Origin of the sequence: Pseudomonas sp. ef1 (genome assembly GCF_007293365.2) — a bacterium.
GTDB lineage: Bacteria > Pseudomonadota > Gammaproteobacteria > Pseudomonadales > Pseudomonadaceae > Aquipseudomonas > Aquipseudomonas siliginis.
Genome location: NZ_CM129815.1, coordinates 5,042,184 through 5,964,929 on the forward strand (window position 1 = coordinate 5,042,184; position 922,746 = coordinate 5,964,929).

Below are 922,746 nucleotides of genomic sequence, written 5' to 3' on the forward strand. Positions count from 1 at the left end.
TGAGAATTGCTGAAATCGGTCTCCCCGGCCGGCTCAGGCCACCGGCCGGAGCCCGTCAAAAAAGCCGGTTGAGGCCGTCGTACGCCGCGACCCGATAGGCTTCGGCCATGGTCGGGTAGTTGAACGTGGTGTTGACGAAATACTTCAGGGTGTTCAGCTCGCCCGGCTGATTCATGATCGCCTGACCGATGTGAACGATCTCCGACGCCTGATAACCGAAGCAATGCACGCCGAGCACTTCCAGCGTCTCGCGGTGGAACAGGATCTTCAGCATGCCCTGCGGCTCACCGGCAATCTGCGCCCGCGCCATGCTCTTGAAGAAGGCCTTGCCGACTTCGTACGGCACTTTCGCCTGGGTCAGCTCCTGCTCGTTCTTGCCGATCGAGCTGATCTCCGGAATGGTGTAGATGCCGGTCGGCACGTCATTGACGAAGCGCCAGCTGCCATTGTCGACGATGCTGCCAGCGGCCGAACGACCCTGGTCGTGGGCGGCACTGGCCAGGCTTGGCCAGCCGATCACGTCACCGGCGCCGTAGATGTTCTCCACGCAGGTGCGGTAGTTCTGGTCGACTTCGATCTGGCCACGGCTGTTGACCTTGACCCCGATGTTTTCCAGACCCAGCGTGTCGGTGTTGCCGGTACGGCCGTTGCACCAGAGCAAGGCGTCGGCCTTGATCTTCTTGCCGGATTTAAGATGCAGGATCACACCATTGTCCACGCCTTCGACGCGGTCGTACTCTTCGTTGTGGCGCACGGTGATGTTGTTGTTGCTGAAGTGATAGCTCAGCGCCTGGGAAATTTCCGAGTCGAGGAAGCTCAGCAACTGGCCACGGTTGTCGACCAACTCGACCAGCACACCCAGACCACTGAAGATCGACGCGTACTCGCAACCGATTACCCCAGCGCCGTAAACGATCAGTTTGCGCGGGGTGTGACCGAGACTGAGGATGGTGTCGCTATCGTAGATACGCGGGTGGTGGAAATCGATGTCCGCTGGGCGATACGGGCGCGAACCGGTGGCGATGATGATGTGCTTCGCCACCAGCTTCTCGACCACGCCGTTGCCGCAGACCACTTCGATGGTTTGCTCGTCGGCGAAGCTGCCGGTGCCGAAGAACACGTCGACGCGGTTACGGGCGTAGTAGCCGGTGCGCGATGCGACTTGTTTGGAAATGACTTTTTCGGCGCTTTTCAACACGTCCGGGAAGGAGAACCAGCGTGGCTCGCCGATCGCGCGGAACATCGGGTTGGTGTTGAACTGCATGATCTGCCGCACCGAGTGACGCAGTGCCTTGGACGGGATGGTGCCGAGGTGGGTGCAGTTGCCGCCGACCTGACGACGGCTGTCGACCATCGCGACCTTGCGCCCCGCTTTGGCGGCGTTCATTGCCGCGCCTTCTCCCGCCGGGCCGGAACCCAGTACCACCACGTCGTAGTTGTAGACAGCCATGCGTACTCCTCAGAACAGGCCGCGGTGCCAGCAGCACCGGCGGCTAAATCACGCCGAACGGCGGCGCGAAGGAACAATTGGGGGCCAGTAGAGAACCCGGACACAGTCTATAGAAGCGTCAACGCCGCGCACATTAACCCTTGGTCGCGTCGTAGGCTACTTTTGCCTGCACTACAACGCCAGCTTTCGTCTTGTCTTCGGTCAGTTTTTTCACCGACAAGCTGCGCAAATGCCTGACTGCTGCGGGTGACGAAACCTGTATCGGCACGCAAGACAAAGAATGCAGCAATGTCATGTTTTTGGGCATAGTCCCGCGCCCTTTCCGGCCCGAGAATCAGCAACAGCGTCGATAGTCCATCGGCCATCAACGCTGAAGGATGAATCACCGTGACTGACGCCAGATCATGTAGGACCGGTCTTCCGCTGCGTGCATCGAAGGTGTGGGAATAACGCCGACCGTCCTGCAGAAAATAATGGCGGTAGTCACCGGAGGTGGACACGCCGTAGCCATCGACATCGATAATCCGCTCGGCCACTTGCTGGTCATCGCGAGGCTCTTCGAGAGCGATGCGCCACGCTGAACCATCCGGCTTCTTGCCCCGGGCCTTGAGTTCGCCCGTGGCTTCGACCAGGTAATTGTCGATGCCCATGCCCTGCAATCTGGCGGCGATGGCATCCACGGCGTAACCGGCGGCAATGCTGTTGAAGTCGACTTCGACGGCGGCGTCCTTGCACAACCGCTCGCCATCGATGCGCAGATGCTGATGGCCGACCCGCTGCATGACCTCGGCCACAGCGGCCGCATCAGGGATCTTTTCTTCGCGTCCTTGCGGGCCGAATCCCCAGAGGTCCAGCAGCGGTTCCACGGTCAGGTCGTAGGAGCCTTCGCTTTGCGTTGAAAGCTGTTCGCCGATGCGGACCAATTCGAGCACCGCTGTCGGCATGGCTTGGCAGCTATCGGCGGGCAAGGCGTTGAAACGCTCGATGACGGAGTCACTGCGGTAAGTCGACAGCTGTTGATCGACTTCACCGAGGATGGCCTGCACTTTGCTGCGCACCTGCGCAGGATCGGCGACCCCGGCGTGGCGCACGTACTTGACCGACCAGGTGCTGCCCATGGTCGAACCGCCAACCTCTTCCAGGGAGTCGCCGCTGCCGCAGCCGCCGATTGCCACCGCCAACACCACAGGCCCCCACCAGCGTCCAGTTAACAATTCTTCATCTCCCCGCAAAACCACGGCGGCCATTATGAACTACAAGCGCCCGCTCGCTTCCCCATGGCTGCAACGCCTTTATACAAAATTGAACAGTGAGTACCTCCCATGTCCTCCACCACGGGCAAAGGCAAAGCGATCTTTCGCGTTGTCAGCGGCAACTTCCTCGAAATGTTCGACTTCATGGTCTACGGCTTCTATGCCACGGCCATCGCCAAAACCTTCTTCCCCACCGACAGCGCCTTCGCTTCGCTGATGCTGTCGCTGGCGACCTTCGGCGCCGGCTTCCTGATGCGCCCGCTGGGGGCGATTTTCCTCGGTGCCTATATCGACCGTCACGGACGGCGCAAAGGGCTGATCATCACTTTGGCGATGATGGCCGCCGGTACGGTGCTGATCGCCTGCGTGCCCGGCTACGCGACGCTCGGTGTCGCCGCGCCGCTACTGGTGTTGTTCGGCCGTCTGTTGCAAGGCTTCTCGGCGGGCGTGGAACTGGGCGGTGTGTCGGTATATCTGGCGGAAATTTCTACGCCGGGGCGTAAAGGCTTTTTCGTCAGTTGGCAGTCCGCCAGCCAACAGGCAGCCGTGGTGTTCGCCGGTCTGCTCGGCGTTGGCCTCAACCACTGGCTGAGCCCTGAGCAGATGGGCGAATGGGGCTGGCGCGTACCGTTTCTGATTGGCTGCATGATCGTGCCGGTGATTTTTTTCATCCGTCGCTCGCTGGAAGAAACCCCGGAGTTCCAGGCGCGCACCCACCGCCCTACCCTCGGCGAAATCGTCCGCTCGATCGGGCAGAACTTCGGCATCGTCATTGCCGGCATGGCGCTGGTGGTAATGACCACGGTGTCGTTTTACCTGATCACCGCTTACACCCCGACGTTCGGCAAGGCCGAACTGCACCTGTCTGATCTCGATGCGCTGTTGGTGACGGTGTGCATCGGCTTGTCGAACTTCTTCTGGCTACCGGTGATGGGCGCGGTATCCGACAAGATCGGCCGAAAACCCTTACTGCTGGCGGCGACGATTCTGGCGATCCTCACTGCGTATCCGGCGCTGTCGTGGCTGGTGGCGAACCCGAGCTTCAGCCATTTGCTGATTGTCGAACTGTGGCTGTCGTTTCTTTATGGCTCGTACAACGGCGCGATGGTGGTGGCACTGACCGAGATCATGCCGGTGGAAGTGCGCACGACCGGGTTTTCCCTGGCTTACAGTTTGGCAACGGCGACGTTCGGCGGATTTACTCCGGCAGCGTGCACCTATCTGATTCATGTGCTGGACAACAAGGCAGCACCGGGCATCTGGCTCAGCGGCGCGGCGGTGTTGGGCTTGATTGCGACATTGGTGCTGTTCCGTGGCAACCGCCATGAGTTGCGCACGGCGCAGGCCTCGGTAGCCAGCGGCGCCTGACAGAATGCTTTCGCGAGCAGGCTCGCTCCCACAGAAGATTGTGAACGACACTGATCCAGTGTGGGAGAGAGCCTGCTCGCGAAGAGGCCGGCAAGGACGCCGAAGATCCAACAGGCCCATAAACAAAAACGCCCCGACAAAATGCCGGGGCGTTTTCATTCAAGCCTGAGGCTTAGCGCGGGAACGCTGGCGGATTCACATCAGCCATGTCTTCCATCACGCGAACCACCTGGCAGCTGTAGCCGAACTCGTTGTCGTACCAAACGTAAAGAACGACGCGGTTGTCCTGCACGATGGTCGCTTCAGCGTCGACTACACCGGCGTGACGCGAGCCAACGAAGTCAGTCGACACCACTTCCTGCGAATTGACGAAGTCGATCTGCTTGTGCAGCTCGGAGTGCAGCGCCATGTAGCGCAGGTACTCGTTCATCTCTTCACGGGTGGCGGCTTTCTCAAGGTTGAGGTTGAGAATGGCCATCGACACGTTTGGCGTCGGAACACGAATCGCGTTACCGGTCAGCTTGCCGGCCAGCTCAGGCAGAGCCTTCGCAGCAGCGGTAGCGGCGCCGGTCTCGGTGATCACCATGTTCAGCGCGGCGCTGCGGCCACGGCGATCGCCCTTGTGGAAGTTGTCGATCAGGTTCTGGTCGTTGGTGTACGAGTGAACGGTTTCGACGTGACCGTTGATGATGCCGAACTTGTCGTTGACCGCTTTGAGCACCGGCACGATGGCGTTGGTGGTGCAGGAAGCAGCCGAGACGATCTTGTCGTCAGCGGTGATTTCACCGTGGTTGATGCCGTGAACGATGTTCTTCAGCTTGCCCTTGCCAGGCGCGGTCAGAACAACGCGATCGATACCCGGGCATGCCAGGTGCTGACCCAGGCCATCGGCGTCACGCCATACACCGGTGTTGTCCACCAGCAGCGCGTCTTTGATGCCGTACTGGGTGTAATCCACCTCGGTCGGGTTCTTCGCGTAGATCACCTGGATCAGGTTGCCGTTGGCGGTGATGGTGTTGTTTTCTTCGTCGATGGTAATGGTGCCGTTGAACGAACCGTGTACCGAATCGCGACGCAGCAGGCTGGCGCGTTTGGTCAGGTCGTTTTCGGCGCCTTTGCGCACGACGATGGCGCGCAGACGCAGGCCGTCGCCACCACCGGTTTTCTCGATCAGGATGCGCGCCAGCAGACGGCCGATACGACCGAAGCCGTAAAGAACAACGTCGGTGCCTTTGCGGGCCGAGGCGTTCTGCTGGCCAACCACGTCAGCCATCTCTTCACGCACGAACTGCTCGGCGCTGCGGCCGTTGCCTTCGTTACGGAATTTGAACGCCAGCTTGCCCAGATCCACCGACGCCGCGCCGAGCTTGAGCTCGCTCATGGCCTTGAGCAGTGGGAATGTTTCGTGGACGGAGAGTTCGCTGTCGTCGGAAGAACGGTGGCGAGCAAAGCGGTGAGCTTTGAGAATCGCGATGACAGACTGGTTGATCAGGCTGCGGCCATAGATCGAGCTAACCACGTTGTTATTGCGGTAGAGCTGACCGATAAGCGGGATCATCGCTTCTGCGAGTGCTTCACGGTCGATCCATTCACCAAGACACTGGTCGGGCTTCTGAGTCACGGTAACCTTCCACATGTAGGGGCAGAAAAAAGGGGCTACATTATGCCGCCGACAAGCCCTTTCAGCAATGCGCGCTTGTCGCGCAATCGGTAACAAAATCCGTTCAAAAAATTTACGCCTTTCTCCAGCCCAGTAAAACCGGGGCTTTCAGCGCAGTCAATTTTTCGACGACTGTTAGACGATGTCTGTAACCCTCCGTAACACCACCCGGTTTCGGCACTACATAACCATGAAAAAAGTGCTCGTTTTTATGGTTACCACTACATTTCGTCCAAACCGTGAAGATAGACGCAGTCTGCAACTGACAGGCGGCACCGTAGGCCGCTACAATTACCGACTTTGTCGCAACGCCTGGAGCTCAACCTTCCGTGCCTGTTCTGCGTCTACCGCTACTCCCTGCCGAAGCAGGTAAACAGCACTGGGGCAATCTGCCCGGTGCCGCCCTCAGCCTGGCGATTGCCGAGGCTGCCAGCGCTGCCAAGCGCTTTACCCTGCTGCTGACCGCCGACAGCCAAAGCGCCGAACGGCTGGAACAGGAGCTGAGTTTCTTCGCCCCGGATTTGCCCGTACTGCATTTCCCCGACTGGGAAACCCTGCCCTACGACCTGTTCTCGCCGCACCAGGACATCATCTCCCAGCGCATCGCCAGCCTGTATCGCCTGCCGGAACTGGCCCACGGCGTGCTGGTGGTTCCGATCACCACCGCCCTGCATCGCTTGGCGCCGACCAAGTTCCTGCTCGGCAGCAGCCTGGTGCTCGATATCGGCCAGAAGCTCGACGTCGAACAGATGCGCGCGCGGCTCGAAGCCAGCGGCTATCGCTATGTCGACACGGTGTACGAGCACGGCGAGTTCACCGTACGCGGCGCGCTGATCGACCTGTTCCCGATGGGCAGCAAACTGCCGTATCGCATCGACCTGTTCGATGACGAGATCGAAACCCTGCGCACGTTCGATCCGGAAACCCAGCGTTCGATCGACAAGGTCGAGTCGGTCAAGCTGCTGCCGGCCCGCGAGTTTCCATTGCAGAAAGATGCAGTCACCCGCTTCAAGGCGCGTTTCCGTGAGCGCTTTGACGTCGATTTTCGTCGCTGCCCGATCTTTCAGGATTTGAGCAGCGGCATCACTCCGGCCGGCATCGAGTACTACCTGCCGCTGTTCTTCGACGAAACTTCGACGCTGTTCGATTACCTGCCCCAGGACACGCAAGTGTTCTCGCTGCCGGGCATCGAGCAGGCGGCGGAAAACTTCTGGAACGACGTGCGCAATCGTTACGAAGAACGCCGCGTCGATCCATCGCGTCCTTTATTGCCACCGGCCGAATTGTTCCTGCCGGTGGAAGACTGCTTCGCGCGCCTGAAGAACTGGCCACGGGTCGTTGCCAGTCAACAGGACGTTGAAAGCGGCGTCGGCCGTGAGCGCTTCCCGGCACATGCGCTGCCCGATCTGGCCATCGAAGCCAAGGCCACGCAACCGCTGGCGGCGCTGGCCGGTTTCCTCGAAGAATTCCCCGGGCGCGTGCTGTTCACCGCTGAATCGGCGGGTCGTCGCGAAGTCCTGCTGGAACTGTTGGAACGTCTGAAGCTGCGGCCGAAAACCGTCGACAGCTGGCCGGACTTCGTTGCCAGCAAGGATCGTCTGGCGATCACCATCGCCCCGCTCGACGAGGGTCTGCTGCTCGACGACCCGGCGCTGGCGCTGGTGGCGGAAAGTCCGCTGTTCGGCCAACGGGTCATGCAACGTCGTCGTCGCGAGAAGCGCAGCGACGTCAGCAACGATGCGGTGATCAAGAACCTCACCGAACTGCGCGAAGGCGCGCCGGTGGTGCATATCGACCACGGCGTCGGGCGCTACCTGGGCCTGACGATTCTGGAAATCGACAATCAGGCCGCCGAGTTCCTCACCCTCGAATACGCCGAGAACGCCAAGCTCTACGTGCCGGTGGCCAACCTGCACCTGATCGCGCGCTACACCGGCAGCGACGATTCGCTCGCGCCGCTGCACCGCCTCGGCTCGGAAACCTGGCAGAAAGCCAAGCGCAAGGCCGCCGAGCAGGTGCGTGACGTCGCCGCCGAATTGCTCGACATTTACGCCCGTCGTGCCGCCCGTGAAGGTTACGCCTTCGCCGACCCGAAGGCCGATTACGCCACCTTCAGCGCCGGCTTCCCGTTCGAGGAGACGCCGGACCAGCAAGCGACCATCGAGGCGGTACGCGAAGACATGCTCGCGCCGAAACCGATGGATCGTCTGGTCTGCGGCGACGTTGGCTTCGGCAAGACCGAAGTGGCCATGCGCGCCGCGTTCATCGCCGTGCACGGCGGTCGGCAGGTGGCGATTCTGGTGCCGACCACCCTGCTCGCCCAGCAGCACTACAACAGTTTCCGCGACCGCTTCGCCGACTGGCCGGTGACCGTGGAAGTGATGAGTCGCTTCAAGTCGGCCAAGGAAGTCAACGCGGCGATCGCCGATCTGGCGGAAGGCAAGATCGACATCGTCATCGGCACGCACAAACTGCTGTCCGATGATGTGAAGATCAAAAACCTCGGGCTGGTGATCATCGACGAAGAGCACCGCTTTGGCGTGCGCCAGAAAGAACAGCTCAAGGCCCTGCGCAGCGAAGTCGACATCCTTACCCTGACCGCGACGCCGATTCCGCGCACGCTGAACATGGCGGTGTCGGGCATGCGCGATCTGTCGATCATCGCCACGCCGCCAGCGCGGCGCCTGTCGGTGCGCACTTTTGTAATGGAGCAGAACAAGAGCGCGGTCAAAGAGGCCCTGCTGCGTGAACTGCTGCGTGGCGGTCAGGTTTATTACCTGCACAACGATGTGAAGACCATCGAGAAATGCGCCGCCGATCTCGCCGAACTGGTGCCGGAAGCGCGCATCGGTATCGGCCACGGGCAGATGCGCGAACGTGAACTCGAACAGGTGATGAGCGACTTCTACCACAAGCGCTTCAACGTGCTGATCGCCTCGACCATCATCGAGACCGGCATCGACGTGCCGAGCGCCAACACCATCATCATCGAACGCGCCGACAAGTTCGGTCTGGCCCAGCTGCACCAGTTGCGTGGTCGTGTCGGTCGCAGTCACCACCAGGCTTACGCCTACCTGCTGACACCGCCACGCCAGCAAATCACTTCGGACGCGGAAAAACGTCTGGAAGCGATCGCCAATACCCAGGACCTCGGCGCCGGTTTCGTCCTGGCCACCAACGACCTGGAAATCCGTGGCGCCGGCGAACTGCTCGGCGACGGTCAGAGCGGGCAGATTCAGGCCGTCGGTTTCACCCTGTACATGGAAATGCTCGAACGCGCGGTGAAGTCGATCCGCAAGGGCGAGCAGCCGAACCTCGATCAACCGCTTGGCGGCGGTCCGGAAGTCAATCTGCGGGTGCCGGCGCTGATTCCGGAAGATTATCTGCCGGATGTGCATGCGCGGCTGATTCTGTATAAACGCATCGCCTCGGCCACCGACGAGGAAGGCCTCAAGGACCTGCAGGTGGAGATGATCGACCGCTTCGGCCTGTTGCCGGAGCCGACCAAGAACCTGGTGCGGATCACCGCGCTGAAATTGCAGGCGGAAAAGCTCGGCATCAAGAAAGTCGACGGCGGGCCGCAAGGCGGACGCATCGAGTTCGAAGCGCAGACGCCGGTTGACCCGATGACCCTGATCAAGCTGATCCAGACGCAGCCCAAGCGCTACAAGTTCGAAGGCGCGACGATGTTTAAATTCCAGGTGCCGATGGAGCGCCCGGAAGAACGTTTCAATACTGTCGAGGCGCTGTTTGAGCGTCTCATCCCGAAATCCGCTTGAAGGACGCCCGATGCGCCTGTTCCGCTCTCTGACTCTGTTGCTTGCACTTGCAGCACCGACGGCGTTTGCCGATGACACGTATCAGGTCGAAATGATCCTGGTGCGCCAGAATGCCGTCCCGGCCATCGTCAGCCGCGCCGCCCCGGAAGACTGGGCCGCAGGCGCCCAGCGTCTGGGCAGCGACAGCCAGCGCACCCCAGCGCTGAATGATGTAGTGAACAAACTCACCGCCAGCGGCGAGTACACCGTGTTGATGCACAAAGCCTGGCAGCAGAACCTCGGCGAAGCGCCGGCGAAAGTCGCAGTGAGCGAAGGTCAGGAACAGTTCGGCCAGTTCCCCATCGAGGGCACGCTGGAAATGAAACTCGGCCGCTTCACCGACGTGACCGCCGATTTCTGGGTCAATCAGATCGACGCCAATGGCCTGGTCACCGCCAGTGAGCGTCTGCGTCAGGACAGCCACACCAAGAACGGCCAGCTCAATTACCTCGACAACGGCCACCTGGCCCTGCTGATCAAGATCACTTCCCTGACCGCGCCAGCGCCTCGCGAAGCGCCTGAAGTCGTGCCGGACTGATCGACGTCCTTATGCCGCCGCCCCTGAGCAAACCGCTGGCCCCGTCGTGGGTCAGCCGATTCAAAGAACAGAGTCTGGAGCGCGGCCGCCGCTACGCTTTGGAGAATCGAGTGCGCATCGCCCAGGTCGGCGATGCGACCATCACCGCCAGTTGCGAAGGTTCTGGCGGTAGCGTTTACCGACAGACCATCCATCTGCGCGAGTCAGCTAAAGCGACGCTGTTGCTGGTCGACGCCACCTGTACCTGCCCGGTGCGCAGCAACTGCAAACACTGCGCGGCGGTGCTGCTGAAAATCCAGGAAACCCTCGACTACCCCGCCGCCGCGAAAGATGCCGAGTTGCTGGAAAAACTCCAGGCCGTGCTGGAGAACCGTAGCCCGAAAGCGCCGCCGCAAGTGCTGGTGGACAACGTGCAACCGGTGCCACGCCTATGGCTGGCGAGCGTCGAATTCAGCGCCTTCGAGCCGCGCAACGGCAAGATGCAGCGCTACATTCAGCATCGCGCGGCACTGTCGTTCAGCTATCTGGACGAATACGTCAGCGGGCAAAAACACAGCGATATCCTGATCCGTCAGGAAGCCCAGACCCTGCGGATAAAACGTCACCCGGACGTCGAACAGTCCTACCGCGAACAGTTACGCATCCTCGGTTTCCGCATCGCCACAAGGCAGAGCAAAGCCCTGCCGGAAAGCGCCGGCGAACTCTACGAGATGGTCAACGACAGCGCCTGGCTGACCTTCACGTTGAATGACTTGCCGAAATTGCGCAGCCAGGGCTGGGAGTTGCAGATCGATGAGGAATTCGGTTTCGACCTGACCGCCGTCGACGACTGGTACGCCACCGTCGAACAGGCGCCGGAACGCGACTGGTTCGATCTGGAACTAGGCATCATCGTCAACGGCGAGCGCCTGAGCCTGCTGCCGATTCTGCTGAACCTGATGCGCTCGCACACCGAGATCCTCAACCCGGAACGCCTCGCCCGCCGTCGCGATGACGAGCTGATTCTGGTCAACATTCCGCAACGCACCAGCGAGCATGGGCCGTTGCAAGTGGCGCTGCCGCTCGGTCGCTTGAAGCCGGTATTGATGACGCTGGGTGAGTTCTATTTACAGGAGCCGGGCGAAACCACCCTGCGCCTGAGCAAGGCTGACGCCACCCGGCTCAATTCGCTGGAAGGCCTGCCGCTGTTGTGGGAAGGCGGCGAGCAGATGCGCACCTTCGCCCAGCGCCTGCGCGATATCCGCGATTTCACTGCCGAAGCGCCGCAAGGCCTGAATGCAACGCTGCGCCCGTATCAGCTCGAAGGTTTGAGCTGGATGCAATCGCTGCGACAACTCGAAGTCGGCGGCATTCTCGCGGACGACATGGGCCTGGGCAAAACCCTACAGACCCTGGCGCATATTCTCAGCGAGAAGAACGCCGGACGCCTCGATCGTCCGTGCATGGTGGTGATGCCGACCAGCCTGATTCCGAACTGGCTCGACGAAGCGGCGCACTTCACCCCGCAGCTGAAAGTCCTCGCGCTGTATGGCGCCACGCGCAAAAAGCACTTCGACAATCTGGCCGACTTCGACCTGATCCTCACCACTTACGCCCTGTTGCCCAAGGACCTTGAGCGTTTGGCCAAACAGCCGCTGCACGTTCTGGTGCTGGACGAAGCGCAATACATCAAGAACCCCAACAGCAAAGCCGCTCAGGCCGCGCGCGAGCTGAATGCACGCCAGCGCCTGTGCCTCAGCGGCACGCCGCTGGAAAACCACTTGGGCGAGCTCTGGTCGCTGTTCCACTTCCTGTTACCGGGCTGGCTTGGCGACGTGAAAAGCTTCAATGCCGATTACCGTGTGCCGATCGAAAAGCGCGGCAGTGAAGTCAGACTGCAGCACCTCAACGGTCGGATAAAACCGTTTCTGCTGCGCCGCACCAAAGAGCAGGTCGCCACCGAGCTGCCGCCGAAAACCGAGATCATCCACTGGGTCGAACTCAACGAAGCGCAGCGCGATGTGTACGAAACCATGCGCTTGGCGATGGACAAAAAGGTCCGCGACGAGATCACTCGCAAAGGCGTGGCACGCAGCCAGATCATCATTCTCGAAGCCCTGCTCAAGCTGCGTCAGGTCTGCTGCGACCTGCGCCTGGTTAACGACGCCACCCTGCCCGCGCGCGGCAGCACTTCGGGCAAGCTCGACAGCCTGATGGAAATGCTTGAGGAACTGTTCGAGGAAGGCCGGCGGATTCTGCTGTTCTCGCAATTCACTTCGATGCTGACATTGATCGAAGAGGAGTTGAAAAAACGCAAGATCGCTTACGCCCTGCTCACCGGCCAGACCCGTGACCGGCGCACACCAGTGAAGGAATTCCAGAGCGGCACGCGTCAGATTTTTCTGATCAGCCTGAAGGCCGGTGGTGTCGGTTTGAACCTCACCGAAGCCGATACGGTGATTCACTACGACCCGTGGTGGAACCCGGCGACCGAGAATCAGGCCACCGACAGGGCCTATCGCATCGGCCAGGAAAAACCGGTGTTCGTCTACAAGATGATTGCCCGGGGCACGGTGGAAGAGAAGATTCAGCACCTGCAGAAGGAAAAGTCCGACCTGGCAGCGGGCGTGCTCGATGGGCGCAAGGCCGGGGACTGGAAGTTGCAGAGCGATGATATTGAAGCGCTGTTTGCGCCGTTGCCGGACAAGATCGACAAGCGTTGAAAGCGTCGTCGCCGGTTAGATAGCTATCGCTGGCAAGCCAGCTCCCACAGGGTTATGAGCTGTACCGAAGTTTGTGTTTCACACTCGATACCTGTGGGAGCTGGCTTGCCAGCGATGGGGTCATCCAATATTGCGCAATCACTCAGGGCTCAACCCTTGGAAACCGGCAACGGCGCAAACAGCGCCTCGATATCACTCTGTTCGAGTTTGAATCCCCCCGTCGTGCCACCCTCAAGCACCGCCCCGGCCAGCGCCGCTTTCTCCTGCTGCAACGCCTGGATCTTCTCTTCGACGGTGCCTTTGGCAATCAACTTGTAGACGAACACCGGATTGTTCTGCCCGATGCGATACGCCCGATCAGTCGCCTGATTCTCCACCGCCGGGTTCCACCAAGGGTCGAAGTGAATCACCGTGTCCGCCGCTGTCAGGTTCAGACCGGTACCGCCGGCCTTGAGGCTGATCAGAAACAACGGCACCTTGCCGCCCTGGAAATCCCTCACCGGCGTGCGCCGATCGGTGGTGTCGCCGGTCAGCAACGAGTAGCCAAGCCCGCGTTGCTGCAATTCCTGCTCAATCAGCGCCAGCATCGAGGTGAACTGCGAGAACAGCAGAATGCGCCGACCTTCGCCGAGCAGTTCTTCGAGCATCTCCATCAGGCTGATCAGCTTGCCGCTGCCCGAGCGCAACGCCTTCGCCGTGAGCGGCATATTGACCAGGCGCAGATCGCAGCAGACCTGGCGCAGCTTGAGCAGCGCATCGAGGATGATGATCTGACTGCGCGCCACGCCGCTGCGGGCGATTTCGTCGCGGACCTTTTTGTCCATCGCCACGCGCACCGTCTCATAGACGTCGCGCTGACCATCGCTGAGTTCGACCCAATGAATGATCTCGGTTTTCGGCGGCAACTCGGTGGCGACCTGATCCTTCTTGCGCCGCAGCAAAAACGGCTTGATACGTGCGGTCAGGTGCTGCATGCGCTGCACATTGCCGTGCTTCTCGATCGGCGTGCGGTAATCGCGATTGAAGGATTTACTGTCGCCGAGCCAGCCGGGCATGAGGAAATGGAACTGCGACCACAGCTCACCGAGGTGGTTTTCCAGCGGCGTACCGCTCAGACACAAGCGCTGACGGGCCTGCAGGTCACGCGCGGCCTGGGCGGCTTTGCTCAGCGGGTTCTTGATGTTCTGCGCTTCGTCGAGAATCAGCACGCTCCACAGCTGCGGCTGCAAGATCTCCAGATCCCTGGGCAGCAATGCGTAAGTGGTCAGCACCAAGTCGTATTCGGCGAGATTGGCGAAGTCCTTTTGCCGCCCGGTGCCGTGCAGCGCCAGGACTTTCAACTGCGGCGTGAAGCGCTCGGCCTCGTCGAGCCAGTTGGGAATCAGGCTGGTCGGCATCACCGCCAGTGCCGGACAGTCCAGACGCCCGGCGTGTTTCTCCGTGAGCAGATGCGCCAGGGTCTGCAAGGTTTTGCCCAGGCCCATGTCATCGCCCAGAATGCCGCCGACCTCCAGCTCGCGCAGGGTCTGCATCCAGTTCAAGCCTTCGAGCTGATACGGACGCAGTTGCGCGTTGAGGCCGGCCGGCGCAGCAACCTGGGCGTGGCTGGAATTCTGCAGACGCTTGGCAAAAGTGCGCAGGCGTTCGCCGCCCTGCCAGTCCAGCGGTACGCCATCGAGCATACTCAGGCGTGCGGCGTCTGGAGCGGTCAAGCGCAGCGCATCGCCCTGGTGTCCGCCCAGATACAGCTCGCCCAGCGTCGCCATCAGCGGTTTGACCCGACTCAGCGGCAACGCGACCTTGGCGCCGGCCGGGTCGCCAAAACCGCTGGGCTTGAGCTCGATCAGGAGTTTTTCATCATCGCTGCGCTGCGCCAGATTGACCGGGTCGAGCAAGCGCGGCTGGGTCCGCAACAGGTGCAGAAGGATCGGCAGCAAGCTGTAGCGCTCGCCGTTGACGACGATACCCAACTGCAGATCAAACCACTGATGCGTGGCCTCTTCTTCGACCTCGGCGTACCACTGTTCAACCGGTTGTACATCGAAATGGAAACCGGGACTGATCTCGATTTTCCAATCTGCGGCGCGCAGTGTGGCCAGCCCTTCGTGCATGAACCCGAGCCAGGCGGAATCATCCGGCAAGGTAAACATCTCGCCGGGACGATCCATTGCACTCTTGCGCGTGGCTTTCTTGAAGCCATGTTTTTGCAGGTTCTGGCGCAGCTTCTTTTCCAGCGCCGGTTGACGCTGAATGCGCTGGGTTTCGCTGCCGTTGAGGATCATCACTTCCGGGTTGCGATCCACCGCCGGATGACCGTTGTAGGTAAACAGCAGAGCGGCGCGGTGCTCCAGCACATATTCCCAGCGCGAACGTTCCCGGCCGCTGACCAGGACGAGCTGCGGCTGCGGCAGCACGTCATCGATGATCCGTTCGGTGAGCTTGTGCGGTGGCGCAATTTGGGTCGCCGCGCTCATGCGATGGCTGAACTGCATGGCCTGACGCGCCGGGATGTCTGGCGCCTGGGTCAAATGGCAGGCGAGTTTTTCTTCCAGCTCAGTGAACAGCGGGCCAACCTGGCGCTGCTCGCGATCAAGGTAATAAAGCGGCTCCAGCGCCAGCACGGTTTCCTGCGCGGCTTCGGCACTGCTCCACTGCGCGCGGAATCCGCCGTCAGCCTGCTCGGCCCAAGAGAATTGACCGACGCGTTTCGCCCCCGGTGTCAGCGCTCGCAGGTCTTCGAAGTCGAGGAACAGCCGCGAGGTGCGCAGGAGCATTTCCAGCAGTTCGGCGCCACTGCTGCCTTCCAGCGGATAGCCGCTGTAATAGGCGTGATGGGAATGCATGGCGACCAACAGCCGGGCGATGCGCAGATCCAGTTCGGACAGGTAGCCCGGCTGGCGCATGAGCATTTCCGCGAGCGAGTACATCGGTTTGACCTCGCGTAACTCGCCGCTCTTGAGCTGGTAGACCTTGAAAATATCGAGCAGCCACTTGCCGTTCGCAGACGTCGGTTTGAGCTTGTAAAACAGACGCGTGCCTGCGGTTTGCGCACTTTCTTCAGCGGGCTTGGCCGGCACGGGAATTGTTGAAAGCCAATGCTCGAGCGCTCGCCCCAACGGGATCTGTGCATCATTGTCAGACGCATCCTCACCCGTGCCCAGCAGGTGATAGATCACCGCCGCGCTGTGCTTGCAGTCCAGTGCAACCGGACAGCTGCACAGGCATCGCAAGCTAACCGATCCCAACCGATCTTCTGACAGGTAAATGGTTTGCTCATACGCCTGAAGTTGCGATCCGACGCAGAACGCCTCTATCTTCTTGTCATCGATCTCGAGGATCTCTACCCGGTCATCGGCGGCATAAGCGCGGGCCTTGGCCAACGCCTTGCTACTGAATGCGTGGGTCCATGTCAGCCCTTTAAGCCGCTCGATGAAAATGCTCATGGACAGTCCTTAGCTGGCCAGCACCCGGGCCAGCGTCGATTTCACCTTGCCCATGCCATCGTGCAGGGCCTGCTCGATTTCGGCCATGGTGATGACTTCGGTGGTCTTGCCGGCTGCAGGATTCACCACCAGCGCCAGACAGGCGTAATCCAGATCCAGCTCACGCGCCAGCGCCGCTTCCGGCATGCCGGTCATGCCGACGATGTCGCAGCCGTCACGCTCCAGTCGCACGATCTCGGCGACCGTTTCCAGACGCGGACCCTGGGTGCAGGCGTACACGCCTTGATCGCTGTATTCGCAGCCTTCGGCGGCGACTGCTGCAATCAATTGCTGACGCAACGGTTCGCTGTAGGGAAAGCTGAAATCGATGTGGGTGACGTGCTCCAGATCATCGGCGAAATAGGTGTGCTCGCGCCCACTGGTGTAGTCGACGATCTGGTGCGGCACGCAGAAATGCCCGGTGCCCATGGCCGGATGAATACCGCCCACCGCGTTAACGGCGATGATCGCTTCGGCACCGGCCTGCTTCAACGCCCACAGGTTGGCGCGGTAGTTGACCTTGTGCGGCGGGAAACGATGCGGGTGACCGTGACGGGCGAGGAACAGCACTTCCTTGCCGGCGTATTCACCAATCTGCACCTCGGCCGAAGGCGCGCCGTACGGCGTGTCGACTGCCAGCGACTGGCGAATGCTCAGGCCTTCGAGCTGAGTCAGGCCAGTGCCACCGATGATTGCGTAAACGGTCATAACGAAAAAATCCTTAATCGATCAGTTGAGCGTCTTTGAGCGCGCCGAGGGCGGTGAGCCAACGCGGGTCCTGACGATAATCGGTACTGGCGAAGGCCTGACCGCGCATCCTGGCGATGCGAGCAGAAGGCTTGACCTTCATGCGCTGCGCGGCGATCAGGGCCAGCTCGGCTGCCGCGCGGTCGTTACACACCAGACCCATGTCGCAGCCAGCAGTGAGTGCGGCTTCGATGCGGCTGGCAGCGTCGCCGACCACGTGGGCGCCGGCCATCGACAGATCATCGCTGAAGATCACGCCATCGAACTGCAACTCGCCGCGCAGGATGTCCTGCAGCCAGCGTCGGGAGAAACCGGCCGGCTGCGAGTCGACTTGCGGATAGATGACGTGGGCCGGCATGACGGCGGCCAGTTGTTTGCTGAGTTTGGCGAAGGGCACCAGATCATTGGCGCGGATCTCGTCGAGACTGCGCTCGTCGTTCGGGATCGCTACATGGGAGTCGGCTTCGGCCCAGCCGTGTCCCGGGAAATGTTTGCCGGTGGCGGCCATGCCGGCGCTGTTCATGCCGCGAATGAATGCACCGGCGAGTAAGGCGGCACGCTCGGGATCGCCTTCGAAGGAACGAGTGCCGACCACGGCGCTGCGCTGATAGTCCAGATCCAGCACCGGGGCGAAACTCAGGTCGAGCCCGACCGCCAACACTTCGGTGGCCATGATCCAGCCGCATTGCTCGGCGAGATACTCTGCATTCGGGTTATCGGCGATGGCGCGCATCGCTGGCAGACGGACGAAACCCTGACGCAAGCGCTGCACACGCCCGCCCTCTTGATCCACCGCCAGCAGCAGATCCGGACGAATCGCGCGGATCGCGGCGCTCAGTTCGCGCACCTGGCGTGGATGCTCGATATTGCGGGCGAAAATGATCAGGCCGCCCACTTCGGGCTGACGCAACAATTGGCGATCTTCGGCCGTCAGCCAGGTACCGGCGACGTCCACCATCAACGAGCCTTGCAGGCCAGCAGTCATAGAGATTCCTTGAAAACAAAAAACCCGATCTGCTTGCATTCGCTACCGTGGGCATTGCCCGGACGGTCAGCAGAATTCATGCAGATCGGGTTCAGTACGAGAGTCGGCATGGCCGGCTAGCTTAGCGGATACCAGCTGCCGCGCCCACCCGTGCGCGGTCAAACCTTGGCGGCGACCGGCATGGATTTGCTGCGCGGACGCAGTTGCGCACTGGCCATGGCTGTATCGGTGACGCCGGTTTCGGCGCGCATGCCGGCAGCGAGGAACGGCACCATCAGGCGCATCACTTGTTCGATGGAGGTATTGACGCCGAAATCGGTCTCGGCAATCGCGCGCAAGGCCTTGATCCCGGACATGCTGAACGCCGCAGCGCCAAGCATGAAGTGCACGCGCCAGAACAGCTCGATCGGCGGAATGCGTGGCGCCGCTTCATTGACCAGCAGCATGTAGCGGCGGAACACCTTGCCGTACATGTCTTCCAGATAACGCCGCAAGTGGCCCTGGCTCTGGCTGAACGCGAGGCCGAGCAAACGCATGAAGATCGACAGATCGTTACCGCTGCGGGGCTGCACGACGAGCGCTTGCTCGACGAGAATTTCCAGCAATTCTTCGAGGGTCGGCTTGTTCTCAGGCTTGGCCTGACGGCGCTCCAGCTCTTTATCGAGGCTGACGCAGAACGGCCCGAGAAAGCGCGAGAACACAGCTTGAATCAGCGCCTTTTTCGAGCCGAAGTGATAATTCACCGCAGCCAGATTGACGCCAGCCTTGCTGGTGATCAAACGCAATGAGGTTTCAGCGAATCCTTTCTCCGCGAACAACTGCTCGGCAGCATCAAGAATGCGTTCAACGGTTTCCGACTGGGCCATGGCTACTCCGCCTGACAAACACTTGTTTGAAACATACGTTTCAGCCTAAGCCTTGTCAAGCCTGCCGGTTCGTTTTGGGAATGGTCGGTCAGCTATTTAACCACACAAGGCGCCAGCATTAATAAGCGCCCTTGGCGACCGCTCGGCGGGCGGCAAAAAAACGCCCATTGCCAAGACCGCTTCACTGTATATAATCCCAGTCACTGTATAAAAAGACAGAGCGATCAATATGCTAAAGCTGACGCCACGCCAAGCCGAGATTCTGGCCTTCATCAAACGTTGCCTCGAAGACAACGGCTATCCGCCCACCCGTGCGGAAATCGCTCAGGAATTGGGTTTCAAATCGCCAAATGCGGCGGAAGAACATCTCAAGGCCCTCGCCCGCAAGGGCGCGATCGAGATGACCCCGGGCGCTTCCCGCGGCATCCGTATTCCCGGCTTCGAAGCCAAGACCGACGACTCCACCCTGCCGATCATTGGCCGAGTGGCTGCCGGCGCGCCGATCCTCGCCCAGCAGCACATCGAAGAATCCTGCAACATAAACCCGACCTTTTTCCATCCTCGCGCCGACTACCTGTTGCGTGTGCACGGCATGAGCATGAAGGACATCGGCATCTTCGACGGCGACTTGCTGGCAGTTCACACTACTCGCGAAGCGCGTAACGGTCAGGTTGTGGTTGCCCGCATCGGCGACGAAGTGACGGTCAAACGCTTCAAACGTGAAGGCAGCAAAGTCTGGCTGATTGCCGAGAACCCCGAGTTTGCCCCTATCGAAGTCGACCTGAAAGATCAGGAACTGGTGATCGAAGGCTTGAGTGTCGGCGTCATTCGCCGCTAAAGGAGGCTCCATGCAGTTCCCACACACACCTCAGCAAACACAACTGCCTTTATTTGAAGCGTTTCTGGCGCAACCGATTGCGCCGATCCTCAAAGACGTGGTCGAGCGTGACTGGAATGCCAAACCTGACGCCTTCAGTGAGCTATCACTGCGTGGTGCGGCCGGGAACTGCCTGAACCTGCTAGCGCCGATCCTGCGTGAATTGAGCGAGGATCAGGATGCGCGCTGGCTGACGCTGATCGCCCCACCCGCCAGTCTGACGCAAACCTGGCTGCGCGATGCTGGCCTGAACCGCGAACGCATTCTACTGCTGCAACCGCGCGGCACTCAGAGTGCTCAGCAACTGGCCTGCGAAGCGTTGCGGCTGGGTCGCAGCCACACCGTGGTGACCTGGCTGAACCCGTTGAATGCCAATTCACGGCAACAACTGATCAGCGCCGCGCGCACGGGCGAAGCTCAGAGCCTGAACATTCGTTTGGGTTGATTGTTGAGTAATGCGCGCTGTGTGAAGCGCAGGGCTTCTCCAGGGACAGAGAAGCCGATCTGAAGCGCAAGCGACCGAGAAAAGGCCAAAGCGTGGATCAATGAAGAACCCGCGGCCCCTCTTCCTTATCAAACTCGCCTTCAACCATACGACCTGCCATCTGCACACCGACACTCAACATCGCTTTGGCAATTTCAACGTGCTGGCCTTGCAGGAACGCCTTGGCATCCTCGGAGAAATCCAGCGTCACCAGAGAACCTTCGTCCTCGGCCCTGCGCAGTTCGATTCGGCCGTCTGGTAACTCGACAATTTCTAGAAAGGACGTTGGCATATAAGTCTGTTCTCCACGAAAGGCAGCGATTATATAGACATCATTCGAGCTTCGCTCGGGATCTTGACCAGCAGCATGTTTCAGATTGCCACTGCGCCAAATCCAATCAGCACTCATTCAAACCTTCACGGAAACGCAGGGCCAGACCTTTAAGGTTCTGCCGCCAGCTCTCCAGCTCGTCTCGACTGAGCTCTTCTGGCGCCTCTTCTTCATCAAGATTAATCGCTTGGATCAGCGGCTGCGTCACGTCGCCTTTCGGCTTGCGTGGCGCCCTCGGTGGCTGAAACAGTGCTGCGTGCGCCGCCAGCAGTTTCGCCAGCCAGGTTTCCGGATTACCGGCCAGCTCGACCATTTCGGCCAACTCCGGAATGGCGATCGACTCCAGCACTTCGCGCTTCAACAACTCCTCTGCCCTCGGCGAATTGGCCTGCGGCAGACGATAAAAGCCGGCGATCTCATGACACAAGCCCAGCAGTGCGCCGTAGAGGTGGAACAACGCCGACTCACGCCCGGCCTGGATCAGCGCCAGAGAATTCATCGCCCGCCCTTCTTCAGCACGAGCCAGAGCTTCGAGTGACAGCCCGGCGAAATAGATCTTCTGGTTGGTGCGGGTATAGAGTTCGTGGGCCATGACGGCAGCCTCCACAACGAAATAATTGCTTCACACAGGCCCGGCAGTGTCATGGATCAGCCGATGCCAGCGCAAGCACAAAACAAAAAGGCCGCATGAAAACCCGAAGGGTTCATGCGGCCTTTTTGCTGTTCAGACTAGCGCTTACTCAGCCTTGGCCTTTGCGCTGCGCTTGTCTTCAACAGTCCACTTGCCACCGTCGTAATACGCTTTCCAGCCTGTCGGCTTGCCGTCGACTTCGGTCTGTACGTATTGCTCCTTGGTCTTGCGGCTGTAGCGGATGACCGCTGGCAGACCGTCAGGATCCTTTTGCGGAGCCTCGCACAGGAAGTGGTACTTCGGATCGATCTCGTCCTTGTGCGGCAGAATCTCGATCACCAGCGGAGCGCGAGTCTCGCGGTTTTTCGGGAACTGACTGGCGGCCAGGAACAGACCGGACGCACCATCGCGCAGGATGTAGGTGTCGTTGACCTTTTCGCATTTCAGCTCAGGCATCTTCACCGGGTCCATCTTCGGCGGTGCCGCGTCACCGCTCTTCAGCAACTTGCGGGTATTCTTGCACTCAGGGTTGGTGCAACCGAAAAACTTGCCGAAACGGCCGGTCTTGAGCTGCATCTCGCTGCCGCACTTATCGCATTCCAGACTCGGACCTTCATAGCCCTTGATGCGATAGCTGCCCTCTTCAATTTCGTAACCGGCGCAATCCGGGTTGTTGCCGCAGATATGCAACTTGCGCTTCTCGTCCAGCAGGTAGGCGTCCATCGCCGTGCTGCAGATTGGGCAGCGATGCTTGCCACGCAGGACCAGCGATTCCGATTCGCCCTCGTCGTCCGCTGCGATTTCATCGCCTGGCACCAGGTTGACGGTGGCCTTGCAGCGCTCTTTCGGCGGCAGGCTGTAGCCCGAGCAGCCAAGGAACACGCCAGTCGATGCGGTACGAATCTGCATCGGACGACCGCACGTGGTGCACGGAATGTCAGTCATGACCGGCTGGTTGGCGCGCATGCCGCTGTCCGGGTTTTCCGCTACTTCGAGTTTCTTCTTGAAGTCGCCATAGAACTCGTCCAGCACGTTTTTCCAGTCGCGCTCGCCCTGCGCCACGTCATCGAGGTTCTCTTCCATGCCGGCGGTGAAGCCGTAGTCCATAAGATTGGAGAAACTCTCGGACAGACGCTCGGTGACGATGTCGCCCATCTTTTCCGAGTAGAAACGACGGTTGTGCAGGGTCACATAACCGCGATCCTGAATGGTCGAAATGATCGCAGCGTAGGTCGAAGGACGACCGATGCCGCGTTTTTCCATCTCCTTGACTAGACTGGCTTCGGAATAACGCGCCGGTGGCTTGGTGAAATGCTGCGACGGGTCAAGCTTGATCAGCTTCATCACATCGCCCTGGGCCATGTCCGGCAGCACGTCATCATCGCCAGGCTTGGCAATTTGCGGCATCACCCGGGTGTAACCGTCGAACTTGAGGATACGGCCCTTGGCACGCAGCTCGAAGTCGCCAGCGCCGACGCTGACGGTGGTCGACAGGTATTGCGCCGGCAGCATCTGGCAGGCCAGGAACTGGCGCCAGATCAGCTCGTACAGACGCTCGGCATCGCGCTCCATACCCGCCAGCTTGCTCGGCGTGGTGTTGGCGTCGGACGGACGAATCGCTTCGTGAGCCTCTTGCGCGCCTTCCTTGCTGCTGTAGACGTTCGGCGTTTCCGGCAGGTACTTCTTGCCGAATTCGTCTTCGATGTAGGTGCGCGCCATCGCCACGGCGTCGGCCGAGAGATTGGTCGAGTCGGTACGCATGTAAGTGATGTAGCCGGCTTCGTACAGACGCTGGGCCATCATCATGGTTTTCTTCACGCCGAAACCGAGGCGGTTGCTCGCAGCCTGCTGCAAGGTCGACGTGATGAACGGCGCCGACGGCTTGCTGCTGGTCGGTTTGTCTTCGCGCTTGACGATGCTGTAGCTGGAGGACTTGAGCTTCTCCAGCGCAGCCATGGCCTGGGCTTCGTTCAGCGGCTTGAAGGCTTCGCCTTTTTCGCGAGCCACTTCGAAACGCACGGTCGAGCCTTTGGTGGTGCCGAGATCAGCGTGCACTTCCCAGTATTCTTCGGGATTGAAAGCACGGATTTCACGCTCACGCTCGACTACCAGCTTCACCGCAACCGATTGCACGCGACCGGCGGACAGACCACGGGCGATCTTGGCCCACAGCAGCGGCGAGACCATGTAGCCGACGACGCGGTCAAGGAAGCGACGCGCCTGCTGGGCGTTGACACGATCAATGTCCAGCTCGCCCGGCTCGGAGAAGGCTTCCTGGATCGCCTTCTTGGTGATTTCGTTGAACACCACGCGCTTGTAACGGCTGTCGTCACCACCGATGGCTTCGCGCAGGTGCCAGGCAATGGCTTCCCCCTCGCGATCCAAGTCGGTTGCGAGATAGATGGTGTCAGCATCCTTGGCGAGCCGGCGCAGCTCTTCGATGACCTTTTCTTTGCCCGGGAGGATCTCGTACTGGGCTTTCCAGCCGTGTTCGGGATCGACGCCCATGCGCGAGACCAGCTGCTTGCGCGCTTTCTCTTTTGGCGAGAGCACCGGACCTTCGCCCGCAGCAGCCTTGCCGCGCTTGGCGGCTGGCTCTTTGCTGGCGCTAGCCGAACCGCTGGTGGGCAGGTCTCGGATATGGCCGATACTCGACTTCACCACGTATTGGTTGCCCAGATACTTGTTGATGGTCTTGGCCTTAGCCGGGGATTCCACAATGACCAGCGATTTGCCCATGGATCAGAAAATTCCTGAATTCTAGAAGTGAAAGGCGGTTGGCGCCTGACGCGGCACCGCTATATATAGTTGATACAAGGTGAGGTCAAGCGCAGGGTTGTCTGCGCAGTCGCCTCATGCCTTGTCAAAGACGCTCGGTTCGGCCTGCACCAAAGCAAAGCGCGGCACCTGCTCGCCGTCAACCTCGACCGACTCGACGAACATGCTCAGCGGGCGCACCCAAAAGCCGTAATCGCCATACAGGGCTTGGTAAAAGACCACTTCTTCTTCGGTTTCGGAATGCCGCGCAACACTGAATACACGGTATTGCGGACCTTTGTAATGTTGGTAGAGCCCAGGTTGTATCGGCATGCTTCGGCCCTCACTGAAATCTTTTCAAAAATAAATAAAAAACCCAAAAACAAAAACCGGGGCACTGGGCCCCGGCTTCCATCGACGAGACGCTTAAACGCGTTCGAAGACGGTGGAGATGCCTTGGCCGAGACCAATGCACATAGTGGCCACCCCGAAGGTGCCGCTATTCTGCTTCATCACGTTCAACAGGGTGCCGGAAATACGTGCACCGGAGCAACCGAACGGGTGACCCAGGGCGATCGCGCCGCCGTGCAGGTTAACCTTCTCGTTCATCTTGTCGAGCACTTTCAGATCTTTCAGCACTGGCAGAGCCTGTGCAGCGAAAGCTTCGTTGAGCTCGAAGAAGTCGATATCGTTGATGCCAAGGCCTGCGCGCTTCAGGGCTTTTTGTGTTGCCGGCACTGGACCATAGCCCATGATTGCCGGATCCACACCTGCCACCGCCATCGAACGGATCACCGCCATAGGCTGGATACCCAGGTCCTGTGCACGCTGCGCCGACATCACGATCATGCACGAAGCACCATCGGTGATCTGCGACGAAGTACCGGCAGTCACGGTGCCGCCTTTCGGATTGAAGGCCGGCTTGAGTGCCGCCAGACTTTCCAGGGTGGTTTCCGGACGAATGGTTTCGTCGTAGTCGTACAGTTTCAGGAAACCGTTCTCGTCGTAACCCTGCATCGGGATGATTTCGTCCTTGAACTTGCCTTCCACGGTTGCCTTGTGGGCCAACTGGTGGGAACGCACGCCAAAGGCATCCTGCTGCTCACGGGTGATGCCGTGCATCTTGCCGAGCATTTCAGCGGTCAGGCCCATCATGCCCGAGGCTTTCGCCGCGTACAGCGACATGTGCGGGTTCGGATCGACACCGTGCATCATGCTCACGTGGCCCATGTGCTCGACGCCGCCGACCACGAACACGTCACCGTTGCCGGTCATGATCGCTTGCGCAGCAGTGTGCAGCGCACTCATCGACGAGCCACACAGACGGCTGACGGTCTGGCCGGCCGAGGTGTGCGGAATCTGGGTCATCAGCGACGCCATGCGCGCGATGTTCCAGCCCTGTTCCAGGGTCTGGTTGACGCAGCCCCAGATCACGTCCTCGACTTCCGCCGGGTCGACCTTGCTGTTGCGTTCCAGCAGTTTGCTGATCAGGTGCGCCGACATGTCTTCAGCGCGGGTGTTGCGGTGCATGCCGCCCTTGGAGCGGCCCATCGGAGTACGACCGAAGTCGACAATCACGACGTCTCTAGGATTCAAGCTCATAAGTTCACTCTCACTCTAGTTGGGGGCGCTTAACCGAAGAAGCTCTGGCCGTTCTTGGCCATTTCGCGCAGCTTCGCGGTCGGGTGGTACAGCGCGCCCAAATCAGCGTACTGGTCAGCCAGGGCAACGAACTCGGCAACACCGATCGAATCGATGTAGCGCAGCGCACCGCCACGGAATGGAGGGAAACCGATACCGTAGACCAGACCCATGTCGGCTTCGGCGGCGGTTTCAACGATGCCGTCTTCCAGGCAGCGCACGGTTTCCAGGCACAGCGGGATCATCATCCAGTTGATGATGTCTTCGTCAGTGACTTCGCGCTGCTCGTAAACGATCGGCTTGAGCACTTCGAGTACCGACGGATCGGCGACTTTCTTCTGCTTGCCTTTCTTGTCGGCTTCGTAGGCGTAGAAGCCCTTGCCGTTCTTCTGGCCCAGGCGCTTGGCTTCGTACAGCACGTCGATGGCCGAACGACGGTCATCCTTCATGCGGTCCGGGAAACCTTCAGCCATGACGTCGCGACCGTGGTGACCGGTGTCGATGCCGACCACGTCCATCAGGTAAGCCGGGCCCATTGGCCAGCCGAATTTTTCCATCACTTTGTCGATGCGAACGAAGTCGACACCGGCGCTGACCAGCTTGGCGAAACCGCCGAAGTACGGGAACAGCACGCGGTTGACCAAAAAGCCCGGGCAGTCATTGACGACGATCGGGTTCTTGCCCATTTTCTTCGCGTAGGCAACGGTGGTGGCGATCGCCAGTTCACTGGACTTCTCGCCACGGATCACTTCCACCAGCGGCATCATGTGCACCGGGTTGAAGAAGTGCATGCCGACGAAGTTTTCCGGACGCTTGAGGGCCTTGGCCAGCAGGCTGATGGAAATGGTCGAGGTGTTGGACGCGAGGATGGTGTCCTCTTTGACCTTGTCTTCGACTTCAGCCAGTACCGCTTGCTTGACCTTCGGGTTTTCGACCACAGCTTCGACGACCAGATCGACGTGACCGAAGTCGCCGTAGGACAGGGTCGGACGAATGCCGTTGAGCACTTCAGCCATCTTCGCAGCGGTCATGCGACCCTTGTCAACGCGGCCGACCAGCAGCTTGGCGGCTTCGGCCAGACCCTGCTCGATACCGTGCTCGTTGATGTCCTTCATCAGGATCGGCGTGCCTTTGGAAGCCGACTGATAGGCGATACCGCCCCCCATGATGCCGGCGCCGAGTACGGCAGCCTGCTTCACGTCCTTGGCGATTTCGTCGTAGGCCTTGGCCTTTTTCTTCAGTTCCTGATCGTTCAGGAACAGGCCGATCAGGCTCTGCGCAGCAGAGGTCTTGGCCAGTTTGACGAAGCCTGCAGCTTCAACTTCCAGTGCTTTGTCGCGACCGAAGTTCGCGGCTTTCTGGATGGTCTTGATCGCTTCAACCGGCGCCGGGTAGTTCGGGCCGGCCTGGCCAGCCACGAAACCTTTGGCGGTTTCGAAAGCCATCATTTGTTCAATGGCGTTCAACTTGAGTTTTTCAAGTTTCGGCTGACGCTTGGCTTTGTAATCGAACTCGCCGGAGATGGCGCGCTTGATCAGTTCAAGGGCAGCTTCCTGCAGCTTCTCTGGAGCAACCACGGCGTCGACGGCGCTGACTTTCAGGGCGTCTTCAGGACGGTTTTCCTTGCCGGCGGCAATCCACTCGATGGCGTTGTCGACACCGATCAGGCGTGGCAGACGCACAGTACCGCCGAAGCCTGGGTAGATGCCCAGTTTGACTTCCGGCAGACCGATCTTGGCCTTGGTGGACATGACGCGATAGTCGGCCGCCAAGCACATTTCCAGACCGCCACCGAGGGCGATGCCGTTGATGGCCGCGACGGTCGGCACGTTGAGGTCTTCGAAATCGCTGAAGATCTTGTTGGCTTCGAGATTGCCTGCAACCAGCTCGGCATCCGGCAGCTTGAAGTTGTCGACAAATTCGGTGATGTCGGCGCCGACGATGAACACGTCCTTGCCGCTGCTGACGATCACGCCCTTGATCGAAGCATCTGCCTTGATGGTGTCTACGGCCTGACGCAGTTCGTTCAGGGTTAGACGGTTGAACTTGTTGACGGACTCACCCTTGAGGTCGAATTTCAATTCGACGATGCCACTTTCAAGAGCTTTAACCGTGATGGCTTTACCTTCGTAAATCATCAACTGATCTCCACGATATGGAAGCTGAACAATACACGTCGGACGCAGGCTTAAGGCTCAGAAGGACGCTTTGCTCGTCGATACTGACACCGTCCGCCCGGCACACCCGCCAACGCGATAGTCGGGATTCTGTAGGAGCAGTCTGTAAGACAAACGCTCAATTCATACGCCCGTTTGATTCGGGTACGTCACCTTCACGGAATTTCAGACAATTGTCAATCGCCCTAAATTCGGGCTGAAATGCGACTTTGCGGTCATTTCTGCACCATGATGAGCAGCAACACCCGCCCCGATGTTCAGCCACTCATAGAATCAATAGTTAGAAAAGTCGCCCTAATTTCCGCCGAGCCCTGTTCAGAAGGCTACGCTGGGTGGACTGCGAAGAAATTTGCCGAGGCGATCAAAGCGCTTGCCGCAAAAAAGTTACCGGCCTGCCTGGCCAATCCGCCCGACGAATCATGTCGGGCTTTTTATTGCGCGTCTGCCGGACGTTTCACACCGTTGCAGTGAGAAAAGTCCGCGCATCACGCCAGTGCTTTCAGGGTCGCGTCGATATCCTGCAGAACCGTCGCCTCGCCCTTCTCGCCCCAGTACAAGGCGATCATCTGCTTGTCCGCTTCGATCTTGAAAACATTGCCCGGCAATTTTTCGAAATAATCGAGCAGGATCCGGTCATCGCAGACTTCCTGCCATTGATTGACCCAAACGCCCGGGGTTTTCTGCCAGTACGTCCAGCACGCCGGTTGACTGCCACGCCGCGGCCGATGGTACTGGGCGCAGGGATTCGGCGGCTCCGGCAGCAGCCAGTGCGGCCACTCCTGCGGCGCCAGCTGCATGGCCAGGCCGATGCGTCGAGCCTCCATGCGCAGGGCCATGCGCCCGCTCTGCGTGCGAGACGGGCGCAACCATGCCAGCGGACTTAAAACTACCAGCAGGATTGACACCACCAGCCAGACCGTCATATCTGTACTCCCGATTTTTGATGAGCCCATTGTGTCACTTGCGAACCAATGCGCTTGAAACCAGCCATACTTACCAATATCGAACCCTCAGGAGGAGCACCTCATGCCCTACCACCACATACTGGTCGCCGTAGATTTGACCGAAGAGTGCGACCCTGTGATCCACCGCGCCCGCGAGCTGTCGGTGAGCAACGCTGCCAAGTTGTCGCTGGTGCATATCGTTGAACCAATGGCCATGGCCTTCGGTGGCGACGTGCCAATGGACCTGTCACAACTGCAACAACAGCAGTTCGATCAGGCCAAGGAGCGTCTTGAAAAACTCAAATCGAAATACCCCGAGCTCGAAGGCGCCAATTGCCATCTGACCTACGGCCAGCCCCGCCAGGAAATCCATCATTTCGCCAAGGAACAAGCGTGCGATCTGATCGTGGTCGGAAGCCATGGCCGTCATGGCCTGGCACTGCTGCTCGGCTCGACCGCGAATGACGTGCTGCACGGTGCGCCATGCGATGTGCTGGCGGTACACCTGGTCAAACGCTGATCTGTCTTGCTCTTTGTGGGAGCGAGCCTGCTCGCGAATACGTCGACACATTCAATATGAGTGCCGCCTGACACAAGGCTTTCGCGAGCAGGCTCGCTCTCACAGTTGACCTGCTCCAGCCTGTAGATCGCGCTACATATGAAAAGCCCGGCGCTCATCACTGAGCGCCGGGCTTTTTCACATCAGGAGCAATCAGGCATCCAGCTCGGCCCAACGCTCCACCAACGCATCCAGCTCGGCCTGCAATTGCTCCAGCGAAGCAATCACCTTGGCCGTTTCCGCCGGCGGACGCTGATAGAAACCGGCTTCAGCCATTTCCGCTTCAACAGCGGCGATTTGCTGCTCCTTGGCGTCGATGTCGCCCGGCAAGGCTTCCAGCTCACGCTGCAGCTTGTAGCTGAGTTTCTTCTTGGCCACCGGAGCAGCAGCCGCAGGCGCAGCCACAGGAGCCGGCTCAGCGGTAACCACCGCAGAGTTCAGGTCAGCCTTGCCCGACTTGCTTTCAGTCACGCCCAACAGACGCGGCGAGCCGCCCTGACGGATCCAGTCCTGATAGCCGCCGACGTATTCACGAACCTTGCCTTCACCTTCGAAGACCAGGGTGCTGGTCACCACGTTATCGAGGAATGCCCGGTCGTGGCTGACCATCAGCACGGTGCCGTTGAAAGTCAGCAGCACTTCTTCGAGCAGCTCGAGAGTTTCCACGTCGAGGTCGTTGGTCGGTTCGTCGAGCACCAGCAGGTTCGCCGGTTTGCTGAACAGCTTCGCCAGCAACAGACGCGCACGTTCACCACCCGACAACGCCTTGACCGGCGTGCGTGCACGCTGCGGGCTGAACAGAAAGTCGCCGAGATAGCTCAGCACGTGACGGCTCTGCCCGTCGATGTCGATGAAGTCGCGACCTTCGGCGACGTTGTCGATCACGGTTTTTTCCAGATCCAGCTGATGGCGCAACTGGTCGAAGTACGCCACGTCGATCCGGGTGCCCTCTTCCACTTTGCCGCTGGTCGGTTGCAGACCGCTGAGCATCAGTTTCAACAGGGTGGTCTTGCCGGTACCGTTGGCGCCGAGCAGACCGATACGGTCGCCGCGCTGCAGGACCATGGAGAAATCCTTGATCAGGAACGGCCCGCCCGGATGCGCGAAGCTCACGTTCTCGAGGACCATCACCTGCTTGCCGGATTTGTCCGCGGTTTCCAACTGGATGTTGGCCTTGCCGGTACGCTCGCGACGCTCACTGCGCTCAACGCGCAGGGCTTTCAGAGCGCGCACACGACCTTCGTTACGAGTGCGACGGGCCTTGATGCCCTGACGGATCCATACTTCTTCCTGAGCCAGACGCTTGTCGAACAGCGCGTTGGCAGTTTCTTCAGCGGCCAGCGCAGCTTCTTTGTGCACGAGGAAACTGGCGTAGTCGCCGTTCCAGTCGATCAGCCCACCGCGATCCAGTTCGAGGATGCGCGTGGCGAGGTTTTGCAGGAAGGAACGGTCGTGCGTGATGAACAGCACGGCGCCCTGGAAATCTTTCAACGCTTCTTCGAGCCAGGCAATCGCACCGATGTCCAGGTGGTTGGTTGGTTCGTCGAGCAGCAGCAGGTCCGGTTCGGACACCAGCGCCTGCGCCAGCAGCACGCGACGACGCCAGCCGCCGGACAACTCGGCGAGGGTCTTGTCGGCCGGCAGTTGCAGACGGCTCAGGGTGCTGTCGACCAGCGTTTGAAGGCGCCAGCCATCACGGGCTTCGAGGTCGTGCTGAACGTGCATCAGCTTGTCCAGATCGGCGTCGGTGACGATGTTCTGGCTTAGGTGATGATATTCGGCGAGCAAGGCGCCAACACCATCGAGGCCTTCAGCCACCACGTCGAATACCGTCCGGTCGTCGGCAACTGGCAATTCTTGCGGCAATTCGCCGATTTTCAGACCGGGGGCACGCCACACCGAGCCGTCATCGGGCTTCTGGTCGCCCTTGACCAGTTTCATCATGCTGGACTTGCCAGTGCCATTGCGGCCGATGATGCACACCCGCTCACCACGGGCGATCTGCCAGGACACCTTGTCCAACAACGGCATAGCGCCGAACGCAAGGGACACATCGCTGAATTTGAGCAGGGTCATGAGCTTCTCCAAAAACCGGGCGCGCATTCTACCTGACTTGAGGCTTCAGCAGGCCGGCAATTTGTCTGTCGAAGCACTCTGCACAACATTTGTTGCGAACTTGTGCAGCGAGGCTCGCAAAGCTTTCGCCGCTTGCTGGCAAAAGGCTAAGCTACAGTCAATTCAGTGCGGATTCCGATCGGCACTTGTCATGATTTCTCTGCCCGGATGTCTCATGCGCAGTCGCCTTTTCAGTGTTTTGTCCTGCTTGTTTCTTACCGCCGCTGCCGCTCAATCCGTCCAGGCGGTGGACTTGTCCACCCAACGCCAGTATTACGATGAAGCCAAGCGCGCCTTGGCCAAGGGTGATACCGGCCCGTATTTCCGTTACAGCCAGGCGCTGGCCGATTATCCGCTGGAACCGTATCTGGCCTATGACGAACTGACCGCGCGTCTGAAGACCGCGAGCAACGCAGAAATCGAGAAATTCCTCGCCGAACACGGTGACCTGCCGCAGGCCAACTGGATGAAGCTGCGCTGGTTGCGCTGGCTTGCCGACCGTGGCGACTGGGCGACCTTCGTCAAATATTACGATCCGAAGCTGAATTTCACTGAGCTCGACTGCCTCAACGCGCAGTACCAAATCAGCCACGACAAGAAGGCTGAAGGCTATGCCAACGCAGAAAAACTCTGGCTGACCGGCAAATCGCAACCCGCCGCCTGTGACGCGCTGTTCGGCATCTGGGCTGCCGACGGCCAGCTTACCGAGCAGAAACGTTGGGAGCGCACCAAACTTGCTGCGCAGGCACGCAACTATCCGCTGGCCAACAGCCTGATCAACGGCCTGACCACCCTAGCCCCGCGCGGGCGTTTGCTGGTCGACGTGGCGCAGAAACCCGAACTGCTCAACCAGCCGTCGCGCTTCACCCCGGCCGACGAGCCGATGTCAGACGTCGTCAGCCTCGGCTTGCGCCGCCTCGCCAGGCAGGATCCGGACAAGGCCATGGCCCTGCTCGACGGTTACGCCAGCAGCATGCATTTCTCTCGCGATGAGAAGGTCGCGATCGCTCGCGAGATCGGCCTGACCCTCGCGCGCCGCTTCGACAGCCGCGCGCTGGACGTGATGACCAAGTACGATCCGGAGCTGCGCGACAACACCGTCTCGGAATGGCGCCTGCGCCTGCTGCTGCGTCTGGCACGCTGGAACGATGCCTACGAATTGACCAAGCGTCTGCCGCAAGACCTGGCCGCCACCAACCGTTGGCGCTATTGGCAGGCGCGCAGTCTGGAACTGGCCGAGCCACAAAACCCGCAAGCGCTGACCCTGTACAAGAATCTGGCGCGGGAACGAGACTTCTACGGCTTCCTCGCCGCAGACCGTTCACAGTCGCCTTACTCGCTGAACAACAAGCCGCTGGTGCTCAGCCAGGCGTTGATCAACAAGGTTCGTAACACCCCCGGCGTGCGGCGCGCGCTGGAGTTTCATGCACGCGGGCAGATCGTCGACGGGCGTCGCGAGTGGTATCACGTCAGCCGTCATTTCAACCGCGATGAAATGGTCGCCCAGGCCAAACTGGCCTACGACCTGAAATGGTACTTCCCGGCGATTCGCACCATCAGTCAGGCGCAGTACTGGGACGACCTGGACATCCGCTTCCCGATGGCGCACCGCGATACCCTCGTGCGTGAAGCCAAGGTTCGCGGCCTGCATTCGAGCTGGGTGTTCGCGATCACCCGGCAGGAAAGTGCATTCATGGACGACGCGCGCTCCGGCGTCGGCGCCAGCGGTCTGATGCAACTGATGCCAGCCACCGCCAAGGAAACCGCACGCAAATTCAGCATCCCCCTGGCTTCGCCGCAGCAGGTGCTCAATCCAGACAAGAACATTCAGCTCGGCGCCGCTTACCTCAGCCAGGTTCACAGCCAGTTCAACGGCAACCGCGTGCTCGCCTCCGCCGCTTACAACGCCGGCCCCGGCCGCGTGCGTCAGTGGCTGCGCGGCGCAGATCACCTGAGCTTTGACGTCTGGGTGGAAAGCATCCCGTTCGACGAAACCCGTCAATACGTGCAGAACGTGTTGTCCTACTCGGTGATCTACGGGCAAAAGCTCAACTCGCCGCAACCGCTGGTGGATTGGCATGAGCGGTATTTTGATGATCAGTAATCACCAGGCTGACGCCGGATCATGAAAAATGCCCGTATCGTGAGATGCGGGCATTTTTTTGGTCGGTTACTCGGTCGATTGCTCAGTCTGAGATCGACCATCATTAAACTGCAACGCCGCCAGCCGTGCGTACAGCGGATTGCCGGCGATCAACTCCTGATGTGTCCCCACCGCTACCAGCTTGCCTTGATCCATCACCGCAATCCGGTCGGCGTTCTTCACCGTGGCCAGCCTGTGAGCGATCACCAGCGTGGTGCGGTTTTCCATCAGCGTTGGCAGGGCCTGCTGGATCAGATGTTCGCTCTGTGCGTCGAGGGCGCTGGTGGCTTCGTCAAGGAGCAGGATCGGCGCGTCCACTAGCAAGGCGCGGGCAATGGCCAGACGTTGGCGCTGACCGCCGGACAACCCGAGGCCGCCATCTCCCAGATGAGTCTGATAGCCGTCCGGCATTTGTTCGATGAAGTCGTGGGCGTGGGCAATTCGCGCAGCTTCCTTGACCTGCTCAAGCGTGGCCGTCGGGCAGCCGTAGCGAATGTTGTCCTCCACGCTGCCGAAAAACAACGCGGGGGTTTGCGAGACCAGGGCGAAACAGCGGCGCAGATCCAGCGGGTCAAGGCTGGTCAGCGGCACGCCATCGAGGAAAATCTGCCCCTCGCGTGGATCGTAGAAGCGCAACAACAAGTCGTAAACCGTGGACTTGCCCGCGCCCGACGGCCCCACTAATGCCAAGGTTTCGCCCGCCCTCACCGTCAGATTCAAGCCATCGACGGCGTAGTTTTCCGGACGCGAGGGGTAGGAAAAGCGCACGTCGCGCAGTTCAAGTTCACCTTTGACTCGCGCTGGCAGAGTGACCAGTCCGGTCAACGGTGGCTGGATGATGTTTTCCGAACGCAGCAATTCTGCGATCCGCTCCGCCGCGCCAGCAGCGCGCTGCAGCTCGCCGATCACTTCGCTCAGCGTGCCGAACGCACTGCCGACAATCAGGCTGTAGAAAACGAACGCCGCCAACTCGCCGGCTGATATCCGCCCCGCCATCACATCCATGCCGCCGACCCACAACATCACCGCCACCGCGCCAAGCACCAGCACGATCACTAGCGTGATCAACCACGCCCTCTGGAAGATCCTCTTACGCGCGGTTTCGAACGCCTGCTCGACGGTCGAGGCGAAACGCTGCTCGTCCTGGACCTGGTGGTTGTAGGCCTGCACGGTTTTGATCTGGCCGAGGGTTTCCGACACGTAGCTGCCAATGTCGGCGATGCGATCCTGGCTCTGGCGCGACAGATTGCGCACACGGCGGCCGAAAATCAGGATCGGCGCGATCACCAGCGGCAGTGCAATCACGACAATGCTGGTCAACTTCGGATTGGTGATGAACAGCAACACCACACCACCGATGACCATCAGCAGATTGCGCAGGAACAGCGAGAGCGACGAGCCGATCACCGATTGCAGCAGCGTGGTATCAGCGGTCAGGCGCGACTGGATTTCCGAGCTGCGGTTGTCCTCATAAAAGCCTGGATGCAGATACACCAGGTGATTGAACACTTGGCGGCGAATGTCGGCGACCACGCGCTCGCCTATCCACGACACCAGATAGAAACGGGCAAAGGTGCCCAGCGCCAGTCCGAGCACCAGCAACATGAAAATCCCGATCGACTGATTCAGCAGATGCGGCGAACGGGTCATGAAACCTTGGTCTACCAACAACTTGATGCCCTGCCCCATCGACAAGGTGATGCCGGCGGTGACGATCAACGCGAGTAGAGCGCCGAAGGCATGCCAGCGGTACGGCAGGAGAAAATGACTGGTCAGGCGCAGGGCACGCCGGTGTCGGGAAGAAAACATGGAGATCATGGAGTTCACGTCTGCGCAGATGGATCGGACCAGCCTACAGACTCAGATGGGGTGGAACTCTGTAAATCACAATGAGTCAGGTTAAATATGCCCGGGATGTCCGGATGCTAGAAACGATTGGTCTAAGGTTGCGGTTGAGACGAGCGGTCATTTCTGTTTGAGTAGAGATGCCGCCCGCCGACAGACCGCAGGGAGTTGTCACAGCCTGGTCACGTGGCGGTTTTAACTTAGGCACACAACCTGATGAGGAGACAGGCCATGTCCTTGCAACACAGCAGCGAAGACAAGATTGAAGTGATCCGCACCAAACCCGACCAGTCTCTGGGTTGCTCGATTATCGATGAGCAGGGCCGCGAAGTACCGATCACTGAAGACATGATCCAGGACGCGTGCCGCGAACTGGAGAAGCGATTGGTCAAGCCTGCCGAACAAGAGTGATGTAGCCACCGTCTTCCTGACCCGGCCCTGATTGGCCGGGTTTTTTATGTCTGTAATTTAGGTGCGAATCGTGTAGGAGCTGCCGAAGGCTGCGATCTTTTGATCTTCAAAAAGCAAGATCAAGAGATCGCAGCCTCGTTTCACTCGACAGCTCCTACAGGACACGGGTCGCCCCCAGCGCCTCAACAATCTGCCGCAGCACAGGCGCATCTCCTTCAATTCGCACCTTCAGCCCTTCGATCTCGCGTCGCACCGGGTACTGCTTGCGCAACGCATCAAACGCCGTACGCTGCTCAGCGACATTTCCCACCAGGCTGCGGCGGAAATCCGCATCATCGCGGCGCGGGTCATACACGCCCCGGCACAACATCGCCAGCGCCCACGCCGGATCGCTGTCACCGTGCAGGGAAACTTCCGACAACCAGGTTGCTGGCAGCAGATCGCTGAGCTGGATAGCTGCAGGTTGGCCGCTGAAAGCGCAGTAGGCCTGATAAATCTGCGCGGTCCCGCGTTGTTTGCCATCGAGGCTGTAACCGGCAATATGTGGCGTGGCCAATACGCAGAGCTCGGCCAGCGCAGGGTCGACTTCCGGTTCTTTTTCCCAGACGTCGAGCACCGCTTGCAGGTCCTCGCGCTCCAGCAGCACCTCACGCAGCGCTGCATTGTCCACTACAGGGCCACGCGCCGCGTTGATCAGCCATGCACCCTGCTTGAGTTGCTGCAAACGCTGTTGATCGAACAGGTGCCAGGTCGCTTCGTTGCCGCTGCGGGTCAATGGCGTATGCAGACTGATTACGTCGCACTGCTCGATGATCTGCTCAAGGCTGACATAATCGCCGCCCTCGGCAGCCTGACGTGGCGGATCGCAAACCTTGACGTTCCAGCCCAAGCCCTTGAGGACCTTGATCAAGCGCCCCCCCACTTCACCAGCGCCGACGACGCCGTAAGTGCGCTGAGTTAGATCCGCGCCTTCGATTTCGGCCAGTGTCATCAGACTGCCCAGTACGTAGTCGACTACACCACGGGCATTGCAACCCGGCGCGCTCGACCAGCAGATCCCGGCCTCGTTGAAGTAGTCAAGATCCAGATGATCGGTGCCGATGGTGCAGGTGCCGACAAAGCGCACCTTGCTGCCTTCAAGCAGCGCGCGATTGACGTTGGTCACCGAACGCACCAGCAACACATCGGCCTGCTCAACTGTCGCGCGGTCAATGGAGCGGCCCGGCACTCGGCGGATGTCGCCGAAACCGGCGAAAAAGGCATCGAGCAGCGGGATATTTTCGTCGGCAACAATCAGCATGGCGGGCTCCTTGGGCGGATCGGCAGTTTAGGTGCTGACGCGTCGATCAGCCAGCAGGGTTTGCGCTTACAAATGCGCAACAGAGGATTTTTCCTGACCGAGGCGTCAGCGGCGTAGAATGCGCCGCTCTGCGCATCAATACTTTCTGGACGCTTTGCCTGTGAACCCTGTAACTGACCAACCTGTCGCCGTCTCGCTGAGCCGCCCTGCGCGGATTCGCCTGGAGTTGAAAAACCTGCTCGCCTTGGCCCTGCCGATCATCATCGCGCAACTGGCGACCACGGCCATGGGCTTCGTCGATGCGGTGATGGCCGGGCGCGTCGGCCCCAAGGACCTGGCGGCAGTGGCGCTGGGCAACTCGATCTGGGTTCCGGTGTTTCTATTGATGACCGGCACCCTGCTGGCCACCACACCAAAAGTCGCGCAGCGTTTCGGCGCCGGCAAGCACAGCGAAATCGGCCCGATCGTGCGTCAGGCGTTGTGGCTGGCATTGGTAGTCGGATTGATCGCCACCTCGATGCTGATCGCTGCCGAGCCGGTGCTGCACCTGATGAAGGTCGATCCCGAGCTGATCGGCCCGTGCATGCAATATTTGCACGGCATCGCCAGCGGCTTGCCGGCGGTGGCCTTCTATCACGTGCTGCGCTGCACCAGCGATGGCATCGGCCGCACCCGCCCGGCCATGGTGCTGGGCCTCTGTGGTCTGGCGCTGAACATCCCGCTGAACTACATCTTCATTTATGGCCACTTCGGCGTGCCGGCCATGGGTGGCGTAGGCTGTGGTTGGGCCACGGCGATCGTGATGTGGGTAATGGCGCTGGGCCTGGCCGGGTATGAACGCTGGGCACCGGCCTATCGCTCAAGCGAATTGTTCAGCCGCTTCGACTGGCCGCAGTGGGCGGTGATCAAACGTCTGCTGTCGATTGGTTTGCCGATCGGCATCGCGGTGTTTGCCGAGTCGAGCATTTTTGCCGTGATTGCGCTGCTGATCGGCAGCCTCGGCGCGACGGTGGTGGCCGGGCATCAGATCGCGCTGAACGTCAGCTCGCTGGTATTCATGATTCCCTATTCGCTGGGCATGGCGGTCACCGTGCGTGTCGGTCAGGCGCTTGGGCGCGAAGAACCGCGTGAAGCGCGCTTTGCCGCCGGAGTCGGCATGGGCACGGCGCTGGCCTACGCCTGCCTGTCGGCGAGCCTGATGCTGGCGCTACGCGAGCCGATTGCGGCGATCTATACCGCTGATCCAACGGTGATTCATATTGCGGCGATGCTGATTGTCTATTCGGCGCTGTTCCAGTTTTCCGATGCGATCCAGGTGACTGCGGCCGGTGCACTGCGTGGCTATCAGGACACTCGGGTGACGATGATCCTGACCCTGTTCGCCTACTGGGGCATTGGTTTGCCGGTCGGTTATGCGCTGGGCCTGACCGATTGGCTCGGCGAGCCACGCGGTCCGAGCGGTTTGTGGCAGGGTTTGATCGTCGGCTTGAGCTGCGCAGCGTTGATGCTGTCGATTCGTCTGACACGCAGTGCGCGCAAGCGAATTCGAATCAGTCGTTCGGCGGGTTGATCACCCATAAAAAAAGACCTGCATTTGCAGGTCTTTTTTTGCCCTGAGTCAGGACTTCTTGCGAATCCAGTACAGATAGGTGCCGGCCTCTTCGTGCTGGCTGACCAGCTCATGGTCAAGAAACACGCAGAACTTGGGGATATCGCGCTTGGTCGAGGGATCGGTGGCGATCACCTTGAGCAAGCCGCCAGGCACCAGATCGCGGATGTGCTGGTGCAACATCATTACCGGTTCCGGGCAATTCAGACCGGTGGCGTCGAGGGTGCCGTCGACCGGGGTATCGATCATTTCACTCATGGTTCACTCCAGAAACTGGCCGACATTGTCGCGCATTGCTTGGGATATCGTCCAACCCATGTGGGAGCGAGCCTGCTCGCGAAGGCAATCCGTCAGTGAACACATCGCTGGCTGCCCCACCGCTTTCGCGAGCAGGCTCGCTCCCACAGGTTCAGTATTGTGTCAGCGCGATTTGGTTTTCCTGGTGTCGTGCCGGCGCAGATGGCAAGTCACTTCCTCGCGGTCGTGATACAGCTGCTTGCAGCCGATATCAACCTTGATCCCACGAGCCTTGAAACCATCGGCAATGCGCTCGAGCAGACGTTTCACTTCGGCATAACGCTGTTTCATCGGCAGCTTCAGGTTGACCACCGCCTCGCGGCAATGCCCCTCGCCGATCCACTCTTCCAGCATCGCCGCGTTGCGCGCCGGTTTCTCGACGATGTCGCAAACCATCCAGTCCACCGGCTGCTTCGGCTTGAAGGTAAAACCGTCCGCCATCAGATGCTGGACCAGCCCGGTTTCCATCAGGCTTTCAGCCATCGGGCCGTTGTCGATAGCCGTCACCAGCATGCCCCGGTTGACCAGTTGCCAGGTCCAGCCGCCCGGCGCGGCGCCGAGGTCAACGCCGGTCATGTCGCTGTGCAGGCGATCTTCCCACTGGTCGCGCGGAATGAAGTGGTGCCACGCCTCCTCCAGCTTCAAGGTCGAACGGCTGGGCGCCTCGCGAGGAAACTTCAGGCGCGGAATGCCCATCGGCCACATCGCCGAATTGCCGGCATCGGCCATGCCGAGAAACACTTCGCGGCCACTCTTGAAGGTCAGCAACAATCGCGGCTTGCTGGCGTCTTCCACCAGTTTGCCAGCGGCGGTCAGCGCCTTGCGCAGCGGGCCTTCGAACTTTTTGCAAAAGTTCGACAGTTCCTTGCCGTCATTCGTATCGACCACTTCCAGCCACAGACTGCCAAACACCGGGAAATCGGCCATGTGCGCGAGGATTACGCTGATGCGATCGTTTTCCGGCAGATCAATGAAAAAGCCCCGCGCCCACTGCCGAGGGAAAATCAATTCGGCGAAACGCTGACCGCGCATCAGGCGTTCGGCGCCGTCGGCTTCAGTGCAGACAAACTCGGCGCAGGCCGTGGCGGTTTTGGCTTTGGCGTAACCGGCGACATTGAGACGGGCGGCGAGATCGGAAATCTCCGAACAGACTTCGCCTTCGAAGCCGGGCCGGCAATGCATGAATAGGGTGTTCATTCTTACTCCTGGGCAACGGTCGATCATTCGACCGTTGCGCGATGCTCAAGCCTTGCGTTGCCGCAATGCCTGTCACGAAAACCGGCGCATGATAGCTGAAGTCGGAACCATGGTTGCGCCGATAGAGTCCAGTTATTAGCCAGCTACTCAAAACAGGGCTAGGTTTAATGCTCTGCCCGTCCCCTCAGTCCGTAGCCGTGCGGACTCAAAGGAGTGATCGTAATGCCGTCCCTCGATAGTCTGAAGTCACTGAAAACCCTACAAATCGATGCCACGACCTACCATTATTTCAGCCTGCCGGAAGCCGCCAAAAGCCTGGGCGACCTCGACAAGCTGCCGATGTCGTTGAAGGTCCTGCTGGAAAATCTGCTGCGCTGGGAAGACGAAAAAACCGTCACCGGCGCTGACCTCAAAGCCATCGCCGCCTGGCTCAAGGAGCGCCGCTCTGATCGGGAAATCCAATACCGTCCCGCCCGGGTATTGATGCAGGATTTTACTGGTGTCCCCGCCGTCGTCGATCTCGCCGCAATGCGCGCGGCGATGGCCAAGGCTGGTGGCGATCCGCAGCGGATCAATCCGTTGTCGCCGGTGGACCTGGTGATTGACCACTCGGTGATGGTCGACAAGTTTGGCAGCGCCAGTGCGTTTGAACAGAACGTCGACATCGAAATGCAACGCAACGGCGAGCGCTATGCCTTTCTGCGCTGGGGCCAGAGTGCGTTCGATAACTTCAGCGTGGTCCCGCCGGGTACCGGCATCTGCCACCAGGTCAACCTTGAGTACCTCGGCCGCACCGTCTGGACCAAAGAGGAGGATGGCCGCACCTACGCGTTTCCCGACACGCTGGTCGGCACCGACTCCCACACCACCATGATCAACGGCCTCGGCGTACTCGGCTGGGGCGTGGGCGGGATCGAAGCGGAAGCGGCGATGCTTGGGCAACCGGTATCGATGCTGATTCCAGAAGTGATCGGCTTCAAACTCACCGGCAAACTCAAGGAAGGCATCACCGCCACCGATCTGGTGCTGACCGTAACGCAGATGCTGCGCAAGAAAGGCGTGGTCGGCAAATTCGTCGAGTTCTATGGCGATGGTCTCGCCGATCTGCCACTGGCCGACCGCGCAACCATCGCCAACATGGCCCCGGAATACGGGGCGACGTGCGGCTTCTTCCCGGTCGACGATGTCACGCTGGAATACCTGCGCCTCTCCGGCCGGCCGCCGGAAGTGGTGAAACTGGTCGAGGCGTACACCAAGGCTCAAGGCCTGTGGCGTCTGCCGGGTCAGGAGCCGGTGTTCACCGACAGCCTGGCCTTGGACATGGGCAGCGTCGAGGCCAGCCTGGCCGGACCGAAACGTCCGCAGGATCGCGTCTCCCTGCCGAACGTCGCGCAGGCCTTCAGTGATTTCATCGACCTGCAATTCAAACCCACCAGCAAGGAAGAAGGACGCCTGGAAAGCGAGGGTGGCGGCGGCGTAGCAGTGGGCAACGCCGATCTGGTGGGCGAAGCGGACTACGAATACGAGGGCAAGACCTATCGCCTGAAAAACGGTGCAGTGGTCATCGCCGCGATCACTTCCTGCACCAACACTTCCAACCCGAGCGTGATGATGGCGGCCGGGTTGCTGGCGAAGAAAGCCGTCGAGAAAGGTCTGACACGCAAGCCTTGGGTCAAAAGCTCACTGGCCCCCGGTTCGAAAGTCGTCACCGACTATTACAAGGCTGCCGGGCTGACTCAGTACCTTGATCAGCTCGGGTTTTCGTTGGTCGGTTACGGCTGCACCACCTGCATCGGCAACTCCGGGCCACTGCCGGAGCCGATCGAGAAAGCCATTCAAAAAGCCGATCTGACCGTCGCGTCGGTCTTGTCCGGCAACCGCAACTTCGAAGGTCGCGTGCATCCACTGGTGAAAACCAACTGGCTGGCCTCGCCTCCGCTGGTCGTCGCCTACGCACTGGCTGGCAGCGTGCGCACCGACATCAGCAGCGAACCGCTGGGTGAGGATCAGCAGGGCAATCCGGTGTACCTGCGCGATATCTGGCCGAGCAGCCGGGAAATCGCCGAGGCGGTGAATCAGGTCAACACGGCGATGTTCCACAAGGAATACGCCGAAGTGTTTGCCGGTGATGAGCAATGGCAGGCCATCGAGGTGCCGCAAGCGGCGACTTACGTGTGGCAGGACGATTCGACCTACATTCAGCATCCACCTTTCTTCGACGACATTTCCGGCCCTCTGCCGGAAGTCAAAGACGTCAAAGGCGCGCGGGTCTTGGCCTTGCTAGGCGATTCAGTGACCACCGACCACATCTCCCCCGCCGGCAACATCAAGATCGACAGCCCGGCCGGGCGATACCTGCAGGAAAAAGGAGTGGAGCCGCGCGACTTCAACTCCTACGGTTCCCGTCGCGGCAATCATGAAGTGATGATGCGCGGTACGTTTGCCAACATCCGTATTCGCAACGAGATGCTGGGTGGCGAGGAAGGTGGCAACACCCTTTACATTCCCACCGGGGAAAAAATGGCGATCTATGACGCAGCGATGAAATATCAGGCTTCGGGTACGCCGTTGGTGGTGATTGCCGGTCAGGAGTACGGCACCGGGTCGAGCCGTGACTGGGCGGCGAAAGGCACCAATCTGCTGGGCGTCAAAGCGGTGATTGCGGAGAGCTTCGAACGTATTCACCGCTCGAATCTGGTCGGCATGGGTGTGCTGCCGTTGCAGTTCAAGCTTGATCAGAATCGCAAGAGTCTCAATCTGACCGGCAAAGAGACGTTCGAGATTCTGGGATTGACCGGCGTCGAGCTGAGGCCGCGGATGAACCTGCCGCTGGTTATCACTCGGGAGGATGGGCGTCAGGAGAGAATCGAAGTCTTGTGCCGCATTGATACGCTGAATGAGGTCGAGTACTTCAAATCCGGGGGGATCCTGCATTATGTGTTGCGGCAGTTGATTGCTTCGTGACGGGATGACATTCGCCCAGGCTGTGATCTTTTTGACCTGGCTTTTAAAAGCAGGATCAAAAGATCGCAGCCTTCGGCGGCTCCTACATTCAGGCGAAAAAAAACCCGCCGAAGCGGGTTTTTCCCAAGACCATTATCGACTCCCTGTCGGCAGCGATCCTTGCGATGGTCGATCGTCCATGATCCTGAAACACTCCCTGTGTCTCAGTTGATGTGTGTAGATTACCCAGTGGATCCAATCAGCAATAGTCGTAAAAGCTACCAACGCGTGTAAGACATTCGCCATACAAACACTTCCGAAAACCCTTAGACCTGTCAGGCACCGCCGCTTTCACGAGCCCTGGCGCTTTCGGCGAGAAACTGTTCAAGCCTGCTCAACTGCTCCTCCCAGCCGCGACTGTCCATGTAATACGCCTCTTTCTGACGGATATCAGGGATGTGCGCGAAGCCGGATTCCGAGACCTTGAGTAGAGTGCCGTCCTCGAAGTCCTGCAATTCGAACTTGACCAGCGTGGTCGGCTCTTGCGAGTAGTCGATCTTCGGGTTGACCGCATACGGGTGCCAGCGGAAAGAAAACAACTGCTGCGGCTCGACCCGCTCGATCAGCACATTCCACAATACGTGTTCATAACCGGGGTACGTGACCTGGCCCTGCGTCCACTCACCGGCAATGAAGCGCCGGCCCTCAAGTGCCACGCCAAACCACTGGCCGAACGCCTCTGCATCGACCAATGCGCGCCAGACATGGGAACGCGACGCCTTGAGCGTGATCTTGCGTTCGAAACTGTTAGGTACTGGTTTCATACGTCACCTCCTGTTCTGAACACTAGGCTTGTATGACCACATGTCCAATGCGAAGTTGTATCCAGGCGCTGCAGGCATCGATTCGAGCGGACACATCCTGCGGTAGTTTGCGCTCTGTGATCGGCGCCGCCTGACCTGTTATCTTTCCAGCGAATCCGCAGAAACAAGGACGAATCATGCAGCCCTCTCTTGCCGATCGGTATCGCGGCGCCCTCCTCGGCCTGGCTTGCGGCGATGCGGTCGGTACAACAGTTGAGTTCCAGCCGCGAGGATCATTCCAGCCGCTGAGCGACATGGTCGGCGGTGGCCCGTTCCAGCTCAAGCCAGGGCAATGGACCGATGACACCTCAATGGCACTCTGCCTGGCCGAGAGCCTGCTGCGCAAAAACGGTTTCGACGCGGCTGATCAGATGGGCCGCTATCTCAATTGGTGGAAATGGGGATACCTGAGCTCCACCGGGGAATGTTTCGACATCGGCATGACCGTCAGCCAGGCGCTGGAACAGTTTCAGCGAACCGGGAAGCCTTTCGCGGGGTCGACTGATCCATTGACTGCTGGTAACGGGTCGCTGATGCGATTGGCTCCTGTCGTGCTGTTTTATTTTCCCGACGCTAGACAGATCCAGATCCACGCCGCCGACAGTTCGCGCACAACCCATGCGGCGCCGGAGGCAATCGAGTGCTGCCAATTGCTGGCTGATATGATCGCACGAGCGCTCGAGGGAGCCGACAAAACGCAACTGCGCCAATCGCTACTTGCAGAGTATTCCCAACCCAAGGTGGTTGCGATCGCGCGGGGTGAGTATTTCGGCAAAAAAGAAAACGAAATCAAGGGCAGCGGCTATAGCGTGCAATCATTGGAAGCCGCTTTGTGGTGCTTCCATCACACGCAAACGTACGCTGACGCGATACTGAAAGCAGCCAATCTCGGTGATGATGCGGATACCACAGCTGCTATCGTGGGTCAGTTGGCCGGTACTTACTACGGCGCTCGGGCAATTCCCGAGCACTGGCTGGAGCGGCTGCATGACGGCGAGGAAATCACGGCCACTGCGGATCGCTTGCTTGAGGCCTCCCGGCTACGTACATAACACTCGATACACTCTTTCCACTCGATACAGCGAGAACCTTATGTCAGTGCGTCTGCTTCTGGCCTCTGCGCCCTTTTTGTTTGCCCCTTTCGCCCATGCCGCCGTTGATTGCGCCAACGCCAGCGATCAGGCGACGATGAATCAATGCGCGGGGCAAGCCTTCAAAGCGGCAGACAAGGAACTGAATACGCTCTATCAGCAGATCACCGGACGCCTGAAGGACAACCCGGACGGAAAGAAGCTGCTGGTCAACGCGCAGCGGGCGTGGGTCAGCTTTCGGGATGCCGAGTGCAAGTTTTCGGCTTCTGGGGTGGCAGGCGGGAGTGTTTATCCATTGGTTTACAGTAGTTGTCTTACAGCCGTAACCAAGGCCAGAGTAGAAACCCTCAAGCAGTATTTGAAATGTGAGGAAGGTGATATGAGCTGCCCGGTACCCGGTGCGTAATCACAGGCTCCGCTTACGGAGCCTGTGCTGTGAACCGTTACGCCTCAGACGTGAGGATCGCCCGGCGCTTTGCTCGGCGCAGCGTATTGAGGTTTAAGGTGACCATCCTGATCGAGTAACCAGGCGTCCATGATCTGCCGCACGACCGGACCGGCAACACGACCACCCGCCTCGCCGTTTTCGATCATTACCGAGATGGCGATCTTCGGATGTTCGGCCGGTGCGAATCCTACAAACAGGGCGTTGTCACGGTGGCGCTCCAGGGTTTTCTCGCGGTTGTAGCGCTCCCCTTGCTTGATCGCTACCACTTGCGCCGTGCCACTCTTGCCGGCGATGCGGTATTGCGCACCCGCAGCGGCCGCACGGGCAATACCTCGAGCATCGTGCATGACCATCTGCATACCGTGATTGACCTGCTCCCAATCGCGCGGGTCCTTGAGCAGGATATTGGGCATTGGATGTTCGTCGACCGGCGCTACACCGTCGACCGACTTGGCCAAGTGCGGCCGGTTCCATATCCCCTTATTGGCGATCAGGGCAGTGGCCTGGGCCAATTGCAGCGGTGTGACCTGCATGTATCCCTGGCCGATGCCGAGAATAACCGTCTCGCCGGGATACCAGGCCTGTCGCCGTGTAGCGCGTTTCCACGCTTGCGACGGCATCAGACCGGGGGACTCTTCAAACATGTCCAGCGAGACTTTTTCACCAAGGCCGAACATCGCCATGTAGTCGTGCAGACGATCGATGCCAAGCTTGTGCGCCAGGTCGTAGAAGTAGGTGTCGTTGGAACGCATGATCGCCGCGTCCATGTCCACCCAGCCATCACCGCTGTGGTTCCAGTTGCGATACTTGTGATCGAAGTCCGGTAATTGGTAATAGCCGGGATCGTATACGCGGGTCTGCGGAGTTACGACGCCTGCGTCCAGCCCTGCGATGGCGACTTCCGGTTTGATCGTCGAGCCTGGGGCGTACAGGCCACGCAATACGCGGTTGAACAATGGCCGATCGATGGAATCCCGCAGCGCTGAATATTCCTTCGAACTGATCCCGGTGACGAACAGATTCGGATCGAAACTCGGATTGCTGACCATCGCCAGCACTTCTCCAGTGGACGGATCGAGAGCTACCACCGAACCACGACGGTCTCCCAAAGCAGCTTCGGCGGCTTCCTGCAGTTTGACGTCAAGACTGAGGACGATGTTTTTACCTGGCACCGGATCGGTATGCTTGAGCACCCGCAGCACGCGGCCTTGAGCATTGGTCTCGACTTCTTCGTAACCGACATGGCCGTGTAACTGCGCCTCATAGAAACGCTCGATACCGGTTTTACCAATGGACTGCGTACCTCGGTATTCCACGGAGTCGAGGGTTTTAGCTTCCTTTTCATTGATCCGACCGACATAACCGATCGAATGAGCGAAATGTGCGCCGAGAGGATAGTGCCGGACAAACTGCGGTTCGACATCAATCCCCGGCAGGCGAAATTCGTTCACCGCCAGGACGGCGATCTGCTCTTCCGTCAGCTCATAAAACAGTGTGACCGGTGTGAATGGATGCCGGGATTGCTTCATCGCCTTGTCGAATACCGTGCGGTCTTCAGCAGGCAAGTGCAGCAAGTTGATGACTTCGTCCAATTCTTGATTGACGTCGGTTGCACGCTCACGGGTGATGGTCAGGTTGTAGCTGGGACGGTTGTCGGCGAGTAATACGCCGTTGCGGTCGTAGATCAATCCCCGCGTCGGCGGTATCGGCAGGACATGGACACGGTTGTTTTCGGAGATGGTCGAGTGGTAATCGAATTCCACGACCTGGAGAATGTACAGGCGCACCACCAAAGCGCAGCTGATGGCGAACACGAACAGAGCACAGGCAATCAAGCGTTTGTTGACCAGCCTCGTCTCTTTTTCATGGTCCTTGATCGGGATTGGTTCAGGCATTTCTACAGCAACTCTTAGACGTAAATGAGTGCCGATCCGTGGGCAGGGCATCAGTCCGTTAAAAAACGAGCTGCACCATACCAAAACTCGCCATCCACTTCAGGATGAATTTCCCCGGTGGCAGGCTAAAAACTTTCTCGCAGGCAAAACAAAACCCCAACTGCTTTCGCAATTGGGGTTTCGGAATTTAATCTTGACGATGACCTACTCTCACATGGGGAAACCCCACACTACCATCGGCGATGCATCGTTTCACTGCTGAGTTCGGGATGGGATCAGGTGGTTCCAACGCTCTATGGTCGTCAAGAAATTCGGGTACTGACTCGGGACCAGACGGCCTCGCTTCAGCAAATTGGGTATGTGACAGCTGGTGTTTGTGCGTTTCGAACTTTCGGTTCGTTTCGTCTTCACACACCGCAATCTGGCGCCTTTTCAGGTCAGCAAATTGCTTGGGTGTTATATGGTCAAGCCTCACGGGCAATTAGTATTGGTTAGCTCAACGCCTCACAGCGCTTACACACCCAACCTATCAACGTCGTAGTCTTCGACGGCCCTTCAGGGAACTCAAGGTTCCAGTGAGATCTCATCTTGAGGCAAGTTTCCCGCTTAGATGCTTTCAGCGGTTATCTTTCCCGAACATAGCTACCCGGCAATGCCACTGGCGTGACAACCGGAACACCAGAGGTTCGTCCACTCCGGTCCTCTCGTACTAGGAGCAGCCCCTCTCAAATCTCAAACGTCCACGGCAGATAGGGACCGAACTGTCTCACGACGTTCTAAACCCAGCTCGCGTACCACTTTAAATGGCGAACAGCCATACCCTTGGGACCGGCTTCAGCCCCAGGATGTGATGAGCCGACATCGAGGTGCCAAACACCGCCGTCGATATGAACTCTTGGGCGGTATCAGCCTGTTATCCCCGGAGTACCTTTTATCCGTTGAGCGATGGCCCTTCCATACAGAACCACCGGATCACTAAGACCTACTTTCGTACCTGCTCGACGTGTCTGTCTCGCAGTCAAGCGCGCTTTTGCCTTTATACTCTACGACCGATTTCCGACCGGTCTGAGCGCACCTTCGTACTCCTCCGTTACTCTTTAGGAGGAGACCGCCCCAGTCAAACTACCCACCATACACTGTCCTCGATCCGGATAACGGACCTGAGTTAGAACCTCAAAGTTGCCAGGGTGGTATTTCAAGGATGGCTCCACGCGAACTGGCGTCCACGCTTCAAAGCCTCCCACCTATCCTACACAAGCAAATTCAAAGTCCAGTGCAAAGCTATAGTAAAGGTTCACGGGGTCTTTCCGTCTAGCCGCGGATACACTGCATCTTCACAGCGATTTCAATTTCACTGAGTCTCGGGTGGAGACAGCGCCGCCATCGTTACGCCATTCGTGCAGGTCGGAACTTACCCGACAAGGAATTTCGCTACCTTAGGACCGTTATAGTTACGGCCGCCGTTTACCGGGGCTTCGATCAAGAGCTTCGCGTTAGCTAACCCCATCAATTAACCTTCCGGCACCGGGCAGGCGTCACACCCTATACGTCCACTTTCGTGTTTGCAGAGTGCTGTGTTTTTAATAAACAGTCGCAGCGGCCTGGTATCTTCGACCGGCATGAGCTTACGGAGCAAGTCCTTCACCCTCACCGGCGCACCTTCTCCCGAAGTTACGGTGCCATTTTGCCTAGTTCCTTCACCCGAGTTCTCTCAAGCGCCTTGGTATTCTCTACCCAACCACCTGTGTCGGTTTGGGGTACGGTTCCTGGTTACCTGAAGCTTAGAAGCTTTTCTTGGAAGCATGGCATCAACCACTTCGTCACCCAAAGGGTAACTCGTCATCAGCTCTCGGCCTTAAGATCCCGGATTTACCTAAGATCTCAGCCTACCACCTTAAACTTGGACAACCAACGCCAAGCTGGCCTAGCCTTCTCCGTCCCTCCATCGCAATAACCAGAAGTACAGGAATATTAACCTGTTTTCCATCGACTACGCTTTTCAGCCTCGCCTTAGGGACCGACTAACCCTGCGTCGATTAACGTTGCGCAGGAAACCTTGGTCTTTCGGCGTGGGTGTTTTTCACACCCATTGTCGTTACTCATGTCAGCATTCGCACTTCTGATACCTCCAGCAAGCTTCTCAACTCACCTTCACAGGCTTACAGAACGCTCCTCTACCGCATCACCCGAAGGTGATACCCGTAGCTTCGGTGTATGGTTTGAGCCCCGTTACATCTTCCGCGCAGGCCGACTCGACTAGTGAGCTATTACGCTTTCTTTAAAGGGTGGCTGCTTCTAAGCCAACCTCCTAGCTGTCTAAGCCTTCCCACATCGTTTCCCACTTAACCATAACTTTGGGACCTTAGCTGACGGTCTGGGTTGTTTCCCTTTTCACGACGGACGTTAGCACCCGCCGTGTGTCTCCCATGCTCGGCACTTGTAGGTATTCGGAGTTTGCATCGGTTTGGTAAGTCGGGATGACCCCCTAGCCGAAACAGTGCTCTACCCCCTACAGTGATACATGAGGCGCTACCTAAATAGCTTTCGAGGAGAACCAGCTATCTCCGAGCTTGATTAGCCTTTCACTCCGATCCACAGGTCATCCGCTAACTTTTCAACGGTAGTCGGTTCGGTCCTCCAGTCAGTGTTACCTAACCTTCAACCTGCCCATGGATAGATCGCCCGGTTTCGGGTCTATTCCCAGCGACTAGACGCCCTATTAAGACTCGCTTTCGCTACGCCTCCCCTATTCGGTTAAGCTCGCCACTGAAAATAAGTCGCTGACCCATTATACAAAAGGTACGCAGTCACAGAACAAAGTCTGCTCCCACTGCTTGTACGCATACGGTTTCAGGATCTATTTCACTCCCCTCTCCGGGGTTCTTTTCGCCTTTCCCTCACGGTACTAGTTCACTATCGGTCAGTCAGTAGTATTTAGCCTTGGAGGATGGTCCCCCCATATTCAGACAAAGTTTCTCGTGCTCCGTCCTACTCGATTTCATGACTAAGAGATTTTCGCGTACAGGGCTATCACCCACTATGGCCGCACTTTCCAGAGCGTTCCGCTAATCTCAAAGCCACTTAAGGGCTAGTCCCCGTTCGCTCGCCACTACTAAGGGAATCTCGGTTGATTTCTTTTCCTCAGGGTACTTAGATGTTTCAGTTCCCCTGGTTCGCCTCTTGCACCTATGTATTCAGTACAAGATAACCATCTTATGATGGCTGGGTTCCCCCATTCAGACATCTCCGGATCAAAGTCTGTTTGCCGACTCCCCGAAGCTTTTCGCAGGCTACCACGTCTTTCATCGCCTCTGACTGCCAAGGCATCCACCGTATGCGCTTCTTCACTTGACCATATAACCCCAAGCAATCTGGTTATACTGTGAAGACGACATTCGCCGAAAATTCGAATTTCTCAACTAAGAGAACTCACAAATTTTACCTTAGCCTGATCCGTTACCAGTGAAAGTAACGTTCAGTCTATCTTTCTATCACATACCCAAATTTTTAAAGAACGATCTAATCAAAAGACTAGAAATCAATATTCAATGCGAATATTCATTTCTAAACTCTCAAACTTCGAAGCAGTTTATGGTGGAGCCAAGCGGGATCGAACCGCTGACCTCCTGCGTGCAAGGCAGGCGCTCTCCCAGCTGAGCTATGGCCCCATAACAAAATTGGTGGGTCTGGGCAGATTCGAACTGCCGACCTCACCCTTATCAGGGGTGCGCTCTAACCAACTGAGCTACAGACCCAATTTCGAGCTTGTAACTGTTAGCTCAGAGCTATCAGCTTGGAGCTTAAAGCTGCTTCTATCGTCTTCTTCAATGAATCAAGCAATTCGTGTGGGAGCTCATGCAGCAGCTGATGTCGTCGATTAAGGAGGTGATCCAGCCGCAGGTTCCCCTACGGCTACCTTGTTACGACTTCACCCCAGTCATGAATCACACCGTGGTAACCGTCCCCCCGAAGGTTAGACTAGCTACTTCTGGTGCAACCCACTCCCATGGTGTGACGGGCGGTGTGTACAAGGCCCGGGAACGTATTCACCGCGACATTCTGATTCGCGATTACTAGCGATTCCGACTTCACGCAGTCGAGTTGCAGACTGCGATCCGGACTACGATCGGTTTTATGGGATTAGCTCCACCTCGCGGCTTGGCAACCCTTTGTACCGACCATTGTAGCACGTGTGTAGCCCAGGCCGTAAGGGCCATGATGACTTGACGTCATCCCCACCTTCCTCCGGTTTGTCACCGGCAGTCTCCTTAGAGTGCCCACCATTACGTGCTGGTAACTAAGGACAAGGGTTGCGCTCGTTACGGGACTTAACCCAACATCTCACGACACGAGCTGACGACAGCCATGCAGCACCTGTCTCAATGTTCCCGAAGGCACCAATCCATCTCTGGAAAGTTCATTGGATGTCAAGGCCTGGTAAGGTTCTTCGCGTTGCTTCGAATTAAACCACATGCTCCACCGCTTGTGCGGGCCCCCGTCAATTCATTTGAGTTTTAACCTTGCGGCCGTACTCCCCAGGCGGTCAACTTAATGCGTTAGCTGCGCCACTAAGAGCTCAAGGCTCCCAACGGCTAGTTGACATCGTTTACGGCGTGGACTACCAGGGTATCTAATCCTGTTTGCTCCCCACGCTTTCGCACCTCAGTGTCAGTATCAGTCCAGGTGGTCGCCTTCGCCACTGGTGTTCCTTCCTATATCTACGCATTTCACCGCTACACAGGAAATTCCACCACCCTCTACCATACTCTAGCTTGCCAGTTTTGGATGCAGTTCCCAGGTTGAGCCCGGGGATTTCACATCCAACTTAACAAACCACCTACGCGCGCTTTACGCCCAGTAATTCCGATTAACGCTTGCACCCTCTGTATTACCGCGGCTGCTGGCACAGAGTTAGCCGGTGCTTATTCTGTCGGTAACGTCAAAACAGCAAAGTATTAATTTACTGCCCTTCCTCCCAACTTAAAGTGCTTTACAATCCGAAGACCTTCTTCACACACGCGGCATGGCTGGATCAGGCTTTCGCCCATTGTCCAATATTCCCCACTGCTGCCTCCCGTAGGAGTCTGGACCGTGTCTCAGTTCCAGTGTGACTGATCATCCTCTCAGACCAGTTACGGATCGTCGCCTTGGTGAGCCATTACCTCACCAACTAGCTAATCCGACCTAGGCTCATCTGATAGCGCAAGGCCCGAAGGTCCCCTGCTTTCTCCCGTAGGACGTATGCGGTATTAGCGTTCCTTTCGAAACGTTGTCCCCCACTACCAGGCAGATTCCTAGGCATTACTCACCCGTCCGCCGCTGAATCCAGGAGCAAGCTCCTTTCATCCGCTCGACTTGCATGTGTTAGGCCTGCCGCCAGCGTTCAATCTGAGCCATGATCAAACTCTTCAGTTCAAACATCTTTGGGTTTTTAAGAAACCCTAAACTTGGCTCAGCAATCGTTGGTTACATCTTTGATTTCTCGCGGAGTAACTTGTGATGCTGATAATCTTGTTGACTATCAGTCTGACTGCACAAGCACCCACACGAATTGCTTGATTCAGTTGTTAAAGAGCGGTTGGTTAAGATCTTTCGTCTCAACCGAGGCGCGCATTCTACAGCAGCCTCATTTGCTGTCAAGTGATTATTTTCAGAAGTTTTCGAAGAATTCTTCAACAACTTCAACCACTTGCGCTTCCGATCTCTCGTTAGCGGGAGGCGAATTCTACAGCGTTAATCGCTGCTGTCAACACCTCTTTTTCTCCGCTTTCGACCGAGAAGATCGAACCGTTAAAAGAGCTACACATCACTACTCTTTCAACTCCTTCCAGGCTTCGATGATCTGAAGCAAGCCGCTGTCGAAAATCGCGTAACTCTTTGAATCTCAAGGAGTTTTCCGTTTCGACTGCGCCGGAAGTGGGGCGAATTATAGACCTCTGGAATCTGCCGTCAACCGTTAATTTCGCTTTTCTTTCAAATCAGCAAAAACGCTTTCTATATATAGACGCGCCCCCATCCAATGCGCAGTATATTGCCCACTACCACAACAATACTGTGTTTTTGCCTTGGATGCTGCCGCGCAATGAATGATCAACCTCGCTCCCTTGCTTCCACATTGTTTCCGGTTTGCCTGCTCATGATAGCCATGGCGTCCATCCAGTCGGGCGCTTCTCTGGCCAAAAGCATGTTCCCCATTATCGGCGCACAAGGAACAACCACTCTTCGCCTGATCTTTGCCAGCGTGATCATGCTGCTGATACTGCGCCCATGGCGTGCAAAGCTGACCGCCAAGTCTCTTCGTACCGTGATCGTCTACGGAATGGCATTGGGTGGAATGAACTTCCTCTTTTATATGTCGCTGCGCACAGTGCCACTGGGCATCGCCGTTGCGCTGGAATTCACCGGCCCATTGGCGGTAGCTATATATGCCTCCCGCCGCGCCATCGATTTTGTCTGGATCGCGCTCGCTGCAGTCGGTTTGCTCCTATTAATACCTACTGGGGCAACCACTGCTGGCATTGACCTCGTCGGAGCGGGCTATGCGCTGGGCGCCGGGGTCTGCTGGGCGCTGTACATTTTGTTCGGGCAAAAGGCCGGCGCCGATAACGGGGTGACGACGGCAGCCCTCGGCGTAATGATCGCCGCGCTGTTCGTGGCGCCCATTGGAATCGTTCATGCCGGCGCTGCGCTGCTTACACCATCACTGATTCCGATCGCTATCGGCGTTGCCATTCTGTCGACCGCCCTGCCCTATACCCTGGAGATGGTCGCGCTGACGCGTATGCCCGCGCGCACCTTCGGCACGCTCATGAGTATCGAACCGGCCTTCGGAGCACTATCAGGTCTGCTTTTTCTCCAGGAATACCTTTCATTGTCACAATGGCTGGCCATCCTGTGCATTATTCTGGCTTCAGTGGGCGCAACCATGACCATGAGTAGCGGAGCAAAGCCTGCTGTCGCGGCTGACTGAAGCGTAGCGAAAGTGGCTCTGGTAATTGGCGCTCATTTAGGCCATGTTTAGCTGCGTAACCCATCGCCAGGCATGGATTTTTTCGCAAAGGACGGCACCACGCTGCAAACGCGAGCGAATACAGGCAGACCCGAGCACCAGACTCGCGGCCGCTATTAAGGATGGTAATGAAACGAATTTTGCTAATGATCGCCCTGCTGGCGATCGCGAGTTGCGCGGCGACTTCGGAAACCCAGGTCAAACGCGGCAAGAAAGGACTGCACATCAACTGTTCCGGTCTTTCATCCTCATGGGACAAGTGCTACACCAGCGCAGCCAACTCCTGCGCTCCCAAGGGCTACAAGGTAATCGCCAAATCCGGGGATGCCGTCGAGGAACCTGGCGATTATCCGTTCGGCCTGAACCCCGCCGGTTATACCAGCCGCAGCATGATCGTCATCTGCAAATAACTACACGGCTCGTGGCGAAGCGAGCTGACGCGTGATTTCCTCGTGACTCGAGCGCAACACCGTACGCTGCACGTCCGGTGTTGCCAGCATTCGCGCGACCACCAACGCACCCACACATTGCGACAGCACCGACCAGGCCAGACTCTCGCTTTCCAGTATCTCGGCCCAGCCCTGCTGAAGGCGGCAGATCCATTCTTCAGCCTGCTCACGCACCTGCATATCGGCACGGGCAACCTCTGCGCCCAATGTCGGCAGCGCGCAACCGGACTCTGGTTGCTCGACGTGGGCCATGCTCAGGTACTGCTTCAGACAACGCTCCAGCCGCTGCCGATCTGCACCGCCCTGGCCACCAAGGCGTTCAAGACTTTCACTCAACTCTCGCTCGACGATGGCGGCGAACAACGCATCCTTGGACGAAAAGTGGCTGTAGAACGCGGCGCCACTCAAACCGATGGCTTTCATCAGGCCATCCACGCCCACCGTGGAAAACCCCGATTTCTTCGCCGACAGCGCGCTGCTTTGCAGCAATCGTTCGCGGGTTTCCGATTTGTGTCCGGCCGAATAACGCATGTCCTCTCCTGAAATAGCTCGCCTTGACGCTGCCCGAATCCTAGCATAACGTTCGTTAACTAAACGATCGTTAACCCAAAGGGATTCACCCATGAATAACAAGAAGGTCGTGTTGGTTGTCGGCGCTGGTGATGCCACGGGCGGGGCGATTGCCAAGCGCTTTGCCAGTGAGGGGTTTATAGCCTGTGTGACCCGGCGCAGCGCCGACAAATTGCAGCCTCTGGTTGACGCAATCATCGCTGAGGGCGGTGAGGCCCATGGTTTTGCCTGCGATGCGCGCAAGGAAGAAGACGTCATCGCCTTGATCGAAGACATCGAAACCCGCGTCGGCCCGATTGAGGCCTTTGTCTTCAACATCGGCGCCAACGTACCGTGCAGTATTCTCGAAGAAACCGCGCGCAAATATTTCAAGATCTGGGAGATGGCCTGCTTCTCCGGCTTTCTCAATGCCCGTGAAGTCGCCAAGCGCATGGTAACTCGGCAGCGCGGCACGATTCTGTTCACTGGTGCCACGGCCGGGCTGCGCGGAGCTTCTGGATTTGCCGCTTTCGCTGGAGCCAAACATGGCATCCGCGCACTGGCGCAAAGCATGGCGAGAGAGTTGGGGCCGATGAACATTCATGTCGCCCACGTCGTGGTTGATGGTGCGATCGATACCGACTTCATCCGCAACAGCTTTCCCGAGAAATACGCGACCAAGGATCAGGACGGCATTCTCGATCCAGAGCACATCGCCGAAAACTATTGGTTTCTGCACAGTCAGCCACGGGATGCCTGGACCTTTGAGCTGGACCTGCGCCCATGGAACGAACGCTGGTAAGCCCTCCCACCTCATTACAACAATAAGAGAGCAATTTGATCATGACGAAAACCGTGGAATTCTATTTCGACCTCGGCAGCCCCACCACCTATTTGGCACACACCCAGCTAGCGAAGATCTGCGCCGATACCCAGAGTGAACTGATCTACATCCCGATGCTGTTGGGTGGCGTGTTCAAAGCCACCGGCAACGCTTCGCCGGCAATGATTCCGGCCAAGGGCCGCTACATGTTTCAGGACCTCGATCGCTTCGCCAAACGCTACGGCGTCCAGCTCAGATTCAATCCGCACTTTCCAATCAACACACTGATATTGATGCGTGCCGTCACTGGCATGCAGATGCACCAGCCGCAGCGTTTCGCCGAGTTCGTCGACTGCCTGTTCAGGGCGCTTTGGGTAGAAGGTCGTAACGTCAACGATCCGCAAACCATTGGCGCCGTGCTGACTGAAAACGGCTTCGATCCCCAAGAGATAATCGCGCTGACCAACGATGAATCAGTCAAAGCAGCACTCAAGGAAAACACCGAAGCCGCCATCAAGCGCGGCGTTTTCGGCGCCCCCAGCATGTTTATCGGCGATCAGTTGTTCTTCGGTCAGGATCGACTCGACTTCGTGGAAGAGGCATTGCGCCAGGACTGAAGCCAAGCCCCAAGGCACCGCGAGCGGCGCCTTGGGTAAATCGATCAAATGGCCACAGTGCGCTCGTTCAACCAGCTCAACGCCCCGCCATCCAGCAATGGACTGAGTCGCTCACGCACTTCGCGGTGGTAGTCGTTCAGCCACTGCTTTTCTTCGTGGGTCAGCAGGCCAGCAATCAGGCAGCGGGTATCGATCGGGCACAGCGTCAGGGTTTCGAACTTGAGGAAGTCGCCGAATTCGCTGCTGCCGGCCTCACGGTTCATCGCCAGGTTTTCGATGCGCACACCCCAGCGGCCCGGACGATAGGTGCCGGGTTCGATCGAGGTGATCATCCCCGGCTGCATTGCCGTTTGTGGCGCCGGTGCCGCCTGATAGGCAATTACCTGCGGACCTTCGTGAACGTTGAGGAAATAGCCCACGCCGTGACCGGTGCCGTGGCCGTAGTCGACGTTGTCAGCCCAGATCGGCGCACGAGCGATGGCGTCGAGCAGCGGCGACAGAATGCCTTTCGGGAAACGTGCCCGCGACAAGGCAATCACGCCTTTCAGCACGCGCGTGCAATCCTGTTTCTGCTCTTGCGTCGGCGTGCCCACCGGGACCATCCGCGTGATGTCAGTGGTACCGCCGAGGTATTGGCCACCGGAATCGATGAGCAACAGACCATCACCCTCGATCACCGCATGCTCCTCTTCGGTAGCGTGATAGTGCGGCATCGCGCCATTGGCGTTGAACGCGGCAATCGTGTTGAAGCTCAGCGAAACGTAATCGGGACGACGTTCACGGGCAGCGGTAAGTTTCTCGTCGATGGTCAGTTCGGTGATGCGCTCGCGCCCCCACGCCGATTCCAGCCAGGCAAAGAATTCGCACAACGCTGCGCCATCCTGCTCCATCGCTTTACGGATGTGTTGAGCGTCGGCTTCGCTTTTCTGCGATTTGGCCAACGTAGTCGGGTTGAGGCCCTCGACCAGTTTCACGCCACTGTCGAGGTTATCCAGCAACCCCGTGGTCACTCGCGCCGGATCGACCAGCAGGCTCGCGCCACTCGGCACAGACCGCAATGCATCGGCCACTTCGCTGTAATCACGTAGCGTGACGCCATCTTGTTCGAGCACAACGCGCAAATCGGCATCGACCTTGCTCAGCGCCACAAACAGCGTGGCCTGCTGTTGATTGATCAAAGCAAACGAAACAAACACCGGGTTGAAGGAGACATCACCACCGCGCAGGTTGAACAGCCAGGCGATGTCATCCAGGGTGGCGATGAAGTGCCAGTCGGCACCACGTTCTTGCAAGGTTTCGCGCAATTTCGCGAGTTTCTCGCCACGACTGATAGTCGCTTGCGGCGGCAGATGCTGATAGATCGGCGCGTTCGGCAGGCTCGGGCGATCGCGCCAGACTTCCTGCAACAGGTCGATATCGGTACGCAGGCGAGCGCCGCGTGCTTCGAGTTTGCTGCTCAGCGTACGCGCCGACGCCACTGCCATTACCGCGCCGTCGACCGCAACAACGCCGCCCTCAGGGGTTTGTTCGGCCAGCCAGTCCAGCGGGCTCGGCTGCCCCGGTTGCAGTTTGACCAGTTCGATGCCGCTGCCGTTGAGCTCCTTGGTCGCCTGTTCCCAGTAACGACTGTCGGCCCACACGCCAGCGAAATCAGCAGTGACGATCAGCGTACCGACCGAACCGTGGAAACCCGACAACCATTGCCGGCCCTGCCAGTAACCCGGCAGGTATTCCGAAAGATGCGGGTCGGCGGACGGCACCAGCAGCGCGTGGATGCCTTCGCGGCGCATCAGTTCACGGGTATGCGCCAGGCGCTGAGGCACCGATCCTTCGGTCAAGGTGTGGGAACTCATCATGTCTCCTGCTAATCGCGTCATCGTTATTGTTCGTAGCCTTCGCGGCCATGGAAAGCGTCTGCTGTTTAGAGCCCTGTCGCCCAGAATGCCGGAGCACTGGCGCAGGCGGTTGTGATCAGGTCAACGGCCTTGTCGACATCCTCGACTTTGGTAAACCGCCCGAGACTCAAGCGAATGGTGCGCCCCGCAAGCCGCGCATCGTGTCCGAGCGCGAGCAGCACGTGGGACGGCGCATTGCTTGCGGAATTACACGCCGACGTCGCGGAAAACGCGATCGAATTGCTCAATGCGGCGCTGTTGAACTCGCCCTCGCTGAAGGTCAGGCTCAGGGTGTGCGGAATACGTTGCGAGGCACTGCCATTGAGGCGCACGCCTGGCAACTTCAAAAGCTGTTCGAGCAAGCGTTCGCGCAAAGCGATGATGGATTTTTTCTCTTCATCGAATGCGTCGGCGGCCAGCGCGAATGCGGCGCCCATACCGGCAATCTGATGAGTCGCCAGGGTCCCGGAGCGCAGGCCACCTTCATGACCACCACCGTGAATCTGCGCCTGCAAGCGTTGCTGCGCCTGCGGGCCGACATACAAAGCGCCGATGCCCTTGGGGCCGTAGAGTTTGTGTGCGGAAAACGACATCAGATCCACCGGCCAGCGGCTCAGATCGATCGCGACCTTGCCGGCGCCCTGCGCAGCATCGACATGAAACAACGCCTGCCGACTGCGCGCCACTTCGCCAATCGCCTCGACATCATTGAGCGTGCCCAACTCGTTGTTGACCAGCATCAGCGAGACCAGAAAGGTGTCATCACGCATCGCTTCGCTGACCGCTTGCGGCGTGATCAAGCCTTGGGCGTCCGGTACCAGATAGGTCACGGCAATGCCTGAGTCCTGCAATTGCCGAGCAGTGTCGAGAATGGCCTTGTGTTCGATCTGACTGGTAATGATGTGCCCGCCGGAAATGCCACGGGCCTGAGCGACGCCTTTGAGGGCGAGGTTGTTGGATTCGGTGGCACCGGAGGTCCAGACAATCTGCTCAGGCTGCGCGCCGACCAGATCGGCAACTTGCCGGCGCGCCTGCTCGACCGTCTGCCGGGCCTGCTGGCCGAAAGCGTGGGAGCTGGACGCCGGGTTACCAAAGTTACCGTGAAAACCCAGACACTCGATCATCACCTGGATGACCCGCTCGTCCACCGGGGTGGTGGCGGCGTAATCGAAATACAACGGACGTGTGTTCATAAAGGACTCGCAGAGCGTGTTCCGGGATCAGGAGGCTCGTGTCTGCAAACGACAATGCACAGCCTCGTGAGCTGTGCATGGGTTCGAGAGCGTCATCAATACCTGATCGGATGCCGTTAAAGAAGTAGGGCTTCATTTAAAAGTGCGTAGGAACGCTCCTGAAACCGAGCTTAACAGGCATCGGGCCGGCGATTGAAGCAATGCGTCAGTGAAAGCTTTCGAGAAGTAACGGATACAGCGAGATCACCAACAGCGCTGCCATGCCCCAATTGAACACGCGCAACCAGCGCGGATCTTTCAGCACATTGCGCAACAGAGTGCCGCACGCCGCCCACAGGCCGACACTGGGCAGATTGATGATGGCGAACACCGCCGCGATGATCACGACGTTATAGAAATAACCCTGCATCGGCGTGTACGTGCTGATGGCACCGATTGCCATGATCCACGCCTTGGGATTGACCCACTGGAACGCCGCGGCGCCCAGATAGCTGATCGGTTTCGCCTCGCCGTCGACACTGTCGCCGACCGGGCCGGAGTGGGCGATCTTCCACGCCAGATACAACAAATACGCCGCGCCGACATAACGCAGCACCGTATACAGAATCGGGTAGGCCTGAAACACCGCGCCAAGGCCGAAGCCCACCGCTACCACCAACAGGAAGAAGCCGCAGCTGATGCCGAGCATGTGTGGAATGGTGCGGTTGAAACCGAAATTCACTCCGGACGCCAGCAACATGGTGTTGTTCGGCCCCGGTGTGATCGAGGTGACAAGGGCAAACAGGGCAAAGGCCAACAGCAGATCAAGCGAGAGGTTCATCGAGGCAGTCCATCCAGGGTCATTCAGCTGTTGACCCTATCCCACACGGCCCGGCAAACCCACGGACAGTTAGGGAAAACTTCAAGCAGTACAGTTTGCTTTCAGCTTGGACGACCGTGCAGCTGTATGGCACGTTCGGCGCTCATCTCACCCTGTTGATCGAAGCCGAAAGTTTTCTGCGGCTGGCCGAGCAATTGGGCTTTTTTCGCGTGGTATTCGTCGAACGACAAACCGCTGCGGTTCAGGGCCTCCAGCGCCAGCTCGCGGGATTCTTCAGCGGTATAGGGACGCAGCTCTGGCGAAACATGGCCAGCACAACCGGCGAGTACGGAAACAGCGAGCATCAGCGAAACAGTCAGTAAACGGTTCATGGGAGCGTCCTGGCGAGCAATGTGGGGTCGATGGAGAAAGGCTACGCCCGGGCACGCTCGCGCAGAAATCAACGCTCTCAATAGTGGCTATCAGGTTGGCACTAATACTGGCTGACCGGCAGACGGCAGTGCAGCGCATCGTCGTGGCTGCGGGCAATGCTGCTGTGCACCTGGAACGAGTTGAAGGTCACGGTTTTCGCCCGATGCGTACGGATCAACTGCCAGAAATCCTCTTCGCCGCGTTCGAAACTGCGAAATGCCGCCTCCCCCGCTTCGCGACTTTGCCACTGCAAAAAGCTCAACACGCGGCGGCCGTCGTCGCTGGCTTGCACGCTGGCGCTGAGAAATCCGTCGTAACGCAGAGCCAGACCCTCGGTCTGCGTCGCCAGTGCCGAGACCAGCGCCGCTTGCTGGCGGGGTTCGATTTCGAATTCGATCAATTGGGTAAAGCTGCGATTGCTCATGGAAAGCCCCCACTCATGTTGAAGCGAGCCTTGCGACCCGAAGAGCTGCAGGGTAAAACCTCTAGTTAAGTCAAGGTCAAGGGCATTTTCAGCATGATCAGCAAAGACCAGGTGCACAAGCCTCTCACCGTGGGTGAGGTTGCGGCGCGCAGTGGCGTCGCGGTCACGGCGCTGCATTTTTATGAAGCCAAAGGGTTGATCAAAAGTGAACGCAATGCCGGCAACCAGCGACGCTATCCGCGTTCCGTCCTGCGCCGGGTGGCGTTGATCAAAGTCGCGCAACGGCTGGGGATACCACTGGCGGAAATCGGCGAAGCGCTGAAGATCCTGCCGCAGGATCGCGCGCCATCGGCGGCGGACTGGAAAATGCTGTCTGAACAATGGCAGCGCGAGCTCGACGAGCGAATCAGGCAATTGACGCTGATGCGCGATCAGCTCACCGGGTGCATCGGCTGCGGCTGTCTGTCCATGGAGGCGTGCCCATTGCGCAATAAAGGCGACATGCTCGGTGACCGAGGCCCAGGCCCGCACTTTCGCGATGAGTGATGACGCTGCTCGTCGGCGAACAAGTTGCGCAGCAAGGACGGTTCTATAGTGATTGCTCCGGGCAAATCCGGTGAAACCACGTCTGTAAAAACAAAAACAGGGAGAACGTCATGAGCGTCAAACCCATTCCCGAGGGGTATCACAGCATTACCCCGTATCTCGGCATCCAACAGGCCGCCGAGGCCATCGAGTTCTACAAGAAAGCCTTCAATGCCAGCGAAGTCATGCGCCTGACCATGCCCGACGGCACCATCGGCCATGCCGAGCTGCGCATCGGCGACAGCGCGATCATGCTTGGCACGCCTTGCGATCAGGGGCCGCTGAGCAATCCGCAGCAGGCAGTGTCGATCGGCTTGCACCTGTACGTCACCGATGTCGACCAAGCCTTTCAACAAGCGCTGGATGCAGGGGCGCAAAGCGTCTCCGAGGTCAAAGACCAGTTTTACGGTGATCGCAGCGGCACGCTGAGAGATCCGTTCGGCCATCTGTGGTTTCTCGCCACGCACAAAGAGGATCTGAGCGAAGAGCAGATTCGCCAGCGGGCGATGGAGATGTTTAACCAAGGTTGAGGGTTTTTTACCTCGGATCAACCGGCAAAAATACACTGCCGATGTAATTGCGAAACATTTACTTTCATATCCGCTTTCGGGATTTTCTTCGCTCATCCGTCTTATAGGAATGCAGGCCGTTCGCGTAGGCAAAAGCCACGAACGGCCTCCCGGGGAGTTCCGTGCTGCGAAGCCCGTAGCCCGGCCCCTTCCACCGCAATCAAGACGCGCAATCATGTCGAAGAAATCCCGTTCCAAACTGTGGTTCCTGGTGCATAGCTGGCTGGCGTTGCCGATCTGGTTCTTTGTGTTGATCGTCTGTGTCACCGGCACGCTGGCGGTGGTCAGCCAGGAGATTGTCTGGCTGGCCAACCCGCAAATGCGCGCCAGTCAGCCGTCGGACGACGCGCCGCGACTGAGCTACGACCAGATCCTCGCCGCGATCAAACAGGCCGAGCCGCAAACCCTGGTGCAGAGCATCAATCGTCCGGACGAGTCGCACTTTGCCCTCGATGTCGAAGTCAGCTACCCCGACGGGCGCTCGTTGACGGTCTATGTCAATCCGTACACGGGGGTCATTCAGGGCACCGCGCCGGCGTTCGATTTCAAGGCGTTCACCCGCGCCCTGCACGGCTGGTGGCTGGTGCCGTTCACCAACGGCTACAGCTGGGGCTGGTATCTGGTGTCATTGCTCGGCGTGCCGATGCTGGTGTCGCTGATTACCGGGCTGGTGGTCTACAAGCGCTTCTGGAAAGGTTTTCTGCGCCCGACCCTGCGCGTACGCCATGGTGCGCGGATCTTCTGGGGCGACTTCCATCGCCTGTGCGGGATCTGGTCGATCTGGTTCATTGCGGTGATCTCCATCACCGGCATCTGGTTCCTGATCAAAGCGATCCTGTTCGATAACCAGATTTCCATTTCCAGCGAGCCGATCATCCCGGCGATGTCCCGCGAAAGTGTGCCGATCTCGGCCGCCGGCACCCCGCCGCCGCGTATCAGCCTGGACCGCGCCATCGAAATCGCCCAGCAGAAGATTCCGGGGCTGGAAGCCAGTTACGTCAACCTGCCGGGCAATGCCTACTCACACATGAGCGTCAGCGGCCGTGGCTGGTATCCGCTGATGTACCAGACCGCGACTCTCAACCCGTATAACGGCGAAATGGCTTCCTCACGCTTGCTGTCCGATCGGTCCTCGCTGGAATTCGTCACCGAATCCATGCGCCCGCTGCACACCGGTGACTTCGGTGGAATCTGGATCAAGTTGATCTGGTTCTTCTTCGGTCTGTTGCTGAGCATGATGATCCTCAGCGGCCTGCTGATCTGGACCAAGCGCACCGCGCTGGCCACCGCCAATGCGCTGAAACGCGAGGACAAGAAAAACCGCGTCACCGCCCAACCGGCGCTGCGCCGTGAAACTTCGGAGGCGAGCCTGTGAACAAAGCCATCTCGGTCACGCCGCCGTCGCGCCTGTCGCGTTTCTGGCACAAGTGGCGCTTCCATATCAATGTTCTGCTGTTGCTGATCCCGCTGGGCTTCATGCCGAAATACTTTGCCGATGCTTCGCTGTTTCGCGGCGACAGCGGCCTGGGCCAGCGTGAAATAGGCACGGTTCAGGTCGGCCCGTGGAGCCTGCGTCTGGCCGAGTTACGCGAAGAGGCGCCGCACCTGAGCGGCCCGGCCGGCTACATGAAGGATTTCACTGCCGCCGTCTGCGACAGCTGTGTCGAACAGGTCAAGGCCACTTACTTGCGCATCGGTAAACCGCGCAGCCTGCGTGCCGCCGGCACGATCTTCTTCGGTACCCCTTACCGCATGGGCACGCAGATGCCGATCCCGGCAAAGACCAAACCTGACGCCGAGCTGTGGATCACCATGGAAGGCTGGGACGGCAGCATGCACCAGGCCGCGATTCCCCTGAGCCAAGCCTCCCCCGCCACGGTTGCGTGGCTGAACAAACAAGGAGCCAAACCATGACTCGCTCACCCCTTCATACCCGTTTGCTCGCCAGCGCCGCGCTACTGCTGAGCGCCGGTTTCAGCGCCAGCGCCCTGGCGCACAACCCGATGTGCGAATGCAAAGCCATCGATGCCGAACAGATCAAATGCACCGGCGGTTTCTCCGATGGCAGCGGCGCGCCGGGGGTGACCCTTGATGTGATCGGCTACGACGAAACCATTCTGGTGCCGGGCAAACTGGGCGAAGACTCGACCCTGACGTTCAAGAAGCCCGGCAGCGAGTTCTATGTGCTGTTCGACGCTGGCCCCGGCCACGTTGTGGAAATCGACCAGGCGGATATCGAAGCCCCATGAGTACCCCGACAACTCAAGTGGTACGCCCGGCCGGCGCCGGTCATGAAACCCTCAATGTGCTGCTGTTGTGCCTGCTGATCCTCGCGGTCGCCGGCTCGGTGGTGGCGTGGCGCGGGGTTTCCCATGAACCGGAGCCGGTCGCCAGCAACCAGTACGACGCCCGCCGCGATCTCAGCGCCGCCGAGCAAGGCATCTATGCCGACCTGCGCGTGACCCTCGACGAAATCCGCTTGTTGCGCGAAGAGCAACAAGCCCTGCCGACGCCACAAATGCTCGCCGAAGAAGGCTTTGCGCCGTTCGCGCAGGATGCCAGTTCGCTCAGCCGTGGCGGTCACGCATGGCAGATGTTCGCCGATCGTGCCTATTTCGGTCGGAGTGCGACGCCTGATGTCGCCGGTTCGTTTTTGATGCGTGTCGGCACTGACGCCAACGCGGCGCCGGACATCTGGCTGAACCGCAGCGCCGACCTCGCGCCTGCGGAGGATCTGTCCGACGCGGCGCTGTCCGCCGCTGGCTGGAAACAGATCGTCGCGCAATTCGATGCCGGGGTTACCCGCGAACATCGCCATTGATTCCTCGCCTTTATCCGAGAGAAGACTGCTTGCCCATGTCCATTTCATCTCCTCGCCGTCCATTGTTACGCCTGTTTCTGCTTGGCCTGTGCGCCTGCCTGTTGAGCCCATTGGCCAGCGCCGAGCAAGGCAAACGCCTGCGCATCGGCATCACTCTGCATCCGTATTACAGCTACGTCGCCAACATCGTCGGCGACAAGGCCGAAGTAGTGCCGCTGATTCCCGCCGGCTTCAATCCGCACGCCTACGAGCCTCGAGCTGAAGACATCAAGCGCATCAGCGGGCTGGACGTGATCGTGCTCAATGGCGTCGGCCATGACGACTTCGCTGACCGGATGATCGCCGCCAGTGAAACACCCAACGTAAAAACCATCGAAGCCAACGAGAACGTGCCGCTGCTGGCGGCCACCGGTGTCGCTGCGCGCGGCGCCGGCAAAGTGGTCAATCCGCACACGTTCCTGTCGATCAGCGCCTCCATCGCCCAGGTCAACAATATCGCCCGCGAGCTGGGCAAGATCGATCCGGACAACGCCAAGATCTACACGCAAAACGCGCGCGCCTATGGCAAACGCCTGCGGCAGATGCGCGCTGACGCTTTGGCCAAACTGACACAGGCACCCAACGCCGAACTGCGCGTGGCCACGGTGCACGCGGCTTACGACTATCTGTTGCGTGAGTTCGGTCTGGAAGTGACGGCCGTGGTCGAGCCCGCCCACGGCATCGAGCCAAGCCCAAGTCAGCTGAAAAAAACCATCGACCAGCTGCGCGAGCTCGACGTCAAAGTGATTTTCTCCGAGATGGATTTCCCCTCCAGCTACGTCGACACCATCCAGCGTGAATCCGGGGTGAAGCTGTACCCGCTGTCACACATTTCCTACGGCGAATACACCGCCGACAAGTACGAGAAGGAAATGACCGGCAACCTCAACACCGTAGTTCGGGCGATTCAGGAGTCGGGGGCATGACTTCGAAAGAAACCCTGATCCCTGACAACACCAATAACCCGGTGGGAGCGAGCCTGCTCGCGAAGGCGCCGGATCAGGCAACATCTTCGTTGAATGACACACCGCATTCGCGAGCAGGCTCGCTCCCACAGGGGATAACCGGGCCGACGCTGGAGTTTGCGGATATCAGCCTGACCTTGGGGCGCACGACGATTCTCGACAAGGTCAGCTTCCAGGTGCAGCCCGGCAGCGTGCATGCGCTGGTCGGCCCCAACGGCGGTGGTAAAAGTTCGCTGATCAAGACGCTGCTCGGGCAGATGCCGCATCAGGGCCAGCTCAGCCTGCACTGGCTCGGCGAGCCCGGCACCATTGGTTACGTCCCGCAGGCGCTGGAGTTCGATCGCGGCTTGCCGATGACCGTCGACGATTTCATGGCCGCCATGTGTCAACGCCGTCCGGCCTTTCTCGGTTTGAGCAAACACTACGCCGGCGCCATCGGCGAGGCGCTGGAACGGGTCGGCATGCAGGACAAGCGCAAGCGGCGCATGGGCGCGCTGTCCGGTGGTGAGCGGCAGCGGGTACTGCTCGCGCAGGGCTTGATCCCGGCACCGCAATTGCTGGTGCTCGACGAGCCGATGTCGGCCCTCGATGAGGCCGGGATTCAGGTGTTCGAACGTCTGCTGACTGACTGGCGCGCGGCGGGTATCACCGTGCTGTGGATCGAGCATGACCTGGAAGCGGTGGGTCGGCTGGCCGATCGGGTTACCGGCCTCAACCGCCGGGTGCTGTTTGACGCCACACCGCAACTGGCGCTGACCCCGGAACGTCTGCTGACGCTGTTTTCCACCCATCCACGGAGCGCGGTCTGATGAGTTACGAAGCCTTTCGGCTTATGGTCCAGGGTTGGGCGTCTTCCGGTTATCTGCCGGAAGCGCTGGCCTACGGCTTTGTCGTTAATGCGCTGCTCGCCGGCCTGCTGATCGGCCCCGTGCTCGGTGGGCTCGGCACGCTGGTGGTGGTCAAGCGCTTCGCGTTCTTTTCCGAAGCAGTCGGCCATGCCGCGTTGACCGGTGTCGCCATCGGCATTCTGCTCGGCGAACCCTACACCGGCCCGTACGGCAGCCTGTTCGGCTACTGCCTGCTGTTCGGCATCCTGCTCAATTACCTGCGCAACCGTACCGGGCTGGCACCGGATACGCTGATCGGCGTGTTTCTCTCGGTGTCGCTGGCACTGGGCGCGAGCCTGCTGCTGATTCTCGCCGGCAAGATCAACGTGCACATTCTGGAAAACGTGCTGTTCGGTTCGGTACTGACCGTCAACGGCAATGATCTGGCGGTGCTGGCCATCGTCGGTTCGCTGGTCATGGCCCTCGCCCTGCCGCTGTACAACCGCATCATGCTCGCCAGTTTCAATCCGCAACTGGCGGCGGTGCGTGGCGTAGCGGTCAAGACCCTGGATTACCTGTTCGTGATTCTGGTGACCCTGATCACCGTCGCCGCCGTGAAGGTGATTGGCGCGATTCTGGTCGGTGCCTTGCTGGTGATTCCGGCGGCAGCGGCGCGCTTGCTTAGCCAGTCGCTCAAAGGATTTTTCTGGTGTTCGGTGCTGATCGCTACCGTCAGTACGCTGTGCGGGATTCTCACGCCGATCGTCTTTGACCTGCCGATTCCGTCCGGCGCTGCGATCATTCTGGTCGCCGGCATCGCTTTCGCCCTCGCCGCCATTGCGCGCGGCGTCGTCCCCAGCCTGAAAGGGAATCTTGGATAAATGGCTTTTTCACTGCGTAACCTGACTCTGGCCATGGCCCTGTGTGGCGTGGTCTGCACCCCGCTGCTAGCTGCTGAAAGCGCGAAACCCTTGCGCGTCCTGGCCTCGTTGCCGATCACCTATGGATTGGGCGAAGCATTGCTCAAGGGTACCGACGTCAACCTCGAACGCGCGGCGCCGGCCAACCTTCCGGGTAGCCGTCAGACTGCGTATTTCACCGGCCGTGGCGCTCCGGCGCTGAGCAAACTGGCCACCGACGCGGACGCAGTGATCGGTCTGCGCTCACTGTGGGCCGATGACCCGCTGTACCCGATCGCGCGGCGCAGCAATATTCGTATCGTCGAGGTCGACGCAGCGCGCCCGGTCGACGGCACCCTGCCCGGCATCGCCGTACAGCCGGGCCTGCAGGTTGATGGCCTGAACAGTCAGCCATGGCTGGCGAGCAACAACATGGGGCGCATGGCCGATGTGATGGCCGCGGACCTGGTGCGCCTGGCACCGAGCGCCAAACCTGCGATCGAAGCCAACCTGGCGGCGTTGAAACAGCGTTTGCTGAAACTCAGCGCGGACACCGAAGCGCGCCTGGCCGAAGCGGACAACCTCAGCGTAATGAGCTTGAGCGATCACTTCGGCTATCTGATTGGCAGCCTCAACCTTGAACTGGCTGGACAGGACGCACGGCCTGATGCCGAGTGGACGCCAGATGAATTGAAGAAGCTGACAGCGACGCTCAAGGACAATGACGTGGCGGTGGTGCTGCACCATCGCCAGCCAGCGGAGCCGGTGAAAGCGGCGATTGCTGAATCCGGCAGCCGTCTGGTGGTGTTGAGTACCGACGCGGCGGATCCGCTGGCGGAGCTGGAGGGGAATGTGGATTTGTTGCTCAAGGGGTTGAGCGGAGCGTAGTCAGGCTGATACCGAGTCATCGTTCATCGCTGGCAAGCCAGCTCCCACAGAGCTTTCGGCGAACACACATTTGTGATCAACCACAATACCTGTGGGAGCTGGCTTGCCAGCGATGAGGCTGTGCAGGCAATACAAATTCAAGACATGAAAAAACCCGCTGACCGTCACTGGTCCAGCGGGTTTTTTATGCCCGGTCGCTTATTGCGCCGCGACTTGCGCATCCATCTTCTGGCGCAGGCTCAACGGACGCATGTCGGTCCAGACTTCTTCGATGTAGGCCAGGCATTCCTTTTTCAGGCCGCTCTTGCCCACGGTGCGCCAGCCTTCCGGCACGGCTTTGTAATCGGGCCAGATCGAGTATTGCTCTTCGTGGTTGACCACGACCTGAAAGAGGATGTCCTCGCGGTCGAATACTGACGTCATGCTGGTTCTCCATCGTTGTAAGGTCGGCTGCACAAAGAATGCAGCCGGGTATGTAGAAAGAACGTTCGCCGCGCGGAAAAATTTACAGCGCGGTGGTGGCAGCGGCCAATGCGCGACCGAAGATCTCGGCCACCCCGTCGACTTCCGCGGCAGTGATCACCAGCGGCGGCAGGAAGCGCACCACTGCGCCATGGCGACCGCCCAGCTCCAGAATCAGGCCACGCTTGAGGCATTCACGCTGAACCAGCGGCGCCAGACGCGCAAACGCTGGCGGATGACCGAGCGCGTCGGGCGCGCCGTTCGGGTCCACCAGTTCGACGCCGAGCATCAGGCCGCGACCACGAATATCGCCCAGTTGCGGGAAGTCGCGTTGCAGGATGTGCAGATGTTCGCTGAGTCGGTCGCCCATGGCGGCGGCGTGCTCGCAAACCTTGTGCTCCACCAGATAGCGCATCACCGCCGAACCGGCGGCCATGGCCATCTGATTGCCACGGAACGTGCCGGCGTGGGCGCCCGGTTGCCAAGTGTCGAGCCAGTCGCGGTACACCACCACCGCCAGCGGCAGGCTGCCGCCGATGGCTTTGGACAGTACAACCACATCCGGAACGATGCCCGCATGTTCAAAGGCAAACATCTTGCCAGTGCGGGCGAACCCGCTCTGGATCTCATCAACGATCAGCGCCACCCCGGCCCTTTCGGTAATTCGGCGCAAGCCACGCAACCACTCGATATCGGCCGGAATCACGCCGCCCTCGCCCTGCACCGCTTCGACGATCACCGCCGCCGGCAATTGCACGCCAGCCTCGGGATCGTTGAGCAGGTTTTCCAGGTAGCTCAGATTGGCGTTGACGCCCGCCGCGCCGCCGAGGCCGAACGGGCAACGGTAATCGTAGGGGAACGGCATGAACTGCACGCCGTTGCTGAGCAAAGCACCGAGTGGCTTTTTCGGCCCCAGGCTGCCCATCAGGCTCAGCGCCCCCTGACTCATGCCGTGATAACCGCCGGAAAATGACAGCACGGTGCTGCGCCCGGTTGCGGTGCGCACCAGTTTCAGCGCGGCTTCCACGGCGTCGGTGCCGGTCGGGCCACAGAACTGGATCTTCGCTTGCGCCGCCAGCTCAGTGGGCAGCAGTCCGAACAGGTCCTGGACGAATTGATCCTTGACCGGCGTGGTCAGGTCGAGGGTGTGCAGCGGCAACTCATCGGCCAGCACTTGCTGAATCGCTTCGATTACCACCGGGTGGTTATGCCCCAGCGCCAGCGTGCCGGCCCCAGCCAGGCAGTCGATGAAGGTACGCCCTTCGACATCCTCGACATACAGGCCCTTGGCACGCTTGAGCGCCAGCGGAATACGCCGAGGATAGCTGCGCGCGTTGGACTCCTGACGACTCTGGCGCGCCAGTAACGGGGATTCGTTGAATTCGTATAACGTTTCTGCCGGCGCCGAGGCGACCCGGGCCGACGACGCTTCGATAAGACTGGTGGCGACTGACATCTCTCGACCCCTCAATTCGCTATGGATAGTGACCAGAACAGCACACCGACAGGTGCGCGTTCCGGTCGCGGGGCGCACTTGCAGGTTTTCCTGTTCTGGAAACGCTTCAGCGCGGTGCGGATTTACACCCTTGATCGAGTTGTCAGGCCGGTGAGGACAAAGGTTTGTGCAGCGGCACGGTTTGCAAGCCGGTGGAGAGGCCGGGTGGCGCTGCCTGTTGGTAACCCAGGTGCCGATAGAACGCCTCGGCGGTGCGGGTGCTGTTGAGGTAAACATGCTGCACACCGCGAATGCGCAACCAACCTTCGAGATTGTGCATCAGCGCCCTGCCGACGCCCCGGCGAAAGGATTCAGGCTGGACGTAACACAGCAGGATTTCGCCACTGACCCGGGCCATGCCGACACCGACCGGTTTGTCTTCGAACGAAGCGATACAGAGATAAAAGTGTGGGTCGGCGAGCCGGCTACTGATGAAATCGGCGGAGGAGTGGTTGAGCCAGTCGCTGAGCAGAAGTGGATGGTTGCGGTGATCGAGTGCACATCCGATACGGATCGAGCGCTCGACAATACGGTTGATGATGCCGGTGTCGGCCAGAGTGGCCGAACGAACGCAGACAGGTGCTTCCATGGCGCAGTTCCCTCAATCCTTTGAGTCAAAGCTGCGTTGACCTTAGCCCCGTCACTGGCGGATGGCGAACGCCGAGAAGTTACATTTGATGTGGAAGAACGTGATCATTTGTGGGAGCGAGCCTGCTCGCGAGAGCGTCAGGCCAGTCAACGTCGATGTTGAATGACTTACCGCATTCGCGAGCAGGCTCGCTCCCACAGGGGATCTGAGGTGAGATCAGAGGGCTTGCAACGGCATGGTCAGTTCGACCCGCAAGCCGTCCGGGCGGCTGTCGAAATGCAGGGCACAATCACAGCGCTGAACAATCGCCTGGACAATCGCCAGCCCCAAGCCGCAACCGGTGCTCTGCCCGTTGCGCCAGAAGCGCTGAGTCAGATGCTGCAAGTCATCCGGCGCAATGCCCGGACCATGGTCGCGCACGACAAAACGCACACGATTGCCGATGCTCTCCAGGCTAACCTCGACCGCACAATCTTCAGACGTGTGGCGCAGGGCGTTGTCGAGCAGGTTGCGCAATGCAGCAATCGCCAGCACCGCAGGCATTTGCAGCGGCGCGGTGGGCAGGTCGTCCGGCACGTGCAGCTTGATCCGCAGCCGCTCACCGCCGGTGGCGTCCTGGATCGCCAGTCTGGCCACTTGCTCGGCGCTGCATTGCGAGCCGTCATCAAACGACAGACTGCCTTCGACCCGCGCCAGTAACAGCAATTGCTCAAGGGTGCGATGCAAGCGATCGGCGCCCTCCTCGGCGCGCGCGAGCGACTGATCGCGGGCGCTGCCGTCGGTCATGCGCGCCACTTGCAGGTGGGTCTTGATCGCCGTCAGCGGACTGCGCAGTTCATGCGCGGCGTCGCCGGTCAGACGACGTTCACGTTCGATGGTCTTGCCGATGCGTTGAAACAACTGATTCTGAGTTTCCAGCAGCGGCTTCAGTTCGCTGGGAAACGCCTGCAACTGCAATGGTTCAAGAGAGTCGGCATTGCGCCGCATCAGCGCCTCGCGCAGACGATTGAGCGGCGCCAGGCCCTGACCGATGCCCAGCCACAGCAGGCACAGACAACCCAGCAAGGCCACGCCGACCGGTACCGAAGCGGCGAGCAGAATCGACATGTTCAAAGCTTCGCGCTCGATCTGCCGATCCGCCGTAGTGATGCGCACATCGCCGCGGGCCAGGGTGAAACTGCGCCACGGGGCGCCGTCGATCATCTGATCGTGGAAGCCCATTTTCTCGGCTTCCAGCGCTTGCTCGGGGTTGTTGTGGCTTCGCGCGAGAATCTCGCCGCGCAATGAGCTGACCTGACAAGCCATGCCACCGGGAATATTCAGCTGTTCTGCGCTGAAATGGGTGCCCTCGCCCTTGCTCGGCAGCGTCGGCAATTGCTCGAGCAAACCGGCGACCATGCGCGCCGAGGCCACCAGACGCTGGTCGAGGGAAAACATCATCTGATTGCGCAGGTCGCTGAGCATCCACGCCGCCGCCAGCGCCCAGATCAGCGCGAACGCCGCGCCAAGCGTCAGGCTCAGGCGCAGTCGCAGACTCATCATTTGCCTTGCTCTGCGCCATCGGCAGGCCCGAGGCGATAGCCCAGACCGCGCACGGTTTCAACGATGCCTTTGCCAAGCTTGCTGCGCAGATGATGGATATGCACGTTCAGCGCGTTGCTTTCCAGTTCGTCGTTAAAGCCGTAGACGCTGTCCTTCAGTTGCTCGGTGGACAGCACCCGGCCGCGATTGTGCAGCAGCGCCTGCAACAGCGACTGCTCACGGCGCGACAGGTCCACCGGTTGCCCGGCCAGACGGGTTTCGCGGCTGCTCGGGTCGTAGGTCAGCGCGCCGTGCTCGATCAGATTGACACTGCGCCCGGCCACGCGGCGCAACAGGGTTTGCAGGCGAGCGAACAGTTCGCGCAGGTCGAAAGGCTTGAGCAGATAGTCGTCGGCGCCGGCCTGCAGACCATCGACACGATCGGTCACCGAGTCACGGGCAGTTAGGATGAGAACCGGAATTTCCAGGCCGCTCTGCCGCAACTGTTGCAGCAACTTGAGGCCATCTTCGTCCGGCAGGCCGAGATCGAGCACCATCACATCGAATTCGGCGACCTTGAGCATCGCCCGCGCCTTGGACGCGGTGTTGACGTGCTCGACGGTCAGACCCTGAGCCGTGAGCCCGGCAACGATGCCGCTGGCAATCAGCTCGTCGTCTTCGCAAACCAGTACGTGCATGGTGAATCCCACAGGAAAAAAGCGGATTAGGCAGTTGGCCGATTAAGCTGACATTATGGCGCCCAACGTCACTGCGACAAGGGCATGGCGGTTAATCATCGGTTAATCGCCGCTGCCCATTGTGCACCTCACTTGCACAGGGACAAGGCTTCTCCATGCGTCATTTTTTTGTTTTGTTTGCGTTACTGATCTCGGGCCTGGCCCAGGCTGGAAACAATCCTTTCGATACGAAACCGGACTTCTTGCCGGTCGACCAAGCGTTCGTGTTGACTTCCGAGCGTCTGGATTCAGGCGAAACCCAGCTGTTCTGGCAGATCACCGACGGCTACTACCTGTATCAGAAACGCCTGAAATTCGATGGACTGGCCGCCGATCAGCAGCCGGTGTTGCCTGAAGGCGAATCCCACAGCGATGAGTTCTTCGGCGAGCAGCCGGTGTACCGCCAAGGGCTTGAAGTGAAAATCCCGGCGGCGGCCAGCGGTCAGATCAAAGTCAGTTATCAGGGCTGCGCCGATGCGGGTCTGTGTTATCCACCGCAAACCCGGGTGATCGATCTGGGCGGCAAAGCCGCAGCAGTAACAGGCGCTGAAGCCCCGGATCAGGCGTTGGCCAGCAGCCTGCAACAACGGGCGCTGGGCTGGAGCTTGCTGGTGTTCTTCGGACTCGGTCTGCTGTTGGCGTTTACCCCGTGTTCGCTGCCGATGCTGCCGATTCTGGCGGGGATGATTGTCGGCAGTGGCGCCACACCACGGCGCGGTTTTGCCTTGGCCTGCAGCTACGTGATCTGCATGGCGCTGGTTTATGCGGCGATGGGCGTAATTGCTGCGCTGCTCGGTGCAAACCTCCAGGCCTGGTTGCAGAATCCCTGGTTGCTCGGTGCATTTGCCGCCATTTTCGTGGTGCTGGCGCTGCCGATGTTCGGCTTCTTCGAGCTGCAACTGCCGGTGGCCCTGCGTGATCGCCTGGAACATGCGTCGCGCAGCCGCAGCGGCGGCAGCCTGATCGGCGCCGGGGTGCTGGGCGCATTGTCCGGTCTGTTGGTCGGGCCGTGCATGACCGCGCCACTGGCCGGCGCGCTGCTGTACATCGCGCAGAGCGGCAACGCGGTGCACGGCGGTCTGATTCTGTTTGCGCTGGGCATCGGCATCGGTGTGCCGCTGTTGCTGCTGGTCACGGTGGGCAACCGATTCCTGCCGAAACCCGGCGCGTGGATGAATCTGCTCAAGGGCATATTTGGCTTCCTCTTTCTTGCCACTGCATTGTTGATGCTGCGCCCGGTACTGGATCCGTCGTTGTGGCTGGGCCTGGGTGGCGCTCTGCTGTTGATCGCCGCTTACAGCGCCTGGAAACAATCCGAAGGTTTTGGCCACGTCGCGCAAATGTTTGGCGCCCTGTCCTTGTTGCTCGGTTTGTGGGGCAGCTTGTTGGTGATCGGTGCGGCGGGTGGCAGCGATGATCCGTATCAGCCATTGCAGGTCTACAGCGCCGGCCCTGTCGCCAGCGCAGCGCCGACGGGCCACGATGCCTTCAGCACAATCAAGGAACCGGCCGTCCTGCAACGTGAACTCGACGCGGCCAAGGCCCAGGGTCAGTGGGTACTGCTCGATTACTACGCCGACTGGTGTGTGTCGTGCAAGGTCATGGAGAAGAAGGTGTTCGGTGAGGCCAAAGTCATGCAGGCCCTGAACGATTTGCGCCTGCTGCGTCTGGACGTGACCGCCGACAACGCTGCGAGCCGCGAGCTGCTCAGCCGTTATAAAGTGCCGGGGCCGCCGACGTTCATCTGGATCGGCGCCGACGGTGAAGAACGCCGCAGCCAGCGCATCACCGGCGAGGTCGATGCCGAGACCTTCCTGCAACGCTGGTCCACCACCAGAGACGCCAACTGATGCTGACGTTCACCCTCGGCACTTTCGCCATCGCGCTCAATCACCTGCTGCTGATCAGTGCTCTGGCACTGGCGACGTTTGTCGGCTGGCGAGTGGCCAAGCGCGGCGGCGAGAACCCCGAGTCAGCGCTGTTCAGCCTGTTTTTGCTGGGCATGCTTGCGGCGCGCATTGCGTTTGTCGCGCTCTATTGGTCGCACTATCGCAATGACCCGTGGCAGATCATCGATCTGCGCGACGGCGGTTTCCTCGCCTGGCCCGGAGTGATCGTTCTGTTGCTGGCGGCGTTGTATCGCGGCTGGCGCCGGCCTGCTTTGCGCCGTCCGCTGGGCTTCGGCGTGGTCAGTGGCGTGGCGTTCTGGCTGCTTGCCACCCTGTCGCTGAATATCTACGAACAGGGCACCCGGCTGCCGGATATTGCCCTGCGCAACGCCGCCGGGGAAAAGATCAAGCTCAGCGACTATCAGGGCGGCCCGCTGGTGATCAACCTGTGGGCGACCTGGTGCCCGCCGTGCCGGCGAGAAATGCCAGTGCTGGAAAACGCCCAGCAACAGCGCCCTGATCTGACGTTCTTGTTCGTCAATCAGGCCGAAAGCATGCAAAGCGTGGCGACGTTCCTGGAAACCCAGGGCCTGAGCCTGAACAACGTGCTGTTCGACCGCGGCGGCCGTCTCGGTCAGGCCGTGGGTTCCATGGCGTTACCGACTACGCTGTTCTATAGCCCGGACGGTCGCCTGCTGACCAGCCATCTCGGTGAACTGTCGAACGCCAGCCTGGCCCGCGCCCTGGAAACCTTCGACACTTCGCCCTCAAGCCCGAATCAGGCCGTTGCCCCGGCCAACTCTGCAAGGAAACTGCCATGCCCCGCCTCCGCCACCTGCTGACGCTGACCCTGGGCACTGCCCTGCTGCACTTGCCGTCGGTGCAGGCTGCTGAAGAACTGCCCGCCGCAATCAAAAAGATCGAAGCCAAGGGCGCGAAAATCGTCGGCCAGTTCGACGCCCCTGATGGCCTGCGCGGGTACGCCGCGCAATACCAGAATCGCGGCATGGCGCTGTACCTGACCCCGGACGGCAAACACGTCGTGGTGGGTAATCTGTACGATGCAGACGGCAAGGACCTGAGCAGCGAGCCGTTGCAGAAACTGGTCTACGCACCGATGTCCAAGGAAGTCTGGGCCAAGTTCGAGGCGAGCAACTGGATTCAGGACGGCAACAAGGATGCACCGCGCACGGTGTACCTGTTCAGCGATCCGAACTGCCCGTACTGCAACATGTTCTGGGAACAGGCGCGACCATGGGTCAAGGCCGGCAAAGTGCAGTTGCGCCACATCATGGTCGGCATCATCCGCGAAGACAGCCCGGGCAAATCAGCCGCGCTGCTGGCGGCGAAAGACCCGGCCAAGGCCCTGCAAGATCATGAGAGCGCCGGTAAGAGCAGCGCCCTCAAGGCTTTGAAAGACATTCCGGTCGCCGTGCAAACCAAACTCGCGGCCAACATGCAGTTGATGGAAGACCTCGAACTGCAAGCCACCCCGGCGATTTTCTATATGGATGACAAAGGTGAACTGCAGCAACAGCAAGGCGCGCCTTCGCCGGATAAGCTGGTGAAGATTCTCGGGCCGAAATAGCCTTTACAAGCACTGGCCGGTGCGGGTCTATCAGTACTCACACCGCTCGATAATGTCCTGCAAGTGCTCGGTGTTTCCCTGTTCCGTGAGAAAGCTTGTCACCTCAGCGCACCACGCTTGGTCTGAAGGAATACCGGCCCAAGCGTGCGTCCCTGCCCAATGCCAGGGACGGTCGTCAAACGTATTGATCAGCGCCTGATTGAATGTGTGAACGTTGAACTTGGGATGTCTCGCGTTCTGCAACATCAACGAACCGAACACGCGCTGTTGCGTTGCTTCGCATGGTTTGACTTGCTGGGCTTTGGTCGAGCTCAGGACAATGAAATCAGGTTTGACACCTTCATCGAGCGCGGCCTGCAGTCTGTAATGTCCATCGATGATCACGTAAGAACACAGTCCGCCCACATACCAGAGCAGGATCGGCGGCAAGCTGCCCTCCCTGGCTTTTTTGCGCCACCATTTGAGGCGACCTGCAAAAGGGTCCACCGTGTGCAGACCGATCAAGTGTCCCAAATCCCAATCAAGCCAATGCACGGTGTGCGGTTGCACGTTGTCGAGAATGCCCTCGCCGCGCGCGTACCAGTTGGGCAGATGGCTGGACGCCTCGGCCGGGGTGGAAAAATACCAGCCATCCGGACCGGCAACGGGTTTGTATCGGCTAACTGCTGGCAATAAAGGGCGCGCCACCCAGTGGCCGGGATAGAGAAAGTCCGCCTGATTGTTCATCAACTGGTTTATGAAATAGCGACACCAGCGCGGGAAGCGCTCTTGGACGGGTAATTCAAAGTGCTCCTGAACGTCAGCCGAAACGATGGGGGGCACGGATGGCGATTCCAGTTGAACGGGCCGCGGATTGCGAACCAGCCAAGCACCGTAATATGAGGTGGCAATGGTCGCCCAGAAGAGTGGGCTTTCATTGAGCATCAACTTCATCCGCCCGTTGTTACCACTTTGCAGATGAAGCGGCGGTTTGCTTGATTTCGGTCGGTTGACCTCAATACTCAACCCAACCCACTTGTCCTCAAGATCCCTGAGGTCACGCCACCAGAACTGTTGCACGTCATTCCCTTATCAAATGCTTTTATAGATGAGTTTCACACTCGTGATTGCATGGTGACCTGAGAGGCCCCTTCGCGAGCAGGCTCGCTCCCACAATGGAATGCGATTAACTGTGGGAGCGAGCCTGCTCGCGAATGAAGCTCACTCGGTGTGTCAGTTGCGCTCGCGGAGAAACGCCAGCAGCGCCTCAGTGACAAACCCGGGATTCTCCAGATTGGAGATATGCCCCGCCTCCGGCACCAGCACACACGGGCAATCAATCAACTCAGCCATTTCCCGGGCTTCCGAGGGTGGCCGTGGTTTGTCCTGATCACCGCACAGCACCAGCGTCGTCGCCGGGTTCAGCTCGCCCAAGCGTGGCAACAGGTCGTTGCGGCCAAACGTGATGCGCCCCATCGGCACGATGCTTTCGCGCAGACGCTCGGGCGAATAGCCCTTCAATTTCGCGCGAAAGTCCTGATACAGCGCCGACTGCGGGTCGATGCCCGGGCGGAAGAAGATTGGCACAACGATGTCGAGCAATTGTTCGGAGATGGTGCCGCTGTCTTCGATCTGCTTGAACAACGAGAAGTAATACTGCCGGGTCGGTTCCGGCTCGACACCGACGTAGGTGTCCATCAGCACCAGACCGTTGAGGCGTTGCGGGGCGGACAGTGCCAGGCGCGCGCCCCACATGCCGCCGACCGAAAGCCCGACGAGGGTGACGCGGTCGATGTCCAGGTGATCGAGCAAGGCCTGCGCCTGTCGGGCGATGTCGTCCAGCGATGTGGTGCTTTCAGGTAACTTGCCGGAATCGCCATGGCCCCACAGATCCAGGGCGATGACGCGATAATGCGGGGTCAGCGCGGCGATCTGCGGCGCCCACATCGCTTGATCCCAGAGATAACTGCCAGCCAGCAACACGGCCGGGCCGGTGCCTTGATCAATGTAGTGCAGTGCTTGTCCGTCAACCGTGAAAAAGGGCATCGACCACCTCCGCGAGAAAAAACAGAACCGGCAGACTGAGCTGCCGGTTGTTGATCGTCAAGGATGGAAATGTACAGCAATGTACAGACGCCATTCGCGAGCAGGCTCGCTCCCACAGGGGTTTTGTAAACACCACAGATCCTGTGTGGGAGCGAGCCTGCTCGCGAAGAGGCCGGCCCAGGCGCTGAAGAACTACAGCCCCTCCAGCTCCGCCATCAGATCATTCAACCGATCAACCTTCTCCTCCGTAATATCACTGGCCGCCAGCCCATCGATGTATTTGGCCAGTTCCTCCACCGTGCTGCATTCGAACATCGCGCGCAGCGGCACATTGCGTTGCAGGGCTTTTTGTACCCGCGAAGCGATCTGCGTAGCCAGCAACGAATGCCCGCCCAGTTCGAAGAAGTTGTCGCGCAGGCCAACCTTTTCCACTTTCAGCACCTCAGCCCAGATATCAGCCAGGGTCTGCTCCAGCTCGTTGCGCGGGGCCAGATAATCCTCGCTCTGCAACTGACCGATCTCCAAGGCCGGCAAGGCTTTGCGGTCGAGTTTGCCGTTGGCATTGAGCGGCATCTGCTCCAGCCATAGCCAGTGCAGCGGCACCATGTATTCGGGGAGTTCGGCGCGCAGGCGTTGCTTGATCCGCTCCAGGCGTTCGCCCGGATTGAGCGCTGCATCGGCCGCGACCAGATAACCGACCAGATGCTTGCCGTTGACGCCCTCCTGCACACCAACCGCAGCGTCACGCACTTCCGGTTGTTCATGCAGGCGCGCTTCGATTTCACCGAGTTCGATGCGGTAGCCGCGAATCTTCACCTGATGATCGACGCGGCCGACGTATTCCAGTACGCCGTCCGCGCGGCGCCGCGCCAGGTCACCGGTGCGGTACAAGCGCTCGCCCGGCGCGCCGAACGGATTCGGCACAAACACCGGCGCGGTGCGCAGCGGATCGCTGACGTAACCGCGACCGACGCCGGTCCCGGCAACACATAACTCACCCACCGCGCCCAAAGGCACCAGATCCAGCGCGCCATCGAGCAGATACAGCAAGTTATTGTCGGTCGGCGTGCCGATCGGCAAGTAACTGCCGCGCGTCGAGGCCATGTCGACACGGAAGAACGCCACGTCATCCGAGCATTCCGCCGGGCCGTAAGCATTGACCAGACCAATATCCGGGTAACGCAGCAGCCATTGATGGGCCAGTTCCGGCGGCATCGCTTCACCGGTCGGCAGCATCCAGCGCAAGCCGTCGAGACTCAGACGCTCGGAGCCGAGCATGCCCTGAATCAGCGACGGCACACTCTCCAGCACGGTGATGCCCTGCGCCTGCACATGCGCCAGCAGACCTTGCGGATCGTGGGCAATCGCGTTCGGCACGATGTCGACCCGCGCGCCGAACAATGGCGCGGCGAGGAACTGCCAGACGGAAATGTCGAAGCTTTGCGAGGCGGTCTGCGCAATCACATCGGCCTCGCTCAAGTCGAGGTACGGACGTTTGCTCAACTGGTTGTTGAGCATGCCGCGCTGCTCGACCATCACGCCTTTAGGCAGCCCGGTCGAACCAGAGGTGTAAATCACATAGGCGAGATTATCCGAGCCACTGTGGATGCCCGGATTGTGCGTCGCTGCCGCCGACGCTTGCACCTCTTCCCACACCAGCAGGCGTGGACGATTCGAACAGCCAAACTCCTCGAGCAGGGTCTGCGCCTGTTCACGGCAAGCGGCGCTGCACACCAGCAACGGCGTGCGGCTCAGCTCAATGATGCGACTCAGACGCTGGCTCGGCAGGCCCGGATCCAGCGGCAGATAACCAGCGCCGGCCTTGAAGCTGCCGATGATCATGCCGAGCAGGTCGAGATTACGCTCGGCCAGCAGCGCCACCGGTTGATCCATGCGCACGCCGGCAGCGACCAGGGCATGGCCGAGGCGGTTGGCGTTGTGATTCAGTTCGGCATAGCTCACCTGCTGATCGAGGCAACTGGCGGCGATGCGCTGCGGATGCGCTTCAACCTGCGCTTCGAACAACGCCACGTAGCTTTGCTCCAGCGGATAGTCATGGCCGCTCTGGTTGCAACCGTGTAGCAGGAAATCGCGTTCTTCGTCGCCTAGCAGCGGCAAATCGGCCATATCGCCATGGAAGCCGTCGACCAGTGCCAGCAGCAGGCGCTTGAACTCACTGAGCATGCGCTCGACCGTCGCCTCGTCGAAGTAACGCTGGTCATAGGACAGGTGCAAGCCAAGGTCATCGCCCGGGTAGCACACCGCGGTCAGCGGGAAGTTGGTATGGGTGCGGCCGGAATCCGAGCTCGCATTCAGGCTCTGTGCACGATCAAGCACCGAGACTTCCACCGGGGCGTTTTCGAAGACAAAGAGGCTGTCGAACAGCGGCTGGCCTTTGGGCAATTCGCTCTGTTCCTGGATATTCACCAGCGGCAGGTATTCGTACTCGCGCAGTTGCATGTTGCTGTCGAGCAAAGCGCTGAGCCATTGACGCACGCTGCTGCGCTGATCGTCCTCGGGCATCTTCACCCGCAGCGCAATGCTGTTGATGAACAGGCCGACAGTGCGCTGCATTTCCGGCATCTCCACCGGACGCCCGGCCACAGTCACGCCGAAGAGCACGTCGCGATCGCCGCTCAGACGCCGCAAAACCAGAGCCCATGCAGCCTGGGCGAAGGTGTTGACGGTCAGTTGATGTGCCTGCGCCAGTTCCCGCAGCCGTGCACCGTCCTCGACATTGAGGCGGGTGTAACGGTCGCCGACGATCATGCCGCCGCTTTCACCGGCATGTTCGCGCAGGAACGGCCGGTCGCTCGGGATCGGCGTGGTGCGCTCAAAGCCTTGCAGGTTCTGCCGCCACCACTGCCGCGCCTCGGCCAGGCTCTGGCGTTGCAGCCAGCCGATGTAATCGCGATAACGCGGCGGCACGCTCAACTGCGCTTCACGACCTTCACCGAGGGCGGTATAGATCTCGAAGAAGTCGTTCATCAGCAGCGAACGGCACCAGGCGTCGATGAGGATGTGGTGGTTGCTCATCATGAACCAGTAACGCGCCGCGCCGACCTTGATCAGGCGCAGGTGAAACGGCGCCTGATTGAGCAGATCGAAGCCGGCTTCGCGCTCGCTTTTCAGCAGCGCTTGCAGTTTCGGTTCCTGCTCGGTTTCGGCGACGGCGCTCCAGTCCAGATACTCGATCGGCGTGCGCCCCGGCGTGTGAATCACTTGCAGCATGTCTTCGCCAACGTTCCAGCAGAACGAAGCGCGCAATGCTTCATGACGAGCGACCACCGCTTGCCAGGCCTGGGCGAAACGCTCGGGGTCGAGCTCGCTGTTGATGCGATATCGATCCTGCATGTAGTACAGACCGGTGCCCGGTTCCAGCAGGGTGTGCAGGAGCATGCCTTCCTGCATCGGCGTCAGCGGATAGACATCTTCGATGTGCGCGGCCGGTACCGGCAGCGCATCGAGTTGCGCCTGAGTCAGTCTGGCCAGCGGAAAGTCCGATGGCGTCAGGCCGCCGGCGCCCTCTTGCAGACAATGGGCGATCAGGCTTTGCAACTCACCGAGATAGGCATCGGCCAGATCGTTAATGGTTTGCGCCTCGTAACGCTCGGCACTGAACGTCCAGCGCAGCAGCAGTTCACCACCGTAAATCTGACTGTCGACACTCAGCTCGTTGGGCAACGGCGCCTGCGGATCGTGGGCTGCACCGATTGGCTCATCCAGCGGACGGAACAGCGCATCGCTGCCGAAGCTCTGGTCGAACTGGCCGAGGTAGTTAAAGGTGATCGGCGCCTGTGGCAGCGCGGCCATGCTCTGGCGGCAGCCGTCATCGGCCAGATAACGCAACACGCCATAACCGAGACCTTTGTGCGGCACGGCGCGCAATTGTTCTTTGATCGCCTTGATCGAAGCGCCCTGCCCGGCGGCCTCTTCGACATTGTGCGGAGTCAGGCGCAGCGGATAAGCGCTGGTGAACCAACCGACGGTGCGGGTCAGATCGATCTCGTCGAACAGGGTTTCGCGACCGTGGCCTTCCAGTTGAATCAGTGCCGAGGGCTGGCCGCTCCAGCGGCACAGCACACGGGCCAGCGCGGTCAGCAGCAGGTCGTTGACCTGGGTGCGGTAAGCGCTCGGTGCCTGTTGCAGCAACTGCCGGGTGCGCTCGGCATCGAGGCGTACGCTGACGGTTTGCGCATGGCGATTCTGCCTGCCGCCCTGCGGGTTTTCGCAAGGCAGATCAGCGCTTGGCCCGGCCAGTTGCGTTTGCCACCAACCGAGTTCTTCACGCAGGGATTCGCTGCCGGCATAAGCCTGCAAACGCGCGGCCCAGTCCTTGAAGGCGCTGGTTTTCGCCGGCAGTTTCAGCGGCTGCGCAGCGTCGAGCTGGCGATACGCGGTTTGCAGATCGTCGAGCAGCACGCGCCAGGAAACACCGTCGACCACCAAGTGGTGGATGGCGATGAACAGGCGTTGCTGAACATCCGCTACATCGACCAGCACTGCGCGCAGCAACGGGCCGTTGTGCAGATGCAGACTGCGTTGCGCGTCGGCGAACAGGGCTTCGCACTGATCCAGCGAATCGACGCTGACTTGCCAGAGCACATCCTCATTCGTCAGCGCTTGATGCGTCGCTTGCCATGCATCATCGGTTTCAGTGAAACGCAGACGCAGCGCATCGTGCTGTTCGATCACCGCCTGCAAAGCTTGCTGCAATCGTTGCGGCTCAAGGCGCGCAGTCGGTTCCAGCAACAGCGCCTGATTCCAGTGCTGACGCTGGGGAATGTCCGTATCGAAGAACCAGTGCTGAATCGGTGTCAGGCGCGATTCGCCATCCACCAGGCCCTGCTCGGCCATCACCTGCTCGGTGCGGCTGGCGACTGCGGCGAGGGTCTGCACGGTCTGGTGCTGGAACAGGTCGCGCGGGCTGAAATGAATGCCCTGCTGACGCGCGCGGCTGACCACCTGAATCGACAGAATCGAGTCGCCGCCGAGTTCGAAGAAGTTATCGTTGAGGCCGACCTGCCTGACGTTGAGCACATCGCACCAGATCTGCGCCAGGGTCTGTTCCAAGGCGTTGCTCGGTGCGACATAGTCCTGACGATTGAGCTCCAGATCCGGCGCCGGCAAGGCGCGGCGGTCGAGTTTGCCGTTGGCGGTCAGCGGCATGCTCGCCAGCAGCAGCAGGTGAGTCGGCACCATGTAATCCGGCAGTTGCGCCTTGAGGTGCGACTTGAGCGCTTCGCGCAGCTCCGCTTGTTGCACCTCATTTCGCTCGGCTACTTCGGTCACCAGGTAGCCCACCAGTTGCTTGCCACTCGGTGCGTCCAGAGCCAGCACCACCGCTTCGCGGATCGAAGGGTGATCGAGCAGGCGCGTTTCGATTTCGCCCAGTTCGATGCGGAAGCCACGGATTTTCACTTGATGGTCGATCCGCCCCAGATACTCGACCAGACCATCGGCACGCTGGCGCACCAAATCGCCGGTGCGATACATGCGTCCGCCATCAGCGGCAAACGGGTCAGCGACAAAACGCTCGGCGCTGATGCCCGGACGGTCGTGATAGGCCTGGGCCAGACCGGCGCCACCGACAAACAATTCACCGGTCGCACCTTGCGGCACCAAGGCCAGATCGGCGTCGAGAATGTAGGCGACCCGCGCCCCGATCACGCTGCCGATCGGCACACTGCCGGCGCCCTCTTCCAGCACCTGCGGCGCCAGACTGGCCAGCGGCATGACCACGGTTTCGGTCGGGCCGTAAGCATTGAAAAACTGCGCCGGTTGGAATGCCGCGCGAATGCGCTGCAGATGCTCGCCGGTGAGCGCTTCACCGCCGGTGATGATCATGCGAACCGGCAGGACTTCATTTTGGGTCGCGAGGAACTGCGCCAACTGGCTGCCGTAGCTCGGCGTGAAACCGAGGACGTTGATTCGATGCGCACGAATCAAGCCGCAGATTTCTTCCGCGTCCCACTGGCCCTGCGCCCGCAACACCACCTGCGCACCGCTGAGCAGCGGCACCAGTAGACGTTCGGTGGCAGCGTCGAAGTTGATCGAATAGAAATGCAGTTCACAGTCGTCCGGGCGCATGCCGAAGCGTTCGATCACGGCTTGGCAGTGCATGGCGATTTCGCCGTGGGAGACCACCACGCCTTTCGGCTTGCCGGTCGAGCCAGAGGTATAAATCAGGTAGGCCTGATGTTGCGGCAGGCTGATAAACGGCAACTCGCTGGCCGGGTAGTCGGCCAACCCGGCGCTATCATCTTCCAGACACCAGCGCGCCACGCTTGGCGGCAACTCACCGAGGGCTTCGAACATCGCCCGATCGCTGAGCAGCAGGCCGACGCGACTGTCTTCGATCATGTAATGCAGGCGGTCGAGCGGGTATTCCGGATCCAGCGGCACATAGGCGCCGCCCGCCTTGAGAATCGCCAGCAGGCCGATGACCATTTCCAGCGAACGCTCCAGCGCCAGACCCACCCGCACTTGCGGGCCGACCCCGCGTTCACGCAGCGCCCAGGCCAGACGATTGGCCCGGGCATCGAGTTCGGCGTAGCTCAGGGTCTGCCCGGCGAAGGTCAGCGCCGGCGCGTCTTTGCGCGCCAGCGCCTGTTCGGCAAACAGATGATGGATGCACTGGTCGAGACGATGCTCGCCCGGCTCGATGCCGAGGCTGTCGAGCAGCTGCTGTTGCTCAGACTTATCGAGCAACGGCAGTTCACTGAGGCGTTGCTGCGGATCAGCGATCAACGCTTCAAGCAGGTTGCGCCAATGCCTGGCCATGCGCGCGATGGTCGGTTCGTCGAACAGATCGGTGCTGTAAGTCAGGCAGCAGCCGAGGCGATGGTCGAGGTCGGTGACTTCCAGATTGAGATCGAACTTGGTCGCCCGCGCATCGTTGGCCAGGTACTCGACAGTCATCCCAGCGAGCGTGCGGCTCTGCTGGAATTCCCAGCGCTGCACGTTGCACATCACCTGGAACAGCGGGTTGTAAGCCGCGCTGCGTGGCGGCTGCAAGGCTTCGACCAGATGATCGAACGGCAGATCCTGATGGGACTGGCCTTCGATCACGGTGTGGCGCACCTGCTCGAACAGTTCGCCGACCGACATCTGCCCGTCGAGCCGGCAACGCAGCACCTGGGTGTTGAGAAACGCCCCGATCAGCCCTTCACTCTCCGGGCGGATGCGGTTGGCCACCGGCGCGCCGATGCGCAGGTCGGTCTGGCCGCTATAGCGGTAGAGCAACGTGGCGAGCGCGGCGGTCATGGTCATGAACAGGGTCAGACCGTTTTGCGCGTTGAACGCCCGCACCCGCGCGGCGAGATCGTCGCTCAGATCGAAACGGAACAGCTCGCCCTGATGGCTCTGTACCGGTGGACGCGGACGGTCGCCGGGCAGTTCGAGGAGCGGATGTTCGCGACCGAGCTGCGCGGTCCAGTAATCGAGCTGGCGCTGGCGCTCGCCGGACTCCAGCCAGTTGCGCTGCCAGACGCTGTAGTCGAGGTATTGCACCGGCAGCGGCTCAAGCGGCGAGGCGCGCTCATCGACGAACGCTTCATACAGCGCGCTGAGTTCACGGGCAAAGATGTCCATCGCCCAGCCTTCGGTGACGATGTGGTGCAAGGTCAGGACGAAGTAATGCTCGTGTTCGGCAGTCTTGACCAGGCAGGCGCGCAGCAGCGGTCCGGTTTCCAGATTGAACGGCTGGTGCGCTTCTGCATCGGCCAGTTGCTGGACTTGTAGCTCCCGGACTTCTGCCGGCAGGCTGGAGAAATCCTTCCAGCCCATGCGCACGCCGGTCTCGGCATGCACCTGTTGGCGGGCGACGCCATCGACACTTGGGAATGTGGTGCGCAGGGTTTCGTGGCGCAGGATCAGCGCCTGCAACGCCGCCTCGAAATGCTCGACATGCAGCACGCCGCGCAAGCGCGCCATGCCGCCGACGTTGTAAGCCGGGCTGTCCGGTTCCATCTGCCAGAGGAACCACATGCGCTGCTGCGAATAGGACAGCGGCACCGCTTGGCTGCGGTCGATTTTTGCGATCGGCAACTGTTGGTTGGTGCGGCCGCTGACCTGGATCAGGCGAATCTGTTCGGCGTAATCGCCCAGTTCGCTGTGCTCGAACAATGTGCGCAGCGGCAGTTCGACGTCACAGGCCTGACGTGTGCGCGAAATGATTTGCGTGGCCAGTAGCGAGTGACCGCCGAGCGCGAAGAAATCGTCGCGCAGGCCGATCTGCTTCAGACCGAGCACTTCGTGCCAGATCGCGGCGATTTGTTGCTCCAGTTCGCTGACCGGTTCGACGTGTTCACGCACCTGCCATTGCGGCTCGGGCAAGGCGCGGCGGTCGAGTTTGCCGCTGGGACTCAGCGGCATTTCGTCGAGGCGCAAAAGTTGCGCCGGGACCATGTATTCCGGCAGCTCGGCAGCGAGGGCAGCTTTCAGCCGAATGATTTGCTCATCGGCATTTTCATGCGCATCGGTCGCCGTGAAGTAGCCGATCAGTTGCGCACCGGCAGCGGTTTCCCGCACCAGGACGACGGCCTGGGCGACGCCATTTTGCGCCAGCAGTCGTGCCTGGATTTCTTCCGGCTCAACGCGAAAGCCGCGCAGCTTGACCTGCTGATCGAGACGGCCGAGATATTCGATCACGCCATCCGAGGACCAGCGCGCACGGTCGCCGGTGCGGTACAAACGGGCGCCCTGCTCGCCCAGTGGATCGACGACAAAACGCTCGGCGGTCAACGCTGGACGACCCAGGTAACCGCGAGCCAGACCAATACCGCTGATGCATAGCTCGCCCGGCACGCCCGCCGGCACTGGATTGAGATCGGCATCAAGGATGCGGCAGATCACATTGCCCAACGGCCGGCCAATCGGCGAGCGCTCGCCATCGGCGGCACTGCAATGCCAATGGGTGACGTTGATCGCGGTTTCGGTCGGGCCGTAGCGGTTGTGTAACTGCACCGCCGGCAGTTGCGTCAGCACACGGTTGCGCAACTCGGCGGGCAAAGCTTCACCGCCGGAAAACACCCGGCGCAGGCTGGTGCACTCGGCACTCAGCGGCTCGTCGATGAACAGCGCCAGCAGCGGCGGCACGAAGTGCAGCGTGGTCACGCCGTATTGCTGGACCAGTTGCGCGATGCGATGCGGGTCGCGGTGCTCGCCGGGGGCGGCAAGCAGCAGACGCGCGCCGCTGATCAGCGGCCAGAAGCATTCCCACACCGAGACGTCGAAACTGATCGGCGCTTTTTGCATCAGCACATCGGCTTGGTCGAGACGGTAAGTGTCCTGCATCCATTGCAGGCGCTCGGCCAGCGCGGCGTGGGTGTTGCCCACGCCTTTCGGTTGCCCGGTGGAACCCGAGGTGTAAATCACGTAGGCGAGGTTGTCGCCGTGCAGGTGCAGGCCCGGTGCCTGGCTCGGCCATTTATCCAAGTGCAGCGCATCCATGGCGATCACGCTGACGCCATCGCTGGCCGGCAGACGCTCGAGCAATTGCGTTTGGGTCAGGAGCAGTTCGACGCCGCTGTCGCGGAGCATGTATGCAAGTCGTTCGGCCGGATAATCCGGATCCAGCGGCACATAGGCGCCGCCAGCCTTGATGATCGCCAGCAGGCCGATCAACAGTTGCGGCGAACGCTCGGCGGCGATGGCCACGCACACGTCAGGGCCGACGCCCTTGTCGCGCAGGTAATGGGCGAGCCGGTTGGACTGCGCGTGCAGCTCGGCGAAATCCAGAGTACCGCCGTCCCACACCAGCGCGGTGCGTTGCGGGGTTTTGCGCAGTTGTTGCTCGAGCAGTTCCGGCAGCCATTGTTGCGCCGGGGTGCACGGAGCGACGCTCCAGTCCTTCTGTTGATTCTGCTCGCTGGCGGTCAGCAAGCGCAGATCGCCGATGGCCTGCTGTGGCTGTTCGCAGACCTCGCTGAGCAGATTATGGAAATGCTCGGCCAGACGCTCGATGGTCGTGGCATCGAACAGCTCGCTGGCGTAGTCGAACGCCAAGCTCAGGCGCCCGTTGCGATCCTCTTCGCTGTGCAATTGCAGATCGAACTTGGCTTCGCGGCTGTGCCACGGCAGTTCTTCGGCGAGCAGACCCGGCAGGCGCTTGAGCGCACTGAGGTCGCGCTGCTGATGGTTGAACATGACCTGGAACAGTCCCTGTTCGCGGGCCTGCGGGAACGCTTCGAGCAGTTGTTCGAAGGGCAGATCCTGATGGGCCTGGGCGCCGAGTGCGGCCTGGCGCGTCTGGTTCAGCAACTCGGCAAATGTCAGGCGTGAATCGATCTGCGCACGCAACACCTGGGTATTGATGAAGAAGCCGATCAGGCTTTGGGTGTCCAGGCGCGGACGGTTGGCGTTGGGCACGCCGATGCGAATGTCGCGCTGACCGCTGTAGCGGTGCAGCAAACTGTGCAAGGCAGCGAGCAGGACCATGAACGGCGTGGCCTGGTGGGCCTGCGCAGTCTGGCGGATCGCCTCGCTGAGTTCGGTACTCAAGCGCACGCTGTGGCGCGCGGCGCTGTGGTTGTGTCTGGCCGAGCGCGGGTGATCGGTGGCCAGTTCCAGTGGCGGATGTTCTTCGCCCAACTGCGCTTTCCAGTACGCCAGTTGCCGCTCGCCCTCGCCTTGCGCCAGCCATTGCCGCTGCCAGTTGCCGTAATCGGCGTATTGCGTGGGCAGCGCTGCCAGTGTCGCCGGCGTCCCTTGGGTTGCCGCCGCGTAGAGGCGCGAGAATTCGTCGAGGAGAATATTCAGCGACCAGCCGTCAGCGATGATGTGGTGCAGGGTCACCAGCAGTTGATGTTCTTCGTCATCGAGACGCACCAGTGTCACCGCCAGCAACGGGCCTTTTTCCAGATCGAACCGAGTGCGCGCCTCGTCTTCGCGAATCTGCTCGGCACGGGCTTCACGCTCGGGAATTGGCAGGTCGCTGATGTCGATCAGTTGCAGGTTGAATTCGGCATCAGCGAGCACTTGCTGCAATGCCACGCCGTCGCGCTCGAAGAAACGCGTGCGCAAGGATTCGTGGCGTTCGATCAGATGCTGAAAGCTGTTGCGCACGGCGTTTACGTCGAGTTCGCCACGCAGGCGCAGACCACCGGGAATGTTGTAGGCGCTGCTCTGTGGATCGAGTTGCCAAGTGATCCACAGACGATTTTGTGCCAGCGACTGCGGCATCGGCTCGCTGCGCGGCAACGTGCTGATTGCACCTTGGGCGCTGCCGCCAGTCTGTTGCTGCTGCGCCACGGCGGCGGCGAAGGCGGACAAGGTTGGCGCTTCGAACAGCAGGCGCAGGCTCAGCTCGACACCGAGTGCTTCGCGAACCCGCGCAACCACTTGCGTGGCGGCGATCGAGTTACCGCCGAGCAGAAAGAAGTGATCGTCGCCACTGACCTGCTTGACGTTGAGTTGCTCGGCCCAGATTTGCCCGATCAACGCTTCAAGATCCGAAGTGCTGCTGGTCGCGGTTTCCGTTGCCGCGGTGATCGAAGGGAACAGCGCGTAACTGTCGAGGCTGCCATCAGCCAGACGATTGCGGCACGCCGAGCGCTGCAGTTTGCCACTGGAGGTTTTCGGCAACGCGCCCGGATTGAGCAGCACCACCACGCTTGGCGCCTCCTGATACGCCTCGGCCACGGCTTGGCGAATGGCTTTGATCAGCGCATCTGGCGGAAGGATTTTCTGCACGCTGCGGCTGATTTCTGCAGCGACGCCGATGCCCTCTTCGCCGCTGTGATTGACCGCGAACGCCGCCACACGCCCCTTGCGCACCACTTCGACTTCGCGCTCGACAGTCTGCTCGATGTCCTGCGGATACAGGTTATGGCCACGGACGATGAGCATGTCTTTCAGGCGCCCGGTCACGAACAGTTCGCCGTCACGGATAAAACCCAGGTCGCCGGTGCGCAACCATGTGCGCCCGGCGTGCTGGACAAAAGTCTTGCCGCTGGCTTCGGGGTTGCGCCAGTAACCGTGGGCGATGCTCGGGCCGGCGGCCCAGACTTCGCCGACGGCGTTGTCGGCGAGTTCTTCGAGGGTATTCGGTTCGACGATCAGCACCGCGTGCTCAGGCTGGCTGATGCCACAGCTCATGATCGCGCTGCCGTCGCCCGGCTCGGCGCGGTTTTGCGCCAGCGCCTGATCGTCCACGCGCAGCGCCGGGATGCCGGTGCCGCGCGGTGTGCCAGCGACAAACAGGGTGGCCTCGGCCAGACCGTACGAAGCCATGAAGCTGTTGTCGCTGAAACCGCAAGCAGCGAATTTTTCCGCGAAGCGTTCAAGGGTGTCGAGACGGATCGGCTCGGAACCGGAATAGGCCACGCGCCATCGACTCAGATCGAGGCGCTCAAGGGCCGACTCGCTGACCCGCTCACTGCACAAACGGTAGGCGAAATCCGGGCCGCCGCTGATGGTGCCGCCGTATTCGGCAATCGCTTCCAGCCAGCGCAACGGCCGGCCGAGGAAGTACGCCGGCGACATCAGAATGCACGGTACGCCGCTGAAAATCGGTTGCAGCAGACCGCCGATCAGACCCATGTCGTGATACAGCGGCAACCAACTGACGATGACGTCGTCCGGGTTGATGTCGATGCCGAAACCGTGACGGATCAGCAGTTCATTGGCGACCAGATTGCCATGGCTGACTTGCACGCCCTTGGGCAGCGCGGTGGAGCCGGAGGTGTATTGCAGGAAGGCGATGTGCTCGGGCGGCAGGGGCGGCTCAACCCACTGTTCGGCCAGTGCGCTGTCCAGAGTGTCGACGCACAACAGCGGCGGCGCGCCTTCGATTTGCTGCAAGGCGTCGCGTAGATCGGCGCTGGTCAGCAACAGCCTGGGCTCGGCGTCGGCGATGATCGACAGCAATCGCTCCTGATGATGACGACGCGCGGATTCTGGCGGATAGGCCGGCACCGCAATCACACCGGCATACAAACAACCGAAAAACGCCGCGACGTAATCCGCGCCGCTGGGAAACAGCAACACCGCACGCTCACCGAATCCGGCCTCGGCCTGCAACGCAGCGGCGATGGTGCGCGCGCGTTGATCCAGTTCGCGATAGCTGAGCACCACGGTCTGCTCCGGGTTTTCGGCGAGAAAACGCAAGGCCAGTCGGTCCGGCGTCAGGACTGCGCGACGCTTGAGGGCATGGACCAGGGTGCTGGGGAGTTCGAACGCGTCGGTCATGAGGTTTCCTGCCTGAATTCGGCTTGCAAGTGGAATCGGGTGGCTGCGTCACACCTGTCGAGAGGCGTGCGGGGCGCGGTCTGTGCCGACCGCGCAAGGCATCGGAATGCGCTGAGGCCGGGGATCTGCACCCGGGCCATTCACCAATGAGAACGGATGGAGTGTGGAAATAATTAGTCGGCAGAGGCGACGTCCAGCGGGGCCAAGGTGCGGCGGCGTGTCGCAGTTGGCAAAACACATCGACTTACAGCACTACTTCTCTTTCTCATTTGACAATCATTATCATTCAACATAATTTGTCGCTCGATGTGTAGGACGGCGCCGTCCCCCGAGGCCCTCCCACTAACCAATTGGCAGCAAGGTGATTTCCATGACGGAACAAGTATCCACAAGCAGGTGCGATTCACCGCTACTTCAGGCATTCGTCGACAATCGACTGATTCTGGTCAAGATTGCAGCCCGCATTACCGGTTGCAGGTCTCGTGCCGAAGACGTGGTTCAGGATGCGTTTTTCCGACTGCAATCGGCGCCGCCGATCACGTCGTCGATCAAGGCTCAACTGAGCTACCTGTTCCAGATCGTGCGCAACCTCGCCATCGATCACTACCGCAAGCAGGCGCTCGAACAGAAATACTCAGGCCCGGAAGAGGAAGGCTTGAACGTGGTGATTCAGGGCGCTTCGCCGGAAACTTCGCACATCAACTTCTCGACTCTGGAACACATCGCCGATGCGCTGACCGAGCTGCCCAGCCGCACCCGCTATGCCTTCGAGATGTACCGTCTGCACGGCGTGCCGCAGAAAGACATCGCCAAGGAACTGGGCGTATCGCCCACCCTGGTCAACTTCATGATTCGTGATGCTTTGGTGCACTGCCGCAAGGTCTCGGGCAGTCGGCGGGATGCGGTGATTGCAGGTCGTCGCTGAGACCGCGTCGTCTGACCAATAAAGATCGCAGCCTTCGGCAGCTCCTACATGAGAATGCATTCCTCTGTAGGAGCTGCCGAAGGCTGCGATCTTTTGCTTGATGCGATATCAGGCCAATGGGCACCGATCAAAAAACCGCTCCCGCCCCAGAATCATCAGCGCCGCGCGCTTGTGCGGAAAATCGAATTCCTTCTCGCAGTGAAAGCACTGGTTGTGCATATGCCCGATCATCTTCGCGTTGTCGGCACGTGGCTCGGCGACCACGCGCTGGGTGCGCGGATCATCGAGAAACAGGTAATGCACCAGCGCCGATAACCAACTCGCCACTTTGTGCGGACCGCGATGACTTTCCTCGCCCACCAGCATGTGAATGCCACGGTCGTAATCGTCGGCATCGTAGAACGGCGCAATGCGATCTTCCTTGGCCCAGTAGGCTTCGAAATAAGCGAACGGCTGATCATCGAAACAGCCAATCAGCGTCAGCGTGTGCGGATCGGCCTCGAGCTTGCCGAGGTATTCGCGATGCTGCTCAAGGCTGCCCTCCTCCTGCCAGAAACTCGCCACGCGCGGGCTGTTCTGCCAGCGATTGAAGCGCGACAGATCTTCCTCGATTTCCAGCGTTCGCAAGGAAATCCATGCGCCGAGCCGCGCATCGAAACGCCGATAGACTTCACCGCGCGGCTTCACCGGTCGCAGCGGATGGCGCTTGCCCTGGCTGATGACCATTTGCTGCGGATAGCTGCCGGTCAGTGACGTGCCCAGCCACGGCTGCGGCAGTTGCCAGAACAGCGTGCGCTCGCAGCGATACTCTCCGGCGACTTCGGTATTGATCAGCAAACCACTGCGCAAGGCTTCGGTCGGTGGCTGATCGAGTTGCCAGATCAACTGCTGACACGCCGGGTCACGGGCGAACAGCCAATAACAGGCCGCCCACAAGGCGTGGCCGGGCGGCAGAGCAAAACGCTCGTCGAGCTGGATCGGGCCATTGGCCTCGCGGTCCAGGCGCAGCCGAATCAGCGGTTGCCCGTCCAGGCTCAGGCTCAGCCGGCTCTCGGTAGCATCAGCGATCAATCGACTGCCAGAGGGCAACGCCAGGGCAGTCAGGTCATTCAGATTGGACATGGGTCGGGCTCACGTAATCGTCGACAGTTCAACGAAGTGACGTGAGCCGGGAGGGGAAATTTAAGCGCGAGAGGCAATTAGCGCTTCAGTGATGAGGCGCCGGCATCACGGCAATCCTGTACGGCTCGAAAATCCTCAGCAATTCGCCGTTGTCGCGCAAACGCTGCAGCAGGTTGCCGAAGGCTTCGCCGGTGATAGGAGCGCTTGGCCGCAGAATCGCGTAATGATGATAGATCTGATCGGTACGCTGCGACGCCAACAGCTCATCGCGGACCTTCTCGTTGCGCAGCAGGTAATCGAACAGATAGGAACGGGTGACCAGGGCAATGTCGGCGCGCCCGCGCAGGACCATCAGCAGGTTGCTGTCGTGGGAATAGGTCAGCGTCGCGTTGTAGTTTTTCGCGAGATATTTCGGGTCGGCGTTGAAGTCGGCGAATTCGTAGTGATAACCGCTGAACAGTGCCAGACGTTTGCCCGACAGGCTCGAGAAGTAGTTTTGCTGGCGGCCGTCTTCGCGTTGCGCGACAAAAATCTCGGCGTCTTCCAGGCCCATGTCGACGTCGTCGTGGGGAATGTCCTTCCAGCCCCACTCGGGGTTTTCGAAGATCGCCATATCGATGCGGCCTTGCTTGAAATCACCGAAGCGGCGCGGGATCGACGTCGGCACCAGGACGAACTGATAGTCGCTCTGCGAGCGGTTCAGCGCCTCGACCAATTGCGGCAACAGGCCGGTGTCGGCGCCGTTTTCCGGGCGAATCGTATAAGGCGGGAAATGCGCGGCGCCGACCCGGACCAATTGCGCTGACTGAGCGGGCAATACCCATAACGCAGCCAGCGCAGCGAGCAGCAGCCCGGCGGCTGTCCGAATTGGCGAAGACTTCAAAACACCCCACTCCCCGAAAAAAATAGCGATCAATGCATTCAAGCTAGGCGGTTTCGCCGACTTAGCCAGTTTCCCGGCCGGTCCGACAACCGTTCAACGCGCTTCGAGGACCAGAATCAACGCTTCATCGGCGAGTTGATCGAGGCTCAAACTGCCGCCGGCACGGAACCAGGTGGTGGTCCAGGACAGTGCGCCGGTAAGGAAACGTCGGGTAATAAAAACGTCGCCGCGAATAAAGCCGGCGTCCTTGGCCTCGCCCAGAACCTGCAGCCAGATGTCTTCATAAACATCACGCAAAGCGAGGACTTTAGCCTGGCCGTCCTCGGACAATGAGCGCCATTCGTACACCAGCACGGCCATCGCCTCGCCACTGCCGCCCATGATCGACTGCAACTCGCAACGAATCAGTGCCAGCACCCTTTCGCGCACATCGCTCGCCTCGGCCAAGGCTGCGCGCATCAACGCGGTGTTGTAGCGGATGGTTTCCTCCATCACCGCGCGGAGAATTTCATCCTTGCTTTTGAAGTGATGAAAAATGCTTCCCGACTGAATGCCCACAGCACTGGCCAGATCACGCACTGTGGTGCGCTCATAGCCTTTGTTGCGAAACAGGTGAGCCGCCACTTGCAGCAATTTGCCACGGGCGCTGTCCGGGTCGGTCAACTGGCCTTGGTCGACCAGTTCGCGCATGACCCGCAGGGCTTTTTGCTCGTCCACCCGTTCTCTCCTACAGTCGATCAGTGTGTTGCCCCCTGTAACCGCAGGGTTGCGCGCAATTTAAGCCGCGCGCGGGCACCAAGCAAGCGCTTGGGCAGAAGAATGTTTCGCCTGTTTACAAACCAAGCGCTTGCTTGGTAGCCTCCAGACACTTCTGTCGCAGGTCCCTGAGTCGGAGATAAAAATGCCAACCACCGTGCGAATCGGCTGCGCCAGTGCTTTTTGGGGCGACACTTCCACTGCTGCCGCCCAGCTTGTCTCCGGCGGAAACCTGGATTATCTGGTGTTCGATTATCTGGCCGAGATCACCATGTCGCTCATGGCTGGTGCGCGTCTTAAAGACCCGCAGGCCGGGTTCGCGGGTGACTTCGTTGAAGTGCTGGCGCCGCTGCTGACGCAGCTGTCCGAACAGAACATCCGCGTGATCAGCAATGCCGGCGGGGTCAATCCGCAGGCTTGCGCGGCGGCCCTGCAAGCGGCCTGCGACCAGGCCGGGGTCCAGTTGAAGATTGCCGTGTTGCTCGGCGACGACCTGCAAGGACAGCTCAAAAGCCCCGCCGACATCCGGGAAATGTTCAGCGGCGCCCCATTGCCGCGTATGTGCGTGTCGACCAACGCTTACCTCGGCGCGCCGGGGATTGTCGAAGCGCTGCGCCTGGGCGCCGACATCGTCCTTACCGGCCGGGTGGTCGACAGCGCCGTGGTCAGTGCGGCGCTGGTTCACGAATTCGGCTGGTCGTGGCATGACTACGACAAACTCGCCCAGGCCGCACTGGCTGGGCACATCATCGAATGCGGCGCGCAGTGCACGGGCGGTAATTTCACCGACTGGCGCGAGGTGCCGGATTACGAGCACATCGGTTTTCCGATCGTCGAGGTCAGCGCCGATGGCCAGTTCCTCGTCAGCAAACCCGCAGGCTCCGGCGGCCTGGTCACGCCGCTGACCGTCGGCGAGCAGATGCTCTACGAAATCGGCGATCCGCAGGCCTATCTGTTACCCGACGTGATCTGCGATTTCAGCCAGGTCAAACTCCAGCAACAGCGCAAAAACGTCGTGCACGTGCACGGTGCCAAAGGCCTGCCGCCCACCGACAAATACAAGGTCAGCGCCACGTACCCGGACGGTTTTCGCTGCACCGCCAGTTGCCTGATGGCCGGCATCGACGCAGTGGACAAGGCGCGGCGGGTCAGTCAGGCAATCATCGACAAGACCGCCGAGATGTTCAGCCTGCGCGGCTGGGCGCCGTACAGCGAAACCCATGTCGAACTGCTCGGCAGCGAAGCCACCTACGGCCCCCACGGCCAGCGCCGCGACAGCCGTGAAGTGGTGATCAAAATCGCCGTGCGCCATCCCGACAAACGCGCACTGGTACTGTTTTCCAGAGAGATCGCCCAGGCCGCGACCGGCATGGCGCCGGGTTTGACCGGCATCGTCGGCGGTCGTCCGACCGTATACCCCCTCATCCGTCTGTTCTCTTTCCTCATCGATAAAAGCGCCTGCACCCTGCAAGTCGACATCGCAGGCGAACGCCATCCGTGCGCCCTGCCCGACCCGGTGGCTCTGGACAGTGCAGATTTGCCGCTCGCCCATCAGCCACCCAGACCCCAGGGCCGCGCCGATGCCAGTGTGCCGTTGGTGAAACTGGCGGTGGCGCGCTCCGGCGACAAGGGCAACCACAGCAACATCGGCGTGATGCCGCGCCATCCCGATTACCTGCCGTGGATCGCCGAAGCTCTGACCCCTTCGGTGGTGGTCGACTGGATGCGGCACGTCCTCGATCCGGTTCTCGGGCGTGTCGAACGCTGGTATCTGCCCGGCACCCACAGCCTCAACTTTCTTTTGGAAAACGCCCTCGGCGGTGGCGGTGTCGCCAGTCTGCGCATCGACCCGCAAGGCAAAGCCTTCGCCCAGCAACTATTGGAAATCCAGATCCCGGTGCCGCAGAGCATCGCCGAACAGCTCGACTAGAGGATGGTGTGCATGGCTTACGCGTCGATTTTCCGCGCCGATCTGTTCAGCGGCCAGAACCTGATTGTCACCGGCGGCGGCAGCGGCATCGGTCGCTGCACCGCCCATGAACTGGCGGCGCTCGGCGCCAATGTGCTGCTGGTCGGGCGCAAGTCGGAAAAGCTGGAAAAAGTCGCCGCCGAAATCACCGAGGACGGCGGCCGCGCGCACTGGAAGGCCTGCGATATCCGCGATGAAGAAGCGGTCAAGCAACTGGTCAAAGAGCTGATCGCCGAACACGGGCCGATCCACGGCCTGGTCAACAACGCCGGCGGCCAGTACCCGTCGCCCTTGGCCTCGATCAATCAGAAGGGCTTTGAAACCGTGCTGCGGACCAATCTGGTCGGCGGCTTTCTGATGGCCCGCGAAGTGTTCAACCAGTCGATGAGCAAACATGGCGGCAGCATCGTCAACATGCTCGCTGACATGTGGGGCGGCATGCCCGGCATGGGCCACTCGGGGGCAGCGCGTTCGGGCATGGACAATTTCACCAAGACCGCCGCGTTCGAGTGAGGTTACGCCGGGGTCCGGGTCAACGCCGTGGCGCCGGGCTGGATTGCGTCCAGCGGCATGGACACTTACGAAGGCGCATTCAAAGCGGTGATTCCGACCCTGCGCGAGCATGTGCCGCTCAAGCGTATCGGCACCGAATCGGAAGTCAGTGCAGCGATCGTGTTTCTGCTCAGCCCGGCGGCGGCATTCATCAGCGGCACCACAGTGAAAATCGACGGCGCCGCCAGCCTCGGCAGTCGCGCCTGGCCGCTGCACAAGGCCAGCCACAGCGAATCGTTCAATGGTTTCCACCGCGCCTATCTACCTGACGTGCTCAAGGACAAGGAATAAGCCATGGCGCAGATTCAGTCGCAACTCGATCCGCACAGCGAAGCGTTCGCGCGCAACCGCGCGGCCATGCTCGCCGCCATCGAGCAGGTGCAGCAGCTCGAACAGAACCTGTTGAACAAGGCCGCCGAAGCCAAAGAAAAATTCAGCAAACGCGGGCAACTGTTGCCCCGCGAGCGCTTGAACCTGTTGCTCGACCCCGGTGCGCCGTTCCTCGAACTGGCCAGCCTCGCCGGCTACAAGTTGCATGACGACAAGGACGGCAGTTCGGCCGGTGGCGGGCTGATTGCCGGCATCGGTTATGTCTGCGGCATCCGCGCGATGGTGGTCGCCAACAACAGCGCGATCAAGGGCGGCACGATCTCGCCGAGCGGCCTGAAAAAATCCCTGCGCCTGCAACAGATTGCTCGAGAAAACAAACTGCCGATGATCACCCTCGCCGAAAGCGGCGGTGCCAATCTCAACTACGCGGCGGAGATTTTTGTCGAAGGTGCGCGCAGTTTCGCCAATCAGGCGCGCATGTCCGCGATGGGTTTGCCGCAGATCACCGTGGTGCACGGCTCGGCCACCGCAGGCGGCGCCTATCAACCGGGGTTGTCGGATTACGTGGTGGTGGTGCGCGGCAAGGCCAAGCTGTTTCTCGCCGGCCCGCCATTGCTCAAAGCGGCGACCGGCGAAGTGGCCACCGATGAAGAACTCGGAGGCGCCGAAATGCACGCGCAAGTCGCCGGCACTGCCGAATATCTCGCTGAAAACGACGCTGACGGCATACGCCAGGTCCGCGACATCATGCGCATGCTGCCATGGAACGAGCAGTTGCCGTGGCTGCCGGAGCCGCAATTCAAAGAACCGCTCTACCCCATCGACGAACTGCTCGGGCTGATCCCGGACGATGCAAAAAAGCCCTACGACGTGCGCGAAATCATCGCGCGGATTGCTGACGAGTCGGACTTTCTCGAATTCAAAGGCGAGTTCGATCAGCAAACCCTTTGCGGCCAACTGAAAATCCAGGGCCGCGCCTGCGGCTTCATCGGCAACAACGGCCCGATTACCCCGCAAGGTGCGAGCAAGGCGGCGCAGTTCATCCAGTTGTGCGACCAGAGCCAGACGCCGCTGCTGTTTTTCCACAACACCACGGGGTTCATGGTCGGCACCGAATCGGAACAGCAAGGGGTGATCAAGCACGGCTCGAAACTGATTCAAGCGGTGGCCAACGCACGGGTGCCTAAACTGACCATTGTCGTCGGCGGTTCCTACGGCGCCGGCAACTACGCCATGTGCGGGCGCGGGCTCGATCCACGCTTCATCTTCGCCTGGCCCAACAGCCGCACGGCAGTAATGGGCGGCGCACAGGCCGGCAAGGTCTTGCGCATCGTTACCGAAGCCAAACAGCTCAAGGACGGCATCGAGCCCGATCCGAAAATGCTCGACATGCTCGAACAGATGACCGCGCAGAAACTCGACAGCCAGTCCACCGCACTGTACGGCAGCGCCAACCTGTGGGACGACGGCCTGATCGACCCGCGCGACACCCGCACCCTGCTCGGTTACTTGCTGGATATCTGCCACGAAGCCGACATGCGCACGCTGCAACCCAACAGCTTCGGCGTCAGCCGCTTCTGACCGCCACGGATCCTACGGAGAACAACAACAATGATCTTCACCCCGGAACACGAAGCCCTGCGTCGCACCGTCCGCCAATTCGTCACGCACGAGATCAACCCGCACGTCGAAGAGTGGGAAAAGGCCGGGCGCTTTCCCATCCACGAAATTTTCCGCAAGGCCGGCGACCTGGGTCTGCTGGGCATTTCCAAGCCGGAAAAATTCGGCGGCATGGGCCTCGATTACAGCTATTCGATTGTCGCCGCCGAAGAGTTCGGCACCATTCATTGCGGCGGGATTCCGATGTCGATCGGCGTGCAGACCGACATGTGCACACCCGCCCTCGCCCGCTTCGGCTCCGATGAATTGCGCGAAGAATTCCTCCGCCCGGCCATCACGGGCGAACAGGTCGGTTGCATCGGCGTTTCCGAAGTCGGCGCCGGCTCCGATGTCGCCGGGCTGAAAACCACGGCACGCAAGGACGGCGACGACTACGTGATCAACGGCAGCAAAATGTGGATCACCAACTCGCCGAGCGCCGATTTCATCTGCCTGCTGGCCAACACTTCGGACGACAAGCCGCACATCAACAAGTCGCTGATCATGGTGCCGATGAACACCCCGGGAATCAGCCTCAGTTCGCACCTGGACAAGCTCGGCATGCGCAGCTCGGAAACCGCGCAGGTGTTCTTCGACAACGTGCGCGTGCCCCAGCGCAACCGCATCGGCCATGAAGGCGCGGGGTTCATGATGCAGATGCTGCAGTTCCAGGAAGAACGTCTGTTCGGCGCGGCGAACATGATCAAGGGCCTGGAATATTGCATCGACAGCACCATCGAGTACTGCAAGGAGCGCAAGACCTTCGGCAACGCGCTGATCGACAACCAGGTGATCCACTTCCGCCTCGCCGAATTGCAGACCGAAATCGAATGCCTGCGCGCCCTGGTCTACCAGGCCACCGAGCAATACATCAAAGGCCAGGACGTCACGCGCCTGGCATCGATGGCCAAGCTCAAGGCCGGACGCCTCGGCCGTGAAGTCAGCGACAGCTGCCTGCAATATTGGGGCGGCATGGGCTTCATGTGGGACAACCCGGTGGCCCGCGCCTATCGCGATGTGCGCCTGGTCTCGATTGGCGGCGGCGCCGACGAAATCATGCTGGGCATCATCTGCAAACTGATGGGCATCCTGCCGGGGAAAAAGAAATGAGCAGCTTGCCCGATTGCCATTCGCTGTTGCTGGAACTGCATGGTGGCGTGCTGCACATCACCCTCAACCGCCCGGACAGCCGCAACGCGATGAGCCTGCAAATGGTCGCCGAACTGCGCGCGGTGCTGGCGGCGGTGCACGATGACCGCACAGTGCGGGCCTTGGTGCTCAGCGGTGCCGGCGGGCATTTCTGCGCCGGTGGCGACATCAAGGACATGGCCAATGCCCGGGCTCAGGGCGCGGACGCTTACCGCGAGTTGAACCGGGCGTTTGGCGCGCTGCTGGAGCAAGCCCAACACACGCCGCAAGTGCTGATCACTGTGCTGCAAGGCGCCGTGCTTGGCGGCGGCTTCGGCCTGGCTTGCGTCAGCGATGTTGCGATTAGCGATCACCAGGCGCAGTTCGGTTTGCCGGAAACCAGCCTTGGCCTGATCCCGGCGCAAATCGCGCCGTTTGTGGTGCAACGGCTCGGCCTGACCGAAACCCGCCGACTCGCGCTGACGGCGGCGCGTTTCGATGGCGCTGAGGCACAGCGTCTGGGCTTGGTGCATTTCGTCGAACAGGATGCCCAGGCGCTGGCAGAACGGCTGGACGAGGTGTTGCAACAGGTACTGCGCTGCGCGCCGGAAGCGAATGCGATGACGAAAAAATTGTTATTGGCCAGCGCCGGGCAGCCTTCGAGTGCATTGCTCAATGAGGCGGCGCAGTGGTTCAGCGCGGCGGTGACCGGAGACGAGGGAATCGAGGGGACCATGGCATTCATGCAGAAACGCAAACCTCGGTGGGTCAGCTAAAAGCTTCGCGAGCAGGCTCGCTCCCACAGGTTGAAATGCATTCCAAATGTGGGAGCGAGCCTGCTCGCGAAGAGGCCATCCCATTCACCGCTATCATTTCAGGAACCCCATCATGCCCACCCTCCAAAAAATCCTGATCGCCAACCGCGGTGAAATCGCCTGCCGCATCCAGCGCACGGCCCAGGCGCTGGGCTATCGCACCGTCGCCGTGTTCAGCGACGCCGACGCCGATGCGCTACACGTGCAAATGGCCGACCAAGCCGTACATATCGGCCCGGCGCCGGTGCAGCAGTCCTACCCCAACATTGCGGCGATCATCGACGCCGCCCGCCGCAGCGGTGCCGATGCGATTCACCCGGGCTACGGTTTTCTCTCGGAAAACGCCGATTTCGCCCGCGCCTGCGCCGAAGCCGGGCTGATCTTCGTCGGCCCCAGCGTCAAAGCCATCGAACTGATGGGCAGCAAACGCCTGTCGAAAATTGCCATGCTTGAGGCCGGGGTTCCATGCATCGCCGGCTACCAGGGAGCAGCGCAGGACGACGCGACCCTATTGGCCGAAGCCGAGCGCATCGGTTATCCGCTGATGATCAAGGCCAGCGCCGGTGGCGGTGGACGCGGCATGCGCCTGGTCCACGAGGCCAGCGACCTGGCGGCGCAACTGCGCACCGCCCGGTCGGAAGCGCTGAACGGTTTCGGTAGCGACGAGTTGATTCTCGAGCAGGCCTTGATCGAACCGCGCCACGTCGAAGTGCAACTGTTCGGCGACCAGCACGGGCATCTGGTCTATCTCGGCGAACGCGATTGCTCGATCCAGCGCCGCCATCAGAAAGTCATCGAAGAAGCGCCGTGCCCGGTGATGACCGCCGAGCTGCGCCAGGCCATGGGCGAAGCAGCACTCAAGGCCGGGCGCGCGGTGGATTACGTCGGCGCCGGCACCGTGGAGTTCCTGCTCGACGCGCGCGGGCAATTCTACTTTCTGGAAATGAACACCCGTCTGCAGGTCGAACATCCAGTGACGGAAATGATCACCGGCCTCGATCTGGTCGCGTGGCAACTGCTGGTTGCCGAGGGCCAGCCGCTGCCGCTGACCCAGGAGCAGATCCGTCTCGACGGTCACGCCATGGAAGTGCGCCTCTACGCTGAAGATCCCGCTGCGGATTTTCTCCCGCAAACCGGCCGAATTGCCGCATGGCAGCCGGCTTCTGATCACGGCGCACGGATCGATCACGGTCTGCTTGAAGGCCAGTGGGTCAGCCCGTTCTACGACCCGATGCTGGGCAAACTGATCGCCCATGGTGCAACCCGCGAAGAGGCACGGCGCAAGCTGTTGCGTGCGGTGCAGGACACCGTGCTGCTCGGCGTGCAAAGCAATCAACGTTTGCTCGAGGGCCTGTTGCAACATCCGCAGTTCATCAGCGGCGATTTCAGCACCGCTTTCATCCAGGAACATTTTTCCAGCCATGCCTGCCTTAACCCATTTGTGCCGACGGCGGAGCAACTGGCGATTGCTGTGGTGTTGTTCTATCAGGCCAGCGCCCTGCCCCATCGCGCCCCGCTGAACGGCTGGCGCAACAACGCGAGCGTGCCGTTGCACTATCGACTCGGCAGTGACGACCAGGACTGGACGCTGTCGGTGCTGGCGCGCAAATCCGGCGAATGTGTCGTGCAGCTGGGCGAACGCACGCTGGAGTTGAAAATCATCAAGCACACCGCGCAATCGGTAACCATGGAAATCGACGGCCTGCGCCAGCGTCATGCCTACCGTCTTCACGATGGTCAGCTATGGCTGTTCACCCATCCGGGCAGCCTGCGCCTGGAGGATCGAACTCATGCGCCGATCGACAGTCAGACCAGCGTCGCTTCCGGCACCCTCAAAGCGCCGATGGACGGTGCCATTGTCGACGTGCTGGTCAGCGAAGGCAGTACCGTCAGCAAAGGTCAATTGCTGGTGGTGCTGGAGGCAATGAAAATGGAGCATCCGCTGAAGGCCGGCATCGATGGCGTGCTCAAACGGGTGCAAGTGAAGATCGGCGATCAGGTAAAAAATCGTCAGGTTCTGTTGCAGGTCGAGTAGTCGCCCAGGCACAAGCGCGGGGTTTGACTACGCTCTGATAAATCAGAACGCGGAAATCAGGAACCCTGCGATGCCCCATTGGCTGGTCATAGATCTGGAAGCCACCACAGACGAGGGTGGCTGGCCGGTCACGGAGATGGAAATTATCGAGATCGGTGCGACCCTGGTCGACCGCGCCGGGCGCGAACAGGATCACTTCCAGCGCTTCGTCAAACCGACCCGCCGTCCATTGCTGACGTCGTTCTGTCGGGAGCTGACGCATATCACTCAAGCCAACATCGATTCGGCACAACCGCTGAGCGAGGTCTGGCCAGCCTTTGAGCGTTGGCTGGCGCAGCATCAGGCTCGCCTTGAAGGCTGGGCCAGTTGGGGCGGCTACGATCGCCAGCAGTTGCTCCAGGAGTGGCAGCGCCTGAACATCGACAGCGGCCTGAGCAAAGTCCCGCACATGAACCTCAAACAGCGCTTCGCCAAGGCCCGGCGCCTGGAACGACCACTGGGGCTCAACGCAGCGTTGCAGCTGGCGGGCATGCAGTTCAACGGCCAACAACATCGCGCGCTGGAAGATGCCCGCAATACTGCACGGTTATTGCCGCTGGTCCTGCCGCTCTAGACGCGTGACGGCGCGAAAAGCCTTGTGCATACTGGCCGCCCCCTTTTAAGCCCTTTTCGAGGAATCCGCCCATGTTTAAAGTCAACGAGTACTTCGACGGCACCGTCAAGTCGATCGCCTTTGGCACCGCTGAAGGTCCGGCGACCATTGGCGTCATGGCCCCGGGCGAATACGAATTCGGCACCAGCCAGCGCGAGATCATGCATGTGGTTTCCGGCGCGCTGAGCGTAAAACTGCCAGACAGCGGCGACTGGGAAACCTTCGCCGCCGGCAGCCAGTTCAACGTCCCGGCCAACAGCAAGTTCCAACTGAAAGTCGCCGTTGATACCGCTTACCTGTGCGAATACCGCGGCTGATCCCGCCGGTTTTACTGCGCAAAAAAAATGCCCGCGTCCAAAAGACCCGGGCATTTTTCGTTTCAGCGACAACCTATTCGAGAATTTCCACCGGCATGCCGACTTCCAGGCGGCCGTTGCCGTCGTTGACCAGATTCTGCCCGAACATCGCGCCATCGGCGGTTGAGCGATGTTTCTGTAACGTCGCGAACGGCTCGCGATCGGCGCTACGCTCACCGGTTTGCGGGTCGACAGTGGTCATGATGCAACGCGCGCACGGCTTGACCACGCGAAATTCGATGTCGCCAATGCGAATACGCTTCCAGTTGTCCTCGGCGTAAGGCGCGCTGCCTTCGATGACCAGATTCGGGCGAAAGCGCAGCATCTCCAGCTCTCGCCCTACCGTTTCCGAGAGTGCCAGCCGCGAGGCTTCGCCGATCAGCAGCAACGGATAACCGTCGGCGAACGCCACTTGATCGTCATCCTTGCCGAAACCCGACTGCGTGGTGCGTGCCCGCTCGAGTGGCATTTGCACCAGACGTGTCGGCTTGCCGAGGAAGTCGCTGACAAAACGCGCGGCTTGATCACCGGCGTCCGGCACACGCAGGGTGTCACGCCAGATCGTCACACCGCGCAGCTCGGCGTCGGCCGTGGGCAGCGCGACCTCGATAGTACCCTGCTCGGGAGCGCTCAGGGTCAGACCGCCGCTGACATTCCACAACGCCGACAACTGACTCATCTTCGCTTCGGCACGCTGGGTCAGAAAGCGCCCGCTGGCCTCGTCCACCAGCATCCAGCGTCGGTCGCCCACCAGCCCGAGCTTGTCCAGCTCGATGCTTTGCAGCATTTCGCCCTTGCCGGATTTCAACGGGTAACGATAAAGCGCGCTCAGACGCAGCATGGCCAGCTCCCTGATGGAAAAACGCCACCCTATACGAGCTTCAATACCGAATCAAAGCCGTCATTAATGTAAATACACTTCTGTGGGAGCGAGCCTGCTCGCGAAGAGGCCGGCACATTCACCATCAATGTGTCCGACCCTGCGCTTTCGCGAGCAGGCTCGCTCCCACAGGAAGCAAGATGTGCGTGTTTCAGGCCGGCACGGCGTCGAGCATCAGACGCTGGCGCACCACGTCGACCAGTTTGTCCGGCTGGAATTTGGAGAGGAAGTTGTCGCAACCGACCTTCTTCACCATCGAGTCGTTGAAACTGCCGGAAAGCGAGGTGTGCAACACGACGTACAAGCCACGCAGGCGAGGGTCGTTGCGAATTTCCGTGGTCAGGCGATAGCCGTCCATTTCCGGCATTTCCGCATCGGTGAAGATCATCAGCAGTTTATCGGTCATGTGCACGCCGGTATCGGCCCAGGCCTTGAGCATGTTCAAGGCTTTCAGACCGTCGCTGGCAATGTGCATTTTCACCCCGAGCTGGCCGAGGGTATCGCGCAATTGCGAAAGCGCCACGTTGGAATCATCCACCAGCAACACTTCGCGGCCACGCGCGCGCTCGAGTACCGGATCGTCGAGTTTCTCCCGCGAGACCTTGGCGTTGTACGGGACGATTTCAGCGAGGACTTTCTCGACGTCGATGATCTCCACCAGTTGATCGTCGACCTTGCTGATCGCGGTCAGATAATGCTGGCGACCCGCACTGGTCGGCGGCGGCAGAATGGCTTCCCAGTTCATGTTGACGATGCGGTCGACACCGCCGACGAGGAAGGCCTGCACCGAACGGTTGTATTCGGTGACGATGATCGTGCTGTTCGGGCCCGGCACCAGTGGGCGCATGCCGATTGCCTGGGACAGGTCGATCACCGGCAATGTCTGCCCGCGCAGATTGACCACGCCGCAGACGAAAGGATGACGCTGCGGCATCAGGGTCAGCTTGGGCAGTTGCAGCACTTCCTGAACCTTGAACACGTTGATCGCGAACAGCTGGCGTCCTGCCAGGCGAAACATGAGGATTTCCAGGCGATTCTCACCCACCAGTTGCGTGCGTTGGTCTACCGTGTCGAGAATGCCGGCCATCAATGACTCCTGGGCTTGTTCTGATGAATTCACTATGGGGGTTTATCGGCTGCATTCAGCTAATCTTGATTGCTGTAAAGCGCGTCGCTAAAAATGCCACAAACGGCCATTGATGTCACACTGACATCATGCTTTACTGGCATTCGTGATTTCATCTGCTAGATTCATTGCGGCGCGACCTCGGTTTGCACGTTAGGTTCCCGCGCCTAAGGGATTCCCCTAGGATCAATCAGGCCCAACCTGATATTCGCCATTTCCAATAGCCATTACTGTGACGCCATTCTCATTGCATGAACGGAGTCAGGCTATTGTGTGCGATCGCAATTCAGTGGCAACCCACCCTCTGGAACCCCTCGGTCCGTGCACCTGCACCGCCGGGCGCGATCTGCCGACGATTCACGATCGTCGCCACACACGGCCATCCGTCAACCAACACGACGTGGTGGAGATGAACATGCCAATCGACCGTAAAGACTGGGCGCAACGCTTCCCCGAATTTCTGGTCGAGGCCGAAACGCTTCTCGCCAAGTCCGAAGAATGCCTGAGCCATCTGCAACTGATCAGCAATGACAAGGATGCCATCGACTGCATGCTCGGCACTCTGCTGAAGCTGGCCGGCCGGGCCGAAGCACTGGCGCTGGAAGCGATCTCCGAGTTTTCCCTGCACATCTACAGCCTGCTCAATTTGCAGCATGACCACGTCGATCTGCACGAGCAGGCCCTCGATGCGTTACGCGACTGCCTGACCTTGATGGCGTGGCAGCTCGAGCTGGTCGATCCCATGACCGGGCAGCTGACCCTGGATAAAAGCGAACAGACTGATCTGCTCGAAGCCTTCGCGGCACAAATGGGCCAAACCTCGTTCGAGCCCAAGATGGTGAGCAAACGTTTGCTCTCTTCATCCTTTACCGCGCGCCAGGCTTGAGCCGGTAAGTCGCGATATTGTCGTAAATGAATACTTCGTGCCTGAAAGCGACAATCTGGGGCAAATAATCAGCCCGACCAACGGTTAATTTTCAGGTGCCGCCATCAGGGTTTTCCCTGTGCCCACCGAGCGACACTTCCAGGCAAATCGAAGTGGCCCAAATACAACAACTCCAGCTTTTTCCAATATGGAACTTGCGTCCACGATCCGATATTTCCTGACTGAATAGACATATATAGCAACCGCGACCAACGGTATGTTAAGTGGTACTATGCCGCCGGTTAGTTGCCTGCCGGTTAATGGCATACTGACTTCAGTGTTACCTTTTCGATGTTATTGCCAGTCAATGATCGCTTAATGAATGCGGATTGAATCAATAACATAAATGACAGTATTTCCACACAGAGATCCGCCAGTCACCGGTCGGTCTGCCCGCAGCGAACATCCATTGGCTCCATCCGTTATGTACGCCAGTCTCAAGTCACTCATTACATGGCCACCTTCTCGGGAAAACGCCCGGCGCTTCACACTTGTTCTGTGTGTTCTGGCGACCTTGGGCAGTCTGCTGGCGTATGTTGTTTCCGCACGCCTTCCTTTGGGATTGCTGGCGCTCGACATCGCCGCCACCGCGTGCGTCTGGGTGCAATATCGCTTGTCGCGCAAATCGATAAAATTTCAGCCGCAAGAGCTGGCTGACCGACTGTTGCAAGTCCAGGAAAACGAGCGTCATCGCCTCAGCCGTGAATTGCACGACGATATCGGCCAGTTGCTCACCGCCGCCAAACTGCAAAGTGACTGGCTCAAACGCCGCCTGCCGGAGGATCTGCAGGAACAATGCAAGGTGCTCTGCGACACGCTGGATGAAACCCTGACCAAGGTGCGTGACGTCTCGGCGATTCTCAATCCACGTCAATTGACCAGCCTGGGCCTCGAAGCCAGCCTGCGTGCGCACTTGCTCAAGACACTGGCCAACACGCCGGTCAACTGGAGTCTCGATTGCCAGCAACGGCTCAACGGCATCCCCGAGGAAATGGCCGTCGCGGCGTTTCGCATTGCCCAGGAAGCCGTGACCAACATCCTCCGGCACGCACAGGCAAAAAACCTGTTGATTCGGGTACAGCGATTGCCGCAAGGTCTGACGCTGTTGATCAGTGATGACGGCCTGGGTTTTGCCCCGGCGGCCGACCCGGCCAGAGAAGGTCAACGCGGCATGGCCGGAATGGCCGAGCGCATCGAACAGTTGGGCGGCACATTGAGCGTTATCAGCGAGCCGGGCAAAGGCACTCGAATCGAAGCACTTTTCCCCTGGGCGCCGCGAGCGCTCGAACGGGCCAGTACGAATAAGGTTATGCGTTGACTTGTAACTTACTTCTGGTGGATGACCACTCGCTGATCAGAGCCGGCGTGCGTGCTCTGGTTCTGGATATTCCCGGTTACGCGGTAATCGGCGAAGCCAGTGATGGTTCGCAATTGCTCGAAATGGTCGAGCAACTGAGCCCCGACATCGTATTGCTGGACATCTCGATGAGGGAAACCGGTGGCCTGGAAGCGCTGCAACGCCTCAAGCGCGTTCGGCCGCAGAGCAAAGTGCTGATCCTGTCGATGCACACCGATCCAGCGCTGATCATGCAGGCGCTGGAGTCCGGTGCCCATGGCTACCTGCTCAAGGACACCACGGCCACCGAGCTCGAGCACGCGCTGGAAGCCCTCCGCAACAACGAACGCTATCTCAGCCCGGCCATCGCTCACACCGTGATCAATCAGGCACTGACTCGCAACCAGAAAAGCCAGCCGGACATCGCCGATTCGCACAATCTGACCGCGCGCCAGCTGGAAATCCTTCGCCTGATCGTGCGCGGCAAATCGACCCGGGAAATCGCCAATGGCCTGGGCTTGAGCGTCAAGACCGTGGAAACCCACCGCGCTCAGATCATGAAGCGCTTGCAGATCTATGACGTGGCGGGCCTGGTGCTGTTCGCCGTGCGTGAGCAGATCATCAGTCTTGATGACTGACTGGCGTCAGTTGACTCAATAGCGGCGAGTCCTTTGGCAAGTGCACCTGCAACGCTGCGGGTTTCGCAACAAAACGCAGACTGTCGCCTTCCAGCGGCTCGCCGTCGAGATTGATGCTCAGCCCTTCGGCGACCTTGATCTCGACCCACGGCAATCGCGCCCGCACGAACATGTTGTCAAGGCCGAAGCCCTCGCTCAGCAGATTCTTCAGCGTGCCGACCAGTTCTTGCGGTGCCGGCAGGATACTGATGTCCAGCAAACCATCATCGACCTGTGCCTCGGGGCACAGCACATGGCCGCCACCCGCCTGCCGACCGTTACCGATACCCAGCGCCAGCAGCTCACCCTGCCAATGGAAATCCGGGCCTTGCAACTCGCCGTAAGCGGCATGCAGTTCGCTGAACCGGGTCAGGCCGGTAAACAGATAAGCGGCGCCGCCCAAGACCTTTTTCAGGTCTTCCGAAGTATTGGCGGTCACCTGGCTGCCGAATCCGCCGGTCGCCATGTTCAGGAAAATCTGCCCGCCCACTTCGCCCAGATCGATATCCGAGGGCTGAACATCCAGTAGCTCAAGGGCTTCGGCAGGCTCCAGGGAAATACCGGCAGCGCGGGAGAAATCGTTGGCGGTCCCCAGCGGCAGCAACACAAGACTGGCTTTTTGCGGATGCTGAGCCAGCGCCTCGGCAATATCGCGCAACGTGCCATCACCGCCACCGGCGATGATTTTGCTGTAGCCGGCCGCCAACGCTTCCTCGACCAGACGCTGGGCGTCGCCGGCCTCCCAGGTCACTCGCACAGCCAGTTCCCAGCCTTGCTCACGCTTGGCTTCGACGGCAGCGCGGACATCCTCGTTGAGTGCCTGTTTGCCATGCAAGATCAGCAGTGCCCGGCGTTCACTCATAACGTCACTCCAAGAATTGAAATCGATTGAAACATCTTGACCACTGTGCGCCTTAAAAAAGCCACCAAGCTGGCAATTAATTCTTCGTCCAACTGCTGGCGTCCTACACAGCGGTATTTTTTCTTACGAAACAAGAGGAATCGGCTTAATTGACCCCGTCCGACCATTGGGTCACCGTGTGCCAGCAGCATCAACCTTCAACCCAATAACACAAGGATGTGCCGGTAATGAACGGATACCCCCCGATTTATTTCCATGAATCGAGCAATGGCGAAACCAGCAAGCGTGCAGTTGATACGATCGGCGAGAAATTCCATGCACAACCATGAAACCAAGGCACCGGTGAGCCCGGTCGCCGCTCTCGCCGAAAGTCGTGCCAGCAAGAAACCAGACTTCTGTAACAGCGCCAAGACCCCTGGAGAGTTTGATATGGAACCCCGAGTCAGCGAGCTGGAGACTCACTTCAAATACATGCGCCGCGATATGGACGAAGTGCTCAATGATGTCCGGACGATCAAACACCGTCTGGCGTATTCGGCGGGTGCCACCGCTGTCATCCTCGGACTGCTGGGCTGGGTGGCCAACAGCCGATTCGACCAGCTGGTGACATTGATCAGCAACTGACCGAATCATTCGTTGCACGCGCCGTGCGCATCAGCCGACGCGTGCATGGGCGAGATGCTCTACCCCAGAAGGTCACTGAGGGGAATGAAGCTCACTGCATCACCCTCGCTCAGCGTGCGGCCTTCTCGGACTTCCACCAATCCGTCGGCCCACGCCGCGCTACGCAGCACACCCGAACTCTGGTTGCGGTAAATGATCGCCCGCCCCTGCTCCAAGCGCCCGCGCAGATATTCACGACGGTTGCCGGCCACCGGCCAGACAAAGCCTGCTGGCACTGCAAACTTGAGCGGCTCGACATCTTGCACACCCAGGCGTCGCAACAGATAAGGCCGCGTCAGCAAGGCGAACGTCACCAGCGTAGAGGCGGGATTGCCGGGCAGGCCAATCACCGGCACGTTGCGGAAATGACCGAACGTCAATGGTTTTCCGGGCTTGATGGCCAGCTTCCACAAGGCCAGTTCGCCTTCTTCACGCAAGGCAATGCCGAGGAAATCCGCTTCGCCGACCGAGACACCGCCAGTAGACAGAATCAGATCGACATTTTGCAGTTCGCCCAGCCGCGCCCGCGTGGTGGGCAGATCGTCCGGAAGAATTCCGCCATCGATCACTTCGCAGCCCAGACGCTGCAACCAGCTGCACAGAAGTACGCGATTGCTGTTGTAGATCTGGCCCGGACTCAATGCCTGACCGGGTTCAACCAGCTCGTCCCCAGTGGACAGAACCGCCACCCGCGGCTTGCGCACGACGTTAACCCCGGCACAGCCAAGCGAAGCAGCCAGGCCTTGCTCAATCGGTCCGAGCCGGGTTCCAGCTTGCAGCACCAATTCGCCGACCGTGGTTTCCTGGCCCTGCGGACGAATGTTCTGCCCGGCCTTTAAAGGCTCGAGGAAGCGCACTCGGCCGTCGGCCTGAACTTCAGCGTTTTCCTGCATCTCGACACAGTCGGCGCCCGGCGGCAGCGGTGCCCCGGTAAAGATGCGTGCGCAGCTGCCTGGTTCCAACGGCTGCGGAGACTGCCCGGCAAAAACTTTTTGGCTGACTGGCAGCGGCTCGCCCTGCCAATCCGCCAGTTTCAACGCGTAGCCGTCCATTGCACTGTTCGGCCAGGGCGGCAGATCCAGCGTCGAGATCAGATCTTCAGCCAGCACCCGCCCTTCGACTTGAGCCAGCGGCAAGTGCTCGCGCTCGACAATGCGCGACGCATCGGCCATGGCCAGCAAACGCTCGAGCGCCGTTTCGACAGGCAGCAGACTGCCGGTCTTGCCCGGCTTACCCACGGGATTCACACGGCGCCGCCTGCTTCAGGTGGGTGACGAAATTGCACGGACGATGGCGGGCGTCCAGTTGCTCAGCGAGGATGCCATCCCAGCCGGTGCGAACCGCATTGGTCGAACCCGGCAGGCAGCACACCAGCGTGCCGTTGGCCAGACCCGCCAAGGCACGGGACTGCACGGTCGAAGTGCCGATGTCGGCCACGGAGATCTGGCGGAACAGTTCGCCGAATCCGTCGACCTGTTTGTCGAGCAGGCATGCCACCGCTTCCGGCGTGCTGTCACGCCCGGTGAAGCCGGTGCCGCCGGTGATCAACACAACCTGAACCACATCGTCGGCAATCCAGTTGGCGACTTGCGCGCGAATTTTATACAGATCATCTTTAAGCAGAACCCGCTCGGCGAGCGCATGGCCGGCCGCGATCAAGCGATCGACGAAGACCTGGCCGGAGGTATCGGTTTCCAGGGTCCGGGTGTCGCTGACAGTCAGCACCGCAATATTGAGCGGCACGAAAGGTACATCAGCCTTGGCTTTCATAGGCTCTTCCAGTTGTAGGGGAAACAGCCCGGTGTTATATCACAGCGGCTCATTTTTCCGCCGCCCCTCTGGAGAGTCGTCATGCCCTCGAACAACCCGTTGCCACCCTGCTCCGTCCTGCTTCTGGCCGGTGGACGCGGTCAACGCATGGGCGGTCAGGACAAGGGCCTCATCGAGTGGCTGGGCGAGCCTTTGATCGCGCATCTGCAGCGCAAGGTGCGGCCGCTGACCGACGACCTGATCATCTCTTGCAACCGCAATCGCGAGCGTTATGCCGGGTTTGCCGATCAGTTGGTAATGGATGATGAAGGCGATTTCCCCGGGCCGCTGGCCGGAATTCGTGCAGGACTGAAAGCGGCGCGCCATGCGCATTTGCTGGTGTTGCCATGCGATGTGCCGCGAATCGACACGGCGTTGCTGGAAGCCATGCTGACCACAGCCGATCTGCAACGTGAAAAACCTTTAATGCTGCGCCACGGCGAGCACTGGGAACCGCTGTTGTGCGTGATTCCGGTGGCGCTGTTGCCAGCGTTCGAAGCAGCCTGGAATGCAGGTGAACGCAGCCCGGGGCGGGTGATGCGCAGTCTCGGCGCCGTCGCATTGCAATGCCCTGACAACGATCCGCGACTGGCCAACCTCAACACCCCCGAATTGTTACATCTGCACAACACTGTGTCAGACTGACACTATCCAAGGAACTCTCACGCCTTGTTTACGTCTCAAGCTCAGTAACCAGAAGATTTCCCATTCGGAGACACACTCATGACTCAACGGACCCTCGCCACTTTCATGCTCGCACTGGGCCTGGCAACCCTCGCCGGTTGCTCCTCGCCAACAGTGATCACCTTGAATGACGGTCGCGAAATCCAGGCCGTCGACACCCCGAAATACGATGATGATTCGGGCTTCTACGAGTTCCAGCAGCTGGACGGCAAAGAGACCCGCATCAACAAGGATCAGGTTCGTACCGTTAAAGAGCTGTAAGGCTCCGCGTCGTTACCGGATACAGAAAAGCCCGCATTGTCATGCGGGCTTTTTCATGGGCGCTCGGAAAGCAGTTTCAGCATTACCACTGCAAGGTGATTCGACTCTCGAACTCCCGCAATTCCCCGGTCACCGGGTCAATGAAGCGCAGGCCCTGCGCAAGCAGCTTCAACGGGTTGGCGTAGTCGTCCTCGACATCTTTCAACACAGTCGGATAAAACGGATCGTTGCAAATACTCGCTCCCAGCGCCGTCATGTGCACCCGCAACTGATGCTTCTTGCCCGTCACGGGATACAGGCCATAGCGCCACAGATCACCATTTTTCTCACGCACCTCGACCGCCGTTTCGGTGTTGCTGACGCCAGGCCCTTCTTGCATGCGGAAGAACGGCTCGCCATCGACCAAACGGCTCTTGTGCACCAACGGGAAATTCAGCTCGGGCAGCGCCGGGGCGATCGCTTCATAGCGCTTGTCGATCTGCCGCGTCGGGAACAACGACTGATAGGCCGAGCGGGTTTGCGGGTTGGCCGAGAAGATCACCAAACCTGCCGTGTGCCGGTCGATGCGGTGCAGCGGCACCAGATGCGGATTGTCCAGCCGACGGATCAGCCGGCGCAGCAGGGTTTGTTCGACATATTCCCCGGCCGGGGTTACTGGCAGAAAATGAGGTTTGTCGGCCACTACCAGATGTTCGTCAGCGTAGAGAATCGACTCGAGCACCGGGATCGGCTTCTCGTCCGGCACTTCGCGAAAGTAGTGAATGCGCAGACCTTCCCTGTACGGCAAGTCCAGCGCAATCGGCTGGCCCTGCGCATCCAGCACCCGCCCCCGAGCAATCCGGTCAAGCCATTGCTCGCGGCCGATGGCACTGAAGTGCTCGCACAGGCAATCGAGCACTGTCAGCCAGGGACCGGGCGGTAAATACAAGGTGCTGGCCTGATTGTGCGCAGCGGAAAATACGGGGCTGGTCATACGAAACAGAAATCCTCAATGCAGGCCGGCATTATCCAACAGTGAGGCAAAGCCACCTAGCGCAGTTTCATCAGGCCGGAATCGACTTGAGGGCCGCCGCTTCGGTGAACTCCTTCAGCCAGCGCAAGACATCGACCGCCTCCCAGCGTCCCGGATCGTACAAGGCATACAGCAGGCCCTGATAACCGACCACATCCAGCTGCTTGTGATAACCGGCGCGCTGAAACAGGGCCTCGATCTCGGCAAAGCAGGTGTTGAAATGCAGCTTGTTGAACGGCGTCTTGCCTTCCGTGACCAGCCCGTCCAGGCGCAATTCGAGGACGGCCTCGCGCACCACGTCGACCGACATCCGGTTAACGCTGCTCTTCAACTGTTCGACATTGACCACGGTTCATCCCTCTGACTCGATTGCTGTATGGACATACAGTAACCGAAGAAGTCAGCGAGCGCCAACGCAAGGATGTATCGCTGCGACCAGCGGAAGGATCAAGGCAAAATCAACAGCCTAAAAATGCCACCACCTGGTCGGCGCTGAACGGCCAATCCAGCTCCGCGCCAGTGTCAACGCGCCGCAGTACCGGGATGCGCAAGCCGTATTTTTCGAACCACGATTCGTCTTCGGCAATGTCCACCAGTTCAACCAGCAGACCATGCTCGACGAAGGGCATCAGCTCGGCTTCGGCGACTTCACACAGATGACACCCGAGGGTGCCGAACAGCTGACATTCAGGAGGCATGACGGCATTACCGGAAAACAAGTGAGCCCATTCTAGGACGCCACTAAACCCTCGTCGACCCGGCGCCGCTCAAAGGACCCAGCGCTCCCGGCGCAAAATCCTGACGCAAATCATTCAGCGCAAATTGCAAATGCGTCATCCTCGCGGACTTTTTGCCTCTACGCTTCAGAGGCCAACGCCCTGACAGCGGAGTGTCCCGTGTTTGCAAATCTGTTGATCATCCTCGCCTCATCCCTTGTGGTGATTGCCCTGTTCCGGCGCCTGCGACTGCCGCCGGTGCTGGGTTACCTGTGCGTGGGATTACTGGTCGGGCCGAACGCATTCGACTGGGTCAATGAGAGCGAACATCTGCCGGATGTCGCCGAGCTGGGCGTGGTGTTTCTGCTGTTTTCGCTAGGCCTGGAGTTCTCCCTGTCGAAGATGATTGCGCTGCGTCAGGTGGTGTTTCGCCTCGGCAGTCAGCAAGTGCTGATCAGCGCAGCGCTGCTCGGCACCCTGTTGATGGGCCTGGGCATGCCGCTGATGCCGGCGCTGTTGCTCGGTGCCGGATTATCGCTGTCATCCACGGCGATCGTGACCAAGGAGCTGGGCAGTCTTGGTGAAGTGTTCAGCAGCCACGGCCAGAACGCGGTCGGCGTGTTGCTGTTTCAGGACGTTGTCGCGGTATTGCTGCTGACACTGGTTCCGGTCTTCGCCGGCACCAGCGAGCAGGCCTGGTATTGGGCCTTGCCGTTGACCCTGGGCAAAACCTTGGTGCTGTTCTTCGGCCTGCTGCTCGCCAGTCGCTGGTTATTGCCACGGCTGTTTCATGAAGTGGCGGCCTCGCGTTCGGCGGAGCTGTTCGTCCTGCTGGCGCTGGTGATCGTGCTGCTGACTGCCTGGCTCACGCACTTGTTGGGGCTGTCGCCTGCACTCGGCGCTTTCCTTGCCGGCATGTTGCTCGGGGAAAGCCATTACCGGCACCAGATCGAAGCTGACATCCGGCCCTTTCGCGACATTCTGCTCGGCGTGTTCTTCGTCAGCATCGGCATGCTCATCGACCTGCAACTGTTCGTCAGTCACAGCCTGTTGATCATCGGCCTGACGCTTGGCCTGATGCTGATCAAGGGCATCGTGGTCGCGCTGCTGGTGAAGTGGCGCGGCAGTGACAGCGAAACCGCGTGGCGCAGCGGTCTGGCCCTGGCCCAGGGCGGGGAGTTCTGTTTTGCCTTGATGGCGCAGATGCAGCAGAACAGCCTGTTGCCGGCCGAGCCGGGGGCGCTGCTGCTCGCGGCGACGTTCTGTTCGATGCTGCTCACGCCACTGCTGTTGCGTGCGGCGCCGCGCATCGCCGCCGTGCTGCACCGCAAGCCCAATCAGGAAGCGCAGATCGAACAGATCAGCGCGCTCAACGCCGACCTCGACCAGCACGTGGTGATCTGCGGCTACGGTCGCGTCGGCCAGTCCATCGGCCGCTTCATGGGCAATGCGGGGCAAGCCTATGTTGCGCTGGACAACGATCCGGTGCGGGTGCAGGAAGCCGCATCCGCGGAAAGCGACGTGCATTACGGCGACTCGGCGCGTGGCGATCTGCTTACTGCGGTTGGCCTGTTGCGCGCCAGGCTGCTGGTGATTGCCGTGGATCAAAGTGACGTGGCGTTGCGCATTCTGCGCGAAGCCCGGCGACTCAACCGACAGGTGCCGATTCTGGTACGCACCCGTGACGACAGCCAATCGGCGGAACTCAGAGCCGCCGGCGCCACCGAGGTGGTGCCGGAGCTCCTGGAGTCGAGCCTGATGCTCGCTTCACACGCGCTGATCATGCTTGGCCTGCCCGCGCACAAAGTGCAGGAGAAGGTCGATCAAGTGCGTATCGATCGCTATCGCCTGCTCCACGGTTTCTATCCCGGAGCCAATGATGAGGAAATCTAGTCCTGACTCACCGCGCCGATCTTGTGCAGCGACAGGTCGGCGCCGTAATACTCTTGTTCCTGACTCAGGCGCAGCCCATGCAATGCCTTGATCGCGCCGTAGACGACGAAGCCGCCGACCAGCGCTACCGCGACGCCAAGCGCAGTGCCGATCAACTGGCTGATCAGGCTGACGCCGCCCAGGCCACCCAGCGCAGACTGACCGAAGATGCCGCAGGCAATCCCGCCCCACACGCCACACAAACCATGCAACGGCCAGACACCCAAGACATCATCGATGCGCCATTTGACTTGCGCAGCGGTAAAGCACCAGACAAACAAGGCTCCGGCGATCGCGCCCGTTACCAGCGCACCGACCGGATGCATCAGGTCGGAGCCGGCGCAAATCGCCACCAATCCCGCCAACGGACCGTTATGCAGAAAGCCCGGGTCATTGCGCCCAACGATCAACGCCGCGACGGTGCCACCGACCATGGCCATCAGCGAGTTGACCGCGACCAGGCCACTGACGCCTTGCAGCGTCTGCGCGCTCATCACGTTGAAGCCGAACCAGCCGACAATCAGGATCCACGAGCCCAGTGCGAGAAACGGAATACTCGACGGCGCGAACGCGACCAGGCGTCCATCGCGATAGCGACCATTGCGCGGCCCGAGCAGCAGAACAGCGGCCAACGCCAGCCAACCGCCCACGGCATGCACCACCACCGAGCCGGCGAAATCATGGAATGCCGCGCCAAACTGCGCCGCCAGCCAGCCTTGCAAACCGAAGTTGCCGTTCCAGATCAGCCCTTCGAAGAACGGATAGATAAACGCTACGATCAGCGCCGTCGCGCACAACTGCGGGACAAACCGCGCGCGTTCGGCAATGCCGCCGGAAATGATCGCCGGGATCGCGGCAGCGAAGGTCAGCAGAAAGAAAAACTTCACCAGTCCATAGCCATGGTCAGCCGTGAGCACCGCCGCCGGTTGCATGAAGGTGACGCCATAGGAGATCCAATAGCCTATAAAGAAATAGGCCAGGGTCGAGACGGCGAAGTCGCTGAGGATTTTCGCCAGCGCGTTGACCTGGTTCTTCTGCCGGACCGTGCCGACCTCCAGAAAGGCGAAACCGGCGTGCATCGCCAGTACCATCACCGCACCGATCAGAATGAACAACGTGTTGGAGCTGTGAACCAGCGTGTCCACAGCGCTTTGCAGATTTTCCATGAGGAGGCAGACCCAAGGCTAAAAGGCACCAAAGCGGTTCATGTGTGCATGTCATGCACCAAATTACGACTCATCAAATATCCAACGGCAGGGTTGATGAACTGATTTGGCGCAGTTATCGATGTCCGATCACGAACTGCTAGTAAGTTAATTAGAGTTTTTCTGCTGGGACGCCCGGCAACAGCGCACATATACCGAGCGACGCACCACGACACAGCAAAAGTTGTACCAGGCATTTGCACTGAACCTTCGCGCAAGGCTCATACTCGAACGCTTCAAAGCCACCTACGGAGATCCACCCATGGCCAGCATCAAGGCAAAGACTGCTCAAGAAATCCTGATGAACGACTTCCAGACTCTGGTCGCCGACACCGAACGCTTGCTCGAACACACCAAGACCCTCGCGGGTGATCAGGCCGATGAGCTGCGTGCCCAGATTCATGACAGCCTGCTGCGTGCCCGGGAAACCCTGAAGGTGACCGAAGACACGCTGCGTGAGCGCGGTCAGGCGGCCGTAACCGCTACTGAAGACTATGTGTCGGCCAACCCATGGCAGTCGGTGGGCATCGCTGCCGGCGTCGGCTTTCTGATCGGCCTGCTGGCAACTCGGCGCTGATCATGTCGATCGGTGAATCCGGCCCGACTGCGGGCACCGCCTCCTCCACGCGTCGCCTCGGCGCTGCCGTTCTGGGCCTGCTGCACAGTCATGTCGAACTGTTCGGCATCGAACTGCAGGAGCAGAAATCACGCACTGTCAGCCTGCTGCTGTTCGCCGGCCTGGCGCTGGTTTTTGGCCTGCTGTTGCTGGTAGGTCTGTCGACGCTGGTGATGATCATCTTCTGGGACACCTACCGCCTGGCGGCGATCATCGGCCTGTGCGTGTTTTACACGCTGGCGTCGATCTTCTGCGGTCTGCGCCTCAAAGCGGCGATTTTCGATGAGTCCTCGCCTTTCCACGGCACGCTCGAAGAGCTGGCCAACGACCGGGAGCGCCTGCTGCCATGAGCCTGCCTGAACTTCCGCACAACAGCTCGCGCCGGGAAATGCGCAAGGCGCTGATCCGCCTGCGCATGGAAATGCACCGTCAGGAAATCCGCCACGAAACCGCGCAAGTGCTGCAACCGTTGCAGCGCATGCGTGGCATGAAGCAGAACGTGCAGGATGGTTTCGGCATCAAGCATGCGCCGTTGTGGGGCGTGGCGGCGGTGACGCTGCTGGGCTTCCTCACCGGTAAAGGCTCGAAACGCAGCGGTGGTGGCGGTTTGACGCGACTGCTGCGTCTGGGCACGACGCTTGGGCCGCTGATCAGACTGGTCATGCACAGCTCAGGCAAACGCTGAAGCGCCCATCTGGCTACATTCTTGCAATAGCGCCGGGATGAATCTCCTTATCGGGAGATTCCATCCCGCGTGCCTATCCGGCAAGCGCGGCCAAACCAAAAACAAGATTAAGGACTTGCCGTGATCGACGGGCAACCGCTCGCCTGTTTTCAGCCTTTCATCGATACCGCCACCGGCCGCATTGCAGGCGTCGAAGCATTGGGTCGCCTGCGTCAGAGCGATGGTCAACTGACCTCGGTAGGACCGTTGTTCGCCGATCCGCGCACGCCGGCCACTGCCTTGCGCCGTCTCGATCGGCAGATCCGTGACCACGCCCTCAGCCGCCTGCATGAAGCGCCGGCCGAGTGGTTTCTCAGTCTGAACATGTCGCCACGCTGGATCAGCCGGCTACGCGCCGATCAAGCGCTGCCAAGTCTCAAACAACTGGCGCGACACGAGGTTGATCCGCAGCGCATCGTTTTCGAGATCACCGAACTGGGTGGTAACAGCGAACGCTTGGCCCACGTGGTCGGGCGCTACCGTGACGCAGGGGCGAGAATCGCCATTGATGATTTCGGCGCAGGCTATTCGCAGCTGGATCGGGTGCTGGCCCTGCAACCGGACATTCTCAAGCTCGATATGCGCCTGTTTCAGGCTGCAGCCGTCGGCGGACCGAGCAGCGATGTGGTAAAGGCTCTCGCCCAGATGGCCGAGAAAACCGGCTGCTGGATCATCGCCGAAGGCGTCGAAACCGAAGCGCAGCTGAATTTCGCGCTGGAGTGCGGCTCGCGCTATGTGCAGGGATTTCTCTTCGCCCGGGCACAAGAAGAATTCTTCGCTACCGATGCCTTCGTCGCGCATTTCGCGCAATTGCGGCAACGCTACGTGAAGCAGAAACTCAGCGAGCGCGGACGGCTGATGCAAATGCGTCAGCAGCTCAGCGAGCTGATGGCGATTCTGCAGCAATGGGCGCAGGCCCGCGCCCCGCTCAGTGCATTGCCGCAATTGCAGGCGTTTCCCTGGCTGCTGCGCTTTTATCAGTGCGACCGCCACGGCACGCAACTGACGCCCAACCTGGAGTGGCGCCATGACGGCTGGTTTGCCGATGATCGCTATCTGGGGCACAACTGGTCGTGGCGACCGTACTTCTATCATCTGCTGGCCGAAGGCTGGGAAGAACGCCGCCTGACCCTGTCCAACACCTATCGCGACGCCACCAGCAACCAGTATTGCCTGACTGCCGGACAGTTCTTCGATAACGGTGAACGGCTGCTGCTGATCGATATCGATGCGGCGGGTCTGTAGTTCCGCTTGCAGGCGCGGGGCCGAACCGGGAAGCTAGGGCGATCAGTCACCAGACGGAGAGAATCAGCCTTGGATTGGCCAACCCTGCTCAACCGCGAACGCCTCGGCAAGCCGCTGCACAGCCCGCAAGAACTCGGCCGCAGCCCTTTTCACAAAGACCATGACCGCATCATTTTCTCCGGGGCCTTCCGCCGCCTCGGGCGCAAGACCCAAGTGCACCCGGTCACCAGCAACGATCACATTCACACGCGCCTGACCCATTCGCTGGAAGTCAGTTGTGTCGGCCGTTCGCTGGGCATGCGTGTCGGTGAAACCTTGCGCAGCGCGCTGCCAGACTGGTGCGACCCGGCCGACCTCGGCATGGTCGTGCAGTCGGCCTGCCTGGCCCATGACATCGGCAATCCGCCGTTTGGCCATTCCGGCGAAGACGCCATTCGCCACTGGTTTCAACAAGCCGCCGGGCGCGGCTGGCTCGATGGCATGAGCGAAGCCGAGCGTGGTGACTTCCTCAATTTCGAGGGCAATGCTCAAGGCTTTCGCGTGCTGACGCAGCTGGAATATCACCAGTTCGATGGCGGCACGCGACTGACCTACGCGACGTTGGGCACCTATCTGAAGTACCCGTGGACCGCGCGCCACGCCGACTCCCTCGGCTACAAGAAACACAAATTCGGCTGCTACCAAAGCGAGCTGCCATTGCTCGAACAGATCGCGCACAAACTCGGTCTGCCGCAAATCGAAGACCAGCGCTGGGCACGCCATCCATTGGTGTACTTGATGGAGGCTGCCGATGACATCTGCTATGCGCTAATCGATCTCGAAGACGGTCTGGAAATGGAGCTGCTCGAATACGCCGAAGTCGAGTCGTTGCTGCTCGGTCTGGTCGGCGACGATTTGCCGGAAACCTATCGCCAGCTCGGCCCGCAGGATTCCCGGCGGCGCAAACTGGCGATCCTGCGCGGCAAGGCCATCGAGCACCTGACCAACGCGGCAGCGCGAGCATTTGTCGAACAGCAGGATGCTCTGCTCGCCGGCACACTGCACGGCGATCTGGTCGAACACATGCACGGGCCGGCAAAGCGCTGCGTGTTGAACGCCAAGGACATCGCGCGCAAGAAGATCTTCCAGGACAAGCGCAAGACGCTGCATGAGATCGGCGCGTATACCACGCTGGAGATTCTGCTCAATTCGTTCTGCGGTGCCGCGCTGGAGCAGCACAACGGCCGCACGCCGTCGTTCAAGAGCCGGCGTATTCTCGATTTGCTCGGCAACAATGCGCCGGACCCTCAAGGTTCGCTGCACAGTTCGTTTCTGCGCATGATCGATTTCATCGCCGGCATGACCGACAGTTACGCCAGTGACATGGCACTGGAAATGACCGGCCGCTCAAGTCATTGATCGTCCCCCATCAGCCGGCCATTGGTCTGGCCGGCTGATGCGCGGTGAGTTCTCGCCACGAACGTTATACGCGTTCTTTAAACTGGTCAGACTGGATCGCGCTGACCCAGGCAACCAACCAAAACGAACCGCACTTGTTAAACACAACTTTAAACACCAGTAAATAATTGGAGATCAATATTGGCTCTCGGATAATTTCCATCTTCGGCGAATTGAACGCTCGTGCTTCCTTACGCCAATCCTAATTTCAACGTAGTCCATTTCTTCATTACGCGTAGGATTAATCCGATAACGTAGTCGCGACACTACCAGTCCATGCGAGTGCTCATGCATCTGAGCTAAGGTGCGCGCTTTATTCATGCTTGCATGGGACTCTATTTATGAACTCCGTTTTTATTGTGGACGATCATCCGGTCATCCGCCTCGCCGTGCGAATGCTCCTGGAACATGAAGGCTACAAGGTCGTCGGTGAGACCGATAACGGTGTCGATGCCATGCAGATGGTCCGTGAATGCATGCCCGACCTGGTCATTCTCGATATCAGCATCCCCAAGCTGGACGGCCTCGAAGTGCTGGCCCGCTTCAACACCATGGGTTCCAATTTCAAGATTCTGATTCTGACGGCGCAGTGTCCTACGCTGTTCGGTATCCGCTGCATGCAATCCGGTGCATCGGGATATGTCTGCAAGCAGGAAGACTTGAGCGAATTGGTCAGCGCAATCAAAGCGGTACTTTCCGGTTACAACTACTTCCCCAGTCAGGCACTTAATCCGGTGCGCAGCGATGACACTCGATATGCAGAACTTGAACTATTCAAATCCGTTAATGACCGCGAGCTGATGGTATTGCAGTTATTTGCACAAGGACGCACCAACAAGGAAATTGCCAAGGGCATGTTTCTGAGCAACAAGACCGTCAGCACTTATAAAAAGCGTCTGATGCAAAAACTCAAAGCCAGATCCCTTGTAGAACTTATCGAGATGGCCAAACGCAACGCACTCGTGTGAGACCCCACATGCCCAGCCGTCTGAAGGACTACCTGATCACCTTGAGCGCCGTTCTGTATCTGAGCGCCAATGCCTTCGCCTCGCCAAGCCCCTCACCCGACTATGCGTTGCTCAGCCGCTCGGCAACCGAGGCTGTCGGGATTGTCCTGCAACCGTCACAACGGCAATGGCTACAGACTCGCAGCGAACTGAAACTGGGTACCTCCGCACCTGATTACCCGCCATTCGACATGACCGTCAGTGGCCGGGACTACGAGGGACTGACCGCCGATTACGCAGGGATTCTCGGTCAGGCCACCGGTTTGCCGATTCGCGTGCAACGCTTTCCCTCGCGCGAGGCTGCAATTCGCGCCTTGATCGATGGCCAGATCGACCTGCTTGGCACAGCCAACGGCTACGAAGCAGGCAATGCCAACCTCGCGCTCTCCACACCTTACGCGGTCGATCAGCCGGTACTGGTGACCCGCGAAGATGAAACCCGCTCGCTGACCGAAGGCCTCGCCGGCCTGCGCCTGAGCATGGTGTATCACTATTTGCCGCTGCCGGAGATCAAGGCGCTGTATCCCAAAGCGCTGATCACCTGCTATCCGTCCTATCAGAACGCAATCAACGCGGTGGCCTTCGACCAGGCCGATGTGTTTCTCGGCGACACCCTCTCCACCCATTACATGATCAACAAGGGCTATCTCAACAACGTTCGCATGGCCAACTTCGGCAAGCAGGAAGCCCATGGCTTCAGCTTCGCCGTGCGGCGCAGCAATCCGCAGTTGCTGGGCATCATCGACACAGTGCTCGCAGCGATCCCGCGCAGCCAGCGCGATGACATCGCCAAACGCTGGAGCGCCGGCAGCGACCTGCTGCTCACCGACAGTAAACTCCAGCTGACGGATCGTGAGGAGAGCTGGCTCAAGCAGCATCCCGTCGTCAGCGTAGTGGTCAATGAGGCGTACGCACCGCTGACCTTCTTCGACAGCGCCGGAAATTTTCGCGGCATCAGTGCCGATCTTCTCGAACTGATTCGCTTGCGTACCGGCCTGCGTTTCGAAATCCAGCGCAGTCGCAACGATGCGGAAATGATCAGGCAGATCGACAATCACAAGGCCGATCTGATTGCCGCCCTGCTGCCCAGCGCCGAACGTGAAAAAAACCTGAGTTTCAGTCGTCCCTATCTGGAAAATTCCTACGTGCTGCTGACCCGCAAAAGCGCCGACAGCCCGACCAACCTGGCCCAACTCAAAGGCAAGCGTCTGGCGATCGCCCAAGGCAATCCGCTGGTCGCCTACTTGCATGAGAATTTTCCGGGCATCGAACTGATCGAAACCCCCGACACCTTCAGCGCCGTGTCGATGCTGGCCGACAACCATGTCGACGGCGCGGTGAACTCGCTGGTGATCGCCAACTATTTCATCTCATCGCGCATATTCGATCGGCCACTGCAAATCACCACCACCATCGGCACCAGTCAGGCGGCCTTTTCGCTGGCGACCGCCCGTGACAACACCGAACTGGCCTCGATCATCAACAAGGCGCTTCTGAGCATCGCTCCCGAGGAGCTCGGCGTGATCAACGGTCGCTGGCGCGGTTACTCCACCGCCTCCCAGAACATCTGGCAAAACTATCAGCGGCTGTTCTATCAAGTAGTCGCGGCCGCCGGCCTGATCCTGCTGCTGTTACTGACCTGGAACGCCTACATGCGCCACCAGATCAAGCAACGTCAGGCTGCCGAACGCGCGCTGAACGATCAACTGGAGTTCATGCGCTCGCTGGTTAACGGCACACCACACCCGATTTACGTGCGAGATCGCCAGGGTCTGCTGCAAAGTTGCAACGACAGTTATCTCGAAGCGTTCAACGCCAGACGCGAGGACATCATCGGCAAAGGCGTCGTGCAAGGCACCCTGAGCAACGCGTTCGAGGCCGAGGCGTTCCAGGCCGATTACCAGAGAGTCATTGCCGAAGGCATTCCCTTGATACTCGACCGGCCTCTGCACATCGGCAGCCGCCGCCTGACGATTTACCACTGGATACTTCCCTACCGCGACTCCAGCGGTGCCGTCCAGGGCATCATTGGCGGCTGGATCGATATCAGTGAACGCCGCCAATTGTTTGAAAAACTGCGTGCGGCCAAAGAACAGGCAGACGAGGCGAACCGGGCCAAAAGTACCTTCCTGGCAACCATGAGCCACGAGATCCGTACACCGATGAACGCCGTGATCGGCATGCTCGAACTGACCCTGCGACGCATCGATCCGCAACACCCCGATCGCGCTTCGATCGACACGGCCTACCATTCGGCCAAGGATCTGCTCGGGCTGATCGGCGATATTCTCGACATTGCCCGTATCGAATCCGGGCGCCTGAGCCTGTCCCCGGAGTGGATCAATCTGGTCGACACGGTGACCTCCGTTGCGCGCATCTTCGACGGCCTCGCGCGGCAGAAGAACCTTGCCTTGCAAGTCGTCTTCAATCCGCCGAACCCGGCTGTGGATGTGCACCTGGATCCGCTGCGCTTCAAGCAGGTGCTGTCCAACCTGGTCAGCAATGCCATCAAGTTCACCGAAAGCGGCCACGTGCGGATCACCCTCGACCTGATCCCGGCAGACGCTGCTGGTCGAACATTGATGCAGCTGACCGTGCAGGACAGCGGCTCAGGCATCAGCGCCGAAGATCAACAGCGCTTGTTCGAGCCGTTCTCGCAGGCGGACAACGGCTGTCGGCAGGCAAAAAACGGTGCCGGCCTCGGGCTGGTCATCAGTCGCAATCTTTGCGAAATGATGGGCGGACAACTGCAATTGAGCAGCCAGCCCGGCATCGGCACTCAGGTGTGCATATCGCTGCCGCTGGACAGCCTGCCGGCAAAGGCGAATCCGCCGAAAAGCGAACCGTTGATCAAGCCTGCGACAACGCCGTTACATGTCCTGGTAGTCGACGACCATCCGGCCAACCGTTTGCTCATGTGTCAGCAACTGGAGTTTCTCGGTCATCGCTTCAGCATTGCCGAAGATGGCTGCAGCGGCCTCGAGCGGTGGAAGGCCGATCATTTCGATCTGGTGATCGTCGACTGCAACATGCCCTTGATGAACGGCTATGACATGACCCGTGGGATTCGCCAGCTTGAACTGCAAAACCACCGCCCGCCGTGCACCGTGCTGGGTTTCACCGCCAATGCCCAGCCCGAAGAAGTCCAGCGCTGCAAGCTCGCCGGCATGGACGACTGCCTGTTCAAACCGTTGAGTCTGACCCTGCTCGGACAATGGATCGACGGCATCACGCCGGCATCACCGGCCTCGGTCTTCGACCTGCAAAGTCTGAGCCTGCTGACCGGCAACAATCCCGGGCAAACCCGACGCATGTTGGTGGAGCTGCTCAAGAGCAGCCGCCTCGACCGCGAGGAACTGCTGAGGCTGTCGCCCGAGGATGATCGCGAAGCGCTGGCAGTGGTTGCGCACAAGATCAAGGGCGCAGCACGCATCGCACAGGCCTCGCGGTTGATCGAATGCTGCGATGAGCTCGAGGACGCCTGCCAGCGAGCGCTCGCGTCACAGGAGATTGCCCGTCGCTGGGCGGCAACCAGCCAGGCGATGCTCGAACTGGCGCAGGCTCTGCAACAGCAATTGACCCTGGCCGATCAAGGCACAGTGAGCGAGTCTTAACTATGCTTGGACGCTGAGCAGTGAGTTAAACATTCATGGAGAGCCTGCAATGCACAGCCCACTGCGCCCCGAGCAACGCCGGTTGCCGCTGCACGTGCACATCAGCGTCATGTTCACCTTTCTTTTATTGCTCACGGGCGTGGTGCTGGGCCTGTTCAATTACCACCAGACCACGCAGATCATCCTGTCGAGCAGCGAAAAGCTGTTTGACCGCATCGAGCAGGATGTACGCCTCGATCTGCAGGCAACCTATCAGCCGATCCGCAACCTGTTGAGCCTGCTGGCGGATACCCCGGCAGCCCAGGCTAGTGATCTGGAACAACGCCTGCCCTTGCTCAAACCCTTCAGCCAGTCGCTCACCGATAACCCGGCGCTGGCGTCGCTTTATCTGGGTTATACCAATGGTGATTTCTTCATGGTGCGCGCGCTGCGCACTCCGGCTCTGAAGGCACAGCTTCAGGCGCCGGAAGCGGCGGCCTATCAAGTCTGGAGCATCGAGCATGCTCCACAAGGCGCCATACGCTCGCAATCATTGTTCTTTGATCAGGCGCTGACACCGATCAACCGCCGCGAGCATCCCCAAGAGCCGTACGATCCGCGCAGCCGGACCTGGTTCAGCGACGCCCTGCAACAGGCCGGGCAAATCACCACCGAGCCCTATGTATTTTTCTCGACCCACAATGTCGGCACCACGCTGGCCCGGCGCAGCGGCCAGAACGCGGTGATCGGCGCCGATCTGACCCTCGCTTCGCTGTCGACCGCCCTGGGCAAGCACCGGGTCACGCCGTCGACAGAGATCGCGTTGTACGACACCGACGGCAACGCCGTGGCCTACCCCGACAGCTATCGCCTGATCGTCGATGACCGCACTGCGCGTCTGGCCAGAGCGGCCGATCTCAGCCCTGAGCTGAACGCGCTGCTCAGCTCCGACAATATCGGCAAGCGTCTGCAAGTAAACGACCGGCAATGGATCGTCGCACGCACCGGCATCGAGGAAGGCGGGCCGAAAGGTCTGCAACTGGCGCTGCTGGTGCCGGAAGACGAATTACTGGTGGATGCGTTCCGCATGCGCTGGCAAGGTGCGCTGATCACCCTGGCCATCCTGTTGCTGTGCCTGCCATTGGGCTGGGTGATTTCGCGGATTCTGGTCAAGCCGCTGCATGCCTTGGTCAAGGAAGCCGACGCGATCCGCAGCTTCGACTTCAGTTCTCCGCTGGCGCGCCGCTCGCCCGTACTGGAAGTCGATCAATTGAGCCTGTCGATGGCGCGGATGAAAGAAACCCTGGGCAGTTTCTTCCGCATCACCGACAGCCTGTGCGCCGAAACCCGTTTTGCCCCGCTGCTCGAACGCGTACTGTTCGAAACCGTGCAGATTGCTCAGGCGCAGGCCGGTCTGATCTACCTGCGCGAAGCCGACGGCGCGCGCATGGAACCTTATGGACTGGTGATTGATGGCGTGCCGCAGAAGCTGGAGGCGTTCGACATTGAGGGACGCGAGCTGCATAAAAACACCGGCCCGGCGTGGTTCGAGCAACTGGCCAGCGCCAACAATACCGTCAGCCATCTGGGCTTCGATCAGGCCGGCGACTTGCAGAAAATCCTCCTCGCCATGGAATCACCGCGCATTCACCTGATCGGCATCCGCCTGCACAACCAGCACGATGAAACCATCGGCCTGCTGATTCTGCTGGTCAATGACAGTGGTGAGCCGAGTGATCTGGAAAAGCTGCGGCCTGACCGAATTGCCTTCTTGCAGGCGGTGTCCGGCGCGGCGGCGGTGAGCATCGAAAGTCAGCGTCTGCAAGCGCGGCAAAAACAACTGCTCGACGCGTTCATTCAACTGCTGGCCAGCGCGATCGACGCCAAGAGCCCCTACACCGGCGGCCATTGCCAGCGGGTGCCGGAGCTGACGTTGATGCTCGCCCAGGCTGCTGCGGCAAGCCAGGACCCGGCGTTCAGCGCTTACCAGCCGAGCGAGGATGAATGGGAGGCGTTGCACATCGCCGCGTGGCTGCACGATTGCGGCAAGGTCACGACGCCGGAATACGTGGTCGACAAAGCCACCAAGCTCGAGACCATCAACGACCGCATCCATGAAATCCGCACCCGCTTCGAAGTGCTCAAGCGTGACGTGTGGATCAACTACTGGCAGACCTTGGCAAGCGGTGCAGACGAAGCGGCGCTGGCCCGCGCCCGTGATAGTGAGTTGCTGATGCTCGACGACGACTTCGCCTTTGTCGCCCGCAGCAATCTCGGTGGCGAGGCCATGGTCGAGGCTGATCTGCAACGCCTCGAGCGAGTGGCGCAACGCAGATGGCTGCGCACACTTGATGATCGCGTCGGTGTGTCCTGGGAAGAAAACCGCCGCCAGGCGAAAACCCCTGCGCCGCTGCTGCCCGTCAGTGAAAGTCTGCTGGCCGACAAACCCGAGCATCTGATCGAACGCGACAAGAGCGAACTGATCCCCGAGGACAATCCCTGGGGCTTCAAACTCGATGTACCCGAGTACAAGTACAATCGCGGCGAGTTGTACAACCTGAAGATCGGCCGCGGCACGCTGACCCGCGAAGAGCGCTACATCATCAACCATCACATGGTGCAGACGATCATGATGCTCAGCCACCTGCCCTTCCCCGGTCACCTGGACAGCATTGCCGAGATCGCCGGCGGCCATCACGAAAAAATGGACGGCACCGGGTATCCGAAACGGCTGAAACGCGAGGAGATGAGCCTGCCGGCCAGGATGATGGCGATTGCCGATATTTTCGAAGCGCTGACCGCCGCCGATCGCCCTTACAAGAAAGCCAAGTCGCTGAGTGAAGCGCTGGGGATCATGGCGACCATGTGCCGTGAAGCGCACATCGATGCGCCGTTGTTCGGCCTGTTCATCAACGAAGGGGTGTACATGCAGTACGCGACGCGGTTTCTCGATCCCGCGCAAATCGACAGCGTGGATACGGCCAGCCTGTTGCACAAGGCTGGCCTCGGCGGTTGATCAGCAGTCGGTCAGGCGCAGGAAAATCGCCGCCAGTTGCTCGATGCCGGCCTGATCTTCGGCGCCGAAACGCGCCAGCTTCGGGCTGTCGAGGTCGAGCACGCCGATCAGGCGACCGTCCTTGACCAAAGGCACTACCAGTTCGCTGTTGGAAGCGCTGTCGCAGGCAATGTGGCCCGGGAAGGCATGTACATCCTCGACGCGCTGGGTTTGCAGACTGGCAGCAGCGGCGCCGCAAACACCGCGCCCGAACGGGATGCGCACGCAAGCGATCTGGCCCTGAAACGGGCCGAGCACCAGCTCTTCGTTACGATTGAGGTAGAAACCGGCCCAGTTCAAATCATCGAGCTGGTTGAACAGGAACGCGGAAAACTGCGCGGCATTGGCGATGAAGTCGCGTTCGTCCGCCAGTAGCGATTCCAGTTGTGCGGCCAACATACCGTAGCCTTCGAGGCCCTGGCCGCTTTGTTGCAAATCAATCATGCCTTGTGCTCCAGCAATTTCAGTCCCACCCAGTAGCGGGCGAATTGATACGCGCAACGTCCGTTGCGATTACCGCGGCCGGTGGCCCAGCGCACGGCGAGGATGTCCAGTGCTTCGTCGCGCTGCCAGCTCAGGCCGGCCTTGGCGGCCAACTGGCCGATCCAGTGCTCGACGACGTTGAGAAAATGTTCCTGGGTAAACGGGTAGAACGACAGCCACAGGCCGAAACGATCCGACAGGGCGATTTTGTCTTCCACCGCTTCGCTCGGGTGCAGTTCGCCGTCGACGCGCTTCCAGTTTTCGTTGTCGCTTTCCTTTTCCGGCACCAGGTGGCGGCGGTTGGAAGTGGCGTACAGCAAGACGTTGTCGGGTGCCTGCTCGAGCGAACCGTCAAGCACGCTTTTCAGCACGCGGTAGTCGCCTTCGCCGGATTCGAACGACAGGTCATCGCAGAACAGTACGAAACGTTGCGGCAATTTGGCGACTTGCTCGACCACGCGTGGCAGGTCAGCCAAGTGATCGCGTTCGATCTCGATCAGACGCAGGCCGGCACCGGCGTGCTCGGCCAGCAACGCACGCACCAGCGAAGACTTGCCGGTACCGCGTGAACCCCAGAGCAAGGCGTGGTTGGCCGGCATGCCATCAAGAAATTGTTGTGTGTTGCGCCCCAACTGCTCCAACTGCCGGTCGACGCCGATCAGGTCGGACAGACGCATGTCGAGGCTGACTTCCAGCGGCAACAGGTAGCCGCTGCGACCGTCACGCTGCCAGCGCGCTGCCAGGCAAGTGTTCCAGTCAATGACAGGGCGCGGTGCCGGCAACAGTGGTTCGATTCGCGCCAGAACCGACTCGGCGCGTTCAAGAAAAGCATTCAATCGGGAATCCACGTCTTCTCCTCGGGCACTTTCACAGTGATGATGACGATCCAGCGACGACACACAGATAAAATCGCCTCAGCAAGCCTTGTTACAAGGCGATTCGGGAACCTCGGTATCCCTGCATGATCGACTATGCTTGAGCAGCGAAGGGAAACGGAAGTGGTTCAACAACCCATGGATATCAAATTCACCCACCGGCTGTCTTACAAGCAAGCCAGGCTTACCGTGCTGGTCGGGTTCATTCTGGGCACCCTGCTCAGTCTGCTGCAGATCGGCATCGATTATGCCAGCGAAGACGCTTCCATCAACCGGGAAATCCTCGCGCTGCTGGAAATCAGCCACAATCCGGCCTCGCGCATCGCCTATAACATCGACGCCGAACTGGCGCAGGAGCTCACGCTCGGCCTGCTGCGCTCGCCGGCGATCATCGCCGCGCAACTGATCGACAACAACGAGACCGTGCTGGCCAGCGTCAAACGCCCGGAGCTGCAAAGCAGCTATCGGCTGATCAGCGACTTCCTGTTCGGCGCCAAGCGTCATTTCGAAGACCGTCTGTACCTCGATCACTTGCCCAACGAATCCCTCGGCGTCCTCAAACTGGAAGTCGACACTTACGCCTTTGGCAGCCGCTTCCTGCGCCGTGCGGAAGTCACCCTGCTCAACGGTTTTGCCCGCAGCCTGCTGCTGACCGGAATCCTCCTGGCGCTGTTCTACGTGATGCTGACCAAGCCGTTGGTGCGGGTCATCCGTGAACTCAGCGGCCGCGACCCGCGCAGCGCCGAGCCGACCACGCTTGAGTGCCCCGCCGGCCATGGCAACGATGAAATCGGCGTGCTGGTCAAAGTCGCCAATCAGCAGTTCGAAAACATTGCCACCGAAATCCAGCAACGGCGCACCGCGGAAAACCGCCTGACCGAATACCTCGCGCAACTGGAAGACATCGTCTCGGCGCGCACCGCCGAACTCAAGGCAATCAACGCCCGCCTCAGTCAATCCAACGAAGAACTGGAAGTGGCACGCCGTACTGCACTGGACATGGCCGAAGCGCGTTCGGCGTTTCTCGCCAACATGAGCCATGAAATCCGTACACCACTCAATGGTCTGCTGGGGATGATCGCGCTGTCACTGGACGGCCCGCTCAACGCCGAGCAGCAGCAACAACTGTCGATCGCCCACGACTCGGGCAAGGTGCTGGTGGAACTGCTCAACGATATTCTCGACCTGTCGAAATTCGACGCCGGGCAACTGGAGCTGGAAAACATCCCCTTCGACCTCGGTTCGCTGATCGAAGACACCGCCAACCTGCTCTCGCAGAACGCCGCGCCGAGCGTCGAGCTGACCTGTCTGATCGAGCCGCAGTTCCCGGCGCTGGTGCTGGGCGACCCGACCCGGGTGCGGCAGATCGTCAGCAACCTGCTGTCGAATGCGCTGAAATTCACCCGTTTCGGTCGGGTCGATGTGCGCCTGTCGGCACACAAGGGCGGCGTGCGCATCGAAGTCTGCGACACCGGCATCGGCATTGCCCAGGAAGCGCAGGTGAAAATCTTCCAGCCGTTCACCCAGGCCGGCGCCGGTATCACCCGTCAGTACGGCGGCACCGGGCTGGGACTGGCGCTGACGTACAACCTGTGCGAAGCGATGCAGGGTCGGCTGACCATCAGTTCCGAAAGCGGCTTCGGCAGCCAGTTCTGCGCCGAACTGCCACTGCCCTCTCACACCCGCGCGCTGCCGCCGATACCGTTACGCGGCAAGGTTCTCGCCATCACCGCTGCCAGCAGTGGCTTGGCGGAATTGCTGAAAAGCCTGTTGCCGGTGTGGGGCCTGGAATACACGCAGCGCACTATTGATGATTCGCTGCTGGGCCTGAATCCGGATGTGCTGATCACCGATTGTCCGGAATGCCTGTTCGGTCTGCGCCCGAGCATCACCGCGCCGATCCTGCTGGTGACTGCTTATGGCAGTTTTCTGCCCAGCGAAGAAGCCGCCGCCCTCGCGCCCTTGCAGCAGCAAGCCCGGCCGCTGGCGCGCAACGCGCTGTACCAGCATCTGCGACGGATTCTGCAACCGGACGCCGCCACCCTCAACGAAGCACAAGCGGATGCCTTGCCGTCCGCGCGCCGGGGCAAGGTGCTGCTGGTCGAGGACAACCCGGTCAATCAACTGGTCGCCAAAGGCATGCTCGGCAAGCTCGGCTGCGATGTGGTGGTGGCGGGGCATGGTGCCGAGGCGCTGGATCAGCTGGAGTTTGCCGATTTCGATCTGGTGCTGATGGACTGCAACATGCCGGTGATGGATGGCTATGAAGCCAGTCGGCAGATTCGCCAGAGCGGGCGCTGGCCGAATCTGCCGATTGTCGCGCTGACCGCCAATGCCATGTCCGAGGAACGCGAACGTTGCCGCGCGGCCGGCATGAGCGACTATCTGGCCAAACCGTTTCGCCGCGAAGAACTCGCCGCGTTGCTCGATCAGTGGATGCCGACTACGAAAGCCCTTTGATCTGCCCGAGCAAGTGATCGAGGCCGGCGCGCAAATCATTGAGCCGGTCGAGATCTACGCCACTGTCGCAGAGCAGGCGCGCCTTGAGTGGCCCGACCTGCTCGCGCAGTGCTGCTCCGGCAGGCGTCAGGCTCAGGTGCATCTCGCGTTCATCCCGCGCCGAGCGCCGACGCTGGACCAGATCGCTCTGCTCCAGACGCTTGAGCAGAGGAGTCAACGTCCCCGAGTCCAGCGCCAGACGTTCGCCCAAGGCCTTGACCGTCGGTTGCTCCGGCGCAGCATCCTGCCATTCCCACAGCACCAGCATCGCCAGGTACTGCGGGTAGGTCAGGCCCAACTGATCGAGCATCGGCTTGTAGGCGCGAATCACCGCCCGCGAGGCCGCGTACAGCTTGAAGCACAACTGGCTGTCGAGCTTCAGCGAATCAACCGCCAGGCTCATTTCAGTAGAGCTTCGATCTCGCCGCTCAGGTCCTGCGGCTTGGTCGTCGGGGCGAAACGCTTGACCAACTGGCCATCCTTGCCGATCAGGAACTTGGTGAAATTCCACTTGATGCCCTGCGAGCCGAGCAGGCCCGGGGCGCGCTTCTTCAACTGCACGAACAGCGGATGAGCATCGGCGCCGTTGACGTCGATCTTCTTGAACAGCGGGAAGCTGACGCCGAAATTCAGTTCGCAGAACTCGCTGATGGCGCCCTCATTGCCCGGCTCCTGTTTGCCGAACTGGTTGCACGGGAAACCCAGTACCACCAGCCCTTGATCCTTGTAGGTTTGCCAGAGTTCTTCGAGGCCCTTGTATTGCGGAGTGAAGCCACACTTGCTCGCGGTATTGACCACCAGCACGGCTTTGCCGGCGAAATCGGCCAAGGTCTTTTGCTCACCCTTGATGGTGGTGCACGGGATATTCAGCAGGTTGTCGCTCATGGGTCGGCTCCGCAATGGTCAGGAAGGCGCAAACATAACGAGCAATTGAATTGTGTGCAATCTAATTGACCGATAAAAAGGCGACGCGATGTCGCCTGTTTCGGTTATTCCCGGGGCTCGAGATTCAGGCACACCGAGTTGATGCAATAACGCAGGCCGGTCGGTGGTGGGCCATCCGGGAACACGTGGCCCAAGTGCGCATCACAGCGCGCGCATTTCACTTCGGTGCGGATCATGCCGTGGCTGGTGTCGCGGATCTCAGTCATCGCGCTATCGCCGATCGGCGCGTAAAAGCTCGGCCAGCCGCAGCCGGAGTCGAATTTGGTCTTGGAGTCGAACAGCGGCTCGTTGCAGCAGACACAGTGGTAGACACCGTCGGTTTTGGTGTTGTTGTATTTGCCCGAAAACGGACGCTCGGTGGCACTCAGACGGCAGACGTTGTACTGCTCGGGGTCGAGCATGGCACGCCATTCTTCCAGGGTTTTCTGCAACTTTTCCATCATCACACCTCAGCGGCTGAAAAAGCCCGATCTGTACCTTTTCCACGGATCGGGCGGCACGTATGATTGCGCCTCGTCACGCGCCAGTCTGGCAGCCAGACCGGGCGCATTCAAACGGATTCTGAGCGCTAAAGCGCCAGACCTCCGCCTGTGCGAAGACGCAGCAATCCCAGTACGGTTGTCCATTTGCCGCCTGGATCGTTCATTTTCGGGATCACATCGCCATGCAGTTCAGCAAATCGAACAAGCTCGCCAACGTCTGCTATGACATTCGCGGCCCGGTGCTCAAGCACGCCAAACGACTGGAAGAGGAAGGCCAGCGCATCCTCAAGCTGAACATCGGCAACCCGGCGCCGTTTGGTTTCGAAGCGCCGGACGAAATCCTCCAGGACGTGATCCGCAACCTGCCGACCGCGCAAGGTTACAGCGACTCCAAAGGCCTGTTCAGCGCGCGCAAGGCGGTGATGCAGTACTACCAGCAGAAGCAGGTTGAAGGTGTCGGCATCGAAGACATCTACTTGGGCAACGGCGTTTCCGAGCTGATCGTGATGTCGCTGCAGGCGCTGCTCAATAATGGCGACGAAGTGCTGGTGCCAGCCCCGGACTATCCGCTGTGGACCGCTGCCGTCAGCCTCGCTGGCGGTAACGCCGTGCATTATCTGTGCGACGAAGGCGCCGACTGGTTTCCGGATCTGGCCGACATCAAGGCCAAGATCACCCCGAACACCAAGGCCATGGTGATCATCAACCCGAACAACCCGACCGGTGCGGTGTACTCGAAGGAAGTGTTGCTGGGCATGCTGGAAATCGCCCGCGCGCACAACCTGGTGGTGTTCTCGGACGAGATCTACGACAAGATTCTTTATGACGACGCCGTGCATATCTGCACTGCCTCGCTGGCGCCGGATCTGCTCTGCCTGACGTTCAACGGCCTGTCGAAATCCTACCGCGTGGCCGGTTTCCGCTCCGGCTGGATCGCCATCTCCGGGCCGAAACACAACGCGCAGAGCTACATCGAAGGCATCGACATGCTGGCCAACATGCGCCTGTGCGCCAACGTGCCGAGCCAGCACGCAATCCAGACCGCGCTGGGCGGCTACCAGAGCATCAACGATCTGGTGCTGCCGCAGGGTCGCCTGCTGGAGCAGCGCAATCGCACTTGGGAGTTGCTCAACGATATTCCCGGCGTCAGCTGCGTGAAGCCGATGGGCGCGTTGTACGCGTTCCCGAAAATCGACCCGAAGGTCTGCCCGATCCACAACGACGAGAAGTTCGTGCTTGATCTGCTGCTTTCCGAGAAGCTGCTGGTGGTGCAGGGCACGGCATTCAACTGGCCGTGGCCGGATCACTTCCGCGTGGTCACCCTGCCCCGCGTCGATGATCTGGAAATGGCCATCGGCCGCATCGGCAACTTCCTCAAGTCCTACCGCCAGTAATGGCCAGCAGTGCGCAACGGATTGACTGTTGCGCACTGTCTGATTCAGCAACACATCTTTGTTCCGCGCCTTTGCAGCCCTTCTACACTTGCGATGCGAGCCGTACAGACGTGTCTGACCTAATGGCGGCGGGGCGAAAGGCTGTGTCATCCGTGTCGGAATCGAGGGTGGGAATTTTCTTTTTCCTCAAGAAACCGCTGTAGGACACAGTTTGAAATAGTCACTCGGTTGAATAGCCCGGTGCCGCACCTTATATACCCCGCAGTACGCTACATCTTTAGCTTGAGGAGAGTTCTACAACCATGATGCGCATCCTGCTGTTTTTGGCCACTAACCTGGCGGTCGTGCTGATAGCCAGCATCACCCTGAGCCTGTTCGGCTTCAACGGGTTCATGGCGGCCAACGGGGTCGACCTCGACCTCAGTCAGCTGCTGGTCTTCTGTGCGGTCTTTGGTTTCGCCGGCTCGCTGTTCTCGCTGTTCATCTCCAAGTGGATGGCGAAGATGAGCACCGGTACGCAAATCATCAGCCAGCCACGCACTCGTCATGAGCAATGGCTGCTGCAAACGGTCGAGCAATTGTCCCGCGAAGCCGGGATCAAGATGCCTGAAGTCGGGATTTTCCCGGCCTACGAAGCGAATGCTTTCGCTACCGGCTGGAACAAGAACGACGCGCTGGTCGCGGTCAGCCAGGGCCTGCTCGAGCGATTCTCGCCCGATGAAGTGAAAGCCGTACTGGCCCACGAAATCGGTCACGTCGCCAACGGCGACATGGTCACGCTGGCTCTGATCCAGGGCGTGGTGAACACCTTCGTGATGTTCTTCGCGCGGATCATCGGCAACTTCGTCGACAAGGTCATCTTCAAGAACGAAGAAGGCCAGGGCATCGCCTATTACGTGGCGACCATCTTCGCCGAACTGGTGCTGGGCATCCTCGCCAGCGCAATCGTCATGTGGTTCTCGCGCAAGCGCGAATTCCGTGCCGACGAAGCCGGCGCCCGCCTGGCCGGTACCAGCGCGATGATTGGTGCTCTGCAACGTCTGCGCGCCGAACAGGGCCTGCCGGTGCATATGCCCGACACCCTGAACGCCTTCGGCATCAACGGTGGCATCAAACAGGGCTTCGCCCGCATGTTCATGAGCCACCCGCCGCTGGAAGAGCGTATTGACGCACTGCGTCGTCGCGGTTGATTTGATCGCAATAAAAAAGAAGGCCCGCAGTGATGCGGGCCTTTTTTTGTATCTTCAGATCATGCGTTGTCAGCAAAGTCCCATTCGCGAGCAGGCTCGCTCCCACCTTTGAAACGCATTCCCCTGTGGGAGCGAGCCTGCTCGCGAAGACGCCGGAGCTGCTAATAAAAAACTATCTGGAAGAAACCCGATAAACCCGCTCCACCAACCACTCAACCCCGCCCTGTAGAAACTTGGGGCTCTCAGCCAGAATATCTCGCTCTTCCAGTTTCTCCAGCTGCCAACCCTGGCCCAGCAGCCGCTGCGCCTCATCATCATTCACCGCAAACGGCGGTCCCGGGATCTGCGTCTGATCGTAATCCAGGGTAATCACCAGCCCTTTCATCTCCGGCGCCAGCAAGTGCTGCAAATGCGCCGCGTAGCGCTGGCGCATCGCGTCCGGCAAGGCAATCAGCGCGGCGCGGTCATACAGCGCAGTACAATCTGCGACGTCCTCGGCCGTCAGCGCAAAAAAATCACCGCACCACAATTCGAACGCAACACTGCGATAAACCTTGAATGCGCCCTGCTCGCTGATCTGCGGTTGCAACTGATGTTCGCTGAAAAACTCCTCGACAGCCTTTTCCGCTAGCTCAACCCCAATCACCTGGTGTCCCTGCCCGGCAAGCCAGAGCAGATCCAGACTCTTCCCGCACAGCGGCACCAGCACACGCGCCGACGGTGCAATCGCCAGCTCCGGCCAGTAGCGCTGCAAATACGGGTTGGCCTCGGGCTGATGAAAGCCGATCTGGTTCGAATCCCATTTCTTGTACCAAAACTCAGGCTGCATGGATCACTCCCGAAAAACCGATGAAAAACCGCAGAAACTTATATTGGATTCAGATCGATGATCTGACTGAAGATGGTTCATCTTAGCGCTCAGGAGCCCGTCCATGTTGCCCAGCCTGTTTATCTCCCACGGTTCACCGATGCTGGCGCTGGAGCCCGGTGCCAGCGGCCCGGCACTGGCGCGACTGGCCGCTCAACTGCCGCGCCCCAACGCCATTGTCATCGTCTCGGCGCACTGGGAAAGCCAGGAACTGCTGGTCAGCAGCCACCCGCACCCGGAAACCTGGCACGACTTCGGCGGTTTCCCCCGTGCGCTGTTTGAAGTTCAGTACCCGGCCCCGGGCAATCCGCAGCTGGCCGCCGAGGTGGCTCAACTGCTGCACGCCAATGACCTGCCGGCGCGGCTCGATCCGCAACGACCGTTCGATCATGGTGTTTGGGTGCCGCTGTCTTTGATGTATCCGCAGGCCGACATTCCGGTGGTGCAAGTCTCGTTGCCGAGTCGCGGCGGACCGGCATTGCAGACGCGAGTTGGCCGTGCACTGGCGAGCCTGCGCGAACACGGCATTCTGTTGCTCGGCTCCGGCAGCATCACCCACAACCTCCGCGAGCTGGACTGGCATGCCGGCCCGGAAAGCGTTGAACCGTGGGCGCGGGATTTCCGTGACTGGATGATCGACAAGCTTGCCGCCAACGATGAAACGGCGCTGCATGATTATCGCCAGCAGGCGCCGAATGCCGTGCGCAGTCACCCGAGTGATGAGCATTTGTTGCCGCTGTACTTTGCTCGCGGTGCTGGCGGGGTTTTCAGCGTGGCGCATCAGGGTTTCACGATGGGGGCGCTGGGTATGGATATTTATCGTTTCGGTTAACAGCAAAAGATCGCAGCCTTCGGCAGCTCCTACAGTGGATCACATTCCAAAATGTAGGAGCTGCCGAAGGCTGCGATCTTTTGATCTTGAGAGCAGGCAAAAAAAATCCCCGAACCAGTCGGGGATTTTTTATGTTCGATCAATCAGCCCGAGGGCGGATCAATCTTCGCGGTAGCGACGCAGCTTGAGCTGCTTACCGGCCACGCGAGTGTCCTTCAGTTTGGTCAGGAGTTTTTCCAGACCTTCTTCCGGCAGCTCGACGAGGCTGAAGCTGTCACGCACCTGGATGCGACCGATCGCTTCACGGGCCAGACCGCCTTCGTTGAGGATGGCGCCCAGCAGGTTTTTCGCAGCGATACCGTCACGCGCACCCAGCGCGGTACGGCAACGAGCACGGCCTTCGCCCAAAGGCATTGGCGCGCGACGCTCGCGGTCACCACGATCAGGACGATCACCGGAACGCTCAGGACGGTCGCCACGCGGTGCGTTGTTCGGCACCAGTGGACGTTCCTTCTCGATTGCGGCCAGGTTCAGCGCTTGACCATTGGTGGCTTTGCGCAGCAGCGCAGCAGCCAGAGCACGCGGGGTGCAACCGATGTCGGCGGTCAGGCGGTCGAGCAGCTCACCGTGAGTCGATTCGGCATCAGCAACCAGCGGCGAAAGGCTGTTGGTCAGTTTCTTGATGCGAGCATCGAGAACGGCTTGAGCGTCTGGCAGGCGTACTTCGGCAACTTTCTGACCGGTTACGCGCTCGATCACTTGCAGCATGCGGCGCTCACGTGGAGTCACCAGCAGCAGTGCACGACCTTCGCGACCGGCACGGCCGGTACGGCCGATACGGTGCACGTAGGATTCCGGGTCGTACGGCATGTCAACGTTGAACACGTGAGTGATGCGCGGAACGTCCAGACCACGGGCAGCAACGTCGGTGGCGACAACGATGTCCAGACGGCCATCTTTCAGCGAGTCGATGACGCGCTCACGCTGGTTCTGGGCGATGTCACCGTTCAACGCGGCGGCTTTGTAGCCTTTGGCGTCGAGGGCGCTGGCCAGGTCCAGAGTGGCTTGCTTGGTGCGCACGAACATGATCAGGGCGTCGAAGTCTTCGACTTCCAGCAGGCTGAGCACGGCCGAGGTTTTCTGGTCAGCGTGAACCAACAGGTGAGCCTGTTCGATCGCGGTAACGGTCTGGGTCTTGGTCTGGATCTTGACGTGTTGCGGATCGCGCAGATGGCGTTCGGCAATGGCGCGGATCGACTGCGGCAGGGTCGCCGAGAACAGCACGGTCTGGCGGGTCGATGGCAGAGCCTTGAAGATGACTTCCAGGTCATCCATGAAGCCCAGCTTCAACATTTCGTCAGCTTCGTCGAGAACCAGATGGTTCACAGTCGACAGGACTTTCTCGTCGCGACGCAGGTGGTCGCACAGACGACCCGGAGTAGCGACAACAATCTGTGCGCCATTACGGATTGCCTTGAGTTGCGGGCCCATCGGCGCGCCGCCGTAGACAGCCACAACGGTGACGCCTGGCATTTGCTTGGCGTAGGTTTCAAAAGCGGTTGCTACTTGCAGCGCCAACTCTCGGGTTGGCGCCAGGATCAGGGCTTGCGGTTCGCGCTTGGCAGGATCGATGCGGTGCAGGATAGGCAGTGCGAACGCGGCGGTTTTACCGGTACCGGTTTGCGCCTGGCCAATCATGTCCTGGCCGGCCATGATGATCGGGATCGATTGCTGCTGAATCGCCGAAGGCTCTTCGTAGCCAGTCGCTGCGACGGCTGCAAGAATATTCGGGTTGAGATTAAAAGCGGCGAATCCGCCGGTTTCCTGGGTCATGGGTCTGCCTCTAAGTGCATCCGCAAAGACCCATGCTCCAAAGCTGCGCATGCCGTGTTGAGACTCAAGAGTCGCCCTGGCAGCTTTGTCGGCGGGGATTTGCGAAAACGAATGAATGAAGATGAATCGTCAAGGAAGAGCCCGCAATGCGGACGTGCAGCCGAAGCTGACTTCGGGAAATGCGCTACCTAAACGCGGCCCGGTTAAAGGCCGGCGCGCACTATACCGGATTTCGCCCGAAAAGGGAGCTTTTTTTGTGGCCCTTATCCGTGTGTCACCGCCGTGTAACGGGGTTTTGCGGATAATCGCGCAACGGTCTATTTTGCAAAGGCCCGGCCCTGCGGGCGATGACGCTTAAACGGTTCACCGACCTGCGGCAAAGCGCCGCGCACCCGCCCTTCCCGCTTGAGGATTTAGCCATGAATCAGCCCTGCGCCGGCCGCGTCAGCCGAGAACGTCGTGGTCATGTGCACTTGATCGGCCTCGATCGGGCGGCCAAGCGCAACGCTTTCGATATCGACCTGCTCAACGACCTGAGCCTGGCCTACGGCGAGTTCGAAGCCGACCGCGAAGCGCGGGTCGCCGTGGTGTTCGGCCACGGCGAGCACTTCACCGCCGGGCTTGATCTGGTCAATGCCAGCGCAGCGCTGGCCGAAGGCTGGCAGGTTCCGAGCGGCGGGTGCGATCCCTGGGGCGTTTTCGTCGGACCACGAGTAAGCAAGCCGGTGATTGTCGCCGCGCAGGGTTACTGCCTGACTATCGGCATCGAGCTGATGCTGGCGGCGGACATCAATCTGTGCGCGAGCAATACCCGCTTCGCGCAGATGGAAGTGCAGCGTGGGATCTTTCCGTTTGGCGGGGCGACTTTGCGTTTCCAGCAGATTGCCGGCTGGGGCAATGCGATGCGCTGGTTGCTCACCGGCGACGAGTTTGATGCACACGATGCGTTGCATCTGGGCTTGGTCCAGGAAGTGATGGCCAGTGAAGACTTGCTGCCCCGCGCGATCGAGCTGGCCGAACGGATTGCCCGGCAAGCACCGCTGGGCGTGCAGGCGACCTTGATGTCAGCGCGGCAGGCGCGCTATGAGGGTGAGACAGCGGCGGCGCAGGCGTTACCGGCGCTGGTGAAGAAGTTGCTCGCCACTGAAGATGCCAGGGAGGGGGTGAGATCGCTGGTGGAGCGGAGGTCTGGGATCTTCAAAGGGGTGTGAAGAATCTGCTGCCTGTCAGGGCCTCTTCGCGAGCAGGCTCGCTCCCACAGGTCGAACGCATTTCAAATGTGGGAGCGAGCCTGCTCGCGAAGGGGGCGGTCCTGCCGGCTCAGGTCGCCGGGCGAATCGCGTTGATCAACGACTGCAACGAATAACCCAGCTGCGGCGCCAGCGCTTCGGCCCGTTGGGTCAGCGCCTGCAGGTCCAGCGCCTGATCGAGATCCGCCGGGATAATCAGAATCACGTTGCCCTCCTTCACCGGCAATTCCCAGTAATGCCGGTGATAGAGGCCGCGCAACAATGCCGCGCCCAGTGGCTTGCCATCGTCGGTGGCCCACTGGTTGATCACCAGCCAGCCGCCCGGATTCAGGCGTTTCTGACAATCGCCGAGAAAACTCCAGGCCAGATGCCCGACACCGGGACCGACATCGGTATAGAGGTCGACGAAAATCAGATCCGCCGGCTCGGCAGTCGGCAGCAATTCCAGCGCATCGCCGACGCGGATGTACAAACGCGGATCATCATCCAGGCCAAGATATTCGATGGCCAGGCGCGGCACGTCCGGGCGCAGTTCGATGGCCTCGACGTCTTCGAGCGGCAGAAACTTCAGGCAAGCCTGGGTCAGTGTGCCCGCACCCAAACCGAGAAACAGCGCGCTCTCCGGCTGCTCGTGGCACAGCGCGCCGATCAGCATCGCGCGGGTGTAGTCGTACTCCAGCCAGCTCGGGTCGGCAGTGAACACGCAGCTCTGCTCGATCGCATCGCCGAACTCGAGAAAGCGGTAATCGGCCACTTCCAGCACGCGAATCACGCCGAACTCATCCTGTACTTCGGCGAGCAGATGCTCGACGCGCTCCTCAGTCATTTCGTCTCCTGATGGTCACCGGGCGCGGTGACGCGATGGCACCGCTGTGGCGCCGTGGCAAAGCGGCGATTGTCGGCGATGGGGCGGGAGCAGGTCACGCACTAATTGCTGCTAACATGGCGCTTCCCTGCGTACGAACTTCGAGACCGTGATGAGCCAACCGTGGAGCCCTGACAGCTGGCGCGCCCTGCCGATCCAGCAACAACCGCAATACCCCGACGCCGCGCACCTGCGCCAGGTCGAGCAAACATTGGCCAGCTATCCGCCGCTGGTGTTCGCCGGCGAAGCGCGCGAGCTGCGCCGCCAGTTCGCCGAAGTTACTCAGGGTCGCGCGTTTCTGTTGCAGGGCGGCGATTGCGCGGAAAGCTTCGCTGAATTCTCCGCAGCGAAGATTCGCGACACCTTTAAAGTGTTGCTGCAGATGGCGATCATCATGACCTTCGCTGCCGGTTGCCCAGTGGTCAAGGTCGGGCGCATGGCGGGTCAGTTCGCCAAGCCGCGTTCGGCCAACGACGAAACCATCGGCGACGTGACCCTGCCGGCCTATCGCGGCGACATCGTCAACGGCATCGGCTTCGACGAAAAGAGCCGCGTGCCGGATCCAGAGCGTTTGCTGCAGTCCTATCATCAGTCCACAGCGACCTTGAACCTGTTGCGCGCTTTCGCCCAGGGCGGTTTCGCCGACTTGCACCAAGTGCACAAGTGGAACCTGGATTTCATCGCCAACTCGGCGTTGGCCGAGAAGTACAGCCACCTCGCCGACCGCATCGATGAAACCCTGGCATTCATGCGCGCCTGCGGCATGGACAGCTCGCCGCAACTGCGCGAAACCAGTTTCTTCACTGCCCACGAAGCGTTGCTGCTGAACTACGAAGAAGCCTTCGTGCGCCGCGACAGCCTGACCAACGATTACTACGATTGCTCGGCGCACATGCTGTGGATCGGCGACCGCACGCGCCAGCTCGACGGCGCGCACGTTGAATTCCTGCGCGGGGTGAACAACCCGATCGGCGTCAAGGTCGGCCCGAGCATGAACCCTGATGATCTTATCCGCCTGATCGACGTGCTCAACCCGGACAACGATCCGGGGCGTTTGAACCTGATCGCGCGGATGGGTGCGAACAAGGTCGGCGATCATCTGCCGGCACTGATCCGCGCGGTCCAGCGCGAAGGCAAGCAAGTGCTGTGGAGCTCCGACCCGATGCACGGCAACACCATCAAGGCCAGCAGCGGCTACAAGACCCGTGACTTCGCGCAGATTCTTGGCGAGGTGAAGCAGTTCTTCCAGGTGCACGAAGCGGAAGGCAGCTATGCCGGCGGCATTCATATCGAGATGACCGGGCAGAATGTCACCGAGTGCATCGGCGGCGCCCGACCGATTACCGAGGATGGCTTGTCCGACCGTTATCACACCCACTGCGATCCACGGATGAATGCTGACCAGTCGCTGGAATTGGCGTTTTTGATTGCCGAGACTCTGAAGCAGGTTCGGCGATGAGGTTGGCGTTCTTTATTGCCTGAACTGGCCTCTTCGCGGGCAAGCCCGCTCCCACAGGGTTCGTGTCGTATGCAATTTATGTATCCGGCACAGAACCTGTGGGAGTCTGGCTTGCCAGCGATGGCGTCAGCTCAGTCGCACCCGATCTGCGCCAATGCCACCCCAAGCCGAGCTGCACTCTCCCGTCGACAATTCAACTGCACCCGCTCAAGCCCCAGCCAACCCGCCATCCGCCGCAAATTCAGCGCCAGCGCCAGCATGCCCTCCTCGTCCAGTCCCGATTCTTCCTCATGCACCGCATGCACCGCCAACTGCCCTGCCGCCCGTTCGGCACGCAGATCAACCCGCGCGGCGATCCGCTCGTTGTGCAAAAACGGCAGCACGTAATAGCCGTAAACCCGCTTGGGCTGCGGTGTGTAGATTTCCAGGCGATAGCGAAAATCGAACAAGCGCTCGGTGCGGCTGCGCTCCCAGATCAGCGAGTCGAACGGCGACAGCAGCGCACTGGCAATGACCTTGCGCGGCACTTTGGGCTCCGGCAGGCAATAGGCGATCTGCCGCCAGTCGGCGACTTCGCACATCTGCAATTGTCCCGCCTCAACCAGTTCAGCCAGACGCGGCCGCGCATCCGCAGGGCTCAGGCGAAAGTAATCACGCAGGTCTTTTTCCGTACCAACGCCCAACGCTTGCGCCGCATGCAACAGTAAACTGCGTTGCGCCTCGGCCTCACCCGGTTGGGGCTGCTGCAGAATCGCTGCCGGAATCACCCGCTCGGGCAAATCGTACAAACGCTCGAAACCGCGTCGCCCCGCCACTGTGACCTCACCGGCGGCGAACAACCATTCCAGCGCATGTTTCTCGGCACTCCAGTCCCACCATGGCCCGGCCTTGTCTTCGCGGGTCGACAGACTGCCGGCGCCAAGCGCGCCCCGCTCCTCAACTGCAGTCAGCACGCGGCGAATGGTTTCCTGTTGTTCGCGACCAAACCTCGCCAATTGCTGATAGATGTCTTCGCCACGCTTGGCCCGTTGCATGCGCCAGCGCAGCAACGGGTACATCGACATCGGCAACAGCGACGCTTCATGGCCCCAGTATTCGAACAGCGTGCGCCGACGGCCCGAACTCCAGACAGCCTGATCGAGCAAGTCAGATGGATAGCAACCGAGACGGGAAAACAGCGGCAGGTAGTGCGAGCGCACCACGGCATTGACGGAATCGATTTGCAGCAGACCCAGCCGTTCGATCAGCCGGTTCAAATGACTGGCATTGACGGTCGGCGGCTGGCGCCCGTTGAACCCTTGGGCAGCCAGCGCCAGACGTCGTGCCTGTTTGAGGGAAAAGGACACTGTCGCGGGCATTTATTCCTCCATGTCTGCTCGCAACCTACCTCACCTGAAAGGGGTTTGTGTAGCGATAGCCTCATCATTTATGCATCGGGTCGTCCCAGAACGGCCGCACGGTTTCGTGTTCGACATCGGCGCGGCTGATGCCGATGTCCTTCAGCGCCTCATCGCTCAGACCGGCGAGCATTTCCCGTTCACGATGCAGCTCATACCAGCGGCTGAATTTGTGCAGCAGATCGGACACGATATGGCCGTGGCCGGACAGCTGTTCTTGGCTTGCATACTCTCTTTGACCTTTCATCGTCTTGCCTCCTTTTGTGGATGGCTCAAGTCTCGCGCCGGCGCTAAGATCAATCCAACGAATGTTTCTGATGGCATGCATCACGGAGATTCATCAATTGTCCGCCTACCCCAGTATCGATACCGATGTCCTGCGCACCTTCGTCGCGATTGCCGATCAGGGCGGTTTCACCCGTGCCGGCGAGATGGTCAACCGCACCCAGTCGGCGGTGAGCATGCAGATGAAACGCCTGGAAGAAGACGTGTTGCAGCGCCAGCTGTTCGAGCGCGATGGACGCCAGGTGCGCTTGACGGCCGAAGGCCAGGTGCTGCTCGGTTATGCACGGCGCATCCTCAAACTGCACAGTGAGGTGTTCAACACCCTGCGCGAGCCGCACATGGTCGGCACCGTTCGCATCGGTACGCCGGATGATTATGTGATGCGTTTTCTGCCGGGAATCCTGTCGCGGTTTGCGCAGTTCTATCCGCTGATCCAGATCGAGGTGCATTGCGAATCGACCAAACAACTGTTGCAGCGCACTGATCTGGACTTGTCGATCGTCACCCGTGAGCCGGGCAACGAGATCGGCCAGTTGCTGCGCAAGGAGCGCTTTGTCTGGGCCGAGGCACAGAACTTCAGCGCCCACGAACAGACGCCGCTGCCCCTGGCGATGTTCAACAGTGATTGTTTCTGCCGCCTGTGGGCGTGCAATGCGCTGGACGCGATGGGCCGCGATTACCGCATCGCCTACAACAGCAGCAGCCTGTCGGCGCTGATGGCGGTAGTCAGCGCGGGGCTGGCGATCACCGCGCAACTGGAAAGCCTGATCACCCCGGACATGCGCATCCTTGGCGCCGCCGAAGATCTGCCGCTGTTGCCCGAGGCGAGCATCATGCTGATCCGCAACTTGAACAACCCGTCGCCGATCACCGAGTGCCTGGCCGAACACATTGTCGAGGGCTTCAAACTTTAAACGCGAGCATCACCGCACACAGCACGAGGAAGCCGCAGAACAGCCCGCGCAGAATTTTTTCCGGCATGGCGTGGGCAACTTTCACGCCCCAACTGATGCTGAGCAGACCACCGACCGCCAGAGGCAGACCGATCATCCAGTCGACTTCATGGTGCACGGCGTAGGTCACCAGAGTTACACCAGTGCTCGGCAGGGCCAGCGCCAGCGACAAGCCCTGAGCAACCACTTGGCTGGTGCCGAACAGGCTGGTCAACACCGGCGTGGCGACCACGGCGCCGCCGACGCCGAACAGACCGCCCATGGTCCCCGAGGCGGCGCCGAGCACGCCCAGCCACGGCCACGAATAGCGCATCTCGGCAGTCGGCGCTGGGCGCGGGCCGAACATCTTCAACAGGTTGTAGGCCGACAGCGCCACCAGAAAGGCGACAAAGCCGATGCGCATGGTCTGCGCATCGATGCCCACCGCCCAGATCGAGCCGAGCCAGGCAAAGCAGAAACCCATCACCGCCAGCGGCAGCGCATGGCGCAATTCGATGCGATTGCGCTGGTGATAACGCCACAGCGCCAACATCACGTTCGGTACCACCATCACCAGCGCCGTGCCTTGGGCGATCTGCTGATCAAGCCCGAACCACACGCCAAGCAACGGAATCGCAATCAAGCCACCGCCAATGCCAAAGATCCCGCCCAATGTGCCAAGGGCAGCGCCGAACAGCAGGTACAACAGAAAATCCATCACAACGGTAATCCTCTAACGACAGGCGGCCAATGCTACGCACTCGCGCCTAGCGGGGAAACGCATAGCAACGCACAATGGCTATGCCGATTTTGCACAAGCGTGATTTCCATGAATCCCAACCAATTGACCGATCAGCTCGGCCTGTTTCTCGATGTGCTGGAGAGTGGCAGCTTTTCTGCCGCTTCGCGCCGCCATCCGCTGACACCATCCGCCGTGGCCCGGCGCATCGACAGCCTGGAAAGTGCCGTCGGCAGTCAGCTGTTCGTGCGCAGCACCCATGCCGTGCTGCCGACTTCGGCCGGCCTGGCCTTTGCCGAACGGGCGCGGCGGATCATCGCCGAGTTGCAACTGGCACGCGCCGAGGCGGTATCGTTGAGCAGCGCGCCGGAAGGTCTGATCCGCATCGATGCGCCAGCAGCTTTCGGGCGGCGACATCTGGCGCCGGTAATTGCCGATTTTCTCCTGCTGTATCCGGGACTCGATGTGCAGATGCACCTGATCGACAGCTTCAGCGACATGGCCGGCAGCAGCCTGGGCAAGGTCGATCTGGTGCTGCGTACCGGCCAGTTGGCTGACTCGCGCCTGGTCGCCACGCCATTGGCGAGCATGGTCCGCGTCGCCTGCGCCAGCCCTGACTATCTCAAGCAGCGTGGCGTGCCCGAGCACCCGGCGCAGTTGAGTGAACACGACGGGCTCGACTGGGAAGGCCTTGCGCCGCCGTTTGCCTGGAAATTCGAAGTGGACGGGCAAATGCAATTGCACCGGCCATCGCGCGTACGTCTGAGCGCCAACAATGCCGAAGCTCTGGCGTGTGGCGCGGCGGCGGGTCTGGGCGTCGCACACTTGCCGACCTGGCTGGCCAGCGAATACCTGCTGCGTGGCGAACTGGTGCCACTGTTCTGCGAAAATGGCCTGCCGCCGCCGGAGTCCACCGGCATTTACGCGCTGCGCATGGAACAGCAGGTCCATTCGCGCAGTCGGTTATTGCTGGAATATCTGAAAACCCGCTTCAGCCCTGTGCCGCCGTGGGATCTGGCGTTGCAACGGCAATTCGCCCGGCACTGACGCCGGACATATTTATCTGGCGCCTTAAAGATTCGAGCGCTAGATTAAAAAACGATCAACGATCAAGGCTTTGACATGACTTCCGAACGCGACAACTGCGACGACCTGCTGCTCGACAATCAGGCGTGCTTCGCCCTGCACTCGACCTCGCTGATGATGACCAAGGTCTACAAGCCGCTGTTGCAGGCGCTGGGCCTGACCTATCCGCAATATCTGGCGATGATGGTGCTGTGGGAGAAGGACGGTCTGACTGTCGGAGAAATCAGCGCACGCCTGCTGACCGATCCGGGATCGCTGACGCCATTGCTCAAGCGTCTGGAAGCCGAAGGCCTGCTCAGCCGCACCCGCAGTCGCGAAGATGAGCGGGTGGTGATTGTCGAACTGACCGCAGCGGGTCGGGCCTTGCGCGACAAGGCGCAGACCGTGCCGCAGTGCATTCTTGGCGCCAGTGGCTTCACCCTTGAACGTCTGCAGAAATTGCAGGCCGAGCTGCAAGCGCTGCGCAGTCATCTGCAAGACAGCCTGAATTAAGCCCCGCTACATTCCCCTGTGGGAGCGAGCCTGCTCGCGAAAGCGTCCGATCAGACAGCGAGTCGTTGAATGTTCCACCGCCTTCGCGAGCAGGCTCGCTCCCACAGTGATTTCAGCGCTAACAAAAATATTTTTCCCGCCTGAATTCCCTCGTCACGCCCTCTAAATCAAGCCTTGCGCTCCCCTTCCACGCCTTGCCTTTGAGAAAAACACCCTTTTTATCGAAAATTTATCTTGCGCACTAAACATTAGCGCTATACATTCTCTTCACACCTACTTAGCGCACAAACAATTAGCGCACAAAACCACAACCCATGAGGCTCACACCATGCAAACTCTCTACACCGCAATCGCAACTTCCACTGGCGGCCGTGACGGTCGTGCGATCTCCAGCGACAACGTACTCGACGTCAAACTGGCCACCCCGAAAGAACTTGGCGGTGCTGGCGGCGCGGCGACCAACCCTGAGCAACTGTTCGCTGCCGGTTACTCGGCCTGCTTCATCGGCGCACTGAAATTCGTCGCCAGCCAGACCAAGCGCAAGATTCCTGACGACGCGTCGATTACCGCGCACGTCGGCATCGGCCAGATCCCTGGCGGTTTCGGTCTGGACATCGATTTGCACATCAGCCTGCCAGGCCTGGAACAAGCCGATGCGCAGTCGCTGGTCGACGCCGCTCACCAAGTCTGCCCGTACTCCAACGCCACCCGTGGCAACGTCGATGTGCGCCTGCACGTGACCGTGTAATCACTCAAGCCCCCGGCCCGAACAAGGAAATTGAACATGAACACTTTCAGCAAAGTCTTGACCGGTACCCTTCTCGCCCTGTCGGTACACAGCGCTTTCGCCGGTGATGTCGAACACAACACCCAGGCATTCCTCGATGCGCTGAACTCAGGCAGCGGCAAGCCGATCGAGCAGCTGTCGCCCAAGGATGCCCGCGCCGTGCTGGTCGGCGCGCAGTCCGGGGTCAAGTTGACGCTGCCCAAAGCCGATGTCAGCGAGAAAACGGTGCAGGTCGATGGTCAACCGCTGAGCCTGACCATCGTCCGGCCGGCCGGGGTCAAGGGTGAGCTGCCGGTGTTCATGTTCTTCCATGGCGGCGGCTGGGTGCTGGGGGACTTCCCGACTCACGAACGTCTGGTGCGCGATCTGGTGGTCGGTTCGGGTGCGGCGGCGGTGTTCGTCAATTACACCCCTTCGCCGGAAGCGCATTACCCGGTGGCGATCAACCAGGCCTACGCTGCGACCAAATGGGTGGCGGAACACGGTAAAGAGATCAATGTCGATGGCAAGCGCCTGGCCGTGGCCGGCAACAGCGTCGGCGGCAACATGGCCGCAGTGGTTGCACTGATGGCCAAGGACAAGGGCACCCCGGCGATCAAATTCCAGGTACTGCTGTGGCCGGTGACCGATGCCAACTTCGACACCGGTTCGTACAACCAGTACGCCGAAGGACACTTCCTCACCCGCAACATGATGAAGTGGTTCTGGGACAACTACACCACCGACGCCAAGCAGCGCAACGAGATCTACGCTTCACCGCTGCGCGCCACCACCGCGCAACTCAAAGGTCTGCCACCTGCACTGGTGCAGACGGCCAGCGCCGACGTGTTGCGTGACGAAGGCGAAGCCTATGCGCGCAAACTCGACGAGGCCGGGGTTCCGGTTACATCGGTGCGGTTCAACGGCATGATCCACGATTACGGTTTGCTCAACGTGGTCAGCCAGGTGCCTGCGGTGCGGTCGGCGATGTTGCAGGCGTCTGAAGAACTGAAGCAACACTTGAAGTAACCACAGTCCCATTGTGGGAGCGAGCCTGCTCGCGAAAGCGTCCCGTCAGACAGCGCTTCATTGAATGACACACCGCATTCGCGAGCAGGCTCGCTCCCACATGGGACAGGTGTGAAACTCAAAGCGCAGGCACAAAAAAACCCGACTCAATGGTCGGGTTTTTTCTTTCCGCAAAAAGCAGTGCTTATTTCGCACGGCCTTTGTAGGAACCGCCTTCGCGGGTATCGATCTCGATCATGTCGCCGATTTCGATGAAGTCGGCAACCGACAGCTCGGTACCGTTCTTCAGTTTGGCAGGCTTCATCACCTTGCCGGAAGTGTCACCGCGAGCGGAGCCTTCGGTGTAGTCAACCTGACGCACGATGGTGGTCGGCAGCTCTACGGAAACCAGACGCTCTTCGAAGAACACGGCTTCGCAAACGTCGGTCATGCCTTCTTCAACGAAAGGCAGAACGCTTTCGATGTCTTCGGCGTTCAGCTCGTACATGGTGTAGTCAGTGGTGTCCATGAACGTGTAGGTGTCACCGCTGATGAACGACAGGGTGGCTTCTTTACGATCCAGGATCACGTCGTCCAGTTTGTCGTCCGCACCGTAAACGGTTTCGGTCTTGTAACCGGTCAGCAGGTTCTTCAGCTTGGTCTTCATGATCGCGCTGTTACGGCCCGACTTGGTGAATTCAGCTTTCTGAACCAGCCAAGGATCGTTGTCGATACGGATCACGGTACCGGGTTTGAGTTCTTTACCAGTTTTCATTGCGAATATCCGAATTTGGATGGGATTTACAAAAATCTAGGCCGCGTATCATATCCAATTTACATAAAACTGTACCAGCGCCGTGGCAAGATCCGCCTGCAAGGCCTGTTCCAGACACCATGCCTCGGCATTTTTCTCGAGTTCCGGCCGATGACTTCGCACCGCCAGCCAGTGCTCGCCGATCGGTTGCCCGGCGCTCCACGCTCGCCACAGACCGTTCATCGCCTGCGCCGCAGCGGGGGAAAGGCCGTGAGTGTAGAGCGCGAGGAAAGCGTCGAGCTTGTCCAGATGGATGTCATCGTCCTGCTGATAGATGTGCCAGAGCATCGGCCGCCCCGCCCATTGCGCGCGCACGAATGAGTCTTCACCGCGCACCGCGTTGAAATCGCAGCACCACAGCAGATGGTCGTATTGATCCTGACGGACGAACGGCAGCACCTGCACGGTGAGCGAATCGCGCACGTGAATCGCTCCGGCCGTCAGGGTTTCCACATTCAGCCAGCGCGCCACATCGCCGAGGATCCGCCCTTCCGGCACCAGCAGGTGAGTCGCCTGTGCGTCGGCCGCCAGCACATCCAGCCAACTGGCCAACCCGGCATTTTCATAAGCAAACAGCGAGATCAGTTGCGCATCGGGCGCAGGATCAATGCCCAGGCCTTGCAGGAAATGTCGCTGAGCCGGCCGATCCTGCTGAAACTGCCGACGCTGTTCGAGCAGTCCGCGTTCGCGCAGCAGGCCACCGGTGCCCGGTTTGAAGCCTGGAAAGAAGAAGAACTTCTGCACCGATTTGTATTTCACCGACGGCAAGCCATGGCAGCCGGTGACCCAGTCTTCGGCGCTGAGATAATCGAGGTTGAGCCACAGCGGCCGCGTTTCCCGCGCAGCCATGCTGTCCATGTAATCAGTGGGCAACTGACAGGCGAAGGCGGCGATGACTACGTCGGCCGCCTCGGCGTGCGGCCATTCGCTCGGCCACTGACGCACCTCGACGCCCTGCTGCCATTGCTGCACAACATCGACATCGATCTCAGGACAGAGGCGCTCGAACGCGCGTAGATCATCCACCCACAGGCGCACCGGCAAGGCATGTTCGGCCACCAGTTGCCGGGCCAGGCGCCAGGTCACGCCGATGTCACCGAAGTTATCGACCACGGTGCAGAAAATGTCCCAGCGGGGTTTCGCTTCAGGCATGCCGTTCTCCCGTTGGCAAAAGACCTCGATTGTCCGCATAAATGCGCTCGCGCAGAAGAGCCGACGGCGATTAATCTTCGTGCGACAATCGCCACTTGCCCGCAACCATCCGCCAGGAGGCCGCCATGCCCTACCGTCCGAATCCGCGTCGTCCCTTGCCTGTTCAGCTTAGCGCGCTGCATCTGACCGGCAGCATTGCGCTGGGCCTGTGGCTGGGGTTCCTGGCGATTGCGCTGACCTGCTGGCTGCTATCGCGCTTCATCTTTCCCGAGCAATTGGCCCCGGTGGCTCAAGCGGTGCAGCAATTGGCCAATCCGCCAGTTGCAGTCGAGCCACAGCCGGACGTCGCACCGCCGCCAACGCCGCTGTTCCAACAGTACGAAGAAAACCTGCGCAAGAATGAACAGCAGGCCCGACTGGACCAGGCGCGCGCCAATTCGCGCAATGCGTCGAACCCGAAATGCCAGTTCTGGCTGCAGCAGGACCAGACCGCGCCGACGGAAAAGAGCCGCGCCAACGTTTTGCAATTCTGCGATTGATCATGAATAAACACAGCGTCCACCAATTGATTCTCGACAAGCTGCGCATCGACCTCGACATCGCCGAACGCGCCGCGCAAACCGCCTACGAAACCGCGACCCACGAAGAAAACATCGCCGAAAACAAATACGACACGCTGGGGCTGGAGGCGTCGTATCTGGCGGCGGGTCAGGCGAAACGGGTTGAGGAGATTCGTCAGTCACTAGCGCTGTGCCAGAACCTGACGTTGCGTGCCTACGACGAAAACCGCGGCATCGAAGTCGGCGCCCTGCTCGGCCTGGAGGACGAAAAGGGTCGCGAGCAGTGGCTGTTTCTGGCGCCGGATGCGGCGGGGCTGAAAGTCGACGTGGTGGGTCAGCCGGTTACCGTCATCACCCCGCGCTCGCCGCTGGGCAAAAGCCTGCTGGGCAAGTTCGAGGGCGATCAGGTGGAGATTCTGGTGGCGGGCACCCGGCAACAGTTTGCTGTCACCGAGGTGCTCTGAAGCGGGTGCTTAGTGAACGGGCAGTTCGACGCCGTCGAACAGCTCTTCGAGCTCTTGCTTGTTGTGGCACTGAATGGCCTTGGCCATGACTTCGCGGGTCAGGTGCGGGGCGAATTTCTCGATGAAGTCGCACATGAAGCCACGCAGGAAGGTGCCACGACGGAAACCGATCTTGGTGATGCTCGACTCGAACAGCTCGCTGGCATCCAGCACCACCAGGTCGTTATCGAGTTTGGTATCGACGGCCATTTTAGCCACGATGCCTACGCCCAGCCCCAGACGCACGTAGGTTTTGATCACGTCGGCGTCAGCAGCGGTGAACACCACTTTCGGCGTCAGGCCACGATGGCTGAAGGCTTCGTCGAGCTTGGAACGGCCGGTGAAACCGAACACGTAAGTAACAATCGGATATTCGGCCAGCGCTTCGAGGGTCAGCTTCGGCAGCTTGGTCAGCGGGTGGCCGTGGGGTACGACCACGCAGCGGTTCCAGCGATAGCACGGCATCATCACCAGATCGCCGAACAGCTCCAGCGCTTCAGTGGCAATAGCGAAATCGACGGTGCCGTCAGCGGCCATTTCGGCGATCTGCATCGGCGAGCCCTGATGCATGTGCAGGGCCACGTCCGGGTATTGCTTGATGAAATTGCTGATCACCGGCGGCAGCGCATAACGCGCCTGGGTGTGGGTGGTGGCGATCGACAGGGTGCCCTTTTTCTCGTTGGAGAATTCCTGGGCAATCTGCTTGATGCTTTCGACTTTGCGCAGAATCTCGCCGGCGGTGGTGATGATGCGCTCGCCGGCCGGGGTGACGCGGGTCAGGTGCTTGCCGCTGCGGGCGAAGACTTCGACGCCCAGCTCGTCTTCCAGCAGGCGGATCTGCTTACTGATGCCCGGTTGCGAGGTGTACAGGCTTTGAGCGGTAGCGGAAACGTTGAGGTCGTGGTGCGCCACTTCCCAGATGTAGCGCAGTTGTTGAAGCTTCATATCAATCCCTCAAAGCAGGTAGACGCCACGGGCATCAGCGACGGTATATAACTATATTAATGGTTCGAAGAATAAATCTAGAACTTTTTTATCAAAACGCCATTATTCCTGCTTCAACGATCGTCCCGCCGCCGGCGCTCCATCAGCGGCACCAGATAGACCGGCACCTTGGCCAACTGCAGAACCCGCGCCGCCGTGCGCCCCAACGGCGTTTCCGCGCCGACGCCATGGCTGTGACTGCCGACGATCAGCAGATCGACCGAGAGCTTGTGCACCTGGTCGAGAATCACCTGCGACGGATCACCCTGCAGCACGCGCACCGCGCGTATGCGCTGCAGATCCTGTTCGCCGTCGTCCCCCAGTTCTTCACGAAAGCTGTCGAGCACCCGTTGTTCGATATTGGCAATGACTGTTTTCAGACCCTGACTATGGAATTCGTTCAATGCCTGTTCGTCGAGATAGCTTTGCAGCACTGACTCGGCAAACAGGCCCATGGGTTCCACCGCGTGTACTACATAAAGATCGGCATTGAAGGTGCGCGCCAAGGCCAGGGCATGCTGCATCACGAACGGTGCGTACAGACCGAGGTCGGTGGCATACAGCATTGAGCGAATCATGGGACCTCCTCGCGAGCCAACGATGGCGGAGATTGATTCAGCTTAGCAGTGCCTTGGCGAGTACGACGTGCGACGCAACGTCCTGAATGAAAAGGCTCTAGATCGGCGGTTCGTTGCTGATGCCGTGGGGCACGTGGCCGGTGGCGACCACTTCGCGAGCCAGCTCGCAATGACCGGTCTGGTCATCGAAGAACACGTCAGCGGCGAAGGCTTCGAGGAACGCCGATTTGGTCAGGCCACCGAGAAACAGCGACTCATCGAGGCGGATATCCCATTCCCGCAGTGTGCGAATCACCCGCTCATGGGCCGGCGCCGAACGCGCGGTAACCAGCGCCGTGCGAATCGGGCAATCGTCATCGGGAAACTCGCGCTGCAACAGATTGAGCGCTGCCAGGAAGCCCTTGAACGGCCCACCGCGCAAAGGCTCGCGTGCCGATTCGCGTTCCTTGGCCTGAAACGCTTCCAGGCCGCCGGACTGATAGACGCGCTCGGACTCGTCGGAAAAGATCACCGCATCACCGTCAAAGGCGATACGTAATTCATCACTGGCCGCACGGCTCGCGCCACCGGACAGAATCGTTGCCGCAGCGAACCCGGCGTCCAGCGCCGCACGCACGTCTTCGGCGTGGGTCGAGAGAAACAGGTCGCAGCCAAACGCTTTCAGATAAGGGTACGGACTGCGCCCACCGACGAACGCCGCACGAGAAATCGCCAAGCCGTAATGATGAATCGAATTGAACACGCGCAGACCGGTGTCGGCGCTGTTGCGGGAAACCAGAATCACCTCGACCCGCGCGCGGCCGAGGCGGCTGTTCAGGCTCAGGAGTTTTTCCACCAGCGGGAACGCATCGCCCGGCGCGAGGATTTCGTCCTCGTGCTCGATCTGATATTGCCGATAGGCTTCGACGCCGCTCGACAGGTAGACCTTGTGGCTTTCGCTCAGGTCGAACAAGGCGCGCGAGGAAATCGCCAGCACCAGTTTGTCATCGATGTTATTGGCCATGCCTTCCCCCAGAACAACCGACTCAGGTATTGCGTCGGTCGATAAAACCCAAATGGCGATACAGCGCCTCGATGCGCGGCAACTCGCAGCCCGCCGCGTTCGCCGCCGCCAGTGGCCGGGCGTAAATCGCCTCCAGCTCCAGCAGACGTTTGTGTGCAAAGTCGTGGTACATGCTCGGCCAGTAATCGGGCATTTTCTCGGTCATGGTGAACAGGTACTCGGCATAGCCGGGCGGGATCTCGTATCCACAGGCCCGGGCGCCCTGCACCACTTCCGCCATCAGTGCCTGAATCGACACGCGGCTGTCAGCATCAGCCATCAGCGCTTCGGTTCCCGCGCCGAGCAACACCGAAAGTCCGTTATAGGGAATATTCCACACCAGTTTCTGCCAGCGCGCCTGATGCAGGTTGGCCATCGCCTGCGAGTCGATGCCGGCGGCACGGAACAGTCCGGCTCCCTCTTCGACGATCGCCATGCGCGCTACTTCATCAATGGCCGAGCCGCTGTGATAACCGACATTCACCGCGCCAAGGGCCTGATGGGTAATCTGCCCCGGCCCCTCGCGGTGCACGCAGATCAGGCACAGACCACCGAGCAGATGCAGCGAATCCGGCAACAGCGGCCGCAGGCTGTCTTCGACATCCAGACCGTTTTGCAGCAACAGCACTTTTGCATCGGGTTTAGCGGCTTGAATGATCGCCGGGGCCAGATCGGCGTTGCTGGTGGTCTTGGTGCCGACCAGCAGCCAGTCACAGGGCGGCATGTCTTCGGCAGCGGAATAGGCATTGGCCGGATTCAGCGTCAACTGTCCGAGCACCGCACTGTTGATCTGCAAACCGCGCTCAGCCACCGCCGAGAATTCGCTGCGCAACAAAAAGTGCACGTCGAAACCGGCACGCGCCAGCATCACCCCGTAGAACCCGCCGATTGCACCGGTGCCGATAATCCCCACCACCGGTTTGCTGACTGTCTCGCTCATGGCAACTCCTCTGCAATTCGACTCAGCGATTGCGCCACCGCCTGGTTGAGTTGATCAACCGTCAGACGTGTGTGCACTGCGCCAAAGAACTCGCCGTCGCGCACCACAAACAGCGCCGGCAAATGAAACACCTGATAACGCTCGACCAGCCCGCCATTGTCGCCGGCGTCAATCCAGCACAGCCGATCGATAGCCAGCGGCAATCCCGGCAACACCTCGCGGGCATAACGACAACTGGCACAGCCGACGCTGGTGAAGATCACCAGAGAAACCCCGCGCATCGCCAGCAGCCGCTGGTCGGCGTCGAAGTCGGTCAGCTCGGATTCGACCACTATACTGGGGGAAACAATGTCAGATGGCCGACACAGGGAGTCTGTGCTCATGGGACGTTTCATTCCTCATCCGGACGAAGTGCCGGTTGAATTGACGTTACTCAAGCCTGAATGCATTTCCAGACAACAGCTGCACACTATCAGCCTCGGCGGCATCGCTTGCAATTACCACCGCGCCTGGCGCCACGGCACTGCACTGCAAGTACGCATGCCGACGCTGAATGCCGACTTCTGTTGCCCGGGCTACGTGGCCTGGTGTCTGCGCCGTAAAAAAGGCTATCTGGTGGGCATCGCCTTCACTGACGAACAGACCCTGTTCAGCGCGCGAATGGGTGAGCAGGTGTGTCAGATCGAACGCTATTCGCGCATGCAGGACAGCCACGACGACCTGCAGGATATTCAGGCGCTGGCCCTGCAATGGGTCGAGGAGCATGCCGAAGAGTTCTCCCACGACAACTTGCGCAAGGCTTTCGCGCAGCCAGCGCTGGACTAAAGCACAGTTTGCCCATTGTCGAGCCGCCTCTGACGCGCTAAGGTTCGGCTCCCCCGACGCGCTAAATCTGCTGTGCTCCGCCGCGCGGGGATCGCTGGCGGCCGGCACCCGTGACCTGACGAGTAAACGATGGCTGATTTACCGATCAACGACCTAAACGTCGCCTCTAACGAGACCCTGATCACTCCCGATCAGCTCAAGCGTGATATCCCCCTGAGCGACGCCGCCCTGCGCACCGTCACCAAGGGCCGCGAAGTCATTCGCAACATTCTCGATGGCACCGACCACCGTCTGTTCGTCGTGATCGGCCCGTGCTCGATTCACGACATCAAGGCTGCCCACGAATACGCCGATCGCCTCAAGGTACTCGCCGAGGAAGTCTCCGACACCCTGTATCTGGTCATGCGTGTGTATTTCGAGAAGCCGCGTACCACCGTCGGTTGGAAAGGTCTGATCAACGATCCGTATCTGGACGACTCGTTCAAGATCCAGGACGGTCTGCACATCGGTCGTCAGTTGCTGCTCGACCTGGCCGAGAAAGGCCTGCCGACCGCGACCGAAGCCCTCGACCCGATCTCCCCGCAGTATCTGCAGGATCTGATCAGCTGGTCGGCCATCGGCGCGCGTACCACCGAATCGCAGACTCACCGCGAAATGGCTTCCGGCCTGTCCTCGGCCGTCGGCTTCAAGAACGGCACCGACGGCGGCCTGACCGTGGCGATCAACGCCTTGCAGTCGGTGTCCAGCCCGCACCGTTTCCTCGGCATCAACCAGGAAGGTGGCGTGTCGATCGTCACCACCAAAGGCAACGCCTACGGTCACGTGGTGCTGCGTGGCGGTAATGGCAAGCCGAACTATGATTCGGTCAGCGTAGCCCTGTGCGAGCAGGCGCTGAACAAGGCGAAGATCAAGCCGAACATCATGGTCGACTGCAGCCACGCCAACTCCAACAAGGACCCGGCCCTGCAACCGCTGGTGATGGAGAACGTCGCCAACCAGATCCTCGAAGGCAACCAGTCGATCATCGGCCTGATGGTTGAAAGCCACCTGAACTGGGGCTGCCAGGCGATTCCAAAGGATCTCGCCGACCTGCAATACGGCGTGTCGATCACCGATGCCTGCATCGATTGGTCCGCCACCGAAAACACCTTGCGCAGCATGCACGCCAAGCTCAAGGACGTATTGCCGAAGCGTCAGCGCACGTAAGCTGCGTTTTGCGGGCATAAAAAAACGCCGGGCATTGCCCGGCGTTTTCGTGTGTGCGGTTCAGATCTTCGCGGCGCGACGCTGATGGCGTTCCATGTAGCGCTCGACGTAGGAGCAAGACGGGATCACCGTGTAGCCCATTTCTTCGGCGTATTGCAGCGCGCGTTCGGTCAGCGCTGCGGCAATGCCACGGCCGCGCAGGGCATTGGGCACGAAGGTGCGGTAGATATCCAGGGTCTGCTTGCCCAGATCCATGTAGGTCAGGTAAGCACGATGACCGTCCACAGTGGTCTCGAATTGATGACCAGCCTGGTCATGGTGGATGGACAACGCCTCGCTCATCACTACTCCTCGCGGGTCTTGAATTGTGACCCCTACCTTACCGATGTTTTTCCGGCGAAGGAACATCTACGCCACCCCGTGCCTGATGGACACTGAGAAGAGCCACACCGATCTCGCGCAATCTGACACCTGCTGAATAGTAGGCACCATTGGCGAAAATGCTCAAGGTACGCTCGTCATCGGATGGTTTGCGTGCATTGGCATCGATGGTCGCAGGTTCGGCCGCAAGACAATCTTTGCGTGCCGTTTGCCTGAACATTGCCGGAATGTTGAGACTTAAGACGTGCGACCTTTTTTAAAGTCACCTGTACATCAACAAAGATACGCGAAGCGCTTCGCAGAACCTGAACGAAAGTGTGGACGAATTCATTTAGAAAGACTTTAGCCGAAGTCGCAAAAACAGCGCGCGAGCGCGGGAACTTTTCCCGTTTGAGTCGCTCACGCCGGGGCTTGCAGCTGGATATTTTTTATACAGCGCAGTTAAAAGTTGCTCGAAAAAGAATCAACGCCTACAATTTTTTTTGCTTCTTGCGCTACGTCAGTTTACTTACTACAAGTAATGGGTAGTATGTACGCCGGCTATTTCCTCAATCGTGAGGAGACAGCCACTTAATTTGAAAGTCCTTGAAGGGGAACACGATGAACAACGTTCTGAAATTCTCTGCTCTGGCTCTGGCCGCAGTTCTGGCTACCGGTTGCAGCAGCGCATCGAAAGAAACCGAAGCACGTCTGACCGCTACTGAAGACGCAGCTGCTCGCTCCCAGGCTCGTGCAGACGAAGCTTACCGTAAAGCTGATGAAGCTCTGGCTGCTGCTCAAAAAGCACAACAGACTGCTGACGAAGCTAACGAGCGTGCTCTGCGCATGCTGGAAAAAGCTAGCCGCAAGTAATAATCCCTCGGGATTGTTATCGAGCCGATCCGGTTTTCCGGGTCGGCTTTTTTGTGCCCGGTGCTTTTCTCCGTGCAATAAAAAACCCGCCGACGCTGCTCGCATCGGCGGGTTTTCAATCAGAGCTTATTGCTGCAGGTCGATCGGTGCACTGCTCACCATTGGCGCCGAGGTATTCGGCACGGCGATCTCTACCGGCAGGCCGTCTTCGGCGGCGACCACATCACGCACCACATCCCAGTTCATGCGCAGGTTGCTGGTGATGTCTTCACGCTTGAGCATCGCGTTGATTACCGCCGTGTGCTTGTCGACCACCGACGGGTTGCCCTTGTCGTCGAGCGGCGTGTGCGCTTCCAGATAGACCTTGCCGCCACTGCGACCGAACTTGTACGGGTCGTTGATGATGCGCACCGAGGTGCCGACCGGGACCATGCCGGCCATCTCCAGCACGTTGTTGTTGAACATGCGGAAGCAGCCGTGGCTGGTACGCATGCCGATGCCGAACTTCTTGTTCGAACCATGGATCAGATAGCCCGGCGTGCCGAGGGTGAACTTGAACGGGCCTAGCGGGTTATCAGGACCGGCCGGCACCACATTGGGCAGCGGATCACCGTCAGCGGCGTGCTCGGCCTTGATCGAAGCCGGAGGCGTCCACGTCGGGTTCGGTGTCTTGGCGATAATCGAGGTGTGCGCGATCGGCGAGCCCCAGCCTTCACGGCCGATACCCAGCGGAAAGGTGTACACCACGTTACGGCCTTTCGGATAGTAATAGAGGCGGTATTCGGCGAGGTTGATGACGATGCCTTCACGCGGGCCAGGCGGCAGGATGAAGCGCGTCGGCAGGACGATCTCGGTACCGGCGCCCGGCAGCCAGGCATCGATGCCCGGGTTGGCCGCAACCATTTCCGAATAGCCCAGATCGTAGGTGGTGCCCAGGTCGGCGAAGGTGTCTTCGTACTTGGCTTTGATCACCTGCACCTGACCGACGATGTCCTCGCCGGGTGGTGGCAGGGGAAGCTCCAATGCAGCAACGGGACCGGCCACACACAGGGCGGCAAGTGACAGGCAGCGGGTGACGGCAGGAAAGCGCGGCAACATCCGGAAAATCCTTCGCATGATCATCAAGGGTATAAGGGCGCGATTGTACACCGCGGCTTGGGGATTCGGGAGACACGCCGATAGACCGTGTCGCGCCCTGAAAGATCGCAGCCTCGTTGCACTCGTCAGCTCCTACATTTGCAACGCATTCCCTGTAGGAGCTGACGAGTGCAACGAGGCTGCGATCTTTTGATCTTAAAGTTCGAATCGAAGCTCAGGCCAGATCGGCGACGTACCGCGCTTCTGCGATTCGAGAATCGCCCGGCACAGCGAGCACAGACGCTGATCCTGGAACACCCGGCGATCAACATTCGACCAGCGCGGTTGCGCTGGCAGCAGCGTGCCGCACAGCGTGCGATCGGCAGAGCCACCGAGTTCCAGCTGACGCGTCACCAGATGCACCCGCACTTCCTGGCAGGCGAACAGATCCAGCTGCTCGTCAGGCTCGATCAGTTGGTAGGCAAACAGGGACCAGGCAGGACGCGGCATCGGGGGCTCCAAATTAGGGGGCGCCACATTAGCCGAAAGCCTGCCTCTAGAAAAGCCTCATAACAGCGGTTTTAGCGTCGGCCAGACATTTTCCAGCAACTTGCCCTGAGCCCCGGCCGCCGGGTGTAGACCGTCGGCTTGCATCAGGTCCGGATGACCACCGACACCTTCGAGAAAAAACGGCACCAACGGGATGTTTTTTTCATCGGCGAGCTTGCCGTAAACCTCAGCGAACGAATCGGTGTAGCGCTTGCCATAATTGGGTGGCAACTGCATGCCGAGCAGCAGCACTTTCGCGCCGCTCTGCCGCGAGCTGTCGATCATCGAAGCAAGATTTTGTTGCAATTGCGCTGGCGGCATCCCGCGCAGGCCGTCGTTGCCACCCAACTCGAGGATTACCAGCTCAGGCTTATGCTCTGCAAGCAGCGCCGGCAGCCGCGCCAGGCCTCCGGCACTGGTGTCGCCACTGATCGAGGCGTTGACCACTTTATCGTCGAAACCCTCTTGTTTGAGGCGCTGCTCGAGCAGCGAGACCCACCCCAGACGGGTATCCAGGCCGAAACCGGCGCTGATACTATCGCCAACGATCAGGACAGTACCCGCCGCTGCGTTCTGGGCCATGCACATCAAGGCCAGGCCAGCACTCAAAAACCATACACGCATCGGATTCTCCATGGGCGCAAGCATTCTCACCGCGAAGAACCTCAGCAAAGTGGTCCCTAGCGCGGAAGGTGAACTGACTATCCTGCACGAACTCAGCCTGGAACTGAACAAGGGCGACAGCCTGGCCATCGTCGGCGCGTCCGGTTCCGGCAAATCCACCCTGCTCGGCCTGCTCGCCGGCCTCGACCTGCCCAGCAGCGGCGAAGTCACCCTCGCCGGCCAGGGCCTGAGCAATCTCGACGAAGACCAGCGCGCGCGAATCCGCGCCGAGCACGTCGGTTTTGTCTTCCAGTCGTTCCAGTTGCTCGACAGCCTCAATGCGCTGGAGAACGTCATGCTGCCGCTTGAACTCGACGGCCGCAAAGATGCCCGCGAGCGCGCCACGCAATTGCTTCAGCGCGTCGGCCTCGGCCAGCGCCTGACCCACTCGCCGCGCCAGCTCTCCGGTGGTGAACAGCAACGCGTGGCCATCGCCCGCGCCTTCGCTGCCGAACCGGACGTGCTGTTCGCCGACGAGCCGACCGGCAACCTCGACAGCCACACCGGTGAGCGCATCAGCGACTTGCTGTTCGAATTGAACAAGGAACGCGGCACCACCCTGGTGCTGGTGACCCACGACGAACGCCTGGCCCATCGCTGCCGGCGCCTGATCCGTCTTGAAGCCGGGCTGCTGGTCGCCCCTCTGGAGCCTTGATGGCACGTCTGCCGCTGTTGCGTCTGTTCAGCCTTGCCCTGCGCCAGCTCATGCGCGATGCCCGCGCCGGTGAGCTGCGCGTGTTGTTCTTTGCGCTGGTGGTGGCCGTCGCGGCAAGCACCGCGATCGGCTATTTCGGCGCCCGCCTCAATGGCGCAATGATGCTGCGCGCTACCGAGTTTCTCGGTGCCGATCTGGTCCTTGAAGGCAGCTCGCCGGCCCGCGAGGAGCAAATCCGCAGCGGCACCGAACTGCGCCTGAATCATGCGCAAGTGGTGGAGTTCTCCAGCGTCATCGCCACTGACAATGGCATTCAGTTATCCAGCATCAAAGCCGTCGACCGCGCGTATCCTCTGCGCGGCGAGCTGAAAAGCGCGCCCGCGCCATTTGCCAATGAAGAAGTCGGCGGCGAACCGCAACCCGGTGAAGCCTGGGTCGAGGCGCGTCTGCTGACCGCGCTGGATCTGAAGATCGGCGACAGCATCGACGTCGGCATGAAGACGCTCAAGCTGACCCGCGTGCTGACCTACGAGCCGGATCGCGCCGGCAACTTCTACAGCCTGACGCCACGGGTGTTGATCAATCTTGAGGACCTCGCCGCCACCGGCGTGGTGCAACCGGGCAGCCGGGTGAGTTATCGCGAACTGTGGCGCGGCGAACCGCAGGCGCTGGAAACTTATCGCGAGCTGATCAAACCGGGCCTCGCTGCAAACCAACGAATCCAGGATGCCCGTGACGGTAACCGGCAGATTGGCGGTGCGCTGGGCAAGGCCGAGCGCTATCTGAACATGGCCAGTCTGGTCGCGGTGTTGTTGGCTGGCGTGGCCGTGGCGCTGTCGGCCAATCGTTTCGCCAGTCGCCGTTTCGACGCCAGTGCCTTGCTGCGCTGCCTCGGCTTGTCGCGCCGGGAAACCATGGTGCTGTTCAGCCTGCAACTGACCGTGCTCGGCCTGATTGCCGCCATCAGTGGCGCCCTGCTCGGCTGGCTGGCGCAACTGGGGCTGTTCGCGTTGCTGCATGATTTGCTGCCAAGTGACGTGCCACCGGGTGGGCTGTTTCCGGCGATGGCCGGGATTGGCACCGGGCTGGTGGCGCTGGCGGGTTTTGCCTTGCCGCCATTGGCTGCACTGGGTCGCGTGCCACCGTTGCGGGTGTTGCGCCGCGACATGCTGCCGATCCCCTCGAGCACATGGATGGTCTACGGCGCGGCGCTGGGTGCGCTGGGCCTGATCATGTGGCGTCTGAGCCTCGACCTGCTGCTGACCTTCGCCCTGCTTGGCGGTGGCGTAGTCGCCGCGCTGGTGCTGGGCGGCCTGCTGTTGTTGCTGCTGCAAAGCCTGCGCCGCATGCTGGCCCGCGCCTCGTTGCCATGGCGTCTGGGCCTTGGCCAGTTGTTGCGGCATCCATTGGCGGCGGCCGGGCAGTCGCTGGCGTTCGGTCTGATCCTGCTGTCGATGGCGCTGATCGCACTGCTGCGCGGCGAACTGCTCGACACCTGGCAAAACCAGCTACCGAAAAACGCGCCGAACTACTTCGCGCTGAATATCCTCCCGGCGGACAAACAGGCTTTCGCCGATCACCTGATCAAGGTGTCGGCGCAAGCGGCGCCGTTGTATCCGGTGGTGCCGGGTCGGTTGATCAGCATCAATGGCGAAGCGGTACAACAGATCGTCAGCAAGGACTCGGCCGGTGATCGCGCCATCCAGCGTGACTTGAGCCTGACCTGGGCGGCGGATCTGCCGGCCGGCAACAAGCTCACCGCCGGCTCGTGGTGGAGCGGCCAGCCGTCCGATGATGTGCCGGGGGTCTCGGTGGAAGGCAAGGTTGCCGAAAGCCTGAAACTCAAACTCGGCGATCACATGGTATTCAGCGTCGGCGGCGTCAATCGCGAAGCGAAGGTCACCAGCCTGCGCGAGATCAACTGGGACAACTTCCAGCCGAACTTCTTCATGATCTTCCAGCCCGGTACCTTGAAGGATCTGCCGGCGACTTACCTGACCAGTTTCTATCTGGCTCCGGGGCATGATCAGCAGATCGTCGAGTTGTCGCGGACCTTCCCGGCGGTGACCATCCTGCAGGTCGAAGCGTTGCTCGAACAGCTGCGTAGCATCCTCGCTCAGGTCACTCTGGCGGTGGAATATGTATTGTTGTTTGTTCTGGCTGCGGGGATGGCGGTGCTGTTCTCCGGCCTGCAAGCGACGCTGGATGAACGCATCCGCCAGGGTGCGCTGTTACGCGCGCTGGGTGCCGAGCGGCAATTGCTGATCAAGGCGCGGCGTATCGAATTCGGTTTGTTGGGTGCGGTCAGCGGTCTGCTCGCGGCAATCGGTTCGGAGGTGGTCAGTCTGGTGCTGTACCGCTTCGCCTTCGATCTGCCATGGCATCCACATCCATGGCTGCTGGTGCTGCCGCTGATTGGCGCCGCGCTGATTGGTGGCGCCGGTGTGTTCGGCACGCGCCGGGCGCTGAATGCGAGCCCGCTGACAGTGTTGCGCGAGGGTTGATAGACTCAAGCGGTCTTAATCACAAGAAGTCGCCATGAGTCGTTATCGCCCTCCCCGCACCGCCGGCACCGCGCTGATCACCCCCGAGGGTGAAGCGCGGATGCGCGCCGAATTCCATGAGTTGTGGCATGTGCGTCGCCCGCAGGTCACCCAGGCTGTGAGTGAAGCGGCAGCGCAGGGCGATCGTTCGGAAAACGCCGAGTACACCTACGGCAAGAAGATGCTGCGCGAAATCGACAGTCGCGTGCGTTTTCTCACCAAACGCCTGGAAGCGCTCAAGGTAGTCAGCGAAAAACCCAGCGCCCCAAACAAGGTCTATTTCGGCGCCTGGGTGACCATCGAAGACGAAGACGGCAAGCAGTCGCGCTACCGCATTGTCGGCCCTGATGAACTGGACCTCAAACTCGGCTTGATCAGCATCGACTCGCCGCTGGCCCGCGCGCTGATCGGCAAGGCACTCGACGCGGAAGTGCGGGTGCAAACGCCGACCGGCGAGCAGTTCGTTTACATCGTTGCGATTGAATACCCGTAAGACTGATCAGCGCCGAGTGATCAGGCCCTGCCGTGCAACGCGGGTCAGTTGCTTGATCATCTCCGGCGCATCTTCTGCGCTCGGCGCCTGAATCACCGCCAGATCGAAGCTGTCCGTAGCGAAACGCGCCAGCGACTCGCCGTCATCGACAAACTGGATCAGGAACGCGGCAGGACCGCCGCTGCGACGTGGCCAGCCATCGAGATAACGCAACAGCGTCGGCTGGTGTTTGCCGCCAAGAAGGATTTTCGGGTTGCGCTGGGTGACATGTGCCGTGATCGGCGCGGGACGTGCTGGAGGGCGTAGTGCGTTCATCGTGTCGTGTCTCTGCCTCAAAAGTCTGCATGGCAGGTGAGAGGCAACACCGAACCAGCGCTTTAGCGGTATTTCGAAGCCCTGTTCCGGCTTCTGACGGTAACTGTAGAAGTCACCTGGCGCCCCGCAAGTAGCTGTTTAAATCGGCGCATGGGCAACATCCTAGAGAACGTGACCGACCAGTGTCAAGAATCCCCCGCAACAAAAAAAGGCCCGCGCAATGCGGGCCTTTGCCTTGAGCCAGAGCATTCAACCGGCGATGGCGCGATCCGCCGAGAGCTTGCCGGCGCCTTCGATCAGGACCGCAATGCTGCCGGCCAACAAAGCCAGGGCGAACTCGTAACCGTTGTTGGCCATGAACAGACCGTTGCCGATGTGCACCGAGAAGATCGCCACCAGCGAGAGGAACGCCAGACCCAGTGCCGCCGGGCGTACCAGCAAGCCGATGATCAGCGCCAGACCGGCGAAGAACTCGGTACCGCCAGCCAGCGAGGCCATCAGGTAGCCGGGGGTCAGGCCAATGCTTTCCATCCATTGTGCGGTGCCGGCCAAGCCGTAACCACCGAACAGACCAAAGAGTTTCTGCGAACCGTGGGCGGCGAAGATCACGCCGACAGCAATGCGCAGGACAGTCAGGCCGTAACCGGCGCGGGTGAACAGAACCTTGTTGATCAGAGAGCTCATGGTGCATTCCTTGTTGTGCAGAAGTGTTTGTGTGTTTGGGTTGGTCGCTATATTAATCAGTTTATTTCATGTTTAAAGCGCAAAAATTTCGCCATAACAATCGAATTGTTAGATTATTTCCGTGTGACCACTTTCTGCTGCCGGGGCTCGAGCGACTCTCGCTCCCGGTCGAATGCCAGGTAATACTTGTTCACGCTATTAACATAGCTGACGGCGCCCATCCCCACCTGCTCCATGGCAATGCGCTCGACCTGGAAGAACCACTGGTTGGGATTGAGGCCACGGCGGCGGGCTTCCGCGCGCATGCCCTGCACGCGCTCGGGGCCAATGTTGTAAGCGGCGAGGGTGAAGGCCATGCGCTCACGCTCGTTGAGTTTCGGGCTGCTGAAGAACTTGCGGCGGATCATCGCCAGGTACTTGGCGCCGGCCTGCACATTCGCATCGAGATTCTGGATATTGCTCACGCCGACCCGCTGCGCGGCGGACGGGGTGATCTGCATCAGCCCGGTCGGGCCGCTGCCGCTGCGAGCGTTGGGCTGCAGACGCGATTCCTTGAACGCCAGCGCCGCCAGGTTAAGCCAGTCCATGTTCTGCGCATCGGCGTGCTTCTGCAGGGTCGGACGGAGTTTTTCCAGACGCTGGCGATCGGCTTTGGCCAGCGGGTTGTGCACCTGGTACAAGCGTCGATAGATGCGCAGGAACGCCGCGTCTTCGTCCGACGGTCTCTTGTAACCGGTGAGGAAGCGATCGATGCTCGCGCGCAACATCGACGCATCGCGCCGCACGAACCAATGTTCTTCGCCCGGCTCGCCGAGGCTCAGCTGCCGATCGAGACGCAGCTTCGGCAGGATTTTGCCCCAACGCTCGGCAATCGGTTGCTCGACAATGGTCAGGTGGAAAATCCCGCCCTGGACCATCTCCAGCACATCTTCGACCGCCAGCGTCGGATCGACCCATTCGATATTGATCGGCGCCAGTTTGTGCAGCGCCAGTTTCTGGTTGAGCTGGCTGACCACCTCCCCCGCCGCACTGCCGGTGGGCAAGGCCAGGGTCTTGCCGGACAGTTGCTCGACCTTGGTGTAACGGCGCTGGCCCTTGATCCCGACCAGCACCAGCGGCACGTTGCTGGCAATCGGCTCACTGCTGGCCACTGCATAGCCTGATGGCAGATCGAGCAATTCACCGGGCGCGACCATATCGCCTTCGCCGCGCTGCAAAGCGCCGAGCAATTGATCCTTGGCTTTGGGAATGATTTTGAGGGTGACTTCCTGACCGTCACGGGCGTGGCCGTTGAGATATTGCTCGAACGCGCGCAGTCGGTGGTACTCGACACCGATGGCCTGGCCCTGGACCTCGCCGGAGCTGTTGCGGCTCTGATTGACCAACACCCGCAACACGCGGCTGCTGCGAATGTCCGAAAGGTCGCGAACCTTGCTCGCCGGCACGGCTTGCAGCGGCCCGGGCAGGCGCGCGACCGCCGTCATCGGCAGCAGCAGCGCAGCACACAACAGCAGCAGAACCGAGGGACGATGCATCCACTCTCCGAAAAGAATACGGGGCTATTCGTCGCAAAAAAGACGACATCACCGACGAAAACAGAGCGCTGTGAGCGCTGGTAAAGTGCGAGAGACTGGCACAGCGATGGCATCGTCGCCACCCCGGAGTCCTTCGCGGCCTCAACAGACAGCCATAAGTCTTTGTAGTTCTTGGCTTTTCTTATAAATCTACAGCTCTGATATGCTTTCCGGCCTTCGGCCCGAGGTAGCACCATGCAACTCATCGATATCGGCGTCAACCTGACCAACCCCAGTTTCGCCGACAAACACCAGGCCGTGCTCGACCGCGCCTACGCCGCCGGCGTCTGCCAATTGGTGCTGACCGGCACAAGCGTCGAGGGTAGCGAGCAGGCGCTGGAACTGTGCCAGCAACTGGATGAGAGCGGCCAACGGCTGTTCGCCACCGCCGGTATTCACCCCCATTCGGCCAGCGACTGGAACGCTGACAGCGCCCGTCGTCTGCGCAGTCTGTTGAACGAATCCAACGTCGTCGCGGTGGGCGAATGCGGGCTGGATTTCAACCGCGACTTCTCCCCGCGCCCGCAACAGGAAAAGGTCCTGGAAGAACATCTGGCGCTGGCTGTGGAGCTGCAATTGCCGGTGTTCCTGCATGAGCGCGATGCCAGTCAGCGCCTGCTGGAGATCCTCAAGGATTTCCGCGATCAACTGCCGGCGGCGGTGGTGCACTGCTTCACTGGCGAGCAAAAGGCTTTGTTCAGCTACCTCGATCTGGATCTGCACATCGGCATCACCGGCTGGATCTGCGACGAACGCCGGGGCACGCATCTGCATCCGCTGGTCAAAGAGATCAAAGCGGGACGGCTGATGCTGGAAAGCGACGCGCCGTATCTGCTGCCGCGCACGTTGCGGCCGAAGCCGAAAAACGGTCGCAACGAACCGGCGTATCTGAGCGAAGTGCTGCGCGAGGTGGCGTTGCATCGCGGCGAGACCGAGGAAGCGCTGGCCGCACATACCACCGCGTGTGCCCGGGCTTTTTTTAATCTTCCGACGTTGGTGTAAAACGCAAAAGATCGCAGCCTTCGGCAGCTCCTACAGAATGTACGCCGTGCCAATGTAGGAGCTGCCGAAGGCTGCGATCTTTTGATCTGTTGATCCGCATCAAAAAATGGTTTTCTGCATAGCGGCACAATAATGGCACCTTGCCAAAACTGTTTCCGCTATCAGAGAAGACCTCCATGGGTGCCTGGCTTAGCAACATCTCGCTGAAATACAAATTCTGGGCGGTCAATGCGGTCGCCTTTGTCACCACCCTGCTGCTCGTACTGTACGCCGTACATCTCGAACAGCAGGCCCGCAGCCACGCCGCGCAGGCATCCGCGCAAGCGCAGGCGCAGTTGCTCAAGGCCTGGCCGCTCGGGCAACCGTTGCCCAAGTCCGCTCAGGTGCTGACCTTCAAGCGCGGTGAAGTGCCGCGTCTCAACGATCAACCGCTACTGGAAATCAGCGGCAGCAACGGCTGGAACGCCATCAATGAAATGCCGCTGTTTGGCGAGAATCCGTTGATCGGCGCCGAAGTGTTCAGCCGTGCCGACGGCGAGCAAGTGGCGGTCATCGCCTATGCCCCGAGCCTGAGCCAGGTGTTCAGCGAGCGTTTCGCCAACTATGCGCTGGCGGTCTTCGTCCTGATGCTGGCGATGCTCGGCGCCTCGCAACTGTTGATCCGCTTTCTGCTCAGCCAGCTCAACACGTTGAAAGACGTGATGCTGCACGTTGAAAAAACCGGCGACCTCTCCGCTCGCGTGCCGCTGGTGGGCAGGGACGAAGTCGGGCAGATGGCCAATGCCTTCAACGCCATGCAGGCCGGTTATCAACGCGTCGTGACCACCGTTGCCAGCACCGCGCGACAACTGGATGACGGTGCTGCGCGGCTGGCCTCGAGCATGAATGATGTGCGCCACGGCATGCTCGGCCAGCAAAGCGAGACCGATCAGGCCGCCACTGCGATCAACGAAATGACCGCCACCGTTTATCACATCGCGCAACACGCCGGCGCCACCCGCGATCTGTCGAAAACCGCCGATGGCCTCGCCGGCAGCGGTCAGCAGGTGGTGGCGCGGGTGCAGCAATCGATTGCCGGGTTGTCCAACGGCGTGCAGCAGACGGCAGAAATGATTCAACGCCTGGCCGAGGACAGCCAGAAGATCAACGGCGTGGTCAGCGTGATTCACAGCATCGCCGAACAGACCAATCTGCTCGCGCTCAACGCGGCGATCGAAGCCGCGCGCGCCGGGGAGATGGGTCGCGGCTTTGCCGTGGTCGCCGATGAAGTGCGCAACCTCGCCAAGCGCGTGCAGGCGTCCACCGACGAGATCACCGGCATGATCGCCGCGTTGCAGGCCGGCACCCGCGATGCGGTGGATTTCATGCAGGAGAGTTCGTACAAGGCCGACGACTGCGTGCAGCAGGCGCAGGAGGCTGGCGCGGCGCTGGCGGAAATCACCGGGGCAGTGGCGCAGATGCGCGAAAGCAACACGCAGATTGCCGTGGCGGCGGAACAGCAGAGTCAGGTTGCCGAGGAGATGAATCGCGCGGTGGTGAGTATTCGTGACGTTACCGAGAACACCGTGCAGCAGACGGTGGATTCTGCGACCACCAGTAATGAGCTGGCGGCGCTGGCCGGGGCGCTTAACAAGGCGATAGGTCAGTTGAAACTCTGATGGCCTCTTCGCGGGCAAGCCCGCTCCCACATGCGCCATAGAATCAATGTGGGAGCGAGCCTGCTCGCGAAGGCGTCAGAGGCACCTACATCGAATCCTGCGATGACGGCTATCACTTCAATAGCCAACCTTGATTCGCCGCCCTCCGCGCCCGGGCCTATTCTTCAAGCATGTGTTCAACATGGACTGAGGAGTAGCAAACATGGGCAAACGTCACCCCAACCTTCCCGCATGGCAATGGCGCGCCTACCCGGGCAATCATCAGCATCCGACCAATCTGGTCCTGCACTTGATTGCCGTGCCGTTGTTCATCGTGGCGTTTCTGTTGATCGTGTCGGGAGTGTTCAGTCTGAGCCTGGCCAGCGTCGCCATCGGCGTGATCGGTATCGTCGCGGCGCTGGGTCTGCAGCGCCACGGTCACGGCCTGGAGGCGCAAGCCTCCGAGCCGTTCAGTGATCGCAAAGATGCCGTGTCACGTTTGCTGGTCGAGCAATTTCTGACCTTTCCGCGGTTCTTTCTCAGCGGTGGCTGGTGGCGCGCCTGGCGTGAGCGCCACCGTCGGCACTGAATCAGGCGAAGATCGTCACGGTCTGCCGACTCATGGCAATCAACTCCCCTTTCGCGCTCCACAACTTCGCGGCGACATGGCCGTAACCGTCGGCCGCGTATTCGATATCGGCCAGGTATTGGCACCAGTCCAGCGTGCTCAAGTCATGTAAGGGCTGCACGAATTCGATGGTCCAGGTCAGCGTGCTACCCGGCGCCGGCTTCTTCAGATACGGCAACAGCGCCGGCGGCCAGGCATCCACCAGCGCCAGCAGATGCGCCTCGTTGACCGGCTCCTCTTTGACATCCCCACGCAACCGCACCCAGCCGCCCATCAAGCGCGAGGCCGTGCCGGAGAACGGAATGCCGCCGACGCTCCAGCGCATCGCCAGATGGCGCATGAATTCCGGGGTCACGCCTTTGATGTAGGGCAGCTCCTGGCATTCGTCCCAGTGTTTCATGGTCGGCGCCGGGTAGGCTTCGACGGCGACTTCCGAGGGCCGCGAGGCACCGAAGCTGCCCTGAATGATCGTCACCACTTGGCCATTTTGCATGGCGCGGCCCAACACCTGGCTGACCGCTTTGCCTTCACGCAGCACGTCGACTTCGAAACTCACCGGCACTTCCGGCTCGACCGGGCCGACAAAGGTAATCGCCAGCGAACGCACCGGGCGCTCCGTCGGCACCCTGGCGCGCATGGCTTCAAATTGCAGCGCGGCCACCAGTCCGCCAAAACTGGCGCGGCCCTGCCCCCATTCGGCGGGGATGATTACTTCAGGTTGTTGGCGGACAGCATCGAGCAGATCGCAAAAGCGCATGGCAACCTCGGAAAACGAGAAAGGAATGCGCGGATCTTACCCAGCCCCGGGCGGCGGCGCAGCGTCTATTCCGGTCAAATGGGCTGACAGATAGGCCTTGGCACTTTTCGATTTCGCCGCAGAACCCTTGTAGGAGCTGTCGAGTGAAACGAGGCTGCGATCTTTTGATCTGTTTGCAAATCAAAATCAAAAGATCGCAGCCTTCGGCAGCTCCTACAGGGGATGCGCAAGCTTCAGGATTTGAAACACGTAGCGCTGAGCTTTTCCAGCACTTGATCGGCCTTCAGCTCTGCCTTGATCAACCCGGCCTGCCAGGTGGCCACACACGGTTGCAGATCAGCCTCCTGTTCGGCGCGCGCCAGCCATTGCCAGCAGTCGTGCCAGTCGCCCAGTGCGCCTTGCGCCGATTTCAAGCGTTTGTAAGCCGGCTTCGGCAAGCGATCCAGTTCGGGGTAGGCTTCGATACCATAGCGCACGCGTTTGATCAGCAGGCGCAGGCGATGGCGGTCATGGGCGGGATCGTGCAGAGCCGCATCGAGTTTCTGCCATTGTTTGCCCAGGCGTTTTTCGATGCGTTTATCCAGATCCTTGAGCAGCCCCTGACGCTGGGACGCGCGCAAAAATCGTGGAAAGGCGTCAAGAATCATCAGCAACGAAGCCACTTCCGCACTCGCCGCCAGCGCCGGATACGCCTCGGCCATTTGCGCCAGACGCCGCTGCGCAGCCTCGGGCTGATCATGCTCGAGCAGATACGCCGCGAGCACTTCGCGATCACGCCACGGTGTGGTCAACTCGCCCACCGCAGACGCCGCCGCCTCCAGTTGCTCGACACCCGGCAACCCGCGCAACGGCCGCAACAGACTGCGCAAGCGCCGCACCGTGGTGCGCAAATCATGCAGCGCTTCGGGATCAGTGCGCGCAGTCAAGCGCGCCTGACATGCCAGTAGCCGCACATCCAGGCTCAACACATGAGCCACCAAGCGATCGATCATGGGGTCTACTCCGTAGACAGCTACAAGCTTCTAGCTACAAGCTTCAAGCTTCAAGCTGAATGTGATTGCTTCAAAGCTTGCGGCTTGCAGCTAGAAACTTGCAGCTGCTGTTAACGTCCTGCGCGGGACTCGCGAATGTAGAAGCGGGCTTTTTCGGCTTTTTTGCTGCAGCCTTCGAAGCCTTCGAATTGTTGCTGGGTCTTGGCGGCGGTCAGCAGCGACAGCGCTTTGGAATAGCTGACGGTGCCAGCGAAGCCTTCAGCCTTGGCCAGGTCCAGTTCGTGCCAGGCCGCGTCGAGTTGGCTGCCGCAGCTGTCGCGGTACGCGGTTTTGCCGGCGCAACCGGCCAGAACCAGAGCCATCAACGGTACACAGATCCAGGCTTTCATCACTCACACCTCAAGGTAGGTCAACAGTCGTGCAGGTAAGACGGTCAAGCGGTGAAAAAGTGCCTCGCTGACCGGTCAAACCACGTGGCGCAGAGCATAGCGCGCAAGCGTGCGCCGCGAACGAAAAACGACGTCACCGCTTCGCGCAACGACCTTGGCGATTGAGCCGCTTGGCCGATGCGTGCATTGTGCAGGCTTGTCCGGAGGAAGTTTGATGAAAAAGCGTGTCGCACTGGTGCTGGGCTCCGGTGGCGCCCGGGGCTATGCCCATATCGGCGTTATCGAAGAAATTGAAAGACGCGGCTACGACATCGCCTGCATTGCCGGTTGTTCGATGGGCGCGGTGGTCGGCGGGATCTATGCCGCCGGCAAACTGGATGAGTACCGGCGCTGGATCGAAAGCCTTGATTACCTCGACGTGCTGCGTCTGGTCGATGTGAGTTTCCGTCTCGGCGCGATTCGCGGCGAAAAGGTCTTCGGGCAGATTCGCAAGATCGTCGGCGAGATCAACATCGAAGACCTGCGCATCCCCTACACCGCCGTCGCCGCCGACCTGACCAATCAGCAGGAAATCTGGTTTCAGGAAGGCTGTCTGCATCAGGCCATGCGCGCCTCGGCGGCGATTCCCAGCCTGTTTACCCCGGTGATGCAGGGCAACCGCATGCTGGTCGACGGCGGCATTCTCAATCCGTTGCCGATCGTTCCGGTGGTGTCGAGCCATTGCGACCTGATCATCGCAGTCAACCTCAACGCCACCAATCAGCGGCAGTACAAGTTGCCGGTGATCGAGCGGCCGGCGGCGTTCCGTTCGCGCTTCGACAGTCTGATCAAATCCATGGGTTCGAAGTTGCCGTTCCGCCGTAAACAGGCCGAGCAATTGTTGAAGCTGGAACAGGAAGCCTTGCGCGCCGAGGCGGCGGAGATCAATCCGTGGCTCGAGGGCGTCGAACCGGAAAGCCAGCAACCGGCGGCCGCCCCGGAACGCGAAGGCGCACCGAAATCCGCTACCGGTTCGTTCATCATCGATAACGTCGGGCCGGCGTCGCTGCTGGATTTGATCAACCAGAGTTTCGAGGTGATGCAGACCTCACTGGCGCAGTACAAGATTGCCGGGTATCCGCCGGATATCCTGATCAACGTGCCGAAGCGGGTGTGCCGGTTTTTCGAGTTCTACAAGGCGCCGGAGTTGATCGCGCTGGGGCGGGAGATTGCCAGTGATACGCTGGATCGGTATGAGCAGGAGCAGGGTTGAACTGATCCGGATTTTTCGGAGTATTTGATGGCCTCTTCGCGAGCAGGCTCGCTCCCACATTTGAAATGCATTCCCCTGTGGGAGCGAGCCTGCTCGCGAAGGCGTCAGATCAGCTGTTAACGCCTGACCAAAACCACACCCCATAACCGAGGTAATCCCGACATAAGCCGGGCCACTCTGGCACAAACCGGGACACCTCCTGCAATTCCCTTGCACCCACTGCAATGAAAAACGCCCCGTCAGTCCTCGACCGACGGGGCGAACATATCGACTTGGCGGCGCGCCACCTCATCCTTCCTGACCGCCTTCACGATCTTGTAGATCCACTGCAGCGACACCGCATACTTCCTCGCCAGATCACTATGATTCGTCCCAGTGAACTCCTCGAAGATCTTCCGATCGCGCCGGCTCAACTTACCCGCCAGCCCCATCGGGAAATACACATTCTGCCCACCCCAGTGCGCCGCCATCCGATCGGCCACCTCCTGAGCCACATGCCGCGCCGCGTCACCCTCCATCGACACCAACTCAACCAACGACGCCGCCACATGCTCAGTCAGATCGACCAACAACTCCGGCCCCTTACTGCGCAAATCACCCATACCGCACCGCCGCATCCTCAAGGCCGCGCATCACTGCTGCTCCCTGATCGAAGAGAGCCAAACCACATCCACCCCGCGCACATTCACCGAATTACGAGTGAACCGCCCCGCAGACGAGTAGCGAACGCCTCTGAACCGATCACCAAACCGCTCCACAAACAAATCCGCGCTGACCGCCTCAATCTCCACCTGATTATCCAACAGCAACTGCTCCCTGACCTCGATTCCAGCGCCGCGCAACTCCCGCACCAGCTCATTGAAAGCCGAAAGCATGATCGGAAACCCCTCAGCCAAAATACTCAGCGGCTCACGCTTCAAACCGCCTGACAGATTCAAAGTCCCCACATCACACCCCCTTGACCACATCAGCGGACACCTTCGGCACACCCAACTGCACCGCCAGATTCATCGCCGCAATCAACAGATTGCCGATGGCCAAGGGATACAGCAGCGAAACAGACCCATCGCGCCCACCATGCCGAGTCGGCTGAGACAGCCGCGCCACGATCGCATCCACAGCCCCGTCATCCATCACATCGGCCAGCGCCTTGCCCACCCGTTCAAACCGAAACGTCAGAAACTCCTTCAACCGCGACCGATCCACCGGCGCCAGCGTCACCCGCTCACAGCGCTGCACCACCTCACGCACATCCGCATTGCGCTCGCTCAACTTCACCCCCAACTCCGGCTGGCCGATCATGATGATGCTCACCAACTTCGTGAACCCCACCTCCAACTCCAGAATCCGCTTCAAGTGCTTGAGCGTCGGCACCGGCAAACTATGCGCCTCCTCAATCACCAGACAATGGCGATACCCGGCCGCATGCGACTCCTTCAGCGCTCGATGCAACTGAGCAAACCGCGCCTCGGGACTGCTCTTCGGTTTCGCCAGCGGTGCCACCGCCGCCATCATCGACTCGGCGATATGCGTACTCTTCAGTGACTTGCCCTTCGTATCGTTATCCTCGGACGCCAACACATACGGCTCAATGACCAACACCGCATCATTGTTCTGCGCAAGGCGATTCACCAGATCGCGGCGAAGCGTACTTTTGCCGGCACCCGATTCCCCCTCAATCGCCAAAAAGCCACCGTGGCGCGCCGTCTGATACATCGCCTCCCGCACATACCGAATATCCGGGCTTACCCACATATCCTCGGCGCTCTGCAACTCATCGAACGGGTCACGAAACAAACCGAACGCCTTGCGCGTCGCGGGTTGGAGCGTTTGCTTGGGCAACAACATCGAATCGTCCTCCTTGGACACAACATTCACACAGGGCTTGGCAACAGGCTTCAGAACAAGCGCATCCGCCTCATCAAACGCGCCAGCAATCGCGGCATCGTTAACACCAGAGGCTGATAAAAAAGCGCGAATCCGGCCACGCAACACCTCACCCTCCAAACGGCGAGGCCACAAATTGTGATTCACCAACTGCGCCACCGCCGCACTGCTCACACCCAACGACTGCGCCAACGCCTCCTGCGGCTTGCCCACATCCTGCAAAATCCCTTTCAACTTCAACATCACACACCCCCAACCGAACTGAGCGGCCTGCACCTGACCTCGACAGGCCGTCTCAACTCAGCCTCAACTGCCTCAAGCTCATCCTCCGGCACCCCCTCAGGAAAGCGCTCCAACAACCAGCCGTAAGACTGCGGCGACCACAACTGGCCCAACTTCGGCCGAAGCCGTTTCGCCGCCTCGACCACACTCAAAGGCACCACCTCAACCGTCGGCGCATCCACATGCAACGTCGAACCACGGCGTGGCAGATAAGCCGGCAGCACCGTGTCACTCACATACTTGTGCGGATCGATCCGCCCACCGAACGGCACAGCCTTCGCCTTGCGCGCCGCCTGCGCATCCGCCTCGCAACTCGTCTCCGTCGCCAGTTGCTCCAACACCTTGCGCGACACCTGCGCAGGCGTATCCGCGTGGCGCTTGAACTGCTGGCCGATCACCGCCGACGAATCAGCGAAGCCAAACGCATCCACGCCAATTCGTTCGATCACATGGAAATGCTCACGCCCGTCATCACCCACCAACACCGCAATCGCCGAATCCTTATCCCGCCAGCAATTGCGCGTAATCAGCAGCGTCTCCCCAACCATCACATCCGGCACCGAACTCACATCAAACGACGCGCCACGGAACGACACCCGCAGCAAATTACTCACCTTGCGACGCTCCGGCGTGCACACCGCCAACTCACGGCACACCTCAACACTCGGCGCCAAGCGCAACTGCTCTGGCGTAATCAGCTGCCAAACGCCATAGCGACTGCGCCGCGTGCGGGTATGGATCGACGTCGAATTAAAGAACTGCATCCACCGCGACGCCCACGTATTGATTTGCTCCAGCGTCTTGGCCGGCTGAAACTTCAATGCACTCTCAAACTCGCGCTCCACCAAATTATGAGCCTGCTCAACCTGGCCCTTGGCGCGGGCATTGCCAACCCGATTGATCACCAAATCAATCGACAGCACCCGGCACAGATTGCGGAAAATGCCGCTCGTCATCGCGGCGCCAGGGTCCGTCATCAGGATCCACGGCACACCGTGGAAAGGGTCCGTCGCGCCGCGCTTCTGCATGGCATTGATCAACACATTGCACAAATTCTCCGCCGACTCGGCGCCCAACACATACTCCACATACAGCGTCCCGCTCGTATGATCGGTCACCACATAACGCCACAAACGCTGGCGCTCGATCCGCTTCAAATTCGCCGGCTTGCCGTCGTAAAACTCAGCCTTGTGCATCACCTGCGCGCCGTCATCGGCCAAATAGAACTGCGTCGAAATCGACGCATCCACCTGCCACACATGATTGGGATGCAAACTCGCCAACGACACCGCCGGCGCGTCCTGCAACAACTGCGAGGGATGCAACTTATAAGTGTGCAACGCTCGGCAAATCGAACTGCGGCTCAGCGGTTGAAACACACCCGTCACCTCATCCACGCGACCGGCCTTGATCAAGCCATTACTACGCAAGCGTTCGACCGCTCGCATAATCGTCGACAACTGCTTGTTATTGGCCCGGATCGACTCCAACAACAGCGCCGAAATCAGTCGGGCTTCCTCAATAGGTAAAACGCTGCTACCCGCATCCTCTCGGCGTTTGCGCGGCTTCGTCACACGCACCGACCGCAACTGCCGTTGCAGCGTCGAAAGCGACACCCCCAACGCAGCCGCGCCGGCCTCATAAATAGCCGTACGCTCGCCATGCACCGCCGCATCCAACCGACGGGCAATTTCCAACAACTGCTGCACCTGTACAGGATTCATCATTCAAGCCTCCGCAGCCGTCAGCCAAGCCGCGTTGCCGTTAGCCGCACTCAGCAAATTGAACTCACTGCGAACCGTGCCCAGCGTCACTTCCAACTGTCCAACCAATCCCGCCTGAAAAGCCCGATGATCCTCACCGTCAGCCGCCAGCGCCGCCAACTTCGCAAACCCCTCACGCAGCGGGCCCAACACAAAGGCCTCCACCTCAAAACCGATCGCCGTCACCTCAGCCCGCAACGCCTTCGCCACCTCATCGGCCGGCATCGCCTGCACCTGCTGGCGCGAGCGCTCCAGTGCCTGGCGTGCGTCATCCAGCTCCGAAGACTTCTTCGCCATCAACTCGCTTTGCGCTGAATAATCCGCCGTCGTCTCTTCAAGGCGTCGTCCCAGTGCCGCTTTCTCTTGCGCATGCCGGGCAATAATTTCTTCAGCCAACTCAACAAACGCCTCCTTGTCGCCAGCCTTGGCCACCTCAACCAGCGCCGCCTGCTGGTCCTGCGGCAACTGGCGGTACTGACGCAACTCGCGATAACCAATCCCCATGCGCGACATCGACTCAAGCGCCTCCTCACCGAAGGCCCGCACATTCGCAATATCGCGGTCCACCTGATCCACCGAGCGGCCCAACAACCCGCAAAAGTCCTCCCACGTGCCGCTCAACACCTGCGCACCGTGCGGACTTTTAGTACCCGCCAACGCCCGGTACAGCTTGTTTTCCTTCACAAACGCCAACTTCGAAATCCGCACCGTGCGGGAAAACGCCTCCAGCGCACCCGCCATCTGCGACTGGCCCAACAACTGATTCACTACATCACGCTCAGCGCCGTGCATTGCCTGCAACGACGCCATCGCATTCTGATCCGCCGTCAGCCGCTCACCATCCAGCGCCGGCAACTCCAGCGCCTGCGCGCAATTACCCTTGCTCCGTGCCATACAACCTCCTTAAATCCTCGATCCAGCGGCAATACGCTGATTGATTTCCTGCATCCGTCCTGTCAACCGCGCCATGTGCTCGGCATGCGCCTGCGCGATCTGCAACACACCCACCGAATGAGCAAAACGGCCGTTATCCAGCTTCAGCGCCAACCCTTCCTCAATCAGCGTCTGCATCGCCCGCGTAATATTGCTCGGACTGTCCTGGGTTAAAGCCGCCAACTCCGAGTTACTCAGCCCGGTCACCGTGTGGCCCTTCAGTGCCTTCAATACGCGCAACACCCGAACCGACGCCGACATCGGCCGGCTCACGATCGCACCCACGAACCCGCGCCGATCTGCACCGACACAAATCGCACAACAAAAAAGGATAAATTGGCGCCGCTTAAAACAAGGCCTCGCAGCGTCCGCCCATTCGGCCGGCGAGCGGGTGGGCGCAAAAAAGTGGCAAATAGTGTGATTTTTGTAGGAAAGTTCTTTTTTTCGTCTGCACGCAGTCTCAACAAATGTTTAAAAGCGGTAGATTCCACACAACCGAAATGCGCAATCATCCAGCACCTCACGCCACGAAACGCGAGGACTCAAGAGCCGCCGCCGGGTCGACACAAATCTCACCGGCCTTAAGGCCCAACTTGATAGCAATCTCATGCGCCTGACCGCGCACACACTTCTTGCGCCCACCCAACACCTCGAACACCAGGTTGGGCGAAAAGCGATTCGCGATCGCCCACTGAGTAATCGAAATACCCTTAGCCTTAAGCTCAGCTCTGGCCTCATCAGCAGTACGTAGCGTCATAAAATCCCTCCGGGGTAACGGCACCCGCCTTGGTGCCGACTAAGTAGCCGTTCGTCGTTGGACGGTGTGGTTTAATGATGGAACCGAATGGTTTCCAAGTAAAAGGATTTAGGTAACCGAATGGTTTCCTTTTGTGAGCGGCTACGCGCCGAGCGGACACGACTAGGCCTCAACCAGACCGACTTCGCAGCCCTGGCCGGCGTCACCAAAAAAACCCAAATGCTCTACGAAGCAGGCGAACGCGTGCCCGACACCAACTACATGGCCGCCATCGGCCAAGCCGGCGCCGACCTGTACTTCATCATCACCGGGCAAAAAATCCTCGTGCCCAACCCCGCGGCAACGGCCTGGGCGCCCATCGACGGGGAAAAACTGGGGCGCATCATCGAAATGCTCGAAGCCGCCGCCAAACAGGCCGGCCGGCGCTGGCCCGCCAAAAAGCTGGCCGAAGTGGCCGCCGAGATCTACAACGCCCTCGGCCAAGAACAACAATTCGACCAACCGCGCGTCGAACGCATCCTCAAGTTGGTCATCAATCGCTGAAATAGAAAAAGGAACGCTATGCCAAGCGAGGACGAAGACCTGGTCAGCAAACTGTCAGCCAGGCTTTCAGAACAAATACAACACCTCCCCACGGACGGAAAAGATCATCAACTCACCATCAAAATCAAAGGCAACCGAGGCGACATCCACCTCGGCCACCCCAGCCTCGACAGCCACACCCCCAAACACCCACCGCCACCCAGCGAATGCGCGCAGCCAACCCACTGCATCAACTGCGATCAACTCGCCGCCCAACAAACAGCGCTTATCCGCCAATACCACCACAACCGACGCCTGCTAAAAACCGGCATCGCCTGCATCAGCATCGCCGCCATTACCTTCTCGATGAAAGATCACCTGCCCGAAGCCCTTAAAACTTATGCGCTGATCGCCACCGGTGCGTTCGGGTGCTTGGCGTTAATGCTGGTGGCTGCTCACTGACCAACAAAAATCCCTCAAGACCCAAAATTAATATTAAATTGCCACTTTAGGAAAAAGTCCGTACGCAATAACGTTGACTGCGCAAATACCACAGCAAGGAATCAGGAATGAGAAGGGATAGAGATGACCACAGCCGGGACCGAAGCAGAGACGGCAACGGTGAGCTCCACAACAATAATGATCAAGGACCTCGTGGCCGTCCGGGTTTGGAAGACCACAAAGAAAGAGGGTTCCCAGAAGTGGTAGACACTCTTCCACCACCACGACCAAGACCTGGTAGAGGAAGTCAGCATGGAAGCGACGACAACTGATCTCCCGATTCGCTGGCACAACACATTATTCAGTGTCCGGCGCTCTATTCGATATCACCAGCGGCGCCGGAGTTTCTACGACAGGCTGGATAAAACATCCAATATGCTATCGCTGATATTTGGCTCAGCTGCGATTTATGGGGTGCTACAAAAAGATTACCAAGCAGTCGCATTGATAGCTTCAGCGATAGTCACAATCGCGTCATCCGTCAATTTGGTTGTCGGTAGCGCACAGCGCGGACGTGATCACACTGACTTCATGCGCAAGTACGTTGAACTTGAAAAAAGCATGCTCTGCGACGATTCAGACGAGGTTTTGCTTCAGGTTCAAGAGACACGGTTAAGCATCGAAGCGGAAGAACCGCCGGTTATGCATGTACTGAATGCTATTTGTCACAATGAACTGATGCGAGCGATGGGATACCCCAAAAAAGAGCTTCCTAAAATCGGATGGCTCCAAACTTGGGTAGCCCAAGTATTCGATTTTTGTGAAAGCAGCATCCAAGCGCCGAAGTCCAAACGCAAATGCAATTGCCCAACCGCTGAGTCTCCCTAACCCCATTTAAAAGCCCTCCAAACCCACGCCGCCCACCATAGCGGCGTGTGTATTTCTGGCCCCCCGCAAACCCCGGGGCGCCGCGACCGGAGGCAACCCCATGCACCCCCAAACCCCGCGCAACACCCCCGACACCCGCCGGGGCACCCCATGACCCTCGACGACCTCAACACCCTCGGCCAAATCGTCCAATGGCTGGTCCTCACCGTCCTCAGCCTCTACACCTGGATCGCCAAACGCCAAGCCGCCAGCGCCCAACAACTGCACGACCTGCGCACCCGCATCGTCGCCCTCGAAGAACACGTACGCCATCTCCCAGACCAAAGCGCCATCGCCGACCTGCTCGGTGACATGAAAGCCATCCGCGCCGAACTCACCGGCGTCAAAGACGCCCTCAGCCCATTGGCCCGCGCCCTGGACCGCATCAACGACTACCTGCTGCGAGAAAAGCCATGACTGCCTACACCGACTACCTGCGCCACGACATCCGTCTCGTCATCCTGCGCCTGCTCGCCGACATGCCCGGCTACCGCGCCAACAGCTCCGTCCTCAACACCGCCCTGGACCACTACGGCCACAGCACCAGCCGCGACCAGACCAAAACCGAACTGCAATGGCTCGCCGAACAAAACGCCGTCAGCCTCAGCGAAGTCGGCCCCGTCCTCGTCGCCACCCTCACCGAACGCGGCCAAGACATCGCCGCCGGCCGCGCCCGCGTGCCCGGCATCCAACGGCCCGGGGCCTGACCATGGCCGGCAAATCCACCATCAACCGCCTGCCGGCCGACGTCAAAGCCTACCTGCACAAACTGCTGCGCGAAGACCGCCTCACCCTCGACGCCATGCTCGCCGACATCCAGGCTCGCTACCCCAGCCAAAAGCCCCCCAGCCGCAGCGCCCTGGGGCGCTTCAAAGTCGGCTTCGACCAGCTCACCGACAAGGCCCGCCAACAACGCGAAATGGCCGAAGCCTTCGTCGGTGCCTTTGGCGAAGACGCCACCGACAAAACCGGCGTACTGCTCGTCGAAGCCATCTCGACCCTGACTTACCAAGCCGCCATTGGCGCCCACGAAAAAGACGACGTCACCATCGCCGAAATCTCCGCCTTGGCCCGCGCCGCCAAAGCCACCATGGAAGCGCGCACCCTCAGCGTCAAAGAGCGCCAAACCCTAGAAACCGCCGCCCGCGAGCGCCTGCTGCAAGAACAAGCCGCCGCCCTCGACCACGCCGTCAAAACCCAAGGCATGAGCGAAGACCAGGCCCAGTACTGGCGCCAAACCTTCCTCGGCGTCAAAGCATGAAACCGGCCGCCAGCACCCTGCGCGTCATCGAATGGGACGAACTGCCGCCCAGCGCTCGGCAGATCCCCGCCGACTATCATCCGCAAGCCGAAGGCCTGCTCATGGCCCACCAAAGCCAATGGCTGGCCATCGACGCGCAAATCAAACTGTGTGAAAAAGGTCGGCGCACCGGCATCACCTTCGCCGAAGCCCTCGACAGCGTCATCACCGCCGCCTCACAAAAAGCCGCCGGCGGCATGGACTGCTTCTACATCGGCGACACCAAAGAAAAGGGCCTCGAATTCATCGGCTACTGCGCCAAATTCAGCCGCGTCATGGCCCAGGCCCAAGCGTCCGGCGTCAGCCACATCGAAGAATTTTTATTCGAAGATCAGGACGACAGCGGCAACACGCGGCACATCAACGCCTACCGCATCCGCTACGCCTCAGGCTTCAAAATCGTCGCGCTCTCCAGCAACCCCGCCGGCGTGCGAGGCCTGCAAGGTAAAGTCATCATTGATGAAGCCGCCTTCCACCGTAACGTCTCCGCCGTGCTCGACGCCGCCACCGCGCTGCTCATCTGGGGCGGGCGCATCGTCATCATCAGCACCCACAACGGCAAAGCCAACGCCTTCAACCAAATGGTCAGCGACATCCGCGACCAGCGCTACGGCAACAGCGCCAAGGTCTACCGCGCCACCTTCGACGACGCCGTCGCCAACGGCCTCTATGAGCGCGTCTGCTACCTGGCGGGGGAGCAACCCACGGCCGAAGGCAAAGAGGCCTGGTACAAAAAAATCCGCCACGCCTACGGCCCGCGCAAAGCGCAAATGCGCGAAGAACTCGACGCCATCCCGCGCGACGGCAACGGCGTGTGCATCCCCGGGGTGTGGATCGACGAAGCCATGCGCGCGGGTCGCAGCGTCCTGCGCTTGGCCCTCGACGACGCCTTCAGCCAACAACCCGTGCATCGCCGTGAGGCCTACGTCACCGACTGGATTGAACGCCATCTGGTGCCGGTCATGCGCCAGACCCATGCGCCAGAACTACGCTACTTTCTCGGTATGGATTACGCGCGGCACCGCGATTTTTCCATCATCTGCCCGATGTCCGTCGACCAGCGTCGGCACCGCGACGTGCCCTTTGTCGTCGAACTGCACAAGGTGCCCACCCGCCAACAAAAGCAGATTCTCTTTCACATCCTGCGCGGCCTGCCGCGTTTTATCGGCGCCGCACTCGATGCCACCGGCAATGGCGAAACTCTCGCCGAAGACACCGCCGACGCCTTCGGCCACAACCGCATCCACCAAGTCAAAATCAGCCGTGCCTGGTACGGCGCCTGGATGCCCAAATTCGTCCAACTTTTCGAAGACGCCAGCGTCACGCTGCCGCGTGATGACTCGCTGCACCAGGACATTCGCGCTATCGAAACCGTCGACGGCATTCCCATGATCGCCAAAGCCCGGCAACAAGACCTCAAAGACCCTGACCTCTACCGCCACGGCGACTTCGCCGGCGCCGGTGCCTTGGCCCACTTCGCCACACTTGAAGTCAGCGCCGGCCCCGTCAGCGTCAAATCCCGCCGCCCACGTCAGGGCCAACACATCACCCAAGGGTACGCATGAACAGCCCAGGCCTGTGGGTCAGCCCCACCGAATTCGTCAACTTCACCGACACCCAGCGCCGTCCCGCGCTCAACCGCCACATCGCCACCCGCGGGCGCATCGAACCCGGCGGCTTCAGCCGCCACCTGCCAAACCCTGACCCCATCCTCAAAGCCCAAGGCAAAGACATTCAGATCTACCGTGACCTACGTAGCAGCGCGTTGGTCGGCGGCAACATCCGCCGCCGCAAAGCCGCCGTCCTTTCACTGGAACGCGGGCTGAAGCGCGCGGACGCACCAGCAAAAGTCGAGCGCTTCGTCTGCGACTGGCTTGCCGACCTCGACCTCGATCGCATCCTGCGCGAACTGCTCGACGCGCCGTTGTATGGCTACCAACCGGTCGAACTGCTGTGGCAGCCCGTGGGCCAATACCTGGTGCCGCAAGACCTGCTCGGCAAACCGGCCGAATGGTTTTTCTACGATCCAGACAACGCACTGCGCTTTCGTGCCAAAGACGCAGGCAACGATGGCGAACCCTGCGACCCGCAACGCTTCATCGTCGCCCGTCAAGACGCCACCTACGCCAACCCCTACGGCTTCCCGGACCTGAGCATGTGCTTTTGGCCGGCGACCTTCATGCGCGGCGGCCTGAAATTCTGGGTTCAATTCACCGAGAAATACGGCAGCCCCTGGGTCATCGGCAAACACCCGCGCGGCGCCAACGATGAAGAAACCGACCTGCTACTCGACAGCCTCGAAGCCATGGTCCAAGACGCCGTCGCTGCCATCCCGGATGACGCCAGCGTGCAAATCATCGAAGCCGCCGGCAAAGCTGGCAGCGCCGACGTCTACCGCCAACTGCTCGAGTACTGTCGCAGCGAAATCAACGTCGCCATGCTCGGCCAAAACCAGACCACCGAAAAAGACAGCAACCGCGCCAGCGCCACTGCTGGCGCCGAAGTCACTCACGACATCCGCGACGGCGACGCCGGCATCGTCGCCGCCGCACTCAACGCCTGTATTCGCCACGTCGTCGACCTCAACTTCGGCCCCCACGTCGCCGCGCCGAACTACCAACTCTGGCAACAAGAAGAAATCGACAAAAGCCTCGCCCAGCGCGACAAAGCCCTCACCGAATCCGGCGTCCAATTCACCAACGCCTACTGGCAACGCACCTACAACCTGCAAGAAGGCGACCTGCGAAAAACGCCGACCGTCACCGGCTCACCCGCATTCAGCGAGTACCAAAGTCATTCCGCACTCGACCAGCACGCCCTCGACCAAGCCATCAATGGTCTACCAGCCAACGTCCTCCACCAACACAGCCAACACGCCATTGCGCCGTTGATCGCTGCGCTTGAGCACAGCCCGACCGACGCCGACGCGCTCGGACGGCTAGCCGAGGCCAACCCCCACATGGACACCCAAGCGTTGGAACAACACCTGGCCCAGCTCATCTTCATCGCCAACACCTGGGGCCACCTCAGCACCGCCGACCGGGAAGACTGACATGGCCAAACACACCCTCGACCCCAGCCACCTGCAAGCCATCTTCGGCCTCGAACCCGCCAACGCCATCGCCTACCTGCACGCCAAGGGCTACGCCATCACCTGGCATTGGCAAGACATGCTCGACCAGGCCCACCACCAAGCCTTCACCGTCGCCAAAGCCATGCGCCTGGACCTGCTCTCCGACATCCGCGCCGCCCTGGAAACAGCCCTGCAACAAGGCCAGACCCTCAAACAATTCACCGCCAACCTCACACCTACGCTGCAAGCCCAAGGCTGGTGGGGCAAACAAATCATCGTCGCAGCAGACGGTACTGCCCAACCCGTCCAACTCGGCAGCCCGCGCCGCCTCAAAACCATCTACCAAACCAACCTGCAAAGCGCCTACATGGCTGGCCGCAAAACCAGCATGCAAGCTGCCACTGCCACCCACCCGTACTGGATGCTCGTCTCCATCCTCGACAGCAAAACCCGCCCCAGCCACCGCGCCATGCACGGCCAGGTCTTCCGCCACGACGACCCCATCTGGCAAACCATCTACCCACCCAACGGCTTCAACTGCCGCTGCCGCGTCATAGCCCTGACCGCAGCCGCCGTCCAACGCCGAGGCCTCACCATCCAGGCCAGCCACGGCAAAACCTTCACCCAAACCTTGGAAACAGGAGTCGACAAACAAACCGGAGAAACCCGAACCGCCACCGTCACCGGCATCCGCCTGACCAACGCCCAAGGCCATGAATTCACATTTCACCCAGACCCAGGCTTCAACCACGCACCCGGCACAGGCCACATCAAGCCCTAAAGCAAGCCACCGCCCCACACATGACCAACTGACCCGCCCCAAAGCCTCTTTGGGAGCGAGCCTGCTCGCGAAAGCGGACCATCAACCACCACAACCCCAAAGCCGGACACCACCCGGTAGGAGCCGGCGAAGCCTGCGATCTTTTGATCCTGACTCACCAAAACCCACCTACAAATCCATTGCCCAAAACACAGGCCCCCATGCTCACCATCGAACTAAACAACCAACGCCTACAACAAACCCTCCACCAACTCGAAGACGCCATCGGCGACCTGACCCCACTCATGCAAGCCATCGCCGCCGAACTCGCCAGTCAAACCGAAGAAAACTTCGAACACGAAGGCCGCCCCGAATGGCCCGAACTCTCCGACGTCACCATCGAGCGGCGGGCAAAACAGGGGCATTGGCCGGGACAGATGCTGCAGGTCAGCGCGGGAGGGTTGGCGGCGTCGATCGTCACGCATGCGACCGACAGCTCGGCCATGGTGGGAAGTAACAAGCCGTATGCGGCGATGATGCAGTTAGGTGGGGAGCGGGTGGACTTTCCGTACCTATGGGGCGACATCCCTGCACGGCCATACTTGCCCACAGATGCTGAAGGTGGTTTGGAAACTGGGACGGAGAAAGCCATTCTCGATTTGATGTTGGCTCACTTGAAGGAGGCAGCGCGTTGCTAGTAGGTGGCCAACTCAAAAAAATTGGGAGTGGACAGAAAAGTGCTCCAAGCCGTTGCGCTTCGCTTGTTCTCGGCTAGTGTCACTATGACATTAGACCCCTCAGATTAAGGACAATCGATGAAAACGCTAATCGGAGTTACCGGACTTGCCTGCTTTTTGAGCGGTTGCGCAAGCGGTACAGGTGACCAGCCGACCCGGGTTATCGTAAACCCGTCCCCGATCTGGCCTTGGGACCAGAGGGGCAAGGAGAATAAAGACCTTCTCAACGATTGCCGCACAACGAGCTGCAGCGACAACGACATGTTCACAGCGATGCTCGCGACAGGAACGTACTGTAGACAAGTGAGCAATTATTACGAAAACGGCGGGAAAATAAACTCAGCCACCCGCCTAGGGTCAAAGTCCTCGGTGTATTAGCGGGAAGCGTCTTTGGGATCACAGCAGGAGGATCTGCGGCGAAAGCTTGGTCCGGTTTGTCTGGGGCCACCAACGGTATTCAAGCCGATCTAAGCGATAACGCATCCGCACGCTCAAATCGAGCACGCATCGTTAGCAAGATTCTGTCGGATTACAACGTAGAGATAAAAACGTTACTCGGCGACAAAGACACCACGTTGCAAATGCGGCGGCAGATTGTGTGGGCATCTATTAATACATCGAATCGATGTGCAACTGAGGCTGAGATTGAGCCTGAAAATGAAGCAAAGAAAGTAGAAGCTCAAGTCGCAGAGATCAAGAAAACGATTCAGGATAGTAAAGATGGACAAGCGCCTGTGCCGCCTAAGGACGAGTCTGCACCTACAGATAAAAAATGAATCAGTAATTTTGTGGTTTTTTTCTATTGTTGAATTAAAAAACTCGAAATCGCTTTCCATCCGCAAGCATCAGTAAACGATAGCTTTTTTATTCAGCAGCGCTACGCTATTACGGAGGGTACAGCGATTTCAAGTAGTCAATCTAAATAAACCATCTTAAAAGTTACCAACTAGGGCTTGCCATCCTCAGCGCAACGCTCCGCTCAATCCAGTGCGGGGGGCTTCGAATCGTTACCGATCATCGGAGGTTCTGTCCCTGACGGCAGATTCTCCGCCCGTGTCTGAGTGGTCCACGAGATTCTCGTTAGCTCCTTGATTCGATCAACGATCGGCTTAGCATTTTCTCCAACCTTTTTTAGAACTACGCTTGCTTCAACCAATAAGCCGTAGAAACTATTGAGGTCGGACATTTTCTTATGAATCTCTGCCTGCATTCTTTCTAATCGCTTAAGAAGTCGCTGCTTATGATCTTCTTCCAGTTCTTGATTAGCGACGATTAGCTCTCGGAGTTCGTTTATCAGGGTGCGAATACGTTTTAGGTCGCCATCGGTGAACTCATATCCGAAACCATTGGCAAGCGTTACAGCAAACCGGCTCTTAATGCTTTCTAGTTTTTTAGCCGATGACTGCCCAATCAATTCGTGCTGAACCTCAGTAATGAACATACGCATTCGGTTACATACATAACCCATGCTCCCATCTAGGTCCGGTGCCTCCTTCACGTTAGGAATCAGAGCTTGCTCCTGCAAGCTAAGAATCAAAGCCGTTGCCTCAAGCAAAGTCGCATGATTCTCTTGAGTCCAGTCAGGTTGTTTTTCTATTTCGCTCAGCGTGTAGCGACAGACCGCTGTTGCTCCGTCTAATGGGTCGTCTCGAACTGCTTGGATCAGATGGCTAGGGAGGCTCATACACTTGCGTTTCCACGTGCTGGCGGGATTCACACTCTGCCATAAGGTAGTGAATTGGAATACCTGGTTTCCATTTAATTTTTAGCCCGTCTATGCTGCCCACAGCTGGGTACCATGTCGTAGCATCTAGGCGGCTGCCGCGATCCGTTTTTTAAGCGCACTGTCTCTTGAGGCACGTTAGGGCTTTCGAAAGCTAGACAAATCATGCGGCGACCGAAAACGTTGGGCGCACCCCTAACCAAAGCTGAACTACCAAAACCACTTAGAAAGATTATTTGCCAGTAATAAACATGGATTGGAGAGAATCATGAACGGAGAATGGGAGGCTACGTGCTTATAAAATCTTTTACATTGCCATCGGGTGAGATGGTGTCAATTCCGGTCAAGTCCGAAGGGCAAAACAGATTGACTATGATGTTGGGGGTGAATGGAACCCAAAAAAGCACTTTACTGCGAACCTTCCTAGATCAGGCGCTGCGGGAAATCACAGCGGCGGAGGGGGAGGCGCCTAAAACATCGACGACAGTTCAATTTTACCAAACACCTAGCCGAGTGATTGCGCTATCTGCAATCCCTAATGATAGATTTCCCACCAAAATGCGCGTGGGAGGTTCGGCAAGGTCTCGGTATGAAATAGATGAGTACGAGTATATAGGACCAAGGCACAATCAGAACATAATAAGTCGAAATCAAAGTTTGAGCGCACTAATTTCCGCCGTCTTAACAAATAGAGAAAGATCTCCCATTGTAACGGATCTTATTACAATGCTTTGTGAACGAACAACTATCCCGTCCCGTCTTACAACAATTCTAAGGGCGGATTCATCAAGTAGTAAGCGCAACTATATAATGGGCGAATTTTTTAACGGCAATATCGAAAGCGAGGCAAAATTTAGAGATATACAGTACTTAGAAAATAACGACCTAGTCGGTGCTTTCACATCATTCATCGAGGCTACAATAAAGAATCCGCAGTTAATTGATATAGATCTAATTTCTGGCACTTGCTTTCCGCAAATACCATTCATTGATATTATTCTGCGGCACCGACTGCTAAATGTACGTCGACACATTTCAGGCAAATAAAAGGTTTTTAATCCTGATGATTATAGCGCAGGGCAATGGGGACTATTTTCATCCATTGTGACACTGGCGTTGAAAGTGACCGACAACTCATTGATATTGATTGACGAGCCGGAAAGTGCTTTACACCCTTCTTGGCAGCGCGATTTTGTAGATTGTCTCAGCAAGGCAGTTGCCGATTCAAAAGGCTGCCATGTTGTGGTTGCCACCCATTCACCATTATTGATCGGCTCTGCTGGTGGATTTTCCTCAGAGTTGATAATACTCCGTAGACATTCCGATGACGGTGTTCTCTCAGCGGAGTTCGAAGATATACCAGAAGGATGGCAGTCGAACGATATTTTGGAGTTGAAATTCGAGCTTGAAAGTACTCGTGGCACTGCCTTTGTAGCAAAAATGGATGAATTACTGAAGCTTGTCGCTCGAGGAGCAAAAGAAAATTCCAGCAAAATCAAAAAGATCCTTAAGGAAATTGAGCCTATTCTTGCGAAGCTGCCTGAGGGCGATCAAGTCCGCTCGATCATTTCATCGATAAAAAGCTTGGTCGTTAAAAGGACTTGATTTATGTCGAGCTTTGATATTATTAAAAGAAAAAGATGGGGCTCCGCTGAGAAAACACTGATTCTCGCATATTTTACTGGCGCGCATAAAGAGTGGACGAAAGCCAATCTTAAACTTGTTAGAGATTCGGTTAGAAAATATCTTCTCCGCGTGCAACGGCACCAATGTGCGTACTGTCGACGCGGACTGTCTGCAGAAATAGGACGAAATGAGATCGATCATGTAGTGGCTAAGGCTTTGCCCGGAATGGCCAGGTTTACCTATGAGCACTCTAATCTTGTCGCGACTTGTAAACGCTGCAACTGGTTGAAGCGAAACTATGACGTACTAACACGATCGTTATTGCCAACAGATGATTATCCCCTAGCCGTTGCGGATTACAGATGGATTCACCCATATATACATCGATACAGTGATCATATAGAAATTATATCGGGATACTTATACAGAGAGGTAGGTGATGCAGCTTCCAAAGCTCGCGGCAAGAAAGTGATTGACATCTGCAAGCTTAATTCACTGGGCTCGGTGGAATCTAGACGAATGTTTGAAATGGCGCAGGCGTCAGAATCTCATCATAGTGCGATTATGCATTTGGTAAGTGATAACACGAAGCTTGATATCCAGCAACTAGCCAAAATTGTAAGACGGGCACGGCCCGCTTTTCGAAAGCTAACGGAGCCAGAAATTATAGAGATCATCGAAGCTGTGCGTGATGGCGCATCTGAAGTTTATCTTCGCGCAACCGCGCGGTTTGAGCTGCAGGAATAGGCACAGCAAGAGCTTCTGAAGAAATAAACCAGATTTCGATGCTTTGCACCAGCTCGGCAGTTACCGTCGGAGCAGATAAAAGCCGCATTTTTTCGGCGGCTTGAATGCGGTTGATCAAAGTTTTACGACATATATGCATCGGATAAATCAATGTGGATCCACCGTAGCAAGCTTAGAGATAGACCAGCCTGCCTAACGCGTGCACTTCGTTCGATAAAGGTTCGCGAGTGCTCTTGCGCTCTCTCGAATCTCACGAATGTTGGTGTTTGCATTGAAACCGCCTTCGCTCGGTGATAGACGCCCAGATAGCGGCACGGTGCTAGTCCTTAGCTGCGTGACGACATAATGATTGAGCGTAACCTGCTCTAAGATTTTTGATTCGTTCTCGGCAAGTAGAGGAACGATTGTGGAGGCCCGCTTTTCAAATTGAAGCTGTTCTGCTCGAATTTGCTCGTCAGGGATTTTGCGAAACTCTTCGATAGACTTACCCCGAATGAGCTCCGAAAAGACTATCGCATTCGCATAGCCTCTGTCGGCGCTGAAATCGATTTCCGAAGCTAACGACGCTGCATCTTTTAGCGCGTCGCAATGAACCTCAGCTCCCTTTGCACGCAGCGAAATTTCTGAATTGTTAATGATTTCCTGGCTTTTGCTAGAAAGCATAAGGTAAGACGAAATCCAATTTCCGACGCCGCTAGCGAGGGTCATCAACAGCGTCAACACTAAAGCCGTTGGCCAAGCGTGATTATTACTTTCCATGAACACCCCCCAAAAAAATGCAAATTCTATCGTCTCGAGCAGAAAGAAAGCCCGGAGAAATTATATTGTTGATAGAGGCTGGGCACCGCGTTCTCCCTGCTTGACGACGCCCACCAATGAGCCCTAGTTTTGACAGCCAATCGAGTGAGCATGGATCTAGGCCTACCTTGTGATGCAAGATCGCTATAGGGACCATGCCGGTGGGCTACCCAGAGCCCGTCAGGTGCGCTTTCGAAGGCCGACGGCGGAAGCCCACTGAAGAAAGCTCGAAAAAATGCGGTAAAGGCTTTATAAAGCGATCTCCCGCATATTTATAAGGAGATTCATCATGCCAGCTGAAGGTTTTCGCTCTGAATGGCTCACACTGGGCAAGCACCGCGTTTATTTAGAAGCCCGGGCGAGCTTCCCCGACGAAGAGCATAGATTTATTGCAACCGTCGCAGCCAAGACCTTGGATAATCATAGTCAGCACGCGCGCCTGGTAAGAGTTTTTTTCGATGACAAAGCCTGCGTCTACAGCGTTGAGGTTGCTTCGACGTCTGAAGGTGACAAGCATCTTGAGGATAAGATCACAGGGATTGTTCAGGCAATCTTCGGGTCAGGCAATTACCTATGCGATGTCACGGTTGTAGCAAAGGGAGATGAGCAATCTGATCATTACCACCATATGGAACATTTAAGCGTCTCCGCCGGTATCGCAACGGATAGATGGAAAAAGCCCTTCTAAGGCTATTACCTTAGTGGTGAACCGCTAAGGTAATTTTCAGTTCTTAACTACATCGTTCCATAACCCACTGTTTCTTCCGACAGTAATCCTGATTAAAAGGCAACCTTCACCTGCTATCTGAAACTGCGCCCACCATCCCAAACAAGCGCAGCCCCACCATGAACCCCCTCCACATCTTCAAACCCGGCTTCCACACAGCCTCCTGCGGCACCACCCTAAACTTCACCGCCTCCGACCTATCCGCCACCGTAGCCGCCTACAACCCAACCCTCCACGAAGCGCCCTTAGTCATCGGCCACCCCCAACACGACGCCCCTGCGGCCGGCTGGGTCCAATCCCTCAGCGCAACCGCCGAAGGCCTGATCGCCATCCCGCAACAAATCGATCCCACCTTCGCCGAGCAACTGGCGGCCGGCAGCTACAAAAAGATCTCCGCGTCCTTCTACCACCCAACCGCGCCCAACAATCCGGTACCCGGCGTCTACTACCTGCGCCACGTTGGCTTCCTCGGTGCCCAGCCGCCAGCCGTCAAAGGCTTGCGCCCGATCGAGCTCGTCGAAGCAGAGCCCGGCGTCATCCACTTCAGCGAAGGCGCGCCAGCCGCCCCAGCACCGGCACCGGCACCGGCACCTCAGCCTGCGCCGCAAACGCCGCCGATCACCGCACCCGACACCGACACCCTCCAGGCCGAGAACCTGCGCCTAAAAAACGAACTCGCCCAACGCGACCAGTCCGCACGTGCTGCTGCGCAGCAGGCCGTCCACACCGCCAGCGTCGCCTACGCCGAGCAGCTCGTTGCCGCGGGCATGAAGCCGCTGCACGCGCCGGTGGTCATCGCCACCCTCGATGCCGCGCAGCTCAGTGCAACGCCGTTGCACTTTGGTGAGGGCGAGCAGCGTCAGCCGTTGAGCGATGGCCTCAAAAGCCTGTTCAAAGACCTCACCGGCGCCATCAGCTTCAGCGAGGTCGCCACCTTGCAGCGCGCCGGCCAAACCGTCGCGCAAAGCACCAACCCGTTGCTGGCCGATGCCGAAGCCCGCACCCAGAGGGGGCAATGACCATGGCCACTTTCAACCAGCCCAAAGACCTCGGCGATCTGCTGCTGGTGCAAGTCAGTCCCGGCTGGAGCAAAGACCGCGTCACGCTGCTGGGCGGCAGTGATTACGCCCTGGGTCAAGTGCTCGCCAAGGTTGCCCACAAGTACCAGGCCCTCGACCCCAGCGGTGCGGGGCCGGCGAAAAAAGCCGTGGCTGTCTTGGCCGAACGCGTCGACGCCAGCGCCGGCGATGCGCCCGCCGTGGTCATTGCGCGGGGTGCTGTCGTGGCGCGGGCAGAACTGGTTTGGCCGGCCGGCATCACCGAGCCACAACAAACCGCCGCCCTCGACGAGCTCAACGCCCTGGGCATCGTCGCCCGCGCCACCCTTTAACGGAGCCACCCCATGAACCTGCAAGACCTCTTCACCGTCGCCAACCTGACCGCCGCCGTTAACAAACTCCCGGCCATTCCCGGCAAGGTCGGCGCCATGGGCCTGTTCGATGAAAAAGGTGTCACCAGCACCAGCGTCATCATCGATGAGCGCGAGGGCCGTTTGGTCCTGGTGCCGAACACCTCACGCAACGACGATCCCGCGCCGGTCAAAGACAACAAACGCAAGCGCCGCACCTTCGAAACCCTGCACCTGCCCATCAGCCGGCCACTGCTGCCCAGCCAATTGCAGGGCATCGCCGCCTTCGGTCAGGAGAGCGCCACCGCGCCCATGGCCACTGTCATCAACGACCACCTGCAAGACCTCAAAAACAGCATCGAAACCACCCGTGAATTTCAGCGCGTCGGCGCGCTGCGCGGCAAACTGCTCGACGCCGATGGCTCGGTGCTGTTCGACCTGTTCGATGAATTTGCCGTCGAGCAAAAGAGCGTCACCGTCGCCCTCAGCAGCGCCGGCACCAACGTGCGCAAAGCCTGCCTCGACGCCAAGCGTCACGCCGAATCCAAACTCGGCGGCGTCATGGTCACCGGCTTCCGCTCGTTCTGTGGGCCGGACTGGTTCGACGCCTTCACCGACCACGCCAAAGTCAAAGAAGCCTTCGCCCACTATCAAGAAGCGCAAGATCGGCTCGGTGGCGACCTGCGCTCAGGCTTCACCTTCGGCGGCATTGAGTTCATCGAATACGACGTCACCGTCAGCGGCCAGCGCTTCATCCCGGCCGACGTCGCCCAGGTCTTTCCGGTTGCGCGCGGTGTCTTCCGGCTGTTCAACGCGCCGGCCAACTACAACGAAACCGTCAACACCCTCGGCCAGCCGTTCTACAGCAAGGCCGAGCCGCGCAAGATGGGCAAAGGCTGGGACCTCGAAGCCCAAGCCAACCCGCTGGCCCTGTGCTTGTTCCCCGAAGCACTGGTCGAATTGAAGGCGGGTTGAGCCATGCGCTATTGCACCCGCCAAGACCTCGTCAACGCCATTCCCTTGATGACATTGACGCAGTTGTCCAACGACGACCCGGGCGCGCGCCAGCCCGACGAACACGTCATCGCCAGCAGCGTGCGCCAGGCCGAAGAACTGGTCGACGGCTACCTGCGTGGCCGCTACCACTTGCCACTCGATCCGGTGCCCACTGTCCTGCGCGATGCCGTCATCTACCTAGCGCGCCACTGGCTCTACCAGCGCCGCCCCGAAGGCGCCTTGCCCGACGCGGTCATCAGCGCGCGCAAAGACACGCTCAAACTGCTCGAAAGCATCCGCGACGGCATCGTCACCCTTGGCCTGCCCACGGGACACGCCGTGCCGGAGCCCGGTGAGATCCGCGTGCGCGCACGTCCGCCGCACTTCAGCGCCCAGCTCTGGGCGGGATACCGATGAGCGCGTCAACCAACAGCCAAACCGAACAACTGATGGACGCCATGCTCGATCGCCTGCAAGCCAGTTTTGGCCAACAGCTGCTGGTCGAGCGCTTCCCTGAAAATCCGCAGCTTTACCGCCTCAATCACCCACGCGGCGCCGTGTTGTTGGCCTACGGTAAATCCACGTTCGGCCACAGCGAGAGCATGGGGGCGGTCTTCCAGGCGCGTCAGCTGGTGCTGCGCCTGACGTTGATCTTTCGTCAGCTCAACGGCGCCGATGGCGTGATCAGCTACCTCGACCGCCTGCGCGCCAGCCTCACCGGGTGGTGCCCGCCACACACCGACCAGGCCTGCCGTCCGCTGGCCGAGCATTTCATCGGCCACAGCAACGGCGTCTGGCAATACGCCCAGGACTACGCCACCCGCGCCACCCAACTGCAAGCCTACGAGGGCTGCCCATGAACCTGTCCCGCTACATCTACACCGGGCCGCCCAGCGGCGTGACCCTGCGCCTGAATGAACACCGTGAAACACTGGACGTGCAACTGCACCCCGGCCAACCGGTCGAGCTGCCCGCTACCCACGACTACACCCGCGTGCTGTTGGCGCTCAACCACCTGCAACCATTGCCCACCCCATCCAGACCGGCCGGCAAGACGCCCAAGCCGCTATCCCTCGCCAAGGACTGACGCCCATGCCCGCCAACTACCTGCACGGCATCGAAACCACCGAAGTCGAACGCGGCCCGCGCCCCATCCGCGTCGTCAAATCCGCCGTCATCGCTTTGGTCGGCACAGCGCCCACCGGGCCGATCAACGAACTGACCCTGTGCCTGAACGACACCCACGCCGCCCAGTTCGGCCCGCACACGACCGGCTACAGCATCCCCGAAGCCTTGCAGGGCATCTATGACTTTGGCGCCGGCACCGTGCTGGTCGTCAACGTGCTCGACCCGGCCATTCACCACAGCACCGTCACCGAATCACTCAAACCGTTCGCCGACAACAACACGCTGCAACTGCAACACGGCGACCTGCAAAGCCTGAAACTGACGCCCGTCGATGGCGCAGCAGCTTACGAGGCTGGCATTGATTACACCGTGTCGCTGCACAGTGGCCAGGTCACACGTCTGCCCACCGGCAGCATCCCGCTCGATGCCCACATCAACGCCGAATATAGCTACACCGACCCGGGCAAAGTCACCCCGGCCGACATTATCGGCGCCCTCAACCCAGCGGGGCGGCGCACGGGACTCAGCGCCTTTCAAGACAGCTACAACCAGCTGGGCTTCTTCCCGAAAATCTTCATCGCCCCGGGCTTCAGCACCTTGGGCGCGGTCACGGCGGCCCTGGCCGTTGCGGCCGGTCAGGTCGGCGGCGTCGCTTATGTCGATGCACCGATCGGCGCCACCGTCCAGCAAGTGCTAGCCGGGCGCGGGCCGGCCGGCCATATCAACTTCAACACCAGCAGCGATCGCGTGCGCCTGTGCTACCCGCACGTCAGGGTTTACGACGCGCCCAGCAACGGCGAACGCTTACAGCCGTTATCCATCCGCGCCGCCGGCCTGCGCGCCAAAGTCGACCATGATCTTGGCTATTGGTGGAGCAGCTCCAACCAGCCGCTGCTCGGCGTCATCGGTTTGGAGCGGCCACTGACGGCGCGCATCGACGACGCCAACAGCGAAGTCAACCTGCTCAACGAAAACGGCATCACCACCGTCTTCAACGCCTTCGGCACCGGCCTGCGCCTGTGGGGCAATCGCACCGCCGCATGGCCCAGCGTCACCCACCTGCGCAACTTCGAAAACGTACGCCGGACCAAAGACGTCGTCGACGAATCCATCCGCTACAGCGCTTTGCAATTCGTCGACCAGCCGATCACCACCGCGCTGATCACCAGCCTCACCGAAAGCGTCAACCTGTTCCTGCGCAAACTAATCGGCGACGGTGCCTTGCTCGGCGGCGAATGCTGGTACGACCCGGCGCGCAACCTCAGCACCCAACTGGCGCAGGGGCACGCACTGTTCAACTACAAACTCAGCGTGCCGCCACCGTTCGAACGCGGCACCTTCGAAACCGAAATCACCGGCGACTACCTCGTCAACCTGGGGGCCCTATAAATGGCAGGCTTTAGCGCACATCGTATATCCAACGCCAACCTCTACCTGGACGGCGCCAGCTTCTTTGGCAAATGCGAAGAGATCGACCTGGGCACGATCAAAACCGTCATGAGCGACTTCCAGGGGCTGGGCATGGTCGGGTTGATCGAACTGCCCGATGGCATCGACAAGCTGGAAGGCAAGATCACCTGGAACAGCCTCTACATCGAAGCGGCGCGAAAACTTGTCACCCCATTCAAGAGCGTGCAGTTGCAGTGTCGCTCGAACGTGCAGGTGTTCAATAACGGCGGGCTGGTGAATGAGGTGCCGTTGGTGACGACCATGACCATCACGGGTAAGGAGTACCAGTTGGGCACGCATAAACCACGGGACCCGACGAAGTATGAGACGCCGTTTTCAGCGACGTACGTGCGGCAGATGATCAATGGTGAAGAGGTGGTGTTGCTGGATTATTTGGCGAATATTTTTCGGGTGGGTGGGGAGAATCAATTGGGTAGGTATAACAGAAATCTAGGGATTTCTTGAGGCGATGCCTTATGTAAAGGCAGTTTAAGAAGCTGCCTTTATATTCGTCCTTAGGAAGTTACTACCTATCAAATCTCTCCTAATGTGACTTGTGCCTTCCTGATGACAGACGCTGCCATGCTTGCAAGTTCATATACTTTCTCCGCGTCCTCATCCTCTCCTATCCAGTTAAAGCCTATAGCTATGTGCTTAAGCCTCACATATACACCAGTCATAAGATTTTTATAAAGCCTTACGTGCTCGTAAAAATAAGTCAAACCCGTCTCATCAAACTTATCAATCATCACTGAAGTCATAATTTCAAAGCGTCGAAACATTTCTGGCTCTTTGGATAGCTCATTCATCAAAAAGTCACCAGGGTTTTGATACCAACTTAACTTCTCGATCATTGCGAACTTGTTATATCTGTACGCGAGATGCTCGTTCTTGGTGTCATGATTGTAAAATGTCAGATACTCATTGGATCTTATTAGCGCTGTGATTGTCTCGTCTAAGTGCGGGTGCGCAGTCAACAGCTCATTGACATCATTTACCGCTTGTATGTCAAAACGGGAATTTAGAATTGCGTCTTTCTTTACGAGATCCCGAACAGCGTTGAGCCATTCGAATAAGTGAGCTTGGTTTTTCTTTCCAGGATCGTCCGTTTCAGCAAAAGCAATCTCCTCTGATAAAGCTTCGCGGACCATGCCAGGCACTTTTTCGAAAGCGGTACAGACAGACAACATGCGAGGCGTGCAAAATAGCGGATGGCGCAGGTTTTTGAGATCAAAGCCACTTTGCTCATATGATAGAGCGACGAGTCTAGAGCAAAACTGTCGTTTGGTCTCTGCTAAGCCTAGTTTTCGTTTAGGAAGTACGAGCATCGCCTCATCGAGAGCGTACAGCGTACCGACAAGCGATCGGGCGTAATCGCAAATTTGAATGGCTTGATCTCGAGTAAGCGGATCCTTGCTACGGTAAACATCAGCATGGCCCGGCTTATCGAGGATAAGTCGCTGGATGTTTTTAGAAAACACGCCATCTTGAGTAGCTTCAATCATCGTACCATCGACCCAGATGGCAGCATGAGAATAACGAGAGAATGTTGCAAGTCTAACAATTTTGCTCACTGCGGCAACTTCGGCAGTCAGAACTATATCGCCAGGCAAAAGCTTTGACCTGTCGATTATGTATTTTTTTGGCATCTTCATCCTTTAAACCCAGTCAACCTCAGCCATGCAAGTGCTCAACCTACTTAGTCAGTGATTGAAAGGTGCTGAATAGGTAGCTGACCACCAAGAAATTTCATAATTTCTCGAATACGCGTATCACGTGCATTAACGAGTGAATTCCAATCTTTTTGAGGTACGTCTCGGTAGGCTGTTGCATGAGCGACTCTTACGGACTCAAAGGACTCAACGTTAATGGTTGGCATAATACCTTGCGGCTTAGGCATCCCCCAACGCATAGCAATCTGAACAGCTTGGCGACCGTAGGGGCGGAAACCTAAAGCTTGATAAATAGATACTGTTTTGGGATGGCAACTAAGGTCTATTGTTTGGTAACGCTGCTGAAAAGGCTGAAGCATCGCACGAAGGATACCTTGCTTTCTCGAGTCCTTGTGGACCGCAGCATAGCTAATCCCACAGTGGTCTGCTGAAGAAGATTCCATACCAAGGGTAAAGCCTAGAATATTGCCTTCTAAATTCCTAGCAACGGTGATCGAACCACCCAAGCTCCCATAATGCCCAGTCAGTATATCCTGCAAATATGCGCCTATCTCGGCTGACAGTATCGCTTTACAAAGGAAGCCGGTTGAACTCGAGGGGCGAACAACTTTGTTAGCCAGGTCTGCAAAGTTTTCAAGTGCCAACCGAATGATCGGCTGCACGTCGCGCTCTTCGATATTGTTATCTATGGTAAACATTTCGCTCCTTGCTAAAATCGTGGCCTTCAGAAAACTATATCGGCAACGACTCTATAAAGTTTAATTTCTCGTAGATTTTTGAAGTTGCAACTTCTTGCGATTTTAAGATCACCCAAAAAGACACTTTATGATTTGCCGCTGCTATTTTTATAGTATTCCTTAAGGCTTTCGTTTCCCGCGATAACTTCGAACATAATCTGCATCATTAGAATTGGGCCGGGCGTGATGCCCTCTGAGTCGACCTCTACGTCATCGAAACGAGGATCAGTAGCTATTTCTACGTTAACAACCCACCACACTTCAACCTTTCGCAACAGGCTCATGAGGCACTGCATTTCTTCTACTAGACCAACATACCTTCCCGTCAAAACGATACTAGGTAGCTCATGAGCTAACGCATTTCGCAATTTTTTTAGTCGCTCAAAAACCTCAACATCTTGTTCGACAATGACTTCTTCTCTGACTAGCCACCGCAATGAGGCATAGAGAGGACTATTGGCGAGCGACAGAACCTTTTCTTCATATTGAGGGGAGATGGTCAATTCGCCATCAGCAAAACCAATACAATAAAAGTCTCTAAGACGCCCAACAATGGACTCTTTAAGCATTTCAAATGCCGTCATATAAAGAGAGGTAGATATCAACCTCTCCTGCAATACGGCGGGTGTAAGCAGATCCTCCCATTGTTTATCAACAGACATAACCACCTCGCTGGTTCTGTGTAAAAGGTTTCTGCTCTCCGTCGCACCATAGATAGCAAAAGGGTTCCGCGCTAGCTAGCGCTGCCAGCACTTCGAACTTATCGCCATAAACTGACGTATCCCCAAAGCTCCCCGTTCAACACGGGCTTTGGAACCCGGTCGCTCAATTGCTGCAACCACTGCAGCACGACTGGCCTCGTACATCGCAAACGCGTTGAATTCCGAATCCAGCAAAACTAGCAGCACAGCATCAAAGGGCTTAGTCAAATCGATGCTGCCCAAGCGGCCATTGATCTTGGCTGGATTGGCGATGCAGCGCCCCTTGATCTGTATGTGTAATTCTTGTCCATCTCGCAAGGCAGTCGCGTCGTACCCAGCCTGCCTTGCGCTATGCAATTTCAAGCCTAGCTTCGTAGCGGCCTCATACTCCGCCACCTCGCCAGTAATCCCCAGTGGTTTCCCGGTAAGCCGATAAAAGCGTCGAGCGAGGATTTTAGCTTCACGCAAGACGTCAAGAATTTCTGCCTCTACACCGGCGAGGTGAGGTCGAATCTCAGCAGCACGATCACACTCGATAATCCTCGCCGACATCCCTAACTCTCCTTATTTTTTATTCAAACTGACGAGACGCGCATAACCCTTCAAATGCACCAACGCAGCCGACTCAACAGGCAACCCACGTAACTCAGTCGATCGCGCGTCACCGTTGGGCAGGTAGACCGTCAACGTCTCCCCAAACACGCTGTAGGTAGCAGTGTATTCAACACCTTCGTACTCAAGCGTGATTTCCTCATCCATCTACAAAACCTCATTGCCCATGTTCATTGATTGCCGCTGGCCACCGCCTCAAGTGGACCACTCGGTCGCAGTTGGCGGCAACGTCGCAGCCACACTAACTGCCACGCTTAAGAAGGCCAACCTTAAAAAATTGTAGGCGGTTTCCCTTGCGAACTTGCGCTACATACCGCGTCCTTCAAATGCAGCCCTACAGGCTACCGCACCCGGTGCAATTGCCTACAGCCAAGACAGAATCCCCCGGCAGCGCATCTGTCAGCTCACCGGTATCGTATGTCCTGTCACCGCCCATGTGACCAGGCAGGGCAATCTGGGGCATTTAAAGTCGATTTCCCGAGAAAAACAGGTTGTTCCTGCCTGACCTTTACGGCGACTGCTGGCCGAGATGAGGGCCTTCGGATTGAGCAGATCCGAGGTTTGATCGTTGGTTTGCAGTCGTCTCTTTTCGGTCACTTCCGTGTTTGGTGGCTGTGCGCAGGGCGCTTTCGGGCGCGCCGGTCTCCCTAATTCCTGCCGGCCTACTAACCTGCGCGCAGCTGCCGCCTTTCATAGTCGGTCAACACAAGGCCATCTCATCAAGACGCCCCCGTGGCATTCAGCTCCCGTTTTCGTGGCCGAAAGGCAAACTTCTTTGCTCATTCCCTGCGTTCATACGCGCCCGCAGCAACGCGACTCGACAGCCGCAAGATCTGGAATCTGCTACATCCTAAAAGGTGAGATCAATCAGGCGCGTGCAGGGCATAAACGCGATTTGGCAATCACGTTTAAATTACACCAACTGTTACTCCAAAAAGCCTACAACGCCTTGCGCCGCTGCCTACGGGTACTTCAGAATCCGCCGGCTTACACGGCTATCGGTTGGGCTATATCGTTTCCCTGTCACTGCAAAACAGTGATCGGGTTTGGTAGCCCGTTTCTTGATAGTTGTACGGCGTCTCCATATGCGGCCTCTATTTTCGAGGCTCAGCTCTCTATGGTGGCCATGCGTGGGGCTCATTCGTGAGCGCCGGGGTTAACTATCTTGACCGGTCTACCAACCCGCGTGTGGCCGCCACCCATCGTTTGGTAGCGATAGTGACGGCTCTTCATTCCTTCAAGGTAGAGAGTCATATATGTTCAAAGTAACGCCCAACCCGCCAGAAGCCGATTCGATTCCCTACGACCCCGCTCTGGAACCCCAGCGGATAAAAGACGCGGCCGCTCGCGCCATCAACTTTTACCTCGACCCTCAGACGCTCAAAACCACCATTCCCAAGCGCCAGCCGGGCAGGATCTTTCTCATCGACCCAACGGTGGATGAGGAAACGTTGCTCGTCGAAGCCTGTGAATCGCTGGCAGCCGCCAATGACATGGCCCGCGAAATCGGCGGCGTGATTGACCACCCACAGCGTCGATCGCTGCTGATGTTGCAGCAGGTGATCATGTTGAGTGAGCTCATCGTCAATCGCGTGCTCGACAGCCGACGCGTGTCGAACTAGCCGGCAACCCAGGCAGGAGGGGGCGTGCTCCCTCACTGCCAGCGACGCGTCACTGCTGTGGCGCGGCATCCTCATACACAGACGCTCAAGCGGCTCTCATCGGAGTTTCAGCTGATGTCACAGACACCGTCCCATCCGCCGGTCACCGAATCGGTATCGCCTTATGAATCCTTCCATTCAAAAAAACTTCACGACGCCGCCGAGCGCGCGCTCGACCATTACCTCGCGCCGGCCAAGATCAACGCCACGCCTTACAGTCCCAATACGCTGTTTATGGTCAGCCCGGAATCCGACACCGAATCCTTGCTGGTCAACGCGTGCGAATCCCTGGCGTCCGCCACGGTGATGCTCGGTGATTTCGCCGGGATGCTGGAGGGCTCACGGCGCAATACTTTGCTGGGCATTGCGCAGGTAGTGATGTTGGGGGAGTTGGCCGTGAACAAAGCGTTGGATAACGTTGTGCCCACGTCCTAGAGCCAATGCGAACGCAAAAGCAGTCGGTCTAGCGACTGACTGCTTTCCTTAGTTGGTGAGCGCGTTAGGAACAGAGCCGTAAAGTTTTAAGGTTTGGAACGTCGCAACGTAATAGCCTCGGTTGGACTCACCTCGGATATAGCCCTCGTCGACCAGCCATTGAAGCGTATCGGTCAGGAATTGCTCCTGTGGCGACGCGTTGTAGAACACTCCAATGATGCCACTTGGTGTGTCGTAAGAGCCGGCTTCGAGGTTGAAGGTTTCGGCATCCAGTTTGACCTGTGCAGGGCACGCTTCTGCCAGCATCCTTAAAATCTTACCCACCAGCACATTGAATTCTGCTTTGTTATCAACGCTCATGCTGTCTTCTCCTTTTGGGCGCAGAGTTGCGCCTTGGCGGGATGATCATAGCCAAGATTTCCGCCTATCACGGGCTCTATAAATCCAATTAAAAGCCTGTGCCTCAATACCGCTCCAGGATCACGTCTTCACGGATTAAAGCCGTAGTGACCCCGGAGCGATGACGATGACCGACACCCACACCTTCACCCTCAAATTCCCCTTCACCAGCGCCAGCGGCGAGCTCCTGTCGTCGTTGCCCATCAGACGCCTCAAGCGCAAAGACATCAGCGCCGCGCAAGCGGTGACCAAAGACGAAGGCGCCATGGAAGACCTGCTGGTCGCCAAACTGTTGGGCATCACCCTTGAAGATCTGGGTGAGTTCGACATTGCCGACTCAACGCTCGCCACCGAGGTGTTGCGGGAAATGGCAGCCGGCCGAAACCTTGCTCCAGTCCTGGGACGAAGCGTTGCTGCTGGTGCTGAGGTTGCCGCCGTCTGAGATCGAACGGCTCGACATGGTCGAGTACTGGCGATGGGTCGAGGTCTGTCAGCGCGAGATCAATCGCCGGCTCGAACACGCCGAGCCAGCGCGCCGCTGACCACTGCCAGCAAACCGACCACCACGCCCGCCACCAGCGCACCGCCCGCCGCCAGGGGGGCGGCGGCCATGGCCAGTAAGGGCAGGCCCACACAGAACGCCGCCATCGCCGCCCACCAAGGCAAATGCACCAGGCACACCCAGGCAAGGCCGATCACACCGGCGCCAATGGCCAGTGCATAGAGGGTGTGGGCAGTGCGTAACGCGGCTTTTTCAAACATGACCAAAGCGTAGCAACGATGGCCAACGAAGTCCTCATCGGTTTAAAAATCGGCGCCGTCGTCTCCGGCAGCCTCAACGCTGCGTTTGGTTCGGCGCAATCCACCGTGCGCCACTTGGGCCGCGCCGTCGATGGGCTCACGCTCAAGCAGCAACAGCTGGGCCACGAGTTGGCGGCGTCATTGGCCCGTGGCGGCGCCGGCATCGGCCAGTTGCGTCGTCAGTACGACGCGGTCGGCCATACCCTTGATCAATTGCATCTAAAACAACAGCAGCTCAACGCCAGTTTGGCGCGCGGTCATGCGCTCAGAAACCAGCGCAGCCAGTTGCGCGGCCAAGCCATGGAGACGATTGGCACCGGCGCGGCGCTGGGCGCGCCCATTGTGCAGTCGATAAAAACCGCCATTAATTTTCAGGATCAGACCCGTGACATCGCCATTGGCGGCGGTTTCGACCCGGCGCAAGAGCAACGCTTGAGCATGGCCATGCGCGGCGCCGCGCTGGCTTGGAATCAGACCCAGACCGACGTTGCCAACGGTACCGCCGTGTTGGTCGCCGGTGGCATCGACAACCTCCAGGCGCTCACGGACTACGCGCCGGTGCTGGCCAAAACCGCCACCGCGACGCGCGCCAGCATGGAGCACCTCGGCGCGGTGGCCATCGCCCTGAACGACAACCTGAACATCGGCGCGGCAGGCTTTGAGCGCTCGATGAACATGTTGGCCTTTGCCGGTAAAAGCGGGCAATTCGAGCTGGCCGACATGGCCAAGTGGCTGCCGCAATTAACGCCGCAGTTCGCCGCACTCGGCATCACCGGCGAGCGCGCGGTGGCGCAGATCGGCGCGTCATTGCAGATCGCCCGGCGCGGTGCCGGCAGCAATGACGAGGCCGCCAACAACTTCAAAAACTTCCTCTCCAAGCTCACGTCGCCCGACACCCTCAAGGCCTTCGAGAAGGCAGGCATCGACCTTAAAGGCAGCCTGCACAATCTGGTCAGCGAAGGTTTGTCGCCAGCGCAAGCCATGCTCAGCATCCTCACCCAGCATTTGGGCAAAGACGCCCCCGACGCCGCCGCGCAGTACGGCAAGGCGCTGGCCATCAACGATCAGCAGGAGCGGCAAACGGCGCTGGCGCGCTTGGATCAGGCCTACAAGTTAGGTGAGCTGTTTGCCGACCAACAGGTCTTGTCGTTCATCCGCCCGGCACTGGCCAATCAGCACGACATGGCCGGCATTGAGCAAGGCAGCCGCAATGCCGCCGACCAGGGCGTGCTCGATGACGACTGGATCAAACGCATGGGCAGTACCAAGGAGCAATTGAAAGCGCTGCGCATCAACTTGGCCGACATCGGTATTTCTGTCGGCAACGCGTTGCTGCCAGCGATCGTCGAGATCAGCCAAGCGCTGGTGCCGCTCATGCGTGGATTTTCGGCATGGGCCGGTGAGCACCCGGCGTTGATCAAAGGTGTCGTCGGTTTGGTCGGCGGTCTGCTGCTCGGCAAGTTGGCGTTTATCGGCCTGGCGTACGGCGCCAATCTGGTCGTCGCGCCGTTGGTGGCCATGTCCACGACGGTGACGGCGCTGTCGGCGCGTTTCACCTTGCTGCGCAGTGCGTGGCAGATGGGCAGATTTGCGCCGTTGATGTCGGGGCTCAAGCGACTGGGTACGGGCCTGCTAGCAGTGGGAAGGTACGCCGGGCTGTTCACGCGCGGCCTGCTCATGGCGCTGGCCAGCCCGCTCAAGCTGATGGCGCAAGGTGCCTTGTTGTTGGGCAAGGTGTTGGGCGGTACGTTGCTGTTTGGCCTGAAGCTGGCAGGCCAAGCCGTTCTCTGGCTGGGCCGAGCCTTGATGATGAACCCCATCGGTCTGTTGATCACCGGGATCGCGATGGCGGCGTATTTGATCTATCGACACTGGCAGCCGATCAAAGCGTTTTTCACCGGGTTATGGGCGGAGGTCAAAACCGGTTTTAACGGCGGGCTGATGGGCATTTTGGCGCTGCTGGTCAACTTCTCGCCGTTGGGTTTGATCTACCGTGCGTTTGCCGGGGTGATGAATTACTTGGGCGTCGAACTGCCGGGCACGTTCACGGAGTTCGGTGGCATGCTTGTCAGCGGGTTGGTCGATGGCCTGCGTAACAGCCTCGGCGCGGTGAAAGACAGCGTGGTCGGCATCGGCTCGGCCATCAAAGGCTGGTTCACTGAAACCCTGGGCATCGAGTCGCCCAGCCGCGTGTTCATCGGTTACGGTGCCAACATCAGCCAAGGCGCGGCGTTGGGCATTGCTGCCCATGCGGGGCTGGTCAAGCAGGCCGCGCTGGGCATGGCCGAGCAGAGCCGCGTCGACATGGCGCCGCCGGACCTTCAGCAGGTGTCCAGGGCCAGCCGCATGGGCGGCGACAGCGCTTCGGCCACCAGCGCGGCGACCAGCATGACCTTCCATTTTTCGCCGCAGATCAACGTGCCCGCTGGCGCCGGGGCTGAAGCTATCAACCAAGGGCTGCAAGCCGCGTACGGTGAGTGGACGCGCATGATGGAACGCTACCTTCACGATGCTCGCCGTCGCAGCTACGGGCCGTCAGCCCAAGGTGGATTCTGATGTTTGCCCTTCTCGGCGACATCGAATTCACCGTGGCCGGCGGCGTCAGTGCCATTGAACACAGCGGCGCCGCCGACTGGGCCGAGCACCCGCGTATGCAGGGCAAACCGTTGCTGGAGTGGGTCGGCGAAGGGCTCGATGAGTGCCAACTGACGCTCGAGTTGCACCCGCTATTGGGCGAACCGGAGCAGCGCTTGCGCGCGCTGCGTCTGGCCAAAACTCAACACCAGCCGTTGGCGTGGGTGATGGGCAGCGGTGAATACCTGGGCCCGTACGTCATCACCCATTTGAGCAACGTCATCCGCCGCACCTCGGCCACTGGGCAGTTGCTGGCCGCCACGTTGCAGATCAGCCTGCGCGAGTACACCGGCGCGTTTATTCGCAAGGTTCACGCGCCCGGTTTGCTCGATCCCACAGCCCGCGACAGCGCGCCGGCCATGGATTCACCCGGCGTCATCTCGCGCCAAGCGGCGGCGCCCAGTACGGCACAGAACGTCATTCGCCACGCCAAAACCGCCGGCACCGTCTTGCGCCAAGGCCAAACCCTTTACCACGCCGCCAGGAGCGGTAACCCAGCGGCCATTCTCGGCCAGGTCCCGCAGTTGCTCGGCGTCACCGCGCAGGCCATCGAGCCACTGCGAGGTCTCGCCGGCGCTGCCGGGTTGCTGCGTGACGGCGCTGACCTGTCCCGGTTGGGCGAAGACGTGCTGGGCAGTGTCATGGGCGCCCGCGATTGCCTGAATCCCGTCGACCTCGCCAGCATCGTCAATCGCTTCGGCGCATCACAAGCATCCCTCGATGAAGCCGTCACGGTACTGGACGGCGCCAGCGATCGCTTGGCCGGGCTGGCCGCCGACATTCTGACCCGGAGGCGTTGATGTTCATCTTGCACCTGACCACCGAAGGCGAGCGCTGGGATCAGTTGGCCTGGCGTTATTACGGCGACACTCACCGCTACTTTCCAATCGTTGAAGCCAACCCCAACGTCCCGCTGAGCGCTACGTTGCCTTCGGGCCTGACCTTGGCCATTCCACTACTCGAAGCATTGCCCACCGCTCAGGACGTCCCGCCATGGATGCGCTAAACCCGCAACACGTTTTGCAGGCGCGCTTTGTGCTGACCTATCAGCAGCGCAACATCACCCGCGATGTCAGCGAGCATTTGCTGTCACTGACCTACACCGACCACCTGACCGGCAACGCCGACAGCCTGGAAGTCGAACTCGAAGACACTCAAGGCCGCTGGCGCGATGCCTGGTACCCTGGCCACGGCGATACGCTGACCTTGGCGATCGGCTGGCAAGGCGCACCATTGCGGACCCTCGGCCGGCTGGAAATTGACGAAGTCGAACTCAACGGCCCACCCTCGACCATCACCATTCATGCCTTGGCCACCGGCATCAACGGCCCGTTGCGCACCGTCGAACACCGCGCCTACGAAGACCTCACCCTGGCCGCCATCGCTCAACAGATCGCCACCCGCCAAGGCCTCACTCTGGTCGGCCACATCGAGCCCATTCCACTCGACCGCCTGACCCAGCAAGACACCGACCTGACATTCCTGCGCAACATCGCTGCAACCTATGACTACGCCTTCAAAATCACCGGCCGGCAACTGGTCTTCCACGCCATTCAACGATTGGCGCAGGCCGCGCCCGTCGCCACGCATCGCCTTACAGACGTGGCCAATATCAACCTGCGCGACCAAATCAAAACGGTGCCCAAGGCCATCGAAATCAAACACAAAGACCCGGCCAGAAAACAGCTCATCACCTACACGCTGGTCAACAACCAAACCGTCGCCGCCCCGAGCAGTGCCAGCCAAACTACCACCAGCGCCGACACCCACAAAAGCCGACAGCGCAGCGCCACCACCGAACAGGCCCAGGCCAAAGCGAAAGCCGAACTCGCCCAAGCCAACCGCCAACGCACCACCGGCCAATGGACCACTCAAGGCCAACCGCACCTCACCAGCGGCAACGTCATCCGGCTCATCACCACCGGCCAACTCAACGGCCGCTACCTCATCACCTCATCCACCCACCGCATCACCCGCCAATCCGGCTACACCACGACCCAACAGGTCGCCCGCATCTCAAACCATTAACCATTCACTGAAGGCAGAACCCATGCCCACCCAACTCGAATACGGCGAAGTCACCGCCCTGGACCACCAAACCTGCCGCCTGCGCGTACGCCTCGACGACCGTGACGGCGTCCAGACTTATTGGCTCAACATCCCCCAACGCAACACCCAAGGCACACAACGCCGACGACTGATGCCTGAGATCGGCGAACAGGTGGCGGTGCTGCTGGATGCGGATGGCGTGGGCGGGGTTTGTTTGGGCGGGATTTATTCGACAGCGGAGCCACCACCGGTGGTGGATGAGGACACGGAGTTTGTGCGGTATAGCGATGGGACGGTGGTGGCGTATGACCGGGTGGCGGGGGTGATGAGGTTGGAGTGTGTGGGGCCGTTGTTGGTGAAATGCGACGGACAGGTCACCTTAGAGTCTAGTGAGTCTGTCCTGATCAAAGCGCCCTCAGCGAAACTGGAGGTCCTGCAAGTCACATTGATTGGTAACTTGCAGGTGAAGGGCGATATAGGCGCGACCGGTATGATCATGGATGCGGGAGGCAACTCAAGCAACCACAGTCATTAAGTAGCTGTTCATACCTGATTCGATTCCGCTTCAGGTGAGCCCCGCAATGTTAAACAACATGCTCTTCGTCCCAACCGACCTGCCCATTCGCATTCAATGGGAAACTGCGCTGGCATTCTTGGTAAACGACTCCGGAGGGGCCGGTGATACGCAACGCATACTGCATACCATCACCAACTTTAACGAATCGAGTTTCCTGCTCATAAGTGCCGTTGCGCGAATAGGTGACGATTTTGAAGCTAAAGCGCTCTCGGGCACCAAACTCGCTATCAGCTACTCGTTGGGTTGTTCCCTTATGGAAATCCCCGAGTTGATGATGACTTATAAAGTCCTTTACCCCCTGCGGCTTGAAGCTTCCTTTCAGCATTTCTACGTCGGTGATGGTGATTTTTACCTGAAGTAACGAGTACTGACCCTTGTGCACAGCTACCCACAATACTTTTGTGCCAACTAAAGAAACCGGGAAAAAATACAGGTAGCTGTCACCACCGGTGATGTGGCTGATCATGTTTTGGGTTTTGGTCTCCAACTCGCCAACCAAGTGATTCAAGCGTTGCTCCACGCTACCAAAGCTGGCTTCAACACCTGCTTGTTTTCGGATTCTGAAAATCTGTCCGGTCAACCAACTGGCCAAAAAGAACGATGAGCCAAAATTTGAAATGATGTTTTTGACCGTGACGTCAGGCCCCCAAACGGCATAGGTTGTCCATGCCACAGAAATAATAAAAGGAATCCAAAACTCACGTACCAGCTGGAGCACCGTTTTTTTTGAAATACCGAACACTGATACGTACCTTCCTGATTTTATGACATGCCTCATCATCGGCATGGCCAACGGCATCTTTAAATGTGATTAAAAGCGGCAGCCCGGGAGCGTCCTCATCATGGGCTGATGACCACACCTAATCCTTATACCAATATCACCGCAGCCCATTGGCAACCCGCACTCGGCACAACAGGCGAGATCGTCGAAGGCCTGCGCGATATCGACCAATCCCTGCGCATCATCCTCACCACCCCCAAAGGCAGCGACCCGCACCGTCCCGAGTTCGGCAGCAACCTCCACCGGTACCTCGACTGGCCCACCGATCGCGTCACGCCGCACTTGGTGCGCGAAGCCTTCGACGCCGTGCGCCAGTGGGAGCCGCGCGTCTCGGTCGATCAAGTCCACATCCAGATCAGCGCCCACCACATCACGGCCCGCGTGCAATGGCGCATCACCGGCCAGCGCCAGCAGGTCACCGAGGTGCCGTATGCGCGCGCTGCCTAAACCGGAATTCATCAAGATCGACCCCGCCGCGCTGGAGGCGGATCTGATCGCCCGCTACGAAAAAGCATCCGGCAAAACCCTGTACCCGGCACAGATCGAACGGCTCTACATCGATCAAATCGCCTACGCCGTGTCCCGCTTGCAGATGAGCATTCAACACGCTGGCGAACAACTGCTGGTGCGCTTCGCCCGCGGCCCGATCCTCGATTATCTGGGCGAACTGGTTGCCACGCCGCGTCTCCTGGCCAAAGCCGCCCGGTGCACCGTGCGTTTCAGCCTGCCTACCGCGACCGCTCAAGCGTTACTCATCCCGGTAGGCACACGCGTCAGCACCCAAGACGCCAAAGTCGTATTCACCACCGACCGCGATGTAACGCTGCCTGCCGATCAGGCCGAAGTGTCGGTCACCGCCACGTGCCAGACGCTGGGCGAGCAAGGCAACGGCTGGACCCTCGGCCAGATCAGCGCGCTCATCAACGCGCCAGACCCAAGCCTCACGGCCAGCAACACAACCAACACGGCCAACGGTGCCGAAGACGAAAACGACGATCGCTACCGCGAGCGCATCATCCTGGCGCCCGAGGCCTTCAGCAACGCCGGCAGCCGCGCCGCGTACCGCTATCACACGCTCGCCGTGCACCAATCCATCATCGATGTCGCCGTCCACGGCCCCGACGAAGGCCAACCCGACGGTCACGTTGCGCTCTATCCGCTGACCGCCGACGGCCTGCCGACGCCGCAACTGCTAGAAGACATCACAGAGCAAATCAGCGGCGAGAAACTTCGCCCGCTGTGCGACACCGTAATCGCGGCCGCGCCCATCGAGGTCCGCTACCAGATCACCGCCCACCTCACATTGTATGCAAACGCCGACCGCAGCGCCGTGATGGCGGCAGCGAAAGCCGCCGCTACACGCTATGCCCAAACATGCAGCGCCGCGCTGGGGCACGATCTCGTCCCGGAACAACTCACCGCCGCGCTGCAAGTGCCCGGCGTTTACCGCGCGGACGTAGAAAAACCGGTCAACCTGCGTGAGCTTCAAAGCAACCAATGGGCACATTGCACCGCCATCAAGCTGACTGACGCCGGGGTCGCCGATGGCTGACCCGCTAACCCCTGCGCTGGCCGGCGACGCGCGCTTCACGCTGTTGTGCGAACTGCTCGACCAGTCACTCGCCGACCTCGACCTCAACGCCATGCTCGTCTACCTGATCGACTTGGTAAAACCCAGGCTGCTGCCACATCTGGCCGACCAGTTCTCACTGCTGGACGAAGCCGCGTGGCAGTTGGCCGAATCCGAGCAAGCCAAGCGCAACCTCATCAAAAACGCCATCGAACTGCACCGTTTCAAGGGCACACCGTGGGCGATCCGCGAAGTCATTCGCTTGCTCGGTTTCGGCGAAGTCACCCTGCAAGAAGGGCCGCAAACACAAGCCGACAACCAGCCAAGCCCGCCAACTGTCTGGCCGTTATACCGCGTCATCCTCAAACGCAGCATCACCAACGATCAAGCGGTGCTCCTGCGCCGCGTCCTCCTGTCCGTCGCCCCGGCGCGCTGCCGGCTGGTCTCACTCGACTACCAAGCTGTCGCCATCCGCTACAACGCAGTCGCCCGTTACGACGGCCAATACAACCACGGAAGCAGCTAATGGCCGACCTACCCGAAACCAACCAATGGACGCCCGGCGTCTACCAGATCGAGACCTCCGACCCCGTCGTCGGCGGCCCCGAGGGCGTGACCAATCTGCCCATCAAACAACTGAGCAATCGCACGGTATGGCTCAAAGGCAAATTCGAATCACTGAAAATCATCGCCGACAAAGTCATTCAGGCCACCGAAAAAGCCGCCGGGATAGCGCGCATCGCAACCCAGGCAGCGGTCAAAGCGGGTACCGAAACCGGTACAACCGTGACGCCCAAACACCTCGCCAGCCTGTTCCCGTTCCGCGGTTGCGCGGTCTTTTCTGAACCCGAGATATATACCTGGAAGGTCCCTTCAGGCGTAACCCAGGCCTGGGTTGTCGTTATTGGAGCCGGCGGCGGTGGCGCGCGATCGATCACTTTACCCGGCCCCTCTGGCGGCTCGGGTGGCGGCATTGCTAGAAAACTCGTCGACCTACGAGGCGTGACCACGGTGGAAATAACCGTTGGGGCCGGCGGTAAAGGGGCCACTGAATTGGACACTATCGGAGGCGCGGGCGGCGCGTCTTTTTTCGGGAAGTTTGTGTACGCCACGGCAGGACTAGGTGGGCGGCTCGACGGTAAGGCGCCTCATGGCGGCATTGGTCATGGCGGGGACGAAAATGAGTGTATCGGCACAGCAGGCCACCCGGTTGGCGGCTCTAAAAACACTGGATTCATAGGTGGCGCTGGCGGAGGCGGTGAGTCGGGCGCCTCATGGGACGATCCGCGCAAACCCGTGACGCCAGGACACGGCGGCGGAGGCCGCGGCGCAAGTGCAGCACCAGATGGCGCAGACGGACGCGTAACCATTCAATGGTGATAAGCGGGAGTGGGTCATCAGCGCCCCCAAGATTAATGACCAGCGTCGGCGCACAGCCAGAGGGATATAAACGTATGCAAGACATCCGCTGTGGCCAATGCCACCGCAAACTCGCCGCCGCCCAAAGCTTCACCGAACTGCAAATCAAGTGCCCGCGCTGCCGGACACTCAATCACCTGAAGGCCCCGAGCCTCCTATCCGAATGCCCTGAGCATCTGCCCACAAGAGCGCAGACGTGCCCCAGCCCACCATTGGAAGCCTGTTCGCAGGCATAGGAGGTTTTGATGAAGGATTCGAAAAAGCAGGCTACCGCACCGCCTGGCAAGTGGAACTCAACCCCACCAACCGGGCTGTCCTTGCCGACCGATTTCCGCATGCCACGCAACACGAAGACGTGCGCCACTGCGGCGCCCATAACCTGCAATCCGTCGACGTCATCACCGCAGGCTTTCCCTGCCAAGACATCAGCAACGCCGGCAGCCGCCCCGGCAACCAACACACCCGAGGCCTGCAAGGCCAGCGCAGCGGCCTGTTTTGGGAAGTCATACGCATCCTCAAAGAAACACAACCTCGCTGGGTGGTCCTTGAGAACGTCGTTAACTTGCTCGCTATCAACGATAGCCGAGACTTTCAAACAGTCATCCGGGCCCTTGCGGACAGCGGGTATGTGGGATGCTGGCGAGTGCTTAATGCTCAATATTTCGGAGTCCCCCAGCAACGTCGCCGAATATTCCTGGTCGCCGGTCATCACCGAATGCCCCCCATCGAGCTGCTGGCTGACGCCGCGCCAGTGGACGCAATACCTCCAGCGTCTCAATCGCAACCCTGGCCACGGCCCGCGGATGCATGGGCTGCCAATACTCTATTGGCAAACAAAGCCGGCTCCCAGATCGCTATGGGCTGTACCACTTTCGTCTCTCACCCGAACGGATGGCATCAGATGGTTGAGCGGCAGCGAACGTCTGACGATGATGGGCTTTGCCTCGGACTGGATGCGTCCAACCTTGCAGAAGCTTTCGCTGCCGGAAACGCCGTCGTCCCGCAAATCGCGCAATGGATCGCCGAAAAACTAATCAAAGCCCACTAACCCCACAGCGGGAATCAAAATCCCGCTACCATCCTGCAATTCCTTTGCACCCCGTGCAAAAGAACCAAACCCCAAATACCGCGCGCAATGGTCATGGTTTTATGCGCGCGGCATCAATCAGCCAACTTCACTCAACAACCGATACCCCACCCCCGCCTCAGTCACGATAAACCGCGGCCGGGTCGGGTCATCCGCCAGTTTCTGCCGCAGGTGCCCGACCACGATGCGCAGATAATGACTGTCCTCGGTGTGCGTCGGCCCCCAGGTATCCTTGAGCAATTGCTGCTGGGTGATCACCCGCCCCGGATGCCGCGCCAGTTGCGCCAGCACCGCATATTCCTTGCGGGTCAGGGCGACTTCGGCGCCGTCGAGCAGCACGCGCCGATAGGCCAGATCCACGGTCAGAGGGCCGAAACTCAGCGCCGCTGGCTGCGTCTCCCCCGCCGGTGCCTGGCGCAACAACGCGCGAACCCGGGCGAGAAATTCCTGAATGCCGAACGGTTTGGTCACGTAGTCGTTCGCGCCGCCATCCAGCGCTTCGACCTTCTGCCCTTCACTGGCGCGCACCGACAGCACCAGTACCGGCGTGGTCGCCCATTCGCGCAACTCGCGCAGGACCTGCTGACCGTCCATGTCCGGCAACCCGAGGTCGAGCACCACCAGGTCAGGTTTGCTCAGCGCGGCTTGTGCCAGGCCTTCAGCGCCGGTGCCGGCTTCAAGCACTTTGTAGCCTTGTGAAGCGAGGCTGATGCGCAGGAATTTGCGGATCTGCGGTTCGTCGTCGATGACCAAGATGGTCGCGGTCTGGCTCATGAATTCACATCAACACAATAGATTGGCAAGAGAGTAGCGCAGTCGACTTCAAGCTTCACCGTCCATCCCCGGTTGCGCCTGCAACGGCAGGTGCAAGGTGATGCAGGTGCCGCGCCCGTCGATGCCGTCAGCCACGGAAATACGCCCGCCGTGCGCGCCGACCATGCCCTGACAGATCGCCAGTCCCAGCCCCGTGCCCTGCCCGCCGCGATCACCGCGCGCGGCGGTGTAGAACATGTCGAAAATCTTCGCTCGATCCTCTTCGGGAATCCCCGGGCCTTCATCGCTGACCGCAAAGAAAATTTCCTGCTCATCGGCACCCGCGCGCAGTTGCAGGCGACCGTGGCTGGGCGAAAATCGCGCGGCGTTTTCCAGCACGTTAACCAGCGCCTGTTCGATCAGCGCCGCGTGCACATACAGCAGCGGCAACTCGGCCGGCACTTCGGTGCTGACCTGCAACGGCGCCAGCACCGCGCGCAGGCGGTTGAGTGAACTGCCGACGATATCGGCTGGCGACACCCAGTCGCGCGCCAGCTTCAAGGCGCCGTGGCCGAGGCGGGTCATGTCGAGCAGGTTCTGAATATAGCGGTCGAGGCGTTCGGCCTCATCGCGGGTGCCTTCGAGCAACTCGCGGCGATCCTCCAGCGGAATCGCTTCGCCGAGGGCCAACAGGCTGTCGATGCTGCCGCGCATGGCCGTCAGCGGCGTGCGCAAATCGTGGGACACCGAGGCCAGCAAGGCGCTGCGCAATTGTTCGGTTTCACCGTGCAGACGCGCCGCTTCGAGGTCATCGGCCAACTGCGCACGAGCCAAGGCTTGCGCCAGCGGCTGGCTCAGCGCAGTGAGCAAGCGCCGGCGCTGACCGCTCAAGCTCTGGCCTTCCTTGGCGCAAACACCAAGCAGCGCCAGCGGCCCGTCCTCGACCGACAACGGCCACCACCACCAACGCCCCAGCGGCAAGGTGCCGGTGCCCTTGCCCGCCGGTTGATCGTGTTGCCAGGCCCAGTCGGCGGCGGCGCGTTCGGCCTCGGTGAATTGCAGCGGCCCGCCGGTTTCGACTTTCCAGCCGCCCTGGCCGTCGCGGTTGAGCAAGCACAATTGCACATCGCTCCAGCCTTCGAGGTGTTGCGCGGCAGCGCTGATCACGGCTTGGCGATCCGTCGCGGCGGTGAGTTTGCGCGACAGGTCGAGCAGCTCGCTGGTCTCTTCCTGGGTATCGCGCAAAGCTTGCAACTGGCGACGCTGACGCGCCGCGAGGTTGCCGGTGAGCGCCGCCATCAACAGGAAGAACAGCAGCGTCAGCACGTCTTCTTCGCGCTGAATGCTGAAGGAGAAATTCGGTGGGATGAATAGAAAATCGTAGGTGAGAAACGACAGCGCCGCACAGGCCAGCGCCGGGCCGAGGCTGCTGCGCACCGCCACCAGCAACACCGCCGCGAGAAAAACCAGCGAGATGTTCGGCAGCGGCAACACACTCGACACCGCCCAGGCCAGGGCCGTGGCCAACAACGTCGCGACCAGCGCCAGCGCGTAGTCGAACCACACCAGCGTGACTGAATTGCGCGGGCGCGGTTGGCGCTGCTCGTGGTCACTGTCGAGCACGTTGATTTCCAGACCGTGCGCCTGACGCAGCAGGCGCGCCGCCAGGCCACCGCCGAACAGTCGACGGCGCAGACGTGGCCGCGACTGGCCGACCAGCAACAGACTGGCGCGGCGTTCGGCGGCGTGTTGAATCAGGGTTTTCGCCACTTCGCCGGCCCGCAACAGCACCACTTCGCCACCGAGGCGTTCGGCCAGTTGCTGGGCGCTTTGCAAACGCAAACGCGATTGCTCGTCACGGGCGCTGCCGTTGTCGACATGCACCAGACTCCACGGCAGATGCCGGCGCTGGGCGACGCGGCTGGCGTGACGCACCAGACGTTCGGCCTGAGCATCACCGTCAACGCCTACCAACAAACGCCCGCGCACCGCCGGCGCGGCCTGCCCGAGTTGGCGATAGCCCTGGGCCAGATCGTTGTCGACCTGCGCGGCAGCGGTCTGCATTGCCAGTTCACGCAGTGCGGTGAGATTGGTCTGGGTGAAAAAGGCGTCGATCGCAGCGCGGGCCTGTTCCGGCACGTAGACCTTGCCTTCGCGCAGACGCTCGAGCAATTCACGCGGCGGCAGGTCGATCAGCAGCAGCTCGAAGGCTTCCTGCAGGACCCAGTCCGGCAGGGTTTCGCGCACCTGCACGCCAGTGATGCCGCGCACCTGATCATTGAGGCTTTCCAGGTGCTGGACGTTGACCGTGGTGAACACGTCGATGCCGGCGGCGAGCAGTTCCTGAATGTCTTGCCAGCGCTTGGCGTGACGGCTGCCGGGGGCGTTGCTGTGGGCCAGTTCATCGACCAGCACAAGCTTCGGCTTGGCGGCGAGAATGCCGTCGAGGTCCATTTCTTCGAGCAGCACGCCACGGTATTCGCTGCGCACCAACGGCTGCTGCGGCAGGCCGCCGAGCAAGGCTTCGGTTTCGGCGCGGCCATGAGTTTCGACCACGCCGGCCAGGACCTTTACGCCCTGGCGCAGTTGCGTGTGGGCAGCCTGGAGCATGGCGTAGGTCTTGCCGACCCCGGGCGCCGCGCCGAGAAAAACCTTGAGCCGGCCACGGCCATCGCGGGGCAGGTCTGCTAACAGTGCGTCGGCGCGGCCGGAGTCGCTCATGCTGGGGATGCTCTCTTTCTTCTGATGTTTATGCGGTGATTGTCAGGGCGCCTTCGCGAGCAGGCTCGCTCCCACATGGATATGCATTCCAAAGGTGGGAGCGAGCCTGCTCGCGAATGGTCGCGCCGCCGATTACAGGTTTTGCAGTGCCAGATTCAGCTCCAGCACATTCACCACCGGCGGCCCAACCAGCGGCTGTTCGATGTGCTTATCGAGCAATTGCTGCAAGGTCGACACCGGCAGGTTACGCGCTGCTGCGACACGCGCCAGTTGATAGGCAATTGCTGCCGGTGGCAAGTGCGGATCGAGGCCGCTGGCGGAGGTGGTCAGCAAGGCCAATGGCACCGGCCCCTGCCCAGCGACTTGTTGTTTTTGCGCGTCTTCGATTACGCGGGTCGCCAGGGCCGGATTGCTCGGCGCGAGGTTGCTGGCGCCGCTGGCGACGGTGGCAAAAGCCCCGGCAGAGGGGCGCGGGTGGAACCAGTTGTCACCGCTGAAATCCTGGGCGATCAGCGCCGAGCCGCGGACTTTGCCGTCGGCGTCGTGGATCAGGCTGCCATTGGCCTGAGCCGGGAAAGCGACCTGGGCGATGCCGGTGACCGCGAGTGGATAGGCGACGCCGGTGATCAGGGTCATCAGCGCCAACAGGGTCAGGGCCGGGCGTATCATTGTGGACATTGCAGAATCCTCGATTCAGAAACCAGTACTGTGTTGAACCAGATAAGCAGTGGCGCATTCTTCGCGAGCAGGCTCGCTCCCACAGGGGAATGCAATTTCAGGTGGGAGCGAGCCTGCTCGCGAACGCGTCACACCAGATGCAACGCCGTAAGCAGCATGTCGATCACCTTGATCCCCACGAACGGCACGACAATCCCGCCGACGCCATAGATCAGCAGATTGCGCCGCAGCAACGCCGCCGCACTCGCCGCCTGCACGCGCACGCCGCGCAATGCCAGTGGAATCAGCACAACGATGATCAAAGCGTTGAACACGATCGCCGAGAGAATCGCGCTCTGCGGACTGCTCAGATGCATGATGTTCAGCACGCCCAGCTGCGGGTAAATCGAGGCGAACAGCGCCGGCAGAATCGCGAAGTATTTGGCGATGTCGTTGGCGATGGAAAAGGTCGTCAGCGCGCCACGGGTCACGAGCAATTCCTTGCCGATCTGCACCACGTCGAGCAGCTTGGTCGGGTCGCTGTCGAGGTCGACCATGTTCGCCGCTTCGCGTGCCGCTTGCGTGCCATCGTTCATGGCCATGCCGACGTCCGCCTGAGCCAGCGCCGGGGCATCGTTGGCGCCGTCGCCGCACATGGCAACCAGGCGACCGTCGTTCTGCTCGTGACGAATGCGCGCGAGTTTTTTCTCCGGCGTGGCTTCAGCGAGAACATCATCGACGCCAGCTTCAGCGGCAATGGCTGCTGCGGTCAGCGGGTTGTCGCCGGTGACCATCACCGTGCGAATTCCCAGTTTGCGCAACTCGGCAAAACGCTCGCGGATGCCTGGTTTGACCACGTCCTTGAGATGGATCGCGCCAAGCAACTTACCGTCTGCACAGACCAGCAACGGCGTGCCACCACTCTGGGCAATCTTGTCGATTTCCCGCGCCAGCGCCGGGGCCAGATCGCTACGCTGTTGACCGAGAAACGCCAGCAGCGAATCCACCGCACCTTTGCGATACACGCGGCCCTGATAATCGACGCCGGACAAGCGGGTTTCCGCGCTGAACGGCACGGCGGTCAGGGTTTCCGGGGCCGGCTCAGGTTGTGGATGCAGGCCACGGAGGAACTCGACGATCGACTTGCCTTCAGCGGTTTCGTCGGCCAGCGAAGCAAACAACGCGCCTTCGGCCAGCTCACGGCCGCTCACACCCGGCGCGGCATACACCGCGCTGCAACGACGGTTGCCGAAGGTGATGGTGCCGGTCTTGTCGAGCAACAGCACGTGCACGTCACCCGCCGCTTCCACCGCGCGACCGGACTTGGCGATCACATTCAGGCGCACCAGACGATCCATCCCGGCGATACCGATGGCCGACAGCAGACCGCCGATGGTGGTCGGAATCAGCGTGACCAATAACGCCACGAGGAACACCAGCGGCAGGCTGCCATTGGCAAAGTGCGCGAACGGTTGCAGGGTGACGACCACCAGCAGAAAGATCAGGGTCAGGCCGATCAGCAGGATATCCAGCGCGACTTCGTTCGGGGTCTTCTGACGCTTGGCGCCTTCGACCAGGGCGATCATGCGGTCGAGGGTCGATTCACCAGGGTTGGTGGTGATCTTCACCAGCAGCCAGTCGGACACCAACCGCGTGTTGCCGGTGACGGCGGAACGGTCGCCGCCGGACTCGCGGATCACCGGCGCCGATTCACCGGTAATCGCCGCTTCGTTGACCGCCGCGATGCCTTCGATGACTTCGCCGTCACCGGGGATCATTTCCCCGGCTTCGACTCGCACCACATCGCCCTTGCGCAGATTGGCAGCCGGCACGATCTTGAAGCTGCCATCGGCTTGGCGGCAACGGGCGCTGAGGCCTTCGCTGCCGGCCTTGAGGCTGTCGGCGCGGGCCTTGCCACGACCTTCCGCCAAGGCCTCGGCGAAGTTGGCGAACAGCACGGTGAACCACAGCCACAGAGCGATTTGTGCGGCGACGAAGGTCGGCACATCAGCGTCCGGAATGAAGCACAGCACGGTGGTGAAAATCGCCGTCAGTTCGACCACCAGCATCACTGGCGAACGCGCCAGTTGCCGAGGGTCGAGCTTGACGAAGGCTTGCACCAGCGCCGGACGCCACAGGGCCGAGATCGCGGTTTTGGCTTGTTCCGGCGCCTTGACGGCGGCGGGTTTGATTGCAGGCATATTCATGATGGATTCCTTAGAAGCCCATACTTAAATGTTCGGCGACAGGACCGAGCGCCAGCGTCGGCAAGAACGTCAGGCCGCCCACCAGCAAAATGGTCACGGTCAACAGGGTCACGAACAGCGGGCCGTGAGTCGGGAAGCTGTTCTGGCCGATCGGTGCGCTTTTCTTCATCGCCAAACTACCGGCCAGTGCCAGCACCGGCAGGATGTAGCCGAAGCGGCCGATCAACATGCCCAGGCCGAGCATCAGGTTGTGGAACGGCGTGTTCGCGCCCAGGCCACCAAATGCCGAACCGTTGTTGGCGCTCGCCGAGGTGTAGGCATAGAGCAACTGACTGAAGCCATGCGCGCCGGGGTTGCTGATGGTTGCCGCAGCGCTGGGAACCGTGGCGGCAATCGCGCCGAGCACCAGCACGCCGACGGGCATCACCAGCAGCGTCACCACCAACAATTGCACCTCACGCGCTTGAAGCTTCTTGCCGAGGTATTCCGGCGTCCGACCGATCATCAGACCGGCGAGGAACACCGCGATCAGCACATTGAGCAACATGCCGTAGAGCCCGGCACCGACACCGCCGAAGATCACTTCGCCGACCATCATGTTGACCAGCGCGACCATGCCACTCAGCGGGTTGAGGCTATCGTGCATGCCGTTCACCGAGCCGTTCGAGGCCGCCGTGGTAGTCACCGACCACAGCACCGTCGCGGTGGTACCGAAGCGCGCTTCCTTGCCTTCCAGCGGCGCGGTCTGCTCGACGGCAGCGTTGTTCAGGGTCGGATTCGGCTGATACTCGGCCCACAACGACGTCGCACCGCCGATCAGGAACAACGCCAGCATGCAGGCGATGATCGCGCGGCTCTGACGCAGGTCCTTGACGTAATGGCCGAAGGTGAACACCAACGCCACCGGGATCAGAATGATCGAGGCGACTTCGAACAGGTTGCTCCACGCGGTCGGGTTCTCGAACGGATGCGCCGAGTTGACGCCGAAGAAACCGCCACCGTTGGTGCCCAGCTGCTTGATCGCAATCTGGCTGGCGGCCGGGCCGAGCGGAATTACCTGATCAACACCCTGCAGCGTCAAGGCATTTACATACTGAGCGAAAGTTTGCGGTACGCCCTGCCAGACCAGATACAGCGCCAGCAGCAGGCACAGCGGCAGCAGGCCATAGAGAGTGGCGCGGGTCATGTCGACCCAGAAGTTGCCGAGGGTCTGCGCCGATTTGCGCCCGATGCCACGGCACAGCGCGACCAGTACGGCGAGGCCGGTGGCGGCGCTGACGAAGTTCTGCACGGTGAGACCGACCATCTGGCTCAGGTAGCTGAGGGTCGCTTCGCCGCTGTAGGACTGCCAGTTGGTATTGGTCATGAAACTGACCGCGGTGTTGAACGCCTGGGTCCATTCCTGGCCGGGCAGGTTTTGCGGGTTCAGCGGCAGGTGATCCTGGAACAGCAGAATCGCAAACAGCAGCAGGAAACCGGCAAGGTTGAACGCCAGCAGCGCCAGTGTGTACTTCTGCCAGCTCTGCTCCGCCTGCGCATCGACCCCGGCAAGGCGATAGCAACCGCGCTCGACCGGTCCGAGAATCGGCGTCAGCCAGGTGCGCTGGCCCTCCATCACCTTGTAATAGAAGCGCCCAAGGAACGGCGCCGGCAGCAGGACCAGCGCAAAAAACCCGAGGATCAGCCAATAGTCATAACTGTGCATAGCCGCTCCTAGTTCCGGTCCGCGCGCAACAGCGCAACCAACAGATAAATGAACAGCCCCACTGCCAACAGCAGTGACACCCCGTCCAGAACGCTCATGGAAGATCTCCGTGTAACGGCGTATTGCCGTGTGTGCAGCGATTGTCGGGAAGGAGGCTGTAAAGGAACGAGAGCGAGGGCCGGCGTGGGTCATAAAGAAAGCGTAAAGAGTGGGTTTATGCCGGCGTTACAGCAGGTTTTTGCAGCGTCAGGTCGGGCCTCATCGCGGGCAAGCCCGACTCCCCCAGGTTATGCGGTGGAATCAAATTCAGCGGACGACGCAGAAACCTGTGGGAGCGGGCTTGCCCGCGAAGGCGGCATAACAGACTCCGCTGCTCCCAACTGGCGCACAAAACCCGCACATCCAGCGCCAATCATCCCCGCTGCGACAGCTTTGGACTCATTACGACTTGTTTCAGCGTAATGGCACGCCCACTGCACACGCCTCCCTCGAGCTTTCCAACCATTGCGGGAGCAAGCGCATGAACACACAACTCAAACCCACGCTGGGCACGTTGCACCTGTGGGGTATTGCCGTGGGGCTGGTGATTTCCGGGGAATATTTCGGCTGGAGTTACGGCTGGGGCGTGGCCGGTACGCTGGGTTTTCTGGTGACCTCATTCATGGTCGCGACCATGTACACCTGCTTTATCTTCAGCTTTACCGAACTGACCACCGCGATTCCCCATGCCGGCGGGCCGTTTGCCTACAGCCGCCGCGCGTTTGGCGAAAAAGGCGGATTGATCGCCGGACTGGCCACACTGATCGAATTCGTCTTCGCCCCGCCAGCGATTGCCTTGGCGATTGGCGCGTATCTCAATGTGCAATTTCCGGCACTCGACCCGAAACACGCGGCGGTCGGGGCGTACATCGTGTTCATGGGCCTGAACATTCTCGGGGTGAAACTGGCCGCGACGTTCGAGCTGATCGTCTGCGTGCTGGCGGTGGCTGAGTTGCTGGTGTTCATGGGCGTGGTCGCGCCGGCGTTCAGCTTCAGCAACTTCGCGCTGAATGGTTGGGCCGGTTCCGACGTCTTCGGCGCGCCGGCGATTGCCGGGATGTTCGCAGCGATTCCGTTTGCGATCTGGTTCTTCCTCGCCATCGAAGGCGCCGCCATGGCTGCCGAAGAAGCCAAGGACCCGAAACGCACGATCCCGAAAGCCTACATCAGCGGCATCCTGACCCTGGTGCTGCTGGCAATGGGCGTGATGTTCTTCGCTGGCGGCGTCGGCGACTGGCGCACCTTGTCCAACATCAACGACCCACTGCCGCAGGCGATGAAAACCGTGGTCGGCGACAACTCCGGCTGGCTGCACATGCTGGTCTGGATCGGCCTGTTCGGCCTGGTCGCCAGTTTCCACGGCATCATCCTTGGTTATTCGCGGCAATTCTTCGCCCTCGCCCGCGCCGGTTACCTGCCCGCCTCATTGGCAAAACTGTCGCGCTTCCAGACCCCGCACCGCGCAATCATCGCTGGCGGCCTTATCGGCATCGCGGCGATCTACAGCGACGGTCTGATCAACCTCGGCGGCATGACACTCACCGCAGCGATGATCACCATGGCCGTGTTCGGCGCCATCGTGATGTACATCATGAGCATGCTCAGCCTGTTCAAACTGCGTAAATCGGAACCGAATCTGGAACGTACTTTCCGCGCGCCGTGCTATCCGCTGGTTCCACTGATCGCGCTGGTACTGGCGGTGGTTTGCCTGGTAGCGATGGCGTGGTTCAACACACTGATCGGGCTGATTTTCCTCGGCTTCATGGCCGTGGGGTTCTGCTACTTCATGCTCACCGGGCAACTGCGCGCCGATGCGCCGGCGGATGCCATGCTCACAGGCCTGTAACGACTCGTCCCCTGTAGGAGCTGACGAGTGAAACGAGGCTGCGATCTTTGCTTTTCAAGATCAAAAGATCGCAGCCTTCGGCAGCTCCTACAGGAATTTCGGATGCACCGGGTGCAAGCGGCCTAGAATGGAACCACTGCGAAGTCGTTTCGCTCAAAGGTGGTATGCAGCATCGCACGGCGAAGTCCTCGCCCGTCGAGCTGCCATTAAGGAGAGCCGTTATGCCCTGGTATGCCTGGTTGATTCTGGTCGTTGCGATCGGCTCGATTGTCGGCGGATTGATGATGTTGCGCGACACCGCCAACAAGGTCGAACTGACCGATGAAGAACGCAAGCGCGTCGCACAGCGCAATGCCGAAGCGGATGCCAAGGATGCACAAGATCGCTGATACCAACCCCGCCGCAATGGCGGGGTTTGTTTTTTCAGCACAATCGGACTTACCCGCAGGCTGTTTAGATTTTAGAAGTACAGTCACCATTTAATCTTCCGTGGTTAAGATGGCAGCATCGTCGCGGAGAGCTCCACATGCGTTACTCGCCAGATCACAAAGCCCAGACCCATCAACGCATCATCAAGGAGGCTTCCGCCCGATTTCGCAAGGACGGTATCGGCGGCACCGGCCTGCAGCCTTTGATGAAAGCCCTGGGCTTGACCCATGGCGGTTTCTACTCACACTTCAAATCCAAGGAAGAGCTGGTCGAAAAAGCCCTGCAAGAGGCCGGCGAGCAAGTCGCGGGCCTGTGCGAAGAAATCTTCGCGCAGGAAAACCCTCTGCAAGTGTTCATCGACACCTACCTGTCAGAGTGGCATCAGACCTCGCCCGACGAAGGCTGCCCGCTGCTGACCATTTCCTCGGAGCTGGGCCTGCGTGGCCAGCCAAGCCCCACCAGTGACGAAGTCCTCAATGCTCGCCTCGAACAAATTCAAGGCACGCTCGAAGGCGAGAACAGCGCCGATCGCAGCATTGTCATCATGGCCACCCTGGCTGGCGCATTGCTGCTGTCACGCAGCGTCGCGGATGCCGACTTCGCTCAGCGCATCCTCGACGTCACCCGCGAACATCTCAAGCAATCGAGCGATTAACCTTCCCAGCGTTTGAACAACACGCTCGCATTGACCCCGCCAAAACCGAAGCCGTTGGACAAGGCATATTCGATTGACATGGAGCGCGCCTCGCCATGCACGATGTCCACCCCTTCGCTCGCCGGATCCGGGTTTTCGAAGTTGAGCGTTGGTGGCACCACCTGATCACGAATCGCCAGCAGCGTGAAAATCGCCTCTAGCCCACCCGCCGCGCCAAGCAAATGACCGGTAGCGGATTTGGTCGAAGTCACGGCGATCTTGTTCTGCGTGCCAAACAACGCCTTGATCGCCGCCAACTCGCCCAGATCACCGACCGGCGTCGACGTCGCATGTGCGTTGAGATGCTGCACCTGCTCCGGCGTTACACCGCCCTGAGCCAGTGCCAAATGCATTGCCCGGCGTGCGCCGCTACCGTCTTCCGGCCCGGCGGTCAGGTGGTAGGCGTCGGCGGTGGTGCCGTAACCGACCAGTTCGGCCAGCGGCTTCGCACCCCGTGCAAGCGCATGCTCCAGCGACTCGATGACCAATAGACCGGCGCCCTCGCCCATCACGAAACCATCACGCCCACTGTCGAAGGGACGCGAAGCTTTTTCCGGGGTGTCGTTGTAGCCGCTGGACAACGCCCGCGCCGCCGCGAAACCGGCGAGACTGACGCGATCGATCGACGCCTCCGCACCGCCACATACAGCGATGTCCGCCTCCCCCGCCCTGATCAACCGCGCTGCATCGCCGATCGCCTGAACCCCGGCGGCACATGCGGTAACCGGAGCGCCCAACGGCCCTTTGAGGCCATGCTGGATCGAGACATGACCCGCCGCGAGATTGACCAGAAACGATGGAATGGTGAACGGCGACAAACGCCGAGGACCACGGCTGTCGGTGGTACGCACCGCATCGGCAATCGCACCGAAACCACCGACACCCGAGCCGATGATTGTTGCAGTGCGCTCCTGGCTTTCAGCGTCCGCCGGATGCCAGCCGGCCTGCTCCAGCGCCTGCCGCGCCGCTTCCATGGCAAACATGATGAAGCGATCCATCTTCTTCTGTTCCTTGGGCGGCGTCGCACGATCCGGATCAAACCCGGCCTCGGCATCCTCCTCCACCGTCGGCACACTGCCGCCGACCCGGGTCGGCAGATCAGCCACAACCGCATCCGGCAAGTTGCGCAACCCGGAACGACCGGCCAGCAAACGCTGCCAGACAATTTCAACATCACTGCCCAAAGGTGAAACCACGCCCATGCCCGTGACGACGACTCGACGCGAATCCATACTGTGGTGGCCTCTGATCAATTCAATTGCCGGACTTGTAGCGTTGCGCTGCAGCACTGCGGGAAAGGTTCGGCGCCATGACATGGCGAGCCGCAACAAAGGCGTGCCATTCGCCTGCGTCAGGCAGCGAAGAAATGGTGATCAACTCGCCCTGATCCAGACCGGCCAGTGCCGCATCGACCATCTCGCCCGCGTCCATGACCATTTCTGCCGGAATGCCACTGGCATCGATGCCGGAGCGCACCCAGATTTCAGTGCGGGTCACACCCGGCAGCACGGCCTGGATCTGCACGCCGGTGCCTTCGAGTTCGGTGTTCAGCGATTGGGTGAGACTCAGTACATAAGCTTTGCTGGCGCTGTAGGTGGCGTTAAAGCGCTCCGGGAACAACGCCACCACGGAAGCGATATTGATGATCGTACCGCGTCCGGCCTTGGCGAAGCTGGCGGCGGCCGCTGATGCCAGGCGGGTGACGGCGGTGATGTTCAACTGGATCAATCGCTCCAACTGGTCCATGTCGGCGTTAGCCAGTAAACCGTCCGACGCCACACCGGCGTTATTGACCAGCAAGCTGATGCTGGAATCGCTACGCAGGCGTTGTTCGAGTTTGAGTACGTCATCCTTCTGCGTCAGGTCTGCTCTCAGCACTTCGACCTGAACACCATGGGAGTCACGCAACTGGCTCGCAGCACTTTCCAGACGATCCTTGTCACGGGCCACCAGCAGCAGATCAAAACCACGCGCCGCAAGGCGCTGAGCGTAAATAGCACCGATACCGGAGGATGCGCCGGTAACCAGAGCAGTACCTTGAGATTGTGCGGAATTCATGAGAATGCTCCTGGAATGCTTGATGAAGGAAGTTGCCGATGAGACCTGTTGGCTCGATGCACCGGCAAATTATTATAGGTATAATCTTAAGGAAATATGATAGTCGTAATTTTAGATCGTCCGGCAGTTGCCCTTTCCACTGCTACCCGCAGCCAAGCACTGCACCAAATGAAAAAGGCCGGTCAATGACCGGCCTCTTGGCGTTGAACACTTAGCTTAGTTGACTTCCAGCTTGTCGCGATTGCGATCCAGGATCGCCTTTCCAATGCCTTTCACTTCCAGCAATTCATCCACGGAGGCAAACGGACCATTTGTTTCACGATATGCAACAATCGCTTTAGCCTTGGCCTCACCGACTCCGGCCAACTCTTTTTGCAGCGTTGCCGCGTCAGCACCGTTGAGATCGACTTTTGCACCTTGTAAAGGCGCCGCTGCATCCATCACCATCGGCGCCTTGGCAGACTCAGTTGGCGCAAAAGGTGCGGCAATAGCCGCAATCGAGGCGCTGGTGAGGAAGGCAAAAATCAGAGAATAGAAGTAACCGGTACGCATTTAGTGACGCTCCATCATCGTTTGAGAAAGCAGCTTTTCCGAAGCTGCTCTCCAAACGTAGGTCATGATGGAGCTATGTCAAAAATGCGTGCGTTACAGAATGTGAAACAATCAGGGTTCGAGACGACGCTGCTGGTAGATCCAGTCGACGATTTCGCCATCGGGGGTGTAGCCGGAGACGGTTTCGCGCAGGAGTTGGCGCACTCGGGAATAGTCGTCTTCTTCGACCGCCAGAAGCAATTCGCTCAACCGAGCTTTCAATACTTCCCAAGGCAGATGATCTTCATTGGCGCTCATGATCATGGGGTGAGGTGTGGCGGCTACGTTATCGCCGATCAACAATTCCTCGTAAAGTTTTTCGCCCGGGCGCAAACCGGTGAACTCAATGGAAATGTCCCCTTGAGGATTGCGGTCGGAGCGAATGCTCAGGCCTGAGAGATGAATCATTTTCTCCGCAAGTTCGACGATCTTTACCGGTTCGCCCATGTCCAGTACGAAAACATCGCCGCCCTGGCCCATAGAGCCAGCCTGGATCACCAATTGCGCAGCTTCCGGGATGGTCATGAAGTAGCGGGTGATTTTCGGGTGAGTGACTGTCAGCGGTCCACCAGACTTGATCTGGCTATGGAACAAGGGAATCACCGAACCGGACGACCCTAGTACGTTGCCGAAACGAACCATGGTGAAACGGGTTTTGTTGACTCGGGATACTCTCGCATTGTCGCCGAACAGTACCGGCGCGACCTCACGGCTCAAAGCTTGAAGCGTCAACTCGGCCAAGCGCTTCGTGCTGCCCATGACATTGGTCGGACGTACGGCTTTATCAGTGGAGATCAGCACAAAGTTTGCCACACCCGACTGCAAGGCAGCCTGGGCGGTATTCAACGTGCCGATAACATTGTTGAGTACACCCTCGGCGATATTGTGCTCGACCATCGGTACATGTTTATAAGCAGCCGCGTGATAAACGGTGTCTACGCGCCAGGTCTTCATCACATCAAGCAGTTTATGGGGGTGACGGATGGAGCCGAGGATAGGTAGCAACTTAACCGTTACCGATTCACGGCAAGCGCGCTGCTCCAATTCCGATAGGATGCTGTAAAGGTTGAACTCACTGTGCTCAAACAGCAGAAGCGTGGTCGGGCTAAGGGAGAAGATCTGCCGACACAGTTCCGAACCGATCGATCCGCCGGCGCCAGTGACCATGACTGTCTTGCCTTGAATACATCGCTCAAGCAAATCGGCTTGGGCCGGCACTGCATCACGACCCAGCAAATCAGCAATATCCACTTCCTGAATGTCTTCAACTTTAACCCGACCGCTGGCCAGATCGGTGAAATTCGGGACACTTCTTACGTGCAGCGGGAACCCTTCGAGCACATTGAGAATTTCCCTGCGTCGTGCACGAGTAGACGATGGCAGCGCCAAGAGAATTTCCTGGGCACCAGTGACATCGATCATATGCTGGATGTGTTTTGGTTTGTAGACCTGAAGGCCCGAAATAGAGCGGTCGGAAATGCTGGAATCGTCATCGATAAATGCCACTGGGCGCATCACTCGCCCCATGCGCAACGCCGCGACCAATTGATTTCCTGCCACCCCTGCACCATAGATAGCGACTTTGGTAAGTCCGTCATCGCGGCTGGTGAATGGAACGTGCTGGGCGGCGGTGAACCAGTCGCCCATGAAGTATTGGCGCATGCACAGGCGCAGGCCACCGATGATGACAAGGCTTAGCCACCAGTAGTTGAAGATGATTGAGCGTGGGACGACGGTTTGGTGGTTGCTGTACCAGTAGACAACGACTGCCAGGATAAGCGACGAAAGGCTGACAGCCTTAATGATGGCTATGAGGGCATCATTGCCAAAATAGCGCATGACCGCTCGGTACATGCCGAAGCGGATGAATAAGGGAATGGCTACTACCGGCGCACAGGCGAAGAGCCAGAAGTGCACCTTCAAGGGGTTATACATATCATCGATGCCGAGGCGGACGATGAAGGCAAGCCATAGCGCGGCCCACACCAATACAACGTCTGTTGCAACTTGTATCAGCCGCTTTTTCCGACGTGGTAGCCCCACTAGAAATGTCCTGAGTCTCTCCATAACATCATCGAACACTATTCCCCACTCCCTCACCTAAACGCGCGGTTAGATTGTACTCGTCTTAGCAGTTTCAGCACATCATGTACAAGCGACTGATCCCACAGCATAAATCAACAAATCAGCCTTGATGGGAAGCAATCGCTACTGCCACCGCCATCAATGGGCCAGCACCAAAACTCAAATCCAGAAAAATCTATCCTTCCAACAGGCGCTGAGAAATTGATCGAACCAGCACCGCTCCTCACTTGGAATAGCACTCGTCTTCCCGCCAATTGTCCATCAAAATCGGAAGACACGAAGGCTGGAAGCGTTATTTCACGCCTCTGATATTCGATCACATTTTCTCAATGAAGTGCCTGCTGAACAGACTTTTGGAGAAAACCATCTTAAAATGCCGCCAAATGCGGGTCGTAGACAGATACCGCACACCGCTTCGCCGCTCTACCCCCGAAATTCTGCCCTGATTTGCGTACTGCTCACACTTAAAAAACTAAAGCGTAGTCGCAGGTACCGTATTCAATTCGGCAATGTTTGAGATTAGAAAATGAACACGCAACCCCAAATACCCGAACTGAGCGAGATCACCGTCTCTGCGGCTACCAGCGCCAAAGTTGCCATCTTGCTTTGCACTTATAACGGCTCTGCGTTTATCCGCGAACAACTGGAGTCGTTCACCAGGCAAACCCACAGCAACTGGGTGATCTATGCATCGGATGATGGGTCAAGCGATGAAACCGTCAGGCTCCTTAAGGACTTTCAAACCGAACAGGGATACGATCGTCTCATCATTCTGGAAGGCCCGCGCCAAGGCTTCGCAAAGAATTTTCTGTCGCTAATACAGAACCCATCCATTGACGCCGACTATTTTGCATTTAGTGATCAAGACGATGTCTGGTTCCCGGATAAGCTGGAACGTAGCATCGCCAACCTGGCAGATGTACAAGATACCCCCGCACTTTATTGTTCCAGGACTCGCCTCATCTCTGCTGAGCGGCAGGTAATCGGCGTCTCTCCACGCTTTTTGGCCCCACCACACTTCCGCAACGCTTTAGTACAAAGCATTGCCGGGGCAAATACGATGCTTATAAATTGCCAGGCAAGGGAATTGCTAGCGCAAACGGCTCATGACGCAACCATCGTAGCCCACGATTGGCTGACTTATCTTCTGGTGACTGGATGTGGTGGCAAAGTGATTTTCGATCAAACGCCAACGCTCGACTACCGGCAGCATGGCGGTAATCTGATAGGGGCCAACTCAGGGCTTAAAGAGCGCCTGATCCGCCTGGGCAAGATGTGCTCTGGACGATTCAATGAATGGAGCAATCAAAATCTGATTGTGCTTGTCGATTTCAAGCTGAAATTAACACCCGAGAACAGGCTGACACTGGAGCAATTTGAGCAAGCTCGTCAAAGCTCTCTTTTGCGCAGGCTCTATCTGATGAAAGAGGCTGGTATCTATCGCCAGACTGGCAAGGGGAACGTTAGCCTTTTTCTTGCCGCATGCCTGAACAAAATTTGAAGCAGCAACACTCAACCCCCCCAGAAAACCGGCATTCCGACAACGAGCCTCAGCCCTCTGATCTGGCTGGAATTGCAGCGCAATGGATGCCTGCAAGCCGCGTATATGGTAAGATGCCGCGCGCCCGAGGCGAAGAATGGCCGACCAATCGCCATCAAAAAAAATCACATCAGGCAGGGCCGCGAAATGTGGGCGATGAACGTTTTTCAAGCTTTCGTCAGGCGATTTTCAGCGGATACGCCAAAGTCCAATTTTTGAAGCTTTTAGAAGCAAACGGCTGCGGCGATGAACGACAGTCATCCCGAGACATTTTTAACTAGAAGACGTCTCGGACTACCGAAGTAACATTGGTCCAATACCGAACTACTGAAGGAACGAAATGAAGCAAAGTGAAATGGCCCTCACTCGGTCAGAAACGCCTCAAGCAATGAGTGAGCTCATTTGCTTCAGTATCGCCTCGGCCAATCGAACGGGCTTGGGCCACCTGAGCTGCATGAACATTGCCCGCAGCCAACGCCGGACACACGGCCGATTTCCCGATGACTTTGCCTCCCTGCCACTGCGCCAAGGCTATAGCAAAGACCTCACCTCGTTTCTGGTGGAGACTTTATAACGATGAAAGCGACACCTCTTGCTATCCCGAGTGCCGAATTCTTGTACAAGATAACTGATTATTATGCTAGCACCCACGAACGCAGTCTGGCGCGGATCGACCCAGCCATCGGAATAGATTGTCCAGTTGAGGAAAAACCCACCTTGTCCGTCAAAGATCAAGCTGCGATTCTTTTAAGTCAAGCGGAGATATTCGAGTGAGCCGAACCAATCCGTCAGCAAGCCCATTTGCGCTGCTTTCAAGTATATGGAAAAACAGCCAACTTATTACTCAAATGAGCAAGCGCGAGGTTATCGGTCGCTATCGTGGGTCGATAATGGGCTTAGCTTGGTCCTTATTCAATCCGGTCTTAATGCTGACAGTTTATACATTTGTATTTTCAGAGGTATTTAAAGCGAAGTGGGGGACAGGTGGAGGCGGCAAAGCGGAGTTCGCCATAATGCTTTTCGTTGGTATGATCATTCATGGCTTCTTTGCAGAGTGTGCAAACCGTTCTCCCTCACTTATACTAAGCAACGTAAACTACGTAACTAAAGTCGTTTTTCCACTGGAAATCCTATCGGTATCCAGCCTCCTATCTGCGCTATTCCATACATTAATTAGCTTATTTGTACTGGTTTGCGCCCAGCTCATTACTCGCGGCTCCATTCCACTTAATGCGATTTACTTCCCTCTCGTTCTTATTCCACTTATTTTAGGAACGCTCGGGATATCATGGTTACTAGCCGCCCTAGGGGTTTATATCCGCGATATCGGACAAATCATTGGTGTCTTGACTACTGTGTTGCTGTTTCTCTCACCAGTTCTGTATCCGGTGGCATCTCTACCACCGCAATATCAATCGTGGATTCATTTAAACCCACTGACCTACATCATTGAGGAAAGCCGCAATACGCTGCTATCTGGTCTAGCTTTACAGTGGGATAATTGGATCATAGCGATGATCATAGGAAGCGTACTGGCTATGTTCGGCTTTTGGCTGTTTCAGAAAACTCGCAAGGGGTTCGCAGATGTCATCTGACGTAGCAATCAAGGTCCAGAACCTGCACAAATGCTTCCATATTTATGACACCCCGCGAGATCGTCTGAAACAATTTTTCATGCCTCGAATACAACAGCTATTTGGGCATGCAAAAAAAAGCTATTTTCGCGAATTCTGGGCGCTTCGCGATGTTTCCCTTGAAATAAGAAAAGGCGAGACCGTAGGCATAATCGGTCGTAATGGGGCAGGTAAATCTACCCTACTGCAAGTCATATGTGGAACTCTCACTGAGTCATCAGGCAATACAGAAGTAACGGGACGAATAGCTGCCCTTCTCGAGCTTGGTGCTGGCTTCAATCCCGAGTTTAGTGGACGTGAAAACGTTTATATGAACGGCAGTGTACTTGGCTTATCCAAAACGGAAATCGATGCTAGATTCGATGAAATTGCCGCGTTTGCGGATATTGGTGAGTTCATCGAACAGCCTGTCAAGACCTACTCCAGCGGAATGTACGTACGCTTGGCATTTGCAGTGCAAGCGTGTGTTGACCCCGAAATCTTGATCATTGATGAAGCATTATCGGTAGGGGACATCGGATTCCAATACAAATGTTTCAAGAGAATGGAAATGCTTCGCAAAAAAGGCGTGACCATTTTGATGGTTACGCATTCGACCGGAAGCATTCTGGAATATGCAGATCGTTGTATTGTTTTGGATGGCGGCCGTGTTCTGGTCGATAGCACCGATGTACTTTCAGCGGTTTTGACGTACGAGAAAGGAATGTTGCCGGGCAGTCCAAAACAAAGTATTGCGTCTCGCGAAAAGACTCTACAGGCGTCATACACCCCATTGCAATTGGCGAAAATTCAAAGCGAAAGCACGAATGTAGAGATTGGCGAGAAACGCTTCGGCTCTGCACGCGCAATTATAGAAAGTCTGGAAATCTTTCGAGCTGATGGTCAATTATTTTCTGAGAGCCCGCTACTCAAATCTGGCGAAGAGGTTACCTTCCGCTTTCGAGTTTTATCTTCCGAAATAATCGATAGCATCATACTTGGTATCTCCATATCGAAAGCACAAGGTAATGACATCTGGGGTGACAACAATCTCAGGGCGTCAACTCCAATTAAACTTAACCCCGGCATGCAAGAAATTGACTACACAGTAAAATTACCAATAAGCTCAGGCGACTACCTAGTTCATTGTGGAATGGCCCGCATCCACAATGAAGAGAGGGAAGAGCTTGATCAGCGTCGACCGCTGTCGAAGCTTAAATTCTGGTCATCACGTGAGCAAGTTGGAGTCATTCATGCACCTATCGCAGTCCGTTTGAGAGAGCAGCCATGATTGCAGTCTTTCTCCCATCGTTCCCCTTTAGAGGTAATGACGCCCCTTATCTTTGGGTATTCTATCGTCTACTATCTAGTTTGAAGGAACCAAGCCTATACATAATCGGCGAAGACTATTTAAAAACAGCCGAAGAATGGGAGCTATTGGGTAGGAGCGAAGTTACCGCTGCAGGACAGAACCACTTTAACTACGAATTGCCATCGGAGGAAACGCTCCAGCTTAATTTTTTTGAGTTAATAGACAACAAGCCTTTTGAAGAGATTCTCTCAAACAAAAGCGGAAACCTGAAGTCCGCGTTCAAAATATTTCTTACTGAAGCCATACCGAAATTCCAAGAACAGCTTTATTTCACCCTTTCAAAACACACGAACTTGGAAGCTGTTCTGACCTGGTGCAACTGCCCGTCTCTTGAGAGTGCCGCAGCTCAACTGAACATTCCAGTAATCCATATGGAACTTGGCCCTTTACGCGCCCCACTCTACCGCCAAACAGCCTATATGGACTTCACCGGCGTAAATGGAAATACAGAGGCCAAACTTCGATATCACACCGAATCGGAGGGGATTGATTTCGGCGTTACCTTGAAAGAACTACGAGAATATTTTCAACTACAACAAACAAAACAAGACCAAGGAACTGCTCAACGCCCCATAGGCGTTCCCCTCCAAGTTGAAGATGATTCGAATTTAATTGCTTTTGGCAACGATTTTGACAATCAGACGCTTATCAATTATGCCCAAAGCTTGAACATGACGCACCCCTTACTAATTCGTCCGCATCCAGCAAGTATATTTTCACTAAAATCAACAAATAGCTTTGTTCGAGATGAGTCGTTAAACAGTCAAGAGTTCATAAGCAAATGCCATAATATTGTCACAATAAATTCAAGTGTGGGCCTTGAAGCTATTTTGATGAATACAACTGTGACCATCTTAGGAGATTGCTCGTTCGCCTTCATAAACGAAGTACTCGATGAAAAGGAACGGGTACGACGGACTACGTTTTACCTGTTTGCCTACCTAGTACCGTACGAGTTGATTTTCGACCCTATTTACCTACGTTTCAGGCTAACCTCTCCTTCGATGGTAGAAATAATCCACAGGCACTTGGAATACTATGCAATGAACACTAACGAAATCAAGCCCTCAGAAATTGGGATTGATACTTTACTGAATCGGGCGATTACCCAGGATCAGATAAAAAGATTGCAATCTTCGATCGATAGCTTGCTGGCCGACAACAACGCGCTGATTACTAAAAACAACTCATTGATATCTGAAAAATTAGACCTAGAATTTCGCATAACAAAAAGCCTTGCTAATCAAGAGAATATCATTAAGCAAGTCGAACTCGAATTCGCCAAGCAGTTAGCACAGAAAGACACTCACATCCAAAATCTGGACGCCGTTATCCATTCAATGTACAGCTCTACAAGCTGGAAACTTACCAGTCCTTTACGAAAGTCTATTTTTCTTCTACGTCGGGGTAAGAATGCTCTACGCTTGATACCTTCCTTAATTCGACGCGGTGGAGGAGTATTGGGTACAATCAAAAAAGCTTTCGCTATTTGGAGACTGCAAGGTATAGCAGGGCTGATTGCCAGGCTCCGATGGCTTAATAGGGCAAACAATTTTGCATTTGTGGGTCAAGAAACCCGTGAAGTGCCGGATCGCCATGATTATGCACGATGGGTCGAGTACTACGACACGATCGATGACAACGTACGTTGGCGGATCAATCAAAAAATCAAAAAATTGGCTAGTAAGCCTTTGATTTCAATCATCATGCCAGTGTACAACCCACCTATCGGCCTGTTACGTGAAGCTGTCGATAGTGTGAAGGCTCAACTGTATCCGAACTGGGAGCTATGCATTGCCGATGACGCATCGACTCAATTGGAAGTAGTTGAATATCTTAGATCGCTAGCAAACGATGATAATCGCATAAAAATAGTGTTCCGTTCGGAGAATGGGCACATTTCGCGCGCAAGCAACTCTGCACTTGAAGTAGCTACGGGGCAATATGTCGCATTGATGGACAATGATGATCTCCTACCTGAGCATGCATTGTACTGGATCGCGCGAACCATCTCTGAAAATCCGGACGTCGGCCTAATATATTCCGACGAAGACAAGATCGACACTAACGGAAAGCGAAGCGCGCCCTATTTCAAATCTGACTGGAACGAATTCCTATTTCGTTCGCAGAATATGATTTGTCACTTAGGTGTTTATCGTCGAGATCTGGTGGACAACGTCGGCCGGTTCCGACCAGATTTCGAAGGCGCGCAAGATTATGACCTAGCTCTTCGCTGCATCGAGCAGTTGGAGCGCGAGCAAATTATCCATGTCCCGCGAGTGCTGTATCACTGGCGCATACATGCTGGTAGTACCGCAATGGCGGGCGATGAGAAGCCCTACGCAGCCTTGGCTGGAGTGAAGGCACTGGACGAACATCTGCAACGTAGGGGAAATATTGGTTCAACAGAACTTCTGCCAATGGGTATGTACCGTACTCGGTATAAGTTGCCTGAACAGTTGCCATTGGTGAGTTTAATTATCCCGACCCGTAACGCCTACGGCTTGGTAAAGCAATGCATCGATAGCATCAAGACGCTGACCACCTACCCTAGTTACGAAATCATTTTGATCGACAACGGCTCTGATGACCCAGAGTCTTTGGAATATTTCGCTGAAATAGATCAGGAAGAGAATATCCGCGTCTTGCGCGATGATGGTCCTTTCAACTACTCGAAGCTCAATAATGACGCGGTACGCCAAGCGCGTGGAGAACTCATCGGGCTGATCAACAATGACATTGAAATCATCACCCCGGAATGGCTTGATGAGATGGTATCCATTGCTCTGCAGCCAAATGTCGGGGCCGTTGGTGCGCGCCTGTGGTATCCAGATGACCGCCTGCAGCACGGGGGGGTTATTGTAGGTGTCGGTGGCGTGGCAGGACACTCACATAAATACTTGCCAAAGGGTGACTACGGTTACTTCTGCAGGGCTGCACTGATTCAGGAGCTTTCAGCCGTCACCGCAGCTTGCTTGATTATTAAAAAATCAATATTTAATCAAGTCCGTGGACTAGATGAAGAAAATCTCAAAATCGCATTTAACGATGTGGATTTTTGCCTGCGCGTAGGAGAAGCCGGTTATATCAACGTGTGGACGCCATTTGCTGAAATGTATCACCACGAATCTGCAACACGCGGCCTTGAAGATACGCCACTAAAGAAAGAGCGTTTCATGAAGGAGGTCACTTACATTCAGGCGCGCTGGCCGGACGTACAAAAAGATTACGCTTACAATCCAAACCTTACGCTAGATCATGAAGATTTCGGGCTTGCATGGCCACCCAGAGTAAAAATCTAATCTAAAGTCACAATGTAGCCAAGATCAATCTGAGTTATAGCACTGATTTATTGGACTTTTCACTGTATTGACTCGAGGTTGGAGGGGGAGGAAATGAGATTGAGTCGTTACAGATCAAAGTCATCTAAGAATTTTTTGATCGATAGCCTCTCAAGGTTCTTATTCAAGAACAGTTCGAGGGTTTCTTCTAGATTATTTTCAACCTTTATTCCCAGTATTTGGGAATTCGGTTCTTGTCTAGTTGGGTTAGTCTTGAGGGCGGCATCTTTAGGCAAGAGCGCTGGTGAAACGCGGTGGACTACCCCCCGGGCTTCGAATTTCATATATTTATCTGCGAATTTGAAATGAAATTGAATAATTTGGACGTTCCGCCACTTGTGGTCGACCTTGATGGCACCTTGTTAAAGTCTGATTTACTATTTGAAACGGGTATGGCATTCATCCGCAGTCAACCATTGAGCGTACTGAAACCTTTTGGTTGGGTTGCCAAAGGCAAAGCGCAGCTAAAAGAAAGGTTAGCGCATGCAGTTTCTATGGATGTGAGCGTTCTTCCTTATGATGCAGCCGTAATAGAGTTGATCGAAACCGCTCGCAAAGACGGCCGAAAAATTGTACTTGCCACCGCCAGCCACCATATTCTTGCTGATCGGATTGCCGATCACCTTAAGTTATTCGACCTAGTTCTAGCTACAAATTCCGAATGCAATTTAAGCTCTCATCGAAAACGCGATCTTTTGATTGAAAACTTCAGTGAAAATGGATTCGACTACGTCGGTAACTCTCATGACGATCTCGCAGTATGGGCGGCCGCCAGACTCGCCTATGTCGTAAATCCAGAGCAAGGAGTAGAAAAGAAAGCACAGGCACTAGGAAATGTAGCGCAGGTTATTCGCTCAAACAACTCCGGTCCCAAAGACTGGGTGAAAGCAATGAGACTGCATCAATGGATGAAGAATGCGCTGATTTTTGTACCTCTATTAGCCGCCCATCAAATCGCAAATCCTATTTTATTGTGGCAGGGTGTTCTGGCATTTCTATTATTTGGACTGTGCGCATCCAGCGTTTATTTGCTAAATGATTTACTAGATCTCGCGGACGATCGACACCATAAATCCAAGCGATATCGAGCATTTGCCTCCGGACGACTCTCAATAAAATCGGGACTTTTCGTTTTCCCAATATTATTGATTGGATCATTTACGAGTGCATGGCTACTTTTACCGTGGGAGTTTTCAGCTGCACTTATAGCTTATTACATCCTAACACTTGCCTATTCGCTCTCACTTAAACGGCAAATGTCTATTGACGTGATTGCACTCGCATTGTTGTACACCATGCGAATTATCGCTGGTGCAGCGGCATTCAGTCTGGATCTGACTTTCTGGATGCTAGCATTTTCAATGTTTATGTTTCTCAGTTTGGCTCTGGTGAAGCGCTACGCCGAACTCTACGAAGCGCGCCGCAAAGGGCATACCGAAAAAACTCGTGGACGCGGTTATTACCCAAATGATTTAGAGATGATCTCATCATTAGGAGCCGCTTCGGGTTACCTCTCGGTAATGGTGTTGGCTCTGTACATCCATGATATGCAGACAGTTCTAATGTATTCTCATCCACAGGTCATCTGGCTAGCATGTCCTCTGCTTCTGTACTGGATCACCCGCGTCTGGATGCTCACTCACCGCGGTCAGATGCACGATGATCCGGTGGTGTTTGCCATACGCGATCGCGCCAGCCTCGTGATTGGTGTGTTATTCAGCTTGGTATTCTGGGTGGCTGCATGAGTAGCAAAAAACTCTATTCTTGGGGCCGCTATCCAGAACGCCCTCAAGAAGGGCATGCCTGCTATTGGCGCTCCGATCTCAGCGATCTATTTAATGGTCTCGCTGTTGAGCATGGCAGTACCCTCCCCTATGGAAACGGCCGCAGTTATGGTGACAGCTGTCTTTCCGATAGTGGACATGCCCTTCACATGCGCCCCTTAAACCGCTTTATAAAAACTGACTGGGAGAGAGGAATACTCATCGCTGAGGCGGGAGTCACCTTGGCAGAAATACTAGCCATCTCCATTCCACAAGGTTGGTTCCTGTCTGTAACTCCTGGTACTCAATTTGCCACTCTGGGTGGTGCCATAGCTAACGATGTTCATGGCAAAAACCATCACCTGCGCGGTACCTTTGGCAATCACGTGTTACGGTTCGCTCTATTGCGACATAATGAACCCGAACTGATTTGTTCTACTTCAGAAAACGAGGAGCTTTACGCTGCCTCCATTGGCGGGTTAGGGTTAACCGGGTTGATAAGCTGGGCAGAAATTCAGCTCATGCCAATCCGCACCAGTCACATTGACAGCACTCTCGTACGCTTTGGCGGTTTGACTGATTTTTTCGAATTATCGACGGAGCTGGATCATCAACACGAATACAGTGTCGCGTGGATTGATTGTCTCGCCAAAGGTGCTAATACAGGACGTGGAGTATTTATCGTTGGGGATCATGCTAAATTTGGACATTTGGAAGTTGATCAGCGCTCTAAACTGACTATTCCTGTGACCCCACCGGGCTCCCTAATCAATAACGTGTCGCTACGACCATTCAACGAGCTCTATTGGCGTATGCACCCGGCCCAGAGAACCCGACAGCGCAGCAGTTATGATCCATTTTTTTATCCTCTGGATCGTATACTTCACTGGAACCGCATCTATGGCCGCAAAGGCTTTCAACAGTATCAGTGCGTCATTCCTGATCATGTAGCTGAAGCAGCCGTACGAGAATTGCTGAGAGGTATCTCAGATTCTGGCCAAGGGTCATTTCTTGCAGTTCTTAAGCGCTGCGGCGATATCTCGTCTCCAGGCTTATTATCGTTCCCACTGCCGGGCACTTCCTTGGCTTTGGACTTTCCACAAAAATCTAGCCTTGATCGTCGATTGTTTCCACGATTGGACGCAATTGTCCGTGAGGCCGGTGGTCGTTTATATCCCGCAAAAGACGCCCATATGAGCGGGAGCGATTTTCGCAAGGCATATCCTGCATGGGAAAAATTAGAAGCGTTACGTGACCCAACCCTGAACTCTTGTTTTTGGAAACGAGTAACTAAATGAAAAAGATTTTAATAATCGGCGCTACGTCAGCTATAGCCAATGCTTGCGCTCGTATTTGGGCCGCTCAAGGCAGTGAGTTTTTTCTGGTTGCGCGCAACAGCGAGAAACTAGAACAGATGACTGCCGACCTCACCGCCCGTGGAGCTAAGCGCGTTATTACTCACCTGATGGATGTAACCGATCTAACTGCGCATGTTGCCATGCTAAAAGATTGTGTTGACGCACTACAGCAGATCGATCTCACGCTGATCGCCCACGGAACACTCCCTGAACAAAGCGCCTGTGAGCAGTATGTGGGGATCGCACTGAAGGAATTGAACAACAACGGAATTTCGGTAATTGCCCTTCTCACTTTGCTAGCGAACCAATTCGAAATGCAACGATACGGTACTCTGGCTGTGATTTCCTCCGTAGCGGGAGACCGCGGCCGCCCTTCAAACTATCTATATGGTACCGCGAAAGCAGCCGTCTCGACATTCTGTGAAGGCCTGCGTGCACGCATGTTCAAAGTTGGCGTACATGTAATGACCATCAAACCAGGTTTCGTTGACACTCCCATGACTAAAGGTCTTCCGTTACCAGGCCCACTGGTTGTTTCTGCTGAGAAAGTTGCGAAACTAATAATAAATGCTATAGACAAGAAAAAAGACACCGTATACACACCTGCTTTTTGGAATTTAATCATGATGATTATTAAATCGATTCCAAGCTTCATATTCAAACGTCTCAACCTATGACTTACAAACAAGATGTTAGCTTAGCAGACATAACAAACCAAACGTGTAGTCACAAGACCCAAAGCAATACCAGAAGTCAGGAGCAGAAAAATGATTTTACCAAGGAAAATCCAGCTACTACGTAGTTATTTAGAAATAACTACATGGACACTTTTCAGTGTTACCTTGGCATGTATCGTGATGGGGCTATCCCTCCAATTCCCAAGTTCAGGGCTTGACCCTTCTTGGAAATTTGCAGTGAACGAAGCAGTTGCGCGAGGAATGTCATTCGGAAAAGATTTCATTTTTACCTTTGGCCCATACTCTTCTTTATACACTGGAATATACCACCCCACAATCGATACTCTAATACTTTCTGCGGGTCTACTTCTTACTTTAGGATTAACATTTAGTTTGTTCATTCTATATGGCCGCCAAAATTATTTACTATTATTCGTGACCTGCGTTTTCTTGGCCGCATACAAACAAACTGATGCACTGTTGTTTTTTTTTCCGCTCAGCCTATCTTTAGTAGTCCACAAATTATTTTCAGAAAGCTCCACGCAACCTGAAAAAAATAGAGGGACATACTATACAATTGTCACCATCTCTTTGTTTTCAATTCTTGGTTTACTACCTCTAATAAAAGTATCAACAGCCTTAATATGTGCCACGACCATGTTGGTATCTGGGACCTATGCCATATTAATCCGAAGATACATACTAGGCGCAGGGATTTTCATCACCCCGTGCCTTATGATGATTTTTTTATGGATATTAGGAGGCCAAAAACCCGATGATTTGGTCACTTTTTTTCAGAACTCCGCACCGATTGTCGGCGGATACACTGAAGCCATGTCTACGTATGGAAGCAACTATGAAATTGCTGTATTCATGCTCACTTGTTTTTGGGGATTAATTATACTTTTCAGGAGTGAGCATCAGCAAAGTATACGTATTTATATCGCGTTGAACTTCGCTCTCTATCTGTTCCTTTGCTTCAAAGCAGGCTTCACTAGACATGACGGCCATGCGATGATCGCGGGGAGCGCTATAGTCATGGCAGGGCTTGCACTGACGACAATCTATCGTAAACCGGGAGTTTTGCTCTGGCTATTGGGGTGTTTTGCAACATGGTTTTCTATCGAAAGCCATTACTCGCCCGTTACTATTTCCGACACCGTCCAGCGCATATCAAATCGATATATCAGTTCTTTTACCGGATTATACAGCCGGGCTCTAGACTTACAAGGCGTAAAAAACAATTATAACAAATCAATCATCAAGATAACTAACGAAGTTCAACTACCTCATCTAGCGGGAACTTCTGATATATATTCATACCAACAATCTTATTTATTAGCATCTGGCAACACCTGGCATCCTAGACCTGTAATTCAAAGCTATTCTGTTTATACTGCGAAGCTTGCGAAGATCAATAGCGACTTTCTCGCCACTCAGGGCGCAGATAACATTTTTTTTAACGTAGAGACTATTGATGGAAGATTACCTTCCTTAGACGATGGAGCTAGCTGGCCTATTCTACTCACAAATTACGACATTGTTGGCTCTGATTTAAATTTCCTACAATTCAAGCGTAAGTCGCACAATACAGCGCAATTAATTGCCCCTGAAAAGCAAGCATCTATTGAGGGGCATATTGGCGAAACAATAGAAATCCCTAACGAACAAAAAAATACTTTCATGCAAATCGAGTTGAAACCAAATCTATTAGGCAGAATTAGAGGAGTGCTATTCAAACAAAGCATGCTCAGAATAATAATTACAACTCGCGACCGTCAAGAAGCAAGTTATCGATTTATTCCATCGATGGCAAATTCAATATTTTTGATTTCCCCGCTCATTAGAACAAACTCCGATTTTCTTAACTTTGCTAGTAGAGAGAGCACATCGCCACTTCCTAACGAGGTTGTATCATTCCGACTAGAGGGCTCAAACAGTAAATTATCAGGCTGGAATAAGGACTTCAAAGTCAATTTAACTAGCTATGAGTTCCCTCCAACTGGTCGAGGGTTAGTTAAGTACAATACCGCACTGGACGATATAACCTCCAACTTACCAAAAAAACAAGCACTGTGTAATGGGGTAATTGACTCAGTCAACCAACAGGTGCCCCCGCCAATGAACATCAGCGCAGGAGAATTATCCGTCGAGGGATGGCTCGTACCAGCCAAGGATGCAAAAGCAAATCCGGCTGAAACTTATATCTACTTGCACGACGAGACTGATCGATACCGTTTTTACAGCACTCAGAAGACTCCAAGATTAGACGTAAAAGCGTATCTTGGCACTCCAGACATCGCAGACCCAGGTTACAAATCAAATTTTTTGACTAATGAACTTTCAGGAAAATATGAGATTGGACTTGCTCGAAAAGTAGGTGGAAAAATTGAGTTGTGCGAGCAACCAAAGATAATCGTAATCATTGATGACCTTAAGTAAACAAACACCAACAATAATTACTTACAATAGTCATCCTATTGGCGCACACAAATACATGTCAATCACTTTTTTTGTAGCGGAAGATAATGAGACTAGTACTGAATAGAACAATTAATTTACTTATTATTTCCACATCATTAACTTTGATAGCGATCTCAGCAATTGGCGGGGTCTTAAATTTTACACCTGTACCGTTTTGGGACATGATAAACGGCTACCTTGATTTCTACGTAAAAGTATCCACGGGAGATTGGTCTGCATGGTGGCGCCCTCATAATGAACATCGAGTTATAATATCTCGGGTACTATTCTGGTTGGATATCACAATATTTGACGGACATATTTGGTTTTTGATTATATGCAACTATATTTGCGTATTTCTTTCCGCGGTAGTCTTCTATAAATACTTGAAAGAATCAAATATCTCAACGGAAAAATCCACCAAACTTATTCTTGGGATTTTTTTTAGTGCTTGGTTATTCTCTTGGTCACAACAGGAAAATCTTACCTGGGGTTTTCAAAGTCAATTTTTCCTCGCACAGTTGATACCTCTGCTAGCATATTATTTGTTATATAAGTCTACATTACCTTATGCAGGTTCAGCTAAATACTTCATTTGGTCATGCCTAACTGGAATCGCTGCAATCGGAACAATGGCAAATGGAATCATGACACTGCCCTTGATGGTGACTTATGCGATTATTTTACGCCAAGGTTGGAAGCGCATAACGACTTTAGCTGTTCTTTCCATGCTGGCAATAACCCTCTACTTCTATGACTACCCCCCTCCTCCAACAGCTCAGTTCTGACCGTATTAGCTAGCAACCCTGAAGGTGTCGCGGCTTACATACTGCTATATATTGGCGGACCATTTCATCATTTATTTCCGCAAGGAAAAACTGCTGTAATTGCTGCATACACTTCCGGCGGCTTTCTGATTATCGGATCATTATTTTTAGCGATAAAATCGATATTTTCGCCCCACGCAAAAGCATTACGACTTTCGCTTATTTTCTTCATTATCTATATTGGCGGGACAGCGCTAGGTACAGCAAGCGGAAGACTATACCTTGGTGTAAACCAAGCGCTCAGCAGCCGTTATATGACTCCTTCGTTGATGGCTTGGGTCGCTTTTTCCATATTAGTACTCAGTTTTGCTTATGAAACACAGAAGAATGTAAAAAAAACAGAAGTTCTAAAAATCTTTCTTATCTGCCTATTAGGCCTATTACTTCCTTATCAACTAAAAGCACTACATCCGGACAATGATGTCTTATACGAAAAGAGAATAGCCGCTCTTGCTCTGGAAATGAGAATTAAAGATCGACATCAAATATCGAAAATTTTTCCTTCGGCAGAAGGTGCATTACATATGACGGAAACCGCAGCAAATGAAAATATTTCCATATTTAATGCCCCCGACATCCGAGACGTAAGCGAGTCTATTGGTGTCAAAACGACAGTACCAATAAAAAACCAATGTATTGGTACTTTAGAGAGCGTTACATCAGTAGACTACGATTCACGTTACGTGAAAGTAAGTGGATGGATATTTGACCCTATAAATAAATCCATCCCTGATTCAGTGAAACTTCTGTCCAGTGATTTTGTGATTTCAGGATATGCCTTGACGGGGCAAAAACGAGTTGATATCGCTAACGCTATACGTGGAAAAGCACTTAATTCAGGATTCAAAGGCTATTTATTGAAAGAACAGCTAGGGTCTTCCGTAATTTTAATGGGCAACAGCCAAAAATGTTGGTTAAAAGCTGATATACCAGAGATTTTCTATACAGTTAACAAACTTTACCCCACTATTGATGGTACTGATATTACAGCTACTAATATTATTTCAAATAATGGCTGGAACGGTACCGATTCTTGGAATACTAATATTTCCAAGATGACTGTCATAGGCAGTTGGGTTAACTCCGATGCCGACGTTGGTGATATGACGCTATCCCTCAAAAAAGGCGACAGAATTTTCTATAGGTCCGGCCCAAAAGGTGGCCGTCAACGATTGGAAATTGAAGGTAGCCCTCAAAATCCGGTAGTATTGCCTGTCGCTGAAGAATGGGTACAGATTGAGTTTTCGGGAGAATCTGTGCCGAATACCTTTCAATTGAAAATGTCAGACTCAGGTGATGGCTGGGGAGAGTGGTCCGCCATCGCTATCAACTCTAAAAAACAGGCAAAATGATGGATCGCAAATCAAAGAAAATTGTCATCCCTGGTGGGGCCGGATTAGTAGGGCAGAATCTCGTAGCGCACCTTAAGCTTCAAGGCTTTAAAAATCTTGTAGTATTAGACAAACACAAATCGAACTTGGAGGTTCTTCGTAGTATCCATCCGGACATAGTTATCGAATACGCTGACCTTGCCGAACCGGGTGGCTGGTTTCAGCATTTCGCTGAAGCAGATACTGTTGTAATGTTACAAGCGCAAATTGGCGCCCCCAACATTGAGCCTTTTATTAGAAATAACATTCTCGCCACAGAGCATATTTTAAACGCCATCAAACTGCACGACGTACCATATACAGTTCACATTAGCTCTTCGGTAGTTGAATCAGTAGCTGATGACTATTATACAAAAACAAAGACAGACCAAGAACAAATGGTATTAGCCAGTGGCATTAACTGCGTGGTGCTTCGACCTACGCTCATGTTCGGCTGGTTTGATCGAAAACACCTCGGCTGGCTATCACGCTTCATGAAAAAGGTTCCTGTATTTCCAATCCCAGGAAATGGTCGTTTTATGCGCCAGCCTTTATACGCTGGTGATTTTTGTAGCATCATCGTTAGTTGTATTGGGTCAAGAACTAGCGGAAGTGTTTACAATATTACCGGACTTGAAAAAATTGATTACATAGACATTATTCGTCAAATAAAGCGCGCTGTCGGGGCTAAAGCTATAATCCTGAAAATCCCCTATGGCTTGTTCTATGTACTGTTGAAGATCTGGGCATTGTTTGATAAAAACCCACCCTTCACAGCCTCTCAGTTGAAAGCGCTGATCGCTCCGGACGAATTTGAGGTCATTGACTGGCCGAGTATTTTTTCCGTGACTCCGACCCCATTCAGTAGAGCTATCGATCAGACCTTTAACGACCCGACTTACAGCAAAGTTTTGATGGAGTTTTGAATATGGGACAGCGTGTTGCAGTATTAGGTGCAGGACCTATGGGACTCGCCGTTGCTTACCAACTGGCGAGAGATGGCCATCATCCTGTAGTATTCGAAGCAGATGACCGTGTCGGGGGTATGACGGCTGCATTCGACTTCTCCAGTTTGAGCATCGAGCGCTATTACCATTTCCATTGCATTTCCGACCATGCGTTTCTAAAGGTCCTAGATGAATTAGGCTTGGCGACGCAAATGCGCTGGGTAGAAACAAAGATGGGATACTGGTATCAAAATCAGTTGCAGCCTTGGGGGAATCCCATTGCGCTCCTCAAATTCAGAGGGCTGAGTTTCGTGGCCAAGTTCCGTTATGGCTTGCATGCATTTCTGTCAACAAAACGCAACGACTGGAAGCCACTCGATCACGTCGAGGCGACAGGCTGGATTCAACGCTGGGTTGGTAGGGAAGCGTACGATGTCTTGTGGCGCAAACTGTTCGATTACAAATTTTATAACTACACTGATAACCTGTCTGCAGCATGGATTTGGAGTCGAATCAGGCGAATTGGTAGATCCCGATACAGCTTGTTCCGTGAAAAACTGGGCTATCTGGAGGGAGGATCGGAAACGCTACTTCAGGCAATGCAAGTCGATATTCAGGCCAATGGTGGTGAAATCCGTCTGAAGTCGCCGGTGACACGCGTACTGATTGAAGAGGGCAAGATCCAGGGTCTTGATGTCGGCGGGCGGGTTGAAGCGTTTGACAAAGTCATCAGCACAATTCCACTGCCCTATGTGCCTAAAATAATGCCTGACCTACCATCGCACATTCTTGAACAGTTCAAGGCAGTCAAGAACATCGCTGTGGTATGCGTCATTGCCAAACTTCGCAAGGCGGTCACTGAAAACTTCTGGCTGAATACCAACGACCCAGATATGGATATCCCAGGCTTGGTTGAGTACACCAACCTACGCCCCCTGGATCATCACATCGTTTATGTACCTTTCTACATCCCGGGTGAACACCCGAAATTTTCCGAGCCAGATCAGATTTTTCTGGGGAAAGTGCGTACTTATCTTAAGAAAATAAATACTTCACTCACTGATGAAGATTTCATCGACATACGCGCCAGCCGGTATCGTTACGCTCAGCCGATCTGTGATCCCGGCTATCTTGATAACCTGCCGCCGGCGGCGCTTCCTATCAAAGGTCTTTGGGTAGCAGATACGTCTTACTATTATCCTGAAGATCGCGGTATATCCGAGAGTATTGACTTCGGTAGAAAAATGGCCAAGGAAGCGACTGCGTGATTCAGCAATTTCTGTCCAAGCAATTCATGGTATTCCTGATTACCGGCGGCACTGCGGCTGCTGTTAACTTTTGCTCCAGGATTATCTATAATTTATGGCTGAGCTTTTCGCTTTCGGTAGTTGTTGCTTATCTCACAGGAATGATCACCGCGTTCGTGCTAGCCAAGCTCTTTGTTTTTAAGGAGAGTCAGCAATCCGTTCGTCGATCTATCCTATTTTTCACTTTGGTGAATCTAGTCGCCGTACTACAAACTTGGCTCATAAGTATGGGGTTAGCGTACTACTTACTACCATCGCTTGGCGTGACATTGTTTGTAAAAGAGATCTCACATGCGATAGGTGTAGTTATTCCGGTATTTACCAGTTACTTTGGACACAAACGCTGGTCATTCAAATAACGCCTCGCGCCGAATAATACATCCCTCTACTTAGCGGGATGTATTGTTCACCACAGACACGCAACTCTTCCTAACTAATATAATTGTGCAATCAAGGTGATCTCACTACAAAAACCATAGCAATTAAAGCCTCATGCAGTTTCTAACTTCCTTCTCCCATCTCCGCTTCCCCCGCATTAAACTTACGCGCCAACCATATAAGCGGGACAACCGCTACTAGAAAACCGCTAACTCCATCTAATACTCCCAGCCCCACAGCGATAGAAATAGGAGTCAGCCATAAAATGTTGATTGTCACCACACTTAACGTTACGGGGCGATGACTCCCATAACACCTCGATGCATATTGATAGGCATGACTGCGATGCGCCTCGTACACTTTTTCTCCGCGCAGTAGACGTCGAATCAACGTCCACGTTGCGTCAACAATGAATACCCCTAGCAGGATCAACCAACTCCAAAACAGTTGAGGTGTTGCGCTCGCGGCCTGAATAGACATAAGTCCGAGGACGAGCCCAAGGAATCCGCTGCCGGAATCTCCCATGAAAATCCTCGCCTGTGGAAAATTCCACCATAGAAACCCCGCCACCGCCGCTGCCAGAATAAGCGGAGCCCAGATCAACTCGAGATTACCGCTAAACCAATAAACTAAGCACACGCCCAGACAGACGCTGATCGCTTCAGCGCTCGCCAATCCATCAATTCCGTCCATGAAGTTGTAGAGATTAAGCATCCAGACCAAATACACCAGCGCCAAGATGCTGCCGAACCATCCCAAATCCAACACGACACCAAAAAACTCAATAGGAGGAAGCCCGCTAAACCAGAACAACGCCCAACTCGCCGCTGTGAAATGCCCCAACAATCGCCATCTGGCAGCAATATGCCCGTGGTCATCGGCGAAACCGATGATCGCAACGAGTAGACCCGAACCAAGCAGACCAAATAAAGCCGAGGGGCTCAGCAGATTTAGGCCGCCAAGGAGGGGAAGCGCCAATAGGAACGAAATAACAATCGCCACCCCTCCCCGCGCGGCGTTGGGATCGAATGAGAGCTGCGCTCATTTGGTACATCCACCAAACTGTTCGCCATAGCATAACGGCGCAAGACAAGCGTCAATACCCATGAAACGGCGAATACCGCTAATAGAAGCCACCAAACAGTCATTTCGTTTGTCTTTCCTGATAATAGCTAGCGGTCTGAAGCATGGCTCGCTCCATGTTAACGGGTGGCGCCCACCCCAATAAATGAAAATTTTTACTGATATCGACCTGGAGAGATCCGCACAGGCGCTGGGCGATTACTTGTTTACCCAACATTGCGGCTGCCAGCTTCAATATTCCCTCGGGAAAGTGCAGCAGTCGGGCTGGCTTGCCTAACGCACGGGAAAGGCGACGCAACAGTTGAGTGGTGGATAAATCTTCACCATCGCTCACCAGAAAAGTCTGATTGGCCGCCGCAGGGTGATCAATACAAGTGATTACCAGACTCACTAGGTTTGCTATGCAGACCAAGCTCCGCTGATTGCGGATCGCCCCTAGCGGTAATGGGACACCTTTGTCGAGCCAACTAAGCATACTCAGGAAGTTCGCCTTCACTCCGGGCCCATAGATCAGCGGCGGGCGAATAATGACAACTTCCATACCGGTCTCACGTGCCAATTTCTTCAACGCTGCTTCTGCTTCATACTTGGACACACCATAAGGATCCGACGGATTCGAGCAATCATCGGCCGTGAATGGCTTGCCCAACTCGGTACTTTCGCCATTCACCTTGATTGAACTAATGAAAATAAAACGCCTGACTCCTGATGCAGCGGCTTGTCTTGCCAGCCGCAGTGTCCCTTCCACATTGACCTTGCGGAACTCGGCAAGGGGATCGACAACTTTGTCTTTCATGACATGCACGCGGGCAGCGGCATGTATAACGACTTGCACAGTGCTCAGACACGGCAAAAGCATCGGCTGGGTCAGGTCAAAGGACTCCACCGGGCAGAGGCCATGCAAACGCGTGGCCCCCCGGGCGGCGGCAGTGACCGCAAATGTATTGTCGATTAACAGCCGGAAGACCAACGCTTCCCCTACGAAACCGCTCGCCCCTGTAACCAACACCTTTAGGGCTGTCATTTGACTTTTTTTCCTAACAATGCGGTCGCCCAGCAAATACAAAAGAAAAACACTTTGTCACGTGCACGGCGGCGACACTTACTTGCGCTGAAAGACAATTTGATCAACTGTCGGCGTCCCAACGGTAGCCAGGTCCGGACAAACGCTTCATCAGCTTGGCCGACCAGTAGGGTGATCAACTGAACCTGATTGAACCACCAGCCATCGTGAATGGTTTTATAGCGAGATATCAATGAACCCAAACCTGTATTGGCGCCGACTTGGTTGTTTTCGTGCTGGCGATAATCCATCGATGGTAGTGAGTCGATAAACCAGCGGTAACCGTGACTGCGAGCGAACGCATAGCAATACCAGTCGTGGAGGCCGACCCCTTGCAATCGCGGCCATTCTTTGAGCATCGCGCCTTTCATTGAAGTCGCCAATCGCTCATTCAAGACGTAGGTGCATCCAGGGCCTGCCGCTTCGAATAGAAAATCCCACTCGACTTGCGGCTGGGCCTTGTCCAGCACACAGGCTTTTCCGTCCGGCCAAAAAGCCGTGACGTTGCTTGAGTAGGCATCCACCTGGAGATCTGAAAGTGTGTGGGTCGCACGCTGTAACTTATCAGAATGCCAGACGTCATCCTGATCGCAGAAAGCGACAAAGTCATAGCCTTCAAAGTCGACATCACGGATCAATCGAAAGAAGTTACGAGAGGCGCCGCCGAAACTTCCGGCGATTGGCAACACGATGACCTCGGAATGCTGCACGGCATAAGCAGCGCACCAATCTTCGGTACCGTCGGTTGAGGGGTCAATGCTGATGTAGATAGTAACGTCGACGCCTTCCTGACTGAGGATCGAGGCCAATTGCTCCTCGATCCACTGCATTCCATTGTAGGCAGCCAGCAAAACCGCAACCTTGGGATGTTTTACTGGCATGCCATTCCTGCTTGCACCGGTTAAACGCTACTGCTCGAACAGATTGAGCGTTCGAATCAGTGGGAAGGCGAATCCAGCAGCTTCTGCAAGTACTGGCCGTAACCAGTCTTCTTCAGAGCGTCGGCCTGAGCGCCTAACTGCTCGGCGGAGATCCAACCATTGTGATAGGCAATTTCTTCAAGGCAAGCAACCTTAAGCCCCTGACGCTGCTCAATGGTATGAACGAAGTGGCTCGCCTCCAGCAAGGAATCATGAGTACCCGTATCGAGCCAAGCAAAACCACGGCCCAGCATCTCGACATTCAGCGTCTTACGATCGAGATAAGCACGGTTGACGTCGGTAATTTCCAACTCTCCGCGTTCCGATGGTTTGATGCCCTTAGCGATCTCGACAACGTTGTTATCGTAGAAGTACAGACCGGTTACAGCATAGTTGGATTTCGGCTTCAGTGGCTTTTCTTCAATGCTCAGTGCGCGGCCGGTTTTGTCGAACTCGACAACGCCAAAACGCTCTGGATCGGAGACGTGATATCCGAAGACAGTTGCACCCTCTTGCTGGAAACTTGCCGAACGTAGATTGTCCGAGAAGTGCTGACCGTAGAAGATGTTATCGCCAAGGATCAAACAGCAAGGATCTTTGCCGATAAACTCTTCGCCGATAATGAACGCCTGAGCCAGGCCGTCCGGGCTAGGCTGCTCAGCGTAGGTCAGTTTGATACCGTACAAACTACCGTCGCCCAGCAACTTGCGGAAGCATGGCAGATCTTCTGGAGTGGAAATAATCAGAATCTCACGCATGCCGGCAAGCATCAGTACCGACAGCGGATAAAAGATCATCGGCTTGTCGTAGATCGGTAGCATCTGCTTGGAAACACCGAGAGTTAGCGGATGCAGTCGAGTGCCCGAACCTCCAGCGAGGATGATTCCTTTACGATTTGTCGTGGTCATTTGTTCAGAACTTCCCTAAGCATTCGGGTTACACCACTTTGCCAATCCGGCAAGTGTAGAGAAAAATTGTCGCGCAGTTTCTGAGTATTCAAGCGTGAGTTCAGAGGGCGACGTGCAGGTGTCGGGTAGGCAGTCGTTTCGATTGGGTTGACCGTTGTCACAGCCAACTCCTCGCCTTGGGCTTTAGCGAAGTCGATTACGAGACTGGCATAGCCATGCCAGGACACTTCGCCAGCAGCGGCCAAATGATAGAGGCCAGTTAACTCTGGACGCTTGTGAACTTGCTGGATGGCCAACGCCGTTACATCAGCGATCAGATCCGCCCCGGTAGGTGCTCCGATCTGATCCGCAATCACGCTCAACGTTTCGCGATCTTTGGCCAAGCGCAGCATGGTCTTCGCAAAGTTGTTGCCGCGAGCTCCGTAAACCCAGCTAGTACGAAAGATCAGATACTTACAACCCGATGCAATAATTGCCTGCTCGCCGGCGAGCTTACTGGCGCCGTAATGGTTCACCGGCGCAACAGGGTCTGTCTCCTGCCATGGCGTGACGCCTTGACCACTGAAAACATAATCCGTTGAGTAGTGAACCAGCCACGCGCCCAGCGATGCGGCTTCTTCCGCCATCACGCCACTCGCAAGGCCGTTTACGCGATCTGCCAATTCTGTTTCCGACTCAGCTTTGTCGACCGCCGTATAAGCAGCAGCATTAACAATAACGTCGGGCTTTATCTGACGAATCGTTGCACGCAAGGATTCAAGATTCGACAGATCTCCGCTGAGGCCATCAACAACGTGACGATCAAGAGCGACGAGTTCGCCAAGCGGAGCCAGGGAACGTTGCAGCTCCCAGCCCACCTGACCGTTCTTTCCTAGAAGTAGGATCTTCATGCTTTATTCGAGCGATCCGCATAGTTCTGATCAATCCACTGCTGGTAGCTGCCGCTCTTCACGTGATCTACCCACTCAGTATTATTCAGATACCACTCGACGGTCTTACGGATGCCTGAATCGAAGGTTTCCTCGGGGGTCCAACCCAGCTCACGCTGAATCTTGCTCGCATCGATTGCATAACGCACGTCATGCCCAGGACGATCCTGAACATAGGTAATCAAGCTGGCATGAGGACGATGAGCAGAATCAGGACGCAATTCATCGAGCAATGCACACAGTGTATGCACCACTTCAATGTTTTGTTTTTCGTTATGACCGCCAATGTTGTAAGTCTCGCCGATCACACCCTCGGTGACGACTTTGTATAGCGCGCGGGCGTGATCTTCGACATACAGCCAGTCACGAACCTGGTTGCCTTTGCCGTACACTGGCAGCGGCTTGCCTTCCAGCGCGTTGAGAATGATCAGCGGGATCAGCTTCTCAGGGAAGTGGCATGGGCCATAGTTGTTCGAGCAGTTGGTAACCAGTGTCGGCAGGCCGTAAGTACGCGCCCAGGCACGAACCAGGTGGTCGGAGCTGGCCTTGCTGGCCGAGTATGGCGAGCTTGGCTGGTAAGGCGTGGTTTCGGTGAAGAGGTCTTCCGGACCTTCGAGGTCTCCGTAAACTTCGTCAGTCGAAATGTGGTGGAAGCGGAAGTTGGCTTTGCGCGTGTCATCCAGCGCAGCCCAGTAGTGGCGCGCTGCTTCGAGCAGCGTGTAGGTGCCAATGATGTTGGTCTGGATGAATTCGGACGGGCCGGAGATCGAGCGGTCGACGTGAGATTCAGCGGCCAGGTGCATGATTGCATCCGGTTGGTGCTCACGTAGAACGCGGTCGATCTGATCACGATCGCAGATATCGACGTGCTCGAAGGCGTAACGCGAATTCTGGCTGACTTCTGCCAGGGACTCCAGATTGCCGGCGTACGTCAGCTTGTCGACGTTAACGACTGCATCGGAAGTGTTGGAGATGATGTGACGGATGACTGCCGAGCCAATGAAGCCGGCACCGCCGGTAACTAGAATTTTCACGCGAAACGATACCCTTGAGCTGCGGACAGCGCTGCCAGCGAGCGCGGTCTAATCCATGAATGCAGAAGCCACTATCAGTTGGCATCCGTCAGAGTCAGTCTGAATCGACATGCATTAAGGCACGATCGAACAAGGGACGCATTTTACAGCTTAATGATGGTTTTACTAATGGATAAAGACAGGCTGAGGCGCAATTTCGACAGATGCCGTGCGCCTGTCGTTTTCACACCACTCGCTTGCGTGCAGCTCTGGACGAGCGCCCCAGAAACCAGCCCAACACAGGACCAATCAACATACCAATCAGCAACGCCAACACCGCAACAACCGACACTGGCAACTGCGGGCCGGTAAAACCCAGAAACAAAAGCGAAACCGATTGCTGGTTTTCCAGCACAAACGCCAGAACAACCAGAACCATCAGCAGAAGAAAAACGCCAAGCAGTATGCGTTTCAGGTTACGCATTCATGCCCCCTTGAATTTGAATAGCGAAGATCAAGCGCCCTCCTCCTCTTCTTCGTTCACGCGATCACGTAATTCCTTGCCCGGCTTGAAATGCGGAACGAATTTACCGTCCAGACTTACCGACTGGCCGGTTTTCGGGTTGCGGCCGACGCGCGGCGCGCGGTAGTGCAGGGAGAAGCTGCCAAATCCACGGATCTCGATACGATCACCGGTGGCGAGGCACTGAGACATTTGCTCAAGCATGGTCTTGATGGCCAGCTCCACATCCTTGGATGAGAGTAGCCCTTGATGGGTGACAATTCGTTCGATCAACTCCGACTTCGTCATATTTTTCCCTTCTTTTTCAAGCAGCTAGATCAGCGCTTGAAAGGTTTTAGCATGCCCGGAAGATTTTGAACAGCCCAGGGATTGACATATCTTTCCCGGGGTCAAAACGCCCATTTTCAGGGCACTCCAGTGGCGAGTCGGATCGCTGCTCACCTAACGACACATCACCAGCATGGTCCGGGTTACAAAGCCTGCGGGATTGAAGCCAAAGGGGTATTCATCTTCATCTTTCGCATCATCAGAGCGGGTGATGACCTTGTAGCCCTTACCTTTGCACTCCTTCGCTGCACGCTTCTGGCACTTTTCCCAACCGGACCCCAACCCGGAGCAATCGACCTCGATACCACTGACGCCGCGCACCGCATGGGTTTTCGCACTGGTGGTGCACCCTGCCAGCGCCAGGAGCATTGCAACAACAAGTAACTTGTTCATCCACTTCCTTATGCCAGGCAAGCCTGACGACTAATACTCAAGATCAAGCTTAGTCGCGAATAGGCGATTGATCCGATTAAAGAAACAGACCCGCAGGCGAAGCCATTGGTTTCATGCACGGACGTACAAAGACCAAATAGCAGGCACAAAAAAGGGCGACCGAAGTCGCCCTTTTTAATGATCAAGCAGAACTTAGTTCTGTTTGGCCATTGCTTGACGCAGCAGTGCCGCCATAGTGGTGTCAGCTGCTTCACCTTCCGGAGCTGCTTTCAGGCTCTGGATGGCTTCTTTCTCTTCAGCATCGTCTTTCGACTTGATCGAGAGCTGGATTACGCGGCTCTTGCGATCAACGCTGATGATCTTGGCTTCAACTTCCTGGCCTTCTTTCAGAACGTTGCGCGCGTCTTCAACGCGGTCACGGCTGATTTCGGAGGCTTTCAGGGTAGCTTCGATGTCGTCGGCCAGAACGATGATGGCGCCTTTGGCGTCAACTTCTTTCACGGTACCGGTCACGATAGCGCCCTTGTCGTTAACCGAGACGTACTCGGAGAACGGATCGCTTTCCAGTTGCTTGATGCCCAGGGAGATGCGCTCGCGCTCTGGGTCAACCGACAGGATGACAGTGTCCAGCTCGTCGCCCTTCTTGAAACGACGTACGGCTTCTTCGCCCACTTCGTTCCAGGAGATGTCGGACAGGTGAACCAGACCGTCGATGCCGCCGTCCAGACCAATGAAGATACCGAAATCGGTGATCGACTTGATGGTGCCGGAGATCTTGTCGCCCTTGTTGAACTGGCCAGAGAAGTCTTCCCATGGGTTCGACTTGCACTGCTTGATGCCCAGGGAGATACGACGACGCTCTTCGTCGATGTCCAGAACCATGACTTCCACTTCGTCGCCGACTTGTACGACTTTCGAAGGGTGGATGTTCTTGTTGGTCCAGTCCATTTCCGAAACGTGTACCAGACCTTCAACGCCTTCTTCCAGCTCAGCGAAGCAGCCGTAGTCAGTCAGGTTGGTTACACGAGCGGTAACGCGAGTGCCTTCTGGGTAACGGGCTTTGATAGCAACCCATGGATCTTCGCCCAGTTGCTTCAGGCCCAGGGAAACACGGTTGCGTTCGCGATCGTATTTCAGAACCTTGACGTCGATTTCGTCACCAACGTTGACGATCTCGGAAGGATGCTTGATGCGCTTCCAGGCCATGTCGGTGATGTGCAGCAGGCCGTCCACGCCACCCAGATCGACGAATGCGCCGTAATCGGTGAGGTTTTTGACGATACCTTTGACTTGCTGGCCTTCCTGCAGGGATTCCAGCAGAGCTTCACGCTCGGCGGAGTTCTCGGCTTCGAGGACGCTGCGACGGGAAACGACAACGTTGTTGCGCTTCTGGTCCAGCTTGATGACCTTGAATTCCAGCTCTTTGCCTTCCAGGTGCGTGGTGTCGCGCACTGGACGGACGTCAACCAGGGAACCTGGCAGGAACGCACGGATGCCGTTAACGTCGACAGTGAAGCCGCCTTTAACCTTACCGTTGATAACGCCCTTGACCACTTCCTCGGCTGCGAAGGCTGCTTCCAGAACGATCCAGCATTCAGCGCGCTTGGCTTTTTCACGGGACAGCTTGGTTTCGCCAAAGCCGTCTTCAACCGAATCCAGAGCAACGTGAACTTCATCACCAACGTTGATGTTCAGTTCGCCAGCATCGTTGTAGAACTGCTCAAGCGGGATGAGTGCTTCAGACTTCAGACCAGCGTGAACGGTTACCCAGCGAGCCTGGTAATCGATATCAACGATAACACCGGTGATGATGGAGCCTGCCTGAAGGTTCAGGGTTTTCAGGCTTTCTTCAAAGAGTTCCGCAAAGCTTTCGCTCATTTTAATTCCTGTAGATGAGGGCGAAGTAAACGCCCATCTCCACACCCCAGACGGTGTGGGTTAGTTTCATTTAAAAGAAGCACCGCAGGACTATGACTGGTCCCCTGCGACCTTCTTGGTCACCCGGCGATATCGCGAATGGCGATCTCGCTCATGATGCGTTCAAGCACCTGATCGATGGAAAGCTCCGTTGAATCCAGCTGAATCGCGTCGGCCGCCGGCTTGAGCGGGGCTACTGCGCGCTGGGTGTCACGCTCATCGCGCGCACGGATCTCATCTAGCAGACTCGACAGACTAACACCCTCGACTTTGCCCTTCAACTGCAAATATCGACGGCGCGCCCGTTCCTCGGCACTGGCGGTGAGGAAAATCTTCAGTGGTGCATCCGGAAAAACCACCGTGCCCATGTCGCGGCCGTCGGCCACCAGGCCCGGCGCTTCCTGAAAAGCACGCTGGCGCTGCAGCAGCGCCTCGCGTACGGCGGGCAGCGCAGCCACTTGCGAGGCGCCGGAGCCGACGCTTTCGGTGCGGATGACATCGCTGACTTCGTCGCCTTCGAGAATGATCCGCTGCAGCTGACCTTCGGTCGCGGCGATGAACTGCACATCCAGATGAGCGGCCAATGTCTTCAGCAGCTCTTCATTGGTCAGGTCGACGCCATGGTTATGCGCAGCAAACGCGAGCAAGCGATAAAGCGCACCGGAATCCAGCAGGTTCCAGCCCAGACGCTTGGCCAGAATCCCGGCAACCGTGCCTTTGCCGGAGCCGCTTGGCCCATCGATGGTGATGACCGGTGCAATGTTTTTCACGACTGAGCCTCTTGTGCCACACGAATGCCGACTTGCCCGCACAGCGCGAGGAAGTTGGGGAACGAGGTCGCGACGTTGGCGCAATCATGGATGCGGATCGGTGCGGTAGCGCGCAACGAGGCAACGCTGAAGGCCATGGCGATACGGTGGTCGCCGTGACCGTGCACTTCACCGCCGCCGATCTGGCCGCCGTCAATGATGATGCCGTCCGGGGTCGGTTCGCACTTGACGCCCAGCGCCAGCAAGCCGTCCGCCATGACCTGAATCCGGTCGGATTCCTTGACTCGCAGCTCTTCGGCGCCGGTCAGCACGGTACGCCCTTCGGCGCATGCAGCAGCGACGAACAGGACCGGGAATTCGTCGATGGCCAGCGGCACCAGCGCTTCCGGAATCTCGATACCTTTGAGTTTAGCTGCCCGCACGCGCAAGTCAGCCACTGGCTCGCCGCCCACTTCACGCTGGTTTTCCAGAGTGATATCGGCGCCCATCAGCCGCAGGATATCGATCACGCCAGTACGGGTCGGGTTGATGCCGACGTGCTCGAGCACCAGCTCGGAACCCTCGGCAATCGAGGCCGCGACCAGGAAGAACGCCGACGACGAGATATCGCCCGGCACTTCGATGTGAGTCGCGGTGAGCTTGCCGCCGGACTCGACCGAAGCCGTGGCGCCGTCGACGCTGACCGGGTAGCCGAAGCCACGCAGCATGCGTTCGGTGTGATCGCGGGTCGGTGCCGGCTCGGTCACCGTGGTCTTGCCTTCAGCATAGAGACCGGCAAGCAGCAGGCAGGATTTCACCTGGGCACTGGCCATCGGCATGGTGTAGGTCAGGCCCTTGAGCTTATGGCCACCGCGAATGGTCATCGGTGGACGACCTTCGGCAGCGGTTTCGATCACGGCGCCCATTTCTCGCAAAGGATTAGCCACGCGATTCATCGGACGCTTGGACAGCGAAGCGTCGCCGGTCAAGGTGCTGTCGAAGTTCTGCGCCGCCAGCAGGCCAGAGAGCAGACGCATCGAGGTGCCAGAGTTGCCCAGATAGATCGGGCCCGGCGCAGGTTTCAAGCCGTGCAGGCCGACACCGTGAATGGTCACGCGGCCGTGGTGCGGGCCTTCGATGACCACGCCCATGTCGCGAAACGCCTGCAAGGTCGCCAGGGCGTCTTCGCCCTCAAGGAAGCCTTCGACTTCGGTGACGCCTTCGGCCAGCGAGCCGAGCATGATCGAACGGTGGGAAATCGATTTGTCACCCGGTACGCGAATCCGACCGGACAGGCGGCCACCAGGTTGAGCCAGGAAGATCAGATCGTTGGAATTCATAGCGTCCACATAGGCCCTGCGGGCCAGGATTTTACTGAAATGCTCGCGGGCAACCCGGGCGCGCGTGAAAACGCCCAACAATTGGTGCCCATCCCCTGCATCGACCGCGTCGCGCAAGGCGTCGAGGTCGCTGCGAAATGTATCGAGTGTGCGCAGGACAGCCTCGCGATTGGCGAGGAAGATGTCGTGCCACATCACCGGGTCGCTTCCGGCGATTCTTGTGAAATCGCGAAAACCACCGGCAGCGTAACGGAAGATCTCCAGATTTTCATTGCGCTTGGCCAATGAATCGACCAGACCGAAAGCCAGCAGGTGCGGCAGGTGGCTGGTCGCGGCCAGCACTTCATCGTGACGCTCGACCTGCATGTGCTCGACATCGGCGCCCAGTTCGCGCCAGAGCCGATCGACCAGCGCCAGTGCGGCAGGATCGGTCTGCTCGAGCGGCGTCAGGATCACCTTGTGCCGGCGGAACAGCTCGGCATTCGAGGCTTCCACCCCGCTCTGCTCGGAACCGGCAATCGGGTGCCCCGGGACGAAGCGCGCCGGCATGCCGCCGAACGCTTCGGTCGCGGCGCGCACTACGTTGCCTTTGGCGCTGCCGACATCCGTAAGAATCGCCTGCCCCAGGTCCATGACAGCCAGACGCGCGAGCAGCTTTTCCATGGCCAGAATCGGCACCGCCAGCTGAATCACGTCAGCACCGACGCAAGCCGCCGCCAAATCATCTTCGCAGCGATCGACCACACCCAATTCGACCGCGAGCTTGCGCGATTGCGGGTCGAGATCAACACCGACCACCTCACGGCAAAGGCCGCTTTCACGCAAACCCTTGGCAAACGAACCACCGATCAACCCCAGACCGACCACCACAAGGCGACCGATCATAGGTGCAGCAGGTTGCAGCGCAGTGACATCAACCACGAGCCAGAACCTTGCGCAACGCCTCAAGGAAACGGCTGTTTTCTGCCGGCAGACCGATGGTCACCCGCAGGTGGTTCGGCATGCCGTAATTGGCCACCGGACGCACGATCACGCCTTCGCGCAGCAAGCCCTGGAAAATCGGCGCCGCGACCTGGCCGAGATCGACACAGATGAAGTTGCCTTTGGACTCGATCCAGTTCAGCCCCAGCTCACGGAAACCCGCCTGCAACTGCTGCATGCCGGCTTCGTTGAGCTGACGGCTTTGCGCCAGATATTCATCATCTTTCAATGCCGCACAGGCCGCTGCCAAGGCGAGGCTGTTGACATTGAACGGCTGGCGAACGCGGTTCAGCACGTCTGCCACCACAGGCGTCGACAAGCCATAACCGACGCGCAGCGCGGCCAGACCATAGGCTTTGGAGAAGGTGCGCGACACCAGCAGGTTCGGGTACGCCGCGAGGAAGTCGAGACCGTCCGGCAAATCGCTGCCTTCGGCGTACTCGATGTAAGCCTCGTCGAGGACTACCAGCACATGCTCGGGAACGTCCTGCAGGAATTCGTCCAGCGCTTCGGCGCCGAACCAGGTACCGGTCGGGTTGTTCGGGTTGGCGATGAACACCACGCGGGTGTTGGCATCGATGGCCGCAAGCATCGCCGGCAGGTCATGGCCCCAGTCTTTGGCTGGAACGACTTTGGCCTGCGCACCGACAGCTTGGGTAGCAATCGGATACACAGCGAATGCATGTTCGCTGAATACCGCGTTCAGGCCCGGCGCCAGATAGGCACGGGCGACCAGCTCAAGAATGTCGTTGGAGCCGTTGCCCAGCGTGACCTGATTCAGCTCGACACGGCACTGCTCGGCAAGCAGAGACTTCAGGGCGAAACCATTGCCGTCCGGGTAGCGGGTCAGCTCGGCCAGCTCTTCGCGGATCGCCGCCAATGCCTTCGGGCTGGCGCCCAATGGGTTTTCGTTGCTCGCCAGTTTGACGATTTTTGCCGGATCCAGATCCAGATCCAGCTCGCGCGCCAGTTCGTCCACAGGCTTGCCCGGAACGTACGGCGAAAGTTGTTGCACGCCCGGCTGTGCCAGAGCGAGGAAGTTGCCACTCATTTGCTACCGCCCCTTAGAGAACTGCTTTCGGGTAGGAACCCAGCACTTTGAGTGCTACTGCTTCCTGACTGATCTTTTCCAGCACACCTTTGATCAACGGATCGCGGTGGTGGCCGACGAAGTCGATGAAGAACACGTAGGTCCATTTGCCGCTGCGCGACGGACGGGTTTCGATGCGGGTCAGGTCGATGCCATTGTCGTGGAACGGCACCAGCAGCTCATGGAGCGCGCCGGGCTTGTTGCTCATCGACACGATGATCGAGGTCTTGTCGTCGCCGGTCGGCGGCACTTCCTGATTACCGATCATCAGGAAGCGGGTCGAGTTGTCCGGGCGATCTTCGATCTTCTCGGCCAGACGCGTCAGGCCATATAGCCCTGCCGCCATGTCGCCAGCGATCGCTGCCGAATTCCACTCACCCTTGACCCGTTTGGCCGCTTCGGCGTTGCTCGACACCGCGACGCGTTCGACATTCGGGTAATGCGCGTCCAGCCACTTGCGGCACTGGGCCAGCGACTGCGCGTGGGAGTAGATGCGGCTGATACTGTCGGTCTTGGTATTTTCGCCGACCAGCAGATGATGGTGGATGCGCAGCTCGACTTCGCCACAGATCACCATGTCGTGCTCGAGGAAGCTGTCCAGCGTGTGATTGACCGCGCCTTCGGTGGAGTTTTCCACCGGCACCACGCCGAAATTCACTGCACCGGCCGCCACTTCACGGAACACTTCGTCGATCGCCGCCATCGGCTTGCTGATCACCGCGTGGCCGAAGTGTTTCATCGCTGCCGCTTGGGTGAAAGTGCCTTCAGGGCCGAGGTAAGCCACTTTCAGCGGCTGCTCCAGCGCCAGGCACGACGACATGATTTCGCGGAACAGCCGCGCCATTTCTTCGTTGCCCAGCGGCCCCTGATTGCGCTCCATCACGCGCTTGAGCACCTGAGCTTCGCGCTCGGGACGATAGAACACCGGCACTTCGCCTTCGGCCAGCGAGGCCATCTTCACGCGGGCGACTTCCTGGGCGCAACGCGCACGCTCACTGATCAGCTCGAGGACTTTGGTGTCCAGAGCGTCGATGCGAACGCGCAGTGCCTTGAGTTCTTGCTCGGACATCAGCCGTGTTCCTTCTCGAATTCCGCCATGTACGCCACCAGCGCGTTGACCGCGTTGATGTCGACGGCGTTGTAGATGGAGGCGCGCATGCCGCCCACCGAGCGGTGGCCCTTGAGATTGAGCAGGCCGCGCTCGTCGGCACCGGCGAGGAACGGCTTGTCCAGACGATCATCAGCCAGACGGAACGGTACGTTCATCCACGAGCGATCCGACTTGTTGATCGGGTTGCTGTAGAGGCCACTGGCGTCGATGAAGTCGTACAGGGTGCGCTGCTTGACGTCGTTGAGCCTGGCGATCGCTTCGACGCCGCCCTGCTCTTTCAGCCATTGGAACACCAGACCGGACAGGTACCAGGCCAGCGTCGGCGGGGTGTTGTACATGGAACCGTTATCGGCCGCGACCTTGTAGTTGAGCATGGTCGGGCACAGCGAGCGGGCCTTGCCGAGCAAGTCTTCGCGGATGATGTTGACGACGATGCCGCTCGGGCCGATGTTCTTCTGCGCGCCAGCGTAGATCATGCCGAAACGCGAAATATCGACCGGGCGCGAAAGGATGTCGGAAGACATGTCGGCCACCAGCGGTACGTCACCGGTTTGCGGGATCCACTGAAATTCCAGACCACCGATGGTTTCGTTCGGCGCGTAGTGAACGTACGCGGCGTCTTTCGACAGATTCCACTCGTTCTGGCCTGGGATGGCGAAATAGTCATAAGGCTTGGCAGTGGCAGCAACGTTGACGTGGCCATAGCGCGAGGCTTCTTCGATGGCTTTCTGCGACCAGATACCGGTGTCGATGTAGTCGGCCGAGCCGCCTTCAGGCAACAGGTTCAACGGGATCTGCGCGAATTGCTGGCTGGCGCCGCCTTGCAGAAACAGCACTTTGTAGTTCGACGGGATATTCAGCAGGTCACGCAGATCCTGCTCGGCCTGGGTGGCAATGGACACGAACTCATCGCTGCGATGGCTCATTTCCATGACCGACAGACCCTTGCCGTGCCAATCAAGGAGTTCACCCTGGGCGCGCTGCAGGACAGCTTCAGGCAGCGCCGCCGGACCGGCGCAGAAGTTATAGGCTCGCTTGCTCACATCCAATCTCGCTCTGATTTGGTGGTATCACGCAATAAATCACACTACCGATCAACATGGCCCTGTGGGAGCGAGCCTGCTCGCGAATGCATCACCGCGGTGCTTCAGAGGTACCGCAGCGCCTGCTTTCGCGAGCAGGCTCGCTCCCACAGGGGATCTCCATGATGTCGAAAATTCATACCGGACAAATAACAAGGGGGCGAATTCTCATCCGCCCCCTCGTTTGTCCGCTTATTCCTGCGGTTCTTCGTCTGCTGCGGCGTCGAGTTGCTGGTCGTCTGCGGCCTCGTCGATACCGACGGTGACTGCGATTTCCTCGCCCTCTTCACCTTCGAGCTCTTCGCCTTCGATTTCCGAAGGCTCCTGAACCCGCTCCAGGCCGACCAGGGTTTCATCCTTGGCCAGCTTGATCAGCGTCACGCCCTGAGTGTTACGACCCAGGCTCGATACTTCGTCGACACGGGTACGCACCAGGGTGCCCTGATCGGAGATCAGCATGATTTCTTCGCCGTCGAGCACCTGTACCGCGCCGACCAGACGACCGTTACGCTCGTTGCTGACCATGGCGATCACGCCCTGACCGCCACGCTTGTACTCAGGGAACTCGGTGATCGCGGTGCGCTTGCCATAACCACGCTCGGAAGCGGTGAGGATCTGGCTGCCTTCTTCCGGGATCAGCATGGAAATCAGCTTCTGCCCTTCCGGCAGACGCATGCCGCGCACGCCGCGAGCGGTACGGCCCATGGCACGCACGTCGGACTCTTTGAAACGGGTGACCTTGCCGCCGTCGGAGAACAGCATCACTTCGCGCTCGCCATCGGTGATGGCCGCAGAGATCAGCACGTCGCCTTCGTCCAGCTCCAGCGCGATCAGACCGACGCTGCGCTGACGACTGAAGGATTCCAGCGGGGTCTTCTTCACGGTGCCGTTGGCGGTGGCCATGAAGATGTAGTGACCTTCGGTGTATTCCTCGACCGGCAGCATGGTGGTGATGTATTCACCGTCATCCAGCGGCAGCAGGTTGACCAGCGGACGACCACGGGCCGCGCGGGAGGCTTCCGGAATTTCGTAGGTCTTGAGCCAGTACACCTTGCCCTTGCTGGAGAACAGCAGCAGCGTGGTGTGGCTGTTGGCAACCAGCAGGTGAGCGATGTAGTCCTCGTCCTTGACGCCGGTAGCCGATTTGCCTTTGCCGCCACGACGCTGAGCCTGGTACGCAGCCAGCGGCTGGGTCTTGGCGTAGCCACCGTGGGAAATGGTCACGACGCGCTCTTCTTCCGGGATCATGTCACCCAGGGTCAGGTCGAGACGGGCATCGAGAATTTCGGTGCGACGCACGTCGCCGTATTCGGCGCGGATCACTTCCAGCTCTTCGCGGATCACTTCCATCAGGCGCACGGCACTGTTGAGGATGCGGATCAGCTCGCCGATCTGGTTGAGAATCTCTTGATACTCGGCCAGCAGCTTCTCGTGCTCCAGACCGGTCAGGCGGTGCAGGCGCAATTCCAGAATCGCTTGTGCCTGTTCTGGCGAGAGGAAGTACTTGCCTTCGCGCAGGCCATATTGCGGATCGAGGTTTTCCGGACGGCACGAATCGGCACCGGCACGCTCAACCATCGCCACCACGGCGGAAGATTCCCAGGGCGTGCTGATCAGCGCTTCCTTGGCTTCCGACGGCGTTGGCGACGCCTTGATCAGGGCGATCACCGGGTCGATGTTCGACAGGGCAACGGCCTGGCCTTCGAGAATGTGCCCACGCTCGCGCGCCTTGCGCAGTTCGAACACGGTACGACGGGTAACCACTTCGCGACGGTGACGGACGAAGGCTTCCAGCAGATCCTTGAGGTTGAGGATGCGTGGGCGGCCGTCGATCAGCGCGACGATGTTGATACCGAACACCGATTGCAGCTGGGTCTGGGCGTAGAGGTTGTTGAGGATTACCTCAGGCACTTCGCCGCGACGCAGCTCGATCACGACGCGCATACCGTCCTTGTCGGACTCGTCGCGCAGCTCGGTGATGCCCTCGAGCTTCTTCTCTTTGACCAGCTCGGCGATCTTCTCGATCAGACGCGCCTTGTTCAGCTGGTAAGGCAGCTCGGTGATGACGATCTGCTGACGGCCACCGACCTTGTCGATGTCTTCGATGATCGAGCGGGCACGCATGTAAATGCGCCCGCGACCGGTGCGGTAGGCTTCGATGATGCCGGCACGACCGTTGATGATCGCGGCCGTCGGGAAGTCCGGGCCGGGGATGTATTGCATCAGCTCATCGACGGTCAGTTCAGGGTTGTCGATGAGGGCCAGGCAACCGTCGATGACTTCACCGAGGTTGTGCGGCGGAATGTTGGTCGCCATGCCCACGGCGATACCGCTGGAACCGTTGACCAGCAGGTTCGGTACACGGGTCGGCATGACCGCCGGGATCAGTTCGGTGCCGTCGTAGTTCGGCACCCAGTCCACGGTTTCCTTGTGCAGGTCAGCGAGCAGCTCGTGCGCCAGCTTGGTCATGCGCACTTCGGTGTATCGCATGGCCGCAGCGTTGTCGCCGTCGACCGAACCGAAGTTGCCCTGGCCGTCGACCAGCAGGTAGCGCAGGGAGAAAGGCTGGGCCATACGAACGATGGTGTCGTATACGGCAGTGTCACCGTGCGGGTGATACTTACCGATCACGTCGCCGACGACACGGGCAGATTTCTTGTACGGCTTGTTGTAGTCGTTGCCCAGCTCGCTCATCGCGAACAGTACGCGACGGTGCACGGGCTTGAGGCCATCGCGCGCATCCGGCAGTGCACGGCCGACGATCACGCTCATTGCGTAGTCGAGGTAGGACTGTTTCAGCTCGTCTTCGATATTGACCGGGAGGATTTCTTTGGCCAGTTCGCCCATGAGAAGCCTGATTCCTTTTTCTGGTGAAACTTCGTCATATCCATGTGGGAGCAACGAAGCTCGTCGGGGCCGGCCGAGTGCCATGCGCCGACTTACGACAAATCAACATTGGATCGCGGATTTGCGCAGTAAAGACAGCTCCGTGGAGCCGCCTCGGAAAACGCCGGATGTTATCACAAAGGCCGCCACGCACCTATCCCCCAGATGCGCATGGAGCATAGTTAGTTGACCGATGACAGGCTTGAGGGGGACGACAGAAGCTCTGAGCTTCTTTGAATGTGAAATCTGGGGCAGATTTACAGTTGTTTATTGACATTCAGGCCCTCATCGCTGGCAAGCCAGCTCCCACAGGTTCAATGCCGGGCACAAAACCTGTGGGAGCTGGCTTGCCAGCGAAGGGGTCCGCTCAGACGCAATAGTCCTTCAATGCAGGCGCTTGCGACACATCAGCAGGGCCATTTTCGCGGTGTCCGGGCGTTCGACGATGCCTTTCTCTGTGACGATCGCATCGATCAGATCCGCCGGAGTGACATCAAACACCGGGTTGAACGCTTCAACATCGGCACCGACGCGTTTACCGCCAACTTCGAGCAGTTCGGCGCCATCACGCTCTTCGATCGGGATGTCATCGCCGCTGGCGAGGTTCATGTCGATGGTCGAACTCGGCGCCACCACCATGAAGCGCACGCCGTGGTGCATGGCGTTGACCGCCAGTTGATAGGTGCCGATCTTGTTCGCCACGTCGCCATTGGCGGTGATGCGGTCAGCGCCGACGATCACCCAGGTCACGCCTTTGGTTTTCATGATGTGCGCGGCGGCGGAGTCGGCATTCAGGGTCACCGGGATGCCTTCGTTGGCCAGTTCCCACGCGGTCAGCCGCGAGCCCTGCAGCCACGGCCGGGTCTCGTCGGCATAGACGCGTTCGACCATGCCTTCTATATAAGCCGCGCGGATCACTCCCAGCGCAGTTCCGAACCCACCGGTGGCCAGCGCGCCGGTGTTGCAGTGGGTCAGGATGGCTTGAGCGTTGCCCTGATGCTTGCGAATCAGATCGACGCCAAGCTGCGCCATGGTCAGGTTGGCCTCGCGGTCGCTTTCATGAATGGCGATAGCTTCGGCTTCCAGCGCCGCCAGCGGATCGGCGTTGCTTTTCAGCCGATCCAGGCGATCGTGCATGCGGCCCAGCGCCCAGAACAGATTGACCGCGGTCGGACGCGAATCGGCCAACAGCGCGAAATCCTCTTCCAGTGCCGCGTACCAGTCGCCGCCCTCGGCAATCCGCGCCCGCGCCGCGAGGACGATGCCATAGGCCGCACTGATGCCAATAGCCGGCGCGCCGCGCACGACCATCGAGCGAATCGCCTCGGCCACGCCGGCGGCGCTGGTGTAGGCGATCCAGTTTTCCTCGAACGGCAAAATACGCTGATCCAGCAGGTGCAGCGCGCCATCACGCCAATCGATGGCCTTTACTTTCTCCGCAGCCAACAGTCGATCGCGCATCCCACACCCCGCACTCATGAACAAAAGCCGCCGATTATAGCGATCCCCCCGCGAAGACGCTCGGGTATACTTCGCCATCCTTTACAAAAGCACTGGAACCGACCCTCGATGCCGAAACCTGCCATTGCGCTCGACCTGTTATTGCTGCCGACCTGGCTGGTCCCCGTCGAACCTGCAGGCGTGGTGCTCAAGGAGCACGGCCTGGGCATCCGTGACGGTTGCATCGTGTTTATCGGCCCGCGCGCCGAAGCGTTGAAGTGTAACGCGACAGAAATCCGTGAACTGCCGGATGTTCTGTTGGCGCCGGGACTGATCAATGCCCACGGCCACGCGGCGATGACACTGTTCCGTGGCCTGGCTGACGATCTGCCGCTGATGACCTGGCTGGAAAACCACATCTGGCCGGCCGAAGGCAAATGGGTCGATGAGGATTTCGTCCGCGACGGCACCGATCTGGCCATCGCCGAGCAGATCAAGGGCGGCATCACCTGCTTCTCTGACATGTATTTCTTCCCGAAAGTCGCCAGCGAGCGCGTACACAACAGCGGTATCCGCGCGCAGATCGCCATTCCGATCCTCGATTTCCCGATCCCCGGCGCCAGCAGTGCCGACGAAGCCATTCGTCAGGGCGTCGAATTGTTCGGGGATCTCAAGCATCACGAACGCATCAAGATTACTTTCGGCCCTCACGCACCCTACACCGTCGGTGATGAGAACCTGGAGAAAATCAGGGTGATCGCCGAGGAGCTGGACGCTTCGATCCATATGCATGTGCATGAAACCGCGTTCGAAGTGCAGCAGGCTGTCGAGCAGACCGGCGAACGGCCACTGGCGCGCCTGGGTCGCCTTGGCCTGCTCGGCCCGCGCTTCCAGGCGGTGCACATGACCCAGATCAGCGATGACGACCTCGCGCTGCTGGTAGAAAGCAACAGCAGCGTGATCCACTGCCCGGAATCCAATCTGAAACTGGCCAGCGGCTTCTGCCCGGTCGAACGTTTGTGGCAGGCTGGGGTGAACGTCGCTGTCGGTACCGATGGCGCGGCGAGCAACAATGATCTCGACCTGCTCGGCGAAACCCGCACCGCCGCCCTGCTGGCCAAAGCCGTGGCCGGTTCTGCCACAGCGCTGGACGCTCATCGCGCCTTGCGCATGGCCACCCTCAATGGCGCCCGTGCGCTGGGGATCGAGGCGCAGGTCGGCTCGCTGGAGATCGGCAAAGCCGCAGACATCGTCGCTTTCGACCTGTCCGGTCTGGCGCAGCAACCGGTGTATGACCCGGTGTCGCAGCTGATTTATGCGACCGGGCGTGATTGCGTGAAACACCTGTGGGTCGCCGGCAAGCAACTGCTCGACGACCGGCGTCTGACCCGCATGGACGAACAACAGCTGGGCGAGACCGCTCGCCACTGGGGCCAGCGCATCAGCGGCCACACCGAATCGTAAACACCGCGGCGCAATATCTGCGGCTACAGCCCTTTTCAGGTTTTTCGAGGAATTGAACATGAGCAACGTCGACCACGCCGAAATCGCCAAATTCGAGGCCCTGGCCCATCGCTGGTGGGACCGTGAAAGCGAATTCAAGCCGCTGCACGACATCAACCCGCTGCGGGTCAACTGGATCGACGAGCGGGTCAATCTGGCCGGCAAGAAAGTCCTCGACGTCGGTTGCGGCGGCGGCATCCTCAGCGAAGCCATGGCCCAGCGCGGCGCCACCGTAATGGGCATCGACATGGGCGAAGCGCCGCTGGCGGTCGCGCAACTGCATCAGCTGGAATCCGGGGTCAGCGTCGAATACCGGCAGATCACCGCCGAAGCCCTCGCCGACGAAATGCCCGAGCAGTTCGACGTGGTCACCTGCCTGGAAATGCTCGAGCACGTGCCGGATCCATCCTCGGTGATCCGCGCCTGCTTCCGCATGGTCAAGCCGGGCGGCCAGGTGTTCTTTTCGACCATCAACCGCAACCCGAAGGCGTATCTGTTCGCGATCATCGGCGCCGAATACATCATGAAGCTGCTGCCGCGCGGCACCCACGACTTCAAGAAATTCATCCGCCCCTCCGAGCTCGGCGCGTGGAGCCGCATGGCTGGCCTGACCGTCAAGGACATCATCGGCCTGACCTACAACCCGCTGACCAAGCACTACAAGCTGGCCAACGACGTTGACGTCAACTACATGATCCAGACCCTGCGCGAGGAATAAGCCGATGGCCATCAGAGCGGTACTTTTCGACATGGACGGCACCCTGCTCGACACCGCGCCGGACTTCATCGCCATCTGCCAGGCGATGCGCGCCGATCGCGGTCTGCCGCCGATCAACGACAAGCATATCCGCGACGAAATTTCCGGCGGCGCCAAGGCCATGGTCGCGGTGACGTTCTCGATGGATCCGGAATCGCCGGGCTTTGAGGAGCTGCGTCTGGAGTTTCTCGAGCGCTATCTGGTCGGCTGCGCAGTGCACAGCAAGCTGTTCGACGGCATGGGCGAACTGCTCGCTGACATCGAAAAGGCCAACCTGATCTGGGGCGTGGTCACCAACAAACCGTTGCGTTTCGCCGAGCCGATCATGCAGCGTCTGGGGCTGGCCGAGCGTTCGGCGCTGCTGATCTGCCCGGATCATGTGAAGAACAGCAAGCCGGATCCGGAGCCGCTGATCCTCGCCTGCAAGATGCTTGATCTGGATCCGTCGACCGTGCTGTTTATCGGCGATGATCTGCGCGATATCGAATCGGGCCGCGATGCCGGCACCAAAACCGCTGCGGTGACCTACGGCTACATCCACCCGGACGACAACCCACGGCATTGGGGTGCGGACGTGGTAGTGGACCACCCGCTGGAGTTGCGCAAGGTGCTCGACAGCGCGCTGTGCAGCTGCTGACCTGACTGTTGCAAATTCCCTGTGTGGCGAGGGGATTTATCCCCGCTGGGCTGCGAAGCGGCCCCCGCTTTTATCCAGGCGATGTGACACACAGGTTTTGCGACGGCTTCGCCGCCGAACGGGGATAAATCCCCTCGCCACTGGGTGAAGCAGGTCTTCATGAAATGGACTATGAGGTTTTTATGTTTGATTACACCGCTCGCCCTGAATTGCTCAAGGATCGGGTCATTCTGGTCACCGGTGCCGGGCGTGGCATCGGCGCGGCTGCGGCGAAGACCTATGCCGCACACGGCGCCACTGTGCTGCTGCTGGGCAAGACCGAAGCCAATCTGACCGAGGTCTACGACGAAATCGAGGCTGCCGGTCATCCGCAACCAGCGGTGATCCCGTTCAACCTCGAGACCGCCCTGCCCCATCAGTACGATGAGCTGGCGGCGATGATCGAAACCGAGTTCGGCCATCTCGACGGCCTGCTGCACAACGCTTCGATCATCGGCCCGCGCACGCCGATCGAGCAACTGTCCGGCGAAAACTTCATGCGTGTCATGCAGGTCAACGTCAACGCGATGTTCATGTTGACCAGCACCCTGCTGCCGTTGCTCAAGCTGTCCCAGGATGCTTCGGTGGTGTTCACCTCCAGCAGCGTCGGGCGCAAGGGTCGCGCGTACTGGGGCGCTTACGGTGTGTCGAAATTTGCCACCGAGGGCCTGATGCAAACCCTGGCCGATGAAGTGGAAGGCGTTGCGCCGGTACGCTCCAACAGCATCAACCCGGGCGGCACGCGCACCAGCATGCGCGCGCAGGCGTATCCGGGGGAAAATCCGCTGAACAACCCGACACCGGAAGAGATCATGCCGGTCTATCTGTACCTGATGGGCCCCGACAGCGCAGGCGTTAATGGCCAGGCGTTCAACGCCCAATAGCGCCATACGTCGCATTTGTTGCCGCGGCAGAATGCTGTCGCGGCAAGCCATTGCCGCTCATAACCGTCACAAAGCCGCCAATAACCCAGCGCGGCTGCTTGGCATTCGCCAGCAAGTCATTGATTCGAAAAGCTTTAAATAAAAATCGAACCGAATGGCACGCCTTTCGCTCTAAATTCCCTCAAAACATGCCGTGTGATGGCCATGGGGCAAACGCCGATTTCGATAGCTGACTGATCGTCTTGCGGCAGACTAAACTTACGCCAAACGTCCTACGGGACTGATGGATCAGTACGACGCGCAGCCCATAGCCGCTCTCACCCAGCCTGTAAGACAGACTTACTGCTTAGGGGCTCACGCCATATGAAATCTCCTTCCCAGACCCATGCAATTGACTTCGACAGTGCCAAATTGCAGCGCCTGGGCTTCGGTCAACTACCGGCGCTGATCGAGCGCCCGACCAGCCTGGCGCAACTGCGTCAGCAAATGAGCCTGCAACTGCAAACCAGCCTTGAGCCACAGCGCATCCTTGGCCTGTTCTTTCGCGAAATTCAACGCCTGGTGCCGCTGGACGCGCTGAGCTATGTGCATCAGGCCAGTGACTTGCGCCTGGAGTTCGGCACACGCGGCCACCACTCGGTCAGCTACACCCTGAGCCACGAAGGCGAGCACATGGGCGAGCTGGTCTTCCGCCGCAATCAGCGTTTCAACGACAAGGAACAGGGCGACCTCGAGTCGCTACTGTCCTGCCTGCTGTACCCGATGCGCAACGCCCTGCTCTATCGCGCCGCGACGCAAAGTGCCTTGCGCGACCCGTTGACCGGTGCTGGCAACCGGGTAGCCATGGAGCAGACCTTGCAGCGCGAGATCGACATGTCGCGCCGCCATGCGCAACCGCTGTCGGTGCTGATGCTCGATATCGACCACTTCAAACGGGTCAATGATGACCACGGGCATGGCGCCGGTGATGACGTGCTCAGAGCCATTGCCGCGTCGATCAAGGCGCAACTGCGCAATGTCGACATGGTGTTCCGTTATGGCGGCGAAGAGTTTCTGATCCTGCTGTCCAACACCGGTCGCGAAGCAGCGGCGATGGTTGGCGAGCGTTTGCGCCAAGCGACGCAGTCAGAGGAATATTTTGCCGATGGCCAGTTGATCGAGATCACCGTGAGCCTGGGATGCTCGACGTTGTTGCCGGGCGAGTCGGCAGACAGCTTGCTGCGCCGGGCCGACAGTGCGTTATATGTCGCAAAGCGCGAGGGGCGGAACCGGCTGGCGATGGCCGGCTAAAAATCATTGTGGGAGCGAGCCTGCTCGCGAAGAGGGAGTGTCAGACAACGATTCGTTGCATGACCCACCGCTTTCGCGAGCAGGCTCGCTCCCACAGTTCGATCAGCTTTCGGTTACGGTCCGGCGCTCGCGGTTGACCAGCAAGCGCTCCGAAGTCTCCAGCTGCATGCACCGCTCCAGAAACAGGTACATGTAGTCATAACTCTTGCAGATCGCCTGCCGCAGCTCGGCCTGCAACGCCTTGCTCGGGTTCATGCCGGCCAGGGTGCAGATGATTTCCAGCGCTTCCCACGGATGGGCATCGTCGTACTGGGCATGCATCTTCAACCACTTCATCGCGCGCTTGCGATCTTCTTCCGGAAACGCCGCGGCGTAGACCCCGGTCGAGCAGACCACCGCTGACCACTCCCCGGTCGCCCCCTCGATCGCATAATTGGTCGCGGCAATCGCCACGATCAGCGAATCCGCCGAGCTGGTGTGCCAGCACCAGTGACTCAGAGCATGCAGCTCCGGCGGCACTTGCTGGGCCTGGAGATCTTCGAGACTGACGCCATGGGCGCGACTCCAGTGCATCCAGTAGTCGGCGTGATTGAGTTCGACGCGGATGTTGCGCATCAGCCAGCGCCGCGCCATGTCTTCGCCGGGATGGCGGGCAAAGCGGGTCTTGGTGAGGTTCTGCGCCATGTACAAGGCAAACTGCTCGACCACCGGCCAGCCGCCGATGAGGTACTGGCGCATGGTTTTCGCGCTGAGTCTGTTGTCACGCATGCGCTGATAAAGTTCATGTTCGACAACCCGGCGCTTGCTCTCGCTGCAATCCTTGATGAGCTGTTGCGCCCAGGCAGGATAACTTGCAGCTTCCATGAGGGGTCCGGTTCGGTTGAATGTGTCGATCACTGTTCGGCTCCTTTTGAGTTGTGATGGCAAGGATCGGCGAGAGACTTCAACGGAACGTGCCAGGCGCTTTGAACAACAACGGCTGCGGTCTGGCAGGACGACTTTGCAAACTGTCACAGGTAAACAACTGCGGACGCTCGATGACATACCCCTGAGCGTAATCCACACCTATTTCAAGCAACGCCTGTTCGATCTGGTTAGTTTCAACAAACTCGGCAATTGTCTGCTTACCCATAACATGACCGATGTGATTGATCACTTCGACCATTGCCCGATTAATCGGGTCGTCCAGCATATCCTTTACGAAACTCCCGTCGATCTTCAGGAAGTCTACAGGCAAATGTTTCAAGTAAGCGAATGAAGACATTCCGGCACAAAAGTCATCCAGAGAAAAGTGACAACCTAAGCCTTTGAGTTCATTGATAAAACGAATTGCACTGCCAAGATTTGCAATTGCACTGGTTTCGGTAATTTCAAAACAAATCATTTCAGGCGGTATAGCGTAGTTAACAAACTGTTCCCGCAGGAAGTGCAAAAACGCGTCATCTCCTATAGTAATGCCTGACAGATTAATCGCACACATTGCCAAAGGAAGTTCATGTTCCTGTTCAATACACTGGGCAATAACCTTGAAAACGTTTTGAACTACCCAGCGATCTAACTGGGTCATCAAACCATAACGCTCCGCCGCCGGAATAAAGCTGTCAGGCAAAATCATTCGCCCGGATTCATCATGCAGGCGCAGGAGAATTTCGATGTGTCCGGCCTGGCCGGGTTGCGGCTTGAGCGGCGCGATCTGCTGGGCATAAAGGCAAAAGCGGTTTTCTTCGAGCGCCATGTGCAGCCTTTGCACCCAAGCCATTTCACCGAAGCGCATGGACAGTTCGGAGTCGTCCGCATGATAGACCTGCACGCGGTTGCGGCCCTTTTCCTTGGCCATGTAGCAAGCCATGTCCGCCGCACGCAGGGAGGCTTCGAGAGTGGTCGGATTCTGCGCGACATGCACCAGGCCAATACTGACGGTGGTCAGGAACGGCCGTCCTTTCCAGACAAAATGCAGATTCTGCACGGTCTGACGCAGGCTTTCGGCAATCTTCTCCGCGATGTCCGGCGGGCAGTTCTCGAGCAAAATCCCGAATTCGTCGCCGCCCAGTCGCGCCAGGGTGTCGCCCTCGCGCAGGTCTGATTGCAGCAGCGTGCAGATATGCCGCAGCAACTCATCGCCCGCCGCATGACCACAGGTGTCGTTGACCAGTTTGAACTGGTCCAGATCGAGGAACATCAGGGCATGCCGGCCGGGCTGGCGCGTCAGGTTGTGCAAGGCCTGTTCGAGGCGATATTCGAATTCGCGGCGGTTCGCCAGACCGGTCAGCGCATCGTGGGTCGCCTGCCAGGACAGGTTGGCGATGTATTGCCGCTCCTGAGTCATGTCGTGCAGCACCAGCACTGTGCCGCTGACGTTGCCGGCATTGCGGATCGGCGCTCCGACCAGGGTCACCGACAGGGTGCTACCGTCCAGACGCTGGATCAGCTTGGAATGTTCGCTGCCGCCGCTGAGCTGGCCACTGAGAATGTGCTCGATCAACGTCAGCCCTTCGGTCTGAGCGTTATCGTCAAGCAGGTTGAACAGCGCCGACAACGGCAGCCCCGCCGCCTGCTCGGCCTTCCAGTGCGTCATGGCCTCGGCGGCGGGGTTCATGTAATCGATCGCGCCGTTGACGTCGGTGGTGATCACGCCATCGCCAATCGATTGCAAGGTGATGTGCGCGCGATCCTTTTCCAGTTGCAGCGCCTGGGCAAATTCATGCCGTTGCCTGAGCAGTTTGTGCGTGCGCCACAGCGCCAGCGCGATCAGACCCAGCGCGGTGGCCAGGTTGGTGAACAACAGCAGGCGCATGATCACCCGCGAGCCTTCGCCCAAGGCATCGCTGAAGGCTCTGGCGGCTGGGGTGACTGCATCGTTGATGGCGAAGATCTGTAACTTCCAGCGCTGCACATCGCCGGGGCTGGCCTGGTTCTGCGCAATGCCTTGATGCATCTCCTGCGCGACTTCGTGCAATCGGTCGAGATAGGCATCGCCAATCGTCCAGCGATCGATCGCGGTTTCCAGATAACTGTAGTGGCGGAAATTGAGGTACAGCCAGATGACGCTGGAGACATCGTCTGGATGATTACCGCCCTTGAGAATGCCTTCGCGCGCCGCTTGCAGATCCGGCGGCTGACGATCCAGTGCCAGGCGCAATTGGTGCCCGCCCTGGGGCACGGCGATCGCCGTCAGATATTTGCGATAGATCGCCTCGTCACGGCTATCGGCGTAGAGGTTGAGGTAATAGATGGCGTCTTTCTGGCCCTTGGACCACAGGCTTTCGCCAGCTACGTAGCCACGCACGGCCGAAAGCACGTAAAGGCTCACGCCCCCCAGTAATGCCTGGAACACCACGACAGCAATAAAGGGCCAGACGATACCCAACAACCGTGGTGTTCCCAGAGTCTGCTTTTGCTTCATGAGATTCCTTGCATGAGCACTGCCCGCTCGCCTTCCGGGCGAATTCGCTATGACGAGACTAGGTGGGGTTCTCGTTCAAGGCAAGGCGCGGCGTTATACCGCGCGCAGAACCTCTGACAGGTCGGCGAGGGTTTCGATCAGTGCTGTTGCAAGTTGCCGTAGAGCTTGGCGTACAGACCGCCGTCGGCGATCAGCTGGCGATGGTCGCCGTCCTCGGCGATCTGCCCGCCGTCGAACACCAGTACGCGGTCGGCCTGCTTCACCGCCGACAGGCGATGGGCAATGATCAGCGTGGTGCGGCCATGGAGAAACTTCGCCAGCGCCTGGTGCAGGTTGTACTCGGTGGCGGCGTCGAGGGCCGAGGTGGCTTCGTCGAGAATCACCACTTTCGGCTCGGCGAGAATCATCCGCGCAATCGCCAGACGCTGGCGCTGGCCGCCGGACAAACGCACGCCGGAACGCCCGACGATGCTGTCGAGGCCATGGGGCAGCGCGCGGATGGTCGCGGCCATTTGCGCGATTTCCAGCGCCTGCCAGCAGGCTTCGTCGCTACGCATGCGGCCCATGGTCAGGTTGGCGCGCACGCTGTCGTTGAACAGCGCCGGATGCTGCAGCACCACCGCGACGTTCTCGCGCACCGTCTCCAGGCCAATCTCCTGCTGGGTCGATCCGCCGAAGCGGATGGTCCCGGCCGCTGGCGTGTACAGACCCAGCAGCAACTGCACCAAGGTGCTTTTGCCGCCGCCGCTCGCCCCGACAATCGCGACTTTTTCGCCGGGCAGGATCGACAGGTTCATCTGATCCAGCACCAGCTCGTCGCTGTAACCGTAACTCAGGCCTTGCACCTCGATGCCGACGGTGTCGCGCCCCTTGAACGGATCGACGCCGCCGGGATACTGCGGCTCGTCGGCACGCGCCAGCAGTTCATTGATCCGCGTCAGCGCACCGCCCGCCGCGTAGTAGGCGTATTGCAGATTGAGCAGTTGTTCGACCGGGCCGATCATGAACCACAGGTAGCTGAACACCGCGAGCATCTGCCCGATCGAAAGATCGGAAAACAGCACGGTGAGCATCGCCGCCGCGCGGAAGATGTCGATGCCGAACTGGAACAGCAAACCACTGGCGCGGTTCGAGGCGTCGGTTTTCCACTGCGAGTTGACTGCGTAGTTGCGCACCTCCTGCGCGCGCAAACCGAGGCGCCCGAGGAAATAGCCCTGACGATTGCCGGCGCGCACTTCCTGAATCGCATCGAGAGTTTCGCTCAGCGCCTGAGTGAAGCGCGAGGTGCTGTCGTTCTCAAGTTTTTTCAGGTGTTTGACGCGTTTGCCGAGCTGCACCGTGGCGTAGATCACCAACGGGTTGAACAGCAGAATCAGCAGCGCCAGCTTCCAGTGCATCCACATGAGGATGCTGGCGGTGCCGACCAGGGTCAGCATCGCGACGAGGAAGCGGCTGAGGGTTTCGCCGACGAATTTGTCGAGGGTATCCAGATCGGTGACCAGGTGCGTGGTCACTGTGCCGCTGCCGAGGCTTTCGTATTCACCAAGGGAAATGCGCTTGAGCCGCTCGATCAGGCGTACGCGAATGCGGTAGACGATGTCCTTGGCCAGGCGCGCGAACAGCCGCGACTGCAACACGCCAAAACACAGGGCGCTGCAACGCAAGGTCAGGGTCACCACCAACATCAGGCCGATATAGCCCGCCGCCTGCTGCCACATGCTCGGCAGAAAATGATTCATGACTTTCAGTGCGGCATCGCCGTGGCCGAGCAGCACTTCGTCGACCAGCAACGGCAGCAGCAACGGGATCGGCACGCTGCACAGCGTCGCCAGCACGGCCACGCCGTTGGCGATCCACAGGGATTTCTTGTGATGCAGTGCCAGACGCCGGACTTCAGCCCAGCTCAGCCGGTCGACACGCTCTACGGCTGGCGTGTCATCGGCGCGGTCAGACACAGGCCGCGCGCTCCAGCCAGCGGCCGAGCAACGGCGACAGCTCGCTGAGCGGTTGATAGCCGTTGGTGAGCAGCGCCAGTTGCCCGTTGCGCTCGGCCAGCAGGGTCGGAAAACCGGCGATGCCCAAGTCCTGCACCCAGGTGAAATCGGCCTGGGTCGCCTTGTGCTGATCGGCATGATCGAACAACGCCGCGAATTCGATACGCGGCACACCGGCCTGCTCCGCCAACTCGACCAGCACGCTGGCCTGGGTGACATCGCGACCTTCGGCGTAAAACGCCTGCTGGATCAGCCCGACCAATGTCCACGCGCAATCCGGCGCCAGACTGCGCGCGGTGACAATGGCGCGACAGGCAGGCTCGGTGTCGTAGACAAAACCGTCAGGCAACGCACCGTCGAACTTGAACGGCTGGCCGGTGGCCTCGGTGACCGCTTGCCAGTGCTCAAGGATGTAGCGCCGCGTGGTCGGCTCCAGCGCCGAACCGCTGCCGGTGCGCAACCCGCCGACCACCAGATGCAGCTCGACCCCGGCTGCCTGCGCCTGCTCGACCAGTGCCTTGGCCACCGGAGCAAACCCCCAGCACCATGAACACATCGGATCCATCACATAGAGCAGGCGCGCAGACATGGTTAAGCCTCGGAAGATGCTTGCTTATAGTTGTAGCCGATCGGGTGCGGCTGATTGCGTGCCTTGGCCAGTTCGATCTGCTTTTGCCGATCGATGGCGCTGCGCCGGGTCTTCTCGCTGAGCTTGTCCCAGCAATGCGGGCAACTGATGCCGGCGACGTAATGCTCGGAGGCGCGATCTTCAACGCTGACCGGCGTGCGGCAGGCATGACATTGATCGTAGTCGCCTTCCGTCAGGTCGTGACGCACGGTGACGCGGTTGTCGAAGACGAAGCAGTCGCCGCGCCATTTGGTTTCTTCCTGCGGCACCTCTTCGAGGTACTTCAGGATGCCGCCCTTGAGGTGGTAGACCTCTTCGAAGCCCTCGCCGAGCATGTAGCTCGAGGCTTTCTCGCAGCGAATGCCGCCGGTGCAGAACATCGCGACCTTCTTGTGCACGGCCGGGTCGAAGTGTTCTTTGATGTAGTCGGGAAACTCGCGAAAACTGGTGGTTTTCGGATCGATGGCGCCTTCGAAGGTACCGATCGACACTTCGTAGTCGTTGCGCGTGTCGATCAGCAGCACTTCCGGGTCGCTGATCAGCGCGTTCCAGTCTTGCGGCTCGACGTAAGTGCCGACCTTTTTGTTCGGGTCGACGCCCTCGACGCCGAGGGTGACGATCTCTTTCTTCAGCTTGACCTTGGTGCGATAGAACGGCTGCTCGTCGCAGTACGATTCCTTGTGGTCAATGTCGACCATGCGTGGATCGTTCTTGAGCCAGGCGAGCAGACCGTCAATGCCTTCGCGGCTGCCGGAAACCGTGCCGTTGATGCCTTCTTCGGCGATCAGCAGAGTGCCTTTGATGCCGTTGTCGACCATCGCTTGCAGCAGTGGCTCGCGCAGGTCAACGTAATCTTCGAGGGTGACGAACTTGTACAGTGCCGCCACGACAATCGGTTGTGTCATGGGTAGTTCTCCAGGTGGCTACCCTCGCAAAGGGTGAACCGGATTCAATAAAAAACGCGCCGGCTAAGCGGCGCGTCGGGATTTTAGCAAAAAAGCAGCTACAAGCTCCAAGCTTAAAGCGGCAAGCCAAAACTCATCCGCCTTTAACTTGCAGCTTGCCGCTTGAAGCTTACCGCTGATCCCCTCCTGCACAGGTCGGCGACGCCGGAGCGCCGTCGATCTCTGCCCATTCCTGCGGGGTGTAGGTGTGCAGCGCCAACGCATGGAACTCGCCCATCAGCTCGCCGAGCGTGCCGTAGACTTTCTGGTGGCGCTTGACCCGGTTCAGGCCTTCGAACTGCGCGCTGACCACCACCGCCTTGTAGTGGGTCTGTGACCCGCGACTGTGCATGTGGCTTTCGTCCAGCACTTGCAGATGCTCAGGCTGTAACAGGGCCAGCGTCGATTCGATGCGTTGTTGCATGGTCATCACGAACTCCGCTTACTTCTTCTTGGCTGGCGCCGCGGCCGGGGTGAGCTCTTTGGTCATGTCGTCGAGCAGCTTGTTGACCACTGGCACCGCGCTTTCCAGTTTGCCCTGGGTCATCTGCGCCGACTGCTGGGTCAGCTGCGGCATTTTTTCCAGGACTTTCTTGCCCAGTGGCGACTGGTAGAAGGCAACCAGATCTTTGAGCTCGGATTCGCTGAAGTTGCTGGTGTAGAGCTTGACCATGTCGGGCTTGAGCTTGTTCCAGCCGATGGCCTGGTCCAGCGCGGCGTTGGCCTTGGCCTGGTAGGTTTCGAGCACGGCTTTCTTCGACTCAGGGGCTTTGGTCTGTTCAAAGCGCTGGGCGAACATTTGCTGCACTTGCATGTACACCGGGGTACCCAGCTTGTCAGCGTGAGCCAGCGTCAGGAAAGCTTCGGCACTGGCGTTGTGGCTGGCGGTATCGGCAAGCACCTGGCCGCTGGCGCAAACCAGTGCAACCGCGGTACAGATGGCGCGAAGACGAGTCATCGAGTTTCCTTTAAGCAAAGCGAGGTCGAACCCCAAGGGCGACCATTCTGCGCCTAACAATCGCTATGGCTCAACCCCCGGCCCTTGCCGCGCTTGATTGGCGGGGTTTTGCGGTCAACAATCGAGCCGATGGAACCACCCGGGCCGATGCCGGCCTAAATTGCGCCAACAGACCAACAGGAGTGTGCACGATGAGCCGTATCGAAACCGACAGCCTGGGCCAGATCGAGGTCCCGGACGACGCTTACTGGGGTGCTCAGACGCAACGCTCGCTGATCAACTTCGCCATTGGTCAGGAACGCATGCCGCTACCGGTGCTGCATGCCTTGGCGCTGATCAAGAAAGCCGCCGCGCGGGTCAACGACCGCAACGGCGACCTGCCGGCGGACATCGCTCGCCTGATCGAACAGACCGCCGATGAAGTCCTCGCCGGCGAGCATGACGAGCAGTTCCCGCTGGTGGTCTGGCAGACCGGCAGCGGTACCCAGAGCAACATGAACGTCAACGAAGTGATCGCCGGTCGCGCCAACGAACTGGCCGGCAACCCGCGCGGCGGCAAGTCGCCGGTGCATCCGAACGATCACGTCAATCGCTCGCAAAGTTCCAACGACTGCTTCCCCACCGCCATGAGCATCGCCACCGCCAAAGCGGTGCAGGAACAACTGCTGCCGGCGATCGCCGAGCTGTCCGGCGGCCTTGCCGAACTGGCGGCGCGGCACATGAAACTGGTGAAGACCGGGCGCACGCACATGATGGACGCGACGCCGATCACCTTCGGTCAGGAACTGTCCGGCTTCATCGCGCAACTGGATTATGCCGAGCGCGCCATCCGCGCCGCGCTGCCGGCGGTCTGCGAACTGGCACAGGGCGGCACTGCGGTCGGCACCGGGCTGAATTCGCCGCACGGCTTCGGCGAGGCGATTGCCGCCGAGCTGGCCGCGCTGTCCGGCTTGCCGTTCGTCACCGCGCCGAACAAGTTCGCCGCGCTGGCCGGTCATGAACCGTTGGTAACGCTGTCCGGCGCGCTGAAAACCCTCGCCGTGGCCTTGATGAAGATCGCCAACGACCTGCGTCTGCTGGGCTCAGGTCCTCGCGCAGGTTTTGCTGAAGTGAAGCTGCCGGCCAACGAACCGGGCAGTTCGATCATGCCCGGCAAGGTCAACCCGACCCAATGCGAAGCGCTGTCGATGCTCGCCTGCCAGGTGCTCGGCAACGACGTGGCGATCGGATTTGCCGCCAGTCAGGGGCACTTGCAGTTGAACGTGTTCAAACCGGTGATCATCCACAACCTGCTGCAATCGATCCGTCTGCTCGGCGACGGTTGCAGCAACTTCCAGCAGCACTGCATCGCCGGGCTCGAGCCGGATGCGGAGGTCATGGCCAGGCATCTGGAACGTGGGCTGATGCTGGTGACCGCGCTGAACCCGCACATCGGTTATGACAAGTCGGCGGAGATCGCCAAGAAGGCTTACAGCGAAGGGCTGACTTTGCGTGAGTCGGCGTTGCAGCTGGGTTATCTGACTGATGAAGAGTTCGATGCCTGGGTGCGCCCGGAGAACATGATCGAGGCCGGGGCCAAGGGCTAAAGCAAAAGATCGCAGCCTTCGGCAGCTCCTACAGGGAAACGCATTCCAATTGTAGGAGCTGCCGCAGGCTGCGATCTTTTGATCTTCAGGCCATGCGCATCCGCCGCGCCCTGAGCCCGGCAATCAACGATGGCCCCAACGCCACCAGCGCCGAACCCAGCACCACCAGCACCGCCCCGCCATAGCCCAGCGCATTGATCTGCTCGGCATGCACGTAGTCCGGCCAGATCCGCGCCGCAATCGCCACCGCAACAAATGTCACCAGCGGCGTGATCGCCAGCGTCGCACTGACTCGCGAGGCTTCCCAGTGCGCCAGCGCTTCGGCGAATGCGCCGTAAGCGATCAAGGTGTTCATGCAGCACGCCAGCAACAGCCAGCCCTGCAACGGGCTCAGGTTGAGCGCTTCCAGCGGATGTACCCACGGCGTCAGCAACAGCGCGCAGAACAGGTAGATCACCATCATCACCTGCAACGAATTCCACACCGTGAGTAATTGCTTCTGGCCCAGCGCATAAAAGGTCCACACCGTCGACGCCAGTAGCACCAACAACACGCCGGCGGTGTAATCAGAGAGCGAAGTCAGCAGCTCGGCCAGGCGCTGATTGAAGAACAGGCCAAAGCCGATCAACAGCACCAGCAAGCCGAGGCCCTGGCCGATGCTGAAGCGTTCCTTGAACACGAACAGACTGGCGATCAGCAGCATGATCGGACCCATTTGCACCACCAATTGCGCGGTGCCGGGGCTGAGCAGGTTGAGGCCCATCAGGTACAGCACGTAATTGCCGACCAGCCCCAGTACCGCCATCAGCACCAGCCAGCCGCCCTTCGGCCCGAGCACCTTGCGACTTGGCAGGCGCTTGACCGAAGCCAGATAAATGAACAGGCAGCCGCCGGAAACCATCAGACGAAACCAGGTCACCGTGACCGGGTCCATCACCAGCAACACCTGTTTGAGCTTGATCGGCAGGATGCCCCACAGAAACGCGGTCAGCAGCGCCAGGAACAGTCCGTACACCCAGCGTCCCGATGAAATGTGCATGCGAACCCCAAAAGCCTGCTGACAAGAGCCTGCATTCTAGGCGCCCTGTCCCTTGCAACACAGGGACAGTTGCCGCCAGGCCGCGAATGAAACTGTGCAGGTCGCAGCAGTAAACCGGCGCGCCGCCGTTGATCGGCCGGGCAGGCGCGCCAAGTGCTTCAGGCATAAGCTGATTGCAGACTTTTCAACGCATTGATCAGGGAGACCGACATGTACGCCATGCGCGCCGAGGACAGCGCCCCCGCCACCCGTTTTCGCAGCGACCGCGTGTGCCGGGTCAATGGCGAGCTGTATTTCAGCACCCGGGAAAATACCCTTGAGGGGCCGTTTGACGGTCAGGTGATTGAGCGGGAGATTCAGGCATATGTAGCGCGGATGCAGCGGCAGGGTTCCAGCCGCTGAACCGCGGCGCTGCCTTCGCGAGCAGGCTCGCTCCCACAGGGGAATACCGTCACCTGTGGGAGCGAGCCTGCTCGCGAAGGGGCCTGAACAGGCAACCAATCCTTTAGCGCACCGCCTCAAACAACCCGCTCGCCCCCATCCCGCCACCCACGCACATGGTGACGATGCCGTAACGCAGGTTGCGCCGCTGCAATTCCCGGATCAGATGCCCTACCTGGCGCGAGCCGGTCATGCCGAACGGGTGGCCGATGGAAATCGAGCCGCCATTGACGTTGTATTTGTCGTTGTCGATCTCCAGCCGGTCGCGGCTGTACAGGCACTGCGAAGCAAACGCCTCGTTCAATTCCCACAGATCGATATCCGCTACCTGCAAGCCCTTCGCCTTGAGCAGTTTCGGCACCGAGAACACCGGGCCGATGCCCATTTCGTCCGGCTCGCAGCCGGCGACGGTGAAGCCACGGAAAAACGCTTTCGGTTTGAGCCCCAGCTCCAGCGCTTTGTCCAGACTCATCACCAGTGTCATCGAGGCACCGTCGGACAGCTGCGAGGAATTGCCCGCCGTCACCGAACCGTCGTCGGCGAACACCGGTTTCAGTCCGGCAAGGCTTTCGTAGGTGGTGTCCGGGCGGTTGCAGTCGTCGCGCTCGACGACGCCGTCGACAATCCGCACTTCACCGCTGTTCTTGTCCTCGACGCGGTACTTCACCGCCATCGGCACGATTTCATCGTCGAACAGACCGGCAGCCTGGGCCTGCGCGGTACGGATCTGGCTTTGCAGCGCATAGCGATCCTGCGCCTCACGACTGACATCGTAACGGCGCGCCACCACTTCGGCGGTCTGGCCCATGGTGTAGTAGATGCCGGGAGTCTGTTGCTTGAGCAGCGGGTTGATCAGGTGATCGGTGTTGACGCTCTTCAGGGTCAGGCTGATCGACTCGACGCCGCCGGCGACGATGATGTCGCTGCAACCGGAGGCGACCTGGTTGGCGGCAATCGCGATCGCCTGCAAACCCGACGAGCAGAAACGGTTGAGGGTCATGCCGGCAGTGCCGGTGCCCAGGCGCGACAGTACCGCGACGTTGCGGCCGATGTTGTAGCCCTGCGCGCCCTCGTTGGAGCCGGCGCCGACGATGCAGTCCTCGACGCTGGCCGGGTCGATATCGTTGCGGGTCAGCAGCGCATTGACGCAGTGGGCCGCCATGTCATCGGGGCGGGTCTGGTTGAACTTGCCGCGAAAGGATTTGGCCAGGCCGGTCCGAACGCTGTCGACGATCACCACTTCACGCATGGCATACCTCATTGTTGTTGTCGGTTGAGAGTGGACCTGAGCATAAGTCCACCTTCTTGCCGACCGCGAGGATCATTCACCCGGCGTATGCGCGGCCATCGCTTCAGTCCTTGTGCTTTTTGGCCTTCTTGTCGGATTTCTCGAACGCGTCTTCCAGCGCGCGGTTGATCGTGCGCAATACTTTCACCCGTGCCCAGCGTTTGTCGTTGGCCTCGACCAGCGTCCACGGCGCGATCTCGGTGCTGGTGCGATCGACCATGTCGCCGACCGCCCGGCGATAGTCGTCCCACTTTTCCCGATTGCGCCAGTCGTCCTCGGTGATCTTGAAACGCTTGAAGGAAATCTCCTCGCGCTCCTGAAAGCGCTCCATCTGCGTGTCCTTGTCGATCGCCAGCCAGAACTTGACCACGATGACGCCGGCATCGGCCAGTTGCTCTTCGAAGTCATTGATTTCGCCGTAGGCGCGCAGCCAGTCGGCCGGGGTGCAGAAGCCCTCGATCCGCTCGACCAGCACCCGTCCGTACCAGGAGCGGTCGAACACGGTGAATTTGCCCCGCGCCGGGAGGTGTCGCCAGAACCGCCACAGATACGGTTGTGCGCGCTCTTCTTCGGTCGGTGCGGCAATCGGGACGATGCTGTACTGACGCGGATCGAGCGCCGCTGCCACGCGGCGAATCGCCCCGCCCTTGCCCGCCGCGTCGTTACCCTCGAACACCGCGATCAGCGCATGGCGACGCATGCGTTTGTCGCGCATCAGCCCGGACAGGCGCGCCTGCTCGGTGATCAGTTGTTCTTCATAGTCTTTCTTGTCCAGACGCTGCGTCAGGTCGAGGCTGTCGAGCAGGTTCAACTGATCGACCGGCGTACCCAGCGGCGCGGCACTGACTTCGTGAGGATTGACGTCGGCACGCTTGAGCGCGTTTTGCAGACCTTCGAGGAGAATCTTGCCCACCGCCAGGCTGCGGTAATTGGCATCGACGCCTTCGATGACATGCCACGGCGCGTAATCGCGGCTGGTGCGGCGCAGCACCCGCTCGCCGTATTTGACGAACTTGTCGTAGGTCTGCGATTGCTGCCAGTCCAGCGGACTGATGCGCCAACTGTGCAGCGGATCGTCGGCCAGCGATTTGAGCCGCGCCTTCATCTGCTTCTTGGACAGGTGAAACCAGAACTTGAAGATCAACGCGCCTTCATCGCAGAGCATTTTCTCCAGACGCTCAGCGCCGGCGATGGCCTGGTCCAGACGCGGATCCTTGAACAGTCCGTGCACCCGGCCCTGGAGCATCTGGCTGTACCAGTTGCCGAAGAAAACACCCATCCGCCCCTTGGCCGGCAGCATCCGCCAGTAGCGCCAGGCCGGTGGCCGCGCCAGTTCTTCATCGGTTTGCTGGTCGAAGGTGCGCACTTCGATCAGGCGCGGGTCCATCCATTCATTGAGCAGCTTGACCGTCTCGCCCTTGCCCGCCCCTTCGATGCCGTTGATCAGGATGATGACCGGAAAGCGTTTCTGCTGCTGCAACTCGAACTGTGCTTCAAGCAAGGCTTCACGCAGCGCAGGGACGGCCGCCTCGTAAGTGTCTTTGTCGATGGCGTGACCGATTTCAGCGGATTCAAACATGGGACGGCTCCTTCCAGGGTTCAGCAAGACTAGCGGATGATTACAGCACCTGAACAGATCGCAGCCTTCGGCAGCTCCTACATTTGCAATGCGTTTCCCTGTAGGAGTTGCCGAAGGCTGCGATCTTTTGAAATTTTCCCTGACACGCCCAAATCCCGTCTTGTGCTGGATCAGGCAGCTCGCGCGCGATCGGCTAGAATGGCCGCCTTGTGTTTGCCGAGCCTGCCATGAAAGCCGAAATGCCCCACGCCCAACTCGACTGGGACGACCAGGGACGCCCACGTTCGCGGGTGTTCGATGACGTGTATTTTTCCGACCAGTCGGGGCTGGAAGAAACCCGTTACGTGTTTCTCGAACAGAACCGTCTGGCCGAGCGTTTCGCTGCGCTGCCGGCGGATGGACGTCTGGTCATTGGCGAAACCGGTTTCGGCACCGGGTTGAATTTTCTCTGTGCCTGGCAGTTGTTCGAACAGCACGCGGTGGCCGGCGCGCGCTTGCATTTTGTCAGCGTCGAGAAGTACCCGCTGGCGCCTGCGGATCTGCGCCGAGCCTTGGCACTGTGGCCAGAACTCATGCCGTTGGCGGATCAGTTGCTCAGGCATTACGTGGCGATTCATCAAGGTTTTCAACGCATCACTCTGGCCAATGGCCGCGTGACGCTGACCTTGCTGATCGGCGATGCGCTGGAGCAACTGCCGCAACTCGATGCACAGATCGACGCGTGGTTTCTCGACGGTTTTGCGCCGGCAAAAAATCCGGACATGTGGACCGCTGAGCTGTTCGTCGAGCTGGCGCGGCTGGCTGCGCCGGGCTCGACCATCAGCACTTTCACCAGCACCGGTTGGGTCCGCCGTCTGCTCAATGCTGCCGGGTTCAAGATGAAGCGCACGCCGGGCATCGGCCACAAGTGGGAAATCCTGCGTGGCGAATTTCTCGGCTGGCCCGCCGAGGTGACGGCGCCCCTACCGGCGAAACCCTGGTTCGCCCGCCCTGCTCCGTTGCGCGGTGAGCGCCGGGCGCTGGTGATCGGCGCCGGGCTGGCCGGCTGCGCGACGGCGTCGAGCCTGGCGGCGCGCGGCTGGCAAGTGAGTCTGCTCGAGCGTCACGCGGCGGTGGCGCAAGAAGCTTCGGGCAACCCGCAAGGCGTGCTCTATCTCAAGCTGTCCGCCCATGGCACGGCGTTGTCGCAGTTGATCGTCAGCGGCTTCGGTTACACCCGGCGCCTGCTGGAAAGCCTGCAACGCGGCAGCGACTGGGATGACTGCGGCGTGCTGCAACTGGCGTTCAACGCCAAGGAAGCCGAGCGCCACGGGCAACTGGCGGCGGCGTTCCCGGAAGATCTATTGCAGTGGCTGGAGCAACCTGAAGCCCAGGCCCGCGCCGGTGTCGGCGTGGCCCACGGCGGCTTGTTCTACCCCGAAGGCGGCTGGGTGCATCCGCCGGCGCTGTGTCAGGCCCAGGCGACCCACACCAACATTGAGTTGCTCAGCCATCACGAAGCTTTGGAACTGCGCAAAGTCGCAGACCTGTGGCAAGCGTTCGACGGCGAACGTTTGCTCGCCAGTGCGCCGGTAGTGATCCTGGCCGGTGCCGCCGAAATCAAACGTTTTGCCCAGAGTGCCGACCTACCGCTCAAGCGCATTCGCGGCCAAATCACGCGTCTGGCCGAGACTGCAGAAAGTCATGCGCTGGCTACGGTGGTGTGCGCCGAGGGCTACGTCGCCCCGGCGCGCCTGGGCGAGCACACCCTGGGCGCCAGTTTCGACTTCAACAATGACGATCTGACACCCACGACTGCCGAGCACCAAGGCAATCTGGCGATGCTCGAAGAAATTTCCAGCGACCTGCTGACACGCCTCAACATCAACGAGCAGCCACTTGCGAACCTTGAGGGCCGCGCCGCCTTCCGCTGCACCAGCCCCGATTACCTGCCGATTGTCGGCCCGCTCGCTGATCTGCAAACCTTCAATCAGACCTACGCTGCGTTGAGCAAAGACGCCCGGCAGGTGCCGGACGTCGCTTGCCCGTGGCTCGATGGTCTGTACGTCAACAGCGGTCACGGTTCTCGCGGGCTGATCACCGCGCCGCTGTCCGGCGAGCTGCTTGCCGCGTGGCTGGACAGCGAGCCGCTGCCGTTACCACGCAGTGTGGCCGAAGCCTGCCATCCCAATCGTTTCGCCTTACGGCAGTTGATTCGCGGCAAGTGAATTTCACGTATCGGGCATTTCGCAGATGCCCAGATCCATCAGCCGTATCGCGTCTTCCGTCAGGCTCTTGAACAGCACGTCTTCAGCCTGGTCCTTTTCAAGCTTGAGTGCCTGGTTCTGACTCAAATAATCGCCAGAGGGCAGCGTGTCCTTCTTGTCGAACAGTGCGCTCATCTGTGGGTCGTACAGGTCATCGATCAGCGCAAACTTGCGGACAAATATGCGTCGCAGATAGTCACGCCAGAACGTTCGCCCCTGCATGTATTCCAGCCATTGCGGGGAGAGTTCAGCGGTGAAGACGCGATTTTTTGCGACCTCAAGATCAGCGGCCGTCACGCCACTCTGGGCACTGAACAGCATATCTTTCGGTTGACCGCGCAGACCCAGCGCATCGGTGAGACCGATCCGGTAAGCGAGGTTCATTTCCAGCGCATCGACCTTTGGCGCCCGGAGCGAATGCTCCCGGGCGATTTCTTCCAGCCTGTCCAGCCGGAACAGACTGCGGCCCAGTTCCAACAGCGCCTTGGCAGTGCCCCTGCTCCCGCTTGCAGCCCTGCTCACCCGCTCGACTTCCACTGCGACTTCAAGGCGACTGAAAACCAGCGCCGCGTTATCGGTGCAGTGAAGCGGATCGGCCGCGATGTCGAGCAGTTGACGACCCAGCGGCTCGTCAGCTTCCGCCGCCTTCAGTACCGCCCAGACGCGTCGCTGCATGTCAGCGCTGCCCTGTTTGCCGTCTGCGGTATCGCCCAGTTGCGCCAGCAAAGTGAACAAGCCATCGGCCGTCCGCTCGCTGCGCAATGCCGCCCAGATGCGCGACTGCTCTGCCCACTCTTCGCCACTGACCTTCGTCAACCAGAGCGAGCGCGCCGTTTGCTCGTTCATCCGTGCGATGTCATCGGCGACATAGTCCATCCCAACGCCGAAATTATCGCGATAGTTCTCCAGATGCGTTTTGGCCGTTTCCGAAAAGGGGTTCAGCCCAAGCTTGAGTGCGCCGGTGAAACGTCGTGATTTCTCGAATAACCACTCCGGCAGCTCCGTGATGCTGTTGGCGCTCAGATCCATCAGTTCAATGTGCGCAGAATGGTCAAGGCCTTCTGGCAGTTCGGTGATGCCGGTATCGTTCAGCGACAAGCGACGCAGTTGCGACATTCGGCTGAAATCAGGGGTGGCACCCAACGGATTCTTGTCCAGATTCAGGTAGCGTAAAGTGCTCAGCCTGTTCAGCTTCGCCAGGGTCTGCTCGGTGAGCTTGAGCTGATTGTTCGCCAGGCTCAGCCGTTGCAGACGCGGCATGTGCGACAACATTTCAGGCAGCCGGGTGATCGCGTTGCTGCCCAGTTCCAGCGAGTCGAGCTGTTTGAAGGACTTGAGGAAGTACGCCACATCATCCCCCAGCGCCATGTTCCGCATCGACAATTGCTCGACATGGTCGAAGCTCACCGACGACGGTAACGTCGGCACCTTACCGATGCGCATGCCGTCAAGCTCTAGGGTACAGAGGTTTTTTCCCTCTTCGTTGGTGGCCCAATGAAAGCGTCGAAACGCTTCTTCGATCAGCTCGGCGGCCATTTTCCGACTGTGCCGCGCTTCAGCCAGATCGCCCCCCATGGCTTGCAGCGCGGCGCCATCTTCACTCCAGACAAACAGCGCGTCACGCAGGGTTTGCAGGTCCTGACGCAGGGCTTTGATGCGGGTCGCACGGCTGAACGGATCATCGCCCAGTTCGTTGAGCAATTGATTGAGCTGCGGCTCGCTCAGACGCGGATAAAGCCTGCGCGCTTTGCGCAGCAGTGTGCGTGAATGAGCTGTCGCGGGGACCTGATCGCCTTGCACACAGGCCGGCTCGACGGGAAGTGATTCCGTACTGCCGCCGCGCAATGCCCGCGCAGTGACCTCGCGTTCGTCGAGGGCAACGTTGAGCAGCTTTTTGCGTAACTGGTGCGTACTGAGCTGTCCGGCATCGGCAAACCCGAGCGCTGTCCGCTGACGTGGCGGCAATGCCTTGAGGATGGCCATGTACAAAGCGTCGGGGCCGGATGCCACCTTGCCCAAGGATTTTTTGTCGCCGCCAAACGCCTCATAGCCCTGCGTGGACTTCACCAGATAGCCGGTATTTTCCGAGGTCGCCGACCCGTCGCCGATGTCTTCGAGTATCGGTCCGGTCAAGGCCTTGTCGCGGACTTGCAGACGCAGCCGCGCGTTCCAGCCGCTGAGGCGCGGCAGTAATTTCATGGCCAGCCTGTCGGTGTCGGCATTGGCCAGCCACGACCAGTGCAACCCGCTCAAAGCCCGGTCAAGCCGGACCTCGGCAATGCCGGCCCGAGCCCGCTGTCCCAACCGCAAGGGCGCGCTCCCGGTCGAGCGCAAGTGCAGGCGCTCGACAGTCGAAGCGCGGTCGATCAGCCTTTGACCATGGCGCGCCGAAATATCGGCGAAGACCTGGCGTAATTTGCCCAGATCCTGCGCGTCACTGTGGTCATAGCGCTTGTACATCCGCTCGAACGCCGCGCGGTAATCGGATTTGAGCGCAGCACCCAGTTTTCTTGCCAGCCCGGTGGCTTGCGTGCTTTTCGCGACTTTGCCGCCGAGCAAGGCCTCGACTTCATGCTCGTAGAGGCCATCGATGACGGTTTGCAGCAAGCGCCCGAGTGCCAACTGGCCTTGGGTGACCGGCACTCCCAGGGTTTCGTCGAGCGTGCTGTTTGCAGGATAAGTGGTTTCGACGTCTCCTTCATGACCGATGACCTCAAGGTATCGGTCAGTCGGCCAGCCCGGCAGTTGCGTCAAGGCGTGCATCTGTTCTTCAAGAGGTTGCTCGGAGTGGATCTCGCCGTTTTCCAGTTCCGTGGTCAACTCACGCAGCTGGCGCTCGATGCGCACGCGCTCGACGGTATCGCGCAGGCGTACCGGCAGGCTCAGATTGTCGTTGAAGGTTTCCAGCAAGGTCTGCTGCGAGGTGTTGCTCAGCCGGCGAAGGATGTCCAGGTCGCTGTCGGCAAATTCGCTCAACTGCGGATCGATGCGCTTGAGCGTGTAGGCGCTGCTGCCCCATTCTTCGGGCTGTTCAGCGGGGAACCGCCAGCCGCCCTCGACGTGGCGGATCAGTTCCGGAGCATAGGCTTGCGCGCGTGCGGGGTGTTCCAGGCGCCAGTGCTGAGTGTCGATATCAAAGTTGCCAGCCAACAGGCGGTGCTCGAGGCGGGCGATAGTCTTGTTGCCGATCTGGTAGAACTCCTTTGAACCGGCACCGATGGTGAATCCGGCCGGCAAAGCATGCTCGTACGGGCTCAAATCGGACTTCCACAGGCGTGGCTTGCCGGCCCGATCGAGTATCGCGGTGAACTGCGCGAAGAACTCCGGATGCGCGCGCAACAGTTTTTTGCCCACAGTTCCCAGCACCTTCTGACCGCCGGCGAAAACGCCCATCAATGCGATGTTCTCTACCACACTGAGCAGATGTGACAGTGCTTCCTGATGATCACCGCGACGCCAGTCCGCGACGCCGTCATACACTTCACCGAGCAATTGCCCGACCGCGACGCCCATCATCAATTGCCCCAGGACCGGCACGAACAGCCCCGCCACCGATGCCACAGTCACCCCGCGCTGAACGAAATCCAACAGGCGTTTCTGTCGGATCTCTTCATCGATATCAGCGGTTGGCACCGCCAGTTTGCGCGCGTCGATCTGCAACTTGCCGACATGGCTTTGCACCATGAAATCAAAAAGCGCCACATTGATCGGCCATTGTTCGACGACGCCCAGATCGGGTTTCTCAGCCAACGCCTTGAAGAAGTCAGCCTTGTCATCTTCATCGAGGCTGCCGGCGAAATACCCCTGATATTCCGTGCTCTTGAGTTGTTGCGCGAGGTAGCGCTTGAACGCATTGAAACTCGGGTACTCATACACGGCGCGCTCGGGCTCGCCGGGCATATACACCATGCATCCGTCCTCAGGGTGTTGTTCCACGGAGCGTTTGGAAAATACCACCACGCCCCAAACGCAACTGTCGAGGATTCTGATGCCCTGCATGATCATCGGGTCTTTGCCGTAGCGCAGGTGTTGCGCCGATGCCACGCCTTCGGCCAGCATCAGATCCTGCAGCATGCGCAAACCTGCTGCGGTGATATCGCCCTTGAGCTCTGCAAGATGAGCGTCCAGCTCCAGCAGCGATTGCTTCAATGCGGCGATATTGCGGGTCATGGCACTGGTCGCCACGACTTTGCCGCAGTCCTCACGCAGACCGAACACTTGCTGCAGATGCTCCTGGTATTTCTTGCCCAGATCCAGCTTGCGGCACAACGCTGCGAACGCTGCCGGCGTCAGATCCTTCACGCCAGCGGGCACACTCTTGACGCGCACCAGGCTGCCGGCGGGGAAACCATCGGCCTGCTCCTCGTCTGCGGTGAAGTTTTGCATGGCTGCCTGCAACAGGCTTTGCGTCGCGTGTCTGACCAAGCCGATCTCGGCCTGATCCGTCGCCTTCACATCGCAGCTACAATCGACGCCGGGCAGGCTGAGCAGATCCTCGCTCACGTCATAGACCGCTGGCCATTTCTCGCTCAGCGCCGCGTTGAGTTCGCTGATGCAGAAGCTGTGCAAGGGTTTGAGCCGGGTCAGATCCTTGTCGACTTTGACTTGCAGGGTGTGCAGTTCACGATTGATTTCGTCCAGCTTGTTCAGCGTGGCCGCAGAAGCCGTGAGCAGATGCGCCGGGAGGCTTTTTTCCAGGCTTTCAGCGGTATCGAGGTCACCGGTCGCGGCGTACAAGGTGCTCAGGACCGAGGCCTGAATCTGTGGATTTGTCTTGTCTTGGTTAAGCATGGCAATAGTCCTTTATTGCGGTTCGAACACTCGACCCTAGCGCTGCCGGGCAGCCAATAACAGTTCAAATTTCTGCGCAAAACCGAGGTAGACCAAACGCCTTTTTGCATGGAAAAAATAGCCCTGCACCACCCCGCACGGAACGTCCACGCGCTTGTACGCTTATGCAAAAAATGCGTAACGGTAAGTGGGCAAATCTCGACCTCTGATCCGCGCTGATAGCGTTGCGGCAGGAGGCAGCCAGGTTGGCTTATAACTTATCGATCTAAAACTCCACTTACCGCGACTGGTCAGTTTCTGAGTACCCGCACTTTTCGCGCGGTACGGCTTGACCTTCCCCAACGGAAAAACCGGTAAGGACTTTATGTGCGGATTAGCTGGCGAGTTACGTTTTGATCAACAACCTGCAGACCTTGCAGCGATCGAGAGAATCACCCATCACCTGGCCCCTCGCGGCCCTGACGCGTGGGGCTTCCATGCCCAAGGGCCGATTGCCCTGGGCCATCGACGCCTGAAAATCATGGACCTGTCGGACGGCTCTGCGCAGCCGATGATCGACAGCCAACTGGGCCTGTCCCTGGCGTTCAACGGTGCGATCTACAACTTCCCGGAATTGCGCGCAGAGCTCGAAGCACTCGGTTATGCCTTCTATTCGGGTGGCGACACCGAAGTGCTGCTCAAGGGTTATCACGCCTGGGGCGAGGCGCTACTGCCGAAGCTCAATGGCATGTTTGCTTTCGCTATCTGGGAGCGCGATGCCCAGCGCCTGTTCATCGCTCGTGACCGTCTCGGCGTAAAGCCGTTGTACCTGTCACGCACCGGCCAACGCTTGCGTTTTGCCTCGGCACTGCCGGCGCTGCTCAAGGGCGGCGACATCAACCCGATCCTCGATCCGGTGGCGCTCAATCACTATCTGAATTTCCACGCGGTCGTACCCGCGCCGCGCACCTTGCTGGCCGGTATCGAAAAACTGCCGCCCGCCACTTGGATGCGCGTTGAAGCTGATGGCCGCACCGAGCAGAAAACCTGGTGGACCCTGCCTTACGGCCCGCATGAGGACGAGAAAAATCTCAATCTGGAAGACTGGGTCGATCGCGTCCTCGACAGCACCCGCGAATCGGTGGCGATTCGTCAGCGTGCGGCGGTGGATGTCGGTGTGTTGCTGTCCGGCGGTGTCGACTCGAGCATGCTCGTCGGCCTGTTGCGCGAAGTCGGTGTAGAGAATCTGTCGACCTTCTCCATTGGTTTCCAGGATGCCGGCGGCGAGCGCGGCGACGAATTCCAGTATTCCGACCTGATCGCCAAGCACTACGGCACGCGCCACCATCAGTTGCGCATCGACGAGAAAGAAATCATCGAGCAACTGCCCGCCGCCTTCCGGGCGATGAGCGAGCCGATGGTCAGCCACGACTGCATCGCTTTTTATCTGTTGTCCCGTGAAGTGGCCAAGCACTGCAAAGTGGTGCAGAGCGGCCAAGGCGCAGACGAACTGTTTGCCGGTTACCACTGGTATCCGCAGGTCGACGGCGCGGCGGCCCCATACGCGGCCTACCGCGATGCGTTCTTCGATCGCAGCTACGACGACTACGCAGCGACTGTGCAGCCGAAATGGCTGGTCGACCACGATGCGGCGGGCGACTTCGTCAAACAGCACTTTGCCCAGCCCGGCGCCGAGGCTGCCGTGGACAAGGCGCTGCGCCTGGACAGCACGGTGATGCTGGTCGATGACCCGGTCAAACGCGTCGACAACATGACCATGGCCTGGGGCCTGGAAGCGCGTACGCCGTTTCTCGACTATCGACTGGTCGAACTGTCGGCGCGGGTGCCGGGCCAATTCAAGCTGCCCGATGGCGGCAAGCAAGTGCTGAAAGAAGCAGCGCGTCGGGTCATTCCAAGCGAAGTGATCGACCGCAAGAAAGGCTATTTCCCGGTGCCGGGTCTCAAGCACTTGCAGGGCGACACGCTCAACTGGGTGCGCGAACTGCTGCTGGATCCGAGCCAGGATCGCGGCCTGTTCAACCCGACCATGCTCGACAAGCTTTTGACTGATCCGCAAGGCCAACTGACCCCGTTGCGCGGTTCGAAACTGTGGCAACTGGCGGCCCTGAACCTGTGGCTCAGTGAACAAGGAATCTGATTGATGAAACCCCATGCCACGTCCATCAACCAGCGCCTGTTGCGTGGTCAGGCCCCGTCGTATGAACGTTTGCAGGCGCGCCTGGCCGAAGACGGCAGCGAGCCTGCCACCGCCCCGATTGCCGTGCATTGCGGCTGGGGCCGGCTGCTGATCGGCCATACCTTTCCCGACCCGGCATCGCTCGCGCAGGAGCTGCTCAACGAGCAGCCCGGCGAACGCGATATCGCCCTGTATGTTGCCGCACCGCAGCAGATTCTCGGCCTCGAGCCGACGCAGCTGTTTCTCGATCCATCCGACACCCTGCGTTTATGGTTCAGCGATTACCGGCAGGCCACGCGGGTGTTTCGCGGCTTCCGCATTCGTCGTGCGCAAAGCGAAACCGACTGGCAGGGCATCAACCGTTTGTACCAGGCGCGCGGCATGTTGCCGATCGATCAGGAGCTGCTCACCCCACATCATCAGGGCGGCCCGGTGTACTGGCTGGCGGAAGACGAGGACAGCGGCGCGGTGATCGGCAGTGTCATGGGTCTCAATCATGAAAAAGCCTTCAACGACCCGGAACACGGCAGCAGCCTGTGGTGCCTGGCGGTCGACCCGCATTGCTCGCGCCCCGGCGTTGGCGAAGTGCTGGTGCGGCATCTGGTAGAGCACTTCATGAGTCGTGGTCTGGCTTATCTGGATCTGTCGGTGCTGCACGACAACCGTCAGGCGAAAAACCTTTACGCCAAACTGGGTTTCCGCAACCTGCCGACGTTCGCCATCAAGCGCAAGAACGGCATCAACCAGCCGCTGTTTCTCGGCCCGGGCCCGGAGGCGAATTTCAATCCTTACGCGCGGATCATCGTCGAAGAAGCGCATCGACGCGGCATCGACGTGCAAGTGGATGACGCCGACGCCGGGCTGTTCACCCTCAGCCATGGCGGCCGTCGCGTGCGTTGCCGCGAGTCGCTGAGCGACCTGACCAGTGCGATCAGCATGACCTTGTGCCAGGACAAAAGCCTGACCCACAAGGTGCTGAAAGGCGCAGGTCTGAAACTGCCCGCGCAGCAACTGGCGGGCAACGCCGACGACAACCTGGCCTTCCTCGATGAACACCAACGGGTGGTGGTCAAACCTCTCGATGGCGAACAGGGCCACGGCGTCGCCGTGGATCTGCGCACCATCGAAGAAGTGCAGAAAGCCATCGAAACCGCCAAGCGGTTCGACAGTCGCGTGCTGCTGGAAAGTTTCCACGAAGGCCTTGATCTGCGCATCGTGGTGATCGGTTTTGAAGTGGTGGCGGCGGCGATTCGCCGTCCGGCGGAAGTGGTTGGCGATGGTCAGCATTCGATCGGTGCGCTGATCGAAGCGCAGAGCCGCCGCCGGCAAGCCGCCACCAGTGGCGAAAGCAAGATCCCGCTGGATCACGAAACCCAACGCACGCTGCACGCGGCCGGCTATGACTACAGCAGCATCCTGCCGGCCGGCGAGCATCTGTTCGTGCGGCGCACGGCCAATCTGCACACCGGCGGGACGCTGGAAGACGTGACCGACATTCTTCATCCGACCCTGGTCGATGCGGCAGTGCGCGCGGCGCGGGCGCTGGACATTCCGATGGTCGGGCTCGATCTGATGGTGCCGGCGGCGGATCAGCCCGAGTACGTGTTCATCGAAGCCAACGAACGCGCCGGCCTGGCCAACCACGAACCGCAGCCGACGGCGGAACGCTTTGTCGATCTGTTGTTTCCGCATAGTCAGCCGGCTGTCTCTTGAACCATCGTTGTTCCGGCTGACGCCTTCGCGAGCAGGCTCGCTCCCACAGGGGGAATGCATTCCAAATGTGGGAGCGAGCCTGCTCGCGAAGAGGCCCTGAACGTCACCACCAATTTTCCTCATCGAAACCATCGGTGTGCTCAACCCATCAGGAGTTTCCATGACCATGACCACACAAATCCCTGAACCGGATCTGGCTTACCTGCAAAAAGTCCTGCTGGAAATGCTCGCCATTCCCAGCCCTACCGGGTTCACCGACACCATCGTGCGCTATGTCGCCGAGCGTCTCGAAGAGCTGGGCATTCCGTTTGAAATGACCCGGCGCGGGACCATCCGCGCGACGTTGAAGGGCAAAAAGAGCAGCCCTGACCGCGCGGTGTCTGCGCACCTGGACACCATCGGCGCTGCTGTGCGTGCGGTGAAAGACAACGGTCGCCTGACCCTCGCCCCGGTCGGCTGCTGGTCGAGCCGCTTTGCCGAGGGTAGCCGGGTCAGCCTGTTTACCGACACCGGGGTGATTCGCGGCAGCGTGTTGCCGCTGATGGCGTCCGGGCATGCGTTCAATACCCAGGTCGATGAAATGCCGATCAGTTGGGACCACGTCGAACTGCGTCTGGACGCCTACTGCACGACCAAAGCCGATTGCGAATCGCTGGGCATCCATGTCGGCGACGTGGTGGCCTTCGACCCGCTGCCGGAGTTCACTGAAAGCGGCCATATCAGTGCTCGCCACCTCGACGACAAGGCAGGCGTCGCGGCACTGCTCGCTGCCCTGAAGGCAATTGTCGACAGCGGCCAGGAACTGAACATCGATTGCCATCCACTGTTCACCATCACCGAGGAAACCGGCAGCGGTGCAGCGGCGGCATTGCCGTGGGACGTCAGCGAATTTGTCGGCATCGACATCGCACCGGTCGCCCCCGGCCAGCACTCCAGCGAACACGCGGTGAGCGTGGCAATGCAGGATTCCGGCGGGCCGTATGACTATCACCTGTCGCGGCATCTGTTGCGTCTGGCCGATGAACACGAATTGCCGGTGCGCCGTGACATGTTCCGCTATTACTTCAGCGATGCGCACTCGGCGGTCACCGCCGGCCACGATATTCGCACCGCCCTGCTCGCTTTCGGCTGCGATGCCACGCATGGCTACGAACGCACGCACATCGACAGCCTGGCGGCGCTCAGCCGACTGCTTGGCGCGTACATTCTGAGTCCGCCGGTCTTTGCCAGCGATGCGGCGCCGGCCAATGCCTCACTGGATCGCTTCAGCCATCAGATCGAGCATGACACGCAGATGGAAAGCGAAACCCGGGTGCCGCCGGTGGACAGTCTGGTGGGGCAGCGTTCTGACAGTTGAGCCTTCGGTGAACAGATAATCGCCTTCGCGAACAGGCTCGCTCCCACAGGGATCGCATTTCAAAGGTGGGAGCGAGCCTGCTCGCGAATTGGCCGGCGAGACCGATACAGAACTGGCAGACGATACCCAATCCCCGTAGCATCCCGACATTGATTTGACCGAGGTGCCCATGCTCATTCCCCACGACGCGCTTGAAGTCGACACCCTCACCCGCCTGATCGAGGATTTCGTCACCCGCGACGGTACCGACAACGGCGATGACACCCCGCTGGAAACCCGCGTCCTGCGCGTGCGTCAGGCACTGACCAAAGGCCAGGCATTGATCGTGTTCGATCCGGAAAGCGAGCAGTGCCAGCTGATGCTCAAGCACGACGTACCCAAGCATCTGTTCGACTGAAACCGTCAGCCAGCCTTCGCCGCAGCCTCCTTGCGCTTGATCCGGTCATAGACCTCGGCGCGGTGTACATGGACCTTTTTCGGCGCCTCGACGCCGAAGCGCACGCTGGAGCCGTTGACCGACAGAACACGCAGGGTGATGTCGTCTCCGATTGAAATCAACTCACCGACCACACGGCTGAGTACAAGCATGGGATTCATCCTTCAGGACTGGCAAACCCTGAAGATGCGCGGCTTACAGCGTCTTCACAATCCACGACGAGCAAATCAGTCTTGCCCTACAGGCGCCCACGCCCACAGCTGTCAGACGCTTCGCACAAAAGCCTCAGGCAGCGGAAAAGCGCGGCCCGAACAGAATGATGCTGGCACCGACCACGCACAGGGCCATGCCAATCCAGTCCGAGCCCAGCGGACGCACCCGCTCGACCACCGCCAGCCAGCCAATCGAAGCAACAATGTAGATCCCGCCATACGCGGCATAGGCGCGCCCGGCGTAGGCCGCTTCAACACGGGTCAGCAATAGCGCGAACAGGGTCAGGCTGAGCAACGCGGGAATCATCCACAACGCGCTCTTGCCCTGACGCAGCCACATGTAGAAGGCAAAACAGCCGGCGATTTCAAACAGCGCCGCAAGGAAGAACCACAAGTAATTGAGCATGGAGGCGTCTCGACAGGGTGACCGTGGCGGCCACCCTAACGACGCGGCGGGAATCGAACAAGATCAAGCGTTGTTTTGTTTGGCCTTGGCGCGCATTTTCTCGGCCATGGAAGTCATTTCGTTGTAGAGCAGTTGCGGATTCTTCTGTTTGAGCGCCCAGGCCATGCGCCCTTGTTCGTGAGGCAGAATCAGGAATTCGCCGGCGGCGACTTGCTGATAGATGTAGTCAGCGATGTCGGCTGCGCTGATCGGCGAACTTTCCAGCAACTTGCCGACCTGGGCTTTCATGGCCGGGGTCGGGCCACGGAAAGAATCGAGCAAGTTGGTCTGGAAGAACGACGGGCAAACCACATGCACCGCCACTTCCTGCTGCGCCAGTTCGATCAGCAGACTCTCCGACAACGCCACTACGCCGGCCTTGGCCACGTTGTAGTTACTCATTGCCGGGCCTTGCATCAACGCGGCCATGGAGGCGATGTTGATGATCTTGCCCTTGCTCTCTTCCAGCAGCGGCAGGAACGCCTTGCAGCCTTTGACCACGCCCATCAGGTTGATCGCGATCTGCCAGTCCCAGTCTTCCAGCGACAATTCGCTGAAAAAACCGCCCGAGGCGACGCCGGCATTGTTGACGATGATGTCGATGCCGCCGAGTTTCTCTTCGCAGGCCTGGGCGAAGGCGGTGAGCTGACTGTAATCGCGCACGTCACAGCGCTGGATGAAGCCGTCACCGCCCGCCTCGCGCACCAGCTTCAAGGTTTCCTGCAGGCCGGGCTCACTGACATCGGATAAGGCCAGCCGCCAGCCTTCACGGGCCCAGCGCAGCGCGATTTCGCGACCCAGGCCTGAGCCTGCACCAGTGATCATCATGCGATTTTGCATAGCGGACAGCCTTGTTGTTCCGGGAGAGATGCGCCGAGTGTAGCGAAGGAAGTTCGTTCGCCCACGCTCCATCCAGTTGCTGAATGGAGGATCAAAAGATTCCAGCCGTCATTGTTTTCCGGTTGGTCTCATGTAGGAGCTGACGAGTGCAACGAGGCTGCGATCTTTTTGCTGGAAAGGAAATAACCGAGCAATCCAAATACATTAAAAAAACATTGAATTTTTTTTCATCGGCGCAAGTCGGAACATGTAAGCCGGCTGGAATTTAGTTGCTCTCCAGCTGCCCACTGAGCATCAAGACTCTTCCAGACTCTGAACAAGGAAATCACCCATGGGCACAATTCTAATCATCATCCTGATCCTGTTGCTGATCGGTGGTCTGCCGGTCTTCCCGCACTCAAGAAGTTGGGGTTATGGCCCGTCGGGCATTATCGGCGTGGTGTTGGTCGTGCTGCTGGTGCTGTTGTTACTCGGCAAGATATGACGATTTGAAGCGGTAAAAAAAGAGGCCCTTGTTCAAGGGCCTCTTTTTTATTGCGTGGACTTTAACCAGTTATCAGTCCGGCTTGCCGTGAATGACACCGGCGGTGTTATCGAGCAGGCTCTTGGTCGCGGTTTGCAGGAACGCCTCAAGTTTGAGTTTGAGTTCGGCAGTGCGCGGCGCGTCCGGCACTACTTCGGCGTGCGGGTTGGCGCCGAGTTGGTATTGCCAGATTTTCGGGCCCATGTCCTTGTCACGCGGCAGCACCAGAATCTGGTCGGCGGTGACAATGGCGGTGGTCTGTTCGCTGCCCGATGGCTTGATCACACCGAAACCGGTATCGCCCTGCGGCAGGTTGAGCAGATCACGGCCCCAGCACTGGTGACGCACTTCGCCACCGAGACGGCCCATGATGGTCGGTACGATGTCGATCTGCGTGCCCACGGTGTGGTCGCGGGTACCGAACTTCTGCTGAATGCCCGGGGCAATCATCAGCATCGGCACGTTGAAGCGGCCCAGGTCCATTTCAGTGATCTGGCGCTCGTTGCCGAAGCCATGGTCGCCGACGATGACGAACAGGGTTTCGTTGAAGTACTTCTCTTTGCGCGCCTTCTCGAAGAACTGGCCGAGCGCCCAATCGGAGTAGCGCATGGCGGTCAGGTGTTCGTTGAGGCTGCCACGGTCAGTCACGCGCTCGACCGGCAATGGCGTCGGCAAGGCGTACGGCGTGTGGTTGGACAGGGTTTGCAGCAGCGCGTAGAACGGCTTGCCGTTTTCCCGCGCCTTCAGTTCCTGCAGGCCACGATCGAACATGTCCTGGTCGGACACGCCCCAGGTCGGATCGGAGAACACCGGATTGACGAAGTCGTTGCGGCCAACGAAGTTGGTCATGCCCTGGTTGCTGAAGAAGCCCGACTGGTTATCCCAGGCGAAATCGCCGTTGTAGACATAGACGTCGTCATAGTCGCGGGCGCTGAGCAACTGCGGCAGGCCGGACAGTTTGTGGCTGCCTTCCGGGGTCTGCATCAGGTATTCGAAACCTGGCAGGTTGGGGAAGCAGGCCATGGTCGCGAACATGCCCTGATGGGTGTGGGTGCCGTTGGAGAAGAAGCGGTCGAACAGCAGGCCTTCCTTCGACAGCTTGTCCAGGTACGGGGTGATATTGCCCGGCGCGCCCAAAGCACCGACCGAGTGACCGGCCATGCTTTCCATCAGGATCACCACAACGTTCTTGATCGGCAGGGTCTTGTCAGCCGGCGGCATGTAGTCGCGGCGAACAGCGGCGATGTCGGCATCGACCAGTTTGTCGTCCGGCATCAGCAGCATGTCGCGCACCACTTGCTGCGCCTGTTCCTGGGGCAGCGTGGCTTTCCAGATATTGTCGCGGTCTTCGCCCATGCGCGCCTTGGCTGCGGCGACCAGCGACAGCGTGCCGTTGAGGCCGAGCTGGTTGGCGAAGTTGGAATCGGTGGTGTAGACGTCACCCCAACGCATCGGCGGGCCTTGACGCAGGGTGCCGCGAGCGGCGACCACGCAGATCAGCAGGCAGACCACGAACACCGCCAGGCGGGTGTACCACGGCGCAACCTGACGGGAGCTGACGCTGCCGCCGCTGAACGGTCCGCGCGGGCGGGTGGCGCGGTCGGCACCTTTGAACGCCAGGGTCAGAATGACCGTGCCGATTACCCACGCCAGCACGTAGCGCACCACCGGGAAACCGTACCAGAGCATGCTCATTACGGTTTTCGGGTCTTCCTTCACGTACTGGAACACCAGACCATTGAGGCGCTGGTGAAACTCGCGGTAGAAGTCCATTTCCATCAGGCCGAGGAACAGCGCGATGCTCGAGGCGACGGTCAGCCACAGACGGAAGAAACCGCGCGCGGCCATGGCCCGGGCACTGAACAGCGCCAGCACCAGCGGAATGCACAGGTAGACCACCAGGCGCAGGTCGAAACGCAGACCGTTGACAAACGCTTCAAGGAAGGTCGCGGCCGGGGTGTCGAGGATCATCTCGCGGTTGTAGACCAGCAGCGCGAGGCGCAGCGCGGAAAACATCACCATCATGACCAGCGCGCACAGCAGCGTGTAGGCCAGATGCGATTTGACGGTCGGTTGCAGCAGACGAGCAGAAGATCGCTGCTGACTCAGGGCGTCCGGGTTTGCCATGTCGTTTTAGGACCCATTGGAAGTTGAAGTTGCAAAAATACAGCGGCGCCATGCCCTCTATTGGTCAATCCAGACCCCGGGGCGTGCGCGGTGCGCAAATGTTGCACGATCGTTCACACCATTGCCATTGATTACTGCCCAGCCCTTCGAGACTTTCATTCGAAGGCTGGCAACGCAATGGCAGTCAACAAGTGCGGGCGAATTGTCTTGGAGACTTTGTGAAAATTTCGTGCAACGCATATCTGGAAATACAATTTAGAGACAAAACAAAACGCCCCGAAGCGATCGGGGCGTTTTGCTTACAGCCAATTGATTATTTCTCGGCGCGTTCTTTCAGCGCTTTCAGGGTATTGAATGGCGCATCCACCACAAACTTGTTGGCGACCATGGCCGGCACGCTACCGCCCGGCTCGGTGTGCACCTGGTAAGTCACTTCAACCTGATCGCCTTTAGGCACGAACTTCCAGAAGCCTTTGACTTGCTGGACCCGCACGAAGCCTTTTTCTTCCGGCAGATAGGTCGGCACGCCCTCAAGATTACGGGTCAGGCTGCCATCGGCGCCCTCAACAGTGGTGATCCTCAACACCGAATCACGCGGGGTCACCGGCCATGGCGTATTGAATTGCGAATAGGTCCAGCTCAGATCGCCTTCGTGCTTGAGCAGTTTCTGGCTCTTGCATTCGTGAATCCACGCGCAGGCGCCGGAGACGTCTTCCTGCAAGGCGCGCAGTTTGGCGACGGTGGTTTTCATCAGCGCGACGCCTTGGTAGGACTTGTAGTCCGAACCGGGTATTTCGCTCAGGGAAACCTTAATGCCGTCTTCGTTCTTGGCAACTTTCCAGTCTTCCGCGTGGGCGACCGAAGTGGCAAGTACGGCAGTCAGACCACACAACACAGCGATACGGTGCAGCGAACCCATAGTGTTATTCCTTATTGTTGAAGTTCCGTTCGTGAACACATCATGCCGCCGTCATCTGCTCCCACCAGCCGATCAACCTGATCGCTTCTTCCGAACTGCTGCCGCAAACCTCGACATCCGCAGCGAAACCCGAGCAGACAGCCGGACGTTCCGGACGGCCGAAAATGCTGCACAGGTTATCGACCGACAGTTGCACGCAACGTTCGCCGGCGGGTTTGCCATCGGGCATGCCGGGGATCGGCGAACTGATGGAGGGGGCAATGCAGCAAGCGCCACAGCCTTCACGGCATTTCATGACGAACAGATCCTCGCGACGGGCGATGTGTAAAGAGACGGGAAACAGAGTAACCGCTAAAACGACTGTTTCAAATTGCCACAAGCGGCTTTTCAACGATAAGTAAAAGTGACCGGGCAGTCTCCGACGAAGCGTCTGCTCTGCGCGTCGCAGAGGCCTGCATCTATTGCTTGAATTCGAAATCCAGCGCCGCGCCTTCCACATCGCGTCGCGCTTCGTTGCGCAATTGCAACTCCATTTCATTGCTGAGCAAGCGGCCGTTGAGCTGGAAGCCGTTATCTTTTTCGCCAAACATCTGCGGCAGGATCGCCTCGCGTTTGGGCAGTTCTACGGTGCCCTGTGGCTTCAGGTCTTCAACCATATCCTTGGGCAGGCTGAGATCGAGTTTTGCCGGCGGCAATTTGGTCTTGGCCACCTCGCTGGCGGATTTCGACTTCGAGGCAACCGGGCGACGCTTCTTCACCGTGGCGTTTTTTTTGGCCTGGGCTTTTTTTGCCGGAGCCACGGTTTTGACGGCTTTCTTCGTGGTACTGGTCGCTGCCGGTTTTTCCTGGGCTGCGGCCGCCATGACACCCGGTGCCTGACCGATCATCAACAAACCCAGCAATACCCACGCGGCAGGAACAATCGCTTTCATGGACCCAACGAACTAACGGCAGAGGGCCACATGCTCGCCTGTTGTGCGTCACATGACAAGCCTCAGCGCCCTCCCCGTTCAGAATCCGCCAGCCATTTCCTGACACAGTTGGGTGGCCAACAGACCCAGCGTCATCAGCGCGCGCTCCGCCTCGCGGTTCCACGGAATGCCGCAATTGAGCCGGATACAGTGGTTGAACTGCTCGGTGTTGCTGAAGATCAGCCCCGGCGCGATGCTGATGCCTTGTTGCAGTGCGCGGACATGCAATTCCTGGGTGTTGACCCGCCCCGGCAAGCTCACCCAAAGGATGAAACCGCCCGTTGGCCGGGACATCTGCGTGCCTTCAGGGAAATGCTGTTGAACCGCCAGCTGGAACGCGCTGAGGTTTTTCCGGTATTCCTGGCGGATGTAGCGTAAATGCCGGTCATAACCGCCGTTTTCCAGATAGGCGGCAATCGCCATCTGCGTGACGCTGCACGCCGAATGGGTGCTGAAGGTTTGCAGGCGCTGGATTTCCTGCTGGTATTTGCCGGCGATCATCCAGCCGATACGCACACCTGGCGACAAGGTTTTGGAGAAGCTCGAGCAGTAGATCACCCGATCCAGCCTGTCGTAAGCCTTCAGCGCCTTGGTACGGCCCTGCTCGAACATCAGTTCGCCGTAGATATCGTCTTCGACAATCTGAATGTCGAAATCCGAGGCCAGACGCAACAACTGTTTCTGCCGCTCTTCCGGCATGGTTCCGCCGAGGGGATTGCTCAGGCGCGTGGTCAGCACCAGCGCCTTGATCGACCACTGGTTGGCGGCCAGTTGCAAGGCTTCCAGGCTCATGCCGGTGGCGGGGTCGCTGGGGATTTCGATGACTTTCAGGCCGAGCAGATCGGCCAGTTGCAGCAGGCCATAATAGGTAGGTGATTCGGCAGCGATCAGATCCCCCGGTCGCGTCAGCACGCGCAACGACATCTGCAAGGCGTCGACACAGCCGTGGGTAATCACCACTTCCGATGGATCGACCACCACGCCGGCGTCACGCATGCGGATCGCCACTTGACGACGCAGCGGTTCGAAACCAGGGCTGAACATGTAGCTGAACGCCCGTGGACTGTGAAACCGGGTGACCTTGGCCAGTTGCTGATGCAGCGCGCGCACCGGCAGATAATCGACGCTCGGCACCGCAGCGCCCAGCGGAAACACGCCTTCGCGGCGGGATTCGACCAATACCTGCTGAATGATGCTGCTGCGCGTCACCAGCCCCGGCCGTTCGACCCGGGCAATATCCGGCGTCGGCGCGGTCAGCGCTGGGGTCTGGTGCACGTAGTAACCCGACTGCGGCCGGGCGCGGATCAGGCCCTGATCTTCAAGGTTGGCGTAAGCCTGCAACACCGTCGCATGGCTGACGTTGAGCTGCGAACTCATCTTGCGCACCGAAGGCACGCGCTCCCCCGGTTGATAGACACCACGGCGGATGTCTTCGGCCAGTTGCTGAGCAATACGTTGGTAGAGCAAGAGATTGGTCATGACGCAGCACTCGATTTCACGGGCGTTTTATTCTTGTGTGAAACAATACCGGAACAGTTTAGAAGTGTACTGGGACAGTTGCCAGATTACTCGACCGTACAGTGGGGTGTCTGCCCCATCTGTACGGTTTTGCGCAGCAATCGACAGACATAAAAAAGCCCGGCACTGCATGACAGTCCGGGCTTTCCAGAGACGCAGCCCTCAGCGGGCGGCGCCGAGCTGGCCTTTTTCGTCGGAGAACACAATTTCCACCCGGCGGTTCTGCGCCCGTCCACGCTCGGAGGCGTTGGCGTCAACCGGGAACTGGTCGCCATAACCTTCGACCTGAATGCGTTTTTCATCGATGCCCAGATCGACCAGCACGTCAGCCACCGACTGCGCACGATCGCGGGACAGTTTGAGGTTTTCCTGTTTGCCACCCGTGCTGTCGGTGTAACCCTCGATGCGCACCACGCGCTTGGGGTTGAGTTGCAGAAACTGCACGATCTTCAGCACGACACGGTTGGCCGAGTTTTTCAGTTCCGCCTGGCCGGTGTCGAACAACACGTCGCCGAGGGTCATGACCAGCCCCCGATCGGTCTGAGTGGTGGCCAGCGCCTCGATCTGTTCCTCCAGCCACTTGCCCTGCTGCTGCACACTGAGCAGCTTCGACTCGCGCAGAGCCAGTTGCAGACGCTGACGCTCAAGCTCGAGCTTGGCTGCGCGTTCCTCGTTGAGCGCCTGGTTGGTGTGCTCGCGGGCGATTTCGCTGTAGCGCTGGCTCAAGTAGGCGTAATGCACCACGTCCGCACCGCTGCCCCAATAGGTCGACAGCCGATCGGCACGGGCCAGGGATTCGCCGGCGCGGATCACGTCTTTCGGCGCAATGCGCAGGACGTTGGAATCTTCCTTGACCTTCTGGAAATCAGCGCCGGCCTGTTGCAGCGCCGCCTCGCTGTGCTGGCCAGCGCAGCCGTACAGGCTGGCGCAACCGGCGAGGAGCAGGATACCGAAAGCGTTGGACTTGAGGCTCATTGCGCTTCCCCCAGTTGCAGCTGCTTGCGCAGGCGGACAATGCGGGTATTGAGCACATTGAGTTGCTCTTCACTTTTTTTCGTCAGCACCTTGGCCTCGGCCAGACGTGCATCCAGCTCGGCCTGCTCGGCACGCATGCGCGCGTTGCGATAGGACTCGTCGGCCATGCTGCCTTTGGCGCGGTTGTACTTGGTTTCGGCCAGTTGCATTTCCGGCACTTCGTCAGCGGTGGCGCCGACTGCCTTGGCCTGCACGATGGCTTGTTCGGTCAAACGCATTTGTTCACTGGGTGCCGGATCGGATGCGCACCCGGCCAGGGCCAGAACGGCCACAGCCGCGAAAAGAGGTCGAATACTCACTAAGAATCCCTACTGTTTTGGGGCACTGACAGGTTGTGGCGGCTGTTGCTGTTGCGCCTTCCAGCGCTCGATGTTGCGTTGCAGCGCGGCTTCCGTCAGTCCGGACGCGGGCAATTCTGTCATCTTTTTGGCGAGCTGTCCGCGCAACCACGGATCGTTGCAGGCCGAGTTATGCGAAACCGCGAGGAACAGACCCGGCCGGTCGATGGGTTGTTCGAACGCCAACAGATCGCTGGTCATGCCCAATGTCTGCGCGGCGGCCAGGCCTGAGTAACGTCCGGCGAGGACATATTCCACCTCCCCCAAAAGAAGTTTCTGCAGGGCCTGGGTAAGATTGGCTGTCCGCGTCAGGGTCAGATTCTGTTCGGCGAAAGTGCCGAATGCCTGGGTCATCCGAGACTTTTCCGACACCGCGCCAGCGTGGCCTTTCAGGTCGCTGGCCTCGGCATAGGTCAGCGTCGAGCCTTTGCGCGTCCACACCAGATAGTCGTTTTCCAGCAGTGGCGGATGGATGTAGTCGAGGTTTTCCAGCTCATTCACGGTCAACGGCGCGTCGGCCAGCATGTCCATGCGCCCGCTGCGCACTTCATCGAGGGCCTGCGAGCGTTTGCCGGCGTAGAGCAGGTCAACTTTGATGCCCAGATCCTTGGCCACTTGCTGCAGCACATCGGCGCTGGCGCCGATCAGGCGCTTGGGGTTTTGCGGGTCCTGCCACAGATAGGGCGGCGCATCCGGGCTGCCGGTGACAACCAGGCGCTCGCACTTGCCAGCGGCCGTGGCCAGACCTGGCAACAGCACCCATCCCAACAACCATCCGCAGCGCAGATCCATGGCAAAACGCTCCCGCTTGAAATTCGAGACAAAAAAAAGCCCGACCAACAGGCCGGGCTCTTTATAAGTGAAGACGCCGGATTAGACCAGCTTCTCCAGCTCAGGTACTGCTTCGAACAGATCCGCCACGAGACCGTAATCGGCCACCTGGAAGATCGGCGCTTCTTCGTCCTTGTTGATCGCAACGATCACTTTGGAGTCTTTCATACCGGCCAAGTGCTGGATCGCGCCGGAGATACCGACGGCGATGTACAGCTGTGGCGCAACGATCTTGCCGGTCTGACCGACCTGCATGTCGTTCGGTACGAAACCTGCGTCGACCGCAGCGCGCGAAGCGCCAACAGCAGCGCCGAGCTTGTCGGCCAGCGCGTACAGGTGTTTGAAGTTGTTACCGTTCTGCATGCCGCGGCCGCCAGAGACGACGATCTTGGCAGCGGTCAGCTCAGGACGATCGGACTTGGCCAGCTCTTCGCTGATGAAGCTCGAGGTACTGGCGTCGTGCGCAGCGCCAACGGCTTCAACGGCAGCCGAACCACCTTCAGTAGCAACCGGATCGAAACCGGTGGCACGCACGGTGATCACTTTGATCGCGGCAGTTGATTGCACTGTGGCGATGGCGTTACCGGCGTAGATCGGACGCTTGAAAGTGTCAGCGCTTTCTACCGAGATGATCTCGGAGATCTGGTCAACGTCCAGCGCAGCAGCAACGCGCGGCAGGATGTTTTTGCCGTTGGAAGTCGCGGCAGCCAGAATGTGGCTGTAATTCTTGCCCAACTCTGCAACCAGAGGAGCAACGTTTTCCGGCAGCTGATGCGCGTAAGCGGCGTTGTCAGCATTCAGGACTTTGCTCACGCCAGCGATTTTCGCTGCGGCTTCGGCCACCGGGCCTGCGCCCTGACCTGCTACCAGAACGTGGATGTCGCCGCCGATTTTTGCCGCAGCAGCCACGGTGTTCAGTGTGGCCGGGGCCAGCACTTTGTTGTCGTGTTCAGCAATAACCAAGATAGTCATTTAGATTACCTTCGCTTCGTTCTTGAGTTTTTCAACCAGTTCAGCCACCGACTTGACCTTGATGCCCGCGCTGCGTGCAGCCGGCGCTTCGACTTTCAGGGTCTTGTTGGTGGAGGCGGTGGAAACGCCCAAAGCGTCCGGAGTCAGCACTTCGAGAGGCTTCTTCTTGGCTTTCATGATGTTTGGCAGGGACGCGTAGCGCGGCTCGTTCAAACGCAGGTCGGTGGTGACGATTGCAGGCAGTTTCAGGGAAACAGTCTGCGCGCCGCCGTCGATTTCGCGAGTCACGGCAACGCTGTCGCCGGAGACTTCGACTTTCGAAGCGAAGGTGCCCTGACCGTAGCCGCTCAGTGCCGCGAGCATCTGGCCGGTCTGGTTGTTGTCGCTGTCGATCGCCTGTTTGCCAAGGATCACCAGCTGAGGCTGTTCCTTGTCGACAACGGCCTTGAGCAGCTTGGCCACGGCCAGCGAGGTCAGGTCTTCAGCGGATTCGACGAGGATGGCGCGGTCGGCACCCAGAGCCAGTGCGGTACGCAGCTGCTCCTGAGCGGTGGTCGGGCCGATCGAGACGACGACGATTTCAGTCGCAACGCCCTTCTCTTTCAGGCGTACGGCTTCTTCCACGGCGATTTCGCAGAACGGGTTCATCGACATCTTGACGTTGGCGAGGTCGACGCCGGAATTGTCCGCCTTGACGCGGACCTTGACGTTGTAATCCACAACGCGTTTGACAGCTACAAGAACCTTCATGGATTCCTCGTTACTCTCCGGTGAAAAGAAAGTCGCCTAGGCGAACCTGGCGGATGATGCTCATCGGGCGACAAGGGCACCTCTAAAAACGCCGGCTTGAATGTGAGGTGATTCACTTCGCGAAGAGCGGTGACCGTTCGTCAGGGGTGACTGTCGGGTCATTCATTCTCACGCTGTGTAAACTGCGCGCCGGACTTGCGCTGCGCATCACCGTCTACTGCCTGTGCCCTGTCTTTAGAGGTGCTCTTGAAACCGCCAGTCTGCCTACGGCGAGCGCAAAACCGCCCGTATCTTGACCGGAACACCCATTCTGGTCAATACGCCAAAATGCCCTGTCATAAGCCGCGCTTCTTTGATTTATCAGGGCTGGAGGCGATTCAAACAAACGTTTGTATTGGACGCTAGGAGTGGTGTAGATATAATGCGCCGCCTAGAGAGAAAGGTGGATTCGCCAATATTCCCTTTGACGTTAACGTAAAGGCAATACGGATGCGAGATCAAACCTCCATATTAGAAAAAAAACTGTTGAGCCTTGAGTAGGAGATAGCCTGTGGAACGCGAATACATGGAATTCGACGTCGTCATCGTCGGTGCCGGCCCCGCTGGTCTGTCCGCCGCCTGCCGCTTGAAGCAGAAGGCCGCTGACGCCGGTAAGGAAATCAGCGTCTGCGTGGTCGAAAAAGGCTCCGAAGTCGGCGCACACATCCTCTCCGGTGCGGTGTTCGAACCCCGCGCCCTGAACGAACTGTTCCCGGACTGGAAAGAACTCGGCGCACCGCTGAACACGCCAGTCACACGCGATGACATTTTCGTGCTGAAAAACGCCGACAGTGCGCAGAAGATTCCCGACTTCTTTGTGCCCAAGACCATGCACAACGAAGGCAACTACATTATCTCCCTGGGCAACCTGTGCCGCTGGCTGGCTCAGCAGGCCGAGAACCTGGGTGTGGAAATCTACCCGGGCTTCGCCGCTCAGGAAGCGCTGATCGATGAAAACGGCGTAGTGCGCGGGATCATCACCGGTGATCTGGGCGTCGACCGTGAAGGCAACCCGAAAGAAGGCCTGTACACCCCTGGCATGGAACTGCGTGGCAAATACACGCTGTTCGCCGAAGGCTGCCGTGGCCACATTGGCAAGCAACTGATCAAGCGCTACAACCTCGACAGCGATGCCGACGTTCAGCACTACGGCATTGGTCTGAAAGAAATCTGGGAAATCGACCCGGCCAAGCATCAGCCAGGCCTGGTGGTGCACACCGCCGGCTGGCCGCTGGACATCATGGGCACCGAGAACACCGGCGGCTCGTTCCTCTATCACCTGGAAAACAATCAGGTGGTGGTCGGTCTGATCGTCGACCTGTCCTACAGCAACACTTACCTGTCGCCGTTCGATGAGTTCCAGCGCCTCAAGCATCACCCGGTGCTCAAGCAATATCTGGAAGGCGGCAAGCGCGTCAGCTATGGCGCCCGCGCCATCGCCAAGGGTGGCCTGAACTCGCTGCCGAAAATGGTCTTCAAGGGCGGCGCGCTGATCGGTTGCGACCTCGGCACCCTGAACTTCGCCAAGATCAAAGGCAGCCACACCGCGATGAAGTCCGGCATGCTCGCGGCGGAATCGGTAGCCGATGCGCTGTTTGCCGAGCAGGATTGCACCGTCGAACTGACCACTTACGTCGACGCATTCAAGAACAGCTGGCTGCACGAAGAATTATTCGCCAGCCGTAACTTCGGCCCGGCGATTCACAAGTACGGCGCAATCATCGGCGGTGGTTTCAACTGGCTGGACCAGAACATCTTCGGCGGTAAACTGCCGTTCACCTTGCGCGACACCAAGCCGGATTACGCCTGCCTCAAGCTCGCGGCCGACTGCAAGAAGATCGATTACCCGAAACCTGACGGCAAACTGAGTTTCGACAAACTCAGCTCGGTGTTCATCTCCGGCACTAACCACGAAGAAGAGCAGCCGTGCCACTTGAAGCTGACCGATCCGAGCATCCCGATCAGCAAAAACCTGCCGTTGTACGACGAACCGGCGCAGCGTTACTGCCCGGCCGGCGTATACGAAGTGATCACCAAGGAAGATGGCGAGAAGCGCTTCCAGATCAACGCCCAGAACTGCGTGCACTGCAAGACCTGTGACATCAAGGACCCTGCGCAGAACATCACCTGGGTGGCGCCGGAAGGTGCCGGCGGCCCGACTTACCCGAACATGTAAGTCGAAACGCTGAACAACAAGGCTCCCGAAATGGGGGCCTTTTTGTTGCCCAAAATTCCTCTGCCACCACAAAACAACTGTGGGAGCGAGCCTGCTCGCGAAAGCGGTGTGTCATATAAAGATGATGTCGACTGATAAACCGCCTTCGCGAGCAGGCTCGCTCCCACAGGGGATCATCGGCGGTTCAGGCAGCGCGCTCTTCCCCCGGACTGCGTTCGAAGTAACGCTTGTACTCGCGGCTGAACTGCGACGTGCTCTGATACCCCACCCGATGCGCCACCTGCGCCACGCCCAGCCCCTCCGCCACCAGCAGCGTCTGCGCCTTCAACAAGCGCAAACGCTTGAGATACTGCACCGGCGACAACAGCGTGCTGCGTTTGAAATGCTCATGAAACGTCGACACGCTCATGTTCGCGCAACCAGCCAGGGTCTCGACATTCAGCGGCTCGGTGTAATGCGCATGCAGATGGCTGATCGACGCCGCCACCCGAGCGAATTGCCCTTGTTGCTCGACCAGCGCACGCAATACATCCGCCTGCGGCCCGCGCAACGCGACGAACAACAACTCGCGGACCCGCGCCGGGCCGAGAATCTGGCATTCCAGCGGATCGTGCAGACAACTGAGCAGCCGTTCGACACAACCGCGCATGCCATCGTCGAGCACCACCGAGGTCATCGACTCCGGCGTCTGCGCCGGAATATGCCGACCCGGCGCCAGCCCCATGGCCAGCACCAATTCGCCGAGCAGGACGCGATCAATCGCCACCGACACACCGAGCAATGGCGCATCGGGCAAGGCAAAGGTTTCACATTCGAACGGCACCGGCAGCGCCTGGATCAGGTAATGCCCGGCGCCGTATTCCATGGTTCGTGGGCCGAGGAACGCCAGTTTGCTGCCCTGGGCGATGATCATCAGGCTCGGCTCGTAAATGTGCGGGCCACGGGCGACGTCGCAACTGGCGCGCAGGATCTGCACACCGGGCAGGCCGGTCTGGCTGTAGCCATCGCGCAGCGCCAGCGGTTCGATCAACGAAACCAGCCGGGCATTGGCATCAAGATGACGGGTCAACTGCATCGAATAGGTCTTCGTAAAATTCACGGAAAAAGGGATGAAAACATCATCGCAGATCCGCTGACCAATGCGATCGCCGAAACCCGCATGCCGGAGGATTAGGCATGAGACCCGGAGAAATCGTCATGGCCGCACCCGCGTCTGACGGCCAGAATTCACCGCCTCACTTGTCACTGTTTTTGCGAGGTCCTTCATGTACACCGCCATCGGCTATGCCGCCCAATCGGCCACCACTCCCCTCGCCCCGATGAAATTCGAACGCCGCAGCCCGCGCGCCGACGACGTGGCGATCGAAATTCTCTACTGCGGCGTCTGCCATTCCGACATCCATCAGGCACGCAACGAATGGGGCATCGCCGTTTATCCGCTGATGCCTGGCCATGAGATCGTCGGAAAAGTCACCGCAGTCGGTGCGAATGTCACCCGTCACAAGATAGGCGATCTGGTTGGCGTAGGCTGCATGGTCGACTCCTGCCGCAGCTGCGAAGCCTGCCAGGCGAACCTCGAGCAATATTGCCTCGAAGGCCCGACCATGACCTACGCCACCCCGGATCGGGTTGATGGCAGCAACACCATGGGCGGTTATTCGGACAGCATCGTGGTCAGCGAACACTTCGTTGTGCGCATCCCCGAGAAACTCGCACTGGCCAGCGCCGCACCGATTCTCTGCGCCGGTATCACCACTTACTCGCCGCTCAAGCACTACGGCGTCAAGGCCGGTGACAAGGTCGGCATTCTCGGCATGGGCGGCCTCGGCCACATGGGCATCAAGTTCGCCAAGGCCATGGGCGCGGAAGTGACCCTGTTCACCCGTTCGGCGAGCAAGGCTGAAGAAGGTCGCCGTCAGGGCGCCGATCACGTCATCGTCTCCACCGATGCCGAGCAGATGAAGGCCGCGGCCGGCTACTTCGACTTCCTGCTCGACACCATCCCGGTGCAGCACGATCTGAACCCGTACCTCGACACTCTGCGTTTCGACGGTGTGCACATTCTGGTCGGCCTGATCGAGCCGGTGAACCCGCCCGTCCACGCCGGCAAACTGGTGATGAGCCGCCGCGTACTGGCCGGCTCCCTGATCGGCGGTATCGCCGAAACCCAGGAAGTGCTGGATTTCTGCGCCGAGCACAACATCACCTGCGACATCGAAATGCTCGACATCCGCAATATCAATGAAGCCTATGCGCGGATGATTGCCGGTGACGTGAAGTACCGCTTCGTCATCGACATGGCGACGCTGAAGGCCTAAACCTTAGGGCTATACCTTCAAACCAAGCTCCGCCGACAGCCGGGTTGTGACCCCTTTGAGCAGGGGGATCAACTCGGCCATTTTTTCCAGCGGCATGTACGGCACGGTGCTGGCGATACTGATCGCCGCGACTATGCCCTTGCTCGCATCACGAATCGGCGCCGCCACACAGCGGATCGACGGTTCGTTGTCTTCCAGATCGAACGCGTAGCCACCGGCAACGTATTCGCCCATGCGCTGCTCAAGCTGTTCCCACGACTGCTGGGGATGCTGCGGCCAGAACTGACTTTTGCCACCCGCCGGCAGGCTGATGTCGTACAGCCGCCGCCAATCCTGCGGCGAATCATCGAGCATCAAGGCCTTGCCAATCCCGGTACGTACCAGCGGCATGCGATGGCCCACCCGCGAGCGCATTTCCGGCCCGTTGCGCCCGGGGTTCTTCAATAGGTACAGCACTTCGTCGCCTTCGCGGATTCCGAGGTGCACGGTATCGCCGGTCAGCGCCGACAACTCATCCAGATACGGTCCGGCCAACGTCACCAGCGGCAACTCTTCGCGGGCCTGAAAGCCCAGTTCGATCAGCTTCGGCCCGAGCAGATAACCGATTTGCGGCACCACGCGCAGATAACGCTCGTCGACCAGACAACTGGCCAGACGATGGGTAGTGCTGCGCGTGGTGCCGATCAGCCGGGCGATCTCCTTGAGATCACGCGCGCCGCTGGCCACCGCTTGGACTACACCGAGGCCGCGCAGCAGCGTCTGGGTGCCGGTGGGCGCGGCGTCCTTGGTTTTTTCCGGGGCGTCTTCCTGCATATCCAGCCTTTTTACCGTTGAGCGAAGGAACGGGCGGCATTATGGTCGCCCGACGCTGAGCACTACAACTCGATACGCTCGACCTTGCCCACCAGCAGCACGTAGGACAAGGCACCAACCAGAGCGAGCACCGCGATGTAGGTGATCGCCGGCGCGAACGAATCGCCGCTGGCGAGGAAGCCGATCACAATCGGCGTAGCAATCGCCGACAGGTTGCCGATGAAGTTGAACACGCCACCGGTCAGACCGAGCAAACGCGCCGGCGCCAGCGTCGAGACCAGCGACCAGGTGATCGACGCCAGCCCGTTGCCGAAAAATGCCAGGGCGAGGAAGGCAATCACCAGCGGCGTCGACTCGACAAAGTTGGCACCGATGATCGAAGTCGAAATCAGCAGCCCGCCAATGATCGGCAACTTGCGTGCGAAGCCCACGGTGTAGCCGCGCCGGATCAGGAAGTCGGAAAAGAATCCCGAGCACAACACACCGACGAAAGCGGCAAGAAATGGCAGCGATGCAAGCAGGCCGGACTTGATGAAGTCCATGCCGCGGTATTTCACCAGATAGGTCGGGAACCAGGTGAGGAAGAACCACAGCGTCGAGTTCAGACAGAACTGGCCGAGGTAGATACCCCACAACTTGCGTTTGCTGAGGACGATGCCCAGATCGGTCCAGCTGAATTTGGCTTTGACCTTGGCCGCTTCGGCCTGAATATCGACCAGCCCGCCGCCTTCGCGGATCAGGTCGATTTCCGCCTGGTTAGTGCCTTTGAAATCGCGCGGCTCGCGATACACCGCGTACCAGATCAGCGCCCAGAGAATGCCCACCGCGCCGGTGGCGACGAACACCATGTGCCAGCCGAATTCATGTTGCAGCCACGCCAGCACCGGGGTCAGGAAAGCCAGACCGACAAACTGTCCGGAAGTGTAGAAACCGATCGCCGTGGCGCGCTCGCGCTCAGGGAACCAGGTGGTGACCACGCGGCTGTTGATCGGATAGGCCGGCGCTTCCAGCGCACCGACGGCCATGCGCAGCACGAACAGCGCGATGAAGCTGCTGACGAAACCGAGCATCACCGTGGCCACCGACCACAGCAGCAGCGCGACGCTGTAAAGGATGCGCGGCGGCACGCGATCGACCAGCCAGCCGCCGGGGATCTGCATGGCAGCGTAAGTCCAGCCGAAGGCGGAGAAGATCAGACCAACGTGAACCGGATCGATGCCCAGCTCACTGGTCAGCGCCGGCGCGGCAATCGACAGGTTGCTGCGGTCCAGGTAGTTGATGACCACGGTGATGAACAGCAACACCATGATGAAAAATCGCTTGCGGCTAGGCGTGACTAAAGACGCCTGCCCGGAGAGGGTGTGCGTTTGCATGAGAGATGCCTCTTTTTATGTTTGTTGAGGTCATGACGCAGATCTCCTCTCCCTGGAGATCAAACTGTGGGAGCGAGCCTGCTCGCGAAAGCGTCGGGTCAGTCACATGGATGGCGGATGTGACATTGCATTCGCGAGCAGGCTCGCTCCCACAGGGATCAGTGCTGAATCAGGAGATCACCACTCGGCAAAGCTGCCATCGGCATGGCGCCAGATCGGGTTGCGCCAGCGGTGGCCGACGGCGGCGCGTTCGATCACGTATTCCTCGTTGATCTCGATGCCCAGCCCCGGGCCGTTCGGAATCTTCACGAAGCCTTGGTCGTAGTCGAACACGCGCGGATCCTTCACATAGTCGAGCAAGTCGTTGCTCTCGTTGTAATGGATGCCCAGGCTCTGCTCCTGGATAAACGCGTTGTAACAAGCCGCGTCGAGTTGCAAACAGGCAGCCAGCGCGATCGGACCCAGCGGGCAATGCAGCGCCAGCGCAACGTCGTAGGCTTCGGCCATGTTGGCGATCTTGCGGGTTTCGGTGATGCCGCCAGCGTGGGAGGCATCCGGCTGGATAATGTCGACGTAGCCTTCGCTCAACACCCGTTTAAAGTCCCAGCGCGAGAACAGCCGCTCGCCGAGGGCAATCGGCGTACTGGTCAGCGGCGCCAGTTCTTTCAATGCTTCGTAGTTTTCGCTGAGCACCGGTTCTTCGATGAACATCAGTTTGTACGGGTCGAGTTCCTTCATCAGCACCTTGGCCATCGGCTTGTGCACGCGGCCGTGGAAGTCGACGCCGATACCGACGTTCGGCCCGACCGCATCACGCACGGCGGCAACGTTGGCCAGCGCGAGGTCGACTTTCTCGAAGGTGTCGAGGAACTGCAGTTCTTCGGTGCCGTTCATTTTTACCGCAGTGAAACCACGGCTCACTGCTTCTTTCGCCGCACGCGCGGTGTCCGCCGGACGGTCGCCGCCGATCCACGAATACACGCGAATCTTGTCGCGCACCTGGCCACCGAGCAGATCGCTGACCGACACGCCGAGGGCCTTGCCCTTGATGTCCCACAGCGCTTGGTCGATACCGGCCAGCGCGCTCATGTGAATCGCGCCGCCACGGTAGAAGCCACCGCGATAGAGCACGGTCCAGATGTCTTCGATATTGCGTGGGTCTTTGCCGATCAGGTAGTCGGACAATTCTTCCACCGCAGCAGCTACGGTATGCGCGCGCCCTTCGACCACAGGCTCGCCCCAACCGGTCACGCCCTCGTCGGTTTCGACCTTGAGGAAGCACCAGCGCGGCGGAACGATGAAGGTCGTGAGTTTGGTGATTTTCATCTCTGCTCTCTTTTGTAAATGCAGCTTTTATTAGATGCAGCGCACACAGCGCCAAAAAGTCTTAACGCAGGGCTTTCCAGGCAGCCACGTAGGCCTTGGCATTGACCGCCACCTGCTCGGGCGTCATGCCCGGTTTGAACAGACCGGAACCGAGGCCGAAACCTTTCACACCGGCATCGATAAAGGCCTGCATGTTGTCCGGCGTAATGCCGCCGACCGGCGCCAGCACCGTGCCGGCTGGCAACACCGCCAGCCAGGCCTTGACGACCGCCGGGTTCATTTGTTCGGCCGGAAACAGCTTGAGAATGTCCGCGCCCTCAGCCAGTGCGGCGAAGGCTTCGGTCGGCGTGGCCACACCCGGCGACAGGAACAGCCCCGCCGCTTTCGCCGCGCGCAATACTCTGGCATCGCTGTGCGGCATGACGATCACTTGTCCGCCAGCAGCTTTGACCTGCTCGACCTGCTCGGGGCTGAGCACCGTGCCGGCACCGATCAGGCAATCGGCGGGCAGCGCATCACGCAGGATGCGGATGCTTTCGTACGGCGATGGGGAATTGAGCGGTACTTCGATGACGCGAAATCCGGCGGAATACAGGACTTCTCCGACAGCCGCCGCTTCCTGCGGTTGCAGGCCACGCAGAATCGCGATCAGACCGTTTTGTGCCAGTGCTTGCTTGAGCATGTCAGGCCTCCAGTCAGGGTTAACGGGATGAGGAATCGATCAGTCCGGCGGCACGCGCCAGTTGCCACAGGCCACGCTCGGTCGCCTGCTCGGCCAGCGTTACCCGAGCAAAGCCGCAGGCATCGAGCGCGCGTTGATAGCGTGCGCACAGAAGCGCATTGCCGATGAGCACGATCGCTGGAAGATTCGCTTGATTGCGCCGGCGCCGCTGCACATTGGCGAGCGCGGCCAGCTCATGGCCGATCATCAGACCGGAGAGATAATCCGCCTGAGCAGTCGGGCTCAGTTCACCGGTCAGGCCGAGGGTGCGGGCGCTGAACAAGGTCGACAGCACACCGAGCTCGGCATCTGTCGACAGCGCGATTTGCACGCCGCGATCGAACGCCTGCGCATCGAAGGTCGCGCTCGGTTGTTGGGTACGGCCGAGAATGCTGTGCTCGCTGAGCACGGCAAACACTTCGCCGGTCATGAACGTGTCGAAATGGGTGATGCGGCCATCGACCACCTCCACCCACTTCGAGTGGCTGCCAGGCAGGCCGATCAGCAGATCATTACCCGCCTCGACCGGCAGACTTTGCAGCACGCCGAGGACTTGGGTTTCTTCGCCGCGCATTACATTCGGCAGACGCGAACGCTGGATCACGCCCGGGACGATATGCACCGGCGTACCGCGCAGACTGACAACGGTTTGTAGGGAATTTCCGAGATGGGCGACGTCGGCTGGCGTTTCGCAGTAAGGCGCTTCGCGCCAGCCCTGCGCACTGCCGACCATGCCGCAAGCGATCACCGGCAGATCCGGCTGCGCATCGAGCCAGTCACCACAGGCCTCGTCGAAGGCCAGTTCAAAACCATCGGCGCATTCACGGCCGTGGATGATTCGCGGGGTCTTGGGCAACTGCATGATCCCGGACGACAGCGCACGCTGCTCCAGCACCACACCGTCGGCCGCGAGTTTGTAAGCACGTAATGAGGTCGTCCCCCAATCGAGCGCGATCAATTGCGCCTGCATCGCTTCACCTGATTTGTTTTTGGCAGTGAGTGCGATGGACTATAAACCCGGGCGGGCTAAAATCTCAATATATAAATATCAATCCCATATTTTGGGATTCGCGCAAGTGGCGAGCTTGTCTTGTCGCGGGTACAAATCGTGCTTCGTAAGGATCAACGGAGAAAAAGCCAAGGTATTAAAGATTTTCTGCGAAAGGCGCTGCATGCATCTGCTCAGCGGACATTGAAAGGCGGCAGAGGAGCAATCGAGATCAGGCTCCCTCCCGCCAGAAAAGGAGCCTGGATGAATGAAGGATTCACTCCCTGTTGATAGCTCGCGCCAGGTCGGCAGTTGGCACACGCATGATTTGGGAAAAATACGTTTTGTAAGGAGTCGTATGAACGCGGAACACGCAGGAAATAAAACGTCTGTTCGTAAACCAACGATTGAGCACCGGCCCCTCCGGAAAGATTTCCGCGCCCTTTTCGCCAGTCGACTCTCTGAAAATCACGTCGGCTTTGTACTCGTTTGCAGCGCCACTCTCATCGCGCTCAACAAGGCCAAAACCGGAGCGTTTTATCTGGTGCCCAACAGAAAAGTCCACATCATCATCCACAGTACATACCAACCCTTGGCTTATATGTGATGTGAACAACTCGAGTAATTCCACATCGGCGAGAAAGTGAACCTGATAGATTCCGGTGTCTTCCAACTCATCAACACCGGAATAAAACAGCTTCGCAGCCGGCTTTTCGTGATTCATTGAACATCCAGAACATATGACCAATAAACCCATCAAAAAAAATCGAGACACGATGTTCATTCCTTGAAAAAACTCAAGACCGACTCGTTAAAAATCTGACGAGCAGTCTTGCCGTTATCCAACGGCCGCAAATACATAATATTTGCATCCGCATGATTCACATCTACGCGCCCCATTACATTAGGCCCGGTAGAAACCTCCCATTGTTCACCAAAACTAGCAACCGTATCTGATACGTTCGTTATCTTCGGCGCAGCGCGAATATTAACCCAGTACTGAGCCTTGGGCTTGGGTGGCAACCGGTAGATATTGGAAATACCCCAGACCATTACACCTTCGCCAACCGGATCGATGGTCAGTAACATTCTCACTGTATAGCCCTTCTCCGTGAGATTGACTGAAAGGTGGGCGCCATTCCAGCCTCCCAGACTATGACCCACAATGTACACAGCGGTTGAGCAGTCAGGGATCTTCGCCAGTACCTTTTCAGATAGGTCTTTATCGGTAATGAAATCATTATAGCCAAGAGGCCACGACTCAAATTTTCCCACAGGAAATTTCAACGCCTTGGCATCTCTGATAAAGATTTCGCGCACCGCGTCGACATTATTATTTGGCCCACTGAAGTAATAACTTTCCTGGTCTCCAGCACCACCAATAAAAAAAACCACAAAATTCCGCAGAGATATGGCCACCTGCTTATTGGTCTGATCGGTCTTGCATGTAAGTGTATGTGCTTTGACTTCCCTTTTCGCATGAGGTACTTCAGTAGGTGCATTGACTTCGGACATAAGCAATCATTCCACGAATAGTTTGATGGTTTCTGCCACGTGCGAACTGACCATATGAGTGAATCCGTTCGCATCAGTAACACCGTGTTCCTCACTTCCGTCGCCTCGTTGAATGGTGTAGGCGTGATAAGGCACTGGCTGTCCAGTCGCTTCATTCGTCACTTGCAACCTGTCAGTGAAATGCACCGGCATCGGCAACAGCCCACTAAATGCGGCCCCTCCCCCACTTTGGCCGATGATCACCGTGCCCGAGCCACCGATCACGACATTGCCATGCCCACCAGTGCTATCGAGCATCGCGGCATTCAGGCCGTTAATGAAAACAGTGCCGGAGACCGCTCCGGTGATAGGGCTGCCACACGCTGATTTATCGGTCATGCGTGCAGCAGCGAGGCCGTCGAAGAATACGTCCGGCGAGCCGGAGACAATCGGGTTGGTGCCGTGACCTGGCAGTGGGCAGGCGGTTGGGTCGGTGACGCGAGCTGCGGGTTTACCACTCAATTCAAAGCTCCTTGCTTAAGGGGTGCCGGGGATGGCTGATAGATGTCGATGTCGGTCGCGGCAAAGCGCCAGCGATTATCGACCGGGTCGAACAGAGCATGACAATGCTCACGGCTTTCAGGTGATGTCGCGGTTTGTATGGCACGCCAGGCTTCGTTGGCTTGCCAACTCAACTCGGCAGGCGTTGCATCATCAAGTTCGTTGAGCCAGGCGTTGTAGTTGCGCAGGTGATTGCGCTCGAAAGTCGATTGCAGCAACTCGACCATTTCCACGCCAAGGTCCAGATGATGCCTGGAGGTCCAGCGCCCCACTTCGGAGTAGACGTGCCAGCCCATCGGGATCAACGCACCGTTTTTCAACAGAGAATGGCCGGCGAGAGCGACGAAGCCGCAACAGATGTGCAGCATCAGCCAGCCTTGATAGGCGTCGATAATCGCAGTTGGATCAAAGGTTCTCAGCGCTACCACACGGTATTCGCCGAGGCCGGCGCTGCGCGACATCAACTCGGCGTCGAGCCGCGACACGAAAGCCCGAATAGCCAGGCCGCCGGTGCGCTGGGCCATGCAAAGAATTTCGACAGCCTGTCGATTCGGGTCGTCAGAAGAGCCGGTAGTTTTCACCAGACCATACAGACGCATAGACGCCTGCAGTCCGCTCATAGCTGGTCACTCATTGACGCAGCGAGGGCTCCACAGGCGCGGAGAAATTTTGCCAGATGCATTGCAGGTGTCGTCCGTGAGCGCGCAAAAATGGCGCACAGAATGCCGGACCAGAGCGGTGGCGACAACTGAATCAGCAGTAGATTGCCATCATTGTGCTCAGCCCTCGGCAAACTCTCGCAACACCTTGCCATCCATGCGATACCGCACCCATTCCTCCTGCGGTTGTGCGCCGAGAGATTTGTAGAATTCGATGGCTGGGGTGTTCCATTCCAGCACGCTCCATTCGAAGCGGCCGCAGTCGTTGGCGCAGGCGATTTTCGCCAGGTGGCGCAGCAGGGTTTTGCCGGCGCCGCCGCCACGTTGTTCGGGGGTGATGTAGAGGTCTTCGAGGTACAGGCAATTGCTGCCCAGCCACGTTGAATAGCTGAAGAAGAACACCGCGAAGCCGATCGGCAAGCCGTCGCGCAGGCAAATCAGGCCATGGGCGGTCGCGCCTTCGCCGAACAGGCTACGTTCGATGTCGGCGACGCTGGCGATGACTTCGTGACGGGCCTTTTCGAAATCTGCCAGTTCGGTGATGAAGGCGAGGATTTGCGGCGCATCGCTGGGGGTCGCCGGGCGGATTTCGATCGTCATGGACGGGCCTTGTCTGCAAATTAAAGCGCCATACTAAGGCGCGCAGCGGCGCTCGTCACATGGCAAACATACTGACCTGCCCGATCGGGCGAACGCCGTTGCCCCTGTGGGAGCGAGCCTGCTCGCGAATGCGTCCTTCCAGTCAGCCTCGAGTCAACTGACAGAATGCCTTCGCGAGCAGGCTCGCTCCCACAGTTGATAGCGCACGTTCTGAAAGGATGCTTATGACCGTTAACTGTTTTGCACCGATGGAAACACTAAAGATCGGCATCGTCTGAACAGCAGACACGCGACCCCGGAGAAGACCGTTCGTCGATCATCAGGCACCAATCCGTCATCAGGGCTGACCAACCCAGTGTAAGGATTCCAATCACTGGAGAAGCCCTATGATCTCGTCAAGGTTGACCGCTTTAGTCTTCAGCGCCCTGCTCTGCCCTGCGGTATTCGCCGCCTCGTCCACGGCAGCGGGCACTGGCCCTACCGATCCGACCCCGCCACGCGCGCCCGCCATCAACAGTGCTCCCGGTATGAATACCGATGGTTCCGGCGTGCCGCTGATCAATCAGCCACCCGCCACCGGCACCGATCCGCGCACACAAGGCAGCGATCCGGGCCGTCAGGGTGGCATGAACACGCCTGACTCTCCTGCCACTCCGCCTGACAATGCCGGCCCCGGTGTCGGCTCGAAAACCACCACCGGTGGCTCCGGTTCCGAAGGTGCCGGTCAGTAGTTCGCCGACGCGAGCGCCCTATTCACTCCCATGAAGAGGTAACCATGAACGTCGACAAAGACCTGGAAAAAGAAGTTCTCACCCGCCTGCTGCACGCGCATCCCAACGGCTTGGGCAAGGAGGTGCTGGACAATTACCGGGGCGAGAAAGTCGTGGCCAGCGCCCTCGCCGCCCTGCAGGATCGCGGGCTGATTCACCATGGTCATGTGACCTGCAGCGAAGCGGGTGAGCACTCGCTGAACCTGCCGATCAAGCTCAGTTCAGCCGGGGTTGAAGCGGCGAAGAAACTCGATAGCTGACGCTGGTTGGGGCTGCGGATCTTCGACTTCGATCGGGTAATTCGTCTCGAGTGATTCGCAGCCTTCGGCGTAACGCGGCACATCCTGACGCAAGGAGAAATCCCATGCCTCGTGGAAGCAAAGACAAATACACCAGCGAACAGAAGCGCAAAGCCGAGCACATCGAAGACAGCTACGAGAAAAAGGGCGTGTCGAAAGATGAAGCTGAGGCGCGTGCCTGGGCGACGGTGAACAAGCAATCCGGCGGTGGCGAAAAGTCCGGCGGCTCAGGGCGCAAGAAGCCTGCAAGTGCCAAGTCGGAAGAGCGCAAAGAGTCATCCCGCCGCGCGGTGGCCAGTCGCAAGGGCCATTCGCGCAATAGCGAGACTTCGAAGAATGCGCAGACTGTCGATAGCCTGATGAAAGAAGCCCGGGCGAAGAATATTCCGGGGCGCTCGTCGATGCGCAAACAGGAATTGATCGAGGCGTTGCGCAAGGCGAGCTAGAACGACGCCCACTGTAGGAGCTGCCGAAGGCTGCGATCTTTTGCTTTTCAAGATCAAAAGATCGCAGCCTTCGGCAGCTCCTACAGAAGATTTGTGTACGACGTAGATCCAATGTGGGAGCGAGCCTGCTCGCGAAGGCTTCGGCTCAATCGCCGCAGGACTGATAGATAAACGCATCCACCTCAGTCGCCCCAGGTGAAGTCGCCGGCCCCCAGCGAGTCACCGCCAGCGCCGCCGCAGCATTCGCCCGCCGCGCCGCTTCCAGTGCATCCAGCCCTTGCGCCAATCCGGCCACAAACACCCCGGCATGTGCATCACCGGCACCATTACTGTCCACCGCTTTCACAGCATATCCCGGCACCTGACGGCGCTCGCCGCGCTGTTGAATCCAGCAACCCTGCGGCCCGTCGCGCACCACTATCAGCACATTTTCCGGCAGCAGTTCCGCGAGGCGATCCATCGCGATATCAATCTCATCGGCTCCGGTAAATCGCAGCGCCTCAACACTGTTGCTGGTCCACACATTGATGCGCGGCAGCAACGCCTGCATCATCGGCGCGTCAGGTGACTCCACCAGCGGCCCCGGGTCGAACACCACATTGACCGACGCCGGCAGCGCCAGCGTCCAGTCGAGCAACGCCTGCGCCTTGCCCTCGTGCAGCAGACTGTAACCGCTGAGATAAACGTAATCGCCGGGCTCGGCAGCCACACTGTTCAAATCGTCTTCGGTCACCTCACCTTCAGCGCCGATATAGGAAATGAAACTGCGTTCAGCCGACGCATCGGTCAGCGCCACACACAGACCGGTGTCGCGCTCGGCCGGTTCGCGGATGCCGATGCAGATACCTTCCGCCTGCATCGCTTGGCGCGCCAGGTCACCGAAACGCCCCGTGCCATGGCGACCGAGGTAAACCACCGGCAGACCGTTACGCACCGCAGCGGCCATCACGTTGAAACCGCCGCCGGCTTCGAATCCTGCCGACTGCGCCAGCACGTCGCCGCCAATCTGCGGCAGTTTATCCACGGCCATGACCAGGTCGATGATGACCTGGCCGGTGTGCAAAATCTTAGGCATGAGCATTCTCGGGTTGCGCGGCGCGGCGATCTTTCGCACCGCCAAGTATCAGGTAAATGCCACCGGCGACGACGAAGGTCACGATCCAGCCGAGGCCGTTGTGGCCCAGCCAGGAGTCGGACAGAAAGCCCTTGAACCAGACGTTTTCTGCCGTGGTGCCGATGGTGGTGAAACTGAAACCAAGGACGATGGCGATCGCCCAGGCGCCAAACGCGCGCCACTCGATGCCGCCGCGATACCAGTAGGCGCTGCTCGGACTGACGTCGAGCAGGTCTTTGGGGCTGTAGTAGTGACGGTGAATCAGATCGACCACGAAGATCCCGACCCACGCAGTGATCGGCACTGCCAGCAGGGAAATGAAGGTGATGAACGGGCCGTAGAAACTGTCGGCGATCAGCATGAAGTAGATCGAGCCGGCGAAGATCGCGACGATGTCGACCACCACCGCGTAGACGCGTTTGACCTTGAGGCCCAGGGTCAGCGTGGTCAGGCCGGCGGAATATACCGACAGGTTGTTCGACAGCAGCAGGCCGCCGAACGCGGTGATCAGGTACGGCACGGCCATCCACGTCGGCAGCATGTCGCGAATCGCCACGATCGGGTCAGTCGCCGACGCCAGATCATTGTTGCCCACAGAGAGCAAGCCGCCGAGGGTGATCAGCAGCACCAGCGGAATCCCTGCGCCGAACGCCGCCGACGCCACCAGGCGCACAGCCTTGACGCTGCGATGCTGATAGCGCGACATGTCGGCACCAGCGTTGGCCCAGCCGATACCAGTGCCGGCGGCCATGGTGCCGATGCCGATGATCATCGCGCTCAGTGGTGCTGGCGTGGCGTTGAATACCGCGCTCCAGTCGATGGTCGCGCAGAGAAAACCACCGACGAGAATGTTCAGCGCACCGAACACGTACGTCGCCCACTTCTGGATCACCAGCAAAGTCGCGTGGCCGAGGCCGGACACCGACAAGGTCAGCAGCACGAAGATGGCGATAAAGATCAGCGTCAGTACCGGCGCACTTTTCGCCTCGACCGGCGAGCCGAACAGGATCGAACACAGCGACAGCAGGACAAACGCCGCAGTGGTGGTGTTGACGGTTTCCCAACCCAGACGCGACATCAGCGAAACCAGCGTCGGGCCGATGTTGCCACGTACGCCGAAGATCGCCCGGGACAGCGTCAGACTCGGCGCGCGGCCACGCCGCCCGGCAATCGAAATGATCCCGACCACGGCAAACGAACCGGCGGCACCGAGGATGGCGACGATGATCGCCTGCCAGATCGCCAGCCCGCGAAACGCCACCAGCGTGGCTCCCAGCGGCAGGCCAAGGATGGAAATATTCGCGGCGAACCAGACCCAGAACAGCTGCAACGGATGACCGTTGCACTCGGCTTCCGGCACCGGCTCGATGCCCCGGGTTTCCAATTGCCCGACGCTTTGCCCGGCGGTTGATGAACTCATGAAGATGCTCCTGTTTGCCTTTTTTGTGGTTGTGGCAATGATGCAAAACGACAAGACAACCGGCCTTCCGAGGCCTGTCTGTGCGATCCATTGCTGTGTGAATTCTTTAGAAATGCGCCGCCCCTTTCGCGAGCAGGCTCGCTCCCACAAGGAAATGCATTCCAATTGTGGGAGCGAGCCTGCTCGCGAAAGGGGCCAGCCAGTCAACGCAAGGCCAACAACCCCTGCACTAACGGTTCCAGCTCAAGTTGATTAACGACTTTCACCGTTTCGATCATCGGCTGCGGCCAGCACTCAAGCCCCAGGCAAGCCCCGAGCATGGCGCCGAGAATCGCCGCGATGGTATCCGTGTCGCCGCCCAGGCTGGCAGCCATGCACAGCGCTTCGAATGCCGTCATCTCGCCGATGGCCACTTGCTGGGCCAGGGCGAATGAGACCACCACCGACTCCTGCGACGCCACCGATGTACCGATCACGTCGTAGAGCAGATCGGCGAGCAGTGCTTTGTCACTGTCGACGCTGATACTGCGCGCCCAACTGATGCGCGAGGCCATGCGCCCACCGGCGACCCAATGTCCGTGGGCTTCGGCTTGCTGGGCAATCTGCTGGCCAAGATTCAGCGCCTCGCCGAGATCGACGCCATTGATGCCAGCGGAAACCACCGCCGCCACCGCCGCCGCACTGGAAATTCCCAGCGTGGTGTTATGCGTCACTTGGCAAGCCTGCACGACCGCCGCAATGAAGCGCTGCGGATCGGCCACGTTCGCGGCAATGCCAACCGGGGTGATGCGCATCGCCGCGCCATTGGTGGTGCCGTAGCGCCCGGCTTCTTCCGGGGAATGCCCGGCGAGGATCATTTCAATGGCGCGTTTGGTCGAGGGGCCGAGCAAGTCCTGCGAGCCTTTGGCCTGCATCTCGGCTTCCCACTCGATCAAGCGCTGGGCGAGAACCGCCGGCTCGATACGGCCGTGACCTTCGACCAATAATTCGCCGACCAGGATCGCCTGCTCGGTGTCATCGGTGATCGAGCCTTTAGGCATGTTCGCGGCGATCGGTTGCAAGGGACCAGCGTCCTGCAAATCAGTGATCTGGCCGAAGCGCGCCTTGATCGTTTCACGATCGAGCGACTGCGTCGGCATGCCCAGCGCGTCACCCATGGCCAGACCATAGAAAGCGCCTAGCGCACGCTTGAGCGCGGTCATTTCGATTCTCCGAATTGCAGGTGCAGACGAAAGTGCACCGGGTCGAGCAGGCTTTCGACCTGTTCCATGAAACGGTTCTGCCGGTCGTAGGTGGTGCGCAGGGCTTTGAGAAACACCGTGCCGACCGGGCGACCAAGCAGCTCCGCGTCTTCGGCATTCAGCGGTTCGGCGCCGATCCACTGATCGCCGCGCTCGCCGATATAGCCGTAGGCGGCCAGGGTGATGGTCAGGGAATTGTCGATCAGGCCGACGCGGGGCAGGCTTTCCAGGCCGCCGTTGGCCGGCATCAAGGATCGTTCGAGAGACACCAGCGTACCGTCGGTGGCGCGCCGGCGACGGTCGAGGGTGATGAATTGATCGGTGCCGAAACGCACCAGCAGATCTGGCCGCGTCACGGCTTCGAGGCGCAACACTTCGGTATTGATCAGCGCCCCGCTGTCGGCCAGCGCCTGCGCCCAGCCGATGCGCTGATCCAACGCGACACCGTCGAAAGTGACGATGGAACCGACACCGCTTTGCGTGGCGATGTAATTACGCCGCTTCAGTTCGGCCAGCGCCTCACGCAAGGTGCCACGGCTGACCTGGAATTCTTGAGCCAACTGATGTTCGCCAGGCAACAGAAAGCCGTCCTCCATGAGGCCGCTTTCGATGCGTCGGACGAGCTCGTCGACCACCCGTTGTTTCTTGTCGAATCGTACCTGTCTAATCATGTACAAATTGATAACCGAAACGGTCGCTGACGAGCAAGAATTATTTAAGGGAGATGACAGAAGGCAGGAATGGCGCGATCAACTGTGGGAGCGAGCCTGCTCGCGAAGGCGGTATCCCTGACACATCAACGCTGGATGTGCCAATGCCTTCGCGAGCAGGCTCGCTCCCACAGGGAAGTGCTTGTGTCAGCGCTGTTTCAAGCGGTCAATGACCACGGCCAGCAACAGAATCGAACCACGAATCACATACTGATAAAACGTATCGATGTTCTTCAGGTTCATCGCGTTTTCGATGATCGCCAGAATCAACACCCCGGCAATCACATGACGAATCATGCCGATGCCGCCACTCAACGAAACTCCGCCCAGCACGCAAGCCGAGATCACTGTCAGTTCAAAACCCTGACCAATCATCGGCTGCCCGGAAGTCATCCGCGAGGCCAGAATCACACCCGCCAGCGCACCGATCAAACCATGCACGGCGAAGATGATGATCTTGGTCCGGTCGACGTTGACACCCGCCAGCAGCGCCGCTTCCTGGTTGCCACCGATGGCCATGGTGTTGCGCCCGTACGTGGTGTAGTTCAGCAGCCAGCCGAAAAACAGGAAGCAGACAATGGTGATCAGGATTGGCACCGGCACACCGAACAGCTGGCCGTTGCCGAAAACAAAGAACGATTCCTGCGAAACACCGACCGCTTTGCCGTTGGCAAAAATGTAGGCCAGACCGCGAACGATCTGCATGGTCGCCAGCGTCGTGATCAAGGCATTGACGCGCAACTTGGCAATCACGATGCCGTTGATCAGCCCGACGATCAGGCCCATCACCAGCGCCGCACTGACCCCGAGAAACACGCTGTTGGTGTCACGCATCACCACTGCTGCGACCACGCCGGCACAGGCGATCACTGAGCCGACCGAGAGGTCGAAGTGTCCGGATGCCAGGCAATAAAGCATGGTGCACGCGGCGATGCCGGTGGTGGAAATCGCCAGGCCCAGGCCACGCATGTTCAGCGGCGAGAGGAAGTTGTCGATCAGCAGTGTGCAGGCGACAAAGATGCCGATCGCCGCCAGCAGCATGACCCAGTCATCAAGGAAGCGCCGCAGGTCCAGCGGTTTGCGCTCGGTCGGCAGAGTTTCGTTTTGCGTAGTCATCATAGTTACCTCTCAGTTCGCCACGCCGTCAGCGCGGTGGCGTGGCAAAGCCAGTTGCAGCAGGTTGGATTCATTGGCCTGGTCGCGGCTGACTTCGCCGCGCAGGGCGCCTTCGCACAGCACCAGGATGCGGTCGGAAATGCCCATCACTTCCATCAGATCGCTGGACACCACGATCACCGAAATACCGTCGGCGGCGAGGTTATGAATGATCTGGTAGATCTCGGCCTTGGCGCCGATATCGATGCCACGGGTCGGTTCGTCGAGCAGCAGGACTTTCATCGGCATCGATAGCCAGCGGCCGAGAATGGCCTTCTGCTGATTGCCGCCGGAAAGGAACTTGATCTGCTGGCCGGCGTGCGGGGTTTTCACTTTCAGGGCCTTGATCTGCTTGTCGGCGTTGCCCTTTTCCCACAGGCCGCGAATCAGGCAGCCGAGCCCGGAATGCGCACCGCGGGCACTGATGTTGATGTTCTCGGCAACGCTGGCCAACGGGATGATGCCTTCCTTCTTGCGGTCTTCCGGGCAGAGCAAAATGCCGGCGGCGATCGCGTCACGCGGCGAGCGCAGTTTCAGCTCATGGCCGCGCAGTTCGAGACGGCCAGCGGTGTTGCGCTCCAGGCCGCTGAGCAGGCGAAACAGCTCGGTGCGCCCTGCCCCGACCAGCCCGAACAGGCCAAGGATTTCGCCCTTGTGCGCTTCGAAACTGATCGGCTCACGCAGGCCCGGGCCGAGCAAACCATCGACCTTCAACGCCACGGCACCGCGCGGGCGATGGCGGTAATCGTAGATATCCTGAATGTCGCGACCGACCATGCAGGTCACCAGTTGATCGTGGGTCAACTGGCTCATGTCGTCGAATGTACGAACGTAGCGGCCGTCCTTGAACACGGTGACGGCGTCGCAAATGCGGAAGACTTCTTCCATGCGATGGGAAACGTAGAGCACCACTTTGCCTTCGTCGCGCAGACGACCGATGATCGCCATCAAGCGATCGATCTCCCGCGCCGAAAGGCTGCTGGTCGGTTCGTCGAAAGCGATGACGTGAGCGCCGCGCGACAGCGCTTTGGCGATTTCCACCAGTTGCCGCTGACCCAGCGACAAGCGTCCGACCTTGGTTTGCGGATCGATTTCGTCCGCCAGCCCCTTCAGGCAATTCAAGGCTTTCTGGCGCAGCTCACTGCGATTGATCAGGCCGAAACTGGCCGGCAGATGGCCAAGAAACAGGTTTTCGGCCACGGTCATTTCCGGGACCAGATGCAGTTCCTGGTGAATCACCGCGACGCCGCTGCCGATGCTGTCGGCGGTGGACTTGAAGGCCATCGCCTGCTCGCCGATCTGCAGCTCGCCGCTGCTTGGGATGTAAGCGCCACCGAGGATTTTCAGCAGGGTCGATTTGCCCGCGCCGTTCTCGCCCATCAAGGCATGAACCTGACCGGGGTGGGCGACGAAGCTGATGCCGTCGAGCGCTTTCACGCCGGGAAAGGTCTTGCCGATCCCGTTGAAGCGCAGGCTGCCGCTGGCGCCGTGTTGTTCTTGTGTCTGTACTTGCGCGTGCATAAAGCCACCTCTTCACACCGAAAAACGGCCCGGCTGCCCGGGCCGTCGCTGCCTCAGTTCCACAAGCCGATTTTTTCCAGCTCTTGCTTGAAGTTTTCGCGGGTGATCAGGGTGACGTCATCCATGGCGGTGTACTTCGGCGGCTCTTTGCCGGCGGTGATCCACTCGTACATCATCTCGGCAGTCTTGTAGCCTTCGATGTGCGGGCTTGGCAGCATCGAACCGAAGAAGCCGCTGTTAGGCTTTTTCAACTCGCCGATGGCGTCGGTGCCGTTGATGCCGATGCCGATCACGTTGCTCGCGGCAAACCCGGCCGCTTCGGTGGCGCGCACGCCGCCGAGCACGGTGTTGTCGTTCATGCCGCCGATGATCAGGTTTTTCGCCGCGCTCGGCAGTTTCACCAGCGCCGAGTTGGTGGCGTCCATGCTGCCCGGTACGTCGAGGGTTTTCAGCGCGGCGAAGAGGATGTGGTCCTCCGGCATGCCGGCCTTCTTCAGGGCATCGACCGAACCGTCGGTGCGCTTCTTGCCGGTGTCGAGTTCGTTGTAGGTGTTGACCACCGCGTAGGTGTCTTTCCAGTCCCAGTTACGCTTTTTCGCTTCGGCGGCCATGGCGGCGCCCTGCTTCTGGCCCACTTCAAACGCGGCCATGCCCAGGTACGGCACGTCTTCCATGAATTTGCCGTTGGCGTCGACGAAACGGTCATCGACCGCAATCACTTTCAGATCGTTGATCTTGGCTTTGGCCATGATCGCCGGGCCGAGGGACACGTCCGGCGGGCAGATCACGAAGCCCTTGGCGCCGTTGGCGGCCAGGCTGTCGATGGCCGAGAGGGTCTTCTCGCCATCCGGTACCGCGATCTTGATCAGTTCAAAGCCTTTGTCCTTGGCGGCTTTTTCGGCAAAAGCCCATTCGGTCTGGAACCACGGTTCTTCGGCCTGCTTGACCAGAAAACCGATCTTCACCGCGTCGGCGGCGAGCAGCGCACTGCTCAGGCTGAACGCAGTGACCGCCAGGGCAGTGCTGCACAGGGTACGAATCCCGAAACGACGTTTCATCAGATGACTCCTTGTTATTTTTTTTGAGCAAGGTTTGAAAAGCGTTGAAGCGTGTTCTCAGTGAAGCTGTTTGAAAATAGTCATATCGTATGATGATTGGATTTCAAGCGTAGTTCAGCGCTGGAAATTCGTTTTGTTCAGTCGTGGTACATCACCGAACGACCACCATCGATGGTGATGCACGAGGCGTTGATAAACGGTGCTTCATCGCTGGCCAGAAATACCGCCGTCATTGCCACTTCGATCGGCTGGCCGATGCGCTTGGGCGGGTGCAGGTCAAAGGCGCGCTGCCGTTCGGCGTGCGGATCAGCAAAGCCATTCCAGTAATCGACGTTCAGCTGCGTTTCGATGTAGCCCGGCGCGATGGCGTTGACGCGAATGCCCTTGGCCGCGTATTCGATGCCGAGTGCACGGGTCAGGCCGAGCAAGCCGTGCTTGGCCACCGGGTACGGAAAGCAGCCGGGAATGATGTGGCTGGAATGGGTCGAGGCGATGTTGATGATGCTGCCGACGCCCTGTTCGATCATTTGCGGCAGCACCGCTTTGCAGCCATACCAGGCGCCGTCCAGATCGATGGCGAAGCAGCGGCGCCAGTCTTCTTCGGTCATCTGTAAAGGATCGCGGAACACATTGCCCCCGGCACAGTTGACCAACACATCGATGCGGCCATGCAATTCCACCGCGCGTCGGGCCAGGGCATGCAGATCCTGCTGATTCGATACGTCGACCTTGAGCGCCTGCACGTCATGGCCCTGATCGCGCCATTGAGCGGCTACCTGCTCGACCTTGTCGGCCTGGATATCGCTGATGAGTAATCTGGCTTGCTGCGAGGCGAAGGCGGCGACAATCGCTTCGCCGATGCCCTGAGCGGCCCCGGTCAGCAGCACGACCTTGTTTTTCAGACGCTCGCCTTTCGGCGGGGCCGACACTTGCGGCAATGTCAGCGCTTCAGCCATGGCTCAGGCCTCCTGCACGCAGGCGCAAAAAAACCGGCCATCGGTCGATGTCCGGTTTTGACGGCTGGGGAAAACAGACAGGCAAGCGTCGTCAACGGCATTGAGCCGTGACGAAAGGCGGATCCCGCTTGCGCGGGCAACAAGAATTCGCTGCATCACTTCACCTGTTTTGTTCTTTTTAAGTGTGAGTGCGTGTTACTGCTGGAGCCGACTATAAACCCGACCGCCAAATAATCTCAATATATAATTTTGCATCCCATATTTTGGGATCTAGCCAGCAAAACGCGTACAGAGTTTTCCTGAAACGTCGACGCGCATGCTCAGCACCGCGCCATCCAATGGATGATTCAGTGGACTTTTGGCGCTGGTGATGAATAAGGTTTTCAAGTCTTCGCCACCGAACACGCAACTGGTCGGGCGACTGACCGGCAGATCGATCTTGCGGTCCACCTGCCCGTCCGGCGTCAGGCGCAGCAGGCAACTGCCGTCCCAGCGTGCATTCCACACGTAGCCTTCGGCGTCCATCGCCGAGCCATCGGGACCACCGTGTCGATCGGACGAGTAGAACACCTGCGGAGCGTCGAGACTGCCGTCGGTGCGGATGAAATATCGATTGAGCGTGCTGTCGAGACTTTCACCAAACAGCAGCGTGGTGCCGTCGTCGCTCCACAACAAGGTATTGGGAATGCCCAGGCCGAGTAGCAGCGGTGTGACGCGCTGATCGGGATCGATACGGAACAGGCCACCGGAACGGCGCACCAGCGGCAGATCCTCACCGTGCTCGCCGATGTTGTTCTGCATGGTGCCCAACCACAACCGGCCCAAGGCATCGCAACGGGCTTCGTTGGGCCGGTTGCCCGGTTGCGGGTCGGCGACACAGAACAGCGTCAAACGTGGCTCGAGGCCGGGCGAATCGAGATCGAGCCGGTAGACACCACTGCTCAATGTCACCAGCGCATCGCCGCTGGCGCAGGGAATGAAGGCGGAGATGTGCTCGGGCATCTGCCAGATCTGCACGTTCTGACCAATCAGGCGCAACGCTTGTTTACCGGCGATATCGACCCAGTAAAGCGCTTGGGTCGGCGCATCCCAGAACGGGCCTTCGCCGAGTTGCGCGCGGTGTTGGGTCAGGGCGGTGCAGGTCATCTGGAATCCTTCATGTTCTTGTTGTTTCCAATGTGGGAGCGAGCCTGCTCGCGAGGGCGGCGTGTCAGTCAATGATGATGTATCTGACCTGACGCATTCGCGAGCAGGCTCGCTCCCACAGGGAATTTTCGGTCTTAGCTGGCTTTGCGGTCCGCCATGACTTTCGGGTAAAAGCGTTTTATCGCCAGATCGGCATTGTCGATCAAGGTCATGCACGCCCACACGCCACGGGTCGAATCGCGCGCGGCGATGGCATCGGCCATGTCTTTATGGATCGGCAAGGTGCGGCGCAGTTCATCGGGGTCGGCGGCGGAGACTTCGAACGACACCGCCAGCAACGCACCGAGGGCCGGGACCATTTGTTCGATGAACTGATTATGGCTGGCGGCCAGAATGCATTCGTGGAAGGCCTGGTCGGCACGGTTGTAATCAACGCCGCTGTCGACTGCACGTTCCAGCGCATTGAAAGCCAGTTGTACCGCTTCGATCTGCTCCGGTGTCGCCCGCTCACAGGCCCAGCGCACCGCCATCGGCTCAATGGTGCGGCGCAAATCCAGCAGGTCATCGACGAAGTTTTCCGGCAACCCATTGCGCGATAGCCAACCGACCACCTGCGGATCGAACAGATTCCAGCGCCGTACTGGCAACACCCGCGTGCCGACCTTCGGTCCGACTTCGAGCATGCCTTTGGCGACAAGGGTTTTGATGGCTTCGCGAATCACCGTACGGCTGACACCAAGCTGCTCGCCCAGATCCGCCTCGACCTTGATGGTCTGCCCCGGCTTGACCTGACCGGCAGCAATCCAACTGCCCAGCCAGTCAACGGTCGACGCATGAAAGCTGCTGGACATGAACACCTCAAGGCGAATCGCGATGGGTGCCTACGCTAATCATCATACGAATAACAGTCAATCGGATTTTTTCAGCTTGCGCAAACCATTGTGGGAGCGAGCCTGCTCGCGAAAGCGTCGTGTCAGTCAACATTGCTGGCGACTTATACAGCGCATTCGCGAGCAGGCTCGCTCCCACATTTTGATGTTGTGTCAGGGTTCCAGGCCGATGCGAAAGAACTCGCCGCCGCTCCACACGCCCAACCAGCGCTGGCCATCAATCTCGCGGCTCACCGCCAGTTCCACCAACTGGTAAAACACATTGCGGTGAATCAGCGCTTCAAGGTTGCTGCGCACATGCACATAGGGCGCAGGCTCCTGGGTCTCAGGATCGATCTCGACACGCAGCGGATGCTCAGTCCCCGCTTCGGTGGTTTCCTCGACGTTGGTGGTAAAGCGCAAAACCTGCGCCTCGCCCTCGCCTTGCACGTCAACGGCAACCGCCACGAACGGCGCGTCATCGACCTTGATCCCGACCTTCTCGACCGGGGTGATCAGGAAATAATCATCGCCGTCGCGGCGGATGATGGTGGAGAACAGTTTGACCATCGGCTTGCGCCCGATCGGCGTACCCAGGTAGTACCAGGTGCCGTCACGGGCAATGCGCATGTCGATGTCGCCGCAGAAATCCGGGTTCCACAAATGCACCGGTGGCAGGCCTTTGGTCTTGGGGATCTGCCCCAGCAGGTCATTGGCTGTTTGCGGGTCACTCATGGCGTACTCCTTGATTACTGGTCGCCGATCCCCAGCAGGCTGCGTGCGTATTGCGCCAGCGGCGGACCGATGAGGTCTTCGGGTTTGGAATCATGGAACGTCAGTAAACCGCCACGACTCTTGATCCGTGCAGTATCAATCAAATACTGGGTGCTGGTCTCGATCAACATGATCTGAATCACGCCGCCATCGATACCGAGGCGATCCACGGCTTCCTGGTCCAGCCACTCGTCGGAGTTGCCGATGCGGTCATCAGCCTTGGCGAAACGTGTGTAGAGCAGGTAATGCGCCCCGGCATCACGGGCTTCGCCCATGGCTTGGTCGAGGCCTTCCGGCGCACGGGCGCGGCGGACCATCGGGAAGTATTCGACAAAGCCCTTGAAGGCTTCTTCGGCGACCACGTTCGGCCGTGGATAGGAACCACCCGGTGGCGCGAACGCGCCCTGGGCGATAAAGATGAACGAGTCCGGCTGAATGCGGAGATTGTTCACCCGGCGGCTGTCGCTATGGTCCAGAAGCCCCGCATCGCTCATGTGATAGCGAGTGCCTTCGGCCATATCGCTGACATTCATGCAGCCGCCAAGCGCCAAAACGGCCAGCAGCAAAACCAGGCTACGCATCCTATTCCTCCAGAAGCCGGTGTCGGAAAACCGGCGAATGGCCGTTGAATGCAGCTTTTGCGCCAGCTCGACAAATTCAGTGATAGAGGCATTCGCGAGCAGGCTCGCTCCCACAATTGAAATGCATTCCAAATGTGGGGCGAGCCTGCTCGCGAAAGCCGTTGTTCAACCGCCAATAATCTTCATGACAGTAGCGCCGCCAGAGAACGCCACCTCCTGTTTGTCACCCAACGCCTTGACCAGCAAACGTTGCAGCGCCGGCAACGCCTGGTGGCGCGGCTTGTCGAGCAGATCGCCGACATAGTGGCGGTTGCTCGACGATAAACAGCCATGCAGCCAACCGGTCGATGACAGGCGCAAGCGCGAACAAGTGCGGCAGAACGGCACACTTTCGTTGGCGATCACCCCGAAAGTGCCGCGACCGGGAATCGCATAGCGCACAGCCGTGGCGTCCACCGGTGCGTCGGTCTGGGCGTATTCATAACGTTCGCCGATCAGGCCGAGCAACTGCTCAAGGCTGACGAACTGCTGCAGGAAGGCATTGGAATCCTTGGCCAGATGGCCCATGCGCATCAGCTCGATGAAACGCAGTTCGAAGCCGCGCTCCAGACAGTAGTCGAGCAGCGGCATGACCTGATCGAGGTTCTGCCCGCGCAACGGCACCATGTTGACCTTGATCTTCATCCCGGCGGCGGCAGCCTGATCCATGCCATCGAGCACGCTGGCCAGATCGCCGCCACGAGCGATGCTGCGAAACGCAGCGGCATCAAGAGTATCGAGGGAAACGTTGATTCGACGCAGACCGGCATCGACCAGCAGCGGCAGTTTTTTCGCGAGGAGTTGACCATTGGTGGTCAGGCTGATGTCGTCGAGGCCCATCTGGCCGACGGCAGTCATGAACGATTCGAGTTTGGGGCTGACCAGTGGCTCGCCGCCAGTGATGCGCAGGCGCTCGATGCCGGCCGCTTCGATCAGGTATTCGACGCCGCGCGCCATGGCTTCGGCCGACAGTTCATCCTGCGCAGCGACCAACCGCTTGCCGTTGGGCACGCAGTAGGTACAGGCGTAATTGCAGGCAGAGGTCAGGCTGATGCGCAGATTGCGAAAACGCCTGCCTTGACGGTCAACGATCATGAAACACTCCGGCGAAAGAAATCGAGCGAGCAAAACTTGACTGAGAAATCAGGTTTTAGCAAGCCCTATGCCTGAGTATATTCCTGTGCTATTGCGCCATGTTGTGAAAACACGGCGCAATCAGCCCGCTGAATGACTTATGTGCTCGGGGTTTCCGGGTCGCGCTTGCGCTTGTTGCCCATGCGCACGCCGATGTCCATCAGGAACTGGAAGAAGCCTTCCTGATCTTCCAGCACGTTGCTCCAGAACGGCGAGTGATACAGCGCCACCGCGCCGTGCACCAACGCCCAGGATGCGCAGTAGTGGAAGTACGGCGGCACGTCTTCGAGCTTGCCTTCGCTGATGCGACCCTTGATCAGCAGGGTCAGGCGTTCGAAGTTCGAGGCACGGATCTTGTGCAGTTCCTCGACCATCTCCGGCACCTGATTGCCCTTGACCACTTTCTCTTCGAGACGGTCGAACAGGCGATAGCGCTGCGGGTCGCGCATGCGGAATTCGAAGTAGGCGCGGGACAGCGCTTCCTTGTCCTTGTCGACATCGGCCGAATGCAGCAGCTCGTTCAGATCGCGCTCGTAATCGAGCATCAGGCGCAAGTAGATCTCGGCCTTGGATTTGAAGTGCTTGTAGATCGTGCCTTTGCCGATACCCACGGCATCAGCAATCATCTCGACGGTGACACTGTCTTCACCCTGGTCGAGGAACAGCTTGAGCGCGGTATCGAGAATTTCCTGCTCGCGGCGACGAAATTCACGGACCTTACGAGGTTCTTTATGCATAAGAAAAAGGTCTGAAGGGTCAAAATTCGAAGCCGCGTATTATGCCTAACTTGCGCAAAAAAGCACGGTTCATCGACCAAATCTGTGTTTCTTGTTCATTTCGAGAACGAATCGGGTGCAATGAGAACTCAACTGAAGCAAACGTATTCCAAATTTGTTTAAAAACCCCGACCCGCTCACTGGACTGCACGCCAGACTGATCAATACTTGAACTGTCGGGCGACATCTCCCCCAAGTGTCGTGCCGGTAAAGGTACCAACGGACCGCGTGCCTTTGTTTTACTCCTAATGGTCTTAACCCGGATTCACCCCCCAGAACCCGGGTTTTTTTTGCCTGCGATTTGGCCTGCGGTCATACGGCAGATTTAACACTCGCCAGCGGGAACAAGCGCTTGAAGTTTTCCGTGGTCTGCTCGGCAAAGCGCTCGTAGTTCTCACCACGCAGCATCGCCAGAAACTCCGCCACTTCGCGCACGTACTGCGGCAGGTTCGGCTTGCCGCGATACGGAATCGGCGCCAGATACGGCGAATCGGTTTCCACCAGCAGGCGATCGGCCGGCACCTTGCTCGCCACGTCACGCAAGGCGTCGGCATTGCGGAACGTAACAATGCCCGATAGGGAAATGTAATAACCCATGTCCAGCGCTGCCTTGGCCATGTCCCAGTCTTCGGTGAAGCAATGCAACACGCCAGCCTGGGGCAGCGCCGCTTCGCGCAGCAGTTGGAGGGTGTCGGCACGGGCGCCGCGAGTATGGATGATCACCGGTTTGCCGGTCTGCTGCGCCGCTTGCAGATGCAGGCGAAACGACTCCTGCTGCAACTCGGCAGCTTCCGGCTCGTAGTGATAGTCGAGACCGGTTTCGCCGATCGCCACCACTTTCGGGTGATCGAGTTCGTGCAGCAGCCAGTCCAGCGCCGGTGCGGCGCCCGGCTGCACATCCAGCGGATGCACGCCGACCGAGCAATCGACGTCGTCATAACGCTCGGCGAGGGCTTTGACGTCGGCGGCGTTGTCAGCGCTGACGCCGATGCACAGAAAATGTCCAACCCCACGCTCGCGGGCCGCAGCGAGCGCGGCATCCAGCGAGCCGTCATGGGCGGCGAGGTCGAGACGGTCAAGGTGACAATGGGAATCTACGAGCATAAAAAGGACTGCAACTTACATCGTATGAGTGGGACGGTCGGATTTCAGCGCTCCGGCCAGATGAGTTTCGATGCGACTGCGCGCGGTGTCGTCGCCGTCGTTGAACTGCACGCCGACACCGGCGGCGCGATTGCCTTGTGCGCCTTTGGGGGTGATCCAGGCGACTTTGCCGGCAACCGGAATTTTTTCCGCTTCATCCATCAGGTGCAACAGCATGAACACCTCGTCGCCCAACCGGTAGCTTTTGTTGGTCGGGATGAACAGTCCGCCATTCTTGATGAACGGCATGTAGGCGGCGTAGAGCACCGACTTGTCCTTGATGGTCAGGGACAAGATGCCGTTACGCGGCCCCGGGCTGACAGGTTCAATCATGTTCACCTCCACTGCTGATCTTCAGAGTCTAGGTACACATTCTTATCTTTGACCAGGCAATCCCATCCATTGCACCAACAATGCTTCCAGCAGCAAGGCCGGATTGAGGTTGGCCTTGCTCAGCACTTTCTGTCGCTGGGCGAGAATCCAGTCCTGAATATCCAGTACTTTGCCCTGCGCGCTCTTCTGCGCCAGGTACTGCACGACCTTGCGCATATCGGCCAGGCCAAGGCCGGCTTCGTCCTGAGTCAGTTGATAACGCAGGATCAGGCTCGACCAGTCGCAGAACCAGTCGAACAGACGCAGCATCGGAATGCTTTTCCACTCTTCCGCCAGTTGCGTCGGCGATTGCTGGCCCTTGAGCAACTTCTTCACGCCTTCGACCACTTGTGCACGTTGTTCACGCACACCTTGCGATTGCAGGCTGACCGCCATCAGCGGCGACCCGGCTGCGAGGGTCAGCAGTTCGACGCGCTCTTCCTCCGCGCAATCCGGCAGCGCCTGGGCCAGCCATTGCAGGCTCATCGCCTCGCCCGGCAGCGGGCAGGCCTGCTGCACGCAACGGCTCTTGATGGTTGGCAACAAACGGCTCGGCTGGTGGCTGACCAATAGCAGCACGGTATCGCCGGACGGTTCCTCAAGACTTTTGAGCAAGGCGTTGGCAGCGTTGATGTTCATCGACTCGACCGGCTCGATCAACACCACTTTGCGCCCGCCGAGCTGCGCGGTCTGCACGACGAAACTGACCAGATCACGAACCTGATCGACCTTGATCGCCTTGTCCGCCTCTTCCGGCTCCAGGATGTAATTGTCCGGATGACTGCCGGCCTTGAGCAGCAAGCAGGATTTGCACTCGCCGCACGCCTCAGGCGTAGGGCGCTGACACAGCAGGCTGGCCATCAAGCGCTCGGCCAGCGCACGCTTGCCGATCCCGGCCGGACCGTGCAGCAGATAAGCGTGAGCATGCTGAGTGCGTCCGGCCAGTTGCTGCCAGAGGCTGTCCTGCCATGGATAGGCCTCAGCCACGGGCCAGCTCCAGCAAATTCGGTAGCAAGGTGTCCAGCGATTGCTGCACCTTGGCCAATGGCTGACCGGCATCGATGCGCACGTAGCGCGACGGGTCGGCTTCGGCGCGTTTCAGGAACGCATTGCGCACGTTCTCGAAAAACGCCCGGCCTTCGAGTTCGAAACGATCCAGTCGACCACGGGCACTGGCGCGGGCCAAACCGATTTCAACGGGCAGGTCGAAAATCAAGGTCAGATCGGGCCGCAAGTCGCCCTGCACGAAAGTCTCCAGCGTGGCGATGCGCTCGAGTGACAAACCACGACCGCCGCCCTGATAGGCGTATGTCGAGTCGGTGAAACGATCACACAGCACCACAGCGCCACGGGCCAGCGCCGGGCGAATCACCTCTGCCAGATGCTGGGCGCGCGCGGCGAACACCAGCAACAGCTCGGCGTCCGGGTGCATCACTTCGTCGGCCGGGGTCAGCAACACGTCACGAATCCGCTCGGCCAGCGGCGTACCGCCAGGCTCACGGGTGAGCAGCACTTCGATACCGGCGGCGCGCAGGCGCTCGGCGAGGTATTCGCGATTGGTGCTCTTGCCCGCGCCTTCCGGGCCTTCCAGGGTAATAAACAAGCCAGTCACAGGCAGTCCTTCATCAAAGTCATTGCGCGTTCTGTGGTGCAGCGGCGTCCGGTTCCAGGGCTGGCGCAGGTTCTTGCGACGGCACTTGCGGCAGCGCCTCGGGCGCGGTGTTCGGCGAGGCCGCCGGAATGGCCTCATCGGTGGCCGGCGCGGTTACTGGTGCCGGGCTGGAACGGTAATCGGCACGGCGCTTGAGCTGGTATTCGCGCACTGCGTTGTTGTGCGCATCCAGATCATCGGAGAACACATGGCTGCCATCGCCACGGGCGACGAAATACAGGCTGCTGCCCTCCACCGGGTTGAGCGCAGCATGAATCGCCTCGCGCCCGACCATCGCAATCGGCGTCGGCGGCAAGCCTGGAATCACGTAGGTGTTGTAAGGCGTCGGCTCTTTCAAATGTGCGCGGGTCAGTTTGCCGGTGTAGCGATCACCGAGGCCATAAATCACCGTCGGATCGGTCTGCAACTGCATGCCCAGCGCCATGCGCCGTACAAAGACGCCGGCAATCTGCCCGCGCTCCTGCGGAACGCCAGTCTCTTTCTCGACCAGCGAGGCCATGATCAGCGCTTGATAAGGTTCGCTGTAAGGCACATCGGCAGAACGCTGCGCCCACTCTTTGGCGAGCACTTCATCGAGACGATCAAAGGCCTTTTTCAGCAGCTCGGCATCGGACATGCCGCGCACGAAGCGATAGGTATCCGGGAAAAACCGACCTTCCGGGAACAAGCCTTTGTGGCCGATCTTCGCCATCACGTCGCTGTCGCTCAGGCCATTGAGGGTCTGCTCGAGCTTGTCGTCCTTGGCCAGGGCGGCGCGCACTTGATGAAAAGTCCAGCCTTCGACCAGGGTCAGGCTGTACTGAACCACGTCGCCGCGCTTCCACGAATCGATCAGACCGTTGACGGTCATGCCCGGCTGCATGCGGTATTCGCCGCTGTGAATCGGTGTGCCGGCGAGATTGAAGCGCCAGTAGACGCGCAGCCAGAACGCGTCCTTGATGACGCCATCGGTTTCGAGTTCAAGGAAGGTACGGGTCGGTGTAGAGCCTTTCGGCACATCCAGCAGTTGTTCCTGCGGGATGTTCAGGGGCTGTTCCAGCGCCGAATGAATTTTCCAGGCGCTGGCGCCCAACAGCAGCCCTGCCAGAACCAGTCCGGTTTCCAGCAGCAGCAAAAGTTTACGTCTCACGAATCAAGCATCCAGTAGCGCGCGGGCAATGGTTTGCAGTTTACGGGTGAGCGGGCCAACCGGCCAGCTCAGTGCAGCACAGGCGCGTACCGGCCAGACGCCATAAACGCTGTTGCAGACAAATACTTCATCAGCCCATTGCAGCTGTTCGAGGCTGATATCGGCGATTTGCGTGGGGATGGCCAGCGACTCGGCCTGAAACAATATTTCCGCGCGCATCACCCCAGCGACGCCGCAGCGCTTCAAGTCGGGCGTGATCAAGCCACCGTCGCGCACCAGGAAAATATTGCTGTACACACCTTCGACAACACGCCCGGCCTGATCGAGCATCAAGCCTTCGGCATGCTCGCTGTCCTGCCATTCGGCGCGGGCGAGCACCTGTTCCAGTCGATTCAGATGTTTGAGCCCGGCTAACAACGGCTGCGTAGATAAACGCGTGTTGCAGGGAAACAGGCGGATGCCGTGCTCGGCATGGGCAGCGGGATACGCTGCCGGCGGATTGCCTTGCAGGATGCGTCGGCCCTGCGCCGCAGGATCGGGCGCATAACCGCGCAAGCCGTCACCCCGAGTGAGGATAAGCTTGAGCACGCCCTCGCCCATCGCAGCGGCATAGCTGAGCAGCTCATGGCGAACCAGCTCGAGATCGGTCGCAATGGCCAGACGCGCGCAGCCATCGGCCAGGCGCGTCAGGTGCCGATCCAGCAGAATCGGCCGAGCACTGCGCACGGCAATGGTCTCGAACAGACCATCGCCGTAAGCCAGGCCGCGATCTTTCAGCGACAGCGCGTCAGCCGGTTGACCGTCGACCCAGCTGTCCATCAGCCGGCGAACCGGCGAAACGCCAGAGTGCCGTTGGTGCCGCCAAAACCGAAGGAGTTGGACAGCACGACATCGATGTCCATGTTGCGCGCGGTGTGCGCAACGAAATCGAGATCGCAGCCTTCGTCCGGTTCATCGAGGTTGATGGTCGGCGGTGCCACCTGGCTGTTGATCGCCAGCACGCTGAAAATCGCTTCGACCGCGCCCGCCGCACCCAACAGGTGGCCGGTCATCGACTTGGTCGAGCTGACGGCCAGCTTGTAGGCGTGATCGCCGAACACCGACTTGATCGCATTGGCTTCGGCAAGGTCGCCGGCCGGGGTCGAGGTGCCGTGGGCGTTGATGTACTGCACTTGATCGACATTGATCTTCGCGTCGCGCAGGGCATTGGTGATGCAGCGCGCGGCACCGGCGCCATCGGCGGGTGGCGAGGTCATGTGGAACGCATCGCCACTGGTGCCGAAACCGATCAGCTCGGCGTAGATCGTGGCGCCACGGGCCTTGGCGTGCTCCAGCTCTTCGAGAACCAGAGCGCCAGCACCATCGGACAGCACGAAGCCGTCGCGGCCCTTGTCCCACGGACGGCTGGCGCGGGTTGGCTCGTCGTTGCGGGTCGACAGCGCACGGGATGCGCCGAAGCCGCCCATGCCCAGACCGCAGGCAGCCATTTCCGCACCGCCGGCAATCATCACGTCGGCTTCGTCGTACATGATGTTGCGCGCGGCCATGCCGATACAGTGCGTACCGGTGGTGCACGCGGTGGCGATGGCGTAGTTGGGTCCCTGTGCGCCCAGATGGATCGACAGGAAACCGGAAATCATATTGATGATCGAGCCAGGCACAAAGAACGGCGAGATCCGTCGCGGACCGGTCTCGTGCAGGGTGCGGCTGGTTTCTTCAATGTTGGTCAGACCGCCGATACCCGAACCCATGGCCACGCCAATGCGTTCACGGTTGGCATCGGTGACTTCCAGACCGGCGTTGCGCACGGCTTGAAAGCCTGCGGCGAGGCCGTACTGAATGAACAGGTCGAGCTTGCGCGCTTCCTTGACCGACAGGTATTCCTCGACATTGAAGCCCTTGACCGAACCGCCGAAGCGGGTCGAATAGGCAGAAAGGTCGGTGTGTTCGATCAGACCAATGCCACTGCGGCCAGCCAGAATGCCCTGCCAACTGCTCGGCACATCCGTGCCCAGTGGCGACAACATACCCATACCGGTGACTACGACGCGTCTACGCGACACAGCACTCTCCTTTTTCAAATGACGACTTTGCATCAGGCCTAAAGAAAAAACCGCACGCCATGATGGCAGTGCGGTTTTTCCATGACAGCAAGCAACGATTACAAACTATTACGCCTGGTGGCTGGTAACGTAGTCGATTGCAGCTTGTACAGTAGTGATCTTTTCAGCTTCTTCGTCAGGGATTTCGGTCTCGAATTCCTCTTCCAGAGCCATCACCAGCTCAACGGTGTCAAGGGAGTCGGCACCCAGGTCTTCTACGAAGGAAGCGGTGTTGACCACTTCTTCTTCTTTAACACCCAGTTGCTCGGCAACGATTTTCTTGACGCGCTCTTCGATGGTGCTCATACCTTGTTTTCACTCCTAATGGACAAATTCAGGCAGCTGGCCAGTGGGTAAGTGTATAGAAAGCCTTTTCAGTTTTTCAACTGAAAGCTTCACTCCTCAAACCCTGCGGCCCTCTGCCTATAAATAGATTGCAGCTTTATAACGGATTTTAGACAGCTCGTATGACATTTTTTTGAAGCAATCCGTCACATTTTACTTACATGTACATCCCACCGTTCACCGGGATTGTAGCCCCGGTAACGTATGCCGCACCGTCGGATGCAAGAAAAGCGACCACGGACGCGATCTCTTGAGCTTGCCCCAGACGACCCAGCGGAATCTGCGTCTGCAAGGCTTCACGCTGTGCTTCAGGCAGCTCGCGGGTCATATCGGTGTCGATGAACCCTGGGGTTACCGAGTTGACCGTAATCGAACGCGAACCGACTTCACGCGCCATCGCCCGGCTGAAACCTTCCAGACCGGCCTTGGCGGCTGCATAGTTTACTTGGCCGGCGTTGCCCATGGCACCCACTACCGAGCCAATACTGATAATTCGACCCCAACGCGCCTTGGTCATGCCGCGCAGAACGCCCTTGGACAGGCGATACAGACTGTTCAGGTTGGTATCGATCACGTCGTACCACTCGTCGTCTTTCATGCGCATCATCAGGTTATCGCGGGTGATGCCGGCATTATTGACCAGAATCGCCACCGGCGCACCGAACTGCTCCTGAATGCCTGCCAGCACGGCGCTGACCGACTCGTCGCTGGTGACATTGAGTTCGAAACCGGCGCCCTGGATACCGTTTTCCTTCAGGGTCGCGACAATGCGCTCGGCGCCCGAAGCGGAGGTCGCGGTGCCGACAACGATGGCGCCCTGACGACCCAGTTCCAGCGCGATGGCCTGGCCGATACCGCGGCTTGCACCGGTGACCAGTGCAACTTTACCTTGCAGACTCATGCAAGTTTCTCCTGATTCAGGCCTGCGCTGCGCGAGCGGCAGCGAAGGCATCTGGGGTATTGAGATTGGAAGTCGAAACGCCTTCGGCGCAACGTTTGTTCAGGCCAGCAAGGACTTTGCCCGGGCCGCATTCGACCAGATTGGTCGCGCCCTTGGCGGCCAAAGTCTGTACCGATTCAACCCAGCGCACTGGCTTGTAGAGCTGTTCGAGCAGATCGCGCTTGAGGGTTTCCAGATCGACCGGCACTTGTGCGCTGACGTTCTGTACCACCGGAATCTGCGGCGCCTGCCAGTCGATGGCGGCGATGGATTCGGCGAAACGCTCGGCAGCCGGACGCATCAGCTCGCAGTGCGACGGCACGCTCACCGGCAATGGCATGGCGCGCTTGGCACCACGGGCCTTGCAACCCTCGATGGCGCGCTCGACGGCCGCCTTGGCACCGGCGATCACCACTTGGCCCGGCGAGTTGAAATTCACTGCGCTGACGACTTCGCCTTGCGCCGCTTCGGCGCAGGCAGCCAGCACGTCGGCATCTTCCAGACCGAGGATCGCGGCCATGCCGCCCTGCCCGACCGGCACCGCTTCCTGCATCAACTGACCACGGCGCTCAACGAGCTTGACCGCGTCAGCCAGGCTCAGGCTGCCGGCGGCAACCAGCGCGCTGTATTCACCCAGGCTGTGGCCGGCGACAAACGCCGGACGCGCGCCGCCTTCGGCCAGCCACAGACGCCACAGGGCGATCGAAGCGGTCAGAATGGCTGGTTGGGTTTTGTCGGTTTGATTGAGCAGCTCTTCCGGACCCTGTTGGGTCAGTGCCCACAGGTCGTAGCCCAGCGCAGCAGAGGCTTCTTGAAAGGTTTCGAGGATCAGCGGATGTTGCGCGCCCAGCTCGGCCAGCATGCCGAGGGACTGCGAACCCTGTCCTGGAAAGACGAATGCGAGGGAAGCAGACATGTAACAAGCCCCTAATGATCTTGTCGTCGGAAAATAACGCCCCGTTGGGGCGCCAGAAACTGACAGTTTGGATGGCCCTTTGAACCGGGCGGTCACATTTAAGCATTGTCCGACGAAAACGCCTAAGACAACAGTTCCTCCAGACGACCGTGGAGACGCTCGGGCAGGTTCTCCTGAATCTCGATCAGCGCCCGTTGAATCGCACTCTGAAAGCCCTGTACCCCGGCCGATCCGTGGCTTTTCACGACGATGCCCTGCAAACCGAGAAAGCTTGCGCCATTATGTCGCGCCGGGGCCAGGTCGGCCTGCAGACGCTTCATCAACGGCAGCGCGAGAGCGCCGACAGCGCGCGAGGCGAAGTTTTTCTTGAACAACGCCTCGATGCGCGCGGCAATCATCGTCGCCAGACCTTCGCTGGACTTGAGCAGGATGTTGCCGACGAAGCCGTCACACACCACCACATCGGCCTCACCGCGATACAAGCCGTCGCCTTCGATAAAACCGATGTAGTTGATCCCGCGCGCAGCCTGCAACAGCGTGGCGGCCAGTTTGACCTGCTGATTGCCCTTGATGTCTTCAGTGCCGATGTTCAGCAGTGCCACACGCGGACGGGCGATACCCAGGGTCTGTGCAGCGACCGAGCCCATCACCGCAAACTGCAACAGGTGCTCGGCACTGCAATCGACGTTGGCGCCCAGATCGAGCAGCTGGCAATAACCGGTCTGCGTCGGAATCGCCGCGACCATGGCCGGACGATCAATGCCGGGCAATGTCTTCAGCACGAAACGCGACAGGGCCATCAACGCACCGGTATTGCCGGCACTGACACAGGCCTGCACCTTGCCATCGCGCAGCAGTTCAAGGGCTACACGCATCGACGAATCCGGCTTGCCACGCAGGGCTTGGGCGGGTTTTTCGTCCATGGTGATGACTTCGCTCGCCGCGACAATCGTCAGGCGCGCGCGATCGGCAGCCGACTGGCCGTGGATCAGTTCTTCAAGAAGGGAGGGTTGACCGACGAGGGTCAGGTGCAGCGAGGGTGTAGCAGACAGGCAAGCGAGACTGGCCTGAACAATGCTGCGGGGACCGAAGTCCCCGCCCATTGCGTCAATCGCGATGACTTGAGCAGACAAGTGATTACTCGTCAGCGCCCTTGTCGATCACTTTACGGCCACGGTAAACGCCTTCTGGCGATACGTGGTGACGCAGGTGAACTTCACCGGTGGTTTTTTCTACAGACAGGGTGCTAGCCTCGAGAGCGTCGTGCGAACGGCGCATGTCACGGGCAGAGCGGGATTTTTTGTTCTGCTGAACAGCCATAATTGATTAACTCCTAAACGTTTGGGTCACGCTTTAACTGCGCCAATACACTGAACGGGTTGGACCGCGTTACCTCGTCCTCGCTCGGTTCGGGCTCATCTGCTCCCGCCGGCTGCTGGCATTCTTCCGGATGATGAGCAGGCACAATGGGCAAGGCGAGCAGAAGCTCCTCCTCGATCAGTGACTGCAGATCCAATGGATCTTCGCCCAGTTCCAGCACGTCATAACCTTTCGGCAACGACTGGGTATTCGCACCCTCCTTCACCACCGCGTAACTGCATTCGCTGTGGATCGGCAGGGTGACCAGCTCAAGACAACGCTGGCAAACCATTTTGACTTCGGTGTCGATAAAGCTGTGGATGACCACAGACTTACGTTCATCTCGTTCAAAAACGAATTTGGCCTGCACCGTACCGACATCGTCGGAAAGCGGGTCGCAGAGTCTCTTCAAATCGGCCAGCAGCAGTTCACCTTGAAGGGTGGTGCCACGGTCAGCCAATTTGCGCGGGTCAACGTGAGGTGGAATCGGGTCATTCAACATAGGCGCAGCATTATAGGGATGCACCCACCCATGTCAAAGGAAATTGTGCCCTGTCCGTCACTTGCGCGCCTCCGCTAGAATCCGCACCTGCCTCAGGAGACGTCCATGCTGCCTTTATTACTCGCTTCAAGCTCGACTTATCGCCGCGAATTGCTCGCCCGCCTGCACCTGCCGTTCGTCTGCAGCTCGCCGGACATCGACGAAAGCCACCGCCCGGGCGAGTCCGCAATCGATCTGGTCAAACGCCTCGCCGAAGAAAAGGCCCGGGTCTTGGCGGACAGCCACCCTGCTCACCTGATCATTGGCTCGGATCAGGTCGCCGTCCTCGGCGAACAGATCATCGGCAAGCCGCACACCTTCGAAAAGGCTCGCGAGCAATTGATGGCGGCGAGCGGCGCGAGCGTGACCTTCCTGACCGGTCTGGCGCTGCTCAACAGCCAGACCAGGCAATGCCAGGTCGACTGCGTGCCGTTTACCGTGCACATGCGCCAGCTGGATCAGGCGCGCATCGAGCGCTACCTGCGAATTGAACAGCCGTACGACTGCGCCGGCAGCTTCAAGGCCGAGGGACTCGGCGTAAGCCTGTTTCAATCGACCGAAGGCCCGGATGCCACCAGCCTGATCGGCCTGCCGCTGATTCGCCTGATCGATATGTTGTTGGTCGAGGGTGTGCAAACCCCTTAAAAGCAAAAGATCGCAGCCTTCGGCAGCTCCGACACCGATTGTGCAAGAGCTGCCGTTGACCTGCGATCTTCTGACCTTGAAACAATTACCGCAACGAAGGCCCGTGGAAACCCATCCACATCGCCAACTGCTCGGCCACGCTGGCGCCGAGCTTTTTCGAGAAGCGATCGAACGGCGATTCCTGCACCGTGAAGTCCACCAGCTCCTTCTCGCCAATCACATCACGCGCCACCGAACTGGCACTGCCCAAGCCATCGATCAGGCCTAGCGGCAGCGCCTGCTCACCCGACCAGACCAGCCCGGAAAACAGCTCCGGATGCTCTTTGTCCTTCAGGCGATCGCCACGACCCTGCTTGACGCTATTGATGAACTGCTTGTGCGTGGTGTCCAGCACGCTTTGCCAGAATGCGGTTTCTTCGGGCTTTTGCGGCTGGAACGGATCCAGGAATGCCTTGTGCTCGCCCGAGGTATAGGTGCGGCGCTCAACCCCGAGTTTTTCCATGGCGCCAACGAAACCGTAACCCGCCGCCGTCACGCCGATCGAGCCGACCAGGCTGGCCTTGTCGGCGTAGATCTGATCCGCCGCGCTGGCGATGTAATAGGCGCCCGAAGCACCAAGATCGGAAATCACTGCGTAGAGCTTGATCTCCGGATGCAGGCCACGCAGACGCTTGATCTCGTCATAGACATAGCCAGACTGCACCGGACTGCCACCCGGGCTATTGATGCGCAGGACCACGCCCTTGACCTTCTTGTCTTCGAACGCCGCGCGCAGGCTGCTGACGATGTTGTCGGCGCTGGCCGGCTCCTTGTCGGCGATTACGCCGTCGATCTCGATCAACGCCGTATAGTTCGGGCCGCGGGTGGCGGTTTTTTCCATGTCCATCAGCGGCGTGAACAGCAGCAGCGCAACAAACAGATAAACAAACGTCAGCAGCTTGAAGAAAATCCCCCAGCGCCGCGAACGGCGTTGTTCCTGCACGCCGGCCAGCAAAGTCTTTTCCAACAGCTTCCAGCTTTTCGCGTCACCGTCGTCGGCACTTGCCTTGGCCGGTGCTTTCCATTCGTCGGTCATGCCATCTACCCCAGCAAAAACGTATTAAGCCCGCTGACCCAGCCAGGCGTGCAATTGAGAAAAACGGTCGATCGACAGGCGCGGCTCGAACTGTTGCAGGGACTCGATCGATTGCGCGCCATAACTGACCGCCACCGAATCCATCCCCGCGTTGCGCGCCATCAGCAGATCGAACGACGAATCACCGACCATCAACGCCTGCTCCGGACGTACGCCGCAGTGGCTGACAATCTGCTCAAGCATCAGAGGGTGCGGCTTGCTGGCAGTTTCATCGGCGGCGCGGGTGATATCGAAATAATCTTCCCAGCCATTGGCCTTGAGCACCCGATCCAGTCCGCGACGATTCTTGCCGGTCGCTACCGCCAAGTGATAACCCTGCTCGCGAAACGATGCCATCGACTCGACCACGCCTTCGAACAGCGGCGACGGCACGGCTTCGGCAGCGATGTAGTGATCGGCGTAATACTCACGAAACGCGAGCATTTCTGCGTCGCTGATTTCGGGATACAACGTACGAATCGCTTCCGGCAAGCCGAGACCGATGATGCCTTTGACAGCGAAGTCATCGCGCAGCTCGAAACCGGAACGCCCGGACGCGGAGTGCATGGCCTCGACGATCCGATGGATAGAATCGGCGAGGGTACCGTCCCAGTCGAAAATCAGCAGCTTGTAATCAGATGGGCGCACTCAATCGCTCCACGGTCTTGGCCCACATTTCATCGACGGGCGCTTGCAGATTCAGCTTGCCGCCGTCGGGTAGCGGCACGGTCAGCATGTAAGCGTGCAGGAACAGGCGCTTACCGCCCAGATCGCGGATTTCCTTGGTGAAATCCTCGTCGCCATACTTGCTGTCACCGGCAATGCAATGGCCAGCATGCAGCGTGTGCACGCGAATCTGGTGGGTACGACCGGTAACCGGTTTCGCCTCGACCATGGTGGCAAAATCGCCGAAACGGCGCAGCACCTTGAACAGCGTCAGGGCTTCTTTGCCCTCGTCATTGACTTCGACCATGCGCTCGCCGGAACGCAGATTGCTCTTGAGCAACGGTGCGCGAACCTGCTTGATCGAGGTTGCCCAGTTGCCACGGACCAGCGCCATGTAGCGCTTGTCGACGCCATCGCCGCGCAGTTGCTCGTGCAGGTGGCGCAACATGCTGCGTTTCTTGGCGATCATCAGCAGGCCGGAGGTGTCCCGGTCGAGACGGTGAACCAGCTCCAGTTCCTTGGCGTCGGGACGCAACTGACGAAAGGCTTCGATCACGCCGAAATTCAGCCCGCTGCCGCCATGCACCGCAATGCCGGCGGGCTTGTTGATCACGATCAGGGCCTTGTCTTCGAAGACAATCGAGGCTTCCAGGCGCTGCAACAGTCCCTGGGCCAGCGGCACCGGTTCGTCGCGCTCAGGCACGCGAACCGGCGGCACGCGCACGATGTCGCCGGCCTGCAGCTTGTATTCGGGCTTGATCCGACCTTTGTTCACGCGCACTTCGCCTTTGCGCAAAATGCGGTAAATCAAGGTCTTGGGCACGCCTTTGAGCCGGGCGAGGAGAAAGTTGTCGATTCGTTGGCCGGCATACTCCGGCGAGACTTCAAGCAGTTGAACGCCTGGAGTCGAAGGGGCAGTAGTTGTCATGCGGCGGATGATAACAATTTTTATGGAATTGAAGCACTTAATCATTGCTGCTATAGTCGCGAACGCCGCCAAAAGCGGCCTGGACAGCGGAACCACGGTCAAAGACCGGCCCTGACCAACGCAATTCACCAGGGCGCGAGGCCGTCCTACGGGGCTTTCGCTACGTAACGGTGGAGTTTGCGGTTGTAACGAGCGCAGGTGACATGAGGCCTGAATTACACCGCCGAGCAGAGTTCTCACTCGCCCGGCAGGCAACATTCAAGGCCAGTTCACAAAGTGCAGTCGACTGCGAATGACCCCGAGCGATTGCTTCGGAAACATCGCCTGAATTAGCCATGATGCGTGACCTCCCCTTTCGGAGCTCACGGTAAATGCCAACCCGCTGCGGATTCTGCGCGCGGCAGCACCCGAATTATCAGGGATACGTGTAGGGTGGAGATGCACAACCGCCGGACTGTGTAGCAACAAGCTTTGATCAAGACGCTTCATCTCGTCCACAGCCGCTGGTTGATTCCTCCTCCTGACTGAGTGCTTAAGTAGCCACAGCAAGCAGGACGCGTACGTCGCGGTATCGGCCCAATTGGCCGCACATCGCTGGACACGGGAATGGCCAACCACTCCCGACGCACCTGACACCGACCGTGAGAAGTCGTGTGTGCCGAACGCCGTTTCCGGCAGCCCGGAAACCGACGGTACTACATGAAAAGAATGCTGATTAACGCAACTCAACCCGAAGAGTTGCGTGTTGCACTGGTAGATGGCCAACGCCTCTACGACCTGGACATCGAATCCGGTGCACGCGAGCAGAAAAAGGCCAACATCTATAAAGGCCGTATCACTCGCATCGAACCAAGCCTTGAGGCTGCCTTTGTCGATTTCGGCTCCGAGCGCCACGGCTTCCTGCCCCTCAAAGAAATCTCCCGCGAATACTTCAAGAAAGCCCCCGAAGGCCGCGTCAACATCAAGGACGTCCTGAGCGAAGGCCAGGAAGTCATCGTTCAGGTCGAGAAAGAAGAACGTGGCAACAAGGGCGCCGCCCTGACCACCTTCATCAGCCTGGCCGGTCGTTACCTCGTACTGATGCCGAACAACCCGCGTGCCGGCGGCATCTCCCGTCGCATCGAAGGCGAAGAGCGCAACGAACTGCGTGAAGCGCTGAACGGCCTGGTTGCTCCGGCCGACATGGGTCTGATCGTGCGTACTGCCGGCCTGGGCCGCAGCAGCGAAGAAATGCAGTGGGACCTCGATTACCTGCTGCAACTGTGGACCGCCATCAAAGAAGCCTCGCTGGATCGCTCCGCGCCTTTCCTGATCTACCAGGAAAGCAACGTGATCATCCGCGCCATCCGCGATTACCTGCGCCAGGACATCGGCGAAGTGCTGATCGACAGCGTTGAAGCCCAGGACGAAGCCCTGACCTTCATCCGCCAGGTGATGCCGCAGTACGCCAGCAAGATCAAGCTGTACGAAGACAGCGTGCCGCTGTTCAACCGTTTCCAGATCGAAAGCCAGATCGAGACCGCATTCCAGCGCGTCGTCGAACTGCCTTCCGGCGGCTCCATCGTCATCGATCCGACCGAAGCCCTGGTGTCCATCGACATCAACTCGGCGCGCGCCACCAAAGGCAGCGATATCGAAGAAACCGCGCTGCAGACCAACCTTGAAGCCGCCGAAGAAATCGCCCGTCAGTTGCGCCTGCGCGACATCGGCGGCCTGATCGTCATCGACTTCATCGACATGACCCCGGCGAAGAACCAGCGCGCCGTGGAAGAAAAAGTCCGTGAATGCCTGGAAGCTGACCGTGCCCGCGTGCAGATCGGTCGCATCTCGCGTTTCGGCCTGCTGGAAATGTCCCGTCAGCGCCTGCGTCCATCGCTGGGCGAAAGCAGCGGCATCGTCTGCCCGCGTTGCAACGGCACCGGCATCATCCGTGACGTTGAATCGCTGTCGCTGGCCATCCTGCGCCTGATCGAAGAAGAAGCCCTGAAAGACCGCACCGCCGAAGTTCGCGCGCAAGTGCCGATCCCGGTCGCCGCGTTCCTGCTCAACGAAAAACGCAACTCGATCACCAAGATCGAACTGCGCACCCGCGCCCGCATCGTCATTCTGCCGAACGATCACCTCGAGACGCCGCACTTCGAAGTTCAGCGTCTGCGTGACGACAGCCCGGAAGCCGCGACCAACCAGTCCAGCTACGAAATCGCTGCCGCCGCTGCCGAAGTCGAAGAAGTCCAGCCAGCCGCTGCGACCCGCACTCTGGTTCGCCAGGAAGCTGCGGTGAAAACTGCGCCGGCCCGTGCCAACGCACCGGTGCCGACTGAAGTTGCACCTGCCGCACCAGCTCCAGCACCAGTTGCCGCGCCTGAGCCAAGCCTGTTCAAGGGTCTGGTGAAGTCGCTGGTCAGCCTGTTCGCCACCAAGGAAGAGCCAGCCGCACCGGTCGCTGTTGCGAAACCGGCTGCCACCGAGCGTCCAGCGCGTAACGAAGAGCGTCGCAACGGTCGTCAGCAGAGCCGCAACCGCAACGGTCGCCGCGATGAAGAACGCAAGCCACGCGAAGAACGTGCTCCACGTGAAGAGCGCGCACCACGCGAGCCGCGCGAAGAGCGCCAGCCACGTGAAACACGTGAGCCGCGTGAAACCCGCAGCGAAGCGCCGGTAGCCCGCGAAGAGCGCGCACCACGTGCCCCGCGTGAAGAACGTGCACCGCGTGCACCGCGTGAAGATCGCAAGCCGCGTGGCGAGCGTGAAGAGCGTGTGCGTGAACTGCGCGAGCCACTGGACGCCGCGCCAGTCGCAGCCGTTGCTGCCGTGACCGCTGAAGAGCGTCCGGCCCGTCAGCCACGCGAAGAACGCGCCCCGCGTGCGCCGCGTGAAGAGCGTCAACCGCGTGCCGAGCAGGCCGCTGCTGCCGTTGCTGAAGAAGAAGTGAACAGCAACAACGAAGAGCAACTGCCGGAAGACGGTCAGGACAACGCCGAAGGCGATCGTCCACGTCGTCGCTCCCGTGGCCAGCGTCGTCGCAGCAACCGTCGCGAGCGGCAACGTGATGCCAACGGCAACGTGATCGAAGGTTCGGAAGAATCCGAGTCCGCTGAAAACGCTGGCGAGCCAAGCACTGCCGATCTGGCCGCTGGCCTGGCCGTCACCGCCGCCGTAGCCAGCAGCACCATCAGCGCTCCGGCAGAAGCCGAAGCTCACGAGCAGGCTGAACGCGCCACTGCCGCCACACTGGAAACCGCTCCAGTCGAAGCGCCGGTTGTCGAAGCCACCACTCCAGTGGAAGTGACTGCTGCACCGGAAATCGAAGTCGCCCCGGTCCGCGAAGCTCAGCCTCAGGTTGAAGCGCCTGCCGAACCGGAAGCTGTCGTTGAAGCGCCAGTTGCTGAATCCGAACCAGCAACCGAAACCGTCAGCGAAAACGTGACCAAAACCGTGCGTGAAGTTCGCGAAGAGCAGACTGCGTTCAACTGGGTTGCCGAGCCAGCCGTCACTGAAACTCCAGCGCCGGTCGCTGAAGCTGAAGTGCCGCAGGCTATGGTTTCCGAGCCAGTAGTTGCAGCGGCCGAACCGGCTCCAGAGCCAGTGGTTGAAGCACCTGCTGTCGAAGCACCAGTTGCAAAAGCTCAGGCTGAAGAAGCACCAGCCGCAGTCGAAGCGCCAGCCCCGGTGGTTGAAGCTCCGGCTCCGGTCAGCGCCCTGACGCCAAACGGCCGTGCGCCAAACGACCCGCGTGAAGTGCGTCGTCGCAAGCGTGAAGCCGAGCGTCTGCAGAAGGAAGCCGAACTGGCTGCCGCTGCAGCGCCAGTGGCTGCCGAACCAGCCGCTGCGGCTGAAGTGATCGAGGCAGCCCCTGCCCCGGTCGCGGAAGAAGCATCGCTTGAAGCGGTGATCGCTGAAGCACCACGCTCCGTTCAGGACGCAGTTGAACAGCGCGAAGAAGCCCAGGAAAAAGAGCACGAGCCTAAACCACTCGTGTAATTCCTGAAGCCATTAAAAAGCCCCGCCCGGTGAAAGCCTGGCGGGGCTTTTTATTGCCTGAGATACCAGCATCATCCACAACCTTTGTGGGAGCGAGCCTGCTCGCGAAGGCGGTGGGTCAGACAATATTCATGTAACTGAACCAGCGCATTCGCGAGCAGGCTCGCTCCCACAAGGGATTTCAACATGGCTCAGGAATGAGGAAATCCCAAAGATTCAGGCACATCGATATCCCACAACACCCCCGGATCTTCCACCGCCACTTCCACCACCCTGCCCTGCGCAAACAACGGCCTTGCGCCACGATCGCCGGTCAGCGCCTGCAACTGCGCGCCAAAAGAACGACCAAACCCCACCGGATGGCCAAACTCACCACCCAGCACCGGCACGCTCACCGCGTCATCAGCCATCGCAGCGAGCACTCGCTCGATACTCGAAAGCAAGATAAACGGCATATCGCCGAGCACAATCAACCAGCCATCAGCGTCCGGGCAAGCAGCAACACCTGCGGCAATGCTGTCGCCCATGCCGGTCGACTCGATTGACACCACGTCGCAGCCATATGCCTGGGCCATGCGCATCGCCTGCGGTCGCGCCTCGGTGGTGACCAAAACGCGCTTATCGAGACTGGCCGGCAGGTTCACCAGCACCTGCTCGATTACCGAGCGCACCGCGCCGTCACGCCCGGTGCAATCAGCGAGCAATTTGTCTTTGTCGGGGCCGGCGATCTGGCGAAAGCGTTTGCCCTCGCCTGCTGCCAGCACAATCACTGCGATGGATTGGCTCATGCACCCTCCAGCGTTTTTTTCTGTTTCAGCTCCACACCGTTCTTGATCGCGACAATTTCCGCCAGCAACGACAAGGCGATCTCTGCCGGCGAATGACTGCCGATGTGCAGGCCGATCGGCCCGTGCAAGCGATCAATCGATGCTTGCGACAAGCCTAGCTGAGCGAGGTTTTCCCGGCGCTTCTGGCTGTTGACCCGCGAGCCGAGCGCGCCGACGTAGAACGCCGGCGAGTCGAGCGCGGTGAGCAAAGCCATGTCATCCAGGCGTGGATCGTGAGTCAAGGCGACAATTGCCGTGCGCTCGTCGGTCTGGATGTTCAGCACAGCTTCATCCGGCATGCCGGGGACGAAACGGCCATGCTGCTCTTCCCAGCCGTAAACGAACTCGGTGCGCGGATCGCAGATCAGCACTTCGAAATCCAGCAGCCGCGCCATGTCGGCGACGTAGCGCGACAACTGCCCGGCACCGATCAGCAACAAGCGCCAGCGCGGACCGTAAATCGCCCGCAGAACCTTGCCGTCGAACACCAGCGAATCGGACTTGCTCGCAGGAGCCAGCAGCACCTCGCCGGTTTCGATATTCAGTTCTCGGGCAACGATTTCATGGTTTTCGCAACGCTGCAGCAGCTCGGCGACCCACGCTGGGTCACCAACGCGCTCTTCGGTCAGGCGCAGGGTGCCGCCGCAAGGCAGGCCGAAACGCGCGGCCTCCTCGCGGGTCACGCCGTAGGTAATCATCTGCACTGGCGGACCATCGGTGGCAATGCGGCCGTCGTGCAGCCGCGCGATCAAGTCATCCTCGACACAGCCGCCTGACACCGAACCGATCACCACGCCGTCCTCGCGCAAGGCGAGCATGGCGCCGGGCGAGCGCGGCGCGGTGCCCCAGGTCTGCACCACGCTGAACAACACCACCCGCTGCCCGGCACGGCGCCACTCGAGGACGCTGCGCAGGACGTTGAGATCGACGCTGTCCATTTACGCCTCCGCCTTCTGCCAGCCTTGCAACTGATAACGCACCGGCAGATTGCGGATACGCTTGCCGGTGGCGGCGAAGATCGCGTTGCACAGCGCCGGAGCAATCGGCGGCACGCCCGGCTCACCAACGCCACCCAATGGCACGTCACCCGGCGGCGTCACCAGATGCACCGCAACTTCCTTGGGCGCCAGCGACATGCGCGCGACCTCGTACATATGGAAGTTGTCCTGCTGGACTTTGCCGTCCTTGAAGCTGATCTCACCGAGCACAGCGTTGCCCAGGCCCATGACGCACGCGCCTTCGAACTGCGAACGGATGCGCTCAGGGTTGATCTGCGGCCCGCAGTCCACGGCGATGTCGGCCTTGTGCACGATCAGCGAACCGTCGTCCTTGACCTCGACTTCGATCACTGCCGCCACATAGGTTACGAAGCTGTAATGCACCGCCAGACCGAGGCCACGGCCCTTGGGCAGTTTGCGCCCCCAACCGGCGGCCTTGGCGGCAGTTTCCAGCACCGTGCGCATGCGCCCGGTGTCGATCGGGTAACGCTCGGGCGATTCGCCGTAGTTCCACTCTTCGCTCAAGGTGCGAGGATCGATCTGCCGGTCCGGGCCGAGCAATTTGATCTGGTACTTGAGCGGATCTTCCCCGGCCTTGTGCGCCAGTTCATCGACGAAACTCTGAATCGCGAAGCCGTGTGGAATGTTCGACACCGAGCGATACCAGCCGACCCGCGTGTGTACCTTGGCTTCGGGGTTTTCCAGGCGCACGTTAGGAATCGCGTAGGCCATGTTGGTAAAGCCCATGCCCAGCTCGAACGCCGCCTCGTGGTTCATGTCCGGCGCAAACAACGCGGTGATGCTCGGCGCCACGGTGCGATGCAGCCAACCGGACGGCATGCCGTTCTTGTCGATGCCGGCCTTCAGATATTCCGCCGACACGGTGTGGAAATACGAATTGTGGATGTCGTCTTCGCGCGTCCACTGCACCCGTACAGCCTTGCCCGGAAATTCCTTGGCGAGAATCGCCGCTTCGACGACGAAGTCCGGTTTCGACTTGCGACCGAAACCACCGCCCAGCAATGTCACGTTGACGGTGACCTTTTCGAACGGCACGCCCAGACGCTCGGCGATGCGCTCACGGGTGACCTGCGGTGCCTGACTCGGCGCCCAGGCTTCGCACACGCCGTCCTTGTAACGGGCGATAGCAACCATCGGTTCCATCGGCGCCTGCGCCAGGTGCGGCAGGTAATACGACGCTTCGAGAGTGATGGCAGCGCCGCTCAAGGCTTTGTCGATATCACCGGTGTTGCGCACCACTTTGCCGGCTTTCAGCGACGCGGCTTCAAGCTCCTTGCGATAGGCAATCGAGTCATAACTGGCATTAGGGCCGTCATCCCACTCGATCTTCAGCGCCTCGCGGCCCTTGATCGCCGCCCAGGTATTGCTGGCTACCACGGCCACGCCGCCCAGTGGCTGGAACTCCGACGGCAATGGCCGGCCTTCGATCTGCATGACTTTTAGCACGCCGGGGACTTTCAGCGCGGCGCTGTCATCGAGGCTTTTGACCTTGCCGCCATACACTGCCGGACGAGCGATAGTCGCGTAGAGCATGCCGTCGAAATGCACGTCGGCGCCGTACACTGCGCGGCCATTGACGATATCGACACCGTCGATGGCCTTGGTGCCTTCCTTACCGATGTAGCGAAATTCCGACGGCTGCTTGAGTCGCAGGCTGTCACGCGCCGGTACTGCCAGCGCACTGGCGGCAGCGGCGAGTTCGCCGTAGCCCAGTTCGCGGCCGGACGGTTTGTGAATGACTTTGTGCAGCTGCGCATGGCATTCGCCAACCGGCACTTTCCACTGCGCAGCGGCCGCCTGTTCGAGCATGGTCCGCGCGGCGGCGCCGCAACGCCGCATCGGCTCGTACCAGTGACGCATGCTGCGCGAACCGTCGGTGTCCTGGTTGCCGAAGCGCACTTCGTCGCCCGGCGCCTGCTGCACTTTGACCTGCGCCCAATCGGCCTCGAGTTCATCGGCCACTACCATGCTCAGGCTGGTGCGCACGCCCTGGCCCATTTCCGAACGGTTGCAAACCACGGTGACGCTGCCATCGGCAGCAATGCTCACGTAAACCTTGGGATCGTCGATCCAGCCATTGGGCATGCCATCGGCGCCAAACTTCTTCGCAGCGTCATCGGCCAGCGCATCCTGCCAGCCCCAGCTCGCGGCGAGGACCAGCGCGCTGGTGGCGCCGACGCCTTTGAGAAAGCCACGGCGGCTGAGGTTGCTCAGGGCGAAATCATTCGGGACGCGGCTCATGCCTTCACCTCCTTCAGTTGAGTGGAGGCCTGGCGGATCGCGGTTTTGATCCGGTTGTAGGTGCCGCAGCGGCAGATGTTGCCGACCATGGCTTCTTCGATCTGCTCGTCGCTCGGGTTGGGGTTGGTTTTCAGCAGAGCGGTGGCCGACATGATCTGCCCGCCCTGGCAATAACCGCATTGAGCCACAGCGCTGTCGAGCCAGGCTTGCTGCACGACCTTGCCTACCGGGTCGGCGTGGAGATTATCGATGGTGGTGACGTTCTGACCAATTACCGAGCCGATCGGCGTGATGCAACTGCGTGCCGGCAAGCCGTCGATATGGATGGTGCAGGCGCCGCACAGGCCCATGCCGCAACCGAATTTGGTGCCGTTGTAACCGGCGACGTCACGAATTGCCCACAACAGCGGCATGTCTTCGGTGACATCGAGGGAGTGGTCTTGACCGTTGAGTTTCAGGGTAATCATGGGCACGCCCGCATATTTTTTAGTGGTTATGGGTTACATCTTAGCGGCAAGCTGCAAGCTGCAAGCTCAAAGTGAAGGCGCGTCTGATTCGCTCGCAGATTGCAGCTCGCAACCGCGCCTTGGGTGGAGCAAATGATTGGTATCGTTAGGCGGCTAAGTTAACCCAGCATTAACAAAAAAGCCCTGCTTATACAGGGCTTTTTAGCTGCAAGTTTCTAGCTACGAGCTGCAAGTAAAAGCGGCAAGTAGCTTCTGGCGCAGTGCAGCTTGCCGCTCGAAGCTTGAAACTTGCAGCTGCTTCAATACCGATTGGGCTCCATTTCCAGTTCGACATGAAACCGTTCGGCGATGTCTTTCTGGATACGTTGCGCCAGGTCGAGCAGTTGCAGGCCGGTGGCCGTGCCGTAGTTGACCAGCACTAGCGCCTGCAACTTGTGCACGCCGGCATCGCCATCGCGAAAACCCTTCCAGCCGGCGCGTTCGATCAGCCAGCCAGCGGCCAGTTTCATCTGCCCGTCCGCTTGCGGGTAAGCCACCAGATCCGGGTGCTGCGCTTTGATCTGCGTGACCACAGCGGCAGGCACCAGCGGATTTTTGAAGAAGCTGCCGGCATTGCCGAGCACCGCCGGGTCCGGCAGTTTTTCGCTGCGGATGCTGCAGATGGCGCGGCTGACGTCGGTGGGCGTCGGCTGCTCGATGCCCTGCTCGCTCAGGCGCTGACGGACCGGGCCGTATTCCAGATGCAGGTGCGCTGCGCGATCAAGCTTGAAGCGCACCCGCAGGATCAGCCAACGTCCCGGCTGCTGCTTGAACACACTGTCGCGGTAGCCGAAATTGCACTGCTCCAGGCTGAAATCCCGCAGCTCGCCGCTCTCGCGGTCCAGCGCGGTCAGGCCGGCAAACACGTCCTTGATCTCGACACCATAGGCACCGATATTCTGCATCGGCGCGGCGCCGACGGTGCCAGGGATCAGGCTGAGGTTTTCCAGCCCGGCCAAACCCTGGGCCAGCGTGTATTGCACGAACGGGTGCCAAGGCTCGCCCGCTTCGGCTTCTATCACCACGCGATTGCCATCATCGCTGAGCAGGCGGATGCCGCGCGTGACCATGCGCAGCACCAACGCCGGAATATCCGCCGTCAGCAGCAAGTTGCTACCGCCGCCGATCACCAGTAACGGCACGTCATGGGAAGCGGCAAAGGCCAGCGCTTCGCGGACATCTTCATCGCTGTGGGCTTCGGCAAACAGCTGCGCGCGCACATCGACGCCGAACGTATTGAAGGCCTGCAACGATACTTGCGGTTGCACCTGCAAACTCATAAACGGCCCTTCACTTCGATCAGCAACTGGTCGCAGGCCGCTTCGATCAGATCCAGCACCTGCTCGAAACCCTGATCGCCGTCGTAATACGGGTCCGGCACTTCATCGACCAGCCCGGCATAACGACGAAGGAACAGATCCAGCTCTGCCCTGCCGGTGGATGGCTGCAAAGCCTTGAGGTTGCGCAGATTGCTGCTGTCCATGGCGAGAATCAGGTCGTAGCTGGCGAAATCGGCCCGGCTGACCTGCTGCGCGCGTTGCGTCGACAGGTCATAACCGCGCAGTTTCGCCGCCGCCTGGCTGCGCTTGTCCGGCGGGTTGCCGACGTGCCAGTCACCGGTGCCAGCGGAGGCCACTTCCACTACGTCCGCCAATCCGGCTTCACGCAACTTATGGCGCAACACGCCCTCGGCGGTGGGCGAACGGCAGATGTTGCCCAGGCACACAAACAGAACGCGCATCAGGCCCCCCAGCAGGCGACGAACCCGCTCAAGGTCTTCGACGGTGTCGACACCGGTCGGCGGCGCGATCAGCGCGTCGGCAACATGAATGCGCACGCCGTGCCACAGGGCACGCAGTTGCTCGAGGGATTCGGTATTTTCCAGCCAGCACGGCCCCCAGCTCACGAAGTCGTGGAGGAACCCGGCGCGATAGGCATAAATACCGATGTGGCGGCGATAGGGCACGCCTTCCGGCAGCTGCTCGCGGCTCTTGGCAAATGCATCGCGTGCCCATGGCAAGGTTGCACGACTGAACGTCAGGGCCAGACCGTTGATATCGCTGGAAACCTTCACAACGTTCGGGTTGAACAGGGTTTCCACGTCTTCGATCGGCTCGGCCAGCGTGGCCATGCGCGCTTCGGTATGGGCAGCAAGGTTGGCGGCGACCTGGTCGATCACGCTTGGCGGAATCAGCGGCTCATCGCCCTGGACGTTGACCACGATCGCATCAGGCGCAAGACCGAGTTTCGCTGCGACCTCGGCCAGACGATCGGTGCCGGAATTGTGATCTTCACGGGTCAGCACCACTTCGGCGCCAAAGCTTTTGCACGCCTCGACGATGCGCGCATCGTCAGTCGCGACAACCACACGGCTGGCGCTGCTTTTGCTCGCCTGCTCCCAGACATGCTGGATCATCGGCTTGCCGGCAATATCCAGCAACGGCTTGCCCGGCAGACGGGTCGAGGCGAAACGCGACGGGATGACAACGGTGAAGGCTGTGGTCATTTATCCAGGCGCTCGTCGGTGGTCAGGGTGCGCGCTTCGCTTTCCAGCATCACCGGGATGCCGTCGCGGATCGGGTACGCCAGGCCGGCGCCCTTGCTGATCAGTTCGGTCTTGTCGGCACTGAGCTTGAGCGGGCCTTTGCACACGGGGCAAGCGAGGATGTCGAGCAGTTTGGTGTCCATGAACATTCCCAGAAATAAAAGAGTTAAGGCAGCAGACGATCCGGCAACAGGCGCATCAGCTGGGTGTCGAACCAGGCCACGAAGGCCGGCGACGGCACGGCGTCGACCGCCAGATACCACCAGTCGGCAGCAGCAAAGGCACGGCACTTCACCGCGTCCTTTTCGGTCATCACCAACGGCAATGACGGGGTGAAATTCAAAGCCTGCACGCTGTACTCGGCGTGGTCGGCAAATGCATGCGGGACTGGCCGCCAGTCTAGCGCTTCGAGGGTATTGAAGAAACGTTGCGGATTGCCGATACCGGCCACCGCGTGCAGCGCTTGCCCGGGCGGGAAATGCTCCAGTGACTGACGTTCGCCGCTGCGCAGATTGACCATGGCCGTGGGTTGCAGGCGGAAGGCGAAACCATCGTCGCGATCATCAAGGGCACCGTTGAACAGCACGCCATCGACACTTTGCAGGCGCTCGACCGGCTCACGCAAAGGCCCGGCCGGCAGACAGCGCTGGTTGCCCAGGCCACGTGCAGCGTCGATCAGCACCAGTTCCAGATCCCGCGCGAGGCGATAATGCTGCATGCCGTCGTCAGACAGAATCAGGTCCAGCGGTTCACTGGCGATCAAGGCTTTGACGGCGGCGCTGCGATCAGGATCGATCATCAGCGGCACGCCGGTGCGCTGGACGATCAGCAGCGGCTCGTCACCGGCAATCTCGGCGCTGTGCTCGGCCTCGACCCGCCACGGCAGGTGCGGCGGTTTGGCGCCATAACCGCGACTGACCACGCCAACGCGCAGTCCACGGCGTCGGCAATGCTCAATCAGCCAGAGAATCATCGGCGTCTTGCCCGTGCCACCGACAGTGATATTGCCGACCACGATCAGCGGCACGGGCGGTTGGTAGATCTCACCTTCACCGTCGAGAAAGCGCTGACGCTTGTTGATCACCACACGGCGATACAGCATTTCCAGCGGTCGAAGCAGCGTCAGGGCCGGATGCCCCTGATACCACGCGGCGAGCAGGCGATCGGACAGGCTCATCAGGATTTCGGCGCCGCCTCGACCGTGGTCATGCGCAGATGGCTGAAACCGAGCTTGCCGGCCGCGTCCATGGCGGTGATCACCGATTGATGCTGGGCCTTGCCATCGGCACTGATCGACAACGGCATGTTGGTGTCGCCGTTGGATTCTTTCTGCATGGCTTCCATCAGCGTCGGCAGATCATTTTTCGGCAGAATCTTGTTGTTCACCGAGAACACGCCTTCGGCACTGATCGCGACGTCCAGCTGTTTGACCTGCTGATCTTCGGCGGGCGAACCGCTGACCGCTTCCGGCAGATCCACGCGCAACTGGGTTTCCCGAGTGAAAGTGGTAGTCACCACGAAAAACAGCAGCAGGATAAACACCACGTCGATCAGCGACGCGAGGTTGATGTCTACGGTTTCCCGGGGCTTGCGACGGAATTTCACGCTTTGCCCTCGGCCAGATCGACATCACGGTCGCCCTGCACCACTTCCACCAGTTTGATCGCTTCCTGCTCCATACCGACCACTAGCTCGTCGATGCGGCGCTGCAAAAACCGGTGGAAGAATACCGCTGGAATCCCGACCATCAGGCCCGCTGCGGTCGTGATCAGCGCTTTGGAAATACCGCCGGCCAGTACCGAAGCATTGGTGGTCATGCCGGACCCGGTGAAGGCACTGAAAATATCGATCATGCCCAACACGGTGCCGAGCAGGCCGAGCAGCGGCGCCATGGCGGCGATGGTGCCGAGGGCGTTGATGTAGCGTTCGAGTTCATGAATGACCCGCGCGGCGGCCTCTTCGATGCACTCTTTCATGATCTCGCGACCATGCTTGGAATTGGCCAGGCCTGCGGCGAGGATTTCCCCCAGCGGCGAGTTGGCGCGCAATTCCTTGAGTTTTTCCTTGTTGAGCTGCTTGTCCTTGATCCAGACCCAGACCTGACCCAGCAGATGCTCGGGGGTGACGCGACTGGCGCGCAGTGTCCACAGGCGCTCGGCGACGATCGCCATGGCCGCGATGGAACTCAGAATGATCGGCAACATCATCCAGCCGCCGGATTTGACCAATTCCCACACAGTGACAGTCCCCTCGAAAAAGTGCGCCACTTTACCATACCGATCCGCGATTAAGAGCCGCCGCCCCGACGACCGTGAGGTGGCACCCATGCTGGCACCGATCAACGGCCAGCCACCGGTGGATCGCGCCAGAAACGCCGCTGTTGCCGCATCGTCCACGGCGGCTTGAAGCTGCCCAGTTGCAAATGAATGGCACCTTGTTCGGCGCTGTCGTAGATGCGCAGGCCCTGTTTGCGATAGCGCGCAAGCACGGTTGGATGCGGATGACCGAAGGAGTTGCCGTGGCCACGGGAGATCAGTACCGCTTCGGGTTGCAAGGCTTTGAGCAGGGCCATCGATGATGAACTGCGACTGCCGTGATGTGGCGATTGCAGCCACTGCGTCGGCACGGCCAGCGGGCTGTCGAGCAGAACGCGCTCGGCGTGAATGTCGATGTCGCCGGTGAGCAGCAGGCGTTCACCGTTGGCTTCGATCTGCAATACACAGGAGCGCTGGTTGCTGTCATCGGCCGCCGACCATTGCCAGAGCTGGAACTGCACGCCATCCCACTGCCACTGTTCGCCACTTGCGCAGGCTTCGGCGTTCAGCTCCGGCGGCAGGTTTGGCGGATCGCCGCTGACCACGCGGTGCACGTTCAATCCACGCATGACCGCCCGGGCGCCGCCAGCGTGATCGGCGTCAGCGTGGCTGAGCAGCATCAAGTCGAGCGCTTGCACATTGAGTTTACGTAACGCTGGCAATACCACTCGCTCGCCGAGATCGAACTCGCCGAAACGCGGGCCGGCGTCATAGAGCAATGCGTGATGTCGCGTGCGCACAAGAATCGCCAAGCCTTGGCCGACGTCGATTTGCCAGACATCGGCTCGCCTTTCTTCTATTCGCTCTTGAGGCGGCCATATCAAAAGCAACAGCAGCGGCCAGCCCAACGGACGCATTGGCACGCCACGGGGCAACAGCAATAAAATCGCGCCAAGGCTGCCCAGGACCAAAGCCCACCATGAAATGGCGGCCGGTATCCACGCCGGCCATTGCCCGGCAATCAGCGCCAGCCCGATAAACAGCCAGTCGATCAAACCACCGGCCAGCCACAACAGTCCTTCGCCAACATACGGCACGGGCAGCAATAGCGTGCCGAGCAATGCCGGCGGCAGCACCACGAGGCTGACCCACGGAACGGCCAGCAGATTGGCTACAGGCCCGCTGACGCTGATGGGCAAGCTCAGCGCCAGCAACACCGGACACAAGCCGATCGCGATCAGCCACTGCGCGCGGGTCCAGGTCTGCCACCAGCGCCAGGCCCCAAGCCGCCCGCCGAAAGTGAAGATCAACACTGCCACCGCCGCGAAGGACAGCCAGAAGCCGGGACGCAAACTGGCCAGTGGATCAAGCAGCAGCACGCCATTGAACGCCAGCAATAACGGCCACCACGCGCCGAGATGGCGAAAACGCAGGCGCCACAACAATACCAGCGCCACCATCACGCAGGCGCGCTGCACCGGCACATCGAACCCGGCGAGCAAGCCGTAACCCAGCGCCGCCGCGAATGCCAGGCCACACGCCCACGGCAACCAGGGCCAGCGCACCGGCCAGATTCCGAAACGCGCCAGCCCTGCGACCAGCAGATACATCACAGCCGCCAGCAAACCGATGTGCTGTCCGGAGATCACCAGCAAATGCACGGTGCCGGTGTCTTGCAGAATCTGCCAGTCCTCGCGACTCAGCCCCGAACCGTCGCCAAGCACCAGCGCCGCCAGCGCGCCCTCGCGTCCTTGCGCATCCACCGCGAGCAGGCGTTGGCGAACGCCGTCGCGCCATGCATGCCGGGCCTCAGCCAAGCGCTGGCCATCCTTGATCGTGCCGGTTGCGCCGATCCGTTGCGCCAGCAGCCAGGCCTCGTAGTCGAAGGCGTGCGGGTTGAGCAGGCCACCCGGGCGCTTCAACTTCACCGCCAGACGCCATCGCTCACCACTATTGACCGGCGGCCCGGCGTACCAGGCCAGGCGCAGCAGCGACGGCAGCTTTTCGTGGCGTGAACGCGCATCAGCCAGCTCGAAACGCACCACGCCATCGCTGTGTTGCGGCAAACCGACCACGCGCCCTTCGAGCCAACGGGTTTCGCCGTCGAGGCTCGGTGGCAAGCGGTCATTTAGCGCCCACTGCGCGCCAACGCAGGCCCAGGTAAAGCCAAACAGCAAAAACGCCAATGGAAAGCTGCGAAACGGCAGCAACATCAGCGCCACCATTGGCAGCACCAGCAACCCACCGACCGGCGGCAAGGCCGGCAAAAAAACCGGGGCCAGCAGACCGACTGCCAGCGCCATCATCCCTGTGCGCATATGCCCGTCCTTGAGAGTCCCCCCACTAGGCATAGCCGGTCTGCGGCACCACCGTCGTCAACAATTGTCACAAAGTCTGAATGGGCGGTTCGTAGAATCCAGACATACTTGCCGCCTTAACCGACCGAGAAGCCCTATGCCCCGGCGCTTATTCAAACGTTACATGCCCGACCCGACGAGCATCAGGGAACACAAATCCTTACGCTTTCTCGGCACGTTGCTGCATGACCCTAACCTCTGGCATCTCAACCGCCACTCGGTCGCCCGGGCGATGGCGGTCGGCCTGTTTGCGGCATTCCTGCCGATCCCGGCACAGATGCTGGTGGCGGCGGCATTGGCGGTGATGGTGCGCGGCAATATGCCAATCGCGGTGAGCCTGGTCTGGCTGACCAATCCGATCACCATGCCGGCGGTGTTTTTCTGCACCTACCAGGCCGGGGCGTTCCTGATGGATGTGCCGGCGCGGCATCTGCCGGACGAGTTGACCTGGGAATGGATCAGCGGTGAGCTGTCGACATTGTGGCAACCGTTTTTATTGGGCTCGGTGGTTGTCGGCCTGGTGCTGGGCGTCCTCGCCTATTTTCTGGTGATGCTTTACTGGCGCTGGTGGGTGGCGCGGCAATGGCGGCGGCGCAAGCAAAGTCGGCAGAAATGAATGCAAAACGGCCTCCGCGATGGGAGGCCGTTTTTTGTTGTGTCTGGGCTGGCCCATTCGCGAGCAGGCTCGCTCCCACAGAGAACATCATTCCAATGTGGGAGCGAGCCTGCTCGCGAAGAAGGTGACACGGTCGGGATCAGGTGCGCATCCCGCGCCCGCTCACCAGCAACCGCGCACAGCCGAGATAAAGCACCACGGTCGCCACCAGCATGAAGGTAATGGCGATGCCGATGCGGATATCCGAGACGCCAAGGATGCCGTAGCGGAAGGCGTTGACCATGTGCAGCACCGGGTTGGCCAGCGACACGGTCTGCCAGAACGGTGGCAGCAAAGTGATCGAGTAGAACACGCCGCCAAGGTAAGTCAGCGGGGTCAGCACAAAGGTCGGGATGATCGAAATATCATCGAAGTTGCGCGCAAACACCGCGTTGATAAAGCCCAGCAGCGAGAAGATTGTCGCGGTCAGCACCACCACCAGGATGGTCACGCCGAGATGATGCACCTGCAAATCTGTGAAGAACAGCGACAGAATCGTCACGATCAGACCCACCGCCAGACCGCGCAATACCCCACCAATGGTGAAGCCGATCAGGATCGTGTGCGGTGACACCGGCGAGACCATCAGCTCTTCGATCGAGCGCTGGAACTTGCTGCCGAAGAAGCTCGAGACCACGTTGCCGTAGGAGTTGGTGATCACTGACATCATGATCAGACCCGGCACGATGTACTCCATGTAGGTGAAGCCACCCATGTCGCCGATCTGCCGGCCGATCAGGTTGCCGAAGATCACGAAGTACAGAACCATGGTGATCGCCGGCGGCAGCAGCGTCTGCGGCCAGATCCGCATGAAGCGTTTGACCTCGCGGTAGACGATGGTTTGCAGCGCGACGAGGTTGGGACCGAACTCGGAACTCATACCGCCACCTTCGACAGATTTTTCTCCACCAGGGACACGAACAACTCCTCGAGGCGATTGGTTTTGTTACGCAGGCTCAGCACTTCGATGTTCTGCTGCGCCAACTGGGTGAACAACGCCGTGATGCCCATGGATTTATCGACCTGCACTTCCAGGGTGTGGCCGTCGAGCAATCGGGCCGGGTAGCCGAGCAATTGCGGCGCCGCGTGCAAGTCGTGTTTCAGGTCGAGCAAAAAGGTTTCCACGTGCAACTGGCCCAGCAACTGTTTCATGCTGGTGTTTTCGACAATGGTGCCGTGGTCGATGATGCCGATGTTGCGGCACAGCTGCTCGGCCTCTTCCAGATAATGCGTGGTCAGAATGATGGTGATGCCTTTCTGGTTCAGCTCGGTGAGGAAGGTCCACATCGAACGGCGCAGCTCGATATCGACGCCCGCAGTCGGTTCATCGAGGATCAGCAGACGCGGTTCGTGCACCAGCGCACGGGCAATCATCAAACGCCGTTTCATGCCGCCGGACAGCGAACGCGACGGCACATCACGCTTGTCCCACAGGCCGAGCTGGGTCAGGTACTGCTCGGCGCGTTCCTTGGCGACTTTCGCCGGAATGCCGTAGTAACCGGCCTGGGTTACGACGATGTCGAAGGTCTTTTCGAACTGGTTGAAGTTGAATTCCTGCGGCACCACGCCAATCGAGCGCTTGAGCGCCGCCGGGTTCTTGTCCAGGTCATTGCCGAAAATATTCACGGTGCCGCTGGTCTTGTTGACCAGGGTCGAGAGGATGCCGATGGTCGTGGATTTGCCGGCGCCGTTGGGGCCGAGCAAGGCGAAAAAGTCACCTTCGGCGACGTCCAGATCGATACCACTCAAGGCCTGGAACCCGTTGCCGTAGGTTTTGGTTAGCTGCCGGATGGACAGAGCGGAACTCATATCGGATTTACGCACCAAGAAGGAAGGAAAGAAGTAAATAAGGGCGGGCGGCGAGGGAAACAACCGCGGCGCAAGTTCGCAATGGTGCTTGCCGCCGCCGCACAAGTACAGTCAAGTGTGTCGATAGTAATTATCAAGTCAACGCGGTCATGACCGCTTTCTGATAGGCCACACGCTGCTTCAAACGTTCATACCAGGCTTGGAGATTTGGTTGCGGGGCGCGCTCGATGGGCATTTCGAACCAGGCATAAATGAAGCTGCCCAGCGGGATGTCGCCCATGCCGATGTCATTGCCGGAGAGATAAGGCTGGCTGATCAAGGCGTGGTCGGCCATGTTCAGCAGTTCATCGCATTCCTTGATCGCGGCGTTGATCGCCTTCCAGTCCTGCTTCTCGGCAGGCGTGCGCAGCACACCCCAGAACACCGTGCGAAACGGCCCGGCGAAACTCGACGTGGTCCAGTCCATCCACTTGTCCGCCGTGGCGCGGGCTTGCGCATCCGCCGGATACCAGGCGCTGTCCGGGGCGTGTTTGGCCAGCAGATAGCGAACGATGGTGTTGGATTCCCACAGCACGAAACCGTCATCCTCGATCACCGGCACCCGGCCATTGGGGTTCATCGCGCGGTACTCGGGCGTATCGACTACACCGAACGCGCCGCCGGCATCGATGGCCTCGTAAGCCAGGCCCAACTCTTCGGCAGCCCACAAGGGCTTTCTGACGTTCGATGAATTTTTCCGTCCCCAGATCTTCAGCATGACCGCCTCTTTGCAAGTGAGTGGACGGCCAGCATACGCCGGATCAGGTGCGACTCAAATCAGTCTGCATGTCGCCCAACAGCACCGGCAGTTGCTCACTGAACAGATGCGGATAGCACTTTTGCAGGTGCTCGAAGAAGAACGTTTCCGGCACATCGGTGAACTGGCCGTGATCGAGCAGATACTCCATCAATTGCGCGCCATCACGGTTGAACGGGTGGAAAACGCTGTCGTTGACCCCGTCGAACTCCAGCGCTGCGACGTTGAACAACTCGCACAGTTGCTGGTTGAACGCTGGCGTCGCCTTGACCCAGCGGCCGTCGAGAAACAGCTCGGTGTAGCCATGCATGGCGAACACGTCGCTTTTCAGCAACTCGAGCAGACGCGGCGTCGACAAATGATTGCGCACATCGGCCAGACCGATCCGCGCCGGAATCCCGCAATGCCGGGCACAACCGGCGAGCAGCGTAGCTTTCGGCACGCAGTAACTTTCTCCTGCTGCGAGTGCGTAACTGCCACGCAAGGTTTGCGGATCACGGCTGAAGGTGTAGGGGTTGTAGCGCACCGCCTCACGCACGGCGTAATACAGACTGATCGCCTGCTCACGCGGATCGTTGCTGGCGCCGCGATGCTGCTCGGCGAACTCCACCACTGCCGGGTGGTCACTATCGATGAAGCGGCCGGGGCTCAGATACTCGTGCATGACGGCAATCTCCTGGGTAAGCCACGAGTCTAGCGACAGCCTGAGCACAGAGATAACGACGTTTCGGCCAAACCTGAAAGCAAAGCTGCGCAGCAACGAACGATTTCCCACACGTGTTGCCCACCGAACCTACGAAAACCATCCGGGGTTTCCCACGATTTCAATCACCATGCTCTGACCACCCTTGTTTGCAGATGCCGTCTAAGCTCTGGAGGGTCGATTTGCTTTGGTTCACGGAGGACTGAATATGCTGTTGTTGTGGATACTGGTTTTGATCGTCGGCGTGGCGTATCTCGCCCATCGACGCATCGCCCCGCTGCCCGCGTTGGGCATCGTTGCGGCCTATCTGGTCGCCATGGGGATTTTCAGTCACGCGCCGGGCTGGCTGCTGTTTGTCTTCTGGGTCCTGTTGGCGGTGGTCGCCGCGCCATTGTTGCTGCCTGACCTGCGCCGCAAGCACTTCACCGCGCCGCTGTTCAACTGGTTCCAGAAAACCCTGCCGCCCATGTCGCAGACCGAACGCGACGCGATCGATGCCGGCACCGTATGGTGGGACGGCGAGCTGTTCAGCGGCCGTCCGGACTGGGACAAACTGCTGTCCTATCCAAAAGTGCAACTGAGCGAAGAAGAACAAGCCTTCATCGACGGCCCGACCGAAGAACTCTGCGCAATGGTCAGCGACTGGCAGATCGGCCAGTCCATGGACCTGCCGCCCGAGGCCTGGACGCACATCAAGGAACATGGCTTTTTCGCCCTGATCATTCCCAAGGAATACGGCGGCAAAGGCTTCTCGGCCTACGCTCACTCACAAGTGGCAATGAAACTGGCGACACGCAGCGGCGACCTCGCCTCCACCGTGATGGTGCCCAACTCCCTCGGCCCTGCCGAACTATTGCTGCATTACGGCACCGACGAACAACGTAATCACTACCTGCCGCGCCTGGCCCGTGGCGACGATATTCCGTGCTTCGCCCTCACCGGCCCGCTGGCCGGTTCCGACGCCGGCGCGATGCCCGACACCGGGATCATCTGCAAAGGCCAGTGGGAAGGTGAAGAAGTCATCGGCCTGCGCCTGAACTGGGAAAAGCGCTACATCACCCTCGGCCCGGTCGCGACTCTGCTTGGCCTGGCATTCAAGGCTTATGACCCGGATCACCTGCTCGGTGAAGAAGAAGACCTCGGCATCAGCCTGGCGCTGATCCCGACCGATACCGCAGGTGTGGAAATCGGTCGTCGTCACCTGCCGCTGGGCGCCGCGTTCATGAACGGCCCGAACTCCGGCAAGGACGTGTTCATTCCTCTGGACTACCTCATCGGTGGTCAGGAAATGCTTGGCAAGGGCTGGATGATGCTGATGAACTGCCTGTCCGTCGGGCGTTCGATCTCGCTGCCAGCCGTCGGTACCGGTGCGGCCAAGTTCACCAGTCTGGTAACCGGCCAGTACGCGCAGATTCGCGAGCAATTCAATGTACCGCTGTCCGCTTTCGAGGGCATCCAGGAAGCCATGGCGCGCATCGGCGGTAACGCGTGGATGATGGACGCCGCCCGCATGCTCACCGCCAACGCGGTGGACCTGGGTGAAAAACCATCGGTGCTGTCGGCGATCCTCAAATACCACCTCACCGAACGCGGCCGCGAATGCATCAGCCACGCCATGGATGTGCACGGCGGCAAAGCAATCATCATGGGGCCGAACAACTACCTCGGCCGCAGCTGGAACGGCGCGCCGATCTTCATCACCGTCGAAGGCGCGAACATCCTGTCGCGCAACCTGATGATCTTCGGTCAGGGCGCGATCCGTTGCCATCCGTTCGTACTCAAGGAAATGGCCCTGGCCGGTCGCGAGGACAAGGATCAGGCACTCAAGGAATTCGACGGTCTGTTGCTCAAGCACATCGGTTTCGCCGTCAGCAATGCGGCCAGCACACTGGTGCTGAACCTCGGCCTTGGCCATTTCGAACATGCGCCGGGTGACAGGATCAGCCAAGGCTACTTCCGCGCGCTGAACCGTCAGGCCGCCGCATTTGCCATGCTCGCCGACTTCAGCATGATGCTCCTGGGCGGCGAACTGAAACGCCGCGAACGTCTGTCGGCACGCCTCGGCGATGTACTGAGCAACCTGTATCTGGCCTCCGCCGCGCTCAAGCGCTATCACGACCTGGATTCGCCGGCGTACATGGAGCCGCTGTTCCGCTGGGCCATGGAAGAAAGTCTCGGCCAGTCGGAGCGTGCGCTGGATGAACTGCTGAGCAACTTCCCGAACAAAGTCTTCGGCTGCCTGCTCCGGGTCATCGTCTTCCCGTTCGGTCGCCGTCACAAAGGCCCTTCGGACAAACTAGGCGCCGAAGTCGCTGCGGTCATCGGTCGCGCCAAAGGCGATCCGGCCCTCGAAGAATTGCTCGCCGGCTGCTACCGCCCGCAATCGGCGGACGATGCCGTGGGCGCGCTGCAACACGCCAGCGACCTGCTCAACGCCGCGCAACCGTTGCACAAAAAACTCCATACCGCGTTGAAAAGCGGCCAAGTGAAACCGGCAGCCGGCGAACACGCCATTGATGCCGCGCTGGAAGCCGGCGTGCTGCAAGCCGTCGAAGCGCAAAGCCTGCGCGACGCCGAAGCGGCCCGCCGCAAAGTGATCGACGTCGATGATTTCGCCAAAGAAGAACTGACCCAGGCAGCGGGCAAAGTCCGCTGATCCCGGTTTATGTGAAAAAACGGCGCGAGGGCTTTATACTCCCGCGCCCGTTTTGCTCTTGAGGACTTATCTCGTGTCCAACGTCGTTGCCGATCATCTCGTGTTGCTCGACCACCTGCGCAGTATCCTGGTCGCCGTAGGTGAGGCCGAACAAGTGCCCGAAGAAAGCCATGCCCTGTTCCTCGAGCGCTTCGACGAACTGCTGGCCTCCCTGCCGATCGACCCTATCGAAAGCCAATACCTGGGCCAGGACATCCTCACCCAAGTCATCAGCCGCTACCCGCAAATCGCCCACCTGATCCCACGCGACCTGCTGTGGTTCTTCGCCGGCGACTGCCTGCACTACCTCTCCGACGAAGAAATCGACCTCTACCAGGCCCTCGAAGAACGCCGCTACGAAGCCGAACAGAACGACGAACCGTTTGACTGGAACCAGGAAAAACAACTGCTGGCCATGTCCGCACAGGACAGCAAGCACTGATTTTTCAAACGGTAATGAAAAGGCCCGCACTGGTGATTCCATGCGGGCCTTTTTTTTCAAGATCAAAAGCCCCTCACCACTCAACACAATGAGCGCAAGCTCGAGTACCGCTCTTGATCTTGATTCACAGGCGACGTCGGAAGGCTGAGCGGAGGGATTGATCCGGGCGTGGGAGCGCAGCGACCGTACGACGCAGTCGTACACAGCGGAAGGAGGTGCAGCGAAGCAAACCGTAGCCGCTGCGCCCGGATCAGTCCCGGAGCGAAGGTACCCCGAGCCCCAGCGAGCGGGCCGAACGTAGGAGCTAGCGTTTTTTGCTTACTTTTTTAGGCGCTTGTAAAAAAGTAAGTCGCCGTAAGGGCGAAACCCTAAGCAGCCGTTACCGCAGAAACGGATATTCACCCAAACCACCAGAGCATGGACGGCCCAAAGGCCGCCAAGCCCCCCCCCCAAAAAAACCTCAAAGCAACCCCTCACTCTCCGGCAGCTCATACGCCACAGCCAAATTGCCCCCGCCCACCGACTTCCCGGGCCTACCCAACGTCGGCTCCTTCTGCAAACACTCCACCAGATAATCAATGAACACCCGCAACTTCGGCGGCAAATACCGCGTCGGCGAATGCAGCAGCCACAACCCACCATGATAAGAGGCAAGAAACGTCCAGTCCGGCAACACCTGCACAATCAACTTCTGCTCCAAGGCGTAACGCGCCGTGAAATACGGCAGACTGCCAATCCCGATGTGCTGCAACACCGCCCCCAACCGCACACCCGTGTGATTGGCGGCATAACGCCCACGCACCCCGACCGTGACAGCTTTACTGCCCTTCTTGAACTTCCAGCGCGCATCGCTCGGCGTTTCGCCCAGATAAATACAACTGTGATTGAGCAAATCGTGAGGATGCGTCGGCGTGCCGTGTTCGGCCAGGTATTGCGGCGTGGCGCAAAGCAAATGATCGATGGTCAGCAACTGCCGCCCGACCAGACCGGCCGGTGGACGATCAGTGATGCGAATTGCCAGATCGACATGATCATCGATCAGATCGACCTGACGATCTTCCAGCAATAACTCCACATCAACCTTGGGATAGCGGCGCAGAAACTCCGGCATGTGCGGATGAATCACAAAACGCCCCACTGCTTTCGGTACGCTGACCCGCACCAGGCCTTCGGCTTCGTGGGTGAACTGGCCACTGATTTCCATCACCGACCTGGCCGCACTGACCATTTCCTGGCAACGCTTGAACACCTCCTCACCGCCATCGCTCAAGCGAAGTTTGCGTGTGGTGCGTTGCAGCAACCGCGTGGCCAACGCCTTTTCCAATCGGGAAATGCTGCGGCTGACCGCTGAGGGAGACGACCCCATCTGCCGCGCCGCTTCGGAGAAGCTGCCGGTCTCGACAACCTTGACGAAAATCGCCATTTCACCCAGCAGCGGCAGCGGAAGATTGATGCTCACAACGCACAAGTCCTTTGATGTTCGAATGGATTATCACGTTATTGCACGATTCATATAATAAAAACAGAACTTCGATCAGGGCATGGAATATGACGCTTCGCCTGTTTTTTCACAGTGACGACCTCAAGGCGAATGTCGAAGTCCTCGACTGCACACCCCACGAGAACGAATTCGCCGTAGTGCTGCGCGCCACCCTGTTTCACCCCCAGGGCGGCGGTCAGCCTTGCGACACCGGCTGGATCGGTGAAAGCCGGGTGTCGCGCGTGGTGCAGGAACCTGAGCGCATTGTGCATTTCGTCGACCGCCCGCTGCCGCTGGGCATGACCGTCATCCGTATCGATGAAGAGCGCCGCCGCTTCAATACGCGCATGCACTCGGCCGGGCACCTGATCGGTCATTTCATTCAGGCCATGGGCTGGATGCCGATCAAGGCGCACCACTGGCCGGACGAAGGTCGGGTGCAATTCAAACCGGGCGATGGCGCAGAAGAAGTCGATGCGCCAACCGTACAAACCGGTATCGAGCAGTGGATCGAACATGATCTGCCGCGCCTGACTTCCCTGCGCGAAGGCGCGCGGGAAATCAGTTTCGGTGAGCTGCCAGCCTATGGCTGCGGTGGCACCCATGTACGTAGCCTGAAGGATCTGGGCACAGTCACGATCGCGTCCCTTTCGCAGAAGAAAGGCACGCTGTCCGTCCACTACAGCGTGGATTGAGCATTTCGGACGTTGCCATCGCGCAACGTCCGACGCCGGGGAACCGCACTCGCCGGTTCCGTTGACTATCGATAGATGGACCTAAAACAAATGATGCTAGACGTCGAGCGTCTCGATGAGACGTGCATAAAAAAACTGGCCAACGAAGAAGTCCTCGCCATCCGCGTCAAACGCTTTCTCCCCGAGCCGCTGGCGATCGAAATTGGCGACAAGATCCTCGCCCCGGGCTTTGAGGGCTACATCAACGCACCGAGCATCGGCCGCATCGGCATGGCCTTCTACGAGGCGGAAAACCAGCCGCTGCTGATCGAGGATTACTTCGATCGCGCCACCCGCAACATCGCCGAACTGCGCCAGCGCTGCGCGCCCTACTCCTCGCCGATCGACACCCTGCGCTGCATGCTCGACGAATCATGGCCCGCCGGCGCGCATCTGGAAAATCTCTACGGGCGCAAGATGTATGTCGGCTTGTCGCGCGTGGTCAAACCCGGCGTGTGCTTTCTTGCTCATCACGACATCTTCGCCAAAGACGCCCCGGACAGTTTTCAGGCGCGCAGCCTTGAGGCGCAATTTGCCTGCAACGTCTACCTGAACATGCCCGTCGAGGGTGGCGCCTTGCAGATGTGGAATGACCACATCACCCCCGATCAATTCGACGAAATGCGCGGCGACAGTTATGGCATCGAGCCGTCGCTGCTGGGGCCGCCCGCCCTCGAAGTACGACCGCAGCCCGGCGATTTCATCATGTTCAATTCGCGGCGCATGCACTCGGTGACTCCGGGCGTGGCCGACCCGCGTTTGAGCCTGTCGTTCTTTGTCGGCTATCGCGGCAATGCCTCCCCTCTGACTTTCTGGAGCTGACATGCTTTCCAATTACCTGGGCGAGTTTCTCGCATTGGCCACCATCCACTTTCTCGCCGTGGTTGCACCCGGCCCGGACTTCGCCGTGACCATCCGTCAAAGCGTGCGCTTCGGCCGGCTCGTCGGTATCTGCACTGCGCTGGGCATCGGCGCGGGGATTTCCGTGCACGTGCTGTATACCCTGCTCGGCGTCGGCGCCCTGATGCACACCACGCCGTGGCTGCTCACCGTCGCCAAAGTGGTCGGCGGTGCGTACATCCTTTATCTCGGCGTCAGCCTGATTCGCAGCAAACCGAAGAGCAGCGTCGAAGGCGAAAAAACTGCCGATGAGCCGCTGGTTGAACAGTCACTGTTCAAAGCATTCAGCACCGGTTTTCTGACCAACGCGACCAACCCCAAGGCCACGCTGTTTTTCCTGGCCATCTTCACCACGATCATCAGCGCCAGCACACCGCTGCAGATCCAGGCGTTCTACGGATTGTGGATGTGCTTCGTCAACGCGCTGTGGTTCGTGATCGTCGCGCTGTTTTTTTCCAGCAACAAAGTGCGCCTGCTGTTCATGCGCCTCGGCCACTGGTTCGAGCGCAGCATGGGCGTCATTCTGATTCTGTTCGCCGGACGCCTGATGCTGTCGATGTAATCCACCCAAAAAAGTCCCGGCTATCACCCGCCGGGACTTTTTCATTTGTGCGTCTCTTTTGCATTTCTGTGCGACAGATCAAGTTTGTCACTCCCTCTTCACCCACCCATGGTGTTAGGTTGCAAAATGTTTCTGTCACAAGCATCAGAGTCATTTCATCCCACCCTTAGCAAAGGAATGCCTGTTCCATGGTCTTTTCCCTGAAAAAACTGGCCGCCGCTACGCTCGTCATGGCCAGTCTCACCGCGTTTACCAGCGCTGCACAAGCCAACATCACTGCCGAGCAAAGTGCAGCGATCCTGAAATCCTTTGACGGCAAGAGCTTGACGGACTTCCGCAGCTTCCTTGGCAGCCTGGCGAAAAGCGACCTGGCCAAAACGGATAATCTCACCCCGTCCATCAGCGCCTTCCTCGACAACAAGACCCTGAACGCCGAACAGCAGAATGAAATTCACCGTCTGCTGGGCATTTATACCCGCGTGAAATATGGCAAGGCCGCGCTGGAAACCCTGCGCCAACTCGTCGAGATCCCGACCTTCCGCAAGGACGGCGTGGAGCAACACGACAACCCGGAATTCATCAAGATTGCCGGCGAGATCCAGAAACTCGCCGAATCCTTCGGTTTGAAGTTCCGCAATGTCGATAACCGTGTCTACGAAATTTCTCTGGACGGCAAAGGCGACGAAGTCGTCGGTATTCACGCGCACGCCGATGTGGTGCCGGTGACTCCGGAAAACTGGGTGCTGAAGGACGGCACCAAACTCGACCCGTTCAAAGTCACGCTGATTGGCGATCGCATGTACGGTCGCGGCACCGAGGATGACAAGAACGCTATCGTCGTGGCGCTGTACGCCATGAAAGTGATCAAGGACGAGAAACTGCCACTGGCGCGTAACTTCAAGCTGCTGGTCGACACCACCGAAGAAACCAGCGGCGACGCCATTCCCTATTACTTCGAGCGCAACCCGACGCCGAACTACAACATGGCGCTGGACGGCGGTTATCCGGTGGTGATCGCCGAAAAAGGTTACGGCACCGTCATGGCCAACTTTGCCAAACGCAAAGGCGAAGGCAACGGCGCGGAAATCGTTTCGATGACCGGCGGCAAGGCGACCAACCAGATTCCGTCCGCGTCGGTGGCCACGCTGGTAACCGACAAGCCTGCCGAGCTCGCCGCCAGTCTGCAAAAAGCCGGCGATGCCTATGCCAAAGCCAACGGCGGCGACTTCGAAGTCGCGGCAAAGGTTGATGGCAAAGACGTCAAACTGACCGTGACGGGGGTTTCTGCGCACTCCTCCGAGCCTGAGTCCGGCGTCAACCCGGTCGCACGGATGCTGAGCTTCATCAACAGCCTGGACGGCAAAGTCGCGCTCAAGCAAAACCAGTTCACCGATGCCGCACGTTATGCCGATGACAACTGGGGCCTGGATTATCTGGGCAAAAAACTTGGCGTGGGCTTCTCCGACTCGTTCATGGGGCCGCTGACCACCTCGCTGACCTACGTCGGTGAGGATGACAAAACCTTCAAACTGGCGGTGAATCTGCGCGTACCGAAGGGCAAGTCCCCGGAAAAGCTCAAGGCTGAGATCGCTGAGAAACTGGATGCCTGGAGCAAGAAGACTCATGTCGCTGTAGCGTTCGACTATTCCGTAGCCGAACCGATGTATCGCAATCCCGAAGGTGAGTGGGTCAAGGCGCTGCTTGCCGTAGCCAGCGAAAACCTCGGCATGAAATCGGAATTCGGTACTTCCGCTGGCGCGACGTCGGTTCACGAATTGCCCAACGGCGTGCAATTCGGCCTGGCGCGACCTGAAGCCAAGTACACCGGCCACACCGATGGCGAGTTCAAGACCGTCGACCAGTTCCTGCTGGATCTGCAGATCGTCACGGAAATGATGGGGCGTGTCGGGCAGTTGCCGAAGCTGTAAAGCCCTGCCTGAGCCCAGTCACCGATGACCGGGCTCAAAATAAAAAAGGACCTGTGAAAAGGTCCTTTTTTATTGCCACCACAAAACGCGCACAAACAAAAACGCCGATCATCACTGATCGGCGTTTTTGTGAAATTGGAGCGGGAAACGAGACTCGAACTCGCGACCCCGACCTTGGCAAGGTCGTGCTCTACCAACTGAGCTATTCCCGCAAATGGCGTCCCCTAGGGGACTCGAACCCCTGTTACCGCCGTGAAAGGGCGGTGTCCTAGGCCACTAGACGAAGGGGACACGCTACCCGGAACACATGGTGTGTGTTTCGGTGTCCAGATCCGCATCCGAAGATTTGGTTCTGGTTTCACTCAGCACCGCCCGAAAGCACTGCTGTTTAAAATTGGAGCGGGAAACGAGACTCGAACTCGCGACCCCGACCTTGGCAAGGTCGTGCTCTACCAACTGAGCTATTCCCGCATTGGCGTCCCCTAGGGGACTCGAACCCCTGTTACCGCCGTGAAAGGGCGGTGTCCTAGGCCACTAGACGAAGGGGACACACTACAACATTCACTCCCTGCCGCGTTTCGCTGTGTGCTTTACGCTGCAAGTGGCGCGCATTCTATGGATGGATTGAGGGGTCGTCAACCCCCTGATATAAATTTATTTAAATCAATGACTTCGACCTGGATTACGGGCCGCGTAAGGCTTTTCCGTCGTCCGAAACCTGACGCCTATATTCCGCCACTCGCCAAGACGTTATAGTCCACCGCACAGTGATGGCAATCTGCACATCAAGCGCCAGCATTCATCTATACCGCTGGCGGCCGATACAGATTGCAGCAGCCGATCAAACCCGTCGAGCGGCGCTAGGCGCCTAAATGCCCAGCCACTACACTCGCATGCGAACCCTATAAAGAGGTCTTACCGGTGACACCACTCATGATCACCCTGCTAGTCGTAGCCGGGATCGCAATTCTGATCGCCATTGGCTACATGAACCATGTGGTGGAAAACAACAAACTGGAGAAGGCCCGCACCAAAGTCGAACTCAACGACCGCCTGCGCCGCTGCGGCGAACTGACCGAAACCTTCCCCGGCCAGTTCATGACCCCGGCGCTCAAGTTGCTGCTGACCCGCCTGGAACTCAACGTCTGCCAGCGCCTGCTCAATCTGGAAAAGACCAGCGCAACCACCAAGGCCCGCATCACCGAACTGAGCGCCCTCGTTGCCCAAGGCGAATCGATCCCGGTGAACAACCCGCCCGCGCCGATCCTGACCGAAGCCAAAGCCAAAGACGTGCGCTTCCTCCTCGAAGCCCTGCACGGCCAGATCACCCGCGCCGCCCACGACGGCTTCCTGCCACCGAACGAAGCCAAACAATGGATCCGCGAGGTGCGCCACATCCTCGTGCTGCTGCACATCGAATTCTTCAACAACCTCGGCCAACAGTCCCTGCAACAAAACCAACCCGGCCAGGCCCGCCTCGCCTTCGAACGCGGCGTGCAATATCTGCGCAAACAGCAGGACCCGCAGATGTATGCCGAGCAACTGCAATACCTGGAAAAACTCCTCGCCCGAGCCAACGCCCAGGTCATGGACAAGATTGCCCCGGTTGAAGGTGAAGAAAACCAACTGACTGCCGGTTTGAAGGATGTCGAAGCCGATGCGGACTGGAAGAAGAAAGTGATTTACGACTGAGGCGGGAATGCTGGAAGAGAAGCCACCGTTATTGGTGGCTTTTTTGTGGGCGACTTGAAAGAGGATGTGAATTGAAGACCGCTTTCGCGAGCAGGCTCGCTCCCACAGAAAAGCAAAAGCGGATATTCACCCAAACCCCAAGAGCCTGGCCGGCCCGAGGGCCGCCAAGGCTCAAAGCCGAAAATGCCCAACCATCGAGCGCAACTCGCCGCCCAACTGCGCCAGCTCAACACTCGAAGCCGCATTCCCGCGCATGGCCACGGAAGAGTGATCCGCACTCGCACGAATCTGCGTAACACTGCGGTTGATCTCCTCCGCCACCGAACTCTGCTCCTCCGCCGCCGCCGCGATCTGCTGATTCATCTGCTGAATCAACGACACCGCCGCGGCAATACTCCCCAGCGCACTCTCGGTCTGCAACGCATCACTGACCGCCAGCTTCACCAACTCGCCACTGCTGCGAATCTGCTGCACCGAAGACTGCGCCGCCGCGCGCAGGGCACTGACCAAGCGCTCGATCTCCTCGGTCGACTGCTGCGTGCGCCGTGCCAGCGCACGAACCTCATCGGCCACCACCGCAAACCCCCTGCCCTGCTCGCCGGCCCGCGCCGCTTCGATCGCCGCGTTCAGCGCCAACAGATTGGTCTGCTCGGCCACGCTCTTGATCACCTCCAGCACCGTGCCTATGTTCTGAATCTCGGCGCTGAGGCTCTCGATGCTGGAACTGGCCGAGGTCGCCGAATCCGCCAACTGCTCGATCCGCGCCATGCTTTGGCGCACCACCTGCTGGCCGCTCTCGACCTTGTCATCCGCCGTCTGCGCCGCCAGCGCCGCCTCTTCGGCATTGCGCGCGACGTCATGTACCGTGGCGGTCATCTGGTTCATGGCGGTGGCGACCTGCTCGGTTTCCTCCTTCTGGCTGTTGACCTCCAGATTGGTCTGTTCCGTCACCGCCGACAGCGATTGCGCGGAACCGGCCAAGCGCTCGATGCCGGCCTGCAAGCCACTGACAATCGTGCCGAGACCGGCAGCCATCTGCTGCATGGCCAACATCAATTGCCCCATTTCATCGCGGCGCGTCACCTCGACCTTCGCCGTCAGATCACCCGCAGCAATCTGCTGCGCCACGCGAATCACACTGCGCAGCGGCGCCACGATCAGGCGCGTGATCACCCACGCGGCGAGCAATCCGACCAACAAGGCCAGCGCCGAAGAGCCAATGATCAACACCGTGTTCTTTTTCAGCTCCGCCTGCATCGAAGCATCTTCGGCGACATAGGCCTGATTGACCCGGTCCACCACCTGCGCGGCACGCTGATGCAACTGGTCATAAACCGTTTTCTCTTGCGCCAGCAAACCGGTGTATTCAGCCAGTTTCTCGTTGAATCCGGCGATATGCCCCGACACTTCGTTGAGCACCGTCAGATAGCCCTCGTCCTTGACCGTGGTTTTCAACGCCTCAGCCTGCTCCTGCGCTTGCGCGGCCTGCTCGATGTTGCCTTGACCGGCATTGTCGGCATCGCCCTTGCGGCTTTGATCCAGCCGCACGCGCGCTTCGTTCATCGCTTGCAGCATAAGTCGCGAGACCTGACTGACCTGATTCGCCTGTTCGATGAACTGGGCGCCGTCCTTGCCCTCGGTGTCTTTCAACGTATAGGCGCCATCATCGGCCAGCCCGCTCTGCAACACGTCGAGGTTATTGGCCACGCTGGACACCGACCAACTGGCCATCTCGAGCGCAAGGTCCTTGGCCTGGCTCAGCGAGACGAATTCATCGAAGGCCTTGCGATACGCGCCCAGCGCTTGCTCGACATCGCTCATCACCGGCACATTGGCCGGGGAATGTGCCTTGAGCTCGCCGGCTAGAACAACCAGCCCATCGACGCCTTCGCGCAAGGCATCGGCGGTTTTCGGATTGCCGCGCAGGGCGTATTCCTGCTCGAGCAGGCGCACCTTGAGCAGGCCGCTGTTGAGCGCGGACATCTGCTTCAAGCCGTCGAAACGCAGACTGATGGTTTGCAGCGACCAGACGCCGATCGCCGCCACCAACGCAGTCAGCAACAAGACGAGCACAAATCCGATACCCAGTTTTTTCGCCATACCGAGGTTGGCAAAACGTCCTTGCACGGCCGAAATCATTGCGCGTAGTCCCCTGCCAAAGTCTGTTGCCGAAGATTCGCAACGGGCTCGAACCAGCACAAGACTCTGGCGTCGGAATAATGGCAAAAAGCTACGCCCGCGTCGTTTTCAGAATGCTGGAGGTCGATCCGCGCAAGTATTGCGAAAAAACTGCCGGGCCCGTGGGTCGCAGGCACAGGCCACATTGATGCGCTGCCAGTCACCGCACTCACCGCTGGGACTGAAGGCGTCCGCTGCTGACAACTCCAGCCCGCATTGCTGGGCCTGCCTGCGCACCGACGCCTGGTCGCGCAAGCGTGCCCGCGCCCAGATAAACAGCCCGCCAACCGGCTTGCCGAACACTTCCCACTCGGCGTCTTCCAGTGCCTGCAAGGCCGCCGCGCGATCGGCATTCAAGCGCTGACGCTGGCGCTGCACCAGTTTGCGATAGGCGCCGGTCGCCATCAGTCTGGCCAATACCGCCTCGGCCAGCCTCGAACAGCCCAGGCCGCTGATCATCTTGACCTCCGCCAGGCGCTTCAGCAGTTCGCTGTCCGCCAGAACAAAACCGACCCGCAACGAGCTGCTCAGTGTCTTGGAGAAGCTGCCGACATAAATGACCCGGCCGCCATGGTCCAGCGCCGCCAACCGCGTACCGTTGCCGGTGTGCAGATCAGCGTAGACGTCATCTTCGATCACGCGCAGGTCGTAGGTCTTGCTCAACTGTACGATGCGCTGGGCAACGGCGGGAGTCAGGCAACTGCCAGTGGGATTGTGGTGATGACTGCCGATGAACAGGGCGCCGGGACGAAACTGACGCAGCACCGACTCGAGCATGTCGATGTCCGGCCCGCTCGGCGTACGACGAACTTCGAGCATCTGTACGCCGTGCAGACGCAACAGGTCAAACAACGGTGCATAACCGGGCGTTTCCACCACCACGCAATCGCCGGCCTTGAACAGGGTGCGCACGATCAGATCGAGCGCATGACTGGCACCGCTGGTGCTCATCAGCCGGGTATTGCAGGCGTCGATATTCAGCAGTTTCAGACGCTTGGCAATTTGCTCGCGCAACGCTGGCAGGCCCAGTGGCGAGCTGTAGTTGAACAGGCTGGCCATGTCGGTGCGTGCCACCTCGCGCAGCGCGTAGCTGAGGTCGTCGGGCTCACGCCAACTCGGCGGCAAGCCTCCTTGCCCCAAAATCAAGCGACTCGTTGCGGCGTCCACCTCATCACGCCATGCGGGGCGGCCCTCGCACGCTGCCCATTCCGAGTCCGCTTCGCGCAATGCCGGCGAGGCCGCGACGATGAATCCCGCGCCCTGGCGCGTGGTCAATACGCCTTGCGAGACCAGGCGCTCGCAGGCTTCGACAACGCACGACTGGCTGAGCAGATTCCCCCGGGCGATTTGCCGTACGGAGGGTAACCGGGTGGCCGGCGGGATGCCGCTTTGCACAATCCAGTCAGTCATTCCGTCGACGATCTGCTGCACGACCGGCACCATTGCCTGTCGGTCAATTCTCAGTTCCATGAGCTCGCAAACTCCTGTCAGTTTTGCTGGCAGCAGTAAATCACAGCCGCGCCGCCGAGGCTGTGCGACAACGCCGCCAAATGCGGCAGTTCTAACGGTTTGATACACATTGTTTAGCGGTATTCACAGGGACCGACCGCGAGGTACAAAAAAACCCGCACGCAGGCGGGTTCTTTTTATTTCGGCAACTTTCAGAACGCTGTCACGCCGCCGTCCACCGCCAATGAGTGCCCAGTGGTGAACGCTGCGCCATCGCTGCACAGATACAGCACCGCGCTGGCGATTTCCTCGACCTTGCCAATGCGCCCGACCGGGTGCATGGCGTTGGCGAACTCGGCCTTCTTCGGGTCGGCTTCATAGGCACGGCGGAACATGTCCGTATCGATCACTGCCGGGCACACTGCGTTGACGCGGATTTTCTTCTTCGCGTATTCGATCGCCGCCGACTTGGTCAGGCCGATCACCGCATGTTTCGACGCCGCGTAGATGCTCATCTTCGGCGCCGCACCCAGCCCGGCCACCGACGCCGTGTTGACGATCGCGCCACCGCCCTGCGCCAACAACAGCGGCAACTGATACTTCATGCACAGCCAGACGCCTTTGACGTTGACGCCCATGATCGCGTCGAATTCGTCCAGCGAACCATCGGCGAGTTTGCCTTTCTCGATTTCGATCCCGGCGTTGTTGAAGGCATAGTCGAGACGACCGTAGGTATTGATCACCTCATCCATCAGATTTTTCACATCGCTTTCCAATGTCACGTCGCAGCGCACGAACGACGCTTCGCCACCGGCTGTACGAATCAGCGCCACCGTGCCTTCGCCGCCGGCCGCGTCCAGGTCAGCCACCACCACTTTCAGGCCCTCGGCGGCAAACGCCAGGGCTGTCGCGCGGCCGATGCCGTGGGCGGCCCCCGTGATTACAACCACCTGACCGGAAAACGTCATGCTCATGGGTATGTCCTCGAACGCAAAAACTGGAAGATGTTGGCGTCGCAGCATAGCCAAGGGCAGCGAAAGCGCGTCAGCACTATGCAATCGCTGTTTACAGGCCCATGCGCCGCAGTGATAAAACCCGCCCAGTAACCATCACCGCACTGGATCGACTCGCATTCGCCGTATCAGCCAACCTTGCGACATCGCCGTTGAAGAGCTATCAACAAGGCTTCATTCCATTCGAGTGCCTGTCATGACCAACCAGACCAATCGCCAGTTCCTGCTCGCCAAACGCCCGGTGGGCGCCGCGACCCGCGAGACTTTCACTTATCAGGAAGTTCCGGTCGGCGAGCCACAGGCGGGACAGATCCTGGTGAAAAACGAATACCTGTCCCTCGACCCGGCCATGCGCGGCTGGATGAACGAAGGCAAGTCCTACATCCCGCCGGTCGGTCTCGGTGAGGTCATGCGCGCACTGGGCGTGGGAAAAGTCATCGCCTCGAACAATCCTGGCTTCGCCGTCGGCGATTACGTCAACGGCGCTCTGGGTGTGCAGGATTATTTCCTTGGCGAGCCGCGCGGCTTCTATAAGGTCGACCCGAAACTCGCGCCGTTGCCCCGCTATCTGTCGGCGCTGGGCATGACCGGCATGACCGCCTACTTCGCCCTGCTCGACGTCGGCGCACCGAAAGCCGGTGACACCGTGGTGCTGTCGGGCGCCGCAGGTGCGGTGGGCAGCGTGGCCGGGCAGATCGCCAAAATCAAAGGCTGCCGCGTCGTTGGCATTGCCGGCGGGGCCGACAAGTGCAAATTCCTCATCGACGAATTGGGCTTCGACGGCGCCATTGATTACAAGGCCGAAGACGTCGTGGCCGGTCTGAAGCGCGAATGCCCGAAGGGCGTGGACGTGTATTTCGATAACGTCGGCGGCGACATTCTCGACGCGGTGCTGAGCCGCTTGAACATGAAGGCGCGAGTGGTGATCTGCGGCGCGATCAGCCAGTACAACAATAAAGAAGCGGTCAAAGGTCCGGCCAATTACCTGTCACTGCTGGTCAATCGCGCGCGCATGGAAGGTTTTGTGGTGATGGACTACGCCGCGCAGTTCGCCAGCGCCGCGCAGGAGATGGCCGGCTGGATGGCCAACGGGCAGCTCAAGAGCAAGGAAGATGTGGTTGATGGGCTGGAGACGTTCCCCGAGACGCTGATGAAACTGTTCAACGGCGAGAACTTTGGCAAGTTGGTTCTGAAGGTTTAAGGCCAGCCTGAAACCAATGTGGGAGCGAGCCTGCTCGCGAAAGCGGTGGATCAGTCGGTAATGATGCCGACTGACACTCCCTCTTCGCGAGCAGGCTCGCTCCCACTTGGATCTTCAATAAGGTTCAGGCGATTTCCGCTACAACCGCCGCCAGCGCCTGCGCCGGGTTCGCCGCTTGGCTGATCGGACGGCCGATTACCAGGTAATCGGAACCGGCATCCAGCGCCTGACGCGGGGTCAGAATGCGCCGTTGATCATCCTGCGCGCTGCCCGCCGGGCGAATCCCCGGCGTCACCAGTTGCAGCGACGGGTGCGCGGTTTTCAGCGCCGACGCTTCCAGCGCCGAACACACCAGACCGTCCATCCCGGCCTTCTCGGCCAGTGCCGCCAGACGCAGCACTTGTTCCTGCGGCTCGATATCCAGACCGATACCGGCCAGATCCTCGCGCTCCATGCTGGTCAGCACGGTCACACCAATCAACAACGGTTGCGGACCACTGCGCTTGTCCAGCTCCTCGCGGCAGGCGGCCATCATGCGCAGACCGCCCGAGCAGTGCACGTTGACCATCCACACACCCATCTCGGCAGCGGCTTTCACAGCCATCGCAGTGGTGTTGGGGATGTCGTGGAATTTGAGATCCAGAAACACTTCAAAACCCTTGTCACGCAGGGTGCCGACGATTTCCGCCGCGCAACTGGTGAACAGTTCCTTGCCCACTTTGACCCGGCACAGTTTCGGGTCCAACTGGTCGGCCAGCTTCAGTGCGGCGTCACGGGTGGGGAAATCCAGGGCGACGATGATAGGAGTCTGGCAGGCGGACATGGATGGGCTCTCAGGCTGGTCGAAAACGGCGCGCATTGTAGCGGAACCGGCGGCGGCGCGGCACCCGATGATCGGTAAATCGTCGCGCTGGCGGTTATCAGCTTAGCCGACGCGGCTATTGTGTCGACTCCGATACACAACCGACACGCCGGCAACACGCACCCGGGTTAGCCTCGCCCGGCGCAACACGTCCTTACAACAGCACTTCCCGCCCCCCGGCCGGACGCCTATGCTGAAACCACCCCTGGCAGTGAACAGCCCCATGCACAACGCCCCGACAACCGTGACGGATGAAAGCAAAGACGACAAGCGCTGGAGCATCCGCGCGCTGATCGTCGACGATGACGTGCCGATCCGCGAGCTGATGATCGATTACCTCGCCCGCTTCAACATCCACGCCAGCGGCGTCACCGACGGCGCAGCGATGCGCCAGGCGCTGCAGGGCGAACATTTCGACGTCATCGTCCTCGACCTGATGCTACCCGGCGAAGACGGTCTGTCGCTGTGTCGCTGGCTGCGCGCCGAATCGGACATCCCGATCCTCATGCTCACCGCCCGCTGCGAACCCACCGACCGCATCATCGGCCTGGAACTGGGCGCCGACGATTACATGGCCAAACCGTTCGAACCACGCGAACTGGTCGCCCGCATCCAGACCATCCTGCGCCGCGTGCGCGACGACCGCACTGACCAGCGCGCCAACATTCGCTTCGACAACTGGCGCCTCAACAGCGTCCTGCGCCAAGTGGTCGCCGACAACGGCCTGGTAGTGCCCTTGTCCAACGCCGAATTCCGCCTGCTCTGGGTCTTCATCGAACGCCCGCGCCGCGTGCTCAGCCGCGAACAACTGCTCGACGCCGCTCGCGGTCGCTCGATCGAAGCCTTCGACCGCAGCATCGACCTGCTGGTCTCGCGCCTGCGGCAAAAACTCGGTGACGACCCGAAAGCCCCGCAGTTGATCAAGACCGTGCGCGGCGAGGGTTACCTGTTCGACGCGCGGGACATCGGCTGATGAAGGCGCGCTTCGACACCCTGTTCGGTCGCCTGTTCGGGGTGCTGTTCGCGGCGATTGTCCTGGCGCACCTGCTGGCCTTCGCCTGGTTCAGGCTCTACGGCCCTCCTCCGCCCCCACCACCGCCCGAGTTTTCAGCGAACATCGACGGCCAACCGCCCATGCGCGACGCCGCTTATCCACCGAGGCAAGCGCGCCCCTGGTTCGGTGGCCCGGTGGTGCCGCTGACCTTTCAATTCATCACGCTGATGATCGCCGCCTGGTACGGTGCCAAGCTGCTCACCCGGCCGATCCAGCGCCTGAGCGACGCCGCCGAGCGCCTGAGCGAAGACCTCGACAGCGACCCCCTCGACGAATCCGGCCCGCGCGAAGCCCGGCAAGCGGCGCACACCTTCAACCTCATGCAACGGCGCATCCGCGAACAGGTCCAGCAACGCGCGCGCATGCTCGGCGCCGTCTCCCACGACCTGCGCACGCCACTGTCACGCCTGAAACTGCGTCTGGAAAACATCAGCGACGACAAACTGCAAAGCCAGATGCGCCAGGACCTGGACGACATGATCGGCATGCTCGACGCCACCCTCACCTATCTGCACGAACAACGCACCAGCGAAGCCTTGCAGTTGCTGGACGTGCAGGCGCTGGTCGAATCGCTGTGCGAAAACGCCCAGGACCAGGGCGCCGATGTACAGGTCAGCGGCCACTGCGCGCCTTTGCCAGTGCAACCGATGGCGCTGCGTTCGTGCATCAACAACCTGCTGGACAACGCCCTGCGCTACGCCGGACAGGCACGGATTGAACTGCTGGAACAGCGTGAAGAGCTGCTGATTCGGGTGATTGATCACGGACCGGGGATTGCTGAAGAACAGCGGGAAGCCGTGTTTGAACCGTTCTACCGACTGGAAGGATCGCGCAACCGCAATTCCGGCGGCGTAGGGCTAGGCATGACCATCGCCCGCGAAGCCGCGCAGCGATTGGGTGGGCAATTGAATCTGGAGGAAACACCGGGGGGTGGGCTGACCGCCATTGTCCGCTTGCCACGGGGCTGAGACTCAGCCGACTTGAAGAGGGAGCGAGGCTGCTCGCGAGAGCGTCTGATGATTCAATACATCTGTTGAATGTACCGGCCTCTTCGCGAGCAGGCTCGCTCCCACAACGAAACTGAGTGTATTCGGCAGATATTGGCTGGATGTGAGGGCGCTATCGCTGGCAAGCCAGCTCCCACAGGGATCGAGTGGTTTCAGAGAGATATGGGTAGCTGCCAGGCCGCCTTCGCGAGCAGGCTCGCTCCCACAATGAAACTGATTGTATTCGGTAGATATTGGCTGGATGTGAGGGCGCTATCGCTGGCAAGCCAGCTCCCACAGGGATCGAGTGATTTCAGAGAGAGATGGGTGGCTGCCAGGCCGCCTTCGCGAGCAGGCTCGCTCCCACAATGAAACTGATTGTATTCGGCAGATATTGGCTAGATGTGAGGGCGCTATTGCTGGCAAGCCAGCTCCCACAGGGATCGAGTGATTTCAGAGAGAGATGGGGCGGCTGTCAGGCCGCCTTCGCGAGCAAGCTCGCTCCCACAAAATCAAAAGCAAAGCAGCGCAGCTGCCCGCGGCGAAGCCGCCCCACTCAACAATGAGCGCAAGCTCGAGTGCTCTTGATCTTGATCCACCGGCGACGTCGGAAGGCTGAGCGGAGGGATTGATCCGGGCGTGGGAGCGCAGCGACCGTACGACGCAGTCGTACACAGCGAGTGTAGGTGCAGCGAAGCAAACCGGAGCCGCTGCGCCCGGATCGATCCCGCAGCGAAGGAACCCGAGCCTGCGAGGGCCGAACGCAGGAGCTAGCGTTTTTTGCTTACTTTTTTAGGCGCTTGTAAAAAAGTAAGTCGCCGTCAGGCGAAACCGCCAGCCGCCGCAGCGAAACATTCGGATATTCACACCAAACAAACCCAAGCATGGTCGGCCCAAAGGCCGCCAAGCCCCCCCTAGACCCGAGCCTGACTCTTACTCCAATCCGTCAAAAGACTATAAGCCACCGCCAACAACGTAGGCCCAATAAACAACCCAATGAAGCCAAAGGCAATCAACCCGCCAAACACCCCGAGCAACACAATCACCAACGGCAGATTACCGCCACGGCTGATCAGATACGGCTTGAGCACGTTGTCCACGCCACTGATGATGAACGTCCCCCAGATCCCGAGAAACACCGCCATCCCGTACTCGCCCTTCCACGCCAACCACGCCGTGGCCGGCACCCACACCAGCGGTGGCCCCATCGGAATCAGACTCAGCAGAAACGTGACGATCCCCAGCACCAGCGCCCCGGGAACCCCGGCAATGAAAAAGCCGATCAACGCCAGCACTGCCTGCGCCGCCGCTGTACCAATCACACCGTTGACCACCCGCTGCACCGTACCGGCGACAAGTTCGATGTAATAGCCAGCACGATCACCAATCAAGCGCTGCAGCAGACTGTGCACAAACGCCGCCAGTCGCGGCCCGTCACGGTAGAAAAAGAACACGAACACCAGACTCAGCGTCAGCTCGAGAATCCCCCCGCCGATCTGCGCGCTGCGTGCCAGCAACCAGTTGCCGACCTGCCCCAGATACGGCTTGATCGAGACCATCAACGCCGCGCCCTGTTGATCGATGCTGTCCCACATCGACACCAGCCGCTCACCAACCAAAGGCACGCTGCCAAGCCAGGTCGGTGCTTCCGGCAAACCGTCGACCTGCACATCCTTGATGAATGCCGTGGCATCGCGCACATGATCGGCGAGGTTGAAACCCAGCCACACCAGTGGCGCCGCCACCAGCAACATCCAGCCCAGTGTCAGGATCAACGCGGCCAGCGATTCGCGGCCATTGAGCCAGCGCGTGAGCAAACGCATCAGCGGCCAACTGGCAAACGCCAGCACCGCGCCCCAGAACAGCGCCGACCAGAACGGCGCCATCACCCAAAGGCTGGCACCAAACAACACCAGCAGCAGAATCTGCACCAGCAGGCGATCGTTATTGAGCATGGGAAGTCCCGGCAAAGTCAGTCAGCGAAAGAGTAGGCGAACACTGTGTGCGTGCTCGCCCGGCACAGCTTATCGCAACAAGTCGATGCGCAGGCCCGAGCCTTCGAGATTGCCGGCTTCCAGACGTGACGCCCGTACGCCCTGATTGATCAGCGCCTGGCGCCAGGCTTCGGCCTTGGGCCCGGAAACCGTGACCCGCAAGGTCGTGTCGAGATTCAGACCACGGGAAATCAGGCGCAGCCAGGTGGCATCCGGTTCATCGACCAGTTTCGGAAAATCCAGCTCGCCAGTGCTTTTCAACTGACGCAGCAGGGTCGCCGAGGTCGGCAGCAATTCGCCCAACGGCGCAGCCGCCTCGAATTGCTCGACATGCAGATAGGCTTTGCGATTGCCGCGAGTGATGCTGTAAAGCGCCACCAGCGTGTTGTCCTTTGGCGCCGCCAGCCTCAACAACAGATAAGCCTGTTGCTCGTCAGAGCCATACAGCTTGGCGTTGCCGAACACCTCGTTGGCCCACAGACTGCTTTCGCCGCAATCGCGGGCCTGGCACCAGAACAGCAATTCGGCATCCTGCTGTTGCAGGGCTTCGCGGGCGGCGGTAAAGGCTTCGGTGGCGGAATGTTCAGGCGGCAACTCGTAGGTCACCGAGGTGGTCTGGCCGCGGGCGGTGACCTGACCGTCGAACCGCAACTGGCCGCTGATCTTGCGGATCGAGCCCAGCGGGTAGATGCGCTCCAGCTCGGCCGCCGGGCGATAGTCGACGATCTGCGCGTCGGCCAGACGCGGCACGATTTGCAGATCCTGGCTGCCCGGCACATCGGCAGCGAAGGACAAGGAGCTGAAGCAGCACAGCGCGAAGAGACTGAGTGACCGCATAGTCAGCCTCACCGGACGGTCATGGCTGGGCGGGTCGGGGTCGCAGCGGTATAGAAATCCATCGAGTTTGTCTCCCATTTCAACCCGCCCAGCCTCGGCAGTTGCCCGCTGCAAGTCAAGGCATGGCGAAGAAGCGATTGAAACAGTCTGCTACAAGACCTGCGCCAGCCTCATCATTCAGGTGCAGATGATGCCCGCCAGGCAACTGTTCGTGGCTGAAGGGTAGACGCTCCAGCAACTCAGGATGCCTGGCCAACATGCCATCCGCCGCGACCACCAGATGCGCCGGGCAACTGACGCGCGAGGCAAACGCCATTGCCTGTTCTTCCGTCAGGCGCAGCGGCGATGGCAGGGTCAGGCGATTGTCGGTGCGCCAGGTGTAACCGCCGGGCACCGGCATCAAACCGCGCTGGGCCAACAGTTCAGCGGCTTCGCGACTGACCGCCACCAGACCTTTCATCCGTGCCTCGATGGCACGCTCGAGGGTGGTATAGACCGGTTTGCGCTTTTCCCGCAGATCAAGTTGCGCCTGCAGGGCCATGCCCATGCGTGCGGCAGCGTTTTCGCCCTTGTCTGTCGGAGGAATCACGCCGTCGATCAGCGCCAGATGGCTGATGCGCTCGGGCAGCGAACCGGCCAGCACCATCGAGACAATCGCGCCCATCGAATGCCCGAGCAGGCCGAAACGCTTCCAGCCCAACTGCTCGGCGACTTGCAGCACATCATGGGCGTAATCCCACAGGGCATAACCGGCGCCGCTTGGCCGATGAGCGGAATGACCATGGCCGGCCATGTCCAGCGCGACGATGCGCAAGCCATCAAGCTTGGGCGCCAGTCGCGCGAAGCTATTGGCGTTGTCGAGCCAGCCGTGCAACGCGATCACCGGCAAGCCGTCCTCGGGGCCGAACATATGCGCGGCCAATTCGATGTGCGGCAGGTTCAGGCGCACTTCTTCGCAGGTCGGGCTCATGCGCAATCCTTGTTCTGCCGCTGTTCCCAGCGCATGAACAGATTCTTGAGCAGCCGAGCCGTGTCCTGCGGACGCTCCAGCGGGAACATGTGCCCGCCAGGCATGCTCAGCGCCTCGCCCTGGGGCAGGCGCGAGACGAAACGTGTGTGATGGCGCATGACCACGCGGCTCTTGTGCCCCCGCACGATGGCCAGCGGCACCTGCAACTGCCGGGTACGCCCGGGACTGGTGTGCGGCACGCCGCGATAAATGCTGATTTCGGTTGCCGGGTCAAAACGCAGACGCAGCTTGTCGTCGACCTGATGCAAACCGTGTTGCAGGTAGGCATCGAAGCATTCCGGATCGAAGCCGCGAAACAGGGTTTTGCCGGAAAAGTAACTGCGTGCACTGTCGAGATCGGCGAATTCTTCACGGCGCCCGAGGGTGCGCCCGGCGGGAGTAAGCCGGTCGATGAAACCAAAGCGCTTGGCCGCGCGAATCACCCACTGATCGGTGCGGGTCAGCACCGGTGAGTCGAGCATCACCACGCCGCGATACAGCTCGGGACAACGCAGCGCCGCATGCAGGTGCAGCAGACCGCCAAAGGAATGGCCGACGCCCCACACCGGCTGCTCTTGCTGCTCTAGGTGATGGATCAGTTCGTCGACGAGGTTGTACCAATTGTCGTCTGCCGGAAAACGCGGGTCATGGGCGTGCTGCTCCAGATGCGCGACCCGATACTCCGGCGCCAGCGCCGCGAACAACTTGCCATAGGTCCCCGAGGGGAAACCGTTGGCGTGGGCGAAAAAGATCGGTTGCGACATGCGGGCAAATCCATGAGCGGGAATCGTGGCGATGATTGTCCGCAAGAGCCGCGTCGACAGCAATGACCGTAACGGCCACGAATAGTGGCGATGACGTTTTATCCATACAGACGTTGAACCGGTCGTCGCAATCTACGCTCACCTGTAATTTCTGACAGTTGACCGCTGGCCGCTCTTGTCCGATAAACGAATCAGGTCCAGCACTCGGGATGCGTCATGCACACTCATACGCCGACACTCGCCGTGATGGATTCACGAGGACTGAAGGTTGCTACGGTGTCCTATTGTCGTGAAGCGCCCGGTGGACCGATCGCCCCGCGCATTTATCGCCAACACTACAAGGCTTCAGGTCAATTGACTGAAGCCTGCGATCCACGCCTGGCTGCGCTGCATCAGCGCGAACCCGACGCCCGCCCCAACCTGACCGTGATTTCCAGCCTCACAGGGGTATCCCTCTCCAGCGACAGCGTCGATGGCGCGCTTCGCCTGACATTGCCGGGCGCAGCAGGACAACGCCTCATCGCCTGGGACGGGCTGATGACGCAGACGTCGACCGACTATGATTTGCTGCTGCGCCCGGTCAGTATCGTCGAACACGTACAGGGCATGAGCGCCAGAAACAGTGGCTTTTTCAGTTACGGCGACAGCTCGCCGTCGTGCGCAGCGCGTAACCAATGCGGCCGGATTGTTCGCCATGACGATAGTGCCGGCAGCGAATTTTTTCCTGAATATTCCCTCACGGGCGAACAGCTCAGGTGTGTACGGCATTTCCTCAGCGACCTCGACGAGCCAGACTGGCCGCAAGCCTTGGCAGACAGAGACCTGCTCCACGAACACGGGAGCGGTGCAGCAACCCACATCGGCTATAACGCGCTGAATGAAACCATCAGCCAGCAAGACGCCACGGGCAATCAGAAGCAGCTTCATTTTGACGTAGGCGGACAACTCAACCAGATCAGTCTCAAAGTCGCGCAGGATTCGCAGCCCAGACTGTTATTGCACGATATCCAGTACAACGCGGGCAATCAGGTTTTACGTCAGGCAGCCGCTAACGGCGTTATCAGCCAGAATCTCTACGATCCACAGAGCGGCCGGCTCCTGAAGATCATTGCCGAAAAGGACGGGCGCCCCGCCCTGCAACATCTGGTCTATTGCTACGATCCGGTCGGCAACATCCTCAGTGTCGAGGACATGGCGCAGCCCACGCGCTTTTTTCGCAACCAGACCATCAATCCTGTTTCCTCGTTTATCTATGACAGCCTCTACCAATTGATCGGTGCCACGGGTTGGCAACGAAGCGGCACGGTCAATGGCCCCCAGGAGCCGGTCTTCAGCTCTCCACCAGATTCGGCGCAGCTCGAAAACTACCGCCAGACCTACACCTATGATGCAGCCGGCAACCTCATCGCCCTGGTTCACAGCGCCGCAAGCAAGAACTGGACGCAGCGCACGGCGATTTCCAGATACAGCAATCGCGGCCTGGAACAGACTGTCAGCGGCACGCTGCCCGACGAGCTGGAGATTTCCGCCGGGTTCGATAGCAACGGCAACCGGAAAATGCTCCAGCCCGGCCAGCCTTTGCAGTGGAGTGCTGGCGGACGATTGCTCCAGGTCGATCAGGTCATGCGCAAGGACGCTACAAATGACTGCGAACGCTATGTGTATGACGGTGCGGGCCGGCGCCAGCGCAAAATACGCCTCATCCAATCGCCAGCACTCGTGCAGCTGCATGAAACGCGCTATCTGCCAGGCCTGGAAATACGCCATCGGGCCGATGAAACCTTGCACGTCATTTCCGTACAGGCAGGACGCTGTGCTGTTGAAATCCTGCACTGGGACACGAAGGACAAGGTTGCCGATCAATATCGCTACCAGTTCAGCAACCATCTTGGCTCGAACATGCTGGTCCTCGACGACCAGGGCAACACCATTTGCGAGGAGAACTATTTTCCCTACGGCGGCACCTCGTGGTGGGCAGGCCCGGATCAGGTACAGGCCCGCTACAAGACCCGTCGCTACGCAGGCCAGGAGCTCGATGCCACCGGCCTTTACTACTATGGCCAACGCTTCTATGCGCCTTGGTTGATGCGCTGGATCAGCCCCGATCCGGTGGGTATCACCGATGGTCTGAACCGCTATTTGATGGTGCGCGGCAATCCCGTCAGGTTTGTCGACCGCCAAGGGCTGACAGGATGGGATACCGCCGGGGCAGCGGGCGCAACGGCCACGCGCGAGTTCGTTAGCGCAGCTTTTGCCGCCGCCGCACAAGCGGCTTTCGTCGGTGTCCTGCCTCCGACCAATGTTGCGGTGGGCATTGGAGGTGCATTGGCGGGCGCCGTGACGGGTGGCATCAGTGGCTATGCCGGGGCCAACTGGGCGCAGAGTTCCATGCACATCAGTTCCCCGGCCAATTGGGGACCTCTGGCTGCAAAAATCGGTGGTGCCGTAATAGGTGCAGCCTTGGGCGCCGCACCATCCCTGCTCGGCATGCTCGATCCACGCGGCAATCCCGCAGCGGCGGGCCAGATTGGCAGCGCCTTCGGTACGCTGTTTCGTGAGATATCGGCGCAGTATCTCGCCAATGCCGGTCCGAGCAACCCGGCTGTGGGCCGTGTCGATCCGCTCACGGGAGCGGCCAGCGTGGTTGGGGCAGTATTGGCAGCAGGCGCCACCGGATTCGGTGGCTCAGTGCTGTTTGGCACCGACGCAACCGGTAATGTGTTGCAGTCGGTTCTTTCCGTCTCGGCAGTCACGGCTGCCAGTGCTGCCGCTGCCTCAGCGGTAAGAGGGGCGCGGGGAACACCAGCCAGGCCTTCGAGCGACAGTGAACCGAGCTTCAACCAGGAGAACGCGGTGGTCGGCTACAGCAGCCGTCATTTCTTTTTATCTCTGGGGCAGATCGCCAATCTCGCCGTGTCACAGATCCCTGGCTACGACGCGCTGGACGTACATACCCGAACGGCAGTTAGCCGTGCAGTCGTGAGCGCAGTCGGGGACATACGCTCGACTTTTGTCACGATCGCCAAGCCCGGCCTGAGCGCAGAACTGGGCACAACCTCCTGGGACCTTGAAAAAAACGAGGTCGGCGCCGGCATCGTTCACGAAAGCCCGCCGGCCGATGTCGACCAATACTACGTGGTTAGCGAGACCAGTCCGGGCCAGCGAAAATACTCCCGGGCACAACTCAACTTTTAAGTGAGGTGATGCCACCGTCCGACCGCTAACATCAGCGCAGCGGCGGCTGTTCCCCCAGCGGCACCACCGCCATGGTCAGGCGCGATACGCAACTGGCCTTGCCTTCGTCGCTGGTCAAACGGATGTCCCAGACATGCGTGGTGCGGCCGATATGAATTGGCGTGGCCACCGCCGTCACCCTTCCGCTACGCAAGCCGCGCAAGTGGTTGGCGTTGATCTCCAGGCCGACGCAATAGAATTTGCTGGCATCGATGCACAGATAACTGGCCATCGAGCCGACGGTTTCCGCCAGCACCACCGATGCGCCGCCATGCAGCAGACCGTAAGGCTGGTGGGTGCGATGGTCGATGACCATGCTCGCGGTCAGCGACTGTTCGTCGAAGGCTTCGAAGCGAATATCCAACACTTCGCCAATGGTGTTCTTCTGGATCGCGTTCAACTGTTCAATGTCGGGAGTAGTACGCCACAAGCTCATCGCAGACTTCCTTTGTTGTTGTAATCGACGCTCAATCCTGCCACAGCACTGCCTCGCTGCGCGCGCTCCATTCTTCGAAACGCGCGCCGTAGCGGTCCTCGATGACGTTGCGTTTGATTTTCAGGGTCGGCGTGAGGAAGCCGTTGTCCACCGCCCAACTGTCCTTGACCACTACCAGTCGGTGCAGGCGTTCGTGCTTGTCGAGGGCGGCGTTGACCTCCTGCAGCAATTTTTCCAGGCTCGCGTGCAGGCTGGCACGAGGCTCTTGCTGATTGACCGCCGACAGCACGCACAACCCCAGCGGTGCACTCAGGCCATCGCCTACCACGCATACTTGTTCGATGCGTGAATGCACGGCCAAACGGTTTTCGATCGGCGCCGGCGCGACGTATTTGCCCTTGCTGGTCTTGAAGATTTCCTTGAGTCGCCCGGTCAGGCGCAGGCGCCCTTCACTGTCCTGCTCGCCCTTGTCGCCGGTACGCAGAAAGCCGTCTGCGGTCAGCGTCTCGGCGGTTTTCTGCGGTTCCTTGAAATAGCCGAGCATGTTGGCCTGACTGCGCACCTGCACCTCGCCGGACTCATCGATGCGCACCTCGACTTCCGGGCACGGCTGGCCGATCCAGCCCTGTTTGTATCGCCCCGGCAGACAGATATGCGAATAGCCGCAGCCCTCGGTCATGCCGTACACCTCGAGCACATCGAGGCCGAGTTTCTGATACCAGGCGAGCAAGGTCTGCGGTACCGGCGCGGCACCGGACAACGCCACGCGCAAGGCATCCAGGCCGAGCCCGGCCAGCACTTTGTGCCCCACCCGCTTGCCGATGAAGGGCAACCCGAGGAGGAAGTCCAGACGCTGCGCCGGGATCTTGCTGTACACACCCATCTGGAATTTGGTCCAGATACGCGGCACGCCGAACATTGCCGTCGGCCGCGCGCGCTGCAGATCGGTGATGAAAGTCTCGAGGCTTTCGGCGAAGAAAACGGTCTGGCCGGTATAGATCGAGGCCAATTCGACAAACATGCGCTCGGCGACGTGGCACAGCGGCAGATACGACAGCAGCCGATCGTTCTCGTTGAGCCCGAACAACTGCGTGCCGCGACTGGTAGCGAAACCGAGATTGGCGAAACTGTGCATCACGCCTTTGGGCAGGCCGGTGGTGCCGGAGGTGTAAATGATCGTCGCCAATTGCTCGGCGGCGGGACGTGGATCGTCCTGGATTGGCGAACAGCTCTGCAGGTCCGCCCAGCTGTAATCGAACTCGCCCGGCGGATGCAGTGGCAGGCTGATGGTCGGTAAACCCGTCGGCACGCCTTGCGCCATGCCTCCCCAGTCATCGAGCTTGCCGATGAACGCCAGCGCACTTTCCGAGTGAGTCAGCACCTGCGCCACGGACTCGGCGGTGAGATTGGGGTATAGCGGCACGGACACATGCCCGGCCATCCAGATCGCCAGGTCGGCGATGATCCAGTGCGCGCAGTTCTTCGAGATCAGGGCGATATGGCTGCCGGGCGGCAACTCCCGCGCCCGCAACCAGTGCGCGGCGCAGCGGGCCTGATGGCCGACATCGGCCCACGTCAGCGTCTCGACCTGACCGCCGCCGATGGGCTGCACCAGAAAGCGCTGGCGCGGGTGCCGGGCTTCCCGTTCGTAGAACACGTCCAGCGGCAAACGGAAGGCGGCAGACATGCGACTCGCTCCTGTTTTTTTGGTCTGGAGCAAGCGTAGTCAACCAAGCAAGTGCTTGGTTGAATTTTTTACCAAAAGAAACAAGATCAAAAGATCGCAGCCTTCGGCAGCTCCTACAGAGGAATGCATTCCAATGCAGGAGCTGCCGAAGGCTGCGATCTTTGCTTTTAAGGGTGCTTGAGGCTGTTGAGCTTCATCGAGCCAATCAGCAGCTCGCTGTGCTCAAGCTCCGCCAGCCCCGCCGTACTCACCCGCTCCGGCGGATGTCCGGCGCCGTGCTGCAGATAGCTGAGCAGGTTGCCCACCAATGGGTTGTGGCTGACCAGCAAAACATTACTGACGGACACCAATTGCTCGGCGACCTTGTCCGGATCGCTATCCGGCGTCAGCCACTCGACCGTGCGGATCTCCGGCTCGAACCCCAGCGCCTCGCGCACGATTTGCGCGGTCTGCTGCGCGCGCAGATAAGGGCTGGCGTAGATCGCCGTCAGCGGCTGACCCATCAGATGCGCCGCGCTGCGCAGGACTTCCTTACGACCGTGCTCGGTCAGCTCGCGCTCGGAATCGATTTTCGAGCCGTGAGGCACCGCCTCACCATGACGCAATACCCACAGTTTCATAGTTTGGGCTCCTCATCGCGCACCGGATGCGCGGCCGGGGCGACGGTGTGCGGCGCCTCACCTTCCGGGGTGCGCGGCGCCGGCCAGTCGGCGAACGGCCAGGGCTTCTGGTCACTGTGAAACGTGCCGAAGCGGCCGATCTGCGCGAGGAACTGGCTGAGGCTGTCGCCGAAATTCATCAGGCTGGCGCTCGGTGCGCCGTAGATCAGGCGGTAGATCAGTTGCACCAATACCACCGCGCCGAGGATGAACTGCGCGACTTGCCAGACCAGCAGATAAACGATCATCCACAACACCCGCAGGAGGATGGATTCGTACTGGGTTTCGCTTTTCGGATCGCTCATGGCTTGCTTCCTGTCCGTGTAACAGCTGAATCAGTTGAAACCGCTGGTGGAAATAAAGTCGACGTCGGTTTTCGGCTCGGCACGCATCAGTAGACCGATCACCTGCTCCAGCGTGCGTCCTTCGAACAGGATCGCGTGCAGCCCGGCGACCAGCGGCATGTACACGCCGACTTCCTGGGACTTGGCCTTGAGCACTTTGAGGGTGTTGACCCCTTCGGCAACCTCGCCAAGACGCGACACCGCTTCGTCGAGGCTCAAACCCTGACCGAGGGCGAAGCCGACCTGATAGTTGCGGCTCTTGGGCGATGAACAGGTGACGATCAGATCGCCAACCCCGGCCAGACCAAGGAAGGTCATCGGGTTCGCGCCCTGATTCACGGCGAAGCGGGTCATCTCGGCCAAGGCGCGAGTGATCAGCATGCTCTTGGTGTTCTCGCCCATCTCCAGCGCCACCGCCATGCCGGCGATGATCGCGTAAACGTTTTTCAACGCACCGCCCAGCTCGACACCGAAACGGTCGGCGCTGGCGTAAACGCGGAAGGTGCGCCCGTGCAGCGCAGCTTGTACTGCCTTGCACAGTTCTTCGTCTTCGCTGGCGACCACCGTGGCGGTCAGTGCGTGCTCGGCGATTTCCCGTGCCAGGTTCGGCCCGGACAACACACCGATCCGCGCCTGCGGGGCGATCTCTTCGAGAATCTGGCTCATCAGCTTGAAGGTCTGCGCTTCGATGCCTTTGGTCAGGCTCACCAGCATCTTGCCGCTCAAGCGCTCGGCGTGGGCGGCGAGTACGCTGCGCAAGGCGCTGGACGGCAGCGCGACAAAGCACAGATCACAAGCGTCGAGAGTGGCCTGCAGGTCGGTGACAGCGGTCACCCCTGGCAAAATCTTGATGCCTTTGAGGTAACGCGGGTTTTCGCGGTTGACCCGGATGGCCTCGGCCTGCTCGGGGTCACGCATCCACTGAAGGACTTGATGGCCGTTCTCGGCCAGCAGATTGGCCACGGCGGTACCAAAACTTCCGCCTCCCAGGACCGCAATCGGGCGCTGTTCAGTCATATGCAATCCGTTAATCCATACCAGTGGCGATGCCGGGCATTATACGGGGCGACCCGGTGGCGGCCAGCCCCAGCAACAATTACCGACATTTGTAGGAAGAAGACCAATAAAACCTAGGAAAATGCCTGCAACGTCACTGGAAAAGTCGCAGCCCTCGGTTAACATGCGCGCCAATTCTTCTCTCTGCAGGCTGTGTCGTGTTTTCTGGCCCTCCTTCCCCGCGCTCGCCCCTGCTACTGGCGCTGATGTTCAGCCCGCTGGTGCTGGCGGACGATCTGTTCGTCGACAGCCAGACGCTGCCGCCGGTGCTTACGGCCACGCGCCTGAAGCAGACCCCGGCCGAAGTACCGGGGAGCATGACCGTTCTCGACAGCGAATTGATCAGCGCCAGCGGCGCCCGCGACATCAGCGAATTGCTGCGACTGGTACCGGGGATGATGGTTGGCAGCATCAACGGCAATCAGCCGGCGGTGAATTACCACGGCACCAACGCCAGCGAAGCGCGGCGCATGCAGGTGTTGATCGATGGCCGTTCGGTGTATCGCGCCGGGCTGGCGACGGTGGACTGGAGCGATATCCCGGTAGCGATGGAAGACATTGACCGGATCGAGGTATTTCGCGGTCCGAACACCGTCAGCTACGGCGCCAATGCGTTGATGGCAGTGATCAACATCATCACTCGCCACCCGGCCGACAGCCACGGCACGCGCCTGAAGATCACCCGCGGCCAGCGTGGCATCAACGACTTTTATGCCAGTCAGGGCACCGGTTGGGATGGCGGCGATCTGCGCCTGTCGCTGTCCGGCCAGGAAGACGACGGTTTCGACAGCGACCGCAACGGCGCCGATTATCGCGACAGTCGGCGCTTGAACCGTCTGAGCTTGGCGGTCAGCCATGATCTCAATGAAGATCAAAGCCTCGACTGGCAGCTCAACGCCAAAGACGGCAGCAATCAGCGGCCTTATACCTACCGCCCGGTGTTCTCGGGGATTACCGACGCCGGGAACAATTCCGACGTGGTGGCCAAGGATTACGCCGGTTCGGTGCGCTGGAACCTCGACATCAATCCCGAACACAGCCTCTATGTGCAAGGTTCGGCGCAGCACTGGGATCGCCAGCAGGTCTGGCGCGCCTGCGATGCCGAAGTGTCGTTCAGCCCTGAACTGACGCAGCTGTGGCAGCTCAACCCGAATTACACCGAACGGCTGGCGCGCAACATCACCCAGTTCACCGGCCCCGGCGCGGCGCCCGGCACGCCGCAGGAAATGGCGCTGGCCAATCAAGTGCTCGAGCAATGGCGCAACGGCGCCAGCCAGACCTTGTGCGGCGATATCGACCAGAGCGCCCGCGAGTCGCGTTACGACCTCGAACTGCAGGACACCCTCAGCCTGGCCGACAGCCTGCGATTGGTCAGCGGCCTCAACTACCGCTACGACCGCGCCGATTCCGAAACCTACTTCAACGGCACCCTCGACGACACCACCTGGCGCGCCTTCGGCCAACTGGAATGGCGCGCTACCGAGCACTGGCTGGTGCAGGGCGGTGCGATGTTCGAAGACACGCAACTGATCGGCAGTTCGCTGACCCCGCGCTTCGCGGTCAACTACCTGATCAACCCGCGTCACGGCCTGCGCGCGGTGTACTCGGAGGCGATCCGTTCGCCGGATATGTTCGAGAACAACGTCAACTGGAGCTATCAGGTCAGCAACCTGCGACCCTCGGCCTATGGCCAGTCGTCGGCGCGTTATTTCGTCAAGACCCGCGGCCCCGGCGATCTCGATCAGGAACACATGCGCTCGCGCGAGTTGGGCTACAACGGCTACTTCGCCGAGCTCGGACTGGCGGTCGACGTGAAGCTGTTCTACGACGAAATCACCGGGATGATCAGCGAGCCGCTGCGCAACAATCAGTACATCGCCAGCAATGCCAACAGCTCGCGCTTTCGCGGCACCGAAACGCAACTCGACTGGCGCCTCAATAGCGCCGACCGTTTGCGTTTGACCTACGCCTTCGTCGACGCCGAGGCGAGCAATCCGCTGGATCAGCAGTTGACCTCGCGCAACAGCGGTTCCGCCGGTTGGCTGCGCAACTGGGGGCATGGCTGGAACAGTGCCCTCTTCTATTACGGCGACAACGCGCTCAACGGCTATCGCTTCGAGCGCGTCGACACGCGCATCGCCAAACGCATCGCCATTGGCAAAGCTCAGCTGCAATTGGCCGGCGTGCTGCAACAGCGCCTCGACCATCAGCCGAATACTTTCGTCGACAATAATTACGATGAACGCCGGGTAATGTATTTCAGTGCCGAGCTGGAGTTCTAGGATGCGCAACGGCCCGTCACGGAAGACGCCAACCCTTGGCCACTGGCTGGCGGGGCTCTGCCTGTTCTTGACCGCGTGGCTGCACGGGGTCGCGGTGCAGGCCGCCGACATTCTCCTGACCGGCGCCGAGGAAAGCCCCGGCGTGCAGGCCTTCGTGCAAGCGCTGAGTGAACTGCGCCCGACCGACAATGTGCGGTTCCAGCCGCTGGCCAGTTTGCCGGCACCGGGCAAATTACCGGCCAGTCTGCGCTTGATTCTGCTCGACCTGCCCAGCCTCGACTGGCGCCTGCAAGACTCACAAGGCCCATCGACGCTGGTGTTGCGCATCAGCCGCTTGCAGGCGCGCCAGCGTTTCGCCGATGCCCAACCGGCGCGCCTGAGTCTGCTCTGGAGCGATCCACCGTTGAGCCGGCAATTGCAACTGATCCGGCGGATTCTGCCGCAGGCGCGGCGGGTCGGTGTGCTGTTCGATGAACACGGCGAGTTCCTGCTCGACGAACTGCGCGTCGCTGCGCGGCCATTGAACCTGGAGATTGTCAGTCAGCGCTGGGACAACATTCACGACAGCCGTCCGCTGCAAGCGGTGCTGAAAAGCAGCGACGTCTTGCTCGGCCTCGACGATCCCGACCTGTACAACTCGCAGACGGCGAAAAACCTTTTGCTCAGCAGCTACTCGCGGCAGGTTGCGCTGATCGGCCCCAACATTGCATTCGTTCGCGCTGGCAGCCTCGCCAGTACCTACAGCGACCAGAGCGACTGGCTGGCGATTCTCGATCATTTGCTCGATCAGCCGACCAACGCATGGCCGCGAACGCTTTACCCCGCTCGTTTCAAAGTCTCAAGTAATGCGCAGGTGGCTCGTTCTTTAGGCATCGAACCGCTGAATGAAGCATCTGTCGCCAGTGCCTTGGCCGAAGGAGAGCGCCGCCCATGAATTTCCGCCGCCGTTGGGACATCAACACCCGCACGCAGCTGATCAGCCTCGGCCCGGCGCTGCTGCTGACGTTGCTGTTGATCAGTTTCTTTACCTTCGTGCGCATTCAGGATTTGCGTCAGGAGCTGAACCACACTGGCCAGTTGATTGCCAACCAACTGGCGCCTGCCACGGAATACGGGGTGATCTCCGGCAACAACGAAGTGCTCGAAAGCCTGCTCAAGGCGACACTCGCCACGCCCAACGTGCGTTTTCTCGAAGTGCAGGACAGCGCCAACCGGATTCTGGTGTATGTCGAACAACCGGCCGACAGCCACAGTCGCCCGCACCAGGTCGAAGTGTTCCAGGCCCCGGTGCGTTTGCAACGAATCGCCTTGCACAACGATTTCTTCCAGGACGGCAAAGTCAGCAACAGCGCCGCCGGCGAGGATTATCTGGGGCGAGTGATCGTCGGGCTGTCCAATGACGCTTTCAGTCAGCGCCAGCAGGAGATCCTGTTCAAGGCCGGGATTCTCGCGCTGTTCGCCCTGCTCTTCACCTTCGTCGTCGCCCGTCGTCTGGCCGGCAGTCTGTCGCAGCCGATCCGCGACATAGGCGATGCGGTCAAGGCGATTCAGGAAGGCGATTACAAAACCCCGCTGCCGATTGTCGACGACACCGAACTGGGCGCACTGTCACAACACATCAACAACCTTGCTCAGGCGCTGGAGCAGGCCAGTCGCGAACAGCAGCAAGCGATGGCGCAACTGATCCAGACCCGCGAGGAGGCGGAAAAGGCCAACAACGCCAAATCGGATTTTCTGGCGATGATGAGCCATGAACTGCGCACGCCCATGAACGGCGTGCTGGGCATGTTGCAGTTGCTTGAAACCACCGAGATGACCGAGGAGCAGGTCGAATACGCCGCACTCGCTTCGGAGTCGACCGAGCACTTGCTCAAGGTCATCAATGACATTCTCGACTTCTCGCGAATCGAGCGTTCGGAGCTGGAGCTGGAGCACATCCCGTTCAATCTCGCCGAGCTGATCAGCGCCTGCGCGCAATCGTTCCAGCACAGCGCGGTGCAGCGAGGCCTGGCACTGAATCTGCGCATTCCCGACGACATGCGCGGCTTGCAGGTGCAGGGCGATCCGACGCGGATCCGGCAGATTCTGGTCAATCTGGTCGGCAATGCCTTGAAGTTCACCGAGCAGGGCCGGGTCAGCATCGAGGCGCAATGGCAGTCGCTGGACCATGAACTGCTGTGGTTCACCTGCTCGGTGCGTGACAGCGGCATCGGCATTTCATCGCAGAGCCTGGAGCTGATGTTCAATGCCTTCCAGCAGGCCGACAGTTCGATCTCCCGTCGTTACGGTGGCACCGGGCTTGGTCTGCCGATCGCGCGGACCCTGGCCGAACGCATGGGCGGTACGTTGCGCGCGCAGAGTGAGGAAGGACGCGGTTCGGTATTCACTCTGGAAATTCCATTGGCGCTATATAAGCAGGCAATGCCAGCGCTGGCCGCGCCGCGAGCGCCGAACGGTAGTGGTCAGGGTGAAGGACGCCATGTGTTGCTGGTCGAAGACAACCCGGTCAACCAGACCGTGATCGAAGCGATGCTGCGCAGCCTCGGCTTTGCCGTCAGCGTGGCGACCGATGGCGCGCAAGCGGTGCGCAGTGCCGAGGGTGGCGAATTCGAAGTGATTCTGATGGATTGCCGGCTGCCGATCATCGACGGCTACGAGGCCACACGGCAGATCCGCGACCTGCCCGGACGCCGCGATGTGCCGATCATCGCGCTGACCGCCAACGCCTTGCAGGGCGATCGCGAAACCTGTCTGGCAGCGGGGATGAACGATTACCTGGCCAAGCCGTTCAAACGCAATGACCTGCAGCAGATTTTGCAGCGCTGGGTGTCGTAGTGTGGGCCTTTCGACCATCTGCGACTGGCGTGAAAAGCGAAAGTGCGGCAGTCTTAGGCACCCGAACGAGCCCCAAAAGGGGCTTGATTAAAAATTTCAGTGCACAAGTGTACATTCATGTCCTTGGTGCTGTGACTTTCACCACAACGCAATAGTCTATGAGTAGGCTGCCGGTTCGAGGCATGAACGCCTTGAACGGTCGGGAAGATCTGCCCCACCTGCCGCATGGGATTATTGAGGAGCTCGCATGACCAAACAAAACGCCTTTACTCGGGAAGACCTGCTGCGCTGCAGTCGCGGTGAGCTGTTCGGCCCAGGTAACGCGCAACTGCCCGCCCCGAACATGCTGATGGTGGATCGCATCACCCATATCAGCGAAGAAGGCGGCAAGTACGGCAAAGGTGAATTGGTCGCCGAGCTGGATATCAACCCTGACCTGTGGTTCTTCGCCTGCCATTTCGAAGGCGATCCGGTAATGCCGGGCTGCCTGGGTCTGGATGCCATGTGGCAACTGGTCGGCTTCTTCCTGGGCTGGCAAGGCCTGCCGGGCCGCGGCCGTGCGCTGGGTTCGGGCGAGGTGAAATTCTTCGGTCAGGTGCTGCCGACCGCCAAGAAAGTCACTTACAACATTCATATCAAACGCGTCCTCAAGGGCAAGCTGAACATGGCCATCGCCGATGGTTCGGTCAGTGTCGACGGACGCGAAATCTACACCGCCGAAGGCCTGCGCGTCGGCGTGTTCACCTCCACTGACAACTTCTAAGGGTTATTCGCATGCGCCGCGTCGTTATCACTGGTCTGGGCATCGTTTCGTGCCTGGGCAATGACAAAGAGACCGTCTCCGCTAACCTGCGTGCAAGCCGCCCTGGCATCCGGTTCAACCCGGAATATGCTGAAATGGGTCTGCGTAGCCAGGTTTCCGGCTCCATCGACCTCAACCTTGAAGAGCTGATCGATCGCAAGATCTATCGCTTCGTCGGCCATGCAGCGGCTTACGCCTACCTGGCCATGAAAGACGCCATCACTGACTCCGGCCTGACCGAAGAGCAAGTGTCCAACCCGCGTACCGGCCTGATCGCTGGTTCCGGTGGTGCTTCCACGCTGAACCAGATGGAAGCGCTGGACATCCTGCGCGAGAAAGGCGTGAAGCGCGTTGGCCCGTACCGTGTAACGCGGACCATGAGCAGCACCGTTTCCGCTTGCCTGGCCACGCCATTCAAGATCAAGGGCCTGAACTACTCCATCGCTTCTGCCTGCGCCACCAGTGCTCACTGCATCGGTACCGCCATGGAACAGATCCAGATGGGCAAGCAGGACATCGTCTTCGCCGGTGGCGGTGAAGAAGAGCACTGGAGCCAGTCGTTCCTGTTCGACGCGATGGGCGCCCTGTCCAGCAAGCGTAACGACACCCCGGAACAAGCTTCCCGCGCGTACGACAAGGACCGCGACGGTTTCGTCATCGCTGGCGGCGGCGGCATGGTTGTCGTTGAAGAGCTGGAACATGCTCTGGCCCGTGGCGCGAAGATCTACGCCGAGATCGTTGGCTACGGCGCAACGTCCGACGGCTACGACATGGTTGCCCCAAGCGGCGAAGGCGCGATCCGCTGCATGCAGCAGGCGCTGTCCACCGTCGACACCCCGATCGACTACCTGAACACCCACGGCACTTCGACTCCGGTCGGCGACGTTGCGGAAATGAAAGGTGTGCGTGAAGTGTTCGGCGACAAGGCTCCAGCGATCAGCTCGACCAAGAGCCTGTCCGGTCACTCCCTGGGCGCCGCCGGCGTGCACGAAGCGATCTACTGCATGCTGATGATGGAAGGCAACTTCATTGCCGGCTCCGCCAACATCGACGAGCTCGACCCGGAAGTGGCCGATCTGCCGGTGCTGACCAAGACCCGCGAGAACGCCACCATCAACACCGTGATGAGCAACAGCTTCGGCTTTGGCGGCACCAACGCCACGCTGGTACTGAAGCGCTGGGAAGGCAAATAATTTCCCGCTGCTGAGCCACACATGAAAACGCCCCGACTGGTTCGGGGCGTTTTTTTTGCCTGAAAATTAGCTAGGACACCGCTGATCTCTGTGGGAGCTGGCTTGCCAGCGATAGCGGAGTGTCAGGCAACGGAGATGTTTGCTGTGCCGACGTCATCGCTGGCAAGCCAGCTCCCACAGGGTTTCAGGGTGTTCTGGAGATGAAACTTCTGTCATGAAACTTACCGCCCTGCGACCGAATGTCGCGGTTTACGCGGCCTGCAGCTTTGTTGCGAAATTCGCAACAACACCTTGCGCCAATCGGCAGTTTACTTAGCTGACTAACAAATCCTATAACAGAGTCCTGCACACGCCTTGGTGCAGTAACTTGAGATCTGGAGCTAGCAGATGACTGTAAAAGTAACTGAACGCGACGATTCACACATGTCCCACGAAGGCCTGGCCGCCGGCATCCGTATCTGGGATGTGCATCAACAAGACTTGCTGGTCGGCATGTTCCACAACGAGATCGATGCCCACAACTACAAGGCTGAACTGGAAGTGCAGGAACAGCAAAGAGAACTGAAGTCCGCCTGAAACAACACAGCATTTGAAAACGACAAACCCCGCCATGAGCGGGGTTCGTCGTTTTTACAGCCGTGGATTTACCACATCAGATCGTCAGGGATCTGGTACGCCGCGTACGGATCGTCCTCAGCGTTGACCTCTTCGGTCTGCACGTTGAGCTGGACGATGCGCTGCGGGTCGCGCTCCTGGATCTTCAGCGCAGCTTCACGGGGGATCACTTCGTAGCCGCCGTTGTGGTGCACGATCGCCAGCGAACCGCTGCTGAGCTTGTTGCGCATCAGCGTGTTGACCGAGATGCGCTTGACCTTCTTGTCGTCGACGAAGTTGTAGTAGTCCTCGGTGGTCAGCTTGGGCAGACGCGAGACTTCGATCAACTGCTTGACCTGCGCGGCACGAGCCTTGGCCTCGGCTTTTTCCTGCTGCTGACGGTTCAGTTCCTGGTCGCGCTTGACCTTCTCGGCCATGGCTTCCTGGGCGGCGCGCTGCTGCGAATCGTCCAGCTCGGCCTGGCCTTTGTGGGCCAGGCGCTGTTGCTTCTGCTTGTCTTTGCTGACCTGCTTGGCCTGCTTTTGGTTGACCAGGCCTGCTTTGAGCAACTGGTCGCGAAGGGAAAGGCTCATCAATGCTTACTCACTTGGGCAACGGCTCAGCCGCAGCTGGGCTCATTCTTTTCCTGGCGTTTGGCTTCGCCCCACAGGGCGTCCAACTCTTCGAGGGTGCAATCTTCCATGGGACGGTGGGTGTCGCGCAATGCCTGTTCGATAAAACGGAAACGTCTTTCAAACTTGCCGTTGGCGCCGCGCAAGGCGGTTTCCGGATCGACCTTCAGATGCCGGGCCAGATTGACCACGGAAAACAGCAGATCGCCGATCTCGTCGGCCACCGCCACCGGATCGTTTTCCGACATGGCTTCGAGCACTTCATCGAGCTCTTCGCGCACCTTGTCGAGCACCGGCAAAGCGTCCGGCCAGTCGAAACCGACCTGCCCGGCGCGTTTTTGCAACTTGGCCGAGCGCGACAGTGCCGGCAAGGTGGCCGGCACGTCGTCGAGCAAGGACAACTGCTCGGGCGCCGAGGCTTTCTCGGCACGCTCTTCGGCCTTGATCTCTTCCCAGCGCTGCTTGACCTGTTCTTCGCTCAAGCGGGGTACGTCGAGCGGCGCGTACAGCTCGCCCGTCGGGAACACATGCGGATGACGGCGGATCAGTTTACGCGTGATGCTATCGATCACCCCGGCGAATTCGAACCGCCCTTCTTCCTTGGCCAACTGGCTGTAATACACCACCTGAAACAACAGATCGCCCAACTCGCCTTGCAAATGGTCGAGATCGCCACGCTCGATGGCATCGGCCACTTCATAGGCTTCTTCGAGGGTGTGCGGGACGATGGTCGCGTAGGTTTGCTTGATGTCCCACGGACAACCGAACTGCGGATCGCGCAGACGGGACATCAGATGGAGCAGGTCTTCGAGTGAATACATCATTTATCTGTCTCACCACAAAATCCTGTGGGAGCTGGCTTGCCAGCGATTGCATCACCTCGACTCTCCTGAGAGACCGAGTTGTCTGCATCGCTGGCAAGCCAGCTCCCACATGGGATCAGACTCATCTTCACGGGGTGCGGTTACGCCGCGTTTCGATGATGTTCGGCAATTGCGAAATCCGCCCCAGCAACCGCCCCAGCGCATCCAGACCGGGGATCTCGATGGTCAGCGACATCAGCGCAGTGTTGTCTTCCTTGTTCGAGCGGGTGTTGACCGCCAGCACGTTGATGCGCTCGTTGAGCAGCACCTGCGAGACGTCACGCAGCAGCCCGGAACGGTCGTAGGCGCGAATGATGATGTCCACCGGATAGGTGAGCACCGGCACCGGCCCCCAGCTGACCTGGATGATCCGCTCCGGCTCGCGCCCGCCCAGTTGCAGCACCGAGGCGCAGTCCTGACGGTGAATGCTCACGCCCCGGCCCTGGGTGATGTAACCGACAATCGCATCGCCCGGCAGTGGCTGGCAGCAACCGGCCATTTGCGTCATCAGGTTGCCGACGCCCTGGATCTGGATATCGCCGCGCTTGCCCGGCTTGTAACCGGTCGCCTTGCGCGGGATCAGTTCCAACTGTTCGTTGCCGCGCTCCGGTTCGACCAGTTGCTGCGCGAGGTTGACCAGATGCGCCTGACGCAGGTCACCGGCACCGAGGGCGGCGAACATGTCTTCGGCGGTTTTCATGTTGGCCTTTTCGGCCAGCTTGTCGAAATCCACCGCCGGCAGGCCGAGGCGATTGAGTTCGCGCTCGATCAGGGTTTTACCGGCCGCAACGTTCTGATCGCGAGCCTGCAATTTGAACCAGTGAACGATCTTCGCCCGCGCGCGCGAGGTGGTGACGTAACCGAGGTTCGGGTTCAGCCAGTCGCGGCTCGGCGTGCCGTGCTTGCTGGTGATGATCTCGACCTGCTCGCCGGTCTGCAGGCTGTAGTTCAACGGCACGATACGCCCGTTGATCTTCGCGCCCCGGCAGTTGTGGCCGATTTCGGTGTGCACCCGATAGGCGAAATCCAGCGGCGTCGCGCCTTTCGGCAAGTCGATGGCGTGCCCGTCGGGAGTGAAGATGTAAACCCGATCGGGCTCGATGTCGACGCGCAGCTGCTCGGCCAGACCGCCGATATCGCCAAGCTCTTCATGCCATTCGAGCACCTGACGCAGCCAGGAAATTTTCTCTTCGTAATGGTTCGAGCCGGATTTGACGTCGGTGCCCTTGTAGCGCCAGTGCGCGCAGACGCCGAGTTCGGCTTCTTCGTGCATGGAGTGGGTGCGGATCTGCACCTCGAGGACCTTGCCTTCCGGGCCGATCACCGCCGTGTGCAGCGAGCGGTAGCCGTTCTCTTTCGGGTTGGCGATGTAGTCGTCGAATTCTTTCGGGATGTGCCGCCACAGGGTGTGGACGATGCCAAGCGCGGTGTAGCAGTCGCGCATTTCCGGCACCAGCACGCGCACGGCGCGAACGTCATAGATCTGGCTGAATTCCAGACCCTTGCGCTGCATTTTGCGCCAGATCGAGTAGATGTGTTTCGCCCGGCCGCTGATGTCGGCATCGACACCAGTGGCCTGCAGTTCGTCCTTGAGCTGGGTCATCACGTCGCTGATGAAACGCTCGCGGTCCAGCCGCCGCTCGTGGAGCAACTTGGCGATCTGCTTGTATTGATCGGGTTCGAGATAGCGGAAGGACAAGTCCTCCAGTTCCCATTTGATGTGACCGATGCCGAGGCGATGGGCCAGCGGCGCATAGATGTCGAAGACTTCGCGAGCGACGCGGTTGCGCTTTTCATCGTCGGCGGTTTTCACCGCACGGATGGCGCAGGTGCGTTCGGCCAGTTTGATCAGCGCAACGCGTACGTCATCGACCATCGCCACGAGCATCTTGCGCAGGTTCTCGACCTGCCCTTGGGTGCCCATGACCATCGATTGCCGTGGGCTGAGACTGGCGCTGATGGCCGCCATGCGCTGCACGCCGTCGATCAGCTTGGCCACCACCGGACCGAAGCGCTGGCCGATGGCCGCCAGCTCGATCTGGCCTTCGCGCACGCCGCGATACAAAACGGCTGCGACCAGCGAATCCTGGTCGAGCTTGAGGTCGGCGAGGATCTCGGCGATCTCAAGGCCAGTGCTGAAACTGCCGGAGCCTTCGGCCCACAGATTCTTCTTCGCATTGGACTGCTGTTCGGCCTCGCGAGCGAACTCGCAGGCTTCTTTCAAGGCCTCGCGATCCAGTGCCAGATCGACACTGACCGCGTGATCGAGCCAGGCCTCGAGATTGATACTGCCGTCGGTGTTGATCGGCTGGTGTGCTCTCACCTGTACCATGCTGCTTTACCTTCCCTACGACGCAGATTCAATGCGTCAAATCGCTGATCCTCAGTGTCCGTTCGCGCTCGCGGGGCTCCGGCGAGCGCTGCGCGGACAGATCAGACGGATTCAGACGAGCCGTCCTGGCTCGCTTCAAATAACGCCATGGCCTCGACATGTGCCGTCTGAGGAAACATATCGAGAATCCCGGCACGTTTTAACCGGTAGCCCTGCTTGATCAATTCCTGCGTGTCGCGCGCCAGCGTGGCCGGGTTGCACGACACATAAACCAACCGCTTGGCACCCAGGGTCGCGAGCTTGCGCACCACCTCGAAAGCACCGTCACGCGGTGGGTCCAAGAGTACCGCAGAAAAGCCGTTTCCGATCCACTGGGCATCGCTCAAAGGCTGGGATAAATCGGCTTGAAAAAACTTTGTGTTATGCAAATTGTTACTGACGGCGTTGGCAGCGGCCCGCTCGACCATGGTCTGCACGCCTTCCACCGCCACCACTTCACGGACGCTTTTAGCCAGCGGCAGAGCAAAATTGCCCAGACCGCAAAACAGGTCGAGCACGCGCTCGTCAGCCTTCGGCTGCAGCCACTCCAGCGCCTGAGCGATCATCGCTTCGTTGACCCCGGCGTTGACCTGAACGAAGTCACCCGGCCGGTACGCCAGCTCGAGATCCCACTGTTCCAGGCGATAGCCGAGGCTCTGACCGGCCTCGACCGGTTGCGGTTCACCTTCGCCATGCAGCCACAACTGCGCTTCATGGAACTGGCAGAAATCCTTGAGAATGGTCAGATCCGCTTCGGACAACGGCGCCATGTGCCGCAGCAATAGCGCCAGAGATGAGCCGCTGAACAACTCGACATGGCCCAGCGCCTGCGGTTTGCTCAAGCGCCGCAGCATCTCCGGCAAGCGGGTCATGATCGGTTGCAAGGGCTGCACCAGCACCGGGCATTCGCTGATCGCGACGATGTCCTGACTGCCGGCAGCGCGGAAACCCACTTCGAGTTTCTTTGCCTTCATGTCCCAGCGCACGGCGATGCGCGCGCGCCGACGGTAGCCGAATTCCGGGCCGGTCAGCGGCGCCGCCCACTCTTCAGGTTCGACACCGGCCACCCGCGACAATTGCTCGGCGAGCATGCGCTGTTTCAGGGCGAGTTGTTCAGCGTGGGGCAAGTGCTGAACGCTGCAACCGCCACAGCGGCCGAAGTGTGGGCATGCTGCCGGGCGCCGCACTTCGCTGGCCGTGAACACGCGCTCGGTACGCGCCTCGACCACTTTGCCGTGGGCGCCGAGCACCCGTGCTTCGACCTCTTCACCGGCAAGGGCGCCGAGGACGAACCAGGTTTTGCCTTCGAAAAACGCGATGCCGCGACCGTCATTGGCCAGGCGCTCGATACTCAAGCGCTGCTTTTTACCGGTCGGGATCTGTGGCGCCTTGCTGCCGCCGGTGGGCTGGAAGCGCAGGCCTCGTTCGTGCTTGGCCATCAGTTCGGCGCGTCGAAAATGCCGGTCGACAGATAACGGTCGCCACGGTCGCAGATGATCGCAACGATCACCGCGTTTTCAACTTCTCTGGACAGGCGCAGCATCGCTGCCACCGCACCGCCCGAGGACACGCCGCAGAAGATGCCTTCTTCGCGGGCCAGGCGCCGGGTCACGTCTTCGGCTTCGCTTTGCGCCATATCGACGATGCGATCGACGCGGTCGGCCTGGTAAATCTTCGGCAGGTATTCCTGCGGCCAGCGGCGGATGCCGGGAATGGCCGAGCCTTCCATCGGTTGCAGGCCGACGATCTGTACGCTGTCGCTCTGTTCTTTGAGGTAGCGCGACACGCCCATGATGGTCCCGGTGGTGCCCATCGAACTGACGAAATGGGTGATGCTGCCCTGGGTCTGACGCCAGATTTCCGGGCCGGTGGTGGTGTAGTGCGCTTCCGGGTTGTCGCCATTGGCGAACTGGTCGAGCACCTTGCCACGGCCTTCGGCTTCCATACGCTGGGCCAGATCGCGGGCGCCTTCCATGCCCTCTTCCTGAGTCACCAGAATCAGCTCGGCGCCATACGCGGTCATCGCCGCTTTGCGCTCGGCGCTGGAGTTGTCCGGCATGATCAGGATCATCTTGTAACCCTTGATCGCAGCGGCCATCGCCAGAGCGATACCGGTATTGCCAGAGGTCGCCTCGATCAGCGTATCGCCGGGATTGATCTGCCCGCGCAACTCGGCGCGAGTGATCATCGACAACGCCGGGCGGTCCTTGACCGAACCCGCCGGGTTGTTCCCTTCGAGCTTGAGCAAAAGGGTGTTGCTGGTGGCGCCGGGCAGGCGCTGCAAACGCACCAGCGGCGTGTTGCCGACGCAATCGGCGATGGTTGGGTACTGCAGGGTCATGGCGTATTCGCAATCCAGACGTGCGGGGGCGCCTATCATACCGGCAAACCCGCGCAGGCCATATCACGCAAAGTGCGGTGCTTATGGTTTATGGGAATAAGGCACAAAAGTCTCACCAGTGGTGAGACTTTTATTTGAGTAACACTCAGTTCTTGTGGTGCAGCTTGGAATTCGCGAGCAGGCTCGCTCCCACAGGGGATGAAGTTGCTTATGCGATCTGCGGTGAATGCACAGCCACTGTGGGAGCGAGCCTGCTCGCGAAGGCGTCCGCAGGGGCGACACCATCATCCGCCAGCAAGCGCAAATTCAACCGCAGCCCAGCCGCCGTGTTTTCCGCCCAGAGCAACCCGCCCTGGCGCTGCACCGCATTACGCGCAATGCTCAAACCCAAGCCAAACCCACCATCTCCGGGTCTCGATCCGTCCAATCGAATGAACGGCGAAAAGATCCGCTGCAGATCTTCGTCAGCCACGCCGCCGCCCTGATCCTCCAGCCACAAATGCCAATACTCGCCATCGCGCCGTGCATCGAGCCGCACGATGCCGCCCTCGGGAGAGTGACGAATGGCATTGCGCAGGACGTTTTCCAGCGCTTGCGCGAGGGTATTGAGGTTGCCGCGCACCCAACACGAAGCTTCGACCGAGCATCGCAATTGCAGGCTCGGCCAGCCGCTTTCATAACAGGCGTTGTCGGTGAGCATTTCCCACAGGGCCTGAATCTGGATCGCTTCATTTGGTAACGGCGAGCGGTCGGTGTCGAGCCAGGCCAGTTGCAGGGTGTCTTCGACCAGCCGCTGCATGCCGTCGACCTCGCGGCCGATGCGTTCGCGCAGTTGCGCCAGGCCCTGTTCGCTCTCGCTGGCCACGCGCAAGCGGCTCAGCGGCGTGCGCAGTTCGTGTGACAAGTCGCGCAACAACTGCTGCTGCAAAGCGACCGTGCTTTGCAAGCGCTCGGACATGGAATCGAAGGCCCGCGCCAGCTCACCGAGTTCATCCGGGCGCTGGGTGATGCCGCTCGACAGGCGCACGTTCAACTGATCAGCGCGCCAGGCGTTGGCCTGTTCGCGCAGGTTGTTCAGCGGCACCACCAGCAGGCGATACAGGCCGACACAGAGCAACAGGGTGAACAGCCCGGGAATTACGCCGTTGGTGATCACCCGCCAGAACACCCGGTACTTGCCTGGAACAAAGCGCTCGGGCAACTCGATGACCAGAATGCCGGCGGCCGGATCCTGCGGGAACGGCACCCGCAACCAAGGTCGGCCCTTCTTGTGGATCGGCCAGTCGAGGCCGCGCAGGAAAGTCAGGTGCTGCACCTCCGCGGCGTTCAACGGCTGGCTGCTCAGCGACTGCAAATCAGCGCCGATCACGCCGACCCAACTGGCCTCGCGCAATTCCATGCTCTGCAACCAGTCATCGACACCATTGCGCCCGCCGCGCTGCCACGCCTGTTCGGCTTGCGCGGCATAACGGCTGAGGGTGCTGCGGGCGTCACTGGAGAGGAACTGATTGCGCTCCTCCATGTAGCGGCCCCACGACCAGCTCAGCCAGATCATCAGCAGACAGAACGCCACCAGCAGGCACGCCAGTTTCCAGAACAGCGAATGCCGCCCCGGCAGCTCAGACAGTTTCATCGGCGCCGCTCAAGACATAGCCCTTGCCCCACACCGTGCGCACTTCGCGCTCGGTGTAACCAATGGATTTGAGTTTGCGGCGGATCTGGCTGATGTGCATGTCGAGGCTGCGGTCGTGCGCCGCAAAGCCGCGTTGCAGGACATGCTGATAAAGGAACGCTTTGCTCAGCACTTCCTCGTTGTTGCGGTGCAGGGTTTCCAGCAGACGGAATTCGCTGCGGGTCAGCCCGGCCGCTTGCTCGCGGAAAAACACATCGCACTGTTCGTCATCGAAACGCAGGGTGCCGCTGACCACCGCAGCGGTAACCGCAGGCGGGCGCCGATCCAGGGCCACGCGGCGCAGGATCGCTTCGATGCGCACATGCAACTCGGCCATGCTGAACGGTTTGGGCAAATAGTCATCGGCACCAAGGCGGAAACCGCTGATGCGATCGGCCTCGGCACCCAGCGCCGACATCAGTAACACCGGCGTCGAATGGCTCTGCCGCAATTGCGTCAACAACTGCAGACCATCGAGCCCCGGCAGCAGAATATCCATCAGCACCACGTCGAAAGGCTGGCGCTGGGCGATGTTCAGACCTTCCTGGCCGTTCTGGCACCAGGTCACCTGAAAACCGCTGCGGCCCAGATGCTCGTGCACATAAGCGCCGAGGACCGGGTCGTCTTCAATGGAAAGGATGCGTGGCTGGCCAACGGAAACAGGAGTCATGAGTATCTGCAAGTAATTCTCAGTTGGCGGATTATTCAAGATTGTCCGACAGCGGGCAACACAAGCTTGGCCTGTCGGACGAACGAGTGCGTCGGCGGCGCTGCATTTTCCGCAAGATTGCCCGCCTGCAAATCGCTACACTGCGCCCATGTCGCGTGCCGGATGCACGCATGTGTCAACAGATCAGCGGGATGCGGGAGATAGGCGTGCTCAAGAAACTGGGAATCAAAGGTCGCGTGCTGTTGCTGACCTTGTTGCCGACCAGCCTGATGGCGCTGGTGCTGGGTGGCTATTTCACCTGGACGCAGCAGACCGACCTGCACAGCCAATTGATGCAGCGCGGCGAAATGATCGCCGAGCAACTGGCGCCGCTGGTGGCGCCGGCGATGGGTCACGGCGACGCCGATCTGCTTGAACGCATCGCCACCCAGTCCCTTGAACAACCCGACGTGCGCGCGGTGACCTTCCTCGCGGCGGACCGCTCGCCACTGGCCCACGCCGGCCCGACCATGCTCAATCAGGCACCAAGCGGCGACAGCGCGCTGTTGCAAAGACGCAGCGGCAATGACGCGACGCGCTACCTGATGCCGGTGTTCGGCAAGCACCGCAACCTCGCCGGTGAAATCATTCCCGAAGAATCCGAACGCCTGCTCGGCTGGGTCGAGCTGGAGCTGTCGCACAACGGCATGTTGCTGCGCGGCTATCGCAGCCTGTTCGCCAGCCTGCTGCTGATCGCCGCCGGACTTGCCGGCGCCGCCCTCCTCGCGTTGCGCATGGGCCGCACCATCAACCGTCCGCTGAGCCAGATCAAACAGGCAGTCGCCCAACTCAAGGACGGTCATCTGGAAACCCGCTTGCCGCCGCTCGGCAGCCAGGAGCTGGACGAACTGGCCTCGGGCATCAACCGCATGGCCGGCACCCTGCAGAATGCTCGCGAAGAATTGCAGCACAGCGTCGATCAGGCCACCGAAGACGTGCGGCAGAATCTGGAAACCATCGAGATCCAGAACATCGAACTGGACCTGGCGCGCAAAGAAGCGTTGGAAGCCAGCCGGATCAAATCCGAATTCCTCGCCAACATGAGCCACGAGATCCGCACGCCGCTGAACGGCATTCTCGGTTTCACTCACCTGTTGCAGAAAAGCGAACTGACCCCGCGCCAGCTCGACTATCTGGGCACCATCGAAAAGTCTGCCGACAGCCTGTTGGGAATCATCAACGAGATTCTCGACTTCTCGAAGATCGAGGCCGGCAAACTGGTGCTCGATCACATTCCGTTCAACCTGCGCGACCTGCTGCAAGACACCCTGACCATTCTCGCCCCGGCCGCGCACGCCAAGCAGCTCGAGCTGGTCAGCCTGGTCTATCGCGACACGCCGCTGTCGCTGGTCGGCGATCCGCTGCGCCTGAAGCAGATTCTCACCAATCTGGTCAGCAACGCGATCAAGTTCACCCGCGAAGGCACCATCGTCGCCCGGGCGATGCTCGAAGACGAACACGAAGACAGCGTGCAACTGCGCATCAGCATTCAGGACACCGGCATCGGCCTGTCGAATCAGGATGTGCGCGCGCTGTTTCAGGCTTTCAGTCAGGCCGACAATTCGCTGTCGCGCCAACCCGGCGGCACCGGGCTGGGGCTGGTGATTTCCAAGCGCCTGATCGAGCAGATGGGCGGCGAGATCGGCGTCGACAGCACGCCGGGCGAGGGCTCGGAATTCTGGATCAGCCTGAGCCTGCCCAAGACTCGCGACGACGCCGAAGACCTGCCCGCCGCGCCATTGCTCGGACGCCGCGTGGCGGTGCTGGAAAATCACGAACTGGCGCGTCAGGCCTTGCAACATCAGTTGGAAGACTGCGGACTGCAAGTTACGCCGTTCAATACCCTGGAAAGCCTGAGCAATGGCGTTACCGGCGCGCATCAGACCGATCAGGCGATCGATCTGGCGGTGATCGGCATCACCAGCAACGACATGCTCCCGGAACGCTTGAACCAGCACATCTGGGACCTTGAACATCTGGGCTGCAAAGTGCTGGTGCTGTGCCCGACCACCGAACAGACGCTGTTTCATCTGTCGGTGCCCAACCCGCACAGCCAGCTTCAGGCCAAACCGGCGTGTACGCGCAAGCTGCGCCGGGCGTTGTCCGATCTGGTCAATCCGCGCCAGACCCGCAGCGAACCGGGCGAGCCGCTGTCCAGCCGTGCGCCGCGCGTGCTGTGTGTCGACGACAACCCGGCCAATCTGTTGCTGGTGCAGACCCTGCTCGAAGACATGGGCGCCCGCGTGCTCGCGGTCGAAAGCGGTTACGCGGCCGTCAAAGCCGTGCAGAGCGAATCTTTCGATCTGGTACTGATGGACGTGCAGATGCCGGGCATGGACGGTCGCCAGACCACTGAAACCATTCGCCAGTGGGAAAGCGAGCGGCATTGCACGCCGCTGCCGATCGTCGCCCTCACGGCCCACGCCATGGCCAACGAAAAACGCGCGCTGCTGCAAAGCGGCATGGACGACTACCTGACCAAACCGATCAGCGAGCGGCAGCTGGCGCAGGTGGTGTTGAAGTGGACCGGACTGGCCCTGCGCAATCAGGCGCCGGAGCGCAGCGGCGACAGCGCGGCGAGTCAGCAGGAATTGCCGGTGCTTGATCACGAAGAAGGCTTGCGCCTGGCGGCGGGCAAAGCGGATCTGGCGGCAGACATGCTCGCCATGCTGCTGGCCTCGCTGGAAGCCGACCGCGAAGCGATTCGCGCCGCGCGGGACAGCCACGACCAGAATGCCCTGCTTGAACGCGTGCACCGTTTGCACGGCGCCACCCGTTATTGCGGCGTGCCGCAACTGCGCGCCGCCTGCCAGCGCAGCGAAACCCTGCTCAAGCAGGACGATCCGAAAGCCGCCGCCGCGCTGGATGAACTGGAGCGCTCGATCAATCGACTCGCAGCGCAGGCGCGCATCAGCGCCTGATCCACGGCAAGGCGCTGCACGCGCAAAGCGCTACAGTTGTCGCGGGCCATTGCGGCCCGCGTCGATGTTCCAGGAGGATTCATGCGCACAATCTTTTTCAGCAGTCAGACCTACGATCGCGACAGCTTTCTCGGCGCCGACTGCCCGGCCGGGCTCGAATTGCATTTTCAAGCGGCGCGACTGAGCCTCGATACGGCGGCGTTGGCCGAGCAGCACGAAGTGGTCTGCGCGTTCATCAATGACGACCTCAGCGCACCGGTGCTCGAACGCCTCGCTGCTGGCGGTACGCGGCTGATTGCCCTGCGTTCGGCCGGTTACAACCATGTCGACCTGCCGGCGGCGAAACGCCTTGGCCTGGCCGTGGTTCGTGTGCCGGCCTACTCGCCGCACGCCGTGGCCGAGCATGCGGTGGCGCTGATCCTCGCCCTCAATCGTCGCTTGCATCGCGCCTACAACCGCACCCGCGAAGGCGATTTCAGCCTGCATGGCCTGACCGGTTTCGATCTGGTCGGCAAAACCGTCGGCATCGTCGGCACCGGGCAGATTGGTGCGACCTTCGCGAAAATCATGCACGGCTTCGGCTGTGAATTGCTGGCCTGCGATCCGTATCCCAATCCCGAGGTGCTGGCGTTGGGCGCACGTTATCTGAGCCTGCCGGAGTTGCTCGCGCAGTCGCGGATCATCAGTCTGCATTGCCCGCTCAACGAGCAGAGCAAGCACCTGATCAATCGCGATTCACTGGCGCACATGCAGGCGGGGGCGATGCTGATCAACACCGGGCGTGGCGGGCTGGTGGACACGCCGGCGCTGATCGACGCGCTGAAGGACGGCCAACTCGGTTATCTGGGGCTGGATGTTTACGAGGAAGAGGCGCAGCTGTTTTTCGAGGATCGCTCCGATCTGCCGTTGCAGGACGATGTGCTGGCGCGTCTGCTGACGTTTCCCAACGTGATCATCACCGCGCATCAGGCGTTTCTGACCCGCGAAGCATTGGGCTCGATTGCCGCGACCACCCTGCACAACATCGCGACCTGGGCGGCAGGTGCGCCGCAGAACCAGGTCGAGGGTTGAACCGTTTTACTTGGACAGCGAAGACGCCAGGATCAGCAAGCCCAGCCAGCCGAAACCGAGCAGGCGCTGCTTGCTCGAATGGCCGTTGCGCAGCAGGAACCAGACAAAAAACGCCGGTAGCAGAAACACCATGATTTTCAGCCAGCCCTCCAACGGGCGGCTGCCATCGGCGTTGAGCGGTTGCTGCTCCTCGCGGGCCTGTTCTGCGGCCTGCTGACGACGGCGACGCCCTGCTGCTGCCGGCATCACTTTGGGTAAAGGCTCGGACACTGGCGGCGCAACCGCCTCGGGCACTGCGTTGTTGCGTGGCAGGCTGCCGAAGGAAATCGTCGCGGCTTGCACCGGTGCCGCCGTCGATTGCGCCTGCATGGCGGCGTGCTCGGCCATCGGCGCGCCGCAGTGAATGCACACCAGCGCTTCGGAACTGATGCTCCGCTTGCATTCATAACATTCGATCAGCGCCATGTTCCGTTCCTTCAGATTCGGGGGCCGGCAGTTTGCCATGACTGTCGCTGCATTTGAACCGGATCGAAGGTCGCACGCGTGCATCATTCTGTAATCGAGCCCGTGCTAGCATGTCGCGCATATTTGGAGGACCCATGGTCGAACACGATTTCCGCTACACCCTGATGAACCCGCAACACACCCTCACCGAATGCCGCGCCCTCGTTCCGGGCCGCTATCAGGTGACCGGCAACGGTGGCTCGATCCGCATCGGCGACGCCCTGTTGGTCACCCTCAAAGGCAGCAAGGATTTGTCCATGCGCCTGACCGTCGACACGGTCCGCCACTTGATCAATCCGCCAGGCCAATGGACCGCGATGACCACAGGCCCGGTGTTCGGCGAACTGGCCATTCACACCTGGCAGGTCAACTGCGATAGCTGCGCGAAAGAGCTGAGTTTCGAGTTCGCCGTGGATGCCAAACTCGGCAAGACCGCCGAGAAACCCGCCGCCACCGCGCGCATCGCCGAGCTCGGCTGGAAAGCCGTCGGCGACAAGCACCTGTGCCCGAAATGCCAGGAGCCTGCATGATGAAACGCCTCGCCCTGACCGCACTGATCGGTGTCGGCCTGGCTGGTTGCGCCGCAGAGCCGGTGCAACTGCAGCACAACCGCAGCTACATTCTGGAATGGATCGGCGAGCGACCACTGATGGATTACAGCCATCTGACCGTGACCCTCGGCGATGACGGCCGCGCCTACGGCAACGGCGGCTGCAACCATTGGTTCGCACCCTACACGCAGGACGGCGACAAGCTGAGCTTCGGCAAGATCGGCAAGACCCGCAAGCTCTGCGCCCCGGCGCTGATGGAGCAGGAACAACGCTTCTTGCAGGCGCTGGAAAAAGTCGAGCGCTGGGACATTTCGCCAATCGAGCAGATACGCTTCTGGCCGGCTGAAGGCAAACCGTTGCGCTGGTGGCTCGAAGAGGGCTAAGCCCCTTCTGTGCCCACAGGGGTTACCCGTGGCGAGGGGATTCATCCCCGTTGGGTCGCGAAGCGGCCCCCCTGCGCAGTTCCAGGCGAACTGCAAATTCAGGGCTGCTACGCAGCCCAACGGGGATGAATCCCCTCGCCACAGGTTACTTGTTCCGCAACGCCTCCAGCTTCGCCATTACCCCCGCCGCCGTCTGCTCGCCCAGCAACTGCTCACGCACTTTGCCCTTGTCATCAACGATGAAGGTCACCGGCAGCGCCTCACTGCGCGGCAGGTCGAACAGCTCGGCCGGATCCTGCGCCAGCACGGTGAACTTGATGCCGAGTTTTTCGCTTGCCTCTTTCAGCTCCGCGCCCTGCACGTTGTCGAAATTGACCCCGAACACCCCGACGTTCTTGCTCTTGAGCTCATCAGCCAAATGATTCAGCTCGGGAATTTCCGTGCGGCACGGGCCACACCATTCGGCCCAGTAATTGAGCACCACCCACTGCTTGTCCAGACGTTCGGACGCTACCTTCTGGCCGTTCTGGTCGATGCCGTAATCATTACCGCAGCCCCCCAGCATCAACGCCCCGATTATCGTCAATGCCGCTGCCAATCGCCGTGTCATGTCGTGTTCCTTGTGAAAATTCGAAAGCGCCTGCGACCCATCGCCTCTGACGGTTCTGGATTGCGCGCCGCACAGTTAGAATAGCCGCCACTTTACGCCAGAAGCGACCCGCCATGACCGATCTGACGCTTTATCACAATCCGCGCTGCTCGAAATCCCGCGGCGCGCTGGAACTGCTCGAAGCCCGCGGCTTGCATCCGAATGTCGTGCGCTACCTGGAAACGCCGCTCAGCGCCGCGCAGATCAAGGCCCTGCTCGGCAAGCTCGGGATCAGCGCGCGACAGCTGCTGCGCAGCGGTGAAGAGGAATACAAAACCCTGAATCTGGCCGACGCCAGCCTCAGCGAGCAGCAGCTGATCGACGCCATCGCCACGCACCCGAAACTCATGGAGCGGCCGATTCTTGAAGCAGGCGACAAAGCCGTCATCGGTCGCCCACCGGAAAACGTGCTGGAGTTGTTGCCATGAGCACGCCGTACATTCTGGTTCTCTACTACAGCCGCAACGGTTCGACCAACGAGATGGCCCGGCAAATCGCCCGTGGCATCGAGCAGGCTGGAATGGAAGCGCGTCTGCGCACAGTGCCGGCGATTTCCACCGAGTGCGAAGCGGTGGCGGCGGAGATTCCCGCTGAAGGCGCGCTCTACGCCAGCCTCGATGATCTGAAGAACTGCGCCGGCCTCGCCTTGGGCAGTCCGACGCGTTTCGGCAACATGGCCGCGCCGCTCAAGTACTTCCTCGACGGCACCAGCAACCTCTGGCTGACCGGCGCGCTGGTCGGCAAACCGGCCGGCGTGTTCACCTCCACCGCCAGCCTGCACGGCGGTCAGGAAACCACGCTGTTGTCGATGATGTTGCCGCTGTTGCATCACGGCATGTTGATCACCGGCCTGCCCTACAGCGAATCGGCCCTGCTCGAAACCGAAGGTGGCGGCACGCCTTACGGGGCCAGCCATCACGCCGGTGCCGACGGCAAGAACGGTCTTGATCAGCACGAAGTGGCGCTGTGTCGCGCACTTGGTCTGCGCCTGGCGAAAACCGCACAGAAGCTGGTGGGCTGATGGCGAAGAAGCCGAAAGTCCTGCCCTCGATAGAGTGGCTTGAGCCACGGGTGAAGGCGATGCGCGTGCTCAGCCTGCTGAGCTTCTTCGCCCTCGCCGGTTTGCTGGCGGCTTATTACCTGCTGTTCGCCGATCTGCATGGCGCGCGGCCTTGGGTGATTCTGCTGGTCGAGCTGATCCCGTGGCTGGTCCTCGCCCCGGCGATGATCATGGGCAGCGCCCGTGGCCATTCGTGGATGTGTTTTGTGGTGAACCTGTACTTCATCAAAGGCGCCCTGGCGGCGTACGACCCCAACCGGCAGCTGTTCGGCCTGCTGGAAATGGCCGCGAGCCTGGCGGTGTTCTGCTCGGCGCTGCTGTATGTGCGCTGGCGCTATCAGTTGAATCGCAAATTGGCTGGCGAAGGCGAAGTCTCCGTCGCCTGACCAACCGCTTTCGCGAGCAGGCTCGCTCCCAAATGATCGTTCCCACGCTCCGCGTGGGAATGCATCCCGTGACGCTCTGCGTCACAGTGGACGCGGAGCGTCCATGGCGGCATTCCCACGCGGAGCATGGGAACGATCGGATTGACTCAATGGTTGACGGTATAGGCGAGCATCATCGAAATCTGGCTCATCGGCCGTCCGCCGCTCTGTTCGTGCCACTGGTTGAACGCGTTCTGCACCGTCGCCAGATCGCGCTGGCTGGTCGGCACTTTGTCGACGATCTTCTGCGCATTAAGCGCCGCGACCACGTCGTAGCTCGGCACGAACGTGTCCTTGCCGACCATGCGCAAAAAGCGTGGCGCCGACAGCCCGCCGAGTTGGTGGCCGTGCTTTTTCAGATAGGTCCACAGACCGACGATATCGGTCACCGGCCAGTCGGCGATCAGCGCGCCGAAGCTGCCCTTGTCCTTTTCCACATCGAGAATGAACTGCGCATTGCGCGGCACACTTTTCAGCTTGCCCAGATGGCGGATGATCCGCGCATCCTGCATCAGCCGCTCAAGGTGCTCGGCGCTCATCAGCACGACTTTTTCCGGATCGAACTTGAAGAACACTTCTTCGAACGCCGGCCACTTGGCGTCGACCAGGCTGTGCTTGAGCCCGGCGCGAAAAACCCGCAAGGCCATGGTCGAGAGATAGCGGTCATCGCGGATCTTGCGCAGTTGCGCGGGGGTCTTGGGAACGGGCAGATGGGCTTCCAGTTCAGCCGCCGAACCAAAACGGTTCAGACAGTATTCGTGCAGCCACTTGTAATCGCGCATGCCCTCTCCTGAGGTTTGGAAATGAATAACCCATGCAGAAGCTGTCCCCTCAACCACAGGGCCTGCTTCTACAGGTTGTGTTTACAGATTGACGACATTGACGAAACGCGAAGCCGCGGTTTCGTCGATCTTCAGGCTGGTGAAATCGAACAGGTTGCGGTCGGCCAGTTGCGACGGCACCACGTTCTGCAGGCTGCGGAAAATCGACTCGGTACGGCCCGGGGTCTTGCGGTCCCAGTCCTGGAGCATTTCCTTGACCACCTGGCGCTGCAGGTTTTCCTGCGAGCCGCAGAGGTTGCACGGGATGATCGGGAATTGCTTGAGGTCCGAGTAGGCCTGAATGTCCTTCTCGTTGCAGTACGCCAGCGGGCGAATCACCACGTTGCGGCCATCGTCGGCGCGCAGCTTCGGCGGCATCGCTTTCAGGGTGCCGTTGAAGAACATGTTGAGGAAGAACGTTTCGACGATGTCGTCGCGGTGATGACCGAGGGCCATTTTCGTCGCGCCGATTTCGTCAGCGAAGGTGTACAGCGTGCCGCGACGCAAACGCGAGCACAGCGAACAGGTGGTCTTGCCTTCCGGCACCAGTTCCTTGACCACCGAGTAAGTGTCCTTCTCGACGATGTGGTACTCGATGCCCAGTTCTTTCAGATAGGCCGGCAGCACGTGCTCAGGAAAGCCCGGCTGTTTCTGGTCCATGTTCACCGCGACGATGTCGAACTTGATCGGTGCAACCTTCTGCAGGTGCATCAGCACGTCGAGCATGGTGTAGCTGTCCTTGCCCCCGGACAGGCAGACCATGACCTTGTCGCCATCTTCGATCATGTTGAAATCGGCGACCGCTTCGCCGGCCAGGCGGCGCAGGCGCTTTTGCAGTTTGTTCTGGTTGACCGTAAGAGTGCCCATGACGCGAAATCCGTGAGGTGTGACGAAAGGCCGGCATTTTACGCAAAAACCCTGGTAGCGCGAAGCATCTGTGGCGAGGGGATTTATCCCCGCTGGGTTGCGAAGCAGCCCCAAAACCTGAGAACTCGTATTGCCTGACACTGCGCGGTGTATGGCTTGGCGACTGCTGCGCAGCCGAACGGGGATAAATCCCCTCGCCACAAAAGTGTTTCAACCCCAAAAATGCCTTCCCAGCAAGACCCCGAGGCGATTACCTGCAATGTTTACAGCGCGATTTGCTCTAAGCCCGGCATACCGGTGCGTTGGAGTCCTTTCTATACTGCGACATAAGGTCGCACACATCTGAAGACCTGTATTTGCTCGGCCATCTTGGCCCGTAGGCGCTCCGTTGGGGGGCGATGGCAATGACAAGAGGAGTGAATGGCATGATCCATCACGTAGTGGGACTGTTTACCCACCCCGATCAGGAATGGAAGGAGATCCGTGGCGACCAAGAGGAAAGCATCAGCCACATGTACCTGACGCACACGCTGATTCTGGCGGCGATCCCCGCTGTCTCGGCGTTCATTGGCACGACCCAGGTCGGTTGGGTGATCGGCAATCGCGCGCCGGTGATGCTGACGTTCGAAAGCGCCTTGTGGATGACCATCATGTCGTACCTGGCGATGCTCGGCGGGGTCGCGGTGATGGGCGCCTTCGTGCACTGGATGGCGCGCACCTATGATGCCAATCCAAGCCTGGCCCGTTGCGTGGCATTCGCCACTTACACGGCGACACCGTTGTTCGTCGGCGGTCTGGCGGCGCTGTATCCGCACATGTGGCTGGGGATGATCGTCGGTACGGCGGCCATCTGCTACACGGTGTATCTGTTGTATGTCGGTCTGCCGACGTTCATGAATATCCCTTCGGATGAAGGTTTTCTGTTTTCCAGCTCGGTGCTCGCGGTTGGGCTGGTGGTGCTGGTGGCGATCATGGCGTTCACTGTGATTGTCTGGGGCCTGGGTGTCGGGCCGGTCTATACCAACTGACCTGTTTCCTCCCTGAGAAAAACAACATCTGCCAATACAGGCCGCCGCAAGGCGGCCTTCTCGTTGGGGCGACGACCATTCGGCAGGTCGGCGATTCGCAAGTCGCCGGGGTTGCGGCATACTCGGCGTCTCTGGAGATCCATCAAGCATGCCCGAGCAACTCACTACCCGCGTCGAAGATTGTTACCAACTCGCTGAATCCTTTTTCAAACGTTCCTTCAAACGCCCCGTGGTCAGTCTCAAGCTGCGCGGGCAGAAAGCCGGTGTCGCGCATCTGCACGAGAACCTGCTGCGCTTCAACCCGCAGCTGTACCGGGAAAACACCGAACACTTCCTCAAGCAGACCGTGGCCCACGAAGTCGCCCACCTGATCGCTCATCAACTGTTCGGCGACCGCATCCAGCCCCATGGCGAGGAGTGGCAACTGATCATGCGCGGCGTCTACGAACTGCCACCGGATCGCTGCCACACCTATGAAATCAAGCGGCGCAGCGTGACCCGCTATATCTACAAATGCCCGTGCCCCGACAGTGATTTCCCGTTTACCGCCCAGCGCCATGGCCTGGTGCGGCAAGGGCGGCGGTATTTATGCCGGCGTTGCCGCAGTACGCTGGTGTTCAGTGGTGAAATGCGGGTGGAATGACAGTTTTGTAGAGTATCGGCGGGCCCCTTCGCGAGCAGGCTCGCTCCCACAGGGGAATGCATTTCAATGTGGGAGCGAGCCTGCTCGCGAAGGCGGCGGCATGAGCGCTACAGAATCACCCTGGCCGAACGCAACTCGGCGATCCGCTCAGCACTCAACCCTAACTCCCCCAACACCTCGTCCGTATGCTGCCCCAACCCCGCGCCAACATGCCTTGGCTCCGGCAACGCCTCAGAAAATTTCAACGGACAGGCCATCTGCGCCTGCGTCGTACCATCGCCGCGCGGCACCTGGGTCACCAGCTCCCGCGCCTGTAACTGCGGATGGCGCAACGCCTCGCCCAGACTCAGTACCGGCTCGACACAGGCATCGACCCCGGCGAACAATTCACACAGTTCTGCAAAATCGTGCCGCTCGAATTCGATGCGCAACGCCTCTTTCAAGGCTTGTTGTTGCTCGGGCCTGGGCGACAACCCTTGCGCCGCCAGCTCCGGCCGGCCCAGCGCCGTGCACAATTGCTGCATGAAGGCCGGCTCCAGACTGCCCACCGACATCCAGCGCCCATCCCGGGTGCGGTAATAGTCATAGAAACTGCCGCCGTTGAGCATCTGATCTTCGCGGCCCGGTTCCGCGCCGCAGGCCAGATAGCCAGCGCCGGCCATGGCGTTCAGGCTGAACGCGCAGTCGGTCATGCTCACATCCAGATGGGTGCCCTGCCCGGTTTGCTGACGGGCAATCACCGCTGCCAGCAAGCCGATCACGCCGTGTAGCGAGCCGCCCGCCACGTCTGCCACCTGCATGCCCAGCGGCAACGGCCCGCTGTCGGCGCGTCCGGTGTAACTGGCGAGTCCCGCCAGCGCCAGATAATTGATGTCATGCCCGGCGCGCTCCTTGTACGGCCCGCTCTGGCCGTAACCGCTGATCGACACATAAATCAGCTTTGGATTGATCGCTTTCAACGCTTCATAACCCAGGCCCAGACGCTCCATCACCCCGGGGCGAAACTGCTCGAGGACGATGTCGTACTCGCCCAGCAGTTGCTTGATGATCTGCAGCGCTTCGGGCTGTTTCAGGTCCAGCGCCAGACTGCGCTTGTTGCGGTTCAGATAAGCGTGGCTGGCCGAGACCCCGCCATCATGCGGCGGCAGCACCCGCAGCAGATCCATACGCGTCGGCGATTCGATGCGCAGCACCTCGGCGCCCATGTCCGCCAGCAGCAACGAGGCGAACGGCCCCGGCAGCAAGGTCGAGAAATCGAGAATCTTCAGTGAGGCCAGCGGTGCAGACATGGGTGAACTCCTTGGGCGATGTACTCAGCCTAGGCAGCCATTGCCGATGCGGCAATCACCGCAAATGTCAGCAGGTGTGACCGTTGCGCTCAAATTCCGGGCAAGAAAAAACCCGCCGAAGCGGGTTTTTCTGTGCAAGCGATGCTTACTTCACATTGCTCGGGGTTGGGCCTTCAGCCACACCCAGGTCGTCTTCTTCACGCTCATCGGAGATACCGCGACCGCCGGAAGCCAGCTCGGTCTGCAGTTGATCGGTGTCCAGCTCCTTGACCCACTTGGCCACGACGATGGTCGCTACCGCGTTACCGACCAGGTTGGTCAGTGCGCGGGCTTCGGACATGAAGCGGTCGATACCGAGGATCAGCGCCAGACCGGCAACCGGCAGGTGACCTACGGCCGACAGCGTCGCGGCCAGAACGATGAAGCCCGAACCGGTCACACCTGCCGCGCCTTTGGAGGACAGCAGCAGCACCAGCAGCAGAGTGATCTGGTGGGTGATGTCCATGTGCGTATCAGTCGCCTGAGCGATGAACACGGCGGCCATGGTCAGGTAGATCGAAGTACCGTCGAGGTTGAACGAGTAACCGGTCGGGATCACCAGACCCACGACGGATTTCTTCGCGCCCAGACGCTCCATCTTGATCAGCATGCGTGGCAGTGCCGATTCCGACGAGGACGTACCCAGTACGATCAACAGCTCTTCACGGATGTAGCGCACCAGTTTGAACACGCTGAAACCGTGAGCCCGGCAGATCGCACCCAGCACCAGCACGACGAACAGGACGCAGGTGATGTAGAAGCAGATCATCAACTGGCCCAGTTGCACCAGCGAGCCGACACCGTAGGCACCGATGGTGAACGCCATGGCACCGAACGCACCCAGTGGCGCCAGTTTCATGATCATGTTGATGATGTTGAACATCACGTGGGCGAAGCGATCGATCATGTCCAGCAGCGGACGGCCGTACGAGCCGAGGCGATGCAGGGCGTAGCCGAAGATCACCGAGAACATCAGCACTTGCAGGATGTCACCGGTGGCGAACGCGCCGACGATGGTGTTCGGGATCACATTGAGGAGGAAACCGACAATGCTCTGGTCTTTACTGGCCGTCACGTAGGTGGCGATTTTCGAGGCGTCCAGGGTGGTGACGTCGATGTGCATGCCGGCGCCCGGTTGCACAACGTTGACCACGACCAGACCGATCAGCAGGGCAATGGTCGAAACGATTTCGAAGTACAGCAGCGCGTAGCCGCCGGTCTTGCCTACCGACTTCATGTTCTGCATGCCGGCGATGCCGCTGACAACAGTACAGAAGATGATCGGGGCGATGACCATTTTGATCAGCTTGATGAAGCCGTCACCCAGTGGCTTGAGGGCCACACCGGTCTGCGGATAGAAGTGACCGAGCAGGATGCCGATGGCGATGGCAACGATCACCTGGAAATACAGGGATTTGTACAGTGGCTGACGAGTCGTCATTGCAGGTTTCCTCAAGCGTCCAGCGGCAACATCCATCTGTCGAGCGCCGAACCTTAATTGCGAACCCTCCTGCACTGGAGGGATTTGTTGTTGGAACGGCATCCTCCCGGGCGGAAGAAGTGCACGCTTCTGTGGCTTGTATCGCAAACGTCGTGCCAGATTGGTGCAAATGGCAGCAAGCCTTTTGATATCAGGGCCTGCGGGAGTTCCCTGTCACCAATCAGCGACTTGAGGCATGGCGGATTTCCGCCAACTGAGCGTTCAGCGTCCTGCAATTTGGCGGAAATCCGCCTTGTGGCGTTGCCGGCCCGCCATTACGATCGGTGCCTGAACAAGGATTGCCGCTTATGCGCGAACGCACCATCGCCAGCCATTTCGCCCGTGCCGCCCTTGGCGGTGCGCGCCGGCGCGGCCTGGATTATTCAGGCCTGTTACAGCAACTGGGGATCAGCCCGGAGTTGCTCGACGAGCCCCGCGCGCGGATTGCCCCTGAGCAGTTCACCCGGCTGATTCAAGGGCTGTGGCTGGCGCTGGACGACGAATACCTGGGTTTCGGTAACGCCCCGAGCAAGCCCGGCAGCTTCGCCATGATGTGCCACGCCTCGATTCACTGCCGTAACCTGGAGAAAGCTCTGCAACGTGGCTTGTTGTTTTACAGCCTGTTCCCCGACGCTCCACGCCTGACCCTGCGTCGCGAAGACGAATGGGTGCGTTTGAGTCTGGACGACGCGCAGTGGTGGGACCCGGATCATTTTCTCAGCGAGAGTTTGTTGGTGATCTGGCACCGCCTCGGCAGTTGGCTGATCGGCCAGCGGATACGCCTGGAGCAGGCAACCTTCAGCTATCCGCGCCCCGAGCACGGCAGCGAATATGACCTGCTGTTCCCCTGCCCGCTGACCTTTGATGCCGAGCAAAGCAGCCTGCTGTTTCACAGTCGCTATCTGGCCATGCCGCTGTTGCAGGACGAACGCACGCTCAAGCATTTTCTCGAACGCTCCCCCGCCGACCTGCTCTCACGCCCGGACGACGGCGACAGCCTGAGCAGCCGTCTGCGCCGCTTGCTCAGTCGCGACGCTGCGAGTTGGCCGGATCTGGAAGCCGTCGCCGCGCATCTGCATATCAGCCCGCAAACCTTGCGCCGGCATTTGCGCGAGGAAGGCAGCAGTTTTCAGGAACTCAAGGATCAGCTGCGGCGGGATATCGCCATCTACCATCTGGGTCGGGCGGAGCTGTCGTTGCAACAGATTGCCGAGCAGCTCGGGTTCTCTGAGCCTTCGGCGTTTCACCGGGCGTTCAAGAAATGGACGGGGCTGACACCGGGGGCTTATCGGGCGCAGGAGTTATGAAGTCAGACGCCTTCGCGAGCAGGCTCGCTCCCACAGGAGAATGCGTTTCAAGGTGGGAGCGAGCCTGCTCGCGAAGAGGCTGGCACTGCCAACCTTCACACCGCAGGAAAATCAATCCTGAACGCCGCCCCGCCCATCGGTGAATCACCCAAGGCCAAACGGGCGTTGTAGCTTTCGATGATGTCCTTGACCACCGCCAGCCCGATGCCCTGCCCCGGATGCTGGGCGTCCAGGCGTTCGCCGCGTTCGAGAATCCGCGCGCGCTGATCGAGTGGCACACCCGGCCCATCGTCCTCGACGCACAATTCGATCCCGGCCAAGGACTCGCGCACGCTGACCCGCACTTCGCCGAGGCACAGGCGATAGGCGTTTTCCAGCAGGTTGCCGAGCATTTCCAGCAAGGCGCCCTGCTCGATCGGCACGTAGCAGTGCTCCGGCAGATCAAAGGTGACGCGTACGTGTTTGTCGCGGTAGACCTTGTCCAGCGTGTCGCAAAGGCTTTTGAGCACCGGTTGCAGGCGCACCTGATGGCGCACCAGGCCGCTTTTGCGCAGGCTGGCCCGTTGCAGTTGGTAGCTGATCTGCTGGCTCATGCGTTCGATCTGACTTTGCAGAACCCACGCCTGATCGCGGTCTTCGGGGCGCTGGGCCATGTCTTCGCTGACACCTTGCAGTACCGCCAGCGGGGTTTTCAGACTGTGGGCGAGGTCGTCGAGGGAGTCGCGGTAGCGGCTGCGTTGCTGGCGCTCGCTGAGCAGCAAGCGGTTGAGCGAGCCGGTCAGGCGCAGCAGTTCACGCGGGTGTTTTTCCGTCAGGCTTTCGCGAGTACCGCCTTCGATTTCGTCGAGTTCCTGGCTCAATCGGCGCAGCGCCTTGAGGCCCCAGGTCAGGCCGATCCATAGCAGCGCCAGCAAGACCAGCAATGCCGCACCGAAGCCCAGATAGAGATTTTCGCGCAGGCCTTCCAGGGTGATTTCGTATTCACGTACCGGTTGCAGAGCGACGATGCTGAACGCTGCGCTTTTGCCGCCGAGCAATTTGACTTCGACGTCGTAGACAAAAAATTCCTGACCGCTGGCTTCACGGATCCGCGCGAACTCATTGCCGAGGCCGTCGTAGCGCGGTTTGTAGTTGATCTGTTCTTCCTGGGTGGCTTTCGAACGCCACACCAACTTGCCGTCGCGGTCGTAGATATAGCCGAGCAAACGGAAGTCGGTGAGGTTGAAGCGTTCGTCCGGCAATTGCGACGGCATCACCAGCCGACCGTTTTCCACCCGTGCGGCGGAAATCAATGTGGTGACATCGGACGCCAAGCGTTGCTCGATCGAGTCCTGCAAGGCAAGGCTGAAGGCGCCCTGCATCGCTGGCAGCAAGGCAAGCATGAACAACACCGCCAGCGTGGTGGCGGCGAGCATCAAGCGAACGCGAAGGGAACGGATCAAGTGCAGCGCTCATTGAACAGGTAACCGAGGCCGCGCACGGTGTCGATCGGCTTGAACCCGGCCGGGCCTTCGAGCTTGCGGCGCAGACGGCCGACCAGCACTTCGATGACATTCGGATCGCGCTCGTCGTCATCCGGATACAGCTGCTCCATCAAGCGATCCTTGGGCACCACTTGCTGGTGATGGCGCATGAGGTACTCGAGGATGCGGTATTCGTAAGCGGTCAGCGCCAGCGGTTGTTCATCGAGGCTGGCCTGTTTGCGATTGAGGTCGAGCAGCAAAGGCCCGGCGACGATTGTCGACTGGGTGAAACCGCTGGAGCGGCGCAGCAATGCGTTCAGGCGCGCATCGAGTTCTTCGAACTGGAACGGCTTGACCACGTAATCGTCGGCACCGGCGGCGAGCCCTTCGACCTTGTCCTGCCAGTTGCCGCGCGCGGTGAGGATCAGGATCGGGAAGGTCTTGCCGCCCGAGCGCAACTGGCGGATCAGGTCGAGGCCGCCCATGCCCGGCAGGCCGAGATCGATCACCGCCAGATCGAAGTTGTACTGGCCGGTCTGGTACAGCGCCTCCTCGGCATTGGCCACGGACTCGACCACATGACCGCTCTCCGTCAGACGGGTTTGCAGGTGATGACGCAACAGCGCCTCGTCTTCGACGACCAACAGTTTCATGCCTTTCTCCCTATCACTTGAACTCTCCAGGCAACTACCTGTGGGAGCGAGCCTGCTCGCGAATACGGTGGATCAGCCAAGCAAGTGTCGGCCGATACACCCATTTCGCGAGCAGGCTCGCTCCCACACTTCAAACTGCGACAACCGCTTAGAAATAGTAGTTGGCCGACAGGTAGGTCTGCGCGCTGCTGGTCAAGTCCAGCGAGCCCTGTTTGCTGCCGCCGCTCTCTTTCATTTCGGTGCTGGCGTTGCTGCGCAGGTAACGGTAACCGAGTTCAACCGAGGTGTTCTGCGAAACTTGCTGCAACACACCGACCTGGCCACCGATGGCGTAACCGATGTCGCTGTCACGGCTGAAGCCGGGCGAATCCTGCGTCAGTTTGGTCAGACCGGCCGTGGCGCCGCCGAACAATTTGGTGCTGCCGCCCACCGGGTAGAACAGGTCATAGCTGCCGAGCAGATTTTCCTGGCGCAGTTTAACGCCATTGTGCGAGCCGGAAACGTTGTCGTAGGTGGCGTAGTAGCGGCCCTGGCTGTTTTGCTGACCGAGGCGCATGCCGTAGGTGTTGTTGCCGTCGATGGCCCCAGTGACGTTGGGGTTGCCGAGGTTGTTGTTGAGCGCGTGGGACTTGTCGATCTTGTCGCTGGTCTGGCCGAATGTCAGGCCGGCGAAGTTGCTGGTGTCGTCGGCATTCGCCGCGATGCTGGAGCCTAACAGGGTAAAAGCCAGCAGCAATTTGTTTAAACGAGTCATGGGTATTTCCTCTTTCACAGTGCTGTTTGGGTATGGCGCTAGGTTACTGAGCCGCCCCTGTACGGCCCCTGAACCGTCTCTGAACCTGACCTGAACCGGATCGACTAGGCTGTTCTGACCACTTTCAATAAGGAGATCCGACCATGCGCCTGTTCCTCGCCCTCACTTTGCTGGCGGTCAGCAGCCTCACCCAGGCTGCGATCAAGACTGAAGAAATCCCCTACCAAAGCGCCGACGGCAGTCAGCTGATCGGTTACTACGCCTATGACGACGCGATCAAAGGCCCACGCCCCGGCGTTGTCGTGGTCCACGAATGGTGGGGGCTGAACGATTACGCCAAGCGCCGCGCGCGGGATCTCGCCGAACTCGGCTACAGCGCGCTGGCCATCGACATGTATGGCGAAGGCAGGAACACCGAGCACCCGAAAGACGCCATGGCCTTCATGCAGGCAGCGACCAAGGACGCCGATGCCGCCAGTAAACGCTTCGCCGCCGGGCTCGATCTGTTGAAGAAGCAAAAGCAGACCGACCCGAACCGGATCGCCGCCATCGGCTATTGCTTCGGTGGCGCCGTGGTGCTGAATGCGGCGCGTCAGGGTGTGCCGCTGGCCGGCGTGGTGAGTTTCCATGGCGCGCTGGCAACCAAGACCCCGGCGACTCCGGGCAGTGTGAAGGCGAAAATCCTCGTCGAGCACGGTGCGCTGGACAGCATGGTCACTCAGGACCACGTCACCGCCTTCAAGTCAGAGATGGACAAGGCCGGGGCGGACTACCAGTTCGTCAGTCTGGATGGCGCCAAGCATGGCTTCAGCAATCCGGATGCCGATCGTTTGAGCCATGGCGAGCATGGCGGGCCGGACATTGGTTACAACAAGGCGGCGGACGAGAAGTCGTGGGCGGATATGCAGGCGTTCTTCAAGAAGATTTTCGGTTGAGTCAGTAACGCCGAGGCGCGGCTTTCGCGAGCAGGCTCGCTCCCACACTGGATATCTGCCGCGCAGAAGATCCCTTGTGGGAGCGAGCCTGCTCGCGAAGGCTTCACCGCCGATCTCGACCTCGCCCCGACTAACCGGCAAAATGCCCGCCATGAACTTCACCCCCGCCCTGCCCGCCTGCTGCACTGCGCTCGACAGCCACTGGCCGTTGCCGACGGTATTGGCCGATACCGTGCTGCTCAGTACTCACTTCGACCCGGCACGCCTGCTTGGCGATGATTTTCAGCGCAGCGCTGTGTTGGCGCCGCCGAGCATTCAGCGCTCGGTGGCCAAGCGCCAGGCCGAGTTTCTCGCTGGACGCATCTGCGCCCGGGCCGCGCTGCAACAACTCGAAGGTCTGTATATCGTCCCGCCGATCGGCGAAGACCGCGCCCCGGTGTGGCCGGCGCATATCTGCGGTTCGATCACTCACAGCACCGGCCGTGCGGCGGCGATTGTTGCCAACAAGCAGCACTGGCGCGGCTTGGGCATGGATCTGGAAAACCTGTTGAGCCATGAGCGCGCCGAACGTCTGGCCGGGGAAATTCTCACCCCGGCGGAAATGCAGCGCATGGCGGCAGGCTCGCAGGAGCAACTGGCGCTGCGGGTGACCCTGACGTTTTCGGTGAAAGAGAGTTTGTTCAAGGCGCTGTACCCGATCGTGCAGCAGCGCTTTTATTTCGAGCATGCCGAAGTGCTGGAATGGACTGAGGCGGGACAGGTCAGGCTGCGGTTGTTGACGGATCTGTCCAGCGAATGGCGCAACGGATCGGAGCTGGAGGCGCAGTTCGGAGTGCAGGATGGGCAGTTGTTGAGTCTGGTCAGCATTCCTGCCTGACTTTTTGCATTGCCTGCATGGTCCTCATCGCTGGCAAGCCCTGCCACCACACACCCTACCGGCGCTCCTGATTCCTCGGCCAACTCAGACTGAAACACGCCCCACCCAGGCTCTTGCTCTTGCCAATGATCGCGCGGCCGTCGTGCCAGTGAATGATCCGCCGCACAATCGACAGTCCCAGACCATGCCCGCCCGACGCCCGCGTGCGGCTATCGTCGAGGCGCAGAAACGGCGTGAAGATCCGCTCCCAAGCCACTTCCGGCACGCCCGGCCCGTCATCCTCGACGTCGATCCGGCAGCGCAACTGGCCGACCTGATAACTCACCGTCACCTGCGAATGCGCATGGCGCATCGCGTTGCCCACCAGATTCTGCAGCGCTCGGTGCAGATAACGCGGTTCGGCCTCGACCCAGGCGCCGTCATTGTCGGCAGATGAAAGACACAAACCGCGCTGCACCGTGACCTCGGCGCGCAGCGGCGCCAATTCTGCGATCACCTGATTGACCAGCGCATCCAGGTCGATGCGCTGGAAGGTCAGCGCCGGTGAGCCTTGCTCCAGTCGTGCATAGGTGAGCATTTCGTCGACCAGCTTATCGAGGTCTTCAATGTCGTGATCCATGCCTTCGCGGTATTTCTCCAGTGCCTGCGGGGTGGTCGCCGTACCGATCATCTCCAGACCGAAACGCAGCCGCGCCACCGGCGTGCGCAGCTCATGGGATACCGCGCGCACCAGTTCACGCTGGATCGCCAGCAGCTGCTGCAAGTGCTCAGCCATGCCATTGAACGCCGACGCAAGCCGCCCGACAGAGTCGGCACCGCGCGCCGGCACACGAGTTTCCAGGCTGCCCTTGGCAATTCGCGTGGCCGCCGCTTCGAGGCCGCGCAAACGTCGCTCAAGCTGACGCACCAGCAGATAAACGATAAGACCGATCAGCGTCAGACCGAGCGCAGCAATCAGCACCAACCATTCCGGCGGGTACGGATTCATCTGGTACAGCGGGCCAATTTCCAGCACCCACGGCGTACCGACCATGCCGGCGAACACGCGGATCGAATCGCCGCCCTTGCCCAGCGCCATCACCGTATCGCCCTCGGCCACGCGGCGACTCTGGTCTTCGTCCATGTCGGCGTCATTTACCGTGACCAGACGCAGATCGAAGCCGAAGCCCTTTTCCTGCTTTATCTGCGCCAGACGTTTGGGCTGCTCACCCACCGGCACCCGCACCAGTTCATCGGCCAGCAGGTAAATAGTCGCCCTAGCCAGTTGCTCGCTGATCTGCTGCACCTCTCCTACCAGTACAAGCTGCTCTTTTTCGCTGATCAGCCGATAGACCTTGGCGGCATGCGGCCCGGTCTGCTCGACCAGCGCCTGACCGCGCAGGACACGGGTGCGCTGGGCCAGATCGAGGTCGGTTTCAGAGAATTTCTTCAGCGTCAGCGGTATACCGAGCAGCCGCTCCCACACCAGCAACGCGCGATGGCGTTCGGTCTGGTTCATCGGTTGCAGATTGTCGGCCATCAGCGAGAAGGTGCCGTGGGCCAAGCGTTCGCGATATTGCTCGCTGCGCACCTGATTGAGCAGGTTCAGCGCCAGCACGCCGAGCACCGCCACCAGAATCAGCGCGGCGCACATGCCGCCATAGATGCGCAGGAAGATCGAATTCACAGCGCCAGGTCTGCGCAGGCTTCCGGGACGAACAGATAGCCTTTGCTGCGAATGGTCTTGATCAGGCGCGGATGATCGGGGTCGTCGCCGATTTTCGGGCGGATGCGCGAGATGCGCACGTCGATCGAGCGGTCCTGGCCGTCATAGCCGATGCCGCGCAATGCAGTGAAGATTTCTTCCCGGGAAAGAATCCGTCCGGCGTTGGACACCAGCAGCCAGAGCAGGTCGAACTCGGCGCTGGTCAGCTCGATGCCGTTGTCGCTCAGCCAGGCTTCGCGTAACGCGTTGTCGACCACCAGTGGACCGAATTGCAAACGCCGGGCTTTTTCCGCGACCGGTTCCGGTGTGTCACTGCGGCGCAGCAACGCCTGGATGCGCGCCAGCAACAAGCGCGGACGTACCGGTTTGCACACGTAGTCGTCGGCACCGAGGTCGAGGCCGTGGATCTGATCAGCGTCATCGGTGCGCGCGGTGAGCATCAGGATCGGCCCGTCGTACTGACTGCGCACCTTGCGGCAGATGCTCAGGCCATCTTCGCCGGGCAGCATCAGATCGAGGATCACCAGATCCGGCTGCTCCTTGATGATCCGCGCCGCCGCCAGCGCACCGTTGCCTTCGATCTCTACGCGCAGGCCATTGGCTTGCAGGTAATCGCGGGTGAGCTCGGCCAGTCGCTGGTCATCCTCGACGATCAATACCTGCCAGGTTTGTTGCTCCACCGGTGACCTCTGCATGCTGTTTTTATTAAAAGAAGAAAGACAATCGCCTGACACGGACAAAACCTGTGGGAGCGAGCCTGCTCGCGAAAGCGTCTGTTGCTTCAACCTGAATGCTCAGTGGTCAACCGATTCGCGAGCAGGCTCGCTCCCACAATCCTGCGTATATCTCCCGATCATCTGTCATGTTTCGGGAGGATAAAAATGCTCATGCGCCCAGCGATTGTATAAACGCCGATCACCCGGAAAACAAGTCGGTAAATGCGTTCGGACAAGGCGGAATTCTGTGATAGGGTTCGCGCCCTTAAAAAACCGCTGAAGCGTTTTTCCAGGCAAAAAAACAGTGACAAACGGTCTGGCTCAGCAGGTTCGCGGCCTACACGCGTTTTCCCTGTTTCTTACACAAATTACGCACAGGCTTATCCACAGGTAGTACGTTGCAATCCCCCCTGAAACGCATTATCTTGTAGCACGGCGAAAACGGAGACCCTACATATAGGGTTTTCACCTAAAACGCCCAACCACATTTCAGACCTGAAACTCAAGCGCTTTATGGCCGGTTTCCGGTAGAACAAGCGAGTTTTTTCAAGCCCAAACCGCACTGGCGGATGGCACCGTTTTATTTGGTCCGAAACGGACAAAACGGTATGGGTGTTGCAGTCATGACTGCCACCCGCGAAGGAATCCGGTGGCGAGCTTCGGCTCGTAACCAAAACTTCGGCAAGGATGCGGCGTTGCAGCCTTTTTCCTACTGTTCCGAAGTTTGTAATGCCGACGCCCGTCGGTTGCAGTGCTTCGGTACAGAACGGTGAGCACCATGACGGTGCCAAACAAACATAGAGAATGTGGAGACCACCCCCCATGCAAACCGACACAACTCGCGAGAACCCGCAGGGCACCTTGCCGCAGGCCGCCGATTCGACTTCGGATCTGGCAGCCACCGCGCCTGGCCAACTGCGCGTGATCAAGCGTAATGGCACTGTCGTTCCTTACACCGATGACAAGATCACCGTCGCTATCACCAAAGCGTTCCTCGCAGTTGAAGGCGGCACCGCTGCCGCTTCGTCGCGAATCCACGATACCGTTGCGCGCCTGACCGAGCAGGTCACTGCGACCTTCAAGCGTCGCATGCCATCGGGCGGCACCATCCACATCGAAGAAATCCAGGACCAGGTCGAACTGGCCCTGATGCGTGCCGGCGAGCAGAAAGTTGCACGCGACTACGTGATCTACCGTGACGGCCGTTCGAAAGAGCGCGCTGCCCACGCTCCGGCCGAAGCTGCGGTCAACGCTCACCCGTCGATCCGCATCACCCGCGCCGATGGCAGCCTCGCGCCTCTGGACATGGGCCGCCTGAACACCATCGTCACCGAAGCGTGCGAAGGTCTGGAAGAAGTCGACGGCGACCTGATCCAGCGCGAAACCCTGAAGAACCTGTATGACGGCGTGGCCCTGACCGACGTCAACACCGCCCTGGTGATGACCGCCCGTACTCTGGTCGAGCGCGAGCCGAACTACTCGTTCGTCACCGCCCGCCTGCTGATGGACACCCTGCGTGCCGAAGGCCTGAACTTCCTCGAAGTCGCCGAAAGCGCCACCCATCACGAAATGGCCGACCTGTACGCCAAGGCACTGCCGGCCTACATCGCCAAAGGTATCGAGTTCGAACTGCTGAACCCTGTGCTGGCCACCTTCGACCTGGAAAAACTGGGCAAGGCGATCAACCACGAGCGCGATCAGCAATTCACTTACCTGGGCCTGCAGACCCTGTACGACCGCTACTTCATCCACAAGGATGGCGTGCGTTTCGAACTGCCGCAGATCTTCTTCATGCGCGTGGCCATGGGCCTTGCGATCGAAGAGAAGCAGAAAGAAGACCGTGCGATCGAGTTCTACAACCTGCTGTCCTCGTTCGACTACATGGCTTCGACCCCGACCCTGTTCAACGCCGGTACCCTGCGTCCACAGCTGTCGAGCTGCTACCTGACCACCGTGCCGGATGACCTGTCGGGCATCTATCACGCGATCCACGACAACGCCATGCTGTCGAAATTTGCCGGCGGTCTGGGCAACGACTGGACGCCGGTGCGTGCGCTGGGTTCGTACATCAAGGGCACCAACGGCAAGTCGCAAGGCGTTGTGCCGTTCCTCAAAGTAGTGAACGACACCGCTGTGGCCGTGAACCAGGGTGGCAAGCGCAAAGGCGCTGTGTGTGCCTACCTGGAAACCTGGCACATGGACATCGAAGAGTTCATCGAGCTGCGCAAGAACACCGGTGACGATCGTCGTCGTACCCACGACATGAACACCGCCAACTGGATCCCTGACCTGTTCATGAAGCGCGTCTTCGATGACGGCAAGTGGACCCTGTTCTCGCCATCCGAAGTACCGGACCTGCACGACCTGACCGGTAAAGCCTTCGAAGAGCGCTACGAGTACTACGAAGCGCTGACCGAGTACCCGGGCAAGGTCAAGCTGTTCAAGACCATCCAGGCCAAAGACCTGTGGCGCAAGATGCTCTCCATGCTGTTCGAAACCGGCCACCCATGGCTGACTTTCAAGGACCCGTGCAACCTGCGCAGCCCGCAGCAGCACGTCGGCGTGGTCCACAGCTCGAACCTGTGCACCGAGATCACCTTGAACACCAACAAGGACGAGATCGCCGTTTGCAACCTGGGCTCGATCAACCTGCCGAACCACATCGTCGACGGCAAGCTCGATACCGCCAAGCTGCAACGCACCGTGAACACCGCCGTGCGCATGCTCGATAACGTGATCGACATCAACTACTACTCGGTGCCGCAAGCGAAGAACTCCAACTTCCGCCACCGCCCGGTCGGTCTGGGCATCATGGGCTTCCAGGACGCTCTGTACCTGCAGCACATCGCCTACGGCTCCGACGCTGCCGTCGAGTTCGCCGACAAGTCGATGGAAGCGGTCAGCTACTACGCGATCCAGGCTTCCTGCGACCTGGCCGACGAGCGCGGCGCCTACGAGACGTTCAACGGTTCGCTGTGGTCCAAGGGCATCCTGCCGCTGGATTCGCAACAGATCCTGATCGAACAGCGCGGCGAGAAGTACATCGATGTCGACCTGAAGGAAACCCTTGACTGGGCACCGGTTCGCGCCCGTGTACAGAAAGGCATCCGTAACTCGAACATCATGGCCATCGCACCGACCGCGACCATCGCCAACATCACTGGCGTTTCGCAGTCGATCGAACCGACCTACCAGAACCTGTACGTGAAATCGAACCTGTCGGGCGAATTCACCGTGATCAACCCGTACCTGGTTCGCGACCTGAAGGCTCGCGGTCTGTGGGACTCGGTCATGATCAACGACCTGAAGTACTACGACGGTTCGGTGCAGCAGATCGAGCGCATCCCGCAAGAACTCAAAGAGCTCTACGCGACCGCGTTCGAAGTGGACACCAAGTGGATCGTTGACGCCGCCAGCCGTCGTCAGAAGTGGATCGACCAGGCCCAGTCGCTGAACCTGTACATCGCCGGCGCATCGGGCAAGAAGCTTGACGTGACCTACCGCATGGCCTGGTACCGTGGTCTGAAAACCACTTACTACCTCCGTGCCCTGGCCGCGACCAGCACCGAGAAGTCGACCATCAACACCGGTAAGCTGAACGCTGTTTCCAGCGGCGGCAACCACGGCGACGATTCGGTTCTGGCCGCTCCGGCAGGTCCGGCGCCAGTGCCAAAGGCCTGCGCGATCGACGAGCCGGATTGCGAAGCTTGCCAATAAGCTGAGCTGAGATCAGGCGTTGCGAGACGCCTGGGATCTCGAGACAAAAGAAAACCCCCGACAGACTTCAGGTTTGTTGGGGGTTTTGTTTTTTGGCGGCCTTGGCGGCCTCTGGGCCGACCAGGCTCTTGGGCTTTGGGTGAATATCCGTTTTCTCGGTGCTGCGGCTGGCGGTTTCGCTCTTACAGCGAGTCACCTTTTTCAGACGCCAAAAAGGTAACCCAAAAGGCTTTGCCCCGGCGTACGGCCCGCTCGCTGGGGCTCGGGGTACCTTCGTTACGGGACCGATCCGGGCGCAGCGGCTCCGGTTGGCTTCGCTGCACCTACACTCGCTGTGTACGACTGCGTCGTACGGTCGCTGCGCTCCCACCCCCGGATCGATCCCGTAACGAAGCCTGCCGAAGGGGCAAAAGATCAAGAGCCGGATCAAAAGCCAGAGCAAAAGCAAAAGCAAAAGCAAAAGCCAGATCAAAAGATCGCGGCCTTCGGCAGCTCCTACAGTTGGATTGGGTACCACTTCAAGAACAGGTCGGCTGACAGGCCGCCTTCGCGAGCAAGCTCGCTCCCACAAAAAGGCAAAGCAGCGCAGCTGCCCGCGGCAAAGCCGCCCCACTCAACAATGAGCGCAAGCTCGAGTGCTCTTGATCTTGATCCACCGGCGACGTCGGAAGGCTGAGCGGAGGGATTGATCCGGGGGTGGGAGCGCAGCGACCGTTTGGCGCAGCCAAACACAGCGAGTGTAGGTGCAGCGAAGCAAACCGGAGCCGCTGCGCCCGGATCGATCCCGCAGCGAAGGAACCCGAGCCTGCGAGGGCCGAACGCAGGAGCAAGCGTTTTTTTGCTTACTTTTTTTAGGCGTTTGTAAAAAAAGTGAGTCGCCGTAAGGGCGAAACCGCCAGCCGCAGCACCGCAAAAAACGGATATACCCCCAAAACCCCAAGAACCTGGTCGGCCCAAAGGCCGCCACGGCCCCCAAAAAAAAGCCCCTCAAAACCGAGGGGCCCAAAAAAACCAGTCAGAAACCCGAATCAGGTCATCTGAATAATGGTCTGCATGATCGTGCTCTGAGTCGAAATGGTCTTGGCGTTCGCCTGATAGTTGCTCTGACCCTTGATCAGATCAACCAGCTCATTGGTCAGGTTAACGTTCGACTCTTCCAGCGAGTTGGACACCACCTCACCCAACGTACCGGTCTTCGGCGCGTCGTAGCCCGGAATACCCGAAGCGAAAGTCTCTTTCCAGCTAGTGCCACCGACAGCCTGCAAGCCCTGTTCGTTGGTGAAGCTGGCCAGCGCAACCTGGCCGATCGCCTTGCTCTGGTTGTTGCTGAAGTTGGCGAACAGCGTACCGGTACCGTCGATGGTCAGGTTAGTGATCTGGCCAGTGGCGTAACCATCCTGAGTCGGGATCGTACGCGAGGTATCAGCGTTGTACTGAGTGGTGTTGGCCATCGAGATGGTCACGCCATTCGGGTTCGCTGCCGCGCCGTTAGGCGTAAACACGCCATTGGTCACAGTGCCCGGCACCCAGCCGGTCATCTTCAGATCGCTGCTGATGATCGGGTTGGCTGGATCCGCCGGGTTAGGCGTGCTCACCTGAACCAGCTTGCCGGAGCTGTCGAACGACAATGTCGAGGCAACCGGCGCAGTGGTCACAGGGTTGCTGCCGGTAGCGTCCGGGTTACGGCCATCGACCAGGGTGTAAACCTTCCAGGTGTTCCCGCCAGTCTTGACCATGTACTGGTCCATGACGTGGGCGTTGCCCTGGGTGTCATAGATCGGTGTGCTGAAGGACTTGGTGTAAGTCTCAGGCTTCGACGGATCAAACTTGACGGCGCTGGCGCCGGTATCAACGATCACTGGCGAAGACGAATTGAGGTTGATGCTCGAGGTCACCGCAGAAGACGACTTCGGCGCCAGGTTCGAAGTGTCGATCTTCAGATCGGTCAACACGCCGTTGATGATCTTGCCGTTGGCATCCACACCGTAACCCTGCAGACGCGAGGTGTAGTCGGTGTTGGTGATGTAACCGGCGTTGTCGACCTTGAACGTACCGGCACGGGTGTAAGAGATCGAGCCGTTGTTGCTCATGGTGAAGAAGCCGGAACCGTTGATGCCCATGTCCAGCACGTTGCCAGTGTTGTTGATGTCACCCTGGGTGAACTGCTGGGAAACGTTGGCCAAGCGCACGCCGTTGCCGATCACTTTGCTGCCGCTGCCCAGACGAGTCGACGAATAGACGTCTTCGAATTCTGCGCGCGAGGATTTGAAACCGGCGGTGGCGACGTTGGCGATGTTGTTGCCGGTTACGTCGAGTTGTTTGTTGGCGGCATAGAGACCGCTAAGGCCGATGTTAAAAGACATGTTCCACTCCTTCGTGCCGGGTTAGTCGGCTCTATATACCAATGGTTTGTACTTTGGACAGGGCAACGGTGCCCTTGCCGGCCAGGTTGAGCATCAGCTCGCCACCGGTCTGGCTGATCGTCACGCTGTTGACGGTCGCTGGCAGGTAGGTCGCCAGGTCGGTCGCGGTGCCGTTGATCGGTGCGTTGGCCTTGAACGTGTAAGTGCCGACCGGAACCACGGTGCCGGCGGTGTCCTTGCCGTCCCAAGTGAAGCTGGCATCGCCGGCAGCGCGGCTGCCCAGGTCGATGGTGCGCACGGTTTTGCCGTCCTTGTCGGTGATGGTCACGGTGCCGCCGGCAATCGACGAAGGCACGGTGACCGAACCGGTCAGGCCTTTGCTCGGGTCATCGAGCTGGGCGGTGTTGGTCTGCACGATCACGTTGCGACCGACCAGCGACGACGCTTGCAACGCCTGCGACGAGTTGTAGTTGCCGGCAAGGCCACTGACAGTGGAGTTCAGCGTGGTGATGCCTTCAAGGCTGCTGAACTGCGCCAACTGCGCGACGAACGCGCTGTTGTCCTGCGGGTCGAGCGGATTCTGGTTTTTCAGCTGGGTGACCAGCAATTGCAGGAAAGCATCCTTGCCCAGCGCCTGGCCGCCGGTGGCACTGTTGGTCGCCGAAGCGATGCCGCCCGACGTAGTGCTGCTGGCCTTCTTCGACGAGTTGGCCAGGATGTCGTTCATGCTCAGGCTGCTGGTGGTATCCGTAACGCTCATGGCAGTCGCCCCTTATTACTGACCGAGGGTCAGTACCTTCTGCATCATGGTTTTGGCGGTGTTCATCATTTCCGCGTTGGTCTGGAACGAGCGGCTCGCGGAAATCATGTCAGCCATTTCTTCCACCACGTTGACGTTCGGGTAGTAGACGTAGCCCTTGGCGTCGGCGGCCGGATGGTTCGGCTCGTAGCGCGCTTCGAGGTTGCTCTGATCTTCAACGACGCCGAGCACCTGCACGCCCTGCCCGGCCGCGTCCTGGTTCTGGAACAGCGAATTGCTGCCGCCGGCCTGGCCGCCCTGGAACATGGTGGCGAACACCGGATGACGGGCGCGGTAGGTCTGGTCGATGCTCGACGAAACGGTTTCGGCGTTGGCGATGTTCGAAGCCACGGTGTTCAGACGCGTGGTCTGCGCGCTCATGCCGCTGCCGGCAATGTTGAAGACGCTGGACAGGGACATGGATTATTCTCCGCGCAGGGCTGACACCAGCCCTTTGAATTTGCTGTTGAGCAAGGTGAAGCTGGCCTGGAAGCCGACGGCGTTTTCCGCGTAGTTCGACTGTTCCAGTTGAGCGTCAACGGTGTTCTGGTCGATCGAAGGCTGCATCGGCGTGCGATACATCAGCGACTCGTCGCCGTTGCCCAGCCCTTCAGCCTCGATGTGCCGGCTGTTGGTCATGTTCAGGGCAAAGTGGCCGCCGGTCTTGGTCTTCTCGGTCTGTGCTTCGAGCACTTTGGAGAAATCCAGATCCCGCGCTTTGTAGTTCGGGGTGTCGGCGTTGGCGATGTTGTTGGCCAGCACTTCGGCACGCTGGGCGCGGAAGCCCAATGCCTTTTCGTGAATGCCCAGCGCTTTGTCGAAGCTGATGCTCATGTCGGGAACCTTCAGGTGACCGGTTTTTCGTATCTGAGCTTTAGCAAGCGCCGTGCCAAATGAACAAAGCCCCGTATTCCGGGACTTTGCGCCTGACAGGCAAAGCGGCAATGCCAGAAAAGCGGCAACCGGTTACCGCCGGATGCCGCTTTTCTGCCGCTGTCGCCTGCCAATACCGAACCTGTAGATACTCTGTTCGCGGTCAAGCTTTTTGGGTGTGTTTACCGCTAAAAAGCTTGGCTGTACTGAAGTCTTCGCCTGCCCGCATGCAGGCCCATAGTCCGGTCAGGTATTTGCGCATGACTGCGACGATAGCCTGCATCTTCCTCTTTCCTCGAGCCACCAAGGCTTCGTAAAACGCTTTAACGTTCGGGTCGCAACGTATGGCAGTCAGCGCAGGCATGTACATCGCTGATCGCAAATAGGCATTGCCGCTCTTACTTATCCGGCCGGGTTTATCAATGCTGGTGCCTGACTGCGTGAGTCGGACATCGAGTCCGGCATGGCGGCTGACCTGCGCTGACTTGAGCGTTACCGGTAAGGTCGTCAGTTCAGCCAGCGCCGCAAATACTGAGATCTCACCCATGCCAGGGGCGGTGATCATGTGGGCGAACTGGGCGCTCAACGTTGGGCAGTTGTCGATCAGTGCCCGACCAGCGAGTCGGAAACGCTCGATTCGTTTGTCAAAGGCGTTGATGGCTTCTTCTTCGTCCTCAATCAGCATCAGAAGAGTTGTTTGAGTGGCTTTTAGTGCATGCAGCTCGTTTTTGGCGCGGGTGCGATGACCCGTCAAACGATTGATGTGGCGACCGATAGCGCGCAGCTCAAGCTGTATTGAAGTGGGCGGCGTCCACAACCTTGGGCTCATGCGTTCGCCGTACTCAGCTAATAACTGGGCATCGATTGCGTCCGTTTTGCTGTTTTTCAGCATCAGTTTTGCAAAGTTGTGAAAACTCTTCGGATTGATAACCGAGACTGGCAAACCTGCCGCAGCGAGCTCCATGGCCAAGTCCAGGTAGTAGATTCCTGTGGCTTCCATCACCACAGACATAGGCTTGAGCTCAAGCAATTTGCCGACAGCAGCTTTGCGCCCCGCCGGTGTCTGGTCGATATTGCACTGACCTGCAAAGCGGCCGCCATTGCGCCAGCCCATCGCTGTAGTGCGAGATCCCACATCCAAGCCGACGTGCATGTTCATGCTTTCAACTCCAAGAGAACTGAGTTAAAAATGCTTCCTGGTTCCCCTGACCTCGAACTTCATGCCACTGCAACCTTGTAATGCGAAGTCCGACTCGTCGGCTTCTCGATACTCTTCGTGGTGGGCAATGAGGCGGGGGGACCTCTCTACAGACAAGGTCAGGAGCAAGTCCTGCCTTAAGGAGCGATCGGTCTCCCCCAGAAACACATCTTCGTATGTCGCACCAGCGAGCTTAGATCTCATTCATGCTGGTGTGTGGGGAACATACAAGGAGCTGCCGAAGGCTGCGATCTTTTGATCTTGGTCCTTAGAAAGCAACATCAAAAGATCGCAGCCTTCGGCAGCTCCTACACGGGGTGCGGTGTCAGGTAAAAAAACGGGAGGCTTTGAAGGCCTCCCGTTTTTTGTATTGCCGCAAACCGCTTATTTCGCCTTGTAGATAATCCCCGGGCTGCACTGAACCATCTGGTAATGATCCGGCAATCCGTTCAGCGCTTCCGAAGCGCCAAGGAACAGATACCCGCCCGGCTTCAACGTGCTGTGAATGCGCAACAGGATGTCCTTCTTCACTTCGGCAGAGAAGTAGATCAGTACGTTGCGGCAGAACACGATGTCGAACTTGCCCAGCGCCGCGTAGCTGTCGAGCAGGTTGAACGAGCGGAATTCCACCCGGCTCTTGATCGGCGCCTTGACCACCCAGCGCCCCGGCCCTTTCGGGTCGAAGTAGCGTTGCAGGCGTTCCGGCGACAGACCGCGACCGATGGCCAGGCTGTCGTACTCGCCGGTTTTGCAGTTGTTGAGCATCAGGCCCGACAGATCAGTGGCAACGATCTGCACGCCCATCTTCAACTGACCCAGGTTGCTACGCTCGAACTCGTCGATCGACATCGACAGCGAGTACGGTTCCTGTCCCGACGAGCAGGCCGCCGACCAGATCCGCAGACGCTGGTTGGGGCTGGCCTTGATCGCTTCCGGCAGTACCTTGTTCTTCAAGACTTCAAACGGATAGGTGTCGCGAAACCACAGGGTTTCGTTGGTCGTCATGGCATCGACCACCTGCTCGCGCAAACCGCTGCGCGGCTGGGTCTGGATGCGCTGTACCAGCTCACCCAGGGACTTGATGCCTTGCTGCTCCATCAGTTTGTTGAGACGGCTCGAGACCAGATACTGCTTGTTTTCACCGAGCAGAATGCCACAGGCTTTTTCCAGGAAGACCCGGAACTGTTCGAAATCCAAATTACCCGTAGACAATGATGCCGCCTCTTAAATCGTGTTGACCGCCAGGGACAGAAGGCCCCTAGCTGATATCTGCTGCTTTGATCCGGTCGACTACCCGGGATGCGAGGTCATCAGGACGGAATTTGGCCAGGAAGTCATCAGCACCGACTTTCTTCACCATCGCCTGATTGAATACCCCCGACAACGAAGTATGCAGGATGATATGGAGCTTTTGCATGCGTGCGTCGCCGCGGATTTCCGCCGTCAGGGTGTACCCGTCCATCTCCGGCATCTCGATGTCGGAAATCATCATCAGGAACTCTTCTTCCGGCTTCTTGCCCTCGTCGACCAGCTTGCGCAGGTAATCCAGCGCCTGCTTGCCGTCGTTCAGCGCCACCACTTCGACACCGATGGTCTGCAGACAACGCGTGACCTGCTTGCGCGCCACCGACGAGTCATCGACCGTCAGCACCCGCAGCGACAATGCCTTGGTCTGCGTCTCGACATCGACCACGCCCACCGAAATCGCTTCCGGCGTCGGCGCCACTTCGGCCAGCACCTTCTCGACGTCGATGATTTCGACCAACTGATTGTCGACCCGCGTCACAGCGGTCAGGTAGTGATCGCGACCGGTGCCCTTGGGTGGCGGATGGATCTCTTCCCAGTTCATGTTGACGATGCGCTCCACCGAGCGGACCAGGAAACCCTGGGTCTTGGTGTTGTACTCCGTGATGATCACGAACGGACTGTTCTTGTCTTTCAACGCACCGGAGCCGGTTGCCATTGCCAGATCCAGGATCGGAATGGTCGCTCCCCGTATATTCGCTACCCCGCACACGACAGGACTGGATTTGGGCATCAACGTCAGCGACGGGCATTGCAACACTTCCCGTACCTTGAACACGTTGATCCCATAGAGCTGCGGCCCGTCGAGACGGAACAACAGCAGCTCGAGGCGATTCTGCCCTACCAGTTGCGTGCGCTGGTTCACCGAATCCATTACACCAGCCATGCCCAGACTCCTACATCAACGCCAAGTGTTGTTGCGACGCACATTCATTGCTAAACGGCACGGCGCTTGCTTTTTAACTCGTATGAACGCTCAAACGACATTTTCCCGACGCCTGACATCTTCCCTTCGCAAAGGGCTTTGCGCGGTGTCCGCCGTTTGCTGCTTGCTTGCTGGCAGTCCTGCCCATGCAGATGCGGTTACCTTGCCTGATATGCTTATCGGCGTGACTCAGGGCTTTCTTGAATTCACCGTAGAAGACTATTTGGCTTCCAGTCAAACCGAAGGCCGCTACGAAATCGAAGTCAACCAGCTCGACCCGCGCATGCGCATGCCCATGTGCGACAAGGAATTGACAGCGACTCTGGAGAGCCCGGCACGCCCGCTGGGCCGCGTCACGGTGAAGGTTCGCTGCGAAGGCAGTTCGCCCTGGACGGTGTTCGTACCCGCTCAAGTCCGCCTGTTTCGCGAGATCGTGACGACCACTCGTCCGCTGAAACGCGCCGGCATTATCGAGCCGCAGGACGTGACCTTGCGCGAGCGCGACGTCAGCACGATCAACCAGGGTTTCCTGACCTCGGTCGACGAAGCGATCGGGCAGAAACTTACCCGACCAACGGTCGCCGATCAGGTCATCACCTTGGTGCATCTGGAACAGGCCGAAGTGGTCCGCAAGGGTGACCAGGTGGTGATCACTGCGCGCAGCGGCACCCTTGCCGTACGCATGCCGGGGGAAGCGCTCTCCAATGGCGGCATGAAAGAACAAATTCGAGTAAAAAACCTTAATTCTCAAAGAGTTATCAAGGCGCAGGTGATTGCGCCGGGACAGGTCGAAGTGGCCATGTAAAAGCCTCGTGGAGAAAACTGGCGCCGATCCCGTCGCTTCCCTAAACTGTGCCGCAGCAGGTCTCGCAACGGCGCATGCAAGCTTATGGTTGATTGGGCCTAAAGTTTTTCAGGGGATAGCCGAAAACATGGCAAGCGTCCAAATTCCCAGAGGTTTTTTATCATGGTTATCGATTTCAACCGATTGAACAGTTCCTCGTCACTAACCGGCAGCACACGTACCAGCAACGCCAAGGAAAGCGCTGAAAACAGCCCCTCCGCGCCGCTGAATACCCAGGCCGAACAGGCCAATGTCGCCAAAAGCGGGGAGTCGGTACACCTCAGCAATGAGGCTCAACAGTTGCAGAAGGTCACTGACAAGCTGCGCGATCAGCCTGCTGTCGACAAAGCCCGTGTGGCCGAGTTGAAAGCCGCGATTGCCGATGGCAGCTATAAAGTCGACAGCAACCGTGTAGCCAGCAAACTGCTCAACTTCGAAGCCCAGCGCTAGGCTTTTGCCGGCGCCAGGCTTTTGGACGCTTAAACCCCAAGGCCAGCCATGCACGACACTAACTTATTGCAACTGATCAACGACGACTTTGCTCCAGCGCAACAATTGCTGGAGTTATTGCAAACCGAATCCCTCGCTTTGCATGGTCGCGACATGCCGTTGCTGGAAGAAATTCTGGCGACCAAGCAAGCGTTGATCATTCTGCTCGAGCAGCATGGCCGCAAGCGCAGCGAAATCCTCGCCAGCCTCAACCTGCCGACCGATCGCACAGGTCTTGAGCAACTGGCCAGCCAGTCGAGCATTGGCGACCAGTTGCTGACCCAGGGCGATGCCCTGACCGCGCTGATCGCCCAGTGCCAGGCTGCCAACGTCAAGAATGGCCAGTCGATCCAGATCCAGCAGGCTACCACGGCCAATCAGCTGAAGATCCTCACCGGCGGTGAGCCGCCAGCGCTTTACGACGCCAGCGGGACCTTTGCCAAACCGGTCAAGCCGCGAACGCTCAGCCAGGCATGAGCCATTCGGTGACCCTGTACTATCCACCTGCGCAACATGCTGGCAAAATACTGGCCAGTCGTAGTCTTATTTTGTCTGGAGATTGAAGAATCGTGTCCAACACCCTAAGCGCGGATGATGCTCCGCAGCCTCCGAAGGTGCTCACCACGCCACTGGAAATCTCCAGCAACCTGCGCCAGCTGCAAGACAGCCACGATCCGCTGATCATCACCTTCCATGAACGCAGCCAGCGTTTTCAGAGTTACCTGATCAAGGTCGACCGCGAAACCGCGACGATCGCCCTGGACGAAATGATCCCGCGCGATGGCGAGCGCTTCCTGCAAGCGGGCGAACCGTTCAAGGTCGAAGGCTTTCATGACGGCGTGCGCATCGCCTGGGAATGCAACGGCACGCTGAACATCGAAGAATCCGACGGCGACCGTTTCTACACCGGCGACCTGCCGAGCGAAGTGGTCTACCACCAGCGCCGCAACGCCTTCCGCGCTGCGTTGAAACTCACCGACCTGGTCAGCGTTGAACTGGGCGGCGAAAAGCTCAAGGTTCCTCTGCACGGCAAGCTGCTGGATATCTCCGCCACAGGCTGCAAATTCCGTTTCGAAGGCGACATCACTGATCGCCTGCAACTGGGCCAGGTCTACGATCGCCTGATCGCCCCGCCGCTGTTCGGCAATCAGCCAACATCGGTCGAGCTGCGCTACCTGCACTTCGAAGAAAAACTCAACATCACCTTCGCCGGTCTGCGCTTCCACAACATCAGTGGCCAGGCTGCGCGCAACGTCGAGCGTTTCGTTTACCAGTTGCAGCGTGAAGCACGGCGTTTCGACAAAGACGATCTCTGAGTCGCAGCGACAAATAAAAAGGGCAGTCCTGTGCGGGACTGCCCTTTTTTATGCGCCGTTGTTTATCTTCGGCTCAAGGCCTGCCACCACTGATATCCGGCGCAGGCTTGTCGTCATCGCCGCTGTCCTGCTCGGTTTCAACGACTGCATCCGGCTGCACTTCGGGCTCAGGCTCAGGAGTGACCGGCGCCGGATCCTGCACCATCTGCTCCTGCACGACCTGCTCATCAACACGCGGATCGAGCGCCGCCACCAGCGGCGAACTCGACATGCTGTCCGGCATTGCCACGTGATGCAGCGGTGCGTCGTCGACCTGATGCAGGTTGGTGACCGCTTTCGGACGAATCCGCCAGACCAGCACCAGCGCGAAGAAACTGAAGAACGCATACAGGCTCTGACTGCCGAGAAACTTCATCAGCACACCCGCCAGCAGCGGCCCGATGCTCGCGCCGACGCCATAGGTCACCAGCAACATCGCGGTCAGCGACACCCGCCGATCGCCTTCGACGTGGTCGTTGGAAAACGCCACCGCCAGCGGATACAGGCAGAACTGCACCAGCGAACAGAAGAAGCCGACGACGAACAACACCTCCAGCGGCACCTGCGGCATGATCGCCAACGGCAACGCCGCCACCGCCAGAAACCCGGCAAAGCAGCGAATCAGCAATGCGCGGTCATAACGGTCGGACAACCAGCCCAACGGCCACTGCACCAGCAAGCCGGCAAAAATGCAGCTACCCATGAACAGACCGACCTGCTCGGTCGTCAGCCCCTGTTGCGAGGCGTACAGCGGCGCCAGACCGTAGAACGAACCGATGATCAAACCGGCGCCGAGCACCGTGCTCAGCGATTGCGGCACCCGTTTGACGAAAAAGCGCGGCTCCATCGGCGCCGGATGCAGGGGCGCCGGGTGAATCCGTCGGGTCAGCGTCACGGGCACCAGGCACAGGGCAAAGCACAGCGCCACCAGCATCAGCAGTTCCAGCCCGAGGCCGGGATGCATGACCAGAATCAGCTGGCCCAGCACCAGGCCCAGATACGAAGCGATCATGTAACCGCTGAACACCAGCCCACGCTGATTGGCGTCGGCCTGCTCGTTGAGCCAGCTCTCGATGACCATGTACTGACACATCATGCCCAGACCGACGATCGTCCGCAGCACCAGCCACGCCGGCAGCCAGTCCACCAGACCATGGCCGAGCACCGCCGCGCCGACGATCCCCGCACACGCCGAGTAGGCACGGATATGCCCGACCCGGGCGATCAGGCGATGGCCGATCTTGCCGCCCAGCACCAGACCGAAATAGTTGGCCGCCATCAGCGCACCGACCCACAGCCCGTCGACATTGTCGGCGGCCAGACGCAAAGCCAGATAAGTAGAAAGAAGGCCTGAGCCGATCAACATCATCAGCGAGGCAAAATACAGCGCTCGAAAGGATTTCCAGATTTGGCGCATCGGCGTTCCGAGCGGCTCCTTGCAGTAAATACCGGGCGGTCAGATCGACAGCCCGGCAGCAGCGATACGTCAGGCCTGGGCGGCCAGTACACGGCGCTCCCAGGGAGTGATTTCATCAAAGAAGCTGGTCAACTCCATGGTCTTCGAAGCGATGTAGCCTTCGATGAACTCCGACCCGAACAGTTCCCTCGCCAACTGGCTACGTTTCAGACGCTCAAGCGCGGCGTGCAAGGTACACGGCAAGGCCAGATTATCCGGCACGGCGAATTCGCCCTGGATCGCTGCGCTCGGCTCCAGCTCCTGTTCGATGCCGTGCAAACCCGCGGCCAGACTGGCGGCGATCGCCAGATAAGGATTGGCGTCGGCGCCCGGCAAGCGGTTTTCGACCCGACGTGCGACCGGCGAGCTGGCGGGAATACGCAAGCCGGCGGCGCGATTGTCATGGGACCAGCAGGCATTGTTCGGCGACGCGTACGGATGACACAGGCGCTGATAGGAATTCACGTTGGGCGCAAACAGTGCGGTGAAATCGGCGAGGCCTGCCTGTTGCCCGCCGATGAAGTGGCGGAACATCGACGTCGGCTCGCCGTTCGAGTCAGTGAAGACATTCTTGCCGCTGCCGATCTCAACGATGCTCTGGTGAATATGCATCGAACTGCCCGGCGTGTGCGCCAGCGGTTTGGCCATGCACACCACGCTCAGGCCATGCTTGAGCGCGACCTCCTTGAGCAGATGCTTGAACAGGAACGTCTGATCGGCCAGCAGCAGCGGATCGCCGTGCAGCAGATTGATCTCGAACTGGCTGACGCCCATTTCATGCATGAACGTGTCGCGCGGCAAGCCCAGGGCCGCCATGCATTTATACACTTCGCTGAAGAACGGCCGCAGGCCGTTGTTGGAACTGACGCTGAACGCCGACTGGCCATCCTCGCGACGGCCGTCGAGGCCCACCGGCGGACGGAACGGCTGAGTCGGATCGGTGTTCGGTGCGAAGACAAAAAATTCCAGTTCGGTCGCCACCACCGGCGCCAGACCGTGCGCGGCGTAACGGGCGATGACCGCTTTGAGCTGGCCACGGGTCGAGAGACTTGAGCTCCCCCCGCTCAGTTCGTCGGCGTCGCAAATCGCCATGGCACGCGGCTCGTCGCTCCAGGGCAAACGGTGAATCTGCGCAGGATCGGCGACCAGCGCCAGATCGCCGTCATCGCTGCCGTAGAACCGCGCCGGCGGATAGCCGCCCATGATGCATTGCAGCAGCACACCCCGCGCCAACTGCAAACGCCGCCCTTCGAGGAAACCCTCGGCGGTCATCACCTTGCCCCGTGGCACACCGTTCAGATCCGGGGTGACACATTCAATCTCATCAATGCCGGTCAATCGCTGCGCGAGTGAACCCTGGCCATCGGTTGTCATGACGCAATCCTTGTTGTTGTGCGAGCCGCGAACGGCGACCCGGACAAAATAGGCTGCGGCTGTTCGGAATATCAAGCAGCGCCCACAAAAATCCCGATCTTGTGCAGGAGCCGTAGGAGCTGACGAGTGCAACGAGGCTGCGATCTTTTGCCCTTGATTTTTTCAAGATCAAAAGATCGCAGCCTCGTTGCACTCGTCAGCTCCTACAGGTCATGTCACGGCAAGTAGAGGCTGAACACTCCTCCGCCCAACGGCCCGCCATTGCTGATTTCGGTGCGCCCTTCCACGCCGTTGCGCTGATGCAGCGCCGCGATGCGATTGGCGAAATACAGACCGAGGCCGGTGCTGCCGCTGCTGTGATTGATGCCCTGCACATAATCGGCCTGACGCTCGAGCATCTCTGCCGGATAGCCGTCGCCGTCGTCGTTAATGCTCAGCACCAATTGCCCGGCTTCGTCGCTGACGGTGATCAACAGCGACTCGCGGGCGTAACGGATCGCATTGTTGATGCAGTTGCCGAGCACCGAGGCGATCAGCTCGCGATCAAAGAAACCCAGCGGGCTCAACGGGTCGACTTCATAAGTGGCGATGATGCCGCGACTGGCAAACACTTCCTGATGCGCGGCCAGTTGCGCCTCGATGAAATCGTCGAGTTCGTGATACGCCGGCTGCAGCGGCAACTGGTTGACGCCGAGTTTGTACAGCCCGAGCAACTGCACGAGCATGCCGTTGAGGTGGGCGAACTCGAAGTCGATCACGCCCTGCTCCGAGCCGTCGCGCAGCTCTTTCGGCAGACGCGCCAGCCATTGGCTGTGCGCCTGCATCAGCATGGCCAGGGAGTTCTTCATGTCGTGAACGGTGGAGGCAATCACCGTGGAAAAATCCAGCGCCGGATCTATTGGGTTCATTCGCCAAACGCCTTGCTTTTCAGCTTCTGATAACGCGCAAACCGCGCGTCGGTGTCGGGCATCAGGCCCACCAGTTTCAGGCAGGCCCGACATTCTTCCAGCTCCGCCGACGGCACACTGGTGTCGGTGCCGTGCAGCAGCGACTGGGCCAGGTTCAGCGCGATACTGATGTTTTTCGGTTGCAGCTTGAGCGCCTTGCGGAACACTTCGCGGGCCTCGACCAGATTGCCGGTCTTGTACACGCGCACGCCCTGGCGGTTGAGGTCGGCCGCAGCGTTACTCGAACTGAGAATCGTCGGATCGTCGGTGAGCTTGGCGATGTCTTTCATCACCGCTGGGTCGTCACCGTAGATCTCCGCGCAGCTCTTGAGCATCGAAGTGCCCGCCTCGGCCTGACCGAGCATCTGCAACTGCTTGGCCACCAGCAACGCCGCCTCTGGGCTCATGAATTGCTCCATGCCATCGAGGCGCATCAGTGCTTGTTCGGTGAGCTTGTCGGCGGTTTCGGCGTCGTTGAGCAACAGGCTGGTGGCTTTCATCAAACGCGCGCGAATCTGCAGACCGGGGTCGCTCGGATTCTCCTTGGCCACAGCGCTGAGGGTGGTGTTGATCTCCAGTCGCGTACGCGTGTCGAGCCCGCGATCGCTACCCTTGCTGATCAGCGCGTGCGCCAGGCCGAGATTGCTTTCCGGGTCCTTGAAACGCGACTGCGCGCCCTGCGCCACGGCCTGACGATAAGCCCGCGAGGCGGTTTCGAAATCTTCGTTGGCCATCGCCAGTTTGCCAAGCAGCGCCTGACGGCGCACCGCCAGCGGCGACAGGCGAATCGCTTCTTCGAGCACCCGCTGCGCGCCTTTGCTGTCGCCTTCGGCCACCAGCACATCAGCCATGCCGTCATACAGCGCCGGCATCATCGGAAAGACTTTGAGGGCTTTTTCATAGACCTCTTTGGCCTGCGAGACCTGCCCGCGCTTGAACAGCAACTTGCCCAATCCAGCGAAGGCCCACGGCAATGGACGGTCGGCAATGATGCCGTCGTAGAGCCGCTCCAGCGCCTCGTTCTGGTTCATGTCGCGCAGGGCGTCGGCGCGGTAGCGCAGGCACAGCGGCGAATAGCGGATGTCCTGCTTGCACAAGGCAATACAGGCATTGAGCACCTCGACCGGCTTACCGCGATCAAGGGCCTGAAGAATCGGTTTGAGCAAAGTCTTGCGTTGCTCCAGACGCTCAAGGCGCTGGGCCAGCCCGGAACGGTTGAACGGCTTGGTCAGGTACGCATCCGGCTCGTGCTCCAGCGCGCTGAGCACCATCGCCTGACTGGTCTCGGCGGTGACCATGACGAAAACGGCTTCGTGGCTGATGAGCTTTTCCGACATCAGGTCCTCAAGCACCTGCTGGCCGTTCTTCTTGCCATCGCCGAGGTGGAAGTCCTGAAGAATGAAATCGTAAGACTTCTGCGAGCACATCTTCAGCGCCTGCTCGCCAGTGTCGGCAGTATCGACATCCTTGACGCCGAGCTCACGCAACATCGAACGCACGGAACTGCGGAAATCGGAAAAATCATCGACGATCAGAAAGCTTTTTTGGTGATACGACGACATCGAGGATTTCCAGGCAATTGAAGAAAACGAACCGAGGCGATTTCAGGCGCGCAGATGATAGCTGGAGGCCATGCGCCATCAAGCGATTTCGCGCGAGCCTGAACTCACCGTTCGGGTTATCGGCCAAAAATGCCCGGGCCTGAGGGTGGTGCTTCAAGAATGTTGCCTGGAGTATTACTCTGCGCGCCGGCTCAAGGATTTGCATAAGGACTGAATCGTGTACATCAAGGGACGCTACATCCTGTCAGCGTGTTTGCTTGTCTTTGTCCAGCAAGCGACAGCGGCAGCGATGGATTGCAAAAAAGCGGCGAACGACGTGGAAAACACGATTTGCGCGAACAAAACGCTCTATGAGCTGGACGCGCAGATGGGCACGCTGTATCGCCAACTGATGTCAGCTGCCACAACGGGGCAACCTGAACTCAAGCGCACCCAGCGCGCCTGATGGCACCAGCACCTATGAGCTTGACGCGGATTTGCACACAGCACTCAACCAAGCCATCACTCAGGCAATGAAAATCGCCCCCGGCTCGACTAACAATGCGCCCCTTTGCCCTATTCCTCCCACGGGTGCAGGAGACGACGATTACTACAGCTACGGTCCAGGGCACTACACCATCGAAAAGATCGCCGATTTGCCGGTAATGATCGGCGGCGAATGCTACATCGGGGCGCTGATTGACTGGTTCGGCAGTTACAGCGAAAAGACGGGGTTATTCGCTCAACTGGCCGTGCGCAAGCCGGGCGTCGAGGCGAGCGGGACTACTTACGAAGTCCACGGCCGTCGGCATGTCACAGACGTCAGCAGCACTCTCGGCAAAGTCGAACTGAACGGTGACTGATCGTCAGTCAGCATCGGCGCAGAATGATCCGCTGCAATCGCAGAGGTGGAACCTCGGAGTTTGTAACAGTGCAAAACGCCTGTTCGTCGACCAAACCAAAAAGCCCCGCCGCAATGGATAAATGCGACGGGGCTTTTTGTTTTCAAGAAGTGGTGTCCCAGGCGGGGTTCGAACCTGCAACCTTCCCCTTAGGAGGGGGATGCTCTATCCAATTGAGCTACTGAGACACTGATTGAATCGGGCTGTACGCGGCGCGACAGACGGCGTGCATGTTAACGGCCGGCCCCTGTTTTGTCATGTCGTCCGTAGGGCTTTTTAAGTGTAGGCAAGCGCCGTGGAAGATTGCGGGAACTTTTACCGGGCAATTTGCACTACGCGAAAAAGCTGTCATTGCAGATTGCAATCATCGTCGCCCGAAAAACCTTACCAAACCCTTGTTTTTAAAGGACTTATCAGCCGTTACACTGTTGGCACGGCGACTGCTATGCCTGTTCTATCAAAAAGAACAATTTGGAGCGTCGTGCCATGAACAGCACCCTCTTGCTTGCAAACGCAGCGGCTCTGGCTTTCTTGCTCGGATCACATTTTTTTCCCAAGGCTGACGTTGAGCAGCCAGTGGCGCAGCGCATGCCGCATTACCTGCAAGTGCAGAAAGCACCGCAGTGGGCAGTGTTGAGTGAGCGCAGCGACGCTTCTACACAAATGGTCAGCGAGCCTGAGCAAGCCTCGGCGCCAATCACCGAACGTCTGGTTTTTTGAAATATCTTCAGGAGTACAACATGTCCAAATCGGCGACAGGATTTCTCATCCTCGCTTTACTGAGTGGCGTTACCCACCTGGCGCTGTTCGAGGAGACAGAAGTCACCTTGCCTCTGGTTGGCTGTGGCGTGTTTGCGGTGCTGTTTGTGCTGGCGCTGATTGCAGGGCGCAAGATCAAGTTCGATCCGGTTCTGCGTTGAGCCGAACCAATTCCAATAGCGAAGAGACCGCGATAGCAAGGTCAACAGAGTTGTCGATCTGATGAACGGGGCTGTCGCTGGATCTTCGGTCTTTGAACAGTGCGTTGCGCGCGAGTCTGGCGTCGATTTGCTCAGGGGTTTCCCGGCCACGTTTGAGCAAGCGCTTACGCAGGACCACATCGTTGACTGTCAGCAGAACCGGCACCAGCGTTGGATATTTCTCCATTGCTTGACGCAGGTTCGCTCTCGACCCGTTAACCAATACGTGCCGGCCCGCTTGCAACCATTCATCCATTTCCCTTGGAATGCCGTAAGAGAGGCCGTTGGCTTGCCAGGCCAAGGAAAAAGCGCCAGCGTGCTGTCGCCGGTCGAACTCATCAGGCGTCACGCCGATTGCATCTTCGCCGACTGACTCCGCCGATCGGGTAATCACCCGGCGCATCACTTCACAGTTCAACTCACGCAGTGGCTCACGCGCTGCTTCGATCAGGCTGTCCTTGCCCGAACCGGACGGCCCCATCAGGTAAAAAAGCTTGCCATCCATCCCGAAAACGCCCTCCGACGGGTCCTGCCTCTAGTAAATCGGCAAATTGCCACTATCCTGTACACATAGGGATCAAGAATAGCCAGCCGCATAGCATGCACGTTCTGAGGTCTTCGGACATCAACAGATGTGCATGCGAAAGCGGGCAGCGATACGGAAGGATGGAAAGTTTTCCAACCAGTCCGCATTTCTGACAACTGGTGCTGGCATTACGCCTTTACCCGGCTCAATATTTGTCACAGAATTGACGCCAATGATCTGGCAATTTTGAGGCATGATGCCGGCCTCTTAACAATTCAGGTTGAACCAATTGGTCCGGATGCTTGTCCTACCACACATCCTGCGGCCAATCCCGAGAACCGCTCCCCTGAACTAACCGGTTAAATATATGCGCCCATTGAAACAGGCAATTTATTCCAGCCGTACGGCTGACAAGTTTGTCGTACGTCTGCCAGACGGAATGCGTGAACGCATTGCCGAGGTGGCTCGCAATCATCATCGCAGCATGAACTCCGAGATCATTGCGCGCCTTGAGCAGAGTCTTATTCAGGAAGGCGCACTGGGCGAAGAGCTGAGCATGCGCCTGGACAGCCCGGAGCTGTCGCTGCACGAGCGCGAGCTGTTGCAACGCTTCCGTCAGCTGTCGCACCGTCAGCAGAACGCCCTGGTGTCGCTGATCGCCCACGACGCTGAAATGGCCGCAGACGCGTCCTGAGTTATACCGAACATATTGAAGCCAGCATGATTGCTGGCTTTTTTTTGCCCGCGATATGACAGATGGCCGCTCGGCAATGGAGTGTGGCGAGGGGATTTATCCCCGCGGGGCTGCATGGCAGCCCCAAAAACAATGGGACTGCTGCGCAGTCCAGCGGGGATAAATCCCCTCGCCACCGTTACTTGTACTTGCGCTCATATCTGTTTGGCAGGTACAAAAAAGCCCGTCAATTTGACGGGCTTTTCATTGCAACTGATCAGAGCAGGAAGATCGTCGCCAGGCCGAGGAAGATGAAGAAGCCACCGCTGTCGGTCATTGCGGTGATCATCACACTGGCGCCCATCGCCGGATCGCGGCCCATCTTGGCCAGCGTCATCGGAATCAACACGCCCATCAACGCCGCCAGCAACAGATTGAGCGTCATCGCCGCCGTCATTACCACGCCGAGTGACCAACTGCCGTAGAGCATGTACGCGACCACACCGATCACCCCGCCCCAGACCAGACCATTGATCAAACCGACCGCCAGCTCTTTGCGCATCAAGCGCGAAGTGTTGCCGGTGCTGACCTGATCCAGCGCCATGGCGCGCACGATCATGGTGATGGTCTGGTTACCGGAGTTGCCACCGATACCCGCCACGATCGGCATGAGCGCCGCCAGTGCCACCAATTTCTCGATCGAACCTTCGAACAGACCGATCACCCGCGATGCCACAAATGCAGTGATCAGGTTCACCGCCAGCCACGCCCAACGGTTACGCAGGGATTTCCACACGGAGGCGAAGATATCTTCCTCTTCGCGCAGACCGGCCATGTTGAGGACTTCGCTTTCGCTTTCCTCACGGATCAGGTCGACCATTTCATCGATGGTCAGACGGCCGATCAGCTTGCCGTTCTTGTCGACCACCGGCGCCGAGATCAAGTCGTAACGCTCGAACGCCTGAGCGGCGTCGTAGGCATCTTCGTCCGGGTGGAAGCTCACCGGATCGCTAGCCATGACTTCCGCGACCTGCTTCTCCGGATCGTTGACCAGCAGACGCTTGATCGGCAGCACGCCCTTGAGCACGCCGTCGTAATCGACCACGAACAGTTTGTCGGTATGACCGGGAAGCTCTTTGAGGCGACGCAGATAGCGCAGAACCACTTCAAGGCTGACGTCCTCACGGATCGTCACCATCTCGAAGTCCATCAGCGCACCGACCTGATCCTCGTCATAGGACAGCGCCGAGCGCACGCGTTCGCGCTGCTGGTTATCCAGACTCTCCATCAGCTCATGGACAACGTCTCGCGGCAGCTCGGAGGCCAGGTCAGCGAGTTCGTCGGCGTCCATGTCCTTGGCGGCAGCCAGGAGCTCGTGATCGTCCATGTCGGCGATCAGCGTTTCACGGACGGAATCGGATACTTCGAGAAGAATGTCGCCGTCGCGGTCGGCCTTGACCAGTTGCCAGAGCGTCAGACGATCGTCCAGCGGCAAGGCTTCGAGAATGTAGGCGACGTCGGCGGAGTGCAGATCATCGAGCTTGCGTTGCAGCTCGACGAGGTTTTGCCGGTGAACCAGGTTTTCCACGCGGTCGTGGTGCGGACCTTCCTGGCGATGAGTCAGGTCTTCAACGACACGTTGGCGCTGCAGCAGCTCGACGACCTGAGCCAGGCGGTCCTGCAGGCTTTCCTGTGTTTTCTTTACTTCGATTTCGGACATAGGCGAACTCCACTCCCAGCAGCGGGGCACGCCGGAAGGATCAATCAGTCAATTCATGATTGGTGAAACGGTTTACTGAACAACTACTGGGTAAGTCCATGGAGGTTTTCCATAAGCCCCGGCGGGGCTGACGGGCGCAATGATACACGCCTGACGGTTTAAAACGTTGAAAAAATCACGGCTGAAACAAGCGCTTGCGAAACAAACCTGAGCGCCTGCCTGACCCGTGCAAATGCGACGACTCATCTCGAAAAGAAAACACACCGGCAATGCAAAAAGCAGCGACTACCCTTGAGCGTAGATCGTCAAGGAGGACATCGAATGCCAGCAAAACCAGCGCTTCTTCTACTGACCGCCCTGCTCCACATCACGCCTGCCCACGCCACCACACTTCATCGCTGCCAGGCCGCTGACGGCAGCGTCACGTTTACGTCGATGAGCTGCGCAACTGGCGAGCAACTCTCAATTCAGGAGGTCCACCCGTATTCACCCGGCTGGGTCGCAATCATGCCGGAGTTCAATCACGAAGCTGTGACCGGCATGAAAGACAGCGGACGCGAACCGGGCATCGTCGGCGGCACTGAACATAAATGTGGAAACCTGATCGACAACAGACAGCGGCGCGAAGCGATCATCAACCGCCGAGTGATTGCCGGCATGAGTCAGCGGGACGTCGAAAGCGCACTGGGCAAGCCCGACAAGATCAACACCCGCACATCAACCACGAGCTATCGTTACGACCTCAAGCGAGGCCGCAGTGCTCAAATTGATTTTGATGAAAGAGGCTGCGTGAAGGGAAAAGCCAAATCCCGGACAGCAAAAAGCCCGCGTTAAACGCGGGCTTCTTGGTATATGGTGCACTCGACAGGATTCGAACCTGTGACCGCTCGGTTCGTAGCCGAGTACTCTATCCAGCTGAGCTACGAGTGCATTTTGTGTTTTTAGACCAGACCACAACTGGCTGAAGCCGAGTTACTCACCTTACAGCAAATAACTCTTAAATGGTGCACTCGACAGGATTCGAACCTGTGACCGCTCGGTTCGTAGCCGAGTACTCTATCCAGCTGAGCTACGAGTGCATTTGTTGCCGCGCATTATAGGCCGTCTAATCTCTATGTCAAACACTTTTTCTAGTAATTTCAACAACTTACAGAAGAAGCCAGATTACGACGTACTAAGCAAATAATGGCGGAGAACGGGGGATTCGAACCCCCGACACCCTTTTGAGGTGTACTCCCTTAGCAGGGGAGCGCCTTCGGCCACTCGGCCAGCTCTCCGCAACACGGGGCGTATATTAACCAGCTTCTTCCCCGTTTGCAAACATAAAAATCGATAAAAATTAATGGCTTGGTTCTTCGTCCTTCTCTTTCTTTATACGCAGGTAAATTTCCTCACGGTGCACCGCAACCTCTTTCGGAGCGTTGACGCCGATACGCACCTGGTTTCCTTTGACGCCGAGCACGGTCACGGTGATTTCGCCGTCACCGATAATCAGGCTTTCCGCGCACCGACGAGTCAGAATCAGCATACCTTTCTCCTTACGCCATTCATTTCAGGGACAACAGTCTGCAAAAAAAAGGCACCCGACCTACAACCGCAGCGATCGTAGCCCTACATGCCTGAGTATTGACCAGCGCGAGCAAAAGAACAGTTCAGGGCCCGCGCCATTCAAAAAATAAAGGGCGCGGTCAGACCGCGCCCTTTACAGAATCGGATTACTCGCCCTGACGGGCCGGAGCATCCAGTTCGAAAGCCGTGTGCAGCGCGCGCACGGCCAGTTCCAGGTACTTCTCTTCGATCACCACGGAAACCTTGATTTCCGAAGTCGAGATCATCTGGATGTTGATGCTTTCCTTCGCCAGGGATTCGAACATGCGGCTGGCCACGCCTGCGTGAGAACGCATGCCGACGCCGACGATCGAGACCTTGGCGATCTTGGTGTCGCCAACAACTTCACGGGCACCGATCTCGCGAGCGGTGTTTTCCAGCACGGTCTGTGCAGCCTGGTAGTCGTTTCGGTGCACGGTGAAGGTGAAGTCGGTGGTGTTATCGTGCGCGACGTTCTGCACGATCATGTCGACTTCGATGTTCGCGGCACTGATCGGGCCGAGAATCTTGAACGCCACGCCCGGGGTGTCTGGCACGCCACGGATGGTCAGCTTGGCTTCATCGCGGTTGAAAGCGATGCCGGAAATGATCGGCTGTTCCATGGTTTCCTCTTCATCAATAGTAATGAGGGTACCCGGACCCTCCTTGAAGCTGTGCAGTACGCGCAGCGGAACGTTGTACTTGCCGGCGAATTCCACCGCACGGATCTGCAGCACCTTGGAACCGAGGCTGGCCATTTCCAGCATCTCTTCGAAGGTGATCTTGTCCAGACGCTGAGCGACCGGCACCACACGCGGGTCGGTGGTGTAGACACCGTCGACGTCGGTGTAGATCTGGCATTCATCCGCCTTCAAGGCCGCAGCCAGCGCCACGCCCGTGGTATCGGAACCGCCGCGACCGAGGGTGGTGATGTTGCCGTGCTCGTCGACGCCCTGGAAACCGGCGACAACCACCACGCGACCAGCCTTCAGATCACCGCGAATCTTCTGGTCATCAATCTGCAAGATACGCGCTTTATTGTGCGCACTGTCAGTCAGGATCCGCACCTGATTACCGGTGTACGACACCGCCGGCACACCGCGCTTGATCAGCGCCATGGCCAACAGGGCAATCGTCACCTGCTCACCGGTGGAGACGATCACGTCCAGCTCGCGCGGAACCGGTTGTGCCTCGCCACTGATTTGCTTGGCCAGATCGATCAGACGGTTGGTTTCGCCGCTCATTGCAGACAGCACAACCACCAGGTCATCGCCGGCATCGCGGAATTTCTTAACCTTGTCGGCGACCTGCTCGATTCTCTCGACAGTGCCGACCGAGGTGCCTCCAAATTTCTGTACGATCAAAGCCATTTCAAAGCCGCCTCTGCCCATGAAGGGCGCCCAATAATCTTTCGAACAGTCGCCAGGCCCGCCACTAGACTGCGGGCCTGGCGAGCTGTCTTATAAAGCCTGCTCGACGAATGGAACGGTCAGCGCCAGTGCGCCATCCAGCGCAGCGGCATCGACACCGCCGCCCTGCGCCATGTCCGGACGACCACCGCCCTTCCCGCCCACTGCCGCAGCGGCCTGTTTCATCAAATCACCGGCTTTGAGTTGGCCAGTCAGGTCCTTGGTTACGCCTGCAACCAGTACGACCTTTTCCTCATGGACACCGCCGAGCAGGATCACTGCGCGGCCGAGTTTGTTTTTCAGCTGATCGACCAGCGCCAGCAGCGCCTTGCCATCCTGACCGTCCAGACGGGCGGCCAAAACCTTCACATCCTTGACGTCCACCGCCGAGGCCGACAGATCGTCGCCCGCAGCGCTGGCTGCCTTGGCCTGCAACTGCTCGAGTTGTTTCTCCAGCAGACGGTTGCGCTCCAGTACCGCCGAGAGCTTGTCGATCAGGTTGTCGCGGCTGCCCTTGACCAGGCTGGCCGCTTCCTTGAGTTGTTCTTCCGCCGCGTTCAAGTAGGCCAGCGCCGCAGCACCGGTGACTGCCTCGATACGACGCACGCCCGATGCCACACCGCCTTCGCTGATGATTTTCAGCAGGCCGATGTCGCCGGTACGGTTGGCGTGGATACCGCCGCACAGTTCGACCGAGAAGTCGCCCATGCTCAGCACGCGCACGCTGTCGCCGTACTTCTCGCCGAACAGCGCCATGGCGCCTTTGTTCTTCGCGGTTTCGATGTCGGTTTCTTCGGTTTCAACGGCGGAGTTCTTGCGAATCTCGGCGTTGACGATGTCTTCCAGCTGCTTGATCTGCTCTGGTTTGATTGCTTCAAAGTGGCTGAAGTCGAAACGCAGACGCTGACTGTCGACCAGCGAACCTTTCTGCTGTACGTGCTCACCGAGCACCTGACGCAGCGCGGCGTGCAGCAAGTGCGTAGCCGAGTGGTTCAGCGCGGTGGCGTGACGCACTTCGGCGTCGACGTGGGTTTCCACCGGCGCGCCGATGGTCAGGCTGCCCGAGGCCAGCACACCGTGGTGCAGGAATGCGCCGCCGGTCTTGGTGGTATCGCGCACGTCAAAACGGCTGCTGCCGGCCTGAATGAAACCGCAGTCGCCGATCTGGCCACCGGATTCGGCGTAGAACGGCGTCTGGTTGAGCACGATCACGCCTTCCTGACCTTCGCTCAGCACGTCGACCGACTGACCATCCTTATAGATGGCAACGATTTTCGCCGAGCCGCGGGTGGCGGCGTAACCGGTGAACTCGGTGGCCACGTCGACCTTGACCAGGGTGTTGTAGTCCAGACCGAACGAGCTGGCCGAACGCGCGCGAACACGCTGCGCTTCCATCTCGCGCTCGAAGCCGGCTTCGTCAACGGTCAAGCCGCGTTCGCGGGCGATGTCGGCGGTCAGGTCCATCGGGAAGCCGTAGGTGTCGTAGAGTTTGAACACCACGTCGCCCGGCACCACGGTGCCTTTGAGTTCGGCCAGATCCTGCTCGAGGATTTTCAGGCCGTGCTCCAGGGTCTTGGAGAACTGCTCTTCTTCAGCCTTGAGGACGCGCTCGATGTTGCTTTGCTGCTTCTTCAGTTCCGGGAAGGCTTCGCCCATTTCGGCGACCAGCGCCGCGACGATCTTGTAGAAAAAGCTGCCGGTGGCGCCGAGCTTGTTGCCGTGACGGCAGGCGCGACGGATGATCCGGCGCAGCACGTAACCGCGACCTTCGTTGGACGGCAGCACGCCGTCGGCGATCAGGAAACCGCAGGAACGGATGTGGTCGGAAACGACTTTGAGCGACGACTGATCGCCGTTTTCGCAGCCGATCGCTTCAGCCGAAGCCTTGAGCAGGTTCTTGAACAGGTCGATGTCGTAGTTGGAGTTGACGTGCTGCATCACCGCACTGATCCGCTCCAGGCCCATGCCGGTGTCCACCGACGGCGCTGGCAACGGATGCAACACGCCATCGGCGGTGCGGTTGAACTGCATGAACACGTTGTTCCAGATCTCGATATAGCGGTCGCCATCTTCTTCCGGCGAGCCCGGCGGGCCGCCCCAGATGTGCTCGCCGTGATCGTAGAAAATCTCGGTGCACGGGCCGCACGGGCCGGTATCGCCCATGGTCCAGAAGTTGTCGGAAGCGTACGGCGCGCCCTTGTTGTCGCCGATGCGGATCATGCGCTCGGCCGGCACACCGATTTTCTGTGTCCAGATGTCATACGCTTCGTCGTCGGTGGCGTAGACGGTGACCCAGAGCTTTTCCTTCGGCAGCTTCAGCACGCCAGTGAGGAAGGTCCAGGCGAAGGTGATCGCGTCGTGCTTGAAGTAGTCGCCGAAGCTGAAGTTACCGAGCATTTCGAAGAACGTGTGGTGACGCGCGGTATAACCGACGTTTTCCAGGTCACTGTTCTTGCCGCCGGCGCGCACGCATTTCTGGCTGCTGGTGGCACGGGTGTACGCACGTTTTTCCTGGCCCAGGAAGCAGTCCTTGAACTGGTTCATCCCCGCGTTGGTGAACAGCAGGGTTGGGTCGTTGCCCGGAATCAAAGAGCTGGAGGCTACACGGGTGTGGCCTTGCTCTTCGAAGAAGCGAAGGAAGGCTTCACGGATTTCTGCGCTTTTCATTAGGTTCTTCCACGGAGGCTGCGGCCAAAGGCCTGTTCGAAACGTCATGAGACGAAGCGACGGCAAAGGGCCGCATTATATCGGCCCTGCGCGCGGGGTACAGCGTGTTTATACGATAGAAACGGTCAATTGGACGGCTGACGCTGTCACTTGCGTGAAAACTCGACGAATGTCGCGATCACTTGTTCGATTTGCGCGCGGCTGACGTCCATGTGCGTGACCATGCGCAAGCGCGCAGCGGCGCTGAGCCTGATCCCGCGTTCGCCGGCAAAGTCCTTGAGTGCTGCGGCCTTGTCGCCCACTTGCACATAAACCATGTTGGTTTGCACGGGTTCGACGACGAAACCGGCCTCACGCAGACCCTCGGCGAGCAACTGCGCGTTGGCATGGTCATCCGCCAGCCGTTCGACGTGATGATCCAGTGCGTACAAGCCTGCCGCCGCGAGCAACCCGGCCTGACGCATGCCGCCACCGACCATTTTGCGCAAACGCCGCGCTTTGCCGATCAGTTGCTCGGAACCGCACAGCACCGAACCGACCGGTGCGCCGAGGCCTTTGGACAGGCACACCGACACCGAATCGAAATGCTGGGTGATCTCCCGGGCATCGACGCCAAGCTTGACCGCCGCGTTGTACAGCCGCGCGCCGTCCAGGTGCAATTGCAGGCCGTGTTCCTGAGTAAAGCGTCGCGCGCGCGCCAGATATTCCAGCGGCAGCACTTTACCCTGCATGGTGTTTTCCAGCGCCAGCAAACGCGTGCGGGCGAAATGGAAATCGTCCGGTTTGATCGCGGCGGCGACCTGATCCAGATCCAGTGAACCGTCGGCCTGCACCTCCAGCGGCTGCGGCTGAATCGAACCGAGCACCGCCGCTCCGCCACCTTCGTACTTATAGGTGTGCGCCTGCTGACCGACAATGTATTCGTCGCCACGCTCGCAGTGCGCCATCAGGCCGAGCAGGTTGCTCATGGTCCCGGTCGGCACGAATAGCGCGGCGGCAAAGCCCAGGCGCTTGGCCAGTTCGGCCTCGAGGCGATTGACCGTCGGATCTTCGCCGTACACATCGTCGCCGGTGTCCGCTGCGGTCATCGCGTCGAGCATGGCGGGAGTCGGTTGGGTGACGGTGTCGCTGCGAAGATCGATAACGCTCATGAACCTGGCCTCTGGTCAGATGGGGAAATCCCTTTGTGAAGTGGGATTACTGCGGTCATCGCACAGATTAATCAACCCTTGACCGAGGAAAAACCCCATTCTTCCTCGAGCAGACAAAGCCCACGTGGGAGCTAGCCTGCTCGCGAAAGCGGAGTAACAGTCAGCATCTTCGTTGAATGTGAAGCCGCTTTCGCGAGCGGGCTCGCTCCCGCAGTGTCATGTGCATGGCCGGGAAATATGTGTTACAAACTTGCCGCCGCCCGCCTATGGGCGGCGAAACGTTCTCAGGGCGGGGTGCAATTCCCCACCGGCGGTAATTGCGCGCAATGCGCATAGCCCGCGAGCGCTTGGCGTTGCACACGACTTGAGTCGGGTGCGTCGGCAAGGTCAGCAGACCCGGTGTGATTCCGGGGCCGACGGTCATAGTCCGGATGAAGAGAGAACGGGATCGACGCCAAAGGGCCGTCCGCGTGCATCCGTGCCTGCGTTCGCACCCTTGCATCCCTTTCGATTCATAACGCCCTGTTTTTCACACAAACAGGAGTCAGAACATGCAACCCACCGCTATCGACAGCAAAAGCAAACACCCACAGGGCGAGCGCGTCGCGTTCATCCAAGCCTGCTGGCACAAGGAAATCGTCGACCAGAGCCGTAAAGGCTTCGTCGCTGAAATGCTGGTGCAGGGTTATCAGGAATCGGACATCGACTTTTTTGAAGTCGGCGGCGCCTTTGAAATGCCGCTGCACGCAAAGCTGCTGGCCAAGTCAAGCCGTTACGCTGGTATTGTCGCCGCCGCTTTGGTGGTGGACGGCGGCATTTACCGTCACGAGTTCGTCGCGCAATCGGTGGTCAGCGGCCTGATGCAGGTGCAGCTGGAAACCGAAGTGCCGGTGTTCTCGGTGTCGCTCACCCCGCACCACTTCCATTCGGGCGAAGAGCATCAGAAGTTCTTCTTCGAGCACTTTGTGCACAAGGGTCAGGAAGCGGCGCGGACTTGCGCGGATACGTTGCAGAAGATTCGCGCGTTGCGTCGCACCGAGCCGCGTGCGGTAGCCGTGTAACGTCGAGTGAGTTTTTGACCTCACTCAAATCAAATGTGGGAGCGAGCCTGCTCGCGAAGAGGGACTGCCAGCCGACGACAAGTTGACTGGTAGACCGCTTTCGCGAGCAGGCTCGCTCCCACATTGGTTTTGTGCCGATTCAGATGTCGCTATCAGGCGAGGTTTTCGTCGGTGGTCGGGACGATCAGAATGCCGGCGCGCAGGCCGTTCTTGACCTTGGGGTTGGGGAAGATGATCCGCGCGCCCTGCTCTTCGATCACCCAGCGGGTATTGGCCAGATCCTCGGCCAGCACATAACCCGGCTCCAGCTCGGAAAAGTTTTCGATGTCCGCCGGCAGGTTCAGGCGGAACGCATCGCTGTGCTTGATGATTTCCCGCGCCACGCTGAACAGCTGCAAACCGTCCAGCCCTTCTTCTGTCTCCGGCTCAGTGCCTTCGATGATCTGCTTCAGACGGGTTTCCAGCAGTGAGACGTTGACGCCATCGTTCTGCCCGAACGGCCGCGCCTTGCCCAGTTCCAGGGTGAAAGCCTCGGCGTCGAGTTTGTCGTAGGTGTACGAACTGAACACGATGGATGGTTTGTTCTGCAGCAGCACCGCCTCCATGCCGGCCGAGCGCAGGCGCGCCAGTTCGCGACGGGAATGCTGGCGCCCTTCCTTCCACGGGTACAAGGCGAACTGTTCGATCTTCGAACCGCGAATCGCGGTGTGCAGGTCGTAGTGCAGACGCTGGCGCTCGGGCTTGCTGAAGAAACTCGCCGCCAGCCGTTCCAGCTCACAGGCGCGCAACGCTTCCGAGCCGCTGCTTTGTTCGTGGCGGCCGTTGAACAGCCGATTGACATCCTGCTCGACGAAACGCTCGCCCTTGCGAATCGCTTCCGGGTTGCCGAACAGGAACAGAATGCGTGCGCGCGGCTTCAGATCGCCGCGTGCGATGTCGTGCAGCAGCCGATCGAGCAACTCGATCGGTGCCGTTTCATTGCCATGAATGCCTGCCGACAGCAGCAGGTCCAGGCCATTGTCGCGCGCTTCCGGAGGCCGCACTTCCAGCGCCCCTTCGCTCAACCAGCGCATGCGCACGCCTTCGACAGTCAGTTGAGTCTTCTCCGCCGGTTCGCGGCCGGCGAGGGTCAGTTCAAGCAGTTTGCCGAGGGCGAGCATAGAGCGGTTTCCTTAGTGGTCGTGGTTGCAATCCGGGCCGTGTACGTGATCCTCGTCAGCGCCGAGGTCAGCCGGTTCCATTTCCAGTTGCAGACTTACCAGATTAGTCGCCAATGGGCGCAGCAGCAGGTTGGCGTACTCTTCGTCACCTTCCTCGACGTCCACGCCGATCAGCAGCTGGCCACGGCCGTCCTGCTGGATCCACAGCTCTTTGCCTTGCCACATGACCGCAACGCGGGTGCACGAGGTTTGCAATTGCGTGCCGTCGGTGTCTTCAAGGATCAGCTGCAGGGAATCGCTCATGTTTTTACTCTCTTGGGGTGACACGCCGCGCGCCACGTTCAGGCAGCGCGCTGGCGATCAATTGATCTGGAAGGGATAAACCGCGCCCAGTTTAAGGATTTGCGTCAGTTCATCCAGTGCCGTCCGGCATTCAAGCAACAATTGCGGGTCCGCCAGATCGGTTTCGCTCAGGCGGTCGCGGTAGTGCTTTTCAACCCATGCGGTCAACGAACCGTACAACGGGGCCGTCATGATAACGCCTGGGTTGACCGCCGCCAGTTCGGTTTCATTCAGCGCCACGCGCAGACGCAGGCACGCCGGACCACCGCCGTTCTGCATGCTTTGCTTGAGATCGAAGACTTTAACTTCGCGGATCATTCCGCCGGAGCTGGTCAGGCTCTGCAGATAAGCCCAGACGCGTTCGTTGGCCTGACACTCTTGCGGCACGATCAACAGCATCGAGCCGTCAGGACGCGACAGCAATTGGCTGTTGAACAGGTAGGAACGCACCGCGTCATCCACGGTGACTGCCGAACGCGGCACGCAAACGGACTGGAAGTTACCGCCGACCTTGGCCAGTTTGGCTTGCAGTTCGGCGAGCATCTTGTCGGTCTCGAGGAACGCGTCCTCGTGATAGAACAGCACTTCACCGTTGCCCACGGCGATCACGTCGTTGTGGAACACACCCTGATCGATGACGTTGGGATTCTGCTGCGCGTAGACCACGCCTTCGTCACGCAGACCGTGCAGACGCGCCACGGCTTGCGAGGCTTCAAGGGTCTGCCGTGCAGGGTATTTCTGCGGCGCCGGGAAACGGTTGTCGAACGCACTGCGGCCGAACACGAAAAACTCGACGCCAGCGTCGCCGTACTCACGGCAGAAACGCGTGTGGTTGGCCGCGCCTTCGTCGCCGAACTGCGCCACCGCCGGCAATGCGGCGTGATGGGCGAAGTGCTGTTGATCGGCGAACATCGCGCCGAGCACGCGGCTGGTGGTCGGGTGTTCGATGCTGCGGTGATATTTGCAATTGAGGTTGGCAGCGGTGAAGTGCACGCGGCCGTCAGCGGTGTCGGCACTCGGGCTGACCGTGGCGGCGTTGGCCACCCACATGCTCGACGCCGAGCAACTGGCGACCAGCAGCGGCATCGCTTCTTTGGCGGCGCGCTCGATCACTTGCGCGTCAGTACCGCTGAAGCCCAGACGGCGCAGCGCGGCCACGTCGGGACGCTCCTGCGGAGCCAGCACGCCTTGCTGAAAGCCCATGTCCATCAGCGCTTTCATTTTTGCCAGACCTTGCAGCGCCGCTTCCTTCGGGTTCGAGGATTGCTGACTGTTGCTCTGCGAGGCGACGTTGCCGTAGGACAGACCACCGTAGTTATGGGTCGGCCCCACTAGACCGTCAAAATTGACTTCATAGGATTTCATCAGCGAGGCTCCACGAAAATCTGTTGTTATAGGCTTCAGTAACTATTCTTTAAGACCGAGGCGCGGTCTTCGCGAGCAGGCTCGCTCCCACAGGATTTAGGTTGGACACAAAATGTGTGAACACCACTGAACCTGTGGGAGCGAGCCTGCTCGCGAATGGGCGCTACGCCATTTTCACGCCGGGTGTCAGCGAGGCAGGCAACACCAGGCTCGGGGTTTCCAGCGACGCCACCGGGTACGCGCAGTAATCCGCTGCGTAATAGGCGCTGGCGCGGTGGTTGCCCGAGGCGCCGACGCCGCCGAATGGCGCGCTGCTCGCGGCACCAGTCAGCTGTTTGTTCCAGTTGACGATGCCGGCGCGGCTTTCCAGCCAGAACTGCTGGTAACGCGCTTCGGAATCGGAGAGCAAACCGGCGGCCAGTCCATAAGCGGTGTTGTTGGCTTCACTGATCGCGGCGCCGAAATCGGCATAGCGGATCACTTGCAGCAGCGGCCCGAACAGTTCTTCGTCCGGACGCTCGGCCACGGCCGTCACATCGACAATGCCCGGGGTCAGCAAAGCCGACTGCGCCTGTGGCTGAGTCATTTCCAGCAGCGCCACCGCGCCGTTGGCCAGCAATTGCTCTTGCGCATCCATCAGCGCTTTCGCCGCGCCGAGGGAAATCACCGAGCCCATGAACGGTGCCGGTTGCTGATCGAACGCACCGACTTCAATGGTCGAACTGACTTCAACCAGACGCTTGAGCAGGCTGTCGCCCCACGCGCCTTGCGGCACCAGCAGACGCCGGGCGCAAGTGCAGCGCTGGCCGGCGGAAATGAATGCCGACTGAATGATGGTGTACACCGCCGCGTCCAGATCAGCGACCTGATCGACCACCAGCGGGTTGTTGCCGCCCATCTCCAGCGCAAGAATCTTGTCCGGACGCCCGGCGAATTGCTGGTGCAGGTGATTGCCGGTGCGGCTCGAACCGGTGAAGAACAGACCGTCGATGCCCGGATTCGCCGCCAGAGCGATACCGGTTTCCCGCGCGCCTTGCAGCAGGTTCAACACGCCTGCCGGCAGGCCGGCTTCGATCCAGCACTTGACCGTCAGCTCGGCGACTTTCGGTGTCAGTTCGCTGGGTTTGAACAGCACACTGTTACCGGCCAGCAGCGCCGGGACGATATGACCGTTAGGCAGGTGACCGGGGAAGTTGTAAGGACCAAACACCGCAACCACGCCGTGGGGCTTGTGGCGCAATACGGCGGTGGCGTCGCCCAACGGGCCGCTCTTCTCGCCGGTGCGCTCGCGGTAGCTCTGCACCGAAATCGCGATCTTGTTGACCATGCTGGTGACTTCGGTCGCAGCTTCCCACAGCGGTTTGCCGGTTTCTTCGCCGATGGTGCCAGCCAGTTCGTCAGCGTGGTTTTTCAACGCAGCAGCAAAAGCTTCGAGGACGCTGATGCGCTCCTCGAGGGTGCGACGTGCCCACTGAGGAAATGCCTGGCGAGCAGCCTGCACCGCCGATTCGACCTGCGCGACAGTGGCGCCCTCGCCCGCCCACAGCACTTGCTGGGTCACCGGGTTCAGCGATTGAAAGGCTTCGCCCTGACCGGCCAGCCACTCACCTGCGATGTATAGCGAATTCATTATTTCGACTCCCGTGCAGCGGACAACGCCACGGCGCGAACCTGATCGCCGGCGCTGAGTTGAAGACGTTTCGCGGTCTGCGGATCGACCACTAGGGTGCCCGCAGCCAGTCGCGCTGGTGCAGCCGTGATGCGGCAATCCTCGCGCTTGCGGTTGTGGATGATGAACGGCGTGGCGTCATCGCCCGGCGTGCCGACGGCCAGCACCAGCGCTTCGCTGTCACGCACCGCGCGGATCTTGCTGGTTTCGCATTCGATGGCCGGGCCGGCGTCGAAGATGTCGACGTAACCCTGGTAGCTGAAGCCTTCGCTCTTGAGCATGGCCAGCGCCGGCTCGGTGTCCGGGTGCACCTGGCCGATGACGTTGCGCGCGTCCGGCGAAAGGAAGCAGGTGTACAGCGGGAATTTCGGCATCAGTTCGGCGATGAACGCCTTGTTGCCGACGCCGGTCAGGTAATCGGCCTGGCTGAATTCCATCTTGAAGAAATGGCGGCCGAGGCTTTCCCAGAACGGCGAGCGCCCGGCGTCATCGGACACGCCACGCATTTCGGCGATGATCTTGTTACCGAACAGCTCCGGGAACTCAGCGATGAACAGCATGCGCGCCTTGGACAGCATCCGGCCGTTGAGGCCGTTGCGGTAATCAGCGTGCAGGAACAGCGAGCACAGCTCGGAATTGCCGGTCAGGTCGTTGGCCAGAAACAGCGTCGGGATTTCGCGGTAAATGTTCAGCTCTTGCGAAGCGCTGACCGTCAGACCGACGCGGAAGTTGTACCAGGGCTCGCGCAGACCAACCGCGCCGGCGATGGCGGAAATCCCCACCACGCGGCCGTCATCGTCTTCGAGCACGAACAGATAGTCCGCATCGCCACGCCCGGCTTCGCCGCGAAAGGTCTTCTCGGCCCAGCCGACCCGGTGGGTCAGGCGCTCTTCGTTGGCCGGCAATGTGGTCAGGCCGGTGCCGGTGCTGCGGGCCAGGTCGATCAGCGCGGATAAATCGCTGCTGCGTACGGGACGAACAATCATGCTATCTCCTCAAACGGGCCGCTCGCGCCACCCGTGAAACTCGCTAAGGCGTTAAACCGCCACCAGGCGCACGCTGGCACCTTCACCGACGCCCAGGGCTTCGGCCGCTTCCATATCCAGCGTCACCGGTTTGCCCGGCGCGTAATCCAGCTCGAGCAACACCGCGCGGTAATCCTGCAACTGCGCATTGGCCACCAGGTACTGACGCCCGGCACCTTTCACTGGCTCGCCGATCTTCACCGGCACCACGCGACTCTGGGCGATCGAACGGATCCCGGAAACCCGTGCATGCAGGGTCGGGCCGCCGTCGAAGATGTCGATGTAGTGATCGGTTTCGAAGCCTTCGCGCATCAGGATGTCGAAGGTGATCTGCGCCCGTGGATGCACCTGGCCCATCGCCTCTTGGGCGGAGTCCGGCAGCAGCGGCACGTAGATCGGGTAATGCGGCATCAGCTCGGCGAGGAAGGTGCGGCTTTTCAGCCCGCACAGGCGCTCGGCCTCGGCGTAGTTGAGGTCGAAGAAATTACGTCCGATCGCATCCCAGAACGGCGAGTCGCCATTCTCGTCGCTGTAACCGACGATCTCGGTCACCACCGAATCGGCAAAACGCTCCGGGTGGCTGGCGACGAACAGCAGGCGGCCACGGGAATTGAGCTCGGCCCACGGCGATCCGACCAGCTCGCGCTGCACATAGAAACTGGTCAGCAGGCTGTTGCCGGTCAGGTCGTGGCACTGCGAGAGCACGTGGATCTTGTTGTGGATCTTCAGCTCACGGGAGGCGTGGACGAAAGTCTCGTTGCGGAAGCTGTAGAACGGCTCCGAATAACCGGCGGAAGCGACGATGGCCGAGCAGCCGACCAGTTTGCCGGTGCTCGAGTCTTCGAGGACGAAGAAGTAACTCTCTTCACCGTTGAAGCTCACTTCGGCGGCGAACGAGGCTTCGCTCGCGGCGATCTTGTCGCTCAGACGTTCCACGTCATCCGGCAAGGAAGTGACACCAATCGGGCTGTCCGCAGCCAGACGCTGTACCTCGCCCAGATCAGCCATTTGCGCGGGGCGCATCACCAGCATGGTGTCACTCCTTTCTCTTCAATATTCACAGAAAAAACCGGGCCCACATAAAGATCGATGCAGGAATGGGACTTGTGGCGAGGGGATTTATCCCCGCTGGGGGGCGAAGCACCCCCAAAAATCTGGGGCCGCTGCGCAGCCCATCGGGGATAAATCCCCTCACCACAGGTTCAATCCAACAGGTGAATGTGCCCGGTATCAAAAATTGGTTCGGCGCCGGAAAAACTCCAGGCGCCGAAAGGTCCATCAGGCTTGCGTCAACTTCGCCGCAGCACGTTCGAAGCGGTCGAGACCGGCGTCGATATCGGCGTCTTCCACCACCAGGCTCGGGGCGAAACGGATCACGTCCGGGCCTGCCTGGAGAATCATCAGGCCTTCCTGTTCGGCGGCGTTGAAGATGTCCTTGGCCTTGCCTTTCCACGCTTCGCTCAGCACGCAACCGATCAGCAGACCGAGACCGCGTACCTGAGTGAACAGGCCGTATTTCTCGCCGATCTGTTGCAGGCGGGTCTTGAACTTGTCGTGCTTGGCGTTCACGCCGTTCAACACTTCAGGGGTGTTGACCACGTCGATCACCGCTTCGGCGACGGCGCAGGCCAGCGGGTTGCCGCCGTAAGTGGTGCCGTGGGTGCCGACGACCAGATGTTTGGCCAGCGCTTCGGTGGTCATCATTGCCGCGATCGGGAAACCGCCGCCCAGGCTCTTGGCGCTGGTGAGGATGTCCGGGGTCACGCCGTAATGCTGGTAGGCAAACAGCTTGCCGCTGCGGCCCATGCCGGTCTGCACTTCGTCGAACACCAGCAGCGCGTTGTTCGCATCGCAGAGTTCGCGGGCACCTTGCAGGTAAGCCAGCTCGGCCGGCAGCACGCCGCCCTCGCCCTGGATCGGTTCCAGCACGACCGCGCAGGTCTTCTCGGACACCGCGGCTTTCAGCGCGGCCAGATCGTTGTAGGGAACGTGGGTGATGCCAGTGATTTTCGGGCCGAAACCGTCGGAGTACTTCGACTGGCCACCGACGTTGACGGTGAACAGGGTACGGCCGTGGAAGCTGTTCAGCGCGGCGATGATTTCGTATTTCTCGGTGCCGAAACGGTCGAATGCGACGCGACGGGCCAGCTTGAACGCGGCCTCGTTGGCTTCGGCGCCGGAGTTGCAGAAGAACACGCGCTCGGCAAACGTGGCGTCGATCAGCTTGTGCGCCAGACGCAGGGCCGGTTCGTTGGTGAACACGTTGGACACGTGCCACAGCTTGTTCGCCTGTTCGGTCAACGCGCCGACCAGCGCCGGATGCGCGTGGCCCAAAACGTTGACGGCAATCCCGCCGGCGAAGTCGATCAGCTCGCGGCCGGCCTGATCCCAGACCCGGGAACCGGCGCCACGCACCGGAATGAAAGCGGCAGGCGCGTAGTTGGGAACCATTACCTGGTCGAAATCGGCGCGTTGTACCGCAGCGTGCTCAACGGACATCGGAGTCTCCTGAAGAGGAACACCCGCCTGGAACTGGCGAGCGATGAGGGGATTGTAAGGACAGTTGGGTGCCCGGCCTTGTCGCCAAGCGACAACTTCTTATAGCGCAAACCCCGGATTTTCCCGGGTTTACGGCAATGCGACATATAGCGTCGCAAAGGCGCAGTTTACCGGGCGCGGCCGATTTGCGGCAGGCCGCGCAGGATACCAAGTCAGCCCCCACGGCAGAGACATAAATATCTACCGCACGGTGGTCGCTTGCCGCTGATTTGCTGAGGGTTCTTCCCAACGCCAAGGAATGGCCATGCATTTGTCTGAAGCACCCCCATCGGCAACCCCGGATGCCGCACATGACGCGCAACATGCGGACGAGCATTACCAACCACTGAAAAACGCGATTCCGGCCTGGCTGGGCGACACCTCAGCCACGCGGCGCGAAGCGCTGAAGAACAGCGTCCCGCAACAGCCGGCCGCGCTCAAGGTCGCGCCAGCCGAACAGCACGCGTTGATGAAAAGCCTTGGGGCGGCGCATATCACCGCGCAGAGCCGGGTCGACAAGAGCCTTGAGCACTTACAGGACGCTGCGGCCTTCGCCGAGCCCCTGCTCAAGGCCGAACTGAAAAGCTGCTTCGATCTGGAACTGGATGTAAGAAACACCTACGTGCGCCTGTACATTCCTGCCACCACCCCATGGTTTCCGATCCGCACCGGCGCCCGCGCCTGGTCCGTGTCACTGCTTGAGGCGGCGCTGCATAACTTCGAAGAAAGGGAAACCGAAGACGACGCCTTCGAAGCCGAGTCGACATTCACTAGCGCACCTTCGGCTACAGGACAGTTTGAAACCCTGCCCGACATCAAGGCCAGACTGAGCATTTCCGCTTTCACCAAACTGTGCCGTCGACTGGATATCGGCGCGAAATACAAAGCCAGTCTCGAAGACAATCTGGGCTACTCCGATCCGATGGTCGCGTCGGTCTTGCGCGGCAAAATCGACGCCAGCCAGAAGGCCGCGATGAAATCGGCCCTGCAATGGGCGCGGATGAACCGCGACGTGTCGGAAAACGCGGTGCGCCTGATCGAGGCCATGCTCGACGGTGTGAAAGGCCTGCATGTGTACGGCGCCCCGCTGCTGTGTCATGACATGACGATGCTTTGCGCACCGCTCACCGGCATCGTGGTATTCGCCCCGGACCTGTACATGACACGCAATGCAGCGCGCGTCGTCGCCTACGTCCCGGATGACCCCGAACATCCGTTCAAGGAGTATGCCTCGCCATTGGAAATGGTCGTGGAGCTGACGCGCCAGTTGCGCTCCAGGGACTATCAGCAATTCTTCAGCCGCTTCGTCAACCACGACCAGCGCGGTTTCTTCTTCAGCACCCTCAACAGCCGGCTGAGTGAAATCCGCTGGCACCCGCACGAACCCGGCGACCCTCGGCCGGCGTGGCGCGAAGCCGCAGTGGAGCGGCCCGACCTGCAGACTGCGCTGACGCCGTTTTACGACGATGTGTGGCAACACCTGTACCAGGCAAAACTGAACAAGATTTTCAATGACGCCCGAACCATTGCCGTACCGACTGCCCTGGTTGATCAAAGGGCGCGCTGGGCGTTCTGGGATTCGCTGGTCAACATCCTCTCTTCCATCGCCCAGACCGCCGCAATGATCGTCGCGCCCTTCGTGCCGGTGCTCGGTGAAGCGATGATGGCGTACATGGCCTATCAGATGCTCAATGAAGTATTCGAAGGCATTGTCGAGTGGGCGCAGGGGCGCACGACCGAGGCGGTCGAACACCTGATGGGAACCGTGGAATCGATGATCCAGCTGGGCATGTTCGCCGTCGGCGGTGCGATTGGCGCGGCCGAGTTTCGCAAGGTATTGCCCAAGAAAATCGTGGCGTTCATCGACCGCTTCAAACCGGTACAACTGGCCAATGGTGACACCCGCTACTGGCAACCGGATCTCGAACGCTACGAACATCCGCAGCGCCCGACTGCCGATTCGCAACCCGATGCCTTGGGTCTGCACACCCATGAAGACAAGCGCCTGCTGCCCCTGGAGGACGCGCACTTTGCGGTCACGGAAAGTCAGGTGCCGGGGCAGTACCGCATCGAACATCCGAGTCGCCCCGACGCATACCAACCGGTGCTGCGCCACAACGGCGAAGGCGCCTGGCACACTGAACTCGAGCAACCGCTGGAGTGGGATGGTGCAACCGCGCTGCGCCGTATCGGCCCTGCGGTCGAGAGCTTGTCCGCGAGCGAGCGCGAAACCGTGCTGCAGATCAGCGGAACCAGCGAAGACGCGTTGCGCAAAATGCATGTCGAGCAGGAAAGCGTTCCGCCGCTGCTGGCCGACAGCATCCAGCGCTTCAAGATTGATCAGCAGTTGCAACGCTTCATCGACCAGCTCGACAGCGATGACGCTGAAGTTTTCTTGCGCGCCGACCCGGTCACGCAGCTGCAGGTGCTCAGCGAATACGGCCGCTGGCCAGGCGACCAGTGCCTGCGTCTGCTCGATCGCCAAGGCGAGCAACTGTGGCAGTCGTCTACTGACGCAAGCCTGCCCGTGACCGAACTGCGCCAAGGCGAACTGGTCGGTGGTGACGTGCTCAAAGCGCTGCTCTACACCCTCGACGAGACGCAGATCAAAACCTTGCTGGACGAGCCCTTCGCGGGACCGACGCCGTCCATCGAGGTCCGCAGCCACAACCTGCGCAAACAAGTGGCCGACCTCGCCAGACGCAACACCAGCGCGCTGTTCGAGTCGCGCTATCAAGCCCTCCAGCACCTCGACGACCCGCTGGCCGCTCGACTCAAGATTCACCCTCCGCAATTGCCGGCCAGCATTACCCGCGAACTGCTCGATACCGCGACCGGCAGCGAACTGTTGCAGATCAGCGAAGGACTATTGCCCCCGCGCCAGCAGGCACTCATGCAGATGGCCAGTGACGAGGTGCGCGTTACCCGCGCGTATGAAGGCCTTGAGCTGGCCTCGGTGAGCAATCACGACTCTGACTCTCTGGCGCTGCACAGCCTCAAATTGTTGCCGGGCTGGAGCGGCGATGTACGCATCGAAATCCGTGACGGGCGCTACGAGGGCCGGTTACTGGACACGATCGGCCGTGACGATGCGCCCGAATACAAGGTGCTGGTTCGCCGCGACGATGGCCAATACCAACCTTATGACGATCGTGGGCAGCAGCTGCATTCGTTCGCTGATTTCTATTCCAGCCTGTTGTACGCATTGCCCGACAGCGAGCGCCAGAGCCTGGACCTGCGGATCGGCCAGGGTCAGGCGCTGAAGGCGGCCATTCGTGAACGCACGCTCGAGCGCAACGAGTGGCGTCAGGTGATTGCCCATACGCAGTCCCGAGCGCCGGCTGTCGACACCCTGCGCCTGCTCGGTACCGACGGTTACGCCCATGCTCCGCGTCCGCCACGCCCCGCTTACCAGCCGCACACTCTCGAAGAAGACATCCGGGTGCTCTATCCACGCATGTCGAACCATGAAGTGCGCTTCCTCGCCGAAAGCATGCGAAGCAGTCCCGCAGGCGCGCGCGCCGAAATGCTTCGTTTGCAAAATGACTACCTGCAATTGCAGAACGAACTGCATGTCTGGGCCAACAATCCGCCCGCCGTGCACCCGGAAACCGGCACGGCGCTCACCTCGCTGGAGAAGCGCGCCGAAATCCAGAATCGCAGGCTGCTACGGGAGCAATTGCTCAAAGCCTGGAGACGGGAGCACGTCACGGGTATCAATCACCGGGGCTTTGCCGCCGGATACGCCTTGCGCCTTACACCTGCGGTGATGGGCGACTTGCCCGTGTTGTCAGCAGACTTCAGCCATATCACCTCGCTCGCCATTGACGGCAGCCCGATGACCACATCTGTCGACAGCTTTCTGCAGTCCTTCAGCCAGTTGCAGAATATCGATGCGCGCAATCTCAATCTGTCGAGCCTGCCGCAAGCACTGACTTCGATGCGCTCGCTGCGCGAATTGCGCTTACGCAATTGTCGGATCAGTCTGACGACGGTCACAGAGTCGGTGCTCGCGGCCATGCCGCAGCTCACCCTGCTCGATCTGCAAGGCAATGCGCTGGGCCTGCCTCCGGACCTGCACACACTGCCTTCATTGCGCTACGTGAACCTGTCGGATACCGGCATTCACACGGTGCCCGACGATCTGCTGGATCATCCGCGCCTGATTTCGGCGCAATTCGATCGCAACCGCATCACGCGGATACCGGACAGTTTTTTCAACCTGGCAAGCTCCCTCAGCGATGGTTATACCTTCGCCGATAACCCGTTGACGGCGGCTTCTCGCGAGCGGGTAAAAGTGTTCTACGAGCACACCGGAAGGCACTTCGGCGTCCGGCCCGTCCAGGAGGATCTGCAACGCACCATCGCCTTGTTTCCATCCCTCGACACGGAAGGCGCAACACAGGTGTTGTACCGATTGCCCGGGCCATTGGCGGAGTGCGGCGCACAGTTGTCCCGCTGGGAAAATGAACTCGGCGTGCTGAATCTCGAACTCAGTCAATGGATCAACCAGGCCACCGTGACCGCCTCTGAGTCGGGGGAACGTCTGCCTCTCGAGGCACAGGCCCGCGAACTGGAGGCCCGGCGATCCTTTGCGCAACAGATCGAGCAATTCTGGCGCAGCCCGCCCCTGTACCCGCGCCTTGAAGAACTCAGGGCAACGGCGACGTTCAGTGGGGATATGCCGATACTCAGCGCCGGTCTCGAGCGCGCGACGCGGCTGAACCTCACCGGCACCGCCAATAGCACCGCCGCCCTGCGCTTCGTGGAGTGCTTCCCCAACCTTGCCAAGCTGAAAATGAACGGTTTCGAACTGGGACCGCTTGCGCTGGGCGAAGCAAAACTGCCTCAACTGAGCGATCTGGAGCTGAAAAATTGTGGCGTGGTCATGACCCCGGAAAACCAGGCTGCGCTGCTGTCACTTGGCAGCCTCGACTCGCTGGACCTGAGCGACAATCCGTTGGGTACGTTCCCCGACCTGAATTTGTTGCCCGAATTGATCTATCTCGATCTGTCCAACTGCGGGCTGACCGTCGTGCCTGAAGGACTGGCCAGCCATCCGGGGTTGCGAACCGCAGTGCTCGCAGGCAACCGCATCACGCAACTGCCCGAGGCGCTGTTCGACCTCCCCGCCGAGCGCAGTGACGGCATTGATCTTGCCGACAATCCGCTATCGATCGCCACCCGCGACCAGATCAAAAACCACTACCGCCTCCATCGTAACGACTTCGACGTACTGGCGGCCGAACCGGACGTGAGCCTCGCCCGGCAGTTGTTTCCCGGTCTGAACAAGCAAGAGGCCAGCGAGATGATTTACGACTTGCCCGGCGACCTGGCCGACGGTCGCCAACAGCTGCTTCGCTGGCAAGCAGAACAGCAACAGATGCGCGATGACCTGACCCGCTGGGCCTTGGCAACGCCGTCTGCGCACCCGGTTACGCGTCAAGCCTTGAGCGCAAGCGAGCGTTTGGCGCAACGATCCGCACGCTCGGACTTCAAGCAATTGATAAAGGATTTCTGGGGCGAAAGATCGATGGGTACCGGCAGGCGCACGACTTCTTTCGCGGCAGACCTCAAGTTCCTCGGCGAAATGCCGCGCCTGACGGTCAACTTCGATCACGTTACCAGCCTCAAGCTGGCGGGCAACGTGACGATCGCGGGACTGGAGCCGTTCGCTGCCTTGTTCCCGAATCTTCAGATGCTGGAACTGAAAGCTTTCACACTCTATGACATCCCTTCGTTCGTCAGCCGTCTGCACTATCTCAAAGAGCTCAAACTCAATGACTGCGCGCTGACGCTTACCCCTGCCGGGCAGCAGGTTCTCGGCGCGCTGCCCGAGTTGCGGTCGCTCGATCTGAGCCATAACCCACTGACAAACGCGCCAGACCTGACAATCCTGCCCAAGGTGACGAACTTCTCACTCGGCCATAGCGAACTGACGAGCGTGCCGAAGGGCATCGCCGAGCATCCGCTACTGCGAGAGCTCCATCTCAATAACAACCAGATAACCGTGCTGCCCGACGCTGTCTTCAGTTTGCATCCCGAGCGGGCCGACAGCGTCTATCTGAACGACAATCCTCTGTCCATGAATACCCGCGAGCGCGTCAAGCTCTACTACACCGCACAAGGGCGCAACTTCCGGATCAAGCCGCCATCGGCTGACATTGCCATGGCGCAGAGACTGTTCCCGCGACTGGGCGAAAACGCTGCGATCAACATGATTTATCGCCTGCCCGGGACATTACAGACCGGCACGGCGCAACTGATCAGATGGGAGGCGGAAATCGCCCGCATGATCAGTGATCTCAACACATGGAACGCGCGCCTGCCGGTCAACAACCCTTCGACAGAGCTACCCTGGACAGCGCCGGAAAGATTTGCAGAACTCGCCGCCAGACAAAGATTCAGCAGTGACCTTGAGAAACTCTGGCGCGGTCGGCAAAACGAAAACTCAGCCCTGCGGTTCAATACTTTCGAAGCCGATGCGACATTCACCGGCGAATTGCCGGAACTGACCGCTGACTTCAGCCACATCACGCATCTCAACCTTCAGGGCAATCCGGGGCTGAACATTCCCGATGGTTTTTTCCGAAGCTTCAGTGGCCTGCGCGGACTGGAACTGCAGGATTTCGCCTTGGGCCGGATACCCCAATCGCTGCCAAGCCTGCCGTTGCTTGAGAGGTTGATGCTGAGCAAGTGCCAGATCACTCTGGATCCTGCCGGACAGGCGATCCTGTCCACGATGACCCGATTGAAATCTCTGGACTTGTATAGCAACCCTCTGCAGGTGACGCCCGATCTATCGACCCTGCAGAACCTGACGTTCATCGACCTGATCAACACCGGCATCGATAGTCTTCCCGCCGGGCTGGAACAGCTGCCGCACCTGGAAGTCGCGTTGCTGAGCGACAACAACATCAGCGAATTGCCGGCGCAACTGACGCAGTATTCCGATCGCGGCATTGAACTGGGCGGCAACCCGTTGTCGGTTGCTTCCAGAGAACGGATCAAGGCCGCATTCCAGGCCAAGGCTGACAACTTCGGTGTCTGGGTCCAACAGCAAGACATCGATCTGGCGCAAAGCCTTTATCCATCGCTGTTCGGCTTCGATGCCAACGATCTGGTCTACAAGCTTGCGGGCACGCTGGCCGATGGACGTGTTGAGCTGATGCGCCGCAAAACCGAGCTCACCGGCCTGCTCGAACGCCTGGATAGCTGGGCCAACGAGACTCCCAACGATACTGACACGCAGATGCCGCTTGCGACCGAAGCGGCAGCCAGGGAAAGACTCAACCGCCAGCACTTCAGGCAAAACCTCGAAGACGACCTGCGCCGTGCGCCCTCGTTCCTGACAGGGCCAAGGGTCAGCTGCGAGTTGTCGTTTACCGGTGAGCTGCCGCCGCTGACCGCGCGTTTCGACCACATCGAACAATTGAAACTGACCACCACAGCGTCAGCTGCGCCTCGGATCGATCGTCTGCTGGAGCTGTTCCCGAAGCTCAAAGGTATCGACATCCGCAATTATCCGCTGGGCGAAATTCCCGTCCCGATTTTCGCCATGGAAAGGCTGCGCAGCCTGTATCTGCCGGGCTGTGAGATCACGTTGACTGCGCAGACCGCAGAAGCATTCGCAACGCTGAGAAACCTGAGTTCGGTGGACCTGAGCGACAATCCGCTCAACATCGCTCCGGATCTGAGTCATTTCCCGCAGATGACCGATGTGCGTCTGGGCAACTGTGCCTTGAGCAAGGTGCCTGACGGCCTGTTCGGACTGCCTCGATTGATGTACGCCGACTTGTCCGGAAACGCGATCACCGAGTTGCCGGGCGAGTTTCCTTTACAGCCCGGCGACGTGCTGACCGAATACGACTTCAGCGACAACCCGCTGACTGCCGAAAGTTTGCAGCGCCTGCAGCGGTATGAGGCGGCGTATCAATTGCGCCTGCTGGAGCAGCAGTCGAGCAACGACACCGCGTATCAGACGATTGAGGATTTCCATGACTTCTCCGGCGGCATGGAAACCGATTGAGGGTCGATCCGCGCTCAGCCACGCTCCGGCGGCACTGACGACAATTCGAACGGGCTGCTGCTGCGCCGCTGGTTGCGATCTTCCCGTGGCGTGGCACCGAAGAAATTGCGATAGGCGCTGGAGAAATGCGGCCCCGAGGAGAAGCCGCACGAGAGGCCGATCTGGATGATCGACTTGCTGGTCTGCATCAACATCTGCCGGGCCTTGTTCAGGCGCAGTTCCAGGTAGTACTGGCTCGGCACACGGTTGAGGTATTGCTTGAAGATCCGCTCCAGCTGCCGACGGGATACGCACACGTGCTGGGCGATTTCGTCGGTGGTCAGCGGCTCTTCGATGTTGGCTTCCATCAGCAACACCGCTTGGGTGAGCTTCGGATGGCTGGAGCCGAGGCGATTCTGCAACGGGATGCGCTGACGCTCACCGCCCTCGCGGATGCGCTCAACGACCAGTTCTTCCGACACCGCACCGGCCAGTTCCGCACCGTGATCGCGAGCCAGCACCGCCAGCAACAGGTCGAGCACCGACATGCCACCGCAGGCGGTCAGACGATCGCGATCCCAGTCGAACAGATGACTGGTGGCGATGACTTTCGGGAAGCGCTCAGCGAAATCGTCCTGCCAGCGCCAGTGCACGGCGGCGCGATAACCGTCGAGCAAACCGAGCTGGGCCAGCGGATAGACACCGGCCGACAGACCACCGATCACGCAACCGGCACGCACCAGTTGCTTGAGCGCACTGCTCAGCGCCGGCGCGAGCGTGGTCGGTGGCTCGTCAGCGAGCAGGAACAGTTTCTGGAAATTCTCGAGCTTGCCCGCCCAGGGTTCGCCAGGCAATTGCCAGGCCCCTTCGGTCTGCGGCTCGGCCTGCAAGAACGACAGTTCGTAAACCACGTCCGGGTGCACCCGCTGCGCAACACGCAAGGCCTCCTCCGCCAGCGCCAGCGTCAACGCTTTAGTACTGGGCCAAATCAGGAAACCAATTCGATGGGCAGTCATGGGCGGGCAATCCGAAACGAACAACGGTGATGAAGACATGGGCCAATGCTAGCCCGGAAATGAATACAAATCCTGAGTCCGATACAGATCCATGTAGGAGCTGCCGAAGGCTGCGATCTTTTGATTTTCGAAAAACAAGATCAAAAGATCGCAGCCTCGTTGCACTCGGCAGCTCCTACAGGGGATCTGGGTCAGGCTTCAGGTCGCGAAGCATGACCTAATCTGGTGCACAACGGCAGCCCTGATTTATTTCAGGCTGCCCGACAGAAACTGCTGCAAGCGCTCCGATTGCGGGTTGACCAGCACTTCGCGCGGGTTGCCGCTTTCTTCGACGACGCCTTTGTGCAGGAACACCAACTGGTTCGACACTTCACGGGCGAAGCCCATTTCGTGGGTCACCACGACCATGGTGCGGCCTTCCTGCGCCAGCGCCTGCATGACTTTCAGCACGTCGCCGACCAGTTCCGGATCGAGGGCCGAGGTCGGTTCGTCGAACAGCATCACTTCCGGTTCCATCGCCAGCGCACGGGCGATCGCCACGCGCTGCTGCTCGCCACCGGACATGTGCCCCGGAAACGCGTCTTTGCGATGGGCCACGCCAACCTTGTTCAGGTAGTACTCGGCTTTTTCGCGCGCTTCGTACTTGGGTACGCCGAGCACGTGCACCGGCGCTTCCATGATGTTTTCAATCGCGGTCATGTGCGACCACAGGTTGAAGTGCTGAAACACCATCGACAGGCGCGAGCGCATGCGTTGCAGCTGTTTTGGATCAGCGGCTTTCAGCGCGCCATCCTTGTTCGCCACCAGTTTCAGCTCTTCGTTGTTGAGCAGGATCTTGCCGGCGTGCGGCTGCTCGAGCAGGTTGATGCAACGCAGGAAAGTACTTTTGCCGGAGCCACTGGAGCCGATGATGCTGATCACATCGCCGGCGGCGGCTTTCAGGGACACGCCCTTGAGCACTTCGTGACTGCCATAGCGTTTATGCAGGTCTTGGACTTCAAGTTTGTACATGCGGTCGGTTCTCACAAAAACAGTCAGTCAGTCGTTGAGCAAGCGCCCGTGACGCAGCGCTTCGCGCCCCGCCACCTTGGCCAGCCAGAAACCGGGTTGGGCATAGCGCAGCCGTTCAATGGCAAACAGCACCCCGGACGTACCAGCACATACCGTGCTGACCCGATCGGACACAGGGTCGATCACTTGAAAAATCTCGTCGCCCGCCTCGACCCATTCGCCAGGCCTGCGGGAAAAACTCACCACACCGGGGTGCGGTGCGAACAACAATTCGGTGCCTTCGAAGGGCATGCCTTCGCACGGTTCGAAGGCCGGGTCCGGCCACTCGCCGGTGATCAGACCTTGCTCGGCAAGGAACGCCAGAATGCCTTCAGCATAAGCCTCGGCTTCGACGCGGCCGGTGTCGGCCTGCCCGCCCAGCTCGATCGTCGTCGCCAGACACGCCAGCGGAATCTGCGCCTCGGGAAACTGCCGCGACAGGCGCAGCCATGGCAACGAGCAAGCTTCATCGAACGAGCTGCCGCCGGAATCTTCCGCGAGCAGACCAACCTTGACGTTCAGATGTGCCGACAGCGAACGCCACTGCGGCCAGTGCTGCGGCAGCGCATACATGTGCAGCGCGGCTTCGGCATCGCAGTGCAGGTCCAGCACCACATCGGCGGTGCAGGCGTGGCTGAGCAGCACACGTTGCATGCCTTGCAACTGGCTGCTCGCTTCAGGCAATCCGGCCAGGTGGTCGGCCATTGCCTGACGGATCAGGCGCACATTGGCATGGGGATCATCACCGAGTTTTTCGCCCAGCGCCGCCGCGACCGGCGCGCTGAGCTCGACGAAATCACGATTGAAATTCTTGCCGCTGCCCGCCTCGAAACGGCCCTGGAAATTGCCTTGCAGCAATTGCCCAAGGCCGATCGGATTGGCTACCGGCACCAGCTCGATCACGCCGTTGAGCAAGCCTTGGGCTTCGAGTTCGCCGAGGCGCTTTTTCAGCTCCCAGGCGGTGCGCATGCCCGGCAGTTCATCGGCGTGCAGGCTGGCCTGAATGTAGGCCTTGCGCTCGCCGCTACCAAAACGGAAAACCGAAACCTTGCGCTCGCTGCCCAGGTGGCTCCACGGCAATACGTGGTCGATGCGTTGCATATCAGTGCTTCCGTGGCGCGAGGTAGCTCAACCAGCGACGCTCGGCCAGTTTGAACAGCTTGACCAGAATGAAGGTCAGGCACAGGTAGAACACGCCAGCGGTGATGTACGCCTCGAACGGCAGATAGAACTGCGCGTTGACGGTACGTGCCGCGCCAGTGATGTCGATCAGGGTCACGATCGACGCCAGACTGGTGGTCTGCAGCATCATGATCACTTCGTTGCTGTACTGCGGCAGCGCGCGGCGCAGGGCCGACGGCAGCAGGATGCGCTTGTACAGTTTGAAGCGCGACATGCCCATGGCCTTGGCCGCTTCGATCTCACCGTTCGGCGTGGCTTTGAGGCTACCGGCGATGATTTCTGCGGTGTAGGCGCTGGTGTTGACCGCAAACGCCAGGCAGGCACAGAACGTTGCGCTGGACAGCCACGGCCACAGGAAGCTTTCGCGTACCGCTTCGAACTGGGCCAGACCGTAGTAGATCAGGAACAGCTGCACCAGCATCGGCGTGCCGCGAATCACGTAGGTGTACAGCCACGCGGCGCCATTGACGAACGGGTTTTTCGAGACGCGCATCAGCCCCAGCGGCAACGCCGCGAGCAAGCCGAAGAACAGCGACAGCGCGAGCAGTTTGAGGGTGGTCAGCAGGCCGCTGAAGTACAGCGGCAGTGCCTCCCAGATGACGTTGTAGTCGAAGATCATAGATCAGCCGCCCTTACGCCTACCGAGTAGCGCTTCTCAAGGTGACGCAATGCCAGCAACGAAACACTGGTGATCACCAGGTACATCGCCGCCACTGCGAGGAAGAAGGTGAAAGGCTCGCGCGTGGCATCTGCCGCCTGCTTGGCCTTGAACATCATGTCTTGCAGACCGACCACGGAAATCAGCGCGGTGGCCTTGGTCAGTACCAGCCAGTTGTTGGTGAAGCCGGGAATCGCCAGACGAATCATCTGCGGCACCATCACCCGGAAGAACACCTGAAAACTGCTCATGCCGTAGGCCATGCCCGCTTCGGCCTGGCCCTTGGGGATCGCCATGAACGCACCACGGAAGGTTTCCGAGAGGTACGCACCGAAGATGAAACCGAGAGTACCGATACCGGCGGCCAGCGGATTCAGGTCGATGTAGTCGTCATAGCCGAGCATCGGCGCAACGCGATTCAGCAAGTCCTGACCGCCGTAGAAGATCAGCAGGATCAGCACCAGGTCGGGAATGCCGCGGATCACCGTCGAATACAGGTCGCCCAGCCACGCCAGCCAGCGCACCGGCGACAGGCGCAACGCGACACCGATCAGCCCGAGAACGATGGCCAGAGCCATGGACGACAAGGCGAGCTGAAGCGTCAGCCATGCGCCATCGAGGATGACAGCCCCGTAGCCTTTCAACATGATTCAGGTCCTCGAAAGTTGGGATGAAAAAATGGCGCAAACCGCAGAGATTCTGTTGCTTGCGCCATTTCGGACTTGTCGCAGAGACGTGTTACTTGCCGTAGATATCGAAGGCGAAGTACTTGTCCTGGATTGCCTTGTATTTGCCGTTCTCGCGGATGGCCGCGATGGCAGTGTTGATCTTGTCTTTCAGGGCGTCGCCCTTGCGCACCGCGATACCTACGCCGTCGCCGAAGTATTTGACGTCGGTGAAGGCCGGGCCAACGAATGCGAAGCCTTTGCCGGCGTCGGTTTTCAGGAAGCCGTCGTCGAGCAGGGTAGCGTCAGCCACGGTACCGTCGAGGCGACCGGCAGCCACGTCGAGGTAGATTTCGTTCTGCGAGCCGTACGGCTTGATCTCGGCGCCCAATGGAGCGAGAACTTCGCGGGCGAAACGCTCGTGGATCGAGCCACGCTGTACGCCGATGTTCTTGCCTTTCAGCTCAGCCAGACCTTCGCTGACCTGAGTGCCGGCCTTCATGACCAGACGCGCCGGGGTGTTGTAGTACTTGTTGGTGAAGTCGACCGACTTCTTGCGATCTTCGGTGATCGACATCGACGACAGGATTGCGTCGATCTTGCGCACTTTGAGAGCCGGGATCAGACCGTCGAACTCTTGCTCGACCCACACGCACTTGACCTTCATTTCTTCGCACAGCGCGTTGCCGATGTCGTAGTCGAAACCGACGATGCTGCCGTCCGGTGCTTTCGAAGCGAACGGAGGGTAAGCCGCTTCGATGCCGATCTTCAGCGGTTTTTCGTCAGCGAAGGCATTCATCGACAGCACGGACAGTGCCAGGGCGCCAAGCAGCACAAGTTTCTTCATCTTGGGACTCCATCGGTAAAGGGCAAAAACGGCAGAGTGAGCGACAGCCCAATATGCGAATGGGTGAATCGGAAATCAGTTGCGCATCGGCGGAAATTTCCCATTGGAACCGCAGGCGATTTCAACGTCAGCCACGATGAGCGAGTGATCGGCATTCTAACGACAGGCCCGAAGCCGATATTTCTTCAATGCGACAACTAATTACAGATGCACCGAGAAAGCGGTTTGAGCTCATTGACAGCCCTGCAATTTCATGCAAGAGCAAAAGACAGTGAACCGATACATATTGCAAGTTGCGGGCCTATTATTCGTAAACCCTTCTAATCCGGCAAGCGCAGCGTTATGTCTTATTTTTCAGCAGGGCTTTGGAGGCTCTAAAACGGCGCACCGCGTTTCCCTTCGCCCCGGTTTGGCGCGGGCGGTTACACATTGGGTTGTGGCGGGTAACAGCGGGAAAGGTCTGACGGGGGAGATCGATAATTATTGGTTGGGGTGTTGCGGTTTCCTACAGCTGACTACTGCGGTGTCTGACTGATCGCCTTCGCGAGCAGGCTCGCTCCCACATTTTAAATGCGCCCGCTTCCTTGTGGGAGCGAGCCTGCTCGCGAAGAGGCCCTCCCAGCTACCACAAACCTCACAGCCATAAAAAAGCCCCGCCCGGCATCACCGGACAGGGCTCCTATGCTTCTAACGCTTAAGCAACATTCATGGTCTTGTGCGTATCAATCAAATGCTGCACCACACCCGGATCCGCCAGGGTCGAGATATCGCCCAAGCCGTCGTATTCCGCCGTGGCGATCTTGCGCAGGATGCGGCGCATGATCTTGCCCGAACGGGTCTTCGGCAGCCCCGGCGCCCACTGGATCACGTCCGGCGAAGCAATCGGGCCGATCTCCTTGCGCACCCAGTTCTTCAGCTCCAGGCGCAACTGCTCGGTCGGCTCCTCGCCGTTCTTCAAGGTCACATAGACATAGATGCCCTGCCCCTTGATGTCATGCGGCACACCCACCACCGCAGCTTCGGCCACCTTCGGATGCGCGACCATCGCGCTCTCGATCTCGGCGGTACCCATGCGGTGGCCGGAAACGTTGAGCACGTCGTCCACGCGCCCGGTGATCCAGTAGTAACCGTCGGCATCGCGACGCGCGCCGTCACCGGTGAAGTACATGCCACGGAAGGTCTTGAAGTAGGTATCGACGAAACGATCGTGATCGCCGTACAGCGTACGCGCCTGGCCTGGCCACGAATCGAGAATCACCAGATTGCCTTCAGCCTCGCCCTCAATGATGTTGCCGAGGTTGTCGACCAGCGCCGGCACCACACCGAAGAACGGACGCGCCGCCGAACCCGGCTTCAGCGCGTGGGCACCCGGCAGCGGGCTCATCATGTTGCCGCCGGTTTCGGTCTGCCACCAGGTATCGACGATCGGGCAACGCGACTTGCCGACATTCTTGTAGTACCAGTCCCAGGCTTCCGGGTTGATCGGCTCACCGACCGACCCAAGCAGGCGCAGGCTGCTGCCATCGGCGCCTTCCACGGCGGCCTGACCCGAGGCCATCATCGCGCGGATCGCGGTCGGCGCGGTGTAGAGGATGTTGACCTTGTGCTTGTCGATGATCTTCGCCACCCGGGTGATATCCGGGTAGTTCGGCACACCCTCGAACAGCACGGTGGTCGCGCCGTTGGCCAGCGGGCCGTAGACGATGTAACTGTGGCCGGTAACCCAGCCGACGTCGGCGGTGCACCAGTAGATTTCGCCCGGACGGTAGTCGAACACGCGCTCGTGGGTCATTGCCGCATAGAGCAGATAACCGCCGGTGGTGTGCTGCACGCCCTTCGGCTTGCCGGTGGAGCCGGAGGTATAAAGGATGAACAGTGCCTCTTCAGCGCCCATCTCTTTCGGCGCGCAAACGGTGCCCGCGACCTTCATCAGGTCTTCGTACCAGATGTCGCGATGCTGGTTCCACTTGATGTCGCCACCGGTGCGCTTGCACACGATAACCTTCTGGATGCTGCTGGTTTCCGGGTTGGTCAGCGCGTCGTCGACGTTGGCCTTGAGGGAAATCTTCTTGCCGGCACGGATGCCTTCGTCAGCGGTGATCACCACTTTCGAACGGCAATCGATGATGCGACCGGCCAGGGCTTCCGGCGAGAAACCGCCGAACACTACCGAGTGAATCGCGCCGATCCGGGTGCAGGCCAGCATGGCGACCACGGCTTCGGGAATCATCGGCATGTAAATGGTCACCACGTCGCCACGGTGCACGTCCTGACCACGCAGGGCGTTGGCCAGTTTGCACACTTGTTCGTGCAGTTCGCGGTAGGTGATGTTGCGGCTTTCGGAAGGATCGTCGCCTTCCCAGATGATCGCGACTTGATCGCCGCGCTCGGCCAAATGGCGGTCGAGGCAGTTGTAGGAAACGTTCAGGGTGCCGTCGGCAAACCACTTGATGTCGACATGGTGATCGTCGAACGAAGTCTGTTTCACCGTGGTGAAGGGCTTGATCCAGTCCAGACGCTTGGCTTGCTCGCGCCAGAAGCCGTCAGGGTTGACGACCGACTGCTGGTACATGGCTTTGTAGGTCGCCTCGTCAGTCAGCGTGTTAGCCAGAACCTCGGGACGAACGGGATACAGAGAAGCCGCACTCATCTTTCCTACCTCGGTGTAATAGTTGTTTTTGTATGACCCTGTTGTAGCCGGGTGGAGGCCATAGAACCATTCGACGATGGTTGTAGGAGCTGCCGCAGGCTGCGATCTTTTGATCTTCAAAGCAAGATCAAAAGATCGCAGCCTCGTTGCACTCGACAGCTCCTACAGGGGCCGCGCGAGGGATTGTTACCAAATATGCCAAAAGTGTTTATCAAAACCCGCTCTGTTTACCCCGGCCCCACCGCCCTAAAATTCACCTCGCCAACAAGGCAACCGCGATTAACAACGTTACAGCCCCCACGAAGGCCGTTAATCCAGCGCTCCAAGTAACGCATCAAATACTCAAGCTCCACACGCAACCCTAAAAAGGTTGCGTGACCCCACTCGACCTCAAAAAGGTGAATTAGAAATGAAAGCTTTATTGGTTCTGGCCCTCAGTAGTCTGTGCGCAACCGCCATGGCAGACGAGGTCCCGACTGATGTCGCACAGCAGCAACCGGTAATCGAGGAATACACTTACTCCACGCACCTGGACATCGCCAAAGTTGTATCGATGAGCGAAGTGCCAAATGTCTGCGAAGTAGTACCGGCGAAAATGGAATACGACGACTCCAAAGGCCAACGCCACATCCTGCGCTACAGCATCATGGGCAACGGCTGCACGAACTGAATCAGACTGCACCGAATCGGATCGCTCAACGCTACATTGAGGGTCGATTCCAGCCCGACTTCGGTCGGGCTCAGTTGTGTCTGGAGACGCTCAGAAGGGTTTCAAAACACAAGATATAGTGAAAAACACGGTTTTTTGCTCATTTCTTGAGCAACCAAACCCCGACGAAAAAATTAATCAAAAAAAATTCTCACGGGCCAACATCCGCGAAAGCCCTGTAAACCCTCGCTCCGACTCAAATAGCCCTCCCGCTCGACCGCCCTGCGCGCTTTCGCCCTCCCCCACGAGCACAATTTTTTCCCTATAATGCCGCCCTAATCGGGTCAGCAATATTCCCTTACAGGGATCAAAAGCCATTCTGAATTCCCGCAGCAGTGTCCAACACTGATTGCGCCCGTCAGAGGCTCTCGGAAACCCGTACAAAATTCTGTTTGATGCCTGCGTTTAGCTGCTGCAAAGAACGATTCCTTTAGATCCAACGCGGTCTGTACGACCGTGTGAAAAACCAACCAATCAGTTTTCACACGGGCACAGGCCCTCACGCAGGAGACGACACGTCATGCTGAGCTGGGACGAATTCGATAAAGAAGACAGTGAAGTCGCAACCGTGAAAGGCGCCAACGCCGGCCACGCAAGCGAAGCCAACATGGACCGCCTCGACAACGCCGGCGGTGCCGCAGCGCTGGAAGCCCGCGCCGTCACCGCCGACGACTCGGCCGCCGTGGCCCGCGCCAAGGCTGCACTGAACTCCCTCGACGTCGCCGAAGGCCTCGCCGAACTCGAAGGCGCCTCCGCCCGTGTCGCCGTTGACGAAAAGCGCATGATCAACTGCCGCGCCGACCTCAACCAACTCGTGCCATTCAAGTACGACTGGGCCTGGCAGAAGTACCTGGACGGTTGCGCAAACCACTGGATGCCGCAAGAAGTCAACATGACCGCCGACATCGCCCTCTGGAAAAACCCGGAAGGCCTGACCGACGACGAGCGCCGCATCGTCATGCGCAACCTCGGCTTCTTCTCCACCGCCGACTCCCTGGTTGCCAACAACCTGGTCCTGGCCGTGTACCGCCTGATCACCAACCCGGAATGCCGCCAGTACATCCTGCGCCAGGCTTTCGAAGAAGCGATCCACACCCACGCCTACCAGTACTGCATCGAATCGCTGGCCATGGATGAAGGCGAAATCTTCAACATGTACCACGAGATCCCATCGGTCGCGAAGAAAGCAGCCTGGGGCCTGAAGTACACCCGCTCGATCTCCGATCCGAAGTTCGAAACCGGCACCCCGGAAACCGACAAAGAGTTGCTGCGCAACCTGATCGCTTACTACTGCGTTCTGGAAGGCATCTTCTTCTACTGCGGCTTCACCCAGATTCTCTCCATGGGCCGCCGCAACAAAATGACCGGCGTCGCCGAGCAGTTCCAATACATCCTGCGCGACGAATCCATGCACCTGAACTTCGGCATCGACGTTATCAACCAGATCAAAATCGAAAACCCGCACCTGTGGGATGCCGAAATGAAGGAAGAAGCGACCCAGATGATTCTGCAGGGTACGCAGCTGGAGATCGAATACGCGCGTGACACCATGCCTCGCGGGGTGTTGGGTATGAACGCGGCGATGATGGAGGATTATCTGAAGTTCATCGCTAACCGTCGTTTGTCGCAGATTGGTTTGAAAGAGGAATATCCAGGGACGACTAACCCGTTCCCTTGGATGAGCGAGATTATGGACTTGAAGAAAGAGAAGAATTTCTTTGAGACTCGCGTGATCGAATACCAAACTGGTGGTGCTCTGAGCTGGGACTAATAGTCTCGCTTGGCGCGATTTGACGATTGCTGCCTGAGTCGACAAGTCGAGAAAGCAAAAAGCCCCGATTTTATCGGGGCTTTTTTATGGGCGATAAGCGGTAATTAGGTTAACGATGCATTGGTAGGATTTGGCAGGATCAGTCGCTTTTCCCTGTAGGAAATTTCCTAGACAGCAGTGATGGCCACTCAGTATCGTCCGAGGGTTTTCAACCCTCGGCGATTTTATGGACACGGAAAAAAGTAATAGCGATTGGAGTGAGGTCGAGATTCAGGCGGCAGTCGATGCCTATCTGAAGATGCTTGTACGCGAGCAGAGCGGCCAGAAATTCGTCAAGACTGAGGAGAATCGCATCCTGCGCGAAGGCCCGTTAGCCGGTCGGACTAAAGGCTCTGTCGAGTTCCGGATGCAGAACATTTCTACCGTGTTGGTCGAGATGGATAGAAAGCGTATTGAAGGCTATAAACCTGCCAAGAATGTTGGCGCGAATGTAGCGAGCAGCATCCGTAAGGCACTTGATGCTTCTACCGTTCTGACACTTGAAGATTCCAATCCAACGGCGGACGAAGCATTGCTCGAGCAACGCGCGGCTAAATTTGAGCAAAAGCAATTTGATTACGTCCCTAAAGGGATAAAAACACCAATCCAAACGACTTCCACTAGAAAGGTTTACTTTCGCGATCCTGAATTGAGGGGCTGGGTTCGTCAGCAAGCCAATGGAAAGTGCGAGGGTTGTGGCAAAGCAGCGCCATTTGAAAAAAATGGGAAACCGTTTTTAGAAGTGCATCACGTTAAGCACATGTCGCAAAAGGGTTCGGACCTTGAGACGAATGTTGTGGCGTTGTGTCCCAACTGTCACCAACGTTGCCATCATTCGGACGACAGAGCTGAATTCACTGCTTGGCTTTATGACAACGTTGGAAGACTCGAAAAGGAATAATTGCAGTTTGTCTGGCTAACCTCATTTGCTGGATTTGGGGCAGCTTCGCTGCCCAACGGGGATAAATCCCCTCACCACAATTCAATGTGTTGCTGCTGGGTCGGTGTCTGGATTCGAGATTAGGTTGATGCCACAAATCGCCAGCAGGCTGCCTCCCACAAATCCCGCATCCCCCTGAAAACAATCAGTGCAACCTACCCCGCCTCCCGCTATTAATACCCCTCCCCCCACTCAAGGATCCGAGCCCCATCATGAAATTCGATCTCGCCTACTGCCTCAGCCTCGACGACAAGTTGTCGATCTATGACGTTCGCGATCTCAATTTCGATGAGACGGTGGCGTTTGACTCGGCGAAGGAACACTTCCAGTGCCCCAACGATGCGTGTCGTTCGGCGTTCGAGGCGTCCAACGAGTTGGGCACGTTCAACGCGAAGAATGTGAATTACGTGCGCACGCCGCACTTCAAAAATCTGCCCACTACACAGCACGTCGCGGGTTGTCCGTATGTGAGTTTGAAGGCGTCGGCTTCTGGCGTTGAGACGGCGGATGGCGAGGTGGATGACGGGCGTGAGGAACACTTCCCATCAGAGTTGTTGCTGACCCGGCGTGAGTATGTGCGCAAGCCTGTCGCGCCAGCGGGGGCGGCGGATGTGTTGCGCGATGATCCGGTTCGGATGGTGGCAGACAGTGGTAAGGAGTCAGCGAGTCGTGAGTCGGCGCCTGACAAGACCAGTGTGTTTGCGCATCCGGTGGAGTGTTTTGTTTCCAACTTCGCCGACAAGGAGTTGCTCAAGCGCATGCCCTTGAAGGTCGGCGAGCATTCGGCGCCGTACAGTTCGTTCTTCAAGAAGATCGAGTATCTGACGGACAACAAGGGGCTGATTTACTGGGGGCGGATCAAGAAGATTGAGGACTTCCACAGTGCCAGTTTTCGAATCGATTTCGAGGACAAGGTCTGGTTCAAGAAGCCCGAAGACAGCAAGAAGAAGCCGTATCCGGTCAGCGTTTATCTGAACAAGAAGCTGATCGACAACTACCGCAAGCGCAAGGCGTTCCTGGAAGAGATCAAGCATGCGGTGGACAGCGACAAGGCGTTGTTCTGTTTCTTTTATGGGGTGACGCCGGAGTTGAAGCAGGTACCCGGCAAGAAGAACCCCGAAAAACCTTTCGAGGTCTTCAATGCCAATATCGAGAACCTGGATCACTTCATTATTCGTGAAGCGCCGGGGTTGGAATGAGAGTTAGCTTTCGGGCAGTTGCAGTTTCACGGCACCCGGATGCTGCTTGAGCAGACCGTAGGGTAGAACGCCCCATTCGACGTATCCGCAAACTGCCATGACATGCGGATAGGACGGAAAAAAGGCGACGCCTTTTTCTCCAAACTGCCACATAGGAAATTGCCAGGGCTCTGGCTCGTCATAGCCGCAATCATTTTCGCCCTCAGCGACAACGGTCATTTCGGTAGGGTAACGCTTCGACAATTGTTCGACGAGCCAAGGGGCGAGTTCTTTGGCGCGGTAATTGAAGCTTTCCTCCGAAAAAGCGTCAGGTGATTCTTCACGATGCAGCGGCTCGCCCTGGCCCACCCACAGCACATCTTCAAGGCTCAACAGTTGCCCAGTCCGCGTATCGAAGTTCAGCGATTCATTATTTTGATCAGGATACGCACCGCCGCAATAATACTCGGTGGAAACTCGCACGCTCATGACTGAAGACGACATCCACAGCGGCTGCGCGGATTGCCTGTAACTCCCCGAACAACCGTAATACTGCGACACTTCGCTCCATAACCACGCCCTCAAATATTGATTGATGCGTTCCTGCGCTGCCGGGGCGTAACCCGATACCACTTCAAACAGCGAAGCCCCCGACTTCGGCTCGCTCCACCATTGCAGGGTGTAGCCCATGAAGGTTTCGGTCTTACCTTTCTTCAACAGCAAACCCTGAAGCCGCAGGTATTCGTAGGGCTGTGTGTCATGCAGTTGCGCCAGATAAGGCGCGGCATCTGCTGGAACATCAGGAAGCCTGGCGGGTTGTAAATCCACTTTTAGCGTTTTTCCGGAAGGGGCCTTCCATTCGCCGCTCCAACCGCTGAGTGTGGGCAGCAAGCGCAAGGTCGGGCGCGAGTCACCGTCCATTGCAGCGCCTTCCAGCATCACCAACGCGTCGCCCTCTTTACTAGTTTCCAGCGCAAGGTCGGTTCGGTATTTTCGGTAAAAATAACGTCCTTCGTTGTAGCGCGCGTCGAGCTCAACAACAATCGCGGCTTTACCCAAGGTGCCGGTAAAGACTTGCCTACTGTCTTCGGCCCAGACGCGCGGTGAGAGACATAAAGCTACAAGTGCTAAAGCCAAGTTGATACGCAACAGTCCAAGATGCATCGTTTCATCCTTGATTGAGCGAGCCGTTGCTCGTAAAAAAGCGTCGCAAATGGTGACGGGCCAGACTCAATTCCTCGAATCCTGCCTCTCATACTCTTCCATAAAAGCCTTGCGCTCCATCTCCGCTATTTCCCGCGCGACTTGATGCCTACGCTCTTTCGCAGCATGCAGCTGGACATCATCGAGAAAGCAATAATGGCGCAGCCAGTGAAGCGTCATTTCCTCGTCCGGGAAGTAGTAGGACTTGGCTCCCTTGCTGTTTCTTGGCGTGTCGTTCATTTGTTCGTCGAAAACCATCGCCGTGACTTCATTGGGTGGTAAGCAACCCGTTCCAGCGACCTTGTCTCGAAAACACCAGGCAATTTCATCAATGTGTTTTTGCGCGCTGCGATGGCCGCGCCGATAGAATCGCTGTTGCTCACAAGTCTGTTGCATTCGCGCCAACATCACCTCGGGGTCTAGCCATTGTCCGAGGCCATGGTTTTGGGCATTGATCATCAGGCCATTCACCCAACGCTCGGTGAGGCGCAGAACGAACTCGTGATCGTCGGCTTTTTTCGCGTCAGCCAGGATCACGCAATAGCGGGTTTTGATGTGCAGGACCAACAACGCATGTTTGCGCTGCACAGTGATCGCATGAACCAACCACTGTTCGTCCGCGCCGTTCAGCTCATCATCCTCAATAACTGATGACGGCGGTTTGGTGTCCACCGGCGTGATCATTTTGCCTTTATGGACACGGCTGAAGAACTTACTGGCGGCTTCGGTGCAATTGAAGATCAACATCCTGGTTCTCTGCTGAAGACTGGAGGGCAACGCTCTGCCGCTGATTCTGATTTCTTTCGCCTGCGCCAATCAACGATTCATTTGAGCGAAATGCTCAGCAGCACCACGATCAGCAAACCAATATAGATCCAGGCATGCACCCGATCCGGTATCCGCCCAATCCATCGCGAAGCCAATCTGATCCCCAGCAACGAGCCAACCGTCAGCAGCGCAAACGCCAGCACATCGACATACCCGATATACCAAACGCCCAAATCAGACTCAGTGAAACCGGCCTGCGCCATGTACGTCAAAGTCCCCGCCAACGCCACCGGGACGCTGAGCGGATTGGCCATGGAGGTCGCTTGCGACATGCTCAGCCCGCAGCGGCGCAGCAGCGGCACGGTCATGACGCTTCCTCCTACACCTAGGAAGGTCGCGATGGCGCCGATGCCTACGCCGCCGGCGGATGTTTCTGTTGAGGTCAGTCGCCGTGGGAATGTGGTTTGGGACTGTGTGAGAAATCCTCGGCACAGCAGGCAATCGACGATGGTCACGCCCAGGTAGGCGATGAAGGCGTAGCGGATCACTTCGCCGCTGACCCACATCGCAGCGATGGCGCCGACGATCGCGCCCACGCCGATAAACCCGCCCAATGGCCAGAGGTATTCCCGGAGCAGATTGCCAGCGCGCTGGTGTTTGCGTGTGGCGATCAGGGCGTTGACGACCATCACGCAGGTCGAGGTGGCCACGGCGATGTGCATGGCCGATTGCGCGATGGGGTCGTCGGCTGGGTGGCTGGCGGTGAGCATGCGATAGAGCAGCGGCACGATGACGAAGCCGCCGCCGAAACCGAAGAGCACGGCGCTGACGCCGGTGAGGCAACCGAACAGCGTAAGCAGGAGGTAGAACATGGTGGGCGTCCAGGATCGGGGGAGCCCAGGACATTAGAGCTTGATGCACTGGCCGGCTTCAGTAGTTGGGCCAATAATGTTCGCGTTTACGCCAATCGCTGGAACTCGCCTGATGCGCAATATTTCGATCAATCAGCTTGATGACACGCCTCGCCCGGTCGTGGCCATCGGTATCGATTATCCCCACGGCCACCTACTCCCGTTTCATACGCATCGCCGTGGGCAATTGCTCTATGGCGCCACCGGCGTGATGCAGGTCAGCACTCGGAACGGTAATTGGGTGGTGCCGCCGCAGCGCGCGGTGTGGATTCCGCCGGGCGTGGCCCACGAGGTGTTGATGCTCGGGGTGAGCACGCGCAGCCTTTACATCGAACCGGGCAACGTGGAATTGGGGCCGGACTGCCAAGTGCTCAATGTGTCGCCGCTGCTGCGGCATCTACTGATGGAAGCGGTGGACGTGCCGCTGATGTACGACCAGGTCGGACGCGACGGCGCGCTGATCAACTTGCTGTTGCATGAACTGGCACGCAGCGCGCCCCTTGCCCTACACATTCCCATGCCAGCCGAAGGAAAGCTCCTCAGTCTGTGTCAGACATTTCTGAACATGCCCAATGCCCACCAATCCCCGCAGGATTGGGCCGATCAGTTACACATAAGCTTGCGTACCTTTAACAGATTGTTTCGGCAGCAGACCGGGCTCAGCTTTCGTCAGTGGCGCCAGCAGGCGTGCGTCGTGCAGGCGTTGGCACGGTTGGCGGCGGGGGAAGCGGTGACGCGGATTGCCCTGGACTTCGGCTACGAGAGCCCGGCGGCGTTTTCGACGATGTTTCGGCGTGTGCTGGGACAGGCACCGTCCGTCTGGTTGGAGCCGACGAACTAGGCAAATTCGAAAAATGCGTTTGATCCCGGCCGAAAACAACTGTACAAAAACACAGTACATTTTCAATCAGCACTTTTGAGCCCGGAGCACACCATGGCCTCTCTTGCGATGAACCACGTCCTCGAACGCATTGCCCTTTTCCAGTTCACCCCGACCCACTGCGTCCAGGCCCGCGCCATGCTGGGCTGGAGCGTTGAACAACTGTCGCGCGAGGCCGAAGTGGCGGTGGCAGATATCCAGCGTTTCGAAGCGCAGCAGGACGTGGCGGACGCCGCAAGACTGGCACTGGCTTATCGGTTTGAAGCGCAGGGGTTGGTGTTCTTTCCGGGGTTCGCACCGGGGCGCAGTGTCAGGGCGCAGGGTATGGCAGGGGAATCGGTCGGGCGTGGGGATTTTGCGATGGCCGAATAAGGAGCGCTAAGGATGGACATCGAAAGAAGCACGGGCAACGTCTACGCAGATTTGGGACTGCAGGGTGCAGATGAAATGCTGATCAAATCGGGATATGCGACAAAAATGGCCGCGTTGATCAAGACTGCCAACCTGAACGAATCTGAAGCGGCGCAAATTACTGGCATCACCTTGGAAACACTAAGTCAGATACTTCGTGGAAAATTCAGGGATTTGTCAGTCGCTACGATGGAGGATTACCACCGGCGAATGAAGGAAATAGGAATCTGATTCATCCGGTTCGCACCGAGGCGAACCGGATGAAATCGTCAGGCGTTCTGCACTAGCGCCTCCCCCTCCTCTTCAACCGCCATCCACCACGCACTCCCCCGTTGTGGATGCGCAAGGTTGAACGCTTCCCCCATTCGCGGTGTGGTAATCGCAATACTGCGTTCCCACGCGAGGGCGAGGATGCGGTCGAAGGGTTCGTGCCAGGCGTGCATGGCCAGGTCGAAGGTGCCGTTGTGGATCGGGAAGAGCCAGCGGCCCTTGAGGTCGATGTGGGCTTGCAGGGTTTCTTCCGGTTGCATGTGCACGTGCGGCCATTCGACGTTGTAGGCGCCGGTTTCCATCAGGGTCAGGTCGAACGGACCGTACTGTTCGCCGATGCGTTTGAAGCCATCGAAGTAACCGCTGTCGCCGCTGAAGAAGATTCGTGTGTCGGCGTCGATCATCACCCATGACGCCCACAGCGTGCTGTTGCCGTCGAACAGGCCACGGCCGGAGAAGTGCTGCGATGGGGTGGCGACGAAGCGGATGCCTGCGATTTCGGTGCCCTGCCACCAGTCGTATTGGCGCACCTTGCTGGCATCGATGCCCCATTTGATCAGGGTGTTGCCCACGCCCAGCGGAGTCAGGAAGTAAGTGGTTTTGGCGGCGAGTTTGAGTACCGCTTCGTAGTCGAGATGGTCGTAATGATTGTGCGAGAGGATCACCGCTTCGATCGGCGGCAGTTCGTCGATGCTGATCGGTGGCTGATGAAAACGTTTCGGACCCGCCCATTGCACCGGCGAGGCGCGCTCGGCGAAGACCGGGTCGGTGATCCAGAATTTGTCGCGCATCTTCAGCAACAGCGTCGAGTGCCCCAAGCGGTAAACGCTGTGATTGGGCGCTGCGAGCAGATCTTCACGGGTCAGCGGCTGCACAGGAATGGCGGCGGTTGGACGGGTGTTGCGCGGTTTGTGGAAAATCATGTTCCACATGATCCGCAGCATTTTGCGTAGCCCTTCGCGCTGTACCGGCGCATGATTGCGAAACAGCCCTTGATCCTGCCGCGAGGCTTCAGGCGTGGGAGCGTTATCCGGGAGAGAGACTGGATTGGCCATGACTGAACGACTCCGAAAAACCGTGTGCTGCACGGTATTCCACGGGAAATGAAAATGGCCAAGCTGCACGCAAGGGCCAAACGCTCTGGTTTGTAAGGTGCGAGGATTAACGCAACATTACACTGAGCGGTGTAGTTTCTAGGTTGCATCAAAGCCGACGCCAAGTAAACTGCCGAGTGTAATTTCATCTCTCTCTGCCGAAGTCCGCTCATGACCGCTCCACAACGCCTCACTGACCGCAAACGCGAAGCTATCATCCAGGCGGCGATCGCCGAATTCCGTGCCCACGGGTTCGAAATCACCAGCATGGACAAGATCGCCGCTACGGCCGGCGTGTCGAAGCGTACGGTGTACAACCACTTCCCCAGCAAGGAAGAGCTGTTCGCCGAGATCCTCAATCAGTTGTGGGCGCGGATCATCGCCGAGCCATCGGTGAGCTACGACCGCGAGCAACCGCTGCATGAGCAGCTGCGCCTGATGCTGCGAGAAAAAGTGCAGATGATGGCCGACGAGAATTTTCTCACCCTCGCCCGGGTGGCGATTGCCGCAACCATTCATTCCCCTGAACGTGCGCAGAATATGATCGAGCGCATGGGCGAGCGCGAGGAAGGCCTGACCGTCTGGATACGCGCGGCGCAAGCCGACGGACGGCTCAAACCGGTGGATCCGGAATTTGCCGCGCATCAAGTACAAGGTTTGCTCAAGGCATTCGCGTTCTGGCCGCAGATCTCGCTGGGTCGCGCGGCCCTTGATCCAGACGCGCAGAATGCAGTTGCCGAGTCGGCGCTGGAGATGTTCCTGGCACTGTATCAGCGGTGAATCACCGGCTCGTGGAGCCGTGTACAACTAATTTCGTAAAAAGTTATACAAACTCGCGAAAAATTCCTTTCTTGTACAACTTTATTAAGTTTTGTATAAGTAGCCATCTGCCAGTAACGGAACGTTGGCATTGAGCAGTCACCACCGAATGCCGCCTGTGCATTTCGGTTTGCCGGCGCAGGAATAGGGACTGAATTCTTTTGATTTTCCCCACTTCCCGAGTACCGCAAGCATGTTTTTCAATCGCCAGAAAGCCGCCCTCGCTGAACTGCAACACACCGTTTTTGACCAAGCTGCAATGCTCGAAGCGATCGACCGTTCGATGGCGGTGATCGAGTTCGATCTTGATGGCGTGGTGTTGCGTGCCAATGACAATTTCCTCAAGACCATGGGTTACACGGCTGCCCAGGCGATTGGCCAGCCGCACCGGCATTTCTGCACACCTGAGTTCGGTCGCAGTGCCCAATACACCGAGCTGTGGTCGCGCCTGAAAAACGGTCAGTTCCAGTCCGGCACCTTTGAACGGGTCGACAGCAAGGGCCAGCCGATCTGGCTGGAGGCCAGTTACAACCCGATCAAGGATGTGTCGGGACGGGTGATCAAAGTGGTCAAGTACGCGATGGATGTCACCGCCAAGGTGCAGCAGGAGAACGAGGCCAACGCCAAGCTGCAGGCGATCGATCGCGCGATGGCGGTGATCGAGTTCGATCTCGACGGCAACATTCTTACCGCCAACCAGAATTTTCTCACGCGCATGGGTTACAGCCTCGCAGAGCTCAAGGGCCAGCATCACCGCTTGTTCTGCACCCCGGCGCTGGTCAACAGCGGCGCCTATCAGGATTTCTGGCGGCGCCTGAATCAGGGCGAGTTCTTCCACGGACAGTTCGAGCGCGTGGATAAGCGCGGCCAGATCGTCTGGCTGGAGGCCAACTACAACCCGGTCTACGACGCTTCGGGGCGTTTGTACAAAGTCGTGAAGTTCGCGTCTGACGTCACCGCTCGTGTCGAGCAACACGAGCAGGACGCGCGCAGTGCCAGCACCGCTTACCACATCTCGGTAGCAACGCGAAAAGTCGCCGAGCAAGGTACGCAAGTGATTCAACAGGCGGCCAGCGAAATGCGCGAAATCGCCGAGGACATCAGCCAGTCCTCAACGCTGATCGCGCAACTGGGCGACCGCTCCGAGCAGATCACCGCCATCGTCAACACCATCCGCGCGATCGCCGATCAGACTAACCTGCTCGCCCTCAACGCGGCCATCGAGGCGGCACGCGCCGGTGAACAGGGTCGCGGCTTTGCCGTGGTCGCCGATGAAGTGCGGCAACTGGCAGCGCGCACCAGCGGCTCTACTGCCGAGATCTCGAACATGATCAGTCTGATCCAGAGCGAAACGCGGCAAGCGATCAAAAGCATGCAAGGCACCCGTGACCGCGCCGCAGAAGGCGTGGAATTGGCCAATCAGGCCGGCACGGTGATTCTGCAGATTCGCGACGGCGCCAGTGAGGCGGTGGATGCGGTGAGCATGTTTGCCAATGAGCGGGTGCCGAATTGAGGTTTGTGCAGGGTCGATAGGACGAGTCGCAACCTTCGTGGGCAGCCCGCGAAGGTCGGCCGCCAAAACGCAGAGCTATAGTGACGACACGTCCCAAGCCCCGCCGAGTGCCCCATGAATAACGAAAAACCCGAAGTATCCAACGCCCCGATCGATCACCTGCGCTTTCACCGCCCCCACGCCCACCTGAATACGACCTTCGGCAACGATGCCTTCGCCCTGCGCGCCGAAGCCTTTGCGCGGTTCTTCGGCACGCCACTGTTCCTTGGCGCGCAAACCTTGATCGTTGCGGTATGGATCGGCCTCAACGTATGGGGCGTGACTCAATTCGACGTCTACCCGTTCATCCTGCTGAACCTGGCCTTCAGCCTGCAGGCGGCCTACGCCGCGCCATTGATCCTGCTTGCACAAACCCGTCAGGCCGCGCGCGACAAAGCGCAGGCCGACGCCGATGCACAGCACCGCGAAGCTCTGGCATTGGCCAATACCGAACGTCAGGCAGAGGCGGCGAAGAATTCCGCGCAATTGCTGGCATTGCTGGAACAAAACACCCGCCTTACCGAAATGACGAAAACCCTCACCGAGCGCATCGAAGGACTGACCAGCGAATTGCACGCTCACGTGTGCCAGAACTAAGGCCGCCTCGCGAGCAGGCTCGCTCCCGCATTGGATCTGTGGCGTTCACGATATCCCTGTGGGAGCGAGCCTGCTCGCGAAGAGGCCCGCAACCACACAGCAAAACTTCAACCGCGCACCAGACTCCGCACCGCAACAATCTCCGGCACTTCAACCTTGCTCATGTAAACCCGCAACGGCTCGGAGATGTTGATGCGGTCGTCGATGTGTTGATCGAGCAGCAACTGAATCAACTCGCGCTTGAGGGTCATGGTGGTTTCCGACGCCCTCGCCCAGACGAATTCACTGGCCGGGATGATGCCGTCGTCGGCCACGTCCATGCCGAACGAATCTTCGCTGAAGCGCACGATGTATTGGCCGGTCTTGCGATTGAGGCCGACGAAGCCTTTGAGATCGTCGGCGGCCTGGCAGATGAGTTGGGAGGTGATGCGCATGGTAAACCTCACGAAAGATGATCGATGGTTTACACGCAGGGCAATGTAGCGGCGCGCCCTCTGCCGGGGCATATGCCATGGGCAAGCGTACTGCAAACAGCGCCACAAAAGTGCAGGAAATTTCCGTTTTGCTCGCTTTATGTCGGTCTGGCGATAGCCCTGCGGCGCGTCAATTGTTAAAAGGTACGTCTCGAAAAAAACCTGCGAAAGGAACTCGACCATGCCTGCCACTTTTACCCGAAGCGCTCTGGTGCTGAGTCTGTTGTTCGGCCTCGGTCAGGCGCATGCCGCCAGCCACCCCGAGCCCAAGGCAATCGCTGCCGCCCATGGCATTCCGCATCCTGCGGTGATCGCCCACCGTGGCGCGTCGTTCGATGCCCCGGAATCCACCGCTGCGGCTTACAAACTGGCCCGTGACCTCGGCGCCGATTACCTGGAAATGGATTTGCAGCGCAGCAAAGACGGCGTGCTCTTCGCCCTGCACGACGACAACCTGCAACGCACCACCGACGTCGCCAGCAAATTCCCCGAGCGCAAGGACAGCCCGGCCACCGCGTTCACCATGGCCGAACTGAAAACCCTCGATGCCGGCAGCTGGTTCAACACCAAATACCCTGACCGCGCACGCCCGTCCTACGCCGGGCTGAAAATTCTTACCCTCGATGAAATCATCGACATCGCCCGCGCCAACCCGCAGCACAAGCCGGGCCTGTACATCGAAACCAAAGAGCCGCAGCTGTTTCCCGGCATCGAACATGACCTGAAGGAAAAACTGCAGGATCGCGGCTGGCTCAGTCCGGCCGGTTCGAAACTGGCGAAAAGTGCGCTGGGCGTCGGTCAGGGCAAAGGCAAGGTGATCCTGCAGACCTTCGATAAGAACAGCCTGCAATTGCTGGAAAAGGAAATGCCGCAAGTGCCGAAGATCCTGCTGTTGTGGGTCGGCGAAGGCAGCATCGAGCCTAAATCTGCGGTGACGTTTGCCGCGTCCGGCGAGAAAGACAAAAACGTTTTCTACGGCAAGCAGGAACCGAAGTCAGAAGCGGAATTCAAGCAATGGGTCGATTACGCCAAGGCCCAGGGCGCGATCGGCACCGGCCCTTCGGCGAAGCTGACCCATGGTGGTGACCAGAGTTACTCCGACCTGGTGCAGCCATGGATGAATCAGTACACCCACGATCAGGGCATGCTGGTGCATGTTTATACGGTCGACGAGCCGGTGGACTACGAGAAAGTCATGGCGGCGGGTGTCGACGGCATCTTTACCAACCGCGCCAGTGAACTGTTGAAGTTTTATAAGCGTCCGGCGGCTGGCAGCATTGACGATGTTTTGAAGAAGAACGGTTTCTGATTTGTAATCGAGTCGCCTGCTTCGCGAGCAGGCTCGCTCCCGCAAAGAGCAGTTTTATCGCGGAGCAGAGATTTAAGGGTGAATTAAGTTGCGCTGGTTAATCTGAACCCACTTACACAGATCAACCACTTCAACGCACTGCCAAGGAATGAACCGATGAAAACTTTGACTGCCCTGTTTACCGCCGCTGCCCTGACCCTCACCGCTGGCCTGGCTCAGGCTGATGTTCGCATCGACCAGATCCCGCAACTGGTCAAGGACGGCAAGATCAAGTCGCTGGAATCGATGAACGCCGAAGCACTGAAACTGCACCCGGGCGCAACGATTACCGACACCGACCTGGATAACCACTTCAATGGTTACGAGTATGAAGTTGAACTTAAGACTGCTGACGGCAAAGAGTTCGACGTGGACTTTGATGCCACCACCGGTAAAGTGCTGAGCGACAAGCAAGACACTTGATAGACCGCTGTTAAAGAGCCGCACGATTTAACGATCGTGCGGCTTTTTCATGCCTGCCGTAAATCATGTGGGAGCGAGCCTGCTCGCGAAAGCGGAGTGTCAGCGACATCAATGTTGACTGTTCCACCGTTATCGCGAGCAGGCGAGGACCTACGATAGTTGCCGGACGCTTGAACTCGCAATCAAGCACTCAACCGCGCCGTCACCTCATTCAACTGCCCCGACAACCCATGCAGGTTCTGACTGGCACTTTCGGTGCGCTGCACGTTGTCCAGGTTGGTGCTGGCAATCGCGGTGATTTCAGTGAGGTTGCGCGAGATATCCTCGGCCACCGACGTCTGCTCTTCTGCCGCTGTGGCGATCTGCCGGTTCATGTCGCGAATCGCCTCCACCGCCAAGGTGATGCGCTCCAGCATCGCGCCGGCCTGGGTGACTTGCTCGACACTTTCATCACTGCGCGCCTGGCCGCTCTCGATAGCCTGCGCGGCATCGACGGCGCCGGTCTGCACGTTCTGAATGATCTGGTTGATCTCGATGATCGACTCCGCCGTGCGCTGGGCGAGGTTGCGCACTTCATCGGCGACGACGGCAAAACCACGCCCGGCCTCACCCGCCCGCGCCGCCTCGATGGCCGCGTTGAGCGCCAGCAGGTTGGTCTGTTCGGCGATGCCACGAATCACTTCCAGCACCTTGCCGATACGACCGCTGTCGGCTTCCAGGCGACGGATCACCGTGGCGGTGTTGGCGATCTCGCCGCGCATCTGCGTGATGGAATGGATGGTGGTCTGCATGACCTTTTCACCCTGCTGCGCCGACTGATCGGCATCGTCCGCAGCACGCGCGGCATCGGCGGCGTGACGGGCGACTTCCTGCGCCGTGGCGGACATTTCATTCATCGCCGTGGCCACTTGATCCGTGCGGTTGAATTGCTCGCTGGTGCCGCCGGCCATGGTCGTGGCAATGGCGTTCAACTCGCCGCTGGCGCTGTCCAGATCACCGGCGCTGCGTTGCAAGCGAGTGAAGGTGTCCGCCAGAAAATCGCGCAGAGTGTTCGCTGCGGCGGCGAGGTTGCCCAGCTCATCGCGACGCTCGCTGACAACACGTTCGGCCAACTGGCCACGGCTCAAGCGGGTGACGTAATCGATGAGGTTGCGGATCGGCTCGATCAGGTTGCGGCTGACCAGCCACAGGCTCAGCAGACCGATCAACAAGCCTGACGCGAGCATCACCAACAGCCCCAGCCACACGGTGCGCTCAGCGCTGGCACTGATCAATGCCGACTGCGCGGTACCCTGCTCGCGCAGCTCGGCAACCAATGCACTCATCTGCTCGCTGGTGGCGCGGTCGACGCCTTTGACCGCTGCGTCGCCGGCGCTCGGGTCACCACCGGCAGCCACGTAGGCATCGCGGCCTTTCTGGTAGGCCGCGCCCAACTGGCGATGCTCCTCGCGCAAACGTTCGATGCGTGACTTGAGATTGGCCTCGATGCCTTTCTGGCCGGCCAGTTCGCCGAGAATGTTCTGCACGTCGCGCTGACGCTCTTCGAACTGGCTCCAGTATTTCGCCAGATCCGCCGGTTGCTTGCCGCGCAGCAGAACGTTTTTCCATTCCTGCACCTGCACCTTGAATTGCAGGTTGGCTTCATCGATCAGTTGCGAAGTGTGCAGCGGGCCGGCGATCAGCTGGCTGTAGCTCTGCACGCCGTTGGAGAGGAAATGAAAGCAGGCCAGCGCGATCAACAATATCGCCAGCAGACTGCCGCTCAACAGGGCGAGAATTTGCGCTCTCAGGGATTTTTGCAGCATTGCAAGGTACTCGAAGCAGGGATGAGGCACGCCCGAGCGGACGTGAAAAATGGCCGGACTTCCCTGTCGACGTACCATGGCCATAGGCCAATGGCGCGCAACCTAACTCACCTGAGATCGGCGCGCCAGAGCCGTCCTTGAGAAACTTCCGACAGCCGGTAACGCTGTGATTTGCAGTCATTTTGCTGTCACAAAACGGTCATGTGAGCTTGCGATGATGCCGCTCCGGTGAACCTGAAAATCCTGCCCCAGACACCCTCCTCGCAGCGAGCCGCCATGAACCACAGCCTCGATATCAGCCATCGCGACCCGGACCTGTTTGGCTTGCTCTACGGCTTTCGTTTTCTGCCCGGGGAGCGCGGTCGCGAGATCGATTCGGCGACGGCTTTGCGCTGCTTGCAGGACGACAGCGACAGTGGCGAATTCCTCTGGCTGCACCTGAACCTGGCCCATGCCGCGTGCGAGCGCTGGATGAAAAGTCATCTGCAATTGCCCGAGGAGTTTTTCGAGGCGTTGCACGAAGGTTCGCGTTCGACGCGCATCGAGCATGTCGATTCGGCGCTGCTGGCGGTGGTCAACGATGTGGTGTTCAACCTCAGCAACATGGTCTCCTCCGACGTGTCGACGCTGTGGGTCTGCGTGCGCAGCAAACTGATCGTCAGCGCGCGCCTGCAACCGCTGCATTCGGTAGATAAATTGCGCTCGTCGGTAAAGGCCGGCGAGTGCTTTCGCTCGCCCTCGGAATTGCTCGTGCATCTACTGCGCGATCAAGGTGAGGTGCTGACGCAGATCGTGCGCAAGACCAGCCTGAGTGTCGATCAGGTCGAAGACGAATTGCTGTCTTCACGCCTGTCGACCAACCGCGCCGAACTTGGCGCCAACCGTCGCGTGCTGGTGCGACTGCAACGGCTGCTGGCGTTGGAGCCGGGGTCGTTGCTGCGCCTGCTCAATCGTCCGCCGCCGTGGTTGCAGAAAGAGGACGTCAAGGAGTTGCGCAAATCCACCGAGGAGTTTGCGCTGATCATCAACGACCTCACCGCCCTCGGCGAACGCATCAAACTGTTGCAGGAAGAAATCGCCGCCAACCTCAACGAACAAAGCAACCGCACGCTGTTCACCCTGACGGTGGTGACGGTGCTGGCCTTGCCGATCAACATCATTGCCGGTTTTTTTGGGATGAATGTCGGCGGTGTGCCGCTGTCCCAGGACCCGCACGGATTTTGGGTGCTGGTCGCGTTGGTGGCGACGTTCACCGTGATTGCCGGGCGCTGGGCGTTTCGCAAGCGTGGCGATTACTGAGCGCAAATCCCACACGCAACACAGCCCTCCCTGTGGGAGCGAGCCTGCTCGCGAAGTCGGTGTGTCAGATAAATCAATGTTGAATGACATGGCGCTTTCGCGAGCAGGTTCGCTCCCGCAGGAGCAATGTGCTCAATGTCAGAGCGTTGAACGTACGACATCGCCGAGCCAATCCATAAACACCCGCACCCGCAGCGGTAGATGCCGTTGCCGCGCATGCAACAACGAAATCGCCATCGGCGGTGCGGTGTGTTGCGGCAGTACCGTCACCAGTTCGCCATTTTCCAGATGCGGCTGCATGCCGGTGCGCGGTACCTGCGTCAGGCCGAAGCCGCCAAGGCACGCCGCTTCATAGGCGTCGGTGCTGTTGACCGTGACACTGCCGGCCATCGCCACGCGCCGCACTTCGCCACCCTCCTCATAGACGAACCCTTCCGAACGCGAGCCCAGTACGCCGACGTAATGCACCAGCCGATGCTGCGCCAGATCCTCGATGGTCTGCGGCACGCCGTAACGTTGCAGATAAGCGGGACTGGCGCAGTTGACCATCGGAAAGTCGCCGAGATGCCGGGCGACCACCGACTGATCCGGCTGCGCGCCGATGCGTAACACGCAGTCGAAACCCTCGCTCAGCAGATCGACACGGCGGTCGGTGCTGCTGATTTCCATCTGCAGATTCGGGTGGCGATCCATGAATTCCGGCAGGCGCGGCAGGATCAGCCGTCGCGCGAGGATGTTCGGCATATCGACGCGGATGCGTCCGGTCAGCGAAGCCTCGTCCTGACGAAACAGCCCTTCGATCTCATCCATGTGCGAAAGCAAGTCTTTGCTGCGCTCATACAACACCATGCCGTCCTGAGTGGCCTGCACCTTGCGCGTGGTGCGCTGCAACAGCCGCGTGCCGAGCAAGGCTTCGAGCGCCTGCACCTGTTCGGAGACCGTGGAGCGCGGTAGGCCGAGGCTTTCCCCGGCGAGAGTGAAACTCGACAGTTCGCTGACCCGAACGAAGGTACGCAGCAGTTCCAGTTTGTTCATGACAAGCCCCGGTGATTGTTCGGCTGAGCCGATCAGTGATTCCGCTTTTGCCGTGTTTATCACCTCAGGGCGGATAAATACACTTCTTCCATCCCCACTCAACGCAATCGAGGAAGTCCGCATGAATCGCAAAATCGCACTGATCACCGGCGCCAGCCGTGGCCTGGGCCGCAGCGCCGCCCTGCACCTCGCCGCGCAAGGTATCGACATCATCGGCACCTACAACAGCCGCGCCGACGAGGCGCAAACTCTGGTCAGCGAATTACAGGCACGCGGCGCGAAAGCGGCGATGCTGCAACTGGACGTCGGCCACAGCGAAAACTTCGCTGCGTTTGCCGAGCAGGTTGAACGAGCACTGGAACAGACTTTTCAGCGCCAGCGGTTTGATTTCCTGATCAACAACGCCGGGGTCGGCGTGCATGCGCTGTTCAGCGAAACCACCCCGGAGCAGTTCGATCTGCTGATGAACGTGCAGTTGAAAGGACCGTTCTTCCTGACTCAGCAACTGCTGCCGCTGATCAACGACGGTGGGCGCATCGTCAATATCTCCAGCGGCCTGACCCGCTTCAGCCTGCCGGGGTACGGCGCCTATGCGGCGATGAAAGGTGCGATGGAAGTGCTGACGCGTTATCAGGCGAAAGAGCTTGGGGCGCGGCAGATTGGCGTGAATATCCTGGCGCCGGGTGCGATTGAAACCGACTTCGGCGGTGGCACGGTGCGCGATAACAGCGCGGTCAACGCGATGGTCGCCAGCAATACCGCGCTGGGTCGGGTCGGGCTGCCGGATGATATTGGCGGTGCACTGGCGCTGCTGCTGTCAGAGGGTGGACAGTGGATCAATGGTCAGCGGGTCGAGGCGTCCGGCGGCATGTTTCTCTGACTTTGTGCCCGATGACTCACCTTTGTGGTGAGGGAATTTATCCCCTCACCACAGGTTTACCTCAGCTTTCACATGTGCGGCGGGCCATGAAGCGCTCGCGCAGGACGTCATAACCCCAGTGATAGACATAGGTGTACGGCAGGAAAAACAGCAGCACGCCGATATCGAGCAACAACGCCTGCCACAGGCTGACCGACAGCCACCAGGCAATCAGCGGCACGCCCATCACGATCAGTCCACCTTCGAAAAGCAACGCATGCACCACCCGCACCCAGGCGTTGTGCGGCAGATTCATCCGCGCCAGAGCACGGTCGAAAAAACGGTTGAACACCACATTCCACGCCAGCGCCAACAGCGCGATCAACACGGTCACCGCGCCCATGTCGAGCAGCGGCTTTTGCATGATCCATGCGAGCAGCGGCGTGCAGATCAGGATCGCGAGAAACTCGAAACCAACCGCCTGGAAAACCCGTTCGGTAATGGACTTGTGGGCAGTCATGGCCTGACTCCTTGTTTGACGATGGTTGCCATGATCCAACTGAATACCGATACTTCATAACCAATAACCATCGACCAAGGCGATAGTTCATGGCTTCGCAAGAAGTGCTGTTGGCGTTTGTCCAAGCGGCGACGCAAGGCTCGTTTTCGGCGGCAGCGCGCAAGTTGGGCCGCAGTCAGTCGACCATCAGCGCGGCGGTCGCCAGTCTGGAGATCGATCTGGATCTGCAGCTGTTCGACCGCAGCAGCCGCAAGCCCACGCTCACTCCCGCCGGCCACGTCATGCTGCAAAAAGCCGAGGCGATTCTGGCCGCCACCAGTCGTCTGGAAATGAGCGCGCGGCAGTTGGCCCAAGGTGTGGAACCGAAGCTGACCGTGGCGATTTCCGACACTTATCAGTCGTATCGTTTCGAGGCGGCACTGGTGGGTTTCGAGCAGCGTTATCCGGAGCTCGAGCTGGAATGCCTGATTGCCGAATGCGAAGACCTGATCGAACTGGTCCAGCGCGGCCGGGCGCATCTGGCCTTCGCGGAAATGCAGGACAACTACCCGCCGGATCTTGTGACCTCGACGGTGGCCGAGCGCACGGAGATTGCCTTGTTCGTCAGCCGCGAGCATGCGTTGGCGAAGCTTGAGCATGTCGATCAGCAGATTCTCGAGCAACATCGCGAGCTGCGCCTGGCAACCATCGTCAATCCGTATGACAGCCGTGGCAAAGGCCGGGTGTGGTCGGCGCCGAGTTATCTGATGCTGCTGGAAATGGCGGAAAAAGGCTTTGGCTGGGCACCGTTGCCGAGGTGGCTGGTGCAGCGCTATGCCAATGATTTGCTGATAGAGCTGGACGTGCGCGGCTGGCCGAAACCGGTGTTTGTCGACGCCTTGTGGTCGCGCTTGTATCCGCCGGGGCCGGCGGGGAGCTGGTTGCTCAGCAAGATGCTCGAATAAGCGGTGCTGCCATTCGCGAGCAGGCTTGCTTCCACAATTGAAACGCGCTCACCTGTGGGACCGAGCCTCCCAAAAGTGAAATGCAATCACCTGTGGGAGCGAGCCTGCTCGCAAAGGGCCAGCCGCACCGACGCAGCTTCCAGATCAACCCAGGTCCCTCAGTCGCCCCTCGATAAACCGCCGCTCCGGCTCCTGCCGCGTCAGCTCCAGCGCCCGCTGATACGCCGCCCGCGCCTGCTCCACCCGGCCCAACTGCCGACAAAACTCCGCCCGCGCCGAATGCGCCAAGTGGTAATCCTGCAACTCCCCACGCGCCAAAATCCCTTCAACCAACAACAACCCGGCCAACGCCCCATCCCGCTTGGCCACCGCCACCGCCCGGTTCAGCTCGATCACCGGCGACGGCACCGCGCGCAGCAACACGTCGTACAGACCGACAATCTGCTGCCAGTCCGTTTTCGCCGCCGACGGCGCTTCCGCATGCACCGCTGCAATCGCCGCTTGCAGACAATATGGCCCGAAACGTTGTGTACTCAGGGCGCGCTCGACCAGCGCGCAGCCTTCAGCCATCAACCCGGCATTCCACAGCGAGCGATCCTGATCGTCGAGCAACACCAGTTCACCGCTCGGCGAGGTTCGTGCCGGCCGCCGTGATTCATGCAGCAGCATCAGCGCCAGCAGACCCATGACTTCCGGCTCCGGCAGCAACTCCATCAACAAGCGCCCCAGCCGAATCGCTTCGCGAGTCAGGTCCTCGCGGGTCAGCTCGGCGCCGACCGAGGCCGAATAGCCTTCGTTGAACACCAGATAAATCACCCGCAACACGCTGTCCAGGCGCTCGGGCAATTCGTTCAGCGTGGGTACTTGATAAGGGATTTTCGCGTCGCGGATCTTCGCTTTCGCCCGCACGATGCGCTGGGCAATCGCCGCCGGCGCCGAGAGAAAAGCACGGGCGATTTCCTCGGTGGTGAGGTCGCAGACTTCACGCAAGGTCAGCGGCACCTGCGCATCCGCCGCCAGTGCCGGGTGGCAGCAGGTGAAGATCAGCCGCAAGCGATCGTCTTCCACGTCTTCGCCACTCCAGTCAGCCTGTTCCAGCTCATCGAGTTGTGCCAGCAGCAACGGTTGCGACGCCTTGAACCGCGCGCGCCGGCGCAGCACATCGATGGCTTTGAAGCGTCCGGTCGAGACCAGCCAGGTGCGCGGGTTGTCCGGCACGCCGTCGCGCTGCCAGCGCTCGACCGCGACGAAGAACGCCTCGTGCAAGGCTTCTTCGGCGAGGTCGAAATCACCGAGCAGGCGGATCAGCGTCGCCAGAATCCGCCGCGAATCCTCACGGTAGACCTGCTCGACCCGCGCCCTGACGTCAGACATTCAACTGCCGCACCGGGCGCACTTCAACGCTGCCGACCCGGGCTGCCGGAATATTGCCGGCGACCTGGATCGCTTCGTTGAGATCCTTGGCATCGATCAGGTAGAAACCGGCCAGTTGCTCCTTGGTTTCAGCGAAAGGCCCATCGGTGATCGACAACTTGCCGTTGCGCATCCGTACCGTGGTGGCGGTTTCTACCGACTCCAGCGCTTCGGCGGCGATCATCCGCCCGCTGCCCTGAATCGACTCGGCGTAGGCCCAGCATTCGGCGTCCTCCGGGCTGTCGGGCGAGGTGTGCAGCAGACGTTCATCGCTGTAGACCAGGCATAGGTATTTCATGGCGCTCTCCTGATTCGAACGGATCAACTATGGCTGAAGATCAGGGCTGCACATCGAACAGCGTCGCGCCGCTCATCGGATCGAACGGTGCCGACCAGTGTTCGTGGGCAATCTTCCACGCCCCGCCGATTTGCCGGTAACAGGCGGTGACACGCATCCAGCAACTCTGGGTTTCGCCTTTGTCATTGGTGCCGCCGCAGTTGGCCACCCAATGGGCGAAAGCGATGTTGTCGGCACTTTCGATGGCGATTTCGTGGAACTCGAAGATGTGCGGGCCGGGGCACATTTCCATGCACTCTACCCAATGTGCGCGGTACGCCGCTTTGCCTTTGAATTGCAGGGCCTTGATCGCATCGAACGAGACGATGTCGTCGGCGTACAGGGCCATGACTTTCTCGACGTCCTTGGCCATTACCGCTTCGCGATAGGTGTTGATCAGAGTCTGGATATCAGTCTGTGCGCTCATGGTGTTCTCCGTGGTTTTTATTGTGAAGACACCCTTAGTCGTTTGCCCAATGCGCGGATCGACAGGACAAACAAAAAAAATTCGCCGACGACAATCTCGCTAGAATCCGAGGCTCACTCTTTGTAGGAAAAAGGAAATTCCCGTGTCAGCCCAACTCGTGCCTTACGACAGCCTCAGCCCTTTGCAGCGTGAGCAAGTCGCGGCGATTGAAATCCACCCGGAGCAAGTCAAGTTTTCCGGTGACATTCACGGTGCCTTGCACACCCTGCTGTCGAAACCCGGCCCCGGCGTAAAGGGTTTTGCCCTGCTGGCGGACGACGTACCGGTAGCGTTTCTGCTGCTCAAGCGCCCGCCGGTGTTGCCCGACTGGGCCGACGAACACAGCGCCACGTTGCATGCCTTGCAGGTCGATCGCCGTGCACAGGGCATGGGTTATGGCAAGGCCTGCCTGCAAGCGCTGCCCGCTGTCGCCCGTGAAGCGTGGCCGGAAATCAAAGGACTGGAATTGTCGGTGGACGCCGACAATGAGGCGGCAATTGCGCTGTACGCCAAGCACGGCTATGTCGACAGCGGCGAAGCGTACAAGGGCCGGATCGGTTACGAGCGGCGGATGGGGCTGTTTTTTTAAATCGTAGAGGGATAACGATGATTGACTCAATCGAAGCACTGGAAGCTATTTACGGATTGCCCCACGAACGTGCGGTGCGCAAGCAGATCGGCTTTCTCAACGAGGATTATCAGGCGATGGTGCGCCTGTCGCCGCTAGTGATCGTCAGCTCGGTGGGGACCGATGGCCTCGATAACTCGCCGCGCGGTGATGCGCCGGGGTTTGTTCGGATCATTGATCAAAACACGTTGGCCCTGCCGGATCGCCCGGGCAACAACCTCATCGATACCTTGCGCAATGTGCTGCATGATTCGCGGGTGTCGCTGCTGTTCATCATTCCCGGGATCGGCGAAACATTGCGGGTCAATGGCACGGCCGTGATCAGCGATGAACCGGCGTTGCTGGAGAGTTTCGCGGTGAATGGCAAACCGGCGAAAACTGTGTTGCTGGTGACGGTGGACGCGGCGTTTTTTCACTGCTCGAAAGCCTTTGTCCGCTCGGACGCGTGGAATCCCGAAACGCACCTGCCGCGCTCGGCCTTGCCATCTGCTGGCGCATTTCACAAGCGCCTGAATGACGGCCAGTTCGACGCCGACACCTACGATCGGGAAGCGCCGAAACGGGTGCGTGAAAGCCTTTACTAACCGCGTAACTACAAACACCTCAAAACCCTGTGGGAGCGAGCCTGCTCGCGAAGGCGTCGTGTCAGTCGACACTTGCTTAACTGAAATACCGCTTTCGCGAGCAGGCTCGCTCCCACAGTTTTGATTGAAGTTCAGAGGGTCAGGATCATCTCGTGCCACGCCATGCCGCCGTGGTCGGACTCCGACGGTTTGATGTAAGCAAAGCCAAACCCGGCGTACAACGCAATGTGTTGCTCTTTGCACATCAGATGAATTGTCGCTTTGTCCATCCCACGCATGCGCTCGATGAATTCGCCGAGCAGGCGCTTGGCCAGGCCCTGCCCTTGGTAATCCGGGTGCACCACCACCGACATGATCACCACGTTCGGCCCTTTCGGGTCGTGGCCGATCAGTTCCTTGAAGGCCTCGTCGGACATCTGCACGTCGAACGCCGCGCCGGAATTGATGAAACCGGCGACCACACCGTCCACCTCGGCGACGATGAAGCCGTCCGGCCAAGTGGCAATGCGCGTGGCGATCTTTTCGCGGGTAGCGGCTTCGTCGCCTTCATAGGCGTCGGTTTCGATGGCGTAGCAGCGGTCCAGGTCGGCGGCGCTGACGTTGCGGATCACGGTGTTCATGGCAGCTCAAAAATCTGTGGAAACAAGGCCCGCCAGCATAAAGCAGAACCACCGGGGCGGACATGCTCCGCCTCGATTGTTACACCGCTCAAGCCTTGATCGGCAGCCAGATTTCCAGGGTGCCGGTATTGAGCTTCGGATTGAAATCCTCGCTATAGCGCTCGAATTCCGGGGCATCCGCCGCTTCGTAAGCGGACTGCGGCAGCCAGGTGTTCCAGATGTACTGGAAGGTGTCAGGGAGTTGCGCCAGTGACCCCTTGTGCTCGAACACCGCATATTTCTGCGGCTGGATTTCAACCCAGCGGTACTTTTCCGGCAGGTCGTCGAGCTTATCGATCTGCACCCCGGCGATGTATTCGAAACCGCCCTCGCCGTCCGCATTGCAGCAAACGCCGTAGGTCACTTCATTGACTTGCGCCGGGATTTTCCCCAAGTGCGGGATCAGTTTTTCCCACAACGCGGGAATGTCTTCGGTGGTTTGCTGAGTGAATCGCCCACCGAAACCGGCAATCAACAGAAATTGCCCGTGTTCGAAGCGCGGCCCAGCCAATTCGACGCGTGGTTGTTCATCCATGACGCGACTCCTCAGAACGCAAAAGTGGGTTCGGCTGGGAGTATAGAAAGCCCGATCCGTTTCGCACGTTTACAGCGCATGCAACTGCTCGACGGCGCCCGAGCCGACAAACTCGTTGTACCCGGAAACGATCACGTAGACCGCGAAATAGCAGAAGATCGCCGCCGATGCCAAGTAGGAGTAACGCAGCAGCTTGTCGCCCAGCAGCTTGCCGCCGTGGCTTGCCGCGAAGCACAGACCGGCCGACCAGAGCAGCCCGGCACAGAGAAAGCCGCCCAAAAACAGCGCCGAACTCAACGGACCACCGCCACCGGATCGAGCGATCAATGTGCCGCCGACCGCAGCAAACCAGAGAATCGCACTCGGCGACGACATCGCGAGGAAGATGCCGCGAAAGAATTCCTTGCGATGGGAGTTCTGCCCCACTTCCGCCGTTTCCGCCAGCAACGCTTCGTGGTGGATCGCCGAATAAATCATCTTCGCCGCGAAGTAGATCAGCAGCGCCGAACCGCCAATCCACAGCACCCAGCGCACGGTTTCGTATTGCAGCAAAACGGTCATGCCGGCCAAGGCCAGCACCGCGTAAATCAGGTCGCCGACGCAGGTGCCCAGGCCCAGAGCGAAGCCCTGAAAGTAGCCGCGCTGCATGGCCAGGGTGATCATCGCGATGTTGGCTACGCCGATATCCAGGCACAGCGAAAGGCTCAGCAAGAAGCCGCTGGTGAATTCCATTGACCGATTTTCCTTGAAAAAAATGTTTACAACCGCGCTGGACAGTATGCCATCACTGCACTTATCTTCCGCCACAGGTCACCGCAGTGACCAGCGTCGCTCGGACGGTTCCGGGCGCTTACGTTATCCGAGGCAACAATGGCCGAACAAGGTTCGCCGCGCCGCTTTGCGCGCATAGATCGACTCCCCCCTTACGTGTTCAACATCACCGCCGAGCTGAAGATGGCCGCTCGCCGCCGTGGTGAAGACATCATCGACCTGAGCATGGGCAATCCCGACGGCGCCACGCCGCCGCACATTGTCGAAAAACTCGTGCAGGTCGCCCAACGTGAAGACACCCACGGTTACTCGACGTCCAAGGGCATCCCGCGCCTGCGCCGGGCGATTTCCAACTGGTACAAGCAGCGCTACGAAGTCGATATCGACCCGGAAAGCGAAGCCATTGTCACCATCGGTTCCAAGGAAGGCCTGGCGCATTTGATGCTGGCGACCCTGGACCAGGGCGACACCGTGCTGGTGCCGAACCCGAGCTATCCGATCCACATTTACGGCGCAGTGATTGCCGGCGCTCAGGTGCGTTCGGTGCCGCTGGTGCCGGGCGTGGACTTCTTCGATGAACTGGAACGTGCCATTCGCGGCTCGATCCCCAAGCCGAAAATGATGATCCTCGGTTTCCCGTCCAATCCGACCGCGCAGTGCGTGGAGCTGGACTTCTTCGAACGGGTGATCGCCCTCGCCAAGCAGTACGACGTTTTGGTCATCCACGACCTGGCTTACGCCGACATTGTCTACGACGGCTGGAAAGCCCCGTCGATCATGCAAGTGCCGGGCGCCAAGGACATTGCGGTGGAGTTTTTCACCCTGTCCAAGAGCTACAACATGGCCGGCTGGCGCATCGGGTTCATGGTTGGCAACCCGGAACTGGTCAGCGCTCTGGCGCGGATCAAGAGCTACCACGACTACGGCACCTTCACTCCGCTGCAAGTGGCGGCGATTGCCGCGCTGGAAGGCGATCAACAGTGCGTGCGCGACATCGCCGAGCAGTATCGTCAGCGGCGCAACGTGCTGGTCAAAGGCCTGCATGAGCTGGGCTGGATGGTCGAGAACCCGAAAGCGTCGATGTACGTCTGGGCGAAGATTCCCGAGGCGTATGCGCATCTGGGTTCGCTGGAGTTCGCCAAGAAACTGCTGGCCGAGGCCAAGGTCTGCGTTTCGCCGGGCGTGGGTTTTGGCGAGTACGGCGATGATCACGTGCGCTTCGCCCTGATCGAAAATCAGGACCGCATTCGTCAGGCCGTGCGCGGGATTCGCGGGATGTTCCGCGCGGATGGCTTAGTTAGCAAATAACTGACACACATCCCCTGTAGGAGCTGCCGAAGGCTGCGATCTTTTGATCTTGTTTTTTACAATCAAAAGATCGCAGCCTCGTTTCACTCGACAGCTCCTACAGGTGCCGTGTTTACAAGTTCATTACCCACAAAAAAACCGCATCACTGCGGTTTTTTTGTGCCTGCAAACTGCCGCTTAAACGAACAGCGACAACAGCAGGATAAAGCCCAGGCCCACTACCGACAGAATGGTTTCCATCGCGGTCCAGGTCTTGAAGGTTTCGGCCACGGTCATGTTGAAGTACTGCTTGACCAGCCAGAAACCGGCGTCGTTGACGTGGGACAGGATCAGCGAACCGGCGCCGGTGGCCAGCACCAGCAGCTCACGGTTGACGCCCGGAATCATGCCGACAACCGGCACGACAATGCCGGCGCCAGTGATGGTCGCCACGGTCGCCGAACCGGTTGCGATACGGATCACCGCCGCCACCAGCCAGGCCAGCAGGATCGGCGAGATCTGCGCGCTGACCGCCATGTGGCCGATCACGTCACCCACGCCACTGGTCACCAGCATCTGCTTGAAGCCACCGCCCGCACCAATGATCAGAATGATCGCGGCGGTTGGCGCCAGGCTCGCGTCGAGCCACTTGAGCATCTGGTTGGAACCGATACCCTGCTTGTAGCCAAAGGTGTACAGCGACAGCAGCAACGCCAGCAGCAATGCGGAGATCGGGTGGCCGATCATGTCCATCCAGATGCGGAAGAAGTTGCCGTCCGGCAGCGCTACGTCAGCGAAGGTTTTCAACAGCATCAGGAACACCGGCAACAGCACGGTGACCAGGGTGATGCTGAAGCTCGGCAGGTTGGCCGAATCGTTTTCGCGGGCCAGTTGATCGACCAGCTCCTGATTCGGGTGGCCAGGAATGTGCTTGGCGATGAAGGTACCGAAGATCGGACCGGCAATGATGGCGGTCGGCAGCGCGACGATCAGACCGTAGAGAATGGTCTTGCCGATGTCAGCGCCGAACACGCCGATGGCCAGCAGCGGGCCCGGATGCGGCGGTACCAGACCGTGCACCGCAGAGAGGCCGGCGAGCAGCGGGATACCGATCTTGATGATCGATACGCCAGTGCGACGGGCGACGATGAACACCAGCGGAATCAGCAGCACGAAGCCGATTTCGAAGAACAGCGGGATACCCACCAGGAACGCAGCGAACATCATCGCCCACTGCACCTTGTCCTTGCCGAAGGCGCGGATCAGGGTCTGGGCGATCTGATCGGCGCCGCCGGATTCGGCCATCATTTTGCCGAGCATGGTGCCCAGGGCGAGGATGATGCCGACGAAACCGAGCACGCCACCGAAGCCGTCCTGGAACGCCTTGATGATGGTGTTGATCGGCATGCCGGAAGTCAGGCCGAGGAAGGCGGCGGCGATGGTCAGGGCAATGAACGGGTGAATCTTGAACTTGGTGATCAGGATAATCAGGCCGATTACCGTGACCACCGCATCGAGCAGCAGGAACGTCTCGTGGGACATGCCAAACATGGGGGGTGTCTCCTGGATTGTTGTTGTTATTAAAGCGGGTTGAACAGAAGTCGGGAGGACAGCGCTGTCTTTTTCACCATACTCATATCGCCTGTTTCAGGCCGTTGGCCTGCCACCAGACGTGAGCCTGCAGGGCCAGCTCTTCGACGCTGTGAATCGAGGCATTGAGCGGCAGGGTCAGCGGCTCGCCCTTGGGCGATTCGAGGGTGGCGAACTGGCTTTCGATCAACGTCGCCGGCATGAAGTGGCCCGGGCGGTGCGATACGCGCTCGGCGGCGACTTCCGGAGTCAATTCAAGAAACACGAAACCGAGGCCCGGCAGGGCACTGCGCAGACGTTCGCGGTAACTGTGTTTAAGGGCCGAGCAGGTCAACACCGGGCGCTGGCCTTGGGCATCGACGCGACGCAGTTCATCGCACAGGCTGTCGAGCCAGCCGGCGCGGTCTTCATCGTTCAGGGGGATCCCCGCGCTCATCTTTTCGATGTTCGCGGCCGGATGGAATGTATCGCCTTCAATGGCAGTGGCGCCGCTCAAATGGCACAGGGCCTGGCTGACGCACGTCTTGCCGCAACCGGCAACGCCCATGATGACCAGGGCGGTGATGGGATGACTCATATAACACCTCAGCGCGCAGACAGCGCTACCTTTGCTAGCTATGACTCTAGTGCACAGGCAGAAGTTGCCGACGCCTTCTTGTCGTTTTTTTGGGTTGCAGCAGGTTTGTTCCCGACGCCAAAAAGCACAGATCAGGCAGGACCGCGCTCACGCATTTGCAGCTGCATCAGGACAGCGCTACCTTAGTGCCTTGATTTTTGTTTGGCAAGCCGCCCGATGACCTCCCCCAAGAACGATAAAAATACCCGCACCACCGGCCGTCCGACCCTCAACGAAGTAGCCCGCCTGGCCGGCGTCAGCCCGATCACTGCCTCGCGCGCCTTGCGCGGGGTAAGCACGGTGGCCACCGAACTGGTGGAAAAAGTGCAGAAAGCTGCGCTTGAACTCAACTATGTAGTCAACCCCGCCGCCCGCGCACTGGCCTCGGCGCAGAGCCATTCGGTGGTGGTGCTGGTGCCGTCACTGTCCAACCTGCTGTTCATCGACACGCTGGAAGCCATTCATCGGGTGCTGACGCCCAAAGGCTTCGAAGTGCTGATCGGCAACTTCCACTATTCGCGCGATGAAGAAGAAAACCTGCTGCGCAATTACATGGCTTATCAGCCGCGCGGGTTTCTGCTGACCGGTTTTGATCGCACGGAAAGTTCGCGGCGGATGATCGAGGCCAGCAACATTCCCTGCGTGTACATGATGGAGCTGGACAGTGCTGCCGGAGTCAATTGCGTGGGTTTCTCGCAGTTGAGCGCCGGGGAAACTGCCGCCGAACATCTCCTGTCCCGTGGGCGTAAACGTCTGGCCTACATCGGCGCGCAGCTGGACCAGCGCACCCTGCTGCGCGGTGAGGGTTTCCGCAAAGCATTGCAGAAGGCAGGCCGTTACGACCCGGATCTGGAAGTGCTGACGCCACGTGCTTCGTCGGTGGGCTTGGGCGGCGAGCTGTTCCTGCAATTGCTGGCGGCGCATCCGGATGTTGATGCGATTTTCTTCGGCAACGATGACCTGGCCCAGGGTGCGCTGCTGGAAGCGTTGCGTAACGGCATCAAGATTCCCGAACAAGTGGCGATTCTGGGTTTCAACGACTTGCCGATGTCCGAGCACATGGTCCCGCGCCTGAGCAGCATCAACACCCCGCGCGAGGCGATCGGCCGGCGCGCGGCGGAGCAGATGCTCACGTTGATGGCGGGCAACAAAGTGGCGCGGCCGGTGGAGGATATGGGGTTTGAGCTGAAGGTGCGCGAGAGTACCTGACCCTTCACAAATGCTGAGTTGAAACACAACCCTTGTGGGAGCGAGCCTGCTCGCGAAAGCGGTGGGTCAGTCAGCATTGATACAGCTGACACGACGATCTTTTGATTTTGCTTTCAAGAACAAGATCAAAAGATCGCAGCCTTCGGCAGCTCCAGGGGTTTTGTGTTGGGCTCAATGGCTGAGCAGGTCGACCAACGCCTGCGCGCCCTTCTGCAAGGGCTGGCTCTTGAGCCACACCGCATGCACCGGCAGCACCAGGCCATTTTCGATGTTGCGAAAATTCAGGCTTTTCAAACGTCCCGTTTCCAGCCACGGCTGCACCACCGACAGCGGAAAATTCCCCCAGCCCAATCCCGCTTCAACCATTTCCATCGCCGTCTCGAGATTGTCCGTACGCCAGTAGGATTCAGCCACCAATGGCCGCGTCTCGCTGATCGGCAAGTCGCGGCTGGCGACGATGATCTGCCGCACCTGCACCAGATCTTCCAGAAACACATCCCGCCCCTGCAACAACGGGCTGTCCGCCGCCAGCGTCGCGATCATGCGTTCGCTGCCGACGAACTGAAACCGCTCCAGCGCATTGACGCTTAACCCGGCAAACGCCAGACACACGCTGACCCGGCCAGTGTGCAACATCGCCAGCACATCATCCTGTGGCGCAGTCAGCACTTCGATATCGAGCAACGGATGCCGCTCGGCAATCACCTTGATCGCTGCCAGCAAGCGGTGTCGATCCATGTCCGCAACCACGCCAATCGACAACCTGCTTTCCAGCCCCAGCGACAGCTCCACCGCGTGCACCTGCAACTGCTTGAGCTGCTCGGCGATCAGTCGCGCGTGGGGCACCAACGACTGCGCCATCGCCGTGGGTTGCGGCTCGCGATGACTGCGGTCGAACAGCGGGTAACCGAGTTCCGCTTCAAGATTGGCAATGCCCATGCTCACCGCCGACGGCACCTTGCCCAACTGCCGCGCGGCGGCGGAAAACGAGCCGCGCTCGATCACCGCGAGAAATAATTCGATGCTGTCGCTGCTGAAATTCAAATGCCTCACCTATCAATAAAACTGAAAGCTACCGACTTTTTCTGTCAGGTGCATTGAAGCTATCTTTGCTCGCCTTCGCCAGCCCTGCTGGCCAACATCTGGCAAGAAAGAGGCAAATCTGCATGCAAGGCGTGAAACGCAAACTGGTCTACGTGTCGCTCTACGAAGTGATCGGCATGACCTTCTCGGCCCTCGGTCTGGCGTTGCTCTCGGGCACATCTCCTGGCAGCACCGGGCCGCTGGCGGTGATCATCACCAGTATCGCCGTGACCTGGAATTTCATTTACACCTCGTTGTTCGAGCGCTGGGAAAGTCGCCAGATCTCGCGCACCCGTACGGTCAAACGGCGCATCGCCCACGCCGTCGGCTTTCAACTGACGCTGATCGTGTTTCTGATTCCGTTGATCGCGTGGTGGATGAACATCAGTCTGGTGCAGGCGTTCCTGCTGGATCTGGCACTGATCATTTTCATCCCGTGCTACACCTTCGTATTCAACTGGCTGTTCGACCGGATCTTCGGCCTGCCGAACTCGGCGCTGCCGGATTCTGCCGCTGCGGCATAAATCGCTAATTCGTAAGCAGATATTGCGAGAAATCAGCGGTTTGACCGGGTAAACCGCTGATATTCACAATCCATCAATTCCGATAGCAGGCTAAGCTTTTCCATCAATAAAAAATGGATCAGCTTATGACTGCTCACGCTTCCGCCGCCGCGCACATCGACGGCATCGACCCGGTACGCGCCGCCGAGATTTCCGCCCGCATCGACCGTCTGCCCGCCGTCGCCACCATCTGGCGTCTGGTGGCGCTGCTGTCGATCGGTGGATTTTTCGAACTCTACGATCTGTTCCAGACCGCCTACATCAGCCCCGGGCTGATTCGCGACGGCCTGTTCGCCACTGGCAGTCAGGGGGTGTTCGGCTTCTCCGATCAGGCGGCGTTCGCCTCGGCGACGTTCCTCGGCCTGTTCCTCGGCGCCAGTCTGCTCAGTCCGTTGGCGGATCGTTTCGGTCGCCGGGCAATCTTCACCTTCGCGCTGATCTGGTACACGGTGGCGACAGTGCTGATGGGGATTCAGACCTCGGCGCTGGGCATCATCGGCATGCGTTTTCTGGTCGGCATCGGCTTGGGTATCGAATTGGTGACGATCGATGCCTACCTCTCGGAACTGGTCCCTAAACGCATGCGCAGCTCGGCGTTCGCCTTTGCGTTTTTCGTGCAGTTCCTCTCGGTGCCGGCGGTGGCCTTGATGTCGTGGTGGCTGGTGCCGCAAGCGCCGTTCGGGGTGTCCGGCTGGCGTTGGGTGGTGCTGGCCAGCGCGGTGTTTGCGCTGTTTATCTGGTGGCTGCGCAAGCGTCTGCCGGAATCGCCGCGCTGGCTGGCGCAACACGGTCGGTTCGATGAGGCCAATCGGATCCTCGACCATCTCGAAGCGCGCTGCGCCAAGGATTACGGCAAAGCGCTGGATGCGCCGGAACCGGTGTCAGTCGATGTCGAAGGCAAGGGCCGTTTCGCCGATATCTGGCAGCCGCCCTACCGCCGCCGCGCATTGATGTTGATCGTCTTCCACATCTTTCAGGCAATTGGTTTTTTCGGTTTCGGCAACTGGTTGCCGGCGCTGCTTTCCGGCCAGGGTGTCAGCGTCACCCACAGTCTGATGTACGCGTTCATCATCACCCTCGCCTACCCGCTCGGGCCGTTGCTGTTTGTGAAGTTCGCCAACCGTTTCGAGAACAAATGGCAAATCGTCGGCTCGGCGCTCGGCGCGATGACCTTCGGCACCCTGTTCGCCCTGCAGACCAGCGCCTTCGGGCTGATTTTCTGCGGCGTAATGATCACCTTCTGCAACGCCTGGCTGAGCTTCAGTTATCACTCCTATCAAAGCGAGCTTTTCCCGACCAACATCCGCGCCCGCGCGGTCGGGTTCTGCTATTCGTTCAGTCGCTTGTCGACGGTGTTCAGCAGTCTGCTGATCGGCATGTTCCTGGATAATTTCGGCACGCCGGGGGTACTGGCGTTCATCGTCAGCAGCATGCTGATCGTGATGCTGACCATCGGCTGGTTCGGCCCGCGTACGCGTAATCTGGCGCTGGAGAACATTGCCCATCGTTGACGGCCAACACAGGACTCACCTGTGGGAGCGAGTCTGCTCGCGAAGGCGTCGTGTCAGAAAGGCATGTGCTGGCTGACATAACGCTTTCGCGAGCAGGCTCGCTCCCACATTGGTTATTGGTGATGTTGAAACAGCTCAGTTCAATTGCAAGGTTTCATTGAACTGGCTGATCGCATCCACCACATGCCGCGAGCCTTGCTGAATCTCGAGGATCACCTCGCCCGCTTCGTTGGCCAGTTCCACGCCCAGCCCGGTTCGGCTCAGACTCGACTGCATGCTCGACACTGCGCTCAGCGACAGGTCGTGGTTCTTGCGCACCACGTCGACAATTTCCAGAGTGGCCTGACTGGTCCGCGCGGCGAGGCTGCGTACCTCATCGGCGACAACGGCAAAACCGCGTCCATGCTCACCGGCACGCGCGGCTTCGATCGCGGCGTTGAGCGCCAGCAAATTGGTCTGATCGGCAATGCCGCGAATGGTCTGGACGATGGTGCCGATGATGTCCGACTGTTTGCTGACCGCATCAATGCTCACCGCCGCTTCGTTCAGATCGCGGGAAATGTCCTGAATGATCTGCACGGTCTGCTGCACGACTTGTGAGCCTTTTTGCGCGCAGGCGTCGTTTTGTACCGAGGTGCTGTGGGCCGATTCCGCAGCGTTTTGCAGGGTGGTCATCTGCTTGGTGATGTCACTGGCGAACTTGACCACTTTGTACAAGCGGCCCTTGGCGTCGAACAGCGGGTTATACGAAGCCTCCAGATAAACCATCTGCCCGGACTTGTTCTTGCGCTCGAAACGGTGCGAGTGATATTCGCCGCGATTGAGCGAAGCCCAGAACGCCTTGTACTGCGCAGACTCCGCTTCTGCGCGGTGACAGAACAGGCTGTGGTGCTGGCCGACAATTTCAGGGTGCGCGTACTGCATGGTCTGCAGAAAGTTGTCGTTGGCGCGGATGACATGGCCTTCGGGGGTGAACTCGATCACCGCCATGGAACGGCCGATCGCCGCCAGCATGGCTTCTTCTTCATGTTCTTTGTTGATGCGTGCGGTGATGTCCGCCGCAACCTTGATGACACTTCTGACCTGTTTGTCGGGACCGAACACCGGCATGTAACTGGCTTCGAGCCAGATCTCGCGGCCACTCTTGTTCAGACGCAGGAAAGTGCCGCTGAGCGGTTCACCACGGGCCAGGTCGCGCCACAACTTCGCGTAGTCCTCGCTGCGATAAAAGCTTTCTTCGCAGAAGATCCGATGGTGTTTGCCGCGCACTTCTTCGGCGCTGTAGCCCATGGTCTTGCAGAAGTTCTCGTTGGCGTCGAGAACGATGCCGTCCGGAGTGAACTCGATCATCGCCATCGAGCGGCTGATCGCTTCGATTTTCGCGTTGGCCTCAGTCAGCGCACAACTGAAACGCTCGATTTCCCGCAGGTCAGCCTTGTGATGTAGGTTGAACATGGTTGTATCACCTTCCGCGCGTTCTTTTGATTTGATGAAAGTTCAGGTCTTGCAAGATCCATCACTACGTTCCACAGAACAGGCACACGCCTTCCTCCACGGGAGGAAGTTGTCAGGTGATAAATGATGATCAATCGGAGGGTCCCTGCAGCGACGCTCTGATCAAGACATCCTTTTCTTGATAGCCCGCATGCGGGCCAGCCCTAACGCGTAGAAGAACTTCCATTTAAGTGACGCTCCTTGTTGGTTCAGTGTTGGTGCCTTGAATTGCGCACTCTGGCAGCATGAATCACGGACCAACCTGTGCCGTCGCCTGTTGGCATGACGGTCGACATGGTTAGTTACCTGCAAGCATAGCCAGCCGAACGCCGGGCGCAAGGCCACTAGTCGGCCAGTATCTGGCACTTTCTGCACAAGAAACGGTTCAGCGCGGGAAACAGTGTGGTGAAAACGGACGTTTTCGCCAGCGAGGCGGGAGCCCGTGAACCGGGCTTCCGCATAGTTTGATCAATGGCCGAAAATATCGACCTTCTTGGCTTTCTTCTCTGCGCGTTTTTCAATCGCGGTCTTGGCCGGCTTTTTCTTCGCGGCTTTCTTTGAATCCATACCTTTGGACATGATCGGTACTCCACTCACAGGGGTGTGAGTTCAGGTATACACCTATCCCGAAGCGCGCGTTCTTTTATAATCGGCGCTTTTCGCAGCGACAGCCCGAATCATGTCCGATATCCACTACAGCCAGCTCGACGAATCGTTGTGGCCGCTGATGAACAAGTTCTACCGCAGCCACCAATCCTCGATGAAAGCCGTGCGCGAGGCGCAGCTGTGGGTGGCAAGGCGCGGCGAGATCGTTGCGGCGCTGTGTCTGCGGCCAGTCTCGGGCGGACACTGGCTGACGGGGTTGTTTGTCGATCCGCAGTGTCGGGAACAAGGTGTCGCTGCGCAGTTGATCGCAGCGGCGGTTGCCCAGGTGGACGAGCCGGTGTGGCTGTTTTGCCATCCGGATTTGCGCGGGTTTTATGAGCGAAGCGGGTTCAGCTTCGATCCGCCGCTGCCGCAGGCGATGGCCGAGCGGTTGAACCGGTACGCGCGGAGCAAGCCGATGATTGCGATGGGGCTCAATCCCGCAGATTTACGCTGACACCCTGTGGGAGCAAGCCTGCTCGCGAATGCGGTGTGTCAGCGCCGAATTTGGTTCTGATACTCCGCGTTCGCGAGCAGGCTCGCTCCCACAGGGGTTGATGGTGTTCTGACAATCAGTCGTCAGCGTTGGGATCAAGATCCGGAAACAGCACTTCGGTAAAGCCGAACTTGCTGAAATCGGTAATCCGCGACGGATACAGCCGGCCGATCAGGTGATCGCATTCATGCTGCACCACCCGTGCATGAAACCCCGAGGCCACACGCACGATCGGCTCGCCCTTGGGATCAAAGCCTTCGTAGCGAATCTGCTGATAGCGATCCACTGCGCCGCGCAGGCCCGGCACCGAAAGACAACCTTCGAAGCCCTCTTCCATCAACGGATTCAATGGCGTGATCAGCGGGTTGATCAGGATCGTCTGCGGCACTGCTTCGGCGTCCGGGTAACGCTCGCTGTGTTCGAAGCCGAAGATCACCAGTTGCAGGTCGACTCCGATCTGCGGCGCCGCGAGGCCAACGCCGCCGACGCTTTCCATGGTCTGGAACATGTCATCGATCAGTTGCCAGAGCTCGGCGCTGTTGAACATTTCCGGTGGCACCGGCGCGGCGATGCGCAGCAGGCGCTCGTCACCCATTTTGAGAATTTCACGAATCATGGTCGCGCTTCATCAGTGTCCGGCTTGAGCGAATGATCGCGGCCCAGGCCCGAGACGTGTTGTTTGGGGGATTCGTCGGGCTCGCCAGGGGCTTTTTCGCCCTTTTCCTTGCCTTCGGCGGACATGTGCTCGATCACTGCATTCATTTCCGCGCCAAGCAACAGGACTGCGGAGGAGATGTAGAAATACAGCAAGAGCACGATGATCGCCCCGATGCTGCCATACATCGCGTTGTAGTTGGCGAAGGTTTTCACGTAGAAGGCAAACCCCAACGAGGCGAGGATCCACACCACCACGGCCAGCACTGAACCTGGGGTGATGAAACGGAATTCCTGTTTGACGTCGGGCATCACGTAATAGATCAGCGCCACCGCGACCATCATCAGAATCACGATCACCGGCCAGCGGGCGATCGTCCACACCGTGACGATGAAGTATTCCAGTCCCACTTGTGCGGCAATCCAGCCCATCACCTGCGGCCCGAGCACCATCAGCGCAGCGGCGATCAGCAGCATGCCGGCGATGCCGACGGTGTAGACGATCGACAACGGGAAGCGCTTCCAGATCGGCCGGCCTTCAACCACGTCATAGGCGGCATTCATTGCGCTCATCATCAGGCGCACGCCGGCGGACGCGGTGTACAGCGCAATAACGATACCGATGGACAGCAGGCCACCCTTGGATTGCTGCAACTGGTCGATCACCGGGTTGACCTGCTCCAGTGCCTGCGGTGGCAGCACCAGTTCAGATTGCAGACGCAGCCAGGAAAAGAAGTCTGGCAGGTGCAGGAAACCGATCAGGGCAATCAGGAAAAGAATGAACGGAAACAGCGAGAACAGCATCTGGTAGGCCAGCGCCGAGGCGTAGGTCGACATTTCGTCATCGACGAACTCAGTGACCGTGCGCACCATCACCCGGTGCAGGGGCAGACCTTTCATGTCCGGAAATATCATTCGCGTCTCCTTGCGCCGCAAAAGGTTGAAGTCGTGGCGACTCAGGGGCCGTTTTTTACCTCAAGGTAGCCTACTTGGCGATCCTTCGGCGGATAACCGCAGGGTTCTCATACAAAAACGGCCATCCTTGGATGGCCGCTCGTGTGATTCGTTCAAGGCTCGCTTACGCCTTGTCGACGCCTTTTTTCACCGCGTCCTTGGCGTTGCCAACCGCTTGCTGGGCTTCGCCTTTTTTCTCTTGAACCTTGCCTTCGGCACGCAGCTTGTCGTTGTCAGTGACCTTGCCGACGCCTTGCTTGACGTTACCGACGGCTTCGTTGGCCATGCCTTTTACTTTATCGCCTGTGCTACTCATGGTGTTTCTCCGTGATGCATATAGGGAAGAAAAGTCATTACGTAACGATTGACCGGTGCGCTTTGCGCCGAGTTTCATTTATTTTGCCGGCATTTCGTCGTGGCGCGCAGGTTGCGCTTTATGTTTGCCGGCGTTGCCCCGAGAATGCTCAGCCTACGGGCGTCGCGCCCGGCACACCGATTCGCAGGAATGTCATGAAGCTCAATAAAACCCAGGCCATCGCCCGTCGCAACCAGGAACTGGGCGGCGCCGTGCTCGGCACCAACAACTGCCACTTCGCCGAACTGAACCGTAACCGCAATATCTGGTGGTTCGACCTGCCGGTGTCGCGTCTGGCCATCGGTCAGTACGAGTGGATTCACTTGCTGCTGCACACCCCGGCCACCGATGAGTTGCTGCACCTGAAAGTGCCCACGGTGTTCCTGCGCGAAAAGCTCGAAGGGCTGGTGATTCGCAATGAAGGCAAACGCAAGGCGGCGCTGAGCCTGGAATTGAGTGCGGACAAGGATTCTTATCTGCAGGACATGCGACCGGCCGGGACCAACGTGAATTTTGCGCCGTTTCGTCAGTAGGATTTGTGGCGTCAGCCCTTCCCCTCCCCTAGCCCTCTCCCAGAGGGAGAGGGGACCGACCGGGTTGTTCTTACGGAATACGCCGACCTGAAATATCGAGCCGAACTCAGGTTCTGAAAAGCTTGAAGATCGGCTCCCTTCCCCCTCGCCCCCTTGGGGGAGAGGGTTGGGGTGAGGGGGTAGGATTTACAAGACGCTGCAAATCACCAATCTTTCCCAACAAAAAGCCCCGCATCTGCGGGGCTTTTTTATTTACGCGGCAGACTTGGCCTTGATCTTCTTCAGCTCTTCATCCCGCAACTCGCGGCGCAGGATCTTGCCGACGTTGGTGGTCGGCAGCGCATCGCGGAATTCCACCGAGCGCGGCACCTTGTAGCCGGTGACGTTGGCGCGCATGTGGTCCATGACCTGCTCTTTGGTCAGGGTCACGCCCGGTTTGGCGACGATGAAAATCTTGATCGCCTCGCCCGATTTCTCATCCGGCACACCGATCGCCGCGCACTGCAGCACGCCCGGCAAAGTCGCCAGCACGTCTTCCAGTTCGTTTGGATAGACGTTGAAGCCAGACACCAGAATCATGTCTTTCTTGCGATCGACGATGCGCATGTAGCCGTCCGGCTGGATCAGCGCGATGTCACCGGTTTTCAACCAACCGTCGCTGTCGAGCATTTCATCGGTGGCTTCCTGACGCTGCCAGTAGCCCTTCATCACTTGCGGGCCTTTGACGCACAGCTCGCCGATTTCGCCCAGCGGCTGCTCGACACCGGCATCGTCGATGACTTTGCACAGGGTCGACGGCACCGGAATGCCGATGGTGCCAATCTGGATGTGCTGGATCGGGTTGACCGTGGCCACCGGGCTGGTTTCGGTCATGCCGTAGCCTTCGCAGATGGCGCAACCGGTCACGGCTTTCCAGCGCTCGGCCGCCGCCAGTTGCAGGGCCATGCCGCCGGACAGGGTGACTTTCAGCGCGGAGAAATCCAGCTTGCGGAAACCTTCGTTGTTGCACAGCGCCACGAACAGCGTGTTCAGACCGACGAAACCGCTGAACTTCCACTTCGACAGTTCCTTGACCATCGCCGGCAGGTCGCGCGGGTTGCTGATCAGGATGTTGTGGTTGCCGATCAGCATCATCGCCATGCAATGAAAGGTGAACGCATAGATGTGGTACAGCGGCAGCGGCGTGATCAGGATCTCGCAGCCTTCGTTGAGGTTGGAGCCCATCAGCGCCTTGCATTGCAGCATGTTGGCGACCAGGTTGCGGTGCGTGAGCATCGCGCCCTTGGCCACACCGGTAGTGCCGCCGGTGTATTGCAGCACCGCGACATCGCCGCTGTCCGGATTGGCTTCGGCCACTGGCTGGCCGTGGCCCTTGCTCAGAACGTCGTTGAACTTGATGGCTTTGGGCAGGTGATAGGCCGGGACCATTTTCTTCACGTACTTGATGACGCTGTTGATCAGCAGGCGCTTGATCGGCGGCAGCAGGTCGGCGACTTCGGTGACGATGACGTGCTTGACGCCGGTCTTCGGCACCACGGCTTCGGCCAGGTGCGCCATGTTCGCCAGGCACACCAAGGCTTTGGCGCCGGAGTCGTTGAATTGGTGTTCCATTTCCCGCGCGGTGTACAGCGGGTTGGTGTTGACCACGATCAGCCCGGCGCGAATGGCACCGAAGACCGCGACCGGGTACTGGAGGACGTTGGGCAGTTGCACGGCGATTCGATCACCGGGCTGCAAGTCGGTATGCTGTTGCAGATACGCGGCAAAGGCACCGGACAGCTCGTACAGCTCACCGTAGGTGATTGTCTTGCCGAGGTTGCTGAAAGCCGGTTTGTTGGCGAAGCGTTGGCAGGATTGCTTCAACACTGCCTGAATGTTCGGATACTCGTCTGGATTGATCTCGGCTGCGATTCCAGCCGGGTACTTATCCTTCCAAAAGTCTTCGATCATGGAAGCCCACTCCTCAGCAACGCGAATTCTTCACCGCATTTGATGCGATTATTATTGGTGTGTGTTTTGTATTGGTGAATCCGGCGTTTTACAGGCCGAGAAGTCACAAAGCGCGCCGAGAGTAGCAGCTTTGCCAAGGGTCGACCAGAGCCAAAAGAGGCCCCTACAGTCATATTGATGACTCAAGACTTGCCAGCGGTCATTTTAGAGCAAAAATCCTATTACCCTGTGAAAGCACCGTAGTCATGGGGTGTAAAAGCAAAAGATCGCAGCCTTCGGCAGCTCCTACATTTGGAATGCGTATCCTGTAGGAGCTGCCGAAGGCTGCGATCTTTTCGCTTGTAACCCTTATGCGATATCCCGCAACTCGCGCCGCAGAATTTTCCCTACAGGCGTCATCGGCAACGACTCACGCAATACGATGTGTTTCGGCACCTTGTAGGCCGTGAAATTCTCTTTGCAGTAAGCCTTCAGCTCTTCCAGGCTGACCCCGCTCTCCCGCGCTACCACAAACAGCTTCACCGCCTCCCCCGAACGTTCGTCCGGCACGCCGATCACCGCGCAGTTGGCGACTTTCGGGTGAGCCATGACCACGTCTTCGATTTCGTTGGGGTACACGTTGAAGCCGGAGACAATGATCATGTCCTTCTTGCGATCGACGATGCGCACGAAACCGTCCGGGTCGATCACGGCGATGTCGCCGGACTTGAACCAGCCCTCGGCGTCCAGCACTTCGGCGGTGGCTTCGGGTTTGTTCCAGTAGCCCTTCATGATCTGCGGGCCTTTGATGCACAGCTCGCCGCGTTCGCCCAGTGGCTGTTCGACGCCGTCATCGTTGATGATCTTCACCAGCGTGCCCGGCACCGGCAGGCCGACAGTGCCCAGGCGCGACTGATCGCCGTAAGGATTGGTGCACGCCACTGGCGAGGTTTCGGTCAGGCCGTAGCCTTCGGTGATGCGGCAACCGGTCATCTGCTCCCAGCGCTCGGCGGTGGCTTTGACCAGCGCGGTGCCGCCGGAATTGGTCAGTTTCAGGCTGGAGAAATCCAGCGTCTTGAAGTCAGGGTGATCCATCAGCGCGACGAACAAGGTGTTCAAACCCAGCAGCGCCGAGAAGCGCCAGTTCTTCAGTTCCTTGATGAAGCCGGCGATGTCACGCGGATTGGAGATCAACACGTTGTGGTTGCCCGAGACCATCATGCACATGCAATTCGCGGTGAAGGCATAGATGTGGTACAGCGGCAGCGGCGCAATCATCACTTCCTGGCCTTCGCGCAACAGCGGCTGACCGTCCGGGCCGAGCTGAGCCAGACAGGCGCGCACCTGCTGCATGTTCGCCACCAGATTGCCGTGGGTGAGCATCGCGCCCTTGGCCAGGCCGGTGGTGCCGCCGGTGTATTGCAGCACGGCGATGTCATCGAGGCCGACGCTCAGCGGCTTGATACCCAGACCGCGCCCCATGCGCAGCGCGCTTTTGAACGAGGTCGCTTGCGGCAGCGAATACTCGGGAACCAGTTTCTTCACTTTGCTGACCACGGTGTTGACCAGCCAGCCTTTAGCGGTGGGCATCAGGTCGCCCATCTTCGCTTCGATCAGGTATTGAATATCCGTGTCGGGCAGCACTTCCTGGACTTTCTGCCCGAACAGATTCAGGTAGACCAGCGCGCGTGCGCCGGAATCCTTGAACTGGTGGCGCATCTCGCGCGGCGTATAGAGCGGGTTGGTGTTGACCACGATCAGCCCGGCGCGCAGCGCGCCGAACACGGCAATCGGATAATGCAGGACGTTGGGCATCTGCACCGCAATGCGATCCCCCGGCACCAGATCGGTATGGGCCTGCAGGTAACCGGCGAACGCCGCACTCTGGCGTTCGAGTTCGGCGTAGGTCAGGGTGATGCCCATGCTGCTGAACGCCGGGCGGTCAGCGAATTTCTTGCAGGAACGCTCAAACACTTCGATGACCGACTTGAACTCGCCCATGTCGATGTCCAGCGGTACGCCGGCCGGGCGTTTGTCATTCCAGAAATCAGGTTGCATTGTTCTTGTCCTCTTTACCTGAGCCGATCCGGGAGCCGCTTTCTGTCGTTTCTGCTTCGTCCATGGAAGGCGAAAAGCACAAAGCGGAGCTTCACGGACACTAGCAGCTATGGCCATTGAGGCAAATATGACGCAAGCCCTCATTGATCCCGTGAATCTTCCAGCCGTGGCGTGAGCTGATCAGACGCGCTATACACTGTGGCGATGCTGAGCAAAGGAATCGCCATGACCCACGACACCTTCTGGCTGGACGCGAGTGACCGCAGCCGCCTGTACGTCAACCGCTGGCTACCGGCCACGCCATTGAAAGCGGTGATTCTGCTGGCCCATGGCATGGCCGAACACAGCGCTCGCTACGCTCGACTCGCCGACACGTTTTGCGACAAAGACTATGGCGTGTACGCCCCGGATCTGCGCGGCCATGGTCGCACCGCCGACAACGGCACCCTTGGTCATTTCGCTGATGACGATGGCTGGTGCAAGGTGGTTGGCGATCTGGCCAGCCTCAACCAGCACATCGGCCAGCAACATCCCGGCGTGCCGATCATCCTCCTCGGCCACAGCATGGGCAGCTACATCGCCCAGTGCTATTTGCTGCACCACAGCGCCAGTCTGCACGGGGCGATTCTCAGCGGCTCGAATTATCAGCCTGTGACCCTCTATCGCATGGCTCGACAGATTGCCCGGCTGGAAAAACTGCGCCAAGGCGGCAAGGGCCGCAGTGCGTTGATCGAGTGGCTGTCGTTCGGCTCGTTCAACAATAAATTCAAACCGGTGCGCACCCGTTTCGACTGGCTGAGCCGTGATCCGGCCGAAGTCGACAAGTACGCCGCCGACCCGTTGTGCGGCTTTCGCTGCACCAATCAGCTGTGGATCGACCTGCTCGGCGGCTTGCAGCAAATCAGCAAAGCGTCCAATCTCGCGCAGATCGACCCGGGCCTGCCGCTGCTGGTGATTGGCGGCGAATGTGATCCGGTGAGCGAGGGCAAGCGTCTGACAGATCTGGCCAATGCCTTGCGCAGGGCCGGCAGCCAGCATCTGCAACTGAAGATCTACCCGCAGGCCCGGCACGAATTGTTCAATGAAAGCAATCGCGACGAAGTGACCGCCGATGTGCTCGCCTGGATCGACCAGGCCTTGAGCCATCCGCGCCCGCAGCGCAGCGAATAAATTTTTTGTGGATTGACTGAAATCCATCACAGGAATCGAAACCGATGACCCAGGTTACCAACATCCCTTACGAAGCCCTCGAAGTCGGCCAGACCGCCAGCTACAGCAAGACTGTCGAAGAGCGCGACATTCAGCTGTTCGCGGCGATGTCGGGCGACCACAACCCGGTGCATCTGGACGCCGAGTTTGCCGCCGCCAGCATGTTCAAGGAACGCATCGCCCACGGCATGTTCAGCGGTGCGCTGATCAGCGCCGCCGTTGCCTGCGAATTGCCTGGGCCGGGCACTATTTATATCGGTCAGCAGATGAGCTTTCAGAAGCCGGTGAAGATCGGCGACACGCTGACGGTGCGCCTGGAGATTCTGGAGAAACTGCCGAAATTCCGCGTGCGCATTGCCACTCGCGTATTCAATCAGCGTGATGAGTTGGTGGTGGATGGTGAAGCGGAGATTCTCGCGCCGCGCAAACAGCAGACGGTGACGTTGCCAACTTTGCCGGCTATCAGTATCGGTTGATCGAAAAGATCGCAGCCTGCGGCAGCTCCTACTTTGGAATTCATTCCCCTGTAGGAGCTGCCGCAGGCTGCGATCTTTGCTTTCCAGACGCGCACAAAAAAACGCCAGACAAGCTGGCGTTTTTTTTCAGCCGACTAACTCTTACGAGTTCGCACGAGCCTGGTTACGCAGGGCTTTCACCTGGTCGTGGTTGCGTTGTACGCCGTGATATTGGCGTTCAACCAGATCACGAATACCTACCAGGTTGTGCTTGGTGATTTTCTCCAAGGCTTCTTTGTAGGCCTTCAGCGCATGGTCTTCACCGCGCTCGGCTTCGTTCAGCACAGCCTCTTCGTCTTTTCCGGTGAACATGGATTTGACGTCGACCCAGCGACGGTGCAGATCACCGGCAACGCTAGTCGAGGTCTCTGGATCACCGCCCAGCGAACGCACCTGAGCCTGCAGCTCGGCAGCTGCGGTAGCGCAGTCGGCGGAGCGCTGCACGAACAGGGTTTTCAGTTCCGGGTGCTTGATGTCTTCGGCGCAAGTCTTGAACCCTTCCTGACCGTCCTTGCAGGTTTCAATCAGGTCGTTGAGTACAGAAATGGCTTCTTTATTCATGTCGGTCATTTTTCAATTCCTTGCGATGGGTTGAAGATGCAAGGGATATTGCAGTGAGCGTGCCAGCTTTTTGATCGAATAAAAAACCTTTACTTTCAATAACTTACAAAAGATTGAACCATCTGTATGCTGGTTTTTTGCATGATCTGTCATTTGGCCTGCATGCAGAATGCCTGTATTTTCCAGGCTGTGATGTGAATCGATGAAGCGTGCTGATGAATCCGGAAAAACTCGAACTGCTGATCACCCGCGAAATGCCCTTCGGCAAGTACAAAGGGCGGATCATTGCCGACCTGCCTGGCCCCTATCTGAACTGGTTTGCCCGTGAAGGCTTTCCCCACGGTGAACTCGGTGGTCTGCTGGCGCTGATGCAGGAGATCGACCACAACGGCCTGTCCGACCTGCTCGAGCCGCTGCGCGCCAAACACGGCAAACCCGCCCCGCGCCACTGACGCGCCCTTCCCTCTTGAGCCTTGCCGACCATGCCTGACAACACCCGCCGCGCCCGTGACGAAGCCTTCTGGCAAACCTTTGCCGACCGATACGATGTGCAGCCCGGCCCGGTCAATCTGGAAAACGGTTACTTCGGGCGCATGTCGCGCACGGTGATCGAGGAGTACCAGCGCAATATCGAGCTGATCAACGCCAGCAACTCGATTTATGCACGCCAGCGCTTTGAACAGCACGACAACCTCGAAATCCGCGCGCAACTGGCCGAACTGATTGGCGTGCGCGCGCAAAGCGTGGCCCTGACCCGCAATGCCACCGAAGGCCTGCAATCGCTGATCCGCAATTACAATCGTCTGCAACCGGGTGATCAGGTACTGATCTGCGACCTCGAGTACGACACGGTCAAGGGCGCCATGCGCTGGCTGGCGAAGCAGCGTGGCGTGGAGGTCATCGAAATTGCCCACCACCATCCCGCCAGTTTCGACAGCCTGCTCGAAACCTACCGCGAGGCGTTCGTCCGCCATCCAAAACTCAAACTGATGGCCCTGACCCACGTCACCCATCGCACCGGCCTGGTCATGCCGGTGCAGGCCATCGCCGCGCTGGCCAAAGAGCATGGCGTCGACATCATCCTCGACGGTGCCCACGCCCTCGGCCAGATTGAATTCGACCTGCAAGCGTTGGGCATCGCTTTCGCCGGTTACAACCTGCATAAATGGATCGGCGCACCGCTGACCCTCGGCTTTATCTATATTGCCCCGCAGCGTCTCGCCGACATCGATCCTGACATGGGCGAGATGCATTACCCGGTCAGCGATATTCGCGCGCGGACCTCGTACAGCACGCCGAACATCCCGGCACTGATGACCTTGCCGCTGGTGTTCGAAGAGCACGACGCGCTCGGCGGCGCCGCAGCCAAAAGCCCACGCCTGAGTTACCTGCGCAACCTGTGGGTCAGCCGGGTCCGGCACCTGCCGGGCATCGAGGTGCTGACGCCGGACGACCCGCAACTGTATTGCGGGATCACCGCGCTGCGCTTCACCCGGCATGCCGATCAGCAGGCCATGGCCGAGCGTCTGCTCAGAGAATTCAACCTGTTCACCGTGGTGCGCACCGGCGCCGCGTGCGGGCCGTGCATTCGCATTACCCCGGGGCTGACCACCACGGCTGGCGAGATGGAGCAGTTGGTCCACGCATTGAACGAGCTGCGCTAGAACGGCGCTCCGGAGTTTTTTTCGTAGCCTTCCAGGCCAAGTTGCGACGACACGGCAAAGGTGTCGATGCCGAGGGTCTGGCAGGCGAAAGCACCGTCTTCAAGATCCGCGCCGGCGATCGGCTGCAACACCAACTGCAAGGCGTCCTCGGCGGCACCTTCACAGCCGCAGCGGCCTGGGACGTGCAAGGTGCCGGCCCAGGCCTCGTGGTGAGCTTGCGCTCCTGCTTCGTCGCCGGGAATGAATACGTTCAGCTTCAGGCAAGCAGCGCCGTGCGCCAGTCGGTCCGGATAGACACTGGTGAAACGGACGATGCCATGGCTGTCGGTCGATTGACTGCCGCCCAGGCTGGTGTCGCCATCGACACGCTGTTGGATGCGCACCAGCGCGCCGATGACCGGCTCGCTGGTCATCGCATCGACCAGCGACAGACGCAGGATCAGCGGCAGGCCTTCGACCCCCTGGCTGATATTGCGCACTTGGGAATCGACTGCGGGGCGGCCGAGGGGAAGTTGCTTCGGTTGATAAGGAGATTGTGGCGTAAGGGTCAGAGACTGAAGGTCGTCCATGAGGCGTTCTCTCTTCCATAAGATGAACGCAGGTTAACCCCGTGAAAAAGACAGCGTGCAGTAACTATGTATCGCCGCATGTATCGACAGCTTTTTTCAGCGCAAAAAAAGGTGCGCCGACCAAGCGCACCATAAAGCCGTAAAGCACACAACGAAGTGTCGGGTAACAATCAGTCCAGCAGCGCCAGGGCCTCGGCGGTGCATTCCTGAATGCGGGCCCAGTCGCCGTTCTTGATCCACTCCGGATCAAGCATCCAGCTACCGCCCACGCACATGACGTTTTTCAGCGCCATGTAGCTCTTGATATTGGCCGGGCCGACGCCGCCAGTCGGGCAGAATTTCACTTCGCCGAACGGGCCGCCGAGCGCCTTGATTGCCGCCACGCCACCGCTGACTTCCGCCGGGAACAGCTTGAAGCGGCGATAGCCCAGACCGTAGCCTTCCATGATCCCCGAGGCATTGCTGATGCCCGGCAACAGCGGAATCGGGCTGTCGACGCTGGCTTCGAGCAGGTCGCGGGTGATGCCCGGGGTGACGATGAACTGCGAGCCTGCCGCTTCCGCCGCTGCGAGCATGTTGCGGTCGAGCACGGTGCCGGCACCGGTCATCAGCTCCGGGCGCTGTTCGCGCAGGATCTGAATGGCCTTGAGGCCGAACTGCGAACGCAGGGTCACTTCCAGCGCAGTCAGGCCACCGGCGGCGAGGGCGTCGGCCAGTGGCAGCACGTCCTGTTCGCGGGCGATGGTGATCACTGGCAGGATCCGCGCCTTGGCGCAGAGACTGTCGATCAGGGCAACTTTGTCCGCCATGGAAACGGTCGGGGATGGGGTTGTCATAGCGGCTGTTCCTTGGCTCATGGGCACCAGTAAATCTCTAACGTAGGTTGCAGAAACGCGCGCACCGGCATGGCCGCGACGTCATCGGATGCCAGCGCGGCATTCAGGGTGGTCAGTTTCGATTGACCGGAAATCGACAGAATCTTGTGCCTGGCCGAGGCCAGCAGCGCGCGACTCATGGTCAGGCGCTGACGTGGCACGCTGGGTGCCAGCATCGGCCAGCAACGGCGCGTGCCATCGGCTTGCAGGGCTTCGGCGAGGTTCGGGCTGTCGGGGAACAGCGATGCGGTGTGACCGTCATCGCCCATGCCCAATACCAGCACGTCGATCGGCGGCAATTCCGCGAGCAAGCGATCAGCCTGTTCAGCAGCCTGCTCGACGTTGGCCGCCGCGCTGTAGAGGCTGAGGAACTGTGCCTTGGCTGCCGGGCCTTTGAGCAGATACTGCTTGAGCAGACCGGCATTGCTGTCGGCGTGTTCGACCGGCACCCAACGCTCGTCAGCGAGGGTCACAACGACCTTCGACCAGTCCAGCTCCTGCTTGGCCAGGTGCTGGAAAAACGCAACCGGACTGCGCCCGCCGGACACCACCAGCACCGCGTTGCCGCGCGCCGCAATGGCGTCGCTCAGTTGCTTGGCAACGTTCAGCGCCAGGCCTTCGGCGAGCAGCACCGGGCTGTTGAATTCGCGGGCAGTCACGCCCGTCGGCAGTTGCACATCAGATATCGCCATACCACGACCTCCCGTCCCGCGTGATCAAAGCAATGGAGCTCATCGGCCCCCACGACCCGGCCGCATACGGCTTGGGCGCGTCACCGGATTTCTTCCACCCGGCGATCAGCTGGTCACACCACTTCCACGCGGCTTCGATTTCATCTTTACGGACAAACAGGTTCTGATTGCCGTTCATCACTTCCAGCAACAACCGCTCGTAGGCATCGGGGATCCGCGCGCTACGCCAGGTGTCGGAGAAATTCAGTTGCAGCGGGCCGCTGCGCAGTTGCATGCCCTTGTCCAGGCCCTGCTCTTTGGTCATCACGCGCAAGGAAATGCCTTCGTCCGGTTGCAGGCGGATGATCAGTTTGTTGCTGATCTGCAGGCGCTGCTCCGGGGCGAAGATGTAGTGCGAGGGTTCCTTGAAGTGGATGACGATCTGCGACAGCTTTTGCGGCATGCGCTTGCCGGTACGCAGGTAGAACGGCACGCCGGCCCAGCGCCAGTTGCGGATGTCGGCACGCAGGGCGACGAAGGTTTCGGTGTCACTCTGGGTATTGGAATTCGGTTCTTCGAGGTAACCCGGTACGGATTTACCTTCGCTGTGGCCGGCGATGTACTGGCCGCGCACCACTTGTGTGGTCAGGCCTTCCGGACTGATCGGCGCCAGCGCCTTGAGCACTTTTACCTTTTCGTCACGGATGCTGTCGGCGGACAGGTCGGCCGGCGGGTCCATGGCAATCAGGCAGAGCAGCTGCAACAGGTGATTCTGGATCATGTCGCGCAGTTGGCCGGCCTTGTCGAAATAGCCCCAGCGGCCTTCGATGCCGACCTTCTCGGCCACGGTGATTTCCACGTGGGAGATGTAATTCTGGTTCCACTGGGTTTCGAACAGGCTGTTGGCGAAACGCAGGGCGATCAGGTTCTGAACGGTCTCTTTGCCCAGATAGTGGTCGATGCGGTAGGTGCGGTCTTCCGGGAAGAACTGCGCTACTGCGTCGTTGACCTTGCGCGAGGACTCCAGGTCAGAGCCGATCGGTTTTTCCAGCACTACACGGGTATTTTCGGCCAGACCGACTTTCTCGAGGTTCTCGCAGATAGCGCCGTACACCGCCGCCGGGGTGGCGAAGTAGGCAATCATGCGCTGACCGCTGCCGGCCAGTTCCGCCAGCGCCACGTAATCCTCAGCCTTGAGGAAGTCGACGTGCAGATAGGTCAGGCGCGCGAGGAAGCGCTCGGCCACGGTTTCGTTCAGCTCTTTGCCGACATAACGGCGCAATTCGGCGGCGATGAACGCCATGTGCTGCTGCTCGCTGCCGGGCTCACGGGCCAGCGCGATGATGCGCGTGTCCTCGTGCAGCAGGTCGGCACCGTCTAGGTGATACAGGGCAGGAAACAGCTTGCGCAGGGCCAGATCGCCAAGCGCGCCGAACAAGGCAAAGGTGCACGGTTCAACCGTAATGGAAGGCATGATGTTTGTTCTTTTATCAAGTTAAGCTACAAATACCTTTTTTCAAGGCATCACTCAAGGGAAAATGTAGTAATAACCACAACATTTTCGCAGAATACTCAATCCGAGTGGTGGTCGCCCGGACGCATCAGTAGGATAGGCCACCGTCACGGGCCATATCAAAGGCCCAATTTGCATAGCCCGACGCAACTCTGCGTCGGTGAATCAGGAATTCCATATGGACCGCGTGCGAAATTTACTGGAACAGATCCAGAGTCGCCTTGAAGAGCTGAACAAGGCCGAACGTAAGGTCGCCGAGGTGATTCTGCTCAATCCGCAGCAGGCCACCCGCTTCAGCATCGCCGCCCTCGCCCAGGCCGCCTCGGTGAGCGAACCGACGGTCAACCGTTTCTGCCGCTCGTTCGGTGTCAGCGGCTACCCCGAACTCAAGCTGCAATTGGCCCAGAGCCTGGCCAGTGGCGCGGCGTATGTCAGCCGAGCGGTCGAGGCCGATGACAATCCCGAGGCGTACACGCAGAAGATCTTCGGCAGCGCCATCGCTTCCCTGGACAGTGCTTGCCAGGCGCTCGACCCGAACCTGATCAGCCGCGCCGTCGACCTGTTGATCCAGGCTCGGCAGATCCACTTCTTCGGCCTCGGCGCCTCTGCCCCGGTAGCGCTGGATGCGCAGCACAAGTTCTTCCGCTTCAACCTCGCCGTCACTGCCCACGCCGATGTGCTGATGCAGCGGATGATTGCCTCGGTGGCGCACACCGGCGAGCTGTTCGTGATCATTTCCTACACCGGGCGTACCCGCGAACTGGTGGAAGTGGCGCGAATCGCCCGGGAGAACGGCGCTTCGGTTTTGGGCCTGACAGCGGAGAATTCACCGCTGGCCAAGGCCAGTACTTTGAGCCTGAACATTCCGCTGCCGGAAGACACCGACATTTATATGCCGATGACCTCGCGGATCATTCAGTTGACGGTGCTGGATGTGCTGGCAACGGGAATGACCTTGCGCCGTGGCGTGGATTTCCAGCCGCATCTGCGCAAGATCAAAGAGAGCTTGAATGCGAGCCGGTATCCGGTTGGGGATGAATTCAACTAAAGATCAAAAGCCCCCTCACTGTAGAGACCGGTACATCCTTTACAAATTAGACCGGGGACATCGTTTACACCTTTACAGGCTTGCTACGCGTTTAGCACCGCGTTCAAGCCTGCCTAAACAGTGGCTGCAAAGGTACAGCTCCCAAGCGTCGTCAGCCACTTCCTTCAGCGCGATGTCCTCTCCAATCAAAGCCTCTCCAAGAAAAATCAGCTGTCCTTTCCATTTGATTTCGCCATTTGACCGAACCTTGCGTACTTCAACATCAGAGCCGTATTCAAGCGCAGGCAAGTAACCGGGATATGCACGTACCGATGGGCTATAGACAGAAGCCGGCGGTTTCATGCCCAGCGCGGTGTGCGGTCGGTGGTGGTTGAAGTCCTGGACAAAATCCTGAAAAGCCAGCTGTTGGCGCACCAGGTTTTCTGCCGGTGGCACTGCTGCCTTTAGCGTTCGATGCATCCGTTCATGTCGACCATTTTGGTCGGGACGGCCAGGCGTAATCGTTTCGACATGGATTCCAAGCCTGATGAACCAAACCGATAACTTCGAAAGTCGCGCCAGACCTGTCGACGCGAAAGGAGCGCCATTGTCAGTGCGGATCACATCCGGCAGCCCATATTCTCGAAAAGCCCACTCAAAGCCTTCCCGCGTCGGCGCCCCGTGCGTACTGGGCAAAGCGCGACAGACGAATAAAAAGCGGCTCATCTGATCGGTAATGGTCAGCGGATAGCACCAATTACCGTCCTGCATTTTGAACTGCCCTTTGTAATCAGCACACCAAGTCTGGTTGGGCGCGTCGACCGGACGCAAATGCGTCGGAGCACGGGGACGTGGGGGATAAGGTCGTCGCGCCATGACCAAACCAGCTTTCTTCAACCATTCTCCGGCAGTACTCGCCGCCGGCCACTGGATATGCGGATCAGAAACGCGCAGGCGATCAATGATCTGCTTGGGCCCCCGATCGGGATGTTCATTTTTCTTGGCCAGCAACTTGGCGATGATTTCATCGGAAGTTTGATGAGGGCAGTTCAGCGGCTTGCGCGACTGCTCTTTCAAGCCATCAACGCCCAACGCTGCGTATCGTTCCAACCACTTGTCGATGGTGGGACGGCTGACGTCATACCGCCGGCTTAGCTGGCTTTTGGTGTAGCTGCCGCCGAGCCAATCGCTGATTAACTTCACTCGTTGATCCATTGGGGACTCTTGTTTCCAGGGCATGGTCAGCACCTCCTGACCATCATTGATACCTGTAAACCATGTCCCCGGTCTCAAACGTAAAGGATGTATCCGGTCTTTACCCACCCCAGCCCTCTCCCGGAGGGAGAGGGAGCCGACCGAGGTGTCTTGCGCGGTACATCGACCTGAAATATCCAGTCGATTATGGATTCAGAACTTCACTTTCACGTCGGCGTAATTCTTGAGCATCCCCCATTCGGTCCCCTCTCCCTCTGGGAGAGGGCTAGGGTGAGGGTATCGGTGTACTTGACGCACTAAGCCGCCGCCCACGCCTGCAAGCTCAAATGCGCCTTCTCCCCCGGCGCCAGATGCAGACTGTCCGTGCCGCCCGCCGCTGCTTCCACGCAGACGAACTCGGAAATCTCGTCCCAACTTACCCCCAGTAACGGCCGCGCGCCGGGATGCCAGACGACGGTGTCGCCGCTGTCACCGGTATCGATGCACAACTCGCGCTGCCAGGCGTGATCCTTGAGCTGCAATTCGCCGTCATGCTGAAACACCCGCTGACAGCCGCCATCGACCCGCAATTCACCCTCCTGCTGGCAAACCTGGCGATTCAACTGGTCATAACCCTGAGCGCCTTCGAGGCCAGACAGCGCTATCTCACCAACATCGCCTATACGCCAGTAAGCGTGCAAAGCCTGGCTCAACTGGCACGGCATGTCGTCCTGATGCTCGGTGCTCAGGCGTAATTCCATGCGTTCGCCCAGGTGCGCGTGCAAGTCGACCTGCCAATCGCACAGCTGCAATTGCCAGTGCAGGCGCACGCCGTCTTCGGCGCTGCTGCTGTCGAGCAGTTTCCAGTCGAGCAGTCGCGCCCAACCATGGGACGGCCAGGCATTTTCGCTCGGATGACGGCCATACCACGGCCAGCACACCGGCACGCCACCGCGAATCGCGCCGACATGCGGCCACTTCGCCGCGCACCACAACCACGGCTTCTGCCCACGCGGCTGAAAGTGCAGCAACTGCGCGCCCTGACGACTGAACACCGCCTGACACAGCGGATGATCGATCACCAACACGTCGCGCATCTGATAGCGCTCCCAGGCGAACACCGGTCGCTCGCGCAGGGATTTGAAGAAGCGTTGCAGCGGATGCTCATGCATTGGCTACGGTCCTGAAAATCATGGGGTATTCATCAATCCAAAAGTCTTGCATAGCACTTTGTGGCGAGGGGATTTATCCCCGATTGGCTGCGCAGCAGTCATGAAACCAGCGGATGCAGTCTGTCAGTGATATCGCGATTGCAGTGTTTGGGGCTGCTTCGCAGCCCAGCGGGGCGGTGCGACGTTTCGCTAAATCCCCTCGCCACAAAAAACTCTCCAGCCACAAAAAATCATCAAGCAACACATCTGACCTGTGTCACAAAAAAAAGCGGACAGCCTGGGCTGTCCGCAAAATGCGCACATAGAGAGGAGCTTATCGCAGACGCGTTAGAACGTTGACTGAATTTTCAGGCCAGCGACCAAAGCGTTATCGACTTCATCCACACCGCCCGGATGGGTGATGTATTGCAGGTTGGGACGCACGGTCAGCCAGTTAGTGACGTGGATGCCGTAGTTGAGCTCGTAGTTGTACTCGGTCTCACGAATCGGCGAGAACGCGGCGTTGTCGTAGTCGGACACACCGTTGGCAGCGTTCAGCAGTTCAGCGTTGCGCTTGACGTCCTTGTTGACGTGGATACGCGCCGCGCCGATACCGATGTCATCCTTCGGACGCGCGTCGAACGGGCCTTTGTAGACAAACATCACCGACTGGTAGTTGTCGATGAAGTTGGTGTCCTTGTCGTGGAAGGTCGCGTTGGCGGCGATGTTCAGACCGCGAGTCGCATCACCGTTGTGGCTGGTGAGTTGCTGTTGCGCAACGAACCAGTAACCGCTTTTGCTGTTGTGCGACTTGTAGTCATCACCGGTGGTTGCCGCATCGAGACCGTTGACGTCTTCGCGAACGTCGTCGGCATCGGCCGTGCTCTTGTAGTAACCGACGCGGTATTCGCCCGGCAGGCTGTTGACCTTCGGCGACCAGACCAATTCAACCGGCAGCACGGTACCTTTGGTGCCGCTGCCGCTGAGCTTGAAGCCGTTGCCGTGTTCCAGTTGCGACGGGTTCTGGTTGTACGCACCGATCTGCGCGTAGAGCTCGTCGTTGATGTTGTACTTCACACGAATCGCGGCCTGGCTGACGGGCCAGTTGTACCAGATGTTGGTCGCCCAGTTACCCACTTGCGAACCGCAGAACGCCAGGTTCTGGAAGTCGCACGGGAAGGTGTTGAAGTCTTCGCCTTCGCCGAAGTAACCGGCCTTGACGTCGAGCTTGTTGTCGAAGAACTGGTGCTGAATCCACAGTTGGGTCAGACGCACCATGTGGCCACGGCCGTAGACTTCCTGCGAGGAGCTGAGGGTGCCGGCACGCGGATCGCCAACGCGGTCGTTGGAGATGTTGTAGCCGTTACGATTGGTCAGCTGGATCTTCGCCTGGGTGTTGTCCCAGCCCCACAGCTTCTGCAGGTCGAGGGCCACGCCCAGACCGAACTGGTCGGCGTAACGCGCAGTCTTGTCGTCGTTGTAACCGCCGTTCAGGTTGGCGCCCATCTCGCCAACGTAGTCGGCCTTGATGTCGATACCCTGCTCGATCAGCTTGGTGCGCTCGCCGCCCCAGTCGCCGGTCATCCACTTGGAGTCGGAGCTGAACGCATCCGCCGCCATCGCATTACCGGCCAGCACCAGTGCAGCTGCCGCAGAAACCTGGCAGATCAACCGGGCATTGACGTGTTTCTTTTTCATCCCTACATCCTCGTCTTTATTGTTATTAACTGTTTTTATCTAACGCGGTTTACATAAAGTGCAGTGCTCGACAGGCCGGGCACTGCTTGCCCCCTGTGGGAGCGAGCCTGCTCGCGAATGCGGTGTATCAGGCGACATCAATGCTGGATGTCAGACCGCTTTCGCGAGCAGGCTCGCTCCCACATTTTGTACTTCAGCGGCCTTTGAACTGCGCCACATTCGCCGACCGGGTCTCTGTCTGCACCTGGCCCGCAACGCCCAGACGCTCGCCGGTATTGGCGTCGAACAACAACACTTTCGATGGATCGAACTGCAGCGTCAGGCTTTCGCCCACCTGCGGTGCCACGTCCGGCGCCAGTCGGCAGCAGACCTTGGTGTCATTCAGATTGACGAACACCAGCGTGTCCGGACCGGTCGGTTCAGTGACCTGCACTTCGGCACGGATGCTCGGCAGACCATTGCCCTCGCCATTCGCCAGAACAATCTGCTCCGGGCGCAGGCCGAGGATTACTTCGCGATCTTCGAGGCCGGCGTCCTGCATGCTCATCGGCAATTCGCAACGCGCCTGACCGCTGTCGAGCAGCGCCAGCAGGCGACCGTCCTTGCGCTGCAAGCGCAGGGGGATGAAGTTCATCGGTGGCGAACCGATGAAGCTCGCCACGAACAGGTTGGCCGGGTCGTTGTAGATGTCTTTCGGCGTGCCGAACTGCTGAATGATGCCGTCCTTCATCACCGCCACCTTGTCGCCCAGGGTCATCGCTTCGATCTGGTCGTGGGTCACGTAGACCGTGGTGGTTTTCAGACGCTGGTGCATCAGTTTCATTTCGGTACGCATCTCGACGCGCAGCTTGGCGTCGAGGTTCGACAGCGGTTCGTCGAACAGGTAGATCTTCGGCCGCCGCGCCAGAGCACGGCCCATCGCCACGCGCTGTTGCTGACCACCGGAGAGCTGGCCCGGCTTGCGATTGAGCAGGTGTTCGATCTGCAACAGCTTGGCGACGCGGGCGACTTCTTCGTCGATCGCCGCTTGAGGCATCTTGCGGATCTTCAGGCCGAACTCGATGTTCTCGCGCACGCTCATGGTCGGGTACAGCGCGTAGGACTGAAACACCATGGCGATGTCGCGATCCTTGGGGCTCATGCCGCTGACGTCCTGATCACCGATCATGATCGCGCCGCCGGTGATGGTTTCCAGACCGGCGATGCAGTTCATCAAGGTCGATTTGCCGCAGCCCGACGGGCCGACGAGGATCAGGAATTCACCGTCCTTGATCGACAGTTCGATGTTCTTCAGGGTGTCCGGCAGGCCGGCCCCGTAGGTCTTGTTTACGTTGCGAAGTTCAAGCGTAGCCATGATTACCCCTTGACCGCGCCGGCCGTCAGCCCGCGCACGAAATACTTGCCTGCGACCACATAGACCAGCAGGGTCGGCAGGCCGGCGATCATCGCCGCTGCCATATCCACGTTGTATTCCTTGGCGCCGGTGCTGGTGTTGACCAGGTTATTGAGCGCCACGGTGATCGGTTGCGAATCACCGCTGGAGAACACCACACCGAACAGGAAGTCGTTCCAGATCTGGGTGAACTGCCAGATCAGGCAGACCATGATGATCGGCGTCGACATCGGCAGAATGATGCGGCGGAAAATCGTGAAGAAACCCGCGCCATCCAGACGCGCAGCCTTGACCAGCGCATCGGGAATGCTCACGTAGTAGTTGCGGAAAAACAGTGTGGTGAACGCCAGACCGTAGACCACGTGAACGAAGACCAGGCCGGTGGTGGTGCTCGCCAGGCCCATCTTGCCGAGGGTGAACGAGGCCGGCAGCAGCACGGTCTGGAACGGCAGGAAGCAGCCGAACAGCAGCAGACCGAAGAACAACTGCGAACCACGGAAGCGCCACATCGACAGCACGTAACCGTTCAACGCACCGATCGCGGTGGAGATGATGACGGCCGGTACGGTGATCTTGATCGAGTTCCAGAAGTAGCCGTCAACCGTGGCCCAGGCCTTGACCCAGCCGATGCCGCTGACCACGGTCGGCCAGCTCAGCAGGTTGCCGGTGCTGATGTCTTCCGGGGTCTTGAAGCTGGTCAGCAACATCACCACCAGCGGCACCAGATACAGAAACACCGCAAGGATCAGCACCGCGTAGATTGCGATGCGGCTCAAGCTGATAGCGGGTTTGGCAGCAAGACTAGTCATGACGCTTGGTCCTCAGCTCGGAATACAGGTAAGGCACGATGATCGCGAGGATCGCACCGAGCATCAGAATCGCACTGGCCGAGCCCATGCCCATCTGGCCGCGACTGAAGGTGAAGGAATACATGAACATCGCTGGCAGGTCGGAGGAATAACCCGGACCGCCGGCGGTCATTGCCGCAACCAGGTCGAAGCTCTTGATCGCGATGTGCGCGAGGATCATCACGGCACTGAAGAACACCGGACGCAGGCTTGGCAGCACGACTTTCCAGTAGATGCGCGGCATGCTCGCGCCGTCGATCTGCGCGGCACGGATGATCGATTGATCGACGCCACGCAGGCCGGCGAGAAACATCGCCATGATGAAGCCCGAGGCTTGCCACACAGCGGCGATCACCAGGCAGTAGACCACGCGATCGGGATCGATCAGCCAGTCCAGACGGAAGCCTTCCCAGCCCCAGTCACGCAACAATTTGTCCAGGCCCATGCCCGGGTTGAGCAGCCATTTCCACGCGGTACCGGTGACGATCATCGAGAGCGCCATCGGGTACAGGTAAATGGTGCGGATAAAGCCTTCGCGACGGATGCGCTGGTCGAGGAACACCGCCAGCAACACGCCGATCACCAGGGTAATGCCGATGAACATGCCGCCGAACACGGCGAGGTTCTTGCTCGCCACCCACCAGCGATCGTTGTCGAACAACCGCGCGTATTGCGCCAGACCGGCCCACTTGTAGTTGGGCAGGAAAGTCGAGGTGGTGAACGACAGAATGAACGTCCACAGGATGTAGCCATAGAAGCCCACCAGCACGATGAACATGCTCGGCGCCAGCACCAGTTTCGGTAGCCAGCGCTGCAATGCATCGAACGGCGAGGCCTTGCTGAACACAGCAACAGAACTCATGAGCAAATCCAGAAAAGAAAGAGAAGAACAGCTGCAAGCTGCAAGCTACAAGACCAGCAGCGCGCAAGCCTTTAACTTGCAGCTTGAAGCTTGCAGCTCGCCGTCAAGGCGCCTATTTGGCCGACTGAACCGCCGCGCCGAGTTTCTTCGCCGCATCGGCCGGGTCGGCTTTCGGGTCGTTGATGTAGTTGGTGACTACGTCAAAGAACGCGCCCTGCACGGCCAGCGTGGTCGCCATGTTGTGCGCCATGCTTGGTTGCAGGCCGCCGGACTTGGCGTCCGCGAGGAAGTCCTTGGCAGCGGTCTGTGCGCAGGAGTCGAAGCCGAGCTTGTCCATGTTGTTCAACATGTCGTTGCGCACCGGGATCGAGCCTTTGTTGATGCTGAAGACTTTCTGGAAGTTCTCACCCAGCACGACTTTGGCGATGTCCTGCTGACCGGCCGCAGTGCCTGCGTCCTTCTGCTTGAACACGGCCAGCGAGTCGATGTTGTAGGTGAACGCCTTGTCGGTGCCCGGGAACGCTACGCACTCGTAGTCCTTGCCGGCGACTTTCTTCGCGGCGGTCCATTCGGACTTGGCCCAGTCACCCATGATCTGCATGCCGGCCTTGCCGTTGATGACCTTGGCCGCTTCGAGGTTCCAGTCCTGGCCTTTGCCGTCCGCGTCCATGTAGGTCGCGACTTTCTTCAGCTCAGTGAGCGCCTTGACCATTTCCGGGCCGGTCAGCGCTTTGTTGTCGAGATCAACCAGGGCTTTCTTGTAGCCATCCACGCCCATGACCGAGAGCACCACGGCTTCGAACACGGTGCTGTCCTGCCAAGGCTGACCGCCGTGGGCGAGCGGAATGAAGCCCGCCGCTTTCAGCTTGTCGCCGGCTGCGTAGAACTCTTCGAGGGTGGTCGGATTCTTGGTGATGCCGGCTTTCTTGAAGACTTCCGGGTTGATCCACAGCCAGTTCACGCGGTGAATGTTCACCGGCACGGCCACGTAATCACCGTCGTACTTCACGGTATCGGAGACTTTCTTGTCGAGCAGGCTGTCCCACTTTTCCGACTTGGCGACGTCTTTCAAAACGTCGGTGTCGAGCAGGCCGGTCGACGCCCATTCCTGGATGTCCGGGCCTTTGATCTGCGCTACGCCTGGCGGGTTGCCGGCAACGGCACGGCTTTTCAGCACGGTCATGGCAGTCGCACCGCCACCACCGGCAACAGCGCCGTCCTTCCAGGTGAAACCGTCTTTTTCGACTTGGGCCTTGAGCACATCGACAGCGGCTTTTTCGCCACCGGAAGTCCACCAGTGCACGACTTCGACCGAACCTTTGGAATCGGCGGCGGAGACACTGAGCGGCAGGATTGCGAGCGGGAACAGGGAGGCGACAGAAATGACAGTAGCGAGGCGAGAAATCGCATTCATTCGAGATGTACCTTTCTTGTTGTTATGCATTGCAAGTCTGGTGCTTGCGCTGCACGGAGTTTAAACAGAGCGTTTCGCTTCGCAGGTAACGAAGGGACGCGTAAATGTCACGATATGGTTACACAGCAACAGGCCGGGACGACTGCGCCAAAGCCGTGGCCATGCTTGGCGCCAGCGGCAATCGCGGAATCAGCACAGCCTGCCAGGCGTGATACAGATCAGGCTTGCCCGGCCAGATATCGGCACTCGGCACATTCTGCGGATTGAGTTCGTGGTACCAGCTGCCGTTGCAACGGTCGATGAAATTCGTCTCACAGAATTCCCAGAACAGTCGGTACCAGGTTTCGTATTGCGCATCGCCGGTGCGTTTGAGCAAAGCGCTGGCGGCGGCGCTGGCTTCGGCGTGCGTCCAGTGCAGGCGATGGCGAACGACGGCCTGGTTATCCCAGTCGAGGGTGTAGACGATGCCCGGCGCGCCATCGATATTCCAGCCGTGGCGGCAATTGTTTTCGAAGAGTTTTTGCGCATCGAGGGCCAGCCAGCCCGGCGTGAGCATGCCGGCCTGCACTCGCGCGGCTTCAAGGTGCAGGAGCAAGCGCGCCCATTCGAAACCGTGGCCCGGCGTGGTGCCGTAAGGACGGAAACCGTCGGCGGGGTTGTCGTGGTTGTATTCGCGCAGCGGTTGCCAGTCGCGATCGAAGTGTTCGATGACCATGTAATCGTTGGCTGCAGCGTGGCCATGGATCACCCGCTCGACGATGCGCTGGGCGCGCACCAGCCAGCGCGGATCTTCGGTGACATCGGCCAGCGCGAGGAATGCTTCGGTCGCGTGCATGTTGCTGTTGGCGCCGCGATAGGCTTCTTCTTCGCTCCAGTCGCGGTTGAAGAATTCGCGCATGGCGCCCTCTTCTTCGCTCCAGAAATAAGTGTCGATGATGTCGATTGCGTCATCGAGCAAAGCCTGGGCGCCGGGCCGTTGCGCGACCGCGGCGGAGCTGGCGGCGAGTGCGACAAAGGCGTGCAGATAGGCGTTCTTGCCGGTGTTGTCGTCGCGGTGTTCGGCAACTGCAAACCAGCCACCGTGCAGCGCGTCACGCAGCGGCCCGCGCAACGCGGCGATACCGTGGTCGACCAGTTCGGCAAATCCCGGCAGGCCCTGAATGTGCGCCATGGCGAAGCTGTGGGTCATGCGCGCGGTGTTCATGGTCTCGGCTTGTGCGTGCGCAGGCAAACGGCCGCGTTCGTCGAGGTTGCCGAAGCCTTCGGGCAGTCGTGATGCCTTGGCGAAATCCAGCAGACGCAGGCCTTCGGCGGCTAGCCATTGCTGGTGGGCAGGGGCGTTCAGCCAACTGCTGAAGTCTGGGTGAAAGGTGTCCATGGCGTGACCCTTTTTTGTTGTTAGGACTGCGGGCAGTCTAAACAACGGGCCAGGGCGGGCTTGTAACGAAGGGGACGGGGTTTGTCACTGGCTTGTGACATTAGCAAAGCACAGTCAAAAGATCGCAGCCTTCGGCAGCTCCTACATGGAAACGCATTCCAAATGCAGGAGCTACCGAAGGCTGCGATCTTTTGATCTTCAATCAACCGAACGAGGCAACTGCAACGTCACCCGCAACCCACCCTCACGCAGGTTCTGCAACGTCACCTCGCCGCCGTGGCTGTGAGCAATGTTGCGCGCAATGCCCAGACCGAGTCCGTAGCCCTGCTGCTGTCCGGCCAAACGAAAGTGCGGTTCAAACACTTGCTCCAGCCGCTGCTGCGGCACACCCGGCCCTTCATCATCGACATGCAAAACGAACGCGCTGTCATCGTCATCGATGTGCAAATGCGCGTTCTGCCCGTACTTCAAGGCGTTGTCGATCAGGTTGCCGATGCAGCGTTTGAGCGCCAGCGGTTTGCCCGGGTATGCCGACAGCGCGCGGCCATGCTGGGTGACGCGGCCATTGCCGTTCGGCGCCAGATACGGCTCGACCAGGCAATCGAGGACATGATTGAGATCCACCGGCTCGATGTTCTCGTGGATGTCGGTGTCTTTCACGCATTGCAGCGCGCCTTTGACCAGCAGCTCCAGCTCATCCAGATCGCGGCCGAACTTGGCTTGCAGCTGTTCGTCCTCGAGCAGCTCGACGCGCAAGCGCAGGCGGGTGATCGGCGTGCGCAGGTCGTGGGAAATCGCGCTGAACAACTGGCTGCGTTCGGTCAGGTAACGGCTGATGCGTTCGCGCATGGTGTTGAACGCGCGGCCGACTTCGACCACTTCACTGCCACCGCCCTCCGCCACCGGCTCGACATCGGCGCCCAGCGACAGATCCCGCGCCGCCCGCGCCAGACGCTTGAGCGGCCGGCTCTGCCAGTGCACCAGCAGGCCGATGAACAACAACAGAAAGCCGCTGGTGAGGACGATAAACCACACCTGCTGCGCCGGCAGGCCTTGTTCTTCGAGACTGGTGTACGGCTCGGGCAGCAACGAGGCGATGTACAGCCATTCGCCCGGGGCCATTTGAATCTGCGTGACCAGCACCGGCGGATTCACCGGTTCAAGCGTCAACGCGTAGTGCGCCCAGGAGCGCGGCAATTCATCAAGTTTCAAACCTGCGTTGAAAATCCGCAGGTCTTCGGGACTGACGAAGGTCACCGAAATATCCGTGTCATGGCCCAGAGACTGGCGCAGCACTTCGTCCACCGCTTGCATCACCGCAGCCTTGCGCGGCGTCACCGGCAGCACGTCCATGCCCAGCGGCTTGTCGTTCAGCGTCACGACAAACCGGGTGCCGCCCATGCTGCGCAACTGGTCGAGCACCAGCGGTCGGTAGGCCACCGGCAGGGAACGGAAATAGCTGACGCTGGCGGTCATCGAATGGGCCAGGCTACGGGCACTGGTGACCAGGCCTTCGAGCTGGGTAGCGCGCAACTGCGAGACCCAGATCACGCTCGACAGCGTCTGCGCGAACAGCACCGCCAGCAGGGTCAGCAGCAGCATCCGCCCGAGCAGTGAGCGCGGCACCGGTATGCGACTGGCGAATTTGCCCAGCGACTCAGTGAGCATTGCCGGCAACCACATTGGCTGCCAACTGATAGCCGCTGCCGCGCACGGTGCGGATCAACCGTGGCGGTTTTTCGGTGTCGCGCAAGCGTTGACGCAAACGGCTGACGGCCATGTCGACAATGCGATCGAGCGGCATCAGATCGCGGCCACGGGTGGCGTTGCCGATGGTGTCGCGGTCGAGGATTTGCTGCGGATGATCGAGGAACAGTTTCAGCAGAGCGAAATCGGCGCCGGAAAGAATCACTTCCTCGCCGTCGGTGTGGAACAGCCGATGGCTGACCGTGTCCAGGCGCCAGTCGTCGAAGGCCAGCACTTCGCTGCCGCTGCGTTCGTGGGCGAACTGTGCGCGGCGCAGCAGGGCCTTGATCCGCGCTTGCAGTTCGCGCGGGCTGAACGGTTTGCCGAGGTAATCGTCGGCGCCGAGTTCCAGACCGATCACGCGGTCGGCTTCGTCGGAACTGGCAGTCAGCATGATGATTGGCACCTGTGCCTGACGCGGGTGCTGGCGTACCCAACGGCACAGGCTGAAGCCGTCTTCGTCGGGCAGCATGACATCGAGGATCACCAGATCGCTCGGCGCCTCGTTGAGCGCCTGACGAAAACCGGCACCATCGGCGGTGGCCCGCACCTGGAACCCGGCGCGGGTCAGGTAGGTTTCCAGCAACTCGCGTATTTCCTGGTCGTCATCGACCAACAATATCGACTTGTTGACTGAGCTCACTTCGAAGGCATCCTTGTTGTTGGAGTTGGGGCGGATTATGCCTTAAGCATCAAACTAACAAACACTACAGAAACCCTTGTGGGAGCGAGCCTGCTCGCGAATCGGTTTTAACATTCAACGGATCTGTTGACTGACACACCGCTTTCGCGAGCAGGCTCGCTCCCACAATTGGATTGCATTTCAGGTCGGGATTGATTGATCCAGGGCGACGCCGGCGCCGACCAGGCCGGAGTACGGCGCCGTCACCAGCCACACCGGGATGCCTTTGAAGTAGTCGCTCATGCAGCCCTTGTCGGCGAAGCAGCGGGCAAAACCGCTGGTGAGGAAGAAATCGGCGAAGCGTGGAATCACCCCACCAACGATAAACACCCCGCCGCGCGCGCCAGTGGTAAGCACGTTGTTGCCGGCGACGCGGCCGAGCCAGCAGCAGAACTGCTCGAGCACTTCCAAAGCGATCGGGTCACCGGCAAGGCCAGCGGCGGTGATCGCTTCCGGCGTTTCAAGCGTAGGCTCATGACCATCCACCGCGCAGATCGCCCGGTACAGTCGAGGCAGGCCGCCGCCGCTCAACGCGGTTTCCGCGCTGACATGGCCGATCTCGTTGTAGATGTGTTGCCACAGTTGCGTTTCGCGTGGACTGCTCAGCGGCAGGTCGACGTGGCCGCCCTCGCCCGGCAACGCGGCAAAGCGCCCTTCGCCGAGATCGAGCAGGGTGCCGACACCCAGGCCCGTGCCGGGGCCGATCACCACCGCCGGGCGCAACGGCTCCGGCGTGCCTTCGCAGACCACGCGGAATTCGCCCGGCTGCAAGCGGGTCATGCCCAGCGCCATCGCCGAGAAGTCGTTGGTCAGCAACAACTGCTCGACCTGCAAGGTCTTGCAAAACGCGCTGCGGCTGAGCCGCCAGTGGTTGTTGGTGAACTTGAATTCATCGCCACTCACCGGACCTGCCACCGACAGGCACACTGAACCGATCGAACCCGGCGCCAGGCCGAGCCCGCTCAGGTACAGAGCGATTGCCTCTTCCGGGCTGGCGAAGTCGGCCGTGGCCAGCACCTGAACCGATTGCAGTTGCTGGTTTTGCCACAACGCGAACCGCGCGTTGGTGCCTCCGATGTCGCCGACCAAAGCCAGTTTCAATTAAGCGTCTCCAGGGCAGAAGTGAAGGCGCTGGCGCCCTGCTCCGCCGAGCTGAAGGCCATGCGCATGAAGCCAAACAGCTCGCGGCCGCTGCCAATGTTGTTGCCCAACAGGCCCTTGGCAGGTTCGCGCGCTGCAAATTCGGCGGCGTCGACCTTCAGTTCCAAGGTGCCTTTGACGCCATCGACGCGGATGATATCGCCCTCTTGCACGCGCGCCAAAGCGCCACCGACATAAGCTTCCGGGCTGACGTGAATCGCTGCGGGGATTTTCCCCGACGCGCCGGACATGCGCCCGTCAGTCACCAGCGCCACTTTGAAGCCGCGATCCTGCAGTACGCCGAGGAATGGCGTCATCTTGTGCAGCTCCGGCATGCCGTTGGAGCGCGGCCCTTGAAAGCGCATCACGGCGACAAAATCCTTCTCCAGCAGACCGGCCTTGAATGCGTCCGCCAGATCCTGTTGATCCTGGAAGACCATCGCCGGTGCTTCGACGATCTGGTTCTCCAGCGCAACGGCGGAAACCTTCATCACGCCGCGACCGAGGTTGCCTTCCATCACCCGCAGTCCGCCTTCTTGCGAGAACGCACGGGATACCGGACGCAGGATGTTTTCGTCGAGGCTGTCGGTCGGCCCTTCGCGCCAGACCAACTCACCGTTATCGAGGAACGGCTCTTTGGTGTACTGGCTCAGGCCATGGCCGAGCACGGTGTTGACGTCTTCATGCAGCAGGCCTGCGCCGAGCAGTTCGCGGATCAGGAACGACATGCCGCCCGCTGCCTGGAAGTGGTTGATGTCGGCTTTGCCGTTCGGGTAGACGTGGCTCAGGGTCGGGACGACTTCGGAAAGGTCGGCCATGTCCTGCCAGGTCAGCTGAATGCCAGCGGCCATGGCGATGGCCGGCATGTGCAGGGTGTGGTTGGTCGAGCCGCCGGTGGCGTGCAAGGCAACGATGGAGTTGACCAGCGCCTTCTCGTCGACGATTTCGCCGATCGGCATGAAGTTGCCGTTCTGCTTGGTCAGGCGCGTGACCTGATGCGCGGCTTCGCGGGTGAGCGCGTCGCGCAGCGGCGTGTTCGGGTTGACGAAAGACGCGCCCGGCAGGTGCAGGCCCATGACTTCCATCAGCAACTGGTTGGTGTTGGCGGTGCCGTAGAAGGTGCAGGTGCCCGGGCTGTGGTAGGACTTCATCTCCGATTCCAGCAGCTCTTCGCGGGTCGCCTTGCCTTCGGCGTACTTCTGGCGGACGTCGGCTTTTTCCTTGTTGGAAATCCCCGACACCATCGGCCCGCCCGGTACGAAAATGGTCGGCAGATGACCGAAACGCAGCGAACCCATCATCAGGCCCGGAACGATCTTGTCGCAGATGCCGAGCATCAGCGCGCCGTCAAACATGTTGTGCGACAGCGCCACGGCGGTGGACATGGCGATCACTTCGCGGCTGGGCAGGCTCAGTTCCATGCCCGGCTCGCCTTGTGTCACACCGTCGCACATGGCCGGAGTGCCGCCGGCGAACTGGCCGACCGAGCCGATTTCGCGCAGGGCGTTCTTGATCTGTTGCGGGAAAACTTCGTACGGCTGGTGCGCCGAGAGCATGTCGTTATACGAAGACACAATGGCGATGTTCGCCGAGTTCATCATCCGCAGGCTGTGCTTGTCTTCAGTGCCGCAACCGGCCACGCCGTGGGCGAAGTTGGCGCATTGCAGCTTGCCGCGCATCGGGCCATCGGTGGCGGCGCCGCGAATCAATGCAAGGTAAGCCTGACGCGTGGCGCGGCTGCGGGCGATAAGCCGTTCGGTGACCTCAAGAACGCGGGGATGCATGTGTAGAACTCCAGGCTAACGGATGTGGCGACCTGATTGTCTATGCTGATCAAACGCCGTTGTTGTTGGAATGACAGACGGCTTTTTTGACCATTCGGACCAGTTGATTCAGGTCACTCGTTGTAGATAAAACAAAATATTGCCACTAAAAAGGCTTGTTTTCTATTTTTATGCGAATAATCTTGTAATTCCAACAACAAAACGACGGCGGCGCTGTTCCATGACTCTTCGAATCGCAATCAATGGTTTTGGCCGCATCGGCCGTAATGTCCTGCGCGCACTGTATACCCAAGGCTATCGTCAAGACCTGCAGATCGTCGCGATCAACGATCTGGGTGACAGTTCGATCAATGCCCATCTGCTCAAATACGACACCGTCCACGGCACTTTCGACGCCGAAGTGGCGCACGATAACGAAAGCCTGACGGTCAATGGCGACCGCATCGCGGTCAGCGCCATTCGCAACCCGGCCGACCTGCCCTGGGCCGCAGAAAAAATCGACGTGGTGTTCGAATGCACCGGTCTGTTCACCGACCGTGCCAAAGCCGCCGCGCACATCAGCGCCGGCGCCCGCAAGGTGATCATTTCTGCCCCGGCCAAAGGCGCCGACGCCACCGTCGTTTATGGCGTCAACCACGACATTCTGCGTCAGTCGCACCAGATCATTTCCAACGCTTCGTGCACCACCAACTGCCTGGCGCCAGTGGCGCAGGTGCTGCATCGCGAGCTGGGGATCGAAAGCGGCCTGATGACCACCATCCACGCCTACACCAACGACCAGAACCTCACCGACGTCTATCACAGCGACCCGTACCGCGCCCGTTCCGCCACGCAGAACATGATCCCGAGCAAGACCGGCGCGGCCGAAGCGGTAGGCCTGGTGCTGCCGGAACTGGCGGGCAAGCTGACCGGCATGGCCGTGCGGGTGCCGGTGATCAACGTGTCGCTGGTCGACCTCACCGTGCAACTGAAGAAAGAAGCCAGTGCCGACGAAGTCAACGCCCTGCTGAAAGCGGCGAGCCAGCACTCGAAGATTCTCGGTTACAACACCTTGCCGCTGGTTTCCAGCGACTTCAACCACAACCCGCTGTCGTCGATCTTCGACGCCAACCACACCAAAGTCAGCGGCAAGTTGCTGAAAGTGCTGGCCTGGTACGACAACGAATGGGGCTTCTCCAACCGCATGCTGGATAACTGCCTGGCGCTGTGTAACGCCGAATAATCCCGGCCGGTCCCCAATCCCTGTGGGAGCGAGCCTGCTCGCGAAAGCTATCTGTCAGTCAATATGGAGCTGACTGACACAACGCCTTCGCGAGCAGGCTCGCTCCCACAGGAGATCCGATTTCAATTTGAAATCAGCGCTTGACCATTTAGCTGGATGATAAGCATTATCATTCGCTCGAAATGGATCAGGTCCTCCCGTGAGTCAATCGCGCTTCAACCACGTCTTCCTCGCCCAGCGCACTTCCCTGCTGCGCACGCTGGAACGGATGGTCAACAATCACAGCACCGCTGAAGACCTGTTGCAGGAGACCTACCTGCGCGTGACCCGGGCGTTGAGCGAACGGGCCATCGATCACCTTGAACCCTTTGTCTTCCAGACCGCGCGCAATCTGGCGCTGGATCATTTGCGTGCGCGCAAGATTCATGCGCGGACCATGGTCGACGACGTGCCGCAAGATGTCGTGCAGAGCATCGCCGCGCCGGCCAGCAGCGCCGAAGACGCCGCCCACGCCGAACAACTGCTGGAGCGTTTGAACGTGAGCCTCAGCCAACTCAGCCCGCGCCAGCAACAGATCTTCATCCTCAGCCGCCTGCACGGGCACAGTTATCAGGAAATCGCCAATGAACTGAACGTGTCGCTGAGCACCGTGCAGAAAGAACTGAAACTGATCATGTCGATCTGCATTGGCGTCGCCGAACGACATAACGGCAGCGGCAAGCTTTGAGCTGCAAGCTACAGGTAAAAACAAAAAGCGGTAACGCATCCGGCTTGCAGCTTGCAGCTTGAAGCTAGAAACTGCTTCGCCAGAAGCCCTGAGGAACCACCGTGACGGACACCCACCGCTCGCCTTCGCCCGATTCGGCGCGGGACGCTGCAGCTGCAATGGACCAGGCGCTGGACTGGCTCATCGTGCTCGGCAGCCCGGATGAGGAACAGACCCGGCAATTTCATGCCTGGCTGGCGGCTGATCCGTTGAATGCCGAGGCGTTCGCCAAGGCCCAGGCCATCTGGGACGGCCCGCAAGTCGCACTGTGCGCCGAGGCTCTGGCAGCAAAACCGGTAAAAATCACTTTTCTCAAACGCTTGCGCCCACATTGGAAACCGCTGGCCACCGCTGCGGTGTTGATCCTCGGGCTGTTCAGTTTCAGTAATTTGCCGATGCGCATTCAAGCAGATCACCTCACCGTGGTTGGCGAGCGTCAGCGGCTGCAACTGGAGGACGGCTCGAAGGTTCTGCTCAATACCAATTCGGCGTTTTCCAGCACCATAAACGATCAGCAACGCGTGGCCCGGCTGTTTCAGGGCGAGGCGTTTTTCGAGATCGCCAGCGGGCGCAATCAGCCGCTGGAGATCGACGCAGGTCCGGTAACGGCCAGCGTCCACGACACCGCATTCGCCGTGCGCTACCTCGACGGGGTCGCGCAAGTGAATGTGCAACGTGGCGATGTCGATCTGCGCGCCACCCACAACGATGCCCGGGTGCGCCTGCGTGCCGGGGAAAGCATTCGCATCGGCCCCAACGGTTTTGATCGCCCGGCCAAGCTCGACGCCAATGCCGATCTGGCCTGGGTTGAAGGCCGCCTGGTGTTCGAGAACTGCCCGCTGAATCAAGTGCTGGCCGAGCTGCGCCGCTACTACCCGGGCTGGATCATCAACAACAACGAGCAACTGGCCGACGTCGCCGTCACCGGCAATTACCGTCTCGACCAGCCGCTCGACGTGGTCCGCTCCCTCGCCCACATCACCTCGGCGCGCCTGCAGGAATTCCCGGCGCTGGTGATCCTTAACTGAATGAGAATTATTTTTACTCGATGGCCAGCGACAGTACGTCTCGTTATAGCCAATGCAATTGATTCGCATCTAACCATGCCGATCAGCACCTATAAAGATTCGTGCGACACGGAGCGCTATCGATGTCCTCACGCCTTACCCGCCAGACTGCTTCCCCTTCCCGCGTACTGTCGCTGCTGACTGCGGCCATCCTCATGGCTGGCACCGCACCGCTGCTGGCGGCCACCGAGCAACCGACACGCAACATGGGCGATTACGCCTTCGCCATCGGCCAGCAACCACTGGTTTCGGCACTGAATGCCTTCACCGCCGTGACCGGTTGGCAGGTCGGCTTGCCGGCAGAGCTGGGGCAGAACGTCTCGTCGCCGGGCGTGCGCGGTTCGCTGCCGCCGGAGAAAGCCCTCGAGCGCCTGTTGGTGGGGACCAACCTGAGCTTTCGCAAACTGAGCAACAACAATGTCGTGCTGGAAAAACGCAACAGCAGCGGCACGCTCAATCTCGATCAGGTGACCATCAGCGCCACTCGCCAGGAACAGTCGGTCAACAGCGTGCCCTCGACCGTCAGCGTGCAGGACCGCCAAGAGCTTGACCGCAACAACGTCAACACCATCAAGGATCTGGTGCGCTACGAGCCGGGCGTTTCCGTTGGCGGTGCCGGTCAGCGTGGCGGCATCAGCGGCTACAACATTCGCGGTATCGACGGCGACCGCATCCTGACTCAAGTCGATGGCGTGGAAATCCCCAACGGTTTCTTCAACGGCCCCTACGCCAAGAGCCAGCGCAACTATGTCGACCCGGAAATCGTCAAGCGCGTGGAGATCCTCCGTGGCCCGGCTTCGGTGCTGTACGGCAGCAACGCCATCGGCGGCGCGGTCAGCTATTACACGCTGGACGCCGACGACATCATCAAACCGGGCAAGGACGTCGGCGCGCGCCTGAAAAGCGGTTACAGCTCCGCCGATGACAGCTGGCTGAAATCCGCCACCGTCGCTGGCCGCAGCGGTGAGTTCGACGGTCTGCTGCATTACAGCCAACGCGACGGTCATGAAACCGAATCCTTTGGCAGCCACAACGGCACCGGTCTGGAACGCACCGCCGCCAACCCGGAAGACGTGCGCGCAACCAACGTTCTGGCCAAGCTCGGCTGGAACTACAACGACGATTCGCGCCTGGGCCTGACCTACGAAAAGTACAAGGACGATCGCGACACCGATCAGAAAAGTGCCTACGGCGGCCCGTACTTCAATGGCGCGCCGACCATTCCGAGCAGCGTACTGCCCGGCGGCATGTACCAGTGGCGCACCGGTAACGACACCATCACCCGCGAGCGTTTCGGCATCGAACACGCGTTCGCCCTCGACAGCCTGCTGGCCGACAACGCCAAGTGGAGCCTCAATCACCAGATCGCCAAGACCGACCAGAGCACCGAAGAGTTGTACTACCCGATCACCCGTAAAGTGCTGCGTACCCGCGACACGCTCTACGAAGAAAAACAGTGGGTGTTCGACGCGCAACTGGACAAGGCTTTCGCCATCGGTGACACCGATCACCTGCTGACTTACGGCACCACGATCAAACAGCAGAAAGTCACCGGCTCGCGCAGCGGCGACGGCACGTGCCTGGCCGTCGGTCGCGGCTGCACGGCGATTGGCGCGACGAGTCCGGCAGATGTGCTGGCCAAGGCCACTGATTTCCCCGATCCGACCATCAACACCTACAGCCTGTTTGCTCAGGATCAGATCAGCTGGAACGACTGGACCTTCCTGCCGGGCCTGCGTTACGACTACACCCAGCTCAAGCCGCACATCACTGAAGAGTTCCTCAACACCGTGAACGCCGACGGCCAGGGCACGGTCAGCGACAAGAACAAGACCTGGCACAAGGTGTCGCCGAAATTCGGCCTGACCTATGCACTGACGGACAACTACACCTGGTACGGCCAGTACGCCGAAGGCTTCCGCACGCCCACGGCAAAATCGCTGTACGGGCGTTTCGAGAACAACACCACCGGCTACACCGTAGCGCCCAACTCCGACCTCGAGCCGGAAAAGAGCAAAGGCTTCGAAACCGGCCTGCGCGGGAATTTCGAGCAGGGCTCGTTCGACGTCGCGGTGTTCTATAACAAGTACCGCGACTTCATCAACGAGGACGCGGTCAAGCCGGGCGACGATCAGTTGACCTTCCAGAGCAACAACATCAAGCGCGCCACCATCAAGGGTGCGGAAGTCAAGGGTCGCTTGAACCTGGATGCGTTCGGCGCGCCGCAAGGCCTGTATACCCAAGGCTCGATCGCCTACGCCTACGGTCGCAACAACGACAGCGGCGAGCCGATCAACAGCGTCAACCCGCTCACCGGCGTATTCGGCCTCGGTTACGACCAGGACAACTATGGCGGCCTGCTGAGCTGGACCGTGGTGAAGAAAAAGGACCGCGTCGACGACAGCAACTTCAAGTCGCCGGACGGCGTCAGCAGTCAGTTCAAGACCCCGGGCTTCGGCATTCTCGATCTGGCCGGCTATTACAAGGTGACCGACGACGTCACCGTCAGCGGCGGCGTCTACAACCTGACCGACAAGAAATACTGGCTGTGGGATGACGTGCGCGGTTACGACAGCGTCGGCGAAGCGTCGGTGACGCAACCGGCCAACCTCGATCGGCTGACCCAACCGGGACGCAACTTCGCGATCAACCTGATCTGGGACATCTGATCCGGCCCACCTCACTGCGCGTGTTCAGGTACCGCGCCGTGAGGTTTTTTTTACGCTTGCACGTCGCCTTGTTCGTCTCGTTATCAAGCGCCTCTTTTATCAAGGACATGTCATGACCACTTCGGAAAAAGCCCTGCGTTCGCAACGCCTGAACCAGATCACCCATGAGCCGCACAGCAAACTCGATGCGCTGGTCAAAGCCCACGCACCATTCGAAACCCGCGCCAGCTTCGCCCGTTTCGTCGTTGCGCAATACCTGTTCCAGGCGGAACTGGTGGAGCTGTACAACGATGCCGAACTGACTGCAATCGTCCCCGACCTGCCGGCCCGTTGCCGCGCCGAAGCGGCCAAGGCTGACCTTGCTGACCTCGACACCGAAGTCCCGGCGCCGGTGGCCGGCGCGCTGAAAAACCCGAGCAAGGCACGGGCGCTGGGCTGGATCTTCGTGTCGGAGGGTTCCAAGCTCGGCGCGGCGTTCCTGATCAAGCGTGCGGTGGCACTGGAACTGAGCGAAAGCTTCGGTGCCCGGCATTTGGCTGAACCGCAAGGTGGCCGCGCCGAGGGCTGGAAAAGCTTCGTACGCACCCTCGATGCGTTGCCGTTCACGGCAGAGGAAGAGACGGAAGTTGAGCAAGGTGCGCTGGATGCGTTCAACCGCTTCACCGTGCTGCTGGAACGGGCTTATGCGGCAGAATCCGAAGTGGCCTGAAGCAACACTTATCCCTTGTGGGAGCGAGCCTGCTCGCGAAGACGGCAGCACATTCAACATCAATGTGCCTGATCAACCGCTTTCGCGAGCAGGCTCGCTCCCACAGTGCTCACCACAAATCTGTAAGATCCCCGTTCCGCTCCAGAAGCCGCCGCTGAGCCCATGCCCGCACCCGCCCCATCAAAACTTGCCCGTCTGCTGTTCGGCGTGCTGGCCTATGTCAGCCTCGGCATTGGCCTGATCGCCATCGTCGTGCCCGGTCTGCCGACCACCGAGTTCATTCTCCTTGCCGCGTGGGCCGCGACCCGCAGTTCGCCGCGCTTGAGTGCCTGGCTGGAAAATCACCGCCTGTTTGGGCCGATCCTGAGTAACTGGCGCAACGGCAGGATCATCGCGCGCAAGGCCAAAGTCAGTGCCACCCTCAGCATGCTGCTGTGCGCCACTTTGATGCTGGTGATGCTCGATCACGGCTGGCCGATCTATCTGGCGATTGCCGGCATGGGCCTGGGCAATCTGTGGATCTGGTCGCGCCCGGAAACGCCCATCGCTGTAGTGAAACATCCCTGCAATTAAAGCCTTTTCAGCACTTTCCCCTGCGCAAACGTTTAGCAGCGACCGTCCGTCGGCGAGCGCCTCATGCCGTTTCGCTCGACGCCGATGAGGATTGAATGGCGCTGAATGGATTTGGCAAACCGGGCTTCAGGCCCAGCCACCTGTTTATTCCATTCGCGAGATCGCCCCATGTTCGACTCTCTTTCCATTCGCCTGAAAATCGTCCTGCTCTCCGGCCTGTGCCTGCTCGGAGTGGTGGTGCTGATTGTCAGCATGAACATCTACCAGACCAACCAGAACGACGCGCTGGTCAGTCAATCCAGCAACCAGTTGCTCACCGCCAGCGTGCAGAACCTGCTGCAGGCCAAGGCCGCCGAGCAAGCGGTGCGGGTGCAGAAAACCTTTGGTGAAAGCCTGCTGGTGGTCACCGCCCTCGCCGACCAGATCAAGGATCTGCGGACGATGGCGGCCAAGCGTTCGCTCGAAGCCGGCGCTGTTCGTGAAGAGTTGAACCAGAGCCTGAAAACCGCCTTCGAGCGCAACGATAAAGTCCTCGGCATCTGGCTGGCCTTCGAACCCAACGGCCTCGACGGCAAGGACAGCGAATTCGCCAACGATGCCGCGCGGCAATCCAACGAAGCCGGGCGCTTCGCCTCGTACTGGAGCCGTGCCGCCGGCGCCGCGCTGAATACGATCATGGTCGAGGACGACTTGACCAAGACCACCCTCAGCGTCAGCGGCACGCCGTACAACAGTTGGTACACCTGCCCTCGCGACAACAAACGCACCTGCCTGCTTGACCCGTATGCCGACACGGTCGGTGGCAAGGAAATGCTCATGACGACCATTTCCGTACCGCTGCTGGTAGATGGCAAAGCGATCGGTGTGGTCGGTGTCGACATCGCGCTCGACGCCCTGCAAGCCGCCGCCGTCGACTCGCAGCGCAGCCTGTTCAACAACGCCGGGCATATGCTGATCGTCTCCGGCAGCGGTGTGCTGGCGGCCGACAGTGCTGACGCGACGCGGGTCGGCAAAAAAATCGGCGACACCCTCGGCGCTGACGGCAAGGATGTATTGCAACTGGTCGGCAGCGGTACGGCGAAAATCCTCCAACAGGGCGAGCTGATTCGCGCGGTTTACCCGGTCGATCCGATCGGCAATTCGCGGGCCTGGGGCGTGGTCATCGACCTGCCCGAGCACGTGCTGCTGGCCGACTCGGTGAAACTGCAAGCGGTGCTGGATGACGCGCAACAAACCGGCGTCATCACTGCCCTGCTGGTGGCGGGCGTGGCCGGTCTGGTCGGCCTGCTGCTGATCTGGCTCACCGCCTCCGGCGTCACCCGTCCGATCAACAGCGTCGCCGAGATGCTGAAGAACATCGCCAGCGGCGAAGGCGATCTGACCCAGCGCCTGAACTACAGCAAGAAAGATGAACTGGGCGAACTGGTGAACTGGTTCAATCGCTTCCTCGACAAGCTTCAGCCGACCATCGCGCAGATCAAACAAAGCATCACCGAAGCGCGCGGCACGGCCGATCAATCGTCGGAAATCGCTCGCCAGACCAGCGAAGGCATGCAAGTGCAGTTCCGCGAAATCGATCAGGTCGCCACCGCGTCCAACGAAATGAGCGCCACCGCCCACGACGTCGCCAACAGTGCCTCGAACGCGGCCAACGCCGCCAAGGGTGCCGATCAGTCAGCGAAGGACGGCATGGCGATCATCGAGCGCAGCACCCGCGACATCAATCAACTCGCCGATGAGGTCAGCAAAGCAGTGACCGAGGTCGAAGCGCTGGCAGTGAACAGCGAGCAGATCGGCTCGGTGCTGGAAGTGATTCGCAGCATCGCCGAACAGACCAACCTGCTGGCCCTCAACGCCGCCATCGAAGCCGCCCGCGCCGGCGAAAGCGGTCGCGGCTTTGCCGTGGTCGCCGACGAGGTGCGCAACCTCGCCAAACGCACGCAGGATTCGGTGGAAGAAATCCGCATCGTCATCGAGCGCATCCAGACCGGCACCCGTGGCGTGGTCGCGACCATGCATTCGAGCCAGACCCAGGCGCACAACAACGCCGGGCAGATTCGTCAGGCCGTTGATGCGCTGGGCAAGATCAGCGACGCGGTGACGGTGATCAGCGACATGAACCTGCAGATCGCCAGTGCCGCCGAAGAACAGAGCGCCGTGGCCGAAGAGGTCAACCGCAACGTCTCGGCGATTCGCACCGTGACCGAAACCCTGACCGAGCAGGCCACCGAATCGGCAGCGATCAGCAGCCAGCTCAACAGCCTGGCGAGCCAGCAAATGAAATTGATGGATCAGTTCCGCGTGTAACAATCCAGCATAAATCCCTGTGGGAGCGAGCCTGCTCGCGAAGCGGTCGTCATATCCAACATCCGTGTTGACTGACACGACGCCTTCGCGAGCAGGCTCGCTCCCACAGGGGAAACGGGTTCACATCCTGGTTTCATCTAAACCGCGATTCTTTTGCACTATCATCGCCCTCTCGTTCCGGAGGGCCTTCGATGACTGATCTGCTCACGTCCATCCAAACCGCACTCGACCTGCCCCACACGCCCATCCCCTTCAACGGTGACGGCGCGTTGCCCTCGGCGTTCGCAGTCACTGAACTGGCCTGCGCCAGCATCGCCGCTGCCGGGCAAGCGCTCAGCGAATTGCTCCACCCGCAAATCGGGCACTTGCAAGCAGTTGCAGTCGACCGACGCCTGGTCTCGTTCTGGTTCTCCACCTCGCTTCGCCCGATCGGCTGGCAGGTGCCGCCGTTATGGGACGCGATCGCCGGCGACTATGCGACCCGGGACGGCTGGATCCGTCTGCACACCAACGCCCCGCATCACCGCGCCGCCGCTGAACGCGTGCTCGGTGCCTGCGCCGACCGCGCCGCAATGGCGGCGAAAGTCGCGCAATGGGACAGTGCGGATCTGGAACAAGCAGTGGTCGACGCCAAGGGCTGCGCCGCCGAGATGCGCAGTTGGGCGCAGTGGCAGCAGCATCCGCAAGGGCTGGCGGTGAATGCCGAAGCGCTGGTGCAATTCATCGAGCAGACGGACGAGAAACGCACCGCCTGGCAAGGCTCGATCGCACGACCGCTGGCCGGGATCAAGGTACTCGACCTGACCCGCGTCCTCGCCGGTCCCACCGCCAGCCGCTTCCTCGCTGGGCTGGGCGCCAACGTGCTGCGCATCGATCCACCGAGCTGGAACGAACCCGGCGTCGTTCCGGAAATGACTGTCGGCAAGCGCTGCGCGCGGCTGGATCTGCAAGTGCCAGCGGATCGCGCAGTGTTCGAAGGTTTATTGCAAGACGCCGACATCTTGCTCCACGGCTATCGCGCCGACGCGCTGGAACATCTGGGTTTTGGTATTGAACGTCGAAGGCAACTGGCACCGGGTCTGATCGACGTCTGCCTCAACGCCTACGGCTGGAGCGGCCCTTGGCAGAACCGCCGGGGCTTCGACAGCCTGGTGCAGATGAGCAGCGGCATCGCCGAGGCCGGACAGCGCTGGAAGCACAGTGATAAACCGACGCCACTGCCGGTGCAGGCACTGGATCATGCGACCGGGTATCTGATGGCGGCAAGTGCGATCAGATTGCTGACTGAACGACTGGCCAGCGGTCGCGGGGGTTCGGCGCGGTTGTCGCTGGCGCGTACGGCGAAGCTGTTGCTTGAGCATGGGCCGGGGATGCTTGACCCGCTGCGGGCTGAAGACGCGCTGGATCAGGATCCGGCGATTGAACACACCGCGTGGGGGCCGGCGCGGAGGTTGCGCGTGCCGCTGCAGATCAGCGGGACGGCGGTGCGGTGGGATTGGCCCGCCGCCGAATTGGGGTCACATCGGGCGCAGTGGTGATTTTGAGGCCGCCTTCGCGAGCAGGCTCGCTCCCACATGGATTCGCGTAGTCCTGTGGGAGCGAGCCTGCTCGCGAAGGGGCCTGCCCGGCCAAAGCAAACCCGCCTACAAACTCAACACCCCGCTATACAACCCATACGCCGCCAGCCCCGCGCCAATCACCACGGAAGCAAAAATCCCCTTTTCCACCGTAGTGAAAACCGGTTGCCCCTGTTCACGCTTGGCCTTGGCAAACAGGATCACCCCCGGCGCATACAGCAGCGCCGACAGCAGCAGATACTTCACCCCACCGGCATACAACAGCCACACCGCGTAAACCAGTGCGATGCCGCCAATCAGCAGATCCTTGGTACGTTCCGCCGAGGCGTGTTCATAGGTTTCGCCGCGCCCGCTGAGCAGCACCGCGTAGGCAGCCGACCACAAATACGGCACCAGAATCATCGACGAGGCCAGGTAAATCAGACTGGTGTAAGTACCCGCCGAGAACAATGTGATCAGCAGGAAAATCTGGATCATCACATTGGTCAGCCACAGCGCGTTGACCGGCACGTGGTTCTTGTTTTCCTTCTTCAGGAACGCCGGCATGGTTTTGTCTTTGGCCGTGGCGAAGAGGATTTCCGCGCACAGCAAGGCCCATGACAACAACGCGCCCAACAGCGAAATCGCCAGCCCGACGCTGATCAGCAACGCACCCCACGGCCCGACGATGTGCTCGAGCACCGCTGCCAGTGATGGGTTTTGCAGATTGGCCAGTTCCGGCTGGCTCATGATCCCCAGCGACAGCACATTGACCAGCACCAGCAGCGCCAGCACGCCGAGAAAACCGATCACCGTGGCGCGGCCGACGTCGCTGCGTTTTTCTGCGCGGGCCGAATAGACGCTGGCGCCTTCGATGCCGATGAACACGAACACGGTGACCAGCATCATGTTGCGCACCTGATCCATCACCCCGCCGAAGTTCGGGTTGCTGCGGCCCCAGATGTCGCGGGTGAAGATGTCAGCCTTGAATGCCACCGCAGCGATGACGATGAACATGATCAGCGGCACGACCTTGGCCACCGTGGTCAACTGGTTGATCAGCGCTGCCTCCTTGATCCCGCGCATCACCAGAAAGTGCACCGCCCACAACAGCAGCGAGGCGCAGCCGATGGCGATCGGCGTGTTGCCCTGGCCGAATACCGGAAAGAAATAACCGAGGGTGCTGAACAGCAACACAAAATAGCCGACGTTGCCCAGCCAGGCGCTGATCCAGTAACCCCACGCCGACGAAAAGCCCATGTAGTCGCCGAACCCGGCCTTGGCGTAGGCGTAGACGCCCGAGTCCAGCTCCGGCTTGCGATTGGCCAGGGTCTGAAAGACGAAGGCCAGCGTCAGCATGCCGATCGCGGTGATGCCCCAGCCGATCAGGATCGCCCCGGCATCGGCGCGCGCCGCCATGTTTTGCGGCAACGAGAAAATCCCCCCGCCGATCATCGACCCCACCACCAGCGCGATCAACGCACCAAGGCGCAGCTTTTGCGTCGGTTGCGACATGCAGATCTCCTTGAAAGAGCCGTTGTTGTTTATTTGTAACAACAGCCGACTAAAAGCCTAAGGGTAGATGACGTTTATCAGGTAATGGCCAATTTCGCACCGTTATATATAGCCGACCACGATAACGCTTAGCACGTTAAGTCAGTTTTGTGCGCCAATCTTGATTATTCAATTCTGTACTGAAAACAGATGACGGACATTTGCCAAACGCGGAAAAGCAACTAGCGTGATAGTTCGAAAGCATTAATTGCTATTCCCAATTTCGTCAGCGAAACAGCTCTGGGACGGGCCTTCCAGAGCACAGTGTTATGCCCGCAACGGGTGGATAAGTCATTCATTAACAATGGAATGTGGCCATGCACTGATCTAAGTCAGCTATTCGAACAGACAACGGTACTAGGCTGTGAGCTCTCCTTTCCTGCAATGGAGTCATGCAAATGTCTGAAGCGCCCGGAAAACTAAGACTCGGTGCACTGGTTGCACTGGTAGTCGGTTCAATGATTGGCGGCGGGATATTTTCGTTGCCACAAAACATGGCCGCCAGCGCCGACGTAGGTGCAGTGCTGATCGGCTGGGCCATCACCGCAGTCGGCATGCTCACCCTCGCATTTGTCTTTCAGACCCTCGCCAATCGCAAGCCTGATCTGGACGGCGGAGTCTACGCCTACGCCAAGGCCGGATTCGGCGACTACATGGGTTTCTCATCGGCCTGGGGCTACTGGATCAGCGCCTGGCTGGGCAACGTCGGCTACTTCGTTCTGCTGTTCAGCACCCTCGGCTATTTCTTTCCGATCTTCGGCGAAGGCAATACCCCGGCGGCGGTGATCGGCGCGTCCTTGCTGCTGTGGGGCGTGCATTTCCTGGTGTTGCGCGGGATCAAGGAAGCGGCGTTCATCAACCTGGTGACCACCGTCGCCAAGGTCGTACCGCTGCTGCTGTTTGTGCTGATTGCGGTCTTCGCGTTCAAACTGGACATCTTCACCGCCGACATCTGGGGCGTGAAAAACCCTGACCTGGGCAGTGTGATGAACCAGGTGCGCAACATGATGCTGGTCACCGTCTGGGTGTTCATCGGCATCGAAGGCGCGAGCATCTTCTCCGCCCGCGCCGAGAAACGCTCGGATGTCGGCAAGGCCACCGTGATCGGCTTCATCACCGTGCTGCTGTTTCTGGTGCTGGTGAACGTGCTGTCGCTGGGCATCATGACCCAGCCGGAACTGGCGAAACTGCAGAACCCGTCGATGGCCGCCGTGCTTGAGCATGTGGTCGGTCACTGGGGTGCGGTGCTGATCAGCGTCGGCCTGATCATCTCGCTGCTCGGCGCGCTGCTGTCGTGGGTGCTGCTGTGTGCCGAGATCATGTTCGCCGCCGCCAAAGACCACACCATGCCGGAGTTTCTGCGCAAGGAAAACGCCAACCATGTGCCGGTCAACGCCCTGTGGCTGACCAACGCGATGGTGCAGGTGTTCCTGATCATCACCCTGTTCTCGGCCAGCACTTACCTGTCGCTGATCTACCTCGCCACCTCGATGATTCTGGTGCCGTACCTGTGGTCGGCGGCCTATGCCCTTTTGCTGGCGGTGCGCGGCGAGAGCTACGAAGGCTTCGCCGCCGAGCGGCGCAAGGATCTGATCATCGGCGGTATCGCCCTGATCTATGCGGTGTGGTTGTTGTACGCCGGCGGGGTCAAGTACCTGCTGCTGTCGGCCCTGCTCTATGCGCCCGGCGCGATCCTGTTCGCCAAGGCCAAGCTGGAACTCAAACAACCGGTTTTCACCAACGTCGAGAAGCTGATTTTCGCCGCAGTGGTCGTGGGCGCCGTGGTGGCGGCCTACGGTCTCTACGATGGCTTCCTGACGCTGTAACCCCTGATTGAATTGTCATCTGGAGGAACACAGAAATGACCACGGAAAAAGTGAAGTACGGCGTCCACTCCGAAGCCGGGAAACTGCGTAAAGTCATGGTTTGCTCCCCAGGTCTGGCCCATCAGCGGCTGACCCCGAACAACTGCGATGAACTGCTGTTCGATGACGTGCTGTGGGTGGCGCAGGCCAAGCGCGACCACTTCGACTTCGTCACCAAGATGCGCGAACGCGGCATCGACGTGGTGGAAATGCACAACCTGCTGACCGACATCGTCGCCATCCCCGAAGCGCTGGACTGGATTCTTGAGCGCAAAGTCACTGCCGACTCGGTGGGCCTGGGCCTGATCAGCGAAGTGAAATCCTGGCTGAAAAGCCTCGAGCCACGCCACATCGCCGAATTCCTGATTGGCGGCGTGTCGGCCGATGATCTGCCGGACAGCTTCGGTGGCAAGACCATCCAGATGTTCCGCGACTTCCTCGGCCACTCCAGCTTCATCCTGCCGCCGCTGCCCAATACCCAGTTCACCCGCGACACTACCTGCTGGATCTACGGTGGCGTGACGCTGAACCCGATGTACTGGCCGGCGCGCCGTCAGGAAACCCTGCTGACCACCGCCATCTATAAATTCCATCCGCAATTCACCAACGCCGAATTCGAGATCTGGTACGGCGACCCGGACAAGGACCACGGCAACTCCACCCTTGAGGGCGGCGACGTCATGCCGATCGGCAACGGCGTGGTGCTGATCGGCATGGGCGAGCGCTCATCGCGGCAGGCCATCGGCCAACTGGCGCTGAACCTGTTCAACAACAAAGCGGTGGAAAAAGTCATCGTCGCCGGCCTGCCGAAGTCCCGCGCAGCAATGCACCTGGACACCGTGTTCAGCTTCTGCGACCGCGACCTGGTGACGATCTTCCCGGAAGTGGTCAACCAGATCGTCGCCTTCACCCTGCGTCCTGACGAAAGCAAACAGGGTGGCATCGACATCCGCCGCGAAGAAGGCAGCTTCCTCGACACCGTCGCTGCGGCGCTGAATCTGCCGAAACTGCGCGTGGTGGAAACCGGCGGCAACAGCTTCGCCGCCGAACGCGAGCAATGGGACGACGGCAACAACGTGGTTGCAATGGAACCGGGCGTGGTCATCGGCTACGACCGCAACACCTACACCAACACTCTGCTGCGCAAGGCTGGCGTGGAGGTCATCACCATCAGCGCCGGCGAACTCGGCCGAGGCCGTGGCGGCGGCCACTGCATGACCTGCCCGATCATCCGCGACCCGATCGACTACTAATCTTTGAGCCTTCGCCGCGACTTATCGAGCGCGGCCAAGGGGATAACCGAAACCCAAGGAGATCCATCATGGCGTTTAACATTCACAACCGTAACCTGCTCAGCCTGGAACACCACACCCCACGTGAGCTGCGTTACCTGCTCGACCTGTCCCGTGATCTGAAACGCGCGAAATACACCGGCACCGAGCAACAACACCTGAAAGGCAACAACATCGCCCTGATCTTCGAGAAAACTTCGACCCGCACCCGTTGCGCCTTCGAAGTGGCGGCCTATGACCAGGGCGCCAACGTCACTTACATCGACCCGAACTCCTCGCAGATCGGCCACAAGGAAAGCATGAAGGACACCGCCCGCGTGCTCGGGCGCATGTATGACGCCATCGAGTACCGTGGCTTCAAACAGGAAATCGTCGAGGAGCTGGCCAAGTTCGCCGGCGTGCCGGTGTTCAACGGCCTGACCGATGAATATCACCCGACCCAGATGATCGCCGACGTGCTGACCATGCGTGAGCACGCCGACAAGCCGATCCATGAAATCAGCTACGCCTACCTGGGCGACGCGCGCAACAACATGGGCAACTCGCTGCTGCTGATCGGCGCCAAGCTCGGCATGGACGTGCGCATCTGCGCGCCAAAAGCACTGTGGCCGCTGGACGATCTGGTGGCGCGCTGCAAAAAATACGGCGAGGAAAGCGGCGCACGCATCACCCTCACCGAGGATCCGAAAGAAGCGGTCAAAGGCGTGGACTTCATTCACACCGATGTCTGGGTATCGATGGGTGAACCGGTGGAAGCCTGGGCCGAGCGCATTCAGCAACTGCTGCCGTATCAGGTCAACGCCGAGCTGATGAAGGCCACCGGCAACCCGCGTACCAAGTTCATGCACTGCCTGCCGGCGTTCCACAACAGCGACACCAAGGTCGGCAAACAGATCGCCGAACAATATCCGCACCTGAAAAACGGTATTGAAGTGACCGATGACGTGTTCGAGTCGCCGGCCTGCATTGCATTCGAGCAAGCGGAAAACCGCATGCACACGATCAAGGCGATTCTGGTCTCGACCCTGGCTGATCTCTAACGCCACAGCGCTCCCACTGAAGGAACCGGAAACCCAATGTGGGAGCGAGCCTGCTCGCGAAAGCGTCAGATCAGACAACATCACTGTTGAATGACATACCGCATTCGCAAGCAGGCTCGCTCCCACAGGGATATCGGTTCCAGCAGGGAGATCGAGTCGTTTGTCATTCCTCTGCTTAGAAGGATTGCACCATGCGTATCGTCGTAGCTCTGGGCGGTAACGCCCTGCTCCGCCGTGGTGAGCCGATGACCGCTGACAACCAGCGCGCCAACATCCGCATCGCCACCGAGCAAATCGCCAAGATCCATCCCGGCAACCAACTGGTCATCGCCCACGGCAATGGCCCGCAAGTCGGCCTGCTGTCGCTGCAAGCGGCGGCCTACACCTCTGTCACCCCATACCCGCTGGACGTGCTCGGTGCCGAAACCGAAGGCATGATCGGCTACATCATCGAACAGGAACTGGGCAACCTGCTCGACTTCGAAGTGCCGTTCGCCACCCTGCTGACCCAGGTTGAAGTCGATGCCAACGACCCGGCTTTCAAGAAGCCGAGCAAGCCGATCGGCCCGGTCTACGAGAAAGTCGAAGCGGAAAAACTCGCCGCCGAAAAAGGCTGGGCGATTGCCCCGGATGGCGACAAATTCCGCCGCGTCGTAGCCAGTCCACGGCCGAAGCGCATCTTCGAAATCCGTCCGATCAAGTGGCTGCTGGACAAGGGCAGCATCGTCATTTGCGCTGGTGGCGGCGGCATTCCGACCATGTATGACGAAAACCGTAACCTCAAGGGTATCGAGGCGGTGATCGACAAGGACCTGTGTTCGTCATTGCTCGCCGAGCAGTTGGAAGCCGATTTGCTGGTGATCGCCACTGACGTCAACGCAGCGTTCATCGATTACGGCAAACCCACCCAGAAAGCCATCGCCGAAGCCCACCCCGACGAACTCGAACGCCTTGGTTTCGCCGCCGGCTCCATGGGACCGAAGGTGCAGGCAGCCTGCGAATTCGCGCGCCATACTGGCAAGGTCGCGGTGATCGGTTCGCTGGCCGATATCGAAGCCATCGTCCAGGGCACCGCCGGTACGCGGGTCAGCACGGCGAAGCCGGGGATCAGCTACCGATAACAATAAACGCCGGGGCAGGCTCAAGGCCTGCTCCGCTTCCATGCCTTGAAAGGAGTAGCTCAATGGCCCAGTTCGAACCCGGTCATCTGCACATCGAGCGGCACGCGTTGACCGACGATGACGTCAATTACAACGTGCATCTGGACTATGAAGTGTTCACCGACCCGCAGAAAGGCAAGGGGATTCAGTTCACCCTGCACGGCAGCATGCAGGGCAAGGACATGAAGGAGGCGTTTTTCCTGCCCAAGGAAGAGGCCTACAACTTCGCCCGCGATGTCACGCGGATCGCCGAGAAGTACGGCATACCCAAGACCCACAGCCAGATCGGCTCGGTGCACAAGCATTACGATCTGATGTTTGAAGACATTCGGCAGAAGTTGAATATGCAGTCGGGGGATCCGGTGAACCTCGAGCATTTCGAATAACCCGAATCCACCACACTGATCGTTCCCACGCAGAGCTTGGGAACGATCAGCGCAGGGACACAGATTTCACCATTAGCCCGCCCCAAGGCATACTTGCCCCCCTCCGCTCTGCAGATCACTGAACCGCCCCCATGCGTATCCACGTCAGCTTCATCGACCGCGTCGGCATCACCCAGGAAGTCCTGGCTATTCTCGGTGGGCGCAATCTCAATCTGGATGCGGTGGAGATGATCCCGCCGAACGTCTACATCGACGCGCCGACCCTCAGCCCGCAAGTGCTCGAAGAACTGAAAGATGCGCTGTTTCGCGTGCTCGGCGTCGAGGCGGTGACCGTGGTCGATATCCTCCCCGGCCAGCGCCGGCACTTGCAGCTAGATGCCCTGCTCGCGGCGATGACCGACCCGGTGCTGGCCCTCGACAGCGCCGGCAAGGTGCTGCTGGCCAACCCGGCGTTGATTGCCCTGTACGGTCGCGAACCGGCCGGTGAAAGCGTCTCGGCGCTGTTCAATGATCCCGGCCTGCTCGATACCCTGCTCGAAAACGGCTTTCGCCTGCCGCTGCGCGAAATCACCGTCAACGGCCAGACCCTGCTGCTCGACGCCACGCCGATCACCGACGCCGGCGCCCTGCTGACCCTGTATCAACCAAATCGCATCGGCGAACAACTCTCGGCTTTGCACCACGACCACGCCGAAGGCTTCGACGCGCTGCTCGGCGAGTCTCCGGCGATCCGCACACTCAAGGCCCGTGCGCAACGCGTCGCCGCCCTTGATGCACCGTTGTTGATTCAAGGCGAAACCGGCACCGGCAAAGAATTGGTGGCCCGTGCCTGTCACGCGATCAGTGCGCGGCACAGCGCTCCGTTTCTCGCCCTCAACTGCGCGGCGCTGCCGGAGAACCTCGCCGAGAGCGAACTGTTCGGCTATGCCCCCGGCGCCTTCACCGGTGCGGCGCGTGGCGGTAAGCCAGGGCTGATGGAGCTGGCCAACCAGGGCACGGTGTTTCTCGATGAAATCGGCGAGATGTCGCCGTACTTGCAGGCCAAATTGTTGCGTTTTCTCAACGACGGCAGCTTCCGCCGCGTCGGTGGTGATCGGGAAGTGAAGGTCGACGTGCGCATCCTCAGCGCGACTCACCGCGATCTGGAAAAAATGGTCAGCGAAGGCTTGTTCCGCGAAGACTTGTTCTATCGCCTCAATGTGCTCAACGTCGAAGTGCCGCCGCTGCGTGAACGCGGTCAGGACATCCTGCTGCTGGCGCGCTACTTCATGCAGCAGGCCTGTGCGCAGATCCAGCGCCCGGTCTGCCGCCTGGCGCCCGGCACTTATCCGGCGCTGCTCGGCAATCGCTGGCCAGGCAACGTGCGGCAATTGCAGAACGTGATTTTCCGTGCGGCGGCGATTTGCGAGAGCAGCCTGGTCGATATCGGCGACCTCGACATCGCCGGCACCTCCGTCGCGCGCCAGACCGACACTGAGGTGGAAAGTCTCGAACAAGCGGTCGAATCGTTCGAAAGGGCGCTGCTGGAAAAGCTTTACGTCAGCTATCCCTCGACCCGGCAACTGGCGAGCCGCTTGCAAACCTCGCACACCGCCATCGCCCATCGCCTGCGCAAATACGGCATTCCCAATAAACCCGGATTCACCACCGATCCCCTGTAGGAGCTGCCGAAGGCTGCGATCTTTTGACTTTGTTTTTTAGAGATCAAGGTCAAAAGATCGCAGCCTTCGGCAGCTCCTACAGTCCTTGTTTTCAATTCACGAATGATATTGCCACGCTGAAAACGACCTCCACCTGTACCGAAAGCGCTACAGCGGAACGATATCGCTACACCCGCCTGTGACCAGCGCTGCGCAACGCTTTGATCCGATTAAGCTTTTCTCCCCGCCCCACGCTGTAGCGATTTCGCTACAGGCGCAACCTGCCGACACCCACCTAGAAAATACAAGCCATTGATTTATATAGATAAATCAACCTTGGCCGCATTCTTGCTACCTGCCTCCTCATCTATAAAGGGCTTCCCCGCCCCAAGCTTTCCACCGCGTCCACCAGACGAGTCTGGCCCCTGAGGAGTTTCCATGAGCGAGTTGCGTTTTACTGAAGATCACGAATGGCTGCGCACCGAAGCCGACGGCAGTGTCACTGTCGGCATCACCGCATTCGCGCAGAACGCCTTGGGCGACGTGGTGTTCGTGCAACTGCCTGAGCTGCAGGCTTACGAAAAAGGCGCTGAAGCCGCCACCGTGGAATCGGTGAAAGCCGCCAGCGGCGTGTACATGCCGCTCGATGGCGACGTGCTGGAAGTCAATCCGGCGCTGCAAGACGCTCCTGAGCTGGTCAACGAAGATCCGCTGGGCGAAGGCTGGTTCTTCCGCTTCCAGCCAAGCGACGCCGCCGCTGTCGGCAAACTGCTCGATCAGGACGCCTACGACCGTCTGATCAAAGCCCAAGCCGAAGCCTGAGGAATTACGCCATGACCGCCATCAATTTCGGCACCGCCAACGAATTCATCGCCCGTCACATCGGCCCGCGCGCCGGTGACGAGCAAGCCATGCTCAACAGCCTCGGCTTCGATTCCCTCGAAGCCCTGAGCGCCAGCGTCATCCCGGAAAGCATCAAGGGCACCAGCGTGCTGGGCATGGACGACGGCCTCAGCGAGGCCGACGCCTTGGCGATGATCAAATCCATCGCCGGCAAGAATCAGCTGTTCAAGACCTACATCGGCCAGGGCTACTACAACTGCCACACGCCGTCGCCGATCCTGCGCAACCTGCTGGAAAATCCGGCCTGGTACACCGCTTACACCCCATACCAGCCAGAAATTTCCCAGGGCCGTCTCGAAGCGCTGCTGAACTTCCAGACCATGATCAGCGACCTCACCGGCCTGCCGATCGCCAACGCTTCGCTGCTCGACGAAGCCACCGCCGCTGCCGAAGCCATGACCTTCTGCAAACGCCTGAGCAAGAACAAGGGCAGCCACCAGTTCTTCGCCTCGATCCACAGCCATCCACAGACCCTCGACGTGCTGCGCACCCGTGCCGAGCCGCTCGGCATTGACGTGGTCGTGGGCGATGAGCGCGAACTGACTGACGTCACGCCGTTCTTTGGCGCGCTGCTGCAATACCCGGCGAGCAACGGTGATGTGTTCGACTACCGCGAGCTGACCGAGCGCTTCCACGCCGCCAACGCTTTGGTCGCTGTCGCCGCTGATTTGCTGGCCCTGACGCTGCTGACCGCACCGGGCGAATTCGGTGCCGACGTCGCCATCGGTTCGGCGCAACGCTTCGGCGTGCCGCTGGGCTTCGGTGGCCCGCACGCCGCTTACTTCTCCACTAAAGATGCGTTCAAGCGCGACATGCCGGGCCGTCTGGTCGGTGTCTCGGTTGACCGTTTCGGCAAGCCAGCGCTGCGTCTGGCGATGCAGACCCGCGAGCAACACATCCGCCGCGAGAAGGCCACGTCGAACATCTGCACCGCCCAGGTGCTGCTGGCCAACATCGCCAGCATGTACGCCGTGTACCACGGCCCGAAAGGCCTGACCCAGATCGCCAACCGCGTGCATCACCTGACCGCGATCCTGGCCAAGGGCCTGACCGCGCTGGGCGCTCAAGTCGAACAAGCCAGTTTCTTCGACACCCTGACCATTGCTACCGGCGCAGACACCGCTGCGCTGCACGACAAGGCGCACGCTGCGCAGATCAACCTGCGTGTGATCGACGCTGAACGTCTGGGCCTGTCGGTCGACGAAACCACCACTCAGGCTGATATCGAAACCCTGTGGGGCCTGTTCGCCGACGGCAAGACCCTGCCGGACTTCGCTGCGCTGGCCGCCTCGGTGCAGAGCACCATCCCTGCTGCGCTGGTGCGCCAGTCGCCGATTCTCAGCCACCCGGTGTTCAACCGTTATCACTCGGAAACCGAGCTGATGCGCTACCTGCGCAAACTGGCGGACAAGGACCTGGCACTGGATCGCACCATGATTCCACTGGGCTCGTGCACCATGAAACTCAACGCCGCCAGCGAAATGATCCCGGTGACCTGGGCCGAATTCGGTGCACTGCACCCGTTCGCCCCGGCCGCACAAAGCGCCGGTTACCAGCAACTGACCGACGAGCTGGAAGCGATGCTCTGCGCCGCCACCGGTTACGACTCGATCTCGCTGCAACCGAACGCCGGTTCGCAAGGTGAATACGCAGGTCTCCTGGCGATCCGCGCCTACCACCAGAGCCGTGGCGATGAGCGCCGCGACATCTGCCTGATCCCGTCGTCGGCCCACGGCACCAACCCGGCCACCGCGCAAATGGCTGGTATGCGTGTGGTCGTCACCGCGTGCGATGCCCGTGGCAACGTCGACATCGAAGACCTGCGCGCCAAAGCCATCGAGCACCGCGAACATCTCGCCGCGCTGATGATCACCTACCCGTCGACCCACGGCGTGTTCGAAGAAGGCATTCGCGAGATCTGCGCGATCATTCACGACAACGGCGGCCAGGTGTACATCGACGGCGCCAACATGAACGCCATGGTCGGCCTCTGCGCACCGGGCAAGTTCGGCGGCGACGTTTCGCACCTGAACCTGCACAAAACCTTCTGCATCCCGCACGGCGGTGGCGGCCCGGGCGTTGGCCCGATCGGCGTCAAGTCGCACCTGACCCCGTTCCTGCCGGGCCACGGCCAGATGGAACGCAAGGAAGGCGCGGTCTGCGCGGCACCGTTCGGCAGCGCGAGCATTCTGCCGATCACCTGGATGTACATCCGCATGATGGGTGGCGCCGGTCTCAAACGCGCTTCGCAGCTGGCGATCCTCAATGCCAACTACATTTCCCGTCGCCTCGAAGAGCATTACCCAGTGCTGTACACCGGCAGCAACGGCCTGGTGGCGCACGAGTGCATCCTCGATCTGCGTCCGCTCAAAGACAGCAGCGGCATCAGCGTCGATGACGTCGCCAAGCGCCTGATCGACTTCGGTTTCCACGCGCCGACCATGTCGTTCCCGGTCGCCGGCACATTGATGATCGAGCCGACCGAAAGCGAATCCAGGGAAGAACTGGACCGCTTCTGCGACGCGATGATCCGCATCCGCGAAGAAATCCGCGCAGTGGAAAACGGCACCCTGGACAAGGAAGACAACCCACTGAAAAACGCCCCGCACACCGCAGCGGAACTGGTCGGCGAATGGACCCACCCGTACAGCCGTGAGCAAGCGGTGTACCCGGTCGCGTCGCTGATCGAAGGCAAATACTGGCCGCCGGTCGGCCGTGTCGACAACGTCTTCGGCGATCGCAACCTGGTCTGCGCCTGCCCGTCGATCGAAAGCTACGCTTAAGAGCGGCAGCTGCAAGTTTCTAGCTGCAAGCTGCAAGTAAGGGCTGATCTGCTTTTAACTTGCGGCTTGTGTCTTGCTGCATGCACTGAGGCCTTATAGAGGCCGCAAGGAAAACCCGATCCGCTTTTACTTGCAGCTTGCAGCTTGAAGCTCACAACTGCTCCGCAGGAGCCCCCATGTCGTTAAGCGTGTTCGACCTGTTCAAGATTGGCATCGGTCCCTCCAGTTCCCACACCGTCGGCCCGATGCGCGCCGCTGCGCGCTTCGCCGAGGGCTTACGCCGGGAAAACCTGCTGACCAGCACCGCCAGCGTGCGTGTCGAGCTGTACGGTTCGCTCGGTGCTACCGGCAAAGGTCACGGCAGCGATAAAGCCGTGCTGCTCGGCCTTGAAGGCGAGCACCCGGACACAGTCGACACCGAAACCGTCGCCGCGCGCCTGCAGGAAATTCGCGGCAATGGCCGACTGAATCTGCTCGGTGAACACAGCATCGCGTTCAACGAGAAAGAACATCTGGCGATGATCCGCAAGCCGCTGGCCTATCACCCCAACGGCATGATCTTTCGCGCCTTCGATGCGGCGGGGATTCAGATCCGCAGTCGCGAGTACTACTCGGTTGGCGGTGGTTTTGTTGTCGATGAAGATGCCGCCGGTGCCGATCGCATCGTCGAAGATGCAACGCCACTGACCTTCCCTTTCAAAAGCGCCAAGGACTTGCTCGGTCATTGCGCTACGTACGGGCTGTCGATCAGCCAGGTGATGCTGACCAATGAAAGCGCCTGGCGCCCGGAAGCCGAAACCCGTGCCGGCCTGCTGAAAATCTGGCAGGTGATGCAGGACTGCGTCGCTGCTGGCTGTCGCAACGAAGGTATCTTGCCGGGCGGTTTGAAGGTCAAACGCCGGGCGGCGGCGCTGCATCGGCAATTGTGCAAGAACCCGGAATCGGCCCTGCGCGATCCGCTGTCGGTGCTCGACTGGGTCAATCTTTATGCACTGGCGGTCAACGAAGAAAACGCCAATGGCGGACGCGTGGTCACTGCGCCCACCAATGGCGCGGCGGGGATCATTCCGGCGGTGCTGCATTACTACATGCGTTTTATCCCCGGGGCGAATGACGACGGTGTCGTGCGTTTTCTGCTGACCGCTGCCGCAATCGGCATTCTTTACAAGGAAAACGCTTCGATCTCCGGCGCCGAAGTCGGTTGTCAGGGTGAAGTCGGTGTGGCCTGTTCAATGGCAGCCGGCGCTCTGTGCGAAGTGCTCGGCGGCAGCGTGCAACAAGTCGAGAACGCCGCGGAAATCGGCATGGAACACAACCTCGGCCTGACCTGCGACCCGATCGGCGGCCTGGTACAAGTCCCGTGCATCGAGCGCAACGCTATGGGCTCGGTGAAAGCCATCAACGCGGTGCGCATGGCCATGCGTGGCGACGGCCAGCATTTCGTCTCCCTCGACAAAGTGATCCGCACCATGCGCCAGACCGGCGCCGACATGAAAAGCAAATACAAGGAAACCGCCCGCGGCGGCCTGGCGGTCAACATTATCGAATGCTAATTAGCCCCCTCTCCCTGCGGGAGAGGATTGGTATGAATCAAGGAGTCCCGCATGACCACCGAACACCTGACGAAAACCCCGCTGCACGCACTGCACCTCGAACTCGGCGCGCGCATGGTGCCGTTCGCCGGCTACGACATGCCCGTGCAATATCCGCTCGGGGTGATGAAAGAACACCAGCACACCCGCGAACAGGCGGGGCTGTTCGACGTCTCGCACATGGGCCAGATTCGTCTGACCGGTGCCAATGCGGCCAAAGCCCTGGAAACCCTGGTGCCGGTGGACATCATCGACCTGCCGGTGGGCATGCAGCGTTATGCGATGTTCACCAACGAAAGCGGCGGCATCCTCGACGACCTGATGGTTGCCAATCTGGGCAATGACGAGTTGTTCCTGGTGGTCAACGCCGCGTGCAAGGATCAGGATCTCGCGCATCTGCAAAAACACATCGGCGATCAGTGCACCATTACGGCGCTGTTCGAAGAGCGCGCCCTGCTCGCCCTGCAAGGTCCGGCAGCCGTCACGGTGCTGGCGCGTCTTGCGCCGGACGTGGCGAAGATGACCTTCATGCAGTTCAACCGTGTGTCGTTGCTCGGCGTGGACTGTTTTGTCAGCCGTTCGGGCTACACCGGTGAAGACGGTTTCGAAATCTCGGTACCGGCCGCTGAAGCGGAGAAACTCGCCCGCGCCCTGCTCGCCGAACCAGAGGTCCAGGCCATCGGCCTCGGCGCCCGTGATTCGCTGCGTCTGGAAGCCGGCCTGTGCCTGTACGGCCACGACATGAACACCGAGACCACACCCATAGAAGCCAGCCTGCTTTGGGCGATCTCCAAGCCCCGCCGCGCCGATGGCGCGCGGGCCGGCGGTTTCCCGGGCGCCGAGCAGATCTTCGCGCAGCAACAGAACGGCGTCGCACGCAAACGCGTCGGCCTGCTGCCACAGGAGCGTACCCCGGTGCGTGAAGGCGCAGAGATCGTCAACGAGGCCGGCGAGATCATCGGCAGCGTCTGCAGCGGCGGCTTTGGTCCGACCTTGGGCGGCCCATTGGCGATGGGTTACCTCGACAGCGCCTACGTCACGCTCGATACGCCCGTATGGGCCATCGTCCGTGGGAAAAAGGTGCAAATGCTTGTAAGCAAAATGCCATTTGTTCCACAACGCTACTATCGCGGTTGATCGACTGTTTCTATAAGTAACGCGATTGCGTTATGCGTGCACTAATGTGTAACGCAATCGCCATAAAACAGTGCGTTTTTTAACATCTGTTTCGAATATGAACGTCGCTTATAACGACTGCAAAAAACTGAACCAGACAATCGTCCAAGACTGCTCTAGTAAACTGACTAATTGCCGCGAAGAGCAGTAAAACCGGGGCCTTCGCAGGGCTTGTTTTTTCTCCCGTAGTTGGCGTAGAGTTTGTCCACTGTGTTTGCATGGGTCAGCTTGGAATCGTGACCTGGGCAGTAGCCTACAAGTTAGCTACATCCCGCTCGACGTCTTCTTACTCCTTGCAACCAGCTCCAGTACTCTTTCATGTGAAAGGGGCTGTCATCAATTTATGCGTCAAAGGAAATAAGAAATGTCCACACGTCAGAGCGGTACCGTCAAGTGGTTTAACGACGAGAAAGGTTTTGGTTTTATCACTCCAGAAAGCGGTCCGGATCTGTTCGTACATTTCCGCGCCATTCAGGGCAACGGCTTCAAGAGCCTGAAAGAAGGCCAGAAGGTGACTTTCGTTGCCGTGCAAGGCCAGAAAGGCATGCAGGCTGACGAAGTACAAGCAGAAGCCTGATCTTCTGATACGAAAAAGCCCCTGATATTGATATCAGGGGCTTTTTTGTGCGCGCTAATCCGTAAAATGGCGCTTCCATTCGCGTCCCGAGGCTGCCATGTCGAAACACCTGCTCACGCCGCAAGGGGACTTTCCTCCCGTTGCTCTCGGTCGTCGTCTGGCGGCGATGTTCTACGACTTCCTGCTGTGCACCGCCCTGCTGATCGTCACCGGATTCATCTATAAGTTGATCCAGGCGGCGATCATTGGCGAAGAGCGTCTGCGAGTGATGACCGACGCCGGCCAGCTCGATGGTGATCCGCTCTACTCCACGGTGCTGCTGTTGGTATTGTTCGGCTTCTTTGCCAAGTTCTGGACCCATGGCGGGCAGACACTGGGCATGCAGGTGTGGGGGATCCGCGTGCAGAACGCCAACGGCACAGCGATCAGCCTGTGGCAGGCGCTGCTGCGCTTTATGGTGTCGATCGCGTCGTGGTTGTGTGTCGGGCTGGGATTCTTCTGGTCGCTGTTCGACAAGCAGAAGCGCACCTGGCATGACATCTATTCGGATACGCGTGTGGTGCGGATCCCGAAGAAGAGCAAATAACTTCCATACTCAAGAGTCGGCCTGTGGTGAGGGGATTTATCCCCGCTGGGTGGCGAAGCCGCCCCAAAATCAACCACCGCGGTGTATCAGATACACCGCGTGCGCTGCTTAACGACTGCTACGCAGCCGAACGGGGATAAATCCCCTCACCACAGGGCTCACTCATACAAGGGGTTCTCTCAGGCGTTACCGGCCAATTTCATCCGCGCTGCCTGGGTGAAGTCGAGCATGCGCTTCAATGGGCGGATCGCTTGGGGAATCAGCGCCGGATCGACAAAGATCTCGTTGGTGCCTTCTTTCAAGCTCTTGAGCGTGCGCTCAAGGGTGTTCATGGCCATCCACGGGCAATGTGCACAACTGCGGCACGCGGCGCCATTACCGGCGGTAGGCGCTTCGATGAAGACCTTGTCCGGGCACAGCTGCTGCATCTTGTAGAAGATGCCACGGTCGGTAGCGACGATCAGGGTCTTGTTCGGCAGGCTTTGCGCGGCCGCGATCAACTGGCTGGTGGAACCGACGGCGTCCGCCAGTTCGATCACCGAAGTCGGCGACTCGGGATGCACCAGAATCGCCGCGTCCGGGTACAGCGCCTTCATGTCTTCGAGCTGCTTGGACTTGAACTCTTCGTGAACGATGCAGGCACCATCCCACAGCAGCATGTCGGCGCCGGTCTTGCGCTGAATATAAGTGCCCAAGTGCTTGTCCGGGCCCCAGATGATCGTCTCGCCGTTATCCATCAGGCTTTCGACGATCTCCAGTGCGCAGCTCGAAGTCACCACCCAGTCAGCCCGAGCCTTCACGGCGGCGGAAGTATTGGCATACACCACCACGGTGCGCTCTGGATGCTGATCACAAAACGCCGAGAACTCGTCGACCGGGCAACCCAGGTCCAGCGAGCAGGTCGCCTCCAGGGTCGGCATCAGCACGCGTTTTTCCGGGTTGAGAATCTTTGCCGTCTCGCCCATGAATTTCACGCCGGCGACCACCACGGTCTTGGCCGGATGGGCGTTGCCGAAGCGGGCCATTTCCAGGGAATCGGATACACAGCCGCCGGTCTCTTCGGCCAGGGCCTGAATCACCGGATCGCAATAAAAGTGGGCAACCAGCACCGCGTCCTGAGCCTTGAGCTCGGCGGCGATGGCGGAACGGTAATAAGCCTCCTCTTCTGCCGTCAGCGGTTTGGGCTGTTTGGCGTCGAGGTGGGCTTGAACCAGAAGGCGTTCGGAAATCTGCGTCATGTTCGCAAGACCTGCAGGCGCATTCGCGCGAAAGTCGAGTATACACCCGGCTCCGGACCGTTAGAGGGTACCGCCGGGAGAGTGAGTATCATCAGGCACGGACAGCGTTGAAGCTGCGCAAGGCTACAGAATATCCCGTTGATACAAAAGATGATTCTGACCTGTGTCAGGCCGCCCGCGCTGAAACATCGAACGCCCGAATTGCAGGCAAAAAAAAACCCGGAAATCCTCACTTTCGTGGGCCTTCCGGATTTTCTAAACCGCCAAATATGGTGGGTCGTGTGGGATTCGAACCTACGACCAATTGGTTAAAAGCCAACTGCTCTACCAACTGAGCTAACGACCCGCTGTGTGGTGGCGCGTATAATACTGATTTTTAAGGACTATTCAACACCTTTTTTGAAAAAGATCAAAAATAAGGAGTTGGATCGCTCACACCTGCCGCCGCGAAGCCTTCAGCACGCAGGCGGCAGCTGTCGCATTTGCCGCAGGCGCGGCCGTCATCGTCTGCCTGATAGCAGGAAACCGTCAGGCCATAATCCACGCCCAGCTTCACGCCAGCCTGGACGATCTGCGCCTTGCTCAGGTTTTGCAGTGGCGCCTGAATGCGGAAGCCATTGCCTTCCACGCCCGCTTTGGTGGCCAGGTTGGCCATGCGCTCGAACGACTCGATGAACTCGGGACGGCAATCCGGGTAGCCGGAATAATCCACTGCATTGACGCCGATGAAGATGTCGCGCGCGCCGAGCACTTCGGCCCAACCCAATGCCAACGACAGAAACACGGTGTTGCGCGCCGGCACATAAGTCACCGGAATGCCTTCGCCCAGCTCTTCCGGAATGTCGATGCTGGTGTCAGTCAGCGCCGAGCCGCCCATGCCGTTGAGATTCAGGCCAATGACCTTGTGCTCGACCACTCCCAGATCGCGAGCAACGCGGGCGGCGGCATGCAATTCAGCATGGGAGCGCTGGCCGTAATCGAAGCTCATGGTATAGCAGGCGTAGCCTTCGGCGCGTGCCATCGCCACCACGGTGGCCGAGTCGAGGCCGCCCGAAAGCAGGATAACGGCACGTTTTTCGGTAGTGTTCAGTTGTTCAATCATCTCAGCGCCCCGGCTCATCATTCCATAGATATTTATGCAACTGCAGTTGCAGCCGCACTGGCAGGTTATCTGCCACCACCCAATCCGCCAGATCCCTGGCATTGAGGTCATGATGACTTGGGGAGAAAAGCACTTCACCCGCACGTCGATCAAGCCCGTACTGGATCAGTTTCGATACCGCCCAGTCATAGTCTTCCCGCGAGCAGATGACAAATTTCACCTGATCGTTGCGGGTCAGCAGTTCGATGTTCTCGTAACGGTTGCGATGGGCTTCTTTCGAGCCCGGCGTTTTCAGGTCGACGACGCGACTGACACGCGGATCGACGGCGGACACGTCGAGGGCGCCGCTGGTTTCCAGCGACACCTCGTAACCGGCATCACACAACCGTTCAAGCAAAGGAATGGCGTTCGGCTGAGCCAACGGTTCACCGCCGGTGACACAGACGTAGCGCGGACGATATCCGGCCACTTGCTCAAGGATGTCGTCGAGGGTACGGACGGTGCCGCCGCTGAACGCATAAGCGCTGTCGCAGTACTGGCAACGCAACGGGCAACCGGTCAGGCGCACGAAAACCGTGGGCAGCCCGGCAGTCCGAGTTTCCCCCTGCAACGAGTAGAAAACTTCGGTGATTCTCAATGTGTCTTGCATAGTCGCCACGGGCGTAACAGCTAAACAGGCTGTCCGCCTCCGTCAGGCACTTCAGGCAATCCCGCCAACGCGTAGACCACAAGAAGCGTGTTTCAGAAAAAGGGCGTGAATTCTAACGAAAAAACCCGCGACAAGCGCGGGTTTCTTCAAAACACGGATGAACAGGCTTACATGCGCTGCAAATCACGCTGGGCCAGCTGCGCGGCGGAAGTGCCCGGATATTGGGACACCACCTGCTGCAGAATGCCTTTGACCTTGTCGGTATGACCGAGGCGGCGTTCTACGTCAGCCAGCTTGTACAGCGAATCCGGCACTTTGTTGTGCTTGGGATACAGCTGCGAAACCTTGGCAAAGGCCTGACCTGCACCTTGCAGATCACCCTTGGCCAGGTTCACTTCGCCCAACCAGTATTGAGCGTTGCCCGCGTACTGGCTGTTGGGGTATTTGCGCAGGAAAGCGGCGAAGGCCTGGCTGGCCTTGTCGAAATCCTTGGCTTTGATCAGGTCGAAAGCGGCATCGTAATACAGCTTTTCCTTGGCCGGATCAGCCGGTTCGCTACCCGCAGCAGGGGCCTGGGCTGCCGCAGCAGCACCCGCACCTGCGGCAGCACCGGCAGCAGCACTTGCATCGCCACCGGCAGAAGAATTCTCGGGAGTCGCGGCTGGTGCAACGCCGGATCCTATGCGCCGATCAAGATCCTGGTATCGCTCCAGGGATTCCTGCTTCATGCGCGCAACCTGATTCTGCAGTTCTTCGATCACGCCCTGTTGGCGCGAGATCTGATCCTGCATCTGTTGCAATTGGTTGAACAGCATGCCTTGTGCCGAGGCAGGGGCCGAAGCCGCTCCCCCGGCATAGGCGCCGTTCGTACCGTAACCCGCAGGCGGATAACTGCTCCCGCTATTGTTATAACCGGAGTTGTCATCGACCACAGGAACCGCAGCCCACGCCGCAAGCGGCGCAAGGCTGAGAGCCAGAACAGTTACAGCACGACGGCACGTTCGCATATCGAATTACTTACGCAGTTCGACGCGACGGTTCTGGGCCCAGGACTGCTCGTCGTTGCCGGTAGCAACTGGACGCTCTTCGCCGTAGGAAACCAGTTCCAGCTGAGCTGGGGAAACACCTTGCAGTACCAGGTAGCGCTGAACGGCTTTCGCACGACGCTCGCCCAGTGCCATGTTGTACTCACGAGTACCACGTTCGTCGGTGTTGCCTTCCAGAACAACGCGAGCGCCGTTTGCTTTCAGGTCTTTGGCGTGAACGTCCAGAGCGCGCATGGCTTCTGGCTTCAGGTCCGAGCTGTCGTATTCGAAGTAGAAGGTGGTGATTGCGCGCAGAGCAGCTTCTTCGCTCAGGGAACCGTCAACGGCACCGGTGTTTGCGCCGTAACCAGCGTTTGGATCAACAGCGCCTTCACCGGCGTTGTCGCCGCCTTTGGACGAGCAACCTACAGCTACAGCCATGGCCAGAGCCAGCGCAGCAAATTTACCAAACTTCAGCATTTCCATCGTGAAACTCCTAATGAACCCCAGTGTGTTAAGTAAAACGTGTAGCGCCCGCTCACTTCAGGTAAGGGGACCAGGACGGTTCTCTGACTTCGCCTTGAGCGGTAGGAAGCGGGAGCCTCACGCGTCCATTAATGGACACGAGCATCAAGACTCCCCGGCCCTGTTGGCGGGTGGCGTAGATTACCATGGTGCCGTTGGGCGCAACAGTAGGTGACTCGTCCAGAGTGCTATCAGTGAGGATCTTTACACTACCCCGCTGCAGATCCTGAGCTGCCACCTTGAAATTGGTGAAGCCATCCTGACGGTGGATCATCACCAAAGTCTTTTCATCAGCCGAAAGTTTCGGGTTGGCGTTGTAGTTACCCACGAACGTCACACGCTCGGCACCACCGCCACCGACGCTGGTTTTATAGATTTGCGGCTTGCCGCCACGGTCCGAGGTGAAATAGATGGTCGAGCCATCCTTGCCCCAGAACGGTTCGGTATTGATGCCTTGGCCGTTGGTTACGCGGCTGATCTGACGCGAACCGAGGTTCATCACGTAGATGTCCGGGTTGCCGTCTTTCGACAGCACAAACGCCAGGCGATTGCCATCCGGCGACCAGGCTGGCGCGCCGTTGAGGCCTTCGAAGTTGGTGATCTGCTCACGGCGACCGGTGTCGATGTTCTGCATGAAGATACGCGGACGCTTCTGCTCGAACGACACGTAGGCGATACGCTTGCCATCCGGTGCAAAACGCGGCGACAGGATCGGCTCGCGCGATTGCAGCAGAGTCACTGCGCGGGCACCGTCATAGTCGGAACGTTGCAGGGTGTAACGCGTGTTCTTCTCGGAAAAACGCTCGGCCGTCACGTACAGCAGGCGCGTCGAGAAGGCACCCTCAATGCCGGTCAGCTTCTGGAACGACTGATCGGAAATGAAGTGCGCCATGTCACGGATCTGGTCGGTCGTACCGGAAACACTGCCGTCCGCCACTTTCTGCTCGGTGGCGACGTTGAACAGTGCCCACTGCACCTGCAGACGACCGCCCGCTGGAGCGATGCTGCCGACCATCATGTACTGAGCACCCACCGCCTTCCAGTCACGGAAGATGATTTCGCTCGGCTGGCTTGGCTGGCTAATCATGTTGGCTTTCGGAATCGGCGAGTAATAGCCCGAGTTGCGCAAATCGTTGCCAATGATTTCAGCCATGTCATCAGGCAGCACGGCGCCGCCCTGCATGCCGAACGGTACGACGGCGATCGGGGTGGCCCGATCGCTGCCGCTGGTGACCAGAATGTTCTTTTCATCTGCCGTCGCGATCCCTGCCATGCAGCAGATCACGACCAGCATTCCTCGAAGAAGGTTTCTCACAAGGCTAGATCCTCAGGTGTGAATGTCATCTTGAATGAACGATACGGAGCGAAATCGCTCGGCTTCATTCCCTGCATTTCTGTCAAACGTCCAATATTCTTCACTGCCGCGACTGCCGATGCATCGAACGGACCGTCACCACTGGACTTGGCGACGCTGACCGAAGTCACCGTGCCGTCCGGCAACATGCCGATTTGCAGCACGACCGTCATGCCTTTGCGCGCCGAAGGAGGACGAGCCCAGCCTTCCGCTGCACGAGCGCGAATCAGGTCATCGAAACTGCCGGCAACTTCGTCACCCTGCTCATCTGCCAGGGCCTGCTGACGCTGCGGCGTGTCGGAAAGCAGATCTGCCAGGGCCTGGGCCTTTTTGTCTTCGGCGGATTTGCGTGCCGCTTCCTGCGCTTTCTTCTTCGCAGCATCGGCAGCAGCTTTCTTCTTCGCGTCTTCGGCGACTTTCTTCTTCGCCTCTTCAGCTTCAGCTTTCTTCTTGGCGTCTTCGGCGGCTTTCTTCTTCGCGTCTTCGACGATCTTCTTCTTGGCTTCTTCGGCAGCGGCTTTCTTCGCCTCTTCCTCAGCAGCCTTCTTCGCTTCGTCTTCGGCCTTCTTCTTGGCTATATCAGCCAATTGTTTCTCTTCGGCCTTTTTCGCTTCGGCTTTCTTCGCGTCGTCGGCTTTCTTGGCTTCATCAGCCTTTTTCGCCTCGTCGGCTTTTTTCGCCTCGTCGGCCTTCTTGGCTTCCTCGGCCTTTTGAGCCGCTTCCTCTTTCTTTTGTTCCGCCGCCTTCACCGCTTCCTGCTCGATCTTTTTCTGTTCCATCTGTTCGACTTCGGTCTGGCGCGCGGCGGATTTCTTCGCCTCACCCGCAATCTTCTGATTGGTCTGGGTGGTCGCCTGACTTTTCGATTTCAGCTGGTACAGAGTCGCCTGGACGATCGGCTTGGCCGGCGGCAGTTCGGGCGTGAAGGCAAAACTGACGAACAGCATGCCGAATACCAGCACGTGCAGGACAATTGCCAGAACACTAGGCCAGAAGTAGCTTTCCGAGGCGGACGGCTCTCGCTGTTGCTGCATCAGGGGGCCTCGGTAATCAGACCAACGTTACCGACCCCGGCTTTCTGCAACCCGCCCATGGCACCCATGACGGCGCCGTAGTCGACAGTCTTGTCACCACGAATGAACACCTGGGTGCGTTTGCCGCCCTCGGTGCCGGCGCGGATGATCTTGGTCACCGCGTCCGTCATCTGTGGCAGGGTCATGGCCCTGTCCTGTTGCTTCTCGGTGTCGACTTCGCTGCCAAGGTTCCAGTAGTAGGTCTTGTCAGCCTTGATCGAAATGGTCAGGACCTGAGTGTTGTTGTCCTGCGGCAAGGCTTCGCTGGAAACCTTGGGCAGATCAACTTTCACGCCCTGATTGAGCATCGGCGCGGTCACCATGAAGATGACCAGCAGCACCAACATCACGTCGATGTAGGGCACCACGTTCATCTCGGCGACCGGCTTGCGCTTTTTGCGAGCTCGAGCGATTAAAGCCATCGGGAAATACCTGCTTATTCTTCGCTGGTGTGCACTTTGCGGTGCAGGATCGCCTGGAATTCATCGGCGAAGGTGTAGTAGCGGCCCAGCAAGGTTTCGCTGCGCGCAGCAAAACGGTTGTAAGCGATGACCGCCGGGATCGCAGCGAACAGGCCGATCGCGGTGGCGATCAGGGCTTCGGCGATACCCGGAGCAACGGTAGCAAGCGTCGCTTGCTGGGCGCTGGCCAGACCACGGAAGGAGTTCATGATCCCCCACACGGTGCCGAACAGACCGATGTACGGGCTGACCGAACCGACGGTGGCGAGGAACGGCAGGCTCTGCTCGAGTTTCTCTTCTTCGCGCGAGATGGCCACGCGCATCGCACGAGCGACACCTTCCATCACGGCTTCAGGATCGACACCTGGCTGCTGACGCAGACGGGAGAATTCCTTGAAGCCGGCACGGAAAATCTGCTCCACGCCCGAATCCGGATCAGGATTGCTGCCGGCCTGACGGTACAGTTTGGACAGGTCGATGCCCGACCAGAAGCGCTCTTCGAAGCTCTCCAGGGCACGTCGACCGGCACGCAGCAAGTTGCTGCGCTGAAAGATCATGATCCATGAGGTCACCGATGCGGCCACCAGGGTCAACATTACCAACTGCACCACGATGCTGGCATTGCTGACCAGGCTCCACATGGAGGAATGGTCGACGACGTTAGCTTCCACGCTTTATCTCCTGCTTTGAGTGTGTACCCGGGCCGACCGCGTCGGCGAAGGCCGCACGCAGGTCTTCGGGAAGGGCCCGGGGTTTCAAACTGTCGGTGCGCACGCAGGCCACCAAAAACTGCCCTTCGCAGAGCAGCACATTATCCGTGGCCCGCCTGACCTGCTGTTTGAAGCGCAGGCTGGCACGGTTCAATTCGATTACATCAGCGCTTACCAGCAGTTCGTCATCCAGTCGCGCCGGCGCGTGGTAGCGCGCTTCGCTGGAATGCACGACGAACAACAGGTCCTCTCCGGCAAGCACAGATTGGGCAAAACCCAGTTCCCGTAGCCGCTCGGTTCGAGCCCGTTCCATAAACTTGAGGTAATTAACGTAATACACGATGCCGCCCGCGTCGGTGTCCTCGTAATAAACGCGACAACGATGTGCGAACGGCTCAAGCCCGTTTTGCGCGCGCATACTCTAGTGCTTACTCCTCAGGTTGCCAATCCGGCCAGACAACTGTTTTTCGTGGTTTCAAAGCTTTAACGCAAAAGTACCGTCGTCTGACAGTACAAACCCTGAATAAATCACCAACAAATGTGTATCAATCGTCGACGGCGTCGAGAAACTCGTCTGCCACGGGCATCTCGCCCATGCGTGACGGAACATTCAAACCGAAATGCAGATAGGCATGCCGCGTCACCACCCTGCCCCGTGGCGTGCGCATGATGTAGCCCTGCTGGATCAGATATGGCTCGAGCACGTCTTCAATGGTGTGGCGTTCTTCACTGATCGCCGCCGCCAGACTGTCGATACCGACCGGGCCGCCGTCGAACTTCTCGATCATGGTCAGCAGCAGACGCCGGTCCTGATGATCGAAACCGTGTTCGTCGACGTCCAGCAGGTTCAGCGCCAGATCCGCCACCGCTTTGGTGATGTGGCCCTTGGCGCGCACTTCAGCAAAATCGCGCACCCGTCGCAGCAGACGGTTGGCAATTCGCGGGGTGCCACGGGCGCGACGGGCGATCTCGAACGAACCTTCCGGATCCAGCGGCAGACCGAGAATCGCCGCCGAACGACTGACGATCGTTGCCAGATCCGCCGTGCTGTAGAACTCCAGGCGCTGGACGATACCGAAGCGATCACGCAACGGATTGGTCAGCATGCCGGCGCGGGTGGTGGCGCCGACCAGAGTGAAAGGCGGCAGATCGAGTTTGATCGAACGCGCCGCCGGCCCCTCGCCAATCATGATGTCGAGCTGAAAATCTTCCATCGCCGGATACAGCACTTCTTCAACGATCGGCGACAGACGATGGATTTCGTCGATGAACAACACATCGTGCGGCTCAAGATTGGTCAGCAACGCGGCCAGATCACCCGGGCGTTCCAGCACTGGCCCCGAGGTGCTTTTGATCGACACGCCCATTTCCTGAGCAATGATGTTCGCCAGCGTGGTCTTGCCCAGCCCCGGTGGGCCGAAGATCAAGGTGTGATCGAGGGATTCGCTGCGGCCGCGGGCGGCCTGGATGAACAGCTCCATCTGCTCGCGCACGGTCGGCTGGCCAATGTAATCAGCCAGGCTGACCGGGCGGATGGCCCGGTCCTGGACTTCTTCGCGCTCGCGCGGGCTGTGCGCGGCAGCGATCAGACGATCAGCTTCAATCACTTAAATCATTCCCTTCAGAGCGCGGCGGATCAGGTCTTCGCTGCTCAGGTTCTTGTCTTTGATCGCGGAAATCGCCTTGCTCGCTTCCTGCGGCTTGTAGCCCAGCGAGATCAACGCGCTGACCGCATCGGTCTCGGCACTGTTGACCGGCGCCGGGCCGTCCGGCTGATTCGGCACCAGCGCGAACATCGCCGGCGAAGTTTCCCAGGCCTTGAAGCGATCTTTCAATTCCACCAGCAAACGCTCGGCGGTTTTCTTGCCAACCCCCGGCACCTTGGTCAGCGCCGAAGTGTCCTGAGACTGCACGCAGCGCACCAACTCGTCGACTTCCAGGCTCGACATCAACGCCAGCGCCAGTTTCGGTCCGACGCCGTTGAGACGGATCAGCTCGCGAAAGAAGTCTCGCTCACGCTTGCCGGCAAAACCATAGAGCAATTGCGCATCTTCGCGTACGACCAAATGGGTGTGCAGGGTCAGCGGTTCGCCGACCGACGGCAGACGATAAAGGGTGGTCATGGGCACTTCCACCTCATAGCCAAGGCCGTTCACATCGAGAATCAGGTGCGGCGGCTGTTTCTCAGCCAGGGTGCCGCGCAAGCGTCCAATCACGTTTTGAATCCTTGAGCGCTGGCCAGCCGTGGGCTGGCGACGATTGAAGGTGGCTTGCGCGCCGACAACACAGGCACCGCGAAGTCACTTTCGAGAAAATTGATGCTGATGCTATCAGAGACGCAGGCGCCCGCCACGACTGCGTGCGGTTCCCAGACCGTGCGGCAGCAGGCTGGAGCGCGTGTGCGCATGGCAAATGGCAATCGCGAGAGCGTCGGAGGCGTCGATCTGCGGCTTGCTGGTCAACTTGAGCATGTGCATGACCATCATCTGCACCTGCTCCTTATTGGCCGCACCGGTGCCGACCACCGCCTGTTTGACTTGCGTGGCGGTGTACTCGGCGATCTCCAGACATTCTTCGGCACCGGCGACAATCGCAGCGCCGCGCGCCTGCCCGAGCTTCAGCGCCGAGTCGGCGTTTTTCGCCATGAACACCTTTTCGATGCCCATGGTCACCGGGCCGTAGGTCTTGATGATTTCGCGCACGCCGCGATAGACGATCTGCAGACGCTCATGCAGCTCGCCGGAACCGGTGCGAATGCAGCCCGAGGCCACATAGATGCAGCCACCCCGCCCGGTATCGCGAACGATCCCGTAACCGGTGATGCGCGAACCGGGGTCGATACCAAGGATTAGAGTCATAACGCCTGCAGAAAATGATGCGAAAGCTGAGGGTACATGTAGGAGCTGCCGAAGGCTGCGATCTTTGTGTTTTTAAAAGATCAAAAGATCGCAGCCTTCGGCAGCTCCTACAGAAGAAGTGTAGAGCCAGCAAAAAACTGCGACCTTTCTATTTACATCAGCCAAGCTGAGCGGCGACGTCTTCCGGGATATCCGCGTTGGAGTAGACGTTCTGCACGTCATCCAGGTCCTCAAGCATGTCGATCAGCTTGAGCACCTTCTCCGCACCTTCCAGATCCAGCTCGGCGCTGGTGGTCGGCTGCATGACGATTTCCGCGTCGTCGCCCTTGAACCCGGCCGCTTCCAGCGCGTTGCGCACCGCATAGAAACCGGTGAACGAGGTAAACACGTCGATCGAACCGTCTTCGTGGGTGACCACGTCATCGGCATCGGCTTCCAGCGCCGCTTCGGTCAGTGCGTCTTCATCGACGCCCGGGGCGAAACTGATCTGGCCCTTGCGCTCGAACAGATACGCCACCGAACCATCGGTGCCAAGGTTGCCGCCACACTTGCTGAACGCGTGACGCACAGCCGCCGCAGTGCGGTTGCGGTTGTCGGTCATGCACTCGACCATCACCGCCACACCGCCCGGGCCATAGCCTTCGTAGGTCAGTTCTTCAACGTTGTCCGCTTCGGTGGCACCGGCACCGCGCGCAACGGCGCGGTCGATGATGTCGCGGCTCATGTTGGCGCTCAACGCCTTGTCCAGGGCCAGACGCAAACGTGGATTGGAACCCGGATCACCGCCACCCTGACGAGCCGCAACGGTCAGTTCACGGATCCACTTGGTGAAGATCTTGCCCCTCTTGGCATCCTGACGTTCTTTGCGGTGCTTGATGTTTGCCCACTTGGAATGACCTGCCATAACTTGCTCCGAATGCTCTTTGAAACCTTGCCCGCCCCGCCGAGGCAGCGGCCGGCAATTGAAAAATTCGACCTGAGAAAGAAAAAAGGCGCATCCGAAGATGCGCCTTCAGGCCCGTCTTACTCAGCCTTTGGCGTTTCGCGCAGACGAATGTGCAGCTCGCGCAATGCCTTGGCATCCACTACGCCCGGAGCCTGCGTCATCACGTCGGCAGCACTCTGGGTTTTCGGGAAGGCGATCACTTCACGGATCGACTGGGCGCCGGTCATCAGCATCACCAGACGGTCCAGACCGAAGGCCAGACCACCGTGCGGCGGTGCACCGTACTTCAGCGCGTCGAGCAGGAAGCCGAACTTCTCTTCCTGTTCCGCTTCGTTGATGCCCAGCAGGCGGAATACCGCTTGCTGCATTTCCTTGCGATGGATACGGATCGAACCGCCGCCCAGCTCGGTGCCGTTCAAGACCATGTCGTACGCACGGGACAGTGCGCCGGCCGGGTTGGCTTCGAGCTCCTGCGGGGTGCACTTCGGTGCAGTGAACGGGTGGTGCAGCGCCGAGAAGCTGCCGTCGTCGTTCTCTTCGAACATCGGGAAGTCGACGACCCACATTGGCGCCCACTCGCAGGTCAGCAGCTTCAGGTCGTGACCGAGTTTGATACGCAGCGCGCCCAGGGCTTCGCTGACGATCTTGGCCTTGTCGGCACCGAAGAACACGATATCGCCATCGACTGCGCCAACGCGATCGAGGATCACGTTGAGCTTGTCTTCCGGGATGTTCTTCACGATCGGCGATTGCAGACCTTCAACACCGGCGGCACGCTCGTTGACCTTGATGTACGCCAGGCCCTTGGCACCGTAGATGCCGACGAATTTGGTGTAGTCGTCGATCTGCTTGCGCGGCATGCTCGCCCCGCCTGGAACACGCAGTGCGGCGATGCGGCACTTCGGATCGTTGGCCGGGCCGCTGAACACCTTGAAGTCGACTTCTTTCAACTGGTCGGCAACGTCAACCAGTTCCAGCGGAATACGCAGGTCCGGCTTGTCCGAACCGTAGCGGCGCATGGCTTCTTCGAAGGTCATGTGCGGGAATTCGCCGAACTCCAGGTTCAGCACTTCCTTGAACAGGTTGCGGATCATCTGCTCGGTCAGGCCCATGATCTCTTTTTCATCGAGGAAGCTGGTCTCGATGTCGATCTGGGTGAATTCCGGCTGACGGTCGGCACGCAGGTCTTCGTCACGGAAGCACTTGGCGATCTGGTAGTAACGGTCGAAGCCGGCCACCATCAGCAGTTGCTTGAACAGCTGCGGCGATTGCGGCAGGGCGAAGAACGAACCGGCATGGGTACGGCTCGGCACCAGATAGTCACGCGCACCTTCCGGAGTGGCCCGGGTCAGGATCGGCGTTTCAACGTCGAGGAAGCCGTTCTCGTCGAGGAAGCGACGGATGCTGGTGGTCATGCGCGAACGCAGACGCAGCTTCTCGGCCATTTCCGGACGACGCAGGTCGAGGAAGCGATAGCGCAGGCGGGTTTCTTCGCCGACGTCGGAGAACTCGTTGAGCGGGAACGGCGGGGTTTCCGACTCGTTCAGCACTTCCAGTTCATAACCGAGCACTTCGATCATGCCCGAGGCCATGTTGGCGTTGGTCGCGCCGGCCGGACGCAGACGCACCTTGCCGGTGATCTTCACGACGTATTCGCTGCGCACGCGGTCGGCGGCGGCGAAGCTCTCGGCGCGATCCGGATCGAACACCACCTGAGCCAGACCATCACGATCACGGATATCGAGGAAAATCACCCCGCCGTGGTCGCGGCGACGGTGAACCCATCCGCAAAGGGTAATTTCCTGGCCTTCCAGGCTTTCGTTCAGTTGGCCGCAATAGTGGCTGCGCATCATGGTGTGGTTCGCTTCTCGTAATTCGAAATTCGGTGGAGATCCGGCCGCGATCAAGCAGGGCGGAAACTCACGCGTGTCGTTCGTTCAGGGTTGGAACCCTAGTCAGCTTTGTCGCCACCGGCCAGATTTTTCTTGGCTCCGGTCTTGAAGTCGGTCTCGTACCAACCGTTGCCGCTGAGGCGAAAACCCGGCATGGACAGCTGCTTCTTCAGTTCGGGCGCCTGGCAGGCAGGGCAATCGACCAACGGTGCGTCGCTGATCTTCTGAATGGCTTCCAACTGATGACCACAGGAAGCACATTGGTAATCGTACATTGGCATGGAGGTGTCTCGGCGATCAGATTGCTGCCGCGCGCAGGGCTTTGCGGCGAAAGCGCGGGATTATATCGATTAAATGCGGGCTGTGCAGCCGTAACGCTGCACAGCCCGCAACCTCGTTGCAACCGCCGTTTCAGCGCGAAACTGCGGGTGCGAGATCTTTGATCCCGTTCATGACGCAAACCACCCGCACCAGCGCACTGAAATTCTTCACTCCGCCGTAACGCAGATGCACCTCACGATCAACGTGGGATAGCAGTGTGCTGATCGAGCAATGATTGTCCTCGGCCATGCCGCCGAGTATGTTCCAGTAGACCTGCTCGAGTCGCAGGCAGGTCGCAAAACCATTGAGGCGAATCGACCGCGACAGCGGCCGGATCAGGTTCATGTCGAACTCGCTGACAAACGGATCGACCTTTATTACATGCCGCGAAGCCGACATCCTGTCGCTTCGCCTGTCTCCTTCTACCATAGCGTTGACACTCCTTTGCCATGACTGCTGATTTATAAGGCAACATCCTGCGCCTTCATAAAAACCCAGTGACAAAGTTCGCGCCATACGACTTGTTGACCAGCCTCGTAGGATAAGCCAACGACAACGGTAAGAGTCTGGAGAGCATGCGGACGACCTCACGCCGTCCGCAGCGTCTGGATCATTCCTCGAGCAGCGCGCGCAGCATCCACGCAGTTTTTTCGTGCACTTGCATGCGCTGGGTCAGCAGGTCAGCGGTCGGCTCGTCGCTGACCTTGTCCAGCAGCGGGAAAATGCCGCGCGCGGTACGGGTCACCGCTTCCTGACCTTCGACCAATTGCTTGATCATGTCTTCGGCGCTCGGCACACCGACTTCTTCTTTAATAGAAGAAAGACGCGCGTAGGTCGCGTAGGCACCCGGCGCCGGGAAGCCCAACGCACGGATACGCTCGGCGATCAAATCGACGGCCAGCGCCAGCTCGTTGTATTGCTCTTCGAACATCAGGTGCAACGTGCGAAACATCGGGCCGGTGACGTTCCAGTGGAAGTTATGGGTTTTCAGATACAGCACGTAGGTGTCCGACAGCAGTCGCGACAGCCCTTCGACGATGGATTTGCGGTCTTCTTCACTGATACCGATATCAATTGCCATGCTTGCCCCCTAACAGTGATTGAATTCATCCAGCAGGTTCGGTCCCACTGTAGCAAGGCAAGAGCCGGCTCGCAGCTATGAATCCGTGGTCAAACTGCGACAAATCGACCGTTTCTCTGCCGCTGGCCGGGCTGATTTGAGTAGCCGCAGGCTTTGCTGTTAAATAGGCAGTGTGTCGCCATGCCCTATTTTCCGGGGTGTTGCGCATAGGCTGATGCCGTGTACGTGTCCACCGCCTCTTATTTTGTCCTGAAGCGAACCGTGCGCCTTCAGCTCTTCCTTGTGAGCCGTCATAACGTGAGCCAATCAAAATGTTGAAAATCGTCCACCTGCTAATGGGCGCAGCAGCCTTGCTGCTGTCGTTCATACCCAGCCTGAAAGCCGAAGCCGTTCCTTACCTGCAACAGCCCGATGCACTTTACCTGGCCTTTTTCGGCCTGCTGAACCTGGTCATCGCTCCAGTGATTCCTTACTGGAACAAAGGCCCGCGCCAGCATCTGCAAAATCTGGTCAGCGCCCTTCTGGTACTGACTGTCGTCCTGCAAACTTTGACCCTGATCGCGCCGATGCCGGTCATCGCTGGCCAGCCGGCGGTGTTGTTCAGCCTGGTGATCGCCCTGGTTGCCGTGCTGCTGCATCTGGCCGTGAGCTTCTACAAATCGTCACCGGCCGCTGCGCCGACTACCTATGACATGAGCAATCGCGATACCGGCACCGTGAAGTGGTTCAACACTTCCAAGGGTTTCGGGTTTATCTCCCGGGATTCCGGCGATGATATTTTCGTGCACTTTCGCGCCATTCGTGGCGAAGGCCATCGCGTCCTGGTCGAAGGCCAGCGCGTCGAGTTCTCGGTAATGAACCGCGACAAAGGCCTGCAAGCCGAGGACGTGATCGCCGCCCTGCCGCGTCGCTGATCCAAAGCAAAAAAAAACCGCGAGCAGCCTGACTGTTCGCGGTTTTTTTATGCCTGCCGAATGGCTCAATAATGCGGCGGCGGTGCATCTTCCTCAAAAGCACCGAACTGCCCGACCATCTCTTCGTGACGCTTGATCAGCGCTTCCATCTGCAATTGCAAGCGCTCGATGACCTTCTGCTGCGCCACCAGCACATCGTTCAATGCCTGAATGGTGTCATCCTGAAAGGCCAAACGGCTTTCCAGATCGGTAACGCGTCCTTCAAGGCTCATGACTCAGCCCTCCAAAAAAGTGAATTCATCGGTCAGCACCAGACGCAAGCGCTCGCGAATGGCTGCTACCTGTTCCGCGCTGTACGGCTTGGCCGGGTGCCTGCCCCAGACCGGAGCCGGCCAGGCGGCATCGTCACGCTTACGCACGATCACATGCATATGTAACTGGCTGACAACGTTACCCAGGGTTGCCACGTTCAGCTTGTCGGCGTCGAACGAATCCTTGAGTAACTCGGCAAGGGTGGTGGTTTCCTGCCACAGTTGCTGCTGATCGGCGACATCCAACTGAAACAACTCGCTTATATCCTCGCGACGAGGTACCAGGATGAACCAAGGGTAATTGCTGTCGTTGGACAGCAACAGCCGGCACAACGGAAAGTCGCCGATGACCAGGGCGTCCTGTTGAAGTCGTGAATCCAAAGCAAACATTGTGAGCACTCCCGCTGATCCTCTAACTCAGCTTAGCGGCGGCCCATTCGAAGCAGCGCGCCAAGCGACAGAACGGCAGCATACCTGCGAATGCAGCGAGCTTCACGCCGCTGCCAGCAGTAAATCGTCAGGCGCTCCGACATGAAACATTTATCCCGGCCGCGCACCAACACAGGCCCCGACATGAGCCTTGACGTGAAGAGCTGCACGAAAATCCTTGATCTACCGTACCTCAGGTCAGTCGCCGCCAGATTGCCCAAGGCTGGATTCATGATTTTTTTGCACCAAAACTGCACAACACGACTACGCTCACTGGGTCGGGCATCCGCTAAATACTCAGTAAGGGGTGAACCGGTAACGTTTTTTGCTGTCCGGCGCACCCTGGGTACGCTGCAACACCATTGGGAGAACCTCGTCAAGCCCGCAGCAAAAAAGGCTCCGGAGCCCCGTTTTCACACGGTTTTCACATCTGCGAGCGGCCCACAGAAAAATAACCGCAGCGTTTTCGCGGTTTGTGCACGCTTGTTGCATTAGTAACCGTATGGACTATAAGCGCACCACTGGAAGTGGTCGCTTGAAGCCAATAAAAACAGTGGCAGGGTTGCCCGATGGAGATTCAAGTGTTTTGCCAGGGACTCTTTTTTAGCGATGCAAAAAAGGCCCGGAAACAGCGATAAAGTTGTCAGTCCGGCTGCATCGGTACTGTGAATTTGCGACATCCAGCGCTCCTTTTGCGACAACGCCGTAAAGAAGCTGAAAGGTTGATTTCGCAAGTATCGCCAACAATGTCGGCGTGATATAAGTTTGCGCCGACACAAAAAGAAAGAGCCGCCCAGATAATAAAACAGGTGGGACGGCAGTACTCTTCTAAAAACCAAAGGAGCAAATCACGATGCGCGTGATGAAGTGGAGCATGATCGCCCTGGCTGTTGCAGCAGGCACCTCGCAGTTCGCAATGGCGTCTTCTCAAGATGAATCGAAAGGTTTTGTTGAAGACAGCAGCTTCAGCGTCAAGACTCGCATGCTGTATATGAACCGTGATTTCAAGAACGAAAACCTGAAAAGCAGCCCGTCGGGTGAGCGCCAGGGCTATCGTGAAGAAACCGGTATTGGCATGCATGCCATTTACGAGTCCGGCTTCACCCAAGGCACCATCGGTGTAGGTGTAGACGCTTTCGGTCTTGGCTCCATCAAGCTGGACACTGGACGCGGCCGCACTGGCAACGGTCTGTTCGCTGCCGATAGCGACGGCAGAGCTGAAGACACTCAGTCGAAAAGCGGTGGAGCAGTCAAGTTCCGTCTTTCCGACACTGTCCTGAAATACGGTAACCAGTTTGTCGCCAGCCCGGTTTTTTCCACCGACGACAGCCGCTTGCTGCCTGAGACCGCTACCGGCACCATGCTCGTATCCAAAGAGATCCCGGGCCTGGAACTGAGCGCAGGTCGCTTTACCGCGCTGAGCGCGCAAAGCCAGATGGGTCGTGACTCCATCGTTGAAGGTGGCCTGAAATCCGCTGACATCGCCGGTGCTACCTATCAGTTCACCGACAGTTTTGTCGCCGGTGTTGCAGCATCCGACGTGGAAGACCACTTCAAGAAGCAATACGTCAATCTGAACTACACCCTGCCGATCAACGACGAACAGTCGCTGAACTTCGATTTCAACGGGTACAAGAGCAAGAGCCAGGGTCAAGACCTGTCCGGCGACATCGACAACCGCATCTGGTCCCTTAGCGCTGCTTACAGCATCGGCGCGCACAAATTCACCCTCGCCCACCAGCGCTCCAGCGGTGACACCGGTTACGTGTACGGCGTGGACGGCGGCGGCACTATCTTCCTCGCCAACTCCGTGCAGTACTCTGACTTCAACGGTGCAGACGAGCGTTCGTGGCAGGGCCGTTATGACCTGAACATGGCTACCTTCGGCGTACCTGGTCTGAGCTTCATGACCCGTTACATCAAAGGTGACAACATCAGCACCGGCGCTGAAGAGGGCAAAGAGCACGAACTCGACTTCGAATCCAAATACGTTATGCAAAACGGTCCAGCGAAAGACTTGTCTTTCCGCCTGCGTAGCGCCTGGTATCGCTCCAACACTTCTTACAACGGTGGTGATAACAACGACCTGCGTTTGATCGTTGAATACCCACTGAGCATCCTCTAATAAGGTTGCGAAGCTGACGTACTGTAGAGCTCTGCTCTAACAAAACCGCCCTCCTGAATCAGGAGGGCGGTTTTTTTATGGATGAATAACTGATCAAACAGAAAAAACATTAGCCAGCTACTTATTAGCCAGCATAGTTTCATCGCGCCGATAAAAAACCCGAGAGTGTGCACACTGCTCGGGTTTTATATTAGTTGCTGACTGCCAAACCAACTTCAAAGACGCTTACTGCGTGGCAGATTCCTGCACTACGCGTATAACCCGCTGCGGAAACGGAATATCAATCCCGGCAGCCTTCAAACGATCACGCGCCTGTTCATTGAACATGAACATCACATCCCAATAATCCGCAGTCTTGACCCAGACGCGCAGGGAAACCGTGATCGAACTGTCACCCAATGTCGAAATCACTGCCTGTGGCTCCGGGTCCTGCATGACGCGGGGATCCTTGGCCAGATCCAGCAATACCTGACGGGCCTTCTGCAGATCCGCTTCGTAATCCACGCCCACATCGAACACGACTTTGCGGGTTGGCTGGCGGTTGGTGTTGGTGATGATGCCGTTCGACAGGTTGCCGTTGGGCAGGATGATGGTCTTGTTGTCGCCGGTACGCAGCACGGTGTGGAAAATCTGGATGCTGTCGACGGTACCCGCTACACCTTGGGCTTCGATCCAGTCACCGATGCGGAACGGGCGGAACAGCAGAATCAGCACGCCGCCAGCGAAGTTCGCCAGGCTGCCCTGCAAGGCCAGACCGATCGCCAGACCCGCAGCACCGATAGCCGCGACGAACGAGGTGGTTTCGACGCCGATCATCGACGCGACGCTGACAATCAGCAGCACCTTGAGAATGATGTTGGCCAGGCTGCTGATAAAGCCTTGCAGCGCCAGATCGGCATTGCGCAGAGCGAGCAGACCGCCGAGCTTCTGCGTGACCTTGTTGATCAGCCACCAGCCGATCGCCAGGGTAATCACTGCCAGCAGTACGCGGCTGCCGTATTCCATGATCATCGGGATCCACGCCTGGGACGCCTTGACCAGGTGGTCCACTTCCGCATTCAAATCCATGTTCTATCTCCTGATTTCCGGCTTCCCGGGGTGTATTCAAAACAACTGTGGGAGCGAGCCTGCTCGCGAAAGCGTCGTGTCATTCAGCAATAAATTGACTGACACATTGCATTCGCGAGCAGGCTCGCTCCCACACAGTCACAAAACAAGCTTAGTCGCGGAAGTTGTTGAACTGCAGCGGCATGCCGAATTCCTTGGCACGCAGGGCCGCGATGGCTTCCTGCAAATCGTCGCGCTTCTTGCCGGTGACACGCACCTGCTCGCCCTGAATGGCGGCCTGGACCTTGAGCTTGGCTTCCTTGATGTGGCCGACGATTTTCTTTGCCAGCTCTTTGTCGATGCCTTCCTTGAGGATGGCGTCCTGCTTCATCAGTTTGCCCGAAGCGTAAGCATCCTTGACCTCAAGGCACTGCACGTCGATCTTGCGCTTGGTCAGCGCCAGCTTGAGGATTTCGATCATCGCTTCGAGCTGGAAAGCGGCTTCGGCGGTAAGGCTGACGGTCAGGTCTTTTTCCTTGAACTCGAAGCTGCCCTTGCCTTTCAGGTCATAACGACGATCGAGTTCCTTCACGGCGTTCTCGACCGCGTTGGTGAGTTCGTGTTTGTCCAGTTCGGATACCACGTCGAACGACGGCATGTAATCTCTCCAATAAAAAGGCGCGCTCGATGTGGATGGAGCGCGCTTGGCTTGCGGTTAAAATCGGGCTCATTATAACGGGTCTTTTCCTACCGATACGGCGAGCCGCACATGCCTGCAAGCAATCGAGCAAAAAACTGATGTCGACCACCTGGCATGTACTTGGCGCCGGCAGCCTCGGCACACTCTGGGCGACACGTCTGGCTCGCGCCGGCTTGCCAGTGCGGCTGATCCTGCGCAATGCGGCGCGCTTGCACAGCTACGAGGCAGTGGGCGGCTTGACCCTGGTAGAAAACGGACAAGCTCATACCTATGCAGTTCCCGGCGAAACCCCGGACAGCCCCGAGCCAATTCGCCGTTTACTGGTCGCGTGCAAGGCCTATGACGCCGAAGAGGCCGTCGCCCGCCTCGCTTCACGCCTCGCGCCAGACGCCGAACTGATCCTCCTGCAAAACGGCCTTGGCAGTCAGAACGCCGTCGCCGCGCGGGTACCGCAAGCGCGCTGCATCAGCGCCTCCAGCACCGAGGGCGCGTTCCGCGATGGCGATTGGCGCGTGGTGTTTGCCGGTCACGGTTTCAACTGGCTGGGCGATGGCGCAAATCCGCTGGCGCCGGTCTGGCTGGACGATCTGCAAGCGGCGAACATTCCCCATGAATGGAGCGCTGACATCCTCACTCGACTGTGGCGCAAACTGGCGCTGAACTGCGCGATCAACCCGCTGACTGTGCTCCACGATTGCCGCAACGGCGGGCTGAGTGAGCATCACTGCGAAGTTGCCACACTCTGTGCCGAATTGACCGAACTGCTCGAACGCTGCGGCCAGCCGGCTGCGGCGGAAAACCTGCAAGCGGAAGTCGAACGAGTGATCCACGCCACCGCCGCCAATTACTCTTCGATGTATCAGGACGTCGCCAACCAGCGCCGCACCGAGATCAGCTATCTGTTGGGCCACGCCTGCAAAGTTGCCGAGCGCCATCAGTTGCATCTGCCGCATCTGCACCAGTTGCAGCAACGTTTGGTGGCGCATCTGCGCAAGCGTGGATTGCCCAGTGACTGAGCAGCCGCTAGGCTGACGACTTGTTCCCCTGCTGCGATAAACCTGATGCCATTGCGCCAGCGCCTTGAAAACCTGCCGGTCGGCCAGAAACTGCTGGCCGCCCTGCTGGTGTTGTTGACCACGGTTCTGCTTGTCGCCAACCTGACCTTTATCAGCGCCGCCTACTACATTTCTCAGGAAAGCATGGCGCCACAAGCCTTGCAGACCATCGGCCGGCTGATCGCCAATCCGAGTCTGGTCAGCGATGCGCTGGAGTCGCCGCGCAGCGCCGAGCGCCTGCTCAAGGAGCTCGACAGTTATTCACCGCTGCGCGCCGCCGCCCTGTACGACGGCAAGGGTGAACGCCTGGCGCAAGTGCAGCGCGGCGAGAAACTCAGCCTCCCCGAGCGCTACCGCCACGTCGAAGCCTGGCAACTCACCGAGTTTCGCAGCAACCAACTGATCACCCTGCCCCGCCCCGGTGCCGCGCCGGGGCATCTGTTGCTGGTCGCCAGCAGCGAACTGCCGATGGCGTTCTACACCGGCACTCTGACCGCAAGCCTCGGCATCCTGATCTTCAGCGTACTGCTGTGGCTGGTCATCGCCCGGCAGATCAAGCGCCTGATTACCCGGCCGATTCACCAGCTGGAGGAATTGTCCCGGCAGGTCACCCGCGAAGAGAACTACGCCCTGCGCGCCGCGCGCGGCAACCACGACGAAATCGGCAGTCTGGCCGAGGCGTTCAACACCATGCTCTCGCGCATCGAAGCCCGCGAGCAGCAGCTCAAGCGTGCCCGCGACGACTCCCAGGCCGCCTACGATCAGGCGCAAGGGCTGGCCGAGGAAACCCGCCACACCAACCGCAAACTGGAACTGGAAGTCCAAGTGCGCAGCAAGATCGAAAAGAAACTCACCGGCTTCCAGAATTACCTCAACAGCATCATCGACTCGATGCCCTCGGCGCTGATCGCTCTCGATGAACAGCTCTACGTCACCCAGTGGAACCAGGAGGCCAGCGCACTTTCCGGGACACGCCTGGACGAGGCGCTGAACCAGCCGATCTTCCTCGCCTTCGAACCGCTCAAGCCGTTTTTACCGCAGCTCAAGGCCACTGTCGAACAACACACCGTGGCTAAAGTCGATCGGGTGACCTGGTTCAAGGACGATGAACCCAAGCATTACGCGCTGACGTTTTACCCACTGATGGGCGGTGCCGGGCGCGGCGTGGTGATCCGTATCGACGACATCACTCAGCGTCTGTCGTTGGAAGAAATGATGGTGCAGTCGGAGAAGATGCTCTCGGTCGGTGGCCTCGCGGCCGGCATGGCCCACGAAATCAACAACCCGCTCGGCGCGATCCTGCACAACGTGCAGAACATTCGCCGGCGGCTGTCGGCGGATCTGCCGAAGAACATCGAGACCGCCGAGCAACTGGGTATTGAACTGGACACGGTGAACCGCTACCTGCAAGGCCGCGAAGTCCCGCAATTGCTCGACGGCATTCAACAGGCCGGTGCCCGCGCGGCGAAAATCGTCACGCACATGCTCAGCTTCAGCCGCCGCAGCACCCGGCAAATGGCGCCGTGCGATCTGCCGGCATTGATTGATCAAGCCGTGGAAATCGCCGGTAACGACTTCGATCTGGCCATCGGTTTCGACTTCAAGGGCCAGGCGATCATCCGCCAGTTCGACCCGGCCCTGGGTCCAGTGCCGGGCACCGCCAACGAACTGGAACAGGTGCTGCTCAATCTGCTGAAAAATGCCGCGCAGGCGATTCATCAGCGCGAAGACGACAGCGAGCCGGGCCGGATCATTTTGCGCACCAGACTCAATCCGCCGTGGGCCGAGATTCAGGTCGAGGACAACGGCATCGGCATGAGCGAGAACGTGCGCAAGCGCACTTTCGAGCCGTTCTTTACCACCAAGGAAATCGGCCAGGGCACCGGCCTTGGCCTGTCGGTGTCGTACTTCATCATCACCAACAATCACAAAGGCCAGATGGAAGTGCAGTCGGCACCCGGCCAAGGCACCTGTTTCACGCTGCGTCTGCCGTTGGTACAACCGGCGCAGTTGACCACCGAAACCAATTCACTACCGAGGTAACCCATGGGCTTTCGCTTGTCGAAGATCTACACCCGCACCGGCGACAAAGGCGAAACCGGCCTCGGTGACGGCCGTCGCGTCCCCAAGGATCACCCGCGCATCGAGGCGATCGGCGAGGTCGATACGCTGAACAGTCAGGTCGGCGTGTTGCTCGCCGGTTTGCTCGCCGAGCGCGAAGTGCATCCGGCGCTGAATGAAATCATCGAAGTGTTGGCGCCTTGTCAGCATCGCCTGTTCGACCTCGGTGGCGAACTGGCGATGCCTGAATATCAGGCGTTGAACGAGGCCGAAATCGAGCGGCTGGAAGCGGCCATCGATGTGTGGAATGAAGAGCTGGGGCCGCTGGAAAACTTCATCTTGCCGGGTGGTTCAATGCTGATTGCGCAGGCACATGTCTGCCGCAGTCTGGCGCGCAGTGCCGAGCGGCGGTGTCAGCATTTGAACTCGATTGAGCCGTTGGCCGGGGTTGGCCTGGCGTATATCAATCGGTTGTCGGACTTGCTGTTTGTTGTGGCGCGGTTGATTGCGCGGCGGCAAGGGGTGGCGGAGATTTTGTGGCAGCCCGCTGCAAAACCTGAAGGGAAGTAGCGCCTGATATACCGCCATCGCTGGCAAGCCAGCTCCCACAGGGATCCAGATCGTTCACAACCGTTGTGTACACCCATAACCTGTGGGAGCTGGCTTGCCAGCGATGGGGCAAGCAGTCCTTACACTGGATCAGGCCAGAACGCCCGAATCCCCGCCACACCCTGAGCCCCAACACCCCACGCTTTCTCGCGCTCCGCCGGCCCTATTCCACCGAGCAGAAACACCGGTTTACTGAAGCCGTCAATCAACGCCTGTGCCTGCTCCCACCCCAACGGCTGCGCATCCGGGTGCGTTAACGTCGGCTGCACCGGCGACAGAGTGACGAAATCAACGCCCATCTGCTCGGCCAGCGCTAGTTCTTCGGCGTCATGGCACGACGCCGCGAGCCAGCGCTCGGCCGGCAACGGACGTCCTGCCGCCGCGTATTTACGCAGTTGTGCAGCGGTGATGTGCCAACCGGCAGACGGGAAATCGCCGAGCCATTCGAACGGCCCTTTGATCATCAACTGCGCCTTGCCGGCGCACAGGCCCACCGCATCCACCGCCAGATCCCGGTATTTCGGGTCGTAGCCGTTGGGTGCGCGCAGCTGGATCAGTTTGATGCCTCCGGCAATCGCTTTCTGGATCCCGCGCAACAAGGCCGGGCCTTCCAGATCTTCGGGAGTGATCAAGTATTCGGCAGGCAAGCGCGCCGCCGCGACGATCGGCTGATTGGCCGCCGGAAACTCATAGTCAATCAATTCCCTGGCAGTGACCCAGGCCAGTGGCTGGCCTTCAGCGCCGTGGGGTTCGCCACTGAACGCCGAGACTTCCCAGACATCCAGCAAGACCTGTTTGTCCGGGTAATCGTGGCGAACCTTGATCAGCGGCCGGGCAGCGTCAACAACGATGCCCAGCTCTTCGTGCAGCTCGCGAGCCAGGGCCGACTCGACCGATTCGTCAGCCTCGACCTTGCCACCGGGAAATTCCCACAAGCCACCCTGATGCTGAGTGTCGGCACGGCGGGCGATGAGAATTTTGCCGGCGCCGTCACGGATGACGGCAGCGGCGACGTGGACGCGTTTCACGGTTTCAATTCCTCCAGTCCAGCCTTTTGCCACGCTTTGAAGGCGGGCCATTGGTAGACGGTTTCAACATAGGCTTCGTCGACCGCCGGCAGCTTCACCTGATAGGTGCGCAAGCGCACGGCGATCGGCGCAAAAAAGGCATCGGCAAGGCTGACACGACCGAACAGGTACGGCCCCTCTTCCGTCGCCGCCGCGCGGCATTCGGCCCACAGCGCGAGCATGCGTTCGATATCGACCTTCACTTCTGGCGGCACCGGGTTGAGCGGTGCGTCCTGGCTCAGGTTGAACGGCATGTGGTTACGCATGGCGAAGAAGCCGCTGTGCATTTGTGCGCAGGCCGAGCGGGCCTGGGCGCGGGCAAAGGTATCGCTCGGCCAGAGTTGCTCGGACGGAAACTGTTCGGCGAGGTACTCAGCAATGGCCAGCGAATCGGCGATGGTGCCACGGGTGGTTTGCAGCAACGGCACCTTGCCGGTCGGCGAGTGCTTGAGCAGGCGCTCGCGGGTGTCGGGTTTGCCGAGCTTGATCAGCTCTTCGCTGTAGGGTGCGCCGGTCAGGTCCAGCGCCAGTGCCGCACGCAGGGACCAGGAGGAAAGCAGTTTGTCGCCGATGATCAGGTGCAGGGACATGGTGTGGCGCCTTTTCGTCAGGGAAACAATCCAGAATGTCTGGCGTCTGGTCGTCCGTCATCGCGGGCAAGCCCGCTCCCACAGGTGTTGGTGGTGTACACGGCATTTGTGAACGACCGCAATCACTGTGGGAGCGGGCTTGCCCGCGAAGAGGCCGGCAGCCCACTCCCACACCTTGAATCAAGTACGGTATTCAGCGTTGATCTTCACATACTCATGCGACAGGTCGGTGGTCCAGATGGTTTCGCTGCAATCGCCACGGCCCAGTTCGATGCGGATGGTGATTTCTTCCTGCTGCATCACTGCCGAGCCCTGGGCTTCAGTGTAGGTCGCTGCGCGAGCGCCACGGCTGGCGATGCACACGTCACCGAGGAACACGTCGATCTTGCTCACGTCCAGATCCGGCACGCCGGCACGACCCACGGCAGCGAGGATACGGCCCCAGTTCGGGTCAGAGGCGAACAGCGCGGTCTTGATCAGCGGCGAGTGGGCCACGGTGTAACCGACGTCCAGGCATTCCTGATGATTGCCGCCGCCATTCACTTCAACGGTAACGAATTTGGTCGCGCCTTCGCCGTCACGCACGATGGCCTGGGCGACGTCCATGCACACTTCGAACACGGCTTGTTTCAGCTTGGCGAACAGCTCGCCTTCAGCGCGGGTGATTTCCGGCAGCGCGGCCTTGCCAGTGGCGATCAGCATGCAGCAATCGTTGGTCGAGGTGTCGCCGTCGATGGTGATGCGGTTGAACGACTTGTTGGCGCCGTCGAGCATCAGGTTGTGCAGCACCTCGCGGGAGACTTTGGCGTCGGTGGCGATGTAACCCAGCATGGTCGCCATGTTCGGCCGAATCATCCCGGCGCCTTTGCTGATGCCGGTGACAGTGATGGTCACGCCGTCATGCTCGAACTGGCGGCTGGCGCCCTTGGGCAGGGTGTCGGTGGTCATGATCCCGGTGGCCGCGGCTTCCCAGTTGTTCTCCGACAGATCATCCAGCGCGGCTTGCAGTGCGCCTTCGATTTTCTCGACCGGCAGCGGCTCGCCGATCACGCCAGTGGAGTACGGCAGAATCTGACTGGCATCGACGCCGGTCAGCTCAGCCAATTTAGCGGTGGTGCGCTCGGCAGCCGCCAAGCCAGGCTCGCCGGTACCGGCGTTGGCATTGCCGGTATTGGTCAGCAAGTAACGCACGGCATTGTGCACGCGCTTTTTCGCCAGGATCACTGGTGCGGCGCAGAACGCGTTCAGGGTGAACACGCCAGCCACGGTGGAACCTTCAGCACAGCGCATCACCACTACATCCTTGCGCCCCGGGCGCTTGATGCCGGCCGAGGCGATACCGAGTTCAAAACCGGCAACCGGGTGCAACGTTGGCAAAGGACCAAGACCAACAGCCATGAATGCGCTCCTTACTCAATGATGTCAGCACCGCCACGGGAAAGGACGGTGGGATAAATGGCAAAACGCCGCGACGGCAGGAGCCGGTCGCGGCGCGGGGTGTTCAGCGATTGAAACGGGTTTTACTGGATCTGCCCGTGGCAATGCTTGTATTTCTTGCCCGAACCGCAGTAGCACAGTTCGTTGCGGCCCAGCTTCTGCTCGTTGCGAACCGGGGCTGCGGCGGTGGCCAGCGCCACATCGACCTCTTCACCCAGCGCTTCCGGCTGATCCAGGCCAGGCGCTTCGGCGTGTTCGAACTGCATGCGCGCCGCCAGTGCTTCGGCCTCCTGACGCAGACGTTGCTCTTCGGCTTCCGGATCTTCGCGACGCACCTGAACATGCGAGAGCACGCGGATCGAGTCGCGCTTGATCGAATCCAGCAGCTCGGAGAACAGTGTGAACGACTCGCGCTTGTATTCCTGCTTCGGGTTCTTCTGCGCATAGCCGCGCAGGTGAATGCCGTGACGCAGGTGATCCATGGTCGACAAGTGGTCTTTCCACAGATCGTCGAGTACGCGCAGGACAATCTGCTTCTCGAACGAGCGCAGCGCCTCGGCACCGGCCTGATCTTCCTTCTCGTTGTACGCCGCCATCAGCTCGGTCATGAGCTTCTCGCGCAGGGTTTCTTCGTACAGGTGATCGTCTTCGTCGAGCCATTGCTGGATCGGCAGTTTCACGCCGAAATCGCTTTCGATCGACGCTTCCAGACCGGCCACATCCCACTGCTCTGGCAGTGATTGCGGCGGAATGTGCGCGCTGACGGTAGCGTTGAGCACGTCCTGACGGAAATCGGCGATGGTTTCACCGATGTTGTCAGCGGCCAGCAACGTGTTACGCATGTGATAGATCACTTTACGCTGTTCGTTGTTGACGTCGTCGAACTCGAGCAGTTGCTTGCGGATGTCGAAGTTGCGGCCTTCAACCTTGCGCTGCGCCTTCTCGATCGCGTTGGTCACCATACGGTGCTCGATCGCTTCGCCCGGCTGCATGCCCAGGGCTTTCATGAAGTTCTTCACCCGGTCGGAGGCGAAGATGCGCATCAGGCTGTCTTCCAGCGACAGGTAGAAGCGGCTCGAACCGGCATCGCCCTGACGGCCGGCACGGCCACGCAGCTGGTTGTCGATACGGCGCGATTCGTGACGCTCGGAAGCAATTACCTGCAAGCCGCCGGATTCCAATACTTGCTGGTGACGCTTCTGCCAGTCGGCCTTGATCTGCGCGATCTGCTCAGGGGTGGGGTTTTCCAGCGAAGCGACTTCCACTTCCCAGTTGCCGCCCAACAGGATGTCGGTACCACGACCGGCCATGTTGGTGGCGATGGTTAGCGCACCCGGACGACCGGCCTGAGCGATGATCTCAGCTTCTTTTTCGTGGAACTTGGCGTTCAGAACCTTGTGTTCGATGCCTTCTTTGACGAGCAATTCGGACATGTGCTCGGACGTCTCGATGGTCGCGGTACCCACCAGCACCGGACGACCGGCGGCCATGCTTTCCTTGATGTCCGCGACGATCGCCGCGTATTTCTCTTCGGCGGTGAGGAACACCAGGTCGTTGTAGTCTTTACGCGCCAACGGTTTGTTCGGCGGAATGACCATGACTTCCAGACCATAGATCTGGTGGAATTCGAACGCCTCGGTGTCGGCGGTACCGGTCATGCCGGACAGCTTGGTGTACAGACGGAAGTAGTTCTGGAAGGTGGTCGAGGCCAGGGTCTGGCTCTCGGCCTGAATGTTCAGACCTTCCTTGGCTTCGATGGCCTGGTGCAGGCCTTCGGACAGACGACGACCCGGCATGGTACGACCGGTGTGTTCGTCGACCAGTACGACCTGACCGTCCTGCACGATGTATTCAATGTTGCGATTGAACAGCTTGTGCGCACGCAGACCGGCGTAGACGTGGGTCAGCAGGCCAAGGTTGTGCGCCGAGTACAGGCTCTCGCCTTCGGCCAGCAGGCCGACGCGGGTGAGCATTTCTTCGATGAACTGGTGACCGGCTTCGTTGAGTTCGACCTGACGGGTCTTTTCGTCAACGGTGTAGTGACCGGCCTTGGTGACCTGGCCTTCGACTTCCTCGACGTGCAGTTCCAGCTGCGGGATCAGTTTGTTGATCTCCATGTACAGCTTGGAGCTGTCCTCGGCCTGACCGGAAATGATCAGCGGGGTACGCGCTTCGTCGATGAGGATGGAGTCGACTTCGTCGATCACGGCAAAGTTGAGTTCGCGCTGGAATTTTTCATCCATGCTGAACGCCATGTTGTCGCGCAGGTAGTCGAAACCGAATTCGTTGTTGGTGCCGTAGGTGATGTCGGCGGCGTAGGCGGCACGCTTTTCTTCCGGCGGCTGGAACGGCGTCACGACGCCGACGGTCAGGCCGAGGAATTCATACAGCGGGCGCATCCAGTTGGCGTCACGGCGGGCCAGGTAGTCGTTCACGGTCACAACGTGCACGCCCTTGCCGGACAGTGCGTTGAGGTAAACACCCAGGGTGGCCACGAGGGTCTTGCCCTCACCGGTGCGCATTTCGGCAATCTTGCCTTCGTGCAGAGTCATGCCGCCGACGAGTTGTACGTCGAAGTGGCGCATGCCCATCACACGCTTGCCGGCCTCGCGGGCGACGGCAAAGGCTTCCGGCAACAGCTTGTCGAGGGTTTCCCCTTTGGCGATACGGGCCTTGAACTCGGCGGTCTTGGCGCGCAATTGATCGTCCGAAAGGGCCACCATTTGCTCTTCGAAGGCATTGACGAGCTGCACCGTCTTGAGCATGCGTTTGACTTCACGCTCGTTCTTGCTTCCAAAAAGTTTCTTTAACAAAGGCGCAAACATATCGGCAGGATCTTCCACACTAAAGGGATGGAGGGCGGCCCCGTGAGTCGCCCGTGCAGCCCTCATGGCCGCATGCGAACGAGCATTCTACCCGGAAACGGTGGTGAGGAAAGTGGCGATGTTCCACGATGCTGGCACTGCGCTTTGACGGGGCTCACTTAAAATAGGGGCGTTTTGCTCAACTTCAACCCGTCGGGGGAAAGAAGTCAGGCGTTGATTTAATGAGCAAATCAGGGACAAAAGCAATGGCCCAGAGGTTCCGCAGCTTTCTGCTACCATGGCGCCTCTGTGACTTTCAGGTGTTCGATCATGGCGTTTCGCCCTCTCACGGCCAGAGCACCCGCCGTTCTGTTACGTGAAGCCAAACCGCTCAAAGCCATCCTCGGCCATGCCCAGCGCCTGGAGCATTTGCAGCGTCTGCTCGAAAGCCAGCTGCAACCGGCTGCCCGCGAGCATTGCCGGGTGGCCAAGTGGCGCGAAGGCGAGCTGTCACTGGTGGTCACTGACGGCCATTGGGCGACGCGCCTGCGCTATCAGCAGAAACGCCTGCAACGGCAACTGCAACTGTTCGAAGAGTTCGCCAACCTGACGCGGATCAAATTCAGCGTGCGCCCGCCGATCGTGCAGCATCGGGCGGTTGGGCACACCATGGATCTGTCGAGCAGTGCGGCAGAGACGATTCAGTCGACGGCCGACGGGATCAGCGATCCGGGATTGCGCGCGGCGCTGGAGCGGCTGGCGGCGCATGCCAAAAGCAAGACCTGACCGTGCACACCATTCCGTGTGGGAGCGAGCCTGCTCGCGAAGAGGCCGTGTCAGACGACATTGATGTTGAATGACACAGCGCTTTCGCGAGCAGGCTCGCTCCCACAGTTTTGATCTTCGATTCGCCTGAGATCAGCGGCGCTTGCTGCCACCCAATAAAGAGCCCATCAACCCGCGCACCAACTGCTTGCCAAGGTTATTGGCCGCCTGGCGCATCGCCGATTTCAGCGCCTGCCCTGCCGCCGTGCCGAGGAATTCGCCAGCGCGGTCAGCCAGGCTCGGCTCTTCGGCCGCAGCTTTGCCCGCTGGTGTTTCAGCCTCGGGCGCCAGCCCTTTGCGTCCCATCAGGATTTCATAGGCCGATTCGCGATCGATCGGCTTGTCATAACGGCCCTTGAACGGCGAGCCGGCGATCAGCACGGTGCGCTCGGTTTCAGTCAGCGGGCCGATCCGCGATTGCGGCGGCGCCACCAACACACGCTGGACCATTTCCGGCGTGCCCTTCTCGGTCAGCGTTCCCACCAGCGCCTCGCCGATTCCCAGTTCGGTCAGCACCGACAGACTGTCGAACGCCGGATTCGGCCGAAAGCCATCCGCCACGGCGCGCAGGGATTTCTGCTCTTTGGCGGTGAACGCACGCAGACCGTGTTGAATGCGCAAGCCCAACTGCGCCAGCACGTCATCCGGCAAGTCCGCTGGCGACTGGGTGACGAAATACACGCCAACGCCTTTGGAACGAATCAAGCGCACCACTTGCTCAAGCCGTTCCTGCAGAGCTTTGGGCGTGTCGCCGAACAGTAAGTGCGCCTCGTCGAAAAACAGCGCCAGCAGCGGTTTGTCGGCGTCGCCGCGCTCCGGCAGTTGCTCGAACAACTCGGCCAGCAGCCACAGCAGGAACGTTGCGTAAACCTTCGGCGCCTCGTGCACCAGCCGACTGGCATCGAGCAGATGGATACGTCCACGGCCATCGGCGCCCGGTTGCAGAATGTCTTCGAGTTGCAGCGCCGGCTCGCCGAACAGGGCTTCGGCGCCCTGCTGTTCCAGCGTCGCCAAGCGGCGCAGCAGCGCCTGGCTGGAACCGGTGGTCATCAGCGCGGCGTCTTCGCCGAGCAACTGTGGATTGTCCTTGAGGTGATTGAGCAGCGCTTTCAGATCCTTGAGATCCAGCAGCAACAGCCCTTCGCGATCCGCCACCTTGAAGGCCGCGTACAGCGCCGACTGCTGACTGTCGGTCAGCTCGAGCAAGCTGCCGATCAGCAACGGGCCCATTTCGCTCAACGTGGTGCGCAGCGGATGTCCGGATTCACCGTGGATGTCCCACAGCGTGACGGGATAAGCCTGGGGCGTGTGACCGAGCCAGGGCATGCCGGCGATGCGCTCGGCCACTTTGCCCTGCGGGTTGCCGGCAGCACCGAGGCCGCACAGGTCGCCCTTGATGTCGGCGGCGAACACCGCCACACCGGCATCGCTGAATGCTTCGGCCAAGCGCTGCAACGTCACGGTTTTACCGGTGCCGGTGGCGCCGGCGATCAGGCCGTGGCGGTTGGCCAGGCGCATGGCCTGAGCGATGGGTTGCGCGGCCGGATCAGCGCCGATAACGAGTTGCGAGGAGTCAGGCATTTTCTCACCCAATGGTTAATCTTTGATGACACATGGCCGATACATAAATTGGACAGACCCGCCAGAAAACCGGGTCGGACATTTCCCTAAGGAGAGCCGGAAATATCAATTTTTCAACCTTGCCCATAGTGCGCGTCTCTATCAAAGCACGCCCAGGACATTAAGACCTTAGCGGAACCCCAAGCCATGAACAAAAACCTGCGCTTCAGCCATAAGATTTTGCTTGCCGCCGCTCTCATCGTCATTGCCGCTTTTGCCTCGTTCACGTTGTACAACGACTGGCTGCAGCGCAATGCGATCCGCGATGATCTGAACAACTACCTCAATGAAATGGGCGAGGTCACCGCCGGCAACATCCAGACCTGGCTCAGCGGGCGCATTCTGCTGATCGAGAACGCCGCGCAGAACATCGCCATCAACCCGGAACCTGCCACGGTCGCCAGCCTGCTGGAACAGAAAAGCCTGACCTCGACGTTCATGGCCACCTACCTGGGCGATGCCACCGGGCATTTCACCATCCGCCCGGACGTGAAGATGCCGGACGGTTTCGATCCGCGTGTGCGCCCTTGGTATAAAGGTGCCGAAAGCAGCAGCACCTCGACCCTGACCGAACCCTACATCGATGCGGCCACCGGCCAGTTGATCATTTCCATCGCCACCGCGTCGAAAAAGGCCGGGCAGAGCGTCGGCGTGGTCGGCGGCGACCTCAGCCTGCAATCGCTGATCGACACCCTCGCCGCGCGGGATTTCGACGGGATGGGCTATGCGTTTCTGATCAGCGCCGACGGCAAGATCCTCGTCCACCCGGACAAGGCCCTGGTAATGAAGTCGCTCAAAGAAGCCTACCCACAAGACACGCCGCGCATCAGCAGCGATTTCAGCGAAGTGACAGTTGATGGCAAAACCCGCATCGTCACCTTCGCTCCGATCAAAGGCCTGCCGTCGGTGAACTGGTACATCGGTCTGTCGATCGATAAAGACCAGGCCTACGCGATGCTCAGCGAATTCCGCACCTCAGCGGTAATCGCAACCATCATTGCCGTGGTAATCATCATTGCCCTGCTCGGCATGCTCATCCGCCTGCTGATCCAGCCGCTGCACGTGATGACCCGCGCCATGGAAGACATCGCCGACGGCGAAGGCGACCTGACCAAACGCCTGAACATCATCAATAACGATGAATTCGGCATCCTCGGCACCGCATTCAACCGCTTCGTCGAGCGTATTCACGGTTCGATCCGCGAAGTGTCCTCGGCCACCGGCCAGGTCAACGAGGTCGCCCTGCGCGTGGTCGCTGCGTCGAACTCGTCGATGTACAACTCCGACCAGCAAGCCTCGCGCACCAGCAGCGTTGCTGCCGCGATCAATCAGCTCGGCGCCGCCGCCCAGGAAATCGCCCGCAACGCCGCGCAAGCGTCGAATCAGGCCAGCGACGCCCGGGGTCTGGCCGAAGATGGCCAGCAAGTGGTGGAGCGCAGCATCAAAGCGATGAACCAGCTGTCGAGCATGCTCAGCGCGTCGAGCACCAACATCGAGTCGCTGAACAGCAAGACCGTCAACATCGGCCAGATTCTCGAAGTGATCACCAGCATTTCCCAGCAGACCAACCTGTTGGCGCTGAACGCGGCGATCGAAGCGGCACGCGCCGGTGAGGCCGGTCGTGGGTTCGCCGTGGTGGCCGACGAAGTGCGCAACCTCGCGCACCGCACTCAGGAATCGGCACAACAGGTGCAGACCATGATCGAGGAGCTGCAAGTCGGCGCCCGGGAATCGGTGAGCACCATGAGCGACAGCCAGCGCCACAGCCAGGACAGCGTCGAGATCGCCAACCTCGCTGGCGAACGCCTGAACAGCGTGACCTTGCGCATTGGCGAGATCGACGGGATGAACCAGTCGGTGGCGACCGCGACCGAAGAACAAACCGCTGTGGTCGAGTCGATCAATGTCGATATCACCGAGATCAACACGCTGAACCAGGAAGGCGTGGAAAACCTGCAAGCGACGTTGCGCGCTTGTTCGGATCTGGAGCAGCAGGCTTCGCGTCTCAAACAGTTGGTTGGCAGCTTCAGGATTTAAGCTGCGGCGACTGGCCACTTCGCGAGCAGGCTCGCTCCCACAGGGAAAATGCATTCCATTGTGGGAGCGAGCCTGCTCGCGAATATCTACCTTTAAACAAAACCAGACTGACACCCCACCGCGCAATCCCGACCGAACATCTATTCTGGATAAAGGTCAATCAAGGGAGAACAACACAGCGGAGGGTTGCTCACCGTGCATATCGCCGACATCACCATGTTCTACGCCCCGGCCAGCGGAGGCGTGCGGACTTATCTGGATGCCAAACACCGTCGCCTTGGCGAGCGCAACGCCATTCGCCACAGCCTGCTGATCCCCGGCGCGAGACTGGGTGAACATGACGGCATTTATACCGTTCCAGCGCCCGCCCTGCCCTTTGGCAAAGGCTATCGCTTCCCGCTGCGGCTGGCGCCATGGCGAAACGTCCTGCAGGATCTGCAGCCGGATCTGATCGAAGTCGGCGATCCTTACCTCACCGCGTGGGCAGCGCTGGACGCGCGGCGGCAGCTGGACGTTCCGGTGATCGGCTTTTATCACTCGGATCTGCCGCTGCTGGCGGGCAATCGCATGGGCCATTGGGTCACACCGAATGTCGAGGCTTATGTCACGCGTCTCTACGGCAATTTCGACCGCGTTCTCGCGCCGAGCCAGGTCATGGCCGACAAGCTCATCGGGCTTGGTGTACGCAATGTCCATGTGCAACCGCTGGGCGTGGATCTGCACACCTTCCATCCCGACGCCCGCGACCCCGGGCTGCGGGCCGAGCTGGGCATTGCCGAAGACACGCGCCTGCTGATCTTTGCCGGGCGCGGTTCCAAGGAGAAAAACCTGCCGGTGCTGCTCAAGTGCATGCAACGCCTCGGTCCGCGCTATCACTTGTTGTTGGTCGGCTCGTCGATGCCTGCGGCGGTGCCGGACAACGTCAGCGTTATCGACGAATTCTGCCCGGCGCCAAAAGTCGCGCGGCTGATGGCCAGCGCCGATGCGCTGCTGCATGCCGGCGACCAGGAAACCTTCGGCCTGGTCATCCTTGAGGCCATGGCCTGCGGCATTCCCGTGGTGGCGGTGGCGGCCGGGGCGTTTGAAGAGATCGTCAACGATTCCTGCGGCCTGCTCTGTGCGCCGAACAATCCGCAGGCCATGGCCAATGCCGTGCGCGAGCTGTTCAGTCGCGGCTGCGCCCGCCTCGGTCAACAGGCGCGCCAGCACGTCGAACGGCATTATGCCTGGGACACCGTGGTCGACAGCCTGCTCAGCCACTATCACGCCGTGCTCGGCCATACGCTGCCACGGGTGGCCAATGGTTGAAGAAATGAAAGCTGTTTGCCTGGTGTTGCATGATGTGGCGCCCTCGACGTGGGCGGATTACCAGCCCTTCGTCGAGGCTGTCGATGCCTTGGGTGATGTGCCGATGACGTGGCTGGTGGTGCCGGATTTCCATCGCCACGATGCGCTTGACGCCAACCCGGCGTTTCGCCGAGTGCTCGATGCCAGGGTCGCCCGAGGCGATGAACTGGCGCTGCACGGCTACTACCACGACGATCAGGAACCCATGCCAAACACCCCGCGCGACTGGTTCATGCGCCGGGTCTACACCCACGAAGGCGAGTTCTATCGCCTGTCCCGCGAAGCAGCCCTTGCCCGCCTACACGCAGGTCTGGACATGTTTCAGCGCTACGACTGGCCGGTGCAGGGTTTCGTCGCCCCGGCCTGGCTGATGAGCGACGGCACCCGCCAGGCCTTGCGCGAATTACCGCTCAGCTACACCAGCGATCCGCAGCATCTTTATCGCTTGCCCGACTTCAGCGCCATCGATGCACCGGGGCTGGTGTGGAGTGCGCGCAGTGCCTGGCGTCGTGGCTTGTCGAAAATCGTCAGCGACCAGCGTGAACAGCGCTGGCGCGAGGCATCGGTGATTCGTCTGGGCCTGCATCCGGTGGACATGCGTCACCGGTTTTCTCGCGATTATTGGTTGCACACGCTGCAACGCCTGCTGGCGGAGGGACGCGTGCCGCTGACCAAAATCGACTGGCTGACCCGACAGCGCGGACAACTGGAACGCGCAGCATGAAGCGCAGCCTGTTGTTGCTGATCGGCCTGCTGGCGGCGGTGCTGATTCCGGTACTGCTCGGCGGCGGCGAGACGTGGTCGCGCCTGCGCAGTTTTCCGCTGCACTGGCTGTTGATCATGTTCGGCATGATTCTGCTCTGCTGGGGCATCAATACGCTGCGCTTGCGTTTGTTGCTCGGCGACCAGCGAGAAAAAGTCGCGCCCTTGAAAAGCCTCGGCGTGGTGATGGCGGCCGAGTTCGCGTATTGCGCCACGCCCGGCGGCAGCGGCGGGCCGCTGACGATCATGGCTCTGCTCGCCCGTTGCGGCGTGCGTCCGGCGCGAGGCAGCGCAGTGTTTGCCATGGATCAGCTCAGCGATCTGCTGTTCTTTCTCTGCGCCCTCAGCGGGATTCTGATCTATGCGCTGTTCCAGCACCTGAGCGATCGCCTCGAGTGGCTGCTGACCGTCAGCGCCGTTTCGCTGTTTGGGGGTTTGTTGAGTTGCGTGTTGATCGCGCGTTATCACCGAGCGTTGATTCGCCTGAGCGGGCGGCTGTTGGCGGGGATGAACATCACGACAAGTACTCGCCGTCGCTGGGCGCGCAAGTTGCTGCACTTTCTCGCAGCGTTTACCGATACCTTGAAGTTGCCCTGGCAGACGCTGGTTCAGGTGTTCGCCCTGACCTGCGTGCACTGGCTGCTGCGCTACAGCGTGCTGTATCTGGCCCTGCGCGGGCTCGGCGCGGATTTGCAGTGGGCGTGGAGCTTTCTGGTGCAGATGCTCTCGCTTGGCGCCGGCCAGTTCAGTCTGTTACCCGGCGGTGCCGGTGCGGCAGAGCTGACCTCGGCTGCGCTGCTCGCGCCGATGGTGGGCAAATCCACCGCAGCGGCGGCGATCCTGATCTGGCGCGTGGTGACGTATTACTTCTATCTGCTGGTTGGCGGCCCGGTGTTCGTGTTGATGCTCGGCAAGCCGTTGCTGAAGAAGTTGATGAACGTCAGGCAGGCTTCTTAGGTTCGTCCTGCTCTTGCTGGAGCTGCTCCCAAAGTTCGGCGGCACCGGGGAATTCGGTGCCGTCGTCCGGGCTCATGTCATCCGGGTCGTAACGACTCAGGCAACCCTCGCCGAGGGTGGCGGGCGCTTTTGAAGTGGCTTTGTCCAGTGGATCGTTCATGGCTTTCCTCGGGCTCAAATGACAAGGGCCTGAGCGATTCAACGCCCAGGCCCTTGGTTTTTCAAGCGTGGCGTGCTCGATCAGAACACAACTGTCTTGTTGCCATGCACCAGCACGCGGTCTTCCAGGTGATAACGCAGACCACGGGCCAGCACCATCTTCTCGACGTCACGGCCGAAACGCACCATGTCTTCGATGCTGTCGCTGTGGCTGACACGCACCACGTCCTGCTCGATGATCGGGCCGGCGTCCAGCTCTTCAGTGACATAGTGGCAGGTCGCGCCGATCAGCTTCACACCACGCAGCGACGCCTGATGATACGGCTTGGCGCCGACGAACGATGGCAGGAAGCTGTGGTGAATGTTGATGACTTTGTGCGCGTATTCGCGGCACATGTCCGGCGGCAGGATCTGCATGTAGCGCGCCAGCACCACCACTTCGGCGTCGTGCTGTTTGACCAGCCGCGACACTTCGTCGAATGCCGGCTGCTTGTCCTGCGGATTGACCGGCACGTGGTAGTAAGGGATGCCGTGCCACTCGACCATGCTGCGCAGGTCGTCATGGTTGGAGATCACGCAGGCGATTTCGCAATCCAGTTCATCGCTGTGCCAGCGGTGCAGCAGGTCGGCCAGGCAGTGGGATTCGCGGCTGGCCATCAGCACCACGCGTTTTTTCTGTTCGGTGTCGGTGATGCGCCAGTCCATCGAGAACTCTTCGGCGATCGGCGCGAACTTCTCGCGCAATTCTTCAATACCGAACGGCAGGGAATCGGCACGGATTTCGTGACGCATGAAGAACCAGCCCACTTGATTGTCAGAGTGGTGGCTCGCTTCGGTGATCCAGCCATTATGAGAGGCCAGAAAATTACTGACTTTGGCAACGATGCCAACGCGGTCCGGGCAAGAGATCACCAGCCGAAAAGTGCGCATGAGGGGGAAACTCCAGAACTTCACAAAGGCCGCCATTCTAGCGACTGCGCAGGAAAACTGCAGTACGCATACGCGCCGGATGGGACAAAGCATGGTCAAACGGCTTTTTGGCGCAGGTCTTCCGTCAAGACCGTGACGCTTTAGCGAGGCTTTTGTCAGACAACTGTAAATATCTGTGCTGACTGCATCACATTATTTAACGGAACATTCAAATCGCGGCTAATTCCTGTAACTCATTTAAATAAAAAGCCGATCTAAATGTTTACTTGATGAAACAGCCTGACTATTATTGCGGCACTGTCCCCTGTCATTCAGCATTCTACAAAAGGTAGTACTCATGTCCTTGATCAACGAATATCGCGCCACCGAAGAAGCCATCAAAGAGCTGCAAGCCCGTCTGAAGAACCTGTCCGAAGACGACAAACTGCAAGCCGAACTGGAATTCGAAGGCAAACTGCGCACGCTGATGGGTGAATACTCCAAGTCCCTGCGTGACATCATCGCGCTGCTGGATCCAGAAGCCAAATCCAAGGCTCCACGCGGCGGCGCAGTGAAAACTACCGGCACCAAGCGTGCACGCAAAGTTAAGCAATACAAAAACCCGCACAACGGTGAAGTCATCGAAACCAAAGGTGGCAACCACAAGACTCTGAAAGAGTGGAAAGCCAAGTGGGGCGGCGACGTGGTTGAAGGCTGGGCTACCCTGCTGGGCTAAGCCGCAACACCTTCGCAGAGCGATCCGCGAACAAAAGAACGCCAGCTAGCGCTGGCGTTTTTTTATGCCCGCAGATTAATTACGGGTATGTTCGATTTCACAGATTCAAACGTTTGCGTAATGCCTGGACATAATTCTGCCAGTCATTGAGTACCTCTCGCTGCATTGGCGTCGCACTAAGCGACCATTGCTCTGCCGCCTCGATAAATGACTGCACGGTATTCGGCGCACCTGCCTCAGGTTGCGTAAGGCGCTGCTGACAAAATAATTTCCAGCGCTCTTGCTCGGCCACGTCCAGGGTGTCCGGAAAGTTGCGTGCTCGATATCGAAAAAGTAATTCAGGCAAACGTTCATCATCGAAAGGCCACTGCTCTTGCGCCAACTGCGCAGGATCCGCCGTTCGAACTTGTTCGCATAAACGACGATCACGATCACCGATAAATCCATCGTACAACTGCTGCTCGGGATCTTCGCTGGGAGTGAAATCTTCGCTGGCATAAATCGCCGCGACTTTATCTTTCCAGACTTGTTGTGCGTCAGTTAGTCGCACTGCCCGCTCATGATAAAGCGCCATGTCCAGCCCAAGGCGCTGCTGGTCTTGTGCGCGCAATACCGCCAGCGGCGCTACAACAGGGCAGCGATTGATATGAATCAGCTTGAGCGGTACCGGTAACTCACCTTCGACCAACTCATCGCGACGGGTATAAAGACGCTGACGCAGGGCTTGCGCATCAAGGTCCAGCAACCCCTGCGGATCAAGATGCAGATCACAGACGATCAAGGCGTTGCGATTCTTCGGGTGCCAAGCCAGCGGCAACACCACGCCGACATAACTGCGCGCCGCCGAGAAACGCCCGGACACGTGCACCAGTGGCTGCAACAGGCGGATCTGATCCATCACCTTCTGTTTGCTGCGCAACTGGAACAGCCACTCGTAGAGCTTGGGTTGTTTCTCGCGAATCAGCCGCGCCAGTGCGATGGTGGCGCGCACATCCGACAGCGCCTCGTGGGCGTGCCCATGATCGATATTGTTGGCCGCCGTCAGGCGTTCGAGCTTGAGGGTCACGCGGCCTTCATCATCGGTCGGCCAGACCAGACCATCGGGGCGCAATGCGTAAGCGGCGCGCACCACATCAATCAGATCCCAGCGACTGTTGCCGCCCTGCCATTCACGGGCATAGGGGTCGAAGAAATTGCGATACAGGCTGTAGCGGGTCATCTCGTCGTCGAAACGCAAGGTGTTGTAACCGGCGCCACAGGTCCCCGGTGCGGCCAGTTGCGCATGTACGCGAGTCATGAAGTCGGCTTCGCTCAGGCCTTTTTCAGCGAGCTGGCCCGGGGTGATGCCGGTGATCGCGCACGCCGCCGGGTGCGGCAGGATGTCCTCGCTGGGCTGGCAATAGAGATTGACCGGCTCGTCGATTTCGTTGAGCGCATGGTCGGTGCGAATCCCGGCCACCTGCAGCGGTCGGTCGTTGCGCGGATTGATGCCAGTGGTTTCGTAGTCGTACCAGAAGATTGAAGTCACGGGCGAATCCTGAACAGAAGATCGGCGAAGTCTAGGCGTTTCAGGGTTGCCACGGCCAGCCTGGTCGCCCTCGAACAGCAATTTCTCCAGATTCCTACAACTGGAATGCATTGCCTTTGTGGGAGCGAGCCTGCTCGCGAAGGCTTTCCGTCAGTTGCCCACAGGCTGACTGACCCACCACATTCGCGAGCAGGCTCGCTCCCACACCCGAGAGGCTGCTAGCATCAGGCGCACTTGCCCCCCGAACAGGCGAACATCAGGTAGCCCATGCTCGAGCCCACAGCACCGCGAAGGAAAGCACCGCTGGATACGCGCCATCAGGTCGAAACGCCGGAAGGCATCGACCTGCCACTGCGCCCCGCCGGGTTGATGGTGCGCGCCGTGGCGTTTGCCATTGATCTGGGCATTCGCGGCTTGATCCTCGGTGTGCTGTTTATCGCACTGGCGTTTCTCGGCAAGCTCGGCATGGGCCTCGGTTCCTTGCTGCTGTTTGCCATCAGCTGGTGGTACATGGTGCTGTTCGAGGTGCTGCGTCAGGGCCGTTCGCCGGGTAAGCAATGGCTGGGTTTGCGCGTGGTGCACGATGACGGCACGCCGATCGGCTGGTCGGCCTCGCTATTGCGCAACCTGCTGCGCTTTGTCGATCTACTGCCCTTCGGCTATTTCCTCGGTGCGCTCAGTTGCCTGCAACACCCGACCTTCAAACGCCTCGGCGACATTGCCGCCGGCACCTTGGTGGTTTACAGCGAACGCCCGCTGAGCCGCCCGCAACTGCCTGACGCTGAACCTCGCCGCAGCCCCGTTCCGCTGACCTTGAGCGAACAACGCGCGGTGCTCGGTTTCGCCGAGCGTCAGGCTGAACTGTCACCCGCACGGGTCAACGAGCTGGCGGCATTGCTGGCGCAGCCGCTGCACATCTCTGCGCCCAAAGCCGTGTCTGAACTCAACGGCATCGCGCGCGGCCTGTTGGGGCCGAGCGCATGAAGCAGAGCCTGTTCGAAAGTCGCCACAAGGCCGAATGGGAGCGCTTCGCCGTGGCGCTCGAACGCCTCGAACAAGGCAAGGAGACAGCGCAAGTCAGCGATTTCCCCAAGGCCTATCGACGTCTCTGCCAACATCTGGCTCTGGCCCAGGCGCGCGGCTACAGCAGCTTTCTGATCGATTCGTTGCAACAACAAGTACTGCGCGGCCATCAACAGCTCTATCGGCATCGCAGTCGGCTCGGGGCGCAAATCATCAGCTTTATCCTCGCCGACTTCCCGCGACTGGTGCGCGAACAATGGCGCTTCGTTGCGGCCGCCAGCCTGTTGTTCTTCGGCAGCCTGATCGGTTTCGGCGTGCTGGTTTATCTGTTCCCGGAACTGATCTACAACCTGATCCCGGCCGAGCAGGTGCGCGAGATGCAAGGCATGTACGACCCCGTTGCCGGCCACCTCGGCCGCTCGGCCGAACGGGCGGCCAGCGAAGACTGGGTGATGTTCGGCTATTACGTCATGCACAACACAGGCATCGCCTTTCAGACGTTCGCCAGCGGTTTGCTGATGGGCGTGGGCAGCGGTTTTTTCCTGCTTTACAACGGCATGATCATCGGCGCGGTGGCCGGGCATCTCAGCGAGATCGGTTTCGGCCAGACCTTCTGGTCGTTCGTGATCGGTCACGGTGCGTTCGAACTGAGCGCCATTGCCCTCGCCGGCGCGGCGGGCCTCAAGCTGGGCTGGGCGCTCATCGCCCCCGGACGTCTGACATGGGGCGAGGCGCTGCGCTTGGCGGCGCGCAAAAGTGTGTTGCTGGTGTGTGGGGCCATGCTGTTCCTGTTGATCGCAGCATTTATCGAGGCTTATTGGTCGTCGAAAATCAGTGTCACGCCGCTGACCAAATACGCCGTCGGCGCCGCGCTGTGGCTGGCCGTCGCGGTTTATCTGTCGTTGGCCGGAAGGATTCGTCATGCGCCTGAGTGACGCCAGCGTAGTGATCCGCCCGCGCACGACCTGGGAAGCCATGGACCTGGGCGTGTTGATGAGCCAGCAGCATCGCCGGTTGTTGATGACCAGTTGGGCGATCGTCACCCTGCCGCTGTTCGCCCTGCTCAGCCTGTTGCTGTGGGATTGGCCATCACTGGCGGTGTTCATTTTCTGGTGGCTGAAACCGGCTTACGAACGCCTGCCGCTGTACATCCTCTCCAAAGCGCTGTTCGGTGAAACGCCAACCCTCAGACAAGCCTTGCGCGAGTGGCCGCGCCTGCTCAAGCCGCAACTGCTGGCCAGTCTGACCTGGCGACGGCTGAGTCTGAGTCGCAGCTTTGTGCTGCCAGTGACCCAACTCGAAGGGCTCGACGGCGAGGCCAGACAACAACGTCTGCAGGTGCTGCTGCAACGCAACGGCGGCGCCGCGCAATGGCTGACGATTATCGGCGTGCATCTGGAAACCGCACTGTGGATCGGCTTGATGCTGCTGTTCTACATGCTCTTGCCGCAGCAGATCGAAACCGACTGGGACTGGCAATCGCTGCTGCTTGCCGCCGATCAGGACTGGCGCTCGCTGGAGCACCTGACCAACGTTTTTTATGCGCTGATCCTGGTGGCCTGGGGACCGGTTTATGTCGCCTGCGGCTTCAGCCTGTACCTGAACCGTCGCACGCAACTGGAAGCCTGGGACATCGAGCTGGTTTTCCGCCGTTTACGCCAGCGCTTGAACAACGGCGTGCTCGGCGTGTTGCTGGCGGCGTGTCTGCTGCTGCCGAACCTGCAACCGGTATGGGCCAGCGATGCGCCGGATGCTCCACGGTTGCTCAATCAGCCGCTGACCAGTCAGGCATCGCGCGACAGCATCCAGTCGCTGCTCGAACAACCGCCGTTCAAGAACAAGGAAAGCGTCACCCGCTATCGCTTCGGAGACGACCCGGCAAGCCCGGCCAAGGACGCGCAACCGGGTGAGGCTCCGCAGTGGCTGAAAACCCTTCTCGGTTGGCTCGACAGTCGACACCTTGATGCCTTGGCGAACGTGATTGAGGTGCTGTTGTGGGGCGCGCTGGTTGCCGCGCTGGGCTGGCTGGTCTGGCGTTATCGCGAATTTCTCCGGGCCTTCGTCAGTCGTCGCCCGCACCTGCCCTCGCGCAGCAAACCACCGGCGCCGCCACACGTCTTCGGGCTGGATCTGAACCGTGAAACCCTTCCCGATGACATCGCCGCCAGTGCCGAACAATTGTGGCTGAGCGAACCTCGCGCCGCGCTGGGCCTGCTCTATCGCGGCCTGCTCAGCCATCTGCTGCATGATTTCGACCTGACGCTCAAAGCCGCCGACACCGAGAGCCAGATCCTCAACCGCATCGAGCAATTGCAACGCCCGGACCTGCTCGCCTACAGCCGCAACCTCACTGTTCACTGGCAGAACATGGCCTACGGGCACCGACTTCCAGCCGCGCACCTGCAAGCAGAGCTGTGTAACGGCTGGCGTGAATTGTTCAGCAAAGGATCCGGGCATTGAACCGGCGCATAGGTTGGACTTTGGCTGCGCTGGCGCTTTTGCTGCTTGGCGGCATGAGTCTGTTCCTCTACCTCAAAGCCCGTCCTTATCAGGAAGTCATCGATCACGGCCCCTCGCCTGCTGCGCAAGCCAATCCCTATCTGGCGGCAGAAATGTTCCTGCGCGAGCGCGGCCTCGCGGTCAGCCACGCCGAGACCTTGACGGTGCTGCCGCAGATTGATCCGCACAGCCACACCTTGTTGCTGTTCGGCGAGCGCGCACGGATGACGCCGCGTGAAGTCGATCAGGTGCTGAACTGGACTCGTGCCGGCGGGCGCCTGGTGTTCGTCGCCGAATCGTTGTGGGATGCGCAGACCGGGCAAAGCAATGATCTGCTGCTCGACAAGGTGCAACTGCACCAATCGCTGAGCAAGGACTTGAAAGATCCTCCCGAGGACGGGGAAAAGGACCGCTTCCCGAAACTGACCAAACTGTATCTGGAAGATGAAGACGCGCCGGCCTACGCCGGTTTCGACACCGACTTCCACCTCGACGACCCGAACAATGTCGCGCAAGCCTGGGCCAACAGCGCCAAAGCCACGCACATGATGCAACGGGTGTACGGCCTCGGCACGATCACCGTGGTCACCGATGCCGAGCTGTGGAAAACCCCGGCTATCGGCAAATACGACAACGCCTGGCTGCTCTGGTATTTGAGCGCCGACACCGACGTCACGCTGATTTACAACACCGCGCACGATGGCTTGTGGACCTTGCTCTGGCGCTACTTTCCGCAGGCCATCGTCGCCCTGCTCGCCTTGATCGGCCTGTGGTTGTGGCAGGCCGGCGTGCGTCACGGCCCGGTGCAAATGCCGGCGCCAGCGGGTCGCCGCCAACTACTGGAGCATCTGCGTGCCAGTGCCGATTTCCTCCTGCGCCACAACGGCCAGCAGGCGCTGCTGCAAGCCTTGCAACAAGACATCCTGCGCCGCGCGCGCCGCCGCCATCCCGGTTTCGATCAATTGAATGTCGCCGAACAATGGCTGGCGCTATCGCGCCTGACCCGGCAACCCACCCGCGCCATCAGCCAGGCCCTGAGCCCACGACCGAAGCAGCGTTTGTCCAGCGCCGAATTCAGCCGTCAGGTCGCTCATCTGCAAACTTTGAGGAACGCGTTATGACTGAACAGATCGAGCCCGGCAGCGCGACGCACGCCGCCCAGCAGCGCCAGCGTGCCAGCCAGTTGGCGCAGGCAGTGCGCAACGAATTGAACAAGGCGCTGATCGGCCAGGATGCGGTGGTCGACGCTGTCCTGACCGCGCTGATTGCCGGCGGCCATGTGCTGCTCGAAGGCGTGCCCGGCCTGGGCAAGACCTTGCTGGTGCGGGCCTTGGCGCGATGCTTTGGCGGCGAGTTCGCGCGCATCCAGTTCACCCCGGACCTGATGCCCAGCGACGTTACCGGTCACGCCGTGTATGACTTGCAGACCGAGCAGTTCAAGCTGCGCAAAGGACCGCTGTTCACCAACCTGCTGCTGGCCGACGAGATCAACCGCGCCCCGGCGAAAACCCAGGCAGCGCTGCTCGAAGCCATGCAGGAGCGCCAGATGACACTCGAAGGTCGCGCCCTGCCCATCGCGCAACCGTTCATGGTGCTGGCGACGCAGAATCCGATCGAACAGGAAGGCACCTATCCACTGCCGGAAGCCGAGCTTGACCGTTTCATGCTCAAGGTGCGCATGGATTACCCCGACGCCGATCAGGAGCTGAACATGGTCCGTCAGGTCTGTCGTTCGACCCGCGCCGACATGCTCGATGTGCAACCGCTGCGCACGGTGTTGCAAGCCAAGGATGTTCAAGCCCTGCAGCGCATCGCCAGTGACTTGCCGCTGGACGATCAGGTCCTCGATTACGCCGTGCGCCTGGCGCGCAGCACGCGCACCTGGCCGGGGCTGACCCTCGGCGCCGGGCCACGCGCCTCGATTGCATTGGTTCGCTGTGCCCGTGCCCGGGCGTTGTTGCGCGGCGGCGAGTTTGTAATCCCGGATGACATCAAAGGCTGCGCGCTGGCGGTGTTGCGTCATCGCGTGCGCATCGCACCGGAGCTGGATATCGAAGGCCTGCAGGTCGATCAGGTGCTCACGCAATTGCTCGATCAAGTGCCGGCGCCGCGCCTGTGAAACCGTCTCGGCTGCTGCTGATCTGGCTGGCCCTGCTGGTGGTTATCAGTATCGTGCTCGGCGCGTTGCAGGCGTTGCAGATCGACCTCCCGTCCAGCCTGATTTCGATCAACTGGGGTTTGCTCCTGGCGCTGCTGGCCTTGGCGGTGATCGACGCTGTGCGCCTCAGACGCCTGCCCTCGCCGCGCATCAAGCGACAGATGCCCGGCAGCCTGGCATTGGGGCGCTGGGCGGAGGTGAAGCTAGAGGTGGCCCATGAATTTGCCGAGCCACTGGCCATTGGACTCTTCGACCACGTTCCCGACGGCCTGGCGTTTGAACATCTGCCGATGCTTGTCGAGCTTCAACCCGGCCATGTCAGCCAGATCAGCTACCGTCTGCGCCCTCTCGAACGCGGGCATTTCAGCTTCGAACAGTGCGAAGTCAACCTGCCCAGCCCTTTGGGATTATGGTCCGGCAAACGCCTGCTCAGCGTCCGCGACGAGACCCGCATCTACCCGGACTTCGCCCGGCTTTACGGCGGCGAGTTGCGCGCCGTCGACAACTGGCTCAGCCAGCTCGGCGTGCGCCAGCGACAACGTCGCGGTCAGGGTCAGGAATTCCATCAGTTGCGCGAATTTCGCGAGGGCGACAGCCTGCGCCAGATCGACTGGAAAGCCACCGCCCGCCAGCGCACACCGATTGCCCGCGAGTACGAAGACGAAAGAGATCAGCAGATCATTTTCATGCTCGACTGCGGCCGGCAGATGCGCAGTCACGATGGTGAGCTGTCGCACTTCGATCACGCGCTCAATGCCTGCCTGTTACTCAGTTATGTGGCGTTGCGCCAAGGGGATGCGGTGGGCATGAGTACCTTTGCCGGTGATAAGCCGCGCCATGTCGCGCCGGTCAAAGGCAGCGGCCAACTGAATGTCTTGCTCAACGCTGTTTATGACCTTGGGAGCACTCAGCGCCCCGCCGATTATCAGGCTGTCGCCAACCAGCTATTGGCCCGCCAAAAGCGTCGGGCGCTGGTAGTGCTGGTAACCAATTTGCGCGATGAAGACGAGCAACTGCTGGCCGCAGTCAAACGCCTGAGCGCACAACATCGGGTGCTGGTGGCGAGCCTGCGTGAACAGGCGTTGGATACATTGCGCCAGACCACGGTGCAAACGTTGCCCGAGGCACTCGCCTACTGCGGCACCATCGATTTTCTCAATGCCCGCTCGCAACTCCATGAGCGGCTGACTGCTCATGGCGTTGCAGTGATGGATGTTCGGCCCGCCGAGCTGGGGGCCGGACTGGTGACAAGTTACATGAGCTGGAAAAAGACCGCTGCGATCTGACAGATTCGATCAGTTGGTGACTGCAACATACACAGCGCCGCTGTCCGAAGTGCCGTCGCTGTTTTCTACTTTGACGACCAGCGAAATCTGCTCCGTAAGGTTCATCGGCCGCCAGTGAGCCTGGTATCGCCCTCTGTGATCGGTAAACGACTCAGTGAACGGTGCTCCATTAGTGGAAACAAGGATTTTCCGTCTGGGCATGGGCTCTCGCCCCTCCTTGGCCACAATCAGCGCGGTCATGGAGACGTAGGTCTGCAAGGGAACCGGATTAGGCGACGCAACAACGGATTCCACCGCTGCTGGACACTCAGTGACGGTCAACCAGAGCGTTTTTACCACCCAGCCAGCCAAACCACCCTTTACCGACGCCCGCAATGCAGCCGCGCCTGCTCCTCCCAAGACAATGCGCGCCGTTGCCTTGCCTTCGGCATCCGTCAGGGTTGTCGGCAGCGAGGTGCGGTCGTACTCCCACATCACTTCGACATTGGCCAAGGGTTGCGCGGTACTGGCTGAAACGACCAGGACTTGCGCGGTCATCTGTTGCCCCGGATACCCGCTCGGATCAGCGCTGACCAGTTCCTTGATCTCCCGGGGCTCGTGCAGAACAAACGGTAAAGAAATCGATTCCGAATACAGCGCATCGCCCACCGTAGCGGTCAGTTGCGCCGCACCCGGTGTCGTCGGCACAAACCGTATCCGCGCTTCACCGTAGAAGTTGGTAGTGGTGGTCACCTCACCAAGGTCCGGACTGCTCCAGACAACCTTCATCCCCACCATCGGTCTGCCACTGATGCCCGACACAATAGTGATCTGCTCAGATACAGCCTCGCCCCAAAACAGCGTCTGACTGCTGCGCGAACGATCCGCAATTTTTACCACCTGCGCGCCTTGCCCCAGCGACATTGCAATAACCGGAGAAAGCCTGGCCAACCGCGCCGAGGAAAAGCGCAGGCCGAAACGCCCGTCCTTGATGTCGCCCGCGTTGAACCGATAGGTCATTCCAGCGCTCGAGAAAAGCCTGGGGTCACCCAGACGTGGCTCCTCGAAGCGCATGCCCAATTCCGTCGGCCCGGTGCCGGTCATGCCCAGCGTCAGGTGCTGGTCAAACAACGCGCTGCCCGCCGGGGCACTCACGCGCAATTGGTGCTGCCCCTTGCGCCGAGGGAACTCAGCGCTTTGACCCAGTGGCTGAAACGGTTGGGAGTCGAAACTGTATTCAAATCCGGCCCAGGGATCCCCTTCCAGCGCTAGAACCGGCATGGTTCGGCGCTCTTCAAAACGGTCATAAGGGCTGATAACCGACGCTGTCACCACATGTTCACCTGCAGTGGCTGGCGCAAAGGGAAAACCACTCCAGCCGTCGGCAGCCGTCCTGTGCTCTTCGGTGCTGCCGTCGCCTGTCCATTGAACAGGCACTTGATCCAGAGCGAGGTCGGGACGATAAGGGGAGCGTACCTTCAGCCACATCCACGCAGGATCCTGCCCAATGACCGGATCCACCGCAGATGCACGGACGTCTTCGATAGTGATTTTATTGTGGCCCAAGGTCATCGTATTGATGTCGCTGAAACCATGGGTATTGATAACGAACCGAAGTGCGAAGACACCGGGTTTGGTACTTTTTGAACAGTCCAGCGTCCAGATAAACCCGCTGTCATCCACAAAATTTTCGCTTCCGCGGGGTGGACTCAATTCGATTCCGAGCTCTGCCGCCGGGCTTCCACTCCATACCAGATCCATGGCAATACCCACTAAAGGGCTTAGCGCATTGGTGCGGAAGATATAGCGATGTACAGCGCCGATACACGGAAAGAGTGGCTGGCCCCTGAGATCGGTCATCTGATCCAGGACCACGGTCATTTCTTCATGGAGGTCAGGTGATAACAGTCGGCAAGAAAAATCCTTGTTCGTGAGAGTGTCGGTGCGCAAACTCACCTCGAAAATACTGCTGGTACTTTCGATACGATCAGAGCTGAACAACCAACTCAGATCTTCCCCTTCGCGCAATATTCTCGGTACGTCAAGGTCGCTCACCGCCAGACCGTTCTCTGGATTTTCGTTCTGCCATCCGAGCGTAATTGCCTCGCCAATCAACGGGCTGCCCGCTAATGCCCGGACCGTCAGGATGTGCCTCTGGCCGCGCTTGCATGCGATTCCGTCATTGGCAATCGGAACGACATCAAACGTGATGCTGACCTTGTCCTTCCATTCGTCTCGTGCAAACGCCGTGACCGAAAATGAGTGTTCATCTGCCGGCCCGCCTTCGTAGGCACTCACACTGGCGGTAATCGTCTCGTTGCTCAAAGCCGTCAACGGTCGGTAATACAGGCTGGCCCAGCCCCCACTGCCGGTACGAGACTCGACAATGCCCTCGGGGGTTTGCCAGTCGACGATCGCATCAATCACTGGCTCACCGGCACCTTTGTCAGTGACATGCACCACCTGCACCCGCATCAACGTCTTTTCGGAGTTCTCGACGACCGGTGAAATATTCGGGCCGCGCGTGTCAGCGATCCTGACCTTGTTGCGCGCCAGCGACATGGGTTTACGCGGCGATGGCAGTAACAGCTTCGAGCAGACCAATGACAGTTCGAAGCGACCGTCCAGCCAGTCCTCGCAGGCCAGCGTCCAGAGACTATCGTCCCCATCGAAAGCGACCGGTTGCTGGAGTGGCGGGTTGACCGTGACCTTCAGCTCTTCATGCCCGACGCCGCTCCAGTGCAGCGATAGATCAGTCGCCAGCAAAGGGCTGTCGGCGGGCAAGCGCACAATGAAGGGGTAATCAGTGCCGCGATTGGGATAACCGGTCGCGCTCCACTGGGTTACCTGCCCTTCGACAACGCAACGCAAGTCCATCCAGGGATCGGTCGCCAGCACCGTGACCGAAAACTCGAGAGTCACCTCGCCACTTGGGTAATAAGGACTGTCGACCGAAGCTGTGAGAATGAAATCGCCTGCTTGCTCAGGAACGAAATCGAAGTAGACCAAGCCTTGTTCATCGGTAGTGCCGGTGCCCAGCACACCTTGCCCGGCAGTCGTCCACCTGACTTCCCGGCCATCAATCGCCTGGCCGGTGTAGTACGAGAGAACCTGCACACCCAAACGGACGCTTTGCGCACAATCCAGGACAGGGTAATAAGCCGCGCTCTGTACTTCGCGAAGCGCTAATCGGTGATGCCCCAACGACACGTCAATCGTGTAAGGCTCGGCGTTGTACTGGTTCACCAGACTTATCGTGAAGTCATGAGCCTTTTCCTCCCCCATATCCGGGCAATCGAGCAACCACTGCGACGGTAGCGGCTGATCGGCTCCCCAGTCGGGGGTCGCCTTGACTGATTCCATCGGGTTGCCGTGAATGATCAATGCGATATTCGTATCCAGCCAGGCGCTGCCGTCTGCCGGAATAAAAGACAGGCCGTGGGGAATGAACAGAGAGTCGTCCGGGTCATCGCCAAGGGAAGCGCCCAGGCAAAGGTATAACGTCTGGCCTGGTGGCAGATCTTCGCTATCCAGTCGCACCGTCTGCAGTTGCAGCGGTTCAAGCTTCAGTTGCAGGTCGATTCGAGTGATGCAGATTGCCGAACGATTGTCGCCTGCGTTGTCAGGGACACCGCTGACCTCGAAGCTCAATGCGTCATCGCTCACGAATTCCAATTGATCCAGCGACCGTTGATACGCGCGCGGCTTGAATTCAAGCGGCTGTCCCGCCAGCCGTCGGGCGTTTTCGAGCTCCGGATTCCGACCTTCTTGCGCCGTGAGCTCGATGCTCATCAACACTTCACCGCGCTTGCGGATGTGCAACCAGCCCGATTCGCCCGACCATGAAACGCCGGGCCGCAGTTCACATAAAAACGTCAGTTCGTAACCGGCTTGTGCACCGGGGGTTTTGGGAGCTTTGACTTCCTGTGTGGCCGAAGCCCCGACACCGACCTCCATGAAATTGACTAACTCGCCATCATAAAACTCGCTCGCCAGGCCAACCCTACCGCTGGTACGCCACTCTTTGAGCCGATCATTGAAGTCACCATTTAGCAGCAGGCTTTCATTTTTTTGCACGACGGGCTCATTCATGATCGCTGGCTCCGTTGCGTTGGCGCGCCATGTAGGTGTTTTCAGCCTCGGTCACCAGGTCTGTGACCTTTTGGACGTACGTCGGCTCGCCGGCCTTGATGGAGTACCGCACGCGAAGAATGATATTGGTCAAGGATTTGAGCATTGCAGCTTGTGGCTGATTAAGCGGGCGAGGAAAACTCAGCCGCCAATGGGAAACGGCACCCGTGTATTCAAACGGGTTGAGCAATCCTTCGTCGGGTTTCTGGTGGGTCTGGCCATTATCGCCAAGCCCGACCGACAAAACGATCTGCTGACCGCTGCGCAGGTTGAACAGCAGATCGCCAGGTGCGATTGCGGTGGGCTTATGCAAATACTGCACAGACTGTGTGGTCGGTCGGGTCGCGGTCACGCTACTGATCTGCAGCAACGTTGCCCGCACATCCTCGTAGGGACCGGCCAGCACAGGCAGATCGACTTCCACCGAACTGATCTGCCGGCAGAAATGGCCAGGATGATCACGGTCGAACAACAACTGGGTCAGTCTGAACTCCAACACACCTGTTGCCATCAATTGCGCGTGTGCATCTGCCCAGCTGGTTATGCCCTCTTGAGGCTCGATTCTGTCGTCGAACAACTGCCGCAAGGAAATGGTTTTGATCAGTTCCGGCCGCCGCTCGTAGCTTTGCAAGCGCCTGCGCTCCTGGTCCAGCAGGTACATATGCAGTTGTTCACCCGAGCCCAGACCATAACGGTGATCGAGCCAGGCCTGAGGCAAAGGGACGGGGGCATCATAATCCCCGGTTTCGGCAGCCAGTGAAGCCTGAGCACTAAGGCACAGGCTGACGACCGCGTCGTACGCCTGATAGTGCAGAGCCTTGAGCTGGCCAAGCATCCAGCCGAACAGCTCGGCATTGCTCGCGCGTTTTTTAAGGAAGTTGTACATGGTCAACGCTTGGCTGTTGGCCCTGAGCGTCTGTTCAAGGCTGGATCTCGCCGCGTTGACCGCATGGCTTTGCGCTTCGATCTGCGCATCGATTGCGCCCACCTCCGCCAGCGCCTGATCGCGTTGCAGCGCCCACTCACTGCGGCGACGGCGATAACCTTCAGTGGTGGCCTGTCGATCGGCGTCGATTTGCAGCAGTGACGAAGAAACCTCCAGGCCGAAAGCCACCGCATCGAAAGTGTGTTCGGGTTTGAAGCCACCGTTGGAAGTACCATAGATTTTTGGCAACGCCGCGATGACGCCCCCTGCCACCCTGACAACTTTGGCCTGCAGTGCTGATGTCTTCGACTGCTGCAGACTGGCCATGACCTGATACTCGATCGGCGAAACGTTTTCGCTGTAACGCATTGCATAGGCGTCGGCCCGATCCTGCGCCATTGCCCGACTCTGCTTCAGCGCTGTGACATTCGCCTCCAATTGGGCGATGGATTGTTCCTGTACCGTTTCGGCATAGCGACCCAGCTCGAGCAAATGGTTCTGCTGCGATTCTTCCTGCTCGGCACGGTCGCGTTGCTCAAGCAGACGCAGCACCAGACTGCCGAAATCCCGCAGGCTCTGTACCCCGCGCAACGCGACTTCGAACGTGACCCGCCAGCGATACGCATTGACCACCAGGCGCCCGCCCATCGGTCTGGGCCCGGCCGCGCTACCAGCGGCCAGATCGCGGAGCAATTGCCTGGGATCGGTCATCGGGCTGAACAGCAACACGTCCAGCGGTTTGCCATCGATCGTGAGATTGTTGCGCAGGTTATCAAGGCGTTGCTGCGGCTTTGCAAACAGGTCGAGCAGCGATTGATTGATCGGAATTCTAAAAGGTTCGCAGGCCAACAAACCCAGGATCGGCGGGGTGTCGGAAGCGATCGGGTAATCCGCCAGGTTGAAATCCAGCGTTTTTTCAAGCGCTTCAAGCAGGGGTCGCGATTCGCACTTGTCCAAGAGGTTTTCCACGGTGTCGGTCTGCCAACGAGTCGCTGTGTCGGCGGTGGGCGCCTTGCCCATCAGAAACCCGGCCTGGACATAGCAAAGCTTGGCGGCCACCAGACTGTCACGGGTCAATTGTCGGTAATACCAATCGCCCCACGCCATCAGGTTTTCTACGTAGTCGGTGAACATCAGGATCTGAAAATGTGCGGGTGCGGCATAGCCAATGGCATCCGGATCAAGGGGATTCTGGATTTCCCACCCTGGATTGCCCGGCGCTGTTGCGATATCCAGAGGCCGGCAACGCCAATACGCCGGTTTCGGGTTCGCGATCGGAACCGGCGGATTGGCCGGATCTGCGGTGGCCTGTGGATCGAATACGTAATGCAGCCAGCTCTGCGCTTCCTGAAAGCGTTCTTCGTCGCGCAACCGGGTGGCGATCAAATGCGGCAGATGAAAAAACAGCTCCCAGAAGTTCAGACCATTGGCACCGTCGAAGGCACCATTGGGTGGTTCAACGAACTCTGCGCCGATCGGCGACGGCTCGCGAATGAACTGGTTGGACCAGTCCAGCACGGCGTCCACGGAAATATTCGAGCATCTCACCAGTTCCGAGCCAAACAAGGAATTGAGCCGAATGAATTTCAACGCCAGTCCAGCTTGATTGAATGAAAGAAACTGTGCCCCGTCGGTACTGTTCTTGTGCAGAGCTGGCGGGACGAAATCCATGAGATCGACAATCGTCAGGTCGAACTCTTTCTGTCCTGTCGGGGAAGTGGGAGAGGCGAATGAAAAAGTGACTGGCGTGGGCCAGGTGCCTTTCGTCCGCGAGGAAGTCCACGACTGAGTTACCCAGCCCCCGCCTGCATCCTGTTCTTCGAGGATCGGCGGCGGGTCACTATCAGAAGGCTGACCTGTAATTTGCAGCTCCATTTTCAACCGAGCGCTGTCCAGGCCCGTGGGGCTGCAAAAACCCTGCACCGTCAGCACATCTTTGTCATCCGCGCGCGTTGCCATAACGTGCAGGTCGAGATAGGGCGTCAGGGAACCATGGGTCTTTATGCGAGTGACAACAGTCACCTGACTGTTCAGTGGGTGCTGAACCGTATCGTTGCTGACGAATCGCTCCTCAAGCGCCAGATCCAGCCATGCGCCACCGTCCAGAAGGGGGCGCATCAGAACGTCGTAGACACCATGCACCCGCAGACTGCCGGATGGCAAAGATAGGTTGCCCGTCAGTAAAATCCCCAACTTGCCCTTCGGATTCAGATAATCGACCTGCACCGTCGCAATCAGTCTGGAGCTCGCCAAACCCTCGTCCTTGTGTTCTGAACTGTGCACACACAACGGCGCAGACCACTGCCCGTTCTGCTTCATGAATGCCAGATTGATCACCAGTTTGCTCGGGCTGAGCGACTCCGCTGCGCTAGCGACTACCGCGTCCCTCCATTCGGCCCAGACCACACACAACCGGCCATTCCAGAACAGCGGGCGGATATCCAGCACCTGATCGGCGGTCGGGATTTCCACGGCCTGCCATTCGCTCCAGACCGCCGGATTGACCGCAACGCTGGTTGCGCCCAGTTCGATCTCGGCCTTGCGCCAGAAATACTGAAACGGCTGCACCCTCTGCCGCCCCAGAAAGTAGTAATCAGCTTTGGCCGGTGTCACGCCGTCCATGAAACAGCTGATCACATCGAGATCGCAGATTTGTTCGAATGCCTGCAAATAATCCTGCAGCGCCGCCTGCACGGTATCTTTGTCCAGACGGGCCTGGTTCAGGTTGTTTTCCAGATTCTTGAACAGACTGGTTTTGCGCAATCGCACCGATGGAACGACGAAGTTTTCCGCATAGCATGGAACCTGGTGGAGCACGGTCCAGTCGGGATAATTGCAGAAAATCTCCCATTCGCGCAGATGACGCTTGTCGAACTCGTGATCCCGGAATCCTGGTTCCAGCTTTCGATACACCGCATGGATGTACTGCTGCACACAACTTATCGCTTCGGCAACTCTGGAACTCTTGACCTGATAAGTATCCAGAGGATCCATGCGCAGCAATTCAAACAAGTCTTCAGGTGTTTTCAGAAAAGGGTATTTATCATTGGCCACTTGACCGATGCAGTACTCAAGAAGTGCCGAGCGACGTTTTTCCAGCAGCCCGCCAATATTACTCAGTGCCATGATCTTGCTCCTTGGAATATGGCCCGGGGGAAACGTTCGCCAGGCAGTACGCAACGCCCTGCCGCTACTCCCTGGCAAAGGTAATGGCATTGGGGAATATTCTTTCGCTTTCCCCAGACTGAGAGCGAACGCTGAACACGAATGTGCCGCCCGTCTTGCTTGAGACAAAAACCCGGGTAAGCCCCTGCTGATCAGTGAACCCCTGCGCCGGCCGAATAGTGACGGCATCCATCTCCGCGGGCGGAACGCTCTTGCCGAACCACTCCACGAGCGAGTTTTGTCCGCGGTTTCCGTAGTCGTCCTCCAGCACCGCATACAGTTCTACTTCGTGACCGTATTTCACTGTTTCCAAAGGCGTAGGTGAAAGTTCTGCAATAGGGAACGACAACGTAGTGAAGTCGGCAGTTATTTCTATGGGAGGGGCGTATTGCGGCTCGAACAAGTCCAACCAAAGCATTGGCGTGTCGCGGCCCATGACCTTGCCGGGGATAAACTCGGCCAAAAGTGTCCCGTCCGTTCCCGTCGCCTTGTATTCAATGGTGCCCAATGTGGCGCGCCAATAAACATTGACGCCACTCAGCGACTTTCCATTGGCGTCTTTGAGGGTCACTTTATAAGTGACTTTTTCGTCTGGCTTGTTAGCCACGACGGTGCTGTCATCCACCACTTCGCACGTGATTGTGACCAGCCCTTTGACGTCGCCTGGAACATGCACGATCGGGGCACGAGTATCGGACTCGCCGAGCAGGGCATGTTCGGCGGCATCGGCATAGGATTTTTTGTCGACGGTTTCGGGCAGATTACCAATGAGAAAAATCGTTAACGCATCCATGCCGCTCTCGGTGGACAGCGCCAGCACGCGCATCAACAAATCGAGCTGGGGAAGGTTTTTCAACACCTTCAGGTCGGGATCGATGCGGCTCACACATTCGCGCACTTCCTGAACGCTCCAGCCAAAAAAATCGGCCAGTTTGATCGCCGCCGCCTGTTGTGCCAGCCATCTCGCATCTCCGGTGACATCCGGCAATGCGTTGACCTGGCGCAGGTAGTCCAACAGCTTCTGTGGCGGTTGGCCGCTCGAGGCTGAGGCGAGGGCAAAAGCGCGAGTGAGCATGGTCAGGTAATAAAGCGTGCGCACCGTCAACGCATGCTTGTCGTCCTGAACCAGCCAGTCCTTGTAGCCGCTATCCAGATAATCCTGCAACAGCGCCGCGCTTAACCCCAGTGTCGACACCACCTCACTGCGCCGGCGAACTTCAGCCAGTAGATCGAATGATGTGTCGGCAACTCGGAAGCGAATTCGGCCGGCCCCTTCGCTCCCCGCATCCGCTTGCTCCAGCACATGCAGCAGTAACTGATGCACCGTGACGTCCGCCCAGTTCAGGACCGGCAATGCCTGATCCACGCCAACGCCGGCGTATGCCGCCAGCGTCTCCTTGACCAGCGAAGTCTGCGCATCGCGCATCTGTAAAAACGCGCTGACCATGTTGTCGATGATGCTCTGCCGCAACGCTGGCTCGATCTCACCCAAGGCGCTGTCGACCGCCCAGGCGATTTTTTTATGGACGGAGGCCAGATACATCTCAGCGCTTCCCTCCGGAGGCAGGATCAAACCATGCCCGTCGGTTATCGGCCCCAGGCTGTCGGCGGATGTCGCGAGAAATTCGATCCAGTCCGCGGCCCCGGCTGCCGGAACGCCTGCCATGAGAAACGTACTATTGGACAACTGTGCAGTCGGCAGCAAATTGCGAATCTGCTCGAAAAACTGCTCATCCTGTTCGGATGGATCCTGAGCCGCTGGCGCAGCGACCGCATGCTGCAACACCCACAACACCGGCAGATTGTTTTGCGCGCACCACTGCACGCAACTTTGCATAGCCTCGATCAGTTCCAGCGCATCCGGTGAACCGTCCGGTACATCGTGGATGACAGGAGTACCGGCCAAGCCATTGACCCAGTCATCGCCGCCCAGGATCGATAGCATCAGCACGCCTTCAACCGGAGTGATGTTCAACAGCCGGGCCAGCCTCACCAAACGGTAGAAGCTCGAGATGATCGCTGCGTTGCGCTTCAATTTGTCGGTAAAGCCATGAGCCTTGGCCACTGCGTTCGCCAGCACGTAATAAGTCTGCGGATCAATCGCCAGACCACTGCAGAGCTGGCTGATCGTCAGATCCACCTCGCCCGGTATCGGCGCCACCGCAAACTCATCGTTGTCGAGCTTGAAAGGCTCGCGATAACCAGTTTGAAAATTGAACACCTGATCGAATTGCGAGAGCGCTTCACCGCGGCCATAAACCGACAGCTCACCCACAAACACAGCAAAGTCCGCGGCGGTGCATTCGTAGCGCTCGCGCAACGTCTGGAACAACCCAAGCGCATGAACCGCGCCACTGGAGATGTCCATCTCGTTGCTGTGACCTTTCGTTGAATTGCCGCGCCCTGTTGCCCGGATGACCGATGTCAACACTGCGTCCACCTGTTCGAACGGCAATCCTGTCCAGTTGGCCAGGCGCACCATCTGATTTATCCGCGTATATCGGTTGAACCCGATGGCTTCGTCGGGGCTGACCGTCAATCGAAGGAGAGGCATGGTTGCAGGATCGATACGCACCGCCGGCGCAGTACCGTCATTTATGTAAACCGAACCCGAGCGCTCGCTTTCAGGCTGCTCGGGCGTTTCATCCGGGTAGGTCACATTGGCCGAGCGCACGGGAGTAAAGTCGCCAATCGACAGCAGGGCTTCGATCTGTCGACTGTCGAGTTTGGTGCGCCCACCCAAGAACACCACCTGATTGAGATTCTGGTATTTGTCGAGGTTGGTGGTACCAAAGTTGTGCGCAAAAAAAGCTTCGCGAAGCTCGAAATCCGCACGCGGTTCTGTCAGCAACAGGCGCTGATAAGGGCCAAGCCGCGAGGCGTGGGCGAAACCCTTTGCAGTATTGGCACCTCGAGCATTGGCTTGCAGAAAATAGGGATAAGCCAGGTCGACCCGGTGCTCGAAGTCGCCCACCGACAGGTCATGAAACTGCGCGATACCATCAATTGTGACCCAATGCTGGTAATAAGGCAGACCATTGGGGTAGCGGGCTGCGATCAGCGCGTCTTCGATGGATTCGATATCCGTTTGCGCCGCGATGAATTTCTCCAGCACCTCAACGATGATGTCCACAGAAGAGATCGATTGATAAACCGCATTGAAGTCGACGTTCAGTGCCAAGAGATCTGTGCGCCGGTTATGCAGCGAGAAATCGTCTTCCTCTCTGATACCCTCCAGACGGTCACGAACCCAGCGCAACAAGTCGATCAGATACGCCACTGGCGACCAGATGGACTCCAGCGCATCTGGCGGGCACAACGCGGAAAAATCGGTACCGATCAGAGCGTGATAATTGGGACCGTCCACGATCGATAACAAACCGCTGGAGCTGCGCTTTGGCGCGGGCCTGGTGCCCCTCAGCGTCTGCTCGATAAATTGGCGCCGCTGAGACGTGGCTATGCTATTGGCGCCGCGCCAATATTGTTGCGCTTGCTCAACGCTGAGCTGATGCTCTTGGACCATGCGTTGAACACCCCTTTCAACCAGTGGATAAATTGATCCACCGTTTTGCAGGTATGTCTCGAGGTTCTGCAGTCCGACGTTCTGTGCTCGTTGTTCCTCGCTGAACAACTCATCGAACAGCTGCAGGGCGGGACGGCGCGAATCAACCATGATCAGATTCCTTTAGGCGACAACTGGCCCGCGCAACCTGACGTCCTTCGTCAGGCTGCACATTCAGTGAGTACGATTGAGCGCTTCGAACGCCGTCAAGTCCACTGTCAGTTCTGACAGTTTTGATAGCCGTTCGTCGGAAGCCGGGTTTCAGGAGTCGGCGTGGGGCAAGCGCGCAGCTTCGACTTCAAAACGCGCACTGTCGGCCCAATCGGACATCGTTGCGTCATCCGCTGCTTCAGTCAGCGTCTGCCGGAATCGGTACCAGTTGCCCGCCAGAGGCAGTGCCCTTATCGCCGCCCCGCGCCACTGCTCATCGACCACGGGTACCTGAGCCAGCCACTGAATATCCGGGTTGTACCAACTCACGATGGCGCCCACGCCCGGACGGCCCTTGCCGCTGAACTGCACTGGATGACTGACCCAGCGTCCGGCTGCAGGCCCATCGAGCACAGGTCGGAAAGTACCCAAAATGACCGAGCGCAGGGTTTCAAATGATTCGAACCCGTCCAGAGATGCGACTGCCTCCAGCCGGTAAAGCCCCCCGCCGAGCAGACTATCGAGCATCACTGACCAGGTGCGATTTTCCTGCACGACGGCGCTTGCCGGCTCGGAACGCGCGGCACCGACCAGGGTCACCGTGACCGTATCGCCCGGCACGCCAAAACCGCACACCACCACCTGCTGCCCGATGGCATCGCCCTCGATCGGGGTTTCAATGAAGGGTGCCGCTGGCACAATGTCAAAGTGCAGCGGCTCGCTGTCTTTCGACTCTTGTAGTTTGCCGCTTTCATCCATGAAACTTTGCCGGGCCCAGATCGTTTTGCTGCCCACCGGCAACGTCACTTCGGCTTGCCAATTGCCCGCCCAATCCACAATGACATCACTGAGCAGAGGTTCGGCAAGCCCTTGCAGACAGACTTCGACAACCCCGCCCCTCATGCCCGTACCCTTGAGCAACGCGGTTCGTGGCAACTTGCCGTGTTGTATCGGCTGGAGAAATTCTGGCGGTAGCAGCACCACCGTCAATTCATGCTCGTCACTGTGTAGCGACGGTCGACCGTCCAGTGTCTGCTGGGCGTCAAAGGTGTAGAGCCTGAATTGCTCGAGGCTCAGGTCAATCGACCAGTTGCCATCCTGGCTCAATATTTTCGGATCGCCCAAGGGACGATCAAACTGCTTGTCGCGCAGTTGCAAAGTGGCGCCCACCATACCCATCGTGCCCTCGACCGTTACAGCACGACCGACTTCCGAGCCGTCCGGCGGCTGGGTAATCACTGGCGTGACCATCGCTCTCCTGACAATGAAGGTCGTGGACGTCGGCTGCGAAGTTTGCTGCGCGGCGACTTGGGTTACCGTGACGGTATGTGTGATATCCAGGGCAAATTCTTTGTCGCGCCTGAACTGCCACGTGCCAGCACTGACGATGCCCTTGTGCACAATGCCGGTTTCGTCGCTGTACTCAATGTTCACGGTTGCACCCGGCCAGCACGTGCCGCTGAACCTGGGCGAAAGTCCGTCATCTTCAGGCTCGTTCAGGCCAGGGGCCTGCGGCGGGATGGTGACTTTGAGGACAAACCAGTTTGGCGACTGGTGACCGTCGAGAAATTGCTTTATGTGTACTTCACGTTCGAACGAGGGTCCCCAAACGCTCGAAGCCTGGGTGGACCACCGCCCGCCGACGACCTCCACTTCAGGCGCTTCAAGATATGGGCTATTGGGCCTGCGTGGCTGTACCAAGGCTCTGTTGAAACCTTTGCCGCTGAAGGTCGGTTGGTAGTCGCTGGTGAATTGCACATCACTGACATCGGGGAGGATATTTTTTACTTCGAAGGTCAGCGGCAGCGAGTCGATCCAGCCGCTGGCGTTGTCGGCGATTCTCTGTATCACCTCAACTGCATAAGCGCCTAACGACCAGCCGGTTGCAGTGCTTTGCCAGGTTCCGTCCTGCTGTATCGTGACATTAGGGGGCGTGGCCGGTGGCTCTGCGCCCGGGTGACTCTTGATAGTGAATTGAATCTGCGTTTCGAGCTTCGGATCGTAATAACCACTACCGGAGAATGTAACCGTGGTTCCAGAGCTAATGATGATGGGCTGTTGTAACGTAGGCGGACGAACTTTGAAAGCACGCGGCGAGCCAGGTGGGTAGTCAACACCATTTATATTCAGAAAGACCACCAATGAATTCGGGCCTGGCGGCAGCGTAATAGAAGTGCTCCATATCGTTGTGGAAAGTACAGGAGTCCTTCCAACGACTCCGCTGAACTCCTTATAAACAATAACGCTGCCTCCCCTCCAGGCATCAATACCTGCAAGCGTAAAAGTTGTCTGCTGAATACCTTCAGGTGCAGTTATTACAGGAATATAACTTGGAGTATGGATCGGAGCGCTATATGTAGGAAGCAGTTGAAAATAACTAAACTCGTATTTCATCTCGGCGAGGATAGACCCACCACTCAAATGCTCTGAGATTGCTATTTCCCACTTACCGTCACCGGAAATTTGTTTGGGCTCGCTCAAATATTCTTTGGTGAGGTTGTTCATCAATCTGACCGCAGTACCCGGCGCGCCGCCCCCTTGAAAACCGGAAAACCGGTAGCGGAAAGATCTCCGTCCCACTCCTCAACAGCGGGAGGCGACCCGGTCCAGAAAAAAACCGAAGTAACAGGGCTTGGATTTGAATCGACCGAATACTGCCCCACCAACTCTCTGAGCATCGCTGGAACAGGAAAGGGACCGGGGTCCTGCCACGCTTCCCAATGATGGGTGGTCATTCCTTGGTACCACCCCTGCATAGTGTCTTTTCCTACGTCGTTCTCCCGATAGACGAGACTGACCCCTACGCGGGCATCCAAGGGGATGTAAAAAGCAATATCTCCCACGCCAGTGTAGAACTGTGCTCTCGTTAATTCTGGAAATTGAATGGGGCGCAGTGAATTTGAGCGGTCCGTAGACATGGTCAATACCTTGGATGTTATTCGTTATCCAAAGTAGGTCGCTTCAAATATTGGTACACCTGTCAACTCTGACAGTCCCGACCAGCGGTAACTATTCCCACGCCGCAACATGCAGACGTCCTTCAGCCATTAACACGCGGCTACATCGGCTTGCGCCGTTGCCTACACATCACTCAGAATCCGCCGGCTTGTGCGCTTTGAAGCTGCCCCGTAACGTGATCCGTGCCGCTGCCAATCAGTGGTCGGGTTTAGTCGCCCGGGGGTTTGTCATCAAGGTGTATAAGCGTCATCAAGTCGGGTAATCCCTATCCCCGCACTCGATGGTGGCTGTACGCAGGGCGCTTCGGCGCGCCGGTTTTTGGTGATACCCCCGGTCGACTAACCTGCGTCCAGCCGCCACCCTTTCGTTTAGTCGCGAGGGGTGAAGGCCCCAACCAAGGGTTATCACCATGATCAAACCAACACCCAATCCCCCTGAAACCGAAGACTCGACCTCCCCCTACGCTTCCCCCGATTCCACCAGACTCCACGAGGCCGCTGAAAAAGCCCTCAATCACTACCTGAAAAAACCCGCCGCTGCGCCGTCGTGCAATTCCGTCGATCGCGGCATGCAGATGTTCATGGTCGCGCCCGACATCAACCCCGAAGCGATGGCCATTCAAACCTACGAAACCTTTTCTTCGGTCAGCATTCTGCTGCTCGACCTGGCGGACAGCCTCGAGGACAAGCCGCGACATCTGGCGATGGCGATCTATCAGTTGAGCGAGATGGGCTTATTGCTGGCGGAAAAGGCGCTGGATCAGGAGCGGGCGATCGCGGTGGCGTGACGTAAAAATCAAAAGATCGCAGCCTTCGGCAGCTCCTACATCTGGAATGCGTTCCCCCTGTAGGAGCTGCCGAAGGCTGCGATCTTTTGCTGTTCAGGCAGAAGCGGGCAACGGCTGAAAACTGAAATACTGCTTCAGCGCCAGCACCAGTTGGCCGAACTCCGGCGGAGCGCGGCGCAGGATGAACCCGGCGTCGTAATGCAGCGGCGTGGCGTCTTCATGGCACCACACGCAACAGGCGCTGAAATCGATGACTTGCTGGCTGCCATCGCGGGCGGGGACCTTGAGGCGTAACTGAAAATCCACCCCGATCATCATCGGCAACTGGCTGATCAGCATCAGCCCGTCCGTAGACACATTGCCGAGAAAGCCGACGGGTTTGTCGGTGACGCTGTTGAACACTCTGAGGTAATACGGCAATTGATGCCGTTCGATCCGGCGGTCGGTAAACATGATGTGCTGTTCGCCATGCAGGGCTCCGTCACGGAGCCGCACCTGTGCTTCGGAACGAACCTGTGCGACAGGCCCGCTCTCCCCGCTTCCGGTGTGACGGTCGCGACAATCGCCGTCACCTTGTAACTGCCAGTCGCAGGTGTTGCGCCGTTATCGAGACAAGGCTCGAAACGGTTTCCTTGACTATAGCGGAGCTTGTACAGACGGCCAGATTTTGTACCAAAAGCGCGTCAGAAGCGCGTCGGCCGGACCACCGCAGCGGCGCTGCGTGTCGGGTAATGGCCCAGGCTCTGCAAGGTTTCCAGACGCGCGCGAGCGCGGTAGGCGTATTCGCTGTTGGGGTACGAAGCGATGATGAACTGGTAGGTCTGCACCGCGTCGATGTAGAGCTTCTGCCGTTCCAGGCACTGACCGCGCATCATCGACACTTCCGGCCACACGTAAGGGCGGGCGCGGCTGGCGCGTTCGACCTTGGACAGTTCGAGCATGACCTGCTCGCAGTTGCCGCGTTCATAGGCGCTGTAGGCGTTGTTCAAATGGTGGTTCATCGACCAACGGGTGCAGCCCGTCGCGGCGAGGACGCTGAGGGCAAGGGCGGCAATGGGCAACAATCGCATGGGGGTTCTCCTGTCTTGTGCTCTGTATCGACCCCAGGTCGGAAAACTTCAGACGCGCTGGTCGCAAAGTTGCCGCGTTCAATAAAGAAAACGATAAGTAGTGCATTCGAACAATGACTACACCCTTCGAGCATAGTAGCCTCTGCCTGCGCTTGAACTCAGGAGTCTTTGCATGTCCGTCCGTCGTACCAAAATCGTCGCTACCCTTGGCCCGGCCAGTAACTCGCCGGAAGTTCTCGAACAGCTGATTCTGGCTGGTCTGGACGTCGCCCGTCTGAACTTCTCCCACGGCACCCCCGACGAGCACAAGGCTCGCGCGAAGCTGGTGCGTGACCTCGCTGCCAAGCACGGCCGCTTTGTCGCCCTGCTCGGTGACCTGCAAGGCCCGAAAATCCGTATCGCCAAATTCGCCAACAAAAAGATCGAGCTGAAGATCGGTGACAAGTTCACCTTCTCCACTAGCCATCCGTTGACCGAAGGCAACCAGCAAGTGGTCGGCATCGACTACCCGGATCTGGTCAAGGACTGCGGCGTGGGCGACGAGCTGCTGCTCGACGACGGCCGTGTGGTGATGCGCGTTGAAACCGCCACCGCCACTGAACTGCATTGCGTGGTGACCATCGGCGGCCCGCTGTCCGACCACAAAGGCATCAACCGTCGCGGTGGTGGCCTGACTGCCCCGGCCCTGACTGAAAAAGACAAGGCCGACATCAAGCTCGCCGCCGAAATGGAAGTCGACTACCTCGCCGTATCCTTCCCGCGCGACGCCGCCGACATGGAATACGCCCGTCAACTGCGTGACGAGGCCGGCGGCACTGCCTGGCTGGTGGCGAAGATCGAACGCGCCGAAGCCGTGGCCGACGACGAAACCCTCGACGGCCTGATCAAGGCCTCCGACGCGGTGATGGTTGCCCGTGGCGACCTCGGTGTGGAAATCGGCGATGCCGAGCTGGTGGGCATTCAGAAGAAAATCATTCTGCACGCACGTCGCCACAACAAGGCCGTGATCGTCGCGACGCAGATGATGGAGTCGATGATCCAGAACCCGATGCCGACCCGCGCCGAAGTGTCCGACGTGGCCAACGCCGTGCTCGACTACACCGACGCCGTGATGCTCTCGGCCGAATCCGCCGCTGGCCTCTACCCGCTGGAAGCCGTGCAGGCGATGGCGCGCATCTGCGTCGGCGCCGAGAAACACCCGACCGGCAAGACCTCCAGCCACCGCATCGGCAAGGAATTCAGCCGCTGCGACGAGAGCATCGCGCTGGCGACCATGTACACCGCCAACCACTTCCCGGGCGTCAAAGCGATCATCGCGCTTACTGAAAGCGGCTTCACCCCGCTGATCATGTCGCGGATCCGCTCCTCGGTGCCGATCTACGCGTTCACCCCGCACCGCGAAGCCCAGGCCCGCGCAGCAATGTTCCGTGGCGTCTACACCATCCCGTTCGACCCGGCCTCGCTGGAACCGCACGAAGTCAGCCAGAAAGCCATCGACGAACTGACCAAACGCGGCGTCGTGGAAAAAGGCGACTGGGTCATCCTGACCAAGGGCGACAGCTACCACACCACTGGCGGCACCAATGGCATGAAGATCCTGCATGTCGGTGATCCGCAGGTCTGAGTGACCGGCAGCTGAAACGCAAAAGCCCCGCCATGTGAATGGCGGGGCTTTTTTGCTTATGATTCAACAGATATTTTGTCTGGTAAGGCCCTTTCGCGAGCAGGCTCGCTCCCACACTTGAAATGCAACCTCCTGTGGGAGCGAGCCTGCTCGCGAAGGCGTCTTAACACTCAGCGAAAAAACCCGCTCAACGCCGCCACCGCCTCTGGCGAACGCAGCCGCTGGGTAAACAATGCGCCCTCCTCCTCGATCACTTTGCGCAGCAGCTCGCGATCGGGGGCTCGCATCAGCTGCTTGCTGATTTGCACGGCCTGGGCCGGCAGCTCATCAAACCGCAGCGCCATTTCCCGGGCCTTGCTCAACGCAGCCGCGCCACTGTCCAGCGCGTCTGTGGCAATTCCCCATTGCGCAGCCTGCTCGCCGCTAAAGCCTTCGCCGAGCAATAACAACTCAGCCGCTTTCGCTTGCCCGAGCAAACGCGGCAGGATCAGGCTTGAACCGAATTCGGGGCACAACCCGAGGTTGACGAACGGCATGCGCAGCCGGGCGTCGCGGCTGACATATACCAGATCGCAATGCAGCAGCAGGGTCGTGCCGATACCCACCGCAGCACCGGCCACGGCGGCGATCACCGGTTTGCGGCATTCGAGCAGATTGAGCATGAAGTGAAACACCGGGCTGTCGAGGTCGCTCGGCGGTTGTTCGATGAAGTCGGCGATGTCATTGCCGGCGGTGAAGCACTCGGCGCTGCCAGTGATCAGCACGGCATTGACTTCGGGGTCGCTGTCGGCCTGTTTCAGTGCTTCGGCGAGGCGGCTGTACATGGCGCGCGTCAGGGCGTTTTTCTTGTCCGGGCGGTTGAGGCGCAGGGTCAGCAAACCGCGTTCGCGTTCCAGCAGGATGGCTTCGGTCATGGCGTGTCTCGCGTCTGAAAATCAGCGCTCAACCACGGCTCACAAACACGTCGGCCAGCAGTTGATTGCGCGGCAATCCGGCCAGGTACAGACGCTTGGCGAATGCGTCGACACTGGTCGTCGAGCCGCAGACTAAGGCCAGGGTCTGCCGGGAAACAAGGCGCAGTTGCGCCAAAGCGGCGGCCGACTCGGCCGCTGTCCACAGCTCGACACTGAGGTTCTCGCGCTGCGCGGCCAGTGCGGCAAGGGGTTTGGCCAGATAGTGTTCGCGTTCGTCATGGGCCAGGTGAATGACGCGGATGGCGCCTTGGTGATCCTCACGCAAGGCCTCACGCAGCACCCCGAACAACGGACCCAAACCAGTGCCGGCAGCCAGCAGCCACAGCGGCCGGGCGTGCCAGTCCGGATCGTAATGCAAGGCACCGCCGCGCAGTTCGCCAAGGCGGATCGAGTCGCCGATCTGCAGCTTGCGTGCGGCATCGATGAATTCGCCGGGCTGGCGGCAATCGAGGTGAAACTCGAGGAAGCGGTCTTCTTGCGGCAGGCTCGCCAGCGAGTAAGGGCGGGCGATGTGGCCGATCCACAGCACCAGATGCTGGCCGGCGCTGTAGCGCAATGGCCGCTGCGGGGTCAGGCGCAGGCGCAGAACGCTGTCGCTGAGCCAGTCCAGCGCTTCGACCACGGCCGGGCGGCCGTCGCTGATCGGGTCGAAGGTGTGTACCTGCAAGTCTTCGACCACCTGACACTGACAAGCCAGGCGCCAACCGTCCTGACGTTGCTCGGCACTCAAGGCATCCGGACGATTGTCGGCGGGCAGGCCCTGGATGCATTGCACCAGACAGGCATGGCAACTGCCGGCGCGGCAGCTGTAGGGCACGGCGACGCCGTTCTGATTGAGACTGTCGAGCAGGTTGCTGCCCGCCTCAACCGTCCACTGCCGATCACCGACGCGCAATTCAGGCATCAATGTTCTCCCACGCGGCGGCACAACGATTGCGCCCGTCACGCTTGGCCCGATACAGCGCCTGATCGGCACGCTGCAACGCCTCATCCAGATCATCGCCAACGGACAGCAGGGTCATGCCCGCCGACAGGCTCAGGTTGCGCACTTGCAGGCCCATCAATTCCACCTCACTGAAGGCGATGCGCAAACGCTCGCAACACGCGGTCAGGCGTTCGGCATCGCAGTCGGGCACCAGCACAACGAATTCCTCGCCACCATAACGCGCCAGCACGTCACCGTCGCGCAGACAGGCTTGGGCCACCCCGGCAAACGCCTGCAATACCTGATCGCCGGCGGCGTGGCCGTGCAGGTCGTTGATGCGCTTGAAGTGGTCCAGATCGATCAGCGCCAGCCCGTGCATCACGTCGCTGTCGAGCGCATTCAGCTCGCGGGAAGCGATGCGCAGGAAATGCCGGCGATTGAACAGCCCGGTCAGTTCGTCGGTGGCGACCAGATCTTCAAGCTGGCGCATCATTCCGCGCAGGGTGTCCTGATGCGCCTGCAAGGCAAACCGACGCTGGCGCTGACGTTGCCGGGAAACCTGGACAAAACGTGCGTAAAGCACCAGCCACGCCAAGACCATCGCCAGAATGCACACCTGCAAAGCTGCGAGCGCAGGCTCGGCCAAGCGGAAGTGGTAGGCGTCCCACAGGGTAATCGCGGAAAAACTGAAGAACACCAACAGCGCACAGCGGATGAACACCCGTCGGGTGAGATGGAACAGGCCGAACAGCAGGATCAGCACGTAAAACACCAGAAACGCGCCGCGCGCTTCGTCGACATGGGCGATCAGCCACGTCTGCCAGCCCAGGCCCATCAGCACTTGCGCTTCGGTCAGGCTGGGGTCGGCGAAGCGCTGGTTGCGCCCGCTCCAGAACATGGCGAAAAGGCTCGCCTGACTGATCACTACCAGCGCGCTGCCGATGGCCACGCCACTGAGCGATTGCTGGTAATGCCCGGTGAAAAACGCCAGCCACAGCAGCAGCAGAGCCAATCCGTAGGTGGCCGCAGCGAGGGCGAAGCGTTTGAGCAAAAGGCGTTGAATGGCGTTATGGGTCAATCGTTGACTCACCGTGCGATAGGAGGCTGACCGAGTGTCCTACTCTACAGACCGGATGCCACTTTAGAGGGCCGGTCGCTAAATGACCACCGATTTTCGGGCTCGAAAATTGACGTCAAATGCATGACCTGATTGAGCTGCATTGATGCCTGCACCAAGTCCCTGTGGTGAGGGGATTCATCTTCGATGGGCTGCGAAGTGGCCCCTTGCAACCTGTCAATCACACTGAGCTCACAGGTTTTACGACTGCTGCGCAGCCGAGCGGGGATAAATCCCCTCACCACAGGGTCATCCGACCAAAAGCCAATGTGCCCCCACCACCGAGGCGCGGTATACTGCCGCGCCTTTTTAGCGTCGCGCCACAAAGGGACAGCTACAAGCCGCAAGCCTGAAGCGGCAAGCTCAAGCTGTCCGCGTAATGCTTTAACTTGCCGCTCGAAGCTAGAAGCTTGTAGCTGCCCCATCGTGTTTTAGAGGAGCGCGACTCATGACCGTGATCAAGCAAGATGACCTGATTCAGAGCGTTGCCGACGCCCTGCAGTTCATTTCCTATTACCACCCCGTGGATTTCATCCAGGCGATGCACGAAGCCTACCTGCGCGAAGAATCGCCAGCGGCCCGTGATTCGATGGCGCAGATCCTGATCAACTCGCGCATGTGCGCCACCGGCCATCGCCCGATCTGCCAGGACACCGGTATCGTCACCGTGTTCGTCCGTGTCGGCATGGACGTGCGTTGGGATGGCGCCACCATGGGCCTGGACGACATGATCAACGAAGGCGTGCGTCGCGCCTACAACCTGCCGGAAAACGTCCTGCGTGCCTCGATCCTTGCCGACCCGGCAGGCGCTCGCAAGAACACCAAGGACAACACCCCGGCCGTAATTCACTACTCCATCGTCCCGGGCAACACCGTGGAAGTGGACGTGGCGGCCAAGGGCGGCGGTTCCGAGAACAAGTCGAAAATGGCCATGCTCAACCCGTCCGACTCGATCGTCGACTGGGTATTGAAAACCGTGCCGACCATGGGCGCCGGCTGGTGTCCGCCGGGCATGCTGGGTATCGGCATCGGCGGCACCGCCGAGAAAGCCGCGGTGATGGCCAAGGAAGTGTTGATGGAATCCATCGACATTCACGAGCTCAAGGCCCGTGGCCCGCAGAACCGCATCGAAGAAATGCGTCTGGAACTGTTCGAGAAGGTCAACCAGTTGGGTATCGGCGCCCAGGGCCTCGGTGGCCTGACCACCGTGCTCGACGTGAAGATCATGGACTACCCGACCCACGCCGCATCCCTGCCGGTGTGCATGATCCCCAACTGCGCCGCCACCCGTCACGCACACTTTGTGCTCGACGGTTCCGGCCCGGCCTCGCTGGAAGCGCCACCGCTGGACGCCTACCCGGAAATCGTCTGGGAAGCCGGCCCGTCGGCGCGTCGTGTCAACCTCGACACCCTGACCCCGGAAGACGTGCAGAGCTGGAAGCCGGGCGAAACCGTGCTGCTCAACGGCAAGATGCTCACCGGTCGCGACGCCGCGCACAAGCGCATGGTCGAGATGCTCAACAAGGGTGAAACCCTGCCGGTCGACCTCAAGGGTCGCTTCATCTATTACGTCGGCCCGGTTGATCCGGTCGGTGACGAAGTGGTTGGCCCGGCCGGCCCGACCACCGCAACGCGGATGGACAAGTTCACCCGTCAGATCCTCGAGCAGACCGGGCTGTTGGGCATGATCGGCAAGTCCGAGCGCGGCCCGACCGCGATCGACGCGATCAAGGACAACAAGGCTGTGTACCTGATGGCAGTCGGCGGCGCTGCGTACCTGGTGGCTCAAGCGATCAAGAAGTCCAAGGTGCTGGCATTTGCCGAGCTGGGCATGGAAGCGATCTACGAGTTCGAGGTCAAGGACATGCCGGTCACCGTAGCGGTGGACAGCAAAGGTGAGTCGGTGCACATCACTGGCCCGGCGATCTGGCAACAGAAGATCAGCGAAAGCCTGGCGGTAGAAGTGCAGTAAGCCTCTGGCGTTATGAAAACGGCCGGTGCATCCGCAAAGATGCCCCGGCCGTTTTTGCTTGTTCAAACCAATCGCGATAACAGAATTTCCCATGCACAGAAAATGATCTTGCGCACCTGTCAGATCTGACAGGTCCATCTCCGGCCCACTCCTGTTAGCGTCTGTCCATACGCCCTATGTAGCGCGAATGGACTCGACCATGGCCGATCAAGACCTCAGCATCACAGCTCCCTCCATCGCCAGGAGCTCATCGATCGCCACCATCGGCAAGAGCTGGAGCGCCGTCGGGCCGACCGCCTCGGCTGGATGCGAATTGCCGATTCCGCTATCGAGCGGTCGTGGCTACGGCCCGCAAATACCCCTGTCAATCAACAGCCAGAGCGGTAACGGTCCGTTTGGCCTTGGTTGCCACCTGGGCCTGAGCCAGATCAGTCGCCGCACCAACAAAGGTGTTCCACGGTATACCGAGCACGATGAAATCATCGGGCATGACGGCGAGGTGTGGATGCCGGAGCTCGATGATGCCGGAGACTTGAAGTCGCGCACGGAACACAGCTACAGAGACCGCCCCATTCCCGAACACAACGTCGTGTCTTACCGGGCGCGGATCGAAAGTGATTTTTCCCTGCGCGAATGCTGGCATCCGGCTGACGGTGGAGCCCCCTTCTGGCTGGTCCACGGTGCCGACGGCACGTTGCATGTCTACGGCAAAACCAGCGCCTCACGCCGTGCCGACCCCGACGACGAATCGCGCATCAGTAGCTGGCTGCTGTGTGAAAGCATGAACGCCCATGGCGAACACATCTGCTACGAGTACAAGCCCGACGATCAGCCTGACGAGCACGATCCGATTCACGACTACCGCGCCCAGCGTTATCTGCGCCGGGTGTGTTACGGCAATGCCACGGCGAGCGATCGTCTCTATAGCTGGGACACCGACCGGCCGACGGATTTGCCTTGGCATTTTCAACTGGTGTTCGATTATGGCGAACGCAGCAGTTCGCTGACGGAGACCCCGAGCTACGAAGAAGTGAACCGCTGGCGGCTGCGACCGGATCCGTTTTCCACCTATGGCCAGGGGTTTGAACTGAGCACCCGCAGGCTGTGCCAGCAAGTGTTGATGTTTCATCACTTCCCCGAAGGACTGGCGACAGAGGCGAAGCTTGTACGTCGCCTGCTGCTGGAATATCGACCTATCCAGAACTCTGCGCCGTGGGCCTACAGCCAGATCACCGCGGCGCACTATCAGGCCTTCGATGCGCAAGGCAATGTCGAGCATTCACCGCCGCTAGAGTTCGAATACTCGCCCTTCGAGATCAACAAGACAGCTGCACGCCTGTTGGAAAACGAGACTCAACCGGGCATCGAAGACGGCGGGTTCTACCAATGCGTCGATCTGTATGGCGAGGGCGTGCCGGGTTTTCTCTGCCGCTATGACAACGCCTGGTACTACCGCGAGCCGCTGCGCGCGGCGCCTGGTACCGAACTGATCGGTTACGGCCCATGGGCTCTGCTGGACAAGATCCCGGTGACAGATCGCAACCGCGCCGTGGCGCAACTGCTGGATCTGACCGGCGATGGGCGCCTGGACCTGATCATCGCCCGGTTGGGTTACTGCGGGTTCCATGCGCTGAATGCGCAGCGACAATTCGAATTGTTCAGCGCGTTCGACACGTTTCCCCGGGAACACCAGGATCTGACTTTGACCATGGGGGATTTCAGCGGCGACGGCCTGATGTCAGCGGCCAGCATCAGCCACGACCGTGTGCGGCTCTATGCCAGCCTGCGCGAAAAAGGCTTCGCCGCCGCACAGGAAATCCCCCATGCATACGAAGACGACCGTCTGCCGGTGTTCAGTAACTCGCGAACCGAACTGGTGCTTCTGGGCAATCTGCTCGGCAGCGACATGCCCGAGCTGTGTCGCATCCGCCATGACGAAGTCCGCTGCTGGCCGAATCTTGGTCATGGCAAATTCGGTCAAGGTCGCAAGATCAGTGCCCTGCCCTTCACCTACGACGAATTCGACGCCGCACGAGTGCGCCTGGCCGACCTCGATGGCTCCGGCGCGCCCGCGCTGATCTATCTGCGATCCGAAGGGTTCGACATTTACCTGAACCGGGGCGGCAACGGTCTGGAGCAGATTCCCGTCAGCGTGCCGTGGCCCGAAGAAGTGCGCTATGACCGCTTGTGCCAGGTCAGTTTCGCCGACCTGCAAGGCCTCGGTTGCGCCAGCCTGATTCTGACGGTGCCGCATATCCAGCCTCGGCATTGGCGCTACGATTTTGTTGCAGCCAAGCCCTATCTGCTGGTCAACAGCAACAACAACATGGGTTACTCGAGCAGCGTGACTTATCGCAGTTCGGCTCAGGAATGGCTGGATGAAAAGGAGCGACTGCTGGCACTTGCGCGTGCACCGATATGTCATCTGCCGTTTCCACTGCCCGTGGTGAAGAAACAGGAGCAACACGACGAGATCACCGACAACCGGTTGACCCAGTCATTCACCTGGCGCGAAGGGTTCTACGACGGCAGGGAACGGGAATTTCGCGGGTTCGGCTATTTGCAGCAACTTGACTGCGAGATTGGAGCCGATCCTTCAGAGCCTGGCTTCAACGAGCCGGTGCAAACATGCACCTGGTTTCACAACGGGCAGGAAATGAATCGTTCCCGCGAGGATTATTTCAGCGCGGACGTGGACGCCTGCCCGTTGGGCGAAACCCTGTTCAGTCGTTATCACCCCAAAGGTGAAATCGATGAGCCTGTCACCCCGGAAGATGCCGACAGTCGCTACCGGATTGCGCAGGCACTGGTCGGCTCGGTCGCCCGAACGGAGACCCTTGCCTATCAGGCGGATGTGCAGGCGCCTGGTGCAGCCCCGCTGTACTCGGTAGAGGAAAAGCGTTATCTGGTGCGCGAGGTGCGGCCCCAGGGGCCATATGCCGCAGCCGTTCTGCTGCCCCTTCAGGTTGAAGCAATCAGTTATCAGTACGACGGCTTTATCAATGACCCGCTGTGCCGCCACGATGTCAGCCTGCGCTGGGACGCTTATGGCGCCGCGACCCATGCACTGACGGTGAGCTATGCGCGCAGGTTGACCGCCCAGAGCCCGCCCCCCTTCACTGAGGACCACCTGAATCAATGGTGGTCCGACGCTCACGACGAGGCGCAGCAATACTTTTACATCAGTGAAACCCGTGCGCGTCTGATCAATCTGCCAGAGGCGCAGCAATGGCGACTGGGCTTGCCCTATCAGGAACGGGGCGATGCGCTGAAATTGGCCAAAGGTACGCTACCCGGCGAGCTGAACCCCGCACAGGTGTCTTTTGAATCGTTGAGAACGCTGCAGGATTCGCAAGAATGGGCCATCGAACGGGTACTGACTTCCCAATCCATACAGCACTATGTGGACGTAGAGGGTATTGAACTGGAAGACGGCATCGCCGGATTCGAAGCCCTGTCGCATTCTCTGGAGCTTGCCCTGCTGGACAAGACCGCGCTGGACGCTTACAGCATTGTGCCGGATCTGAACATTCGCGAGGCCCTCAAGGCAATTGGTTACTCGCCCATGCCGATGCTGTTCGAAGCGACGCCGAGTGAGGAACAAGATCTTTGGTCGTCGCGGTTCAATCTGGCTCGGTACGGCGACTTGCAAGCGTTCTACAAAGTGCTCGATTTCAACGAAACGCCAAGCCATGGCGTGACCAAAGCCGAATACGATCAACACTGCCTGACGGTCATGCGCATGGAGTTGCCCGACGGTTGTGCCGTGCAGGTCGCGGAATTCGATTACCACGCCCTGAAACCCAAGCGAATCACCGACGCCAACGACAACACTGAAGAAGTCATCCATGAGCCTTCCGGTCAGCCGCTGGTCATCAGCTTTCACGGTACCGAGAATGGCCAACCTGCCGGATTCGACAAGCTGACCGATGACTGGACCTTGCCGGCCCCCAGTCCGGAACAGGCCATCCAGTATCCGGAGGACACTGTAAAAAACGCAGCCAGCACCCTGCACAAAAACCTGTTCAGCTGGATGGGCCTGATACCCGCCTCCACGCTTCAAACCCTGTCAATCAAGCAGGGCGATCTGTTGCCCGGCGGGCAGATCCGCGCCAGCGCAAGACGCCGGCTTGCGCAAAATCACCTCCTGACGCCTGAAGACCAGCAATTGCTCGAGGCCATTGAACTGGCGTACCGAGAGCCGGTACACACCGTGGTGCTCAGTGCCGACCGCTATCCCTACGACACCGTCAAGGCACAGATCCAGATTGTCAAAACCTGCGTCGATGGCTTTGGTCGGGTACTGCAAACCCAGCAGAAGGTCGACCCCGGGCTGGCTTATGTGGTGGGTGAGGATGGTCAATTGCTGATCGAAGAAGGTGAGCAACCGACGCAGACACGCTGGCGCATCAGTGAACGCGTCGAATACAACAACAAAGGTCTGCCGCAGCGCCAATACCGGCCGTTTTTCGCCAACACGCACCGCTACGTCAATGATCAATCGCTGCGCCAACTCGGGTTGTTCGATCAGCTGTTCTATGACGCAACGGGGCGTCCGATCAAGCTGATCAACGCCAAGGGCGACTTTTCCCGCGAGACGTATCATCCCTGGTATCACACCAGCGAAGACTTCAACGACACCGCTGAAGAGGTGGTGTCTACGCGTGGGTCAGGCGCATGAGCGCCTCCACACATTGGCGCACGCCTTCGCTGACCGTCAGCGACGGACGTGGCCTGCCAGTCCGTCAGGTCGCTTATTTGCGTACCGTGGCGGGCGACACGCCTAGCGCACTCGTGACCCGCCAGCACCACGATGTCGCCGGGCGCCTGGTCGCGCAACAGGATCCGCGCCTGCCGATCGCGAACACAACTACCGTGTTTTCGCTGAACGATATCGCCGTGTTTACCAGCAGCCGGGATAGCGGCTGGCGCCTGCTGCTGCCGGGCAGGGCCGGGGAGCCCGGACACCGTTGGGACGCGCGCGGCCATGTCTGGCAATCGACCTTTGACGGGCAATTGCGCGTGGTGCAGCTCGAAGTGTCGGGAAACGGCGAAAATCAGCTCGATACCTTCACTTACGCCCCCGGCTCCGCCGGAGCAGACTCCAACCTGCGCGGCCGGTTGATCCAGCAGACAGATCCGTCAGGCTCGCTGGATATCACCAGCTATGCCCTCACCGGACAGACACTGGTGGAAAAGCGCACATTTGATGATCACCAAGCGTTCACCAGCCATCAGGTGTTCAGTCCGCTTGGCGCCGTGCTTGAACAGACCGACGCCGGCGGCCATCGCAGAACCTCACGCTATGGGCTTGCCGGGCAACTCAGGCAAATGCACTTGCAAGTGATGGCGAACATCACGCAAGTCCTGGAGGCTGCGCACTACAACGCCAATGGCCAGGTCATCGAGCAACAGGACGGCAACGGTGTGCTCAACGAATGGACCTACGATCCAGCCGACGGACGCTTGCGCACGCGGATCAGTCATAAGCCCGGCCAACCCGCATTGCAGGATCTGCAATATTTCTACGATCGCGTCGGCAATATCATCCGCATCGAAGACCACGCCTTCGAGCCAACCTGGTTCGCCAATCAACGGGTCGACGGCCACCGTGAATTCGACTACGACTCCCTGTATCGCCTGATCCGCGCGACCGGTCATGACGACGCCCTGCCCCCGGACATTCCCGGCCTGCCGCGACCGCCAGATGAGCGAAACCGCCTCAACTACACCCAGACGTATAGCTACGACGATGGCGGCAATCTGACCGAGTTGCGTCATCAGCGCGACGGCAACAGTCGCACCCGCACGATGCGCATCGACGACAAAAGCAATCGCGGGGTGCGTTGGCAAACAGGTGACGAACCGCCGGACTTCGACATCTGGTTCGACCCGCACGGCAATCAACGCAAGCTGCGCCACGGTCCGTCATTGCACTGGAACAGCCGTGACGAGCTGGAGCGCGTGGATCTGGTTATCCGTCAGGACAGCGATAACGACACCGAGTATTACCAGTACAGCGCGGGCCAGCGGGTCCTCAAATGTCATGAATGGTTCACCGACAAGGTCCGCCACTTCCACCAGGTGCGTTACCTGCCGGGGCTGGAAATTCGCAGCAAAGACAACGGCGAAGAGCTGCACATCATCAGCCTCGGTAACGCGCGCTGCCTGCATTGGGCGCAACGTTCGGCGCCGATGGACGACCAGATGCGTTACACCCTCGAAGACCACCTCGGCTCTTGCGTGATGGAGCTCAATGAAGACGCCGTAGTCACCAGCGCAGAAGGCTATTACCCGTTCGGCGAAACCGCATGGATGGCCCCGGAATCGGAAATCGAATACCGCTTTATCCGTTATTCCGGCAAGGAAATGGATGTCAGCAGTTTGTACTACTACGGCGCCCGTTATTACGCGCCGTGGTTGCAGCGTTGGGTCAGTGCGGATCCGGCGGGGGATGTGGATGGGTTGAACCTGTATGGTTTTGTCGGTAACAACCCGATTCTGTTCATCGATAACGACGGTAACAAAAAAGACTTACCGTCTGACGTCAGGCAGGACATCGCGACCTACGCAAAAGTCCTGGATAACCTGGGCAATGAGCTGCAAACGTACAATCGGCAATTGAACGGACTGTTCAGCGCTACGGACATTTCCAAACGCATGGCCATAAACACCGGCTTCAACATTGGCAAGGGAGTTGCCACCACGACAGCAGGGAAAGGCGGCGAAGCACTTGGGACGCTGATATTGCCCGGAGTCGGGACTTTTATCGGAGGGATCGTCGCCTCAAAAATCTCCGGCGCGGCAATCGACAAACTCGGCGAAATTACAACTGTTTCCACTCCCGTCCTGCCCGATGCCAAAAAACTGAACCCCGAGAGCATTCACAGCAATGCCACAACAAGCATTTTAACCCCTCTGAGATACGCAAAAAAAATAGCCAGATCTTATGATCCTCGGACTTCCGAGGGAGCAAATAAGCTGATCGGAACAGTAGCCGAGAAAACGCTCAGCAAGTTTGCGCAGATACCCGCTGCGAGTGACATGATGGCCATTGCTTACGCGGGGAAGGACACAGCCACAGCGCTGGCCGGTTTAAGGGATATCGAAATTGATGACCTCGAGACAGCGTTGGGTTTGATTATCGACATGCTTGAACAGGACCAAAGCGACATCAATGCGGCTTTCAGTGAAATCGGAGTCAACGAATTTTATGACCAAGGCCTGGTGGGCTCATTCGGTTTTGCGCTGGACCTTGCAAAAGGTAGCGTCGGAACCCAGAACTCCAGCTCAATCAGCCGGGATCGGATCAAGAAAGAAATTTCCGTGCGCATGGCTGAAGCAAGGCGCGGTATTGAGTTGATTGGCAGATATCGCCAATACAGCGGTCAAAAGACGGAGTAAACAAGTTCGCCTACCTTCAGGCAGTTTTGCCGTGGTTCTGCGCCTGGATAAATCATGAGCACCTGGCCCTTGAATAGATCAACGCATATCCATACGCCAAGCGTGCAGGTCAAGGATCCTCGGGCTTTGGTTGTCAGGCATATTGCCTATCTGTGTGCAACGACGCATGGAGAAATCAAGCCCCTGATCACCTGCCAGACTCACAACCCTGCCGGGCGCCTGCTAGAAAAACGGGATCCGCGCTTATCTGCACCCAACCTCACTACTCACTACTCGCTCAACGGCACCGTGTTGAAAATCGACAGCGTCGATGCCGGCTGGCGTTTGGTCCTGCCGGGACTGGCCGGTGAGCCTCGGCAACGTTGGGACGAGCGCGGCCATGTCTGGCGATCGACCTTTGACGACCAGTTGCGAGTCGTCAGACTCCAGGTCACCAGAAAGGATGAGGAGGAAGAGGAAGAGGTCGAAACTTTCCTCTACGCCGGTGGCGCCGACACCACCAACCACAACCTGCGCGGACGGTTGATCAAGCAAACCGATGCGTCTGGTGTTCTGGCGATATCCAGCTATTCCCTCGCCGGCCAGCCGATGCAGGAAACCCGAACTTTCCAGGACACACAGGCTTTCACCAGCCATCAGGTGTTCAGCCCGCTGGGCACGGTGCTGGAGCAAACCGATGCCGGCGGCCATCGCAGAGCATCGCGCTATGGTCTTGCCGGGCAACTCAGGCAAATGGAGCTGCAAGTCGAGACGAAAGTCACGCAGGTCTTGCTGGATGCGCGGTACAACGCCAACAATCAGATCACCTCGCAACTGGCCGGTAACGGTGTCCTGAGTCAGTGGACGTATGACCCGGCCGATGGACGCCTGCATACGCGCACCAGTCAGAAAACCGCTCACCCCAGATTGCAGGATCTGCAATATTTCTACGATCGCGTCGGCAATATCATCCGCATCGAAGACCACGCCTTCGAGCCCACCTGGTTCGCCAATCAACGGGTCGACGGCCACCGTGAATTCGACTACGACTCCCTGTATCGCCTGATCCGCGCGACCGGTCATGACGACGCCCTGCCCCCGGACATTCCCGGCCTGCCGCGACCGCCCGACAAGCGAAACCGCCTCAACTACACCCAGACGTATAGCTACGACGATGGCGGCAATCTGGCCGAGTTGCGTCATCAGCGCGACGGCAACAGTCGCACCCGCACGATGCGCATCGACGACAAAAGCAATCGCGGGGTGCGTTGGCAAACAGGTGACGAGCCGCCGGACTTCGACATCTGGTTCGACCCGCACGGCAATCAACGCAAGCTGCGCCACGGTCCGTCATTGCACTGGAACAGCCGTGACGAGCTGGAGCGCGTGGATCTGGTTATCCGTCAGGACAGCGATAACGATGCCGAGTATTACCAGTACAGCGCGGGCCAGCGGGTCCTCAAATGTCATGAATGGTTTACCGACAAGGTCCGCCACTTCCACCAGGTGCGTTACCTGCCAGGGCTGGAAATTCGCAGCAAGGACAACGGCGAAGAGCTGCACATCATCAGCCTCGGTAACGCGCGCTGCCTGCATTGGACGCAACGTTCAGCGCCGATAGACGACCAGATGCGCTACACCCTCGAAGACCACCTAGGCTCTTGCGTGATGGAGCTCAATGAAGACGCTGTGGTCACCAGCGCAGAAGGCTATTACCCGTTCGGCGAAACCGCATGGATGGCGCCGGAATCGGAAATCGAATACCGCTTTATCCGTTATTCCGGCAAGGAAATGGATGTCAGCGGTTTGTACTACTACGGCGCCCGTTATTACGCGCCGTGGTTGCAGCGCTGGGTCAGTGCGGATCCGGCGGGGGATGTGGACGGTTTGAATCTGTATGGTTTTGTCGGTAACAACCCGATCGTCCATGTCGACCAGACCGGTGCCTTCAAAGTGGTGTTTGACCTGATCAGAAAAGCGGTGGGTATCTTTGATCAAGCGCAAACTGCGGCGGAGCAATTGCACAACCTGACCACCGAGTTCGATGGCCTGATTCCTGAAGGCCAGAACATCGAGGAGGTGCGCAAAAGCATGACGTTCGGCAAATTCATCACCTCCCGGGCCGGCATCAAATCGGTCTTTTACGGTATCGGCAAAGGCATCGCCATCGGAAGTGTCATCGGCACCGTGGTACCCGGAATCGGCAACGCCATCGGTTCCGGCGCAGGGGCAATCGCGGGGGCGATTGTGTTCCCGGTATTGCGTTACCACTTTTTCAAGAAAGGTTTGAAAGCAGCGCAGACACTGCACACCCAAGAGCTCAAGGACGGGCTGCAAACGCTGGGCGACAGCGCTGCAAAAGCCGTCGACGGCGCGGGGGCTCTTCTCGATGGAGGTGCTGCGCTTATCGACAGCATCAAGACTTTCACGGATAACCTCAACAGCTACTCCGAGCACATCCAGAAGATGTTCTACGCCCAACTGGACGCACTGGATGCAGAAAAACAGCGTCAGGTCATGAAGCTGTCCAGGAATGGTGTAGACCCGTTCGAAGCCATCGACAAGGTCATGCAAACCGCCCAGGCGATTATCGAAGCGCCAAGCGAGGCGCAAGGCGTGACTGAACGCCTGCAGCAACTGGAGCGCTCGCTCGCTGCCGAACCTCAGGCAAGACCGGTGCCGAAGCCGAGGTTGAATCTTGTGCATCGACGTCAGGTACAGGAGACAGCTGTCTAGCAGACACGGCCGGCGCGAACAGCGCGCCCGGCCGCCTCGGCCCATGCTATCGTGCCCGCCCGTCCTGCCGACCTTTCATCCAGCATGCTGCCGACTTCCCGTACCCTGCGTCTGTCGTTGTATTCCCTGCTGATCATCGCCGGCACGGTCATTGCCGCGACGCTCGCGATGCGCCACGCGGAACGTCAGGCGCTGGAAGAAGACGCCGCCCGCGCCAATCAGCAACTGGGGTTGTACGCCAACTCCTTGCACACCCTGATCGACCGCTATCGCGCCCTGCCCGCCGTACTGGCGCTGGATCCGCAATTGCGTTCGGCCCTGGCCGGCCCGGTCGATGCTGCGCAGCAAGCGGCATTGAATGTGAAGCTGGAAAAGATCAACGGCGCCGCGCAATCCTCGACCCTTGAACTGCTCGATCGCACCGGCCTGGCCGTGGCCGCCAGCAACTGGCGCTTGCCCAGCAGTTACGTTGGCCACAATTACGGCTTCCGCCCCTATTTCAGCCAGACCCGCACCCAAGGCACCGGGCGTTTTTACGCGGTAGGCGTGACCAGCGGCATTCCCGGGTATTTCCTTTCCAGCGCCGTACTTGGCGACAACGACGAGTTTCTCGGCGCGATGGTGGTCAAGCTGGAGTTTCCCGAACTGGAGCGCGAATGGAGCCAAGGCAGCGACACGCTGCTGGTCAGCGATGCACGCGGGATCATCTTTATCGCCAATCAGCCGGGCTGGCGTTATCGCGCCTTGCGGCCGTTGAGCGCTGATGATCTGGCCGAGATCAAAACCACCCGCCAGTACGACAAGCAATCGCTGATTCCGCTGACCCATTTGCCGCTGCGGCGCTTCGATGACAACAGCGATCTGCGCCGGGTCGAAGGTCCGCAGGGCACGGCGGATTATCTGTGGGAATCGCTGCCGCTGACGACCGAGGGCTGGACCCTGCATCTGCTGCGTCGTCCGCAAGTGGCCTTCGAGGATTTGCGCAACGCCGCACTGGCCGCCGCTGGGGTGTGGCTGGCGCTGGTGTTCCTGTTGTTGTTCCTCAATCAGCGCTGGCGGCTGGCCAAGGTCCGTCAGCGCAATCGTGAAGAACTCGAGCGCTTGGTCGAGGAGCGCACCCGCGACTTGCGTACCGCGCAGGAAGGTCTGGTGCAGTCGGCGAAACTCGCCGCGCTGGGGCAGATGTCTGCGGCGCTGGCTCACGAAATCAATCAACCGCTGACCGCCCAGCGCATGCAACTGGCAACCCTGCGCCTGCTGCTCGAACATGGCCGCGTCGATGACGCCTACAAGGCGCTGAAACCGGTGGACGACATGCTCACGCGCATGGCCGCCCTCACCGGCCACCTCAAGACCTTCGCCCGCAAAAGCCCGAGCGGCTTGCGCGAACGTCTGGATCTGGCGACGGTGGTCGATCAATCGCTGCAACTGCTCGATGCGCGACTGCGTGACGAACAGGTCAGTCTGGTCCTGCATCTGACCCGCCCGGCGTGGGTACGCGGTGATGCGATTCGTCTGGAACAGGTGTTGATCAATTTGCTGCGCAACGCGCTGGATGCGATGCAGGGTAAAGCCTGCAAGCGTCTGGAAATCCGTCTGGAGGCTGATGAACAATTGTGGCGGCTGAGCGTCAGCGACAACGGCGGCGGCATTGCCGAGGAACATCTCGGCCAGGTGTTCGATCCGTTCTTTACCACCAAACCGGTGGGTGACGGTCTGGGCCTGGGGCTGGCAGTATCCTTCGCCATCGTGCATGAATCCGGCGGACGCCTGAGCGTCGAGAATGGCGACCACGGCGCGGTGTTCAGCCTGACCCTGCCAATCGATCTGGAGGCACACATCTGATGCTCAATTCGGTGATGGTGGTCGACGACGAAAGCAGCATTCGCGACGCCGTTGAACAGTGGCTGAGCCTGTCGGGGTTTCAGGTGCAATTGTTCAGCCGCGCCGAAGAATGCCTCGCCGCGCTCCCGGAACATTTTGCCGGGGTGATCCTCAGCGACGTGCGCATGCCCGGCATGGACGGTTTGCAATTGCTCGCCGAAGTGCAAAAGCGCGACGCCGATCTGCCGGTGATTCTGCTCACCGGCCATGGCGACGTGCCGATGGCGGTCGAAGCCATGCGCGATGGTGCCTACGACTTTCTGGAAAAACCGTTCAGCCCGGAAACCCTGCTCGGCAGCCTGCGCCGGGCGCTGGACAAACGCCGCCTGGTCCTGGAAAACCGCGCCCTGCACGAACTCGCCGACAACCGCGCGAAGCTGGATGCGACGTTGCTGGGCGTGTCCCGTGGCTTGCAGACATTGCGTCGGCAAGTGCTGGATCTGGCGACGTTGCCGGTCAACGTGCTGATTCGTGGCGAAACCGGCAGCGGCAAGGAACTGGTCGCGCGTTGCCTGCATGATTTCGGCCCGCGCGCCGGCAAACCGTTCGTGGCGCTGAACTGCGCGGCGATCCCGGAGCAACTGTTCGAGGCCGAGCTGTTCGGCCATGAGAGCGGCGCGTTTACCGGCGCCTCGGGCAAGCGCATCGGCAAGCTGGAATACGCCGATGGCGGCACGCTGTTTCTCGATGAGATCGAAAGCATGCCGCTGGCCCAGCAGGTGAAATTGTTGCGGGTCTTGCAGGAGCAGAAGCTTGAACGGCTGGGGTCGAACCAGAGCATTCGCGTTGATTTGCGTATCGTCGCGGCGACCAAACCGGACCTGCTCGACGAAGCCCGCGCCGGGCGTTTTCGTGAGGACCTGGCGTATCGCCTGAACGTCGCCGAACTGCGCCTGCCACCGCTGCGCGATCGCCGCGAAGACATTCCGTTGCTGTTTGAAACCTTCGCCCACAATGCGGCCCAACGTCTGGGCAGAACATTTCCGCCGCTGACAGGCGCGCAGTTGAGCCATCTGCTCAGCCATGACTGGCCGGGCAATGTGCGCGAACTGGCCAACGTCGCCGAACGTCAGGTATTGGGGCTGGATGAACCGGTCGCCGGAATCGATCCGGGGCAATCCCTGGCGGCGCAGCAGGAAGCCTTCGAAGCACAATGTCTGCGCGCGGCGTTGACCCGGCACAAAGGTGATGTGAAAGCCGTGCTCGAAGAACTGCAACTGCCGCGCCGCACGTTCAATGAAAAGATGCAGCGGCATGGGTTGAGTCGGGAGATGTTTGTTTCCGACAGCTGATGATCGTTCCCACGCGCAGCAAAGGAATGCAGCCCGGGACGCTCTGCGTCCCCTTCGAAGCCGAACGCGGAGCGTCCGTTGAGGCATTCCCACGCAGAGCGTGGGAACGATCACACAGCTGACTTATTCGGCGTCTCTGATGGCCCCTTCGCGAGCAGGCTCGCTCCCACATGGGGTCAGTCCACTCTGTGGGAGCGAGCCTGCTCGCGAAGAGGCCTGTTGAGCCGCAGCAAATGCCCACTCTGATGAGCAATTTTCCGCTCACCACAACCCATGCATAAGCGGATTTCCGCTCACCCTTTCCCGCCACCCCCTCTAAACCGGCCCTCCTTCCCTTGGCACACCTCCTGCTATAGCCCTGGCAGGCTGCGTTCCGACGCGCTCCACAAAAACAATTAAACGAAGGATCCTTCAATGGATAACTCCAACGCCCTGCCCCTTGGGTCGGCTGCCGTGCCGGCCAAACCGAGAACCACCGCCAGCCGGATCAAATCGATCTTCAGCGGCTCTGTCGGCAACATGGTCGAGTGGTACGACTGGTATGTGTATGCCGCCTTCTCCCTGTACTTCGCGAAAACCTTTTTCCCCGCCGGTTCCACCACTGCGCAACTGATGAACACCGCAGCGATCTTCGCCGTGGGCTTCCTGATGCGTCCGATCGGTGGCTGGCTGATGGGCATGTACGCCGACAAGGTCGGGCGCAAGAAAGCGCTGATGGCCTCGGTGTACCTGATGTGCTTCGGCTCGCTGCTGATCGCCCTGAGCCCGAATTATGAAACCATCGGCATCGGCGCGCCGATCCTGCTGGTGTTTGCCCGCCTGCTGCAAGGCCTGTCGGTCGGCGGCGAGTACGGCACCTCGGCGACTTATCTGTCCGAGATGGCGACCAAGGAACGTCGCGGCTTCTTCTCCAGCTTCCAGTACGTAACGCTGATCTCCGGGCAGCTCATCGCCCTTGGCGTCTTGATCGTGCTGCAAAACATGCTGACCACCGAACAGCTCTACGCGTGGGGCTGGCGTATCCCGTTCGCCATCGGTGCGCTGTGTGCGGTCGTGGCGCTGTACCTGCGTCGCGGCATGGAAGAAACCGAGTCGTTCACCAAAAAAGAGAAATCCAAGGAAAGCGCAATGCGCACCTTGATGCGCCACCCGAAAGAGCTGTTGACCGTGGTCGGCCTGACCATGGGCGGCACCCTGGCGTTCTACACTTACACCACCTACATGCAGAAATACCTGGTGAACACGGTCGGCATGAGCATCTCCGACTCGACCACCATTTCCGCCGCCACGCTGTTCCTGTTCATGTGCCTGCAACCGATCATCGGTGGCCTGTCGGACAAGATCGGTCGTCGCCCGATCCTGATCGCCTTCGGTGTGCTCGGTACGATCTTCACCGTGCCGATCCTGATGACCCTGCACACCATCCAGACCTGGTGGGGCGCGTTCTTCCTGATCATGGCGGCGCTGATCATTGTCAGCGGCTACACCTCGATCAACGCGGTGGTCAAAGCCGAATTGTTCCCGACCGAAATCCGCGCCCTGGGCGTTGGCCTGCCGTACGCACTGACCGTGTCGATCTTCGGCGGCACCGCCGAATACATCGCGCTGTGGTTCAAGAGCATCGGCATGGAAACTGGTTACTACTGGTACGTCACTGCGTGCATTGCCGTGTCGCTGCTGGTGTACATCACCATGAAAGATACCCAGAAGCACTCGCGGATCGTCACTGACTGATCGCACCGCATCGCTGGCAGGCCACAAAATCTGTGTCCTGCCACGAACCCGTAGGAGCTGCCGAAGGCTGCGATCTTTTGATTTTGTTTTTCGAGATCAACAGATCGCAGCCTTCGGCAGCTCCTACAGGGGGATTCGCATCCGGGTAGAAATATGCGCTGGGTCCTTGCACTATGGCTGCATCCGAATGCAGCTCAGGAATCCGCTCCCCATGCCCGATGACATCCACTTCTACGAACCCGCCAACGGCCACGGCCTGCCTCACGATCCGTTCAACGCCATCGTCGGCCCGCGCCCCATCGGCTGGATTTCCTCGCAGGATGCCGAAGGCCGGCTCAATCTCGCGCCGTACAGTTTCTTCAACGCCTTCAACTACGTGCCGCCGATCATTGGTTTTTCCAGTGTCGGGCGCAAAGACAGTCTGAACAACATCGAGCAGACCGGTGAGTTCGTCTGGAACCTCGCCACCCGCCCGTTGGCCGAGCAGATGAACCAGAGCTGCGCGATGGTCGCGCCCGAGGTCAACGAGTTTGAACTGGCGGGGCTGACCACCGTGGCGTCAAAGGTGATTTCGGTCCCACGGGTCGCCGAGAGTCCAGTGTCCTTCGAGTGCAAGGTCACGCAGATCGTCCAGCTGCAACGCGCCGATGGCGAAACGGTGCCGAGTTGGCTGATCCTCGGCGAGGTGGTCGCGGTGCACATCGCCAAATGGCTGCTGAAGGATGGCATCTACGACACCGCCGCCGCACAACCGATTCTGCGCGGCGGCGGGCCGGCGGATTATTTCCAGCTGGGGCCTGAGGCTCTGTTCAAGATGTGGCGCCCGGGGGCACAGAAGTAATTACCAGATCAGCTCGGCGTCGTCAGTGACGCCCTTGAGCTTGTCCAGTTCGTTGATGGCTGCGTCATCGGCAGCAATGGCGCCGGGGAACACCTGCTCATTGAGCAATTTGTGAAAGCGTGGGGCGCCGCCATCGACCAGGGCCTTGACCGCGATCGCCGCGTAATAACCCTTGTTGCCGCCCAGCTCGACGGGGACGACTGCGGAGACTGCTTCGAAGCGTTCAAACTCTTTACGTGCCATGTCGCGGATCCTGGCTCAATCAAATAAGCCGGACATTAAACCCTCAACCGGCGAGTTTGTGTATCGGCGCCGCGCATTGACCGAGGGCCTGCGCGGCGGAAACGTCCCTGAAGGTGTGGAAGTCGAGGCTGTTGACCACCAGGTCCTGCACCAGCTCGGCGAAGACTTCCATCGACGGACTGTTGAAATACGCCGTCATCATTTGCTGACTGCTCCAGTAGCCGCTGACCAGCCACAGGTCGGCGTCGCACTGCGATTGTTGCAGGGAAAAACTCAGGCAACCGGGCGCCGCGCGCGACACTTCGATCAATGCGCTCAGGCGCACACCGAGTTCCGCCGAACGCCCGGGCTGGGCACGAACGAAGGCCATATGACTGACAGGCATTTGCTTGGACATGATCAACCCTCCATGAAATCGCGTGGCAGCCGGGGGACGGGCTGCGACTGAAGCAAAGGTTAAGGGCCGGGGCGGCTGCGCCGTTAGTCGATTCCTGCCTTCGCGTTGCACAATCCTGCGAGACTGCGCAGACGACCTGTAACAACCTGTAAACCCGCGCAACACGTCTGTCATACGCGTTTTGTGTAGGAGCTGCCGAAGGCTGCGATCTTTGGCTTTTGCCTTGAAGATCAACGGATCGCAGCCTTCGGCAGCTTCTATAGAATCGTATGGCGGGAGACCTGCGCGCACCTGCGGGCAGAATCAGGCAAGCATTTGGCAGAATGTGTCTACCGCCGCCGCTTGCACAAACATATGCTCTGCTGCATTCCCCCTCACTTGCCGAGGATGCCGTGCATGACGTCATTCGATCGTTTTCAAGCCGAACCCAGCGCCGACATGGAAAAACAGCGCGCGGAGCTGGCGGCGATCATCCGCCGCAACACCAGCGACGATGGCAGCTACCAGACCGCGATCGGTTCGCTGGTGATGTCGCGTCACACCCAGTCCCATGACTTTGCCCCGGTACTCGCGCAGCCGGCGCTGTGCATCATGGCGCAGGGGCGCAAAGAGGTGCGCCTGGCCGACGAGTTCTTCAACTACGACCCGCTGAATTATCTGGTGGTGTCGGTTTCGATGCCGCTCAGCGGGCGCGTGGTCAATGTCTCGCCGGAAGAACCGATCCTCGCCGTGCGCCTCGACATTGATCCGACCGAAATCACCGCGCTGATCGCCGACGCCGGCCCGATGGGCGTACCGACGCGGCCGACCGGACGTGGTCTGTACGTGGAAAAAATCGACAGCGCCATGCTCGACGCAGTGCTGCGTCTGGCCCGGCTGCTCGACGCGCCGAAAGACATCGCTATGCTCGCGCCACTGATTCGCCGGGAGATTCTCTATCGCCTGCTGCGTAGTCCGCAGGGTCATCGTTTGTATGAGATTGCGATTGCCAATAGCCAGAGCCATCGCATCAGCCAGGCAATCAAATGGCTCAACGGCAATTTCGAGCAACCACTGCGCATCGATGATCTGGCGCGGGAAGTGAACCTCAGCGTGTCGACCCTGCATCACCGCTTCAAGGCGATGACCGCGATGAGTCCGTTGCAGTATCAGAAGCAATTGCGTCTGCAAGAGGCGCGGCGGCTGATGTTGACCGAAGGCCTGGAAGCCTCGGCGGCGGGGTATCGGGTGGGCTATGAAAGTCCGTCGCAATTCAGCCGTGAGTACAGCCGGTTGTTTGGCGCACCGCCGTTGCGGGATCTGGCGCGGTTGCGGCTTTCGGTCTGATCCGGAATCTGAGGTGGGGCTTATGGCGCTTTCGCGAGCAGGCTCGCTCCCACAGGGAAATGCATTCCAATGTGGGAGCGAGCCTGCTCGCGAAGGGGTCAGTCCAGGCGCTACATATCTATGATCAGACCGCGCGGATCACATGCTTGATTTCCTGAAACGCCGCCAACCCCCAAGGACCCAGTTCGCGGCCGACACTGCTCTGCTTGTACCCACCCCAAGCCGCCTGCGGGAAGATCACCTGCGGTGCATTGATCCACACCAGCCCTGCCTGCAAGGCATTGGCCACACGATCCGCCGCTGTGGCATCGCGTGTCACTACGCTCGCGACCAGGCCGAACTGCGTGTCGTTGGCCAGCGCAATCGCCTCGCTCTCACTGGCGAAACTGCGCACACACACCACCGGCCCGAAAATCTCTTCACGCCATAACGCGCTGTCCAGCGGCACGTCGGTGAACACCGTCGGTTGCAGGAAATAACCGCGCGGCAAATCCGCCGGACGATTGCCGCCGCACACCAATCTCGCCCCGGCGCTCAAACCGCGATCAATATGCCCAAGCACCCGCTGGTACTGCGCCTGATTGACCAGCGCGCCCATCTCCACATCCGCACCAAACGGATCGGCCACTCGAATCGCCTCTGCGCGCTTTTGCAGACGCTGAAGAAACTCATCCATCAATTCCTCGGCAACCAGCACCCGACTGGTGGCCGAGCACATTTGCCCGGCGTTGAAGAACGCCCCACCACAAGCCAGTTCCACCGCCAGCTGCAGATCAGCATCCGCCAGCACCAGCAACGACGATTTGCCACCCAGCTCCAGGCTCACACCCTTCACGGTTTCAGCAGCGCGTTGCATCACCTGCACACCAACCGCGTTGCTGCCGGTAAAGGAGATCTTGGCGATGCGAGGATCCGCCGACAACGGCGCGCCTACCGCCAGACCAGTGCCGCAGACCAGATTGAACACGCCGTCGGGCAAGCCGGATGCAGCGATGATCGCCGCCAGTTCCAGCTCCGGCAACGGCGTCACTTCAGAAGGTTTCAGCACCACGCAGCAACCGGCGGCGAGCGCTGGCGCCAGTTTCCACGCGGTGGTGACCATGGGGAAATTCCACGGCACGATCAGCCCGACCACTCCGCACGGCTCGCGCCGCAGGCGTGCGCTGAAGTCATCGCTGGGCAGCGGCACGTTGCTGTCCTGCCCGGCGTCGAGGCCTTCGGCGAGTTCAGCGTAATAGTCGAAAGTGGCGATCACGTCATCGACATCGATGGCCGCTTCGAACTGCGGTTTACCGTTATTACTCGACTGCAGGTTCATCAAGTGATCGCGACCGTTGCGCACGCCGTTGGCAATGTTGCGCAGGATCGCAGCGCGTTCGGCGCCGGTGGTTGTCTTCCAGTGTTTGAACGCATCGGTCGCCGCGCTGATCGCCTGGTCGACGGCCTGTTCGTCACCGCCATTGACGGTGGTCAGCAGCGCTTCGGTAGCGGGGTTGATCACCCGCAGATGTTCGCCCCCCGCCGACCATTGGCCATTGATGTAGAGGCCGTCGAGTGTGGTTGGAAAGCTGATCATCGGGCCACCGCCTGCATCCACTGGTTCTGGTCGATTTCAATCAGCGTCGGGCCTTGCCGGTCCGTCGCTTTACGCAACGCTGCGCGCAATTCGTCGATGCTGCTGACGGCTTGCGCGGCGCAACCGAGGCCCTTGGCCACGGCGACGAAATCCGGGGTGTAGATGTCCACGCCAACCGGTTCGATGGCGCGGTTGACCATGTACTTTTTGATCTCCTCGTAACCCTGGTTATTCCACAGCAGCACGATCACCGGCACCCGTGCTTCAACGGCGCTGGCCAGTTCCGGCAGGGTGAATTGCAAGCCGCCGTCACCGATCAGGCACACCACCGGCGGGCGCGCGCCGCTATCGAGTTGCCCACCGAGCCACGCCCCTATCGCCGCCGGCAACGCATAGCCGAGGGTGCCGTAACCGGTGGATGCGTTGAACCAGCGACGCGGACGCTCGGGGTTGAAAGTGAGGTTGCCGGTGTATACCGGTTGCGTGGAATCGCCGACGAACACCGCGTCAGGCAGCTCGTGCAACACGGTTTCGAGGAAACGCGTCTGCGCCAGCGTCGGCGCATCCCAGCTCGCCGCCAATTCATCACGCAGACGCGCGGCGCGAACCTGGCCCCAATCATTGCGGCGCTCGGCCAGCGGTTGGTGCGACAAGGCGCTGAGCAATGCTTGCGCGGCATTGCGCGAATCAGCGACCAGTGCGACGTGCGGCGGGTAGTTGCGCACGGTCTGATCGGCATCAATGTCGATGCGCAGCAGTTTGCCGGGAATCTCGAAGCCGCCGGCGAAGGTCACGTCGTAATCGGTCTCGGCCAGCTCCGTGCCGATCGCCAGCACCACGTCGGCTTCAGCGACCAGTGCGCGCGTGGCGACCAGGCTTTGCGTCGAACCGATCAACAACGGATGGCTGGTCGGCAGCATGCCTTTGGCGTTGATGGTCAGCGCCACGGGAGCGTCGAGCAATTCGGCGAGTCGCGTCAGCTGCGGCGCCGCGTCGATAGCACCGCCGCCAGCGAGAATCAGTGGACGTTGCGCGCTGGTCAGCATTTCGCTCATGCGGTGCACGGCAGCCGGTGCGGCGCCGGCGCGATCGATATTCACCGGCAGGCTGGCGAGCAATTCATCGGCCTCTTCCACCAGCACGTCCAGCGGAATTTCGATATGCACCGGTCGTGGTCGTCCGGCCTGAAACAAGGCAAACGCACGGGCCAGCACCACCGGCAATTCGGCAGCGGACATCAGCGTGTGCGAGAACGCTGCGACGCCGCCGACCAGTGCGCTCTGGTTCGGCAGCTCATGCAACTTGCCGCACCCACCGCCCAACTGACTGCGCGACTGCACGCTGGAGATCACCAGCATCGGAATCGAATCGGCGTAAGCCTGGCCCATGGCCGTGGTGATATTGGTCATGCCCGGGCCGGTGATGATAAAACACACACCGGGTTTGCCGCTGGTACGCGCGTAGCCGTCAGCCATGAACCCGGCGCCTTGTTCATGACGAGGCGTGACGTGGTTGATGCTTGAGCGGGCAAGGCCTCGGTACAGCTCAACGGTATGCACACCGGGAATGCCGAACACCTGCTCGACCCCGTAATTTTCCAACAGCCTGACCAGTACTTCGCCGCACGTTGCCATGTTGATTGCCCTTTCATTCACTGAACACTCCCTGTGGGAGCGAGCCTGCTCGCGAATAAGCGGTCCAGCCAACATCCGTGTCGAACCTTGAACCGTCTTCGCGAGCAGGCTCGCTCCCACAGGGTCCGTGGAGTGCCCATTGGAACGGTGCGCAACTGGCAGCAACAATCGATTAAAAGTCATACTAGCCATGTCCCCACGTCATACCTCGGATCGCCATGAAACGCCTGCCACCCCTGCCCGCTCTGCATACGTTCTGGATCACCGCGCAATGCTGCAATTTCACTCGCGCCGCCGAGCAGTTGCACATCACTCAGGGCGCGGTGAGCCGGCAGATCGCCGGGCTGGAAGAACAGCTCGGTTATCCGCTGTTCATCCGTCTGGCCCGAGGTCTGGCGCTGACGGCCGAAGGCCGCGAATGGCTGCCACAAGTGGAAAAGGTCTTCGGGCTGATCAGTGAAGCGACTGAGCAGATCGGTCAGACGCGGCAAACCTTGCAACTCAAGGCACCGAGCTGCGTGATGCGCTGGCTGCTGCCGCGTCTGCTGCAATGGCAGAAGGAACGCCCGGACGTGCCGGTGAAACTGACGGCCTCGCTGCAACACGGTGTGGATTTCCAGCGCGAGCAATTCGACGCCGCGGTGATCTACGGTCCGCCGCCGGACAATTCGCCAGGCGCACTGCATCTGTTCGACGAGCAACTGACACCGGTCTGCTCACCGCAACTGCTCAAAGGTTCGCCGGCGCTGAATTCACCAAAGGACCTGCAGGAACACTTGTTATTGCACCCGACCCACGACATTCAGGACTGGTCGGTGTGGCTCGACGCGGCGGGATTGCGACTGGGCAACCTTGGCAGCGGGCAGCATTTCGAAACGCTGGATCAGGCGATGTCGATGGCCTCGCACGGCACGGGGGTGGCGATCGGGGACTGGTCGCTGATTGGTGATGATCTGAACGCTGGACGACTGGTGATGCCGTTTGCGTTGAAGGTGAAGACGGGGTTGGCGTATTACGTGGTGGTGCCTGCTGGAGCCGAACCCTCGCCGCAACTTGAGGAACTGATGCTCTGGCTGGTTGAGCAGGCACATACCCGCTGAACACCGCTATACCCCTGTAGGAGCTGCCGAAGGCTGCGATCTTTTGATCTTGAAAAGCAAAATCAAAAGATCGCAGCCTTCGGCTGCTCCTACAGGGACTGCATTTCAGATCAGTAACCGACGGTATAACGCTGGCGCGAATGCTTCGGCGTTTCCACTTCGTCAATCAGCGCAATCGCGTAATCGGCAAACGTGATCCAGCTGCGTCCTTCGGCACTGACCAACAGATGATCCTTGCCGACGCGGAATGTGCCACTGCGCTCACCCTCGACGAACTCCGCCGACGGCGACAAAAAGGTCCAGTCCAGTTCCTGCTCCTGACGCAGCGCATCAAGAAACTCAGCACCTGCGCTCGCCTCGGCTTTGTATTCGGCCGGGAAACCGGCACTGTCGATCACCCGCGTGTCATCCGGCAGCAACAGCGAACCGGCGCCGCCGACCACCAGCAAGCGCTTCACGCCCGCCTGTTTTACCGGTCCGACAATCGCCGAGGCCGGGACGGAGGCGAAATGCGCTGCGCTGATCACTGCGTCGTGACCGGCCACCGCCGCTTGCAACGCTGCCGAATCCAGTACGTCGAGGCTCTTGCTGACGACACCGGCACGGCTGCCGATCTTCGAGGTATCGCGGGCAATGGCGGTGACGCTGTGGCCGCGACGCAGGGCTTCTTCCAGCAATTGGCTACCGGCACGGCCGGTGGCACCAATGATTGCGATCTTGCTCATGACATTCTCCAGTTGGCTTGAAAATGCTGCGTGTTCAGGTTCGGCTTACCACTGCATCTCGCCCTTGGCGACTTTTGCGCTGAGTTCCAGCGAGCTTTCCTCGCCGAGTTGCGGGTAGCGTTTTTTCATCGCAGCGATCAGTGCAGCAGAGTCTTTGGCCTTGGCGGTTTCGGCATCGAAGGCTTTGATGTAATCAGCGGTGAATTTCACGCTGGTCAGCGAGCGGCTGCTGTCACCCAGGTAATGACCGGGCACCACGGTTTGCGGTTTCAGGCTTTCGATGGTGTGCAGGGTGTGCAGCCAGTCGGCGTGGGATTGCGCGGTCTGGGTGTCGGCCATCCACACATGAATGTTCTCGGCGACCACTACGCCACCGACCACTGCTTTGAGCGACGGGATCCATACGAAGCTGCGATCCGGTTGCTTGCCGTCGAGGCCGATCACCTGCAATTGCTTGCCTTCGAGGGTCAGGCTGTCGCCCTTGAGCACGTCCGGGACGATGGTTTTCGCCGGCACGTCGGCGCCCATTTTCGGCCCCCAGTAGGCCAGTTTGCCGTCGACGGTGTGCTTGATGTGATCGACAGTCGGCTGCGAAGCCAGCACTTTCGCCTGCGGGAATGCCTTGGTCAGGGTGTCGAGGCCAAAGTAGTAATCCGGGTCGCCATGGCTGATGTAGATGGTGGTCAATTGCTTGCCGCTGGCGCGGATCTTTTCCACGACCTGCTCAGCCTGGGATTTGCCGAATTGCGCGTCGACCAGAATCGCTTCTTTCTCACCGTTGACCAGCACCGAGCTGACCGGGAAAATCGCCTGGGTGCCCGGGTTGTAGACATCGAGGCTCAGCTCGGCGGCGGATGCCTGGGCGGCAAAGCCGAAAAATGCTGCGGCGAGCAGAACGCGTTTGAAGGGGGTGAAGCCGCTCATGTGTTGCTCCGGATTGCGAATGCCAGTCTGGCGATGCAACAGAGCTTAGTTGCCAGACTCAGTACAAAAAATGCGATGCTTGGACATAGTTTGTTTCTGAAAGCGGGCAAATCATGGATCGGCTTCAAGCAATGCGGGTATTCGTCACGGTCGTGGACCTCGGCAGCCAGTCGGCGGCGGCCGACCACCTCGACCTGTCTCGGCCGGTGGTGTCGCGCTATCTGGCGGAGCTGGAAGACTGGGTCGGCGCGCGGCTGATGCACCGCACCACGCGCAAATTGAGCCTGACCGCCGCCGGCAGCGAAATCCTCCCGCGCTGCCGGCAGATGATCGACCTGTCGCACGACATGCAGGCCGCCGTCAGCGAACCCCATGACGCGCCGCGCGGATTGCTGCGGATCAGCGTCAGCACCTCGTTTGGCCAGGCGCAACTGGCCGATGCGATGGCGGCATACGTCAAGCTTTACCCAGGCGTGAGCATCGATCTGCAGATGCTCGACCGTACGGTGAATCTGGTCGATGAGCGCATCGATCTGGCGATTCGCACCAGCAACGATCTTGATCCGAATCTGATCGCCCGGCGCCTGACCGTTTGCCGCTCGGTGGTCTGCGCAGCACCGGCGTATCTGCTTGAGCATCCGGCGCCGTTGCGGGTGGAGGAACTGAGCCGACACAACTGCCTGACTCATTCCTATTTCGGCAAGAGCCTGTGGCATTTCGAGGAGGATGGCGAACCGGTTTCGGTACCGGTGCAGGGTAATATCAGCGCCAACGAGGCCAGCACCCTCCTACGCGCAACCCTGGCCGGCGCGGGCGTGGCGATGCTGCCGACCTACCAGGCTGGCGTTCATATTCACAGCGGCGAACTGCTGCGCTTGCTGCCACATGTCGAACCGCGCCAGATGAATATCTACGCGGTGTACGCCTCACGCAAACACATGCCGGCGGCACTGCGCAGCATGCTCGACTTTCTTGTGCAGCGTTTCCCGGAGAACCCCGCCTGGGATGTGGGATTGTAAAAGTCAAAAGATCGCAGCCTTCGGCAGCTCCTACATTTGGAATGCGTTTCCACTGTAGGAGCTGCCGAAGGCTGCGATCTTTTGATCTTGTTCTATGCTCAAAGTAATACCGCAAGGTAGACGTTCAGAGGTCGAACACCGTGAACATCAAAACAAAAAGGTACGCCGCCATTTTCATCACCTGCGCCGCCACGCTGGCGCTGTACGGCACCGCTGCCTGGCGGGTCGAGCAGTTGCGCCAGCTGCCGCGCGAGTATGCGAGCTGCAACTACGAGCGGTGTATTCCGCACAATGCCACGCTGAACGCATTGCGCTGATAGACCTGCGCTGGAATGCAACTGCTGTGGGAGCGAGCCTGCTCGCGAATGCGCAGTGTCAGTCAGCCTAGTTGCTGAATGAAAGACCGTATTCGCGAGCAGGCTCGCTCCCACAGGGCTCATCAGCGCATCAGGATTGTTGCTCGGCCTTCAAGCGGTCGCGGAATGCCTTTGGTGAAATCCCCACGCGGCGGCGGAACAGGCGCGTGAAGTTGGTTGGATCGGAAAAACCGAGCAACTCCGACATCTCGTAAATCGTCATGCTGGTGTAGGTCAGCAGGCGCTTGGCTTCCAGCAACTGACGCTCGTGCATGATCTGCAACGCCGGTTGCCCGGCCAGTTCACGGCAGGTGCCGTTGAGATGCGACACGGAGATGCCCAGGCGATGCGCGAGGTCTTCGACCTTGACGTGCTGGCGGTAAGTCTCTTCCACCAACTGAATGAAACCGTTGAGGTATTCGCGTTGGCGCTGCGGGCGCTGACTGGCCTTGTGGCGGACGATCGCCTGACGGCTGACCCAGACCATGATCACACTGACCAGCGAATGCATGAGCATTTCCCGCGCCGGTTGATGGCCGTTGTACTCGGCCTGCAATGCTGAAAACAGGCTGTTGAGATAATCGCCATCCTTGCCGGCCGGGTAGTTTTCCGCCCGAGCCAAGGCGTGTACCGAATCGCCCAATTGCGCCTGCAAATGATTGATCAGCGGCGTGGCCAAGGTGACGATGAAGCCTTCAACATCCTCGGAAAAACGAAACCCGTGCACCGATAACGGTGGCAGCACCTGAATCGCTGGCGTCTCGAGTTGCGTGCGCTGGCCTTCGATTTCGAGCTCTGCCTGACCTTTGAAAACGAACAGCAGCTGGCACAGATCCGCGTGGCGGTGAGGTTTGATTTCCCAGTGATGTTCGCGACTGCGCGCGGAAATGGTTTCACAGTGCAGCAAGTCCGGGGTCGGCCAGTCCAGGCTTTCACCGTAGAGCTTGAACACCGGAATAGAAGGCAGGGCAGGCTTGTTCATACTTCAATCCAGGCCTCTGGTTTTTGGGCGATAATCGCACCGATTGGCAGAATGTACAGGTATCGGCTCAGTTTTCACCTTCAATTGACAGACCCGCAAGGGAAAAATGCAAGCACTCGATCCATAAAATCATTCACCGGCTGTTGCTGCGTGAAGCTTGCGAGTCATAAAAACAATGAAAACCCTGAAAACCCAAGTCGTCATTATCGGCGCCGGTCCTTCCGGACTGCTCCTCGGCCAGCTGCTGCACAACGCTGGCATCGAAACCCTGATCCTCGAACGCCAGACGCCTGATTACATTCTTGGGCGCATCCGTGCCGGTGTGCTTGAACAAGGCATGGTAGAGCTGCTGCGTGAGGCCGGCGTCGGTCAGCGAATGGATGCCGAAGGTCTGGTTCATGGCGGCTTCGATCTGGCGCTGGAAGGGCGTCAGGTGCACATCGATCTGCACGCTCTGACCGGCGGTAAAACAGTAATGGTCTACGGTCAGACCGAGGTCACCCGCGACCTGATGGCCGCTCGTCGGGACGCGGGGGCGCTGACAATTTATCAGGCGAGCAATGTCGTTCCCCACGGCATGAAAAGCGACGAAGCTTTCGTCACCTTCGAAAAGGACGGTGAAAGCTGGCGCGTCGATTGCGATTACATCGCCGGTTGCGATGGTTTCCATGGCGTCGCGCGGCAGTCGATTCCGGCCGATTGCCTGAAGATCTTCGAGCGGGTCTACCCGTTCGGCTGGCTGGGCATTCTCGCCGACACGCCGCCGGTTCACGACGAATTGGTCTATGCCCGCCACGAGCGTGGCTTCGCTTTGTGCAGCATGCGTTCGGCCACCCGCACCCGCTATTACCTGCAAGTCCCGGCAGATGAAAACGTCGATGACTGGAGCGATCAGCGTTTCTGGGATGAGCTGAAAAAACGCCTGCCGGATGCCCTCGCGGAAAAACTGGTGACCGGCCCTTCGATCGAAAAAAGCATCGCGCCGCTGCGCAGTTTTGTCGTCGAGCCAATGCAGTACGGGCGCATGTTTCTCGTCGGCGACGCCGCACATATCGTACCGCCGACTGGCGCCAAGGGCTTGAACCTGGCGGCCAGCGATGTCAGCACGTTGTTCAATATTCTGCTGAAGGTCTATCGCGAAGGCCGCACTGATCTGCTGGAAAAATACTCGGAAATCTGCCTGCGCCGGGTGTGGAAAGCCGAACGGTTTTCCTGGTGGATGACGTCGATGCTGCATCGCTTCGACGAGCACGATGAATTCAGCCAGCGCATCTGCGCTTCGGAACTGGACTATTTTGTCAGCTCGCAAGCCGGGCAAAAAACCATTGCAGAAAATTACGTCGGGCTTCCGTACGAGGCTATCGAATAGCTTCCTACCGACTTACACTGCGAGCATCCACCCGCGCGCGATGGCCGCGCGGGTCCATCAATGCCCGCAGGCTCGCCCGTGACCACTCTCAATCAACCTGAAACGCCCAAACCGGCCATTCGCAGCGTGCTGGTCGCCTTGATGATGGCGATCTTCCTCGGTGCGCTGGACCAGACCATCGTCGCCGTATCGATGCCGGCGATCTCCGCGCAATTCAAGGACGTCAGCCTGCTGGCCTGGGTGATTTCCGGTTACATGGTGGCGATGACCGTGGCGGTGCCGATCTACGGCAAACTCGGCGACCTGTACGGGCGACGCAAACTGATGTTGTTCGGCATGGGCCTGTTCACCCTCGCCTCGCTGTTCTGCGGTATGGCGCAGAGCATGGAACAACTGGTGCTGGCGCGAATCCTTCAAGGCATCGGCGCCGGCGGCATGATCTCGGTGAGTCAGGCGATCATCGGCGACATCGTCCCGCCACGTGAACGCGGGCGCTATCAGGGTTACTTCAGCAGCATGTACGCCGTGGCCAGCGTTGCCGGCCCGGTGCTCGGCGGCTACATGACCGAATATTTGTCGTGGCGCTGGGTGTTTCTGATCAACCTGCCGCTGGGCCTCGGCGCCTGGTGGGTGGCGCGGCGCAATCTGCGCGGCTTGCCGATTCCGCAGCGCAAACCGGTGATCGATTATCTCGGTACGGTGTTGATGATCATCGGCCTGACCGCGTTGCTGCTCGGCATCACCGAAGTCGGCCAGGGCCATTCATGGCGCAGCAGCGAAGTGCTCGGCCTGTTCGCTTGCGCCGTGGTGGTGCTGGCGCTGTTCGTCTGGCATGAACGCCGTGCACGTGAGCCATTGCTGCCGATGCACTTGTTCACCAATCGCAGCGCGCTGCTGTGCTGGTGCACGATCTTCTTCACCAGTTTCCAGGCCATCTCGCTGATCGTGCTGATGCCATTGCGTTTCCAAAGCGTCACCGGGGCTGGCGCCGACAGCGCGGCGTTGCACTTGCTGCCATTGGCGATGGGCTTGCCGATCGGTGCCTATTTCGCCGGCCGCCGCACCTCGATCACCGGACGCTACAAACCGCAGATTCTCACCGGGGCGATCCTCATGCCGATCGCGATTCTCGGCATGGCCTTCAGTCCGCCACAAGCAACGCTGCTCAGCGGTCTGTTCATGCTGCTCAGCGGCATCGCCGGCGGCATGCAGTTCCCGACCTCGCTGGTCGGCACGCAAAACTCGGTGGAACAACGCGACATCGGCGTCGCCACCAGCACCACCAACCTGTTCCGCTCACTGGGCGGCGCGGTGGGCGTGGCGTTGATGTCGGCGCTGCTGCTGGCGTTGCTGCACGATTCCAGTTTCGCCCACCTGACGAACAGTTCGCTGATCAGCGAAGGGCATTCGGGCAACGTCCTGCTCGATGGCCTGAACGCCGCACCCGGCGAAGCGCAGAACGCTTTGCGCGCGGAGCTGCTGGTGACCTTCCGCCACTTGTTCTGGGTCAGCACGGCAGTGTCGTTGCTGGGGCTGGCAGCGGCGATTGCCATGCCGAACAACCTGCTGCGCGGACGCGAACACGGCGCGAAATGAGCCTTTTGCGCTGATCGTTGCCACGCTCTGCGTGGGAATGCCTCAACGGACGCTCTGCGCTCGGCCTTGGATGGGACGCAGAGCGTCCCGGGCTGCATTCCCACGCGGAGCGTGGGAACGATCATCGCGCGCTCAAGGGCTGTAGTAGCCCACCGCGACGAGGAAATGCCCGACCTTTTTCAGGTACGCATGCTTGTCCTCGATCTTGCCGGTCACCGGGTTTTTCCAGCGGTATTCGTATTCGCCTTCATCCTGCTTGCCGATCAGCGCCAGAATCGGCTCGCCCACTGGCTTGCCTTCCGGGTCCTTGACCTTGCCAAAATCAGTGTTGATCAAGCGCAGATTGGTGCCGTGGGCGACATACCGCTGGTTGTTCAGATCGACCACGAAGACATACAGGTCATCCTGCAGATATCCGCCCTTGAGCGAGTTGATCGCAACCAGCGTGCCCTTCTCGTCCTTGCCCAGATCCGTCGCGGCTTTTTCCAGCAGGGCCTTGGCCTGCTCAGCCGACGCCCGTGGCAAGTAGTAACCCACCGCGAGAATGCGCTGCCCGACACGCTGATAAAACACATGCTTGCGCTCGACCTTGCCGTCGGCCCAGTTCTGCCAGCGGTATTCGGCCTGCTGGATGCCGTTGCCTTCCGGCACTTTCAGCGCATCCTTGAACGCCTTCTGCAGATCCGGACCGAGCACTTCGCTGACATCACGGCCGATCAGCGCCGATGACGGCCCGCCACTGGCAAGCATGACGCCTTTGGTGTCGAGGACGAACACGTAGCGATCCTTGTCGACGAACTCACCCTGGCGGCTGAAGGCGGCGAAGGCCTTGTCGCCATTGTCGTGGTAGTAGGCCAAGGCTTTTTCCAGCAGGGCGATGGCCGCCTGACTGTCATCCTTGGTGGCGGTGGCGGCGCTGGCCTGGCCGAAGGCGGCCAACAACATCAGGCCGAGCCAGGCCACTTTATGCAAAAAACCCATAGCGCATCCCTCGTTCTTTTTGGTGTTTCAAGAGCGTAGACGGCTTGGGCTGATGTACGAGTATTCAGAATGATGCAGGGCATTACAGACCCCTGTGGTGGGGGGACAAAGCCCTCCGGACAACACATCAGTCGCTACGGGCGGGAATTGATCTGCTGCTGCAGGTTCTGGATCTGCGCCTGCAAGGTGTTGAGGTTGCGGGTCATCTGCGCGCGGAACGCATCGAACTCGGCGGTATTGCCGCCACCCTGCGGCGCTGCCGGGCGATTGTCCTGCTGACTTTTCAGCACCACGATGTCCTGCTCCAGACGATCGATCGCCGCGCTCGGGTTGCCCTGTTTCTTCAGCGCGGCGATATCGGCACCGAGGCTTTTGAACTGGGCGTCGAAGGCTTTCAACTGCGCATCGACCTTGCTGGTATCGGCGGGGGTGCTTTTGATGGTCGCCAGCTCGGCGCTCAAGGCTTTGACCTGAGCCTGCAACTGCGTATTGGCGTTCTGCTGTTCGGTGGTCTGCGCGGTCATTTGCGCCAGCCGCTTGTCCAGCTCACTGGCCTGACCGGCCACGCCTTGCTGCTGCTTGCTCTGGTCGAGCAGCTTGCCTTCGAGTTGTTTGATCTGCAGCTTCAGCGCTTCGCTGTCACTGTTGACGTTGCTCTGGCTGGCGACAACCTTGCCGGAAATATCCTGCAGGCGCCCCGCCGCTTCTTCGCTGATGCGGGCGAAGCTTTCCTGGGTGGCGACCAGTTGCTGCTCCATCAACGAAATCTGCTGGAAGCTCCACCAGGCCAGACCGATGAAGGCGAAAAACAACGCACCGACCAGCGCCCACAGCGGCCCGGTGCTGGCGGCCCTGACCTTGACCACTGGCGCCGTGCGCGAATGCACGGAAGTGCGGGGGCCGGGCGCGATGTCATCGTCGTCGAACGGGTCAGCGCGCAGGCTTGGCACGTTATCGAAATCGTCGTCGTGGGCATCGTTTCGCATGGACATTGAGGCAACCTTTGGCAAACGCGGTGATGGCTAAATGCTGCGAAGTATAACCGTCGCAGCCGCAGGCATTGACCCTCAACCCGCAAGGCGGTTCATTGCCGCCCGGCCGAATCGTTTCAACGGATGTCTTGGGCTTTCCACCACGCACAGAACTCATCGAGGGCAGCCCAGAGGCTGACTTTCGGATCGTAGTCGAGATAATGCCGGGCGCGGCTGATGTCGAGGGTGAAATTTTTTTTCATGACCTGCATGCCCAGGCGCGACAGGGTCGGCTCCGGGCGTCCCGGCCAGAGCATGCACGCGCCTTCGTTGAGCGCCGCGACGCTGTACGCGAGACCGTAGGAGCGATATTTGCGCACCTGATCGACGTCCATCCGCCGCATCACGTAATTGACCACGTCCCACAGCGGCACCGGCGTACCGTTGCTGATGTTGTAGGCCTTGCCGAGCGCAGAACCTTGGGCCAACAGGCTGCTGAGCATGGCTTCGTTGAGGTTTTGCACGCTGGTGAAATCGACCTTGTTCAAGCCGTCGCCGATGATCGCCAGCCGGCCCTTGCGCTGCATCTTCAGCAGGCGCGGGAAGATGCTCATGTCACCGGCACCGGTGACGAAACGCGGGCGCAGGGCGATGGTTTCCAGACCGAACTCCTGGGCACCGAAGACTTTCTGCTCGGCCAGATATTTGGTCGCGGCGTAGGGATGCTTGAAGCGTTTGGGCACTTGCTCTTCGGTCAGACCGAGATGGTCGCGGCCATCGAAATAGATCGACGGCGACGACAGATGCACCAGCCGCCGTACCCGCTGCTTGAGGCACGCTTCGACGACGTTTTCGGTGACTTCGACGTTGCCCTGATGAAAGTCCTGATAACGCCCCCACACGCCAACCGCACCGGCGCAATGCACCACGGCCTCGACATCGCTGCACAGATCCCTCACCAGATCGGCGTCGCTCAGATCGCCCGGCACGAACTCCGCGCCCCGGCGCACCAGATGCTCGACGCTCTCGGCCCGGCGACCGTTGACCCGCACTTCAAGGCCCTGCTCCAGGGCGAAACGCGCAAAGCGCCCGCCAATAAAGCCACTGGCGCCGGTAACCAAAATCTTCATCAAAAACTCCAGGGAAGCAGCTGCAAGCTTCGAGCTTTCAGCTGCAAGTTGAAACGGTACGTGTTCTTGCCGCTTGCAGCTTGACGCTTGTTGCTGCTTTCAAGCCACTAGCCATTGCTTTGAGGAGCGCAGCAGTTGTTCGGTCAGTAGATTGAGCAACTGGCCGCCATTGCGCCAATGATGCCAGTACAGCGGCACGTCGATCGGTTTATCTGGCAGCAATTCGCGCAGCACCCCGCGTTGCAATTGCTCGCGCACTTGCAGTTCCGGCACCAGGCCCCAACCCAGACCGGCCTCGGTCAGGCGGATGAAGCCTTCGGAGGACGGGCATAAGTGATGTTCAAAAGCGCCGTCGACGCCCAACAGCGCCAGATAGCGATGCTGAAGGAAATCGTCCGGGCCGAACACCAGCGCCGGGGTGCGCGGCAGCTGTTCGGCGCGCACGCCTTCGGGAAAATGCCGAGCGAGGAAGGCTGGACTGGCCAAGGCGCGATAACGCATGGCGCCGAGCAATACGCTGCGTGCGCCGGCCACCGGCCGCTCGCTGGCACACAGGCATGCGGCCACTTCACCCGCACGCATGCGCTTGAGGCCGACCGTCTGGTCTTCGACGATCAGGTCGAGCAACAAATGCTGCTCGGCGCAGAAATCGCCGACGGCCTCGGCCCACCAAGTGGCGAGGCTGTCGGCGTTGAGGGCGATGCGCAGGCGATCCGGCAAGCCTTCTTCGTCGAGCGCCGGCACCACTGATTGCAAGTCGCGCTCGAGCAGACGCACCTGCTGCACATGGTTGAGCAAGCGTCGGCCGATCTCGGTCGGCGATGGCGGTGTTTCGCGCACCAGCACTGGCTGGCCGACCCGCGCTTCAAGCAATTTGATGCGTTGGGAAATGGCCGACTGCGACAGGCCGAGCACCTGTGCGGCGCGATCGAATCCGGCCTGCTCGACCACTGCGGCGAGCGCGGAAAGCAATTTATAGTCGAACATCAGTTTTCCTAATGGGCGATCAGCACTATTGGTTTTTCTTATACAGCGTCACACCGGAGAATAGCCAGCAAGCACTCTCTTTCAAGGATCTCTCCCATGTGGCAAAGCTACGTAAACGGCCTGTTGGTGGCGTTCGGCCTGATCATGGCGATCGGCACGCAGAACGCTTTTGTCTTGGCGCAAAGCCTGCGCCGTGAACACCATTTGCCGGTGGCGGCATTGTGCGTGGTGTGTGACGCAATTCTGGTCGCGGCCGGGGTGTTCGGCCTGGCGACGATCCTGGCGCAGAACCCGACCCTGCTGGCGATCGCCCGTTGGGGCGGTGCGACGTTTCTGATCTGGTACGGCAGCCAGGCGCTGCGCCGGGCCTGCTCGAAACAGAGCCTTGAGCAAGGCGAAAACCAGACCGTGCGTTCGCTGCGCGCGGTCATGCTCAGCGCGCTGGCGGTGACCTTGCTCAACCCTCATGTTTATCTCGATACGGTACTGCTGATCGGCTCGCTGGGCGCGCAGCAATCGGTGCCGGGCGCTTATGTGGTCGGTGCGGCGAGTGCATCGTTGCTGTGGTTTTTCACCCTGGCCCTCGGCGCGGCGTGGCTGGCACCGTGGCTGGCACGCCCGAGCACATGGCGCATTCTCGATCTGGTGGTGGCGTTGATGATGTTTGCCGTCGCCGCGCAGTTGATCATCGCCGGATGATTTATTCGCAAAGGCTCTGGAACCTCTATCCCACACAGTTGTTGCGTGGTTAAGGCGCGACCCCGGTGCTATGATCCGAACCCTGCGCCGCAAAGAGTAAAAACTCGCCGGTGCATTTCCGGCCGCCCGTGATCGGCCTTGCGCTCACCGCAACAGACCTGATTAGGAGAATCATCATGGCTTTCGAATTGCCGCCGCTGCCTTACGCACACGATGCCCTGCAGCCGCACATCTCCAAGGAAACCCTGGAGTTCCACCACGACAAGCACCACAACACCTACGTCGTGAACCTGAACAACCTGGTGCCAGGCACCGAGTTTGAAGGCAAGACCCTGGAAGAAATCGTCAAGACTTCTTCGGACGGCATCTTCAACAACGCCGCTCAGGTCTGGAACCACACCTTCTACTGGAACTGCCTGGCGCCAAACGCCGGTGGTCAACCAACCGGCGCACTGGCAGATGCCATCAACGCAGCGTTCGGTTCGTTCGACAAGTTCAAGGAAGAATTCAGCAAAACCTCGATCGGCACCTTCGGTTCCGGCTGGGGCTGGCTGGTGAAAAAGGCTGACGGTTCCCTGGCCCTGGCCAGCACCATCGGCGCCGGCAACCCGCTGACCAGCGGCGACACCCCGCTGCTGACCTGCGACGTCTGGGAACACGCTTACTACATCGACTACCGCAACCTGCGTCCGAAGTACGTTGAAGCGTTCTGGAACCTGGTCAACTGGAAGTTCGTGGCCGAGCAGTTCGAAGGCAAAACCTTCACCGCTTAAGCTGCGCGCCAGATGAAAAACCCGGCTTCTGCCGGGTTTTTTTATGCCCGGCGCATGGCGTTTCTCGCACGGTAAAAGCAGCTTCGCGCCGTTTGCCGCCAGCCCCCAGCGGTCTACCATCACAGACAGGAAAAAATCTTTGGCCCAGTGCTCAAGTTGAAGGCAATTGCAACCGACACAGTTAATTCAGAGCTATTACTCAAATGACGACATTGCGGCCAGGATCACGGCGACTTTTCCCGTGCCCGATTGTCCCTTTGACTGCCAACCCGGGATTGCCAATACTCATGGCAACTTGACGCTACCCGCACGGAACAAGGAATAACCCTTTGAAGCTGGAACTCAAGAACAGCTTGTCGGTGAAGTTGCTCCGGGTCGTGCTCCTGTCGGCATTGATCGTAGGCGTAGTCTTGAGCTGCGCGCAGATTGTCTTCGATGCCTACAAGACCCGTCAGGCGGTTGCCGGCGACGCCGAGCGCATCCTCGACATGTTCCGTGATCCGTCGACCCAGGCCGTCTACAGCCTGGACCGGGAAATGGGCATGCAGGTGATCGAAGGGCTGTTCCAGGACGACGCCGTGCGTCAGGCCTCTATCGGCCACCCCAACGAAGCCATGCTCGCGCAGAAATCCCGCGAACTGCAGCATTCCAATAGCCGTTGGCTGACCGACCTGATTCTCGGCCAGGAACGCACCTTCACCACGCAACTGGTCGGCCGCGGCCCCTACAGCGAATACTACGGCGACCTGAGCATCACCCTCGACACCGCCACCTATGGCGAAGGGTTTATCGTCAGCTCAGTGATCATTTTCATTTCCGGGGTGTTGCGCGCACTGGCGTTGGGCCTGGTGCTGTATCTGGTCTATCACTGGCTGCTGACCAAACCGCTGTCGCGAATCATCGAGCACCTCACCGAAATCAACCCGGATCGTCCCAGCGAGCACAAGATTCCGCAGATCAAGGGCCACGAAAAGAACGAACTGGGCCTGTGGATCAATACTGCCAACCAGTTGCTCGAGTCCATCGAACGCAACACTCACCTGCGCCACGAAGCGGAAAACAGTCTGTTGCGCATGGCCCAGTACGACTTCCTCACCGGCCTGCCGAACCGCCAGCAATTGCAGCAGCAACTGGACAAGATTCTCGTCGATGCCGGCAAATTGCAGCGCCGCGTCGCGGTGTTGTGCGTCGGCCTGGATGACTTCAAGGGCATCAACGAGCAATTCAGCTACCAGACCGGCGACCAATTGCTGCTGGCCCTGGCCGATCGTCTACGTGCCCACAGTGGTCGCCTGGGCGCCCTCGCCCGCCTGGGCGGCGATCAGTTCGCGCTGGTGCAGGCCGACATTGAACAGCCTTACGAAGCAGCAGAACTGGCGCAGAGCATTCTCGATGACCTCGAGGCGCCGTTCGCCCTCGACGATCAGGAGATCCGCCTGCGCGCGACCATCGGCATCACCCTGTTTCCGGAGGACGGCGACAGCACCGAGAAGCTGTTGCAGAAAGCCGAGCAGACCATGACCCTGGCCAAGACCCGCTCGCGCAATCGCTATCAGTTCTACATCGCCAGCGTCGACAGCGAGATGCGCCGTCGTCGCGAGCTGGAAAAAGATTTGCGCGATGCGCTGATCCGCGACCAGTTCTACCTCGTCTATCAGCCGCAGATCAGCTATCGCGATCACCGCGTGGTTGGCGTCGAAGCGCTGATTCGCTGGCAACATCCGGAACACGGTCTGGTGCCGCCGGACCTGTTCATCCCGCTGGCCGAACAGAACGGCACGATCATCGCCATCGGCGAGTGGGTACTCGATCAGGCCTGCAAGCAATTGCGCGAATGGCACGATCAGGGTTTTGTCGATCTGCGCATGGCGGTCAATCTGTCCACCGTGCAACTGCACCACGCCGAGCTGCCACGGGTGGTCAACAACCTGCTGCAAATGTACCGCCTGCCGCCGCGCAGCCTGGAACTGGAAGTCACCGAAACCGGCCTGATGGAAGACATCACCACCGCCGCCCAGCATCTGCTCAGCCTGCGCCGCTCCGGTGCGCTGATCGCGATCGACGACTTCGGCACCGGCTACTCGTCCCTCAGCTATCTGAAAAGCCTGCCGCTGGACAAGATCAAGATCGACAAGAGCTTCGTGCAGGACCTGCTCGATGACGACGATGACGCGACCATCGTTCGGGCGATCATTCAACTGGGCAAGAGCCTGGGCATGCAGGTGATTGCCGAGGGCGTGGAAACCGCCGAGCAGGAAACCTACATCATTTCCGAGGGTTGCCACGAAGGTCAGGGCTACCACTACAGCAAACCGCTGCCGGCGCGGGAGCTGGGTATTTACCTCAAGCAGGCGCAACGCAGCAACGCGGCTATTTTATAAGATCGCAGCCTTCAGCAGCTCCTACATTTGAAATGCGTTCCTCCTGTAGGAGCTGACGAGTGCAACGAGGCTGCGATCTTTTGATTTTCATGCGCAAATAAGAAATATTTCCAAGCACGCCTTTACACATAATGCGAAAGATTTGCATTATGTCGCAGTTTTGCGCGCCACCGGCGCCAGTCCACTCAACTACCGAAGCAGGATGTTCGCCATGATTCGTATGCCTCTGGCTACCGCCAGTCTGCTGGCCATCGCTATTTCCCTCGCCGGTTGCGGCGAAGGCAAGGACAAAGAAAAAGCCTCCGAAATGACTCCGGCTTCCAGCAGCGCTGCTCCAGCCCCTGCCGCTGCACCGGCTCCTGCTGCCGGTAAAGTTGACGATGCTGCCGCCAAGGCTGTGGTCGCGCACTACGCCGACATGGTCTTCGCCGTTTACAGCGATGCCGAATCCACCGCGAAAACCCTGCAAACTGCGGTCGACGCGTTCCTCGCCAAGCCGAATGCCGACACCCTCAAAGCCGCCAAGGCTGCCTGGGTCGCCGCGCGCGTGCCGTACCTGCAGAGCGAAGTGTTCCGCTTCGGCAACACCATCATTGACGATTGGGAAGGTCAGGTTAACGCCTGGCCGCTGGACGAAGGCCTGATCGACTACGTCGACAAATCCTACGAGCACGCACTGGGTAACCCGGGCGCCAGCGCCAATATCATCGCCAACACCGAAGTGCAGGTCGGCGAAGACAAAGTCGACGTGAAAGAGATCACCCCGGAAAAACTCGCCAGCCTCAACGAGCTGGGCGGCTCGGAAGCCAACGTCGCCACCGGCTACCACGCGATCGAATTCCTGCTCTGGGGCCAGGATCTGAACGGCACCGGCCCTGGCGCTGGCAACCGTCCGGCCTCGGACTACCTGGAAGGCGCCGGCGCCACCGGTGGTCACAACGAGCGTCGTCGCGCCTACCTGAAAGCCGTAACCCAACTGCTGGTCAGCGATCTGGAAGAAATGGTCGCCAACTGGAAGCCGAACGTGGCCGACAACTACCGCGCCACCCTGGAAGCCGAGCCAGGCGAAACCGGCCTGCGCAAAATGCTCTTCGGCATGGGCAGCCTGTCCCTGGGTGAACTGGCGGGCGAGCGCATGAAGGTTTCCCTGGAAGCCAACTCCCCTGAAGACGAGCAGGATTGCTTCAGCGACAACACCCACTACTCGCACTTCTACGACGCCAAAGGCGTGCGTAACGTTTACCTGGGCGAGTACACCCGTGTTGACGGCACCAAGCTGACCGGCGCCAGCCTGTCGTCGCTGGTGGCCAAGGCCGACCCGGCTGCCGACACCGCGCTGAAAGCCGATCTGGCCGCGACCGAAGCGAAGATCCAGGTCATGGTCGATCACGCCAACAAGGGTGAGCACTACGACCAGTTGATCGCTGCCGGCAACACCGCTGGCAACCAGATCGTTCGCGACGCCATCGCCGCGCTGGTCAAGCAGACCGGCTCGATCGAAGCCGCTGCGGGCAAACTGGGCATCAGCGACCTGAACCCGGACAGCGCCGATCACGAATTCTGATCGCAGCGTCCGCGTCAAAAAGAGGCGACCTTCGGGTCGCCTTTTTCATACCCCATGTTCACAGTCCCCTGTAGGAGCTGCCGAAGGCTGCGATATGTTGATCTTGATTTTTGAAGATCAGAATCAAAAGATCGCAGCCTTCGGCAGCTCCTACAGGGGGTTTGCATCGCTCTGCAGATTTGCGCTGTATCAAGCAAACGATAATTCCTCTTATTCAAACTCCCCCGCCCTGTTAGACTTTGCGCCTTCATTTTTGCCCGTCCGCAGGATGTCTGATGCCCTCGCTGCCTCTTCGCTTGTCCGCACTGTTGCTGGCCCTGGGCCTGAGTGCCTGCGATGACGCCCCGCGTTTCACCAAGGCCGAGCCGGGGGAAGCGCGTTCGGGCGGTGCGGCGACCGTGCGCAAGAGCGATCAGAACGCCTTCTCCCTGCCATCGGCCAACCTGCCGCCCTCGCGGCGCGTGGATTTCAGTGTCGGCAACAGCTTTTTTCGCAGCCCATGGGTCATCGCGCCGTCGACCACCACCGCCCGCGACGGCCTAGGCCCGTTGTTCAATACCAACGCCTGCCAGAACTGCCACATCAAGGACGGTCGCGGTCATCCGCCGGCACCTGATGCAAGCAATGCAGTGTCGATGCTGGTGCGCCTGTCGATTCCCGACACGCCGCAATACGCCAAAGTCATCCAACAGCTCGGCGTAGTGCCGGAGCCGGTGTATGGCGGGCAGTTCCAGGACATGGCCGTGCCCGGCGTTGCCCCGGAAGGCAAGGTGCGGTTGGACTACACGCCGGTGCCCGTACGCTTCAAGGACGGCACTGAAGTCGAGCTGCGCAAACCGACCTTGCAGATCACTCAACTCGGTTACGGGCCGATGCACCCGGACACGCGTTTTTCCGCGCGGGTAGCGCCGCCGATGATTGGTCTGGGCCTGCTCGAAGCGATCCCTGAAGAGACGATCCTCGCCAACGCCGCCGCCCAGGCGAAAGAGAACAACGGCATCAATGGCCGACCCAACCAGGTCTGGGATGACCAGTTGCAGAAGAGCGTTATCGGCCGGTTCGGCTGGAAAGCCGGGCAACCGAATCTCAATCAACAGAATGTTCACGCGTTCTCCGGTGACATGGGCCTGACCACCAGCCTGCGGCCGTTCGACGATTGCACAGAGGCGCAGACTGCCTGCAAACAGGCGCCGAACGGCAATGGCCCGGACGGTGAACCGGAGGTGAGCGACAACATTCTGCGGCTGGTGCTGTTCTACAGCCGCAATCTCGCAGTGCCGGCGCGCCGTGGCGTCAACGATCCACAGGTGCTGGCCGGCAAGAATCTGTTTTTCCAGGCCGGTTGCCAGTCGTGCCACACGCCGAAATACACCACTGCCGCCGATGCCGCCGAACCGGAATTGGCCAATCAGGTGATTCGTCCATACAGCGACTTGCTGCTGCATGACATGGGCGAAGGCCTGGCGGACAACCGCACGGAATTCAAGGCCTCCGGCCGCGACTGGCGCACGCCGCCGTTGTGGGGGATTGGTCTGACGCAAGCGGTCAGCGGTCACACCCAGTTTTTACATGACGGTCGCGCACGCAACCTGCTCGAAGCGGTGCTCTGGCATGGCGGCGAGGCGACGGCGGCGCAGCAACAGGTTTTGTCTTTCAATGCCGAGCAGCGCGCTGCGTTGCTGGCTTTTCTGAACTCACTTTAAATACTGTAAAAGCATCGGGAGCCCGACATGTTCCGTCCCAAGTTACTGTTCACCAGCCTTGCCGCGCTCGCCCTCGGCGCCTGCTCGCCGCAGGACCCGCAAGCGGTCACTTCGGCGGCGATCGCCAAATCGGTGATCCTGCCGACCTACACTCGCTGGGTCGAAGCCGACAAGCAACTGGCGGTCAGCGCCCTCGCCTACTGCCAGGGCAAAGAGACCCTGGAAACCGCCCGTGCCGATTTCCTCCACGCGCAGAAAGCCTGGGCCGAACTGCAACCGCTGCTGATCGGTCCGCTGGCCGAGGGCAATCGTTCGTGGCAGGTGCAGTTCTGGCCGGACAAGAAAAACCTGGTTGGCCGTCAGGTCGAGCAACTGGTCGTCGCCCAGCCGCAGATCGATGCCGCCGCACTGGCCAAATCCAGCGTCGTGGTGCAGGGCCTGTCGGCTTACGAATACATCCTCTTCGACGCCAAGCCTGACGTCGCCAACGACGCGCAAAAAGCCAAATACTGCCCGCTGCTGATCGCCATCGGCGAACGCCAGAAGCAACTGGCCGAAGAAATCCTGCAGGGCTGGAACAACACTGACGGCATGCTCGCGCAGATGAGCAAGTTCCCTAACCAGCGCTACGCCGACTCCCACGAAGCGATCGCCGATCTGCTGCGCGTACAAGTGACGGCACTGGATACCCTGAAGAAAAAACTCGGCACGCCGATGGGCCGGCAGAGCAAAGGCGTGCCGCAGCCATTCCAGGCGGATGCGTGGCGCAGCCAGTCGTCGCTGTCGGCGTTGGAAGCCAGCCTTGCCGCAGCCAAAACCGTCTGGGAAGGCGTCGACAACAAAGGCCTGCGCGGTCTGCTGCCGGCCGAGCAGAAACCGTTGGCGGACAAGATCGATGCCGCTTACGCCGCCTCGCTGAAACTGTTCGACAGCACCCAGCGTTCGCTCGGCGAAATGCTCGAAGACGACGCCGGGCGCCAGCAACTCAACGATATCTACGACAGCCTCAACGTCGTCCATCGCCTGCATGAAGGCGAGCTGGCCAAGGCGCTGGGCATCCAACTGGGCTTCAACGCCAACGACGGTGACTGATGAGGGCGAGTGCCATGCTGCGACGTCAGGTTCTGACTTTAGGTAGTGCACTGCTGGGAGCAGTGACGCTGGGCGGCTGGACGCTGTTCAAACGCAAGGATCAGAGCCCGCTGCTGCTGTCGGCGCGCGACGATACTGACGGCAGGCATTACGCCGTCGGCTATCGGCTCGACGGTACGCGGGTGTTCGCCACCCACGTCGGCCAGCGTTGCCACGACATCATCAACCACCCGACGCAACCGCTGGCGCTGTTCGTCGCGCGGCGTCCGGGAACCGAGAGTTACCTGATCGACCTGCGCGACGGCAAGCTGCTGCAGACCGTGACCTCGCAGCCGGACCGGCACTTCTACGGCCACGCCGTGGTGCACAAGGACGGCGAATACCTGTACGCCACCGAGAATGACACGAGCGATCCCGGCCGTGGCCTGCTCGGCGTGTACAAGTTCGAAGGCGAACGGCTGGTGCACACGGGCGAGATTTCCACTCACGGTCTCGGTCCGCATCAGGTGTCGTGGATGCCAGACGGCGAGACGCTGGTAGTGGCCAACGGCGGGATTCGCACCGAGGCGGAAAGCCGCGTCGACATGAACCTTAACGCCATGGAACCGAGCCTGGTGCTGATGCAGCGCGACGGCACATTGCTGAGCAAGGAAACCCTCGCCCAGCAGATGAACAGCGTGCGCCACCTGGGCATCGCCAGTGACGGCACCATCGTCGCCGGTCAGCAATTCATGGGGCCGTCCCACGAGCGTTCGGAGCTGTTGGCGATCAAGCGACCGGGACAAGCGTTCGTGGCGTTCCCGGTGGCCGAGCAGCAGTTGCAGGCGATGGGGCACTACACCGCCAGCGTCGCGGTGCACAGCGATCTGCGTCTGGTCGCGTTGACAGCGCCGCGCGGCAATCGCTTCTTTATCTGGGATCTGGACAGCGGCGAACTGCGCCTCGATGCGCCTTTGCCTGATTGCGCCGGCGTCGGTGCGGTAAAGGATGGCTTTGTCGTGACCTCGGGGCAGGGCCGTTGCCGTTACTACGATTGCCGCCAGGAACAACTGCTGGCCAAGCCGCTGGAATTGCCGGCGGGGCTCTGGGACAACCATCTTCATCTGATGGCCTGATACCCCCCATTTTTGAGATGGCCCCCCATCCTGTGGCGAGGGGATTTATCCCCGTTGGGTGGCGCAGCCGCCCTTAAAACTGCAATTGCGGTATGACTGAAGGATTCAGGGGGCCGCTTCGCAGCCCAACGGGGATAAATCCCCTCGCCACAGGGTTCATATCCGGCCTTCACGTAATAACTGCCAGTTGGAATCCCCACCTGACTCGGAGTAATGTGCCCGCCTGTCTCATGATTTATCCAAGGAACTGGAAATATGCTGCGTCGCCGCATGCTGATCATGTTGGGTGTTGTTTTGCTGATCGTCCTGATACTGGGCGGATACAAAGCCTTTTCGATCTACACGATGATCCAGGGCTTTTCCAAGCCCAAGCCGCCGATCAGCGTCGCCGTGGCCACTGCCGGCGAACAGCCGTGGCAGATGCGCCTGCCCACCGTCGGCACGCTCAAGGCCCTGCAAGGTGTCGACTTGAGTCTGGAAGTCGCCGGCACCGTCACTGAACTCAAATTCGAATCCGGGCAGAAGGTCAAGGCCGGGCAACCGCTGCTGCAACTCGACAGCGCCGTCGAGACCGCTCTGCTGGAAACTGCCCGCGCCGACCTCGGTCTGGCGCAGCTTGATTTCGGCCGTGGCGCGCAACTGGTCGACAGCCGCGCGATCTCCAAAGGCGAGTACGACCGCCTCTCCGCCGTGCTGCAAAAGAACAAGGCCACGGTCAACCAGCTCAACGCATCGCTGGCGAAAAAGCGCATCCTCGCGCCGTTCAGCGGCACTATCGGCATCCGCCAGGTCGACGTCGGCGACTACCTCGCCAGTGGCACCAAAATCGCCACGTTGCAGGACTTGAGCAGCCTCTACGCCGACTTCTACGTGCCCGAACAAGCGGTGCCGAAACTCGCTATCGGCCAGCCCGTGCAGTTCACTGTCGCCGCTTATCCGGGACAGAACTTTGTCGGCAAGATCAGCGCGATCAACCCGATCGTCGAAAGCACCACGCGCAATATTCTGGTCCGCGCCACCCTCGCCAACCCCGACGGCAAACTGTTGCCGGGCATGTTCGCCAGCCTTGAAGTGCTGCTGCCTGATCCGCAGAAGCACATCGTCGTGCCGGAGAGCGCGATCACCTACACCCTGTACGGCAACTCGGTTTACGTGGTCGGGCAGAAGAAGGCCGAGGACGGCAGCGTCGCCAAGGATGACAACGGCCAACCGCTGCTGATTGCCGAGCGGCGCTTCGTCGAGACCGGTGAACGCCGCGATGGCCTGGTGATGATCAACAAGGGCGTGCAGAGCGGCGAACAAGTGGTGACGGCTGGCCAGATCAAACTGGACAACGGTGCGCCTATCGCCATCAGCGACGACAAGACCCTCGGCGAGCAGAACAGTCCGCCTCGCGCCGACTGATCAAGGAATTCCCATGGCTTTTACCGATCCGTTCATCCGCCGCCCGGTGCTCGCCACCGTGGTCAGCCTGCTGATTGTGCTGCTGGGCTTTCAGGCCTGGAGCAAGCTGCCGCTGCGCCAGTACCCGCAAATGGAAAACGCCCTGATCACGGTGACCACGGCTTATCCCGGGGCCAACGCCGAAACCATTCAGGGCTACATCACCCAGCCGATGCAACAGAGCCTGGCCAGCGCCGAAGGCATCGATTACATGACCTCGGTCAGCCGGCAGAACTTCTCGGTGATCTCGATCTACGCGCGCATCGGTGCCAACACCGACCGCTTGTTCACCGAACTGCTGGCCAAGGCCAACGAGGTAAAGAACAAGCTGCCGCAGGACGCCGAAGACCCGGTGCTGAGCAAGGAATCCGCCGACGCTTCGGCGCTGATGTACATCAGTTTCTTCAGCGAGGACCTGAGCAACCCGCAGATCACCGATTACCTGTCGCGGGTCATCCAGCCGAAACTGGCGACGCTGCCGGGCATGGCCGAAGCGGAAATTCTCGGCAACCAGGTGTTCGCCATGCGCCTGTGGCTCGACCCGGTGAAACTCGCCGGCTTCGGCCTCAGCGCCGCCGACGTGACCGCAGCGGTGCGCCAGTACAACTTCCTCTCCGCTGCCGGCGAAGTGAAAGGCGAGTACACCGTCACCAGCATCAACGCCAACACCGAACTGAAATCCGCCGAGGCCTTTTCGGCGATTCCGCTCAAGGTCGATGGCGACAGCCGCGTGCTGCTGCGTGATGTGGCGCGGGTGGAAATGGGCGCGGAAAACTACGATTCGATCAGCTCGTTCGGCGGCACGCCGTCGGTGTACATCGGCATCAAGGCCACCCCCGGCGCCAACCCGCTGGACGTGATCAAGGAAGTGCGCAAGCTGATGCCCGAGCTGGAAGCGCAGCTGCCGCCGAACCTGAAAAGCGAGATCGCCTACGACGCCACGCTGTTCATTCAGGCCTCGATCGATGAGGTGGTGAAGACCTTGTTCGAAGCGGTACTGATCGTCATCGTCGTGGTGTTCCTGTTCCTCGGCGCGTTGCGTTCGGTGGTGATCCCGGTGGTGACCATTCCGCTGTCGATGATCGGCGTGATGTTCTTCATGCAGATGATGGGTTACTCGATGAACCTGCTGACGCTGCTGGCGATGGTGCTGGCCATCGGTCTGGTGGTGGACGACGCGATCGTCGTGGTGGAAAACATCCACCGGCACATCGAGGAAGGCAAGACGCCGTTCGACGCAGCCCTGGAAGGCGCCCGGGAAATCGCCATGCCAGTGGTGTCGATGACCATCACCCTGGCGGCGGTGTATGCGCCGATCGGTTTCCTCACCGGGCTGACCGGAGCGCTGTTCAAGGAGTTCGCCCTGACCCTGGCCGGTGCGGTGGTGATCTCCGGCGTCGTCGCCCTGACACTGTCGCCGATGATGTGCGCGTTTCTGTTGCGCCACGAAGAGAATCCCAGCGGCCTGGCCCATCGTCTCGACCGCGTCTTTGAAGGCCTCAAGCGCCGTTATCAAAGCATGCTGCATGGCACGCTCAATACGCGGCCGGTGGTGCTGGTGTTCGCGGTGATCGTGCTGTGCCTGATTCCGGTGTTTCTCAAGTTCACCAAGTCGGAACTGGCCCCGGACGAAGACCAGGGCATCATTTTCATGATGGCCAGCGCGCCGCAGCCGACTAACCTCGACTACCTGAGCACCTACACCGACGAGTTCATCACCATCTTCAAGGAGTTTCCCGAGTACTACTCCTCGTTCCAGATCAACGGCTACAGCGGCGTGCAGGCCGGTATCGGCGGTTTCCTGCTCAAGCCGTGGAATGAGCGCAGCCGCACGCAGATGGAAATCCTCCCCGAGGTGCAGAGCAAACTGGAGAGCATTCCCGGCCTGCAGATCTTCGGTTTCAACCTGCCCTCCCTGCCCGGCACCGGTGAAGGCCTGCCCTTCGAATTCGTGGTCAACACCGCCAATGACTATGAACTGCTGCTGCAAGTCGCCGAGCGCATCGAGAAACGCGCCATGGAGTCAGGCAAGTTCGCCTTCGTCGACCTCGATCTGGCGTTCGACAAGCCGGAAGTAGTGGTCGATATCGACCGCGACAAGGCTGCGCAGATGGGCGTGTCGATGCTAGACCTCGGCAGCACGCTGGCGACCTTGCTGGGCGAGGCGGAGATCAACCGCTTCACCATCGACGGGCGCAGCTACAAGGTCATCGCCCAGGTCGAACGGGCCTACCGCGACAACCCGGACTGGCTGAACAATTACTACGTGAAAAACACCCAGGGCGAATTGCTGCCGCTGTCGACGCTGATCAAGGTCAGCGACCGCGCACGGCCGCGCCAGCTCAATCAGTTCCAGCAGCTCAACGCGGCGAAGATTTCCGGTTTCCCGCTGGTGAGCATGGGCGAAGCCATCGACACCGTGCTACAGATTGCCCGCGAAGAAGCACCGGCCGGGTTTGCCTTCGATTACGGTGGTGCCTCGCGCCAGTACGTGCAGGAAGGCAGCGCATTGTGGGTCACATTCGCTCTGGCGCTGGCGATCATCTTTCTGGTGCTGGCCGCACAGTTCGAAAGCTTCCGCGATCCGTTGGTGATTCTGGTCACCGTACCGCTGTCGATCTGCGGCGCGCTGATTCCGCTGTTCCTCGGCTGGTCGAGCATGAACATCTACACCCAGGTGGGGCTGGTGACGCTGATCGGCCTGATCAGCAAGCACGGCATCCTGATCGTCGAATTCGCCAACCAGTTGCGCAAGGACAAGGGCCTGAGCGCCCGTGACGCGGTGGAGGAAGCGGCAGCAATTCGCTTGCGCCCGGTACTGATGACGACGGCGGCAATGGTGTTCGGCATGGTGCCGCTGATTCTGGCAACCGGCGCGGGCGCCGTGAGCCGCTTTGATATCGGCATGGTGATTGCCACAGGGATGTCGATTGGCACGCTGTTTACGTTGTTCGTGCTGCCGTGTGTCTATACCTTCCTGGCGAAACCGGATGCCAGGACGTGACCCTGCAGGAGTTGCCGAACGCTGCGATCTTTGATTGATCGTTCCCACGCTCTGCGTGGGAATGCAGCTCGGGACGCTCCGCGTCCCATTGGGACGCGGAGCGTCCTTTGAGGCGTTCCCACGCAGAGCATGGGAACGATCAAGCAAGATCAAAAGATCGCAGCCTTCGGCAGCTCCTACACAATCCGTATTCCAAATAAAAGGCCTCGCAATTGCGAGGCCTTTTATTTGGGCTTGAATCGTTTCAACTGGCTGGCCTCATCCCTTGAGACAGTCCGAACATGAACAACAGCAGATCATGATCGGGCTGGGTCGCCACGGAAGCCTTGGCCACCCGTGGAACCGAACAATGAGCGTCGTTCCCGGACGCCCCTATGACCTGCATGCGCGGCTGCTCCCAGGCAGCCACCGCCAGTGAAGCAACTGCCAAGGCCCCGATCAGGAACAAACCTCGTGCAATTTCGAGTTTCATCGCTATAAACCTTTGATAGCGCTGCCAAACGCCGTCTCATAAAAGTAGACGAGTTTCTTCCAGTCGGCATCGCGGAACGACGAATGGCGACGCAGTTGCTTCATGTCATGCTGCGCGGCGCGATAGGGGGTCAGACGCTGGCGGCACTTCTCCAGATCGATCAACGCCACTTCAACCTTCGCCGCTTCGCCCTCGCCGGTGACCCGAACGAAAACGTGCTTGATGTAAATGCAGCTGTGCTGCCAGCGGCCCTTGTGCATGCGCGCCAAGTTTTCGGCGAGGTCCTTGAGGACTTTCTCGTAAACCACGTCGCCACACTGATCGCGACCACCGGCAGCGGCCAGCCAGTGTTCCAGTTCCTGGAAACCATCGAGCGATTTGGTGACAAGCAGCGCGCGCCATTTGTACTGCGGATCCGGCTGGGCGCCGCAAAAGACGATCTGCGGTACGCGCACGCCGAGTTTGCTAACGCCAGTCAGGGCGTCGAGTTCACGCAATACGGTCGGGCGACCGAAGGGGTGCAACCAACTGCGATAGATGTGCCCGGTCTGGCGCTTGGCGTACAAAAGCTGCCCGTCACGGTCGACGATGCGCTGCACCCCGCTTTCGCCACCACGGCGCACATTGGGCTCTTCAACCCATTCGCCGCGCTGGTTCCAGTAATAATCGAAACGATCCTGGGGAGCGACATCCGCTTCAACCGCTGCTTGCACTGCCATCCTCTACCTCTTGCGTAATACGTAAACTCGCCACATCGCATAGAGCGGTATGAAGTCCAGTTGTTCCTGAATGCGGAAACCCGCCTGTTCAAATTCTTTCTCGATCGTCGCCGCCGGAATCAGAAACCGATTCTGGTAATCATGACTTGGCCGATCCCGCTCGGCACGCTTGCGCTTCCAGGCCTTGAAATTGCCGTCGACCCACAACGAAACAATCACGCTGTCGCGGGTCACCCGCTCGAACTCGCGCAGGATCACCCGACGGTGCTCGGCCTCGCCGATGTGGTGCAACAGACGCATGCAAAAGATGCTGTCGACCGAGTTATCCGGCAGAGCGATATCGAATGCCGAGGTGTGCAGCGGTTGTACACGCTTGACCACCTCGGCCGGTTGTCCCTGCATCGCGGTCTTGATCATCGATTCGGAATTGTCCGCGCCGATGATCACCCGGTTGGGCTTCTCCGCGAGCATTGGCCAGAAACGCCCGGCACCGCAGGGCAGATCCAGCACCAGCCCGGGATCTCCCGCCAGCGCCAAGGCCTTGCGACCGACTTGCTCATCGCGCAGGTGCGACAGGCGGCGACCAAGGCTTTGCTGGTGCTTGCGCAGATATCGTTGTGCGTGTTGGTCGTCGTACTTTTCGGAAAAATCGAGCTTGATCGGGCCGGCCATCATCTGGACTCCTGTTCTGATGACGCCACCTTAAACAGCGGCGTGTCAGCGTCAGGTCATCCAATTGTGAAAAATCTGTCAGGTAAATCCGTAAATTATTACAACGTTATACAGGATTCAGACAGGTGTACGGGAGTAGCCTCGAGCCACTATTTGCTGGCATTCACGCCAAGATCTACCTCGAATCGGCAGCCATTGGGGTCCATCGTGCTCAAGCTGACCGTCCAGCCCTGGTTTTCGCAGATACGCTGCACCAGCGACAAACCCAGGCCCAGCCCTTCGCCACGCTTCTCGCTGCCGCGCACAAAGGGCTCGAACATCGCCTCGCGTTTTTCCTCGGGAATGCCCACGCCCGAATCCTCAACGACGAAACCGTTGGCGGTGAGCGTCAGGCGAATGAAACCCTGTTCGGTGTAATGCAGTGCGTTACGCAGAAGGTTACCCATCACCGCGTTCAGCAAGGTCGCGTTGTAGCGAGTATCCGCTGGGGTGCCCGGCTCGAATATCAGTGTCAACCCCTTGCGCTCGATCGGCTCACGCCACAGGCACAGCAGGCTCTCGGCTACTTGTGTGAGGTTCTGCTGGGGCGCCGCTGCGGCCTCTTCGTTCTGCGTGCGCGCCAGCATCAGGAAGGTCTGTACCAGTTCGCGCATCTCCTCGCTGGCCCGGGCAATGCGCTCGACCTGGGCGCGACCGCGCTGATCGATTCCGGGGTTTTCCAGCAGCAGTTCGCAGGAACTGGCCAGGACCATCAGCGGCGTGCGCAATTCATGGCTGACGTCGCTGGTGAACAGACGTTCGCGGGTCAGTGCCTGACGCAAGCGCCCCAAGGTGGCATCGAACGCCACCGCCAGTTCACCGACTTCATCCGCCGCGTAGTCCGGCGCCAAGGGCGGCGCCAGCCCGAGCAGCTGGTCGCGATGCCGGACCTGCCGCGCCAGGCGCACCACCGGCGCCATCACCTTGCGCGCGAGCACCCAGCCAAGAAACACCGCCAGCGCCAGACTGAGCACGAAGCCCACCAGCACCACCGCAAACAGCACGCGCTCGCGCTCTTCGAAATCGCTTTGGTCCTGCAGCAAGACATAACGCCGACCATCCACCACTTCGACCATGGCGTGATAGGACAGCTGCTCGCGAAAGACCTCATGGAAACCGGCATCGAGGTGACGCAGATCCTTGGGCAGGTCGAAATCCCCCGGCCCGCCACTGAAGTAGAACAATTGATCCGGCTCGGGCCGATGGCTCCAGTCGGAGACATTGTCCATCAGCAGCAAACGTTGCAGGTCGCCGCCCAGCCCTGCGGAAATCAGTTTCTCTTCCACCAGGTGCACCGTCGCAACGATGCCCATGGCGAAAGCGCCGGCGACCAGTGCGCTCATCAGCGCAAAGGCGATGATGATCCGCTGGGAAAGACTCTGCTTAAACTCCATCTCGGCCCTCGGCCAAGCGATAACCGACACCGTGCACGGTGTGCAGCAGTGGCTTGGCGAATGGCTTGTCGATCACCTGGCGCAATTGGTGGACATGGCTGCGCAGGCTGTCGCTGTCCGGGCAGTCATCGCCCCACAGCGCTTCTTCGAGAATCTCCCGACGCAGCACGTGCGGGCTCTTCTGCATCAACACCGCGAGAAGCTTGAGACCCACCGGGTTGAGTTTGAGCAGCTTGCCTTCGCGGGTCACTTCCAGGGTGTCGAGGTCGTAGCTCAGGTCACCGACCTGCAACGCCCGGCGACCGCCGCCCTGAGCACGGCGCATGACCGCTTCGACGCGGGCCGCTAGCTCAGACAGCGCAAACGGTTTGATCAGGTAATCGTCGGCACCGGACTTGAAGCCCTGCAGACGGTCGTCGAGTTGGTCGCGGGCGGTCAGCATGATCACCGGCGTGTCACGCCGGGCGTCTTCACGCAGGCGCTTGCACAAGGTGTAGCCGTCGATGCCGGGCAGCATGATGTCGAGCACTATCAGATCGTAATGCTCGGTCGCCGCCAGATGCAGACCGGACAGACCATCCTGGGCGCAATCGACGGTATAGCCCTTGAGGCCCAGGTAGTCGGCCAGATTGGCCAGGATGTCGCGGTTGTCTTCGACCAGCAGAATTCGCATGGACATCTCCTCCGAACGGGGTAACGGCCGTCTTGGCCCGCGCAGCTTACGGCCAAGTGTGGCTCAGGGCTAGGGGCGTTTTTCGATAAACCTGCACTGCGCGCGCTGCGACGTTTTTTTCACTTTCGGTTAACAAATCGCCGACGCCAGCGCGCGCAGACTCCGCGCGATTACGCTCTCTCCTCCGTTCATCGACCAAGGAACCTGCCATGGTGTCGACCTCTGCCCTTCCCGCTTCAAGACCGCTCAACTGGTGGTTGTGTCTGGGCATTCCCGCAGCGGCGGCGATCATTCTGCTGTTGCTCGAACTGACCGATCTGGACATGGTTCTGGCGCAGATGTTCTACGACCCGGTCGCGGGGGATTTCATCGGGCGGCACAGCTATGTGCTTGAAGACATCCTGCATGACCGGGCAAAACAGCTGGTGATCGGCTTCTCGGTGTTTGCCATTCTGGGTTTCATCGGCGCGTTTTTCATCGAACGGCTGAAACCGTTCAAGCGCGAACTGGGCTGCCTGGTGCTGTCGCTGGGGCTGGCGACTTCATTTGTCACTCCGGTCAAAGCCGTCACCGCTGTGCAGTGCCCATGGAGCCTGGAGCAATTCGGCGGCCACGAGACCTACAGCAAACTCATGGAACATCGCCCCGCCACGGACAAGCCGGGACGTTGCTGGCCGGGTGGCCATGCGGCGACCGGGTTCACCCTGTTTGCACTGTTCTTCGTGCTGCGTGACCGCCGTCCACGACTGGCGCGGCAGGCGTTTGTGTTTGCCTTTGCACTGGGCTCGGTGTTCTCGATCAGCCGCATGATGCAGGGTGCGCACTTCTTCTCGCACAACGTGTGGACGGCGATTTTCTGCTGGCTGATTTGCCTGGGGGCTTATTACTGGGTGCTGTATCGCCCGGCTGGCAAGACTTCGACGGCGATGAACACACAGCCGATCAATGCCTGAAATAAAGCACCTGTGGGAGCGAGCCTGCTCGCGAATTGTCGGCTCAACTGGCTTGCATGTCGGATGACAGACCGCTTTCGCGAGCAGGCTCGCTCCCACAGGGGGGATACCAGTGAGCTTCGAAATTGGGGTAATAAAAAACCCCGCTGACTTTCGCCAGCGGGGTTTTGCGTTACAGGGCCAGGGCTGGCTTACATCATGCCGCCCATGCCACCCATGCCGCCCATGTCTGGCATACCGCCGCCAGCTGCACCTTCTTTCTTCGGTGCGTCGGCAACCGCTGCTTCGGTGGTCAGGATCAGACCGCCGATCGAGGCTGCAGCTTGCAGAGCCGAACGGGTTACCTTGGTTGGATCCAGGATGCCCATTTCGATCATGTCGCCGTATTCGCCGGAAGCAGCGTTGTAACCGAAGTTACCTTTGCCGTTCTTCACTTCGTTGACGACGACGCTTGGCTCGTCACCGGAGTTGGCAGCGATCTGACGCAGCGGCGCTTCAACAGCGCGACGCAGCACAGCAATACCGACGTTCTGGTCAGCGTTGTCGCCGGTCAGCTCGGTCAGTGCTTCCAGAGCACGGATCAGCGCCACGCCACCGCCAGGTACCACGCCTTCTTCAACGGCTGCGCGGGTTGCGTGCAGGGCGTCTTCAACGCGGGCTTTCTTCTCTTTCATTTCAACTTCGGAACCAGCGCCAACCTTGATCACTGCAACGCCGCCGGACAGCTTGGCCAGACGCTCTTGCAGTTTTTCACGGTCGTAGTCCGAGGAAGTTTCGGCAACCTGGGCGCGGATCTGGGCGATACGGCCTTCGATGTCTGCCTGCACGCCAGCACCGTCAACGATGATGGTGTTTTCCTTGGACAGGGTTACACGCTTGGCGTTACCCAGGTGCTCCAGGGTGGTGCTTTCCAGGCTCAGACCGATCTCTTCGGAGATAACGGTACCGCCGGTCAGAACAGCGATGTCCTGCAGCATGGCCTTGCGACGGTCGCCGAAGCCCGGTGCCTTGACGGCAGCGACTTTGACGATGCCACGCATGTTGTTCACAACCAGAGTCGCCAGGGCTTCGCCTTCAACGTCTTCGGCCACGATCAGCAGCGGACGGCCGGCTTTGGCAACGGCTTCCAGCACTGGCAGCATTTCGCGGATGTTCGAGATCTTCTTGTCGACCAGCAGGATCAGCGGGCCGTCGAGCTCGGCAACCATGGTGTCCGGCTTGTTGACGAAGTATGGCGACAGGTAGCCACGGTCGAACTGCATGCCTTCTACAACCGACAGTTCGTTTTCCAGGCCCGAGCCTTCTTCAACGGTGATCACGCCTTCTTTACCGACTTTTTCCATGGCTTCGGCAATGATGTCGCCGATGGAGTTGTCGGAGTTGGCCGAGATGGTGCCTACCTGAGCGATGGCTTTGAAGTCAGCGCATGGCTTGGACAGGGCTTTGAGCTCTTTGACAATGGCGATGGTCGCCTTGTCGATGCCGCGCTTCAGGTCCATCGGGTTCATGCCGGCAGCGACGGCTTTCAGGCCTTCGTTGACGATCGACTGAGCCAGAACGGTAGCGGTGGTAGTACCGTCACCAGCGTCATCGTTGGCACGGGAGGCAACGTCTTTGACCAGCTGCGCGCCCATGTTTTCGAAGCGGTCATCCAGTTCGATTTCTTTGGCGACGGAAACGCCGTCCTTGGTGATGGTCGGAGCGCCGAAGCTCTTCTCGATAACCACGTTACGGCCTTTCGGGCCCAGGGTCGCTTTTACCGCGTCAGCCAGAACGTTGACGCCTTTGAGCATCTTGGTGCGGGCGGCATCGCCGAACTTAACTTCTTTAGCAGCCATGATCGATATTCCTTAAATACTTTGTAGTAACGGGAAAATGAACGGGAGTATCAGCCTTCGATAACCGCGAGAATTTCGTTCTCGCTCATTACCAGCAGGTCTTCGCCATCGACTTTCACAGTGTTGCTGCCGGAGTAAGGACCGAACACAACCTTGTCGCCTTCCTTCACGGACAGTGCACGCACTTCACCGTTTTCCAGAGCTTTGCCCGGGCCTACAGCGAGAATCACACCGTGGTTGGCTTTTTCAGCAGCCGAACCTGGCAGGACGATACCGCCAGCGGTTTTCTTTTCTTCTTCGCTGCGACGGATGACGACGCGGTCATGCAGAGGACGAAGCTTCATTGTCGATCTCTCCTAATTGTGGTTTTCATCGGCCGGTGTAGTCCCGGCGGGTTTAACGAATCCGGCCTGCGCCGGTTGCGGTCCGTCGAGCGAACCGCGCAAGTCTGTCCGGTTTGAATACCGGAAACCTTTCGGTGACCGATACATAGGGGCGTACAAGCCGATTACAAGGGCTGGCGGAAAAAATTTTTCATCGCCACCCAGTAAAAAAGCGCCATAAACGAGCACGGCACCCGAGGGTGCCGTGTCGATGCTGATATCACTTGTTGTCGCGGTGTTCGAACTCGCCTTCGATCACATTCGGCTCTCGACCGAGCGGCTCGCGCGGGGCCGGGCCGCCACGTGGTTGCAGGTCGTCGGCGAAGGCGCGCTGACGCATGGCCTGATCTTCGGCGCGCTGGCGCATCTTGTTCGCCAGCAGACGACGGGTGACCGGCAACAGCATCACCAGACCGACCACGTCACTGATGAAGCCGGGAATGATCAACAGGCCACCGGCGAGTGCCAGCATCAGGCCTTCGAGCATGGTCTGCGCGGGCAACTCGCCGCGATTCAGGCTTTCCCGGGCACGCAATGCGGTGGCCAGACCGGCGACGCGCAGCACGAACACACCGAACATCGAGCCGAGAATGATCAGCAGCAGGGCCGGGAAGAACCCGATAGAGCCTGCCACTTTGACGAATACGAACAGCTCCAGCACTGGAAACAGCAGAAAGAGCAACAGAAAAGGGCGCATCAAAGTTTCCTCAACGCAAGAAATGCCTTGCAGTAAGCCCTAGATGACGTCGCCCTTGCGTGAATTCAAGCTTAACTTTGCGCTTTTTTCGGCCAGGACTGGGCGTGAGCCAGAGAAACCAAGGCCTCGCGCACTTGTGTCGGCGTATTACATGGCGCCGCGAAGGGCAACCAGTAGACGGCCTGACCGATGCGCAGGTGCATGCCCTCGCTGTCGATGCCGGCCAGTTGCGCCGGCGTGCTGTTGGGCAGCCCGGCCAGCTCGACGTAATGGGCGATGGCTTTGGCATGGTCGCTGTTCATGTGCTCGACCATGCTGATTTCCGCTTTGCCGGCGAACGGGTTGGCCAGGGTCAGATCGTCGATCCAGTGGATCGCACCAAAGCCGCCGATGTAGCGATGGCGCACCGGATCGAGCACCCAGAAATCGAAATCGTGGGCCTGGTGATAATTCTGCGAGTCGGGGAAATAGCGGTAATAGCGTTCGGCGGCAGCGTCGATGGCTGCCGGTTCTGCGAGCTTCTGCGCTTCGGCCAGATAAGTCAGCCGCCCGACCGCCTGTACATCGTCGGCCTCGCGCTCGCCCACCAGCATCGAACACTTCGGATCTTTCTGCAGGTTATGCGTGTGCTGGGCGATGCGGCTGATCAGGATCAGCGGCCGGCCCTGCTCGTCCAGGCAATACGGCACAACCGAGCCAAAGGGAAAACCCGGCATCGATTTGGAGTGGGTCGACAGCACTCCTCGGTATTCCTTGAGAAGCAATTCTCGGGCATTCTTCGCCACTTCAGCGCTCAATTTGTGACTCCTTAAATGGGTTCCGTCTAGAAAACGGACAGGCGCGCAGCGAAAAGTAACCGGCGCGCATCGGGCAAATGTTCGTGTGCTACCAGGCCTGACCGGTGCCGATCGAGCGTTGCCGACAACAAAAACAACTCAGACCTGCCAGCGGGACATGCGAATGCAACTCAACGACAAAGTAATCATTATCACCGGCGGTTGCCAGGGTTTGGGCCGTTCCATGGCCGAGTATTTCGCCGGCAAGGGCGCGAAACTGGCCCTGGTCGATCTGAATCAGGAAAAACTCGACGCCGCCGTGGCCGCCTGCAAAGCCAAAGGTGTCGAAGCGCGCAGCTACCTGTGCAACGTCGCCAATGAAGAACAGGTCGAGCACATGGTCGCGCAAGTGGCCGAAGACTTCGGCGCCATCCACGGCCTGATCAACAACGCTGGGATTCTGCGCGATGGTCTGTTGTTGAAGGTCAAGGACGGTGAGATGACCAAGATGAGCCTGGCGCAGTGGCAGGCGGTGATCGACGTCAACCTCACCGGCGTGTTCCTCTGCACCCGTGAAGTCGCGGCGAAGATGGTCGAGCTGAAGAACAGTGGCGCGATCATCAATATTTCCTCGATCTCCCGCGCGGGCAACGTCGGGCAGACCAACTATTCCGCAGCCAAGGCCGGCGTCGCAGCGGCGACCGTGACCTGGGCGAAGGAGCTGGCGCGTTACGGCATTCGTGTCGCGGGCATCGCACCGGGCTTCATCGAAACCGAAATGACTTTGGGCATGAAGCCGGAAGCGCTGGAGAAGATGACGTCGGGAATTCCGCTCAAGCGCATGGGCAAGCCTGAGGAGATCGCCCATTCGGCGGCGTATATCTTCGAGAACGACTACTACACCGGGCGGATTCTGGAGATGGATGGCGGGTTGCGAATCTAAAGCAAAATCAAAAGATCGCAGCCTCGCTCCGCGAGTCAGCTCCTACGGTAAATGTGCAGGAGCTGACGAGCGAAGCGAGGCTGCGATCTTTTTGCAGGCGACGCTGATCAATCGTCGCTGATGGTGATGTTCGGCATCGCCGGTGTCGCCGCTTCCTGCAACACGATCCGCGCGCCGACGTGGCGGGCCAGCTCCTGATAGACCATGGCGATCTGGCTGTCCGGCTCGGCGATTACGGTTGGCTTGCCGCCATCGGCCTGTTCGCGGATCAGCATCGACAGCGGCAGCGAGGCCAGCAATTCGACGCCGTACTGGGTCGCCAGTTTCTCGCCACCCCCTTCACCGAACAGATGCTCGGCATGCCCGCAGTTCGAGCAGATGTGCACCGCCATGTTTTCCACCACGCCGAGCACCGGAATGTTGACCTTGCGGAACATTTCCACGCCTTTGCGCGCGTCAAGCAGCGCCAGATCCTGCGGCGTAGTGACGATCACCGCCCCCGCCACCGGGACTTTCTGCGCCAGGGTCAGCTGAATGTCGCCGGTGCCTGGCGGCATGTCGATGACCAGATAATCCAGATCACCCCACGCGGTTTGCGTGACCAGTTGCAGCAGCGCCCCGGAAACCATCGGCCCGCGCCAGACCATCGGCGTGTTGTCGTCGGTCAGGAAGGCCATCGACATGACTTCCACGCCGTGAGCCTTGAGCGGCACAAACCACTTCTGATCCTTGACCTCAGGACGGGTGCGCTCGGGAATGCCGAACATGATGCCCTGGCTCGGGCCGTAGATATCGGCGTCGAGGATGCCGACTTTGGCGCCTTCGCGGGCCAGCGCCAGCGCGAGATTGGCAGCGGTGGTGGATTTGCCCACGCCGCCCTTGCCGGAAGCGACGGCGACGACGTTCTTGACGTTGGCCAGCCCGGGAATCTGCGCCTGGGCCTTGTGCGCGGCGATCACGCTGGTGACCTCGACGCGAGCGATGACCACGCCGTCGAGGTTTTCGATGGCCAGTTGCAGCAATTGCGCCCAACCGCTCTTGAACAGTCCGGCGGCGTAGCCGATTTCCAGCTGCACATTGACGCGGTCACCGATGATCTCGATGTTTTTCACGCAACCGGCGCTGACCGGGTCCTGGTTCAGGTAAGGGTCGGTGTATTGGCTGAGGACGGCTTCCACCGCTGCGCGAGTGACGGCGCTCATGGGCAACTCCGATAACAAGACTGGAAAGAATGGCGGCTATCGTACGCTGGACACCGATTTGAGGCGAACAGATTACTTGCGCTGAAAAGCCACTGTGGTGAGGGGATTTATCTCCGTTCGGCTGCGCAGCAGTCGTAAAGCCATTGCACTCGGACTATCTGATACATCGAAGTTTGCGGTTTTCGGGCGGCTTCGCCACCCAGCGGGGATAAATCCCCTCGCCACAAGAGCTCTCAAAGTACCCAGTGGCGCAGGGGTGAAAAATATGCGCCGGCGCTTTATAGTGGCCGACCTCCGTTTCATCAAGTAGCGAAGCCCCATGTCCGAGCCACGCAAGATCCTCGTCACCAGCGCCCTGCCCTACGCCAATGGTTCGATTCACCTTGGCCACATGCTGGAATACATCCAGACCGATATGTGGGTGCGCTTCCAGAAGCATCGCGGCAACCAATGCATTTATGTCTGCGCCGACGACGCCCACGGTTCGGCGATCATGCTGCGCGCGGAAAAGGAAGGCATCACCCCGGAACAACTGATCGCCAACGTGCAGGCTGAACACAGCGCCGACTTTGCCGACTTCCTCGTCGATTTCGACAATTTCCACTCCACTCACGCCGAAGAAAACCGTGAGCTGTCGAGCCAGATCTACCTCAAGCTGCGCGACGCCGGGCACATCGCCCAGCGCTCGATCACCCAATATTTCGACCCGGAAAAGAAAATGTTCCTGGCCGACCGCTTCATCAAGGGCACCTGCCCGAAATGCGGCACCGAAGACCAGTACGGCGACAACTGCGAAAAATGCGGCGCGACCTACGCACCGACCGACCTGAAGGATCCGAAGTCGGCGATCTCCGGCGCCACACCGGTGCTCAAGGATTCCCAGCACTTCTTCTTCAAGCTGCCGGATTTCCAGGAAATGCTTCAGGCCTGGACCCGCAGCGGCACCCTGCAGGACGCCGTGGCCAACAAGATCGCCGAATGGCTGGATGCCGGCCTGCAGCAGTGGGACATTTCCCGCGATGCGCCGTACTTCGGCTTCGAGATCCCGGGCGAGCCGGGCAAGTATTTCTACGTCTGGCTGGATGCGCCGATCGGTTACATGGCCAGCTTCAAGAACCTCTGCAACCGTACGCCGGAGCTGGACTTCGACGCGTTCTGGGGCAAGGACTCGACCGCCGAGCTGTATCACTTCATCGGCAAGGACATCGTCAATTTCCACGCGCTGTTCTGGCCAGCCATGCTCGAAGGCGCCGGCTACCGCAAGCCGACCGGCATCAACGTGCACGGCTACCTGACCGTCAACGGCCAGAAAATGTCCAAGTCGCGCGGCACCTTCATCAAGGCCCGCACTTATCTGGATCATCTGTCGCCGGAATACCTGCGCTACTACTACGCGGCCAAGCTTGGCCGTGGCGTCGATGACCTCGACCTGAACCTTGAAGACTTCGTGCAGAAGGTCAACTCCGATCTGGTCGGCAAAGTGGTCAACATCGCCAGCCGTTGCGCCGGGTTTATCCACAAAGGCAACGGCGGCCTGCTGGTCGACAACAATGCCGCGCCGGAGCTGACCGAGGCCTTCCTCGCCGCCGCGCCGAGCATTGCCGACGCCTACGAGGCCCGCGACTTCGCCCGCGCCATGCGTGAAATCATGGCCCTGGCTGACCGCGCCAACGCCTGGATCGCCGACAAGGCGCCGTGGTCGCTGAACAAGCAGGAAGGCAAGCAGGATGAAGTCCAGGCGATCTGCGCCACCGGCATCAACCTGTTCCGCCAGTTGGTGATCTTCCTCAAACCGGTACTGCCGCTGCTGGCCGCAGATGCCGAGGCGTTCCTCAACGTCGCGCCGCTGACCTGGAATGACCACACCACCCTGCTGGCTAATCACCAGCTCAACGAATTCAAACCGTTGATGACCCGCATCGACCCGGTAAAAGTGCAAGCCATGACCGACGCCTCGAAAGAAGATCTGACCGCCAGCCAGACCGACACTGGCGAAGCCAAGCCTGCGGGCAACGGCGAACTGGCCAAGGATCCGCTGTCGCCGGAAATCGATTTCGACGCCTTTGCCGCCATCGATTTGCGCGTCGCTTTGATCGTCAAGGCCGAACACGTCGAAGGCGCCGACAAGTTGCTGCGGCTGACCCTCGACATCGGTGACGAGCAACGCAACGTGTTCTCCGGGATCAAGAGCGCCTACCCGGACCCGTCCAAGCTCGACGGTCGCCTGACCATGATGATCGCCAACCTCAAGCCACGGAAAATGAAGTTCGGTATTTCCGAAGGCATGGTGATGGCAGCCGGTCCCGGCGGTGAAGAGATCTACCTGCTGAGCCCGGACAGCGGCGCCAAGCCGGGTCAGCGCATCAAGTAAGAGGTTGCCGTAAAACGATCCCACCGACGTGCTCTGCATGCCGGTGGGATTTTTCATATCTGGCCCGATAGTGCCTACCCTTAAGAGACACCCGCCCGTTTCGCTGGCAGAACCATGACCGAACTCGTGTTAACGCTGATCAGTGCTGCGCTGCTCAACAACTTCGTGTTGCACTGGCCGCTGGGCGTCGCTCCGCTGCTGGCGGGCAGCCGTCGCCAAGTCCATGCGCTGGGGTTGGCGACGTTGTGCCTGATGGTGGTGGTCGGCGTTATCGGTCAGGCGATCTGGCAGTGGATACTGCTGCCGTTGCAGCTTGAAGCGCTGCGCCTGTTCGTGTTTCTGCCGTTGAGTGTGTTGTTGATCGCGCCGCTGCTGAAACTGCTGGCGCGCGGCCTGCCCGATTGGCCGTTCGCTGGATTGTGGCCGCTGCTGCTGGGCAATGCCGGGGTACTCGGGCTGGCCTTGATCAATGCGCAAAACGATCATGGCCTGCTGCACGCGACAGCTTTGAGTTTGGGTGCAGGGCTGGGTTTCTGGCTGGTATTGAGTGTGTTTTGCGACCTGCGCGAGCGCACGGTCGACAACGATATTCCCCTGCCCTTTCGCGGCCTGCCGATCGATCTGATCAGCGCCGGACTGCTCGCAGTGATTTTTCTCGGATTCAGTGGATTGATCAAAACATGAGTCTGCTTCAACGCATCGATGCCCTGCTGCCGCAGACCCAATGCGGCAAGTGCGGCCATCCCGGATGCAAACCCTATGCGCAAGGCATTGTTGATGGCGAGCCGATCAACAAGTGCCCGCCGGGAGGCGAGGAGACTATCGCTGCGCTGGCCGAGCTGTTGAAAATACCGGTCCTGGAACTGGACATCAGCCGTGGCCCGGCACCGCCGCAAATCGCCTTTATCCGCGAGGCCGAATGCATCGGCTGCACCAAGTGCATTCAGGCCTGCCCGGTCGACGCCATCGTCGGCGCGGCAAAACTCATGCACACGGTGCTGATCGACGAGTGCACCGGTTGTGATCTGTGCGTTGCGCCGTGCCCGGTCGACTGCATAGAAATGCATCCGTTGCCTGCGCACACGATCCCAGTGGTTGGCGGTCTCGCATTCGATCTCGAAGAACAGCGCGCCCGCGCTGAAAAGCGTGACCATGCGCGCCAGCGTTTCGAGCGCCGCAACCAGCGCTTGCTGCGTGAAGAACAGCAAAAGCAGGCTGAACGTGAAGCGCGAGCCGCGCGTGCGGCACAACCGCAAGTATCGACCGCCGACCCGGTGCAGGCTGCACTGGAGCGGGTGCGTGCGCAAAAAGCCGCGAACGCAGATGCGGCGCTGAAGAAGGCCAAGGTCGATGTGGCGATGAGTCGCGCTCAATTGCACAAATCGCTGAAAGCCTTCGGTCACCCGCCGACGTTCGAGCAGCAGTCGCAATTGATCGTCCTGCAGCAACAATTCGAAGCCGCCGAGCAGGCGCTGGCGAATCTGGAAAGCAGCCAACCGGCAATTCCCGCCGTTCCCGCCGCTCCCGCACCGACCAACGACGCCGACCTGAAGCGAGCCAAGATCCAGTTGGCCATGCGCCGCGCCGAGTTGAAAAAGGCTCAGGCAGCGGAGGCTGCGCCGGAGCAGATCGCAGCACTGGAGCAAGCCGTGACTGACGCCGAGCGCCGGGTGCAAGACCATGCCGCCCCTTGAGCCAGTGGACGATCGCCTGCAACAGGCGATGAACACCGTGCTGCTGGCCGCTTTGCCGGGTCTGCTCGCTTTATTCTGGCTGTATGGCTGGGGCGTGTTGATCAACCTTTCCCTGGCGGTTGTCAGTGCTTTGCTCGTCGAAGCGGGCGTCGCCTGTCTGCGTCGGCAAGCGGTGCAAGCGGCAATGCGTGATGGCAGCGCGCTGGTCAGTGCGATGTTGCTGGCCGCCGCGCTGCCGGCTTATTGCCCTTGGTGGCTGACGGTCATTGCGACCGCTTCAGGTCTGTTGTTCGGCAAACATCTGTATGGCGGCGTCGGCAAAAACCCGTTCAACCCGGCGATGCTTGGCTTTGTCCTGAGCATGGTGCTGTTCCCGCAAGCGATGACCCATTGGCCCGCTCATGGCCTGGACTTTCTTGCGGCGCTGCAACAGGTTTTCAGTCCAGCGCAGGCGCCGGACGCGTGGGTGCAAGCCACGGCACTCGACAGTCTGCGCATCAATAAAAGCCTGACCATGCAGGAGCTGTTCGCCAGCAACCCGGCCTTCGGCCGTTTCGGCGGGCGCGGTGTGGAATGGGTGAATCTGGCGTTTCTGCTCGGCGGCCTGTGGCTGTTGCAGCGGCGGATCTTTTCCTGGCACGCACCGCTGGGGATGCTCGCCAGTCTGTTCGTCATCAGCCTGTTGTGCTGGAACGGCTCGGGGTCGGATTCCCATGGTTCGCCGCTCTTTCACCTGCTCAGCGGCGCGACCATGCTCGGTGCATTTTTTATTGTGACCGAGCCGGTGTCCGGCGCGAAAAGCGCCCTCGCCCGCCTGCTGTTCGGTGTTGGCGTCGGCCTGCTGACTTATCTGATTCGCACGTGGGGAGGTTACCCGGACGGCGTCGCGTTTGCGGTATTGCTGATGAATCTTCTGGTGCCGGCACTCGAACGCTTCGCCCTCAACCGCCAGTCGAAGGTGAACGCGTGAACCGCTCAGCGAGTGTCGCGACGGTGGTGCTGCTGGCACTCGTTGGCATGAGTGCGACATACGTGTTGCAGCGCAGCAGTGCACCGCAGATTGCCAGCGAGCAGCGCTTGCTCGACAGCCGCAAATTGCTTGATGTCATGCCTGCCGCGCTCTACGACAATCAGCCGCTGGAGCTACCGCTGACGCTCGCCGAGCCTGCTTTGCGCCATAGCACGCTGTCAGGCGGCTATCGAGCGACCCGCTCCGGTCAGACAGTCGCGGTGCTGTTGCGCAGTCGCAGTGAAGGTTACGCAGGTACTCTGGAACTGCTGATTGCCATTGATGCTAATGGCAAAGTTTTAGGCGTGAAAACCCTTGAGCAGCGCGAAACGCCAGGATTGGGTGGTTACATCGGTGCATGGCCGAATGCCTGGCTTCAGGCCTTCATCGGCAAATCCCGTACTGAGCCGACAGACGCCGGCTGGGCGCTGAAAAAGGATCAGGGGCAGTTCGATCAGATCGCTGGCGCGACCATTACCTCCCGTGCCGCCATTGACGCAATTCATGACGCACTGCGTTATTTCGATGAGCATCGGGCGCTGCTCTTGGGGACTGGCCCATGAAGCGCACGGTGAATTTATTGATGCTGGTGCCGCTACTGGGCGCCACACCAACATTCAGCGCTGCACTGGGGATAACCTTGATGCTCAGCGCGGTACTCGGTGTATTTGCCGTCTGCATGTCGCCGCTGCGCGAGCGCCTGACGGGCACCCGTGCCTTGCTCGCCAGCCTGATACTTGCTGCGACGTTGACCAGTTGCGCGGATATTGTGGCGCAACGCTGGTTTTTGCCATGGCAGCAGACGTCTGAGCTCTACATAGGGCTGATCGCCTTGCACTGCGTCGTGTTTGAATACCACGGTGCCTTCCGCGAGCCCGTCGCTATCAGCTTCAAACGCTGCGCAATGTTCGGCGCGCTCATGCTGGTAGTCGGCGGGCTGCGCGAGATCATCGGTTATGGCAGCCTTGGCCGAGGCCTTTCGGAGCATTGGCCAGGTCTGGTTTTGTTCCCCGAAGGACTGCGCCTGATTACGCTGGTTCCCGGCGCTTTCGTTTTACTGGGCCTGCTTCTCGCCGCCCGTCAGGCGTGGACACGCCGCAACTCTGTCATCAAGGAAACGCATCGCCCATGAATGCTGCAAAACGTCTTGAGATATTTCGCCGACTGCACGAAGACAATCCCGAGCCGAAAACCGAACTGGCCTACTCTTCGCCGTTCGAGCTGCTGATTGCGGTGATTCTTTCGGCGCAGTCCACCGATGTCGGCGTCAACAAGGCGACTGCCAAACTCTTTCCCGTCGCCAATACACCCGCCGCGATTCATGCGCTGGGTGTCGAGGGGCTGTCCGAGTACATCAAAACCATTGGCCTCTACAACAGCAAGGCGAAAAACGTCATTGAAACCTGCCGTTTGCTGGTTGAGCGTCATGGCGGTGAAGTCCCGCAAACCCGGGAAGAACTGGAAGCCTTGCCGGGCGTCGGGCGCAAGACCGCCAACGTGGTGCTCAACACCGCTTTCCGCCAATTGACCATGGCGGTCGACACGCACATTTTCCGCGTCAGCAATCGCACCGGCATCGCGCCGGGGAAAAATGTGGTGGAAGTTGAAATGAAGTTGATGAAGTTTGTACCGAAAGAATTCCTGCTCGACTCTCATCACTGGCTGATTTTGCACGGTCGTTATGTGTGCCTGGCGCGTAAACCGCGCTGCGGCAGCTGCCGCATCGAAGATCTATGCGAATACAAACATAAAACTTCTGACGATTGAGCGGTCATCGGTTTTTCACATCCATCGATTGAAAAAATCTTTTTTACCCGCCGCAGTAATGTCGATATAAGGAGCGCCAAAGGCAGTCTTAGCCGGGAGTTGACTTCATGAGTACCGACACAGAGCAACTGGATGTAGAAGAGGATCTTATTGCCACCGACGCCGATGAGGTCGAACCGGTGGTTGAAGTGGCCAAGACCAACCTTAGCAAGCGTCGCACAATCGACAACCTGCTTGAGGAGCGCCGACTGCAAAGGCAATTGGCCGACTACGATTATGATCTGTGATATCTGAAGGCCTCCCTAGACGGAGGCTTTTCATTTTCTGCGACAACCGAGCTTGATCGGCCCATGACGTTCTCAGCTGTCGAATCGTTCAAACCAGGCCGTTGCGCTGCGCCAGCTCGATCAGATCAACCAGAGAACGCGCATTGAGTTTCAGCAACAGGCGAGTCTTGTAAGTGCTTACAGTCTTGTTGCTCAAAAACATGCCATCGGCGATTTCCTTGTTGGTCTTGCCGCGCGCCAACTGCTGCAACACCATCATTTCCCGCCCGGACAGACGATCAACCATGTCCGCTTCACTCGCATTGCCCAGACTGGTGCGCACAGTGTGCAGCGCCTGATTGGGGAAATAGCTGTAGCCGGACAGAACTGCCTTGATCGCACTGAGCAATTCGGTCAGATCCTGCTGTTTGCACACGTAGCCCGCTGCGCCCGATTGCATGCAACGCATTGAAAAATGCCCGGGAGCCTGGGAAGTCAGCACCAGCACTTTCACCGGCATGGCAGTGGAGGTCAGGCGCGCAATAACTTCCAGTCCGTCGAGTTTGGGTATTCCAATATCCAGGATGACAAGATCGGGTATTTGTTCACGAGCAATTTGTAGTGCATCAACGCCATTATCCGTTTCTGCAATGACTTCGTAGCCATGCCGTTCCATCAGCATACGTACCGCAAGTCGAATGACGGGGTGGTCATCCACGATCAGCACTTTATTCATGGGCAAGTCCAGTTTTCGCTGTTCGAATTTTTAGAACACGCACGATATCCCAGTCACTTGCTTCAAGGCATGGCAACTTTTACACGCATTTGCATCCAGAGACATTCCCTACAGGCATTGAGGATAATTCCCACAAATTCGCTGCCCTTGCCCCATTGCAACCGCCTTCCGATCTTTCATACGCCGGCGGAGTTTGATCTTCATGCAGCCGAGTCCTACGCCGTGGTGGGTCGTTGGAAAACTTCAACAGGCGCAATTACGAACCTTCATACACGATGATTTACCTGTCAAATTGGCCTTGGGCAAGCACTGGGACATACGACGTAACGAACCGACACAACCACCTGTTCGACACAACATCGTTGATTCTATAAAACTTTAGTTAACAGCCGCGCACTTACACAAGCGCCTTTGCTATCGCTGAAATAACCAACTTAAACTAGACAAACCATGTAGAAGCAAAACAATGCTAAAGATAAAAAACAAAATCACCAACCCCATGACAGTCATCGCCATATTTGCAATTCTTTCGGAAACCTCGGCGGCGGTGTCGTTACCATTTCTCGATAACAAGGACCGGGAAATTTACGTCTGGTTTCTGATCAGTTTCCCCTTTTACTTGTTATTCCTGTTCTTTATCACTCTCAACTTCAATCATCGCTCGCTTTACTCGCCTTCAGACTTCGGCAAAGACAAAAGCTTTTTGAAAACCACTCAAAATAACCAGAGGGACGAATCCTTTCGCGAAGCAGGCGAGCGTTGTGCTTTTGAGCTGACCAGTTGCATCGTGTCGGGTAAAACCGGACCAGGCCGAGTGCCGATTCCCTGCAGAGTTCACAACGCGCCGGACCCACCGCTCGGTCCACGCGACCCAACCCATCCGGTTATGCAGAATATCAAGCTGTCACCCTGGGTAAGTGAACTGAACATCATTGACGCAAGAGAAGTTGATGCAGCGAAGGAATTCGATGCCATCTTCGAAACGCTAAAAGGCGTCGATAAAAAGCACGCGCGGGTTCTCGTATTTCTTTGTAATCATGCGTCGGACGCGCTTGCCCACTCCGCATTGCAACAGATCAGGCAGGCCAGGAAAGGCTCAGGAGCCACACTGTGCATCGTATATAACCTGTGTTCGCAGACGGTGACATTACTGGGACGAACCAGCTGAACCGGGTCAAGACTGCGCGCAGATACACGAGGGAGCCTGATGAACCAGAAAAAAAGATGAAAAAAGGCGGCCCTGAACAGGCCGCCTTTTTTATTGCGCGTCGGTCTGAGCCACTCAGAACAACTTGCGGCCCTTGTTGGCAGCAATGCGCATGCGCAGCGCGTTGAGCTTGATGAAGCCCGCCGCATCCGCCTGATTGTAAGCACCGCCATCTTCTTCGAAGGTGGCGATGTTGGCATCGAACAGCGAATCGTCGGACTTGCGGCCGGTGACGATGACATTGCCCTTGTACAGCTTCAGGCGCACTACGCCGTTCACGTTGACCTGCGAAGCGTCGATCATCTGTTGCAGCATCAGACGCTCAGGGCTCCACCAGTAGCCGGTGTAGATCAGGCTGGCGTACTTGGGCATCAGCTCGTCTTTGAGGTGAGCGACTTCGCGGTCCAGAGTGATCGATTCGATGGCGCGGTGAGCGCGCAGCATGATGGTGCCACCCGGGGTCTCGTAGCAGCCACGGGACTTCATGCCGACATAACGGTTTTCGACGATGTCGAGACGACCGATGCCGTGCTCGCCGCCGATCTTGTTCAGCGTCGCCAGTACGGTGGCCGGGGTCATTTCGACGCCGTCCAGTGCGACGATGTCGCCGTTGCGGTAAGTCAGTTCCAGGTATTGCGGGGTGTCGGGAGCCTTCTCCGGGGAGACGGTCCAGCGCCACATGTCTTCTTCGTGCTCGGTCCAGGTGTCTTCCAGCACGCCGCCTTCATAGGAGATGTGCAGCAGGTTGGCGTCCATCGAGTACGGGGATTTTTTCTTGCCGTGGCGTTCGATCGGGATCGCGTGCTTCTCGGCGTAGTCCATCAGCTTCTCGCGCGACAGCAGGTCCCACTCGCGCCAAGGGGCGATCACTTTCACGCCTGGCTTGAGCGCGTAGGCGCCCAGTTCGAAGCGCACCTGGTCGTTGCCCTTGCCGGTGGCGCCATGGGAAATGGCGTCGGCGCCGGTTTCGTTGGCGATTTCGATCAGGCGCTTGGCGATCAGCGGACGGGCGATGGAAGTACCCAGCAGGTACTCGCCTTCGTAAACGGTGTTGGCGCGGAACATCGGGAACACGAAATCACGCACGAACTCTTCGCGCAGATCGTCGATGTAGATTTCTTTGACGCCCATGGCCTGAGCCTTGGCGCGGGCCGGCTCGACCTCTTCGCCTTGACCGAGATCGGCGGTGAAAGTCACCACTTCACAGTTATAAGTATCCTGCAGCCACTTGAGGATCACCGAAGTGTCCAGGCCGCCGGAATACGCCAGAACGACCTTGTTTACGTCCGCCATGCCATCACTCCACGGGGTTCTACGGAAAGCCGGGGAGTCTACCGCTCAAACGCGATAATTTACAGAGGCGCGACAGCTTAAGACGACAAAGCGACAGAATCTGTCGAGAGCGCGACGATGACCGGCGAGTCAGGAAGTCGCTGCGGCGGTGGCTGGCGTACTCGCTTGCGGCGCTGGCGCAGGGGCTGTGGTCGGTGCCACACGCGACAGTTTCACGTTGACCCGGCGATTCTTCGCACGATTGGCCTTGCTGGTGTTCGGCACGATCGGATACTGCTCGCCGTGGAAACGCACGGTGATCTGGGATTCCTGAATGCCGTTGGCCTTGAAGAAATCGACTACCGCCAGCGCGCGGCGGCGCGACAATTCGCGGTTGGTCAGGCGATTGCCGCTGTTGTCGGAATGGCCGTCGAGGTCAATGTGGTTCACCGTCGGGTCGGCCTTCATGTATTCGAGCATCACTTGCAGCTTGGCCTTGGCAGCCGGGTCCAGCTCAACGCCTTCGCCGGGGAAGCCAATCTGCGACTGCTTGATCTGGTCGAAATTCTGCGGCAGCAATTTCGCCACGCAGCCTTGGTAGTCGTTGAACGCCTTGCTGAATTTCACCGGCAACAAACGCACTTCCGACACCCGGCCATCGCCAGACGCACGGCGAACTACCGGGCTACGGCCGTCCAGCAGACCGCTGATCAGCCCACCGGCCTGGGATTGCGAGCTGTTGAACAACACATTGCCACTGCCCAGCCGTACCGAGCCCAGATTGATATCGCCGCGCCCCGGCTGCCACGGTGCAGCGGCAGCGAGCAACGTCGCCGAGCCGCCACCAAGCATGGCGTTGTAGGCATTCAGGCGAAAGATCGCCTGCTCACCGGCCTTGCGCACGAACTCGCCCGAGCCGAAATCAGTGATCGGTTGCGTCAGGCGGCATTCGAACTGGTCGCCGGCGACCGTCCACTCAATGTTCTCCAGACGGGTCTGGTAAGTCAGCGCCATCGCGGGAAGGCTGGCAAACACACTGAGCAGGGCTAAATAACGCTGGCGCACGGGAGGCTCCATTGGCTTGTGAAACACAAACACCGATTCACACAATGTTTACGGCATACCTTCGGGATATCGGACGCTTGTGGCAAAACTTGATAGCGGGTGCCTGCAAGAGTCTTTTCCGGTAGCATTCGCCTCAGTTTGACCCGCCTGGAATCCCCTCATGTCCGACCGCCTGACCCTGCTGCGTCCCGACGACTGGCACATTCATCTTCGCGATGGTGCCGTGTTGACCAATACCGTTGCCGATGTGGCCCGCACCTTCGGGCGCGCGATCATCATGCCGAACCTGGTACCGCCGGTGCGCAACGCCGCTGAAGCCGACGGCTATCGTCAGCGCATTCTCGCTGCCCGCCCGGCCGGCAGTCAGTTCGAGCCGTTGATGGTGCTGTACCTCACCGACCGCACCCAACCGGAAGAAATTCGTCAGGCCAAGGCCAGCGGTTTCGTCTACGCCGCCAAGCTCTATCCGGCCGGCGCGACCACCAATTCCGATTCCGGCGTGACCAGCATCGACAAGATCTTCCCGGCGCTGGAAGCCATGGCCGAAGTCGGCATGCCGCTGTTGATCCACGGTGAAGTCACCCGTGGCGACGTCGATGTGTTCGACCGCGAAAAAATCTTCATCGATGAGCACATGCGCCGCGTGGTCGAGCGTTTCCCGACGCTGAAAGTGGTGTTCGAGCACATCACCACCGGTGACGCCGTGCAATTCGTCAACGAGGCTTCGGCCAACGTCGGCGCGACCATCACCGCGCACCACCTGTTGTACAACCGTAACCACATGCTGGTGGGCGGGATTCGGCCACATTTCTATTGCTTGCCGATCCTCAAGCGCAACACCCATCAGGAAGCCTTGCTCGATGCCGCCACCAGCGGCAGCGCCAAGTTCTTCCTCGGCACCGACTCGGCGCCCCACGCCCAGCACGCCAAGGAAGCCGCCTGCGGTTGCGCCGGTTGCTACACCGCCTACGCCGCCATCGAGATGTATGCCGAAGCGTTTGAACAGCGTAATGCGCTGGACAAGCTCGAAGCCTTCGCCAGCCTCAACGGCCCGCGTTTCTACGGCCTGCCGGCAAACACCGATCGCATCACCCTGGTTCGCGAAGAATGGACCGCCCCAACCAGCCTGCCATTTGGCGAGCTGACCGTTATCCCGCTGCGCGCCGGTGAAAAACTGCGCTGGCGCCTGCTGGAGGAACACGCGTGAGTGAAGAGCATTTCGACGATGAGCTGGACGGTCAAAGTGGTGGCGGCGGTTCCCGTCACCCGATGGCAGCGCGTTTTCGCGGCTACCTGCCGGTTGTCGTCGACGTAGAAACCGGTGGCTTCAACGCAGCCACCGATGCCCTGCTGGAGATTGCCGCGACCACCATCGCCATGGATGAAAAGGGTTTCGTCTACCCGGATCACACCTACTTCTTCCGCGTCGAGCCATTCGAAGGTGCGAACGTTGAAGCGGCAGCGCTGGAGTTCACCGGGATCAAGCTTGATCATCCGCTGCGCATGGCCGTCAGTGAAGAAACCGCGCTGACCGATATTTTCCGTGGCATCCGCAAGGCCCTGAAAGCCAACGGCTGCAAGCGGGCGATTCTGGTCGGGCACAACAGCAGCTTCGATCTGGGCTTTCTCAACGCCGCAGTCGCGCGGCTGGACATGAAGCGCAACCCGTTCCACCCGTTCTCCAGTTTCGACACCGCGACCCTGGCGGGTCTGGCGTACGGTCAGACCGTGCTGGCGAAAGCCTGTCAGGCCGCCGGCATCGATTTCGACGGTCGTGAGGCGCACTCGGCGCGCTACGACACCGAAAAGACCGCTGAGCTGTTCTGCGGCATCGTCAATCGCTGGAAACAGATGGGCGGCTGGGAAGACTTCGACGACTGATCGTCGGCGAACAAATCCCGCGCATAAAAAAACCGGCCACATAGGCCGGTTTTTTTGTACCTCGACGTTGCGCCTTACAGGGCAGCAGCGTTCTCGGTCAGGTAAGCCGCAACGCCTTCTGGCGAAGCGTTCATGCCTTTGTCGCCTTTCTTCCAGTTGGCCGGGCAGACTTCGCCGTGCTCTTCGTGGAATTGCAGCGCGTCGACCAGACGGATCAGCTCTTCCATGTTACGGCCCAGCGGCAGGTCGTTGATGATCTGCGAGCGAACCACGCCTTTGTCGTCGATCAGGAACGCGCCGCGGAAAGCCACGCCGCCTTCGGATTCAACGTCGTAAGCCTTGGCGATGTCGTGCTTCATGTCGGCAGCCATGGTGTATTTCACCTGGCCGATGCCGCCATTGTTCACTGGAGTGTTGCGCCAGGCGTTGTGGGTGAAGTGCGAGTCGATCGACACAGCGATCACTTCAACGTTGCGCGCCTTGAAGTCAGCCATGCGGTTGTCCAGAGCGATCAGCTCGGACGGGCAGACGAAGGTGAAGTCCAGCGGGTAGAAGAACACCAGGCCGTATTTGCCTTTGATGGCCGAGGACAGGGTGAAGCTGTCAACGATCTCGCCATTGCCGAGTACGGCCGGGACGGTGAAGTCTGGGGCTTGTTTGCCTACGAGTACGCTCATTGATATCTCCTGGTGTAGAAACTTGAAGTTCAGGGTCCGGGCCAGCCTGTCACCCTCAGGCGACAGCCCTGTGACACGAACCCTCTTCGCAAGAGACGACCATCATACACTGCGTGTTTGGCCTGTCCGTAACGGATTTTCCCTGTTCGGTTATCCACGGCGTATTCATTGGGTCAAGGCAGCGCCTGGCAAATACCGTTCGTCAGTCGCAGGCAAATTGGCTGGGAAGCGTTCCGAAAGCACTTTGACAATCATTCTCGTTACCATTAAGATCCATCGCAATTGAGTCACAACCAGCGACGGTTCTTACTTATGTATGTTTGCCTCTGCACTGGCGTCACCGACGGACAGATCCGCGAAGCGATCTATGAAGGTTGCTGCAGCTACAAAGAAGTTCGCCAGGCCACCGGCGTCGCCAGCCAGTGCGGCAAATGCGCCTGCCTTGCCAAGGAAGTGGTCCGCGAAACCCTGACCAAGCTGCAAACCGCCCAAGCCGCGATCCCCTACCCTGTAGAATTTACTGCTGCGTAAATGCCCCCATTTCAAAGAACCGGACTTCGCGTCCGGTTTTTTTATGCCTGAAAATCAATTGCTTAGCGTCCAGACGCGGAACACAAACATTCTTATTCCGATTAATTTTCATTTATTATTCAATAACTTAGGTTTGACACTTATAAACACCAAGCTCAAACTCCGCCTTATATACAGTTAATACAGGGCAGGACTCCGATCATGAAAGGCGACATTACAGTCATCCAGCATCTCAACAAGATCCTTGCCAATGAGCTGGTCGCGATCAATCAGTACTTCCTGCATGCGCGCATGTATGAAGATTGGGGTCTGAACAAGCTCGGCAAGCACGAATACCACGAATCCATCGACGAGATGAAACACGCGGACAAGCTGATCAAGCGCATCCTGTTCCTTGAAGGCCTGCCAAATGTGCAGGACCTGGGCAAGCTGCACATCGGCGAACACACCCGCGAAATGCTCGAATGCGACCTGCGCATTGAAAAGACCGGCCACGCCGACCTGAAAGCCGCCATCGCCCATTGCGAAACCGTTGGCGACTTCGGCAGCCGTGAACTGCTCGAAGACATTCTTGAGTCGGAAGAAGAACACATCGACTGGCTGGAAACCCAGCTCGGCCTGATCGACAAGATCGGCCTGGAAAACTATCTGCAGTCGCAGATGGGCGAAGAGTAGGAGCTGTCGAGTGAAACGAGGCTGCGATCTTTATCGATTTCAGCCTTGATACTCAGTCAACTCGTATAACCAACAAAAAGCCCCGCCCTCTTTCGAGGTGCGGGGCTTTTTGCTGGCCGAAAATCAAAAGATCGCAGCCTCGTTTCACTCGACAGCTCCTACGGGAGACGCGTCGTCGAGCGAAACTCTATGAACGTAGAATCAGGCTTCGGACTTGTTCGCCGCTGCCGCTTCGACAGCCGCCTTGATGGTGCTTTGCAGCGAACCGTCTGCAGCCATCTCGGTCATGATGTCGCTGCCGCCGACCAGCTCACCGCCGACCCACAGTTGCGGGAAAGTCGGCCAGTTGGCGTACTTTGGCAGGTTGGCGCGGATTTCCGGGTTCTGCAGGATGTCCACGTACGCGAACTTTTCACCACAGGCCATCACGGCTTGCGCAGCTTTTGCGGAGAAGCCGCACTGCGGGGCATTCGGCGAGCCTTTCATGTAAAGCAGAATGGTGTTGTTGGCAATCTGCTCTTTAATCGTTTCGATGATATCCATGGAGCACCTCGGCTGAACTTTCCGACTCAGAGGTCGGCACGGTGGCGCATTGTAACGGAATCCCGAGCGCCATGCTCGGTCTCCCCGACAGACCCGCTCAAGCCGCCGCCACTGTCACCGGCACACCGTTCAACGCCGCGTTGCCCGACAGTTCGTCAAGCTGGCACTCGTCGGTCAGGTCGTTGGCGCTCGACCCCGGCTGGCCGCTGGCAATCGCCATCTGCACGCCCGGGCGCGCGTGGCCCCAACCGTGGGGCAGGCTGACCACGCCTTTCATCATGTCGAGACTGGCGAGCACTTCCACCTCGATCTGCCCGACCCGCGAACTCACCCGAACCCGTTGCCCGTCGGCCAGGCCACGGCTGGCCAGATCATCCGGGTGCATCAGCAACTGATGCCGCGGCTTGCCCTTCACCAGTCGATGGAAGTTGTGCATCCACGAATTGTTGCTGCGCACATGGCGGCGGCCGATCATCAACAACTCATCGGCAGCCGGCGCCTGCAACGCGGCAAAGCGAGCGAGGTCAGCGAGAATTTCCGGCGGTGCGGCCTGGATACGCTGATTCGGCGTTTTCAGACGTGATGCCAGATTCGGTTTCAGCGCACCCAGATCCACGCCATGCGGATGATCGAACAGCGTCGCCAACGACAACTTGTGCTCGGACGCATCGCCGTAGCGGCCCATGCGCAGGCCCATGTCGATCATCTTCGCCGGCGGCATCGTCGGTTTCAGCTCCTTGCCGGTTTTCTCGGCGAAGGCCTTGGCCAAACCGACGAAGATCTCCCAGTCGTGCAGCGCACCCTCGGGCTTGGCGAGGATCGCGCGATTGAAGCGGGTCACGTTACGCACCGCAAACAGGTTGAAAGTGGTGTCGTAGTGATCGTTTTCCAGCGCCGAGGTCGACGGCAGGATCAGATCGGCATAGCGCGTGGTTTCGTTGATGTACAGGTCGATGCTGAGCATGAAGTCGAGGCCGTCCAGCGCCTGTTCCAGTTGCCGGCCGTTGGGTGTCGACAACACCGGGTTGCCGGCCACGGTGATCAGCGCGCGGATCTGCCCCTCGCCGTCGGTGAGCATTTCTTCGGCCAGCGCCGAGACCGGCAACTCGCCGCCGTATTCAGGACGCCCGGAAACGCGGCTCTGCCATTTGTTGAAATGCCCGCCCGAGGTCGACGCCACCAGGTCCACCGCTGGCTCGGTGCACAGGGCACCACCAACGCGGTCGAGGTTGCCGGTGACCAGGTTGATCAACTGCACCACCCAATGACACAAGGTACCGAAGGCCTGGGTCGAAACGCCCATGCGTCCATAGCAGACGGCGCTTGGCGCGGCAGCGAAGTCGCGGGCGAGTTGCCGAATCTGCTCGGCAGGCACCGCGCAAAGTGGGCTCATGGCTTCTGCGCTGAACGCCGCCACGGCGTTGCGCACCTCATCCAGGCCATCGACCGGCAAATGGCTGTCGCGGGTCAGGCCTTCGCTGAACAGCGTATTGAGCATGCCGAACAACAGCGCCGCATCGCCGCCCGGGCGAACGAATACATGTTGATCGGCCATCGCTGCGGTTTCGCTGCGGCGCGGATCGACCACCACCACTTTGCCGCCACGTGCCTGAATTGCCTTCAGGCGCTTCTCGACATCCGGCACGGTCATGATGCTGCCGTTGGACGCCAGCGGATTGCCGCCGAGAATCAGCATGAAATCGGTGTGGTCGATGTCCGGGATCGGCAACAGCAGACCGTGGCCGTACATCAGATAGCTGCTGAGGTGATGCGGCAATTGATCGACTGAAGTGGCCGAATAACGATTGCGGGTTTTCAGCAACCCCAGGAAGTAATTGCTGTGGGTCATCAGGCCGTAGTTGTGCACGCTTGGGTTGCCCTGATACACCGCAACGGCGTTCTGGCCGTGACGTTCCTGAATCGCCGCGAGTTTCTCGGCCACCAGCGCAAACGCCTCGTCCCATTCGATCGGCAGCCATTCGCTGCCGACGCGGCGCATTGGCTGCCGCAGCCGGTCGGGATCGTTTTGAATGTCTTGCAGAGCCACGGCTTTCGGGCAGATATGGCCGCGGCTGAAGGTGTCGAGGGAATCGCCCTTGATCGAGGTGATCGCGACATCGCCATCGGTTTCCGTAGTTTCGATGGTCAGCCCGCAAATGGCTTCGCACAGGTGGCACGCACGGTGGTGAAGAGTCTTGGTCATGGCCAGTCTCTGTCTTGTTCGGGGGCGGGCAATCACGCCCGCGGGAACAAAACTATGGCCCGTGCGCGGAGCAGGCGCCAGCGACGTTCGTCTCGTGAATCGACGGTTATCAGGGCAGCCGATAAACCGTCGCGATCAGTTCGAAGGCAACTGCGGCGGTGCGGCCAGCTGGATTTCCTGGATGGTTTCGATCTGCTCGTGGGCGACGTGGACGCCGGTGAGCTCGCCGATCAACCGCCAATGCTCATCGAGCCCGGCGCTGATGGTGGCCATGCGATCGATCATGTGTCGGCCGGCGGATTTGACCACTTCGTCGTCACTGCGCAGCAACTCGAAAGACATCGAGGTGACTGACGCGGTGAGATGGGTCAGAGAGCGAGCCGTGTGGCCCAGCAGCTCCATTAACAGTTGTTCTTTCGATTCCATGCGGAGGCTTCCTGCGTCGCTCGAAACTTATTTATAACCCAGCACTTTGCTTTAGCAAATGTTTCAGTCTGAACATCCGACCAAGCGAATCGGTGGCGCCGCGTTCGTAAACCGACCAGGACCGCTGCGTTGCCGTCGCGGCGGATTGCCAAGCCCGGCGGCGCCAGTGTACAAAGAGGCTCACCGCTGTACTGAATCCGGCTTCAACATGCGTGATCGAAATGCTCGGTCCGCGCTCCGAATCCCGCTGAAAAAGTACCCTATTGGAAAAACGCGACATTTAGTGTCAATATCGCGCCTTCCCCTATTTCGTCGCCCCGTGCGGCTTACGCCGCAGGTCTCGCCCGTTGTTCCGTTAAACAAGGCTTTGAGCATCTGCGGTCTGTAGCAAAAAGGTAGTCAATGATGAGCGCAAGGCACTTTCTCTCCCTGATGGATTGCACGCCCGAAGAGCTGGTCAGCGTGATCCGTCGAGGCGTTGAGCTCAAGGACCTGCGTAACCGCGGCGTACTGTTCGAGCCTCTGAAAAACCGCGTGCTGGGGATGATCTTCGAAAAATCCTCGACCCGTACCCGGATCTCCTTCGAGGCCGGCATGATCCAGCTCGGCGGCCAGGCAATCTTCCTGTCCCCGCGCGATACCCAACTGGGCCGTGGCGAGCCGATCAGCGACTGCGCCATCGTCATGTCGAGCATGCTCGATGCGGTGATGATCCGCACCTTCGCCCACAGCACCCTCACCGAATTCGCCGCCAACTCGCGGGTGCCGGTGATCAACGGCCTGTCCGATGATCTGCACCCGTGCCAGTTGCTCGCCGACATGCAGACCTTCCTTGAGCACCGTGGCTCGATCCAGGGCAAGACCGTGGCCTGGATCGGTGACGGCAACAACATGTGCAACAGCTATATAGAAGCGGCGATCCAGTTCGACTTCCAGTTGCGCGTTGCCTGCCCGGAAGGCTACGAGCCGAACCCGGAATTCGTCGCCCAGGCTGGTGATCGCGTGACCATCGTCCGCGATCCGCAAGACGCCGTGCTTGGTGCGCATCTGGTCAGCACCGACGTCTGGACTTCGATGGGCCAGGAAGAGGAAACTGCCAAGCGCCTCAAGCTGTTCGCGCCGTTTCAGGTCAACCGTGCCTTGCTCGACCTCGCTGCCGAGGACGTGCTGTTCATGCACTGCCTGCCGGCGCACCGTGGCGAAGAAATCAGTCTCGACCTGCTCGATGACCCGCGCTCCGTCGCCTGGGATCAGGCAGAAAACCGTCTCCACGCACAGAAGGCCCTGCTCGAGTTCCTCGTTGAACCGGCATATCACCACGCATGAGCCATGAATTACTGCTGAACCTGCGCAACCTCGCTTGCGGCTACCAAGATCAACGCGTGGTGCAGAACCTCAATCTGCACCTCAACGCCGGCGACATCGGCTGCCTGCTCGGCTCGTCCGGCTGCGGCAAGACCACCACCCTGCGCGCAATCGCCGGTTTCGAACCGGTGCATGAAGGCGAAATCACCCTCGGTGGCGAAACCCTGTCCAGTGCCGGGTTCACCCTGGCGCCGGAGAAACGCCGGATCGGCATGGTGTTTCAGGACTACGCGCTGTTCCCGCACCTGAGCGTGGCCGACAACATCGCTTTCGGCATTCGCAAGCACCCGAACAAGGCGCGCGTGGTCGAAGAGCTGCTGGAACTGGTCAACCTGAAAAACCTCGGCAAGCGCTTCCCCCACGAGCTGTCCGGCGGTCAGCAACAGCGCGTCGCCCTCGCCCGCGCCCTGGCGCCGGAGCCGCAGTTGCTGCTGCTCGACGAGCCGTTCTCCAATCTCGATGGCGAACTGCGCCGCAAGCTCAGCCATGAGGTGCGCGACATCCTCAAGGCCCGTGGCACCAGTGCGATTCTGGTCACCCACGATCAGGAAGAAGCCTTCGCCGTCAGCGATCACGTTGGCGTGTTCAAGGAGGGTCGGCTGGAACAGTGGGATACGCCCTACAACCTCTATCACGAACCGGCGACGCCGTATGTCGCCAGTTTCATCGGTCAGGGCTATTTCATTCGCGGCCAGCTCGTCACCCCGGAATCAGTGCAGACCGAACTCGGTGAACTGCGTGGCAACCGTGCTTACACCTGGCCGATTGGCGGTGCGGTGGATGTGCTGTTGCGTCCGGATGACATTGTTTACGCGCCGGACAGCGCGTTGAAGGCGCAGATTGTCGGCAAGACATTCCTCGGCGCGGCGACCTTGTATCGCCTGCAACTGCCGACCGGCGCGCAGCTGGAATCGATCTTCCCCAGCCACGCCGATCATCTGGTTGGCGCGCAGGTCGGGATTCGCGTAGCGGCGGATCACCTGGTGCTGTTCCAGGCATCCGGCAGCACGGCGGCGCAGATTCCGGCGGTGGAAAACGGCGTCCGTCGGTTCAGCACCAGCTTCTGATCGAACACCATTCTCGTGTAGGAGCTGCCGAAGGCTGCGATCTTTTGACTTTCAAGATCAAGATCAAAAGATCGCAGCCTTCGGCAGCTCCTACACGGGGGATTGCGATCAGCTCAGATGAAGGGTACCGCTGGCCACCAGCGTCGCATTGCCGCCAATCTTCACCCGCTCACCTTCCAGCCGACAGAACAACTCGCCGCCCCGCGCCGAGCGCTGGCAAGCGGTCAGGTTCGTTTTGCCCAGACGCTTGGACCAGTACGGAATCAGGCTGCAATGCGTCGAACCGGTCACCGGGTCTTCATTGATACCGATCGCCGGGGCGAAATAGCGCGAGACGAAATCATGCTGGTTGCCACGCGCGGTGACGATTGCGCCCAGCCATGGCAGTTTCGCCAGCGCCGCCATGTCCGGTTTGCAGTCGAGCACGGCCTGCTCCGATTCCAGCACCACGAACAGTTCGTTGGAGCCGAGCACATCAACAGCCTCGACACCCAGCGCCCGCTCGACATCCAGCGTCACGCCGATTTCCGAAGGCACGATGGTCGGGAAATCCAGCCACAGCCGGTCGCCTTCGCGGCTGACACTCAGCGGCCCGGACTTGCAGATGAAGTCGATGCGCTCGGCGCTTTCCTTATAGATTTCGAACAGTACAAACGCGCTGGCCAGGGTCGCATGCCCGCACAGCGGCACTTCAGTAGTCGGAGTGAACCAGCGGATATGCCAGGCCTGCCCTTCGCGCACCAGAAACGCAGTCTCCGCCAGGTTGTGTTCGGCGGCGATCTTCTGCATCAAGTCATCGGCCAGCCAGCTGTCGAGCCGATAGACCATCGCCGGGTTGCCACTGAACGGCCGATCACTGAACGCGTCGACCTGATGAAACGCAAGCTGCATGATTTTCTCCCTGAATTGGTCGACCGAGCATGCATCGGCGGCCCGGATCAGTGCCAGTGACAGAAGCGCAATTTTTTCTTCATACAGCCGGCGCGCATTTTAAGCCCGGCCGATATCGGCGAACTGCGCCTGGGTGTGCTCGGCCAGCACCGCCGGTGCCAATTCCACTTCCAGTCCTCGCCGCCCGGCACTCACATAGATAGTCGCGAACCCCTGAGCGGAATTGTCGATGAAGGTGCGCAGGCGTTTCTTCTGCCCGAGCGGGCTGATGCCGCCCAACAGGTAGCCGGTAGAGCGTTGCGCGGCAGCCGGGTCAGCCATTTCGGCTTTCTTCACTCCAGCGGCATGGGCCAGGCCCTTGAGGTCGAGCGTTCCGACGACCGGCACCACAGCCACCAGCAGTTCGCCTTTTTCACTGGCGGCCAGCAAGGTTTTGAACACTTGCGCCGGTTCGAGCCCGAGCTTCTCCGCCGCCTCCAGCCCATAGGACGCGGCTTTCGGATCATGTTCGTAACTGTGCACGCGATGTTCGGCACGAACTTTTTCAACAAGTCCAACGCTGGGGTCATGGCAGCTCCGGGTTCGGCAATCTTTGAAAAAACCTGCGGCAGATTCTAGGTCATCGTTGGGCAAAAGGCTCTATTCCAAGCCGCGAATCCCGTGGCTTCGCGCTGCATTCAAGCTGATCGCCGCGCTGATCATTCACACGGCGAATAGTTTTATTGTGACCGGCGGTTCACTTTCGACCTTTGACAGGTTTGTTTCTTGTCTATATTTTTTCGAATCTGAATAATGTAAGAATCATGCTTAACGCAGTACCCAGCAGTAACCCGGGAACCGAATGGGGATTCCGACCCGGTGAAGATCGCGCCCTGCTCCGTTGGCAAGGCGCCACACAAGAAAAAGAACCGAGGTTTTCAATGACAGCTGCTTTACCGCAACCATCGCTTTCCGGCCAATGCATGGCCGAGTTTCTGGGCACCGCCCTTCTGATCTTCTTCGGCACCGGTTGTGTCGCCGCGCTCAAAGTCGCAGGTGCCAGCTTCGGCCTGTGGGAGATCAGCATCATCTGGGGCGTCGGCGTGAGCATGGCGATCTACCTCACCGCCGGGGTCTCCGGCGCGCACCTGAATCCGGCCGTGAGCATTGCTCTGGCAATCTTCGCTGACTTCGAAAAGCGCAAACTGCCGTTCTACATCCTTTCGCAGATTGCCGGCGCCTTCTGCGGCGCATTGCTGGTCTACACGCTCTACAGCAATCTGTTCTTCGATTACGAACAAACCCACCAGATGATTCGTGGCTCGGCCGCCAGCCTTGAATTGGCGTCGGTGTTCTCGACCTACCCGAACCCGGTGCTGTCGACGGCCCAGGCCTTTCTGGTCGAGATGATCATCACCGCGATCCTGATGGGCGTAATCATGGCCCTGACCGATGACAACAACGGCCTGCCACGCGGCCCGATGGCGCCGCTGCTGATCGGTCTGCTGATCGCCGTGATCGGCAGTGCGATGGGCCCGCTGACCGGTTTCGCGATGAACCCTGCGCGTGACTTCGGTCCGAAACTGATGACTTTCTTTACCGGTTGGGGTGAAATTTCCTTCACCGGTGGTCGTGATATCCCTTATTTCCTGATTCCGATTTTTGCACCGATTGTCGGTGCCTGCCTCGGCGCTGCCGGGTATCGCGGGCTGATTGCCCGACACCTGACCGGCGCCACACCTGCTACAAAGGATGCAGAACCGGCCATTGACGGCAAACCAAGAACTTCTTGAAACAGTCGGCGCCGGCTCCTGCCCATCCGAGCCGGCGCCACGGCCCACTCTCGTTTTTTTCGTCCAAGGCAATCGACATGACCGACATTCAGAACAAGAACTACATCATTGCCCTTGATCAGGGTACGACCAGTTCGCGCGCGATCATCTTCGACCGCGACGCGAACGTAGTCTGCACCGCGCAGCGCGAATTCGTTCAGCATTACCCGCAGGCCGGTTGGGTCGAGCACGACCCGATGGAAATCTTCGCCACCCAGAGCGCGGTGATGGTTGAAGCGCTGGCCCAGGCCGGCCTGCACCACGACCAGGTTGCCGCGATCGGTATCACCAACCAGCGTGAAACCACCGTGGTCTGGGACAAGACCACCGGCCGCCCCGTGTATAACGCGATCGTCTGGCAGTGCCGCCGCAGCACCGAGATCTGCCAGCAGCTCAAGCGCGATGGCCACGAAGACTACATCCGCGACACCACCGGCCTGGTCACCGACCCGTACTTCTCCGGCACCAAACTGAAGTGGATCCTCGACAACGTCGAAGGCAGCCGCGAGCGTGCGCGCAACGGCGAGCTGCTGTTCGGCACCGTCGATAGCTGGCTGATCTGGAAATTCACCGGCGGCAAGGTGCACGTCACCGACTACACCAACGCCTCGCGCACCATGCTCTTCAACATTCACTCGCTGGAGTGGGACTCGAAGATGCTGGAGATCCTCGACATCCCGCGCGAGATGCTCCCGGAAGTCAAAGCGTCCTCGGAAATCTACGGTCGCACCAAGAGCGGCATCGCCATCGGCGGTATCGCTGGCGACCAGCAAGCGGCACTGTTCGGGCAGATGTGCGTCGAGCCGGGCCAGGCGAAAAACACCTACGGCACCGGTTGCTTCCTGCTGATGAACACCGGCGACAAAGCGGTGAAATCCCAGCACGGCATGCTCACCACCATCGCCTGCGGCCCGCGCGGCGAAGTGGCTTATGCTCTGGAAGGTGCCGTGTTCAACGGCGGTTCGACCGTGCAGTGGCTGCGTGATGAACTGAAAATCGTCAACGACGCCCACGACACCGAATACTTTGCCAACAAGGTCAAGGACAGCAACGGCGTGTATCTGGTGCCGGCGTTCACCGGTCTCGGCGCGCCGTACTGGGACCCGTATGCCCGTGGCGCACTGTTCGGCCTGACGCGCGGCGTACGTGTGGATCACATCATCCGCGCCGCGCTGGAGTCGATCGCCTACCAGACCCGCGACGTACTCGACGCCATGCAACAGGATTCCGGCGAACGCCTCAAAGCTCTGCGCGTGGACGGCGGTGCGGTGGCGAACAACTTCCTCATGCAGTTCCAGGCCGACATCCTCGGCACCCAGGTCGAACGCCCGCAAATGCGCGAAACCACCGCACTCGGCGCGGCTTATCTGGCCGGTCTGGCGTGCGGTTTCTGGGGCAGCCTGGAAGAGCTGCGCGGCAAGGCAGTGATCGAGCGCGAGTTCGAACCGAGCCTTGACGAAACCGAGAAAGAGAAACTCTACAAAGGCTGGAAAAAAGCCGTCAGCCGCACCCGTGACTGGGCGCGCGAGGACGCCGAATAAGCCAACGTGCAGTTCCAGAAGGGTATCTAACTGGTAGGGAGCAGATTCCTGCGGCATCATGGGCAAATTTTGCTTGGCAGCCCAAAGGAAGCCCCATGAATCTGCCTCCCCGTCAGCAGCAAATCCTCGAGCTGGTCCGCGAACGCGGCTATGTGAGCATCGAGGAAATGGCCACGCTGTTCGTTGTCACCCCGCAAACCATCCGCCGCGACATCAACCAGCTCGCGGAAGCCAATCTGCTGCGTCGCTACCACGGTGGCGCCGCTTACGATTCCAGTGTCGAAAACACCGCGTATGCCATGCGTGCCGATCAGATGCGCGATGAAAAGCAACGCATCGGTGAAGCCATCGCCGCGCAGATCCCCGATCACGCCTCGCTGTTCATCAATATCGGTACGACCACCGAATCGATCGCTCGCGCCCTGCTCAATCACAGTCACCTGAAGATCATCACCAACAACCTGCACGTCGCCTCGATGCTCAGCGCCAAGGATGATTTCGATGTACTGCTGACCGGCGGCAACGTGCGCCGCGACGGCGGTGTGGTCGGTCAGGCGAGCGTGGACTTCATCAATCAGTTCAAGGTCGATTTCGCCTTGGTCGGGATCAGCGGGATCGATGAGGACGGCAGCCTGCTCGACTTCGATTATCAGGAAGTTCGCGTTTCCCAAGCGATCATTGCCAATGCGCGGCAGGTGATTCTGGCGGCGGACTCAAGCAAGTTCGGGCGTAACGCGATGATTCGACTGGGGCCGATCAGCCTGATCGATTGCCTGGTCACCGATCAGCAGCCGGTACCGGCGCTGGCGCAATTGCTGAGTCAGCACAAGATTCGTCTGGAAGTCGTTTAACGCTTCCAGGCATCAAAAGATCGCAGCCTTCGGCAGCTCCTGCATCTGGAATGCATTCCTCATGTAGGAGCTGCCGAAGGCTGCGATCTTTTGCTTTTAATGTTCGGATATTTTCCTTTCTCGGCCCTTCGATGAGTTTTTTCAATCGAACGCGACTGGCTGCGCGCGTGTTTATGGGCTACCATTTTCGCAAATGAACATTTATGTTCGATTTCCAAGACAAAATCAAAAGAACCGAGGCCAGCCGATGTCCACCTCTACCTTGCGTACGCCCCCTCTCTCCGAGATCTATGACGTTGCCGTGATTGGCGGCGGGATCAACGGCGTGGGGATCGCAGCGGATGCCGCCGGTCGCGGTCTTTCGGTGTTCCTTTGCGAAAAAGACGACTTGGCCAGCCACACCTCGTCGGCGAGCAGCAAGCTGATCCACGGTGGCCTGCGCTATCTGGAACATTACGAATTCCGTCTGGTGCGTGAAGCGCTCGCCGAGCGTGAAGTGTTGCTGGCCAAGGCGCCGCACATCGTCAAACCGATGCGTTTCGTCCTGCCACACCGCCCGCACCTGCGTCCGGCGTGGATGATTCGTGCCGGCCTGTTCCTCTACGACAACCTTGGCAAACGCGAAAAGCTGCCAGGTTCGAAAAGCCTGAAGTTCGGCGCCGACAGCGCGCTGAAAAGCGAAATCAAGAAAGGCTTCGAATACTCCGATTGCTGGGTCGATGACGCCCGCCTCGTGGTCCTGAACGCCATGGCCGCCCGTGAAAAAGGCGCGCATGTGCATACCCAGACCCGCTGTGTCAGTGCCCGCCGCACCAAAGGTTTGTGGCATCTGCATCTGGAGCGCGCCGACGGCAGTTTGTTTTCGATCACCGCCAAGGCACTGGTCAACGCCGCCGGCCCATGGGTGGCCAAGTTCATCCGTGACGACCTGAAGATGGAATCGCCGTATGGCATCCGTCTGATCCAGGGCAGCCACATCATCGTGCCGAAACTGTACGAAGGCGAACATGCGCATATTCTGCAAAACGAAGATCAGCGCATCGTTTTCACTATTCCGTACCTGAACCACTTCACCCTGATCGGCACTACCGACCGCGAGTACACCGGCGACCCGGCGAAAGTAGCGATCACCGAAGGCGAAACCGATTACGTGCTGAAAGTGGTCAACGCCCACTTCAAGAAGCAGCTCAGCCGCGAAGACATCCTGCACAGCTACTCGGGCGTTCGGCCGCTGTGCAACGACGAGTCCGACAATCCGTCGGCCGTCACCCGCGATTACACCCTGGCGCTGTCGGGCAACGCCGAGGAAGCGCCGCTGCTGTCGGTGTTCGGCGGCAAGCTGACCACTTACCGCAAGCTCGCCGAGTCGGCGATGGCGCAGTTGATGCCGTTCTTCACCCAGATGCGCCCGAGCTGGACCGCGACCGCCACCCTGCCCGGCGGCGAAGACATGACCACGCCAGAGGCCCTGAGCGCGCGGATTCGCGACAAGTTCGATTTCGTCCCGACCGAAATCGCCCGGCGCTGGGCCGTCACCTACGGCAGCCGCACCTGGCGCATGCTTGAAGGCGTGGAAAGCCTGGCCGACATGGGTGAGCACATCGGCGGCGGGCTCTACACCCGCGAAGTCGATTACCTGTGCAGCGAAGAGTGGGCCACTACGGCGCACGACATCCTGTGGCGCCGCACCAAGCTAGGCTTGTTCACCACAGCGGAGCAACAGCAGAAGCTGTCGACGTATCTGGGCAAGGTTGAGCAGAACCGGAAGATCGAGGCGGCTTGATCTTCGCCCTATCGTTTGAACGAAAGCCCCTGAATCGCAAGATTCAGGGGCTTTTTGCTATGCCCGCAAGGCCCGGCTCCACTCCCTCACGAGCCTAAATGTGCCAAAAGAAAATCGATAAACACCCGCGACTTGGGCGGCAGGTGCGGCGTGTCCGCAAACACCAGGCTGATCGGCTGTGAGGGCAGCGAGTATTCCGGCAGCACACGTACCAGATGCCCACGGTCCGTATCGTCTTCAACCATCCACGCCGGCAGCACCGACACGCCCAGCGACGACAAGGTCATCGAACGAATCGCAGTCGATGAATTCGATTGGAAATGACGGCTACCATTGATTTCGACTGCTTCCCCCACACCATCGCGTAAAACCCACTGCGTCGGCGCCAACAGATTGCTGTTGGCAATCCACGGCACGGCATTGAGATCCTGCGGTGTTTTTACCGGGTAGCGGAGCAGAAACCCTTCAGTAGCCACCAGCACAATTTCATAGTCGGCCAGTTTCCGGCTCTTGAAAGCCGAGTCCGCCAGGTTGCCCAGGCGAACCACCAGATCGAGCCGGTCGGCAAGCAGATCATTGAGCGAGGAGTTGAAGTCGTAGCACAGGCGGATGTCGGGATAACGCTCGGCGAACAGCGGAATCAGCGGCAGGATGAATCGCTCGCCGTATTCACTGGTGGAACTGATCCGCAGCGTTCCCGAAACGCGGTTTGTGCGGTGCAATACCCTGTCAAACGCTGTGTCGATATCGGCAACGATGGTTTTGAATTCATTGTAAAAGCTTTGCCCGGCCTCGGTCAGGGTCACGGCACGACTGTTGCGCAGCAACAGGCTGGTCGACAACGCTGCCTCCAGGGCCTTGATGTGCAGACTGACCATGGCCCGGCTGAGATTCAGATGGCTGGCAGCCTTGGTAAAAGAACCCAGTTCGGCAATCGCCAGAAACGTCTGCACCCGGTTCAAGTGCGTGTGCAGAGCGCCCTGAGTCACGGTTCAATCCCTTCAAACATTGTGTTCAGCTCCATTGCATCGACGGTCGGAGTCTATCGCCCCTATGCTCGACGACAAAGGGGAAACACCATGAGTTACCGCTATAAAGTCGCGTCGATTTTCCTGCTCGGCTTCTTTATCGATTGCATCAACATCTTCATGTCGGCGGTGGCGCTGCCCAGTCTGTCAGCTACCTTGCAGGTCAGCAGCGCTTCGGTGGCGTGGGTCGCCAACGCGTACATCCTCGGACTGACGTTGATCATTGCGCTGAGCACCTGGCTGGCCGCGCGTTTTGGCAGTCGTGAAATCCTCACCGCTTCAATGCTGGTATTCAGTGGCTCGGTGTGGCTGTGCGGCCAGGCCGACAGCTTCCATGAACTGGTGATCTGGCGCTTCGTTCAGGGCATCGGCGGCGGCTTGTTGATCCCGGTCGGACAGGCACTGACGTTCAATCTTTTTCATGGCGAGCAACGCGCGAAAATATCCACGCTGATCATGGCCGTTGCCCTGATTGCCCCGGCGATGTCACCCACCGTCGGCGGCCTCATTGTCGACATCAGCTCCTGGCGCTGGGTGTTCTACAGCACCCTCCCGTTTTCGCTGCTTGCCGCCGGGCTGTCGTGGTGGTGGATCAGGGAAGGCAAACCCGCCGAGCTTCAGCGTCCGGACATCAAAGGCCTGTTGCTGGTCAGCGCGGTGCTCGCCAGTTTGCTGATGGGTATGTCGCTGTACGGCGGCGATTACCCACCGCTGGCAGCGCTGGGTTTTGTCATCGCGGGCCTGACATTCATCGCGCTGTATCTGCTGCATTACCGCCGCTGCAGTAACGCGATCATCGACTTGAGCCTGCTCAGGAGCAGAAAACTCAGCACCTCGATCTTCATCTATTACGCAATTCCGGGGGTGTTCACCGGTGTCAACCTGATGAGTATTTTCTTTTTGCAGAACACCCTGCACTTCAGCGCCCGGCTGACCGGAATGTTCATGATCCTCTATGCCATCGGTGCGTTCATCGCAATGATCCTTTGCGGTCGCGTCTACAACCGGATCGGCGCCAGACGCCTGTTCACCCTCGGCATGCTGTTGCACAGCGCCGGCATCGCCACCCTGGTGCTGGTCAATGCGCCAACTGATCTTTGGCTCATCATGATCGCCTACAGCCTGATGGGCATTGGCGGTGGCATCGGTGCCAATACCGCGCAAACTACCTCACTGATGGACTTCACCGGCGGCGATACGCACAAGGCCAGTGTCATCTGGAACATCAATCGGCAGATGTCTTTCAGCCTCGGCGCCGCACTGTTTCTGATGATCTTCAACGTGCTGCTCCCGACGCTCGGCACCACGCCGGCCTATCACGCGACCTTCGCAATTGCCGCGCTGGTCGGGCTGCTGCCGTTGCTGCAGATGAATCAACTGCCCCCTGCGAAGGAACGCCCATGACATACGATCTGATCGAACAGGCCGAACACAGTATCCACCACGTCCACGAGCTGATCCTTCGGGTATTCACTGATGCCGACGGTGCTGGCGCCGCGAGCATCGAGCCGTTGATGCAGGCATTTGCTGAGGATTTCAGCATGGTTGGTATTTCGGGGGACGCATTGACCCGCGTCGAAGTAGAACAACTGTTCAAAGGAGCCGTAGGCGCCAAGGCGGGACTCGATATCGAGATCAGTGATTTGCACACGGTGTGGCAGGAGGACGACATGCTGGCTGTGAGCTACGTCGAAACCCAACGCTTGGACGGCGCTCAACACTCGCGGGTCGCAGTGGCGATCCTGAGCGGACAAACTGAAGGGGTGAAGTGGGTGTATTTGCATGAAACGCCACTGAGCCGGCAAGTCTGAGACCAGGCCACAAGATATTCGGTTTTCCGAACACGACTCCACAGTCGATTCGGTTAACCGGATCATACCTTCATAAAATTACCGCCATAAAACTTTAATAACGTTATAAAACAACCGGTTAACGGACTTCGACTGCTCTGGCACGAGTCATGCTCTACACTCTCTCGACGAATGCCTGCTGTGCCAGCACTTCAGGAGCCGTCAGGCATTCGAAGCACAAAAAGGGCCGACAAACTGGCTCCATAAAAAAAACAATGTCGAGGAAAATTTGATGCGCATCGTTCCCCATATCCTGGGCGCAGCCATTGCTGCCGCTCTGATCAGCACGCCAGTTTTCGCCGCCGAACTCACCGGCACCCTGAAGAAGATCAAAGAGTCCGGTGTCATCACCCTGGGCCACCGTGACGCCTCCATTCCGTTCTCCTACATCGCTGATGCGTCCGGCAAGCCGGTCGGCTACTCGCACGATATCCAGATGAAGATCGTCGACGCGATCAAGAAAGACCTCGACCTGCCGAACCTGCAAGTCAAATACAACCTCGTCACCTCGCAGACCCGTATCCCGCTGGTGCAGAACGGCACCGTGGACGTCGAGTGCGGTTCGACCACCAACAACGTCGAGCGTCAGCAGCAGGTCGACTTCTCCGTCGGCATTTTCGAAATCGGCACTCGTCTGCTGTCCAAGAAAGACTCCAAGTACAAGGATTTCGACGATCTGAAAGGCAAGAACGTCGTAACCACCGCCGGCACCACCTCCGAGCGCATCCTCAAGGCGATGAACGCCGACAAGCAGATGGGCATGAACGTCATCTCCGCCAAAGACCACGGCGAGTCCTTCCAGATGCTGGAATCGGGCCGTGCCGTTGCCTTCATGATGGATGACGCACTGCTGGCCGGCGAAGCCGCCAAGGCCAAGAAAGCCGCCGATTGGGAAGTGACCGGCACGCCACAGTCGTACGAAATCTACGGCTGCATGATGCGCAAAGGCGACGAGCCGTTCAAAAAGGCTGTGGATGACGCGATCAAGGCCACTTACGCTTCGGGCGAAATCAACAAGATCTACGAGAAGTGGTTCATGCAGCCGATTCCGCCAAAAGGCCTGAACCTGAACTTCCCGATGAGCGACGAGCTCAAGGCGCTGATCGCCAATCCGACCGACAAAGCGGCTGACGACAAGAAGTCCTGATTTTCTGACTAACCTTATCCCCTGAGGAGGCGCCTGCCTTTTCAGGGGATGGTCACTCCCTGCTGGCATTTTTCTGGAAACACTCGAACCGGTGGCTGTCGAGCCGATCGCGTGTGCCCGGTCTTTGAAAAAAGACTGGGGAGGGAACGGAGTTCCCCAGGCGGGCACTTGTACATCGATCGAATCGAGGGGAGACCCTAATGAATTACAACTGGGACTGGGGCGTGTTCTTCAAGTCCACCGGTGTGGGCAGCGAGACCTATCTCGACTGGTTCATCTCCGGTCTGGGCTGGACCATCGCCATCGCCATCGTGGCGTGGATCATCGCCCTGCTGCTCGGCTCGCTGCTGGGCATCATGCGCACCGTGCCGAATCGCATCGTATCGGGCATCGCGACCTGCTACGTCGAGCTGTTCCGTAACGTGCCGCTGCTGGTGCAGCTGTTCATCTGGTACTTCCTGGTGCCCGATCTGCTGCCGCCGGATCTTCAGGAGTGGTACAAGCAGGACCTCAATCCGACCACCTCGGCCTACCTGAGCGTTGTCGTCTGCCTCGGTCTGTTCACCGCCGCCCGTGTCTGCGAGCAAGTGCGCACCGGTATCCAGGCGCTGCCCCGTGGTCAGGAATCCGCCGCCCGCGCGATGGGTTTCAAGCTGCCGCAGATCTACTGGAACGTGCTGCTGCCCCAGGCCTACCGGATCATCATTCCACCGCTCACCTCGGAATTCCTCAACGTGTTCAAGAACTCCTCCGTGGCGTCCTTGATCGGTTTGATGGAATTGCTGGCGCAGACCAAACAGACCGCCGAGTTCTCGGCCAACCTGTTCGAAGCGTTCACCCTGGCGACCCTGATCTATTTCACCCTCAACATGAGCCTGATGCTGCTGATGCGCCTGGTCGAGAAGAAAGTCGCGGTGCCCGGCCTGATCTCCGTGGGGGGTAAATAATGGAATTCGATTTCAGTGGCATCGTCCCGGCCATTCCCGGTTTGTGGAACGGCATGGTGATGACCCTCAAGCTGATGGCCATGGGCGTGATCGGCGGGATGATTCTCGGCACGATCCTCGCGCTGTGCCGTCTGTCGCACAACAAGCTGCTGTCGAGCATCGCTGGCGCCTACGTCAACTATTTCCGCTCGATTCCGCTGCTGCTGGTGATCACCTGGTTCTACCTGGCGGTGCCGTTCGTGCTGCGCTGGATCACCGGCGAAGACACGCCGATCGGTGCATTCACCTCGTGCGTCGTGGCGTTCATGATGTTTGAAGCGGCGTATTTCTGCGAAATCGTCCGGGCCGGTGTGCAGTCGATTTCCAAGGGCCAGATGGGTGCTGCTCAGGCACTGGGCATGAACTACGGACAGATGATGCGCCTGATCATCCTGCCGCAGGCGTTCCGCAAGATGACCCCGCTGCTGCTGCAGCAGAGCATCATCCTGTTCCAGGACACCTCGCTGGTCTACACCGTGGGCCTGGTGGATTTCCTCAACGCCTCGCGTGCCAGCGGCGACATCATCGGCCGCTCCAATGAGTTCCTGATTTTCGCCGGTCTCGTGTACTTCATCATCAGCTTCGCCGCCTCGCGGTTGGTCAAGCGTCTGCAAAAAAGGTTCGCCGTATGATCTCTATCAAAAACATCAACAAGTGGTATGGGGACTTCCAGGTGCTGACTGATTGCAGCACCGAGGTCAAGAAAGGCGAAGTGATCGTGGTCTGCGGCCCGTCGGGTTCCGGCAAGTCGACGCTGATCAAATGCGTCAACGCCCTGGAACCGTTCCAGAAAGGTGACGTGGTGGTTGACGGCACGTCGATCGCCGACCCGAAAACCAACCTGCCGAAACTGCGTTCGCGCGTGGGCATGGTGTTCCAGCATTTCGAGCTGTTCCCGCACTTGACCATCACCGAAAACCTGACCATCGCGCAGATCAAGGTGCTCGGCCGCAGCAAGGAAGAGGCGACCAAAAAGGGTCTGCAGCTGCTTGAGCGCGTCGGCCTGTCGGCGCACGCCCACAAGCACCCGGGGCAACTGTCCGGCGGGCAGCAGCAGCGTGTGGCGATTGCCCGTGCGCTGGCGATGGACCCGATCGTCATGCTGTTCGACGAACCGACCTCGGCGCTCGACCCGGAAATGGTCAACGAAGTGCTCGACGTGATGGTGCAACTGGCCCACGAAGGCATGACCATGATGTGCGTAACCCACGAAATGGGCTTCGCCCGTAAAGTCGCCGACCGGGTGATCTTCATGGACCAGGGCAAGATCATCGAAGACTGCCCGAAAGAGGAATTCTTCGGCGACATCAGCGCCCGCTCCGAACGCGCGCAGCACTTCCTCGAGAAAATCCTGCAGCACTAAAAGCAACACACCCGCACCCTGTCTGTGGGGTGCGGGCAGCCTGACAATGAGATCCCCTGTGGCGAGGGGATTTATCCCCGTCCGGCTGCGCAGCAGTCGTAAAACCTGTGCATGCGGTCTTTCAGTTAAACCGCAGTGATGGTTTTGGGGCCGCTTCGCGGCCCAACGGGGATAAATCCCCTCGCCACAGGCACAAACAAGTGTTGTGGTTGACCCAAGGCATCTGTGATGAAATGCGACCCCACTCTTTATCGCGCTGCCGAGCCATCACTTGCCGTGAAGCCCCGTCTGATCCGTCATCTGTTCCTGCCGCCACTGATCATCGCCCTGATGGTCGGGCTGGGTTTCATCGGCTTCTGGACCAGTGAACACTTCGGCATCCGCAGCCTCGGCGAGAACGGTCAGCGTCAGTTGGAACTGCACGCCCGCGCGGTCGAAAGCGAGATCAGCAAATACACCTACCTGCCCAGTCTGCTGGAACTCGAAACCAGTGTGCCGCAGTTGCTGGCCGATCCGACCCCGGAGCACCGGCAGACGGTCAACGACTACCTCGAAGGCCTGAACCGCCGCAGCCGCAGCCGGGCCATCTACGTCATGGACACCACCGGCCGGGTCATGGCCACCAGCAACTGGCGCGATGTCGACAGTTACCTGGGTGAGGACCTGTCCTTCCGCGCCTATTTCAAAGACGCCGTACGCGGCCAGCCCGGACGCTTCTACGGCATTGGCAGCACCAATGGCGAACCTGGTTACTACCTCGCCCACGGCCTCGAAGAGCACGGCAAGATCATCGGTGTCGCGGTGGTCAAGGTGCGTCTGGAAGCCATGGAAGAGCGCTGGCAGCGGGCGCGTCTGGAAGCGTTCGTTAGCGATGAGAACGGCATCATCATTCTCTCCAGCGATCCGGCCAGGCGGTTGAAATCGGTGATCCCGCTCAGCGATGAGATCAAGGAAAAACTCGCCCGCAGCCTGCAGTATTACTGGTTCCCGCTCAACGAACTGCAACCGCTGGCCCGCGAGACGCTGGCCGAAGGCGTGGAGAAACTGACTTTCCCGGCCAACAGCGAATTGCAGCCCGACGAAGACGACATCAGTTATCTGGCGCAAACCCGACTGCTGAGCGACACGCCGTGGAATTTCACCCTGCTCACGCCATTGCAGGACCTGCGCCGCGAAGCCATCAACCAAGGCATTCTGGTGGCCGTTGCGTTTGCCCTGTTCGCCTTCCTGCTGATTGCCTGGAACGAGCGGCGCAAAGTCCTCGCCACCCGCCTCGCCGCCCGCGAAGCGTTGCAGGAAGCCAACAGCCAACTGGAGCGTCGGATTACCGAACGCACCGCCGATCTGCGCGCCAGCAACGAACGCCTGAAGAGTCAGATCCGCGAACGCCGCCAGGCCGAGGAGACGTTGCGCCGCGCTCAGGATGAACTGGTTCAGGCGGGCAAACTCGCGGCCATCGGCCAGATGTCGACCAGCATCGCCCATGAATTGAACCAGCCGCTGGCGGCGATGCGCACGCTGTCGGGCAACACCGTGCGCTTTCTCGAGCGCGGCCAGCTCGACGTCGCCAGCACCAACCTCAAGACCATCAACGACCTGATCGACCGCATGGGCCGGATCACCGCCAGCCTGCGTTCGTTCGCCCGGCGCGGCGACAACAAGGGTCAGGCCAGTCTCGGCAAAGCCGTCGACGCCGCCTTGCAAGTGCTCGGCGCGCGCGTGGAAAACACCGCGCTGCAGATTCACCGGCAGTTTGCCGATGTGCAGCTGCTGATCGATCAGACCCGCCTCGAACAGATCCTCGTCAACCTGATCGGCAACGCCCTCGACGCCATGCACGCGCAACCGCAGCCGCAGCTGTGGCTGGAGGGTGAAGAATTCAACGGCAAGTACCGCTTGCGGGTGCGTGACAACGGCCACGGTATCGACGCCGAAGCGCGCAAGCATCTGTTCGAACCGTTCTTCACCACCAAGCCCGGCGAGCAAGGCCTGGGACTGGGCCTGACCCTGTCCGCCAGCCTCGCCGCCGCCACCGGCGGGCACCTGGGTGTCGAACACCCGGCCGGCGGTGGCACCACTTTCGTCCTCAGTTTACCGTTGGTAAGCCCTCTTTCTGCCGAGCCAATATGAACCCTGAACTCAGTGTGCTGATTGTCGAAGACGACCCCCATGTGCTGCTCGGCTGCCAACAGGCGCTGACCCTCGAAGACATTCCGTGCATCGGCGTCGGCAGTGCCGAAGAGGCGCTGGCGCAGGTCGGCGACAACTTTGCCGGCATCGTCATCAGCGACATCCGCCTGCCGGGCATCGATGGCCTGGAATTGCTCACCCGCCTCAAGCAGCGTGATCGCAGCCTGCCGGTAGTGCTGATCACCGGCCACGGCGACATTTCCATGGCTGTCGGCGCGATGCAGAAAGGCGCCTACGATTTCATGGAAAAACCGTTCTCGCCGGAACGCCTGGTCGATGTCGCGCGGCGGGCGCTGGAGCAACGCAGCCTCGCCCGTGAAGTCTCATCACTACGTCGACAACTGGCTGAACGCGACTCCCTTGAAGGGCGGATCATCGGCCGCTCACCAGCGATGCAGAATCTGCGCGAACTGATCGCCAACGTCGCCGACACTTCGGCCAACGTCTTGATCGAAGGCGAGACCGGCACCGGCAAGGAACTGGTCGCTCGGTGCCTGCACGATTTCAGTCGGCGCCACAGCAAACAGTTCGTCGCGCTGAACTGCGGCGGCCTGCCGGAAAACCTTTTTGAAAGCGAAATCTTCGGCCACGAAGCCAACGCCTTCACCGGCGCCGGCAAACGGCGCATCGGCAAGATCGAGCACGCCGACGGCGGCACGCTGTTCCTCGATGAAGTGGAAAGCATGCCGCTGCCGTTGCAGATCAAGTTGCTGCGCGTGCTGCAGGAACGCACCCTTGAGCGCCTCGGCTCGAACCAGAGCGTGGCCGTGGATTGCCGGGTGATTGCGGCGACCAAATCCGACCTTGATGAGTCGAGCAAGGCCGGGGAATTTCGCAGCGACTTGTACTACCGCCTCAACGTCGTGACCCTGGAATTGCCACCGCTGCGCGAACGCCGCGAAGACATCCTGCAACTGTTCGAGCATTTCACCCAGCAGTCGGCGCTGCGCTTCGACCGCGCGCTGCCGGAGCTGGACAACCAGACCCTGTCGAACCTGATGAGCCACGACTGGCCGGGCAACGTGCGCGAACTGCGCAACGTCGCCGAACGCTTCGCCCTCGGCCTGCCGGCCTTCAAGAAGTCCGGGGCCAGCGCCGGCCAGGGTCTGGCGTTTGCCGAAGCGGTGGAAGCGTTCGAGCGCAATCTGCTGGTCGACGCCTTGCAACGCAGCGGCGGCAACCTGACCCAGGCCAGCCAGGAATTGGGCATGGCCAAGACCACGCTGTTCGATAAAGTCAAAAAGTACGGGCTGAGCCACTGATGGATCTGATTCTCAAAGCCGCGATCGGCGCCGCAGTCGTGCTGATCCTCGCGGCACTGTCCAAGACCAGAAACTATTACATCGCCGGGCTGGTACCGCTGTTCCCGACCTTTGCCCTGATTGCGCACTACATCGTCGGCAAAGGCCGCTCGGTCGACGATCTGAAAACCACGATCGTGTTTGGGATGTGGTCGATCATTCCCTACTTTATCTATCTGGCGACGCTGTACGTGATGGTCGACCGCATGCGCCTGGAAGCATCGCTGGCCGTGGCGGCGGTGGCGTGGCTGATGGCGGCGACGGTATTGGTGAGCGTGTGGGTCCGGCTGCATGCCTGAACCCACGCGCATCAGCCACTAGCGATCGTAGACTCTGGCCAGTTGCGCGGACGACAGAGCATCCTCGAACGGCACTGGCACTGACTTCACCGCACCGTAGAGATTGCGGTAGCGCCAGTAGTTGCCGTTCTGCGCCAGTTGATAACCGCGCTCGACCACACGCTGGCCGTCGAGCACGTAACGCAGGGTTTCCTGCGCGGCCGGCGGTGGCGTCGGTTGCATCAGATCGGCGCTCAACACGCGCATGGATTCATCAATGCATTCATCCAGCACGGCGGTGACCTTGGCCAGGTCAAGGGCGCCGTCATCGATGCATTGCTTGCCGCAACGACGGATCGGCTGACTGGCCACTTCGATGCGCATGCGGTACAGCGGCGAGCCGGCGATATCCTGTAATTGCACCTGATTGACCAGCACGAAACTGCCGCGATCGGGCGTCAGCATCAGCTTCGGTTCGATCAGCAACCGTGCCGTGACCGCACCTGCCCCCTGCTTGAATCCGGACACCTGCGACGCCGCCTGAAAACGCTGTTGCAAGCGCTCCTGCAACGGCACGCCGGCGAGCAGGTCGGCCAGCGGCCGCGATTCGTTCAGCGCGGCTTTTTCGGCATCGCGCTGTAACGTACCGGAACCCATTTGCGTGTTGATCAGGCTGGCTACCAGAATCCCCGCCAGCCCGGCGCCCGCGCCGGAGCTCGACACCAGCGTGTAACTGGAATTCGCCGCGTTCACCGCCGCCTTGCTGTCGATCACCGTGCTGGCGCCGACAAATTCCGCCGGAAGTTGCACGTCGACTTTCAGCCCGTGTGCCTGCACATAGCTCATGGCGGCCTGATCCTTGAAACCGGCCTCGGGTGCCGGTTTCTGCGCACAGCCAGGCAACGCCAGCAGCGAGATCGCCGCGAGGGTCAGCGCCAGACGTTTCATTGCGCGAACGGGGCGATCATTTGCTGACGGCTGTTATCCATCGCCTGATAAAACGCGTTGGACAGGTTGGTGTAGGACGGCTCGTCCCACTCGCCTTGCGCGGCCTGTACAGCGGCGAATGGCTGGTACCACAAGAGTTTGTTGTCCGACAGATCGATCACCATGCCCTGGCCGCCGACCTGGGCCATCGGCACGCTGGTGGGCACGATGCTGTAGTAGCTGCGGGTGGCACCGGTGGCATAAATCGACACCAGCAACAGACGGTCGATGCCGTGGGCAGCTTTCATCGGCGACAGGTCCTTGGTCATGTAGCCCTCGCGGAAATCGACTTCCTTGAAGGTCTTCAGATCGACCTTTTCATCAATGCGCTTGGCCTTGTAGCCCTTGGCCTGCAACTTGGCGACGATGGCGTCGGGCAGGGTTTCCAGATCGCGCACCTGCCAGGTCTCGACGTTGGCGCTGAGCTTGCTGTTGACGCCGGCGTTGATGGCGTAATCGAGGATGCCCTGATTGCCGGTCAGCGCCAGCACCGGCGACGGTACGACGGTAATGGCCACACCGATGGTCGGCTCTTTGGCATCCCAGAACTGTTTGTCCAGGGCCACGGGCGGTTGCACATGGGCGCAGCCGGTGAGAGTCAGTACGGCGAGCAGGGCCAGCGCGGCCCATTGACGTGTAGCGCGAAAAATCATGGATCAAGTCCCTATGTCTGAAAACGTTCCTGCGCCTTATCGGCAACAACGCGGCAAACAATAGTGGCACATTGATATTTTTTTGGCGACAGGATGCTGGCGCACTCTTACAGCAGATTGTTCTGCGCCGCCGGATCGACCCGAGCCCAATGCGAAGTGTCCTCGCGATGCGCCTGCAAATACGGCAGCACCGCCGCCAGCAACGGCTCCTTGAACGCCTCCTGAAAGCGATGCGCCAGTCCCGGAATCAGTTTCAACTGACTGCCCTGAATGTGCGCCGCCAGATGCACGCCGTGCATCACCGGCAGCAGCGGATCTGCCGTGCCGTGCACCACCAGGGTCGGCACGCGCAGCTGATTGAGCAATGCCACCCGGCTCGGTTCGGCAAGGATTGCCATGATCTGGCGCTTGACGCCTTCGGGGTTGAACGCGCGGTCGTAGGACGCCGCCGCCTGTTGCAGCAAGGCCTGGCGATCATCGGTTACCGCCGGGCTACCGAGTGCCGCGAGCAGATCGGCCTGTTGCTCCAGTGCCACTTCGCGATTCGGCGCGCCCCGCCGCGAGAGCAATTGCACCAGCGCCGCACTCGGTGCCGGCAGGCCTTCAGCGCCGGAAGTGGTCATGATCAGCGTCAGGCTTTCCACCCGCTGCGGCGCCATTGCCGCCATGTGCTGGGCGATCATCCCGCCCATGCTCGCGCCGAGCACGTGGAATTGCTCAACCTTCAGCGCCGTCATCAAACCCAGCGCATCGTCGGCCATGTCAGTCAGGCTGTACGGGGCCGAGACCGGTAAACCGAGCTTGTAACGCAGCACTTCGAAGGTCAGGTTGGCCTCGATCGGCGCTTGCCGCCAGGTCGACAATCCGACGTCGCGGTTGTCATAACGGATCACCCGGAAACCCTGCTGACACAGCGCGACCACGACTTCGTCCGGCCAGTGGATCAACTGCCCTCCCAGGCCCATGACCAGCAACAGCGCCGGGTCCGATGCGCGGCCGATACTTTGATAGGCAAGACTGACCTGCGCCAGATCGGCGTGCTCGGTCGGCACGTTGACATCACAGCGTCCGGCTGCAAACGAGCCGGCCCCGAACAAAAGCGCGGCCAACGCGGCCGCGACTGAAAAAACTCTCTTGAACATGAAAAACACCAAAACGCAGCACCCCAGTAGAGCGCGAGTCTGATGAAGTTCGTACGAGCGCGCTGCCACAGTTGCATGACAGTTTGATGAAGAGTGCCGAGCGGTCGTCTGTCGAATGCCCGCCGGATCCTCGCCGACAGATCGACAAAGCCACCGTCATGAGACAAACTCACCTTCCCCGCATTCGTCACAAGTTTTCTTCATGGAGCCCCGCCGGTGCTTGAAATCCGACATCTGAAAACCCTGCACGCCCTGCGCGAAGCCGACAGCCTGGTGGATGCCGCTGATCGCCTGCATCTGACGCAATCCGCTCTATCGCATCAATTCAAAGAGCTGGAAGAGCGCATGGGCATGCAGTTGTTCGTGCGCAAGACCAAACCGGTGCGTTTCACCAGCGCCGGTTTGCGCCTGCTGCAACTGGCCGACGCCACCCTGCCATTGTTGCGCGCCGCTGAACGGGACATTGGTCGCCTGGCCGGTGGCACCGCCGGGCGTCTGCACATGGCGATCGAATGCCACAGCTGCTTTCAGTGGCTGATGCCGACCATAGACCAGTTCCGCGATGCCTGGCCGGAGGTCGAGCTGGACCTGGCTTCGGGTTTCGCTTTCGCCCCACTGCCGGCACTGGCGCGCGGCGATCTGGATCTGGTGGTGACCTCCGATCCGCTGGAAATTGCCGGCATCACTTACGTGCCGCTGTTCACTTACGAAGCCATGCTCGCCGTGGCCAATCAGCATGCACTGGCGAGCAAGCCGTACATCGTTCCTGAAGACTTGTTGACCGAAACGCTGATCACCTACCCGGTCGAGCGTGATCGTCTGGACATCTTCACCCGCTTCCTCGAACCGGCCGACATCGAACCTGCGCAGGTGCGCACTTCGGAACTGACGGTGATGATGATGCAACTGGTCGCCAGCGGCCGTGGCGTCTGCGGAATGCCGCACTGGGCGCTGCATGAATACAGCTCGCGCGGCTATGTGAAGGGCAAACGGTTGGGTGAGAAGGGCTTGTTCGCGACGCTGTACGCGGCGATTCGCACGGACATGCTCGACGCGCCGTACATGCGCGATTTCCTGCTGACCGCCAAGGACACCTCGTTCTCGACCCTGGATGGTGTCAGCGCCGTACGCTGATTCTCCAGAGCAAGAGATCTCCCTGTGGGAGCGAGCCTGCTCGCGAAAGCGGTGGATGATTCAGCGATGATGTCGGCTGGACGGACGCCTTCGCGAGCAGGCTCGCTCCCACAAGGATTGTCGTGGTGGGTCAGAGCTGGCGCCACATGTGGATCTTGTCGAAGTAGTCTTCGCCCACCCGCACGGCGAGTGGTTCGAGGCCGAACTGAATGAAGCCGCAACGCTGGTACAACTGAAAAGCCGCGTCATTGCCGGCAGTCACGGTGAGCTGCAGCAATTTTAGCGCCGGATGCTTTTGCGCTTCGACCAATGCCGCCTGCACCAGATCAAAGCCCAGCCCCTTGCGACGAAAATCCGCCGAGACATACATGCCGAACAGCGTGGCCTTGTGTCGTGCCTTCTCGCGCGGTTCGAAGGCCAGGCCGACAATCCCGGCCAACGTCCCGGCATCGAATGCACCCAATATCACATCGAGCTTGCTGGTCAGGCGCCCCTCCCACCAACTCAATGGCATCACCGCGCGTTCGCGCACGCTGGAGGTGAACGCCTGCGGATGACGGTCGTAGGCTTGCAGCATCAGTTCGCGGTAAGCCAAGGCGTGGCTGGCGTCCAGCCGTTCGATCCACATGTCAGGCAGTCCGCCGTTGTTCGAGCATCAGCCGTACGGCAAGGCCACCGAGCACCATGCCCATGAAATAACGCTGCATCGCCAGCCACGTCGGGTTGCGCACGAACCATGAGGCGATGCCTGCGGCGAACAGCGCGATCAACAGATTGACGCTGAAGCTGACGCTGATCTGCATCAGGCCGAGGACGATGCTTTGGGTGAACACCGAGCCGTGCTCAGGGCTGATGAATTGCGGGAACACCGACAGATAGAACACGGCGATTTTCGGGTTCAGTGCGCTGGTGAGAAAACCCATGGTGATCAGCTTGCGCGTCGAGTCCGGCGGCAATTGCTGCGCTTGGAAGGGCGAACGCGCGCCGGGTTTCACTGCTTGCCAGGCCAGCCACAGCAGGTACAGCGCACCGGCCCATTTCAACACTTCATAAGCCATCGGCACGGCGAGAAACACCGCCGTCAAACCCGCCGCCGCGGCGAACATATGCACGAAGAATCCGCCGACCACGCCGAGTAGCGAAGTCACCCCCGCGCGGCGTCCCTGACAGATCGAACGCGAGATCAGATAGATCATGTTCGGCCCCGGTGTCAGCACCATCAGCAACGCGGCGGCGGCGAAGATCAGCAGGTCTTGCAACGGGATCATGGCAACGTCCTTTGCGGGAATGATCAGGCGAGTGCAGTCAGTGAACGGCGATAAAACGGCAGGATGTGTTCGCGTGTCAATGGCGCCAGCTCGAGCGCCGGATCAGTGGCCGGATCGACCCAGATGACTTCCTCGATTTCCGCCGCCGGGCAGACGTCGCTATCGATGGTCAGTTGAAAGATTTCCGCATGGACAATGAAGCCCGGCTCGTTGGCGGCGGGGGCGGAAAAACTGTTGAGGAAAATCGCTTGCGCCGGGTCGATCTGCAGCCCGAGTTCTTCTTCCAGTTCACGGGCCAATGCGTGTACTGGCAACTCGTGGGCTTCGATCTTGCCGCCCGGTTGCATGAAAGCCGTGGTGCCGCGCTTGCGCACCAGCAGGGTCTGGCCTTGGGCGTTGAGCAACAGGGCGGCGGCGATATGGATGATGCAGGGCGAAACGGCGGATGTCGGCGTCATGAGTCGAAAAATGCCTTGTGCGAAAAGATCGCAGGATCCCACGCCCGACGCGCCTGCGTCATCAGAAGATCCCTACAAGAAGCATCCGTGATCAGCCTGACTCTGACGACAAGTCCGCCAAAAGGCTCGGAAATTTCCCACTCGCGAATTTGGTAGCGTTATTCATCGCTGCCCGGCAGCCATTCGCTACATCGCCTAAGAGGGAAAACGCTGCATGTCTGACATTTCGACGCTCAAGGAAAAGAACAATCTCAAGACGTTCCATTTCATTCTCCTGACCGTAGTCACCATGGGTCTCTACTCGGTTGTATGGCTGCACAAAACAACAACCGTGGTTGAGGAGGTCACTCAAATCAAGACACTGAGCCAGACCGGTCTGGTCGTTTATCTGGCGCTCTGTGGTATCGGAGGGATCTTTTTCACCGTATCTGATCCGCGGTTCATAGCCACGGGGTATGCGATGACGGTCATTGCCCAGCTCATCGCCATTGCTTGGTGCTTTCGAGTTCGCAGAGCCTTGCGCGCCTACACGCTGACCAAACACAACTTCGAACCGCGAATAAACCGCTTGTATTCAGTCCTGTTTACCTTCTATCACATCAATTACTGCATCAACGATATGGCCAGGGCCAAGCACAAACATGACCAGAAACGGCAAACGCCTCAGGAATCAGTCGCGGCATAAACAAAAAGGCAATCGTCGATTTCGCGTGCAAGTTCGCTTCCACCTTTCACTGCAATTCCTTGTGCGAGCGTGCTCGCGAAGGCGTTCGTCAATGCCACAAGTTTGCCCACCAGTATTGCTGCATGGCTGCTTCTCGCGTTCAACAGCCAAGTCAACTGGCATCGTAAGCGAGACGGCTCCGATGTAGGCGAGGAGAGGGACGTCTGCCTGTTCACGGTTCCGTCGTTGGCGCAATATGCCTGCCAGCCACAAACAATCCGAACCAAGGAAACCGTATGAGCCTGTCTTTGCTGAGCCGCTACGCCTTCTTTGCCGTCTGCGTGATTTTCACCCTCGCCAGCCTGCCCTTTCTCGAACATGACTGGCTGTGGCCGATCACCGCCGCCACCGCTGTGCTGAGCCTGCTCGGCGTGTTCGACTTGTTGCAGACGCGCCATGCAGTGCGCCGCAATTATCCGATTCTGGGCAACATCCGTTATCTGGTCGAAGGCATCCGCCCGGAGATTCGCCAGTACCTGCTCGAGTCCGACAGCGATGCCCTGCCCTTCTCCCGCGCCCAGCGTTCGCTGGTGTACTCGCGAGCGAAAAACGAAACCGCCGACAAACCGTTCGGCACGCTGATCGACGTTTACCAGTCCGGCTTCGAATTCATCGGCCACTCGATGCGCCCGGCGCCGTTGAGTGACCCGAACGGTTTCCGCGTCATTGTCGGGGGTCCGCAATGCACGCAGCCGTACTCGGCGTCGATCTTCAATATCTCGGCAATGAGCTTCGGCTCGCTCAGTGCCAACGCCATCCGCGCCTTGAACCAGGGCGCCAAACTCGGCAACTTCGCCCACGACACTGGCGAAGGCAGCATCAGCCCGTATCACCGCGAACACGGCGGCGATCTGACCTGGGAGCTGGGCAGCGGCTATTTCGGCTGCCGCACCAGCGACGGCCGTTTCGACCCTGAGCGCTTCGCCGTGCAGGCGCAGAATCCGCAAGTGCGCATGATCGAAATCAAGATGAGCCAGGGCGCCAAACCCGGCCATGGCGGGATCTTGCCCAAGCACAAGGTCACCAGGGAGATTGCGGAAACACGCGGCATCCTGATGGGCGAGGACTGCGTCTCGCCGTCGCGCCACAGTGCGTTTTCCACGCCGGTCGAGATGATGCAGTTCATCCAGCAACTGCGCGAACTGTCCGGTGGCAAACCGGTGGGCTTCAAATTCTGCCTCGGCCATCCGTGGGAATTCATGGGCATTGCCAAGGCCATGCTGGAAACCGGGATTCTTCCGGACTTCATCGTCGTCGATGGCAAGGAAGGCGGCACTGGCGCAGCCCCTGTCGAGTTCACCGACCACATCGGCGTGCCGATGCGCGAAGGCTTGCTGTTCGTGCACAACACGCTGGTCGGCCTGAACCTGCGCGACAAGATCAAACTCGGCGCCAGCGGCAAGATCGTCAGCGCCTTCGACATCGCCAGCGTGCTGGCCATCGGCGCTGACTGGGCCAACTCGGCGCGCGGCTTCATGTTCGCCATCGGCTGCATCCAGTCACAGTCGTGCCACACCAACAAATGCCCGACCGGCGTCGCCACCCAGGACGCCCTGCGCCAACGCGCTCTGGTGGTACCGGACAAAGCCCAGCGCGTCTACAACTTCCATCGCAGCACGCTCAAAGCACTGGCGGAAATGCTCGCGGCGGCCGGGCTTGAGCATCCGTCGCAACTGTCGGCCAAGCATCTGGTGCGGCGCATGTCGGCGACCGAGATCAAACTGTTCTCGCAGTTGCACGTGTTTTTGAAACCGGGGGAATTGCTCACCGGTGAAGTGAATGGCGAGTTCTATTCGCGGATGTGGCAGATGGCGCGGGCGGATAGTTTTGAGCCGAGCGAGGTCGTCGCAGCTTAGAGAACAGACGGAACATCGTGCCTATTCGGAACTCCGATTCTTGAATTCAGAAAAGCAATATCATGGTTGCTCAACTGAATGTCCCATGACACAGTACTTGAGAACGGCCGAATTCTTGAATTCGGCCGTATCTTTTAATTCGACCGAATACTTATTCGGATAGTTATTGATGCGTTCCCTATCCCATTGATCGGCGATCATAAAAAAACAGACCGGCGCCTTACCTGCAGCCATACCATCCTCAATAACATCAAGACCTGCCACGTCAATTGAAGCACCTAATAATTTAAAGTAGGTCGCATGGAGAGTATCCCAACGTCCATACACGGGAATATTTTCCCCTTCATTAATTATCTTGATAGCCGGAGACCTCAAGTCGTGTTCAATCCTTACACTTTCAGGCAAATCTGCTCCTTTTAAAAAATAGGAAACAGACACCAACGCAAGGAATGCGAGCAACACTACTCTTGCCCCACCCCCTCTTACTTGCTCGACACCACAAGCAATAAAAACCAGCAACACCGGAACAAAAACAATAATATTCTTCTCCGATAATACAGGGGTAAAAAAATCGATTTCACGTATGCGACTGCGTAACTTATCAACCACCAACTCAAGAGTAGTGACAAGGGCAAGCGCTCCGCATCTTTTTTAATCAACGAGTTCAACCCGAATAATAGAAGCACAAGACTCAACAACGCCGCAGATAGATCACCGAAGGGCAACACCAATGATTCAACTGCAAATGTTCCAACAGGAACCTGAATCCAGGTATCTTTTCTTTCCATACTGATCAAAATATAGGGAATTATTGGAACAATTGACGCCAGGATAACAATGCCAGCTCCCGCACCGAGAAAAAAACACGCTTTTTAAAACGCGGACAAAATGAAAACCACATTAAAAACAAGGCCTGATTCATGACCAGCAGAAAACCAAAATAATGCGTATTGACCAAAGCCGCGCACGCCAGCGCGTAATATATTGCGCTTGAATAATTTTGCTTCCTGATCAAATCAAGCAGTAAAACAAAAGACACAACAGTTAAAAACACCAGCAACTCGTAAGATCGAGAATTTTGAGAGAACACAATCAAGTAAAAATTAATTGCCGACAAGAACGCAACAAACAACCCCACTGTCACATTGAACAATTTATACCCAAGAACGTACATGACTGGGATAACCGCAACACCCAAAACCATTGAAAAAACCCGCCCCACCCTTTCGTCATAACCGAAAATCTTATACGCAACCCAAAGCAATATTTGAAATAGTGGCGGATGTACGTCTTCGACAGTCCTATGAAAAACCGTTTCGAGACTATTTTCCGGATCGCTAGCCCACGCACTAAAAAGCTCATCCATCCACAGACTTTTATCAAAAATATTATAACTTCTAAGTATTGCACCAAGCGCAGTACAGGACCCTAATAAAATATAAACTATTAAAGTATTCTTATTTGTCAGGATAGGCATAGTCCCCTCTCGACATTCCGAACAACAGCCTTGTCCGGAATCAGACTTTTATTTGAATTAGTACAACCGTTCCCAACCCAACTGCTAACCACAACGTCACCAACCGCAACAAAACCGTCGCCGCAATCGCATCTGCCAATTCCACGCCACTCGACACCAGCAACCCCACCATTACTGCTTCGGTGCTACCGAGCCCACCCGGCATGAAACTCAACGCCCCCGCCAACATGGCCACCGCATAAATAAAGATCGCTAACGTCAGGCTCACGTCCGCGCCCATCGCCTGCAAAATCCAGTAAAACGCCAATGCTTCAAGCCCCCAGGCCAGCAGGCTCAATAGCGTTGCGCCCATGACGCGACGAGGGGAATGACAGCGGCGCGACTGACGCAATATCTGAACGGCATGCCCCAGCAACCGCGAGAATCTGTCGTGCCGTTGCTCAGTGCGACGATCAATCGCGCTGGCAAGGCTTGGCGAAAACATCATCGATGCACCGCATGCCAGGAGGACGAGACTGGCAACGACCATCGACAACCATTGCGGATGCGCGCTCAAGCCGAACAACGCCAGGCCCGTCATCGCCAGCAGGTCCGCAAGCCGCTCACTGAACAGCGCGGCAAAGCTCTGTGCGTAAGGCACCTCCAAACGTTTGAGCAAAACACCGCGCAACGCCTCCCCGGCCTTGCCGGGAGTAGTCGTCAGGGCGAATCCGGCCAGGTAGATGTTCAAGCTCGCCCGCCAGGGCAACCGGTGGCCCAAGGCAGACAGATAACCCTGCCAACGCAAAAAACGCAGACCGTATCCAAGCAAAACCACGCTGACGATTTGCCCGCACTGCCACCAGCCCACTCGACTGACCGCCACGCTCACCGCCGACCACCCACCCCACAGGGAAACAGCGAGATAAGCGAGGGCGGAGCAGATCACCGAGCCAATCAAAACGCGGTAACGCCACCCGGATAACATCAGCGTCTGATTCACAGGTTCAGCCTCTTGAACAGCGGCTGCGGCATCACCCGAATCAGCCACATGATCACCGCCCAAAAGCCGGGCACATACAGCACCGCCACCTGTCGATTGATCCCTCTGACTATTCGCCGGGCAACCGTATCCGGTTGCGCTACAAGCACGGAGGGCAGCGCCAACCCTCGCGTCATGGGCGTGTCGACTAACCCAGGCTTTATCGTGATCACATGCACACCCGCTTTGAACAAACGTACCCGCAAGCCTTCGCAGAACGTGGAAACGGCCGCCTTTGCCGCGCCGTACAGGTAATTGGAAGGTCGTCCTCGATCCCCGGCAACCGAGGAAATGACCGCCAGCGTGCCGTGCTGCTGGACAACCATGCGATTTGCCAACAGCGTCAACAGCGCGATCATTGAACTGCCGTTATTGGCGAACTGCTCCATAGCCTGTTCAACGTGTTGTTCGCACGCGTACTGATCTGGCAGCGAGCCATAGGCAATCAGACAGATATCCACCGTCTGCAACGTCGCCAGGCATTTCTCGTACATGACCGGATGTGCCGCGATATCACTGGCGTCCATGACGTACGTGGTCACGGCTCTGGCACCTCGAACCTGAAGATCGACGCTGGTTTGCTGGAGTTTTTGCGCATCCCTGCCGACCAGGAACAATTCGCTGCGATCAGCCGCCCACAATCGTGCGCAAGCGCAGGCAATCGCCGAGGTGGCGCCCACAATCAGTATTTTTTTCATCGAGTGACTCGCTGCCAGAAACGGGACATCAGGGTCGGATCGCGCATCGCTTCCAACTGCTCCCAAGCGGGATAGGCCTGGCGAAAATCGCTGCCGCTCATGTGAGCGTCCTTGGCCGGATACAAGCGCCCCCCGGCTTCACGGACGATGGCATCGAGACGCGACAGAAGTTTTCTCGTCAGTTCATTGTTCTGTGGAAAGTCCAGCGCCAATGAAGTACCGGGCATAGGAAAGGAAAGCCATCCCGGCGAAGGAATGTCGCCACAACGCTTGAGCACCGCGAGGAAGGAGCCACTGCCGCTACGCGCAATCGACTTGAGTAATTCGGCCAGTGCCACGGCTGCAACCGAGGCCGGCAATACGCACTGAAATTGCTGGAAACCTCTGCGTCCGTAGATGCGATTCCAGTTTTCGATACGGTCCAACGGATAGAAGAACGAGCTGTAACCAACCTTTTGATGTTGTCCGTTCGTTGGCTGCCGTTTCCAGTAGTGATCGTTGAACAGTTTCAAGGTGAGCGAATTGATCAGCGATACCGGAGGGCGGATCGGGACAGACAGAGAACGTGGTGCAGCGACCTCAAGCGGCCCCGCCTCGCAATGATCCCCAGCCGTGAAGCATCCGCGCCCTAGCGCATTGCCCTTGGCCAGGCAATCGATCCACGCGACGCTGTATTCATGCCGCGCATCCATGTCGACCGACAGGGCAAAAAAGTCATCCAGACAGTCAAAACGCACCCGTGTGCTGTCGATCAGGCTGGACTGGATTTTGCGCAGACGAATGCGCACCCAGGTAATCACACCCGTCAGGCCGAGCCCGCCGATGGTGGCGGCAAACCACTGTGGGTTTAGCGTCGCCGAGCACACCATCGGCGATTGCATGGAACGGTGCAGCCCGAAACACACCAGCGAATGGGCAAACGTGCCGCAGCGATGGTGATTTTTCCCGTGGACGTCATTGGACACCGCCCCACCCAGCGTTACATGCCGCGTACCGGGTGTGACGGGCAAAAACCAGCCACGGGGAATGGCGAGTTGTAAAATCTCGCCCAGTGTCACGCCGGCTTCAGCGCAGATCTCACCCTTTTCCCAGTCGCCTTCAATGAAGCGCTTCAGGGGACGTAATTGCAGCACGTGATCGCTTGCGGCCATGCAGCTATCGCCATAGCTGCGGCCATTGCCAAACGGCAAAGTTGTCCCGTGTGATTCGATCAACTGCTGCCACTGCGGTCCGATATCCGCTTGCCAGTGACAGGGACGACCGCTCTGCGGGGCATGGGGATAGTTTCCCCAGGAAGCCAGCGAGGCCGTCATGCCGCCACCCAGAAAATCAGACAGAACACTGTTCCCATCACCAGACTCAAGCGATCACGCAGTGCGAAAACCACCGGATCCTCATTCATGCGGCCGCGATGCGTCAGCAGCCAGATACGAGTGATCCAGAACAGCATCAATGGGCAGGCAAACCAGAGCCATCGGGGATATGCATACAACTCGGTAGTTGCGCTGTCATGGATGTAAAGCGCCAGCACCAGGACAGCGAGATAACCGGATGCGGCCCCCAAAGAGGAGAGCATTGCCAGGTCCGCAGGAAAGTAGTCGCGGCCGCCGGTCTTACCGGTGATGCCGCCGTGCAGCGCCAGCAACAGCTCGGCATAACGCTTGACCAGCGCGAGGCTCAAAAACATGAACATGGAAAAAGCCAGCATCCACCCCGTCAGGTCGAGCCCGAAAGCGGCGCCACCGGCAATGATGCGCAAGGTGTAAAGCAGCGCCAAAGCGATGACATCCAGCGCCATCAACCTCTTGAGCACCAGCGAATACACCAGCGTCAGGCCGTAATAGCAGGCCAGCACGGCAATGAATGGGTGAGGCAGCCACAACCACGCGCCGATGAACGACACTGACAACAGCAGGGGGAAAATCAGCAGACCGGACTGGATGGATAACGAACCATTGGCGAAGGGTCGATTGCGTTTGCTCGGGTGCCTGCGATCATCGTTCAGGTCGAGCAAGTCGTTCAGAAGATAGACGCTGGATGCACACAAGCCGAAAAGCATGAAGGCCAGCAAGCCGCGCCCCAATAGCAGCGGGTTAGCCACTTGATGCGCTGCAAGCAGGGGAACGAAAATCAGCACATTCTTCATCCATTGATGAATGCGCAAGGCTTTGTACAAACTTCTGAAATACGTAACGCGAGAGTGAACCACCTGGGCTACGTTATCCAGATGCCGGGCGGCACGTTGGACGCCCGCTAGCGGATTGACGATATAAGCTTGCCTGGCCGACCGCCAGATCGGCAGATCGTCCAGCGAATTGCCGATGTAATCGAAACTTTTCTCCCCATATAACGCCACCAGCGCATCACGTTTGTTCGTTCCCGAAAGGTTCTGCTCGAGGGTTGAACCCAGAACGTCATCAAACACCTGCAGATGCTCAGCGATCCGCACTGCCAATGTGTAATGACTGGCTGTGGCGAGAACAATTTTCCGACCGGCGTTGCGCTGTTCCTCGATCATCCGGAGTACGTCGGGATCATAGGGCAAAGTCGCGAGATCGACGTCCGATGTCGTTGCCAGTCGATCTTTCAGATACGCCTTGCCGTGCCAGAGCCAGGGAAAGAGTTTCAGGCAGTGCAATGGTTTGCTGCGGACAAAGGACATCGCGCATTCGAACAGCAGATCAGATTTGACGAGGGTACCGTCCAGATCAACTACGAAGGGCATTGAAGCAGCGCAGGACGCTGACATCGGCAGTACGTCAGGCGGAGAGACGTTCATGCCCGTCGCCCTCGAAAAAGGACAAAGCGGAAAACGCAGTACCCTAAAACAATATTCACCAGCGAAAACGAAGCGACCGTCACAAGCCCGGACAAGCGCCAGACGTCCCCGATGACACCCACGCCAAAACTGACGCCGCCCATCAGGCCGATGAACATCAGATAGGGAAATACCGGCGTTTCCCTTTCAAAGATATAAAGCATGTTCAGATAGAAAGAGAGCGCAGCAGCTACGCAGAACGCCGCAAAGTTGCTGGCCGCCTGACTCAGGGCGGCCGCCTGACAGAGCACGAAAAATATTTGCCAATGGATGAGCGCATCGGCCACTCCGATGGCGGTGGTTGCAGAGAATCCTTTCATGGTGAGGGCCAGCCGCTGCCAGAGGACGGACCTCCAAACTAGGCCAGAGCTTGAAGACGGTCTACTGTCAGAAATTACAGGTCGAGGGCTTTATCCGACCAGCGGTCATCTTGTCGTACTCACGTGTCAATAGCTCTTCCCGTGCGATTTTAAGGCGTAGACCGTTAATCGTCTTGCCCATAAAACCCAAAAGCCCCGATCTCTCGATCAGGGCTTCGTTGTTTACGCACTTAAGGTTCAAGAAACCGAACGCACCGAACCTTGCGTCACTTGCGTCGGCTGCAACTTGAACACATAAAACAAGACCGTCAGCAACACCAGAAACGCTGGCCCGACATACAGCGCCACGCGGGTGTCCGGGAAGTACGCCATCAGGCCGACCACCAGTACCAGAAACGCCAGCGCGAAGTACGAGCTGACCGGGTACAGCCACATCTTGTACTTGAGCCCGGCACGTTCGCTGGCGCTCAGGCCTTTGCGGAATTTCAGCTGGGCGAGGAGGATCATCACCCAGGTCCAGATCGCACCGAAGGTGGCGATCGAGGTGACCCAGACGAAGACTTTTTCCGGTACCAGATAGTTGAGCATTACGCCCAGCAGCAACACCGCGATCGATAGCAGCAGCGCCCGGCGTGGCACACCGTTGTTCGAGGTCTTGGCGAAGCCCGCCGGGGCCTGACCGTTCTGCGCCAGGCTGTAGAGCATGCGCCCGGTGCTGAAGATGCCACCGTTGCACGACGACAGCGCCGCAGTAATCACCACGAAATTGATGATGCCGGCGGCGGTCTTGATGCCCAGACGCTCGAAGGTCATCACGAACGGGCTGCCCTGGGTGCCGATTTCATTCCACGGGTAGATCGACAGAATCACGAACAGCGCGCCGACGTAGAACAGCAGAATCCGCCAGAACACCGAGCCGATTGCGTCAGGAATGGTCTTCTGTGGGTTCTTCGCCTCCCCGGCAGTCAGGCCGATCATCTCGACACCGAGGTAGGCGAACATGACCATTTGCAGTGACATCAGCACACCGGTCACGCCGTTGGGCATGAAACCGCCATGCGCCCACAGGTTGGAAATGCCCAGCGCCACGCCATCGTTACCGAAACCGAAAGCGATGATGCCGACGCCGCCAATGACCATGGCGATGATGGTGACGATCTTGATCAGGGCGAACCAGAATTCGAATTCGCCGAAGGCTTTCACCGCGATCAGGTTGATCGAGCCCATGCTGATCAACGCCGCCAGGGCCCAGATCCAGCGCGGCACATCGGGGAACCAGATGCCCATGTACACGGCCACGGCGGTGATTTCCGCGACGCAGGTCACCAGCCACAGAAACCAGTAGTTCCAGCCGGTGAGAAAGCCGGCCAGCGGACCGAGATAATCCTGCGCGTAGCGGCTGAACGAACCGGCCACCGGGTTATGCACGGCCATTTCACCGAGGGCGCGCATGATCACCAGGATCGCCAGACCACCAAGAATGTAAGACAGCATGATCGCCGGGCCAGCCATTTCGATAGCCTTGGCCGAACCGAGAAACAGACCGACGCCGATACAGGCACCGAGCGCCATCAGGCGGATATGCCGTTCGCCGAGTTCACGTTTGAGCAGACCGCCCGAAGCGGTGTCGCCGTGCGGCAGAGGATTGCCAACTGGCATAGGGGTACAACCTCGTCTTGTTATTGGATATGACCACCGGGTTTCGAAGCATCGGCCGATAGGCCTTGGCTGGGCAGGAAACCGCGTCGGCTTTGTGGGCAGACGCGTCTTGCAGGGCAGGCCTGAAAGATCAGCGGGACGTGCAGTATAAAAAGCTCAGGGCAGGATTTTTCACTCTAAAAGTCACAACATTCAGCGACAACTCTCGGCAATAGTGGGTTCTGCGGAGAGGCATTACCTGTATTACGTAGGAAAAGTCGCCACTGAAAAAGCCGCGAAGTATTGCACAGCAATGGTGCAGCGTCATGTTTCAGCCCTGGGGTATTTGATTCACTGTGCGATGTCTCTCCTCGCGTTACATCACGGATAAATCGCCCGGCGGATTCAGAAATTTCGCTCAACAGTTGCAGCGCCGACCGGGGCGGCCAACCACTAACCTTTGAAAAAGCCAGGAGCATATGCAAGGAAGCTCACATGCCAGTCCGCCCCAATTCCCACCGTCTGCGCCAAGGTCGTTTCTCGGAAAACGGTCGTGCCTACTTCATCACCTCTGTCATCCACGAACGCCAGCCTGTGTATGCAGATTGGCAGACAGGCCGGCTTCTGGTTGCAGAAGTGCGCCGGGCTCATGAGCAAGGAGCCGCGCAGTCCATCGCCTGGGTTGTCATGCCTGACCACTTTCATTGGCTGATGCAATTGCAACGCGGCTCACTTGGTGAAGTCATTGGCGGTGTAAAGGCTCGCTGTACGCATGCGGTTAACAGAAAAACCGGACGTCACGGACCGCTGTGGCAAACCGGCTACCATGACCGAGCGATCCGTGACGGCGAGGATCTGGAGCCCATCGCCCGCTATATCATCAATAATCCCTTGCGAGCCGGGCTGGTCGATAACCTCGGTGATTACCCGCTTTGGGATGCCTGCTGGCTCTGAGCGCAACAGCTCTATGAAACAAGTAGATTCATTCCTCACACAGACAACCTCCCGGGATGTGAACAGCATCGCTGTGGCCAATGAATCCACTGCTCGCACAGACACATCATGAGGATGTGAACAGCATCCTTGTGGCGAGGGGATTCATCCCCGCTCGGCTGCGTAGCAGGCGCAACTTGCTCACATGCGGTGTGCCTGTAGAAACCGTGCTGGCAGGTTTTGGGGCTGCTTTGCAGCCCAGCGGGAATGAATCCCCTCGCCACAGGGAGTCCCCGCATGACTGATAAATCTGCTAGCCGCCTGAATCCCTCACACTGACAACATCCCAGCATGTGAACAGCCTTTTTGTGGCGAGGGGATTTATCCCCGCTCGGCTGCGCAGCAGGCGCAACTTGCTCACATGCGGTGGGCCTGTAGAAACTGTGGTGGCAGGTTTTGGGGCTGCTTTGCAGCCCAGCGGGGATCAATCCCCTCGCCACAGGGAGTCCCCGCATGACTGATGAATCGGCTAGCCAACTGAATCCCTCACACTGACAACATCCCGGCATGTGAACAGCCTCTGTGTGGCGAGGGGATTTATCCCCGCTCGGCTGCGCAGCAGGCGCAACTTGCTCACATGCGGTGGGCCTGTAGAAACCGTGCTGGCAGGTTTTGGGGCTGCTTCGCAGCCCAACGGGGATAAATCCCCTCGCCACAGGGAGTCCCCGCATGACTGATGAATCTGCTAGCCACAGGGAGTCCATCGCTCGCACAGACACATCATGGGGATGTGAACAGCATCCTTGTGGCGAGGGGATTTATCCCCGCTCGGCTGCGCAGCAGGCGCAACTTCCTCAGACTCGGTGTGCCTGTAGAAACCGTGCTGGCAGGTTTTGGGGCTGCTTTGCAGCCCAGCGGGGATAAATCCCCTCGCCACAGTTTGTGTTCCAGTTATTCAGACAAGCCGTGTCCTCCGCTCTGCACATTTTCTTCACCGGCTCCAACCACCGTCTAAGCTTCAGACAAGTCCGATCAATCTGCGTGAATGGATCAGTCGACTATGGGCGCTTTGTGGCAAACCGATTCGAGTAAAACCGTGGTTCAGACTGAACGTGTGAATGAAGCGCCTGTCCCTGAAAAACCCCGTCGTCAGCGGCACGGGTGGAAGGCTTTCTGGTTGCTGTTTTTGATCATTGCGGTGGTGGTGGGGCTCGCCGCGTCCAAGGAAATGCGCACTTCGCGCTTTCAGGCGCGGGAGCTGAGCCAGTACGCCGCTTCGCTGACCTACAAGCTGGAACCCGGTCCCAGCGAAGCGATTCGTTATCCGGGCAACGGCCCTTTCGATCTGCGCCTGGGTTACAGCTCTCTGGACGAATTCCTGCCACGCCTGCTCAAGCGCAATTACGTGATCACCGAGCAGACGCGCTTCTCCCCCGCCCTGCTCGGTTACACCGACAAAGGCCTGTTCGTGCCGTATTCGGAAAAGATCCAGGCCGGGTTGTCGATCACCGACTGCCGAGGCGCGCCGCTGTATCGATACAACTATCCGCAGCAACTGTATGCCGACTTCGCGGCGATTCCGCCGGTGGTGGTCAGCAGCCTGCTGTTCATCGAAAACCGCTTTCTCCTCGACCCGAAACAGCCGCTGGCCAACCCGGCGGTGGACTGGCCGCGCTTCGGCATGGCCGCGTGGTCGCAAGTGGCGAAGTTGCTGCACCTGCCCGGGCAATCGGCCGGCGGCAGCACCCTGGCAACGCAACTGGAGAAGTATCGCCACTCACCCGACGGCCTCACCGTGTCGGGCGCGGAGAAGATCCGCCAGATGATTTCCGCCAGCGTGCGCGCCTATCAGGATGGCCCGCAGACCCTCGGTTCGCGGCAGAACATCGTGCGCGACTACCTCAACAGCGTGCCGCTCTCGGCGGTGCCCGGCCACGGTGAAGTGCACGGCATGGCCGAAGGTTTGCGGGTCTGGTACGGCAGTGATTTCAACAAGGCCAACGAGCAACTGAACAGCCCGAAGAGCGACCCACAAACCATGGCCGCCAAAGGCCTGGCCTTGCGTGAAATGCTCTCGCTGATGATCGCCCAGCGCCGCCCTTCGCATTACCTGACCAAGGGTCGCGACGAATTGGCCAGCCTCACCGACAGCCACCTGCGCCTGCTCAAGCAGAACGGCGTGATCGACAGCGCCCTCGCTGACGCTGCGCTGGCGAGCACCGTGTCGTATCGCGACTGGCAGACCCAGCCAACGATGCAGCCGATTGAAACCAACAAGGGCATCAGTGTTGCCCGCAGCCGCTTGGCGAGCATGCTCAATCGCCCGCTGTACGACCTCGATCGCCTCGACCTGTCGGCCACCAGCACCCTGCAGGGCGATCTGCAAACCCAGGCCACGGCTTATCTGAAAAAACTTGCCGACCCGGCCTACGCAGCAGAAATCGGTCTGCTCGGCGAACGCTTGCTGACGCCGACCAGCACCACGCAAGTACGCTACAGCTTCACCCTCTTCGAACTGACCCCGGACGGCTCGCGGGTGCGCGTGCAGACCGACAGCACCGATCAGCCGTTCGACATCAACGAAGGCAGCAAGCTTGAACTCGGCTCGACGGCGAAAATGCGTGTGCTGACCACGTACCTGCAAATCGTCGCCGAGCTGCACGACAAATACGGCGCGATGGGCGTGGCAGAACTGAAAAAAGTCGAAGTGCCCGATCAGGATCGCCTCAGCCGCTGGGTCATCGACTACCTGATCCAGAACAAGGATCACGACCTGTCGAAGCTGCTCGGCGCCGCGCTGGATCGCAAATACTCGGCCAGCCCCGGCGAAGCGTTTTTTACCGGCGGCGGCCTGCACAGATTCAACAACTTCCGCAAAGAGGACAACGGTCGCCTGCCGACCCTGCGCGATTCGCTGCGCGAGTCGATCAACCTGCCATTCATTCGCCTGATGCGCGACATCGTCCGCTACACCACCTACTCAGGCCCCAACGGCGAATTGCTCAAGGATGACCGCGACCCCCGCCGCCAGGAATACCTGGCCAGTTTCGCCGACCGCGAAGGCACCTCGTTCCTGCTCAAGTTCTGGAAGAAGTACAAGAACAAGGACACCCAGGCGCGCCTGGAAACCTTCCTCGACAGCATCCGCCCGACGCCGATTCGCATGGCGGCGGTGCATCGCTATCTGCTGCCGGAGGCCAGTCAGGAAGACTTCAACCGCTTCGTGCGCTCGCACCTCAAGGGCACCAAGCTCAACGAAAAACTCACCGACGACCGTCTGATCCGCCTCTACGATTCCTATGGCCCCGGCAGTTACGATTTGCCTGACCAAGGCTTCATCGCCAAGGTGCATCCGCTGGACCTGTGGATGATGGGTTATCTGCTGCATCACCCGGAAGCGACCTTCAGCGAGATCGTCAAGGCCAGCCATTTCGAGCGCCAGGAAGTCTACAGCTGGCTGTTCAAGAGCCGGCACAAGGGTGCGCGCGACAGTCGTATTCGCACCATGCTCGAGATCGAAGCGTTCCTCGACATTCATCAGCGCTGGCAGAAAGTCGGCTACCCGTTCGATCACCTGGTGCCGTCACTGGCCACGGCCATCGGCAGTTCCGGCGACCGTCCCGCCGCGCTCGCCGAGCTGATCGGCACCATTCTCAATGACGGCGTGCGCATGCCGACGCTGCGCATCGACAGCCTGCACTTCGCCGCCGATACGCCGTATGAAACCAGGCTGATCAACGACCCGCACGTGGGCAAACGGGTGATGCCGGTGGAAGTGGCCCGAGCCATGCGCGAGGCGCTGTCGCAAGTGGTCGACGCCGGTACCGCCAAACGGCTGTCCGGCAGTTTCAAACTGCCCGACGGCACACCGCTGGCCATGGGCGGCAAGACCGGCACCGGCGACAACCGCATTGCGGCGATCGGGTCTGGCGGGCGAATCATCAGTTCGAAGTCGATCAACCGCACGGCGACCTTTGTGTTCTACATCGGCGACCATCATTTCGGCACCCTCACCGCGTTCGTCCCGGGGCGCTCGGCGGAGAACTTCAAGTTCACCTCGGCTCTGCCCACGCAGGTACTCAAAGGCATGGCGCCGATTCTCACGCCGTATCTGCAACCGGGCAGCGACTCACAGTGCCAACCGCCACAGGCGCCCGTGGTGGCATCGGCGCTGCACTGACCGAACGTGGCCTGCACGTCGCGCCGAAGGCCATCGGCGCAAAAGGTGGTATTCGTGCATTGTTCCGATTCGAATTCTTGTCGCATCGCTGAGGCGATCACACGTTTGGCTCCCGATCTTTGAACTTTTGTTTTGCCCTGCCGCCGGTACGCTGATCATTCCTCAAACAATCAAGGATGATTGGCCATGTCTGACTCCCCTCAGCCTGCCGCTGCCGCCGACAAAGGCCGGCATTACGCGTTCATCGAATCGGCTGTCAGCGCGCCGTTCAAAACTGCAACGCTCAGCCGCAGCCTGGCACTCGCCGCCACGCCACTGAAGCGCGAACCCTGGTACAGCGCACCCGGTACGTATGCGAGCCGACTCGCCGCCGCCAATCTCAAGGCCTGGGACTCGCAGAACAAGGTCGATCATCTGCTGGCCAGAACCGACCTGTACGCCTTCGCCGAGCCGCTGCTCAAAGCAAGGATCAAGCAATGCCATGGCATCGAGCCGGACGTCAGGAAGACCTGGCTGCGCCTGTACATTCCCGCCAGCAGTCCCTGGTATGCAATCGACGTGGTTGACGGTTCGACGACCCGTACGGTCTCACTGCTCGATGCCGCTCTGCACAATTTTGCCGCCAACGAGACAGTCGGCGCAGGCTCGGACTACATCAGCCAGCCTGATGCGCGCGGCCACTTCGACGTCTTGCCGCTCAAAAACCAAATGCCCATCAGCCAGTTCCAGACACTGTGCCGCGACCTCGACCTGGGCGGGCAATATGCCAGGCACTTGCAGGGCTACTTGCTGCCCGGCGAAGCGCTGGCCGAGAGCCTTTTGCAATACAAGGTCGGCGCCAGCCTCAAAGATGCCCTCGCCGTCGCGGCGCACATCGCCTTGCTCAAGGCAGAGATCCAGTACGACACCTTCAGGATGGTGCTCAGCTTCAGTACAGAGGAAAACCCGCGCTTGCGTCTCAACAATCGTTCGATTCGCTGCAATGACCTGTCCATGCTCGGTACCCGCCTGACCGGCATTCTGTTGCTGATGCATGGCCATCCCGACAGTCGTGGCGTTCGACGCCTGATCGTCTACGTGCCGCACGATCCGGATCATCCACTCAAGGAGTACGAGTCGCTGGCTGCGTTTCGTGACGAACTGACCCGCCAGTTGCGCGAGGACCGCCTGAGCGCCTCGACCGGGCATACGTACCGGCAATTCTTCAGCCAGTTTGTCGATCAGCAGCAACGTGGGCATTTTTTTGCCGAACTCGAACAGCGATTGTTCGTCGTCCGCCATCACGAACGCGAGCAGAGCACCGACCAGCGCCCGGTGTGGCGCAAGGACCCGGTGGAAAAGCCCAGGCTGCAATTCACCCGCTTGCCGTTGCAGGGCGATTACTGGCGGCACGTCTATCAGCAGAAACTCAACAAGATCATCAACGATGCGCGGCAAATCGCTGTCTCGACCGCCGATGCCGACAGCAACGCACGCTGGGCATGGTGGGACAACTTCAAGCGGATCGTCTCGGACATTTTCAACGTCGCCCTGCTGATTGCCACGCCCTTTGTGCCTGGTCTGGGCGAGGTGATGATGGCCTATACCGCCTATCAACTGACCAGCGATGTGATTGAAGGCATCGTCGATCTGGCCGAAGGCGTCTGGGAGGAAGCTGCCGGACATGTCATCAGTGTGGTGACCGATGTCATTCAACTGGCGGCGTTCGGCGCCGGCGCGCAGATTGGCGAAACGTTGCGGATAAAACTCTCACCGCAGGTCGATGCCATGCAACAGGTCAAATTGCCCGACGGCAAACCAAGCCTGTGGCATCGCGACCTAAGCCCTTATGCACGCGACGAGCTGAGCCTGGCAGCGCAATCGAAGCCCGATCGTCACGGTCTGCATCAACATGCCAGCGCCAGCGTCCTGCCGCTGGAGGGCAAGCTCTATGTGGTGGAAAAAGCCTCCGCCGATGCCAGCAGCAAAACTCACCGGATCAAACATCCGAATCGAGAAAATGCCTACCAGCCAAGGATCGAACACAACGGTCACGGCGCCTGGCTGCATGAAGCAGAATCGCCAGGCGACTGGCCCGACGCCCGGCTGATGCCTCGCCTGGGCCACAGCGTCGAGCGCTTCACGCCTGTGCAACTGGAGGACATCCGGCGCAGCAGCGGCACCAGCCACGATGAACTGCGTCGCATGCACAGCGACAACAGCCCGCCACCGCCGCTGCTGGCCGACACGGTCAGGCGCGTCAGTGCATACGAGGATGTCATCGAGGCTGCGCAGAACCTGCGTAACGGCAAACCGATCGATGCCGATGCGGTATGGCTGGAGCCGATACTGACCAGCCTGCCGGGCTGGCCGCCGCGACGCGCGCTGGAGGTTTTCGCGCGTCAGGACCTGACCGGCTACTCGCATAAATACGGCAACCCGCTGGCGTCCGAAGCCGACACGTTGCGCATCAGCCAGGCTGATCTCAACGCCGGACATTTGCCCGAGCGGGTCGCCGGGTTCCTGCGCGACGACGAGTTCAATCATCTGCTCGGCCCGATGGTCACTGCCGAGCAACGGGTCGAGGTCCTGCGCGGTCAACTGGCCGACGCGCTCAATGAGCAGCGCAGCGCCGTCGCCCGCCATCTGTACCAGGCCGGGCAGCGCAGCGGCGACGCCGACATAGCGGTGATCAGACAGTCGTTTCCGGATCTGCCATTGCCCTTGGCCGAGACGGTTCTGAGCCAGGCTCGCGTCGCCGAACGGCAACGCATCAGCGATGAACAGCACTTGCCGCTACGCCTGAAGAATCAGGCCCGAGAGCTGGATTTCGAGGCGTCGGCCAGTCGCGCGTACGACGGTTTTTATCGGGACGATCTGATGACCGAACAAACCGAACGCCTGGCGCTCAATACGCTGAAAATCCACACCGACACCTTTGCCGACCTGCGCATCGAAGTGTTCGACGGCAGCCCGCACGGTCCGTTGCGCTGCAGTGTCGGGCCGCAGGACGCCAGCACCGTAAGGCAACTGCTGAGGCGTGGCGAAGGCCGTTATGAAGTGCGCGACGCCAAGGGTCAGGTTCTGCATGACAGTAGCGATTTCCACGAAGCCATCCTGCGCGCCGTACCGCTCGAAACGCTGGCGAGTACCGGTTATCAGCGCGGTCAGGGCCGCGCCTTGAGACTGTGGATCATGGAACAAAGCGCCCAGCCAGCCGCACGCCGTATTGCTCTGGCGCAACCGCCGATCCGAACGATCGCCCCCCGCGAGACGGAGATTCTTCTACGCGGCTGGCCCTGGGCGGCAAAAACCCCGGAACAGCGGCTCAGACAGTTGTACCCGAAACTGAACGACAGAGAGGTCGCGGGTTTCCTCATGACGCTGGAAAAAAAGGGCAACAGCGAACGCGCCATCGCCGACCTTGAGCGCGAACGCGAAGTGCTCGACAACGCCCTCGACAGCTGGCGCAGCAGTTACACCCCCGTCATTGAAGACAACGGGGAACTGATCGCGCTGCCAACGGATTTCATGCGCGAGGGCGGCTTGTACATCGAGCAGCAGTTGAGGAAGTGCTTCAAACGCGAGAACGAACGGCCCGGCGCACGCAATCCCCATCCGGAACACGGCTATACGCTGGACCTTTCAGCCGAACTGCCGCTACCGAACCTTGAGTCATGGTGGCGCGACTTGCGACGGCGTCCCGGGATGCAGCAATACTTCGACCGGATTACCGGACTGAACATCGCCAACGTTGCGCTTTCAACCACACCGGACAGCCTGCTGGCGAGTTTCCCGAATCTGCGGCAATTGAGCGCCCAGCGCTGCGGTTTCAAGGAGGTGCCGGCTGCCCTCGGAAAAATGCATCAGTTGCAGACGCTGGATCTGTCGCACAACAGCATTGAACTGACCTATGACTCAAGCACGCGCCTGAGCAATCTCACCCGCCTGCACAGCCTGAATCTCAATGGCAACAACCTGCGTGTGCCGCCGGATATCGGGCGCATGGAGCAACTGGTCGAACTGAACCTGGTCAATACGCGCATTCGCGATTGGCCGGCAGGATGGCTTGAAGTCGATGGACAGATACGGCAGCGCCCGAAAGGCTTCTACCTGGACATGCGAGACAATCCGCTGGACACCCTGCCCCGGGTCGAACCCGGTAGCGATCAGGCGCGCCTGCTGGCTCGCGCACGGATCAGTGTTGCCGAATTCGACAGTGACCAGTTGCGGCGTCTTGGCGAGTATCGCCAGTCGGTAGGGTTGAGCGTCGTGCCCGGTTATTCATCCGCCGCCGCCGATGAGCTTGATTACTGGAAGTTGATGCCCGCCAATGCTGATCCGTCCCACCCCTCGGCAGCCTTCAGCCGATACCGCGAGCAGTCTTGGCATGACCTGATGGCCGAGCCTGATTCCGCCGGCTTTTTCAGCGTGATCCGCAAGCAACGCGAATCCGCCGATTACGGGACTGACGCGGGGCGGCGGAATTTGACCGCACGGGTCTGGGACATGGTCGATGCGGCGGCGCTCGACGAACATCTGCGCAAAAAGCTCTTCGAGCAGAACGTGTCTGCACAGGATTGCGCTGATCTGGGCCAGCAGCTGTTCAATTCACTGGGGCTCAAAGTCCTGGTGTCCAAGGCCTGGAACGAAACGGCATCGGCCCCGCAGCTGGAAGACAGACTTGTGCGTCTGGCGCGCAGCGCGGCGCGCCTTGATCGGGTCAGCGATGAGGCCGCCATGGAGGTCAGTCGTCAGCAGCAGCAACACCTGATCGATCCGCGCCTGCCGACGCCGGACGAAATCCAGATTCATCGGGCGTTCGAAGCGGGCCTGGGCGAGCGTCTGGATTTGCCTTGGCAAGCGGAGGGCATGCCTGTGCAGCCACGGGCCGGGGTCACCGAGGAAAAGCTCAACGCTGCCTACCAGAGAATCATCCAGCGCGAACAAGGGGATGGCCTGGTCAACGGCATGATCGATCTCTATACCGATCCTTTCTGGGAGGATTACCTGCGCAATACCTATCCTGACCGTTATCAGGAAAATCTGCGCCTGTACGAAGAGAAATTCCGTCAGCTCGACAGCCAGATGTTCAGCAGCGACCGGGAGTACAGGAAACTGGCCGACAAAATCAGCTACGAGCGCAACGAGCTATCCCGCGCCTTGAGTCGCGAAGCCCTCGACAGGGCCGGACTCTGAAACCATCACACGGCATTCGGCGAGCGTTTCAGGCTGGCCGAATCTGCCGACGGACCCTGGTCGTGCTTGCCATACCCACCGCGTATGACATTCAGGCATCAGCGTCATTGCCGTTTGGCGCGCTGGCGCTGAACAACAGCACGACGTTGCCGCTGTAATGACCGGGGCGGTAGCCACCCGGCGGTTTGATGGGTTCGATTTTCAGCAGCACACGTTTACCGACAGCCGCCTCTTCTTCCGAAAGCACTTGTTGCGGAATGATGTGCGAACTCAGCACGACGTCATTGAACGTCACCCGCAGCTCAATCACTTCACCCGTTGTGCCGGTATCAAGGAATGGCTCGGTGGCCAGACGCGCCTCGATGGCGCTGCTGTCATGCCGCATGTCGAAAGATTTTTCCAGATTGCCCAGGCTGTCCGTGGCGTGTTGCCAGGCCAGCACCTGCGGACGGTGAATCCAGTCCGGTTGTGCCGGGATGATGTAAAAGGGTCGGCTGGGAATGGTCAGCGACACTTCGAAGGTGTGCTCCTCCCGGGCGGCCCACGTCACTGCCGCGGTCAACGCGGCGGCGACCGCCAGCAGGGCGGCGGTGCATTGCTTGATCATGTTGGCTACCTGATGCGTGAATGGAAAACCGGCCTAGCGGCTGGCGACTTTCATGGTTTTCTTGTCGCTGCCTTCGATCAGAAAGAAGCGGTACTCACGGCCCTTTTCCTTGTTGAAGGCAAAGGATTTGCCCGCCAGCACATGGTGTTTGGTGGTCGCCCCGCAATCGCTTTCCTTGCTCAGCGAACAGCTCTTGAACTCATCGACGATCACCACGGTATTGCCGTTGTTGCGCAGTTCGTAGCGACTCTCGGTTTCGTTGATCGCCGTGGCGTAACGCGCTTCCCTGGGGCGGACAAAGAAGATCGTGCCAAACCCGGTCATGACGTTGACGCCGGCCGACAACGACTTTTTGTAATCCTCCCGCTCTTCACCGGTGACGACAAAATCGTCTTCCTTTTCCGGCACCACGGGCACGAAGCGCACGCGGAAATAGCGTTCTCGATCCCGTTCGCCCATGTACAGCAAGCGTGTGCCCTGCATGCCTTGCGCCGGGACGATCAGCCGCGCCGGGCTGGCCATCAGGCCGTTGCGCGAGGCGCCATCGGCGGCGTTCTCGACAGCAATTTCCTTGGGCGTGCCGGCGTCGTCGTAAACGATTTCGAGCACATTGATCTTGACGAATGCGGTGGCGTCGCCGCTGTTGAAAACCCGTTTGAGATAGGTGCTCTTGTCGGCTTCCAGATAGTCGTAAACGGTGCCGACATTGATCTGCGGCCCGGCCTGCGCCGTCAGGCAAAAAACGCTGAGCAGGCCCAGCAAAAGACCACGGTTCATCGTGTTGAACTCCATGAACGTTGAGTGAAAGCGGACCGGGACGCTCATACTTCCGAATCCCAGATAATGGTGACGTTGCCGCGCAAACGGTCGTTCTTGCCCGGCCTGAGCAGGAAGTCGATGTCTTTCGATGTCATATCAAAATGCAGATAGCCAGGCTTGCGCTCGACATACACGCCAGGCTGAAACGGCGCTGACCAGCGATTGAAATCCAGGGAAATCCGGTTAACCGGACCGCCGCCGGGGCCGTTGATGCCCGACGGCAAACTCATCGAGACATGAACCGGGGCCGTATCGCCCTTCGGGCTACCCAGGTTGCAGACGTTTCCGCCGTAGGAATTGCACAACATCATGACCTTGAAACGCGACGAGGCCGAAATGTAGAAGACCTGGTCGGCAAATATCCGCGTGGGTTTGCGTCCACTGTTGATCCATGGCTCCCAGCCACCCACGGGCTCGAGCGTGACCCGAGTGCCGCCGGGGGGCAGGTCGACCTTGAGGGTGTGTTGCACGTCGAGGACGAAATCCAGGGTCAGCGTGGGGTCGTCCGGCTGCAGCAAGAGGCCGCCCAGAACAAAATCGCGGCCGCCTCCCAAGGTGTAAGTAACCGAGCCGGTATATTGCCCGGTAGACATGCCCAACGGATTGGGAGTCCTTAATTCATAAGCAAAATCCATCTTGTCGAAAGCTATTGACGGGAGACGGTAAGCGGCGTTTTTGGTGCAGCCAGCTTGTACCGGGGTCTTCCAGAAGAAGCGATAACTGTGCGTACCGTAGGACGCCACACCGCTGAACCGGCAGGGTTGCGGCACATAAACCCAACCGCTGGAGTCCCATAATTTGTCATGCGCTTGAGCCACGTCTGACACGCCGGTGATGCTGGTCGCGGAATCGCCCAGAATGTACGTGGAGCCGATACCGATGATGCGCACTTCGACGGTTTCGGTTTCCTGCGTTTGCATATTGGTAACTGTCAATTGTCGCCAGTCGGCCGGGGCTTTCACGAGCATCGGTTCACCGCGTGAGATGAAGCGTGTGGAGTCGAACCGTACAGGCATCTCGATGCTGAAAATGTTGTGGTCGGCGCATTGCGCCGGGTAGTTTGCGCAGTAGCCGGTGTTGGGGGTTTTGTTCACGAACAGATTCTTGCCTGGCTGCGTCGGGTCAGGCTGAAACGTCGCACGGATTTCCTGATTGAACCCATGGGCGGTGGACATGGCCAACGCCAGCGTCAGCACGCAGCCTGCCTGGAAGATTTTCATATGCTCAGCCTGCCTTCATTTCGGTGGTAGTGACGTCGGCGAGAGTGTCTGGGGTGCAACGCAGATCGCCGATCATCAACACGTCGTTTTCGCTGCGGTGGTCGGCCTCGTTCAAGCGGAACTGACACAGCAACTGGTTACCCTGGCGCACTTCCAGGGTGGGTGAACCGGCGTTCATTTCCATCGAGAAGAAACCGTCGACTTCGGTCACGCCACGGCTGGCGTGGTTGATCACGTGGTGGCCCTTGAGCGGCCGCCCGCTTGCATCGACCAGGCGACCGAGCACGGTGAGGGTTTTCATCACGCGAACCTTGCGATACTCGATGCCGCCCTTGTTCAGGTGATAGCGGGTTCGCGCCGGTTCGATGGTGGCGGCCGGTACGGTGTTGCCTTCGAAGTCGAAGCTCACCGAGCTGTTCTGATAAGCGGTGATCGGAATGAAATTGCGCCCCGGCTTCAGCGCGGCACCGCCGCCGCTGTAGTCATCGGCCCGCAGGACGATGTCGTCGATATCCGACTCGACGTCGACGATCATTCCGGCACCGCGCACGTCGCTCTGGCTGGTCAGAAGCATCTTTTCACCGCCGACCACCAGTGTGCTGTCGAGGTTGAGCCCGCCGGTGAAGTTGCCGTTGTAGGAGGAGCGCTGGACGAAGGCGTCGCCGTTTACCGCGTCGGTGCGGAAATTGGTCAGGCTCGACATGCCCAGGCCGTAGGTGTCGGTAAGCGCCGTGACCGAGACGCTTTGCAGCACGTGATCCTTGAAATCCTTGCGCCAGCCGAGCGAAGCATTGTTGTCGCGTTTGCCGTCGCGGGCCGTGCGTGAACCGATGCTGCCGGTGAGCTGCTGACCGGGAGCGCCCAACGCCAGGTTGATGCTCAGATCGACGCCGCGATTGCGCGCATCGCCACTGCTGAAACTGCCCGGCCGATCAAAGACCGACAGGCGCCAACTGGCATCACTGCCCAGCAATACGGCGCGCTGGGTCCAGCCCAGATCCACGCCCACGCCTTCGACATTGCCTTCGCTGTGCGAGACCCGGGCATTGACCGAACTCTTGCTGCTCAGCCGATGGTTGAGCGCCAGCGACGAATTGCTGGTCTGGCCGACAAACACGTTACGTGGACGAACGCGCGTGCCGTCCGGCAGCGTGTCGTAGGTGTTGGTGGTGTCGAGCCAGCTGCGGTTGTGGCTGATCACCAGACTGCCCGCGCCATAGTTGTAAAGGCTTTGCAGGTCCAGACCGGTGCCGTAATCCTCGGTCTTGTAGACATTGGCATACAGGCTGACGTGGTTGGCCAGGGTCCAGTCGATGGAAGTACCGTATTGCAGTTTTTCGCGGATCTGCCGCGCCGACGCGCCGACAATCACCCGTGGGTGCAGCAGGTAATTGACCGCCGCACCGGCGGTGGGACTGCCGCTCGATTGCGTGTCCCAGTTGCTCAGCAGTTTGCTTTCTTCACCGGCAAACACGTTGTAGCGCCAGCGTTCGTCAAGGTTGCGCCAGTTGCTGGGCTTGTACACCAACTCCTGGGTGGTGGAGGTGATCTGGCCGTCTTCGATCAGGCGCACTTCCACTTCATAAATACCGCCGGGCAGCGGCCGGGTGTCGAGGGTCTGCAAACCGGCCGGCACCGATTGGGTATTGATCAACAGACCGTCGCGCCAGATCTCCACCGAACCCTGCCGGTTGGCTGTCACGTAGATCGGGTAAACGCTGGGCATCGGGCTGTTGATCGCGAGGCTGTCGGAGCTGCCGTACATGAGGCCGACCGCCGTATCGGGGCTGGTGCCAAACGTGCGCGGCTGGCGCGTCAGCCCTTCGGAATTGGGGGTGAAATAGCCCAGGCGCAAGAAGCTGCCTTGCAGTTCGCGCTGGGTGTGCAGCTCGTGCACGGCGTGGTAGAGCTTTTCGTCGGGGCCACCAAGCCGGGCCAATTGCAGATTCAGCGTCTGGCTCCAGTTGCCCAGGCTTGAACTGGCTTCCAGGCCGAAGCGTCCGCCGAGGTCCTGATCCTGGCCACCGTTCAGGTTGAGCTGGTTGCGCACCATCAGGCCGCTGCTACCGCCGCTCGGTTGCTCGTAATAACGCTTGGCTTGAAGGTCGCGTTCGGCGTTTTCGGTGACGATCGATACCAGCGAACTTTCCAGGTTGTAATGCACCGCGAGAAACTGGTCGGGGCAGGAACCGCTGCACGCACCTAATGGCACGCCGGGTTTGAGGTAGCTTGCCCATTTTTCCCGTTCAGCGGGGCCGAAGCGGTTTTCGCTGGTGTCGGTGAATTCGAGAAGGGTGATGCGATCATCGCGGGACAACACCACCATGGCCTCACCCAACGGCTGTTGGTCGACTTCGACCCGCACCGCCAGAGGCACATCAAAGAAATGCTCCTCGAAATCCGCTGGCAAGCCTTTGGCCTGGGCCAGCAAACTGCGTGGCGTCGTACCGGCGGTGTTGGATGCGACGGCTGCGCTGGCACAAAACAACAGCGCAAGCGCAGCCGCGATGGGTGTCATCGGGAACATGAACTCGTACTCTGATTGACTGACAATGAAAGTCCGTCGGGGCAAACATCACTGCCTGCCCCGTCGGTTGACGCCACTGCTGAAAAGCGAGCGTTTTGGACCTGATCAGTCGATCAGTTGCCGCCAACCGGTGGCACGGCGTCGAAGATCATCGCCACGGAACCGGTGTAGTCACCCGGCTGGAAGTTGCTGCCTTTGGCGGAGATTTTCAGCGGGGCGCGGTAGTTCACATCCGACTCGGATTCACCGACGACCATTTGCGGGGTCAGGGTCAGTTCCTTGTTGTTGAGCATGACCTGCAGGTCGATCGAGGTATTGCCGGCAACCAGTTTCGGCAGGCTTTCCAGGCTGGCGTGAACCGAACCGTTGTTATTGCGCACATCGAAGAAACCGTTGACGTCGGCCATCTTGCCGGTGGTCGGCTGATAGCTCATGTCCTGGTCCTTGTTGACCAGATCCGGATCGGTCGGCACCACATAGAAACCGTTGGTTGGCACATGAGCGATCAGGCTGATGGAGTGCGACGCTTCGCCCGCAGCGAAGGCAGTGGAGGACATTGCCAGAAGAGCCAGTGGAGCAGCGATTGCGATTTTCTTGAACATCGTTCAGTACCTGTTTGCTTTATATAGGGGTGTCATTGAAAGTTCACAAACCATTTGCTCATCGACCGCCGGAGCAACTTGAACCTTCAATGGCGGGCATCATCGGCTGTTGCCTCTGGAATGTAAGCAGGCAACTTCCGACAAACTCGTAGTTAAACAACCTCACACCCCGCCAGAAAAAAGAACAAAAAACAGATACTTGCAACATTCGCTGTAAGTTGCGCCCTACACACAGTTACAGGCAAAAAACCATACAGCAACTTAGCCGCTTTAACGCGGTAACTTGCGAGGAATTAGAACATATACTCAAGTACAACTAGAGCGATAACTTTAACTTCAAGGTCACCGCTGTGTCTTATTGATCAAAAAACTTTTTCCGGCTCTTTTTCGCTTTGACCACTCGTCCGTCAAGCTCAGGACAAGGCCAAAAACGTCTTGCGCAACCCTTAAGATATATCTTAAGTTGTATCTAAATACGACGAGAGAGAAGCGAAATGAGAGACCATCATTCCCCCCATCGCGAGCACGGCGATGGCCGCGACGGCTTCGAGAAACGCCCCGGTCGCGAACGCGGCGGTCGCGGCCCGCGCGTTTTTGCCCCCGGCGACTTGAAATTGCTGTTGCTGGCGCTGATCGCCGAGCAGCCCTGCCACGGCTACGACCTGATCCGCCAGATCGAAGGCATGTTCGATGGCGCTTACAGCCCGAGCCCCGGGGTGATCTACCCGACCCTGACCTTTCTCGAAGAGAGCGATTTGATTGCCGGTGATGCCGAGGCCGGCAAAAAGCGTTACAGCGTCACCGACGCAGGTCGTTTGTCTTTAAGTGAACAAGCGGTGGCGCTCGACGGCGTACGCATGCGCATTGACGTCAGCAAGCGCTCGCTGCGCGGCCATGATCGTCCGCCGGAAATCCACGAAGCGGTGCACAACCTGCGCCATGCCTTGCAGCTGCACCACGGGCGCTGGAGCGCCGAGGAAATCCTGCGCGTGCGCGACCTGCTCAACGACACCGCCAAAGCCATCGTCGACGGCCCTGCCGTTCAACCTGCCACGGAGAAAGCCGAATGACTGCAGTCGATACTCAAACCATTCACCGCGTGATGCACGAAATCAAACGGCGCAAACTTGAAGTGCTGCGCGTCACCGACCTGACCCCGCGCATGCGTCGCATCACCCTCGGCGGGCCGGAACTGGCCGGGTTCATCAGCCTGGGCACGGACGATCACGTCAAACTGCTGTTCCCGCAGAACGCCGAACAAGCGGCGGCGCTGGAGACGATGCAACTGGGCGCCGGCAAGGACAACGGGCCGATGCCCGAGATGCGCGACTACACGCCGCGTCGTTACGACCTGGAAAAAATGGAGCTGGACATCGATTTCGTCCTGCACGGCGACGGCCCCGCCTCGACATGGGCCGAGCAGGCACAACCGGGGCAGTTCCTGCACATCGGCGGGCCACGCGGGTCGATGATCGTACCGGACATCTTCGACAGCTATCTGCTGATCGGCGACGAAACCGCCCTCCCCGCCATCGCCCGCCGCCTCGAACACCTCGCGGCGAATCGCAAGGCGCTGGTGGTGATCGAAGTGGAAAACGGCGCTGAGCAGCAAGTGCTGGAAAGCGCAGCGCCGTTCAATGTGATCTGGGTCCTGCGCGAAGGCGGCAAGGACAACCTGCTGGCTACCGTCAAGCAATTACAGGTGCCCAAGGGCAATCTGTACGCATGGGTGGCGACCGAAACCAAGGTCTCACGGCAGATCCGCCGGGTACTGATCGATGAGCATGGGCTCGATGACCAGTTCATCAAGGCGGTCGGCTACTGGCGCGCGGAAGGCACTTCCGAGGAAGAGTAAATCCGAGAAGCAAAAGATCGCAGCCTTCGGCAGCTCCTACAGGGGTATGCATTCCAAATGTAGGAGCTGCCGAAGGCTGCGATCTTTTGATCGTTACGGCCGAAATCGATCCAGACCAATCACTAGCAACCCCACCAACACAAACCCCACCAATATCCCCCCGGCATTCGCCAGCACCTGTGGATAACCCAACACCGCTACATCAATGAACGGGTACGCATACGCGCCGAGCAGATGCCCGCGCAGCAAGGCGTAGATGAAATACACCAGCGGATAGATCAGCCACAGCGGCAGATGCCACAGGCGCAACGTGCCTTTGGGGACGCAGCGCCACCAATAGCCGAGAAACAGCAATGGCATGACGTCGTGGAGCAACTCATCGGCAACAAACTGCCAGCCTTCGGGGTGCCACAAGTGTCGCAACAGGATGCTGTAGGCCAGACCGACCACGGCGATGCTCACTGCGATTCCACTGCTGACCCACGGTTGCAGAAACCAGCGCCGTGCGGCGGATTCGCGCTCGGTGACCGCGCAGGTCAACACCGTCGCCACCAGTGTGTTGGTCAATATGGTGAAGTAGCTGAAGAAACTCACCAGCCCGCCCAGCAGGCTGGCGCCGATGCTCAATCGTGCGAAGAAGATCAGGTACAGCTGAATCGTCAATCCGGCCCAGCCCAACACGGCCAGGCCGGTGATCAGGCGTCGGCGCCTCGCGCTGTCCATCTCAGAGCGGTCGCTTGGTGCGCATCAGTTTCACGTACAGGCGCTCGACCTTCTCCCGCGCCCACGGGGTTTTACGCAGGAAGGTCAGGCTCGACTTGATGCTCGGATCGCTCTTGAAGCAACGGATGTCGATACGCTCGGCCAGCCCCGACCACTCGTAGTGAGTCACCAGTGCATTGAGGATCTGTTCGAGGGTCACGCCGTGCAGCGGATCGGGGGTTTGTTCGTTCATGCCGGGCCTTTGGGCGAAGTGATATGCAGAAGCCGCGCACCTTAGCCGAGGGGCTGAGCGGGTGGAAGGCCTTCCTGCAAATGTAGGCCAACCCGGGAAGATCGCAGGCTGTGGCCCGACTCACAATGCGCCCGTTTGCCGCACTGTTACCGAATCCGAAACGCTGCATGTCTGCAAAAGCGCTTTCTCAATTTGTTACAGATCATTATCCTGCCGCCCTTCCGCTGAAACGCTTCACTGCCTGCGACAATCTGAAGCGCTCGGCCTGCACCTGAAAACATCAAAAAAAGACTTCTTCATGCCTGACTTTTCCTTCTCCCGAGACAGCGCTATCTCTGCCCTGCGCACCCTTGGCGGCTGCACCGCCCTCGGCCTTGCCACTTGCGCCCACGCGGCGCCGGCCTTCGACAGTGAATCACCGTACATGCTCGGTGACTGGAACGGCACGCGCACGGAACTTGCGGAAAAAGGCTACGACTTCAAACTCGATTACACCGGCGAAATGGGCAGCAACCTGCACGGCGGTTACGATCACGACCGCACTGCCCGCTACAGCGACCAGTTCGGCCTCGGCACCCATCTGGATCTGCAGAAGATCCTCGGTTGGAACGACGCTGAATTTCAGCTGACCATCACCAAGCGCAGCGGCAACAACATCAGCAACGACCGCATCAACGACCCGCGCGTTGGCGGCTTCACTTCCGCGCAGGAAGTCTGGGGTCGTGGCCAGACCACACGCCTGACGCAGATGTGGTATCAGCAGAAATTCTTCGATCAGAAACTCGACATCAAGGTCGGCCGTTTCGGCGAAGGCGAAGACTTCAACAGCTTCCCTTGCGACTTCCAGAACCTCGCGTTCTGCGGCTCGCAGGTCGGCAACTGGGTCGGCGGCATCTGGTACAACTGGCCGGTCAGCCAGTGGGCGCTGCGGGTCAAATATCACCTGACGCCCGAGCTGTATGCGCAGGTCGGCGCCTACGAGCAGAACCCGTCGAACCTCGATCGCGGCAACGGTTTCAAACTCAGCGGCAGCGGCACCCAGGGCGCGATCCTGCCGGTCGAACTGGTGTGGACGCCGAAGCTCAACGGTCTGCCGGGCGAATACCGCGCCGGTTACTACTACAGCAATGCCAAAGCCTCTGACGTTTATAAAGACCAGAACGGCCAACCGGCAGCGCTGAGCGGCGAAGCCTATCGCAGTGCCTCGAGCAAGCACGGCGTATGGCTGGGCATTCAGCAGCAGGTCACCAGTATCGCCAGCGACCACTCCCGTGGTTTGAGTCTGTTCGCCAACGCGACGATGCATGACAAGAAAACCAATGCCATCGACAACTACGTGCAGGCCGGCCTGACCTACAAAGGTCCGTTCGATGCCCGCGCCAAGGACGACATCGGTTTTGCCCTCGCTCGTGTGCACGTCAACCCGGCCTATCGCAAGAACGCCGAGGCGAGAAACCGCGCCAACGCCGTCTACGACTACGACAATCCGGCGTTCCTGCCACCGCAGGACACCGAATACAGCGCCGAGCTGTATTACGGCGTGCACGTGACCAACTGGCTGACCGTACGCCCGAACCTGCAATACATCCGCCACCCCGGTGGCGTGAACGACGTCGACGACGCCCTGATCGGCGGGATCAAGATCCAGTCGTCGTTCTAAAAAACGCCACAAGGCCCTGTGGGAGCTGGCTTGCCAGCGATAGCAATCTGTCTGGCGATTTAAGTGTTGGATGTGCAATCGCCATCGCTGGCAAGCCAGCTCCCACAGGGATCCATGAAATTCGTTAGCCGAACAAGTTTTTATCTGAACCATGCCTGCGCCAGATCGTCATCTAAAGTGACTACAGCGCGGGACTACATAAACGTCACGGAGAATCACACTATGAGCACCGAAAGTGCTTCGAGTCGGGGCCGTCTGCTACCGGGCCTGCTCGGCATTCTGCTTCTACTGATGGGCCTGGCCATGCTGGCCGGGGGAGTCAAGCTGAGCATGCTCGGCGGCTCGCTTTATTATCTGCTGGCCGGTATCGGCATCGCGCTGAGTGGCCTCCTGCTGCTGATGCGTCGCCGCGCGGCGCTGGGCCTGTACGCCACCGTGCTGTTTGCCAGCACGGTATGGGCATTGTGGGAAGTCGGTCTGGACTGGTGGCAACTGGTGCCGCGTCTGGCGCTGTGGTTTGTCCTCGGTTTCGTGATGCTGCTGCCGTGGTTCCGTCGCCCGCTGCTGCTCAACGGTCCGGCGAAAATCGGCACTGGCGGTCTGACCGTGGCGGTGATCCTGGCCGGCGTTACCGCCCTGGCCAGCCTCTTCACTCATCCAGGCGAAACCTTCGGTGAACTGGGCCGCGACACTGCGGACATGACCAGCACCGCACCGGCCATGCCGGATGGCGACTGGCAGGCGTACGGTCGCACCGAGTTCGGTGACCGCTACTCGCCGCTCAAGCAGATCACCCCGGAAAACGTCGGCAAGCTGCAAGAAGCCTGGCGCATCCAGACCGGCGACCTGCCAACTGCGGATGACCCGGTCGAGCTGACCAACGAAAACACCCCGCTCAAAGCCAACGGCATGGTCTACGCCTGCACCGCGCACAGCAAAGTGCTGGCACTGGACCCGGACACCGGCAAGGAAATCTGGCGCTTCGATCCACAGATCAAGAGCCCGGTCGGCTTCAAGGGCTTCGCCCACATGACCTGCCGTGGCGTGTCGTACTACGACGAAGCCGCCTATGCCAAGTCTGAAAATGCCGGTTCCGCTGTCATCTCTGAAGCCGGCCAGGCCGTTGCTCAGGCCTGCCCGCGTCGCCTGTACCTGCCAACTGCTGATGCCCGCCTGATCGCACTGAACGCCGACACCGGCAAGATCTGCGAAGGCTTCGGCACCAACGGCGTGGTCGACCTGACCCAAGGCATCGGCCCGTTCACCGCTGGTGGTTACTACTCCACCTCGCCAGCAGCGATTACCCGTGATCTGGTGATCATGGGCGGTCACGTTACCGACAACGAATCGACCAACGAGCCATCGGGCGTGATCCGCGCCTTCGACGTGCGCGATGGGCACCTGGTGTGGAACTGGGACAGCGACAAGCCGGACGCCACCGAGCCATTGGCTCCGGGCGAAACCTACAGCCGCAACTCGGCGAACATGTGGTCGCTGGCCAGCGTCGATGAAAAACTCGGCATGGTCTACCTGCCACTGGGCAACCAGACCCCTGACCAATGGGGCGGCAACCGCACCCCCGGCGCCGAGAAATTCAGCGCCGGCCTCGTCGCGCTGGACCTGGCCACCGGTAAAGTGCGCTGGAACTACCAGTTCACCCACCACGACCTGTGGGACATGGACGTGGGCAGCCAGCCTACCCTGCTCGACATGAAAACCGCCGACGGGGTGAAACCTGCGCTGATCGCTCCGACCAAACAGGGCAGCCTGTACGTCCTCGACCGTCGTGACGGCACGCCGATCATTCCGATCAAGGAAATCCCGGTACCGCAGGGTGCCGTGAAAGGCGACCACACCGCACCGACCCAGGCCCGTTCGGACCTCAACCTGCTGGCCCCGGAACTGACCGAAAAAGCCATGTGGGGCGCCAGCCCGTTCGACCAGATGCTGTGCCGCATCCAGTTCAAGGAACTGCGTTACGAAGGCCAGTACACCCCGCCATCGGAACAGGGCAGCCTGATCTATCCGGGTAACGTCGGCGTGTTCAACTGGGGCGGCGTCTCGGTCGACCCGGTTCGCCAACTGCTGTTCACCAGCCCGAACTACATGGCCTTCGTCTCGAAAATGGTGCCACGCGAGCAAGTCGAAGCCGGCAGCAAGCGCGAGAGCGAAACCTCGGGCGTGCAGCCAAACACTGGCGCGCCATACGCGGTGATCATGCACCCGTTCATGTCGCCACTCGGCGTACCGTGCCAGGCCCCGGCCTGGGGCTACGTCGCCGGTATCGACCTGACCACCGGCAAAGTCGTGTGGAAACGCAAGAACGGCACCAGCCGCGACAGCTCGCCAATCCCGATCGGCTTCACCCTCGGCGTACCGAGCATGGGCGGTTCGATGGTCACCGCCGGCGGCGTCGGCTTCCTCAGCGGCACCCTTGACCAGTACCTGCGTGCTTATGACGTGAATACCGGTAAAGAACTGTGGAAATCGCGCCTGCCAGCAGGCGGCCAAGCGACTCCGATGACCTACACCGGCAAGGACGGCAAGCAATACGTGCTGCTCGTTGTTGGCGGTCACGGCTCGCTGGGTACCAAGATGGGTGACTACATCATTGCGTACAAACTGCCGGAATAAGCGGTAGCGGCGGTAAAAAAGAAGGCGCCACCCTGTGAGGGGTGGCGCCTTTTTGCATGGAGGCGTGCCCAACATGCTCCATTCGCACCAAGGTGTATGGCATCAATGAAGTCTGTCCACTTCGCCTTGGGCAATTCGGTGCTTTCAAGAAAAAATCAAAAGATCGCAACCTTCGAACGCTTGTCGTCAGCGTGACCCGACAGAATCAAAAGGCTTTTCCTCCATTTGCCATCCGTTGCAATCGATCGATGATCAGTTGCTCGGCATGCTTGCGGGTTTCCAGCAACAAACTCTTATCCGTTTCGCTGTAGATCACCTGGAAACGCAAACCCGGCGTGTCGGAAGAATATTCGCGAATGATGAAATCCCTGTATTTCGTATCGGTATGACTCATGGTTCGATTCCTTGACGTTGGTAAATTCTCGAACACCTCTCTGTCGTTCGAGATTGAACCGCAATCTTCGGCCGATTGAGTCAGTTGTCTACTGTCAGAAATTACAGGGACTAAAGGCCAGTTCGAAATAAGCCGAACGGAATCCATCAAAACTCCATTTAATAGTTAAAGCTAACCAACACTCGCGTTTTTCGCTAGTTATGCACAGACATTGTTAGATTCCAATAGGCCCCCCGTGCCGACCTGAAGGATCTCGCCACCGCCCAAAGGCCGCCGAGGTTAACAAGGTGAAAAACTTTGCAAACCTGAACACACAAGCAGAAACACACCCGCCCCATTGAAACCACCCCACCCCTGCCCCATCTAAGACCCCATACCCCATTGCGCAGGTGCCCCATGACCGACCAGCAAGATCGCCCGGACAACCACGACGATTACGAAAACGACCACATCGAACACACCTCCTCCGGCACCGGCCTGGCGCTGCCCGGGCAAAACCTGCCGGACAAGGTCTACATCATTCCGATCCACAACCGTCCGTTCTTCCCGGCCCAGGTCCTGCCGGTCATCGTCAACGAAGAACCGTGGGCCGAAACCCTCGAACTGGTCAGCAAATCCGAACACCACTCCCTGGCCCTGTTCTTCATGGACACGCCCCAGGAAGACCCGCGCCACTTCGACACCGGCGCCCTCCCCGAATACGGCACGCTGGTCAAGGTGCACCACGCCAGCCGCGAAAACGGCAAACTGCAATTCGTCGCCCAAGGCCTGAGCCGCGTGCGCATCAAGACCTGGCTCAAGCACCATCGCCCGCCGTACCTGGTCGAAGTCGAATACCCGCACCAGCCCACCGAGCCGACCGACGAGGTCAAGGCCTACGGCATGGCGCTGATCAATGCGATCAAGGAATTGTTGCCGCTCAACCCGCTGTACAGCGAAGAGCTGAAGAACTACCTCAACCGCTTCAGCCCCAACGATCCGTCGCCGCTGACCGACTTCGCCGCCGCGCTGACCTCCGCCACCGGCCCCGAGCTGCAAGAAGTGCTCGACTGCGTGCCGATGCTCAAGCGCATGGAAAAAGTCCTGCCGATGCTGCGCAAGGAAGTCGAAGTCGCGCGCCTGCAGAAAGAAATTTCCGCCGAAGTTAACCGTAAGATCGGCGAGCATCAGCGTGAGTTCTTCCTCAAGGAGCAACTCAAGGTCATCCAGCAGGAACTCGGCCTGACCAAGGACGACCGCAGCGCCGACCTCGAACAGTTCCAGCAGCGCCTCGAAGGCAAAACCCTGCCGGCGCAAGTGCAGAAGCGCCTCGAGGAAGAAACCCACAAACTGTCGATCCTCGAAACCGGCTCGCCGGAATACGCCGTCACGCGCAATTATCTGGACTGGGCAACATCGGTGCCGTGGGGCGTATACGGCGAGGACAAACTCGACCTCAAGCACGCCCGCAAAATCCTCGACAAGCACCATGCGGGTCTGGACGACATCAAGGATCGCATCCTCGAATTCCTCGCCGTTGGAGCTTACAAAGGCGAGATCAGCGGCTCGATCGTGCTGCTGGTCGGCCCACCGGGCGTGGGTAAAACCAGCGTCGGCAAATCCATCGCCGAATCCCTCGGGCGGCCGTTCTACCGCTTCAGCGTCGGCGGCATGCGCGACGAGGCCGAAATCAAGGGCCACCGCCGCACCTACATCGGCGCCCAACCGGGCAAACTGGTGCAGGCGTTGAAAGACGTCGAAGTGATGAACCCGGTGATCATGCTCGACGAGATCGACAAGATGGGCCAGAGCTACCAGGGCGACCCGGCCTCGGCGCTGCTGGAAACTCTCGATCCTGAGCAGAACGTTGAATTCCTCGACCACTACCTCGACCTGCGTATGGATCTGTCGAAGGTGCTGTTCGTCTGCACCGCCAACACCTTGGATTCAATTCCCGGCCCGTTGCTCGACCGAATGGAAGTGATTCGTCTGTCCGGCTACATCACCGAAGAAAAAGTCGCCATCGCCAAGCGTCACTTGTGGCCGAAACTGCTGGAAAAGGCCGGCGTATCAAAAGGCAGCCTGAGCATCAGCGACAGCGCGCTCAAAGCACTGATCGATGGCTATGCCCGCGAAGCCGGCGTGCGGCAGCTGGAAAAGCAGATGGGCAAACTGGTGCGCAAAGCGGTGATGAAGCTGATCGACGATCCGAAAGCGGTGATCAAACTCGGGCCGAAAGACCTCGAAGCCTCGCTGGGCCATCCGGTGTTCCGCAATGAGCAAGTGCTGTCCGGCACCGGCGTGATTACCGGTCTGGCCTGGACCAGCATGGGCGGCGCGACCTTGCCGATCGAGGCCACGCGGATTCATACGCTCAACCGGGGCTTCAAGCTCACCGGGCAATTGGGCGATGTGATGAAGGAATCGGCGGAGATCGCCTACAGCTACGTCAGCTCGCACCTCAAGCAATTTGGTGGTGATGCGAAGTTCTTCGACGAAGCCTTCGTCCACCTGCATGTACCGGAAGGCGCAACACCAAAGGACGGCCCGAGCGCCGGCGTGACCATGGCCAGCGCCCTGCTCTCGCTTGCACGCAATCAACCGCCGAAAAAAGGCGTGGCGATGACCGGCGAACTGACCCTGACCGGGCATGTACTGCCGATCGGCGGTGTGCGCGAGAAGGTAATCGCGGCGCGCCGGCAGAAGATTTTCGAATTGATTCTGCCGGAACCGAACCGGGGTAACTTTGAGGAATTGCCGGATTATCTGAAGGAAGGGATTACCGTGCACTTTGCCAAGCGGTTTGCGGATGTGGCGAAGGTGCTCTTCTGATAACTCGATAGCGCCGGCTCTACCGCTTTCGCGAGCAGGCTCGCTCCCACAGGGTTGTGCAGTGAACACAGAAATTGTGAACACCGCTGCCCACTGTGGGAGCGAGCCTGCTCGCGAAGGCGTCAGTCCTGACAACCCCTCCCCTGACTGTCACACTTTGTCCCATCTTCAGTTATGCTCGCCGTTCGTCGTAACCGCCGGAGCTGCTGACCTCATGTCCCCCATTCGCCTGTTTTTCCCCCTCGCCCTTTCCTTGCTGGCGGCCTGCGCCACGCAACTGAAACACAACGTGACCGTGGAAAAACAAAGCGAATGTCCCGTGCGGCTCAACGTCGGGCAAAACCTGATCATCAGCCTGCCAAGCAACCCGACCACCGGCTACCGCTGGGCGATTCAGGATTCAGCTGGCGGCGTGTTGCGCGCCCTCAGCCCCGAGGTTTACAGCAATCCGGAAGATGCCGGCGTGGTTGGCGCAGCGGGGGTTTCGACCTGGCGCTTCCAGGCCTTCGCAGCAGGCACCGGGCGTTTGCGCCTGACCTCGCAACAACCGTGGGCTCCGGAAGTGCTGCCTGTTGAGACCTTCGACTGCGCCATTTCGGTGAACTGACTGCAGCTTCTTCGCGAGCAGGCTCGCTCCGACAGATCACCGCGCCCCCCTGTGGGAGCGAGCCTGCTCGCGAAAGCCATATCCCAGACGGCGAGAATTACACCCGGTTCGGTGCTTTATCAGACAACCCAAGCATCCCCGCGCCACTTTGGCTAAAATGCCGGCCTTTTCCACCGACACCGCCGGACGCCGCCGTGAGCAAAGAACCCGATCGCCTATTCGCCCAGCCTTTGGCCCAGGTGCCTGACTTCGCCTTCAATGAAGACGTGGTGCGGGTGTTCCCGGACATGATCAAGCGCTCGGTGCCGGGTTACCCGACCATCGTCGAAAACCTCGGCGTGCTCGCGGCGCAATTCGCCCAGCCGAACAGCGTGCTCTACGACCTCGGCTCGTCGCTCGGCGCAGTGACTCAAGCCCTGCGCCGTCATGTGCGCACCGACGGCTGCCGGGTTATTGCTGTGGATAACTCGGCGGCGATGGTCGAGCGTTGCCGCGAGTATCTCAATGGTCAGGATTCGATGTTTCAGGAACTGCTGCCGGTCGAGGTAATTGAGGGCGATATCCTCGCGCTGCAATTTGAGCCCGCCTCCGTAGTCGCGCTGAACTTCACCCTGCAATTCATCGCCCCGGATCAGCGCACCGCGTTGCTCTCGCGGATTCGCCAATCGTTGTTGCCCGGCGGCGCGCTGATTCTCTCGGAAAAGCTGCGCTTCAACGATGCCGAAGAGCACGCCCTGCTCACCGACCTGCACGTAGCGTTCAAACGCGCCAACGGCTACAGCGAACTGGAAATCGCCCAGAAGCGCAGCGCCATCGAAAACGTCATGAAGCCCGACAGCCTCGAAGAACACCGCGAACGCCTGCTGGCCGCCGGGTTCTCGAAAGTCGTGCCGTGGTTCCAGTGTCTTAACTTTGCCTCGTTGATTGCCTTGCCATGATTGATCTGTCCCCCCTCGCCCGGCGTCTGGCCGGTACACCGCTGGCCGAATGGGCCAACACGCTGCAAGCGCAACTCGACAAGAAAATGGACAAAGGCCACGGCGATCTGGAGCGCTGGCAAAGTGCGCTGGACGCCTTGCCGAAGATCCAGCCAAGCGAAGTCGACCTGCTCAACGGCCTGAAACTCGACACCGATTGCGACGACGACACCCGCGCACAGATGCGCACCGCGCTGATGGGCCTCTCGCCGTGGCGCAAAGGGCCGTTCGACCTGTTCGGTGTGCATGTCGACACCGAATGGCGTTCGGACTGGAAGTGGTCGCGGGTCTCCCCGCACCTCGACCTGAAGGGCAAACGCATCCTTGATGTTGGTTGCGGCAACGGCTACTACATGTGGCGCATGCTCGGCGCCGGTGCCGACAGCGTCATCGGTGTCGACCCGAACTGGCTGTTCTTCTGCCAGTTCCAGGCGGTGCAGCGTTACTTGTCCGAGCCGAATGCCTGGCACCTGCCGTTCCCGTTCGAAGACCTGCCGCCGAATCTGGAAGGCTTCGACACAGTATTTTCCATGGGCGTGTTCTATCACCGTCGCTCGCCGATCGAGCATTTGCTGGCGCTGAAGGATTGCCTGGTCAAGGGCGGCGAACTGGTGCTGGAAACCCTCGTGGTCGAAGGCGACAAGCATCAGGTGCTGGTGCCGGAAGATCGCTACGCGCAGATGCGCAACGTGTGGTTTTTGCCGTCGGTGCCGGCGCTGGAATTGTGGCTGCGGCGGGCGGGTTTCAGCGATATTCGTTGCGTGGATGTCAGCACGACCACGGTTGAGGAACAGCGCGGGACCGAGTGGATGAAGTATCAGTCGCTGAGTGATTTTCTTGATCCCGAGGACCACAGCAAAACCATTGAAGGGCTGCCGGCGCCGATGCGGGCGGTTATCGTCGCGAAGAAATAACCCGATCTCCCCACCAACGGAGATCCACCTGTGGGAGCGAGCCTGCTCGCGAAAGCGGTGTGCCAGTCACCATTCATTTTGAATGTACCGACGCTTTCGCGAGCAGGCTCGCTCCCACATTGAAGCTGTGTTTATTCAGCAGTTTTTGTGCGTCTGGCGCGGAAAAACTCGGTCAGCACCGCACCACATTCTTCTGCCAGCACTCCGCCCTCATACAACACCCGGTGATTCAAAAAGCCCTGGGTAAAAAACTGCCCCTGACTTTGCACAATCCCGGCCTTGGGTTCCAGCGCGCCGTACACCACCCGCGCCACCCGCGAATGCACGATCAGCCCGGCGCACATGCTGCAAGGCTCCAGCGTCACATACAGCGTACTGCCCGGCAGGCGATAGTTATCCACTGCCTGCGCAGCGGCGCGGATCGCGACCATTTCCGCATGGGCACTCGGGTCGCTGGTGCTGATCGGGCAATTGAAGCCGCGACCGATGATCACGCCATCGTGCACCAGCACCGCGCCCACCGGCACCTCACCGAGGGCGGCGCCCTGCGCGGCGAGGGTCAAGGCTTCGCGCATGAAGTCGCGGTCGCGGCTGCGGTCGATGATCGCCGCCGGGCGGATCTGGCGCATCACTTCACCTCGATCGCGGCCATCAGGCCGGTTTCCATGTGGTCGATGACATGGCAGTGGAACATCCACACCCCCGGGTTATCCGCCACCAGCGCCACTTGCGCACGCTCGTTCTTGCCCAGCAGATAGGTGTCGGTGAAATACGGCACGACTTTGTGCCGGTTCGACGCGATCACCTTGAAGCTCATGCCGTGCAGGTGGATCGGGTGCTGGTACTGAGTCATGTTCTTCAATTCGAAAATATAGCTCTGGCCCAGTTTCAGGCTGGCAATCGGTCGGTCAGCACAGGTCTTGTCGGTGATGTCCCAGGCCTTGCCGTTGATCTGCCAGAGGCTCGGCGGCTTGCCGTTTTCGGTGTTCACCGAGACCGAGCCGACCCATTCGAAATTGAAGTTGAGTTTCTCCGCATTGGCCAGATCCGGCTCGGCCACCGGGTTGGCCGGCAGCGCTTTCGGCCAGTCCGTCGGCGCATCGGTGTTGGCGACCGAACGTAGCGTGCCAAGGCGCACCGGGCCGTTGCGCAGCGACAACTCTTCACCGGCCGCCGGCGCCTTGATCGCCAGGCAAATGCGCATGCCGGGGCCGAGCCAGTATTCCTTGCCCAACGGGCGGGGCTCGACCGGGTTGCCATCCAGCGCGTAGATCTTCGCTTCGACACCGGGGATGTTGATCCGATAGGTCAGGGTGTTGTCGAGATTAAGCAGACGCACCCGGGTGACCTGCCCGGCCGGCAGATCAATCACCGGCAGCGGCACACCATTGATCGTCGACAAGCGCCCGGCGGTACCGCCACGGGCCGCTTCGCGGGGGATGCTGAATTCGACGAACTGACCTTGCTCGTCGACATGCCAGTTCTTCAGGCTCAGGGTTTTCTCGTACTTGAAACCGGTCGGCTCGCGTTCCTCGATGATCAGCGGCCCGACCAGCCCGCGTCCGAGTTCTTCGCTGCTGCTGACATGCGGGTGATACCAGTAGCTGCCGGCGTCCGGCACACGGAATTTGTAGTCGAAGTATTCGCCCGGCAGCACCGGCAGTTGCGACACATAAGGCACGCCGTCCATTTCCAGCGGCAGACGGATGCCGTGCCAGTGAATGGTAGTCGCCACCGGCAGGTGATTGATGAAGCGCACCCGCAACCATTCACCCTGGCGCACGCGCAACTCGGTGCCCGGCGCCGACGGGCCGAACGCCCAGGCCTCGGTCTTGTGGCCCGGCACCAGTTCGACATCGAGCGGCGCGGCGATCAGTTCATAGTCGTGGCCGGCCTCGGCGTCGGCCATCTTGCCCAGCCAGTAACGCGACGCGCCTCCCGCGCCCACGCCAACGACAACAAGACCGGCCAGGCCACCGAGGATTTGGCGACGGGTAAAGGACATGAACTCAACTACCTCACGTATCAGCGACAGACCCCGAGGGACCCGCAAAAGGCGAATACGATACACCCGCAGTTGAGAAACAGTAAGGGCGACCTGAGGCCGCACGTCTTGTCGGCCTTATGCGCGCAGCCCGGTAATCAGGTGCAGCACGCCGCCCTCAAGCGGCATGACGCCCGCCACACCGGCCAGACTCAACGCCTGACGGTCGACACAGGCCGCGTCGTGCAGCGCCACGCGCACCCGAGTCAGCGCCAGCGGTTGCTGCGACTTGAGGTTATCCACACCGCCCAGCGCCGCTACGATCTCGGCGTTCAAGCCGGCAACCGCATCGGCGGTAATGTTTGCCTCGTCCGGTACCAGATCCGGCGTCAGTGCTTTCCAGAATGCCTGCTGCAATTTGTCGAACATGTTCAATTCTCCATAACCGGCGAGGCATCGACTTTCGCCCCATGAAACTGCTGCAAGGCTGCGCGCACGTCGGCGGCGCTTTCCAGGTTCGAAACCTGTTCGGCGATGATTCGACAGTCGGCCAGATCCACTTCGCGGACCGCCGACTTGATCGCCGGAATCAACGGCACGCTCACCGACAGCTCATCCACACCCAGCCCCAGCAACAACGGCACCGCAAGGCGTTCAGACGCCATGGCGCCGCAGACGCCGACCCATTTGTCGTGGGCATGCGCAGCCTTCACCGTCATGGCAATCAGGCGCAGTACCGAGGGATGAAAGCTGTCCGCCTGACTGGCCAGACGCGGATGGTCACGATCCATGGCCAGGGTGTATTGGGTGAGGTCGTTGGTACCGATGGAGAAAAAATCCACGTGCGGCGCCAGCACATCGGCCATCAGCGCAGCGGCAGGCACTTCGATCATGATTCCCAGCTTTGGCAGGTGCGCCAGGCCCAGCACCCGCGCTTCTTGCTCGAGAATCTGCCGCGCCAGACGCAGTTCGGCCAAATTCGTGACCATCGGCAACATGATGTGCAGACGCGTCAGTTCACAGCAGGCGAGGATTGCACGGAACTGCTCGCGCAACAGTTGCGGTCGCTCAAGGCACAGACGAATACCACGCAAACCGAGGAAAGGATTGGTTTCGCTGTCCATCGGCACATAAGCCAGCGGCTTGTCGCCACCGACATCGAGGGTGCGCACCACCAGATTGTGTGCCGGCCCGATGGTGCGCGCGATGGCGCTGTAAGTGGCCACCTGTTCGTCATGGCTCGGCGATTGCTGACGGCCCAGGTAGAGAAACTCCGAACGCAGCAGCCCCACGCCATTCGCGCCCAGCTCCATGGCCTGGACGGTTTCTTCCTGCGAGGCAACGTTGGCGGTGACTTCGATGTGCTGACCGTCACGGGTACAGGCCGCCTCGCTGGCCTGCGCCAGTTCCTGCTGATGACGCTGGCGCTGGCGCTCATGTCGCGTGCGCAATTGATCAATGGACTCGGCGTCCGGGTGCAACTGCAATTCGCCTTTGTCGGCATCGAGCAGCACCCGCGTGCCGTTGCCGAGCCCGAGCATTTGCAGCGGCATACCGCAAATCGCCGGCAAGCCGCAGGCTCGCGCGAGGATCGCGACATGGCTGGTGGCGCCACCGCCGACGGTGGCAAACCCGAGCACTTTGCGCGTATCAAGCCCGGCGGTCTGGGACGGGGTCAACTGATCGGCGATCAGAATGGTGTCGTCCGGCAACTCCAGCGCTTGCTCGTGAACACCGAGGATCAGCTTCAGCACGCGCTGGCCGACATCATCCAGATCCGCCGCGCGCTCAGCCAGCAAGGCATTGCCCAGCGAGCGAAACATCGCCGCCGTTGCGTCGGTGCTGGTCTTCCAGGCAAACGCCGCGCTGTTGCCCGCGTCGATCAGCGCCCGGGCCTGATCCAGCAGGCTCGGGTCGGCCAGCAGTTCCTGATGCGCCTTGAAGATCTCCGCCTGCGCCTGGCCGCTGGCGGTGTCGCGCAGATGTTGCAGGGCCATGTCGGCTTCGATCAGGGCTTGGCTCAACGCCTCCAGTTCAACTGGCGGCTCGGCGCCGAACTCGTTGACCATGAGCGACGCTTCGACGATCTGCATGACTTGCCCCAACGCCGAACCGGGCGAGGCGCAGACACCGCGCAGGATGTTCGGCATTTCTGCTGCGTCGGCTTCGACCGGTGCGGGCGCTGTCACCGCTTCACCGCAGCCTTCGCTCAGCAAGCGTGTCAGCGCATCGACGGCGGCTACGGCATCTTCGCCTTCGGCGCTGACCTGCACGCTGTCGCCATGGGCCGTCTGCAACGCCATGATCGCCACCAGGGATTTGCCGTTGGCTTGCGCGTGCAGCTTGTGCAGATGGATGGTCGCTGAAAATGCTTTGGCCGCTTGGGCGAATACTGCCGCCGGCCGCGCGTGCAGACCATTGGAATTGGGCAGGTTGATCGGCTGCGAGAACACCGCATCGCCCGGCACCGGCGCTGGATGTTCGCCAACGGCTGCGCCGACCACGACGTCCAGCACTGGCTGGCCCACTTCGACCAACCCGGTTGAGCCAACGAGTGAATCGAACGGCTCGCCGCTGACCACCAGCATCAAGGTCAACAAACTGCGCGCGTGCAGGGCAATGTAGTCAGCGTCGAAGTCGATCAGCGCCTGCCCCGCTTCGACCCGCTGCCCCGCGTCAACGCGGCGGGTGAATCCTTCGCCGGCGAGATTCACCGTGTCCAGGCCGATATGCATCAACACCTGAACACCCGCATCACTGGTGATGGTGAGCGCATGCCCGCTGGCCTGCACGTCGCTGACCACACCGGCCAACGGTGCGCAGAGCGTTGACGAAGTCGGGTCGATGCACAAACCGTCGCCGATGATCCGCCCGGCAAATACCGGGTCGGGCACCTGGTCCAGCGCCATCAGCACGCCGGATAAAGGAGCCAGCAGCTGCAATTGTTGGGGTGTGGCCATGACATCACCTGAGCTTGTATTGATTGAATGAGCGGTCGCAGCCGCCTTGCTTATTTCCACCAGTATTCAACCTGCAAACCGACATTGGCGCCGTGCCGCGCGTTGCCGAAGGCGCCCGTGTCGGAGAGTGCCGAACCTTTGGCCAACAGGTTGGCGGCACGCTTGGCTGCCTGATTCCAGCTGGCATAGGTGTAATACAGACGCACCTCGGGCCGCGCCCAGAATTCCGGGCCTTTTGGTGACCAGGTCGGTGCAAAGGTGAACTTGCTCAGCTTGCGCGTGCCGTCCGCCGCCTCGACCTGATCGTGACCCAGTTCGGTCACCAGTTTGAACTGCTCGCTCAGTGCATAGGCGGGACGCACACCGAGTGACAGCCAGTTCTGACCGGCGCCGCCCTGACGAATATCTTTCTGATACACCGCCTGGAATTGTCCGCCAAAACGTGGCGTCAGTTGCCAGTCGAAGAACTCGACGATCCGATAACTCTTGTTGCGGTCATCGAGCCTGACGTTACCGGTATAGCCCAATCCGGTGCCCGGCCCTTCACCGTATTGCAGCGCCAGTTTGTTCTTGCCGCCGAGAAAGTCCTGCTGCACGTGCTGAGTGGTAATCGCCCAGCCACGGTGGGCGTCGCGGCTGTCGGGCTTGTCGATGTAGCTGAGGCCGAACTCAAGTTCACCGCCCGGGTTACTGTTGAAACCGCCTACGTTGAAGTCGTGGCGGTTGATGTAATCCTTTTGATAAAGGTCGTCCTTGCGCGAAAAGGCGTAGCTGTATTTCAGGCCACCGAGCAACACGTCTTCAATGCCTGCACCGGTGGCGCTCTGGTTCCAGTAATAGAAATCGGAAATATGGATGTCGTTACGTTTGTAGTAGCGCCGACCGGCCCACAGCGAGCCGCCATTGAGCGCAGGCATCGCCGACCATTGCGCGTAAGCCTGGGGCAGGCGAATCGAGCCGTTGTCTTCCTTGAACGTCAGGCTGCGGTCGTAACGGTTGTACAGCGAGGCCATGCCGTCGACGCTCAGCACCGAGCCGTCGTCGAGGGTGTACAGATCCTGGCGCAGCTCGAGCTCACCGTACTGCTCGCACTCGTTACCGAGGCGATATTTGGTCTGCGCGCCGGGCAACTGGAAACACGACTGGCTGCCGCTGTTGACCGAAGTACCGACACCGCTGCGCAGATAGCCGCCGAACTCCAGCGCATGTGATGACGTGGGCATTGCCAGACAAATCCCCGCGACTGCCAGACTGTAATTTATGGTTGCTCTCATATATGCCACCCATTGTTTTTATTGTGTGGTTGCAGGAATTCAGCGCGCACAAATCCCCCGCGCAGCGTTCTGCGTGTTTTTTCAAAGGTTGTTATTCAGTTAAAAAATCAGGGGTCGGTCAGGTGCAGCACGAAGGATTCGTAAGGTCGCAACTGCAGCAAACTCGCGCGTTGCGGGCAGTCCGGGTAGTTGCTAACCAACAAGCGCTGCTCCTGGGCTTCGTCGATCAGCGCCGGTAGCTCGACCTCACATGCGGCGCCATAGAAATTGTTCACCACTAACAAGCGCTCTCCCTTCCCCTCGCGCAGGTACGCCCAGACCTGTGGATGCTCCGGCAACAACTGCCGATAGATGCCATCAGAGATCAACGCTTCAGTGCGGCGTAAAGCGATCAGGCGCCGATAGTGATGCAGCACCGATTCCGGGTCGTGCAGTTGATGCGCGACATTGATCTGTGCAGCATTGGCCGGCACACCGATCCATGGTTCGCTGCGAGTGAAGCCGGCGTTGTGCCCGGCGTGCCAGTGCATCGGCGTGCGCCCGTTGTCGCGGGACTTCTGCATGATCGCCGCCATGTTGTCGAGGTCGCTGGTGCCGGCTTCACGCTTGAGGCGAAAGATATTCAGGGTCTCGACGTCACGGTATTGCTCGATGCTCTCGAACCCCGGATTGGTCATGCCCAGTTCTTCGCCCTGATAAACGAAGGGCGTGCCCTGCAGAAAGTGCAGCGCGGTACCAAGCATCTTCGCCGACAGCTCGCGGTATTCGCCGTCATTGCCGAACCGCGAGACCACGCGTGGCTGATCGTGGTTACACCAGAACAGCGCATTCCAGCCGCCACCCGCCTGCATGCCGGTCTGCCAGTCGGAGAGAATCTGCTTGAGCTGGAGGAAATCGAAATCGGCGCGCACCCATTTCTGCAGATTCGGGTAATCGACCTTCAGGTGATGAAAGTTGAAGGTCATCGACAGTTCTTTCGACTGCGGATTGGAGTAACGAATGCAGTGTTCCAGACGTGTCGAAGACATCTCGCCGACGTTGATCAGCTCATGCCCTTCGAAGACTTCGCGGTGCATCTGCTGCAAGTAGGTGTGCACGTTCGGCCCGTCGGTGTAGAAGCGCCGACCATCGCTGTCGTCCTCGGGGAAGTCCGCCGGTTTCGAGATCAGGTTGATCACGTCCAGACGAAAACCACCCACACCCTTGTCGCGCCAGAAGCGCATCATCTTGAACACTTCGTCGCGGACCTTGGGGTTGTCCCAATTGAGATCCGCCTGGGTGTGGTCGAACAGGTGCAGATAATACTGGCCGGTCTGCGCTTCGTACTCCCAGGCCGAGCCGCCGAATTTGGATTCCCAGTTGTTCGGCTGGTCGCGCCAGATATAGAAGTCGCGGTAAGGGTTGTCGAGGCTGCTGCGCGCCTGCTGGAACCAGACGTGCTCGATCGAGGTGTGGTTGACCACGATGTCGAGCATCAGCTTGATCCCGCGTTTGCCCGCTTCGGCGATCAGCAGTTCACAGTCGGCCATGCTGCCGTAGCTCGGATCGACCGCGTAGTAGTCGCTGATGTCGTAGCCGTTATCGCGCTGCGGCGAGCGCAGGAACGGCGTGATCCACAGGTAATCGACTCCCAGCCATTGCAGGTAATCGAGCTTGGCGACGATGCCGAGCAGATCGCCGGTGGCGTTGCCGGCATGGCTGTGAAAGCTCTTCGGGTAGATCTGGTAGATCACCGAACGTTGCCAGTCTTGCATGGCGGATTTCCCTCTTGAATTTTACGATCTCTGTAGGAGCTGCCGGAGGCTGCGATCTTTCGATTTTGAAAGGCAAGATCAAAAGATCGCAGCCTCCGGCAGCTCCTACAGTTCAATTTCAGGCAACCCGGTAACCCGGGCGGACGATCTTCATGCTCAGCACGCAGGTCAGGGCAAACGGCACGAGCATGGCGATCAGCATCCCGATGACGAACATCGGGATGAACTGCGGAATGATTGAAATGAAACCGGGCAGGCCACCGACGCCGATGGCCGAGGCCTGGATCTTGTTCAGCGAAAGGAACATGCAGCCCAGCGCCGAACCGGCCAGCGCGGCGTAAAACGGAAACTTGTAGCGCAGGTTGACACCGAACATCGCCGGCTCGGTGATGCCGAAATACGCAGAAATCGCCGAGGTAGAAGCCATGCTCTTGTCTCGCGCATTGCGGGTCATCCAGAACACCGCCAGGGCCGCACTGCCCTGCGCCAGATTGGACATGACGATCATCGGCCAGATGAAGGTGCCGCCCTGGCTCGAGATCAGTTGCAGATCCACGGCGAGGAACATGTGGTGCATGCCGGTGATTACCAGCGGCGCATACAACAGGCCGAAAATCAGACCGCCCACCAGCGGCGCCAGATCGAACAGCATCACCAGCCCTTCGGTGATGTAGATGCCGATATGCCGGGTCACCGGGCCGATGATTGCCAGCGCCAGCACGCCGGTGACAACGATGGTGGTGATCGGCACCACAAGTAATTGCACGGCGTTGGGCACTCGCGCCCGCAACCATTTTTCGATGACGCTCATCACGTACGCCGCCAGCAGGATCGGCAGGATTTGCCCCTGGTAGCCGACCTTTTCCACCTGGAACAGGCCGAGGATGTCGAAGTACGGCAGTTGCTGCCCATCCAGCCCGGCCACGGCCTTGCCGTAATTCCAGGCATTGAGCAGGTCCGGGTGTACCAGCATCAGACCGAGGACAATGCCGAGAATTTCGCTGCCGCCGAAACGCTTGGCCGCCGACCAGCCCACCAGCGCCGGCAGGAACACGAACGAGGTATTGGCCATCAGGTTGATCAGGCTCCACAACCCGTCGAGGTTGGGATAGGCATCCAGCAGAGTCTGGCCTTCGATGAACATGCCCTTGGCGCCAAGCAGGTTGTTGATGCCCATCAACAGGCCGGCAATGATCAGCGCCGGCAGGATCGGCATGAACACATCGGAAAACACCCGCACCAGCCGTTGCATGGCGTTTATCTTCTCGGCGCTTTTCTGTTTAACGTCGGCGATGGTCGACGCCGCCAGGCCAGTCTGCTGGCGCAGTTCGGCGTAGACCTTTTCAACATCACCCGGGCCGATGACCACCTGATACAAGCCGCCGGTGAAGAACGAACCCTTGACCAGATCGACGCCATTGAGCGCGGCCACATTCACCAGCGCGGGGTTCTTCAGCGCCAGGCGCAAACGCGTCACGCAATGCGCCGCCTGCTCGATGTTGTCGCGGCCACCGAGGCTTTCCAGCAGCTCCTTGGCGATGTTCGGGTAGTCATGGCTCATGCTTGTTCTTCCGTCGTGGATTGTTGTTATTGGCAGCACGCCGAGAGGAAAAATACTCGTCTGTACGAGTTTATGCAACAACTCGTCTGTACGAGTTTGCGTCCGTGGATGAACGTCAGAAAAATGCGGATTCTTCCTACTCTGACCTAAGATGTTTTCCTTCGTCCGCATGGACAAACCCCTACCCTGCCCTTAAGGTTCGGGGTTTTGAGCACCGTCGGCACAGAGTCCAGCCATGAGCAAATACAACCAGATCTATAGCGATTTGCTTGCCAGCATCACCACGCAGCGCCTGGAGCGCGGCGCCCGGCTGCCTTCCGAAACCGAACTGATGGACACCTATCAGGCCAGCCGTGGCACGGTGCGCAAGGCCATCGACCAGTTGCAGGAGCGCGGTTTCGCTCAGAAGATTCACGGCAAAGGCGCGTTCGTGCTGGCGACCAACCCGATCGAATTCCAGCTCGGCGGCATCGTCAGTTTCCAGGAGACCCACCCGCGACTGGGCAACGACGTCAGCACCGAAGTGGTCGAGATGTGTCAGGTGCCGCTGGAAGGTGCATTGCTTGAACATATCAATGCAGAGCCCGGCAGCCCGATCACCCGGATCAAACGGGTGCGGCGCATCGACGGCAAACGCGTCATCCTCGACATCAACCACTTCGTCAGCGAGGTGATTCCCGACCTGTCTGCAGACATCGCCGAACATTCGATCTACGCCCACATCGAACAGACCCTGCAACTGCAGATCGCCTACGCCCAGCGCACCATCGAAGCCGTGCCGTGCAGCAAGGACGACCACCACCATCTGGACCTCGACGGCCAGAGCCATGTCATCGTGGTCAGCAACCAGACCTTCCTGCAGGACGGCCGCCAGTTCGAGTACACCGAATCGCGGCATACGCTGGACAAGTTCTATTTTTCCGATGTGGCGCGGCGCTGACGTTCGCCAACAGGCGAGCCCATTTCAAAATATGTGATTGGCTGACAAGCCGCGATGACCTCCGGTAGTATGCCGCCGTGGCTATGGAACACCTTCCTTCTATCCTCCATGAACTAGGGGTTCCGCTCTCCACACCGCGCCTGCTTATTGCAGGCGTTTTCGTATCGATTGCACAGGTGAGCTTCAGCTCACTGGAAACGGCGACCAAGGAAGAAATCATGATCAATCAGGAGCTGTTCCTGCGGCGCCGTACAAAACTTCACGTCCCTGCCGGCTCTGGCGGAGCCACACGCGCGCAGGTCGCATCAGCGGTCAAAGAAGTCGCGGCGTTTCGATATGTACTCTCTGAACCGCTGATCGAGCGAATCGGCATGCTCTCTGCGGTAGAACTCAAGAGCTGGCTGCGTGAAGTCATTCGAGTCCTGCGCCGTCGCAGCGGTGCTCATGTACATCACCGACCGTTTTATCCTGACTTCCCCAATCAAGTCCTCGAAGCGACAGAGGCGGAGTTGTATCTCAACGCCGTCATTCACTACCACACACTTCGGCGCCTGCCACCCAGCGAACAGGTTCGGCCAGCCATGCTTGAAGGCAACTTCATCCATTGGGTCATCGAACCGGGAAGTGTCAGCGAGTTCGAGGCATTGCTCGAGCCGCTGGTCTCATCGCGCACCTCGCTGTCCGAAGAGGAAGCTGCGGATGTCAGCTGGTTTATCCGAACGTACAAAAGCGATGTGTTCCGTCTACTGCCCGAGACCGTTCCGTTTCGCGAGATTCGCGCGCTCGTTGGCGGCGCGCTAATCCTGCATATCGGCGACGATGCACAGGTTGAGGCTTTCCTTGAGCAAAATGTCGAAACGGCGACGGACGTGCTGCGCGTGGCGATCGCACTGCATGGTGGAGACGTGTCGCTGGCGACAGCGTTGACGCGCTTTAGCAAAATGAAACGTTCGATGCGTCGCAAGCTGTTGCGCCTGCTCGACCGCATGCCCAACGCTACCGAGGATGTGATGCGCCAGGCCGAACGCTGGAAACGTCTGGCCGAAGTCCTGCATCCAGGCGATTACGCTGAGAAGTATCCGCGAGCATTTGCGGCCATCACCGCAGCGCGACGCAATGATCCGCCGGCCTCGTTCGGGTCGCGTGTCGAAACCATGCTTGCCCAACGCCAGATCGCCGCGCTTACGTCGGTGCTGCAGGATCGTCCCGGAGAATTCGCGCGCCGTCTGGACGTGATGTTACGGCGTGCCACAGAACCGGACGCGGTGCTCGACGCCTTTGCGGCTGTCGCGGCGCAAGTGTCCTCACCTGTGCTGCTGCAATTACTGGCCCAGGTAAATGCCCCGCGCCCCCTGCCCTTGCGAGCGTTCACACCTAAAGGAGCGCTGGCGAAAGTCTTCGGCACTGCTGATCGTCGAGAGTCGATCGCACCGCAGGTATTGGCACGTGCCGCACAGATTTGCGAGAACGCCCTGATCACACGTTTCGCGTCGCTGCCACCGCTGGGCCGTTGCTTTGTCGATCCGGTATTGCGCGAATACCGGGTGCCATTGGCACAGCGCGCCGCAGCGAAGTCACTGCGAACACTTGTACGCGGCAGTCGCTTGCCAATGCCCGATACGCGATTCATTCGCCTATTCCTGTGGTGGAAGAACGGTCGTGACCGCACGGACATCGACTTGTCCGCCGCCTTCTTCGACACCGACTTCGTCTTCAAGGAAGCGGTCGCCTATTACAACCTCAAAGGTTATGGCGGTTACCACAGCGGCGACATCGTCGACGCGCCTAATGGCGCTTCCGAGTTCATCGACCTCGACCTTGATGCTCTCGTCAAAAAGGGCGTCCGCTATGTCGTTACGTCCCTCAACTCGTTTACCTGGCAGCCATATTGTGATCTTCCGGAATGCTTCGCAGGCTGGATGGCCCGCGCCGACACGGCATCTGGCGAAGTGTTCGAGCCGCGCACCGTAGTCGACCGCATCGATATCGCCTCCGACACCGGTATCTGTCTACCTTTCGTGATGGACTTACAGGAGCGACGCATGATCTGGGCCGATCTGGGGCTGACTTCATCGCCCCGCTGGAACAACGTAGACAACAACCTCAGCGGAGTTTCGTTGATGCTGCGCGCCTTGGTACATACACCAAGGCCGGATCTGCACACGCTTTTCGATTTACATGTGCGGGCACGAGGCGAACGAGTGGCCTCTGCAGAGCAGGCGCAGAGGGTGTTCGCACCTGAACAAGGACTGACTCCGTTCGATACGGATCTTATTCGGTCTGAATATCTTTGATATCTGCGAAGGCATTGGCTCACTTTCAAAAGGACAACACGCGATAACCGGCTAACACCCTCCCCTTGAGCGCATGGGCCATCTTCGGCCTTTGTGTCTCAAGGATGAACACCCGCATGACCGCTCCCGAACGTCGTCTGCTGCCAAACGCAGCGGACAAAACCGCCCTCAAAGCCATCGCTACTACCATTGTGCAGAACTGCCCAAGCCTGCTGGATGAGGCCCGGCTAGTCGCGATCGAACTGCTGAGCGCCAAGGGCCTATCTGGCCTTGATCCCGACCAGGTTTATTTCCATCGTTTCAAAACGGCGCAAAGCAGCACGCTGACCTTTACCGGTTGGGAGCACTTGCTCGAAAAGCCTTATGAAACGCTCACCCTCACGCAACTGGTCGTCCATCGATTTCGCGCCACCGACCAAGACAACGCAGATTTGCTGGGCCTTTACTGCGGCTTCTACTCGGATGGCCCGGACGCGGAGAATTTCAATCAGAGCAACGAAGTGCGACTGCTGGGCAGCGATGTGCTGAAGGCATTCTGGGCCGTTGATTTCAGCACGCGTTACAGCGGTCAATTGACCAAATTCTGGCAAACCTCGTCGGACGATTTCCGCGCCCTGGCCAAGTGCAATTTTCTCAGTCAGGCGGTGCAGGCGCTGCAACAGGGGGACGTTGACGGCAATGATTTTCAACGCATCGTCACCTCGCTGATCGGCCCCGTAAGCTGGCCGGTAACCCTGCAAATGCTCCGATCGACGTACCCGGTCGGCGCGCAAGTGCGCACCCTGGATCTGGACGGTCACGTCGCCACCAACGTGCTGCGTCTGGTCGAAGACAGTGGCCGGCAGACCCTTTACCTGCCGGGACAGGCCCAGGCCTTTCGGCTGATGGACACTGCCGCGGATCTGCACTGGTGGCTGCTTGAGCAGATGAATTCAGAGCAGAAACGCTCTTTGTTTCTCAAGCACTTCTCGCTGGCTGACAGCAATCACATCACCGAGAACCTCACTGATCTGATGAACCGTTTGGTGAGCACCTGGGGCCACAGCGATCATCGGATGATCAACCGCAGCAACGTTGCGATCAGCGGTGACGCCTTCACGTGGTTAAGCGAGTCGACCCGCACGGGCATGGTTGCCGAGGCGCATCTGGTGCTCACGTCCAACACTGACCTGCGCAAGAAACTCTGGACCGGCTATCTGAGCGCCGGGCTGAAAGTGTTCGGCCCGATGGCGGCCGTGGGCTGGCCTGCAGCTTTGCCGTTGATTGGGGCGGGCGTCGTCAACACGGGGCTGAACATCGATCAGGCGATCAACGGCATTACGGCGACCGAGCGTAGAGCCGGGGTTATCGGTGCGGTGCTCAGCGCGATCGAAACCGTATTCAATGTTCCGTTCCTGATTGGCACTGGCGCGCAACTGGAAGTTGGGCCACAGGTCGAGTATGCCGAGGCTGAAGAGATGCGCGGGCTGATCGAACTTACTTCGGCTGACTCACGGTTATTGCCGCCTCTGGATCCCCCGCCCGTCAGGTCGTCCAACGAAACTGCCAGCGAGTTGGCAAACGAAATCCCCGACGAATCGACATTCGTCGACGTCACTGAGCCATTGATTACGCCTGCTCCGCGGCAAGGTTCGACTTTTGCGCAAGTACCGGCCAGCTATCGATGCAACGAGTTACTTGCGCAACACGCTGTAGAGGCGACGCCGGGGAAATACGAAGGCATTTACCGCCTCGACAAAGAGCCCGGTCATGCCATCGAAATGGATGGCGCCGCCTATTACGTGCGCTACTTCGCCGACTCGCAAGACGGTGGCAACTGGGCAATCATCAATCCCGAGCGTCCCAATCAGTTCGCTTATTCGTTGCCGGTCCGCCTGGGAAGCGCCGGCAAGTGGGAGCGCATGCCAGCGCTGCGGCTGCGCGGAGGCGGTCAATGCGTGGGCAAGGCATGTTTGCCGGAGACTGATGTGAGCTCAACCGAGGCAACACCGTCGGTGGACCTGCCACGCGTCGAACCGCTTCCAGGCGTTCCGTGTCCGCTACGCCTGGTTACGAAGCTCAAGGGTATCTCAGAGACGGAAATACCGGGAATGAGAAGATGGGCAATGAACTTGCCCAACGCCTCCGCCGAGACCACAAGCGCCGGACGCCGCTATCTGCTGGCGACCGACCGCTACGTGGCCCATTTCGGCGAACAACGCACGGCTCTGCTGAACGACGCCGAAGCATTCTATCGGGAGTTGAAATGGATCAACCTGCCCCAGCGCCCGGTCATTCCGCCCGTCAGTCCGCAGATGGAGATCAATGAGTTGATTGATCTCATCTTTGCCAATACCGATGGACTGGCCGTCGGTGAAACCCTCGATCGCATCGCCAGCACCCGCTTCATGATCGAGAACATGCCAACGTTCGCGCGGCATATCAAAACCCTCTACGTGCGTGGATTGCTGAGTGATTTCGCCCAGCATGACCTCAACCATTTCTACCTGTCGGGGGACATGTCAGAAGACCTCAGTACCTATTTGTCCAGCCTGGGCACTGACCCTGAGAACCGGTTCAACATGCTCGAATTGATCCGGGCTGCCCAAGCCAATGGCGTCCGGGTTCATGGACTGGATGCAGCACAAACCTGCACGCTGAAAGTCCCGCTCACGTCGATCGAAGAGCAGATGATCAAGACCCGCCTGGCAACGCAGATCATGGAGCGTGACAAGCTCCTCAACAGACCCGGCAAGTGGGTGGCTCTGGTCGATGCCACGAACACCAATACCTTCAGGGACCTGCCAGGCATAAGCGAACTCAGGGGCGGTATCGGTTTGCGTATCGAAGAAGTCTGGCCCGACGAGGTGGCCGACCTCAGGATCGACCCGGGAGTGGAAGTCGCTCGCGGCCCGTTTTACAACGGGGCGACGACAAACAGCGCCTTCGACCCTCTGTTCGCTGACCTGCGATTGCAGGTCAAGGCCCCCGTGCCGCCATGGAATGATGCAACGCTGGAAAAGCTTCTGCCTCGCAATGGCATGTTCGTGATACGGAAAACAGAACCAAGCACATACACACTCGTGCGGCGCAACAGCACCAGCAACATCGTGCAAACAAGGGTGCATTGCACCGCAGATGGCCGGTTTTATATCTGGGACCAGTCGATGCGTCGCATCACCGGCATGGTCTTCCGCGACATCGCCGCAGTAGCCGAGCGCCTGATCGAGCTCGGCATGACCCTGCAAAGTCGTTTACCCGCCTGACCTGTTTTCAGGGTCCTGAAACGAAAAAACCCTTGGCTTCACGCCAAGGGTTTTTCGTTATTCGAACCGCAGCAGGATCATTCCCACTCAATCGTCGCCGGCGGCTTGCTCGACACGTCGTAAGTGACGCGGGAGATGCCTTCGATTTCGTTGATGATGCGGCCGGAAACGGTTTCCAGCAGTTCGTAAGGCAGGTGTGCCCAACGCGCGGTCATGAAGTCGATGGTTTCCACGGCACGCAGGGCCACGACCCAGGCGTAACGACGGCCATCGCCGACCACGCCGACCGATTTCACTGGCTGGAACACTACGAACGCCTGGCTGACCTTGTGGTACCAATCGGCCTTGCGCAGTTCTTCGATGAAGATGTGGTCGGCGCGACGCAGCAGGTCGGCGTATTCCTTCTTCACTTCACCAAGGATGCGCACGCCCAGGCCCGGGCCTGGGAACGGGTGACGGTAGACCATGTCGTACGGCAGGCCCAATTCCAGACCCAGACGACGGACTTCGTCCTTGAACAGTTCGCGCAGTGGCTCGACCAGTTTCAGGTTCATCTCTTCCGGCAGGCCGCCCACGTTGTGGTGCGACTTGATCACGTGGGCCTTGCCGCTTTTCGCGCCAGCCGACTCGATCACGTCCGGGTAGATGGTGCCCTGAGCCAGGTACTTGATGTTGTCCAGCTTGCAGGATTCGGCATCGAACACGTCGATGAAGGTACGGCCGATGATCTTGCGCTTCTTTTCCGGGTCGGCTTCGCCGGCCAGGTTGTTGAGGAACTGCTCCTCAGCGTTGGCGCGGATCACCTTGACGCCCATGTTCTCGGCGAACATGGCCATCACTTGCTCGCCTTCGTGCAGACGCAGCAAGCCGTTGTCGACGAAGACGCAGGTCAGCTGATCGCCGATGGCCTTGTGCAACAGCGCGGCAACCACCGAGGAGTCAACGCCGCCGGACAGACCCAGCAGCACGTTGTCGGTACCGACCTGGGCGCGGATGTTGGCGATGGCGTCTTCAGCGATCTTCGACGGCGTCCACAGGGCTTCACAGCCACAGATGTCGAGCACGAAGCGCGAGAGGATGCGACCGCCCTGCTTGGTGTGGGTCACTTCCGGGTGGAACTGCACGCCATAGTAAGCGCGGTCGTCGTTGAACATACCGGCGATCGGGCAGCTCGGGGTGCTGGCGAGGATGTGGAAGTCTTCCGGCATCTTCGTGACTTTGTCACCGTGGCTCATCCACACGTCGAGGCCGAACAGGCCGTCGGCGTCGATGTGGTCTTCGATGCCGTCGAGCAGGCGGCTCTTGCCGACCACGTCAACGCGGGCGTAACCGAACTCACGCAGTTCGGAACCTTCAACCTTGCCGCCCAGTTGCTCGGCCATGGTCTGCATGCCGTAGCAGATGCCGAACACCGGAACGCCGAGGTCGAACACCGCCTGCGGGCAGCGCGGGCTGTTGGCTTCGTGCACGGACTCGGGGCCGCCGGCGAGGATGACGCCTTTAGGGGCGAATTCGCGGATCGCATCTTCGTCCATGTCGAACGGGTGCAGTTCGCAGTACACGCCGATCTCGCGCACGCGGCGGGCAATCAGCTGGGTGTATTGCGAACCGAAGTCGAGGATCAGGATGCGGTGAGCGTGAATGTCGAGGGCCATGAAAGAAACTCTGAAAAGCAGTTGCAAGCTTCAAGCTGCAAGCTGCAAGTAATCGGAAGCCGAGCGGCACTGCTCTGACGCAGCACCGCTTGCAGCTTGTAACTTGTGGCTTAGAGCTGTCGGCGTCAGCCGACCCGGTAGTTCGGCGCTTCCTTGGTGATCTGCACGTCGTGAACGTGGGACTCGGCCATGCCGGCACCGGTGATCCGCACGAACTCGGGCTTGGTACGCATTTCTTCGATGTTGGCGCTGCCGGTGTAACCCATCGAGGAACGCAGACCGCCCATCAACTGGTGAATGATCGCGCTCAGGGTGCCTTTGTACGGCACACGACCTTCGATACCTTCCGGAACCAGTTTCTCGGCACCGGCCGAGGAGTCCTGGAAGTAACGGTCGGACGAGCCCTGGGCCTGGGACATGGCGCCCAGCGAACCCATGCCGCGATAAGCCTTGTACGAACGGCCCTGGAACAGTTCGATCTCGCCCGGTGCTTCTTCGGTACCGGCGAACATCGAGCCCATCATCACGCAGGACGCACCGGCCACGATGGCCTTGGACAGGTCACCGGAGAAACGGATACCGCCGTCTGCGATCAACGGCACGCCGGTGCCTTCAAGGGCGGCGGCGACGTTGGCGATGGCACTGATTTGCGGTACACCGACACCAGCGACGATACGGGTGGTGCAGATCGAGCCAGGGCCGATACCGACCTTGACTGCGTCGGCGCCGGCTTCGGCCAGGGCCTTGGCGGCAGCGCCGGTGGCGATGTTGCCGCCGATCACCTGCACTTCAGGGAAGTTCTCTTTGACCCAGCGTACGCGGTCGATCACGCCTTTGGAGTGACCGTGCGCGGTGTCGACCACCACTACGTCCACGCCGGCGTTGACCAGTGCAGTCACGCGATCACCGGTGTCTTTACCGGTGCCGACCGCAGCGCCAACGCGCAGACGACCTTGATCGTCCTTGCTGGCCAGCGGGTAGGCCTTGGCTTTTTCGATGTCGTTGACGGTCATCATGCCTTTGAGGGCGAATTTGTCGTCGACGATCAGCACGCGCTCGATGCGGTGCTTGTGCAGCAGTTCACGGACGTCGTTCTTGTCGGCGCCTTCCTTGACCGTGACCAGACGCTCTTTAGGCGTCATCACTTCGCGGACAGTGGCTTCCAGACGGTTTTCGAAACGTACGTCGCGGGAGGTGACGATGCCGACCAGGTCGCCATCGTGCAGGACCGGAACGCCGGAGATATTGTGCAGACGGGTCAGTTCGAACAGATCACGCACCGTGGCATCGGCCTCGATGGTGATGGGATCCTTGACCACACCGGCTTCGAACTTCTTGACCTTGCGCACTTCGGCAGCTTGCTGCTCGATGGTCATGTTCTTGTGGATAATGCCGATGCCACCTTCCTGAGCCATGGCGATTGCCAGACGGGCTTCAGTAACGGTGTCCATGGCGGCAGAAACCAGAGGAATATTCAGTTCGATGCCACGGGTAAGACGGGTCTTGAGACTGACTTCGTTGGGAAGTACCTCGGAATAACCGGGCACTAGGAGAATGTCGTCGAATGTCAGAGCTTCTTGGCTGATACGCAGCATCGCGGGGGCTCCCGAGCGGGAAAATGGAAGCGCGCCATTATAGTCAGACACCCCCTGCTGTTCAATGTAAAACTCAGCCTAATTGATAGATGGAAAAGCCCGGCCCTACAGCTCCACCTTGACCCAAGAGACAGGTTGATCGAGCCAATCGGCGAACTCGTCGATAAAGCTCTGCTTGAACCCCGCCTCCAGCCAATTGTTGAAAATGAAGCCGAGGTTGGAAAACGCGCATTCCTGCAAAAACAGAAAGCCGTTGATGTCGTCCTCATGCCCGCATTCGGGGCAGGTGAAATTGTCGGTGCGGCCTGGAAACCAGTCTTCAAGACTCTCGAACAGCGCCTCGCCCACTTCGCGGCGGCACTCGGCGCAACCAGCCTCCTCGAGAAAGCCTTTGGCCGGGGTGTAGATGCAGCGTTTGGTGACGATCTCCAGGCCATTGACCGGCTCGCCGAACGGCAGCGCTTGCGGGTGCAGCACCACGGCGCGAGCACCATCAGCGATGGCGTGGGCCATACGGTTGCCGGTGCGGCCGCAGGTGGTCAGCTGTTCTTCGATGATGTTCTTGCGCACCAGCCAGCGCACGATCGCCCGCGCCCGGGGCTCGTGCACCGGCAGGGTGGAGATTTTCGGGACGATAATGCTTTGCGAGTTCATGGTGGAGCCTGCTGCCAGTATTTAAGATTTCCAATGTGGGAGCGAGCCTGCTCGCGAAAGCGCAGTGTCAGACTGCATTTTTGTTGCTGACCCACCGCATTCGCGAGCAGGCTCGCTCCCACAAGGAACTGCGGCCGGCAGCTTAATCCCTGAAGAAATCCGGTCAAGTGCTGAAATAGCGCACGATCAACGCGATCCCGCTGGCCAGCACCAGCCACGTCACCAGCCGCACAAACGCCTCGCGCGACAATCTCATGGTCAGCCGCCGCCCGATCCACAAGCCCAGCGCCATCGCCGGCAACAGACACAGCGCCAGCATCAACAAGGGTAGCTCGGCATACACGCCGGCGATGACAAACAGACTCAAGCGCACCACGGTGCTGCAACTGATCAACGCACTTTGCGTGGCCCGCGCCGCTTCCTTGGGCAGGCGGCTGTTCAGATAAATTGCATAAAGAAAGCCGCCGCTGCCGAACAAAGCGCCGAACAGCCCGCCCACCGTGCCCATCGGCACCGCCCACGCGGCCGACAACTGTGCCGGACGCGCTTTGACCCACAGGCTGTAGACCGCATAGGCGCTGATAAACAGCCCCATCAACAACAGCAACAGATCGGATTTCAGATTCAGCAGGAAGATCACCCCCAGCGTGCAGCCGATTGCCATGCACGGCAGCAGCCTGAGCAATTCCGGCTTGGCGACGTCGCGCCGCGAGGGCAGCAGATTGCCGAACGCCGCGACGAAATCCAGCAGCACCAGCAGCGGCACGATTTTCGATAGCGGCATGAACAGAATCAGCATCGGCCCCGCGACCAGCGCAGTGCCGAAACCGGCGATGCCGAAGACGATGTAGGCCAGGGCAATGGCCAACCCGATGACCGCCCAACCGCCAGCGCCCCACGACCACGCCCCCAACAGCTCCATCACGCTCATCAACGCGTTTCCTTTAATAAGTCCGCCGACGGTTACGACTGACACTCGCCCTGTAGGAGCTGCCGAAGGCTGCGATCTTTTGATCTTGATGTTGAAAAAGCAAGATCAAAAGATCGCAGCCTCGTTGCACTCGACAGCTCCTACAGGGTTCGTGCAATGAGCAGAAGAATGCCTTTAAACTGCGCCCCATGATTAAAGATCCCTTTGCAAGACTTGGCCTGGACCGTGAAGTCCTGACCGTCAGCCAGCTCAACGGCCGCGCGCGGGTGTTGCTTGAAGACGTGTTCAGCAACATCTGGGTCGAAGGCGAAATCTCCAACCTCGCGCGCCCGGCGTCCGGCCACGTCTATTTCACCCTCAAGGACAGCGGCGCGCAGGTGCGTTGCGCATTGTTCCGGCAGAACGCCGCGCGCGTACGTCAGGCGTTGAAGGATGGTCTGGCGGTCAAGGTGCGGGGCAAGGTTTCGCTGTTCGAAGGCCGTGGCGACTATCAGCTGATACTCGACACCGTGGAGCCGGCCGGTGACGGCGCGCTGCGTCTGGCCTTCGATGCGCTGAAGGAAAAGCTCAGCGCCGAAGGCCTGTTCAGTGCCGAACGCAAAGTGCCGCTGCCCGCGCATCCGCAACGCATCGGCATCATCAGTTCGCCGACCGGCGCGGTGATTCGCGACATCATCAGCGTATTCCGCCGCCGTGCGCCGCAAGTGCAACTGACCCTGATTCCCACCGCCGTGCAGGGCCGCGAGGCCACCGCGCAGATTGTCCGCGCGCTGAAAATGGCCGATGCCCGCGGCTTCGATGCGCTGATTCTCGCCCGTGGCGGCGGCTCGCTGGAAGACCTCTGGTGCTTCAACGAAGAAGCCGTGGCGCGCGCGGTCGATGCTTGTGTGACACCGATTGTCAGCGCCGTCGGCCATGAAACCGATGTTTCGATCAGCGACTTTGTTGCCGACGTCCGGGCGCCGACGCCGTCCGCTGCCGCTGAGTTGCTCGCCCCGGATTCCAGCCATCTGATCCGCCAGGTCGAAAGCCTGCATCGCCGCTTGGTGATGCGCATGCGCGATCGCTTGATGCGTGATCGCCTGCGCCTCGAAGGCATGGCGCGGCGCCTGCGTCATCCCGGCGAACGTCTGCGTCAGCAGGCTCAGCGTCTGGATGATCTGGACATGCGCATGCGCCGGGCATTCGAGCGCAGCCTCAATACGCGTCGAGAACGTCTGATCCGTCTGGAAACCCGCCTCGCCGGGCAACATCCGGGGCGCCAACTGGCGATGCTTCGTCAGCGCCTCGACAGCCTCGCCGAACGTCTGCCCCGGGCCATGCGCGATGCTCTGAAACAGCGTCGGCAGCAATTGCACAGTCAGATGCAGACCCTGCACGTGGTCAGTCCATTGGCGACCCTCGGTCGCGGTTACAGCATCCTGCTCGACGAGCGTGGCCACGCGATCCGCAACGCTGCGCAGACCCACACCGGCCAGCGCCTGAAAGCCAAGCTCGGCGAAGGCGAACTGCAAGTGCGCGTCGAGGACAATCACCTGACGCCCGTCACCCTCTCTTTACTGGACTGATCCATGCCGCGTTTTCTCGCTCCGCTGCTGTTGCTCTGCCTGACTTTCAACGCCCACGCCGACAGCTACATCACTCGGCTGCTGAACAAACCGGTGCCGGGCGGCGTCGCCGTGGTGGATCTGGGCACCGCCGCGCAGGCGCCGAAAGCCACTTATCAAGGCAAACCGGTATTGGTGGTCAAAGAGCAGAACAACTGGTTGGCGATCGTTGGCGTGCCGCTGACGGTCAAACCTGGCTCGCAGCAGATCAGCAGTGGCGGGCGTAACCTGCCGTTTACCGTGGGCAGCAAGAAATACCCGGAACAGCACATCACCCTGAAGAACAAACAGCAGGTCAATCCGAACGCCGACAACCTCAAGCGCATTGAAGGCGAACTGGCGGAACAGATCGCGGCTTACCGCAGTTTCAGCCCGAACACGCCGAGCAATCTGCTGCTGGACAAACCGGTCAACGGGCCGCTGTCGAGCAAGTTCGGTGTGCGCCGTTTCTTCAATGGCGAAGAGCGCAATCCTCACGCCGGCCTCGATTTCGCAGTGCCGGCGGGCACGCCCATCAAGACCCCGGCGGCGGGCAAGGTGATTCTGATCGGCAATTACTTCTTCAACGGCAACACGGTATTTGTTGACCACGGCCAAGGCTTTATCAGCATGTTCTGCCATATGTCGAAGATCGACGTGAAAAACGGCCAGCAGCTGGCGCGCGGCGCGGTGGTCGGCAAAGTCGGCGCGACCGGCCGCGCGACCGGGCCGCATATGCACTGGAACGTCAGCCTGAATGACGCGCGGGTGGATCCGGCGATTTTCATTGGTGCCTTTCAACCTTGAATATGGGTTGAGGCGACCGGCCTCTTCGCGAGCAGGCTCGCTCCCACACTGGATCTTGTTCACAACAAAGATCCCCTGTGGGAGCGAGCCTGCTCGCGAAGGCGGCCTATAACACACTGCCATACTCAATGAATCTCCAAAAACTCAATTGCGCCCCAATCTAGCCTTACGCAAACATCAACAACTTCCAACGCCTTAAGCGCAATAAATTCCTGCAAAATCCCGCTTTTCGGGTATTCCTCTCAATTTTTTTCGACTGCTTGCCATCCTTTCCCCTCGCGGTTAGGGTTGAAGCCATGAAAACCTCTCACACCCTCATTCAGCTTCGCCAGCACCGCAGCCTGTGCCTCGTCAGCGCACGACTGCCAGGCTGAATCGCTGCGCCTCGTCCCACGCTTTTCCAAGAACATTCGTTCAACCGGCAGGCCGCCTCTTTTCGGCCCAGACAACAAGGAATTTCCCGATGAGCATGCTCAAAGACCCGTCTTCGAAATACCGCGCGTTTCCCGTCATCAACCTGCCGGATCGTACCTGGCCGTCGAAGACCATCGACGCCGCGCCGATCTGGTGCAGCTCCGACCTGCGTGACGGCAACCAGTCGCTGATCGAGCCAATGGACGCGGCGAAGAAGCTGCGCTTCTGGAAAACCCTGGTGCAGGTCGGCGTGAAGGAGATCGAAGCGTCGTTCCCGGCCGCGTCGCAAACCGACTTCGACTTCGTGCGTACGCTGATCGAAGAAGGCCACATCCCGGACGACACCACCATTCAGGTACTGACCCAGGGCCGTGAAGACCTGATCGAGCGCACCTTCGAATCCCTGCGCGGGGCGAAGAAAGCCATCGTTCACCTGTACAACGCCACCTCGCCTTCTTTCCGTCGCATCGTCTTCAACCAGGACAAGGACGGTATCAAGGCCATCGCCGTCAACGCTGCCAAGCTGTTCGTCAAATATGCGGCCATGCAGCCGGAGACCGAGTGGACCTTCGAATACTCGCCGGAAACCTTCAGCGCTACCGAGCTGGAATTCGCCAAGGAAGTCTGCGACGCCGTGATCGAGGTGTGGAACCCGACGCCTGAGCACAAGATGATTCTCAACCTGCCGGCCACGGTTGAATGCGCGACGCCGAACGTCTACGCCGACCAGATCGAATGGTTTGGTCGCAACATCAACCGTCGTGACAGCGTGATCATCAGCCTGCACACCCACAACGACCGGGGCACCGGCGTCGCGGCCACCGAGCTGGGCCTGATGGCCGGCGCCGATCGCGTCGAAGGCTGCCTGTTCGGCAACGGCGAGCGCACCGGCAACGTCGACCTCGTCACCGTCGCGCTGAACATGTACACCCAGGGCGTCGACCCTGAGCTGGACTTCTCCGACATCGACGGCGTGCGCAAGGTCGTCGAAGAGTGCAACCAGATCCAGGTGCACCCGCGTCATCCGTACGTTGGCGACCTGGTTCACACCGCGTTCTCCGGCTCGCACCAGGACGCAATCCGCAAGGGCTTCGCCCAGCAGAAACCGGACACCCTGTGGGAAGTGCCGTACCTGCCGATCGACCCGGCCGACATCGGTCGCAGCTACGAGGCGGTGATCCGCGTCAACAGCCAGTCGGGCAAGGGCGGTATCGCTTACCTGCTGGAGCAGGAATATGGCATTAGCCTGCCACGGCGCATGCAGATCGAATTCAGCCAGGTGGTGCAGCGTGAGACCGATCGCCTGGGCCTGGAGATGACCGCCAAGCAGATTCACTCGCTGTTGATCAGCGAATACCTGCAGGCCAACACCCCGTACGCGCTGGTCAGCCATCGTCTGCAGGAAGAAAACGGCAACAGCGCCGTCGAAGTGGAAGTGGCCAGCAAAGGTCAGGGCGAAACCAACCTGCACTGGCGCGGCAAGGGCAACGGCGCGCTGGAAGCCCTGGTCGCCGGCCTGCCGATTCCAGTGGAAATCATGGACTACAACGAACACGCGATCGGCGCGGGCACCAATGCCAAAGCAGCGGCCTATATCGAATTGCGGGTGAACGGTGAACGTGCAGTGCACGGCGTGGGTATCGATGAAAACATCACCACGGCGAGTTTCAAGGCATTGTTCAGCGCGCTGAACCGCTCGCTGAGCCAGCCAGAGGCGAAAGCGGCGTAATCCGACTGCTGAAATGCGAAAGGCCCCGGAGTGTGAGCTCCGGGGCCTTTTTTTGCCTACAGGTTTCTGGCTGACTTTTATGGCCCCTTCGCGAGCAGGCTCGCTCCCACATTTGGAATGCATTTCCCTGCTCGCGAAGGCGTCCTGACAGGCGCTGGGAGTATCAGGTGAACTCGAAAGTGTCGGCATCCAGGTTAGCCGGAAAGCGCTCGCGATATGCAGCCAACGGCGCCGCTTCCAGAATCACCTTGAACACGCCATCCGCCTCCCCCGCCGCCAGCAACGTCTCGCCCTGGAAATCCAGCACCTGACTGTCGCCGGTATACGCGAAGCCTTTGCCATCGCTGCCCACCCGATTTACCGCTGCCACGTAGCAGAGATTTTCAATCGCTCGTGCCGGCAGCAGGCGGTTCCAGTGCAGACGCCGTGCGCCCGGCCAGTTGGCGGTGTACAGCAGCAGATCGGTGTCCTGCGCGTCGCGGCTCCACACCGGGAAACGCAGGTCGTAGCAGATCAGCGGACGAATCCGCCAGCCCTTGAGCTCGAACTGCACCTGACGCTCGCCCGGCGTGTAATGGTTGTGCTCGCCGGCCATACGAAACAGGTGACGCTTGTCGTAATGCAGCACTTCGCCGTCCGGCCGCGCCCACAGCAAGCGGTTGCGATGGCTGCCGTCAGCCGCCTGGATGATCACGCTGCCAGTGATGACCGCATCGAACTTGGCCGCCTGCGCCCGCAGCCATTTGCTGGTCGGGCCGTTTTCCGCCTCGGCGAGGGTTTCCGACTCCATGGAAAAACCGGTGGTGAACATCTCCGGCAGGATAATCAGATCGGCGCCACGGGCCTGTTCCAGCAACAGCTCGAAATGCTCGAGGTTGGCCCGGCGATCATGCCAGGCCAGGCTGGTCTGGATCAGCGCCAGGGTCAGGTCTGGCAATGCACTCAGATCACGCATAGTTTTGCCGCCGCTTCACGCAGCGTCTCCTCGCGTTTGGCAAAGCACAGGCGTATCAGGCGCTGGCCTTGCGGTGGATTCTGGTAGAACACCGACACCGGAATGCTCGCGACACCGTGCTCGCGAGTCATCCACATGGCCATGTCGACATCGTTCAGATCCGGACGGATCTGCGAATAATCGACCAACTGGAAATAGGTGCCGGTGACTCGGGTAAAGCTGAAGCGCGATGGCGCAAGCAGATCGCAGAACAGATCGCGCTTGGCCTGATAGAAACCCGGCAGCTCTTCAACGTGTTCCGGGTGCTCGGCCATGTAATCGGCCAGCGCGTATTGCAGCGGCGTGACGCCACAGAAACTGACGTACTGATGCACCTTGCGCAGCTCGGCCGTCAGCGCTGGCGGGGCGACGACGTAGCCGGTTTTCCAGCCGGTGACGTGGTACGTCTTGCCGAACGAACTGATCACGAACGCGCGCTGATACAGCTCTTCATGGGCCAGCACGCTGACATGCGGCACGCCGTCGAAGACCAGGTGTTCGTAGACTTCGTCGCTGATCAGATAGATGTCGCGATCACGGATCAACGCCGCCAGTTGATCGAGCTCGTCGCGGCTGATCAATGCGCCGCTGGGGTTGTGCGGGGTGTTGATGACGATCATTTTCGTCCGCGGACTGAGGGCCGCTGCGAGTTGATCGAAATCGATGGAGAAATCGTCCGGATTCAGCTGCACATGCACGCAACGACCGCCCGCCAACTCCGTCGCCGGTGCGTAGCTGTCGTAGCACGGATCGAACACGATGACTTCATCGCCGCTGTGAATCACTGCCTGAATCGCGCAGAAGATTGCCTGAGTCGCACCGGGCGTTACCGTCACTTCATGATCGGCATCGACTGTCACGCCATAGCTGCGCGCGATCTTGGCCGCGATCTGCTGACGCAACGCCGGCAAACCGGTCATCGGCGAATACTGGTTATGGCCACTGGCGATATGCCGCCCGACCGCATCACGCAACGACTGCGGGCCGTCGAAATCCGGGAAACCCTGGGACAGGTTGATCGCGCCGGTCTGCGCCGCGAGCTGAGACATCTGCGTGAAAATAGTGATGCCGACATTCGGCAGCTTGCTGGTGATCATCGGAAGCCCCTTGCAGGTGAAACGCAAGTTTCAAGCGTCAAGCTGCAAGCTGCAAGCAAAAACCCTCGCCCACAAAAAAGGGCTCCATACGGAGCCCTCTTTGCTTCTACTGCTTTTACTTGAAGCTTGCAGCTTGCAACTTGAAGCTGCTGTTTTATTTCTTGTCGCGGCGCTTCTTGCTGGCTTTCTTGTTGTGCGACATCAAGCGACGCTTCTTGTTGACCTGGCGGTCGGTCAGCGTGTTCTTGTTGCCTTCGTACGGGTTCTCGCCGCCCTTGAACTCGATGCGGATCGGCGTACCGACCAGCTTGAGTACACGACGGTAAGTGTTCTCCAGATAGCGCACGTACGACTTCGGCACTTTCTCGATCTGGTTACCGTGGATCACGATGATCGGCGGGTTCGCACCACCGAGGTGAGCGTAACGCAGCTTGATCCGGCGGTTGTTGACCATCGGCGGCGCGTGCTCGCCCACCGCATCTTCGAGAATCTGGGTCAGACGGTTGGTCGGCCAGCGGGTAACAGCGGACTTGAACGAGTTCTGCACCGAAGCGTAGAGGTTGCCCACGCCCGTGCCGTGCAACGCCGAGATGAAGTGAATGTCGGCGTAGTCGACGAAGAACAGCCGACGTTGCAGCTCGACTTTCACGAAGTCGCGCTCGCTCGGCGTCATGCCATCCCACTTGTTGATCGCGATGACCAGCGCACGACCGGATTCGATCGCGAAGCCCAGCAGGTTCAGGTCGTGATCGACCACACCCTCGCGGGCGTCCATCACGAAGATCACCACGTTGGCGTCTTTGATCGCCTGCAGGGTTTTGACCACGGAGAACTTTTCGACTTCTTCGTGGATCTTGCCGCGCTTGCGCACACCGGCGGTGTCGATCAGCGTGTACTTCTCTTCATTGCGCTCGAACGGAATGTAGATGCTGTCGCGGGTGGTGCCCGGCTGGTCGTACACGATGACCCGGTCTTCACCAAGCATGCGGTTGACCAGGGTCGACTTGCCGACGTTCGGACGACCGATGATGGCGATCTTGATCCCGTCTTTTTCGCTCGGACCAGGAATGCGCTTGGCTTCCTCGCCTTCGGCAACGACTTCTTCCTCTTCGCCTTCAGCCGGCTCGTCATCATCGCGCGGGAATTCGCTCAGAGCGGCTTCCAGCAGTTGCGTGATGCCACGGCCGTGGGCGCCGGCGATCGGGATCGCGTGGCCCATGCCCAGCGGGGCGAATTCGGCGCGGGCCATTTCCGGGTCGATGTTGTCGACCTTGTTGGCGACCACGTGGGAACGCTTGTTACGTTTGCGCAAATGCTCGGCGATCATCTGGTCGGCAGCGGTAAAACCGGCCTTGGCATCTACCAGAAACAGCACCACATCGGCTTCTTCGATGGCCAGCAGCGACTGCTCGGCCATTTTTTCGTCCATACCATGTTCGTCACCGGAGATACCGCCGGTGTCGATCAGAATGTAGGAACGCCCTTGCCACTTGGCCTCACCGTACTGGCGATCACGGGTCAGACCGGACAGGTCGCCGACGATGGCGTCACGAGTCCTGGTCAGGCGGTTGAACAAGGTGGACTTGCCGACGTTCGGTCGGCCCACCAGGGCGATTACGGGAACCATGCGGCTCTCCACTTCGTTATTTCAGAAAATACAAAAGCCGCTGCGAGGCAGCGGCTGGTGCTCGGGGCAACACCCGGGGGCGCTGCAAACCCTGCTGATGCAGGGCCGCTTGGGGATGAACCCCAAGCATAGTTGTTACTTGATGGTCAGGGCTTCCAGTTTGCCGCTGTTGCCATACACATAAATCGTGTCGCCCACCACAAGCGGACGGGCACGCAGGCCGTCGCTGTCGATGCGCTCACGGCCGACGAAACGACCGTCGACCTGACTCAGCAGATGCAGATAACCTTCCAGGTCACCCACAGCTACGTAGCTGGAGAACACTTCCGGTGCCGACAATTGACGGCGAGCCAGCGAATCGTTACTCCACAGTGCGGTGGTCGAACGCTCGTCGACGCCTTCAACGGTGCCCGAGGACAGGCTCACATAGACGCTGCCGAAACCCTGAGCGATACCCGCGTAGCTCGACGCGTCGCGCTGCCACAGTTGACGACCGCTTTCCAGGTCCAGTGCCGCAACGCGACCCTGATAGCTGGCCACGTACAGCGTGCCGCCCGACAGCAGCAGACCGCCGTCGATGTCGACCACGCGCTCCAGTTCCGAACGACCCTGTGGAATGGCGATGCGTTGTTCCCACACCGGCACGCCGTTGGAGATGTCCAGCGCGACCACTTTACCGGTCGACAGGCCAGCTACCGCCAGGCGGTTGGTCACCAGCGGAGCACTGGTGCCACGCAGGGTCAGGACCGCCGGGGTGCTGTCATACACCCAGCGCTGGTTGCCGGTGGCAGCGTCCAGACCGATCAGACGATCGTCCTGGGTCTGCACCACCACCACGTCGCCATTGTTGGCCGGCGGCGCGAGCACTTCACTGTTGACGCGGGCACGCCACTTCTCTTCACCGTTGCTGGTGTCCAGAGCGACGACTTCGCCACGCAGCGTACCGATCAGTACCAGACCATACCCCACGCCGACGGCGCCGGAGACAGGCAGTTCCAGATCCTGGTCCCACTTCACGTCGCCGTTGCTGCGATCCAGCGCCATCACCACACCGGTCACATCGGCGGCGTAGATGGTGTCACCGTCGATCGCCGGCACCAGCATGTTGTAGGTTTCGCCCTGACCGTCACCGATCGAGCGGCTCCACTGCTTCTGCAGAACGACTTCTTCTTTGAAGTCGGTCAGTTCGGCCGGTGGCAATTCTTTCTTGCTGTTGCTGCTGCAACCCGCGGCCAGAAGGGCCAGAGCCAGCAATGCTGCATGCTTCCAACGGATCACGTCACGCATCCCCTTTGGCCAGGTCGTCGAGCTTGATTTGAAGGCCACCGACCGCCGCTTCATCCGACAGTGCCGCCTTGGCTTTTTGATACGCCTTGTTCGCGTCATCGGTACGGCCCAAGCGCACCAGCAGGTCGCCCTTGAGTTCTTCGCGAGTGGCCAGGAACGCTTTGTCGGCATCGCCGTCGAGCAGTTTCAGGGCGTCTTCGGCCTTGTCCTGCGCGCCCAGTACCTGCGCCAAACGCTGACGGGCGATTTCGCCCAGCGCCGGGTTCGCCGGTTTGTCGACGATGGCTTTGAGTTCGGCTGCCGCGTCGTCCAGCTTGCCGCTGTCGACCGCCACTTTGGCGACGAACAGGCTGCCGTATTGCGCATAGGCAGAACCGCCGTACTCGCTGTTGAGCTTGCCGGCCAGATCCGCAACGCGGGCGGCATCAGGCTTGCCGTCAGGCGTCAGCGTGGTTTCCAGCAATTGCTGATAGAGCACCGAAGCGCCTTGCGACTGGTTGCTCTGGTACTTGTGCCAGGCCTGCCAGCCGAACACGATGACCAGCGCCAACAGGCCGCCGGTGACCAGAGGTTTGCCGTTGCGTGTCCACCAGTCCTTCAAATCCGCCAACTGTTCGTCTTCGGTACTCGACACCCCAATACTCCTTAATCGCTAAATCGGCTGTTAAGACAGCTTCAACCCTGCACGACGCAGGTGGCCAGGTGAGCGGCGAGCGCATCCCAGGCAATGCTTTGTTGTTCGCCCTGGCCACGCAGGGGTTTGAAACCTACCACTTGCTGGGCCATTTCGTCGTCACCGAGGATCAATGCGTACAGCGCACCGCTCTTGTCGGCCTTCTTGAACTGGCTTTTGAAACTGCCGGCGCCGGCATTGACTTGCAGGCGCAGGTTTGGAAGTTCATCGCGAACCCGTTCGGCCAGGGCCAGACCGGCCAGCTCGGCTTCTTCACCGAAGGCGCAGAGGTAGACGTCGACCTGACGGGAAATTTCCTGCGGAATCTGCTCAAGGGTTTCGAGCATCAACACCAGACGCTCGATGCCCATGGCGAAACCGACGCCCGGGGTTGGCTTGCCGCCCATCTGCTCGACCAGACCGTCGTAACGGCCGCCCGCGCACACGGTGCCCTGGGCGCCGAGCTTGTCGGTGACCCATTCGAAAACGGTTTTGCTGTAGTAATCGAGGCCACGCACCAGTTTCGGGTTGAGCACGTAAGGAATGCCGACGGCATCCAGACGCGCCTTCAGGCCTTCGAAGTGAGCGCGGGACTCGTCGTCCAGGTAATCGGCCATTTTCGGCGCATCGACCAGCACGGCCTGGGTGTCGGCATTTTTCGTGTCGAGCACGCGCAGCGGGTTGGTTTTCAGGCGACGCTGGCTGTCTTCATCGAGCTTGTCGTGGTGCGCCGAGAGGTACTCGACCAGCGCTTCACGATAGCGACCACGGGATTCGCTGGTGCCGAGGCTGTTGAGTTCGAGCTTGACCGCATCACGAATGCCCAGCTCGCCCCACAGGCGCCAGGTCATGATGATCAGCTCGGCGTCGATGTCCGGGCCATCGAGGTTGAACACCTCCAGACCGATCTGGTGGAACTGGCGATAACGGCCTTTCTGCGGACGCTCGTGGCGGAACATCGGGCCGATGTACCAGAGTTTCTGCACCTGACCACCGCCGGTGATGCCGTGTTCGAGCACGGCGCGCACGCAGGCCGCAGTGCCTTCCGGACGCAGGGTCAGGGAATCACCGTTGCGGTCTTCGAAGGTGTACATCTCTTTTTCGACGATATCGGTGACTTCGCCGATCGAGCGCTTGAACAGCTCGGTGAACTCGACGATCGGCATGCGGATCTGCTTGTAACCGTAGTTATCCAGCAGACGCGCCACAGTGCCTTCGAAATAACGCCACAGCGGGGTCTGTTCGGGCAGGATGTCGTTCATGCCACGAATGGCTTGCAGAGACTTGCTCACAAAATTTCCTTAATTCGTTCGATCAGCCGCGCGCGATAACGGCAGCGTCAGCTTCGACCTTTTCGGCCGCTTTCTGGCGGATCAGCTTTTCCAGCTCGTCCACCAGATTGTCATTCGTCAGCTTCTGCGACGGCTTGCCGTCGATGTAAATCAGGTTTGGCGTGCCGCCGGTCAAGCCGATATGGGCTTCCTTGGCTTCGCCGGGGCCGTTGACCACGCAACCGATGACCGCGACATCCAGCGGCACCAGCAGGTCTTCAAGGCGCCCTTCCAGCTCGTTCATGGTCTTGACCACATCGAAGTTCTGCCGCGAGCAGCTCGGGCAGGCGATGAAGTTGATGCCACGGGAACGCAGATGCAAGGACTTGAGAATGTCGTAACCGACCTTCACTTCCTCGACCGGGTCGGCCGCCAGCGAGATGCGGATAGTATCGCCAATCCCTTCGGCGAGCAGCATACCTAGGCCCACGGCGGATTTCACCGTGCCCGAGCGCAAACCGCCGGCTTCGGTGATGCCCAAGTGCAGCGGCTGAACGATTTCTTTCGCCAGCAGGCGGTAGGCTTCGACGGCCATGAACACGTCGGAGGCTTTCACGCTGACCTTGAAGTCCTGGAAATTCAGGCGTTCGAGGTGTTCAACGTGGCGCAGCGCGGATTCGACCAGCGCCGCCGGGGTCGGCTCGCCGTATTTCTTTTGCAGGTCTTTTTCCAGGGAACCGGCGTTGACGCCGATGCGGATCGGAATGCCGCGATCACGCGCCGCATCGACCACGGCACGCACGCGGTCTTCGCGACCGATGTTGCCCGGGTTGATGCGCAGGCAATCCACACCCAGTTCGGCCACGCGCAAGGCGATTTTGTAGTCGAAGTGGATATCGGCCACCAACGGCACTTTGACCAGTTGCTTGATCTTGCCGAACGCCTCGGCGGCGTCCATGTCCGGCACCGAGACGCGAACGATGTCGACGCCGGCGGCTTCCAGACGATTGATCTGCGCCACGGTCGCGGCGACGTCATTGGTGTCGCTGTTGGTCATGCTCTGCACAGCGATCGGCGCGTCGCCGCCCACCGGTACGTTGCCGACCCAGATCTTGCGCGATTCGCGACGTTTGATTGGAGATTCGCCGTGCATGACTTATTGACCCAACTTCAGGCGAGCAGTCTCGCCACTGGTGAACGGAGCGATATCGACCGGTTGGCCGTTGTAGCTGACCTGTGCCGCGCGGGCAACGCCCAGACGTACGGCGAGCGGCGGCTTGCCGGAAACACTCACGCTGTCGCCTTTATGCTTCAGGCCGCTGAAAATCACTTTGCCACGGCCATCGGTCACCTGTGCCCAGCAATCGCCGGTGAACTGCAACTGCACCTGGCCTTCGCCGGCAACAGGCGCAGCTGCTTCAGCGCTTGGCGCTTGAGCAACCGGCGCGGACGGGGCAGGTGTCGCTGGGACATTCGGCGCTGGAGTGGCCGGAGCCGCCACCACTGGCGCAGGCGTCTGTGCCGGTGCGCTTGGCGCAACTGCCGGGGCAGCTGGCTCGGTAGCTGGCGCAGCAGATTCGGCGCCGGTCGATTCAGCACTGGTTTCCGACTGCGGCAAGGCCAGCGTTGTCGAACTGTCGGCCTGATTTTCGGCGACAGCCTGATCTTCCGGCTCGTCGATCGGGTGGATCTGCGTGGTGCCGTCCGCGCCTTCGACTTCGACGTGTTCCGGCGCCAGGCTGGTCAGATCGCGGGTGCGCTGGGAGGTCTGATCCTGCCACCAGACGAAACCGCCGCCGATGACCGCGATCAGCAGCAACAGGCTGACGATACGCAAAATGGTGTGGGAAACGCGCACCGGCTCTTCGATACGACCGAGGGCGTGAACGTTGCTGCCCTGGGAATCGGTGCCGGTGGACTGGTCGAATTGCTGAACCAGAACGGTCTGGTCCATGCCGAGCAATTTGGCATAGGCGCGAATGTAACCGCGAGCAAAGGTATGCCCCGGCAGCTTGTCGAAAGCGCCGGCTTCAAGATTGCTCAGGGACGTCACGGTGAGGTTGAGCTTGAGGGCCACTTCGGCCAGCGACCAGCCATTGCTTTCGCGGGCCTGGCGCAGGGTCTCACCGGGATTTACGCGATTCGCTGCTACAACTTCGGGATGCGCCGCTTTCATCATTGCTCCGACAGGTATTGCTGATATTCCGGCGTACCGGGATAGAGTCGTTTTAATTGCAGACCGTAACTGGCTGCCTTGTCGCGATCTTCAAACACTTTTGCCAGTCGAACGCCGAGCAATAGACTACGTGCATTTTGTTCGGTGAGCTGGCTGAAACGGTCGTAATAGTCACGCGCGGGCACATAATGCCTGTCTTCGAAGGACAACTCAGCCATTTCCAGCAATGCGCGTGGTTGTTGGCGATTCAGGCGCAGGGCTTTTTCCAGCTGTTGCTGGGCCAGATCACGCTGGCCAAGCTTGGCGGCGGTCATGCCGAGATTTTCGAAGACCCGCGAGCGCTCAGGATACAGGGTATCGGCGGCCGCTTGTTCAAAACGCTCGTAGGCTTCCTTGTAGCGCTGTTCTTCGTAGAGAAAACTGCCGTAGTTGTTGAGGATGCGCGCATCGGCGGGACGTGAGGACAGGGCCTTGCGAAAGTGCTCGTCGGCAAGTGCCGGCTCCATCTCGGCCTGAAACACCAGACCGAGGGCCGCATTGGCGTCGGGGTCGGAACCGTCCAGCTCCAGCGCTTTCTTCAATGGCACCTTGGCGCGCTCGGTCATGCCCTGCTGCAGATAGCCCAGCCCCAGCTGCACGTAGGCAGCCCGCGCTTCATCGCGGCCCTTGCTGGTCTTCATCGGGTTGTAGTCACCCGACAGGACACAGCCAGCGCAAAGGCTGGCCAACAGCAACAGCAGCGCAAAGCGCAGGGACATAGAGATCCTCTCTTAGTTAGTGTTCGCGGCGTTCTGTGCCAGATCGCTGTCGGCGCTCAACTCGCGCACGGCGATGTAACGTTCGCTGCGACGGGTGCGATCCAGCACCTGCCCTACCAATTGACCACATGCGGCGTCGATGTCTTCACCACGGGTGGTGCGCACGGTGACGTTGAAACCGGCCTGATGCAACTGATCCTGGAAGCGGCGGATGGCATTGTTGCTCGGCCGCTCGTACCCGGAGTGCGGGAACGGATTGAATGGGATCAGGTTGATCTTGCACGGGATGTCTTTAAGCAGCTCGATCATTTCCACTGCGTGCTCAAGCTTGTCGTTGACGTCCTTGAGCAAGGTGTACTCGATGGTCAGCACACGTTTCTCGCCAAGGGCGGACATGTAGCGCTGGCACGACTCGAGCAGCATCTTAAGCGGATATTTCTTGTTGATCGGCACCAATTGGTTACGCAATGCGTCATTCGGTGCGTGCAGGGACAACGCCAGGGATACGTCGATGTGCTTGGCCAGCTCATCGATCATCGGCACCACACCCGAGGTGGACAGGGTCACGCGGCGCTTGGAGATCCCGTAGCCGAGGTCATCCATCATCAGATGCATGGCGGCGACGACGTTGTCGAAGTTCAGCAACGGCTCGCCCATGCCCATCATCACCACGTTGGTGATGGCGCGGTCGACGGTGGCCGGGACGCTGCCGAAAGATTTGTTGGCAATCCACACCTGACCGATGACTTCGGCGGCGGTGAGGTTGCTGTTGAAGCCTTGCTTGCCGGTGGAGCAGAAACTGCAATCCAGGGCACAGCCTGCCTGGGACGAAACGCACAAGGTGCCGCGTTTGCCCTGGGGAATGTACACGGTCTCGACGCAGCTGCCGGACGCCACGCGCACCACCCATTTACGGGTGCCGTCGCTGGAGATGTCCTCGCTGACCACTTCCGGACCACGCACTTCAGCAATGGCCTTGAGCTTGTCGCGCAAGGCTTTGCTGACGTTCGTCATGGCGTCGAAATCATCGACGCCAAAGTGGTGAATCCATTTCATTACCTGACCGGCACGGAAACGCTTCTCCCCGATTGAGTCGAAGAATTTTTCCATTTCCGGCTGGGTCAGACCCAGCAGGTTTGTTTTAACAGTCGATGTAGTCATGGATTCACCTTCACTCTGCAAGCAATGCTTAGCGAGTGGTTACTTCAGTAGCTGCGAAGAAGTAAGCGATTTCGCGAGCGGCAGCAGCTTCGGAGTCCGAACCGTGAACGGCGTTGGCGTCGATCGATTCAGCGAAGTCAGCACGGATGGTGCCTGGAGCAGCTTCTTTAGGGTTGGTAGCGCCCATCAGCTCACGGTTGCGAGCGATAGCGTTTTCACCTTCCAGAACCTGAACGACAACCGGACCGGAAGTCATGAAAGCAACCAGGTCGCCGAAGAAACCGCGCTCGCTGTGCTCAGCGTAGAAGCCTTCGGCTTCGGCTTTGGACAGTTGCTTCAGTTTCGAAGCTACAACGCGCAGGCCAGCGTCTTCGAAGCGAGTGGTGATCTTGCCGATCACGTTTTTAGCAACGGCGTCAGGCTTGATGATGGAGAAAGTACGTTGAACAGCCATGGTGTAACTCCAGAAACGGTAATTTGCGAAAAATTAAACCCGCGAATTATACGCGGGTTCTTGGGTATTGCCTAACCTGCGAGACGATCAGTCCAATTCTGCGGCCCAAAGCTCCTGAACCGCTTCAAGCACCTTCTCGCCGACCCGGCCAGAAGTAGCATCGAAGTCAGGCAGCTCAAGGATCATCTGCTGCAGACGGACAAAACCTACAGAGTATGGATCGAGCCCCTCGTGGGCCTCGGCCAGCTCTTCGGCAATGCGTTGAACATCATTCCAACCGTAGCTCATGACAGTCTTACCAGTCAGTGCGGCGCTTCGGCCGCATGGTTAAGCGAATATTTCGGAATCTCGACGGTGAGGTCTTCCTCACCGACGATGGCCTGGCAAGCCAGACGCGATTGCGCCTCAAGGCCCCAGGCACGATCAAGGAAATCCTCTTCCAGCTCGTCAGCCTCTTCCAGCGAGTCAAAACCCTCGCGGATGATGCAGTGGCACGTGGTGCAGGCGCAGACGCCGCCGCACGCGCTTTCCATCTCGATATGGTGTTCGTGGGCCAGTTCGAGAATCGATGTGCCGGGCGCAGCCTCGACCACCATGCCTTCAGGGCAGAACTTCTCGTGGGGCAGAAAAATGACCTGCGGCATCAGATATCCTCGATTTCATTCAGGTTGCGCCCCGACAGAGCGGCTTTCACCGTCAGATCCATGCGGCGGGCAGCAAAAGCATCGGTCACTTGCGACAGACGCTTGGTCTGCTGCTCGATGGCGTAGCCATCGGTACCTTTCATCAGTTCGGCCAGTTCCTGCATTTGCAGTTCGATGACCATGCGCTCTTCGGCGTCGAGCAGACGCTCGCCATCGGCCTCCAGCGCGCCCTGCACCGCTTCGAGCAGGCGCTGGGCATCGACTTGCTGCTCACGCAGAACACGGGCGACCTTGTCGTCATTGGCGTGCTGGAACGAATCCTTGAGCATCTTGGCGATTTCGCCATCGGTCAGACCATAGGAAGGTTTGACCTGAATGCTCGCCTCAACGCCCGAGCCCAATTCACGAGCAGACACGCTGAGCAGACCGTCGGCGTCGACCTGGAAGGTCACGCGAATTTTCGCCGCACCGGCCACCATCGCCGGAATGCCGCGCAATTCGAAACGCGCCAGAGAGCGGCAGTCGCTGATCAGCTCGCGCTCACCCTGCAACACGTGGATCGCCATGGCCGACTGGCCGTCTTTATAGGTGGTGAAATCCTGAGCGCGCGCGACGGGGATGGTGGTGTTGCGCGGAATCACCTTCTCCATCAGCCCGCCCATGGTTTCCAGCCCCAGGGACAGCGGAATCACGTCGAGCAGCAGCAGTTCGCCGCCATCGCGCTTGTTGCCAGCCAGGGTGTCGGCCTGGATCGCGGCCCCAATGGCCACCACTTGATCCGGGTCGATTTCCGTCAATGGCTGACGACCGAAGGCTTCGGCAACGGCTTCACGCACGCGCGGTACGCGGGTCGAACCGCCGACCATAACCACGGCGTGGACGTCTTCCAGCTCGATACCGGAATCGCGAACCGCGCGGCGGCAGGCTTTCAGACTGCGCGCGACCATTGGCTCGATCAGCGCATCGAAGGCTTCGCGGGTCAGTTGCGCTTTCCAGTCGCCGTAAGCCACTTCCACACTGGCCGCATCGGTCAAAGCCTCTTTGGCCGCGCAAGCGGTTTGCAGCAGATTGCGTTGTGCGCCCGGGTCGAGATCCGCGGACAGGCCAGCGCTCTCAATGATCCAGCCGGCAATCGCGTGATCGAAGTCATCGCCGCCCAGCGCGCTGTCGCCGCCAGTGGCCAGAACTTCAAAGACGCCGCCAGTCAGACGCAGAATGGAAATATCGAAGGTACCGCCACCAAGGTCATAAATTGCAACCAGGCCTTCGGCGTGCTGATCCAGACCGTAAGCTACAGCGGCAGCGGTCGGTTCGTTGAGCAGACGCAACACGTTCAGACCGGCGAGTTTGGCCGCATCTTTGGTGGCCTGACGCTGCGCATCGTCGAAGTAGGCAGGAACGGTGATTACCGCGCCAACCAGTTCGCCACCCAAGGTCGCTTCAGCGCGCTGACGCAGGACCTTGAGGATATCCGCGGAAACTTCAACCGGGCTTTTCGGGCCTTGCACGGTGTCGATGAACGGCATGTGCGATTCGCCGCCGACAAAGCGGTACGGCAGTTGCTCGCCCAATTGCTTGACGTCGGACAGACCACGACCCATCAAGCGCTTGACCGAAAGCACGGTGTTAAGAGGATCGGAGGATGCCGCCAGCTTGGCGGACTCACCGACTTCGACGCGGTCGGCGTGATAACGCACGGCGGACGGCAGGATGACCTGCCCGTTGGCGTCGGCCAGCGGTTCGGAAAGACCACTGCGCAGCGCAGCGACCAGCGAATTGGTAGTACCCAAGTCGATGCCCACAGCCAGACGGCGCTGGTGCGGTTGAGGACTTTGGCCGGGTTCGGCGATCTGCAGTAGAGCCATGGTGATCAGGTCTTGTCTGTCTGTCAGCGTGCAATCAGGGCAGCACTGGGTTAATCGTCGAGGCGCTCTTCCAGCTGGCGCACTTCGTAGGTGAGCTTGTCGAGGAACTGCATGCGCCGCATCAGGCGTTCGGCCTGTTCACGTTGCGCTGCATCATCCCAACAGGCTGCGAAGCTTTCGTTGAGCTGTTCCTGAGCCGCCTTCAAACGACGCTTGAATACCGCGACACCGTCGAGGTCGGCGCTGTCCTGCAGATCTTCGAGCTCTTCGCGCCATTGCATCTGCTGCAGAAGAAACTCGGGATCGTGGACGGTGACTTCCATCGGCACTTCATGCCCGCTGATTTTCAGCAGGTAGCGTGCGCGCTGGGCCGGGCTCTTGAGCGTCTGGTAGGCGTCGTTGAGCCGCGCCGATTGCTCGAGTGCCGAGCGCTGCTCGCGCTCGGAAGCGTCGGCAAAGCGGTCAGGATGGACGCCGCGCGCCAACTCACGGTAGCGCGTGGCCAACTGCTCGAGGTCCAGGCGGAAGCTCGGTTGCAGCTCGAATAAAGCGAAATGACAAGGAATACCCACGACCAGCCTCAGATGTTGAAGCTTTCGCCGCAGCCACATTCACCGCGCACGTTGGGGTTGTTGAACTTGAAGCCTTCGTTCAACCCTTCCTTGACGAAGTCGAGCTCGGTGCCGTCCAGGTAGGCCAGGCTTTTCGGGTCGATGATCACTTTTTCGCCGTGACTCTCGAACACCTGATCCTCCGCCACTACCTCGTCGACAAACTCCAGCACGTAGGCAAGGCCGGAACAGCCCGTGGTGCGAACACCCAGACGAATCCCTTCACCTTTGCCGCGCCCATCGAGGGAGCGCCGCACGTGTCGAGCAGCCGCTTCTGTCATGCTGATAGCCATCGTTGACTCCTTACTCGTCGCCGAATCTTGAAATTCAGATCAAGCCTTTCTTCTGCTTGTAATCGCGGACAGCCGCTTTGATAGCGTCTTCAGCGAGCACGGAGCAGTGGATTTTCACTGGCGGCAGGGCCAGTTCTTCGGCCAGCTGAGTGTTCTTGATGGTTTCGGCTTCGTCCAGCGTCTTGCCCTTCATCCACTCGGTGGCGAGGGAGCTGGATGCAATGGCCGAACCGCAACCGTAGGTCTTGAACTTGGCGTCTTCGATAACGCCCTGATCGTTGACCTTGATCTGCAGACGCATCACGTCGCCGCACGCCGGAGCGCCGACCATGCCGGTGCCGACATCAGGATCTTCCGCGTTCATCTTGCCGACGTTGCGCGGGTTTTCGTAGTGGTCGATGACCTTTTCGCTGTAAGCCATGATTCTCAATCCTCACTCATCAGGGCCGCTCTTGAGACCCTGCAACTGCGCTGCGTTAACGCCGCGTCGCTACAGGATCTGTATCCGGCGGCTTCTATAGTTAGTGTGCCGCCCACTCGATTTTCGAGATATCGACGCCGTCTTTGTACATGTCCCACAGCGGCGACAGAGCGCGCAGCTTGGTAACGGCCTCGCAGACTTTCTGCGCGGCGTAGTCGATTTCTTCTTCGGTGGTGAAACGGCCGAAGGTAAAGCGGATCGAGCTGTGTGCCAGTTCGTCGTTGCGGCCCAGGGCGCGCAGTACGTACGAAGGCTCCAGCGACGCCGAGGTGCAGGCCGAACCGGACGATACCGCCAGATCCTTGAGCGCCATGATCAGCGACTCGCCTTCAACGTAGTTGAAGCTCAGGTTCAGGTTGTGCGGAACGCGGGCGGTCAGGCTGCCGTTGACGTACAGCTCTTCCAGGTGCTCGACCTGCTTGTAGAAGCGATCGCTCAAGGCTTTGATGCGCACGTTTTCAGCGGCCATGTCTTCCTTGGCTACGCGGAACGCTTCGCCCATGCCGACGATCTGGTGGGTCGCCAGGGTGCCGGAACGCATGCCGCGCTCGTGACCGCCGCCGTGCATGGTCGCTTCGATGCGCACACGCGGCTTGCGGCTGACGTACAGCGCGCCGATGCCTTTAGGGCCATAAGTCTTGTGGGCGGAGAACGACATCATGTCGACTTTCAGCTTCTGCAGATCGATTTCGACCTTGCCGGTGGACTGAGCCGCGTCGACATGGAACAGCACGCCTTTGGCGCGCAGCATCTCGCCGATTGCAGCGATGTCGTTGATGGTGCCGATTTCGTTGTTGACGTGCATCACCGACACCAGAATGGTGTCTTCGCGCAGTGCGGCGTCAATCATTGCCGGAGTGATCAGACCGTCTTCGGTCGGCTCGAGGTAGGTCACTTCGAAACCTTCACGCTCCAGCTGGCGCATGGTGTCGAGGACAGCCTTGTGCTCGATCTTGCTGGTGATCAGGTGCTTGCCTTTGGAGGCGTAGAAATGTGCCGCGCCCTTGATCGCCAGGTTGTCGGATTCGGTGGCACCGGAGGTCCAGACGATTTCGCGCGGGTCGGCGTTGACCAGATCGGCCACCTGACGACGGGCGTTTTCGACGGACTCTTCAGCCTTCCAGCCGAACACGTGGGAGCGGGACGCCGGGTTACCGAAGTTTCCGTCGACCAGCAGGCATTCACTCATTTTCTGCGCAACGCGCGGATCAACCGGGGTGGTTGCAGAGTAATCAAGGTAAATCGGCAATTTCATGGACTATCTCCTAAATCAGGGCTGGCGTGCCGCGGGTAGCTCTTCGGCTGTCATTCGACGGCGGACGCTTCAATCTTGTCCAGGCGTGGCGCCTTGCTGCTGCAACGGCGCTGGTCCTGACGCTGGGCCACTTCTTGTACCTCACGGCGAGTGACAAGGTCGGCCAAGCTGATACCGCTCAGAAATTCGTGAATCTGCAGGCTCAAGTCGCACCACAGATGATGGGTCAGGCAGGTATCACCGGAATGGCAATCGCCCTGGCCCTGGCACTTGGTGGCATCGACCGATTCGTTCACCGCATCGATCACCTGGGCGACCTGGATGCCCTGCATGTCGCGGGACAACTGGTAGCCACCACCCGGACCGCGAACGCTGGAAACCAGGTTGCTGCGGCGCAGCTTGGCAAACAGCTGCTCGAGGTAGGACAGGGAGATGCCTTGGCGCTCGGAGATATCGGCCAGAGACACCGGCCCGTGCTGCGCGTGCAACGCCAGGTCAAGCATGGCGGTCACGGCGTATCGGCCTTTTGTAGTCAGTCGCATGGACAGTTACCACGGAGTTCGGAATGGGCGGGAGTATGCAATTCCCGAGCATTTAAGTCAACTATAAGACCTAGTGCTTTAGTCGGGTTTACCCGCAAAAGAGCGCGCGCACTATAGCAAAGACGGGCTGCGGACAGCCAGCGGAACCGCGTGATCGTTCTTCGCGAGCAGGCTCGCTCCCACATTGGAATGCATTGCTCTTGTGGGAGCGAGCCTGCTCGCGAAAAGCAGCGCGCGGTTCAGCCGGCTTTCGATTCGTCCTTGCCCTTGACGCAGGCGAAGTCTTCTTCACGCAGTTCAGGCAGATCTTTCGCACAGTAATTGCTGCCCAGATCCTTCAGCGCGCCGCACATGCCTTCCAGGCGCCCGTCCACTGCTTGCAGATGATCGAGCAACTGGCCGATGGCGCGAGCCACCGGGTCAGGCATGTCTTCGCTGACACCGTAGGCGTCGAAACCGATCTTTTCCGCCATGGCTTTGCGCTTGGCGTCCTGCTCTTCATCGGTCTTGACGATGATCCGCCCCGGAATCCCCACCACCGTGGCGCCCGGCGGCACTTCTTTGGTGACCACAGCATTGGAACCGACTTTGGCGCCGGCACCCACAGTGAACGGGCCAAGCACCTTGGCGCCAGCGCCGACCACCACGCCATCACCCAGCGTCGGGTGGCGCTTGCCTTTGTTCCAGCTGGTGCCGCCGAGGGTCACACCTTGATAGATAGTCACGTCGTCGCCGATCTCGGCGGTTTCACCAATGACGATGCCCATGCCGTGGTCGATGAAGAAACGCCGACCGACCTTGGCGCCCGGATGAATCTCGATCCCGGTCAGCCAGCGACCGAAGTTCGACACCAGTCGCGCCAGCCACTTCAACTCGTTGCGCCAGAGCATGCCGGCCAGACGATGAATCCAGATCGCATGCATGCCGGGGTAGCAGGTCAGGACTTCAAAAGCGTTACGCGCCGCCGGGTCTCGATGGAATACGCTCTGGATATCTTCACGCAAACGCTCAAACATCATTCAATCCTTCCGCTTTAGAAGCTCGCCACGGGCCGCTTTCTGGGTTTCCGTGAGGATGCCACGCAAAATATTCATTTCCGCCCGGCTGACCGAGCTGCGTCCGTACAACCGGCGCAGGCGCGCCATCAAGTGCCGTGGCTTTTCCGGATCGAGGAATTCGATGGCGACCAGCGTCTGCTCCAGGTGCTCATAGAATCGCTCCAGCTCATCCATGGTCGCCAGCTCGGCGCTTTTCACCGAGGCCACTTCTTCTTTCTCGACCTTGCTCGGCTGACCCTGTGCGGCCAGCCAGGCCATGCGCACTTCATAACTCAACACCTGCACCGCCGCCCCGAGGTTCAGCGAACTGAACGTCGGGTCGGAAGGGATGTGTACGTGAAAGTGACATCGCTGCAGCTCTTCGTTGGTCAGGCCGGAATCTTCACGGCCGAACACCAAAGCAATCTCGGCGCCCTGCCCGGCTTCCTCGACCACTTTGTTGCCGCACTCGCGCGGATCCAGCAGCGGCCAGGGAATACGCCGGTCGCGGGCGCTGGTGCCGAGCACCAGATTGCAGCCGACCAGAGCATCTTCCAACGTGGCGACGACTTGCGCGTTTTCAAGGATGTCACCGGCACCAGAGGCGCGGGCATCGGCCTCGTGGTGCGGGAAGACCCGCGGATCGACCAGCACCAGTCGCGACAGACCCATGTTTTTCATGGCGCGCGCGGCCCCGCCGATGTTGCCGGGGTGGCTGGTGTTGACCAGGACGACACGAATGTTCTGCAGCAAGGGAGGCGCTCTCGGACACAGGAAAGGGGGGCAAATCTTACAGAACAGCCTACCGTTAAGCTATGAAAGCGAACAGCGTCCTTCACCTGAAGAAAAGTTCTGATAGAATGCGCGGCTTTCTTTAACAACCTTAGGTGACACATCCATGCAGCCCATGCTGAATATCGCGCTGCGCGCCGCCCGCAGCGCCAGTGAACTGATCTTCCGCTCCATCGAGCGCCTGGATACCATCAAGGTCGACGAAAAAGACGCCAAGGATTATGTATCCGAGGTCGATCGCGCCGCTGAACAGAAAATCATCGATGCCCTGCGCAAGGCTTACCCGAATCACTCGATTCAGGGTGAAGAAACCGGCCTGCACGCTGGCACCGGCATCGAAGGCGAAGAGTACCTGTGGATCATCGATCCGCTGGACGGCACCACCAACTTCCTCCGTGGCATTCCGCACTTTGCAGTGAGCATTGCCTGCAAATATCGTGGCCGCCTGGAGCACGCAGTGGTTCTGGACCCGGTTCGCCAGGAAGAATTCACCGCCAGCCGTGGTCGCGGCGCTCAACTGAACGGTCGTCGTCTGCGCGTCAGTGGTCGCACCAGCCTCGACGGCGCCCTGCTCGGCACAGGCTTCCCGTTCCGTGACGATCAGATGGACAACCTCGACAACTACCTGGGCATGTTCCGCGCCCTGGTTGGCCAGACTGCCGGCATCCGCCGCGCCGGTTCGGCGAGCCTGGACCTGGCTTACGTGGCTGCCGGTCGTTTCGATGCGTTCTGGGAGTCGGGCCTGTCCGAGTGGGACATGGCTGCAGGCGCCCTGCTGATTCAAGAAGCCGGCGGTCTGGTGAGCGACTTCACCGGCGGCCACGACTTCCTGGAAAAAGGCCACATCGTTGCCGGCAACACCAAATGCTTCAAGGCAGTGCTGACGGCGATCCAGCCGCACCTGCCGGCTTCGCTGAAGCGCTAAGCTTTCCGCGAAACCAAAAAGCACCCTTCGGGGTGCTTTTTTTATCCCTGCGATTCAACACCGTTCCCTGTAGGAGCTGCCGAAGGCTGCGATCTTTTGATCTTGCTATCAAAAAAACAAAGTCAAAAGATCGCAGCCTTCGGCAGCTCCTACACTAATCAGGTGAATCAACAGGAGATCGGTTGACTGAAGAAATCGCGAGCACAAAAAAAGCACCCCGCAGGGTGCTTCTTTTCACAACTGTGGAGCCTTACTGAGCCGGCTCATTCTGCGACAGGATCAGCTTGCCTTCCTTGTCGACCGGAATCTGGTTGCCCGGATCGCGATCCATCCGCACTTTGCCTTCCTTGCCATCGAGCGAGTAACGCACGTCGTAGCCGACGACCTTGTCGCTGATGTCATTGACCGTGTTGCAACGGGTTTGCGTGGTGGTGTAGGTGTCGCGGTTCTGCATACCTTCCTGCACCTTGTTACCGGCATAACCGCCGCCAACTGCACCGGCCACGGTGGCAATCTTCTTGCCGGTACCGCCGCCCACCTGATTACCCAACAGACCACCGGCTACGGCACCGATCGCCGTGCCGAGAATCTGGTGTTGATCCTTGACCGGCGCCTGCCGGGTCACGGTTACATCCTTGCATACTTCACGTGGAGTCTTGATCTGTGTCTTGACCGGCTCAACGGCTAATACTTGCGCATACTCAGGGCCGCTTTTAACCAGGCTGTAGGTGGCAACAGCACCCCCGGCTGTGACACCGACAGCACCCAATACCGCACCAACCAGCAACGACTTGTTCACATGAACCTCCTGACCATCACATGCGGGACGCGCCCGCGCTTCTCCCAGCCTTGGAGCACAAAAAAAGGCGCGAGTTCAACTCGCGCCTTTTGTTGGCTGACAGCCGGGAAATCGCTGACCGTTATGGACGGTCGTCGACTTCCTTGTCGGTGTTGGCCGGAGGAATCAGATCCTCGGTGGTCAGGTTCAGCCAGATCAGCACCACGTTGGCGATGTAGATCGACGAGTAGGTACCCGCCAGTACACCGATGAACAGCGCGATGGAGAAGCCGAACAGGTTGTCGCCACCGAAGAACAGCAGCGCCGCGATCGCCAGCAGAGTGGAGATCGACGTCGCCATGGTGCGCAGCAGGGTCTGGGTGGTCGAGATGTTGATGTTCTCGATCAGCGTCGCCTTACGCAGCACACGGAAGTTCTCACGTACCCGGTCGAAAACCACGATGGTGTCGTTCAGCGAGTAACCGATGATCGCCAGCACCGCCGCCAATACTGTCAGATCGAAGGTGATCTGGAAGTACGAGAGGATACCCACGGTCACGATCACGTCGTGGATCAGCGACACAATCGCGCCGACCGCAAACTTCCACTGAAAGCGGAACGCCAGGTAGATCAGGATGCCGCCGAGCGCCAGCAGCATGCCGAGGCCGCCCTGGTCGCGCAGTTCTTCACCAACCTGCGGGCCGACGAACTCGACACGCTTGACCGTCGCCGGGTTGTCGCCGCCGACTTTCTGCAATGCGTCTGCGACCTGATGGCCCAGCTGCGGGTCTTCACCCGGCATGCGCACCAGCAAGTCAGTAGTGGCGCCGAAGTTCTGCACCACAGCTTCGTGATAACCGGAAGTCGCCAGTTGCTCGCGCACCTTGGTGACATCGGCCGGACGCTCGTAGGTCAGCTCGATGAGCGTACCGCCGGTGAAGTCCAGACCCCAGTTCATGCCCTTGGTGGCGACACTGAACAAGGCGATGACGGTAAGCAACACGGTGACGCCGAACGCGAAGTTGCGAACGCCCATGAAGTTGATTGTACGTAACATGGCAGCCCCTTAAATCCACAACTTCTTGAAGTCACGTCCGCCAAAGATCAGGTTGACCATTGCGCGGGTCACCATGATGGCCGTGAACATCGAGGTAAAGATCCCGAGGGACATGGTCACTGCGAAACCCTTCACCGGGCCGGTGCCCATGGCGAAGAGAATGCCGCCGACCAGCAAAGTGGTCAGGTTGGCGTCGAGAATCGCAGTAAATGCCCGGCCGAAGCCTTCGTTGATTGCCCGCTGCACAGTCATGCCGGCGGCGATCTCTTCACGAATCCGCGAGAAGATCAGTACGTTGGCGTCGACCGCCATACCCATGGTCAGGACGATACCGGCGATACCCGGCAGGGTCAGCGTGGCGCCCAGCAACGACATCAATGCCAGCAGCAGCACCATGTTCACCGCCAGCGCGACGGTGGCGATGACGCCGAAGAAGCGGTAGATGGCGATGATGAACAGCGATACGAACAGCATGCCCCACAGGGAAGCGTCGATACCTTTGGTGATGTTGTCAGCACCCAGGCTCGGACCGATTGTGCGCTCTTCAGCGAAGTACATCGGTGCAGCCAGACCACCGGCACGCAGCAGCAGTGCCAGCTCGGACGACTCGCCCTGACCGTTCAGGCCAGTGATGCGGAACTGCGCACCCAGCGGCGACTGGATGGTCGCCAGGCTGATGATCTTCTTCTCTTCCTTGAACGTCTGCACCGCAACGTCTTTCTCGACGCCATCGACCACTTGCTTGGTGTAAGTGGTGACCGGACGCTGTTCGATGAAGATCACCGCCATGCTGCGACCGACGTTGGAACGGGTCGCGCGGCTCATCAGCTCGCCACCGTGGCCATCCAGACGGATGTTCACTTCAGGCGTGCCGTGCTCGCCGAAACCGGCCTTGGCGTCGGTGACCTGGTCACCGGTGATGATCAGACCACGCTCGATCTGCGCTGGCGGACGGTTGCCTTCGCGGAATTCGAACGACTCGGAAGTGGCTTTCGAAGCGCCCGGCTCGGCGGCCAGACGGAACTCGAGGTTGGCCGTCTTGCCGAGGATACGCTTGGCTTCGGCAGTGTCCTGCACGCCCGGCAGCTCAACCACGATACGGTTGGCGCCCTGACGCTGCACGATCGGTTCGGCAACACCCAGCTCGTTGACGCGGTTACGTACCGTGGTCAGGTTCTGCTTGATGGAGTATTCACGGATTTCCGCCAGCTTGGCCGGGGTCATCGCCAGACGCAGCACCGGTTGACCGTTGAGATCGGCCGGAACAATGTCGAAATCGTTGAAATTCTTGCGGATCAGCGCACGGGCCTGTTCGCGAGAATCTTCATCGCTGAAGCCCAACTGAATGGCACCGCCCAGTTGCGGCAGGCTGCGATAGCGCAGCTTCTCTTTGCGCAGCAGGCTCTTGACGTCGCCTTCGTAGACTTTCAGGCGCGCATCGAGGGCTTTGTCCATGTCCACTTCGAGCAGGAAGTGCACACCACCGGACAAGTCCAGACCCAGCTTCATCGGGTGCGCACCGAGGTTGCGCAGCCATTGCGGGGTGGTCTGTGCCAGGTTCAGCGCGACGACGTAGTCATCACCCAATGCCTTGCGCACAACATCCTTGGCCGGCAGCTGGTCTTCAGCCTTGCTCAGACGGATCAGACCGCCCTTGCCGCCTGCCGTCAGCGTAGCCGCCTTGACGTTGATGCCGGACTCTTTCAGCGCTGTGCTGACGCGAGCCAGATCGGCGTCATTGACCTGCAGAGCCGTGCTGGCGCCGCTGATCTGAATGGCCGGGTCATCAGGATAAAGATTGGGAGCGGAATAAATCAGACCGATCGCCAGCACCGCCAGGATCAGAATGTATTTCCACAGAGGGTATTTGTTCAGCATCACGCCGCCCGTTATGAACGCGGGGCGCCTTGCGCGCCCCGTCGATTGAGTAGAAGTTGTTGCTCTTAGATCGCTTTCAGCGTGCCTTTTGGCAGCGTGGCGGCGATGGCGCCTTTCTGGAACTTCATTTCCACGGTGTCGGAAACTTCCAGAACCACGAAATCATCGGCAACCTTGGTGATCTTGCCGGCGATGCCGCCAGTGGTCACGACTTCGTCGCCCTTCTGCAGGCTGCTCAGCAGGTTCTTCTGCTCTTTGGCGCGCTTGGCCTGTGGACGCCAGATCATCAGGTAGAAGATGACCAGGAAGCCGACCAGGAAAATCCACTCGAAGCCGCCGCCCATTGGGCTTGCAGCAGCCGGTGCAGCTGCGTCAGCCATGGCGTTAGAGATAAAAAAGCTCATTTAGCACTCCAGTTGCAAATGTTGAATCTTGGGGTCAGAAAACTCAGTCCAAAGGCGGGACGGGAAGTCCGCGTTTGGCGTAGAAGGCATCGACAAAGGCGGCCAATGTACCCTGTTGAATAGCCTCGCGCAAACCAGCCATCAGCACCTGATAATGGCGCAAGTTATGGATGGTATTGAGCATGCTGCCGAGCATTTCGCCGCACTTGTCCAGGTGATGCAGATAAGCGCGCGAGAAGTTCTGGCAGGTGTAGCAATCGCAGGTCGGATCCAGCGGCGATTCATCATGGCGATGGAACGCGTTACGGATCTTCAGCACACCGGTATCGATGAACAGATGCCCATTGCGGGCATTACGGGTTGGCATCACGCAATCGAACATGTCCACCCCGCGGCGCACACCCTCAACCAGATCTTCCGGTTTGCCAACGCCCATAAGGTAACGAGGTTTGTCAGCGGGCATCTGGCCCGGCAGATAATCCAGCACCTTGATCATTTCGTGCTTCGGTTCGCCCACCGACAGACCGCCGATGGCGAGGCCGTCGAAGCCTATCTTGTCGAGGCCTTCGAGCGAGCGCATGCGCAGGTTTTCATGCATGCCGCCCTGAACGATGCCGAACAGCGCTGCGGTGTTGTCACCGTGGGCATTCTTCGAACGCTGGGCCCAACGCAACGACAGCTCCATCGATACCCGCGCGACGTCTTCGTCAGCCGGATACGGCGTGCATTCGTCGAAGATCATCACAATGTCGGAACCGAGATCGCGCTGCACCTGCATCGACTCTTCCGGCCCCATGAACACTTTGGCGCCGTCGACCGGAGAAGCGAAGGTCACGCCCTCCTCCTTGATCTTGCGCATCGCGCCGAGGCTGAACACCTGGAAGCCGCCGGAGTCGGTGAGGATCGGGCCTTTCCACTGCATGAAATCGTGCAGGTCGCCGTGCTCCTTGATCACTTGAGTGCCGGGACGCAGCCACAGGTGAAAGGTGTTGCCCAGAATGATTTCCGCGCCAGTGGCGACGATGTCGCGCGGCAGCATGCCCTTGACCGTGCCGTAGGTGCCGACCGGCATGAACGCCGGGGTCTCGACGGTGCCACGGGGGAAGGTCAGGCGACCACGACGAGCCTTGCCATCGGTGGCCAGCAGCTCAAAGGACATTCGACATTCGCGACTCATTCTGTTTCCTCTGGGCCTGTCTGTTCAGGGGCAGTTGGAGCGGGATTGCGGGTGATGAACATCGCATCCCCGTAACTGAAAAAGCGGTAGCCGTTTTCCACGGCGGCCTTGTAGGCGGCCATGGTTTCGGGATAACCGGCAAACGCCGAAACCAGCATCAACAGCGTGGATTCCGGCAAATGGAAATTGGTCACCAGGGCATCGACTACATGAAACGGCCGGCCCGGATAGATAAAGATGTCGGTGTCGCCACTGAACGGCTTGAGCACACCATCGCGCGCCGCACTTTCCAGCGAACGCACGCTGGTGGTGCCGACCGCAATCACCCGACCGCCACGCGCACGGCACGCAGCGACCGCATCGACCACATCCTGGCCGACTTCCAGCCACTCGCTGTGCATATGGTGATCTTCGATCTTCTCGACACGCACCGGCTGGAACGTCCCCGCGCCGACGTGCAATGTCACGAATGCAGTCTCGACGCCCTTGGCAGCAATCGCCTGCATCAGCGGCTCATCGAAATGCAGCCCCGCCGTCGGCGCCGCCACCGCACCCAGACGCTGGGCATACACGGTCTGATAACGCTCGCGATCCGAGCCTTCATCCGGGCGGTCTATATAAGGAGGCAACGGCATGTGCCCGACGCGGTCGAGCAGCGGCAAGACTTCCTCGGCAAAACCCAGCTCGAACAGCGCATCATGACGCGCGAGCATCTCGGCTTCGCCACCGCCATCGATAAGGATCTTCGAACCCGGCTTCGGCGACTTGCTGGAGCGGACATGAGCCAGCACGCGGTGCGCATCGAGCACGCGCTCAATGAGAATTTCCAGCTTGCCGCCGGACGCTTTCTGCCCGAACAGCCGCGCCGGAATCACCCGGGTATTGTTGAACACCATCAAATCGCCCGGGCGCAAATGCTCAAGCAAATCAGTGAATTGACGGTGTGCCAGGGCGCCGCTCGGCCCATCAAGGGTCAGCAGGCGACTACCGCGACGCTCGGCCAACGGATGGCGGGCGATCAGCGAATCAGGAAGCTCGAAAGTAAAGTCAGCAACGCGCATGATGGGGTTCGTCTAGCAGGGCCGGAAAGTCTAGCGGAAATATCGAAAATTGACCATGAAACGTGATTGACCAACGGTAATCACCTCTCTATACTTCGCCGCCATTGAGCCCTGATGGCGGAATTGGTAGACGCGGCGGATTCAAAATCCGTTTTCGAAAGGAGTGGGAGTTCGAGTCTCCCTCGGGGCACCAACACAGAAAAAAAGGTCTTGCGAAAGCAGGGCCTTTTTTTTCGTCTGGTGGAAAGTGGTTGGTGCAATGCCGGCCACTAAAGCCCCGCCCGACGATTGAGCTTGAAGCGACCTGAATCACCGCATAGGTGAAACAAAAGGTGGCTTTTACCATCGAGGAATACCAAACCGCATGCAACCGTCCTCATAGCCTAGAGGCTATCTCCTTCCACATGTAGTCATAGTTGTACTCCAACCAACGCACCAACAATCTGTCGTACTGCCTGCGAAACCAATTGCGCCGTCGCGCCGCGAGCCTCTCCTCTATCTCGGTTCTGAGCCAGTCAGGGTCAAACCCAGTCCATACAGTGGGCAGAACTGCAGCAATGTTTGTGAAACACACTGGCGCTACTTCTGAATAAAAAATCTTGTAGAGCACCGCTGGATCAACGCCCTTGAGCTGACGAACGACGTAGTCGTAATCAGTGGGGAAATGATTGAAAGGCTCCGATAAGGCATCTCTGACCCTAGTCAGTTGTGGTTCATTCAGATGATGTCCCAATGCAAAAATCCTCCGATTCCTTATCCAGTAACTCGCTACCGTTTCGTCTGCAGATCTGCGTGTAACCGCACCGACGACAATCGTATGCATATCGCTATGGCGAGCCATGGCCAAAACTGACGTCATCTTGCCGAGCAACAGCTCAAGTCCAGAATCGGGCGCTTGCCCAACCTATTCCTTAGCCCCAAACATCCGCCCAGCAATCTCCCGCCCCCGCTCCAACCCTTCCTCTGTCAACCATATCGATTTGTTCCGGTTCACCGGATTACTGATCAAACCCTGTTCGTGCAAGCGGTTCATGATTTCGAAGTCATAGCCGTTCCACGCATTGCCGTCGTCGGAGCTATAGGCAGCCAGGAGAGCAAGGACGGCGTCGTCGATCAGTTTCATGTCGTATTCCATGATGATCGCTCCGCTGATGTTCAGTTTTTGTAATCAAAGCGTCGTATCAAAGTGGATGTCAATGCTGCGAGCTTGTGGGTTTAGATCCCCGATTGCTGGTTGCCTCGAGTGCGATCCCCGCCCGTATAATCACGCCCGCACGTCAAACCTCCTCTGGCATTTCGCGCATTGGTTTCAAGCCCTTCACTTCACTGACAGACATCCCCATGGAAACCTCACTGGAAACCGTCGCCCTCTTCTCCCTCAAACTTGCCTACGAAGAAGAGGGCCTGAGCCCGATCCTGCGCGATGACATGGTCATGGGCGATTATCAGAAAGACGTTTTCGAGTTACTGGTGAAACGCGGCGATGTCGAGGCCATTCAGTTCAAGATGAACGAATGCCTGAACCTGGCGCTGGATGCCTTGGGTGGGGTCGAGAAGCCGTTGGGGCGGGAGTTGGGCAAGTTGTCGGCGGAGTTGGCTCAGGCGCGGTCGGTGGAGCAGTTGGGTCAGCCGCTGCTCGCGCTGAAAGGGTATCTGCGCGACATTCTTTGAGTGCCACGCTACAGCCACGCCAGTATCTCTCCTGTCAGCGACGTGCTTTCAGCACTCGAATATCCGTTGGGAAGCCGTCAGCGCCCACCAGTTTTTTCCAGCCCATGTATTGAAATTCGCCATTGGGATCGATGTAGTCGCCCTTCTCTGGTTGCCCTCCGCCAACTATCGCAACACGCTTCACTTCGCCACAGCCGCCATCCGACGGTCGCACTGTGTAGATCACATACGGCTTCACGTATTGCGTGGCGCGGAAGTATTGGCCGCAGATTTCGTCGACGGTGATGAGCATGGTTTTCAGACGGGCTTCGCCGTCAGTGTCTTCGTGCAGTTTCAGGAAGGAGATGTCGCCGACGTCGCTGTAGCCGAGGGAACGGGCGCGTTGATAGGCGGGGGAGTTCTGGTGCGCAATTCGGCCCTCCTCCACACCGCGTTGCATTTGCGCGGCGAACTCGGCTTTGCCTTGGGCCAGGGTTGCCTCGGCATGGGCCGCGACGTTTTCGCAGTGGGCATACTCGCTGGAGTCGAGGTGTTGCGGTAGCAGGTTAAGGCGGCGCTCGTTCATGGAGGCGAGGCTGTCTTGCAGGCCGGACGTTAGTGCATAGGCAGCGGAGACGCGACCGCTCTGGACGTCGGCGATTGTCTCCTGCATCCGCTGGCAATTGGCGAGGTAGTAATCCCAGCTGGCTTGCGGGTGTTCTTTCGCGAAGCAGAAGGTCGGGGTGATGACGGCGACAAGGGTGAGTACGCCGAGCAGTTGCGGCAAACGAGTTGTGGAAAACATGAGTAGTCCATTACAGAGAAGGCATGGCGCGACGCTACTATTTTGCTATCGTTCCGTCCACTCTCAACAGGCGACCAAGTTGTCGCCTCTGTCTCGTGGCAAGGAAAGAAATCCGATGGATGCTGTGTTGTGTTTAGTGGTCATGGCGGCAATGTGGTTCTGGGTGGTACGACAGCGTGGGCACTGGAATCTGTTGTTGGCAAACCTCGCCGGAGCGGGCAGCGCTGTGGTGGCGGGCATTGTCTTCACACTGCTCTATGACGGTCTGTTCGGCACCACCATGGCAGCGCCGGGACTGCATAACAGCCTGGTGGTGTTCATGACCAGCGCGGGCGTTCTGGCGGGTGTGTGGTTGTGGATCGCCAAGCGTCGACAGCCGGCGCATCCGGTTGCACGTCAACTGCTCGCGGGCGTCTGTGGCGTTGCCGCCGGCATGGTCACGTTGATTTTTCTGGCGGCGAATTATTTTCCGCAACCGTAGCCGGACGGCGCGTCTATTTTGCTATCTTGCCGCGCATCGTCGGGGCTCGCTGATCGTCTCGCGCCGCGCTTGGATTGTTGAAAGGTAAGGAAAGGATCAAATGGAGTTTTTGCGTTTTCTGGCGTTCGTCGCTGTCTGGGGTTTCATGTGGCGCTGGGTGGTGAAGAACCGCGGCAGCTGGAATATTTTCTACGGCAACATCGTTGGCGCGGCGGGTGGGTTCATTGTCGGGCTGGTGATGTTGTCGATCACCTTTTCGCTGTTTCCTTCGTCGTTCGATCACGAGGCGCAGGCGCAAAACACGCCAGTCGTCGAGTCGACCTCTGTACTGCCTGAAGCCGAGGCAGTCACGCCCGTCACCGAGCTGAAAGATGCGCCGGTTTATGCTGCCATCGAAGCGGACGACAAGCCTTCCCCCCGGACTCCGCACTGTTGCCGAATAACGTCAGCCGGGCACCGAAATCAATGGCGGTACAGACGGTGCTGAATCAAAGCGACTACGAGGGTCGCATGGCCCTCGCCGCGCTGAACAAGAAGTTGCGCGGCGACGCACAGGCCGACAAGTCGATGATCGCGTATGTCATGTGCAGCCCGTTTGTCACCAGCACCCTGCGTTATCCCGCTTCGGCGCGTTTTGCTGACAGCAAAGCGCTGGTCAGTCATCGCTACAAGGATCAGGTCTACAGCTTCAGCAACAGCGTCACTGCGCGCAACATGAATGGCGACGATGTCACCTACCGTTTCGATTGCTCCGTGCAGGAATTGCCACGGGTTGATGCGACGGCTGGGGAGTGGCGTTTGCTGGCGCTGAAACTGCAAAAAGCCGACTCTTAAGACTCATTTAAGGGATCAAGGCGCCGGCTGCGCTATCATCGCCGGCCTGTGCGCCTTGAGCTTTGCCCTCGATGTTTTCAACACCTGATGACCTGATCTCGCTGCCTCCTGTCCTGGCCGGTCCGTTGCTGCGGCGGCTGGAGCCGACGCGCGTGGTGCTGTGGCTGGTGGGCTCGCGTGAACTGTCGCTGACCTTGCGCCTGCAAGGTGTAGGAGATATTCCGCTCGACTCGCAGAAATGCACGGTCATTGCCGTAGGCCGTCATGCGTTCGTGCATCTGATAGACGTTCAGCTTGAAAGCGCCCTGCCCTGCGACACGTTTATCGCTTACGACCTGCTGATCGATGACGCCATCGGTATGGCTGAGTGGGCGCCTCATCTGCTTTACCCTGGTGCCAGCTGCGCGAACCTCGTCGTGCGTTCGCGGATCGACCAATTGCTCCACGGCTCCTGCCGCAAGCCGCATCATCCGGCAACCGATGGTTTGCTCTGCGTCGATCAATTGTTGGCCGACGAAGCCGATGCGCAACTTCGTCCGGCGCTGCTGATGATGAGCGGTGATCAGGTTTATGCCGACGACGTCGCCGGGCCGATGCTGCGGGCGATTCATGCCCTGATCGAGCGTCTCGGTCTGTTCGATGAGCACCTTGACGGTGCCGTGGTCAGCGACAGCGCCAAGCTCTATCAACACCCGGCCAGCTACTACCACCGTGCGGATTTGTTACCGGCGCTAGAGAGCAACGAGACCTTGCGCGAGCGATTTTTCGGTGGCGCGCGTAAGCCGATTTTCACCAGCAGCAGTGCCGACAACCATCTGGTGACGTTCGCCGAAGTCATGGCCATGTACATGCTGGTGTGGTCGCCGACGCCGTGGTCGCTGATCAATCCGAGCGCGCCGACGCTGACGCCGGAACGCCGCAAGCGCTACCACCTCGAGCAGACGCGCATCGATGCCTTCAAGACGGGCCTGGGCAATGTCGCGCGGGCGCTGGCGCATCTGCCGAGCCTGATGATTTTCGATGACCACGACATCACCGATGACTGGAATCTTTCTGCGCAGTGGGAGGAAACCGCCTACGGCCATCCGTTCTCCAAACGCATCATCGGCAACGCGCTGATTGCTTATCTGTTGTGTCAGGGCTGGGGCAACAATCCGGATGCCTTCAAGGACGTGCTGGAACAGACCGCGCAACTGAGCGCCAGCGGTGATGACGGCTATCTGGACATGCCGGTGCAGGACGATCTGATTGATCAGTTGCTGCGTTTTCAGCAGTGGCATTTTGTGTTGCCGAGCAGTCCGGCACTGGTGGTGATAGATACGCGCACCCGGCGCTGGCGCAGCGAGATGGCCCTCAAGCAACCGTCGGGCCTGCTCGACTGGGAAGCCTTGAGCGAACTGCAACAGGAACTGCTCGATCACCCTTCGGCAATCATCGTGTCGCCGGCGCCGATCTTTGGCGTGAAGCTGATTGAAACCGTGCAGAAAGTGTTCAGCTGGTGCGGTTATCCGCTGCTGGTCGACGCGGAAAACTGGATGGCCCATCGCGGCGCGGCGCAGGTGATACTGAACATTTTCCGACACTCGCGCACACCGGGGAACTACGTGGTGCTGTCCGGCGATGTGCATTATTCCTTCGTCTACGAAGTCCTGATCCGCCACCGCAAGGCCGGCCCACGGATCTGGCAGATCACCAGCAGCGGCATCAAGAACGAATTTCCGCCAACGCTGCTGGAATGGTTCGACCGTCTCAACCGCTGGCTCTACTCACCACGCTCACCGTTGAACTGGTTCACCAAACGCCGCCTGATGCGCATCGTCCCGTACACGCCGGAACATGCCGAGGCCGGGGAACGGCTGTGGAATTCGGCGGGGATCGGACAGGTGTTTTTCAATGAACAGGGGCAGCCGAGCGAGATTGTTCAGCACAACTCGAATGGGGCGGAGAAGACGAGGATGCTGGCGCCGGAGTTTGCAAATGCGCCGGACTAAAGCCATGCGCTGATCTGTGGGAGCGAGCCTGCTCGCGAAGGCGCAATTTCAGTCGACACCTACTGTGAATAGTCGACCGCTTTCGCGAGCAGGCTCGCTCCCACAGGGTTTTGCGCAGACCAATCAATGTGCGGCCAGAGCCCGCCCAACCCCTCTGACAATCATCCCCACCTCGCGCTCATCAATCGTCAGCGGCGGTAGCAACCTGATGGTCTTGCCACGAGTCACGTTGATCAACAAGCCGTGATCCCGTGCAGCGATCAGCGTCAGGTCGCGCACCGGTTGTTTCAGTTCGATACCGATCATGAGGCCCTGCCCCCGGATTGCCAGCACGTTCGGGTTGTCTGCAAGGTCGGCGCGCAGGCGTTCCAGCAGCCGTGCGCCCTGCACCCGCGCATTCGCCAGCAGGCCTTGTTCTTCGATGATGTCCAGCACCGTGCAGCCGACCCGGCAGGCCAGCGGATTGCCGCCGAAAGTGCTGCCGTGGCTGCCCGGGGTGAACAGGTCGGCCGCCCGGCCACGGGCCAGGCAGGCGCCGATCGGCACGCCATTGCCCAAGCCTTTGGCCAGGGTCATGACATCGGGCACGATGCCTTCGTGCTGAAAGGCGAACCACTGCCCGGTGCGGCCGATGCCGGTCTGGATTTCATCGAGCATCAGCAGCCACGCGTGGCGATTGCACAGGTCGCGCAGGGCCTTGAGATAACCCGGCGGTGCGACTTGTACGCCGCTTTCGCCCTGAATCGGCTCGACCAGAATCGCCACGATGCGCGCGCCGTGTTTGCGCTGTATTTGCTCCAGCGCGGCGAGATCGCCGAACGGCACTTTGACGAAGTCCCCCGGCAGTTCGTTGAAGCCAAGCCGCACCGCCGGGCCATCGCTGGCGGACAGCGTGCCGAGGGTGCGGCCATGAAACGCGTTGGCCATGACCACCACCAGCGGCTCCTCGATGCCTTTGCGCCAGCCGTAGAGACGCGCCAGTTTCAGCGCCGTTTCGTTCGCTTCGGCGCCGGAGTTGTTGAAGAACGCGCGCTGCATGCCCGACAACACCGTCAGCCGTTTGGCCAGTTGTTGCTGCCAGTCGATGCTGTACAGGTTTGAGGTGTGCAGCAGCAGCCCCGCTTGCTCGCTGATCGCCGCGACGATGCGCGGATGCGAGTGGCCGACGTTGGTCACTGCCACACCAGCAACGGCATCCAGATACTCGCGCCCCGCCTGATCCCACAGGCGCGTGCCCAGGCCCTTGGTGAAACTCAGGGCCAGTGGTTGGTAGGTGTTCATCAGGGCGGCGGTCATGACGTGAAACTCCATTGCAGGTCGGTGTTTTTGCAGTATGGTTAGCCACCTGAGCTGGATAAACCCGGAAAAACTTCAATCATTTAAAAGCCGAGCTTGATAATGGATTTGTTTCAGTCGATGGGCGTGTACGTCAAAGTGGTCGAAACCGGGAGCATGACGGCCGCCGCTGCGAAGTGCGAAATGTCGACGACGATGGTGGGCAATCATCTGCGCGCGCTGGAGCAACGGCTCGGCGTGCAACTGCTGCAACGCACCACGCGCCGCCAGCGCCTGACCGAATTCGGCAGCGTCTATTATCAGCGCTGCCTGGAAGTGCTCGGCCTGGTGGCCGACTCCGAACGCCTTGCCGAACAAGCGTCGGACGAGCCGCGCGGCTTGCTGCGTATCACCGCGCCGCTGACCTTCGGCGTTGAACGACTGACCCCGGCGCTCAGCGAATACTCCTTGCTCTATCCGCAAGTGAAGCTCGACGTGGTGCTGACCAACAGCCGTCCGGATCTGCTGGAGAACGGCCTCGATGTTGCCTTCCGTTTAGGCAATTTCGACCAGTCCAACCTGATCGCCCGGCCCTTGATCGACTACACCCTGACCGTCTGCGCCTCCCCGCAATACATCGCGCGGCGCGGCATGCCGCATACGCCACAGGATTTGCAGCAACACGATTGCCTGTCCTTCGCCTATCCGGCTGGGGATGACTGGCAATCGGTGGAAAAACGCTGGCGTCTCAGTGGCCCGGAAAGTGAAGTCCTAGTCGACGTCAGCGGGCCGATGCTGATCAACAGCTCCGCCGGTTTGCATCAGGCGGCGCGTAATGGCATGGGCATCATGATGCTGCCCGACGCGCTGGTGGAGCAGGATCTGCGCGACGGCAAACTGGTCAGGGTAATGACGGACTACCAACCACCGAGCAGGCCGATGCACCTGTTGTATGCGCAGGATCGCTATCGACTGCCGAAGCTGAGACGCTTTGTCGAGTTTGCGATGCGTACGTGGGGGAAACCTGACGTCGGCAGGCCGTAATCATTCACGATGGAAATTGATAAGGACTTGAACATCCCATGAACGACAGCCTTACCGTGCGTGAATTGCATCCCAGCGAAACAGAATCAGCAAGGCTGTTTCTCAGCCAGCATGGCTGGGGCCATCGCATTGGCGATGCCGAATCTTTTGCTCGTTTGATTCACAATTCGCAGCGCACAGCTGTTGCGCTCTTAGGCGAGCAAATTGTCGGTTTCGCTCGGGCGATCACTGATGAGGTTTCTAATGGCTATCTGTCGATGGTGGTGGTCGATGACCAGCATCGGCGCATGGGAATCGGCCGCGCACTGGTGGAGCATGTCATGGGCGATAACCCCGATATCACTTGGGTGCTACGCGCTGGACGCGAGGGCGCTGAAGCTTTCTTTGCCAGCGTGGGCTTCGAGACGTCCGCGATTGCTATGGAACGTCAGCGCCGCAAATAGCGCGCAGTGGAAAAATCCCGACCACCAGACCGTTGCTCCGTGACAACGCCGCCCCGCTCCCCTAAATTAGTCGGCCTGAAAAAGACCTCGTGCTTTCTCGCCTCAACTCAAGTTAAAAAGTAGTGAAATTTCAATGTCCGATTTCAACACCGCTGAATCCGTAGTCACCCAGTCGTCCAAAGCGGAATACGAAAACTCCATCAATCTTTCACAACACCTGCCACAGGCCAAAATCATCAGCGAGATGGTCCTGGACGCGTTCCAGTCGACCCGCGAGAGCGACCAGATCCGCGAATTGCGTGCGGCGATCCGTCAGGCGCATGACAGCTTTGATGACGACAAGGCGTACGAGCTGATGGGCGAACTCAAGCGCCTGAAAGACGCCGAGGCAGCCGACATCGCCGCGCTGGAAGATCTGAGCAGCAAGTTCTCGATCGGACGCATTCTGTCCAGCTTCAAGGACGATCCGGCGTTTCAGGAAATCGTCTATGGTCTGGCGCTGAAAGTGCTGAATCAGACCCATCAGGCGATCAGCAATCCGAGCGGCGGCAAGAGCAAAGCTGCGAAGAAGAAAGAAGTGGAAATCTTCACCATCCGCAAGGACGGCGCCAGCGTGACCCTGCCAATGCGCACCCCGCGTTCGCGTCTGAACGTTGATCGTGAGGCACTGGAATTCCTCGGTTTCACTTTCGTGGGTGAAGGCGATGAAGCCGAGCTGGAGAGCGAAACCTTCGTCGATAACGCCGGTACGGAACAGGCGGTGAACCGCAAGAACATCATCACCGCGCTGCAGCAGCAGACGGCGTTTGATGGTTACAGCATCGCGGCGCAGTAATCTGCCAAGCGCTTGCAAAAAAGCCCCGCGCTGAGATTCAGGCGGGGCTTTTTGTTTGAGGCGGGGATAACCTCAAGCCGACGGATGCAACGCCGCAATCATGTCCACTTCAATCGCCGCATTCTTCGGCAACTGATACACGCCGATGGTCGTGCGCGTATGCCGTCCGGCATCGCCCAGCACATGGCTGAACACATCCGAAGCGCCGTTGGCTACTTCGCTCAGGTCGACAAAGTCAGCAGTCGACTTCACATACACCGTGACCCGCAACAACGCGCGAATCTTGTCCAGCGAACCGACCGCATCGACGATCAGCGCCAGACAACGCATGGCGCTGATGCTCGCCGCTGCTTGTGCATCCTTGAGGTTCAATTCCAGCCCCACGCGACCGGGATAGAGAATCTTGCCATTGACCCGCGGCACCATCCCGCTGATGTACAGCTCGTCGTGATGACGGATCAGCGGCGCGTAATTGCCACCGGCGGTGTTCTCGCCATAGATCTCATAGTTGAGTTCTTCGGCCAGGGCGATAAAGCGCTCATCGCAGGTCATCCGTTCGGTCATTGCGCCCAGCCTTTTGATCAATGCACGGGTTAGACAGTCGAGCACCGGAGATGGCTTGGAGCTACTACTGTCGGGGTTGGATCCAAATCTATGGCGTTTGCCTAAGTTGTGCAACCAGCGTAGATGGAACAAAAAGCCCTAAACCTTTCGGATGCCCCGGACCACAAGCTGGTCTTCAGCGGCGCTCAAACAGTGTTCAAGCGCTCAACCATATCTGGAAATTTTTCAACCAGTCGTATCAATAAGGCTGCTTGAGCATTGGGCTTCGACTTTTCCTGCTCCCAATTTCGAAGGGTGTTTGGACTTGTCCTGATTCGACTGGCAAAAACAGCTTGAGACATATGCAGTTTTTCTCGAAGAGCCACAATTTCCTGTGCGCCCACTTCAGGTACAGGCTTGTCCTCAAGCACTGTATTGCGCAGTGTGATCTTGCCCTCGCGTTGAGCCGCCATCTCATCAACGCCCTGCATTAACTCTGCAAACAGGTCGCGTTTTTTCATGGGGTACCTCGTTTTTTCAACTCTTTATCAATGGCTGTCCTGAGTGCCCTCTCTTGCTCGGCAGTCAGCTTCTCAAGCTCATCTTTGTCGTAAATGGCGAACATCCAGAACTGACCATCATTCATAAGCCAATAGTAGAGAACCCGCAAGCCGCCTCGTCTTCCCTTGCCACGGCGAGAATCAGCCCAGCGCAGCTTACGGAAGCCACCCGTTCGAGGCATTACATCGCCCGCAAGCGGATTGCTCTGAAGGTAGTTCTGCAATGTTCGATATTCGTCGTCCGTCAGATAGCGGCCAACGCTTTTGGTAAATATCGTTGTTTCAAAAAAGATTGTTCGCATAGCCAAACTATAAGCAGCTTGACTATAGACAGCCTATCAACAAATCGCTGCTCGAATAAACAAAAAACCCCGCACATCTCTCAACGTGCGGGGTTTTTCCTGAAGCTTGCAAACCTTACGGCGCGTACGTCAGCAACAGCTCTGTCGGCACCTTGAAGTCAAGGGACATCATGACGCTCAACGCAGTGATGGTGAAGATCGAGAACACGAACAGCTTGCGTGCCCAGACGGTGTCATCGACTGCCTTGTAGCCGGTCCAGGCCATGTACAGCCAGTACATGCCCATGGCGGCGGCGACGGCGAGGTAGCTCATGCCGGCGTAGCCGCTGAAGGTCAGCATCAAGGTCGCCACGAGGAACGCCAGGATGTAGAGCAGGATGTGCTTCTTCGCCACTTGAATGCCGCGTTTCACTGGCAGCACCGGAATCGATGCGGCCAGGTAATCATTGAAACGGAAAATCGCGATGGCGTAGGAATGCGGCATCTGCCACAGGCTGAACATCACCAGCAGGGTCAGTGCGGCCATGTCGAAGCTGTTGGTCACGGCAACGTAACCGATCACTGGCGGCATGGCCCCCGACAGACTGCCCACCAGCGTGCCGTGAACCGACTTGCGCTTGAGGTACAGGCTGTAGAAGCCGACGTAGATGATGAAGCCGATTACTGCGAACAAGGCAGCCAACGGGTTGGCCACCTTGTACAACAAGGCAACGCCGAGAACACCCAGAATGGTCGCGTAAACCAGGGCCAGTTTCAGGGAGATGAGGCCCTGGACCAGCACACGGTTCTTGGTGCGTTCCATCTTCAGGTCGATGTCGCGGTCGATGCAGTTGTTGAACACGCAACCGGAGGCCACGACCAGGGAAGTACCGATCATGGCGGCCAGAAACACCGCCAGATCGACATGCCCTTTCGAGGCCAGGAAGAACCCGCCTGCCACAGAAAGCACGTTACCGAAAATGATCCCCGGTTTGGTGATTTGGATAAAGTGCTTGAGCGACATCGGGTCTACCTCACTTCGCCATCATGTACGTGTGGATGCTGAACATGATCCACAGCGACAGGCCAACCAGCAGCACGATCACAATCGCCGTGAAGACGAACGCGATCACGTTGTTACGCTGTGCAATGGAACGGTCCAGGTGCAGGAAGTAATACAGGTGAACGATCACCTGGATCACTGCGAACAGCAGAACGATTGCCAGCGTCGTCGACTTCGGCAGGGTCGGGTACATCACCAGACCGAACGGAATGACGGTCAGGATTACCGACAGGATGAAGCCGATGGCGTACGACTTGACGCTGCCGTGGCCAGCATCGTGGCTGTCATGGGAGTGTGCATTATCCATTACAGAGTCCCCATCAGGTAAACAACGGTGAAGACGCAAATCCAGACCACGTCCAGGAAGTGCCAGAACAGGCTCAGGCAGCTCAGACGGGTCTTGTTGGTCGACGTCAGGCCATGCTTGTTGACCTGATACATCATGACGCCCATCCAGATCAGACCGGCCGAAACGTGCAGACCGTGGGTACCGACCAGGGTGAAGAACGCCGACAGGAAGCCCGAACGGCTAGGACCGAAGCCCTCGGAGATCAGCAGGTGGAACTCGTTGATCTCCATCGCGATGAAGCCCGCGCCGAGCAGGAAGGTCATGAACAACCAGCCCAGGACCGCCTGCTTCTTGCCCTTGTACAACGCCAGCATGGCGAAGCCGTAGGTGATCGAACTGAACAGCAGCAGAGCGGTTTCGCCCAGCACGTAAGGCAGTTCGAAGATCTCGTGGCCCGACGGGCCACCGGCAACGTTGTTTACCAGTACTGCGTACACCGCGAAGATCGACGCAAACAGAATGCAGTCGGTCATCAGGTAGAGCCAGAAACCGTATACGGTCATCTCGCCCGAGTCGTGGTGATGGTCATCGTGCCCATGGTCACCATGGGCGTGTCCAACATTGGTCACTAAGTTCGACATGGTTTAAGCCTGTTCCAACGAGGTTTCAACACGGGTGGCATTGGCCGGGATTTTCCCTGCCGCGACCAGACGCTTGTGCTGCTCGGCTTCGATACGCTCGATCGTTTCAACCGGAACCATATAGCCCTGGTCGTCACGTGCAGCGTGGATCACGAAGTAAACGACGGTGCCCACCAGGCTCGCGATCGCCAGCCACCAGATGTGCCAGATCATCGCGAAACCGAAGACGGTCAACAGCGCGCCCATCACCACGCCAGTGGCGGTGTTGTTCGGCATGTGGATCGGCTCGTACTTGGCCGGACGCTGGTACGCAGTACCGTTTTCCTTGGCTTCGGTGAACGGGTCGATGCAGTCAGCCTTAGGCAGCACAGCGAAGTTGTAGAACGGTGGTGGCGACGAGGTCGACCATTCCAGGGTGTGTGCATTCCACGGGTCACCGTGATCGCAAACGTTCTCTGGCTTGTTGCGGTCGCGCACACTGACGTACAGCTGGATCAGTTGGCAGGCGATACCCACAGCAATCATCACCGCACCGAACATGGCAACGTACAGGTACGGTACCCACTCAGGGTTGGTGGTGGCGTTCAGACGACGGGTCATGCCCATGAAGCCCAGTGCATAGAGCGGCATGAACGCGACGAAGAAGCCCGAGATCCAGAACCAGAACGCTGCTTTACCCCAGCCTTCGTGCAGCTTGAAGCCGAACGCTTTCGGGAAGTAGAACGCGAAGCCAGCGATGTAACCGAATACCGCACCGCCGATGATCACGTTGTGGAAGTGCGCGATCACGAACAGGCTGTTGTGCAGCACGAAGTCAGCACCCGGGATGGCCAGCAGTACGCCGGTCATGCCGCCGATGGCGAAGGTCACCATGAAGCCCAGTGTCCACATTACCTGGCTGGTGAAGCGCAGACGGCCCTGGTAGATGGTGAACAGCCAGTTGAACAGCTTCACACCCGTCGGGATGGAAATCAGCATCGTCGCCAGACCGAAGAAGGCGTTGACGCTCGCACCCGAACCCATGGTGAAGAAGTGGTGCAGCCAGACCATGAAGCCCAGTACCGAGATCGCGCCCGAGGCGTAGATCATCGAGTGGTGGCCGAACAGTTTCTTGCCGGTGAACGCCGAGATCACTTCCGAGAAGATGCCGAATGCCGGCAGGATCAGGATGTAAACCTCAGGGTGGCCCCAGGCCCAGAACAGGTTGACGTACATCATTGGATTGCCACCAAGTTCATTGGTGAAAATGTGGAAATCCATGTAACGGTCAAGGGTCAGCAGTGCCAGGGTAGCGGTCAGGATCGGGAACGAAGCCACGATCAGAACGTTTGCCCAGGTGCAGGTCCAGGTGAAGATCGGCATGTCCATCAGTTTCATGCCAGGGGTACGCATTTTCAGTACGGTCGCGAGGAAGTTGACCCCGGTTAACGTCGTACCCAATCCGGATAGCTGTAGCGCCCAGATGTAGTAATCCATACCCACGCCAGGACTGTATTGCAGACCCGACAGCGGCGGATACGCAACCCAACCGGTCTTGGCGAACTCGCCGACACCCAGCGACAGGTTGATCAGCACAACGCCGGACACCAGCAGCCAGAAGCTCAGGGAGTTCAGGAACGGGAACGCAACGTCACGCGCGCCGATCTGCAGCGGCACTGCAAGGTTCATCAGGCCGGTGAAGAATGGCATCGCCATGAAGATGATCATGATCACACCGTGAGCGGTGAAGATCTGGTCATAGTGTTCAGGTGGCAGGTAGCCAGGCGAACCCTCGGTGGCCATGGCCAGCTGGGTACGCATCATGATCGCGTCGGCAAAGCCGCGCAGCAGCATGACCATGGCGACGATGATGTACATCACGCCGATTTTCTTGTGGTCGACCGAAGTCAGCCACTCGGTCCACAGGTACGTCCACTTCTTGAAGTAAGTGATCGCAGCGAACAGCGCCAGACCACCGAGGGCGATCATGGCGATGGTCACCATCACGATCGGCTCGTGGAATGGGACTGCTTCCCAACTTAATTTACCAAACATCGTTTACTCCTCTGCCCCGGCAGCTGAATGCGAACCCGCGTCAATATCCGTGGCCGCCACTTCTTTCTCTTTCTTCTCGTGCTTCAGCGGCTTGCCCGGCTTCATACCTTCGTACTTGTCGACGATGATCTGGAACTGGTTCGGCGTGACCGACGAGTAGAGTTCGACTGGGTTGTTCTGGCTCGGTTTGGCCAGGGCCGCGTATTCAGCCTGATCAAGCTGTTTAGGCGACTTCTTGACTTCACTTACCCAGGCGTCGAAATCTTCCTGAGTGGTGGAGATAGCCTTGAATTTCATACCGGTGAAACCGGCACCGCTGTAGTTGGCGGAGATACCGTCCATTTCAGCGTTGCGGTCAGCGATCAGGTGCAGCTTGGTCTGCATGCCCGCCATCGCGTAGATCTGGCCGCCCAGGCCCGGGATGAAGAACGAGTTCATCACGGCGTCGGAGGTGATCTTGAAGTTGATTGGCGTGTGCGCCGGGAACACGATCTTGTTGACCGTGGCAATGCCTTGTTCCGGGTAGATGAACAGCCACTTCCAGTCCAGCGCGACGACTTCGATGGTCACCGGCTTGACGTCAGACTCGATCGGACGATACGGGTCCAGCTCGTGAGTCGAGATGTAAGTGATGTAGCCCAGGGCGATGATGATCAGCACCGGGATGGTCCATACGGCCACTTCGATCTTGGTCGAGTGCGACCACTTCGGCGTGTAGACGGCGTTCTTGTTCGAAGCGCGGTACTTCCAGGCAAACAGGAAGGTCATGACGATGACCGGCACGACGACCAACAGCATCAGCAGCGTGGCGGTGATGATCAGGTTGCGCTGTTCCAGGCCGACCTGGCCCGTTGGATTGAGCAAGGTCATGTTGCAGCCTCCCAGCAACAACGTGCCGAGCAGCGGCACTAGGCCTAGTAATCTGGGGTACCTGTTTTTACTCATCTCACGACCTCTAAAGCAGCTTGCGCAATGCAGTTGGGTTTTGATCGCCAACACTTCACCCTGCCAAGGGTTGGCATTTTCTTTGGATTGAATAAGGGCCGCCCGTCGCGCGTCTCACGCTCGACAAAACCTTGGGACAGCGTTCAGTTCTTATTCGAATTCGTGGTCAAAGGCCTTGTTACAGACCAATTCCATTTGGTGCGGAAAATTGGAAAGGCACCGACACCAGGGTGTCTCGAAAGCCTCGCGGCTCGCTCGACACCCGACCTCCTGATCAGTTCCTTGATAAAGGCTGAACAGCGTCGGGAATTCAGTGCGGGCGATTGTAGATAGGTAGCGCCCTATACACCATGTCTTATCCCGAAATAATTTTTATCACTCAGAGCAACAATCCATCGCCATTTTTGCAAAAGTTGCGCAAGTTATCGAAAGCGTTTCTCAATAAAAGCGGCAAAATCTGCCAGCGTAACCGCCTCAAATCAGACAGCTCTGCACCCGATCTACAAACGCTGGAGGGGCGCAAAGCCCGATGTTCCAAGGGCTTCGTCCATCTGCCGGCGCCTGTTAAAACTGCCTGCTCTGGTACGTCCGTGCTCAAGCCCGAAAACACTAAAACTGGCCAATGTTTTTATGTAACAGGCGGCCAATCCGCCGCCTCCCGAGTCCCTGCGACAGCCCCTGTGTGACAACATGTCGCACATTTGCCGCACGCTTCATTGCCGTTCGTCACGGTGTTTTCACAAACGCTCTGAAATGCAAAACGCCCCGATTTTCATCAGCGAAAATCGGGGCGTTTTGTTTATCGGCAGCTCTGCCGAGAAGTTGACTCAGCGAAGCGCTTTTCGATTACGCGAAGTCAGCAGAGGCACCAGAATCACCACCAGCACGAACGCCACCAGCGCCCACTGTGCCAGCGACAGGCCGAGGATCGGCGGATACGGCGTCGAGCAGAAACCGTCAACCTGGAAGCCCAGCGGGAAAATTTTCGCCAACGGCAGATCATCGACAATCGGTTGCAGCACATCGACGCCACAACTCACCGCCGGATAGAACTGCGTATAGACGTGATGCCCGGCCACACCGGCCCCGGCAATCGCACAGATCACTACCAGTGTCTCGAACACGGTGATGCTGCGACGGCTACGCATGCCCGCACCGATGAAGGCGAACACTGCAATCAGCAACAGTGCATAGCGCTGCAGAATGCACAGTGGGCAAGGTGCTTCGCCGAGCACGACCTGCATGTAAAGTGCGCCGCCGATCAACGCCAGGCAGATGATCCCCAGCAACACCAGATAGCGCCGCTCACGCCCCAACCGCATCGTTTCCTCGCTCATTGCCTTTCCTTTGTAAGTCCATGGTCCAGCCGGCCGGCGGCTGAAATTGTCGCAAGTCTACACCGGGGCAATAAACGATAGAGCGGTTAAGGAATGATTAACCAACATGGCTTTGCGGCGCGCAGAAGATTCGCGAGCAGGCTCGCTCCCACAATGGATCTGCGTCGGACACAAATCCTGTGGGAGCGAGCCTGCTCGCGAACGAGACAACTCGGTCTCGGATCACTCCAGAGCAGCAGCCGGCCCGAAGAACTCGTAACGGCTCTGCTTCTCCGGCACGCCCAACGCTTTCAGGTGCCGTTTGATCGCGCCCATGAACCCTTTCGGCCCCAGGAAGTAAGCATCGACATCACGCTGCGCCGGCAGCCACTCGCCGAGCAGCTCCTGGTTGAGCATCCCAACCTTGTCCGCCGCCGGGCTGACCCCATCTTCTTCGGCGTAGCAATAGTAGCGTTTGAGTTGCGGATGACGCGCCGCCAGCCCATCGACCCAGTCACGGAATGCGTGGACGCTGCCATTGCGCGCGCAGTGGATAAAGTGCACCGGACGTTCGGTGGCCAGCGCTGCTTCCAGCATCGCCAGCGTCGGGGTGATGCCGACGCCTCCGCTGATCAGCACCAGCGGCTTGTCGCTGGCCGCCAGGGTGAATTCGCCCGACGGCGGGAACAGTTGGATGCTCGAGCCGACGTGCAGTTGATCATGCAGATAGTTGGACGCGCGACCATTCGGTTCCCGCTTGACGCTGATGCGGTACTGACCATTGTTGGCCAGTGCCGACAGCGAATAATTGCGACGGATCTCCTCGCCTTCGAGGGTCAGCTTCATGCCGATGTACTGACCCGGTTCGGCCGCAAGAATCGGCCCTTTGTCCGCCGGTTCGAAGTAGAACGAGGTGATTTCGGCGCTCTCTTGCACCTTCGCCGCCACGATGAATTCCCGCGCACCGCGCCAGCCGCCGACAGCTTGTTCCTTCTGGTCATAGATCGCGGCTTCCGCGCCGATCAGGATGTCGGCCAGTTGCCCGTACGCAGCGCCCCAGGCACTCATCACCTCAGGCGTGGCGATCTCTTCGCCGAGCACTTCGGAAATGGCGCGCAGCAGGCAGCTGCCGACGATCGGGTAATGCTCCGGCAGAATCTGCAGGGCGACGTGTTTGTTGATGATCTTCGCCACCAGATCGCCCAACTGGTCGAGCTGATCGATGTGCCGCGCGTACATCAGCACGCCGTTAGCCAAGGCACGCGGCTGATCGCCACTGGCCTGATGCGCCTGGTTGAACAGCGGCCGCACCTGCGGGTATTCGGAGAGCATCATGCGGTAGAAATGCGTGATCAACGCCTCGCCGCCGCTTTCCAGCAGAGGCACGGTGGATTTGACGATGGCACGATCCTGGACGCTAAGCATAAGGTGACTCCTGGGCTTTCTGGAAAGATTGCCTTAGGGATATCAGCTTCCATGCCAACTAATTAATCTTTTAAATTCAATAGCTTGAAACCTTCATAGTCATTTCGACACAAATGAACGTATAGTCATCGCGACTATACCTTGTCTCTTTGACTACATAACCATGACCGCTAAATCCCTGCTTACCGCCCTGCTGCCTCTGGTCGCTGACCTCTCCCGCGAACTGCCCGAGGGCGAGCGCTATCGGCGCCTGCTCGAAGCCATGCGCGCTTTGCTGCCTTGCGATGCCGCCGCGTTGTTGCGTCTGGATGGCGAATCATTGGTGCCGCTGGCGGTGGATGGCTTGAGTACCGACACCCTCGGCCGGCGCTTCAAGGTCAGCGAGCATCCGCGTTTCGAGATTCTGCTGGCCGGCGCCGGGCCGACGCGCTTCGCCGCCGACAGCGACTTGCCCGATCCTTATGACGGTTTGGTCGATGGCCTCGACGATCATCTTGAAGTTCACGACTGCCTCGGCTGTCCTTTATTCGTCGATGAAAAACTCTGGGGCCTGATCACCCTCGACGCGCTGGACCCGGAGCGTTTCGAGCCGATCGAACTCGACGCCCTGCAAGCCTTTGCCAGCCTCGCCTCGGCCACGGTCAATGCGGCCGAACGCATCGAACGTCTGGCCACCCGCGCCGAAGACGAGCATCAGCGCGCCGAGGTCTACCGTCAGGCCAGCGGCCAACAGCACCGCGAAATGATCGGCCAGAGCAAGGCGCATAAACGTTTGGTGGAAGAAATCAATCTGGTCGGCGGCAGTGATCTGACTGTTCTGATCACCGGCGAAACCGGCGTCGGCAAAGAGTTGGTAGCCCAAGCCATCCACGCCGCCTCCGCGCGCGCCGACAAACCGATCATCAGTCTCAACTGCGCCGCCCTGCCCGACACGCTGGTCGAAAGCGAACTGTTCGGCCACGTGCGCGGCGCTTTCACCGGCGCCACCAGCGATCGGCGTGGCAAGTTCGAACTGGCCAATGGCGGCACGCTGTTTCTTGATGAAGTCGGCGAACTGTCGCTGACGGTCCAGGCCAAGTTGCTGCGCGTATTGCAGAGCGGCCAGTTGCAGCGCTTGGGTTCGGACAAGGAGCATCAGGTCGATGTGCGGCTGATTGCGGCAACCAATCGCGATCTGGCCGAGGAAGTGCGCAGCGGTCGCTACCGTGCCGACTTCTACCACCGTTTGAGCGTGTATCCGCTGCGAGTGCCGGCGCTGCGTGATCGTGGGCGTGATGTGTTGCTGCTTAGTGGCTTCTTTCTCGAGCAGAACCGCTCGCGCATGGGCCTCAATAGCCTGCGTTTGAACAGTGATGCTCAGGAAGCGCTGCTCGCCTACACCTGGCCGGGGAATGTCCGGGAGCTGGAGCATTTGATCGGACGCAGTGCGCTGAAGGCGCTGGGTAACTGCAAAGTGCGGCCGAAGATTTTGAGTCTGAGCGCGGCGGATCTGGATTTGCCACGAGAGGTTGTGGATAACGTGGTTGCGCCTGCCTATGCAGATTTGGCCAATGAGATGCCGATGATCGGTGGTGATTTGCGCAGTGCCACCGATGAGTTTCAGCGGCGCCTGATCAGTGCAGCGCTGGAGCGTCATCAGGATAACTGGGCAAGTGCGGCGCGGGAGTTGGGGGTGGATCGGGCGAATCTTGGGCGCATGGCCAAGCGTTTGGGCATGAAATAACCACGCCATGTAGCTTGCTTGATGACCTGTGTCGAGGGGATTTATCCCCGTTGGACTGCGCAGCAGTCCCGTCTTTTGCGCCCGCTACGCGACCCAACGGGGATAAATCCCCTCGACACAGATGTTTTTTGTCCAGCCGACAACTGAGCTAAAGCCCAACCTTCTGACGCCGATAACACGGCATCAAAGGTTTCTGGCGATTTCCACTCTCGCCCCACAGAAGGTTCTTATGTCCTCCACCAAAGCCCGCGCAGATTCACTATCGCTTCTGCTGTTTACCTTGCGCAGCGGCAAGCTGATGGCGATCAACCTGCTGAAAGTCAGTGAAATCATCCCCTGCCCGCCGCTGACCAAGCTGCCGGAGTCGCACCCGCACGTCAAAGGCATCGCCTCCCTGCGCGGTGCCTCTTTGTCGGTGATCGACCTCAGCCGCGCGATCGGCGAACGGCCGCTGGAGGATCCCAACGGTGGCTGCCTGATCGTCACCGATGTCAGCCGTTCCAAGCAGGGTCTGCATGTGCAGGCGGTGAGCAAGATCGTCCATTGCCTGACCACCGACATCAAGCCACCACCGTTCGGCTCCGGCGGCTCGCGCGCCTACATCACCGGCGTGACCTCGGTGGACGGCACGCTGGTGCAGGTGCTGGATATCGAAAAAGTCATCCACAGCATCGCCCCGGCGCAGATCGAAATGGCGCCGACCGACCTGACCATGGAAGACGCCGAAGTGCTCGGCAACGCGCGCATCCTGGTGGTCGACGACAGCCAGGTGGCGCTGCAGCAATCGGTGCACACCCTGCGCAACCTCGGCCTCCAATGCCACACTGCGCGCAGCGCCAAGGAAGCCATCGACTGCCTGCTCGACCTGCAAGGCACCGCGCAACAGATCAATCTGATCGTCTCCGACATCGAAATGTCGGAAATGGACGGCTACGCCTTTACCCGCACCCTGCGTGAAACCCCGGACTTCGCTCACTTGTACGTCTTGCTGCATACCTCGCTCGACAGCGCGATGAACAGTGAAAAAGCTCGCCTGGCCGGTGCCAACGCGGTGCTGACCAAGTTCTCCTCGCCGGAGCTGACACAACGCCTGATCGAAGCCGCCAAGCACGTCGCGGCCAACGGGCACTGAGTCTTGGCCGAGACGTTTTGCTTTCTGCTGCGCCGCGACTTGAGTGGACCTCTGCCGGATGCTCAGCGGCCGGACGGGATTGAGCTGTCCGTCTACCGCGAGGAACTGGCGCCGGCGGTGCATCAGTTGATGTACCTCGGACAGCTGGAAGGTGGCGGTCGAGTGCCGTCACTGGACGATTGGCAGCGGCGCTTTGCCAGCGACCCTGAATACGATCCAGCGCTGTGTTTCGTCGCCTGCGATGCCGAGGGTGTGGTGGGCGTGGCGCAGTGCTGGACCAGTGCGTATATCAAGAATCTGGTGGTGCACCCGCGAATGCAGGGCCGGGGGCTTGGACGCGCGTTGTTGCTGCATGCCTTCAGCGTCTTTCAACAGCGGCGCGAGGGGTTTGTCGATTTGCGGGTTCTGGAGGACAACCTGCGGGCGCGGCGGTTGTATGAAAATGCCGGGATGGTTGTGGTTCGGCGCGAGCCTGTGCCCGACTGATCTACCGCTTTCGCGAGCAGGCTCGCTCCCACAGGTGGATTGCATTTCAAACTGTGGGAGCGAGCCTGCTCGCGAAGGGCAGCACTGGCAACTTCCGCTATCCGACAGACTCCAACCTTGGCCATAACCAAGGATGCCCCAACCATGAAAGCCATCACCCTGGCGCTGCTCAGCCTCACCGCCCTCGCCTCCCAGGCCCATGCCTCCAGCCCCGACGCCTGGGCTGCCTATGACAAGACCGTCCTCGCCAGCTGCACCAAGGCCAGCGGTCTGAAAAACGTCAAACCGGTCGGCACACCGGCGCAATTCGACGACCGCGTCGGTTACACCGCCGTTCTGCTGCAAGGCCAATACCCGCAAAAACACATGAAAGGCCAGCAAGGCAGCGAGCTGTGCCTGTACAACAAACAGTCGAAAACCGCGTACGTCACCGAGTGGGATTCGATTCGCCCAACCGCCAAACCTCAGTGAATGGCGCACAACTTGCTTCGACCCGGCCCTGTGCGGTGGTTTTCCGCCACCGTTTCACACCCTGATTGAAGACAGATCGCTCAATGAATACGACGTTTTCCTGCGTAGGTTGCGGCAAATGCTGCACCGATCACCATGTCCCGCTGACGCTCGCCGAAGCCCGCATGTGGGCGGCGGATGGCGGTCAGGTGATCGTGCTGGTCGAGGCGTTTCTCGGCAATGGCCTGGGCCTGCCAACGCAGCAGCGCGAACATGCCGAGCGCCGTTCGGCCGTGGTCCGCAGTGGCACTATTGATGCTCATGTGGCGATCACCTTTGCCGCTTACAACGTCGGCCCCTGCCGGAATCTTGACGACGACAAGCGCTGCCGGATCTACGAGCGTCGCCCGCTGGTGTGCCGGATTTACCCGGCGGAAATCAATCCGCACATCCCGCTCAATCCTGCTGCCAAGGATTGCCCACCGGAGTCCTGGGAACAGGGACCGGAGCTGATCGTGGGGGGCGAGTTGGTTGATCGGCAACTGCTGGAGTTGATTCAGCGTTCGCGTCAGGCGGATCGGGATGAGATCAAACTCAAGGATGCGATCTGCGCAACCCTGGGAATTCGCACCACGGCGCTCAAGGGCGACGGGTTCACCGCGTACTTGCCGAACATGGATGCCTTTGCGGCAGTGATCGACCAAGTGAGCGCGCAACCGCTAGCGGCGCAAACCAGTGAATGGCTGTTTCATTTGTCCGGCGATGACGTGGCCGGACAGGTACTGGCTGCGGGTGGGCTGGTGGTGACGGAACCGGCGCAGACTTATGCGTTCATTTCATTGCGCGCGGCTTGATCTGACATTTGTGCTGTAGCGGCTGTCGCATTCGCGAGCAGGCTCGCTCCCACATTGGATCTGCGCCAAACACAAAACCTGTGGGAGCGAGACTGCTCGCGAAGAGGCCAGCACAAGCACCATCACTTTCCGATGTCAGCGCTTACCCATCGACCGACGCGTCCCCGGCGGCGCCATGCCCGGGGTTTTGGTGTGGCCATTCTTCGCGCCATTCTTGTACCAAGGCTGATTCGAGCCTTTCGCCGAGGCAAGCTCGCCCGGCTTGAACGGGAACTTGAACGCCGGGATCTCGGCCTTGGTTTCGCTGGCATCAGCCACTTCAGCCGGGACGTCGCTCACAGCGTCGTCAACCGGCGGTTGGGTCGGGGAAGTCATAAAAGCTCCGGGAACAAAAAGTCGGCCCGATCAGTGAGCCGCAAAGGCGCGCAGTATACCTGTGCGCTCTGGCTCGGCATCTGAAGATTTGCACGGTGCGCTGAACGGTTTTCCCCTCACCCTAACCCTCGCCCTGGGGAGGGGACAGACCGAGGTGTTTACTCGAGGTTCGCCGACATGGGATACCGAGTCGAACTCAGGTTCGAAAAGCCCACAAATCGGCTCCCTCTCCTTGGGGAGAGGGCTGGGGTGAGGGGCGAATCCAACACAAGATCATCGCCGCACACTGCTACTCCCCATCTATACAAACGAAACTGACAATCCTGACAGGCAGCCGTCACCCTGCCGACCGCCTGACCGGTTTATAACTGGTCAATCTGCCCAAACTCCAGACTTCGGCGCCGCGCATGTCCATTCAGAAAAATAAAATCCTGCTCGCCTCTCTCCTGATTTTGCTGGCAGCCGCCGGCCTGTGGTTTGTGCTCAAACCGGCACCGGCCAAACTGGCCAGCCCGACCGCCATTCCTGTGCGGGTGGTGACGGTCAGCGCCAAAGACGTGCCGCGTTACACCAGCGGCATCGGCTCGGTGCTGTCGCTGCACAGCGTGGTGGTGCGTCCGCAGATCGACGGCATTCTGACGAAAATTCTGGTCAAGGAAGGCCAACGGGTCAAAGCAGGCGACCTGCTCGCGACCATTGACGACCGCTCGATCCGCGCCAGCCTCGACCAGGCCCGGGCGCAGTTGGGCGAGAGTCAGGCGCAGTTGCAGGTCGCGCTGGTCAATCTCAAGCGCTACAAACTGCTCAGCGTCGACGACGGCGTATCGAAACAGACCTTCGACCAGCAACAGGCCTTGGTCAATCAGCTCAAAGCCACGGCACAAGGCAATCAGGCCTCGATCGATGCGGCGCAGGTGCAGCTGTCCTACACGCAGATTCGCTCGCCGGTTACCGGGCGCGTCGGTATTCGTACGGTCGATGAAGGCAACTTCCTGCGCATGACCGACACCCAGGGCCTGTTCACCGTCACGCAGATCGACCCGATCGCCGTCGAGTTCTCCCTGCCGCAGCAGATGCTGCCGACCCTGCAGAGCCTGATCAGCGACCCGCAACGCGCCCCGGTCAAGGCGTACATCGGAGCCGATACTGATGGCGAAACCGGCAATCTGCTCGGCGAAGGTCAGCTGACCCTGATCGACAATCAGATCAACGCCAACACCGGCACCATCCGCGCCAAGGCCGAATTCGCCAATGCCAGCCAGAAACTCTGGCCGGGTTTGCTGGTGACGGTGAAAATTCAGACCGCTGTGGATAAAGACGCGCTGGTGGTTCCGCCCACCGTCGTACAGCGAGGCCTCGAACAACACTTCGTTTACCGCGTGAAGGACGACAAGGTCGAGGCAGTACCGGTGCAAATGGTTTATCAGGGCAGCGGTCAGGACATCATCAAAGGCGTCAACGCCGGTGACGTACTGGTGACCGACGGCCAGTCGCGGCTCAAGCCGGGGTCGAGCGTGCAAATCATGAGCGAGCCGCCGCAAGTGGTGCAGGCGGAGCCCAAGCCATGAACTCGCACAAGGGCATCTCGACCTGGTGCATCGATCACCCGGTAGCGACGATTTTGCTGACGTTCGCTCTGGTACTGGTCGGCGTAATTGCCTTCCCGCGTTTGCCGATTGCGCCACTGCCGGAAGCGGAATTTCCGACGATCCAGGTCTCGGCACAGTTGCCCGGCGCCAGCCCCGACACCATGGCTTCCTCAGTGGCCACGCCGCTGGAGGTGCAATTCAGCGCCATCCCCGGCATGACCCAGATGACCTCCAGCAGTGCGCTGGGCTCAACTCTGCTGACCTTGCAGTTCACCCTCGACAAAAGCATCGACACCGCCGCCCAGGAAGTACAGGCGGCGATCAATACCGCCGCCGGCAAGTTGCCCAAAGACATGCCGACGCTGCCAACATGGAAAAGGTCAACCCGGCCGATAGCCCGGTGCTGATCCTCAGCGTCAGCTCGACGCAAATGCCCGGCACCGAACTCAGCGACCTGGTGGAAACCCTGCTCTCGCGTCAGATCAGCCAGATCGACGGCGTCGGCCAGATCAACATCACCGGTCAGCAACGCCCCGCGATCCGAGTGCAAGCCTCGGCGGACAAACTCGCGGCGATTGGCCTGACGCTGGCCGACATTCGGCTGGCGATTCAGCAGACCAGCCTCAACCTGGCCAAAGGTGCGCTGTACGGCGAATCGAGCATCTCGACGCTGTCGACCAACGATCAGTTGTTCCACCCCGAGGACTACAGCCAACTCATCGTTTCCTACAAGGATGGCGCCCCGGTTCACCTGCGCGATGTCGCCAAAGTCGTCAACGGTGCGGAAGATGCCTACGTGCAGGCCTGGGCCGGAGATCGACCCGGCGTAAATCTGGTGATTTTCCGCCAGCCCGGCGCCAACATTGTTGAAACCGTTGACCGCATTCAGGCCGCCCTGCCCGGCCTCGAAGCGATGCTGCCGGCCTCGGTGCAGGTGAAAACCCTGATCGACCGCACGCAGACCATTCGCGCCTCGCTGCATGAAGTGGAAATCACTTTGCTGATCGCGATCCTGTTGGTGGTCGCGGTCATGGCGCTGTTCCTGCGCCAGTTGTCGGCGACGCTGATTGTCTCGGCGGTGCTCGGTGTCTCGCTGATCGCCAGTTTCGCCCTGATGTACGTCCTCGGCTTCAGCCTGAACAACCTGACGCTGGTGGCGATCGTCGTCGCGGTCGGCTTCGTTGTGGACGATGCGATCGTGGTGGTGGAAAACATTCATCGCCATCTCGAGGCCGGTGACGATATGCGCGAGGCGGCGATCAAGGGAGCCGGCGAGATTGGCTTCACCGTCGTTTCGATCAGTTTCTCGCTGGTGGCGGCATTCATTCCGCTGCTGTTCATGGGCGGTGTGGTCGGGCGCCTTTTCAAGGAGTTCGCCCTGACCGCGACGTCCACCATAATGATTTCCGTGGTGGTCTCGCTGACGCTGGCGCCAACCCTTGCTGCGCTGTACATGCGCAAACCGGTGCATCACGCCAGCGCCAAACCGGGTTTCAGCGAGCGCTTGCTCGGCTGGTACGAAAAAGGCCTGCGCCGCGCCCTCGACCACCAGAAACTGATGATTGGTGTGTTCGGTTTATCGTTGGCGCTGGCTGTTGCCGGTTACATCTTTATTCCCAAGGGTTTCTTTCCGGTGCAGGACACCGGTTTTGTCCTCGGCACCACCGAAGCCGCTGCGGATATCTCCTACGGCGACATGGTGAAAAAACACTTGGCGATGGCCGAAATCGTTGCAGCCGATCCGGCGGTGCAGGCGTTCTCGCACTCGGTCGGGGTTTCCGGCAGCAACCAGACCATCGCCAACGGGCGCTTCTGGATCGCCCTGAAAAAACGTGGCGATCGCGATGTCAGCGCCAGCCAGTTCATCGATCGCATCCGCCCGCAACTGATGAAAGTCCCCGGCATCGTCCTGTATTTGCGCGCCGGGCAGGACATCAACCTCAGCTCCGGCCCGAGCCGTGCGCAGTACCAATACGTACTCAAGAGCAACGACGGCGCGACCCTCGCCACTTGGACCCAGCGCCTGACCGAGAAACTGCGCAGCAACCCGGCGTTTCGCGACATTTCCAACGATCTGCAACTGGGCGGCAGCATCACCCACATCAGCATCGATCGCAGCGCCGCCGCGCGTTTCGGCCTGACCGCCAGCGATGTCGACGAGGCGCTGTACGATGCATTCGGCCAACGGCAGATCAATGAATTCCAGACCCAGGTCAATCAGTACAACGTGATTCTGGAACTGGATACCAAACAACGCGGCAAGGCCGAAAGCCTCAACTATTTTTACCTGCGCTCACCACTCAGTGGGGAAATGGTGCCGCTCTCGGCTCTGGCCCGATTCGACGCGCCGACCATCGGCCCGCTGTCGATTGCCCATGACGGCATGTTCCCCGCCGCCAACATGTCATTCAACCTCGCCCCTGGCGTGGCATTGGGCGATGCGGTGATTCAGCTCAATCAGGCCAAGGCCGAGATCGGCATGCCCAGCGCGATCAGCGGCAACTTCCAGGGCGCGGCGCAGGCGTTCCAGAGTTCGCTGGCCAGTCAGCCGTGGCTGATTCTGGCGGCGCTGGTGGCGGTGTACATCATCCTCGGCGTGCTTTATGAAAGCTTCGTGCATCCGCTGACGATCATTTCGACCCTGCCGGCAGCAGGCCTCGGCGCGGTGATCATGCTGTGGATCTGCGGCCAGGACTTTTCGATCATGGCGTTGATCGGGCTGGTGCTGCTGATCGGTATCGTCAAGAAGAACGGCATCCTGATGATCGACTTCGCGCTCGAGGCGCAGCGCCAGCGTGGCCTGCCGCCGCAGGAGGCGATTTTCGAAGCGTGCATCACCCGGTTCCGGCCGATCATCATGACCACCCTCGCCGCCCTGCTCGGTGCGTTGCCGCTGATGCTCGGTTACGGCACCGGCGCCGAACTGCGCCAGCCGTTGGGCATTGCCGTGGTCGGTGGTTTGCTGGTCAGCCAGATGCTGACGCTGTTCACCACGCCGGTCATATACTTATGGCTCGAACGGCTGTTTCACCGGCACTCACACCCACCAGCCCCAACGCCCGCAACGGCACTGGCGACCACAGACTGAGGCGGTCATGCGCGTTCTGATTATCGAAGACGAAGAAAAAACCGCGGACTATCTGCACCGGGGCCTGACCGAACAGGGCTACACCGTGGACCTTGCCCGCGACGGCGTCGAAGGCCTGCATCTGGCACTGGAATGCGACTACGCCGTGATCGTGCTCGACGTCATGCTGCCGGGGCTCGATGGCTTCGGCGTACTGCGCGCATTACGTGCGCGCAAGCAAACCCCGGTGATCATGCTCACCGCCCGCGAGCGCGTCGAAGATCGCATCAAGGGCCTGCGCGACGGCGCCGACGATTACCTCGGCAAACCGTTTTCCTTTCTCGAACTGGTCGCCCGCCTGCAAGCGCTGACCCGGCGCAGCGGCGGCCACGAACCGGTACAAGTGACCATCGCCGACCTGTGGATCGACCTGATCAGCCGCAAGGCCACCCGCGCCGGCACGCGCCTGGACCTGACGGCGAAAGAGTTCTCCCTGCTCAGCGTGCTGGCCCGGCGCCAGGGCGAAATTCTCTCGAAGACCGCTATCGCGGAAATGGTCTGGGACATCAATTTCGACAGCGACGCCAACGTCGTCGAAGTCGCGATCAAACGCCTGCGGGCCAAGCTTGACGGGCCGTTCAACGAAAAACTGCTGCACACCATTCGCGGCATGGGTTATGTGCTGGAGAGCCGTGGTGTCCAGTAACTCGATTGCCTTGCGCCTCAGCGGCATGTTCACGCTGGTGGCGCTGGTGGTGTTTCTGTTGATTGGCGGCGCGCTGTATCAACAGGTCGACAAGGGCTTGGGATTGTTGCCCGAAGCCGAGCTGGATGCGCGGTACAGCGTGCTCGAATCCACCGTCGGCCGTTACGGCACGCCGGAGCATTGGTTGAAGATCAACAACAAGCTCAAACTGCTCGGTGAGGAAGACAAGCGCATCAGCTTCTGGATCAGCAGCGGTGATCCGCGCTACGAATACGGCAATCTCACCCCGCAGATTCGTGCCGCCATCAACGGCCCGTTGGGCATGCATGATCTGCAACTGCCCGATCAGCCCTACCCGCTGAAAGTGCTGGTCAGTCAGTTCCCCGCCAAGGATCAGCGCCCGCCGTTGCGTTTCATGATCGGCATCGACACCGAGACGCTGCATCAGACCCAGCATCACTTGCTCATCGCCCTGATCAGTCTGGCGATTGTCGGGGTGCTGCTGGCCTCGGCATTGGGCTATTGGGTCGCAAGAATCGGTCTGAAGCCGCTGATCAAACTGTCGCAGGAAGCCCAGCGTCTGGCCCCACCACTGCGCGCCGGACGCTTGCGCCTGTCGCCGCTGCCGCCGGAACTGGAGCAGTTTGTCGAATCGTTCAACTCAACTCTGGAACGGGTTGAACTGGCCTATTCGCGGCTGGAATCGTTCAACGCCGACGTCGCCCATGAACTGCGCTCGCCGCTGACCAACCTGATCGGCCAGACCCAAGTCGCACTGACTCGCGGGCGCTCCGCCGAACACTATTTCGAAGTGCTGCAATCCAATCTCGAAGAGCTTGAGCGACTGCGCTCGATCATCAACGACATGCTGTTTCTGGCCAGCGCCGATCAGGGCAACAAGGCGACCAAACTGACCTCGACGTCACTGGCTGATGAGGTGGCGACGACACTGGACTATCTGGATTTCATCCTTGAAGACGCGCAGGTTGAAGTGCAGGTCAGCGGCGATGCGCAAGTGCAAATCGAGGTCGCGCACCTGCGTCGGGCATTGATCAATTTGCTCAGCAACGCGGTGCAGCACACCGAACCGGGCCAGGTGATCGAGGTGCGCATCGAGGTTGAAGAACACCAGGTGAGCATTGGCGTGGCCAATCCCGGGACGCCGATTGCCAGCGAGCATCTGCCGAGGTTGTTCGAACGGTTTTATCGGGTCGATGCTTCGCGCAGCAACAGCGGCAATAACCACGGGCTGGGGCTGGCGATCGTCAAGGCGATTGCGCTGATGCATGGCGGGGATGTGTTTGTGCGCAGTGATCGGGGCATGAACACCTTTGGCATCCATCTCCCGGTCTGAAAAGATCAAAAGATCGCAGCCTTCGGCAGCTCCTACAGGTGTACGCCAAGCCCTTGTAGGAGCTGCCCAAGGCTGCGATCTTTGCTTTTGCTGTAACAGTCATTTATGAAAATCGCGCTGTTTCCCAACCCCCGGCAACCTTATCTTTGCCCGCACCAAACAGCACTCGCCAAGCGAGAAGGTTTTCAAGATGTCCAACAGTATGGGTATTGCCAGCGCATTCGTTTTGTCCTCATTGATCCTGTCGCCGATGGCGATGGCTGAAGAATCGCAAGCGTTCGTGGCGCACAACGTCGCGCGCGCGCAGGCATTCGATCAGCATCAGGCCGAAGTGATGGCCAAGGCTCAAGACGCGACGCAATCCCCCCCGCAGGCCGCTACTTCCCAGGCTCAAGCGCTCGAGAAAGACAGCTGAGTCTCACCGCGAAAGGTTTCCCTCGACGCGGTTGTTTGGCTCTTCCCGTTCAACCGTCGTCACTCCAGGCCGCTGCCATTCAGCGGCCTTTTTTCGTTGTGGTCTGAAAGCCGTCTGGCGCGTCTGAAAAAACAAGAAACATCAAGCCGCTCATGAACCAGAGCGGCCCGCTGACCCAAGGAGCTCCACCGCACGTGTTCTACCCTGCCTGCCTCACCCCGCTGTTCATTGCAATTGCCGCAACGATTGCTCCCGCCGCCCACGCCGACGAGCCCGCTGAACAAGGTTTCGTCGAAGGCTCAAGCCTCAGCCTCAATGCCCGCAACTACTACATGAATCGCAACCGCTTGCAGAAAGCGGACGACAACATTGAATGGGGGCAAGGTTTTCTCGGGGTTTTCGAATCGGGTTATACCGAAGGCACGGTTGGCTTCGGCGTCGATGCTCATGCCATGCTCGGCTTGAAACTCGATGGCGGAGGCGGTACCGACGGTTCGAGCATCCTGCCGATCAGCGACGGCAACGGCAAAGCGCCGGGCTCGTTTTCAACCGCCGGCGGGACCCTGAAGCTGCGAGCATTCGATACCGAACTGAAGGCCGGTGACCTGTTCCTCACCAACCCGGTGATTGCCGGCGGCGACACGCGGATGCTGCCGCAGACCTTTCGTGGCATCAGCCTGAGTAACCGCAGCTTCGACGGCTGGCTGATCGAAGGTGGCCAGGCCAGTTTCACCAAGCCCTATAACCAGAGCGGTCATACGCGAATTGGTACGTCGTACGGCACCCTCAGCGACGGTGACGAAAGCCGCCACCTGAACTGGGCCGGTGTGGCCTGGAGCGGCGTTGAGGGCCTGACCAGCAGCCTTTATGCGTCCGAGCTCAAGGACATCTGGAACCAGTACTACTACGACCTCGACTACACCTGGCACTTGAACGATCTGGTCAGCCTCAACCCGGGCCTGCACTTCTATCACACGCAAGACACCGGTGATGCGCTGCTCGGCGATATCGACAACAACACCTACAGCCTGCACTTCACCGTTGGCGTCGGTCATCACAGCGTTACCGCCGCCTTTCAGCGGGTCAACGGTAATACGCCGTTCGACTACATCAGCCAGGGCGACAGCGTTTATCTAGACAACTCGCAGCAGTATTCGGACTTCAACGGTCCGAACGAACGCTCCTGGAAGCTCAAGTACGCTTACGACTTCACTGGCCTCGGCATGCCCGGATTGACCTCGGCGCTGTCCTATTCACGCGGCACGGTGGATCTGACCAAAGCCGACCCGAACAGCGCAGGCTATTCCAGCTGGTACAGCGCCGACGGCCATAACGCCAAGCATTGGGAACGCGACATCGATTTGCAGTACGTCGTGCAAAGCGGCCAGGCCAAGGATCTCGCGGTGCGCCTGCAATGGGCCACCAACCGTGGCGGCAACGGCTACGGCGCGATTGATTCGGATACAGATGAATACCGCGTGATCATCGACTACCCGGTCAACGTCTTCTAAGATCGGCGCTGCGTTTTTCAGATCCTGTGATCTACCCTGTGGGAGCGAGCCTGCTCGCGAAAGCTGATTGTCAGTCAACATCTGTGTTGAATGACACACCGCTTTCGCGAGCAGGCTCGCTCCCACAGGTTCGTCCGGCGTCAGCCCAACTAAGCTTATGAAACCACTTCAACCGGCTCCCCATCATGATCGCCAGCCGCACGCCTTCCATCACAGGCCTTACCGGTCGCCCCGAGCGCCTGCTGATCCTCGGCAGCCTGCTGACGGTGATTGCGATGGTGTGCATCGTCACATTTCTGCTGATCCGCGAGTACGCCAGTGCGCAGGAAGTCGCCACGCGCCGCGCCACGACCATCGCGCAATTGATCGATGCCGATGTGCTGCGCACCGTCGAGCTGTACGACCTGACGCTGCAAGGCCTGATCGCCGCCGCCCAGCGTGACGACCTGCAGAACGTCTCGCCGCAGATCCGACATCTGGCACTGTTCGATCGCTCTGCCACCGCGCGTTTCAAGGGCGACATCCTCCTGCTCGACAAGCATGGCGAGGTGATCGCCGACTCCTCGCGCATCGAACCGAAACCGGGCAATTTCGCCGACCGCGATTATTTCCTCGCCCATGCGTTCAACCGTGACATGGGCATGTTCATCAGCCGCCCGTTCAAGACCCGTTGCGATTGTGAAGAAGCCGATCAGTGGCGCATCAGCTTCAGCCGGCGCATCTCCTCGCAGACCGGCGAATTCCTCGGCGTAGCAGTGGCGTCGCTGAAACTCGACTACTTCGACGACCTGTTCAAAAGCCTCGACATCGGCACCGACAGCACACTGAACATCATCAACAGCGATGGCGTGCTGCTCGCGCAGAAGCCCTATTTGCAAAGCGATTCGGTCGGCAAGAGTTTCGGCAACCGGCCCAACGTCGTGCGGATTCTCAACGATCGCGATGGCAGCGGCAGTTTCACCAGTACCTCGAGCATGGATAAACAACGCCGGCTCTATACCTACTCGCGGGTCGGCAATCTGCCGTTGACGGTGATGGTCGCGCTGTCCAGCGAGGAGGTGTTCGGCACTTGGCGGCGCACGGCGATCCTGATCAGCGGCGCCACCGGCGTGTTGTGCCTGGGCCTGTTGTGGCTGACCTGGTTGCTCGCCCGGGAACTGCGTTTGCGCCATCGCGCCGAACGAGAACTGGCGCAACTGGCTGCCACCGATGATCTGACCGGCGTTGCCAACCGACGCATGCTCGATCAGACCCTGCGCCACGAATGGTTCCGCGCGCAACGCTCGGGCCAGCCACTGTCGGTGATGATGATCGATGCCGACCACTTCAAGGCATTCAATGATCGCCATGGCCATCAGGCTGGGGATCAGGTCTTGCGCGAACTGGCCAAGGTAATCACCGCGAACGTGCGACGCCCGGCGGATCTGGTCGCGAGGTATGGCGGTGAAGAGTTTTCGGTGATTCTCGCCGAGACCGACAGCGCCGGGGCGCAGCAGATCGCCGAGCAGATTCGCCGGGCTGTGGAAAACTTGCCATGGGTTGAAGGCGCTGAGCGGGCGATGACCGTGAGTATCGGCATGGCCACATGGACGACGGCGAGCGAGATGACCCTGGAGCAGCTGCTGTTTGCAGCGGACAAGGCGCTGTATCAGGCCAAGGAAGGCGGGCGTAATCGCGTTGTAGTGTCAGTTTAAAGTCAAAAGATCGCAGCCTTCGGCAGCTCCTCCAGGGATACCGCATTTCAGATGTAGGAGCTGCCGAAGGCTGCGATCTTTTGATCTTTTAAAGGGCATAAAAAAAGGCCATCCGAGGATGGCCTTCAAAAAACTAGAGAGGTTTTTTACTTACACCGCCGCAACCGGGCGCATGTAAGAGATCGGTGCGGTGCTGGCGTCTTCGAACGTCACCACTTCCCAAGCATCTGTCTGCTCAATCAATTTGCGCAGCAGCTGGTTGTTCAGTGCATGACCGGACTTGAAGCCTTTGAACTCACCAATCAGGCTGTTGCCCAGCAGGTACAGGTCGCCAATCGCGTCGAGGATCTTGTGTTTGACGAATTCGTCTTCATAACGAAGACCGTCTTCGTTCAACACGCCATCAGCGTCGACCACGATCGCGTTTTCCACGCTGCCGCCGAGTGCGAGGTTGTGCTTGCGCAGGTACTCGATGTCACTCATGAAACCAAAGGTACGGGCGCGGCTGACTTCTTTTACGAACGAAGTGCTGGAAAAATCCACGCTTGCACTCTGGGTGCGGTCCCGGAATACCGGGTGATCGAAATCGATCTCGAAGCTCACCTTGAAGCCTTCGAAAGGGACGAAAGTGGCGCGCTTGTCGCCGTCTTCCACTGTCACTTCACGCAGGATGCGGATGAATTTCTTGGCGGCGTCCTGTTCTTCCAGGCCTGCCGATTGAATCAGGAATACGAAGGGTCCAGCGCTGCCATCCATGATCGGGACTTCGGACGCGGAGAGCTCGACGTAGGCGTTATCGATGCCCAGGCCAGCCATGGCCGAGAGCAAGTGCTCTACCGTGTCCACTTTGACGTCGCCATTGATCAGCGTCGTCGACATAGTGGTTTCACCGACGTTTTCCGCGCGGGCAGGAATCTGCACCACAGGGTCGAGGTCAGCGCGACAAAACACAATGCCAGTGTCGACAGGCGCAGGCTTGAGGGTCAGATAGACCTTCTCGCCGGAATGCAGGCCTACACCTGTGGCACGGATAATATTTTTCAGTGTGCGTTGTTTAATCATGGCTTGGGCCGCTTCAGCGCAAATTGCGAACTGGTATCAACAAAGGCTGGCGATGATAGCAGACCATGCCTTTGCTGAACACCAATCACCTTCATAGCCCTGATACATTCCATCAATCGGCCTGACGACGCAGGAATGCCGGAATGTCCAGGTAGTCCAGGTCATCCTGCGGATTCATCTTCGCGGCAGCCGCAGCACCGGCCTGAGCCTGGTTGCGCATGACGGTCGGACGGTCCAGATCACGGTAGTTCACTGCAGGCTGCTCCTGACGGGCCGGAGCCGGTTGTTGCACCTGCGCCGAAGCCATGGAGGTGTGAACGGTGTTGTCGATGACCTTCACAGGCTTCTCGATTTTCGCGCCCAGACCGGTGGCAACCACGGTTACGTGCAGCTCGTCGCGCATGTCCGGATCGATAACGGTACCGACCTTGACCATTGCGTGCTCGGAAGCGAAGGCTTCGATGATCGAACCCACGTCGGAGTACTCACCCAGGGACAGGTCAGGACCGGCGGTGATGTTCACCAGAATGCCGCGCGCGCCTTGCAGGTTGACGTCTTCCAGCAGCGGGTTGCGGATCGCCGCTTCGGTAGCTTCACGTGCACGGTTCGGACCGCTGGCGCAGCCAGTGCCCATCATCGCCATGCCCATTTCGCTCATCACGGTGCGTACGTCGGCGAAGTCGACGTTGATCATGCCCGGACGCTTGATGATGTCGGAGATACCGCGAACGGCACCGGCCAGAACATCGTCAGCCTTGGCGAAAGCCGACAGCAGGCTTGCGTCTTTGCCGAGGATGGTCAGCAGTTTTTCGTTCGGAATGGTGATCAGCGAGTCGACGCTTTCCGAAAGCATGCGAATGCCTTCGTCGGCGATCTGCATACGCTTGCGGCCTTCGAACGGGAACGGACGGGTCACGACCGCAACGGTCAGGATGCCCATTTCCTTGGCCACTTCAGCGATGATCGGCGCTGCACCGGTACCGGTACCGCCGCCCATGCCGGTGGTGATGAACACCATGTTGGTGCCGGCCAGCACTTCAGCGATGCGCTCGCGGTCTTCCAGAGCGGCTTGACGGCCGACCTCAGGATTGGCGCCGGCACCCAGGCCTTTGGTCACGCCGGTGCCCAGTTGCAGGATGGTCCGCGCGCCGATGTTTTTCAGCGCTTGAGCATCGGTGTTGGCGCAGATGAACTCAACGCCTTCGATGTTGCTCTTGACCATGTGATTGACAGCGTTGCCGCCGCCACCGCCGACACCGATAACTTTGATTACCGGGCTTGCGGGGATGTTGTCTACGAGTTCGAACATTTTCCCTCTCCTTACATTCTCTAGTTTTTTTCGCCTACTGCTGTTTGTTGCGGTGTATCTACTGCAGTTGCTTGCCGCTTGAAGCTTGTCGCTCCAGGCTGCTTTTAGAAATTGCCCTGAACCCACTTTTTCAGTCGGTCCAGCAGCGGCGCCTGAGGCTCTTCGCTGCTGTAGCTGTCGCGGCTGCCGATGCCGGAGAACGAAACTCCATCGGACTGCTTTTGCAGGCCGTACATCAACAAGCCGACGCCAGTGGAATAAATCGGGTTGCGCACCACGTCATCCAGACCTTTCACGCCATGCGGCACACCGAGGCGCACCGGCATGTGGAAGATTTCTTCGGCCAGTTCAGTGGCGCCTTCCATTTTCGACGTACCGCCGGTGAGCACGATGCCCGCCGGGATCAGGTCTTCGTAGCCGCTGCGACGCAGCTCGGCCTGGATCAGGGTGAACAGTTCGTCGTAACGCGGCTCGACCACTTCGGCCAAGGCCTGACGCGACAGCTCACGCGGTGGACGGTCGCCAACGCTCGGCACCTTGATGGTTTCACCGGCACCGGCCAGTTTGGCCAGGGCGCAGGCGTAACGGATCTTGATCTCTTCGGCGTACTGGGTCGGGGTGCGCAACGCCATGGCGATGTCGTTGGTCACTTGATCACCGGCAATCGGGATCACGGCGGTGTGACGGATCGCGCCTTCGGTGAAGATCGCGATGTCGGTGGTGCCGCCGCCGATGTCGACCAGGCACACGCCCAGTTCTTTTTCGTCGTCGGTGAGGACCGAGTAGGCCGAGGCCAGTTGCTCAAGAATGATGTCGTCGATTTCCAGACCGCAGCGGCGCACGCATTTTTCAATGTTCTGTGCAGCGTTGACGGCGCAGGTGACCACGTGAACCTTGGCTTCCAGACGCACGCCGGACATGCCCAGAGGCTCGCGCACGCCTTCCTGGTTATCGATCACGTAATCCTGCGGCAGGGTGTGCAGCACGCGCTGGTCAGCCGGGATCGCCACGGCCTGAGCGGCGTCGAGCACACGCTCAAGGTCGGCCGAGCTGACTTCGCGATCACGGATCGCGACGATGCCGTGGGAGTTCAGGCTGCGGATATGATTGCCGGCCACGCCGACGAACGCCGAGTGAATGCGGCAGCCGGCCATCAGCTGGGCTTCTTCGATCGCGCGCTGGATCGACTGCACGGTGGATTCGATGTTGACCACCACGCCCTTCTTCAGGCCGCGGGACGGATGCGTGCCGATCCCGACGATTTCCAGCTGGCCGTCGTCCGCGACCTCGCCTACCAGCGCCACCACTTTGGAGGTGCCGATATCCAGACCGACGATCATTTTGCCGCTTTGCACGTTTGCCATGGGTCCTGCCTCTTCTTAATTCTTTGCGACAGCGGGTTGGGCTGTCGTCGGCGCTACGGGTTCCCGCCAGCCAACAGCGAGGCCGTTGGCGTAGCGCAGATCGATGCGCGCAATGTTCGTAATCTGCTCTTTCAGCGTCTTGTCATAGATGGCGATGAAGCGGCGCATCTTTTCCACCAGGTTGCCGCGTCCCAGCAGCAACTCGATGCCGGGGCCGGAACTGCCGGCACCGGTGGTCAGGAACCAGCTGCCGCGTTCACGCAATTCCAGGCGTGCAATCGAAAAACCCAGCGGCCGCAGCATCTGGCTCAGCACCTGATACTGCTGCATCACCTGCTGCTGAGCCCGTTGTGGACCGAACAGCTGCGGCAGGTGTTCGTAGTTCGCCAGTTCCTTGGGCGTGAACGCCTGGCCCTGGTTGTTGAGCAATGACTCGTCGCCCCAACGCGCCACCGGCAATTGCTCTTCGAGGCGGATCACTACCTGATCCGGCCACACCCGACGCACTTCGGCGTGGGCGATCCAGGGCATCTGCTCGAGCTCGGTACGCATACCGGCGAGGTCGATGGTGAAGAAGCTCGACGCCACGAACGGCGCGATCCGCTGTTGCACCGCCTGCTGGCTGATGTAGCTGAGGTCGCCCTGCACCGCGATCTTGCTGATCGGCCGGTCGGCGTAAGGCAGCAAACGCTGCGCGCCTTCGTACGTACCAAAGCCCAGCGCCACCAGCAGCACCGGCCAGAACAGACTTTTCAGAAAGCTGAAATTGGCTTTCGGCAGGCGCGCGGACATCGGCTCTTTCGCCACCATTCGGCTGGCACCCCGCGGCACCGGCTTGCGGCCGGGTGCGGGTGGCTGATGTCTGAGATGAGCGCCTTGCATGGTCTTAACCTCGCGCCTCTGTTGCGCCTGCGTCTTCAACGCTGGCGGCCAGAATGGCCAGAACCAGTTGCTGGAAATCCAGACCGGCAGCCCGCGCCGCCATCGGCACCAAGCTGTGATCGGTCATGCCCGGTGCGGTATTGACTTCGAGGAACCAGAACTGCCCGTCGGCGTCCTGCATCACGTCCGCCCGGCCCCAACCGGCGATACCCAGCGCCTCACAGGCCTTGGCCGTGAGTTCCATGAGTTCCTGTTCCTTGGCCGCGTCCAGCCCGCACGGAATGCGGTACTGGGTATCGTTGGCGATGTACTTGGCGTCGTAGTCGTAAAATGTGTGCGGTGTACCCAGGGCGATTGGAGGCAACACCTGGTCACGCAGGGTGGCGATGGTGAACTCCGGACCTTGAATCCATTGCTCAACCAAGACTTGCGAATCGTAGGTACTGGCCGCTTTCCATGCGTCGATCAACTCGGACGCAGAATTCACTTTGGCCATCCCGATACTTGAACCTTCATGCGCCGGTTTGACGATCAAAGGCAGGCCCAGTTCCGTCGCTGCGGAAATACAATCGGCTTCGCTGCACAGCACGGCGTGACGCGGCGTCGGAATCCCGAGGCTGTGCCAGACCTGCTTGGTGCGCAGCTTGTCCATCGCCAGTGCGGAAGCAAGAATGCCGCTGCCGGTGTAAGGGATGCCGGCGCACTCGAGCAGGCCCTGCATGCTGCCGTCTTCACCGCCGCGACCGTGGAGAATGATGAACGCGCGGTCGATCTTTTCGCTGAGCAGACGCTGCAGGAAGTCCTCACCGACATCGATGCCGAACGCATCGACGCCAGCGCTTTGCAGCGCCTCGAGCACGGCGTTGCCGGATTTCAGCGAAACCTCACGCTCGGCACTCAGGCCGCCGAAGAGCACGGCGACGCGGCCGAAGTCTTTCGGCGCGATGGTGGAGAACAGCTTGGCGTAGGCAGCAGTCATTTCAACTTCCCCTCGACCGGCGCCGCCACGGCGCCGGCGAACAATTCACTTTTCAACAGCTTCGGCGCGAGACCGCCGATGTCACCAGCGCCCTGGCACAACAGAATGTCGCCGGCGCGCAGCAGCGGCTTGACCAACGGCGCCAAGTCAACGCCACGCTCGATGTAGATCGGGTCGAGCTGACCGCGCTGACGGATGCTGTTGCACAGCTTGCGACTGTCGGCGCCAGGGATCGGCTCTTCGCCGGCCGGATAGACTTCCATCAGCAGCAGCACGTTAGCGTCGGCCAGTACATTGACGAAGTCGTCGTACAGATCACGGGTGCGGCTGTAGCGATGCGGCTGGTAGACCATCACCAGACGACGCTCCGGCCAGCCACCGCGCACGGCTTTGATCACGGCAGCGACTTCGGTCGGGTGGTGACCGTAGTCGTCGACCAGCATCACGTTGCCGCCGTCCACCGGCAGTTCGCCGTAGACCTGGAAGCGTCGGCCAACACCCTGGAAGCCTGACAGGCCCTGAACGATGGCTTCATCGCTGACGCCTTCGTCGGTGGCGATGCAGATGGTCGCCAGCGAGTTGAGCACGTTGTGGTTGCCGGGCATGTTCACCGACACGTCCAGCGGCTCGCGATCCGGGCGCAGGACGGTGAAGAAGGTCTGCATGCCCTGCTGACGGACATTGATCGCGCGCACATCGGCGTCTTCGCTGAAGCCGTAGGTCACGGTCGGACGCTTGACCAGCGGCAGGATTTCGCGCACCACCGGATCGTCCAGGCACATCACCGCCAAACCGTAGAACGGCAGGTTGTGCAGGAATTCGACGAAGGTTTTCTTCAGTTTGTTGAAGTCACCGTCGTAGGTCGCCATGTGGTCGGCGTCGATGTTGGTGACCACGGCCACCAGCGGCTGCAGATGCAGGAAGCTCGCATCGCTTTCGTCGGCTTCGGCGATCAGGTAACGGCTGGTGCCGAGCTGGGCATTGGTGCCCGCTGCATTGAGTCGACCACCAATCACGAATGTCGGGTCCAGACCACCGGCCGCGAACACCGAAGCGATGAGGCTGGTGGTGGTGGTTTTGCCATGGGTACCGGCGACGGCGATGCCGTGGCGATAGCGCATCAGCTCGGCGAGCATTTCTGCACGCGGCACCACTGGAATGCGGCGTTCAAGGGCAGTCGCCACTTCCGGGTTGGACGTGTTCACTGCGCTCGACACCACCAGCACGTCGGCGGTAGCGGCGTTCTCGGCACGGTGACCGATGAAGATCTGCGCGCCAAACGATTCCAGGCGCTCGGTGACCGGCGAGGCTTTCAGGTCGGAACCGGAGACTTGATAGCCCAGGTTCAACAACACTTCAGCGATACCGCACATGCCCACGCCGCCGATGCCGACGAAGTGGATGCGACGGATGCGGCGCATTTCCGGTTGTGGCATGGCTTTCTGATTCTCAACCATGGGCCACCTCCAGACAGGTATCGACCACGCTACGGGTGGCATCGGGTTTGGCCAGTCGGCGGGCCGCTTGGGCCATTGCTTCGAGTCGTTGCGGTTGCATCAAGACCTCTGTCAGGCGCGCGGCAAGATCCGCGGCACCAGTCGTTCTTTGCGGCATCAGGAAGGCAGCGCCTTCGCGGGCCAAATAATCGGCGTTGCGGGTCTGGTGATCGTCGATCGCGTGGGGCAAGGGCACCAGCATCGAGGGCAGACCGGCGGCCGCCAGCTCACTGATGGTCAACGCGCCAGCGCGGCACACCACCAGGTCAGCCCAGCCATAGGCCTGGGCCATGTCTTTGATGAACGGCTGCACCTGCGCTTCCACACCCACGGCGCGGTAACGCTCGGCAGTCACTTCATCGTGATTTTTGCCGGCCTGATGAAACACTTCCGGGCGCAGGTCGGGAGCGACTTGGGCCAGGGCTTCAGGCAGCAATTTGTTCAACGGTTCTGCGCCCAGGCTGCCGCCAAGGATCAGCAAACGCGCTTTGCGTCCGGCCAGCGCCGGTCGCGATGTGTCGAGGAACAGCTCGCTACGCACCGGATTACCGGTGGTACGGCGGCTGTCCGACAGAGTAAAGGTGTCGGGGAACGCTTCACACACTCGGGCGGCGAACGGCACCAGCAACCGATTGGCGGTGCCGGCGACAGCGTTCTGCTCGTGAACGATCACTGGCACGCCGGCCAGTTTTGCGGCAAGACCGCCGGGGCCGGTCACGTAACCGCCGAAGCCAACCACGCACACCGGTTTCAGGCGGCGCATGATCGCCCGCGCCTGCCACACCGATTTCAGCAGCATCAGCGGCGCCTTGAGCAGCGACAGCTTGCCCTTGCCGCGCAGACCGCTGGCGTTGATCCGGTGCAGTTCAAGCCCTGCCGCCGGGACCAGTTCGTTTTCAATCCCCCGTGGCGTGCCGAGCCAATGCACGGTGTAGCCGCGCGCCTGAAACTCGCGGGCACAGGCCAGCGCCGGGAACACGTGGCCGCCGGTACCGCCGGCCATGATCAATACGTTAGCGCCCATGAGTCGGCTCCTCGGCGAAGTCGCTCTCCTGGAATTCCATCTCTTCGCTGCCCAGGTGGGTTCGACTCTCCCACTCGATGCGCAGCAACAGGCCCAGACAGGCGCAGCAGATCACCAGCGAGCTGCCGCCGTAACTGAGGAACGGCAAGGTCAGACCCTTGGTTGGCAGCAGGCCGACGTTCACACCGATGTTGATCAGGAACTGACCAATCCACAGGAACGACAAGCCGTAAGCCACGTACGCGGCGAAGAACTGCTTGGCCTTCTCCGCCCACAGGCCGATGTACATGCCGCGAATACACACGAACACGAACAGCGCGACGGTGCACAACGAACCGACTGCACCGAGTTCTTCGGCAAGTACCGAAAACACGAAGTCGGTATGCGCTTCCGGCAGATAAAACTGTTTCTGCACGCTGTTGCCAAGGCCGACGCCCAGCCACTCGCCGCGACCGAAAGCGATCAAGGCCTGCGACAACTGATAACCGGCGCCGAACTGGTCGGCCCACGGGTCGGCGAAGTTGGTCAGACGCGCCATTCGATACGGCTGCATCTGGATCAACAAAACCACCGCGCCAACCGCCAGCACCACCATCAGCGAGAAGCGGAACAGCCCGACCCCGCCAAGGAACAGCATCGCCGCCGCCGCGCCCATCATGACTACGGTGGCACCGAAGTCCGGTTCCATCAGCAACAGACCCGCCATCGGCAGCAGGACGATGAACGGCTTGAAGAAGCCCATCCAGCTCTCGCGCACTTCTTTCTGCCGGCGCACCAGATAACCGGCGAGGTAGATCACCACGAACACCTTGGCGATTTCCGACGGCTGCACGTTGAAAAAGCTGAAACCGATCCAGCGCATCGAACCGTTCACTTCGCGGCCGATGCCGGGGATGATCACCATCACCAACAGGCCGAACGCACCGATCAGCATCATCCAGCCGAGGCGCTGCCAAGTGGCGATCGGGATCATCATGGTGACAATGCACGCGCCCAGACCCAGCACCACATAGATAAGGTGGCGAATCATGTAATACAGCGGACTGCCCGACTGCGCCGCCGCCACTTCGGTGGACGCCGAAGCGATCATGATCAGGCCCAGGCCGAGCAGCGCCAGGCAACCGGCGAGCATCGGGAAGTCGAGGTCGATGCCACGCCCGGTGATCAGCGGCGACGGGTACGGCTTGATGATGTTTCTCAGGTTCATGCCAGTTCCTCCACAGCGCGGACGAACTGGTGACCACGGTCTTCGTAATTCTTGAACATGTCGAAACTGGCGCAGGCCGGAGACAGCAGCACCACGTCACCCGGCTGGGCAGCTGCGCGGCATTGCGCGACGGCGTCGACCAGCGAGGTCGCGCGGATCAGCGGCACGGCATCGCCAATGACTGCGCCGATCTTGTCGGAGTCGCGGCCCATCAGGACCACAGCGCGGCAGTTGGCCGCCACCGGATCGCGCAGATCGTTGAATTCGGCGCCCTTGCCGTCACCGCCGGCGATCAGAATGACCTTGCCGTCGATGTCCGCACCGAGGCCTTCGATCGCGGCCAGAGCGGCGCCAACGTTGGTGGCTTTGGAGTCGTTGTAATAAGCCACGCCGTCGAGATCGCGCACCCACTGGCAGCGGTGTTCGAGCCCGGCAAACGTGCGCAGCGCCGCGAGCATGGCGTCGAACGGCAGACCCACAGCGTGCCCCAGTGCCAATGCGGCGAGAGCGTTGGACTGGTTATGCGCACCGCGAATCTTCAGTTCACGCACCGGCATCAGGTTCTGGAATTCGAAGGCCAGGTACTTCTCGCCGTCTTCTTCGCGAATGCCGAACGCCTTGAAATCCGGTTTGCTCAGGCCAAAGGTCCAGCATGGCTGACCTTCACCGATCAATGGACGGCTCAGGGCGTCCTGACGGTTGACCACAAACTGCTTCGCGCCCCGGAAGATCCGGTGCTTGGCCAGGTGATAGGCCGGCAGACCGCTGTAGCGATCCATGTGGTCTTCGCTGATGTTCAGCACGGTGGCGACTTCGGCGTTGAGCTGGTCGGTGGTTTCCAGTTGAAAACTCGACAGCTCCATCACATACAACTCGACGTCATCGCTGAGCAGGTCCAGCGCCGGGGTGCCGAGGTTGCCGCCAACGGCGACGCGTTTGCCCGCCGCAGCCGCCATCTCGCCGACCAGCGTGGTCAAGGTGCTTTTTGCGTTGGAGCCGGTGATCGCGACGATCGGCGCCCGCGCGTAACGCGCGAACAACTCGATGTCGCCAGACATTTTCACGCCACGGGCAGCGGCGGCTTGCAGGGCCGGGGTCGCCAGCGCCAGGCCGGGGCTCACGTAGAGCTCGTCGGCACGGCAGAGGAATTCGACGTCCAGCTCGCCACAACGCACTTCCACGTGCGGATAGTCACGCTTGAGCGTGGCCAGTTCCGGTGGATTTTCCCGCGTGTCGGCCACAGCAAACGACGTGCCCCGATTCGCCAGGAAGCGAACCAGGGACATGCCGCTCTTGCCGAGGCCGACAACGATGCGGAAGTGGTCAGAAGCGATCAGAGACACTCGTTCTACCTCAGCTTCAGGGTGGCAAGGCCGACCAGGACGAGAATCACGGTGATGATCCAGAAACGGACGATCACGCGCGGCTCGGGCCAGCCCTTGAGTTCAAAGTGGTGGTGAATCGGCGCCATGCGGAACACGCGGCGACCGGTCAGCTTAAAGGAGGCAACCTGAATGACCACTGACAGGGTTTCCATCACGAACACGCCGCCCATGATGAACAGGACGATTTCCTGACGGACGATCACCGCGATGGTGCCCAGTGCCGCGCCGAGTGCCAGGGCACCGACGTCGCCCATGAACACCTGCGCTGGATAGGTGTTGAACCAGAGGAAACCGAGGCCGGCACCGATCAGTGCACCGCAGAACACGATCAATTCGCCTGCGCCCGGCACGTAAGGAATCAGCAGGTATTCGGCGAACTTCACGTTGCCCGACAGGTAGCAGAAAATCCCCAGGCCGCCGCCGACCATCACCGTCGGCATGATCGCCAGGCCGTCGAGGCCGTCAGTCAGGTTGACCGCGTTGCTCGAACCGACAATGACGAAGTAGGTCAGCACGATGAAACCGGCGCCCAGCGGGATGCTGTAGTCCTTGAGCATCGGCAGAATCAGCGTGGTTTCCACCGGCGTCGCGGCAGTCATATAAAGGAAGATCGCAGCGCCGAGGCCGAACACCGACTGCCAGAAATACTTCCAGCGGCTCGGCAGGCCACGGGAGTTCTTCTCGATGACTTTGCGGTAATCGTCGACCCAGCCGATGGCGCCGAACAGCAGGGTCACCAGCAGCACCACCCAGACGTAGCGGTTGCTCAGGTCAGCCCAGAGCAAGGTGCTGACGCCGATCGAAGACAGAATCAGCGCGCCACCCATGGTCGGCGTACCGGATTTGGACAGGTGCGATTGCGGACCGTCGTTGCGCACCGATTGGCCGATCTGACGGTTCTGCAGAGTACGGATCATCCACGGGCCATAGCACAGCGACAAGACCAGCGCGGTCAGCACACCGAGAATCCCGCGCAGGGTCAGGTACTGGAAGACCGCGAAGCCTTTGTAGAACTGTTGCAGATACTCCGCTAGCAGCAGCAGCATTAATGTTTCTCCAGACTGGACCCGCACAGAGCCGCAACGATGTTTTCCATCGCTGCGCTGCGCGAACCCTTGATCAAAATGGTGGTGTTTGTGTCCTGCTCGGCGGCGAGGGCCTGGATCAGCTCGGCCTGGGTGCCGAAGTGCTGCGCCTGCTCACCGAAAGCGTTTACCGCGTGGACCATGTTCGGCCCGACCGCGTAAAGCGCGGAAACCTTGCCTCGGGCGTACTCGCCCACGTCGCGGTGCCCCTGCTCCGCCCAGTCGCCCAACTCGCCGATATCCCCGAGCACCAGGACGGTGCGGCCGGAAAAGCCGGCGAGTATATCAACGGCCGCGCACATCGAGGTGGGGTTTGCGTTGTAGGTGTCATCGATGACGCGCATGCCGTTTTTCGCCAGTTGCGCGACGGTGCGCCCCTTGACCGGTTGCACCGCGCCCAGCCCGGTGGCGATGCCGAACAGCGACACGCCCAAGGCGTGAGCAGCAGCGGCGGCAGCCAGGGCATTGGCGACGTTATGAGTACCGAGCAGGTTCAGTTGCACGCGCTCGCTACCTTCAGGCGTGTGCAGATTGAACGCCGGGCAACCACGGGCATCGGTGGCCAGATCGCTGGCGTGGAAATTCGCCTCGCTGTTGCTCAGGGCGAAGGTCAGCACCTGACGGCCGGCCGCGCGGGTCTTCCAGATACCAAAAGCCTTGTCATCGAGGTTGAGCACGGCGATGCCATCGGCGGCCAGACCCTCGATGATTTCGCCTTTGGCTTCGACGATTTTTTCCGGACCGCCGAACTCACCGACGTGAGCGGTGCCGGCGTTGTTCAGGATCGCTACGTGCGGCTTGGTCAGGCCGACGGTGTAAGCGATCTCGCCCAGACGTGAAGCGCCCAGTTCGATGACAGCCGAGGTGTGTTCCGGCGCCAGTTCGATCAGGGTCAGCGGCACGCCGAGGTCGTTGTTCAGATTGCCACGGGTCGCCAGCACCGGACCGCGCGTGCGCAGGATGCTCGCGAGCATTTCCTTGACCGTGGTCTTGCCACTGGAACCGGTCACCGCCGCCACTGGCTGGGTGAACGCAGCACGGTTCAACGCGCCGAGTTGGCCCAGCGTCTGACGGGTGTCCTTGACCAGCAATTGCGGCAACGCGCTGTCGGCGACTTCACGCTCGACCAATGCCGCCACGGCGCCTTTGCCGGCAACGTCGTTCAGATAATCATGACCGTCGAAACGCGGGCCGGTCAGGGCGATGAACAACTGGCCGGGCTGGATCGCACGGCTGTCGATGCTGACGCCGTCGAAACTCGCATCAGCGCCGATCAAACGGGCTTCGAGGACGTTGGTCAGTTCACTGAGTGTCAGGGCCTTAAGCATGGGCCACCTCCCACGCGGTCAGGGCATGATCGGCCTCGACCAGATCGGAAAAGGCATGGCGCACGCCGTTGATTTCCTGATAGTCCTCGTGACCTTTGCCGGCGAGAACAATCACGTCGTCAGCGGTCGCACCGGTGATAAGTTGCGCGATGGCCTGGCCGCGACCGGCGACGAAAGTGACTTTATCCACAGCGGTGAAACCGGCGCGGATGTCGTCGAAGATCACTGCCGGATCTTCAGTGCGCGGGTTGTCGTCGGTGACCAACACTTGGTCAGCCAGACGCTCGACCACTTCGGCCATCAACGGACGCTTGCCGCGATCACGATCGCCACCGCAACCGAACAGGCACAGGAGTTGGCCTTTGACGTGCGGGCGCAGTGCTGTGAGAACTTTTTCCAGTGCATCCGGGGTGTGGGCGTAATCGACCACCACCAACGGCTGCGTGCCACCACCCAGACGCTGCATGCGACCGGCCGGGCCTTCGAGCTTCGGCAGCACTTTGAGAATTTCGTCGAGGGCGTAATCCAGACCGAGCAAGGCGCCGACTGCGGCCAGCACGTTACTCAGGTTGAAACGACCAAGCAGCGTACTGCGCAGGTGATGCTCGCCCTGCGGCGTGACCAGCGTGGCGCGTACACCATGGTCGTCGAACTGCGCTTCGCGGCAGAACAGGTAGGCACTGCTGTCGAGCAGGCTGTAGGTGATCAAACGCGACTCGCGTTTTTCCGCCGCCAGTTGCCGGCCGAAATCGTCGTCGAGGTTGACCACGCGGCACTTCAGGTCATTCCAGGCGAACAGCCGGGCCTTGGCCTCGGCGTACGCCTGCATGGTGCCGTGATAATCCAGATGATCGCGGGACAGGTTGGTCATCACCGCCACGTCGAACGCCAGCGCGGTGACCCGGCCCTGATCCAGACCGTGGGACGAGACTTCCATGGCCACGGCTTTGGCACCGGCCTTTTTCAGGTCACCCAGGGTCGCTTGCACGGCAATCGGGTTCGGCGTGGTGTGCAGGCCGCTTTCCAGCGCACCGTAGAAACCGGAACCGAGGGTGCCGACGATGCCGCAATGCTGGCCGAGCAGATCAAGTGCCTGCGCGACCAGTTGGGTCACGCTGGTCTTGCCGTTGGTGCCAGTGACGCCGATCAGGTTCAGGTGATGACTCGGCTCACCGTAAAAACGCCCGGCAATGTCCGAAAGTTGCGCCGCCAGACCCTTGACCGGGATCAGCGGCACGTCAGTGATCGGCAATACGGTGGCGCCTTCGACCTCATACGCCACGGCAGCTGCGCCGCGTTGCAAGGCATCGGCGATATGCGCACGGCCATCGAAACGGCCGCCGGGCACGGCAAGAAACAGATCGCCGGCGCGCACGTTGCGGCTGTCCAGCGCCAGTTCACGGATCAACAGATCGTGGCCGGCGTGGGGAAATATCTTGTTCAGACTTAATGACATCAGCCGCGCCCTCCATTGGCTTTCAGCGGAACGACCGGGGTGGCGTTGGCTTGTTGGGTGGTCGGCAGGTTGTCCGGGGTCACGTTCATCAGACGCAGGGTGCCGGACATCACACGGCTGAACACCGGCGCGGACACCAGACCACCGAAGTACCCGGCCTTGGTCGGTTCATCGATCACCACAACGATGGCGTAACGCGGATCGCTCATCGGGCCGAAGCCGGCGAACAGCGAACGGTAGGAGTTTTCTGCGTAGCCCTTGGTGCCGACCGAGGTCTTGCGCGCGGTACCCGACTTGCCGCCGACGTGATAAGCCGGCACCTGCGCACGGAACACGCCGCGCGGCGCTTCGATTACCTGCTGCAACATGCCCTGCATGGTTTTCGCCACGGCTTCCGGCAGCACTTGGGTGGTCTGCGGCATCTTGTCGGTTTTGATCAGCGTCAGCGGCGCGAGACGACCGTTGTTGGCCAGTGCCGAGAACGCGTGCACCAACTGGATCGCGGTCACGGAAATACCATAGCCGTAAGACAAGGTTGCAGTTTCAGCCTTGCGCCATTCGCGGTAGTTGGGCAGATTGCCGACGCGTTCGCCGGGGAAGCCCAGGCCGGTGTCCTGACCGAGGCCGACTTTCTGCGCGAGACGGAAAATGGTTTCGCCGCCGATATCGAAGGCGACTTTACTCATGCCGACGTTACTGGAATTGATCAGGATGCCGGTCAGATCGAGCACTGGCCCTTCGGTCTTCGACACGTCTTTAATGGTGTATTTGCCGATCTGCAACGAGCCCGGATACACCTCGACGGTGTCGCTCGGTTTCCAGCGGCCGGTTTCGATTGCCGCGCTCATGGAAATGGCTTTCATGGTCGAACCCGGCTCGAACACGTCGATCATGGCGCGGTTGCGCATCATCGCCGGTTGCAGGTTGCGACGGTTGTTCGGGTTGTAGGTCGGCTGGTTGACCATGGCCAGGATCTCGCCGGTCTTCACATCCATGATCACCAGACTGCCGGCCTTGGCACCGTTTTCGATGATCGCGTTGCGCAGCTCGCGGTTGGCCAGGTATTGCAGACGCAGGTCAATCGACAACGCCAAGGGCTTGCCAGCCTTGGCGTTCTTGGTGACTTGAACATCCTTGATCAACCGGCCACGGCGATCCTTGATGACTTGTCGTTTGCCCGGCACCCCGGCCAGCCATTCGTCATAGGCCAGCTCGACGCCTTCGCGACCGTGATCGTCGATGTCGGTAAAGCCGACCATGTGCGCGGTGACTTCACCGGCCGGGTAGAAGCGGCGGAATTCTTCGATGCCGTAGACGCCCGGCACTTTCAGATCGAGCACAGCCTGACCCTGCTCGGGGGTCAGCCCGCGCACCAGATAAATGAATTCTTTGTTGGCCTGGGCTTCGAGGCGTTCGCTCAGGGCTTTCGGGTTCTGGCCCAGCGCGGCGGCGAGTGCCGGCCACTTCTCTTTGGCCGACTGCATTTCCTTGGCGTTGGCCCACAGCGTGGTCACTGGCGTACTGACCGCCAGAGGCTCGCCGTTACGGTCGGTGATCAGGCCACGGTGCGCCGGAATCGGAATATGCCGCAGGCTGCGCGCATCGCCCTGCCCTTTGAGGAAGTCACGGTCGACCACTTGCAGGTCGATGATGCGCCAGCAGATCGCCGCGACCATCAGACCGAGCAGCGCCACCATCAGGCGGAAGCGCCATGGGAACAGCGCGCCTTCGAGTTTCATCATGGCGCCACCATCTTCACGTCGGCGGCGCCAGGGATGTGCATCTTCAGTTGTTCGGTGGCCAGCACTTCGATGCGGCTGTGCGCAGTCCAGGTGCTCTGCTCGAGAATCAAGCGGCCCCACTCGGCCTGCGCCTTGTCGCGCACGCTGAGTTCGTTATAAAGGGTGTTGAGCAACTGCCGGTTCCAGTGTGCGCTGTACGACACGGCAATGGCCGAAAACAGCACGCCGATAAACAGCAGCAGCATCAGAAAGCTGCCGCCGGGCAGTGGTTTGGCGAAAAGCTTGCTCACCGCAACTTCTCCGCGACACGCATGACGGCGCTACGGGAACGTGGGTTGGCTTTGAGTTCGGCGTCGGAGGCCGTCTGCGCTTTGCCGTGGATTTTGATTTTCGGTTCGAAGGCGACGTGGCGAACCGGCAGGTTGCGCGGCAAATTGTCGGCCTCACCTTTCACCAGCTTGCGCATGAACAGTTTGACGATGCGGTCTTCCAGCGAGTGGAAGCTGATCACCACCAGACGGCCGCCAACTTCCAGCGCTTCCAGCGCGGCGTCGAGACCGGCTTCCAGATCGCCGAGTTCGTTATTGACGTGAATGCGCAACCCCTGGAACGCGCGGGTGGCCGGGTTCTTGCCCTTTTCCCACGCCGGGTTGGCGACTTTCAGCACTTCGGCCAGATCGGCGGTGCGCTCGAACGGCTTGATGTCACGACGCTCGGCAACGGCACGGGCCATACGCCCGGAGAAACGTTCTTCGCCGTATTCCTTGAACACCCGGGCGATTTCTTCCACAGGCGCGGTGTTGACGAATTCGGCAGCGCTGATGCCACGGGACGGGTCCATGCGCATGTCCAGCGGCCCGTCATTGAGGAAACTGAAGCCGCGCTCGGCGTCATCGAGCTGCGGCGAAGACACACCGAGGTCGAGCAGAATGCCGCTGACCTTGCCGGTCAGGCCTTGCTCGGCAACCACCGAACCGAGCTCGGCAAAGCTGCGCTGCACAACGACAAAGCGGCCGTCTTCGGCCGCTAGCGTTTGCCCGGTGGCAATCGCTTGAGGATCCTTGTCGAATCCGATGAGTCGACCGTCCGGCCCGAGCTGGCTGAGGATCAACCGACTGTGCCCGCCGCGCCCGAACGTGCCGTCCAGATAGCAGCCATCAGGACGTACGGCGAGAGCCTCGACGGCTTCGTCAAGCAGTACGGTGATGTGGTTAAAGCCGCTATCAATAGTCACAGGATCAAATCACGCAGTTCATCAGGCATCGCGCCCGGTTGTTGAATAGCAGCAAGGTCAGCGGCAGATACCGCGTTCCATGCATCCTCGTCCCACAATTGGAACTTGTTCAGTTGGCCGACCAGCATCGCGCGCTTATCGAGCTTGGCGTATTCGCGCAAACGCGGCGGAACCAGGAAACGACCACTGCCATCGAGTTCGAGGTCGACGGCATTACCAATCAATAAACGTTGCAGGCGACGGTTCTCTTCGCGAAGCGAAGGGAGTGCGCGCAACTTGGTTTCAATAATTTCCCACTCATCGAGCGGATAGACACACAGGCATGGATCAACGGCATCAATGGTCACGATCAATTGGCCGGAACTGCGCGAATCGAGCTCGTCACGGTACCGGCTCGGCATGGCGAGACGGCCCTTTGCATCGAGACTGATAGCGTTAGCTCCGCGAAACACGTCAGCGTTTCTCCAATTTTTATCGTTTTGAGCTCAAAAAACCCACTTCATGCCACTTTCCGCCACTTGCGCACACTATAGGAATGCGCCCACCACACCGTCAAGGCGCGGATTAAAGGAAAAGCCTTACAGAACGGAGATTTAGCGACGTAAAAGGAGGCTCAACGAGAATCTGACGTGAAGTTTTGGTCAATAACTTGATGCAGCACTGAAAGCTGCGCTCGAAAGTTAAAGTAGTTTGTTAAGAGTAAGATTTTTTCGGTATTACAAAGGCGCTTCGGCTGTTGATTGAAGCAGGGTGGGAAAAGGCTATTACCGCGTTTGCCGCTGCCGGAATTTCAGACCAGGCCGGCTGATATTACACAGCCGCGTCTTCTTTGTTTCAAGCAGGGAAAGAAAAAGGTGGAGAGTCGATCTGTAAGCCGGGTTCTGTCTTGAACAGTCATTCGTCTACGATGGCCATCACTGGACATCTTTAGCAACCTACCCGGTCCCAGCGCGGGCCACGCCTTGGGACCCTATTTGGTCTTGCTCCAAGTGGGGTTTACCTAGCCACGAACTGTTGCCAGACGTGCGGTGCGCTCTTACCGCACCTTTTCACCCTTACCGGCGCTTGCGCGCTTAGGCGGTTATTTTCTGTGGCACTTTCCGTAGGCTCACGCCTCCCAGGCATTACCTGGCACTTCGCCCTATGGAGCCCGGACTTTCCTCCCCCCTAATTTTCATAGAGGGCAGCGACTGTCCGATCGACTCTCCGCCGCGAAGGTTAACGGCAGAGCGCCGGAAGAACAAGCGCTAAAACCCTCAAGAATGCCATGGGCGACGGCTTACACGTCTTTCTGTTTATCCAGCGCCACCTGATACAACACGTTTTTGCGCTCGCCAGTGATTTGCGCTGCCAGTGCGGCGGCGCGCTTGAGTGGCATTTCCTCCAGAAGCAGATCGAGGATGCGCATGGCTTCGCTGCTGACCGCGTCCTCCGACTCCGGCGCGGTCCAGCCGGCCACCAGCACTACGCACTCACCGCGCTGCTGATTGCTGTCGGACTCGACGAACGCGCGCAGCTCGCTGAGCGGCAGGCCTTTAAGGGTTTCGAAGGTTTTGGTGATTTCCCGCGCCAGCAGAGCCTGACGCTCGCCGCCAAACACTGCTTCCATATCCTGCAGGCATTCGAGAATGCGATGCGGCGCTTCATAGAAAATCAATGTGCGCGGCTCTTCTTTAACCGCTTCCAGACGCGCCTTGCGTCCGACCGACTTGGCCGGCAGAAAGCCTTCGAAAATAAAACGGTCGGACGGCAAGCCCGCCGCCGACAGCGCTGCGATCAACGCACAGGCACCCGGCACCGGCACCACGTTGATCCCGGCCGCACGGGCCTGACGCACCAGGTGATAACCCGGATCGGAAATCAGCGGCGTGCCGGCATCGGAGATCAGCGCGACGTTGTCGCCCGCCAACAACCGCGTAATAAAGCGGCTACCCTCATCCCGTTCGTTGTGTTCGTGACATGCGGCCAAGGGCGTGCCGATGCCGAAGTGCTGCATCAGGCGCGCCGAATGCCGGGTGTCTTCCGCTGCAATCAGGGCCACTTCACGGAGGATTTTCAAGGCCCGGGCGCTGATGTCGTCCAGGTTGCCGATGGGCGTCGCCACCACATAAAGCGAGCCAGCAGCGGAATTCAAAGGACCTGGAGCAGTCAAAGCGCACACCTCGTGATCGGTAAAAGCGGCCATTGTAGCGCGTCATGAGGCTTGCGATGCGCTCCGGCCGAGTGCGGTTTTTCGCCCGGTTGTGCGCTGCCGCAACATTTACTCCAGCTAAATTGACCGATTCACGCCAGTAACATCGCGCCCCGGCCAGTGCTTGGGTACAATTCCACGCTAATTTGATCGAGTATCAGGAACACTTACATGATCGCTTGCCTGCGGCTGTTCACTGCCCTCTGCCTCGCTGCCTTGTTGGCCGCGTGTGCCAGCTCCCCTTCCTCCAGCCTTGGCGAACTTCCACGGACTCCGGACGCCAGCATCGAGCAACTGCTCGAACAGGCTGCGCAGGCTAAAACCCCGGAACAAGCCGCCCTGCTGCGCCTGAGCGCGGCGGACCAGGCCTACCGCCAAGGCAATGCCGGCCAGTCCGCGCAAATCCTGCAACAAGTGCCGGTGGAGCAACTCAAGCCAGGCCAGCAGATTTTCGCCAATACGCTGTCCGCCGAACTGGCCATGACGCGCAATCAGCCGAAAGCTGCGCTGACCGCCCTGAGCCATCCGAGCTTCCAGAAGCTCGGGGAAATGCCGGAAGAGCAGCAAGTGCGCACTGGCACTGTTCACGCCCGCGCCCTTGAAGCCGATGGCCAGACGCTGGCCGCTGCCCGTGAGCGTGTGTTCATTGCACCGATGCTGGAAGGCGAAGCGGCGAGCAAGAACCACGAAGCGATCTGGACCCTGATCGCTTCGCTGCCAACCGATCAATTGCAACCGAACAACACCGACGATCTCGGCGGTTGGATGGCACTGGCGCAAGCGGTGAAAACCGCAGGCACGCTGGAACAGCAACAAGCCGCGATCGACAACTGGCGTGGGCAAAATCCAAAGCACCCGGCGGCTGTCAACCTGCCGCTGCCATTGACCAAACTCAAGGAACTGGCCAGCCAGCCACTGAGCAAAATCGCCCTGCTGCTGCCACAGGACGGCCAGTTGGCGTCGGTCGGCAAAGCGCTGCGTGAAGGCTTCATGGCCGCGCATTATCAGGCGCAACAGGCCGGCCAGAACCCACCTGCCATCGAGTTCTACGACAGCTCGAAGCTGACCTCGATGGACGAGTTCTATCGCAAGGCTCAGGCTGACGGCGTGCAACTGGTAGTCGGCCCACTGGAAAAACCACTGGTCAAGCAACTGAGCACTCGCCCGCAACTGCCGATCACCACCCTGGCGCTGAACTACAGCGAAGGCGAGCAAGGCCCGGCGCAGTTGTTCCAGTTCGGTCTGGCGGCTGAAGACGAAGCTAGCGAAGTTTCCCGTCGCGCCCGTGCCGACGGCCTGCATCGCGCCGCGATCATGGTGCCGAAGGGCGAATGGGGCGATCGCGTCCTACGCGCCTTCAGCCAGGACTGGCAAGCCAATGGCGGCAGCATCGTTGCCACCGAGCGTGTCGATCAGCCGGTGCAACTGGCCCAGCAGATTGCCGACATGTTCCAGCTGCGTCAGAGCGAAGCTCGCGCCAAGAGCCTGCAGAATGTTGCCGGCACCAATGTCGCCGCGCAGCCTTCGCGTCGTCAGGACATCGAATTCATCTTCTTGGCCGCCACGCCGCAACAGGCCCAGCAGATCAAGCCGACCCTGAATTTCCAGTACGCCGGTGACGTGCCGGTCTACGCGACCTCCCACGTCTACAGCGCCAGCGGCGACGTCAATCAGTACAACGACATGAACGGCATTCGCTTCTGCGAAACCCCATGGCTGCTGGAAACCAGCGATCCGCTGCGCCAGCAAGTAGCTGCGCAATGGCCGCAAGCCAATGGCAGCCTCGGTCGCCTGTACGCCATGGGCGCCGATGCCTATCGCCTGGCACCGCGCCTGGGTCAACTCAAGGCCCTGCCGGACAGCCGCATCGAAGGTCAGTCGGGCAGCCTCGGCATGACCCAGACCCAGCGCGTTGTGCGCCAGTTGCCGTGGGCACAGTTCGTCAGCGGTCAGGTGCAGCGCCTGCCGGACACCCCGCGCTGATGCCCGACAGGTCACGCTCGCAAAGCGGCAAGGATGCCGAGCGCCAGGCGCTCGAACATCTGCAACAACAAGGGCTGCGCCTGCTGGCGCAGAACTGGTTATGCAAACGCGGCGAGCTTGATCTGGTCATGCTTGATGGCGATACAGTAGTATTCGTTGAAGTTCGCTACAGAAAAAACACTCAATGGGGTGGCGCGCTCGCCAGTATCGACGAGCGCAAGCAGCAGAAACTGATTTTTGCAGCACAGTATTTTCTTCAGCGCGAGTCGCGTTGGGCCAATTCCCCCTGCCGCTTCGATGTGGTGGCAATCGACAGCCACCCGAATCAGCTGAACTGGTTGCAGAATGCTTTCGACAGTTGATCGCCTGCACCCTGCCCCGTTTTCGTCCGACACATTTTGCTCTTTGCTTTGCCGGCTGCACATTCACGTGCCGAACAGCCGCGCCACTTAAGGTCACACAGATGGACATGCAATCCCGAATTCGCCAGCTATTTCAGGCCAGTATCGACACCAAGCAACAGGCGATGGACGTACTTGCACCGCACATCGAGCAAGCCAGCCAGATCATGGTCAACGCCCTGCTCAACGAAGGCAAAATGCTCTCGTGCGGCAACGGTGGCTCGGCCGGCGACGCCCAGCATTTTTCCTCGGAACTGCTCAACCGCTTCGAGCGTGAGCGTCCGAGCCTGCCGGCAATAGCACTGACCACCGACACTTCGACGATCACTTCGATCGCCAACGATTACAGCTACAACGAAGTGTTCTCCAAGCAGATCCGCGCGCTCGGCCAGCCGGGCGATGTGTTGCTGGCGATTTCGACCAGTGGCAACTCGGCGAACATTATTCAAGCGATCCAGGCCGCACATGATCGCGAAATGATTGTCGTAGCTTTGACCGGACGCGATGGCGGCGGCATGGCGTCGCTGCTGTTGCCCGAGGACGTCGAGATTCGCGTACCGGCCAACGTCACTGCACGTATTCAGGAAGTCCACTTGCTGGCGATCCATTGCCTCTGCGATCTGATCGACAGCCAACTGTTCGGGAGTGAAGAATGACCCCTAATCGCCTTGGCCTTCTGGCCTTGACCCTGTGCCTCGGCATCAGCGGCTGCACCTCGGTGGTAAATGCCAGCCGTGAAGCGCCGATCGAAGACGACCGTGGCACGCGCACCTTCGGCAGCAAGATCGACGACTCGCTGATCGAAACCAAAGCAGGCGTGAACATCGCCAAGGCCGATCCGGCACTGGACAACGACTCGCACATCGTCATTACCAGCTTCAACGGTGTGGTATTGCTCGCCGGCCAGACGCCACGCGAAGACCTCAAGGCCAAAGCCGAACAGGCCGCCGCCAACGTCCAGCGCGTGAAGAAGGTGCATAACGAGCTGCAAGTGCTGCAACCGTCCTCCCTGCTCGCGCGCCAGAACGACGCGTGGCTGACCACCAAGATCAAGACCCAGATGCTCACCGACGCCAGCATTCCTGGCTCGCGCATCAAGGTTGTGACCGAGAATGGCATCGTCTACCTGCTGGGCCTGCTGACCAAACAGGAAGCCACTCAGGCAACCAATCTGGTTCAGGGTGTGTCCGGTGTGCAGAAGATCGTGAAGCTTTTCGAATACATCGACTGACCTGATTACGCAGGAGTTGTGTAGGAGCTGACAAGTGCAACGAGGCTGCGATCTTTTGATCTTGCTTTTAAAAATCAAAAGATCGCAGCCTCCGGCAGCTCCTACACGACCAATGCAGGCACAAAAAAGGCGATCCATCCGGATCGCCTTTTTTTATTTCACAACCTTCAAGCTTGGCCGGCCACTCGGACGTGGCGGCTCGCTGCCCGGTGGCGGCGAGTCGTCATCCGGATCAATGTCTTCCTCGTCGTCCATCGGCAACTCGAGGTCAAACACCATGCCCTGGCCGTTCTCCCGGGCGTAGATGCCCAGGATCGCGCTGATCGGCACGTAGAGACTGTGCGGAACACCGCCGAAGCGGCCTTCGAACGTCACCACGTCGTTATCCATGTGCAGATGACGCACGGCACTGGGCGAGATGTTCAGGACGATCTGGCCGTCACTGGCAAAACCCTGTGGCACCTGCACCGCCGGGTACTCGGAGTTGACCAGCATGTGCGGGGTGCAATCGTTATCCACAATCCACTCGTAGAGCGCGCGGACCAGATAAGGTCGACTGGAGTTCATAGCGGCTCCTTAAGCCTTAGCGCATATCGCGTTCGACACCAGACAGACTTGCCTGGAAAGCCTCACGCGCAAACTGACGCTCCATATAATCAAGCAGCGGCTTGGCCGGCCGCGGCAGTTCAATACCCAGAATCGGCAAACGCCAGAGTATGGGTAATAGGCAGCAATCCACCAGACTTTGTTCCTCACTGAGGAAGAACGGTT

The 922,746-nt window shown here is 59.6% G+C and carries 822 protein-coding genes, 12 tRNA genes, 3 rRNA genes, 1 other RNA gene, 13 pseudogenes and 1 riboswitch (2 of these 852 running past the window's edge); of the genes and pseudogenes, 364 read left to right on the forward strand and 487 right to left on the reverse strand.

Annotation, left to right across the window (positions count from 1 at the left end; genetic code table 11):
- Positions 1-13: the 3' portion of a glycerophosphodiester phosphodiesterase gene (locus tag FEE99_RS22985; RefSeq protein WP_041477331.1), read on the forward strand. Its footprint begins 710 nt before the window's first position; 13 of the gene's 723 nt are visible here — the last part of the coding sequence; its start codon lies off the left edge, out of view; the stop codon is at positions 11-13.
- 42 nt (positions 14-55) lie between these two features.
- Here FEE99_RS22985 and sthA read toward each other — a convergent pair whose 3' ends face one another.
- Both sthA and FEE99_RS22995 read right to left on the reverse strand, forming a co-directional pair.
- The gene (sthA, locus tag FEE99_RS22990) at positions 56-1,450 is read right to left on the reverse strand and encodes a Si-specific NAD(P)(+) transhydrogenase (protein WP_016775479.1); all 1,395 of its coding nucleotides are present in this window, start codon (positions 1,448-1,450) and stop codon (positions 56-58) included.
- 107 nt (positions 1,451-1,557) lie between these two features.
- A complete protein-coding gene (locus FEE99_RS22995; protein ID WP_447121735.1) occupies positions 1,558-2,697 on the reverse strand; it encodes an FAD:protein FMN transferase in 1,140 nt (379 codons plus the stop codon).
- 75 nt (positions 2,698-2,772) lie between these two features.
- On the opposite strand from FEE99_RS22995, the gene tcuC reads away from it, so the two are divergent.
- Entirely contained in the window at positions 2,773-4,071 is a 1,299-nt protein-coding gene (gene tcuC, locus FEE99_RS23000; RefSeq protein WP_041477332.1) for an MFS transporter, read from the forward strand.
- Between the two features lie 172 nt (positions 4,072-4,243).
- On the opposite strand, the gene FEE99_RS23005 is transcribed toward tcuC, so the two are convergent.
- Positions 4,244-5,707 (reverse strand): glyceraldehyde-3-phosphate dehydrogenase, encoded by a 1,464-nt coding sequence (locus tag FEE99_RS23005; protein WP_016775482.1) that lies wholly within the window; start codon positions 5,705-5,707, stop codon positions 4,244-4,246.
- A gap of 353 nt (positions 5,708-6,060) precedes the next feature.
- Here FEE99_RS23005 and mfd point away from each other — a divergent pair, with 353 nt between their 5' ends.
- The 3 genes from mfd to FEE99_RS23020 are packed head-to-tail and all read left to right on the forward strand — an operon-like array spanning position 6,061 to position 12,789.
- The gene (mfd, locus tag FEE99_RS23010) at positions 6,061-9,510 is read left to right on the forward strand and encodes a transcription-repair coupling factor (protein WP_041477334.1); all 3,450 of its coding nucleotides are present in this window, start codon (positions 6,061-6,063) and stop codon (positions 9,508-9,510) included.
- 10 nt (positions 9,511-9,520) lie between these two features.
- Positions 9,521-10,087, forward strand: a complete 567-nt coding sequence (locus FEE99_RS23015; RefSeq protein WP_041477336.1) for a CsiV family protein — start codon at positions 9,521-9,523, stop codon at positions 10,085-10,087.
- Positions 10,088-10,098: 11 nt separating this feature from the next.
- Entirely contained in the window at positions 10,099-12,789 is a 2,691-nt protein-coding gene (locus tag FEE99_RS23020) for a DEAD/DEAH box helicase (protein WP_041477338.1), read from the forward strand.
- A 149-nt stretch (positions 12,790-12,938) separates the two neighbouring features.
- Here FEE99_RS23020 and FEE99_RS23025 read toward each other — a convergent pair whose 3' ends face one another.
- The 4 genes from FEE99_RS23025 to FEE99_RS23040 all read right to left on the reverse strand — a co-directional run bounded on the left by FEE99_RS23025 (position 12,939) and on the right by FEE99_RS23040 (position 18,869).
- On the reverse strand, positions 12,939-16,232 hold the full coding sequence (locus tag FEE99_RS23025) for a DEAD/DEAH box helicase (protein ID WP_041477340.1): 3,294 nt from the start codon (positions 16,230-16,232) through the stop codon (positions 12,939-12,941).
- 9 nt (positions 16,233-16,241) lie between these two features.
- On the reverse strand, positions 16,242-16,979 hold the full coding sequence (locus tag FEE99_RS23030) for an S-methyl-5'-thioinosine phosphorylase (RefSeq protein WP_016775487.1): 738 nt from the start codon (positions 16,977-16,979) through the stop codon (positions 16,242-16,244).
- A gap of 13 nt (positions 16,980-16,992) precedes the next feature.
- On the reverse strand, positions 16,993-18,003 hold the full coding sequence (gene nagZ / locus FEE99_RS23035) for a beta-N-acetylhexosaminidase (RefSeq protein WP_041477342.1): 1,011 nt from the start codon (positions 18,001-18,003) through the stop codon (positions 16,993-16,995).
- A gap of 158 nt (positions 18,004-18,161) precedes the next feature.
- Entirely contained in the window at positions 18,162-18,869 is a 708-nt protein-coding gene (locus tag FEE99_RS23040) for a TetR/AcrR family transcriptional regulator (protein WP_016775489.1), read from the reverse strand.
- 229 nt (positions 18,870-19,098) lie between these two features.
- On the opposite strand from FEE99_RS23040, the gene lexA reads away from it, so the two are divergent.
- Together lexA and sulA are read left to right on the forward strand one after the other, a co-directional pair.
- Positions 19,099-19,707 carry a transcriptional repressor LexA gene (lexA, locus tag FEE99_RS23045; protein WP_041477344.1) on the forward strand — a complete coding sequence of 203 codons (609 nt, stop codon included), beginning with the start codon at positions 19,099-19,101 and terminating at the stop codon, positions 19,705-19,707.
- A 10-nt stretch (positions 19,708-19,717) separates the two neighbouring features.
- Complete coding sequence (gene sulA, locus FEE99_RS23050) at positions 19,718-20,191, forward strand: SOS-induced cell division inhibitor SulA (RefSeq protein WP_041477346.1); 474 nt, start codon at positions 19,718-19,720, stop codon at positions 20,189-20,191.
- 97 nt (positions 20,192-20,288) lie between these two features.
- Here the strand turns inward: sulA and FEE99_RS23055 are convergent, their stop codons facing one another.
- The 7 genes from FEE99_RS23055 to FEE99_RS23085 all read right to left on the reverse strand — a co-directional run bounded on the left by FEE99_RS23055 (position 20,289) and on the right by FEE99_RS23085 (position 28,690).
- Complete coding sequence (locus tag FEE99_RS23055) at positions 20,289-20,522, reverse strand: hypothetical protein (protein WP_003226592.1); 234 nt, start codon at positions 20,520-20,522, stop codon at positions 20,289-20,291.
- A gap of 106 nt (positions 20,523-20,628) precedes the next feature.
- The gene (locus tag FEE99_RS23060; RefSeq protein WP_041477347.1) at positions 20,629-21,153 is read right to left on the reverse strand and encodes a DUF6586 family protein; all 525 of its coding nucleotides are present in this window, start codon (positions 21,151-21,153) and stop codon (positions 20,629-20,631) included.
- 144 nt (positions 21,154-21,297) lie between these two features.
- Positions 21,298-23,931, reverse strand: a complete 2,634-nt coding sequence (topA, locus tag FEE99_RS23065) for a type I DNA topoisomerase (protein WP_041477349.1) — start codon at positions 23,929-23,931, stop codon at positions 21,298-21,300.
- A 114-nt stretch (positions 23,932-24,045) separates the two neighbouring features.
- Positions 24,046-24,282, reverse strand: coding sequence for a DUF1653 domain-containing protein (locus FEE99_RS23070; protein ID WP_041477350.1), 237 nt, complete (start codon positions 24,280-24,282; stop codon positions 24,046-24,048).
- A 93-nt stretch (positions 24,283-24,375) separates the two neighbouring features.
- Entirely contained in the window at positions 24,376-25,551 is a 1,176-nt protein-coding gene (gene fadA / locus FEE99_RS23075; protein WP_016775495.1) for an acetyl-CoA C-acyltransferase FadA, read from the reverse strand.
- 29 nt (positions 25,552-25,580) lie between these two features.
- A complete protein-coding gene (fadB, locus tag FEE99_RS23080) occupies positions 25,581-27,728 on the reverse strand; it encodes a fatty acid oxidation complex subunit alpha FadB (protein WP_024013640.1) in 2,148 nt (715 codons plus the stop codon).
- Positions 27,729-28,252: 524 nt separating this feature from the next.
- Entirely contained in the window at positions 28,253-28,690 is a 438-nt protein-coding gene (locus tag FEE99_RS23085; RefSeq protein WP_041477352.1) for a hypothetical protein, read from the reverse strand.
- 103 nt (positions 28,691-28,793) lie between these two features.
- Between FEE99_RS23085 and FEE99_RS23090 the strand changes: the two genes are divergently transcribed.
- Positions 28,794-29,231: a universal stress protein gene (locus tag FEE99_RS23090; RefSeq protein ID WP_016775498.1), complete on the forward strand. Its 438-nt coding sequence runs from the start codon at positions 28,794-28,796 to the stop codon at positions 29,229-29,231.
- Positions 29,232-29,423: 192 nt separating this feature from the next.
- On the opposite strand, the gene FEE99_RS23095 is transcribed toward FEE99_RS23090, so the two are convergent.
- Positions 29,424-31,346: an ATP-binding cassette domain-containing protein gene (locus FEE99_RS23095; RefSeq protein WP_039760799.1), complete on the reverse strand. Its 1,923-nt coding sequence runs from the start codon at positions 31,344-31,346 to the stop codon at positions 29,424-29,426.
- 214 nt (positions 31,347-31,560) lie between these two features.
- On the opposite strand from FEE99_RS23095, the gene FEE99_RS23100 reads away from it, so the two are divergent.
- Complete coding sequence (locus FEE99_RS23100) at positions 31,561-33,489, forward strand: transglycosylase SLT domain-containing protein (RefSeq protein WP_041477355.1); 1,929 nt, start codon at positions 31,561-31,563, stop codon at positions 33,487-33,489.
- Between the two features lie 66 nt (positions 33,490-33,555).
- Here the strand turns inward: FEE99_RS23100 and FEE99_RS23105 are convergent, their stop codons facing one another.
- Positions 33,556-35,346 (reverse strand): ABC transporter transmembrane domain-containing protein, encoded by a 1,791-nt coding sequence (locus FEE99_RS23105; protein ID WP_167351305.1) that lies wholly within the window; start codon positions 35,344-35,346, stop codon positions 33,556-33,558.
- 258 nt (positions 35,347-35,604) lie between these two features.
- Here FEE99_RS23105 and FEE99_RS23110 point away from each other — a divergent pair, with 258 nt between their 5' ends.
- Entirely contained in the window at positions 35,605-35,784 is a 180-nt protein-coding gene (locus FEE99_RS23110; RefSeq protein ID WP_024013646.1) for a PA1571 family protein, read from the forward strand.
- A 154-nt stretch (positions 35,785-35,938) separates the two neighbouring features.
- On the opposite strand, the gene pdxB is transcribed toward FEE99_RS23110, so the two are convergent.
- A complete protein-coding gene (gene pdxB / locus FEE99_RS23115) occupies positions 35,939-37,084 on the reverse strand; it encodes a 4-phosphoerythronate dehydrogenase PdxB (RefSeq protein ID WP_041477359.1) in 1,146 nt (381 codons plus the stop codon).
- A 160-nt stretch (positions 37,085-37,244) separates the two neighbouring features.
- Here pdxB and FEE99_RS23120 point away from each other — a divergent pair, with 160 nt between their 5' ends.
- Positions 37,245-38,654, forward strand: coding sequence for an MATE family efflux transporter (locus FEE99_RS23120; RefSeq protein ID WP_041477396.1), 1,410 nt, complete (start codon positions 37,245-37,247; stop codon positions 38,652-38,654).
- A 48-nt stretch (positions 38,655-38,702) separates the two neighbouring features.
- On the opposite strand, the gene tusA is transcribed toward FEE99_RS23120, so the two are convergent.
- Together tusA and rlmM are read right to left on the reverse strand one after the other, a co-directional pair.
- Complete coding sequence (tusA, locus tag FEE99_RS23125; RefSeq protein ID WP_016775503.1) at positions 38,703-38,951, reverse strand: sulfurtransferase TusA; 249 nt, start codon at positions 38,949-38,951, stop codon at positions 38,703-38,705.
- A gap of 162 nt (positions 38,952-39,113) precedes the next feature.
- Positions 39,114-40,187 carry a 23S rRNA (cytidine(2498)-2'-O)-methyltransferase RlmM gene (gene rlmM / locus FEE99_RS23130; RefSeq protein ID WP_041477361.1) on the reverse strand — a complete coding sequence of 358 codons (1,074 nt, stop codon included), beginning with the start codon at positions 40,185-40,187 and terminating at the stop codon, positions 39,114-39,116.
- A 222-nt stretch (positions 40,188-40,409) separates the two neighbouring features.
- Between rlmM and acnA the strand changes: the two genes are divergently transcribed.
- The gene (acnA, locus tag FEE99_RS23135) at positions 40,410-43,151 is read left to right on the forward strand and encodes an aconitate hydratase AcnA (protein WP_041477362.1); all 2,742 of its coding nucleotides are present in this window, start codon (positions 40,410-40,412) and stop codon (positions 43,149-43,151) included.
- Between the two features lie 314 nt (positions 43,152-43,465).
- On the opposite strand, the gene FEE99_RS23140 is transcribed toward acnA, so the two are convergent.
- Complete coding sequence (locus tag FEE99_RS23140) at positions 43,466-43,954, reverse strand: SRPBCC family protein (protein ID WP_016775506.1); 489 nt, start codon at positions 43,952-43,954, stop codon at positions 43,466-43,468.
- Between the two features lie 176 nt (positions 43,955-44,130).
- Between FEE99_RS23140 and FEE99_RS23145 the strand changes: the two genes are divergently transcribed.
- Positions 44,131-45,045 (forward strand): ADP-ribosylglycohydrolase family protein, encoded by a 915-nt coding sequence (locus FEE99_RS23145; RefSeq protein ID WP_041477364.1) that lies wholly within the window; start codon positions 44,131-44,133, stop codon positions 45,043-45,045.
- Positions 45,046-45,085: 40 nt separating this feature from the next.
- Positions 45,086-45,490 carry a lysozyme inhibitor LprI family protein gene (locus FEE99_RS23150; RefSeq protein ID WP_041477366.1) on the forward strand — a complete coding sequence of 135 codons (405 nt, stop codon included), beginning with the start codon at positions 45,086-45,088 and terminating at the stop codon, positions 45,488-45,490.
- 44 nt (positions 45,491-45,534) lie between these two features.
- On the opposite strand, the gene mrdA is transcribed toward FEE99_RS23150, so the two are convergent.
- The 6 genes from mrdA to FEE99_RS23180 form a co-directional block, all read right to left on the reverse strand.
- Positions 45,535-47,427, reverse strand: coding sequence for a penicillin-binding protein 2 (mrdA, locus tag FEE99_RS23155; protein WP_041477368.1), 1,893 nt, complete (start codon positions 47,425-47,427; stop codon positions 45,535-45,537).
- A 191-nt stretch (positions 47,428-47,618) separates the two neighbouring features.
- A 5S ribosomal RNA gene (gene rrf, locus FEE99_RS23160) occupies positions 47,619-47,734 on the reverse strand.
- A gap of 153 nt (positions 47,735-47,887) precedes the next feature.
- A 23S ribosomal RNA gene (locus FEE99_RS23165) occupies positions 47,888-50,781 on the reverse strand.
- Between the two features lie 238 nt (positions 50,782-51,019).
- Positions 51,020-51,095 (reverse strand) — tRNA-Ala (locus FEE99_RS23170).
- Between the two features lie 10 nt (positions 51,096-51,105).
- Positions 51,106-51,182, reverse strand: a tRNA-Ile gene (locus FEE99_RS23175).
- A gap of 123 nt (positions 51,183-51,305) precedes the next feature.
- A 16S ribosomal RNA gene (locus tag FEE99_RS23180) occupies positions 51,306-52,842 on the reverse strand.
- Together the 16S, 23S and 5S rRNA genes with 2 tRNA genes alongside form the textbook arrangement of a ribosomal RNA operon.
- A gap of 667 nt (positions 52,843-53,509) precedes the next feature.
- On the opposite strand from FEE99_RS23180, the gene rhtA reads away from it, so the two are divergent.
- Complete coding sequence (gene rhtA / locus FEE99_RS23185) at positions 53,510-54,397, forward strand: threonine/homoserine exporter RhtA (protein ID WP_041478483.1); 888 nt, start codon at positions 53,510-53,512, stop codon at positions 54,395-54,397.
- Between the two features lie 167 nt (positions 54,398-54,564).
- Positions 54,565-54,846: a hypothetical protein gene (locus tag FEE99_RS23190; RefSeq protein WP_041478482.1), complete on the forward strand. Its 282-nt coding sequence runs from the start codon at positions 54,565-54,567 to the stop codon at positions 54,844-54,846.
- On the opposite strand, the gene FEE99_RS23195 is transcribed toward FEE99_RS23190, so the two are convergent.
- On the reverse strand, positions 54,847-55,416 hold the full coding sequence (locus tag FEE99_RS23195) for a TetR/AcrR family transcriptional regulator (protein WP_041478481.1): 570 nt from the start codon (positions 55,414-55,416) through the stop codon (positions 54,847-54,849).
- Positions 55,417-55,507: 91 nt separating this feature from the next.
- Here FEE99_RS23195 and FEE99_RS23200 point away from each other — a divergent pair, with 91 nt between their 5' ends.
- Positions 55,508-56,236, forward strand: a complete 729-nt coding sequence (locus FEE99_RS23200; RefSeq protein WP_041478480.1) for an SDR family oxidoreductase — start codon at positions 55,508-55,510, stop codon at positions 56,234-56,236.
- Between the two features lie 41 nt (positions 56,237-56,277).
- Positions 56,278-56,874, forward strand: coding sequence for a 2-hydroxychromene-2-carboxylate isomerase (locus tag FEE99_RS23205; protein WP_041478502.1), 597 nt, complete (start codon positions 56,278-56,280; stop codon positions 56,872-56,874).
- 44 nt (positions 56,875-56,918) lie between these two features.
- Here the strand turns inward: FEE99_RS23205 and FEE99_RS23210 are convergent, their stop codons facing one another.
- The 5 genes from FEE99_RS23210 to FEE99_RS23230 all read right to left on the reverse strand — a co-directional run bounded on the left by FEE99_RS23210 (position 56,919) and on the right by FEE99_RS23230 (position 61,617).
- The gene (locus tag FEE99_RS23210; protein WP_041478479.1) at positions 56,919-58,727 is read right to left on the reverse strand and encodes an aminopeptidase P family protein; all 1,809 of its coding nucleotides are present in this window, start codon (positions 58,725-58,727) and stop codon (positions 56,919-56,921) included.
- A gap of 68 nt (positions 58,728-58,795) precedes the next feature.
- Positions 58,796-59,962: an aminotransferase class V-fold PLP-dependent enzyme gene (locus FEE99_RS23215; protein WP_041478478.1), complete on the reverse strand. Its 1,167-nt coding sequence runs from the start codon at positions 59,960-59,962 to the stop codon at positions 58,796-58,798.
- A gap of 205 nt (positions 59,963-60,167) precedes the next feature.
- The gene (locus FEE99_RS23220; protein WP_041478477.1) at positions 60,168-60,782 is read right to left on the reverse strand and encodes a LysE family translocator; all 615 of its coding nucleotides are present in this window, start codon (positions 60,780-60,782) and stop codon (positions 60,168-60,170) included.
- Between the two features lie 101 nt (positions 60,783-60,883).
- Entirely contained in the window at positions 60,884-61,153 is a 270-nt protein-coding gene (locus FEE99_RS23225; protein ID WP_016770723.1) for a hypothetical protein, read from the reverse strand.
- 101 nt (positions 61,154-61,254) lie between these two features.
- The gene (locus FEE99_RS23230; RefSeq protein WP_041478476.1) at positions 61,255-61,617 is read right to left on the reverse strand and encodes an antibiotic biosynthesis monooxygenase; all 363 of its coding nucleotides are present in this window, start codon (positions 61,615-61,617) and stop codon (positions 61,255-61,257) included.
- 93 nt (positions 61,618-61,710) lie between these two features.
- Here FEE99_RS23230 and soxR point away from each other — a divergent pair, with 93 nt between their 5' ends.
- The 10 genes from soxR (at position 61,711) to FEE99_RS23280 (ending at position 69,210) form a co-directional block, all read left to right on the forward strand.
- Positions 61,711-62,163, forward strand: a complete 453-nt coding sequence (gene soxR / locus FEE99_RS23235; RefSeq protein ID WP_041478475.1) for a redox-sensitive transcriptional activator SoxR — start codon at positions 61,711-61,713, stop codon at positions 62,161-62,163.
- A gap of 110 nt (positions 62,164-62,273) precedes the next feature.
- Entirely contained in the window at positions 62,274-62,732 is a 459-nt protein-coding gene (locus FEE99_RS23240) for a VOC family protein (protein ID WP_041478474.1), read from the forward strand.
- Between the two features lie 214 nt (positions 62,733-62,946).
- Entirely contained in the window at positions 62,947-64,146 is a 1,200-nt protein-coding gene (locus FEE99_RS23245) for a PepSY-associated TM helix domain-containing protein (protein WP_041478473.1), read from the forward strand.
- On the forward strand, positions 64,143-64,685 hold the full coding sequence (locus FEE99_RS23250) for a hypothetical protein (protein ID WP_041478472.1): 543 nt from the start codon (positions 64,143-64,145) through the stop codon (positions 64,683-64,685). The genes FEE99_RS23245 and FEE99_RS23250 overlap by 4 nt, the downstream gene beginning before the upstream one ends.
- Complete coding sequence (locus FEE99_RS23255) at positions 64,682-65,020, forward strand: hypothetical protein (RefSeq protein WP_064361226.1); 339 nt, start codon at positions 64,682-64,684, stop codon at positions 65,018-65,020. The genes FEE99_RS23250 and FEE99_RS23255 overlap by 4 nt, the downstream gene beginning before the upstream one ends.
- Positions 65,017-65,592 carry a DUF6162 family protein gene (locus tag FEE99_RS23260; protein WP_041478470.1) on the forward strand — a complete coding sequence of 192 codons (576 nt, stop codon included), beginning with the start codon at positions 65,017-65,019 and terminating at the stop codon, positions 65,590-65,592. The genes FEE99_RS23255 and FEE99_RS23260 overlap by 4 nt, the downstream gene beginning before the upstream one ends.
- A 35-nt stretch (positions 65,593-65,627) precedes the next feature.
- Positions 65,628-66,557 (forward strand): metal ABC transporter substrate-binding protein, encoded by a 930-nt coding sequence (locus FEE99_RS23265; RefSeq protein WP_016770804.1) that lies wholly within the window; start codon positions 65,628-65,630, stop codon positions 66,555-66,557.
- Positions 66,554-67,405 carry a metal ABC transporter ATP-binding protein gene (locus tag FEE99_RS23270; protein ID WP_041478469.1) on the forward strand — a complete coding sequence of 284 codons (852 nt, stop codon included), beginning with the start codon at positions 66,554-66,556 and terminating at the stop codon, positions 67,403-67,405. Before FEE99_RS23265 ends, FEE99_RS23270 begins: the two co-directional genes overlap by 4 nt.
- A complete protein-coding gene (locus tag FEE99_RS23275; RefSeq protein WP_143979065.1) occupies positions 67,405-68,304 on the forward strand; it encodes a metal ABC transporter permease in 900 nt (299 codons plus the stop codon). Before FEE99_RS23270 ends, FEE99_RS23275 begins: the two co-directional genes overlap by 1 nt.
- Entirely contained in the window at positions 68,305-69,210 is a 906-nt protein-coding gene (locus FEE99_RS23280) for a metal ABC transporter substrate-binding protein (RefSeq protein ID WP_041478468.1), read from the forward strand.
- Between the two features lie 198 nt (positions 69,211-69,408).
- On the opposite strand, the gene FEE99_RS23285 is transcribed toward FEE99_RS23280, so the two are convergent.
- The 3 genes from FEE99_RS23285 to FEE99_RS23295 form a co-directional block, all read right to left on the reverse strand.
- Entirely contained in the window at positions 69,409-69,633 is a 225-nt protein-coding gene (locus FEE99_RS23285) for an MbtH family protein (protein ID WP_041478467.1), read from the reverse strand.
- A gap of 82 nt (positions 69,634-69,715) precedes the next feature.
- Entirely contained in the window at positions 69,716-71,128 is a 1,413-nt protein-coding gene (locus FEE99_RS23290; protein WP_041478466.1) for an aspartate aminotransferase family protein, read from the reverse strand.
- A gap of 142 nt (positions 71,129-71,270) precedes the next feature.
- The gene (locus tag FEE99_RS23295; RefSeq protein ID WP_041478465.1) at positions 71,271-71,756 is read right to left on the reverse strand and encodes a GNAT family N-acetyltransferase; all 486 of its coding nucleotides are present in this window, start codon (positions 71,754-71,756) and stop codon (positions 71,271-71,273) included.
- Positions 71,757-71,866: 110 nt separating this feature from the next.
- Here FEE99_RS23295 and FEE99_RS23300 point away from each other — a divergent pair.
- A pseudogene (locus FEE99_RS23300) lies at positions 71,867-71,956 on the forward strand (metal ABC transporter ATP-binding protein); the annotation flags it as partial.
- Between the two features lie 16 nt (positions 71,957-71,972).
- On the opposite strand, the gene FEE99_RS23305 reads toward FEE99_RS23300, so the two are convergent.
- Positions 71,973-73,298, reverse strand: coding sequence for an ATP-binding protein (locus FEE99_RS23305; protein WP_041478464.1), 1,326 nt, complete (start codon positions 73,296-73,298; stop codon positions 71,973-71,975).
- A complete protein-coding gene (locus FEE99_RS23310; RefSeq protein WP_039759813.1) occupies positions 73,295-73,975 on the reverse strand; it encodes a response regulator in 681 nt (226 codons plus the stop codon). The genes FEE99_RS23305 and FEE99_RS23310 overlap by 4 nt, the downstream gene beginning before the upstream one ends.
- Before the next feature lie 155 nt (positions 73,976-74,130).
- Between FEE99_RS23310 and dsbD the strand changes: the two genes are divergently transcribed.
- Genes dsbD through dsbG form a run of 3 tightly spaced genes read left to right on the forward strand, consistent with a single transcriptional unit; the run spans position 74,131 to position 77,491 of the window.
- Positions 74,131-75,864 carry a protein-disulfide reductase DsbD gene (gene dsbD / locus FEE99_RS23315; RefSeq protein WP_041478463.1) on the forward strand — a complete coding sequence of 578 codons (1,734 nt, stop codon included), beginning with the start codon at positions 74,131-74,133 and terminating at the stop codon, positions 75,862-75,864.
- The gene (locus FEE99_RS23320; RefSeq protein ID WP_041478462.1) at positions 75,864-76,745 is read left to right on the forward strand and encodes a TlpA disulfide reductase family protein; all 882 of its coding nucleotides are present in this window, start codon (positions 75,864-75,866) and stop codon (positions 76,743-76,745) included. Before dsbD ends, FEE99_RS23320 begins: the two co-directional genes overlap by 1 nt.
- Positions 76,721-77,491, forward strand: coding sequence for a thiol:disulfide interchange protein DsbG (dsbG, locus tag FEE99_RS23325; protein ID WP_041478461.1), 771 nt, complete (start codon positions 76,721-76,723; stop codon positions 77,489-77,491). Before FEE99_RS23320 ends, dsbG begins: the two co-directional genes overlap by 25 nt.
- A 30-nt stretch (positions 77,492-77,521) precedes the next feature.
- On the opposite strand, the gene FEE99_RS23330 is transcribed toward dsbG, so the two are convergent.
- From FEE99_RS23330 to FEE99_RS23340, 3 genes are all read right to left on the reverse strand, one after another.
- Complete coding sequence (locus tag FEE99_RS23330) at positions 77,522-78,550, reverse strand: ParB/Srx family N-terminal domain-containing protein (RefSeq protein ID WP_041478460.1); 1,029 nt, start codon at positions 78,548-78,550, stop codon at positions 77,522-77,524.
- 153 nt (positions 78,551-78,703) lie between these two features.
- Complete coding sequence (locus FEE99_RS23335) at positions 78,704-79,516, reverse strand: alpha/beta fold hydrolase (protein ID WP_041478459.1); 813 nt, start codon at positions 79,514-79,516, stop codon at positions 78,704-78,706.
- A 192-nt stretch (positions 79,517-79,708) separates the two neighbouring features.
- Entirely contained in the window at positions 79,709-92,707 is a 12,999-nt protein-coding gene (locus FEE99_RS23340) for a non-ribosomal peptide synthetase (protein ID WP_041478458.1), read from the reverse strand.
- 370 nt (positions 92,708-93,077) lie between these two features.
- On the opposite strand from FEE99_RS23340, the gene FEE99_RS23345 reads away from it, so the two are divergent.
- Complete coding sequence (locus FEE99_RS23345) at positions 93,078-93,632, forward strand: RNA polymerase factor sigma-70 (protein WP_008088195.1); 555 nt, start codon at positions 93,078-93,080, stop codon at positions 93,630-93,632.
- Between the two features lie 108 nt (positions 93,633-93,740).
- On the opposite strand, the gene FEE99_RS23350 is transcribed toward FEE99_RS23345, so the two are convergent.
- The 3 genes from FEE99_RS23350 to FEE99_RS23360 form a co-directional block, all read right to left on the reverse strand.
- The gene (locus FEE99_RS23350; RefSeq protein WP_041478457.1) at positions 93,741-94,754 is read right to left on the reverse strand and encodes a GNAT family N-acetyltransferase; all 1,014 of its coding nucleotides are present in this window, start codon (positions 94,752-94,754) and stop codon (positions 93,741-93,743) included.
- A gap of 85 nt (positions 94,755-94,839) precedes the next feature.
- Positions 94,840-95,637, reverse strand: coding sequence for a substrate-binding periplasmic protein (locus FEE99_RS23355; RefSeq protein WP_041478456.1), 798 nt, complete (start codon positions 95,635-95,637; stop codon positions 94,840-94,842).
- Between the two features lie 93 nt (positions 95,638-95,730).
- Positions 95,731-96,354, reverse strand: coding sequence for a TetR/AcrR family transcriptional regulator (locus tag FEE99_RS23360; RefSeq protein WP_041478455.1), 624 nt, complete (start codon positions 96,352-96,354; stop codon positions 95,731-95,733).
- Between the two features lie 184 nt (positions 96,355-96,538).
- Here FEE99_RS23360 and FEE99_RS23365 point away from each other — a divergent pair, with 184 nt between their 5' ends.
- The 8 genes and pseudogenes from FEE99_RS23365 (at position 96,539) to ppnP (ending at position 105,850) form a co-directional block, all read left to right on the forward strand.
- A complete protein-coding gene (locus tag FEE99_RS23365; protein WP_041478454.1) occupies positions 96,539-98,323 on the forward strand; it encodes an acyclic terpene utilization AtuA family protein in 1,785 nt (594 codons plus the stop codon).
- A 12-nt stretch (positions 98,324-98,335) separates the two neighbouring features.
- A pseudogene (locus tag FEE99_RS23370) lies at positions 98,336-99,205 on the forward strand (SDR family oxidoreductase).
- A gap of 3 nt (positions 99,206-99,208) precedes the next feature.
- Complete coding sequence (atuC, locus tag FEE99_RS23375; RefSeq protein WP_041478452.1) at positions 99,209-100,825, forward strand: geranyl-CoA carboxylase subunit beta; 1,617 nt, start codon at positions 99,209-99,211, stop codon at positions 100,823-100,825.
- A gap of 30 nt (positions 100,826-100,855) precedes the next feature.
- The gene (atuD, locus tag FEE99_RS23380; RefSeq protein WP_041478451.1) at positions 100,856-102,013 is read left to right on the forward strand and encodes a citronellyl-CoA dehydrogenase; all 1,158 of its coding nucleotides are present in this window, start codon (positions 100,856-100,858) and stop codon (positions 102,011-102,013) included.
- Positions 102,010-102,807 (forward strand): enoyl-CoA hydratase/isomerase family protein, encoded by a 798-nt coding sequence (locus tag FEE99_RS23385; protein WP_041478450.1) that lies wholly within the window; start codon positions 102,010-102,012, stop codon positions 102,805-102,807. Before atuD ends, FEE99_RS23385 begins: the two co-directional genes overlap by 4 nt.
- A gap of 112 nt (positions 102,808-102,919) precedes the next feature.
- Entirely contained in the window at positions 102,920-104,881 is a 1,962-nt protein-coding gene (locus tag FEE99_RS23390; protein ID WP_064361227.1) for an acetyl/propionyl/methylcrotonyl-CoA carboxylase subunit alpha, read from the forward strand.
- Positions 104,882-104,951: 70 nt separating this feature from the next.
- Entirely contained in the window at positions 104,952-105,494 is a 543-nt protein-coding gene (locus FEE99_RS23395) for an exonuclease domain-containing protein (RefSeq protein ID WP_041478448.1), read from the forward strand.
- Positions 105,495-105,565: 71 nt separating this feature from the next.
- The gene (gene ppnP, locus FEE99_RS23400) at positions 105,566-105,850 is read left to right on the forward strand and encodes a pyrimidine/purine nucleoside phosphorylase (protein ID WP_041478447.1); all 285 of its coding nucleotides are present in this window, start codon (positions 105,566-105,568) and stop codon (positions 105,848-105,850) included.
- Positions 105,851-105,923: 73 nt separating this feature from the next.
- Here the strand turns inward: ppnP and FEE99_RS23405 are convergent, their stop codons facing one another.
- Both FEE99_RS23405 and FEE99_RS23410 read right to left on the reverse strand, forming a co-directional pair.
- Positions 105,924-106,730: an MOSC domain-containing protein gene (locus FEE99_RS23405; protein ID WP_041478446.1), complete on the reverse strand. Its 807-nt coding sequence runs from the start codon at positions 106,728-106,730 to the stop codon at positions 105,924-105,926.
- A 190-nt stretch (positions 106,731-106,920) separates the two neighbouring features.
- Positions 106,921-107,856 (reverse strand): chemotaxis protein CheV, encoded by a 936-nt coding sequence (locus FEE99_RS23410; protein ID WP_016770829.1) that lies wholly within the window; start codon positions 107,854-107,856, stop codon positions 106,921-106,923.
- Positions 107,857-108,310: 454 nt separating this feature from the next.
- On the opposite strand from FEE99_RS23410, the gene FEE99_RS23415 reads away from it, so the two are divergent.
- From FEE99_RS23415 to FEE99_RS23425, 3 genes are all read left to right on the forward strand, one after another.
- Positions 108,311-108,781: a hypothetical protein gene (locus tag FEE99_RS23415; protein ID WP_041478501.1), complete on the forward strand. Its 471-nt coding sequence runs from the start codon at positions 108,311-108,313 to the stop codon at positions 108,779-108,781.
- A 463-nt stretch (positions 108,782-109,244) separates the two neighbouring features.
- Entirely contained in the window at positions 109,245-110,138 is an 894-nt protein-coding gene (locus FEE99_RS23420; RefSeq protein ID WP_024013690.1) for a sensor histidine kinase, read from the forward strand.
- Positions 110,135-110,794 (forward strand): response regulator, encoded by a 660-nt coding sequence (locus FEE99_RS23425; RefSeq protein WP_041478445.1) that lies wholly within the window; start codon positions 110,135-110,137, stop codon positions 110,792-110,794. The genes FEE99_RS23420 and FEE99_RS23425 overlap by 4 nt, the downstream gene beginning before the upstream one ends.
- Here the strand turns inward: FEE99_RS23425 and yegS are convergent.
- Positions 110,778-111,695 (reverse strand): lipid kinase YegS, encoded by a 918-nt coding sequence (gene yegS, locus FEE99_RS23430; protein WP_041478444.1) that lies wholly within the window; start codon positions 111,693-111,695, stop codon positions 110,778-110,780. The genes FEE99_RS23425 and yegS overlap by 17 nt on opposite strands.
- Before the next feature lie 315 nt (positions 111,696-112,010).
- On the opposite strand from yegS, the gene FEE99_RS23435 reads away from it, so the two are divergent.
- Positions 112,011-112,319: a hypothetical protein gene (locus FEE99_RS23435; RefSeq protein WP_172834003.1), complete on the forward strand. Its 309-nt coding sequence runs from the start codon at positions 112,011-112,013 to the stop codon at positions 112,317-112,319.
- 59 nt (positions 112,320-112,378) lie between these two features.
- Here FEE99_RS23435 and FEE99_RS23440 read toward each other — a convergent pair whose 3' ends face one another.
- Both FEE99_RS23440 and moaB read right to left on the reverse strand, forming a co-directional pair.
- Positions 112,379-113,605, reverse strand: a complete 1,227-nt coding sequence (locus FEE99_RS23440) for a molybdopterin molybdotransferase MoeA (RefSeq protein WP_041478443.1) — start codon at positions 113,603-113,605, stop codon at positions 112,379-112,381.
- The gene (moaB, locus tag FEE99_RS23445; protein ID WP_016770598.1) at positions 113,589-114,128 is read right to left on the reverse strand and encodes a molybdenum cofactor biosynthesis protein B; all 540 of its coding nucleotides are present in this window, start codon (positions 114,126-114,128) and stop codon (positions 113,589-113,591) included. The genes FEE99_RS23440 and moaB overlap by 17 nt, the downstream gene beginning before the upstream one ends.
- A gap of 81 nt (positions 114,129-114,209) precedes the next feature.
- Between moaB and mobA the strand changes: the two genes are divergently transcribed.
- Together mobA and FEE99_RS23455 are read left to right on the forward strand one after the other, a co-directional pair.
- On the forward strand, positions 114,210-114,812 hold the full coding sequence (gene mobA / locus FEE99_RS23450; protein ID WP_041478442.1) for a molybdenum cofactor guanylyltransferase MobA: 603 nt from the start codon (positions 114,210-114,212) through the stop codon (positions 114,810-114,812).
- A 78-nt stretch (positions 114,813-114,890) separates the two neighbouring features.
- Positions 114,891-115,112, forward strand: a complete 222-nt coding sequence (locus FEE99_RS23455) for a YgdI/YgdR family lipoprotein (protein WP_016770600.1) — start codon at positions 114,891-114,893, stop codon at positions 115,110-115,112.
- Positions 115,113-115,194: 82 nt separating this feature from the next.
- On the opposite strand, the gene FEE99_RS23460 is transcribed toward FEE99_RS23455, so the two are convergent.
- The 3 genes from FEE99_RS23460 to FEE99_RS23470 all read right to left on the reverse strand — a co-directional run bounded on the left by FEE99_RS23460 (position 115,195) and on the right by FEE99_RS23470 (position 116,822).
- Positions 115,195-116,085, reverse strand: a complete 891-nt coding sequence (locus FEE99_RS23460; protein WP_041478441.1) for a pseudouridine synthase — start codon at positions 116,083-116,085, stop codon at positions 115,195-115,197.
- Positions 116,086-116,155: 70 nt separating this feature from the next.
- Positions 116,156-116,473: a hypothetical protein gene (locus tag FEE99_RS23465; RefSeq protein ID WP_016770837.1), complete on the reverse strand. Its 318-nt coding sequence runs from the start codon at positions 116,471-116,473 to the stop codon at positions 116,156-116,158.
- 109 nt (positions 116,474-116,582) lie between these two features.
- Positions 116,583-116,822 (reverse strand): glutaredoxin family protein, encoded by a 240-nt coding sequence (locus FEE99_RS23470; protein WP_041478440.1) that lies wholly within the window; start codon positions 116,820-116,822, stop codon positions 116,583-116,585.
- Between the two features lie 198 nt (positions 116,823-117,020).
- On the opposite strand from FEE99_RS23470, the gene FEE99_RS23475 reads away from it, so the two are divergent.
- Positions 117,021-118,733 (forward strand): cation:proton antiporter, encoded by a 1,713-nt coding sequence (locus tag FEE99_RS23475; protein ID WP_041478439.1) that lies wholly within the window; start codon positions 117,021-117,023, stop codon positions 118,731-118,733.
- Here the strand turns inward: FEE99_RS23475 and FEE99_RS23480 are convergent.
- Entirely contained in the window at positions 118,730-119,938 is a 1,209-nt protein-coding gene (locus tag FEE99_RS23480; RefSeq protein WP_041478438.1) for an ammonium transporter, read from the reverse strand. The genes FEE99_RS23475 and FEE99_RS23480 overlap by 4 nt on opposite strands.
- A gap of 301 nt (positions 119,939-120,239) precedes the next feature.
- On the opposite strand from FEE99_RS23480, the gene FEE99_RS23485 reads away from it, so the two are divergent.
- From FEE99_RS23485 to FEE99_RS23520, 8 genes are all read left to right on the forward strand, one after another.
- Positions 120,240-120,554: a DUF883 family protein gene (locus FEE99_RS23485; RefSeq protein ID WP_016770842.1), complete on the forward strand. Its 315-nt coding sequence runs from the start codon at positions 120,240-120,242 to the stop codon at positions 120,552-120,554.
- 2 nt (positions 120,555-120,556) lie between these two features.
- Positions 120,557-120,943, forward strand: coding sequence for a phage holin family protein (locus FEE99_RS23490; RefSeq protein WP_041478437.1), 387 nt, complete (start codon positions 120,557-120,559; stop codon positions 120,941-120,943).
- Positions 120,940-121,278, forward strand: a complete 339-nt coding sequence (locus FEE99_RS23495) for a hypothetical protein (RefSeq protein WP_041478436.1) — start codon at positions 120,940-120,942, stop codon at positions 121,276-121,278. The genes FEE99_RS23490 and FEE99_RS23495 overlap by 4 nt, the downstream gene beginning before the upstream one ends.
- Before the next feature lie 120 nt (positions 121,279-121,398).
- On the forward strand, positions 121,399-122,562 hold the full coding sequence (locus FEE99_RS23500) for an EAL domain-containing protein (protein ID WP_143979064.1): 1,164 nt from the start codon (positions 121,399-121,401) through the stop codon (positions 122,560-122,562).
- 69 nt (positions 122,563-122,631) lie between these two features.
- Positions 122,632-123,960: a deoxyguanosinetriphosphate triphosphohydrolase gene (locus tag FEE99_RS23505; RefSeq protein WP_016770846.1), complete on the forward strand. Its 1,329-nt coding sequence runs from the start codon at positions 122,632-122,634 to the stop codon at positions 123,958-123,960.
- A 380-nt stretch (positions 123,961-124,340) separates the two neighbouring features.
- Positions 124,341-124,967, forward strand: coding sequence for a response regulator transcription factor (locus FEE99_RS23510; RefSeq protein WP_041478434.1), 627 nt, complete (start codon positions 124,341-124,343; stop codon positions 124,965-124,967).
- 8 nt (positions 124,968-124,975) lie between these two features.
- Positions 124,976-128,620 carry a transporter substrate-binding domain-containing protein gene (locus tag FEE99_RS23515; RefSeq protein WP_041478433.1) on the forward strand — a complete coding sequence of 1,215 codons (3,645 nt, stop codon included), beginning with the start codon at positions 124,976-124,978 and terminating at the stop codon, positions 128,618-128,620.
- A gap of 49 nt (positions 128,621-128,669) precedes the next feature.
- Positions 128,670-131,615, forward strand: a complete 2,946-nt coding sequence (locus tag FEE99_RS23520) for an HD domain-containing phosphohydrolase (protein WP_041478432.1) — start codon at positions 128,670-128,672, stop codon at positions 131,613-131,615.
- Here FEE99_RS23520 and FEE99_RS23525 read toward each other — a convergent pair whose 3' ends face one another.
- Together FEE99_RS23525 and FEE99_RS23530 are read right to left on the reverse strand one after the other, a co-directional pair.
- Positions 131,616-132,098 (reverse strand): GAF domain-containing protein, encoded by a 483-nt coding sequence (locus tag FEE99_RS23525; RefSeq protein ID WP_016770850.1) that lies wholly within the window; start codon positions 132,096-132,098, stop codon positions 131,616-131,618. It lies immediately after the preceding gene.
- Positions 132,095-132,985 (reverse strand): ATP-binding protein, encoded by an 891-nt coding sequence (locus FEE99_RS23530; RefSeq protein ID WP_041478431.1) that lies wholly within the window; start codon positions 132,983-132,985, stop codon positions 132,095-132,097. The genes FEE99_RS23525 and FEE99_RS23530 overlap by 4 nt, the downstream gene beginning before the upstream one ends.
- Positions 132,986-133,150: 165 nt before the next feature.
- Between FEE99_RS23530 and FEE99_RS23535 the strand changes: the two genes are divergently transcribed.
- Complete coding sequence (locus FEE99_RS23535) at positions 133,151-135,472, forward strand: hybrid sensor histidine kinase/response regulator (RefSeq protein ID WP_041478430.1); 2,322 nt, start codon at positions 133,151-133,153, stop codon at positions 135,470-135,472.
- Here the strand turns inward: FEE99_RS23535 and FEE99_RS23540 are convergent.
- The 3 genes from FEE99_RS23540 to msrB all read right to left on the reverse strand — a co-directional run bounded on the left by FEE99_RS23540 (position 135,456) and on the right by msrB (position 136,896).
- On the reverse strand, positions 135,456-135,914 hold the full coding sequence (locus FEE99_RS23540; RefSeq protein ID WP_041478429.1) for a MarR family winged helix-turn-helix transcriptional regulator: 459 nt from the start codon (positions 135,912-135,914) through the stop codon (positions 135,456-135,458). The two genes, FEE99_RS23535 and FEE99_RS23540, sit on opposite strands and share 17 nt — an antisense overlap.
- Positions 135,911-136,396 carry a glutathione peroxidase gene (locus FEE99_RS23545; protein WP_016770854.1) on the reverse strand — a complete coding sequence of 162 codons (486 nt, stop codon included), beginning with the start codon at positions 136,394-136,396 and terminating at the stop codon, positions 135,911-135,913. The genes FEE99_RS23540 and FEE99_RS23545 overlap by 4 nt, the downstream gene beginning before the upstream one ends.
- A 104-nt stretch (positions 136,397-136,500) precedes the next feature.
- Positions 136,501-136,896 (reverse strand): peptide-methionine (R)-S-oxide reductase MsrB, encoded by a 396-nt coding sequence (msrB, locus tag FEE99_RS23550; RefSeq protein ID WP_041478500.1) that lies wholly within the window; start codon positions 136,894-136,896, stop codon positions 136,501-136,503.
- A gap of 224 nt (positions 136,897-137,120) precedes the next feature.
- Between msrB and FEE99_RS23555 the strand changes: the two genes are divergently transcribed.
- Together FEE99_RS23555 and htpX are read left to right on the forward strand one after the other, a co-directional pair.
- Positions 137,121-138,332 (forward strand): pyridoxal phosphate-dependent aminotransferase, encoded by a 1,212-nt coding sequence (locus FEE99_RS23555; protein ID WP_016770856.1) that lies wholly within the window; start codon positions 137,121-137,123, stop codon positions 138,330-138,332.
- A gap of 302 nt (positions 138,333-138,634) precedes the next feature.
- Positions 138,635-139,522: a protease HtpX gene (gene htpX / locus FEE99_RS23560; RefSeq protein WP_007908619.1), complete on the forward strand. Its 888-nt coding sequence runs from the start codon at positions 138,635-138,637 to the stop codon at positions 139,520-139,522.
- A gap of 172 nt (positions 139,523-139,694) precedes the next feature.
- On the opposite strand, the gene FEE99_RS23565 is transcribed toward htpX, so the two are convergent.
- The gene (locus FEE99_RS23565; RefSeq protein WP_041478428.1) at positions 139,695-140,351 is read right to left on the reverse strand and encodes a thiopurine S-methyltransferase; all 657 of its coding nucleotides are present in this window, start codon (positions 140,349-140,351) and stop codon (positions 139,695-139,697) included.
- 103 nt (positions 140,352-140,454) lie between these two features.
- Between FEE99_RS23565 and FEE99_RS23570 the strand changes: the two genes are divergently transcribed.
- Entirely contained in the window at positions 140,455-141,222 is a 768-nt protein-coding gene (locus tag FEE99_RS23570) for a DODA-type extradiol aromatic ring-opening family dioxygenase (RefSeq protein WP_041478427.1), read from the forward strand.
- A gap of 159 nt (positions 141,223-141,381) precedes the next feature.
- Here FEE99_RS23570 and FEE99_RS23575 read toward each other — a convergent pair whose 3' ends face one another.
- Positions 141,382-143,055: a DEAD/DEAH box helicase gene (locus tag FEE99_RS23575; protein WP_016770859.1), complete on the reverse strand. Its 1,674-nt coding sequence runs from the start codon at positions 143,053-143,055 to the stop codon at positions 141,382-141,384.
- Between the two features lie 419 nt (positions 143,056-143,474).
- Here FEE99_RS23575 and FEE99_RS23580 point away from each other — a divergent pair, with 419 nt between their 5' ends.
- Entirely contained in the window at positions 143,475-144,266 is a 792-nt protein-coding gene (locus FEE99_RS23580; RefSeq protein ID WP_041478426.1) for a crotonase/enoyl-CoA hydratase family protein, read from the forward strand.
- 109 nt (positions 144,267-144,375) lie between these two features.
- On the opposite strand, the gene FEE99_RS23585 is transcribed toward FEE99_RS23580, so the two are convergent.
- Positions 144,376-145,131, reverse strand: coding sequence for a spermidine synthase (locus FEE99_RS23585; RefSeq protein ID WP_041478424.1), 756 nt, complete (start codon positions 145,129-145,131; stop codon positions 144,376-144,378).
- 151 nt (positions 145,132-145,282) lie between these two features.
- Between FEE99_RS23585 and FEE99_RS23590 the strand changes: the two genes are divergently transcribed.
- On the forward strand, positions 145,283-146,629 hold the full coding sequence (locus tag FEE99_RS23590; protein WP_041478422.1) for a class II 3-deoxy-7-phosphoheptulonate synthase: 1,347 nt from the start codon (positions 145,283-145,285) through the stop codon (positions 146,627-146,629).
- Positions 146,630-146,760: 131 nt separating this feature from the next.
- Here FEE99_RS23590 and FEE99_RS23595 read toward each other — a convergent pair whose 3' ends face one another.
- Together FEE99_RS23595 and FEE99_RS23600 are read right to left on the reverse strand one after the other, a co-directional pair.
- Positions 146,761-147,987 carry a winged helix-turn-helix domain-containing protein gene (locus tag FEE99_RS23595; RefSeq protein WP_041478420.1) on the reverse strand — a complete coding sequence of 409 codons (1,227 nt, stop codon included), beginning with the start codon at positions 147,985-147,987 and terminating at the stop codon, positions 146,761-146,763.
- 64 nt (positions 147,988-148,051) lie between these two features.
- A complete protein-coding gene (locus tag FEE99_RS23600; protein ID WP_016770864.1) occupies positions 148,052-148,273 on the reverse strand; it encodes a DUF1127 domain-containing protein in 222 nt (73 codons plus the stop codon).
- A gap of 97 nt (positions 148,274-148,370) precedes the next feature.
- On the opposite strand from FEE99_RS23600, the gene FEE99_RS23605 reads away from it, so the two are divergent.
- Positions 148,371-149,225: a LysR substrate-binding domain-containing protein gene (locus tag FEE99_RS23605; protein ID WP_174823892.1), complete on the forward strand. Its 855-nt coding sequence runs from the start codon at positions 148,371-148,373 to the stop codon at positions 149,223-149,225.
- On the opposite strand, the gene FEE99_RS23610 is transcribed toward FEE99_RS23605, so the two are convergent.
- Entirely contained in the window at positions 149,215-149,961 is a 747-nt protein-coding gene (locus tag FEE99_RS23610) for a sulfite exporter TauE/SafE family protein (protein WP_221264894.1), read from the reverse strand. The genes FEE99_RS23605 and FEE99_RS23610 overlap by 11 nt on opposite strands.
- Before the next feature lie 111 nt (positions 149,962-150,072).
- Here FEE99_RS23610 and FEE99_RS23615 point away from each other — a divergent pair, with 111 nt between their 5' ends.
- From FEE99_RS23615 to FEE99_RS23630, 4 genes are all read left to right on the forward strand, one after another.
- Positions 150,073-151,029, forward strand: a complete 957-nt coding sequence (locus tag FEE99_RS23615; protein WP_016770867.1) for a LysR substrate-binding domain-containing protein — start codon at positions 150,073-150,075, stop codon at positions 151,027-151,029.
- 75 nt (positions 151,030-151,104) lie between these two features.
- The gene (locus FEE99_RS23620; protein WP_041478418.1) at positions 151,105-151,560 is read left to right on the forward strand and encodes a MarR family winged helix-turn-helix transcriptional regulator; all 456 of its coding nucleotides are present in this window, start codon (positions 151,105-151,107) and stop codon (positions 151,558-151,560) included.
- Positions 151,561-151,888: 328 nt separating this feature from the next.
- Positions 151,889-152,308 (forward strand): organic hydroperoxide resistance protein, encoded by a 420-nt coding sequence (locus FEE99_RS23625; RefSeq protein ID WP_007940002.1) that lies wholly within the window; start codon positions 151,889-151,891, stop codon positions 152,306-152,308.
- Between the two features lie 36 nt (positions 152,309-152,344).
- Positions 152,345-153,355 (forward strand): alpha/beta hydrolase, encoded by a 1,011-nt coding sequence (locus FEE99_RS23630; protein ID WP_041478416.1) that lies wholly within the window; start codon positions 152,345-152,347, stop codon positions 153,353-153,355.
- Between the two features lie 184 nt (positions 153,356-153,539).
- Here FEE99_RS23630 and FEE99_RS23635 read toward each other — a convergent pair whose 3' ends face one another.
- Both FEE99_RS23635 and earP read right to left on the reverse strand, forming a co-directional pair.
- Positions 153,540-154,109 (reverse strand): elongation factor P, encoded by a 570-nt coding sequence (locus FEE99_RS23635; RefSeq protein WP_003226785.1) that lies wholly within the window; start codon positions 154,107-154,109, stop codon positions 153,540-153,542.
- 48 nt (positions 154,110-154,157) lie between these two features.
- Positions 154,158-155,300 (reverse strand): elongation factor P maturation arginine rhamnosyltransferase EarP, encoded by a 1,143-nt coding sequence (gene earP / locus FEE99_RS23640; protein WP_041478414.1) that lies wholly within the window; start codon positions 155,298-155,300, stop codon positions 154,158-154,160.
- 125 nt (positions 155,301-155,425) lie between these two features.
- On the opposite strand from earP, the gene FEE99_RS23645 reads away from it, so the two are divergent.
- A complete protein-coding gene (locus FEE99_RS23645) occupies positions 155,426-155,839 on the forward strand; it encodes a hypothetical protein (protein ID WP_041478413.1) in 414 nt (137 codons plus the stop codon).
- Between the two features lie 2 nt (positions 155,840-155,841).
- On the forward strand, positions 155,842-156,324 hold the full coding sequence (locus FEE99_RS23650; protein ID WP_041478411.1) for a GreA/GreB family elongation factor: 483 nt from the start codon (positions 155,842-155,844) through the stop codon (positions 156,322-156,324).
- A gap of 9 nt (positions 156,325-156,333) precedes the next feature.
- Here the strand turns inward: FEE99_RS23650 and cysB are convergent, their stop codons facing one another.
- The 5 genes from cysB to FEE99_RS23675 form a co-directional block, all read right to left on the reverse strand.
- Complete coding sequence (gene cysB / locus FEE99_RS23655; RefSeq protein ID WP_016770873.1) at positions 156,334-157,308, reverse strand: HTH-type transcriptional regulator CysB; 975 nt, start codon at positions 157,306-157,308, stop codon at positions 156,334-156,336.
- A gap of 113 nt (positions 157,309-157,421) precedes the next feature.
- Positions 157,422-157,925 carry a universal stress protein gene (locus tag FEE99_RS23660; RefSeq protein WP_041478409.1) on the reverse strand — a complete coding sequence of 168 codons (504 nt, stop codon included), beginning with the start codon at positions 157,923-157,925 and terminating at the stop codon, positions 157,422-157,424.
- 97 nt (positions 157,926-158,022) lie between these two features.
- Positions 158,023-158,928, reverse strand: a complete 906-nt coding sequence (locus FEE99_RS23665; RefSeq protein ID WP_024013777.1) for a 5'-nucleotidase — start codon at positions 158,926-158,928, stop codon at positions 158,023-158,025.
- A 22-nt stretch (positions 158,929-158,950) separates the two neighbouring features.
- Positions 158,951-159,907, reverse strand: coding sequence for a putative 2-dehydropantoate 2-reductase (locus FEE99_RS23670; protein ID WP_041478407.1), 957 nt, complete (start codon positions 159,905-159,907; stop codon positions 158,951-158,953).
- Positions 159,904-160,290: a thioredoxin family protein gene (locus FEE99_RS23675; RefSeq protein ID WP_041478405.1), complete on the reverse strand. Its 387-nt coding sequence runs from the start codon at positions 160,288-160,290 to the stop codon at positions 159,904-159,906. The genes FEE99_RS23670 and FEE99_RS23675 overlap by 4 nt, the downstream gene beginning before the upstream one ends.
- Between FEE99_RS23675 and FEE99_RS23680 the strand changes: the two genes are divergently transcribed.
- Both FEE99_RS23680 and FEE99_RS23685 read left to right on the forward strand, forming a co-directional pair.
- Entirely contained in the window at positions 160,289-160,732 is a 444-nt protein-coding gene (locus FEE99_RS23680) for a PilZ domain-containing protein (RefSeq protein ID WP_041478403.1), read from the forward strand. The two genes, FEE99_RS23675 and FEE99_RS23680, sit on opposite strands and share 2 nt — an antisense overlap.
- 129 nt (positions 160,733-160,861) lie before the next feature.
- Positions 160,862-161,938, forward strand: coding sequence for a 3-deoxy-7-phosphoheptulonate synthase (locus FEE99_RS23685; RefSeq protein WP_016770878.1), 1,077 nt, complete (start codon positions 160,862-160,864; stop codon positions 161,936-161,938).
- A gap of 60 nt (positions 161,939-161,998) precedes the next feature.
- Here the strand turns inward: FEE99_RS23685 and FEE99_RS23690 are convergent, their stop codons facing one another.
- On the reverse strand, positions 161,999-162,280 hold the full coding sequence (locus FEE99_RS23690; protein ID WP_016770879.1) for a GNAT family N-acetyltransferase: 282 nt from the start codon (positions 162,278-162,280) through the stop codon (positions 161,999-162,001).
- A gap of 639 nt (positions 162,281-162,919) precedes the next feature.
- On the opposite strand from FEE99_RS23690, the gene oprI reads away from it, so the two are divergent.
- The gene (gene oprI, locus FEE99_RS23695; RefSeq protein ID WP_003183784.1) at positions 162,920-163,171 is read left to right on the forward strand and encodes an outer membrane lipoprotei OprI; all 252 of its coding nucleotides are present in this window, start codon (positions 162,920-162,922) and stop codon (positions 163,169-163,171) included.
- Between the two features lie 126 nt (positions 163,172-163,297).
- On the opposite strand, the gene FEE99_RS23700 is transcribed toward oprI, so the two are convergent.
- The 3 genes from FEE99_RS23700 to FEE99_RS23710 form a co-directional block, all read right to left on the reverse strand.
- Entirely contained in the window at positions 163,298-164,269 is a 972-nt protein-coding gene (locus FEE99_RS23700; protein WP_041478402.1) for a L,D-transpeptidase family protein, read from the reverse strand.
- A gap of 195 nt (positions 164,270-164,464) precedes the next feature.
- Positions 164,465-164,758, reverse strand: a complete 294-nt coding sequence (locus FEE99_RS23705) for a hypothetical protein (RefSeq protein WP_016770881.1) — start codon at positions 164,756-164,758, stop codon at positions 164,465-164,467.
- Between the two features lie 57 nt (positions 164,759-164,815).
- Entirely contained in the window at positions 164,816-165,421 is a 606-nt protein-coding gene (locus FEE99_RS23710; RefSeq protein ID WP_041478400.1) for an arylesterase, read from the reverse strand.
- 10 nt (positions 165,422-165,431) lie between these two features.
- On the opposite strand from FEE99_RS23710, the gene FEE99_RS23715 reads away from it, so the two are divergent.
- The 3 genes from FEE99_RS23715 to greB are packed head-to-tail and all read left to right on the forward strand — an operon-like array spanning position 165,432 to position 169,151.
- Positions 165,432-166,115 (forward strand): ABC transporter ATP-binding protein, encoded by a 684-nt coding sequence (locus FEE99_RS23715; RefSeq protein ID WP_016770883.1) that lies wholly within the window; start codon positions 165,432-165,434, stop codon positions 166,113-166,115.
- A complete protein-coding gene (locus FEE99_RS23720; protein WP_041478398.1) occupies positions 166,115-168,619 on the forward strand; it encodes an ABC transporter permease in 2,505 nt (834 codons plus the stop codon). The genes FEE99_RS23715 and FEE99_RS23720 overlap by 1 nt, the downstream gene beginning before the upstream one ends.
- Before the next feature lie 34 nt (positions 168,620-168,653).
- Positions 168,654-169,151 carry a transcription elongation factor GreB gene (gene greB / locus FEE99_RS23725; RefSeq protein WP_041478396.1) on the forward strand — a complete coding sequence of 166 codons (498 nt, stop codon included), beginning with the start codon at positions 168,654-168,656 and terminating at the stop codon, positions 169,149-169,151.
- Positions 169,152-169,157: 6 nt separating this feature from the next.
- Here the strand turns inward: greB and FEE99_RS23730 are convergent, their stop codons facing one another.
- The 3 genes from FEE99_RS23730 to FEE99_RS23740 all read right to left on the reverse strand — a co-directional run bounded on the left by FEE99_RS23730 (position 169,158) and on the right by FEE99_RS23740 (position 171,685).
- On the reverse strand, positions 169,158-169,466 hold the full coding sequence (locus FEE99_RS23730; RefSeq protein WP_041478394.1) for a hypothetical protein: 309 nt from the start codon (positions 169,464-169,466) through the stop codon (positions 169,158-169,160).
- Positions 169,467-169,715: 249 nt separating this feature from the next.
- Positions 169,716-170,150, reverse strand: a complete 435-nt coding sequence (locus FEE99_RS23735; RefSeq protein ID WP_039759946.1) for a DoxX family protein — start codon at positions 170,148-170,150, stop codon at positions 169,716-169,718.
- Positions 170,151-170,263: 113 nt separating this feature from the next.
- Positions 170,264-171,685 (reverse strand): MltF family protein, encoded by a 1,422-nt coding sequence (locus tag FEE99_RS23740; protein WP_041478391.1) that lies wholly within the window; start codon positions 171,683-171,685, stop codon positions 170,264-170,266.
- A 234-nt stretch (positions 171,686-171,919) separates the two neighbouring features.
- Between FEE99_RS23740 and FEE99_RS23745 the strand changes: the two genes are divergently transcribed.
- The 3 genes from FEE99_RS23745 to FEE99_RS23755 all read left to right on the forward strand — a co-directional run bounded on the left by FEE99_RS23745 (position 171,920) and on the right by FEE99_RS23755 (position 174,952).
- A complete protein-coding gene (locus FEE99_RS23745; RefSeq protein ID WP_041478389.1) occupies positions 171,920-172,726 on the forward strand; it encodes a TatD family hydrolase in 807 nt (268 codons plus the stop codon).
- A 176-nt stretch (positions 172,727-172,902) separates the two neighbouring features.
- Positions 172,903-174,384 carry a methyl-accepting chemotaxis protein gene (locus FEE99_RS23750; protein ID WP_041478387.1) on the forward strand — a complete coding sequence of 494 codons (1,482 nt, stop codon included), beginning with the start codon at positions 172,903-172,905 and terminating at the stop codon, positions 174,382-174,384.
- A gap of 202 nt (positions 174,385-174,586) precedes the next feature.
- Positions 174,587-174,952: an Mpo1-like protein gene (locus FEE99_RS23755; RefSeq protein WP_041478386.1), complete on the forward strand. Its 366-nt coding sequence runs from the start codon at positions 174,587-174,589 to the stop codon at positions 174,950-174,952.
- A gap of 1 nt (position 174,953) precedes the next feature.
- Here the strand turns inward: FEE99_RS23755 and FEE99_RS23760 are convergent, their stop codons facing one another.
- The 3 genes from FEE99_RS23760 to FEE99_RS23770 all read right to left on the reverse strand — a co-directional run bounded on the left by FEE99_RS23760 (position 174,954) and on the right by FEE99_RS23770 (position 177,129).
- Positions 174,954-175,748 carry an acyl-CoA thioesterase gene (locus FEE99_RS23760; protein WP_041478384.1) on the reverse strand — a complete coding sequence of 265 codons (795 nt, stop codon included), beginning with the start codon at positions 175,746-175,748 and terminating at the stop codon, positions 174,954-174,956.
- Positions 175,749-175,981: 233 nt separating this feature from the next.
- Positions 175,982-176,740 carry a CHAD domain-containing protein gene (locus FEE99_RS23765; protein ID WP_041478383.1) on the reverse strand — a complete coding sequence of 253 codons (759 nt, stop codon included), beginning with the start codon at positions 176,738-176,740 and terminating at the stop codon, positions 175,982-175,984.
- A 110-nt stretch (positions 176,741-176,850) separates the two neighbouring features.
- Positions 176,851-177,129, reverse strand: a complete 279-nt coding sequence (locus FEE99_RS23770; RefSeq protein ID WP_016770894.1) for a hypothetical protein — start codon at positions 177,127-177,129, stop codon at positions 176,851-176,853.
- Positions 177,130-177,343: 214 nt separating this feature from the next.
- Between FEE99_RS23770 and FEE99_RS23775 the strand changes: the two genes are divergently transcribed.
- Positions 177,344-178,381: a patatin-like phospholipase family protein gene (locus tag FEE99_RS23775; RefSeq protein WP_041478381.1), complete on the forward strand. Its 1,038-nt coding sequence runs from the start codon at positions 177,344-177,346 to the stop codon at positions 178,379-178,381.
- Between the two features lie 239 nt (positions 178,382-178,620).
- Here FEE99_RS23775 and FEE99_RS23780 read toward each other — a convergent pair whose 3' ends face one another.
- The 7 genes from FEE99_RS23780 to FEE99_RS23810 all read right to left on the reverse strand — a co-directional run bounded on the left by FEE99_RS23780 (position 178,621) and on the right by FEE99_RS23810 (position 184,003).
- Positions 178,621-178,983, reverse strand: a complete 363-nt coding sequence (locus tag FEE99_RS23780) for a Mor transcription activator family protein (RefSeq protein WP_041478379.1) — start codon at positions 178,981-178,983, stop codon at positions 178,621-178,623.
- Between the two features lie 30 nt (positions 178,984-179,013).
- Entirely contained in the window at positions 179,014-179,328 is a 315-nt protein-coding gene (locus FEE99_RS23785) for a hypothetical protein (RefSeq protein WP_237143785.1), read from the reverse strand.
- Position 179,329: 1 nt separating this feature from the next.
- Positions 179,330-180,511 carry an ExeA family protein gene (locus FEE99_RS23790; protein ID WP_143979062.1) on the reverse strand — a complete coding sequence of 394 codons (1,182 nt, stop codon included), beginning with the start codon at positions 180,509-180,511 and terminating at the stop codon, positions 179,330-179,332.
- Positions 180,511-182,274: an integrase catalytic domain-containing protein gene (locus tag FEE99_RS23795; protein ID WP_041478498.1), complete on the reverse strand. Its 1,764-nt coding sequence runs from the start codon at positions 182,272-182,274 to the stop codon at positions 180,511-180,513. Before FEE99_RS23795 ends, FEE99_RS23790 begins: the two co-directional genes overlap by 1 nt.
- Positions 182,275-182,277: 3 nt before the next feature.
- Complete coding sequence (locus FEE99_RS23800; RefSeq protein WP_041478375.1) at positions 182,278-183,207, reverse strand: hypothetical protein; 930 nt, start codon at positions 183,205-183,207, stop codon at positions 182,278-182,280.
- A gap of 9 nt (positions 183,208-183,216) precedes the next feature.
- Positions 183,217-183,507, reverse strand: coding sequence for a helix-turn-helix domain-containing protein (locus FEE99_RS23805; protein WP_221264906.1), 291 nt, complete (start codon positions 183,505-183,507; stop codon positions 183,217-183,219).
- A gap of 259 nt (positions 183,508-183,766) precedes the next feature.
- Entirely contained in the window at positions 183,767-184,003 is a 237-nt protein-coding gene (locus tag FEE99_RS23810) for a DNA-binding protein (RefSeq protein ID WP_041478373.1), read from the reverse strand.
- Between the two features lie 219 nt (positions 184,004-184,222).
- Between FEE99_RS23810 and FEE99_RS23815 the strand changes: the two genes are divergently transcribed.
- From FEE99_RS23815 to FEE99_RS23865, 11 genes are all read left to right on the forward strand, one after another.
- Complete coding sequence (locus tag FEE99_RS23815) at positions 184,223-184,546, forward strand: hypothetical protein (RefSeq protein ID WP_122746611.1); 324 nt, start codon at positions 184,223-184,225, stop codon at positions 184,544-184,546.
- An 18-nt stretch (positions 184,547-184,564) separates the two neighbouring features.
- Positions 184,565-184,987, forward strand: coding sequence for a hypothetical protein (locus FEE99_RS23820; RefSeq protein ID WP_143979061.1), 423 nt, complete (start codon positions 184,565-184,567; stop codon positions 184,985-184,987).
- Positions 184,988-185,278: 291 nt separating this feature from the next.
- Positions 185,279-185,854, forward strand: a complete 576-nt coding sequence (locus FEE99_RS23825) for a hypothetical protein (protein WP_052392165.1) — start codon at positions 185,279-185,281, stop codon at positions 185,852-185,854.
- Positions 185,855-186,004: 150 nt separating this feature from the next.
- Positions 186,005-186,310: a DUF2730 family protein gene (locus FEE99_RS23830; protein ID WP_041478369.1), complete on the forward strand. Its 306-nt coding sequence runs from the start codon at positions 186,005-186,007 to the stop codon at positions 186,308-186,310.
- Positions 186,307-186,600, forward strand: coding sequence for a VpaChn25_0724 family phage protein (locus tag FEE99_RS23835; protein ID WP_041478368.1), 294 nt, complete (start codon positions 186,307-186,309; stop codon positions 186,598-186,600). The genes FEE99_RS23830 and FEE99_RS23835 overlap by 4 nt, the downstream gene beginning before the upstream one ends.
- A gap of 2 nt (positions 186,601-186,602) precedes the next feature.
- Positions 186,603-187,154: a phage protein Gp27 family protein gene (locus FEE99_RS23840; RefSeq protein ID WP_041478366.1), complete on the forward strand. Its 552-nt coding sequence runs from the start codon at positions 186,603-186,605 to the stop codon at positions 187,152-187,154.
- Positions 187,151-188,758, forward strand: a complete 1,608-nt coding sequence (locus FEE99_RS23845; protein ID WP_041478365.1) for a phage protein — start codon at positions 187,151-187,153, stop codon at positions 188,756-188,758. Before FEE99_RS23840 ends, FEE99_RS23845 begins: the two co-directional genes overlap by 4 nt.
- Positions 188,755-190,245, forward strand: coding sequence for a DUF935 domain-containing protein (locus tag FEE99_RS23850; protein ID WP_041478363.1), 1,491 nt, complete (start codon positions 188,755-188,757; stop codon positions 190,243-190,245). The genes FEE99_RS23845 and FEE99_RS23850 overlap by 4 nt, the downstream gene beginning before the upstream one ends.
- Position 190,246: 1 nt before the next feature.
- Positions 190,247-191,047 carry a phage head morphogenesis protein gene (locus FEE99_RS23855; protein ID WP_041478362.1) on the forward strand — a complete coding sequence of 267 codons (801 nt, stop codon included), beginning with the start codon at positions 190,247-190,249 and terminating at the stop codon, positions 191,045-191,047.
- A gap of 200 nt (positions 191,048-191,247) precedes the next feature.
- Positions 191,248-191,724 carry a phage virion morphogenesis protein gene (locus FEE99_RS23860; protein ID WP_041478360.1) on the forward strand — a complete coding sequence of 159 codons (477 nt, stop codon included), beginning with the start codon at positions 191,248-191,250 and terminating at the stop codon, positions 191,722-191,724.
- Positions 191,725-192,197: 473 nt separating this feature from the next.
- On the forward strand, positions 192,198-192,539 hold the full coding sequence (locus FEE99_RS23865; protein ID WP_143979078.1) for a hypothetical protein: 342 nt from the start codon (positions 192,198-192,200) through the stop codon (positions 192,537-192,539).
- Between the two features lie 203 nt (positions 192,540-192,742).
- On the opposite strand, the gene FEE99_RS23870 is transcribed toward FEE99_RS23865, so the two are convergent.
- Positions 192,743-193,447, reverse strand: coding sequence for a hypothetical protein (locus FEE99_RS23870; RefSeq protein ID WP_041478358.1), 705 nt, complete (start codon positions 193,445-193,447; stop codon positions 192,743-192,745).
- A 1,143-nt stretch (positions 193,448-194,590) separates the two neighbouring features.
- Between FEE99_RS23870 and FEE99_RS23875 the strand changes: the two genes are divergently transcribed.
- Both FEE99_RS23875 and FEE99_RS23880 read left to right on the forward strand, forming a co-directional pair.
- On the forward strand, positions 194,591-195,091 hold the full coding sequence (locus FEE99_RS23875) for an AAA family ATPase (RefSeq protein ID WP_447121736.1): 501 nt from the start codon (positions 194,591-194,593) through the stop codon (positions 195,089-195,091).
- A gap of 3 nt (positions 195,092-195,094) precedes the next feature.
- Positions 195,095-195,859 (forward strand): HNH endonuclease, encoded by a 765-nt coding sequence (locus tag FEE99_RS23880; protein WP_143979076.1) that lies wholly within the window; start codon positions 195,095-195,097, stop codon positions 195,857-195,859.
- 192 nt (positions 195,860-196,051) lie between these two features.
- Here the strand turns inward: FEE99_RS23880 and FEE99_RS23885 are convergent, their stop codons facing one another.
- Positions 196,052-196,618: a hypothetical protein gene (locus FEE99_RS23885; protein ID WP_041478355.1), complete on the reverse strand. Its 567-nt coding sequence runs from the start codon at positions 196,616-196,618 to the stop codon at positions 196,052-196,054.
- Between the two features lie 328 nt (positions 196,619-196,946).
- On the opposite strand from FEE99_RS23885, the gene FEE99_RS23890 reads away from it, so the two are divergent.
- The 9 genes from FEE99_RS23890 to FEE99_RS23930 all read left to right on the forward strand — a co-directional run bounded on the left by FEE99_RS23890 (position 196,947) and on the right by FEE99_RS23930 (position 202,830).
- On the forward strand, positions 196,947-197,345 hold the full coding sequence (locus tag FEE99_RS23890; RefSeq protein WP_052392162.1) for a hypothetical protein: 399 nt from the start codon (positions 196,947-196,949) through the stop codon (positions 197,343-197,345).
- Between the two features lie 158 nt (positions 197,346-197,503).
- Positions 197,504-198,403: a peptidase gene (locus FEE99_RS23895; protein WP_041478354.1), complete on the forward strand. Its 900-nt coding sequence runs from the start codon at positions 197,504-197,506 to the stop codon at positions 198,401-198,403.
- On the forward strand, positions 198,400-198,774 hold the full coding sequence (locus FEE99_RS23900; RefSeq protein WP_237143786.1) for a head decoration protein: 375 nt from the start codon (positions 198,400-198,402) through the stop codon (positions 198,772-198,774). The genes FEE99_RS23895 and FEE99_RS23900 overlap by 4 nt, the downstream gene beginning before the upstream one ends.
- A 12-nt stretch (positions 198,775-198,786) precedes the next feature.
- Positions 198,787-199,767, forward strand: coding sequence for a major capsid protein (locus FEE99_RS23905; RefSeq protein ID WP_041478352.1), 981 nt, complete (start codon positions 198,787-198,789; stop codon positions 199,765-199,767).
- 48 nt (positions 199,768-199,815) lie between these two features.
- Positions 199,816-200,205: a gp436 family protein gene (locus tag FEE99_RS23910; RefSeq protein ID WP_237143834.1), complete on the forward strand. Its 390-nt coding sequence runs from the start codon at positions 199,816-199,818 to the stop codon at positions 200,203-200,205.
- Entirely contained in the window at positions 200,202-200,648 is a 447-nt protein-coding gene (locus FEE99_RS23915; RefSeq protein WP_052392161.1) for a Gp37 family protein, read from the forward strand. The genes FEE99_RS23910 and FEE99_RS23915 overlap by 4 nt, the downstream gene beginning before the upstream one ends.
- Positions 200,645-200,875 (forward strand): hypothetical protein, encoded by a 231-nt coding sequence (locus FEE99_RS23920; protein WP_041478349.1) that lies wholly within the window; start codon positions 200,645-200,647, stop codon positions 200,873-200,875. The genes FEE99_RS23915 and FEE99_RS23920 overlap by 4 nt, the downstream gene beginning before the upstream one ends.
- 5 nt (positions 200,876-200,880) lie before the next feature.
- Positions 200,881-202,305 carry a phage tail sheath subtilisin-like domain-containing protein gene (locus FEE99_RS23925; protein ID WP_041478348.1) on the forward strand — a complete coding sequence of 475 codons (1,425 nt, stop codon included), beginning with the start codon at positions 200,881-200,883 and terminating at the stop codon, positions 202,303-202,305.
- Positions 202,306-202,830 (forward strand): phage major tail tube protein, encoded by a 525-nt coding sequence (locus FEE99_RS23930; RefSeq protein WP_041478346.1) that lies wholly within the window; start codon positions 202,306-202,308, stop codon positions 202,828-202,830.
- Between the two features lie 68 nt (positions 202,831-202,898).
- Here the strand turns inward: FEE99_RS23930 and FEE99_RS23935 are convergent, their stop codons facing one another.
- From FEE99_RS23935 to FEE99_RS23955, 5 genes are all read right to left on the reverse strand, one after another.
- On the reverse strand, positions 202,899-204,014 hold the full coding sequence (locus FEE99_RS23935; protein ID WP_041478345.1) for a YiiX/YebB-like N1pC/P60 family cysteine hydrolase: 1,116 nt from the start codon (positions 204,012-204,014) through the stop codon (positions 202,899-202,901).
- A gap of 50 nt (positions 204,015-204,064) precedes the next feature.
- Positions 204,065-204,736, reverse strand: coding sequence for a GNAT family N-acetyltransferase (locus tag FEE99_RS23940; RefSeq protein WP_041478343.1), 672 nt, complete (start codon positions 204,734-204,736; stop codon positions 204,065-204,067).
- A 125-nt stretch (positions 204,737-204,861) separates the two neighbouring features.
- Positions 204,862-205,437 (reverse strand): hypothetical protein, encoded by a 576-nt coding sequence (locus FEE99_RS23945; protein WP_041478342.1) that lies wholly within the window; start codon positions 205,435-205,437, stop codon positions 204,862-204,864.
- Positions 205,438-205,512: 75 nt separating this feature from the next.
- Positions 205,513-206,028: a hypothetical protein gene (locus FEE99_RS23950; protein WP_052392160.1), complete on the reverse strand. Its 516-nt coding sequence runs from the start codon at positions 206,026-206,028 to the stop codon at positions 205,513-205,515.
- Between the two features lie 12 nt (positions 206,029-206,040).
- The gene (locus FEE99_RS23955) at positions 206,041-206,235 is read right to left on the reverse strand and encodes a hypothetical protein (protein ID WP_041478341.1); all 195 of its coding nucleotides are present in this window, start codon (positions 206,233-206,235) and stop codon (positions 206,041-206,043) included.
- 1,109 nt (positions 206,236-207,344) lie between these two features.
- Between FEE99_RS23955 and FEE99_RS23960 the strand changes: the two genes are divergently transcribed.
- Entirely contained in the window at positions 207,345-207,710 is a 366-nt protein-coding gene (locus FEE99_RS23960; RefSeq protein WP_016774271.1) for a DUF6124 family protein, read from the forward strand.
- A 114-nt stretch (positions 207,711-207,824) separates the two neighbouring features.
- Complete coding sequence (locus tag FEE99_RS23965; RefSeq protein WP_041478338.1) at positions 207,825-208,184, forward strand: DUF6124 family protein; 360 nt, start codon at positions 207,825-207,827, stop codon at positions 208,182-208,184.
- Positions 208,185-208,232: 48 nt separating this feature from the next.
- On the opposite strand, the gene FEE99_RS23970 is transcribed toward FEE99_RS23965, so the two are convergent.
- A complete protein-coding gene (locus tag FEE99_RS23970) occupies positions 208,233-208,544 on the reverse strand; it encodes a hypothetical protein (RefSeq protein ID WP_041478336.1) in 312 nt (103 codons plus the stop codon).
- 166 nt (positions 208,545-208,710) lie between these two features.
- Here FEE99_RS23970 and FEE99_RS23975 point away from each other — a divergent pair, with 166 nt between their 5' ends.
- Positions 208,711-209,025, forward strand: coding sequence for a phage tail assembly protein (locus FEE99_RS23975; protein WP_041478334.1), 315 nt, complete (start codon positions 208,711-208,713; stop codon positions 209,023-209,025).
- A gap of 59 nt (positions 209,026-209,084) precedes the next feature.
- Here FEE99_RS23975 and FEE99_RS23980 read toward each other — a convergent pair whose 3' ends face one another.
- On the reverse strand, positions 209,085-209,345 hold the full coding sequence (locus tag FEE99_RS23980; protein ID WP_041478333.1) for a hypothetical protein: 261 nt from the start codon (positions 209,343-209,345) through the stop codon (positions 209,085-209,087).
- 18 nt (positions 209,346-209,363) lie between these two features.
- Here FEE99_RS23980 and FEE99_RS23985 point away from each other — a divergent pair, with 18 nt between their 5' ends.
- Genes FEE99_RS23985 through FEE99_RS24005 form a run of 5 tightly spaced genes read left to right on the forward strand, consistent with a single transcriptional unit; the run spans position 209,364 to position 214,602 of the window.
- Positions 209,364-211,940: a phage tail tape measure protein gene (locus FEE99_RS23985; RefSeq protein ID WP_041478332.1), complete on the forward strand. Its 2,577-nt coding sequence runs from the start codon at positions 209,364-209,366 to the stop codon at positions 211,938-211,940.
- Positions 211,940-212,818, forward strand: a complete 879-nt coding sequence (locus FEE99_RS23990) for a phage tail protein (RefSeq protein WP_041478331.1) — start codon at positions 211,940-211,942, stop codon at positions 212,816-212,818. The genes FEE99_RS23985 and FEE99_RS23990 overlap by 1 nt, the downstream gene beginning before the upstream one ends.
- On the forward strand, positions 212,818-213,024 hold the full coding sequence (locus FEE99_RS23995) for a tail protein X (RefSeq protein ID WP_143979074.1): 207 nt from the start codon (positions 212,818-212,820) through the stop codon (positions 213,022-213,024). The genes FEE99_RS23990 and FEE99_RS23995 overlap by 1 nt, the downstream gene beginning before the upstream one ends.
- Positions 213,012-214,046, forward strand: a complete 1,035-nt coding sequence (locus tag FEE99_RS24000; protein ID WP_041478329.1) for a phage late control D family protein — start codon at positions 213,012-213,014, stop codon at positions 214,044-214,046. The genes FEE99_RS23995 and FEE99_RS24000 overlap by 13 nt, the downstream gene beginning before the upstream one ends.
- A gap of 22 nt (positions 214,047-214,068) precedes the next feature.
- The gene (locus FEE99_RS24005) at positions 214,069-214,602 is read left to right on the forward strand and encodes a phage baseplate assembly protein V (RefSeq protein ID WP_041478327.1); all 534 of its coding nucleotides are present in this window, start codon (positions 214,069-214,071) and stop codon (positions 214,600-214,602) included.
- Positions 214,603-214,651: 49 nt separating this feature from the next.
- Here the strand turns inward: FEE99_RS24005 and FEE99_RS24010 are convergent, their stop codons facing one another.
- A complete protein-coding gene (locus FEE99_RS24010; protein WP_143979073.1) occupies positions 214,652-215,386 on the reverse strand; it encodes a hypothetical protein in 735 nt (244 codons plus the stop codon).
- A gap of 108 nt (positions 215,387-215,494) precedes the next feature.
- On the opposite strand from FEE99_RS24010, the gene FEE99_RS24015 reads away from it, so the two are divergent.
- From FEE99_RS24015 to FEE99_RS24040, 6 genes are all read left to right on the forward strand, one after another.
- The gene (locus FEE99_RS24015; protein ID WP_041478324.1) at positions 215,495-215,872 is read left to right on the forward strand and encodes a GPW/gp25 family protein; all 378 of its coding nucleotides are present in this window, start codon (positions 215,495-215,497) and stop codon (positions 215,870-215,872) included.
- The gene (locus FEE99_RS24020; protein WP_041478322.1) at positions 215,856-216,977 is read left to right on the forward strand and encodes a baseplate assembly protein; all 1,122 of its coding nucleotides are present in this window, start codon (positions 215,856-215,858) and stop codon (positions 216,975-216,977) included. The genes FEE99_RS24015 and FEE99_RS24020 overlap by 17 nt, the downstream gene beginning before the upstream one ends.
- Positions 216,970-217,521 (forward strand): phage tail protein I, encoded by a 552-nt coding sequence (locus FEE99_RS24025; protein WP_041478321.1) that lies wholly within the window; start codon positions 216,970-216,972, stop codon positions 217,519-217,521. The genes FEE99_RS24020 and FEE99_RS24025 overlap by 8 nt, the downstream gene beginning before the upstream one ends.
- Positions 217,521-218,375, forward strand: a complete 855-nt coding sequence (locus FEE99_RS24030; protein WP_052392159.1) for a glycine-rich domain-containing protein — start codon at positions 217,521-217,523, stop codon at positions 218,373-218,375. Before FEE99_RS24025 ends, FEE99_RS24030 begins: the two co-directional genes overlap by 1 nt.
- Positions 218,376-218,449: 74 nt before the next feature.
- The gene (locus FEE99_RS24035) at positions 218,450-218,650 is read left to right on the forward strand and encodes a Com family DNA-binding transcriptional regulator (protein WP_081932464.1); all 201 of its coding nucleotides are present in this window, start codon (positions 218,450-218,452) and stop codon (positions 218,648-218,650) included.
- A complete protein-coding gene (locus tag FEE99_RS24040) occupies positions 218,611-219,462 on the forward strand; it encodes a DNA cytosine methyltransferase (protein ID WP_041478320.1) in 852 nt (283 codons plus the stop codon). Before FEE99_RS24035 ends, FEE99_RS24040 begins: the two co-directional genes overlap by 40 nt.
- A gap of 117 nt (positions 219,463-219,579) precedes the next feature.
- Here FEE99_RS24040 and FEE99_RS24045 read toward each other — a convergent pair whose 3' ends face one another.
- The 6 genes from FEE99_RS24045 to kdpF form a co-directional block, all read right to left on the reverse strand.
- The gene (locus FEE99_RS24045; protein WP_041478318.1) at positions 219,580-220,275 is read right to left on the reverse strand and encodes a response regulator; all 696 of its coding nucleotides are present in this window, start codon (positions 220,273-220,275) and stop codon (positions 219,580-219,582) included.
- A gap of 48 nt (positions 220,276-220,323) precedes the next feature.
- The gene (locus FEE99_RS24050; RefSeq protein WP_041478317.1) at positions 220,324-222,975 is read right to left on the reverse strand and encodes a sensor histidine kinase; all 2,652 of its coding nucleotides are present in this window, start codon (positions 222,973-222,975) and stop codon (positions 220,324-220,326) included.
- Positions 222,976-223,107: 132 nt separating this feature from the next.
- Complete coding sequence (gene kdpC / locus FEE99_RS24055) at positions 223,108-223,653, reverse strand: potassium-transporting ATPase subunit KdpC (RefSeq protein WP_041478316.1); 546 nt, start codon at positions 223,651-223,653, stop codon at positions 223,108-223,110.
- A gap of 128 nt (positions 223,654-223,781) precedes the next feature.
- Positions 223,782-225,839: a potassium-transporting ATPase subunit KdpB gene (gene kdpB, locus FEE99_RS24060; RefSeq protein ID WP_064361229.1), complete on the reverse strand. Its 2,058-nt coding sequence runs from the start codon at positions 225,837-225,839 to the stop codon at positions 223,782-223,784.
- A gap of 10 nt (positions 225,840-225,849) precedes the next feature.
- Positions 225,850-227,544 carry a potassium-transporting ATPase subunit KdpA gene (kdpA, locus tag FEE99_RS24065; protein WP_041478312.1) on the reverse strand — a complete coding sequence of 565 codons (1,695 nt, stop codon included), beginning with the start codon at positions 227,542-227,544 and terminating at the stop codon, positions 225,850-225,852.
- A gap of 8 nt (positions 227,545-227,552) precedes the next feature.
- The gene (gene kdpF, locus FEE99_RS24070; RefSeq protein WP_007899818.1) at positions 227,553-227,642 is read right to left on the reverse strand and encodes a K(+)-transporting ATPase subunit F; all 90 of its coding nucleotides are present in this window, start codon (positions 227,640-227,642) and stop codon (positions 227,553-227,555) included.
- Positions 227,643-228,064: 422 nt separating this feature from the next.
- On the opposite strand from kdpF, the gene eat reads away from it, so the two are divergent.
- From eat to FEE99_RS24085, 3 genes are all read left to right on the forward strand, one after another.
- On the forward strand, positions 228,065-229,429 hold the full coding sequence (gene eat / locus FEE99_RS24075; protein WP_016770900.1) for an ethanolamine permease: 1,365 nt from the start codon (positions 228,065-228,067) through the stop codon (positions 229,427-229,429).
- Positions 229,430-229,650: 221 nt separating this feature from the next.
- Positions 229,651-229,818, forward strand: coding sequence for a DUF2897 family protein (locus tag FEE99_RS24080; RefSeq protein ID WP_016770901.1), 168 nt, complete (start codon positions 229,651-229,653; stop codon positions 229,816-229,818).
- 137 nt (positions 229,819-229,955) lie between these two features.
- Complete coding sequence (locus FEE99_RS24085) at positions 229,956-230,513, forward strand: TetR/AcrR family transcriptional regulator (RefSeq protein ID WP_041478311.1); 558 nt, start codon at positions 229,956-229,958, stop codon at positions 230,511-230,513.
- On the opposite strand, the gene fabF (FEE99_RS24090) is transcribed toward FEE99_RS24085, so the two are convergent.
- From fabF (FEE99_RS24090) to FEE99_RS24105, 4 genes are all read right to left on the reverse strand, one after another.
- Entirely contained in the window at positions 230,510-231,784 is a 1,275-nt protein-coding gene (gene fabF / locus FEE99_RS24090; RefSeq protein WP_041478310.1) for a beta-ketoacyl-ACP synthase II, read from the reverse strand. The two genes, FEE99_RS24085 and fabF (FEE99_RS24090), sit on opposite strands and share 4 nt — an antisense overlap.
- A 22-nt stretch (positions 231,785-231,806) precedes the next feature.
- The gene (locus tag FEE99_RS24095) at positions 231,807-232,610 is read right to left on the reverse strand and encodes an SDR family NAD(P)-dependent oxidoreductase (protein WP_041478308.1); all 804 of its coding nucleotides are present in this window, start codon (positions 232,608-232,610) and stop codon (positions 231,807-231,809) included.
- Between the two features lie 216 nt (positions 232,611-232,826).
- On the reverse strand, positions 232,827-233,162 hold the full coding sequence (locus tag FEE99_RS24100) for a ComEA family DNA-binding protein (protein WP_041478306.1): 336 nt from the start codon (positions 233,160-233,162) through the stop codon (positions 232,827-232,829).
- A gap of 111 nt (positions 233,163-233,273) precedes the next feature.
- Positions 233,274-235,268 (reverse strand): polysaccharide biosynthesis protein, encoded by a 1,995-nt coding sequence (locus FEE99_RS24105; RefSeq protein ID WP_041478488.1) that lies wholly within the window; start codon positions 235,266-235,268, stop codon positions 233,274-233,276.
- Between the two features lie 544 nt (positions 235,269-235,812).
- On the opposite strand from FEE99_RS24105, the gene FEE99_RS24110 reads away from it, so the two are divergent.
- The 7 genes and pseudogenes from FEE99_RS24110 to FEE99_RS24140 all read left to right on the forward strand — a co-directional run.
- The gene (locus FEE99_RS24110) at positions 235,813-236,787 is read left to right on the forward strand and encodes a glycosyltransferase family 2 protein (protein ID WP_081932462.1); all 975 of its coding nucleotides are present in this window, start codon (positions 235,813-235,815) and stop codon (positions 236,785-236,787) included.
- Positions 236,784-237,107 (forward strand): hypothetical protein, encoded by a 324-nt coding sequence (locus FEE99_RS24115; protein WP_143979072.1) that lies wholly within the window; start codon positions 236,784-236,786, stop codon positions 237,105-237,107. The genes FEE99_RS24110 and FEE99_RS24115 overlap by 4 nt, the downstream gene beginning before the upstream one ends.
- A gap of 322 nt (positions 237,108-237,429) precedes the next feature.
- Positions 237,430-237,600, forward strand: a pseudogene (locus FEE99_RS24120) (dTDP-4-dehydrorhamnose 3,5-epimerase family protein); the annotation flags it as partial.
- 74 nt (positions 237,601-237,674) lie between these two features.
- Complete coding sequence (locus FEE99_RS24125; RefSeq protein WP_081932460.1) at positions 237,675-238,421, forward strand: ABC transporter permease; 747 nt, start codon at positions 237,675-237,677, stop codon at positions 238,419-238,421.
- Positions 238,411-239,730: an ABC transporter ATP-binding protein gene (locus FEE99_RS24130; RefSeq protein ID WP_041478299.1), complete on the forward strand. Its 1,320-nt coding sequence runs from the start codon at positions 238,411-238,413 to the stop codon at positions 239,728-239,730. The genes FEE99_RS24125 and FEE99_RS24130 overlap by 11 nt, the downstream gene beginning before the upstream one ends.
- Positions 239,727-240,629, forward strand: a pseudogene (locus FEE99_RS24135) (GT99 family glycosyltransferase N-terminal domain-containing protein); the annotation flags it as partial. The gene FEE99_RS24130 and the pseudogene FEE99_RS24135, both read left to right, overlap by 4 nt.
- Positions 240,630-241,097: 468 nt before the next feature.
- Positions 241,098-243,113 (forward strand): annotated as a pseudogene (locus tag FEE99_RS24140) (glycosyltransferase family 2 protein); the annotation flags it as partial.
- Between the two features lie 107 nt (positions 243,114-243,220).
- On the opposite strand, the gene FEE99_RS24145 reads toward FEE99_RS24140, so the two are convergent.
- Positions 243,221-243,436, reverse strand: a complete 216-nt coding sequence (locus tag FEE99_RS24145) for a hypothetical protein (RefSeq protein ID WP_143979071.1) — start codon at positions 243,434-243,436, stop codon at positions 243,221-243,223.
- Between the two features lie 21 nt (positions 243,437-243,457).
- On the opposite strand from FEE99_RS24145, the gene FEE99_RS24150 reads away from it, so the two are divergent.
- The 9 genes from FEE99_RS24150 (at position 243,458) to FEE99_RS24190 (ending at position 254,223) form a co-directional block, all read left to right on the forward strand.
- Complete coding sequence (locus tag FEE99_RS24150) at positions 243,458-244,897, forward strand: UbiA family prenyltransferase (RefSeq protein ID WP_041478485.1); 1,440 nt, start codon at positions 243,458-243,460, stop codon at positions 244,895-244,897.
- The gene (locus tag FEE99_RS24155; protein ID WP_081932458.1) at positions 244,894-246,213 is read left to right on the forward strand and encodes an FAD-binding oxidoreductase; all 1,320 of its coding nucleotides are present in this window, start codon (positions 244,894-244,896) and stop codon (positions 246,211-246,213) included. The genes FEE99_RS24150 and FEE99_RS24155 overlap by 4 nt, the downstream gene beginning before the upstream one ends.
- Positions 246,210-246,950 (forward strand): SDR family oxidoreductase, encoded by a 741-nt coding sequence (locus FEE99_RS24160; protein WP_041478298.1) that lies wholly within the window; start codon positions 246,210-246,212, stop codon positions 246,948-246,950. The genes FEE99_RS24155 and FEE99_RS24160 overlap by 4 nt, the downstream gene beginning before the upstream one ends.
- 90 nt (positions 246,951-247,040) lie before the next feature.
- Positions 247,041-249,392: a hypothetical protein gene (locus tag FEE99_RS24165; RefSeq protein ID WP_143979070.1), complete on the forward strand. Its 2,352-nt coding sequence runs from the start codon at positions 247,041-247,043 to the stop codon at positions 249,390-249,392.
- A gap of 86 nt (positions 249,393-249,478) precedes the next feature.
- The gene (locus FEE99_RS24170; RefSeq protein ID WP_447121737.1) at positions 249,479-250,201 is read left to right on the forward strand and encodes a hypothetical protein; all 723 of its coding nucleotides are present in this window, start codon (positions 249,479-249,481) and stop codon (positions 250,199-250,201) included.
- A 293-nt stretch (positions 250,202-250,494) separates the two neighbouring features.
- On the forward strand, positions 250,495-251,592 hold the full coding sequence (locus tag FEE99_RS24175; protein WP_447121738.1) for a hypothetical protein: 1,098 nt from the start codon (positions 250,495-250,497) through the stop codon (positions 251,590-251,592).
- The gene (locus FEE99_RS24180) at positions 251,592-252,536 is read left to right on the forward strand and encodes an NAD-dependent epimerase/dehydratase family protein (protein WP_041478294.1); all 945 of its coding nucleotides are present in this window, start codon (positions 251,592-251,594) and stop codon (positions 252,534-252,536) included. Before FEE99_RS24175 ends, FEE99_RS24180 begins: the two co-directional genes overlap by 1 nt.
- 2 nt (positions 252,537-252,538) lie before the next feature.
- Entirely contained in the window at positions 252,539-253,825 is a 1,287-nt protein-coding gene (locus tag FEE99_RS24185; RefSeq protein WP_041478293.1) for an NAD(P)/FAD-dependent oxidoreductase, read from the forward strand.
- Entirely contained in the window at positions 253,822-254,223 is a 402-nt protein-coding gene (locus FEE99_RS24190; protein WP_041478291.1) for a GtrA family protein, read from the forward strand. Before FEE99_RS24185 ends, FEE99_RS24190 begins: the two co-directional genes overlap by 4 nt.
- Positions 254,224-254,365: 142 nt before the next feature.
- Here the strand turns inward: FEE99_RS24190 and FEE99_RS24195 are convergent.
- The 17 genes and pseudogenes from FEE99_RS24195 to mtnA form a co-directional block, all read right to left on the reverse strand.
- A pseudogene (locus FEE99_RS24195) lies at positions 254,366-255,390 on the reverse strand (MraY family glycosyltransferase).
- Positions 255,387-256,349 (reverse strand): UDP-glucose 4-epimerase family protein, encoded by a 963-nt coding sequence (locus FEE99_RS24200; RefSeq protein WP_041478289.1) that lies wholly within the window; start codon positions 256,347-256,349, stop codon positions 255,387-255,389. Before FEE99_RS24200 ends, FEE99_RS24195 begins: the two are co-directional and overlap by 4 nt.
- Positions 256,346-257,269, reverse strand: coding sequence for a glycosyltransferase (locus tag FEE99_RS24205; protein WP_041478287.1), 924 nt, complete (start codon positions 257,267-257,269; stop codon positions 256,346-256,348). The genes FEE99_RS24200 and FEE99_RS24205 overlap by 4 nt, the downstream gene beginning before the upstream one ends.
- A gap of 56 nt (positions 257,270-257,325) precedes the next feature.
- Positions 257,326-258,216: a glucose-1-phosphate thymidylyltransferase RfbA gene (gene rfbA / locus FEE99_RS24210; protein ID WP_041478286.1), complete on the reverse strand. Its 891-nt coding sequence runs from the start codon at positions 258,214-258,216 to the stop codon at positions 257,326-257,328.
- A complete protein-coding gene (gene rfbD / locus FEE99_RS24215; protein ID WP_041478284.1) occupies positions 258,213-259,106 on the reverse strand; it encodes a dTDP-4-dehydrorhamnose reductase in 894 nt (297 codons plus the stop codon). The genes rfbA and rfbD overlap by 4 nt, the downstream gene beginning before the upstream one ends.
- A complete protein-coding gene (gene rfbB, locus FEE99_RS24220) occupies positions 259,103-260,179 on the reverse strand; it encodes a dTDP-glucose 4,6-dehydratase (RefSeq protein ID WP_041478282.1) in 1,077 nt (358 codons plus the stop codon). Before rfbB ends, rfbD begins: the two co-directional genes overlap by 4 nt.
- Positions 260,180-260,402: 223 nt before the next feature.
- On the reverse strand, positions 260,403-260,642 hold the full coding sequence (locus FEE99_RS24225; RefSeq protein WP_041478280.1) for a LapA family protein: 240 nt from the start codon (positions 260,640-260,642) through the stop codon (positions 260,403-260,405).
- 30 nt (positions 260,643-260,672) lie between these two features.
- A complete protein-coding gene (gene ihfB / locus FEE99_RS24230; RefSeq protein WP_007950920.1) occupies positions 260,673-260,969 on the reverse strand; it encodes an integration host factor subunit beta in 297 nt (98 codons plus the stop codon).
- Positions 260,970-261,122: 153 nt separating this feature from the next.
- Positions 261,123-261,401, reverse strand: coding sequence for a hypothetical protein (locus tag FEE99_RS24235; RefSeq protein WP_041478278.1), 279 nt, complete (start codon positions 261,399-261,401; stop codon positions 261,123-261,125).
- 192 nt (positions 261,402-261,593) lie between these two features.
- Positions 261,594-263,279, reverse strand: coding sequence for a 30S ribosomal protein S1 (gene rpsA / locus FEE99_RS24240; RefSeq protein WP_016770920.1), 1,686 nt, complete (start codon positions 263,277-263,279; stop codon positions 261,594-261,596).
- Positions 263,280-263,398: 119 nt separating this feature from the next.
- Entirely contained in the window at positions 263,399-264,088 is a 690-nt protein-coding gene (gene cmk / locus FEE99_RS24245) for a (d)CMP kinase (RefSeq protein WP_024013869.1), read from the reverse strand.
- Complete coding sequence (locus FEE99_RS24250; protein WP_041478484.1) at positions 264,085-266,292, reverse strand: bifunctional prephenate dehydrogenase/3-phosphoshikimate 1-carboxyvinyltransferase; 2,208 nt, start codon at positions 266,290-266,292, stop codon at positions 264,085-264,087. Before FEE99_RS24250 ends, cmk begins: the two co-directional genes overlap by 4 nt.
- A gap of 28 nt (positions 266,293-266,320) precedes the next feature.
- Positions 266,321-267,439 (reverse strand): histidinol-phosphate transaminase, encoded by a 1,119-nt coding sequence (gene hisC, locus FEE99_RS24255; protein WP_143979068.1) that lies wholly within the window; start codon positions 267,437-267,439, stop codon positions 266,321-266,323.
- 13 nt (positions 267,440-267,452) lie between these two features.
- A complete protein-coding gene (gene pheA, locus FEE99_RS24260) occupies positions 267,453-268,547 on the reverse strand; it encodes a prephenate dehydratase (RefSeq protein WP_016770924.1) in 1,095 nt (364 codons plus the stop codon).
- The gene (gene serC / locus FEE99_RS24265; RefSeq protein ID WP_041478275.1) at positions 268,547-269,632 is read right to left on the reverse strand and encodes a 3-phosphoserine/phosphohydroxythreonine transaminase; all 1,086 of its coding nucleotides are present in this window, start codon (positions 269,630-269,632) and stop codon (positions 268,547-268,549) included. The genes pheA and serC overlap by 1 nt, the downstream gene beginning before the upstream one ends.
- Positions 269,633-269,863: 231 nt before the next feature.
- Entirely contained in the window at positions 269,864-272,518 is a 2,655-nt protein-coding gene (gene gyrA, locus FEE99_RS24270) for a DNA gyrase subunit A (protein WP_041478273.1), read from the reverse strand.
- A gap of 423 nt (positions 272,519-272,941) precedes the next feature.
- Complete coding sequence (mtnA, locus tag FEE99_RS24275; protein WP_041478272.1) at positions 272,942-274,018, reverse strand: S-methyl-5-thioribose-1-phosphate isomerase; 1,077 nt, start codon at positions 274,016-274,018, stop codon at positions 272,942-272,944.
- A 108-nt stretch (positions 274,019-274,126) separates the two neighbouring features.
- On the opposite strand from mtnA, the gene FEE99_RS24280 reads away from it, so the two are divergent.
- The 5 genes from FEE99_RS24280 (at position 274,127) to FEE99_RS24300 (ending at position 279,107) form a co-directional block, all read left to right on the forward strand.
- Complete coding sequence (locus FEE99_RS24280) at positions 274,127-275,461, forward strand: TRZ/ATZ family hydrolase (RefSeq protein ID WP_041478271.1); 1,335 nt, start codon at positions 274,127-274,129, stop codon at positions 275,459-275,461.
- A gap of 58 nt (positions 275,462-275,519) precedes the next feature.
- Positions 275,520-276,218, forward strand: a complete 699-nt coding sequence (gene ubiG / locus FEE99_RS24285) for a bifunctional 2-polyprenyl-6-hydroxyphenol methylase/3-demethylubiquinol 3-O-methyltransferase UbiG (RefSeq protein ID WP_024013875.1) — start codon at positions 275,520-275,522, stop codon at positions 276,216-276,218.
- A gap of 4 nt (positions 276,219-276,222) precedes the next feature.
- Complete coding sequence (mupP, locus tag FEE99_RS24290; RefSeq protein ID WP_041478269.1) at positions 276,223-276,894, forward strand: N-acetylmuramic acid 6-phosphate phosphatase MupP; 672 nt, start codon at positions 276,223-276,225, stop codon at positions 276,892-276,894.
- A gap of 182 nt (positions 276,895-277,076) precedes the next feature.
- On the forward strand, positions 277,077-277,817 hold the full coding sequence (locus tag FEE99_RS24295; protein WP_024013876.1) for a YciK family oxidoreductase: 741 nt from the start codon (positions 277,077-277,079) through the stop codon (positions 277,815-277,817).
- Between the two features lie 363 nt (positions 277,818-278,180).
- A complete protein-coding gene (locus FEE99_RS24300) occupies positions 278,181-279,107 on the forward strand; it encodes a GGDEF domain-containing protein (RefSeq protein ID WP_041478268.1) in 927 nt (308 codons plus the stop codon).
- Between the two features lie 102 nt (positions 279,108-279,209).
- On the opposite strand, the gene FEE99_RS24305 is transcribed toward FEE99_RS24300, so the two are convergent.
- From FEE99_RS24305 to FEE99_RS24335, 7 genes are all read right to left on the reverse strand, one after another.
- Entirely contained in the window at positions 279,210-279,971 is a 762-nt protein-coding gene (locus tag FEE99_RS24305) for a TenA family transcriptional regulator (RefSeq protein WP_166554491.1), read from the reverse strand.
- Between the two features lie 79 nt (positions 279,972-280,050).
- Positions 280,051-282,510, reverse strand: coding sequence for an EAL domain-containing protein (locus FEE99_RS24310; protein WP_041478266.1), 2,460 nt, complete (start codon positions 282,508-282,510; stop codon positions 280,051-280,053).
- 137 nt (positions 282,511-282,647) lie between these two features.
- On the reverse strand, positions 282,648-284,465 hold the full coding sequence (locus FEE99_RS24315) for an ABC transporter ATP-binding protein (RefSeq protein WP_041478264.1): 1,818 nt from the start codon (positions 284,463-284,465) through the stop codon (positions 282,648-282,650).
- Complete coding sequence (locus FEE99_RS24320; protein ID WP_177180902.1) at positions 284,458-285,060, reverse strand: DsbA family protein; 603 nt, start codon at positions 285,058-285,060, stop codon at positions 284,458-284,460. The genes FEE99_RS24315 and FEE99_RS24320 overlap by 8 nt, the downstream gene beginning before the upstream one ends.
- 35 nt (positions 285,061-285,095) lie before the next feature.
- A complete protein-coding gene (gene trhO, locus FEE99_RS24325; RefSeq protein ID WP_041478261.1) occupies positions 285,096-286,037 on the reverse strand; it encodes an oxygen-dependent tRNA uridine(34) hydroxylase TrhO in 942 nt (313 codons plus the stop codon).
- Between the two features lie 169 nt (positions 286,038-286,206).
- On the reverse strand, positions 286,207-286,506 hold the full coding sequence (locus FEE99_RS24330) for a BolA family protein (protein ID WP_041478259.1): 300 nt from the start codon (positions 286,504-286,506) through the stop codon (positions 286,207-286,209).
- 12 nt (positions 286,507-286,518) lie between these two features.
- Positions 286,519-287,034, reverse strand: coding sequence for a DUF2059 domain-containing protein (locus tag FEE99_RS24335; protein ID WP_016770936.1), 516 nt, complete (start codon positions 287,032-287,034; stop codon positions 286,519-286,521).
- Between the two features lie 191 nt (positions 287,035-287,225).
- Between FEE99_RS24335 and FEE99_RS24340 the strand changes: the two genes are divergently transcribed.
- Positions 287,226-288,620, forward strand: coding sequence for a class II fumarate hydratase (locus FEE99_RS24340; protein ID WP_143979067.1), 1,395 nt, complete (start codon positions 287,226-287,228; stop codon positions 288,618-288,620).
- Positions 288,621-288,705: 85 nt separating this feature from the next.
- On the opposite strand, the gene FEE99_RS24345 is transcribed toward FEE99_RS24340, so the two are convergent.
- Positions 288,706-289,659 (reverse strand): DMT family transporter, encoded by a 954-nt coding sequence (locus FEE99_RS24345; protein ID WP_041478257.1) that lies wholly within the window; start codon positions 289,657-289,659, stop codon positions 288,706-288,708.
- Positions 289,660-289,869: 210 nt separating this feature from the next.
- Here FEE99_RS24345 and FEE99_RS24350 point away from each other — a divergent pair, with 210 nt between their 5' ends.
- Complete coding sequence (locus tag FEE99_RS24350; protein WP_041478256.1) at positions 289,870-290,061, forward strand: DUF6316 family protein; 192 nt, start codon at positions 289,870-289,872, stop codon at positions 290,059-290,061.
- 103 nt (positions 290,062-290,164) lie between these two features.
- Here the strand turns inward: FEE99_RS24350 and FEE99_RS24355 are convergent, their stop codons facing one another.
- A complete protein-coding gene (locus FEE99_RS24355) occupies positions 290,165-291,349 on the reverse strand; it encodes a thiolase family protein (protein WP_041478255.1) in 1,185 nt (394 codons plus the stop codon).
- 103 nt (positions 291,350-291,452) lie between these two features.
- Positions 291,453-292,967, reverse strand: coding sequence for a polyphosphate:AMP phosphotransferase (pap, locus tag FEE99_RS24360; RefSeq protein WP_041478254.1), 1,515 nt, complete (start codon positions 292,965-292,967; stop codon positions 291,453-291,455).
- 227 nt (positions 292,968-293,194) lie between these two features.
- Between pap and mnmC the strand changes: the two genes are divergently transcribed.
- On the forward strand, positions 293,195-295,174 hold the full coding sequence (gene mnmC / locus FEE99_RS24365) for a bifunctional tRNA (5-methylaminomethyl-2-thiouridine)(34)-methyltransferase MnmD/FAD-dependent 5-carboxymethylaminomethyl-2-thiouridine(34) oxidoreductase MnmC (RefSeq protein ID WP_041478252.1): 1,980 nt from the start codon (positions 293,195-293,197) through the stop codon (positions 295,172-295,174).
- A gap of 3 nt (positions 295,175-295,177) precedes the next feature.
- On the opposite strand, the gene FEE99_RS24370 is transcribed toward mnmC, so the two are convergent.
- Positions 295,178-300,004 carry an NEL-type E3 ubiquitin ligase domain-containing protein gene (locus FEE99_RS24370; RefSeq protein ID WP_041478251.1) on the reverse strand — a complete coding sequence of 1,609 codons (4,827 nt, stop codon included), beginning with the start codon at positions 300,002-300,004 and terminating at the stop codon, positions 295,178-295,180.
- A 364-nt stretch (positions 300,005-300,368) separates the two neighbouring features.
- On the opposite strand from FEE99_RS24370, the gene FEE99_RS24375 reads away from it, so the two are divergent.
- The 4 genes from FEE99_RS24375 to FEE99_RS24390 all read left to right on the forward strand — a co-directional run bounded on the left by FEE99_RS24375 (position 300,369) and on the right by FEE99_RS24390 (position 305,647).
- Positions 300,369-302,141 (forward strand): N-acetylglutaminylglutamine amidotransferase, encoded by a 1,773-nt coding sequence (locus FEE99_RS24375; protein WP_041478250.1) that lies wholly within the window; start codon positions 300,369-300,371, stop codon positions 302,139-302,141.
- A gap of 3 nt (positions 302,142-302,144) precedes the next feature.
- Positions 302,145-303,893, forward strand: a complete 1,749-nt coding sequence (gene ngg / locus FEE99_RS24380; RefSeq protein ID WP_041478249.1) for an N-acetylglutaminylglutamine synthetase — start codon at positions 302,145-302,147, stop codon at positions 303,891-303,893.
- A gap of 166 nt (positions 303,894-304,059) precedes the next feature.
- Complete coding sequence (locus tag FEE99_RS24385; RefSeq protein ID WP_024013890.1) at positions 304,060-305,250, forward strand: osmoprotectant NAGGN system M42 family peptidase; 1,191 nt, start codon at positions 304,060-304,062, stop codon at positions 305,248-305,250.
- 169 nt (positions 305,251-305,419) lie between these two features.
- Positions 305,420-305,647: a YheU family protein gene (locus FEE99_RS24390; protein WP_003172962.1), complete on the forward strand. Its 228-nt coding sequence runs from the start codon at positions 305,420-305,422 to the stop codon at positions 305,645-305,647.
- A 5-nt stretch (positions 305,648-305,652) separates the two neighbouring features.
- On the opposite strand, the gene csrA (FEE99_RS24395) is transcribed toward FEE99_RS24390, so the two are convergent.
- The 3 genes from csrA (FEE99_RS24395) to FEE99_RS24405 all read right to left on the reverse strand — a co-directional run bounded on the left by csrA (FEE99_RS24395) (position 305,653) and on the right by FEE99_RS24405 (position 307,183).
- Positions 305,653-305,838 (reverse strand): carbon storage regulator CsrA, encoded by a 186-nt coding sequence (csrA, locus tag FEE99_RS24395; RefSeq protein WP_024013891.1) that lies wholly within the window; start codon positions 305,836-305,838, stop codon positions 305,653-305,655.
- Between the two features lie 133 nt (positions 305,839-305,971).
- Complete coding sequence (locus FEE99_RS24400) at positions 305,972-306,304, reverse strand: YnfA family protein (RefSeq protein ID WP_041478248.1); 333 nt, start codon at positions 306,302-306,304, stop codon at positions 305,972-305,974.
- A gap of 63 nt (positions 306,305-306,367) precedes the next feature.
- Positions 306,368-307,183: an SDR family oxidoreductase gene (locus FEE99_RS24405; protein ID WP_041478247.1), complete on the reverse strand. Its 816-nt coding sequence runs from the start codon at positions 307,181-307,183 to the stop codon at positions 306,368-306,370.
- Positions 307,184-307,514: 331 nt separating this feature from the next.
- On the opposite strand from FEE99_RS24405, the gene FEE99_RS24410 reads away from it, so the two are divergent.
- Positions 307,515-307,667 (forward strand): DUF3309 family protein, encoded by a 153-nt coding sequence (locus tag FEE99_RS24410; protein ID WP_003183939.1) that lies wholly within the window; start codon positions 307,515-307,517, stop codon positions 307,665-307,667.
- A gap of 72 nt (positions 307,668-307,739) precedes the next feature.
- Here the strand turns inward: FEE99_RS24410 and FEE99_RS24415 are convergent, their stop codons facing one another.
- The 10 genes from FEE99_RS24415 to FEE99_RS24460 all read right to left on the reverse strand — a co-directional run bounded on the left by FEE99_RS24415 (position 307,740) and on the right by FEE99_RS24460 (position 317,167).
- Complete coding sequence (locus tag FEE99_RS24415; RefSeq protein WP_041478246.1) at positions 307,740-309,833, reverse strand: LTA synthase family protein; 2,094 nt, start codon at positions 309,831-309,833, stop codon at positions 307,740-307,742.
- Between the two features lie 313 nt (positions 309,834-310,146).
- Complete coding sequence (locus FEE99_RS24420) at positions 310,147-310,752, reverse strand: START domain-containing protein (RefSeq protein WP_041478245.1); 606 nt, start codon at positions 310,750-310,752, stop codon at positions 310,147-310,149.
- Between the two features lie 40 nt (positions 310,753-310,792).
- A complete protein-coding gene (locus tag FEE99_RS24425) occupies positions 310,793-311,047 on the reverse strand; it encodes a YkgJ family cysteine cluster protein (RefSeq protein ID WP_016770949.1) in 255 nt (84 codons plus the stop codon).
- Positions 311,048-311,210: 163 nt separating this feature from the next.
- On the reverse strand, positions 311,211-311,684 hold the full coding sequence (locus FEE99_RS24430; RefSeq protein WP_041478244.1) for a hypothetical protein: 474 nt from the start codon (positions 311,682-311,684) through the stop codon (positions 311,211-311,213).
- A gap of 78 nt (positions 311,685-311,762) precedes the next feature.
- Positions 311,763-313,202: an aminotransferase-like domain-containing protein gene (locus FEE99_RS24435; RefSeq protein WP_041478242.1), complete on the reverse strand. Its 1,440-nt coding sequence runs from the start codon at positions 313,200-313,202 to the stop codon at positions 311,763-311,765.
- A 201-nt stretch (positions 313,203-313,403) separates the two neighbouring features.
- Positions 313,404-314,216: an OmpA family protein gene (locus FEE99_RS24440; protein ID WP_041478241.1), complete on the reverse strand. Its 813-nt coding sequence runs from the start codon at positions 314,214-314,216 to the stop codon at positions 313,404-313,406.
- Entirely contained in the window at positions 314,213-314,575 is a 363-nt protein-coding gene (locus FEE99_RS24445; protein ID WP_038860459.1) for a DUF4398 domain-containing protein, read from the reverse strand. The genes FEE99_RS24440 and FEE99_RS24445 overlap by 4 nt, the downstream gene beginning before the upstream one ends.
- Before the next feature lie 9 nt (positions 314,576-314,584).
- Positions 314,585-315,406 (reverse strand): substrate-binding periplasmic protein, encoded by an 822-nt coding sequence (locus FEE99_RS24450; RefSeq protein WP_041478239.1) that lies wholly within the window; start codon positions 315,404-315,406, stop codon positions 314,585-314,587.
- A gap of 81 nt (positions 315,407-315,487) precedes the next feature.
- A complete protein-coding gene (locus FEE99_RS24455; protein WP_064361231.1) occupies positions 315,488-316,417 on the reverse strand; it encodes an electron transfer flavoprotein subunit alpha/FixB family protein in 930 nt (309 codons plus the stop codon).
- Entirely contained in the window at positions 316,418-317,167 is a 750-nt protein-coding gene (locus tag FEE99_RS24460) for an electron transfer flavoprotein subunit beta/FixA family protein (RefSeq protein WP_007908338.1), read from the reverse strand.
- Between the two features lie 550 nt (positions 317,168-317,717).
- On the opposite strand from FEE99_RS24460, the gene FEE99_RS24465 reads away from it, so the two are divergent.
- Positions 317,718-319,382 carry an electron transfer flavoprotein-ubiquinone oxidoreductase gene (locus tag FEE99_RS24465; protein ID WP_016770955.1) on the forward strand — a complete coding sequence of 555 codons (1,665 nt, stop codon included), beginning with the start codon at positions 317,718-317,720 and terminating at the stop codon, positions 319,380-319,382.
- A 184-nt stretch (positions 319,383-319,566) separates the two neighbouring features.
- Here FEE99_RS24465 and FEE99_RS24470 read toward each other — a convergent pair whose 3' ends face one another.
- Positions 319,567-320,457, reverse strand: a complete 891-nt coding sequence (locus FEE99_RS24470; protein WP_064361232.1) for an AraC family transcriptional regulator — start codon at positions 320,455-320,457, stop codon at positions 319,567-319,569.
- Between the two features lie 190 nt (positions 320,458-320,647).
- Here FEE99_RS24470 and FEE99_RS24475 point away from each other — a divergent pair, with 190 nt between their 5' ends.
- Complete coding sequence (locus FEE99_RS24475) at positions 320,648-321,700, forward strand: NAD(P)-dependent alcohol dehydrogenase (protein WP_041479403.1); 1,053 nt, start codon at positions 320,648-320,650, stop codon at positions 321,698-321,700.
- Positions 321,701-321,709: 9 nt separating this feature from the next.
- Here FEE99_RS24475 and FEE99_RS24480 read toward each other — a convergent pair whose 3' ends face one another.
- From FEE99_RS24480 to FEE99_RS24525, 10 genes are all read right to left on the reverse strand, one after another.
- On the reverse strand, positions 321,710-322,513 hold the full coding sequence (locus FEE99_RS24480; protein ID WP_016770958.1) for an IclR family transcriptional regulator: 804 nt from the start codon (positions 322,511-322,513) through the stop codon (positions 321,710-321,712).
- 62 nt (positions 322,514-322,575) lie between these two features.
- On the reverse strand, positions 322,576-323,886 hold the full coding sequence (locus FEE99_RS24485) for an MFS transporter (RefSeq protein WP_041479405.1): 1,311 nt from the start codon (positions 323,884-323,886) through the stop codon (positions 322,576-322,578).
- Positions 323,887-324,063: 177 nt separating this feature from the next.
- Positions 324,064-325,212, reverse strand: a complete 1,149-nt coding sequence (dgoD, locus tag FEE99_RS24490; protein WP_016770960.1) for a galactonate dehydratase — start codon at positions 325,210-325,212, stop codon at positions 324,064-324,066.
- A gap of 61 nt (positions 325,213-325,273) precedes the next feature.
- Positions 325,274-325,894, reverse strand: a complete 621-nt coding sequence (locus tag FEE99_RS24495; protein ID WP_041479407.1) for a 2-dehydro-3-deoxy-6-phosphogalactonate aldolase — start codon at positions 325,892-325,894, stop codon at positions 325,274-325,276.
- Positions 325,895-325,913: 19 nt separating this feature from the next.
- On the reverse strand, positions 325,914-326,903 hold the full coding sequence (locus tag FEE99_RS24500; protein WP_041479409.1) for a 2-dehydro-3-deoxygalactonokinase: 990 nt from the start codon (positions 326,901-326,903) through the stop codon (positions 325,914-325,916).
- A 295-nt stretch (positions 326,904-327,198) separates the two neighbouring features.
- Positions 327,199-327,645: a hypothetical protein gene (locus FEE99_RS24505; protein WP_236168413.1), complete on the reverse strand. Its 447-nt coding sequence runs from the start codon at positions 327,643-327,645 to the stop codon at positions 327,199-327,201.
- A gap of 56 nt (positions 327,646-327,701) precedes the next feature.
- On the reverse strand, positions 327,702-328,436 hold the full coding sequence (locus FEE99_RS24510) for a hypothetical protein (protein WP_041479411.1): 735 nt from the start codon (positions 328,434-328,436) through the stop codon (positions 327,702-327,704).
- 6 nt (positions 328,437-328,442) lie between these two features.
- On the reverse strand, positions 328,443-328,937 hold the full coding sequence (locus FEE99_RS24515; RefSeq protein ID WP_041479413.1) for a PAAR domain-containing protein: 495 nt from the start codon (positions 328,935-328,937) through the stop codon (positions 328,443-328,445).
- Complete coding sequence (locus FEE99_RS24520) at positions 328,934-329,596, reverse strand: hypothetical protein (protein WP_041479415.1); 663 nt, start codon at positions 329,594-329,596, stop codon at positions 328,934-328,936. The genes FEE99_RS24515 and FEE99_RS24520 overlap by 4 nt, the downstream gene beginning before the upstream one ends.
- 159 nt (positions 329,597-329,755) lie before the next feature.
- A complete protein-coding gene (locus tag FEE99_RS24525) occupies positions 329,756-330,235 on the reverse strand; it encodes a GNAT family N-acetyltransferase (RefSeq protein ID WP_041479417.1) in 480 nt (159 codons plus the stop codon).
- Between the two features lie 386 nt (positions 330,236-330,621).
- On the opposite strand from FEE99_RS24525, the gene FEE99_RS24530 reads away from it, so the two are divergent.
- The 3 genes from FEE99_RS24530 (at position 330,622) to FEE99_RS24540 (ending at position 331,750) form a co-directional block, all read left to right on the forward strand.
- Positions 330,622-330,966, forward strand: coding sequence for a hypothetical protein (locus tag FEE99_RS24530; RefSeq protein WP_041479419.1), 345 nt, complete (start codon positions 330,622-330,624; stop codon positions 330,964-330,966).
- A 44-nt stretch (positions 330,967-331,010) separates the two neighbouring features.
- A complete protein-coding gene (locus FEE99_RS24535; protein WP_041479421.1) occupies positions 331,011-331,265 on the forward strand; it encodes a hypothetical protein in 255 nt (84 codons plus the stop codon).
- Positions 331,266-331,369: 104 nt separating this feature from the next.
- A complete protein-coding gene (locus FEE99_RS24540; protein WP_041479422.1) occupies positions 331,370-331,750 on the forward strand; it encodes a Rho termination factor N-terminal domain-containing protein in 381 nt (126 codons plus the stop codon).
- Between the two features lie 145 nt (positions 331,751-331,895).
- Here the strand turns inward: FEE99_RS24540 and FEE99_RS24545 are convergent, their stop codons facing one another.
- The 27 genes from FEE99_RS24545 to FEE99_RS24675 all read right to left on the reverse strand — a co-directional run bounded on the left by FEE99_RS24545 (position 331,896) and on the right by FEE99_RS24675 (position 356,724).
- On the reverse strand, positions 331,896-332,825 hold the full coding sequence (locus FEE99_RS24545) for a PfkB family carbohydrate kinase (RefSeq protein WP_143979105.1): 930 nt from the start codon (positions 332,823-332,825) through the stop codon (positions 331,896-331,898).
- Entirely contained in the window at positions 332,818-334,284 is a 1,467-nt protein-coding gene (locus FEE99_RS24550) for a purine-cytosine permease family protein (RefSeq protein WP_041479425.1), read from the reverse strand. The genes FEE99_RS24545 and FEE99_RS24550 overlap by 8 nt, the downstream gene beginning before the upstream one ends.
- Positions 334,285-334,487: 203 nt before the next feature.
- Positions 334,488-335,486, reverse strand: a complete 999-nt coding sequence (locus FEE99_RS24555) for an ADP-ribosylglycohydrolase family protein (protein ID WP_041479428.1) — start codon at positions 335,484-335,486, stop codon at positions 334,488-334,490.
- On the reverse strand, positions 335,483-336,196 hold the full coding sequence (locus FEE99_RS24560; protein WP_041479430.1) for a GntR family transcriptional regulator: 714 nt from the start codon (positions 336,194-336,196) through the stop codon (positions 335,483-335,485). Before FEE99_RS24560 ends, FEE99_RS24555 begins: the two co-directional genes overlap by 4 nt.
- A gap of 186 nt (positions 336,197-336,382) precedes the next feature.
- Positions 336,383-337,351: an L-arabinose ABC transporter permease AraH gene (gene araH, locus FEE99_RS24565; RefSeq protein WP_038861078.1), complete on the reverse strand. Its 969-nt coding sequence runs from the start codon at positions 337,349-337,351 to the stop codon at positions 336,383-336,385.
- A 12-nt stretch (positions 337,352-337,363) separates the two neighbouring features.
- Positions 337,364-338,911 carry an L-arabinose ABC transporter ATP-binding protein AraG gene (gene araG / locus FEE99_RS24570; protein ID WP_041479431.1) on the reverse strand — a complete coding sequence of 516 codons (1,548 nt, stop codon included), beginning with the start codon at positions 338,909-338,911 and terminating at the stop codon, positions 337,364-337,366.
- Positions 338,912-338,964: 53 nt separating this feature from the next.
- A complete protein-coding gene (locus FEE99_RS24575) occupies positions 338,965-339,969 on the reverse strand; it encodes a substrate-binding domain-containing protein (RefSeq protein WP_016770973.1) in 1,005 nt (334 codons plus the stop codon).
- Positions 339,970-340,106: 137 nt separating this feature from the next.
- Complete coding sequence (locus tag FEE99_RS24580) at positions 340,107-340,925, reverse strand: SDR family oxidoreductase (protein WP_041479433.1); 819 nt, start codon at positions 340,923-340,925, stop codon at positions 340,107-340,109.
- 270 nt (positions 340,926-341,195) lie between these two features.
- Complete coding sequence (locus FEE99_RS24585) at positions 341,196-342,071, reverse strand: SMP-30/gluconolactonase/LRE family protein (protein WP_041479435.1); 876 nt, start codon at positions 342,069-342,071, stop codon at positions 341,196-341,198.
- A gap of 134 nt (positions 342,072-342,205) precedes the next feature.
- Positions 342,206-342,922, reverse strand: a complete 717-nt coding sequence (locus FEE99_RS24590; RefSeq protein ID WP_041479437.1) for a FadR/GntR family transcriptional regulator — start codon at positions 342,920-342,922, stop codon at positions 342,206-342,208.
- A 192-nt stretch (positions 342,923-343,114) separates the two neighbouring features.
- Positions 343,115-343,675, reverse strand: a complete 561-nt coding sequence (locus FEE99_RS24595) for a DUF1285 domain-containing protein (protein WP_041479438.1) — start codon at positions 343,673-343,675, stop codon at positions 343,115-343,117.
- Positions 343,676-343,689: 14 nt separating this feature from the next.
- Positions 343,690-344,295, reverse strand: coding sequence for a DUF4823 domain-containing protein (locus tag FEE99_RS24600; RefSeq protein ID WP_016770979.1), 606 nt, complete (start codon positions 344,293-344,295; stop codon positions 343,690-343,692).
- A gap of 165 nt (positions 344,296-344,460) precedes the next feature.
- Positions 344,461-345,429: a GTP 3',8-cyclase MoaA gene (locus tag FEE99_RS24605; RefSeq protein WP_041479439.1), complete on the reverse strand. Its 969-nt coding sequence runs from the start codon at positions 345,427-345,429 to the stop codon at positions 344,461-344,463.
- 137 nt (positions 345,430-345,566) lie between these two features.
- Complete coding sequence (locus tag FEE99_RS24610) at positions 345,567-346,205, reverse strand: TetR/AcrR family transcriptional regulator (RefSeq protein ID WP_016770981.1); 639 nt, start codon at positions 346,203-346,205, stop codon at positions 345,567-345,569.
- 351 nt (positions 346,206-346,556) lie between these two features.
- A complete protein-coding gene (locus tag FEE99_RS24615; RefSeq protein ID WP_041479440.1) occupies positions 346,557-347,348 on the reverse strand; it encodes a TatD family hydrolase in 792 nt (263 codons plus the stop codon).
- A 15-nt stretch (positions 347,349-347,363) separates the two neighbouring features.
- Complete coding sequence (locus FEE99_RS24620; RefSeq protein ID WP_016770983.1) at positions 347,364-347,720, reverse strand: PilZ domain-containing protein; 357 nt, start codon at positions 347,718-347,720, stop codon at positions 347,364-347,366.
- A 42-nt stretch (positions 347,721-347,762) separates the two neighbouring features.
- Positions 347,763-348,746, reverse strand: a complete 984-nt coding sequence (locus FEE99_RS24625) for a DNA polymerase III subunit delta' (RefSeq protein ID WP_041479441.1) — start codon at positions 348,744-348,746, stop codon at positions 347,763-347,765.
- A complete protein-coding gene (gene tmk, locus FEE99_RS24630; RefSeq protein ID WP_016770985.1) occupies positions 348,739-349,371 on the reverse strand; it encodes a dTMP kinase in 633 nt (210 codons plus the stop codon). The genes FEE99_RS24625 and tmk overlap by 8 nt, the downstream gene beginning before the upstream one ends.
- A 19-nt stretch (positions 349,372-349,390) precedes the next feature.
- Positions 349,391-350,560, reverse strand: a complete 1,170-nt coding sequence (mltG, locus tag FEE99_RS24635; protein WP_041479442.1) for an endolytic transglycosylase MltG — start codon at positions 350,558-350,560, stop codon at positions 349,391-349,393.
- Between the two features lie 3 nt (positions 350,561-350,563).
- Positions 350,564-351,379: an aminodeoxychorismate lyase gene (pabC, locus tag FEE99_RS24640; RefSeq protein WP_041479443.1), complete on the reverse strand. Its 816-nt coding sequence runs from the start codon at positions 351,377-351,379 to the stop codon at positions 350,564-350,566.
- Positions 351,379-352,623 (reverse strand): beta-ketoacyl-ACP synthase II, encoded by a 1,245-nt coding sequence (gene fabF, locus FEE99_RS24645; RefSeq protein WP_038860467.1) that lies wholly within the window; start codon positions 352,621-352,623, stop codon positions 351,379-351,381. Before fabF (FEE99_RS24645) ends, pabC begins: the two co-directional genes overlap by 1 nt.
- A gap of 108 nt (positions 352,624-352,731) precedes the next feature.
- A complete protein-coding gene (acpP, locus tag FEE99_RS24650; protein WP_003175607.1) occupies positions 352,732-352,968 on the reverse strand; it encodes an acyl carrier protein in 237 nt (78 codons plus the stop codon).
- A gap of 196 nt (positions 352,969-353,164) precedes the next feature.
- On the reverse strand, positions 353,165-353,908 hold the full coding sequence (fabG, locus tag FEE99_RS24655) for a 3-oxoacyl-ACP reductase FabG (RefSeq protein ID WP_064361233.1): 744 nt from the start codon (positions 353,906-353,908) through the stop codon (positions 353,165-353,167).
- 16 nt (positions 353,909-353,924) lie between these two features.
- The gene (gene fabD, locus FEE99_RS24660) at positions 353,925-354,863 is read right to left on the reverse strand and encodes an ACP S-malonyltransferase (protein ID WP_041479444.1); all 939 of its coding nucleotides are present in this window, start codon (positions 354,861-354,863) and stop codon (positions 353,925-353,927) included.
- Positions 354,864-354,985: 122 nt separating this feature from the next.
- The gene (gene plsX, locus FEE99_RS24665) at positions 354,986-355,996 is read right to left on the reverse strand and encodes a phosphate acyltransferase PlsX (protein WP_081932528.1); all 1,011 of its coding nucleotides are present in this window, start codon (positions 355,994-355,996) and stop codon (positions 354,986-354,988) included.
- Between the two features lie 4 nt (positions 355,997-356,000).
- Positions 356,001-356,183, reverse strand: a complete 183-nt coding sequence (gene rpmF / locus FEE99_RS24670) for a 50S ribosomal protein L32 (protein ID WP_003179396.1) — start codon at positions 356,181-356,183, stop codon at positions 356,001-356,003.
- Between the two features lie 13 nt (positions 356,184-356,196).
- Positions 356,197-356,724, reverse strand: a complete 528-nt coding sequence (locus FEE99_RS24675) for a YceD family protein (protein ID WP_003204262.1) — start codon at positions 356,722-356,724, stop codon at positions 356,197-356,199.
- A 105-nt stretch (positions 356,725-356,829) separates the two neighbouring features.
- Here FEE99_RS24675 and FEE99_RS24680 point away from each other — a divergent pair, with 105 nt between their 5' ends.
- A complete protein-coding gene (locus tag FEE99_RS24680) occupies positions 356,830-357,408 on the forward strand; it encodes a Maf family protein (RefSeq protein WP_143979103.1) in 579 nt (192 codons plus the stop codon).
- An 85-nt stretch (positions 357,409-357,493) separates the two neighbouring features.
- Here FEE99_RS24680 and sppA read toward each other — a convergent pair whose 3' ends face one another.
- The 3 genes from sppA to rluC are packed head-to-tail and all read right to left on the reverse strand — an operon-like array spanning position 357,494 to position 360,116.
- Positions 357,494-358,483: a signal peptide peptidase SppA gene (gene sppA / locus FEE99_RS24685; RefSeq protein WP_041479447.1), complete on the reverse strand. Its 990-nt coding sequence runs from the start codon at positions 358,481-358,483 to the stop codon at positions 357,494-357,496.
- Between the two features lie 24 nt (positions 358,484-358,507).
- Positions 358,508-359,170 carry an HAD-IA family hydrolase gene (locus FEE99_RS24690; RefSeq protein WP_041479448.1) on the reverse strand — a complete coding sequence of 221 codons (663 nt, stop codon included), beginning with the start codon at positions 359,168-359,170 and terminating at the stop codon, positions 358,508-358,510.
- Entirely contained in the window at positions 359,157-360,116 is a 960-nt protein-coding gene (rluC, locus tag FEE99_RS24695) for a 23S rRNA pseudouridine(955/2504/2580) synthase RluC (protein WP_016770994.1), read from the reverse strand. The genes FEE99_RS24690 and rluC overlap by 14 nt, the downstream gene beginning before the upstream one ends.
- Positions 360,117-360,815: 699 nt before the next feature.
- On the opposite strand from rluC, the gene rne reads away from it, so the two are divergent.
- Positions 360,816-364,097, forward strand: coding sequence for a ribonuclease E (gene rne, locus FEE99_RS24700; RefSeq protein ID WP_041479449.1), 3,282 nt, complete (start codon positions 360,816-360,818; stop codon positions 364,095-364,097).
- 191 nt (positions 364,098-364,288) lie between these two features.
- On the opposite strand, the gene FEE99_RS24705 is transcribed toward rne, so the two are convergent.
- The 12 genes and pseudogenes from FEE99_RS24705 to FEE99_RS24760 all read right to left on the reverse strand — a co-directional run bounded on the left by FEE99_RS24705 (position 364,289) and on the right by FEE99_RS24760 (position 375,808).
- On the reverse strand, positions 364,289-364,885 hold the full coding sequence (locus FEE99_RS24705; protein WP_041479450.1) for a nucleotidyltransferase family protein: 597 nt from the start codon (positions 364,883-364,885) through the stop codon (positions 364,289-364,291).
- Positions 364,882-365,862: an XdhC family protein gene (locus FEE99_RS24710; RefSeq protein ID WP_041479451.1), complete on the reverse strand. Its 981-nt coding sequence runs from the start codon at positions 365,860-365,862 to the stop codon at positions 364,882-364,884. Before FEE99_RS24710 ends, FEE99_RS24705 begins: the two co-directional genes overlap by 4 nt.
- Entirely contained in the window at positions 365,863-368,184 is a 2,322-nt protein-coding gene (locus FEE99_RS24715; RefSeq protein ID WP_041479452.1) for a xanthine dehydrogenase family protein molybdopterin-binding subunit, read from the reverse strand.
- Positions 368,181-368,651, reverse strand: a complete 471-nt coding sequence (locus tag FEE99_RS24720; RefSeq protein ID WP_041479453.1) for a (2Fe-2S)-binding protein — start codon at positions 368,649-368,651, stop codon at positions 368,181-368,183. Before FEE99_RS24720 ends, FEE99_RS24715 begins: the two co-directional genes overlap by 4 nt.
- A 299-nt stretch (positions 368,652-368,950) precedes the next feature.
- A complete protein-coding gene (gene murB, locus FEE99_RS24725) occupies positions 368,951-369,970 on the reverse strand; it encodes a UDP-N-acetylmuramate dehydrogenase (RefSeq protein ID WP_041479454.1) in 1,020 nt (339 codons plus the stop codon).
- Positions 369,967-370,431, reverse strand: coding sequence for a low molecular weight protein-tyrosine-phosphatase (locus FEE99_RS24730; RefSeq protein ID WP_041479455.1), 465 nt, complete (start codon positions 370,429-370,431; stop codon positions 369,967-369,969). The genes murB and FEE99_RS24730 overlap by 4 nt, the downstream gene beginning before the upstream one ends.
- Positions 370,432-370,434: 3 nt before the next feature.
- Positions 370,435-371,196 (reverse strand): annotated as a pseudogene (gene kdsB / locus FEE99_RS24735) (3-deoxy-manno-octulosonate cytidylyltransferase); the annotation flags it as partial.
- Positions 371,193-371,378 (reverse strand): Trm112 family protein, encoded by a 186-nt coding sequence (locus FEE99_RS24740; protein WP_003179363.1) that lies wholly within the window; start codon positions 371,376-371,378, stop codon positions 371,193-371,195. The pseudogene kdsB and the gene FEE99_RS24740, both read right to left, overlap by 4 nt.
- A gap of 23 nt (positions 371,379-371,401) precedes the next feature.
- Positions 371,402-372,412 (reverse strand): tetraacyldisaccharide 4'-kinase, encoded by a 1,011-nt coding sequence (lpxK, locus tag FEE99_RS24745; protein ID WP_041479457.1) that lies wholly within the window; start codon positions 372,410-372,412, stop codon positions 371,402-371,404.
- The gene (locus tag FEE99_RS24750) at positions 372,412-372,840 is read right to left on the reverse strand and encodes an ExbD/TolR family protein (RefSeq protein WP_041479458.1); all 429 of its coding nucleotides are present in this window, start codon (positions 372,838-372,840) and stop codon (positions 372,412-372,414) included. Before FEE99_RS24750 ends, lpxK begins: the two co-directional genes overlap by 1 nt.
- On the reverse strand, positions 372,837-373,472 hold the full coding sequence (locus FEE99_RS24755) for a MotA/TolQ/ExbB proton channel family protein (RefSeq protein ID WP_016771007.1): 636 nt from the start codon (positions 373,470-373,472) through the stop codon (positions 372,837-372,839). Before FEE99_RS24755 ends, FEE99_RS24750 begins: the two co-directional genes overlap by 4 nt.
- Positions 373,473-373,573: 101 nt before the next feature.
- Entirely contained in the window at positions 373,574-375,808 is a 2,235-nt protein-coding gene (locus FEE99_RS24760; RefSeq protein WP_041479459.1) for a DNA internalization-related competence protein ComEC/Rec2, read from the reverse strand.
- Positions 375,809-375,944: 136 nt separating this feature from the next.
- On the opposite strand from FEE99_RS24760, the gene FEE99_RS24765 reads away from it, so the two are divergent.
- A complete protein-coding gene (locus FEE99_RS24765) occupies positions 375,945-376,463 on the forward strand; it encodes a DUF2062 domain-containing protein (protein ID WP_039760200.1) in 519 nt (172 codons plus the stop codon).
- Between the two features lie 139 nt (positions 376,464-376,602).
- Here FEE99_RS24765 and FEE99_RS24770 read toward each other — a convergent pair whose 3' ends face one another.
- From FEE99_RS24770 to FEE99_RS24785, 4 genes are all read right to left on the reverse strand, one after another.
- Positions 376,603-377,382 carry an ABC transporter permease gene (locus FEE99_RS24770; protein WP_039760202.1) on the reverse strand — a complete coding sequence of 260 codons (780 nt, stop codon included), beginning with the start codon at positions 377,380-377,382 and terminating at the stop codon, positions 376,603-376,605.
- On the reverse strand, positions 377,379-378,311 hold the full coding sequence (locus FEE99_RS24775) for an ABC transporter ATP-binding protein (protein WP_041479460.1): 933 nt from the start codon (positions 378,309-378,311) through the stop codon (positions 377,379-377,381). Before FEE99_RS24775 ends, FEE99_RS24770 begins: the two co-directional genes overlap by 4 nt.
- 133 nt (positions 378,312-378,444) lie before the next feature.
- Positions 378,445-379,068, reverse strand: coding sequence for a glutathione S-transferase family protein (locus FEE99_RS24780; RefSeq protein ID WP_041479461.1), 624 nt, complete (start codon positions 379,066-379,068; stop codon positions 378,445-378,447).
- 43 nt (positions 379,069-379,111) lie between these two features.
- Positions 379,112-379,771, reverse strand: coding sequence for a transglutaminase-like domain-containing protein (locus tag FEE99_RS24785; protein ID WP_041479462.1), 660 nt, complete (start codon positions 379,769-379,771; stop codon positions 379,112-379,114).
- Between the two features lie 247 nt (positions 379,772-380,018).
- Here FEE99_RS24785 and FEE99_RS24790 point away from each other — a divergent pair, with 247 nt between their 5' ends.
- A complete protein-coding gene (locus tag FEE99_RS24790) occupies positions 380,019-382,466 on the forward strand; it encodes an acyl-CoA dehydrogenase (RefSeq protein WP_041479463.1) in 2,448 nt (815 codons plus the stop codon).
- A 73-nt stretch (positions 382,467-382,539) separates the two neighbouring features.
- Entirely contained in the window at positions 382,540-382,947 is a 408-nt protein-coding gene (locus tag FEE99_RS24795; protein ID WP_039760212.1) for a PA2817 family protein, read from the forward strand.
- A gap of 460 nt (positions 382,948-383,407) precedes the next feature.
- On the opposite strand, the gene FEE99_RS24800 is transcribed toward FEE99_RS24795, so the two are convergent.
- A complete protein-coding gene (locus tag FEE99_RS24800; protein ID WP_039764152.1) occupies positions 383,408-384,406 on the reverse strand; it encodes a LysR family transcriptional regulator in 999 nt (332 codons plus the stop codon).
- 89 nt (positions 384,407-384,495) lie between these two features.
- Here FEE99_RS24800 and FEE99_RS24805 point away from each other — a divergent pair, with 89 nt between their 5' ends.
- The 4 genes from FEE99_RS24805 (at position 384,496) to FEE99_RS24820 (ending at position 388,551) form a co-directional block, all read left to right on the forward strand.
- The gene (locus FEE99_RS24805) at positions 384,496-385,122 is read left to right on the forward strand and encodes a serine-tRNA(Ala) deacylase AlaX (protein WP_041479464.1); all 627 of its coding nucleotides are present in this window, start codon (positions 384,496-384,498) and stop codon (positions 385,120-385,122) included.
- A 90-nt stretch (positions 385,123-385,212) separates the two neighbouring features.
- Entirely contained in the window at positions 385,213-385,983 is a 771-nt protein-coding gene (locus tag FEE99_RS24810; protein ID WP_041479465.1) for a 2OG-Fe(II) oxygenase, read from the forward strand.
- Between the two features lies 1 nt (position 385,984).
- The gene (locus FEE99_RS24815) at positions 385,985-386,623 is read left to right on the forward strand and encodes a LysE family translocator (RefSeq protein ID WP_016773667.1); all 639 of its coding nucleotides are present in this window, start codon (positions 385,985-385,987) and stop codon (positions 386,621-386,623) included.
- A 188-nt stretch (positions 386,624-386,811) separates the two neighbouring features.
- Positions 386,812-388,551: a dipeptidase gene (locus tag FEE99_RS24820; RefSeq protein WP_041479466.1), complete on the forward strand. Its 1,740-nt coding sequence runs from the start codon at positions 386,812-386,814 to the stop codon at positions 388,549-388,551.
- Between the two features lie 136 nt (positions 388,552-388,687).
- On the opposite strand, the gene FEE99_RS24825 is transcribed toward FEE99_RS24820, so the two are convergent.
- The 4 genes from FEE99_RS24825 to FEE99_RS24840 form a co-directional block, all read right to left on the reverse strand.
- Positions 388,688-388,763: transfer RNA gene (locus FEE99_RS24825), tRNA-Gly, on the reverse strand.
- Positions 388,764-388,766: 3 nt separating this feature from the next.
- Positions 388,767-388,842: transfer RNA gene (locus tag FEE99_RS24830), tRNA-Glu, on the reverse strand.
- Between the two features lie 104 nt (positions 388,843-388,946).
- A tRNA-Gly gene (locus FEE99_RS24835) sits at positions 388,947-389,022 on the reverse strand.
- Positions 389,023-389,024: 2 nt separating this feature from the next.
- Positions 389,025-389,100 (reverse strand) — tRNA-Glu (locus FEE99_RS24840).
- Positions 389,101-389,484: 384 nt separating this feature from the next.
- On the opposite strand from FEE99_RS24840, the gene FEE99_RS24845 reads away from it, so the two are divergent.
- Complete coding sequence (locus FEE99_RS24845) at positions 389,485-390,243, forward strand: hypothetical protein (RefSeq protein ID WP_039764159.1); 759 nt, start codon at positions 389,485-389,487, stop codon at positions 390,241-390,243.
- Between the two features lie 171 nt (positions 390,244-390,414).
- Here FEE99_RS24845 and FEE99_RS24850 read toward each other — a convergent pair whose 3' ends face one another.
- The 4 genes and pseudogenes from FEE99_RS24850 to FEE99_RS24865 form a co-directional block, all read right to left on the reverse strand.
- Positions 390,415-391,308: a methyl-accepting chemotaxis protein gene (locus tag FEE99_RS24850; protein WP_370695148.1), complete on the reverse strand. Its 894-nt coding sequence runs from the start codon at positions 391,306-391,308 to the stop codon at positions 390,415-390,417.
- A 15-nt stretch (positions 391,309-391,323) separates the two neighbouring features.
- Positions 391,324-392,382, reverse strand: a pseudogene (locus tag FEE99_RS24855) (HAMP domain-containing protein); the annotation flags it as partial.
- A 108-nt stretch (positions 392,383-392,490) separates the two neighbouring features.
- Positions 392,491-393,891 carry an aminotransferase-like domain-containing protein gene (locus FEE99_RS24860; protein ID WP_041479468.1) on the reverse strand — a complete coding sequence of 467 codons (1,401 nt, stop codon included), beginning with the start codon at positions 393,889-393,891 and terminating at the stop codon, positions 392,491-392,493.
- A gap of 191 nt (positions 393,892-394,082) precedes the next feature.
- Complete coding sequence (locus FEE99_RS24865) at positions 394,083-394,844, reverse strand: SDR family oxidoreductase (RefSeq protein WP_041479469.1); 762 nt, start codon at positions 394,842-394,844, stop codon at positions 394,083-394,085.
- 235 nt (positions 394,845-395,079) lie between these two features.
- On the opposite strand from FEE99_RS24865, the gene FEE99_RS24870 reads away from it, so the two are divergent.
- The gene (locus FEE99_RS24870; protein WP_041479470.1) at positions 395,080-396,084 is read left to right on the forward strand and encodes an NADP-dependent oxidoreductase; all 1,005 of its coding nucleotides are present in this window, start codon (positions 395,080-395,082) and stop codon (positions 396,082-396,084) included.
- Between the two features lie 124 nt (positions 396,085-396,208).
- Here FEE99_RS24870 and pyrF read toward each other — a convergent pair whose 3' ends face one another.
- On the reverse strand, positions 396,209-396,907 hold the full coding sequence (pyrF, locus tag FEE99_RS24875; RefSeq protein WP_041479471.1) for an orotidine-5'-phosphate decarboxylase: 699 nt from the start codon (positions 396,905-396,907) through the stop codon (positions 396,209-396,211).
- 262 nt (positions 396,908-397,169) lie between these two features.
- Between pyrF and FEE99_RS24880 the strand changes: the two genes are divergently transcribed.
- Together FEE99_RS24880 and FEE99_RS24885 are read left to right on the forward strand one after the other, a co-directional pair.
- Positions 397,170-397,919 (forward strand): response regulator, encoded by a 750-nt coding sequence (locus tag FEE99_RS24880; RefSeq protein WP_041479472.1) that lies wholly within the window; start codon positions 397,170-397,172, stop codon positions 397,917-397,919.
- Positions 397,919-398,968 (forward strand): ATP-binding protein, encoded by a 1,050-nt coding sequence (locus FEE99_RS24885; RefSeq protein ID WP_041479473.1) that lies wholly within the window; start codon positions 397,919-397,921, stop codon positions 398,966-398,968. The genes FEE99_RS24880 and FEE99_RS24885 overlap by 1 nt, the downstream gene beginning before the upstream one ends.
- 932 nt (positions 398,969-399,900) lie before the next feature.
- Here the strand turns inward: FEE99_RS24885 and FEE99_RS24890 are convergent.
- The 4 genes from FEE99_RS24890 to FEE99_RS24905 form a co-directional block, all read right to left on the reverse strand.
- Positions 399,901-400,941, reverse strand: a complete 1,041-nt coding sequence (locus FEE99_RS24890) for an AI-2E family transporter (RefSeq protein WP_041479597.1) — start codon at positions 400,939-400,941, stop codon at positions 399,901-399,903.
- 69 nt (positions 400,942-401,010) lie between these two features.
- Positions 401,011-401,817 (reverse strand): DUF4892 domain-containing protein, encoded by an 807-nt coding sequence (locus FEE99_RS24895; RefSeq protein WP_041479596.1) that lies wholly within the window; start codon positions 401,815-401,817, stop codon positions 401,011-401,013.
- Positions 401,818-401,932: 115 nt separating this feature from the next.
- A complete protein-coding gene (locus FEE99_RS24900) occupies positions 401,933-402,787 on the reverse strand; it encodes an alpha/beta hydrolase (protein ID WP_041479595.1) in 855 nt (284 codons plus the stop codon).
- Positions 402,784-403,590: an alpha/beta fold hydrolase gene (locus FEE99_RS24905; RefSeq protein WP_041479594.1), complete on the reverse strand. Its 807-nt coding sequence runs from the start codon at positions 403,588-403,590 to the stop codon at positions 402,784-402,786. The genes FEE99_RS24900 and FEE99_RS24905 overlap by 4 nt, the downstream gene beginning before the upstream one ends.
- Positions 403,591-403,806: 216 nt before the next feature.
- Between FEE99_RS24905 and FEE99_RS24910 the strand changes: the two genes are divergently transcribed.
- The gene (locus tag FEE99_RS24910; RefSeq protein WP_041479593.1) at positions 403,807-406,785 is read left to right on the forward strand and encodes an RHS repeat domain-containing protein; all 2,979 of its coding nucleotides are present in this window, start codon (positions 403,807-403,809) and stop codon (positions 406,783-406,785) included.
- Positions 406,786-406,816: 31 nt separating this feature from the next.
- Here the strand turns inward: FEE99_RS24910 and FEE99_RS24915 are convergent, their stop codons facing one another.
- The 5 genes from FEE99_RS24915 to FEE99_RS24935 form a co-directional block, all read right to left on the reverse strand.
- On the reverse strand, positions 406,817-407,260 hold the full coding sequence (locus FEE99_RS24915) for a hotdog fold thioesterase (RefSeq protein ID WP_016773655.1): 444 nt from the start codon (positions 407,258-407,260) through the stop codon (positions 406,817-406,819).
- Positions 407,261-407,291: 31 nt separating this feature from the next.
- Positions 407,292-408,947 (reverse strand): AMP-binding protein, encoded by a 1,656-nt coding sequence (locus tag FEE99_RS24920; protein WP_041479592.1) that lies wholly within the window; start codon positions 408,945-408,947, stop codon positions 407,292-407,294.
- A gap of 167 nt (positions 408,948-409,114) precedes the next feature.
- A complete protein-coding gene (gene sixA, locus FEE99_RS24925; RefSeq protein WP_041479591.1) occupies positions 409,115-409,567 on the reverse strand; it encodes a phosphohistidine phosphatase SixA in 453 nt (150 codons plus the stop codon).
- Positions 409,564-409,911: a DUF4389 domain-containing protein gene (locus FEE99_RS24930; RefSeq protein ID WP_041479590.1), complete on the reverse strand. Its 348-nt coding sequence runs from the start codon at positions 409,909-409,911 to the stop codon at positions 409,564-409,566. The genes sixA and FEE99_RS24930 overlap by 4 nt, the downstream gene beginning before the upstream one ends.
- Positions 409,912-409,941: 30 nt before the next feature.
- The gene (locus FEE99_RS24935) at positions 409,942-410,967 is read right to left on the reverse strand and encodes an NAD(P)H-dependent glycerol-3-phosphate dehydrogenase (RefSeq protein ID WP_041479589.1); all 1,026 of its coding nucleotides are present in this window, start codon (positions 410,965-410,967) and stop codon (positions 409,942-409,944) included.
- Positions 410,968-411,212: 245 nt separating this feature from the next.
- On the opposite strand from FEE99_RS24935, the gene FEE99_RS24940 reads away from it, so the two are divergent.
- From FEE99_RS24940 to FEE99_RS24965, 6 genes are all read left to right on the forward strand, one after another.
- Positions 411,213-413,288, forward strand: coding sequence for a TonB-dependent receptor plug domain-containing protein (locus tag FEE99_RS24940; protein WP_052392192.1), 2,076 nt, complete (start codon positions 411,213-411,215; stop codon positions 413,286-413,288).
- 1 nt (position 413,289) lies between these two features.
- Positions 413,290-414,222, forward strand: coding sequence for an ABC transporter substrate-binding protein (locus tag FEE99_RS24945; RefSeq protein ID WP_041479587.1), 933 nt, complete (start codon positions 413,290-413,292; stop codon positions 414,220-414,222).
- Entirely contained in the window at positions 414,219-416,123 is a 1,905-nt protein-coding gene (locus tag FEE99_RS24950; protein ID WP_041479586.1) for an ATP-binding protein, read from the forward strand. Before FEE99_RS24945 ends, FEE99_RS24950 begins: the two co-directional genes overlap by 4 nt.
- A gap of 247 nt (positions 416,124-416,370) precedes the next feature.
- Entirely contained in the window at positions 416,371-416,886 is a 516-nt protein-coding gene (gene fabA / locus FEE99_RS24955; protein ID WP_024013962.1) for a 3-hydroxyacyl-[acyl-carrier-protein] dehydratase FabA, read from the forward strand.
- Between the two features lie 11 nt (positions 416,887-416,897).
- Entirely contained in the window at positions 416,898-418,118 is a 1,221-nt protein-coding gene (gene fabB / locus FEE99_RS24960; protein ID WP_016773647.1) for a beta-ketoacyl-ACP synthase I, read from the forward strand.
- A gap of 387 nt (positions 418,119-418,505) precedes the next feature.
- The gene (locus FEE99_RS24965) at positions 418,506-418,694 is read left to right on the forward strand and encodes a hypothetical protein (RefSeq protein WP_016773646.1); all 189 of its coding nucleotides are present in this window, start codon (positions 418,506-418,508) and stop codon (positions 418,692-418,694) included.
- A 68-nt stretch (positions 418,695-418,762) separates the two neighbouring features.
- Here the strand turns inward: FEE99_RS24965 and FEE99_RS24970 are convergent, their stop codons facing one another.
- The 7 genes from FEE99_RS24970 to FEE99_RS25000 form a co-directional block, all read right to left on the reverse strand.
- Positions 418,763-419,305 carry a DUF2058 domain-containing protein gene (locus tag FEE99_RS24970; protein ID WP_016773645.1) on the reverse strand — a complete coding sequence of 181 codons (543 nt, stop codon included), beginning with the start codon at positions 419,303-419,305 and terminating at the stop codon, positions 418,763-418,765.
- Between the two features lie 26 nt (positions 419,306-419,331).
- The gene (mazG, locus tag FEE99_RS24975) at positions 419,332-420,165 is read right to left on the reverse strand and encodes a nucleoside triphosphate pyrophosphohydrolase (RefSeq protein WP_041479598.1); all 834 of its coding nucleotides are present in this window, start codon (positions 420,163-420,165) and stop codon (positions 419,332-419,334) included.
- Positions 420,166-420,295: 130 nt separating this feature from the next.
- Positions 420,296-422,539 carry a GTP diphosphokinase gene (relA, locus tag FEE99_RS24980; protein ID WP_041479585.1) on the reverse strand — a complete coding sequence of 748 codons (2,244 nt, stop codon included), beginning with the start codon at positions 422,537-422,539 and terminating at the stop codon, positions 420,296-420,298.
- 101 nt (positions 422,540-422,640) lie between these two features.
- A complete protein-coding gene (rlmD, locus tag FEE99_RS24985; protein WP_041479584.1) occupies positions 422,641-424,017 on the reverse strand; it encodes a 23S rRNA (uracil(1939)-C(5))-methyltransferase RlmD in 1,377 nt (458 codons plus the stop codon).
- Complete coding sequence (gene cysM / locus FEE99_RS24990) at positions 424,017-424,919, reverse strand: cysteine synthase CysM (RefSeq protein ID WP_041479583.1); 903 nt, start codon at positions 424,917-424,919, stop codon at positions 424,017-424,019. Before cysM ends, rlmD begins: the two co-directional genes overlap by 1 nt.
- A gap of 208 nt (positions 424,920-425,127) precedes the next feature.
- On the reverse strand, positions 425,128-426,552 hold the full coding sequence (locus tag FEE99_RS24995; RefSeq protein WP_041479582.1) for a sensor histidine kinase: 1,425 nt from the start codon (positions 426,550-426,552) through the stop codon (positions 425,128-425,130).
- Entirely contained in the window at positions 426,539-427,261 is a 723-nt protein-coding gene (locus tag FEE99_RS25000; protein WP_041479581.1) for a response regulator transcription factor, read from the reverse strand. The genes FEE99_RS24995 and FEE99_RS25000 overlap by 14 nt, the downstream gene beginning before the upstream one ends.
- Before the next feature lie 206 nt (positions 427,262-427,467).
- Between FEE99_RS25000 and FEE99_RS25005 the strand changes: the two genes are divergently transcribed.
- Complete coding sequence (locus FEE99_RS25005; protein WP_143979118.1) at positions 427,468-430,221, forward strand: response regulator; 2,754 nt, start codon at positions 427,468-427,470, stop codon at positions 430,219-430,221.
- Positions 430,222-430,302: 81 nt separating this feature from the next.
- Positions 430,303-431,292, forward strand: coding sequence for a 2-hydroxyacid dehydrogenase (locus FEE99_RS25010; RefSeq protein WP_041479580.1), 990 nt, complete (start codon positions 430,303-430,305; stop codon positions 431,290-431,292).
- 6 nt (positions 431,293-431,298) lie between these two features.
- Here the strand turns inward: FEE99_RS25010 and FEE99_RS25015 are convergent, their stop codons facing one another.
- On the reverse strand, positions 431,299-431,757 hold the full coding sequence (locus tag FEE99_RS25015) for a hypothetical protein (protein ID WP_041479579.1): 459 nt from the start codon (positions 431,755-431,757) through the stop codon (positions 431,299-431,301).
- Between the two features lie 134 nt (positions 431,758-431,891).
- On the opposite strand from FEE99_RS25015, the gene FEE99_RS25020 reads away from it, so the two are divergent.
- Together FEE99_RS25020 and FEE99_RS25025 are read left to right on the forward strand one after the other, a co-directional pair.
- Positions 431,892-432,326: a hypothetical protein gene (locus tag FEE99_RS25020; RefSeq protein ID WP_039757838.1), complete on the forward strand. Its 435-nt coding sequence runs from the start codon at positions 431,892-431,894 to the stop codon at positions 432,324-432,326.
- Positions 432,326-432,730, forward strand: a complete 405-nt coding sequence (locus tag FEE99_RS25025; protein ID WP_041479578.1) for an META domain-containing protein — start codon at positions 432,326-432,328, stop codon at positions 432,728-432,730. Before FEE99_RS25020 ends, FEE99_RS25025 begins: the two co-directional genes overlap by 1 nt.
- Before the next feature lie 145 nt (positions 432,731-432,875).
- On the opposite strand, the gene FEE99_RS25030 is transcribed toward FEE99_RS25025, so the two are convergent.
- Positions 432,876-433,340: a TlpA disulfide reductase family protein gene (locus FEE99_RS25030; RefSeq protein ID WP_041479577.1), complete on the reverse strand. Its 465-nt coding sequence runs from the start codon at positions 433,338-433,340 to the stop codon at positions 432,876-432,878.
- A 113-nt stretch (positions 433,341-433,453) separates the two neighbouring features.
- On the opposite strand from FEE99_RS25030, the gene arsC reads away from it, so the two are divergent.
- Genes arsC through FEE99_RS25045 form a run of 3 tightly spaced genes read left to right on the forward strand, consistent with a single transcriptional unit; the run spans position 433,454 to position 434,825 of the window.
- Positions 433,454-433,807 carry an arsenate reductase (glutaredoxin) gene (arsC, locus tag FEE99_RS25035; RefSeq protein WP_041479576.1) on the forward strand — a complete coding sequence of 118 codons (354 nt, stop codon included), beginning with the start codon at positions 433,454-433,456 and terminating at the stop codon, positions 433,805-433,807.
- Complete coding sequence (gene wrbA, locus FEE99_RS25040; protein ID WP_041479575.1) at positions 433,804-434,400, forward strand: NAD(P)H:quinone oxidoreductase; 597 nt, start codon at positions 433,804-433,806, stop codon at positions 434,398-434,400. The genes arsC and wrbA overlap by 4 nt, the downstream gene beginning before the upstream one ends.
- Complete coding sequence (locus tag FEE99_RS25045; protein WP_041479574.1) at positions 434,400-434,825, forward strand: DUF2069 domain-containing protein; 426 nt, start codon at positions 434,400-434,402, stop codon at positions 434,823-434,825. Before wrbA ends, FEE99_RS25045 begins: the two co-directional genes overlap by 1 nt.
- 146 nt (positions 434,826-434,971) lie before the next feature.
- On the opposite strand, the gene FEE99_RS25050 is transcribed toward FEE99_RS25045, so the two are convergent.
- Both FEE99_RS25050 and ttcA read right to left on the reverse strand, forming a co-directional pair.
- Complete coding sequence (locus FEE99_RS25050) at positions 434,972-435,646, reverse strand: DNA-3-methyladenine glycosylase I (RefSeq protein WP_016773632.1); 675 nt, start codon at positions 435,644-435,646, stop codon at positions 434,972-434,974.
- A gap of 81 nt (positions 435,647-435,727) precedes the next feature.
- A complete protein-coding gene (gene ttcA, locus FEE99_RS25055) occupies positions 435,728-436,552 on the reverse strand; it encodes a tRNA 2-thiocytidine(32) synthetase TtcA (protein ID WP_024013975.1) in 825 nt (274 codons plus the stop codon).
- Between the two features lie 425 nt (positions 436,553-436,977).
- Between ttcA and FEE99_RS25060 the strand changes: the two genes are divergently transcribed.
- Together FEE99_RS25060 and FEE99_RS25065 are read left to right on the forward strand one after the other, a co-directional pair.
- Positions 436,978-437,580, forward strand: a complete 603-nt coding sequence (locus tag FEE99_RS25060) for a Yip1 family protein (RefSeq protein ID WP_016773629.1) — start codon at positions 436,978-436,980, stop codon at positions 437,578-437,580.
- 148 nt (positions 437,581-437,728) lie between these two features.
- Positions 437,729-438,223: a SprT family zinc-dependent metalloprotease gene (locus tag FEE99_RS25065; RefSeq protein WP_041479573.1), complete on the forward strand. Its 495-nt coding sequence runs from the start codon at positions 437,729-437,731 to the stop codon at positions 438,221-438,223.
- A gap of 107 nt (positions 438,224-438,330) precedes the next feature.
- On the opposite strand, the gene FEE99_RS25070 is transcribed toward FEE99_RS25065, so the two are convergent.
- Both FEE99_RS25070 and FEE99_RS25075 read right to left on the reverse strand, forming a co-directional pair.
- Positions 438,331-439,512 carry a CaiB/BaiF CoA transferase family protein gene (locus FEE99_RS25070; RefSeq protein ID WP_041479572.1) on the reverse strand — a complete coding sequence of 394 codons (1,182 nt, stop codon included), beginning with the start codon at positions 439,510-439,512 and terminating at the stop codon, positions 438,331-438,333.
- Between the two features lie 145 nt (positions 439,513-439,657).
- On the reverse strand, positions 439,658-440,992 hold the full coding sequence (locus tag FEE99_RS25075) for a dicarboxylate/amino acid:cation symporter (protein ID WP_024013978.1): 1,335 nt from the start codon (positions 440,990-440,992) through the stop codon (positions 439,658-439,660).
- Positions 440,993-441,339: 347 nt separating this feature from the next.
- Here FEE99_RS25075 and FEE99_RS25080 point away from each other — a divergent pair, with 347 nt between their 5' ends.
- Positions 441,340-442,338, forward strand: a complete 999-nt coding sequence (locus FEE99_RS25080) for an AraC family transcriptional regulator (protein WP_041479571.1) — start codon at positions 441,340-441,342, stop codon at positions 442,336-442,338.
- Positions 442,339-442,433: 95 nt separating this feature from the next.
- Here FEE99_RS25080 and FEE99_RS25085 read toward each other — a convergent pair whose 3' ends face one another.
- From FEE99_RS25085 to FEE99_RS25095, 3 genes are all read right to left on the reverse strand, one after another.
- Positions 442,434-443,780: an ATP-binding protein gene (locus FEE99_RS25085; RefSeq protein ID WP_041479570.1), complete on the reverse strand. Its 1,347-nt coding sequence runs from the start codon at positions 443,778-443,780 to the stop codon at positions 442,434-442,436.
- Entirely contained in the window at positions 443,777-444,454 is a 678-nt protein-coding gene (locus FEE99_RS25090; protein WP_016773623.1) for a response regulator transcription factor, read from the reverse strand. The genes FEE99_RS25085 and FEE99_RS25090 overlap by 4 nt, the downstream gene beginning before the upstream one ends.
- A gap of 148 nt (positions 444,455-444,602) precedes the next feature.
- Positions 444,603-445,208 carry a membrane protein gene (locus FEE99_RS25095; protein ID WP_041479569.1) on the reverse strand — a complete coding sequence of 202 codons (606 nt, stop codon included), beginning with the start codon at positions 445,206-445,208 and terminating at the stop codon, positions 444,603-444,605.
- A gap of 143 nt (positions 445,209-445,351) precedes the next feature.
- Here FEE99_RS25095 and FEE99_RS25100 point away from each other — a divergent pair, with 143 nt between their 5' ends.
- Both FEE99_RS25100 and FEE99_RS25105 read left to right on the forward strand, forming a co-directional pair.
- Positions 445,352-446,143 carry a dienelactone hydrolase family protein gene (locus FEE99_RS25100; protein ID WP_041479568.1) on the forward strand — a complete coding sequence of 264 codons (792 nt, stop codon included), beginning with the start codon at positions 445,352-445,354 and terminating at the stop codon, positions 446,141-446,143.
- A gap of 151 nt (positions 446,144-446,294) precedes the next feature.
- On the forward strand, positions 446,295-447,020 hold the full coding sequence (locus tag FEE99_RS25105; RefSeq protein WP_041479567.1) for a 4'-phosphopantetheinyl transferase family protein: 726 nt from the start codon (positions 446,295-446,297) through the stop codon (positions 447,018-447,020).
- Between the two features lie 55 nt (positions 447,021-447,075).
- Here FEE99_RS25105 and FEE99_RS25110 read toward each other — a convergent pair whose 3' ends face one another.
- Positions 447,076-448,686 carry an ATP-binding protein gene (locus FEE99_RS25110; RefSeq protein ID WP_041479566.1) on the reverse strand — a complete coding sequence of 537 codons (1,611 nt, stop codon included), beginning with the start codon at positions 448,684-448,686 and terminating at the stop codon, positions 447,076-447,078.
- A complete protein-coding gene (locus tag FEE99_RS25115) occupies positions 448,683-449,405 on the reverse strand; it encodes a response regulator (protein ID WP_041479565.1) in 723 nt (240 codons plus the stop codon). The genes FEE99_RS25110 and FEE99_RS25115 overlap by 4 nt, the downstream gene beginning before the upstream one ends.
- An 858-nt stretch (positions 449,406-450,263) precedes the next feature.
- Here FEE99_RS25115 and FEE99_RS25120 point away from each other — a divergent pair.
- Entirely contained in the window at positions 450,264-453,158 is a 2,895-nt protein-coding gene (locus FEE99_RS25120; protein WP_024013986.1) for a ribonucleoside-diphosphate reductase subunit alpha, read from the forward strand.
- 1,028 nt (positions 453,159-454,186) lie between these two features.
- On the opposite strand, the gene flgE is transcribed toward FEE99_RS25120, so the two are convergent.
- From flgE to FEE99_RS25155, 7 genes are all read right to left on the reverse strand, one after another.
- Positions 454,187-455,521, reverse strand: a complete 1,335-nt coding sequence (gene flgE / locus FEE99_RS25125) for a flagellar hook protein FlgE (protein ID WP_041479563.1) — start codon at positions 455,519-455,521, stop codon at positions 454,187-454,189.
- A 31-nt stretch (positions 455,522-455,552) separates the two neighbouring features.
- Positions 455,553-456,281, reverse strand: a complete 729-nt coding sequence (gene flgD / locus FEE99_RS25130) for a flagellar hook assembly protein FlgD (RefSeq protein WP_016773615.1) — start codon at positions 456,279-456,281, stop codon at positions 455,553-455,555.
- 15 nt (positions 456,282-456,296) lie between these two features.
- Entirely contained in the window at positions 456,297-456,740 is a 444-nt protein-coding gene (gene flgC, locus FEE99_RS25135) for a flagellar basal body rod protein FlgC (RefSeq protein ID WP_016773614.1), read from the reverse strand.
- A gap of 3 nt (positions 456,741-456,743) precedes the next feature.
- Positions 456,744-457,154 (reverse strand): flagellar basal body rod protein FlgB, encoded by a 411-nt coding sequence (gene flgB, locus FEE99_RS25140; protein ID WP_016773613.1) that lies wholly within the window; start codon positions 457,152-457,154, stop codon positions 456,744-456,746.
- Positions 457,155-457,356: 202 nt separating this feature from the next.
- A complete protein-coding gene (locus FEE99_RS25145; protein ID WP_064361053.1) occupies positions 457,357-458,352 on the reverse strand; it encodes an IS110 family transposase in 996 nt (331 codons plus the stop codon).
- Positions 458,353-458,775: 423 nt separating this feature from the next.
- Complete coding sequence (gene cheR / locus FEE99_RS25150) at positions 458,776-459,603, reverse strand: protein-glutamate O-methyltransferase CheR (protein ID WP_016773612.1); 828 nt, start codon at positions 459,601-459,603, stop codon at positions 458,776-458,778.
- 46 nt (positions 459,604-459,649) lie between these two features.
- Positions 459,650-460,582 carry a chemotaxis protein CheV gene (locus FEE99_RS25155; protein ID WP_016773611.1) on the reverse strand — a complete coding sequence of 311 codons (933 nt, stop codon included), beginning with the start codon at positions 460,580-460,582 and terminating at the stop codon, positions 459,650-459,652.
- An 82-nt stretch (positions 460,583-460,664) separates the two neighbouring features.
- Here FEE99_RS25155 and flgA point away from each other — a divergent pair, with 82 nt between their 5' ends.
- The 4 genes from flgA to FEE99_RS25175 all read left to right on the forward strand — a co-directional run bounded on the left by flgA (position 460,665) and on the right by FEE99_RS25175 (position 463,270).
- Positions 460,665-461,426, forward strand: a complete 762-nt coding sequence (gene flgA, locus FEE99_RS25160; RefSeq protein WP_073472167.1) for a flagellar basal body P-ring formation chaperone FlgA — start codon at positions 460,665-460,667, stop codon at positions 461,424-461,426.
- Positions 461,427-461,588: 162 nt separating this feature from the next.
- A complete protein-coding gene (gene flgM / locus FEE99_RS25165) occupies positions 461,589-461,915 on the forward strand; it encodes a flagellar biosynthesis anti-sigma factor FlgM (protein WP_016773609.1) in 327 nt (108 codons plus the stop codon).
- A 48-nt stretch (positions 461,916-461,963) separates the two neighbouring features.
- Complete coding sequence (locus tag FEE99_RS25170; protein WP_041479278.1) at positions 461,964-462,431, forward strand: flagella synthesis protein FlgN; 468 nt, start codon at positions 461,964-461,966, stop codon at positions 462,429-462,431.
- Between the two features lie 92 nt (positions 462,432-462,523).
- Positions 462,524-463,270, forward strand: a complete 747-nt coding sequence (locus FEE99_RS25175) for a flagellar brake protein (protein ID WP_041479276.1) — start codon at positions 462,524-462,526, stop codon at positions 463,268-463,270.
- 73 nt (positions 463,271-463,343) lie between these two features.
- Here FEE99_RS25175 and FEE99_RS25180 read toward each other — a convergent pair whose 3' ends face one another.
- From FEE99_RS25180 to FEE99_RS25195, 4 genes are all read right to left on the reverse strand, one after another.
- On the reverse strand, positions 463,344-464,726 hold the full coding sequence (locus FEE99_RS25180; RefSeq protein ID WP_041479274.1) for an MFS transporter: 1,383 nt from the start codon (positions 464,724-464,726) through the stop codon (positions 463,344-463,346).
- A gap of 69 nt (positions 464,727-464,795) precedes the next feature.
- The gene (locus tag FEE99_RS25185; protein ID WP_172834031.1) at positions 464,796-466,037 is read right to left on the reverse strand and encodes a glutamine synthetase family protein; all 1,242 of its coding nucleotides are present in this window, start codon (positions 466,035-466,037) and stop codon (positions 464,796-464,798) included.
- Positions 466,038-466,354: 317 nt separating this feature from the next.
- Positions 466,355-467,047 carry a sensor histidine kinase gene (locus FEE99_RS25190; RefSeq protein ID WP_016773604.1) on the reverse strand — a complete coding sequence of 231 codons (693 nt, stop codon included), beginning with the start codon at positions 467,045-467,047 and terminating at the stop codon, positions 466,355-466,357.
- The gene (locus FEE99_RS25195) at positions 467,044-468,648 is read right to left on the reverse strand and encodes a tetratricopeptide repeat-containing response regulator (RefSeq protein WP_016773603.1); all 1,605 of its coding nucleotides are present in this window, start codon (positions 468,646-468,648) and stop codon (positions 467,044-467,046) included. Before FEE99_RS25195 ends, FEE99_RS25190 begins: the two co-directional genes overlap by 4 nt.
- Before the next feature lie 217 nt (positions 468,649-468,865).
- Between FEE99_RS25195 and FEE99_RS25200 the strand changes: the two genes are divergently transcribed.
- Both FEE99_RS25200 and FEE99_RS25205 read left to right on the forward strand, forming a co-directional pair.
- Positions 468,866-469,093: a lysozyme inhibitor LprI family protein gene (locus FEE99_RS25200; protein ID WP_041479270.1), complete on the forward strand. Its 228-nt coding sequence runs from the start codon at positions 468,866-468,868 to the stop codon at positions 469,091-469,093.
- A 67-nt stretch (positions 469,094-469,160) separates the two neighbouring features.
- A complete protein-coding gene (locus FEE99_RS25205) occupies positions 469,161-469,490 on the forward strand; it encodes a hypothetical protein (protein WP_237143787.1) in 330 nt (109 codons plus the stop codon).
- Between the two features lie 150 nt (positions 469,491-469,640).
- Here the strand turns inward: FEE99_RS25205 and FEE99_RS25210 are convergent.
- Positions 469,641-469,717, reverse strand: a tRNA-Arg gene (locus FEE99_RS25210).
- A gap of 298 nt (positions 469,718-470,015) precedes the next feature.
- Here FEE99_RS25210 and FEE99_RS25215 point away from each other — a divergent pair.
- Together FEE99_RS25215 and FEE99_RS25220 are read left to right on the forward strand one after the other, a co-directional pair.
- Positions 470,016-470,249, forward strand: coding sequence for a hypothetical protein (locus tag FEE99_RS25215; RefSeq protein ID WP_041479268.1), 234 nt, complete (start codon positions 470,016-470,018; stop codon positions 470,247-470,249).
- Between the two features lie 20 nt (positions 470,250-470,269).
- A complete protein-coding gene (locus tag FEE99_RS25220) occupies positions 470,270-470,449 on the forward strand; it encodes a PA3371 family protein (RefSeq protein ID WP_016773599.1) in 180 nt (59 codons plus the stop codon).
- On the opposite strand, the gene phnN is transcribed toward FEE99_RS25220, so the two are convergent.
- Positions 470,424-470,993 (reverse strand): phosphonate metabolism protein/1,5-bisphosphokinase (PRPP-forming) PhnN, encoded by a 570-nt coding sequence (gene phnN, locus FEE99_RS25225; protein WP_041479266.1) that lies wholly within the window; start codon positions 470,991-470,993, stop codon positions 470,424-470,426. The two genes, FEE99_RS25220 and phnN, sit on opposite strands and share 26 nt — an antisense overlap.
- A 388-nt stretch (positions 470,994-471,381) precedes the next feature.
- Here phnN and FEE99_RS25230 point away from each other — a divergent pair, with 388 nt between their 5' ends.
- Positions 471,382-471,708 (forward strand): Arc family DNA-binding protein, encoded by a 327-nt coding sequence (locus FEE99_RS25230; protein ID WP_003178899.1) that lies wholly within the window; start codon positions 471,382-471,384, stop codon positions 471,706-471,708.
- Positions 471,709-471,964: 256 nt separating this feature from the next.
- On the opposite strand, the gene mgtE is transcribed toward FEE99_RS25230, so the two are convergent.
- Entirely contained in the window at positions 471,965-473,407 is a 1,443-nt protein-coding gene (gene mgtE / locus FEE99_RS25235) for a magnesium transporter (RefSeq protein WP_016773597.1), read from the reverse strand.
- 321 nt (positions 473,408-473,728) lie between these two features.
- On the opposite strand from mgtE, the gene FEE99_RS25240 reads away from it, so the two are divergent.
- Positions 473,729-474,241 carry a hypothetical protein gene (locus FEE99_RS25240; RefSeq protein ID WP_041479264.1) on the forward strand — a complete coding sequence of 171 codons (513 nt, stop codon included), beginning with the start codon at positions 473,729-473,731 and terminating at the stop codon, positions 474,239-474,241.
- A gap of 19 nt (positions 474,242-474,260) precedes the next feature.
- Here FEE99_RS25240 and FEE99_RS25245 read toward each other — a convergent pair.
- From FEE99_RS25245 to ltaE, 7 genes are all read right to left on the reverse strand, one after another.
- Positions 474,261-474,337, reverse strand: a tRNA-Arg gene (locus FEE99_RS25245).
- Between the two features lie 72 nt (positions 474,338-474,409).
- Positions 474,410-474,486 (reverse strand) — tRNA-Arg (locus tag FEE99_RS25250).
- 107 nt (positions 474,487-474,593) lie between these two features.
- Positions 474,594-474,684, reverse strand: a tRNA-Ser gene (locus FEE99_RS25255).
- A 62-nt stretch (positions 474,685-474,746) separates the two neighbouring features.
- Positions 474,747-474,935 (reverse strand): carbon storage regulator CsrA, encoded by a 189-nt coding sequence (gene csrA, locus FEE99_RS25260; RefSeq protein WP_002554426.1) that lies wholly within the window; start codon positions 474,933-474,935, stop codon positions 474,747-474,749.
- Between the two features lie 187 nt (positions 474,936-475,122).
- A complete protein-coding gene (locus FEE99_RS25265; protein ID WP_016773595.1) occupies positions 475,123-476,364 on the reverse strand; it encodes an aspartate kinase in 1,242 nt (413 codons plus the stop codon).
- Between the two features lie 90 nt (positions 476,365-476,454).
- Positions 476,455-479,070 carry an alanine--tRNA ligase gene (gene alaS, locus FEE99_RS25270; RefSeq protein ID WP_041479262.1) on the reverse strand — a complete coding sequence of 872 codons (2,616 nt, stop codon included), beginning with the start codon at positions 479,068-479,070 and terminating at the stop codon, positions 476,455-476,457.
- A gap of 146 nt (positions 479,071-479,216) precedes the next feature.
- Positions 479,217-480,221: a low-specificity L-threonine aldolase gene (ltaE, locus tag FEE99_RS25275; protein ID WP_041479261.1), complete on the reverse strand. Its 1,005-nt coding sequence runs from the start codon at positions 480,219-480,221 to the stop codon at positions 479,217-479,219.
- A 276-nt stretch (positions 480,222-480,497) separates the two neighbouring features.
- Positions 480,498-480,669, forward strand: a riboswitch (FMN riboswitch).
- 103 nt (positions 480,670-480,772) lie between these two features.
- On the opposite strand from ltaE, the gene FEE99_RS25280 reads away from it, so the two are divergent.
- Positions 480,773-481,282, forward strand: coding sequence for a 6,7-dimethyl-8-ribityllumazine synthase (locus FEE99_RS25280; protein ID WP_041479259.1), 510 nt, complete (start codon positions 480,773-480,775; stop codon positions 481,280-481,282).
- 152 nt (positions 481,283-481,434) lie between these two features.
- Here the strand turns inward: FEE99_RS25280 and astE are convergent, their stop codons facing one another.
- The 7 genes from astE to FEE99_RS25315 form a co-directional block, all read right to left on the reverse strand.
- Positions 481,435-482,442 carry a succinylglutamate desuccinylase gene (gene astE, locus FEE99_RS25285; protein ID WP_041479257.1) on the reverse strand — a complete coding sequence of 336 codons (1,008 nt, stop codon included), beginning with the start codon at positions 482,440-482,442 and terminating at the stop codon, positions 481,435-481,437.
- Positions 482,443-482,454: 12 nt separating this feature from the next.
- On the reverse strand, positions 482,455-482,745 hold the full coding sequence (locus FEE99_RS25290; protein WP_016773591.1) for a hypothetical protein: 291 nt from the start codon (positions 482,743-482,745) through the stop codon (positions 482,455-482,457).
- A gap of 57 nt (positions 482,746-482,802) precedes the next feature.
- Positions 482,803-484,149 carry an N-succinylarginine dihydrolase gene (gene astB, locus FEE99_RS25295; protein ID WP_041479255.1) on the reverse strand — a complete coding sequence of 449 codons (1,347 nt, stop codon included), beginning with the start codon at positions 484,147-484,149 and terminating at the stop codon, positions 482,803-482,805.
- Positions 484,150-484,312: 163 nt separating this feature from the next.
- Positions 484,313-485,782, reverse strand: a complete 1,470-nt coding sequence (gene astD / locus FEE99_RS25300) for a succinylglutamate-semialdehyde dehydrogenase (protein WP_167351319.1) — start codon at positions 485,780-485,782, stop codon at positions 484,313-484,315.
- Entirely contained in the window at positions 485,779-486,804 is a 1,026-nt protein-coding gene (gene astA / locus FEE99_RS25305) for an arginine N-succinyltransferase (protein ID WP_024014014.1), read from the reverse strand. The genes astD and astA overlap by 4 nt, the downstream gene beginning before the upstream one ends.
- A gap of 51 nt (positions 486,805-486,855) precedes the next feature.
- Entirely contained in the window at positions 486,856-487,875 is a 1,020-nt protein-coding gene (gene aruF, locus FEE99_RS25310; RefSeq protein WP_024014015.1) for an arginine/ornithine succinyltransferase subunit alpha, read from the reverse strand.
- A 246-nt stretch (positions 487,876-488,121) separates the two neighbouring features.
- Positions 488,122-489,342 carry an aspartate aminotransferase family protein gene (locus tag FEE99_RS25315; protein ID WP_016773586.1) on the reverse strand — a complete coding sequence of 407 codons (1,221 nt, stop codon included), beginning with the start codon at positions 489,340-489,342 and terminating at the stop codon, positions 488,122-488,124.
- A gap of 304 nt (positions 489,343-489,646) precedes the next feature.
- On the opposite strand from FEE99_RS25315, the gene FEE99_RS25320 reads away from it, so the two are divergent.
- Positions 489,647-497,410 (forward strand): dermonecrotic toxin domain-containing protein, encoded by a 7,764-nt coding sequence (locus FEE99_RS25320; RefSeq protein WP_041479244.1) that lies wholly within the window; start codon positions 489,647-489,649, stop codon positions 497,408-497,410.
- A 14-nt stretch (positions 497,411-497,424) separates the two neighbouring features.
- Here FEE99_RS25320 and argR read toward each other — a convergent pair whose 3' ends face one another.
- The 7 genes from argR to acs all read right to left on the reverse strand — a co-directional run bounded on the left by argR (position 497,425) and on the right by acs (position 505,457).
- The gene (argR, locus tag FEE99_RS25325; RefSeq protein ID WP_041479242.1) at positions 497,425-498,405 is read right to left on the reverse strand and encodes a transcriptional regulator ArgR; all 981 of its coding nucleotides are present in this window, start codon (positions 498,403-498,405) and stop codon (positions 497,425-497,427) included.
- A 246-nt stretch (positions 498,406-498,651) separates the two neighbouring features.
- A complete protein-coding gene (locus tag FEE99_RS25330; protein WP_007912705.1) occupies positions 498,652-499,416 on the reverse strand; it encodes an ABC transporter ATP-binding protein in 765 nt (254 codons plus the stop codon).
- A gap of 27 nt (positions 499,417-499,443) precedes the next feature.
- Entirely contained in the window at positions 499,444-500,556 is a 1,113-nt protein-coding gene (locus FEE99_RS25335; protein WP_041479240.1) for a succinylglutamate desuccinylase/aspartoacylase family protein, read from the reverse strand.
- Position 500,557: 1 nt separating this feature from the next.
- Positions 500,558-501,256 (reverse strand): ABC transporter permease, encoded by a 699-nt coding sequence (locus FEE99_RS25340; RefSeq protein ID WP_024014019.1) that lies wholly within the window; start codon positions 501,254-501,256, stop codon positions 500,558-500,560.
- Positions 501,253-501,942, reverse strand: a complete 690-nt coding sequence (locus FEE99_RS25345) for an ABC transporter permease (RefSeq protein WP_016773583.1) — start codon at positions 501,940-501,942, stop codon at positions 501,253-501,255. The genes FEE99_RS25340 and FEE99_RS25345 overlap by 4 nt, the downstream gene beginning before the upstream one ends.
- A gap of 91 nt (positions 501,943-502,033) precedes the next feature.
- Positions 502,034-502,807 (reverse strand): ABC transporter substrate-binding protein, encoded by a 774-nt coding sequence (locus tag FEE99_RS25350; RefSeq protein ID WP_041479236.1) that lies wholly within the window; start codon positions 502,805-502,807, stop codon positions 502,034-502,036.
- 694 nt (positions 502,808-503,501) lie between these two features.
- Complete coding sequence (gene acs / locus FEE99_RS25355; protein ID WP_016773581.1) at positions 503,502-505,457, reverse strand: acetate--CoA ligase; 1,956 nt, start codon at positions 505,455-505,457, stop codon at positions 503,502-503,504.
- 409 nt (positions 505,458-505,866) lie between these two features.
- Between acs and FEE99_RS25360 the strand changes: the two genes are divergently transcribed.
- From FEE99_RS25360 to FEE99_RS25375, 4 genes are all read left to right on the forward strand, one after another.
- Positions 505,867-506,127, forward strand: coding sequence for a DUF2790 domain-containing protein (locus tag FEE99_RS25360; protein WP_007912695.1), 261 nt, complete (start codon positions 505,867-505,869; stop codon positions 506,125-506,127).
- A 559-nt stretch (positions 506,128-506,686) separates the two neighbouring features.
- On the forward strand, positions 506,687-507,937 hold the full coding sequence (locus tag FEE99_RS25365; protein WP_016773579.1) for a ribonucleotide-diphosphate reductase subunit beta: 1,251 nt from the start codon (positions 506,687-506,689) through the stop codon (positions 507,935-507,937).
- Between the two features lie 226 nt (positions 507,938-508,163).
- Positions 508,164-508,877, forward strand: coding sequence for an HNH endonuclease (locus FEE99_RS25370; RefSeq protein WP_041479234.1), 714 nt, complete (start codon positions 508,164-508,166; stop codon positions 508,875-508,877).
- A 251-nt stretch (positions 508,878-509,128) separates the two neighbouring features.
- The gene (locus FEE99_RS25375) at positions 509,129-510,115 is read left to right on the forward strand and encodes a hypothetical protein (protein ID WP_041479232.1); all 987 of its coding nucleotides are present in this window, start codon (positions 509,129-509,131) and stop codon (positions 510,113-510,115) included.
- Positions 510,116-510,118: 3 nt separating this feature from the next.
- On the opposite strand, the gene FEE99_RS25380 is transcribed toward FEE99_RS25375, so the two are convergent.
- From FEE99_RS25380 to FEE99_RS25390, 3 genes are all read right to left on the reverse strand, one after another.
- Complete coding sequence (locus FEE99_RS25380; RefSeq protein ID WP_041479229.1) at positions 510,119-511,258, reverse strand: hypothetical protein; 1,140 nt, start codon at positions 511,256-511,258, stop codon at positions 510,119-510,121.
- A 66-nt stretch (positions 511,259-511,324) separates the two neighbouring features.
- Entirely contained in the window at positions 511,325-512,044 is a 720-nt protein-coding gene (locus tag FEE99_RS25385) for a DUF6933 domain-containing protein (RefSeq protein ID WP_041479282.1), read from the reverse strand.
- Between the two features lie 77 nt (positions 512,045-512,121).
- Positions 512,122-512,937 (reverse strand): sulfite exporter TauE/SafE family protein, encoded by an 816-nt coding sequence (locus tag FEE99_RS25390; protein WP_041479228.1) that lies wholly within the window; start codon positions 512,935-512,937, stop codon positions 512,122-512,124.
- 112 nt (positions 512,938-513,049) lie between these two features.
- Here FEE99_RS25390 and FEE99_RS25395 point away from each other — a divergent pair, with 112 nt between their 5' ends.
- The 3 genes from FEE99_RS25395 to FEE99_RS25405 all read left to right on the forward strand — a co-directional run bounded on the left by FEE99_RS25395 (position 513,050) and on the right by FEE99_RS25405 (position 514,498).
- Entirely contained in the window at positions 513,050-513,817 is a 768-nt protein-coding gene (locus FEE99_RS25395; RefSeq protein ID WP_041479226.1) for an AraC family transcriptional regulator, read from the forward strand.
- A 93-nt stretch (positions 513,818-513,910) separates the two neighbouring features.
- Positions 513,911-514,228 (forward strand): hypothetical protein, encoded by a 318-nt coding sequence (locus FEE99_RS25400; protein WP_039758012.1) that lies wholly within the window; start codon positions 513,911-513,913, stop codon positions 514,226-514,228.
- A gap of 12 nt (positions 514,229-514,240) precedes the next feature.
- The gene (locus FEE99_RS25405) at positions 514,241-514,498 is read left to right on the forward strand and encodes a helix-turn-helix domain-containing protein (protein ID WP_024014028.1); all 258 of its coding nucleotides are present in this window, start codon (positions 514,241-514,243) and stop codon (positions 514,496-514,498) included.
- Positions 514,499-514,536: 38 nt separating this feature from the next.
- Here the strand turns inward: FEE99_RS25405 and FEE99_RS25410 are convergent, their stop codons facing one another.
- The gene (locus tag FEE99_RS25410; protein WP_041479224.1) at positions 514,537-515,592 is read right to left on the reverse strand and encodes an MBL fold metallo-hydrolase; all 1,056 of its coding nucleotides are present in this window, start codon (positions 515,590-515,592) and stop codon (positions 514,537-514,539) included.
- 210 nt (positions 515,593-515,802) lie between these two features.
- Here FEE99_RS25410 and FEE99_RS25415 point away from each other — a divergent pair, with 210 nt between their 5' ends.
- From FEE99_RS25415 to FEE99_RS25425, 3 genes are all read left to right on the forward strand, one after another.
- On the forward strand, positions 515,803-516,411 hold the full coding sequence (locus FEE99_RS25415) for a TetR/AcrR family transcriptional regulator (RefSeq protein WP_016773570.1): 609 nt from the start codon (positions 515,803-515,805) through the stop codon (positions 516,409-516,411).
- Positions 516,412-516,643: 232 nt separating this feature from the next.
- On the forward strand, positions 516,644-517,963 hold the full coding sequence (locus FEE99_RS25420) for a methyl-accepting chemotaxis protein (protein ID WP_041479222.1): 1,320 nt from the start codon (positions 516,644-516,646) through the stop codon (positions 517,961-517,963).
- Positions 517,964-518,077: 114 nt separating this feature from the next.
- Positions 518,078-518,599 (forward strand): DUF1003 domain-containing protein, encoded by a 522-nt coding sequence (locus FEE99_RS25425; protein ID WP_041479221.1) that lies wholly within the window; start codon positions 518,078-518,080, stop codon positions 518,597-518,599.
- A 107-nt stretch (positions 518,600-518,706) separates the two neighbouring features.
- Here FEE99_RS25425 and FEE99_RS25430 read toward each other — a convergent pair whose 3' ends face one another.
- Positions 518,707-519,033: a DUF2025 family protein gene (locus FEE99_RS25430; protein WP_041479219.1), complete on the reverse strand. Its 327-nt coding sequence runs from the start codon at positions 519,031-519,033 to the stop codon at positions 518,707-518,709.
- A gap of 220 nt (positions 519,034-519,253) precedes the next feature.
- Here FEE99_RS25430 and FEE99_RS25435 point away from each other — a divergent pair, with 220 nt between their 5' ends.
- The gene (locus FEE99_RS25435; RefSeq protein WP_041479218.1) at positions 519,254-520,381 is read left to right on the forward strand and encodes a glycerophosphodiester phosphodiesterase; all 1,128 of its coding nucleotides are present in this window, start codon (positions 519,254-519,256) and stop codon (positions 520,379-520,381) included.
- Positions 520,382-520,537: 156 nt separating this feature from the next.
- Positions 520,538-520,843, forward strand: coding sequence for a PepSY domain-containing protein (locus tag FEE99_RS25440; RefSeq protein ID WP_016773566.1), 306 nt, complete (start codon positions 520,538-520,540; stop codon positions 520,841-520,843).
- 182 nt (positions 520,844-521,025) lie between these two features.
- On the opposite strand, the gene FEE99_RS25445 is transcribed toward FEE99_RS25440, so the two are convergent.
- Positions 521,026-522,648: a methyl-accepting chemotaxis protein gene (locus FEE99_RS25445; protein ID WP_041479217.1), complete on the reverse strand. Its 1,623-nt coding sequence runs from the start codon at positions 522,646-522,648 to the stop codon at positions 521,026-521,028.
- A 276-nt stretch (positions 522,649-522,924) separates the two neighbouring features.
- Between FEE99_RS25445 and FEE99_RS25450 the strand changes: the two genes are divergently transcribed.
- A complete protein-coding gene (locus tag FEE99_RS25450; protein ID WP_041479216.1) occupies positions 522,925-523,947 on the forward strand; it encodes a transporter in 1,023 nt (340 codons plus the stop codon).
- 138 nt (positions 523,948-524,085) lie between these two features.
- Here the strand turns inward: FEE99_RS25450 and FEE99_RS25455 are convergent, their stop codons facing one another.
- Complete coding sequence (locus tag FEE99_RS25455) at positions 524,086-524,982, reverse strand: LysR family transcriptional regulator (RefSeq protein ID WP_041479215.1); 897 nt, start codon at positions 524,980-524,982, stop codon at positions 524,086-524,088.
- A 121-nt stretch (positions 524,983-525,103) separates the two neighbouring features.
- Between FEE99_RS25455 and FEE99_RS25460 the strand changes: the two genes are divergently transcribed.
- Positions 525,104-525,862 carry an SDR family NAD(P)-dependent oxidoreductase gene (locus tag FEE99_RS25460; RefSeq protein WP_041479213.1) on the forward strand — a complete coding sequence of 253 codons (759 nt, stop codon included), beginning with the start codon at positions 525,104-525,106 and terminating at the stop codon, positions 525,860-525,862.
- A 61-nt stretch (positions 525,863-525,923) separates the two neighbouring features.
- Here FEE99_RS25460 and FEE99_RS25465 read toward each other — a convergent pair whose 3' ends face one another.
- The gene (locus FEE99_RS25465; protein ID WP_041479212.1) at positions 525,924-526,361 is read right to left on the reverse strand and encodes a multidrug/biocide efflux PACE transporter; all 438 of its coding nucleotides are present in this window, start codon (positions 526,359-526,361) and stop codon (positions 525,924-525,926) included.
- Between the two features lie 89 nt (positions 526,362-526,450).
- Here FEE99_RS25465 and FEE99_RS25470 point away from each other — a divergent pair, with 89 nt between their 5' ends.
- On the forward strand, positions 526,451-527,305 hold the full coding sequence (locus FEE99_RS25470) for a LysR family transcriptional regulator (protein WP_041479210.1): 855 nt from the start codon (positions 526,451-526,453) through the stop codon (positions 527,303-527,305).
- Between the two features lie 144 nt (positions 527,306-527,449).
- Here the strand turns inward: FEE99_RS25470 and FEE99_RS25475 are convergent, their stop codons facing one another.
- Genes FEE99_RS25475 through FEE99_RS25485 form a run of 3 tightly spaced genes read right to left on the reverse strand, consistent with a single transcriptional unit; the run spans position 527,450 to position 529,482 of the window.
- Positions 527,450-528,679: an RNA polymerase sigma factor gene (locus FEE99_RS25475; protein ID WP_041479208.1), complete on the reverse strand. Its 1,230-nt coding sequence runs from the start codon at positions 528,677-528,679 to the stop codon at positions 527,450-527,452.
- Entirely contained in the window at positions 528,672-529,016 is a 345-nt protein-coding gene (locus FEE99_RS25480) for a YciI family protein (protein ID WP_024014039.1), read from the reverse strand. The genes FEE99_RS25475 and FEE99_RS25480 overlap by 8 nt, the downstream gene beginning before the upstream one ends.
- Before the next feature lie 40 nt (positions 529,017-529,056).
- Positions 529,057-529,482, reverse strand: a complete 426-nt coding sequence (locus tag FEE99_RS25485; RefSeq protein ID WP_041479207.1) for a YybH family protein — start codon at positions 529,480-529,482, stop codon at positions 529,057-529,059.
- Positions 529,483-529,624: 142 nt separating this feature from the next.
- Here FEE99_RS25485 and FEE99_RS25490 point away from each other — a divergent pair, with 142 nt between their 5' ends.
- Together FEE99_RS25490 and FEE99_RS25495 are read left to right on the forward strand one after the other, a co-directional pair.
- Positions 529,625-530,110 carry a GNAT family N-acetyltransferase gene (locus tag FEE99_RS25490; protein ID WP_041479205.1) on the forward strand — a complete coding sequence of 162 codons (486 nt, stop codon included), beginning with the start codon at positions 529,625-529,627 and terminating at the stop codon, positions 530,108-530,110.
- A 17-nt stretch (positions 530,111-530,127) separates the two neighbouring features.
- A complete protein-coding gene (locus FEE99_RS25495; protein WP_041479204.1) occupies positions 530,128-530,733 on the forward strand; it encodes a pyridoxamine 5'-phosphate oxidase family protein in 606 nt (201 codons plus the stop codon).
- A gap of 131 nt (positions 530,734-530,864) precedes the next feature.
- Here the strand turns inward: FEE99_RS25495 and FEE99_RS25500 are convergent, their stop codons facing one another.
- The 3 genes from FEE99_RS25500 to FEE99_RS25510 form a co-directional block, all read right to left on the reverse strand.
- Positions 530,865-531,353 (reverse strand): GNAT family N-acetyltransferase, encoded by a 489-nt coding sequence (locus FEE99_RS25500; protein WP_041479202.1) that lies wholly within the window; start codon positions 531,351-531,353, stop codon positions 530,865-530,867.
- Between the two features lie 88 nt (positions 531,354-531,441).
- Positions 531,442-531,927: a GyrI-like domain-containing protein gene (locus tag FEE99_RS25505; protein ID WP_041479201.1), complete on the reverse strand. Its 486-nt coding sequence runs from the start codon at positions 531,925-531,927 to the stop codon at positions 531,442-531,444.
- 69 nt (positions 531,928-531,996) lie between these two features.
- Entirely contained in the window at positions 531,997-532,659 is a 663-nt protein-coding gene (locus tag FEE99_RS25510) for a LysE family translocator (protein WP_041479200.1), read from the reverse strand.
- A gap of 138 nt (positions 532,660-532,797) precedes the next feature.
- Here FEE99_RS25510 and alaC point away from each other — a divergent pair, with 138 nt between their 5' ends.
- Positions 532,798-534,006 (forward strand): alanine transaminase, encoded by a 1,209-nt coding sequence (alaC, locus tag FEE99_RS25515; RefSeq protein WP_041479198.1) that lies wholly within the window; start codon positions 532,798-532,800, stop codon positions 534,004-534,006.
- A 177-nt stretch (positions 534,007-534,183) separates the two neighbouring features.
- On the opposite strand, the gene FEE99_RS25520 is transcribed toward alaC, so the two are convergent.
- The gene (locus tag FEE99_RS25520; protein ID WP_016773551.1) at positions 534,184-535,536 is read right to left on the reverse strand and encodes a GntP family permease; all 1,353 of its coding nucleotides are present in this window, start codon (positions 535,534-535,536) and stop codon (positions 534,184-534,186) included.
- An 82-nt stretch (positions 535,537-535,618) separates the two neighbouring features.
- The gene (locus FEE99_RS25525) at positions 535,619-536,152 is read right to left on the reverse strand and encodes a gluconokinase (RefSeq protein ID WP_041479197.1); all 534 of its coding nucleotides are present in this window, start codon (positions 536,150-536,152) and stop codon (positions 535,619-535,621) included.
- A gap of 216 nt (positions 536,153-536,368) precedes the next feature.
- Here FEE99_RS25525 and FEE99_RS25530 point away from each other — a divergent pair, with 216 nt between their 5' ends.
- Positions 536,369-537,400 (forward strand): HTH-type transcriptional regulator GntR, encoded by a 1,032-nt coding sequence (locus FEE99_RS25530; protein WP_024014046.1) that lies wholly within the window; start codon positions 536,369-536,371, stop codon positions 537,398-537,400.
- Between the two features lie 171 nt (positions 537,401-537,571).
- Here the strand turns inward: FEE99_RS25530 and FEE99_RS25535 are convergent, their stop codons facing one another.
- Positions 537,572-538,444 (reverse strand): LysR family transcriptional regulator, encoded by an 873-nt coding sequence (locus FEE99_RS25535; RefSeq protein ID WP_041479196.1) that lies wholly within the window; start codon positions 538,442-538,444, stop codon positions 537,572-537,574.
- Between the two features lie 122 nt (positions 538,445-538,566).
- Between FEE99_RS25535 and FEE99_RS25540 the strand changes: the two genes are divergently transcribed.
- On the forward strand, positions 538,567-539,007 hold the full coding sequence (locus FEE99_RS25540; RefSeq protein ID WP_041479195.1) for a PACE efflux transporter: 441 nt from the start codon (positions 538,567-538,569) through the stop codon (positions 539,005-539,007).
- Between the two features lie 125 nt (positions 539,008-539,132).
- Entirely contained in the window at positions 539,133-540,557 is a 1,425-nt protein-coding gene (locus FEE99_RS25545; protein WP_041479194.1) for an MFS transporter, read from the forward strand.
- Positions 540,558-540,692: 135 nt separating this feature from the next.
- Here FEE99_RS25545 and FEE99_RS25550 read toward each other — a convergent pair whose 3' ends face one another.
- Positions 540,693-541,232, reverse strand: coding sequence for a methyl-accepting chemotaxis protein (locus FEE99_RS25550; RefSeq protein WP_223259141.1), 540 nt, complete (start codon positions 541,230-541,232; stop codon positions 540,693-540,695).
- 51 nt (positions 541,233-541,283) lie between these two features.
- Positions 541,284-542,012 (reverse strand): annotated as a pseudogene (locus FEE99_RS25555) (PAS domain-containing protein); the annotation flags it as partial.
- A gap of 718 nt (positions 542,013-542,730) precedes the next feature.
- Between FEE99_RS25555 and FEE99_RS25560 the strand changes: the two are divergent.
- Complete coding sequence (locus FEE99_RS25560; protein ID WP_041479190.1) at positions 542,731-543,153, forward strand: GNAT family N-acetyltransferase; 423 nt, start codon at positions 542,731-542,733, stop codon at positions 543,151-543,153.
- A gap of 115 nt (positions 543,154-543,268) precedes the next feature.
- Here the strand turns inward: FEE99_RS25560 and def are convergent, their stop codons facing one another.
- The 3 genes from def to FEE99_RS25575 form a co-directional block, all read right to left on the reverse strand.
- The gene (gene def, locus FEE99_RS25565) at positions 543,269-543,808 is read right to left on the reverse strand and encodes a peptide deformylase (protein WP_041479189.1); all 540 of its coding nucleotides are present in this window, start codon (positions 543,806-543,808) and stop codon (positions 543,269-543,271) included.
- Positions 543,805-544,761, reverse strand: coding sequence for a YihY/virulence factor BrkB family protein (locus FEE99_RS25570; RefSeq protein ID WP_041479188.1), 957 nt, complete (start codon positions 544,759-544,761; stop codon positions 543,805-543,807). Before FEE99_RS25570 ends, def begins: the two co-directional genes overlap by 4 nt.
- Before the next feature lie 163 nt (positions 544,762-544,924).
- Positions 544,925-545,116, reverse strand: a complete 192-nt coding sequence (locus FEE99_RS25575) for a CsbD family protein (protein WP_041479186.1) — start codon at positions 545,114-545,116, stop codon at positions 544,925-544,927.
- Positions 545,117-545,310: 194 nt separating this feature from the next.
- Here FEE99_RS25575 and FEE99_RS25580 point away from each other — a divergent pair, with 194 nt between their 5' ends.
- Positions 545,311-545,688, forward strand: coding sequence for a hypothetical protein (locus FEE99_RS25580; protein WP_016775519.1), 378 nt, complete (start codon positions 545,311-545,313; stop codon positions 545,686-545,688).
- Between the two features lie 252 nt (positions 545,689-545,940).
- On the opposite strand, the gene fadD1 is transcribed toward FEE99_RS25580, so the two are convergent.
- Together fadD1 and fadD2 are read right to left on the reverse strand one after the other, a co-directional pair.
- Entirely contained in the window at positions 545,941-547,638 is a 1,698-nt protein-coding gene (gene fadD1, locus FEE99_RS25585; protein WP_024014053.1) for a long-chain-fatty-acid--CoA ligase FadD1, read from the reverse strand.
- A 348-nt stretch (positions 547,639-547,986) separates the two neighbouring features.
- Positions 547,987-549,675: a long-chain-fatty-acid--CoA ligase FadD2 gene (gene fadD2, locus FEE99_RS25590; protein WP_041479185.1), complete on the reverse strand. Its 1,689-nt coding sequence runs from the start codon at positions 549,673-549,675 to the stop codon at positions 547,987-547,989.
- 225 nt (positions 549,676-549,900) lie between these two features.
- On the opposite strand from fadD2, the gene FEE99_RS25595 reads away from it, so the two are divergent.
- Positions 549,901-550,845, forward strand: a complete 945-nt coding sequence (locus tag FEE99_RS25595) for an alpha/beta hydrolase (protein ID WP_041479183.1) — start codon at positions 549,901-549,903, stop codon at positions 550,843-550,845.
- Positions 550,846-550,889: 44 nt separating this feature from the next.
- On the forward strand, positions 550,890-551,360 hold the full coding sequence (locus tag FEE99_RS25600; RefSeq protein WP_003227420.1) for a MaoC family dehydratase: 471 nt from the start codon (positions 550,890-550,892) through the stop codon (positions 551,358-551,360).
- Between the two features lie 141 nt (positions 551,361-551,501).
- Here the strand turns inward: FEE99_RS25600 and FEE99_RS25605 are convergent, their stop codons facing one another.
- Positions 551,502-551,969, reverse strand: coding sequence for a ferritin-like domain-containing protein (locus tag FEE99_RS25605; protein ID WP_041479181.1), 468 nt, complete (start codon positions 551,967-551,969; stop codon positions 551,502-551,504).
- Positions 551,970-552,175: 206 nt separating this feature from the next.
- Here FEE99_RS25605 and FEE99_RS25610 point away from each other — a divergent pair, with 206 nt between their 5' ends.
- Both FEE99_RS25610 and FEE99_RS25615 read left to right on the forward strand, forming a co-directional pair.
- On the forward strand, positions 552,176-552,412 hold the full coding sequence (locus tag FEE99_RS25610; RefSeq protein ID WP_003227425.1) for a DUF3820 family protein: 237 nt from the start codon (positions 552,176-552,178) through the stop codon (positions 552,410-552,412).
- A 30-nt stretch (positions 552,413-552,442) separates the two neighbouring features.
- Positions 552,443-553,624 carry an aminotransferase class V-fold PLP-dependent enzyme gene (locus FEE99_RS25615; protein WP_064361236.1) on the forward strand — a complete coding sequence of 394 codons (1,182 nt, stop codon included), beginning with the start codon at positions 552,443-552,445 and terminating at the stop codon, positions 553,622-553,624.
- Here the strand turns inward: FEE99_RS25615 and FEE99_RS25620 are convergent.
- The 4 genes from FEE99_RS25620 to zwf form a co-directional block, all read right to left on the reverse strand.
- Positions 553,621-554,193, reverse strand: coding sequence for a hypothetical protein (locus FEE99_RS25620; RefSeq protein ID WP_041479179.1), 573 nt, complete (start codon positions 554,191-554,193; stop codon positions 553,621-553,623). The two genes, FEE99_RS25615 and FEE99_RS25620, sit on opposite strands and share 4 nt — an antisense overlap.
- 170 nt (positions 554,194-554,363) lie before the next feature.
- Positions 554,364-555,029 carry a bifunctional 4-hydroxy-2-oxoglutarate aldolase/2-dehydro-3-deoxy-phosphogluconate aldolase gene (locus FEE99_RS25625; RefSeq protein ID WP_016773539.1) on the reverse strand — a complete coding sequence of 222 codons (666 nt, stop codon included), beginning with the start codon at positions 555,027-555,029 and terminating at the stop codon, positions 554,364-554,366.
- A gap of 17 nt (positions 555,030-555,046) precedes the next feature.
- On the reverse strand, positions 555,047-555,760 hold the full coding sequence (pgl, locus tag FEE99_RS25630) for a 6-phosphogluconolactonase (RefSeq protein ID WP_041479176.1): 714 nt from the start codon (positions 555,758-555,760) through the stop codon (positions 555,047-555,049).
- The gene (gene zwf, locus FEE99_RS25635) at positions 555,747-557,213 is read right to left on the reverse strand and encodes a glucose-6-phosphate dehydrogenase (protein WP_041479174.1); all 1,467 of its coding nucleotides are present in this window, start codon (positions 557,211-557,213) and stop codon (positions 555,747-555,749) included. Before zwf ends, pgl begins: the two co-directional genes overlap by 14 nt.
- Positions 557,214-557,439: 226 nt before the next feature.
- On the opposite strand from zwf, the gene FEE99_RS25640 reads away from it, so the two are divergent.
- On the forward strand, positions 557,440-558,300 hold the full coding sequence (locus FEE99_RS25640) for a MurR/RpiR family transcriptional regulator (RefSeq protein ID WP_169842436.1): 861 nt from the start codon (positions 557,440-557,442) through the stop codon (positions 558,298-558,300).
- Between the two features lie 72 nt (positions 558,301-558,372).
- On the opposite strand, the gene FEE99_RS25645 is transcribed toward FEE99_RS25640, so the two are convergent.
- From FEE99_RS25645 to edd, 12 genes are all read right to left on the reverse strand, one after another.
- On the reverse strand, positions 558,373-559,518 hold the full coding sequence (locus FEE99_RS25645; RefSeq protein WP_041479768.1) for an IS481 family transposase: 1,146 nt from the start codon (positions 559,516-559,518) through the stop codon (positions 558,373-558,375).
- Positions 559,519-559,790: 272 nt separating this feature from the next.
- On the reverse strand, positions 559,791-560,645 hold the full coding sequence (locus tag FEE99_RS25650) for a D-hexose-6-phosphate mutarotase (RefSeq protein ID WP_039758108.1): 855 nt from the start codon (positions 560,643-560,645) through the stop codon (positions 559,791-559,793).
- Between the two features lie 327 nt (positions 560,646-560,972).
- Complete coding sequence (locus FEE99_RS25655; RefSeq protein ID WP_016773536.1) at positions 560,973-562,322, reverse strand: carbohydrate porin; 1,350 nt, start codon at positions 562,320-562,322, stop codon at positions 560,973-560,975.
- Between the two features lie 193 nt (positions 562,323-562,515).
- Positions 562,516-563,676: an ABC transporter ATP-binding protein gene (locus FEE99_RS25660; RefSeq protein WP_041479770.1), complete on the reverse strand. Its 1,161-nt coding sequence runs from the start codon at positions 563,674-563,676 to the stop codon at positions 562,516-562,518.
- A 2-nt stretch (positions 563,677-563,678) separates the two neighbouring features.
- On the reverse strand, positions 563,679-564,524 hold the full coding sequence (locus tag FEE99_RS25665) for a carbohydrate ABC transporter permease (RefSeq protein WP_039758116.1): 846 nt from the start codon (positions 564,522-564,524) through the stop codon (positions 563,679-563,681).
- A complete protein-coding gene (locus FEE99_RS25670; protein WP_016773533.1) occupies positions 564,517-565,425 on the reverse strand; it encodes a carbohydrate ABC transporter permease in 909 nt (302 codons plus the stop codon). Before FEE99_RS25670 ends, FEE99_RS25665 begins: the two co-directional genes overlap by 8 nt.
- A gap of 112 nt (positions 565,426-565,537) precedes the next feature.
- Positions 565,538-566,839, reverse strand: a complete 1,302-nt coding sequence (locus FEE99_RS25675) for an ABC transporter substrate-binding protein (RefSeq protein ID WP_024014061.1) — start codon at positions 566,837-566,839, stop codon at positions 565,538-565,540.
- A gap of 118 nt (positions 566,840-566,957) precedes the next feature.
- On the reverse strand, positions 566,958-568,217 hold the full coding sequence (locus tag FEE99_RS25680) for a D-mannose isomerase (RefSeq protein ID WP_041479771.1): 1,260 nt from the start codon (positions 568,215-568,217) through the stop codon (positions 566,958-566,960).
- Between the two features lie 198 nt (positions 568,218-568,415).
- A complete protein-coding gene (locus FEE99_RS25685; protein WP_041479772.1) occupies positions 568,416-569,885 on the reverse strand; it encodes an ATP-binding protein in 1,470 nt (489 codons plus the stop codon).
- A complete protein-coding gene (locus FEE99_RS25690) occupies positions 569,875-570,606 on the reverse strand; it encodes a response regulator (RefSeq protein ID WP_039758123.1) in 732 nt (243 codons plus the stop codon). The genes FEE99_RS25685 and FEE99_RS25690 overlap by 11 nt, the downstream gene beginning before the upstream one ends.
- Before the next feature lie 180 nt (positions 570,607-570,786).
- Positions 570,787-571,746, reverse strand: a complete 960-nt coding sequence (locus tag FEE99_RS25695; protein WP_041479773.1) for a glucokinase — start codon at positions 571,744-571,746, stop codon at positions 570,787-570,789.
- Entirely contained in the window at positions 571,743-573,569 is a 1,827-nt protein-coding gene (gene edd, locus FEE99_RS25700; RefSeq protein ID WP_016773527.1) for a phosphogluconate dehydratase, read from the reverse strand. The genes FEE99_RS25695 and edd overlap by 4 nt, the downstream gene beginning before the upstream one ends.
- A gap of 220 nt (positions 573,570-573,789) precedes the next feature.
- Between edd and gap the strand changes: the two genes are divergently transcribed.
- The 9 genes and pseudogenes from gap to FEE99_RS25745 all read left to right on the forward strand — a co-directional run bounded on the left by gap (position 573,790) and on the right by FEE99_RS25745 (position 584,420).
- Positions 573,790-574,791 carry a type I glyceraldehyde-3-phosphate dehydrogenase gene (gap, locus tag FEE99_RS25705; protein ID WP_016773526.1) on the forward strand — a complete coding sequence of 334 codons (1,002 nt, stop codon included), beginning with the start codon at positions 573,790-573,792 and terminating at the stop codon, positions 574,789-574,791.
- Between the two features lie 199 nt (positions 574,792-574,990).
- Positions 574,991-575,518: an RNA polymerase sigma factor gene (locus tag FEE99_RS25710; RefSeq protein ID WP_041479774.1), complete on the forward strand. Its 528-nt coding sequence runs from the start codon at positions 574,991-574,993 to the stop codon at positions 575,516-575,518.
- Between the two features lie 101 nt (positions 575,519-575,619).
- On the forward strand, positions 575,620-576,585 hold the full coding sequence (locus tag FEE99_RS25715; protein ID WP_024014066.1) for a FecR family protein: 966 nt from the start codon (positions 575,620-575,622) through the stop codon (positions 576,583-576,585).
- Positions 576,586-576,707: 122 nt separating this feature from the next.
- Positions 576,708-579,293, forward strand: a complete 2,586-nt coding sequence (locus FEE99_RS25720; protein WP_041479775.1) for a TonB-dependent receptor — start codon at positions 576,708-576,710, stop codon at positions 579,291-579,293.
- Between the two features lie 112 nt (positions 579,294-579,405).
- A complete protein-coding gene (locus FEE99_RS25725) occupies positions 579,406-580,002 on the forward strand; it encodes a biliverdin-producing heme oxygenase (protein WP_041479776.1) in 597 nt (198 codons plus the stop codon).
- Between the two features lie 162 nt (positions 580,003-580,164).
- A complete protein-coding gene (locus FEE99_RS25730; RefSeq protein WP_041479777.1) occupies positions 580,165-580,575 on the forward strand; it encodes a YbaN family protein in 411 nt (136 codons plus the stop codon).
- A 441-nt stretch (positions 580,576-581,016) separates the two neighbouring features.
- Positions 581,017-581,976 (forward strand): annotated as a pseudogene (locus tag FEE99_RS25735) (PDC sensor domain-containing protein); the annotation flags it as partial.
- Between the two features lie 378 nt (positions 581,977-582,354).
- A pseudogene (locus tag FEE99_RS25740) lies at positions 582,355-582,882 on the forward strand (methyl-accepting chemotaxis protein); the annotation flags it as partial.
- A gap of 191 nt (positions 582,883-583,073) precedes the next feature.
- Complete coding sequence (locus FEE99_RS25745) at positions 583,074-584,420, forward strand: CoA transferase (RefSeq protein ID WP_041479779.1); 1,347 nt, start codon at positions 583,074-583,076, stop codon at positions 584,418-584,420.
- Positions 584,421-584,525: 105 nt separating this feature from the next.
- Here FEE99_RS25745 and arcD (FEE99_RS25750) read toward each other — a convergent pair whose 3' ends face one another.
- On the reverse strand, positions 584,526-585,953 hold the full coding sequence (gene arcD / locus FEE99_RS25750; protein ID WP_041479780.1) for an arginine-ornithine antiporter: 1,428 nt from the start codon (positions 585,951-585,953) through the stop codon (positions 584,526-584,528).
- Between the two features lie 437 nt (positions 585,954-586,390).
- On the opposite strand from arcD (FEE99_RS25750), the gene arcD (FEE99_RS25755) reads away from it, so the two are divergent.
- The 12 genes from arcD (FEE99_RS25755) to FEE99_RS25810 all read left to right on the forward strand — a co-directional run bounded on the left by arcD (FEE99_RS25755) (position 586,391) and on the right by FEE99_RS25810 (position 600,992).
- Positions 586,391-587,818, forward strand: a complete 1,428-nt coding sequence (gene arcD / locus FEE99_RS25755; RefSeq protein WP_041479781.1) for an arginine-ornithine antiporter — start codon at positions 586,391-586,393, stop codon at positions 587,816-587,818.
- Positions 587,819-587,853: 35 nt separating this feature from the next.
- Positions 587,854-589,110, forward strand: coding sequence for an arginine deiminase (gene arcA / locus FEE99_RS25760; RefSeq protein ID WP_016773516.1), 1,257 nt, complete (start codon positions 587,854-587,856; stop codon positions 589,108-589,110).
- Positions 589,111-589,178: 68 nt separating this feature from the next.
- Positions 589,179-590,189: an ornithine carbamoyltransferase gene (locus tag FEE99_RS25765; protein WP_041479782.1), complete on the forward strand. Its 1,011-nt coding sequence runs from the start codon at positions 589,179-589,181 to the stop codon at positions 590,187-590,189.
- A 191-nt stretch (positions 590,190-590,380) separates the two neighbouring features.
- On the forward strand, positions 590,381-591,310 hold the full coding sequence (arcC, locus tag FEE99_RS25770) for a carbamate kinase (RefSeq protein ID WP_064361237.1): 930 nt from the start codon (positions 590,381-590,383) through the stop codon (positions 591,308-591,310).
- A 62-nt stretch (positions 591,311-591,372) separates the two neighbouring features.
- The gene (locus FEE99_RS25775; protein WP_041479784.1) at positions 591,373-591,735 is read left to right on the forward strand and encodes a DUF5064 family protein; all 363 of its coding nucleotides are present in this window, start codon (positions 591,373-591,375) and stop codon (positions 591,733-591,735) included.
- Positions 591,736-591,866: 131 nt separating this feature from the next.
- A complete protein-coding gene (locus FEE99_RS25780) occupies positions 591,867-593,396 on the forward strand; it encodes a sigma-54-dependent transcriptional regulator (protein ID WP_041479785.1) in 1,530 nt (509 codons plus the stop codon).
- Positions 593,397-593,813: 417 nt separating this feature from the next.
- Positions 593,814-594,197, forward strand: coding sequence for a glycine cleavage system protein GcvH (gene gcvH, locus FEE99_RS25785; RefSeq protein WP_039758162.1), 384 nt, complete (start codon positions 593,814-593,816; stop codon positions 594,195-594,197).
- An 11-nt stretch (positions 594,198-594,208) separates the two neighbouring features.
- A complete protein-coding gene (gcvP, locus tag FEE99_RS25790) occupies positions 594,209-597,061 on the forward strand; it encodes an aminomethyl-transferring glycine dehydrogenase (RefSeq protein ID WP_041479786.1) in 2,853 nt (950 codons plus the stop codon).
- 176 nt (positions 597,062-597,237) lie between these two features.
- Positions 597,238-598,614, forward strand: coding sequence for an L-serine ammonia-lyase (locus tag FEE99_RS25795; protein WP_016773512.1), 1,377 nt, complete (start codon positions 597,238-597,240; stop codon positions 598,612-598,614).
- A gap of 51 nt (positions 598,615-598,665) precedes the next feature.
- A complete protein-coding gene (gcvT, locus tag FEE99_RS25800; RefSeq protein ID WP_041479787.1) occupies positions 598,666-599,790 on the forward strand; it encodes a glycine cleavage system aminomethyltransferase GcvT in 1,125 nt (374 codons plus the stop codon).
- Between the two features lie 403 nt (positions 599,791-600,193).
- On the forward strand, positions 600,194-600,406 hold the full coding sequence (locus FEE99_RS25805) for a cold-shock protein (protein WP_003227496.1): 213 nt from the start codon (positions 600,194-600,196) through the stop codon (positions 600,404-600,406).
- Positions 600,407-600,503: 97 nt separating this feature from the next.
- Entirely contained in the window at positions 600,504-600,992 is a 489-nt protein-coding gene (locus FEE99_RS25810; protein WP_024014082.1) for an RDD family protein, read from the forward strand.
- Between the two features lie 179 nt (positions 600,993-601,171).
- Here FEE99_RS25810 and nadA read toward each other — a convergent pair whose 3' ends face one another.
- From nadA to FEE99_RS25905, 19 genes are all read right to left on the reverse strand, one after another.
- Positions 601,172-602,230, reverse strand: coding sequence for a quinolinate synthase NadA (nadA, locus tag FEE99_RS25815; protein WP_016773509.1), 1,059 nt, complete (start codon positions 602,228-602,230; stop codon positions 601,172-601,174).
- A 270-nt stretch (positions 602,231-602,500) separates the two neighbouring features.
- Positions 602,501-602,576, reverse strand: a tRNA-Lys gene (locus FEE99_RS25820).
- A 63-nt stretch (positions 602,577-602,639) separates the two neighbouring features.
- Entirely contained in the window at positions 602,640-603,332 is a 693-nt protein-coding gene (queC, locus tag FEE99_RS25825) for a 7-cyano-7-deazaguanine synthase QueC (protein ID WP_041479788.1), read from the reverse strand.
- Position 603,333: 1 nt separating this feature from the next.
- Positions 603,334-603,981, reverse strand: coding sequence for a 7-carboxy-7-deazaguanine synthase QueE (gene queE, locus FEE99_RS25830; RefSeq protein ID WP_041479789.1), 648 nt, complete (start codon positions 603,979-603,981; stop codon positions 603,334-603,336).
- A gap of 167 nt (positions 603,982-604,148) precedes the next feature.
- Entirely contained in the window at positions 604,149-604,988 is an 840-nt protein-coding gene (gene ybgF / locus FEE99_RS25835; RefSeq protein ID WP_041479790.1) for a tol-pal system protein YbgF, read from the reverse strand.
- A gap of 6 nt (positions 604,989-604,994) precedes the next feature.
- On the reverse strand, positions 604,995-605,492 hold the full coding sequence (pal, locus tag FEE99_RS25840; protein ID WP_003178634.1) for a peptidoglycan-associated lipoprotein Pal: 498 nt from the start codon (positions 605,490-605,492) through the stop codon (positions 604,995-604,997).
- 52 nt (positions 605,493-605,544) lie between these two features.
- Positions 605,545-606,825, reverse strand: coding sequence for a Tol-Pal system beta propeller repeat protein TolB (gene tolB, locus FEE99_RS25845; RefSeq protein WP_164488347.1), 1,281 nt, complete (start codon positions 606,823-606,825; stop codon positions 605,545-605,547).
- Positions 606,826-606,842: 17 nt separating this feature from the next.
- A complete protein-coding gene (gene tolA, locus FEE99_RS25850; RefSeq protein ID WP_016773505.1) occupies positions 606,843-607,919 on the reverse strand; it encodes a cell envelope integrity protein TolA in 1,077 nt (358 codons plus the stop codon).
- A complete protein-coding gene (gene tolR / locus FEE99_RS25855) occupies positions 607,919-608,371 on the reverse strand; it encodes a protein TolR (protein WP_160767866.1) in 453 nt (150 codons plus the stop codon). The genes tolA and tolR overlap by 1 nt, the downstream gene beginning before the upstream one ends.
- A 23-nt stretch (positions 608,372-608,394) precedes the next feature.
- A complete protein-coding gene (gene tolQ / locus FEE99_RS25860) occupies positions 608,395-609,090 on the reverse strand; it encodes a protein TolQ (protein ID WP_008080223.1) in 696 nt (231 codons plus the stop codon).
- Entirely contained in the window at positions 609,080-609,547 is a 468-nt protein-coding gene (ybgC, locus tag FEE99_RS25865) for a tol-pal system-associated acyl-CoA thioesterase (protein WP_041479792.1), read from the reverse strand. Before ybgC ends, tolQ begins: the two co-directional genes overlap by 11 nt.
- 127 nt (positions 609,548-609,674) lie before the next feature.
- Positions 609,675-610,736, reverse strand: coding sequence for a Holliday junction branch migration DNA helicase RuvB (gene ruvB, locus FEE99_RS25870; protein ID WP_024014087.1), 1,062 nt, complete (start codon positions 610,734-610,736; stop codon positions 609,675-609,677).
- Positions 610,737-611,345: a Holliday junction branch migration protein RuvA gene (gene ruvA / locus FEE99_RS25875; RefSeq protein WP_024014088.1), complete on the reverse strand. Its 609-nt coding sequence runs from the start codon at positions 611,343-611,345 to the stop codon at positions 610,737-610,739. It lies immediately after the preceding gene.
- Between the two features lie 114 nt (positions 611,346-611,459).
- Positions 611,460-611,987, reverse strand: a complete 528-nt coding sequence (gene ruvC, locus FEE99_RS25880; RefSeq protein ID WP_016773501.1) for a crossover junction endodeoxyribonuclease RuvC — start codon at positions 611,985-611,987, stop codon at positions 611,460-611,462.
- 157 nt (positions 611,988-612,144) lie between these two features.
- Positions 612,145-612,891: a YebC/PmpR family DNA-binding transcriptional regulator gene (locus FEE99_RS25885; protein ID WP_024014089.1), complete on the reverse strand. Its 747-nt coding sequence runs from the start codon at positions 612,889-612,891 to the stop codon at positions 612,145-612,147.
- Between the two features lie 119 nt (positions 612,892-613,010).
- Positions 613,011-614,786 carry an aspartate--tRNA ligase gene (aspS, locus tag FEE99_RS25890; RefSeq protein WP_041479793.1) on the reverse strand — a complete coding sequence of 592 codons (1,776 nt, stop codon included), beginning with the start codon at positions 614,784-614,786 and terminating at the stop codon, positions 613,011-613,013.
- 98 nt (positions 614,787-614,884) lie between these two features.
- Entirely contained in the window at positions 614,885-615,106 is a 222-nt protein-coding gene (locus FEE99_RS25895) for an FmdB family zinc ribbon protein (protein ID WP_016773499.1), read from the reverse strand.
- Positions 615,107-615,236: 130 nt separating this feature from the next.
- Entirely contained in the window at positions 615,237-615,575 is a 339-nt protein-coding gene (locus FEE99_RS25900; protein WP_024014091.1) for a ribbon-helix-helix domain-containing protein, read from the reverse strand.
- 181 nt (positions 615,576-615,756) lie between these two features.
- The gene (locus FEE99_RS25905) at positions 615,757-616,227 is read right to left on the reverse strand and encodes a Dps family protein (RefSeq protein WP_041479794.1); all 471 of its coding nucleotides are present in this window, start codon (positions 616,225-616,227) and stop codon (positions 615,757-615,759) included.
- A gap of 311 nt (positions 616,228-616,538) precedes the next feature.
- Here FEE99_RS25905 and FEE99_RS25910 point away from each other — a divergent pair, with 311 nt between their 5' ends.
- Positions 616,539-617,141, forward strand: a complete 603-nt coding sequence (locus FEE99_RS25910; protein ID WP_016773496.1) for a cold-shock protein — start codon at positions 616,539-616,541, stop codon at positions 617,139-617,141.
- 65 nt (positions 617,142-617,206) lie between these two features.
- On the opposite strand, the gene FEE99_RS25915 is transcribed toward FEE99_RS25910, so the two are convergent.
- Both FEE99_RS25915 and FEE99_RS25920 read right to left on the reverse strand, forming a co-directional pair.
- Complete coding sequence (locus FEE99_RS25915) at positions 617,207-617,413, reverse strand: SlyX family protein (protein ID WP_041479795.1); 207 nt, start codon at positions 617,411-617,413, stop codon at positions 617,207-617,209.
- A gap of 3 nt (positions 617,414-617,416) precedes the next feature.
- The gene (locus FEE99_RS25920; protein WP_041479796.1) at positions 617,417-617,842 is read right to left on the reverse strand and encodes an HIT family protein; all 426 of its coding nucleotides are present in this window, start codon (positions 617,840-617,842) and stop codon (positions 617,417-617,419) included.
- 892 nt (positions 617,843-618,734) lie between these two features.
- Between FEE99_RS25920 and FEE99_RS25925 the strand changes: the two genes are divergently transcribed.
- Complete coding sequence (locus FEE99_RS25925; RefSeq protein ID WP_041479797.1) at positions 618,735-620,006, forward strand: OprD family porin; 1,272 nt, start codon at positions 618,735-618,737, stop codon at positions 620,004-620,006.
- A gap of 225 nt (positions 620,007-620,231) precedes the next feature.
- Here the strand turns inward: FEE99_RS25925 and FEE99_RS25930 are convergent, their stop codons facing one another.
- Entirely contained in the window at positions 620,232-621,074 is an 843-nt protein-coding gene (locus FEE99_RS25930; protein ID WP_016773492.1) for a mechanosensitive ion channel family protein, read from the reverse strand.
- Between the two features lie 151 nt (positions 621,075-621,225).
- Positions 621,226-621,711: a YajQ family cyclic di-GMP-binding protein gene (locus FEE99_RS25935; protein WP_016773491.1), complete on the reverse strand. Its 486-nt coding sequence runs from the start codon at positions 621,709-621,711 to the stop codon at positions 621,226-621,228.
- 140 nt (positions 621,712-621,851) lie between these two features.
- On the opposite strand from FEE99_RS25935, the gene FEE99_RS25940 reads away from it, so the two are divergent.
- From FEE99_RS25940 to FEE99_RS25950, 3 genes are read left to right on the forward strand one after another with little or no spacing between them, the layout of a single operon-like run.
- A complete protein-coding gene (locus FEE99_RS25940; RefSeq protein WP_041479798.1) occupies positions 621,852-622,769 on the forward strand; it encodes a putative 2-dehydropantoate 2-reductase in 918 nt (305 codons plus the stop codon).
- 45 nt (positions 622,770-622,814) lie between these two features.
- Entirely contained in the window at positions 622,815-624,851 is a 2,037-nt protein-coding gene (locus tag FEE99_RS25945; RefSeq protein ID WP_041479799.1) for a sensor histidine kinase, read from the forward strand.
- A 3-nt stretch (positions 624,852-624,854) separates the two neighbouring features.
- The gene (locus tag FEE99_RS25950; RefSeq protein WP_041479800.1) at positions 624,855-625,439 is read left to right on the forward strand and encodes a cob(I)yrinic acid a,c-diamide adenosyltransferase; all 585 of its coding nucleotides are present in this window, start codon (positions 624,855-624,857) and stop codon (positions 625,437-625,439) included.
- Between the two features lie 119 nt (positions 625,440-625,558).
- On the opposite strand, the gene FEE99_RS25955 is transcribed toward FEE99_RS25950, so the two are convergent.
- The 4 genes from FEE99_RS25955 to secA all read right to left on the reverse strand — a co-directional run bounded on the left by FEE99_RS25955 (position 625,559) and on the right by secA (position 631,397).
- A complete protein-coding gene (locus FEE99_RS25955) occupies positions 625,559-626,506 on the reverse strand; it encodes a Nudix family hydrolase (RefSeq protein WP_041479801.1) in 948 nt (315 codons plus the stop codon).
- Complete coding sequence (locus FEE99_RS25960) at positions 626,503-627,135, reverse strand: glutathione S-transferase family protein (protein ID WP_041479802.1); 633 nt, start codon at positions 627,133-627,135, stop codon at positions 626,503-626,505. The genes FEE99_RS25955 and FEE99_RS25960 overlap by 4 nt, the downstream gene beginning before the upstream one ends.
- Before the next feature lie 180 nt (positions 627,136-627,315).
- On the reverse strand, positions 627,316-628,533 hold the full coding sequence (argJ, locus tag FEE99_RS25965) for a bifunctional glutamate N-acetyltransferase/amino-acid acetyltransferase ArgJ (protein ID WP_041479803.1): 1,218 nt from the start codon (positions 628,531-628,533) through the stop codon (positions 627,316-627,318).
- 122 nt (positions 628,534-628,655) lie between these two features.
- A complete protein-coding gene (secA, locus tag FEE99_RS25970; RefSeq protein WP_038861039.1) occupies positions 628,656-631,397 on the reverse strand; it encodes a preprotein translocase subunit SecA in 2,742 nt (913 codons plus the stop codon).
- Positions 631,398-631,706: 309 nt separating this feature from the next.
- Between secA and FEE99_RS25975 the strand changes: the two genes are divergently transcribed.
- Positions 631,707-632,162: a DUF721 domain-containing protein gene (locus FEE99_RS25975; protein WP_041479804.1), complete on the forward strand. Its 456-nt coding sequence runs from the start codon at positions 631,707-631,709 to the stop codon at positions 632,160-632,162.
- 132 nt (positions 632,163-632,294) lie between these two features.
- Here FEE99_RS25975 and FEE99_RS25980 read toward each other — a convergent pair whose 3' ends face one another.
- Positions 632,295-633,782, reverse strand: coding sequence for a helicase HerA-like domain-containing protein (locus FEE99_RS25980; RefSeq protein ID WP_041480025.1), 1,488 nt, complete (start codon positions 633,780-633,782; stop codon positions 632,295-632,297).
- Between the two features lie 186 nt (positions 633,783-633,968).
- Between FEE99_RS25980 and FEE99_RS25985 the strand changes: the two genes are divergently transcribed.
- The 4 genes from FEE99_RS25985 to FEE99_RS26000 all read left to right on the forward strand — a co-directional run bounded on the left by FEE99_RS25985 (position 633,969) and on the right by FEE99_RS26000 (position 638,924).
- On the forward strand, positions 633,969-635,858 hold the full coding sequence (locus FEE99_RS25985) for a methyl-accepting chemotaxis protein (protein WP_041479805.1): 1,890 nt from the start codon (positions 633,969-633,971) through the stop codon (positions 635,856-635,858).
- 216 nt (positions 635,859-636,074) lie between these two features.
- Complete coding sequence (locus tag FEE99_RS25990) at positions 636,075-637,166, forward strand: glycosyltransferase family 4 protein (protein WP_172834033.1); 1,092 nt, start codon at positions 636,075-636,077, stop codon at positions 637,164-637,166.
- Positions 637,159-637,929: a DUF2334 domain-containing protein gene (locus tag FEE99_RS25995; RefSeq protein ID WP_041479806.1), complete on the forward strand. Its 771-nt coding sequence runs from the start codon at positions 637,159-637,161 to the stop codon at positions 637,927-637,929. Before FEE99_RS25990 ends, FEE99_RS25995 begins: the two co-directional genes overlap by 8 nt.
- Entirely contained in the window at positions 637,926-638,924 is a 999-nt protein-coding gene (locus FEE99_RS26000; RefSeq protein WP_041479807.1) for a lysylphosphatidylglycerol synthase transmembrane domain-containing protein, read from the forward strand. The genes FEE99_RS25995 and FEE99_RS26000 overlap by 4 nt, the downstream gene beginning before the upstream one ends.
- On the opposite strand, the gene FEE99_RS26005 is transcribed toward FEE99_RS26000, so the two are convergent.
- A complete protein-coding gene (locus tag FEE99_RS26005; RefSeq protein ID WP_167351306.1) occupies positions 638,908-639,084 on the reverse strand; it encodes a hypothetical protein in 177 nt (58 codons plus the stop codon). The two genes, FEE99_RS26000 and FEE99_RS26005, sit on opposite strands and share 17 nt — an antisense overlap.
- An 80-nt stretch (positions 639,085-639,164) precedes the next feature.
- A complete protein-coding gene (purU, locus tag FEE99_RS26010; protein WP_041479808.1) occupies positions 639,165-640,013 on the reverse strand; it encodes a formyltetrahydrofolate deformylase in 849 nt (282 codons plus the stop codon).
- A gap of 337 nt (positions 640,014-640,350) precedes the next feature.
- On the opposite strand from purU, the gene mvaT reads away from it, so the two are divergent.
- Positions 640,351-640,728, forward strand: coding sequence for a histone-like nucleoid-structuring protein MvaT (mvaT, locus tag FEE99_RS26015; RefSeq protein WP_016773476.1), 378 nt, complete (start codon positions 640,351-640,353; stop codon positions 640,726-640,728).
- A 97-nt stretch (positions 640,729-640,825) separates the two neighbouring features.
- Here the strand turns inward: mvaT and sbcB are convergent, their stop codons facing one another.
- Positions 640,826-642,256 (reverse strand): exodeoxyribonuclease I, encoded by a 1,431-nt coding sequence (gene sbcB, locus FEE99_RS26020; RefSeq protein WP_041479809.1) that lies wholly within the window; start codon positions 642,254-642,256, stop codon positions 640,826-640,828.
- A gap of 267 nt (positions 642,257-642,523) precedes the next feature.
- Here sbcB and FEE99_RS26025 point away from each other — a divergent pair, with 267 nt between their 5' ends.
- From FEE99_RS26025 to FEE99_RS26050, 6 genes are read left to right on the forward strand one after another with little or no spacing between them, the layout of a single operon-like run.
- Positions 642,524-643,240, forward strand: a complete 717-nt coding sequence (locus FEE99_RS26025) for an RDD family protein (protein ID WP_041479810.1) — start codon at positions 642,524-642,526, stop codon at positions 643,238-643,240.
- Positions 643,237-644,214, forward strand: coding sequence for a stage II sporulation protein M (locus FEE99_RS26030; RefSeq protein WP_041480027.1), 978 nt, complete (start codon positions 643,237-643,239; stop codon positions 644,212-644,214). Before FEE99_RS26025 ends, FEE99_RS26030 begins: the two co-directional genes overlap by 4 nt.
- Positions 644,201-645,739, forward strand: a complete 1,539-nt coding sequence (locus FEE99_RS26035) for a membrane protein (protein ID WP_041479811.1) — start codon at positions 644,201-644,203, stop codon at positions 645,737-645,739. The genes FEE99_RS26030 and FEE99_RS26035 overlap by 14 nt, the downstream gene beginning before the upstream one ends.
- 53 nt (positions 645,740-645,792) lie before the next feature.
- Positions 645,793-646,899 (forward strand): DUF4350 domain-containing protein, encoded by a 1,107-nt coding sequence (locus FEE99_RS26040; protein WP_177327025.1) that lies wholly within the window; start codon positions 645,793-645,795, stop codon positions 646,897-646,899.
- Positions 646,896-647,897, forward strand: a complete 1,002-nt coding sequence (locus FEE99_RS26045; protein ID WP_143979083.1) for an AAA family ATPase — start codon at positions 646,896-646,898, stop codon at positions 647,895-647,897. Before FEE99_RS26040 ends, FEE99_RS26045 begins: the two co-directional genes overlap by 4 nt.
- Entirely contained in the window at positions 647,894-649,222 is a 1,329-nt protein-coding gene (locus tag FEE99_RS26050; RefSeq protein ID WP_041479814.1) for a DUF58 domain-containing protein, read from the forward strand. Before FEE99_RS26045 ends, FEE99_RS26050 begins: the two co-directional genes overlap by 4 nt.
- 9 nt (positions 649,223-649,231) lie before the next feature.
- On the opposite strand, the gene FEE99_RS26055 is transcribed toward FEE99_RS26050, so the two are convergent.
- From FEE99_RS26055 to FEE99_RS26075, 5 genes are all read right to left on the reverse strand, one after another.
- Positions 649,232-653,293 carry an Ig-like domain-containing protein gene (locus FEE99_RS26055; RefSeq protein ID WP_052392197.1) on the reverse strand — a complete coding sequence of 1,354 codons (4,062 nt, stop codon included), beginning with the start codon at positions 653,291-653,293 and terminating at the stop codon, positions 649,232-649,234.
- Positions 653,286-657,383 carry a Tc toxin subunit A-related protein gene (locus FEE99_RS26060; RefSeq protein WP_041479816.1) on the reverse strand — a complete coding sequence of 1,366 codons (4,098 nt, stop codon included), beginning with the start codon at positions 657,381-657,383 and terminating at the stop codon, positions 653,286-653,288. The genes FEE99_RS26055 and FEE99_RS26060 overlap by 8 nt, the downstream gene beginning before the upstream one ends.
- A gap of 64 nt (positions 657,384-657,447) precedes the next feature.
- The gene (locus tag FEE99_RS26065; protein WP_041479817.1) at positions 657,448-661,095 is read right to left on the reverse strand and encodes a Tc toxin subunit A; all 3,648 of its coding nucleotides are present in this window, start codon (positions 661,093-661,095) and stop codon (positions 657,448-657,450) included.
- A 150-nt stretch (positions 661,096-661,245) separates the two neighbouring features.
- A complete protein-coding gene (locus FEE99_RS26070; RefSeq protein WP_447121739.1) occupies positions 661,246-663,639 on the reverse strand; it encodes a hypothetical protein in 2,394 nt (797 codons plus the stop codon).
- Positions 663,639-664,052, reverse strand: a complete 414-nt coding sequence (locus FEE99_RS26075; protein WP_447121740.1) for a hypothetical protein — start codon at positions 664,050-664,052, stop codon at positions 663,639-663,641. The genes FEE99_RS26070 and FEE99_RS26075 overlap by 1 nt, the downstream gene beginning before the upstream one ends.
- Positions 664,053-664,501: 449 nt before the next feature.
- Between FEE99_RS26075 and FEE99_RS26080 the strand changes: the two genes are divergently transcribed.
- Positions 664,502-664,879, forward strand: a complete 378-nt coding sequence (locus tag FEE99_RS26080) for a DUF6124 family protein (protein ID WP_041479818.1) — start codon at positions 664,502-664,504, stop codon at positions 664,877-664,879.
- Between the two features lie 93 nt (positions 664,880-664,972).
- Here the strand turns inward: FEE99_RS26080 and FEE99_RS26085 are convergent, their stop codons facing one another.
- Both FEE99_RS26085 and FEE99_RS26090 read right to left on the reverse strand, forming a co-directional pair.
- Positions 664,973-665,332 carry a PilZ domain-containing protein gene (locus tag FEE99_RS26085; RefSeq protein ID WP_041479819.1) on the reverse strand — a complete coding sequence of 120 codons (360 nt, stop codon included), beginning with the start codon at positions 665,330-665,332 and terminating at the stop codon, positions 664,973-664,975.
- Positions 665,333-665,562: 230 nt separating this feature from the next.
- The gene (locus FEE99_RS26090; RefSeq protein WP_016773461.1) at positions 665,563-665,949 is read right to left on the reverse strand and encodes a tetratricopeptide repeat protein; all 387 of its coding nucleotides are present in this window, start codon (positions 665,947-665,949) and stop codon (positions 665,563-665,565) included.
- 172 nt (positions 665,950-666,121) lie between these two features.
- On the opposite strand from FEE99_RS26090, the gene pyk reads away from it, so the two are divergent.
- Positions 666,122-667,573 (forward strand): pyruvate kinase, encoded by a 1,452-nt coding sequence (pyk, locus tag FEE99_RS26095; RefSeq protein WP_024014116.1) that lies wholly within the window; start codon positions 666,122-666,124, stop codon positions 667,571-667,573.
- A 170-nt stretch (positions 667,574-667,743) separates the two neighbouring features.
- Here pyk and FEE99_RS26100 read toward each other — a convergent pair whose 3' ends face one another.
- Genes FEE99_RS26100 through FEE99_RS26110 form a run of 3 tightly spaced genes read right to left on the reverse strand, consistent with a single transcriptional unit; the run spans position 667,744 to position 670,550 of the window.
- On the reverse strand, positions 667,744-668,487 hold the full coding sequence (locus FEE99_RS26100; protein WP_041479820.1) for an enoyl-CoA hydratase-related protein: 744 nt from the start codon (positions 668,485-668,487) through the stop codon (positions 667,744-667,746).
- Positions 668,488-668,515: 28 nt separating this feature from the next.
- Complete coding sequence (locus tag FEE99_RS26105; protein WP_041479821.1) at positions 668,516-669,451, reverse strand: iron-sulfur-binding ferredoxin reductase; 936 nt, start codon at positions 669,449-669,451, stop codon at positions 668,516-668,518.
- Positions 669,444-670,550 (reverse strand): GGDEF domain-containing protein, encoded by a 1,107-nt coding sequence (locus FEE99_RS26110; protein ID WP_041479822.1) that lies wholly within the window; start codon positions 670,548-670,550, stop codon positions 669,444-669,446. The genes FEE99_RS26105 and FEE99_RS26110 overlap by 8 nt, the downstream gene beginning before the upstream one ends.
- A 487-nt stretch (positions 670,551-671,037) precedes the next feature.
- On the opposite strand from FEE99_RS26110, the gene FEE99_RS26115 reads away from it, so the two are divergent.
- The 8 genes from FEE99_RS26115 to FEE99_RS26150 all read left to right on the forward strand — a co-directional run bounded on the left by FEE99_RS26115 (position 671,038) and on the right by FEE99_RS26150 (position 688,431).
- Positions 671,038-672,561 (forward strand): fumarate hydratase, encoded by a 1,524-nt coding sequence (locus FEE99_RS26115; protein WP_016773454.1) that lies wholly within the window; start codon positions 671,038-671,040, stop codon positions 672,559-672,561.
- Positions 672,562-672,760: 199 nt separating this feature from the next.
- Positions 672,761-677,242 (forward strand): SpvB/TcaC N-terminal domain-containing protein, encoded by a 4,482-nt coding sequence (locus tag FEE99_RS26120; RefSeq protein WP_041479824.1) that lies wholly within the window; start codon positions 672,761-672,763, stop codon positions 677,240-677,242.
- A gap of 86 nt (positions 677,243-677,328) precedes the next feature.
- Positions 677,329-679,965 (forward strand): RHS repeat domain-containing protein, encoded by a 2,637-nt coding sequence (locus FEE99_RS26125; RefSeq protein WP_256675359.1) that lies wholly within the window; start codon positions 677,329-677,331, stop codon positions 679,963-679,965.
- Between the two features lie 54 nt (positions 679,966-680,019).
- A complete protein-coding gene (locus FEE99_RS26130; protein ID WP_082817320.1) occupies positions 680,020-682,680 on the forward strand; it encodes an RHS repeat domain-containing protein in 2,661 nt (886 codons plus the stop codon).
- An 84-nt stretch (positions 682,681-682,764) separates the two neighbouring features.
- Positions 682,765-684,525, forward strand: a complete 1,761-nt coding sequence (locus tag FEE99_RS26135; protein WP_041479828.1) for an ATP-binding protein — start codon at positions 682,765-682,767, stop codon at positions 684,523-684,525.
- Entirely contained in the window at positions 684,525-685,856 is a 1,332-nt protein-coding gene (locus tag FEE99_RS26140; protein WP_041479829.1) for a sigma-54-dependent transcriptional regulator, read from the forward strand. Before FEE99_RS26135 ends, FEE99_RS26140 begins: the two co-directional genes overlap by 1 nt.
- A gap of 414 nt (positions 685,857-686,270) precedes the next feature.
- Positions 686,271-687,590: an MFS transporter gene (locus tag FEE99_RS26145; RefSeq protein ID WP_024014128.1), complete on the forward strand. Its 1,320-nt coding sequence runs from the start codon at positions 686,271-686,273 to the stop codon at positions 687,588-687,590.
- A 211-nt stretch (positions 687,591-687,801) separates the two neighbouring features.
- Positions 687,802-688,431: a flavin reductase family protein gene (locus tag FEE99_RS26150; RefSeq protein ID WP_041479830.1), complete on the forward strand. Its 630-nt coding sequence runs from the start codon at positions 687,802-687,804 to the stop codon at positions 688,429-688,431.
- Here FEE99_RS26150 and FEE99_RS26155 read toward each other — a convergent pair whose 3' ends face one another.
- Together FEE99_RS26155 and FEE99_RS26160 are read right to left on the reverse strand one after the other, a co-directional pair.
- Complete coding sequence (locus FEE99_RS26155) at positions 688,432-688,674, reverse strand: hypothetical protein (protein ID WP_041479831.1); 243 nt, start codon at positions 688,672-688,674, stop codon at positions 688,432-688,434.
- Positions 688,675-688,717: 43 nt separating this feature from the next.
- On the reverse strand, positions 688,718-689,071 hold the full coding sequence (locus FEE99_RS26160) for a putative quinol monooxygenase (protein WP_041479832.1): 354 nt from the start codon (positions 689,069-689,071) through the stop codon (positions 688,718-688,720).
- 396 nt (positions 689,072-689,467) lie between these two features.
- Between FEE99_RS26160 and FEE99_RS26165 the strand changes: the two genes are divergently transcribed.
- Positions 689,468-690,397 carry an AraC family transcriptional regulator gene (locus FEE99_RS26165; protein WP_016773445.1) on the forward strand — a complete coding sequence of 310 codons (930 nt, stop codon included), beginning with the start codon at positions 689,468-689,470 and terminating at the stop codon, positions 690,395-690,397.
- A 124-nt stretch (positions 690,398-690,521) separates the two neighbouring features.
- On the opposite strand, the gene FEE99_RS26170 is transcribed toward FEE99_RS26165, so the two are convergent.
- Together FEE99_RS26170 and FEE99_RS26175 are read right to left on the reverse strand one after the other, a co-directional pair.
- Complete coding sequence (locus FEE99_RS26170) at positions 690,522-691,973, reverse strand: aldehyde dehydrogenase family protein (protein WP_041479833.1); 1,452 nt, start codon at positions 691,971-691,973, stop codon at positions 690,522-690,524.
- Positions 691,970-693,607, reverse strand: coding sequence for a 5-guanidino-2-oxopentanoate decarboxylase (locus FEE99_RS26175; RefSeq protein WP_041479834.1), 1,638 nt, complete (start codon positions 693,605-693,607; stop codon positions 691,970-691,972). Before FEE99_RS26175 ends, FEE99_RS26170 begins: the two co-directional genes overlap by 4 nt.
- Before the next feature lie 218 nt (positions 693,608-693,825).
- On the opposite strand from FEE99_RS26175, the gene FEE99_RS26180 reads away from it, so the two are divergent.
- Entirely contained in the window at positions 693,826-694,707 is an 882-nt protein-coding gene (locus tag FEE99_RS26180) for a LysR substrate-binding domain-containing protein (protein ID WP_041479835.1), read from the forward strand.
- Positions 694,708-694,817: 110 nt separating this feature from the next.
- On the opposite strand, the gene FEE99_RS26185 is transcribed toward FEE99_RS26180, so the two are convergent.
- Complete coding sequence (locus FEE99_RS26185) at positions 694,818-695,432, reverse strand: NAD(P)-dependent oxidoreductase (RefSeq protein ID WP_041479836.1); 615 nt, start codon at positions 695,430-695,432, stop codon at positions 694,818-694,820.
- Between the two features lie 45 nt (positions 695,433-695,477).
- Complete coding sequence (locus FEE99_RS26190; protein WP_041479837.1) at positions 695,478-696,356, reverse strand: MBL fold metallo-hydrolase; 879 nt, start codon at positions 696,354-696,356, stop codon at positions 695,478-695,480.
- A 113-nt stretch (positions 696,357-696,469) separates the two neighbouring features.
- Here FEE99_RS26190 and FEE99_RS26195 point away from each other — a divergent pair, with 113 nt between their 5' ends.
- Positions 696,470-697,375: a LysR family transcriptional regulator gene (locus FEE99_RS26195; protein WP_218186500.1), complete on the forward strand. Its 906-nt coding sequence runs from the start codon at positions 696,470-696,472 to the stop codon at positions 697,373-697,375.
- 140 nt (positions 697,376-697,515) lie between these two features.
- Positions 697,516-697,692, forward strand: a complete 177-nt coding sequence (locus FEE99_RS26200) for a hypothetical protein (protein WP_016773438.1) — start codon at positions 697,516-697,518, stop codon at positions 697,690-697,692.
- Between the two features lie 130 nt (positions 697,693-697,822).
- Here the strand turns inward: FEE99_RS26200 and FEE99_RS26205 are convergent, their stop codons facing one another.
- Positions 697,823-698,713, reverse strand: coding sequence for a helix-turn-helix domain-containing protein (locus FEE99_RS26205; RefSeq protein ID WP_041479839.1), 891 nt, complete (start codon positions 698,711-698,713; stop codon positions 697,823-697,825).
- A 175-nt stretch (positions 698,714-698,888) separates the two neighbouring features.
- Between FEE99_RS26205 and pobA the strand changes: the two genes are divergently transcribed.
- Positions 698,889-700,082 (forward strand): 4-hydroxybenzoate 3-monooxygenase, encoded by a 1,194-nt coding sequence (pobA, locus tag FEE99_RS26210; protein WP_041479840.1) that lies wholly within the window; start codon positions 698,889-698,891, stop codon positions 700,080-700,082.
- 78 nt (positions 700,083-700,160) lie between these two features.
- The gene (locus tag FEE99_RS26215; protein WP_041479841.1) at positions 700,161-701,678 is read left to right on the forward strand and encodes an MDR family MFS transporter; all 1,518 of its coding nucleotides are present in this window, start codon (positions 700,161-700,163) and stop codon (positions 701,676-701,678) included.
- Between the two features lie 132 nt (positions 701,679-701,810).
- On the opposite strand, the gene FEE99_RS26220 is transcribed toward FEE99_RS26215, so the two are convergent.
- From FEE99_RS26220 to FEE99_RS26235, 4 genes are all read right to left on the reverse strand, one after another.
- On the reverse strand, positions 701,811-702,659 hold the full coding sequence (locus FEE99_RS26220; protein WP_041479842.1) for a cache domain-containing protein: 849 nt from the start codon (positions 702,657-702,659) through the stop codon (positions 701,811-701,813).
- A gap of 134 nt (positions 702,660-702,793) precedes the next feature.
- Positions 702,794-703,651: an ATPase gene (locus tag FEE99_RS26225; protein WP_041479843.1), complete on the reverse strand. Its 858-nt coding sequence runs from the start codon at positions 703,649-703,651 to the stop codon at positions 702,794-702,796.
- Positions 703,652-703,767: 116 nt separating this feature from the next.
- Complete coding sequence (locus tag FEE99_RS26230) at positions 703,768-704,760, reverse strand: NAD-dependent epimerase/dehydratase family protein (RefSeq protein WP_041479844.1); 993 nt, start codon at positions 704,758-704,760, stop codon at positions 703,768-703,770.
- Between the two features lie 99 nt (positions 704,761-704,859).
- Entirely contained in the window at positions 704,860-705,747 is an 888-nt protein-coding gene (locus FEE99_RS26235) for a LysR family transcriptional regulator ArgP (RefSeq protein WP_041479845.1), read from the reverse strand.
- A 96-nt stretch (positions 705,748-705,843) separates the two neighbouring features.
- On the opposite strand from FEE99_RS26235, the gene FEE99_RS26240 reads away from it, so the two are divergent.
- From FEE99_RS26240 to FEE99_RS26280, 9 genes are all read left to right on the forward strand, one after another.
- The gene (locus tag FEE99_RS26240) at positions 705,844-706,446 is read left to right on the forward strand and encodes a LysE/ArgO family amino acid transporter (RefSeq protein ID WP_016773432.1); all 603 of its coding nucleotides are present in this window, start codon (positions 705,844-705,846) and stop codon (positions 706,444-706,446) included.
- A gap of 176 nt (positions 706,447-706,622) precedes the next feature.
- The gene (locus tag FEE99_RS26245) at positions 706,623-707,219 is read left to right on the forward strand and encodes a superoxide dismutase (protein ID WP_143979080.1); all 597 of its coding nucleotides are present in this window, start codon (positions 706,623-706,625) and stop codon (positions 707,217-707,219) included.
- 329 nt (positions 707,220-707,548) lie between these two features.
- Entirely contained in the window at positions 707,549-709,600 is a 2,052-nt protein-coding gene (locus FEE99_RS26250) for a putative bifunctional diguanylate cyclase/phosphodiesterase (protein ID WP_016773430.1), read from the forward strand.
- Between the two features lie 211 nt (positions 709,601-709,811).
- Positions 709,812-711,164, forward strand: a complete 1,353-nt coding sequence (locus tag FEE99_RS26255) for an imelysin family protein (protein ID WP_041479846.1) — start codon at positions 709,812-709,814, stop codon at positions 711,162-711,164.
- A 275-nt stretch (positions 711,165-711,439) separates the two neighbouring features.
- Positions 711,440-712,867, forward strand: coding sequence for a di-heme oxidoreductase family protein (locus FEE99_RS26260; protein WP_041479847.1), 1,428 nt, complete (start codon positions 711,440-711,442; stop codon positions 712,865-712,867).
- Between the two features lie 27 nt (positions 712,868-712,894).
- Complete coding sequence (locus tag FEE99_RS26265; RefSeq protein WP_041479848.1) at positions 712,895-713,959, forward strand: imelysin family protein; 1,065 nt, start codon at positions 712,895-712,897, stop codon at positions 713,957-713,959.
- Between the two features lie 14 nt (positions 713,960-713,973).
- Positions 713,974-715,074: a DUF1513 domain-containing protein gene (locus tag FEE99_RS26270; protein WP_041479849.1), complete on the forward strand. Its 1,101-nt coding sequence runs from the start codon at positions 713,974-713,976 to the stop codon at positions 715,072-715,074.
- A 255-nt stretch (positions 715,075-715,329) separates the two neighbouring features.
- The gene (locus FEE99_RS26275; RefSeq protein WP_041479850.1) at positions 715,330-716,478 is read left to right on the forward strand and encodes an efflux RND transporter periplasmic adaptor subunit; all 1,149 of its coding nucleotides are present in this window, start codon (positions 715,330-715,332) and stop codon (positions 716,476-716,478) included.
- Between the two features lie 13 nt (positions 716,479-716,491).
- Complete coding sequence (locus FEE99_RS26280) at positions 716,492-719,521, forward strand: multidrug efflux RND transporter permease subunit (RefSeq protein WP_041479851.1); 3,030 nt, start codon at positions 716,492-716,494, stop codon at positions 719,519-719,521.
- 244 nt (positions 719,522-719,765) lie between these two features.
- On the opposite strand, the gene FEE99_RS26285 is transcribed toward FEE99_RS26280, so the two are convergent.
- The 5 genes from FEE99_RS26285 to colR all read right to left on the reverse strand — a co-directional run bounded on the left by FEE99_RS26285 (position 719,766) and on the right by colR (position 723,490).
- A complete protein-coding gene (locus FEE99_RS26285) occupies positions 719,766-719,993 on the reverse strand; it encodes a hypothetical protein (RefSeq protein ID WP_041479852.1) in 228 nt (75 codons plus the stop codon).
- A 2-nt stretch (positions 719,994-719,995) separates the two neighbouring features.
- Positions 719,996-720,712 (reverse strand): lipopolysaccharide kinase InaA family protein, encoded by a 717-nt coding sequence (locus FEE99_RS26290; RefSeq protein ID WP_041479853.1) that lies wholly within the window; start codon positions 720,710-720,712, stop codon positions 719,996-719,998.
- A 3-nt stretch (positions 720,713-720,715) separates the two neighbouring features.
- On the reverse strand, positions 720,716-721,384 hold the full coding sequence (locus FEE99_RS26295; RefSeq protein WP_041480029.1) for a class I SAM-dependent methyltransferase: 669 nt from the start codon (positions 721,382-721,384) through the stop codon (positions 720,716-720,718).
- Positions 721,385-721,533: 149 nt separating this feature from the next.
- Entirely contained in the window at positions 721,534-722,817 is a 1,284-nt protein-coding gene (locus FEE99_RS26300; protein ID WP_041479854.1) for a sensor histidine kinase, read from the reverse strand.
- Complete coding sequence (colR, locus tag FEE99_RS26305; protein ID WP_041479855.1) at positions 722,807-723,490, reverse strand: two-component system response regulator ColR; 684 nt, start codon at positions 723,488-723,490, stop codon at positions 722,807-722,809. The genes FEE99_RS26300 and colR overlap by 11 nt, the downstream gene beginning before the upstream one ends.
- Before the next feature lie 209 nt (positions 723,491-723,699).
- Between colR and FEE99_RS26310 the strand changes: the two genes are divergently transcribed.
- Positions 723,700-724,443 (forward strand): phosphatase PAP2 family protein, encoded by a 744-nt coding sequence (locus FEE99_RS26310; RefSeq protein WP_041479856.1) that lies wholly within the window; start codon positions 723,700-723,702, stop codon positions 724,441-724,443.
- Between the two features lie 191 nt (positions 724,444-724,634).
- On the opposite strand, the gene groL is transcribed toward FEE99_RS26310, so the two are convergent.
- The 4 genes from groL to FEE99_RS26330 form a co-directional block, all read right to left on the reverse strand.
- On the reverse strand, positions 724,635-726,281 hold the full coding sequence (groL, locus tag FEE99_RS26315) for a chaperonin GroEL (protein WP_016773419.1): 1,647 nt from the start codon (positions 726,279-726,281) through the stop codon (positions 724,635-724,637).
- A gap of 50 nt (positions 726,282-726,331) precedes the next feature.
- Positions 726,332-726,625 carry a co-chaperone GroES gene (locus FEE99_RS26320; RefSeq protein WP_007916610.1) on the reverse strand — a complete coding sequence of 98 codons (294 nt, stop codon included), beginning with the start codon at positions 726,623-726,625 and terminating at the stop codon, positions 726,332-726,334.
- A 259-nt stretch (positions 726,626-726,884) separates the two neighbouring features.
- Positions 726,885-727,361 (reverse strand): FxsA family protein, encoded by a 477-nt coding sequence (locus FEE99_RS26325; RefSeq protein WP_016773418.1) that lies wholly within the window; start codon positions 727,359-727,361, stop codon positions 726,885-726,887.
- Positions 727,362-727,432: 71 nt separating this feature from the next.
- Positions 727,433-728,158, reverse strand: coding sequence for a HugZ family pyridoxamine 5'-phosphate oxidase (locus FEE99_RS26330; protein ID WP_041479857.1), 726 nt, complete (start codon positions 728,156-728,158; stop codon positions 727,433-727,435).
- A 163-nt stretch (positions 728,159-728,321) separates the two neighbouring features.
- On the opposite strand from FEE99_RS26330, the gene FEE99_RS26335 reads away from it, so the two are divergent.
- Positions 728,322-729,080, forward strand: a complete 759-nt coding sequence (locus tag FEE99_RS26335) for an SDR family oxidoreductase (RefSeq protein ID WP_041479858.1) — start codon at positions 728,322-728,324, stop codon at positions 729,078-729,080.
- Between the two features lie 107 nt (positions 729,081-729,187).
- Here the strand turns inward: FEE99_RS26335 and apbC are convergent, their stop codons facing one another.
- Entirely contained in the window at positions 729,188-730,282 is a 1,095-nt protein-coding gene (apbC, locus tag FEE99_RS26340) for an iron-sulfur cluster carrier protein ApbC (RefSeq protein ID WP_024014150.1), read from the reverse strand.
- A 319-nt stretch (positions 730,283-730,601) separates the two neighbouring features.
- On the opposite strand from apbC, the gene metG reads away from it, so the two are divergent.
- The 8 genes from metG (at position 730,602) to FEE99_RS26380 (ending at position 737,410) form a co-directional block, all read left to right on the forward strand.
- A complete protein-coding gene (metG, locus tag FEE99_RS26345; protein WP_041479859.1) occupies positions 730,602-732,653 on the forward strand; it encodes a methionine--tRNA ligase in 2,052 nt (683 codons plus the stop codon).
- A gap of 114 nt (positions 732,654-732,767) precedes the next feature.
- Positions 732,768-733,337, forward strand: a complete 570-nt coding sequence (locus FEE99_RS26350; protein ID WP_041479860.1) for an Rnf-Nqr domain containing protein — start codon at positions 732,768-732,770, stop codon at positions 733,335-733,337.
- Positions 733,334-734,347 carry an electron transport complex subunit RsxB gene (rsxB, locus tag FEE99_RS26355; protein WP_041479861.1) on the forward strand — a complete coding sequence of 338 codons (1,014 nt, stop codon included), beginning with the start codon at positions 733,334-733,336 and terminating at the stop codon, positions 734,345-734,347. The genes FEE99_RS26350 and rsxB overlap by 4 nt, the downstream gene beginning before the upstream one ends.
- Positions 734,334-735,317 carry an RnfABCDGE type electron transport complex subunit D gene (locus tag FEE99_RS26360; RefSeq protein WP_041479862.1) on the forward strand — a complete coding sequence of 328 codons (984 nt, stop codon included), beginning with the start codon at positions 734,334-734,336 and terminating at the stop codon, positions 735,315-735,317. Before rsxB ends, FEE99_RS26360 begins: the two co-directional genes overlap by 14 nt.
- Positions 735,314-735,919, forward strand: a complete 606-nt coding sequence (locus FEE99_RS26365) for an RnfABCDGE type electron transport complex subunit G (RefSeq protein WP_041479863.1) — start codon at positions 735,314-735,316, stop codon at positions 735,917-735,919. The genes FEE99_RS26360 and FEE99_RS26365 overlap by 4 nt, the downstream gene beginning before the upstream one ends.
- Positions 735,916-736,488: an Rnf-Nqr domain containing protein gene (locus FEE99_RS26370; protein WP_041479864.1), complete on the forward strand. Its 573-nt coding sequence runs from the start codon at positions 735,916-735,918 to the stop codon at positions 736,486-736,488. Before FEE99_RS26365 ends, FEE99_RS26370 begins: the two co-directional genes overlap by 4 nt.
- Complete coding sequence (gene nth / locus FEE99_RS26375; RefSeq protein ID WP_016773410.1) at positions 736,485-737,123, forward strand: endonuclease III; 639 nt, start codon at positions 736,485-736,487, stop codon at positions 737,121-737,123. The genes FEE99_RS26370 and nth overlap by 4 nt, the downstream gene beginning before the upstream one ends.
- A gap of 107 nt (positions 737,124-737,230) precedes the next feature.
- Positions 737,231-737,410 (forward strand): PA3496 family putative envelope integrity protein, encoded by a 180-nt coding sequence (locus tag FEE99_RS26380; protein ID WP_041479865.1) that lies wholly within the window; start codon positions 737,231-737,233, stop codon positions 737,408-737,410.
- Between the two features lie 88 nt (positions 737,411-737,498).
- On the opposite strand, the gene FEE99_RS26385 is transcribed toward FEE99_RS26380, so the two are convergent.
- Positions 737,499-738,125 carry a response regulator transcription factor gene (locus tag FEE99_RS26385; protein WP_016773408.1) on the reverse strand — a complete coding sequence of 209 codons (627 nt, stop codon included), beginning with the start codon at positions 738,123-738,125 and terminating at the stop codon, positions 737,499-737,501.
- A gap of 466 nt (positions 738,126-738,591) precedes the next feature.
- Between FEE99_RS26385 and FEE99_RS26390 the strand changes: the two genes are divergently transcribed.
- On the forward strand, positions 738,592-739,293 hold the full coding sequence (locus FEE99_RS26390; RefSeq protein WP_041479866.1) for a hypothetical protein: 702 nt from the start codon (positions 738,592-738,594) through the stop codon (positions 739,291-739,293).
- A gap of 114 nt (positions 739,294-739,407) precedes the next feature.
- Here the strand turns inward: FEE99_RS26390 and FEE99_RS26395 are convergent, their stop codons facing one another.
- Positions 739,408-740,625, reverse strand: coding sequence for an argininosuccinate synthase (locus tag FEE99_RS26395; RefSeq protein ID WP_007953201.1), 1,218 nt, complete (start codon positions 740,623-740,625; stop codon positions 739,408-739,410).
- Positions 740,626-740,754: 129 nt separating this feature from the next.
- Complete coding sequence (locus FEE99_RS26400) at positions 740,755-741,669, reverse strand: flagellar protein MotY (protein ID WP_041479867.1); 915 nt, start codon at positions 741,667-741,669, stop codon at positions 740,755-740,757.
- Between the two features lie 160 nt (positions 741,670-741,829).
- Between FEE99_RS26400 and pyrC the strand changes: the two genes are divergently transcribed.
- Together pyrC and rnt are read left to right on the forward strand one after the other, a co-directional pair.
- Entirely contained in the window at positions 741,830-742,876 is a 1,047-nt protein-coding gene (gene pyrC, locus FEE99_RS26405; protein ID WP_016773405.1) for a dihydroorotase, read from the forward strand.
- A complete protein-coding gene (rnt, locus tag FEE99_RS26410) occupies positions 742,873-743,550 on the forward strand; it encodes a ribonuclease T (protein WP_041479868.1) in 678 nt (225 codons plus the stop codon). The genes pyrC and rnt overlap by 4 nt, the downstream gene beginning before the upstream one ends.
- A gap of 74 nt (positions 743,551-743,624) precedes the next feature.
- Here rnt and FEE99_RS26415 read toward each other — a convergent pair whose 3' ends face one another.
- Positions 743,625-744,227, reverse strand: a complete 603-nt coding sequence (locus FEE99_RS26415; RefSeq protein ID WP_003227723.1) for a peroxiredoxin — start codon at positions 744,225-744,227, stop codon at positions 743,625-743,627.
- 312 nt (positions 744,228-744,539) lie between these two features.
- On the opposite strand from FEE99_RS26415, the gene FEE99_RS26420 reads away from it, so the two are divergent.
- Both FEE99_RS26420 and bfr read left to right on the forward strand, forming a co-directional pair.
- Positions 744,540-744,758 (forward strand): bacterioferritin-associated ferredoxin, encoded by a 219-nt coding sequence (locus FEE99_RS26420; protein ID WP_003227725.1) that lies wholly within the window; start codon positions 744,540-744,542, stop codon positions 744,756-744,758.
- 201 nt (positions 744,759-744,959) lie between these two features.
- Positions 744,960-745,433 (forward strand): bacterioferritin, encoded by a 474-nt coding sequence (bfr, locus tag FEE99_RS26425; RefSeq protein ID WP_016773403.1) that lies wholly within the window; start codon positions 744,960-744,962, stop codon positions 745,431-745,433.
- 201 nt (positions 745,434-745,634) lie between these two features.
- Here the strand turns inward: bfr and grxD are convergent, their stop codons facing one another.
- From grxD to FEE99_RS26440, 3 genes are all read right to left on the reverse strand, one after another.
- Positions 745,635-745,976, reverse strand: a complete 342-nt coding sequence (gene grxD / locus FEE99_RS26430; RefSeq protein WP_016773402.1) for a Grx4 family monothiol glutaredoxin — start codon at positions 745,974-745,976, stop codon at positions 745,635-745,637.
- Between the two features lie 97 nt (positions 745,977-746,073).
- Entirely contained in the window at positions 746,074-748,179 is a 2,106-nt protein-coding gene (locus FEE99_RS26435) for a molybdopterin oxidoreductase family protein (protein ID WP_041479869.1), read from the reverse strand.
- A 135-nt stretch (positions 748,180-748,314) separates the two neighbouring features.
- A complete protein-coding gene (locus tag FEE99_RS26440) occupies positions 748,315-748,605 on the reverse strand; it encodes a hypothetical protein (protein WP_041479870.1) in 291 nt (96 codons plus the stop codon).
- 405 nt (positions 748,606-749,010) lie between these two features.
- Here FEE99_RS26440 and argF point away from each other — a divergent pair, with 405 nt between their 5' ends.
- Together argF and FEE99_RS26450 are read left to right on the forward strand one after the other, a co-directional pair.
- Positions 749,011-749,931 (forward strand): ornithine carbamoyltransferase, encoded by a 921-nt coding sequence (gene argF / locus FEE99_RS26445; RefSeq protein ID WP_041479871.1) that lies wholly within the window; start codon positions 749,011-749,013, stop codon positions 749,929-749,931.
- Complete coding sequence (locus FEE99_RS26450) at positions 749,928-751,037, forward strand: ABC transporter ATP-binding protein (protein WP_041479872.1); 1,110 nt, start codon at positions 749,928-749,930, stop codon at positions 751,035-751,037. Before argF ends, FEE99_RS26450 begins: the two co-directional genes overlap by 4 nt.
- Positions 751,038-751,145: 108 nt before the next feature.
- Here FEE99_RS26450 and FEE99_RS26455 read toward each other — a convergent pair whose 3' ends face one another.
- Both FEE99_RS26455 and ybaK read right to left on the reverse strand, forming a co-directional pair.
- Entirely contained in the window at positions 751,146-751,928 is a 783-nt protein-coding gene (locus tag FEE99_RS26455) for a PhzF family phenazine biosynthesis protein (RefSeq protein WP_041479873.1), read from the reverse strand.
- 99 nt (positions 751,929-752,027) lie between these two features.
- A pseudogene (gene ybaK, locus FEE99_RS26460) lies at positions 752,028-752,497 on the reverse strand (Cys-tRNA(Pro) deacylase).
- Between the two features lie 351 nt (positions 752,498-752,848).
- On the opposite strand from ybaK, the gene FEE99_RS26465 reads away from it, so the two are divergent.
- The 4 genes from FEE99_RS26465 to glpD all read left to right on the forward strand — a co-directional run bounded on the left by FEE99_RS26465 (position 752,849) and on the right by glpD (position 757,914).
- Positions 752,849-753,700: an MIP/aquaporin family protein gene (locus tag FEE99_RS26465; RefSeq protein ID WP_041479875.1), complete on the forward strand. Its 852-nt coding sequence runs from the start codon at positions 752,849-752,851 to the stop codon at positions 753,698-753,700.
- Between the two features lie 77 nt (positions 753,701-753,777).
- A complete protein-coding gene (gene glpK / locus FEE99_RS26470) occupies positions 753,778-755,280 on the forward strand; it encodes a glycerol kinase GlpK (RefSeq protein ID WP_024014162.1) in 1,503 nt (500 codons plus the stop codon).
- Positions 755,281-755,375: 95 nt separating this feature from the next.
- The gene (locus tag FEE99_RS26475) at positions 755,376-756,131 is read left to right on the forward strand and encodes a DeoR/GlpR family transcriptional regulator (RefSeq protein WP_007953179.1); all 756 of its coding nucleotides are present in this window, start codon (positions 755,376-755,378) and stop codon (positions 756,129-756,131) included.
- A 247-nt stretch (positions 756,132-756,378) separates the two neighbouring features.
- Complete coding sequence (glpD, locus tag FEE99_RS26480) at positions 756,379-757,914, forward strand: glycerol-3-phosphate dehydrogenase (protein WP_041479876.1); 1,536 nt, start codon at positions 756,379-756,381, stop codon at positions 757,912-757,914.
- An 86-nt stretch (positions 757,915-758,000) separates the two neighbouring features.
- Here the strand turns inward: glpD and FEE99_RS26485 are convergent, their stop codons facing one another.
- Complete coding sequence (locus FEE99_RS26485) at positions 758,001-758,888, reverse strand: LysR family transcriptional regulator (protein WP_041480030.1); 888 nt, start codon at positions 758,886-758,888, stop codon at positions 758,001-758,003.
- A gap of 105 nt (positions 758,889-758,993) precedes the next feature.
- Here FEE99_RS26485 and FEE99_RS26490 point away from each other — a divergent pair, with 105 nt between their 5' ends.
- The 9 genes from FEE99_RS26490 to FEE99_RS26530 all read left to right on the forward strand — a co-directional run bounded on the left by FEE99_RS26490 (position 758,994) and on the right by FEE99_RS26530 (position 768,078).
- Positions 758,994-760,346 (forward strand): MFS transporter, encoded by a 1,353-nt coding sequence (locus FEE99_RS26490; protein WP_041479877.1) that lies wholly within the window; start codon positions 758,994-758,996, stop codon positions 760,344-760,346.
- Positions 760,343-760,753, forward strand: a complete 411-nt coding sequence (locus FEE99_RS26495) for a hypothetical protein (RefSeq protein WP_041479878.1) — start codon at positions 760,343-760,345, stop codon at positions 760,751-760,753. Before FEE99_RS26490 ends, FEE99_RS26495 begins: the two co-directional genes overlap by 4 nt.
- 271 nt (positions 760,754-761,024) lie before the next feature.
- A complete protein-coding gene (locus tag FEE99_RS26500; protein WP_041479879.1) occupies positions 761,025-761,939 on the forward strand; it encodes a glutamate/aspartate ABC transporter substrate-binding protein in 915 nt (304 codons plus the stop codon).
- A 200-nt stretch (positions 761,940-762,139) separates the two neighbouring features.
- Entirely contained in the window at positions 762,140-762,886 is a 747-nt protein-coding gene (locus tag FEE99_RS26505) for an amino acid ABC transporter permease (RefSeq protein ID WP_016773392.1), read from the forward strand.
- Positions 762,886-763,557, forward strand: coding sequence for an amino acid ABC transporter permease (locus FEE99_RS26510; protein WP_016773391.1), 672 nt, complete (start codon positions 762,886-762,888; stop codon positions 763,555-763,557). The genes FEE99_RS26505 and FEE99_RS26510 overlap by 1 nt, the downstream gene beginning before the upstream one ends.
- Positions 763,554-764,288 (forward strand): amino acid ABC transporter ATP-binding protein, encoded by a 735-nt coding sequence (locus FEE99_RS26515; RefSeq protein ID WP_016773390.1) that lies wholly within the window; start codon positions 763,554-763,556, stop codon positions 764,286-764,288. Before FEE99_RS26510 ends, FEE99_RS26515 begins: the two co-directional genes overlap by 4 nt.
- 228 nt (positions 764,289-764,516) lie before the next feature.
- Positions 764,517-766,418: a two-component sensor histidine kinase AauS gene (locus FEE99_RS26520; protein ID WP_041479880.1), complete on the forward strand. Its 1,902-nt coding sequence runs from the start codon at positions 764,517-764,519 to the stop codon at positions 766,416-766,418.
- 44 nt (positions 766,419-766,462) lie between these two features.
- A complete protein-coding gene (locus FEE99_RS26525) occupies positions 766,463-767,740 on the forward strand; it encodes a two-component response regulator AauR (RefSeq protein ID WP_231507471.1) in 1,278 nt (425 codons plus the stop codon).
- A gap of 8 nt (positions 767,741-767,748) precedes the next feature.
- Complete coding sequence (locus tag FEE99_RS26530) at positions 767,749-768,078, forward strand: GlpM family protein (RefSeq protein WP_177327026.1); 330 nt, start codon at positions 767,749-767,751, stop codon at positions 768,076-768,078.
- Between the two features lie 18 nt (positions 768,079-768,096).
- Here FEE99_RS26530 and FEE99_RS26535 read toward each other — a convergent pair whose 3' ends face one another.
- The 3 genes from FEE99_RS26535 to FEE99_RS26545 form a co-directional block, all read right to left on the reverse strand.
- Positions 768,097-769,005, reverse strand: coding sequence for a hypothetical protein (locus FEE99_RS26535; RefSeq protein WP_041479882.1), 909 nt, complete (start codon positions 769,003-769,005; stop codon positions 768,097-768,099).
- A complete protein-coding gene (locus FEE99_RS26540; RefSeq protein ID WP_024014168.1) occupies positions 769,002-769,697 on the reverse strand; it encodes a hypothetical protein in 696 nt (231 codons plus the stop codon). Before FEE99_RS26540 ends, FEE99_RS26535 begins: the two co-directional genes overlap by 4 nt.
- A 107-nt stretch (positions 769,698-769,804) precedes the next feature.
- On the reverse strand, positions 769,805-770,839 hold the full coding sequence (locus FEE99_RS26545) for an alpha/beta fold hydrolase (RefSeq protein WP_041479883.1): 1,035 nt from the start codon (positions 770,837-770,839) through the stop codon (positions 769,805-769,807).
- Positions 770,840-771,055: 216 nt separating this feature from the next.
- On the opposite strand from FEE99_RS26545, the gene metR reads away from it, so the two are divergent.
- Positions 771,056-771,973 (forward strand): transcriptional regulator MetR, encoded by a 918-nt coding sequence (metR, locus tag FEE99_RS26550; protein WP_016773382.1) that lies wholly within the window; start codon positions 771,056-771,058, stop codon positions 771,971-771,973.
- Positions 771,974-772,103: 130 nt separating this feature from the next.
- Here metR and FEE99_RS26555 read toward each other — a convergent pair whose 3' ends face one another.
- Genes FEE99_RS26555 through FEE99_RS26565 form a run of 3 tightly spaced genes read right to left on the reverse strand, consistent with a single transcriptional unit; the run spans position 772,104 to position 773,699 of the window.
- Positions 772,104-772,601 carry a GNAT family N-acetyltransferase gene (locus FEE99_RS26555; protein ID WP_041479884.1) on the reverse strand — a complete coding sequence of 166 codons (498 nt, stop codon included), beginning with the start codon at positions 772,599-772,601 and terminating at the stop codon, positions 772,104-772,106.
- Position 772,602: 1 nt separating this feature from the next.
- Positions 772,603-773,241: a LysE family translocator gene (locus tag FEE99_RS26560; protein ID WP_041479885.1), complete on the reverse strand. Its 639-nt coding sequence runs from the start codon at positions 773,239-773,241 to the stop codon at positions 772,603-772,605.
- Between the two features lie 23 nt (positions 773,242-773,264).
- A complete protein-coding gene (locus FEE99_RS26565) occupies positions 773,265-773,699 on the reverse strand; it encodes an NUDIX hydrolase (protein WP_041479886.1) in 435 nt (144 codons plus the stop codon).
- Positions 773,700-773,913: 214 nt separating this feature from the next.
- Here FEE99_RS26565 and FEE99_RS26570 point away from each other — a divergent pair, with 214 nt between their 5' ends.
- Together FEE99_RS26570 and FEE99_RS26575 are read left to right on the forward strand one after the other, a co-directional pair.
- Positions 773,914-774,384 carry a DUF4234 domain-containing protein gene (locus tag FEE99_RS26570; protein WP_041479887.1) on the forward strand — a complete coding sequence of 157 codons (471 nt, stop codon included), beginning with the start codon at positions 773,914-773,916 and terminating at the stop codon, positions 774,382-774,384.
- Positions 774,385-774,659: 275 nt separating this feature from the next.
- Positions 774,660-776,279, forward strand: a complete 1,620-nt coding sequence (locus FEE99_RS26575; protein WP_041479888.1) for an FMN-binding glutamate synthase family protein — start codon at positions 774,660-774,662, stop codon at positions 776,277-776,279.
- A gap of 60 nt (positions 776,280-776,339) precedes the next feature.
- Here FEE99_RS26575 and FEE99_RS26580 read toward each other — a convergent pair whose 3' ends face one another.
- From FEE99_RS26580 to FEE99_RS26615, 8 genes are all read right to left on the reverse strand, one after another.
- Positions 776,340-776,888 (reverse strand): hypothetical protein, encoded by a 549-nt coding sequence (locus tag FEE99_RS26580; RefSeq protein ID WP_447121741.1) that lies wholly within the window; start codon positions 776,886-776,888, stop codon positions 776,340-776,342.
- Positions 776,889-777,087: 199 nt separating this feature from the next.
- Complete coding sequence (locus FEE99_RS26585) at positions 777,088-777,756, reverse strand: glycosyltransferase family 39 protein (protein WP_447121742.1); 669 nt, start codon at positions 777,754-777,756, stop codon at positions 777,088-777,090.
- Positions 777,757-777,796: 40 nt separating this feature from the next.
- Complete coding sequence (locus tag FEE99_RS26590; RefSeq protein ID WP_041479890.1) at positions 777,797-778,738, reverse strand: lysylphosphatidylglycerol synthase transmembrane domain-containing protein; 942 nt, start codon at positions 778,736-778,738, stop codon at positions 777,797-777,799.
- A complete protein-coding gene (locus FEE99_RS26595; RefSeq protein WP_041479891.1) occupies positions 778,735-779,475 on the reverse strand; it encodes an SDR family oxidoreductase in 741 nt (246 codons plus the stop codon). Before FEE99_RS26595 ends, FEE99_RS26590 begins: the two co-directional genes overlap by 4 nt.
- Complete coding sequence (locus FEE99_RS26600) at positions 779,472-780,788, reverse strand: FAD-binding oxidoreductase (RefSeq protein WP_041479892.1); 1,317 nt, start codon at positions 780,786-780,788, stop codon at positions 779,472-779,474. Before FEE99_RS26600 ends, FEE99_RS26595 begins: the two co-directional genes overlap by 4 nt.
- Positions 780,785-782,224: a UbiA family prenyltransferase gene (locus FEE99_RS26605; RefSeq protein ID WP_041479893.1), complete on the reverse strand. Its 1,440-nt coding sequence runs from the start codon at positions 782,222-782,224 to the stop codon at positions 780,785-780,787. Before FEE99_RS26605 ends, FEE99_RS26600 begins: the two co-directional genes overlap by 4 nt.
- A gap of 26 nt (positions 782,225-782,250) precedes the next feature.
- Positions 782,251-782,613, reverse strand: a complete 363-nt coding sequence (locus FEE99_RS26610; protein WP_081932598.1) for a GtrA family protein — start codon at positions 782,611-782,613, stop codon at positions 782,251-782,253.
- Between the two features lie 237 nt (positions 782,614-782,850).
- Positions 782,851-784,272, reverse strand: coding sequence for an amino acid permease (locus FEE99_RS26615; RefSeq protein WP_041479895.1), 1,422 nt, complete (start codon positions 784,270-784,272; stop codon positions 782,851-782,853).
- Between the two features lie 474 nt (positions 784,273-784,746).
- Between FEE99_RS26615 and FEE99_RS26620 the strand changes: the two genes are divergently transcribed.
- The 3 genes from FEE99_RS26620 (at position 784,747) to FEE99_RS26630 (ending at position 794,542) form a co-directional block, all read left to right on the forward strand.
- Complete coding sequence (locus tag FEE99_RS26620; RefSeq protein ID WP_041479896.1) at positions 784,747-785,205, forward strand: REP-associated tyrosine transposase; 459 nt, start codon at positions 784,747-784,749, stop codon at positions 785,203-785,205.
- 1,039 nt (positions 785,206-786,244) lie between these two features.
- Positions 786,245-789,364, forward strand: a complete 3,120-nt coding sequence (locus FEE99_RS26625) for a transglycosylase domain-containing protein (RefSeq protein WP_041479897.1) — start codon at positions 786,245-786,247, stop codon at positions 789,362-789,364.
- A 186-nt stretch (positions 789,365-789,550) separates the two neighbouring features.
- Positions 789,551-794,542, forward strand: a complete 4,992-nt coding sequence (locus tag FEE99_RS26630) for a dermonecrotic toxin domain-containing protein (RefSeq protein ID WP_041479898.1) — start codon at positions 789,551-789,553, stop codon at positions 794,540-794,542.
- A gap of 91 nt (positions 794,543-794,633) precedes the next feature.
- On the opposite strand, the gene FEE99_RS26635 is transcribed toward FEE99_RS26630, so the two are convergent.
- From FEE99_RS26635 to FEE99_RS26655, 5 genes are all read right to left on the reverse strand, one after another.
- Positions 794,634-795,149: a CS1 type fimbrial major subunit gene (locus FEE99_RS26635; RefSeq protein WP_041479899.1), complete on the reverse strand. Its 516-nt coding sequence runs from the start codon at positions 795,147-795,149 to the stop codon at positions 794,634-794,636.
- Positions 795,150-795,182: 33 nt separating this feature from the next.
- Positions 795,183-795,926, reverse strand: coding sequence for a pilus assembly protein (locus FEE99_RS26640; protein WP_041479900.1), 744 nt, complete (start codon positions 795,924-795,926; stop codon positions 795,183-795,185).
- A 44-nt stretch (positions 795,927-795,970) separates the two neighbouring features.
- The gene (locus tag FEE99_RS26645; RefSeq protein ID WP_041479901.1) at positions 795,971-797,188 is read right to left on the reverse strand and encodes a hypothetical protein; all 1,218 of its coding nucleotides are present in this window, start codon (positions 797,186-797,188) and stop codon (positions 795,971-795,973) included.
- Positions 797,189-797,192: 4 nt separating this feature from the next.
- On the reverse strand, positions 797,193-799,715 hold the full coding sequence (locus FEE99_RS26650) for a TcfC E-set like domain-containing protein (RefSeq protein ID WP_041479902.1): 2,523 nt from the start codon (positions 799,713-799,715) through the stop codon (positions 797,193-797,195).
- A gap of 113 nt (positions 799,716-799,828) precedes the next feature.
- Positions 799,829-800,317, reverse strand: a complete 489-nt coding sequence (locus FEE99_RS26655; RefSeq protein WP_041479903.1) for a CS1 type fimbrial major subunit — start codon at positions 800,315-800,317, stop codon at positions 799,829-799,831.
- A 494-nt stretch (positions 800,318-800,811) separates the two neighbouring features.
- On the opposite strand from FEE99_RS26655, the gene FEE99_RS26660 reads away from it, so the two are divergent.
- Together FEE99_RS26660 and FEE99_RS26665 are read left to right on the forward strand one after the other, a co-directional pair.
- Positions 800,812-801,387: a PadR family transcriptional regulator gene (locus FEE99_RS26660; RefSeq protein ID WP_016773362.1), complete on the forward strand. Its 576-nt coding sequence runs from the start codon at positions 800,812-800,814 to the stop codon at positions 801,385-801,387.
- Entirely contained in the window at positions 801,384-802,172 is a 789-nt protein-coding gene (locus FEE99_RS26665) for a siderophore-interacting protein (protein ID WP_041479904.1), read from the forward strand. Before FEE99_RS26660 ends, FEE99_RS26665 begins: the two co-directional genes overlap by 4 nt.
- 93 nt (positions 802,173-802,265) lie before the next feature.
- Here the strand turns inward: FEE99_RS26665 and FEE99_RS26670 are convergent, their stop codons facing one another.
- Both FEE99_RS26670 and FEE99_RS26675 read right to left on the reverse strand, forming a co-directional pair.
- On the reverse strand, positions 802,266-802,895 hold the full coding sequence (locus tag FEE99_RS26670; protein ID WP_041479905.1) for a Pr6Pr family membrane protein: 630 nt from the start codon (positions 802,893-802,895) through the stop codon (positions 802,266-802,268).
- Position 802,896: 1 nt separating this feature from the next.
- Positions 802,897-803,127, reverse strand: a complete 231-nt coding sequence (locus FEE99_RS26675; RefSeq protein WP_016987543.1) for a VF530 family protein — start codon at positions 803,125-803,127, stop codon at positions 802,897-802,899.
- A gap of 298 nt (positions 803,128-803,425) precedes the next feature.
- Between FEE99_RS26675 and FEE99_RS26680 the strand changes: the two genes are divergently transcribed.
- Both FEE99_RS26680 and FEE99_RS26685 read left to right on the forward strand, forming a co-directional pair.
- Entirely contained in the window at positions 803,426-804,787 is a 1,362-nt protein-coding gene (locus FEE99_RS26680) for a carbohydrate porin (protein ID WP_041479906.1), read from the forward strand.
- 222 nt (positions 804,788-805,009) lie between these two features.
- A complete protein-coding gene (locus FEE99_RS26685) occupies positions 805,010-807,421 on the forward strand; it encodes a glucose/quinate/shikimate family membrane-bound PQQ-dependent dehydrogenase (protein WP_041479907.1) in 2,412 nt (803 codons plus the stop codon).
- Positions 807,422-807,626: 205 nt separating this feature from the next.
- Here the strand turns inward: FEE99_RS26685 and FEE99_RS26690 are convergent, their stop codons facing one another.
- Positions 807,627-807,815, reverse strand: a complete 189-nt coding sequence (locus FEE99_RS26690) for a hypothetical protein (protein ID WP_041479908.1) — start codon at positions 807,813-807,815, stop codon at positions 807,627-807,629.
- Between the two features lie 396 nt (positions 807,816-808,211).
- Here FEE99_RS26690 and lon point away from each other — a divergent pair, with 396 nt between their 5' ends.
- The 4 genes from lon (at position 808,212) to cmoB (ending at position 813,124) form a co-directional block, all read left to right on the forward strand.
- Positions 808,212-810,626 (forward strand): endopeptidase La, encoded by a 2,415-nt coding sequence (lon, locus tag FEE99_RS26695; RefSeq protein ID WP_041479909.1) that lies wholly within the window; start codon positions 808,212-808,214, stop codon positions 810,624-810,626.
- Positions 810,627-810,840: 214 nt separating this feature from the next.
- On the forward strand, positions 810,841-811,233 hold the full coding sequence (locus FEE99_RS26700) for a protease inhibitor I42 family protein (RefSeq protein WP_041479910.1): 393 nt from the start codon (positions 810,841-810,843) through the stop codon (positions 811,231-811,233).
- A 194-nt stretch (positions 811,234-811,427) separates the two neighbouring features.
- Positions 811,428-812,171: a carboxy-S-adenosyl-L-methionine synthase CmoA gene (cmoA, locus tag FEE99_RS26705; RefSeq protein WP_041479911.1), complete on the forward strand. Its 744-nt coding sequence runs from the start codon at positions 811,428-811,430 to the stop codon at positions 812,169-812,171.
- A complete protein-coding gene (gene cmoB, locus FEE99_RS26710) occupies positions 812,168-813,124 on the forward strand; it encodes a tRNA 5-methoxyuridine(34)/uridine 5-oxyacetic acid(34) synthase CmoB (RefSeq protein ID WP_041479912.1) in 957 nt (318 codons plus the stop codon). The genes cmoA and cmoB overlap by 4 nt, the downstream gene beginning before the upstream one ends.
- A 131-nt stretch (positions 813,125-813,255) precedes the next feature.
- Here cmoB and tadA read toward each other — a convergent pair whose 3' ends face one another.
- The 7 genes from tadA to treP form a co-directional block, all read right to left on the reverse strand.
- Positions 813,256-813,753, reverse strand: coding sequence for a tRNA adenosine(34) deaminase TadA (gene tadA / locus FEE99_RS26715; RefSeq protein ID WP_041479913.1), 498 nt, complete (start codon positions 813,751-813,753; stop codon positions 813,256-813,258).
- Positions 813,753-815,129 carry a multicopper oxidase family protein gene (locus FEE99_RS26720; RefSeq protein ID WP_041479914.1) on the reverse strand — a complete coding sequence of 459 codons (1,377 nt, stop codon included), beginning with the start codon at positions 815,127-815,129 and terminating at the stop codon, positions 813,753-813,755. Before FEE99_RS26720 ends, tadA begins: the two co-directional genes overlap by 1 nt.
- A gap of 117 nt (positions 815,130-815,246) precedes the next feature.
- The gene (locus tag FEE99_RS26725) at positions 815,247-815,537 is read right to left on the reverse strand and encodes a PTS transporter subunit EIIB (RefSeq protein ID WP_041479915.1); all 291 of its coding nucleotides are present in this window, start codon (positions 815,535-815,537) and stop codon (positions 815,247-815,249) included.
- Between the two features lie 2 nt (positions 815,538-815,539).
- The gene (ptsP, locus tag FEE99_RS26730; RefSeq protein WP_041479916.1) at positions 815,540-818,068 is read right to left on the reverse strand and encodes a phosphoenolpyruvate--protein phosphotransferase; all 2,529 of its coding nucleotides are present in this window, start codon (positions 818,066-818,068) and stop codon (positions 815,540-815,542) included.
- A gap of 50 nt (positions 818,069-818,118) precedes the next feature.
- The gene (locus FEE99_RS26735; protein ID WP_041479917.1) at positions 818,119-819,342 is read right to left on the reverse strand and encodes a maltoporin; all 1,224 of its coding nucleotides are present in this window, start codon (positions 819,340-819,342) and stop codon (positions 818,119-818,121) included.
- A 107-nt stretch (positions 819,343-819,449) separates the two neighbouring features.
- The gene (gene treC, locus FEE99_RS26740) at positions 819,450-821,096 is read right to left on the reverse strand and encodes an alpha,alpha-phosphotrehalase (RefSeq protein ID WP_041479918.1); all 1,647 of its coding nucleotides are present in this window, start codon (positions 821,094-821,096) and stop codon (positions 819,450-819,452) included.
- Positions 821,097-821,214: 118 nt separating this feature from the next.
- A complete protein-coding gene (treP, locus tag FEE99_RS26745; RefSeq protein ID WP_041479919.1) occupies positions 821,215-822,657 on the reverse strand; it encodes a PTS system trehalose-specific EIIBC component in 1,443 nt (480 codons plus the stop codon).
- Between the two features lie 235 nt (positions 822,658-822,892).
- Between treP and treR the strand changes: the two genes are divergently transcribed.
- The 3 genes from treR (at position 822,893) to FEE99_RS26760 (ending at position 829,136) form a co-directional block, all read left to right on the forward strand.
- The gene (gene treR, locus FEE99_RS26750) at positions 822,893-823,597 is read left to right on the forward strand and encodes a trehalose operon repressor (RefSeq protein ID WP_041479920.1); all 705 of its coding nucleotides are present in this window, start codon (positions 822,893-822,895) and stop codon (positions 823,595-823,597) included.
- A gap of 83 nt (positions 823,598-823,680) precedes the next feature.
- On the forward strand, positions 823,681-825,891 hold the full coding sequence (locus tag FEE99_RS26755; protein WP_237143836.1) for a TerD family protein: 2,211 nt from the start codon (positions 823,681-823,683) through the stop codon (positions 825,889-825,891).
- Between the two features lie 116 nt (positions 825,892-826,007).
- Positions 826,008-829,136 carry a membrane-targeted effector domain-containing toxin gene (locus FEE99_RS26760; RefSeq protein ID WP_041479921.1) on the forward strand — a complete coding sequence of 1,043 codons (3,129 nt, stop codon included), beginning with the start codon at positions 826,008-826,010 and terminating at the stop codon, positions 829,134-829,136.
- A 77-nt stretch (positions 829,137-829,213) separates the two neighbouring features.
- Here the strand turns inward: FEE99_RS26760 and guaA are convergent, their stop codons facing one another.
- From guaA to FEE99_RS26780, 4 genes are all read right to left on the reverse strand, one after another.
- A complete protein-coding gene (guaA, locus tag FEE99_RS26765) occupies positions 829,214-830,791 on the reverse strand; it encodes a glutamine-hydrolyzing GMP synthase (RefSeq protein WP_016773344.1) in 1,578 nt (525 codons plus the stop codon).
- A gap of 125 nt (positions 830,792-830,916) precedes the next feature.
- Positions 830,917-832,386, reverse strand: a complete 1,470-nt coding sequence (guaB, locus tag FEE99_RS26770) for an IMP dehydrogenase (RefSeq protein ID WP_016773343.1) — start codon at positions 832,384-832,386, stop codon at positions 830,917-830,919.
- 105 nt (positions 832,387-832,491) lie between these two features.
- Complete coding sequence (locus FEE99_RS26775) at positions 832,492-833,040, reverse strand: sugar ABC transporter ATPase (protein ID WP_041479923.1); 549 nt, start codon at positions 833,038-833,040, stop codon at positions 832,492-832,494.
- A 163-nt stretch (positions 833,041-833,203) separates the two neighbouring features.
- A complete protein-coding gene (locus FEE99_RS26780; protein ID WP_041479924.1) occupies positions 833,204-833,971 on the reverse strand; it encodes a sulfite exporter TauE/SafE family protein in 768 nt (255 codons plus the stop codon).
- Positions 833,972-834,159: 188 nt separating this feature from the next.
- On the opposite strand from FEE99_RS26780, the gene xseA reads away from it, so the two are divergent.
- From xseA to leuA, 3 genes are all read left to right on the forward strand, one after another.
- A complete protein-coding gene (xseA, locus tag FEE99_RS26785) occupies positions 834,160-835,539 on the forward strand; it encodes an exodeoxyribonuclease VII large subunit (RefSeq protein ID WP_024014206.1) in 1,380 nt (459 codons plus the stop codon).
- 3 nt (positions 835,540-835,542) lie between these two features.
- Complete coding sequence (locus FEE99_RS26790; RefSeq protein ID WP_041479925.1) at positions 835,543-836,364, forward strand: peptidoglycan DD-metalloendopeptidase family protein; 822 nt, start codon at positions 835,543-835,545, stop codon at positions 836,362-836,364.
- Between the two features lie 463 nt (positions 836,365-836,827).
- Complete coding sequence (gene leuA / locus FEE99_RS26795; protein WP_016773339.1) at positions 836,828-838,507, forward strand: 2-isopropylmalate synthase; 1,680 nt, start codon at positions 836,828-836,830, stop codon at positions 838,505-838,507.
- A 163-nt stretch (positions 838,508-838,670) separates the two neighbouring features.
- On the opposite strand, the gene FEE99_RS26800 is transcribed toward leuA, so the two are convergent.
- From FEE99_RS26800 to trmJ, 21 genes are all read right to left on the reverse strand, one after another.
- Positions 838,671-839,462: an amidohydrolase gene (locus FEE99_RS26800; RefSeq protein WP_041479926.1), complete on the reverse strand. Its 792-nt coding sequence runs from the start codon at positions 839,460-839,462 to the stop codon at positions 838,671-838,673.
- On the reverse strand, positions 839,450-840,598 hold the full coding sequence (locus tag FEE99_RS26805) for a pyridoxal phosphate-dependent aminotransferase (protein ID WP_041479927.1): 1,149 nt from the start codon (positions 840,596-840,598) through the stop codon (positions 839,450-839,452). The genes FEE99_RS26800 and FEE99_RS26805 overlap by 13 nt, the downstream gene beginning before the upstream one ends.
- Positions 840,599-840,752: 154 nt before the next feature.
- The gene (gene der / locus FEE99_RS26810) at positions 840,753-842,225 is read right to left on the reverse strand and encodes a ribosome biogenesis GTPase Der (RefSeq protein WP_024014210.1); all 1,473 of its coding nucleotides are present in this window, start codon (positions 842,223-842,225) and stop codon (positions 840,753-840,755) included.
- Between the two features lie 135 nt (positions 842,226-842,360).
- Positions 842,361-843,512, reverse strand: a complete 1,152-nt coding sequence (bamB, locus tag FEE99_RS26815; protein ID WP_016773335.1) for an outer membrane protein assembly factor BamB — start codon at positions 843,510-843,512, stop codon at positions 842,361-842,363.
- Positions 843,505-844,146, reverse strand: coding sequence for a tetratricopeptide repeat protein (locus FEE99_RS26820; RefSeq protein ID WP_041479928.1), 642 nt, complete (start codon positions 844,144-844,146; stop codon positions 843,505-843,507). Before FEE99_RS26820 ends, bamB begins: the two co-directional genes overlap by 8 nt.
- A gap of 41 nt (positions 844,147-844,187) precedes the next feature.
- Positions 844,188-845,477, reverse strand: a complete 1,290-nt coding sequence (gene hisS, locus FEE99_RS26825) for a histidine--tRNA ligase (protein WP_024014212.1) — start codon at positions 845,475-845,477, stop codon at positions 844,188-844,190.
- A 22-nt stretch (positions 845,478-845,499) separates the two neighbouring features.
- On the reverse strand, positions 845,500-846,609 hold the full coding sequence (gene ispG, locus FEE99_RS26830) for a flavodoxin-dependent (E)-4-hydroxy-3-methylbut-2-enyl-diphosphate synthase (protein ID WP_016773332.1): 1,110 nt from the start codon (positions 846,607-846,609) through the stop codon (positions 845,500-845,502).
- Between the two features lie 3 nt (positions 846,610-846,612).
- Positions 846,613-847,632: a RodZ domain-containing protein gene (locus FEE99_RS26835; RefSeq protein WP_041479929.1), complete on the reverse strand. Its 1,020-nt coding sequence runs from the start codon at positions 847,630-847,632 to the stop codon at positions 846,613-846,615.
- A complete protein-coding gene (gene pilW / locus FEE99_RS26840) occupies positions 847,632-848,390 on the reverse strand; it encodes a type IV pilus biogenesis/stability protein PilW (protein ID WP_016773330.1) in 759 nt (252 codons plus the stop codon). The genes FEE99_RS26835 and pilW overlap by 1 nt, the downstream gene beginning before the upstream one ends.
- A gap of 12 nt (positions 848,391-848,402) precedes the next feature.
- Positions 848,403-849,551, reverse strand: a complete 1,149-nt coding sequence (rlmN, locus tag FEE99_RS26845; RefSeq protein WP_024014215.1) for a 23S rRNA (adenine(2503)-C(2))-methyltransferase RlmN — start codon at positions 849,549-849,551, stop codon at positions 848,403-848,405.
- 28 nt (positions 849,552-849,579) lie between these two features.
- Positions 849,580-850,005, reverse strand: a complete 426-nt coding sequence (gene ndk / locus FEE99_RS26850) for a nucleoside-diphosphate kinase (RefSeq protein ID WP_016773329.1) — start codon at positions 850,003-850,005, stop codon at positions 849,580-849,582.
- 87 nt (positions 850,006-850,092) lie between these two features.
- On the reverse strand, positions 850,093-850,293 hold the full coding sequence (gene iscX / locus FEE99_RS26855) for a Fe-S cluster assembly protein IscX (RefSeq protein ID WP_016773328.1): 201 nt from the start codon (positions 850,291-850,293) through the stop codon (positions 850,093-850,095).
- Between the two features lie 14 nt (positions 850,294-850,307).
- The gene (gene fdx, locus FEE99_RS26860; RefSeq protein WP_016773327.1) at positions 850,308-850,649 is read right to left on the reverse strand and encodes an ISC system 2Fe-2S type ferredoxin; all 342 of its coding nucleotides are present in this window, start codon (positions 850,647-850,649) and stop codon (positions 850,308-850,310) included.
- A complete protein-coding gene (gene hscA, locus FEE99_RS26865) occupies positions 850,649-852,514 on the reverse strand; it encodes a Fe-S protein assembly chaperone HscA (RefSeq protein WP_039761433.1) in 1,866 nt (621 codons plus the stop codon). Before hscA ends, fdx begins: the two co-directional genes overlap by 1 nt.
- Positions 852,515-852,564: 50 nt before the next feature.
- On the reverse strand, positions 852,565-853,086 hold the full coding sequence (hscB, locus tag FEE99_RS26870; protein ID WP_016773325.1) for a co-chaperone HscB: 522 nt from the start codon (positions 853,084-853,086) through the stop codon (positions 852,565-852,567).
- An 8-nt stretch (positions 853,087-853,094) separates the two neighbouring features.
- Positions 853,095-853,418 carry an iron-sulfur cluster assembly protein IscA gene (gene iscA, locus FEE99_RS26875; RefSeq protein WP_003227904.1) on the reverse strand — a complete coding sequence of 108 codons (324 nt, stop codon included), beginning with the start codon at positions 853,416-853,418 and terminating at the stop codon, positions 853,095-853,097.
- A 34-nt stretch (positions 853,419-853,452) separates the two neighbouring features.
- Positions 853,453-853,839, reverse strand: a complete 387-nt coding sequence (gene iscU / locus FEE99_RS26880) for a Fe-S cluster assembly scaffold IscU (RefSeq protein WP_003227907.1) — start codon at positions 853,837-853,839, stop codon at positions 853,453-853,455.
- 100 nt (positions 853,840-853,939) lie between these two features.
- Positions 853,940-855,154 carry an IscS subfamily cysteine desulfurase gene (locus FEE99_RS26885; protein WP_016773324.1) on the reverse strand — a complete coding sequence of 405 codons (1,215 nt, stop codon included), beginning with the start codon at positions 855,152-855,154 and terminating at the stop codon, positions 853,940-853,942.
- A 50-nt stretch (positions 855,155-855,204) separates the two neighbouring features.
- Complete coding sequence (gene iscR / locus FEE99_RS26890) at positions 855,205-855,696, reverse strand: Fe-S cluster assembly transcriptional regulator IscR (RefSeq protein WP_016773323.1); 492 nt, start codon at positions 855,694-855,696, stop codon at positions 855,205-855,207.
- A 239-nt stretch (positions 855,697-855,935) separates the two neighbouring features.
- On the reverse strand, positions 855,936-856,712 hold the full coding sequence (cysE, locus tag FEE99_RS26895) for a serine O-acetyltransferase (protein WP_024014221.1): 777 nt from the start codon (positions 856,710-856,712) through the stop codon (positions 855,936-855,938).
- Between the two features lie 3 nt (positions 856,713-856,715).
- On the reverse strand, positions 856,716-857,486 hold the full coding sequence (trmJ, locus tag FEE99_RS26900; protein ID WP_041479930.1) for a tRNA (cytosine(32)/uridine(32)-2'-O)-methyltransferase TrmJ: 771 nt from the start codon (positions 857,484-857,486) through the stop codon (positions 856,716-856,718).
- Positions 857,487-857,631: 145 nt separating this feature from the next.
- On the opposite strand from trmJ, the gene suhB reads away from it, so the two are divergent.
- Positions 857,632-858,450, forward strand: coding sequence for a type III secretion system regulator SuhB (gene suhB / locus FEE99_RS26905; RefSeq protein WP_016773320.1), 819 nt, complete (start codon positions 857,632-857,634; stop codon positions 858,448-858,450).
- A gap of 250 nt (positions 858,451-858,700) precedes the next feature.
- Here suhB and FEE99_RS26910 read toward each other — a convergent pair whose 3' ends face one another.
- The 6 genes from FEE99_RS26910 to queA all read right to left on the reverse strand — a co-directional run bounded on the left by FEE99_RS26910 (position 858,701) and on the right by queA (position 864,805).
- Positions 858,701-859,249 carry a glycine zipper 2TM domain-containing protein gene (locus tag FEE99_RS26910; protein ID WP_041479931.1) on the reverse strand — a complete coding sequence of 183 codons (549 nt, stop codon included), beginning with the start codon at positions 859,247-859,249 and terminating at the stop codon, positions 858,701-858,703.
- A 121-nt stretch (positions 859,250-859,370) separates the two neighbouring features.
- Positions 859,371-860,285, reverse strand: a complete 915-nt coding sequence (gene secF, locus FEE99_RS26915; RefSeq protein WP_041479932.1) for a protein translocase subunit SecF — start codon at positions 860,283-860,285, stop codon at positions 859,371-859,373.
- Between the two features lie 9 nt (positions 860,286-860,294).
- The gene (gene secD / locus FEE99_RS26920; RefSeq protein ID WP_016773318.1) at positions 860,295-862,163 is read right to left on the reverse strand and encodes a protein translocase subunit SecD; all 1,869 of its coding nucleotides are present in this window, start codon (positions 862,161-862,163) and stop codon (positions 860,295-860,297) included.
- 65 nt (positions 862,164-862,228) lie between these two features.
- The gene (gene yajC / locus FEE99_RS26925; protein ID WP_016773317.1) at positions 862,229-862,567 is read right to left on the reverse strand and encodes a preprotein translocase subunit YajC; all 339 of its coding nucleotides are present in this window, start codon (positions 862,565-862,567) and stop codon (positions 862,229-862,231) included.
- 43 nt (positions 862,568-862,610) lie between these two features.
- Positions 862,611-863,726, reverse strand: a complete 1,116-nt coding sequence (tgt, locus tag FEE99_RS26930) for a tRNA guanosine(34) transglycosylase Tgt (RefSeq protein WP_160768392.1) — start codon at positions 863,724-863,726, stop codon at positions 862,611-862,613.
- Positions 863,727-863,740: 14 nt separating this feature from the next.
- Positions 863,741-864,805, reverse strand: a complete 1,065-nt coding sequence (gene queA / locus FEE99_RS26935) for a tRNA preQ1(34) S-adenosylmethionine ribosyltransferase-isomerase QueA (RefSeq protein WP_016773315.1) — start codon at positions 864,803-864,805, stop codon at positions 863,741-863,743.
- Positions 864,806-864,913: 108 nt separating this feature from the next.
- On the opposite strand from queA, the gene FEE99_RS26940 reads away from it, so the two are divergent.
- A tRNA-Leu gene (locus tag FEE99_RS26940) sits at positions 864,914-864,998 on the forward strand.
- A gap of 183 nt (positions 864,999-865,181) precedes the next feature.
- Here FEE99_RS26940 and FEE99_RS26945 read toward each other — a convergent pair.
- Both FEE99_RS26945 and FEE99_RS26950 read right to left on the reverse strand, forming a co-directional pair.
- Entirely contained in the window at positions 865,182-865,538 is a 357-nt protein-coding gene (locus FEE99_RS26945) for a DUF7079 family protein (RefSeq protein ID WP_041480032.1), read from the reverse strand.
- 171 nt (positions 865,539-865,709) lie between these two features.
- Positions 865,710-865,928, reverse strand: a complete 219-nt coding sequence (locus FEE99_RS26950) for a DUF6429 family protein (protein WP_237143789.1) — start codon at positions 865,926-865,928, stop codon at positions 865,710-865,712.
- Positions 865,929-866,146: 218 nt separating this feature from the next.
- Between FEE99_RS26950 and FEE99_RS26955 the strand changes: the two genes are divergently transcribed.
- Positions 866,147-866,476 carry a hypothetical protein gene (locus tag FEE99_RS26955; RefSeq protein WP_041479934.1) on the forward strand — a complete coding sequence of 110 codons (330 nt, stop codon included), beginning with the start codon at positions 866,147-866,149 and terminating at the stop codon, positions 866,474-866,476.
- A 34-nt stretch (positions 866,477-866,510) separates the two neighbouring features.
- Here the strand turns inward: FEE99_RS26955 and FEE99_RS26960 are convergent, their stop codons facing one another.
- Complete coding sequence (locus FEE99_RS26960; RefSeq protein WP_041479935.1) at positions 866,511-867,260, reverse strand: hypothetical protein; 750 nt, start codon at positions 867,258-867,260, stop codon at positions 866,511-866,513.
- 115 nt (positions 867,261-867,375) lie between these two features.
- Here FEE99_RS26960 and FEE99_RS26965 point away from each other — a divergent pair, with 115 nt between their 5' ends.
- From FEE99_RS26965 to FEE99_RS26980, 4 genes are all read left to right on the forward strand, one after another.
- The gene (locus FEE99_RS26965) at positions 867,376-867,741 is read left to right on the forward strand and encodes a hypothetical protein (protein ID WP_041479936.1); all 366 of its coding nucleotides are present in this window, start codon (positions 867,376-867,378) and stop codon (positions 867,739-867,741) included.
- Positions 867,742-867,841: 100 nt separating this feature from the next.
- Positions 867,842-868,228: a hypothetical protein gene (locus tag FEE99_RS26970; RefSeq protein WP_447121743.1), complete on the forward strand. Its 387-nt coding sequence runs from the start codon at positions 867,842-867,844 to the stop codon at positions 868,226-868,228.
- Complete coding sequence (locus FEE99_RS26975) at positions 868,222-868,575, forward strand: hypothetical protein (RefSeq protein WP_447121744.1); 354 nt, start codon at positions 868,222-868,224, stop codon at positions 868,573-868,575. The genes FEE99_RS26970 and FEE99_RS26975 overlap by 7 nt, the downstream gene beginning before the upstream one ends.
- A gap of 71 nt (positions 868,576-868,646) precedes the next feature.
- Positions 868,647-870,566 carry an alkaline phosphatase D family protein gene (locus FEE99_RS26980; protein ID WP_041479938.1) on the forward strand — a complete coding sequence of 640 codons (1,920 nt, stop codon included), beginning with the start codon at positions 868,647-868,649 and terminating at the stop codon, positions 870,564-870,566.
- A 123-nt stretch (positions 870,567-870,689) separates the two neighbouring features.
- Here FEE99_RS26980 and FEE99_RS26985 read toward each other — a convergent pair whose 3' ends face one another.
- On the reverse strand, positions 870,690-871,862 hold the full coding sequence (locus tag FEE99_RS26985) for an aspartate aminotransferase family protein (RefSeq protein WP_041479939.1): 1,173 nt from the start codon (positions 871,860-871,862) through the stop codon (positions 870,690-870,692).
- A gap of 102 nt (positions 871,863-871,964) precedes the next feature.
- Here FEE99_RS26985 and FEE99_RS26990 point away from each other — a divergent pair, with 102 nt between their 5' ends.
- The 3 genes from FEE99_RS26990 to FEE99_RS27000 all read left to right on the forward strand — a co-directional run bounded on the left by FEE99_RS26990 (position 871,965) and on the right by FEE99_RS27000 (position 874,163).
- Positions 871,965-872,885, forward strand: a complete 921-nt coding sequence (locus tag FEE99_RS26990; RefSeq protein ID WP_041479940.1) for a LysR family transcriptional regulator — start codon at positions 871,965-871,967, stop codon at positions 872,883-872,885.
- Between the two features lie 38 nt (positions 872,886-872,923).
- Complete coding sequence (locus FEE99_RS26995) at positions 872,924-873,328, forward strand: GNAT family N-acetyltransferase (protein WP_041479941.1); 405 nt, start codon at positions 872,924-872,926, stop codon at positions 873,326-873,328.
- 133 nt (positions 873,329-873,461) lie between these two features.
- Positions 873,462-874,163: a hypothetical protein gene (locus FEE99_RS27000; RefSeq protein WP_041479942.1), complete on the forward strand. Its 702-nt coding sequence runs from the start codon at positions 873,462-873,464 to the stop codon at positions 874,161-874,163.
- 72 nt (positions 874,164-874,235) lie between these two features.
- Here the strand turns inward: FEE99_RS27000 and FEE99_RS27005 are convergent, their stop codons facing one another.
- The 10 genes from FEE99_RS27005 to hmpA form a co-directional block, all read right to left on the reverse strand.
- A complete protein-coding gene (locus tag FEE99_RS27005) occupies positions 874,236-874,727 on the reverse strand; it encodes a RidA family protein (protein ID WP_041479943.1) in 492 nt (163 codons plus the stop codon).
- A 185-nt stretch (positions 874,728-874,912) separates the two neighbouring features.
- Positions 874,913-875,227 carry a helix-turn-helix domain-containing protein gene (locus FEE99_RS27010; RefSeq protein ID WP_041479944.1) on the reverse strand — a complete coding sequence of 105 codons (315 nt, stop codon included), beginning with the start codon at positions 875,225-875,227 and terminating at the stop codon, positions 874,913-874,915.
- Positions 875,224-875,568 carry a hypothetical protein gene (locus FEE99_RS27015; RefSeq protein ID WP_041479945.1) on the reverse strand — a complete coding sequence of 115 codons (345 nt, stop codon included), beginning with the start codon at positions 875,566-875,568 and terminating at the stop codon, positions 875,224-875,226. The genes FEE99_RS27010 and FEE99_RS27015 overlap by 4 nt, the downstream gene beginning before the upstream one ends.
- 115 nt (positions 875,569-875,683) lie before the next feature.
- Positions 875,684-876,571 carry a heme o synthase gene (cyoE, locus tag FEE99_RS27020; protein WP_016773305.1) on the reverse strand — a complete coding sequence of 296 codons (888 nt, stop codon included), beginning with the start codon at positions 876,569-876,571 and terminating at the stop codon, positions 875,684-875,686.
- 10 nt (positions 876,572-876,581) lie between these two features.
- Positions 876,582-876,917 carry a cytochrome o ubiquinol oxidase subunit IV gene (gene cyoD / locus FEE99_RS27025; RefSeq protein ID WP_041479946.1) on the reverse strand — a complete coding sequence of 112 codons (336 nt, stop codon included), beginning with the start codon at positions 876,915-876,917 and terminating at the stop codon, positions 876,582-876,584.
- The gene (gene cyoC, locus FEE99_RS27030; RefSeq protein ID WP_041479947.1) at positions 876,917-877,540 is read right to left on the reverse strand and encodes a cytochrome o ubiquinol oxidase subunit III; all 624 of its coding nucleotides are present in this window, start codon (positions 877,538-877,540) and stop codon (positions 876,917-876,919) included. The genes cyoD and cyoC overlap by 1 nt, the downstream gene beginning before the upstream one ends.
- 3 nt (positions 877,541-877,543) lie before the next feature.
- Entirely contained in the window at positions 877,544-879,574 is a 2,031-nt protein-coding gene (gene cyoB, locus FEE99_RS27035; RefSeq protein WP_041479948.1) for a cytochrome o ubiquinol oxidase subunit I, read from the reverse strand.
- A gap of 3 nt (positions 879,575-879,577) precedes the next feature.
- Complete coding sequence (cyoA, locus tag FEE99_RS27040) at positions 879,578-880,519, reverse strand: ubiquinol oxidase subunit II (RefSeq protein ID WP_024014231.1); 942 nt, start codon at positions 880,517-880,519, stop codon at positions 879,578-879,580.
- An 827-nt stretch (positions 880,520-881,346) separates the two neighbouring features.
- On the reverse strand, positions 881,347-881,856 hold the full coding sequence (locus FEE99_RS27045; protein ID WP_041479949.1) for a disulfide bond formation protein B: 510 nt from the start codon (positions 881,854-881,856) through the stop codon (positions 881,347-881,349).
- Positions 881,857-882,078: 222 nt separating this feature from the next.
- Positions 882,079-883,260, reverse strand: coding sequence for an NO-inducible flavohemoprotein (gene hmpA, locus FEE99_RS27050; protein WP_041479950.1), 1,182 nt, complete (start codon positions 883,258-883,260; stop codon positions 882,079-882,081).
- 163 nt (positions 883,261-883,423) lie between these two features.
- Between hmpA and norR the strand changes: the two genes are divergently transcribed.
- The 5 genes from norR (at position 883,424) to FEE99_RS27075 (ending at position 887,905) form a co-directional block, all read left to right on the forward strand.
- Positions 883,424-884,983, forward strand: coding sequence for a nitric oxide reductase transcriptional regulator NorR (gene norR / locus FEE99_RS27055; RefSeq protein ID WP_041479951.1), 1,560 nt, complete (start codon positions 883,424-883,426; stop codon positions 884,981-884,983).
- Between the two features lie 229 nt (positions 884,984-885,212).
- Complete coding sequence (locus FEE99_RS27060; RefSeq protein WP_016773296.1) at positions 885,213-886,115, forward strand: chemotaxis protein CheV; 903 nt, start codon at positions 885,213-885,215, stop codon at positions 886,113-886,115.
- Positions 886,116-886,118: 3 nt separating this feature from the next.
- Complete coding sequence (locus FEE99_RS27065; protein ID WP_041479952.1) at positions 886,119-886,601, forward strand: GNAT family N-acetyltransferase; 483 nt, start codon at positions 886,119-886,121, stop codon at positions 886,599-886,601.
- Positions 886,602-886,745: 144 nt separating this feature from the next.
- Entirely contained in the window at positions 886,746-887,072 is a 327-nt protein-coding gene (locus FEE99_RS27070) for a hypothetical protein (protein ID WP_041479953.1), read from the forward strand.
- An 83-nt stretch (positions 887,073-887,155) separates the two neighbouring features.
- Positions 887,156-887,905 carry a YkgJ family cysteine cluster protein gene (locus FEE99_RS27075; RefSeq protein ID WP_041479954.1) on the forward strand — a complete coding sequence of 250 codons (750 nt, stop codon included), beginning with the start codon at positions 887,156-887,158 and terminating at the stop codon, positions 887,903-887,905.
- A 135-nt stretch (positions 887,906-888,040) separates the two neighbouring features.
- On the opposite strand, the gene FEE99_RS27080 is transcribed toward FEE99_RS27075, so the two are convergent.
- A complete protein-coding gene (locus tag FEE99_RS27080) occupies positions 888,041-888,280 on the reverse strand; it encodes a hypothetical protein (protein WP_016773292.1) in 240 nt (79 codons plus the stop codon).
- A gap of 407 nt (positions 888,281-888,687) precedes the next feature.
- Between FEE99_RS27080 and FEE99_RS27085 the strand changes: the two genes are divergently transcribed.
- The 7 genes and pseudogenes from FEE99_RS27085 to FEE99_RS27115 all read left to right on the forward strand — a co-directional run bounded on the left by FEE99_RS27085 (position 888,688) and on the right by FEE99_RS27115 (position 898,616).
- Positions 888,688-889,848, forward strand: a complete 1,161-nt coding sequence (locus FEE99_RS27085; protein ID WP_041479955.1) for an efflux RND transporter periplasmic adaptor subunit — start codon at positions 888,688-888,690, stop codon at positions 889,846-889,848.
- Positions 889,845-892,957 (forward strand): annotated as a pseudogene (locus FEE99_RS27090) (multidrug efflux RND transporter permease subunit). The gene FEE99_RS27085 and the pseudogene FEE99_RS27090 overlap by 4 nt, the downstream one beginning before the upstream one ends.
- Positions 892,958-892,964: 7 nt before the next feature.
- Positions 892,965-893,642: a heavy metal response regulator transcription factor gene (locus FEE99_RS27095; protein ID WP_016773287.1), complete on the forward strand. Its 678-nt coding sequence runs from the start codon at positions 892,965-892,967 to the stop codon at positions 893,640-893,642.
- Positions 893,632-894,996 (forward strand): heavy metal sensor histidine kinase, encoded by a 1,365-nt coding sequence (locus FEE99_RS27100; protein WP_041479957.1) that lies wholly within the window; start codon positions 893,632-893,634, stop codon positions 894,994-894,996. The genes FEE99_RS27095 and FEE99_RS27100 overlap by 11 nt, the downstream gene beginning before the upstream one ends.
- Before the next feature lie 190 nt (positions 894,997-895,186).
- Entirely contained in the window at positions 895,187-895,411 is a 225-nt protein-coding gene (locus FEE99_RS27105) for a hypothetical protein (protein ID WP_041479958.1), read from the forward strand.
- Positions 895,412-895,605: 194 nt separating this feature from the next.
- Positions 895,606-896,922, forward strand: coding sequence for an OprD family porin (locus FEE99_RS27110; RefSeq protein ID WP_041480033.1), 1,317 nt, complete (start codon positions 895,606-895,608; stop codon positions 896,920-896,922).
- A 185-nt stretch (positions 896,923-897,107) separates the two neighbouring features.
- On the forward strand, positions 897,108-898,616 hold the full coding sequence (locus FEE99_RS27115) for a sensor domain-containing diguanylate cyclase (RefSeq protein WP_041479959.1): 1,509 nt from the start codon (positions 897,108-897,110) through the stop codon (positions 898,614-898,616).
- 150 nt (positions 898,617-898,766) lie between these two features.
- Here FEE99_RS27115 and lpxC read toward each other — a convergent pair whose 3' ends face one another.
- The 18 genes from lpxC to rsmI form a co-directional block, all read right to left on the reverse strand.
- Positions 898,767-899,678 carry a UDP-3-O-acyl-N-acetylglucosamine deacetylase gene (gene lpxC, locus FEE99_RS27120; protein WP_007916984.1) on the reverse strand — a complete coding sequence of 304 codons (912 nt, stop codon included), beginning with the start codon at positions 899,676-899,678 and terminating at the stop codon, positions 898,767-898,769.
- Between the two features lie 112 nt (positions 899,679-899,790).
- Positions 899,791-900,987 carry a cell division protein FtsZ gene (ftsZ, locus tag FEE99_RS27125; RefSeq protein WP_016773283.1) on the reverse strand — a complete coding sequence of 399 codons (1,197 nt, stop codon included), beginning with the start codon at positions 900,985-900,987 and terminating at the stop codon, positions 899,791-899,793.
- A 104-nt stretch (positions 900,988-901,091) separates the two neighbouring features.
- Positions 901,092-902,351 carry a cell division protein FtsA gene (ftsA, locus tag FEE99_RS27130; RefSeq protein ID WP_016773282.1) on the reverse strand — a complete coding sequence of 420 codons (1,260 nt, stop codon included), beginning with the start codon at positions 902,349-902,351 and terminating at the stop codon, positions 901,092-901,094.
- 15 nt (positions 902,352-902,366) lie between these two features.
- Positions 902,367-903,233 (reverse strand): cell division protein FtsQ/DivIB, encoded by an 867-nt coding sequence (locus FEE99_RS27135; RefSeq protein WP_039761388.1) that lies wholly within the window; start codon positions 903,231-903,233, stop codon positions 902,367-902,369.
- Positions 903,234-903,237: 4 nt separating this feature from the next.
- Complete coding sequence (locus FEE99_RS27140; RefSeq protein WP_016773280.1) at positions 903,238-904,212, reverse strand: D-alanine--D-alanine ligase; 975 nt, start codon at positions 904,210-904,212, stop codon at positions 903,238-903,240.
- Positions 904,209-905,669 (reverse strand): UDP-N-acetylmuramate--L-alanine ligase, encoded by a 1,461-nt coding sequence (murC, locus tag FEE99_RS27145; RefSeq protein WP_039761387.1) that lies wholly within the window; start codon positions 905,667-905,669, stop codon positions 904,209-904,211. The genes FEE99_RS27140 and murC overlap by 4 nt, the downstream gene beginning before the upstream one ends.
- A complete protein-coding gene (gene murG / locus FEE99_RS27150; protein WP_041479961.1) occupies positions 905,662-906,732 on the reverse strand; it encodes an undecaprenyldiphospho-muramoylpentapeptide beta-N-acetylglucosaminyltransferase in 1,071 nt (356 codons plus the stop codon). Before murG ends, murC begins: the two co-directional genes overlap by 8 nt.
- A complete protein-coding gene (ftsW, locus tag FEE99_RS27155) occupies positions 906,722-907,939 on the reverse strand; it encodes a putative lipid II flippase FtsW (RefSeq protein ID WP_016773276.1) in 1,218 nt (405 codons plus the stop codon). The genes murG and ftsW overlap by 11 nt, the downstream gene beginning before the upstream one ends.
- Positions 907,936-909,282 (reverse strand): UDP-N-acetylmuramoyl-L-alanine--D-glutamate ligase, encoded by a 1,347-nt coding sequence (murD, locus tag FEE99_RS27160; protein ID WP_041479962.1) that lies wholly within the window; start codon positions 909,280-909,282, stop codon positions 907,936-907,938. Before murD ends, ftsW begins: the two co-directional genes overlap by 4 nt.
- Positions 909,283-909,287: 5 nt before the next feature.
- The gene (mraY, locus tag FEE99_RS27165) at positions 909,288-910,370 is read right to left on the reverse strand and encodes a phospho-N-acetylmuramoyl-pentapeptide-transferase (RefSeq protein WP_016773275.1); all 1,083 of its coding nucleotides are present in this window, start codon (positions 910,368-910,370) and stop codon (positions 909,288-909,290) included.
- Positions 910,370-911,737 carry a UDP-N-acetylmuramoyl-tripeptide--D-alanyl-D-alanine ligase gene (locus FEE99_RS27170; protein WP_041479963.1) on the reverse strand — a complete coding sequence of 456 codons (1,368 nt, stop codon included), beginning with the start codon at positions 911,735-911,737 and terminating at the stop codon, positions 910,370-910,372. Before FEE99_RS27170 ends, mraY begins: the two co-directional genes overlap by 1 nt.
- Positions 911,730-913,193, reverse strand: coding sequence for a UDP-N-acetylmuramoyl-L-alanyl-D-glutamate--2,6-diaminopimelate ligase (locus FEE99_RS27175; protein ID WP_041479964.1), 1,464 nt, complete (start codon positions 913,191-913,193; stop codon positions 911,730-911,732). The genes FEE99_RS27170 and FEE99_RS27175 overlap by 8 nt, the downstream gene beginning before the upstream one ends.
- A complete protein-coding gene (locus FEE99_RS27180; protein WP_174823877.1) occupies positions 913,193-914,932 on the reverse strand; it encodes a peptidoglycan D,D-transpeptidase FtsI family protein in 1,740 nt (579 codons plus the stop codon). Before FEE99_RS27180 ends, FEE99_RS27175 begins: the two co-directional genes overlap by 1 nt.
- On the reverse strand, positions 914,932-915,225 hold the full coding sequence (gene ftsL, locus FEE99_RS27185) for a cell division protein FtsL (protein ID WP_016773269.1): 294 nt from the start codon (positions 915,223-915,225) through the stop codon (positions 914,932-914,934). Before ftsL ends, FEE99_RS27180 begins: the two co-directional genes overlap by 1 nt.
- A complete protein-coding gene (gene rsmH, locus FEE99_RS27190; protein WP_024014247.1) occupies positions 915,222-916,169 on the reverse strand; it encodes a 16S rRNA (cytosine(1402)-N(4))-methyltransferase RsmH in 948 nt (315 codons plus the stop codon). The genes ftsL and rsmH overlap by 4 nt, the downstream gene beginning before the upstream one ends.
- Positions 916,166-916,621, reverse strand: coding sequence for a division/cell wall cluster transcriptional repressor MraZ (mraZ, locus tag FEE99_RS27195; protein ID WP_007917012.1), 456 nt, complete (start codon positions 916,619-916,621; stop codon positions 916,166-916,168). Before mraZ ends, rsmH begins: the two co-directional genes overlap by 4 nt.
- A 402-nt stretch (positions 916,622-917,023) precedes the next feature.
- Positions 917,024-917,375: RNase P RNA component class A (rnpB, locus tag FEE99_RS27200), an RNA gene on the reverse strand.
- A 73-nt stretch (positions 917,376-917,448) separates the two neighbouring features.
- Positions 917,449-918,354: a 16S rRNA (cytidine(1402)-2'-O)-methyltransferase gene (rsmI, locus tag FEE99_RS27205; protein WP_167351307.1), complete on the reverse strand. Its 906-nt coding sequence runs from the start codon at positions 918,352-918,354 to the stop codon at positions 917,449-917,451.
- 177 nt (positions 918,355-918,531) lie between these two features.
- On the opposite strand from rsmI, the gene FEE99_RS27210 reads away from it, so the two are divergent.
- The 4 genes from FEE99_RS27210 (at position 918,532) to FEE99_RS27225 (ending at position 921,975) form a co-directional block, all read left to right on the forward strand.
- Positions 918,532-920,343, forward strand: coding sequence for a penicillin-binding protein activator (locus FEE99_RS27210; protein WP_041479965.1), 1,812 nt, complete (start codon positions 918,532-918,534; stop codon positions 920,341-920,343).
- Positions 920,343-920,705 (forward strand): YraN family protein, encoded by a 363-nt coding sequence (locus FEE99_RS27215; RefSeq protein WP_016773265.1) that lies wholly within the window; start codon positions 920,343-920,345, stop codon positions 920,703-920,705. The genes FEE99_RS27210 and FEE99_RS27215 overlap by 1 nt, the downstream gene beginning before the upstream one ends.
- A gap of 101 nt (positions 920,706-920,806) precedes the next feature.
- Positions 920,807-921,400 (forward strand): phosphoheptose isomerase, encoded by a 594-nt coding sequence (locus tag FEE99_RS27220; protein WP_008082788.1) that lies wholly within the window; start codon positions 920,807-920,809, stop codon positions 921,398-921,400.
- Positions 921,397-921,975, forward strand: coding sequence for a BON domain-containing protein (locus tag FEE99_RS27225; RefSeq protein WP_024014250.1), 579 nt, complete (start codon positions 921,397-921,399; stop codon positions 921,973-921,975). Before FEE99_RS27220 ends, FEE99_RS27225 begins: the two co-directional genes overlap by 4 nt.
- A 153-nt stretch (positions 921,976-922,128) precedes the next feature.
- On the opposite strand, the gene FEE99_RS27230 is transcribed toward FEE99_RS27225, so the two are convergent.
- Both FEE99_RS27230 and FEE99_RS27235 read right to left on the reverse strand, forming a co-directional pair.
- Positions 922,129-922,542 carry a ClpXP protease specificity-enhancing factor gene (locus tag FEE99_RS27230; protein WP_016773263.1) on the reverse strand — a complete coding sequence of 138 codons (414 nt, stop codon included), beginning with the start codon at positions 922,540-922,542 and terminating at the stop codon, positions 922,129-922,131.
- Between the two features lie 16 nt (positions 922,543-922,558).
- On the reverse strand, positions 922,559-922,746 hold the final stretch of the coding sequence (locus FEE99_RS27235) for a glutathione S-transferase N-terminal domain-containing protein (protein WP_007961620.1). Its footprint extends 430 nt past the window's final position; 188 of the gene's 618 nt are visible here — the last part of the coding sequence; its start codon lies off the right edge, out of view; the stop codon is at positions 922,559-922,561.

Bases quoted from the DNA above. Each gene is read 5' to 3' on its own strand.
- sthA (WP_016775479.1), bottom strand. From the start codon at position 1,450: ATGGCTGTCTACAACTACGACGTGGTGGTACTGGGTTCCGGCCCGGCG.
- FEE99_RS22995 (WP_447121735.1), bottom strand. From the start codon at position 2,697: ATGGCCGCCGTGGTTTTGCGGGGAGATGAAGAATTGTTAACTGGACGC.
- tcuC (WP_041477332.1), top strand. From the start codon at position 2,773: ATGTCCTCCACCACGGGCAAAGGCAAAGCGATCTTTCGCGTTGTCAGC.
- FEE99_RS23005 (WP_016775482.1), bottom strand. From the start codon at position 5,707: ATGTGGAAGGTTACCGTGACTCAGAAGCCCGACCAGTGTCTTGGTGAA.
- FEE99_RS23015 (WP_041477336.1), top strand. From the start codon at position 9,521: ATGCGCCTGTTCCGCTCTCTGACTCTGTTGCTTGCACTTGCAGCACCG.
- FEE99_RS23020 (WP_041477338.1), top strand. From the start codon at position 10,099: ATGCCGCCGCCCCTGAGCAAACCGCTGGCCCCGTCGTGGGTCAGCCGA.
- FEE99_RS23025 (WP_041477340.1), bottom strand. From the start codon at position 16,232: ATGAGCATTTTCATCGAGCGGCTTAAAGGGCTGACATGGACCCACGCA.
- FEE99_RS23030 (WP_016775487.1), bottom strand. From the start codon at position 16,979: ATGACCGTTTACGCAATCATCGGTGGCACTGGCCTGACTCAGCTCGAA.
- nagZ (WP_041477342.1), bottom strand. From the start codon at position 18,003: ATGACTGCTGGCCTGCAAGGCTCGTTGATGGTGGACGTCGCCGGTACC.
- FEE99_RS23040 (WP_016775489.1), bottom strand. From the start codon at position 18,869: ATGGCCCAGTCGGAAACCGTTGAACGCATTCTTGATGCTGCCGAGCAG.
- lexA (WP_041477344.1), top strand. From the start codon at position 19,099: ATGCTAAAGCTGACGCCACGCCAAGCCGAGATTCTGGCCTTCATCAAA.
- sulA (WP_041477346.1), top strand. From the start codon at position 19,718: ATGCAGTTCCCACACACACCTCAGCAAACACAACTGCCTTTATTTGAA.
- FEE99_RS23055 (WP_003226592.1), bottom strand. From the start codon at position 20,522: ATGCCAACGTCCTTTCTAGAAATTGTCGAGTTACCAGACGGCCGAATC.
- FEE99_RS23060 (WP_041477347.1), bottom strand. From the start codon at position 21,153: ATGGCCCACGAACTCTATACCCGCACCAACCAGAAGATCTATTTCGCC.
- topA (WP_041477349.1), bottom strand. From the start codon at position 23,931: ATGGGCAAATCGCTGGTCATTGTGGAATCCCCGGCTAAGGCCAAGACC.
- FEE99_RS23070 (WP_041477350.1), bottom strand. From the start codon at position 24,282: ATGCCGATACAACCTGGGCTCTACCAACATTACAAAGGTCCGCAATAC.
- fadA (WP_016775495.1), bottom strand. From the start codon at position 25,551: ATGAGCTTGAATCCTAGAGACGTCGTGATTGTCGACTTCGGTCGTACT.
- fadB (WP_024013640.1), bottom strand. From the start codon at position 27,728: ATGATTTACGAAGGTAAAGCCATCACGGTTAAAGCTCTTGAAAGTGGC.
- FEE99_RS23085 (WP_041477352.1), bottom strand. From the start codon at position 28,690: ATGACGGTCTGGCTGGTGGTGTCAATCCTGCTGGTAGTTTTAAGTCCG.
- FEE99_RS23090 (WP_016775498.1), top strand. From the start codon at position 28,794: ATGCCCTACCACCACATACTGGTCGCCGTAGATTTGACCGAAGAGTGC.
- FEE99_RS23095 (WP_039760799.1), bottom strand. From the start codon at position 31,346: ATGACCCTGCTCAAATTCAGCGATGTGTCCCTTGCGTTCGGCGCTATG.
- FEE99_RS23100 (WP_041477355.1), top strand. From the start codon at position 31,561: ATGCGCAGTCGCCTTTTCAGTGTTTTGTCCTGCTTGTTTCTTACCGCC.
- FEE99_RS23105 (WP_167351305.1), bottom strand. From the start codon at position 35,346: ATGATCTCCATGTTTTCTTCCCGACACCGGCGTGCCCTGCGCCTGACC.
- FEE99_RS23110 (WP_024013646.1), top strand. From the start codon at position 35,605: ATGTCCTTGCAACACAGCAGCGAAGACAAGATTGAAGTGATCCGCACC.
- pdxB (WP_041477359.1), bottom strand. From the start codon at position 37,084: ATGCTGATTGTTGCCGACGAAAATATCCCGCTGCTCGATGCCTTTTTC.
- tusA (WP_016775503.1), bottom strand. From the start codon at position 38,951: ATGAGTGAAATGATCGATACCCCGGTCGACGGCACCCTCGACGCCACC.
- rlmM (WP_041477361.1), bottom strand. From the start codon at position 40,187: ATGAACACCCTATTCATGCATTGCCGGCCCGGCTTCGAAGGCGAAGTC.
- acnA (WP_041477362.1), top strand. From the start codon at position 40,410: ATGCCGTCCCTCGATAGTCTGAAGTCACTGAAAACCCTACAAATCGAT.
- FEE99_RS23140 (WP_016775506.1), bottom strand. From the start codon at position 43,954: ATGAAACCAGTACCTAACAGTTTCGAACGCAAGATCACGCTCAAGGCG.
- FEE99_RS23145 (WP_041477364.1), top strand. From the start codon at position 44,131: ATGCAGCCCTCTCTTGCCGATCGGTATCGCGGCGCCCTCCTCGGCCTG.
- FEE99_RS23150 (WP_041477366.1), top strand. From the start codon at position 45,086: ATGTCAGTGCGTCTGCTTCTGGCCTCTGCGCCCTTTTTGTTTGCCCCT.
- mrdA (WP_041477368.1), bottom strand. From the start codon at position 47,427: ATGCCTGAACCAATCCCGATCAAGGACCATGAAAAAGAGACGAGGCTG.
- rhtA (WP_041478483.1), top strand. From the start codon at position 53,510: ATGAATGATCAACCTCGCTCCCTTGCTTCCACATTGTTTCCGGTTTGC.
- FEE99_RS23190 (WP_041478482.1), top strand. From the start codon at position 54,565: ATGAAACGAATTTTGCTAATGATCGCCCTGCTGGCGATCGCGAGTTGC.
- FEE99_RS23195 (WP_041478481.1), bottom strand. From the start codon at position 55,416: ATGCGTTATTCGGCCGGACACAAATCGGAAACCCGCGAACGATTGCTG.
- FEE99_RS23200 (WP_041478480.1), top strand. From the start codon at position 55,508: ATGAATAACAAGAAGGTCGTGTTGGTTGTCGGCGCTGGTGATGCCACG.
- FEE99_RS23205 (WP_041478502.1), top strand. From the start codon at position 56,278: ATGACGAAAACCGTGGAATTCTATTTCGACCTCGGCAGCCCCACCACC.
- FEE99_RS23210 (WP_041478479.1), bottom strand. From the start codon at position 58,727: ATGAGTTCCCACACCTTGACCGAAGGATCGGTGCCTCAGCGCCTGGCG.
- FEE99_RS23215 (WP_041478478.1), bottom strand. From the start codon at position 59,962: ATGAACACACGTCCGTTGTATTTCGATTACGCCGCCACCACCCCGGTG.
- FEE99_RS23220 (WP_041478477.1), bottom strand. From the start codon at position 60,782: ATGAACCTCTCGCTTGATCTGCTGTTGGCCTTTGCCCTGTTTGCCCTT.
- FEE99_RS23225 (WP_016770723.1), bottom strand. From the start codon at position 61,153: ATGAACCGTTTACTGACTGTTTCGCTGATGCTCGCTGTTTCCGTACTC.
- FEE99_RS23230 (WP_041478476.1), bottom strand. From the start codon at position 61,617: ATGAGCAATCGCAGCTTTACCCAATTGATCGAATTCGAAATCGAACCC.
- soxR (WP_041478475.1), top strand. From the start codon at position 61,711: ATGATCAGCAAAGACCAGGTGCACAAGCCTCTCACCGTGGGTGAGGTT.
- FEE99_RS23240 (WP_041478474.1), top strand. From the start codon at position 62,274: ATGAGCGTCAAACCCATTCCCGAGGGGTATCACAGCATTACCCCGTAT.
- FEE99_RS23245 (WP_041478473.1), top strand. From the start codon at position 62,947: ATGTCGAAGAAATCCCGTTCCAAACTGTGGTTCCTGGTGCATAGCTGG.
- FEE99_RS23255 (WP_064361226.1), top strand. From the start codon at position 64,682: ATGACTCGCTCACCCCTTCATACCCGTTTGCTCGCCAGCGCCGCGCTA.
- FEE99_RS23260 (WP_041478470.1), top strand. From the start codon at position 65,017: ATGAGTACCCCGACAACTCAAGTGGTACGCCCGGCCGGCGCCGGTCAT.
- FEE99_RS23265 (WP_016770804.1), top strand. From the start codon at position 65,628: ATGTCCATTTCATCTCCTCGCCGTCCATTGTTACGCCTGTTTCTGCTT.
- FEE99_RS23270 (WP_041478469.1), top strand. From the start codon at position 66,554: ATGACTTCGAAAGAAACCCTGATCCCTGACAACACCAATAACCCGGTG.
- FEE99_RS23275 (WP_143979065.1), top strand. From the start codon at position 67,405: ATGAGTTACGAAGCCTTTCGGCTTATGGTCCAGGGTTGGGCGTCTTCC.
- FEE99_RS23280 (WP_041478468.1), top strand. From the start codon at position 68,305: ATGGCTTTTTCACTGCGTAACCTGACTCTGGCCATGGCCCTGTGTGGC.
- FEE99_RS23285 (WP_041478467.1), bottom strand. From the start codon at position 69,633: ATGACGTCAGTATTCGACCGCGAGGACATCCTCTTTCAGGTCGTGGTC.
- FEE99_RS23290 (WP_041478466.1), bottom strand. From the start codon at position 71,128: ATGTCAGTCGCCACCAGTCTTATCGAAGCGTCGTCGGCCCGGGTCGCC.
- FEE99_RS23295 (WP_041478465.1), bottom strand. From the start codon at position 71,756: ATGGAAGCACCTGTCTGCGTTCGTTCGGCCACTCTGGCCGACACCGGC.
- FEE99_RS23305 (WP_041478464.1), bottom strand. From the start codon at position 73,298: ATGATGAGTCTGCGACTGCGCCTGAGCCTGACGCTTGGCGCGGCGTTC.
- FEE99_RS23310 (WP_039759813.1), bottom strand. From the start codon at position 73,975: ATGCACGTACTGGTTTGCGAAGACGACGAGCTGATTGCCAGCGGCATC.
- dsbD (WP_041478463.1), top strand. From the start codon at position 74,131: ATGCGTCATTTTTTTGTTTTGTTTGCGTTACTGATCTCGGGCCTGGCC.
- FEE99_RS23320 (WP_041478462.1), top strand. From the start codon at position 75,864: ATGCTGACGTTCACCCTCGGCACTTTCGCCATCGCGCTCAATCACCTG.
- dsbG (WP_041478461.1), top strand. From the start codon at position 76,721: ATGCCCCGCCTCCGCCACCTGCTGACGCTGACCCTGGGCACTGCCCTG.
- FEE99_RS23335 (WP_041478459.1), bottom strand. From the start codon at position 79,516: ATGCCCTTTTTCACGGTTGACGGACAAGCACTGCACTACATTGATCAA.
- FEE99_RS23340 (WP_041478458.1), bottom strand. From the start codon at position 92,707: ATGACCGACGCGTTCGAACTCCCCAGCACCCTGGTCCATGCCCTCAAG.
- FEE99_RS23345 (WP_008088195.1), top strand. From the start codon at position 93,078: ATGACGGAACAAGTATCCACAAGCAGGTGCGATTCACCGCTACTTCAG.
- FEE99_RS23350 (WP_041478457.1), bottom strand. From the start codon at position 94,754: ATGTCCAATCTGAATGACCTGACTGCCCTGGCGTTGCCCTCTGGCAGT.
- FEE99_RS23365 (WP_041478454.1), top strand. From the start codon at position 96,539: ATGCCAACCACCGTGCGAATCGGCTGCGCCAGTGCTTTTTGGGGCGAC.
- atuC (WP_041478452.1), top strand. From the start codon at position 99,209: ATGGCGCAGATTCAGTCGCAACTCGATCCGCACAGCGAAGCGTTCGCG.
- atuD (WP_041478451.1), top strand. From the start codon at position 100,856: ATGATCTTCACCCCGGAACACGAAGCCCTGCGTCGCACCGTCCGCCAA.
- FEE99_RS23385 (WP_041478450.1), top strand. From the start codon at position 102,010: ATGAGCAGCTTGCCCGATTGCCATTCGCTGTTGCTGGAACTGCATGGT.
- FEE99_RS23390 (WP_064361227.1), top strand. From the start codon at position 102,920: ATGCCCACCCTCCAAAAAATCCTGATCGCCAACCGCGGTGAAATCGCC.
- FEE99_RS23395 (WP_041478448.1), top strand. From the start codon at position 104,952: ATGCCCCATTGGCTGGTCATAGATCTGGAAGCCACCACAGACGAGGGT.
- ppnP (WP_041478447.1), top strand. From the start codon at position 105,566: ATGTTTAAAGTCAACGAGTACTTCGACGGCACCGTCAAGTCGATCGCC.
- FEE99_RS23405 (WP_041478446.1), bottom strand. From the start codon at position 106,730: ATGCTGCGTCTGAGCGCGCTTTATCGTTACCCGTTGAAATCCGGCAAG.
- FEE99_RS23410 (WP_016770829.1), bottom strand. From the start codon at position 107,856: ATGGCCGGCATTCTCGACACGGTAGACCAACGCACGCAACTGGTGGGT.
- FEE99_RS23415 (WP_041478501.1), top strand. From the start codon at position 108,311: ATGCCAATCGACCGTAAAGACTGGGCGCAACGCTTCCCCGAATTTCTG.
- FEE99_RS23420 (WP_024013690.1), top strand. From the start codon at position 109,245: ATGTACGCCAGTCTCAAGTCACTCATTACATGGCCACCTTCTCGGGAA.
- yegS (WP_041478444.1), bottom strand. From the start codon at position 111,695: ATGAGTGAACGCCGGGCACTGCTGATCTTGCATGGCAAACAGGCACTC.
- FEE99_RS23435 (WP_172834003.1), top strand. From the start codon at position 112,011: ATGCACAACCATGAAACCAAGGCACCGGTGAGCCCGGTCGCCGCTCTC.
- moaB (WP_016770598.1), bottom strand. From the start codon at position 114,128: ATGAAAGCCAAGGCTGATGTACCTTTCGTGCCGCTCAATATTGCGGTG.
- mobA (WP_041478442.1), top strand. From the start codon at position 114,210: ATGCCCTCGAACAACCCGTTGCCACCCTGCTCCGTCCTGCTTCTGGCC.
- FEE99_RS23455 (WP_016770600.1), top strand. From the start codon at position 114,891: ATGACTCAACGGACCCTCGCCACTTTCATGCTCGCACTGGGCCTGGCA.
- FEE99_RS23460 (WP_041478441.1), bottom strand. From the start codon at position 116,085: ATGACCAGCCCCGTATTTTCCGCTGCGCACAATCAGGCCAGCACCTTG.
- FEE99_RS23470 (WP_041478440.1), bottom strand. From the start codon at position 116,822: ATGCCTCCTGAATGTCAGCTGTTCGGCACCCTCGGGTGTCATCTGTGT.
- FEE99_RS23480 (WP_041478438.1), bottom strand. From the start codon at position 119,938: ATGGAAAATCTGCAAAGCGCTGTGGACACGCTGGTTCACAGCTCCAAC.
- FEE99_RS23485 (WP_016770842.1), top strand. From the start codon at position 120,240: ATGGCCAGCATCAAGGCAAAGACTGCTCAAGAAATCCTGATGAACGAC.
- FEE99_RS23490 (WP_041478437.1), top strand. From the start codon at position 120,557: ATGTCGATCGGTGAATCCGGCCCGACTGCGGGCACCGCCTCCTCCACG.
- FEE99_RS23495 (WP_041478436.1), top strand. From the start codon at position 120,940: ATGAGCCTGCCTGAACTTCCGCACAACAGCTCGCGCCGGGAAATGCGC.
- FEE99_RS23510 (WP_041478434.1), top strand. From the start codon at position 124,341: ATGAACTCCGTTTTTATTGTGGACGATCATCCGGTCATCCGCCTCGCC.
- FEE99_RS23515 (WP_041478433.1), top strand. From the start codon at position 124,976: ATGCCCAGCCGTCTGAAGGACTACCTGATCACCTTGAGCGCCGTTCTG.
- FEE99_RS23520 (WP_041478432.1), top strand. From the start codon at position 128,670: ATGCACAGCCCACTGCGCCCCGAGCAACGCCGGTTGCCGCTGCACGTG.
- FEE99_RS23525 (WP_016770850.1), bottom strand. From the start codon at position 132,098: ATGATTGATTTGCAACAAAGCGGCCAGGGCCTCGAAGGCTACGGTATG.
- FEE99_RS23535 (WP_041478430.1), top strand. From the start codon at position 133,151: ATGGATATCAAATTCACCCACCGGCTGTCTTACAAGCAAGCCAGGCTT.
- FEE99_RS23540 (WP_041478429.1), bottom strand. From the start codon at position 135,914: ATGAGCCTGGCGGTTGATTCGCTGAAGCTCGACAGCCAGTTGTGCTTC.
- FEE99_RS23545 (WP_016770854.1), bottom strand. From the start codon at position 136,396: ATGAGCGACAACCTGCTGAATATCCCGTGCACCACCATCAAGGGTGAG.
- msrB (WP_041478500.1), bottom strand. From the start codon at position 136,896: ATGGAAAAGTTGCAGAAAACCCTGGAAGAATGGCGTGCCATGCTCGAC.
- FEE99_RS23555 (WP_016770856.1), top strand. From the start codon at position 137,121: ATGCAGTTCAGCAAATCGAACAAGCTCGCCAACGTCTGCTATGACATT.
- htpX (WP_007908619.1), top strand. From the start codon at position 138,635: ATGATGCGCATCCTGCTGTTTTTGGCCACTAACCTGGCGGTCGTGCTG.
- FEE99_RS23565 (WP_041478428.1), bottom strand. From the start codon at position 140,351: ATGCAGCCTGAGTTTTGGTACAAGAAATGGGATTCGAACCAGATCGGC.
- FEE99_RS23570 (WP_041478427.1), top strand. From the start codon at position 140,455: ATGTTGCCCAGCCTGTTTATCTCCCACGGTTCACCGATGCTGGCGCTG.
- FEE99_RS23575 (WP_016770859.1), bottom strand. From the start codon at position 143,055: ATGACCCAGGAAACCGGCGGATTCGCCGCTTTTAATCTCAACCCGAAT.
- FEE99_RS23580 (WP_041478426.1), top strand. From the start codon at position 143,475: ATGAATCAGCCCTGCGCCGGCCGCGTCAGCCGAGAACGTCGTGGTCAT.
- FEE99_RS23585 (WP_041478424.1), bottom strand. From the start codon at position 145,131: ATGACTGAGGAGCGCGTCGAGCATCTGCTCGCCGAAGTACAGGATGAG.
- FEE99_RS23590 (WP_041478422.1), top strand. From the start codon at position 145,283: ATGAGCCAACCGTGGAGCCCTGACAGCTGGCGCGCCCTGCCGATCCAG.
- FEE99_RS23595 (WP_041478420.1), bottom strand. From the start codon at position 147,987: ATGCCCGCGACAGTGTCCTTTTCCCTCAAACAGGCACGACGTCTGGCG.
- FEE99_RS23600 (WP_016770864.1), bottom strand. From the start codon at position 148,273: ATGAAAGGTCAAAGAGAGTATGCAAGCCAAGAACAGCTGTCCGGCCAC.
- FEE99_RS23610 (WP_221264894.1), bottom strand. From the start codon at position 149,961: ATGGATTTTCTGTTGTACCTGCTGTTCGGCGCTGCCCTTGGCACATTG.
- FEE99_RS23615 (WP_016770867.1), top strand. From the start codon at position 150,073: ATGAATCCCAACCAATTGACCGATCAGCTCGGCCTGTTTCTCGATGTG.
- FEE99_RS23620 (WP_041478418.1), top strand. From the start codon at position 151,105: ATGACTTCCGAACGCGACAACTGCGACGACCTGCTGCTCGACAATCAG.
- FEE99_RS23625 (WP_007940002.1), top strand. From the start codon at position 151,889: ATGCAAACTCTCTACACCGCAATCGCAACTTCCACTGGCGGCCGTGAC.
- FEE99_RS23630 (WP_041478416.1), top strand. From the start codon at position 152,345: ATGAACACTTTCAGCAAAGTCTTGACCGGTACCCTTCTCGCCCTGTCG.
- FEE99_RS23635 (WP_003226785.1), bottom strand. From the start codon at position 154,109: ATGAAAACTGGTAAAGAACTCAAACCCGGTACCGTGATCCGTATCGAC.
- earP (WP_041478414.1), bottom strand. From the start codon at position 155,300: ATGCCTGAAGCGAAACCCCGCTGGGACATTTTCTGCACCGTGGTCGAT.
- FEE99_RS23645 (WP_041478413.1), top strand. From the start codon at position 155,426: ATGCCCTACCGTCCGAATCCGCGTCGTCCCTTGCCTGTTCAGCTTAGC.
- FEE99_RS23650 (WP_041478411.1), top strand. From the start codon at position 155,842: ATGAATAAACACAGCGTCCACCAATTGATTCTCGACAAGCTGCGCATC.
- cysB (WP_016770873.1), bottom strand. From the start codon at position 157,308: ATGAAGCTTCAACAACTGCGCTACATCTGGGAAGTGGCGCACCACGAC.
- FEE99_RS23660 (WP_041478409.1), bottom strand. From the start codon at position 157,925: ATGATTCGCTCAATGCTGTATGCCACCGACCTCGGTCTGTACGCACCG.
- FEE99_RS23665 (WP_024013777.1), bottom strand. From the start codon at position 158,928: ATGGCCAATAACATCGATGACAAACTGGTGCTGGCGATTTCCTCGCGC.
- FEE99_RS23670 (WP_041478407.1), bottom strand. From the start codon at position 159,907: ATGAGCGAGACAGTCAGCAAACCGGTGGTGGGGATTATCGGCACCGGT.
- FEE99_RS23680 (WP_041478403.1), top strand. From the start codon at position 160,289: ATGGGACGTTTCATTCCTCATCCGGACGAAGTGCCGGTTGAATTGACG.
- FEE99_RS23675 (WP_041478405.1), bottom strand. From the start codon at position 160,290: ATGAGCACAGACTCCCTGTGTCGGCCATCTGACATTGTTTCCCCCAGT.
- FEE99_RS23685 (WP_016770878.1), top strand. From the start codon at position 160,862: ATGGCTGATTTACCGATCAACGACCTAAACGTCGCCTCTAACGAGACC.
- FEE99_RS23690 (WP_016770879.1), bottom strand. From the start codon at position 162,280: ATGAGCGAGGCGTTGTCCATCCACCATGACCAGGCTGGTCATCAATTC.
- oprI (WP_003183784.1), top strand. From the start codon at position 162,920: ATGAACAACGTTCTGAAATTCTCTGCTCTGGCTCTGGCCGCAGTTCTG.
- FEE99_RS23700 (WP_041478402.1), bottom strand. From the start codon at position 164,269: ATGTTGCCGCGCTTTCCTGCCGTCACCCGCTGCCTGTCACTTGCCGCC.
- FEE99_RS23705 (WP_016770881.1), bottom strand. From the start codon at position 164,758: ATGCCGCGTCCTGCCTGGTCCCTGTTTGCCTACCAACTGATCGAGCCT.
- FEE99_RS23710 (WP_041478400.1), bottom strand. From the start codon at position 165,421: ATGCGTGTATGGTTTTTGAGTGCTGGCCTGGCCTTGATGTGCATGGCC.
- FEE99_RS23715 (WP_016770883.1), top strand. From the start codon at position 165,432: ATGGGCGCAAGCATTCTCACCGCGAAGAACCTCAGCAAAGTGGTCCCT.
- FEE99_RS23720 (WP_041478398.1), top strand. From the start codon at position 166,115: ATGGCACGTCTGCCGCTGTTGCGTCTGTTCAGCCTTGCCCTGCGCCAG.
- greB (WP_041478396.1), top strand. From the start codon at position 168,654: ATGAGTCGTTATCGCCCTCCCCGCACCGCCGGCACCGCGCTGATCACC.
- FEE99_RS23730 (WP_041478394.1), bottom strand. From the start codon at position 169,466: ATGAACGCACTACGCCCTCCAGCACGTCCCGCGCCGATCACGGCACAT.
- FEE99_RS23735 (WP_039759946.1), bottom strand. From the start codon at position 170,150: ATGAGCTCTCTGATCAACAAGGTTCTGTTCACCCGCGCCGGTTACGGC.
- FEE99_RS23740 (WP_041478391.1), bottom strand. From the start codon at position 171,685: ATGCATCGTCCCTCGGTTCTGCTGCTGTTGTGTGCTGCGCTGCTGCTG.
- FEE99_RS23745 (WP_041478389.1), top strand. From the start codon at position 171,920: ATGCAACTCATCGATATCGGCGTCAACCTGACCAACCCCAGTTTCGCC.
- FEE99_RS23750 (WP_041478387.1), top strand. From the start codon at position 172,903: ATGGGTGCCTGGCTTAGCAACATCTCGCTGAAATACAAATTCTGGGCG.
- FEE99_RS23755 (WP_041478386.1), top strand. From the start codon at position 174,587: ATGGGCAAACGTCACCCCAACCTTCCCGCATGGCAATGGCGCGCCTAC.
- FEE99_RS23760 (WP_041478384.1), bottom strand. From the start codon at position 175,748: ATGCGCTTTTGCGATCTGCTCGATGCTGTCCGCCAACAACCTGAAGTA.
- FEE99_RS23765 (WP_041478383.1), bottom strand. From the start codon at position 176,740: ATGATCGATCGCTTGGTGGCTCATGTGTTGAGCCTGGATGTGCGGCTA.
- FEE99_RS23770 (WP_016770894.1), bottom strand. From the start codon at position 177,129: ATGAAAGCCTGGATCTGTGTACCGTTGATGGCTCTGGTTCTGGCCGGT.
- FEE99_RS23775 (WP_041478381.1), top strand. From the start codon at position 177,344: ATGAAAAAGCGTGTCGCACTGGTGCTGGGCTCCGGTGGCGCCCGGGGC.
- FEE99_RS23780 (WP_041478379.1), bottom strand. From the start codon at position 178,983: ATGGGTGATTTGCGCAGTAAGGGGCCGGAGTTGTTGGTCGATCTGACT.
- FEE99_RS23790 (WP_143979062.1), bottom strand. From the start codon at position 180,511: ATGTTGAAGTTGAAAGGGATTTTGCAGGATGTGGGCAAGCCGCAGGAG.
- FEE99_RS23795 (WP_041478498.1), bottom strand. From the start codon at position 182,274: ATGAATCCTGTACAGGTGCAGCAGTTGTTGGAAATTGCCCGTCGGTTG.
- FEE99_RS23800 (WP_041478375.1), bottom strand. From the start codon at position 183,207: ATGGCACGGAGCAAGGGTAATTGCGCGCAGGCGCTGGAGTTGCCGGCG.
- FEE99_RS23805 (WP_221264906.1), bottom strand. From the start codon at position 183,507: ATGTCGGCGTCGGTTCGGGTGTTGCGCGTATTGAAGGCACTGAAGGGC.
- FEE99_RS23810 (WP_041478373.1), bottom strand. From the start codon at position 184,003: ATGACGCTACGTACTGCTGATGAGGCCAGAGCTGAGCTTAAGGCTAAG.
- FEE99_RS23815 (WP_122746611.1), top strand. From the start codon at position 184,223: ATGCTCTACGAAGCAGGCGAACGCGTGCCCGACACCAACTACATGGCC.
- FEE99_RS23820 (WP_143979061.1), top strand. From the start codon at position 184,565: ATGCCAAGCGAGGACGAAGACCTGGTCAGCAAACTGTCAGCCAGGCTT.
- FEE99_RS23825 (WP_052392165.1), top strand. From the start codon at position 185,279: ATGGAAGCGACGACAACTGATCTCCCGATTCGCTGGCACAACACATTA.
- FEE99_RS23830 (WP_041478369.1), top strand. From the start codon at position 186,005: ATGACCCTCGACGACCTCAACACCCTCGGCCAAATCGTCCAATGGCTG.
- FEE99_RS23835 (WP_041478368.1), top strand. From the start codon at position 186,307: ATGACTGCCTACACCGACTACCTGCGCCACGACATCCGTCTCGTCATC.
- FEE99_RS23840 (WP_041478366.1), top strand. From the start codon at position 186,603: ATGGCCGGCAAATCCACCATCAACCGCCTGCCGGCCGACGTCAAAGCC.
- FEE99_RS23845 (WP_041478365.1), top strand. From the start codon at position 187,151: ATGAAACCGGCCGCCAGCACCCTGCGCGTCATCGAATGGGACGAACTG.
- FEE99_RS23850 (WP_041478363.1), top strand. From the start codon at position 188,755: ATGAACAGCCCAGGCCTGTGGGTCAGCCCCACCGAATTCGTCAACTTC.
- FEE99_RS23855 (WP_041478362.1), top strand. From the start codon at position 190,247: ATGGCCAAACACACCCTCGACCCCAGCCACCTGCAAGCCATCTTCGGC.
- FEE99_RS23860 (WP_041478360.1), top strand. From the start codon at position 191,248: ATGCTCACCATCGAACTAAACAACCAACGCCTACAACAAACCCTCCAC.
- FEE99_RS23870 (WP_041478358.1), bottom strand. From the start codon at position 193,447: ATGAGCCTCCCTAGCCATCTGATCCAAGCAGTTCGAGACGACCCATTA.
- FEE99_RS23880 (WP_143979076.1), top strand. From the start codon at position 195,095: ATGTCGAGCTTTGATATTATTAAAAGAAAAAGATGGGGCTCCGCTGAG.
- FEE99_RS23885 (WP_041478355.1), bottom strand. From the start codon at position 196,618: ATGGAAAGTAATAATCACGCTTGGCCAACGGCTTTAGTGTTGACGCTG.
- FEE99_RS23890 (WP_052392162.1), top strand. From the start codon at position 196,947: ATGCCAGCTGAAGGTTTTCGCTCTGAATGGCTCACACTGGGCAAGCAC.
- FEE99_RS23895 (WP_041478354.1), top strand. From the start codon at position 197,504: ATGAACCCCCTCCACATCTTCAAACCCGGCTTCCACACAGCCTCCTGC.
- FEE99_RS23900 (WP_237143786.1), top strand. From the start codon at position 198,400: ATGACCATGGCCACTTTCAACCAGCCCAAAGACCTCGGCGATCTGCTG.
- FEE99_RS23905 (WP_041478352.1), top strand. From the start codon at position 198,787: ATGAACCTGCAAGACCTCTTCACCGTCGCCAACCTGACCGCCGCCGTT.
- FEE99_RS23910 (WP_237143834.1), top strand. From the start codon at position 199,816: ATGACATTGACGCAGTTGTCCAACGACGACCCGGGCGCGCGCCAGCCC.
- FEE99_RS23915 (WP_052392161.1), top strand. From the start codon at position 200,202: ATGAGCGCGTCAACCAACAGCCAAACCGAACAACTGATGGACGCCATG.
- FEE99_RS23920 (WP_041478349.1), top strand. From the start codon at position 200,645: ATGAACCTGTCCCGCTACATCTACACCGGGCCGCCCAGCGGCGTGACC.
- FEE99_RS23925 (WP_041478348.1), top strand. From the start codon at position 200,881: ATGCCCGCCAACTACCTGCACGGCATCGAAACCACCGAAGTCGAACGC.
- FEE99_RS23930 (WP_041478346.1), top strand. From the start codon at position 202,306: ATGGCAGGCTTTAGCGCACATCGTATATCCAACGCCAACCTCTACCTG.
- FEE99_RS23935 (WP_041478345.1), bottom strand. From the start codon at position 204,014: ATGCCAAAAAAATACATAATCGACAGGTCAAAGCTTTTGCCTGGCGAT.
- FEE99_RS23940 (WP_041478343.1), bottom strand. From the start codon at position 204,736: ATGTTTACCATAGATAACAATATCGAAGAGCGCGACGTGCAGCCGATC.
- FEE99_RS23945 (WP_041478342.1), bottom strand. From the start codon at position 205,437: ATGTCTGTTGATAAACAATGGGAGGATCTGCTTACACCCGCCGTATTG.
- FEE99_RS23950 (WP_052392160.1), bottom strand. From the start codon at position 206,028: ATGTCGGCGAGGATTATCGAGTGTGATCGTGCTGCTGAGATTCGACCT.
- FEE99_RS23955 (WP_041478341.1), bottom strand. From the start codon at position 206,235: ATGGATGAGGAAATCACGCTTGAGTACGAAGGTGTTGAATACACTGCT.
- FEE99_RS23960 (WP_016774271.1), top strand. From the start codon at position 207,345: ATGTTCAAAGTAACGCCCAACCCGCCAGAAGCCGATTCGATTCCCTAC.
- FEE99_RS23965 (WP_041478338.1), top strand. From the start codon at position 207,825: ATGTCACAGACACCGTCCCATCCGCCGGTCACCGAATCGGTATCGCCT.
- FEE99_RS23970 (WP_041478336.1), bottom strand. From the start codon at position 208,544: ATGAGCGTTGATAACAAAGCAGAATTCAATGTGCTGGTGGGTAAGATT.
- FEE99_RS23975 (WP_041478334.1), top strand. From the start codon at position 208,711: ATGACCGACACCCACACCTTCACCCTCAAATTCCCCTTCACCAGCGCC.
- FEE99_RS23980 (WP_041478333.1), bottom strand. From the start codon at position 209,345: ATGTTTGAAAAAGCCGCGTTACGCACTGCCCACACCCTCTATGCACTG.
- FEE99_RS23985 (WP_041478332.1), top strand. From the start codon at position 209,364: ATGGCCAACGAAGTCCTCATCGGTTTAAAAATCGGCGCCGTCGTCTCC.
- FEE99_RS23990 (WP_041478331.1), top strand. From the start codon at position 211,940: ATGTTTGCCCTTCTCGGCGACATCGAATTCACCGTGGCCGGCGGCGTC.
- FEE99_RS23995 (WP_143979074.1), top strand. From the start codon at position 212,818: ATGTTCATCTTGCACCTGACCACCGAAGGCGAGCGCTGGGATCAGTTG.
- FEE99_RS24000 (WP_041478329.1), top strand. From the start codon at position 213,012: ATGGATGCGCTAAACCCGCAACACGTTTTGCAGGCGCGCTTTGTGCTG.
- FEE99_RS24005 (WP_041478327.1), top strand. From the start codon at position 214,069: ATGCCCACCCAACTCGAATACGGCGAAGTCACCGCCCTGGACCACCAA.
- FEE99_RS24015 (WP_041478324.1), top strand. From the start codon at position 215,495: ATGACCACACCTAATCCTTATACCAATATCACCGCAGCCCATTGGCAA.
- FEE99_RS24020 (WP_041478322.1), top strand. From the start codon at position 215,856: ATGCGCGCGCTGCCTAAACCGGAATTCATCAAGATCGACCCCGCCGCG.
- FEE99_RS24025 (WP_041478321.1), top strand. From the start codon at position 216,970: ATGGCTGACCCGCTAACCCCTGCGCTGGCCGGCGACGCGCGCTTCACG.
- FEE99_RS24030 (WP_052392159.1), top strand. From the start codon at position 217,521: ATGGCCGACCTACCCGAAACCAACCAATGGACGCCCGGCGTCTACCAG.
- FEE99_RS24035 (WP_081932464.1), top strand. From the start codon at position 218,450: ATGCAAGACATCCGCTGTGGCCAATGCCACCGCAAACTCGCCGCCGCC.
- FEE99_RS24045 (WP_041478318.1), bottom strand. From the start codon at position 220,275: ATGAGCCAGACCGCGACCATCTTGGTCATCGACGACGAACCGCAGATC.
- FEE99_RS24050 (WP_041478317.1), bottom strand. From the start codon at position 222,975: ATGAGCGACTCCGGCCGCGCCGACGCACTGTTAGCAGACCTGCCCCGC.
- kdpC (WP_041478316.1), bottom strand. From the start codon at position 223,653: ATGTCCACAATGATACGCCCGGCCCTGACCCTGTTGGCGCTGATGACC.
- kdpB (WP_064361229.1), bottom strand. From the start codon at position 225,839: ATGAATATGCCTGCAATCAAACCCGCCGCCGTCAAGGCGCCGGAACAA.
- kdpA (WP_041478312.1), bottom strand. From the start codon at position 227,544: ATGCACAGTTATGACTATTGGCTGATCCTCGGGTTTTTTGCGCTGGTC.
- kdpF (WP_007899818.1), bottom strand. From the start codon at position 227,642: ATGAGCGTTCTGGACGGGGTGTCACTGCTGTTGGCAGTGGGGCTGTTC.
- eat (WP_016770900.1), top strand. From the start codon at position 228,065: ATGAACACACAACTCAAACCCACGCTGGGCACGTTGCACCTGTGGGGT.
- FEE99_RS24080 (WP_016770901.1), top strand. From the start codon at position 229,651: ATGCCCTGGTATGCCTGGTTGATTCTGGTCGTTGCGATCGGCTCGATT.
- FEE99_RS24085 (WP_041478311.1), top strand. From the start codon at position 229,956: ATGCGTTACTCGCCAGATCACAAAGCCCAGACCCATCAACGCATCATC.
- fabF (WP_041478310.1), bottom strand. From the start codon at position 231,784: ATGGATTCGCGTCGAGTCGTCGTCACGGGCATGGGCGTGGTTTCACCT.
- FEE99_RS24095 (WP_041478308.1), bottom strand. From the start codon at position 232,610: ATGAATTCCGCACAATCTCAAGGTACTGCTCTGGTTACCGGCGCATCC.
- FEE99_RS24100 (WP_041478306.1), bottom strand. From the start codon at position 233,162: ATGCGTACCGGTTACTTCTATTCTCTGATTTTTGCCTTCCTCACCAGC.
- FEE99_RS24105 (WP_041478488.1), bottom strand. From the start codon at position 235,268: ATGGAGAGACTCAGGACATTTCTAGTGGGGCTACCACGTCGGAAAAAG.
- FEE99_RS24110 (WP_081932462.1), top strand. From the start codon at position 235,813: ATGAACACGCAACCCCAAATACCCGAACTGAGCGAGATCACCGTCTCT.
- FEE99_RS24125 (WP_081932460.1), top strand. From the start codon at position 237,675: ATGAGCAAGCGCGAGGTTATCGGTCGCTATCGTGGGTCGATAATGGGC.
- FEE99_RS24130 (WP_041478299.1), top strand. From the start codon at position 238,411: ATGTCATCTGACGTAGCAATCAAGGTCCAGAACCTGCACAAATGCTTC.
- FEE99_RS24145 (WP_143979071.1), bottom strand. From the start codon at position 243,436: ATGAAATTCGAAGCCCGGGGGGTAGTCCACCGCGTTTCACCAGCGCTC.
- FEE99_RS24150 (WP_041478485.1), top strand. From the start codon at position 243,458: ATGAAATTGAATAATTTGGACGTTCCGCCACTTGTGGTCGACCTTGAT.
- FEE99_RS24155 (WP_081932458.1), top strand. From the start codon at position 244,894: ATGAGTAGCAAAAAACTCTATTCTTGGGGCCGCTATCCAGAACGCCCT.
- FEE99_RS24160 (WP_041478298.1), top strand. From the start codon at position 246,210: ATGAAAAAGATTTTAATAATCGGCGCTACGTCAGCTATAGCCAATGCT.
- FEE99_RS24165 (WP_143979070.1), top strand. From the start codon at position 247,041: ATGATTTTACCAAGGAAAATCCAGCTACTACGTAGTTATTTAGAAATA.
- FEE99_RS24170 (WP_447121737.1), top strand. From the start codon at position 249,479: ATGAGACTAGTACTGAATAGAACAATTAATTTACTTATTATTTCCACA.
- FEE99_RS24175 (WP_447121738.1), top strand. From the start codon at position 250,495: ATGACTCCTTCGTTGATGGCTTGGGTCGCTTTTTCCATATTAGTACTC.
- FEE99_RS24180 (WP_041478294.1), top strand. From the start codon at position 251,592: ATGGATCGCAAATCAAAGAAAATTGTCATCCCTGGTGGGGCCGGATTA.
- FEE99_RS24185 (WP_041478293.1), top strand. From the start codon at position 252,539: ATGGGACAGCGTGTTGCAGTATTAGGTGCAGGACCTATGGGACTCGCC.
- FEE99_RS24200 (WP_041478289.1), bottom strand. From the start codon at position 256,349: ATGACAGCCCTAAAGGTGTTGGTTACAGGGGCGAGCGGTTTCGTAGGG.
- FEE99_RS24205 (WP_041478287.1), bottom strand. From the start codon at position 257,269: ATGCCAGTAAAACATCCCAAGGTTGCGGTTTTGCTGGCTGCCTACAAT.
- rfbA (WP_041478286.1), bottom strand. From the start codon at position 258,216: ATGACCACGACAAATCGTAAAGGAATCATCCTCGCTGGAGGTTCGGGC.
- rfbD (WP_041478284.1), bottom strand. From the start codon at position 259,106: ATGAAGATCCTACTTCTAGGAAAGAACGGTCAGGTGGGCTGGGAGCTG.
- FEE99_RS24225 (WP_041478280.1), bottom strand. From the start codon at position 260,642: ATGCGTAACCTGAAACGCATACTGCTTGGCGTTTTTCTTCTGCTGATG.
- ihfB (WP_007950920.1), bottom strand. From the start codon at position 260,969: ATGACGAAGTCGGAGTTGATCGAACGAATTGTCACCCATCAAGGGCTA.
- FEE99_RS24235 (WP_041478278.1), bottom strand. From the start codon at position 261,401: ATGAACAAGTTACTTGTTGTTGCAATGCTCCTGGCGCTGGCAGGGTGC.
- rpsA (WP_016770920.1), bottom strand. From the start codon at position 263,279: ATGAGCGAAAGCTTTGCGGAACTCTTTGAAGAAAGCCTGAAAACCCTG.
- FEE99_RS24250 (WP_041478484.1), bottom strand. From the start codon at position 266,292: ATGATCGGTCGCCTTGTGGTGGTCGGTCTGGGGTTGATCGGTGGTTCG.
- hisC (WP_143979068.1), bottom strand. From the start codon at position 267,439: ATGAGTGGCAACTTCCTCGCTCTGGCACAGCCGGGCGTGCAACAACTT.
- pheA (WP_016770924.1), bottom strand. From the start codon at position 268,547: ATGTCCGAGCAAGAACTCAAGGCACTGCGCGTTCGCATCGACGCTCTG.
- gyrA (WP_041478273.1), bottom strand. From the start codon at position 272,518: ATGGGCGAACTGGCCAAAGAAATCCTCCCGGTCAATATCGAAGACGAG.
- mtnA (WP_041478272.1), bottom strand. From the start codon at position 274,018: ATGCGCGATCGACTGTTGGCTGCGGAGAAAGTAAAGGCCATCGATTGG.
- FEE99_RS24280 (WP_041478271.1), top strand. From the start codon at position 274,127: ATGCCGAAACCTGCCATTGCGCTCGACCTGTTATTGCTGCCGACCTGG.
- ubiG (WP_024013875.1), top strand. From the start codon at position 275,520: ATGAGCAACGTCGACCACGCCGAAATCGCCAAATTCGAGGCCCTGGCC.
- mupP (WP_041478269.1), top strand. From the start codon at position 276,223: ATGGCCATCAGAGCGGTACTTTTCGACATGGACGGCACCCTGCTCGAC.
- FEE99_RS24295 (WP_024013876.1), top strand. From the start codon at position 277,077: ATGTTTGATTACACCGCTCGCCCTGAATTGCTCAAGGATCGGGTCATT.
- FEE99_RS24300 (WP_041478268.1), top strand. From the start codon at position 278,181: ATGAAATCTCCTTCCCAGACCCATGCAATTGACTTCGACAGTGCCAAA.
- FEE99_RS24305 (WP_166554491.1), bottom strand. From the start codon at position 279,971: ATGGAAGCTGCAAGTTATCCTGCCTGGGCGCAACAGCTCATCAAGGAT.
- FEE99_RS24310 (WP_041478266.1), bottom strand. From the start codon at position 282,510: ATGAAGCAAAAGCAGACTCTGGGAACACCACGGTTGTTGGGTATCGTC.
- FEE99_RS24320 (WP_177180902.1), bottom strand. From the start codon at position 285,060: ATGTGTTCATGGTGCTGGGGGTTTGCTCCGGTGGCCAAGGCACTGGTC.
- trhO (WP_041478261.1), bottom strand. From the start codon at position 286,037: ATGACACAACCGATTGTCGTGGCGGCACTGTACAAGTTCGTCACCCTC.
- FEE99_RS24330 (WP_041478259.1), bottom strand. From the start codon at position 286,506: ATGACCATGCAACAACGCATCGAATCGACGCTGGCCCTGTTACAGCCT.
- FEE99_RS24335 (WP_016770936.1), bottom strand. From the start codon at position 287,034: ATGACTCGTCTTCGCGCCATCTGTACCGCGGTTGCACTGGTTTGCGCC.
- FEE99_RS24340 (WP_143979067.1), top strand. From the start codon at position 287,226: ATGAGCCGTATCGAAACCGACAGCCTGGGCCAGATCGAGGTCCCGGAC.
- FEE99_RS24345 (WP_041478257.1), bottom strand. From the start codon at position 289,659: ATGCACATTTCATCGGGACGCTGGGTGTACGGACTGTTCCTGGCGCTG.
- FEE99_RS24350 (WP_041478256.1), top strand. From the start codon at position 289,870: ATGTACGCCATGCGCGCCGAGGACAGCGCCCCCGCCACCCGTTTTCGC.
- FEE99_RS24355 (WP_041478255.1), bottom strand. From the start codon at position 291,349: ATGCGTGAAGTGGTGATCGTCGACAGCGTTCGGACCGGCCTGGCCAAA.
- pap (WP_041478254.1), bottom strand. From the start codon at position 292,967: ATGTTTGAATCCGCTGAAATCGGTCACGCCATCGACAAAGACACTTAC.
- mnmC (WP_041478252.1), top strand. From the start codon at position 293,195: ATGAAAGCCGAAATGCCCCACGCCCAACTCGACTGGGACGACCAGGGA.
- FEE99_RS24370 (WP_041478251.1), bottom strand. From the start codon at position 300,004: ATGCTTAACCAAGACAAGACAAATCCACAGATTCAGGCCTCGGTCCTG.
- FEE99_RS24375 (WP_041478250.1), top strand. From the start codon at position 300,369: ATGTGCGGATTAGCTGGCGAGTTACGTTTTGATCAACAACCTGCAGAC.
- ngg (WP_041478249.1), top strand. From the start codon at position 302,145: ATGAAACCCCATGCCACGTCCATCAACCAGCGCCTGTTGCGTGGTCAG.
- FEE99_RS24385 (WP_024013890.1), top strand. From the start codon at position 304,060: ATGACCACACAAATCCCTGAACCGGATCTGGCTTACCTGCAAAAAGTC.
- FEE99_RS24390 (WP_003172962.1), top strand. From the start codon at position 305,420: ATGCTCATTCCCCACGACGCGCTTGAAGTCGACACCCTCACCCGCCTG.
- csrA (WP_024013891.1), bottom strand. From the start codon at position 305,838: ATGCTTGTACTCAGCCGTGTGGTCGGTGAGTTGATTTCAATCGGAGAC.
- FEE99_RS24400 (WP_041478248.1), bottom strand. From the start codon at position 306,304: ATGCTCAATTACTTGTGGTTCTTCCTTGCGGCGCTGTTTGAAATCGCC.
- FEE99_RS24405 (WP_041478247.1), bottom strand. From the start codon at position 307,183: ATGCAAAATCGCATGATGATCACTGGTGCAGGCTCAGGCCTGGGTCGC.
- FEE99_RS24410 (WP_003183939.1), top strand. From the start codon at position 307,515: ATGGGCACAATTCTAATCATCATCCTGATCCTGTTGCTGATCGGTGGT.
- FEE99_RS24415 (WP_041478246.1), bottom strand. From the start codon at position 309,833: ATGGCAAACCCGGACGCCCTGAGTCAGCAGCGATCTTCTGCTCGTCTG.
- FEE99_RS24420 (WP_041478245.1), bottom strand. From the start codon at position 310,752: ATGGGTTCGCTGCACCGTATCGCTGTGTTGTGTGGTCTGACTGCCGTA.
- FEE99_RS24425 (WP_016770949.1), bottom strand. From the start codon at position 311,047: ATGAAATGCCGTGAAGGCTGTGGCGCTTGCTGCATTGCCCCCTCCATC.
- FEE99_RS24430 (WP_041478244.1), bottom strand. From the start codon at position 311,684: ATGAAAGCGATTGTTCCTGCCGCGTGGGTATTGCTGGGTTTGTTGATG.
- FEE99_RS24435 (WP_041478242.1), bottom strand. From the start codon at position 313,202: ATGACCAATCTCTTGCTCTACCAACGTATTGCTCAGCAACTGGCCGAA.
- FEE99_RS24440 (WP_041478241.1), bottom strand. From the start codon at position 314,216: ATGAGCCTCAAGTCCAACGCTTTCGGTATCCTGCTCCTCGCCGGTTGC.
- FEE99_RS24450 (WP_041478239.1), bottom strand. From the start codon at position 315,406: ATGGATCTGCGCTGCGGATGGTTGTTGGGATGGGTGCTGTTGCCAGGT.
- FEE99_RS24455 (WP_064361231.1), bottom strand. From the start codon at position 316,417: ATGACTATCTTGGTTATTGCTGAACACGACAACAAAGTGCTGGCCCCG.
- FEE99_RS24460 (WP_007908338.1), bottom strand. From the start codon at position 317,167: ATGAAGGTTCTTGTAGCTGTCAAACGCGTTGTGGATTACAACGTCAAG.
- FEE99_RS24470 (WP_064361232.1), bottom strand. From the start codon at position 320,457: ATGCAGTTGACCCGTCATCTTGATGCCAATGCCCGGCTGGTTTCGTTG.
- FEE99_RS24475 (WP_041479403.1), top strand. From the start codon at position 320,648: ATGTACACCGCCATCGGCTATGCCGCCCAATCGGCCACCACTCCCCTC.
- FEE99_RS24480 (WP_016770958.1), bottom strand. From the start codon at position 322,513: ATGCAGGAAGACGCCCCGGAAAAAACCAAGGACGCCGCGCCCACCGGC.
- FEE99_RS24485 (WP_041479405.1), bottom strand. From the start codon at position 323,886: ATGCAAACGCACACCCTCTCCGGGCAGGCGTCTTTAGTCACGCCTAGC.
- dgoD (WP_016770960.1), bottom strand. From the start codon at position 325,212: ATGAAAATCACCAAACTCACGACCTTCATCGTTCCGCCGCGCTGGTGC.
- FEE99_RS24495 (WP_041479407.1), bottom strand. From the start codon at position 325,894: ATGCTCAAGCAAGCACTGGCACAAAACGGTCTGATCGCGATTCTGCGT.
- FEE99_RS24500 (WP_041479409.1), bottom strand. From the start codon at position 326,903: ATGCAGGCGCAATTGATCGCGCTCGATTGGGGGACGACCTCATTACGT.
- FEE99_RS24505 (WP_236168413.1), bottom strand. From the start codon at position 327,645: ATGAATCACGAAAAGCCGGCTGCGAAGCTGTTTTATTCCGGTGTTGAT.
- FEE99_RS24510 (WP_041479411.1), bottom strand. From the start codon at position 328,436: ATGTCCGAAGTCAATGCACCTACTGAAGTACCTCATGCGAAAAGGGAA.
- FEE99_RS24520 (WP_041479415.1), bottom strand. From the start codon at position 329,596: ATGAGCGGACTGCAGGCGTCTATGCGTCTGTATGGTCTGGTGAAAACT.
- FEE99_RS24525 (WP_041479417.1), bottom strand. From the start codon at position 330,235: ATGACGATCGAAATCCGCCCGGCGACCCCCAGCGATGCGCCGCAAATC.
- FEE99_RS24530 (WP_041479419.1), top strand. From the start codon at position 330,622: ATGATCTCGTCAAGGTTGACCGCTTTAGTCTTCAGCGCCCTGCTCTGC.
- FEE99_RS24535 (WP_041479421.1), top strand. From the start codon at position 331,011: ATGAACGTCGACAAAGACCTGGAAAAAGAAGTTCTCACCCGCCTGCTG.
- FEE99_RS24540 (WP_041479422.1), top strand. From the start codon at position 331,370: ATGCCTCGTGGAAGCAAAGACAAATACACCAGCGAACAGAAGCGCAAA.
- FEE99_RS24545 (WP_143979105.1), bottom strand. From the start codon at position 332,825: ATGCCTAAGATTTTGCACACCGGCCAGGTCATCATCGACCTGGTCATG.
- FEE99_RS24550 (WP_041479425.1), bottom strand. From the start codon at position 334,284: ATGAGTTCATCAACCGCCGGGCAAAGCGTCGGGCAATTGGAAACCCGG.
- FEE99_RS24555 (WP_041479428.1), bottom strand. From the start codon at position 335,486: ATGACCGCGCTCAAGCGTGCGCTAGGCGCTTTCTATGGTCTGGCCATG.
- FEE99_RS24560 (WP_041479430.1), bottom strand. From the start codon at position 336,196: ATGATTAGACAGGTACGATTCGACAAGAAACAACGGGTGGTCGACGAG.
- araH (WP_038861078.1), bottom strand. From the start codon at position 337,351: ATGACTACGCAAAACGAAACTCTGCCGACCGAGCGCAAACCGCTGGAC.
- araG (WP_041479431.1), bottom strand. From the start codon at position 338,911: ATGCACGCGCAAGTACAGACACAAGAACAACACGGCGCCAGCGGCAGC.
- FEE99_RS24575 (WP_016770973.1), bottom strand. From the start codon at position 339,969: ATGAAACGTCGTTTCGGGATTCGTACCCTGTGCAGCACTGCCCTGGCG.
- FEE99_RS24580 (WP_041479433.1), bottom strand. From the start codon at position 340,925: ATGGCTGAAGCGCTGACATTGCCGCAAGTGTCGGCCCCGCCGAAAGGC.
- FEE99_RS24585 (WP_041479435.1), bottom strand. From the start codon at position 342,071: ATGACCTGCACCGCCCTGACCCAACACCGCGCGCAACTCGGCGAAGGC.
- FEE99_RS24590 (WP_041479437.1), bottom strand. From the start codon at position 342,922: ATGTCCAGCAGCTTTCATGCGTCGACCGTTGACTGGCTGGGCAGTTGG.
- FEE99_RS24595 (WP_041479438.1), bottom strand. From the start codon at position 343,675: ATGAGTGACCCGCAAACAGCCAATGACCTGCTGGGGCAGATCCCCAAG.
- FEE99_RS24600 (WP_016770979.1), bottom strand. From the start codon at position 344,295: ATGCGTAGCCTGGTTTTGCTGCTGGCCGTTTTGGCGCTTGGCGGCTGC.
- FEE99_RS24605 (WP_041479439.1), bottom strand. From the start codon at position 345,429: ATGATCGTTGACCGTCAAGGCAGGCGTTTTCGCAATCTGCGCATCAGC.
- FEE99_RS24610 (WP_016770981.1), bottom strand. From the start codon at position 346,205: ATGCATAAAGAACCTCGTAAGGTCCGTGAATTTCGTCGCCGCGAGCAG.
- FEE99_RS24615 (WP_041479440.1), bottom strand. From the start codon at position 347,348: ATGCTCGTAGATTCCCATTGTCACCTTGACCGTCTCGACCTCGCCGCC.
- FEE99_RS24620 (WP_016770983.1), bottom strand. From the start codon at position 347,720: ATGATTGAACCTGTCAGCCCGGGGCCGCGTAACGGCATCTTGTCCCTG.
- pabC (WP_041479443.1), bottom strand. From the start codon at position 351,379: ATGGACAGCTGGGTCGACGGTCAACCGGCTGACGCGCTGTCGCTGAAA.
- acpP (WP_003175607.1), bottom strand. From the start codon at position 352,968: ATGAGCACCATCGAAGAGCGCGTCAAGAAAATCGTTGCCGAGCAACTG.
- fabG (WP_064361233.1), bottom strand. From the start codon at position 353,908: ATGAGTCTGCAAGGTAAAGTTGCACTGGTCACCGGTGCAAGCCGCGGT.
- fabD (WP_041479444.1), bottom strand. From the start codon at position 354,863: ATGTCTGCTTCCCTCGCATTCGTCTTTCCAGGACAGGGTTCGCAGTCC.
- rpmF (WP_003179396.1), bottom strand. From the start codon at position 356,183: ATGGCTGTTCAGCAGAACAAAAAATCCCGCTCTGCCCGTGACATGCGC.
- FEE99_RS24675 (WP_003204262.1), bottom strand. From the start codon at position 356,724: ATGTTGAATGACCCGATTCCACCTCACGTTGACCCGCGCAAATTGGCT.
- FEE99_RS24680 (WP_143979103.1), top strand. From the start codon at position 356,830: ATGCTGCCTTTATTACTCGCTTCAAGCTCGACTTATCGCCGCGAATTG.
- sppA (WP_041479447.1), bottom strand. From the start codon at position 358,483: ATGACCGACGAATGGAAAGCACCGGCCAAGGCAAGTGCCGACGACGGT.
- rluC (WP_016770994.1), bottom strand. From the start codon at position 360,116: ATGACAACTACTGCCCCTTCGACTCCAGGCGTTCAACTGCTTGAAGTC.
- rne (WP_041479449.1), top strand. From the start codon at position 360,816: ATGAAAAGAATGCTGATTAACGCAACTCAACCCGAAGAGTTGCGTGTT.
- FEE99_RS24705 (WP_041479450.1), bottom strand. From the start codon at position 364,885: ATGAGCCAATCCATCGCAGTGATTGTGCTGGCAGCAGGCGAGGGCAAA.
- FEE99_RS24710 (WP_041479451.1), bottom strand. From the start codon at position 365,862: ATGGACAGCGTCGATCTCAACGTCCTGCGCAGCGTCCTCGAGTGGCGC.
- FEE99_RS24715 (WP_041479452.1), bottom strand. From the start codon at position 368,184: ATGAGCCGCGTCCCGAATGATTTCGCCCTGAGCAACCTCAGCCGCCGT.
- FEE99_RS24720 (WP_041479453.1), bottom strand. From the start codon at position 368,651: ATGATTACCCTGAAACTCAACGGTCAAGACCACTCCCTCGATGTCACC.
- murB (WP_041479454.1), bottom strand. From the start codon at position 369,970: ATGAGTTTGCAGGTGCAACCGCAAGTATCGTTGCAGGCCTTCAATACG.
- FEE99_RS24730 (WP_041479455.1), bottom strand. From the start codon at position 370,431: ATGCGCGTTCTGTTTGTGTGCCTGGGCAACATCTGCCGTTCGCCCACC.
- FEE99_RS24740 (WP_003179363.1), bottom strand. From the start codon at position 371,378: ATGGACACCAAACTGCTCGACATCCTCGCTTGCCCCGTGTGCAAAGGC.
- lpxK (WP_041479457.1), bottom strand. From the start codon at position 372,412: ATGAGCCTGTCCGATCGCCTGCTCGCCGCGTGGTATCAGGGGCATCCG.
- FEE99_RS24760 (WP_041479459.1), bottom strand. From the start codon at position 375,808: ATGCGCACAGGGATGATGGCGCTGGCAGTCGGTCTGCTGGCCCCGGTT.
- FEE99_RS24765 (WP_039760200.1), top strand. From the start codon at position 375,945: ATGCCCCGGCGCTTATTCAAACGTTACATGCCCGACCCGACGAGCATC.
- FEE99_RS24770 (WP_039760202.1), bottom strand. From the start codon at position 377,382: ATGAGTTCCGAGTTCGGTCCCAACCTCGTCGCGCTGCAAACCATCGTC.
- FEE99_RS24775 (WP_041479460.1), bottom strand. From the start codon at position 378,311: ATGAGTTCCGCTCTGTCCATCCGGCAGCTAACCAAAACCTACGGCAAC.
- FEE99_RS24780 (WP_041479461.1), bottom strand. From the start codon at position 379,068: ATGCTGAAGATCTGGGGACGGAAAAATTCATCGAACGTCAGAAAGCCC.
- FEE99_RS24785 (WP_041479462.1), bottom strand. From the start codon at position 379,771: ATGCACGAGTATCTGAGCCCCGGCCGCTTCATCGATAGTGACCACCCG.
- FEE99_RS24790 (WP_041479463.1), top strand. From the start codon at position 380,019: ATGCTGTTGTTGTGGATACTGGTTTTGATCGTCGGCGTGGCGTATCTC.
- FEE99_RS24805 (WP_041479464.1), top strand. From the start codon at position 384,496: ATGACGCTTCGCCTGTTTTTTCACAGTGACGACCTCAAGGCGAATGTC.
- FEE99_RS24810 (WP_041479465.1), top strand. From the start codon at position 385,213: ATGATGCTAGACGTCGAGCGTCTCGATGAGACGTGCATAAAAAAACTG.
- FEE99_RS24815 (WP_016773667.1), top strand. From the start codon at position 385,985: ATGCTTTCCAATTACCTGGGCGAGTTTCTCGCATTGGCCACCATCCAC.
- FEE99_RS24820 (WP_041479466.1), top strand. From the start codon at position 386,812: ATGGTCTTTTCCCTGAAAAAACTGGCCGCCGCTACGCTCGTCATGGCC.
- FEE99_RS24845 (WP_039764159.1), top strand. From the start codon at position 389,485: ATGATCACCCTGCTAGTCGTAGCCGGGATCGCAATTCTGATCGCCATT.
- FEE99_RS24850 (WP_370695148.1), bottom strand. From the start codon at position 391,308: ATGGGGCAATTGATGTTGGCCATGCAGCAGATGGCTGCCGGTCTCGGC.
- FEE99_RS24860 (WP_041479468.1), bottom strand. From the start codon at position 393,891: ATGGAACTGAGAATTGACCGACAGGCAATGGTGCCGGTCGTGCAGCAG.
- FEE99_RS24865 (WP_041479469.1), bottom strand. From the start codon at position 394,844: ATGAGCATGACGTTTTCCGGTCAGGTGGTTGTAATCACGGGGGCCGCC.
- FEE99_RS24870 (WP_041479470.1), top strand. From the start codon at position 395,080: ATGACCAACCAGACCAATCGCCAGTTCCTGCTCGCCAAACGCCCGGTG.
- pyrF (WP_041479471.1), bottom strand. From the start codon at position 396,907: ATGTCCGCCTGCCAGACTCCTATCATCGTCGCCCTGGATTTCCCCACC.
- FEE99_RS24880 (WP_041479472.1), top strand. From the start codon at position 397,170: ATGCACAACGCCCCGACAACCGTGACGGATGAAAGCAAAGACGACAAG.
- FEE99_RS24885 (WP_041479473.1), top strand. From the start codon at position 397,919: ATGAAGGCGCGCTTCGACACCCTGTTCGGTCGCCTGTTCGGGGTGCTG.
- FEE99_RS24890 (WP_041479597.1), bottom strand. From the start codon at position 400,941: ATGCTCAATAACGATCGCCTGCTGGTGCAGATTCTGCTGCTGGTGTTG.
- FEE99_RS24895 (WP_041479596.1), bottom strand. From the start codon at position 401,817: ATGCGGTCACTCAGTCTCTTCGCGCTGTGCTGCTTCAGCTCCTTGTCC.
- FEE99_RS24900 (WP_041479595.1), bottom strand. From the start codon at position 402,787: ATGAGCCCGACCTGCGAAGAAGTGCGCCTGAACCTGCCGCACATCGAA.
- FEE99_RS24905 (WP_041479594.1), bottom strand. From the start codon at position 403,590: ATGTCGCAACCGATCTTTTTCGCCCACGCCAACGGTTTCCCCTCGGGG.
- FEE99_RS24910 (WP_041479593.1), top strand. From the start codon at position 403,807: ATGCACACTCATACGCCGACACTCGCCGTGATGGATTCACGAGGACTG.
- FEE99_RS24915 (WP_016773655.1), bottom strand. From the start codon at position 407,260: ATGAGCTTGTGGCGTACTACTCCCGACATTGAACAGTTGAACGCGATC.
- FEE99_RS24920 (WP_041479592.1), bottom strand. From the start codon at position 408,947: ATGTCTGCCGCCTTCCGTTTGCCGCTGGACGTGTTCTACGAACGGGAA.
- sixA (WP_041479591.1), bottom strand. From the start codon at position 409,567: ATGAAACTGTGGGTATTGCGTCATGGTGAGGCGGTGCCTCACGGCTCG.
- FEE99_RS24930 (WP_041479590.1), bottom strand. From the start codon at position 409,911: ATGAGCGATCCGAAAAGCGAAACCCAGTACGAATCCATCCTCCTGCGG.
- FEE99_RS24935 (WP_041479589.1), bottom strand. From the start codon at position 410,967: ATGACTGAACAGCGCCCGATTGCGGTCCTGGGAGGCGGAAGTTTTGGT.
- FEE99_RS24940 (WP_052392192.1), top strand. From the start codon at position 411,213: ATGTTCAGCCCGCTGGTGCTGGCGGACGATCTGTTCGTCGACAGCCAG.
- FEE99_RS24945 (WP_041479587.1), top strand. From the start codon at position 413,290: ATGCGCAACGGCCCGTCACGGAAGACGCCAACCCTTGGCCACTGGCTG.
- FEE99_RS24950 (WP_041479586.1), top strand. From the start codon at position 414,219: ATGAATTTCCGCCGCCGTTGGGACATCAACACCCGCACGCAGCTGATC.
- fabA (WP_024013962.1), top strand. From the start codon at position 416,371: ATGACCAAACAAAACGCCTTTACTCGGGAAGACCTGCTGCGCTGCAGT.
- fabB (WP_016773647.1), top strand. From the start codon at position 416,898: ATGCGCCGCGTCGTTATCACTGGTCTGGGCATCGTTTCGTGCCTGGGC.
- FEE99_RS24965 (WP_016773646.1), top strand. From the start codon at position 418,506: ATGACTGTAAAAGTAACTGAACGCGACGATTCACACATGTCCCACGAA.
- FEE99_RS24970 (WP_016773645.1), bottom strand. From the start codon at position 419,305: ATGAGCCTTTCCCTTCGCGACCAGTTGCTCAAAGCAGGCCTGGTCAAC.
- mazG (WP_041479598.1), bottom strand. From the start codon at position 420,165: ATGTATTCACTCGAAGACCTGCTCCATCTGATGTCCCGTCTGCGCGAT.
- relA (WP_041479585.1), bottom strand. From the start codon at position 422,539: ATGGTACAGGTGAGAGCACACCAGCCGATCAACACCGACGGCAGTATC.
- rlmD (WP_041479584.1), bottom strand. From the start codon at position 424,017: ATGGCCAAGCACGAACGAGGCCTGCGCTTCCAGCCCACCGGCGGCAGC.
- cysM (WP_041479583.1), bottom strand. From the start codon at position 424,919: ATGACCCTGCAGTACCCAACCATCGCCGATTGCGTCGGCAACACGCCG.
- FEE99_RS24995 (WP_041479582.1), bottom strand. From the start codon at position 426,552: ATGAAACTGTCTGAGCTGCCGGGGCGGCATTCGCTGTTCTGGAAACTG.
- FEE99_RS25000 (WP_041479581.1), bottom strand. From the start codon at position 427,261: ATGACTCCTGTTTCCGTTGGCCAGCCACGCATCCTTTCCATTGAAGAC.
- FEE99_RS25010 (WP_041479580.1), top strand. From the start codon at position 430,303: ATGCGCACAATCTTTTTCAGCAGTCAGACCTACGATCGCGACAGCTTT.
- FEE99_RS25015 (WP_041479579.1), bottom strand. From the start codon at position 431,757: ATGGCGCTGATCGAATGTTATGAATGCAAGCGGAGCATCAGTTCCGAA.
- FEE99_RS25020 (WP_039757838.1), top strand. From the start codon at position 431,892: ATGGTCGAACACGATTTCCGCTACACCCTGATGAACCCGCAACACACC.
- FEE99_RS25025 (WP_041479578.1), top strand. From the start codon at position 432,326: ATGAAACGCCTCGCCCTGACCGCACTGATCGGTGTCGGCCTGGCTGGT.
- FEE99_RS25030 (WP_041479577.1), bottom strand. From the start codon at position 433,340: ATGACACGGCGATTGGCAGCGGCATTGACGATAATCGGGGCGTTGATG.
- arsC (WP_041479576.1), top strand. From the start codon at position 433,454: ATGACCGATCTGACGCTTTATCACAATCCGCGCTGCTCGAAATCCCGC.
- wrbA (WP_041479575.1), top strand. From the start codon at position 433,804: ATGAGCACGCCGTACATTCTGGTTCTCTACTACAGCCGCAACGGTTCG.
- FEE99_RS25045 (WP_041479574.1), top strand. From the start codon at position 434,400: ATGGCGAAGAAGCCGAAAGTCCTGCCCTCGATAGAGTGGCTTGAGCCA.
- FEE99_RS25050 (WP_016773632.1), bottom strand. From the start codon at position 435,646: ATGCGCGATTACAAGTGGCTGCACGAATACTGTCTGAACCGTTTTGGT.
- ttcA (WP_024013975.1), bottom strand. From the start codon at position 436,552: ATGGGCACTCTTACGGTCAACCAGAACAAACTGCAAAAGCGCCTGCGC.
- FEE99_RS25060 (WP_016773629.1), top strand. From the start codon at position 436,978: ATGATCCATCACGTAGTGGGACTGTTTACCCACCCCGATCAGGAATGG.
- FEE99_RS25065 (WP_041479573.1), top strand. From the start codon at position 437,729: ATGCCCGAGCAACTCACTACCCGCGTCGAAGATTGTTACCAACTCGCT.
- FEE99_RS25070 (WP_041479572.1), bottom strand. From the start codon at position 439,512: ATGTCTGCACCGCTGGCCTCACTGAAGATTCTCGATTTCTCGACCTTG.
- FEE99_RS25075 (WP_024013978.1), bottom strand. From the start codon at position 440,992: ATGACGACTCGTCAGCCACTGTACAAATCCCTGTATTTCCAGGTGATC.
- FEE99_RS25080 (WP_041479571.1), top strand. From the start codon at position 441,340: ATGCGCGAACGCACCATCGCCAGCCATTTCGCCCGTGCCGCCCTTGGC.
- FEE99_RS25090 (WP_016773623.1), bottom strand. From the start codon at position 444,454: ATGAAACTGTTGGTCGTCGAAGACGAGGCGCTGTTGCGTCATCACCTG.
- FEE99_RS25095 (WP_041479569.1), bottom strand. From the start codon at position 445,208: ATGACTCGTTTAAACAAATTGCTGCTGGCTTTTACCCTGTTAGGCTCC.
- FEE99_RS25100 (WP_041479568.1), top strand. From the start codon at position 445,352: ATGCGCCTGTTCCTCGCCCTCACTTTGCTGGCGGTCAGCAGCCTCACC.
- FEE99_RS25105 (WP_041479567.1), top strand. From the start codon at position 446,295: ATGAACTTCACCCCCGCCCTGCCCGCCTGCTGCACTGCGCTCGACAGC.
- FEE99_RS25120 (WP_024013986.1), top strand. From the start codon at position 450,264: ATGCAAACCGACACAACTCGCGAGAACCCGCAGGGCACCTTGCCGCAG.
- flgE (WP_041479563.1), bottom strand. From the start codon at position 455,521: ATGTCTTTTAACATCGGCCTTAGCGGTCTCTATGCCGCCAACAAACAA.
- flgD (WP_016773615.1), bottom strand. From the start codon at position 456,281: ATGAGCGTTACGGATACCACCAGCAGCCTGAGCATGAACGACATCCTG.
- flgC (WP_016773614.1), bottom strand. From the start codon at position 456,740: ATGTCCCTGTCCAGCGTCTTCAACATTGCCGGCAGCGGCATGAGCGCG.
- flgB (WP_016773613.1), bottom strand. From the start codon at position 457,154: ATGAGCATCAGCTTCGACAAAGCGCTGGGCATTCACGAAAAGGCATTG.
- FEE99_RS25145 (WP_064361053.1), bottom strand. From the start codon at position 458,352: ATGAACATGCACGTCGGCTTGGATGTGGGATCTCGCACTACAGCGATG.
- FEE99_RS25155 (WP_016773611.1), bottom strand. From the start codon at position 460,582: ATGGCTGGTGTAATGGATTCGGTGAACCAGCGCACGCAACTGGTAGGG.
- flgA (WP_073472167.1), top strand. From the start codon at position 460,665: ATGAACGCTCAAACGACATTTTCCCGACGCCTGACATCTTCCCTTCGC.
- flgM (WP_016773609.1), top strand. From the start codon at position 461,589: ATGGTTATCGATTTCAACCGATTGAACAGTTCCTCGTCACTAACCGGC.
- FEE99_RS25170 (WP_041479278.1), top strand. From the start codon at position 461,964: ATGCACGACACTAACTTATTGCAACTGATCAACGACGACTTTGCTCCA.
- FEE99_RS25180 (WP_041479274.1), bottom strand. From the start codon at position 464,726: ATGCGCCAAATCTGGAAATCCTTTCGAGCGCTGTATTTTGCCTCGCTG.
- FEE99_RS25185 (WP_172834031.1), bottom strand. From the start codon at position 466,037: ATGACCGCCGAGGGTTTCCTCGAAGGGCGGCGTTTGCAGTTGGCGCGG.
- FEE99_RS25190 (WP_016773604.1), bottom strand. From the start codon at position 467,047: ATGAACCCAATAGATCCGGCGCTGGATTTTTCCACGGTGATTGCCTCC.
- FEE99_RS25195 (WP_016773603.1), bottom strand. From the start codon at position 468,648: ATGTCGTCGTATCACCAAAAAAGCTTTCTGATCGTCGATGATTTTTCC.
- FEE99_RS25205 (WP_237143787.1), top strand. From the start codon at position 469,161: ATGAAAATCGCCCCCGGCTCGACTAACAATGCGCCCCTTTGCCCTATT.
- FEE99_RS25215 (WP_041479268.1), top strand. From the start codon at position 470,016: ATGAACAGCACCCTCTTGCTTGCAAACGCAGCGGCTCTGGCTTTCTTG.
- FEE99_RS25220 (WP_016773599.1), top strand. From the start codon at position 470,270: ATGTCCAAATCGGCGACAGGATTTCTCATCCTCGCTTTACTGAGTGGC.
- phnN (WP_041479266.1), bottom strand. From the start codon at position 470,993: ATGGATGGCAAGCTTTTTTACCTGATGGGGCCGTCCGGTTCGGGCAAG.
- FEE99_RS25230 (WP_003178899.1), top strand. From the start codon at position 471,382: ATGCGCCCATTGAAACAGGCAATTTATTCCAGCCGTACGGCTGACAAG.
- mgtE (WP_016773597.1), bottom strand. From the start codon at position 473,407: ATGTCCGAAATCGAAGTAAAGAAAACACAGGAAAGCCTGCAGGACCGC.
- FEE99_RS25240 (WP_041479264.1), top strand. From the start codon at position 473,729: ATGCCAGCAAAACCAGCGCTTCTTCTACTGACCGCCCTGCTCCACATC.
- csrA (WP_002554426.1), bottom strand. From the start codon at position 474,935: ATGCTGATTCTGACTCGTCGGTGCGCGGAAAGCCTGATTATCGGTGAC.
- FEE99_RS25265 (WP_016773595.1), bottom strand. From the start codon at position 476,364: ATGGCTTTGATCGTACAGAAATTTGGAGGCACCTCGGTCGGCACTGTC.
- alaS (WP_041479262.1), bottom strand. From the start codon at position 479,070: ATGAAAAGCGCAGAAATCCGTGAAGCCTTCCTTCGCTTCTTCGAAGAG.
- ltaE (WP_041479261.1), bottom strand. From the start codon at position 480,221: ATGAGCGTTATCGATCTTCGCAGCGACACCGTCACCCAACCGACTCCC.
- FEE99_RS25280 (WP_041479259.1), top strand. From the start codon at position 480,773: ATGCAACCCACCGCTATCGACAGCAAAAGCAAACACCCACAGGGCGAG.
- astE (WP_041479257.1), bottom strand. From the start codon at position 482,442: ATGCTCGCCCTCGGCAAACTGCTTGAACTGACCCTCGCCGGCCGCGAA.
- FEE99_RS25290 (WP_016773591.1), bottom strand. From the start codon at position 482,745: ATGAGCGATTCCCTGCAGCTGATCCTTGAAGACACCGACGGCACGCAA.
- astB (WP_041479255.1), bottom strand. From the start codon at position 484,149: ATGAAATCCTATGAAGTCAATTTTGACGGTCTAGTGGGGCCGACCCAT.
- astA (WP_024014014.1), bottom strand. From the start codon at position 486,804: ATGATTGTTCGTCCCGTACGCAGCAGCGATTTATCCGCGCTGATCGAC.
- aruF (WP_024014015.1), bottom strand. From the start codon at position 487,875: ATGCTGGTGATGCGCCCCGCGCAAATGGCTGATCTGGGCGAGGTACAG.
- FEE99_RS25315 (WP_016773586.1), bottom strand. From the start codon at position 489,342: ATGTCCGTTGAGCACGCTGCGGTACAACGCGCCGATTTCGACCAGGTA.
- FEE99_RS25320 (WP_041479244.1), top strand. From the start codon at position 489,647: ATGCATTTGTCTGAAGCACCCCCATCGGCAACCCCGGATGCCGCACAT.
- argR (WP_041479242.1), bottom strand. From the start codon at position 498,405: ATGACTGCCCATCGAATTGGTTTCCTGATTTGGCCCAGTACTAAAGCG.
- FEE99_RS25330 (WP_007912705.1), bottom strand. From the start codon at position 499,416: ATGTACAAACTTGAAGTCCAAGACCTGCATAAACGCTATGGCAGTCAC.
- FEE99_RS25335 (WP_041479240.1), bottom strand. From the start codon at position 500,556: ATGCAACGCATCGACCACGTATTGCCGTGGAGCCACCTGGGCAGCGAG.
- FEE99_RS25340 (WP_024014019.1), bottom strand. From the start codon at position 501,256: ATGATCTTCGACTACAACGTCATCTGGGAGGCACTGCCGCTGTACTTC.
- FEE99_RS25345 (WP_016773583.1), bottom strand. From the start codon at position 501,942: ATGTTGAAAGGCTACGGGGCTGTCATCCTCGATGGCGCATGGCTGACG.
- FEE99_RS25350 (WP_041479236.1), bottom strand. From the start codon at position 502,807: ATGAAGAAACTTGTGCTGCTTGGCGCCCTGGCACTGTCCGTGCTGTCG.
- acs (WP_016773581.1), bottom strand. From the start codon at position 505,457: ATGAGTGCGGCTTCTCTGTATCCCGTTCGTCCCGAGGTTCTGGCTAAC.
- FEE99_RS25360 (WP_007912695.1), top strand. From the start codon at position 505,867: ATGAAAGCTTTATTGGTTCTGGCCCTCAGTAGTCTGTGCGCAACCGCC.
- FEE99_RS25365 (WP_016773579.1), top strand. From the start codon at position 506,687: ATGCTGAGCTGGGACGAATTCGATAAAGAAGACAGTGAAGTCGCAACC.
- FEE99_RS25370 (WP_041479234.1), top strand. From the start codon at position 508,164: ATGGACACGGAAAAAAGTAATAGCGATTGGAGTGAGGTCGAGATTCAG.
- FEE99_RS25375 (WP_041479232.1), top strand. From the start codon at position 509,129: ATGAAATTCGATCTCGCCTACTGCCTCAGCCTCGACGACAAGTTGTCG.
- FEE99_RS25380 (WP_041479229.1), bottom strand. From the start codon at position 511,258: ATGCATCTTGGACTGTTGCGTATCAACTTGGCTTTAGCACTTGTAGCT.
- FEE99_RS25385 (WP_041479282.1), bottom strand. From the start codon at position 512,044: ATGTTGATCTTCAATTGCACCGAAGCCGCCAGTAAGTTCTTCAGCCGT.
- FEE99_RS25390 (WP_041479228.1), bottom strand. From the start codon at position 512,937: ATGTTCTACCTCCTGCTTACGCTGTTCGGTTGCCTCACCGGCGTCAGC.
- FEE99_RS25395 (WP_041479226.1), top strand. From the start codon at position 513,050: ATGCGCAATATTTCGATCAATCAGCTTGATGACACGCCTCGCCCGGTC.
- FEE99_RS25400 (WP_039758012.1), top strand. From the start codon at position 513,911: ATGGCCTCTCTTGCGATGAACCACGTCCTCGAACGCATTGCCCTTTTC.
- FEE99_RS25405 (WP_024014028.1), top strand. From the start codon at position 514,241: ATGGACATCGAAAGAAGCACGGGCAACGTCTACGCAGATTTGGGACTG.
- FEE99_RS25410 (WP_041479224.1), bottom strand. From the start codon at position 515,592: ATGGCCAATCCAGTCTCTCTCCCGGATAACGCTCCCACGCCTGAAGCC.
- FEE99_RS25415 (WP_016773570.1), top strand. From the start codon at position 515,803: ATGACCGCTCCACAACGCCTCACTGACCGCAAACGCGAAGCTATCATC.
- FEE99_RS25420 (WP_041479222.1), top strand. From the start codon at position 516,644: ATGTTTTTCAATCGCCAGAAAGCCGCCCTCGCTGAACTGCAACACACC.
- FEE99_RS25425 (WP_041479221.1), top strand. From the start codon at position 518,078: ATGAATAACGAAAAACCCGAAGTATCCAACGCCCCGATCGATCACCTG.
- FEE99_RS25430 (WP_041479219.1), bottom strand. From the start codon at position 519,033: ATGCGCATCACCTCCCAACTCATCTGCCAGGCCGCCGACGATCTCAAA.
- FEE99_RS25435 (WP_041479218.1), top strand. From the start codon at position 519,254: ATGCCTGCCACTTTTACCCGAAGCGCTCTGGTGCTGAGTCTGTTGTTC.
- FEE99_RS25440 (WP_016773566.1), top strand. From the start codon at position 520,538: ATGAAAACTTTGACTGCCCTGTTTACCGCCGCTGCCCTGACCCTCACC.
- FEE99_RS25445 (WP_041479217.1), bottom strand. From the start codon at position 522,648: ATGCTGCAAAAATCCCTGAGAGCGCAAATTCTCGCCCTGTTGAGCGGC.
- FEE99_RS25450 (WP_041479216.1), top strand. From the start codon at position 522,925: ATGAACCACAGCCTCGATATCAGCCATCGCGACCCGGACCTGTTTGGC.
- FEE99_RS25455 (WP_041479215.1), bottom strand. From the start codon at position 524,982: ATGAACAAACTGGAACTGCTGCGTACCTTCGTTCGGGTCAGCGAACTG.
- FEE99_RS25460 (WP_041479213.1), top strand. From the start codon at position 525,104: ATGAATCGCAAAATCGCACTGATCACCGGCGCCAGCCGTGGCCTGGGC.
- FEE99_RS25465 (WP_041479212.1), bottom strand. From the start codon at position 526,361: ATGACTGCCCACAAGTCCATTACCGAACGGGTTTTCCAGGCGGTTGGT.
- FEE99_RS25470 (WP_041479210.1), top strand. From the start codon at position 526,451: ATGGCTTCGCAAGAAGTGCTGTTGGCGTTTGTCCAAGCGGCGACGCAA.
- FEE99_RS25475 (WP_041479208.1), bottom strand. From the start codon at position 528,679: ATGTCTGACGTCAGGGCGCGGGTCGAGCAGGTCTACCGTGAGGATTCG.
- FEE99_RS25480 (WP_024014039.1), bottom strand. From the start codon at position 529,016: ATGAAATACCTATGCCTGGTCTACAGCGATGAACGTCTGCTGCACACC.
- FEE99_RS25485 (WP_041479207.1), bottom strand. From the start codon at position 529,482: ATGAGCGCACAGACTGATATCCAGACTCTGATCAACACCTATCGCGAA.
- FEE99_RS25495 (WP_041479204.1), top strand. From the start codon at position 530,128: ATGATTGACTCAATCGAAGCACTGGAAGCTATTTACGGATTGCCCCAC.
- FEE99_RS25500 (WP_041479202.1), bottom strand. From the start codon at position 531,353: ATGAACACCGTGATCCGCAACGTCAGCGCCGCCGACCTGGACCGCTGC.
- FEE99_RS25505 (WP_041479201.1), bottom strand. From the start codon at position 531,927: ATGGATGAACAACCACGCGTCGAATTGGCTGGGCCGCGCTTCGAACAC.
- FEE99_RS25510 (WP_041479200.1), bottom strand. From the start codon at position 532,659: ATGGAATTCACCAGCGGCTTCTTGCTGAGCCTTTCGCTGTGCCTGGAT.
- alaC (WP_041479198.1), top strand. From the start codon at position 532,798: ATGGCCGAACAAGGTTCGCCGCGCCGCTTTGCGCGCATAGATCGACTC.
- FEE99_RS25520 (WP_016773551.1), bottom strand. From the start codon at position 535,536: ATGTTTGGCATGTCCCACGAGACGTTCCTGCTGCTCGATGCGGTGGTC.
- FEE99_RS25525 (WP_041479197.1), bottom strand. From the start codon at position 536,152: ATGAGTCATCCCATCACCGCCCTGGTCATCATGGGCGTTGCCGGTTGC.
- FEE99_RS25530 (WP_024014046.1), top strand. From the start codon at position 536,369: ATGACCTCCCCCAAGAACGATAAAAATACCCGCACCACCGGCCGTCCG.
- FEE99_RS25540 (WP_041479195.1), top strand. From the start codon at position 538,567: ATGCAAGGCGTGAAACGCAAACTGGTCTACGTGTCGCTCTACGAAGTG.
- FEE99_RS25545 (WP_041479194.1), top strand. From the start codon at position 539,133: ATGACTGCTCACGCTTCCGCCGCCGCGCACATCGACGGCATCGACCCG.
- FEE99_RS25550 (WP_223259141.1), bottom strand. From the start codon at position 541,232: ATGACCACCCTGCAAAACGCTGCGGAATCGGCCCACAGCACCTCGGTA.
- FEE99_RS25560 (WP_041479190.1), top strand. From the start codon at position 542,731: ATGTCCGATATCCACTACAGCCAGCTCGACGAATCGTTGTGGCCGCTG.
- def (WP_041479189.1), bottom strand. From the start codon at position 543,808: ATGATTCGTGAAATTCTCAAAATGGGTGACGAGCGCCTGCTGCGCATC.
- FEE99_RS25570 (WP_041479188.1), bottom strand. From the start codon at position 544,761: ATGATATTTCCGGACATGAAAGGTCTGCCCCTGCACCGGGTGATGGTG.
- FEE99_RS25575 (WP_041479186.1), bottom strand. From the start codon at position 545,116: ATGAGTAGCACAGGCGATAAAGTAAAAGGCATGGCCAACGAAGCCGTC.
- FEE99_RS25580 (WP_016775519.1), top strand. From the start codon at position 545,311: ATGAAGCTCAATAAAACCCAGGCCATCGCCCGTCGCAACCAGGAACTG.
- fadD1 (WP_024014053.1), bottom strand. From the start codon at position 547,638: ATGATCGAAGACTTTTGGAAGGATAAGTACCCGGCTGGAATCGCAGCC.
- fadD2 (WP_041479185.1), bottom strand. From the start codon at position 549,675: ATGCAACCTGATTTCTGGAATGACAAACGCCCGGCCGGCGTACCGCTG.
- FEE99_RS25595 (WP_041479183.1), top strand. From the start codon at position 549,901: ATGACCCACGACACCTTCTGGCTGGACGCGAGTGACCGCAGCCGCCTG.
- FEE99_RS25600 (WP_003227420.1), top strand. From the start codon at position 550,890: ATGACCCAGGTTACCAACATCCCTTACGAAGCCCTCGAAGTCGGCCAG.
- FEE99_RS25605 (WP_041479181.1), bottom strand. From the start codon at position 551,969: ATGACCGACATGAATAAAGAAGCCATTTCTGTACTCAACGACCTGATT.
- FEE99_RS25610 (WP_003227425.1), top strand. From the start codon at position 552,176: ATGAATCCGGAAAAACTCGAACTGCTGATCACCCGCGAAATGCCCTTC.
- FEE99_RS25615 (WP_064361236.1), top strand. From the start codon at position 552,443: ATGCCTGACAACACCCGCCGCGCCCGTGACGAAGCCTTCTGGCAAACC.
- FEE99_RS25620 (WP_041479179.1), bottom strand. From the start codon at position 554,193: ATGGACGACCTTCAGTCTCTGACCCTTACGCCACAATCTCCTTATCAA.
- FEE99_RS25625 (WP_016773539.1), bottom strand. From the start codon at position 555,029: ATGACAACCCCATCCCCGACCGTTTCCATGGCGGACAAAGTTGCCCTG.
- pgl (WP_041479176.1), bottom strand. From the start codon at position 555,760: ATGGCGATATCTGATGTGCAACTGCCGACGGGCGTGACTGCCCGCGAA.
- zwf (WP_041479174.1), bottom strand. From the start codon at position 557,213: ATGCCTTCCATTACGGTTGAACCGTGCACCTTTGCCTTGTTCGGCGCG.
- FEE99_RS25645 (WP_041479768.1), bottom strand. From the start codon at position 559,518: ATGCCCTGGAAACAAGAGTCCCCAATGGATCAACGAGTGAAGTTAATC.
- FEE99_RS25650 (WP_039758108.1), bottom strand. From the start codon at position 560,645: ATGCATGAGCATCCGCTGCAACGCTTCTTCAAATCCCTGCGCGAGCGA.
- FEE99_RS25655 (WP_016773536.1), bottom strand. From the start codon at position 562,322: ATGAAAAAGAAACACGTCAATGCCCGGTTGATCTGCCAGGTTTCTGCG.
- FEE99_RS25660 (WP_041479770.1), bottom strand. From the start codon at position 563,676: ATGGCTACGCTTGAACTTCGCAACGTAAACAAGACCTACGGGGCCGGC.
- FEE99_RS25665 (WP_039758116.1), bottom strand. From the start codon at position 564,524: ATGACTAGTCTTGCTGCCAAACCCGCTATCAGCTTGAGCCGCATCGCA.
- FEE99_RS25670 (WP_016773533.1), bottom strand. From the start codon at position 565,425: ATGAGTTCTGTTGCTGTGTTCAGCAAGGCCTCGCCGTTCGATGCATTG.
- FEE99_RS25675 (WP_024014061.1), bottom strand. From the start codon at position 566,839: ATGAATGCGATTTCTCGCCTCGCTACTGTCATTTCTGTCGCCTCCCTG.
- FEE99_RS25680 (WP_041479771.1), bottom strand. From the start codon at position 568,217: ATGGACACCTTTCACCCAGACTTCAGCAGTTGGCTGAACGCCCCTGCC.
- FEE99_RS25685 (WP_041479772.1), bottom strand. From the start codon at position 569,885: ATGCTCACTGAGTCGCTGGGCAAATTCGCCAGTCGCATACCGGTGCCG.
- edd (WP_016773527.1), bottom strand. From the start codon at position 573,569: ATGCATCCCCGCGTTCTTGAGGTCACCGAACGGCTTATCGCCCGCAGC.
- gap (WP_016773526.1), top strand. From the start codon at position 573,790: ATGACTCTTCGAATCGCAATCAATGGTTTTGGCCGCATCGGCCGTAAT.
- FEE99_RS25720 (WP_041479775.1), top strand. From the start codon at position 576,708: ATGTCCTCACGCCTTACCCGCCAGACTGCTTCCCCTTCCCGCGTACTG.
- FEE99_RS25725 (WP_041479776.1), top strand. From the start codon at position 579,406: ATGACCACTTCGGAAAAAGCCCTGCGTTCGCAACGCCTGAACCAGATC.
- FEE99_RS25730 (WP_041479777.1), top strand. From the start codon at position 580,165: ATGCCCGCACCCGCCCCATCAAAACTTGCCCGTCTGCTGTTCGGCGTG.
- FEE99_RS25745 (WP_041479779.1), top strand. From the start codon at position 583,074: ATGACTGATCTGCTCACGTCCATCCAAACCGCACTCGACCTGCCCCAC.
- arcD (WP_041479780.1), bottom strand. From the start codon at position 585,953: ATGTCGCAACCGACGCAAAAGCTGCGCCTTGGTGCGTTGATCGCGCTG.
- arcD (WP_041479781.1), top strand. From the start codon at position 586,391: ATGTCTGAAGCGCCCGGAAAACTAAGACTCGGTGCACTGGTTGCACTG.
- arcA (WP_016773516.1), top strand. From the start codon at position 587,854: ATGACCACGGAAAAAGTGAAGTACGGCGTCCACTCCGAAGCCGGGAAA.
- FEE99_RS25765 (WP_041479782.1), top strand. From the start codon at position 589,179: ATGGCGTTTAACATTCACAACCGTAACCTGCTCAGCCTGGAACACCAC.
- arcC (WP_064361237.1), top strand. From the start codon at position 590,381: ATGCGTATCGTCGTAGCTCTGGGCGGTAACGCCCTGCTCCGCCGTGGT.
- FEE99_RS25775 (WP_041479784.1), top strand. From the start codon at position 591,373: ATGGCCCAGTTCGAACCCGGTCATCTGCACATCGAGCGGCACGCGTTG.
- FEE99_RS25780 (WP_041479785.1), top strand. From the start codon at position 591,867: ATGCGTATCCACGTCAGCTTCATCGACCGCGTCGGCATCACCCAGGAA.
- gcvH (WP_039758162.1), top strand. From the start codon at position 593,814: ATGAGCGAGTTGCGTTTTACTGAAGATCACGAATGGCTGCGCACCGAA.
- gcvP (WP_041479786.1), top strand. From the start codon at position 594,209: ATGACCGCCATCAATTTCGGCACCGCCAACGAATTCATCGCCCGTCAC.
- FEE99_RS25795 (WP_016773512.1), top strand. From the start codon at position 597,238: ATGTCGTTAAGCGTGTTCGACCTGTTCAAGATTGGCATCGGTCCCTCC.
- gcvT (WP_041479787.1), top strand. From the start codon at position 598,666: ATGACCACCGAACACCTGACGAAAACCCCGCTGCACGCACTGCACCTC.
- FEE99_RS25805 (WP_003227496.1), top strand. From the start codon at position 600,194: ATGTCCACACGTCAGAGCGGTACCGTCAAGTGGTTTAACGACGAGAAA.
- FEE99_RS25810 (WP_024014082.1), top strand. From the start codon at position 600,504: ATGTCGAAACACCTGCTCACGCCGCAAGGGGACTTTCCTCCCGTTGCT.
- nadA (WP_016773509.1), bottom strand. From the start codon at position 602,230: ATGACGCAGATTTCCGAACGCCTTCTGGTTCAAGCCCACCTCGACGCC.
- queC (WP_041479788.1), bottom strand. From the start codon at position 603,332: ATGATTGAACAACTGAACACTACCGAAAAACGTGCCGTTATCCTGCTT.
- queE (WP_041479789.1), bottom strand. From the start codon at position 603,981: ATGCAAGACACATTGAGAATCACCGAAGTTTTCTACTCGTTGCAGGGG.
- ybgF (WP_041479790.1), bottom strand. From the start codon at position 604,988: ATGCGAACGTGCCGTCGTGCTGTAACTGTTCTGGCTCTCAGCCTTGCG.
- pal (WP_003178634.1), bottom strand. From the start codon at position 605,492: ATGGAAATGCTGAAGTTTGGTAAATTTGCTGCGCTGGCTCTGGCCATG.
- tolB (WP_164488347.1), bottom strand. From the start codon at position 606,825: ATGCTGGTCGTGATCTGCTGCATGGCAGGGATCGCGACGGCAGATGAA.
- tolA (WP_016773505.1), bottom strand. From the start codon at position 607,919: ATGCAGCAACAGCGAGAGCCGTCCGCCTCGGAAAGCTACTTCTGGCCT.
- ybgC (WP_041479792.1), bottom strand. From the start codon at position 609,547: ATGCGCGCGCAAAACGGGCTTGAGCCGTTCGCACATCGTTGTCGCGTT.
- ruvC (WP_016773501.1), bottom strand. From the start codon at position 611,987: ATGACTCTAATCCTTGGTATCGACCCCGGTTCGCGCATCACCGGTTAC.
- FEE99_RS25885 (WP_024014089.1), bottom strand. From the start codon at position 612,891: ATGGCAGGTCATTCCAAGTGGGCAAACATCAAGCACCGCAAAGAACGT.
- aspS (WP_041479793.1), bottom strand. From the start codon at position 614,786: ATGATGCGCAGCCACTATTGCGGCCAACTGAACGAAAGCCTGGAAGGC.
- FEE99_RS25895 (WP_016773499.1), bottom strand. From the start codon at position 615,106: ATGCCAATGTACGATTACCAATGTGCTTCCTGTGGTCATCAGTTGGAA.
- FEE99_RS25900 (WP_024014091.1), bottom strand. From the start codon at position 615,575: ATGGTAGAAGGAGACAGGCGAAGCGACAGGATGTCGGCTTCGCGGCAT.
- FEE99_RS25905 (WP_041479794.1), bottom strand. From the start codon at position 616,227: ATGGCAATTGATATCGGTATCAGTGAAGAAGACCGCAAATCCATCGTC.
- FEE99_RS25910 (WP_016773496.1), top strand. From the start codon at position 616,539: ATGTTGAAAATCGTCCACCTGCTAATGGGCGCAGCAGCCTTGCTGCTG.
- FEE99_RS25915 (WP_041479795.1), bottom strand. From the start codon at position 617,413: ATGAGCCTTGAAGGACGCGTTACCGATCTGGAAAGCCGTTTGGCCTTT.
- FEE99_RS25920 (WP_041479796.1), bottom strand. From the start codon at position 617,842: ATGTTTGCTTTGGATTCACGACTTCAACAGGACGCCCTGGTCATCGGC.
- FEE99_RS25925 (WP_041479797.1), top strand. From the start codon at position 618,735: ATGCGCGTGATGAAGTGGAGCATGATCGCCCTGGCTGTTGCAGCAGGC.
- FEE99_RS25930 (WP_016773492.1), bottom strand. From the start codon at position 621,074: ATGGATTTGAATGCGGAAGTGGACCACCTGGTCAAGGCGTCCCAGGCG.
- FEE99_RS25935 (WP_016773491.1), bottom strand. From the start codon at position 621,711: ATGCCGTCGTTCGACGTGGTATCCGAACTGGACAAACACGAACTCACC.
- FEE99_RS25940 (WP_041479798.1), top strand. From the start codon at position 621,852: ATGTCGACCACCTGGCATGTACTTGGCGCCGGCAGCCTCGGCACACTC.
- FEE99_RS25945 (WP_041479799.1), top strand. From the start codon at position 622,815: ATGCCATTGCGCCAGCGCCTTGAAAACCTGCCGGTCGGCCAGAAACTG.
- FEE99_RS25950 (WP_041479800.1), top strand. From the start codon at position 624,855: ATGGGCTTTCGCTTGTCGAAGATCTACACCCGCACCGGCGACAAAGGC.
- FEE99_RS25960 (WP_041479802.1), bottom strand. From the start codon at position 627,135: ATGTCCCTGCACCTGATCATCGGCGACAAACTGCTTTCCTCCTGGTCC.
- argJ (WP_041479803.1), bottom strand. From the start codon at position 628,533: ATGGCTGTTGGTCTTGGTCCTTTGCCAACGTTGCACCCGGTTGCCGGT.
- secA (WP_038861039.1), bottom strand. From the start codon at position 631,397: ATGTTTGCGCCTTTGTTAAAGAAACTTTTTGGAAGCAAGAACGAGCGT.
- FEE99_RS25975 (WP_041479804.1), top strand. From the start codon at position 631,707: ATGGCGTTTCGCCCTCTCACGGCCAGAGCACCCGCCGTTCTGTTACGT.
- FEE99_RS25980 (WP_041480025.1), bottom strand. From the start codon at position 633,782: ATGCCTGACTCCTCGCAACTCGTTATCGGCGCTGATCCGGCCGCGCAA.
- FEE99_RS25985 (WP_041479805.1), top strand. From the start codon at position 633,969: ATGAACAAAAACCTGCGCTTCAGCCATAAGATTTTGCTTGCCGCCGCT.
- FEE99_RS25990 (WP_172834033.1), top strand. From the start codon at position 636,075: ATGTTCTACGCCCCGGCCAGCGGAGGCGTGCGGACTTATCTGGATGCC.
- FEE99_RS25995 (WP_041479806.1), top strand. From the start codon at position 637,159: ATGGTTGAAGAAATGAAAGCTGTTTGCCTGGTGTTGCATGATGTGGCG.
- FEE99_RS26000 (WP_041479807.1), top strand. From the start codon at position 637,926: ATGAAGCGCAGCCTGTTGTTGCTGATCGGCCTGCTGGCGGCGGTGCTG.
- FEE99_RS26005 (WP_167351306.1), bottom strand. From the start codon at position 639,084: ATGAACGATCCACTGGACAAAGCCACTTCAAAAGCGCCCGCCACCCTC.
- purU (WP_041479808.1), bottom strand. From the start codon at position 640,013: ATGCGCACTTTTCGGCTGGTGATCTCTTGCCCGGACCGCGTTGGCATC.
- mvaT (WP_016773476.1), top strand. From the start codon at position 640,351: ATGTCCTTGATCAACGAATATCGCGCCACCGAAGAAGCCATCAAAGAG.
- FEE99_RS26025 (WP_041479810.1), top strand. From the start codon at position 642,524: ATGCTCGAGCCCACAGCACCGCGAAGGAAAGCACCGCTGGATACGCGC.
- FEE99_RS26030 (WP_041480027.1), top strand. From the start codon at position 643,237: ATGAAGCAGAGCCTGTTCGAAAGTCGCCACAAGGCCGAATGGGAGCGC.
- FEE99_RS26035 (WP_041479811.1), top strand. From the start codon at position 644,201: ATGCGCCTGAGTGACGCCAGCGTAGTGATCCGCCCGCGCACGACCTGG.
- FEE99_RS26040 (WP_177327025.1), top strand. From the start codon at position 645,793: ATGAGTCTGTTCCTCTACCTCAAAGCCCGTCCTTATCAGGAAGTCATC.
- FEE99_RS26045 (WP_143979083.1), top strand. From the start codon at position 646,896: ATGACTGAACAGATCGAGCCCGGCAGCGCGACGCACGCCGCCCAGCAG.
- FEE99_RS26055 (WP_052392197.1), bottom strand. From the start codon at position 653,293: ATGAATGAGCCCGTCGTGCAAAAAAATGAAAGCCTGCTGCTAAATGGT.
- FEE99_RS26060 (WP_041479816.1), bottom strand. From the start codon at position 657,383: ATGGCACTGAGTAATATTGGCGGGCTGCTGGAAAAACGTCGCTCGGCA.
- FEE99_RS26065 (WP_041479817.1), bottom strand. From the start codon at position 661,095: ATGGTTGATTCGCGCCGTCCCGCCCTGCAGCTGTTCGATGAGTTGTTC.
- FEE99_RS26070 (WP_447121739.1), bottom strand. From the start codon at position 663,639: ATGAACAACCTCACCAAAGAATATTTGAGCGAGCCCAAACAAATTTCC.
- FEE99_RS26075 (WP_447121740.1), bottom strand. From the start codon at position 664,052: ATGTCTACGGACCGCTCAAATTCACTGCGCCCCATTCAATTTCCAGAA.
- FEE99_RS26080 (WP_041479818.1), top strand. From the start codon at position 664,502: ATGATCAAACCAACACCCAATCCCCCTGAAACCGAAGACTCGACCTCC.
- FEE99_RS26085 (WP_041479819.1), bottom strand. From the start codon at position 665,332: ATGTTTACCGACCGCCGGATCGAACGGCATCAATTGCCGTATTACCTC.
- FEE99_RS26090 (WP_016773461.1), bottom strand. From the start codon at position 665,949: ATGCGATTGTTGCCCATTGCCGCCCTTGCCCTCAGCGTCCTCGCCGCG.
- pyk (WP_024014116.1), top strand. From the start codon at position 666,122: ATGTCCGTCCGTCGTACCAAAATCGTCGCTACCCTTGGCCCGGCCAGT.
- FEE99_RS26100 (WP_041479820.1), bottom strand. From the start codon at position 668,487: ATGACCGAAGCCATCCTGCTGGAACGCGAACGCGGTTTGCTGACCCTG.
- FEE99_RS26105 (WP_041479821.1), bottom strand. From the start codon at position 669,451: ATGCCTGAATTGCGCGTCGGTGATCGGCAGTGGACGGTTGAGGCGGGC.
- FEE99_RS26115 (WP_016773454.1), top strand. From the start codon at position 671,038: ATGACCGTGATCAAGCAAGATGACCTGATTCAGAGCGTTGCCGACGCC.
- FEE99_RS26120 (WP_041479824.1), top strand. From the start codon at position 672,761: ATGGCCGATCAAGACCTCAGCATCACAGCTCCCTCCATCGCCAGGAGC.
- FEE99_RS26130 (WP_082817320.1), top strand. From the start codon at position 680,020: ATGAGCACCTGGCCCTTGAATAGATCAACGCATATCCATACGCCAAGC.
- FEE99_RS26135 (WP_041479828.1), top strand. From the start codon at position 682,765: ATGCTGCCGACTTCCCGTACCCTGCGTCTGTCGTTGTATTCCCTGCTG.
- FEE99_RS26140 (WP_041479829.1), top strand. From the start codon at position 684,525: ATGCTCAATTCGGTGATGGTGGTCGACGACGAAAGCAGCATTCGCGAC.
- FEE99_RS26145 (WP_024014128.1), top strand. From the start codon at position 686,271: ATGGATAACTCCAACGCCCTGCCCCTTGGGTCGGCTGCCGTGCCGGCC.
- FEE99_RS26150 (WP_041479830.1), top strand. From the start codon at position 687,802: ATGCCCGATGACATCCACTTCTACGAACCCGCCAACGGCCACGGCCTG.
- FEE99_RS26155 (WP_041479831.1), bottom strand. From the start codon at position 688,674: ATGGCACGTAAAGAGTTTGAACGCTTCGAAGCAGTCTCCGCAGTCGTC.
- FEE99_RS26160 (WP_041479832.1), bottom strand. From the start codon at position 689,071: ATGTCCAAGCAAATGCCTGTCAGTCATATGGCCTTCGTTCGTGCCCAG.
- FEE99_RS26165 (WP_016773445.1), top strand. From the start codon at position 689,468: ATGACGTCATTCGATCGTTTTCAAGCCGAACCCAGCGCCGACATGGAA.
- FEE99_RS26170 (WP_041479833.1), bottom strand. From the start codon at position 691,973: ATGATCAGCTTTCCAACCACACTCGACGGCCTCTACATCAATGGCCAA.
- FEE99_RS26175 (WP_041479834.1), bottom strand. From the start codon at position 693,607: ATGGCAACGTGCGGCGAAGTACTGGTCAGGCTGTTGGAAAATTACGGG.
- FEE99_RS26180 (WP_041479835.1), top strand. From the start codon at position 693,826: ATGAAACGCCTGCCACCCCTGCCCGCTCTGCATACGTTCTGGATCACC.
- FEE99_RS26185 (WP_041479836.1), bottom strand. From the start codon at position 695,432: ATGAGCAAGATCGCAATCATTGGTGCCACCGGCCGTGCCGGTAGCCAA.
- FEE99_RS26190 (WP_041479837.1), bottom strand. From the start codon at position 696,356: ATGAGCGGCTTCACCCCCTTCAAACGCGTTCTGCTCGCCGCAGCATTT.
- FEE99_RS26195 (WP_218186500.1), top strand. From the start codon at position 696,470: ATGGATCGGCTTCAAGCAATGCGGGTATTCGTCACGGTCGTGGACCTC.
- FEE99_RS26205 (WP_041479839.1), bottom strand. From the start codon at position 698,713: ATGAACAAGCCTGCCCTGCCTTCTATTCCGGTGTTCAAGCTCTACGGT.
- pobA (WP_041479840.1), top strand. From the start codon at position 698,889: ATGAAAACCCTGAAAACCCAAGTCGTCATTATCGGCGCCGGTCCTTCC.
- FEE99_RS26220 (WP_041479842.1), bottom strand. From the start codon at position 702,659: ATGGGTTTTTTGCATAAAGTGGCCTGGCTCGGCCTGATGTTGTTGGCC.
- FEE99_RS26225 (WP_041479843.1), bottom strand. From the start codon at position 703,651: ATGTCCATGCGAAACGATGCCCACGACGACGATTTCGATAACGTGCCA.
- FEE99_RS26230 (WP_041479844.1), bottom strand. From the start codon at position 704,760: ATGAAGATTTTGGTTACCGGCGCCAGTGGCTTTATTGGCGGGCGCTTT.
- FEE99_RS26235 (WP_041479845.1), bottom strand. From the start codon at position 705,747: ATGTTCGACTATAAATTGCTTTCCGCGCTCGCCGCAGTGGTCGAGCAG.
- FEE99_RS26240 (WP_016773432.1), top strand. From the start codon at position 705,844: ATGTGGCAAAGCTACGTAAACGGCCTGTTGGTGGCGTTCGGCCTGATC.
- FEE99_RS26245 (WP_143979080.1), top strand. From the start codon at position 706,623: ATGGCTTTCGAATTGCCGCCGCTGCCTTACGCACACGATGCCCTGCAG.
- FEE99_RS26255 (WP_041479846.1), top strand. From the start codon at position 709,812: ATGATTCGTATGCCTCTGGCTACCGCCAGTCTGCTGGCCATCGCTATT.
- FEE99_RS26260 (WP_041479847.1), top strand. From the start codon at position 711,440: ATGCCCTCGCTGCCTCTTCGCTTGTCCGCACTGTTGCTGGCCCTGGGC.
- FEE99_RS26265 (WP_041479848.1), top strand. From the start codon at position 712,895: ATGTTCCGTCCCAAGTTACTGTTCACCAGCCTTGCCGCGCTCGCCCTC.
- FEE99_RS26270 (WP_041479849.1), top strand. From the start codon at position 713,974: ATGCTGCGACGTCAGGTTCTGACTTTAGGTAGTGCACTGCTGGGAGCA.
- FEE99_RS26275 (WP_041479850.1), top strand. From the start codon at position 715,330: ATGCTGCGTCGCCGCATGCTGATCATGTTGGGTGTTGTTTTGCTGATC.
- FEE99_RS26280 (WP_041479851.1), top strand. From the start codon at position 716,492: ATGGCTTTTACCGATCCGTTCATCCGCCGCCCGGTGCTCGCCACCGTG.
- FEE99_RS26285 (WP_041479852.1), bottom strand. From the start codon at position 719,993: ATGAAACTCGAAATTGCACGAGGTTTGTTCCTGATCGGGGCCTTGGCA.
- FEE99_RS26290 (WP_041479853.1), bottom strand. From the start codon at position 720,712: ATGGCAGTGCAAGCAGCGGTTGAAGCGGATGTCGCTCCCCAGGATCGT.
- FEE99_RS26295 (WP_041480029.1), bottom strand. From the start codon at position 721,384: ATGGCCGGCCCGATCAAGCTCGATTTTTCCGAAAAGTACGACGACCAA.
- FEE99_RS26300 (WP_041479854.1), bottom strand. From the start codon at position 722,817: ATGGAGTTTAAGCAGAGTCTTTCCCAGCGGATCATCATCGCCTTTGCG.
- colR (WP_041479855.1), bottom strand. From the start codon at position 723,490: ATGCGAATTCTGCTGGTCGAAGACAACCGCGACATCCTGGCCAATCTG.
- FEE99_RS26310 (WP_041479856.1), top strand. From the start codon at position 723,700: ATGGTGTCGACCTCTGCCCTTCCCGCTTCAAGACCGCTCAACTGGTGG.
- groL (WP_016773419.1), bottom strand. From the start codon at position 726,281: ATGGCTGCTAAAGAAGTTAAGTTCGGCGATGCCGCCCGCACCAAGATG.
- FEE99_RS26320 (WP_007916610.1), bottom strand. From the start codon at position 726,625: ATGAAGCTTCGTCCTCTGCATGACCGCGTCGTCATCCGTCGCAGCGAA.
- FEE99_RS26325 (WP_016773418.1), bottom strand. From the start codon at position 727,361: ATGCGCCCTTTTCTGTTGCTCTTTCTGCTGTTTCCAGTGCTGGAGCTG.
- FEE99_RS26335 (WP_041479858.1), top strand. From the start codon at position 728,322: ATGCAACTCAACGACAAAGTAATCATTATCACCGGCGGTTGCCAGGGT.
- apbC (WP_024014150.1), bottom strand. From the start codon at position 730,282: ATGAGCGCCGTCACTCGCGCAGCGGTGGAAGCCGTCCTCAGCCAATAC.
- metG (WP_041479859.1), top strand. From the start codon at position 730,602: ATGTCCGAGCCACGCAAGATCCTCGTCACCAGCGCCCTGCCCTACGCC.
- FEE99_RS26350 (WP_041479860.1), top strand. From the start codon at position 732,768: ATGACCGAACTCGTGTTAACGCTGATCAGTGCTGCGCTGCTCAACAAC.
- rsxB (WP_041479861.1), top strand. From the start codon at position 733,334: ATGAGTCTGCTTCAACGCATCGATGCCCTGCTGCCGCAGACCCAATGC.
- FEE99_RS26360 (WP_041479862.1), top strand. From the start codon at position 734,334: ATGCCGCCCCTTGAGCCAGTGGACGATCGCCTGCAACAGGCGATGAAC.
- FEE99_RS26370 (WP_041479864.1), top strand. From the start codon at position 735,916: ATGAAGCGCACGGTGAATTTATTGATGCTGGTGCCGCTACTGGGCGCC.
- nth (WP_016773410.1), top strand. From the start codon at position 736,485: ATGAATGCTGCAAAACGTCTTGAGATATTTCGCCGACTGCACGAAGAC.
- FEE99_RS26380 (WP_041479865.1), top strand. From the start codon at position 737,231: ATGAGTACCGACACAGAGCAACTGGATGTAGAAGAGGATCTTATTGCC.
- FEE99_RS26385 (WP_016773408.1), bottom strand. From the start codon at position 738,125: ATGAATAAAGTGCTGATCGTGGATGACCACCCCGTCATTCGACTTGCG.
- FEE99_RS26390 (WP_041479866.1), top strand. From the start codon at position 738,592: ATGCTAAAGATAAAAAACAAAATCACCAACCCCATGACAGTCATCGCC.
- FEE99_RS26395 (WP_007953201.1), bottom strand. From the start codon at position 740,625: ATGGCGGACGTAAACAAGGTCGTTCTGGCGTATTCCGGCGGCCTGGAC.
- pyrC (WP_016773405.1), top strand. From the start codon at position 741,830: ATGTCCGACCGCCTGACCCTGCTGCGTCCCGACGACTGGCACATTCAT.
- FEE99_RS26415 (WP_003227723.1), bottom strand. From the start codon at position 744,227: ATGAGCGTACTCGTAGGCAAACAAGCCCCAGACTTCACCGTCCCGGCC.
- FEE99_RS26420 (WP_003227725.1), top strand. From the start codon at position 744,540: ATGTATGTTTGCCTCTGCACTGGCGTCACCGACGGACAGATCCGCGAA.
- bfr (WP_016773403.1), top strand. From the start codon at position 744,960: ATGAAAGGCGACATTACAGTCATCCAGCATCTCAACAAGATCCTTGCC.
- grxD (WP_016773402.1), bottom strand. From the start codon at position 745,976: ATGGATATCATCGAAACGATTAAAGAGCAGATTGCCAACAACACCATT.
- FEE99_RS26435 (WP_041479869.1), bottom strand. From the start codon at position 748,179: ATGACCAAGACTCTTCACCACCGTGCGTGCCACCTGTGCGAAGCCATT.
- FEE99_RS26440 (WP_041479870.1), bottom strand. From the start codon at position 748,605: ATGGAATCGAAAGAACAACTGTTAATGGAGCTGCTGGGCCACACGGCT.
- argF (WP_041479871.1), top strand. From the start codon at position 749,011: ATGAGCGCAAGGCACTTTCTCTCCCTGATGGATTGCACGCCCGAAGAG.
- FEE99_RS26450 (WP_041479872.1), top strand. From the start codon at position 749,928: ATGAGCCATGAATTACTGCTGAACCTGCGCAACCTCGCTTGCGGCTAC.
- FEE99_RS26455 (WP_041479873.1), bottom strand. From the start codon at position 751,928: ATGCAGCTTGCGTTTCATCAGGTCGACGCGTTCAGTGATCGGCCGTTC.
- FEE99_RS26465 (WP_041479875.1), top strand. From the start codon at position 752,849: ATGACAGCTGCTTTACCGCAACCATCGCTTTCCGGCCAATGCATGGCC.
- glpK (WP_024014162.1), top strand. From the start codon at position 753,778: ATGACCGACATTCAGAACAAGAACTACATCATTGCCCTTGATCAGGGT.
- FEE99_RS26475 (WP_007953179.1), top strand. From the start codon at position 755,376: ATGAATCTGCCTCCCCGTCAGCAGCAAATCCTCGAGCTGGTCCGCGAA.
- glpD (WP_041479876.1), top strand. From the start codon at position 756,379: ATGTCCACCTCTACCTTGCGTACGCCCCCTCTCTCCGAGATCTATGAC.
- FEE99_RS26490 (WP_041479877.1), top strand. From the start codon at position 758,994: ATGAGTTACCGCTATAAAGTCGCGTCGATTTTCCTGCTCGGCTTCTTT.
- FEE99_RS26495 (WP_041479878.1), top strand. From the start codon at position 760,343: ATGACATACGATCTGATCGAACAGGCCGAACACAGTATCCACCACGTC.
- FEE99_RS26500 (WP_041479879.1), top strand. From the start codon at position 761,025: ATGCGCATCGTTCCCCATATCCTGGGCGCAGCCATTGCTGCCGCTCTG.
- FEE99_RS26505 (WP_016773392.1), top strand. From the start codon at position 762,140: ATGAATTACAACTGGGACTGGGGCGTGTTCTTCAAGTCCACCGGTGTG.
- FEE99_RS26510 (WP_016773391.1), top strand. From the start codon at position 762,886: ATGGAATTCGATTTCAGTGGCATCGTCCCGGCCATTCCCGGTTTGTGG.
- FEE99_RS26515 (WP_016773390.1), top strand. From the start codon at position 763,554: ATGATCTCTATCAAAAACATCAACAAGTGGTATGGGGACTTCCAGGTG.
- FEE99_RS26520 (WP_041479880.1), top strand. From the start codon at position 764,517: ATGAAATGCGACCCCACTCTTTATCGCGCTGCCGAGCCATCACTTGCC.
- FEE99_RS26535 (WP_041479882.1), bottom strand. From the start codon at position 769,005: ATGAAACGTCTGGCGCTGACCCTCGCGGCGATCTCGCTGCTGGCGTTG.
- FEE99_RS26540 (WP_024014168.1), bottom strand. From the start codon at position 769,697: ATGATTTTTCGCGCTACACGTCAATGGGCCGCGCTGGCCCTGCTCGCC.
- FEE99_RS26545 (WP_041479883.1), bottom strand. From the start codon at position 770,839: ATGTTCAAGAGAGTTTTTTCAGTCGCGGCCGCGTTGGCCGCGCTTTTG.
- FEE99_RS26555 (WP_041479884.1), bottom strand. From the start codon at position 772,601: ATGTGGATCGAACGGCTGGACGCCAGCCACGCCTTGGCTTACCGCGAA.
- FEE99_RS26560 (WP_041479885.1), bottom strand. From the start codon at position 773,241: ATGATCCCGTTGCAAGACCTGCTGATCTTCGCCGCCGCCGCGTTGCTG.
- FEE99_RS26565 (WP_041479886.1), bottom strand. From the start codon at position 773,699: ATGACGCCGACATCCGCCGTTTCGCCCTGCATCATCCATATCGCCGCC.
- FEE99_RS26570 (WP_041479887.1), top strand. From the start codon at position 773,914: ATGTCTGACATTTCGACGCTCAAGGAAAAGAACAATCTCAAGACGTTC.
- FEE99_RS26575 (WP_041479888.1), top strand. From the start codon at position 774,660: ATGAGCCTGTCTTTGCTGAGCCGCTACGCCTTCTTTGCCGTCTGCGTG.
- FEE99_RS26585 (WP_447121742.1), bottom strand. From the start codon at position 777,756: ATGCCTATCCTGACAAATAAGAATACTTTAATAGTTTATATTTTATTA.
- FEE99_RS26595 (WP_041479891.1), bottom strand. From the start codon at position 779,475: ATGAAAAAAATACTGATTGTGGGCGCCACCTCGGCGATTGCCTGCGCT.
- FEE99_RS26600 (WP_041479892.1), bottom strand. From the start codon at position 780,788: ATGACGGCCTCGCTGGCTTCCTGGGGAAACTATCCCCATGCCCCGCAG.
- FEE99_RS26605 (WP_041479893.1), bottom strand. From the start codon at position 782,224: ATGTCAGCGTCCTGCGCTGCTTCAATGCCCTTCGTAGTTGATCTGGAC.
- FEE99_RS26610 (WP_081932598.1), bottom strand. From the start codon at position 782,613: ATGAAAGGATTCTCTGCAACCACCGCCATCGGAGTGGCCGATGCGCTC.
- FEE99_RS26615 (WP_041479895.1), bottom strand. From the start codon at position 784,272: ATGCCAGTTGGCAATCCTCTGCCGCACGGCGACACCGCTTCGGGCGGT.
- FEE99_RS26620 (WP_041479896.1), top strand. From the start codon at position 784,747: ATGCCAGTCCGCCCCAATTCCCACCGTCTGCGCCAAGGTCGTTTCTCG.
- FEE99_RS26625 (WP_041479897.1), top strand. From the start codon at position 786,245: ATGGGCGCTTTGTGGCAAACCGATTCGAGTAAAACCGTGGTTCAGACT.
- FEE99_RS26630 (WP_041479898.1), top strand. From the start codon at position 789,551: ATGTCTGACTCCCCTCAGCCTGCCGCTGCCGCCGACAAAGGCCGGCAT.
- FEE99_RS26635 (WP_041479899.1), bottom strand. From the start codon at position 795,149: ATGATCAAGCAATGCACCGCCGCCCTGCTGGCGGTCGCCGCCGCGTTG.
- FEE99_RS26640 (WP_041479900.1), bottom strand. From the start codon at position 795,926: ATGAACCGTGGTCTTTTGCTGGGCCTGCTCAGCGTTTTTTGCCTGACG.
- FEE99_RS26645 (WP_041479901.1), bottom strand. From the start codon at position 797,188: ATGAAAATCTTCCAGGCAGGCTGCGTGCTGACGCTGGCGTTGGCCATG.
- FEE99_RS26650 (WP_041479902.1), bottom strand. From the start codon at position 799,715: ATGTTCCCGATGACACCCATCGCGGCTGCGCTTGCGCTGTTGTTTTGT.
- FEE99_RS26655 (WP_041479903.1), bottom strand. From the start codon at position 800,317: ATGTTCAAGAAAATCGCAATCGCTGCTCCACTGGCTCTTCTGGCAATG.
- FEE99_RS26660 (WP_016773362.1), top strand. From the start codon at position 800,812: ATGAGAGACCATCATTCCCCCCATCGCGAGCACGGCGATGGCCGCGAC.
- FEE99_RS26665 (WP_041479904.1), top strand. From the start codon at position 801,384: ATGACTGCAGTCGATACTCAAACCATTCACCGCGTGATGCACGAAATC.
- FEE99_RS26670 (WP_041479905.1), bottom strand. From the start codon at position 802,895: ATGGACAGCGCGAGGCGCCGACGCCTGATCACCGGCCTGGCCGTGTTG.
- FEE99_RS26675 (WP_016987543.1), bottom strand. From the start codon at position 803,127: ATGAACGAACAAACCCCCGATCCGCTGCACGGCGTGACCCTCGAACAG.
- FEE99_RS26680 (WP_041479906.1), top strand. From the start codon at position 803,426: ATGCCTGACTTTTCCTTCTCCCGAGACAGCGCTATCTCTGCCCTGCGC.
- FEE99_RS26685 (WP_041479907.1), top strand. From the start codon at position 805,010: ATGAGCACCGAAAGTGCTTCGAGTCGGGGCCGTCTGCTACCGGGCCTG.
- FEE99_RS26690 (WP_041479908.1), bottom strand. From the start codon at position 807,815: ATGAGTCATACCGATACGAAATACAGGGATTTCATCATTCGCGAATAT.
- lon (WP_041479909.1), top strand. From the start codon at position 808,212: ATGACCGACCAGCAAGATCGCCCGGACAACCACGACGATTACGAAAAC.
- FEE99_RS26700 (WP_041479910.1), top strand. From the start codon at position 810,841: ATGTCCCCCATTCGCCTGTTTTTCCCCCTCGCCCTTTCCTTGCTGGCG.
- cmoB (WP_041479912.1), top strand. From the start codon at position 812,168: ATGATTGATCTGTCCCCCCTCGCCCGGCGTCTGGCCGGTACACCGCTG.
- tadA (WP_041479913.1), bottom strand. From the start codon at position 813,753: ATGCGCCAGATCCGCCCGGCGGCGATCATCGACCGCAGCCGCGACCGC.
- FEE99_RS26720 (WP_041479914.1), bottom strand. From the start codon at position 815,129: ATGTCCTTTACCCGTCGCCAAATCCTCGGTGGCCTGGCCGGTCTTGTT.
- FEE99_RS26725 (WP_041479915.1), bottom strand. From the start codon at position 815,537: ATGTTCGACAAATTGCAGCAGGCATTCTGGAAAGCACTGACGCCGGAT.
- ptsP (WP_041479916.1), bottom strand. From the start codon at position 818,068: ATGGCCACACCCCAACAATTGCAGCTGCTGGCTCCTTTATCCGGCGTG.
- FEE99_RS26735 (WP_041479917.1), bottom strand. From the start codon at position 819,342: ATGAGAGCAACCATAAATTACAGTCTGGCAGTCGCGGGGATTTGTCTG.
- treC (WP_041479918.1), bottom strand. From the start codon at position 821,096: ATGCAAGACTGGCAACGTTCGGTGATCTACCAGATCTACCCGAAGAGC.
- treP (WP_041479919.1), bottom strand. From the start codon at position 822,657: ATGAGCCATGACTACCCGAACATCGCCAAGGAGCTGCTGGAAAGCCTC.
- treR (WP_041479920.1), top strand. From the start codon at position 822,893: ATGAGCAAATACAACCAGATCTATAGCGATTTGCTTGCCAGCATCACC.
- FEE99_RS26755 (WP_237143836.1), top strand. From the start codon at position 823,681: ATGGAACACCTTCCTTCTATCCTCCATGAACTAGGGGTTCCGCTCTCC.
- FEE99_RS26760 (WP_041479921.1), top strand. From the start codon at position 826,008: ATGACCGCTCCCGAACGTCGTCTGCTGCCAAACGCAGCGGACAAAACC.
- guaA (WP_016773344.1), bottom strand. From the start codon at position 830,791: ATGGCCCTCGACATTCACGCTCACCGCATCCTGATCCTCGACTTCGGT.
- guaB (WP_016773343.1), bottom strand. From the start codon at position 832,386: ATGCTGCGTATCAGCCAAGAAGCTCTGACATTCGACGACATTCTCCTA.
- FEE99_RS26775 (WP_041479923.1), bottom strand. From the start codon at position 833,040: ATGAACTCGCAAAGCATTATCGTCCCGAAAATCTCCACCCTGCCGGTG.
- FEE99_RS26780 (WP_041479924.1), bottom strand. From the start codon at position 833,971: ATGAGCGTGATGGAGCTGTTGGGGGCGTGGTCGTGGGGCGCTGGCGGT.
- xseA (WP_024014206.1), top strand. From the start codon at position 834,160: ATGATTAAAGATCCCTTTGCAAGACTTGGCCTGGACCGTGAAGTCCTG.
- FEE99_RS26790 (WP_041479925.1), top strand. From the start codon at position 835,543: ATGCCGCGTTTTCTCGCTCCGCTGCTGTTGCTCTGCCTGACTTTCAAC.
- leuA (WP_016773339.1), top strand. From the start codon at position 836,828: ATGAGCATGCTCAAAGACCCGTCTTCGAAATACCGCGCGTTTCCCGTC.
- FEE99_RS26800 (WP_041479926.1), bottom strand. From the start codon at position 839,462: ATGCGTGATCTGAGTGCATTGCCAGACCTGACCCTGGCGCTGATCCAG.
- FEE99_RS26805 (WP_041479927.1), bottom strand. From the start codon at position 840,598: ATGATCACCAGCAAGCTGCCGAATGTCGGCATCACTATTTTCACGCAG.
- der (WP_024014210.1), bottom strand. From the start codon at position 842,225: ATGGTTCCCGTAATCGCCCTGGTGGGCCGACCGAACGTCGGCAAGTCC.
- bamB (WP_016773335.1), bottom strand. From the start codon at position 843,512: ATGCGTGACGTGATCCGTTGGAAGCATGCAGCATTGCTGGCTCTGGCC.
- ispG (WP_016773332.1), bottom strand. From the start codon at position 846,609: ATGCACGGCGAATCTCCAATCAAACGTCGCGAATCGCGCAAGATCTGG.
- FEE99_RS26835 (WP_041479929.1), bottom strand. From the start codon at position 847,632: ATGAAAGCGGCGCATCCCGAAGTTGTAGCAGCGAATCGCGTAAATCCC.
- pilW (WP_016773330.1), bottom strand. From the start codon at position 848,390: ATGTCCCTGCGCTTTGCGCTGCTGTTGCTGTTGGCCAGCCTTTGCGCT.
- rlmN (WP_024014215.1), bottom strand. From the start codon at position 849,551: ATGACTACATCGACTGTTAAAACAAACCTGCTGGGTCTGACCCAGCCG.
- ndk (WP_016773329.1), bottom strand. From the start codon at position 850,005: ATGGCTGTTCAACGTACTTTCTCCATCATCAAGCCTGACGCCGTTGCT.
- iscX (WP_016773328.1), bottom strand. From the start codon at position 850,293: ATGAGCTACGGTTGGAATGATGTTCAACGCATTGCCGAAGAGCTGGCC.
- fdx (WP_016773327.1), bottom strand. From the start codon at position 850,649: ATGCCGCAGGTCATTTTTCTGCCCCACGAGAAGTTCTGCCCTGAAGGC.
- hscA (WP_039761433.1), bottom strand. From the start codon at position 852,514: ATGGCTCTACTGCAGATCGCCGAACCCGGCCAAAGTCCTCAACCGCAC.
- iscA (WP_003227904.1), bottom strand. From the start codon at position 853,418: ATGGCTATCAGCATGACAGAAGCGGCTGCTCGACACGTGCGGCGCTCC.
- iscU (WP_003227907.1), bottom strand. From the start codon at position 853,839: ATGGCTTACAGCGAAAAGGTCATCGACCACTACGAAAACCCGCGCAAC.
- FEE99_RS26885 (WP_016773324.1), bottom strand. From the start codon at position 855,154: ATGAAATTGCCGATTTACCTTGATTACTCTGCAACCACCCCGGTTGAT.
- iscR (WP_016773323.1), bottom strand. From the start codon at position 855,696: ATGCGACTGACTACAAAAGGCCGATACGCCGTGACCGCCATGCTTGAC.
- cysE (WP_024014221.1), bottom strand. From the start codon at position 856,712: ATGTTTGAGCGTTTGCGTGAAGATATCCAGAGCGTATTCCATCGAGAC.
- suhB (WP_016773320.1), top strand. From the start codon at position 857,632: ATGCAGCCCATGCTGAATATCGCGCTGCGCGCCGCCCGCAGCGCCAGT.
- secF (WP_041479932.1), bottom strand. From the start codon at position 860,285: ATGTTACGTACAATCAACTTCATGGGCGTTCGCAACTTCGCGTTCGGC.
- secD (WP_016773318.1), bottom strand. From the start codon at position 862,163: ATGCTGAACAAATACCCTCTGTGGAAATACATTCTGATCCTGGCGGTG.
- yajC (WP_016773317.1), bottom strand. From the start codon at position 862,567: ATGAGCTTTTTTATCTCTAACGCCATGGCTGACGCAGCTGCACCGGCT.
- tgt (WP_160768392.1), bottom strand. From the start codon at position 863,726: ATGTCCTTTGAGCTGCTGGCCACCGATGGCAAGGCTCGTCGTGGTCGC.
- queA (WP_016773315.1), bottom strand. From the start codon at position 864,805: ATGCGCGTTGCTGACTTTACTTTCGAGCTTCCTGATTCGCTGATCGCC.
- FEE99_RS26950 (WP_237143789.1), bottom strand. From the start codon at position 865,928: ATGAAACTGATCGACGACGCCGTCCTTGCTCTCCTGGCTGCCTATAGC.
- FEE99_RS26955 (WP_041479934.1), top strand. From the start codon at position 866,147: ATGGAAACCTCACTGGAAACCGTCGCCCTCTTCTCCCTCAAACTTGCC.
- FEE99_RS26960 (WP_041479935.1), bottom strand. From the start codon at position 867,260: ATGTTTTCCACAACTCGTTTGCCGCAACTGCTCGGCGTACTCACCCTT.
- FEE99_RS26965 (WP_041479936.1), top strand. From the start codon at position 867,376: ATGGATGCTGTGTTGTGTTTAGTGGTCATGGCGGCAATGTGGTTCTGG.
- FEE99_RS26970 (WP_447121743.1), top strand. From the start codon at position 867,842: ATGGAGTTTTTGCGTTTTCTGGCGTTCGTCGCTGTCTGGGGTTTCATG.
- FEE99_RS26980 (WP_041479938.1), top strand. From the start codon at position 868,647: ATGTTTTCAACACCTGATGACCTGATCTCGCTGCCTCCTGTCCTGGCC.
- FEE99_RS26985 (WP_041479939.1), bottom strand. From the start codon at position 871,862: ATGACCGCCGCCCTGATGAACACCTACCAACCACTGGCCCTGAGTTTC.
- FEE99_RS26990 (WP_041479940.1), top strand. From the start codon at position 871,965: ATGGATTTGTTTCAGTCGATGGGCGTGTACGTCAAAGTGGTCGAAACC.
- FEE99_RS26995 (WP_041479941.1), top strand. From the start codon at position 872,924: ATGAACGACAGCCTTACCGTGCGTGAATTGCATCCCAGCGAAACAGAA.
- FEE99_RS27000 (WP_041479942.1), top strand. From the start codon at position 873,462: ATGTCCGATTTCAACACCGCTGAATCCGTAGTCACCCAGTCGTCCAAA.
- FEE99_RS27005 (WP_041479943.1), bottom strand. From the start codon at position 874,727: ATGACCGAACGGATGACCTGCGATGAGCGCTTTATCGCCCTGGCCGAA.
- FEE99_RS27010 (WP_041479944.1), bottom strand. From the start codon at position 875,227: ATGAAAAAACGCGACCTGTTTGCAGAGTTAATGCAGGGCGTTGATGAG.
- FEE99_RS27015 (WP_041479945.1), bottom strand. From the start codon at position 875,568: ATGCGAACAATCTTTTTTGAAACAACGATATTTACCAAAAGCGTTGGC.
- cyoE (WP_016773305.1), bottom strand. From the start codon at position 876,571: ATGTCGCTCAAGCACTTTATCCAAATCACCAAACCGGGGATCATTTTC.
- cyoD (WP_041479946.1), bottom strand. From the start codon at position 876,917: ATGGATAATGCACACTCCCATGACAGCCACGATGCTGGCCACGGCAGC.
- cyoC (WP_041479947.1), bottom strand. From the start codon at position 877,540: ATGTCGAACTTAGTGACCAATGTTGGACACGCCCATGGTGACCATGGG.
- cyoB (WP_041479948.1), bottom strand. From the start codon at position 879,574: ATGTTTGGTAAATTAAGTTGGGAAGCAGTCCCATTCCACGAGCCGATC.
- cyoA (WP_024014231.1), bottom strand. From the start codon at position 880,519: ATGAGTAAAAACAGGTACCCCAGATTACTAGGCCTAGTGCCGCTGCTC.
- FEE99_RS27045 (WP_041479949.1), bottom strand. From the start codon at position 881,856: ATGAGCGAGGAAACGATGCGGTTGGGGCGTGAGCGGCGCTATCTGGTG.
- hmpA (WP_041479950.1), bottom strand. From the start codon at position 883,260: ATGCTTAGCGTCCAGGATCGTGCCATCGTCAAATCCACCGTGCCTCTG.
- norR (WP_041479951.1), top strand. From the start codon at position 883,424: ATGACCGCTAAATCCCTGCTTACCGCCCTGCTGCCTCTGGTCGCTGAC.
- FEE99_RS27060 (WP_016773296.1), top strand. From the start codon at position 885,213: ATGTCCTCCACCAAAGCCCGCGCAGATTCACTATCGCTTCTGCTGTTT.
- FEE99_RS27070 (WP_041479953.1), top strand. From the start codon at position 886,746: ATGAAAGCCATCACCCTGGCGCTGCTCAGCCTCACCGCCCTCGCCTCC.
- FEE99_RS27075 (WP_041479954.1), top strand. From the start codon at position 887,156: ATGAATACGACGTTTTCCTGCGTAGGTTGCGGCAAATGCTGCACCGAT.
- FEE99_RS27080 (WP_016773292.1), bottom strand. From the start codon at position 888,280: ATGACTTCCCCGACCCAACCGCCGGTTGACGACGCTGTGAGCGACGTC.
- FEE99_RS27085 (WP_041479955.1), top strand. From the start codon at position 888,688: ATGTCCATTCAGAAAAATAAAATCCTGCTCGCCTCTCTCCTGATTTTG.
- FEE99_RS27095 (WP_016773287.1), top strand. From the start codon at position 892,965: ATGCGCGTTCTGATTATCGAAGACGAAGAAAAAACCGCGGACTATCTG.
- FEE99_RS27105 (WP_041479958.1), top strand. From the start codon at position 895,187: ATGTCCAACAGTATGGGTATTGCCAGCGCATTCGTTTTGTCCTCATTG.
- FEE99_RS27115 (WP_041479959.1), top strand. From the start codon at position 897,108: ATGATCGCCAGCCGCACGCCTTCCATCACAGGCCTTACCGGTCGCCCC.
- lpxC (WP_007916984.1), bottom strand. From the start codon at position 899,678: ATGATTAAACAACGCACACTGAAAAATATTATCCGTGCCACAGGTGTA.
- ftsZ (WP_016773283.1), bottom strand. From the start codon at position 900,987: ATGTTCGAACTCGTAGACAACATCCCCGCAAGCCCGGTAATCAAAGTT.
- ftsA (WP_016773282.1), bottom strand. From the start codon at position 902,351: ATGGCAAACGTGCAAAGCGGCAAAATGATCGTCGGTCTGGATATCGGC.
- FEE99_RS27135 (WP_039761388.1), bottom strand. From the start codon at position 903,233: ATGCAAGGCGCTCATCTCAGACATCAGCCACCCGCACCCGGCCGCAAG.
- FEE99_RS27140 (WP_016773280.1), bottom strand. From the start codon at position 904,212: ATGACTGCTGCCTACGCCAAGCTGTTCTCCACCATCGCGCCGAAAGAC.
- murC (WP_039761387.1), bottom strand. From the start codon at position 905,669: ATGGTTGAGAATCAGAAAGCCATGCCACAACCGGAAATGCGCCGCATC.
- murG (WP_041479961.1), bottom strand. From the start codon at position 906,732: ATGGGCGCTAACGTATTGATCATGGCCGGCGGTACCGGCGGCCACGTG.
- ftsW (WP_016773276.1), bottom strand. From the start codon at position 907,939: ATGAACCTGAGAAACATCATCAAGCCGTACCCGTCGCCGCTGATCACC.
- mraY (WP_016773275.1), bottom strand. From the start codon at position 910,370: ATGCTGCTGCTGCTAGCGGAGTATCTGCAACAGTTCTACAAAGGCTTC.
- FEE99_RS27170 (WP_041479963.1), bottom strand. From the start codon at position 911,737: ATGCTTAAGGCCCTGACACTCAGTGAACTGACCAACGTCCTCGAAGCC.
- FEE99_RS27175 (WP_041479964.1), bottom strand. From the start codon at position 913,193: ATGTCATTAAGTCTGAACAAGATATTTCCCCACGCCGGCCACGATCTG.
- FEE99_RS27180 (WP_174823877.1), bottom strand. From the start codon at position 914,932: ATGAAACTCGAAGGCGCGCTGTTCCCATGGCGCTTCCGCCTGATGGTG.
- rsmI (WP_167351307.1), bottom strand. From the start codon at position 918,354: ATGGCCGCTTTTACCGATCACGAGGTGTGCGCTTTGACTGCTCCAGGT.
- FEE99_RS27210 (WP_041479965.1), top strand. From the start codon at position 918,532: ATGATCGCTTGCCTGCGGCTGTTCACTGCCCTCTGCCTCGCTGCCTTG.
- FEE99_RS27215 (WP_016773265.1), top strand. From the start codon at position 920,343: ATGCCCGACAGGTCACGCTCGCAAAGCGGCAAGGATGCCGAGCGCCAG.
- FEE99_RS27220 (WP_008082788.1), top strand. From the start codon at position 920,807: ATGGACATGCAATCCCGAATTCGCCAGCTATTTCAGGCCAGTATCGAC.
- FEE99_RS27225 (WP_024014250.1), top strand. From the start codon at position 921,397: ATGACCCCTAATCGCCTTGGCCTTCTGGCCTTGACCCTGTGCCTCGGC.
- FEE99_RS27230 (WP_016773263.1), bottom strand. From the start codon at position 922,542: ATGAACTCCAGTCGACCTTATCTGGTCCGCGCGCTCTACGAGTGGATT.